The organism is Microbacterium luteum (assembly GCF_015277875.1).
Classification (GTDB): Bacteria; Actinomycetota; Actinomycetes; order Actinomycetales; family Microbacteriaceae; genus Microbacterium; species Microbacterium luteum.
Genome location: NZ_CP063814.1, coordinates 455553 through 1378298, shown reverse-complemented (window position 1 = coordinate 1378298; position 922746 = coordinate 455553). Strand labels below are relative to the sequence as shown.

Here is a 922746-nt window from a genome sequence, read left to right as displayed (position 1 = left end):
ATGCTGACCGATGTCGGAGGCACCGCGCGCCGCGGCGGCGAGGGGGTCGCCGCCGCGACCGGCACGTCGACCGACGCCGTCGGTGCGGGTGCCGCCGAAGTGCGGACAGGTGCCGGTGTCACCGTGGGGGATTCGGTGACCGACTCCTGTCCGCACCCGGCCAGGGCAAGAACGATCGCGACGGGGGCGAGGCCCGTCGCGATCGCCTTGCGGATCATGCGGGTTCTCAGCGCTCGGCCCGCTTGCGCGAGACGACCACGGCCGACGTGGCGATCGCCGCAGCGACACCGAAAGCGCCGACGATCAGGAGGGTCTGCATCATCGCGTCGCGCTCGGCCAGCTGGCCGCCGGAGCCGGACGGAACACCGTCGGGAGCCGAGTGGAGCCCGTCGATCGTCTGCACGGCGAGGTCGAGGTTGTCGTCCTCGAGGCTGCCCCACGCGTAGACGATGGTGAGCACACCTTCTTCGACGGCGACGTCGGCCGGTCCGATCACCGGGTCGGTGGTGCCGGTCGCAGCGACGGATGCCTCGATCGTTCCCGCGGCGAGATCGAGGGTCGCCTCCTCGGGGTTCGCGAGGTTCTCAATCACCGCGGTGCCTCCCACGAGCACATCCACAGCGGGCGCCGCGGCGTCGTGGCGTACGGTCAGTCGGCCTTCTCCCGGAGCGGTCTCGGAGATGTCGTTCACATACGGGGTGACCGTCGGCTCGCCGCCCTCGGTGAGGTGGGCCACCGCGGTGTAGCTCGTGTTGGCTTCGAGGGTGACGCTGACGGGACCGAGGATGGGGTCGCTCGCGTCGGCCGCATCGGTCGCCGTCAGAGCGACTTCGTAATCGCCCGCCGCGAGGTCGAGCGGGCCGGCGAGGTCGCCGGGCTGAAAGTCGTCGAGGGTCAGTTCGCCATTGACGTAGACGTCGACGGGGGTGTCGGGGATGCCATGGAGCACCGACAGGTCAGCGGTGGTGTCCGAGATGGCGTACGCGGGGGCTGCCAGACCGAAAGCGGCGATCGCTCCGGCGGTGATACCCGCTGCGAGGGTCTTACGCACGATAGTCCTCCTTGGAATCACGGGCGGCTGGGCACCGCCTCATGCCTATGTGTTCCGGGAGGGTGTGCGATTCGGATGCAGGTGGCGGATATTTCGCTCGCCGCCGGCGTGGCGGAGGCGATTATCTGGTTGCGGGAAGCGACGGGGCCTCATCCGACGTCGTGCCGGCGACCATCGGGGCGATCACGGTCGCCGACGCGACGGCGGCGAGGCCGGCGACGACCGCGACCGCGACGGTGGCAACCAGCATCTTCAGCGCGGAGGTCTTCATCGCGGGTCACGTTATCGTGACCGTCGGCATCGCGTCCACCTTCGCCGCCAACCTGTGACCCGCCCGTGAGGGGCGACCCGTCAGCCCGAGCGGGTCACTCGCCGAGGCGGTTGCGGGTGCGCATGGCCCGCTCGGCCTCGCGCTTGTCCTGACGTTCGCGCAGCGTCTGACGTTTGTCGTACTCCGCCTTACCCTTGGCGATCGCGATCTCCACCTTCGCGCGGCCGTCGCTGAAGTACAGACGCAGCGGCACGAGGGTGTAGCCGCCGGCCGACGCCGCGTGGCCGAGACGCTCGATCTCGTCCTTGTGCAGCAGCAGCTTGCGGGTGCGCTTGGCGGAGTGGTTCGTCCAGTGGCCCTGCGAATACTGCGGGATGTTCACCGCATCCAAGAACGCCTCGCCCTTGTCGATGAAGGCATAGCCGTCGGTGAGATTCGCGCGCCCCTCGCGCAGCGACTTCACCTCGGTGCCCATGAGCACCAGACCCGCTTCGTAGGTCTTCTCGATGGTGTAGTCGTGGCGGGCGCGACGGTTGGTCGCGACGACCTTCTCTCCGCGTTCCCGGACCATGATGACTCCTCGTATGACGGATGCCGCTCGAGACGGCAGCCCATCAGTCTAGCAAGCGTCTCACGCCGTGCTCGGGCGCGGTCAGGCGCGCAGCCAGCGCCGGATCGCGAAGCTCGCCGAGAGGGCCGCGAGCACGGCGCCGATCACGATGAGAACGGGCACCACCAGCAGGGCATCGCCGACGTCGACCCACGTCGTGACGAACTCCACGCGCCCGCGCAGGTAGTCCTCGACGCCGAAGTGCACTCCGGCGAGCACGGCGCCGCTGGCGAGCACGGAACCCAGCAACGCCGCGAAGACGCCCTCCAACACGAACGGCGTCTGGATGAACCGGTTCGACGCGCCCACCAGGCGCATGATGCCGAGCTCTCGTCGTCGGGCATACGCCGACAGCCGGATGGTCGTCGCGATCAGCAGCACCGCGGCGACGAGCATGAGCACCGCGATGCCGACCGCGATGTAGGTCGCGACGGTCAGCGCGGAGAAGAGGGGGTCGAGGTACTGCAGCTGATCCGCAACCTCTTCGACGCCGTCCATGCCGGCGAAGGCCTCGATCAGCACGTCGGACTGACGCTGGTCGACGAGGTTGATCCAGAAGGTCTGGTTCATCTGCTCGGGCGAGATGATGTTCGCGTAGTCCTCGCCGAGGAGCTCCAAGGCGTTCGCGTACGCTTCATCCTGGTCCTCGAAGCGCACATCGCGGATCAGAGGCGCCAGCGCGGGACCGTCGAGGGTCTCCTCCACCTGCGCGACCTGGTCCTCCGTCGCGACGCCGTCGGCACAGGTGGCCGTCTGCTGCGAGACCGATGTGCACATGTACACCGCGACCTGGGCGCGATCGACCCAATAATCGCGCATCGTTCCGATCTGCATCTGCATGAGCATCGCCGCGCCGACGAAGGTCAGTGAGACGAAGGTGACCAGCACCACGGACACGACCATCGAGGCGTTGCGGCGCAGCCCGCCGAGAGCCTCGGCGAGGACCAGACGGAATCTCACGACGTCGGCCCCACTTCGTCCTGATCGCCCTTGCCGAGACCGAGGCGGTCGGCGACACCCAGCTCCTCCACCTCGACCTCGGCGATGTCGATGACCGGCACCGGCTGCGTGCGGTGCCGGCGTTCCTCGGATCCCGGTTCGGCCTCCGATGGGGCTGCCGGCGTCTCGGCGACGGGCGCGACCCCGGTCGTCTGCGGTTCGGGAACGGATGCGGCAGGGCGCGCCGGGGCGACGGCCGGCGTCACCGGCTCGGCCGCAGAAGCGGGCTCGGGCGCCGGCGCGGCAGCGGGAGCCACCGGTGTCGAGGGATCCGCAGCGGCGGGGGTCGCGCGGCGGGCGATGGAGGCCGCCGCCTCACGCTGCACCTCGAGGACCTCGGTGAGCGCCGCCACCGCGGCCGCGCCGCGCACCGGCTCGGGCGCGAGGGTCGGCAGGCCCGACGTGTCGCCGTAGCCGCCGTGACTGTCGTCCCGAACCATCGCACCGTTCTTCAACTCGATCACGCGGCGCTGCATCTGGTCGACGAAGTTCGCTTCGTGCGTGGCCATGACCACCGTCGTCCCTCCGGCGTTGATGCGGGCCAGCAGCCGCATGATGTCGATCGAGGTGCCGGGGTCGAGGTTTCCGGTCGGTTCGTCCGCGAGCAGCACCTGCGGACGATTCACCAGGGCGCGAGCGATGGCCACGCGCTGCTGCTCTCCTCCCGAGAGCTCGTGCGGCATCCGCTTCTCCTTGCCGGCCAGGCCCACCAGGGCGAGCACCTCCGGCACCGCCTGCTGGATGAAGGCGCGGGAGGAGCCGATCACCTGCAGGGTGAAGGCGACGTTCTGGAAGACGGTCTTGCCCGGAAGCAGGCGGAAGTCCTGGAACACGGCGCCGACGTGACGGCGGAAGTAGGGAACCTTGCGACTGGACAGCGTGCGCAGGTCACGTCCGAGCACGACGACGCGACCGTCGCTCGGCACCTCCTCGCGCAGGATGAGGCGCAGACACGACGACTTCCCCGATCCCGACGCGCCGACGAGGAAGACGAACTCGCCGCGGAGCACCTCGAAGTCGACGTTGTCGAGCGCGGGGCTCTTGGTGCCGCGATAGCGCTTGGTGACGTTCTCGAACCGGATCATGGCGAGACGAGCCTAGGCGAGCGCATCCGTCACACCCTCAGCGACACCCTGGCTCGCCCGTCACATAACGAATAAACAGGAACGGGGTCACGATCACCGGCCATCACCCCGGATGTGGATTCGAGGCCGCACCGTCGAGCCAGAGCGTGTCGACCGCGTCGCGGTGCGAACCGTCTGTGCCGACGTGCTTCGCATCGATGCGCTCGCCCTTCGTGATCACATGCACGAGCGCCATGCCGTGTCCGCGGCCGAGGCCGTACTCGTCCTTCAGCCAGGCGAGGATCGGGGCCGCCTTGGTCTCCGGTCCGAAGCCCCTCTCGGTCGCCCTCACGATGAACTCTCGCGGCGTGACACCGGTCTTGGCCTCGATGTTGTCGAGATACGCCTGGAACGACATGGTGACTCCTCCGATGCGGTCATGCGAAGGCTAGCGGATACCGCCGAAGCGGCCGAGATATCAGTCGTCGTCGTCTTTGCGCTTGCGCCACCGGATTCCCGCGGCGATGAAGCCGTCGAGGTCGCCGTCGAACACCGTCGCGGGGTTCCCGACCTCGTGACCGGTGCGAAGGTCTTTCACGAGCTGCTGGCCGTAGAGGAAGTAGGAGCGCATCTGATCGCCCCAGCTGGCGGTGATGGTGCCCGCGAGCTCCTTCTTCTTCGCCGCTTCCTCCTCCTTCTGCAGCAGCATCAGGCGGGTCTGCAGCACCCGCATCGCCGCAGCGCGGTTCTGGATCTGCGACTTCTCGTTCTGCATCGAGACCACGATGCCGGTCGGGAGGTGGGTCAGCCGCACCGCCGAGTCGGTCGTGTTGACCGACTGACCGCCGGGCCCCGAGGAGCGGAACACGTCGACGCGGATGTCGTTCTCGGGGATGTCGACCTCCTGCGCCTCCTCCATCACCGGAATGACCTCGACGGCGGCGAAGCTCGTCTGCCGCTTGTCGGCGGCACCGAAGGGGCTGATGCGGGCGAGCCGGTGCGTTCCCGCCTCGACGGACAGCGTTCCGTAGGCGTAGGGGGCGTCGATCTCGAACGTCGCAGACTTGATCCCGGCGCCTTCGGCGTAGGAGGTGTCCATGACCTTGGTGGAGTAGCCGTGGCGCTCCGCCCAGCGCAGATACATGCGCAGCAGCATCTCCGCGAAGTCCGTCGCGTCGTCGCCGCCGGCACCGGATCGGATGGTGACGACCGCGGCGCGTTCGTCGTACTCGCCGTCCAGCAGCGTCTGGACTTCGAGCTGGTTGACGACGTCTTCGAGTTCAGCGAGCTCGTGACGTGCCTCCTCGGCGGAATCCTCGTCGTCCATCTCGACAGCGAGCTCCACGAGAACCTCGAGGTCGTCGATGCGCTTCTCGACCTCGGTGACGCGCTTGAGCTCGTGCTGACGGTGGCTGAGAGCGCTGGTGACCTTCTGCGCGTTCTCCACATCGTCCCAGAGATCGGGAGCGGCGGCGGCGTCGCTGAGCCGGGCGATCTCCTTCTCGAGCGCGTCGACATCGACGACGGCCTTGATATCGGAGAAGGTCGAGCGCAGGGCCTGGATGTCGGCGGACATATCGAGTTCAAGCATGACGCTCCAGCCTACCGCCGTCGGGCCAGCTGCCGCTGATCCGCGCTCGTGGGACCGCTCCCCCGAGGGCGCGCCCGTGGCGCGGTATCGTCGGGAGCACCATGGCCGAATCCGCGGGACGCATCCTCACGCGCTTCGCGCCGATGATCTACGGCCCCACACTGCTGTTCGCCCTCGGTGAAGGAGCGGTGATCCCGCTCATCCCCGTCATCGCCGCAGAACTCGGCGCGAACGTCGCGGTGAGCGCGCTCGTGGCCTCGTCACTCGTCATCGGCCAACTGGCCGGCAACATCCCCGCCGGCTACGCCGTCGCGCGATTCGGAGAACGGATCACGATGGCCGCTGCGGGGCTCATCGGACTCACGGGAGTCGTGGCGATGGCCCTGGCCCCGGTACTGCCGGTCTTCGCCGCATCCGTCTTCGTCATCGGACTCTGCGCCGCCGCCTTCGGCCTCGCCCGCCACTCGTTCATGACCACACGGGTGCCGCTGTCGTTCCGGGCACGCGCGCTGTCGCTGCTGGGCGGGACATTCCGTCTCGGCATGTTCGTCGGTCCGTTCATCGCCGCGAGCCTGCTGGCTGTCTTCGGGGACGAGCATGCCGCCATCTGGTTCTTCGGCGCGTGCCTGATCGCGACCATCCTGCTGGTGCTGTTCGGCCCCGATCCCGAGACCGCAGTGCCCGAGCGCGGTCGCCCGCGGGTGAGGACCGACGAAGACGGCGACCGCGAGGACACCGGCGAACCCGTCTCCGGGACCATCCCGGTCGGCGGGCGACAGGGGGTGTTCGCGACGATGTGGCGCTACCGCGTCGTGCTGTCGCGGCTCGGACTCGCGGCGGCGTCCCTCTCCGCCGTGCGATCGGCCCGGCAAGTCGTGCTGCCGCTGTGGGGCGTGTCGATCGGGCTCGACGCGCAGACCATCGCCCTCGTCGTCGGCATCTCCGGCGCGATCGACTTCGCCCTGTTCTACGCCAGCGGTCAGGTGATGGACCGTTTCGGGCGTCTGTGGGCGGCGCTTCCGTCGATGGTGCTGATGGGCGCCGGTTTCGCCGCTCTCGCGGTCACCCACGACGGCGCGCAGTCCGCGATGTGGTTCGCGATGTTCGCCGCCGTGCTCGGTGTCGGCAACGGGCTGTCCAGCGGCATCCTGCTCACGCTCGGTGCCGATGTCGCTCCCCCGACGGATCCCGCCCCGTTCCTCGGGTCGTGGCGCACGCTCACCGACGCCGGCGGCGCGGCCTGCCCTCTGCTCGTCTCGGCGGTCACCGCAGCGGCATCCCTCCCGGTCGCCGTCGGCGTCGTCGGCCTGATCGCATTCGCCGGAGCCGGCGCCTTCGTGCGGTGGGTGCCGCGATTCGTGCCGAGGTCGCGATGAGCTCCGACGTGCCGTCCAGCACGGGCGCGTCCTCACACAGCACCGTGCACTTCTGCCGCAGCCGCCATCGCGGGCGACGATGCACCCGGCCGCTGGATCACCCCGGTCTGCACCGGCACCGCGCGATCCTGTGGGCCGGTGCCGCGGCAGACCCCCTCCGCTGTGCCGGGTCCGGCGCACAGGGCCGGGCCGCCACGCCTCTGGCCGACGGATGGCCCCACGGCCGTGCCCTCTGCCCGGTCTGCCTCCGGTTCGTCTCACTCGTGAACGACACCCTCGCCGCGCACGACACCTCCGATCCGGCCGAACCGGCATCCGAGGCCCTCCGCCGACGTGACTGGTTCAACACCATCGGCTGGTGAGCGCGGATCCTGACGCCCCGCCGTGCCGCCATCCCGGCTCCCGCCGTTCCAACTCCCGCCATCTCGCCGCCTCGGCTCCCGCCGCCGTACCGGACCACTCCGCTGTGTCTGCCGCCACCGCCGTGCCACAACTCAGGCTGGCCACCGGATCGGGCCGCGCACCAGAGGCGTGTCGGCAGCTCGCGCCGCTTCCAGCCTGAGTTGATGCACAACAGCGGCGCGAGCGAGTTATCAGCGCCTTGACAGGCAAGCTAGCACTTGCCTATTGTGATCGGCGTGGCCGACATCTATGCGGCGATCGCGGACCCGACGCGCCGGCTCCTCCTCGACGAACTCGCGCGTGCCGATGGGCAGAGCCTGTTCGAACTGTGCAGCCGGCTCACCATGACTCATGGCGTGAACTCGAGCCGTCAGGCGATCTCGCAGCACCTGGCGGTGCTCGAATCCGCCGGGCTGGTGAGTTCCGCGAGGGTCGGGCGCACCAAGATCCACCACCTCCACACCGAGCCGTTCCGTGAGATCACGGAACGGTGGCCGATACCAGCGAAGGATTGACATGAGCATCCGCATCAACCTCACCAGCGTGTTCGTCGACGACCAGTCGAAGGCCCTCGCCTTCTACACGGGTGTGCTCGGTTTCGTCGCGAAGAACGACATCCCCCTCGGCGAGCACCGGTGGCTCACCGTCGTGAGCCCGGATGATCCGTCGGGGCCCGAGCTTCTGCTCGAGCCTGACGCACACCCGGCTGCGCGCACGTACAGCGCGGCGCTCGTGGCCGACGGGATCCCGGCCGCTTCGTTCACCGTCGACGACGTCAGGGAGAGCCACACGGCGCTGTCGGGGCGAGGGGTGACGTTCACGCAGGCGCCGGTGGCGATGGGGCCGGTCGTCACCGCCGTGCTCGACGACACGTGCGGAAACCTCATCCAGCTCACAAGTCCCGCCTGACCGCAGCCTCGCCTGACCGCACACGGCGCACACCGCCACACCCACGCCGGCCCGTCATCGACTCGCTTGTCAGCGGAGCACGGTGCGACTGGTCGCTGTCGACTCCAGACGCACTCCGTCCGGGACGAACAGGGTCACGACGGGTGGATGCCAGACACCGGCGACAGTGACTCGCGAGGATACCCCGTCGGGTGAGCCCGCCGACACGATCGCCGCGTCGGAGCCGAGCGCCCCGAGGAACGTGGACGCCTGCTCAGCGACCGCAGCATCGGTCAGCCGCGCGGTCGGCTCGCCCCCGACGGTGGTGAAGACGAACCCGTCGGCGCCCGCGAGTGCGGCACCGTCGGCGAGCGCGTCCACGCGCTTCTGCGCGAGGTAGAGGCTCGTCGCGTCGACGCACACGAGCACCAAGACGAGGGCGAGGACGACGTAGCCGAGGGTGAGCGGCAGGATGCTGCCCTCCTCGCCCGCGGCTGCGCGGCGCCATCGAGCCGACCCTCCCCCACGAGGCTTCGTGACCTCACACGATGCGCGACTCATCCCGCACTCCACGTTCGCGACACCTTCTGCGCGGAGGTGGCCTCGACCGGCACGCTGGCGAGGCGATCCAGCCCAAGCACATCGGGAACGAGCGGAAGCGCGACGGTCGCCGACACGGTGACCACCACCAGGGCGCCGGCTTGCGGACAGTCACCGGCCGGGCGACATCCGACCTCGACGCGCACCGCGGCCGGATCGATGCCGTACTCGTCGACGACCGATGCCAGCACCCGCTCGACCCGACCGGCCGCGGCGCCGGCATCCTCGGCCGTCGAGATCGCTCGCGCGATATGACGCGCAGCGGCCTCGGTGCCGAGCGACTGATGCTGAACGAGCGACAACGTGATCACCAGGTAGATCAGCGGCACGAGCATCAGCAGACCGACCACGATGAACTCCAGCGCCGCCGAGCCGGCATCGTCCGCGACGACACGCGTCGCCCTCGCGTGCAGCCACCTGAGAGCCGTTGCGGGCGTCGCCGTGGACCGCGGCTCAGTCGAAGCTCTCCAGGGGCGCATGCGCGGTCACCTCCATCCCGTGGGGCAGGCCGAACAGACCCGCCAGCGGCAGCGTCGCGCGCACGGTCACCGCAACCGCCGGGTGTCCGAGATGGGAGGTCTGCGTGACATCGACGTCGGCGGCGTACTCCGCCCCGACCGTTCGCGAGACGATCTCACGCGTGCGCGCAGCGCCCTCGCCCAGCGTCGTATCGGCGAGCGCCGCGCGGTGCGCGCCCTCGGCGGCGGCGTCGTGGACGACGTTGCGCACGTACAGTCCGACGCCGAGTTGCAGCACGGCCAGCGTGAGGGCGGTCAGGAGCACGCCGACGAGCACGAACTCGACCGGCGCCGAACCCGTGTCATCCGCGAGGGCGGCCGCGATGCGCCTGCGGAGCCTCGTCACCGGGTCAGAGACCCGACACGCGGTTGATCGCCTGCTCGAACAGACCGGCCAGCGCCGGACCCGCGAGCGCCCAGATCACCACGACGAGCCCGGCCGTCATGAGCGTGATCAGCACCCAGCCGGGCACGTCACCGGTCTCGTCCTCCAGGGCGTCGGCAATGCGCGTACGCACGGCGACCTCGAAGCGGCTCCAGATTCGCAACATCCGATTCTCCTTCTGTGTCATCCGACCCCCAGCCGCAGCATGAGGATCCCGGGGAAGACCGCGAACAGAACGCTCAGCGGCAGGATCATGAAGACGAGGGGCACCAACATCGCGATCTCCTTGCGTCCCGCACTCTCGATGAGCGCGCGCTTGGCGTCTTCGCGGGCGTCGGCGGCCTGAGCGTGGAGCACGTCGGCGAGCGGCGCACCACGGTCGATGGCCGCGACGATCTGATCGACGCTGCGTGTGAGCGCGGGAAGCTCGAGCCGATGCGCCATCGCCGCGAGGGAATCCGCCAGCGACGACCCCGTGCCCACCTCCACCACCGCGGTCCGGATCTCGGCCGTCAGCTCGCCGGCGCCCACCGACGACACGCGACGCAGCGAGTCGAGCATCCCTTCGCCCGCCGAGAGGCACAGCGCGAGGAACTCCAAGACCGTCGGCACTTCTTCGCTGATGCGCGACAGTCGGGCGGACGCCGCCCGCGACAGCCACACGTCGCACCCGAAGTAGGCGATCGCCCCACCGACGACCGGCAGCAGAAGGGATGCGGCTCCCCCGCGTCCGAGCAGAACGAGCGCCACCGCGAACACACCGCCGGCCGCGAAGCCGGCGAGGGCACCGCCGAGCTGCCTCGCCCGGAACGTGGTGACGTCGACGCGCCACCCCGCCTGCCGCAGGCGCCGCTCGATCGCCTCCGACGAGCCCACCACGCGACCGAGCGCGTCCGCGAGGCGTCGTCCGATCGTGCCGGCGTCCCACGCGGGAAGGCCGCCCCCGTCGACGACGACACCGCGCGGGTCCACGACGTCGCGCACGTACGGGGCGATCCGGCGCGACAGGCTCGGCGCCCCGATGCGCGGAGCCCGCGCGAGCACGAAGCATGCGCCGAGCCCGAAGGCCGTGCCCAGCACGATCGCAAGCGCCAGTTCCGTCACGCCCGTCACGCGAACCACCGCCGCGGCTCGGGAAGACGGCCCAGCCGGATCATGACCCGGTAGGCCACGACGGACATGACCGCACCGACGACGATGAGCACCACGCCCTCCGGGCTGCCGTACGCCTGCGCGCCCTCGGGCCGCAGCGCGAGAAGACCGAGGATGACCCACGGCGCCGTCACACCGAGGACGGCGGCACCGCGCACCCACGACTGACGCGCCTCGACCTCCGCCCGCAGGGCGGCGTCAGCGCGCACCGATGACGACAGCGCCCGCAGGACCGTCGTGAGCTCCGTCCCTCCCACCTGACGCGCCATGCGGAGCGTCTCGATGATGCGGTCGGCGACGGGATCTCCGAGGTTCTGCTTCAGGTGAGCGGCGGCGGAGTCGAAGTGGCCGGAGGCGGCGATGTCGCGCGCGAAGACGGCGAAAGCCGGGCGCAGCGATGCCGGCGCTGAGTCCGCGAGCGCCGCGACCGCGTCCGGAAGCGACATCCCCGCCCGCACCGACGCGATCAGCAGATCGCACACATCGGGCCAGAGACCGCGACGAGTGCGGCGCAACCGCGTGCGCCGCGACCGCAGCCAGGCGACGGGAGCGAAGGCGGCGGCGACGCCGGCCACCACGGCGAGCGCGGCGACCTGGGTGATCAGCCACGCGAGTGCACCCGCGACCAGGGCGCACAGCCCGCCGACGGCGACGACGCTCGTGGGCGCCACCCGCGCGAGGCCCGCTCCTTCGAGCAACGAGGACACGCCCCCGGTCACCGCCGCCGGCGGCTTCGGTCGCTCCGGCCAGACCCAGGGGGAGATCGCCAGCAGGATGCCGGCTGCCAGGGTCGCACCCCAGATCCAGGTCACGGCGACACACCCTCAGCGCGATACAGCGTCTTCGCCGCGATGCCGCCGCCGTCCACGCCGGTGGGGGCGACGATCTCCACCACGCGACGCCGGCCGTCAGGCTCTCGACGGCAGTGCGCCACGAGGTGCACCGACGAGGCCACGGCCGGCTGGATGAATCCGGCGTCGATGTTGCGACCGGCCAAGAGCGGGAGGGCGGCCAGCTTGGTCAGCGCCTCGCGTGCCGAGTTCGCGTGAATGGTCGCGGCGCCGGGCACGCCCGTGTTCAGCGCCAACACGAGATCCAGCGCCTCCGCGTCGCGCACTTCGCCGACCACGAGGCGATCCGGCCGCATGCGGAGCGCCTCCTTCACAAGGCGTCGCAGGCTCACCTCACCGCTGCCCTCCAAGCTCGGCTGCCGGCCCTGCAGCGACACGATGTCGGGGGCTTCGACCGCCAGCTCGAACGTCTCCTCCACGGTCACCACGCGCGTCTCCGGCGTGCAGGCGGCGATGATCGCTCCGAGGAGCGTCGTCTTGCCCGCGTGGGTCGCACCCGACACGACGATGCTCCGACCGGTGCGGACCCCGTCGAACAGGATCTCCGCCGCCTCCGGGGCGAGCGACCCGGTCCGCACGAGCTCCCGCAGGTCGCGCAGGCTGGGAGAGAACTTCCGGATGTTCACCGCCCAGTGACGACGCGTGATGTCGGGGATGACGACGTGCAGCCGGGAGCCGTCCGGAAGCGACGCGTCCACGAACGGCTGCGAGAGATCGACCCGGCGACCGGTCGAGTGCAGCATCCGCTCGATAAGATCGCGCACGGCGACGTCGGTGAGGGTGAGAGGCACCCGTTCGGCCACGCCCGCGCGAGCCACGAAGATGCGGTCCGGCGCGTTGATCCACAGCTCCTCCACACTCGGATCGTCGAGGTAGACCTGGAGCGCGCCGAACCCCGACACCGTCGCGAGCACCTGCCGCACGCACGTAGCCTCGTCATCGACCGGGCGAAGCCCGCGGGCGAGAGCGAAGTCGTTGTGGCGTCGCACCTCGGAGCGGGCGATCTGCGCCGCCCGGTCCGGTTCACGCGATGGGTCGGCGGCCTCGCGCCGCAACCGCTCGCGCACACGCTCGGCCACCGACACGGCAGGATCGGCGGTCAGGGTCACCCGGGAATCCTCGCAAGTCCGGGCGCGGGGCCGTGTTCGTTATCCACAGGTGCGCCATGCGAGCGGGCGCGCGAGAATGGAGACGATTGCGAAAGGATCACCATGGGAACCGCCACGAAGAACCTCTCCCCCGTCTCGAAGCTCGGCCTCGGCGTCGTCGGCGTCGTGCAGGTCGCGTTCGCCTTCCTCGCCTTCTGGGACCTCGCGCACCGCGATCACCGCGACGTCGTCGGGTCGAAGCCGATGTGGGTACCGGTGATCCTCGTCAACTGGATCGGTCCGGCCGCCTACTTCCTGGTCGGCATCCGGCGCTGAACCCGGGGGAAACCCCCACAGAAGACGTTCACCGCGGTCAGTAGACTTGACCCACTTCGCGGGAGTGGTGAAATCGGCAGACACGCAGGATTTAGGTTCCTGTGCCCTCGGGCGTGTGGGTTCAAGTCCCACCTTCCGCACGCGATGACCTCGCACGCCCTGACCGAAGCCGTTCCGACGCTGGGACTTCCTTGGATCTCCGACCCGCAGCACTGATCCCCTTCCTCGACCCTGCCGCGATCATCGACGCAGCCGGTCCCTGGGCGCTCCTCGTGGTGTGCGGGATCGTGTTCGCCGAGACCGGCCTGCTCGTCGGGTTCCTCCTCCCCGGCGACACGCTGCTCATCATGGCCGGCCTGCTGTCGAATCCCACCGCGCATCCGCCCCACGGCGTCTTCGGCGTGAACGTCTGGCTCGTCGGACTCCTCATCGGCCTGGCGGCGTTCCTCGGCGGCGAGGTCGGCTATCTCATCGGGCACAAGGCCGGCCCCCGCATCTTCGAGCGCAAGGAATCCGGCTTCTTCAGCGTCAAGAACGTCGAGCGCACGAACGCGTTCTTCGAGCGGTTCGGCGGGCTCACGATCATCCTGGCGCGCTTCGTGCCCATCGTCCGCACCTTCGCGCCGGTGGCCGCGGGTGTGGGGCACATGAACAAGTGGACCTACACGCTCTACAACCTCATCGGCGCGGTGCTGTGGGGCTTCGGGCTCACCGTCTTCGGATACGGCATCAGTCTCATCCCCGGAGTCGGCCAGATCGTCGCGGACTACATCGACGTCATCCTGCTCGTCGCCGTGCTCGGGACCGTCACCTTCGTCGCGACCCACTACGTGCAGCAGCGCCGGAAGGCGCGACGAGCTGCCGAGGCAGGAGAGGACGTCGTCACCGACGAAGACGAAGCCCGCCACCTCGTGCTCGAGCACGACGTCTTCGACCACCCGGACCGCTACGGCGAGAGCGCGCGCCGTCACGACCACGACGATCCCGACGCCCCCGGGCGCTGACCCACGCGCGGGAGCCGCGGGGATGGCGGCTACGACGCCTTGGCCGACTTCTTCGCGGGCTTCTTCTTCGGCGGCGCAGCCGACCCCTCGCCGTCCGACTCCTTCGATGCCTTCGTACCCGCCGTGGTCGCCGACCGCGCGGCGCGCGACTTCTCCACGCTCGCCCGAAGGGCCTCCATGAGGTCGATCACCTCGCCGCCGGAAGCGTCGTCGTCGCGTTCACCGAAGGTCTCCGCGGTGTCGACGGCGTCGCCCTGCTCGAGCTTCGCATCGATGAGCGTGCGCAGCTCGGCCTGATACTCGTCTTCGAACTCCTCCGGGTCGAAATCGCTCGCGAAGCTGTCGACGAGAGCGGCGGACATCTCCAGCTCCTTCGCCGAGATCCTGACGGATTCGTCGAGCGCCGGGAAGGACGCCTCCCGCACTTCGTCCGCCCACAGCAGCGTCTGGAGCACCAGCACCTCACCGCGCACACGGAGCGCCGCCAGGCGCGTCTTCTGCCGGAGCGAGAAACGCACGATCGCGGTGCGGTCGGTCTGCTCGAGGGTCTTCCGCAGCAGCACGTACGCCTTCGGCGAGGCCGAGTCCGGTTCGAGGTAGTACGCCTTGTCGAGCGTCAGCAGGTCGACCTGCTCGCTCGGCACGAACTCGACCACGTCGATCTCTCGACTGCGCTCGCTCGGCAGCGCATCGAAGTCCGCCTTGGTGAGGATCACGGTCTTCTCGCCGTCGTTGTAGGCGCGGTCGATGTCGGCGTACGGAACGACCTCGCCGTCGATCTCGCAGATGCGCTGGTAGCGGATGCGTCCGCCGTCGGCGTTGTGCACCTGATGCAGCGGCACGTCGTGGTCTTCGGTCGCCGAGTAGACCTTGACCGGAACATTGACCAGGCCGAAGGTCAGCGCGCCCTTCCAGATGGCTCTCACCACACCAGTACACACCCGTCACAGGGCTCGCTGCCACCCCTTGCGGACGGCGGGCGGGCCGTGCGGAGGACTTCCCGCACTAACCTGAGGCCATGGCCGGGGCGGAACAGCTGGTGCGCATCGACGGCCGCCGTCTGCGAATGACGAACCTCGACAAAGTGCTGTATCCCGCCACCGGCACCACCAAGGGCGAGGTGATCGACTACTACACGCGCGTGGCTGACGTGCTCCTGCCGCACGTGGCCGGACGCCCGGTCACCCGCAAGCGCTGGCCGGACGGCGTCGGCACCGAGGCCCACCCCGGGACCTCGTTCTTCGCGAAGGACCTCGAACCGGGCGCCCCCGCGTGGGTGCGGCGCCTGCCCATCGCCCACTCGGGCGGCCCGAAAGACTATCCGCTCATCGCCGACGTGCCGACCCTCGTCTACCTCGCCCAGGTCGCGAGCCTGGAGCTCCACGTGCCCCAGTGGCGCTTCGACGCCGACGGCCAGCGCGGCACTCCCGACCGCATCGTTCTCGACCTCGACCCCGGTCCGGGCGTTGGTCTCGCCGAGTGTGCTGAGGTCGCTCGGCACGCGCGGCACATCCTCGATGGCATGGGGCTCAAGGCCTTCCCGGTGACGAGCGGCAGTAAGGGCATCCACCTCTACGCGCACGTGGACGGCGCCTGGTCGAGCGAGCAGGTCTCCGGCGTGGCTCGGGAACTCGCCCGGGCGATCGAGGCGGACCACCCCGACCTCGTCGTCAGCCAGATGGCGAAGGCGGAGCGTGCGGGTCGCGTGTTCATCGACTGGAGCCAGAACAATGCCGCGAAGACGACCATCGCACCCTACTCGCTGCGGGGTCGTGCTCACCCGACGGTCGCGGCACCTCGCACGTGGGAGGAACTCGACGATCCGAAGCTCTCGCATCTGACCTTCGACGAGGTGCTGCGTCGCGTGGACCGGCTGGGCGATCCCCTCGCTGCGCTCGATCCGCGTCCGTCCCGCGCGCCGCTCACGGCCTATATCGCCAAGCGTTCCGCGTCACGCACACCGGAGCCCGTGCCCGAGCATCCCGCCGGGGAGCCGTCCGATCCGCGCGCGCAGCCTCGATTCGTCATCCAGGAGCACCACGCGTCCCGGCTGCACTGGGATCTCCGCCTCGAACGCGACGGCGTGCTCGTGAGCTGGGCGGTGCCGCGCGGAGTTCCCCCCACCCATACGCGCAACAACCTCGCGGTGATGACCGAGGACCACCCGCTGTCGTACCTCGACTTCCACGGCGTCATTCCGAAGGGCGAGTACGGTGCCGGCACGATGACGGTGTGGGACACCGGTCACTACGAGCTGGAGAAGTGGCGCGACGACGAGGTCATCTTCACCGCCCGCGGCCGCGATGACGGCCCCCTCGGTGACGTGCGCCTGGCTCTGATCCGCACGGACGGTGAGGGTGAGAAGTCCACCTGGCTGCTGCACCGCATGAAGACGGATGCCGCCGGCCGACCGCAGGCCGAGGGTGCACCCGTCGAGCCGGCCGACCACGCGCACCTGATCGCCGACGCGGAAGGTCCCACCCCGGGCGAGCATGTCCCGGAAACCGCGGCGAAGAACACGGCGAAAGGACGAAAAAGGGGACATGCGGACGAGAGGTCGGGCGCCGCGCCGGACTCAAGCGCCCTGCGACCGATGCTCGCCGTCAACGCGACGCCCGCCATCGCTCGGCAGGCCGCGCGACGCTGGGCCGAGACAGAGGGCTCCGCGTGGGCGGAGCTGAAGTGGGACGGCGTGCGCGCACTGGGCATCTGGGACGGCGGTTCCCTCCTGCTGCGTGCACGCAGCGGCGCCGACATCACGGCGACCTACCCGGAGCTCACGGCGGCACCGCCCGACCTCGGGCCGGTGCCGGCGATCCTTGACGGCGAGGTCGTCGCGCTGGACGAATCCGGACGACCGAGCTTCCCGTTGCTGCAGAGTCGCATCAACCTCGCCGACCGGCGCGAGATCGCCCGGGAGGCGGCGCGCACGCCGGTGCAGTGGTACCTCTACGACCTGCTCTCCCTCGATGGTCGCGACGTGTCCGACCTGCCGCTGTCGGCTCGGCGGGAGTTGCTGGAGAGCATCGCGGGCGACGCGGCATCGCCGCTGCGCGTGCCGCCGGTCTTCGACGACGTGGATGCGGCTCTCGCCGCCGCAGAGCGATTCGGCCTGGAGGGGGTGGTCGTGAAGGATGCGGCCTCCCCCTACCGGCGCGGCGCGCGCAGCGAGTCGTGGCTGAAGGTGAAGCTCACCCGCACGCAGGAGATCGTCATCGGCGGCATCCGCCCGGGCAGGGGCGGTCGGAGCGGTCGGATCGGGTCGCTCCTGGTCGGCATCCCCGGCGACGACGGTCTGCGCTACGCGGGCCGCGTCGGATCCGGCTTCTCCGAGGCGACGTTGGCTCGACTGGAGAAGGAGCTCCTCCCCCGGCGCATCGACGCCGATCCGTTCGTGGGCGTCCCGGCCGCTGACGCCCGCGACGCGCAATGGGTGGCGCCGCACGTGGTCGGCGAGGTGGAATTCGCCGAGTTCACTCCCGGGGGGATCCTCCGCCACGCGCGCTGGCGCGGCCTGCGCCCTGACAAGTCGCCGGCCGAGGTGCGGCGCGAAGACTCCTGAGACGGGGGTCAGGCGTGCGCGTCGTGCTCGACGTGATCGGCGGGCTCGAGCTGGAACGTGGAGTGCTCGACGTCGAAGTGGTCGGCGAGGCAGGTCTGGAGCGAGGCGAGGATGGCCGGGCCACGACCGTCGCGAAGGCAGACGTCGTCGACCACCACGTGCGCGCTGAACACGGGTGCGCCGCGGGTGAGCTGCCACACGTGCACATCGTGCACGGCGGTCACGCCCGGTGTGCGCAGGATGTGCTCCCGGATCTCGGCGACATGGATGTCGGCCGGCGCCGCCTCGCTCAGCACCGAGGCGACTTCGCGCAGCAGCCCGATCGCGCGCGGGATGATGAGGGCGGCGATCGCGAGGGAGGCGAGGGCGTCGGCGCCGGTCCAGCCCGTGGTGACGATGACGATCGCGGCGACGATGACCATCGCCGATCCGATGAGGTCGCCGAGCACCTCGAGGTAGGCGCCCCTCACGTTGATGCTGTGGCGCTGCGCCGCACTCAGGAGCCACATCGCGATCGCGTTGGCGATGAGGCCGACGACCGCCACGACGAGCATCAGCCCACCGGCGACCTCGTGATCGTCCGGGCCCACGAGGCGCGTCGCCGCCTCGACGGCGATCCATGCCGACAGCGCGATGAGGATCACGCCGTTGATGAGGGCCCCGAGCACCTCGGCCCGCTGATAGCCGAAGGTTCGTCGATCGTTGGCCGGCCGCGCGGCGACGATGCTCGCCAGGAGAGCGATGACGAGGGCCGCGGTGTCGGCGAACATGTGCCCGGCGTCGGCGAGGAGCGCGAGCGAACCGGTGAGCACGGCGCCGACGATCTGCACGATCATCACCGACGCGGTGATGATCAGCGACAGGGTCAGCAGGCGGCGATTGCTCGCGCCCCGGAGCCCGGGGGCATGATCGTGCATGTCTCCCAGGCTAGGACGCGCCCTCGCCGCCGACACGCATCCACCCGAACTCGGGAACGATGCCGGTTCTCATTCCTGCCCCGACCGATCAGACGGCGGCGAGCAGCGGCAGGAGGGCCGCGAACGCGCGCGCACGGTGCGATGCGGCGTTCTTCTCCGCGGCCGACCACTCGGCCACCGTCCGCTCGGCCGCGCGGTCCTGCCCGTCGGGGATGAAGACCGGGTCGTATCCGAATCCGCCCGCGCCGACGGCTTCGGTCGCGAGGCGCCCGGGCCAGACGCCGGCGACGGTCTGTTCCGAACCGCCGGGGATGACCAATGCGATGGTCGAGACGAACTGCGCCGCGCGATGCGGATCCGCGACGTCGGAGAGCTGGTCCAGCAGCAGCGCCAGGTTGGCTCCGGCATCCTTCGCGTGCCCCGCCCAGTAGGCCGAGAACACCCCCGGTGAACCGCCCAGCACGTCGACGCAGATGCCGCTGTCGTCGGCGAGGGCCGGGAGCCCGGTGTGGATGCTCGCCGCACGCGCTTTGATCAGCGCGTTCTCGGCGAACGTGACGCCGTCTTCGACCGGCTCGGGTCCGTCGTACGCGACGACCTCGAGATCCGGTCTCGCGCCGGCGACGATCGCCTGGAACTCCTCGACCTTGTGCGGGTTGTGCGTGGCCAGCACGATGCGGCCGGCGCTCGGCGGTGTCATCCCCGGCGCCCGCTCAGCGCGGCTGTCCGGCGCCGTCGAGCACCGACACCTGCTGGTCACGCAGCTCGGCGCATCCGGCGACACCCAGCTCGAGGAGCTGGTCGAGCTCGCGCTTGTCGAACGGCGCCCCCTCCGCGGTGCCCTGCACCTCGACGAAGAGACCTCGCCCGGTGACGACGACGTTCATGTCGGTCTCGGCGCGCACGTCTTCGACATACGCCAGGTCGAGCATGGGCGTGCCGTCGATGATGCCGACCGACACGGCCGACACCGAGTCGAACAGGACGTTCGAGCGCTGGGCGACGAACTTCTTCTCCCGACCCCAGTCGATCGCATCCGCCAGTGCCACGTAGGCGCCGGTGATCGCGGCGGTGCGGGTGCCGCCGTCGGCCTGCAGCACGTCGCAGTCGATCACGACCGTGTTCTCACCCAGCGCCTTCGTGTCGACCACGGCACGAAGGGCACGGCCGATCAGGCGCGAGATCTCGTGGGTGCGCCCCCCGATCTTCCCCTTCACGCTCTCGCGGCTGTTCCGCTCGTTGGTCGCGCGCGGCAGCATCGCGTACTCGGCGGTGACCCACCCCTTGCCCTTGCCCGTCAGCCAGCGCGGCACGCCGTTGGTGAACGACGCGGTGCACAGCACCTTGGTCCCGCCGAACGAGATGAGAGCGGACCCCTCGGCCTGTGTCGACCATCCGCGTTCGATGGTGATCGGGCGCAGCTGGTCGACGGTGCGGCCGTCGGCACGGGTGATGTCGGTCATGTTCCTCCTCGGATGCGGTTGGTCTTCAACGGGGCAGGTCGATGGCGCCGGTCTGCACGAGACGCACGTCTCGCACCTCGCGACCCATGAGACGATGCGCGAGATCGACGAAGTCGTCGGCGGATGATCCGGTCGCCTCGTACAGGTGACGGGCGACCGCGTCGGGGCCGGCCAGCAGATCGCGGCCGACGAGTTGGCGATAGACGTCCTTCGCGGTCTCGGTGTCGCTCGAGACCAGCGAGACGTCGGGCCCCATCACGTAGCTGATGGCGCCCTCGAGGAACGGATAGTGCGTGCAGCCCAGCACGAGGGTGTCCACACCGGCGTGCCGCAGCGGCGAGAGATACTGTTCGGCGACAGCGAGCACCTCCGGGGTGTCCGTCACCCCCCGCTCGACGAACTCCACGAAGCGCGGACACGCCTGCGCGAACACCGTGAGCCGCTCATTGACCTCGAGCATGTCCTGATAGGCGCCGGAGGCGATCGTGCCGGCGGTTCCGATCACGCCGATGCGGCCGTTTCGCGAGGTCGACATCGCCGTGCGCACCGCGGGACCGATCACCTCCACGACGGGAACGTCGTAGCGCTCCCGCGCATCGCGGAGCATCGCCGCCGACGCGGTGTTGCACGCGATGACGAGCATCTTCACCCCCTGCTCGACGAGGGTGTCGAGGATCTCCAGGGCGTAGCGGCGCACATCGGCGATGGGCTTCGGGCCGTACGGCGAGCGCGCGGTGTCGCCGATGTAGAGGATCGACTCCCGCGGCAGCAGCGCCGAGACCGCCCGGGCGACGGTCAGTCCGCCCACTCCGGAGTCGAAGATCCCGATCGGCGCGTCGTCCACGATCGACCAGCCTACCCGCCGACGGCCGGCCCGCCGCGGCGTGGCTAGGCTGGCGATCATGCGCGCCCGCGAAAGCACCGCCCTGCTCACCGACCGCTACGAGCTGACGATGCTCGACGCCGCCCTCCGCGACGGCACCGCCCACCGCCGCTGCGTGTTCGAGGTGTTCGGCCGGCGACTTTCAGCGGGGCGGCGGTTCGGGGTCGTCGCCGGCACCGGCCGCCTGCTCGACCTCATCCGGGACTTCCGCTTCGGCGACGACGAGCTGCGGTACCTGCGCGATGAGCACATCGTAGATGCCGCGACCGTCCGGTGGCTGGAGGACTACACGTTCTCCGGAACCGTGACCGGATACCGGGAGGGCGAGCTGTACTTCCCCGGCTCGCCCGTGCTCACCGTCGAGGGCTCGTTCGCCGAAGCGGTCATCCTCGAGACCCTCGCCCTCTCCGTGCTCAACCATGACTCGGCGGTCGCCACGGCCGCCGCGCGCATGAGCATCGCCGCCGGGTCGCGGCCTCTCGCCGAGATGGGATCCCGCCGCGCCGGGGAGCAGTCGGCGGTGGCCGCCGCTCGTGCCGCGCACATCGCCGGATTCGGGGCCACGAGCAATCTGCAGGCCGGCCGCGCGTGGGGTGTCCCGACGATGGGCACCGCGGCACACTCGTGGACGCTCCTGCACGACAGCGAGGAGGGCGCCTTCCGCGCGCAGATCGCCGCACTCGGCACCGGCACGACCCTCCTCATCGACACGTACGACATCCGGACCGGGGTCGAGACGGCCGTCCGCGTGGCCGGCACCGGCCTCGGCGGGGTCCGCATCGATTCCGGCGACCTTCCCGACATGGCCGCGCAGGTGCGTCGCCACCTCGACGAGCTGGGCGCGACGAACACGCGCATCACCGTCACGAGCGACCTCGACGAGTTCGCCATCGCGGCGCTCGCGGCCAGTCCCGTCGACGCCTACGGCGTCGGCACGTCGGTGGTCACCGGCTCCGGCACTCCGACGGCGGGAATGGTCTACAAGCTCGTGGCGCGGCAGGACGCTGCGGGCGGGTGGGTCCCGGTGGCGAAGACCTCAGCCGCGAAAGCGTCGCAAGGTGGCCGCAAGGCGGCCTTCCGCGCTTTCGAGCACGAGGTCGCCAGCGCCGAGCTCATCGCCGTGAGCGACCGGTTCGACGAGCTCGACACGGGTGCCGAGCACCCGGGATCACGCACGCTCCAGGCGACGCTGATCGACCACGGCCAGCCCGATCACGCGGCGCTCGGCGCCGAAGGCGTGTCCGCGGCACGCGAGCACCACCTGCGCGCGCGTGCAGAATTGCCGCAGGCCGCGCTGGCCCTCAGCCGGTCCGATCCGGCAATTCCCACGGTCTACGTCGACGCGGACTGACCGAGCGCACCCGCCCGGCCGCGACGCGTCAGCCGTTGAGGCTCTCGTAGATCTCCTTGCACTGCGGGCAGACCGGGAACTTCTCCGGGTCGCGGCCCGGTGTCCACTTCTTGCCGCACAGGGCACGCACCGGCTTGCCGGTGAGCGCCGATTCGAGGATCTTGTCCTTCTTGACGTAGTGCGAGAACCGCTCATGATCGCCCGGCTCGACGCTCTCCTCGCGGATGAGCTCTTCGAGCTCGCGGTCGAGTGTCGCCAGACCGCCCTGGTCGGGACTGTCGAGAGGGGTGCTCATGGTGAGCCAGTGTACCGCCGCGACGCCCGCTCCGGCCGGGTCGGAACCGACTCAGCTCGCCTCGGCGAACTCCATGATCCGGCTGCCGCGTCGACGGAAGACGCCGCCGCCGATGGCCACGCCGATCACCAGCACGCCCACGCCGATTCCGACGCCCCACCACAGGGCCAGCTCGGCCGAGGCGAGGTCACCGCCGAGAGCCAGCCACGACCACCACAGCACGGGCGCGCTGAGCCCGATCGCGCCGAGCATCACGAGAGACTGCGACAGCACGCCGCTCGGCCCGGTGCGCTGCGGCTGCTGGAACGGGCTGTCGCCGGGCCGGGAGACGGGGTAGGGACCGAGCACCGAGGCGATGCTCGACAGACCGAGGCCGCAGAGGAACAGCGACGCGCACAGGCCGACCATCGCCGGCAGAATCGCCCAGCGCCCGTGCAGGGAGACCGCGATCGGGATCCCGATCGCCAGCAGCGGCACGCCCAGGAGCACCACCGGCACGAGCCGGCCGATGCGGTCGGCGGCGCCGTGGATGCCGCTGGCGATGTGCATCCACACGGCGGTCGAGTCGTAGGCGAGGTCGTTGTGAGGGAGCCAGCCGAGGAACAGCGCGACGATCGGCACCGGCACGAGCGCGACGAGGTGAGCCGGCACGCCTGCGAGGAGCAGCGGAACGATGAGGATCGCCGCCGCGACCGGGATGACGATCACGTTGACGATGTGGCGCGGATCCCGCAGCCAGTACACCAGGCTGCGGGCGGCGACGGCGCCGGTGGGGGTGCCCGGGGCGACGGTGAACCATCCCAGACCCCCGCGCTCCTTGACCGAGACCGGCCGTTCGGTCGTGGTGAGGATGCGGGTGACCAGACCCAGCCATGCCGCACCGAGCAGGACAGGCGTCGCGATCGCCACCACCACCGTGAGTGCGACGCTCTCGCCGGCGACCACGGCCCCCGGAAGCGCCCACGCGGCGCCGACCGGGGTGAGGGCCAGCACACGCACCGCTTCGGTGAGCTGCACCGGCACGCTCCCCTGCCATTCCAGGGAGGCGAGGAAGACGACGACCGGGACGACCACGACGAGGATCCCGACCACGAGCACGCTCGACAGCTCGCGCGAGCGCCGCTCGCGGAGGAACATCGACGTCAGCGCCATCGCCACGCGGGCGAGCATCACGCACGTGGCGACGATCAGCACGACCGAGAGGATGCCGGCCCAGACGGGTGCGGCGAGAGATTCCCACACCGTCGCCGTCGTCGTCGCCAGCGCCAGCACCGCGAACACGGGGACGGACACCGCCCCCAGCACCGCGAGCACACCGGCAAGTCGGCGAGGCGACAGTCCCAGCACCCCGAACCGGCGCGGGTCGAGCGGGTCCGGCGAACCGGTCACGACCGGAGCGAGGGCGAAGCCGAGCGTGATCGCCGCGCCGCCCATGACGGCCACGGCGGCGAACGCCTCGAGAGTCGCATCCTCGATCGTCGTCAGGGCCCAGCACGCGGCGACCACGGCCGCCGTGAGCACGAGCAGGCCCGCCGTCATGCGGACGATGTGCCGGGGCTCGCCGCGCAGAGCGCCGAGCATCATCGCGAGCCTCAGTCGGAGAAGGTGTGCAGCCACTCGAGGCCTTCCACATCGCTGAGCCCGCCGGCGAGCTCGACGAAGCGCTGCTCGAGCGTCAATTCGCCGCGCACCTCGTCGATGGTCCCTTCGGCGAGCACCTGTCCGGCCACGATCACGGCGACCCGGCTGCAGACCCGCTCCACGAGGTCCATGCCGTGGCTGGAGAGGATGACGGTGCCGCCGTGATCGACGTAGGTGCCGAGGATGTCGAGGATGACCGAGCTCGAGACGGGATCGACCGACTCGAAGGGCTCGTCCAGCACCAGCACGCGCGGCGAGTGGATGAGCGCGCCGGCGAGCATGACCTTCTTCGACATGCCCACGGAATAGTCGGACACGACGCGGCCGAGCGCGTCGGTGAGGTCGAACGCGCGCGCGAGGTCGGCGGTGCGTGACTCGACGACCGACGGCGACAGCCCGCGCAGCACGCCGTAGTAGTACAGCAGCTGACGACCTGTGAGACGGTCGAAGGTGCGGAGTCGATCGGGGAGGACGCCCATCATGCTCTTGGCACGCACGGCATCGGTGACGGCGTCGACGCCGTTCACGCTGATTTCGCCGCGGTCGGGCCGCAGCAGGCCCGCGATCATCGACAACGTGGTCGTCTTGCCGGCCCCGTTGGGTCCGACGAGTCCGTAGAACGTTCCCGCGGGGACGGTCAGATCGATTCCGTCGACGGCACGCGTCTGACCGAACACCTTGGTGACTCCCCGCAGAGCGAGCGCCGCGTCCGAGGCGGGCTCGTCCTCCGCCATGACCGAGGACACGATGTCGGTGACAGCGGCAGCGCCGGTGGCCGGCGCGTCGGCCTCGACGGGGTCCGGATCGATGAGATCCGCCGCGACCGGATCCGAATCCACGACGTCCGGATCGACGTCGTCTGTCGCGACGTCGTCTTCGTCGTCGACGAGCGGGTCTTCGGCGCCCGCCGAGCCCTCGACGTCGGTGTCGTCGTCCGACTTGTCTGCGACCGATTCCTCCTCGTCCGTTCCGTCTTCGTCCGAATCCTCTTCGTCCGACTCGTCTTCGATGTCGTCGAGCGATGCCGGCTCGTCACCCACCAGAGTGTGCTCCCCGGCCACGGGATCATCAAGGAGCTCGATCTCGTCCTCGTCGGGGAGGTCGTCGCGATCCTCATCGAGCAGCTCGTCGGTCTCGTCCTCGTCGAGGAGGTCGTCGATGTCGTCCTCGTCGACGACCGGATCGGCCTCGGGGACGGCAAGATCCTTCTCGGCCTCGACCGTGTCGTCCATCGGCGCCGTCGGCATCGGCGGGCGCGGCGGGATGATCAGAGCGTCCGTCTCCGGGGCGGGAGTGGACACATCCCGAAGGTCCGGCGGCAGCGGCGGCGGCGGACCCGGATCGGTCCGGGGACCCACCGGCGGAAGCGGAGGTTTGGGCGGGAGGGAGATGAGTGCACCACTGTCGCGAGCGCCCGCACCTCGAACGCCGTTGTGCGGCGTATTGGATTCCCCCGGCATGGGCAGCGATGCTGTCACCGATCAAAGGTATCAACCCCGCCGCGCGCCACCGGCCCCGCGAGCGACACGTTCAGACGATTCGCACCGTCGCGCCCCGCCATCGATGCGGCATATCACGAATAGGACACGGTGGCCAGGGATTCTGCGCGTTCTCAGGCGATCTCGCTACCATGCTCAAGGCACAACGGGGTGTCGCGTCGGTGAACCGACGGTGAACCAACACTCCAGGAGACTCAATCGTGACGACTCAGATCGTGATCCTCGCGGCCGGAATGGGCTCGCGGCTCGGCCGCAGCCTGCCCAAGCCGCTGACGCAGCTGTCCGACGGACGTTCCATCATGCGGCAGCAGCACGACAACATCCGCGCCGCGTTCGGATCCGACGCGCGCGTGACCACGGTGGTCGGCTACCGCGCCGAGAGCATCGTGGAGGCCTTCCCCGAGGCCGACTACGTCTACAACGACAGCTACGACCAGACGAACACGTCCAAGAGCCTGCTGCGCGGCCTCGGCAAGACCGGCCGCTCGGGTGTGCTGTGGATGAACGGCGACGTCGTCTTCGACCCCCGCGTGCTCGGCCGCGCGGTCGCTCTGATCGAGGCCGACCGCTCGTTCGTCACCGTCAACACCTCCAAGGTGAGCGACGAAGAGGTCAAGTACACCGTCACCGCCGACGGCCACATCGACGAGCTGTCCAAGACGGTGCGCGGAGGTATCGGCGAGGCCGTCGGGATCAACTACATCTCCTCGCGCGACAAGAAGGCGTTCATGCGCCAGCTGCAGCGCGTGGACGATCAGGACTACTTCGAGCGCGGCCTCGAACTCGCGATCGCCGAGGACGGCGTGCGCGTCGCGCCGCTGGACATCTCCGATCTGTACGCGGTGGAGATCGACTTCGCCGAGGACCTCGAGCGGGCGAATCTCTTCGTCTGATCGCCGATGCGCGTCCCGACCGGGTTTCGACCCGGCCGGGAGGTTTCCGGCTCGGACTCAGCCCGGCGACCTAGGATCGCGGTGATGTCCGACAAGGTGCACCGCATCCACTCGCTGTCCGAGGAAGCCCCCTGGGACGGCGGGCTGCCTCCCGTGGGCTCCGACGAGCACCCGCACTCGATCCGCGCGCTGGACCGGGTGCTCGCCATCCAGCGTCCGGCGGTCCTCGCGCACCTGCGCAGCATCCGGCTGCGCCACCCGGATGCGCCCCCCGATCACATCATCCGGATGCTCGAGCGCCGCTACCTGGCTGCGGTCACCACCGGCGGCGCGGCCGTCGGAGCAACGGCCGTCATCCCCGGCATCGGCACCGGAGTGACGCTCGCGCTCAGCGGGGTCGAGACGGTCGGTTTCCTCGAGGCGACCGCCCTGTTCGCGCAGTCGGTGGCCGAGGTGCACGGCATCCCGGTGTCCGACCCCGATAGGGCGCGAGCTCTCGTGTTGACGCTCATGCTGGGCCAGGAGGGCGTCGACCTCGTCGCCCAGCTGGCGAACCAGGCGGCCGGCAAGGGGCCGGCGCGGGATCGCTACTGGGGGCAGATGATCACGCAGACGCTGCCACGCGCCGCCGTCGGTCCACTCGTCGATCGCCTGAAGTCCACGTTCGTGCGCCAGTTCGCCGCCCGGGGCGGAGCCTCCTGGATCGGCAAGGCCCTGCCCTTCGGCATCGGCGCAGCCGTCGGCGGCGCCGGGAACAACATCCTCGGCAGACGCGTGCTCACGAACGCGCGTCGCGCGTTTCCGGATGCGCCGTTCACGCTGCCGCCCCAGCTCGAGCCCCTCCCCGGCGCGACGCGCCTGGAGTATCAGGCGGGCCGCCGCATCCGCCGTGTGAGCGACGCGATCACCGGGGGAACGGCACGCGGCGCCTCCGCCGTGCGTGGAGCCCTCACCCGCGGCAAGGGATCCCGTGAGCTCGACTCCGGCGAGGAGGACACGGCTGAGCCGGTCTGATCTCGATCAGTCGTCGAGGTCCGCCTCGTCGGTGTCCGGCTCCTCGGGAGCCGCTTCGCTGTCCCACCGGCTCCACCGGTCCATCAGCTGAGCGATCGCGGCGTGGAACCGCGCCGTCGCGGCCCCGGGCGCCGTGTCGCCGAAGTAGTGGCGCACCCAGTGCTCGAGCCGGGCGACGGCCTCCGGGTCGGCGAGCACCCGATCGGTCTGCTCGACGATGTGCGAGGCACGCGGCGCATCGAGCCACTCGCATGCCGAAAGGTAGCCGTGGGAGTCGACGGCGGCCTGGGGATCGACGGGCCGCGTCACCAGCAGCGGCTTGTCGGCCGCGAGCCGATCGTAGACCATCGCCGAGATGTCGACGACGGCGACGTCGGCCGCAGCGAGCTGCCAGCCGAGGTCCGGACCGTCGTCGAAGACGTGCGCCGCCGCGCGGTCGGCCTCATTGGCCTCGGCGAGTGCGGCGATGATGCGACGGTTCGCGGCGCCGTAGTCGGGGTCGACGACACCCGAGCGCGGATGCGGACGGTAGATGACGCGGTGACGGCCGGTGCGCAGCAGCGCTGTGACGAGGGCCTCCCCGTGCGTGAGCACGGAGCCGTAGTGCGCCGAAGGGCGGTCGCCCTCCCACGTCGGCGCGTACAGCACGACCGTGCGGTCATCCGGGACGTACGGGGTGTCTCCGGAGTAGTGGTCGGCCTGCGGGCGGCCGATCTCGATGGTGCGCCGATCGAGGTCGTAGTCCCACAGCACGCGCGACAGGCGTTCCCGCGCCGCGTCCCCCGCGACCAGCGCGTAATCGTATGCCTTGAACTGATTGGTCGTCATGTACATCTTGTCGGACTCGCCGTGATTGATGAACACGTGCCAGCGGCGCCCGTAGCGGAACATCTGGAAGTTGCGGGTGTTCTGGTTCACGTACAGCACGACGCGGATGTCCTGGTCGGCGATGAACGCCTCGAGATCACGCACCGTCGGCACGAAGGCGACCGGCAGGGCGCCGTCGGCCAGCAGTGCCGATGCGCCGGTGACGGCACGGCTCAGCACGACGACCGGCCACGTCGCGGCCAGGTCGGCCAGCGGCTTGTACCACTGACGCATCTGATACATGTTCACGTCGCCGTCTGCGAAGTAGACGGCCACGCGGTAGTGGTGGGGAGGATGCGGCGCAGACGCCGCCACACGCCGACGCACATCGCGCACGGCGCGCCGCTGAGCGACGGCCTTGCGGAGGAGAGCGATCGCCTTGCGCGCGTCCGTCACCACACTCACTCCTCCAGCCTACCCAGGCGGCGCATGACATGATCGTCGGGTGCATGTCCACCGGCCCGGGCGCGAGGATGCGCCGCAGGTGTCCGACACCGGCGGCGTGACCTTCGTCATGCCGGTCCTCAACGAGCGCGCCTACCTGCGGCGGGCCGTCGTTTCGGTGCTGGCACAGGAGGTCCCCGGTCCCGTGGAGCTCATCCTGGCCCTCGCCCCCTCCTCCGACGGGACCGAGCAGGTCGCGGCGGAGCTCGCGGCGGAGGATCCGCGGGTGCGCATCGTGCACAATCCGGATGCCGACATCCCCGTGGGCCTGAATCTCGCGATCCGTGCCGGCTCGCACCCGATCATCGTTCGCGTCGACGCGCATTCGGAGCTGGAGCCGGGATACACCGTGCGCGCGCTCGCCACCCTCAGGCGGGTCGGTGCCGCCAATGTCGGCGGGGTCATGCGCGCGGACGGGCGCACGCCGTTCCAGCGCGCCGTCGCGCGTGCGTACAACTCCCCCATCGGCCTCGGCGGCGGCGCGTATCACGGCGGAGCCCGGGAGGGAGAGGCGGAGTCCGCCTACCTCGGTGTCATGCGTCGCGACGTGCTCGAGGAGGTCGGCCTGTTCGACGAGTCCATTCGCCGAGGCGAGGACTGGGAGCTGAACCTGCGCATCAGACGCGCCGGCCACCGCGTCTGGTTCGACCCGGAACTGGCCGTGACGTACTGGCCGCGCGACAGCTGGCCGCGGCTGGTGCGTCAGTTCTTCGCGACCGGTCGCTGGCGCGGTGAGCTCGTGCGTCGTTACGGGCGGACCAATTCGCTGCGCTTCTTCGCACCGCCCGCCCTGGTGGCCACGCTGGCGGGCGCCGTCCTCGTCGGCGTGCTGCAGCTCACGCGCATCCTCACCGGCATCTGGGCCTGGGTCGCGGCGGTCGTGTACCTGCCCGTGCTCGCGTACGCGGGTCTCATCGCCGTCGTCGCCGCCGGCCGCGGCGGGGGCGACGGCTGGCGGGACAAGCTGTGGACCCTCGCGGTGATCCCCACGATGCACCTCGCGTGGGGTGCGGGGTTCCTCGTCGGCACGGCGCGTGGCGCCGACGACACGGTCGACACCTCGCGGCTCGGCGGGCGCAACACGCCTCTTCCCTGAGCCGGCTGACTCAGGCCTGATCCGGGTGTCTCAGGCGACCTCGACGAACCCCTGGTCGAGGATGCGGTCGACCACGCGCTCGGCCGCGTGGCCGTCGTCCCGCGCATTGAACGTCTGCTGCCACACCGCGTAGCGCTCGGCGAACTCCTGGATGTCGTCGCGCAGCAGAGCCGTGACCAGGTCGTCCTGCGACCGCACGAGCGGACCGGGCGCGCGCTCGGCCAGGTCGAAGTAGAAGCCGCGCAGCTCGCCGCGATATCGCTCGAGGTCGGGCACGAGGAAGTACATGGGCTTTCCGGTGACGCTGAAGTCGAACATGACGGAGGAGTAGTCGGTGATGAGCGCGTCCGCCGCCGACAGCAGCCCGGAGGTGTCCGGGTATCCCGTCACGTCGATCACGCGCGGGCCCTCCGCATCGCGTCCCGGCTGAAGCGTGCGGGAGTGGCCGCGCACGAGCACGACCGCGTCGGTGTCGGAGGCGAGCGCGACGGGATCGATGAAGTCGACGATCTCGCGGCGGTCGTCGCGCCAGGTGGGCGCGTAGAGGAGCACTCGCTCCTCGGCACCGATCCCGAGAGCGGCGCGCGTGCGACCGTCGTCTCCGTGCACGAGGACGTCGTTGCGCGGATACCCCTCCACCCAGAGCGGACGGGTGAGGAAGGCGTAGGCCTTGCCGAGCACCTTCGCGGCGTAGGGGTTCTGGGCGAGCAGCACGTTCCAGCGCCGCGACTCCTTGAACACCGCCGCCATGCGCCGCGGATCGAAGCCCGGGCGGTGCAGCGCGAGGCGCTTCAACGGCGTGCCGTGCCAGGTCTGCAGCACGACCTGGCCGCGCTCGCGCACGAATCGTCGGCGCAGCCAGTCGTTGATCACGAGCAGCCGGCTGTGCCCGCGTGCTCGCCACCACTCGGGACTGCCCTCGACGACCGGGATGGCGCCGTCCGGCACGCGCACCGACAGGTCCACGACGCTCCAGTAGCGGGTGACACCGGGCGCTCGGCGGGCGAGCTCACGATCGATGGCGAGCGGATTGCAGCCGGCGTTGCGGCCATAGAAGCTCTCGAAGAACACCGCGTTCTCCAGGCCCCCCGGGCGCGTCGCGTACCGGCGCTCGAGCGCGTCCTGCCCCTCACCAGAGTCGTACGCCGGATCGATCGGCGGGCCCACGGTCACGATGTCCTGCACGAGCTGCGCGCGAAGACCGCCGAGCTGCGTGACCGGGAGCTCCTCGAGCGGCGTCCGCTCCTGGCTCGACTCGGGCTCGGCGGGCGCGATCGTCAGGCGGTACTCGCCGGAGGGAAGCGGGAGATCCGGGCCGCCCCACCGTGCGGCGGTGAGCGGCACGACGGCGCGCCACGTCGTGCCACGACCGGTGAGCCGCGCGCTCGTGCGGGCGCGACTGCCCACGAGATCGACGGAGCGCGGGCGCGCTCCCGTCCCTGTCAGCACGAGAGCGGGACGCTCGCCGGTGTCGAAGCGGGCCTGGGTCATCGGGGTCCTTTTCTCGATCCGGAAGGCGGCTCGTCGGCGAGGGCGGTCAGAATGGCACGGTACACCCGCGCGGCGTTCCCGCCGTCTCGGAACGCGTGCACCCGCACGTCGATCTGCCTGGCACACTCGATGCGTCGGGCGCGTTCGGCCGGATCACCGAGAACGGCGTCGATCTGTGCGACGGCCTGCTCCCATGTGCCGGCGACGTCATCCCCCGCGACGTCGCGGTAGGAGCCGTAGAAACCACGCTCCGCAGCGTATCGATGCACGTCGGGCGCGAGAAAGACGACGGGCAGCGGAACGAGCGAGGAGTCGAACACGAGCGAGGAGTAGTCGGTGACCAGGGTGTCGAACCCCGCCAGAAGCGGCGTCACGTCGCGTACGAGGTCGGCACCGAGCGGGCGCACGCGCCGGCCGGCAGCGCCGGGGGGCGGAACGTAGTCGCCTGCGCCCAGGGGATGCGATCGCACGTAGAGCACGGCGTCATGACGCTCCAGCACTTCGGCGATGAGGTGCCACTCCCCCTCGTCGGGCACCGCCGGGTCGGGGTCACCGTCGCGCCACGTCGGCGCATACAGCACCCGGTGTCGGGCCACCTCGTGCCCGCTCACGGCGGCGAGCGCGGCCCGGGCCTGCCGTCGACGGTCGTCGGGTCGCCCTGCCGACAGCACGTCCACCCGGGGCTCCCCGGTCACCGGCACACGCTCATCCGGCAGCCCGAACGCCGATTCGAGCCGGCCCCGCACGCGGTGGGAGGCGGCCGGGAGGACCCGGATGCGGCGGGTCGCACTCCGATACATCCGCGCGAGCATCCCCCGCACGAGTCGCGAGCCGGGCAGGATGCGGCTGCGCGTGGTGACCGGGGAATCCAGACCGATGCGCTTGAGCGGGATGCCGTGCCACAGCTGGACGACGAAAGCTCCGGACACGGCGTAACGCTGGACGTCGCCGAAGCCGTGGGTGATCACGACGACGCGGGCTCGCGCGGTGCGCCAGAAGCCGGTCGGCGAGTTCTTGCGCACCCACGGGATCCCCCGTCGGGTCGCCTCCGCCGCCTCGACGTCGTCGGCGACCAGCCACGTCGCGCGACCCTGCAGATCGCCACCGGCCGCGTTCCACAGCGCCCACGCGCCGTCGGCGACGCCGACGGCGCATCCGAAGACCCACTGGTCCGCGGTTCGCGGGATCACCGCGGTGGCGAGGCGACCAAGGACATAGAGGGGGATGCTGAGGATCTTGCGCGCATTCCCCGCGCCGAACGAGAAGGACGCCACCCCGCGAGCCTAGCGGGGCGGCGTCCTCGGTGCGGCGAGCTCAGCCGAGCTCGCCCAGGGTCACATCGACCGTGCGGGTCTCCCCGTCGCGCACGAAGGTGATCGTCGCGTCGCTGCCGCCGGCGGCGGCGCGCACCTGCGCGGTCAGATCGGTGGCATCGGTGATCGGCACGCCGTTGAAGGCGGTGACGATGTCGCCGACCTGCAGCCCGACGCCCTCCGCGGCGCCGCCGGCGGAGATATCCGCGAGGTAGGCACCCGAGATCGTCGCACCTTCCACCGACGCGGCGGGCGTCACGCTCGCGCCGAGCAGGCCGTGGGTGGCGGTCCCGTCGGCGATGATCTCGTCGGTGACGCGCTGCACGACGTCGGACGGGATGGAGAAGCCCACGCCGATCGATCCGGCCTCGGCGGAGCTGCCGGCCGAGGCGATCGCGACGTTGATGCCGATGAGCGCCCCCTCGTCGTCGACGAGCGCGCCACCGGAGTTCCCCGGGTTGATCGCGGCGTCGGTCTGGATGACGGCGATGGAAATCGTCTCGGTCGCCGTGGTCTGCTGCCCTTCGTCGCCGAAGTCGAAGTAGAAGGGCGGAGTGCGGTCGTTGCCGTCGTCCTGCGTGTCGTCCTCGGTCGTCTCCGGCGCCGCGGACGAGGCGATCTGGATCGACCGGTTGAGCGCGCTGACGATGCCGGTGGTGACCGTGTTCGACAGGCCGAGCGGTGCACCGACTGCGACGGTCGTGTCACCGACGTTGAGGTCGGCCGACGACGCGAAGTCGATGGGGGTGAGGGCTTCGGCGTCGGTGAGCTTGATCACGGCGAGGTCGTAGATCGGGTCGGTTCCGACGATCTCGGCGTCGAATACGCGACCATCGGATGTGCTGACGGTGATGGTGGCGTCCGCGGTCGCACCGTCGAGGGTCACGACGTGCGTGTTCGTCACGACGTAGCCGTCTTCGCTGAGCACGACACCGGAACCGGTCCCCCCGGTGCTGCCGTTGCTCGCCGAGATCGTCACGACGCTCGGCACCACCTTCGCCGCGATGCCGGTGGTCTGATTCACCGCGTCGGTGTCGTTGACGGTCACCGTCGACGGCCCCGCCACCGTGGTCGCGCTCGAGGTGGAGAAGAGTGAGGCGCCGGCGTATGCGCCGCCGAGACCAGCCGCGCCTCCGACGATCGCCGCGGCGACCATGATGCCGACGACCTTGCCCGCGCCGACCTTCTGCCGGCCGGCAGGTGCGGCCGAATCCCCGAGCGGCACCGTCTGCTGCGTGCCGGTGGGCGCGCCCGGCCCGAACGCGTACTGTCCGTACGGCGCCTGGGGGCGCGGCGGGATGCTCGTCTGCGGCGTCTGCGGCATCTGCGCCTGCGGTGCCGGCGCCTGAGGCCCGGCGGCAGGCCGAGCGGGCTGCGGGTAGCCCTCGCTCGCCGGCGTCGTCGGACGCGGCGGCTGCCAGACGGCTTCGCCGCCGACCTGCGGCTCCTCGGGGGTGCGGTCTTCGGGGCGCTCGCCCTGGTTCTCGGTCATTGCTGCTCCTTCTGCCTAGCGCTGACAACCATGCCGAGCGAGTCTGTGGGTTGCCTATGGCGGAGATGGGATGCCTCTATGGGAGTAGCGTGGGCCCGATGCGAGAGATTCCCGGCGCGTGGCGCCGCACCGCTCGAGGCGCCGGTCTCATGAGCGCGGACGGCGTCGCCTCCCCCACCATCTTCGCCGAGATGTCGGTGCTGGCGGCCGAATCGGGCGCGATCAACCTCGGGCAGGGCTTCCCCGACGAGGACGGGCCCGCTGCCGTGCGCGAGGCGGCGAGGCAGGCGATCGCCGACGGAGTGAATCAGTATCCGCCGGGGCGGGGTTTTCCCGACTTCCTTGCCGCTGTCTCCGAGCACCGCAGCAGGTTCGACGGTGTCGCGTTCGACCCGGCGACCGAGGTCATCGCGACCGCCGGGGCGACCGAGGGATTGGCGGCGACGCTGCTGGCCCTCATCGACTCCCCCGACGACGAGGTCGTCGTCTTCGAGCCCTACTACGACGCCTACGCCGCGCTGGTCGCGCTCGCCGGAGCACGCTTGGTGACGGTCCCGCTGCGGTGGCCGCACTTCCAGCCGGACCTCGACGAGCTGACGGCCACGGTGACCGACCGCACCCGCATCATCCTGATCAACGACCCGCACAACCCCACCGGCACCGTCTTCGACCGCACCGTGCTGGAGCACGTCGTCGCTCTCGCGGAGCGGCACGACGCGATCATCGTCACCGACGAGGTGTACGAGCACCTGGTCCTCGACGGCCGGCGCACGCCCGTCCACTCGCTTCCGGGCGCAAGAGATCGGACGGTCGCGATCTCGTCGGCGGGCAAGACCTTCGCCGCCACCGGGTGGAAGATCGGATGGGCCACCGGGCCGGCCGACCTCATCGATGCCGCGATGACCGTCAAGCAGTACCTCACCTATGTCAACGGCGCGCCGTTCCAGCCGGCGATCGCCGTCGGCCTGCGCCTGCCTGACGCCTTCTTCACGGGGATCGCGGACACCCTGCGTCGCAAGCGCGATCTGCTGGGGGCGGGACTCACCGCGGCGGGTCTCGCGGTCTCACCCCCGGCCGGCTCCTACTTCACCGTCGCCGACGCGGCGCCGGTCGGCGCCACTGACGCCGACGCATTCTGCCGTAGCCTCCCCGACAGGGCCGGCGTCGTCGCGGTGCCGATCACGGCTTTCGTGACAGCGGAACGACGCGCGGACTATGCCACGCTCGTGCGCTTCGCGGCGTGCAAGCGCGAAGACGTCATCCGCGACGCCGGGGCGCGCCTGGCGGCGATGGGCTGAGCCCGCGCGCCTCTGCGTCGCGTCCTCCCGGCGACTCAGCCGCGGGGCACGACGGTGAACCGGCGCAGCGCCAGAGCCGGGTTGACCCTTCGGACCCGCGAGATCGCCTCCGGTTCGAGGTGCGCCACGGCGACCCCCGTGCCCGTGCCGACCGCGGCGATCTCCACGCCCTGCGGGTCGACGACCGTCGAGTGGCCCACGCCGAGCGGCGGGGGGTGATCCGACGCCGCGACGAAGACCGTGTTCTCGATGGCGCGAGCGTGCAGCAGGGTGCGCCAGTGGTGCTCCTTGAGCGGACCCCGCACCCACTCGGCCGCGACGAGCACCGCCTCGACACCGGCGTCGGCGAGCAGGCGCGTCACCTCGGGGAAGCGGAGGTCATAGCAGGTCATGATTCCGAAGCGGAGTCCGTCGACGGCGAAGACCGGCGGCTCGGCGATCTCACCCGGCTCCACCCAGTCCGATTCGCGCTGACCGAAGGCGTCGTAGAGGTGGAGCTTCCGGTACGACGCGACGACTCCCGTTTCATCGACGGCGACGACGGTGTTTCGCACACGGTCGCCGTCGCCGGCTTCGAGGAGACCGGCGACGATCGTCACCCCTTCCGCCGCGGCGATGTCGCGCAGTGCCGCGGTGAACGGGCCGTCCACCGGCTCCGCGTGATCGCGGAGCGAGGCGTCGAACGGGTCGATGAAGTAGCTGGAGTACTCCGGAAAGACGACCACCCGCGCTCCGCGCTCGGCGGCGACGGCGGCGAGCTCGCCGATCTCGCCGACATTCCGGGCGGTATCGGCCGCAGGAGCGAACTGCGCGACGCCGACGGCGACACTCATGTGCTCTCCTCCCGCGTGCGACGACGCGCTCGCACCACGAACGGCGCAGCGATCCAGGTGACGATCACGAGCGTACCGAGCGCGCCGAGGATGATCCACGCGGCCGAACCGCCGAGCACGACGTCGAAGACGAAAGCGACCACCCCGACGATGAGCGCCGCCACCAGACCGAGCGCGACGATCACCGCGATGTGTCCGAGCGTCACCACCTCGACCTTCGCGCGCTGCTGGAAGAGCAGCCGATGCAGTGCGACGGGCGCAAGGGCGGTGATCGACGTCACTCCGGCGAGCACGACCAGACACAGGTAGAGCACGCGCTGCCCCGCCGTGAGGTCCGGGAAGGCGGGTTGGAACGCCAGCGCCAGCAGAAAACCCGCCAGGATCTGCGCCCCGGTCTGCAACACCCGCAGCTCCTGGAGCATCTCGTTCCAATTGCGGTCGGCACGCTCGTACGGCGTCTCGTCACGGCCGTCGCGACGGTCGTCGCGGTCCACGGGGGCGGAAGGATCGGGCATGCCGCCATCCTCTCGACAGCATCGCGGCGAGGCAACGCGCGCACGCATCGTCGGTGCTGATTCGACACCCCTTCACGGCCGTGCTAGGCTTTTCTCTTGTGCCGCGGGGTGGAGCAGTTCGGTAGCTCGCTGGGCTCATAACCCAGAGGTCGCAGGTTCAAATCCTGTCCCCGCAACGAGAGAAGGCCCCGGATCCCTTTGGATTCGGGGCCTTCGTCATACCTTCGGCGCGCACGGAACAGCCGCGTGGACACCGCCCTCGGCGCCCGGTAGCATCGGTCTTCAAGAGGTATTGCTAGGCAAACTAGCAATGTGGAAAGGCGCCGATGATCGACACCGACGCTCGGGCGGAGACCGATGACGCCATCGCCCGCAGCCTCGCCCGCGTGCGGCGCCGCGCATCGGGACTCGGCGGGGACATGGAGGCGCTGGGGGCGGCCATCGAGCGCGCCGCCGGCGGGGGCAAGAGATTCCGTCCCGCGCTGGTCGTCGCCTCGTTCCGCGCCTTCGGCGGTGCGGATGCCGACGCGCTCGGCGTCTACGACGTCGCCGCGGCCTACGAGCTGCTCCACACCGCCTTCGTCGCCCATGACGACGTCATCGACCACGACACGGTGCGCCGAGGCATCCCCAACATCGGCGGCGAGTTCCGCGCGCGCGCTCTCGACACCGGGGCCGACGCCGGCGGCGCCGCACTCCTCGGCGATGCGGCGGGCATTCTCGCCGGTGACCTGCTGCTCCACGAGGCCCAGCGGATCATCGCCCTCTCGCCCACCCCGGAGCCGGTGAGGCGCGCGCTGTTGGACCAGTTCGACGATGCGGTCTACGTCTCGGCAGCCGGGGAGCTCGCCGACGTCGGCAACGCCGTCGCCGCCGACGTGGCCGACAGCGCCTCGATCTTCGCCGCGGCCTACAACAAGACCGCGGTCTACTCGTTCTCCGCACCGCTGCGCGCCGGCGCCCTGCTCGCCGACGCGTCCCCGCTCGCCGTGGACCGCATCGGCGCGGCGGGTGGGCGCGTCGGGCTCGCGTTCCAGCTCGTCGACGACCTGATCGGCGCCTTCGGCACCGCCCAGGCCGCCGGCAGGGACGAGGGCGTCGACCTGCGGGAGGCCAAGCGCACGCCGCTCATCGCCTACGCGCGCGAGAGCGCGGAATGGGCGCGGGTCGACGCGGCGGTCGCCGTCGCCCACACCGGTCCGGTTGCCGTCCGACAGGCGCAGCGTCTGCTCGAGCGCAGCGGAGCACGCTCGCGCCTTCGCACGGTCATCGACGACACCCTCGCCGACGCTCTCCGCCAAGCCGGCGATCCCGTGCTTCCCCCGGCCGCGAGGAACCTCCTCGGAGACCTCGCCGAACAGGTGACGGGTCGGATCCCGTGAGCACCGCCCCCACCGGCCTCGCGCTCTACGACCGCACCGCCGAGGCGGCCGCCGCCGCTGTGATCTCCCGCTACTCGACCTCGTTCGCCCTGGCATGTCGGCTGCTCGGGCCGCGACCGCGGCCCCACGTGCGCAACATCTACGCGCTGGTGCGGGTGGCCGACGAGATCGTCGACGGCCCCGGCGAGAGCGCCGGCCTCGACGCCGGAGCCCAGCGGCGCATCCTGGATGATCTGGAGACCGAGACCTGCACCGCTATCGGCAGGGGCTTCAGCTCGAATCTCATCGTGCACGCGTTCGCGCGAACCGCACGCGAGTGCGGGATCGGCCGCGATCTGATCGAGCCGTTCTTCCAGTCGATGCGCGTGGACATCACCACGCGCGAGCACGATGCCTCGTCCCACGACAGCTACGTGTACGGGTCCGCAGAGGTCGTGGGCCTGATGTGCCTCCAGGTCTTCGTCAACGCGGGCAAGCCGCATCCCGAGCCTGCCCCCGCGGACCTCGTCGACGGCGCCAGGCGGCTCGGCGCAGCGTTCCAGGACGTCAACTTCCTGCGCGACCTCGACTTCGACGAGGATGCGCTCGGTCGCGACTACCTCGGAATCGACGCCGGCACCGCGACGCGCACGACGGTTCTCGACCGCATCGACGGCGACCTCGCTGCGGCCGCGGCGGTCGTGCCGAAGCTGCCGTCGGACTGTCGCCGCGCCGTCACCGCCGCGCACGATCTGTTCGGCGAGCTGTCGCTGCGGCTCCGGCGTGCCGGTGATGACACGCACTCCCGTGTGCGCGTCCCCGATCCCGTGAAGGCCCGACTGGCGGCCCGCGCCTGGCTCGGGTTCGCACCGAGAGGAGCACGAACGTCATGACGCAGCGCACGATCGTCATCGGCGGAGGAATCGCCGGGCTCGCGACGGCCGCGCTCCTCGCCGAGGAGGGCCACGACGTCATCCTCCTCGAAGCGCGAGACGAACTCGGCGGCCGTGCCGGGTCGTGGGAGCAGGGCGGATTCCGCTTCGACACCGGCCCCAGCTGGTACCTCATGCCCGAGGTCTTCGACCACTTCTTCCGTCTGCTCGGCACCACAGCGGATGCCGAGCTCGACCTCGTGCCCCTCGAGCCCGCCTACCGCGTGTACGGCCCGCCCGGCACCTCGTCGATCGATGTGAGATCGGGTCGCGAGGCCGCCGTCGCCCTCTTCGAAGGCGTCGAGCCCGGAGCAGGCGAGCGCCTGGCCGCGTACCTCGATTCCGCCGGCGACGCGTACGACCTCGCGGTCGGTCGATTCCTCTACGACACCTACGAGACGACCGCCGGGCTGCGCGACCCTGCCCTGCTGCGCCGCGTTCCGCAGCTGGCCCCGCTCCTGACCCGGTCGCTGTCGCAGCACATCGACAAGCGGTTCGACGACCCGATGCTGCGGCAGATCCTCGGCTACCCCGCCGTCTTCCTCGGCGGTTCCCCGTACGCTGTACCGAGCCTGTATCACCTCATGAGCCACCTCGACCTCGACGAGGGCGTGCTCTACCCCCGCGGCGGCTTCACGACGGTGATCGGGGCGATCGAGCGGCTCGCACGCGAACGCGGGGTCGAGATCCGAACCGGATGCCCCGTCGCGTCGATCGTCACCGAGGACACCCGCGCGCGGGGCGTGCGGCTCGACGACGGCCGCGAGATCGCCGCCGATCTCGTGGTGTCCACCGCCGATCTCCACCACACAGAGACCCAGCTGCTCCCCCGCCACCTGCAGAGCTACCCGGAGTCCTGGTGGAGCAAGCGCACCCCGAGCCCCGGAGCGCTGCTGCTGCTCCTCGGCGTGGAGGGCCAGATCCCCGAGCTCGCGCACCACACCCTGCTGTTCACCGATGACTGGCGCACGAACTTCGACGACATCTTCGGCGATCGCCCGCGCATCCCCGATCCTGCCTCGATCTACGTGTGCCGACCGAGCGCGACGGATGACACCGTCGCCCCCGCCGGGCACGAGAACCTCTTCGTGCTGGTACCGATCCCCGCCGACCCGAGCCTCGGGCACGGCGGCACCGAGGGCGACGGCGACCCCCGCATCGAGGCGGCCGCCGATCGCGTCATCGATCAGATCGCCTCGTGGGCGGGCATCCCGGATCTCGCCGACCGCATCGTCGTGCGCCGGACCATCTCTCCGGGCGACTTCGCCCGCGACCTGCACTCGTGGCGCGGCAACTCGCTGGGCCTGGCGCACACCCTCGGGCAGAGCGCGATGTTCCGGCCCCGCAACATGTCGCGCCGAGTCGCGAACCTGGCCTACGCCGGCACGTCGGCCCTACCCGGGATCGGATTGCCGATGTGCCTGATCTCCGCGGAGCTCGTACTCAAGCGCCTGCGCGGCGACCGCACCGCCGGCCCCCTTCCCGAGCCGGCGCCGGTGGAGCTCTAGGAGTGCCGGGGATCTACCTGGGCGCGATCCTCTTCTCGCTCCTCGGCATCGCCCTGGTCGACGTGCGGTTCCGGCTGGCGTTGCGACCCCACCCGGGTCGCACCCTCCTCGCCACCGTCGCCGGGACCGTCTTCTTCCTGGCGTGGGATCTCGCCGGCATCGCCGCGGGCGTCTTCGTGCAGGGCGACAGTCCGCTGTATGTCGGAATCGAGCTCGCCCCCCATCTTCCGCTCGAGGAGGTGGCGTTCCTCATGTTCCTCAGCTATCTGACGCTGGTGTGCTGGAACGCCGCCCTGCGGCTGCAGGGCCGACGCGACGGCCGCGGCGAGACCACGACGGAACCGGATCCGTCGTGACCTATGCCCTGCTGGTCCTGCCCTTCGCGCTGGCGACTGTTCTCGTGACCCTCGCGACCGTGCGACTGCCCCGGTTCCGGCGGCGCATGGTCGCGTCTGCGCTGGCCGCCGTGGCGCTGTGCCTGCTCACGGCCGTGTTCGACAACATCATGATCGGCTCCGGGCTGTTCACCTACCCCGACGAGCATCTGAGCGGCCTTCGCGTGGGGCTTGCTCCCCTGGAAGACTTCTCCTACCCGCTGTGCGCCGCATTCGGTGTTCCCGCCGTGTGGACGATGCTCCAGGCCCGCACCGCCCGACGCCCCACGGAGGCAGCCGAATGACCACCCCTGCGCCGCTTCGTCCCGCGACCGTGCTCGCACAGCTGTTCGTCTCGTCACGACCGGTCAGCTGGATCAACACGGCCTACCCGTTCGCGGCCGCCTACCTGCTCACGGCGCGGCAGATCGATCTCACGTTCGTCGTCGGCACGCTGTTCTTCCTCGTGCCGTACAACCTCGCGATGTACGGGGTGAACGACGTCTTCGACTACGAGTCCGACCTGCGCAACCCCCGCAAGGGGGGCGCTCACGGAGCCATCCTCGACCGTCGGCTGCACCGGGTCACCCTGTGGGCGGCCGCGCTGTCGTGCCTGCCCTTCCTCGTCTATCTGGTGCTCGTGGGTTCGTGGCCGGCGACGCTCGTGCTCGCGGCGAGCATGTTCTTCGTCGTCTTCTACAGCGCCCCGCCGCTGCGGTTGAAGGAGCGGCCGTTCGCCGATTCGGTGACCAGCAGCATCCACTTCTTCTCCCCCGCCGTCTACGGCCTCGTCCTCGCCGGGGCGACGTGGACGTGGCCGCTGGGGGCGATCGTGGCCGCCTTCGCGCTGTGGGGCGTCGCCTCACACGCCTTCGGCGCCGTGCAGGACGTCGTCGCCGACCGCGAGGCGGACATCGCGTCGATCGCCACCGTCCGCGGGGCGCGGTGGACGGTGCGCTTCTCCCTCGCGTGCTACGCCGCCTCGGGCCTGCTCATGCTCGCGACCGCGTGGCCCGGCCCCCTCGGCGCCGTCATCGCCGTGCCGTACCTCGTGGCCGTCTGGCCCTATCGGAACACCACCGACGAGGCCGCGCACACCGCCACCCGCGGCTGGGACCGCTTCCTGTGGATCAACCAGCTGAGTGGCTTCATGACCACCCTGCTGCTCATCTGGTATGCGCTGCTGACGCCCTGACCGCGTCGGCTCACTCGCCGCCGAGCTCGATCAGCCGGTCGACGGCCGCGGTGAGGCGCTCATCCGCCTCACCGTAGGCCGTCCAGTCGCCCGCCTGCAGCGCGGCATCGCGGTCGAGCATCGCCTGCTGGGCCTCGACCAGCGCCGCCCTCGTACTCGAGCGTCGGGGTGGAACCGCCGGTGTCTCCGGTGTCACCCGTGTCCCCCGTGTCGCTCGGGTCGGGCGTCGGCACATCCGTCGGGTCGACGTCACCGTCACCCGCGCTCGCGCCGAGTCACCGCCGAACAGTGCGTCGAGAGCCTCGTCGAGCGTGTCCTCGAAGGCGATGTCGTCACCGAACGCGACGAGGACCTTCCGCAGCTGCGGCAGCTGCGTGCCCTGGGACGCCTGCACGAACACCGGCTGCACGTAGAGCAGGCCACCACCGACCGGGAGGGTGAGCAGGTTGCCGTTGAGCACCTCGGACTGGCCCTGGCGCAGCAGATTGATCTGCGACGACACCGCAGTGTCGGAGTCGAACGTGTTCTGCACCTGGCCTGGACCGGGCACGGTCGTGTCCGCCGAGATCTCCAGCAGCCTGAGGGTGCCGTAGCCGTCGCGGATGCTTCCCGCCTCATCACCGGCGTTCGAGTCGACCGCGAGGTAGCCCATCAGCACGTTTCGGCTCGCACCGCCCTCGGAGTTCGGGATGAACGTCGTGAACATCGAGTACGACGGCTCCTCCTGATCGGGCATCTGCATCGTCAGGTAGTAGGGCGGCTGCAGCTCGGCGTCGCTCTGCGGGTCTTCCGGCACCGCCCACGCGTTGTCGCGCTGGTAGAAGGACTGCGCGGTGTCCACGTGGTAGACCTGCAGCATCGCGCGCTGCACCTTGAACAGATCCGTCGGATACCGCACGTGCGCCATCAGCTCGGCCGACATGTCCTCGTAGGACTTCAGCGTCGACGGATACACCTTCTGCCACGCCTGCAGCAGCGGATCCTCCTCGTCCCACGCGTAGAGGGTCACCGAACCGTCGTAGGCGTCGACGGTGGCCTTGACCGAGTTGCGGATGTAGTTGATGTCATCCAGCGCGAAGCGCGGCGTCGGGTTGGTCGAGTCCGAGATCGCCGACGACAGGCTCACCGTCGACGAGTACGGGTAGTTCGCGCTCAGCGTGTAGCCGTCGATGACCCACACGATGCGTCCGTCGACGACGGTCGGGTACGGGTCGCTGTCGAGCTCGAGGTAGGGGGCGACCTTCTGGACCCGCACCGACGGGTCGCGGTCGTACAGGATCTGCGAGTCCTCGTTGATCGCGTCCGAGAAGAGGATCTGCTCGGCCTGGAACTTCATCGCGTAGATGAGCCGGTTGAAGGCGTTCCCCACGCTCGGCCCGCCGTCGCCTTCGAAGGTCGTGCGCGTCTCGGACGCCCCGTCGGCGCCGGTGGGATAGTCCAGCTCGATCGGGTCGGCACCCTCCGGCGCGCCGACGATCGAGTAGTCCGGCGAGTACTCGCCGAAGTACACGCGCGGCTGGTAGTCCTCCTGCGCCGAGAGGAAGCCCTGCGCGGGGATGCCGCGCTCCAGGAACACCGGGTCGCCGTCGGGCGTCCGCTCGTTTCCGGCCGCCGCGACCAGTCCGTAACCGTGGGTGTAGGTCAGTGTGGTGTTCTCCCACGACGTCGCGGCCCCGAGCTGATCGATGTTCAGCTCGCGGATCGACATGATCGTGTCCTGCGACGTGCCCTCGATGTCGTAGCGGTCCACATCCAGCGGATCCTGGAACTGGTAGAACGCCCGGTACTGCTCGAGCTGACGGATGGTGGGGCCGATGATGCTCGGGTCCATGATGCGGATCTGAGCGGTGGTCGCGGCGTCGTCGCGCAGCTGTCCGGCCTCGGCCGTGGTCTCGGCCTCGAACTGGGTCTTCTCGACCGTGTCGATGCCGTACGCCTCCTTGGTCATGTCGACGTTGCGCTGGTAGAACTCGCGCTCGAGCGCCAGCTGGTTGGGCTGCACCTGGAACGTGTTGACCACCCACGGGATGCCGACGCCGACGACGATCGCCGAGACGACCAGGAGCGCGGTTCCGATGAGCGGGAAGCGCCAGCGGCCGATGACGGCGGTGACGAAGAAGAGGATGGCGACGATCGCCGCGACGATCGCGAGGATCGTGAGCCCGGGGATCGTGGCGTTGACGCCCACATACCCGGGACCGGTGATGCGCTCCCCCGGCTCGACGAGCGTCGCGAAGCGGTCGAGGTAGAGACTCACTCCCTGGACCAGCAGGTACAGACCCGCGAGCACGGCGATCATGATGCGCGCCGACTTGGAGATGCGCAGCTCGCGCTGCCCGACCCGCACCGATCCGTAGAGGTAGGACACCAGTCCCGTCACGAGCAGGCAGATCAGGAGAACAGCGGAGATGTACCCCACCAGCGTCGAGTAGAACGGCAGGGCGAACAGGTAGAAGCCGGTGTCCAGGCCGAACTCGGGATCGACGGTCGTGGTGGCCACCCCGTTGAACCACAGCCACGTGGTCTCCCACTGCGCGGATGCGGCGAAGCCGGCGAAGAAGCCGAAGAAGACCGGGATCCCCCACATCGCCAGGCGGCGCAGCGGCTCGACGACCTCCTGATAGCGGTCCAGCTGCGAGCTCAGTCGCGCATAGACCGGGCGCAGTCGGTATGCCAGCTGGATGGTGACCCACACCGGGATCGCCATTCCGAGGAAGCCCACGACGAACATCACGGTGCGCGCGACCCACTGGGTGACCAGCACCTCCTCGAAGCCCAGCTGGGCGAACCACAGCCAGTCCGCGTAGAGCCCCGCGAAGACGAAGAAGGCCACGACGAGCGCGGCGATGATCGCGAGGGTGATGCCGATGATGCGGCGGGATCGGGAAGGCGTGGCCGGGTTCGGCGCTGAGGTCGTGGTCACCTGTCCATCCTAGGCACGGCGGACGACGCCGACGCCCGGCGGGCGACGGTCCTCAAGACACTCCCAGCGCGCCGTGACCGCAGAGTGACCTGTGTCAGCTCAGGGCGCGATCACGAGCAGGTCGCAAGGTCCGCCGTGTCGTCGCCGGCGCTGATCGCCGCGAGCGCCTCGAGTGCGTCGTCGAGGTCCTGCACCGCGAACACCTCGAGGCCGTCGGGGATGTGGCCCACCACCTCGTCGCAGTTCGCATCCGGCGCCAGGAACCACTCCGCGTCGGCCTCGGCCGCACCGTACAGCTTCTGACGGATGCCGCCGATGGGGCCCACGGTGCCGTCGGCGGTGATCGTCCCCGTGCCGGCCACGTTCTCACCGCCGTTGAGCTCCCCCTCGGTGAGGGTGTCGATGATCCCGAGCGCGAACATCATCCCGGCGCTCGGGCCGCCGACGTTGTTGAGCTGGATCGTCACGTCGATCGGGAAGTCGAACGACGTGGAGAGCACGATGCCGAGCAGCCACGTCGTCTCGCCGTCGGCCTCGACCGCCTCGGGCGTGACGGTCTCGACGACCTCCTCGCCGTCACGGCGCAGCGTGAGCTCGACCGCATCGCCCTCGGCTTCGGCGACGACGTCGCGGAGCTCCGCGACATCCCTCACCTCACGCCCGTCGGCGGCGACGACGACGTCGCCGGACTGGACGAGGCCCGCCGCGGCGGCATCCTCCCCCACCTCGACGACGGTCAACTCGGGGTTCACGTCGTAGCCCAGCTCGACGAGGGCCGCCGCGGTCGCCTCCTGCTGGGAGTCGACCATGAGGGCGGCGCTCTGTTCGCTGCGCTGTTCGGTGGATACGCCCTCGGGGTAGACGGAATCGATCGGCAGCACCGCACGGCTCGCGTCCAACCAGGCCACCGCGAGCTCGAACCACGACGGGGTGCGCTCGCGGTTGCCCACCACCTGCACGGTGAGGAGGTCCAGCGCGCCGTCGGTCGGATAGGTCTGCGCTCCTTCGACGCTGATGAGGGGCACCTCCTCGCCCTCGGCGGTCTGCGCGGTCCCGAGCGTGTTGTAGACCGGGCCGGGCTGCTGGATCACGTACGCGGTGGGGAGGAAGGTGAGGACCAGCAGCGCGGCGAGCGCGACGACCAGCGCCCAGATGCCGACCAGGGTGCGGCGAGCGACGCGGCGTCGCGGGGCGGGCGTGAGGGTGACGTTCTCGTCGAACAGAGCCAAGAGGGGCCTTTCCGTGCAGGTCGTTCGCGACCGGCGTAAGGCGATCGGGTCCCGGCCGGGGAGAGCGATGATCCGGCTGACTAGCCTAGGACCAACACCCGCAGACCTGTCTGAAAGGCGGCTGAAGTGGCAGAGGACGACGACCGCACTCCCGAAGAGGAGTTCCAGGAGCTGCTCAAGCAGCTGTTCGGCGGCACCGGGGCGGGGATCGACCCCGAGCAGCTGTCGCGGATGGCCGGGATGAACATCGACCCGGCGATGATGCAGACGGTCATGCGTCATCTCCAGGACGCCTTCAGCGCGAGCGACGACCAGCCGATCTCGTGGGAGGCTGCCGAGCGTCAGGCCCTGCACATCGCGAACCAGGACGACCACGGCGTCACCGCCGGGCAGCGCACCGACCTCGACCAGGCATTCACTCTGGCGGGTCTGTGGCTGAGCGAGGCGACGACCATCTCCGAACTGTCCGACGCACCCCGCGCGATCACGCGCGGCGGCTGGGTCGAGGCGACCCTCCCGGTGTGGCAGGAGCTGGCCGCCCCGGTGGCCACGAGCATCGCCGACGCGCTCACGCAGGCTCTGCAGGAGCAGACACCCGACGACATGCAGCAGCTGGTGCAGGGTGCCGGAAAGCTCATGCGCACCATCGGCGGTTCGCTGTTCGCCACCCAGCTGGGCGCCGTGGTCGGCAACCTCTCCAAGGAGGTCGTCAGCGGCGGTGACGTGGGCATCCCGCTCATGCCGGCCGGCCAGGCCGGCATCCTGCCGCAGAACTTCGCCGCGTTCGGCGAAGGCCTGGAGGTTCCGGACGATCAGCTCGCCCTCTACATCGCCACGCGCGAACTCGCGCACGCGCGCCTGTTCCGTCACGCGCGCTGGCTGCGTCTGCATGTGATCTCGCAGGTGACCGACTTCGCGCGCGGCGTGCACGTCGACACCGACGCGCTGGAGGATCTCGCATCCCGCTTCGATCCGTCCGAGCCCGACGAGCTGCGGCGAGCGCTGGAGAGCGGGGCCCTGCTCCCCCAGCGCACCGACGCGCAGAACGCGACCCTCGCTCGCCTGGAGAGTCTGCTGGCCACGATCGAGGGATGGGTCGAAGTCGTCACCGAGGACGCCGTCACGCGCCTGCCCGCCGCGGGTCGCATCGCCGAGGCCGTGCGGCGACGGCGCGCGGTCGGCGGGCCGGCCGAACAGGCGCTGAGCTCGCTCGTCGGACTCGAGCTCCGCCCGCGACGGATGCGGGAGGCGGCTGCGATGTGGCGGTCGGTGAGCGATGCCGTCGGCACCGCGGCGCGGGATTCCCTGTGGGACTATCCCGACCTCATGCCGACATCCGATGACATCGACGACCCCGCCGCGCTCATCGCGCGTCTCGAAGCGCGCGCACGCGGCGAGGAGCCGGCGACCGACGAGATGGACGACGCCCTCGCCAGGCTCCTCGCCGATGCTCAGTCCGGCGACGAGGCGTCGCCAGGTCCCACGGCCGAGGGAACGACGCCGGGCGACGACGCCGCACCCGGTGATGAGTCCGACGGCGACGAGTCCGACGGCGACGCGCACGGGCCCGCGCGCCCCGTCTGACCTCTCCTCCCCACCCGCCTCGCAGCGACGCGGGTGGGAAGCCTTGTGGACAGCGATCGGTGCCGTTCCGCCTCCTCGTGCAGGATCGGCGCATGCCGTTGCGCCTGGACCCCCGACACCCGCCGCTGTGGCGCACCCCGACGGCGGTGCAGTTCGGAGCCGACGCCGTCGCGGTGGTCGAGGCCGACCAGCCCTGGCACACCCGCCTGCTGGCCGTGCTCGAGGAGGGACTGCCCGCCGAACACGCCGTCCGGGTCGCGGGCGCCATGGGCGCACCCGCAGCGGAGGCGGCGGAATTCCTCGCCGCGATCGCGCCGGCGCTGCGCGACGACGACGCTCCGGCGGGCGAACAGGTGATGCTCCGCGTGAGCGGAGCCGTCGACCCGTGCGTCTACGCGGGCGTCCACGACGGTCTCGTCGCCGCGGGCGTTCGGATCGTCGACCACGATCACGCGCCCCTGATCGTCGTGGCCTCCCACGTGCTGGATCCGCGCGTGACGGCGCGGCTGATGGCGGATGACCGCCGGCACCTCCCGATCGTGGCGACCTGCTCCGGCGCCGAGGTCGGCCCCCTCGTCCTCCCGGGGAAGACGGCATGCCTCACGTGCGTCGCGACCGTTCGAACGGAGCGCGAGCCGTGGTGGCCGGCCGTGGCGGCGCAGCTCCTCGGCTCACCCCCGCCGCCCTCGTCGCCGGCGATCGCCGGCGAGGCCGGCCTGTTCGCGGCTCGGCTGCTCACCGAGGCGCCGCATCCCCCGGTCGCTGGGACGGTCTCGTGGGCGCTGCGCCCCGACGCGTCGCCGGCCCGGCGGATGCACCGGCCGGCCGAGCGCTGCGGATGCCGATCTCCTGCAGGAACCGCGACGGATCCCGATCTCGCACCCCCCGCGCCCAGGACAGCGACAGCGTTCGCCGTGCCCGCGTGATCCCGACGTAGGCGAGTCGACGCTCCTCGTCGATCTGCTCGAAGGACTGCGCGTACGAGATGGGCAGCTGTCCCTCGGCCAGACCGGCCAGGTGCACGTGGTCCCACTCGAGGCCCTTCGCCGCATGGAGTGTCGCCAGCGTGACCGTGCGCAGCGCGGGTTCGTCCTGCGTCTTGGCACGGGTGGTGAGCTCATCGGTGAACGCACGCAGGGTCGTGCCCTCGGGGGCCTCCTCGGCCAGGCGCAGCAGAGCAGCCCGTGCCTCCCAGGCGTCGCGGAGGGCGCCGCCGGCCGGAGGCGCCTCGGCGGTGAACCCGAGGGAGCGCAGCACGTCGCGCACCGCGTCGACGAAGTCGCCGTCGATCGGCGCGACCGATGCCCCGCGGAGGGCGAGCACCGCCTGTCGCACCTCCGGCATGTCGAAGAATCGCCGCCCGCCGAGCACCGTGGTGGGCACCCCCGCATCCGACAGCGCGGCGGAGATCTCCGCCGACTGCGCGTGCGCGCGGTAGAGCACGGCGATCGAGGCGGGATCGGCGCCGGAGCTCAATCGCCGCGCGACGGCCGCGGCGATTCCACGGGCTTCGGCCGCTTCGTCCTCGTAGGCGGTCGCCTCCGGCTCCCGGGCCGCCCCGTCGGACGCGGGGACGCGCGAGGGCTCCAGCCGGAGCGCGCCGGGGCGACCGCGCATGAGCTCGTTGGCCGCGTGCAGGATGCCCGCATCCGACCGATAGCTCGTTTCGAGACGCACGACCGTCGCGTCCGCGTGCCGATGGGCGAATTCCAGGAGATACCGCGCGTCGGCGCCGGCGAAGGAGTAGATCGTCTGACTGGCGTCCCCCACCACGCACAGATCCCGGCGGTCGCCGAGCCAGAGCTCGAGCAGCCGATGCTGCAGAGGTGAGACGTCCTGGAACTCGTCGACGGTGAAGTGGCGGTACTGCTCGTGCACGGCATGCGCGACCGCCGGTTCGGTCTCGAGCATGCCCGCGCACGCCAGAAGCACGTCCTCGAAGTCGAGTTGGCGCCGTTCGTCCTTGAGCTTCTCGTAGGCCCGCTGCAGGTCGACGATGCGCGAGATGTCGTAGCGCCCGACGCCGTCGGGACGCGCCGTCGCATAATCCTCGATCGAACGCATCGTGACCTTGCGCCACTCGATCGCCGACGCGATGTCACGAAGCGTCCCGGTGTCCGGGTCCATCCCCACCGTGTCGGCGGCATGCGCGAGCAGCCGCACTTTGTTGTCGACGACGGCCGGGGCGCTGTCGCCGGCGAGCGTGGGCCAGAAGTAGTTCAGCTGGGACAGCGCCGCGGCATGGAAGGTGCGTGCGCTCACCCCGCCGACGCCGAGCGCCCGCAACCGCCCGCGCATCTCGCCGGCCGCCTTCGCCGTGAAGGTGACCGCCATCACGCGATTCGGCGTGAAAGCTCCCGTCTCCACGCCGTGCGCAATGCGATGGGTGATCACCCGGGTCTTGCCGGTGCCCGCGCCCGCGAGCACCGCGACCGGCCCGCGCAGGGCGCGTGCGGCTTCTCGCTGGCGGTCGTCCAGTCCGTCGAGCGCGCTCACGCGACCCCGCCGTGCCAGCCTTCGATGAGGCGGCGCGAGATCGAAGCGGGCCCGGGGAGCTGCACCGGGCCGCGGCCCGACAGAGCGGCACCGATCTCATCGCGGTGGAACCACCGCACCGCCACGATCTCCTCGCCGTCCGGGCGCACCGCGTGAGCGTCGACCGCCGTGGCGAGGAAGCCGACCATGAGCGAACGGGGATACGGCCAGGACTGGGACCCGCGGTAGCGCACATCCGTCAACGCGACGCCCGCTTCTTCGTACAGCTCTCGCGCGACGGTGTCCTCGAGGGACTCCCCGGCCTCGTTGAACCCGGCGAAGCAGGAGAATCGGTCCTCGCCCCACAGCACGTTCGAGCCGAGCAGCAGCAGGTCGGGATCGTGCGGGTGGGTGACCGCGACGATCACCGCGGGGTCGGTCCGGGGGAAGTGCTCGCGCCCGCAGGACGCGCAGTGTCGGGACCACCCGGACATGCGCACGTCGGTGCGCGTACCGCACGCGGGGCAGAAGGGGGAATCGCGCAGCCAGCGGGCGAGGCTGAGCGCTTCGGTGAACACGCTTGCCTCGGCGGGGTCGAGGTCGGCCCCCACCACCCGCAGCCCGCCCCACCCGCCGGGAGCGTCGAACGGCGGCTCATCGTCGACGTAGACGGCGGCGAGCACGGCACGGCCGTCGGGGCGACGGCCGAGGAATGCCCACTCATCGGGCGCGGGCACCTCGCAGGGCGACATCCAGGCCAGCGCGTCGCGGGCGGCCAGCGGAGCCGCATCGCGAGCGAGCGCGAGCACGACCGTGTCCTTGTCGGCCACGGCCGCATCGATGAGTCCGTCGAGCGTTCGTTCCTCGGCCGACCGGTCGACCGCCAGCCCGATGGCGACGGGAGGATGCGATTGCGCCGTCATCGAGGACCTTCCTGCATTGGTCGCGGAGCCGGGCGTGGCGCGGCCGGGCGCGGGGGTCACCGACCTACCCTGGGCTCATGGCACGCTCACCTCTCACTCTAGCCGCGACGGTGACATCGGCTCTTCCGCAGGCCGTCGTGGTCGCGGTGAGAGCGTTGACCGAGGGAGCGGCCGGCCGGTACGACGCGGCTGTCGCCGAGCTCGACGACGGACGACGCGTGGTGGTCCGCGTGCCCGTGGACGCCGCAGGCTCGGCCGACCTGGCCGCCGAGGCCCGGGCGCTGCGGGCGCTCACGCCGGGCGTGCGCAGTCTGCTGCCGTACCGCGCGCCCGAGCTTCTGGGCGAGACGTCGCTCGACGCGCACCGCGTGCTGGTGGTCGACCTCCTCGAGGGGTACCGGGTGGATGCCGCTCACATCCCCGCCGGGCGCGGTGTGGCCACCTCACTGGGTGAAGCCCTCGCCGCACTGCACGGCCTGCCCCCGTCGATCGTCCGCGCCGAGGGATTGCCGGTGCGCACCCCCTCGCAGGTACGAGACGACGTCACGCGCCTGCTCGATCGCGCTGAGGCGACGCGTCGGGTCCCCGCTCCGCTCTTGGCGAGATGGCGCCGCGCGGTGTCGTCGGAGCAGCTCTGGCGCTTCGAGTCGGCGGTGACGCTCGGCGGAGCGACCGCGGCCTCGTTCCTCTTCGATGAGGTGGACGATGCACCCGCCGTCGTGGGTCTGCTGGAGTGGCAGGGGCTCCAGGTCGGAGACCCGGCTGTCGATCTGCAATGGCTCGCGGGGGCGCCCGACGCCGCCGACGACGTCCTCGACGCCTACGGCGCGGCGAGCGGGCGCGCACCGGACGGCCTGGTGCGCGAGCGTGCCCGCATGTACGCCGAGCTGGAATTCGCACGCTGGCTCGTCCACGGCGACGAATCGGGGCGCGAAGACATCGTCCACGACGCCGTGGAACTGCTGGAGTCGCTCGCCGAGGGGGTCGGGCACGACGATGTGGTGCCCCGGGCGGGCTCGAGCGTCGACGAGGCCCTGGCGCTCCTGGACCGCACGCCCGAGGCTCCCGCCGCGGGCGTGGACACGTCGATGCACACCGACACGTACGATCCCGAGGAGCTGTCGACGTGGCTCTCGGATGACGATGCTCAGTCGACGACCGATCTGGCCGGTGCCGTCGAGCGGGCGCGATCGGCGACCGGACCCCTCCTCGATGAGCAGCCGGTGGATGATGATGCGCCGGAGGTGAAGGCTCCCGAGCCGATCTGGTCGGATATCACCTTCGCCGAGACCGCGCCGCTGGCCGACGAAGACCTGCCCGCACCCGTCTCACGCGCCCCGATCACCGAGCGCGACGTGCCGCGACCCCTGGTCACCGCCACCGGGTCCGACACGGCCCGCCGCGCCGCCACCCGCACCGCCGATGACCCCGAAGAGCCCGACGATGCGGCCGAAGCGCAGCGAGCATCCGACGCCGCGCTCCGCCGCTGGCTCGCCGACTGAAGCACCCCTCCGGCCGGGTCAGGCGCGCAGCACGAGATCGTCGGCGACGTAGTACAGCGCCACGTCGATCTCTGCGAGCGGAACACCGTGCTTGTGGTGGTAGGCCCGACGGTAGAGCTCCAGCTGCAGCATGCGCTCGGCGCGTTCGGCGTCGTTCCGCGGCGGCGCGCCGGTCTTCCAGTCGACGATCTCGATCCGTCCGTCGCGGTCGTCGCGGCGGTAGACCGCGTCGAGCTTGCAGATGACCACGTGCGTGGCGCCGTCGAGGTCGGCGATGGTGAAGTCGATCTCGGATTCGACCTCGAGAGGCTGCAGCGGTGCCCACTCGCTGCGCTCGAACGTGCGCCGCAGCGCGCCGAGCGCATCCGCATCGGCGTCGCCGGCAGCCGGAGCGTCGGCCGACTCGTCGTCCGACTCCCACAGGGCGTCGTCGAGGGATCCTCCCGCGCCCACGAGGCCCGACCGGTGCTCGACCCACGCATGGAACAGCGTCCCGAGCCGGGTCTGCCGGTACGGTCGTTCCGGCAACGGCCGTGACAGCCGCGCGACGGTGCCGTCGTAGTCCGACACGAAGTCCTTGTAGCGGGATGCCGCGATGCGCGTGGGCGCACCGCCCGAACGGGGTCGCGCGCGAGCTTCGCGTTCGGCCAGGAGCAGGGCCAGATCGTCGTCGGGCCGGGTGCGCGGCGCGCTGATCGCGTCACCGACCGCGCCCGCGGCGGACAGGACCAGCTCGCGTCGCTCCCCGAGCGGATCGAGAGGCCAGTGCAGCACGCGTCGTTCGCCGAGATACGGGTTCTCGCCGACCTCGTCCGCGGGGAGCTCCGTGCCGATCGCGCGAGCGACCTCTTCGAGGAAGACGCTCCGTTCGCGAGGACGCTTGGTGCCGGACCACGTCGAGCCGGTCAGGAGCAGGTGATCCCGCGCGCGTGTGACCGCGACGTAGGCGAGCCGCCGGTCCTCGTCGAATTGACGGGCACGGTTCTCGGCCACGAAGGCGTCGAGATTCGTCTTGAGGTCCTGCTGGGTCTCGGCGAGGTCCGCGCGCCACCGGAAGTCCGGAAGCCAGGCGGCGTCGCCGCGGAAAGCGTAAGGGAGCACGCCGAAGCCGAGCCAGCCCTTCGTGTCGCGCGGGGCGCTGGGCAGTTCGTCCTTCACGAGCCGCACCACGGCCACGGCGTCCCATTCCAGCCCCTTGGACCCGTGGATCGTGAGCAGCTGCACGACGTCGTCCTCGGGCGGCTCGGTGCGCGGCGCGAACTCGTCGAGCTGCTCGGCGTGATCGAGCCACGCGAGGAGGCTCGCGATCGAACCGGTCTCGTCGGCGGCGAGGAAGGCGTGCAGCTCGTCGACGAATGCGCGCAGCTGGGCCGAGGCGATGCGCGCGGGTCCGCGAGACTCGTTGGCGGCGAGCTCGATGTCCAGGCGCAGCTCGCTCTCGATGAGGCGCACGAGCTCGGGTAGGGGCATGCCGACGGCACGACGGAGTCCCGCGAAGACCGCGCCCGCCTCGGTGAGGCGCGTCACCGCTTCGCGGGTGAACCCCGAGAGCCAGCCGTGGTCTGGGCCGTGGCGCACGACGAAGTCGAGAGCGTCCGACAACGACCCGGCATCGTCCGCGGCGCTTCCGCGGATCGTCGCCACGACCTCTGCCGGAAGGGGCCGCAGCGCCTCGTCGTGCGACGCGATACGTCGAGACAGCGCCGACAGCTCGCGCAGGTCCGGCAGCCCGATGCTCCAGCGCGGACCGGCCAGGAGTCGGATGAGGGCCGAGCCCGCCGACGGGTCGCTGATCACCCGGAGTGCGCTCACGACATCGACGACCTCGGGGGTCGACAGCAGGCCGCCGAGGCCCAGGATGCGATGCGGGATGCCGTGCCGCGCGAGGGCGTCGCCGAAGCGCACCATGTGCTTCTTGGATCGGAACAGGATCGCACCGGTGGTCGCACGTCCTCGCGCGGAACGCTCCGCGCGGACCCGGGTGAACCACCGTGCCACCCGATCGGTCTCGGCGTCCAGCGCGTCGTCGAAGCCGATCTCGACCTCCCCAGCCGGTGCATCCGGTCGCGGCCGGAGCTCGGCGACGGCGACCGGCGAGGAGGTGGCGAGCGGCGCGAGCACCGCGTTCGCGGCGTCGAGGACGCCGATGCCGTTTCGCCAGCTCGTCAGGAGCGCGAAGCGCGCGCAGGTCTGCTCCGAAGCGAATGCGTCGACGAATCCGCCGAGGTTGCCGGCACTCGCCCCCCGCCAGCCGTAGATCGCCTGATGCGGATCCCCGACGGCCATCACCGCCGTTCCGGCGAACAGAGACGCAAGCAGATCGGTCTGGGCGACGGAGGTGTCCTGGTACTCATCCAGCAGCACGACCCGATAGCGGTCGCGCAGTTCGTCGGCCGCCGGCGGATGCGCCGCGACCACCTCGAGGGCGCCGGCGACCTGATCGGAGAAGTCGATGACGCCGAGGCGTCGCTTCTGCGCCGCGTACTCGCGCGCGAGGTCGGACAGCAGCGTCAGCGCGCGCACGTTGTTCTCGGCGACCTCGACGTCTCTGTAGACGACGGTGCGCTTGGTGGTGGAGGGCCGCTCGAGCACACCCGAGAAGCGCTCGGGGAACGCCGCGAGCTCCTCGGGGTCGACGAGATTGTCCACCGCGTCGCGTGCGATGCGCAGCGCCGCATCGACGATGGATCGCACCGCCTCGCCCCGCTCCTCGAGGCGCTCATCGTCGGACGCGAAGACGACGCGCCGCATGAGCAGCCACGCCGCCGACTCGCTCAGCACCGCGGCTTCGGCGTCGCGGCCGATACGCACGGCGTGTTCGCGCACGATCTGGTCGGCGAACGCGTTGTACGTCGACACGGTCGGCCGGTGCAGCAACTCGTCGTCGAGCTCTCCGGCCGCGCGCGGCGTGGCGCCGACGGCGACGGCGAGCTCCTCCATCGCCGCACGTCGCGCGAGGGCCGGACCCCCCGCGCGCTCGATGCGTGCGAACACCTCGAGCCGCCCCTCGGCGTGAAGGCGCTCGAGGTGCGGCAGTAGACCTCGCGCGTCGAACTCGGCCAGCCGCGCCAGCCGCCTCTGGATGCGGTCGGCGAGTTCACCGGCGGCCTTGCGCGTGAAGGTGAGACCGAGTACCTCGTCCCGGCGCACGAGTCGATTCGCGACGAGCCACACCACCCGTCCCGACATCGTCTCGGTCTTGCCGCTCCCGGCTCCCGCGACCACGAGCGCCGGAGCGAGCGGGGCTTCGATGACGGCGGTCTGCTCCGGCGTCGGAGGGTACTGACCGAGCGCCGCGGCGAGGACGACGGCGGGAACGGTCACGACGCGCTCACCGCCCCGATGGTGTGGATGCGGCACAGCCCGTAGGCGTGCTCGTCGCGGCAGTGCTCCTCGTAGGGTGCGGCGAAGGACGTCGCCCGCATGACGGCGACGGCCTCCTGGATGCGGGCGTGGAACGCCGCGCGGCGTTCCTCGTCGAACGGCGGCTGGCGTGGCGTGACGTAGTCCGCCTTCGACGTGGGTCGCAGCACGAGCAGCTGCGCGCCGCCCGGGGGATGCCCCACCGCCTCGGGAATGGCACCGGACTCGAACGCGAGCTGGTACGCGGCCAGCTGCGGGTTGTCGGCCACCTTCGCGTCCGTCTGCGGTTCCCGCTTCCCGGTCTTGAGGTCGACGATCACGACAGTGCCCTCCGGCGTGAGCTCGACGCGGTCGATGTATCCCGAGAGCACGATGCCGTGAGGTGCGTCCTCGGCACCGACGACGGCGAGGGGGACCTCGAAGTGCGGTTCCGCGCCGATCAGGCGACCCCCGTCGCCGTCGAAGCGGCGCAGATAGGCGTGCAGGCGCCGGATGAGGTCGCGCGCACGCGCCTTCTCGGCGCGCTCACGCCAGCCGGCTTCGAAGGCGAGCTCGCCCCAGCGCGCCTCGACGACGGCCCACAGCGCCTCTTCCGACGTCTCGACGGCATGCTCGAGCGCCGCGTGGACGATCGTGCCGAGCCCCGCCGTGACGCCGCCCGGGTCTCCACCGAGGTCGGCGATCACCCAGTTGAGCTCGCACTCCTCCAGCGCGTGGAGGCGTGAGGGGGACACGCGGATGTGCTCGCGCTCGAGGTCGCGCAGCGGGCCGGTGGAGGTCGGTCCGGCAACGCCGTACCAGTGCGTCGGGTCCGCCCCGGGCACCTCCGCGTCGGCGAGCAGGGCCAGCTGTGCGGCCGCGTGCGCGCGAGCGGCCGCCGCCGCGCCGGGGTCGAGGATCGCGCGCGTCGTCGTGAGCGTGCGCCGATGGGCGGCGACGAGGCCGCGCAGCGACAGCGGATGCTCGACGGCGACCGACTCGGCGGGCGGGAGGAACTCGAAGAAAACGCTCGGGCCGGTGTCGTCGTCGTCCACCGCGGTCACGACGGTGCGCGCCCGGGAGCGGCTGAGCGCCCGCACCAGCAGCCGCAGCTCGTCGTGCATCGCGGCGCGACGTCGGTCCAGGGTCGACGGGGCATGCTCGTCATCGCGCGAGAGAGCGTCGGCCAGGCGCCAGGTGTGCAGCAGTCCTCCGCGCAGGCGGGTGTTCGGCCACACCCCCTCCTGAACGCCGGCGACGACGACGGTGTCGAACTCGAGCCCGAGCGACGCCGCCGGAGTGAGCACGCGCACGACGTCGTCGTGCGGAGGCGGATCGAGTCGGTCCTCGGCGACACGCGCATCGAGCACGCTGCGCACGAAGACACGCGGGTCGGCGTCGACGGAGCGCTCACCGAACCGCTTCGCCGCCTGGAAGAGCGCGACGACGGCGTCGAGGTCCCGCCCGGCCTGATCCGCGATCGGACCGTGACCCGCTGCGGTCCGCGCCCACGGCTTCTGCAGGCCGGACCGCTCCCACGCCGCCCACAGCAGCTCGTGGGCGCTCGCACCCCGCTCCAGCTCGTCGCGGAGATGAGCCAGGGTCCGCGCGAGCGCGGCGGCGCGTCGCGCCTCGCGCGCATCGATGATGTCGAACTCGACGGGGCTGCGCATCGCGGCCAGCAGGAGCTCCCGACCCGCACGCTCGCCGCCGGCGGCCACCTCGGCGTGCCGGAGGGCGGACCGCAGCCGGCGCAGCTCGATCGGGTCGAGTCGCCCGGTCACGCCGAGGAGCGCGTCCGTGACTTCATCCGCGCTCCACCGGTCGGCGGCGGCCATCTCGATCAGGCGCAGCAGATCGCGCACGGGTGCGATCTGTCCGAGGGCCTGGGCGGAACCGGGCGAGAGGGCGGGCACGTCACGCGCAGACAGTTCGGCCTGCAGACCGGTCACCTGACGGGTGTCGTGGGCGATCACGGCGAGCTCGCGCCACGGAACGCCGTCGTGCACGTGTCGCTCCCGCAGCATCCGGGCGATGACGTCGTACTCCTCGGCGGCGGAGCGGACCGTCACGGCGCGCACAGATCCGTCGGGCACGGTATCCCCCGGCGCGGATCGGTGCGCGACGACCCCCGCGGCTCCGATCCGCTGGGTGACCCGGCGAACGACGTCGGTCGAGTGCGCTGTGCCCCGGTGCGCGGCGCCGAGCACAGCGACCGACCCGAGGACGCGCGCCAGGCGGGCGAAGTTCTGCGGCGTCGCGCCGCGGAACGCTCCGGAACCGACATCGGGGTCACCGAACGCGAGCACGCTCATGCCGCGCGCACGGCAGGCGTCGAGGAGATCGACGGCCCCGGCCGTCATCTCCTGGGCGTCGTCCACGAGCAGATGACGGATGCGCGCGATCGATTCCACCCCCACCGCTCCCGCTGCGACCAGGCTGACCGCCTCGCGGACCAGGCCCGCGGCATCGCGATGGGCGCCGCGCATCCCGGCGCGCACGCGCACGTACTCGCGCTGGAACGACGCCATCGCGCGCCACTCCGCGACGTCGTGGTCGGCTGCGAGAGCGTCCAGCCGCACAGGGTCCAGCCCGAGCGTCGCGCATTCGGCGAGGAAGGCGCGCACCTCGGATCGGAAACCCGTGGTGTCACGGATGCCGGCCCCGAGCCCGGACGGCCATCGGCTCACCGCCCCCGGCAGCGCTTCGTCCTCTGCGTCGCCGTCGAGCATGTCGTGGATGATCTGGTCCTCGTCGCCGCCGGTGAGGAGCTGGGGCGGCTCGGCGCCCGCCGCGACGGCGCACGATCGCACGATCGCGAACGCGAAGGAGGCCACCGACCGCGCGAGCGGCCCCGACGTCGCCGTGCCGACCGCGACGGCCAGGCGGTCCCGCAACGCCGTCGCGGTCTGCCGGGAGGGCGTGAGCACGACGATCTCGTCCGGGTCGACCCCGCGTTCGACGAGCGCCACGACGCGGGCGACGACGGCGGTGGTCTTGCCCGTGCCCGGTGCGCCGACGACGACTCCGGATGCCCCGATCGCCGACGCCACGACCGCGCGCTGCGCATCGTCGAGGTTCTCCGCGCGCACCCCTGGGCCGGACGCGGCGTCGGCGGCGGACGCGGGGAAGGCGCTCGCGACGGAAGTCATCACGCCACGACGCTAGCCGCCGCCGCCGACATCCCGGTCCCGGCCCGCGCGCGTTCGCCCAGAGCGTGCGCGAGGCCCGGGAGCCGGGCGTGCGGGTGCCGTAGGCTGGCCGTGCACCCGCAGAACCCCGCGGGTGCGGGCCGTACCGGCCCGAGTCGCCAGGAGGTATGTGACGTGGAGATCCGCATCGGCATCGCGAACACCGGACGTGAGCTGAACTTCGACACGAACGAGTCGGCCGCCGACGTGAAGAGCTCCGTCGCGACGGCTCTGGACTCCGGCGCCGCGCACATCGAGTTCGCCGACGCGAAGGGCAACTCCTACCTGGTGCCCACCGCGGCGCTCGCCTACGTCGAGCTCGGCAGCGAGGAATCCCGCCGCGTCGGCTTCGTCGCCTGATCGATGCAGATCCTCATCGCCCTCATCATCGGCGCGGCGATCGGGATCGCCGCTCACCTCCAGGTGCCCCATCGCCAGACGCGCGGGGCGGCGGTCATCCCGGTTCTCGGCACCATCGCCGCCGGGGTGGCGTGGCTCGCCCTGACCTGGGCCGGCATCGGCATCGACTCGCTGTGGCCGTGGCTGTCGGCGTTCGTCGTGCCGGCGGTGGTGTGCTGGCCGGCGGCGCTTCTGCTGGCGAGGGTTCGCCTGACGCACGATGCCCGCGAGAGGGCAGCGCTCGGAATCGACTGACGGTCGTAGCCGGAACACCCGGCCGGGCCCTCAGGCAGCCAGGCCCATCGCGTCCATGCGTCGTGAATGAGCTGCCATGAGCTCGGTGAAGACCGGCTCGACCTTCTCCTCGTCGTCGGCGTCGAGCGCGGTCGGGCGAAGAGCCGATCGGGCGATCAGAAGGGTGTCGCCCACCAGGCGTCTCCCCCACATGGCAAGGAGCGCCTTCCACTCGGGGTCGCTGGCGATCGTCTCGGCGACGATGTCGACGATCGCCTGGCGGTCGTTGTCGGCGCGAAGCACACGAGCCACGCGGCGGCCGGCCTCGCCGTAGCTGGCCGAGAGGGCGAGGTAGAAGTCATCGAGCAGCCCCGCGGTGATGTGCACGGAGAGCATCGTCTCCTGCGGCCGTCGACCGTGCGTCGCCCGCCGGAAGGCATCGAGCGGCTCGCGGAACGGCAGCATCAGATTGGTGGGGTCCTCACCGCGATCGCGGATGAGCGCCACCAGCTCCTCGTGCTTGGTCAGCGCGGCACCCGCGGCGCGCGACACGGCCTCCTTCTGCGCGAGCTCCGGCGTGGTCTGGATGAGCTCGCTCAGCGTCTCGAAGAACCCCAGCTGAAGATAGGCGGCCTGGCCGAGGTAGGTGGCGATCTCCGGGGCGAGTTCCTCGAAGTCCACCCGCATCGCGTCGCCGAGCTCGCCGCGGGAGCGAAGCTGAAGCAGGCGCCCCTGCGGACGCCGCTGCCAGAACCAGGTCACCACGGCCTCCACCTTAGGCCGCCACGCGGGTCCGCGCGGCCCGCCGCGCGGCGTGCGCGGCGCCCTCGGCTATCCTGGTTCGGTCCCCGGCGTCGGATCGGGGCACCGCGCCCGTGGTTGAGAGAAGGGCGTGGACACACTTTCGCCCCAGCGTGCGCCACGGATGCGCCCGGGGCCGACCACAGGCAGCGTCTCACTGCCGGACGGGTTCCCACACCGTGACCACCTTCGCCGAACTCGGCGTCGACCAGGACATCGTCGACGCCCTCGCCGCACGAGGAATCGTCGACGCGTTCCCCATCCAGGAGCAGACGATCCCGCTGGGCCTGCCGGGGCAGGACATCATCGGGCAGGCCAAGACCGGCACCGGCAAGACGTTCGGGTTCGGCATCCCCGTCGTCCAGCGTCTTGGCCACAACCCCGAGCCGGGGGTGAAGGCGCTCATCGTCGTGCCCACGCGTGAGCTCGCGGTGCAGGTCTACGAAGACATGGACATGCTGACCTCGAACCGCTCCACCTCGGTGGTGGCGATCTACGGCGGCAAGGCCTACGAGGGTCAGATCGACCAGCTGAAGGCCGGAGCACAGATCGTCGTCGGCACGCCCGGACGCCTGATCGACCTCAACAATCAGCGTCTGCTCGATCTCTCCAACGCCACCGAGGTCGTGCTGGACGAGGCCGACAAGATGCTCGACCTCGGCTTCCTCGCCGACATCGAGAAGATCTTCCAGAAGGTGCCGGCCGTGCGCCACACGCAGCTGTTCTCCGCGACCATGCCGGGGCCGATCGTCACCCTCGCCCGGCGTTTCATGTCCAACCCGATCCACATGCGGGCGAACGACCCCGACGAGGGTCTCACCCAGGCGAACATCCGCCATCTCGTCTACCGCGCCCACTCGCTCGACAAGGACGAGGTCATCGCGCGCATCCTGCAGGCCGAAGGCCGCGGCAAGACGGTGATCTTCACCCGCACCAAGCGGGCCGCGCAGAAGCTCGTCGACGAACTGGGCGACCGGGGCTTCAACGCCGCCGCTGTGCACGGCGACATGAGCCAGGAGGCGCGGGAACGCTCGATGGCCTCGTTCAAGGCGGGCAAGAAGGATGTCCTGATCGCCACCGACGTCGCTGCGCGCGGCATCGACGTCAACGACGTCACACACGTGATCAACCACACCATCCCCGACGACGAGAAGACCTACCTGCACCGCGCGGGCCGCACCGGCCGGGCCGGGCGCACGGGCATCGCGGTGACCTTCGTCGACTGGGACGACCTGCACAAGTGGGCGCTCATCAACCGAGCGCTGGAGTTCGGCCAGCCCGAGCCGACCGAGACCTACTCGTCGAGCCCGCACCTGTACACGGACCTCGACATCCCGGCGGGCACGAAGGGGCGCATGGCGACCGCTCCGAAGGCCCAGAAGGCCGACGGACCCCGACGCGAAGCCGGTGACGGCGGCGACGGGTCGCCGCGACGCCGTCGCCGCCGCCGCAGCACCGGATCCGACGGCGGACCCCGCCCGGCTGAGGGCGAAGCCGCGCGCGGCGCGGACGCATCCGACCGCGAGAGCGACGGGGCCGGCACGCACGACGGTCAGGGCAAGGAGCACCACGACGGACGCCCCGCGCCGCGCCGCCGTCGCCGGCGAGGACCGCGCGGCCCGCGCGAGGGCGCGGCCGGCACCGCCTGAGCGGCATCACCGCTCACGGTAAGACCGGCGCGCAGCCCGTCCCGCGGTCGATCAGTCGCTCGAGCATCGCCTCGCTCGTGGTGTGCTCTCCCGGCTGATTGGGTTTTCCGAGCCCGTGGTAGTCGCTGGATCCGGTGACGATCAGATCCCGCTCGTCGGCGAGCGCGCGCAGTGTCGCCACCGCGGCCGGGAGGTTCTCGCGGTGACCGAGCTCGAAGCCGGCAAGTCCCGCATCCAGCATGCGTGTCAGCAGGCGCTTGGGCGGGATCCCGGCCCGGCCGGCCGGATGCGCGATGATCGCCACTCCCCCGGCGCCCACAATGAGCTCGACCGCCTCGACCGGGTCGGGCGAGAACAGCGACACGTAGTAGTCGCCGCCCGTTGCGAGGATCGTCGAGAACGCCTCGCCGCGGTCGGCGACGACGCCGCGGGCGATGAGGGCGTCGGCGATGTGCGGGCGTCCGACGGTCGCGCCGGTGCTCGTCTGGGCGACGATGTCCTCCCACGTGATGTCGTAGTCGCGCGCGATGCGGTCGGCCATGATCCGAGCTCGCTGCAGCCGCGAGCGACGCACGCGGTCGGTCATCGCGCGCAGGCGCGGCTCGTCCGGGTCGAACAGGTAGGCGAGCACGTGGATGCTGCGCCACTCGTGCTGCGAGGACATCTCCATGCCGGGCACGAACGTCATGCCCAGCGACGTCGCGGCGTCTGCCGCCTCCGCCCACCCGGAGGTCGTGTCGTGATCGGTGAGCGCCACGGTGCGCATGCCGTGCGCGTGGGCTGCGGCCATGACCTGCGCGGGCGGCTCGGTCCCGTCGGAGTGCGTCGAGTGCAGATGCAGATCGCCCGGCCCCTCACATCGACCCGACCGCTGCATTCTTCCGAGGGTAGCGTCCGCCAGCGCCCTGGCGTCCGATGCCCGGCCGGAAGGGCGATCCAGGGCGCACCGTGCCGACCTTGACGCTTCTTTCAGTCTGCGCGAATAGGGTTCGTGTCGTGTTGCGCGTGTTCGGGTTCGTCGCCGCTGCGGCGTTCGCGCTCGCGGCGGCGATCGTGACGGTACCCGACGTGTTCCGCGTCCAGGACCGATTCCCCATCGCGCAGATCGTCTCCTTCCGAGGCCTCGTCGCAGCCGCCTTCGTGGTGCTCGCCCTGCTGGCGCTGCTGGTCGCGCTGATCCGACCGCTCCGGGCGTTCGCCACGACCCTCGCGATCGTGTGCCTGCTGGCCGCGGCCGGCAACGGCGCGATCCTGTACGGGCGCGGGTGGGGCACCGAGGCCCTCCCCGCGTCGACCGAGGAGAGCATCCGGGTGATGACCTGGAACACCGCCGGGAGCGGGAACACGTCGGCGGCGTCGATAGCCGAGATCGCCGTGGCGATGCAGGCCGACATCGTCACCCTGCCCGAGACGAGCGCGGAGACAGGTGAGCAGGTCGCGATCGCGATGCGGGACTATGGGCGCCCCATGTGGGTGCACCACGCCACGTTCGGCAGCCAGGACGCCGGATGGGATGCCCTCTCGACGACGATCCTCATCTCCCCCGACCTCGGGGACTACGCCGTCATCGAATCCTCGCAGGACGGCTCGAGCAACACCTCGACCGTCCCGAGCGCGGTCGTGATGCCGACCTCCGGCGACGGTCCGACCGTCGTCGCGGCCCACGCGGTCGCCCCGCGCGTCGACGACATGGCGCAGTGGCGCAGCGACCTGCAGTGGCTCGCCGACCAGTGCGCCGAGGACAACGTCATCATGGCGGGTGACTTCAACGCCACGGTCGACCATCTTGCCGCCTACGGAATCGACGGCGGCACGCTGGGTCGATGCCTGGACGCGGCCTCGGAGACCGGCAACGGCGCCGTCGGCACGTGGCCTTCGCAGCTGCCCTCCCACGTGGGCGCACCCATCGACCACATCCTCGCATCGCCGTCATGGGTGGCGACCGGGTCGCTCGTGCTGCAGTCGACCGACGGCTCGGGCAGCGACCACCGACCTCTCGTGGTGCAGTACGAGCCCCGATGATCGGCCCGGTGACGCCCGGGCTCACAAGTGCGAGACTGAACAGATGAGCACTGGCGACAGCGACACGATCGCGGCGACCGAGACGGCGGAGACCACGCACGACAGCGGCACCAATCGTCGGCAGCCCTTTCCGCAGGGCTTCCTCGACACCATCTCCACCGGGTGGGCCCCGCGGCCGGATTCCGCACCGCCGCAGCGTGACCAGGCCCCCTTCGCGGCAGCCCGGCGCAAGAAGCTGTCTTCGTCGTTCCCCGGAAGAAGGCTGGTGATCCCCGCGGGCTCGCTGAAGCAGCGGAGCAACGACACCGACTACCTCTTCCGCGCCCACTCGGCCTTCGCCCACCTGACCGGCTGGGCCTCCGACTCCGAGCCGGACTCCGTTCTCGTGCTCGACCCGGTCGCGGACGGTCACACGGCGACGCTGTACTTCCGCGAGCGCGCCGACCGCACCACCGCTGAGTTCTACGCCGACGCGTCGATCGGGGAGTTCTGGATCGGCCCCCGTCCCGCGCGGGAGGGCGTCGCCGTCGACCTCGGCATCGCGACCGCGCACATCGACGACTTCGCCGGCGCCGAGGACGACCTCGTCCTCGGCGAGGATGAGGACCTCACGCGTGCCGTCTCCGAGCTTCGATTGATCAAGGACGACTACGAGATCGCCCAGATGCGCCTCGCGGTGGATGCGACCGCTCGCGGCTTCGACGACATCGTGCGCCATCTCGACCGTGCCGTCGCCCACCCTCGCGGCGAGCGCGTCGTGGAGGGCGTCTTCCACCTGCGCGCCCGCAGCGACGGCAACGGTGAGGGCTACGACACCATCGCCGCCTCGGGGCCGCACGCGTGCTACCTGCACTGGACGCGAAACGACGGGGCGGTCGCGCCGGGGGATCTCATCCTCGTCGACGCCGGCGTCGAGGTCGACAGTCTCTACACCGCCGACATCACCCGCACGCTCCCGGTCTCCGGCTCCTTCACCGACACCCAGCGGCGTGTCTACGAGACGGTGCGCGAGGCGGCGGACGCCGCGTTCGCCGTCGCCCGGCCCGGGGTGAGGTTCCGCGACGTCCACGCGGCCGCCATGGAGGTGATCGCCGCCCGGGTCGCCGAGTGGGGGCTCCTGCCGGTGACGGCGGAGGAGGCCCTCGACGCCGACCGCGGCGGGCAGCACCGCCGCTACATGGTGCACGGCACGAGTCACCACCTCGGCATCGACGTGCACGACTGCGCACAGGCCCGCCGCGAGATGTACTACGACGGACTGCTCGAGCCGGGCATGGTGTTCACGATCGAGCCCGGACTGTACTTCCAGATCGACGACCTGACGGTGCCGGAGGAATACCGCGGCATCGGTGTGCGCATCGAGGACGACGTGCTGGTGACCGAGGACGGCGTGGAGAACCTCTCTGCGGCGATCCCCCGCACCGCCGACGAGGTCGAGGCCTGGATCGCGCGGGCGACATCCTGACGCCGTGAGCTACACCGAAGAGCCCGCCTTCACGACGCGGCCGACGCTGACCGGCACCTTCGGCATGTCGGCTTCGACCCACTGGACGGCGACCGCGACCGCTCAGGCGGTGCTCGAGCGCGGTGGCAACGCCTTCGACGCGGCCGTCGCGGGCGCTTTCGTGCTGCACGTCGTGGAACCGCATCTGAACGGTCCGGGTGGTGACCTCGTCGGCCTCATCCAACCCGCCGGCGAGCAGCCGCGCGTGCTCATGGGCCAGGGCCCGGCGCCGGCCGGCGCCTCGATCGCGCATCTGCGGGCCGAGGGTCTCGATCTCGTGCCCGGGGCAGGCGCCCTCGCCGCCGCGGTGCCCGGCGCCGTGGACGCGTGGCTGCTCCTGCTGCGCGACCACGGCACGTGGGAGCTGCGCGACGTTCTCGCGTACGCCATCGGCTACGCGCGCGATGGCCATCCGCTGGTGGCGGGCGCGGCGGCCACGATCGCCCGCGTCGAGGGCCTGTTCCGGGAGGCGTGGCCGACCTCGGCGGCGCAGTGGCTGCCCGGCGGAGCGGCTCCGCGGGCGGGCGAGCTGATCCGCAACGCCGCTTACGCGGAGGTCCTGGAGAGCCTCGTGCAGGCAACGTGCCCGGTGCGCGACGACGGCCCCGTGGGCCGCGCCGCGCGGGTCGACGCCGCTCGACGGGAGTGGAAGACGGGCGAGGTCGCCCGCGCGGCGTCGGCTTTCGCGGCGACGCCGCACCGTCACTCCGACGGCCGGGACCATGCCGGCGTCCTCACCGCCGAGGACATCGCGGGATTCGATGCCCGGTACGAGGAGCCGGTCAGCGCGACCTTCCGCGGCCACGAGATCGTCAAGGCCGGCGCGTGGACGCAGGGGCCCGCGCTGCTGGCGGTGCTCGGGATGCTCGAGCCGCTCGCCGACGATCTGCTCGATCCGTCGCAGGAGGCGGGCGCCCACCACATCCTCGAGGCGCAGAAGCTGGCCTACGCCGACCGCGACGCCTGGTTCGGCGACGACGAGGTCGACCTCGAGGCGCTCCTGTCGGCCGACTATCTCGCGGCGCGTCGCGACCTCATCGGACCCACCGCCGCCGCGGACTTCCGACCCGGATCCCCCGGCGGCGCGACGCCGTTCGTTCCGCCGCTGCGCACCGGCTCGCCCGCCGCGGCTGCGGGCACCGGGGAGCCGACCGTCGACCGGACCGGGCACACGCGGGGCGACACCTGCCACATCGATGTCATCGACCGGTGGGGCAACGTCGTCGCCGCGACGCCGTCGGGCGGCTGGCTGCAGTCATCGCCGACGATCCCCGAGCTCGGCTTCTGCCTCGGGACCCGACTGCAGATGACGTGGCTCGAGCCGGGGCGACCGTCCGCTCTGCGGCCGGGACGGCGCCCCCGCACCACGCTCACCCCGACGCTCGTGCTGCGCGACGGCCGCCCTCGGATGGCGCTCGGATCGCCCGGCGGCGACCAGCAGGACCAGTGGCAGCTGCTCACTCTGCTGCGCATCCTCGTCGGCGGCTTCTCCCCGCAGGCTGCGATCGACGCGCCCGCACTGCACACCACGGCCCTCGCCGACTCGTTCTGGCCGCGCACCTGGACCCCGGCGGGCGCGGTCGTGGAAGACCGGCTGGGCGACGACGTGATCGACGCCCTCGCCGCGCGCGGGCATCGGATCACGCGCGCGGGCGCGTGGGCGCTCGGCAGGGTCTCCGCGGTGGGACGGAATGACGACGGCGTGCTGTGGGCAGCCGCGAACGCCCGCGGCATGCAGGGGTACGCCGCCGGGCGGTGACCAGACGCTCAAACCCGGGCGCGCATCCAGTCCACGACGATCGGCGCGAGGTGCGCGGCCGCCTCGTCGGCTGATCGACGTCGCCCCGCGACCTCGAAGCCGTGCCCGGCCCCGTCGATCGTCACGAGGGTGGCGTCCCGGCACGCCGCGACCGCCTCGTCGAGCTGCTCGAGCGGCTGCACGAAGGCGTCGCGCGTTCCCGAGAGGAACAGCTGCGGCACGACGATCGCGGGAAGATGCTCCGTACGCGGCTTCTCCGGCTTGCCCGGCGGATGCAGCGGGTAGCCGAGATAGATCAATCCCCGGGGGCGCAGGAGGCCTTCTGCGGCGGCCATCGACGCCATCCGGCCGCCATAGGAGCGCCCCGCGGCGAAGAACGGCAGATGCGGGAACTCCGACGTCACCTTCGTGGCGACCGCCTCCCATGCCGTCATCGCGTGCGCGGGTGGGCCCGGCATGCGCCGACCAGCCTCGGCGTACGGGAAGTTGAAGCGCACCGTCGCGACGCCGCACGCGTTCAGCGCGTCGGTGAAGCCGGTCACGCCGGGATGATCGAACCGCGAGCCGGCACCGTGCGCCACCGCCAGGACCGCCCACGGCTCGGCCGGGACCGCGGTGGCGGCACTCACCGGCACCGTGCCCGCGGGAAGCTCCACCTCGACGGTGTCGGCGCTCACGAGCCGGGGGCGTCGTCCTCGGCGCGGCGCGGCGCATCCGGGTCGACGCGCTCGCCGTACTGCGGCGGCGCGACCGGCCGGTCGGGCGCGTCGGTGGACGACGGGCGAGCCGGCGGGTCGGAAGGATGTGCGGGAGGGCCGGGCACGGCGGGGCCGGGCACGGCGGGGTCGGTCCCGGCGGGCCCGTTCGCCCGGGGGCCCAGCACCTGTCGGGCACGATGAAGGCTGTTGGCCGTGACGGTCACCTCGTAGGTGTCCGCGACGACGGCCATCACCGAGGCGTAGTCGCGCCGACGGCGCACGAGGGAGTAGGTCACGATGCTGAAGAGCATCCCGATCGCGATGCCGACGAACAGCACGCCGACGAAGACCTGGATGGGAACCGTCGGAGATCCGAGTACGACCACGGCGCTGAACAACAGCCCCAGGAGCAGCCCGTTGATCGCTCCCGACCGAGCGGCCGACGCGTACCCGAGACGGCCGGTCACCCGCTCGACCGAGCGCAGTCCCGTGCCGACGATCGCGATCTCACGAGCCGGGATCTCCCCGGAGATCAGCTCCGACACCGCCTTCTGCGCGGCCTCGTACGTCGGGAACGACGCGACCGTGGGACCCACCTCTCCGGTGGCCTGGGAGCCGCGTCCGCCGATCATGCTCATTCCTCCATCCTCCCACGACGCCGGTCTACGCTGGAATCGTGAGCACGCAGAGGGTATTCATCGCCCGCCTGACCGGCTGCGCCGTCTTCGACCCCGCGGGCGACCGGCTGGGCAAGGTGCGCGACGTGGTCGTCATCTTCCGTGCCGATGACCCGCCCCGGGTCGTCGGGCTGATCGTGGAGATCCCCGGTCGGCGTCACGTGTTCCTCTCGATCGGCCGTGTCACCTCGATCCGTCCGGGCCAGGTCATCACCACCGGCCTGATCAACGTGCGCCGCTTCCAGCAGCGCGGCGGCGAGGTGCGGGTCATGGCCGAGCTCGTCGGTCGTCGCGTCTTCCTGCGCGACGGATCCGGCACCGCCGTCATCGAGGACGTCGCCATCGAGCGCAGCCGCCTCGGGGACTGGGACATCGGCCAGCTCTTCCTGCGGCGACCCAAGACGGGAGGATCCCCCTTCTCGAAGGGCGCGACGACCTTCGCCACCTGGTCGCAGGTGCGCGAAGACCAGGAGCCGGGCGAAGCGCAATCGGCCGAGCAGCTGGTGGCGAGCTTCTCCGAGCTCAAGCCCGCCGACCTCGCCAACACCCTCCTCGATCTCCCCGAGGATCGCCTGATCGAAGTGGCCGAGGAGCTTCCCGACGACCGCCTGGCCGACGCGCTGGAAGAGATGCCCGAAGACGAGCAGGTGCACATCCTCGAGCAGCTCGACGATGAGCGCGCCGCCGACATCCTCGACGCGATGGAACCCGACGACGCCGCCGATCTCCTCGGCCAGCTGCCCAAGGTGCGATCGGAGCAGCTCCTCGGCCTCATGGAGCCCGAGGAGGCGCAAGATGTGCGCGACCTGCTGAAGTACGGCCCCGACACCGCCGGCGGCCTCATGACGAACGAGCCGATCGTCCTGTCGGCGGAGTCGACCGTCGCCGAGGCTCTCGCCCTCATCCGGCGCCACGAGCTGCATCCGGCACTGGCGGCCTCGGTGTTCATCACCCTCCCGCCCTACGAGACCCCCACGGGCCGGCTCCTGGGCACCGTGCACTTCCAGCGGATGCTGCGCTACCCGCCGCACGAGCGGCTCGGCGCCATCATCGACGACTCCGTCGACCCCATCCCCGCGACGGCGGCGGCGTCCGAGGTCGCGCGCATGCTCGCCAGCTACAACCTGGTATCGGTACCGGTGGTCGATCCCGCGCGACGCCTGGTGGGGGCCGTCTCCATCGACGACGTTCTCGACCACCTGCTGCCGGACGACTGGCGTTCGGTCGAGACGGAGGGCCCCGAGGTGCCCGCCGTTCCGACCACGACCGCCGCGATCCCCACGAGGAGGCGATGATGGCTCGCGAGCGCAAGCAGATCACCCGCATCAGAGGCCTCGATGCGCCCCGCGGGCGCTCCGGTGTTCTCGGGCGCACCCCGCAGCCCTCCCGTGATCGCTTCGGGCGGTTCACCGAGTGGATCGCACGTGCGATGGGCACGCCGGCGTTCCTGGTGATCCTGAGCGGTTTCTGCGCGGCGTGGCTGGCGTGGAACACCCTCATGCCGGTCGACCTCCGGTTCGACTCGGCGGCGAATGGCTTCACCGCCCTGACGCTCATGCTCTCGCTCCAGGCGTCGTACGCTGCTCCGCTCATCCTGCTCGCCCAGAACCGCCAGGACGACCGCGACCGCGTGCAGATCGAGCAGGACCGACAGCGTGCCGAGCGGAACCTGGCCGACACGGAGTACCTCGCGAGGGAGATCGTCGCTCTCCGCATGGCGGTCAACGACATGAAGGGCGATGTGCTCACCAAAGACGTGCTCCGCGGAGAGTTGAAGAAGATGCTCACGCACCTCGATGACGCCCCGCGGAAGGAGTCCTCCACCACGTGAGCGACCTCGCATCCCGCGTCCGCACGGCCGTCGGCTCGGTCATCGATCCCGAGCTGCGCCGTCCGCTGAGCGATCTCGACATGGTGCGCGAGGTGAGCGTCGACGCCGGCACCGCGCACGTCGCGATCGCTCTGACCATCGTCGGATGCCCCGCCGCCGACCGCATCTCGCGTGATGTCACCGACGCAGCGGCGGCGGTGACCGGCGTCGACGCCGTCGACCTCGAGGTGGGGGTGATGACCCTCGACGAGCGCCGGGCCCTGACCGACAAGCTCCGCGACGGGCGACCCGCACGGCAGATGCCGTTCGGCCGCGATTCGCTCACGCGCGTCATCGCCGTCACGAGCGGCAAGGGGGGCGTGGGCAAGTCGAGTGTGACGGCCAACCTGGCCGTGGCGCTCGCCGAACAGGGCCTCTCCGTCGGGCTCATCGACGCCGACGTGCACGGCTTCTCGATCCCGGGCCTGGTCGGACTCGTCGACGCCGACGGCAGAGCACCCTCGCCGACCCGGATCGACGACCTCATGCTGCCGCCGGTCGCGTACGGCGTGAAGGTCGTCTCGATCGGGATGTTCCTGCGTCGCGGTGACGCCGACGGACCGGTGGGCGCGGTGGCCTGGCGCGGTCCGATGCTGCACCGGACCGTGCAGCAGTTCCTCACCGACGTGTTCTTCGGTGACCTCGACGTGCTGCTGCTGGACATGCCGCCGGGCACCGGAGACGTCGCCATCTCGGTGGGCCAGCTCCTCCCCCACGCCGAGGTGCTCGTCGTCACGACGCCCCAGCCGGCCGCGTCCGACGTCGCGGTGCGCAGCGGGCTCGTCGCCCGTCAGACCGGACAGCGCCTGATCGGCGTGGTGGAGAACATGTCCGCCCTGTCTCTTCCCGACGGCACGGCGCTCGAGGTGTTCGGCTCCGGCGGCGGACGCGCGGTGGCGGATGCGCTGACCACCGCCTCCGAGCCAGTGGAGGTCGTCGCATCGATCCCCCTGAGTCCGGCGTTCCGTCAGGCCGGCGACGACGGTGTGCCCGGCGTGATCGCTGTCCCGGAGGACCCGGCCGCGCGCGCCATCACGGCGCTGGCGAAGGCTCTCGCCGCACGGCCGCGCGATCTGCCCGGCCGCGCCCTGCCGTTCACGACCGGCTGAGCGCGACCGGGTGCCTCTTCGGGAGACGTCGTCTCAGGGACGCCCGCCGCCGCCCATGCCGCCGCCCATCATCTGGTTCGACAGCTCCGTGACCTCTTCCCCGTTGACGGTGATCGTGCCGCCCGTGAGGGTCCCGCTGCCGTCGTAGTCGAACGCGGACTGCGCCGTGATGTCGATCGTGCCGCCGCTGATGGTGAGGTCTCCGTTGCTGTCGACCGCATCGGTGTCGCCGGAACCCATCACGATGCTGAGGTCGCCGCCGCTGATCGAGATCGACAGTCCGCTGGTCACGATGGCCGAGGCGGCCGCGTTCACGCCGTCGTCCGATGCGTTGACGCTCGTCTGACCGCCCTCGATCACGATGACGGGCGCCTCGATACCCTCGACGGAGGACACGATGTCGATCACTCCGCCGCTGATGGTGACCTGCTGCTCGGCCTTCACGGCGTCGTCACCGCTGGTGATGGTGATCTCACCGCCCGACACGACCAGCTGCCCGGCCCCGGCGTCGGTGTCGTTGCTGGATTTGATCCCGTCCCCGGCGGCGTCGACGTCGATCGTGCCGCCGGTCACCGTGAGCGAGTCCGTGCCACGGATGCCGTCGTCGACGCTCGAGACGGCGATCGTTCCCGCTTCGATCCACAGATCGTCCTTGCCGACGATGCCGTCCGCGAAGTTCGCGGCGACCTCGAGCGAGCCCGTCCCGGTGATCACGAGATCGTCCGCGGAGTAGATCGCACCGTCGATCTCCTCGTCGCTGCGGGTCGAAGCGTCGGCGACGGAGTTCGTCGACCCCTCGGCGAGCTCGATGACGGTCGTCTCGGCATTGTCGACGCGGATCGCCGCACCGTCCGCGCTGTCGATCGTGACGCCGTCGAGGATGATGCGCACGAGGCCGTCGCTGTCGACGACGATCTGCCCGGTGGATGATCCGGTGAGCACATAGGTTCCGGGCTCGGTGATCGTGAGCCCGTCGTCGGTGAGCGCCACCTCGGTGGTGGGCAGGGTGCTCCAGTCGATGTCGCCGCTCTCGCTGGAGGTGTCCACGGTCGAGGACGTGGTCGACTCCGTGCTGGTGGAGGGCGCGGTCGTGGCGGTCGCGGTGTCGGACGACGCCGAGGTCGCCGCGCAGCCGCTGACCAGCAGCACGGAGGTGAGGAGAGCGGCGGTTGTCAGGGCCGGTCGTCGCATGGTCGACTCCTTCGGATGGGGTGCGTGTGTCGTGAGAACAGTGCACCGCGCTCTCCTATGCGCCTCCTATGCCCGCGCGATGTCGGCGATACGAACCCGCCCTCAGGTCGCTTCGCTGTCGAAGGGCGGCCGCGTGCCGGGCTCGAGTTTGCTCGTGACGGGCTTCACCGCCGGAGCCGCTGTCGTCGTGGCTTTCGCGGCCTTCGCGGCGGGAACCGGCGGGTCGTCGAGGAGGGCCTCCCGAATGATGCGCCGCGGGTCGTACTGGCGCGGATCGAGCTGCCGCCAGTCGACGTCGTCGAACTCGTCGCCCATCTCGTCCTTCATGCGCGTCCTCGCGCCCTGCGCGAAATCCCGCACGCGCCGGACGAGGCCCGCGAGCGCCTCGGCGTAGCGCGGCAGCCGCTCCGGTCCCAGCAGGAAGGCGGCGATGACGAGGATCAGCATCAGCTTCTCGAACGTCAGGCCGTTGAACACCCCTTCAGATTACCGTCGCGCCTCAGCGGCGCGTCGCGATGCGGCACCTAAGCTGATCCGGAAGGAGTGGACATGGCAGATCAAGACGCCGATCGGCGCTTCGCGGCGGAGTCCGTCGTCGAACCCGATCACATCGCACGTGCCCGCGCGGCCGCGCTGGAATTGGGCGCAGCGCCCATCAGCGCCGAAGTCGGCGCCCAGGCCGCGGTGATCGCAGCGGCCTCGGCCGCCCTGAACATCGTCGAGATCGGCACCGGAGCGGGCGTGTCGGGCCTGTGGCTTCTGCACGGGTCGCCTCGCGCGACCCTCACCACGATCGACAGCGAGCCCGAGCACCTCGGCGCCGCCCGACAGGCTTTCGCCGACGCGCGCGTGCCCGCCGCGCGAGCCCGTTTCATCACCGGTCGCGCCGCCCAGGTGCTCCCGCGCATGAACGAGGCCTCCTACGACATCGTCTTCGTCGATGCCGACCCCGAGGGTGTGATCGAGTACGTCGAGCACGGGTTGCGCCTGGTGCGCGCCGGCGGCACGGTGCTGGTGCCGCGCGTGCTCGGTGGCGGGGCGGTCTCCGACCCCGTGCGGCGCGACCCGACGACAGCCGCATACCGCTCCCTCATCCAGGAGACGCAATCCTCATCCGCCGTCATCGGCGCACTCTCGATCGTGGGCGAAGGCCTCCTCCAGCTGACCACCGTCGCCGCAGAGCCTCGCTGACCCGGTCTCACACACGAAAAGGCCGGTCCTCGGACCGGCCTTTTCGTATGTGAGACGAGAACGTACGTCAGGCTGCGCTGACGACACCCCCCAGAACGTCGTGAAGCTCCTTGGCCTCAGCATCGTTCACAGAGACGACCAAACGGCCCCCACCCTCGAGTGGAACACGCACGATGATGAGGCGCCCCTCCTTCACGGCCTCCATCGGCCCGTCTCCGGTTCTCGGCTTCATCGCTGCCATCGTGGCTCCCTTTCTTGTGGAGGTCTGCCTCCCGAGTTTATCGTGCACACCCGCCCGTCGACGGAAATGTGCCGTCAGGGGATGCGCCAGAACGTGTTTCCGAGCGTGTACATGTTGTAGATCCACACCACCTGGCCGATCAGACACGCCACCAGCACCCCGATCCGCCACCGCCGGGACGGGGGAACGGCGAGCGCACCGGCCAGCGGAGCGAGCGGGAACAGCAGACGGAACGTGCTCGACTGCGGGAAGAACACCGCGAGAAGGTACACGAGATAACTCGCCGACCACAGGCGCACTTCGACCCCGAGTCTGCGGACATGCGGCTCGAGCAGGAGAAGGGCGGCGACAGCGGCCACCAGCAGAACCAGGGCGGTGACGCCGAGCCAGGCGGGCAGTCCCCACCGCGGGAACCAGAACGTCGCTCCCTGCACCCACCCCTCGAACGGCAGGAATCCGCCCGCGTCGCCGACCCACTGCCGCCGCCAGGCCAGCTCTGTCTCCAGATAAGCCGACGCGTCCGTCGTGACCACCGCCGCGATCACCTGCCACGAGAACCCGACGATCGTCGCGAGGGCGCCCAGGGCCAGGATGTGCACGACATCCCGGCGGGTGACCGGCTCGACCGTGCGACGGGTGAGCCGCCACAGACCGTAGAGGGCGAGGAACAGCGCGAACGCGAGCACCCCGGGTCGTGTGAAACCCATGAGCGGGATGAGCAGGTACAGCCAGCCGTAGCGTCGCTTCTGCACGCAGCGGATCGCCAGCAGCAGGAAGAACAGGAACAGCGCCTCGGCGTAGCCCACCTGCAGCAGGGCGGCGAGCGGCCCGGCGGAGAAGAACACCACTCCCCACAGCGCGGCGCTCTCGCCGAGACGCTCGCGGAACATCCGATGCAGCACGAGCGCGCATCCGTAGCCGGCCGTGAGCGTGACCAGGAACGCCCCGACCCCCCAATGCCCGAAGGGCGCCGCGACCACCGCCGACAGTGCGGGATACAGCGGCATGAACGCCCACGCGTTCTCGGCGACGCGGCCGGCCTCGGTCAGCGGCAGCTCGGTGGGATACCCCTGAAAGGCGATGAGCCAGTACCACTGGGCGTCCCACGCCAGCACATAGGTGCCGATCGTCGCCCCCTGGCCGTGCCGGGCATCCGCCGGGGCCAGCGCGGAGGCGAGAACGAAGAACGCGCTCGTGACCACGCGCGCCGACAGGTACACCAACGCGACGCGCAGCGCCGGGCGCGTCCAGAGCGACGGGGCGGAAGCTTCCGCCCGCTCCGTCACGCGGTCAGCCACGCTCGCAGACCGCGCTCGACCTCGACGATCTGCGCCACGGGGACCCGCTCCTCGTCGTGATGTGCGAGGTGCGGGTCGCCGGGACCGTAGTTGACGGCGGGAACGCCCATGGCCGAGAACCGTGCCACGTCCGTCCACCCGTACTTCGGGCGCGGTTCGGCACCGACGGCCGTGAGGAACTCCTGCGCCAGCGGCGAATCGAGCCCGGGTCGCGCCCCTTCGGCGAGGTCGACGACCTCGACGTCGAAGCCCGCGAAGACCTCGCGCACATGGCGCTCCGCCTCGGCGCCGTCGCGACTGGGCGCGAACCGGTAGTTCACCTCGACCTCGCACGCGTCGGGGATGACGTTGCCGGCCACCCCTCCGCGCACGTGCACCGCGTTGAGCCCCTCGCGGTAGGCGAGGCCTTCGACGGTGACCTCCCGCGCGCGGTACTCCGCGAGGCGGGCGAGGATGGGAGCGGCCTTGTGGATCGCGTTCTCGCCGATCCACGAGCGCGCACTGTGGGCTCTGACCCCTTCGGTGCGCACGACGGCGCGCAGGTTGCCGTTGCAGCCGCCCTCCACCTCCCCGTTGGACGGTTCGCCGAGGATCGCGAAGTCGCCGGCGAACAGCTCGGGACTGTTCCGCGCGAGGCGGGTCAGACCGTTGCGTTCGGCCGCGACCTCCTCGTGGTCGTACCACATCCACGTCACATCGACGTTGGACGACGTGAGCTCCGCCGCCAGCTTCAGCTGCACGGCGACGCCGGCCTTCATGTCGACCGTCCCACGACCCCAGATGAACGGCTCGCCGTCGATCTCGATGTCGCGCGTGGGCACGTTCTGATTGATCGGAACGGTGTCGATGTGCCCGGCGATGACGACGCGGCGGTCACGACCGAGATGGGTGCGTGCGACGATCGTGTCGCCGTCGCGATGCAGGTCGAGGTGACCGTGCTCGGCGAGAGCGAGGTGAATGGCATCGGCCAGCACGGTCTCGTCGTCCGAGACGCTGGGCATGTCGCAGATCGCGCGCGTGAGGTCGACGGACGTTGCGGTGAGGTCGAGGTCCGGCATCCCCCGAGTCTAACGACCGCATCGCAGCCGGTAGCGTGGACGGCATGAGCGACGAACGATGGGTCTGGGGCACGGGCCTGGCGACGGTGACCGAGTCGGGGACGGTGCTGGACACCTGGTTCCCGTCCCCGGCTGCCGGCCGCATCCCCGGCGGATACGACCCCGCGAAGGCGACCGAGAACCTCGACCACCTGGCCGTGCCCGACGAGCGCCGCGCCGTCTCCGTCGAGCTGGTGACGCTGGAGATCGACCTGGATGCCGCGCCGACCGGCACATCCGACGCCTACCTGCGACTGCACGCGCTGTCCCACCGCCTCGTCGCCCCGAACGGTCTGAACCTCGACGGGATCTTCGGGCATCTGCCCAACGTCGCCTGGACCAACGCCGGGCCGATGCACCCCGACGATGCCACGCGGCTGCGCCCCTTCCTGGCGCGCGAGGGAATCCAGGTGCAGGGGCTGGACAAGTTCCCGCGCCTGCTCGACTACGTCACGCCCGAGGGCGTCCGCATCGCCGACGCGTCGCGTGTGCGACTCGGTGCCTACCTGTCGCCCGGGACGACCGTCATGCACGAGGGCTTCGTGAACTTCAACGCGGGCACGCTCGGCGCGTCGATGGTCGAGGGACGCATCTCGCAGGGTGTGGTCGTCGGCGACGGCAGCGACATCGGCGGCGGCGCGTCGATCATGGGAACCCTCTCCGGCGGCGGCACCCACAAGGTGTCGATCGGCGCGCGCACGCTGCTGGGCGCCAATGCCGGCATCGGCATCTCGCTGGGCGACGACTGCGTCGTCGAGGCGGGGCTCTACGTCACCGCCGGATCGAAGATCGTGCTCGCCGATCAGCCGCCGGTCGCCGACGGCGGCCGCCCGACCGTCAAGGGGGGCGACCTCTCCGGGCGCGACGGCGTGCTGCTGCGACGCAACTCCGTCACGGGAGCGATCGAGGCCCTCGCCCGAGCGGGCGTGGGCGTCACGCTCAACGAGGCCCTCCACGCCTGAACCGGACCGGCACGTGCGGCGGAACCCGGCGATGACCGGGGCGACGATCGCGGTCGCCACGGTCATCGCGGTCGCCCTCGCCGCCGATGTCTACCACTGGCTCTCCAGCCGGCGCGGACTTCCCCGCCGCCGCACGACGCCTCCCCGGGTCGAAGCCATCGTCGTGCTCGGGTACGGCAATCGCGGCGTGCGCGCGAACGCCGTCAACCGCTACCGCGTGCGAGCGGGCATCCGCTCCATCGATCCGCGGGTTCCGCGCACGGTGCTCGTGCTGAGCGGCGGGGCAGTGCACAGCTCCGTTCCGGAAGCACGCATCATGGCGCGCTATGCCCGCGAGCGCGGTTACCGCGGACCCATCGCCCTGGAGACCGGGAGCCGGTCGACCCGGGAGAACCTCCGCGAGATCATCCCCCTGATCGAAGACGCCGAATCGATAGCGATCGTGTCCAATTCCCCGCACGCCGAGATGGCACGAGCCGCCCTCGCCGAGCAGCGACCCGACCTCGCCTCACGCCTGCGGCGCGCCGCCGACCACCGTTTCGGCGAAGTGCTGCCGTTCAAGATCCTCGGCACCGTCGTCTCGATCCGGCATCGGCGGCGCCTTCCGCCACCGGAGGAGCAACCGGATGACGCGTAGCCTGAGAAGCATGATGCTGCCGTCCTCGCGCCGCGGGCCATGCGCCTGACCCGACGGCATCGGCGTGCGCTGTCATGGGTGCCGATCACCGTGGTCGCGATCATCTGCGTGGCCATCGCGTGGGGCGCCCTGTCGATCCAGAACTCGTGGTGGACCGATCCGGCCCAGACGCCGTCGACGGACCAGGTGACCGACGACGGCATGTCGACGTTCACCCGTGCCGGAGTGGACTACCTCACCCGACAGGGGGTCGTCCGCATCGATCTTCGCGAGACGGCGGAGCCGGCTGCATCCCTCGGGCTCCCCGCGTCCGGTTCGCAGCAGGTGGAGCCCCTGGTCCCGGTGCGAGCCATCCTGCTCGGCGACGACGGCGTCGCGAGCGTCGAGCTCGTCGAAGCGCTCACGCTGACGACCGACGCCGACTCGGTGACCACCGTCGAGCTGCGTCCCGTCGCGCCGACATCGTGGACGGCGGCGGTCGGGCAGCTCCGGGAGGACGCCGAGACCTGGGGATGGCGCGAAGAGGACTTCTCGCGTCTGGAGGAGGAGCTCACCGCCGCGTCGGGCGCGTCGGACGGTGAATACGCGGCCGCACTTCCGCCGGTCACGGCAAACGGCATGACGATCGGGGCGATGGTCACGATCCGGGGCGAAGACGCACCTGTGGGGCTCTCCTACACGTTCTCCCCCGCCGGCGGCTGAGCCGTCGTTCTCGGAGCCGATCGACCGCGCGGCCCCGCCCCGCTCAGGCGCCGGGGTACCGGCGTTCGGCCGACCCGACGTACAGCTGCTGCGGCCGGCCGATCTTGGTCTGCGGATCGGTCTGCATCTCGCGCCAGTGGGCGAGCCATCCCGGCAGACGGCCGATGGCGAACAGGGGGGTGAACATCCGCGTCGGGAAGCCCATCGCCTTGTAGATCACGCCGGTGTAGAAGTCGACGTTCGGGTACAGGCGGCGCTCCCGGAAGTAATCGTCGCTGAGGGCGATCTCCTCGAGCTCCTTGGCGAGATCGAGGAGCGGATCGCTGACACCGAGCGCTTCGAGCACCTCGTCGGCCGACTCCTTGACGAGCTTCGCGCGCGGATCGTAGTTCTTGTAGACGCGATGTCCGAAGCCCATGAGCTTCACGCCGTCTTCTTTGTTCTTGACGCGCTCGACGAATCGCTGCACGCTCTCACCCGAATCCCGGATCTGCGCGAGCATCGCCAGCACGGCCTCGTTGGCGCCGCCGTGGAGGGGTCCGTACAGGGCGTTGATGCCCGCCGAGATCGAGGAGAACTGATTCGCTCCGGTCGAGCCGACCAGCCGAACGGTCGACGTGGAGGCGTTCTGCTCGTGGTCCTCGTGAAGGATGAGGAGGCGCTCCAGGGCCCGAGACATGACGGGGTTGACCTCGTAGATCTCGCTGAGCACACCGAAGTTGAGCTTCAGGAAGTTGTCGACGAAGCTCAGCCCGTTGTCGGGATAGAGGAACGCCTGCCCGACGCTCTTCTTGTGCGCGTACGCCGCGATCACCGGGAGCTTGGCGAGCATGCGGATGGTGTTGAGCTCCACGTGCTCGGGATTGTGCGGGTCGGACTCGTTCTCGTAGTACGTCGAAAGAGCGGCGGTCGCCGCCGAGAGCACCGACATGGGGTGCGCGGTCGGCGGCAGCGACGAGAAGAAGCGCTTGAGGTCTTCGTGGAGAAGCGTGTGACGACGGATGCGTCCGTCGAAGGCCTCGAGCTCCGAGGCGCTCGGCAGCTCGCCGTACAGGAGCAGCCACGCCACCTCGAGGTAGCTGGAATGGGTGGCGAGCTGTTCGATGGGGTACCCGCGATAGCGCAGGATGCCTTGATCGCCGTCGATGTAGGTGATCGACGACTTGGTCGCGGCGGTGTTGACGAAGCCGTAGTCGAGCGCCGTGTAACCGGTCTTCTTCGTCAGCGCCGAGACATCGATGCTCGGCGCGCCCTCGGTGCCGTGCACCAGCGGATATTCGGTCGTGGTGCCACCGATGGTGATGGTGGCGTTGTCCTGCTGAATGCCCGCGTCGCTCACGGCGCCTCCTCGCGATTTCTGGTCGTCCCGGGGGTCGTCGACCCGTCCGGCACCGGGTGGTGCCCTCGGGTCGGCGCGGAAGGCGATGTTCGCGATGGCCGCGCGTTCTACAGCCTACCCATGGCGGGCGCCCACTGATGACACGACCAAAGATGGACCGCACCCGATGGTGGATCCCTCCTACGGCGCCCTCAGCGCACGGTAGCGCGCAGGCGCGTCGCCGCGGCGTCGATCCGCTCGTCGGCGGCGGTGAGCGAGAAGCGAACGTGCTGCGGATGGTGGGCACCGTAGAAGTGCCCAGGACCGGCGAGGATCCCGAGGTCGGCGAGCCGGCTGAGACTCTCCCACGCGTCACGTCCCTCGGTCGCCCACAGGTAGAGCCCCGCCTCGCTCGCGTCGACGCGGAAGCCCGCCTCGCGCACAGCGGGAAGAAGCACGTCTCGGCGACGGCGGTAGAGCTCGCGCTGCGCGTCGACGTGCGCGTCGTCGTCGAGCGCCGCGATCATCGCCGCCTGCACGGGCCCGGGCAGCATGAGCCCGAGGTGCTTGCGGGCGGTCAGCAGCGAGGCGATGAGCGCCGGGTCGCCGGCGACGAACGCGGCCCGATACCCCGCGAGGTTGGACTGCTTGCTCAGCGAATACACCGAGAGCACGCCGGCGAGATCACCACCGGTCACGCCGGGCTCGAGCGCCGACGGCACGCCGACGGCATCCCACGGCGCATCCCATCCGAGCAGCGCGTAGCACTCGTCCGATGCGACGACGGCACCGAGTTCCCGGGCCCGTTCGACCGCGGCGCGCAGGGCCGCGGCATCCCGCACCCGTCCGTCAGGGTTGCCGGGCGAGTTCAGCCACACCAGCCGGGTGCCGGCGGGCCACTCCGCGGGATCGTCGGCGGCGAGCGGCACCGCTCCGACCAGACGTGCGCCGACCTCGTACGTGGGGTACGCGGCGCGCGGATGCACGACGATGTCTCCGGAGCCGAGGCCGAGCAGCAACGGCAGCAGCGCCACGAGCTCTTTCGACCCGATGGTCGGGAGCACGTTCGCGGTGGTCAGCCCCGTCACGCCGCGCCGCCGCTCGTACCAGCGCACGATCGCCTCGCGCAGGGCCGGCGTGCCGACGGTCTGCGGGTAAGCGTGGGCGTCCGTCGCCGCCGCGATGGCGGCGGCGACCACCGCCGGAGTCGGGTCGACGGGCGAGCCGACCGACAGGTCGACGATCCCGTCGGGATGGGCGCGCGCCCGCTCCGCATACGGAGCGACCGCATCCCAGGGGTAGTCGGCGAGGTCTGCGACTCCCACGGATCAGTGCTCTTGCGGCGGGAGGGCGGCGATGACCGGGTGGTCCTTGGCGATCACGCCGACCTTCGCGGCACCACCGGGCGAGCCGATGTCGTCGAAGAATTCGACGTTGGCCTTGTAGTAGTCCTGCCATTCGTCGGGCAGGTCGTCCTCGTAGTAGATCGCCTCGACGGGGCACACCGGCTCGCAGGCTCCGCAGTCGACGCACTCATCGGGGTGGATGTAGAGAGATCTCTCGCCCTCGTAGATGCAGTCGACCGGACACTCGTCGATGCAGGCGCGGTCTTTGACATCCACGCACGGGAGGGCGATCACATACGTCACGGTCTCAGTCTACGCGTCACGCGTGGCGGCTTCGTCGACCGACGGCAGGCTCGGCCAGGCGACCGCGAGCGCCACGACCAGCGGCACCGCGAAGGTCCACACGAGGGAGATCTCCGTCTGCGGCACCACGACGGACCCGCCCGGCCCCTCACCCGAGAAGACGAGGGTCGAGACCATCATCCCCCCTCCCGTTGCCAGGGTCGACCAGCGATCGGCCGTGAGCAGCCGCACCGCCAGGAGGAGGGCCGCCGAGCCGATGATCGCGACGACGAGGCCGACGGGGATGCCCACGATCGCGTAGGAGTGGCCGATCGTGCCCGCGAGGCCGTAGAAGGCTCCGATGACGAAGGCGAGGGCCCACGTGGCCAGGCGCACCGGGAGGGACGAGTTCACCGTGACAGCCTAGTCCGAGGGCGTCACGCCGCCCAGCCGACCAGGCGCAGCAGGGCGGCCGTCGCCGCGGCAAGGGCGACGACGACGAGGAACGGTGCGCGCAGCAGCAGCAGCCCCGCCGCGACGAGCACCGCCGGCACCCGCGCATCGACGGTCACCGCCTGCCCGTCACCGAGCGTCTGCACGGCCACGAGCGCGGCAAGCAGCGCCACCGTGAGCAGATCGGCGATGCGGGCGGGACGCGGCGCCTCGAGCCAGCGTGGCGGGATGAGGTAGCCGACCGTCTTCAACGCCACGCAGATGATCGAGGCGATCAGCACCGCGGTCCAGAGGTTCACGGCAGCCCTTCCCGCTCGGGCGCGTCGGCGGGCTCGCGGGGCGGACGGTCCTCGCGGCCCAGCAGGTTGAACCACCCGACCACGACGGCCACCACGGCGGCGACAAGAACCGGGATGCCCGGCATCAGCACGGGGGTGAGGAGGGTTGCGACGACGGCTGCGGCGATCCCGACCGCGATCGGCTGCCGGTGCCGCAGGCGCGGCCAGAGCAGGGCGAGGAACGCCGCGGCCGCAGCTGCGTCCAGCCCGTACGCACGCGGATCGCCGAGCACGTCGCCGAGGAGAGCGCCCGCGAGAGTGGACAGGTTCCATCCGACGTAGATGCCGATCCCGGTGACCCAGAACCCGATCGTGCGCGCACGCGGCGTCTCGCGGGCAAGCGAGACGGCGGTGGACTCGTCGATCGTGAACGGGGCCGCGGCCAGCCGCGTGGCCAGGCGTCGTCCGATGATCGGGGACATCCGCATTCCGTAGGCGACGTTGCGCACCCCCAGCAGGGCCGCCGACGCGACCGCCGAGGGCGCGGCCGCCACGCCGCCCGCGGCGACGACGCCGACGAAGGCGAACTGCGATCCGCCGGTGAACATCAGCAGGCTGAGCACGCACGCCTGCCACACGTCCAGTCCCGACGCGACCGCCAGGGCACCGAACGACACGCCGTAGGCGCTCGTGGCGAGCGCAACGCCCACGGCCTCGCGCCACGCCGCGCGCGCGTCCGCTTCGTCGTTCACATCCGCCGCCTCATCCATCGACGTCACCACCGTTCAGCTCCGACACTCTCACGCGACGCCGCCGGGCACGGTGAACAACGCAGGAGTCCATGCGCGCGCATGGCGGCCGCGGCCCGGAAAACCGGGCGGCGTCCTCACCGCGCTCGAGAATCTCCGGCGTTGTTCACCGGCGCGCGATGTCGATGCGGAGATGGCGGCGCTGTGGCAGCGCGCTCACCGCTCGACGCGGCGGGTCAGGCGTTCGCGTCCTGGCGCTTGAGGCGGCTGGTCTGGCGGGCGCGCTCGGTCTGGTCGAGGATCACCTTGCGGATGCGCACGCGCTCGGGCGTGACCTCGACGCACTCGTCCTCACGGGCGAACTCCAGGCACTCCTCCAGCGAGAGCTGGCGCGGCGGGGTGAGCTTCTCGAGCTCGTCGGCGGTCGACGAGCGCATGTTGGTGAGCTTCTTCTCCTTGGTGATGTTCACATCCATGTCCTCGGAGCGGGTGTTCTCCCCCACGACCATGCCCTCGTACACCTCCTCGGTGGGCTGCACGAAGAACGACATGCGCTCCTGCAGGGCCATCATGGCGAACGGGGTGGCCACCCCTGCCCGGTCGGCGACGATGGAGCCGTTCTGTCGCGCGACGATCTGCCCCGCCCAGTCGTCATAGCCGTGCGAGATGGCGTTGGCGATGCCCGTGCCGCGGGTGACCGACAGGAATTCGGTGCGGAACCCGATGAGGCCGCGCGAGGGCACGACGAACTCCATCCGCACCCAACCGGTGCCGTGGTTGACCATCGTCTCCATGCGGCCCTTGCGACCGGCCATGAGCTGGGTGATGGCGCCGAGGTGCTCCTCGGGCGCGTCGATCGTCAGGTGCTCGTAAGGCTCCTGGACCTTGCCCTCCTCGCTCTTGCGCGTGACCACCTGGGGCTTGCCGACGGTGAGCTCGAAACCTTCGCGGCGCATGTTCTCCACGAGGATGGCCAGGGCGAGTTCCCCGCGCCCCTGCACCTCCCACGCGTCGGGCCGGCCGATGTCGACGACCTTGAGCGAGACGTTGCCGATCAGCTCGCGGTCCAGGCGGTCCTTCACCATGCGCGCGGTGAGCTTGTGTCCCTTGACCTTGCCGACCAGGGGCGAGGTGTTGGTGCCGATCGTCATCGAGATGGCGGGGTCGTCGACGGTGATCGCCTTGAGCGGGCGCACGTCGTCGGGGTCGGCGATCGTCTCGCCGATCGTGATGTCCTCGAACCCCGCGATCGCGACGATGTCGCCAGGGCCGGCCGACTCGGCAGGGTAGCGCTCGAGCGCACGGGTCTTCAGCAGCTCGGTGATGCGCGCGGTCGAGTGGGAGCCGTCGTGGCGCACCCACGCGACGGTCTGCCCCTTCTTCAGGGTGCCGTTGAACACGCGCAGCAGCGCGAGACGCCCGAGGAAGGGGCTCGAGTCGAGGTTCGTCACCCAGGCCTGCAGCGGAGCCTCGTCGTCGAAGCTCGGGGCCGGAACGTGCGCGAGGATCGCCTCGAAGAGCGGCTCGAGGTCGTCGTTGTCGGGCAGCTCGCCGTTCGCGGGTCGCGTGCGGGATGCCGCGCCGGCACGACCGGAGGCGTAGACCACGGGCACATCGAGCAGCGCGTCGACGTCGAGGTCGGGCACGTCGTCGGACATGTCGGACGCGAGGCCGAGCAGCAGGTCGTGCGCCTCCTCCTCGACCTCGGCGATCCGCGCGTCGGGACGGTCGGTCTTGTTCACCAGCAGGATGACCGGCAGCTTCGCCTCGAGCGCCTTGCGCAGCACGAAACGGGTCTGCGGAAGCGGCCCCTCCGAGGCATCCACGAGCAGGACGACGCCGTCGACCATCGACAGTCCGCGCTCGACCTCGCCGCCGAAGTCCGCGTGCCCGGGGGTGTCGATGACGTTGATGGTCACCGGCTCGTCGGTGTGGGCACCGTTGTAGGTGATCGCCGTGTTCTTGGCGAGGATCGTGATGCCCTTCTCACGCTCCAGGTCGTTGGAGTCCATCGCCCGCTCCTCGACGTGCGCGTGCTCCCCGAACGACCCGGTCTGGCGCAGCATCGCGTCCACGAGGGTCGTCTTACCGTGGTCGACGTGCGCGACGATCGCGACGTTGCGGAGGTCGGTGCGAAGGGCGTGCGCCATGAGGGGGTCCTTGCCGAGTGAGGGATGCGCCCGGAATCGAGCGCATCCCAGTCTACCGGCCTCCCGACCGACGGCCCGCGTCAGCCCCCGGTCACCCCCGACTGTCCGTGCCGGCGGCTGTCCGTCGCCTCGTTGAACTGCTGCGGCAGCGACGGGTCGGACGGCTGCGAAGGCACCCGCCCGGTCTCCGGAGCGCGCTCGCCGAGCAGGGCCGCACGTGCCGCGCGACGCTTGCGCTGCTCCTCGGGATCGGGCACCGGAACGGCGGCGATCAGGCGCCGGGTGTAGGGGTCGCGTGCGCCGCGGAGGATCTGGTCTCGCGTCCCGGTCTCGACGAGCTTGCCGTGGTTCATCACCGCGATGCGGTGCGCGAGGATGTCCACGACGGCGAGGTCGTGGCTGATGAACAGGCACGCGAACTTGAGCTCCTGCTGCAGCTCCTGGAGGAGGTCGAGGAAGCGCGCCTGCACCGAGACGTCGAGCGCCGAGGTGGGCTCGTCCGCGACGAGGAGTTCGGGAGCGAGAGCCAGTGCGCGGGCGATCCCGACGCGCTGACGCTGACCGCCGGACAGCTCGTGCGGGAAGCGGTTGCGATAGGACGCGGGCAACTCGACCTGGGAGAGCAGCGTCTCCACCCGACGGTCCAGCTCCTTGCCCTTGGCCTCCCCGGCCAGCAGGATCGGTTCGCCGATGGACTGCCCGATCGGCATGCGCGGGTTCAGCGACGACGCCGGGTCCTGGAAGACGATGCCGGTGCGACGACGGATGGCGAACAGCTCCTTCGCCGACGCGTCGGAGATGTCGGCGCCGACCGCGGTGAGCTTCCCCTCCGCGATCGGGAGCAGGCCGACCGCGGCCCGTCCGAGGGTCGTCTTGCCCGAGCCGGACTCGCCGACCAGACCCACGATCTCGCCGGGATAGACGTCCAGGTCGATGTGCTCGGCGGCGCGGAAGGCAGGGATGCGGCCGCGCTTGGGATACTCGATCGCGACGTCCTGGAAGGACAGCACCGGATCGAGACCCGCCTGCGAGGGCTCGACCTCGGTGGCACGCTCCCGGATGGCCGACACGACCGGCACGGCCGAGGTGTCGGTGCGCACCTCTTCTCCCTCGGAGGTGTCGGCATCCTCCAGCACGCCCAGGCCGAGGTGGGGCACGGAGGCCAGGAGCTGCCGCGTGTAGGGGTGCTTGGGGTCGTGGAAGATCTCGCCCACGGTTCCCGATTCGACGACGACGCCGTTCTTCATCACCATGATCCGGTCGGCGATGTCGGCGACCACACCCATGTCGTGGGTGATGAGGATGATCGCCGAGTCCAGCCGCTTGTGGAGGTTGCGCAGGAGGTCGAGGATCTCGGCCTGCACCGTGACGTCCAGGGCCGTCGTCGGCTCGTCCGCGATCAGCAGCAGCGGGTCGCACGAGATGGACTGCGCGATCATCGCGCGCTGGCGCTGCCCACCCGAGAGCTGGTGCGGATACTTGTTGAACGACTGCTCGGGGTTCGGCATCTCGACCATGCGCAGCAGCTCGATCGCGCGCTCCTTGGCCGCCGACGGAGCGATCGCGCGGTCGTGCGAGCGAAGCGCCTCACTGATCTGGAAGCCGATGGTGTACACCGGGTTCAGAGCGGTCATCGGCTCCTGGAAGATGACGGAGATCTCGTTGCCGCGGAGGGCGCGAAGCTCGCTCTCGTCGACGCCGCGCAGTTCCCTGCCCAGAAGCTTGATGGAGCCGGTGACGCGGGAGTTCTCCGGCAGCAGACCGAGCAGCGACATCGAGCTGGTGCTCTTGCCCGAACCCGACTCGCCGACGATCGCGAGCACCTCGCCGCGACGGACGACGTAGTTCATGTCGACGGCGGCCGGGTAGAACTCCCCCTCCACCCAGAACTCGACCCCGAGGTTGGACACCTCGAGAACGGTCTCGGGGAGACCCTGGTGCGCGTGCGCGGTGCTCGCGTGGATGCCCGAGGTGTCAGTCATTGCAGGATTCCGATCTGAGAAGCTTGAGGTCATGTCGTTTGAGGAAGTCGATTACCGCCCCGTGTTCGGTCGCGTGCTCGCCGTGATCATGGGGATCGTCTGCGCCGCGGGACTGGGCTCCCTCGTGTGGAGCGGGCCGGGTGATCTGCTGCGCTACGGCTGGCCGATCGCCCTGGTGGCGGTGGTGGCGTGGGCGCTGTTCTGGAGGCCCCGGCTGCACATCCAGGTGCACGGGATCACGGTGGTCAACCCGTTCCGCACCTTCTTCGTGCCGTGGCCGGCCATCCACGCGATCGACACACGCTACTCGCTGTCGCTGCAGACGGCGCGCCGTCGCGTGTCGGTGTGGGCGACGCCAGCGCCCGGTCGCCATCGGCTCTTCGGCCTGTCTCGTGCCGACTTCGACGGCGTCTCCGCGTCGGCGCGAGGCGCGCACGGGAGCCTGCGACCGAGTGACGCCTCGAGCGTCCCCAGCGGCAACCTCGCGCAGGTGATCCGTCAGCACTGGGACCGCCTCGAGTCCGAGGGGGCCTTCGCCCACGGGGAGGACCCGGAGGCCGCGACGGTGACGTGGCACTGGGCGAGCCTGACCACCGTCGCGCTCCTTGCGGCCGCGACGGTGATCGGTCTGATGGTCTGAGCGCACGTCATCGCTCCGGGTCGAGCGGCTCGTGCCGTCCGTCACCGGGCTCCTCGGGGCGGGGATCGTGATAGTTGGTCACATCTCCCGTGAACACGGCTTCGCCGCCGACGGTCACGGTGTGCTGCTCGCCACCCTCCGAGCCGGCGGCCCCGGCGGCGACGGGCGCCACCGGTCCCCCGGCGCGACCGGCACGAGCCATCGCCCGCTCGCTCGGCATCTTCTTCTGACGCGGGTCGAAGGCGTCACGCAGTCCGTCGCCGATGAAGTTGATGCACAGCGCGATCGCGATGATGAACAGGCCCGGCCACCAGAACAGCCACGGCCGTGTCGAGAAGGCGGCCCGATTGTCCGACACGAGCTTTCCGAGCGACGTGTCCGGCGACTGCACACCGAAGCCGAGGAAGCTCAGCGCCGACTCGAGGAGGATGGCACCGGCCATCAGCAGCGTCGCGTTGACGACGATCACGCCGACGGCGTTGGGAAGGATGTGGCGGAAGATGATCCGCCGGTCCCGCGCACCCGAAACCCGCGCCGCGTCGACGAACTCGCGCTCGCGCAGGCTCAGGAACTCGCCTCGCACCAGGCGCGCCATCGACGTCCACGCGAACAGGCCGATCACGACGCCGAGCACCGCGGCGCCGAGGTTGCCGAACGCGTTGCCGAGCACCGAGCCGATCACGATGAGCGGAATGGTGATGACGATGTCGGTGAAGCGCATCAGGACCGAGTCGGTGGCCTTGCGGTAGTAGCCCGCGAGCGCACCGATGACGACACCGATGACGGTCGCCACGACTCCGGCGATGACCATCACCATGATCGACTGCTGCGCACCGCGCATTACGACGGCGAAGATGTCGCGGCCGACCTCGTCCTGACCGAAGGGGTGGTCGCCGAACTGGATGCCCGCGCCCCCGAGGAACTCGGGGAGCAGGCTCATCGTCGGGCGACCGCCGTTCTCGACGGCGGGGATCTCGGTCCAGTCGTACTGCCACCAACCGGGGATCCGGAGCCCCCACAGGGTCACCCCGACGGAGGTGAAGGCGAGCAGCACGATGAAGATGAGCACGACCATGGCCGCGAGCGCGCCGCGATGGCGGAAGAACCGCCGACGGACGATCTGCCCCTGGCTGAGGCCCTCGGTCTCCTTCTGCTCGATGGAGACCTCGGCGCGAGCTTCCTTCTCGCTGACGTTGTCGTTCTTCGTGGTGTTCACGGGTCAGCCCACCTTGATCCTGGGGTCGAGCGCGGCGTACACGAGGTCGGCGACCAGGTTGAACAGCACGGCCAGCGCTCCGGTGACGACGAAGAAGGCCATCACGGGGTTGGGGTCGACGGCGTTGAGCCCGTCGACGAAGAGGCGTCCCATCCCGGTCCAGCCGAAGACGGTCTCGGTGATCACCGCGCCGCCGACGATCGCTCCCACATCGAACGCGATGATCGTCGTGATCGGGATGAGGGCGTTGCGGAAAGCGTGGCGGACCACGACGGTGCGCTGCGTGAGGCCCTTCGCCTTCGCGGTGCGGATGTAGTCCTGGTTCATCACTTCGAGCAGGCTCGCGCGCGAGTAGCGGGTGTAGCTCGCGAACGACACGAGGATGATCGCGATCGTGGGCAGCAGCAGGTGCGTGAACAGGTCGATCCCCTGCACCCAGAAGTTGCCGCCGAGACCCGGGGTCGACGCGCCGACGGTGGCGATCGGACGGCCTCGGATGCGGCTGGAATTGGAGTAGGCCTCCCAGTACTGCATGTACTTCTCGAGGGCGATGAAGGCGGCAACGAGCACACCGGTCAGGGCAGCCGTGCGCACCACCGGTCCGCGATCGGCGCCGCCCAGGAACCAGCCGACCGCGCCGCAGACGAGCACCGTGGCGACCGCGTAGACGACGAACAGTCCGAGGGTCATCCCGTTCAGGAGGGAGGTCATCATCGGGTAGTAGAGGGCGATGCCGGCCCCGGCGATGCCGAGGGCCACGTACAGGGCACGGCGGTTCTGCAGTCCGGTGGACACCGCTGTCACACCGAAGGCGATCCCGATCGCGAGCGCGCTGTAGACGACGATGCCGATGCTCGGGTCGGAGAACCAGCGAGTAAGCGACAGGTAGGTCATCACGGCCCCGGTCGCCAGCGCGCTGATGCCGAAGATGATCAGCCGGCGCTTCCAGGTGCCGCCGATGACGGACATCCACAGCAGACCCGCCAGCAGCGAGACGACGATGATGACGGGTATCGCGAACGTGGGGTCGGCGAGCCAGTTGTTGATCTCGATGGCGCCGTACTGCTTGAGGAGCACCGCGACCCAGAAGATCGGAAGCGAGAAGAAGAGGAAGGAGAGGAAGGTGACGAAGTAGTCGAAGCCGCTGTACTGGCGCAGGGCGGAGACGATGCCGACCGAGATGCCGAGCACGATGGCGACGATCGTCGCGGTCGTGACGAGAGTCAGCGTCGCGGTGATGGCGTTGCCGAGGAGCGCGTTGACGGGCTGACCCTGCACGCTGACGCCGAAGTCACCGCGGAAGATTCCCCCGAGCCAGAGGAAGTAGCGCAGCGGCGGGGGCACGTCGAGGTTGAGAAGCCGCGTGCGGGACTCGATGAGTTCCGCCTTGTTCGGGGCGTTGGACTGCCTGAGCTCGTCGAGGGGATCACCCGCGAACGAGGTCAGGATGTACATGAGGAAGGTCGCGGCGAAGAGCACGAAGATGGACGCGATCAGTCGCCGGATGATGAATGAAGCCATGGTGTGGCTGCCTGCCTATCGGTCTGTCAGCACAAGCGTGCGGCCCGGGGGCTCCCCGAGCCGCACGCTCGATCACTGAGAAGTGTACGTGCGGGCGGCGGGCCTCGGCCCGCGCCCACCCGGTCCGCCGCGACCGTCAGGCCGCGGCGAACCGGTGCGGATCACTCCTCGGTGGCGCTGTCGGTGACTGCCCAGTCCCAGGCGTTCCAGAAGATCGTCGGGGCGAGGATCGACGGGTCGATGTTCTCCACGCGATCGCTGAAGGCCGTGACCTCAGGGAACTGGTAGATCGTCACGCCGTAGAAGTCCTCCCACAGCAGGCGGTCCATCTCGACCTGAAGATCGATCTGCTCCTGCGGGTCGAAGGCGACGTTCAGCTGCGAGATGATGCTGTCGACCTCCTCGTTGGAGTAGAAGTTCAGGTTGTTGATGCCGTTGGTGACGAAGGTCGGCAGCGAGTTGGTGACGCCCAGGCTCGTGGACTGCCATCCGAACAGCGACGCGTCGTAGGCGCCGGGCGTTCCGAGCAGACCGCCCCACTCCTCCGAACCGCAGTCGGTGACATCGAAGCCGGCCTCGTTGGCCGACGCCTGGATGAGCGCGAACTCGTTGACGCGGCGCGGGTTGTTCGAGGCGTAGAGGATGCAGACCGAGGTGTCGGTGACACCCGACTCCTCGAGCAGCTGACGCGCGCCCTCGATGTCGACCTCGGCGTAGTCGGCCGACGTGTTGTTCGCGGCGGACTCGTCGTAGCCCTCGGCGCCCGGAACGAACAGCTGCGAGTCGCGCAGGATCGCGTCGTCGCCGATGATCGGCTTGATCAGCGTGTCGACGATCTCCTGTCGCGGAACCGTCATCATGAACGCCTCGCGCACCTGCGGGTTGCTGAAGATGTTCTCGGGGTTCTTGCCGTTGTCGAACTGCAGGTCGACGTGCTCGTACGTGCCGCCGAGACCGGTGGTGACGGTGATGCCGTCGATCGCCTCGAGCGCCGTCGTGATGTCGGCGGTCGCCTGCGGCTGGATGATGTCGACGTCACCGTTCTCCAGCGCCTGCACCGCGGCGAGCGGGTCGGGGATGAAGCGGATGGTGATCTCTTCGATGTTCGGCGAGTTGTCACCGGAGTACTCGGGGTTCGCGGTGAGGGTGACGTACTGGTCGGCGACGTAGTCGCTGATCATGTACGGGCCGCTCGCGGTCACGAGGTCGGTGTCCTCGGGCATCTCGGTGAAGTTGAAGCCCGAGTTCCAGAAGGAGGCCATCGGCGCAAGGGCGGCGGCGTCCTCGGACTCGATCGCGTCGAGGACGGCCTGCTTGGCCTCGTCGGCGTCCTCGATGTCGAGGGACTTCTCGGCGATGATGTGGGCCGGGAGCGGGGACGCGAAGACGAGGTCCCAGTCCACGAACGGCTCGTTGAACGTCATCGTGATCGACCGGCCGTCGTCGCCGATCTCCGGGGTCTCCGTGACCAGGCCCATGCCCGAGTCGGGAGTGGCACCCGAGTCGAAGTAGACGACATCGGTCGGGAACGCGTCGGTGAATTCACCGGTGTCGGGGTCGACGAAGTCGTTCGGGTCGAAGTCCGGCGTGTCCAGCGCGCGCGAGAGCGCGGCCCAGTTCAGCATCAGGTCGGCGGCGTCCACAGGAGTGCCGTCGGACCAGTTGACGCCCTCGGCGACGGTGTAGGTGACCGTCAGCGGGTCTTCCGACACCAGCTCGTAGGTGCCGAACGAGGTGTTCTGCACGAGCTCCGGGGTGTTGTTGTAGTAGTTGAACCCGTCGAGCACCAAGTAGTTGATGTTGTTGTTCGCCGTGGCGTTTCCGAACGACGTGTTGCCGTTCATCGAATAGAACGCCTGGTTCCATGCGGCGGTGATGGATGATCCCTCGACCAGACCCGAGTCGCCGCTGTCGCCGCCGGGCGCGCAGCCCGAAACCACCAGGGCTCCGACCGCGGTGAGGCCCACCGCCGTCGCGAAGCGCTTGATTCTCACTATTCCTCCTGTGCAGGTTTATGCGCCTGACCCCGGGTATGACCCGGCTCAGGCGCGGATGGGAAAACCCTAAGCACGGGGTGGGAGATGGTCAAAACATCCTTGGCAAACGTTACAGAGCCTTAACTCAAGGCGACCGGAATGTGACAATCTGACAACGTGACGTCGTCCCCCGCCCCCGACTCTGCACGTTTCGGCAACGCTCGCACGTGGTGGGAGATCGGTCTGGTCCTCGCCGTGACGGTGGGACAGTCCGCCGTCTACAGCCTGCTCACGCTCGTGCGTCGCCTCCTTGTCGAGACTCCGCTCGGGCAGCAGGAGGCGCAGCTGAACACTGCGCGCGACGACCTCGCGCTGTGGGATGCCCTCTATCGGCTGCTCGACCTCTTCTTCGATCTCGCCCTGGTCGCGCTCGTGATCTACCTGCTGTGGGAACCCGGGAAGAGCGCTCTGCGCCGGATCGGCCTGGACTTTTCCCGCTTCGGCGGCGACCTCGGCCGCGGAGTGCTCCTGACGGCCGCGATCGGCATCCCCGGGCTGGCGCTCTACGCCGCCGGACGCGCCCTCGGTGTCACCGTCTCGGTGGTGGCCTCGCCCCTCGACGCGGCATGGTGGACGATCCCGCTCCTCGCCCTGTCAGCGCTCCGGGCGGGACTGACCGAGGAGGTCATCTTCATCGGCTACCTCTTCGATCGGCTGCGGCGTGTGGGGTGGTCGACGTGGACGATCATCCTCTCGACCGCCGCCCTCCGCGGCGCGTACCACGCCTACCAGGGCTTCGGAGCGATCGTCGGGAACATCGCGATGGGTGTCGTCTTCGGCTGGTGCTACCACCGCTGGGGTCGCGTCATGCCTCTCGTGATCGCCCACACGCTGCTCGACGTCGTCGCCTTCGTCGGCTATCCGCTGGCCGTCGCCCTTTGGCCGGCCCTCTTCTGACCCCCGACCGCCGAGACCCGGGTGTCGGACGCGAACCCGGGTCTCGCAACGGGGTCAGGCGAAGGCCTCGGGCGGCGGGCAGGCGCACACGAGATTGCGATCGCCGTAGGCCTGGTCGATGCGACGCACCGGCGGCCAGTACTTCGTGCGCACGAGGCTGCGCACCGGGAAGACCGCGGTCTCCCGGGAGTAGGGATGCGGCCAATCGGCCGCGGCGATCGATGCCGCCGTGTGCGGGGCGTTCACGAGGGGGTTGTCGCCGACCGGCCACTCCCCCGTCGCGACGCGGTCCGCCTCGCCCTTGATCGCGATCATCGCCTCGACGAACCGGTCGAGCTCCGCAAGGTCTTCCGACTCGGTCGGCTCGACCATGAGGGTGCCCGCCACCGGGAACGACATCGTCGGGGCGTGGAAGCCGTAGTCGATGAGTCGCTTGGCGACATCGTCGACCGTGATGCCCGTCGACTCCCGCAGCGGCCGGAGGTCGAGGATGCACTCGTGGGCGACGAGGCCGTTCTCCCCGGCGTAGAGCACCGGGAAGTGGTCCTTCAGCCGCGCCGCGATGTAGTTCGCCGCCAGCACCGCCGACGCCGTGGCCTCGGTGAGCCCCCGCGTTCCCATGAGGCGCACGTACGCCCACGAGATCGGCAGGATCGACGCCGAACCGTACGGCGCCGCGGAGACGGGGCCGCCGTCGAACGCGTGCCCACCGGCATGCTCCGCCCGCTGCGCCTGCGGGTGCGACGGCAGGAAGGGGGCGAGATGGGCTTTCGCGGCGACGGGTCCGACGCCCGGACCGCCGCCGCCGTGCGGGATCGCGAAGGTCTTGTGCAGATTCAGGTGCGAAACGTCGCCGCCGAGGTCTCCGAAGCGGGCGAACCCCAGCAGGGCGTTGAGGTTCGCGCCGTCGACGTAGACCTGACCGCCGGCGTCGTGCACCGCCCGTGTGATCTCGATGACGTCGTGCTCGTAGACCCCGTGCGTCGACGGATAGGTGATCATGAGCGCCGACAGCTCGTCCCGGTGCGCCTCCACCTTCGAGCGCAGATCGTCGAGGTCGATGTTGCCGGCCTCATCGCACGCCACCACGACGACCCGCATGCCCGCCAGCACCGCCGACGCGGCGTTGGTCCCGTGTGCCGACGACGGGATGAGGCACACCGCGCGCCGATCGTCACCGCGCGAGCGGTGGTAGCCGCGGATCGCGAGGAGGCCGGCGAGCTCGCCCTGCGATCCCGCGTTCGGCTGCAGCGAGACGGCGTCGTAGCCCGTCAGGTCGGCGAGCCACTGCTCGAGCTGCGTGACGAGGTCGAGGTATCCCGTCACGTGCTCGGCAGGCGCGAACGGATGCATCCGCGCGAACTCGGGCCAGGACACCGCGGCCATCTCGGTGGCGGCGTTGAGCTTCATGGTGCACGACCCGAGCGGGATCATCCCGCGATCGAGGGCGTAGTCACGGTCGGCGAGCTGCTTGAGGTACCGCATCATGGCGGTCTCGGAGTGGTGGGTGGTGAACACCGGATGCGTGAGGCAGTCGTCCGTGCGCCGCAGCGCCGCCGGGAAGGACTGCGCCGCGGCCGTGCCGACAGGCCCGCCGGCGGGCGCCGCCCCGGCGTCATCCGCGCCCCCGAACGCCGCCAGGAGGTCCTCGACGATCCCGCGCGTCGACGCCGAGACCTCATCGAAGCTCACCCCGACGGTGCCCTCGTCCACCCGGCGAAGCAGGATGCCGCGCGCGCGGGCGGCGTCGATCACGGCGTCGGCGTTCGCCACCCTCACCTGGATCGTGTCGAAGAACGATTCGGCGAGCACCGGCAGCCCCCGCGCCGTGAGCGCGTCGGCGACGAGCGTCGCCTGCCCGTGCACCGACCGGGCGATCGCACGCAGGCCCTCGGGGCCGTGGTAGACGGCGTACATCGCCGCCATGACCGCCAGCAGCACCTGCGCGGTGCAGATGTTCGACGTCGCCTTCTCTCGACGGATGTGCTGCTCGCGCGTCTGCAGGGACAGGCGGTAGGCGGGGGCGCCGTCGGCGTCCTGCGACACGCCGACGAGGCGTCCGGGAAGCTGACGCTCCAGGCCGGAACGCACCGCCATGTAGCCGGCGTGCGGCCCGCCGAAGCCCATGGGCACGCCGAATCGCTGGGTGGTCCCCACGGCGATGTCGGCCCCGAGCGAGCCGGGCGAGCGCAGCAGGGTGAGCGCGAGCAGGTCGGCGGCGACGACGACGCGACCGCCGGCATCCTTCACCGCGGCGATGACCTCGGCGGGGTCCCACACCTGCCCGGAGGCTCCGGGGTACTGGATGAAGGCGCCGAACGCGTCACCGTCGACCGAGGCGCCTGCGGTGAAGTCGACCGGGCGCAGCTCGATCCCGAGCGCCGCGGCGCGGTGAGCGAGGAGAGCGTGCGTCTGCGGCAGCGCGTCGGCGTCGACCAGAAAGACGTTCGAGGGGCTCTTCGACGCGCGTCGCGCGACGAGCATGCCCTCCACGACCGCGGTCGATTCGTCCAGCATCGATGCGTTCGCCGTGTCGAGCCCGGTGAGATCGGTCACCATCGTCTGGAAGGTGATGAGCGCCTCCAGCCGCCCCTGGGAGATCTCGGGCTGATAGGGGGTGTAGGCGGTGTACCACGACGGGTTCTCGAACACGTTGCGTGCGATGACCGCGGGGGTGTGGGTGTCGTGGTAGCCGAGCCCGATCATCGATCGCGCGACGGTGTTGCCGTCGGCGAGGGTGCGCAGCTCGGCGAGCGCTTCGGCCTCGGTGGCGGCCTCGAGGTGCAGGCCGGCTCCGTCGGCGAGACGGATGGACGCCGGAACGGCCGCCTCCAGGAGAGCGGCGGTGTCGGCGTAGCCGATCGTGTCGAGCATGACCCGCTGGGCGGCACCGTCCGTGCCGATATGGCGGGCGGCGAAGGCCGCGGCTCCGCCCGTCACGCCTGCCCGCCGGTGAGCTTCGCGTACGCCTCGTGGTCGAGGAGTCCGTCGACGGCGGCCGGGTCGACGGTGAGCTTGATGAGCCACCCCTGGCCGAAGGGGTCGGAGTTCACCAGCGACGGATCGTCCACGGCGGCGTCGTTGACGGCCGAGACGGTTCCCGTCAGCGGCGCGTACAGTTCTCCGACCGACTTGGTCGATTCGATCTCGCCGCAGACGGCATCCGCGGAGACCTCGGATCCCACACCGGGCAGTTCGACGAAGACGATGTCGCCGAGCTTCTCGGCGGCGAAGGCGGTGATGCCGATGGTCGCGGTGTCGCCGTCCAGGGCGATCCATTCGTGCTCGGCGGTGTACTTCAGGGCGGTGGTGTCGGTCATCGGTTCCTCCGGTAGAAGGGCAGGGCGGTCACGGTCGCGGGGATGCGGGTCCCCCGCACGTCGAGGGCGAGGGCTGTTCCGGGCTCTGCCTGGGCGGGGTCGACGAAGGCCATCGCGATCGGATGGCCGAGCGTGGGGCTCAGGGCGCCGCTGGTGACCTCGCCGACGATGTCGTCTCCGGCCAGTACGGCGTAGCCCGCACGAGCGGCCCGGCGGCCCCCGGAGACGAGCCCCACGAGCACCCGCGCCGCCGGGTCCTGGGCCTCGGCGAGCGCTGCCTTTCCGACGAAGTCGTCTTTGCCCATCGCGACGACGCGGCCGAGCCCGGCCTGAGCGGGACGGACATGGCGGCCGAGCTCGTGGCCGTAGAGCGGCATGCCCGCTTCGAGGCGAAGGGTGTCGCGCGCGGCGAGTCCCGCCGGAATGAGCCCTTGGGGCTCTCCCGCCTCCAGGACGGCGTCCCACAGCGCAGGCGCGGCGTCGGCGGCGATCAGGAGTTCGAATCCGTCTTCGCCGGTGTAGCCGGTGCGGCAGACGACGACGGTCGTGCCCGCGAACGCCGCTCCGCGTGCCGCGTAGGAGCCGAGATCCGCGACCGCCCACTCCTCGGGCACGCCGTCGCGTCCGACCGGCGGCGCGACGAGCTCGAGTCCGCTCACGTCGGCGAGGATCTGCGCGGCCCGGGGACCTTGGAGGGCGATCAGCGCAGAGACGTCGGAGACGTCTTCCACGCGGGGCTGGGCTCCGGCGACGAACGCGAACGAACCACTCTCGTCGGCGGCGCTCGCCGGAGTGGGTGCCGGGAAAGCGCGCAGCCGCTCGTCGAGCGCACTGCCGACCGCGTCGCGGTTGCCGGCGTTGGCGATGACGAGGAACCACTCCTCACCGAGGCGATAGACGATGACGTCGTCGACGATGCCGCCCGATTCGGTCAGGACGAGTGAGTAGGTGGCCTTGCCGATCGGGAGCGCCGAGAACCGACCCGCGAGGGCGTCGTCGAGGAAATCGCCGGCGCGGGGGCCGGTCACGAGGAATTCCGCCATGTGCGAGATGTCGAACAGGCCCGCCGCTTCGCGCACCGCGCGGTGCTCGGCGAGATCCGACGAGTAGCGCACCGGCATGAGCCATCCGCCGAAGTCGGTGAAGGAGGCGCCGAGTGCCTGGTGGCGCGTGTGCAGCGCCGTGGTGCGGGGGTCGGTCATGAGTTCTCCCGGTCCGGTCGGGCATCCGTTCGGACGAGCGGATGTGAACTCCCCCTCTGTCATGGGCCTGAGAGATTCGTCGAGGCACGGATGCCCGGACTTTCACCATCGGCGGACCCCGCGTGCAGGGTCGCTTTCCAGAGTCGGCCAGATCGGAGCGGTACGCATTACCTGAGAGATTGGCGGGGAGGCTTGCTCCTTCGGTGCCCGGTCACCCGGGGCTCTCCCGACCCGATCGTCGGCCTGTGTTGACGTGTCCGACCAGCATAGCCAGTCGGTCGAGACGGGGAACAGTCTTTCGCCGGAGTGGCGCGGCCTGCGATCAGCTCGTGCAGTCGCCGGAGGAGACCGGGTCCGTCAGACCCGGAGCGGCGGCGGCGACGTCGACGAGCTCCGTGTTGGTCGCGGCATAGCCGCGGGTGTCGTCGTTCTGCCCACGTGCGAAGACGATGCCCACGACGACCCCGTCACCGGTGAGCACCGGTCCGCCGGAATTGCCGGGACGCACGAGCGCCTCGAGGGTGTAGATCTCCCGGGGCTCGGACCGGTCGGAGTAGATGTCCGGGACCGGAACGGTGCCGGTGGAGAGCACCTGCGCGTTGTTCTGGGTGAAGGGCCCGCCCAGCGGGTAGCCCTGCACGACGGCGGCGGACCCGGGAGTGAGCACGTCGCCGAGCGCCAGCGGCTCGGCATCGAGCCCGTCGACGGCGATCACGGCGATGTCGTCGACGGCGTCGAAGTACACGACACGACCGGCGAGCGCTTGGCCGCCGGGGAGCTGCACGAGCGGCTCGTCGACCCCCGCGATCACGTGTGCGTTCGTGACGACGCGATCGGCGGCGATGACGAACCCGCTCCCGGTGGAGCTCGTGCCGCACGCATACGCGGTGCCGGAGACGCGCGCGACGGATGCCGCCGCGGTGGCGAGTTCGGGGTCGTCGAGGGCGATCGGCGGCTCCGTCGCCTCCGCCTGCGGCGCAAGCAGCTCCCCCAACCGGGGGATGCCGTCATCCAGCACGATCGCGCGAAGCTGTGCCATCGCCTGCGACACCGGCGTCGGCGTGTAGCGATCGATCGTCTGCAGCACCTGCGAGGATCCGACCGCCGGAGCGAGCATCGGCGCGCCGGTGGCGGTGACGCTCGCGCCGATGAGGGACAGGGCGAGGGCGGTGGCCACCACGCCGGCGGCCGCCCCGAGCAGCCGGTCGATGATGCGCAGCGGCGTGCGGTCGACGCCGGAGCGGATCCTGCCGGCGATGCCCGCGCCGATCGCCGTCCCGCCGAGCACCAGAACGAGGGCGAGCCCCACGACGACGAGCGAGCGCCACTCGGGATAGGGCCACGCATCGTTGACCAGGGGCACGAGCCACCACGCCGCGAGCACGCCGACGACCAGGCCGATGAGGGAGCCGAGACTGGCGATGAAGCCGCGCACGGCGCCCACGATCAACGCGATGACGAGCATCACGATCAGCACGATGTCCAGCAGCAGCACGAGTCCTCCCCCTCGCACCCTAGACGCCACAGCTATGAGACCGCCGGGCGGTGCCGACGGAGCCGCGGTTGGACTTCTGGTTCCATCGACACTAAGATCGGTCGCGGAGGTAATGGTCATGGTGACACGAAGTTCCGAGACCGGTGATGACGTCACGCGCGTCGCCGTCTCGACGGTCATCTTCACCGTGCGCCGTCGCGGCGACGCGATCTCGCTCAGCCTGCCTCTGGTGCGCCGCACCCGCGATCCCCACGAAGGACGGTGGGCGCTCCCCGGAGGGTGGCTCGACATCTCCGAGGGGCTGGATGCCGCCGCATCGCGGACGCTCGCCGAGACCACCGGTCTCCAGCCGAGCTACCTCGAGCAGCTCTACGCCTTCGGCGACGTCGACCGCTCCCCCGGCCGCGTCGTCTCGATCATCTACTGGGCGCTGCTGCGCCAAGACGACGTGGATGCGCAGCTGGCCGCCCACGCCGCGGCCGGCGACGCTCCCGAGAACGTCGCGTGGTTCGATGCGACGGACCTGCCACGGCTCGCCTTCGACCACAACGAGATCGTCGACTACGCGCTGTGGCGCCTGCGCAACAAGGTCGGCTACAGCCGCATCGCGCACGGCCTCCTCGCGGACGAGTTCACCCTCGCGGAACTGCGCGAGGTCTACGAGGCGATCCTGCGCCGGCGCCTGGACCCCGCGAACTTCCGGCGTCAGGCCGAGGGCTCGGGAACGCTCATCCCGACCGAGCGGTTCCGCACCGGAAGCCACCGCCCCGCCCGCCTCTACCGCTACAACCGCGACGTCGAGCTGGCCGATCGCGGGCCGCTCGGCGCGCGCATCTGACCGCCACCATCGAGAGAAGAGAGGACGCCATGGCCGCCACCCCCGTCACGCTGCAGCCCCGTCCCACCGACGCTTCCGTCGACCACCTCATCCAGCGCATCGTCGCCGGCTCCGACCCTGCCGACACGTGCTCGACAGACCTCGCCGACGGCCCGTGGGAGATCGATACCCGACCCGGCTACGGCCCCGGCGCGTCGATGGGCGACGTGATCCCCACCGGCGCGCCCCGGCAGGGCGAGCTGCCCGCCGAGTACCGCGAGGCGAGCGACGCCGAGCTCGACGCACGCATCCGCGCCGCCAAGGACACGCTCGGAGACCGCGTCGTCGTGCTCGGGCACTTCTATCAGCGCGAAGAGGTCGTCACCCACGCGGACTACGTCGGCGACTCCTTCCAGCTCGCGAACGCCGCGCTGGAGCACCCCGATGCCGAGGCGATCGTCTTCTGCGGCGTGCACTTCATGGCCGAGACCGCCGACCTGCTGTCCGGGCCGGAGCAGGCGGTCATCCTCCCGAACCTCGCGGCGGGCTGCTCCATGGCCGACATGGCCGACATCGACCAGGTCGAGGAGTGCTGGGAGCAGCTCGAAGAGGTCTATGGAGACATGGCCGCCGTCGATTCGGACGGCCGCGTGCCGGTCATCCCCGTCACGTACATGAACTCCTCCGCCGCCATCAAGGGCTTCGTCGGCCGCCACGGGGGGATCGTGTGCACGTCCTCGAACGCGCGCACCGTGCTGGAGTGGGCGTTCGAGCGCGGACGCCGCGTGCTCTTCTTCCCCGACCAGCACCTCGGACGTAACACCGCGAAGGCGATGGGCGTGCCCCTCGAACAGATGCCCATGTGGAATCCGAACCGACCGCTCGGCGGCTCGGACGAGGGCACGCTCGACGCCGCCCGCGTCATCCTGTGGCACGGATTCTGCTCGGTGCATCGGCGCTTCACCGTCGACCAGATCGACAAGGCACGCGCGGAGCACCCCGGGGTGCGCGTCATCGTGCATCCGGAGTGCCCCATGGCCGTCGTCGACGCCGCCGACGAGTCGGGATCGACGGACTACATCCGCAAGGCCATCCGGGCGGCCGCGGAGCCGACGACCTTCGCCATCGGCACCGAGATCAACCTCGTGCAGCGGCTCGCCGCGGAGCACCCGCAGCACACGATCTTCTGCCTCGACCCGGTGGTCTGCCCGTGCTCGACCATGTACCGCATCCACCCGGGATATCTCGCGTGGACGCTCGAGGGCCTTGTCGCCGGGCGCGTTGAGAACCGCATCACGGTGCCGGCCGAGGTGGCCGATCCCGCGCGTGTCGCGCTCGAACGGATGCTCGCCGCCAAGCCCCCGGCGGCGTGAGGTGAGACCCGTGCGAACCCTCGTCGTGGTCGGGAGCGGAATCGCCGGCCTCACCGCCGCCCTGCACAGCGCCGCGCGCGGCATCGAGGTCACCGTCGTGACCAAGAGCGCACTCGACGACACGGCGACCGCGTGGGCGCAGGGCGGCATCGCCGCCGTGACGTTCCCCGACGACAGCGTCGACGCGCACGTCGCCGACACGCTGACCGCCGCCGCGGGGCTCGGCGACCCGAGCGCGGCGCGGATCGTGGCCGAGTCCGGAGCATCGGCGATCGCGGAGCTGGTGGCACGCGGGGTCGTCTTCGACACCGACGACACCGGACGCTTCGTCCGCGGTCTCGAGGCCGCGCACTCCTCCGCGCGGGTCATCCATGCCGGCGGCGACGCAACCGGTCGCGAGATCCAGCGTGCCCTGTCGGCGATGGTGCGACGAACGCCCGGGATCGCCGTGCGGGAGCACTGCTTCGCCGCCGACATCGTCATCGAGCATGGCCGCGCATGCGGCGTGACGATCCGCGACGGCGAGGTCCTGACCGCCGATGCCGTCGTCCTCGCCACCGGTGGCGCGGGGCACCTCTTCTCGCACACGACCAATCCTCGTATCGCGACCGGCGATGGCATCGCCATGGCCCTGCGCGCCGGGGCGGCCGTCGCCGATCTGGAGTTCGTGCAGTTCCACCCCACCGTGCTCGCTGCGCCCGAGCCGTTCCTGGTGTCGGAAGCCGTCCGTGGCGAGGGCGCCGTGCTCATCGACGACACCGGACGCCGCTTCGCCCTGGACGCTCATCCCGACGGCGAGCTCGCCCCCCGCGATGTCGTCGCCCGTGCAATCGCCGACGCGATGATGCGGCAGGGCGGGCGGCCCGTGCATCTCGACGCCACCGGTCTCCGTCACGATGCCGACGCCCTTACCGCCTTCCTCGCGGCCCGCTTCCCCACGATCGACCGCGCCGTGCGAGCGGCCGGAATCGACTGGTCGCGGACGCCGATCCCGGTAACGCCGGCGGCCCACTACCTGATGGGCGGCGTCGTCACCGACCTCGACGGCCGCACGAGCGTTCCGGGTCTGATGGCCGCGGGTGAGACGGCACGGACCGGACTGCACGGCGCGAACCGGCTGGCCTCCAATTCGCTTCTCGAAGGGGTGGTGTTCGGTGCGCGGGTGGCAGCCGCAGCCGACGCGGGCAGCCGGTCCGGCATCACAGCGTCCCGCGCGACCCCGCCGGTAGCCGCAGCACTTCCCGCACGGAACACGGGAGCTCCGACGACGCCGTTCACCCGCGCCGCCCTGCAGGATCTGATGTGGCGACACGCCGGACTCCTCCGCGACGGCGAGGGTCTCCGTCAGGCCGCGGAGACGGTCGCAGCATGGCGGAGTGCCCGGCCGGAGACCGCGGCGAACGACTCCGGTGCCGAAGACGACAACCTGCTGCTGGTCGCCGAGCACATGCTCGCGGCGGCATCCGCCCGTACCGGCTCGGTCGGTGCCCACGTCCGCATCGATGAGCCGAACGCCGGTCCGTCCGCGCACCGCTCCCCCGCCCTGATCGGAGCCCCATGCTGACCCGCCGTGTGATCGACCGGATCGTCGAGGCCGCACTCGACGAAGACGCGCCCTGGGGCGACCTGACCAGCGAGACCCTGATCCCCGAAGACGCCGTCGCCCGCGCAGAGTTGACCTCGCGTGAGCCGGGCGTCTTCGCCGGCGGCACCGTCTTCGCAGCGGCGTTCCGACTCACCGACCCGTCGATCGACGTCGACGTGCGCTACGCGGACGGTGAAGCGTTCGCGGCGCGACGCACGCTCGCGGTGGTCACCGGAGCGGCGCGCGCCGTGCTCACGGCCGAACGGGTGGGTCTGAATTTCGTGCAGCGGATGTCGGGGATCGCCACCCTCACCGCCCGGTACGTCGCCGAGGTCGCGCACACGGGCGCGCGCATCGCCGACACGCGCAAGACCACGCCGCTCCTGCGCACCTTCGAGCGTCACGCGGTTCGCTGCGGCGGCGGCCACAACCATCGCACATCGCTCAGCGACGCCGTGATGGTCAAGGACAACCATCTGGCGGTCCTGAAGGACCGGGGCGTCTCCGTCACCGCGGCCCTGAACGGTGCCATAGCGCGGCTTCCCCACACGACCCACGTCGAGGTCGAGGTCGACCGGCTCGACCAGCTCGACGCAGTCCTCGCGGCCGGTGTGGGCACGATCATGCTCGACAACTTCTCCCTCGACGATCTGCGCGCCGGCGTGCAGCGGATCGGCGGCGCAGCGATCGTGGAGGCGTCGGGAGGGGTCTCGCTCGAGCAGGTGCGCGCGATCGCCGAGACCGGCGTCGACGTCATCTCTGTGGGAGCTCTCACGCACTCAGCCCGCGCTCTCGACCTCGGCCTGGACATCCGGGTCGCGGCATCGGAGGCGTGAGGAGGTGTCGGGCCTCTACCTGGACAACGCCGCCACGACACCGGTGCGGCGTGAGGTGCTCGAGGCGATGTCGCCCTTTCTCACCTCGGCATACGGCAACCCCTCCAGCCACCACACCGTCGGCGAGCAAGCCGCGGCGGCGCTCGACGACGCCCGGCGCCGCGTGGCGCGGGTACTCGGCGTGCGGCCCGGCGACATCGTGTTCACCTCCGGGGGGACCGAGGCCAACAACCTCGCGATCAAGGGCATCGCGCTGGCGGCCCTGCAGAACTCCGGCGCGCGGCATGTGATCACGTCCCCGATCGAGCACGAGTCCGTGCTCGCATCCGTCGGCTATCTGCGTCGGCTGCACGGCTTCGAGGTGACGGTGCTCCCCGTCGACGCCGACGGGGTCATCGATCCCGGCGACCTGGCCGGTGCCGTGCGGCCGGACACGGCCGTGGTGAGCATCGGGCTGGCCAACAACGAGATCGGCACCGTGCAGGATGCGGCCGCGCTGGCCGACGCTCGTGGGTCGGCGCGTCTTCACCTCGACGCGGTGCAGGCCGCCGGGTGGATGCGCCTGTCCGGGCTGGGCGCCGACGCGCTCACGCTCGCAGGACACAAGCTCGGCGCCCCGAAGGGCATCGGCGTCGCGATGATCCGCGGGCGGATCCCCCTCGAGCCGGTGATCCACGGCGGCGGTCAGCAGCGCGATCGACGATCGGGGACCGAGAACGTCGCGGGCGCGGTGGGCTTCGCCGTCGCGCTCGAACTCGCCGAGGCCGAGCGCGAGGAGGCCGCGGCCCGGGTCGCGGCGGCGCGGGACGCCTTCGTCGCGCGCGTGCTGCGCGAGGTTCCCTCGGCACGGCTCACCGGTCACCCCCAGAGGCGCCTCCCGGGAACGGCGAGCTTCACCTTCGCCGGCGTCAGCGGCGAAGCGGTGCTGCTCGAATTGGAGCGTCGCGGCGTGATCTCCTCCAGCGGATCGGCGTGTGCGGCGGGAAGCGAGGAAGCCTCCCACGTGCTCACCGCGATCGGTGTCGAGCACGATCTCGCCCGCACCGCGGTGAGATTCACCCTGCCGCACGCGTGGGTCGGGTCGCTGGATGCCGTCGCCGTCGCCGTCGCCGCCTCGGTCGCCGCGGTGTGACGCGGCAGCTGGAGGATCAGGCACGTGACGAGTCCTGCGATCACCGTGATCGTTCCCGGCTGGAACGTCGCCGGCTACGCACCCGCCGCCCTCGCCTCCCTCAGGGCGCAGACCCGCGAGGACTGGACCGCCGTGCTCGTCGACGACCGGTCGGACGACACCACCGCCGAGGTCTTCGCGACAGCCGCCGCTTCCGACCGCCGCTTCCGCCTCGTGCGGCACGAGCACCGGCGCGGGCTGGGCGCCTCACGCAACACCGGGCTCGCCCGCGTCGGCACCCCGTACCTCGGCTTCCTCGACGCCGACGATGAGCTCACCCCGACGGCGCTGGCCACCCTGCTGGGCGTCCTCGAGGAAACCGGCAGCGACTTCGCCGTCGGGGCGTACACCCGACTTCGTCCCGACGGCCGCGGCGGCTACGTCGAGGGCGAGGTGCAGCCGTGGGTCGCGGCGGCGACCGCCCCCGCCCGGCGAGCGACCACTCTGGCGGCGCATCCGGCCGCCGGAGGAAACGTGGTGGCGTGGTCCAAGGTCAGCCGGTCGGACTTCTGGCGGCGAGCCGGCCTGCGATTTCCCGAGGGTCGCCTCTACGAGGACCAGGTGCTGGCCCAGCAGATGTACACGCGAGCCCGCCGGTTCGACACGGTGCCCGACGTGGTCGTGCGCTGGCGCGTGCGTGCCGACGGCTCCTCGATCACCCAGCACGAGGAGCGGGTGGAGGTGCTGCGGGACTGCCTCGACGCGATGACGGCGGGGCTGGGCGTCCTCGACGCGGCGCGCGTGCCGGCCGCCCTGCAGGAGCGGGTGCTCCTCATCCTGTCGATGGATGTGCCGCGCCTCGTGCCCATCGCCGAATCCCACCCCGACCCCGCCTACCGCAAGCTTCTGGGTGCGTTCACCCGCGATGTCTGGGATCGCGCCGAGTCCGCTCGCACGCGGCTCGATCCGGCGCTGCGGGCGACGATCGACGCGGTCAGCCTCTGGTGACGACTTCGGGGTCGACGACGTCATCGGGGGCCCGGTCGCCGCGACGTTCGGGCATCGGGGGATGCGGCTCCGCCTCCTCGGTCTCCAGGATGCGGGAGGCCGCCAGCTGCTGGGCCGCGAGTTCCGCGTAGAGGCCGCCCCGGGCGACGAGGTCGCCGTGCGTGCCGGACTCGACGATGCGGCCGCCATCGACGACATGGATCACATCGGCGCCGATCACCGTCGACAGCCGGTGCGCGATCGACAACGTCGTGCGCCCCCGCGATGCCGTCTCCAGCGCTTCCTGCACCACCCGCTCCGACACCGTGTCGAGTGCGGAGGTCGCCTCGTCCAGGAGGAGCACGGGCGGGTCCTTCAGCAGCACGCGGGCGATCGCGATGCGCTGCTTCTCCCCGCCGGACAGCCGGTATCCCCTCTCGCCGACGACGGTGTCGTACCCGTCCGCGAATCGCGCGATGACGTGGTGGATGTTCGCCGCGCGACATGCGCTTTCGAGCTCGGCGTCGGTCGCATCGGGCTTGGCGTAGCGCAGGTTCTCGCGGATGGACGCGTGGAACAGGTACGTCTCCTGCGACACGATGCCGACGTGGTCGATGATCGACGCGCCAGCGAGGGTCTCGACGTTCGCCCCGGCGAAGCGCACCTCGCCGCCGGTCGCGGCGTACATGCGCGGGGTGAGATAGAGGATCGTCGTCTTGCCCGCGCCCGAGGGCCCGACGAACGCGACGTGCTGTCCCGGCTCTACCTCGAAGGAGACGCCGTCCAGGGTCGCGGCGGTGTCCGGGGCGGCATCCGGATACCGGAACGCGACATCGCGGAACTCGACACGACCGAGCGGGCCGGGAGCGTCGTCGACGCTCATGGCGTCGGGGCGGTCGCTGATCGTCGGTGTCAGGTCGAGGTACTCGAAGATGCGGGCGAACAGCGCCGAGGACGTCTGGAGGTCGAGCGCGACGCGCATGAGGCCCATGAGCGGCATGAGCAGGCGCGCCTGCACGGTCGTGAAGGCGACGATCGTGCCCGCGGTGATCGCGTCGGCGCCGCCGGTGATGAGATAGCCCGCGACCAGGTAGATGATGGCCGGAACACTGGACATCAGCACCTGCACGACCGCGAAGAATCCCTGACCGCTCATGGCCCGGCGCACCTGCAGCCGCACCTGATTGCGGTTCTCCTCCTGGAAACGCTGCGACTCGGTGCGCTGCCGGTTGAAGGACTTCGACAGCAGGATGCCGGACACGCTCAGGGTCTCCTGGGTGATGGCCGTCAGCTCCGACAGCGACTCCTGGGTCTCGCCGGCGATGCGGGCCCGCACCTGACCGACTCGCCGCTGCACGATCACCAGGAAGGGCATGATCGCGACGGCGATGAGCGTGAGGCGCCAGTCGATGATCACCATCGCGACGAGCGAGGCGACGACGGTCACGGCGTTGCCCAAGATGCTGGTGACGGTGTTGGTGAGCACCCCGGCCACACCGCCGACGTCGTTCTGCAGACGGGACTGGATGGCACCGGTCTTGGTGCGCGTGAAGAAGGCCAGTTCCATGGACTGCAGATGCTCGAACAGGCGCACGCGCAGATCGCCCGTCACGCTGTTTCCGACGGTGGCGGTGAGCCAGGTCTGAATCACCGACAGACCTGAGGAGAGCAGGAAGAGTCCGATCATCGCGGCCACCAGCACCACGAGCAGTGAGAGATTCGGAGCCGATCCGTCGACGGGGAACAGGGCGTCGTCGAACACGCGCTGCACCAGCAGAGGCGGGATGACCGCGACCGCCGCGGCGGCGATCACCAGCACCGCGGTGACCGCGATGCGCCCCGCGTAGGGCCGGAACAGCGCCACCACGCGGGACCCCAGATTCCGCACCCGCGGAGCCTGCGCGTTCTGTCGACGCTGCGCGGCCTCGTCGACACCGCGGAAGCCTCCACCGCGGCCGGGCGGCCCGAGCATCGTCATGGATTCAGGCTAACCGTGCACGGTAGGCTCGGCTCCATGAGCACCTCCGGCGACCAGCCTGCACACGACGGATCCGACCTCGAGGCGCTGCGCGAGGAGATCGACGAGCTGAAGAAGGTGCCCGTGGAGGAGATGGTCAACCCGACGCCTCACGGCTGGCAGGACCGCGAGCCCACGCCGGAGCCGACCGACGCGATCGGGTCCGAGCAGTGGGACGACGAGGCCTCCGACAGCTGAGACTCCGACAACTCCGCGGAAAAATCCGCGGAGTGGGAATACCGGTGTCGGCTGCCGCCGTTAGCCTGTGACGTGCGCCGTTTTCGGCGCGGTTCTGCTGCGCGCTCGCGCATCCTCTCCCTCTCGCTCGCGCGACCGATCCATCGGAGACCCCATGGCCGCCACTGACGTCCAGCCCGGCACCGGCACCGTCGGCCTTCCTCGCACGGGCACGGTCTCGGCCGACGGCAACCGGGTCATCTGGCTCCTCCTGGCCGCGGCCTTCGTCGCGATCCTCAACGAGACGACGATGGGTGTGGCCATCCCCCACCTCATCACCGATCTCGGCATCACCGCCGTCGCGGCGCAGTGGCTGACCACGGCGTTCATGCTCACGATGGCCGTGGTCATCCCGATCACCGGCTTCCTCCTGCGCCGCTTCCCGACACGGGTGATGTTCATCGCGGCGATGAGCCTGTTCTCGCTCGGGACCCTCATCGCCCTGGTCTCGCCCGGCTTCCCGACCCTGCTGGTCGGACGCGTGGTGCAGGCTTCGGGCACGGCGATCATGATGCCGCTGCTGATGACGACCATCATGAACGTCGTGCCGCCGCACGCGCGCGGCCGGATGATGGGACGCGTCAGCATGGTGATCGCGCTCGCACCCGCCATCGGTCCGACGATGTCCGGCGTGCTGCTGGACACCCTCGGCTGGCGCTGGATCTTCGGCATCGTGCTGCCGATCGCCCTCGCGGCGCTCGCGGTGGGCGCGATATGGATCCGCAACATCGGTGAGACGATCCGTGAGCCGATCGACGCACTCTCCGTGGTCCTGTCCGCGTTCGGGTTCGGCGGCGTCGTCTACGGCCTGAGCCAGATCGGCGGCGCGGCCGCACACGGTGGCTCCGCCGCCGAAGAGGCCGCCGGTACGGCCGCCACCACGACGCTGATCGTGTCTCTCGCGGTGGGCGCCATCGCCCTCGCCCTGTTCGCGTGGCGCCAGATCGCGCTGCAGACGCGCGGCGTGCCCCTGCTCGATCTGCGTGTGTTCCGTTCGGCGAACTTCTCGCTCTCGGTCGCCCAGTTCGGGCTGCTGTCGATCTCGTTCTTCGGCGCCATCACGATCATTCCGCTCTACATGCAGAACGTGCTCGAGGTCTCCGCCTCGGTGACGGGGCTGGTGGTCCTCCCCGGCGCGCTGCTGATGGGACTCGCCGGTCCCGTCGTCGGACGCCTCTACGACCGCTTCGGGCCGCGGGTGCTGCTCTTCCCGGGCTCGATCATCGCTTCCGGCGTGCTGTGGATGTTCACGACGTTCGATCAGAACACGCCGATCTGGCTCATCCTCATCGCGCAGACCGCCCTGTCGCTGGGCCTGGCGATGTCGTTCACCCCGCTGTTCACGGCCTCACTGGCCTCGCTCCCCCGCCGGTTCTACTCCTACGGTTCGGCGGTCGTCAGCACCATGCAGCAGGTCGGCGGCGCCGCGGGCATCGCTCTGCTCGTCGCCGTCATGTCGGGGGTGCAGACGGCCGCCATGGACGCCGGCACCGACGAGATCGCGGCCGGCGCCCAGGGCGCGCACGCCGCGTTCCTCATCTCCGCGATCGTGTCGCTGACCCTCATCGTGGGCGCGTTCTTCATTCGCAAGCCGGATGAGTCCGACGACGCACCCGCACCGATGGCGCACTGACCGGCGACGTCGGTCGGTAGCGTCCGCGCCGCGGGCGCGCAATCCCCTCCGAGGGTTCGCGACCTTCACCTAACGTGGAGCCGACCGACCGAAAGGAGTCATGCGATGACCGAGAACATCGACGGCAAGAAGGTCGCCTTCCTCCTGACCGACGGGTTCGAAGACAGCGAACTGACCAGCCCCTGGGGTGCGGTGACATCTGCCGGCGGACAGGCGACACTCGTCTCCCCCGCCGACGGGACCGTGACCGGCAAGAACGGCCACGAGCAGAGTGTCGACCTCGATGTGGCATCCGCGCAGGCGGACCGGTTCGACGCGCTCGTGCTCCCCGGCGGTGTCGTGAACGCCGATCATCTCCGGATGGACGACCGGGCTGTGGCGTTCGTGCGCGCGTTCTTCACACAGCACAAGCCCGTCTCCGTGATCTGTCACGGAGCCTGGATCCTCGCCGATGCCGGGGTCCTGGAAGGGCGCACGCTCACGAGCTACCCCAGCCTCAAGACCGACCTGCGCAACGCCGGGGCAACCTGGGTCGACGAGGAGGTCGTCGTCGATCAGGGACTGACCTCGAGTCGCACGCCCGACGATCTGCCGGCCTTCAACGCCAAGACGGTGGAGGAGATCGCCGAGGGTCAGCACGCCGGCCAGACGGCCTGAACCACACGCGTGAGGGGAGCCGGGCCTCGACCCGGCTCCCCTCACGTCATCGCGGAATCACTCGCCGCCGCAGGCGCCTCCGCCGCAGCAGGAGCCCTCGGATGCGGTCTCGATGGTGGCGAGCAGCTTCTTGTCATCGACCGGAGGGGTCGGCAGGTTCGACGTGGTCATGTCCCGATCGTATCGCCGTGCGCACGTCATGTCAGCGGCACACCGCTCGTCTGACACCCCGGGCAGTACTGAGCGCCGCCGCGCGACCCGGGTACGTCGTGGATGACGCCGCCGCACACGGGGCACGCCTCGTGTGCGCGTCCATGAACACGCATCGCCGCCGTTTTCGCGGCCTTCTGGTGCGCGATCGGCACGGTGGCTCTCGCGGTGACGGCGTCGTGGAGCGCGGAACGGAGAGCGTCATACAGCCGGTCGCGTTCATCCTCGGTGAGGGTCGACGCCTGCGCGAGCGGTGACAACCCGGCGATGTGCAGGATCTCGTCGGAGTACGCGTTCCCCACCCCCGCGAACGACTTCTGCTCCTGCAGGAGGGCCTTCAGCTGTTTGCGCCGTCCCACCACCACGCCGTCGAAGTCAGCGCGCGTGTAGTCGGATCGCGCCGGATCCGGCCCCAGCGCGGCGATGGCCGGCAACGTATGCGCGTCTTCGACCAGCGCGAGGGAGAACGACAGCCAGTCCGCCGCAAGCGGATCGGCCCATCGCGATCCGTCTCGAGGGTCGCGACGACGGGCGGCTCGTCGCGTTGGCCGTCGGTGTCGCCGCCGTCGCCGTCATCCGATCCATCGCCAGGCCAGCGTGCCCACCCGGCGCGCCCGTAGGAGATGACCAGAACACCGCGGTCGGTCGCGACGAGCGTGTGCTTGCCGGCGCGTGTGACGTCCGTGATCACCGCGCCCGCCAACGTCTCGGGCCGGCGATCGCGGCTCTTCCACACGCGGAATTCCGCGAGGTCGATGCGCACGATTCGCGCATCCAGGAGTCGAGATCGCAAGGCCTCTGTCAGTGCGTGAACCTCGGGCGACTCCGGCATGCGCTCATCATGTCATCGGATCACGCGGCCGGCACCAATTCGCTGTAGAGCGCGCGCACGCGACGGTCGATGTCATCGCGGATCGCCCGCACGCCGGCCGGCGGCAGCCCCGCCGGGTCTTCGAGATCCCAGTCGAGATATCGTCGCCCGGGAAGCACGGGACATGCGTCACCGCATCCCATGGTGATGACGACGCTGGCAGCGCGCACCGCCTCTTCCGTGAGCGGCTTGGGGAAGTCTCCCGTGGCCGGAATGCCGATCTCATCGAGCGCAGCGATGATGCTCGAACGCACCTCGGTGGCCGGCTGCGAACCCGCAGTCGCGACGCGGAGCCGGTCGCCGGCGAGGTGACGCAGAATTCCCGCCGCGAGCTGGGACCGCCCGGCGTTCTGCACGCACACGAAGAGCACATGCGGCGTGTCGTCGGGGCCCGCGTCGGCGCGCGCCAAGGCTTCGAGCCGCGATGAGGCGAACGCTGCCGTGCGCGACGCGAGAAACGGCGCCGCTGTGTCGTCGCCGCGCAGGCGGACAAGGCTGTCGGTCACGACCGATCGGATCGCCTCGACGACGAAGACGCCACGGAATCTCGTGGTGAGGTCCGCGACGATGCGAGCTGTGTCCGGCTCCGGCCCGATCTTCTGCCCGAGGAACGCCGCGATCCTGTCGTCTTCGTCCGGATGGATCGCGTACCAGACGCGACGGCCTTCCGGCTTGCGCACAAGGAATCCCTCGGCGAGCAGCGCCTTCATGTGGTGGCTGATCGTGGGCTGCGTCAGTCCGAGGGTCGCTGCCAGCTCTCCGACGAGCGCGCGCCCGTCGTCGGAATCCCGGATGAGGCGCAGGATGCGGGAGCGTGTGGGATCCCCGAGCGCCGTCAGGCGTCGCTCATTCGCAGCCGCATGCATAGATGTGAGTCTATCTCTCGCTCCGGCGATCGGTGGCGAGACGGATACGCTGACCTCGTGACTCCGCGCCTTCTCCCCCACGACGCCGTCCTCCGGCCGGCCCAGCCCGGCGACGAACAGGGGCTTCTCGACAGCATCCGACGCCTCGCGGCCTACGAGCGCGAACCCGATGCCGTCGAGAACACCGTCGAGATGATCACCGACCGGTTCTTCGGCGCAGCACCGAAGGTCTTCGCCCACGTCGTGGAGCGCCAAGGTCGGATCGTCGGGATCGCCGTGTGGTTCCTCACGTACTCCACGTGGACCGGGACGCACGGCATCTGGCTCGAGGATCTCTTCGTCGAGGAGACCGAGCGTGGCCGGGGATACGGGAAAGCCCTCATCGCGGCTCTCGCTCACGAGTGCCGCGCGCGGGGCTACTCCCGCCTGGAGTGGACCGTCTTGGACTGGAATGCGCCGTCGATCGCCTTCTACCGCGGGTTGGGAGCCATCCCGATGAAGGAATGGACCACGCAGCGGCTGACCGGTGAGGCTCTGGCAGCACTCGCCTCGGAGTGACCGGACCGCGCAACACCCTGGCCCTGCGTACCGGTCATGCCGCACCCTCTTCGGCGAGCAGGTCGGCGAGAAGGGCCTCGACACGGCCCCGGATCTCGTCGCGGATGGGGCGCACCGCCTCGATTCCCTGGCCGGCCGGGTCGTCGAGCTGCCAGTCCTCGTAGCGCTTCCCGGGGAAGATGGGGCACGCGTCGCCGCAGCCCATCGTGATCACGACGTCGGACTCCTTGACGGCGTCGACCGTCAGGACCTTCGGGGAGTTGCCCGCAATGTCGATGCCCTCTTCGGCCATCGCCGCCACCGCGACGGGATTGATCTCGTTCTTCGGCGCCGATCCCGCCGAGAGCACATCGACGCGACCGGCGCCGAGCTCCTCGAGGAACCCGGCCGCCATCTGCGAACGGCCGGCATTGTGGACACACACGAAGAGGACAGACGGCTTGCCGGTCATGACGGCTCCTTCACGGGATGGAGAACACGAGATCGAGGGGCGGTGCCGGTGGGACCCCGACTCCACAGCAGCCTGGGCTGCTGTGCAAAAGCATAGATGGCTATCTATGCTTCGTCCAGTCTGTGCTGTGCGTATCCGCTCCGACGGCTATGTCGGGGGCCCGACATAGCCTCGGAATCACATCGAGAGCGTGCCCCTCTCCCGACGATCGGAGCACGCCCATGTCCTCATCCACGAACAGCAACCGTCCGACACCGATGCCGAGAGGTTTCGATGTCTACGCCGTCGCCTGTTGCCACCTCTTCCGACAGGAGCGCTCGGTGCGCTACGTCGTGCACGGACCCGACGGCTGGTCCTTCTCCTGCGGCGGCGTCGATCACGATCCCGAGTGCTGGGGAACCACGCACACGCATCACCTGCTCGACATCGACGCATCCCTTGCCGAGATCGCCATGCTCCCCGTCGGCGCGGAGACGATGCGGTTCACCGCATCCTCACCCTGGCTTCGTCTGCCTGATCTCGCGTGAGATCCGACTGCGGGCACGGGCTCAGTTGTTGAAGCGGAACTCCACCACGTCGCCGTCGCGCATGACGTATTCCTTGCCCTCGAGGCGGGCCTTTCCGCGAGAGCGAGCCTCCAGGACCGAACCGCACGCGACGAGGTCGTCGAACGAGATGACCTCCGCCTTGATGAAGCCCTTCTCGAAGTCGGTGTGGATGACGCCCGCCGCCTGCGGAGCCTTCGCGCCCTGCGGGATCGTCCAGGCGCGCGCCTCCTTCGGCCCGGCCGTGAGGTACGTCTGCAGGCCGAGGGTGTCGAATCCGATGCGGGCGAGCTGGTCGAGGCCCGATTCTTCCTGACCGGTCGCGGCCAGCAGTTCCGCGGCGTCCGCGGCGTCGAGGTCGATCAACTCGGACTCGATCTTGGCATCGAGGAACACAGCCTGAGCGGGGGCGACCAACGCCGCGAGCTCGGCCTTGCGCGCATCGTCCGTGAGCACGGCCTCGTCGACGTTGAAGACGAAGATGAAGGGCTTCGATGTGAGCAGCCCGAGCTCCTTGATGGGCTCGAGGTCGAGGCCCGCTCCGGAGAGAAGGGTCCCCGCGTCCAAGGCATCCTTGGCGGCGACGGCCGCGGCCAGCACGGCAGGATCGGTCTTCTTGCCCCTGACCTCCTTCTCGAACCGCGGGATCGCCTTCTCGAGCGTCTGCAGGTCGGCCAGCTGAAGCTCGGCGTTGATCGTCTCCATGTCGCTCGCGGGATTCACCTCGCCGTCCACGTGAACGACATCGTCGTCCGCGAAGCCGCGAACGACCTGCGCGATGGCATCGGCTTCACGGATGTTCGCGAGGAACTGGTTGCCCAGACCCTCCCCTTCGCTCGCGCCCCGCACGATGCCGGCGATGTCCACGAACGACACCGTCGCCGGCAGCACCCGCTCGCTGGAGAAGATCTCGGCCAGGCGGGCCAGGCGCGGATCGGGCAGACTCACCACCCCGACGTTGGGCTCGATCGTGGCGAACGGATAGTTCGCCGCGAGCACCTGGTTCTTGGTCAGCGCGTTGAAGAGGGTCGACTTGCCGACATTCGGGAGTCCGACGATTCCGATGGTGAGAGCCACGGGAGTCCAGTCTAGGGCGGCGCGCCTGCGCGAGAAGACGCCGCTCGCACGCGATGCTGTCGACGTGTCACTGGATTTCACGGCGATCGACTTCGAGACGGCGAATTCCAGCAGCGCATCGGCCTGCGCCGTCGGACTCGTCCGTGTGCGCGCCGGAGAGGTCGTGGCGAAGACCGGATGGCTGATCAGGCCACCTGTCGGTCACGATGCGTTCTTCGAACTGAACACCCGCATCCACGGAATCCAAGCCCGGGACGTTGCGGATGCGGCGACGTGGACCGAGCAGCTCTCGGACATCGCCTCGTTCGTGGGCGAGGACATCCTCGTCGCCCACAACGCCGGCTTCGACATGGCCGTCATCAAGCGCGCATGCGAGGCGACCGGTGACGAGTGCCCGCCCTATCGGTACGCCTGCAGCCTTCAGGTGGCCCGCCGGGTGTACTCGCTCGAGTCGTATCGCCTGCCGTTCGTCGCCGCCGAGGCCGGTTTCGCCTCCTTCGCGCACCACAACGCCACTGCCGACGCGCTCGCCTGCGCGCACGTGATGGTGGACGCCGCGCGCCGTGCCGGTGCCGCCGACATCGTGGCCCTCGCGGAGGCGACCGGGGTGAGGGTCTCGCAGATCGCACCGGCCACGGCAGGTCGCGCGGCATCCGCCGTCGTCGCCGCCTGATCGATCGCGCCGGCCTGGCCGGGACGGCGGCCCCGTCGGTCGGGACGCCGCTTCAACGCGCCGGCGCGTGCCGAGAGAGGCGGTGTCGGAGGTCTGCGAGAGAGTGTCGGCATGGACACGATGCTCCTTCCCCTCCTCGCCGTCGCGGCACTGTTCGCGGGCCTTCTGGCCGGCTGGGCCGCCGGCGGGGCGCGAGCCGCGACGCGTTCGCACACGCAGATCGCCGACCTGCGCGCCCAGGTCGCCGCCGCGAACGCCGCGCGGCAGGGGGTGCAGGCGCAACTCGATCACCAGCAGCTGCTGTATCGGGAGCTGGCGTCCCAGGCGCGATCCGACCTCGCGGCGCGCGACGATCGCGAGCGCCGAGAGCAGGCGATTCTCCGCGCCCTTTCGCCGGTGCACGAGACTCTGCAGACCATGCAGGGCAAGGTCGATGAGCTGGAACGGGACCGGCACCACCAGTTCGGCGCTCTCGCCGAGCAGCTGCGACGGTCGCACGAATCCGACGAGCAGTTGCGAGCGACCACGGAGGCGCTCGCGGGCGCACTGCGTTCGGGGAGCACCCGCGGCGTCTGGGGAGAGACGCAGCTGCGACGCGTCGTCGAGGCAGCCGGGCTCACGCGATACGTCGACTTCGACCTGCAGGCATCCGTGCACTCCGATGCCGGCGCCGGCCGACCCGATATGGTCGTGCGCCTGCCCGGCGAGAAGGCGATCGCCATCGACGCGAAGGTCCCCCTGGATGCCTACCTCGAGGCGAGCGCGATTCCGTTCACCGCCACCGGAGACGACGCTGCGCGCCGCGAGAGCCTCCTCCGCAAGCACGTGAAGGCGGTTCGCTCGCACGTCGACGCTCTCGCGAAGAAACAGTACTGGGCGGGATTGTCGGCCAGTCCCGAGTTCGTCGTGTGCTTCATCCCGAGCGAAGCGCTGCTCGCCGCGGCGCTGGAAGCCGATCCGAGCCTGCTCGAGTACGCGTTCGGTCGACGCGTCGCCCTGGCTTCCCCGGTCAACCTCTGGGCGGTGCTCAAGACGGTCGCCTTCACGTGGACCCAGCAGAACGTCTCCGAAGAGGCGCGCACCCTGTTCGATCTCGGCAACGAGCTGTACGCGCGACTTTCGACGCTGTCCGGGCACGCAGACGATCTCCGTCGCGCGATCGAGCGGACGATCGACAGCTACAACGGCCTCATCGGGTCCCTCGAGTCACGCGTCCTGGTGACGGCCCGTCGATTCCCCGGCATCGATGAGACGAAGCTGGACTCCGCGACGGCGCCCGCGCCGATCGAGAGCAGCCCGCGACGAGTCGTCGCCCCCGAGCTGCTTCCCGCTCAGGGCGCAGACATCGGAGCGCTTCGATTCCGGCTCGATACGCCCACAGCGGATGGTGACGCGTCCGGGGCCTCTGCGCAGTCGTCGCGCGACGAGGAGAGCGCGCGTTAGCTCAGGCGCCGCCGGGCACGAAGCTGAGCAGCACGATCACCGCCGCCGAGACACCGACGAAGGCACCGATCATCCACCACGCCGACGGCTGCTGACCCTCTTCGCGTCGCACCCGGAAGAGCACATCCGGTCGACGGGCGGGATCGGTCGCGTCGGCGACGACGGCCTGCGCGCCGGTCTGCGTGGTGGTTCCGCTGGTGGCGGACATCGAGTTCTCCCTCGCTGGGTTGAAGGTTCGGCGTCTCCTCTGACGGACGCCCCCAGTCTCCCACAGCGATGCTGAGAGCCTTGTCACATACCCATCACGATCTCGCCGCCCGTCCGGCCGTCTCGGCCGAGAGCCGGCTCACAGCCACTTCGAGGTGAGATGCTCCGACGAGATACGGCGCAGGGTGCCCGAGGCGCCACGCAGCACGACGCTCTCGGTGTAGACGTAGCCGCCCTCTCGGCGAACGCCCGCCACGAGCTGGCCGTCGGTCACACCCGTCGCGACGAAGATCGTGTTCTTTCCCTTGACCATCTCGTCGGCTTCGTACACGTGGTCGCCGAACTGCAGACCGGCATCGATGCCCTTCTGCTTCTCGTCGTCGTCGCGCGGCCACAGCCGGCCCTGGATGTGCCCGCCCAGGGCCTTGATGGCACACGCGGTGACGATGCCCTCGGGGCTGCCGCCGACACCCACACACATGTCCGTGCGCGCGTTGTGACGGGCGGCGTTGATGCCGCCGGCGACGTCGCCGTCGCTCATGAGACGCGTTCCCGCCCCCGCCTCGCGGATCTCGTCGATGAGCTTCTCGTGACGAGGTCGGTGGAGCACCGAGACGACCATCTCCTCGACGGGCTTGCCGAGCGCGCCCGCGAGGAGGCGGATGTTCTCGCCGATGGGAAGCCGGATGTCGACCACTCCGACGCCGGCGGGGCCGGTCACGAGCTTGTCCATGTAGAACACGCTCGACGCGTCGAGCATCGAGCCGCGGTCGGCGACCGCGATGACGGAGAGGGCGTTGTTGCGCCCGGCGGCCGTCAGCGATGTGCCGTCGATCGGGTCGACAGCCACGTCGCACTGCGGACCACGACCGTTTCCGACGCGCTCGCCGTTGAACAGCATCGGCGCGTTGTCCTTCTCGCCCTCGCCGATGACGATCGTGCCATCGAAGTTGACGGTGGTCAGGAACGCCCGCATCGCATCCACGGCCGCGCCGTCGGCCGCTTCTTTGGCGCCGCGGCCGATGAACGGCACCGCGCGGATCGACGCCGCCTCCGTTGCGCGCACGAGCTCGAGAGCCAGGTTCCGGTCGGGGTGCAGGGGGCTCATATCGCCGGTAAGACTCACCATGGGTCGACTCTATCCAGCGTGCTCCTGAAGATCGCGGGAAATCACGAGGGGCAACGGCGAAGGAATGACAGTTCTTTCGCAGTGGCGCAATTCGCGCATCCCATCGCGTGGGACCGGGCGAGCTTGACGCCCGGAGCCGGCCTCCGACGGCCTCGACCGGATCGATACACTCGAAGTGTCGACCCCGTCACGAAGGAGCACCCATGCCCGTCGCCACTCCCGATCAGTACGCCGACATGCTGGACCGCGCGAAGGCGGGCGGATTCGCGTACCCCGCGATCAACGTCTCCAGCTCGCAGACCATCAACGCCGTGCTGCAGGGTCTCACCGAGGCCGGTTCGGACGGCATCCTGCAGGTGACCACGGGTGGAGCTGACTACTTCGCCGGTCACACGGTGAAGAACCGCGCCGCCGGCGCACTCGCGTTCGCCCGGTACGTGACCGAGGTCGCCAAGAGCTACCCGATCACCGTGGCCCTCCACACCGACCACTGCCCGAAGGATGCCCTGCCGACCTTCGTCCTGCCGCTGCTGGAGGCTTCCGAGGAGCAGGTGAAGGCCGGTGGCGAGCCGATCTTCCAGTCGCACATGTGGGACGGCTCGGCGGTGCCGCTGGACGAGAACATCGAGATCGCCGCAGACCTGCTCCCCCGCATGAAGAACATCAACTCGATCCTCGAGGTCGAGATCGGCGTCGTCGGCGGCGAGGAGGACGGCGTGAAGCACGAGGGCTCCAACGAGGCGCTCTACACGACCGTCGCGGACGTCACGAAGGCCGTCGAGACCCTCGGCCTCGGCGAGAAGGGCCGCTACATCTCGGCGCTCACCTTCGGCAACGTGCACGGTGTGTACAAGCCGGGCAACGTCAAGCTCCGCCCCGAACTCCTCGGCGAGATCCAGGAAGGGATCGCCGCGACCTTCGGTACCGACGCCAAGCCGCTGGACCTCGTCTTCCATGGCGGCAGCGGCTCGACCGACGAGGAGATCGCCCTCGCAGTCGCCAACGGAGTCGTGAAGATGAACATCGACACCGACACGCAGTACGCGTTCACGCGCGCCGTCGCCGGCTACATGCTCTCCAACTACGAGGGCGTGCTGAAGGTCGACGGCGAGGTCGGCAACAAGAAGCAGTACGACCCGCGCGCCTGGGGCAAGGTCGCCGAGACAGCGATGGCGGCACGCGTCGTCGCCGCGACGCAGCAGCTGGGCTCGCACGGCAAGAGCCTCGGAGCCTGACGCCGCTCCACGAATGGCCCCGTCACCTTCGGGTGGCGGGGCCATTCGCCTTCGTCTCGTCGGCCTCGGCGTGCACGAAGTCAGGCTCAGCGGGCGTTAGGAGGCCCTGGGCGCCACCGATCCCGCACTCAGCCTGAGTTGGTGCCCGCCGCAGGGAGGACGCCTGCAGGAGGGAGGACGCCTGCAGGAGGGAGGACACCGGCGGGAGGCAGGAAACCTGCGGCGCGTGGCGAGAGCCGAGGGTGAATCAGCTGCTCGCGCCGGAAACGAGCACGTCCCACACGCCCGGGTCCAGGAACAGCGGCACGGTGAGCAGGATGCCGCTGGCGAAGGAGAAGACGAGGGCGCCGACGAGCGGGATCCACCAGCTGATCCGCCCGCGCCGCATGCTCATCCACGACACCACGGCGGTCAGCAACCACCCGAGGCCGAGAACGACCGCGGCGGCGAATCCCCACGCGCGCGCCCCCTCCGGGTCGCTGAGGGTCGCCTGCAGCCCCATCATCTCGAAGAGGCTCGCCGCGTACGCGCTGTAGTCGGTGAACAGCGGGATGCTGGTGAAGACGTTGAAGAGCCCGTACACGAGCAGGCCGATCGTGATGACGCGATCAGCCACCCGTCGCCGCCGCGTCAGGTCCGTCTCGGCGGTGTCATCCGCGAGCGGGGCCGCCTCCGCCGGACTGTGCTGCTGCGCGGGGTTCTGGTCCAGCTGCTGCCCGCTCTCGAGCGCCCACGTGGCATCGGGCTGCTGGATACGACGACGCTGCTCCTCGGTGCTCGCGTACTCGCCGTACTGGGGACGAGGGCGCGCGCCCTCCGTGTTCGGCTCGCTCATGCTCCGGATCCCGTCGTCGCCCGCCCGCCGCGTCGGGCGGAGTCGTCGCCGCGCAGTTCCTTCGGCAGCGAGAAGATCAGATCCTCCTCCGCGGTGCGCACTTCTTCGACGTCGCGGTAGCCGGCATGGGCGAGATCTTCGAGCACCTGCGCGACGAGCACCTCGGGCACGGATGCGCCGCTGGTCACACCGACGGTCTCGACGCCTTCCAGCCACTCCTGTCGCACTTCGTCGGCGTAGTCCACCCGGTATGCGGCCTTCGCCCCGTATTCCAGGGCGACCTCCACCAGGCGCACCGAGTTGGACGAGTTCGCCGATCCCACGACGATCACGAGGTCGGCGCCGACCGCGACCTTCTTGATCGCGACCTGCCGGTTCTGCGTCGCGTAGCAGATGTCATCCGACGGGGGGTCCTGCAGCTGCGGAAACCGCTCACGCAGCCGGCGGACCGTCTCCATCGTCTCGTCGACCGACAACGTCGTCTGCGACAACCACACCACCTTCGTCGGGTCCTTGACCTCGACCGTCGTGGCGGCCTCCGGCGAATTCACCACCGTGACGTGGTCGGGCGCCTCGCCGGCTGTGCCCTCGACCTCTTCGTGGCCGTCATGGCCGATCAAGAGGATCTCATAGTCGTCGCGAGCGAACCGCACCGCCTCGCGGTGCACCTTGGTCACCAGCGGACACGTGGCGTCGATGGCCTGGAGCCCGCGGGCGTCGGCGGACGAGACGACCGCCGGGGAGACACCGTGGGCACTGAAGACCACGTGTGCGCCCTCGGGAACCTCGTCGACCTCGTCGACGAAGACCGCACCCCGCCGCTCCAGCTCGCTCACGACGTGCCGGTTGTGCACGATCTGCTTGCGCACGTAGACGGGGGCGCCGTACCGGTCGAGGGCCTTCTCGACAGCCACGACCGCACGAGCCACACCCGCGCAGTATCCACGGGGAGCGGCCAGGAGCACACGTTTGTGTCCGACGACGGGGATATCCTGGAGCCGGTCTCGCCGTCCCGGCACACGGGGAGCCGGCAGGCTGACGGACACTGCGGGCGCGGTCGTGGTCACCCCTCAAGTCTACGGTTGCGGCCTGAACAGGTGCTCAGCACCCAGAAAGGACCCGATGACCTCCTTCGCGGCCGAATCGATGCCGGGACAGGCGCCCCCGCCCGACTCGGTCGCGCCGCGGGATTCTTCTCCCACCACACCGACCTCGGTCGGTCGCCTCAACGACACCATCCGCGGGTTCATCGAGCGGTGGGGGTCGGTCTGGGTCGAAGGCGAGATCACCAGCTGGAACGTGCGCGGCGGCAACGTCTTCGGGCGCATCAAGGACCTCGCGACCGACTCGACCGTCTCGGTACGACTGTGGTCCTCGACCCGGCAGCGGATGCGGGGGGATTTCTCCGTGGGCGATCACGTGGTCGCGTGCGTCAAGGCGGACTACTTCCCCCGGTCCGGCGACTTCAGCTTCGCCGTGTCCTCCCTGCGACAGGTGGGTCTCGGCGAGCAGCTCGAGAGGATCGAGAAGCTCCGAGCCCAGCTTCGCGCCGAGGGGCTGTTCGACCCGGAGCGGAAGAAGCCGCTCCCCTTCCTCCCGCACGTCATCGGACTCATCACGGGCGAACGGTCCGACGCGGAGAAGGACGTGCACCGCAACGCCGAGCTGCGATGGCCGCAGGTGAGGTTCCGCACCCGCCATGCCGCCGTGCAGGGCGACCGGTGCGTGCCCGAGACGATCGCCGCCCTGCGCACTCTCGACGCGGACCCCGACGTCGACGTGATCATCATCGCCCGCGGCGGCGGAGATCCGCAGACGCTCCTCGGATTCAGCGACGAACGCCTGCTGCGTGCCGTCGCAGCGGCGGCGACGCCGATCGTGAGCGCGATCGGCCACGAGAACGATCGCCCGCTCCTGGACGACGTCGCCGACCTTCGCGCATCCACACCGACGGATGCGGCCAAGCGCGTCGTGCCGGACGTCGCGGAGCAGCGAGCTCTCGTGACCCACCTGCGCGCGCGGCTGACCGGCCGACTCACCCAGCGGGTCTCGCACGACATCAGCCAGCTCGAACATCTGCGTTCGCGCCCCGTGCTCCGCACACCGCAGACGATGCTCGAGTCCCGGTCGCACCACCTCTGGGTGGAGGTGGCGCGCGGTCGCGAGATCGTCGAACGACTCCTGGATGCGCAGCACCGCCGCGCCGCGGAGCTGCGCGCCTCGCTCCGGGCCCTCTCCCCGGCGTCCACGCTCGCCCGCGGGTACGCGATCGCCCATCTCGACAGCGGTGAGATCGTCCGCGACGCGGCCCAGGCACCCGCGGGCAGTCCGGTGGTTGTGACCGTCGGCCGAGGAGCCTTCGCGGCACGATCCGACGGCGAGATCACGGGCGGGCACCCCGCCGATGCCGCGACGAGTGACGAACGGACGACACCTAGGATGGAACCATGACCGAGACGAGCGCACCCGGCACGGATGTCGAGGGGCTCTCCTTCGAAGACGCGCGCGACGAACTCGTGCGGGTCGTCGCCCAACTCGAGCAGGGCGCTCCGACCCTGGAGGAGTCGCTGCAGCTGTGGGAGCGCGGGGAAGCCCTCGCCGACCGGTGCGAGCAGTGGCTGCTGGGGGCCAAGCGTCGCCTCGACGAGGCCCGCTCCCGTTCGGAAGACGCCGACGCTCCCTCCGGCGCCACCGCGTGATGGCCAAGCAGCCCCGCGTCGTCGCCGAGCTCGGGCGCCCGGAGACCCCTGATGAGACCGCCGCGCGCAAGGCGGCGTCATCCGCCGCCTACCGGTCGAGCAAGACCGTCCGCAACCTCGTCGTCGCCCTGCTCGTCACGCTCGGCATCGTGGCCGTGATCATCCTCGCCGTGCCGCGTGGACAGCTGCCGGCGACCGAGATCGACGTGGCCGAGACCGCCGCCACCATCGAATCGGGCGGAGACGACGACCTGATCGTGCCGGAGCTGCCCGAAACCTGGCGAGTGAACAGCGCCGTCGTCGAGAGCGACGACACCGTCCGCGCATGGACCATCGTGTACGTTCCGGAATCGGCGCAGGGTTACGTCCGCATCGAGCAGGGATTCGACGCGGACGCCGCCTGGGCCTCCCGCGTCCTCCGCGGCGCCGAGATCGAAGACACCGTCACCATCGACGGCATCACCTGGGATCGCTACGACGTCGGCACCTCCGGCGAAGAGGGCAACATCACCCAGGGGCTGGCGGTGGCCGCCGGTGCCGACACCGTCCTCATCTACGGCGACACCGACGAGGCGAGCCTCACGCAGGCCGCCGAGAGCGTCGCCGACCAGATCCGCGAGCTGCAGGAGGCATCGTGAGCGCACCCACCCCCGCCCAGGCCTGGACCGACATGGCGACCGGCAACGGCCGGTTCGTCGCGGGCGAGCCGCAGCATCCGCGGCAGGATGTCGAGCGTCGTCACGAGCTCGCCGCGGCACAGAAGCCGGTCGCGGCGCTGTTCGGATGCTCGGACTCCCGCCTGTCCGCGGAGATCATCTTCGACCAGGGCCTCGGCGATCTCTTCGTCGTGCGAAACGCCGGCCAGGTGATCTCGGACTCGGTCGTGGGGAGCCTGGAATACGCCGTCGCGGTGCTCGAGGTGCCGCTGATCGTCGTGCTCGGCCACGACGCGTGCGGCGCCGTCAGGGCGGCCATGGACAGCACCGCCGCCGACGCGGCACCCCTGCCCCCGCGCATCTGGCGACAGGTCGCGCCGATCGTTCCCGCGGCGCGTCGTCTCCAGCAGCAGCATCCGGGCGAGCCGCTCAACCCCGAAGAGGTCGGTCGCGAACATCTCCGCGACACGGTCGGCGAGCTGCTGCACTCGAGCGAGCTGATCAGCGACGCCGTCGCCGCCGGGCGCCTGGCGATCGTCGGGGCGAACTACCGCTTGTCCGAGGGCACCGCCGTGCCCGACATCACCGTGGGCGTCGTCGACGCCGACGCCTGAACGACTCTGAGAAACGGGAGGAACGACGACGTGACCGACACCGAGTACCGCATCGAGCACGACACCATGGGCGAGGTGCGCGTGCCCAAGAATGCGCTCTACGCCGCGCAGACCCAGCGCGCCGTGGAGAACTTTCCGATCTCGGGCGACCCGCTCGACCCGGCGCAGATCGTCGCCCTGGCGCGCATCAAGAAGGCCGCGGCGCTGGCCAACAAGGAGCTCGGCACACTCGACGGTGCGATCGCCGATGCGATCGCGGGTGCCGCCGACGAGGTCATCGCGGGGTCGCACGCCGACCAGTTCCCGATCGACGTGTACCAGACCGGCAGCGGCACCAGCTCGAACATGAACATGAACGAGGTGCTCGCCACGCTCGCGACGCGCGCGCTCGGCTCCCCCGTTCACCCGAACGACCACGTCAACGCCTCGCAGTCCTCCAACGACGTGTTCCCCACCTCGGTGCACATCGCCGCGACGCAGGAGATCATCGACGACCTCATCCCGGGACTCGATCACCTCGCGGTGGCCCTCGAGGCCAAGGCCGAGCAGTGGAAGGACGTCGTGAAGTCGGGTCGGACGCACCTGATGGATGCGACGCCGGTCACCCTCGGTCAGGAGTTCGGCGGCTATGCGCGCCAGATCCGCCTCGGCATCGAGCGGGTGCAGGCGGTCATCCCCCGCGTGGCCGAGGTGCCGCTGGGCGGCACCGCGACCGGCACCGGCATCAACACCCCGCTGGGCTTTCCGCAGAAAGTCCTCGAACTCATCGTGGCCGACACCGAACTGCCGATCACCGAGGCCAAGGATCACTTCGAAGCGCAGGGCGCGCGCGACGCCCTCGTCGAGGCATCGGGTGCGCTTCGCACCGTGGCCGTGTCGCTGACCAAGATCAACAACGATCTGCGGTGGATGGGATCCGGACCCAACACCGGTCTCGGGGAACTGCACATCCCCGACCTGCAGCCGGGATCATCGATCATGCCCGGCAAGGTCAACCCCGTGATCCCCGAGGCGACGCTCATGGTCTGCGCACGGGTGATCGGGAACGACGCCACCATCGCGTGGGCCGGCGGCACCGGCTCGTTCGAGCTCAACGTCGCCATCCCGGTCATGGGGACGGCTCTTCTCGAGTCGATCTCGCTCCTGGCCAACGTCAGCCGCGTCCTCGCGGACAAGACCATCGACGGCCTCGAGGCCAACATCGAGCGGGCCGCCGCCTTCGCGGGCATGTCGCCGTCGATCGTCACACCCCTGAACAAGATCATCGGCTACGAAGCGGCGGCGAAGATCGCCAAGCACTCCGTCGCCGAAGGGATCACCGTGCGGGAGGCCGTCATCTCGCTGGGCTACGTCGACCGCGGTGAGATCACGCTGGAGCAGCTCGACGAGAAGCTCGACCTGCTCTCGATGACGCATCCGGGCTGATCGTGACCGCCGGCACCCCTCGGCGCGATAATCGAGGGATGTCGTCCCTGCCACGCCCCCTGTCGGCGAGAGCGCGCATCCTCGGCGCGATCGTCGCCGTCGCCGCGGTGGGGCTGATCGTCGTCGGCAGCGTCACGTTCCTCGCGCAGCGGGAACGCACGCTGACCACCGTCGACGAGCGCTTGCGCACGCAGGTCGAGCAGCTGCGCACGGTGGCCGTCACCACCGACGAGAGCGCCGGGGCTCCGGCATCCGACGGCGGCGACGACGACCTCGTGCTGGAGGACTTCGCCTCGGTCGAGGAATACCTGCAGACCGCGGTCGCCCGCCTCGTGCCGGCGCGGAACGAGGGCTCCGCCGCGATCGTCGACGGCGAGGTGCAGTATCGCCCCACGACGCTGTCGGGGTTCGACATCGCCGACGACAGCGAACTCGTCGACGCCGTCGTGGCTGCGGTCGACGAATCCGACCGCACCGTCCTGGGCACCGTGTCCACGGAGCGCGGCACACTGCGATACATCGCGATCCCCGTCGAGCTCGACGAGGATTCCTCGTCGGGAATCTACGTGCGTGCCGTCAACCTCGACGCCGAGCTGCAGCCCGTGATCGCCTCGATGATCACCTTCGGCGTCGTCGCGCTCGCCGTGGTCGTCGCGATCGGCTTCGTCGCCTGGTTCGTGGCCGGACGGCTGCTCTCCCCCATCCGGCACCTGCGGGATGCCGCCGGCGTCATCACCCTGGCTGACCTGTCACCCCGCCTGAGTCCGCAGGGCAACGACGACATCTCGGACATGACGCGCACCGTCAACGAGATGCTCGATCGCCTCGAAGGCTCGGTCGATGTGCAGCGTCAGCTCCTGGACGATGTGCGGCACGAACTGAAGACGCCGATCACGATCGTGCGCGGGCACCTGGAGGTCATGAACCCGGACGACCGGGACGACGTCGTCGCGACGCGCGACATCGGTATCGCCGAGCTCGACCGCATGACCCGCCTGGTCAGCGACATCGATCTCCTCGCGACCGTCGAAGGCGACGAGCTCGAGATGAAACCCGTCAGCCTCGCGGTCCTCACCGCACGCGTCGGCGAACTCGTCGCCGTCATCCCCGGCCACCACTGGCAGATCGAGCACACGGCGCGGGGGAAGGTCGTCGGCGACAAGGATCGACTCCTGCAGGCGTGGCTGCAGCTCGCCGACAACGCCGCCAAGTACACCCCCGAAGGCACCCCGATCGAGATCGGAAGCACCCTCGAGCCGTCGGGTGCTCGCCTGTGGGTCCGCGATCACGGGCCGGGGATCCCCCGCGCGCAGCGTCACCGCATCTTCCGGCGCTTCGATCGCGCCCACGGATCCCGCGCCGTGGGAGGCTCGGGACTGGGCCTGGCGATCGTCGATGCGATCGCGAAGGGCCACGGGGGTCGATGCGTCGTGACCGACACGTCCGGCGGCGGCGCGACCTTCACGATCCACCTGCCGTCCCCGACCTCCGAGCTGCCTGCCCCCGTGCGCGCCGGAGACGTGCTCCAGAGAGAGGCCTCGTCGTGACCCTGATCCTCATCATCGAAGACGAACCGCGCATCGCCTCGTTCGTGGGGCGCGGCCTGGAATCGGCCGGCTACGCGACGGCCGTCGTCGAAGACGGTGCCGAGGGGCTCGCCCGGGCGCTCGACGACGATGTGGCGCTCGTACTGCTGGACGTCGGCCTGCCGTCCATGGACGGGTTCGAGGTGCTTCGCCGCCTCCGCGGCCACGGCTCGGCGGTTCCGGTCATCATGCTCACGGCGCGCTCGAGCACACGCGACACCGTCGACGGACTCGACGCCGGCGCGAACGACTACGTCCCGAAGCCGTTCACCTTCGACGAGCTCCTCGCACGCATCCGTTCCCGGCTGCGCGAACACGCCGCGCCCGCCGGCACGTCGGTGTCCCACGGCGACGTGACCCTCGACATCCTCGGTCGCCGGGCGACTGTGGGCGGCCGAGAGGTCGAACTGTCGGCGCGAGAGTTCGCGCTCGCCGAGCAATTCCTGCGCAGTCCTGGTCACGTGCTGAGCCGCGAGCAGCTCCTCAGCCGGGTCTGGGGACTCGATTTCGACCCGGGCTCCAACGTCGTCGACGTCTACGTGCGCTACCTCCGCGGCAAGCTCGGCGCCCACCACATCGCCACCGTGCGCGGCGCGGGCTACCGGTGGGAATAGCCACCGGCGCGGAAGAGCCCCCGGCGTCGCGGGGCGCCGGGGGCTGAGGTGCCAGGCGGGGGGGGGACCGTGGCATCTTCCATGCTCCCGCTCTCAGATGAGAGCCGGAGGAAAGGCCGATGAGAGTCCTCTCATGTCCGTCAGGACAGCTCCCCCGCTTCCAGCAGCTCCGTCACGAGCGCAGCGATGGCCGAGCGCTCCGAACGCGTGAGCGTGACGTGTCCGAAGAGGTCGTGGCCCTTCAGCGTCTCGATCACGGACGCGACGCCGTCGTGGCGCCCGACGCGCAGGTTGTCACGCTGCCCGACGTCGTGGGTGAGCACGACGCGGGAGTTCTGCCCGATCCGGCTGAGCACCGTCAGCAGCACATTGCGCTCCAGAGACTGGGCTTCGTCGACGATCACGAACGCATCGTGCAGCGAGCGACCGCGGATGTGGGTCAGCGGCAGCACCTCCAGGAGCCCGCGCTCGACCACCTCGTCGAAGACGTTCGACGAGACGATGGAACCGAGGGTGTCGAAGACGGCCTGACCCCACGGATTCATCTTCTCGCCCTGATCGCCCGGCAGGTAGCCCAGCTCCTGCCCGCCGACGGCGTAGAGCGGCCGGAAGACGATGATCTTCTTCTGCTGCTGACGTTCCAGGACGGACTCCAGGCCCGCGCACAGCGCGAGAGCGGACTTGCCCGTGCCGGCGCGGCCACCGAGCGAGACGATCCCCACGTCGGGATCCATCAGCAGGTCGATCGCGATGCGCTGCTCGGCCGATCGACCGTGCAGGCCGAACATGTCCCGGTCACCGCGCACCAGCCGGTAGGAGCCGTCTCCGGTCACCCTCCCGAGTGCGGAGCCGCGTTCGGAGTGGATGATCAAGCCCGTGTTCACCGGGAGGCCCACGACGTCGTCGCTGACGGCCACTTCGCTCTCGTAGAGGTCGCTGATGTCATCGCCGGAGACGTCGATCGAGGCGATGCCGGTCCACCCGGAGTCGACGGCCTGCTCGGCGAGGTATTCCTCCGAGCTGATGCCGAGCGAGGCGGCCTTCACCCGCATGGGCATGTCTTTGGAGACGACCACCACCTCGGTGCCGTCCTGTGACAGGTGCATCGCCACCGCGAGGATGCGGGAGTCGTTGTCGCCCATCCGCATACCGGACGGGAGCACCGCGGCGTCGGTGTTGTTGAGCTCGACACGCAGCGTGCCTCCCTCACCGATCGGGATCGGGAAATCCAGCCGGCCGTGATCGGTGCGCAGGTCGTCGAGCAGGCGCAGCGCCTGCCGGGCGAAGTAGCCGATCTCGGGATCGTGGCGCTTCCCCTCCAGCTCGGAGATCACCACAACCGGGATGACGACATTGTGCTCGGCGAACCGCGAGATGGCCCGTGGATCGCTCAGCAGAACCGAGGTGTCCAGCACGTAGGTGCGAAGCGCCTGGTCCTGGTCGTCGGGGATCGCCTCCCCCAGACCCGCGGTGCCCTCGTCCTGTCGGCGCTGCATGTGTGGTGCTCGTGCGGTCACAACCCACTCCCCGCTCCGGGTCCGGTACCCGGGAACTCGAGTCGACCGTGGGTCACGAGTCGCGATCCTTCGAGGCCGACTCGACCGGGCGCCTTGCCCGATGCTCTGAAGCTACGACCGCGAACGGCGACACGCCATCCCGACACGCTGTCCGCGCGTTACGCCGGAGTGAATTCCTGGATGCGACGACGTGACGCCGCATCCGTTCAGCTGCCGTAGCGCCGATCGCGCTCTGCGTAGTCGCGCATCGCGCGCAGGAAGTCCACCTCGCGCAGGTCGGGCCCGAGCGCTTCGACGAAGTAGAACTCGCTGTGCGCGGACTGCCACAGCAGGAAGTCGCTGAGACGCTGCTCGCCCGACGTGCGGATGACCAGGTCCGGATCGGGCTGTCCGCCCGTGTAGAGGTGCTCCCCGATCTGCTCCGGAGTGAGGCTCTCCGCGAGATCCTCCAACGAACCGCCGCTGCGGTGGTGGGCGGAGATGAGGCTGCGAACCGCGTCGACGATCTCGCCGCGCCCGCCGTACCCCACGGCGAGGTTCACGTGGAGACCTCGATGCTCCACCGTGCGCGCCTGCGCGTCCGCGAGCACACGAGCGAGGTCCGGAGGCAGATTCTCGGATCGACCCACGTGCTGCACCCGCCAGTCCCGTTCCCGGGAGAGCCCTTCGGCCAGCTCCGCGATGATCTCCACCAGATCGGACAGCTCCTGGGAATCGCGCTTGCGCAGATTGTCGTTGGAGAGCAGGTACAGGGAGACGACCCTCACGCCGATGTCGTCGCACCAGCGCAGGAACTCGCGCATCTTCGCCGCTCCGGCGCGGTGCCCATGGGCGGCGGAGTCGAATCCGAGCTGACGCGCCCACCTCCGGTTGCCGTCGATCATCATCGCGACGTGGTGCGGCACCGTCTCCGGAGTGAGACTGCGGCGCAGCCGGCCGATGTACAGGCGATACAGCGGTCCCCTGCCCTGCTTCATCTGCGTCACCTCCCTAACGTACCGCCGGTCCCGAAGCCGAGACGGTCCGGTGACGCGTGCGCCCGGCGGCATACTCCGACGCGTACGCTCGGATCATGGCCCGCCGAGAGCGCACGATCGTGTCCGACGAGGGCGCGAAGATGCCCGAGCTCCCCCTCCTCGAGGCGACGGCCCTCAGCGCCCAGACGGAGGTGAAGCCCAGCTGGCGCGGGTGGATCCACGCCGGCACCTTCCCCGTCGCGATCGCCGCCGGCATCGTTCTCATCGTGCTCGCGCAGGGAGCACCGGCGAAGTGGTCGTCCGCGGTGTTCATGGCCACGTCGCTGCTGCTGTTCGGCAACTCGGCCCTGTACCACCGCTTCTCGTGGAAGCCGACCATGCGCGCCACGCTCAAGCGCATCGATCACGCCAACATCCTGCTTCTGATCGCCGGCACCTACACGCCGATCGCCGTGCTCGCACTGCCGACGTCGAAGTCCGTGCTGCTGCTGTCCCTCGTGTGGGGAGGGGCGATCCTCGGGATCCTGTTCCGCGTCTTCTGGATCGACGCACCGCGATGGCTGTACGTCGCGCTGTACCTGGTGCTCGGATGGGCCGCGGTGATGTACATCGTCGACCTCTTCGCGGCCAACCCGGCGATGATGATCCTCGTGATCGTCGGCGGCCTCCTGTACACGGGAGGCGCCGTGGTCTACGCGCTCAAGCGCCCCAACCCGTGGCCGGGTCACTTCGGCTTCCACGAGATCTTCCACGTCTGCACCGTGCTGGCGTTCCTGTGCCACTGGACGGCGTGCCTGCTCATCGCCCTGCAGCCCGCCTATCACGCGGGCTGATCTCCCCGCGTCAGCGGCGCGGCTCGGCCGGGTCGTCTCCGCTGCTCACCGGGCCATCCTCATCGGGTGCAGCGGGCTCCCCGCCGGCCCGTGCGTCGGCGGCCGCCTGCTCGGCGTCGAGCTGCTCGTCGATGTCAGCCCGGATGCGTCCTCGACGGATGCGACGCAGCATGTCGGTGATGAGCACGATGACCGCCACGCCCAGGAGTGCGAACACGAGGAAGCCCCACGGGCCGGGCGTCACCAGATCCGGGTCGACGAGCTCGGCAGGGGTCGGCGTGGGTGTCGCGGTCGCCAGAGCGACGAGCGCATCGTGCATGTTTCCTCGATCCGCGCCGGAGCGCATAGCCTGGTCTTCAGCCTAATCTTCCGGAGCAGTGCCGCATGACGACCCCCGAGCAGCTCGACGACCGGTACGGTCGCACGCCTTCCGCGCGACGACGCGTCGTCGCCGGTGTCGCCATCGGCGTCGGTGCACTCCTGGCCGGAGCGATCGCCTGGGGTGCGGTGAGCAACGTCCTCGACGACGTGGAGGTCGAGACGGTCGCGTTCGAGGTCGTCGACGAGCATTCGGTGACCCTCAGCTTCCAGATGGCCGCGCCCGCCGGGCGCGACGTGGCGTGCGCCCTGGAGGCCCGGGATCCCGATCACGGCGTCGTCGGATGGAAGATCGTGCAGTACCCCGCGTCCGAACGGCACTCGGTCGCCGTTCGGGAGGACATCCCGACCGTCGGCGAAGCCACCACCGGTTTTGTCAACACGTGCTGGGTGACGTAGTCTGTCGAGACACAGACGACTGACGCCCCGGCCGATGCCCGGGGCGTTTCGGTTACCCGCACCGGAATTCTCGTTCGACAGTCCGGTCCGAACCAGCAGTCCCATCCGAACCGAAGGAGATGTGACGTGTCCAGCGATGCCCAGGTGACGTTCCTCACGCAGGAGGCGCACGACCGACTGACGGCCGAGCTCGAACACCTCTCGACCACCGGTCGCGAGGAGATCGCCAAGCGTATCGAGGCCGCGCGCGAAGAGGGCGACCTCAAGGAGAACGGCGGATATCACGCCGCGAAGGACGAGCAGGGCAAGCAGGAGGCGCGCATCCGCACCCTCCAGTCCCTGCTGAAGTCCGCCAAGGTCGGCGACTCGCCCCAGAGTCACGGCGTGGTCGAGCCGGGAACCGTCGTGACCGCGGTCATCGCCGGAGGCGAGGAGACGTTCCTGCTCGGAAACCGCGAGATCGCCGGCGGCACAGAGCTCGACGTGTACAGCGAGGTCTCCCCGCTCGGCGAGGCCATCCTCGGCCGCAAGGAAGGCGAGAAGGTGTCGTACACCGCCCCGAACGGCAAGGAGATCGCCGTCGAGATCGTCAAGGTCGAGACGTACGACGGTCAGTGAATCCCGGGCGGCCTCGAGCGGCCTGCCCCGAACGGGTCGCTTCGCGCGTGTGCGCGGATGCGGCCCGTTCGGCGTTCAATCGGGGACGACTGTCGCGGTGAATCCCGCCTGCTCGAGCGTGGAGATGACGTGTGCGCGGTGTTCCTCGCCGCGCGTCTCGACGCTGAGCTGAAGGATCACCTCGGAGATCTGCAGTCCCTGACCGTGACGGGTGTGCAGCACCTCGATGACATTGGCCCCGGCGAGCGCCAGCAGCTCGGACACCTTGGCCAGCTGGCCGGGCCGGTCGGGCAGCGGAATCCGCAGGCTCATGTAGCGCCCCGAGGCCGCGAGCCCGTGTGCGACGACGCGCTGCAGCAGCAGCGGATCGATGTTGCCGCCGGAGAGCACCGTCACGGTGGTGCCGGTCGCGGTGACTTTGCCCGCGAGCATCGCCGCGACACCGACGGCGCCCGCCGGCTCGACGACCTGCTTCGCGCGCTCGAGCAGCACCAGCAGTGCGCGCGCGATGTCGTCCTCCGTCACGGTGACGACCTCGTCGACGAGGTCGTGGATGATCTCGAACGGCAGGTCCCCCGGTCGCGCGACGGCGATCCCGTCGGCGATCGTGGGTCGCGTTGCGACCTCGAGGGGCTTGCCCGCCGCCATCGACGAGGGATACGCGGCGGAATTCTCCGCCTGGACGCCGACGATGCGAACGCGCCGACCGTCGGCCGCCGCACGCGCCTTCACGGCCGCAGCGACGCCGGCGAGGAGGCCGCCGCCGCCGATGCCGAGCACGACCGTCTCGAGATCGGGAACCTCGTCGTAGAGCTCGATCCCGAGCGTTCCCTGGCCGACGATCACGTCTCGGTGGTCGAAGGGGTGGATGAGCACGGCGCCGGTCCGCTCGGCGTACTCGGCGGCCAGGCGCAGTGGAGTCTCGACGGTGGCCCCTTCGAGCACGACGTCGGCGCCATAGCCACGGGTGGCGAGGAGCTTCGGGACCGGCACGCCCAGCGGCATGAAGATGGTCGCGGGGATGCCCAGGGTCTGCGCCGCGAGCGCGACCCCCTGCGCATGGTTGCCCGCCGAGGCGGCGACGACACCGCGTTCGCGCTCCTTCTCGCTCAGGCGCGACAGACGGTAGGTGGCACCGCGGATCTTGAACGACCCGGTGCGCTGCAGGTTCTCGAGCTTGAGATGCACCGGCACGCCGAGCAGGTCGGAGAGGAACTGCGAGCGGTCCGTCGGGGTGCGGGTGATCACGCCGTCCAGGGTGGCGGCGGCATCGGCGAAGTCTTCGATGGTGGGGGCGCTCACGCGCGCGTCCTCCTCGTTCTCGGGACGGTGGTCCAGATCAGATCCGCCGTCACACGCGGATCGGCGCCGGTCTCCCAGGCGCGCTCGCCAAGATAGACCGCGACGACGTTGACGAACGCGGCCAGCGGCACCGCGAACAGAGCACCCGGGATGCCGGCGATCATCGCACCGCCGGCCACGACGAGGACGACCGCCAGCGGGTGGACCTTCACCGCCGACCCCATGAGCAGCGGCTGCAGCACGTGACCCTCGAGCTGCTGCACCCCGAGGACGACCAGGAGCATCCACAGCGCGATCCACGGACCGCTGTAGACCAGCGCGAGGAAGACCGCGAGAGCCCCGGTCACGACGGCTCCGACGAACGGGATGAACGCGCCGAGGAACACCAGCACGCCGATGGGGATCGCCAGCGGCACCCCGAGGAGCGCGGCGCCGACTCCGATGCCGATGGCGTCGATCGTGGCGACCAGCAGCTGGGTGCGGGCGTAGTTGATGACGGTGACCCACCCCGCCCTGGCGGCTCCGTCGACGGCCGCGCGCGTGCGCTTCGGGAACAGCTTCGTGGTCCAGCGCCAGATGCCGGCGCCGTCGGCGAGCAGCGTGATGAGGATGAAGACGGCCAGGAGGGCACCGGTCGCCACGTGTCCGACGGTCGTGCCGATGGCGAGGGCTCCCGACCAGAGCAGTTCGGCCTGCTGCTGCAGGAATGTTCCCGCCTGGGTGAGGAGATCGTCGATCTGCCGCTCCGTCAGGTGCAGGGGACCCTGAACGAGATAGTCCCGCACCTCCCCCACCGCTTCGACGGTACGCTGCTGCACCGACGGCCACTCGCGCGAGATCTGCCAGGTCACCAGCCACACGAGGCCGGCGACGACGGCGAAGGTGCCCAGGAGCGCGATGACGATGGCGATCCAGCGCGGGAAGCGGTGCCGGATCATCCAGGAGAAGAAGGGCCACAGCAGCGCCGTCACGAGGATGGCCACCATCATGGGGATGACCAGCAGCTTCAACTGGATGATCAGCCAGATGAGCACGCCGATCGCGGCGGCGATGAGCAGGAAGCGCCACGCGTACTCCGCTGTCAGACGCAGCCCACGCGGAACCTGCTCGCTCAGCTCTCCCGAGACGATGCGGGTGCGATCGCGCAGTGCGGAGAAGAACGAGCCACGGGACGTGTCGTCTGGACCGCTCATCACGCCAGTCTAGGTCCCCGCGAGGCCGGGGCCGCGTCGGAGGGGGCCGTTAGGCTGACCGGGTGAAGGAGACGCTGAGCGCCCCGGAAGCGCGTCGGATCGCGCTGGCCGCCCAGGGCTTCGGCAAGCGCCCCGTCGACGGCCGCGCGGGGGTGCGCACGCTCGGTGCGACCATCCGCCGCCTCGGCACTCTCCAGATCGATTCCGTGAACGTCTTCGCGCGATCGCACTACATGCCGCTGTTCTCGCGCCTGGGGAGCTATGAGACCGCCGACCTGGATCGGCTTTTGTTCGCGCGGCGGGCGCCCTTCGTCGAGTACTGGGCCCACGTGGCCGCGTTCATCCCCGCGGCGGACTGGGGACTGTTCGATTTCCGGATGCGGGAGCTGCGCCGGAAGTACGACGCCCCCGACGGCTGGACGCGGCGCCACGCCGAGACCGTGTCGTGGGTGCGCGACGAGCTCTCCGCCCGCGGACCGTTGCGTCCGGCCGACATCGAGCGAGACGCCCACCGGTCCCGGCGCGGACCCTGGTGGGACTGGGACGAGGTGAAGTCCGCCCTCGAGTACCTGTGGCTGTACGGCGAGGTCGCCATCGCCGGACGCCGGGGATTCGAACGCCGCTACGGCCTGGCCTCCCAGGTGATCCCGGACGACGCACGCACTCCCGTGCCCCGCGACGACGCGATCCGCGAGCTCGTCCGTCGAGCCGCGGCGGCATACGGGGTCGCGACCGTCGCCGATCTCGCCGACTACTGGCGCATCCGCGACCGCAGGGCGATCCTCGCCGCCGTCAGCGACCTCGTCGATGCGGGCGACCTCTCGCCCGTGAGGGTCGAGGGCTGGACCTCGGGCGGGCGTCCCGCCAAGGCGTGGGTCCATCGCGACGCGCGACTGCCGCGGCACGTCGAGGCCGCGGCCGTGCTCACGCCCTTCGATCCGGTGGTGTGGTTCCGCGACCGCGCCGAGCGCTTGTTCGACTTCTCCTACCGGATCGAGATCTACACCCCCGCGAACCGCCGCCGGTTCGGCTACTACTCCCTGCCCGTGCTCGTCGGCGACGACATCGTCGGGCGCGTCGATCTCAAGGCGGACCGACCGACGGGCCGACTGCTCGTCCAGTCGGCCTGGTGGGAGCACGGCGCCCCCCGCGACGCCGCCGAGGCGGTCGCAGATCGGCTGCGCGCCGCTGCTTCCTGGCAGGGTCTGGAGACCGTCTCGGTTTCGCACTGGGGTGATGCGACCGACGACATCGCTCGAATGCTCGGCGGCGCACCCCGCCACGATGCCGGACCGATCGGCCCCGAAGCCCTCTCTCCCGCCGAGCCCGATGCGCCGGCCGAGGTCGCCTCGTGAGCCGTCGCGTCGCGGTCGTCGTCGCATCGGTCGCCGTGGTGCTCGGAGCCGCAGCGATGGTGTGGTGGTGGACCTCGACCGCCGATCGGGCATCGGCCCCGCGGGATATCGCGCAGGTCTACCTCACCGCGCTCGAGCAGGGCGACATCGACACCATCCAGGAGGTTCGGAGGGGATCGCTCTCGCCGCTCGCGATCGACGCGTTCGCGGGCGCGGACCACATCGTCGACGCGCGGATCGACGATGTGGTCGTGGACGGCGACGAGGGCGCGGTGACCGCCTCGGCGGAGCTCGCCGGGGAGCGCCGGCCGCTGCAGTTCGCCGTGATCGGCGACAGCGACGGCTGGAAGGTCGCCGGTGACGACCTCGGTGAGCTGTCGGCATCCACCACTCCCGGCGCAGCCGTCACGATGGGCGACGCGGTGGTCGAGGCCGACACCGTCGTCGACGTGCTTCCGGCGGTCTACCCCGTCGTCGCCGTTCCCGAAGAGGTGCTGTCGGGTCGGACGGATGCCGTGATCACCCCGCAGCAAACGGTGCACGTCGTCGTCGAGACCGAACTCGCCGCGGGGGCCGTCGACGCCGTGCAACGCGCGGTCGATGCGTGGGCCGAAGCGTGCACGGTCTCCGCGCAGAGCGTTCCCGCCTCGTGCGGATTCGACGTTCCGTGGCCGGCCGACTTCACGTCCATCGCGTCGATCGACTACCGCATCGATGCCTACCCGAGCGTGGCCGACCTCGGTGTCGACGGCGTCCTCGTCGCCTCCGACGGAGTGCTCGTCGCCACCGTCCGCGGCCAGGCGCGGGAAGGCGACGAACCGCGCACCTACCGCACCGACGACTGGATGATGCGCGGCGCGATCACCTTCGACGGCGCGCAGCTGGTGATTCGCGCCTTCTGAGCCCACAGCGGCTTCTGACACCTCAGAAGGAGCCGCCGATCTCATGGAGTCGTGCGATGCGGTCGGGAATCGGCGGGTGGGTCGCGAACATCTTGGCGAAGGCCTTCGGCGCGAGCGGATTCGCGAACCACAGATGCGCCATGGACGTGTTCTCCCGCTGCAGCGGCCTCCCCTCCTGGGAGAGCTTGGCCAGAGCCGACGCGAGCCCGTCCGGGTCGCGGGTGGTCAGGGCGCTCGTGGCATCCGCCAGGTATTCGCGCTGACGCGAGATCGCCGCCTGCACGACCCCGGCGAGAAGGGGTGCCACGATCGCGGCGACGAGGCCGAAGATCATGAAGAGCAGCTGCGCCTGCCCGTTGTTGCCGCCTCCGCGCCGCATCCCGCCGAAGAACGCGGCACGCAGCATGATGTCGGCGAGGATCCCGACGGCCACGACGAGACCGAAGACGATGAGCGAGACGCGGATGTCGTAGTTCCGGATGTGGCCCAGCTCGTGCGCGAGGACTCCCTCGAGCTCACGATCGGTCATGATCTCGAACAGTCCCGTGGTGACGGTGATGGCCGCTTTCTCGGGCGTGCGCCCCGTCGCGAACGCGTTGGGGGCGGCATCCTCGACCACGTAGAGCTTCGGCATCGGCGTTCCGGTCGTGATGCAGAGGTTCTCCACGAGCCGGAAATATCGTGGCGCGTCGTGCGACGACACCTCGACTGCTCCCGCCATCGCGAGCGCTTCCCGGTCGGCGAAGAAGTACTGCACGGTGGCGTATCCGGCCGCGAACAGCAGGATGAACCCGGTCACGAACCAGTTGTTGCCCAGGAGCCAGCCGGCGATCCATCCGATCGCCCCCAGCACCAGGACGAAGCCGATGAGGATGAACCACGTGTTGCGCTTGTTCCGCGCGATGGCGCTGTACACGGTCGGTCCTCCTTCGCCGTGTGAACTGCGATGCGGTACGTCAGCTGTTGCGTCAGAACTGCACGCGCGGCGGCTCCGAGATCGCGGCGCCGTCGACGACCTCGAAGAACTCGCGCTCGCTGAACCCGAGGTTCTTGGCGAAGAGGTTGTTCGGGAAGACCTTGATCTTGGTGTTCAGCTCCCGGACGCCGCCGTTGTAGAACCGGCGCGATGCCTGGATCTTGTCCTCGGTGTCGACGATCGCCTGCTGGAGCTGGAGGAAGTTCTGGCTGGCCTGAAGCTGGGGGTAGGCCTCCGCCACCGCGAAGATCGACTTCAGCGCCTGCTGCATGTGCCCTTCGGCGACGCCCGCTTCCGCCGGACTCGCCACGTTCAGCGTCTCCGCGCGAGCGCGCGTGACGTTCTCGAAAACCGCCTTCTCGTGCGCGGCATACCCCTTCACCGCCTCGATCAGATTCGGGAGCAGGTCGGCGCGTCGCTTCAGCTGCACGGTGATGTCGCTCCACGCCTCGTCGACGCGAACGTTCAACTGCACCAGCGAGTTGTACGTCGCCCACAGGTAGATACCGGCGATGACGACGATCGCGACGACGATGAGGACCGGGATAAGCCATTCCCACATGGTCGCCATCCTAGTCCGCACCCGCGGACCTCACGTGCCCGAGCCGCGGACTCCCAGCACTCCCGCGGGCTGCGGGGTCACTCCCCCAGGACGCGCGTGAGGTACCGGTTGCCGAACAGGCGATCGGGGTCGAGGCGGTCGCGCAGCGCCACGAAGTCCGCGAAGCGCGGGTAGCGCGGGCCGAGATCGGCGACGCCGAGCGTGTGCATCTTCCCCCAGTGCGGCCGTCCGTCGTGTGCGAGCATGATCTGCTCGACGGCCTCGAAGTACTCCGACGGATCCTCGCGCCAGTATCGGTGGACCGCGATGTAGGCCGTGTCGCGGTCGTACGCCGTGGACAGCCACCGGTCGTCGGCCGCGGCGAAGCGCACCTCGACGGGGAAGGACACGCGCCATCCCTCGTCGTCGATGAGGCCACGCAGCCGGTCGAAGGCCGCGCCCACGGCCGATGCGGGCAGCGCGTACTCCATCTCGCGGAAGCGCACCGATCGGGAGGTGGCGAACACCTTGTGCGACGCGTCGGTGAAGGCGCGGTCCCCCCAGAGCCGCACCGAGGCCTGCGCGATGGCAGGCACGCTGGCTGGCACCGCCTTGGCGATGCCGCACGCCGCCTGATGCAGGGCACCTCCGACGAGGGTGTCGTCCACCCAGCCCCCGATGACGCCGAGAGGCTTGCGCGGCGCGCTCTCGGGCAGGCGCGTGTTCGTCTTCGTCATCGCGCTGTCGGTGTGGGGGAACCAGTAGAACTCGAAATGATCCGCCTCGGCCGCGCGCCGATGCAGGCTCGCACGGACCTCGTCGAGAGGCTCCGGCTTCTCCACCGCGCTCAGCAGGAACGCCGGGACGCACTGCAGGGTGACCTCGACGAGGATGCCCAGCGCGCCGAGCCCGAGGGCGACGGCCGGAAGCATGTCGGCGTTCTCGTGCTCGTTCACCCGGAGCATCTCGCCGTCGCCCGCGACGAGCGCCACGCCGACGACCTGGGTCGAGAGTCCTCCGAAGCGTACTCCCGTGCCGTGTGTTCCGGTCGAGATGGCCCCGGAGATCGACTGGCGGTCGATGTCGCCGAGATTCGCCATGGCCAGCCCGTACGGCGCGAGCAGTTTCGGGATCTGATGCAGCCTCGTTCCCGCGAGGAACGTCACGCGGGCCCGCTCGGCGTCCACCGAGACCACCCCCGAGAGGTCGGTGAGATCGAGCAGAGCACCGGGCGCCACCGCGATGCCGGTGAAGCTGTGGCCCGCGCCGACGGCCTTGATCGGCATCCCCCGCTCTCGCGCCGCCGTCACCGCTCGCGCCACCGCACCCACCGTGCGCGGAAACTCCATCCGCTGCGGTCGGACGGCGGCCGATCGCGCCCAGTTGCGCCACGTCGCCCCGGGTCGTGTCATAGGAACGCCTTCCCCTCGCCGCGATAGGTCGGCGCCTCGCCGGCGATCTCGCCGTCTGCCACGAGCAGGACGCCATCGACGTGCTCCGCCGTCTCGCCGCTCTTGGCGTGCCGGAACCAGACCCGGTCGCCGATCGCGAGGGATCCCGCCGAAGCGCCTCGGAGGGGCGTCTGCACCTCGCCGGCCGCCTCGCGGGCGAGGGTGCGCAGCGCCTTCGGCCACACCGGTGCCGGCTGCCGCGACGGCGTCGGTGGCCCCGACGCGATCCATCCGCCTCCCAGCACCGTGACCATGTCGGGAGCCGGACGCCGGACGACCTTGAGCGCGAAGGCGGATGCCGGCGCCGGATGAAACCCGCGGTAACCGTCGAAGAGATGGCCGGCGAGCAGTCCGCTGCCGGCGGTGAGCTCGGTCACGGAGCGATCGGATGCCGTCGACTCGAGCGAGCCGGTTCCCCCGCCGTTGACGAACTCCAGGGGCGCGATCTCGCGCAGCGCGGCGACGATGCCGGCCCGTCGGTCGTGGAGCTCGGCGGCCGAGCGTCGCTTCATCCACCGCATGACCGGCGCATCGGTGCCGACGGCGTCCGGCTGGCCGGCGATCTGCGCCTCGTACATCATGAGTCCCACGAGCCGGAACCCGGGGCGGGCGACGATGGCCCGGGCGAGGCGGGCGACGTCGGCGGCGGCGAACAGCGGCGATCGGCGGACGCCGACGTGACCGAGCGCGGCCGAGCGCCAGGAGGCGTCCGCGTCGATCGCGACGCGCACCTCGCAGCGCGCGGTCGGGGCGGCGACGGCGTCCAGAAGATCCAGCTGCGCCGGGTCGTCGACCATGATCGTCACCCGCGCCGCGGCGCGCTCGTCGGCTGCGAGGCGGGCGAGCGCCGCGCGATCGGCCGAGGGGTAGCCCACGACGATGTCATCGTGGGCCTCGGCGAGCCACAGCGCCTCGGGCAGCGTGTAGGCCAGCAGCCCCGCGTAGCCGGGCAGCGCGAGCGTCGCGTCGAGCACCTCCCGCACGCGCACCGACTTGGTCGCGATCCGGATCGGCACGCCGCGCGCGCGGACGAGCATGTCGAGGGCGTTGTGGCGCAGCGCATCGAGTTCGACGACCGCGCACGGCCCCGAGACGTCGGAGACCGCATCCGTGAGGCGACCCCAGTACGCCGCTGCGTCATGCCACCCGGGTGTGGTGGCCTCCCGCGCCAGCAGATCGATCATGTGCCCCCGCTGGGATTCGAACCCAGACTGAAGCGATTTTAAGTCGCCTGCCTCTGCCGGTTGGGCTACGGGGGCGCCGCAGCATCCCCCACGCTACCGCTCAGCGCGCGGCGGCCTTCTCCTTGTCGGCGTCGGCCTTCTTCTCGGGCTCGGCCGGTCGCGGGCGCGCCGCGAACTCCTCGAAGACGTAGCGGGGGTTCTGCACGCTGGAAAGGCTCACGATGTCGCGACCGAGCCAGAGGTTGTTCCACCAGCCCCAGATCACCCGGAACTTGCGCTCCCACGTGGGCATCGCGAGACCGTGGTAGCCGCGGTGCGCGATCCAGGCGATGAAGCCCTTCAGCGCGAGCTTGCCGGACTGGAAGACGCCGTTGTACAGGCCGAGCCCGGCGACGGCTCCCAGGTTCTTGTGGACGTAGTCCTTGGGGTCCTCGCCGCGCAGGACCGCCGTGATGTTCTTCGCGAGCAGCTTGCCCTGGCGCACGGCGTGCTGTGCGTTCGGCACGCACATGCCGCCCACGCCGCCACCGGTGAGGTCGGGCACGGCCGAGACGTCGCCGGCCGCCCAGGCGCCCTCGACGATCTCCTCGTCGGTCCCCACGCGCAGATCGGGACGGGTGCGGATGCGGCCCCGCTCCTCGACGGGCAGGTCGCTGCCGCGCACGACGGTCGGGTTGGCCATCACGCCTGCGGTCCAGATGATCAGATCCGACGGCAGGGTCTCCCCGGTCGAGAGCTCGACGTTGCCGTCGACGGCACCCTTGACCTGAGTGTCCAGGTGAACGTACGCGCCCCGCTTGGCGAGGTCCTTCAGCACCCATTCGCTCGTGGGCAGCGACACCTCGGGCATGATGCGACCCATCGCCTCGATGAGGTGGAAGTGGGTGTCCTCGAACGAGATGGTCGGATACTTCGCCAGCAGCGACGATGCGAACGAGCGGAGCTCGGCGAAGACCTCGATGCCGGCGAAGCCGCCGCCGACGACGATGACCGTCAGCAGACGATCGCGCTCGGGTCCGGCGGGGATCATCGCGGCCTTGTCGAAGTTGTCCAGGAGCTGGTCGCGGATCGCGACGGCCTCTTCGATCGTCTTGAGGCCGATGGCGTTGTCGGCGATCCCGGGGATCGGGAACGTGCGCGAGACGGCCCCGGCGGTGACGACGATCTGGTCGTACGTCTCGGTGAAGGGGTCGCCGATCTCGGGGGTGACGGTCGCCGACTTCGACGCGTGGTCGATGCCGGTGATCTTGCCGGTGAGGATGCGCGTGCGCTTCAGGTGGCGTCGCAGCGACACCACGGAATGACGCGCCTCGATCGAGCCGGCAGCGACTTCCGGCAGGAACGGCTGGTAGGTCATGTAGGGAAGCGGGTCGACGATGGTGACCTCGGCTTCTCCCTTGCGCAGAGTCTTTTCGAGCTTCCAGGCCGTGTAGAAACCTGCGTATCCGCCACCGACGATGAGGATCTTGGGCACGGTGTTGGTCACGAGTGGGGTACTCCCTGAGTCAGCGGCTGGGCGTTCGGGACGCCGATCGGATGCGTCGGACAGCTGCGGTGACGCCGAGCGCCACCAGTATAGCGGCGCTGGTGACCATGACGAGCGGGAGGGTGCCGTACAGCAGGGTCTCCCGGGTCGGCAGCAGCGGCGAATCATCGCGAGAGAGCGATTCGGCCGGAGGAAGGGCCTCGATCTCGACCGGCTCCGCGGTCGGCTGGGCCACGGGCCCTGCATCCGCCCGCCGGTAGATGCGGATCCACTCCTCGAGGCTTCCCATCGGATTCGTGGTGACCGTCGGCACGGAGGCGTTCACCGCCGCGTCGGCGTCGACGAGCCCATAGCCGTAGAGGACCGAGGAGCCCTCGGCCGGGGTCGTGGTGCGGATGAGTCGGTTGATGACGTTGTTCGCATCGAGGTCGGGATGCGCCGAGCGCACGAGTGCGGCGATGCCGGCCACGATCGGGGCGGCACCGCTCGTGCCGTCCCACTGCACGACGGCACCGTCTGCCGAGACGCCGAGCAGCTTCTCGCTGGGCGCCGATACGCCCAGGGTGATGCCCTGCGTCGAGGCTTCGACGCTGGCGGTCCCCTCGGGGTCGACCCCGGCGACGGTGAGCACGCCCGGGATCGTCGCCGGCGCCCCGACGGTCGACGTGCCGCTGCCGCGGTTGCCGGCGGCGACGACGATCACCACGTCGTTGTCGAAGGCGTACTGGAACGCGCTGTCCCAGCTGGTGTCCCAATCGGTCGTGTTGGTGGTGAAGGAGAGATTGATGATGTCGGCTCCGTTGTCGACCGCCCAGCGGATGCCGTCGGCGACCTGGTCCACGAACGGCACGGCGGCGGAGGAACCGAAGCCGACCGAGATCGAGAGCAGATCCGCCTCCGGCGCGACGCCGATCATCCCGGTGTCGGCCCCGGTGCCCCGCGCGGCGGCGAGGGAGGCCACCCAGCTGCCGTGGCTCGCGTCGACGGCGCCGACCGGCGTGCGGCCGTCGGTCGATCCGAGACCGGACATGTCCGTGCCGCCGACGACGGCGGGATCCAGCTCGACGGGACCCCGCGCGATGCCGGTGTCGATCACCGCGATCGTGACCCCCGCTCCCCGGGTCGTCTCCCATGCCTCGGTGATGCCGTAGTCGTCGAGCCAGTACTCCAGTCCGCGCACCGGATCGATGACGTCGTCGGGAGAGTCGGCGTCTGCGGGGGGCGTGGCGGCGGTCGACCCGGTGAGGAGGGTGACCCCGAGGAGAGCCGCGGCGACGGCGGCGACCACGCGCTTCATGTCGTCGCCGCTCCGGGTTCGGCGCACACGCACACCGCGGGCGACCAGTCGCCGCGTTCGAGGGCCAGGTCGCCGATCGGGTTCACCCCCGGGCCGGCCGCGAGGCTGTGAGCGGCGAGCGCGTGAAGGCACTTCACGCGCGTGGGCATACCGCCCGCGGAGACACCGTCGATCTCGGGGACCTCCCCGTACGGCGCCCGGTCGGCGAGGTAGGCCTCATGGGCACGCTGGTAGGCGTGGGCGACGTCGTCATCGTCGGCCAGGAGGACGTTGTACTCGACCATCACCTGTGTCGCCTCCAGCGCCGACATCGCCGCGGTCGCGCCCGGGTGGGTGAGGTAGTAGAACGTGGGGAAAGGCGTGCCGTCATCCAGTCGGGGCGACGTGGCGACCACCGTCGGGTTGCCGCAGGCGCAGCGCGCGGCGACGCCGACGACGCCGCGCGCGGGCCGCCCGAGCTGGGCGCGGAGCACATCCCGCTCGGCGTCGGTCACGGGCGCGAAGGGCGAAGGGATCACGCGCGCCACGTTACCGGGCGCGTCTGGACCGCCGCTGGGTCGCCGGCCCGCACGCACTCACGGGGTCGGGTCATCCGTCGGCTCGGACGTAGCCGGATCCTCGGTGCCGCTGTCCACGGGAACGACCGTCTGGGCGAGGCCGGCCTCGGTGACCGATCTGACCATCTGCGTCATCCAGTCGTTCCGGGTCTGCTCGACGTCCTCACTGACGGGTTCCTGCTCCTGCGGCAGATCGGCCGACGCGAGGTCGTTGTCGACGAGGTAGACCACCTCGCCCGGCTTGACGTAGTAGAGGCGCTCTCGCGCCTGGGTCGTGATGAAGGCCGGGTCGCGCCAACGATCCTGCTGGGCCTCGAGGTCTTCGACGTCGTCCTGCGCGAGCGCGACCGCCGCCTCGAGAGCGTCGATGCGCTGACGCTGCTCGACGTAGGTGCCGATGGTGGGAACGAGCACGAAGGCCGCCAGCACCACCAGGCCGAGCATGATCACCATGAACCCGGACAGCCGGATGCCGCCGAGCCACGTGCGCACGTCGACCGGACGGCGCGTCCGGGAACGCGAAGAGGGAGCCGTCGTCTTGACCACGGCTCCCCCTCTCGTCGTTCGTGCGGTGTATCAGCCCGTGAAGCGCGGGAAGGCTGCGCGGCCGATGAACTCCGCCGCGTCGCCCAGCTCCTCCTCGATGCGCAGAAGCTGATTGTATTTCGCCACGCGCTCGCTGCGTGCGGGCGCGCCGCTCTTGATCTGACCGGCACCGGTGGCGACGACGAGGTCGGCGATCGTCGTGTCCTCGGTCTCGCCCGAGCGGTGCGAGAGCATCGCCGTGTAGCCCGCACGGTGCGCCATGTCGACCGCGTCGAGCGTCTCGCTCAGCGTTCCGATCTGGTTGACCTTCACCAGCAGCGAGTTCGCGACACCGCGGCCGATGCCGTCGGCCAGACGCTGCGGGTTGGTGACGAAAAGGTCGTCTCCGACGAGCTGGGTCTTCGTGCCGAGCACGTCGGTGAGCGCCTTCCAGGCGTCCCAGTCGTCTTCGGCGAGCGCGTCCTCGATCGTGACGATCGGATAGTCGTTCACGAGCCCGACGTAGTAATCGGTGAGTTCGGCAGCGGTCCAGTCCTTGTTCTCCAGGCGGTAGACGCCGTCGGAGAAGAACTCGGTCGCCGCGACATCCAGGCCGAGCGCGATGTCGGTGCCGGGAGTCAAGCCCGCCTTCTCGATCGCCTTCACCAGGAAGTCCAACCCCTCGCGGTTGCTCGGAAGATCGGGGGCGAACCCGCCCTCGTCGCCGAGTCCGGTGGCGAACCCGGCAGCCTTCAGCTCGCCCTTGAGGACGTGGTAGACCTCGGTCCCCCAGCGCAGCGACTCCGAGAAGGTCTCGGCCCCGATCGGGGCGAGGAAGAACTCCTGCATGTCGATGCCGTTGTCGGCGTGCTCACCGCCGTTGATGACGTTGAACAGCGGCACGGGCAGGATGTGCGCGTTGGGTCCGCCGAGGTAGCGGAACAGCGGCAGATCCGCCGAGTCTGCGGCCGCCTTGGCCACCGCGAGCGACACGCCGAGGATGGCGTTCGCGCCGGTGCGCCCCTTGTTGTCGGTGCCGTCGGTGGCGATGAGGATCTCGTCGACGATGCGCTGTTCGCTCGCCTCGACGCCCTCGATCGCGGGCCCGAGCTCGTCGATCACGGCCTCGACGGCCTTGAGGACGCCCTTGCCGTTGTAGCGGCCCTTGTCGCCGTCACGCAGTTCATATGCTTCGAAAGCGCCGGTGGAAGCGCCCGACGGGACGGCGGCCCGCTGGACGATGCCGTCGTCGAGGAGAACCTCCACCTCGACGGTCGGGTTTCCGCGCGAGTCGAGGATCTCGCGTGCGCCTACAGCCTCGATAAGTGCCACTGAGGACTCCTTGTCAGATGGAGGGTGGGTCTTCGGAACGTCGTCGGTCCGAAGACGAGTCTAGTGATGACCGCGCTCGACGCCACCGGCGTCGCGCGCCGGCCCCGGCTCGACCACGATCGCGAGGGCGATGCCGTCCCATCCCTTCGCGTCGAGGGTCTGCAGGGCGGTCGCGTCGAAGCGCGGATCGCGCGCGAGCATCTCCAGCCCTCGCTGGGTGCCGATGACGTTCGACGCTGTGGTCGCGGGATTGGCGACTTCCCCTCCTCGGCCGACGTTGTCGACGACGACGACGGTTCCGGGGCGCCCCAGACGCGCCGCCCAATCGAGGTAGATCGTGTTCGATTCCTTGTCGGCGTCGATGAACACGAGATCGAACGGCTCGCCGCCGGACAGGGTCGGAAGCACATCCGCAGCACGGCCCTCACGCACCTCGACGCGGTCGGCGAGACCCGCCCGGGTGATGTTCGCCCGGGCCAGTGCCGCATTGACCGGCTCCGCCTCGATGCTCACCACGCTCCCGCGTTCCGGCAGCGCGCGTGCCAGCCAGATGGTGGAGTATCCGCCGAGGGTCCCGATCTCGAGGATGCGCCGCGCACCGGCGATGCGGGTCAGCAGGTGCAGGAACTTGCCGTTGACGGGGGCGACCTCGATAGACGGAAGGCCCGCCGCGTTCTGGTCGTCGACGGCGGCGTCGAGGGTGGGGTCGTGACCGACGAGGGTCTCGGTGAGGTAGCGATCCACGCGTCGCCACGCGTCAGGTGTGGGGTCGGCCATTCCCCCAGCAAATCCCCTGCGCTCGCCCCACGTCAACCCGGCGACGAGCTGTCGTCAGCGGAGCGGGCGACCCGCATCCTCTCGAGGCCGACGAGGACGACCATCACGATCCCGAGCAGCACCCAGCTGACCACGCCGAGCGGTCCGACGACGGCCATGTCGACGGTGGAGCCGGCGGCCGAGACCAGCACCACGAAGCCGCCGACCGCGTTCAGCGAGCCGTGCGCGAGCACGGCGGGCCACACGGAATCGGTGCGCAGGCGAAGCCATCCGAGGAACAGTCCCCACATCACGCAGCCGCCGACCATGAACAGCACGCCGGTGATGTCGGTGCGGCCGAAGTTGTAGCCGAGCAGGATGACCGGGCTGTGCCACAGCCCCCACGCCACGCCGGTGATCAGGATGGCCTGCCATGCGCCGAGGGGCATCAGGGCGGGTTGGAGCCATCCGCGCCAGCCGATCTCCTCTCCTGCGGCGAAGACGCTGTTGATGACCGCCCCGAGGGGGATCTGCACCAGCTGCAGCACGAGCAGGAGGTGCAGGGGCGGCAGAGGCGTTCCCGCCGGCACCGCCGCAGCCAGCTGGGCACGGAACCCCGACAGCCCGGCGAGGTCGAGGTCGATCCAGCCGAAGGCCGCGGAGAGGAACACCGCGGCGACGACGATCGCGATCGGGGCCACCAGCGCGATGCCGAGGTATCGGAGCCACCGACCGAGCGGGCCGAGCGGCCAGATGCCGAGAAAGGCCCGGCGGTGCTTTCGCGGGGCGCGAAGCGCGAGAACGACGACGACGGTCGCCACCGTCGGCGTGAACATCATCACCGGCAGGAGGAACGGCGCAGCCGGTGCCGCGAGCCCCGCCGGGTCGATCCACAGCGGCAGTGCGACGAGCCAGGCGAGGCCGAACGAGAGGGCGAGGAAGACCGCGACCGGCACGACCCGGACCCGGGGCATCATGCAGCGCCTCCGTGGTCGCCGCCTTCGCCGCGCTCGCCGCGCTCGCGCAGGGCCAGGAGGAGACCGGAGGCCGTCGATGCATCGTCGACGGTGACGACGAAGGCTCCGCCCCTCGCGCGCTCGACCTCGAGGGCCTCGCCACGGCGCAGGACCACGCCGGTGCGTCCATCCAGTGCCTTCCGCAGTCCCCATCCGCCGAAGTCCGCCATCGGATTGATCGTGACCACCTTCACCTCGACGACCTGATCGAGTGACACCCGGAACCTCGGCACGCCCAGCAGGCTGGTCACGCTCAGTCCGTCGTGGTCGACGCGGACGCGGAACAGCATGGTGGCGAGGATGGCCGCTGTCACGACGACCGCCACGATCAGCAGGATCGGCCAGGCGCTTCCCGCGGTGGCGATGTCGAGTGCGGCGAGTGCGAAGAGGAGTACCGCCGCACCGACGAGCACCGCCATCCCGCCACTCGCGAGAGATGCGGTGCGCACCCAGACGGCGCGCTCGCCCGGCCCCAGGAGGACCGGTGTCGCCGGGCGGACAGTTCCGCCGCTCACCGTCAGGCGCGGCTGCGAAACCCAGGCCACGACTCCGACGACGATCCCCGTGGCGCTGCCCCAGACGAGCGGTCCGAAGATCCCGGCCGACTGCGTGGCCGCCGGCAGATCGACCTGCGCCGCATACGTTCCGGTGATCACGACCATCACGGCACCCACGACGGCGGGAGCGAGCGAGCCGAGGAACCGCATCGTGGCTCCCCACTCCCCCTCGCGCGAACCGAGGAGGGCGAACGCCGACAGCACGAGCGTCATCCCGATGCCCAGGCCGGCACTGAGGGCCGGAACGGTCCACGGCGCCGCGTAGCCGTCGGGGGCGCCCGACACCGCCCAATGGACCGCGACGGGGTCGGGAACGCGAGGCAGCAGCCACAGCTGGATCGCCACCGCCGCGACGGTCATCGCCAGCGGCAGGACGATGCCGAACCACACGAACGCGCGGCGCGCCCGGGTGAGTCGTTTCCTATCGTTCTCGGGAGGGGAGACGGTCATGACGGGTCCTCCTCTGGATCCACATCGGCCAGCAGCGAAGCGAGCACGTCCGGCGCGAGCCCGAGGCTCCGCGCACGAGAGGCGAGGGCGACCACGTCGTCGCGGAGCCGGCGCAATCCGTCGGCGGCCTCGGTGACGACCGCACCGCGGCCCCGCCTCATGTCCACGAGGCCCTCGTCGCGCAGCTCCTGGTAGGCGCGCAGCACCGTGTGCAGGTTGAGGTCGAGCGAGCCGGCGACCTCACGCGCGGAGGGAAGCCTCTCCCCCGAGCGGATCTTCCCGGCGGCGATCGCGGTGCGCACCGAGGCGGCGACCTGTTCCCACAGGGCCGCGTCGCGTGATGGGTCGATCCGAATCAGCACACCGCTATTATACTTTCACTATAACAAATCCAAAACCCTTGCCGGCGATCTGGAGAGCCGTTCGTCAGGGCCACGACCGTGCACGAATTCAGGCTGCGCGAGGTGCGAGACGCGCCCTGTAGGCGTGTCGCCCCGTCCCCGGCGCGTCCAGCCTGAGTTAGGGCCGAGCGGGAGGCGAAACGGCATCGGGCGCCGGCAAATCAGGGCGCGCCGGCGGCGGAGCCCTTCGTGACGGCCGCAGTCGCAGTAGCGGTCGCGACCACGGCCACTGTCGCGACCACGACCATGCACGAACTCAGGCTGCGCGAGGCGCAGGACGCGTCCTGTCGGCGTGTTGCCCCTCCCCGGCGCGTCCAGCCTGAGTTAGGGCCATACGCGAGGTGGAACGGGCGCCGAGCGGCGGCGCGCCAGGAGGCGGCGCTCTTCGTGACGGCCACAGTCGCAGTAGCGGGCGCGACCACGGCCACCGTCGCGACCACGACCGTGCACGAATTCAGGCTGCGCGAGGTGCGAGACGCGCCCTGTCGGCGTGTCGCCCCGTCCCCGGCGCGTCCAGCCTGAGTTAGGGCCGAGCGGGGAGGAAAAGCGACGGGCGTCGATGCCGGCACGCGGCGGTGCGCCGGGGCGGCGGAGCCCGTCAGGAAGCGTCGCCGCGGGGGTGGCGTGTGGCGGCGCTGGTGCGACCGAAACCGAGAGAGCCGGCGACGGCGGGCAGCAGCGCCTCGGCTGTGCGGCGGTAGCCGAGCGCGCTCGGGTGGAAGCGATCAAGGCTGAACATCTCATCGGGCTGCGAGATGAAGAACGGGCCGACGGCGTGCCGGAGCGAGACCGCATACGCGCCGGCGGCGACGGCCGCGTCCGCCTGAGCGAGTGCGAGCTGGCGCGACATGCGCGATCCGAGCGAACGAAGCGGCTGCGGCACCGGACGGAGGGCACCGAGATCGGGACACGTGCCGACGACCACCTGCGTTCCGCGCGAGCGGAGGCGTGCGATCGCCTCGGTCAGGTGCGAGACGGAGGTCGCCACCGGAACGCGGTGCGTGATGTCGTTCCCGCCGACGACGATGACCGCGACGTCGGGTTCGTACTCGTCCGGCAGGTCATCGAGCTGCTCGCGGAGCGCCGATGACTCGGATCCGACGACCGCCACCGTGCGCAGGCGCACGGGTCGCCGCGCCCTGTTCGCGAGGCCCTTGGCGATGCGCGCCCCGAGCGTCTCCTTGCGTCGCGTCGCGCCGAGACCGGCGGCGATCGAGTCACCGAGGATCAGCAGCTCCAGCGGCTCGCCGTCGAGCTTGCGCCGCCACACCCGGTCCGCCTCGAGGGCATCCTCCCCCAGCGGCTTCCCGATCACGCGGCGGGCGTACGCCGCCTGCCGCGCCAGCGCGATGCGGACGACCACCATCGACGATACGACCGCCCCCGCCGCGGTCATCCCGACCACGACGCCCGTCCCGGCCCTGCTCATGCGCCGATTCGACCGGGTCGACGTGAACCCGGGCTGACGCCGCGGTGAACGAATGCGGCCAGACGCCTCACTCGAGCGGTTTGACCTCGAGGTCATCGATGTGCGCCCCGGCGGTCACCGCCGCGAAGTGGGAGTACCCGTCCGCGGCAGCCCGCTCCAGCAGGGTCTTGAGGTTTCTCGGTCGCTGTTCGAGCCGCACCCGCTGACCGCGACGGATGAACGCGGCCTTCAGCGCGGCGAGCTCGGCGACCGGCACATCCCGGTCGTGCACGAGCACGATCGCCGGGGTCGCCTGGTCGACCTGGTCCGCGACGAGGTCGACGATGCGCTCGAAGCCGATCGAGAAGCCGACGGCCGGCGCCTCCTGCCCGAGGAAGCGTCCGATCATGCCGTCGTAGCGTCCGCCGCCGCCGAGCGAGTAGGGCACCGACGGGTGCGCGACCTCGAAGATGGTGCCGGTGTAATACCCCATCCCCCGCACGAGGAACGGATCGAACGTGAGCGCCACACCGGCGCCGCGCGCGGCGGCGACGGCCGCGCCGATCTCACCGAGCGCAGCGACCGCCTCCCCATCCAGCCCCGCGGGCAGCGCGGCGCGGATCGCCTCGACGCCGAACCCGGATGCCTCTTCCGGCTCGCGCGAAAGGAATTCCGCGAAGGCCTCGACGGCCGCGCGCGCACCGGAGCGCTCGAGCAACTCGGTACGGACCCCGTCCGGGCCGATCTTGTCGAGCTTGTCGATCGTGATGAGAACGCTCGGGCGCTCCTCGACGGGAAAGCCGAAGTGCTCGAGCATCGCGTCGAGCAGGCGCCGGTCGTTGATGCGCACCGAGCCACCCTCGAGCCCGAGGGCATCGAGGGTGTCCAGCGTCGCAGTGATCAGCTCCACCTCGGCACGGGTGGACGCATCCCCGATGATGTCGATGTCGCACTGCATGAACTGCCGATAGCGCCCCTTCTGCGGTCGTTCGGCTCGCCACACGGGCGCGATCTGCACCGCCCGGAAGATCGTGGGGAGCTGCCCGCGGTTGGTCGCATAGAAGCGCGCCAGCGGGACGGTGAGGTCGTAGCGGAGCCCGAGATCGGTGAGCGCCGCGGGGTCTTCGGCCGCCGCGACGATCGCTTCGGCATTCAGCCCGCGCTTGAGCACGTTGAAGGCGAGCTTCTCGTTGTCACCGCCGATGCCGGCATGCAGGCGCGCGTACTCCTCCATGACGGGGGTCTCGATCTCGTCGAAGCCGTGGGCGCGGTAGCGCTCCCGGATGACGGCGAGCACTCGCTCGCGGCGGGCCTTGTCTGCGGGGAGGAAGTCGCGCATGCCGCGCGGCGGGTTCACGGATGCCACCCGGCTATTGTTCCAGGTCGGCCGCCCCACCCTCTGCCGCACGGACGTCTGCGGTGAGCCCGCGCAGGCGCTCACGCAGGGCCCGCTCCGCGTCCCAGCCGTTCTCGCGGGCCACGGCGACGAGTGCGAGCAGCGCGTCGCCGAGGTCGTGCTCGGACTCGGGGCGTTTCGTCTCGGTCGCTCCGCTCCCTCGCTCAACGACCGGGGGGACGGTCGCCCCGCGAGCGAAGCGAGACGAATCGCCCACGCCCACCTGCGCGGCCTTGCCGACGAGCTTCTGCGCGAGCGCGAGCGACGGCATGTGGTGCGATACTCCATCGAGAACGGACTGCCGCTCGTGCTTCTCGGCCGCCTTCGCGGCGTTCCAGTGCACGAGGACCTCTTCCGGAGTGTTCGCCACGGCACCGGCGAACACATGAGGGTGCCGGCGCACCATCTTCTCCGTCAGCCCTCGCGCGACGTCGTCGATGTCGAAGGGGTCCTCGGCATCCCTCGAGGCGATCTCGGCGTGGAACAGCACCTGCCACAGCAGGTCGCCGAGTTCCTCCCTCATCTCCGCCCGAGGGCCGGCCTCGATCGCGTCGATGAGCTCGGCGCTCTCCTCCACGAGATACGGCACGAGTGCGCGATGGTCGATCTGCTGCGTCCAGACGCACCGGTCACGCACCGCGCGCATCGTGTCGGCGGCTTGCCGGAGCGGATCGCTCAGGCGGTCGTCGCGGGGGTCTTCTGCTCGAGACGGCGATAGTGCCATGCCCGCCACGATACGAGAACACCGGCGAGCACGAGCGAGACCATCGACCCGGCGAGAACACCGAGCGTCGCCTGATCGCGGATCTCCGGATGCTCGGCGAAGGCGAGCTCCGACAGCAGCAGCGAGACGGTGAACCCGATCCCACCGAGCGAGCCCGCCGCCAGAAGGTCGGTGAAGGTGAGCGCCGGCGGGCCCTCGCGACGACCGACGCGCAGGGAGATCCATCCGAAGATCGAGATGCCGATGATCTTGCCGACCGGCAGAGCGACGAGCACACCCCAGAAGGCGGGAGAGAGCTCGCCCGCGCTCACCTGGGGGATGACCACGAGCGCGGCGGAGAACGCGAAGACGGGGAGGACGAGGCCGTTCACCCAGGGCTCCAGCACGTGTCGAGCGTGGAGGGCGGGCTGCTGGCTCATCGCGAGGCCGAGCGCGACGCCGGCGATCGTGGCGTGCACGCCCGACTTGTACACGAGCGCCCACGTCACGACGCCGATGACGATCAAGGCGATCGTGATCGGGATGCGGGCGCGGGTGTCGACGCGGCGGGAGAGGATGCCGAACAGCACGACCAGCCCCGCCGCCCCCAGGAGCATGCCGTAGTTGACGTCACTCGTGAACAGCACGGCGATGAAGATGATGCCCACGATGTCGTCGAGGATCGCGAGAGCGAGCAGGAAGACGCGGAGGGCGGAGGGGAGCCCCTTGCCGAACACCGCGAGCACGCCGAGGGCGAAGGCGATGTCGGTCGCGGTGGGGATGGGCCAGCCGTTGACCGCGTCGGAGCCGTGGGCGATGACGAGGTAGATGACGATCGGGACAATCACGCCGCCCGCGGCGGCGATCGCCGGCTGCAACGCCTTCTTGGCCGAGTTCAGCTGGCCGCTGGTGAGTTCGAACTGCAGCTCGACGGCGACGACGAAGAAGAAGAGGGCGAGGAGGCCGTCCTTGATCCAGTGCGACACCGACAGCTCGAAGAACTCCGGGATGCCGATGTACACGTTTATGAAGTCATCGACGGCGGGCCCAGCGGGAGAGTTGGCCACGGCGAGGCCTGCCGCAGCGGCGACGAGCAGGACGATCGCGGGGAAGCGCTCGGACCGGAACAGTGACAGGAACGGGGGCGACTGAGGAGACTGGGACATCGGGTCCTTTCGTCTGGTGGGATGCGCTGAACGACGCCGACCAGACTTCCCGGCACACCAAGCTCCCAGTCTACCGGCGCCGGGAGCGAGGACCCGACGACCCTCCCCGTGTCCGGAGCACACCGTCGACGCCGCTAGCGTTGAACGCATGCGCGAACTGACGAACACCGAGGCGATCGACCTCGTCGGCCGCTACGAAGCCGGCCAGGAGATCCCCGACACGATGCGCGCCGACGTGCGCCTGCTGGGCGGATTGCTGGGACGGGTGCTCCGCGAGAGCGGTTCACCCGGGCTGTTCGAGGATGTCGAGCGACTGCGCGCGGCGACGATCCAGGCATACACGGATGCGACCCCGGAGGCCTTCGCCCGGGCAGAGGCGATCGCCGACTCCTTCAGCATCGACCGCGCCGAAGAGGTCGCCCGCGCCTTCACCTGCTACTTCCACCTCGTCAACCTCGCCGAGGAGCACCAGCGCGTGCGGGTGCTGCGCCAGCGCGACGGCCGCCCCGACCGCGAGGACGCCACCGACTCGGTCGCTGCGGCCTTCGTGCGCCTGGCCGCCGAGATCGGCGACGATTCAGCCCTCGAGCGTCTGCAGGCGCTGCGCTTCCACCCTGTCTTCACCGCCCACCCGACCGAAGCACGCCGGCGAGCGATCTCCACGGGCATCCGCCGTCTGGCCGAGCTGCTGGAGGAACGCGACGCGACGCTGCGCAACGGCGCCGACGAGGGGCGGACCGAGCGGCAGATGCTCGAGGAGATCGACACGCTGTGGCGCACCGGCCCGCTTCGGGCCGAGAAGCCGTCGCCCACCGACGAGGTGCGCGCCGTGATGGCGGTCTTCGACGACACCCTGTTCACGTCGATCCCGGAGGTCTACCGTCGCGTCGACGATGCGCTGCAGGGACCGGCCGCCGGAAGCCGCTCCCCCGTGGTGCGCCCGTTCGTGAGGATCGGATCCTGGGTCGGCGGCGACCGTGACGGCAACCCGTTCGTGACGGCGTCGGTGACACGCAAGGCGGCGAAGATCGCCAGCGAGCACGTGCTGCTCGGTCTCGAGCGCGCGGCCCTCCGCATCGGACGCACCCTCACCCTCGACGTCGACACGACGCCGCCGAGCGACGCCGTCACGTCGCTGTGGCATCGGCTCCGCTCTGCCGACGAGGATGCGGCGCGCGACATCGCCAAGCGCTCCCCCGGCGAGCTGCACCGCAGCGTCGTGCTGCTGGCGGCACGGAAGATCGCCGCGACCCGCACCCGTGACGCTGATCTGGCCTACGCGACGCCGGACGAGCTGCTGGCCGACCTTCGCGTGGTGCAGGACTCCCTGGTCAGTGCCAGCGCACCGCGGCAGGCCTACGGCCAGCTGCAGCAGCTGATCTGGCAGGTCGAGACCTTCGGTTTCCACCTCGCCGAACTCGAGGTGCGCCAGCACTCCGCGGTGCACCGCAAGGTGCTCGACGAACTCGATGCCGGCGGCGAGCGGTCCGAGCTCGCCGAGGAGGTGCTCGAGGTCTTCCGCGTGGTGAAGTTCCTGCAGGACCGCTACGGTCCGCGTGCGGCAGGTCGCTACATCGTGTCGTTCACGCAGTCGGCTGAGGACCTCGCGAACGTGCACCGCCTCGCCCGCTACGCCGTCGGCGAGGGCGCCACCCCGCCCGTCCTCGATGTCATCCCCCTGTTCGAGACGTTCGCAGATCTCCAGGCCGCGCCCGGCATCCTGCGCGAGATCGTGCAGCATCCGGCGTTCGCGGCCCGTCTCGGCGAAACCGGAAACCGGCTCGAGGTCATGCTCGGGTACTCGGATTCGTCGAAGGACGTGGGCCCGGTCGCGGCGACTCTTGCGCTGTACGAGGCCCAGGCGGCGATCGCGGACTGGGCGAAGGAGTCCGGTATCGAGCTGACGCTGTTCCACGGCCGCGGCGGCGCTCTCGGGCGCGGCGGCGGACCGGCGAACTCGGCGATCCTCGCGCAGCCGCCGCACTCCGTCGACGGCCGGTTCAAGCTCACCGAACAGGGCGAGGTGATCTTCGCCCGCTACGGCGAGCCGGCGATCGCCAAGCGCCATATCGACCAGGTCGCCGCCGCCATGCTCCTGGCCTCCTCGCCTTCCGTGGAGCGCACCAATCGCCACGCCGCCGAGCGATTTCACGCGATCGGCGCGACGATGGATGCCGCCAGCCGCGACCGCTTCGCCGCGCTCGTGAACGCACCGGGCTTCGCGCCGTGGTTCGCGCAGGTGACGCCGATGGAGGAGATCGGGCTGCTGGCGCTGGGATCCCGCCCGGCGCGACGCGGGCTGTCGGTCGAGTCCCTGGCCGACCTGCGTGCCATCCCGTGGGTGTTCGCGTGGTCGCAGGCCCGCATCAACCTCGCCGGCTGGTTCGGTCTGGGAACGGCCCTCGAGGCGGTCGGCGACGAGGGTCAGCTTCGACGAGCCTACGAGCAGTGGCCGCTGTTCCGCACCCTCATCGACAACGTGGCGATGAGTCTCGCGAAGACCGACGACCGCATCGCGATGCGCTACCTGGACCTCGGCGACCGCGAGGAGCTCGCAACGCTGGTCCGCGAGGAGATGGCGCTCACCCGCGCGTGGGTCGTGCGCATCACCGACGGCGACGAGCTGCTGGCGAACAAGCCCGTGCTGCAGCGTGCGGTCAAGCTGCGCAGCCCGTACGTCGACGCGCTGTCCCTGCTCCAGCTGCGGGCGCTGCGCACCCTGCGCGACGACGCCGCGAACGGCCGCGACCTCGACCCCGACCAGCAGCGCCTGCTGCTGTTGTCGGTCAACGGCGTCTCGGCGGGTCTGCAGAACACCGGCTGATCTGCGTCAGAGAGCCTCGTCGTCCGCGTGACGGGCGAGGGAGCGCCCGTACCTCTCGGTGAGTTGAGGTCTGGGGTCTCCCGGTCGAGTCCGAAGACGTATCCGGGAAAGTCCAGTTCACGCTGGGCCCGCCGGATCTGCTCGTCGCGCTCGGGCGGGAGGATCTGCGGGGGCTGACCGACGGCCACCCAGCCGATGGGCACGACGGTGTCCGCCGGGAGCACCGTGCGCAGGTGAACCACCGCATTGATGCGCACCTCGCTGCGCGCGCCGATGTGCGCTCCGTTGAACACGCGGGTTCCGGTCGCGAGGAAGACCTCGTCATCGATGACCGCTCCGGAGATGCTGGCCATGGGTCCGACGAGCACATGGGAACCGACATGCACCGGGTTGGTGGCCGTCGCCCGCACCAGTGCGTTCTCCATGACGATGACGTTCTCCGCGAGCGTGACCGCTCCCCCCTCAGCCGTGATCACCGCACCGTGCAGAACCTGACAACCGGCGCCGATCGTCACGTCTCCGCTGATCACTGCCGTCGGGGCGACGACGGCGTCGGGGTGGATGCGCGGAACTGCTCCCAGATGAGGCTGTCGCATGAATCTGCAGGTGATCGGGCGCGCCTGAGGCGGGTTTATGGCTGATCAGGGATGATTAAGTATGGTCGTGAATGTGCGTTCGGGTGATCGGGATCAGGGGTTTCTGCTGCCGCCGTCGGTGCGGGATTGGTTGCCGGAGGATCATCTGGCGTTCTTCGTGATCGATGTGGTCGCGGAGTTGGATCTGACGGCGTTCTACGCCGCGTTCCGCGCCGACGGGCGCGGCGGGGCCGTCTACGACCCGGAGATGATGCTCGGTGTGCTGATCTACGCGTACTGCACCGGGGAGCGCTCCTCCCGTCGGATCGAGAAGCGCCTGGTCGAGGACGTCGCCTACCGGGTGATCGCGGTGAACCAGTCCCCCGATCACGCGACGTTGGCGCGGTTCCGGGCGCGTCACCAGGACGCGATCGCAGGGCTGTTCTCCCAGGTCCTCGGGCTCTGCGTGAAGGCCGGGCTGGTGGACGCAGGACTGGTCGCGATCGACGGGACGAAGATCGAAGCGGACGCGTCGTACTTCGCCAACCGCACCCGCGACGAGCTGGCAGCTGCGGTCCTGGCCGAGGCGGCCGCCACCGACGCCGCGGAGGACGAGCAGCTCGGGGATCGCTCGGGGTCCGAGCTGCCGGACGACTGGGCCGGCGGGCAGGGTCGGCGGGGCCGGATCCGGGCGGCGCTGGCAGAGCTGGAGGGTCAGCCGGCGCGGGACTACGAGGCGCGGGTCGCGGAGCGGGCGGCGAAGGAAGCCGCTACCGGGAAGGGTCTGAGAGGGCCGAAGCCGTTGAAGGAGCCGGCGCGGCGGGCGCTGCCGCGGAGGGCGAACACGACCGATCCGCACTCGCGGATCATCGCCACCAATGGCGCAGGGGTGATGCAGGGCTATAACGCCCAGACCGCCGCGACGGCGGGGCAGATCGTCGTGGCCGCGGAGGTCACAGCGACCGCGAACGACCAGCCCCACTTCATCCCGATGACCCAAGCAGTCATGGAGAACCTCGCCGAGACCGGCGCCGGGAAGGTCGGCACGTTCGTCGCGGACGCGGGCTATTGGACGGCAGCCAGCGGCACTGCCGATGTCGGCGCGGACGTGTTGATCGCGACGCGGAAACCGGCCTGGCGTCGAGGCGAGACCCCCGATGATGACAAGCTCGCCATCCTGGCGAAGGTGAACCGCGGGGAGCTGTCCCTGCGGCAGGCCGGGGACATCCTCGGCGTCTCTTACACCTGGGTTAGAGACATGACCAAACGCTACTTCGGCAAAGACGGGCCACGGCAAGCCCGCACCGCCCAACCCGAACCCGACGAATGGATGCCCGTGATCGAGAAGCTCGCCCGAGGAGAGATCTCCCAGCGGGCCGCGATCGACGAACTCCAGGTCTCCCAGGGGCGGGTCAAGGCCATGCTCGCCCACGTCCGAGGCGAAGGTGTCGAGCCGGAGATCGCCCGCCGGGCCATGGACGCCAAGCTCGCCACCGAAACAGGGTCAGAGGCCTACCGGAAACGGCAGCACAGCATCGAACCCGTCTTCGGAAACGTCAAAGCCAACCTCGGCTACCGACGCTTCACACGACGAGGAATGCCCGCCGTCCACGCAGAATGGCGGCTGATCTGCAGCGCCCACAACCTCCTCAAACTCCGCACCGCGACCACCGCCTGAACGACGGGGCCACCCAGCCCCGCCGCCCCGGCTCATCCGGACCCATGCAGATTCATGCGACAGCCTCAGATGTGCGAATCGCATGGCGCCTCCTCGTCGACGGCGGTCAGCGCCATCGTAGCCAGCCGCATCCGGCCGGCGCGACGCCTCGATACGATTGCGGCGCGAGGAGGACGGAATGGGCGAGCACGCGGCAGGGCGATTGTTCGAGCCCGAGGCGTTCGGATTCTACGAGCGTCTGGCGGCGGACAACACCCGGGAGTGGTTCACCGCGCACCGCGAGGAATATGACGGACTCATCCGGGAGCCTCTGGAGATGCTCTGCGAGATCGCCGAGGCGGGGTACGGCTCGGCGAAAGTGTTCCGGCCGAATCGAGATGTGCGCTTCAGCGCCGACAAGTCGCCCTACAAGACGAACGCCGCCATGGTCGCCGGCACGATCGCGAGCATCTACCTGTCGGTGTCGGCGGACGGCATCGACGTCGGCGGCGGGCTCTATCAGCCCTCGCGGGGACAACTGCGACGCGGCCGCGAGGCCATCGAGGACGATGCCACCGGATCGACCTTCGAGCGCATCGCCGATGGCATCGAGGCGGCAGGCTTCACGTTCGCCGGGCCGCCGCTGAAGACCGCGCCGCGCGGCTACGACCGGGAGCACCCCCGCATCGCACGCCTTCGTCTGACCCACTACGCCGCGCTGCGGCCGCTGCCGCGCGAGGCGACTGTCGACGACATCCAGCACGCCTGGCAGCAGATCGAGCCGCTGCGGCGATGGATCGTCGAGCACGTCGGGCCCTCGGACGACCGCCCCTTCACCCGCTGAGCCGGGACTCCACCCGCTGAGCCGCCCCGTCACCCGCTGAGCGCGGGCCCCTCCGTCGGCCGGTTACGCCGGCCGGCTCCCAGCGCGGCGATGTCCACAACTCCTCAAGTTTCGAGGCATTCGAAGCGGGACCGGTCGGAACCGGGCTCGAACGGCTCGAAAGGGAGGAGTTGTGACCGCCGAATGGACGCTGCTCACCCGACGCGGACCGCGGTCAGGCGCCGGTCTCGACCGCGCGGGAGGGGTCGGCGCTGTAGGCCGACCAGCCGCCCACATACAGACGCGCACGACCGATCCCGACGTGCTCCATCGTCAGCAGGTTGTGGCACGCGGTGACGCCCGAGCCGCAGTACGCCGCGACATTGGCGACGCTGTTCGCGTCGACCCCGACGGCTGCGAAGTTCTCCCGGATGCGGTCAGCGGCGAGCAGCCGCCCGTCGGCAGCCACGTTCTCGCGGCAGGGCACGCTCCGCGCACCCGGGACGTGTCCAGGGCGGGGGTCGACCGGATCCTCGTCGCCGGCGAAGCGCTCCCGGGGGCGTGCATCGACGGCGATGACACCGTCGCGGAGGAGGTCGTCAGCGGCGAGCAGCAGATCCGCAGGCCAATCCCGCACCGAGAAGTGCGACCGCTCCCGCACCGGCGACTGCGTCGAAAGGTCTCCGGGGTAGGCGCCGAGTCCGCCGTCGAGCAGCGCGGCGCGATGACCGCTGGCGCGCAGCATCCAGACCAGCCGCGCGGCGATCACCCCGCCCTGATCGTCGTAGGCGACGACGGTGTCGTCATCCGAGATGCCGAGTGTACGCATCCCCTCGGCGAAGACCTCCGGCGGAGGAAGCGGGTGCCGACCACCCTCGGGTGACGCGGGCGCCGAGAGCCAGGTCTCGAGATCGACGAAGACCGCCCCGGGGAGATGACCGCGGTCGTAGGCCTCTCTGCCCGATCGACCGTCGAGGTACCAGCGCACGTCGGCGAGGACCACGTCACCGGGGAGTCCGTCCAGACCGTCGATCGCGACGAACGGAGGTACCTGCATCGGATCGCTCATCCCTCGAGCCTAATGATCCCGTGCCGGGGTGTTAGCGTCGACGCGTGAGCGCGTGGTGGAGTTCCTTCGTCCATTCATTGACGACGCGTCAGTTCGCACTCGTCGTCCTGCAGACGGTCGTCTGGCTCGGGATGGCCGCCGTCTGGGTCTGGGCCGTCGTGGTGGATCCCGACGGGTGGCGGATGTTCCTGGCCGTCGCGTCGACCATGCTCGCACTCTTCTGGACGGGGATCCTCCTCGTCGCGATCCGCGAGAGGCGATCGGTCAGCGAGTGATCACCCTCGGGCTCCGCGATCCGCTTCGATGAGCGCCGCGAGACGATCCAGGTCTGCGCGGACCGCGGCGACATCGCGGGCGAAGTCCGCGTCGGTCAGTTCGATCTGACGCACGGTGAAGACGATCTCCGCCCCCTGAGGATGCGCGAGCACGCGCATCGGGTTCGTCACGGTGGTGCCTGAAGGCAGGGTCACGTCGTGATCGATCACCCCGAGCGTGTTCCGGGCGACGAAACGCACCTCGACACGACCCATCGGCGAGTCGAGGTGCACCCGGTCCCCGTCGATCACCAGTTCGCCCTGAGCGAGACCGGCGGCCCAGAGCGGGAGATGACGCGCATCCGCTGCGAACTCGTAGACCCGTCGCGGGTCGGCAGCGATCACCCGGCTGACATGCACGCTCTGCATGGCGACCAGCTTGACACAGGCCCGATGCGCCGGTCGCGCGCGCGGCAACGACATCCTGCCGCTCGCGCGGAGACGAGCCTCAGGACACCGCGGCCTTCTCGGTCTCGGCGGCGAGCGGCCAGAGCTGGTCGAGCAGCTGGCCGACCCACGACAGGAGATCGGCATCGGCCAGGGCCGCACCGCCTGCGGTCGGCAGCGGCACGACGAGCGCGTCGCCGTTCGCGACGAGCTTCGCTTTCGGATACAGTCGCTGCAGGCGCACACGCATCGAGTCGGGCAGGTGCGCCGGCGCGATCCGGAGGTTCGGACCCATCGCGACGACATCGGCGAGCCCGGAACGCGCCGCCCGGCGCCGCAACCGCGCCACGGAGATGAGCCCCGCGACCTCCTCCGGGGGCGTGCCGTAGCGATCGGCGAGCTCCTCGAGAACGAGGTCGATGGCGTCGTCTGCCGCCGTGGCGGCCGCGGCCGCCGACAGCTTCTGGTAGGCCTCGAGGCGCAGCCGCTCGCTGTCGATGTAGAACTCGGGGATGCGCGCCTGCACGGGCAGTTCCAGACGCAGCTCCGTCGGGCCCTCGGTCTCCTCGCCGCGGAACTGCGAGACGGCCTCGCCGATCATCCGGAGGTAGAGGTCGAACCCGACGCCGGCGATGTGTCCGGCCTGCTCGGCGCCGAGAAGGTTTCCCGCCCCGCGCAGTTCGAGGTCCTTGAGGGCGACCTGCATCCCGGAACCGAGATCGTTGTTCACCGCGATGGTCTCGAGCCGGTCGGCCGCGGTCTCCGACAGCGGCTTGCCGTCGTCGTAGAGGAAGTACGCGTACGCCCGTTCGCGACCGCGTCCGACGCGTCCGCGCAGCTGGTGGAGCTGGCTCAGACCGTACTTGTCGGCGCGATCGATGATGATCGTGTTCGCGTTGGAGATGTCCAGGCCCGTCTCGATGATCGTCGTCGAGACCAGCACATCCGCTCGACGCTCCCAGAAGTCGTCGACCACCTGCTCCAGCTGGTGCTCGCCCATCTGCCCGTGCGCCACCGCGATCCGCGCCTCGGGCACGAGCTCGGCGAGGTCGGCCGCGACGCGCTGAATGGACTGCACCCGATTGTGCACGTAGAAGACCTGTCCCTCGCGCAGCAGCTCACGCCGGATCGCCGCGGCGATCTGCTTGTCGTTGCGGGGACCGACGAACGACAGGATCGGATGACGATCCTCCGGCGGCGTCGCGAGCGTCGACATCTCGCGGATGCCGGTGACCGCCATCTCCAGCGTGCGCGGGATCGGGGTCGCGCTCATCGCGAGGATGTCGACGTTGGTCTTCAGCTTCTTCAGCGCATCCTTGTGCTCGACGCCGAAGCGCTGCTCCTCGTCGATGATCATCAGCCCGAGGTCCTTGAAGACGACCTTCTCGGTGAGGATGCGGTGGGTGCCGATCACCATGTCGATCGACCCGTCGGCGAGGCCGGCGACGACCTGTCGCGCCTCCTTGTCGGTCTGGAAGCGCGACAGCGCACGCACCTTGACGGGGAAGCCGGCGAAGCGCTCGGCGAAGGTTTCGAGATGCTGCTTGACCAGGAGCGTGGTGGGAACGAGCATCGCGACCTGCTTGCCGTCCTGGATCGCCTTGAACGCCGCGCGCACGGCGACCTCGGTCTTGCCGAACCCGACGTCGCCGGAGAGGAGTCGATCCATCGGGATGGACTTCTCCATGTCGGCCTTGATCTCGTCGATCGTCTGCAGCTGGTCGGCCGTCTCGGAGAACGGGAAGGCTTCTTCGAGCTCGCGCTGCCACGGCGTGTCCTGCCCGAAGGCGTATCCCTTCGCGGCCATGCGCGCGGAATAGAGCTTCACGAGCTCCACCGCGATGTCGCGCACCGCCTTGCGGGCGCGCCCCTTCGCCTGCGCCCAGTCGCTCCCGCCCATCTTCGACAGCGCGGGTGCCTCTCCCCCGACGTACCGCGACAGGAGGTCGAGCTGATCGGTGGGCACGAAGAGCTTGTCGCCGGGGTAGCCGCGCTTGGAGGGCGCGTACTCGAGCACCAGGTACTCCCGCTGGCTCTTCACGGCGTTGCGGCCGCCCGAGGACACCTCCCGCTGCACCAGCTCGACGAACTTGCCGATGCCGTGCGTGGCATGCACGACGAAGTCGCCGGGCTTGAGCTGGAGCGGGTCGACGACGTTCCGGCGCAGCGAGGCGAGCTTCTTCACCACGCGCGCGTCGCCGCCGATGGTGCGGCCGTAGAACTCCGTCTCGGTGAGCACCGCGAACTTCGCACCGTCGGACTGGAAACCCCGTTCGAGCACGGCGCAGGTGAGTTGCGCGGTGCCCGTGGGCACGTCGCCATCGATGCCGTCCACGATCCGCGCGGCGATCCCCCGCTCGCTCAGCACGTCGCGCGCCCGCTCGACCAGTCCGGGACCGGATGCGGTCACCACGACGCGCCAGCCGTCCGAGAGCAGACCCCGCACGTGCTCGGTCGCGCCGTCGACGTTGCCCTGGAAGCTCGGCACCGCTGCCGCGGCGACCTTGACGGTGGCGGCGGCTTCGAGGGCGGCATCCACGTCGATGAGCCCTTCCGCCGACGCGTCGGCCGCGCCCGAGTCGAACCCGCTGAGGGTCCACCACACGCCGCCGCGCTCGGTGATCCGCTCGCGCAGGGTCGGGAGGGTGACGAAATCGCCGGCGCCGAGGTCGACCGGCGTCTGGGCGCCGGCGGTCGCGGCCGACCACGCCGCATCCAGGAATTCGCGGTTCGTCTCACTCAGGGTGATCGCACGCGTGACCGACCGTTCCGGATCGGCGAGTGCGAGCGCGGAGCCTTCCGGGAGGTAGTCGGCGAGGGTCACGAGATCATCCACGAGGACAGGCAGGAGCGATTCCATCCCTTCCACCGGGATGCCTTCGGCCATCTTCTCCAGCATGCCCCGCACGCCGGGCAGGGCGTCTCGGCGTGCCCGGGCGCGCTCGCGCACCGCGGGGGTGAGCAGCAGCTCCCGGCTCGCGACGAGTGTCACGAGGGCGACCTCTCCCGGCAGCGACCGCTGGTCGGCGACGGAGAACGCGCGGATCTGGTCCACCTCGTCGCCGAAGAACTCGACCCGGTAGGGATGGTCCGCGACCGGCGGGAAGACATCGAGGATGCCGCCGCGCACGGCGAATTCGCCGCGGCGCGACACCATGTCGACGCGGTGGTAGGCGCGCTCCACCAGCCCCGCGACGACGTCATCCAGCTCGTGACCGCGGTCGCCCGGACGCAGCGTGATCGCCGGCACGTCGGTGAGCCCCGCGGCGAGCGGCTGCACGGCACCGCGCACCGACGCCGTGACGACGAACGGCGTCGTGCCATCGTGCTCGGCGAGTCGCCGCAGCACGTCGAGGCGACGCCCCACCGTCTCGGGACTCGGGCTCAGCCGCTCGTGGGGAAGCGTCTCCCACGCGGGGAAATGCACCACCTCCACGTTCGGGATGAGCGCTTCCAGCGCCGTCCCGAGCGTCTCCGCCCGGCGGCCCGTCGGTGCCACCGCGAGAAGGACGGGAGGCCGCCCGGAGTCGATCCGACGGCGCAGGAAGGCGGCGAGCAGCGGCGCATCCAGACCGGTCGGAGCGGAGACGTCGACGTCGCGGGAGGCCGAGGAGACGGCGTCCGCGAAGGACTCATCCTGTTCGAGGGCGCGCACGATCCCGGGAACTGTCACCGCACGAGTCTAGTCCGCCTCGCCGACACCGAGACCCACGACCTCGGCACGCGCCTCCTAGGATGAGTGCCGTGAGCGATCCCGCAGACCCCGGCAGCGAGCAGGAGAACACGGCAGGTCACGACTTCTCCGCACCCCCGGCGCCACCGCGTCCGCCGGCCCCCGCGCCGCCCTACGCACCACCGTCGCAGCCGGTGTACGGCACGCCGCAACCGCCCACGGCGGCCCCCGCCGCATCCGGCGAGCAGCCCACACTCGCCTACGGAACCGCACCGTACCCGGGCCAACCTCCGTACGGCCAACCTCCCGCCCCCTACGGCCAGCGTCCGTACGGCCCGCCTCCGGCCGCGTACGGGCAGCCCCCGTACGGCCAGGCCGCGCCGTCCTGGCCGTCCCAGCGCCCCGCCGCGAACGGATCGGCGACACTCGGGATCATCGCCTTCGTCGTGGCCGCCGTCGCCGGAATTCTCGTTCCCGTCCTCGGCGCGGTCGCCGGGTACGCCATCGGCGACGGCGTCGGTGCCGAGCTCGGCGACGTGCCGGCGAGCGCGGATTTCGACCTCGCGATCCTCGCTCCGGTGCGGGGCTTGGTGCTGTTCGCAGAGATCACGTTCTGGACCGGGACCGTCCTCGGCATCGGGGCGCTCATCCAGGGCATCGTCGCGGCGGTGAAGGCCCGCGGCCGCGGCTGGGCCATCGCCGCGATCGTGATCGCGGCGCTCGGCCCGATCGTCTACGGCACGCTCGCCTACATCCTCTTCTTCGTCGGCCTCGCCGCCGGCGCCCTGTCGAGCGTCCCGTCCTTCTGACGCGTCGCCTCCCGCGCACCCGGAGAGGAGATCGCGCGTACAGAGGACGAAAGCCGCGGCGTCGGTCCTCGTGAAGCGGGGAATCCTCCGGAGGTGTCGGGATGCCGCGTTGCGGCCCGGCACGTCAGGGACGCGGGGCGTGGTGCCGCTGCTGCGCGGCGACGAGACCCTCGTCGACGAGCAGCTCCACCGCATCAGCGGCGTCGGCCAGGAGGTTGGGGAGATTCTGACGCTCGAGCGAGCCGAAGGGATCCAGCACCCAGTCGGCGGGGTCCTGACGGCCGGGCGGACGGCCGATGCCCACGCGCACGCGCGGGAACTCCGGGGTGCCGAGGGCCTTCGCCACGTCGCGAACCCCATTGTGGCCGCCGTGCCCGCCGCCGGACTTGAGCTTGATCGTGTCGAAGGGGATGTCGAGCTCGTCGTGCACGACCACGACGCGCTCGGAGTCGATGCCGTAGAACTTCGCCAGAGAGGACACGGGCCCGCCGGAGACGTTCATGAACGAGTTCGGCTTCGCGAGGATCAGCTTGTCCGCGCCCGGACGCAGCCACGTCTCAGCGACGCGCGCGCCCGCCTTGTGTGCACGCAGGGTCTCACCGCGTCGGTCGGCCAGCTCGTCGATGACCATCTGGCCGACATTGTGACGCGTCGCCTCATACCGCGGTCCGGGGTTGCCGAGCCCCACGATGAGCCACGTGCGTGCCATGTGCTTTCCTCTCGGTCCGGGGGCGGGTCGGAAGACAGCACGAGGGGGATGCGACCGGCGCATCCCCCTCGTGTCCGCTCGCGATTACTCCGCGGATTCCTCGGACTGCTCGGCGGCGACCTCGGCGTCGGCCTCGGCGATCTCCTCCTCCGCGGCCAGCGCGGCGGTCGGCACGTAGATGGCGACGACGAGCGTGTCGGCCTCGGTGACCAGCGACGCGCCACGCGGGAGCTTCAGCTCGCCCGCGGTGACATGGGCGCCGTCCTCCAGTCCCTCCACGTCGACCTCGACGTGCTCGGGGATGTGGGTGGCCTCGACCTCGAGCAGCACGGTGGATGCGTCGAGGTTGGCGATGGTGCCGGCGAAGGGCTCACCGACGACCGTGACGGGCACGTCGACGTGGATCTTCTCGCCCTTCTTGACCACGAGCAGATCGATGTGCTCGATGATCTGACGAACCGGGTCGCGCTGGACGTCCTTGACGAGCGTCAGCTGGTCCTTGCCGTCGATGTCGAGCTCGAGCAGCGCGTTGGCGCGACGCACGAGCAGCGAGACCTGGTGGCCGGGCAGCGCGACGTGGACGGGCGAGGTGCCGTGGCCGTAGATCACGGCCGGGATCTGGCCGGCGGCACGCAGGCGGCGGGCGAAGCCCTTGCCGAAGTTCTCACGCAGCTCGGCGTGGACCTTCGCATCGATTTCGGTCGACATGATGGATTCTCCTTGCGGGCGCACAGGCCCGTTGCGATGCTCCGTCAGGAGCGAGGTATGGGGTGTTCGACTCGAACGCGAGTGCGTGAGGAAGTGCCTGTCCGCCCTCGTCGATCACGGATGCCGCAACGTCATGCGCGTATCCCTCGCCGAAGTTCAGCGACGAGTCTACCAGCGCAGCCGGTACGATGAAGACGCACCCGATCCAGCTTTCTCGGAGGACCCTTCATGGACTACGGCTTCGCCTCGCACGTCATTCTCTGGGCGGTGGGAGCCATCGCCGCGATCGGCGGCGTGGGCGTGGTGCTGGCCTTCTTCAGCATGGGGCGCCAGGCCTACCGGGACTGACCCGACGGCCACACCTCGACGACGACCTTGCCGGATGCACGCGAGTCGCGCGCGGTCGCGAACGCCTCAACGACGTCGTCGGCGGGAATGACGTGGGTGACGACGTCTTCGATGCCCGGGTTCTCGTCGAGGAGCACGATGGCGTGGTCGATCTCGTCGTTGAAGCGGAAGGTGCCGTACCAGCGCAGCTCCTTCGAGATGAAGGCGGCGATGTTCAGCGGGCGTTCGGCATCGGGGACCATCCCGACCTGAACGACGATGCCGCCGATGGCTGCGGCCTTCAGCGCGGTGTTGATGGACGCGGCGACTCCGGAGCATTCCAGCACGACGTCGTATGCGCTTCCGGGCACGTCGTCGCGGGTGACGTTCAGAGCTTCGGACGCACCGAGGGCCAGCGCCCGCTGGAGGGGTTCGTCGAACACGTCGGTCACCGTCACCTCGGCGCCCGCGGCCACCGAGGCGGCCACCGCGAGCAGACCGATCGGCCCCACGCCGGTGACGAGCAGTTTCTTGCCGCGCACGTCGCCGGCCTTCCCCAGTCCGTGCAGGGCCACGGCGAGCGGCTCGGCGAGCACCGCGCGGCGCACCGGAAGGGTCGGCGGCAGCGGACGGACCATCTCGCGATCGACGAGGATGCATTCCACCAGGCCGCCCTGGGTGTGCGGCCACGTGGAGGCCGACCCGAGGTAGGCGCCGCCCGGCCACAGGTGCGGGGCGTCTGCGAGGTCGTCGCGATGCTCGCCGAAGGTCGCGGGGTGCACGGTCACCGGCGTGCCCGGCTGCCACTCCCCGGTCGGGTCGTGGTCGATGCGGCCGGACACCTCGTGCCCCGGAATGAGGGGCTCGCGCACGACGAACGCCCCGTTGGCCCCGTCGAAGTAGTAGTGCAGGTCGCTGCCGCAGATGCCGACGTAGTCGACGCGCACGCGCACCTGATCATCGGTCGGCTGCGGGGTCTCGAGCTCCGCGATGCGGATGCTCTCCTTGCTGTCGATGAACGCGGCGCGCATATCGCTCTCCTTCCGATCAGACGACCGCGGTCATTCCGCCGTCGACGAAGATGTTCTGCCCCGAGACGAAGCTCGAGGCGTCCGAGACGAGGAACCGCAGGGCACCGTCGAGCTCCGAGAAGTCGCCCCAGCGCTGGGCGGGCGTGCGCTGCGCGAGCCAGCCGCTGAAGGCGGGGTCGTCCACGAGGTCGCGGTTCATCTCGGTGGCGAAGTAGCCCGGCGAGAGCGCGTTGACCTGGATGCCGTGGCGGGCGAGATCGGCGGCCATCCCCTTGGTCAGCTGCGCCACTCCCCCTTTGGAGGCGGAGTACGGCGCGATCGTCTGCCGTGCGAGGAACGACTGGACCGACGCGACGTTGACGATCTTGCCGGAGCCCCGCTCGATCATCGCGGGTGCGACGAAGCGCGAGACGTAGAAGACGCCGTTGAGGTTCGCCGCGATGATGTCATCCCAGTCAGACACTGCGAAGTCCTGGATCGGAGCGCGGCGCTGCACGCCGGCATTGTTGACGAGGATGTCGGGGACGCCGAGTGCGGCGATCATTCCGGCGATCCCCTCCTCGACACCCGCCGCATCGGTCACGTCGAACGCGACCGATGCGGCGGGCTGGCCCGACGCGTCGGCGATCTCGGAGGCTGAGCGAGCGGCCGCGTCGGCGTTTCGGCCGTGCACGATCACGCGGGCACCGGCGTTCGCCAGGCCTTCGGCGAGCGAGCGTCCGAGGCCGCGCGTCGAACCGGTGACCAGCGCGAGCCGGCCCGAGATGTCGAAGATGTCGGACATGGATTTCCTCCGGTCGTCGGGGTGGGTGCGTTCGGCGGATCAGACCATCGACGCGACGCCGAATACGGCGAGCACGAAGACGAACGCGGTGACCGACTCGATCGCCTGCTGAACCGTCCAGGTCTTCAGCGTCGTCTTCACGTCCATTCCCATGAGGCGACCCACGAGCCAGAACCCGGAGTCGTTGACGTGGCCGGCGAAGACCGAGCCGGCGGCGGTGGCGAGCACGATCGCGGCGATCTGCAGCGGGTTGAAGTCACCCGCGAGCACCGCCGGGGCGGCCAGACCAGCCGCGGTCACGAGAGCCACGGTGGCCGAGCCCTGGGCCAGGCGGATGACGACCGCGATGAGGTAGGCGGCGACGATGACCGGCAGTCCGAGGTCGCTCAGCGTGTCGGCGAGGGCCTCACCGATGCCCGATGCGCGCAGCACGGCGCCGAACATCCCGCCGGCGCCGGTGATGAGGATGACCGAGGCGACCGGGCCGAGTGCCGAGTCGAGCAGCTTCTCGATCGCCGTGCCCTTCTCACCACGGCGCGTTCCGAGCACGACCATGGCCACCAGGACCGTGATGAGCAGGGCGACGGGCGAGGTGCCCAGCAGCACCAGGACCTGCACCCACAGGTCATCGGCCGAGACGGCGCCGATGCTGGCGAGGGTGGTCAGGCCGGTGTTCATGAAGATGAGGAGCATCGGAAGCAGCAGCAGACCGACGATCGTGCCGGGCTTGGGCGGGTTGACCGGCTGGTCCTCGTCGATGTCACCGAAGAGGGTGGGGACCGGCAGCGGGATGCGCGTCGAGACGAACTTTCCCCAGAGGTAGCCGGAGAGGTACCAGGTGGGGAAGGCGATGATCAGACCGACGATCAGCACGATCCCGAGGTTGGCGCCGTAGAGCTCGGTCGCCGTGACCGGGCCCGGGTGCGGGGGCAGGAACACGTGCATGACCGAGAACGCCGCGGCGGTCGGGATGCCGAACAGCAGCACGTTGTTCTTGGACACGCGGCGGGCCACCGCGAAGACGATCGGGAGCATCATGACGAGGCCGGCGTCGAAGAACATCGGGAACCCGAGGATCAACGAGGCGATGCCCAGCGCGAACGGCGCGCGCTTCTCGCCGAAGATGTCGACGAACCGGTCGGCGAGCGCTTTGGCGCCGCCGGAGTGCTCGATCAGACGGCCGAGCATCGCCCCCAGCGCCACCAGCAGCGCGACGGAGCCGAGCGTGCCGCCGAGACCCGTGGTGAGCGTCGTCGCGATGGCGCTCACGGGGATCTGCGCGGCGAAGGCCGTCAGGAGCGAGACGATGATCAGCGTCAGGAAGGCGTGCACCTTGAAGACGATGATGAGCAGCAGGATGAGCGCGATCGCGCCGGCTGCGATCAGCAGCAGCGGAGCCGTGCCCAGGGTCTGGGACCAATCTTCCATCGGTGAATCTCCGTTGATATGCCGAGGGCACCGACGAAGTCGTGCGGTGTCCGCGTGTACTATGCGAGCGTCCTCCGCAAGTCATCGCGAGGACACCCGATCCTTACACAAAGATCGTATTATTACCACCAGAAGATCGTATTTATTGGAGTCGCCGTGGCGCAGGCCTCGCACACGAACGTGCTCGACGACCTCGGCGTCCGCATCGCCGCGGGCGAGCTGACGTCCGGGCAGGTCCTGACCGCCGCCGGTCTCGAGGATGAGTACGGGGTCTCCCGCACGGTCATCCGGGAGGCCGTGCGCGTGCTGGAGGCCATGGGGATGGTCGCCTCGCGTCGGCGCGTCGGCGTCACCGTGCAGCCGGCGACAGCGTGGAGCGCGCTGGACCCGCGCCTGATCGCCTGGCAGCTGGCCGGCCCTCGACGAGCGCAGCAGCTGGTCGTCGTCACCGAGCTCCGTGCCGCGATCGAGCCCATCGCGGCACGACTGGCCGCGTCACGTGCGAGCGACGTGCAGCGCTCGGAGATCGTTCGTCTCTCGACGCTCCTCGAGGAGCTCGGCGCGCAGGGCCGCGGAGACACGGAGGAGTACCTCGCCGCGGACATCGCCTTCCACGACCTCATCCTCGATGCCAGCGGCAACCTCATGCTCGCCGCGGTGAAGAAGCCGATCGCCGAAGTCATCGCCGGCAGATCCCGCGTCGGTCTCACTCCCGCGACGCCCGAGCACGAGGCGCTGCACAATCACGCGCAGACGGCAGCGGCCATCGCGCGCGGCGACGCCGCCGCCGCGGAGCACCACACGCGGCGCTATGTCGACACGGTGCTGCGCGAGGTCAGGGGCGAGTCGGGCTGACGGCGCTCAGCGGGCCCTCACGTCGCATCCGATCCCGGACGGGTCTGCGAGTAGTGATCGAGATACCGCCCGAACTCCGCGTCGTAGTGGGCCTTCCGCTCGGAGCGCGGCGTCACATGCCCCGGAGCGGCGTCGTCGAAGGCGGCGTGCTCCGACGGCAGGCCGCTCGCGAGCAGTCCCATGCGGACCGCGCCGACGACCGAGCTGTGCTGGAGAGCCGAGACCTCCATCTCGGCACCGAAGACATCGGCGACCAGCTGGGTCCAGAACGGCGACGACAGCACGCCCCCCGACAGGACGATGCGCCGGGGCATGCCGTTCAGAGCGGTGAGCTCCTTGAAGCAGTGGTAGAGCGAGAAGACGATCCCCTCGAGCACGCCCTGGTACATGTCGGCGCGGCTGTGGGTGGGCTTCAGGTCGAGGAAGCCGCCGCGGCGCTGGTCCTGCCATCCCGGACTGCGCTCGCCGAACAGGAACGGCAGGAACACGGGCAGCTCGGTCTTGTCCGCAGACAGGAGCGGCTCGATCTCGGAGTAGTCGGTCGTCAGCCCGAACAGCCGCTCCCTGGCCCAGTCCACGCAGTTTCCGCATCCCGAGGTCGCAGCCCCGCTCAGCGCGCCGAGCGGAGATCGGTACGACCACGTGCTCATCGCCGGCGAGAACGAGGGATGCCGCGTCGCGAACCTGAGGGCACCGCTGGTTCCCATCGAGAACGTCATGTCCCCGGGTTCGGTGGCCCGGTCCCCGACCTGGCTGAGGCCGCCGTCCGGCCCGGGCGTGAGCACCGGGATACCGGCTCGAAGCCCGAGGAGCACGGCCGCGTCGCGCGAGAGCGGCACGGTGTGGCCGGCGCCGCGCAGGGCCGGCAGGCGCACATCGGCGATGCCGAGCCGGTCGAGGACCTCCGCGTCCCACTCCAGGCTGTCGGCGCCGAGCATTCCCGTGCCGGACGCGAGGGAGACGTTGGTCGATGCCTCCCCGGTCATCCGGGCGAAGTTCAGCGAGGCCTGGTCCAGCGCGAGTCGACCGTCGAGCGAGACCCCCTGCTCCGACAGCCATGCGAGCTTGAACGCGGGATAGATCGCGTTGACCATGCAGCCGGTGCGCTCGTAGAACCACCAGGTGAAATCGGCGTCACGTCGCTCTCGCGCAGACAGGTCCTGAGCGCTCGTGTCGGGCCACTCCCGCACGGGGGTGATCACGCGCAGGTCGTCATCGACAAGCGTGAGGCCGTGCCAGGTGCCGCTGAGCACGATGAGGTCCACCGCGACGCCGGCAGCCGCTTCTCGACCCAGGGCCATCAGCTGGGTGTAGATCGCGTCGGGATCGCGGACCGAGGTGTCGGGCCCCGGCACCTCGAAGCGCCGACTGCGCACCGAGGTGTGACCGGTCTCGGAGTCGAACAGGAGCGTCTTGGCCGAGGTGGTGCTTGATTCCAACGCGAGAATGATCATGTTCCAGGTCCGTCGTCTGTGACTTCCGGGGCATCGGTCGCCCCGCACTCAATAATATGATTTATTCGATCGTATCGGTTGCACCCACACCCTAGGCTGTATAGCGGCCCGGACGCCGCTCGGCGGCTCGCGGGCGACCCGACGAGCGGATCAAGAAGGAGCGCGCGTGAGCGAGAACTCAGCGAACATCGGCGTGGTCGGTCTGGCGGTGATGGGCTCGAATCTGGCCCGCAACCTCGCCAGCCGCGAAGGAAACACGGTGGCGGTGTACAACCGCTCTCGGGCCAAGACCGACGAGCTCGTCGCCGAGCACCCCGAAGCCGGCTTCGTCCCCGCGTTCTCCTACGAGGAGTTCGCCGCGTCGCTGCAGAAGCCGCGTGCGGCGATCATCATGGTCAAGGCCGGAAGGCCGACCGACGCGGTGATCGAGTCGCTCGTCGAGGTCTTCGAACCCGGCGACATCATCGTCGACGGCGGCAATGCGCTGTTCACCGACACCATCCGCCGTGAGAAGGCCGTGCGCGAGACAGGCATCAACTTCGTCGGGATGGGCGTGTCCGGCGGTGAGGAGGGCGCACTCCTCGGGCCCTCGATCATGCCCGGCGGCTCCGACGAGTCGTGGGTCACCCTGGGGCCGATCCTGACCTCCATCGCCGCGGTCGCCGAAGGCGAGCCCTGCGTCACGCACGTCGGACACAACGGCGCCGGCCACTTCGTGAAGATGGTGCACAACGGCATCGAGTACGCCGACATGCAGCTGATCGCCGAGGCCTATGACCTCATCCGACGCGGCACCGGCAAGACCCCCGCCGAGATCGCCGATGTCTTCGCGGAATGGAACCGCGGCGAACTGGAGTCGTACCTCATAGAGATCACCGCCGAGGTGCTCCGTCAGGTCGACGCCGACACCGGAAAGCCCCTCGTCGATGTCATCCTCGATCAGGCGGGTGCCAAGGGCACCGGAGCCTGGACCGTGCAGACGGCCCTCTCCCTCGGCGTGCCGGTCTCCGGCATCGCCGAAGCCACCTTCGCGCGCTCGCTGTCCAGCCACCCCGAGCAGCGCGAGGTCTCCCGCGACCTGCCGGGGCCTGCCGACGACGCGCAGCAGTCCTGGACCGTCGAAGACCCCGACGCGTTCATCGAGAAGATCCGACTCGCCCTCTACGCGTCCAAGATCGTCGCCTACTCGCAGGGCTTCGACGAGATCCGCGCCGGCGCGGCGGAGTACGACTGGAACATCGACCTGGGTGCGGTGTCGAAGATCTGGCGCGGCGGCTGCATCATCCGCGCACAGTTCCTCAACCGCATCGCCGAGGCCTACGACACCGAGGCCGACCTGCCCGTGCTGCTGACGGCGCCGTACTTCGTCGAGGCTCTGCAGCGCGCACAGACGGCGTGGCGCGAAGTCGTCGCGACCTCCGCGAGGGTGGGAATCCCCGCGCCGGCGTTCTCGTCGTCGCTGGCGTACTACGACGGGCTGCGCGCGGATCGGCTCCCCGCCGCCCTCATCCAGGGACAGCGCGACTTCTTCGGCGCCCACACGTACAAGCGCGTCGACAAAGAAGGCACCTTCCACACCCTGTGGTCGGGCGACCGCACGGAGATCGAGGCCGAAGACACCCACTGAGGCCGGTCAAGCCCCGCGATCGCCGGAGCCGCCGAGGTCTAGGGTCGGGGAGCATGAGCTCTCTGCGCATCCTGTTCCTCGGCGGCTCCGGCGTCATCAGCACCGCGTGCGTGCGTGCCGCGGTCGCCGCCGGCCACGACGTCGCCGTCCTCAATCGCGGCAGCCGCTCCCGGCCTCTTCCCGAGGGCGTCCGTGAGCTGACGGCCGACGTGCGCGACGGTGACGCCGTGAGAGGGGCGATCGGAGGCGACCGGTTCGACGTCGTCGCCGACTTCCTCTCCTTCATCCCCGACCACGTCGAGACGACCCTCTCCGCCGTCGGATCGCCCGCTCAGTACATCTTCATCAGCTCGGCCTCCGCCTACCAGAAGCCGCCGCGTCGACTCCCGGTGACCGAGTCCACGCCCCTTCACAACCCGTACTGGCAGTACTCGCGCGACAAGATCGCGTGCGAAGATCTGCTCGTGCAGCGCTCGCGGCGCGACGGACTGCCGATGACCATCGTGCGACCGTCGCACACCTACGACGACACGCTCCTGCCGACCCTGGCCGGATGGACCGACATCGCCCGGATGCGCGCCGGCAAGCCGGTGGTCATCCACGGCGACGGCACCACGCCGTGGACCATCACCCACGCCGACGACTTCGCCGTGGCGTTCACCGGTCTTCTCGGTCACCCGGCGGCGATCGGTGACTCCTTCACGATCACCGGCACCCACGCACCGACGTGGAACGACATCTACGGATGGCTCGCGGAGGCGGCCGGCGTCGCCGACCCGCGATTCGTGCACGTGGCCAGCGAGACGATCGCACGGTGGTCACCCGACCTCGGCCCCACTCTCCTGGGCGACAAGGCTCATGCGATGGTCTTCGACTCCGCGAAGGTCACGGCCCTCGTGCCGGAGTTCCGCACAAGGGTGACCTTCGACGAGGGCGCACGGCGCATGATCGCCTTCCACGACGCACATCCCGAGCGCCGGCGCGTCGACGCGGACCTCGATGCGCTGTTCGATCGCATGATCGCGCATGCCGATGCGGCCGGGGTCTGATCGCCCCGGCCGCATGGCCGCCGTCACCGGGTGATGTCGGTCACGACTCCCTTCGCGAGGCGCAACCGGCGCCGTGCCCGTCGTGCGACCGCGGAGTCGTGCGTGACGGCGATGAGCGTCAGCCCGTCCGCGTTCAGGCGCTCCAGGAGAGAGAGGATCTCGTCGCGCATGCTCTCGTCGAGGTTGCCGGTGGGCTCGTCGGCGAGGAGGACCCTCGGGCGCTTCACGATCGCACGCGCGATCGCCACGCGCTGCTGCTGGCCCCCGGAGAGCTCCGACGGCCGGTGATCCGCGCGCTCGGCGAGCCCGACCTGCCCGAGCGCCTCGGCCACGCGTTCGGCACGCTCCGCCTTCGGCACCGACAGCGGCTCGAGTGCCATGTCGACGTTCTCGGCCGCTGTCAGCGTCGGGATCAGGTTGAACCCCTGGAAGACGAAGCCGATCTCGCGCGCCCGCAGACTCTCGAGCTCTCCGCGCGAAGCAGCGGCGATGTCGAGGTCTCCCAGGAGAACGCGACCCGACGTCGGCTTGTCCAGGGCACCGAGCACCTGGAGCAGCGTGGACTTCCCCCCGCCGGTCGGCCCCTGGATCGTGACGAAATCACCCGTCGCGATCTCGAGGTCGACACCGGTGAGGGCCTTCACGATCCGCCCCTTCTGCTGGTACGTGCGCCTCACGTCCGTCAGGCGGTAGAGCACGGCGGGGACGGCGTCCGGTGCGGTGTCCGCGTCGGTGTCGATCATGGTCATGAGGGCTCTCCGTTCAGGGATCGATGCGAGATGTGCGACCAGTGGGGCCGGGCGGGGGTCATCCGACAGACCTCAGCGCCTCGGCCGGGCTGAGGCGCGCCGCGCGCCAGCCGCCGAACGCGCCCGCCAGCAGTCCGCCGATGATCGCCAGACCGATGGCGGCACCGACGACCCACAGCGTGACCGGCGCCTGCAGCACGATCTCGGTCGCGGTCTGCGCCGCGGCCTGACCGAACGCCTGGCCGCCGGGACCTCCCCCGGCTGCACCCCCGGGTCCTGCGGCCGCGGTGGCCCCGGCAGTGGTGGAGATCGTGGGCGAGACGATGTTGATGATCCCGATGCCGAGGAGCCCGACCACGAGACCCGCGGCACCGCCGATGAGGCTCTGCACCACAGACTCCCCCGCGACCTGGCCGACGACACGCCCGTTGGACCAGCCGATGGCCTTGAGCGTGCCGAATTCCCGTGTGCGCCGGCTCACGCCCGATATGGTGAACAGCACCGCGAGGGCGAGGGCGACGGCCAGAACGATCACCGACAGCCACGTGCCGAGGTTCGTGATGAGGGCGGACGCGCTCGAGAGGGAGCCCGACACGGTCGATGCGAGGTCGGACTGCGAGCTGACGGTCGCATCCGGGAGCGCCTCTTCGATCTCGGCCTGCACGGCACTGATCCCATCCGATGACGACGCCTGCACGTACACGGTCGAGAGCACGTCTCCGACGCCCGAGAGATCCTGCGCGACATCGAGAGGGATGTACGCGTTGGCGGCGGTGTCGGCCTCGTCGGAGGTGGATGCGACCACGCCGACGACCTCGAACTCCTCACCGGCGATCTCCATCGTGTCGCCGACGGCGAGTTCCGCCGTGGTCGCATAGCTGGCGTCGATGACGGCCACAGCGGCGCCTGCATCCGCGGACTCCAGTGCGCGGCCGTCGGTGACGGTGACCGACGAGAGCGGCCCGATGGCGGCCGCATCCGGCTCGATGCCCATGACCGTGAAGGAGTCCAGGCCGAAGGCGCCGCCTCCGAATCCGCCGCCGCCCGCGCCGCCTTCGGGCGGAGCCTGGGCCGTGCCCTCCTCGGCGGCGGGGCTCTCGGCGGGCGCCTGGCCGACTTCGCCGGAGAACGTCGTGTTCGTCAGGCTCAGGGTGCCGGTCGCGGCCTCGACGCCGTCGGCTGCGAGTACCGTGTCGAGCACAGACGCATCCAGCGTCGAGCGGAACATCTCCGTCGTCAGCTGCGACTGCTCGATCGAGGTCGTGCCCTCCTCGTCGGTCGCCCCGGCATCCTCGTCGAAGTCGAACTGCTGACCGCGGGTCCCTTCGCCCGGCTCCGCCTGCGCGCCGGTCACGGTCAGATCCGTGCCGACGCCGTAGACCGACTCGAGCGCCTGAGCCTGGGCGTCGCGTACTCCAGCCGCCAGCGAGTTCACGATCATCACGAGGGCGATCGCGATCGCAAGGCCCGAGGCCACGATCACCGTCTGCTTCTTGCGGCCGGCCAGCTCCCGCCGCAGGTACCTTGCGTACATGGGTCTCCTCTCGGCGGTCCGTCCGCCGTGGCGAGACTATGAGCCGTCCTGATGACGGTCCGTTGCGCGGGTTATGAGGTCGTTATGGATCGTCGTCTCGGCATTTCACAGCATCCGCATAGAACTCGCCATAGGAATCGCATAGCTTGATCTCCACAATGGGTGTCATGACCACCCCGATCTCCGCGAACGCCCTCACCCGCCCTGACGGATCGCCCTTGCGCGTTCTCGTCGTCGACGACGAGCAGATGCTGACGGACCTGCTGTCGATGGCGCTGCGCATGGAGGGATGGGATGTGCGCACGGCGGCGTCGGGTCTGCAGGCGCTCCAGGAGACACGGGACTTCGCGCCGGACGCACTCGTGCTGGACATCATGATGCCCGACCTCGACGGGATGGCGGTGCTGCAGCGGCTGCGCCAGTCGGGCAATGACGTCCCTGTGCTCTTCCTCACCGCGAAGGATGCCGTCAGCGACCGTGTGGCGGGGTTGACCGCCGGGGGCGATGACTACGTGACCAAGCCGTTCAGCCTGGAGGAGGTGGTCGCGCGTCTGCGCGGGCTGATGCGGCGCGCGGGAACGGCGCTGTCGGCGGAGGCCGAGCCGATCCTCCGCGTCGGCGACCTGTCGCTGAACGAGGACAGCCACGAGGTCATGCGCGGCGCCGACGAGATCGAACTGACAGCGACGGAGTTCGAACTGCTGCGCTTCCTCATGCGCAACCAGCGTCGGGTGGTGTCCAAGGCCCAGATCCTCGATCGGGTCTGGAACTACGATTTCGGCGGGCGCTCCAGCGTCGTCGAGCTCTACATCTCCTACCTGCGCAAGAAGCTCGACGCCGGACGCGAGCCGCTCATCCACACCGTCCGCGGCGTCGGCTACATGATCAAGGCGCCGCAGTGACCTCACGTCCCTCGGTGCGCGGCCGCCGCCGGTGGAGCCTGCAGGCGCGCCTGATCACCGCGATCGTGGCCGTCGTGGCGCTCATCCTCGTGATGGTGGCGATCGCCACGAGCGCCGTCCTCGGTCGCGTGCTGCAGGACAACCTCAACGCACAGGTGCAGACCGCCGCCCAGCAGACGGCGGGGACCCTGCTCGACCTCAAGGTGCCGCGCGATGAGCAGCAGGTCACGGCGTCGGAGGTCCTTCAAGCCGGGAATCAGCCACAGGGAACGGTCCTCGTGCTGCGGGGCGGGATCGACGGCACCCAGACCGGCGCATACGTCGCGGGCCCGGGAGAGATCGTGGTGCTCACCGCGCAGCAGGTCGAGGACATCCTCCTCGGAGTCACGACGCCCGATTACACGACCGTGTCGATCGACGGGCTCGGCGACTACCGGATGTTCCCGTATCAGTCGCTCGGCTACGTCGCATACGCGGGGATGCCGGAGTCGGGTGTGCAGCAGACGGTCACCCCGATCATCACGTCGGTCGTGCTCATGACCACCGGAGGACTCGTCCTCCTCGCCGTGATCGTGGCGTGGATCGTGCGCCGCTCTCTGGCGCCGCTGCGCGCCGTCGCCGCGACGGCGACACGCGTCGCGAGCCAGCCGCTGGCCGAGGGCGAGGTGTCCATCACCGAGCGGGTGCCCGAGGATCAGACCGACGAGAACACCGAGATCGGCCGGGTCGGCCACGCGCTGAACACGCTCCTGGACCACGTGGACTCCTCCCTCGACGCCCGTCAGCGGAACGAGGAGCGGATGCGGTCGTTCGTCGCCGACGCCAGTCACGAGCTGCGCACCCCGCTGGCCTCGATCCGAGGCTTCTCGGAGCTGTCGCTGCGAGCCCTGCGCGCCCATCCGGACTCGCCGCAGGCCGCGGAGACCACCGAGCAGTCCCTCGAGCGGATCCAGGCGCAGTCGGTGCGGATGACCGACCTCGTGGAGGACCTTCTGCTGCTGGCCCGGCTCGATGAGGGACAGGAGCTCGTCTACAGTCCGATCGATCTGACCCAGGTCGCGGTGGAGTCGGTGGCCGACGCGCGGCCGGCCGGACCCGAGCACGAGTGGATCCTCGATGTTCCGGACGAGTCGCTCTACGTCGCCGGAGACGCCACCCGCCTGCATCAGGTGGCGGCGAACCTGCTCGCCAACGCCCGCACCCACACCCCCGCCGGGACCGAGGTGACCGTGAGCGTGAGCCGGGAGGACGGCGACGCGGTGCTGCGCGTGCACGACGACGGCCCGGGTGTCGATCCCTCGATCGCCGACGAGCTGTTCGAGCGGTTCTCCCGCGCCGACCGTTCCCGCGCCCGCAAGAGCGGCGGAACGGGACTGGGCCTGTCGATCGCCAAGGCGATCGTGGCCGCGCACGGCGGCAGGCTCTCGGTGCAGAGCGAGCCCGGCGACACCACGTTCGAGGTGCGGATCCCCGCACGTCCCGCGGACCCCGCGGCCGCTCCGGCGGATCGCGCCGTCGATTCCGACGTGTCGGTTCAGTAGCCCGAGTCAGTAGCCCGAGAAGGCGTCGGTCGTGATCGACCGCGCCTTATCGAGCGCGGGCGCAAGATCCGCGATCAGTCGTGGCGGACCCGAGATGTAGGCATGGCGCATCGCGATGTCTGGCACGACCCGCAGCAGGCCGTCGGCATCCAGTCGCACTCCGCGCGCCCAGCGCCAGTGCGACGGCAGCTGGTCCGGTTCGTCGCGGGTGAAGACGATCACGGGAACGCCGGACGCCTCGATCTCGTCGCGGAACACCAGTTCGGACGCCTCTGCGGCGACGTAGACGAGCACGACGTCGCGATCCTGATCGGTCAGTCGCCCCTGCCGGAGCTGCGAGACGAACGGCGTGACGCCGATCCCAGCGGCCACCATGAGCACCGGGCTCGTGGTGCTGGACGGGAGCAGGAAGTCCCCCCAGACGCCGGTGACAGCCAGCGACGATCCCTCGGTCACCTCGGCGAGCGCTTTCTTGTAGCTGCTCTGGGCCTTGCCCGCCGTCACCGCATCCCGGAACGCGACCCGAACCTCGGGAGCGTCGGCGGGCGCCGAGACGATGCTGAACTCGCGACGGGTTCCTCGCGCGTCGGGCCGGTGGTGCGGAACATCGAGCTCGAGGAACTGGCCCGGGTCGAATCGCAACGGTCGCTTGGCGCGGAAGCTCAGCTCCTGCACCGTGGGCGTGAGGTGGCGACGGCCGATGAGCGTCAGGCGCACCGCTGTGCGGAACGTGAACGCGAAGGCGAGCAGGTTCCCGATGAGGAGGGCGCGTTCCTGCCCGAGGCTGACCGCGCCGAGGTCGATGGGCCACCCGGCGAGAACGCCCACGAGGGCGGCCACGCTCAGCTGCTGCCAGCGACGAGGCGGCAGCGTGAGCGGCTCGGAGAGCATGAAGGCGCCGAGGAAGAGGAACGGCGAGGCCCAGATCACCGGCCCCACGATCTCCGCTCCTGCCACGGTGATGCCCGCCTGCTGGTACTGCACCGCCGTCCGCAGCACGCCCACGCCGACGGCGACGACGAGGAAGAGCGCGACCACGCGCACCTTCTCGGTACGCCACAGCACGGCCAATCCGAAGAGGATGACCGGCGCGGCCAGCACCGGCGTGCCCACCCACCACGACGACGCGCCGAGCGCCGGCACGGCGGCGCCGAAGAGGGTGAGGACGGTCGCCCCGACGGCGGCGGGGTTGAAGATGTGACGGCCCCGCCACGCGAGCAGGTACTTCGACGCCGAGGCGACGACTCCGGCGAGGGCGATGCCGGCGAGCGCCGCGGGATCGAGAGTGGGTCGCAGCACGAACAGCAGGATGAACGAGGTGATGAGCGCGGACTCGAGCCGCAGCGGGAGCCGCAGCACCCGGTGGGCGATCGCATCCGTCGCCGCACTGACCAGGAGCAGCACGGCGAGCGTCGCGAGCAGCTCGAGCGGCCCGGGCGCGACGAGCCCGAAGACGGACACCACGAGGGCGACGGCGCTCAGCCCGACCAGCGCGAGGAACACCACCCGATACATCGACAGGCGGCCGAGCACCGCGAACACGCGGTTCGAGAACGAGGTCAGCGTGGCGATCACTCCCCCACGCTAACTCTCCCGGCGCATGTCCCGGCTCCCCGTGGACGGGCGCACGCGTGTCGCAGACATCCCAGAGCACCCGAAGCACAGCGCCGGATCCGTGAAGAAATCGTGAAGAATCCGCCCAGGTGCCTCACCACCCGTTGTCTCGACGCACGTCGGGACGCATGCTGTCAGCCTGCGGGGCGACACTGGGGAGTGGCCCGGACGGCGAGTTCGTCCGGAGACGGCCCCGCGGGCTGGGGGTCACACCATGCACGTCATCGATGCCGTCGTCGCCGCCTCCTGTGCGGTGATCGTTCTCGGAGCATGCTCGCTCCGAGGTTCCGACCGGAACCGGGAGCGAGCGCGAAGCGGTTGTCTCATCTCTGCTGCGCTGCTGGTCATCGCCGTTCTGAACCTGCTCGTCGAACTCGCCGACCGCGCGGGCGACCCTGCCGCGGTCGCACTGCACAGCGCGACGCTCGTGATGCCGCTGGTCCTCGTCGGCCTCGGTCTCATGGGGATTCGCGGCGTGACCGCCGAAGCTGGAGCGGCGACCCCGCTGCGGGTCGTCGCCATCGGCGCGCATCCGGATGACCTCGAGCTGGCCGCCGGCGGGACCCTGGCGAGGTGGGCCTCCGAGGGCGCGCACGTTCACGGCCTGGTGATGAGCCACGGGTCGCGAGGCGGCGATGCCGAGCGACGGATCCATGAGGCGGTCGCCGGGGCTCACGCGATGGGACTCGTCGACATCGACGTCCTCGACCACCCCGACACGTGTCTGGCCGAACACGCGAACGAGATGGTGCTCGCCATCGAAGACACGCTCCGGCGCATCGAGCCCGACATCATCATCACCCACTCGCACCACGATGCGCATCAGGACCACGCCGCTGTGCACGATGCGGTCATGCGCGCCGCGCGCCGTGCGACCTCCATCCTGTGCTTCGAATCCCCCTCGGTGACCAGCGAGTTCTCGCCGACCGCCTTCGTCGACATCAGCGCCCACCTGCCGGCGAAGATCGCCGCCGTGCATCGCCACCGGGACCAGTCCGGCAAGCCCTACATGGGAGCGGATCGGCTGCGCGGCATGGCCGCCTTCCGCGGCAGCCAGGGCCGCGTGGAGTTCGCCGAGGGATTCGAGCAGATGCGGATGCTCGTGGGCGACCACCGCGCACCGAGCATCGTCCGCTCCGAGCACCGCGCGGAGACCCTCGAAATCCGCACCGCATCGACGCGGCTCGAGCCCGTCGACGGCAGGCAGCCGTGAAGACCGTCCTGCTCACGGGCGTCGGTGGACCGGCCGGACGAGCGCTGGCCGCGCAGCTGCGGCCCTTCGCGTTCGCCGACGATCCGGTCTTCACGATCGGTGCGGACATGCGGGAGCTCGCCTCCTCCGATGCCCGGCTCGTGCTGCGCATTCCCCCCGCGACCTCGTCGGAGTATCTCGCCACGCTGCACCACCTGCTGGAGTACTACGAGGTCGACCTGTTGATCCCGACGGTGTCGGAGGAGCTCCCGATCGTCGCGGTCGCGGCACCCCTGCTGGCGGGTGTCCGACCGTCGATACCCGGCCACCCCGGAGCCGCCCTGCCACCGGAGCCGCCACGCCGCTCCGTCGTGATCGCGTCGGCGGCCGCGGTCGCCCTCGCCTCGGACAAGCTCCTGACGATGCAGACCCTGCGACGCGCCGGCGTCGGCGTTCCGGACTTCGCCGACGCGGGCGAATTCCACACCGCGGCATCGGCCCTGCGCGTGCTCGGCGGCCCGCTCGTGCTCAAGCCGCGGATCTCGCGCGGCGCGCGCGGTGTCTCGGTCGTGCGGCACGCGAGCGATCCGTGGCCGGCATCGGGGGCGCTCATCCAGCGCTTCGCTCCCGGCACCGAGTACTGCGTGCAGATCCATCGACCCGTCGGGGCGGATGACGGCGCCGTCGTCGTCCTGCGCAAGACGGCGTTGAGCGGCGGAACGATCGGGAACGCCGTGAGCTGCGTCGTCGATGAGGGCGCGGTCGACGTCGGAGACATCGCGTGGGCGGCGGTCACGGCCCTGGGGGTGACCGGCCCTGCCGATGTCGATGTCCGCCGCGACGACACGGGCCTTCCCGTCGTCCTCGAGGTGAACGCGCGGTTCGGCGCGCAGTCCGCGGCCGCACCGGCTGTACTGTCATCGGTGCTTCGTGCGCACGGGATGCCCTGATGATCGAGGCGGTGATGCTCGTCGCGGGGATCGCGTGGATGCTGTTCGCAGTCGCGCGACTCCTCCTCGCCCCGTTCGCGATCGCCGAGGAGATCCGTGACCGTGTCCGCCGGTCCACGACGCCGCCGCCGACGCTGTCGGTGAGCGTGGTGGTGCCGGCCTACAACGAGGGCGTCGTGCTCGACGGCTGCGTGCGCTCGATCATCGCCCATGCCCCGGCCGGCCTGGAGGTCGTGCTGGTCGACGACGGTTCGACCGACGGCACGTTCTCGCGGATGCGCGCGCTCGCGGGCGAGTACGCGGGGGTCATCGCGATGACGCAGGAGAACGCGGGAAAGGCCGCGGCCCTGAACGCCGGCATCGCACGCACCAGCGGCAGCATCGTGCTCCTCGTCGACGCCGACGGCGTGTTCACGGCGCAGACCTTCACCGAGCTCCTCCGGCCCTTCGCCGATCCGACGGTCGCGGCGGTGTGCGGCGACGATCGCCCCGTCAACCTCGACCGCGTGCAGACGCGATTCCTCGCGGTGATCGGGCACGTCGGAACGGGACTCATGCGTCGAGCCCAGTCCTTCTTCGGCGTGCTGCCGGTCGTCTCCGGGAACGCCGGCGCCTTCCGCCGCGCGATCCTCGACGCGGTGGGTCCACTGCGCGCCGGATGCATCGGGGAGGATCCCGAACTCACCTGGCGCATCCACCGCGCGCACGGACGTGTCGTGTTCGCCCCCCGCGCGGTGGTCTACGCCGAGTCCCCGTCCACCCTTCGCGGGCTCTGGCGGCAGCGCGTGCGCTGGGGGCGCGGGCTGCTGCAGACGGTGCGCGTGCACGCGGACCTGATCGGGCGTCCGCGCTACGGACTCTTCGGACTCTCTCTCGCGCCGCTTCTGGTCGCGTCGGTCGTGCTGCCGGTGGTCCAGGTGGCCGCCCTCCCCCTGCTGGCCATCACCCTGATGACGGGGGCGGTGGGGGTGGATGCCGACATCTGGGGGGCGCTGCTGTGGCTGGGCCTTCCGGTCTCGGCAGCGCTGGTCCTCCTCGCGGTCTGTCTCAACGACGCCTGGGCGGATCTGCGCCATGCCTACGCCCTGCCGCTGTGGCCGGCGTACTCGATGATGATGAGCGCCGTCATGGTGGCAGCCATCGCCGGTGAGGCGCGAGGGCGTCCGGCGGCGTGGAACAAACTCGTGCGCACCGGCGTCAGGTCGCCGCGTCCGGTCGGAGCGGAGCCGTGAGCGGCGGTGCGCGTGCAGTCGCGGGCCTCTCGGTCGCCTTCCTCCTCGCGTCCTGCGCGCCTTCCCCGGCTGATGATGACGCCGGTGCCGACCGCGCGGTGGTCACGACGATCGGGATCGGCTTCGAGACGCTCGTCGGCGACACCGACTGGGCCGACCTGGTCGATCACCTGCGAGAGGCGGACGTCGGCGAAGTCTCGCTCGCGGTGGGGCGCATCGACTGGCTCGCCTTTCCCCCCGACCTCGTCGGCGAACCCTCCTCGGAGGTCATCCGGTCCGGACGGGACTACGTCGAAGAGGCCCTCCAGCAGCTGCGGCCGTGGACCTCCGACGGAGGGCGGCGGGTGACCCTCACGATCGATGCGCTGGCTCCGGCGCTCCTCGCTGCTTCGCCGCACCTCGCGGGAACGACGGCCGACGGCCGACGAAGCGACGATTTCCCGTCGCTCGCCGCCTGGGCAGGCCCCGTGGGCGCAGACCTCGTCGCGCTCGCCGAGGACATCGCGCAACGGTACCGTCCGGATGAGGTCGCCATCACGGAACTGCTGGCCGATCACACCTTCGGGGCCGACGACCTCGCGTCCTTCCGCGAGCATTCCGGGCTGACCGCGTGGCCGATGACCGCGGACGGACGGATCCGCACGGATGCCCGGGAGATCGCGGCATGGCGAAGCGACGCGATCACCGAGCTGGTGGGGAGGGTGGCGAACGCGGTGCATCGCCACGACGTCGCACTGGCGGTGGATGTGCGTGTCGACTGGGAGGACCCCGCCGCCGGACGCGCCGACTCCGGCCACGACTATCGCGCCCTGCTGTCGGTGGCGGATCGACTGATCCTGTGGTGCTACGTCGGACTGGTGGATCGCGCGCCCGCCGAGGTCGGCTTCGTCGGTCGCGAGCTCGCCTCAGCGGGTGTCGACCCGATGCGCGTGGTGCTGTCGGTGGGACTCTGGGACGATGACGGCACGCTCAGCGCAGACGACCTGCGCGACGCGCTGACCGCGATCGAGGGACGGATGCCCGCGGGCGTCACGCCGGTGTCGTCGATGACGGAGGCGCACTGGGCCGCCATCGCGGCCGCTGTCACGCGGTGAACAGACGTGCCGCGCACCCCGGGGAGTACTCGGCACGACCGTCGGTGGTCATGCGCACCCACGCCACGCCCCGGTCGTGGGCGAAGCGTGGACCTCCGTCGAAGAAGAGGGCCGTCGCGACGGCATCCGCGGTCATCGCGTCGTCGGCGACCGCCCAGGTCGCGACGATCGTTCGCACCGGCTCTCCCGTGCGTCCGTCGATCACGTGGTGCAGCCCGTCGCCCCACGCACGCCGGTTCGTCGCCGAGGCGCACAGCGCCGCATCCTCAAACTCCCACACGCCGATCACCCGATCCGGGTCGTACGGATGCTCGAGGCCGACGCGCTCCACCGCGCCCCGCGAGCGCAGGTCGCCGCTGGCGTCCACCACGAGCGGGCCGGCAAGGTGATGCAACGACTGGAACACGAGATCCACCAGTCGCCCCTTGCCGAGCGCGCCGACATCGATCGTCGCCGGACGGGTGAGCGTGATCTCCCGTCTCGTCCACGAGAGCACCTCGCGCCACGGAAGCGCCGGGTGGACGCCGGCCGGACGCAGCGTGAGGTCGGCGTCGTAGCCGAGGGCTTCCAGCGCGTCTCCCGCGAGCGGCGTCACGGCGTCTGCCGTGGCCTCCGCCGCTGCGGACAGCGTGTCGAGCAGCATCACGGCGTCCGCCGGCGCCGGAGCAGAGCCCGCACCCCGAGCGAGAGCGGCGACGACCGAGTCGTCACGGAAGCGGGACCAGGAACGGTCGAAGTCCTCGATGAGGTGCCCGACGCGCGCCCGGTCGGCTCCCGGGACCGGTTCGGGTGTCTCGACCCGCCAGGGCACGCCGATGGCATCGAATCGCCACATCGCGGGTGCGACGGTCACCTCACGCCGCCGCGTCGGCCTTGATCTGGTCGAGGGCCTGCGTGAAGCCGCCGCTGGTCAGCGACGAGCCGGCCACCCGGGTCACCGAGACGTCGTCGATGTCCTTGCCGACGACCTCGGCGGCGATGCCGCCGACGAACTCGGACTGGTAGCGCTCCGACTCGGCGTTGGTGGGGTCGCCGACCACCTCGACGGCCGTGATGACGTCGTCCTCCAGGGTCACGGTGACCGTCACCACCTCCACCGACTCCGGTGTGGCATAGGATCCCTCGGCGGTGTAGGTGCCGTCGGTGTAGGGGGCGGCGCTTCCGGAGGAGCCCGCAGCGTCGGCACCCGCGCTCGAGCAACCGGCCAGAAGGGCGGCGCCGACCACGCCGATGCTCGCGGCGGTGACACGGACGGGGGTGACGGCACGGACGGTCATGAGATCTCCTGGGGATCGAGCGGCGTGGTTCCACCCTGACAGCGACACCACGGCGCGGCGTCTGGCCGGCCTATGAATGGCCTGTGGGAATCGCGCTCAGGCGGCACCGTTGAACATGCTCGTGACCGAGCCGTCCTCGAAGACCTCGTGGATCGCCCGCGCCAGCAGCGGCGCGATGGGGAGCACCGTCAGCGTCGGGAAGCGCCGGTCGTCGGGGATGGGCACGGTGTCGGTGACGACGACCTCGTCGATCGCCTCGCTCTGCAGCCGCTGCGTCGCGGGGTCGCTGAAGATCGCGTGGGTCGCCGCGACGATCACGCGGAGCGCTCCGTTCGCCTTCAGCGCCTCGGCCGCCTTCACGATCGTGCCGCCGGTGTCGATCATGTCGTCGACCAGCAGGCACACGCGCCCCTCGACATCGCCGACGATCTCGTTGACGGTCACCTGGTTCGCGACATTCGGGTCGCGGCGCTTGTGGATGATCGCCAACGGCGCCCCGAGGCTGTCCGACCAGGTGTCCGCGACGCGCACGCGCCCGGTGTCGGGCGAGACGACGGTGAGCTGCGAGCGATCGACGCCCGACAGGTTCTGCTCGAAGTACTCCAGCAGCACGGGCTTGGCGAAGAGATGGTCGACCGGGCCGTCGAAGAAGCCCTGGATCTGGGCGGCGTGGAGGTCGACGCTCATCACGCGATCGGCGCCGGCGGTCTTCAGCAGATCGGCGACCAGGCGACCGCTGATCGGCTCGCGTCCGCGTCCCTTCTTGTCCTGGCGCGAATACGGGTAGTAGGGCGCGACGACGGTGATGCGCTTGGCGGATGCGCGCTTGGCCGCATCCAGCATGATGAGCAGCTCCATGATCCACTCGTTCACCGGAGGACCGAAGGACTGCACCAGGAAGACGTCGCAGCCGCGGATCGAGACTTCGAACCGGGTCAGGATCTCCCCCGAGGCGAAGGTGCGGTACTCGGTGGGCACCAGCTGGGTGCCGAGGGCCGTGGCCACATCTTCGGCGAGCGTGTGGTGAGAACGGCCGGATGCCACCACCAGGCGCTTCTTGGTCTTGGCGACCAGTCCGGGTGCGACCTCGTGCTCCCGATCGAGCTCGACCGTCTTCTTCTTACGCGCCATCGTCCGCCTTCTGTGTCGACCGGGACCTCGCCGCCGCCTCCGCCGCCGCAGTACCCGCTCTGTTCTTCTCGACCCACCCCTCGACGTTGCGCTGAGGGGCGACGCTCAACGCCAGGGCACCCGAGGGCACGTCCTTGCGAATGACGGCTCCCGCGCCGGTCTTCGCGCCGTCACCGATTCTAACGGGGGCGACGAAGACGTTGTGCGAGCCGCTGTGCACGTCATCGCCGATGACGGTGCGGTGCTTGGCGAGGTCGTCGTAGTTGGCGGTGATCGCACCCGCACCGAGGTTGACGCGATCGCCGATCTCGGTGTCGCCGATGTACGACAGGTGCGGCACCTTGCTGCCCGAGCCGATCGTGGAGTTCTTGACCTCGACGAACGTGCCGATCTTCCCGCTGCGACCCAGCTCCGCGCCGGGCCGCAGGTACGCGAACGGTCCGACGGTCGCGCGCTCGCCGATGATGGCGAACGTCGCATCGGTACGGGTCACGGTAGCGCCCGCACCGACCTCGCAGCCGACGAGGCTGGTGTCGGGACCGATGGTCGCACCCTCCCCCACGGTCGTGGCACGGAGCACCTGCGTTCCGGGGAGCAGGGTGACATCCGGGGCGAGCGTGACGTCAACGTCGATCCACGTGGTCGCAGGATCGAGCACGGTGACGCCCTCGAGCTGCCAGCGCCGGACGGTGCGGGCGTTGAGGGCACGGGCGGCCTCCGACAGCTGAACACGGTCGTTGACCCCCAGCGCCGCCGCGGTGTCGGGCGCGACCGCCGCGCCCACCGGCCGCTGCGCGGCCCGGGCGAGGGCGATCACGTCGGTGAGGTACTTCTCCCCCTGGGCGTTGTCGGTGCCGATCTCGGCCAGGTGCACCCGCAGCGCGTCGATGCGGAACACGTACACGCCGGCGTTGATCTCACCGACGCCGCACTCGGCGTCGGAGGCGTCCTTCTGCTCGACGATGCGCAGCACGTCGCCGGACGCGTCACGGATGACGCGACCGTATCCGGTCGCGTCATCGAGGAGCGCGCTCATGACGGTGACCCCCGCGGCGCGCTCGCGGTGGGCGGCGACCAGCGCCGCGAGCGTGTCCGACTGCAGCAGCGGAACATCGCCGCTGAGGACCACGACGTCGCCGTCGAAGTCGGCGAGGGCGTCGAGGGCGACCTCGACGGCGCGCCCCGTGCCCGGCACGTCGTCCTGGTCGACCACGATCGCGTCCGGGGCCTGTTCGGCGATCTCGGCGGCGACGAGGTCCCGCTCGTGGCGCACCACCGTCACCACGCGCGCGGGCTGCAGGGCCTGCGCGGTGGCGAGCACGTGGCCCACGAGAGAGCGGCCGCCGATGCGGTGCAGAACCTTGGGTGTCGCCGACCTCATCCGCGTGCCCTGGCCGGCGGCGAGGACGATGACGGCCAGGGATGTGTCGGTGTTCACCATGCTCCGCCGCCAGGACTCGAACCTAGACCTCACAGCTCCAAAGGCTGTCGTGCTGCCATTACACCACGGCGGACCGCGGCCGTCTCGGGCCGCTCCCCCAGTCTGCCAGCCTTTCCGCTGGGGAACCGCCGGGTGCTCAGCCCTTGACCGCCCCCGAGGTGAGGCCCCCGACGATCCAGCGCTGCAGGGCGATCACCAGGGCGACGATCGGAATCGCCCCGACGATCGCACCGGCGGTGAACAGTCCCCAGTTGGACTGCAGCAGGTCGGAGACCCACCCGTACATCCCGACGGCCAGCGTCCACTCGTCCTGCGAGCTGAGCACCAGACGCGCGATGACGAACTCGTTGAAGGTGGCGACGAAGCTGAGCATCGCGACCACCGCCAGAACGGGGACCACGAGGGGGAAGATCAGACGCCAGTAGATCTGCGCGTGGGTGGCGCCGTCGATCTTCGCCGACTCGTCGATCGACACCGGAACGGTGTTGAAGAACCCGTACATGAGGAAGGTGTTCGCGCCGAGCGCGCCGCCGAAGTAGACGCAGATCAGGCCGAGCTTGGTGTTGAGCCCGAGCGCGGGCACGACTTCGCCGATCGCGAGCAGCATCAGGAAGATCGCGATGAAGGCGAGCGCCTGCGGGAACATCTGGATGATGAGGAGCGCGGACAGGCTCACGCGCCGTCCCGTGAAGCGGAACCGCGAGAACGCATACGCCGCCGCCGCACCCATGAGCACCGATCCGATCGCGACGGCCACCGAGATGGTGAGGCTGTTCACCATCCACGTCCAGTAGCGCGTCTCGCCCAGCGCGAGGTAGTTGTCGAGCGTGAACTCGCTGAACAGGGCGGTCGCGGCGGAGAGGCTGCCCCGCGGATTGAGCGACGCCGACAGCGCGTACAGCAGCGGGAAGATCGCGTAGAAGATGACGACGAGGGCGAAGAGGTACTTCCAGCCCACGTCGACGAACCACCGCCTGCGACGGACCGCGCGGCGGCTCGGGTCGACGGCGATCAGCGACTCGGTCTCCGTCCGGGTGCGGACGGTCCCCTCGGGCATCACACGGTTCTCGGACATCACTGGAACTCCTCCAGTCGGCGGGTCTGTCGGAAGGCGATCGCGGCGATGATCCCGACGAGGACGAACACGACGATCGCCAGCGCGCTCGCGAGACCGAAGTCGGCGGCGCCGCCGGAGACGCCCGAGATGCTGTAGATCGCGGTGATGAGGATGTCCGTGCTGCCGAGCGCATACGGAGCTCCGGGAATGGATGGACCACCCTCGTTGAAGAGGTAGACCAGCGGCAGGTTGTTGAACCCGACGGCGAAGGACGAGATGGCCAGCGGCGCGGTGGAGACCAGCAGCAGCGGGAAGATGATCGACCGGAACCGGCGGACCTTGCCGGCACCGTCGATCTCGGCGGCCTCGATGGCGTCCGACGGAATGGACTGGAGCGCCCCCGTGCACACCAGCAGCCAGTAGGGATAGCTCAGCCAGACGTTCAGCCACAGCAGCGCGATCTTGGCGAGCCACGGGTCGCCCAGCCAGTTGATGTCGGCGCCGAAGAAGAACAGATCGTTGATGATGCCGAACTCCGCATTGAACATGCCGCGATACACGAGCGCGGACATGAACATCGGGAACGCGTACGGGAGGATGAAGATCGCGCGCAGCACGCGGCGCCCCCGCACCCGGGGATCGTTGTAGATGAGGGCGAAGAGCAGGCCGAGCCCGAACGGGAGGACGACCGAGAGGGTGGCGAACACGAGCGTCCACACGAACACGATCGACAGGGCCTCGAGGAGGCGGGGATCGGTGAAGAGCTCGAGGAAGTTGTCGAGTCCGACGTTGACGTACCACCCGGTGGGAAGGCTGCTGCCGTCGGCGGCGACGAAGCTGCCCTCATCGGTCGCGTCGTAGACCGTGCCCGTCGTCGTGTCGGTGATGGTCTGCGCCTGTTCATCCCACACGAGGGTCGATTGGTACACCGCGCCGCTCGATCCGTCGCGGGAGCGGATGGCGCCGTCGTTCGGATCGTCGGAGACCGGCACACGCAGATCGACCACGGTCTGCTGCAGGTCCTGGTCGCTGAGCAGGCGCGATCGGTCGACGGGGGTCCAGCCGGGTACTTCGGTGGGAGCGCCGGCCGCGACGGTCGCTCCGGTGTCCGAGAGCGGCTCGAGCTCGCTGCCGACGAGGACCTCGCCGCCGTCGTTGATCGCGAAGCCGATCTCGCCGAGCCCGCGCTCGACCACAGCCAGCCGATAGGTCGGCGAGCCCTCCACCCGGCGCTCGCCCTGGATCAGGGCGGCCTCGACCGCCTGATCCTGCGTGACGTTGTGGCCGGTGCCGTAGTTCGTGAAGGCGATGTAGGCGGTGTAGCCGAAGATGAAGATCTGGAAGGCGAAGAGGAAGACGAGCCCGGGCAGCAGGTACTTCAGCGGCATGGCGCGCTTCCAGAAGTACACGACGTCCGCTGCGACCAGGAGCACGACCAGCACCGCCAGGATCACCCACGACTCCACCCGCAGCGCCGAGATGATCGCCGCGAGACCCGCGGCGTTGACGATCATCATCACGACGAGCTTCACGATGAAGCCCCAGCCCCGGCCGTTCCAGCGCCGTGCGTGCGCGTCGCGCGGCCGCTTGTCCGGCTGTTCCTCCTGGGGCGGGGCGGCCTCCCCCGTCTGTTGGTGCACCGACATCCTCGTCCTCCTCGTGACGGAGCCTCTTGTGGAATCGACCGGTGGTGGGATCGGCTGTCACCGACCCCACCACCGACGGGGATCAGCCGCCGAGTGTGGCGTTGAGATCCTCGATCATCGTGTTCCACGTGGACACCGGGTCCGCGCCGGCGATGATCTGCGCCTCAGCCGCGTTCCAGTACTCCCACACCGACCCCATCTCGGGGATCGAGGGCATCGGCACGCCGTTCTGCGACGAGGCCAGGAAGCCCGCGATGATCGGGTCCGAAGAGACCTCTTCGGCCACCGTGGACCAGGCCGGGATGCGCGGGTCCGCCTCGTAGAGTGCGCGCTGCGCCTCCTCGGTGGCGATGTAGTTGACGAGGAACTCCTGCGCGATCAGCGCGTTCTCGCTCTGCGAGCTCAGGTAGAAGCCCTGCACGCCCACGAAGGGAGCAGCGGGCTCGCCACCGGCCGACGGGATCGGGTTGACGGCGACGTCGACATCGGGGAACGAGGCGATCGCCCACGGGCCCTGCACGGTGTACGCGGCTTCGCCGGAATTGAACAGCTCGTTGTTGATGTCGTAGTCGATCGTCGTCGACAGGTATCCGGCACCGTCCTCGCCGTTCTCGCTCAGCCACTGCGCGAAAGCCTCGCCTTCGGGGCCGGCCATCCCGACCTCGCTGGTGTACGAGCCCGACTCGTCCTGCACGAAGACGGGGGCGCCGAAGGAGGTCTGGAAGCCGTACATCGTGTAGCCGTCGCCGGTCTGACCCTCGGTGTTGATGACGAAGGGGCGCTCCGCGCCGGACTCCTCACCCGCCGCGATCATGTCCTCCCAGGTCGCGGGAGCCTCCTCGCCGACGAGTTCGGTGTTCTGGATCAGAGCAACGGTCTCCAGCGAGTAGGGCAGAGCGTAGAGCTGACCGTCGTAGGTCATCGCCTCGAGGGCGACCGGCTCGAACTCCGACGCCTTCTCGCCGAGGTCGAGCGTGTTGACGACGCCCGAGGCGACGAACTCGCCCAGCCAGTCGTGAGCTCCGATGGTCATGTCCGGACCCTCACCGGTGGGGACCTGCGCGAGGAAATCTGCGCGCAGGTCGGCGAAGTCCTTCTGCACCAGCGTGACGGTCGCGCCGGTGTCGGTCTCGAACTGCTCGGCGGCCGCAGCGACGGCGGGCTCGCGATTCTCGTCCACCCAGACGGTCAGCTCCACGCCGGAGGCGTCGACGGCATCTCCGCCGTCATCGTCGGTGGTGGCGTCTCCGCCCCCGCTGCAACCGGCCAGCAGGGCGGCGGTGGCGGTGAGGGCGAAAGCACCCGTGATCCATGACTTGCGCATGTGAATTCCTTTCTCGGGGTCGTCGTCGTCCCGGTGGGGATCGCGTCTTCACGACCGGATGTGGAGCCGTTGCTCCGGATCTTCAGTTGTCGGTGCTGTTCAGTTGTGGGTTCGGTGGGCGGTGGGAGTGCGGACGACGGCGATGCCGCCGGCGGCCAGCGTCAGTGCCGACTCGACGTCGGTGTCCGAGAGCATCTCGCGTCCCGTGGCCGGCACGGTCACGGGGACGTCACGGTGATTGACGGCCACGAGGTAGTCGGCGTCGTCGCCGTGACGCGTGACCACTTCGACGCCATCGGGCAGGTCGCTCCGTTCGATGCCGGCGTCGCGATACACCTCGGACATGACCGCGGCGAGCGCGTCGGCGTCGAGGCGGGTGCTGAGATACCACGCCACGCCGTCGCCATGCGCATTGCGCGTGAGGGCCGCGCCGCCCTCGGCGGGACCATCGAGGTACCGGGCGACGACCTCGGCGGTCGTGGGGATCACGGCGTCCTGCCAGACGTCGGCGCCGAGCTGGCCGTCGCGTCCGTCGTTCCAGGCGAGGCGGCACGTCTCGTCCTCCCGGAGCGGAAGGAACTCTTCGATCTGCAGCCCCAGCACCTCGTGCAGCGGAGCGGCGTATCCGCCCTCGTGCACGGCGTCGTTCTCGTCGACGATGCCCGAGAAGAAGGACCAGACGAGGGTGCCCCCCGCGGCGACGTAGCGGGTGAGATTGTCGGCGTCGCTCGCGCGCAGCAGGTACTGCGCCGGGGCGATGACGAGCCGGTAGCCGCCGAGGTCGTGGCCCGGGAGGGCGAAGTCCACGGTGATGTTGTCCTTCCAGCACTGCTCGTAGAACTGCCGGATGCGCTCGGCATGCCGCACATCGACCGACGGCCGCCATTCGAGGTCCTGCGCCCAGAACGACTCGAAGTCCCACAGGATCGCCACGTCGGCTCGCACCCGCGAGCCGCGCACCTCGCCGAGTCGAGCCAGCCTCGCCCCCAGTTCGGTCACTTCGCGCCAGACCCGGGAAGTCGTGCCGGCGTGGGGAAGCATCGCGGAGTGGAACTTCTCAGCACCGCCACGGGAGGCACGCCACTGGAAGAAGAGGATCGCGTCGGCACCGCGCCCGAGGTGGGCGAGGGAGTTGCGGGCCATCTCGCCGCGGCGCTTGGCGACGTTGCGCGGCTGCCAGTTGACGGCGGAGGTGGAGTGCTCCATGAGGATCCACGGCGCACCTGCGCCGACCGAGCGGGTCAGGTCCGCCGCCATCGCGAGTCCGATCTCGCCCTCGCGGTCGGCTGCCCAGAGGTAGTGATCGTCGGCGACGATGTCGACCTCGCGCGCCCACGCCCACAGGTCGGTGGTCCAGCTCTGGTTGGCCATGAAGTTGGTCGTGACCGGCTGGGTGGCGTGCCGCCGGATGGTGTCGCGCTCGAGGATGAAGCATTCGCGCAGCTGGTCGTCGGTGAACCGGGCGTAGTCGAGCCGCTGGGCCGGGTTGACGACGGATGCGGATGCCGCCGGGGCGGAGATCTCCTCCCAGGCGTGGTACCACTGGCCCCAGAAGGCGGTCCCCCAGGCGGCGTTCAGGGCGGCGAGGGAACCGTAGCGCTCCTGCAGCCACACACGGAACGCGGCGACGGCGTGCGCCGAGTAGTCCTCCCCGACGGGCGTGCCGTACTCGTTGTGGACGTGCCACATGACGACGGCCGGGTGGTTCGCGTAACGCTCCGCCAGCGCGTCGGTGATCCGCACGATCGCCTCACGGTAGGCCGGCGCCGAGTGCGAGGCCATGCCCCGGGAGCCGTGCGTGAGGGTGACACCGTCCCGCGTGACGACGCGAGCATCGGGATGGGCGGCGTAGAACCACGCCGGCGGTGCCGCGGTCGGGGTTCCCAGGTCGACGCGGATCCCGTTTTCGTGCAGCAGGTCGATGACGTCGTCGAGCCAGGCGAAGTCGAAGACCCCCTCGGATGTCTCCAGCAGCGCCCACGAGAAGATGCCGATGCTGACGAGATTCACGCCGGCGGTGCGCATGAGCGCGACGTCCTCGTGCCAGATCTCGCGCGGCCACTGCTCGGGCGAGTAATCACCGCCGTAGGCGATGCCGTCCACTTTCGGCCACTCGATGTCGCCCGCCATGACCCTCCGTCGCGTCTCGGTCACCGATGCTGTCTGCCGAAGCGCGTGGCCGAAGCGCGCGCGTCGGCTGCCGGGAATCGATCCGGCGACTGTGACCGGTCCCAGTATCACCCCGCACCCGCGGGATCCGTCAAGACCGACCGCGATCCGTTACCGGACTGTGACCGGTCCCAGAGTAGAGTCTGGAATCGTGGACACGGCACCGATCTCGATGCGCAAGCCGACGATCCGCGACGTCGCTGCGACGGCAGGGGTCTCTCGCGGCACGGTGTCGCGGGTGATCAACGGCGGCCACTGGGTCTCCCCCGAGGCGCGCGACGCGGTCGAGAGGGCCATCGCCGAGACGGGCTACACGGCGAACCACCACGCCCGGAGCTTGGCGACAGGGCGTGCCAACTCACTCGCGTTCCTCCTCACCGAGCCGCAGCACCTCCTCTTCTCCGACCCCACCTACGCCCTGCTGCTGCGCGGGGCGGCCGAAGCTCTCACCCAGAGATCGATGACCCTCGTCCTGCTCGTGGCCGGCACACCCCAGGAGCGCGCTAACATCGCCTCGTTCGTGAGCGCCGGCCACGTCGACGGCGTCCTCCTGATCTCCTCGCACGAGCAGGACCCGCTCGTCGGCTCCCTGCGCGCGGCCGGAGTACCGGTCGTGTGCTCGGGCGACCCGCTGGGGCTCGCCGGCAACCTTCCGGCCGTCGCCGTGGACGAGGAGGGATCGGCGCGCGAGATGACGCGCTACCTCCTCTCCCGAGGGTACCGCCGCATCGCGATGATCGCGGGTCCCGACGACACCCCCGGCGGGCGCTACCGCCTGCGCGGATTCCGGAGCGAGATGGACGACCTGTTCGATCCCGATCTCGTCGTCGCCGGCGACTACACACGAGAATCCGGCGCCGTGGCGATGTCGACGCTGCTCGGGCGCACGCGCGACATCGACGCCGTCTTCGCCGCATCCGACCTCATGGCCGCCGGTGCGGTGGCGACGCTGAAGAAGGAGGGATTGCGCGTGCCCGACGACATCGCGGTGGCGGGCTTCGACGACTCCGGACTCGCCGAGGAGCACGATCCACCCCTGACCACGATGCGCCAGCCATGGCGGGAGCTCAGCGAGCACATGGTGAGCCTGCTCCTGGAGGCGATCGCCGGCGGAGAGCCTCGGACCATGATCCTCCCCACGAAGCTCATCGTCCGCGAGAGCGCGTGACGGATCTCGTGGCGCGGCGAGAAGACCGGTGATAATGGAACGATGACCACCGCCGCCGACGAAGTCGATCGCATCGTCGGCGCGTGGGGCGTCCAGCGCCCCGACCTGGACTTCTCCCCCCTCGAGGTGCTGTCTCGCGTCGATCGGCTCTCCCGCCACCTGGACCGTGCTCGCCGCGAGGCATTCCGGCGCAGCGAGCTGGAACCGTGGGAGTGGGATGTGCTGTCGGCGCTGCGCCGCGCGGGCGAGCCCTTCCAGCTCAGCCCCAAGCAGCTGCTGCAGCAGACACTCGTCTCCAGCGGCACGATGACCAATCGCATCGACCGGCTGGTCGGTCGCCGGCTCGTGCATCGCGAGTCCGACCCGGCGGACGGGCGCAGCATCCTCGTCACCCTCACCGACGACGGGCGCACCCGGGTCGACGCCGCCATCACCCGGCTCGTCGACGCGGAGGCGCTCCTGCTCGATTCCCTCTCGCGCACCGACCGCGACCGCCTCGCCGGGTTGCTGCGCAAACTGAGCCTCGGGTTCGACGCGGCTCCGGTCAGCCCACCTGCTCCGTGAGGGCGAACCACTTCTGCTCGATGTCGTCGCGCTCGGCCTCCATCGCCGTGATCTTCGCCATCTCCTCGCCCAGCCCGACGTAGTCCGACTGATCGTGGTCGGCCAGCCCCGTGCGCGCGGCGTCGATCGATCCCTCGAGCCTCTCCAGCCGCCGCTCCAGCGCCGCCATCTCCTTCTGCGCGGCACGCAGCTGCGCACCGGACAGGCCGGGTTCCGGTGCAGCACCCGTCGACCCGGGCCCCGTCGACGACCCCTCGCGCTCCTCGAGCGCGCGCAGGCGCAGGTACTCGTCGACGCCCCCGGGCAGGTGGCGCAGGTGCCCGCCGAGGATCGCGTACTGCTGATCGGTGACGCGCTCGAGGAAGTACCGGTCGTGCGAGACGACCAGGAGCGTGCCCGGCCACGTGTCCAGCAGATCCTCCATGGCCGCGAGCATGTCGGTGTCGAGATCGTTCGTGGGCTCGTCCAGCAATCAGGAACCCCGTACAGCACGGAGCACCTGATCGCCATGAAAACGCAAACACTCACCCGACCGACCGATGATGAGGTCAACGCTCTCATCTACACCCGAGCCTCGATGGATCGCCAGTACCTCATGCGATCCACCGACGATCAAGAGACGGACTGCCGCTCCTGGTGCGATCAGCAGACGTGGCACGTTGGCAAGGTCATCACCGACGCCAACCGCTCCGCTTCGCAGTGGCGCACCCGCGAGCGCGAGGGTTTCGAGGAAGCCCTGCGCCTGATCGCGTCGAAGCAGTACGACGCCTTCGTGACCTGGGAGCCGTCGCGTGCAGGCCGCGAGCTGTTGGCCTACGTCCAGCTCCGCGCCGCCTGCCAGGAGGCCGGGGTGCTGTATCTGACGAAGGGACGGGTCTATGACTTCGCCCGGAGCGACGATGCGTTCATGATGGGTTTGGAGTTCCTGACCGCCGAGAAGGACGCCGCGGTGATCCGGGAGCGACAGCTCCGCACGGTGCGCCTGCACGCGCAGCAGGGCAGGCCACACGGTCGTCTTCCGTTCGGCTACCGCCGCGTTTATGACGAGCACACCGGGGTGCTTCTCCGTCAGGAAATCGACCCGGAGAAGGCCGCGATCATCGTCAACGCCGTGGACGAGATTCTGAGTGGCGTTCCGATGAACGCGATCGTCACCCGACTGAACAAGGCCGGTGTTCCGACTCCGATGAAGCCGACCTCTGACCACTCGCGCGGCTGGATGAACTCGACGCTGCGGCAGATGCTCAGGAGCCCGACGATCGCCGGCCTGCGGAAGTATCAGGGCAAGGTGATCGGTGAGGCGGACTGGCCGGCGATCATCCCTCGTGACCGCTGGGAGCAGGTCAACCGGGTGCTCGAAGATCGAGCACGCCGTACCCGGTACGTCGAGGAGGACAACCACAGCCATCCGAAGTGGCTGCTGTCGTTCATCGCGAAGTGCGGCTACTGCTCGGGGCCGCTGGTCCGTCTGCATGGGATGGTGCCGCGTAAGGACGGGACGCGCCGCGACAACTACGCCTGCCCGACTGTCGGATGTCGGAGGATCAGCATCGACATCCCTCGCACTGATGCTTACGTGGTTGGCGCCCTGCTGGGCTGGCTCTCGAAGCCTGAGAGCTTGGCGGTGATCGCCGGGCCAAGCGAGAACTGGCAGGAGCGCGTCCAGGAAGCCGAGGCTCAGGTCGCGCGGCTTCGCCAGCGGCTCGACGAGGCCGCCGAGGAATACGCCGCAGGCAGGATCAGTCTCACGATGCTGTCGAGCATCGAGCGGCGTCTGAACCCGGAGATTGAGCAGGCGGCGAAGGCGACGGTGCCTCCGGTCTCCGACGACGACGTGCTTCGGCTGTTGCAGGCCGAGGACATCGAGAGCGCGTGGGAGCGGCTGGACCTGTTGGAGAAGCGACGGATCGTCAAGCTCTTGCTGGACATTCGCGTGGTCAAGGCACCGCGGTTGGGCGGCAAGTTCGACCCGAACCGCATCAAGATCGCTCCGCGTTTCGTTCCTCACGAGCAGTACCGATGGACTCGATCAGAGCAGCCCTGATCGAGTCGGCCTGATCGCTCGACAGCGGCAGGAAGGAAGCGCCGAGGTCCTTGCCTCTCTCACGGAGGTCGGCGACCTCGGCGCCTTCTTTCGTTTCGATGCAGGAGCTCACGAGACTTCTCCGGTGTCCGGGTCGAGGTCGCGGTAGAAGGCTTCCTCGGCCTCGCGGCGGGCCTGGACGTCGGCCATGACGAACTCCACGAACTCGGCGTCGCGGTCGGTGATCGGGATGTCCTCGATCGGGTCGGCGGGTTCCTCGCCGGGCCAGATGGTCTGCCTGGTGGGGCGGTCGTGGTCGAGTCGGGTGCCGCAGGCGGCGACCCATTCGCGGAGCCGCTGGCGGGCGTCGGCGAAGTCGCGGTGCCAGCCGAGCGGGGCGCTGCCGTTCTGGTCGGGGTCGTAGGCGCAGAGCCAGTGCAGGTGCAGCGCGCTCAGCTCCCACAGCAGCTCGGGGTGCATGTGCCAGGCGGGCGGGATCACGGAGGCGGGGAGCCCGTAGGTGTGGCGCAGCCAGTCCACCCAGCGGTTGAGCTCCAACCACTCGGCCTCGGCGTCCTCGGCACTCAGCAGGTTCCAGTTGATCGGGTGTGGCGGCTCGGCGATCAACGGCTCGTCGTAGCCGTCGTCGTCCATCTCGTCCACATCCGAGTCGGGAACGTCGTTCGTCGTGGCGTCGCCGCGGGGTTCGTCGGACATGCTGTGCTCCTGTCTGCTCTCCGGCGCCGGTTCGTGCCAGGCCGTTGTGGCGGGCAGGTGCTCCTTGCCGCGACCGGCGTTCAGGTGTCGGCGCGGCGCAGCAGGGCTTCGATCTCGGCGCGGTCGGCGGTGAGCTGGCTGGCGTCGGGGCGCTTGGGCCAGGGGTGCAGGTCGGTGACGATCGGTGGCGCGGAGCGCAGCAGCACGATCCCGGTCGCGAACGGGAGCCGGCGGATGCGGTCGGGCGGGAAGATCGGCACCCGGCGAACGGACCGCTGGTTGGAGCGGGTGCCGTGGTCGCCCAGCGTCACGGAGTCGGTGTATTCGTCGCGTTCGCCGACCAAGGCGCTCAGGTCTTGCAGGTCCCGGCTGTTGGATGCGCCGCCGAGGATGACCTTGACGATCGAGGCGTCCCAGATCGCGTTCGCCTGGTGCTCGTTCCACTTGTCCCGCGCCTGCGCGAGCGATTGGAGCACCGGCATTGTCGTGATCCCGGACCCGCCGCCTTCGGCCATCAGCGTCGGCAGCGACGGCAACGGCGAGAGGTTGGCTATCTCGTCCAGGGCCAGCAGCATCGGCGGATCGAGCCGGGCGCCGGGCGATCGTGCGGCCAGGCGGCGGGCGGTCTCGATGAGGTCTTCCACGAGCGCGGCGACCAGCGCGGCGCTGGCTCCCGCACCGGACCCGGTTGCCAGCAGGAACAACGTGCCGCGGTCGCGGATGAATGCTTCGGGGTCGAAGCCCTCGCCGGGGCCGGGTGATACGGCGTCGAGCACGCGCGGGTCCGCGAGGGAGCCAAGGGCGAGGGAGACGCCCTGCCAGATCGAGTCGCGGGTGCGGGGGTCGGAGTCGATCATCGCTTCCAGCGACTCGGCCCATCCGGTAGCGGCCTGAGTGGAGCCGGTCAGGATCGCCACCGCGTCAGCGGCCGCGGTCGGATCGAGAGTCCATCGGAACAGCTCGGCGGGTGGCCGGTGGTCGATCGCTGCCGCGTGCAGCAGGGCTTGGAGCGCCGCCCGTGTCTTGCCCTCCCAAAAGCCCCCGCCGTCGACACCGCCCGCGGACAGGCCGGTGCCGGCAGCGAGCCCGGTGGCGCGGATCATCGCCGTCTGCGGTGACTCGCAGCCCCGGATCGGTGACCAGCGCAGACCGGCGGGCAGACCCTCGGCCAAATGTTGCGGGTCGAAGATCGCGACGGGGCCGATCCTTCTGCGGGAGCGCATGGTCGCGGTGAGGTTGTCCGGCCTGGTCGAGGTGACGACGACGGCGCCGGGGGCATCGAGGATCGCCGGGATCACCAGATGCAGACCCTTCCCGGAGCGGGGCGGGCCGATGACCATGATCGAGTCCTCCACCGACGCCCACACGCCGGTGCCCTTGGAGGTGCCGAGCCGGTAGCCCACATCCGCCGGCTTCGGATCAGCCAGACCGGGGCGCAGGTTTCCCGCGCGGCGCAGCAGCGCCTTGTCTGACGCGGCGGCGGCGACCTCGTGCCGGGTGGCGATCCCGGCCATGCGGCGTGGGTCGGTTTCGATCCGGTGGGTGTGGCGGCGCAGCCGCAGCCACGCCCATAGCCCGCCGGTGACGAGGCTGGCGAGCAGCAGTCCGGCGACGATCCAGTAGACGACCGGGTTCAGGCCGTCCGCGTCGAGCGCCGCGCCGGGGTCGCCGGGGCGGAACAGCACTCCGACCCCGGAGGCGGGATCGCCGGACGGCTGGGGCGTGCCGGTCAGGAACGCGGCCACCGATCCAGCGGCGCGCAGGATCAGCGCGACGCCGAACAGGAGGACCAGCCCGATCATGGCGGCGTTGGTCAGCTCGTCCCCGAACGAGCCGGTCTGCCGGCCCTGCTCGTTCACGGCACTCGCCGGATGATCGTGGTGCCGGAGACGCGGCCGAACAGGATGACCTCGATGACCCCGCCGGCCTGGTCGACGCTGACTCCGGCCGGGTCGATGAGGGCGCGCGCGGTGCCGGTGTGGGCGGCGTCGGTGTGCCCGGTGACGACGGCCACCGCCACGTCCTCGCCGGGAACGAACCCCTCGCCCTCGACGGTGTGGAACACCGGCCCGGCCGGCACCTCCGGTTCGGGCTCGGGGCGGGAACGCCGACGGCGGGCGGCGATGATGTCGGTGAAGGTCGTGCCGTCCGCTTCGCGGACCTCGACCCGGGCCGGTGTCGTCCGGTCGTTCGTGGCGCGGTCGATGATCTGCCCGAACGAGGATCGTCGCCACGGCGGCGCGAAAGGGTCGGGGTTCAGCCGTTTCCCGTCGACGGTGACGGTCACGGTGCCGTCCTCGCGCACATCGAGCACGACGAGCGGAATGGAGACCGGGACTGGCTCAGGCTGCGGCTCGGTTTTCCTCATGCCGCCAGGTGCACCTGCCCCCACCAGCAGCAGTCGAGGGCGCACGGGGTTTCCCGGCTGGGCCGGTCACGTCTCCGGGAGAACCGTTCAGCGATCCCGAGGAACCGTCAGTCCGACCGATGAACCTTCAGGAATCCCGACGAACGTTCAGGAATCCGGGGAACTTCTAGCCTTTGCCGGTCATGCGGGCGGTGGTGTCGAATGCCGCCAGCTCGGCGGGGTGGAGTTGGTGTTGCACGACGAAGGCCCGGTCCTTGATCCGCCACAAGCCTTGTCCGGTGCCGAGTCCGGGCAGCAGGCGGCGTTCGGTGCCGGTCAGCCCGAGTGCGACGGCGGTAGGGCCGAGCTGATCGGTCTCCTGCCGGTAGACGATCCTCGTCTCCGCGTTCGCCAGCAGGCTGTTCGCCAGCGCCCGGTTCGCCGATCCCGCGTCGCCGACGTTCTCCAGGTCGGTGAGCTTGTGGAACACGAGCAGATTTGCCAGCCCGTAGTGCCTCGCCAGCCGCCAGTGCGCGTCCATCCGGCGCAGGAGCGCCGGGTGCGACATCAGTCTCCATGCCTCGTCGTAGACGACCCACCTGCGGCCTCCGTTGGGGTCGAGCAGGGCGGCTTCCATCCATGCCGACGAGCAGGTCATCAGCACCGAAATCAGCGTGCTGTTCTCGGTGACGCGCGACAGGTCGAGGCTGACCATCGGCAATGACGGGTCGAACCTGACGGTGCTTGGCCCGTCGAACAGGCCGGCCAGGTCCCCGGCCACCAGGCGGCGCAGCGCGTGGCCGACCTGGCGGCCGTCCTCGGTGAGCCGGCCGTCCGGGTCGTCGGCAGGGTCGGGGCGCAGCAGCTGTTCGACCACCATCGGCAGGATCGGCACGGCCGCGTCGCGCACCGCGCCGGCCAGGGCGGTGTCGATCGCGGTGTGCTCCAACGGCGCCAACCGCCGATCCAGCACCGTCTCCGTCAAGGCTCCGAGCAGATCGCGACGCCGCGCGGCGAGAGTCGTCGCCCACTCCTGATCGGACAGACCGCCGGGCCGGTAGCCCTCATCCAATGGGTTGAGCCTGTTGCCCATCCCGTGCCCGAGGATGATCGCTTTCCCGCCGACTGCTTCCGCGACGCCGGAGTGCTCGCCTTTGGGGTCGCCGGGGACATAGACGCGGTACCCGAAGGGCAGGCTGCGGGTGTAGAGGCTCTTGGCGAGCGAGGATTTCCCGGAGCCGACGATCCCGGCGAGGATCAGGTTCGGCGCGGTGATGATGCCCCTGCGGTACAGCTCCCACGGGTCGTACACGAACGACGAGCCGCTGTAGAGGTCTTGGCCGATGAAGATTCCCGCGGCTCCGAGCCCAGCTTCGGCCAGGAACGGGTACTGCCCGGCGAGCACCGCGCTGGTGTCCTGATGCCGAGGCACCCGGAACCGGCCCGGTGTCCTCAGCGCCGCCGGACCGGACTCGCCGGCGGCGGGCAGGTAGACCGTGGCGCGGCGCTCGGCCCGTTCGGCGGCGGCCTTGGCCTGGGCCGCTTCCTTCTCGACGTGGCGTTGCTCGGCGACGAGTCGGGCGGCGGCTTGCCGCCGCTGCTTGCGCAGCCGGTGCCGCTCCGAGGCGGGGGCGACGAGGACAGCGGTATGCAGCTTCTCGCCCCGGCTCACAACGACCGCCCCCGCCTCTGAGCCGTCGTGCTACCACCGGGGTGCTCGAACCATGACGGGTCGGGTGCCGGCCGGCGTGTCGGCTCTGGCGGTTCACCCTCGGCGAGCAGGGCCAGCGCGTCCGCGTTCTGGCGAGCGGCCTCAGCGACCCATCCGGGGAACAGGCCCTCGTGCTCGGGCCTGCTGCCGGGGTTGTCGATGGCGTACTGGCGGGCGTCGCCGGCCGCGGTCAGGTAGGCGGCGAGGTCGCGCATCGCGCGGTCCGGGGCGACCGGGGCGCCGGTGCCGGTGAACAGGTCCCGGCCGTCGAGCGTCTGCCCGGTCGCGGTGTCGTCGATGCGGTAGGCATATCGCTGGTGCTCGCCCAGCGGCGAGTCCGGCCAGACGGTCAAGGTGAGCGTCCCGACGTGCCGGGACATCGAAGCGGTGGGGTCTGCGCTGTTCATGGCGGGCAGGTGCGCGCCGGCACGTCTCCGTGGTGGCTATGTCAGAGCGACAGCCCGCGGGCCTGCTTGACGGCGGCGACGCCGGGATGCTCGAACCAGCCCCCGTCACGGACGGCGCTACGCCGCCCGGCCGTCTCTCGCTCACGGCCTGTCGTCGGGCGGCGGGCCGGGACGTGCGCCCCTGCTTCTTTGTCGATGGCGTCCTCGGCACGGATCAGGTGCCGCCGGTACAGGGCGACGTGCCCGGCCATCGGGTTGTAGGTCATCGCGTAGTCGCCGGTCTCGGCCTGCCGGTCACCGGGATAGACCGGGGCGGTGTCGTGAACGTCGCCGTTCTCCAAGGCGGCGTTCGTGGTCTCCTCGCCGTAGTCCCACGCCGACAGATGCTCGATCCCCGCCTCGACCCCGTGGGCGTCGATGAGGTCGATCACCCGGTCGGCTTCCTCGCCTTGGAGGAACACGACGCCAACCCACCGCTCCACCATCCGGTCCTGCGGGTTCCACACGATCCGGCCCGAGTGGGTCATGGCCGCGCTCAGGCGGTCGCCGGCCTGGTCGATGAGCGTGCCGGCCTGGTGCAGCTCATCCGCTGCGGCCAGCGCCTCGGCCGCACCGCCGCTGTACTCGCGGGACTCGTCGGTGACGTGATGCTGCCGGCTCAGATGGGCGGCGGCGAGCTGGTCGAGCACCTGCCGCAGCGATCGCAGCCCGCCCAACAGCTCACCGATCACCACGTAGGTCTCGGACGGGTCCTCGAAGCTACGGCTGGCGTGAGCCAGACCGCGCAACGCCTCGTAGGCATCGCTGGCATCGCTGGTCGGGTTCGTGTATGTCGGCATCACGGGCCTCCTTCAACGAGGGTGGGATGCCTGCCAGGTGAGCGCGCCGGTCACACCGTGCGGCACAGCGGCAGCGCGGCCGCCGTGAACGCGACGGCTTGCTGGCCGACGAGCCTTCGGGTCTCGCAGGAGGCTTGGATCGAGGCTTGTTCGATCGCGGCGACTGCGGCTTCCAGCTCGTCGACGCTGGGGGCGGAGACGGAGATGAGCCCGGAGACCCGTAGAATCCCGTGGCCGGCGGTCAGGTCGGCTTCCTGCTGGAGAACGTCTTGGTATTCGGCGGTCTGCGCGGCGTCCTCGATCTGCCCGATTCGGGCGCGCTGGGCCGCATCGGAGATGTGTTCGACCTTCTTCTTGCGGATGTCGCGGGCCGCCTGGTCCGAGCGCATCGGGGTGTAGATCAGCGACACCGCCCGTTGGATGCCGGTGGAGAGCAGCACCGGCGCGAGGAACCCCGGATAGACGAGGCTGCGGGGCCACTCCGAGACCCACAGCACGGTGTGCCAGGCGGAGTCGGTGCGCAGGTTGCCCCAGGTCTCGGTGACCGCGACCGGGCCGGCGGCGGCGAGCTCCTGCCCGAGCCGCCCGTGGCGCTCCAAGGTGGCGGCCACGGCCGGGTCATACGCCGAGCGGAGGATGACCGCGACCTGACCGGGGCCGAGCCACCCCGAAGGGGTCAGGTCCGCAGACCGCAGCGCGGCCGTAAGGGTCGCCATCTCCTGCCGGAGCACGGCGGCGGCGCCGCGGATGCCGCCGCCGGCGGTCCTGATCTGCCGAGCCGCGACCTTCATGTCCAGGGAGAGGCTGACCGTGGTGGCGTGCCGTTCCCCGGCGGGGCCGGCCCGCTCGATCAGCTCGCGGTAGGTGGTCGCGGCCCAGGAGCCGTCGTCGGTGCCGTGCTCGGCCCACCACTCGGCCAGCCCGCTACCGGAGTCCGGCAGGGTCCGTTCGAGCACTTGCAGGGTCGCGATCCTCCCGGAGCGGCAGACCGTGGCGAGCACCCGTCCCCAGGAGGTGACTCGGCGCTCCTGCTCGCCGGGGTCGAGCAGGATGAATGCCGGATGGGTCACTTCCGTGACGACCGTCAAGGTCGCCTGGCGGGGGTCGTGGATCATGCTCGCCCCGGTCTCGGGGTCCAGGTGCTCCCGAAGCCGGGCCATGTCGCCGGGCAGCGCGAGACTCCCGGCGGGGCGGGGCTTGACGATCCGCCGCCGGTAGAGCAGTTGCCCGCCGGTGGAGCGCCACAGCCACCAGAGCGCGACAGGGAGCCATTCGACCATCGGCCTCCCAGCGATGGGCACCCAGGTCAGCACGACCGCGAGCAGCCAGACCGGGGCGGTGTAGACCAGCAGCATCCCGGCGCCGCCGTAGAACGCGGCCAGCAGCGCCAGGCCGCCGATGCCGAGGGTGATGAGCTGCGCGACCGAGAGGCCGAGCAGCACCCCTCGGCGGGTGAGTCGGCTGAACTTCATCGGCGTCAGCTCGCTACCGGGTGTCTTCTGGTCCGTGGTGGGCATGGGTGGTCACTCCTTGCCCCACGGCGATGCCGTGGGGTTGGACGGCTCCGTGGGCGTCCTCGGCTGCGGCGTGGACGGCGGGGGCGTCTGCGACGGCGGCGGGGTGCCGCCGTTCTGCCCGCCTGCGGCGTCGGCGGCGGTCTCGGCCTGACCGGCCACCGCGTGCCCGGCCTTCGGCCCGGCCTCGGCGGCATCCTTGGCGACCTTCGCTCCGACCACGACGGCTGCCGCCGGTCCCGCGCCCGCGGCGGAGGCGCCGGCTTCGGCGCCCACGGTTTCACCGCCGGCCGCGGCAGGTGCCTGCGCCGGGGCGGGCGACGGCGGAGGCGTGCCACCTGATCCTGCGTCCGACGCGCCGTCATTGGGGTCTTCGAGAACCTTCTTGGGCTCGCCGCCGCCTTGGGGCTTGGAGGGGATCGGGACGGGACGGTTGAGCGCGTTCTTGGCCTCCTGCTCGGTGCCCATCTGCTGGTACAGGTCGAAGCCCACGAACGACACGAAGCGGTAGACCATGTAGGGCGCGAAGGCCGCGATGCCCATGAGCACGATGCCGGTGATCGGTTCGGTGACGGCGGCGATGTCCAGCTCGATCGGGGTGGCGATCTGCGTGATCGCCAGCAAGAAGATGACGACGAGCACGAGCTTGCTGATGATGAGGGCGATCACGAACGCCGCCCATTTCCCGATCCATCCTTTGGTGGCGTCCCAGGACGCGCCGGCGAACGCGATCGGTGCCAGCACCACGCCGACCAGCAGCAGCGCCTTGCGGATCAGCAGGCTGAACCAGACGATCGCGACGGCGGCGATCATCAGCCCGGCCAGGAAGATCGTGACGATCGCGCCGACGCCGGGCGCGGCGATGTTGATGCCGCTGAGCCCGGCGGCGAGCAGGATGGTCTTGTCGCCCATCGTCTCGGTGGTCTCGCCGGACGTCTGGATGATGCCGATGCTGAGCTGGTCCACGATTTCCAGTGCGAGCGCGGTCAGCGTGACGACCACGAACGCGCCCAGCACCGATTTCGCCGCGCCGAGCGCGGCTCTGGACAGCGCGGTCGGGTCGCGGCGGATCAGCCCGGTGATGAGTTGCAGGCAGAAGAAGATCAGGACGAGGAAGACGCCGATGCCGAAGATCAGGTTGTAGACGCTGGTGAACCCGTCCGTCTGGACATCGACCAGCGTGGTCGTGTCGAACACGGCCCACATCGCCTCGATCAGCCAGCCGGCCGCGCCGCCCATCGCCTGGGCGAGCCAGTCGAACGGGGCAGCCACGACCGTCGCGGCAGCCTCGCCCGCCACGTCGCAGACGGTCGAAATCACGGGAACGTCGCAGACACCCATCTCAAATCTCCTGCGGTGACCGGCGGCCCTATACAGCCTGGCCGACGTTCCAGAAGAAGTTCACGAGCGTCACCGCCGCGCCGCAGATCACCGCGGCACCGCAGGAGATGAGAACGCCCAGCTTGCCCCTGCCCGCCAGATGCGGGTTCGAGCTGTTGGCGCCGTAGGCCCAGACGATCGCGGAGACGATTAGCGCCAGTACGGAGAGGATGAGGCCGACCGTCATCACGGCGCCAACGATGGTGCGGAGCTGGTCGATGCCGGGCAGTCCCGAGCTGTTGGGGTCGATGTCGATCACGGCGGTTACTCCCTCGCTGAGCGAATGGCTTGTGGCGACGAGGTGAACCAGGGAGCGACTGGCGAGACCGGGCAGACGAGAGGCCCGCTCCCAACGCAGAGAGCGGGCCTGCTGGCGACGGAGGATCAGAGCTGTTGGCCGAGGGCGATGAGCCAGTTCACCCACGCCACCCCCGCGCCGGCGAGCGCGGCGGCGCCGACGCCGACGAGCACCCCGACCCGGCCCTGGGAGGCAAGCGAGTGGTTGCCGTGCGAGGCGCCCAGCGCCCAGCAGATCGCCGAGACGATGACCATGAGCACCGCGACGATGAGCACGAACATCAGCAGGGCGCCGATGACCTGTTTCAGATCACCGATGCCTCCGAGCCCGTCGAAGTCGGGGAACACTTCCATCACGAACCGGCCCTGACGGTGACGTGCAGGTGGTCGTAATGGCCGCCGGTCACGTCGCCGGGGTCGTGCATCCCGCCGCCGTTGTAGGGGCGCCAGCCTTCGGCGTCGCGGGCCAGGGACCAGATTTGGCCCTGCCAGATCAGGTACTCCACGCCCAGCGACTCGGCGTGGTCCTTCATCCAGTTCGTCACCCGCCACCCGTCCTCGAGCTGCGCGGGCGTCGGGTGCGTCCCGATCGGGTTCCCGAACGTGATGTCACACGCCCGGCCCAGCGGGTGCTCTGACGTTGTGCCGGGCCGGGGCGAGTAGCAGGCCCAGGAGCTGTCGGGGAACGCGGCACGGGCTTGGGCCATGACGTGCGCCATCCGCGCGGTGATCTGCCCGTCGCTGGTGGGGTCATCGACCATCTGGTCGGGGTCGCCGTCCAGCGGGGCGGGATCGCCCGGCGCTCCACCGGAACTGCACTCGTTCGGGCTGCCGACCGTGGCTTCGGGCAGGTCGACCGCGTTGTGGTCGTTAAGCCACTTGGCCGCGTCGACGGCCTCGCCGCTCGTGCCGCCGGGCCGGACCTCGAAATGCAGGTGTGGCCCCGTGCTGTTCCCGGAGCTGCCGACATCGCCGATGTGCTGGCCCGCGGTCACACGATCTCCGGCCGCGACGAGGATGCCGGACTGCCACATATGCGCGTAGGCGGTCGCCACGGTCTGCCCGTCGATCTGGTGCTCGATGACAATGAGTCCGCCGTAGCCGCCGGAGAACTCGGCCACGGTCACGGTCCGTCTGCGGCGGCGAGGATCGGCGTGCCGTCCGGTGCGGCGAAGTCGGTGCCGGTGTGGAACGACGGTTCCCCGGTGATCGGATGGATACGCGGCCCGAACTCGCTGGTGAGCACCCAAGTTCCCTCGGGGAGCGGGAACACGACCCGCGAGGACTCCGCGACCGGACCCGCCGCCACGGGGGCGGCGGCCGGGCCAGCCGCACCCGTCGCGCCGGTGAGGGCGTCGAGGATGCGTTCGGCGACCGGCTCGTAGTTGCGGTAGCGGTCGGGGTAGGCGCTGACCTCGACGGCCTGGGCGGCCTCGCCGGGGTCCATCTGCGCCCAGCCGGGGATGTCCAGCAGGCCCCGCGGCGAGGGGTAGTTCGGGCCATCGGGTCCGCCGTAGAACGCTCGGGCCTGAAAGTTCGTGTCCATCAGCTCCGCGACGGTTCCCCACCCGGCGGCGGGTCTCATCTGGAACAGGCCGAGGGAGTCGTGGTCGCCGCCGTTGCCGTCATTGGGGTAATTCGCGGACTCGGGGTAGGCGCCGGTGTTGGCGAGCTGGCGCAGGGTGCTCTCGGTGAGCGCGGCCATCAGCGCGATCTTGATTCCGGGGCGGCCGACGCCCTCGATCCCGCCGCCGATCGTGATGATTGTGGCCGCGTGCGTGAGTTGGGTCTTGTTCAGCGTGAACGTGGTGCTGTCGGCGGTGGTGACGGTCAGCGCGTCGGGGACGTTGCCCACGGTGACGCTGCCGCCGGGGACGGCGCAGTTCGCGGCGGCGGGGTTCATCAGCACGCCGATCGCCAGCAGGAGACAGGCCGGGCCGAACAAGACGAACGCGAGCCCGAGAATGAGGAGCTTCTTGACCACGACGCGCTCCCGGTCATCGCAGCGGGTTATCGAGCTGCGACAGGCGCAGCACGTGGCACAGGCCGGTGCGGAACTCCGGTGCCGGAGGCGGGCAGGCCAGGAACACGGTGAAGGCCACGGGGTGCTCGCTCGTGACCGTCTCGCCGTTCCAGACGCCCTCGCGGTGCCGGGTTCCCTCGATCGTGACCGCGGTCGCGCCGGCCGGGAGCTGGCCGGGTTGGGCCTGCTCGACCGCGGTGTCCCATGCCTGGGGCACGAACGAGGACTCGATGGTGAGGTGCTGGGTGGTGGCGTACTTGCGTAGCTCGGTCCACGCATCACGGGTGGGCAGGTAGCCGGCGATGTCGGAGGCGAGGCCGGCCTGCTCATGGCCGGAGGGGTCCCCGACCTCCAAGATCGCGGCGGAGTAATCCAGCGGCATCAGCCCGGAGCCGGTGTCCCAGGCGAACAGCGCCTCAGCGACATTGCGGGCGAACTCATCCGGGTCGTGCGAGGGGATCACCCGCGGCGGCCCCGGTTTGCCGGGCTCGGACTCACCCGGAGCGGTGATGGTCGGAGCCGGATCGGGCGCGCGATCGGTGGGCTGTCGTGGGCCGGTGATGAGCCCATACACGCCGACGCCGATCAGGAGCAGCAGCACGAGGCCGGCGGCGATCACCGCGATGAGTCGGCCACGGGACCAGGAAGCGAGATTCGTCTTCATGCCCAGAGGTGAGCCCGCCGGTGACTGGCCCTACCGGTGCATCAGAGGGCGCGCAGCAGCGGCCGGCCCGCCGACTCAGCGACGGTTGTGCGGGCGGTGCGGAGCCGGTCGGCGAACTCGGTGGTGCCCTCGACGGTGGCGAAGAACGCCTCGGCCTGCTCGTCGGTGAGCTCGACGGCCAGCTCGTCCACGTCGTAGTGGGTCCACCACGCTTCCAGGTCGCCCCAGGTCAGTACGAACGCCCGCAGCGGGTACCGCGTCGGTTCCTCGTCCTCAACGACGGGGCGACGCTTCGGCGTGGCCGGCTTGCTGACCTTGCTGGCCTTGCTGGTCTTGGCGGCGTGGACGCGGGCCAGGGCTTCGTCGGCCAGCTCGTGCAACCGTTGGTCCCGCTCGCTGTCGGCCTTGGCTTGGCTGTCGCGGAGGCGCTGGAAGATCGGGTTGACCGCCGCACCGGCCTCGATCTGCGTCAGCCCGTCCCGCGCCTGGACGCGGATCGTCTCCGGGGTGCTCGGATCGTCGGCCAGGTGTTGCAGGTAGCCGATCTGTTCCAGCCGACTGTAGGACGCCGAGCCGGTCACCATCCGCGCCGCCTGTGTCCGAGCGTCTCCGAGCTGGTGCGAGTCCGATGGTCCCGCCGAATCGGCGGGACCATGCTTTCCGGGCTCGTGGCCCTCGTGGAACTGGGTCTTGGCCTTGCGGCGTGCGGCGTCCTCGGCCATGAGTTCCTTGATCTCCCGGTACAAGGCGGCGGCCTCGATCGCGGTGAGCGGCTTGTGGAGCTGGTTGTCGTCCTGCTCGGCCAGCAGATGCCCCAGCCGGTCCGAGATACCGGAGCGCACCCACACGCTGACGCGGCGCCAGCCGAGCTTCTTGATCGCGGCCATCCGGCGCGCCCCGCACACCAGCACCCCGTCCGGGGTGATCGTCGGCGGCTGCAACAGACCGTCCCGGTCGATCGACGCCGCGAGCGCGTCGATGTCGCCCAGGTCCGTGCGGTGCCGGCGGCCGACAGCGATGGAGTCAACCGCCCGCTCCAGCTCGATGTGTCCGGCCGGTGCGCTCATCCCGCACCTCGCGCCTTTCTCGCGCCCGGCTTGCTGATGCCCGGTGCGGCCAGGGAGAGGGTGAGCACGAGGTCGTCATCGCGCAGCAGCACCGGCAGGGTCTCGCCGATCAGCAGCCGCAGCAGGATGCCGCGTCCCGCGCCGGTCGCCGCGAGCGCCGGGTCCGGGCAGCCGAGCAGGGCGCGCAGCAGCACCGCCCAGGACCGGCCAGGAAGGTCGATCAGGGCTCGGGCGTGCTTGTCGCGTCGCAGTGTCTCGTAGGCGGTGTGCCGGTTCCCGACGCGGGTCAGCGCCACGCAGACGTGTTCTACCGCCGGGCGTGCCGTGCCCTCGGGCCAGTCGAGCAGCATCAGCAGCGTGATCGCGTCCTCGACCGCCGACGCCGCGGTGGTTGCCGCCGGCTCGGCCGGTGCCTGCTCCGGGGTGTTGTCGCGGTCGTGGGCGTCCTTGATCTGGAACGCGGGATGGTAGTCGCTCAGGACGTTCTCGCGGTCGGAGAGCCGTTCGGGGTCGTGGAAGATCGAGTAGCGGGGCCGGCGTGCCTGGTGGGTCGAGCACAGCAGCCCTTGGCCGCGTTCCTCGGCGATGCAGGTGATCCGCACCGCGTGCGTGATGACCGCCCACGGGTCATCAGCGGTGCGGGCGGTCTTGGTGCGCATCACGTCGAACGCCGCCGACGCGGCCTCCCACGGATCGAGCCGGTGCTTGTGCGCCAGCGCCGCGTACTTCTCGGCCGCGAACGCCATCAGCTCTGCCGCCACCGGGTCGTGCTCCCAGGCGCGCTGGCCGGCGGCGTGCAGCCGTTTCAGCAGGGCACGCAGGCCCTCGCTGGTGCGGTAGCCCTCCGCCGGCCGGCCGCTGGTCTCGCTCATGGTGCTGGTGTCGTTGGTCATGGTCTGGGCACCTCCCGGCGGCGAGGTGCACCCGCAGACGACTGCGGGTCTCGCCTTTGTGGAGTGGGCGCCCATGACTCATCACCACCCGGCTACCTCATCCCGACCCCGGAGCGGCGCGGTCCCTGCTCGGCGCCGCCGCGACGGCCGAACGCGCTCAGAGGCGGCAGCCGCTTGGCTCGCTCGGCGACCCAGCGGGCGCCCTTCTCAATCGGGGCGCGGACGTGCCGGTTCATCTCGGCGGTCCCGTCGATGCCCCGGCGGGACAGCGCGCCGCCGCCTTGGGCGAGCAGGTCGGTCGGGCGCACCCAATCCACGCCCCGGCCCCGTACCCGCGCCAGCCTCTCCTTCGCCGCCTTGCGGGACTCGGCGTCCTTGACCGCATCCGGCGTCCCTGTAACCTCCGCAGCCTCGCTCGGCTCGGTCGAGTTCGGGTCGCTCCGCTCACGGGGCAGCGGCTCGGGTTCGGGGTGCTGGTGATGCTGCTCCCGCATCCGGTCCTCGTCGTTCATGGCAGGGCTCCTTCCATCTCGGGCTGCGACCCGGAGGGGTCCGCCTCATCGGACTGGTGAGCACGAGGCAGCCAGCGGCCCACCGTCGAGGGATGCACGCCCAGGTGCCGGGCGATGGCCTTGTTCGACCAGTCCTGATCGCGCAGCTCTGCCGCGAGCGCCCGACGATCCGGCCCGCCGTCCGCGTCCACGACGGTGACGCCGACCGCCGCAGGTGGCGGGTCGAGAGGTGCCGTCTCGCTCTGTGGCTGGGCGGTGATCGGCTCGACCGCCGGTGGCACCTCGATCGCAGTAGCGGGGCGTGCGGTGGCGCGGGTCAGCACGACGGTCAGATGCGTGATCGCCAGCAGCACGACCGGCGGCACGGCGGCGACCGCGGCCGCGAGCGGTCCGGGCACGTCGGCGTCGGCCGCGACCACCGCGTGCAAGCTGTTCGCCGTCACCGACACCGCGGCACCGCCGATCAGCAGCGCCCACGCATACCACGCCGTCCGCTCACCGGCGAGGGCGACGACGGCGACCGTGGAGACCACGATCACGCCATCGACGATCAGCGGCCACGCCCACGCCTGACCGACCCCGATCCCGGATCGGCGGGCAAGGTCGGCCAGGGACGTGAACGACAACCAGAACGCGCCGGCGGCGATGAACACCGTCCCGGCGACAGAGGTGATAACCGCCCACCGGCGGCCGCGTAGCTCCTTCATGGCAGCCCCCGCGTGGCAGGCGCCCGCTGCTGCGCGGTCCCGCGAGCGAACTCGCCCGAATGCGACGCGGTGGGACGGTCCCGCCGGGCTCCGGCGCCGACGCTGCGATAGGCGCTGTAGACGGTCCGGGCGATTTCCCTCTCCCCGAAGTCCGACTGCGCGGCCGTCACCATCGCGTCCAGGGCATCCGTGAGGGGCACCCCGCCCTCGGCCAAGCGGCAGGAGGCCCAGAAGAGTTTGAGGTTGCGGTCGGTGGCCTGTCGGCCCAGCCATGTTGCCAGCCGCTCCGCGTCCTCCCGCCGCACCGGCCCACCGGGGCGCGGCCGGGGCGCGGGCCGAGGATCGAGGAAGTCCCGCAGCCGGCCCGCATCTATCGGCCGGGCAGCGCCGGCCGCGACCTGCTCGATCCGGTACGGGGTGCGCACGCCGTCCAGGCGCAGCAGCGAGGGCGGGGCGATGATGTAGCCGCCGTCCCCGCGGCAGTCGATGCCGACCTTCCCGGCCTGCCAGGACCGTTGAGCCTGGTTCGGGTCGGCCGGGAAGTAGGCGTGCTGGCCGCCGGTGGGCGTGCGCACGACCGCCAACGGCTCGGGGATCAGCCCGACCCGCGCCGCCCGCGCATAGGCGGCATACCCGTTGACGCCATGCACATCCACGTCGATCACGACCAGCCCCGAGACGGCGCCGGTCGGGATGCCGATGTTCGCAGTCGGCCGCGACCGCCACCACCCCTCAACCCGGTCCAGGTCGACGCTGGCCTCGTGGAACCCGCGCTCCGGGATCGGCCGCTTCCCGCCCGGCGCGCACGGGAACACCGGCACCCCGGCCCGCACCAGCTCACCCGCCGCGACCGGCAGCGGCGCCCCGTCGAGCCGGCCGAACACGGCGGCAGCCATCACGGCGGTGACCATCACAGGCCCCGTCCCGCAGTGACCGGCGCGGTGGACGTCTCCCGTTCCGGCAGCGGCTCGACCCGGCGCGGCGCCCGCTGTGGGGTCTCCTGAGACTGCGACGTGTGCTCCGGGTCGTCGACCCGCAGGGACAGCGGGTTGCCGTTGCCGAGCTGGGGCGTGTCGAGCTTGTCGAGAACGTCGAAGGCGGTGCTGCGCACCTGCTCGCCCGTGGCCCGCACGACCGCCACAGGGTCTTTCCCGTCGACGTTGGCCGCCCATCCGGCGACATACGGGATCGTGTAGTCGCTGGTGTCCATCCCGTGCGCGGCGGCGATCATCAGCGCCACCGACTCGGCCCGCACCTCGCTGATCCCGCGGTGCTCGCGGGCCTCCTCCTGCTGGTTCGGGCCATCCAGCCGGACGTGCGCCAGCTCGTGCGCGAGGGTCTTGACCTGCGCGGCCGGCTCCATGTCCGCGCAGACCATCACTTGACGGGTCTCGCAATCGGTGCAGCCGTTCGCGCCACGCTCCATGCGATCGCGCGGCATCCGCAACACCTCGAACCCCAGCAACTCCGCCTGCCCCGCCAGGCCCTCCCACAACCCAGCAGGGGCTTCGCCTTCCAGCAGCCTCGGACGCGGCAGCTCGGGAAGCGGGTCTCCATGCGTCCTCGACACGTCCCACACATAAGCCGGGACGACACTGACGATCCGGCGACGCACCACCTCGCCCGGCCGCGGCTTCTCCCAGGACCCCAACCGCCGCCACGACGCCGGATCGCGCGGGGTCGCCGATGCGAACCGCGCCTTGACCGGACCGCGAATCCGATAGCCGCCGTCCTTCTCCGGCCAGCGGCCCATCTTCCGCCAGTCCTTGAACCCCGCCACCCATGTCGGCGTCGGCGTCGGCACCCGGCCCTGCTCGTAGGCTTCGAGATGCTGCGCCCAGATCAACAGCGTGTTGTTGAACGAGCGGGTCCGGAACCTCGCGGCGAACTCGATCGCACGCCGCCAGTCATCGCCCGACACCAGTTCCTCGACCGAACGCACGATGCGTTCTTCCAGCGCATCGAGCGTCACTTGCCGCGCCGCCTGCTTGTCCTCGTTCGCAGCCATCGCCTGACCTCCCTCCGCCAGGGCCACTCCGAGTGGGAGCAACCGTGCGACCGCGAGGTACGCCGGGCGGATCAGGAAGACAAGACGGACGACGGAACAAGACTGGCGACCGTCAGCTCCGCGACGAACCCGACGAGTCTCTACCGGCCTACCGGATCGGAACTGGCCCTGGGGCCTGCGGCCACCGATCCCGCGGCTATCACCCGGACAGATGCGTCCTTCACCCGGCCACTTGCGTGGACGTCACCCGATGCATCGTCCGGTAGTCGCTGGGAGTAAGGCCGACGCCGCGGCGGAACTGGCGAGCGGCGAAGTCAGGATCGCTCCAGCCCACCTCCTGAGCGATCGCCGCAACAGAGCGGGACGTCGTGCGTAGAAGATGCGCCATCCGCTCGGCTCGCTGCATGGTCAGGTAAGCGATCGGTGACTTCCCGTACGCCTCAACGAAGATGCGGTTGACCTGTGACTTCGACAGATGTACTTCATCTGCCAAGTCCGACACGGACCAACGCCGCGCCGGGTCCGTCCGTAAGAGTTCAGCGACCTTGCGCGCTTCTGTGCGCAATGGCGCAAACCGACGAACACGAGGTAGGGAGGGTATCGCGGTCGCGCGCTGCGTCGGGGATGTACGGATCGGTGAGGTCTTGACAAAGGGAGTCACGACATGAGCGATGCTGAACCACAATGCCTGCATTCGATTGAAGTTCTCCGCGAATCGGCCATCGATACTGAGAGCAACCAGCTCATCGAGACGCGGCATCAGCATACCCGCTCGATCTTCGCCGATATGAAGTACCTGCGCAGGCTCGGCATACATAGTCTCGGCAAAGCACTGCGCGTCGAGGCGGTCCCGTAATATGCCGACGTGTTGCCAGAAAATCTGGTCAATCAAGTAGTCGGTGTCGAGATAGACCGTCGTCACAGTTGCACGACCCTCGGGCTCACCCCCAAGCAGTGTGTTGGCCCCCAGGAGAATCACGTCCCCAAACTTGACCAGCTTCTGCTTGAACTCGCTAAACAGGATAGCGCTTCCATCGCGAACGACGATGACCTGAACGCAGTCGTAGGCCAACGGCCCGACCGGCTGGACGATGATGCGGTTCCGGGCGAGGATGGGTGCGAAACCGCGGAGACTGCAGGACTCGTGTTGGTTCGACGCCGCGACCGATTCGGGCTCATCAACCGCATTCCTGGGATGGGATTCCTGACCACCTCTTTCGCGGGCACCAGACGGACCGCGCTGAGGACTGCGCGACGGGCGGGTCTCGACAATCCCGCGACTAATCGACCGGTTCGAGCCCAACGAACTTCATCCGGTCCTCGCCGTAGAAGCATGTCTGCAAGGCGAATGAACCGTCGAGGCCAAGTAGGTCATCGGTGGTCGCCCAGGTCTTTGGCGTGTGGCGGATATCAACCACTTGATACACCTGATCGCTACCCTCGACCTGCACCCGTTGGCCTATCTCCCAGGGGAGCAGGACGTCGCCTTGACAATTGTTGTGAGCTGCCCATACCGGCGGAACGCCCTCCCGCTCGTAGGAACTCATCTCCGTGAACGTTCCGTCGCAGCCGTCTAGTTCGTGCACGCCACCCGTGGCGCCCAAGTCCACGGTGGGCAGGTCTCCGAACGCGTCCTCCCGCGCGGCATGGATGCTTCCCGTGACCGCCGTCTTCACCGTCCCGTACACATACTCGACCCGCTCCGGCGCGGCGAGAAGGCCTACCAGCAGCGCCCCGCCAGCGAGGACGAGGACCGTCCCCGCCGCCGCGCTGAGGAACCCATGCCAGCGCCGCGGCGGTGGCTTACTCCGTCCGACTGTCTCCCGCATGCTCCGAACCCCGTTCCGCACGTTGACCAACCTCATGTTCGACTATCCATGATAGTTACTATCTAGCATAGTCGTATGGTTCAGCCTGTCTTCGCCGGCCGCCGTGGGGTAGCCGCCTCCCGCCCGGTTCGTGACCTCTGCGGCCCACGCGGTCCGAGAGGAGTGGGCTGCGCGAGGAGCGATCGGCGGGCGCTGCACAACCGTCCGGAGAGTCCGCTTGCCTCTGTCGCGGAGACCTCGTTCGCGACGCTGCGATGACAAAGTTGAGATCGCGATACCCCCGGGGGTATAGTGGAGTCATGGGCGCGACCGAGATCAGGCGAGAGAACCCGACCCGGGTGGTCGAGGAGAGCTCGGTGCCGATCCTGGGCTTTTGGGCCGACCACCCACTCGACGACGTTCCTGACAGTCAGAGGAGTTTCGCCTATGTCTGACCGACAGCTCACCTGCGCCCCGGCATGCCGCGCCGGCGTATGGGGGCGGCTGAGCCGTGGAGTCGTCGCCCTGATCGTCGGCGCGTTCGGTGCATCCATGCTGTCGACGGACCCGGCGATCGCGGTAGCCGCCGGCGTGATGGCCACCGTCATCGCGGTCATGGCGGTCACAGGAACATGCCCGACGAGCTGGCTCACCACTCGTCGGCAGCCTCAGACGCCGCAGCACACACTCGACATCCCCGATGCCCGGCAGCACGTCGACCTGACGAGCGCCCCCGTCCCGAACAGGAGTTCTCATGTCCACGAGTGACCCCGACGCCCAGCGCCGCATCCTCAACCGGCTCCGCCGCGCCCGCGGCCAGCTCAACGCCGTCATTGACGCGGTCGAAGGCGGCGGGTCGTGCCGGGAGGTGGTGACCCAGCTCGCGGCGGTCTCCTCGGCTCTTGACCGTGCCGGGTTCGCGATCATCTCCACCGCGATGAAGGACTGCATCGCCGACCCCGACGGCACCAACCGTGCCGACGACATCACCACCGAGGAGCTGGAGAAGCTGTTCCTCACGCTCGCCTGAACGAGCGATCCTCACGACCAACCGACAGACAGCCCTCGAAGGAAGAAGCAATCCATGTGCCGAGCTGTGACCTGTAAGACCTGCGGCAAGACCACCTGGGCCGGCTGCGGCCAGCACATCGCCGAGGTCAAGCGCACCGTGCCGGCGGGCCAGTGGTGCCCCGGACACGACAAGGAGAAGGAGAAGGAGAAGGCAGCCGCGACGAGCGGGTTCTTCGCCCGCCTGTTCGGACGATGACAGGCGCCACGCGCCACGACTCGCCCTCTCAGAATCCTCAGGAGTTCTGGGAGGGCCGCTACCGGGACGCCGAGCGCGTGTGGTCGGGCCGCCCGAACCCTAGCCTGGTCAACGCTGTGCAGCACTTGGCTCCGGGGAAAGCGCTGGATCTGGGGTGCGGGGAGGGCGCCGATGCGATCTGGCTCGCCACCCAGGGCTGGCTCGTCACCGGCGTGGACATCTCCGCCACCGCTATCGCCCGCGCACGCCGCGAGGCTCAGCGTCAACAGGCCAGCGCGGCCACCCGGTTCGTCACTGCCGACCTGGCACGGTGGGAGCCGGACGACGGCCCCTACGATCTGATGACCGCCAGCTTCCTGCACTCGCCTGTCCCGCTCCCGCGCATCGCGATCCTGCAACGCGCAGCCACCACGGTGCGCGCCGGCGGTCACCTCGTGGTCCTCTCCCACGCCGCACTCCCACCCTGGGTCGACGCCGCGGATCATCCCGCGCACAGCTTTCCCAGCCCGGCACGACAGTTCGTGGAGCTGAACCTCAACGAGCACGACTGGCTCGTCCTGAGCATCCAGACGCACACCCGACACGCCACCGCCCCTTCCGGCGAGGCCGCCGAGCTGACCGACGGGGTACTTCTCCTCCAGCGCCGGTGACCGGCTCGTCCCGGCGCGGCGGACCCGCTGTGGGGCGGCTTAGCCGCGGGACATCGCGGTCTGGACGATGGCTTCGACGTGCAGCGTGGTCGAGTCAAGCAGCGGCAGTCCCGGCACGTCGTCGGGGCCGACCAAGAGGATGATCTCGGTGCATCCGAGCACGATCGCCTCGGCCCCGGCCGCGTGGAGGTCTGTCATGACCCGGATGTAGGTCTCCCGAGACTCAGGCCGGAACACGTGTCTGGTCAGCTCGTCGAAGATGATCTGATCGACCGTGGTCCGGTCGACGGGCTCCGGGGGCAGCACAGTGAAGCCCGCTCGCTCGAGTCTTCTCCGGTAGAAGTCCTGTTCCATCGTCGGCGCGGTGCCGAGCAGTCCCAGCCGGGTCACCCCGATGTCGGTCGCTGTGGTCGCGACCACATCGGCGATGTGCAGGAATGGGACGGTGATCGCCGCCTCGATGACGGGCGCGACTCGGTGCATCGTGTTGCTCCCGCAGGCGATGAAGTCCGCTCCCGCCCGCTGTAGGCCCCGGGCTTTGCCTGCCAGATACTGTCCGGCCTCATCCCAGGCTTCGGCGCGCACGCATCGTTCGATGACGCCGAAGTTCACGCTGGACAGCACCAGCTCGGCTCGCTCGTGCCCGCCACGCAGCTCGTTCACGCGGTCGTTGATCCGGCGGTAGTAGTCCACCGTCGCGACGCTGCTCATCCCGTGCAGCAACCCGATGGTCCTCATCGGCGCTCCATCTGCCACCTTCTGGTCCGGTCAGATGCGGATGTAGGCGGCGTCGGCCAGTTGCGCATGGACGATCGCGGTGACCGCGGAGGGGACCGTGCCGACCTCGGGTCGCAACTCGCCGGGGTCGATGCCGCGCCGTCCGAGCCCGACGCTGCACGCGGCCACCTCGGTGTGCTCGGGCACCTGGACGGCATCGGTGCCGGTCAGGCCGGCCAGTGCCGGGCCGTTGACGATCACCCGCACCCGCACTCCCAGGCCGGCGGCGTGGAGTCCGGCGGCGGCGTCCAGCGCCCGTTGCACGTCGGCGGGGTCGTCGGCCACGTGCAGGATCACCTCACGAGTGTTCTCATTCATTGTTTGGTGTTCTCTCTTGGTTTCCGGCAGGGTCAGATGGTGCAGCCGGTGAGGGCGGCCGAGACGTAGGGCAGATGGACGAGGGCAGCAAGGGCGGCCATGCCGACCAGGTATGCGGCGATCGCGACGGCGGGCAGGGCGCCTGCCAGCCCGGCGCTGGGGTGGACGAGGTGGCGGATGCGTTCGGGACCAGCGGCGTGCAAGGCGACAGGGCAGGAGTGCTGCGGCATGGCGGGGTGGGTGCGTTCGCCGAGCTTGACCAGGGCGCTGACCAGCGCCCTGGTTCCTGCGTGACGGCGGGCCTGGTCGTCCGCGGCGATCTCCAGGTAGTGCGGCAGCGCGTCGGCGACAGCGCGGATCAGCGGCACCCACCGTAGGTAGGCGGCGATGCTGTCCACTAGCGCGGTGATGAGGTGGTGGCGTTGGTGCAGGTGGGCGTGCTCGTGGGCCAGCACGGCGGCCAGCTCGCCCGGCCCCAGCGCGCGCACCGCGCCGGTGGAGAGCACGATCCCGCCGTGACGGTCGGGGAAGGTAAGCGCGAACGGGTGCTCGGCGTCGACCAGTGCCACCTCGTGCCCGTGAAGGAGCTGCCGCCGCGCGCCGTGCAGCAGCGTGCGGGCGGCGTCCCGGGAGCGAGAGCTGCGCCGAACCATCTGGCGGGCAAGACCTGCTCCCAGAGCAAGGGCCAGCGCCACCGGCAGGGCGAGCAGCAGCACCGCGGGGATCAGGGTTTCGGTGGTGTCGGCGGAGAACGGGTTCGCGGCGGTCAGGCACCGTTGGCAGATCTCGGCCGCGCGTTCGGGCAGCAGCGCGGGGCCGGCTCCGGCCCAGGCCAGCACCGGGCCGATCGCCAGCAGCGTGACCAGCCAGACCCCGATGCCGCCGGCGACGACCACGATCGCCAAGCGCGGGACGCGCACCAGGGCGGGGGCAGCGTGCCGCAGCAACCACGGCCCGAACACCGCCAATGCCACCAGTCCGGTGCACAGAGCCATCGTGAGGATGCCCGCGGTCATGGCATGTCTCCCCGGTCGCGGCGTTCCAGGTAGTCGCGCAGCAGGTCCAGGTCGTTCTCGGGCATCGAGTCCACGAACTGCAGGATCGAGGCGGCCCGGTCGCGGCTAGCCTCCAGCACCTGCTCCATCAGCCCCGCGGCGTGCTCGTGCCTGGTGATCTTGGCGCCGTACCGGGTGGACCGGTTCTGCCTCGTGATGGTCACCAGGCGCTTGCGATCCAGGTTGGTGAGCACGGTCGCGATGGTGGTGTAGGCGGGGTCGGAGGGCAGGTGCTCGATCACTTCGCGCACGGTAGCCGGGCCGTGGTCCCACAGCACGTCCATCACCTGCGCTTCCAACGCCCCCAGGCGCAGCAGGTCGCCGGAGCGCCCATCGGCGGCCTTCATCGCACAGCCGCCACCGGCTCGGGGCGGACCGGGCAAGCGACCTGCCCGCGTAGTCGCCACACCAGTGCGACGCCGGTCAGGATCAGCGCGCCGAGCGCGAGGAACGGCTGCACGGGGGTGAACCAGGTGATCGCTCCCGAGTACCCCAGCGCCAGCAGCGCCAGCTTGTTGCACACCGGGCACCCCACCGCGAACCACGCCAGGATGCCGCCGGCCATTCCCATCCGGCTGCTGCGCCGAGCCTGCGCCTCATCGGCCGCGTCGGTGGCGGCGCCGTCCCCGCTGACCGCATTCGCCTGCTGCTCGTCCGCGGCGGCGCGGTACGGGCGGATATACGTAGCGACCAGCATGCCCGACAGCACCGAGGTGACCAGCCACACCGGATAGTTCCACCACACCGGCGGGATGTCTCGACCGAACAGCGGGTTGGGGATCAGCACCGTCGCCACCCCGATCACCACCGCGACAACCGCCGAGGCAGCGATCGCGGCCAGCACCTGCCTGCCCGTCCACCCTCGAAGCGCCTGGACCGCCAACCGGAAGCTTTCGCCGATGCCCTGGCGGGATCGAGTCGTGGGAGAGGTCATGGAACCCATTCTGACACGACTCGACTACCACGCATAGTCGACTATCTGAGATAGTAGAGGTCGGTGCCCGCGACAGTGACAGGAGAATCCCTATGCCCACCGAGACCACGAACCGCCCGAAACCGTCGAACCGTTCGAGGTCGTCACAAATCGTGCCGGTCGCCGTGTTGACCCTGGCTGCTGTCCTGATCGCCGTGATCGTGGCGGTGAACTGGAGTGGCACGACGGCCGAGGAGGGGGGCTCGCCGTCGGATAGCGGCGCGCCGACGGAGGTGCAGAACCCCGAGCAACCGGACCTGTCTGCGGCCGAGACCAGGGACGAGGCGGACCTGCTCGCGGCCGGGCCCGTGGATGCGCCGGTGGTGCTGGTGGTGTTCTCGGACTATCAGTGCCCGTTCTGCGCGCGGTGGAGCGAGCAGACACTGCCGTCGATGATGGAGCACGTCGACGCCGGGGATCTGCGGATCGAGTGGCGCGACATCAACGTGTTCGGTCCCGCGTCCGAGCGCGCAGCGCGGGCCTCGTACGCCGCCGCCCTCCAGGGGGCGCTCTGGGAGTACCACGACGCCCTGTTCGAGGACGGGGAGCGCAGGTCCGAGAGCGAGCTGAGCGAGGAAGCCCTCGTCGCCTTGGCGGGCGAACTCGGTTTGGACACCGAGCAGTTCGCCGCGGACCTGGGCTCGGAGGAGACGGCGCAGGTGATCGCCGCCAACCAGCAGTTCGGGTTCGACCTCGGCGCCACCTCCACCCCGATCTTCATCCTGGGCGGACAGCCGATCGTCGGGGCGCAGCCCACCGAGGTGTTCCAGGAAGCGTTCCAGAGCGCGCTCGACGCGGCGGAGTGAGGCGGCGTGGACATCGGACTGCTCGCCGCGTTCGCCGGCGGCACGCTCGCGCTGCTGAGCCCGTGCGCGGCGCTGCTGATGCCGGCGTTCTTCGCCTCCACGATCGGCAGCGGGCCCCGGCTGCTGCTGCACGGAGCCGTGTTCTACGTCGGCCTGCTGACCGTCCTGGTCCCCGTGGGGGTCGGAGCCGGCGCCCTGGGGACGCTGTTCGTGACTCACCGGCAGGCGATCGTGCTCGTCGCCTCGCTGGTCCTGGTCGTCCTCGGCGCGGCGCAGGCGCTCGGGTTCGGGTTCGACCCTGCCCGGCTGCTACCGGCCGGGGCAGACCTGCACGCGCAAGCGGCGTCCAAGACCGGACTCGTCAAGACGGTGCTGCTGGGCGCTGCCAGCGGCATCGCGGGATTCTGCGCCGGCCCGATCCTGGGCGCCGTGCTCACCCTGGCCGCCGCCCGCGGCGACACCCTCGCCGCCGGCGTCATGCTCGCCGTGTACGGCGCGGGCATGGTGCTGCCGCTGCTGCTGATCGCCGCGCTCTGGCAGCGCCTGGGCGCCCGTGGACGCCGGTTCCTGCGCGGGCGATCGTTCACCGTGCTGGGCCGGGAGCTGCACACCACCTCGGTGGTCACCGGGCTGCTGATCGTGGGCGTCGGGGTGCTGTTCTGGACCACCAACGGCCTGGTCGGGGCTCCCGAACTGGTTCCGCTCGACGCCCAGGCCTGGCTCCAGGAGAACACCGCGATCCTGGCGAACCCGATCCTGGACATCCTCGCCGTCGTCCTCATCGCCGGGATCGTGCTCGTGCTCTGGGCCAGACGCCGCCGTACCCACGCTCGCGCTGACGCCCAGGCGGGCGAGCACCGCGCGGAACAGTCATGACGCCGCGCCGGGGACGCTCCAGCCTTGCCCTCGCCGCCGTGGCCGCGCTGCTGGTGACCGGCTGCGGGGCATCCGAGCCCGAGCCCGTAAGAGACCCCTACCCGGTCGATGGGTCGCTACCCGTGGTGGACACCTCGGGCTTGCAGCTGCCGACGCCGTTCGAGGAGCTGGAGGTCGTGGACCCCGGGTGGGACATCACTCCTCAGTACGCGGACGGGGTGTACCTGGCCGCCGGTGAACGCGACGGTGTGCTGGAGTTCACCGCCGTGGACGTCTACGGGGACGTGCTGTGGGCCGCGCAACGTCCAGCGAGCTGCACCGGGTTCGTCGTGACCACCGACGCGCACGGCCGAGCCCTCGCGATCCTGGGCGACCTCCAGATCACGGCCGATGCCCTGGCCGCGACGACTGCCACCGCCTACGACCTGACGACCGGGGAACAGGTCTGGGGTCCGGTCGAGGTGCCCGGCCCCTACCAAGGCCCCGGCCTGGTCTTCGCCGCACCTCCCGATGGCTTCATGGGCGAGACCGGCCCACGCGTCGCGCTCGATCCCACCACCGGAGACGTCGCGGCCGACGAGTCGAGCCCTGAAGGTATCCGCATCATCGGCGAGTACCACGGCATCGTGCTGCTCACCCACGAGGACGCTCTGATCGCGCGCGACACGGCCGACGATCACGAGCTCTGGCGCATCCCCCTCGCCGAGCACGGCTGGACAGCGGCGTCCATCAGCGCGTCCCTGCGCCCTGAACCGGGAGACGGGCTCGCGCTCATCGCCACCTCCGAGACCACCGGCGCGCTCCTCAACCTGGATCAGGGCAGCATCGTGAGCAGCACCGCCCGCGACGCCGCCGTAGACCCCACCACGGGGACCCTCGTCACCCTGGACGACACCGGCCTGCACGGCTACGACGCCGACGACCGACCGCTGTGGTCCCTGCCTGTTGCCGCCGAGACCACCATCGCCGCGATCGGCGGCGTCTTCCTCTACCTGCGAGAGGACGGGGCGATCCGGGTCCACAACGTCCTCACCGGCGATGTCGCCCAAGCCTACGAACCCGACGGCCAAGGACCGATCATCGTGCCCACCCACATCACCATCAACGGCGCTGCACTCTTCCTCCAGGAACGACGGCACCTGGTGGCGACGATCGCTGAGTCCCCTCTGAACGAGTCCTTCCCGACGTCCAGCCACGCGGGCATGTCGATCGTGGGCGCTCGGGTCGCAGACTCGACTTGAAATACCCCAGGGGGTATGAGACGGTAAAAATACCCCCCAGGGTATCGATGACATCGACGGAAGGATGAACAGTGCTCCTCGAACGCATCTACGACGAGGACCTGGCGCAGGCCGGGTACTTCATCGGCTGCCAGGCCAAGGGCGAGGCGGTGGTGATCGACGCGCGCCGCGACATCGCGGACTACCTGGCGCTCGCGGCCAAGCACGGCATGCGGATCGTCGCAGTGACCGAGACCCACATCCACGCTGACTACCTGTCCGGGACCCGCGAGCTGGCTGCGGCGGTCGGCGCCGAGGTCTACGTCTCCGGCGAGGGCGGCGCGGACTGGCAGTACGGGTTCGACGCCCGGCGTCTGTACGACCGCGACACGATCACGATCGGCAACATCACGATCCAGGCCCGGCACACGCCTGGTCACACTCCTGAGCACCTGGTGTTCCTGGTCACCGACGGCGCCTTCGCCAGCGAGCCCGGCTACCTCATCTCCGGCGACTTCGTGTTCGCCGGGGACCTGGGCCGCCCCGACCTGCTGGACGAGGCCGCGGGCGGGGTCGACACCCGCTTCGAGGGCGCGCGGCAACTGTTCACCAGCTTGCGTGAGGTGTTCCTGACCTTGCCGGATCACGTCCAGGTCCACCCGGGGCACGGCTCCGGCAGTGCGTGCGGCAAGGCGCTCGGCGCGCTGCCCTCGACCACGGTCGGCTACGAACGCGCGAACGCCTGGTGGTCGCGCCACCTGGCTGCCGACGACGAGCAGGGGTTCATCGAGGAGCTGCTCGACGGGCAGCCCGACGCGCACGCCTACTTCGCGAGGATGAAGAAGCAGAACCGCGAGGGTCCCGCCGTGCTGGGCGAGCGCGGCCCGGTGCCCGAGCTGGCCGTAGCGGAGGTGGCGCGGCGGCTGGAGGCCGACGAGATCACCTTCGTCGACACCCGCCCGCCGGCGCAGGCCCATCAGGGCACCGTTGCCGGCTCGCTCAACATCCCCGACGGCTCCAAGACCGCCACCTATGCCGCCTGGGCCTACGATCCCGAGGCCGACTCGCGTCCGCTGGTGCTGCTGGCCGAGGACCAGACCGCCGCCCAGGCGATCGCGGATCGGCTGCTGCGGGTCGGCATCGACCAGACCGCCGGCTACGTCACCACCATCGACGGGCTTCCCCGGTTCGTCCCGCCCCTCATCGAGCCGGCAGAGCTGGCAGGTTTCGATGCCGCGCTGCTGCTGGACGTGCGCCAGCGCGGCGAGTACGCCGCCGGGCACATCCCCGGCGCCACACAGCTCAGCGCCGCACGCGTCCTCTGGCACCAAGACGAGCTGCCGCGCTCCGGCACGATCGTGACCTATTGCCAGTCCGGGATGCGGAACACCGTCGCCGCGAGTGCCCTACGACGCGCCGGGCACGCCGTCGTCGAGCTCGACGGCAGCTATAACGCCTGGCGCGCATGGCAGGAGACCACCAGCGAGACCGCGCTGGCCTGACGCACAGCAGAACGATCGCATCCTCCGACGGGCGGTCGGCCCCAGCCCCTTCCATTCGCATCTCCGCTGCCCGCGGCCAGACCTGACGAGGAACCACCCCATGACCGATCCCTCCGCCGAGCTCCGAACGCTCACCGCCGAGGAGCTCGCCCAGTGGCGTCAGCTCCACGACGACCTCACGATCATCGACGTGCGGTCCCCGGCCGAGTTCGAGACCCTCCACATTCACGGCTCGTACAACGTCCCGCTGCCGCTGCTGACCGAACACGCCTCGGATCTGGCAGAGCGGCTCGGGCACCGCGCGGTACTCGTGTGCCAGTCCGGCAACCGCGCCACCCAGGCCCAGCAGCATCTCGCTGCCGCCGGCGTGCGGACGGCCAACGTGCTCACCGGCGGCGTGCCCGCCTTCGAGGCCGCTGGCGGCCAGGTGGTCCGCAGCGCAGCTCGCTGGGACATCGAGCGCCGGGGTGCGGTTCACGGCCGGGCTGATCGTCCTGGTGAGCCTGCTCGTGGCCGAGTTCCTCTGGCCGGAGTCCCGGTTCATCGCGTTCGCGCTCAGCGCCGGGCTCGTCGTCGCGGCGCTCACCGGCTCCTGCCTGATGGGCCGCATCCTCTCCCGCATGCCCTGGAACAAGGTCACGGCCAGCCCCACCGCACGGAGCGCGATCGCATCCATCCCGGTCGCGACCCAGGAACTGTGATGCCCTGGCGTGCTCCGACGTTCCGACGGCGTTCAACTGCAACGACCCCGCATCTAGGACCGGCATCGGCACGGTCGGCGTCACGACCCGCAGCACCAACCGCGATGCCCGGTGAGCACGAGTGAGCGGCACCCTGATCCTCACCCTCGTGCTCGCCGTGGGTGTCGGGCTCGCGCTAGGGACGCTCGGCGGTGGCGGGTCGATCCTGACCGTCCCGCTGCTCACCTACATCGCGGGCATGCCCCCGAAAGAGGCCATCGCGGCCTCGCTGCTGATCGTCGGCGTGACCTCGTTGTCCAGCCTCGTCGTGCACGCCCGGCACCGTCGAGTCCGATGGCGCACCGGGCTCATCTTCGGAGCCGCTGGAATGGTGGGCGCCTTCGCCGGAGGACTCATCGGAGGCCAGCTCCCCGGTGCCGTGCTGATGGTGGCCTTCGCGATCATGATGATCGCCACCGCGATCGCGATGGTCACCAGAAAGCCCAGGCGCGACACCGACCAACCCACGGCCGATGCCGGGACCGAGCGCGCCCACTCGCTGCCGATGCTGCGGACCATGCTCGAAGGCATCGTCGTCGGCCTCATCACCGGGATCGTCGGCGCCGGCGGCGGCTTCCTCGTCGTCCCCGCCCTCGTGCTGCTGGGCGGCCTCAGCATGCCGGTGGCCGTGGGCACCTCACTGCTGGTGATCGCGATGAAGTCCTTCGCCGGACTCGCCGGCTACCTGACCACGGTGACCCTCGACTGGCCCCTGGTGGCCGCGGTCACTGCGATGGCCGTGCTCGGAGCGCTCCTCGGTGCGCGCCTGTCAGGACGCATACCAGCCGACGCCCTCCAGAAGGTCTTCGGCGTCTTCGTCCTGCTCACCGGAACGCTCGTGCTCGTGATCGAGCTGCCGCCGGCCTGGGCGATCGCCGCCGGAGGCCTCGGACTCATCACGGTGGTCCTCGTCCTCGTCTGCCGGCTGACCGCTCTCAACTGTCCCTTCGGCCTAGCCCGGCCGACCCCGGGCTGAACCACTTCACCTCACAACACACCGTCGCCGACCAGACTCCGGAGCCCCACCCTCATGACAACCATCGACCTCACCGAAGACGCATTCTCAGCCGCCATCACCGACCATCCCATCGTGCTGGTCGACTTCTGGGCCGCCTGGTGCGGACCATGCCGCAGCTTCGCCCCCGTCTTCGAGGCCGCGTCCACCGAGCATCCCGACATCCTGTTCGCCAAGGTCGACACCGAGGCCCAGGCATCCCTGGCCGCCGCCGCACAGATCACCTCCATCCCCCCGCTGATGGGCTTCAAAGACGGCGTCCTGGTCTACTCCCAGCCCGGAGCGCTCCCGGCCAAAGCGCTCCACGACCTGATCGGCAAAATCCGCGACCTCGACATGGACCACGTGCGCGCGCAAATGCAGGCGTCCGACCCTCGCTAGAACAGGGAGCGCATCATTTCCGGGCTCAGAGTCGAGACATCGGCCGACACGCGGACGCGGGCGTCCGAGACTGCGCCCTTGCCGCTATGGGCCGCGATGCCAGTCGCCGGCGTGGCCGGGCTCGCGATGGATGCGGCGTTCCCCGCACTCGGGTGGTGGCCGCTGGCGTTCGTCTCGGTGACGTTGTCCCTCGTCACTCTCATCGGGCGACGGTCCTGGGGGGCGCTGCTGGTCGGGACAGTCTTCGGCGCAGCGTTCTGGTTTCCTCACGTGTCATGGTCGGCGCAGTTTCTCGGGGAGCATCCGCTGAGCTGGGTCCCGTGGGTGGCCCTGGCTGGCGCGCTGACGATCTACACGGCTGTGCTGACGGTGCCGATCGCCCTCGCCTACCGATGGCTGCCGCGCCGGCGCAACGCCTTCGCGATGCGGCTGCTGGCGCTGCCGCTGCTGGTAGCGGGAGCCTGGACGATCCGCGAACTCATCATGGGCTCCTGGCCCTACGGCGGATTCCCGTGGGGACGGGTGGCGATGAGCCAATCGGAAAGCCCGATCGCTCCGGTCGCGTCATGGGTCGGCGTCTCCGGCCTGGGCTTCCTGATGGTCGCCGTGTGCGCCGCCGCGATCGAAGCAGTCCGTTGGATCGTGCGCGCGCAACCGGCACGCGGTAACGCCACCGAGCACCCGAGAACACCTCTCGCCTCGTGGGCGGCGTCGATCCCCGTGCTCGGTCTCGCAGCGGTGATGGTCCTGGTGCCGCAGTTCCCGACCAGTCACGCGGGCACCATCCGGGTGGGCGCTGTGCAGGGCAACGGCCCCGCCGCGTACGTCGATGAGCACGAACCGGGCGCGGTCCTGGAATCTCAGCTCGCCGCTTCCGCCCCTCTCGAAGACGAACAGGTCGACATCGTGCTCTGGCCCGAGGGCGGCGTCGACAGTGATCCCCTCGCCGACGAGGCCACCGCTCACGCGCTCGACGATGCAGCCGCCCGATACGACGCCCCGATCCTGCTCAACGCCGCCGCGGCAGACGGCCACCTCGTCTACAACACTTCCTTCCTCTGGACCTCGAACGGGCCGACGGCCGCGCACGCCAAACGCCATCCCGTCCCCTTCGGCGAGTACGTGCCCGACCGGTGGTTCTACGGCGCGCTCGTGCCCAGCCTGGTAGACCTCCTAGAACGCGAGTACGCCGCCGGCGTCGACACACCCGCCATCGAGGTCGACGGCGTAGAGGTGGGACTGGCGATCTGCTTCGACGTGGCCTTCGATGACGTCATTCACGAAGGCGCGCACAGCGGTGCCCAGGTGCTCATGTTCCAGACGAACAACGCCGACTTTCGCGACACCGATGAACACCTGCAACAGCTTGCGTTCGCGCGCATGCGCGCCATCGAGACCGGCCGCAGCGTCGTCAACCTCTCCACCACCGGCACCAGCCAGGTACTCGCCCCGAACGGCGCCACGCTGGCCGCACTAGCCGCGGACGAACCCGGACTCATGATCGCCGACCTTGAGCTCCGGGACGGGCTCACCGCCGCCGTCATGTTGGCGCAGTCGATCAACACGCTGATCGTCTCAGGCACTCTCGCCGGCTTTCTCGTCCTCGCCTTCCTCCTCCTGCGAGACCGTGCATCCTCGCGACACCATCGGGTGCTGGACTCCAGCCAACGAAGCAGCATCGGCCTGCACGAGTGCGCCGACGCGCATCGCCGAGAGCGCTTGTAGCGGAAGAACGCCGTTGCCGAGCGCAGCGATCTGCTGATTAGCCGTGAGTTGATGGATCGGATCAGTGATCCAACCACTGGGGAGACCCATCAACCACTCCACGAACTCGGGCGACGGCCGCGGTCCACTAGGGACTGTCTGATTAACGGTGGATCTGGTCTGGCCTGACCGAAAGGAAGGGCGATGACCGATGTCATCGAGATGATCGATCCTGTGACGGGAGAGATCATCGATGAGCAGCAGCTCGCGGAGCAGCTGCTGAAGCAGGCGAAGGAACAGGGTGTCGACCTCGTCGGCCCCCACGGGGTGCTGAACGGGCTCACCAAGCGGGTGCTGGAGACAGCGCTCGAGGCGGAGATGACCGAGCATCTTGGCTACGAGAAGCACGGCAACACGATCGCCGAGAACGCTCGCAACGGGATCCGATCGAAGACGGTGCTGACGGAGGTCGGTCCCGTCGAGATCGACGTTCCCAGAGACCGTGAGGGGTCGTTCGAGCCGAAGATCGTCAAGAAGCGGCAGCGGCGCCTGACCGGCGTGGATGAGATCGTGCTGTCGTTGACCGCGCGCGGGCTGACGACCGGCGAGGTGGCGGCGCACTTCGACGATGTCTACGGGGCGTCGGTGTCGAAGGACACGATCTCGAGGATCACCGACAAGGTCATCGAGGAGATGACCGAATGGCAGAACCGTCCGCTGGATCGCGTCTATCCTGTGGTGTTCATTGATGCTCTGGTGGTGAAGGTCCGAGACGGCCAGGTGCGGAACAAGCCGTTCTATATCGCCGTGGGCGTTACCGTGAACGGGGAGCGCGACATCCTCGGGATCTGGGCCGGCGATGGCGGCGAGGGGGCGAAGTTCTGGCTCGGCGTGTTGACGGAGATCAAGAACCGTGGCGCCGAGGATGTCTGCATCGTCGTCTGTGACGGGCTGAAGGGTCTGCCGGAATCGATCAACACCGCCTGGCCGCTCGCGACGGTGCAGACCTGCATCATCCATCTGATCCGCAACACGTTCCGGTTCGCGTCTCGCCATTACTGGGAAGAGATGGGCAAGGACCTGCGCCCTGTCTACACGGCGCCGACCGAAGCGGCCGCTCGTGAGCGATTCGTGGAGTTCGACGCGAAATGGGGTCAGCAGTATCCGGCGATCAGCAAGCTCTGGCAGAACGCCTGGAGTGAGTTCGTGCCGTTCCTGGACTGGGACGTGGAAATCCGACGGATCATCTGCAGCACGAACGCGATCGAGTCACTCAACGCCCGGTACCGCAGAGCAGTCCGGGCACGCGGGCATTTCCCGAACGACGCCGCCGCGCTGAAATGTCTCTACCTCGTGACCCGCTCGCTTGACCCGACCGGGCGCGGCAGGGCACGCTGGGCGACGAGGTGGAAGCCGGCGCTGAACGCGTTCGCGATCGCATTCGAAGGCCGAATCAACTAATGAACGCCAAACCAGATCCACCGTTTATCGGACACACCCGTCCACTAGGGCGTGTTGATCAAGAAGGTGCGGGGTGGCCAGCCGCCGTGAGTTGCGCGGGAGAATGGGCGTGTGAAGATCCAGGTGCTGCATATCGAGGATTGCCCGAATTGGCAGGAGGCGGGCGATCGAGTACGGCTGGTGCTCGACTCGATCGGACGGGGCGATGTTCCGGTGGAGTTCGTGTTGATCCGCACCGAGGCTGAGGCGGTGAGCTCTGGTTTCGCGGGCTCGCCCACGATTCTTCTGGACGGTCAGGACTTGTTCCCGTCCCAGGGGAACACTGCCGACTTGGCGTGCAGGGTCTATCTGACCGAGCGCGGCTTTGCGGGTGCGCCGACGGTGGGACAGCTTGAGCGCACGCTGCAGGAGCGCGAAGCGCTCAGCGGAGATCGGTCTTGATCCAGATCAGCGCCGCGGCGAGGCTGACGGCGGCTCGGTAGTTGCGGGCGAGTTTGTCCGAGCGCATCGCGATGCCGCGCCACTGCTTGAGACGGTTGAAGCAGCGTTCTACGACGTTGCGTCCCTTGTAGCGTTCCTTCTGCTTGTCGCCGAAAGCGATCGGCCGGCCCGGCTTCTTGCGGCGGTGCGCGATCTGGTCGTCCCGCTCGGGGATGGTCGCCGCGATCCTCCGGTCGCGGAGCCAGGCGCGGTTCGCCCTTGAGGGGTACCCCTTGTCGGCGAGCACCCGGTCGGGGCGGGTGCGGGGGCGGCCCTTCCCGTCGCGGGGAACGCGGATGTTCTCCAGCACCGCGCTCATCATCGTGGTGTCGTTGATGTTCCCGGCGGTGATCATCATGCTCAGCGGCCGGCCGCGGCCGTCGCAGACCAGGTGCAGTTTGGTCGTCAGCCCGCCGCGGGAGCGTCCGATCCCGTGATCAGGCGGCTCGGACCACGGATTCTTGTGATTCGGCACAGCCCCCTGTGTCCCGGGCGAGGGTCGCGCCGTGCTGATGCACGCGCGCGATCGTGGAGTCGATCGAGACGACCCAGTCGATTTCCCCAGCGGCGTCGGCCTGCTTCTGCACCTCGGTGAGCAGCTTCTGCCAGGTGCCGTCCCCGGCCCACCGGTTGAACCGCTTGTAGATCGAGTTCCACTTCCCGAACCGTTCCGGAACGTCACGCCACGGCGCACCGGTCCGGTACTTCCACGCCATCCCCTCGATAGCGAGCCGGTGATCCGTCCACGGCCGCGACCGACCGGTCACCGTCGGCATCAACGGCTCCATCACGGCCCACACCTCGTCAGAGATCTCCTGTCGCGTCACCGTTCAAGACTCACCCACCGAGGAGCGGAACCTCTTGATCAACACGCCCTAGCTGTGGCTCTTGCCGTGATCGTGACCTTGGTCACGTTGCGCCGCCTATTCAAGCCCCTCGACAATTGCGTACTCCGGCACATACCGTCAGTGCATGTCGAAGCAGAGGACGTCGGCGCTTCCGGTTCTTCCCGGCGATCGAACGCTCGAGTTCCGAGCGCGTGGGTATGCGTTCGGGCAGCACGGGTTCGACACGGTGGGAACCGATGCTTTCACTACCCGCCTTCTGGGGAGACGCGTGACTTTCGCTCACGGCAGCGGGTGGGTGCGCTTCTTCTACGAGGGTGACCGATTCACTCGGGATCGAGCGATGCCTCGCTCGGTGAAGCACTCCTTGCAGGACGAAGGAAGTGTACAGACGCTCGTCGGTCCTGAGCACCGGCATCGCAAAGCGCTTTTCGTCGGCATGCTCGACACGCCAGCTCGCACCGATCTGGATCGCCGTGTCGCGGAGGCGTGGCAACAGGAATGGGCGGCAGCGTCCGGTAGCCCCGTGTCCCTGCAGGAGCTGGCCGGGCGCTCCCTGACCGCCGGAGTGTGTGCGTGGGCGGATATTCCGCTCAGCGACCGCGACCTCGACCGAAGAACGACCGAGTTCGCGGCGATGATCGACGGCGCAGGATCCTTCGGCCCACGGAACGTGCGAGGCCGGGCGCTCCGGCTGCGCACGGAAGCATGGGCGCGACAGGTGCTCCGCGACTCGCCGACAGGGACCATCCCTGCCAAGGTGGCTGGCCATCGCGACGCAGATGGACGGTTGCTCGAGGAGCGCGTCGCCGCCGTGGAGCTCCTCAACCTGCTTCGACCCACCGTTGCGATAGCGCGCTTCATCATGTTCGCGGCGCTCGCGTTGCATCTTCATCCTGAATGGCGTGCGCGCGTCGCCGAGGACGAGGGGTCACGATCTGCCTTTGCCCAGGAAGTGCGCCGCACTACGCCGTTTTTCCCCGTGGTCGGCGGGACCGCCGCGCGTGATCTGGAATGGGAGGGCGTTCGTTTCGCGCGAGGCGATTGGGTGATCATCGACCTCTTCGCCACCAACCGTGATCCTCGGCTTTGGGAAGATCCCCTCACTTTTGCTCCCGACCGATTTGTCACGGGCGAGCCGCACCGCAACGCTCTTGTGCCGCAAGGCGGTGGGTTCTACGAGGACGGCCACCGTTGCCCAGGTGAACCTGCGACGGTGGACCTCCTCGCTTCCGCTGCGGGACGGCTGGCCGCTGCGGACTACACAGTCCCAGGCCAGGACTTTCGGGTCGACCTGCGGCGCTTCCCAGCGCAACCCGAAGACAGGTTCGTGCTCATCCCCGCCTAACGTCTGCGGGTGAACGGCCGATGATCGGGACGTAGGCCCCGGCTGATGCGCGCGACCGCCCCGCACCGTCTGGCGCACCAAACCTTCCCCCGAAGCCGAGGCCCACCCCGGCTTCTGGATGGGAGACCGGTTTACTTTGCTCGTAGTGCGTCAGAGCCCGAATGCCCCGCCGCTGACGAGGATGAAGATGCCCAGGCCGATCAGAACGATCGGGAACAGGATGTGCTCCCAGCGTTCCAGGATTTCCGCGATCGGACGTCGCGTGGCAATGAACTTGGCCATGATCACCAGGACCGCAACGAGCGCGAGGAACACAACACAGTAGGCGACCACGGCAGCGGGCCCCACACTGAGGAAGACCGGCACGTAGACGCCGATGTTGTCCCCGCCGTTGGCGAAGGTGACACCGGCTACAGCCCAGACGGCGACCTTTTTGCCTTCGATCTTGCCCTCATCGTCATCGTCATCGTCGTGCCGACCACGCCATGCCTGCCAGGCCGCCCAAAGCCCCAATCCCAACGGGATCAGGCCGAAGTACGGGATGACCTCGGGAGGCAGGAACGCCCCGGCACCGAGAGCTACGAGTACGGCCGCGCCAAGAATACCGGCGAATCCCAGATACTGCCCGACCAGGATTCGAGCGGTCGTGCCTCGTTGTCCCGCGCCGCGGCCGAAGAACAGCGACAGCACGATGATGTCGTCGATGTTCGTGACAAGGAACAGGCCGATCGCTTGCAGGATGGAGAGGAAGATCATGCGGTCCCCTCCGTCGTGCAGCATTCCGGAGCCGCGCAGGAGGGATCGATGCACCCGGCTGCATGGTCAACGGCCAAGGTCGTGTCCAGCAGGGCAGTAAGCGCCCGGCTGAGACGGGCGTCGGCGACCTCGTACCGAGTTCGGCGGCCCTCGGGCTCGGCGACGACGATGCCGCAGTCACGGAGGCAGGTCAGGTGGTTGGACACGTTGGACGGGCTGAGCTCCAGCTCGCGGGCGAGCGCCGCAGGATAGATCGGGCCGTCAAGCAGGGTCATGAGAATGCGTGAGCGTGTCGGGTCGGCCATCGCGCGGCCGAGCCGATTCATCACGTCCAGACGATCAGTTATAGTCAGCACACGATGAACATACACGGTTCGCTGTGTGATCGCTAACCGTCCCGCATAAATCTCGCGATGGGTGAAAGTTGTCACAGTTCGTGCGCCGTGAATTCTTCTTCGGCTTGTTCCTCATGCTGTCTGGCGCCATCGGGTTGACGGCAGCGATGGCGCTGTCCATCGAGAAGATCGAAAAGCTGACCAACCCCGATACGGGCCTCAGCTGCGACTTCTCCGTGTTGGTGCAATGCTCCGCGAACCTCGACAGCGCTCAAGGAGCCGCATTCGGGGTTCCCAATCCGTTCCTCGGACTGGTCGGATTCGCGCTCGTGGTGTGCGTCGGCGTCACGGTGTGGGCGGTCCCGCACTTCGCGCGCTGGTTCTGGATGCTGTTCAACATCGGTGTCGCGGGGGCCTTTGGGGGCTCATCGCGAATGAGAGTGTAGGAGCGGTCTGAATCCGCCGGCTTCGAGGAGCGATCTGGCGACGTAGTGCGTGAGGTTCCGGAAGCCGAGGGCGGAACCGCGAAGGTGCTCGAGCCGGCCGTTGATGGCCTCCGTTGGGCCGTTGCTCGTTCCGGGGCGGTCGAAGAACGCGAGGATGTCCGCGGCGCGCTGCTTCAGCGTGCGGCCGAGGCGACGGACCTCTTTGAGCAGCGCGGGGACGCCGTTGCTGACAGAGTCGATCACCGCCCGCATCATCTCCTTCGCCTTGTTCTTGTCGGGTTCGCGGTAGGCGGCGACGATGCGCTGGTAGATGCCCCAGGTCGCTTCGACCTCGACGTGCTCCTCGGCGGCGAATACCGCGTCGAGGCGGGCGGTCTGCTTCTCGGTGAGGAAGCTCGCGCCGGTGTGGAGGGTGCGGCGGACCCCGTAGAGCGGGTCGCCGGCGTGGCCGCGGTGCCCGAGGGTGTCTTGCTGGACGCGCTGCCGGGTCCGGTCGAGCGCGTCGCCGGCGAGGCGGACGACGTGGAACGGGTCCATCACGGGGACCGCGTCGGGGAGCTCTTCGGCCGCGGCGGTCTTGAAGCCGCTGAACCCGTCCATCGCGACCACCTCGATCGCCTTCGACCAGTCCTTGGGTCGGGCGGCGAGCCACTGCTTGAACACCTGCTTCGAGCGGCCCTCGACCATGTCCAGCAGCCTGGCCGGGCCCGTCTTGTTCCTCGCGGGGGTGAGGTCGATGATCACCGTCACGTACTTCTCGCCAAACCGTGTGTGACGCCAGACGTGCTCATCGACACCGATCGTGGTGACCCCGGCGAACCTCGCCGGGTCGTCGATCAGGCGACGCTTGCCTTCGGCGATGATCGCGGTGTTCGCAGTGTGCCAGGACACCCCGAGCCCTGCTGCGGCGCGGGTGACGGTGAGGTGGTCGACGACGATCGCGGTGAGTGCCCACGCGATCCCGCCGCGGGAGATCTTCGCCCGCGGCGCTGCCGCCTTCGACGTGTCCTGCCGCCAGGTGCGGCGGCAGTGCGTGCACCGGTAGCGGCGCACCCGGACCAGCAGCGTCGTCGGCCGATGCCCGAACGGCTCGTGCGCCAGCGGCCGCGTCACCGTGCCACGCGGCACGCCCTCCGCACCGCACTTCCGACACCACGGGTCGTCCTCGACGACGCGGCACTCCAGCACCGCCCGATCAGGCTCAAGCAGCTGCCCGACGGCTTGAAGGCCGAGCTCGTCGAGACGGCAGAACGTGGTCAGGTCAGGGGTCGCGAACGTAGGGTGGTGCAAGTCGAGGTCTTCCGGCGGTCGGTGAGTGTGAGAACTTCCATCCTGGAAGACCTCGACGCCTATCCGCGAACCAGCCGGCGGTCCCGGGCTACACCCTCAACTGCGAAGAGCCCCTTTGGGTTCGTGGTCTGGCTGATTGGGCAGAGCATCTACGTGCTGGGTACGCTCTGCCCCTGGTGCCTTGTGGTGTGGCTGACGACGCTCCCGCTGTTTTTCATCGTGACAGCTCGGAACCTGCGCGAGGGCGTCTTCGGTCAACGGGCACGGCGGGTTGGTGCGGTGTTGTGGCCGTGGATCACGCTCGTGACGGTCGCCGCGTACCTGGTTGTCGCGGTGCTCGCTCAGCTCCGCCTGAATGTCCTGGCGAGCATCGTCTAACCCGGATGACCTGTAATCGGGCCGAAGTCACTTCTCCTGGGGGGAGGTTGCCCCCGGGTGTTCGCTGCGCGTCTGGGACCGGTGGCTGCGGAGCATCTGGAGGATGCCGAGTCCGACGCCGACCCCGATGGCGATGTCGGCGATGTTTCCGATGAAGAGGTTGCCATAGGCGAGGAAGTCGGTGACGTGTCCACGGCCGAACCCGGGAGGCGCGAAGAGACGGTCGATGAGGTTGCCGATCGCTCCACCCCAGACGAATCCGATGGCGACCGCCCACATCGTGGACGGCGCCCGCCAGGCGGCGTAGAACAACGCGATCACTGCCACGATTCCGACCAGAGTGAACACCCAGGTGCTGCTCGAGCCGAGAGACATGACGGTCCCGGGGTTGAATGCAAGCTGCAGTCCCAGCAGGTCGCCGATCAGCGGAATGCGTTCTTGCTCGCTCAGCTGTGCGAGCGCGAGGGCTTTCGTGCCCTGGTCCACGACAGTCATAGCAAGTGCGACCAGGCACGCGACGACCAATCTCCCGCTCCGACGGCGCCTCATCGTGCGCCCCGCACGGCGGAGGCCGAGGAAACGCCGTACCGAGCTTCCGTGTCCGTCCCCGCCCGCGAACGTGGAGACCACTTGGGATCGAACAGTGATGTGAGCATTGAGAAAAGTCCTTTGAAAGTCGAATGTTGGTCGTTAGCTGTGATGTCCAGGCAGGTTGTTGAGTCTGGTGAGGGGCGGGGCTCCGATTGCGGAGTGGCGCCTGTGGTGATTGTAGAAGTGGACCCAGCCTGGTAGCGCTTCGCGACGCTCAGAGTCGGATCGGTAGAACCGGGCGTAAGCCCACCCATCGGCGAGGGTGCGGTGGAATCGCTCGATCTTGCCGTTCGTCTGCGGTCGGTAGGGCCGCGTCCGTTTGTGCGTGATGCCCAGCCCAGCGCAGGCGTCTCGCCAGGCGAACGACTTGTAGGCCGACCCGTTGTCCGAGAGCACCCGTTCGACAGTCACGCCGCGGTCGGCGAACCACGCGACGGCGCGCTCGAGCACGCCGATCGCGGTGACGGCCTTCTCGTCGGGGCAGATCTCGACGTAGGCAACACGCGAGTGGTCATCAACGACGGTGTGGAGGAACGCGGTCCCGACGTTGGGTTCGTAGCCCCTCCGTTTCCCGGTGCGCTTCGCCGTGGTCTCGCGGTTCCGGTCGCCCTGCTGCTTGCCGACGTATCGCCATCCGCCGCCGTCAGGAATGTTGCCGAACTTCGTGACGTCGACGTGCAGCAGTGAACCGGGATGGTCGTGCTCGTAGCGGCGGATCGGCTCGCCCGTGACCCGGTCGATATGGCTGAGCCGACTGATCCGGCACCGGACCAGCACCGCGTGGACCGTCGAGGCCGGGATCTGGAGCTCCTCCGAGATCTGCGCTGGACCCAGGCGACGCCGCCACCGCAACCGCACGATCTGCTTGACCGTCCGCGCTGGTGTCTTGCTCGGCATCGACCGGGGCCGACTGGGCCGATCGGTCATCCCGGCGGCGCCCTCGGCACGGAACCGGGCGGCCCACTTACGAGCGGTGATCGGCGACACCATGAACATCTTTGCGGCGGCCGTCGCCGGCCACCGATCCTCGACGATCAATCGCGCGAGCCTGAGCCGTGCGCGGGGCGTGAGAGCAGCATTAGCGTGGGACACGAGGGCCTCCTGTTGCACGAAGCGGTTCCTAGACAGCTCCACTTCACAACGGGAGGCCCTCGCCCGTCAGCAAATCACTCGCGATTCACGTAGCAACGTCCCTGGACATCACAGTTAGCTGAGGCCGGAGTAGGCGTGCAGGCCTTTGAAGAACATGTTGACGATGGTGAAGTTGAACAGCACCGCGGTGAAGCCGATGATCGACAGCCATGCAGAGCGGGTGCCGCGCCAGCCTCGCGTGGCGCGGGCGTGGATATAGCCGGCGTAGAGCACCCAGATCACGAACGTCCATACTTCTTTCGTGTCGAATCCCCAGTATCGTCCCCAGGAGTCGTTGGCCCAGATTGAGCCGGCGATCAGAGTGAAGGTCCAGAAGATGAACCCGACGATCGCGAACCGATACGCCAGGGACTCCAGCGCCTCCGCGGTCGGCAGCGTACGCAGGTATCCCAGGCCGGATTTCTTCGTGCCCTCATCCTTGCGACGCGCAGCCTGTCGTTCGCGTCGGGCTTGCATGAGCTGTGTGGCGGAAAGGCCGCAGGAGATCGCGAACAGGGCGGTAGCAAGGGAGGCGACGAAGACGTGGATGACGAGCCAGACGCTCTTGAGCGGGTCCATCAGCGGGGTGACTTCGACGTAGAACGCCAAGGTCGCACCGCCCAGGAGCAACGCGACCATACCGATAAGGAAGGAGCCCAGGAAGCGTAGGTCGTATCGGCGGAGCACGGCTAGGTAGACCGCGACGATCAGCAAAGTCCCGGTGAGCGCGAACTCGTACATGTTCGCCCACGGGACTCGTTCTGCGGCGAGTCCTCGCCCGATGGTGCCGGCGAGATGGAAGATGAACGCGAACCCGGTAAGCACGGTGCCGATGCGCGCCCAGAGTAGACGTTGCCGCTGGCCCGGCCGGGTGCGGACCTCGTTCAGCTCGGCGCGTTCGTCGCGTGTGTTCTGCGTGTCTCCGCCCGCGGTCACGAGCGCGGGCACCCGCTGCGTCTCGTCGCGGCGTACTGAGCGTTGTGCAAGGTCGATGGCGTAGGCCACGAACGCGAGCAGGTACACGGCGATCGCGGTCCACACCAGCAGCAGGGAGATGCTGTCCAGGGTCAGGGATTCGGGGTCAGGCATCACTTGCTCCTCGTGCGGTTTGGGGTCGGTGGTGGTGGCGTCGGTGTCCGATTCCGGCGATGGTGAGACCGGTGATCGCGCCGAGGGCGATCAGAGCTGTAAGGGCACCGCCGAGCACGACGGCGGGGGTGAGCCCGTCGCGCAGCGGGACCCGGGTGATCGCCGCGGCCGCTTTGTCGACGCCGGCGCCGTCGATGATCTGTCCGTCCGGGGCGATGACTTGGCTGGTGCCGACGGTGGAGACGTTCACCACGGCGCGTCCGGTCTCGATCGCCCGCATCCGGGCGAACGCGAGCTGTTGAAGGTTCTCGTCGGTGCCGCGGAAGTCGGCGTTGTTGGTCTGGAACACGTAGACCTGTGCGCCCTCGCGGGCGCCGTCCCAGATGACGGAGTCGTAGATGACGTCGAAGCAGATCGCCAGTCCGACTTTCACCCCGTCGACGGTCACGAACGGGGGGTTCTGTCCGGGGGTGTATTCGCGTTGGATCAGGCCGATGAGGTCAGGCGCGATCCGCTCGAAGAACCACCGATCCGGGACGTACTCACCGAACGGGACGGGATTGACCTTGTCATGCAGCTGCGGAGTGCCCTGCCCGTCCCACAGAATCGAGGTGTTGAACACGTCACTGCCGCGAGCGGTAGCGGCGTTGGCCAGCAGCGGTGCGCCGACCCGGGCGACGAGAGCGTCGAGGCGCCGAGCGATTGCCGGGTCGGCGAGGGGATCGGCGTCCACAGCACCTTCGGGCCACACCAGCAGGTCCATGTCCTCCCCCAGCAGGGGGTCGGTCGCGGCCGTCTGCGCGGCCAGCACATCACCGGGGGTGCGGTCATCGAAGTACCCGGAGGGCCCGTTTCCCTGCACCCACCCGATGTCCATCCGGCCGGCGTCCCCGGTCGGGAACTGCGGCACGACCGCTAGGACAGTCACGATCATCGCGGCGGGCACGATGCCGCGCATGCGTCGGAACCCTCCAGCCCGCCACCACTGGACGAGGCACGCGCAGGCGGCGACGATGAGGAAGCTCAGCCCGGTCAGCCCGACCCAGGACGCCGCCTCTGGTAGCGGTCCGTTCGCTTGGGTCATCCCAATCCGCGCCCATGGGAACCCGGAGTAGGGCCAGGACCCCATCACCAGCTCCCGGATGCTCCACAGCCCCGCCACCAGCAGCGGCACCCCGATAAACCACAGGACGGCGCGTCCGCGGGTGCGGTCGGTCCACCGGTAGGCGAGGGCGAGAGGAATCGCCCCGGTCCCGAACAGCACCGTTTCCAGCCCTGCCAACGCCACCCACGGGACGGGCCCGAGGAAGGCCCCCACCCACACCAGATGGATGAAGTAAAACGCGGCGCCGAAGGCCGCACCGACCAGGAACGCGCCACCGCTGCGGCGGCCGATCATCGTGCATAGCGCGATGGTGACGCTCACGAACGCGAGCGGCCACCACCCCACTGCGGGGAAGGACAAGTCCAGAAGCCCGCCGGCGATAGCGGCGGCGAGAACCGCTGCCCACAACGGCAACCCGCGCCGTGCCGCGGGTGCCGAGGCGGTGTCAGCCGGCGTGTCAGTCAGCGAGGGCGCGGTCGAGAGCATCGGTGAGATCGGTCAGTTGGGTGAGCTCGAGTCGTTCGCCGTCGAGGAAGAACGTGGGCGTGCCCTGCACGCCCATGTCCTGCCCTTCGGCGAAGTCTTCTTCGACCCGCTCCCGGGTGGCGGGATCCGCGACCGCCTCATCGTAGGCGGCCATATCCAGGCCCAGCTCCTCGGCGAAGCTCCGGAACAGGTCCGCTTCGGAGACTTGCTGCTCGCCCCACTCGGCCTGTGTCTCGAACATGCGGTGGTACATGTCCTCGACCCGGTCTTGCTGCGCGGCCGCTTCCACCGCGAGGGCGGCGTTCATCGAGTTGTAGTGGCTGGGGATCGGGTAGTACCGGAACACATAGTTGATCTGTCCGTCGTACTGCTCACGAATCTCTTCGACGTACGGGTATAACGCCCCACATGCCTCGCATTCGAAGTCGAGGAACTCCACCAGCGTCGGAGCGTCGGGCCCGGCGCTATCAAGGACGTGGGAGTTGCTGCGGGCGCCAGGCAGCGCGTCGGAGGCGTTGTCGTCCGCGGAAACCTGGGGGCGGGTGTTGATCGTGTAGATGATCGCGCCGATGACGAGCACGATCACAGCAGTGATCGCGATGAGGGTGACTTTCAGGGGGGTCTTCATCAGAGGTTCTTCCGGCTGGCGGTCTGTGGGGTGTGGTGTTCACGAGCGGCGAGGTGGCCGTCGCGGATGCTGGCGATTGCGTCGGGGAGCTGAGGGTCCTCCCCGCGTGCGAGGCCCGCGTATTCCAGGCGCAGGGTGGGCTCGTCCGAGTTGCCGGTGACGGATGCTTTAACGAATACGCGACGTCGGGGAACGAGAAGCGCGGTGATCAGACCCAGCGTGGCGAGGGTGGCGAAGGCGAGCACCCAAGGACCGCCGGTGTCGCGTTTGATGTCCAGCGACGCGAATCGTTTCACCGCCGCCAGTGGATTCGTGCCGCCGGAGGCGTCCTCGAAGGTGACCGTGCCCCACCCATTGGGCAGGTCGGCGGTCTGCCCGGGAGTGAGCTGGATCGACTCGACGCCGGTGCTGCCGCCGGTGTGCTGGGTCATCTCCGAAGTGTCGAGGGTGTACACCGACCGGGGCACACCGTCGTCGATGCCGAGGCTGCCGGAGAACACGTTGAAGGTGACGACCGGGTTCACCAGATCGGGATACACCGAGGTGAACGCCCCGGTGTCGAGGGCGCCCTGGGTGGGGTAGAAGAATCCGACGAGCCCGACCTGTTCGGGAAGCCCGTCCGGGACTTTGATGATGCCAAGCGAAGTCATCATGCTGTCTTGCGGGAGGAAGGGCTGCGATTCGCTGTACACGACCGTGCCTTCGGGATTGCGAACGGTGATGGTGGGTGCGTAGCCGTTTCCGAGCAGATAGACCCGGTCGCTGCCGACGGTGATGGGGTAGTTCACGCGGACGCTCTCGGTGTCCTCCGTCCCGGTGCGGGCGTCGCGGATGGTGAGGTTTGCGGCGAAGTCGCCCGCTTGGCCAGCGCCGGGTACTCCCGGTGGCACGTAGCTGACGTCGAAGCTGTCGAGGGTCAGCGAGTACGGGTCGAGCTGGGTGCCGTCCACGAACCTGCCCGGGGTGAACGAGGAGTAGTCGTTGAGGGTGTTGACGAATGTGGTGCCTTCGACGATGACTCGTTGCCCGGTGTAGGAGAAGCCGCTGGCGGCGAGAACGGCGACGAGGACCCCGACGAGGGAGGCGTGGAAAATCAGGTTGCCAGTCTCACGGAGGTACCCGCGCTCGGCCGACACCGACCAAGACTGGGCGGTGTCATACCGCTCGATACGGTAACCGCGGCGACGAAGGTCCGCAGCTGCGGCGGCGATCACGTCGGCCGCGTAAATCTCAGGGTTCTCGACCGGCGCGGGGGTGTCGACGGCGAGGTACGCGCTCAGCCGGTTGAGTCGGGCCGGGGTGCGTGGTGGCCGGGTGCGGAGGGCTTTCCAGTGGTGCCGGGTGCGGGGGATGATGCAGCCGATCAGCGAGATGAACAGCAGTAGGTAGATGCCGGAGAACCAGGCGGAGTTGTACAGGTCGAACACCTGGAGCCCGTCGAGGATGGGGGCCAGGTCGGGGTTGTCTCGGAAGTATTGCAGGACGCCGTTGGGGTCTGCGGTGCGCTGGGGAAAGATCGAGCCGGGAACCGAGGCAATGGCCAGCAGGAGCAGCAGCAGGATCGCCGTGCGCATGCTGGTCAGCTGCCGCCACCCCCACCGCAGCCACTCGAAGGGTCCCAGCGTTGGAGAGGTGACCGTGTCCGGCTCGTCCTGATCGATGTGATCGGCGGGGCGGGACGGGTCGGTCTGGGACTGGTCAGAGAGGGAGCGTGACACTGAGCATCACCCCCTGCAGAACGGACATCAACGTCCCCCAGATGCCGGTGACCATCAGCACGCCCAGTGCGATCAGCAGGCTGCCGCCGATGATGTTGACTACCCGGATGTGGCGTCGGAGGAAGGTGACCGACCGGGTGGCCCAGCCCAGTCCGAGCGCGAGCAGGAAGAACGGGATGCCCAGTCCGAGCGAGTATGCCAGACCCAGCAGCGCGGCACGGCCGGGGTCGCCGAGATTCCAGGAGACCGACATGATCGCCGCTAAGGTCGGTCCGATGCAGGGCGTCCAGCCGATCCCGAGCGCGATGCCCAGCAGCGGTGCGCTGAGCAGTCCCAGATTGCCGCGGAAACGCGGCCGGAGGGTGCGTTGGGCGCGGGGGAAGGCGCCGATGAACACCAGTCCCATGGCGATGACGACTGCCCCGAGCACCCGGGTGAGGATGTTCGCGTATTCGAGGAAGAACATCCCGGCCACCCCGCCGAGCACTGTGACGGTCATGAACACGATAGTGAACCCGGCGATGAACAATGCCACCCCGCTGAGCAGCCGACTTCGACCGCCGGCGGGGGTCTGTGTCGGGGAGTTGGAGAGGGAGGATCCGAGGTAGCCGAAGTATCCGGGGACGAGCGGGAGCACGCACGGGGAGACGAAGGAGATGAGTCCCGCGAGCATGGCGATGAGCACGGCCACCCAGAGGGCGCCGTCGAAGATAAGCCCTTCGGCGCTCATTCGGTCTCCGCCAGCGTGTCCGCGACGAGGGTGGACAGGATCGACGCGGCTGGCAGTTGTCCAATGATCCGCGCGGCGACCCTGCCCTGACGGTCCATAACCAGGGTCGTCGGGGTTGCCTGGATGGGGGTGACTGCGGCGAACGCGAGCTTGGTCTTCCCGTCGACGATGTCGATCACGCTCGGGTAGGTGATCCCGTAGTCCTCGGCGAAGGACAGCGCGGTGGCGGGCTGGTCGTAGATGTTCACCCCGATGAAGCCCACCCCTTCGGGTTGGTAGGTCTGCCACACCTCTTCGAGCAGAGGAGCCTCGACCCGGCATGGGCCACACGCGGCATACCAGAAGTTCACGACGTACACCTCGCCGGCGAACTCGTCGCTGCTGACCGGGTTTCCGCGCTCGTCGACGCCTGCGAACACCACCGGCTCGCCGCGCTCATCCGGGGCAATCTCCACGATGCGCTCGTCGACGCTGGTGGAACCGGTGCCGTTGTTCACCGTGGCGGCCAGCCCGTCCTGGGATGTGCACCCAGCGACCGCGAGCACGGCGGCCGCAGCGAGCATCGCGGCGGCCGCACGGAATGTACGCCAGGGCCCTCGATGGGCGGCCCGTGGGACGGCGCGGGTGACGGAAGTCACCCGGAATGGGTTTGCCACGACGTTCTCCAATACCAGGACTCAACAGGCGGCGGTCTGGCAGCGCCAGAATCCGCACGCTCTCACAGGTGCAAGGGTGTTGAGTGGTGGATCAGGTTCGGAACACGCGCAGCTGCGTAAGTGTGAGCACCGGATTTCGGGACGACGGGACCGCGATCCGTTCACGCACTATCCCTGCGACACGCTCGACGCTGAACGTGCGGGACGGTGCCCGCCGGGCCAGCACGACGAGCGCCAGACAGCATGCCACTCCCAGCAGGCACAGGGCGGCACCGAGATCGCCGGCCTCACCGGCGTGCCCACCCGCTATCGCCGCCGATACGACTCCCGGATCGTCGGTGACCGTCAGCTCCGCCATCGGCGCGGCTGCAAGGCCCTCGGTCTCGGCGTGCGTCGCCGCCCACGACCCCATCAGAAGCGCCATGACCAGCCCCAGCCCTACGAGCAGTTTCGCCACCGGCCAACCCACGCGCGCAGCGATAGCGCGGTCAAAGGAGGCGGGGCGGATCATTGCGGACGGTCCTACGCTCGGTGGTGCTCAAGAAATCGGGATAGACGATCATCAAACACTATCAGGTGTATAGTCAGCGGGTGCTGACCCTTGCGTCTCGTGTTGATGTGATGAACCGTCTCGGCCGTGCGATGGCCGATCCGACCCGCTCCCGGATTCTTCTCGAGCTTCTCGAAGCCCCCGGGTACCCTGCCCGATTGTCGGAGTCGCTGAGCCTGACCCGGACGAACGTCTCCAACCACCTCGCGTGCCTCCGCGGCTGCGGCATCGTGGTCGCGACCCCGGAAGGACGCCAGACCCGGTATGAGATCGCGGACCCGCATCTGACTCGCGCAATCTCGATGCTCGTGGACACCGTGCTCGCTTACGACGACGGTGCACCCTGCACCGACGAGAACTGCGACGTGCCATTCTGCTGCGACACCACGAACACCACGGGAGCCGCACTATGAGCGAGAGTGGTCGCCTCGGCATCGAGCGCTTCGAGCAGGCGTACGTCGGCGCTGTATGGGCTCGATACGTGTCCTTGAGAACTAGCACCACGATCTCTCGAGCCTGGCAGTGCTCGTTGGTGCAGTACAGCTCGAGTCGTCCGTTGTCCGCGGCCTCGTCGCCGTACGACCGCTTGGCGGAGCGGGCGCCGCAGAACGGACAGACGAGGTAGCCGGGGCCTTCCAAACCTCGATCGGGTTGGTCATCGCCCGCTCGACGCGCCCAGGGCTGCTCGTCGGGTGCCCATTCGTTTCGCATGTCGCTCCTCGTCGTCTCCACATTCTTGCTGAGCATGGAGGACAGACCTAGGGCGTGTTGATCAAGAAGGTGCGGGGTGGCCAGCCGCCGTGAGTTGCGCGGGAGAATGGGCGTGTGAAGATCCAGGTGCTGCATATCGAGGATTGCCCGAATTGGCAGGAGGCGGGCGATCGAGTACGGCTGGTGCTCGACTCGATCGGACGGGGCGATGTTCCGGTGGAGTTCGTGTTGATCCGCACCGAGGCTGAGGCGGTGAGCTCTGGTTTCGCGGGCTCGCCCACGATTCTTCTGGACGGTCAGGACTTGTTCCCGTCCCAGGGGAACACTGCCGACTTGGCGTGCAGGGTCTATCTGACCGAGCGCGGCTTTGCGGGTGCGCCGACGGTGGGACAGCTTGAGCGCACGCTGCAGGAGCGCGAAGCGCTCAGCGGAGATCGGTCTTGATCCAGATCAGCGCCGCGGCGAGGCTGACGGCGGCTCGGTAGTTGCGGGCGAGTTTGTCCGAGCGCATCGCGATGCCGCGCCACTGCTTGAGACGGTTGAAGCAGCGTTCTACGACGTTGCGTCCCTTGTAGCGTTCCTTCTGCTTGTCGCCGAAAGCGATCGGCCGGCCCGGCTTCTTGCGGCGGTGCGCGATCTGGTCGTCCCGCTCGGGGATGGTCGCCGCGATCCTCCGGTCGCGGAGCCAGGCGCGGTTCGCCCTTGAGGGGTACCCCTTGTCGGCGAGCACCCGGTCGGGGCGGGTGCGGGGGCGGCCCTTCCCGTCGCGGGGAACGCGGATGTTCTCCAGCACCGCGCTCATCATCGTGGTGTCGTTGATGTTCCCGGCGGTGATCATCATGCTCAGCGGCCGGCCGCGGCCGTCGCAGACCAGGTGCAGTTTGGTCGTCAGCCCGCCGCGGGAGCGTCCGATCCCGTGATCAGGCGGCTCGGACCACGGATTCTTGTGATTCGGCACAGCCCCCTGTGTCCCGGGCGAGGGTCGCGCCGTGCTGATGCACGCGCGCGATCGTGGAGTCGATCGAGACGACCCAGTCGATTTCCCCAGCGGCGTCGGCCTGCTTCTGCACCTCGGTGAGCAGCTTCTGCCAGGTGCCGTCCCCGGCCCACCGGTTGAACCGCTTGTAGATCGAGTTCCACTTCCCGAACCGTTCCGGAACGTCACGCCACGGCGCACCGGTCCGGTACTTCCACGCCATCCCCTCGATAGCGAGCCGGTGATCCGTCCACGGCCGCGACCGACCGGTCACCGTCGGCATCAACGGCTCCATCACGGCCCACACCTCGTCAGAGATCTCCTGTCGCGTCACCGTTCAAGACTCACCCACCGAGGAGCGGAACCTCTTGATCAACACGCCCTAGTCCTGTCTAGCAGCGCTGGCGCGATTCGTCCTGTCACATGCTCCCATCGGGCGATGGCGCGGGCGTAGCGTCCCCAGCGGCGAAGATGTCCTCGATCAGGAACCACAGCATCTCGGGTTCGCTGCTCTTGCTCTGCAAGCCAGCCGGCCCGTTTAGCGCGAGGTCGATGATCTGATGCGAGAGCGCGATCGTCCCCCGCCTCGCCCTCACCTGTTCCAGTGACTCGCCGCCACGAGTCGAGTCCGTGGCGAGCGGCGTCCTGAACAGTGCCCCGGCTGCGGGCGAGGATGAAGACGCGAAGCCTGGGATGAGGAGCGCCGACAAGGGACGCTGGTAGGCCGATCCATTGCGTGTCATACCGCAGGTCGGCCAGATCGCCGAGTACGGCGCCGACTGCCCGGAGAGGTCGAGCTGCGAGGTCTCCCAGACCCCACGGGTCGGGTTCCACTTCGCGAAGGGCTGCATCGCCGGGGGTTGCGTGGTCGGGATTGCTTTGCGCATCGTCGTCTTCTTCTAGGGGTGCGCGGACGGCGGGTGAGGACAGCAGGCCGCGCACGTTCTCGATGACGACGAGCTGGGGTTGCAGCGCGTCGATCGCGGCGGCCATGTACGACCAGAGCCCGGAGCGGGTGCCGGGCGCGAGGCCGGCGCGCTTGCCCACGGTCGAGACGTCCTGGCAGGGGAAGCCTCCACAGAGAACATCGACCGGCTCGACGGTGCGCCAGTCGATGGTGGTGATGTCGCCCAGGTTGGGGGCGTCGGGTCAGTGGTGGGCGAAGATGCGGGAGACGTGTTCGTTGTTCTCGGAGAACCAGATCGTCTCGCCATCCAAGGCGTGTTCGACGGCGAGGTCGAGACCGCCGTACCCGGAGAACAGTGATCCGACCCTGAGTGGGCGAGTCCGGTCGTGAGGGTCGTGCATGAGGGCTCCGGTTGACGGGTGATCCCGGTCGGACTTCACGCATGAGGTCACCACCGGGCTGGTCAGCGACCAGGTGCGCGACCACTCGAACCGCCACCGCTTGCCTCGTCGCCGATGCCGTGACCCGCGCGCGGCGCACCACCCCCGCGTACTTCGGAATCCGTGACTCAGGCGGCGCCGCCAGCTCTCGTTCGCCGGCCCACCGAGCCATCACACGTCTTTCAGACGAGGCGCGAGTCGTCCCGAGTCGCATCGGATGCGACCGAGCTCGCGGGCTCACCTGCCCTCCGTACAGCGGCGGAAGGAGCGGGCCAGGTGACGGTTTCGATGCGCGTGATGAGCGCAGGCGATGGGTACAAGTACCTGTTGAAGTCCGTCGCCGCCGGAGACGGCGACCGGAGCCTGAGCACGCCGCTGACCCGCTACTACGCCGAGGCAGGAACGCCGCCGGGCTTCTGGATGGGCTCGGGGCTGGGCCGTCTTGGGCATGGCGAGCTGGTCGAGGGGGCGCAGGTCTCAGAAGCCCAGCTCGCGCTGTTGATCGGGATGGGCCATGACCCGATCACGGGCGATCCGCTGGGCCGTGCCTACCAGCAGTTCGCCTCGATCGGTGAGCGGATCAAGCAGCGCGTCGACGCCCTCGATCCCGAGCTGGGGCCGGCCGCTCGAGCGCAGGAAGTGGCCGCGATCGAGGCGGAAGAAGCCGAGCGCGGCACCCGCCGCGCGGTAGCGGGCTATGACTTCACGTTCAGCGTGCCGAAGTCGGTCTCCACGATCTGGGCGGTTGCGGACGCCGGCACCCAAGCCCTGATCGCGGACGCCCATCATGCGGCGGTTGCAGAGCTGGTTGCGTTCCTCGAACGCGAGGTTGCAACAACCCGGGTCGGTGCAACCGGCCCGGACGGCGCGGTTGCACACGTCGATGTCGCCGGCGTCGTGGCGGCGGCGTTCGATCACTACGACAGCCGCGCCGGCGACCCGCAGTTGCACACGCACGTCGTCATCAGCAACAAGGTGCTGACCGTGCAGGACGGCAGGTGGCGGACCCTTGCCGGCCGGCCGATGCACGCGGTGGTCGTCGCCGTCTCCGAGCTCTACAACGCCGCTCTGGCCGACCAGCTCACCCGCGTCCTTGGCGTGGAGTGGGAGGCGCGCGAGCGAAGCAGGGATCGGAACCCGGCCTGGGAAATCGAGGGCGTGCCCGACGAGCTGGTGACCGAGTTCTCCACCCGGTCCCGGCACATCGAGGCCGAGAAGGACCGCCTGATCGCGGAGTACGTCGCCAAGCACGGCAGGCAGCCCTCCGCCCGAACGGTGCTGAAATTCCGAGCGCAGGCCACGCTCGCCACGAGGCCGGAGAAGCAGGTCCGGTCGCTGGCCGACCTCACCCGCGAGTGGCGCCAGCGCGCCAGCCGAGTGCTGCGACGCGACGCGAACGACTGGGCGCGCACGCTCACCACGACCAACGCGCAGGCGCCGCGGCGGGTGCTGCGCGCCGATGACGTGCCGCTGGATGTGGTGCGCGAGGTCGGGCAGACCGTGATGGAGACGGTGGGCGAGAAGCGTTCGACCTGGACGCGCTGGAACCTGCACGCCGAGGCATCCCGTCAGTTGATGGGGTGGCGGTTCGCCAGCATCCAGGACCGGGAGGCGATCACCGGGCTCGTGGTCGATGCCGCCGAGCACGCCTCGCTGCGGCTGACGCCGCCGGAACTGGCATCGAGCCCGTTGCAGTTCCGCCGCGTGGACGGCACCTCCCGGTTCCGGCCGCACGCCTCGACCCTGTTCTCATCCGAAGCCCTGCTGGCCGCCGAAGACCACCTCCTGGCCCGCGCCGCCGCCACGACAGGACCGACCGTGCCGTTGGAGACGGTCGAGCGGATCGCCCGCAAGCCCGACGCACGCGGCCGGGTGCTCGGCGAGGATCAGGCCGCGGCGCTGGCCGCGATCGCGGTCTCCGGCCGGGTTGTGGACGTGCTGGTCGGTCCGGCCGGGGCTGGCAAGACGACGGCGATGAACGGGCTCCGGCGGGCATGGGAGAAGGAGCACGGAACCGGCTCGGTGATCGGGCTCGCGCCGTCGGCGGTCGCCGCGCAGGTCCTTGCCGATGACCTCGGCATCGCCACGGAGAACACGGCGAAGTGGTGGCAGAACCACCTCATGTACGGGACCACGTTCACGGCCGGGCAGCTCGTCATCGTCGACGAAGCCTCGCTGGCCGGCACGATGTCGTTGGATCGGCTCACCCGCGAAGCCGAGAAGGCCGGCGCGAAAGTCCTCCTGGTCGGCGACTGGGGCCAGCTCCAATCACCCGGCGCCGGCGGCAGTTTCGCCATGCTCGTGCACGCCCGCGCCGACGCCCCCGAGCTGACCGATCTGCACCGCTTCACCAACGAGTGGGAGAAGACCACCTCGCTCCAGCTCCGCCACGGCCGCACCGAGGCGATCGACACCCTGATCGAGCACGGCCGGATCACCGGCGGCGACGAGGACGCGATGATCGACGCCGCCTACACCGGGTGGCGGGCCGATCTTGCCGCCGGGCGCGCGTCGATCCTGGTCACCGAAACCCAGGCGACCGTCACCGAGCTGAACACCAGAGCGCGCGCGGATCGGATCATCCACGGCACCGTGAACCCCACCCGCGAACTCGCCCTGCACGACGGCACCGCGGTCTCGGAGGGCGATCTGGTCATCACCCGCGAGAACGACCGACGGCTCCGCAACGGCCGAACCTGGGTCCGCAACGGCGCCCGCTGGATCGTCACCGCGGTGAGGGAGGACGGGTCGGTCAGCATCCGCCCTGCCGGCCGCAGGTTCGGCGGCGGGATCGTCCTGCCGGCCGACTACGTGGCCGAGCACCTGGAACTCGGCTACGCGATCACCGCGCACCGCGCCCAGGGCGTCACCACCGACACCGCGCACGCGGTCGTCACCGCCACCACCACGCGAGAGAACTTCTACGTCTCCATGACCCGCGGCGCCCACAGCAACCACGCCTACGTCGCCGTCGACCGGGAAGACGCCGAACACGCGGTGCCGCATCCCGGCGGCAACCCGAACGTCACCGCCCGCTCGATCCTCTACGGCGTGCTCCAGCACATCGGCGCCGAGCTGTCCGCGCACGAGACGATCACCGCCGAGCAAGACCGCTGGGGCTCGATCGCCCAACTCGCGGCCGAGTACGACACCATCGCCCAAGCCGCCCAGCACGACCGCTGGGCAACCTTGCTCGCCGCGTCCGGACTCACCGTCGAGCAGATCGAAGACGTGCTCGGCTCCGACGCCTACGGTGCCCTGTCGGCCGAGCTGCGTCACGCCGAAGCCAACCACCACGACCTCGACACGCTGCTCCCGCGGCTGGTCGCCGCACGGAGCCTGGACGATGCCGACGACATCGCCTCCGTCCTCCACGCACGCGTAGCCCGCGCCACCGCCCGACCCGCCGGATCAGGCCGCACCCGCAAACCCCCGAGGCTGATCGTCGGCCTGGTCCCGCACGCCGGCGGGCAGATGTCAGGCGACATGCGGCAAGCACTGGACGAGCGCCGCGACCTGATCGAGGCCCGCGCCGACGCCGTACTCCGTGGCTCCCTCACCGATGAGGAACCGTGGACGGTCGACCTCGGCACGGCACCGAGGGACGAGAAGCAGAAGGCGGCATGGTGGCGCGCCGCCCGCACCGTCGCCGCCTACCGCGACCGCTACGGCATCACCGACGACCGGACCCCACTCGGCCCGACGCCGGAAAGCACCAGCCAGAAGATCGACGCCATCCGCGCCCGCGCCGCCCTCAACCGCGCCCAAGCCGCCACCACCGAGCCCACGATGACCAAGCCCGCGCGGCAGAGCGCCGCGGCTCGCCCCGCGCCGAGCTTGTGAACGAACGCCGCCGCGAGACTGGCAGTCAGAGAGAGCGTCCGGGCGTGCCCTGTGACGGGTGTCGGTGCCCAAACTCGCGCCCGGCCTCGGGTCGGGTCGCGGCCCGCCCTGGGCTCGGGTCGTCGTCGAGCAGGTCGATCACGTCGCTGGGCTGGGTGACGGTGGAGGCGAAGCCTTGCTTGATGAGTTCGTTCGGCCCTGCGCTCGCGACGCTGGTCACCGGACCAGGCACCGCGCCCACGCCCCGGCCGAGTTCGCGTGCAGCGAGAACGGTCGTCATCGACCCGGACCGCGGACCAGCCTCAGGGATCACGGTCGCACCGGAGAGTGCCGCCATTAGACGGTTGCGGGCCAGGAACCTGTGCCTGGTCGGCGCGGCGCCCGGCGGCATCTCGCTCACCAGCAACCCGACATCCCCGATCTGGCTCAGCAACTCGCTGTGTCCGGCCGGATAGGGACGATCCAGCCCGCCGGCCAGGACCGCGATCGTCTGACCGCTCGCGGCCAGCACGCTCTTGTGCGCGGCACCTTCGATCCCGTAGGCGCCACCGGAGACGACGACCCGTTCCTCATCGGCCAGACCCGTCGCCAGCTCGCCCGCGACCTGCTCGCCATAGGCGGTCGCGGCGCGAGCGCCGGTGATCGTGGCCCGATCACTCAGCGGCGTCGTCAGGAACGAGGCCGCGCCGCGCGTCCACAGCAGGTACGGCGCACGCTCGCCCAGGTCGTTCAGGCCGGTGGGCCATTCCTTGTCCGCCGGGATGAGCGTGCCGAACCCGTGGCGCTCCGCCTGAGCCATCTGATCCAGCAGACCGGGCGTGACCCGCACCGTCAGTCGTTCGCGCCACATCAGTGCGTCGGCGCGGGCCAGGCCGGGCACCTCATCGTCGGACTCGATCAGCCGCAGCGTCTCGACCCCGCCGTGACGGGCGAGGACGTGGCCGGTGGCCGGGTCGTTCGGTTCGGCGATCATCGACAACGCGATCCGCGCCATCCGCTCACCCTGCACCTGCTCCGCCAACGTCGCCATGATCGGTGTCCTCTCGCTCCACGGTCACCGACGAGGTACGCGCCCACCAGCAGATGGGGTTCCTTCTGTCACAGGACGGTCGTAGACTGGATCGAGAGGCAGGTTCAGCAAACTACGCGGGTCCTTCGGGACGGCCCCTCGCGGGCACTCGGTTCATAGCCGCCTCCACGACGGACACCCGTCGCGCTATGACGAGGAAAGAGACCTGCCATGCTCCGCACATCCATGAACCTGAGCGAACGAGGCTACGGGCTGTTCCGATACGCGCCCACGAACCTGCTGCTCGGTGCGATTCGCTACCGCCGTCGAGGCTTGAAGTGGGGCATCCCCGCCATGCTGATCCTGGGCGGGGGCTACTACTTCGCCACGGCGATCTGCTACACGATCATTGAGCAGGAAGGCCCCGGCCCGCTCTACCTGCTGGTCCTACTGTTCGGCTGGAATACCCTCAAGTTCTTCTGGATCGGGCCGGTCAGCCTCATCGTGCTTCTCACCGTCCGCGCACAGGAGCGACGTCAGCGACGGGAGTCCAGGCACGCCGCCGTGCTCCCCGAGGACTCCGCCGAGAGACTGGCCTAGTCGATGAGGTCGGAGAGTTCCAGCCAGCGTTCTTCGAGTTCGGTTGTCTCGTCGTCGACGGCGCGTAGCCTGTCTGCGAGCTTCTGTAGCCCTTCGTAGTCGGCCTGGTCGTGGTCGGCCATGTGCTGGTGCAGGGTCTTCACCTCGGCGTGGAGTTTGTCGAGACGGCGTTCGGTCGAGGCGATTTCCTTCTGCGCGGTGCGTCGTTCGGCACCGGAGAGCCCGGACCTGCCTGCTTCCGCGTCATCGGTCGTCGGAGTGATCGGGCTACTCGTGGGCGATGTCGGCTGTTCGCGCCGCAGCCGCAGGTACTCGTCCACTCCGCCGGGCAGGTGGCGCAAGCGTCCGTCGAGGATGGCGTACTGCTGGTCGGTGATCCGTTCCAGCATGTAGCGATCATGGGAGACGACGATCAGAGTTCCCGGCCACGAGTCCAGCAGGTCCTCCATCGCGGCCAGCATGTCGGCGTCAACATCGTTCGCAGGTTCATCGAGAGCGATGAGGTTAGGTTCGTTCAGCAGCAGGAGCAGGAGTTGTAGCCGCCGCTTCTGACCGCCGGACAGCTCGGCGACCCTCGTGGAGAGGTGTGCGCGGGCGAAGCCGAGGCGTTCCAGCAGTTGGGCCGGTGTGAGGTCTTTGCCGTCGACCTGGAAGGTCGTCTGCGTGCGGGCCAGCACTTCGCGCACCCGGTCGCCGCCGATGTCCGCGAGCTGGGAGAACTGCTGGTCGAGCAGCCCGAGCCGCACCGTCTTGCCCGTCTTGACCCGGCCCGACGTGGGCTGCACGGTTCCGGCGATCAAGCCCAGCAGCGTTGACTTGCCGCTCCCGTTCGCTCCGAGTATCCCGGTCCGCTCACCGGGGGCGAGCCGCCACGTCACCTCGCGCAGCACGTCGCGGTCACCGTACCGGACGCCCGCGCCTTCCAGATCGACCACCTGCTTGCCCAGGCGGGCGACGGCGAGGCGTTGCAGCTCGATCGGATTGCGAACCGGCGGCACGTCCTCGATCAGTTGGTTGGCCGCGTCGATGCGGAACTTCGGCTTGGACGTGCGGGCCGGCGCTCCGCGGCGCAGCCATGCCAGTTCCTTGCGCATCAGGTTCTGGCGTTTGGCCTCGGTGGCGGCGTTGATCCGGTCCCGTTCGACCCGTTGCAGCACGTAGGCGGCGTAGCCGCCCTCGAACGGCTCCACGGTCCCGTCGTGGACCTCCCAGGTCTCGGTGCAGACCTCATCGAGGAACCAGCGGTCGTGCGTCACGACCAGCAGGCCGCCCGAGTTCTTGGCCCAGCGGTTCCGCAGGTGCCCGGCCAGCCAGGCGATGCCCTCGACGTCGAGATGGTTCGTCGGCTCATCGAGAGCGATGACATCCCACTCGCCGATCAGCAACGCGGCCAGCGCGACCCGGCGACGTTGCCCGCCGCTCAGTTCGCCGATCCTCGCTTCCCACGGCAGATCGGCGACGAGCCCGCCGATCACGTCGCGGACCTTCGCGTCGCCGGCCCACTCGTGCTCCGGCCGGTCGCCGACGATCGACCCGCCGACCGTCGCAGCGGGGTCGAGGTCGTCAGACTGCGACAGCACCCCGAAGCGCACCCCGCCTCGCCGCGTCATCCGGCCGGCCTGCGGCTCGATCAGGCCGCTGAGCATTCCCAGCAGGCTCGACTTGCCGTCACCGTTGCGGCCTACGATCCCGACACGATCGCCTTCCTCGACGCCGACAGTCACCGAGTCGAACACCACTCGCGTCGGATACTCCAAGTGCAGGGCTTCCCCCACCACCAACGGCGCCGCCACTACCGCGCACCGACCTTCCCCGAAGTTCGGCCAGGATGCCTCAGCCGTTCGACGCGATGTGCGCCGCGGGTGCGGCACGAACCCCACGAACGTCCCTCGGAGCGGTAGAATGGAGGTGTCCGAACCACATACGGTTCCTGAGTGTTGGGCTCGTCCAGAATCAGCACGTTCGGCTGCTCGAGCAGGATCAGCAGCAGCTGCAGCCGGCGCTTCTGCCCTCCCGAGAGGTCCTTCACGGGCGTCGACAGCTGTGCGCTGGAGAAGCCCATGCGCTCCAGCAGCTGGCCGGGAGTGAGCTCCTGCGCCTTGGAGCCCGAGCCCAGCGTGTAGGTCGTCCGCAGTCGGCCGACGACCACCCGCACGGGCTCGTCGAGGTACTCCTCCAGCTCGTCGAGGCGCTGGGTGAGCGTGGCGACCTGAACGGTCTTGCCGCGCTTCATCCGGCCCGAGGTCGCCTCGACATCTCCGGAGACGAGGCCGAGCAGCGTCGACTTGCCGGCGCCGTTCACACCGAGGATCCCGGTGCGCTCGCCAGGGGCGATGCGCCACTCGACGGGATGCAGCACCGTTCGGTCGGCGCCCGTCACGACATCGGGATACGACACCGAGGCATCCAGCAGGTCGACGACATCCTTCCCCAGGCGCGAGACGGCCAGCGATTGCAGCGAGAGCGCGTCACGGATCTCGGGAACGTCTTCGATGAGCGCGTTGGCGGCGTCGATGCGGAACTTCGGCTTGGATGTGCGGGCGGGCGCGCCGCGTCGCAGCCAGGCGAGTTCCTTGCGCGCGAGATTGCGGCGGCGCTGCTCGATGGCGGCGGCCTGCCGGTCGCGCTCGACCCGCTGCAGGATGTAGGCGGCGTATCCGCCCTCGAAGGGTTCGACGACGCGATCGTGCACCTCCCAGGTCTTCGTGCACACCTCGTCGAGGAACCACCGGTCGTGCGTGACGACCAGCAGTGCGCCCGAGCCGACCCCCCAGCGTCGCTTGACGTGATCGGCGAGCCAGGAGATCGCCTCCACGTCCAGGTGGTTGGTGGGCTCATCCAGGAACAGCACGTCGTAGTCCTCGGAGAGCAGCTTCGCCAGGGCGACGCGACGTCGCTGGCCGCCGGAGAGGTCCCGCAGCGGCGCATCCCACGACAACCCGCCCAGCAGCCCGCCGATGACATCGCGAACGCGGGCATCTCCGGCCCACTCGTGCTCGGGCCGGGAGCCGACGACGACCTCGGCGATGGTGAGATCGTCGTCGAGGGTGTCCGCCTGATCCAGGACTCCCACGCGCACCCCGCCGCGCACGGTCACGCGTCCCCCGTCCGGCTCGAGGCGTCCGGCGAGCATCGCGAGCAGGCTCGACTTGCCGTCGCCGTTCCGCCCGACGATGCCGATCCGATCCCCCTCGTCGATCCCGAGCGAGACGGCGTCGAAGACCACGCGGGTCGGGAACTCCAGGTGCAGGGCCTCGGCCCCGAGCAGATGCGCCATAGGCGTTCCAGGCTACGCGCATCCGACCCCGCGACACCGTCGCGTCTTCAGAGATACCCCAGGGGGTATGTTACGATCGATATTGATGTTGATACCCCCTGGGGTATCGGAGAGGAGTCGTCATGCGAATCGTGATCGTCGGAGGCGTCGCAGCGGGGATGAGCGCCGCCGCCCGTGCCCGTCGCCTGGATGAGACGGCCGAGATCATCGTGCTCGAGAAGGGCTCCGAGGTGTCGTTCGCCAACTGCGGCCTTCCGTACCACGTCAGCGGAGAGATCTCCGAGGCAGCCGACCTGCTGCTGCACTCGCCGTCGTCGCTGCGCGCCGCACTCGACCTCGACGTGCGCCTGCATCACGAGGTGACGGATATCGACACCGCGGCACGGATCGTCGTCGTCGACACACCGGACGGCGTCATCGAGCTGTCCTACGACGCTCTCGTCCTCACACCCGGTGCCGCGGCGCTCCGCCCGCCCCTGCCGGGGCTCGACTCCGCCCGGGTGCGCACCCTCCGCACCGTCGCCGACGCCGTGGCGCTCCGCGACGAAGTCTCCTCGGGCGCTCGCCGCGCGGTCGTGCTCGGTGCCGGCTTCATCGGGATCGAAGCAGCCGAGGCGCTGCGCCACGCCGGACTGTCCGTCGACGTCGTCGAACTCGCGCCGCACGCCCTCCCCCCGCTCGAGCGCGAACTCGCCACGCTCGTGCACGAGGAGCTGCAGACCCTCGGCATCGCGATGCACGCCGGGGTCGCCGCCGAGGCGATCGAGGCCGGCACCGACGTCGACCGCGTTCGTCTCGGCGACGGCACGGTCATCGACGCCGACCTCGTGGTTCTCTCCGTCGGCGTGCGTGCCGACACCGCGTTCGCCGCAGGTGCCGGCATCGAGACGGCTCGCGGTGCGATCGTCGTCGACGACCGCGGCCGCACCTCCGCGCCCGGCATCTGGGCCGCCGGCGACGCGACGGTCAGCGTCGATGCGATCACGGGCACCGTCCGGCCGGTGGCTCTCGCCGGCCCCGCGAACCGTGCCGGACGCCTCATCGCGGACGACATCGTCGGGGGCGACGAAGCCGCTCGCCGCATCCCCCGCACCCTCGGCACCGCGATCGTGCGCGTCGGATCCCTCACCGTGGCGATGACCGGAGCGAACCGGCGAAGCCTCGACGAGGCGGGCTTCGCGTACGAGACGATCCACCTGCATCCCAACCAGCACGCCGGCTACTTCCCGGGCGCCGCGCCGATTCACCTCATCGCGCACATCGATCCGGTCGACGGCACGATCCTCGGCGCCCAGGCGGCCGGTGTCGAAGGTGTGGACAAGCGCATCGACGTGATCGCCACCGCGATCCGCGGCGGGCTCGTCGCCCCCGACCTCATCGATCTCGACCTCAGCTATTCCCCGCCCTACGGCTCGGCGAAGGACGCGGCGAACATGCTCGGCATGATCGCCGAGAACCTTCTCACCGGACGCCTCCGGCTGTGGCACGCGGCCGACGCGACGGACGACGCCGACGTGCTCGTCGTGGATGTGCGCACCCCCGGCGAATTCGTCACCGGGCACCTGCGCAACGCCGTGAACATCCCTCACACCGAGCTGCGCGATCGCATCGAAGAGGTGCGGGACGCCGCCGCGGGACGACCGGTGCGGGTGCTCTGCGCGGCGGGCGTGCGCTCGAACATCGCCCACCGCGTGCTGGTCTCGCACGGGTTCGACTCCTCGTCGCTCTCCGGTGGGACCCGCACGCTGCGTCAGTGGTTCGGCGCCGACGTCGATCGCGTCCTCGTCACCGAAGGAGTACTCGCATGATGATCACCGGCACCCCCGAGGAGCAGGCCGCGGCCCGCAAGAGGATCCTCAACCGGCTGCGGCGGGCCCAGGGTCAGCTGAACGCGGTCATCACCGCGGTCGAATCAGATGCGGGCTGCCGCGAGGTCGTCACGCAGCTCGCCGCGGTCACCAGCGCACTCGATCGCGCCGGATTCGCGATCGTCTCGACCGCGATGCGCGATTGCGTCGTCGACCCCGAAGGGGCGGAGGCGGCCGAAGGGCTGACCACCGACGAGCTCGAGAAGCTCTTCCTCACCCTCGCCTGAACGAAACGACCGAGAAAGGGGCACCACATGTGCCGACAGACCACCTGCAAGACCTGCGGAAAGGCGACCTGGGCCGGATGCGGACAGCACGTCGAGCAGGCGCTCGCCGGCGTCCCCCGCTCTCAGCGCTGCGCCGGCCACGACACGCCCGCGAAGAAGGGCTTCTGGAACGCGTTCCTGCGCTGACGCCCCACCGAACCACCCCTTTCGCGTCGAACCACCCCGCTGTTCGCGGCGACAACGGGTCGTCTCGACAAGATCGGGGTGGTTCGAGGGAGCACAAAAGGGCCTCACCGTCTACGGACGGTGAGGCCCTTTCTGGCGGGACGGATCAGGCGAGACCGTTCTCCGACAGGAACTGCGTCGCGATGTCCTCCGGCGACATCTGGTCCTCGGTGCTCTGCACGTTCAGGGCCACGAGGGCGTCGGCGGTGAGCGCCGCGCTGACCGCGTCGATCGTCTCGGCGATCTCGTCGGCGACATCCGCGCTCACGACGGGAACGACGTTCGAAGCCAGGAACAGCCCCTCGGGGTCTTCCAGCACGACGAGATCCTGGGTCTGGATGCGCGGATCCGCCGTGAACACGTTCGCCACGTCGACCTGGCCGGCCACGAGGCTCTCGACGGTGGTGTCGCCGGTCGGCGAGAACGTGACCTCCACGCCGTACGTCTCGGCGAGTCCGTCGGGGCCGTAGGGACGCTCAGCGAGCTCGGGCGGTCCGCCGAGCGTGAGGGCATCCGACACACCGGCGAGATCACCGATCGAGGTGAGTCCGTTCTCCTCGGCGAACTCCGCCGTGACGGTGTAGGAGTCCTGGTCGCTCGCCTCGGCCTGATCGAGGACCGCGAGGTTCTCCGGAAGGGCCTCCTCGAGCGCCGCGTACACGTCGTCCGCCGTGCGCGCCTCGGTCTCAGGGTCGAAGTACTGCAGCAGGTTGCCGCTGTACTCCGGGAAGACGGTGATGTTGCCCGACTCGATCTCGGGCATGTACGCGTCGCGCTGGCCGATGTTGAACTGGCGCTCGACGTCGAAGCCGGCCCCTTCCAGGGCCTGCGCGTAGATCTCGGCGATGATCTCGTTGGAGTAGTAGGCCTGCGAGCCGACGACGATCGTGTCGCCGCCTTCCGCAGTCCCGCCGTCGGCGGGGTCCTCCGCGAGGGGATCGCTCGATCCGCACGCGGCGAGCACGAGGGCGGCGCTCGTGGCGAGCGCCGCACCGAAGGCGAATCTCTTGCTTGCTGTGAACATGCTGCTGTCCTTTTCTCCGGATGGTAGGGGTTCGTTGGTCAGGAGGATGCCGGCGCCGCCGCGGCGTGCGAGCGCCGGCCGGTCGGACCCGAGCTCGACACGCGACCGGCGCGCACGCCTCGCGGCACGACGAGTCGCTCGAGAACGGCGAAGACCGCGTCGAGCAGAAGCGCCAGCGCCGCGACGAGGATCGCCCCGGCGAGCACCTGGTCGAAGCGATTGAGGTTGATGCCCTGGATGATGTACTGGCCGAGCCCGCCGAGGCCGACGTACGCGGCGATGGTGACCGTCGCGACGATCTGAAGGGTCGCGGCACGCAATCCGGACACCAGGAGCGGCAGGCCGAGCGGAACCTCGATCCGCCAGAGGATCTGCCACTCGGTCATGCCCATGGCCCGCCCGGCGTCGATGATGCGCCGGTCGACGGCCTCGAACCCGGTGTACGCGCCGGCGAGGATCGACGGAATCCCCAGCAGCACGAAGGTCACCACGGCGGCGAGGCCCGTCTGCAGCACCCCGAGGAGCAGCACGAGAAGCACGAGGAGACCGAAGGACGGGATCGCGCGCGCCGCGCCCGACACGGCGACAGCCAGTTCGCGCCCGCGGCCGGTATGGCCGATCGCCCACCCGACCGGGACGGCGACGACGGCGGCGATGAGCACCGAGAGGAACGTGAACCCGAGGTGCTGCGCGAGTGCCACCGGTATGCCGGTGGGTCCGCTCCACCGCTCGGGGTTCGCCAGCCACACGAAGGCGTTGATGATGAGGTTCACGCGGGAGCCTCCGCCCCGGCGAGCACGCGCCGCGCCCGACGACGCTCACGACGCGAGGGTTGCCGTGACCACGGCATGAGGGCGCGACCGGTGAGCACCAGGAGGTAGTCGATGAGAAGCGCGATGACGACCACGGCGACGACCCCCGCGAGCACCTCGGGGATGATCCGCCGCTGGAGTCCGTTCGTGAAGAGGTACCCGAGGTTGGTGACACCGATCAGGATTCCGACGGTCGCAAGCGAGATCGTGCTGACCGCCGTCACCCGCAGGCCGGCCAGGATCACGGGACCGGCCAGGGGGAACTCGACGGCCCAGAATCTGCGCGCGCCGCCGAACCCCACGGCCGTCGAGGCCTGCCGCACCCCGGAGTCGACCGACTGCAGACCGTCGGACACCGATCGCACCATGATCGCGAGCGCGTAGATGGTGAGCGCCACGATCAGGTTGATCTCGCTGATCGCGCTGTACCCGAAGATCGTGGGCAGGATCATCAGCAGCGCGAGCGAGGGGATCGTGTAGAGCAGCCCGACCACGGTGATGATGCCGCTGCGCAGCAGCCGGAATCGGAACGCCACCCACCCCAGCGGCACCGACAGCACGAATCCGATGACGATCGCGAGGATGCTCTGCCGCAGGTGGATCAGTGTCAGCTCGCCGATGAGGTCGAGGTTGTCGAGGACCCAGTCCACGTCACCCGCCTTCCTCGACGAGCGCCCCCTGCGCGCGCCCCTCGCCGTCGACGACGACGGTGCCGCGGTCGGTCTTCTTCAGATGGAGCGCACGCTTGCCCCTGTCTGCCCCGATGAAGCTCTCCACGAACGCGCTCGCGGGGTTCTCGGTGATCTCGTTCGGCGTGCCGATCTGCGCGACCTCGGCGCCCTTCTCGAGGATCACCACCTGGTCGCCCAGCAGGAACGCCTCGTCGATGTCGTGCGTGACGAACACGATCGTCTTCCCGATCTCGCGCTGAAGCCGCAGGAGCTCCTCCTGCAGCTCCGCCCGCACGATCGGGTCGACCGCGCCGAAGGGCTCGTCCATCAGGAGGATGTTGGGCTCGGCCGCCAGGCCGCGCGCCACACCCACGCGCTGCTGCTGCCCGCCCGACAGCTGACTCGGGTAGCGGTCGGCCATCGAGCGGTCCAGGCCGACGGTATCCATGAGGTCGAGCGCCCGGGCACGAGCGTCACGTCGCGGGGTTCCCCGCAGCACGGGAACCGTGGTGATGTTGTCGAGCACGGTGAAATGGGGCATCAGGCCCGAGTTCTGCATCACGTAGCCGATGCTCCGGCGCAGGGACACCGGGTCTCGATCGGCGATGTCGTCGCCGTCGATCGAGATCGAGCCCGAAGAGGGCTCGACCATCCTGTTGATCATGCGCAGAAGCGTGGTCTTGCCGGAACCCGACGAACCGACCAGGACCGTGGTCTTGTGCGGAGGAACGTGGAGACGGAACTCCCCCACCGCACGCGTGCCGTCGGGAAAGACCTTGGTCACGTCGCGGAAGTCGATGCCGCCGGGGGCATCCGCCGAGGCTGCGGGAGTCGTGTCGGCCATCGTCGCTCTCTGTCGTCGTGCGGTCGCCCGGGGAACCGTCGGCCGCGGGTGGCGGCCTCCGCGGGTCAGGAGATCTCGATGCCCCGGTCGAAGGCGATGTAGCCGGCGAAGTCGACACCGACGCGGTCCACCGCGCCCGGGCGGAGATCCGGGTACGCCCACGCGCCGTCGTCCAGCGTCTGGCCCGCGGCGGTCACGTTGTAGTACTGCGCGGCGCCTTTCCACGGGCAGGTGTACGCGGTGGGGCTCTCGGCAAGCACACCGTCTGAGACGCTGACGGGCGGCCAGTACCAGTTGCCTTCGATGCGGACGAGGTCGCTCTCGTCGGCCTCGGCGATCACCGAGCCGTGCAGTCGTGCCTTCATGATTCCTCCCGAGGACGTGCTCACCACCGTAGCGGCTGGCAACGACACGAAGGCGGACGGCCGGGAACATTGCGCGGTCCGGCCCCATGCGCTAGGGAGCCGCTCAGACGATGCGGGCCCCGTGCACCGGACCGTGCACATGAAGCGCGCGGTGACCGGCGGCCGAGAGCGTCACCTGCAGGTCGAGCGCGGCCTCGGGCCCGTCCGCGAGGAAGGCGACGGTCGGGCCGGAGCCCGACACCATCCCCGTGAGCGCTCCCGCGCTCTCGCCGTCCTCCAGCAGGTCGCGAAGGTCTGGGCGCAGGCTCAGAGCCGCGACCTGCAGGTCGTTCCGAGCGTGCTCGGCGAGCGCGACCGGATCCCCCGCGCGAAGCGCGTGGAGCACGCCCGGCTCAACGGCGGGCGACCCGGGCGCGGGGCGGATGTCGGGGCGTCGCCGCATCTCGTCGAGACGACCGTAGACATCCGGGGTCGACAATCCCCCGTCGACGGTGACGAGCACCCAGTCGAAGCGACCCTTTGCGAGGGCAGGACTGAGCTGATCGCCCCGACCCGTTCCGACGGCCGTGCCGCCCATGAGGGCGAACGGCACGTCTGCGCCGAGACGTGCCGCCATGCGGTGCAGTTCGGCCGAGCCGAGATCACCGCCCCACAGCGCGTCGCACGCGACGAGCGCGGCAGCGGCGTCGGCCGAGCCGCCACCCATCCCCCCGGCGACCGGCACGTGCTTGACGATGTCGAGATGCACGCCACCCTCGTGATCGAGCCGGCGCGCGATGAGGCGGGCCGCGCGCAGGGCGAGGTTCCGGTCGTCGGCGGGCACCCCCGAGACGTCGACCGAGCCGCTGACGCTGAGGGTGAAGCCGTCGGCGGGCTGGGCGTACACGTCCTCCCAGAGCGACACGGCCTGATAGGCGGAAGCGACGTCGTGATAGCCGTCATCCTGGGCCGCACCCACCTCGAAGAAGAGGTTCAGCTTGCCCGGCGCGCGCACGTGCACGCGATCGGAGACGGCCATGATGCTCACAGCTTCGCGGAGTCCGCCCAGAGATCCACGTCGATCCCGCCGGCGAGGGTGTCGATCTGCTCGATCTCCTCCATTGTGAAGGCGGGACCGTCGAGGGCGGCGAGGTTCTCATCGAGCTGCGAGGTGCGCGAAGCGCCGATGAGGGCCGACGCGACCACGCGATCGCGCAGCACCCACTGCAGGGCCATCTGCGCGAGCGACTGACCACGCTCGGTCGCGATCACGTTGAGACCTCGCAGCGTCGCGATCCCGTCCTCCGACAGCGCCCCGCCCGGCAGCGACGATCGCTGCTGCGCGCGATCCGCGGTGCCGTCGCCGAGGTACTTGTCGGTGAGGAGCCCCTGCGCGAGCGGGGTGAAGGCGATCGCACCCATGCCCTCCTGGGTCAGCGCCCTGGTGAGGCCGTCTTCGACCCATCGGTTGAGCATGGAGTAGGACGGCTGGTGGATCACCAGCGGGGTCCCGAGCGAGCGCGCGACCGCCGCGGCCTCGACGGTGCGCTCGGCGCTGTACGACGAGATGCCCACGTAGAGCGCCTTGCCCTGGCGGACGAGGGTGTCCAGCGCCGCGATCGTCTCGGCCACCGGCGTCACGGGGTCGGCTCGGTGGGAGTAGAAGATGTCGACGTAGTCCAGTCCCATGCGCCGCAGCGACTGCTCGGCACTGGCGAGGATGTACTTTCGCGAACCGTAGTCGCCATAGGGACCGGGCCACATGTCCCATCCGGCCTTCGACGAGATGATGAGTTCGTCGCGGTACGGGCGGAGGTCTTCGGCGAAGATGCGCCCGAAGTTCTTCTCCGCGGAGCCGTAGGGAGGCCCGTAGTTGTTCGCCAGATCGAAGTGCGTGATACCGCGATCGAAGGCGTGACGCAGCAGCTCCCGCTGGTTGTCGAGGGGGATGTTGTCCCCGAAGTTCCACCAGAGTCCGAGCGAGATGGCCGGCAGGTACAGACCCGATGCCCCGACCTGGCGGTACCCGCGTCTGTCGTAGCGCTCCGGCGCCGCCGTGTACGGACGGTGGAGGTCGGGGATGTCGGGGCGGAAGCGGGAATCGTCGCTCATGATCCGAGGCTAGCGCGCGCCGTCGGACGGCGACGCGCGCGGCGCTCGGATGGTTCACAGCGTCTGACGGAAGCCGCCGCGCATCCCGCATGAACACGGGGGAAACAGTGCTGTAATAGTTTCCTCGTAGGGTTGCGCCGCCGGCGGCGAGAGCGCCCCTGCATCAGTGTGAAGGAACCACCATGACCGTCGTGTCCTCTCTGCCGCTCGATCGGCACCCCTGGTCATCGCTGCTCCAGCGTGACGATGTCGTCGTCGACCGCGGGCTGCTCCACCTCGTGCACGATCGCCTCACACCCGACCAGGCGCATGCCGAGGACCTGATCTACGTGAGCGATGTGCTGGAGGATGCCGGCGTCGGCGTCCGGCTGATCCGGCACGACCGTCATACCCTCGCCCTCGTGGTCGACCTCGCCGAGCGCGCCGCGGCGCACGCGGCCCTGGCGGGCGCCTGCGCGCACGAGCCCCTGCACGTCAAGCTCAAGCAGAGCGCCGCGGTGCTCGCGGTGGATGCGGCCCCTCTCCCCGACGCGCCGACGGCCGTGCGCGTCTATCGTCCGCGGATCGCTCGCACGGGCGGGCTGCGGTACGGTGCCGCCACCGGCGTCCGCGTGCAGTTCTGGCGCTTCGCGAGCGATGTCGTGGAAGCACCGTCGGACAACACCTTCTCGCGCCGCCGCACCGCGGCGACGGACCTCGTGGCGACGACGGTCGAGCGCCATGGCCGGTCGTGGCGGACGTGGGAGGGGATGTTCGATCCGCAGCCGGATGAGGTCACCGACGAGATCGACATCGTCTTCTCCTGGGTGGACGGCTCCTCGACCGACTTCCAGCGCCAGCGTGCGGCACGCATGGCGGGATACGTCGTCGGCGCCGGCGACGACGGCCCGGCGCGGTACCGGCACGTGGACGAGCTTCGCTACGCCCTGCGGAGCGTGCACATGTATGCACCCTGGGTACGTCGCATCTTCATCGCCACCGACTCCCCCGCGCCGTCGTGGCTGCTCGACCACCCGAAGGTGACGATTGTGCGCAGCGAGGACTTCTTCGCCGACCCGGCGACGCTTCCCACGCACAATTCGCACGCCGTCGAGGCGCAGCTGCACCGCATCCCCGGGCTCGCCGAGCACTTCCTCTATTCCAACGACGACATGTTCTTCGGACGGCGCGTGCACCCGGAGATGTTCTTCACGCCGGCAGGGGTGACGAAGTTCGTCGAGTGCGGCGTGCGGATCGGCTCAGGCGCCCCGGGGCCGCACCGCAGCGGGCACGACAACGGACTGCGCGTGAACCGGGCCCTCCTGAAGGAGCGCTTCGGCCGCACCATCACACGCGACCTCGAGCACTGCGCGACCCCGCTGCGTCGCAGCGTCATGGCCGAGCTCGAGCAGGAGTTCCCCGAAGATTTCGCCCGCACGGCCGGCTCGCGCTTCCGCGCAGCGACGGACATCTCGGTGACCAACAGCCTGTACCACTACTACGCGCTGATGACCGGCCGTGCCGTGCCGACCAGCCGTCCGCGCACGCGCTACGTGCAGACGACGATGCGCAGCGGCCTGCGTCGGATGGAGCGGCTGGCCGGCCGTGAGGCGGTCGACATGTTCTGCCTCAACGACGGCGGCGAGGTCGAGGTGCCCGAGGAGGTGCGGGCCCACACGGTCCGGACCACGCTCGAGAGGATGTTCCCGGTGCCCGCCCCGTGGGAGCGCGTCGAGCTCAGCGCCGACTCAGGGCGACGCGGTCCGACGGCGACGCCGCACGCGACGGCGAGCTGAACGGCCGCACGTCGGCCGCGACGAGTCGGCGCTGCGACTCCGCCGGATCGATGTACTCGAGCACCCGGGGCACGTCGACGGGGACGACCGAGTGCACGACGGTGTCATCGTAGAGGTGCACCAGGTTGTACGACTGTGCGCCGTCCTGCGGTCGGGTGCCGCCGACGGGAACCGTGAGGTCTTGTGCGTAACAGGTCGACGAGGCGACGGAGACCGGAATGCCGGCGAAGGTCGCGAAGGTCGAGTAGTGCAGGTGGCCGGCGATGACGGCCCGCACGTCGGTGCCGCGCAGCACCTTCGCCAACCGGCGCTGTTCGCGCAGCTCCACACTGGCTGCGAGATCGAGCACCGCGGGAACCGGCGGGTGGTGCATCGCGAGGACGGTGCCGAGAGGCGCGGGCTCGCGCAGCACCTGCGCGAGCCAGTCCAGCTGCTCGTCGGACACCTCGCCGTGGTGGTGTCCGGGCACGGAGCTGTCGAGGGTCACGATGCGCAGACCGTCGATCTCCTCGACGCGGTCGTAGGGCGCGTCGTCCCCGCTGTCGTCGTCGAGGAGCCGAGAGCGGAACGCCACCCGATCGTCGTGGTTGCCCATGACCCACATCACGCGTGCACCGATCGCGGCGGCGGCCGGTTCGACCAGGGAGCGCAGCCGGGTGTACGCCTCGGGCTCGCCGAGGTCGGCGAGGTCTCCGGTGAAGATGAGGGCGTCGGGTCGCACGCCGGAATCGACGATGCTCGCGAGCGTGCGCTGCATCCGTTCCGCGCCGTCGATCACATCGAACAGGCGAGCGCCGGGGGCGCGCAGGTGAGTATCGCTGAGGTGGAGCAAGGTCCGGTCGGGTGCCGGGTATTCCGCGGTGTGCATCGCTTCATCTCCCATCCCGGGGTCGAGCCGGGGTTCCGGGAAACGTTACCGGCATGTTTCGGCCCGCGAGGCCGGACACGGTGAACGATGACGAAACGTCACCTGACCGGCAGGTCACCTCCGGCGACGGCCGCGATCCGCTGGAAGTCGTCGATCGAGAGCTCTTCGCCGCGCGCGGTCGCGCGCACACCGGCCTGCTCCAGGACGGCCGAGGCGGACGACGACGAGCCGCCGAGCACGTCCGCGAGGGCCTGCCGCAGCATCTTGCGGCGCTGCCGGAAGGCCGCATCCACGATCGCGAAGGTGCGCAGGCGCTCCCGCTCGGTGCCGCGGGGCGAGGCGTCGCGCGTGAAGGCGACCAGCACGCTGTCGACGTTCGGCACGGGCCAGAAGACCTGGCGCGACACCGTGCCGGCGAGCCGCCACGGACCGTACCAGGCCGCTTTGGCGCTCGGAGCACCGTAGACCTTCGAGCCGGGGGGCGCCGCAAGGCGCTCTCCCACTTCCGCCTGCACCATCACCACGCCGCGCTGCAGCTCCGGGAAGGTCTCCAGGAAGTGCAGCAGCACCGGGACCGAGACGTTGTACGGCAGATTCGCCACGAGCACCGTCGGCCGACCGGGCAGATCGGACACCCGCAGCGCATCCGCGGCGACGACCTGCAGTGCGCCGTCCGCGACGCCGTGAGCGGTCGCCGTGCCCGGCAGGCGTGCCGCGAGGCGCGCGTCGATCTCCACCGCCGTCACGCTCGCCCCCGCCTCCAGGATCGCGAGCGTGAGAGACCCCAGCCCGGGGCCGATCTCGACCACGCGTTCGCCCGGACGCACATCGGCGACGTGCACGATCTTGCGCACCGTGTTGGCGTCGACGACGAAGTTCTGACCGAGTTTCTTCGTCGGGGTGACATCGAGCTCGGCGGCGAGGGCGCGGATCTCACCCGCGCCGAGCAGCTGTACGGGCATGGGTTCACTGTAGTCAAGCCCAGCATGGCGCTGTGCACGCCGGCGCGCACGGGTCTAGGGTGACGGCTGTGATGTCATCCGGTTCCACCCCCACGGCGGGGTTCTCCCTGAGCAGCTCGTACGGTCGGCGGGCCATCGCCCTGTCGATCGCCGCCGCCGTCGGCGGTTTCCTGTTCGGCTTCGACTCGTCGGTGATCAACGGCGCCGTCGACTCCATCGAGTCCGACTTCGCCCTGAACGACGTGATCACCGGCTTCGTCGTCGCGATCGCCCTGCTCGGGTGCGCCTTCGGTGCGATCCTGGCCGGAACCCTGAGCGACCGGTTCGGGCGCCTCAAGGTCATGCTGATCGGCGCGGTCATGTTCCTGACGAGCGCCTTCGGCTCCGGCCTCGCGTTCGGGGTGTGGGACCTCACCTTCTGGCGGCTCATCGGCGGCATCGGCATCGGCATCGCATCGGTGGTCGCCCCTGCCTACATCGCCGAGGTCGCGCCGCGTCAGATCCGCGGCACGCTCGGTTCGCTGCAGCAGCTGGCGATCACCCTCGGCATCTTCGCGGCCCTGCTGTCCGACGCGCTGCTGGCGAACATCGCCGGCGGCGCGAACGAGCCGATGTGGTTCGGACTCGACGCATGGCGATGGATGCTGCTGGTCGAAGCCATCCCGGCTCTCGTGTACGGCATCCTGGCGCTGACGATGCCGGAGTCTCCGCGGTACCTCATCGCACGCGGACGCATGGATGAGGCCAGGGAGATCTTCTCCCGTCTCATGCCGCCGGAGGATCTCGAGATCACCGTCAACGAACTCGAGAAGAAGATCCAGGCCGACCGCAAGAACGCGGGGGTGTCGCTGCGCGGTCCGGTCTTCGGCCTCCAGGGCATCGTCTGGATCGGGATCATCCTGTCCGTCTTCCAGCAGTTCGTCGGCATCAACGTGATCTTCTACTACTCCACGACGCTGTGGCGGGCGGTCGGCTTCACCGAGCAGAACTCCTTGCTGATCAGCGTCATCACGTCGGTGACGAACGTCCTGGTGACCATCGTCGCGATCGTGCTGGTGGACCGCGTCGGACGCAAGCCGATCCTGCTCACCGGGTCGGTGCTGATGACGGTATCGCTCGCAGCGATGGCGATCTCGTTCGCCTTCGCCACCGGCTCCGGGGACGACGTGTCCCTCCCCGACCCGTGGGGTCCGATCGCCCTCGTGGCCGCGAACCTCTTCGTGATCGGGTTCGGCGCGTCGTGGGGTCCGCTCGTGTGGGTTCTCCTCGGCGAGATCTTCCCCAGCCGCATCCGCGGCAAGGCGCTGGGCGTCGCCGCGGGAGCGCAATGGATCGCGAACTTCCTCATCACGGTGAGCTTCCCCGTCATGTCCGGCTGGTCGCTCCCGCTGACCTACGGCATGTACGCAACGTTCGCGGCGCTGTCGTTCTTCTACGTCGCGTGGAAGATCCCCGAGACCAAGGGCATGGAGCTGGAGCAGACCGAGACGCTGTTCGTGCGCAAGAACGCGAAGGCTCAAAACGCGCCGTAGACCTCGAAGGTGTTGCGGGCCAGCTGTGCGCACAGCTCGTCGAGCTCGACCCCGAGCTCCGCGGCCATGAAGCGCACCGTGACCGGGATCAGGTACGGGGCGTTGGGGCGTCCGCGATGCGGGGTCGGCGTGAGGAACGGCGCATCCGTCTCGACGAGGATGCGCTCGACCGGCGTCACGTGCAACGCGTCACGCAGGTTCTGGGCATTCTTGAACGTGACGTTGCCGGCGAACGAGAGCCAGTAGCCGCGCTCGGCGGCGATGCCGGCCATCGCCTCGTCGCCGGAGAAGCAGTGGAACACCGTGCGTTCCGGGGCGCCGACGCGCGACAGCGTCTCGAATACCGCATCGTGAGCGTCGCGGTCGTGGATCTGCATCGCGATGCCGTACTTCTTCGCCAGCGCGATGTGCGCCTCGAAGGACTCGTGCTGCGCGGGGATGCCGGGCTCGTCGGTGCGGAAGAAGTCCAGCCCGGTCTCCCCGATCGCACGCACGCGCGGCTGTGCGGCGAGCTCGTCGATGACCGCGATCGCCTCGTCAAGGCGTCCCGCATCCCGATACAGCGGGGCCTCGTTGGGGTGGATGGCGACCGCCGCCAGGACGCGCGGATCCGACGAAGCCGCCCAGGCCGACCAGCGGCTGGACTCGATGTCTCCTCCGGCCTGCACGACGCCCGCCACGCCGACCTCGGCGGCGCGGTCGAGCTGGTCGGTGAGGCTCAGCGGATCATCGCCGTCCTCGATCTCGAGGTGGGCGTGATTGTCGTAGACGGGCACCGCCAGCGGCGCGGGCGCATCCGGATACCGGGTGTCGCGCGTCCCCTTCTCCCGCGTTCGCACGTACGCGCTCGGATCGCTCATCGCTCGCCTCTCCCCTCCATCCGGTCGCTCCACATCCTGCCGCTCCCCATCCTGCGGCTGCCCCGTGCAGCCTCCCCAGCCTCCCCCATCCTGCTGCATGTCCCACTTTCCGCTCGCATCCAGCCCCATAGGGACAGAAAGTGGGACATCACCCGGCCATCACGCCCACTCCGCAGGGCATGTCCCAAATTCCGTCGCCATAGCCGCCCGTAGGGACAGAAAGTGGGACATCACCAGGCCGTCAATGCCGCAGGGCAGGGGTGGATGCCGCAGGGCAGGGGGTCAATGCCGCAGGGCAGGGGTGGATGCCGCTGGGCAGGGGTGGATGCCGCTGGGAGCCGGGGCGCCGGCGGGATCAGGCCTGCTCGACGCGGGGGAAGAGGGGGGCCAAGCCGTTGACGGAGGTGCCGGGGCGCAGCGCCCCCCACTGGCCGGCCTCGCGGATGGGCTGATCCTCCAGCGATCCGAGCGTCTCACCCACGCCGAGGGCGAGCCACAGCTTGGCGGTCGCCTCGGGCATCACCGGCGACAGCAGCACGGTCAGCGCGCGGAGCCCCTCCGCGACGGTGTAGAGCACCGTCTGGAGTCGCTCTCGCTTGGCCTCGTCCTTGGCCAGCGCCCACGGCTCGTTGATCGTGATGTAGCCGTTGAGCTCGTCGACGATCGTCCAGATGCGGTCGATCGCCTCGTCGATGCGGAAACGCTCCATGGCCGCATCCGCGGCGCTCGCCGCATCCGCGACGACGCGCTGGATCTCGAGATCGGCCTCGGTGTAGGCCCCGGGTGCCGGCACGGCGCCGTCGAAGTATTTGCCGACCATCGCGACGGTGCGCGATGCCAGGTTCCCGAACCCGTTCGCGAGCTCGGCCTGATACCGCGCGGAGAGGTCCTCCCATGAGAACGAGCCGTCCTGGCCGAAGGCGATGGCCGAGAGGAAGTAGAACCGGTACGCATCCGAGCCGAACACATCCGTGATCTCGGTCGGGGCGATGCCGGTGAGCTTCGACTTGGACATCTTCTCGCCGCCGACGAGCAGCCATCCGTGGGCGAACACGCCGCGAGGCACGTCGAGACCGGCCGCCATGAGCATGGCCGGCCAGATGACGGCGTGGAAGCGCAGGATGTCCTTGCCCACCACGTGGTACGCCGGCCAGCGCCGGTCGAACTGCTCCGGGTCGGTCCCGTAGCCGACCGCGGTGGCGTAGTTGAGCAGCGCGTCCACCCACACGTAGATGACGTGGCTGTCATCCCAGGGCACCTCGATGCCCCAGTCGAAGGTCGAGCGGGAGATCGACAGGTCCTTCAGTCCGCTCCGCACGAACGAGACGACCTCGTTGCGGGCCGACTCCGGGCGGATGAAGTCGGGCTGCGACGCGTAGAGCTCCAGCAGCCGGTCCTGGAACTCGCTGAGCTTGAAGAAGTAGTTCTTCTCCTGCAGCAGCTCCAGCGGCTTGGAGTGGATCGCGCACACCTTGAGTCCCTCGAACTCCCCGGTGCCCGGGAGGATCTCGGCCTCGGTCTTGAACTCCTCGCAGCCGACGCAGTACAGCGCTTCGAACTCGCCGGCGTAGATGTAGCCGCGGTCGTAGATCGCCTGCACGAACGCCTTCACGCGCTCCTCGTGACGCTCCTGGGTGGTTCGGATGAAGTCGTCGTTGGCGACGTCGAGGGTCTCCAGCAGCGGGAACCACGACTCGGTGACGAGACGGTCCACCCACTCCTGCGGCGTCGCGCCGTTGGCCGCGGCGGCGCGCATCATCTTCTGACCGTGCTCGTCGGTGCCGGTGAGCATCCAGGTGTCGTCCCCGGCCTGGCGGTGCCAGCGCGCGAGGGTGTCGACGGCGACGGTGGTGTAGCCGTGACCGATGTGCGGCACATCGCTCGGGTAATAGATCGGCGTCGTGATGTAGAAGGATCGGCCGGTACTCACCCGAGAATTCTAGTTGCCCGTCCCGGTGACCCGTCCCCGTGTGACGGACCCCCTGCGCCGTCAGTCTCGCGCGGCGAGCGCAGCTTGGTACAGATCGCGGCGCGAATGCGCCGTGGCCTCGGCGACCTCCGCGGCAGCCTCTTTCAGTCGTGCGCCGCCGGCGACGAGCGCGGTGACCTGATCGACCGCGTCGCCGAAGGCGACGGCTCGCCGCTCCGCGCCGGCGACGACGATCACGACCTCGCCGCGCACGCCCTCGTCCGCCCATGCGGCGACCTCGGTCAGGCTCCCGCGCACGACCTGTTCGTGCAGCTTCGTCAGTTCCCGGCAGACGGCGACGCGACGCTCGGCACCGAACGCCGCGATCATGTCGTGCAGCGTGGCCGCCGTGCGGGACGGCGCCTCGAAGAACACCATCGTGCGCGATTCGGCATCGAGCTCCGCGAGCATCCGGGCACGCTCGCCCGGCCGGCGCGGCACGAACCCTTCGAAGGTGAAGCGATCCGTCGGGAGCCCCGCGACGGCGAGCGCCGTCACCACCGCACTCGGACCGGGAATCGCGGTGACGGTCACGCCGGCCGCTGCAGCGGCGGCGACGACACCGTACCCCGGGTCGCTCACGGTCGGCATGCCGGCGTCGCTGAGCAGCAGCACGTCGGCGTCGCGCGCGAGCTCCACGAGGTCGTGGGCGCGATCTTTCTCGTTGTGATCGTGCAGAGCGATGAGCCGAGGCCGATTGTCGATGCCCAGCGCGGCCAGCAGACGCTGGGTGGTGCGCGTGTCCTCGGCGGCGATCGTCTGCGCCGTCGCGAGAGCCTCGATCAGCCGTGTCGACGCGTCGCCGAGGTTGCCGATCGGGGTCGCGGCCAGGATGATCACCGCCCCAGCATAGGCTGGACGACGTGTCGAAGCCCGAGCCCGCCGATCCGTCCGCGGCAGCCGCGGAACGAGGGCGGGGCACCGGCCACCTGAGCGCGACGGCCGAGGTGACGCCGCGACCCGCGCCGAGGACGACGTGGTACGACCGGGTGACCACGCGCCTGCGCGCGGACCCCGTGCTGGCCCGTCGGTGGGCGGTGCTCGCACCCGTGATCGTGACGCTGCTGGCGGGCATCCTGCGCCTGTGGAATCTGGGGCACCCCCCCGTCCTGATCTTCGACGAGACCTACTACGTCAAGGACGCATGGAGCCAGTGGGTGCTCGGCTACACGGCGGATTGGCCGGAGGGCGCCGACGCAGACTTCGCCCAGGGCGAGACGGACACTTTCCTCGCGACCGGCAGCTTCTCGGTGCACCCGCCGCTGGGGAAGTTCCTCATCGGCGTCGGCATGGCCCTGTTCGGCGCGGATTCATCCGTCGGCTGGCGGATCGCAGCCGCCGTGTTCGGCACCGCCATGGTGCTCGTGCTCTACCTGTTCGCCCGCACCCTCACGCGGTCGATCGCCTTCGCCACCGTGGCCGCGCTGCTGCTCGCCGTGGACGGTCAGGCGATCGTGATGAGCCGCGTCTCGCTCCTGGACACCTTCCTGGCGTTCTTCGTGCTCCTGGCGGCATGGTTCGTGGCGCTCGACGCCCGCGGGCACGCTGCGCGCATCGCCGCCGGGACGGCATCCCGCGACGCCCCCCACGAATGGGGCCCGGTGCTGTGGAACCGTCCGTGGATCATCGCCGCGGGTGCAGCGGCCGGATGCGCGGGCGCCGTCAAATGGTCGGGGCTCTATGTGCTCGCCGCACTCGGCGTCTACCTGATCGTGACGGACGCGTGGGCGCGCCGCCGCGCGGGGATCACCTTCTGGCCGACGGACGCCGTCCTCCGGCAGGGGCCGGTCTCGTTCCTGCTGCTCGTCCCCGTCGCCGTGGTCGTCTACCTGTCGACCTGGACGGGATGGCTGCTCACAGCGGGCGGATGGGGACGGAACCTCGGCGGCGAGACCGACCCCGGCGCATGGGGATGGGTACCGGAGTCGCTCCGCTCGCTCTGGCTGTTCCACAAGGCCGTCTACGACTTCCACGTCGGACTGACCACCGAGCACGGCTACGCAAGCCCGGCCTGGCAGTGGCCGCTGCTGCTGCGTCCGACGTCGATGTACTACGAGAGCACGGACTGCGGCGGGGCGACGTGCGTGCAGAACATCTACAGCCTGAACAATCCGCTCATCTGGTGGGCGGGCATGGCCGCGGCGCTGTGGCTGATCTACCGCTTCGCCGTGCGACCGCGGTGGCAGACCGGCCTCGTGCTGACCGGGATCGCCGCCACCTACGTGCCGTGGCTGCTGTACCCGGAGCGCACGATCTTCCAGTTCTACACCGTGGTCATGCTGCCCTTCGTCGCGCTCGCCCTCGCATACGCACTCCGCGACCTCTCCGGATCGGCGTCCTTCGATGCGGTGCGACGTGCGAACGGGCAGCGCCTGGTGTGGGTGATCCTCATCGCGGTGCTGGTGCTCACGGCGTTCTGGTACCCCATCCAGACCGCCACGACTGTTCCCTACGACTTCTGGCGCCTCCACAACTGGCTTCCCGGCTGGATCTGACGGTTCCGGCGCCCGGAGCGCGAGCGTGCTCGGCGACCGTCATGCCGCCGCGGCGGCGCGGGCCGCGTGAGGCAGCGCCTCCTCGATGCGGGTGAGGGCGTCGTCGTCGTGCGCCGCCGTGAGGAACCACGCCTCGAACACGCTCGGCGGAAGCGACACGCCGTGTGCGAGCATGGCGTGGAAGAACGGGCCGTATCGCCACGCCTCCTGATCCTTCGCGTCGTCGTAGTCGCGCACCGGCGCTTCGCGGAACGCGACCGAGAACAGATTCCCGGCGAACGACAGCGTGTGCGCGACGCCCTCCGCGGCGAGCGCCGCGGTGAGCGCCGACGCGACGCGAGCGGATGCCGCATCGACGGCGGCGTAGACACCGGCGTCGGCGAGCCGGAGCGTCTCGACCCCCGCCGCGACCGCGAGCGGATTCCCGCTGAGGGTGCCGGCCTGGTAGACGGGCCCGAGCGGCGCCAGCAGCTCCATGAGGTCCGCGCGCCCGCCGATGCCGGCCAGCGGCATCCCGCCCCCGATGACCTTCCCGAAGGTGAGCAGGTCGGGCACGTAGCCGGCGCCGCGAGCGCGCTCGTGGCCCCACCATCCGGCGGGGTCGACCCGGAACCCGGTGAGCACCTCGTCGAGGATGAACAGCGCCCCCTCGCGGTGCGCGGTCTCCACGAGGAAGTCGTTGAAGCCGTCTTCGGGCGCGAGGATGCCCGCGTTGGCGCCGGCGCCCTCCGCGATGATCGCGGCGATGCGCCCGGGATGCGCGGCGAACGCGTCGCGCACCGCCGCGCGGTCGTTGTACGGCAGGACGAGGGTGAGCCCCGCGATCGGCGCGGGGACGCCGGCGGAGCCCGGAAGGCCGAGCGTCGCCACGCCCGATCCGGATTCGGCGAGCAGCCCGTCGGAGTGGCCGTGGTAATGGCCGGCGAACTTGATGATCACGTCTCGCCCGGTCGCACCCCGCGCGATGCGGATGGCGGTCATCGTGGCCTCGGTGCCCGTGGACACCAGGCGCAGTCGCTCGATCCCGCGGGCACCGTCGACGGCAAGGCGCTCCACCACGAGCTCGGCGAGCTCGGTCTCCCCCGGCGTGGAGGCGCCGAACGACAGACCGCGAGAGGCCGCGCGCTGCACGGCGTCGACCACCCGCGGGTGGGCGTGCCCCAGCAGGGCGGGTCCCCACGACGCGACGAGGTCCACGTACTCGCGCCCGGTCACATCCGTGACCGTCGCGCCGTGCGCCGCGACGATCGACAGCGGCGTGCCGCCGACCGATCCGAAGGCCCGCACCGGGGAGTTCACCCCTCCCGGGATGACGGCGCGGGCACGTGCTGCGGCGGTCTCGTTGGTGAGATCGGAATCGGTGGCGCTCATGCGTCCTTCCAGCGTTCGGCGGCCTCGACGGCCCAGTACGTGAGCACCGCGTCGGCGCCGGCGCGCACGATGGCGGTGAGGGACTCGTCGATCGCGCGTTCGCGGTCGATCCACCCGTGCGCGGCGGCGGCCTCGATCATCGCGTACTCGCCGCTGACCTGATACGCCCACACCGGCACCGGAGAGACCGCGGCGGCGTCGGCGAGCACATCCAGGTAGGTCATCGCGGGCTTGACCATCACCACGTCGGCTCCCTCCGTCACATCCAGGGCGACCTCTCGAGCGCCCTCGCGGCGGTTGCCCGGGTCGAGCTGATACGTGCGACGGTCGCCCTGCAGCGAGGACTGGACCGCCTCGCGGAACGGCCCGTAGAACGCCGAGGCGTACTTGGCGGAGTAGGCCAGCAGTGCCACATCGCCGCGGTCGGCGCCGTCGAGGGCATCGCGAAGCGCCGCCACCTGGCCGTCCATCATGCCGGACAGCCCGAGGAGGTGGGATCCCGCCTCCGCCTGCGCGAGCGCCATGTCGCGATAGCGATCCAGCGTCGCGTCGTTGTCCACGCCACCGCGCGCATCGAGCACGCCGCAGTGGCCGTGGTCGGTGAACTCGTCGAGGCAGAGGTCACTCTGCACGACCAGGGCGTCACCGACCTCGGCGACGGCGATGCGCGTCGCGACATTGAGGATGCCGTCCGGATCGGTCGCGCCGGAGCCGACGGCGTCCTTGTGCTCGGGCACGCCGAAGAGCATCACGCCGCCGATGCCGGCCTCGGCGGCGCGGTGCAGAGCCGCCCGGAACGTGTCGGTCGAATGCTGCACGACACCGGGCATCGAGGAGATGGGGCGGGCTTCGGCGGCTCCCTCGGCGAGGAACATCGGCAGCACGAGCTGAGACGCGTCCAGGCGCGTCTCACTCTGCAGGCGACGCCACGCGGGCGTTGCACGCAGACGGCGAGGTCGGATGCGGGGCGCGGTCACGGTTTCTCCTTCGCTACGGGGCGTCGGGCGCGTTCGGCACCGTCGGATCGAGCGGTGCGATCCGGGCGGCGCCTCGTTCGATGAGATCGACGCCCACGAGGGTGGCGAGCTTCGCCGGCGCCTCGGCGTCGATCGGCATGGCGCGCGAACTGTCGATCATCTCGCCGCCGTCGGGGCGGTAGACGCGGGCGGTGAGGAACAGCAGGCCGTCCTCGACGAAGGCCATCGCGGCGATCGGCGCGGCGCACCCCGCCTCGAGGCGTGCGAGCACGCCGCGCTCGGCATCTGCGGACGCGCGCGTGGCCGCGTGGTCGATGCGCCGCACGAGATGCTCGTCGCCCTCGCGCACCTCGACGGCGAGCGCGCCCTGAGCCGGCGCGGTCGGCCAGCGGTCGAGGTCGAACAGTTCCGTGGCCGCGTCCAGGCGACCGATCCGCTCGAGGCCGGCGGCCGCGAGGATGACCGCGTCGAGCGCGCGCTCCGGATCCTCGTGTCCGACGCGACCGAGCCGGGTGTCGATGTTCCCGCGGATGTCGACGAGATGCAGATCAGGCCGGCGCATCGCCAGCTGAGCGCGACGACGCGGCGATCCGGTGCCCACCGCGGCGCCCGGCGGGAGCTCCTCGAGGGTCATGCCGTCACGTGCGCACAGGGCGTCGCGCGGATCGGCGCGCGGCGGGACCGCGGCGATCACCAGTCCGGGTTCGGCAGCCGTCGGCAGATCCTTGTAGGAGTGGACCACCGCATCCACCTCGCCGCGCCGCAGCGCCTCGCGCAGGGCCGTGGCGAAGACCCCGGTGCCGCCGAGCGATGAGAGCGATGCGGTCGAGGTGTCGCCCTCGGAGACGATCGGCACCAGCTCGGCGCCGAGCATGTCGGCGACCGTGCCCGCCTGGGTCATGGCGAGCGCACTCGCCCGCGTGCCGATGCGCAGCGCCATCGCGATCAGCTCACGACGTCGGCGACGTCGGCGACGTCGATGCGACGACCGGTGAAGAACGGCACCTCTTCGCGCACGTGGCGTCGGGCTTCGGTCTTGCGAAGGTAGCGCATGAGGTCGACGAGGTCGATGACATCGTCGGCTTCGAGGGCGAGCAGCCACTCGTAGTCGCCGAGCGCGAAGGAGGCGACGGTGTTGCTCTGCACCTGGGGGAAGTCGCGCCCCATGCGTCCGTGCTCCCCGAGCATCGCGCCGCGCTCCTCGGGCGGCAGCAGGTACCACTCGTAGCTGCGCACGAAGGGATACACCGTCACCCACTCCTTGGGCGGCAGACCGCGGGCGAACGCGGGCGAGTGGTCGCGACTGAACTCGGCGTCGCGGTGAACGCCCATCGCATTCCACGTCGGCAGCAGCGGCGCGAACTCGCGCGAGCGCCGGAGCGTGCGCAGATCGGATTGCAGCCCCTCGGCGGTGCGACCGGTCAGCCACACGAGCACGTCCGCATCCGCCCGCAGGCCCGAGACGTCGTACACGGCCCGCAGCGAATCGATCGACGCGGCGGCGTCGACCGCGGCGACGGCGCCGGGGAGCGGCTCGGCCGGGTGCGGGTCGCGGCGGAAGACCGCCCACAGGCCGTAGTGGGTCTGTTCGCCGGCCTCGTTCTGGTCGGCGGTCGGGGCGGTGTTCTCAGCGGCCATGCACGTACTCCACGATTCGGGTCAGGACGGTCGGATCGGTCTCCGGCGGCACGCCGTGACCGAGGTTGAGGATGTGGCCGGGCAGGTCGGCCCCGCGCGCGAGCACGTCGTCGACGTGGGCGGCGAGCACGGGCCACGGCGCCGTGAGCAGGGCGGGGTCGATGTTGCCCTGCAGGGGAAGCGGACGGCCGATGCGCATCGCGGCGACATCGAGCGGCAGCCGCCAGTCGACGCCGACGACGTCCGCTCCCAGCGGCGGCACGAGATCGAGCACCTCCGACAGCCCGAGACCGAAGTGGATCTTCGGCACGTCGAAACCGCGGAGGGCATCGAATGCGCGGCGCGTGTGCGGGGCGACGCGCCGCTGGTAGTCGGCGCGCGAGAGCGAACCGGCCCACGAGTCGAACAGCTGCACGATGCTCGCGCCAGCCTCCACCTGCGCACGCACGAAGGCGCCGGTGACATCGGCGCACCAGTTCAGCAGCGCGGCCCACGTGTGCGGGTCGGTCTTCATCAGGGCGCGAGTGCGCAGCTGCTCCTTGCTCGGGCCTCCCTCGACGAGATAGCTCGCGAGCGTGTACGGGGCACCGCCGAATCCGACCAGCGGGATGTCTCCGAGTTCCGCGACGACGAGCGCGACCGCCTCCGAGATCGGCTGCAGCACGGCGGGGTCGATCGGCCGGAGCGCGAGCACGTCGGAGGCGGTGCGCACCGGTTCCGCGAGCACCGGCCCCCGGCCGGCGACGATCGAGACGTCGACGCCGGCGAGCAGCACGGGCGTGACGATATCGCTGAAGAAGACCGCGGCATCGACACCGTGGCGGCGCACCGGCTGCAGGGTGATCTCCGCGGCCAGCTCCGGGCGCAGGCACGCCTCGAGCATGTCGACGCCGGCGCGTGACTGCCGGTACTCCGGCAGCGAGCGTCCCGCCTGCCGCATGAACCAGACCGGGGTCGTCTCGGGCCGATCACCGCGTGCGGCCCGGACGAGGGGCGAACGTGCGGTTCTGCCGTCCGTCAAGGGGTGCCCGACGGGCAGGAGGGACAGGGCGGATGACACCCCTCCAGGCTACGTCCTCGCGCACACCCTCAGGATCGGACGTTACGATGGATGGGTGCTGTTCTGTCTCACGGCCAGCCATCGCAACACCGAGTTCGACGTCCTCGACCGCATCTCGCGTGTGAGCGAGTCCACTGGCGCCGAACTCGTCGCCGCGCACCCCTTCGTGCGCGGCGCCGTCGTGTTGTCCACGTGCAACCGCTTCGAGGCGTATCTCGAGATCGACGAACCGCTCGCCGCGCCCGGTGCGCTCGCGCGCGAGGCCGTCCTCGAGACGCTGGCGGACACGATCGGCGCGGATGCGGGAAGCGTGCGCGAGAGCGCGGAGTCGTTCGCCGGCGACGACGTCGTGCAGCACCTCTTCTCGGTGAGCTCGGGCCTGGAGTCGATGGTCGTCGGCGAGGAGGAGATCACCGGTCAGGTGCAGCGGGCGCTTCGCGATGCACGCACCGCGGGGACCACGAGCCCGGCACTGGAGCAGGCCTTCCAGCGGGCGGCTCACGCCACCCGCGAAGTCCGCGCGAGGGCCGACATGGGTGCCGCCGGCCGCTCGCTCGCGCGCCTCGCCCTCGATCTCGCCGAGAGCCGCATCTCCGACTGGGCGTCCGTTCCGGTCCTCCTGGTGGGGACCGGCAGCTACGCCGCCACCACCATCGCCGCGCTGCAGGCGCGCGGCGCCGGCGATGTGCGGGTCTACTCCGCCACCGGTCGCGCGCAACGCTTCGCCGCCCGCTACGGTGTGCGCGCCGAGACCGATCTGCGCGCGGCGATCCGCGACGCGGAACTCGTGATCACCTGCACCGCGCGCTATGTCATCACCGCCGACGACGTCGTCGACACCTCGCGACGCCTGTTCGTCGATCTCGGTCTCCCCCGCAACATCGACCCGGAGGTCGGCGCGCTCGAGGGTGTGGAGCTCCTGGACCTCGAGCTCATCGGTCGACACGCCGCGCTGCCGGAACTCGGCGCGGGCGCGCACGAGGTCGTCGGTTCGGCCGTTGCCGCCTTCACCGCGGAGCGCGATGCGGCCCCGGCGATCGTGGCGGTGCGCCGCCACATCCAGGACATCCTGCACGCGGAGCTCGGCCGGCTCCGGGGCGACGGGTCGGATGCGCGCGCCGAGGCGGCGCTCCGCCACCTCGCGGGCGTGCTCTCGCACACGCCCTCGGTCCGAGCGCGCGAGTTCGCCGCGGCGGGGCGCATGGATGAGTTCGAAGCCGCCCTCGAGATGGTGTTCGGCGTCGAGGTCGCGCGCGCGCAGGTGACGCACCTGCGCGCGGCATCCGCGGGCTGAGTCAGTCCGCCGTCGGCTCGGCGTCGACCTGGTCGACCGCTGCCTGCAGGCGGGCGAGCGTCTCGGTCACGATCCGGTCCTCTTCGGGGGTCATGTCGATGACGGCCGCGAGCATCCGCTCGTGCATCTTGCCGAGGGTCGCCCGCACCTCGTGGTCGGTCTCCGCGGTGGGGATGACGTGGATGCTGCGCCGGTCCGTCTCGTGGCGTTCCCGCCGCACGTGGCGTGACTTCTCGAGCCGGTCGATGATCGCCGTCATCGACGCGGTGGACACCCCGAGATATCGCGTGAGCTCGCTCGGTGAGACGCGCCGCCCCTCGCGCTGCGCCCGGAGGAGATAGCGGAGCACGAGCAGGTCGTTCTCGCCCATCGACATCGCTTCACGCGTGCGACGCCGCATCGCGACCTCGGCCGCACGATAGAGCCGGAACGCCTGGAGCAGGGCGACGGCACGCTCGCGGCGGTCGTCACGATCCTCGCCGTACCAGTAGGCGCTCTCGGTGCTCATCGGTGCATTTTATCCGGCCCCGCCTCGCGGGAGCGGGCGGGGCCGGATGAGTCAGTTGACCTCGGTGGGGTGGGCGCTCACGCGGCCGCTGCCGTCGCCCGGGTCCATCGCGTCGATCGCGGCCATCTGCTGCTCGTCGAGCGTGAACCCGAAGACATCGATGTTCTCCTCCAGACGCGCGCGCCGCACGGACTTCGGGAACACCACGAAACCCTTCTGCAGGTGCCACCGCAGCACGACCTGAGCGGGCGTCTTTCCGACCGCCTCGGCCGCCGCGACGATCGGCTCGGCTCCGAACAGGTCGTACTTGCCCTGTCCGAGCGGGCCCCACGACTCGATGACGGTTCCGTGATCAGCCGCCCACGCGGTGATCTCGCGCTGCTGATACGCCGGGTGGAGCTCGATCTGATTCACCGCGGGCACGACCGAGGTCGCCTCGACGATGCGGTCGAGGTGCTCGACGAGGTGGTTCGAGACGCCGATGCTGCGGGCGAGCCCGCGCTCGCGGATGCCGATCATCTTCTCCCACGCGTGCACGAAGTTGTCCTTCGCGGGAGTGGGCCAGTGCACGAGGTAGAGGTCGACCGCCTCGAGGCCGAGCTTCTCCAGGCTCTCGGCGACGGCGGCGTCGGGCTCGTCCGCGTCGTGTCGGTCGTTCCAGAGCTTCGTGGTCACGAAGAGGTCGTCGCGCGCGATGCCCGACGCGGCGATGGCCGCGCCGACGCCCTCTTCGTTGCCGTAGATCGCGGCGGTGTCGATGTGACGGTAGCCGACCTCGAGCGCCTCACTCACGGCGCGCTCGGTGTCATCGGCCGGAACCTGGAAGACACCGTAGCCCAGCTGAGGGATGCGGTGACCGTCGTTGAGTTCGATGTGGGGAATGTTCGCCATCCCCCCAGCCTAGGAGGGTCGGCGCCCGACGAATGCCCCTTGACGAAGCGAACGACGCGGGGTCAGGAATCCTTGCGCGAGATCGACCAGCGCCCGGCAGCTCCCGGGGTGCCGCCAAAGTGGATCGGCAGGGCGATGCCGAGGGAGAGCACCAGGATGCCGAGCGCGAAGAAGACGCCCGGAGCCACGGGCAGAGAGATCGCCAGCCCCAGCAGGGCAATGCCACCGACGAACAGCAGAAGGGACAGGATGAACACGCGGCGGCCTCCTCGTAGGTCTACCCCTCCACGGTACCCGCTGCACGCCGCCTCCCGCACACGCACGTCGTACGATGGAGGGCTATGTCCGCGCCCGAGCCCGTCATCTCGTATCCGTCCGAGCTGCCCGTCAGCGCGGCACGCGATGAGATCGCCGCGGCCATCCGCGACCACCAGGTCGTGATCGTCGCCGGAGCCACCGGGTCGGGCAAGACGACGCAGCTGCCGAAGATCTGCCTGGAGCTCGGACGCACCTCGATCGCCCACACCCAGCCGCGACGCATCGCCGCGCGGACGATCGCCGAGCGCGTGAGCGAAGAGCTGCAGGTGCCGCTGGGATCCACGGTCGGATACAAGGTGCGCTTCACCGACGCGGTCTCCGACGACACCCGCATCGCCCTCATGACCGACGGGATCCTCCTGAACGAGATCCATCGCGATCGGATGCTGCGCCGCTACGACACGATCATCGTCGACGAGGCCCACGAGCGGTCGCTGAACGTCGACTTCCTGCTCGGCTACCTCGCCCGCATCCTCCCCCGGCGCCCCGACCTCAAGGTCGTGATCACGAGCGCGACGATCGACCCGGAGAGCTTCGCGAAGCATTTCGCCGACCGGCAGGGCGATCCGGCACCGATCGTCGAGGTGTCCGGTCGCACCTATCCGGTCGAGGTGCGCTACCGCCCGCGGACCGACGCGGCAGACGACGAGTCCGACGACATCGACGGACTCACCCGCGCCCTGCGGGAGCTCGACCGCGAGCCGGCAGGCGACGTGCTGGTGTTCCTGCCGGGCGAGGCGGAGATCCGGGATGCGATGGATGCGGTTCGCGGCATGTACGCGAAAGACGCCTCACCGACCGAGGTGCTCCCGCTGTACGGACGGCTCTCGGCCGCCGAGCAGCACCGCGTCTTCGAGCGCTCGCACGTCGCCGGGGTCCGACGCCGCGTCATCCTGGCGACGAACGTCGCCGAGACGAGCCTCACCGTTCCCGGGATCAGGTACGTCATCGACACCGGCACCGCCCGCATCTCGCGATACAGCGCTCGCAGCAAGATCCAGCGCCTTCCGATCGAACCGGTGTCGCAGGCGTCGGCCCAGCAGCGGGCCGGACGCGCGGGCCGCACGGCACCGGGAATCGCCGTCCGCCTGTACGCCGAGGAGGACTTCGCCACGCGCCCGGAGTTCACCGAGCCCGAGATCCTGCGCACCAGTCTCGCCTCGGTGGTGCTGCAGATGCTCTCCCTCGGCTTCGGAGACATCTCCGCCTTCCCGTTCCTCACTCCCCCGGACTCCCGCGGTGTGAAAGCCGCCTTCGACCTGCTCGTCGAGCTCGGTGCCGTGCGCGGGCCCGGCCGCGGCGATGACGGCGCCCGCCTGACCGATATCGGCAAACGGATCGCGCGACTGCCGATCGACCCCCGGTTCGCACGGATGCTCGTGGAGGCCGAGCGCACCGAGGTCCTCGACCAGGTCCTCCCCATCGTCGCCGGGATGTCGATCCAGGATGTGCGGGAGCGTCCGGAGGCCGAGCGCGCCAAGGCGGACGGATTCCATGCGCGCTTCGCCGATCCGACCAGCGACTTCCTCGCACTGCTGAACCTCTGGCAGTACCTCCAGGAGAAACAGGCCGAACTGGGCTCGAGCGCGTTCCGGCGCATGTGTCGTGCGGAGTTCGTGAACTACGTGCGGGTGCGGGAGTGGATGGACGTCCACCGTCAGCTGCGCGCCCTCCTGGGCCGGAGACGCTCGCACGGTCGTCCCGCCGGCGATGCCGCCGACCCCGATGCCGTGCATCGCGCCATTCTGGCGGGGCTGCTCTCCCACCTCGGCATCCTCGACACGCGCAGCGACGTGGGCCGGGATGCGCGCGGCCGCTCGGCCAGGGGCGCATCGACCAAGGCCGAGTACCTCGGCGCGCGCGGCACCCGCTTCTCGATCTTCCCCGGTTCGGGCGTCCGCAAGAAGCGCCCGTCGGCGGTCATGGCGGCGGAGCTGGTGGAGACCTCCCGCCTGTTCGCGCGGACCGTCGCCGCGGTCGACCCGGCGTGGGCGGAGTCCCTCGCCGGGGACCTGGCCCGGCGGCAGGTGAGCGAGCCGCACTGGTCGAGGTCGCAGGGAGCAGCCTCGGCATACGAGAAGGTGACCCTTTTCGGTGTGGAGATCATCCCGAAACGCCGCGTGCAGCTCGCCCGATTCGACCGACCGCTGGCTCGTGAGCTGTTCCTTCGCCACGCGCTCGTGGAGGGCGAGTGGGAGACGAGCCATCTGGACAAGCGCCTCACCGCCTTCGAGCGCCGCAACCTCGAGCTGCGTCGCCGCCTCGAGAAGGTCGAGGAGCGCGAGCGTCGTCGCGACATCCTCGTCGGCGACGAGGCCGTCTACGTCTTCTACGACACCCGGGTGCCACGAGACGTCTTCGACACCCGATCGTTCGAGGCGTGGTGGAAGGAGACGTCGGCGCGCACGCCGCGTCTGCTCGACATGACCGAAGCGGATCTCCGCGACGACGCCGGTCGCCGCGGCGAGCACGACTTCCCCGCACGGTGGCGCCAGGGCGACCAGGTGCTCTCCCTCGCGTACCGCTTCGAGCCGGGCGCGCCCGACGACGGGGTGACGGTCGTGATCCCCCTGGCCCTGCTCGCGCAGTTGGAGCCGACCGGCTTCGATTGGCAGGTGCCGGGCCTGCGCGACGAGCTCATCACCGCGCTCATCCGATCCCTGCCCAAATCGATCCGGCGCCATGTGGTGCCTGCCGCGGACTGGGCGGCGACCTTCGCCGGTGAGATCGCCGCCGACGGGCCGGAATCGAACGACGGACGCCCACCGGTCTCGCTGCGGCGCGCGCTCGCCGACCGCATCCGACGTGTCGCGAGCCAGACCGTCAGCGACGACGACTTCGACCTCGAACGCGTGCCGCCGCACCTGCTGATGTCCTTTCGCGCCGTCGACGCGCGGGGGCGCACGGCGGGCTCCGGTCGCGATCTGGCGGACCTGCAGCGCCGGCTCGCGGACCGGGCGCGGTCTTCGGTCGCTCGATCGGTCGAGCGTGCCGCCGCACCCGCGTCGGTCGCGGCCGCTGCGCCGCGACCCGACGGCACGGGCGCGACAGGCGCCTCATCAGTGGGGTTCGCCGAACGCAGCGGGATAACGTCCTGGGACTTCGGGGATCTTCCGGCCGTCGTCGACAGCAAGGTCGCGGGGGGTGTCGTCCGCGGCTATCCCGCCGTCGTCGACGACGGCGACACGGTCTCGCTCCGCATCGAGACCTCGGCCGAGGCGGCGGCGATCGCCACACACCGCGGAGCGCGCCGCCTGCTGCTGCGCGCCGTCGCCTCTCCCGCGTCGTACGTGCTCGACCACCTGACCAGCACCGAGAAGCTCGCCCTCGCGGCCTCCCCCTACCCGTCCGCGAAGGCGCTCATCGAGGATGCCCGCCTCGCCGTCGCCGACCGGGTACTCGGCGAGGTCGGGCGCGAGGCCCCGCGGTCGCAGGCCGCGTTCGAGAAGGCGCGCGACGCGTATGCGGCGGTCATCGTCGACGAGACCTTCTCGGTGGTGTCGCTCGCCGCCCGCATCATCACCCTCTCGCGGGATGTCGAGAAGGCCGTGAAAGGCCAGAACTCCCTCACTCTCCTCGGGGCGCTGAACGACGTGAAGGCGCAGCTGGCCGGCCTCGTCTTCCCCGGATTCCTCTCACGCGTCGGCGTCACCCGGCTGGCGCATCTGCCCCGCTACCTCCAGGGCGCGCGCGACCGCGTGACGGGGCTCGCCGACAATCCCGGGCGCGATCGCCAGCGCCAGAGCGAGTACGAGCGGTCCGCCGCCGCCTTCGCCGACGCCGGTGGCACGATCCCCCTCGCCCCCTCCTCCCCCGACAACCTCGTCCGCGTGCGGTGGATGCTGGAGGAGTACCGCGTGAGCCTGTTCGCGCAGGCCCTCGGCACCGCCGAGCCCGTCTCGGCGCAGCGCATCGGCAAAGCCCTCCGCGGTCAATGACGATCGAGAGGATGCAGATGCCACACGCCGTCTTCCACCGCCGGCTCGGCGGCCCCGAGGTCCTGGAGTACGCCGAGTTTGCGTCAGCCGACCCCGCTGCCGGGGAGGTGGCGGTCCGCGTCGAGGCGGCCGGGGTGAACCCGATCGACGCGAAACTCCGAAGCGGACTGCGGGCATCGCCACCGATAGAGGGCCGACGACGGGTGGGCTCCGATGGAGCCGGGATCGTAGTGGCCGTCGGCGCCGACGTGGCGGGGTTCCGCCGCGGGATGCCGGTGGTGGTCAGCGGCGCGCAGGGGACCTACGCCGAGGAGGCGATCGTGCCCGCCTCCGCCCTCGCGCTCCGCCCGCCCGCCGTCGACGCCGAGACCGGCGCGGCGATCGGCATCCCGGTGGCGACGGCGTATCAAGCGCTTCGTTCGCTGGCCGTCGGACCCGGTGATCGCCTGCTCGTGCACGGCGGCTCGGGTGCGGTCGGGCAGGCCGTCATCCAGTTCGCGGTGCGATGGGGCGCGGATGTTCTTGCCACGACGTCCGAGCGACGCGCCGACCACGTGCGCGCACTCGGTGCCGTTCCGGTGGCCTATGGACCGGGCCTCGTGGAGCGAGTCCGGGCCGGTGGGACTCGGCTCGATGTGGCACTCGACTGTGCGGGGACCGACGAAGCGCTTGCGGCGTCGGTCGAGGTCGCGAACGACCGCTCACGCGTGGCGACGCTGGTACGCGGGGCCGATGCACCCCGGTACGGCATCCAGGCCTACGCCGGCGGCGCAGCGCGCGGCCTCACCGATCAGCAGCGCGCGTGGCGGCGCGAAGCGATTCCCGTGGCGCTGGGGCTGATCGCGGCGGGCGGTTTCACGGTCGAGCTCGGCCCGCGCTATGCCCTTCGCGATGCGGTTCGCGCACACGAAGACGTCGAGCGCGGCACGGACGGGAAGATCCTGCTCGTGCCGGATCAGACCTGAGGGTCGTCGTCGCCCGTCGCCGGTTCGACAGACGCATCGCCGGCAGGCTGCGCGCGGTCGAAGGCCTCGGCGTCCTCGTCCTCTTCGACCTCGTCGACCCAGACGGTCTCACCTGCCTCGAACCCGCTGGCGTCGTCCAGCGCCTCGGCGGCGATCGTGGCACGGCGGTACCACTCCTCGGCTTCCTCCGCTCGTCCCAGTTCCTCCAGAACGGCCGCGCGGGCGGCGAACAGCGCCGGGCTCCACGCGAACGCACGGTCGGGGTCGAGTTCGGGGATGTCGAGCTCGAGGAGCGCGCGCTCCGTCTCGCCCACATCCAGACGCGCGCCCGACATCGCGATCGCGAGCTCGACACGCGCCGCCGTCGGCAGCTTGTCGCGATCGACCGACCGCCCCACCTCGAGCGCACGGTCGGCGCGGCCGACACCGCGCTCGCTGTCGACCTGCAGCGCGATCTGGTCGTCCTTGCCGCTGATTCGTCGGTACGTGCGCAGTTCGCGCAGTGCCAGAGCGTAGTCCCCGACGGCGTAGGCGGTGATGGCGACGGTCTCGCGCACGACCGCGATCCGACCGGCACGGTGACTCGCCTCGAGCGCGTGGCGGTGAGCCAGTGCCGGGTCGTCGTCGATCAGCAGACCTGCCATGGCAAGGTGGCGTGCGACCGCGTCGGCGTTCTCTTTGCTCAGTGTCTTCAGTTCGTTCCGCGCCGCGTTCGGCAGGGAACGTGCTGTGATCTCCTCGGGGATCTCGGGCACGTCCCGTCGCGGCGCGCGCGGCTCACGCGGCTCGGCGTCGCGCCGAGGACCACGGTCGTCGTGCTTGCCGTAGGAACGGTCGCCGTCACGCTTCTGATACGGCTTCCGGTCATCCCGGTTCCCGTACGAGCGGTCGCCACCACGCTTCTGATACGGCTTCCGATCATCCCGGTTCCCATACGAGCGGTCACCATCGCGCTTCTGATACGGCTTCCGATCGCCCCGGGCGGGCGTGTTCCGGTCATTCGAGGTGTAGCGAGGGCGACGAGGGCGCTCGCGGTCGTCGTCGTCAGCCATCAGCTCTGGTTCCTCCTGTTAACGAGTAATGGCCACCCTGCTTTGGGTGGCCATTACCGTGAAAAGAAGTCCGGCGGTGTCCTACTCTCCCACAGGGTGGCCCCTGCAGTACCATCGGCGCTGAGAGGCTTAGCTTCCGGGTTCGGAATGGGACCGGGCGTTTCCCTCTCGCTATGGCCGCCGAAACACTATCGATGTTTCAGTGTGTCACAACAAAAGATGTTGTTGTGGGTTTCCGACCGTACATCGGGAACCACACGGTGGACGCGAGTCACGCTAAAGAAATAGCGCAAAGTGTTATCAAGTCATCGGCTTATTAGTACCGGTCAGCTGCACGCATTACTGCGCTTCCACATCCGGCCTATCAACCCAGTAGTCTGGCTGGGAGCCTCTCACCCCGAAGGGTATGGAAGTCTCATCTTGAGGCCGGCTTCCCGCTTAGATGCTTTCAGCGGTTATCCATCCCGAACGTAGCTAATCAGCGGTGCTCCTGGCGGAACAACTGACACACCAGAGGTTCGTCCAACCCGGTCCTCTCGTACTAGGGTCAGATCCTCTCAAACTTCCTACGCGCGCAGCGGATAGGGACCGAACTGTCTCACGACGTTCTAAACCCAGCTCGCGTACCGCTTTAATGGGCGAACAGCCCAACCCTTGGGACCTACTCCAGCCCCAGGATGCGACGAGCCGACATCGAGGTGCCAAACCATGCCGTCGATATGGACTCTTGGGCAAGATCAGCCTGTTATCCCCGAGGTACCTTTTATCCGTTGAGCGACAGCGCTTCCACAAGCCACTGCCGGATCACTAGTCCCGACTTTCGTCCCTGCTCGACCTGTCAGTCTCACAGTCAAGCTCCCTTGTGCACTTACACTCGCCACCTGATTGCCAACCAGGTTGAGGGAACCTTTGGGCGCCTCCGTTACATTTTGGGAGGCAACCGCCCCAGTTAAACTACCCACCAGGCACTGTCCCTGAACCGGATTACGGTTCGAAGTTAGACATCCAGAGTGACCAGAGTGGTATTTCAACAACGACTCCACAAACACTGGCGTGTCTGCTTCACAGTCTCCCACCTATCCTACACAAGCCACACCGAACACCAATACCAAGCTGTAGTAAAGGTCACGGGGTCTTTCCGTCCTGCTGCGCGTAACGAGCATCTTTACTCGTAATGCAATTTCGCCGAGTTCGTGGTTGAGACAGTTGGGAAGTCGTTACGCCATTCGTGCAGGTCGGAACTTACCCGACAAGGAATTTCGCTACCTTAGGATGGTTATAGTTACCACCGCCGTTTACTGGGGCTTAAATTCTGAGCTTCGCCTTACGGCTAACCCGTCCTCTTAACCTTCCAGCACCGGGCAGGCGTCAGTCCGTATACATCGTCTTGCGACTTGGCACGGACCTGTGTTTTTAGTAAACAGTCGCTACCCACTGGTCTCTGCGGCCACCACACCCTTTCGGAGTAAATCCTAATAAGTGGATGGCCCCCCTTCTCCCGAAGTTACGGGGGCATTTTGCCGAGTTCCTTAACCACGATTCTCTCGATCTCCTTAGTATTCTCTACCTGACCACCTGAGTCGGTTTGGGGTACGGGCAGCTAGAACCTCGCGTCGATGCTTTTCTCGGCAGCATAGGATCACCCACTTTTCATCCGCATCGTGTCTCAGCCTCAATGAGTGACGGATTTACCTACCACTCGGCCTACGCACTTGCACCAGGACAACCATCGCCTGGCTTGGGCTACCTTCCTGCGTCACACCTGTTAATACGCTAGCCGCACCAGCATGGGGTCGAGCGTTCGCCAGGACGGCTTCACCCCGAAGGGATCCACACATTCCTGGTTAGGACTCTTAGCACCACTGGATTAGCTGGGGCGGTTCTTCGCCGGTACGGGAATATCAACCCGTTGTCCATCGACTACGCCTGTCGGCCTCGCCTTAGGTCCCGACTTACCCAGGGAAGATTAGCTTGACCCTGGAACCCTTGGTCTTTCGGAGGACGTGTTTCTCACACGTCTTTCGCTACTCATGCCTGCATTCTCACTCGTGTGGCCTCCACGGCTGGGTCACCCCGCCGCTTCACTGCCCACGACGCTCTCTCTACCCATCAACACGGCTGGACCACGAAGGCCTACCAATAATGTCAATGCCACAACTTCGGTGGCGTGCTTGAGCCCCGTTACATTGTCGGCGCGGAATCACTTGACCAGTGAGCTATTACGCACTCTTTCAAGGGTGGCTGCTTCTAAGCCAACCTCCTGGTTGTCTGAGCAACTCCACATCCTTTCCCACTTAGCACGCGCTTAGGGACCTTAGTTGGTGGTCTGGGTTGTTTCCCTCTCGACTATGAAGCTTATCCCCCACAGTCTCACTGCTGCGCTCTCACTTACCGGCATTCGGAGTTTGGCTGACGTCAGTAACCTTGTAGGGCCCATCGGCCATCCAGTAGCTCTACCTCCGGCAAGAAACACGCAACGCTGCACCTAAATGCATTTCGGAGAGAACCAGCTATCACGAAGTTTGATTGGCCTTTCACCCCTATCCACAGCTCATCCCCTCAGTTTTCAACCTAAGTGGGTTCGGTCCTCCACGACGTCTTACCGTCGCTTCAACCTGGCCATGGATAGATCACTTCGCTTCGGGTCTAGGACACGCGACTGAAACGCCCTGTTCAGACTCGCTTTCGCTACGGCTACCCCACACGGGTTAACCTCGCCACGTATCGCTAACTCGCAGGCTCATTCTTCAAAAGGCACGCTGTCACCCCTGCTAAGGAGGCTCCAACGGTTTGTAAGCAAACGGTTTCAGGTACTATTTCACTCCCCTCCCGGGGTACTTTTCACCTTTCCCTCACGGTACTTGTCCGCTATCGGTCATCTGGGAGTATTTAGGCTTATCAGGTGGTCCTGACAGATTCACACGGGATTTCTCGGGCCCCGTGCTACTTGGGATACACGCCACGCTGAAACACGCATTTCGACTACGGGGCTGGCACCCACTCTGGCCGGCCTTTCAAGACCGTTCGTCTACACGCTTCCATCACGTCGGCCACCCGGCAGGATGACCAAGCACGTCCCACAACCCCTCACACGCAACGCCTGCCGGCTATCACACGCATAAGGTTTAGCCTCATCCGATTTCGCTCGCCACTACTCACGGAATCACGGTTGTTTTCTCTTCCTGTGGGTACTGAGATGTTTCACTTCCCCACGTTCCCTCTACCCGCCCTATACATTCAGGCGGGAGTCACCAGGTCAGCACGCCGCCTGGCGGGGTTTCCCCATTCGGACACCCTCGGATCAAAACTCGCTTATCAGTTCCCCGAGGCTTATCGCAGATTGCTACGTCCTTCTTCGGCTCCAGATGCCAAGGCATCCACCGTTTGCTCTTAAAGACTTGAAATCACATGAGCTGATCTATCGATCAAAAAATCGCTATTTCAAAAACACACAAACATGTGTCTTTAAGATGCTCGCGTCCACTGTGTAGTTCTCAAAGTACGGGCGGTACCCCCTCCGACATCCCCCACACGGGAGACACCAAAAAAGGGGCCCAGAGAGTCAGCCACCACCCCCACCCCGAAGAGCAGAAGCAGCACCCGGTCCCTCAGGACCCAACAGCGTGCATGCACCCCACCGAACACCCAGACCGTTCCAGCCACCGAAGCGACGTACTAAACCCGAGCACCCGAACAGGATGCCTCGTCATATGTTCCACCCATGAGCTAACCGGCAACACACATTCGGTGTTGACCCGGCGCCTGGACACCCCGAAGAGTGCCAGAAGCTCCTTAGAAAGGAGGTGATCCAGCCGCACCTTCCGGTACGGCTACCTTGTTACGACTTAGTCCTAATTACCGATCCCACCTTCGACGGCTCCCTCCACAAGGGTTAGGCCACCGGCTTCAGGTGTTACCGACTTTCATGACTTGACGGGCGGTGTGTACAAGACCCGGGAACGTATTCACCGCAGCGTTGCTGATCTGCGATTACTAGCGACTCCGACTTCATGAGGTCGAGTTGCAGACCTCAATCCGAACTGGGACCGGCTTTTTGGGATTCGCTCCACCTCGCGGTATCGCAGCCCATTGTACCGGCCATTGTAGCATGCGTGAAGCCCAAGACATAAGGGGCATGATGATTTGACGTCATCCCCACCTTCCTCCGAGTTGACCCCGGCAGTATCCCATGAGTTCCCACCATAACGTGCTGGCAACATAGAACGAGGGTTGCGCTCGTTGCGGGACTTAACCCAACATCTCACGACACGAGCTGACGACAACCATGCACCACCTGTTCACCAGTGTCCAAAGAGTTGACCATTTCTGGCCCGTTCTGGTGTATGTCAAGCCTTGGTAAGGTTCTTCGCGTTGCATCGAATTAATCCGCATGCTCCGCCGCTTGTGCGGGTCCCCGTCAATTCCTTTGAGTTTTAGCCTTGCGGCCGTACTCCCCAGGCGGGGAACTTAATGCGTTAGCTACGTCACGGAATCCGTGGAAAGGACCCCACAACTAGTTCCCAACGTTTACGGGGTGGACTACCAGGGTATCTAAGCCTGTTTGCTCCCCACCCTTTCGCTCCTCAGCGTCAGTAACGGCCCAGAGATCTGCCTTCGCCATCGGTGTTCCTCCTGATATCTGCGCATTCCACCGCTACACCAGGAATTCCAATCTCCCCTACCGCACTCTAGTCTGCCCGTACCCACTGCAAGCCCGAGGTTGAGCCTCGGAATTTCACAGCAGACGCGACAGACCGCCTACGAGCTCTTTACGCCCAATAATTCCGGATAACGCTTGCGCCCTACGTATTACCGCGGCTGCTGGCACGTAGTTAGCCGGCGCTTTTTCTGCAGGTACCGTCACCCGAAGGCTTCTTCCCTACCAAAAGAGGTTTACAACCCGAAGGCCGTCATCCCTCACGCGGCGTTGCTGCATCAGGCTTGCGCCCATTGTGCAATATTCCCCACTGCTGCCTCCCGTAGGAGTCTGGGCCGTGTCTCAGTCCCAGTGTGGCCGGTCACCCTCTCAGGCCGGCTACCCGTCGACGCCTTGGTGAGCCATTACCTCACCAACAAGCTGATAGGCCGCGAGCCCATCCCAAACCGAAAAAGTCTTTCCAACCCCCACCATGCGATGAGAGCTCATATCCAGTATTAGACGCCGTTTCCAGCGCTTATCCCAGAGTCCAGGGCAGGTTGCTCACGTGTTACTCACCCGTTCGCCACTGATCCACCAAGCAAGCTTGGCTTCACCGTTCGACTTGCATGTGTTAAGCACGCCGCCAGCGTTCATCCTGAGCCAGGATCAAACTCTCCGTAAAAAACGAAAGCCACACGCAGGTCGGAATAAGACCACACATGCGACGAGTTCAATCATGACCAAACGGATGCCATCACTGACAATCCAAAATTGATCCAAAGGAATCTCAAACCACAAAAAAGTGGCCGAGGTTATTTGGCATATGACAAGTGCACGCTGTTGAGTTCTCAAAGATCGGGCGCACCAACCAACCCGCAACCAAGCAGGCCCAGAAGGGCAACTTCACAATCATACCCCACCCACACCACACACACAAACCCAGCACGCTGTCACACGAACCAGGAGGGAGTGCCATCCGATGAAGGAGAGGAACCCATCCTAGACCCGAAGGCCACGACACTCAACGAGCATCTGTTTCAGAAGGGGGTGGTCCGCTACTTGAGGGGGCGGGGCCTTCCGGCCGCTCCGCTCTCCCCTTTGGGGCGAACAACAAGAACATTACGTCCCCACCCACCCCCACGCAAAACCACACCACACCCCGGGCGTGTCGTGCGGGTCGCGCGTGTCACGATGCTTCGAGAAGAGCCCGGTAGAAGCCGATTCCTCGGTGCCAGACATCGATTCGGATGCGCTCGTCGTGCGCGTGCAGCGCCTCGCGTTCGGCTCGGGTCAGGTGGAAGGGCGTGAAGCGGTAGACGTGGTCGCTGATCCGCGTGAACCAGCGGCTGTCGCTGGCGCCCAGTTGCAGGTAGGGGGTCGTGACGACGTCCGTGCCGAGGGTCTCCCCCACGGCTCGCGCGATCCGCTGCCACGCCTCCCCTCGCCACGGCGAGACCGGCGAGGGCTCCGAACCTCGGCGCACCTCGATGTCCACCCCGGGGTCGGCGATCACCCTGCGCACCCTCGCGGTCGCCTCATCGATGGTGTCTCCGGTGAGAAGGCGCACGTTGACGGCGGCGCGCGCCGTCGTCGCGAGCACATTCTCGCCCGGCGCACCGCTGAGCTGCGTGACCACGGCGGTCGTCCGCACGATCGCGCGCATCTCGGGCCCGAGCGCTCCGAAGGCGCGCACGAGGAGGGGCGCGGTGAGACCGGTGTGGGAGAACACCGCGCGCAACGGCTGAGGCACGTGAGGTGCGAGGGTGGCGAGCATGGCCCGCACGGGCGGGACCAGTCGCACCGGGAACGGATGACGATGGAGGCGCACGATCGCGCGCGCCAGGCGCGCGGTGGCCGGAGTGCGCGGCGGCGTCGACGCGTGACCGCCGTCTTCGCGTGCGGTCAGCACGAGCGTCATGATCCCGCGCTCGGCGACACCCACCATCGCTGTCGGCACGGTGACGCCGGGGATCACTCCCTCGACGACCGCGCCGCCCTCATCGAGCACGAGGCCCGGTCGGACGCCGCGCTCGGCGAGCCTGTCGACCATGGCGCCCGCGCCGTCGCCGGCGGTCTCCTCGTTGTGCCCGAACGCCAGGTACACGTCGCGTTCCGGTGTGAAGCCGTCCGTGAGAAGGGCTTCGACGGCCTCCAAGATCGCCACGAGCGCACCCTTGTCGTCGATCGCTCCGCGCGCATGGATCGCCGCATCCGCGCCGTCACCGAGAACGGTCGGGTCGAACGGCGGCGTCTGCCACTCCTCGTCGACGACGGGCACGACATCCTGATGCGCCATGAGCACGAGAGGCTGCTCGTCCGTGGAACCCGGCCACCGGTACAGCCGCGAGTACCCGGCCACGATCTCGAGCTCGAGGCGCTCGTGGACCAGCGGGTAGAGGCGCTCGAGGGCCTCGGCGAAGCGGTCGAAGGCCGATCGGTCCACCTGGGACTCGTCGGCGAAGGAGACGGTCGGGATGGCCAGAAGCTCGCGGAACCGCTCGAGGGAGGCTGTCACCCGTCGAGCGTATCGAGCGCGGACCGCGCGGGGCACTCACCTCGATTCCACCGGCGGCGGTCGATACAGTCGACGCATGACCGGACTTCGTTGGGGAATCCTCGCCACGGGCGGCATCGCCCACGCCTTCGCCCGCGACCTGCGCACCGCGGGTCTGGACCTGCGGGCCGTCGGATCGCGCCGACTCGAGGGCGCCCGCGCTTTCGCGGAGGAATTCGACGTCGCTCGCGTGCACGGCTCGTACGAGGCGCTCGCCGCCGATGACGAGATCGACATCGTCTACATCGCCACTCCTCACCCGATGCACGCCGAGAACGCGCTGCTGCTACTGGAGCACGGCAAGCACGTCCTCATCGAGAAGCCGTTCACGCTGAACGCCGACCAGGCGATCGCGGTCCGCGACCTGGCCCGCGCGAAGGGGCTCCTGGCGATGGAGGCGATGTGGACCCGGTACCTGCCGCACATGATCCGCATCCACGAGATCATCGAAGCCGGAACGCTGGGCGAGATCCGCGCGGTGTTCGCCGACCACACGCAGCGGATCTCCGATGACCCCGCCCACCGGCTCAACGCCCTCGAGCTCGGCGGCGGCGCGCTGCTGGACCTCGGCATCTATCCCGTGTCGTTCGCCTGGGACATGCTCGGGGCACCGACGTCGATCGCGGCGACCGCGCGCCTGGGCGGAACGGGCGCGGACACGGAGGCGGCGACCATCTTCACCCACGCGTCCGGCGCCGTCTCGACCACGCTGTCGTCGTCGCGCGCGGCCGGCCCGAACACGGCCCACGTGGTCGGAACCGAGGGCCGCATCGACATCGACCGCGTCTGGTACACCCCGACGTCCTTCCGCGTCACAGCGCCCGACGGCACGGTGCTGGAGGAATTCGTCTCCGACATCGAGGGGCGCGGGATGCAGTTCCAGGCCCTCGCGGCAGAGGAGATCATCGCCGACGGCGCCACCGACTCCGAGCGCCTGCCGATCGACGAGACGGTGGCCATCATGGAGACTCTTGACGCCGTCCGGCGTCAGATCGGCCTGCGTTACCCCGAAGAGCATTGATCACCGAGCGAGGAGCCGCCGTGGCCGATCTGCAGAGCCAGCGCGTCGCCGTCTACATCGACTTCGACAACATCGTCATGTCCTGGTACGACCGCGTGCACGGACGCAACGCATACTCGCGCGACCGCCAGAAGATCATGCAGGACCCCACGGCGTCAGAGATCGCCGAGCGGCTCTCGGAGGCGACCATCGATGTCGGCGCGATCATCGACTACGCGACATCGTTCGGCACGCTCGTCCTGACCCGCGCGTACGCCGACTGGTCCTCGCCGGTCAACGCGGAGTACCAGACGCAGCTGGTCGCCCGCGCGGTGGACCTGGTGCAGCTGTTCCCCGCCGCTGCCTACGGCAAGAACGGCGCCGACATCCGGCTCGCTGTCGACACCGTGGAGGACATGTTCCGGCTGGAGGACCTCACGCACGTGGTCATCGTGGCCGGCGACAGCGACTACGTGCCGCTCGCGCAGCGATGCAAGCGCCTGGGGCGCTACGTCGTGGGCGTCGGCGTCTCGGGTTCGACGGCGAAGTCGCTCGCGGCGGCGTGCGACACCTTCGACGCCTACGACACGCTCCCCGGCGTGACCGCCCCGTCGGCCGACACCACGGGGACCCGCAAGAGCCGAGGACGCAAGAAGACGGTGGACCCCGGTGCCGACCTCCTGGAAAGAGCGCTCCGCCTGGAGAACGACAAGGAGGCCGCCGAGTGGCAGCACGCCTCGGCGGTGAAGAGCCTCATCAAGCGACTCGACCCCTCGTTCAGCGAGAAGACGCTCGGGCACAAGAGCTTCACCGACTTCGTCAAAGCGCACCCGAAGGTCGCGGAGATGGATGAGTCCGGCAACATCGTGCTCATCAGGCTGGCCGCCGACGGCTGAGATCGCCGTCGCGGCGGGGAGTACAGTGTGGGCTGTGGCCCGCCGACACGCCGCTCCGCCAGGCTCGCAGGCGTCCCTGCGAGAGGCGAACCGTGCCCGCGTGCTGGATTCGCTGAAGCGGCACGGCCGTCTCACGCAGATCGAGCTCGCCGGTGTGACGGGCCTCTCTCCGGCCAGCGTGTCCAACATCGTCAAGGAGCTGACGGCAGCCGGCGTGCTCCACACCTCCTTCACGTCGCGCAGCGGCCGTCGGGCGACGCTCGTCTCGCTTGCGCACTCGGTGGGGCTCGTCGCCGGTGTGCACTTCAGCTCACGTCAGCTGAACATCGCGATCGCCGACGCGACCCGCACCGTCGTCACCCACACGACGCTCCCTCTCGCCCTGGACCACCGGCACGACGCGGAGCTGGATCGGCTCGCCCTGCTGCTGGGCGATCTCACCGAGTCGCTCGGCGGCTCCCTCGGCGACCTGCACGCCGTGGGGCTGGCTCTCCCGGCACCGATCGATCCGCGCACGCACACGGTCTCAACGCCCGGACTCCTGCCCGGGTGGGAGGACATCGACATCGCGCAGGCGCTCACCGGACGCATCGCCCGCCCGGTCTTCGTCGACAGCGAAGCGAACCTGGGCGGCCTCGCGGAGGCGCGCGAGGGATCGGCGCGCGACGTCTCCTCGGCGGTCTACATCCGCGTCGGCCACACCGTGTCGGGCGGCATCGTCGCGGGCGGCGATCTCTTCCACGGCGCGAGCGGCAAAGCGGGGCAGATCGGTCACATCACGATCGACGAGAACGGGCCGGTGTGCCGTTGCAGCAACCGCGGGTGTCTCGAGACCTACGTGGGCGGACCGGCGCTCCTGTCGGCCTTCCCCCCTGCGGAGGGCATGCACCGATTGAGCGATCTGCTCCTCGCTGCGGATGACGGCGACGCCGCGGCGCAACGCGTCATCGCCGATGCGGGGCGCCACCTCGGTGTCGCCGCCGCGAGCGTGTGCAACCTGTTCGATCCGGAGCGCATCGTGATCGGGGGCGAACTCGCCGCAGCGGGCGAGATCCTCATGGCGCCGATGCGCCACGCCCTCGAGCGCTCCGCCCTCACCTCACCCGCGGGCCTGCCCGACATCATCGGCGCGTCGTTCGGCGATTGGGCCGAGACGCGCGGGGCGATCGCGCTCGCCCTCGAGCACGTCGATGTCGGCGCGGACGCCGTCGCCGCATCCGCATGAGAGCATGTCGAGGATGTCGATGACGAATCCCCGCGGGACCCGCTCGCACGAGCGCATCCTCACCATGCGCGGCATCGGCAAGCGGTTTCGGGCGGTCAAGGCGCTCACCGACGTCGACTTCTGGGTCGACGCGGGCGAGGTCGTGGCGCTGGTGGGCGACAACGGCGCGGGCAAGTCGACACTCGTCAAGGTGCTCTCCGGCGTCTACGCACCGGACGCCGGGTCGGTCGAATTCGACGGTGCCGCCGTCGACATCACCAGCCCCGTCGTCGCGCACGACCTCGGCATCGCGACGGTGTTCCAGGACCTCGCGCTGTGCGACAACCTCGATGTGGTCGCGAACCTCTGGCTCGGCCGCGAGATCGTCGACGGCTCCGCGTTGAACGAGGTCGAGATGGAGCAGCGCACGTGGGCGCTCATGCGCGAACTGTCCGCGAGGCTCCCCTCCGTGCGCGAGCCGGTCGCGATGCTCTCGGGCGGTCAACGTCAGACCGTCGCGATCGCCCGCTCTCTCATCGGCGACCCGCGTGTGGTGATCCTCGACGAGCCCACCGCTGCGCTCGGCGTCGCGCAGACGGCGGAGGTCCTCAACCTCATCGTGCGGCTGCGGGAGCGCGGCCACGGCGTCGTGCTCATCAGCCACAACATGGCCGACGTGATGGCCGTCGCCGATCGCGTCTTCGTGCTGCGACTCGGGCGGAACAACGGCGTCTTCGACGTCGCCGACATCACCAGCGAGACCCTCATCTCCGCGATCACGGGGGCGCGGAGCGGTCCGGCGACGACCCCACCGGAGCCGGCCGAGAATGTCGTCCCGCTGCGCCCCGGAAGCGAACGCGAACGCCGCCGAGGCCTCTGATCGTCAGAGCCGACAAGGTGGCTGCACGCCGGCCGGCATCGCGTTGCGAAAGCGTTATGTTCACGTCTTGACGCCAAGGGGTCCGATTCTTCATCATCAATTTATGTCTTGAACTCAAGCAGAGTTCGGACGTCGCAGGTTCAACGAAGAAAGGCGAATGATGAAGAAGTCTGCTCTGCTGTCCGCGGTCGCACTCGGGGGTGCCGCCGCGGTCCTGCTCGCCGGATGTTCCAGCTCCGGCGGCGACACGGGCGGAGGCGAAGACACCGGGGGCACAGACGCGGCCGGCACGCGCGCCTGCGTCATCCTCCCCGACGCGGCGTCGTCGCCGCGCTGGGAGAACTTCGACCGCACGTACCTCCAGGAAGGTCTGACGGCCGCCGGTTTCGACGTCGACATCCAGAACGCCCAGGGCGACACCGCCAAGTACGCCACGATCGCCGACCAGCAGCTCACCCAGGGTTGCGGCGTCATGCTCCTGGTCGACTACAACGGCGCGGGCGCCGCGGTGACCGCCCAGGCGCAGGCCGAGGGCATCCCGGTCATCGCCTACGACCGCCCCATCGAAGGAGCCGACTACTACGTCTCCTTCGACAACGTCGAGGTCGGCCGTCTCGAGGGCCAGGCCGTCCTGGACGGACTCGAAGCGGCGGGCACGGACCCCGCCGAGGCGGTCGTGGTCTACATGGGCGGCGACCCCGCCGACGGCAACGCGGCGATGTTCCGCTCCGGCGCCGTCGAGGTGATGGAGGGCGCGGGCATCACCGCCGCCGCCGAGCCTCCCGGGGTCTGGGACGGCGAGAAGTCGGCCACCAACTTCGAGCAGGCGCTGACCTCGCTCGGCGGTGAAGTGGACGGCGTCTGGGCGGCCAACGACACCAACGCCGCCGGTGTCATCACCATCCTCCAGAAGAACAACCTCGAGGGTGTCGCGGTCTCCGGCCAGGACGCGAACGTCGCGGGCCTGCAGAACATCCTTCTCGGATGGCAGACCGCAACGGTCTACAAGCCGGTGAAGATCGAGGCCGATGCGGCGGTCGAGGTGGCGGTGGCCCTGCTCAACGGCGAGGCCCCCGAAGCCGATCAGCAGCTCGACGACGGCACTCCCTACATCGCCGTGACCCCGCAGCTGGTCGGTCCCGAGCAGGTCAAGGATGTCGTCGCCGCGGGCGACGCGTCCGCAGAAGAGATCTGCACGGGCGACGTCGCGGAGAAGTGCGAGGAGTACGGCGTCGAGTGATCGATGCCCTGGGGGTCCCTCGCCTGCGGGCGAGGGACCCCCGCTCTCCGCGGCGCATCCGCGCCGCCTGACAGCGTGGTCGAGCGAAAGGAGTGGGCGTGGACGTGCCCATCATCGAACTGCGGGACGTGAAGAAGAGCTTCGGTCCCGTGAGCGTCCTCAAGGGCGTGAATCTGAAGGCGTATCCGGGCAAAGTGACCGCCCTCGTCGGCGACAACGGAGCCGGCAAGTCGACGCTCATCAAGGGGCTCGCCGGCGTGCAGCCGTACGACGGCGGCGACATCCTCTTCGACGGCTCCACCGTGGAGCTGAACAACCCGCGTGAAGCGTCGCGGTTGGGCGTCGAAGTCGTCTACCAGGACCTGGCCCTGTGCGACAACCTCGACATCGTGCAGAACATGTTCCTCGGACGCGAGGAGACCTCGGTCGGCACCTTCGACGAGGGACGCATGGAGCGGGAGGCATCGGACACCCTCCGCTCCCTCTCGGTGCGAACGGTGAAGTCGGTGCGCCAGCGCGTCTCGAGCCTGTCCGGCGGGCAGCGTCAGACCGTCGCGATCGCCCGCGCGGTGCTGAAGAACGCTCGCGTGGTGATCCTCGACGAGCCGACAGCGGCGCTCGGCGTCGCGCAGACCGCGCAGGTGCTCAGCCTCGTGACCCGGCTCGCCGAGCAGGGTGTCGCCGTCATCATCATCAGCCACAACCTCGCCGACGTCTTCAAGGTCGCGGACTACATCGCCGTGCTGTATCTCGGTACGCTCGTCGCCGAGCTGCCGACGGCGGACACGACGTACGACGACGTGATCGGCTACATCACCGGCAGCAAGACCTACGGCGGCGACGCCGCGGTCGTCGAGGCAGGAGACGCGGAATGACCACTCCCGGAAGCAACGTCCCGGCCGACACCAGCACGGTGTCCGACCTCATCGGAAGCGGGCAGGAAGGCACCGTCCGCGACCAGGTGATGGCGTGGTGGCAGCGCGTGCGCGCCGGCGACATGGGCGCCCTGCCCGCCATCGGCGGTCTCGTGGTGCTCGCGCTGCTGTTCACCTTCCTGAGTCCGTTCTTCCTCACCGAGCGCAACTTCGCCAACCTCATCACGCAGGCGGCGACGCTCGTGATGCTCGCGATGGCGTTGGTGTTCGTGCTGCTCCTCGGCGAGATCGACCTGTCCGCCGGTGTCACCAGCGGCATGACGATGGCGCTGTTCATCGTTCTCGTGAACGTCCACGGCGTCGATTGGGTGCTCGCGCTCCTCATCGCGTTCGCGGCGGGCATTGCGACCGGAACCTTCATCGGATTCTTCGTCGCGAGAGTCGGGATCCCCTCCTTCGTCGTGACATTGGGTCTGTTCCTCGGCTACCAGGGGGTGACCCTGTTCATCATCGGATCCGGCGGTCTGTACCGCGTGCAGATTCCGGAGATCACCGCCATCCAGAACGGCAACCTGCCGGTCTGGGCGGGCTGGGTGATGCTCGTGGTGATCCTCGCGATCGCGGCCGGAACCTCGTTCTGGGACCGCACCCGGCGCACGAAGGCCGGGGTGCCCAACCGCACCATCGCGCTTGTGTGGATCAAGCTCGGCGTCATCGCCGTCGTCGGCGGCGGCGTGGTCTGGGTGCTGAACCAGAACCGCGGCCAGTCGGTGGGCGTGGTCGAGGGCGTGCCGATCGTCGTGCCGATCGTGCTGGCGATCCTGTGGATCGGCACCTTCCTGCTCGACCGCACCAAGTTCGGGCGGTACATCTACGCCATCGGCGGCAACGCCGAGGCCGCCCGTCGCGCGGGCGTGAAGGTCGTCGTGATCAAGTGGAGCGCGTTCATCGTGTGCTCGACGCTCGCCGTGGTCTCGGGTCTGTTCAGCATCTCGAAGGTCGGGTCGGTGGATGCCGCCGCGGGCCGAGAGATCGTGCTCAGCGGCGTCGCGGCCGCGGTCGTCGGCGGCGTCAGCCTGTTCGGCGGCAAGGGACGTCTCACCCACGCCGCGATCGGCGCGCTCGTGATCGCCGTGATCGCGAACGGCCTGGGGCTGCTGCGGATGCCGGCGGGGCTGAACCTCATCGTCACCGGCGCGGTGCTCATCCTCGCCGCGACCGTGGACGCGCTGTCGAGACTGCGCTCGGGCGGCACCGTGCGCACCTGACACCGGATGCGGTTCCCTGACGGCGCCGGCGGCATCGCCCCGGCGCCGTCAGGCGTTCACCCACGCAGGAGTGCGCGGACCGTGGCGATCGTGTCGGTGTCGGCGGGCGACTTGTCGGGGCGGTACCCGCGCACGCGGGCGAAACGCAGCGCCACTCCCCCGGTATAGCGCTGCGAGCGTTGCACGCCGTCGATCGCGATCTCGACGACCGTCTCCGGACGAACCGCGATGCCGCCGGGCACCTCCCCGGTCGCAAGCTCCGGGAAGTGCGTCGTCTGCCACCGCAGCAGGTCGTCGGTCAGCCCTTTGAAGGTCTTGCCGACCATGACGAACCCGCCCGGCTCACCGAACTCCCCGTCATCGTCGCGCGCACCCAGGTGCAGGTTCGACAGCATCCCGGCACGGCGACCCGATCCCCATTCGATCCCGAGCACCGCGAGGTCGAGGGTGATGACGGGCTTGACCTTGATCCAGCCCGAGCCCCGCCGCCCGGCGGAGTACAGACTGCCGGCCGCCTTCACGACGACGCCTTCGTGCCCCGCGGCGAGCGCCTCCTCGGAGAAGCGGACGGCGGCATCGTCGTCGTCGGTGACGAGGCCGGGGACGCACCAGCGCCCGGCCACGCGGGCGAGGGTGTCCCGCCGCGTCGTGAGCGGCTCGTCGAGCAGATCGCGTCCGTCGACGCGCAGCACGTCGAAGAACCAGGGCTGGAGGGCGATCTGCGCCGCGGCCTCGGACCCGAACCGCGCCATCGTGTCCTGGAACGGCCGCGGCCCACCGTCCTCGTCGAGCGCGAGCGTCTCTCCGTCGAGGATCGCGTCGTCCACCGGCATCGCACGGACCGCCTCGACGATCTCCGGCACGCGGTGCGTGATGTCCGCGAGACCGCGCGTGTAGACGCGCACATCCTCACCGCGGCGGTGCACCTGGATGCGCGCGCCGTCGAGCTTGTACTCGACCACCGCGGGGCCGGTCGCTGCCAGCGCCTCCGGCACCGTCTGCGCCGTGCCCGCCAGCATCGGCAGCACGGGGCGCCCCACCTCGAGGGCGACCGCGTCGAGGTCGGACGCGTTGCCGGAGAGGGCGATCACGGCCGTTTCACCGAGGTCGCCCGTGAGCATCGCGGCACGCCGCACCGCCGCGAGCGACCGATCGGCAGCCACGGCGATCGCGTCGACGACGACTCCCTGCAGGGCACCGGTGCGCAGCTCGCCGAGGATCACCCGCACCAGGAAGTCCCACTCGGCAGCGGTGGCCGAGGCGGCGAGAGCGTCGAGCTCTGCCGCGCGTCGCGCGCCGACGCCGTCTCCGGCGAGGCCCGCGAGCCGTTCGAAGGCCGCATCGACGTCGCCGACGGTGAGCGTCGCGACCTCGGCGTGTGCCGCGGCGCGCGAGCGGATCGATCGCCATCCGACCCCGAGGCGTCCCTGTCGCGGAGCCGCGATCAGCATGCCGACGACGGCGCGCAGATCGTCGACCGCCGCCCGGCGCAGGAGATCGGCCACGAGGGCGATCTTCGTGGAGCGCGAGCGGGTCGCCGTCAGGGCGTCGGCGGTCGCGACGACATCGGCGAGCAGCAGCACCGCGACCTCACCGCCGCCCGGTCGACCAGAGCGCCCATGCCACGAGGAGCGGCTGCAGGAACAGTCTTGCGAACCGCGCCCGATCGGTGCGGAGCATCGGTGCCGATCGCCCGGTACGCCACTGATGCACATTGCCGGGCAGAACGGCCCCGAAGAACGCCGCGATCGCCGCACCGACGCGGGGGCGGTCTGCCGGGAACGCGATGAGCGCCGCACCCAGCATGATCTCCGCCGCGCCCGAGGCGACGACGATCATGTCCTTGTCGGTGCGGAGGAGCCTGGTCGCCCAGTCGGGGACCACGATGCGGTAGCCGCGCCGCCCCCACGTGAGGTGGGACACCCCGGCGGCGACGAGAAGCGCCGCCAGGAGGTAACGGGCAACGGATCGCAGGGATTCGATCGGACCGCGGCTCATGACACGAGCATGCCTCATCCGCTCCCCCTCGGGGCCGGATGAGGCATGCTCGCGTCGGATCAGGCGGCCAGCGGCGTGCGCGCCCGGTGGGCCGTGACTGCGATGCCGTCTTCGACGAGGTCGACCGACACCGCGCCGCCCTCGTCGAGGTCTCCCGAGACGAACAGCTCGGCGATGCGGTCATCGATCTCGCGCTGGATCCGCCGGCGCAGCGGTCGCGCACCGTACTCCGGCTCGTAGCCGAGCTCGGCGAGCCGCGCCACCGCGGCATCGGTGATCTGGAACGCGACGGACCGCGCGCCGAGCCGCCGCTCGGTGGCATCCAGCAGGACGCGCACGATCTGCTGGAGCTGCGCGGACTCGAGCTTGCGGAACAGGACGATCTCGTCGATCCGGTTGAGGAATTCCGGTCGCATCGCCTCGCGGAGCTTGCCCATCACCCGATCGCGCAGGTCCTTCTCCGAACCGAACCCGGTCGCTCCCCCGCCGTCGGCGAGGAATCCGATCGCGCCGCCCCGCGACGCGAGGAACTCCGAGCCCAGGTTCGAGGTCATCACGACGACGGTGTTGCGGAAGTCGACCGTGCGCCCCTGACCGTCGGTCAGGCGCCCGTCGTCGAGAACCTGCAGCAGCACATTGAACACGTCGGGGTGCGCCTTCTCGATCTCGTCGAACAGCACGACCGAGTAGGGGTTGCGCCGCACGCGTTCGGTGAGCTGCCCGGCCTCGTCGAAGCCGACGTAGCCGGGAGGGGCCCCGACCAGACGTGACACGGTGTGACGCTCGCCGAACTCGCTCATGTCGAAGCGCACGACCGCCTGGTCGTCATCGAAGAGCGACTCCGCGAGCGCCTTCGCCAGCTCGGTCTTGCCGACGCCGGTCGGGCCGAGGAACAGGAACGACCCGACGGGTCGACGCTCGTCGCCCATGCCGGTGCGGTTGCGTCGCACCGCGCGGGCAACGGCGGCGACGGCGTCATCCTGTCCGATGACGCGCTCGTGCAGCTCGCTCTCCAGCGCGCCGAGGCGCTCGCGCTCCGTCTCGGTCAAGCGACTCACGGGGATGCCGGTCGCACGACTGATGACCGCAGCGATCTGCGGCTCGTCGACCACCGTCGACACGTCGTGGCCCTCACGCGCCGCCCGTTCGATCTCAGCCTGCACCTCGGCGAGGCGGTCGCGCAGCACCGACGCCTCCTCGTACTGCTCGGCGGTCACGGCGGCGTTCTTCTCCGCCTCGAGTGCGGCAGCCTCGGTCACGAGGTCGGAGACGTCGACCTTCGCGCCGAGACGGAGGCGCAGGCGCGCACCCGCCTGATCGATGAGGTCGATGGCCTTGTCAGGCAGCACGCGATCGCCGAGATAGCGGTCACTGAGCTCCACCGCGGCGCGGAGCGCGTCGGGCGTGTAGGTGATTCCGTGGTGCTCCTCGTACGCGGGCGCGAGCCCCTCGAGGATGCGGATCGCGTCTTCGGGCGACGGCTCGCCCACCCGCACGGGCTGGAACCGACGTTCCAGCGCCGGGTCCTTCTCGATCGCGCGGTACTCCTTGAGCGTGGTCGCGCCGATGAGGTGCAGGTCGCCGCGCGCGAGGCGGGGCTTCAGGATGTTCCCCGCATCCATGCCGCCGTCGCCGCCGCCTCCGGCGCCGACGACGGCGTGCACCTCGTCGATGAAGACGACGATCTCGTCGCGGTGCGCGGAGATCTCATCCATCGTCTGCGTGAGGCGCTCCTCGAAGTCTCCGCGGTAGCGGGTGCCGGCGAGCATCGCGGGCAGATCGAGGACGATCACCCGTTTGTCCGTCAGTTGCGCCGGAACGCTGCCGGCGGCCACCGCCAGGGCGAGTCCCTCGACGATCGCCGTCTTGCCGACGCCGGCTTCTCCGACGAGCACGGGGTTGTTCTTCGTGCGACGACTGAGGATCTCGACCGTCTGCTCGATCTCGTCGGCACGGCCGATGACCGGGTCGAGCGCGCCTTCGCGTGCCCGCGCGGTGAGGTCCGTGCCGAAGCGGTCGAGCATCGGCGTCGACGACGATGCCATTCCGTCTTCCGGCGCCTCGGCGTCGCCCGACACGGTCTCACGAACTTCCTGGGTCAGAGACTCCGCGGTCACGCCGGCGCGCGCGAGGATCTGCCCCGCGGGAGTGTCCTGTGCGAGCACGAGGGCGAAGAACAGGTGCTCGGGGTCGACATAGGTCGATCCGGACGAGCGCGCCACCTGGTAGGCGTGGAAGAGCGCTCGTTGCACCGACGGGGTGATCACCGCGCCATCGACATGCGCTCGGTGCGAGGCCGCCGGCAGCCGGTCCTCCGCGGCGCGGACGATCGCCGCCGCGTCGGCGCCGACGCGCTCGACCGCGTCTTTCGCCGGCGAACGGTCGACGAGCACACGCAGAACGTGCAGCGCGTCGAGTTCCTGCTGGCCCCGTTCGAGCGCGTATCGACCTGCGGCCTGCAGGATCTGCTGCGTCGCCGCACCGAGGAATCGACTGAGGTCGATCGATCGCTCGGCGCGGGCGCGCTCGCCCGCGAGATAGCGTGCGAGGAACTCGTCGAAGGCGCTGTGGCCTTCGTCGGGGGTGAAGTCTTCGGGCATTCCCGCTCCTTGCATCAAAGATGAGTCAAGCGACCTCAACTTTAAGAGTTGAGCGATCACTTATCAACTTCAACGCAGGAGGAGGCTGACTATTCCGAGGCGCCGAGATCCGCCTCACTTCCCTCCGGGCGGGCCGACGACCAGGAGAACGGCGAAGACGACGGCAACCGCCGCCACGAGGAACAGCGCGAGCACCCATGGCCGCCGCAGGAACCACCGCATCAGCGGGTCGTACCAACGGTCCGCCTCGGGGCCGGGCGCGATTCGCCAGGGGCCGTCGAGACGCCCGGCACGGTGCAGCCAGATCTCCGTCGGGATGGTCGCATAGGGGATGACGGCACTCACGACGGCCACGATCGTCGGCCACATCCGCCATCGCTGGTTCATCGCCACCAGCACGGCCGTGGCGCCGTAGGAGAGGAACACGAATCCGTGGATGCCGCCGCCGATCGTCACCGCGATCGGGAGGTCGAGCGTCGCACGCAGGATCAGTCCTGCGATGAGGAGCGTCCAGGACACCGCTTCGGCGAAGGCGAGGACACGGAACAGGGAAAGAGGTGTGCGGAACACGAGTACTCCAGATCGGTCGTCTCCACCCTAAGCGGGCGGGTGACGCGCCACGGTCTAGCGTGGAAGCGTGCACCCTGAGCTCGATCGCCTGCGGCGGCGCCCCGACCTCGAGGCCCCGGGACTGGTCGCGGTCGACGCCGCCGACCGGCTCATCCTCGACCACTCCGCGGCGGCGCGCGAGAACGCCGAATCCGGCGCCGTGTGCGTGATCGGCGACGCTTACGGCGCGCTCACCCTCGGCGCCGCACTCGCCGGCGCCACCGGCATCCGCGTCCACCAGGATGCGCTCACCGGGGAGCGGGCGCTCGCCGCCAACGCCGACGACCTCGCCCCCTCGCACGCCTATCGGTCTCTCGCCCTGACGGCCGAGCTCGTGCGGGGAGCCCGCGTGGTGCTGCTCCGCCTGCCGCGCTCGCTCGACCAGCTCGACGACATCGCCGGGATCATCGCCGCCCACGCCGCTCCCGACGTCACGGTGTTCGCCGGCGGACGCCTCAAGCACATGAGCGTCGCCATGAACGACGTGCTCGCCCGCCGATTCGGCCGCGTGGACGTCACCCACGCGAGACAGAAGTCCCGGGTGCTCGTCGCGCGAGGCCCACACGACGGCGCGGATCCGACACCGCGGCAGGAAACGCACGAGGGCATCACCGCGTGCGCGTTCGGCGGGGCGTTCGCCGGCACGTCGATCGACATCGGCACCCGGCTGCTGCTGGCGCACCTGCCCGCCCCGACGCATCGGCCGGTCATCGACATGGCGTGCGGCACCGGGGTCGTGGCCGCCTCCTGGGCGACCCGGCATCCGCATGCCCGGGTGATCGCGGCCGATCAGTCGGCCATCGCCGTGGCCTCCGCGAAGGCCACGGTCGCCGCCAACGGCGTCGCCGGTCGAGTCGAGGTCGTGCGAGATGACATGCTCGGTGCGCAGCCCGACCGATCGGCATCTCTCATCGCCCTCAATCCGCCGTTCCACTCGGGCGCAGCCGTCACCGACAGGATCGCGCCGCTCATGTTCGCCGACGCCGCGCGCGTGCTCGCGCCGGGCGGAGAACTGTGGACCGTGTGGAACTCTTCGCTCGGGTACCGCGCTGCGCTGGAGCGCATCGTCGGCCCGACTCGCCAGATCGCCCGCAACGCCAAGTTCACCCTGACCGCGTCGACCCGGCGATGATGCTCACGCGCGGCCGTCGCGCGTGCACCACCACGCCCAGCAGACCAGCACCGGCTGGAAGAACAGTCGAGCCAGACGCTTCGCATCGGTGTCGAGGCCGAACCCGTCTCGTCCACGCGTGAACTGCTCGACGTTTCCCGGGAAGATCGCGATGAAGAACGCGGCCAGGAGCGCGCCCACGCGCCGGCGCGAGGCGGGCAGCGCCACCAGTGCCGTGCCGAACATCACCTCCACCACGCCGGATGCGACGACGACGGCGTCCCGGTCGAGGCCGGTCTTCTCGACCGCGAAGTCCGGAACCTGAGCCTGGAACTCCTTGCGTGCCCAGAACAGGTGACTGATGCCCGCGAACACCATCGCGGCGGCCAGGAGCCATCGGGAGAAGGTCTTCATGCCTCTGACTCAATCACGTCGGCGGCAGCTGCCGGAAGCCCTTGCCGGACCGAGGCCTTGTGTGCGCACCGAAGCGATGCTTTGCTGGCGGCGTCCACCGACGGAAAAGGGCGAAATCCCATGACCACCGATGCACCGACGCCGCCCCGGGATCTGCTGTCGTCCCCCTTCGCGGGAGGATTCGCCACCGATCCGGGATTCGACTTCGATGTTCGCCTCGCGATCGGACACAGCGTGCACGGCGGGGGCGACCCGGGCGAGATTCTCGCTGCTGCGGGCCCGGTGGGAGCGGGCGACACCGCCGGATGGTTCTCCGCATGGCGCGACCTCGGCGAACGGGTGCTCGACGAGGCGGATGACGCCGCTGCGACCGGCCATCACGCCACCGCGGCGGCGCGCCACCTGCGCGCCGCGAACTACCTGGGCTTTGCCGTGTCCGCGGCGGCCGCGCTACCCGACGGCGACACGTTGCTGACCACGTTCCGCACCCATCGTCGCGCGTGGGACGCGTTCGTCGATGGGTGCGGGCATCCTGTCGCACGCATCACCGTTCCTCATGGCGGGCAACCTCTGCCGGGAGCACTGTTCTTGCCCGTGGGCGCCGGTCCACACCGCACACTGGTGCTGAACAACGGCAGCGATGAGGCGATCAGCCGGCTGTGGACCGATCTCGGCCGACCGGCGCTCGCGCGCGGCTGGGCCGTGTTCGTCTTCGACGGCCCCGGGCAGCAGTCACAGCTCTTCGAACACGGTGTCCCGTTCCGCCCGGACTGGGAGGCGGTACTTGCTCCGGTCGTGGACGCCCTCGTCGCACGCGATGACGTCGATGAGGCACGTCTCGCGGTGTGGGGAGTGAGCCAAGCGGGGTACTGGGTGCCGCGTGCGCTCACGGTGGAGCAGCGGTTCGCCGCGGCCGTCGTCGACCCCGGCGTCGTCGACGTCTCGACCAGCTGGTTCGCTCACCTGCCCCGGGAACTCGTCGATCTGCTCGACGGCGGCGACCCGGACGCGTTCGACGAGTACCTGCGCCAGGGACTCACTCCCGACTCCCCCGAGGCGGCGATGATGCGGTTCCGGGCGCGGCCGTACGGCGTCGGCGAGAGCTTCGGGGCGGCGTTCCGCGCCGTGCGCGCCTACCGCCTGTCGCAGGAGCAGGCCGCCGACATCCGCACGCCGCTGCTGATCACCGACCCCGACGGCGAGCAGTTCTGGCCGGGCCAGTCGGCTACCCTCGCGGCGATGACGCCAGAGGTGTCCGCGCTGGAACGCTTCACGGCCGCGGAGGGCGGCGCGATGCACTGCGAGCCGCTCGCGCGTCTGCGCGTGGCCGAGACGGTCCTCGACTGGCTGGACGACACCGTCGGGTGACGACGCGAAGGGACTCGGCCGTCTCCGGTCGCGAGCCCCTCCGTGGGTGGAGACTTCTTCTTAGAAGTCCCAGTTCTAGTTGAGGAGCGCGGAATCATGCGGCTTCTGAAGCCAACTTGCGACCCCGTGCCCTCTGCGTGCCCCTCCCGCGTAGGAAGCCAAATCAGCCACTCCGACGGGAGATCGGCACACACCCAAGTCTACTGGCCGAGTCGTGAGCGCAGAAGTTCTAGTACGTTGCAAACCGTGCTCCCCGCTGGACTCAAACCGACCGTGCAACAGCGATTCGATCGGCTAGAAGCGGTGTGGAACCAGGCGAGGCTGGGCATCGGCGACAGCGGAGAGCCCCAGCGGGAGGCCGACTTCGATGTCGTCACAGAGCCAAGTAGAACAGCTAGAACGCCTCCCACGCCGGAGGAAGTGGAAGCTATTAGAACGGCGAGGGCCAGCGGTGAAAGCGTCCGCTCCATCGCCGAGCGGTTCGACAAGCACCGCAGCACGGTGTGGCGGTATACGAAGGACAACCGATAGGCGGCACGCATCCCGACTGTCGAGCGACGCCTCGTGGAACTCCATCTGGTCTTCACCTCAGCTGCGATGATGGAGGCCCGCGACGAACATGCGACTAGGAATCCATGACTGGAGCATCGTTCAAGTCGAGGGCGTTCATGTACGCATCGATGTCAACAGCCGCGACGGTGCCAACCTTTTGCAGGCGACCGAACAGTCGGATGAGGAAGAACATCAGCGTCACGTCGGGCTCGCTGTACTCCGGCGAACTTGTTGGGGTGTCTTCTATCCGGTTGAACGAGACTCCTCGCAAGGCACAGCCGATGTCTACCCGGCGGGCGTCGCTTAGTTCTAGCAACGCATTCACAGCGGCCTTTCCTTCTAGATCGGCCCAGCCGCTCCGCGTGGTCAGTAGTCCGCCGAGGATTGGAATGGGTGGCTTGGGGTCGTACGTGCCTCCCGCATGGGCGATGTTGACCGACGTGCGGGTCAGTTCGCGCACACTAGCGATCTTCTTCCCTGCGTACTCCAGAAACTTCCTGTTTATTTCTTGCTTCACTTCGAAAACTGCGTGGGTCTGCCCCGAGTCTTGTTGACAGTCGGGGGTTGGGGTGATCAGGCCGCTTCTGCGTCCTTGTAGATCATCTCAAACTCGACGGGGGTGAGTTTGCCGAGGCCGCGTTGGCGGCGCCTGCGGTTGTATTTCGTCTCGATCCAGGTGACCATCGCGAGGCGAAGATCGGCGCGGGTGTCCCAGCGCCTCGTGTCGAGCACGTTCTTTTGGAGGAGGCTGAAAAAGCTCTCCATGCTCGCGTTGTCACCGGCCCCGTAAGACCGGCCCATGGAGCCGACGAGGCCGTTGTTGCGGAGCAGGTTCTGGGTGCGTTTCGCGCGGAACTGACCGGGTTCAACCGGTCGTTGCAACACCGGCTTGTTGGAGCAACAGTAGCTGCTCGTTGAAGGCTTCGGCGGGGGTCTTCCATCCGAGTGACTTGCGGGGCCTGGTGTTGAGGGCGTGAGCGACGGCTTCGATGTCTTCCGCGCTCCACCGGGCCAGGTCGGTGCCCTTGGGAAAGTACTGGCGTAGCAGGCCGTTGGTGTTCTCGTTGGTGCCGCGCTGCCAGGGCGACTGCGGATCGGCGAAGAACACCGGGATGCCGGTCTCGACCGTGAACGTTGCGTGAGCGGACATCTCCTTGCCGCGATCCCAGGTCAACGACCGTGCCAGTTGGGTGGGGAGTGTCGACATCGTGTTCGCCAGCGCGTTCTTCATCGTGATCGCGCCATAGCCAGCCAGGGCGGGACCATTCTTGGGTGTCTCCTTGTGCCGGTATCCCTCCTCGCGTGGGAGGTGGACGAGCATCGTGAACCTGGTCATGCGGTCGACGACGGTGCCGATCGCGGAACGCTCCAGCCCGATCAGCAGATCGCCTTCCCAATGGCCGGGAACAGCGCGGTCCTCAGCTTCAGGAGGGCGTTCGCTGATCAGGGTTCCGGGAGTGACGTGCGCCCACGTCTTACGACGTGAGCGTTCCCGCGGTGCGCGAAGCGCCCGGCCCGTGCGCAGACACCAGACGAGCTCGCGTTTGAGCGCGCCACGGCCCTGAATGTAGAGCGACTGGTAGATCGCTTCGTGGCTGATGCGCATGGACTCATCATCGGGGAAGTCGACCTTGAGTCGGTTGCTGATCTGCTCCGGACTCCACGCCGTCGACCACCCGCGATGCTTGCGGGCGGCTTGTTGATCCCCGTGAACCGCGGCGGCTCGGGACCGACGATGATCTTGCCATCAGGTGTGGTGATCTGCCCGGATAGCCGCTCGTGGACGTAGGCATGCAACCGGGCGTTCGTGACCAGCTTCGCCGCCTTCGGACGCTTCGCGGCCATGTCAGCCTTCCACTGCGCGACCGATGCTCGATACCGCGACTTCCGTAGCGGACGGCCGCATTCCGGCGCAGCTCACGGGAGATCGTCCCCGGGTCACGGCCTATAGTTCGGGCGATCTCGCGCACCCCGCTTCCCTGAGCACGCAGGAGCGCGATCTCCTCACGCTCAGCGAACGACAGGTAGCGTCCGGTTGGCGTGAACTTCAGGTCGAACGGCGGCATGCCGCCAGCGTTGCGGAACCACCGCTGACCGACCGCTTGCGCCACGCCGACCACGGCAGCAGCCTCGATGGGCAGCAACCCCTTGGCGATCTCGGCCCAGAACGCTGCCTCGACATGCCGCTGGAACTTCGGATGCCCAGGCGACCGAAGCTTCGGCCGCTCCGCCCGATCTGCTGCCTGCTGACGACGAACCATCTGACACCTCCGCGATCACGAGGTGTTGCGACGACCAGTTGAATCCGCCCTGGCCGCCTCTGTCGGAGTGGCAGATCGTGCCGCCAGGTGAGCGCAGCGCGATCGCGTTGCGCATCGCCGCCCGCGCGAGAGATGACTTCATGCGGGTGTCGATGGAGTAGCCGACGATCTTGTTCGACCAGACGTCCTTGATCGCGCAGATGTAGAGCTTGCCTTCTCTGGTCGGGTGTTCCGAGATGTCCCACAGCCAGACCCTGTTCGGCCCGTCGGCGACGAACTCGTGCCGGATGACACCGTGCTCGTCGACCACGGCGAGCAGGTCGTCGTGCGGCGCGGGTCCGGTGCTGCCGGGCTTGCTGCGCTTCTTGTGGTGCGATGCGTGGATCCCCGCGATCCGGCAGAGTCGGTGCACCCGGTTCTCGCTCGCGGTGACCCCGTGCTCGGACTCGAGCTCGTCGGTGAGGAACCGGTACCCGAGGGTGTCGTCGTCCGCATGGAGGTCGTAGAGCACGTCGATCACGTGCGCATCGTCCCAGTCCCTGTCGGAGACCGGGGCTTTGAGCCACTGGTAGTACCCCTGCCTGGACAGGCCGAGGACCCGCAACGCCACCGCGACCGGCACCCTCACGGGAGCGCCGGCCGCAGCCATCTCGTGGACGAGCGGGAAGACTATTTTCCCGGCAGGTTCGCCTGCGACAGATACGCCGCAGCCCGCCGCAGCACCTCGTTCTCCTGCTCCAACAGCCGGATCCGCTTGTTCGCCTCACGCAGCTGCTTGCGCTCGTCGTCGGTCAGGCCGGCACGCTTGCCGTCCTCGACGTCGGCCTGCTTCATCCAGTTGCTCAGCGATCCTTCGGAGATACCGAAGTCCTTCGCGATCTGCGCCAACGGCGCTTGACCCTTCCGGGCCACGGCCACGACATCATCGCGGAACTCTCGGGGATAGGGCTTTGCCACAAGAACATCCTTCCAGCGAGAACGAATCCTCACAGATCAGATGTCAACCAAACTCGGGGCAGACCCGTACAGCGCGATGGTGGCGGCGTGTGCTTCCCACCGCTCACGCGCCTCGATCCGTAATCCCGGCTGACCGAGCTTCGTCACCCATGCGGCTCCCGCTTCCTGGGCGTCGTGCAGGAGTCCGCGCGCGGCAGTCTCGATGAGCATCTGCCGTTGGGTGAGCGCGGTCTGCATGTCGTCGGCGATCGGCTCGGCAGGTGTGGGGATGAGTCCGGCAACTCGCGCCTTGGTTCGTTTGCCGGGCGGGAGTTTCTGGGTGGCTTGGTCGAGTATGGCGGCGAGCTGCGCGGCGGGATCGGATTGGTCTTCGCCGGGCGTGAGTCGGGGTGCGAGGGCAGTGAGGGCGGCTGCTGCGAGGTGGCCGGCGGCTTCGTGGCGGGCGAGGGCTGCTTCGAGTCGTTCGTAGTAGGAGCTGGTGAACACGTCGTCGGCCACGTTCTCGGGGAACGGTGCGACATCGAGGAGGGTTGCCCATCGTTCGGTCTGTGCTTCGCGGGCGAGCACGTCGTACTCGGCCAGCAGCGTGGACAGCGAGGCGTGTCGATCGACCTCGAGCTTCAGGGTTTCGGTGGCGGAGAGGTCAGCATCAGTGCGGGCGAGCACCTTGGCGAGCCGGTCTGTCACGGTCAGCGGTTCGGGCTGGTCGAGGTGCGCTTCGATCTCGTGCGGGTCGGGCACGATGACGTAGGCGTGGTTGCGGTGCTTGCCGCGCGTCATCGCCACATAGAACAACTCCCGCGATGATGCTTCAGGATCGACGAGCGCGTGCCGGTGGCGGACGAGCATCCCGAACGCTCCGCCCGTCTCGACTGCCGAGAGTTGCGCCCAGTCTCCGATGAGGACGACCTTGGCTCCGACCTCGGCGGCGTGCGCGGTGATGCGATCGAGCGCGAGTGTTCCTGCCAAGGAAGACTCGTCCACGAGCACGAGCTGCCCGGCTTCGAGGTTCCAGCGCCCGTGGTGGTGTTCGTAGAGGAATTTCGCGGTGTTCTCTGCCCGCACGCCGAGCGAGTCGCCGAGCACTTCGGCGGCAGCAGCCGACGGCGCAAGGCCGATCACCGAGTCGCGTCCGTGCGCCGCTGTCCACGCCCGGTGTAGGGCGCGCAGCGCCGTGGTCTTGCCGGAACCTGCCGGGCCGACCAGCAGATCAAGGGTCAGCCCGGAACGGGCGATGCGCGTGATAGCGACGGCCTGGTCGGGATCGAGCCTTACGCCCCCGATCTTGCGGGAAGTGTGCCGCGCGACGAGCCGCGCGGTCAGCGCCGGGCCACCGTCATCTTGGCTGTGTGCGAGGAGCCGCTGTTCGGCGTCGAGGATGTTCTGGCTGGAATACGCGATCTGGTCGACCGGTTGGAACCTGTTGCCCTCACCGTCGACGTAGTGGGCGGGTACGGCTCGGTCGTAGTCCGGGGTGAGCCGCAGCGATTCGGCTTCGGCGTGGGCGACGATCTGATCGAGCACCCGGATGCGATCGTCGGTGGTTGCGAACCGGACGCCCATGATCTGTCGCATCGTCTCGGCGTGCAGGTTCCATCGCCCCCAGGTTGCGCGCCGGTTCGCGACCTCCATCAGCACCACGGAGGCAAGATCCTCGATCTGCTCCAGCCCGAGATCGTCCGCACGCAGCCGAGCCTCGCCCGCACCCCGGTCGAGTAGATGCTGCGCCCAAGTGGGTGCATCCTCGCTGAGCACCACCTCGGCCCGCGCCCGCCAGTCAGCGGTCAGCTCAGCCAGCGAGTGCAGTTCTTTCTCGGGCCGCGTCTCCAAGGTCGCCTGCTGTCGGAGTTTCGCGATCGTCGCCGCTGAGGGTTGCCTGCCGTGCTCGGCGATGTACTGCTCGATCAGCCGGTTCTTGACCTGCTCGATGCCCTCCGCGCCGTCGCTGCCGCCGGTGGTGCGGCGGGAGAACTCCGCGATCAGCGCCGCTGGTACGCCCGCGATCTCCCAGCCGGTGTTGCGGTCCTTGCCCCGGTCGACGGGCACCCACGTCACACCGAGCAGCCGCGCGGTGTGATCAGTGACAAAGGCGTTGTACGACTCCGACAGAGCGACAGCCGCCTTGTGCAATCGGCGCGAGTCGAGCGTGCGCCAGCGCCCATCCTCGCCCTGCACCTTGTTCGACACCACGACGTGCGTATGCAGTTGCGGATCCGCTGCTCTGGAGTCGTAATGGTCAAACGCGGTCGCGATCACACCCACGATCGGCATCTGCGCGATACCGCCCCGGCCGACCCGTGTCACGGCGACGCGCTCTTCCAGCAACGCGATTGTGTCGCGCATCGCGGCGTGATGCGCCTGCGCAATCAGGGCTTGCGTGCCCGCGTCGGCCACACCCCAGATCGCGCTGACCGACTTCGGCGGTGAGAACGTCAGATCGAACCCTGCAACGGCGATGCGCGGCTTCTTCGCAACCTCCTCCTCACGGATACGTTGCACCGCTTGCTCCCGCGCCTCACCGCGCAGGTCGGGGTCGAGCCGTGCAATGCGCGCCGCAATCCGTTCGCGCGGCGGCTGCAACGACGGAAACCGGGTACCGAGTCGTTCCCCGGTGACCGGGTGGATGCCCTCACCCAGCAGCCGCGCCAAGTGCTCCTCGGTCACCGTGTCGCCCTCGGCCGACGCCGGGGTGCGTCCGTCGTCGAGACTCATCAGGCCGGTACCGACCCAAGTACCTGGCGGGCAGCCGGTCTCGGTGTAGTACCGGGTCAGCGGGCTGCTCATCTCCCGGTCGCCGTCACCAGCGACGACAGACTTCAGCAGGTACTCGTACCCCTTGCCGGACGACATGACCCGGATCGTCATCACCACGACAGCCCCTCCCGAGACCGTCACGGACGGGCCGATCTCGGGAGTCAGGTGGGCGCTCCGCGCCCGAGCGCGGCACCCTGGTGCCAGACGTGTGTGTCCGTCCTGAATGGAGAGCAGCTCATGCCGGTGACTGTCATGATCAGCGGCCGATCGAGCCGATCCTCACACTGCGACGCGGGGCCGTACGTCCTCGCGGTGAGGCACGGTGGTGCGCTGCGCGAGCGGGCTGCCGACGACGGGCGAGATCTCACGAGCTCGCCCGTCCGATACGCACAGGATCTGCAGAATCCGCAGAGGGGTGCGCCACGGCGTGACCTCTTGCACGATCCGAGACCCGCTCACCTTCCTCATTATCTGCGTAACTGCGTAGATATGATGCTCCCCTGGCGTGTAGGCCTTGCCTCAGAAAAGAGGGGATGCTCCGCGCCCCCTGCCTGTACGGCCTCGCCCGCGCGGTGTGGCTCTTGTTACGGAAGGAACGATCATCTTCATCATCTTCGAGCCGAAGGTCGCTTCTACGGCTCTGTGTGCGCCCTCTACCGGCTCCGCTGTCCCGGGAGTGCGGCGATGACTCACGCATCCGGAAACGTCGCTGTGCGCGTGATCGGTTTTCGTGGAAGCTCCGCTACCCGGGAGGGTGAGTCCCATAGCGTGGTGTCAATTCCCGCGGGGGGTTCTCGTCGTCGTAGACGATGAAGGGCCACCGTGGGATGACCATTGTTTCCGGCAAGAAGCAAAGCAGAGATCCCACGATGACCCACTACCAGTCTGCCCTGACGACCTTGATCGGCGAAGTCCTCGCTGACCCTGACCTGGCCCATTCGGACGTGTTCCGTCGGATGCTGCAGGCCGGCCTGCAAGATCTGGTCGACGCGGAAGCGACGGTGAAGATCGGTGCTGACCGTTATGAGCGGACCGCGGAGCGCAAGACCCGTCGCAACGGGACCCGCCCGAAGACCCTCGCGACCCCGGCCGGGGAAGTAGACCTTCAGATCCCGAAGCTGCGGGAAGGATCGTTCTTCCCGTCGTTGCTGCACCCGCGCCGCCGGGTCGACAAGGCGCTCTACGCGGTGATCTGCCAGGCCTGGATCGATGGGGTCTCCACCCGCAAGGTCGACCAGTTGGTGCGGGCGTTGGGGAACGACACCGGCATCTCCCGGTCGACGGTCTCGCGGATCTGCGCCGAGATCGACGAGTCAGTGCACGAGTTCCTGCACCGCAGGATCGATCACACCTGGTTCCCGTACCTGTTCCTCGACGCCACCTACCTCGACGTCCGCCACCGCGGCCGGGTCGTCTCCCAGGCCCTCGTCGTCGCGACCGGTGTCTCCGGCGAAGGACGCCGGGAGATCCTCGGGATGGCGCTCGGGGACGCGGAGACCACCGACTTCTGGACCGAGTTTCTCCGCGGCCTCCGCGACCGCGGCCTGAAAGTCGCCACCGACGCCGACCCGCTCGGCGTGACCCTGGTCACCAGCGACGCGCACGCTGGCTTGAAGGCCGCGGTCAAGGCGATCCTGCCCGGGTCCGGGTGGCAGAGATGCCGAGTTCACTTCGCCCGCAATGTCACCCAGAAGCTCGGCTCGGCGCGTTCGAAGCCGGTCAACGCGTTGATCTCGACGATCTTCGCGCAGACCACGACCGAGGCCGTGATCGCGCAATACAAGGCCGTCACCGACAGCCTCCGCAGCTCGTTTCCCGAGATCGCGACGATGCTCGAGGCGGCCGAAGCGGACCTAACCGGGTTCGCGCCGTTGCCCCGCGAGCACTGGCAGAAGGTCTGGTCGAACAACCCCATCGAGCGCCTCAACCGCGAGATCAAACGCCGCGCCGACGTCGTCCAGATCTTCCCCGACCAGGCCAGCGTCACCCGCCTGATCGGCGCCGTCCTCCAAGAGCAGCACGAGGAATGGGGCTACGGCGAACGCCGCTACTTCTCCGACATCTCCATGCGCAAACTCATCCACACCCTCCACGAGCACACCGAACCCGCCCACCCCGAGCTCTACCTCACCGCCTGACCAACACCCACCATCAGGAAGCAACGGAATGACACCACACCACGGGACTTGACCACCCGGGATGAGGTGCGCCGTGCCGTGCCGCGCGCTGTCGTGGATCTAGCGGGTGTGATTCCCGCGGCGTCTTCGACTATTGCTGACGTGCGGCGTGACGGTTTTCCCGCAGTGGCTGAGCTCGCGGCCCGGTTCGATCGGGTGGAGCAGCAGGTGCTGCGGGTGCCTGCGGAGGCCTTGGCGGAAGCGTTCTCCGCGCTTGCGCCGGAGCTTCGTGGTGCGTTGCAGGAGGTGATCGAGCGGACCCGTCGGTTCGCGAGTTCGCAGTTGCCCGCGCCGGTGGTGGTGGGCTTCGAGGGAGACGCGCAGGTGTCCTTGAACTGGTTCCCCATCGAGCGAGCTGGGGTGTACGTCCCGGGCGGGAAGGCGGTGTACCCGTCGTCTGTGGTGATGAACGTGGTCCCCGCTCAGGTCGCCGGTGTGCGTTCGATCGCGTTGGCCAGTCCGCCGCAGGTCGAGCATGGTGGTCGCCCGCACCCGACGATCCTCGCGACGGCGGCGATGCTGGGCGTTGACGAGGTCTACGCCATCGGGGGCGCCCAGGCCATCGCCGCTCTCGCGTACGGCATCGAGGACCCCACGGTGGAGCGGAGCGTCGCGCCAGTGGATCTGATCACGGGGCCTGGGAATGTGTATGTCGCGGCCGCGAAGCGTCTGGTCCGCGACACGGTCGCGGTGGACATGGAGGCCGGAGCGACCGAGGTGATGATTCTGGCGGATGCTCTCGCCGATCCGATGCTGATTGCTGCCGACATGATCTGCCAGGCCGAACACGACGAGCACGCCGCCGCCGTCTTGGTCACCGATTCCACCTCCCTGGCCCTCGCCGTGCAGACGGAACTGGATCGACAGGTGGCCTTCACGCCCCATGCGGATCGAGTGCGGGCCGCCCTGACCGGTCCGCAGTCGGCGATCGTGATCGTCGACGACATCGAGCACGGCATCGAGGTCTGCGACGCTTACGCCCCTGAGCATCTCGAGATCCATTGCGACGATGCCGACGGGGTGGCCGGACACGTACGCAACGCTGGCGCGATCTTCATCGGCGCGTCCACGCCGGTGAGTCTCGGTGATTACTGCGCCGGCTCCAACCATGTCCTGCCCACCGGAGGAACGGCCACGTTCTCCTCCGGGCTCACCGTGCACACGTTCCTGCGGGCGGTGCAGACCGTGCGCTACCCGGCCGCCGCTCTCCGCCACGTGCGCGAGACGATGCGGGTGCTCAGCACGGCAGAGGATCTGCCCGCCCATGGCGCGGCCTTGGAGGCCCGCTTCGCCCCGTCTGCAACGCGCGTCCAACAGGATTGATGTTCCGATGACGCAGGCGACGATGGACAGTGGCGATCGTGCGATCGAGGGGGCCGTGGATGTGTTCCGGACCCTTGCCGAAGAGACGCGCATCCGCATCGTCCTCGCCCTTGCGCAGCACCCCGAGATCTCGGTCGGCGAACTCGCGAGTCGAGTGGATCGGCCCGCGCCGACGGTTTCCCAGCATCTGAGCAGGCTGCAGCGCAGCGGGATGGTCGACCGTCGGCGAGATGGTCAGCGTGTGCTCTACCGCCTCGTCGATGAACACGCCGCAGATCTCGCCAACATCGCCCTGCATTATGCGGCGGTGCACCTGGAGGGTCGGCCAGCGCATCACGCACCGACCCGATGAACCCCGAACCATCGTGCTGACAGATAGGACTGACGCCCATGACTGATCCCCTTGCCGCCGACACCGCGGCCCGTCCCGCGGAACGCCGCGCGACGTTCATGTCGTTGATGACGCGCGAACGGTGGATCGAGGTCGCTCGCATCCTCTTGACCGGGTTGGTGGCCTTCCTGTACTGGCGGCAGCTCATCCCGGTTCCCGTGCTGTGGGTGGCCGTCGCGGTCGGTCTGTACCGGCTGGTGAAGACGGGTCTGATCGATCTGTTCACCGAACGCAAGATCGGCACGGAACTGTTCGTCACCGTCGCGACGATCTTCGCGCTGGTCGGAGGCGAAGAGGTCGCGGGAAGCGTGCTCATGGTGATCATCCTCATCGCCGAGTTCATCGCCGACCTCAACACCGATCGGGCGCGCGCATCGATCCAAGGGCTGATCGGCGCGGTCCCCACCGTCGCGCGGGTCCGCGAGAACGGGCAGGAGCGCGTGGTCCCGATCGCGGAACTGCACGTCGATGACGTCGTCCTGGTCCGCGCGGGCGACAGCATCCCCGTCGACGGCACGGTCGTCAGCGGGGACGGCGCCGCGGACGAGGCATCCGTCACGGGTGAGAGCGTCCCGAAGGACAAGTCCGCCGGCTCGCGCGTGTTCGCCGGCACGATCCTCAAGTCCGGTGCTCTGGACGTGCGCACCGAAGCGGTCGGGGAGCAGACCACGTTCGCGCGGATCGTGGCCCTCGTCGAGGATGCCGAGGACTCGCGCGCGCCCGTGCAGAAGCTCGCGGACAAGGTCGCCGCGTGGCTCATCCCGCTGATCATCGTGTTCCTCGTGGTGGTGTTCCTCGTCACCCGGGACGTCAGCATGATCGTCACGCTCATGATCTTCACCTCGCCCGCCGAACTGGCGCTGGCGACCCCGATGGTGATCATCGCCGCGATCGCCCGCGCCGCACGCAGCGGCATCCTGATCAAGGGCGGAATCTACCTGGAGAGCCTCGCCCGGGCCACCACCGTCGTGTTCGACAAGACCGGCACCCTGACCGTCGGCAGCCCGAAGGTCAGCGCCGTGCGCGTCGCCGACGCCTCTGTGGAACGTGAGGAACTGCTCCGGCTCACCGCGGGCCTGGACCGCCGCTCCAGCCACCCTCTCGCCGAGGCCATCGTCGCCTACGTGCGTGAGGCCGGCGTGGAGATCCCCGAGCCGACCGATTTCCAAGTCGTGCCCGGCCGCGGTGTCACGGGAACGGTCGACGGGCGTGCCCTGCTCGTCGGCAACGCCGCCCTGCTCACAGAGGCGGGGATCGACGTGCCGCCCGTTGCGGAGGCGACGACGATCATCCACGTCGCCGCCGACGGCCGCCTGATCGGCAGCTTCGAGCTCGAGGACCAGATCCGGCCCGGGGCGAAAGAAGCCATCGCCGGGCTCCGCGTGAACGGTGTGAAGCGGATCCCGATGCTCACCGGTGACAACGCCGCCGTCGCCGGTCGCGTCGCCGACAGCCTCGGCATCGACGAGGTCTACGCCGATCTGCTCCCGGAGGACAAGGTCGGCGTCATCACACAGATGCAAGCCCGTGGAGAACGGGGTCGCGATGGTCGGCGACGGCATCAACGACGCCCCCGCGCTGGCCCTCGCCGAGACCGGGATCGCGATGGGTGCCGGCGGCACGCAGGCCGCCATCGAAGCGGCCGATGTCGCTCTCATGACCGACGATCTCAGCAAGATCGTCGGCGTGCGCGCGATCGCCCGCCGGGCCTACCGCACCATCCAGGAAAACCTGTTCGTCGGCGTCGGCGTCGTCCACGTCCTCGGCATCACCGCCGCCCTGCTGGGCTGGATCGGCCCGATCCAGGCCGCCATCATCCACCTCGGTCCCGACATCCTCGTGTTCCTGAACTCCACCAAGCTGCTCAGCGTCCGCATCAAGACCGGTCCGGACACCGCCCTTGAGCCATTGCGGCGCGACTAACCAGCATGCACGGCAGCACACACGTCGACACCGGGCTACGCAGATCTCAGGCTCTGCGTAGCCCGGTGGCCGAGAAGAGACCCGTTACCGGACGCCCCGGCAGCGCTGAAGAAGTCGAGGAACCGAAGATGCGGGGAAACGACGCGGGCTCCACTCGATCGCGCTAGCGACACATGACGATTCGGAAGAAGGACCCATGACCACTCCCACGCCCTCCGCCACCCGCGTCCAACGCCTCAACAAGCTACGTGCCGGGGGTCCTCGGCGCCAACGACGGGATCGTGTCCGTCGCCACTGTCGTCGTCGGCGTCGCCAGCGCTGCTGCGGGGGAACCCGCCCTGCTCTCCGCCGGTGTCGCCGCCCTCGTCGGCGGCGCCGTCTCGATGGCCCTGGGCGAGTACGTCTCCGTCAGCAGCCAGCGTGACAGTCAACGCTCCGCCATCGACGAGGAACGCGGACACCTCGCAGCCGACCCCGATGCCGAGTTCCAGGAACTGGTCGCGTCGTATCAGGCTCGAGGCCTCACCGAACCCACCGCCCGGAAGGTCGCCGAAGAGCTCTCCGCCCGCGACGCGCTGGCCGCCCACATCGACATCGAGCACCGGCTGGCCGAGGACGAGGTCGTCAGCGCATGGGGCGCGGCGTCCGCGTCCGCGATCGCGTTCCTCCTCGGCGGCGTCGTGCCCTTCCTCGCGATCCTCCTACTGCCCGCAGGCATCCGCATCCCGACCACCTTCGTGCTGGTGCTCGTCGCCCTCGCCGTCACCGGCGCGCTCGGTGCCCGACTCGGCAAGGCCCGGCCGGGCCGTGCGGCCGTGCGTGTGGTCGTCGGCGGCACCATCGCCCTGGCCGCGACCTACGGAATCGGCACCCTGCTGGGCACCGGAACGGTCTAGGACCGGCGCCCCGCGCAACAGTCCGGTGCCCCTGCGTCCGCTCAAACTGCGAAGAGAGCCCTGAAGCGCCCCGGGTGTGATGGAGGCTCTCAAACCTGTGAAGGATGGGAGTCATGGCAGCACCACGGAAGTACAGCGAGGAGCTGAAGGATCGGGCGATGCGGATGGCGTTGGACGCGCGTCGAGATCCTGAGTCGAGGGTCGGCGCGATCAAGCGGATTGCGGACCAGCTCGGGATCCATCCGGAAGCGTTACGGACCTGGGTGCGGCAGGCCGAGGTCGACGACGGCATCGCGCCGGGCACGACGACCGCGGACGCGCAGCGGATCGCGGACCTCGAGCGCGAGGTGCGGGAGCTGCGTCGCGCGAACGAGATCCTCAAGACCGCGTCGGCTTTTTTCGCGGCGGCGGAGCTCGACCGCAAGCTGAAGTAGCCGAGGTGCCCACCGCGGTGCTCGTCGAGTACATCGACGGGCACCGCGACCGGTTCGGGGTCGAGCCGATCTGTCGTGTCCTGCGTGACGCGGGTATGCAGATCGCCCCGAGCACCTACTACGCCGCCAAGGTCCGCCCGCCGTCGGCGAGGGCGGTCAGGGACGCGGCACTGACCGTCGACATCCGGGTCACGCATAAGGCGAACCTTGGCGTCTACGGGGTGCGGAAGATCCACGCCGAACTGAATCGGCAGGGCGTGGAAGTGGCCCGCTGCACGGTCGAGCGGCTGATGCGGCAGGAAGGGATCCAAGGGATCCGGCGCGACAAGTCCCGCCGCACGACGTTCGGCGACGGTGCGGAGACGGAGCGGCCGCTGGACCTGGTGGAGCGGCGCTTCGAAGCGACCGCGCCGAACCAGCTCTGGGTCGCAGATCTGACCTACATCCGCACCCACGCCGGCTGGGTCTACGCCGCGTTCGTCCTGGACGTGTTCAGCCGCCGCGTCGTGGGCTGGCAGGTCTCCACGAGCATGCGCACCGATCTCGCTCTCGACGCACTGGACATGGGCTTGTGGGAACGGCAGCGCGCCGGCCAGGACGTGTCCGGACTGATCCACCACTCCGACCGCGGAGTTCAATATCGAGCCATCCGCTACACCGAACGCCTCGCCGAAGCCGACGCGGTCGCCAGCGTCGGCTCCAAGGGCGATTCGTGCGACAACGCGATGGCCGAGGCGCTGAACTCGCTGTTCAAAGCCGAGTGCATCCGCAACCCGGTCATGCGCCCGAAGGGCGGCTGGGCATCGATCCGCGATGTCGAGATCGCCGTCGCGGAGTACATCGACTGGTACAACCACCGACGCCTTCACGGCGAGATCGGGATGACCCCGCCCGTCGAAGCAGAGGCCGTCCACTGGGCATCCCAGGCAGCGGTCGAATACGCTCAAGAACACGTCCCCGCCGGGGCCGGAACCAACTAACCGAGCCTCCACGAAACCCGGGGCGCTTCACCCCATGCCTCCCACCGACCGACCGCACGGTCCCGTCTCCAAGGTCGCACGGACGCAGCTCCGTGAGCGCTTAGCTGTGAATTGGGCGCATCTGCACGCGCAAGACCGCATCCCCGGCATCGATCTCGCGCGGGGCCTGGCGGTGGTGGGAATGTTCGCCGCGCACCTGCTGTGGATCACCCCGCTGGTCTGGAGCGATCCGGGAACCTGGACGGGCATCGTGCAGGATCGCTCCTCGATCCTGTTCGCCACACTCGCCGGTGTCTCCCTGGGGCTGATGGCCGGCGGGACCCGGCGACCTACCTCCTCGGAACTGCCGACGCTGCGAGCACGACTGGTCTACCGGTCACTGCTGCTCTGGCTGATCGGTGTCGTCCTCCTCGGCCTCGGGGTCCCGGTCTACATCATCCTGCCCGCTTACGCGATCCTTTTCCTGCTCGCGCTGCCATTTCTCTCGCTCAGCCCGCGACAGGTGCTGCTCGCCGCGGGAGGGATCGCGCTTCTCACCCCTTTCCTGCAGGCATGGGTCGACGCGTTCCCGTGGTGGGAGACCGGCAGCGGTCGCATGGCGGCCTGGCTGCTCGGTTGGTACTACCCGTTCCCGGTCTGGATCGCGTTCGTGCTCGCCGGGCTCGGGCTCGCCCGCACCGACATTCGCCGGCTGCGCACCCAGCTGGCCATGCTCGGTGCCGGCACAGCTCTCGCGGTCCTTGGGTACGGCCTCGACGCCGTCTCCGGCACGCGGGACGTCCCCGACGACGGGGCGTTCTGGGACGTGCTGTGGACGGCCGAGCCTCACTCCAGCGGGCTTCTCGAGGTGATCGGTTCCGGTGGGTTCGCCATCGCCGCGATCAGTGTCTGTCTACTCGCCTGTCGCACACCACTGATCTGGATCACCCTGCCGCTGCGGGCCACCGGCAGCATGCCGCTGACCGCCTACATCGCGCAGCTGCTCCTGTGGGCCGTGATCGCCAGCATCGGCGTGGGCACCACCGGCGATCTCGCCGCGTTCCGTGACATGGCCCCGTTCTGGCCCTTGACCATCGCAACCGTCACGGGCCGCACCGTCTGGGCGCTACTGTTCGGGCGTGGCCCGCTCGAGCGGGCGATGACCCACCTTCCCGCCCGTCGCTCGACGTCCTCCGGGCGATCCGCCTCGCGAGACGATGCGCACCGCTCCGACGTTCGTTGACGAGTCCTCCCGACCGACCAAGCGGAGATAGAAGCCGCGGGGCTGGCCGGACGCAACAGACTCCGTGAGATGAAGCCTGCGCCGTCGGGGGATTCGAGCGACGTGACCGGCGGGGTCAGCCGTTCATCAGCACGAGCATGACGCCCATGCCGGCAGCCATCACGGCATGGCAGGTGGCGTGCAGGCGGTGGTGGCCACTACGGATCAGCCGGAAGAGCCACCACAGCATGGTCGCGGCGCTGAGCGCGACGAAGACAACGTTGACGACGTCGACCCACATCGGGGTGCCCATCATCATCGGGGCGGCGTCACCCATCGGCATCTGACCGTCCATGCCCATCGCGTCGCCGTCACCCACATCCATGGGCATGTGCATGTCGGCCATGAGCAGCGGCATTGCGGCGAGCATCCAGATCATCGCGGCGTTCAGGGTGAGGTGCCCCACCAGGTCGACGCGCCCTGTGGCGGTACGGGCGCGGACCGGAAAAGGCACGAGGGCGAGGGTGAGCACCGCGAAAACCCCGACCTGCACCCAGAGTGCGAGCTCGGACTCCATCGACCAGGACATCCAGATCATCGCGGCCGACATCAGGATGTGGTTGATGTCGACCAGGATCTCCCCGTCGAACGGCTTTCCCTTCCGACGCGTCCTCGTCAGCCGGGGTGCGAGGTCGATCAGGCAGACCAGGCCGGTGAACACGAAAGCGATGGTCAGGATGATGTTCCACGGAGCAGCGATCACACCCAAAGACTACTACAAGTTGTAGTCGTTCTCGAACGTCGAGGGGGTCGCTCAGCGGCGAGGGGTGCGGCGGAAGTTCTGCAGCCGGAGACTGTTGTAGACCACCAGGACGGAGGAGAGCGCCATCGCGCCGGCGGCGATGAGCGGGTTGAGCAGTCCGGCGGCGGCGATCGGGATCGCGGCGATGTTGTATCCGAATGCCCAGCCGAGGTTGGTCTTGATGGTGCGTAGGGTGCGACGGGACAGGCCGATGGCGTCGGGGATGACGGCGAGGTCGTCGCGGACGAGGATGATGTCGGCGGATTTCAGGGCGATGTCGGAGCCGGAGACCATGGCGAGTCCGAGGTCGGCGGCGGCGAGGGCGACGGCGTCGTTGATGCCATCGCCGACCATTGCGACCCGGGCGCCGTTCTCCTGCAGGCTGCGGATCGCGTCGGCCTTCTCGGCGGGCAGCACCCCGGCGAGCACTGTGTCGATGCCGAGGCGGGCGGCGACGCTCGCGGCCGCGGCGGGGGTGTCTCCGGTGAGCAGGACGGTCTTCAAACCTTGGGCGTGCAGCGCGGCGACCGCGGTGCGGGCGTCGCGTTTGATCGTGTCCCGCAGCCCGATCCGCCCCAGGAGCACGCCGCCGCGTGCCACGAGCACGGATGTCTCCGCGGCTTGACCCGCACCGTCGTCGGTGTTCTCGGCGGTGTCTGGCTCGGCGGGCACGTCGATGGCGTGGTCGAGGAGGAACGTCCGGCTGCCGACGAGGATCTGCTCGCCGTGGAGCTGTCCGGAGGCGCCGCGCCCGGGGTGGGTGGTGAATCCGGTCACGGGGGCGATCTCGATGCCCTGGTTCTCCGCAGCGGTGAGGATGGCGCGGGCGATGATGTGCTCGGAGCCGCGTTCGATGGCTGCGGCGACGCCGAGGAGTTCCTGTTCGGTGACGCCGTCCACGGGGGCGAGGTGGTGGGCGGTCATCGCCCCGGTGGTGAGGGTCCCTGTCTTGTCTAGGACGACGGTGGTGATGGTGCCGCTGGCTTCAAGCGCGTCCTGGCCTTTGACGAGGATGCCCAGTGTCGCGCCCCGGCCGATGCCGACCATCAGCGCGGTCGGTGTCGCGAGCCCGAGGGCACAGGGGCAGGCGATGATGAGCACCGAGATCCCGATCCCGAAGGCCTGCTCGAACGACGTCCCGGCGATCATCCACCCGGCGGCGACGAGGACGGCCAGGACGATCACGGCGGGCACGAAGTAGCTGGTGACCTTGTCGACGAGGGTCTGCACCCGGGCTTTGCGGGCCTGAGCCTGCTCCGCGAGTGCCGCCATCTGCGCGAGTTGAGTGTGCGCGCCCACGGAGGTCGCCCGCACCTCCAGCCGTCCGTCCGTGCTGATCGTGCCGCCGACCACCGCATCTCCCGGTGTCAGGTCGGCGGGGACGGGTTCGCCGGTGAGCATGCTGGTGTCCACGGCCGCCGCCCCTGCGATGATCAGGCCGTCCGCGGGGATGGTCTCTCCCGGGAGCACCACGAACACGTCCCCGGCGCGCAGCGCGGTCGCCGGCTGGATCTCCTCGGTGTTGTCGGTGCGGATGCGGACGTGGGTGGCGGCGAGCTGGTTCAGCGCGCCGAGCACGTCGCCGGCTTTGCGTCGGGAGCGGGTCTCGAAGTAGCGGCCGGCGAGCTGGAAGGTGGTCATCCCGGCGGCGACATCGAGATAGATGGAGTTGGCGCCCTCCGGGGTCACCCCGAACCCGAGCCAGTACCCGGCGCCCCCTTGACCGAGGCCGAACAGCAGGGTGGCGACCGCCCACCCGAAAGATGCGGCGATGCCGAGTGAGACGAGGGTGTCCATGCTGACCGTGCCGTGGCGCAGGTTGCGCAGGGTCGCCTTGTGGAAGGGCCAGGCCGCCCAGCCCACGATCGGCAGCGCCAACAGCACGCACACCCATTCCCATCCTGGGAACCGCCACCCCGGCACCAGGGCCAGGACGATGGTGATGTCCATCAGGGGGACGGTGAGGATCGCCGAGACGAGCAGACGACGTCGCAGTGAGCTGATCCGCACCTCGGTGGCGCGCCGCGACCAGGCGTCGTCCGCGTCATCGTGCGGGTGCGCCCCGTACCCGGCCTTTTCTACCCGCCGGACCGCCTCGTCGACCCGGTCCGGGGAGAGTCCTGTGACGAGGGCGCGTTCGGTGGCGTAGTTCACGCTTGCGCTCACCCCGTCCAGGCCGTTCAGTGCACGCTCGACCCGGCCCGCGCAGGCCGCGCAGGTCATCCCGGACACATCTAGCTGCACCGCCTCCAGCACCGGCGTGGTGGTCGTGGTGGTCATGTGTCGTTCTCCTCCACGGTTCGGGGCGCTGGCCGCGCGACACCGCGCGCGGCCAGCTGCTCGAGCATCCGGTTGTACTGGTCGAACTCGTCGTCGCGGCCGGTGTCCAGATGCCGATCCTTCCGGCGGGCGTCCTTCGCATCCTGCCTGGACCATTGGATGCCCAGGGCGATGATGACCAGCAGCAGCGGGATCTCACCCCCCGCCCACGCGACCCCGCCTGCGAAGTACTGCGCGGCGGGCAGGTCCGACCAGGGCAACCCGAAATAGCGGTAGAAGTCCTCGGCGATCAGCATGTTCCCGGTCATCAGGATCACCCCGAAGAACGCGTGGAACGGCATCGCGGCGAGCACGAACCCGAGCTTGCCGATGTGGGGCAGTGGCCGCGGTGGCCGGTCGACGCCGATCACGAGCGCGTAGAACAGGTACCCGGCGATCAGGAAGTGCACGTTCATCAGCTGATGCGCCCAATGGAAACGCATGAACTCCCCGAAGATGCCGGTGAAGTACAGGCCGTAGTAGGAGCCGACGAACAGAATGAACACGATCAGCGGGTTGAACACGAACCGCAGCACCGGCCAGTGCAGCACCCACGTGATCCAATCGTGCATTCCCACCGGCCGGGCGGGGTCGGAGCGGGTCGCGCGCAGCAGCAGCGTGATCACCCCGCCGAGGACCAACAGGATCGGGGCGGCCATGTTCAGGCTCATGTGCACGATCATGTGCACCCCGAAGTCCGGGGCGGAGTACTTCCCGAACCCCGAGCTGGTAACGAAGACCACCACCGCCCACCCGGCGACCCAGGCGGCCGTCCGCCCCGCCGGCCATGCGTCGCCACGTAGCCGCACACGCCGCACCGCCCACAGGTACACCGTCACCGCGGCGATCGCGGCGACGAGGAACAGGATGTTCGGCCGCCACTGCGTGAACAGCACCAGCGCTGTCGGCGGGTCGAGGACCTCGAACCCGAGGAACACCTGCGAGATGCTCGTCGGCGCGAAATACTGCGGCGGCGGGATCCGGGTCATCGCAGTGGTCACACCGAGCCATCCGCCGATCATGACCGTCGTTACCACTAGCAGCCCGGTGATCCGGTGCGCGGTCAACCGTCCGCGCCGCCCCCACACCCATCCGGTCGCGGTGATGGACACCACGCCCAGCAGGAAGAGACCCCGAATAAGGATCTGCCAGCCGGTGACCGACTCTAGCAGCCCGGTTCCGGCGAGCTTGAACCACGCCAGCAGCAGGTCGCTGGCCACGATGACCGGCAGCAGCACCGCCAGTGTCTTTCCTAGCCGCCACAGAATCAACGGGTCGATGAGCCGACCGGTCAGGACCCGGGCCGCGCCGACCAGCAGCAGCCCGAACGCCGCACTGGTCAGCAGCGTCTGGTAGATGCCCGCGTCGCTGCCGAAGTCGTGGTTCGGGCCGACCAGGATCTGTCCGACCGCCACCGGTGCGAGCACCCCGAACACGGACGCCCACAACGGGATCAGTAGCCCCGTCCACCGTTCGGTGAACATGCTCGCCCCGAACGTCACCATCGCCGCGACGAACGCGACCGTCCACGCTCGCGGGAACGCGCTCGCGTCATACAGGAACGACATCGCCCCCGGCTCGCCGAGTCGGGAGAACGGGATGCCGCTGCTGTCCAGCATCTCCAAGACGATCATCGCGCCGGCCGATGTTGCCCACGCCGCCGACGCGACCTGCAGCACCGTCAGCTCGACCGACCCGGCCATCCGGGACGCATCCCGCCCGCGCACGTTGCGGAAGAACAGAATCCACAACACCGCACCGACCGTGACGGTCGAGGACAGGTCCGCGACCCCCTGCCCGGCCGCGGTGGAGATCGCCACATCCAGACCCGGGAAGCTGACGAAGATCCGGTCGTACGGAGCCTCACCGGCGAGGATCGTGGTCACCACCGCCGGCGCCACCGACAACATCACCACGAAGACGGTGAGCAGGACCAGCGGCCACCGGCCGAGGCGTCTGACCGGGGGGTCGGACACCGGTGCGACGCCGGGTACGGGCGGAGGTGCGACGGTCACAACCGGTCGGTCGCCCATGAGAGCACCGAGTAGCCGGCCTCCGTGACCGCCGATTCGACGGCGGCGTGTGCCACCGGGCCCGTCTGCTGCAGCCGGACCCGGCCGGACGTGGCATCCGCTTCCACCCGGACGACCCCCGGCACCTCGCTCAGTGCCGTCCGCAGCGCCTGCTCGCAGTGCGCGCAGGTCATCCCGTTCACCACGAACTCGGACTCATCTATACCCATTACATCCTCCCGTCACACGCCCCCCTAACTCTACAAGATGTCCAAGATCGCTTGGTCAGGACGACCCGTGGAGCCAGGGGGATTCGACGGGCGTTCTCACTGGAACCGGCGACGCGAGGGTGAGTTACGGGCAGTCGCGCCCGCCTCAGTGCTTGTCTGGACGTCTGCGCGACGACGTCACCGATGGGGAGTCCCGAGCCCTGCCACTGTCCGGAGCTGTTCGATGCGATCTGCGGTGCCCTCCGTCACGTGGGGAGGATCCGAATCGCCTGCGGCAACCGCCGACGCGCCGCGGACGGCCAGCGGCGAGCAGTGAGGCGGACGGCACGCAGGTGCATACTCTCATCACCGGCCGCGTTCGCGAGGACGGTCAGCGCGTTGGCAAGATGAGCAGCGCCGGCCTGCCGGGCGGCCGCGTCATCCGCGGCCAACTCGATCAGCAGCACGGTCGCTCGCTGCAGTGCGCGCCCCGGCCGGACGCGGGACAGGCACAACGCATTGATCTGCGCGATCCGGACCGCCCACCCGTGCCGTTGCCGCAGATGCGCGTACTCATGCGCGAGGACCGCCTGCAGCTGCGATACCGTGAGCGTCTCCTCCATCGCCGTGGAGAGGAGAATCTCCGGGTGCTTCCCGGGGACAGCGCACGCGATGAGCTGGTCGCCGCGGAACCGTACCAGGGTGAACCCGTCCCGCTCCTCCCGCGATCGGGCCACCGCCGCCGCCACCTGACTTGACTGTCCGACGCCGGTCGATGCCGCAGCCGACGTGGCCACGAACGCGATCACCGCCCCGAAAGCCCCCAGGCCCAGCCACCCGCTCGCCGTCACCAGCACAGCCTGACCGTGCGAGGCCACCTCCGAGACGGTCACGGCCGCCACGACACTGCCCATCACTGCGGCGGCGGCCAGACTCAGCCCGAGGAAGAATGCTACGAACCACGCGGTCAGCGCCGCCCGCGGGTGCAGCAACTGCCACCGTCCCACCGTCAGCACCAGCGGGCTCAACACCGCCGTCAGCACCGCGGCGCCCGCGCACGCTGCCACGAAAAGCAACAGGCCTTCGCCTGTCACCGCGGACGGCCCGTGTCAGGGAACACCGACCGCAACAGCGCGATGTCCTGCGCGTCCAGGTTGCCCGCGAATGCCAGCAACGCTGCCTTCCGATCCTCCGCCTGGTCGAGGGTGGAGATCATCGACGCGCACGCGTCCTTGCCATCCGGTCGCGGTACCGAAAAACGCACCTTCCTAGGCGACTGCTCGATGCGCAGCACTTGACCCTTGCGCTCCAGCCGGGTCAGTGCGGTCATCAACGTCGTGTACGCAGGCACAGGCCCCGAGAACAACTCCTGCAACTGGCGAGCACTAAGAGGTTCCTCCTGCCCCCGCAGCAGCCGCAGCAGCTCACGCTCGAGCTCGCCCCACTCCCTGGTCCGTGCACCCGTCATCGCTCACCTCGGCACCCACGCTAGTACAACCGCTGGATCAATGATGCTTTACGGGAGCGGGGTCCTTACGCTGCCGGAGTGGTTGACTGAAAACCGGGAGTGTCTGATTAACGGTGGATCTGGTCGGGCCTGACCGAAAGGAAGGGCGATGACCGATGTCATCGAGATGATCGATCCTGTGACGGGAGCGATCATCGACGAGCAGCAGCTCGCGGAGCAGCTGTTGAAGCAGGCGAAGGAACAGGGAGTCGACCTCGTCGGCCCCGACGGGTTGTTGAACGGGCTGACCAAACGGGTGCTGGAGACCGCGCTCGAGGCGGAGATGACCGAGCACCTCGGATACGAGAAGCACGGCAACGGCGTCACCGACAATGCCCGCAACGGCACGAGATCGAAGACGGTGCTCACCGAAGTCGGCGCGGTGCAGATCGACGTGCCCAGGGATCGGGACGGGTCATTCGAACCGAAGATCGTGAAGAAGCGACAGCGGCGGCTGACCGGGGTCGACGAGATCGTGTTGTCGTTGACCGCGCGCGGGCTGACGACCGGGGAGGTCGCCGCGCACTTCACCGACGTCTACGGCGCCTCCGTGTCGAAGGACACGATCTCGAGGATCACGGACAAGGTGATCGACGAGATGACCGAGTGGGCGAACCGGCCGCTGGATCGCGTCTACCCGGTGGTGTTCATCGACGCGCTGGTCGTGAAGGTCCGAGACGGGCAGGTGCGCAACAAACCGTTCTATCTCGCCGTGGGCGTCACCGTGAACGGCGAGAGGGACATCCTCGGGATCTGGGCCGGCGACGGCGGCGAGGGCGCGAAGTTCTGGCTCGGCGTACTCACCGAGATCAAGAACCGCGGCGCCGAGGACGTGTGCATCGTCGTCTGCGACGGGCTCAAGGGGTTGCCGGAATCGATCAACACGGCCTGGCCGCTCGCGACGGTGCAGACCTGCATCATCCACCTGATCCGGAACACGTTCCGGTTCGCGTCCCGGCACTACTGGGAAGAGATGGGCAAAGACCTCCGCCCCGTGTACACCGCCCCGACCGAGGCCGCCGCGGCGGAACGGTTCCGCGAGTTCGACACGAAGTGGGGGCAGCAGTACCCGGCGATCAGCAAACTGTGGCAGAACGCGTGGGCCGAGTTCGTGCCGTTCCTGGACTGGGTCGTCGAGATCCGCCGCATCATCTGCTCGACGAACGCGATCGAGTCGCTCAACGCGAGATACCGGCGCGCGGTGCGCGCCCGCGGGCACTTCCCGAACGATGCCGCCGCACTGAAGTGTCTCTACCTCGTGACCCGCTCACTTGACCCCACAGGTCGAGGCAGGGCACGCTGGGCGACGAGGTGGAAGCCCGCGCTGAACGCGTTCGCTATCGCCTTCGAAGGCCGAATCAACTAGTGACCGCCCGACCAGATCCACCGTTTATCGGACAGACCCGCCACGTCCTCATCGGGGTCATGGTCTGCATCGTGTCGCACCGAGGTCTGTTTCGGAATCGAGATGTTTGGCGCGGCCGAGATGATGCTGTCTCGCGCGGCCTGGCGCAGGATCATCATCAAGACGATCAGCACCGGCTGCGTAATGCAGTTGAACTTCGACTTGGGATTGAGCGGCGATGGGATCTTGTCCAAGCGGTCGGTCATCTCGTTGATTCGAGTCACATCGATATCACGGATAGGCGTGTCTCCGAACTCAGGAACAAGGTATCCGGTGACCTTGCTCTGGTAGGAACGAACGGTTCCTGCCGCGCGCCTCTTACCGCTGCGCCCCGGTCGCGTGCGGATCATCTCGATCCAGCGCTCGGAATATTCTGCGAAGCCGATCGACCGGGCTTCGTCTGCTTCGGCCTCCGCCCGCAGCCGCGCGGCGAGTACCGCCGGGGGCTCCCACAGCTCGCGCGCGATCTTCGTGTGCACTCCGGCGAGCCACGTCCGCGCATCGGTCTTCGTCATAAACGTCAACGGTTTGTCGTCGTCCGTGCGGGCCGTGTGCATCTCGCCGTCCGGTCCTGGATAGCGGGCTTGCCAGCGCCCCGACGGAAGCTTCCGCAGCCGCCCCCATGCCTCGCGCTTCTTGGCGGATTTCTCTCTTTCCTGAGTGCTCATGATGCTCTCCCGTGGACTCTATTGGACTCTCGCGGGCGGTTGTGCCCCCTCGTGCCCCCTGCGGAGCAAAGGCGGCAAAACCCGCAGAATCTCGCGGATCTCGGGCCGTTCAGAGCATCTTGTGGGGCACGCTGGGGCACGACATCAGGGGCATGCCGAACCTGTTTTCCGCTCGGCAGGCACCCCCTCACCCATGTCTCAGGTGCGTTCGTGCCCCCGTCATGCCCCACGGAACGGGTACTGGTGTTCATCTGTGTCCTCCTCTGTCTCGTTGACAGAGGGCACGAAAAGGGGCCCGGCCTGCAGAAACCTGCAGTTCCGAGCCCCTCACCAGCCCCTACGGGCTGTCACCAAATCTGGGAGCTAGAAGTCCCAGTCCTCGTCTTCGGTCGCCTCGGCTTTGCCGATGACGTACGACGAGCCCGACCCCGAGAAGAAGTCGTGGTTCTCGTCGGCGTTCGGCGACAGGGCCGACAGAATGGCTGCGTTCACGTCGGTGACGCTCGACGGGAACATCGCCTCGTACCCGAGGTTCATCAGCGCCTTGTTGGCGTTGTAGTGCAGAAACTTCTTGACGTCTTCGGTGAGGCCGACGCCGTCGTAGAGGTCCTGCGTGTACTGCACCTCGTTGTCGTAGAGCTCGTACAGCAGCGAAAACGTGTAGTCCTTGATGTCCTGCCGGGAGGCCTCGTCGACCTTCTCGAGTCCCTTCTGGAACTTGTAGCCGATGTAGTAGCCGTGCACGGCCTCGTCGCGGATGATGAGGCGGATGAGGTCGGCGGTGTTGGTGAGCTTCGCCCGCGACGACCAGTGCATGGGCAGGTAGAAGCCGGAGTAGAAGAGGAAGGACTCCAGCAGCGTCGAGGCCACCTTGCGCTTCAGCGGCTCGTCGCCACGGTAGTACTCCATGACGATCTGAGCCTTCTTCTGAAGGTTCGGGTTCTCGATCGACCACCGGAACGCCTCGTCGATCTCCTTCGTCGAGCACAGCGTCGAGAAGATCGAGGAGTAGCTCTTGGCGTGCACCGACTCCATGAACGCGATATTCGTGTAGACGGCCTCCTCGTGCGGGGTGAGCGCGTCGGGGATCAGCGACACCGCCCCGACCGTCCCCTGGATCGTGTCCAGGAGGGTGAGGCCGGTGAACACCCGCATCGTCAGCGTCTGCTCCTCGGGGGTGAGCGTGTTCCACGACTGGATGTCGTTGGACAGCGGCACCTTCTCGGGAAGCCAGAAGTTGTTCACGAGGCGGTTCCACACCTCGAGGTCCTTGTCGTCCTGGATGCGGTTCCAGTTGATCGCCTGGACCTCGTTCAGGAGCTTGAGCTTTTCCGTCATGTCGTCATTCCTCTGAATTGCTGTTCAACTGGTCGTCTCGGCAGTGCCGGCATGTTTCCGAGACGATTCCTTTGTTGGTGTGATGTCTCGTGTGGGCGCTGCGCACACTCGAGGGCATTGGGCGGCCGCGACGCGCCGCCGACATCTTGGCCCGTGTCTCCTCGCTCGCCGTCTTGCCGAAGTTGGGATTCTTCTCTCCTCGGCGCGACGCCGAGAGGCGCTCACGCTGCTCATCCGTCCACGTACGACCGAACGACGGATGATCCGCCCCGCGGCGATTCCAATTCGGGTTCTTCTCGCCTGTGATGGATCCACGCCGGAGCTCTGACCAGATCGCCTTCTGTTCGTCGCTGTGTCGCCGACCCCACATCGGGTTGTCCTCACCGCGCAGCGGGTTGGGGTGCTTTCGCCCCTTGCTCCGCAGGCTCGCAGCAGCCCGCTGCTCCACCGTCCAGACGTACCCCCTTGGGCCCAGGCCACCGTCCGTCACGTTCAGGAGTCGATGGCCGGACGCGCGGAAGTGCGAGATCCACCGCTGCTCAGCGTTACCGAGTTCACTCAACTCAGTCCCCATGATCACCTCCAACGAACGAAAGACGACCACCTCACGATCGCGCCTGGACCGGAGCCAGTCTGCGAAGGGAGTCCTTCGGCCGGCTTCCGCCGACTTCCAGTGCTCGATCCTTCTGCGACTCACGAGCTTCGTCGTCAGACCGACGTATCGAACCTCGGACGATCCCCGTTCGCTGACGCCATAGATCGACCCCATGAAGGGCCAGTTGGCGTGCGCGCCATCCGGGCTGGCGATCATGCGGACGTCCTGTCAGAGCGTGCAGCTGACGCAGGTGTCGAGCTCCGTGCCCTCGAGCGCGAGCTGGCGCAGGCGGATGTAGTAGATCGTCTTGATCCCCTTGCGCCACGCGTAGATCTGAGCCTTATTGATGTCGCGGGTGGTGACGGTGTCCTTGAAGAACAGTGTCAGCGACAGGCCCTGGTCGACGTGCTGGGTGGCGGCGGCGTACGTGTCGATGACCTTCTCGTAGCCGATCTCGTACGCGTCCTGGTAGTACTCCAGGTTGTCGTTCGTCATGAACGGCGCCGGGTAATAGACGCGTCCGAGCTTGCCTTCCTTGCGGATCTCGATCTTCGACGCGATCGGGTGGATGGACGACGTGGAGTTGTTGATGTACGAGATCGACCCGGTCGGCGGCACCGCCTGCAGGTTCTGGTTGTAGATCCCGTGCTCCATGACGCTGGCCTTCAGGGCCCGCCAGTCGTCCTGCGTGGGGATCGACATGCCCGCGAACAGCTCCTTGACCTTCTCGGTCTGCGGAGCCCACTCCTGCTCGGTGTACTTGTCGAAGAACTCTCCCGACGCGTAGGTCGAGTCACGGAATCCGTCGAAGGTCGTTCCCCGCTCCTTGGCGATGGCGTTCGACGCACTCAGCGCGTGGAAGAGCACCGTGTAGAAGTAGATGTTCGTGAAGTCCAGGCCCTCGTCGGACCCGTAGTGGACGTGCTCGCGGGCGAGGTAGCCGTGCAGGTTCATCTGCCCCAGACCGATCGCGTGCGAGCGGTCGTTGCCGTCCTCGATCGAACGGACGGAGCGGATGTGGCTCTGGTCGCTGACGGCCGTGAGCGCGCGGATCGCGGTGTCGACGGTCTTGCCGAGGTCACCCCCGTCCATCGCCAGGGCGATGTTCATCGACCCCAGGTTGCAGGAGATGTCCTTGCCGATCTGGTCGTACGACAGATCGTCGTTGTAGGTCGTCGGGGTGTTGACCTGAAGGATCTCCGAGCACAGGTTGGACATGTTGATCCGACCCTTGATCGGGTTGGCCTTGTTCACCGTGTCCTCGAACATGATGTACGGGTAGCCGGACTCGAACTGGATCTCGGCGATCGTCTGGAAGAACTCGCGCGCGTTGATCTTCGTCTTCTTGATGCGCGGATCGTCGACCATCTCGCGGTACTTCTCGGTGACCGAGATGTCACCGAAGGGCACCCCGTAGACGCGCTCGACGTCGTAGGGCGAGAAGAGGTACATGTCCTCGCCGTTCTTGGCGAGCTCGAACGTGATGTCCGGCACGACCACACCCAGCGACAGCGTCTTGATGCGGATCTTCTCGTCGGCGTTCTCACGCTTGGTGTCGAGGAACCGCATGATGTCGGGGTGGTGGGCGTTGAGGTAGACCGCACCGGCACCCTGACGAGCCCCGAGCTGGTTGGCGTAGCTGAAGCTGTCTTCGAGCAGCTTCATGACGGGGATGATGCCGCTGGACTGGTTCTCGATCTGCTTGATCGGTGCGCCGGCCTCGCGGATGTTCGACAGCAGCAGTGCCACGCCGCCGCCGCGCTTGGACAGCTGCAGAGCCGAGTTGATGCCGCGGGCGATCGACTCCATGTTGTCTTCGATGCGCAGCAGGAAGCACGAGACGAGTTCACCGCGCTGCGCCTTGCCGGTGTTGAGGAAGGTGGGCGTGGCGGGCTGGAAGCGACCGGCGATGATCTCCTCGACCAGCTCCGTGGCCAGCTTCTGGTCGCCGTCGGCCAGACCGAGGGCGGTCATCACGACGCGGTCTTCGAAGCGTTCGAGGTAGCGCTTGCCGTCGAAGGTCTTCAGCGTGTAGCTCGTGTAGTACTTGAACGCACCCAGGAAGGTCTCGAACCGGAACTTGCGCGCGTAGGCGAGATCGTTGAGCTGCTGGATGAACTCGAACGGGTACTTCTCGAGCACGGAGCCCTCGTAGTACTCCTTGTCGACCAGGTAGTCCAGCCGCTCCTTGAGGGAGTGGAAGAACACGGTGTTCTGGTTGACATGCTGCAGGAAGTACTCCCGCGCGGCACGCTTGTCCGCGTCGAACTGGATGTTCCCGTCGGCGTCGTACAGGTTCAGCATCGCGTTGAGGGAGTGATAATCCTGCCCCTCGAACCGCGGGTTGCTCTTGAAGTCGGTCTCGGTCAGTGCTGCTTCCACCATCGTTCCAATCCCTCGCTGACGCGATCGATGTCCTCTGGCGTGCCGAAGAGCTCTATGCGATACAAGTGCGGCACGCGGCACTTGCGGCTGATGATGTCACCGGCGAGCCCGAAGTGCTCACCGAAGTTGGTGTTCCCGGTGGAGATGACGCCCCGAAGCCACCCGCGGTTGCCCTCGTCGTTGAGGAACCGGATGACCTGCTTCGGGACGGCTCCCTTCTCCTCGCCGCGGCCCTGGCCTCCCCCGTACGTGGGGGTGATCAGAACGTACGGCTCCTCGATGTGCGGTGAGGCCTCCGAGGAATGGAGAGGGATGCGCATCGCCCGCATGCCCAGCTTCTCGACGAAGCGCGTCGTGTTTCCCGACACGCTCGAGAAGTAGACGAGCAGGGGCGCGGCGGCCCGGTCGGCAACCGCGCCGCGCCGATCTGCGACGGCGGTTGCCACGGGTCAGACCAGACGGCCGGCGAGCTCGTCGATCTTGTCGGGACGGAAGCCCGACCAGTGGTCCTCATCGGTGATGACGACCGGCGCCTGGAGGTAGCCCAGCGCCTTCACCTGCTCGAGGGCCGAAGGGTCCTCCGACAGGTCGAGAACCTCGTATTCGATGCCCTTGGAATCCAGTGCCCGATAGGTCGCGGTGCACTGCACGCAGGACGGCTTGGTGTAGACCGTGATCGCCATTCTTACCCTTTTCTCCCCTCACATCCGGTGATGTCGCCGGCGGCGCCCCACCGGGACCTCAATACTACATATGGGTACCGACATTGGATAGCACCACAAGGGATAGTAGTTACATCGGTGTGATTTTCCTTCGTCATCAACACCCCCACCACAGGTTCTCCACCGTTTCATCCACAGCCCGACGAGCACGTCGAGCGGTCGAGAACCGCAGATTCCCGCCCGAATCGGAGCGCGCCTTCGGCGCCATCCACAGCTCGCACGCTAATCGGCGCCTCCGACATCCCACAGGCTGTGGAGAACCCGCCCGGCGTGTCGCCCGAGCCCGTGCGCCGTTCCGACGACGGGAGGGCGACCGGCAGCGCGTATCGTTTATCCGTGGCGGGATACCGGGAACTGCTGCGCACACCGGGCGTGGCGCGCATCATCGCCGCGCAGCTGACGGCGCGGTTCCCCAACGGCATGGCGAGCCTCGCACTCCTCCTCCACGTCGAGCAGGTGACCGACTCCTACGGGGCCGCCGGTCTCGTGCTCGCGGCGGCATCCATCGGCCAGGGCGTCGCCGGCCCCGTCACCAGCCGCTGGATGGGGCGCTGGGGCATGCGACGCGTCCTCACCCTCACCCTCGTGGTGTGCGCCGCATCCATCGCCACGATCGCCCTCGTCGAGATGGCCGTGCCCGCCTACATGGCCCTCGGCCTGCTCTCCGGCCTCGCGACGCCCCCGGTGCAGTCGGCGGTGCGCACCATCTATCCCAAGATGGTCAACTCGCGACAGCTGACCCCGCTCTTCTCGCTGGATGCATCGCTGCAGGAGATCATCTGGATCTTCGCCCCGGTGGTCATCACCTTCGTCTCCACCCAGGTCGGCACCGTCGAGGGCCTGCTGCTGGTCGTGGTGATCCTCGTCGGCGGCGGTGCGTGGTTCATCTCCTCACCCGAGCTCGGTCGCGTGCGCATCCCCCGCAGCCGTCGTCGCCTCGGCATCGTGCTGACCAAGCCTCCCGTGGTGCTCGCGACCGTCACCGGCTTCCTCCTCATCGGCGCGTGCGCGGCCGTCGAGGCCGGCGTCGTGGCGACCTTCGGTCACAGCGGCCTCGAGGCGGGTCTCGTGCTCGCCGTGTTCGCCATCGGCAGCCTGGCCGGCGGGCTGGGCTTCGGGCACCTGCCGATCGGGCGCTGGGCCATGGCCCGTCGGCTCGCGATCGTCGCCGCGGGGCTGGCTCTCACGATGATCTCCCTCGACGTGTGGTGGCTGGGCGGCACCCTCCTGCTGGCCGGAGCCGGAATCGCGCCGGCGTTCGCCGTCATGTTCGCCATGACCTCCGTGAGCGTGAAGTTCAGCGACACCGCCGAGGCGTACGGATGGATCGGCACCGGTCAGCTGATCGGCGCCGCGGCCGGCTCCGCCGTCGCCGGCTTCCTCATCGACGGTGTCGGCCCTCAGGGCGCCTACGTCGCCGCGGCCGCCTTCGCGGTGGTCGGCGTCGTGGTCGCGGTCGTCTTCGTGCGCGGGTTCCCGGATCTGCGCGGCCGCGACGCGTCGCCTCTTCCGGACACCGAGCCCGTCTCCACGATCCTCTGACGGTCCGTTCAGGCCACGCGGCGCAGCAGTTCGAGCACCGCCAGGGCGTAGGCGTCGCACGGCTCCGGGTGCTCGAACACCAGGTCCTCCTCGGCGATGCGGACTTCGACCTCGTGCGTGTCGGGCAGCCGTCGCAGGCTCCGGAAGGTTCCCCGCAGCATCTCCCGCAGCTGCGCCTCGTGCGGAAGCCACAGCGCGTCTTCGAGAGCGACGGAGTCGAGGGCCCACTCGGTCGTGCCGTTGAAGGCGAGGATGCGCCCGGTCGGGTACTCGCGCGGCTCGACGGTCATCTCGCTGACCGTGAAGACATCCGCCTCGAACTCGGGCTCGTTCAGCTGGAAGCGGTCACCCGACGCGGGCCGCCAGATCAGTCCGGCGTCGCGGAGCGCGACGGCGAGCTCGGTGGAGATCATGACGCCATTGTGCCGCGCACGGATGCGCGCGGGGCCGGTCAGCGCGGAAGGACGTCGTGCTCCACCGCCGGCGAGACGACGACGTCGACATCGATGAACCCGGGGACGGCCTCCTCGAGATCACTCTGCAGCGGCTCGAGCGGCGGGATGCGGCCGTCCTCCGTCGTGACCTCGATCGTCGCGGAGGTCGCGGTCCACGTCACCCCCTGCACCTGGGCATTCTCATCGTCGGACAGCCACGAGCCGGCGGCGGCGCGGATCACGCCCGTCCAGTGGGTGACGGCGAGCGTCACGGCGGTGTTCAGCAGCAGCGGCAGCACGATGACGGCCGAGAGCACCGCGACGACGACGTAGGAGCGGCGACGGTTCGCCGTCTGCGATGCACCGGGCTCCCGAGCGTAGCCGGCGAGCGTGAACACGATGCTGCCGGCGATCACGAGCGACACGACGTTCGAGGCGAACAGCAGCAGCGCACCGAACGCCTCGTCCCATGCCCCTTGACCGGCGCACACCCCGACGACCCCGAGGGGCGGCACGAGCGAGATCGCGATCGCGACGCCGGGCAGCACGGCACTGAGGTCGCGCCGCGTCATCGCGAACGCTCCGGCGGTCCCGGTCGCCAGGGCCGCCAGCAGATCCAGCAGCTGCGGCGAGGTGCGTCCGCTGATCTGCGAGTTGCTGTCGAGTTCGGCCGGGTCCGCGATGAACGTGGACAGCGCCCCTCCGATGAGCACGACGATCAGCAGTCCCGACAGGACCCACAGGAAGGACCGGGCCACGAGGCCGCGGTGACCGGTCACGATGCCCGCCGCGATCCCGAGGATCGGGGTGCCCAGCGGCGCGATGATCATCGCCCCGATCACGGTCGCCGTGGAGTCGGCCAGCACCCCGGCGACGGCGATGACGCCCGAGAGCACCAGCATGATGAAGAATCCGCTCCGCTTCGCGGCGCCGTCGCCGCGGGAGAGATCCACCGCTTCCAGCAGATCGCCCATCGACTGGCGCTGGGAGACGGGGATCAGCATCCGCGTGAGCCGAGACATGCGATCATCATGACCCACACCGCACCGCCGCCTCGACCCCTCGCCGCGGTGCGAGGGGCAGAATGGCGACATGGCTGCCGACGCGTTCGACCCCGCCGATCATCTGGACGACGAGCTCCTCGAGCGCATCCGCTCGCGAGCCGCGACGCACGACCGGGACAACACGTTCCCCCACGACGACCTCGCCGACCTCCGGGCCGCGGGCTACCTGGCCGCGCTGGTCCCGGCCGAGCTCGGCGGATCGGGACGGACGCTCGCGGAGGTCGCCCGGCTCCAGCAGCGTCTGGCGGAGGCGGCTCCCGCGACCGCCCTGGCGGTCAACATGCACCTGGTCTGGACCGGCGTGGCGAAGGTCGCCGCCGATCGGGGACTGGAGACCCTCCGCTTCGTGCAGGAGGGGGCTGCGGCCGGCGAGCTGTTCGCCTTCGGCATCAGCGAAGCCGGCAACGACCTCGTGCTGTTCGGAAGCGACACCACCGCAGCACCGAGCGAGGACGGCGGCTACGCGTTCACCGGAACCAAGATCTTCACCTCGCTCGCACCGGCCTGGACGCAGCTGGGTCTGCACGGAATCGACACGACCTCGCCGGACGCGCCGCGCATCGTCTTCGCGTTCGTGCCCCGCGACGAGGAGTCGGCGGGCCGCGTCGTCGTCGCCGACGATTGGGACACGCTCGGGATGCGCGCGACCCAGTCCCGCACGACCCGCCTGGAGGGCGCGCGGGCGCCGGCCGATCGGGTCGTGCGCCGCCTGCCCCCTGGACCGAGCCCGGATCCGCTGCTGTTCGGCATCTTCAGCGTGTTCGAGATCCTGCTGGCCTCCGTCTACACCGGCATCGCCCGCCGCGCGATCGACGTCGCGATCGAGACCGCGGGCGCCCGCCGGTCGAAGAAGTCCGGCAGGGCCTACACGCAGGATCCCGACATCCGATGGCGGATCGCCGAGATGGCCCTCGCCTACGACGCCCTCCCGCCGCAGATCGACCGGCTCGCCCGCGATGTCGAGGCGAAGGTCGATCACGGAGACCGGTGGTTCTCGCTGCTGGCCGGTGTGAAGCATCGCGCGGTGACCTCCGCGAAGCGGATCGTCGACGATGCGATGCTCGTCGCCGGCGGGAGCTCCTACTTCTCCGGCTCCGAGCTGTCGCGTCTGGCCCGCGACGTGCAGGCCGGCCTGTTCCACCCGTCCGACCCCGAATCCGCGCACGCGGCGGTGGCGACGGCGCTGCTCGGTCCGGTCGAGGACTGAGGTGGCATCGATCCGGGCGGCCGACCTGAGTCCCGCCGACCGCGCGCGCCTGCGGGGCCTGCGGCGGATGAAGGCCGTCGCAGCGGGAGCCCTCGTGGCGATGGCGCTCGTCTTCGCGATCGCCTTCGCCTTCGAGCGCGACATCCCGGCCCTCTCCTACGTGCGGGCCGCCGCCGAGGGGGGCATGGTCGGCGCACTGGCGGACTGGTTCGCCGTGACCGCCCTGTTCCGGCATCCGCTCGGAATCCCGATTCCGCACACCGCGATCATCCCTCGGCGCAAGGATGAGATCGGGCGCACCCTGGGGGAATTCGTCGAGACCGAGTTCCTGCGCGCCGACGTCGTCCGCGACAAGCTCGAGTCGACGCCGATCGCGTCGCGCGTGGGCGAGTGGCTCGTCGATCCGGTGAACTTCCGTCGCGTGGCGGCGGAGGCGGCGGCCGCTGCCGCCGGAGTGCTGCGGGCGCTCAGCGACGACGATGTGCGCGACGTCATCGAGTCGCTCGCCCGTGAGCACCTCATCGAGCCCGACTGGGGCCCGCCGCTCGGCGAACGCCTCGAGCGCGTGGTCGCCGCCGACGCGCACCGCCCCGCCGTCGACCTGGCGGTCGACACGATCGGGGCATGGCTCCACGCCAACCGCTCGGCCTTCTCGGGGCTCGTCTCCCGCCGCCTGCCGTCGTGGGTGCCGAAGATCGCCCATCGACTGGTCGATGACACCGTCTACAACGAGGCGGTCGCCTTCGTCGACAAGGTGCGTGCGGATCCCGACCATCAGGCGCGGCACGCGATCGACGGCTACCTGTCGCGCCTGGCCGACAACCTCCAGAACGACCCGGTGACCATCGGCCGACTCGAGGACGCGAAGACCTCCGTGTTCGACAGCCCGCGGGTGCGCGCGCTCGCGGCGGACGCGTGGGGGACAGCGAAGGCCGGTCTGCTCACCGCCCTCGAAGACGAACGCAGCGACCTCCGCCGCCGGGCCGCCGAGGCCCTCGCGCAGATCGGCGAGCGCCTGCGCACCGATGCCGGCCTGCAACGCCGCGTGGATACCTGGGTCACCGACGCCGTGGTGTTCGTCGTCGACCGTCACCGTCACGACATCGCGTCGATCATCACCGACACGGTCGAGCGGTGGGATGCCGAGGACACGACCCGCAAGATCGAGCTGATGGTCGGTCGAGACCTGCAGTACATCCGGCTGAACGGCACCGTCATCGGAGCCCTCGCGGGCGTGGCGATCTACACCGTCGCCCACGCGATCCTGGGATGAGTGTCGCTACGCTGGCCGGGTGAGTGCAGACCAGCTGCTGTTCAGCTACGGAACCCTGCAGCACCGCGACGTGCAGCTGGACACGTTCGGTCGCGTGCCGCGGTCGGATGAGGATGTGCTCCCCGGCTACACCGTCGACTACGCCGATATCGGCGACGCGCGGGTCGCGGGGTTGTCCGGCCTGGACGTGCACCCGATCGTCCGGGAGACCGGGAGCCCCCGCGACAAGGTGACCGGCGTCGTGCTGTACCTCAGCGAAGAGGAGATCGACGCGGCAGACGAATACGAAGTGTCGCTGTATCGTCGCGTCGAAGCGGCCGTGGAGAGCGGCCGCACGGCGTGGGTGTACGTCACGGCGTGACGTCCGATCCGGTGCGGAAGAGAGACCGAGGAGGCCCCATGATCCGTCTGACGATCGCCCGCCACGCGAAATCCGACTGGTCCGACTCCGTGCGGTCCGACCATGACCGTCCCCTGAATGCGCGCGGCCGTCACGACGCCCCGCTCATGGCCGAACGTCTCGCCGATGCCGGCGTGCATCCCGCCGTGCTGCTGTCGAGCACGGCGGTTCGCGCGCGCACGACGGCCGAAGCGTTCGCCGAGCGGTTCGGCGTGACGGTGCGCCTCGATCCCGACCTCTACGGCGCCTCGGCCGACGAGCTGCTCGCCGCGGCCGTCGCGTCGGGATCGCACGATGTGATGGTCGTCGCCCATGATCCCGGGATGACCGAGCTCGCGGCGCTTCTCTCGCGGGGGCGGATCGACCGGATGCCGACCTGCGCGATCGCGACGTTCACCTGGCAGACCGACGACTGGGCCGTCGTCGCAGCGGTCGACCCCGTCTCGTGGGACCACCTGGTGCCACGCTGACCTGAGCGTCGTCAGGTCTCTTCGATCGCCCCGTGGGCCGGTCCCGTGTCGTGTCCTCCGTCGCTCCGCAGTCACTCCATGCGGGTCCGGGGCGGAACGACCCGCAGGTTGTGACTGCGGAGCGGAAGAGGAAGCGTTCCGCAGTCACTTCATGCGGGTCCAGGGCGGGACGACCCGCAGATTGTGACTGCGGAGCGAAAGGGGAAGCGCTGCTCGGCGGGCGCAGACTCTGCGTTTCCGCCTCGGCGAGGGCTGACGTCGACCGGCGGGGCGGTCAGTCCACGCGGCAGACCGTGCCGCCGGTCACCCGCACGAGCTGATCGAAGGTCATCGGGAAGACGGTGTGCGGGGTGCCGCCCGCCGCCCAGATCTCGTCGAATGCTGCGAGATCCTGGTCGACGACGGTGCGCAGACGCTCCGGATGGCCGCACGGCGCGACGCCGCCGATCGCCTGCCCGGTGGCTTCCCGAACCTGCTGCGCCGTGGCGCGGGTGATCCCGGGTATCGCCAGGCGCTCCGACAGGGCGGCGGTGTCCACGCGGTGCGCGCCGCTGGTCATGACCAGGAGCGGACCGTCGTCGCTCCAGAACACGAGGCTGTTGGCGATGGCGCCCACCTCGACGCCGAGCGCCGCGGCGGCCAGCGGCGCCGTCGAGGCGGCGTCCGGGAGCACGATGATCTCTCCCTCGATCCCCTCTTCGCGCAGGCGGTCGCGGACGAGCTGGCTGCGGGCGGGAAGGTCTGTCATGGCCACAGCGTAGCGCCGACCCTCGCCGCCGACGGAGGGAGGAGGCAGAATGGGATGACGGGGTCGCAACGCCGCGACGCCGTTGAGCGCAGCCCACAAGGCCGGCCGAAAGAGAAGAGCAATGACGCACATCCTGCCCCTGCCCGACTTCACCCACGAACGCGTGGAGGTGACCACGGGCCCGCGCAGCGGCCTGTTCGTCGCCGTCGCCCTCCATTCGTCGACCCTGGGATCCGCCCTCGGCGGCGCACGCCTGTGGCGCTACCCGCACTGGAGCGACGCCCTCGGCGACGTGCTCCGGCTCTCGTCGGCGATGACCCTGAAGAACGCGGCTGCGGGCCTCGATGCCGGCGGCGGCAAAGCCGTCATCGCGCTGTCGCCGGAAGACGCGCTCGATGCCGGCCGACGACGCGACGCGTTCCTCGATCTCGGCGACGTCGTCGAGTCGTTCGGCGGGCGGTACCGCACGGCGGAGGACGTGGGCAGCACCACGGACGACATGCTCGTGGTGAGCGAACGCACGACGCACGTGGTCGGCCTGCCCGACAGCGTCGGCGGTTCCGGCGAACCGGCCGGACCGACCAGCATCGGCGTGTACGAGGCGATCCGCGCGACCCTGGAGCGCAGCACGGGATCCGCGGAGGTCGCACAGCGGCGCATCACCGTCTCCGGGCTCGGCCAGGTCGGCAGCCGTCTGGCCCTCCGGCTGGCCGCCGAGGGAGCCGTCCTCACGGTGACAGACGTGAACCCCGCCAAACGGGACCTGGCGCTCCAGCTGGAAGCGCAGTGGGTCGAACCGGGAAGTGAGCATCTGATCGATGCCGACGTCTTCGTACCCGCCGGCATTGGCGGCCTGCTCACCGACCCAGTCATCGACGCCCTCGCGGCCCGCGCTGTGTGCGGCCCCGCCAACAACCCGCTCGCCACGCGGTCCGGAGCCGACCGGCTCGCGGCGCGCGGCATCCTCTACGCTCCGGACTTCGTCGCCAACGCCGGTGGCGTGATCTACCTCGATCTCGAGGCGAAGAGCCGCGGCACGCGAGCCGAGATCATGGACCGCGTCGCCGGAGTGGGTGAGACCATGCGCCGGGTGTTCGACGCCGCCGCCGCTTCGGGCGTCACTCCCCTGGTCGCGGCGGAGGAGATCGCCGGCGAGCGCCTGCGCGCTCGAGCCGACGACCCGGCACTGCCGGTCTGACGCCGGGTCGGGCCGATCAGACCTTGATCGGGAAGGTCAGGAGGATCACGATGCCCGCGATCCCGACGACGATCGCCAGGCCCAGGAAGGTGCGCGATGCCCACACGGCGATGTTGCGCTGCGACATCGCCGTGAGGAACAGCACCAGCGCGAAGAGCACCGTCAGCAGGGAGTAGTTGTCGCCCCGCTGATTGTTCTCCAGCGCCTCGGCGAACTTCGCGTCGGCGAGGGCGGAGTACTCCGCCGCCTCGACGGAGCCCGCAGGAACGTACTCCTCCTGCACGAAGGGGCCGCCCTCGTCTGCACCCTCCGCCTGCCACGCGTCGAAGGCGACGCGGAATTCCGGCTGGAAGCGCTCTTCGATGTACGCGGCGAGCTCCTCCTGACCGGCGGCCTGCGCCTCGACCCACGAGGCATAGACCGTCAGGTCGAACTGCCGCTGGTCGCGCGCCTGGCCGTCGAAGTTCGTCGCCTGCACACGCGCGCTGGAGGCCTGGCTGAAGGCGATCGACATCTCGCCGCCCCACTTGGACGCCTGGAATCCGCACCAGGCGGTCAACACGGCCATGGTCGACAGCAGCACGACGGCGACGATGTCGCGGATGTCGCGCGAACGCGCTTCGGCGCCAGACGTCTCGGCCATGAGTGCTCCTTCTGCCCCGAGCGGGTGAGAAGAGCGTAGCGCGGCCGGCTCGACTCGACGGAAGCGACAGCCGGACCGAGAGCCTCGGAAAATGTGGACCTGAGGGGATTCGAACCCCTGACCTCTTCATTGCGAACGAAGCGCGCTACCAACTGCGCCACAGGCCCGTGAACCTCAGCAACACTATCACGGTGACGGGGAACGACCCGACGCGACGGTCAGCCCGCGGCGCGCCTGGCGAGCAGATCGCGCACGTGGGCTTCGATCTCGGCGTCGTCCACGAAGCCCATGCGCCCATACTCCGGCCGGCTCTCGCGCGCAGCCGGCTCCGGCAGCGCGACCGGCCGGCGGCGCTCCTCCTCGGCGCGCATCGCCTCGTCCACGGCGGCGCGGCGCAGCGATGCGCGCGCATCCTCGGCGTCGAGCGTGAGGGAGGCACGCGATCCGACCGAGGCGGTCAGCGGGCGCGGAAGATGGCGGGGCGTCCAGGTCGGTGCCGGCGTCGGTGCGAGGGCGACATCCTGCACCGTCGACGCGACGCGCTCCGCCACCGCGGGTGCCGCCGGACGCGCGGCCGCACGCACCGCGACGCGCCACATGCGGTGCAGCAGCACAGCCGACAGGACCGCGAGGGTCGACCCGACCCACAGCAGCGTCACCGGGCCTCCGACGGCCAGTGACCACGCGCCGGCGCCCGCGACACCGAGGCCGGCCACGCCCGTGACGGTGAAGACCGCGCGGGCACGCCGACGCGCACGTCGGCGGCGGGCATCCGGATGCGCTCGAGCGGCCGCCCGCTCGAGGCGGGCCCGTTCGAGCTCCAGCCGCTGCGTCTCCAGCGCGGCCTGTTCGCGCTCCTGGGTCGCTTGACGCGCGAGGCGCTGCTGGGCGGCCGCGGTGCGCGCGTTGAGCTCGAGGCGCACCTCGCGGGGGGTCTCGCTCGTCTCCGCCAGCACGCGCAGCGCCTGGTTCAGACGCACGGCGTTGCGTTCAGCGGCGTCGAACTGCCGGCGGCTGTTCCACGACGGCAGCAGATAGACGAGCCAAAGGAGCACCGCGACGAGCACGATGACGCCCCCGCCGAGTACCTGTCCGCCCATGGCGTCAACGGTATGCGACCGCTGCGTCTCGATGCCGCATCCGCCCGCGTGTCGCGGCCGAACCGGCGCGAGGGTGTGTCAGGCGCGCAGCCTGTCGGCCGGGGGGATCGCCGCGGCGTCCTGCGGCGCGCGCCCCTCGACCCAGCGTCGCAGCACGCCGTCGGGCACGTCCTCGGTGACCACGGCGAAGCAGTAGTGGTCGCGCCAGTCCCCGTCGATGTGGATGTACCGCCGACGCAGACCCTCGTAGCGGAAGCCCAGCTTCTCGACCACGCGCAGGCTCGCCGTGTTCTCGGGCCGGATGCAGATCTCCATGCGGTGCAGGCGGAGTTCCGAGAAGCAGATGTCGGTCGCCAGGGCGACCGCGGTGGGGGTGATGCCGCGCCCGGCGAAGCGCTCGCTCACCCAGTAGCCGATCGTCGCGGACGCGAGCGAGCCGCGGGCGATGCCCCACACGTTCAGCTGCCCCGCGATCGTCCCGTTCTCCTCCATCACGAACGGGATGCCGCCCCCGTCGCGGTACTGCTGCAGGAGGCGACGAACCGCCGAGCGCATGTCGATCGACACGGGCCCGTCCGGGTTCGTCGCCTCCCACGGGCGCAGCCAGGTGCGGTTGGTGAGCAGCTCCTGCTGCAGCGCGCGGGAATCCCGCTGCCGGATCAGGCGGATCGCGATCGATCCGTACGAGCGGGGAGACGCGAGGTCCATGCGCTCCCCCTCCGAACCGGCGGCGTCACAGGGACGCCGCGAACTCCTTGAACCAGGGGCGCAGGTCGGGACCGAGGTCGTCACGGTCGGCGGCGAGCTGCACGATGGCCTTGATGTAGTCCACCCTATCCCCGGTGTCGTAGCGGCGGCCGCGGAAGACGACGCCGTACACGCCCGGACCGTCGGGGTCGGCGGCCATCTCCTGCAGCGCGTCGGTGAGCTGGATCTCGCCGCCCTTGCCGGGCTCCGTGCGCTCCAGGATGTCGAAGACCGCGGGAGAGAGCACGTAGCGACCGATGATCGCGAGGTTCGACGGGGCGTCTTCGCGCTTGGGCTTCTCGACCAGGCCCTTGACCTTGACGACGTCGTCCTGGTCGGTCTCCTCGACCGTAGCGACGCCGTACATGTGGATGTGCTCGGGGTCGACCTCCATGAGGGCGATGATCGCGGCGCCGGTGCGCTCGTGCTCTTCCATCATCTTGGTCAGCAGCACGTCGCGCTCGTCGATCAGGTCGTCGCCGAGCAGCACCGCGAACGGCGAGTCGCCGACGTGCGCGCGCGAGCGCAGCACGGCGTGGCCGAGCCCCTTGGGCTCGCCCTGACGCACGAAGTGGATGTCGGCGAGGTCGCTGGAGTGCTGAACGCGCGCGAGCTTGTCCTCGTCGCCCTTCTCCTTGAGCTTGACCTCGAGCTCGGGCACCGAGTCGAAGTGGTTGGAGAGGTTGTTCTTGTTGCGACCGATGATGATGAGCACATCGTCGATGCCGGCCGCAGTGGCCTCTTCGACCACGTACTGGATGGCGGGCTTGTCGACGACGGGGAGCATCTCTTTGGGCATCGCCTTCGTCGCGGGCAGGAATCGTGTTCCGAGTCCGGCAGCGGGAATGACGGCCTTGAAGGGCTGTGACGGCATGGCGCGATCCTACCGGCATCATGTGTCGGCCCCGTGTCGGCGACATACAATCGATCCATGTCCGACGCGATCGACGACGCAAAGCGCGCCCTCCGTGCCGAACTGCGCGAACGACGCCGCGTGATGTCGGCCGCCGCCGTGGAGGCGGCCGGCGAGCAGCTGAGTGCGCACCTGGACGACCTGCTCGCCCGTCACGAGGTCTCGGCCATCTCGTGCTTCCTCTCCACCCCGTTCGAGCCGTCGACGCGCGCCTTCGTGGAGGGCGCGGTCGCCCGCGGCATCCGCGTTCTTCTGCCGATCACCCGCACCGACGGCCTGCTGGACTGGACGGTCGCCACCGAAGACGGCGACATCGCCGAGGGCCTGTTCGGGCTGCCGGAGCCCGTCGGCGAGCTCCTCGGCCCCATCGCGGTGAACGATGTCGACCTCATGATCGTGCCGGCCGCCGCGGTCGACCGCACCGGCATGCGCCTGGGATGGGGTCGCGGCTACTTCGACAAGACGATCGGATCGATGGAGGGCTGCCCGCCGGTCTATGCCGTCGTCTACGACAGCGAAATCCTCGACGAGGTCCCCTCCGAGCTTCACGACCAGCCGGTCACCGGCGCGGTCACCCCCACCCGCATCCACGAGTTCGCGCCTGCGGCGCGCTGAGCCGATACCGAGAGTCGCCCATGCCCACCTACGCCTATGCCTGCAAGCACTGCGGACACCGCTTCGACGCCGTGCAGTCCTTCGCCGACCCCACCCTGACCGAGTGCCCCGAATGCGGGGGCGTGCTGCGCAAGGAGTACGGGTCGATCGGCGTCACCTTCAACGGCTCGGGCTTCTACCGCACCGACTCGCGCTCGGGCTCGTCGTCGACCGCGAAAGAATCTCAGGGTGGCGACGCGGGCTCGTCTTCGTCATCATCGAAGTCCGAAAGCACATCCGCCCCCGCACCGTCGGGCGCGTGAGCGGCCGCCGAGGCCGGAAGGAGACACCGTGATCAAGGGTTTCAAGGAGTTCATCCTCCGAGGGAACGTCATCGACCTGGCCGTCGCCGTGGTCATCGGCGCCGCCTTCACCGCGGTCGTCAACGCGATCGTCGCGAGCATCATCAATCCGCTGATCCAGCTGGTGTGGCAGCCCTCCGAAGACGGCACCATCGGAATCACCGTACAGGGCCTCTGGGGACCGGTGACCTTCCCCGTGGACACCCTGATCAACGCCGTCATCTCGTTCCTGGCCGTGGCGCTCGTGGTCTACTTCGTCTTCGTGCACCCGATGAACCTCATGAAGGCGCGGGCGGCGGCGAAGGCGGGCGTCGACAAGGCGCCCGAGGAGCCGCAGCTGCCCACGGAGCAGGAGATCCTGGTGCAGATCCGCGATCTGCTCGAGAAGCAGAACGCCACCCCGAAGGTCTAGATCCGCTCCGCCTCAGTAGTGGGGCGGCACCTCGCGGCGCATCCGCTCGTCGTTCGGTCCGGATGCCGGCGCGGCGGCCTCGGCGTCACGGTCGGCGTCGGGCTCGCCGGGCTCGTCGGTGGTGCCGGGTGCGGCGGTCAGCTTCGCCCGTCGGGCGCCGCGGACCTTCTCCACACGCTGCCGGTCACTCGATGACATCGATCGGCTGTGTGTCCGCGTCGGCGCGCGGCGCTTCGGACGACACACCGAGCAGGCCGGCGATGCGCTCCGCGACCGAGGCGGGGTCGCTGTAGAGGTCGAACGAGTGCACGCGCACGTAGTGCCAGCCGAGGCGCCGCAGGATCTGCGGCCGCAGCCGGAGGGCCTCGCGCAGCGAGTCCGCGACCGTCTCGGGGTCGCTCTCGACCACGACCGCCTTGCCGTCGTGCTGGGCGACGAGGGGCAGCAGGCCCCGGTAGTCGACGTCGACGGCCACACCGAGCCGCCGCAGCTCGCGGGCCAGGGAGCGCGTGAGCGGGTCGGCGAGATCCTCCAGGCGGGCGTCGCGCTGCCGTGCGGCCAGTCCGCCGAGGATGCTCATGAGCGTCGCCGCGCCGTGCTCGAGTCGACCGTCATCGAAGGACGACGGACGGATGGACGACACGATGACCATCGACCGTCGCGCACGGGTCATGCCGACGGTCAGCAGGCGATCGCCGTCGGGCGTGGAGAGGTCGCCGAAGTCGCTCAGCACGCGACCGTGGCGGGTGAGGCCGAAACCGAGCGAGAAGACCACACGATCCCGGCTCTCGGCGACGGACTCCTCCAGGCTCAGCACCGCGAACGGCTCCGCCGTGTCGCGCGAGACGAAGTCGGCCACGTCGGAGCGGCCGGCGAAGGCCGCTTCCACGGCGGCCCGGATGCGCGCCGCGTGCCGGGTGCTGGCCGTGACGACCATGAGGGACTCCTGGCCGCGGTTGACCGCGTGCTCCACCACGAGCGTGACCACGCGAGCGACCTCGGCATCCGGACTCTCCACGGCACCGGTCACGGGATCGGGCACGCCCGTGCCGCCCTCGACGTAGTCGACGCTGAGGCTCCCGCGTCCGAGATACGACCCCGCCCACGGCAGCGAGGAGAGCTCGCCGCCGTAGAACGCGTCGTTGACGAGTTCGGCGAGGTCCTCTCCCCCGGCGCGGTAGCTGCGGGTGAGGGTCGCGATGGGCACGAGTTCGGCGAGGCGCTCGAACACGCTGACGCTGTCGAACGGCTCCGCGTCCTCGGCTTCGAGGCGGTCGTCCTCCGACAGCTCGCCGGCCGCGACGCGGAAGGGCGTGGGCTTCTGCGTGACGGGGTCTCCGAACACGACGACCTGGCGCGCCCGGCGGAGGGCCGGGGTGGCCTCGGCGAGGGCGAGCGAGGCGGCATCCGCGACGACGACCACGTCGAAGTCCTCGTCGCCGGGAATACGCGGCACGTCGTAGGGCGAGGCGAGCCAGACCGGAGCGAGGGTGCGCATGAGGGTGGGGGCGGCCTGCAGCACGTGGGTGGCGCTGACGCCGTCCTTCAGGGCGCGCTTGAGGGCGTCGGCCTCGTCGGCGTGGTCGACCAGGCCGATCCGCCACTGGGTCGCCAGCTGTGCGGCGAGGAGCGGACCGGCAGCGGCCGCGTGGGCCTCGTCGACGAGCCGGAAGTCTCGTTCCAGTCGGTCCACCACCGCGGTGTTCGCGCCCAGAAGAGCGCGATCCGAGCGCAGCACGTGCTCGAGCGCCGACTGCCACCACGCGAATTCCAGCTCCGCCTCGACGTTCTCTTCGGGAACGTGGCGCACCGACAGCTCCGACAGCAGCGGCTCGAGGCCCATCTCGCCGAGTTCGGTGCGGAGGGTGGCGCGTTCGACGAGGTTGTCGAAGTACGACGACTCGGCGGCGAGCGACGCCAGGGTGCGCACGAGGGTCGCGACGGGAAGCGTCGACAGCGCGTGCGAGCCGGTGCGGCCCAGCACACCGTCGAGGTCGGCGAGCTCCGCGTCGGCCCGCTGCCACGCGGTGACGACGTCGGCGAGGCCGAGCGGCACCTCCGGCGTGATCCCGGCGTCGACGAAGCGCTGCCACTGGGTGCGCTGGTGCTGGATGCGCAGCAGCGCCTCGTACATGTCGGGCACGTGCACGCCCGGACGGATGTACTCCTTCGACAGGCGCCGCAGCCGACGGCGATTCGCCCCACTCATCGTGGGTGCGTCCCGGCGCGGCGCGTGCGCCTGGATGAGCTCGACGAGGGGTCGCTCGAACACCGTGGGGCTGAACCGGTCGAGCGTGTCGCGGATGCCCTGCAGCACGGAGAGGTACTCCCCGAGGTCGGCGACCGTGCGGAAGGGGTGCATGCGGGTCTGGGCGATCAGCTCGTATCCGCGCTCCAGGAGGGCCGGCACGTCGGTGCGGTGCAGGCGCCCCGCGAGGGCGTGGGCGGCGCGCGCATCCTCCGTCGTCGCGAACGAGACGCCGTACCACGGCGAGTCGTCCGGCCCGAAGCGGAACTCACCGAGTCGCGCGGCGGCGGCCAGCTTCGTGGCTGCCACATCGCGCGAGGCCGCCAGACGCAGCAGGGTGCGCACCCCGAGGCGCGCCGAGGTCGACGGCGGCACATCCCGCGCGGACAGGCGAGACAGCGCGCGCAGGATGTCGAGCACCGACACCTTCAGGGCGTCGTCGGTCTTCGTCACGGCGGTGCGGTAGTCGCGCAGCACGCCGCGCAGGCGCACGAGCGCGTCGTCGATGTCGGCGACCTTCGGCGCCTGTGCCTTCTCGTTGCGGCCGATCGCCCGGATCAGGTCGCGGCGCAGCGATCGCGGCGAGACGGCGAGGCCGGGCAGCCCGATGCCGGCGAGGCGGTGCCGGATGCCGTCGAGGGTCGACCGTCGCGCGCTCACCACCAGCACGCGCTTGCCGTCGCGCACGAGCGCGCCGACGGTGTTGATCACGGTCTGCGTGCCCCCCGTGCCGGGCAGGGTGTGCACCGCGAGCGACTGTCCGGCGAGGATGCGCGCGAGGACCGCCTCCTGCTCGGCGTCCGCGTCGAGGAGGAGGGTGTCGGCGGCGGGCGGTCGCTCGTCGGGGTGCGGCATCTGCGGCACGTCGCGGCGAGCCGTGAAGGCCTCGCGGTCGGCGAGATGCCCGGCGAGCGCATTCAGTACGGGATGGTCGAGGTCGCGGCAGTCGCGCGTCATGGTCTCGCCGACGTCGGCGAAGCTCGAGACCACAAGCCGGGGGTGCACCCGGAAGTGATCGAAGCCGGAGGTGAGCGCGCGCAGGTGGTCGATGACGGGCTGGGGCTTGAACACCCCCTGGTCGTAGGCCAGGGCGGCGAGCGCGTCGCCGTCGAGGTCGATGCCGAAGTGCGTGCGCAGGGCGCGCACGAGCTCGGGGTTGACCGAGAACGAACCGTGCAGCTTCAGCTCGAAGTCGCTGTGGTGGCGACGGATCGCCAGCGGCCGCAGCAGCACCGGCGCCGAGCACTCCAGCCCGCCGAGGCGCCAGACCGCGAGACCGACGGCGAGGTGCACGGCCTCGATCCCGCGCGCCGTGCGCAGCTCCACGTTCTTGGCCGTGATCTGCTCGGCCGCCATGCGTGCCGTGCGCAGCGCGACCTCGTCGCGGAAGAGGTTCGACAGAAGCGTCGAGCGCCCGGTGATGAACTGCGGCAGACTTCCCGGGTGCGCCTTCGTGATCTCGATGCCCGCGTCGACGCTCTCGTCGAAGTGCAGCAGCGTCGAGCGCCCGCCCAGACGCGCGGATTGACGGCGCAGCCGATCGCGCTCGGACTCGGCGACATGGGTCACCCGCACGCCCGGCTCCGAGAGATCGAGGTCGCCGGGGGTCACGGTCGCCGCCGGTCCGGCCACCTGCTCACCGACCGCGACGCTGCCTTCTGCTCGCCACACGACAGTCACACTATGCGCGGGACGCGCGCTCCTCTTGCATCCCGACAGAGTTTCGCGGTATTGGAAGGCGCGGCACCGCTCGGGGTGGACCGCTCCTCCCCAGCCGTGTCGCACCAAGCGACGCTCCCCAGCCCCCCGCGCAGGATCGACGACGTCGCGGCGCTCGCGACAGGATGACGCCATGACACTCCGCTTCCACGTGCACCCGACCCCGGTCGGCGAGGTGCTCATCGTCGTCGATGACGAGCACGTCGTCTGGCTCCACCCGGCCCGCGACCTGGAGACCGATCTCACCGCGGTCTCCCGACGTCATCCCGGCATGCTGACGCCCGACGATCGCGATCCGCTGGCTCTTCGTGCGGCGGCGCAGCTGTCGGAGTACGTCTCCGGCGAACGACGGGCCTTCGACCTGCCCCTCGACTGGGAGCAGGTGCGCGGCTTCACGAGGGCGGCGTTGCAGGCGGTGTGCGAGATCCCCTACGGCGAGACCGCCGGATACGGCGAGGTGGCGATCCTCGCCGGCCACCCGCGGGCGGCACGTGCGGTCGGAACCGCCTGCGCCACGACCCCCCTCTCGATCGTCGTCCCCGTGCACCGCGTCGTGCGCGCCGACGGCTCGCTCGGCGAGTACGGGGGCCGGCCGGAGCTCAAGCGCCGGCTTCTCGACCTGGAGCGGGCGGGGAGCGTGTAGGCCGCCCACCCGCCCGCTCCCGGCACCGGTGTATCGTCGTCGCGACGGCGCCGAGGCCGTCCGACCGGTAGGTGCCCATGTCCGCAATCCGCACGCGCAGCAGCGATCAGGCCCTCGTCGAGCAGGCGGTGGTGACCCTCGCCCGGAACTCGCCTCACACGGTCGCCTTCGGCGGCCTCGCCCACGACGGTGCCGTGCACGTCAGCGCGATCTTCGGCGAGCACGCGCAGTCGATCGAGGGACTGGTGGTGCGAGAGCACCGCGGTCTCGGTGGTCGCGCGATGGTGGAGAGCCGCCCGCGGCTCGCGCTGGACTACCGCACCTCGCGCACGATCACCCACGACTACGACGCGGCCATCCTCGGCGCCCGCATCGTCACCCTCGTCGCCGTGCCGGTGGTCGTCTCCGGGCGACCCCGCGGCATGCTCTACTGCGGATCTCGCCGCTCCACCCCGACCGGCGGGGCGATCGCCCAGCCGACGATCGCCGCCGCCGACCACCTCGCGGCGCAGCTGCGCCTACGTGACGATCTCGATCGACGGGTGGCCACGATGCCGCCCGCCGATGCGCGCGACGCCGCCGCACTGCCGCCTGCCCCACGCGAAGAGGTGCGCGCGAGCTACGCCGAGCTGCGCAGCATCGCCGCCGCGATCACCGACCCGGCCATGCGCGATCGCCTGTCCCGCCTCGAACAGCGGTGGGCCGCTCTCGCCCGGGATGACGCCGTCGACGACGGCCCGAGCGCCCGCCTGTCACCGCGCGAGATCGACGTGCTGGCGTGTGCGGCGCTGGGAGCGACGAACGCGGAGATCGCCGCGACGCTCGCCCTGAAGGAGGCGACGGTGAAGTCGTACCTGCAGTCGGCGATGGGCAAGCTCGACGCCGGCACGCGGCACGCGGCCGTGGCTCGCGCCCGCCGCGCCGGCATCCTGCCCTGATCGCGACGGCGCGCCGCATGGCGAGGCGTTCATGGTCAAGTCGCGGCCCGCTCAGTAGGGTGGGCCCATGGCCCGCAGAATCGTGCACCAGCTCGTCGACGACCTGGATGGAAGCGTCCTCGAGGTCGGTGAAGGGGAGACGGTTCTGTTCTCCCTCGACGGCACCGCCTACGAGATCGACCTCACCGACGCCAACGCCGCCGCGCTCCGGGAGATCGTCGCCCCCTACGTCGACGCCGCACGCCGCGTCTCGGGCGGGAGAGGCACCTCGTCGAGCGCCCCGCGACGCCGCAAAGCGGGCCAGGACTACGGCGCCGTGCGCGCGTGGGCGAAGGAGAACGGCTACCAGGTCTCCGACCGTGGCCGCGTTCCTGCGACGGTGCTCGAAGCGTACGAAGCCGCGCGCTGACCCGACGCGACGAGTTTGGGAATCCCCTCCAAATGGGGCCATCCGCTTGCGGCGACGCCGGATTCTCGGAATCGTGGCCGGTCCGAACGTCCCGAACGAGAGGAGAGCACCCATGCTCACGCTCACCGAGAACGCCGCCACGGCCGTCAAGACGATCATCGCCCAGCTGCCCGACGCCGACCAGGGCGGCGTGCGCATCCGAGACACCGGCTCCCAGGAGACCGGTTTCGAGCTCGCCGTCGCCTCGGCTCCCGAGAACGGCGACCAGGTGGTCGAGGACCACGGCGCACGCGTCTTCCTCGACAACGGCGCGAACACCGCGCTCGATGACCGCGTGCTCGACGCGGAGATGAACCAGGACGGCTCGGTGCGGTTCGCCATCGCCAGCCAGTCCTGACCCCAGGATTTCCGATCGGGCCCGGTGCGTTCAGCACCGGGCCCGATTGGCGTTTCAGCACCCCGAATCCTAAAGTTTCGGTATGCCGAAATATTCGCGCGGAATGGTGGTCGCGGCGATGTCCGCCGTCGGCGCGCTCTGCCTGGCCGGCTGCTCTTCTGCGCCTGACCCGCAGTCGGCGGCCGCGGACCGTCCGCAGGTGCTCACGACCTTCACGGTGCTCGCGGATATCGCGAAGAACGTCGCGGGAGACGACATCGAGGTCACCTCGATCACGAAGCCGGGTGCCGAGATCCACGGGTACGAGCCCACGCCCGGCGACATCCGAGCCGCGAGCGACGCCGACCTCGTCATCGACAACGGGCTGAACCTCGAAGCGTGGTTCGCGCAGTTCGTCGAGACGGTCGATGTGACGCACGTCGTCGTCTCCGACGGCGTCGAGCCGATCGACATCGCCGACGACGCGTATGCGGGCACGCCGAATCCGCACGCGTGGATGAGTCCCGCCAACGTGCAGGTCTACGTCGACAACATCGCCGAGGCCTTCGCCGACCTCGTCCCCGCCGCCGCCGACGCCTTCGCCGCCCGCGCCGCCGACTACAAGGCGCAGCTGCAGCAGATCCAGGACGATCTGGACGCACGACTGGCCGAGCTCGACGCCGACCATCGCGCCCTGGTCACGTGCGAGGGCGCCTTCAGCTACCTCGCTCGCGACGCCGGCCTCACCGAGCAGTACCTGTGGGCCGTCAACGCCGAGCAGCAGGCCACTCCGCAGCAGATCGCAGCGACGATCGAGTTCGTGCGCGACCGCGACGTGCCGGCGGTGTTCTGCGAGTCCACGGTCTCGGACCGGGCGATGCAGCAGGTGGTGGAGGCGACGGACGCGACGTTCGGCGGCATCCTCTACGTCGACTCGCTCTCGGAGTCCGACGGACCCGTCCCGACCTACCTCGACCTCATCCGCCACGACGTCGACACGATCGTGGCCGGGCTGACGAACGCGTCATGACCGCCGCGGTGCAGGTCGACGAGGTGTCGGTCTCCTACGGGGAGATCCGCGCACTCGACCGGGTGTCCCTCACTCTCGACCGCGGAGGCGTCACCGGCCTGATCGGCATGAACGGATCGGGCAAGTCGACGCTGTTCACCACGATCATGGGGATGCGGCGTCCCGACCACGGTCGTGTGAGCATCGACGGAGCCGCACCGGCCGCCGCCCGCAAGGCCGGTCGCGTCGGATACGTGCCGCAGAGCGAGGCCGTCGACTGGCAGTTCCCGGTAAGCGTGCACGACGTGGTGATGATGGGCCGGTACGCGCGCCAGGGCATCCTGCGGCGCCCTCGCCCCCGGGACCGCGAGGCCGTCGCGGGCGCACTCGACCGCGTCGGGCTCGCCGACCTCGCCGACAGGCAGATCGGGCGCCTGTCCGGCGGGCAGCGCAAGCGCGCCTTCGTCGCCCGCGCGATCGCCCAGGAGGCGGAGATCCTGCTGCTGGACGAGCCGTTCGCAGGCGTCGACAAGGCGTCGGAGGCGACCATCGTGCGACTGCTGCGCGATCTCGCCGCCGCCGGCTGCGCGGTGCTGGTCTCCTCGCACGACCTGCACGCCCTCCCCCGGCTCGCCGACCACGCGGTGCTCCTGCGACACCGCGTGCTGTTCCAGGGTCCGGTCGCCGAGGCGCTCCGGCCCGAGAACCTCGCCCGGGCCTTCGGTCTGGATCCGCGCGATGACGGGGCCCCGTCATGAGCCTCCTCGATCTCATCCTCGAGCCGCTCCAGTACGACTTCATGGTGCGGGCGATCGCGACGACCGTCATCGCGGCGGTCGTGTGCGCGGTGCTGTCCTGCTGGCTCGTGCTCGTGGGGTGGTCGCTCATGGGCGACGCCGTGTCGCACGCCGTGCTGCCGGGGGTCGTCCTCGCCTACGTCGTCGGTGTGCCGTTCGCACTCGGCGCCGTCGTCTTCGGCTTCCTCGCCGTCGGCCTCATCGGCCTGGTGCGCGGCACGAGCCGCATCAAGGAGGATGCCGCCATCGGCATCGTCTTCACGACCCTGTTCGCCGCGGGACTCGTGATGATCTCGGTGACGCCGAGCCAGACCGACCTCAGCCACATCATCTTCGGCAACATCCTCGGCATCTCCGCCGCCGAGCTCGTGCAGATCGCCGTGCTCGCGGCCGTCGCCTTCGTCGTGCTGTTCGTGCGACGCCGAGACCTCACGCTGTACGCCTTCGATCCCACCCACGCTCACGCGATCGGGCTGTCGCCGCGCTTCCTCGGCGCCCTGCTCCTCGGAGTGCTCGCCCTGACCGCGGTCGTCGCCCTGCAGGTGGTGGGAGTCGTGCTGGTCGTGGCGATGCTCATCATCCCGGGCGCGACCGCCTATCTGCTGACCGATCGCTTCAGCCGGATGCTGATCCTCGCGCCGGCGATCTCGGCGGTCTGCTCGGTCGTCGGCATCTACATCAGCTACTGGGCGGACGCCGCCTCCGGCGGCCTCGTCGTGGTGACGCAGGGTGCGGTGTTCGCTCTGGCCTACCTCTTCAGTCCTCGTCAGGGCGTTCTCGGCCGTCGCTGGAGCGCCGCCCGTCGTCGCCGCGCCGCCCTCAGCTGAGCGCCCGGGCGCGCTCGAGGAGCCCTTCGGCGGCCTCGGCGAGGAAGGCATCCTGCGCCTCGTCGCCGATCTGCACGAACGCGAGGTCGGTGAAGCCGGCGTCGAGGAACGGCTGCGCGCTGGCGGCGAGTTCGTCGAGGTCCGGACCGCACGCGATCGAGGCGGCGACGTCTTCCGGGCGCACGAACGCCGTGGCGGCGGAGAATCCGCGAGGCGTCGGCAGATCGGCGTTCACTCCCCAGCCGCCGGCGAACCACCGGAACTGCTCGTGGGCACGCTCGACCGCCCGGTCGCGATCGGGGTCCCACGAGATCGGCACCTGGGCGATCTTCCGCGAGTTCGTCGAGGTCGCAGCATCCCAGCCGGTCACGAGCTCCGCCTTCGGCTCGGTCGTGATCATGTGGTCGGCGTGCGGGGCGAATCGCGCGATGGATGCGTCTCCCGAGACCGCCACGCCGATCGGCACGCCCTCGTCGGGCAGGTCCCAGATGCGCGCGGAGTCGACCTGGAAGTACTCGCCGGCGTAGGTCACGAGCTCCCCGGTGTGCAGCTGACGGATGATCTGAATGGCCTCTTCGAGCATCCACTGTCGCGTGTCCACGCCCGGCCACCCTTCGCCGACGACGTGTTCGTTGAGGCTCTCGCCCGATCCGAGGCCGAGGGTGAATCGGCCCTCGGCGAGGATCTGCAGCGTCGCCGCCTTCTGAGCGACCACGGCCGGGTGGTAGCGCACCGTCGGGCACGTGACGTAGGTCATGAGTTCGACCGAGGAGGTCGCCTGCGCGACGGCGCCGAGCACGGCCCAGGCGTAGGGTGCGTGCCCCTGTTCGGTCAGCCACGGCGAGTAGTGGTCGCTGGAGACCTCGAAGTCGAACCCGACGTCTTCGGCCGCCTGTGCATACCGCACGAGTTCGCGCGGTCCGCTCTGCTCGGTCATGAGGGTGTATCCGAAACGCATGTGCATCCTCCGGTCGCGTCGTCGTGCTTCCACCTTCGCCCCACCGTTCGGCACGCGAAGGGGGTTGACGGATGCGGCCCGCGGCCGTAACACAGGGTCCGAGCGAGACGGCGCGGGCACGGTGCGGGTACGCTCATGCTGTCCCACCGCCGTCGACCGAAACGTGGCCCAGGATGACCGACATCGTCGAGAACGACACCGATGCGCACCGCATCGCCGAGAACGACGCCGACGCGGCAGACGCGAGGATCGACGCCGCCCGGTCCATCGAGCGCCTTCGCCTCGCCGAGGGGCGCCTGGCGCGCCGCCGTCAGAACGAGTGCGGGCCGAGTGAGAACGCCCGCGCCGCCGACGCGGTTCATCTTCGACATGAGCGATCAGGGAGTCGCGGTCACACCGACGGATGTCGCTGAGCACCTGGGCATCTCGACGCCGTCGGTGACCGGCATCCTGAACCGCCTGTATACCGGGGGAATCATCACGTCCCTCCGGCATCCGGACGACGGGCGGAGCAAGTACGTGGTGCCGCTGGATCGTGACGGCGACATCGACGGGATCGATCCGCTCACCGCGCAGATCCGCGGCCTGGCAGACACCCTGACGGCCGATCAGGCCGCAGCGGTCGCGGCGTTCATCGACCTCGTCACCGACGCCGTCGACAACGAGTGCCGCTGACTCAGCCCTCCGCTGTCGCCGGCTCTGCCGGCTCCGGGCCCACGGCGAGCCCGTGCGGCCCGCTGGCGTCGTGCAGCAGGGTCTCGATCCAGGCGCGGTTCAACGCCGGGTTCCTGCTGCCGTAGAAGTGGAACACGATCGAGACCGACGGGTGCACCCAGACGCTGCGGCTGCCGACGGTCTCGGGGTGGTGGAAGAAGAACGGCTCAGCGCGCCGGAGCTTGTTCATGAACACCACCCGCAGGTGTGCGAGGGTGCGGTCGTCGATGTCGAACGAGTACCCGTCGCTGCCGTAAATGAGTTTCCCCACCGCAACACGGTACAAGCACGGCGTCGCCGAAGCAACTCTGATTAGGCGCCCTAATTAGGTCTCGAGCTTCAGAGCCACGAGTCGATGTCGAAGTGCTGGTCGCTGAAGGGGTCGGCAGGGCGGTCCGACTCGATCACGTCGGTGTGTTCGATCCGCACGCTGGAGTGGGGGGTGATCAGCACATCGGTGACCGTGGCATCGGTCGTCGCGAACTCGACGTAGCCGCCGCCATCGCGGACCGCCTCGAGCACCGCCTGTTTGGTGTCTTCGGCGAGGTCCTCCTCGGAAAGGACGTAAGTCCTGTCGTCGATGACGAACTGGTGCCGACGCATCACGCTCCCTCGCTTCTCATTCTCCGACGGTACGTGTGCTGATCACCCGGCGTCGATGGGTTGAACTGTGCCGGTCGGTGAGCTAGACGTTCCTCGCTCGGCCCCACCGGCGACCGCGGGATGATCGACCCCGTGGTCCCTGGTGTAGGCGCGCGCTTCCTCCCGACTCCGGTCGAGCTGTGCCCGGAGCGAAGCGTGGCGATCTGCGGCTCCGGGAACACGATCGAGCACGTCGGCCGCCAGCCGGTACCGGTCGATGTCGTTGAGCAGGCGCATATCGAAAGGCGTCGTCGTCGTGCCTCGCTCCTTGTAGCCCCGCACGTGGAGGTGGGGATGCGCCGCGCGCCGGTACGCGAGGCGGTGGACGAGCCAGGGGTAGCCGTGGAAGGCGAAGATGATCGGCACCTCCGGCGGGAACAGCTCGTCGAAGGACTCCTCGTCCATGCCGTGCGGATGCTGCGAGGGTGTCTGCAGCCGCATCAGGTCGATCACGTTCACCACCCGCACCCGCAGTCCCGGCGCGTCCTCGCGCAACAGCCGCGCCGCGGCGACCACCTCTTCGGTCGGAACGTCTCCCGCGCAGGCGAGCACGACATCCACGCCGTCGGCATCGGTGCCCGCCCACGCGAGCCGACTCGCGCCGCGTGCGAGATGCCGCTCCGCCTCGTCGGGGGTGAACCACTGCGGTGCCGGCTGCTTGCCGGCGACGACGACGTTCATGCGGTCGGTGGTGCGCAGGCAGTGGTCGACCGTCGCCACGAGGGTGTTGGCATCCGGCGGGAGGTAGACGCGCACGACGTCGGCGCGCTTGTTCACGGCGAGGTCGAGGAAGCCCGGATCCTGGTGGGTGAAGCCGTTGTGATCCTGCTGCCACACGTGGCTGGAGAGCAGATACGTGAAGCTCGACACCGGCGCGCGCCACGGGATGTCGGAGGCCGCTTCCAGCCACTTGGCGTGCTGGTTGAACATCGAGTCGACGATGTGCACGAAGGCCTCGTACGTCGCGAAGAGCCCGTGCCGGCCGGTGAGGAGGTACCCCTCGAGCCAGCCCTGCGCCTGATGCTCGCTGAGCACCTCCATGATGCGCCCCGTGCGCGAGAGGTTCTCGTCGCGCGGATCGGAGCCGGCGTTCCACCGCTTCCCGCTCGCCTCGAACACCGCCGGCGCAAGCCGGTTCGACGCGGTCTCGTCGGGTCCGAACAGCCGGAAGTCCGTCGGATTGCGCTCGATCACCTCGGCCAGATACTGCCCGAGCTCGCCCATCGCGGAGCGCTCGGCGGAACCGTCGGGGTCGAGGCCCGACAGGTGATCGGCGATGTCGGGCAGGTCCAGCTCGCGTCGCAGCAGTCCGCCGTTGGCGTGCGGGTTCGCCGACATCCGCCGGGCGCCCTCGGGCGTCGCCCGGTCGATCGCGTCGACCGGGCGGCCGTCGTCGTCGAAGAGGTCTTCGGGGCCGTACGAGCGCATCCAGTCCTCGAGGATGCGGCGGTGCTCGTCGTCGTCGCGTGCGGCGTCGACCGGCACCTGATGGGCGCGCCACGTGCCTTCGACGGGCGCGCCGTCGACCTCGACGGGTCCGGTCCAGCCCTTCGGCGAGCGCAGCACGATCATGGGCGTGCGCGGACGCACCACGGTCAGGTCGCTCCGCTGCCGCGCGATCGTGTCGAGCGCCTCGTCCATCGCCTCGGCCATGCGGCGATGCACCTCCTCGTGCGGGTCCGCCGCGTCGACCGTGACGAAGATCGGTTCGTGCCCGTATCCGCGCAACAGGTCCGCCAGCTCCGACTCGGGGATGCGCGCCAGCACCGTCGGGTTCGCGATCTTCCACCCGTTCAGGTGCAGGATCGGCACGACCGTTCCGTCGGTGCGGGGGTCGACGAACTTGTTCCCGTGCCATCCGGTCGCGAGCGGCCCGGTCTCGGCCTCGCCGTCTCCGACGACGCAGAACACCGTCAGATCGGGGTTGTCGAACACCGCCCCGTAGGCGTGGCTCAGCGAGTACCCCAGCTCTCCCCCCTCGTGGATCGACCCGGGTGTCTCCGGGGCGGCGTGGCTCGGGATGCCGCCCGGGAACGAGAACTGCCGGAACAGGCGCTGCATCCCCGTCGCGTCTCGGGTGACCTCGGGATACAGCTCCGAGTACGTTCCGTCGAGCCAGGCCGCTGCGACCATGCCCGGACCGCCGTGCCCGGGACCGGCGATGAACATCGCGTCGAGGTCGCGCTCGCGGATCACCCGGTTCGCGTGCGCGTAGATCAGGGTGAGCCCCGGCACCGTGCCGAAGTGACCGAGCAGTCGGGGCTTGACGTGCTCCGCGGCGAGCGGCCGGCGCAGCAGTGGGTTGTCGAGGAGGTAGATCTGGCCGACGCTGAGGTAGTTCGCGGCGCGCCACCAGGCGTCCAGGCGTGCGAGATCGGTGTCGTGGGATGCCATCTCCCCACGCTCTCCCGCATCCGAAACCAGGGCTAGGGGGTTGAGACCCGCGGAGCCGGTCGCTAGGTGTGATGTCCAGGGACGTTGCTACGTGAATCGCGAGTGATTTGCTGACGGGCGAGGGCCTCCCGTTGTGAAGTGGAGCTGTCTAGGAACCGCTTCGTGCAACAGGAGGCCCTCGTGTCCCACGCTAATGCTGCTCTCACGCCCCGCGCACGGCTCAGGCTCGCGCGATTGATCGTCGAGGATCGGTGGCCGGCGACGGCCGCCGCAAAGATGTTCATGGTGTCGCCGATCACCGCTCGTAAGTGGGCCGCCCGGTTCCGTGCCGAGGGCGCCGCCGGGATGACCGATCGGCCCAGTCGGCCCCGGTCGATGCCGAGCAAGACACCAGCGCGGACGGTCAAGCAGATCGTGCGGTTGCGGTGGCGGCGTCGCCTGGGTCCAGCGCAGATCTCGGAGGAGCTCCAGATCCCGGCCTCGACGGTCCACGCGGTGCTGGTCCGGTGCCGGATCAGTCGGCTCAGCCATATCGACCGGGTCACGGGCGAGCCGATCCGCCGCTACGAGCACGACCATCCCGGTTCACTGCTGCACGTCGACGTCACGAAGTTCGGCAACATTCCTGACGGCGGCGGATGGCGATACGTCGGCAAGCAGCAGGGCGACCGGAACCGCGAGACCACGGCGAAGCGCACCGGGAAACGGAGGGGCTACGAACCCAACGTCGGGACCGCGTTCCTCCACACCGTCGTTGATGACCACTCGCGTGTTGCCTACGTCGAGATCTGCCCCGACGAGAAGGCCGTCACCGCGATCGGCGTGCTCGAGCGCGCCGTCGCGTGGTTCGCCGACCGCGGCGTGACTGTCGAACGGGTGCTCTCGGACAACGGGTCGGCCTACAAGTCGTTCGCCTGGCGAGACGCCTGCGCTGGGCTGGGCATCACGCACAAACGGACGCGGCCCTACCGACCGCAGACGAACGGCAAGATCGAGCGATTCCACCGCACCCTCGCCGATGGGTGGGCTTACGCCCGGTTCTACCGATCCGACTCTGAGCGTCGCGAAGCGCTACCAGGCTGGGTCCACTTCTACAATCACCACAGGCGCCACTCCGCAATCGGAGCCCCGCCCCTCACCAGACTCAACAACCTGCCTGGACATCACAGCTAGCGGATGTGGCGCCGGCTCAGCTGACCCGTTGCCCGCACATGCCGCATTCACCGGTGGCCGAGACCTCGATGAAGCAGTCGGGGCACTTCGCGCGCACGATCGGCTCGGCGGCGCTCACGCGTCGCGGTGCGGGGCGGCGCTCGGGGGTGGGGCGACGCTGCGCGCGCGGTGCCGCGCCGCGGCGCGCAGGGGTGGTGGTCGGTGCCGTGGCGGCCCGGGATGCGGGCACATGCGCGCTGCAGTAGAAGCGCACGTAGCCGCTGTGGTTCTTCGGATGCCGGTGCTTGACCGCCCACAGCTCGGTGCGGGCGAGCGGATCGGAGTCGGCGCCGCACGAGAAGCAGCGCGCCGGCTCGCCGTCGGCGACGTCGGCCACCCGGATGGGCTTGTCGTACGGGAGAGCGTCCCGCCAGTCCGATGACGCGACGATCTTCATTCCCCTGCCTTCCGTCGGATGACGATCCGCTTCCACGGTACGTCGTCGCCTGCCGACACGCCCAAGCGGGTGTCAACCCCGGTGCGGCGTGTGTACGCGCGGGCGTAGCGTCGCGCGTCGAGGAAAGGAGGCCGACGATGGCCGAAACGGATCCGACCCGGGTGCGTGCTCAGCGATCGCTTCAGGAGGGCGGGCGCAGACGGTGGCTGATCCCCGGGGCGATCTTCGCCGCGATCTGCGTCGCGCTGTTCATCGGGATGCTGCAGCTGCAGATCCTCGTTCCGACGATCGCCCTCGTGCTCACCGCGTCGCTGTTCGCAGCGATGGTCGTCGTGGCGCTCACCGTCGAGCGGGCGCGCACCCGCAATCGTGCGATGGCGTGGCTCATGGGGGCGATGGCCGTTTCAGCGCTCGTGTGCGCCGTCGTTGTGATGGCCGGCGAATGGTCGACGGCGGTGTGAATCAGCCGAGCGGATGGCCGACGTGGATGACGCGGTCCGGGTCCCAGGCGGCGGCGATGTCGCGAAGCCGGGCGAGGGTGGGTTCGTCGTACACGTCGGATGCGGCAACCGGCCGTTCCGCGAAGTTCTTCACGAGCCGCGGCGCCGCGTGAGGGCGCAAGCGGCGGACGACCTCGAGCGCCGCCGCACGGACCGGCTCGTGAGCCTCGGGGACGGGGACGATCCCGACGGCGAAGACGAGTCCTTCACCGTCGATCGTCGAGACCGCTCCGCCCGTCGCACGGCCGGCACGAAGCGCACCGCCCAGATGCCGCAGCTCGATCGACAGCAAGGGTGCAGAGGAGGGCGCGAGGGCGGCATCCATGAAGGCGTCCATGGTGGCGGCGGAGATCTCCGAGAGAAGGATCGCTTCGCCCCGCGCGGGCGCGGGCTGAGGCGGGTCGCCGTGCACGGCCCCCAGCTCGGCCGGCGACATCGGGTGGATCGTGTCGATCTCGGGCGTGAGGGCGCGAAGCGGCGCCAGCAGCGCGTCCGCCGCGGCGGCGTCGGCCTGCACCGCCGCTTCGACGGCGACGACGGAACGACCCCGCAGGAACTCCGGAATCTCGGGGATCGCCGGGTAGCGCAGCACGCGCGCGAGTGAGGTCACCGAATCGGGGATGTCGGCGGTCCACTCCCGCCACGCGTGCGCGACGTCGGCGGCGCGCTCGAGCGGCCACATCAGCGCGCCGGCGTGCACCTCGGCGATCGGGTAGAGCCGAATCTCGATCGCCGTGACGATCACCGGCGCGACTCCCCCACGCGCCGCCCAGAAGAGGTCCGCGTGGTGCGTCTCGTCGATGCGGAGCACCCGGCCGTGGGCATCGACGGCTTCGAGGGCGAGGATGCTGTTCGCCGCGAGACCGTGCGAACGGGCGAGCCATCCGAGCCCTCCCCCGAGCGCGAATCCGACCGCGCCGACGCTCGGCGCCATGCCCGCGACGACCGCGAGACCGTGCTGCGCGGCGGCGTCGGCCACCGCACCCAGGCTCACGCCGGCGCCCACCCGGGCCGACGCGGTCGCGGGGCGGATCTCGACGGTGTCGAGCGCGGAGGTGCGCAGCAGGATCGTGTCGGCGAGCGAGTCGACGGTTCCGGCCGCGTGGCCCGTGGACTGCGGTGCCACGCGCAGCCCGAGCTTGCGCGCGGCCAGCACGGTCGCGACGACGTCGTCGACATCGGCGGGCACCACCACCGCCACCGGGTGCTGGTCGACGAGGAGCTGCCAAGCGCGGCGGGCGTCGTCCCACTCCGGGTCGCCCGGCAGGATGACCGGGCCGTGAAGGGCGGACCGCAGGGCGTGCAGGTGCTCTCCGGGCAGGATCGCGGCGGAGGTGTCAGGGGTGGTGTCGGAAGTGGTCATGTCGTCCTCGAGAAGGGATGCGGGTGGAAGGGGTGATGACGATCAGGAGGTGCGAGCGCCCGCGAGGCTGTCGAGCACGGCCTCGATCCCGAGCGGCCCGGGAGCTCGGGTGATGGCGGCGCCGATGTGCGCAGCGCGCTCGCGGTACGAGTCGTTGCCGAGGATCTCGTCGACGGCGTGGGCGATCCGAGTGGGTGCGATGCCACTGCGCGTGGGCTTCAGGCGCAGACCGACGCCGCTCCAGGCGACCCGGGCGGCCACTTCGGCCTTGTCTTCGGTGTTGCCCGTCGCGAAGACCGGCACCCCGTGCGCGAGGGCGTAGTGCACCCCGCCGTAGCCGCCGTTCGTGACGAGCACGCTCGTGCGCGGGAACAGGCGGTCGTACGGAAGGTAGGCGGCCATCCGCGCGTTTGCGGGCAGCGGACGGCGGGGCAGCTCGCGCCCACCGGTCGTGGCGACGACGAGCACGTCGCGATCGGCGAGCGCGTCGATGGTCGGGAGCACGAGATCGTTCAGGTCGGCGTTGGCCACCGTGCCCTGGGTGACGTGGACGACCGGACGGTCGGCGTCGAGATCTCCCCACCAGTCCGGCACCGGGATCGAGGAGGCGTCGGCCAGCGAGACCGGCCCGACGAAGTGAACGCGGGTGCGCACGTCGGTGCGCGGGTACTCGAACTCCGGCACGCTGAACTGCACCACCGCATCGGCGAGCGACGGATAGTTCATCACGGGCGTGCGCAGCTCCGCCCCGACGATGTCTCGAACCTGCCGCGCGGCGGCGCGCTGCAGGTCGCCGAAGACGAACCGGTCGGTGCTCCAGGTGAGAAGCGCGTTGCGCGCTCGGCCCACGGCGCCGGGGCGAGGCGGGATGCCGAGGGCGAACGGTGCGGTGTCGCGGCTGCGCAGGCCCAGGGGGATGATGCCGAGATTGATCACCGGCGGACGCTCTGCGGCGGTTCGGCTCAGGAGCAGCATCGCGCCCAGGAACATGCTCTCGGTGAGCACGGCGTCGGCGGGCTGGGTGGCGAGCAGCTCGTCCACCGTGCGCAGCTGCGCGGGGGCGGGGTCGAGGAAGATGTGCTGGAGGTCCCATCGGACGCCCGCCACGCCGGTTCGCCCGACACGTGCGGGAAAGGCCGCATCCATGTCGCTGTCGTCGTAGTCGGCCTCGGCCGGCAGAGCGCACCAGCGAGCGCCCGTCTGCTCGACGGCCTCTCGATACGTACAGCCGGTGAGGAACCGCACGTCGTGCCCCGCTCCCACGAGAGCTCGAGCGACGGCGAGCAGGGGCGTCACGTGGCCGCGCACCGGCGTGCTGCAGAGAAGGAGAGAGGACATGTGGACTCCTGTTAGGGTGTTGAAAGTACTTAGGAAGTATTCAGTACCCCCAGAGGAAAGTCAATGCCCCCGTACAGTTCTCCCCTGCGCGAAGCGCAAGCAGCCCAGACCCGCCAGCGCATTCTCGAGGCCGCCATCGATGTCTTCGGCGACGCGGGCTACTCCGGCGCCTCCCTCGCGCGGATCGCGAAGGAGGCGGGTGTCTCGCTCGAGACGGTGAAGCAGAACGGGCCGAAAGCGGCGCTGTTGCTCGCCGGATTCGACTACGCCTTCGCCGGGGAGGAGGGCGAGGGCCCGTTACACGCCCGCCAGCTGGGCGAGCAGGCAGCGTCGCTCGGCCCCGCCGAGACGCTGAGCTTTCTCGTGGCCTTCGTCGGCGGCGCGAACGAGCGGGTCGCTCGTCTGTGGCCGCGCCTGCTGGATGCTGCTGCCGGCGACGCCGACGTCGCCCGACGGCTCGATCAACTGCAGACCAATCGTCGAGCGGACATGCGGGGCGCTCTGGCCATGCTCGATGCGAAGGGGCTGGTGCGAGGTCCACGCCCGCACCAGCAGCGGGCCGATGTGCTGTCATTCCTCATCTCACCGGAGAGCTACACCCAGCTGGTCATCGACGCCGGATGGTTGCGGTCGGCCTACCTCGCGTGGCTGGAGGACGCCATCGAGCGTCTCGTGCTGGCGTCCTGAGCGAGGCGCACCCTCTCGGGTCTTTCCACGTACTGCCAGTACGCGTCGTGACAGGTCCTTCCCCCGCGCCGGCGGCCAGAGTTGTCTGGTGGGACTGGTCGGAAGGAGACCCATCATGACCGATTCAGACTTCGACAGCCTGTTTCCTCTCGGCGCCGCGAACGACGCCTTCGCGCAGTACTTCAGCGGGCAGAGTTACCTCGCTCCCCTGGCGGATCTCGGGATGTTCGTCGCGAACGTGACGTTCGAGCCCGGGTGCCGCAACAACTGGCACGTGCACGCGGCGAGCAGCGGGGGCGGACAGATCCTCCTCGCCGTCGCCGGCAGCGGCTGGTTCCAGGCCGAGGGCGAGGAGCCGGTCAGCCTCGAGCCCGGGTCGGTCGTGCAGATTCCGGCCGGCCAGAAGCACTGGCACGGAGCGAAGGCCGACTCGTGGTTCAGCCACGTCGCCATCTCGGTACCCGGTGACGATGTCGACAACGTCTGGCTCGAGCCGGTCGACGACGAGTACTACAACACCCTCCCTACGACGAAGGAGAACGCATGATCACTGAAGAGACCTACACCCTGTCCAACGGCGTCGAGATCCCGAAGCTCGGCCTCGGCACCTGGTTCATCGACGACGACACGGCAGCGCAGGCCGTGCGGGATGCGGTCGCCGCCGGCTACCGCAACATCGACACCGCGCAGGCGTACGGCAACGAACGAGGCGTCGGTGAGGGCGTGCGCACCGCCGACGTGCCGCGCGAGGAACTCTTCGTCTCGACGAAGCTCGCCGCCGAGATCAAGGACTACGAGGGCGCGGTCGCGGCGATCGACGCGTCACTTGCCACGATGGGGCTCGACTACATCGACCTCATGCTCATTCACAGCCCGCAGCCGTGGGATGACTTCCGCGGCGGCGACTACGCCGAGGGCAACCGCGCCGCCTGGCGTGCGCTCGAAGAAGCCCTCGCGGCCGGCAAGCTGCGCTCGATCGGCGTCTCCAACTTCCAGCAGGCCGACATCGAGAGCCTGCTCGAAGGTGCGAGCGTAGTCCCGCACGTGAACCAGCTGCTAGTCCACGTCGGGAACACCCCGGCCGAGCTCATCGAGTACTGCACGGGCAAGGGCATCCTCGTCGAGGCGTACTCCCCCATGGCGCACGGCGAGATGATGAAGAACAGCGAGGTCACCGCGATGGCCGAGCGCTACGGCGTCAGCGTGCCGCAGCTGTGCATCCGCTACACCCTCGACCTCGGCACGGTGTCGCTGCCGAAGACGGCGAACCCGGCGCACATGCGCGACAACGCCCAGGTCGACTTCGCGATCTCGGAGGAGGACATGGCGACGCTCCGCGGGCTGGAGCACCGCGAGTACGGCGAGTTCTCGTTCTTCCCGGTCTACAGCGGGAAGTGACCCGGTGACGGGCGAGCACGACGCCCTCGCGGACGTAGGCCGACGCGGCGAACTCAGCGTGTCGAGCCTGCGCTCCGACGGCACGTACAGTCGGCCGGTGCCGATCTGGTCGGTGCTGGTCGACGGGCGCCTGTTCATCCGCTCCTATATGGGGACGGAAGGGCGGTGGTACCGCGGGGTGCTCGCCCGTCGCGCGGGGCGCGTCACCTCCGGCTCTCGAACGGTGGATGTGACCTTCACCCCCGCCCCGGTCGAGCTCGCCGACCGCATCGACGATGCTTACCGGGCGAAGTACGCCGGCAGCGCCCACCTCACGCCGATGCTGAGTGAGCAGGCACGCGCGGCGGCGTTCGAGGTCACCGCGACGCCGTAAAAGGGGAAGGGTCCGTTGTGATGCAACGGACCCTTCCCCTTTCTCAGGCCTCGTCGCCGGCTGATTCGGCGACCTTCTTGGCCACACCCATCGCCGAGAATCCCTTGGGCCACCCGGTGTAGAACGCCAAGTGCGTGATGGCCTCGACGACCTCTTCCTGGGTCAGGCCGTTCGCGATGCCGAACGGGATGTGGAAGCCGAGCTGGTCGGTGTTTCCCATCGCGGTGAGCGCAGCGATCGTGATGAGGCTGCGGTCGCGTTTGGAGAGCTCCTCGCGCTCCCACACCTCGTCGAAGAGGATCTTGTCGGTGTAGTGGGCCAGGGCCGGGGCGAGATCGCCGAACGCCTGCTGGCCGCCGGTCCAACCGGTGGTTGCGGAATCGGACATCGTGATGCTCCTTCGATCGGTGCGGTTTGCCTTCTCTGCTACCCGATCAGAGGGGAAATCGGCGGGCGAGAGTCTGGTTCTGCGTGTACTGCGGGTACCTGGTTTGCGCGCGGATGGCGACGTAGCGTGAGGGCATGGACTACCGCACCGAGGTTCGCGACTTCCTCACAGCGCGCCGTGGCCGGCTGAAGCCTGAGGACGTCGGACTGCCGCACTTCGGGGGGCGACGCCACGTGAAGGGTCTTCGCCGTGAGGAGGTGGCAATGCTCGCGGGTGTCTCCACCGAGTACTACGCGCGGCTCGAGCGAGGCGATGTCGCGGGCGTCTCGAATCAGGTTCTCGAGTCGCTCGGCGACGCCCTCCAGCTCGATGACACCGAGCGCGACCACCTCGCCAACCTCGCCCGTGCCGCATCGGCCAGTCCGCGGTCACGACGCGCGAAGCCGTCGTCTCCCTCGTTGCGACCCGGAATCCTCGCGGCGGTGAAGTCGATCACGACCGCGCCCGCGTTCGTGCGCAACGGCGCCCTCGACGTGCTCGCCGCGAACGATCTGGGCCGCGCGTACTATGCGCCGGTGTTCGCGAAGGCGCCCGAGAATCCGAACATCGCGATCTTCAATGTCTTCGACCCGGCTGCGCAGACGTTCTACCCGGACTGGATCAAAGCCGTCGACGGAACCGTCGCCGTCCTCCGGCACGAGGCCGGCCGCAACCCATACGACAAGCGGATCACGGAGGTCATCGGCGAGCTCTCCACGCGCAGCGAGGTCTTCCGCGACCGCTGGGCGAACGCGGTGGTCCACCGCCACGATGCCGGCATGAAAGTGGCGGTCCACCCCGTCGTCGGCGACCTTGCGCTGCACATGGTCGGCACCGAGGTCATCACCGAACCGGGGCTGTCCCTGATGATCTACGCCGCGGAGGAGGGCAGCGCCGCTGAGGAGAAGCTGCGCCTCCTCGCGAGCTGGGCCGCCACGCACGCGTCGACGGCGTCTGAACCCGCCAGCGGCACTTCCCGACGCGAACACGGTGAGCGGTGATCCGCATGCATCGGCGCCGTTGTTGGCGAGCGCTGGATGGCTTAGCGAGGGCGCGACGGCGCCCAGCTAGCGAACGGCCATCGAGCATTGCCGGCGGCAGGTCTTGCGAACTATTGCATCGCGCGAGCGGGCGGCGGGCCGACGCGACCGCCGTCAAGCCCGGATGACGACCGACAACCGGACAACCACGTTTCGACGAACGGAGCCGCCGCCTTCACAAAGCAATCAGGTGCTGGAGACGATGTGAGCGATTCCTTCGGCTCCGAGCATCCGACCGAGGAAGACAGCCCCCGGCTCGCTTAGCGTCTCTGCCCCAAGCCAGATGCGTCCCGAGTCATCGGTCCTTGCTCCTTCGATCACAACCACTGAACCGTCGGTCGCAGCGATTCGTTCGAGGCTGACCCGCCCGCTAACGATCCGGTCGATCGAAATAGTCGTCCGGGAACCACCCAGGAAACGCGAGGCCGCGAGCGACAGTTTGCCTCCGAGGATGATCGAGCCTTCGACGGCCAATCGTCCGCGCGATGAGATGCGCATTCTTGTGGCGTCTACGACGCTTCCCCCCTTAAGAGTTATGGCAGTCAGACTCGCGGTCGCTTTGCCTGATACGTCCATGCCCGAGAGGGAGACCGTGGCGCTCGAATCAAGCCTCGCTCTGCGGATGAACAACTCGGCCTTGTCCTCGAGCCGAAGTCCGTCCAAGACAAGCTTTCCACCGAGGACGATGGGACGAGCGACCTTCAGCACAGAATCCCCGCGCAAGATAGATGATCGCGAAACGACCTGTGCCTCCCCTTCGACAGTGATGTCGCTCAGAGAGATACTTGCCGCATCATGAAGGGCGACGCCACCCATGAAGACGATCGCGGCTCCTTTGACGGTTGCTTTGCTTAGCAACACTTGCGATTTCCCATGCATGTCGACGTCGGCAAGCGAGAGCCGACCGCGATCCGAGAGTCGCGCATTCGCGAAGCTAACTTGACTGTCGCCGCCAAACGATGAGTTGTCCATCGTGATTGAGGCACCACCACAGACCGCCGCTTGCTCGAAGACTAGATGAGTGTTGGCGCCAATGAGGATGCCAGCAAGATTCACCGGGAAGTGGGACTGCTGCACGGATAGGTGACATCTGATCTGGCTTGCCCGCAGGGTGGGCCTGGAAGGATGTTGCTGTGCCCAAGCCCTACCCGTCCGAGTTCCGTGACGACGTCGTGCGTGTCGCGAGGAACCGCGAGCCCGGAGTCACGATCGAGCAGATCGCGAAAGACTTCGGGGTCCACCCCATGACGCTGCAGAAGTGGATGCGTCGCGCCGACATCGACGAAGGTGCCAAGCCCGGTCAGTCGCGGACCGAGGCCGCGGAGATCCGTGAGCTGAAGAAGCGGAACCGGCTCCTCGAGCAGGAGAACGAGGTCCTCCGTCGTGCGGCGGCGTATCTGTCGCAGGCGAACCTGCCGGGAAAAGGTTCTACCCGCTCGTGACAGAGCTCGCCGCCGCAGGGATCCCTGTGACGGTGACGTGCCGGGTGCTCAAGCTCTCCCGTCAGCCCTACTACCGGTGGCTGGCGAACCCCATCACCCCGAGTGAGGTGGTGGAGGCGTATCGCGCGAACGCGCTGTTCGACGCGCACCGTGACGACCCGGAGTTCGGGCACAGGCTGCTGGCGGACGAGGCCCGCGACGCGGGTGAGGCGATGTCGGACCGCACCGCGTGGCGGATCGCGTCGAGCAACGGCTGGTGGTCCGCGTTCGGGAAGAAGCGGGGCCGTAACGGCAAGAAGCCGGGACCGCCGGTCCACGACGACCTGTGCGCGGTCGTCGACGAGGACGGCCGAACCCGGCACGTCTTCGCCGCCGATGCCCCGAACCAGCTCTGGCTCGTCGACATCACGGAGCACAAAACCGCTGAAGGCAAGCTCTACTGCTGCGCAATCAAAGACGCGTGCTCCGGCAAGATCGTGGGGTACTCGATCGACTCGAGGATGAAGTCCCGGTTGGCAGTTCAGGCGCTCGAGAACGCTGTCGCGATGCGCGGCGACGTCGCCGGCTGCGTGGTCCACAGCGACAGGGGCAGTCAATTTCGCAGTCGGAAGTTCCTGCGTGCGCTGGCCCGTCATCACCTGGTCGGATCCATGGGCCGGGTCAGGTCGAGCGGGGACAACGCGGCCATGGAAAGCTTCTTCGCGCTGCTGCAGAAGAACGTCCTCGACCGGCGCTCCTGGACCACTCGCGAGCAGCTGCGCATCGCGATCGTCACCTGGATCGAACGGACCTACCACCGCCGACGCCGTCAGGCACGCCTGGGCCGTTTGACGCCCATCGAGTTCGAGACCATCATGAACACGACCGTCGCACTGGCGGCGTGACTAGGAACCGTCACCTATCCGTGCAGCAGTCCCAGTCGATGTATGCGCCAGCGAGGTTGAATCGAAAGCCACGCCACGGAACCACGCCGAGGTCGTTGGCGATCAAGTGCCTCCGAATGAGCTCGTAGCCCGTGCGACGTACGGCCAACTCCTCCGGCGGTGTAGCGGGCAGGCCCGCTCCCAACGGAGCACGAAGATAGCCGCAGAGGACGTCGATACATACTTGCGCCTCATCGCGACGACCGAGGTCTATCCACGCGTTCGCGACCGAGGCGATTGCGTAGAGCCCAGCGGATCGTCGCGTCGCTGACTCGGCGTCACTTAAGAGATCGACCGAAGACACGAATCGTTCGCGAAGCAACCTCTGATCCTCAGTTCTTCGCTGGCGGTCAACTTCCTCCTGACGGTTTCTCTCTTTCGCGCGATCTAGTTCAAGAGCAGCTTCTGCACGCACGGACGCGCGCAGCTCCTCTCGGTGCCGGGCCAAACTGAGCGCAACACCAACCACCGCGATCATGCCGCCCAACCCGAGGAGGACAATTTGTGCGGAGGGACCGAGGTAGACAGCCTTCTCTTGATCCGTAAGCGAAGGGAACCAATAGTCGAGCAACGCCGCCGGTAAGAACGCGAGCGTCGCAGCACCAATCACAACAAATCCGCCCGTGATGAGGCTGATCAGCAAGCCACGTCGACGTGGAAGCACCGGCGGATCGGGAATGCTATTTGTCGCGCCGTCCTCGGCCAAAGAATCCACGAATGCACGCTACCGGCCATCGCGTCGTTGCCGGGTCATCCCTGAGTTCGGTGCGCGAGTGGGTTGTTCGCTGGGTTCGATTGGGGGCAGCGGAGCGCCCGCGGAGGGCCGAGACTCCCGACAGCATCCGGCCGTTGATGTATGACTCTCGACCGAATGGAGTCTCACCGGCGATGCCGCGAAGCACAGCAGCTGATGTGTCCGGTGCTCTGGCGTCCCTTCGTGGTCACGAAGGGGCCCCGAAGACGTACCGGAGAAGGACCGGTGTGCGTTCCGGGCTGGCGCGTGAGCATCACTGTCCTCGGCCACGAATATCCTCGCGCTGTGCATCATCGACGCCGAGAGAACAGCGCTGACGTGACCGCGAAGCGCGATGTACGAATAGTCCGCATCGCATACCGCCCGTTCCATCACCCGGCGCCGAGTTGGGATCCAGACGACAAGGGCCGTGGCTACGCATACACGTGGGAGCTTCCGTCTCCTCCCGCAATCGGCGACCGAGTAGTCCTCGACCACTACAACGGGCAGCCGGCGGTTGTCGTGGGGTTTTGGACGGACTATCGGGGTGATCTCTGCCAGGTGTACCGCCGCGCGACAGAACGTGAACTTCGAATTGCCCAGGAGAAGCTCGCCGCGAACGAGGCGAAGTGGGTGGCGCTGATTCGGAGCGTGGCCGGATTGACTCCCGAGCCACTTCGCCGCGGAGCTACGCCAGGGTTCCCGAGGGTCGCCGACGCGACACCGGGGAGAGTCACCGAGCAGGACGCGTATGAGGCACTGCAGATGTGGCGTCACGCATCCGAGTACGCGGACCGTCATGGATGGCCGGACGTCGAGCGCCGCAGGCTAGAGCAGATCGTTCGCGATTGGCGGGTGGTCAAGGCGGCAAACGGCAACTATTGAGCCTCGATCCACCGATGAGCCGTAGTTGCGCCGGGGCGGCATGATCGGTGCGCGGTGACGTGTCGAGGGCAGGGTTGAGTTCCGGGCGTCGCATCCCGGTCGTCCACGTGGTCCTCGGTCGTGCCGCGTTGCGGCGATGGTCAGGTGGTTACCGTTGGCGGTGGTGCGTGCGTGATCTTGAAGAGTTGTGTGAACGCGTGCTCCCAGGGCCAGGCCTCGGGCAGGTGGAGCGTGATCCGGCGCGCGGAGCGTGCCAGCCGTGCGGGGACGTTGATCAGGGTGCGGCGGATCGTCGCGGTCGTTGCTCTCGCGAGCCGTCCCACCCGGTCGGCGATGACCCCAGCGGTCCGGGTGAGGTTGAACGCGATCACGGCGAGCACCAGCCAGGCGCTGTTCGCGGTGAACACCCCGGAGGGCAGGTGCGCGAGCGGCCCCGCTTTGAGGTCGGCGTGGACTTGCTCGATGATCGCGTGACCGCGGTGCGTCTTGTCCGCGGCCACCGTGTCCATCACGTCCTTCGCTGTGGTGGTGAAGAACGCGTGATGCCGCCAGACGTCGAACAGCGTCGGCTGCTGCACCTGTCGCGGGTTCAGGTCGGGGACCCGGCGCACCACCAACCGTCCTGCGACCTGTTCGGCCTTCTTCCTCGATCGGAACGCAGTGAACGGGACCTCGGCGACTTCGGCTTTGGAGATCAGCTGCCCGGTGGTCTCGTCACGGATCGAGTCGGTGTACTCGATCATCGTCCACGCGTCATCGGGGATGGTCGCGATCGCGGCCTTCACTGCGGGGTCCATCCTGACGGTCACCGACACGTCGGCGCCGGCTGTGATCGCGGTGCCGACGGTCGCGTGTCCGTAGAACGCGGAGTCCGCCCGCAGCAGCGGCCGAGTCCCTGCGGCGACACCGGTGCGGCGCAGGGTCGCCAGAGCATCGCCGACGATCCGTGCGGCCCCCTTCGGGGACCCGGTCTTCCCTTGCCGCAGCCGCTGCCCGAGGATTACCGGCGCCGACGAGGTGGTCGATGCCGTGGCGAGGAGGGCGTTCAGGCCGCGGACGCCGGAGTATCCGAAACCGGCGCCCTGCTTCTGGTATCCGTGGACCTCGATGATCGTGTCGTCAAGATCGACCATCACCCGCTCGCCATCGCCTGCTCGGAGCAGCGGCGCGTTGACAGCGAGATTCGCGAACACCCGGGAGGCGACGGCGTCGAGCTGGCGGACGTGTCCGAACCGGAACTCCCGCAGGAACGACCCGAGCGTCGACGGCGCATACGTCCGGTCGAACAACCGGCCAATTCCGCCATGGCGGAGCAGGTTCATGTCGTCGATCGAGTCCGCCCCGGCGAGCATGCCCGCGACCAGTGCCATCACCTTCGCACCCGCGTTGGCGCCCTTGTCCGCCGGGACGCTCAACCGCTCACGCGCGAGCTCGTCCAGCCCCGCGGAACGCGCCAGACGGAGCATCGGCACCAGCCCCGCGGCCGACACGAGATTCGGATCGTCGAACACCGCGGACACCCCAGCAGGAGCGTGCTTGAATTGCATCTACGAGATGCCTCTCGGATCGGGTGAATAGGGGCCTTAGACAAGCTCTATTCTTCCTGATCAGAGGGGCATTTCTACGTCACGACGCTCGCTCAGCGCCCCCGCCCATCGGTGGATCGAGGTTGAGGCACCTGCTGACACGCACTGAGGGGCCCAATACGCCTGCAAGCGGACAAGCGAGCCCCCACCGCCCCGTCTACATGCAGTTCGGGCTTTCGCGCGCACGGTGAACTACCCGCAAATGGGCGAACTCAAGGCTCGAGATGGCCGGAGACGGGAGGGTCTGCCCCGAGTTTGGTTGACATCTGATCTGTGAGGATTCGTTCTCGCTGGAAGGATGTTCTTGTGGCAAAGCCCTATCCCCGAGAGTTCCGCGATGATGTCGTGGCCGTGGCCCGGAAGGGTCAAGCGCCGTTGGCGCAGATCGCGAAGGACTTCGGTATCTCCGAAGGATCGCTGAGCAACTGGATGAAGCAGGCCGACGTCGAGGACGGCAAGCGTGCCGGCCTGACCGACGACGAGCGCAAGCAGCTGCGTGAGGCGAACAAGCGGATCCGGCTGTTGGAGCAGGAGAACGAGGTGCTGCGGCGGGCTGCGGCGTATCTGTCGCAGGCGAACCTGCCGGGAAAATAGTCTTCCCGCTCGTCCACGAGATGGCTGCGGCCGGCGCTCCCGTGAGGGTGCCGGTCGCGGTGGCGTTGCGGGTCCTCGGCCTGTCCAGGCAGGGGTACTACCAGTGGCTCAAAGCCCCGGTCTCCGACAGGGACTGGGACGATGCGCACGTGATCGACGTGCTCTACGACCTCCATGCGGACGACGACACCCTCGGGTACCGGTTCCTCACCGACGAGCTCGAGTCCGAGCACGGGGTCACCGCGAGCGAGAACCGGGTGCACCGACTCTGCCGGATCGCGGGGATCCACGCATCGCACCACAAGAAGCGCAGCAAGCCCGGCAGCACCGGACCCGCGCCGCACGACGACCTGCTCGCCGTGGTCGACGAGCACGGTGTCATCCGGCACGAGTTCGTCGCCGACGGGCCGAACAGGGTCTGGCTGTGGGACATCTCGGAACACCCGACCAGAGAAGGCAAGCTCTACATCTGCGCGATCAAGGACGTCTGGTCGAACAAGATCGTCGGCTACTCCATCGACACCCGCATGAAGTCATCTCTCGCGCGGGCGGCGATGCGCAACGCGATCGCGCTGCGCTCACCTGGCGGCACGATCTGCCACTCCGACAGAGGCGGCCAGTTCCGCGCGAAACGCACCCAGAACCTGCTCCGCAACAACGGCCTCGTCGGCTCCATGGGCCGGTCTTACGGGGCCGGTGACAACGCGAGCATGGAGAGCTTTTTCAGCCTCCTCCAAAAGAACGTGCTCGACACGAGGCGCTGGGACACCCGCGCCGATCTTCGCCTCGCGATGGTCACCTGGATCGAGACGAAATACAACCGCAGGCGCCGCCAACGCGGCCTCGGCAAACTCACCCCCGTCGAGTTTGAGATGATCTACAAGGACGCAGAAGCGGCCTGATCACCCCAACCCCCGACTGTCAACAAGACTCGGGGCAGACCCGGATTCCCCAGCGTCGAGGTGCGAGTCGTTCAGGGGCCAACACAGCCATGCGCGCTGAGAACAACTCCGAATAGTCGCTGGGCTACTTCATCGCTTCGAAGAAGAAGGTCTTGTCCTCATCTGGAACGAGATCAGGTCGGAGCAAGTTGAACAGGTGGGCGCCGTTGCCTTGGATCTTCAGCAGGCCCGGATTGATATCTGCGACTCCGAGTATGTAACCCGAGTCGGTCGAACTGATGAGGTCAAGACCCACCATCTGGTACGTCTCAAAGAGAACTCCGATAGTCGCGGAAGGCAGTGAGCCTGCCTCACGAAAATCGCTACTCCGAACCGTACTGCGGTCAAGCGTGCCCAAGATCCCAATGATCACCAGCTGCCGATAAGTAAGTAGCTTCGCGAGGCTCAAGATGTGATTAAGGTGGCTGGCGTCAACCCCGTCGGCGAAGGCTGCGTTGGCGTAGAAACGCCCCAGCAACTCGACCTTGCGCTCTTCGTACGCGTCGCGAGCAGCAAGGAAAGTCCCTTCGAGTAACTCCTCTGCCTCGGATCTCAGGTCCTGCTGCGCTTTCCGTTCGCGGCGCTTGAAGAAGCTCGGCTCGCGTAAGGGCTCGCCGCCACTCAAACGCTGAGCGATCAGGTCATACGCAATGAGCAGACACGAGCCAACTCGTTCTTGCTCAGACTGAGTCGTCAGCCGGGCAGCGACCTTGCCGACCGCAGCCTTCACGCCGTCTTGCAACAAGGCACCGGTCGCTCCACCGACTACCGCGCCGGGCGGACCACCTACTAGGAAGCCCAGGAGTCCTCCAGCAGCGACGCCCGTCGCGCCTGCGCCCGATGCAACCAAGCGCGTAACCGAGGAGGAGACCCCGCTCTCAGGAGACCCAGCGTCATTCATCGGTGCCTTTCACGGTTTGAGACCTTATCGCGTACCTGGGAGGGTTCCTCGAAATGTGCGGAGTCGGACGTCCTCGAGCGTCTCAGATGCACGGCGGCGACCTCCACCGAACTTCGCACGTTGCGCCACCGCTTACTGCGCGGCTCTGAGGAGGGCGTGCAGGTATCGGCGGCGGGCGAACACTTGCGCCGCGAGCAGGAGCGGGTAGACAACTCGCCACCGCCAGGTCTCGCTCGCGGGTGAGAGAACGGATAGTGAGCGTTACCTTGTCACCAGCGCGTTCGATGATGAACGCCTCTTCTCCGGAGACGGGGTGCAGCGGGAGTGTCCGATAGGCGAAACCGACTCGAGTGTCGGTGTCAACGACGTCGACCACCTCTACTGGCTCTCGGATCGACAGTCCGAAGGGATGTGCGTTGATGACGGGACGATCACCTGGTGAGACCCGCTGATCAGGGGTGACGGTGAAGCCGCTGCGGGTCTTGACGCCCCACCGGAGTACCTCAAACGTGGCCCAGTCCCAGAATTGCTCTCCGCCGCCGATGTCGGTCGACCGTTCCCACGCCCGGTACCCAGCGGGCCGCTCTCGCCACTTGGCTTCGCTGACCTGCGTGAGGGAACCAGATCCGATGTCGACCACACCCGATGCTCTCACCGATGTCTCTCCTGTCGCCGGCGAAGGTGCGGGTTGCGGGCGCGTCGTCGACGGCGTTTCGGGACGCGTTCGCACTGAGGCAGACGGACACGACAGATCTCGCGCCCAACTCTGCCCGCACGCCGACCCCCTGTGAGACCCGGCCGATAACCTCGGCTCATGGAAGAACCTGCGCCACGCGATCGGATCAAGTTCTACGGTCCGGGCGATCTCGCGAACTATTTGATCGCCGAGGAGGCCGTGGCCTTGCTCAGGGCGCAGCCGGAGGCTGGCAGGATCGCTTCCCTCAACGAGGCTCTCGAGATCCACAACGCCCTTGAGTTCGAGAGGCACGACATCCTCCCGAGTGCTCTCACCCCGGAGGAACGTGCGACACTCGGGTTGCGGGCGACGTCTCTCCGTGGACAGCTTGCTGGCTTCTTCGCGACGATCGACGACACGAACGTCGCCGAGCGATTGGCGGTTTTCGACCGCGAGTACGTACACGATCTGCTCCACTTGATCAACAGATTCAAGATTGTTAGCAACGTGGGCGGGCAACGGCTATTCGATGCGCTCGTTAGCGCAGGCGTACCGCTATGGGCGATGCTCGCGGACAAGTCGTTCGTGAAGGGGCACGACGGGCGACTCCGAACGATGCTGCTCTCCGATGCCCGGTACGGCGAGCTTCTGGTGAACGCTCGCTTGCTGCGGAGCGGGTCAAGCGCGAGCTTCTTGCCGGAGAGTCTGAGCGCTGACGATTCGCAGCAGATCCTCAAGGATTACATCGATAGCGAATCGCCACATCTCAACTACATCGAAGCCATCGCGAATGCGCACGACAACGCTGGCATCGGACTCACGCCGAAGGTGAGGCTCGCGGCACAGCGTCGCCTGATCGAGCTCACCCAAGTGCTCTTCGCTGACAGATCGAACGTGGTCAGCGGCGTCAGCTACGCGGTTGGGATTGACCCGGATCAAGAGGAGCCGCTGCGGGATCGGGTTGAACGCACCGGTGCCAGGCGGCTTCATCAGCGCACATTCGGCGGTCGGTACCTGAAGTCATCGATGGGGCGGGACCAGATTCTGGCGAACTTCACAACGATCATCGGATACATGGACGAGCGAGGACTCCTGGCGTTGCCCTCGTTCCGTAGCGAGATCGGCGTGTTGGAAGGACTTCGGGTAACGGGAGCGGACACGTACCCGCGAGGGGCAGCGTACCGACACCGCGATAGCCTGACGATCCTCTCCACCGAGGCCTACTACGACTTCCTGCTGCAGGAGGGGACCAAGGTCGAGGATGTCATCGCCTGGTACTTTCGCGACTACATCGCCGAGGTTTTCGGGATCGCGGGCTTTGATTTCGCGCCCTCGACTGCGAGCGGAACCTTCCTCGAACGATGCCGGCACCTCTGCGCAGAGATGGAGAGCATCGCCAAGCAGTTCGCCCTCTACTGCGAGGACGGCGAGATCGACCGGGAGCTGCTCGAGATGACATCCGCGCCGCGCCCCTGGGAGAAGATCCCGAGTCTCGTCAAGCGAAAGTACTTGCTCAAGGGCGAGAACGAAGACTGCGACACCGCCCTGCGGCTACTCTTCAGCGATCAGGCAAGAATCAACTTCATCAATAGCGACCTCCGCGCGCCAAGCTTCGTGCAGCTGGTCCTGGATAACCACGTCAACTACGAAAGCCTGCACCACTATCAAACGGGGCCCGTCGACTGGCTTGCTTCAGTTGGCCTTGTATCGGTCGAAGATGGCACCGTCGGCTTCAGATCCTTGCCGAAGATCCGTGTCCTGAGGGACATCAACACGTATGAGGCGGCCCCCTTCGGGCACTACCAGCGAGAAGTGGCAGCCGCTGAAGATCTGGCTGGACAGGGGTGGCTCGATTTCGGTTCGACGCTGCTCAGTCCAGCCGAGGCGAGCTACTTCAACTTCGTCCTCAACAAGAGCGAGTTCACCGACGGACATGACCTGCGTAACAGATACCTTCACGGCACGAATCCCAACGCTCGCGACGAGAAAGCTCACCGGGAGGCGTACATGCAATTGCTCCGGCTGACGCTCGCGCTCCTGCTGAAGATCCAAGACGACTTCGCACTGCACTCAGGCGCTGCGGGCGATGCAAGTCGAGCGCGAGCAGCATGAGGTCGGTGTCATGGGTTGCCGTGGTATTCCGAGAGTGCGGGGTGGCACGTAGCGAGTCGAAGCTCCAGAGCTCCTGGAGTCGCCTCTTGGGTCCGGGGGCAGACAGGACGTGCGGCGACCAGAACGCGTTGGAACTCTTTCGACTAGTGAGGGCTTGATTGCCTGATGTGGATTACCGGTGACGTTGAACTGCCCGATGAGGTGCTCGCCGCACAGGCCGAGGGGCGCCTGGTGTTGTTCGTTGGCGCAGGAGCAAGCGTCGCCCCGCCTTCGGATCTTCCGCTGTTCGGGGCACTGGCTCAGAAGCTCGCCGACCTCGCTCGCGTCCACTACGACGACGCCATCGCGATTGACTACTTCCTCGGATCGATGCCGGATGACTTCGACACTCACGGTCATACTCGAGACATCATCACGACGGGCGAATCCCTACCGAACTCTACGCACAGAGCTCTGATTCGGCTGGCTTCCGCGACAGGTTCCTTTAGGGTCGTCACGACCAACTTCGACGACCATCTCGCCTCGGCGGCCGCTGGAGAGGGTATCGCGATAGCGGATAAGTGGATCGGACCCGCGCTCCCTCTCGGGGATGACTTCGAAGGGCTTGTTCACCTCCACGGCTCCGTGACTAGACATCCACGCGAGCTCGTTCTCACTGACCAGGATTTCGGCCGCGCTTACCTGACCGCTGCGTGGGCGACGCGGTTTCTGTTGCCTATGTTCCAACGGTTCACGGTCGTCTTTATTGGTTACAGCCATGACGACCCGATCATGCGCTATCTCGCTCTTGGCCTGCCCTCTGGTACGCCCCGTTTCGTCCTGACCAGCGCCGACAGCGCGCATGACGTCAAATGGAAACGACTCGGCGTCCGGCCCGTTGCCTATCCAGTCACGGGGCATGACCATGGTGCGCTGGTCCAAGCTCTCGAGGCGTGGGATGTCCGCGCCCGGATGGGACAGATCGAACATGGTGCCCGTGTGCAGGAGATCGTTTCCGCGGGTACCGCTCTCACTCCAGTTGATCGCGACTACTTGGTCGAACGGCTGAGTCGCCGCGAGGGTGCCGTCGACTTTGCGAAGGCGACCGAATCGGTGTCAACCGAGCTGAAGCTCGAATGGCTTCGCTGGCTAGAGAGTTTCGCGGGGTTCAAGCAGCTCTTCGAATCCGGTGAAGTGGGCGACGCCTCTGCTGTCCTCGCGAACTGGTTCAGCCGTTCGTTTCTCGCTGAGCCCGGACTGCACGGTGCTGCGCTCCAGACCGTGCAACGCCTCGGTCAGACGTTCGCGGAACCGTTGTTCACCACAGCGAGTTTCGCCGTTGAGGAGCTGGCGCGAGCAGACCCAACGGCAGGACATCGATGGCGTACCATTCTTGCGACTTCGGTGCACGGGTTTACTGCGCCCGCACGCTCGGACCTTCTGCTTCCATTCGCTCCCGGCGCCGACCCGCAGAGTGTGTCCGCGCTAAGGTTCGCCGTCCGCCCGTTCCTCGTCCTGAAGCGACGATGGTTCGTAGAGGAGCCCGAGGCGCCAACGGCGGTGCCTGACGCCGACGTCAAGTGGAACGGTGAGGAGTATTCGCTGACCCCTCATTTGTCGGCCGCGGTCCAAGCGGCACAGCCTGGCGACCGCTCGCTTGGTCTTGCTCTTGAGGAGGCATTGACCGCAGCGTATGACCTACTCGACACCTATCGTGGGGAATCCGGTTGGGACGCACTGTCCTTCGGTCGTTCAGCAATCGAACCGCATCACCAGGATGAGATCCGCGAACCCATCGACGCAATCATCGACGCGCTACGCGACTTCGGCGTTCGAGCGCGCGGAACGGAGTGGGATCTGCCCGCGGGGTGGTGGGCAACTGAGCGGCCACTCTTTCGGCGAATTGCATTGCATCTGACGGCGACCGATCCGAATCTCGACGCGAACACGAAGCTTGAATGGTTGCTGGGCCGAACCGATCTGTATGAGGACGGCTTGAAACATGAAACCTATGCGGTCCTCGCGGCGAGTGTTGACGGTGCGTCCAGCGAGATCCGACAGCGGGTGCTTCAGGCCGTGCTTCTAGGGCCGGACCTTCCGGCGGAGGCTCCTGATCGCGATCGCCACATCGAATACGGCAAGTACAACTTGCTTGTGTGGCTGGTGACTCACGCGCCGGCGTGGATGGAGGCAACGACGGCCCTTGCGGCCCTGGAGCAAGCCAATAAGGATTTCGCTCCACGAGAGCACCCCGACTTCGACACGTGGATGTCATCCGGTACTTGGGGTGGTCAATTGCCTATGGAGCCGTCGGAGTTCGCGGCGGCGATCCGAGCCGATGCCCCGACGGCGCTCGCAGATCTGCTCTCGAGAGACTTCTCCGAGCATGCGTTCGACGAGCCGGGCTGGGATGACGTTCTCTCCTTGCTCGCGCAGGCCGTTGAGCACGACGCGTCGATGGGTGAAGGACTGTGGAACGAAGTGCTCGCGCAGGCCACGGACCAGCCGCGAAAGGCGGAGATGCTTCGAGCCATCGTCGCCGGATGGACGAAGGCTGACCTGGGATCCTCAGCGCCCATTGCCGTCGAGAGAGCAAGCACGCTTGTCTCGGACGCTCAGGCTGCGCATCAGATAGGGCGGTTTCTGCTTGAGCAGATACGGATGCGTGTTGACGATGAAGAAGATGACTCGCTGAAGGGCATGCGCGTCATGGCGAGGGCACTCTGGCTGGCGCACGGTAGCGAGTTCAGTCACGACGAGGGCACTGACGTGATGTCGATGGCACCCCTGTACCTCAACTCGTGGCCCGGCAGCCTTGCCCTCTACTGGCTGACCGAAATCGATCGGCGCTGGCGGCAGAATCGAGACGATTGGTCGGGGCTCAACGAGGAGGAGCGAGAGTCGGTGATTCAACTGCTCGATGGCCCACGCCATGCCCTTGACGCAACACGTCCCGCGCTCGCGAGCCAGTTGTTCTTCCTCTTTGCGGCAGACGCAGACTTCTCCTCCGCTCACCTTCTCCCACTGTTCAACGATGACGACAGCGCCAGGCTCGTATGGAACGCGTTCCTGCACCACCCGCGATACAACGACAGGTTGCTCGCCGCGGGTCTCCTGGACGCAATGGTGACGGAGTGGGATCGACTCGGGAGCATCACTGACGAGATGATCCGGCAGCAGTTCTTTGGCGTCGTCGCGTCGGTCGTGTCGTTTGCAGGCATCACTGACCAGGAGCGTCAGCGTCTCCTTGACCGAAGCGTGCTTTCGGAGAACGGTGCGTACGCGGAGCGCTTCGCCCAGGCGACCACTCGATTCCTCGGCGCCGATCGGGTCGACGGCGCGGCGGTTTGGGATCAATGGTTGCGCGACCACGTCCAAGAACGGCTCAGCGGCGTCCCGCGCATCGCAACGGCAGAAGAGCTCTCTTGCTGGGCCGACGCAGTCCCGCATCTCGATACCGCCGTCCCCGACGGCATTGCTCTTTTTGACGGGCATGCCCCCGGCTTTGGTGAGCATCCCATGACTGCCGACTTTCCCGCAGGAGTGCTCGCCGCCCACGGGGCCGAGCTGATCGAGTTTTTCGCAGCGCGCGCGAGTAACACGACCCCACGCGGACGCGCGTTCTCCTACCGAGTTCGTCGACTCGTAGATGCGCTTCGATCGGAACTCGGTGATGAGGTCGTCGACCCCCTCGTCGGCGCCCTGCGCGCGAAGGGTGTCGTGGACGAACCGGATGTCTAAGACACGTTGAGGAACCACATGAGCGGTACAAAGCCAGCGACCCGGCACCCAGGCTCCTCCGCCATCATCATGCCGAGGATTCTCAGCTCGGGTGAGGCGTTCGACGTCCACCTAAAGGGTTTGACCGAATTCGCATCGCACGACGTCGAGGTTCATCTCGGGATAACTTCGCCGGCGGGGCATCTGTCATTCCAGCCGCTGCAAGTCCGACTCGACAGTTGCGGGAATGGTAACGCGAAGGTGCCGCACGGCGTGGATCTCGAGAGGCTCTGGGGCGTCTACGTCGACCACGTCAGCAATGGCGCACGCACGCTCGTCCCCGAGAACAATCCTGCCTCGCTAGTCAACTGGACCGGCCCCGCGGTAAGCGACGAGGAGACCCAGATGATTCACGATGACCTCAGTGCTCAACACAAGAATCTGTTCGGATCGCCAGTCGGCGATCCGACAAATCCGTCAAACCACCTACATCGTGTGGTGACGCTCCTGGCAGGGGTCCTCACGACGCAGCACACGATCTATCCGGGTCTCATCACGGTCCCTCTCGACGCGCGCCCAGTTGATCGAGAGCACGTCGAACTCCTCAATCATTTCCTCGAGTCGCTCAAACTGCCGGTCGCAGTCGACATTGGAAAGTGGGCATCCTCGAAGGCAAGTCGCTATCCAACCACCGCGGTGCTGATTCCCCAGATTTGGGCTCCCGACTTCGAGAACGCGCACCAGCTCGCAACCGAGATGATCGAGAGGCTCCAGTTAGTGCTCTCACTCAATCGACTGGCGAAAGCGAACCCGGTGGCGCTCATCCTCGAACAGCGTCAGCCGAACAATTCAAGCCGGTCACGCGTCTATCCGCTCGATACCCACTACGGCGGCAACTTGATCGGAGGCGCCGTCGCAGGTGAATCGCCAGATCATCTCGCTTCAGAGTTCGTCGGGCTGGGCAACGATCCGCTTGCCCGTCTCGGGGCGAGCTTGTTCGCCGAGGCGCTCGCCGAGAGGAATGAGGACTTCAAGTTCTTCAAGCACTGGTCGGTACTAGAGACACTGGCCGAACGCTTGGGCGACGGCGGGACGGTGTCCCTGATGTCTGGCGCGCCGTGGCCCGAAAAGGTAGGGCCGCAGGATCCCGGCCCCCGGGTGTATTCGATGGCAGCCAAGGTCCTTGCAGCGCGCAACATCCCGGAATCGGGATTCGGTGGCCCCAGTTCCGATCTGTATGAGCTAATCCAAGTGCTGAAGGCGCGACGGAACGCGACCGCGCACTACGGAGGCTTCGATGCTGGGAGTTCCACGCAGCAACGCAGGGCTTGGTATCCAGACGCGATGAAGTCACTGCGCGCCGAGCCAGAGTGGCTCAGGGCGGCAAGGGACCTCAACGTTGCCGTGCTGCATTTTGCCCTCCACCCGACCATGGTCGCGAACCAATGACTGCCCGTATCGGTCCCACCCCCGGTGCGCGCAGCCCGTGTGGGATCGAATGGGAGCCAAGGGCCAAGCGCCACAGCGCCCTGGCTCGAGGTGGGTAGCGGCTGCGCCCCTCAGCCCCCAAGGATCGGTGGGCGCACTCGAAGAATTTCATGCGTATCTGCCAGGCTGATCGCGCGACGTCGGCTCGACGAGTCGTAGATGTGATCGCGAGGGATGAGGAGAGTTAGTGCTCGTACTTGGTGTCACCGCGGACGATAAGGGCGCTCAACTCGAGTCGCTGGTGAAGTCGGTCTTGTCAGCGCAGGGGCACGTCCGTGTCCGCACCAACTTCGTCGTGGCGGGCGGAAACGAGCTCGACATTGTCGCGGAGCGGGAATCGGAGTTGCTGACGCAGACGCAGGTGACACCAATCGTAGGAGAAGCAAAGGCGTATGGCTCACCGCTGACCATGCCGAAGTGGCACGCCCTCCTTGGCAAGCTGCTCATCGAACGAGCAAGCCGTCACACAACCGTCGGTGTTCTCATCGCACTAAACGGTGTCAACGGACACGTCGCGGGAAGCTATGCGGCCCTGAAGCAGCACGATGCCGCGGTCTCAATCATCGACGGCGGCGACCTGCTCATGCGGGCACACGCGTCCGGTGAGGTGGCAGACGAAGACGTTGCGCGCAGCGCAATCACGGCGCAGTTCCATCGCGAGGTCCGGGGCTAGAAGTCGCGTACTACGGTTCGGCCTACTGGTGGGTGGTGCGGTGGCGTGACGACGAGTACTCGATCGTCGATGGCCAGGGCAAAATGTTGTCCGCCGAGCAGGTTGAAGATCTTCGCGCGGCTTGCGAGGCGACGCTAAGCGGCACGCTCCTCGCAGTAGCGGAAACTGAGGCGCGCGCGGAGGCTCGCCACAACGCGCGCGCCTCAGTGATCAGAGAGCTATTGGAAGGGAATGGTGTCCAACTACTCAACGACGCTGACGAAGTCATCGCGTCGGTGGCCACCGAAGCACTCTGCGAAGAGGTGGATGGTGAAATCCGGTTAATCCCCGCAGACCGCATTGACATGAGCGCGGCGGCAAGGCTCTTCCGATCCCTCTTCGAGAACACCCTCAAAGTCGAGCACCTGGGGTTCATGACCGGTCGCCACCACGACGCGTATGTGCTGAAACTCATTGACGGGCTGACGGAGAACCAGGCCTATCCCCTCGACACCGCTACCCTCCAGGAGCTCAAAGCGCTGACTCCGCACTTCCCCTCGGTATGGCTCGTGATTGCGAACAACATCCCGATGTATGTGGCGGAGGACCCAGGCACCCTGGAACTTCGACGAGTAGCACTCTGGGAAGCAGTGATCAGCGCGGTTCGAAGCGACTTCGCGAACCCATTCCTACGCGGCTATCTGTATGACGTCATGGGGGTTACGGAAATCGAAACCGCTACGGAGGTCCTCATCAAGGCAAAGTCAGCCCCGATTGCCGGTGCTCGCCTCGTCGCGCGCGACAGGATCGGCAAGGCCGATGACGAACTAGCCAGCGAAGTGGGAACGCGTCATCCGCTGTTTCGGGTTCTACCGGACGCAGATCAACCTTGGGAGCATGAGCACCCGGACAGTTAGGGCCATGTCCGCGCCAGACTCAGTGCCCGCGACGTACCGTATTCGCGCAATGCACGTTTGAGGATCGAGCCTGACTGGTGGCCGCCAAGATCGTCGGATCGTAGACTGCGCCCATGAGGACGCGTCTCCTGGCACCAGCGGTACTCGCCATCGTTTTGCTCACTGGATGTGCGAGCGGGTCAAATGGAACCGGATCGAACGGAACCGGTTCGAGCGACGCGCCAGCTGAAGCCGAGGCGCCTCCAGCGGAGCCGCTTGACCTGACCGGTGAGTGGAAGCAGATCAACTCAAACGATCCGGAGAGCTATCAGCAGGCCACAATCTCCGGCGACACGATTTCCGTCGACTGGGTCAATGACGCGGAGTCGACGACAGCGATCTACTGGATCGGCTCGTACGAGGCGCCGACGGAGGACGTCGATTCATTCTCCTGGACGAGCGCTGGCGACATCGCCGCGATGGAGAACGCGATCCTCGCCTCTCAGAGCGATACCAAGGACTTCGCCTACGAGGACGGCAAGCTCACATACGAGCTGACCGCAATGGGGGTCACGATCACCGTCGAGATGGAGAAGCAGTAGTCGCTGCTTGCCCTGCGCTCAGAGCGGAGTGTGCCCGAAGCGGTTCCCCCACCGCGCAGCGACCGTATGGGGATCCGCGAAATGCCGGAGTCAGCTCTTCCTGAGGTCTTCTGCGAGCATCACGAGGATGCCGCTCGGGCCGCGCAGGTACGTGAGCTTGTAGAGATCCCGGTATGTCGCGACGGCACGCAAGGGGTAGCAGCCGTGCCGAGCGGCGGCCGAGAGAGCCGCCTCGATGTCATCGACCGAGAACGAAACGCGATGCATCCCGATCTCGTTGGGTTGCGTAGGTTCGGTGTCGATTGCCGACGGGTGGATGTATTCGAAGAGTTCAAGCTGTCCGTCGCCCTCGGGTGTCTGCAGCAGCGCGATCTTCACATGATTGCCATCGAGTCCGACCGCTGCGTCCGCCCGCTCCCCGCTCACCTCGTCTCGACCCATGAGCGTCAGACCGAGATCTGTGAAGAACGCGATCGCCCCTCGAGATCCCGGACAGCGATTCCCACGTTCACCATCGAGATGCTCATGCGTCGCATTCTAAAGAGCACCCAGCGAACGTCGTGCGTCCTGGGCGGCGACCCGCTCCCTTGCGCGCATTGCCCGTTTACGGATTCCTATGCGAGCAGTACCCGTTGAGGCATGTGGCGTGATGGCGTGCCGCATCACATGATTCGGTGTCTCTTCGCACCCGTAGGCTGACCCCATGATCGACTACGGGGCAGCAGAGGACGACGGCTTCGTCACTGGACTCGGAACACTGTGGTCAGTACTTACCTTGACCAATTGGGTGGCGCTCCTCATCGTCGGCTCGCTCTGGCTCCCGCTCTCACCGACTTGGCGTGGGCGACGGTGACCGCGCCGAGTTCGACTGACCGGTTTGGCACGGTCCCCGCCGCCGCTGTCATTGCCGCGTGCCTTCAAGCGCAGGCGGATGTTCCCGCACGGTCGGGGTTCGCGCGAGCGTTCGGCCGGACGCCGCTGTCCGCGGACTCGCGGCCCTGGTATCTCGGAGCTCTTGGTGAGCTGCGCGTCGCTGCGCTGTTGGCGAGGCTTGGCCCAGAGTGGACGGTGCTGCACTCCGTCCCCATTGGCGAACGTGGCAGCGACATCGACCATGTCGTGGTCGGCCCGGCCGGCGTCTTCACGATCAACACGAAGTTCCACGAGGACGCGCGCGTGTGGGTCGGCAGTAGACGGCTGATGGTGAATGGTCAAAAGACCGACTATCTGCGCAACTCTCGATACGAGACGCAACGGGTCTCGAGACTGATGAGCATGGCGATCGCAGAATCGGTCGACGTGCACGCCGTGATCGTTCTGGTCGGCGCCCGCAGCATCACGATTCGTGAGCAACCCACCGACGTGGCAGTGCTCCGTGATAACGAGCTCGTGCGCTGGCTGAACCGCCGTCCCGTCACGCTCAACGACGATGATCGCAACCGGGTCGCCAGCACTCTTTCGCGTCGAGAAACCTGGTCCGGCGCCCCCGTGCCTGCACCAGAAATCGACGAGCCAGCATTTGCTCACCTTCGCCGCGAAGTCATCGCCGCGCGACGGGTTCGCCTGGCCTGGGCTACGGCGACGCTGGCCGGCTTCATCACGGTCGTCGGCACATTCACTATCGACGCCTACGCGATCCTTTTTGGAGGGTGACCGCAGCAGCGGCATCCGCCGGGCTAACGTGACGCGATCGCACCCTCGACGTACGCCCGCAGGTTGGGATCGCATACGTACACGTACGTCCCCCTGATCCCGCGGGTCAGCAACACCCCGTAGATGTTGCGGATGAACTCGAGCAAATCGTCATCCGAATACGTGAGCTCCCGCTGCTTGTTGTTCTCCTTGCCCTTCGCGTCGCGATACGAGTCGCGGTCGATAAAGAGACGCCGAGCGTCCGGGTCATAGCGGAGTTCGTTGCCGATAATGACGCCGGCGTAATTGAGGTCGTATCCCTGGACGGTGTGGATCGATCCGACTTCGTCAATTGACCTGGCGCTATTGATCCAATCCTTCGCCTGGCTGTTCCAACGCAGCTGCAACCCGTCGATCTCGATATCGAATGCGCTCGGGTCGCGGCGGCTCTTCCAGTCCCACGCATAGCCAGCGACGAGACGCGCAAGCCCGTGCTCGATGTTGCGATCGAGGATCTCGTTCCACATCGCTGCCAGATCATGAAAGAACCGGAGGTCGTACTCGCCGAGGTCTGGACGATCACTAGTCCCCGCCTCGCCGCGGAGCATCGCTCGGACGAACTCGACATAGTCCGCGCCCGCACGCACGCGCATTTGCGTCGCGAGCGGGTACTGGCGGTGCGCGGAGCGAGCTTGCTCGACGAGCCCCCGAAGAGTCTCCCGCGGCAGGTCTGCCGGTCGCACCGTTTGCTCTGCATCGAGCAGGTAGATCTGATGGGAGCTCTGCGCGCGGATCCAGTCGAGTTGCGTCTTCGACGAGTCATCCGCGCCGAAGAGCTTCTCGTTGATTGTGATGAAGCGCTTGTTGTTGACGCCTGAGGACTGGTTTGCTCGCTGGTTGAGTCGGTGCGTCTCATCCACGATGAGGATGTCCCAGCGCTCGTCCGACACACCGACGTCGAAAGGGCTGAGGACCTGGTCCACGGCGACTTTCGGAGTCTTCTTGAACACCCGCTTGATCGACTCGCGGAGCGACTGCTGCGGCACGACGAACCCAATTCGAAGGCGTTTGAGAAGGTCTCGGTTCTCCGGCACGAAGAACTCGGCGAACATCGAGTCGGGCTCGATCTCGTCACCATCGTCGAAGTCACGGATGTCGGCGAGCAGCTTCATCAGGAAGATCGCGACGATCGTCTTCCCCGTGCCCGGGTGCCCTTCGATCACACTTGACGATGGAACGCCGGTCTCGAGATCCCCGAGCAATCCCTCAACGATGTCCTCGACGGCGATCGCCTGCTCAGGCGTGAGCACCTTGAAAGGTGAAAGCTTGAAGAGGTCGCTGTTCTCGATCTCAGGAATCGAGCGCTGAAAGATTCCCTCAACCCGGAGCTGCTCGAAGATGCCTCGAAAGCTCTCGCGATAGACCTCACGCTCGTAGTAGCGCGCGTCGATAATTCCTTCGTTGCCGTTCATCACGCTGAATTGGCCGTCGCCGGCAAGCCATCGGATGAGGTGCGATTCGAGATCCAGACAGGCGGACTTGTTGAAGGTCTCATCGAAGACGACGCGCACGCTGCGGAGTCCGTCTTTCGTGGGGTTGGCGAGGTGCTGGCGCATCCGCGAGGCCGCGTTGACCGTCTCGCCTACGTAGACGGATGCCGCGCCACGCGTCACTCCGCCATCGAGGACATAGACGACGGGCCAGTTTCTCCGTCGCTCATCTCCCTTGGCCCAGGCCGCGATCGCGTGTGGTGAGAAGTCGAGTCGCTCAATATCAAAGGGCGTCATATTTGGCGCTTCGCCCCTTCGCTCGTTCGACGGGGTACTTCTCGGCAGTCACGGCGAGCTTCTCCAGCACGATCTCATCAGGCTCGACGCCAAGTCGCATGGCGAGCAGGGTGCAATACGTCATCACGTCTGCGAGCTCTTCACGCACTCGCGCGTCGTCGCCGTCGTCTCCCCATTGAAAGCACTCGAGCAATTCACCCGCTTCGATGGAAATGCTCTTCGCGAGGTTCGCGGGGGTGTGGAACTGGGCCCAATCCCGCTCGCGCACGAACTCAACTAGGGCCTGGCGCACTCGCTCGCTCGTCACGATTGCGACCGTATCAGCACGCTCGGCGCGGGCCCGTCCGCTGCATGGCACGGCTCCGCTAGCGTGTGGATCGGACGAGCTGGTTGGCATCAAAGGAGTGGCATGGCAGGGTCATCGGAGTTGCCAGCGGGTCTCTACGAGTCACTCCGAACTGCCGGGCTTCAGCGTCGCCTGTCGGCGTTGCCGAGTCTCACTCCGAGGCTCGAGGCCGTTGACGAAGCCGATCAGCCCCATGTTCTCGCTCGTCAGGTCTATGAAGAGACACTCCGGCACCTGTCTTCTCTTGGCACGGAGGACGCGCGGCTCGCGCTCGCAAACAAACTGCTGCAGGGACTACCCGACTCACCGGACCCCGTCCTCTCACCCGTTGAACAGCTCCATCGATTGACTCGGCCATCCACTCCGGGCCAGATCGACTACGAGCAAGTCCGTCCGACGACTCCGCTCAGCGAGGCAGCGCTGCTCACGAACTCACGGGGCGAACCGAACCTGAACTCGGAGCTGAAGGCCGAGATCGACACTGCGGACCAGGTCGATCTCCTCTGCGCTTTCGTGAAGTGGCATGGGGTGAGGCTGCTCGAGACCGAGCTGCGACGACTTCAGCGACGTGGCGCATCGTTCCGGATCATCACGACCACCTACATGGGCGCTACGGAACGCACCGCGATCGACCGGCTCGCACGAGAGCTCGGCGCGCAGATCAAAGTCCAGTACGACTCACTGCGGACTCGACTGCACGCAAAAGCATGGCTCTTCCGCAGACACAGCGGATTCGACACCTCCTACGTCGGATCCTCGAACCTCTCACGCGCCGCACTCCTGGACGGGGTCGAGTGGAATGTCCGTCTCTCGCGAGTCGGCACCCCGACCCTGCTGGAGAAGTTCCAGGCGACGTTCGATACGTACTGGAATGACGCAAGCTACGAGATCTACAACCCCGATCGCGATCGTGACCGCCTCGATGACGCACTTGCTGAGGCGTCTGGTGCAGGGCGCCACAATCGCGTGACGGTCTCCCTCTCGGGGCTGGAAGTGCGGCCTTATCCGTACCAGTTGGAGATGCTCGAGGCGATTGAAGCGGAGCGCGAAGTACATGACCGACATCGAAACCTCGTCGTCGCGGCGACCGGTACAGGCAAGACCGTGCTCGCGGCGTTCGACTACCGCCGGCTCGGAGGAGCGGAGCGGTCGCTGCTCTTCATCGCACATCGAAAGGAGATCCTCACGCAGGCCGTACGCACCTATCGCGAGGTCTTGGCGGATGCGAATTTCGGTGAGACCTACGTGGCGGGAAGCCGGCCCGAGCGGTGGGAGCATGTCTTCGCAAGCGTGCAGTCGTTGACCTCGTACGGCGTCGAGAACATTCCTCCTACAGCCTTCGACATCGTCGTGATCGACGAGTTCCACCACTCGAGCGCCGCGACCTACCGCCGACTGCTAAATCACCTCCAGCCGAAGGAGTTGCTCGGCCTCACGGCAACTCCCGAGCGTGCAGACGGAGACAACGTCCTGAGCTATTTCGACGGACGCATCGCTGCAGAGTTGCGGCTGTGGGATGCGCTCGGCCAGGAGCTTCTATCGCCCTTTCACTACTTCGCCATCGCGGACGGGACGGACCTATCGCGAGTGGAGTGGGTTCGAGGCGGGTACGACTCGGCTCAGCTGTCTGAACTGTTCACCGGCAACGATGCGCGCGCCCGGATCATCATCAAAGAACTCGTCGACAAGGTGATCGATACGTCGAGCATGCGCGCGCTGGGCTTTTGTGTCGATGTCGCGCACGCGGAGTACATGGCGCGCGTCTTCAACACCGCCAACATCCCTGCGCTGATGGTGAGTGGCGACGGCCGCACGGGAGCGCCGCGCGACGTTGCGCTACAAAAGCTGCGCAACCGAGAAGTCAACATTCTCTTCTCCGCCGAGCTCTTCAATGAAGGGCTCGACATCCCTGACGTCGACACAGTGCTCTTCCTCCGACCAACAGAGAGCGCGACAGTCTTTCTGCAGCAACTGGGTCGAGGCTTGAGACGCACCCAAGACAAGGCCGTGCTGACGGCACTCGATTTCGTGGGCCATCAAAGCAAGCAGTTCCGATGGGACAAGAAGCTGCGCGCCCTCACGGGACTGACCCGACAAGCGGTCGTCCGCCAGGTCGAGCATGGCTTCCCGTTCCTGCCCTCCGGGTCGCAAATCGTCCTCGACAGAAACTCGCAAGCAGCGATCCTCGAGAACCTCAAAGGTCAAGTCGTCAATCGGTGGCAGCAGCTTGCCGCGGAGCTGCGTTCATACGGAGACCTGACGCTCGAAGCCTTCCTTCGCGAGGCCGGCGTAGAGCTCGCGGACATCCTGAAGCGAGGGCAGACCGGGCGCTCGTGGACTCAGCTCCGAAGGGATGCCGGACTAGGAACGTCCAAGGGTGCGGAACACGAAGAGCAACTTCTGAAGCGCGTACGCGCCCTCGTGCATGTTGACGACTCGGACCGCGCGCAGGAATATCTGCGTCTCCTCGCCGACGATGCGCCCTCGTACACCGAACTGTCCGCGCACAGCCAGCTGTTTGCCAACATGCTGTTCTTTTCCCTCTGGCCCGATGGCGGAGGGTTTGAATCTGTCGAAGCCGGCCTGCGCGCCCTGCGCGAGGAGAGAGCCGCACGCGAGGAGCTCAGTGCTGCGATCGGGCTCGCCTTCGACAGCGCTCGGCACGTTCCGTCCCCTATGCGCGGCCGTCTCGCATGGTCACCCTTGCGAGTGCACGCTAGATACCAGCGCGAGGAGGTGCTGGCGGCGTTGCGCTATGCAAGTCTTCGCCGGAAGCCAAACTCTTTCCGCGAGGGCGTGCTCTACGTCACGGACGAGAACGTCGACGCCTTCTTCATCACGCTCAAGAAATCTGAAGCCGCGTTTTCTCCCAGCACGATGTATCGCGATTACCCCATCAGCGACGAGCTCTTCCACTGGGAAAGTCAGTCTGGGACGACGGTCACGTCACCCACCGGGCAGCGATATCTGTCGGGAGCGAGCGACGTCCTCCTTTTCGTGCGCGAAGAGAAGGTGAATGAGTTCGGAACCGCGCCCTACCTCTTCCTCGGAACCGCCACGTTTGTGCAGCACGTTGGCGAGCGGCCTATTGCAGTCACCTGGAGGCTTGACCGGCCGATGCCTTCGGACTTTTTCCAGCGAGCCTCGGTGGCCGCGCAATGAGCATCGTCGTCGGCGCCGTCATTGTGCGAGACGGTTTGATACTCGCCGCACGGCGCACTCGCCCCGCCGACCTCGCAGGCCAGTGGGAGTTCCCCGGCGGCAAAGTCGAGGACGGGGAAGATCTTCCCACCGCGCTCGCGCGGGAGATCAGGGAGGAACTGACCGGGTTCAACCGGTCGTTGCAACACCGGCTTGTTGGAGCAACAGTAGCTGCTCGTTGAAGGCTTCGGCGGGGGTCTTCCATCCGAGTGACTTGCGGGGCCTGGTGTTGAGGGCGTGAGCGACGGCTTCGATGTCTTCCGCGCTCCACCGGGCCAGGTCGGTGCCCTTGGGAAAGTACTGGCGTAGCAGGCCGTTGGTGTTCTCGTTGGTGCCGCGCTGCCAGGGCGACTGCGGATCGGCGAAGAACACCGGGATGCCGGTCTCGACCGTGAACGTTGCGTGAGCGGACATCTCCTTGCCGCGATCCCAGGTCAACGACCGTGCCAGTTGGGTGGGGAGTGTCGACATCGTGTTCGCCAGCGCGTTCTTCATCGTGATCGCGCCATAGCCAGCCAGGGCGGGACCATTCTTGGGTGTCTCCTTGTGCCGGTATCCCTCCTCGCGTGGGAGGTGGACGAGCATCGTGAACCTGGTCATGCGGTCGACGACGGTGCCGATCGCGGAACGCTCCAGCCCGATCAGCAGATCGCCTTCCCAATGGCCGGGAACAGCGCGGTCCTCAGCTTCAGGAGGGCGTTCGCTGATCAGGGTTCCGGGAGTGACGTGCGCCCACGTCTTACGACGTGAGCGTTCCCGCGGTGCGCGAAGCGCCCGGCCCGTGCGCAGACACCAGACGAGCTCGCGTTTGAGCGCGCCACGGCCCTGAATGTAGAGCGACTGGTAGATCGCTTCGTGGCTGATGCGCATGGACTCATCATCGGGGAAGTCGACCTTGAGTCGGTTGCTGATCTGCTCCGGACTCCACGCCGTCGACCACCCGCGATGCTTGCGGTGCGGCTTGTTGATCCCCGTGAACCGCGGCGGCTCGGGACCGACGATGATCTTGCCATCAGGTGTGGTGATCTGCCCGGATAGCCGCTCGTGGACGTAGGCATGCAACCGGGCGTTCGTGACCAGCTTCGCCGCCTTCGGACGCTTCGCGGCCATGTCAGCCTTCCACTGCGCGACCGATGCTCGATACCCGCGACTTCCGTAGCGGACGGCCGCATTCCGGCGCAGCTCACGGGAGATCGTCCCCGGGTCACGGCCTATAGTTCGGGCGATCTCGCGCACCCCGCTTCCCTGAGCACGCAGGAGCGCGATCTCCTCACGCTCAGCGAACGACAGGTAGCGTCCGGTTGGCGTGAACTTCAGGTCGAACGGCGGCATGCCGCCAGCGTTGCGGAACCACCGCTGACCGACCGCTTGCGCCACGCCGACCACGGCAGCAGCCTCGATGGGCAGCAACCCCTTGGCGATCTCGGCCCAGAACGCTGCCTCGACATGCCGCTGGAACTTCGGATGCCCAGGCGACCGAAGCTTCGGCCGCTCCGCCCGATCTGCTGCCTGCTGACGACGAACCATCTGACACCTCCGCGATCACGAGGTGTTGCGACGACCAGTTGAATCCGCCCTGCATACGAGGATCTCCGTGCTCGAAGAGGTCCTCGACGACGATTCACCGTGGCGGATCAGCGACAAGCATGTCCTACGACTCTTCGTGGCAGCCATCGTCTTGGAAGAGCCTGTTCTCGGCGAGGACCATGACGAGATCCGTTGGCTGCATCCCGATGAACTGAACGTGGTCGATTGGCTACCGTCCGACCGACTCGCACTGGCGGCAGTGCGCCGCGCGATCGAGCAACGCTCGACCACTTAGACCACGCCGGTCAACATCCCGGTCTGACGTGGAACAATCGGTGCCCCTGGAGGGACTCGAACCCCCAACCGTTTGCTTAGGACGCAACTGCTCTTCCATTGAGCTACAGAGGCTGGCCGCAGAAGTCTACCGGCCAAGGCTCGGCGGTCCGGCGCGTCAGCGGAAGTTCCGCGCGTTGTGGGGCACATCCACCCGCAGGTCATCGAAGCGGTCGGCGAGCAGATTCGTCACGCCCTCGACCGAGCGCTCCAGCATGCCCCGCACGATGAGCGCCGGTGCGTCGCGCACCACCCGCCGATACCTGTTCCACACCCCGACCGAGCAGATCACGTTCACGAGCCCGTGCTCGTCTTCGAGGTTGATGAAGGTCACCCCGGATGCCGTCGCCGGGCGCTGCCGGTGGGTGACGAGCCCGGCGACCTCGACGCGGCGACCGGTCTCGTGGGTGCGCAGCCCCGCCGAAGTCAGCACGCCGCGCGCGTCGAGCCGAGACCGGAAGTGCGTCATCGGATGGTCGTCGGTCGAGACGCCCGTCGCCCACAGGTCGGCGGCGAGCACGTCGTAGCCGGAGGGGTCGGTGAACAGCGGCGGTTGCACCGCGACCAGCGAGTCCGGAAGGTATTCGGCGCGATCCTGCGCGGCGTCTCCCGCCATCCAGATCGCCTCGCGCCGGCTGAGCCCGAGACACTCGAAGGCCCCGGCCGTGGCGAGCGCCTCAAGCTGCGCGGCGGTGAGCCCGGTGCGCCGCACGAGATCCCGCATGTCACGGAACGGCCCACCGCTCCCCCGCTCGGCGACGATGCGGCCGGCCGGTGCCGCACCGATGCCCTTGATCGCCGCCAGCCCCAGCCGCACGGCGTAGCCGGCGTCGCGGCGATGAGCTGCCGACTCATCCACCCCCTGGGGGTCGAAGTCGCCGACGGGATCCTGGACGCGCTCCGCGCATGCGGCACGCCCGGTGGGCGCCGCCACCGCATCCCCCGACACCGGTTCGAGAACCGCCTCGACCCCGGAGGCGTGCAGATCGGGGCGCCGCACCTCGACGCCGTGGCGGCGGGCGTCGGCGGTGAGCGTCGCCGGCGAATAGAACCCCATCGGCTGGGCGCGCAGCAGCCCCGCGAGGAACGCCGCCGGGTAGTGCAGCTTGATCCACGAGCTGGCATAGACGAGCAGGCCGAACGACAGCGAGTGCGACTCGGCGAAGCCGAAGTTCGCGAACGCCTGGATCTTCGCGTAGATCGCGTCGGCGGCCTCTCCGACCAGGCCATTGCTGGCCATGCCCTCGTACAGCTTCTCGCGCAGCGACTCGATGCGCTCCACCCCGCGTTTGGAGCCCATCGCCCGCCGCAGCAGATCGGCGTCTTCACCGGTGCACTCCCCCACCGCCATCGCCATCTGCATCAGCTGCTCCTGGAACACCGGCACGCCCATCGTGCGTTCCAGCACCGACTCGAGCTTCGGATGCGCGTAGACGACCGGTTCGTGACCGAGCTTGCGCCGCACGAACGGATGCACCGCGCCCCCCTGAATGGGGCCGGGCCGAATGAGGGCGATCTGCACCACGAGGTCGTAGAACCGGCGCGGCTGCAACCGCGGCAGCAGCCCCATCTGGGCACGGGATTCGACCTGGAAGACCCCGATCGAATCGGCACGACACAGCATGTCGTACACCGCCCGCTCCTCCTTGGGGATGGTCGACAGCTCCCACTCCTCCCCCGTGGCCGCACGGATCATGTCGAAGCAGTACTGGATCGCGGCGAGCATCCCCAGGCCCAGCAGGTCGAACTTCACCAGCCCCATCCATGCGGCATCGTCTTTGTCCCACTGGATGACGGTGCGCCCCGCCATGCGCGCGTGCTCGATGGGCACCACCTCACCGACGGGCCGGTCAGTGAGCACCATGCCGCCGGAGTGGATGCCGAGGTGTCGCGGGGCCTTCAGCAGCTCGGACGCGTACGCGATGACACGGTCCGGGATGTCGTGGTCGGGCGCGCTGTCGAGCGAGGCCCCCCAGCGCTCCACCTGCTTCGACCACGCATCCTGCTGCCCCGGCGAATGCCCCAGCGCCTTCGCCATATCGCGCACGGCATTCTTCGGCCGGTACTGGATGACGTTCGACACCTGCGCGGCACGCTCCCGCCCGTAACGCTCATAGACCCACTGGATGATCTCCTCGCGGCGATCCGAGTCGAAATCGACGTCGATGTCGGGCTCCTCATCGCGCAGCGACGACAGGAACCGCTCGAACGGCAGCTTGTAGGCGATCGAGTCCACCGCGGTGATGTCGAGCAGATAGCAGACCGCACTGTTGGCGGCCGACCCGCGCCCCTGACACAGGATGCCCCGCCGACGCGCCTCCTGCACGATGCCGTGCACGATGAGGAAGTAGCCGGGGAAGTCCTTCACCTCGATCACCCCGAGCTCCTTGTCGATGCGCGCGGCGTCGTCGTCGGTGAGATCCGGATACTTCCGTGGCACCGCCTCCCACACCAGGTGACGCAGCCAGCTCATCGGCGTGTGACCGTCGGGAACCTCCTGACGCGGCAGCGAGGGCCGGGCCCGACGCAGCGGGAAGGCCAGTTCGTCGGCGAGCGTCACCGTGCGCTCGATCACCCCGGGATACCGCGCGAACCGCTCCGCCATCTCGGCCCCCGAGCGCACGTGCGCGCCGTCGTGGGCGGGCAGCCACCCGTCGATCTCATCGAGCCCCCGATGCGCCCGCACCGCGGCGACCGCGGCGGCCAGGTGTGCGCGCTCGGGAACGGCGTAGTGCACGTTGTTGGTGGCCACCACATCCAGGCCCCGCTCCCGCGCGAGGGCGAACAGCACATCGTTGTGTCGCGAATCCAGCGGAGAGCCGTGATCGATCAGCTCGACGCACACCGCGTCGGCGCCGAACCGCTCGATGAGCCGGTCGAGCTCTGTCGCGGCACCGGCGGCGCCGGAGGCGGCGAGCGCGCGGCGCACGGTGCCCTTGCGGCATCCGGTCATGATCACCCAGTGCCCGGTCCCCGACGCGTCGCGGGAGCGCGCGGCCAGGTCGTCGAGGTCGTAGACCGGCCGGCCCTTCTCGCGCCCGGCGAGCTGGGCGTGGGTGAGGGCGCCGGCGAGCCGGTGATAGCCCTCCTCGCCGCGGGCGAGCACGAGCAGGTGGGCGCCGACGGGATCGGGTTCGCCGTTCTGCGGCGCGGGCAGTTCGAGAGACAGCTCCGCCCCGAACACCGTCTTCAGCCGGAGACCCTCGGCGGCCTCGGCGAAGCGGACGATGCCGTAGAAGCCGTCGTGGTCGGTGATCGCAAGGGCATGGAGCCCCTGCCGCTCCGCCTCCTCGGCGAGCTCCTCGGGCGACGAGGCGCCGTCGAGAAACGAGAACGACGAGTGAGCGTGCAGCTCGGCGTAGGGCACCGCCCCCGCCGGACGCTCGATCACCGGCGGCACGTAGGGAGCGCGCTTGGTCGACCAGGCCGGACTGTCGCCGCCGTCGGCCCCGGCGGGCCGGTTCCCCGGCCGTCGCCGGTCGCTGAGCAGCCCCTCCATCTCCGACCACGGCACCGGCGGGTTCCGCCAGCCCATCAGTCGTACCTCGCCTCGGCCCGCCACACGCCGGACTGGCACACCAGCAGCCAGGCGACACCGGCGGCGTCGATCATCTGGAATCGGTGCGCCCGACGCGCCCTCGCGGCATCCCACGTGCGCTCGAAGACCGGCCACGGTCCCGCCCACGAGCGGATGCCCCGGCGCGACCCTCCCTCGGTCATCTCGGCGGGGGGATCGCTGAGGCGGCCGCGGTCATCAACGGACACGCTCTCGCCGCGCGGCGAGACCACGCTCACCGCGGGAGGATCGGCGAACACCGTTCCCGGAAGCGGATCGGGCAGACTCCCCGGCCACGGCTGCCCTCGGTCGTGCTCGAGCACCGCGCGGTCTCCCCACGGCACCATCACCTGACGCTCCGACAGCCACCGGCCTCCCCCCACCGCCGGTGTCACCACACCGCGATGCCCGAGCATCGCCTGCACCCGCGACAGCGCGTGATGCACGCGCTCCTCCGCCCCCGAACCGAACACCGTGGGGGCGTGGTGGGCCGCCGCGTCGACCGCCTCGGGAGAGATGCGCACCACGGACACGCCGCTGGCCAGCATCCCCTCGGCGGTGTCCTCGCTCAGCTGCCAGCGCACCCGGTCGACCACCGAAGCGGCGTCGAACGATCCCGGATGCAGCCACACCCGCTCGCTGCGCTCCCCCCGATCGCCGGTGAGCTCCACGCGCAGCTCGGTGCACACCAGATCGACCGCGCCGAGCCCGGCGAGGAACTCCTCCGCGGCAACGCGCATGCCGAACGCCACCTGATCGGCGATCTCCAGCGGCGGCTCGAACGCCACCTCCCGGTGCAGCTCCGGCGGCGGCACACGGGGCTCGACGCCCCGGGAATCCTCCCCCGCGGCGAGGGAGTGCAGCCGCACACCCCGCTCCCCGAACCGCTCGCGCACCCGATCGACGTCCATGCCTGCGAACTGTCCGAGCGTGTGCACCCCGAGCCGCGCCAGGAGGCCGGCGATCTCACCCGGTGCCGCCCCGGCCCCGGTGACGAACGCGTCGTCGAGCACGGCCACCGACAGGCCGGAGAGGTACGCCCCCGCCCCACCGTCGACGACTACCCGCACCGTGTCGCGCGGCGTCGTGCCCGAGCGAGCGGCCTGCTCCGCGGTGAACGGTCCGTCGGCGATCCCCGCCCGCACGTCGGTCACGCCCAGCGCGCGCACCGCCTCGCGCAGCACCTCGGCGGCATCCCGCTCGCCCCCGTAGTACCGCGCCGGCCCCCGCGCCCGGAGCGCGCAGAGCCCCGGGCGCATGATCTGCACCCCCGGAGCCCGCTCCTCCACGGCGGAGACCACCGACGCGAACACCCGATGGTCCCGCGCCGGGTCGGCGGCGACGATCTCGAGATCGGGACATCGGGCCTGGGCGTCGCGTCGACGCTGACCGCGCCGCACGCGTTCGACGCGCGCGGCCGCCGAACAGGCGACCACGGTGTTGTTCTCCACGACTGCCAGCGGATGCTCCACCGGCGCCGCCCGTTCACGCGACAGCGCCACCACCGGCCAGTCGGGCACCCACAGCACGAGGCTGCGGGTCTGCACCGTCGCCGCGGACATCACCCCACCGCCTCGAGGCGCATCCGCCCCGTCTGCCGGATGCCCTCCTCCTCCCGCACGCGGACGACGCTCCCGTCCGCCGCGGGAAGGGACAGCCGCCCCCGTCGCGGCGTGGGCAGTCGACGGCTCGAGACCTCGACGGTCACGCCCCGGTCCGACAGATACCCGTGTCCTGCCCCCAACCCCGTCCACTCCGGCTCCGCCACCCGGATCGTCGCCTCCGCCTGCGGCCAGCGCCCCTGCACCAGAAGCACGCCGTCGCGGTCTCGCAGCCGTGCGGCGAAGCGCGCGGCGTCGGCATCGCCGACGCGCGAGGCCGGTCGCACGGCGACGATCGGCATCACCTCCGACACGGTGGCCGCCACGGCCAGCCAGCGCGGCCCAGGATCGGGGATGAGGACCAGCCGCGACAGCGAGACGCCGAGTCGTTCGGCGGCCTCGACCCCGAGATCGGGCATGCCCACCGCCGCGCACCACGACCCCGCTTGGGAGGGAGCGCCGAGGAGCGCGAAGAGCAACGACGGCGACGGATCGACGGCGTAGACCGACCCCGATCGCAGTCCTCCTCCGGGGAGGATGTCGGCGAGGGCGGGATGCACGGGAAGCGTCGTTCCTTCCAGCCGGCGGCCCTGCACCTTCTCGAGCTGCGCCCGCAGCGCTCGCACGTCACCGCTGCGGTCACCGCGGACCGTCTGCTGCATGCTCGCCACCCCTGCCACCTCCACAGGCTAGAACACATGTTCTAGTCAATCAATGCGATGACGTGACGATAGGGCCCACCACCGACACGGATGGGGCCGAAGCGGAAGTTTTGTTCGAGAATCCGGGAGAATCAGGCGGCGAGCGCGAGATACGGCTCCCACCGCGGGTCGGTGCGATCTGTTCCCCGCACCGTCCACTGCGCGCCGCGCGGCGGGCCCGGCGTGAACCGCAGCTCCCACCTCATCTCCTGCGGCGTGCGATCACCCTTGACGTTGTTGCAGCGCAGGCAGCACGCCACGAGGTTCTCCCACGAATCCGCTCCCCCGCGCGACCTCGGCAGCACGTGGTCGATCGTCGAGGCGGATGCGCCGCAGTATCCGCAGCGGTGCGCATCACGGCGGAGCACACCCCGTCGGGTGACCGGCACGCGGCGCCCGCCGGGAACGCGCACGTATCGCGTCAGCAGGATCACCGCCGGTCGATCGTAGGAGGCATCCGTGCCCCACACGGGTTGCCCATCGATGTGCTCGACGACCGTCGCCTTGTCGTTCATGACGAGCACGAGTGCCCGCTTGAACGACACGACGGCCAGCGGCTCATAACCGGCATTCAGCACCAGGGTGCGCATAGTGATTCCTCTCGAACGGCCGGGACGGCTTCGCGGCTCCTCGAAGTGCGACGAATCGAGAGGTTTCGGGCATGAAAAAAGGCGCTGTCACACGGACAGCGCCTTGAAGACCACGGCAGGACCGCGGCTTCCGCTCACAGAATGCCGAAGGACGAGCAGTCCGAGCGCATCCATGGTTCGGATGCGGGGCGCACTCTCCATCAGCTTCCCTCCGCTTCTCTCAGCGTCGGGTCTCAGGCTAATGCACGCAGCAACAGGTCGGGTCGCATCCGCGGGTGAACGAGACGTGGCGTGTCGAGGAACACGCCGGACGGCGTCAGCCGGCGTTCTGCGCGAGCCACGCCATGGGGTCGACGTTCGACCCGCCGATGGCGACCTCGAAGTGCAGGTGGTTCGCCGTCGAGCGCCCGGTCGATCCGACGAGGCCGATGATCTGCCCCGCGGAGACCGTCTGACCGGCGACGACCTGACGGCTGCCGTAGGTCATGTGACCGTAGGTCGTGGTGACCGACTGCCCGTTGATGACGTGGTCGATGACGACCGCGACGCCGTAGCCGCCGAGGCTCTCCTGCGACATGCGGACCACGCCGCCGGCGGCCGCGTAGATCGGCGTTCCGCCGCCGATGAGCATGTCGACGCCCATGTGCGACCCGCCACGGGCGAGGAAGCCGTCGCCGACGGTGTAGCCGCCGGCGAGCGGATAGCGCACCGCTCCCGTTCCCGGCGCCACCATCGACAGATCGACCGAGTACGACGTCTGAGATGTCTCGGCGGAACTGGCGGCAGCAGCCGCAAGACGCGCGCGCTCGGCAGCAGCCTCAGCCGCCGCCTCCTCGGCCTTCTTCTCTTCGATCTCCTCGGCCGTCGTCGCCGAGTAGCTCTCGCGGCCGAGATCGACCGGCTCCTCGGATGCGTCGGCATCGGAGGCGATGACGAGCGACTGCGCGTCTTCGGCGGCGACCTGCTGAAGGGTCTGCGGCTCGTCCGACGGAAGGGTGATGGCCCCGTAGGCGGGGAGACCGACGGTGGCGACGAGACCGCCGACCATGCTGAAGATCACGAGACTGCGCAGCGGGCGGCGGGCCGACGATCGCGGCGATGCCTTCGCTGCCGGAGCGGAGCTCTTCGCCACGGTGGTGCGGCGGGTCACGCTCTTCTTCGCACGGGAAGCCATCTGTCGTGCTCGCTCGCGGCGGCTCGCCACGGGAACGTCGGGCTCTTCGTGCGGGTGGTTCTCTTCAGCCAAGTCAATCCTCCGGCGCCTCGACGCCGGGGGCGCTGACTCGTCGGCACTGGTGTCGGGGGCACAGTGTGCGGTTCGCTGCGAAGGCGACGAGCCAGTGAGGCGACCTTCCCAGCATCCTGGAACCCGGGCTTTCTCGGGTGCAAGACCGGTTCAGGCTACCCGAAGATAACGAATAAGTCACGCTCGCCGCGCGTAGGTCGGGAAGCGTTCGCCCGCGGCTCAGGCGCCGTCGTCGACGAGGAAGATGTGCGAGGCGACCTCGACGGGAAGCTCGAGCGCGTCGTCTGTTCCGGCCATCTGCACGAGCACGTAGCCCTCGCTGAAGCGGAAGTCTCCCGCAGCACCGGGCACGACCCCGGCCTGCTTGAGCTGCTCGAGCAGCTCCGGGTCGACCTGCACCGGCTCGGCGAGGCGGCGCACCGTGCCGCTGACCGGACCGTCGGCGGCGTTGAGGCGCCGCACCAGTCCGACCACGCCCTGCTCGAAGGTCGCGCCGGGAATGTCGCCGAGAAGATCGAGCCCCGGGATCGGATTGCCGTACGGCGACTCCGTGGGGTGGCCGAGCAGCTCCACCAGACGGCGTTCGACCTGCTCGCTCATCACGTGCTCCCACCGGCAGGCCTCTTCATGCACGTAGGCCCAGTCGAGGCCGATCACGTCGGAGAGCAGCCGCTCGGCGAGACGGTGCTTGCGCATCACATCGACGGCCTTCTGGCGACCGGAGTCGGTGAGCTCGAGGCGGCGGTCGTCCGAGACGACGACCAGGCCGTCGCGCTCCATGCGCCCCACCGTCTGCGACACCGTCGGACCGGAGTGCCCCAGCCGCTCGGAGATGCGCGCGCGCAGCGGCACGATGTTCTCCTCCTCCAACTCGAGGATCGTGCGCAGATACATCTCGGTCGTGTCGATGAGATCGGCCATGTCGCGGTTCCTCACAGCTGTCGTACGGGCAGAGACAGCCTATCCGCACCCGACGACGGCGGATGCGGACGGACCGGGCAAGCCCTTGCGGCGGCCCCGACGCGGGCGCACACTTCGTGCATGAGCGAAGAGACGGCGGCTTCCCCCGCCCGCGACGAGCGCGTCGCCATCGAACACGCGACCGACCGGCTGGCCGAACGCTTCCCCACCGTCGATCGGGCTCGGGTCGAGCAGATCGTCGACGAGGAACTGCATCGGCTCGACGGCGGGCGCGTGCGCGATTTCATCCCCGTGCTCGTCGAGCACGAGGCCAAGGAGCGACTGCGCAGCGAAGCCGTCCCGCTGCCCTTGGAACAGGTGATGGATGGCGGCGCCGCCCGTCGCGCGGAGGCCGGCGGCGCCGAAGACGACCCGATGGAGCGTCAGCGTCGTGGCGAGCACACCGGCCTGCTGCAGGGGGATGCCGGCGGCGGCCGATAGCGCGACGGAGGCGTTCTGCGGCCGCGGACGGGAACCGTAGACTCGTCCCATGGCGCACGTCGAGCTCCCCCGTGACCTTCTGCCCGCCGACGGACGATTCGGCTGCGGCCCGTCGAAAGTGCGTGGAGCCCAGCTGGAAGCGCTGGTGACCCACGGCGCATCCGTGCTCGGCACCTCGCACCGCCAGGCGCCGGTGAAGAACCTCGTCGGCCGCGTGCGCGAGCACCTCGCCCAGCTGTTCTCGCTGCCCGAGGGGTACGAGATCGTGCTGGGCAACGGCGGCTCCACCGCGTTCTGGGATGCCGCCGCCTTCGGCCTCATCGAGAACCGCAGCCAGAACCTCGTCTTCGGCGAGTTCGGCGGCAAGTTCGCTCAGGCCGCGAAGGCGCCGTGGCTGACCGCGCCCGACGTGCGCACGGTGCCGGCCGGCACGCGGTCGAGCGCCGAGGCCGTCGAGGGCGTCGACGTCTACGCGTGGCCGCACAACGAGACCTCGACCGGCGTCGCCGCTCCCGTCAACCGAGTCACCGCCGACGAGGGCGCGCTCACCGTCATCGACGCCACGAGCGCCGCCGGCGGCATCGACGTCGACCTCGCCGAGGCCGACGTGTACTACTTCGCTCCGCAGAAGAACCTCGGCTCCGACGGCGGGCTGTGGTTCGCCGCGATGTCACCGGCCGCGATCGAGCGGATCGAGCGGATCGCCGCCACCGACCGCTACATCCCGGACTTCCTCAGCCTCAAGAACGCCGTCGACAACTCCCGGCTGAACCAGACGCTGAACACCCCGGCGCTGAGCACCCTGCTGCTGCTCGAAGACCAGCTCGCGTGGATCCTCGACAACGGCGGCCTGTCCTGGGCCAGTGCACGCACGGCGGAATCCTCCTCGGCGCTGTACACGTGGGCCGAGGCCGCGTCGTTCGCGACCCCGTTCGTGACCGACCCGGCCGACCGGTCGCCGGTGGTCGTCACGATCGACTTCGACGAGAAGATCGACGCCGCCGCGGTCGCCAAGAGCCTGCGGGCGAACGGCATCGTCGACACGGAGCCCTACCGCAAGCTCGGACGCAACCAGCTGCGCGTCGCCACGTTCGTCTCGATCGAACCCGACGACGTGCGGCAGCTCATCAGCGCGATCGACTACACGGTCGAACGACTCGTCTGACCGCAGCGGACTCCGGCGACGCGAACGTCAGTTCTCGTCGTCGGAGTCGTCTTCGTCGGAGTCGGTGACGTCCTCCTCGGAGTCGTCAGAGTCGTCGTCCTCTTCGGAGTCGTCTTCGTCGGCGTCGTCCTCGTCCGAGCCGTCCTCGTCCGAGTCGTCCCCATCGGCGTCGTCCTCATCGGCGTCGTCTTCGTCGGAGTCGGCATCCGGTGCGAGCTCGTCGATGTCGACGCCGTCCACGTCGCCGGCGTGCAGGATCGACGCGTCGTCATCCGCCTCGTCGTCGTCTTCATCATCGTCGTCGAAGTCGGAGGCGTCGTCGTCGGCCCCCTCCTGCGCCGCCGCAGCCTGCGCGGCCTGGTAGTCGGCCAGACGCTCCGCCCACGGCACCCAGTCCGGAGCCACCAGGGCGTCGTCGCCGGGCAGGAGCTCGACCTCGAGCACGGTCGGCTCGGCGTCGGCGACGCGCGCCAGACTCACCGTCCAGAACCAGCCGGGATAGCCCGCGAGGCGGTTCGCGAACAGGAGCGAGACGACCCCGTCGGCCTCGACACGGTGACCCGCGGGGTCGCCGATCGTCGCTTCGGGTGTGATCTCGCGGAGCGCGAGCAGCGCGAGATCGCGTGCTTCGAGGAGCGCGGGATCCGGCAGCGCCGAGACGCCGGCGGACTCGTCGGTTCCGGGCTCTTCGTCGATAGCGGACTCTTCGTCAGTGCCGGGGGTCTCAGGCGTCGAGGTCATCCGCTACCTTGCGCAGAACCGCGGCGATCTTCTTCGAGTGCGAAGAGCTGGGGTAGCGACCGCGGCGCAGGTCGCCCCCGACGCCGTCGAGCAGGCCGACGAGGTCTTCGATGATGACGGCCATGTCGTCGGCGGGCTTGCGCGAGCGCTTGGCGAGGCTCACCGGGGCCTCGAGAACCCGCACCGACAGTGCCTGCAGACCGCGCTTGCCGTCGGCGACGCCGAACTCGAGGCGGGTGCCGGGCTTGGGGGCCGCCGCCTGCGCGGGCAGCGCGCTGGCGTGGAGGAAGACGTCCTGACCGTCATCGGCGGTGATGAAGCCGAATCCCTTGTCCTCGTCGTAGAACCTGACCTTGCCGGTGGGCATCGAAACCTCGCTGGAAACGGGCCCGCACGTGCGGGCCGGATGGAATCCGGGGTCGATCCGACCCCGCATCCAGACTACGGCACGCACCAGCGCGTCACCCGCGATGCGAGCCCGACACCGGCACCGGCGACGGCGTCTTCGCGAGGCGCTCCGCTAGGCTGAGACGGATGAGCACGCGAAGCCCCGGCGGCGACGTCCCGATCCGCCGCATCGACCGCATTCTGGCGTTCATGTCCCTGGGTCTGCTCGCGCTGTCGATCGTGTGCTTCTTCGCGATCATGATCGGATCGGGAGCGGGCGCCGACATGGCCACGGGCGTCTGGCCGGCGGTGGGCTTCACCGTCTACTTCGCACCTCCGATCGCCTTCGTGATGCTGTTGACGGTGCTCATCATGACGCTCGTGCGGAGGGCACGGGCCAACCGCGGGTCCTGAGTGGTCTCCGACGAGCGCGCTCTCGCCCTGCAGCTCGCAGGCCTCGATGACGCGCGACTCGCCGAGACGTTCGCGGCGCGCTCCGTCTCCGCCGCGGTGGGCTGGCGCGATTTCTTCGACGCCGCCGAAGGCCTCCTCGAGCCGGCCTCGATCGACCGGGCGCTGACGCGCCTCCCGCGCCGCGCGCTCGCGTCGCTGGCGGCCGCCGTCGACGGCGGCCGGGCGGCGACCGACGCCGTGCCGGAGACCCTGCAGCTCCTCGTCGACGGCGCGACGCCACAGGCCGTCGCCGAGCGCGTGCGGCGCCTGCACCGCGCGCATCCGACCGCTTTCGATGCTCGTGCCGACGACGCGCCCGGCCCCGCGAGCACCGCCCAGGAGGCGGCCGCGGCGGAACGGGCCTTCACCGCCACCGGCGCGCTGGCGGATCTGCTGCTCGGGGCCGACCACACCTCCCTGACGCTGACCGCCACGGGCACGGTGAGCGCGAGCGATCGACGGCGCCTGCTCGAGGCGGGGATCGTCGCCGACGCGGAAGAGCTCGACGATCTGGTCGCCGTCGCGCGCGCGGCGGGTCTCGTCGACGCGAGGGATCGCGAGGCCACCGTCTCGGACGGGGGCGACCGGTGGCTGCGACTCCCCACCGCAGCGAGGTGGGAGCACGCCATGACCGGCGTGCACGCGGCACTGCCGGCCGGGGTCCGCGACGAGGCGAACGGCCTCCAGCCGGTGTCGCTCTGGCCGGACGGCTATCCGCTCGATGACGACTGGCCGGCGCTTGCACGGCAGTGGGCGCGCATCGTGGTGCGGTGGGGACTGTTCGCCGACGACGGCGCCGAGCCCTCCTGGACGCGATCGCTGCGCGAGACGGGCAGCGTCAGCGCGTCGGCGCTGCTCCCCCACCTCCCGGCCGAGATCGACAAGGTGTACCTGCAGGCCGATCTGTCCGTGATCGCGCCGGGCCCGCTCCAGCCCGACCTCGAGCTCCGCCTGCGCCGCATCGCCGCGCGCGAGTCCCGCGCGCAGGCTTCGACCTACCGGTTCACGGGCGAATCCCTCGACGCGGGCCTCGCCGACGGCGAGACCGCGGCGAGCATCCGCGCCTTCCTCGGCGAGCTGTCTCTCACCGGCATCCCACAGCCCCTCGAGTACCTGGTCGACAGCACGGCGGAACGTCACGGCGCGGTGCGGGTGCGCTCCGACGTGCAGCGGGACCTCACCGTGGTCGAGACCGACGACCCCGACCGTCGTGAGGCGCTGTCGGTCGATCAGGCGCTGCGGCCCCTGGGCCTCGTTCTCGACGACGGGGTGCTGCTCACGCGCGTCGGCCGCGACGCCGTCTCGTGGGCCCTCGCCGACGCGCGCTATCCGGTCACGGTGATCGGCGACGACGGCCGGCCGACGTCACCGAGGCGGAGTCGACGCACGACGGCCGCGTCGGCGCCCGCGCCCGCCCGGTACGACGAGCTGATCGCGCGCCTGCGCTCCGGGCACAGCACCGACAGCGACGAGGCGTGGCTCGAGCGGGAACTCGAACAGGCCGTGCGAGCCCGCGCGGCGGTTCGGGTGACGGTGCGGATGCCCGACGGCAGCGACCGCGAGCTGACCCTCGAGGCCTCGGGACTCGGCGGTGGAAGGCTGCGGGGACTCGACCGCGCCGCCGACGTCGAGCGCACCCTGCCGCTGCGGAGCATCGTCGCCGTCGCGCCCGCGGAGTGACGCCCCCTTCGCAGCCCGGTAGAATCGAACGCTATGGCTGACGGCCCCCTCATCGTTCAGAGCGACCGCACGGTGCTCCTCGAAGTCGCGCATCCCGACGCGGAGACCGCGCGTCACGAGCTCGCGATCTTCGCCGAGCTCGAGCGCGCGCCCGAGCACATCCACACCTACCGGATCACTCGGCTGGGCCTGTGGAACGCCCGCGCGGCGGGCCACGACTCCGACGACATGCTCGCGACCCTCGACCGCTGGTCGCGCTTTCCGGTGCCGCCTTCGGTGTCGACCGACATCCGGGAGACCGTCGCCCGCTACGGCCGCCTCACGATCGAGCGCACCGACGACGGCTCGCTCGTGCTGCGCTCCGGCGATGCTGCGGTGCTCGCCGAGGTCACCAAGAACAAGCGCATCCAGCCGCTGCTGGTCGGGCGCCCGTCGCCGGACAGCCACCTCATCGACGCGTGGGCGCGAGGCCACATCAAGCAGGAGCTGCTGAAGATCGGTTGGCCGGCCGAAGACCTCGCCGGCTACACCCCCGGCACGCCGCACGAGATCGACCTGGCCGAAGACGGCTGGACCCTCCGCCCGTATCAGCGCCAGGCCGTCGACATCTTCCACGACGGCGGCTCCGGCGTCGTGGTCCTCCCCTGCGGCGCGGGCAAGACCCTCGTCGGCGCCGGCGCGATGGCCGCGACCAAGACCACCACGCTCATCCTCGTGACCAACACCGTCAGCGCACGCCAGTGGCGCGACGAGCTGCTCAAGCGCACCTCCCTCACGCCGGAGGAGATCGGCGAGTACTCCGGCCAGTCCAAAGAGGTGAAGCCGGTCACCATCGCGACGTACCAGATCCTCACCGCGAAGCGGAAGGGCCAGTACGCGCACCTCGCACTCCTGGACGCGCTGGACTGGGGACTGGTCGTCTACGACGAGGTCCACCTGCTGCCGGCGCCCGTCTTCAAGCTCACCGCCGACCTGCAGGCGCGGCGGCGCCTGGGCCTCACCGCCACCCTGGTGCGCGAGGACGGGCGCGAGGGCGACGTGTTCAGCCTCATCGGACCGAAGCGGTTCGACGCGCCGTGGAAGGAGATCGAGTCGCAGGGCTTCATCTCCCCCGCCGCCTGCTACGAGGTGCGCGTCGACCTCCCGGCCACGGAACGCCTCGAATACGCGGCGGCCGCCGACGACGACCGCTACCGGATGGCCGCGACCGCGCCGGCGAAGATCGGTGTCGTGCGCGATCTGGTCGCCCGTCACGACGGCGAGCGCATCCTCATCATCGGTCAGTACCTCGAACAGATCGACACCCTCGCAGACGCCCTCCACGCACCGAAGATCACCGGGCAGACCCCGGTCGACGAGCGCGAAGAGCTGTACCAGGCGTTCCGCGAGGGCGAGATCTCCGTGCTGGTCGTGTCCAAGGTCGCCAACTTCTCCATCGACCTCCCGGAGGCGTCGGTGGCTATCCAGGTGTCGGGCTCCTTCGGGTCGCGGCAGGAGGAGGCGCAGCGTCTGGGCAGGCTCCTGCGCCCGAAGACCTCGGGCCACACCGCCAGCTTCTACACCCTCATCGCCCGCGACACCGTCGACCAGGACTTCGCGCAGAACCGCCAGCGATTCCTCGCCGAACAGGGCTACGCCTACACGATCATGGACGCCGATCGGCTCGACGCCGCGTGATGGATGCGGGGCGAACCGGCCGATATCCAGCAGGTTCCTGAAAACCCCGACCATAATGACCCTATGACCGCACCGCGCATCCTCGTCGTCGACGACGAGCCGAACATCCGTGACCTGCTGATCACGAGCCTGCGTTTCGCCGGCTTCCAGGTCCGCGCCGTGACCAACGGAGCGCAGACGATCTCGGCCGTGCTCGAAGAGGAACCCGACCTCATCGTGCTCGATGTCATGCTCCCCGACATGAACGGCTTCAGCGTGACCAAACGGCTCCGCGGAGCCGGCTACACCGCGCCGATCCTGTTCCTCACCGCCAAAGACGAGACCGACGACAAGATCACCGGCCTCAACGCCGGCGGCGACGACTACGTGACCAAGCCCTTCAGCCTCGACGAGATCGTCGCGCGCATCCAGGCCATCCTGCGCCGCACGATGCAGGCCGACGAGGACTCGATCATCCGCGCCGGCGAGATCACGATGGACCAGGACACGCACGACGTGCAGGTCGGCGAGACCGCCATCGAGCTGAGCCCGACCGAGTTCAAGCTGCTGCGCTACCTCATGCTGAACCCGAACCGCGTGCTGTCCAAGGCGCAGATCCTCGATCACGTGTGGGAGTACGACTTCAACGGCGATGCCGGCATCGTCGAGAGCTACATCTCCTACCTCCGCCGCAAGATCGACCCGCACGCGACCGAGCCGCTCATCCAGACCAAGCGCGGGTTCGGCTACATGCTGAAGACGGGCAAGTCCGCCTGATCCGGCACACGACGCGGCACACGGTCGCGGGAGGGGGCGGACACCCTGGGTTCTGAAACGGACGCCGTCACCCGGTGGTGGCGCGGCATCAGCCTGCGCGCGAAGGTCACCGGCGTCACGGTGACCCTGCTCGCGGTCGGGCTGTTCGCGGCCGGATTCGGCACGATGACGTTCCTGCGCAGCACGCTCTACAACAACATCGACGCGAGCGTGCGCGGCTACGCCTCGACCGACGCGGTGAGCGGCCTGATCGATGTCGTCGTCGAAGGCGGGCAGGTCTCGTTCACGCCGCGCGATGAAGACGACGTGCCGCCGACACCGTACTTCGTGGCCGTCTACGGACCCGACGGCGCCCTCGAGGCGATCGCGGGCGGTTCGGGGGGCCTCGAACCGGACTTCCCCGACGAGTTCACCCTGCAGGCCACCGCCGCGCGGGGTCTGCAGCCGTTCGCCCTTCCCGACATCGAGGGCGACGAACGCTTCCTCGCGGCGGTCGACGTCTTCCAGCCCGACGGCGTCGGCGATCTCTTCACCCAGATGGTCGTCGTCTCGACCGCGTCGACCAACCAGGTCGTGGCGACCTTCCTCGGTATCTACGCCGTCATCTCCGTGGTCATCCTCGGCGCCGGCGCCCTCGGCACGAGGTGGCTGGTCACCCTGACCTTCCGCAGCCTCGGCCAGGTCGAAGACACCGCCATGTCGATCGCGGCCGGAGATTTCAGCCAGCGCATGACCGACATCGAGCCGCGCACCGAGGTCGGCCGACTCAAGATCGCCATCAACACGATGCTCGGCCGCATCGACGCGGCCATCTCGCAGCGCGAAGCCACGGTGCGCCAGATGCGCCGCTTCATCGGCGACGCCAGTCACGAGCTGCGAACCCCCCTGGTCACCGTGCGCGGATACGCCGAGCTCTACCGGATGGGGGCGATCCCCACCGGTGACGACACCGCTCAGGCGATGGACCGCATCGAGAAGGAGGCCATCCGCATGGGCGTCCTCGTCGAGGACCTGCTGGCCCTGGCCCGCCTCGACGAGCGGCGCGACGTCGACATCGCTCCGGTCGATCTGCGTCCCATCGCCCGGGATGCCGCCCTCGACGTGCGCGCGACCTCGCCCCGGCGCACCGTCACGGTCATCGAGGCGCTCGACGCCGTGCTCCCGGGAGGGGAACGTTTCGCGGACAGCCCCGACACCGCCGACGCCAAGAAGCGCAGCGCTCCGACCACCACCGCGATCGCCCGCGCCGGGGCGTCGCTTCTTCGCCGCCGCTCCCGGCAGAGCGCGCAGACGGCCGCGGATCCCGACGCCGACACGCTGCCGATCGCCGTGCGACGCCCGCAGCCGGTCGTCAGCGGCGACGAGAACCGCATCCGGCAGGTGGTCGCCAACCTGCTGGGCAACGCCCGGCGCTTCACCGGTGACGACTCCCCCATCGAGTTGCGGGTGGGCGTCGACCCGGTCGCGGCCACGGGGTGGATCGAGGTGATCGACCACGGCGAGGGTGTGCCCGATCAGCTCAAGGACAAGATCTTCCAGCGGTTCTGGCGAGCCGACACATCGCGCACCCGGGAGACCGGCGGCACGGGCCTCGGCCTGTCGATCGTCGCATCGATCGTGGATGCCCTGCACGGCGACGTCGGCGTGCTCGACACCCCCGGCGGCGGCGCGACGTTCCGCGTGTCGTTCCCCCTGGCCGAGCAGCGCGAGCCCGAGGAGCACCTGCTCATCGAGACCCAGCCGCTCCCGCGTCTCGAGCGCGACGCCCTCTGAACCTCTCCTCCCCACCCGACGACGGATGGGCCCGCTCCACCGGGAGCGACAGACGCCAACGCCGTCGGTTCACCCCGACCTAGCGTGGGGATCCCGAAGAGAAAGGGATGCTCCCATGGCAGTGTTCTCCGTCGACAGCGACGCCGTCCTCAGCACCACGACCGCCGTCCGCGGCACGGTCGACCGACTTCAGGGCGAGGTGCACGCGATGCTCGCGCAGCTCACCCAGCTGCAGTCCTCGTGGACCGGACCGGCGGCGATGGCCTTCCAGGGCGTCGTCGAGCAGTGGCGCGGCACGCAGCGGCAGGTGGAGGAATCGCTCGCGACAATCAGCGCCGCGCTCGAGCAGGCCGGCCGTCAGTACGCCGACGCCGAACAGACGACCGCGGGCCTGTTCCGGTAGACGACGAAGCGCCCCTCCGCGAGGAGGGGCGCTTCGTGCTGTCGGATCTTCGCGACCTCGACCGGTGGGATCAGAAGTCCATGCCGCCGGTGGGGTCTGCCGGAGCGGCCGCGGCCTTCTCGGGCTTGTCGGCGACGACGGCCTCGGTGGTGAGGAACAGACCCGCGATCGACGCGGCGTTCTGCAGCGCCGAACGGGTGACCTTCGCCGGGTCGATGATGCCCTGCTCGAACAGGTCGGCGTACTCGCCGGTCGCGGCGTTCAGACCGTGACCGAGGGGCAGCTCGGCGACCTTGTTGGCCACGACGCCCGGCTCCATGCCGGCGTTCAGAGCGATCTGCTTCAGCGGAGCCTCGATCGCGACCTTCACGATGTTGGCGCCGGTCGCCTCGTCACCGGTGAGCTCGACGTTCGCGAACGCGCCCTTGCCGGCCTGGATGAGGGCCACGCCACCACCGGCGACGACACCCTCCTCGACGGCGGCCTTCGCGTTGCGGACGGCGTCCTCGATGCGGTGCTTGCGCTCCTTGAGCTCGACCTCGGTCGCCGCACCCGCCTTGATGACGGCCACGCCGCCGGCGAGCTTGGCGAGGCGCTCCTGGAGCTTCTCGCGGTCGTAGTCGCTGTCGGTGTTGTCGATCTCGCGACGGATCTGGGTCACGCGACCCTCGATCTGGTCCGCCTCGCCGGCGCCCTCGACGATCGTGGTCTCGTCCTTGGTGATGATCACCTTGCGAGCACGGCCGAGGAGGTCCAGCGTGGTGTTCTCGAGCTTGAGACCCACCTCTTCGGTGATGACCTGGCCGCCGGTGAGGATCGCGATGTCCTGCAGCTGAGCCTTGCGACGGTCGCCGAAGCCGGGAGCCTTGACGGCAGCCGACTTGAAGATGCCGCGGATCTTGTTCAGCACCAGGGTCGCGAGGGCTTCGCCCTCGACGTCCTCGGCGATGATGAGGAGCTCCTTGCCGTCCTGGATCACCTTGTCGACGATCGGCAGAAGGTCCTTGATGTTCGAGATCTTCTGGTTCGCGATGAGGATGTAGGGGTCCTCGAAGACGACTTCCTGACGCTCGGGGTCGGTGACGAAGTAGGGGTTGATGTACCCCTTGTCGAAGCGCATGCCCTCGGTGAGCTCGAGCTCGGTGCCGAAGGTCTGCGACTCCTCGACGGTCACGACGCCTTCCTTGCCGACCTTGTCGATCGCCTCGGCGATGAGCTCGCCGATCTCGGGGTCAGCGGCGGAGATCGACGCGGTCGCGGCGATCTGCTCCTTCGACTCGACCTCCTTGGCGTCGGCCAGCAGCTGGTCGGTGATCATCTTGACGGCCTTCTCGATGCCGCGCTTGAGCGAGATCGGGTCGGCGCCGGCTGCGACGTTGCGCAGACCCTCGCGGACGAGTGCCTGAGCGAGAACGGTGGCGGTCGTGGTGCCGTCGCCCGCGACGTCGTCGGTCTTCTTGGCGACCTCCTTGACGAGCTCCGCGCCGATCTTCTCGTACGGGTCGTCGAGTTCGATCTCCTTGGCGATCGAGACGCCGTCGTTGGTGATGGTGGGGGCGCCCCACTTCTTCTCCAGCACGACGTTGCGCCCACGCGGGCCCAGGGTCACCTTGACGGCGTCGGCCAGCGTGTTGAGGCCGCGCTCGAGGCCGCGACGGGCCTCTTCATCGAAAGCGATCATCTTTGCCATGTGTGTGTCGTCCCTCCCGGACGTTGGCCTTCGGTCATTAGCACTCGTATGAGACGAGTGCTAATACATTCTGGCACTCGCCCCCGGGGAGTGCAAGCCACCGTCCGTGTTCACGACGAAGGGCGGGATGCCGCAGCATCCCGCCCTTCCTCACGCGCTCGGCGCGCGACGTGACGGCGCGTCAGGCGACGACGCGAACGGACTCCGCCTGCGGGCCCTTCTGGCCCGACCCGACGGTGAACTCGACCGCCTGTCCTTCTTCGAGCACGCGGAAACCGCTCATCTCGATGTTGGAGTAGTGGACGAAGACGTCCTGCCCGTCGGTCACGGTGATGAAGCCGAAACCCTTCTCGGCGTTGAACCACTTGACGGTGCCCTGAGCCATGCGAATCTCCTGTAGTGCGGTGGGACAGGCTCATCGTAGGCAGACGCGAATTCACCGAACCGCCATCACAGCAACTGTTGACAGGGGCGCATAGAAGTATTTACCGGCGTGAAACAACCGCTGGTCCCGAGGGGGTTCGCGTCAGGGAGCGGGCGTCTCCTCCGACGCGCTGTCGGTGTGGTCGAGGCCGATGACCACGGTCAGCTGAGCCGATTCGCTCTCGTCGACGTCTTCGGTGGCGGCGTCGTCGGTCGGCTGGTAGAAGTCGCTCTGCTCGATGCGTGCCCCACCGAGCAGCTCGGCGACGCCCGCCGCGGCGGCTTCGTCGCCCGGGAAGGCGTAGTACACGGTCGTCTCGGCGAAGTCGGAGGTTCCCGCTTCGCTCGCGTTGACCTGATCCGCGGACCACCCGGCCTCGACGAGCACGTCCTTGACCTGCGTGGCGAGACCCGCCTCGGGCGTGGCGTTGAGCACGAGCACGTCGTACGCGGTGTCGATCACCGGCTCGATGGTCGCCGTGGGCGTCGGCTCGGGAGCGGCGTCGGGAGCGAGGGAGACGCGTCCGCTGAGGACCAGCGTCGCGAAGATGCCCGCGACGATGAGCACGAGAGTGGCGACCGCGGCCCACAGGAAGACGACCCACCCGCGCATGTGCGGGTTCTCGGCCCGGTGGGCGCCGACGCGCCCGCTGTCCGCGGGGAGGTCGTCGAAGCGATCCCGCGGGTAGGTCGATTTCGGCACCCCACGATGCTACCGGCACCCGTCGGTGAACCCGGGAATCCGCCCCGAGGGCCGCTCAGCCCGGCATCGACCGGGTCGCGCGCCCGGATTCGGACACGTCGCGGCGCCGCCGCAGGCGCTTCACCAGCATCGGGTCATGACGCTGCGCCTCGACCGTGTCGATCAGCCGGTCGAGCAGCTGATAGTAGCGAGCCGGGGCGAGCCCGAGTTCCGCGCGGATCGCCTCCTCCTTGGCTCCGACGTGGCGATGCCACTGCGCCTCGAAATCGAGGAGCGCACGGTCGCGGTCGGAGAGGGACACGTCGTCCACGGTAACCGTGCCGGCACCGTCATCCCGTAAGCCACTCCAGGGATGCGGCGAGCGGATCCGCGTAGGCCAGCGGCGCGCCGTCGCGGTGCAGCACGAACCGGCCCGCACCCGGGTCGACGGGCGCGGTCCACCAGTCGTGCGCCTGCGGCGGGTCCAGCGACACCCAGATGGCCCCGGTGTCGGCGATGGCGCCGATGAGCCGCTCACGCGCCGCCCGGGGCAGGTGGGGCAGGAGCCCCAGAGTCGACACGACCGGGGTGAGCCCGTCGGGCATCCCCGAGAGAAGCCGAGGGACGAGATCGGGATCGCTCGCGTCGCCGGATGCCACCTCGATCGGCTCGCGACGGGCGAGATCGAGCGCGGCCTCGATCCGCTGCGCTCGACCCCGCTCCCCCGGCCACACCAGGGCCATGAGGAAGGCGCGGTCATCGGGATCGCCCGCCGACATCGGTGTGAGGTCGGCGCCCATCCGCCACCGGATCTCAGGCAGGCGCAGCGGAGCGTCGCCCGTGATGTTCGCGTCGAGGACGACCGGCGACATGCCGGAAGGCGGGTCGAGTCGCACGTCAGGGTGATCCGGCCGGCGGTAGCGGTACGAGTAGCGGTCGGGCTGCAGACAGAGACCGGCGCTCGCACCCACCTCGAGGAAGCCGATCGGTCCGGGGATCGTCGCGAGCGCCGGCAGCAGGGCGGCGCACCGCAGGGGCTCGTTGGTCTGCAGGGAGCGTCGCGACGTCTCGGCGACGACGGCGTCGGCGTGCTCCAGGAGCCAGTCGCGCCAACGCGAGAAGGCCTGCTCGGGCGCGCCCAGCATCCGTGTGACGGCGAACACGAGCGGTGGCTGCCGGCGAGAGGCCGGGATGCGCGCGAGCACGTGGCACACGTCGACGTCGTCGGCGACACCCGCCGCCCACTCCGCATAGAGAGAGGATCGTGACGGAGCCTCAGCCACCGCGAACCGCCGATAGCGATCGGCGACGTCGGCCACGGCATCCATGCGCCCATTGTCCGCTGTCGGCGTCATCATCGTCACACTCGGCGCCCGATGCGGCGCGCTGCGGTTGAATGGAGGGGAAGGAGATCTCCATGGACTATTCCGTCGACAAGACCGACGCGCAGTGGCGCGAAGAGCTCACCCCCGAGCAGTACCAGGTGCTGCGCGAGGCCGGCACCGAGCGTCCCTGGACCGGTGAACTCCTCGACGAGGAGCGCGCCGGGCTCTACACGTGTGCCGCGTGCGGCGCCGAGCTGTTCAAGAGCGGCACCAAGTTCGACTCCCACTGCGGCTGGCCGAGCTTCTACGAGTCGATCCGCCCCGACGCGGTGCAGCTGCTCGAGGACAACAGCCACGGCATGGAGCGCACCGAGGTGCGCTGTGCGTCCTGCGGCTCGCACCTCGGTCACGTGTTCCCCGACGGCTTCGGCACCCCCACCGGCGACCGTTACTGCATGAACTCCCTCTCGATGAACTTCACGCCCGAGAACGACGCGTGACCACAGTCGCCGAGGCGATGCGCCGGCGGCGCTCGCTGTCGAAGGTCACCGACGCGGCTCCCAGCCACGACGAACTGCTCGATCTCGTGGCCGCTGCCGGACGCGTGGCCGACCACTCGTCGCTGAAGCCGTGGCGGATCATCGAGATCCGCGGGTCCGGACGCGAACGTCTCGGCCGCGCCCTCAACAAGGCAGAGGGACGCAAGGGCGTTTCGACCAAGCCCCTGCGCGCGCCGCTCGTGCTCGCCGTCGTCGTGCGCTTCCGCAAGAGCAAGGTGCCGCACTGGGAGCAGGAGGCCGTCGCCTCGGGTGTCGCCCACATGCTGAGCCTCGCCCTCGACGACGCCGGCTGGGGCGTTTTCTGGCGCACCGGCGGCGCGACGCGGAGCAAGGCGGTCGCGAAGGCCCACGGACTGGCGAAGAACGAGGAGCTCCTCGGGTGGCTCTACGTCGGCGGCAAGCCGACGCGGTCGAGGCCGCTGCGCGGCAAGGAGATCGACCCGACGACCTTCGTCTCGTCGATGCCCGGCAAGAAGCGCTCGCGCTGACCCTCAGCGCCGACGGCGCGGGAACACGGCGATCGCCGCACCGAGCAGAGCGACCGCCGACACCGTCAGTCCGATGAGCACTCCGGGACTCGCCGTCGTCGGCCACAGCGCATCGAGCAGGACCGACGTCAGGAGCTGACCGACGACGGCGCCGAGCCCCATGAGCAGCACCCCGGTGTAGGGCACCACGGCGGCGCCGATGAAGATGTATGCGACGCCGCACGCGCCGCCGATGTAGAGCCACGGCTCCGCGGGGAAGGCCGCGGGCGCTCCGACGATGGCGACGTGCACGGCTGCCGCGACGAGCAAGACGATGGTGCCGCCGGCGAAGTTCACCGCCGTGGCCGTGAGCGCAGAGCCGACGCGCTGCCGCAGGCGCCCGTTCGTCGCCTGCTGCCACGCGATGCCGGCTCCCACGAGGAACGGCAGCAGCAGCATCCACCACGGCACGCTGTTCACCGGCGAACCCGCCACCGACAGCAGCACCGCGGCGACGGCGATGGCCGCCCCCACGACGCGGGACACGGTCACGGCGACGACACCCGCCGGTCCGTAGCCGATCCGGTCGAGCACGAGTGCGCTCACCGCCTGCCCCGCGACCATTCCCACGGTGAACAGCGAGACGCCGATCACGGCCACGGTCAGGCTCTGGGTGGCGACGCTGAACGCCCCGGCGAGACCGCCGACGAGCATCCACACCGGCAGCGTGCGCAGGCGCAGTCCGTGCGCCAGCGTCACGACGCCCCGGCGCCCGGCGGGCAGGGCGGCGCTGAGAGCGACGAGGATCAGGAGGCCGGAGCCGAAGGACACCGCCGCGGCGACGAAGCCGTCCGTCAGCGCCGCTCCGAGAGAGCCGTTGACGCGAGCCTGCACCGCGGTCAGAACACCGATCGCCACGGCACCCGCCATTGCGAGCGTTCGATGGGCGGCCATCCCCCCATCCTGCCCGCCCCGAGATGGAGCCGAGGACGGGACTCGAACCCGTAACCGCCCGATGACAACGTCGGAGTCGACACCAAGGGCACCAATGGAGCCGAGGACGGGACTCGAACCCGTAACCGCCCGATGACAACGTCGGGGTCGACACCAAGGGCACCGATGGAGCCGAGGACGGGACTCGAACCCGTAACCGCCCGATGACAACGTCGGGGTCGACACCAAGGGCACCGATGGAGCCGACTACGGGACTCGAACCCGTAACCGCCCGATTACAAGTCGGGTGCGCTACCAATTGCGCCAAGTCGGCAAGGGGTCCAGTCTACCCAGCCGACGCGCGGCTCACGATGTGGGGCTCGGGGTGGGAGCCGGGGTGGCCTCGTAGTAGGCGTCGCTGGAGACGGTCAGCACGAACTGCGCGAACTCCTTGGCGTTGTCGAGCGCTCCCACGTACGGCGTTCCGTTCACGAGCACCATGGGGGTGCCGGTGAGCGAGATGTCGTCGGTGTCGGGGATGCCGTCGAGTGCGCGGTCGGTGGCGGTCTTGGCCCACGCGGCGAACTTCTCCTCGACGATGCAGTCGCGCACCGTCTGCGGGTCGTCCGCGCCGGAAGCCTGAGCGAGGTCGGCGAGCTCGATGTCGGTATAGCCGTCGGTGTCGAGCTCGGGCTGCTGGCGCAGCAGGGTGTCGTTGAACTTGAAGAAGTCGTCGGGCGAGTAGTGCGCCATGCACGCGGCGGCGCTCGCGGCACGGATGGAGTACTTGGTGCCGTTCGACTTCGCGGTGAGCATCGCGACCGGGTAGTAGCTGAGGGTCGCGGCGTCTTCACTGACCCACTTCTGCAGCTGCTGTACGTTGGCGACCTGGAAGTCCTGCGCGCCGCTGGAGAGGTAGTCGACGTAGATGCGGATGTCGACGACGCCGGGTTCGGGCGTCTCGACCGGCTCCGCCTGGGCGGACATCGCGGCGTTCCCGGACGAGTCGCTCTCGTCGTCGGCCTCTTCCTCGCCCGCTGCGCTGTCGTCCATCTCCGTCGTGGTCGGCTCCGCGCCGACCGAGCCGACACCGGTCACATCGGTGACCTCGAAGCCGTCCTCGGTGACGTTCGCCGGCTGCGCCATCGGGCGCGAGGCGTTGCTGGAGACCGTCCAGGTGATCACGACGGCGACGGCGGCCACCACCGCCACGATGACCGTCGCGAGCGAGACCCGCTGGATCAGACGGGTGCGCGACTGTCGCTGCTGCACCTGCTTCGCCTTCGCGCGCACGGCGTCTCGGCGGTCGCCAGGGGTCGTTTCGGGACTGGTGTCGGGAGTCGATTCGTCGTGTGACATGGAACCTCGTAGGAGAACGTCGGCCGTAATGCTCCGGCGCGCCGCTCGGGGAGCGCGGCGTGGACGATGCTAGTCACCGACCCTGGGAAATGCCCAGACACCTCCGGTTCTTTGCCGCGTGGCATACTGGAGACACGCCCGATGGTGGGCGTGCGGGAGAGCCCCCGCTTCCATTCACTACGGATCGTCCGGCACGTACCTGCCGGTGAAGGAGAAAGACCATGGCGTCCGTCACGTTCGACAACGCAACCCGCTTGTACCCCGGAGGCCAGCGCCCCGCCGTCGACAAGCTCAACCTCGAGGTCGCCGATGGCGAGTTCCTCGTTCTCGTCGGCCCCTCCGGCTGCGGAAAGTCCACCTCGCTGCGCATGCTCGCCGGCCTCGAAGAGGTCAACTCGGGTGCCATCCGCATCGGCGAGCGCGACGTGACCGACGTGCCGCCGAAGGATCGCGACATCGCGATGGTGTTCCAGAACTACGCGCTCTACCCGCACATGACCGTCGCCGAGAACATGGGCTTCGCGCTCAAGATCGCCGGCGTCGGCAAGGAGGAGCGCGCCCAGCGCGTGCTGGAAGCCGCCAAGCTGCTCGACCTCGAGGAGTACCTGACGCGCAAGCCCAAGGCCCTGTCGGGTGGTCAGCGTCAGCGTGTGGCCATGGGCCGCGCGATCGTGCGTCAGCCGCAGGTGTTCCTCATGGACGAGCCGCTGTCGAACCTCGATGCGAAGCTGCGTGTGCAGACCCGCACCCAGATCGCGTCGCTGCAGCGTCGCCTGGGCGTCACGACCGTCTACGTCACGCACGACCAGACCGAGGCCCTCACCATGGGTGACCGCATCGCGGTGCTCAAGGACGGCATCCTGCAGCAGGTCGGCACCCCGCGCGACCTGTACGAGCGGCCGAACAACGTGTTCGTCGCCGGATTCATCGGCTCGCCGGCCATGAACCTCTTCCCCGCTCCGCTCGCCGAGGGTGGCGTGCAGTTCGGCTCCGAGGTCGTGCCGCTGGACCGCGACACGGTCGGCCGCGCGCACGGCAGCGAGGTCACCATCGGCGTCCGCCCGGAGGACATCGTCGTCGGCCCGGCCGACGGCAAGGGCCTGCCGGTCACCGTCGACCTCGTCGAGGAGCTGGGCGCAGACGGCTACCTCTACGGCCACACCGACATCAACGGCAAGCGCACCGACATCGTCGCCCGCGTCGACGGTCGCAACCACCCCCACTCGGGTGAGACCGTGACCCTGGCCGCGACGGCCGGACACGTGCACGCCTTCGACGTCGAGACGGGCGAGCGCCTCAACGACGCTCCCGTGCTCTCGGAGTAGTCACCGACGCACGTACAGCGCGGGTGGGTCTCGGATCCACCCGCGCTGTACTGTTTTCGGAAGGATCATGCGCGAATCACTCTCCATCACCGCCAGCTCCGTCGACCCGGCACTCTTGGCTCTGCCCTGGTCTACGCCGCTCGCCGAATGGCCCACGAGCACGATCGTCTTCCTCCCCAAGGGCATCTCACGGCACCTGGTGCGCTTCGCGAGCCTCTCCGGCCGTGTCGTGGCGATCAAGGAGACGACCGAGGAGATGGCGCGTCGTGAGTACGACATGCTCGGAAACCTCCACCGACTGGATGCGCCCTGCGTGGAACGCATCGCGGTCATCGCGGGCCGCACCGACGCCGACGGCGCGCCGCTTCCCGCCGCCCTCGTCACCGCGCACCTGAAGTTCTCCCTCCCCTACCGCGCCCTCTTCACGCAGGTCCTGCGTCCGGACACCGCGACACGCCTCGTGGATGCGCTCGCCGCCCTTCTGGTGCGACTGCACAACGTCGGATTCTTCTGGGGCGACGTGTCGCTGTCGAACACCCTCTTCCGCCGCGACGCCGGCGCCTTCGCCGCCTACCTCGTCGATGCCGAGACGGGCGAGCTCCACGAGGCCGGCCTCACCCGCGGTCAGCGCGAGCACGATCTCGACGTCGCACGCACGAACATCGCCGGCGAGATCATGGACCTCGAAGCGGGCGGGCGCCTGGAGGGCGGGGTCGACGCACTCGCCGTCGCCGACGGCATCGTGGAGTCCTACCACTCGCTGTGGGCGGCCCTCACCGACCGGGAATCGTTCGGCGCCGACGAATCGTGGCGCATCACCGAGCGCGTGCAGCGCTTGAACGCCCTCGGCTTCGACATCGGCGAGATGTCGATCACCACCACCGACGACGGCACGCGGGTGTCCATTCAGCCCAAGGTCGTGGATGCCGGTCACCACCAGCGTCGGCTGCTGCGCCTGACCGGTCTCGACGTCGAGGAGAACCAGGCCCGGCGCCTGCTCAACGACCTCGACGAGTTCCGCGCCCGCATCTCACGCCTCGGAGGCGATGAGGAGGTCGTCGCGCACGAGTGGCTGACGCGCGTCTTCGAGCCGGTCGTGATGGCAATCCCGTACGACCTGCGCGCGAAGCTCGAGCCGGCCGAGGTGTACCACCAGGTCCTCGAGCACCGCTGGTACCTCTCGCAGTCGCGCGGCGGCTCGGTGCCGCTCGCCGAAGCGCTGGGGAGCTACGTCGACGACGTGCTGCGGCACCGTCGTGACGAAGCGACCGTCATGGGGCCGCCTACCGAGACCACGTCGCTCCCCGTGATCACCGCCGATCTGCCGACCGTCGACGACGACAGCGGCGCGGTGGACTGGCGCGACCTCGTCTGAGAGTAGTCAGTAGCCGACCGAGAACGCCTCGCGCGCGTGGCGCGGCTGCTCGATCTCATCCACGACCGCCACGGCCAGGTCGGCGCCGGAGATCATCGACTCGCCATCGGGATCGACCACGAGCACGGGACCGCCGTCTCGGTACGATCCCGTGCGCTCACCCGGGTTCCACGGCCCGAACCCGCCGGCGGGATGCACGTAGAACCAGTCGCGTTCCGCGCCCGCCTCGAGGTCTTCCAGGATGGCGAGGGCCTCGAGCGCTTCGGGCTTGTACTCCTCGGCGAACTCCGGGGTGTGCACCAGGCGCGGTCCGTCCGGGCTCACGCGGCTGCCGCCGGCGCCCCCGATCACGCCGAGTCTCACCTCCGGCGGAAGCTCTGCGACGAGCTCTGCGACCGCCGGTCGCAGCATCCCCGCCATGTCACCGCGGGCGGCGACGGCGACGATCACGACCTCGACCCCCTGCATCTCGGTCACGAGCGTCGGCACATCGAGGATGCTGCCCTCGAGGTACATCGCGTGCTCGACGCGATCGGAGACCGCCTTGCGCGCGACGACCAGTACCGTGTGCCCGCGCTGGGCCGCCTCGGCGACGATGTGACGACCGGCGTACCCGGTCCCTCCGATGACGGCGATGCGGGACATGCGCTTCCTTTCGATCGGCGCCGCGCTCAGCCCTGGGCGGCGCGGGCGGTGGCGACCTGATAGAGGGCGACGGATGCCGCGATGCCGGCGTTGAGGGACTCCGTCGCCGCGGAGATCGGGATGGACACGATCTGGTCGCACGTCTCGGTCACCAGGCGGGAGAGCCCCTTGCCCTCGGAGCCGACGACGATCACGACCGGCCGGTCGGCCAGTTCGAGCTTCGGCAGCGACACGTCGCCGCCGCCGTCGAGCCCGAGCACGAAGACCCCCTGCTTCTTGTACTCCTTGAGCGTGGAGGTGAGGTTCGGCGCGACGGCGACCGGGATGCGAGCGGCCGCGCCGGCGCTGGTCTTCCACGCGGCGGAGTTGACACTGGCCGAGCGTCGCTGGGGCAGGATGATCCCCTGACCGCCGAACGCGGCGGTCGAGCGGATGATGGCCCCGAGGTTGCGCGGGTCGGTCACCCCGTCGAGGGCGACCAGGAGCGGGGTCGCGCCGGTGTCGAGCACCTGCTCGAGCAGGTCCTGCGGGTGCGCGTACTCGTACGGCGGCACCTTGAGGGCGACACCCTGATGCACGCCGTCGAATCCGGCCATGCGGTCGAGCTCCGGCCGGGTGACCTCGAGGATCGCGATCTCGCGGTTCGTGGCGATCGACAGCATCTCCTTGACGCGATCGTCCATCTCCACCCGCTGCGCCACGTAGAGCGCCGTGGCCGGGATGCGCGCACGCAGCGCCTCGAGCACGGAGTTGCGCCCGGTGACGGTCTCGGTGTCGTCGGAGGACCCGCGGCCGGAGCGGTTCGGGTTCGAGCCCTGGGGCTTCGCCCCCGCACGCCCCTTACCACCCGCGGCGACGTAGCGTTCCTGGGCGGCCTTGCGCTTGCCGGCGGGGTGCCAGGCGCGGTCCTCCGCCTTGGGCGTGGGGCCCTTGCCCTCGAGCGACCGCCGCTTCTGTCCGCCGGACCCCTTCGTGGGGCCCTTCTTCTTGCCCCGGCTCGCGCCGGGTCGTCCTGGCTTAGCCATCGCTCAAGCTCCAGTGTGTTCCATCGGGGGTGTCTTCCAGGGTGATGCCGGCGGCGGCGACGGCGTCGCGGATCCGATCGGCCGTGGCCCAGTCCTTCGTCGCGCGCGCATCGGCCCGCTGCGTGATCATCGTCTGCACGAGCGCATCGAGCGCCGTCGCGTGCGCGTCGCCGGTGTCGCTGCGCCACATCGGATCGAACGGGTCGATGCCGAGCACGCCGGTCATCGCGGCGACGTCGGCGAAGGCGCGCAGCGCCGCATCCCGATCCCCCGCCTCCAGTGCCGCGTTGCCCGCCCGGACGGTCTCGTGCAGCACGGCGAGCGCCTGCGGCACACCGAGGTCGTCGTCCATCGCCGCCGCGAACCGGTCGGGGATCTCGGCCGTCACGCGCAGATCGACCGTGTCGTCGCGCAGCGTGCGCACGGCGCGATCGAGGAAGCCTCGGATGCGATCGAGTGCGGCCTCGGCCTCGGCGAAGCTCGACGCGGAGATGTCCAGGCTCGACCGGTAGTGGGCGCCGGCGAGCGCGTAGCGCACGACGAGCGGATCACGATCGGCGAGCACCTCGTCGGCGAGCAGGACGTTGCCGATCGACTTCGACATCTTCTGGTCGCCGACGGTGACGAGGCCGTTGTGCACCCAGTACCGGGCGAAGCCGTCGCCGGCGGCGGTGGACTGGGCGAGTTCGTTCTCGTGGTGCGGGAAGCGCAGATCGAGGCCGCCGCCGTGGATGTCGAAGTCGCCGCCGAGATAGCGGCGGGACATCGCGGAGCACTCGATGTGCCATCCCGGGCGCCCCGCGCCCCACGGCGAGTCCCACGACGCGCTGGACGGCTCCCCCGGCTTGGCGCCCTTCCACAGGGCGAAGTCGTGGGGATCGCGCTTGCCGCGCGGATCGGCGTCGGCCGCGGTCTCCATCGCGTCGACCTTCTGACGCGTCAGGTCTCCGTAGGCGGCCCAGGAGCGCACGTCGAAGTAGACGTCGCCCGCGGCGGCGTAGGCGTGACCGCGATCGATCAGCCGCGAGATCAGCGAGATCATCTGCGGGATGGAGCCCGTCGCCCGCGGCTCGTAGGTGGGCGGGAGGATGCCGATCGCCGCGTAGGCGCGACTGAACTCCTGCTCCATGCGGTAGGCGAGCGCCCACCACGGCTCGCCGTCGACGGCCTTCTCGAGCACCTTGTCGTCGATGTCGGTGACGTTGCGCACGAAGGTCACGCGGTCGTATCGGTGGGCGAGCCAGCGGCGCAGGATGTCGAAGCTCAGCGCGCCGCGCAGATGCCCCAGGTGGGGCCCCGACTGCACGGTGGGGCCGCAGACGTACACGGTGACGTTCGCGGGATCGATCGGCACGAAGTCACGCAGGAGCTGCGCCTTGGTGTCGTAGAGCCGGAGAGTCACCCGCCCAGCCTACCCGCGGCGCGCCGAGCGGCCGCTCCGGGAGGTGCCGCACCGAGGTGGGGTAGAACGGTGTGGTGCTGCACGTTCTCGCCGTCCTGGTCGCCGCGATGCTGTTCGGCACCACCGGCACCGCGCAGGTGCTCGGCCCCGACGGGACCACGCCGCTGTCGGTCGGCGCGATGCGGCTGATCGTGGGCGGCATCGCCATCGCCGCGATCACCTTCCCCCTCGCCGCCCGTCGAGCGCGGCGGTCGCCGATACCGCGACCTCGGGCGACACCGTGGGCGCTCACCCTGATGGCCCTGACCGCCGTCGCACTGGCCGTCTACCAGCCGCTGTTCTTCCTCGGCACCGCACGCAACGGCGTGGCGGTGGGAACGGTGGTCGCCCTGGGGTCGGCGCCGGTCCTCGCCGGTGTCGCCGAATGGATGCTCACCCGTCGCCGCCCGACCGCGACGTGGATCGGCGCGACCGCTCTCGCCACCGCCGGCGTCGTGATGCTCGGGTTCGCCGGCGGCGGCGAGGCCGGCACGGACCCGGCCGGCCTCGCGGGGTCGCTCGGCGCCGGCGCCAGCTTCGCCGTGATCGCCGTCTCTCAGCGCCGCCTGCTCGACGCCGGGTGGGATCCGTTCCTCGTCGTCGGGGCGATGGGCGCCGGTTCCGGCGTGCTGGCCCTCGGGGCGCTCCCGTTCGTCGACCTCACGTGGCTGGCCGACCCCGCGGGCATCGCCATGACGGCGTGGCTGGGGGTGGCGACGATCGCCGTCGCCTACACCGTGTTCACCTGGGGACTGAGCGGCCTCACCGCCGCGACGGCCGCGACGCTCACCCTGGGTGAGCCGCTGACGGCGACCCTCTTGGGCGTCGTCGTGCTCGGCGAACGCCTGCCGACCGTCGCTCTCCTCGGCCTCGCGGTTCTCGGGGCGGGACTGGCCCTGCTTGCCTGGGGAGCGCGCACTCCGCGCGATCCCGAGCCGTTCGCCGTCGAAGGCTGACGGCGGTTCCGTTCAGGCGGGCAGCACCAGCGCGACGGCGGTGACCGCCACCCCCTCGCCGCGACCCGTGAACCCGAGGCCGTCGGTCGTCGTGGCCGACACCGACACCGGCGCGCCGCCGAGAGCCGCCGAGAGCGCCCTCTCGGCCTCGAGCCGCCGCGGCGAGAAGCGCGGGCGGTTCGCCTGGATCTGCACCGCGACGTTTCCGACGCGCCAGCCCGCCTCCCCGAGAAGGCCCACTGTGCGCGTGAGGAAGACCTCGCCGTGCGCGCCGTCGTACTCCGGGCGGCCCGTGCCGAAGTGGGTTCCGATGTCTCCCAGACCCGCCGCCGACAACAGGGCGTCGACGATGGCGTGTGCCACCGCATCCCCGTCGGAGTGACCCGCCAGGGCCGGTTCCCCCGGCCACGACAAGACCGCGAGACGGAGCTCGCCGCTCGTCGCGAAGGCGTGAACGTCCGTGCCCACGCCCACACGAGGCGCCCCACCGGTTGGGGTGAGCGACGCGCGGCGAACCGGGAGCGGATCCGCCGCGACGAGATGACGGGCGCGCTCGAGGTCGGCCGGCGTGGTGATCTTGAACGCGAGCGGGTCGCCGGCCACGACCGACACGTCGTGCCCCGCCTCCGCCATGAGTGCGGCATCGTCGGTGTGCTCGCGCGTGACGGCGCGGTAGGCGGCATCCAGCGCATCTCGGCGGAAACCCTGCGGCGTCTGCGCCGCGGACAGCTCGGAACGGTCCACCGCTGCAACGACGGCACGATCTTCGACGCGTTTGATCGTGTCGATCACCGGGAGCACCGGGATGACGCCGTCGGCGCCGGCTTCGAGCCCGGCGATCACACGGGCGAAGACATCGGGCGGGGTGAGCGCGCGCGCCGCGTCGTGCACGAGCACGTACCGAACATCACCCCACAGGGCGGCCAGACCCGCGCGCACCGATTCTTGGCGCGAGCCCCCTCCCGTCACGACGGTGACGAGGTCGCGCCGCTCGCCTGCCGCCTCGATCGCCTCGGTCAGCGCGTCGCCCTCCCGCCCGGCGGGGGCGACGACGACCACCTGCGCCGCAGCGGCGCGGAAGACACCGGCGAGGCAGTGCCGCAGCAGCGAATGCTCGTCGATGCCGACGAGCGCCTTCGGTCCGCCGGCGCCCAGTCGGGTGCCGGCGCCGGCCGCGACGACGACGACGGCGACGCGGGGAACGGGTGTGATGCTCACGGCATCCGGGGAGATCAGCTCGCGAGCACCTCGTCGAGCATGACGCTCGCCTTGTCCTCGTCGGTCTTCTCGGCCAGGGCGAGCTCCGAGATCAGGATCTGCTTGGCCTTCGCGAGCATGCGCTTCTCGCCGGCGGAGAGCCCGCGGTCCTGATCGCGGCGCCACAGGTCGCGGACGACCTCGCTCACCTTGATGACATCACCGGAAGCGAGCTTCTCGAGGTTCGCCTTGTAGCGGCGAGACCAGTTGGTGGGCTCCTCGGTGAAGGGGGCACGCAGCACCTCGAAGACCTTGTCGAGGCCTTCCTTGCCGATCACGTCGCGGACGCCGACGAGGTCGACGTTCTCCGCCGGAACCTCGATGACCAGATCGCCCTGGGTGACGTTGAGCTTCAGGTATTTCTTCGTCTCGCCCTTGATCACACGGTCTTTGACCTCGATGATGGTCGCCGCTCCGTGGTGGGGGTAAACGACGGTTTCGCCAACCTCAAAAAGCATGGAGTTATGTCCCTTCGGCAACCTCCAGAATACCACAGGCGACATACGCTAAGGTTCTCCACCGCGTGCGGTGACCCGTCACGGCCCCGGTCGGCACCCGCGCCGGCGACACCCTAGAATCGGAGACGATGCCGTCATCCGTCCCGGGAGGATCCGTGATCTCGAACAACCGCACCGCTGCGCGGCGACTGGCGTCTCTGGCGCTCGGCGCGGCCGTCGTCCTGGGGGCGACCGGCTGCAGCATGATCTCCACGCAGGCGACGACCATCCAGTACTCGCCGGGTGACGGGATGATGGTCCCCGACACCTCCGGTCCCCTGCAGGTGCGCAACGTGCTCGTGGTCACCGACGACGGCGAGCAGGGCAACCTCGTCGCCGCGGTCGTCAACGGCACCGACAGCGCCGAGACGCTCCGCATCGACATCGGCGACGCCGGGTCGGTGGGCACCGCGACGATCCGCGTCCCCGCGAACACGGTCATCAGCCTCGGGTCCGATGAGACCGAGCCGCTGCTGATCGAAGACCTCGGCGGAGCGATGCCGGGCACCGACATCCCGATGTCGTTCCAGTCGGGCGACGGCGAGACGACCGTCGTGCCCGTGCCGGTGCTCGACGGCGAACAGGACTACCTCGCGCCGCTCGTCCCCTGACGGCCCGCGCCGCGAAGCGGTGAAGGCCCCGGAGCAGATCTCGATCTCCCCCGGGGCCTTCGTCGTCGTCGGGCTCAGGCCTCGAAGCGGTAGCCCAGACCGCGCACGGTCACGAGCATCGTGGGGTCGCTCGGGCTCTGCTCGATGCGCGAGCGGATGCGCTTGATATGCACGTCGAGAGTCTTGGTGTCGCCGAAGTAGTCCGTGCCCCAGACGCGATCGATCAGCTGACCGCGGGTGAGCACGCGACCCGCGTTGCGCATGAGCACCTCCAGCAGCTCGAACTCCTTCAGGGGCATGCTGATCTCGCTGCCGTCGACCGACACGGTGTGGCGATCGATGTCGAGCGTCACACGGCCGCCCTCGAGGATGTGATCTTCGAGGTCGGCCTCGGCCTGCGCGTTGCGGCGGAGCACCGCGCGCATGCGGGCCAGCAGCTCCCGGGTCGAGTACGGCTTCGTGACGTAGTCGTCGGCCCCGAGCTCGAGGCCCACCACGATGTCGACTTCGGAGTCCTTGGCGGTGAGCATGATGATCGGCACCTGCGAGGCGGTGCGCACCTGCCGGCACACCTCGGTGCCGGGCATGCCCGGCAGCATGAGGTCCAGGAGGATGATGTCCGCGCCCCGCTCACGGAACGCCGTCAGCGCGAGCGCGCCGTCCTCGGCGGTCTCGACCTCGTATCCCTCGCGCCGCAGCAGGTAGGCGAGCGGGTCGGCGAGGTCGGGCTCGTCTTCGACGATGAGAACGCGGGTCATCGGGTTTCTCCGTTCAGGGGAGCCTTCATCTTGTCCTTCTTCTTTTTCTTCTTGCGCTTGCCCATCGCGGCGTCGAGCGGCGCGTCGACCAGCGGCAGGCGGATGGTGAAGGTCGAACCCCGCCCGGGGCGCGACCACAGCCGCACCTCTCCGCCGTGCCGCTGGACCGCGTGCTTGACGATCGACAGCCCGAGACCGGTTCCGCCCGTGCGGCGCGAGCGCGCCTGGTCGGCGCGGTAGAAGCGCTCGAAGATGCGCTGCTGGTCGGCCTCCGGGATGCCGATGCCGCGATCGGTGACGGCGATCTCCACGACGTCGTCGACACGTTTGACGCCGACCCCGACCTTGCTGCCGTGCGGCGAGTAGGCGACGGCGTTGACGATCAGGTTGCCGAGGGCTTCGGAGAGCACCTGGGCGTCGCCCCGCACGAACAGCTCTCGATCGCCGCCCCGCACGATCTCCACCCCGGATGCCGCCGCCTGGATCATGCTGGACTCGATCGCGGAGGTGAGCACTTCGTCGACGGCGACATCGCGCGGCTCACTGAGCTCATCGCTGGCCTGGAGGCGGGACAGATTCATGATGCGCGAGGTGAGCGATGCCAGACGCTGAGCCTCCGCGGTCAGCCTCGATGCGAACACCTTCACCTGCTCCGGGTCGTCAGCCGCCGACTCGATGGCTTCGGCGAGCAGAGTCACCGCCCCCACCGGCGTCTTCAGCTCGTGGCTGGTGTTCGCCACGAAGTCGCGGCGCATCTGCTCCACCCGCTCGCGCTCGGTGATGTCGCGCAGCACGATCAGGGTGAGGCGCGGTGACACCCGCGTGGCTCGCACGGTCACGAGGCGCGATTCGGCCGGCGGGGCGCCGCGCATCAGCCGGAGCGTCTCGGCGGTCACGCTCGTGGCGTCCCGCGCTCTCCTCGCCACGCGGCGCAGGTCGTCGCTGCCGAGCGCCGCGGCCTCGACGATGCCGTACGGCGCCGCGGCAGACGATGCGGCGAGCACGGTCGACGAGGCATCGACGATCGCGGCGGGATCCTCCATGCCGTGCAGCACTTCGCGGATCCCGTCGGGAACCGCACGAGAGGAGTGGGCGTGGGCCCGGTCACGCGCCCGGAGGGAGAGGAAGATGACGACGGCGATGCCCGCGCCGATGAGGGAGCCGACCAGGAGCGCGAGCAGCGCGGCAGCCGTCGTGGTCATTGGACCAGCGTAAACGGATCGCGAACGGCCGCTTCGCGCAAGTCCCGATGCCCTCCGCGCGGGATCAGTACTATTCACCCCGGGGGAACCGTTCGTTAACCTTCCCTGACGAGAATCGCCGGGGCCGCACCCCGCACGACCGAAGGAAAGGTGCCGCAATGCGCGAAGTCTTCCACCAGACCCTCGAAGACGTGCAGTCACGTCTCGTCGAGATCTCCGAACTCGTCACGATCGCGATGGAGAAGGCCTCCACCGCGTTCGAGAAGAGCGATGTCTCCCTCGCCGAGGAGGTCATCGAGGCCGACATCATCATCGATGAGAAGGCGGTGGCGCTCGACGAGCTGGCCATCGAGATCCTCGCTCGTCAGCAGCCGGTCGCACGCGACCTGCGCATCGTCGTCAGCGCCCTGCGCATGAGCGCCTCGCTCGAGCGCATGGGCGACATCGCCGAGCACGTCGCACAGCTCGTGCGCATGCGCTTCCCGGAGCGCGTCGTGCCCCACGGCCTGAAGTCCACCTTCACCAAGATGGGCGAGCTCGACGTGGCTGCAGCACGAACCCTCACCGACCTGCTGCGCACCGAGGACCTCCGCCTGGCGGAGCAGATCCGCGAGATCGACGACAAGATCGACGAGCTGCACGTGAGCGTCTTCGAGAAGGTGCTGTCGGAGTCATGGGACCACGAGGCCTCCGCGACCGTCGACGCGACGCTCGCGAGCCGCTTCCACGAGCGCTTCGGCGACCACGCCGTCTCCGTGGCGAAGAAGGTCCTCTACCTCGCCACCGGCGACTGGGCCAGCCACGACCAGGAGATCGACACCACGATCGTCGCATCCGACTGACCTGACACGCACGAACGAAGGGCGGGCTCCGCGATGCGGGCCCGCCCTTCGTTCGTGCGTCGGGAGGTCAGCCCTTGCCCTGCGAGGCGACCGCGGCGGCGCCGGCGGCGGCGGCCTCCGGATCGAGGTACTCGCCGGGGCCCAGCGGGGTCAGGGACTCGTCGAGACGGTAGACGAGCGGGATTCCGGTCGGGATGTTCAGCGCGGCGATGTCGTCGTCGCTGATGCCCTCGAGGTGCTTGACGAGGCCGCGCAGGGAGTTGCCGTGGGCGGTCACCAGCACGGTCTTGCCCGCCTGGAGGTCGGGCACGATGTCGCTGTGCCAGTACGGCAGCATGCGATCGATGACGAGCTTGAGCGACTCGGTCTCGGGCACGTCGCCGTCGATGTCGGCGTAGCGCGGGTCGCCCACCTGGCTGTACTCGGCGTCTGCCGGAAGCGGCGGCGGCGGAACGTCGAAGGACCGACGCCAGAGCATGAACTGCTCCTCGCCGAACTCCTCGAGGGTCTGCGCCTTGTCCTTGCCCTGCAGCGCGCCGTAGTGCCTCTCGTTGAGGCGCCACGTGCGCTTGACCGGGATCCAGAGCCGGTCGGCGGCGTCGAGGGCGATGTCGGCGGTCTGGATGGCGCGGCTCAGCAGCGACGTGTGCAGCACGTCGGGGAGCATCCCTGATTCGGCGAGCAGCGAGCCGCCGCGGGCGGCTTCGGACTTCCCCTGCTCGGTGAGGCGGACATCGACCCACCCGGTGAACTGGTTGGTCTTGTTCCATTCGCTCTGGCCATGGCGGAGGAGGATCAGCGTGTACGGCTCGCTCATACCCGCAATCCTACTGACTGCGAGGATGGTCTCGTGGCCCCATCTCCCCCGTCCTCGCGCACGACGATCGTGGGCCGCGCCACCCGTGGCACTACGGGGACCAACCGTCTCCGTCGCGTGGATCGCTGGCTGGCCCGCCACCCGGCTCTGCGGCGCACGGACGACGCGCTCGTGGTCGACCTGGGTTTCGGCGCGAGCGCAGTCACCTCGCTCGAACTGCACGCACGACTGGCGCGCAGGCGACAGGATGTCGAGGTGCGCGGCCTCGAGATCGATCCCGAGCGCGTAGCGCGCGCGACCGCCCAGCTCGAGCGCGTGCGCTCCGGCGAGACGCCCTTCGCGGCGGCCACGGCCGTGTCCTTCGCGCGGGGTGGCTTCGAGATCCCCACCCCGGACGGTCGTCGACCGGTCGCGATCCGAGCGTTCAACGTGCTGCGGCAGTACGAGGAGTCCGATGTCGCCGGCGCGTGGGACCGCATGACCGCGCGCCTGCAGCCGGGAGGCGTGCTCGTGGAGGGCACGTGCGATGAGATCGGCCGGGTCGCGACGTGGATCGCCGTCGGCGCGGACGGGCGCCCCGCGACCCTCACCCTCTCGCTGCGGCTGACCGACCTCGACTCCCCCGCCGTCGCCGCCGAGCGACTGCCCAAGGCCCTCATCCACCGCAACGTGCCCGGCGAGCCGGTGCACGCCTTCCTGCGCGACCTCGCGGCATCCTGGGAGCGCTCGACCGCGCTGCGAGCCTTCGGGCCGGTGGACCGGTGGCGCCGCACACTCGAGGTCACCGCGGCATCCGGATGGCCGCTGCGGGATCGCTCGAGGTGGCGTCTGGGAGAGGTCACCATCCCGTGGGAGGCGATCGCACCGCAGCCGTGACCGCCGCCGGGTCACAGGCGCGGCAGGCACTCCCGCGCCTCGTCGGGTGTCATCCCGGTGGCCGTGAGCAGGTCGGTCACGAGCGGGCGCATCGCGACGATGAGGTTCTGCTCCCCGAGGTCCGCGTCGGGAAGGATCGTCCGAGGGTCCAGCCGGGAGGCCACCGCCCTCCCGGCCTCGCGCGCGGCCGGGGCGAGCGCGATGTCGTCGAGCGAGTCCTCCACCAGCGCCATGACGCGCGCGATCTCGGCCAGCGTCTCGGCGACGACGACCCGGGGGCGACGGTCGTCGGTCTGGTACACCGCCCGCCGCGCCACCACGCGCAGGTTGCGGGTCGCGAGATCCATCGCCTGCCGCACACGGTCGTGCCGCAGCAGTTCGCCGCGGGCGCGGCGCAGGAACGGCGAGATGCGCGCGATCGACAGGCCGGAGTCGAGCGAATCGGCCCAGCGGTCGACGTGCTTCTGCAGCGCCCGCGCTCGCTGCAGACCGCGCTCCGCGCGCAGCCTGTCGCCGCGTCGCAGCGACTGCACGAGGGTGTCCATCGTCTTCTGCACCGCGAGGAAGAGGGCCGCCGCATCCCGCCGTTCCGCCTTGTGCGGGTTCCTCGGGATCAGCGCGGTCACCGCGAGGGCGGCGATCCCGCCGACCACGCCGTCCACCAGTCTCAGGAAGGGCGTCTCCGCCGGGACGACGATGACGATGATGGCCTGGATCGCCGCCGCGATGGTGAACCCGGCGTGGGCCGACAGCAGGCGTGCGACGGTCATCGTGACGGCGAGCGCGATCGCCAGCTGCCACCAGCCCGACCCAGCGACCATCGCGATCACTTCGGCGACGAGGATGCCCACGAGCATGCCGAGCACGGTCTGCAGCACGCGTCGTGGCCGCGCGTCGCGCACGAGCCCGAGGCTGGAGACGGTCACCGTCGCCGCGATGAGCGGTGCCGGATGCCCGAGGAGATAGTGGGCGAAGGCGTACGCCGCCGTTGCGGCGACCACGATCTGCACGATGGCGTTCGCCGAGTCGCGCAGCCGCCGGAGCCGCGGTCGAGGATCGAGCTGGGCACGCCATCCGACCGGGATCGCCTCGGTCAGCGGCGGCGGCGCGTCGCTCATCTCACCCGGCCGCGGTGCGTCGCCCGAGCCGCGGCATGCGCGGGACCGCGGCGGTGCGCCCGGCATCGGGCGGAACGATCGTCTCCGCGGCCGCGGCGATGTCACCCGCCGAGCTGTCCACCGTGAGCGTGCCCGGCACCGGCGCGGATCGCTTGACGAGCGCGAGAGCGATCGGACCGTCTTCGAAATGCAGCGCCGCGGACGTGATCTCGCCGACCACGTCACCACCGGCACGCACCGCCGCACCGCGCTCGGGCAGCACGCTGTCGCTGCCGTCGAGATGCAGGGAGACGAGGCGACGCGGAGGATGCCCCAGGTTGTGCACCTTGGCGACGGTCTCCTGCCCGCGGTAGCACCCCTTGTCCAGGTGCACGGCCGTGCGCAGCCAGTCGGCCTCATGGGGCAGCAGCCGCCCGTCGACCTCGGCGGCCCACCGGGGCCGCCAGGCGGCGACGCGAAGGGCGTCGGCGGCGATCACGCCGGCGAGGGCCGCTTCTCCCCGCGCGGCGGCCTCGACCAGCGCCTCGGCGCGGTCGGACGTGACGAGCGCCTCGGCCCATCCGCGCTGGCCCCCCGGGTGGGGATCGGTCGCGGCGTACGCCCAGCCGCCCACGGCGACGTCAGGCCAGGGGTCGCGCCACACGAGCGGCCTGCCGTCGACGGATGCCGCCCACGGCGCGACGGCATCGGACGCGCCGCCCACCACGGTGTACTCGTCACCGGCGTCGCGGAGCTCGACCCGAAGCCGGAACCGCATCCGCTGCAGCCAGATCAGGAGCGCGTCGGCGTCGCCGGCGTCGACGAGCAGCCAGGTCGTCTCGCCGTCGTCGAGCACGGCAGCGGCGTGTTCGACACGCCCCTGCGGGTCGAGCACGAGCAGCTCGGTGCTGACACCGGGCTCGAGGGTGCGCAGCGCCTGCGATGTCAGGGAGTCCAGCCACGACAGCCGGTCCTCGCCGGTGACAGCGAGCACGCGGCGGTCGCCGAGCACGGCCACCGCCCGACCGCCGGCAAGGGCGCGCTGCTCGCCGAGCGGTGACCCGAGGTGCTGGAGCACTCCGCCCTCGATCACCGCCCCGGGCACGCGCGCAGAATCGATCATCGCCGTCACTCCGCGCGCTTCAGACGTGCCGACGCGTGCGATCGCAGGTCGTGTGCGAGAGCGGCGATGTCCCACGCCCAGAGCAGATCTCCCTCGACGAGCCCGTACATACGCGTGGCCGCGGCGTAGTCCCGCGCACCGGCGGTGCGCACGACCGCGTCGGTGGCCAGGTCGATGCGCGGCCCCTTGATCTGACCGAGATAGAGCTCGCCGACGCCGTCGGAGTGGACGATCTGGGCCTGGATGTCGAACCCGCCCTCGGCGTTGCGGAGCTTCTCGACGTCATCCGCCGTGCGAGCGGGTCCGGGCGCACGCGGCGGCAGCAGAGCCGGGCCGGCGTCGGTGGCGACCGCCGGACGCTCCAGACGCCAGAAGCCGACCTCGGCGACCAGCGGCACACGGCCGCCGTCGGCTCCGATCGTCCAGGCGTCGGCGGAGTAGTTCAGGTGGTCGCCGCCGTCGTGGCTGAAGCTCACCCGATGGGTGAACTCCCCCGAGAAGCGGGTGTCGCCGGCGGTGTAGTCCAGAACGCCGGTGCCCTCCCACACCCCGATGAGCCAGGAGAGCGGGGCGAGGTCTGCGGCGATGTCGGTCGGCAGATCGAGCACGACGCGCCCCGTCAGCGCTGGCCGCGATACAGGTTCTTCACGACGACGCCGGAGATGAACACGATCGCCAGCGAAGCCAGACCCAGAAGGCCGATGAAGAAGAGTTCCAGCGCCACGAGATCCATGCCGACCACTCTATCCCGGAACCACCGACGCGAGACCGAACCCGAGGCTGATCACGCCGAGGATCAGGAGGGCTCCGACGACGCTCGCGGCCACGCGCTGGATGAAGCGGTAGGAGCGCCCGTAGGACAGCTGCACGGCGAACGCGAGGATCAGGCACCCGCCGAGTCCCACCGGCATCCACGCCGCGCGCCACTCGGCCGGCACGAACAGTCCGATCGCGACGCCGACGATTGCGGCGACGATCCAGACGGCGACGACGCCGCCGAAGGTCGAGCGCGGTGCGAGCGGTGGGGTGGACATCGCGACCATTCTCGCGCACCCCGAGCCGGGCGCCAACCGGCGCGTTTCGGAGCCGGTGTCACCCACGCTCTAATATGGGGCCCACGGCGTGTTCGACGCCGAGAGGATGGCGTCTTGGCACAGCTTCTGGTTCTCAGCTCCGCACAGGGGGGCGGCCCTGTCCTGCCCTCGCTCGAACTGCTGAGTCATCGCGTGCGACAGATCCCGGCCGAAGCCGCGCAATTGGTGAACGCGCCGAGCTCCGACGTCATCTTCATCGACGCGCGCGTCGACCTGGTCGGCGCCAAGTCGCTCAGCAAGATCCTGAACACCACCGGCGCCGACGCTCCGCTGATCCTCATCGTCACCGAGGGCGGACTGACCGCCGTGTCGACCGACTGGGGCGTCGACGACGTGATCCTCGTGACCGCCGGTCCCGCGGAGGTGGATGCGCGCATCCGCCTCGCGATCGGACGCAAGAGCCAGGACCAGGGATCGAGCCGCATCCAGACCTCCGGCATCTCCATCGACGAGTCGTCGTACTCCGCGAAGGTGCACGGCAAGCCGCTCGATCTGACCTACAAGGAGTTCCAGCTCCTGCACTTCTTCGCCACGCATCCTTCCCGGGTCTTCACGCGCGAGCAGCTTCTCAGCGAGGTGTGGGGATACGACTACTTCGGCGGCACCCGCACGGTCGACGTGCACGTTCGTCGCCTGCGTGCCAAGCTCGGCGACCTGGAGCAGCTCATCGGGACGGTCCGGAACGTCGGCTACCGCTTCAACGTCTACGAAGACGACCAGGTCCCGGCGCCGCGCGAACGCGGCGAAGCGTCCTAGCCCGCCGCGGTTCACACCGCGGTCACCTTCGTCCTGCAATGATGAAGGGATGATCGAACCAGAGGTTCTCGATGCCGGTCTCGGCGACGCAGACGACGATGACTTCGACCAGTCCGAGAGCTTCGATGCGCAGCTGCCCGAGCACCGCTATCTCGATCGGGAGGTGAGCTGGCTCGCCTTCAACCAGCGCGTGCTGGAGCTGGCGGAGGACGAGCTGACACCGCTCCTGGAGCGGACGAACTTCCTCGCGATCTTCGCCAGCAACCTCGACGAGTTCTTCATGGTGCGCGTCGCCGGCCTCAAGCGCCGCATCGTCACGGGACTGGCGGTGCCCACCAACGTCGGGCGCTCGCCCCACGAGGTGCTCTCCGACATCTCCGCCGAGGCGCACGCCCTTCAGGTGCGTCATGCCGCGGCGTGGACCAATCTGGTGAAGCCCGCGATGGCCCGCAGCGGCATCGAGGTGCTCTCCTACGATGCGCTCGACGACGACGACCGGGCGAAGCTCTACACCTACTTCCAGACCCAGGTCTTCCCCGTGCTCATGCCGCTCGCGGTCGACCCGGCGCACCCCTTCCCGTACATCTCCGGGCTGTCGCTGAACCTGGCGATCCGCATCCGCAACGCCCGCACCGGCCGTCAGGAGTTCGCGCGACTGAAGGTGCCGCCCATGCTCCCGCGGTTCGTGGAGGTCTCGCGCGACGACGACGCGGTGCGGTATCTGCCGCTCGAGGACCTCATCGCCAACAACCTCAGCGACCTGTTCCCGGGGATGGAGGTGCTCGATCATCACGCGTTCCGCCTCACGCGCAACGAGGATTTCGTGATCGAGGAGGACGAGACCGAGAACCTCATCCAGGCGCTCGAGGCCGAGCTCATGCGCCGGCGCTTCGGACCTCCCATCCGCCTCGAGGTCACCGACGACATGGACGACCTCACACTCGAGCTCCTGGTGAACGAACTCGACATCACCGAGCAGGAGGTCTACCGCCTGCCCGGACCGCTCGACCTGCGCGGCCTGTTCGATCTGGCGCGCATCGATCGCCCCGATCTGCACTACCCGCCGCACCTGCCCACGACGGCGCTCGCCTTCCAGCCGGGCGACAACACCGAGCGCAGCGACATCTTCACCGCGATCCGCAAGGCGGATGTGCTCGTGCACCACCCCTACGAGTCGTTCGCGACCAGTGTGCAGAGCTTCCTCGAGCAGGCGGCGAAGGACCCCCACGTTCTGGCCATCAAGCAGACGCTGTACCGCACGTCGGGCGACAGCCCGATCATCCAGGCGCTCATCGACGCGGCAGAGGCCGGCAAGCAGGTTCTCGCTCTCGTCGAGGTGAAGGCGCGCTTCGACGAGGCCAACAACATCGTGTGGGCGCGCAAGCTCGAGAAGGCGGGCGTGCACGTCGTGTACGGCCTCGTCGGGCTCAAGACGCACTGCAAACTCGCCCTCGTGATCCGCGAGGAGGAGGGGGTGCTGCGCCACTACAGCCACGTCGGCACGGGGAACTACAACCCCAAGACCAGTCGGCTGTACGAGGACTTCGGCCTGTTCACCGTCGACGACGAGGTCGGCCGCGACCTCACCCGCCTCTTCAACGAACTGAGCGGATACGCGATCGAGAAGAAGTTCAAGCGGCTCCTGGTCGCTCCGCTGCACCTGCGCAAGGGGCTCCTCCGGCTCATCGACAAGGAGCGCAAGAACGCGCTGGCCGGCAAGCCGTCCCGGGTGCGGATCAAGGTCAACTCGATGGTCGACGAGCAGATCATCGACGCGCTGTACCGCGCCAGCCAGGCGGGGGTTGCCGTGGAGGTGTGGGTGCGCGGCATCTGCTCCCTCCGCCCCGGTGTGCCGGGCCTGAGCGAGAACATCACGGTGCGGAGCATCCTCGGGCGCTACCTCGAGCATTCCCGCATCTTCGCGTTCGAGAACGACGGCGATCCGCAGATGTACATCGGCAGCGCCGACATGATGCACCGGAACCTCGATCGGCGCATCGAGGCGCTCGTGCGGGTCGTCGCCCCCGCGCACCTCCGCGAGCTGGACGATCTGTTCACCCTCGCCATGAGCGACGCCACCAGCTCGTGGTGGCTGGGCGCGGACGCGGAATGGACGCGCCACGCCCAGAGCGCCGACGGCGCACCGCTGCTGGACCTGCAGGATCGCACCATGCACGACGTGCGGCGACGCCGTCGCGCACGGGCCGTCCGATGAGCTCGGCCATCGTCTACGCCGCCGGCGGGGTGGTGTGGCGGGTCGTCGACGGCAAGCTGCGCATCCTGCTCGTGCACCGCACGAAGTACCGCGACCTGAGCCTGCCCAAGGGCAAGGTCGACCCCGGGGAGACCCTGCCCGAGACGGCCGCGCGCGAGATCCACGAAGAGACCGGCATCCGTGTGAGCCTCGGTGCGCACATCGGCGTCTCCCATTACCGGCTTCCGTCGTCGCGGGAGAAGATCGTGCACTACTGGGCCGCCGAGGCGACCGACGCCGCGATCCGGGCGAGTTCGTTCACGCCGAACAAGGAGATCGCCGGGCTCGAGTGGGTGTCGCTGAAGAAGGCCGTGAAGCGCCTCAGCTACCCCGTCGACGTCGAGATCGTCGAGAGATTCCGCGCCTTCCTCGACGAGGGGGCCTTGCGCACCTTCCCCCTCGTGATCCTCCGACACGCCAAGGCCGTCTCGCGCGACGCGTTCGACGGCGAGGTGGACGCCGAGCGTCCGCTCGCCCCGCGCGGGCGCCGGCAGGCGAACGAGCTCGTCGGCCCGCTTGTCGCGTTCGGCGTGCGCAAGATCGTCTCCAGCCCCGCAGTGCGGTGCGCCAGCACGGTGCGTCCGCTCGCGGCCGCTCTGGGCTGCAAGGTGCACCTCGAGCCGGGGATCAGCCAGGATGCGTGGGAGGAGGGGCGATCGGATGTGCGGCGCATTGTCGGTGATCGGATCCGCGCGCGCCGGCCCGTCGTTCTGTGCAGCCACGGCCCCGTGCTTCCCGACATCGTCAGCGAGCTCGCGCTTGCGGCCGGCAGCATCCCCGGCTCGTATCTGGGGAGCGCGTCGGCGCTGGACACGGGAGAGTTCTCGGTCGTGCATCTCTCGGCAGACGACCCGGCTTCGGGCATCGTCGCCACCGAGAAGCACGACGCCGGCGTGTGACGTGGAGGCGATCCGGGTCGCGTGGGCACCCGTCGCGGACGCCCGCCGACGCGCCGTCGCCGACGACCTGCTTCACCGCCTCGCTCCCGGGCGCGAGGTGTCGCGGGTGTGCCCCCGGTGCGGTGGAGACCACGGCGCGCCGCGGCTGACCCCCGGCGGACTTCTCGCATCGACGACGTATGTCCGGGACGGCATGAATCGTGTTGCGACCGCGGTCGCGGCTGTCATCGACGGACGCGGACTCGTCGGCTTCGGCATCGACGCGGAGCGCGGCGACGCCTCGGACGCCTCCGACGTGGTCGGTGTCGCCACCCTCCGGGAGTGGGTGCGTCTCGAGGCTGCCGCCAAGGCCGACGGCCGGCTCCTGCGCCTCGACCCGACATCCGTCGTCGTGCACACCGCGGGTTCGATCTGGACGGCGTCCCTCCCGTCGGCCCCCGACGTGCGCGGGCGCGATCTGCCGGGACCGCCCGGGTCCGTCCTCAGTGCGGCGTGGCGCTCGGCATGACAGGCCGAGACCTCACGCGTCCGCGGGAAGCGGCGGAAGCTCGCGGGCGTAGAGCCACTCGTCGAAGAACGCCGCCATCGGGCGGCCCGCGAACGATTCCGCCAGCGCGATGAAGTCGTCCGTCGACACCAGAGCATGGCGGTGGCGGCCGGTCCACGCGGTCAGCAGCTGCGCGAACGCCTCGGCGCCGATGGTGCGGCGCACGGCAAGGAGGGTGAGCGCGCCGCGCTTGTAGACCCGATCGTTGAACATGTCTCGGGCCCCCGGGTCTCCGATCACGATGTCGGCACGGAGGTCGCGAACGCGGCTGTGGGCTGTGGCCGCGAGATCCTCGATCGTGGGCCCGCCCGAGGCCTCGGACCACACCCACTCGGCGTAACAGGCGAAGCCCTCATTGAGCCAGATGTCTCGCCACGCGCCGATCCCGACGCTGTTGCCGAACCACTGGTGGGCGAGCTCATGGGCGATCAGCCGCTCGTACTCCGGTTCGAGATGGTTCGCGCCGAAGACGGCGAGTCCCTGCGCCTCCAGCGGGATCTCGAGATCATCGGGAGTCACCACCAGGGTGCACGCCTCCTGCGGATAGGTCCCGAAGGTCTCCTCGAAGCACGCGATCATGCGGGGCACGTCGGCCAGAGCCCGGCGCGCCCGCACCGCCAAGGCGCCCGGCGTGAAGACCGTCGCTGGTCCCAGCGACTTCTCGCGGTAGGGCCCGATGTGCACGGCCGCGAGATAGGTGGCGGTCGGGACGTCGCTGCGGAACTCCCAGCGCGTCGAACGCCCCTGCTTGGTCACCGAGACGCGGCGTCCCGTGGCGGCGACGGTGTAGCCGGCATCCGCGGTCACGGCCACGGTGAAGCGCGCCCGGTTGTCGGGGCGATCGTTGCAGGGGAACCACGTGGGCGCCCCGACCGGCTGCGACGCGACCAGCGCGCCCTCCTCGAGCTCCTCCCACCCGATCTGCCCCCACGTCGACCTGCGGGGAGAGGGCCTTCCCGCGTAGCGCACCTCCGTCGAGAACCGCTCACCCGCGGCGACCGGATGCGGCACGCTCACGCGGAGGTGGCGCGGTCCCTGCCGGAACTTCGCGGGCACGCCATCGACGGTCACGCGCGTCGCACGAAGTCCGATGAGGTCGAGCGAGAACGCACCGAGGTCGGTCACGGCGACCGCGTTGAGGGTCGCGCGGGCCTCGAGGTGATTGGTCCGGACGGCGTATCGGAGATCGAGGTCGTAGGATTCCACGTCGTACGACGCGTCGCCGCTCGAGGGCGTGTACGCGTCGCTCACGAGGTCGTCTGGTAGGCGCGGACCTTGACCGCACGCCAGGGGCCGATCGGGTTGCCGCTCCAACGCGAGCCCACCGGCACGTGCTCCCCCCGCATGACGAGGGATGCCGGACCGACCGTGGCGTCGGCGCCGATGGTCGCCGCGGGCAGGATCACACTGTGCGGTCCGAGGGTCGCCCCGGACTCGAGTTCGACGGCATCCATGCTCATGATTCGATCATGGAACAGGTGCGTCTGCACAACGCAGCCGCGGTTGACCGTCGCACCGTCGCCGAGGGTGACGAGGTCGGGTTCCGGCAGCCAGTAGGAGTCGCACCAGACCCCCCGCCCGATCGTCGCGCCCAGGGAACGCAGCCAGACGGCGAGCGCCGGCGTTCCGGCGGCCGCCCGCGCGAACCACGGCGCGGCGACCATCTCGGTGAACGTGTCGGCGACCTCGGTGCGCCACACGAAGCTCGACCACAGCGGCTTCTCCCCCGCACGGATGGGTCCGACGATGAGCCACTTCGCGAGCGTCGTCACCGCGGCCGCGAGACCGCCCGCGAGCAGAAGGGCGGGTCCCGACAGCACGAGCGTCCACACCGGCCCCACGCCCTCCCACAGCGCCGCGAGGGCGAACAGCACGCCGAGCCCGAGCCCGCAGCTGACGATCACCGGCACGATGCGCAGAAGCTCCCATGTCGCGCGAGCGACACGCAATCCGGCCCCGGGCCGATAGGTGCGGCTCTCGTCGACCTCGGTCGCGACGCGTCGCAGGCGCACGGCCGGTGAGCCGAGCCAGGACGAGCCGGCCTTCGCCTTCTCGGGTGCCACCGACAACACGGCGACCAGGCCGTCCTTGGGAACGCGATGGCCGGGACCGGCCATCCCGGAATTCCCCAGGAAGGCCCGTTTGCCGATGCGCACCCTTCCGATGCGCATCCAGCCCTTGCGGAGCTCGTAGGAGGCGACCATCGTGTCGTCGGCGAGGAAGGCCCCGTCTTCGATGCGCGTCATCGACGGCAGCAGCAGCACCGTCGAGGCCTCGACGTTCTTGCCCACCCGTGCTCCGAGCAGGCGCAGCCAGACCGGGGTGAACAGGCTCGAGTACAGCGGGAAGAGGAACTGGCGCGCGGAATCGAGAAGCCGCTCGGTCGTCCACACCTGCCATCCGATCCGCGATCGCACCGGATGAGTCCCCTCCGTCAGGCCGATCGCCAGCAGGCGCACGCCGAGCACGACGGCTCCCGCATAGACCACGCCCGCCGCGATCACCGCGGGAACCAGCCATGCGGCGGCACTGGCGAAGAACGCGCCGAGAGTGTCTGCGCCGCTCGCTCCCACCGCGAGAACCAGCCCGCCGACGGCCAGCGAGCCGATCGGCAGGAGCCCGAGGAAGACCGACGATGCCGCGTAGGCGGTGAGCCAGCGGCGCGCCGGGGGCGGGGCGTCTTCGGGCCAGCGGTCGTCGCCGGCCGCACCCACGCGCACCGCGGGCGAGCCGGCCCATCTCTGATCGGCGCGCACGCGGCCGAACACCGCCGACCCCCGGGGCGATCTCGGCCCGACGGCCGATGCGCGTCCCGGGCGCGAGCGTGCTCCGTGCGCCGACCGCGGCATCCGCCCCGATGCGCACCGGCCCGACGCGCACGCGGTCACCATCGATCCAGGAGCCGGTAAGGTCGACTTCCGGCTCGATCGATGCGCGCGAACCGACCTCGAGCATCCCGGTGATCGGCGGGAGCGTGTGCATGTCGACGTCGCGGCCGATCTTCGCCCCCAGCAGCCGCGCATAGAACGTCACCCACGGTGCGCCGGCCAGACCCACCGCGTCGATCTGGTCGGCGAACTGGTCGGCGAGCCACAGCCGCAGGTGCACCCAGCCGCCCCGGGGATAGTCGCCCGGCTTCACACCGGACAGCAGCAGTCGCGCCGCGAGCGCGGCGATCCCCATCCGGCCGAACGGTGTCGCGAACAGAAGCAGGCCCACCACGAGGACCCACCACGGCACCTCGGGAAGCACGTCGAACCCCGGCACGAGCCGCAGCAGCGCGCTCGCGGTCAGCAGGTAGAGCAGCCAGCGCACACCCGTGACGATGAACAGCGGCACACCGAGGAGCGACTGCAGCCACTGCATCCGCCGCGGCGTCGGCTTCGGCGTGGAGTACTCCCCCACCGGTGTCGCCGCGGCCACGGCCCCGATCGCCGACGCCATCGCCGCGAGCCGTGGGACGTCGTAGATGTCGGCGACGGAGAACTCCGGAACCCGGGTGCGGATGCGCGAGACGAGCTGCGCCGCCGCCAGAGACCCGCCGCCGAGGTCGAAGAAGTCCGCGGCGGCATCGGTGATCGGCATTCCGAGCACCGCCTGCCACTGCTCCGCGAGCCATGCCTCGTCGTCGCTGAGTCCGTCGGCGGTGTCATCGGTGCCCGGGAGGGGCCACGGCAGCGCGGCACGGTCGACCTTGCCGGAGGTCCGCACGGGAAGGTCGTCGACCTCTGCGAGGATCGGGACGACCCCGGCGGCGAGTCGCTCGGTGAGCCGCGCCCGCGCGGCGGCGCGGTCGAGGGGGGCCTCGGTGACGACGTATCCGACGAGCACCGAGACTCCGGCATCCGTCTTGCGAACGGCAGCGCAGGCAGCGGCCACGCCGGGGAGATCTCCGAGCGCGGCCTCGACCTCGCCGAGTTCGATCCGGCGGCCCCCGATCTTCACCTGATCGTCGGCGCGCCCCTGGAAGATGAGCCCCTCACGCTCGTAGCGCACGAGATCGCCCGAACGGTACGCGCGCTCCCAGCCGAGCGAGGGCATCGGCGCGTACTTCTGCGCGTCCTTCTCAGGGTCCAGGTAGCGGGCGAGGCCGACGCCGCCGATGATGAGCTCTCCCGCCTCGCCTTCACCGACCCGGTTCCCGTCGGCGTCGACGACCGCGAGCATCCATCCGTCCAGCGGCAGGCCGATCCGCACGGGACCGTCCCCTCCGAGCGGTGCAGCGCAGGCCACGACGGTCGCCTCGGTCGGGCCATAGGTGTTCCAGACCTCGCGGTCCTCCGCAGCCAGACGAGCGGCCAGTTCGGGAGGACACGCCTCGCCTCCGAAGATCAGCAGGCGCACGTTCTCGATCGCGCTGCCCGGCCACATCGAGGCGAGGGTCGGAACGGTCGAGACCGCGGTGATGCTCTGCCGAAGCAGCCACGGGGCGAGATCGTCGCCGGAGCGCACGAGCGACCTCGGCGCGGGGACGAGGCACGCGCCGTGGCGCCACGCGAGCCACATCTCCTCGCACGACGCGTCGAAGGCGACCGACAGTCCCGCGAGCACACGACCCCCCGGCGCCAGGGGCGCATCCTGCAGGAAGAGGTTCGCTTCGGCGTCGACGAACGCCGCCGCGCTGCGGTGCGTGACCGCCACGCCCTTCGGAACGCCCGTCGAGCCCGAGGTGAAGATGATCCACGCGTCGTCGTCGACGGTGGGCGGAGGCACCGCGGCGATCGCGCTCGTGCTCGGGTGGGGGGCGGCGTCGGCGTAGAGCACCGCCGGCCCGGTCGCCGCCCCACCGCCCGAGGCGGGATCAGTCGGCACATACACGCCGCCGGTGCCGATGATCCCGGTCACCGCCGCCTCGCCGAACACGAGCGCGGCGCGCTCGTCGGTGTCGTCGGCGTCGACCGGTACATAGGCCGCTCCAGCGGCCAGCACGCCGAGGATCGACACGTAGAGATCCCGGGAGCCGGACGGCACCCGGATGCCGATGCGGTCGCCGCGGCGAACACCGGCCTCGTGCAGGCGCGCCGCGGTGCGCGAGACGAGTGCGGCGAGCTCCCGGTAGCTCAGGGCGCCGGCGCCGTCATCGAGCGCCGAGGCCTCCGGGTGCCGGGCGACGGTGTCGCGGAAGACCTCGACGAGCGTGCGCGGTCGGGTGGCGAGGGATGCGCGATCGAGCGCACTCTGGTCGAGGTCTGCGGGCACGTCAGACGGTCGCATCCACGGCCACGCGCGCCGCCTTCGTGATCTCGGACATGACCATCACGCTAACCACTCCGCGAAGCCGCCTTCGCACGGCTCGGGCGATCCGGCTTCCTGCACAACATCCGTTCACCAGTCGTTCACCTCCCGCGCGCACTCTCTTAAGGCTGCGTGCTTAGCGTGCACGGCGAGCCCCGCACCGGGCCCGCAACCCCAACCCCTACACGTGAGGATTCACAGTGAAGCTCAACCGTCTTGCGAAGATCGGCGCCCTCGGCGCTGTCGCCGCACTCGCCCTGACCGCCTGCGCCGCGAACGAGGGCACCGACACCGCCTCGGACACCACCGACGAGACGAGCACGCTCTCGGGCACCCTCGACGCCACCGGCGCCTCGTCGCAGACCGCCGCCCAGGAGGCGTGGGTCGCGAACTTCCAGACCGCCAACCCCGACGTCACGGTCAACTACGAGCCCACCGGATCGGGCACCGGCCGCGAGAACTTCATCGCCGGCGCCAGCAACTTCATCGGCTCGGACCGCGCGTTCAACGACGAGGAGATCGCCGCCGGCGGCTTCGCCGCGTGCGCCGCTGACGGAGAGGCCGGCATCGTCGAGCTGCCGATGTACATCTCCCCGGTCGCCGTCGCCTTCAACCTCGAGGGCATCGACAGCCTGAACATGTCGGCTGAGACCATCGCGAGCGTCTTCGCCGGCGACATCACCAACTGGAACGACGAGGCCATCGCCGCCGACAACCCCGACGTCGAGCTCCCCGACCTCGCCATCTCGCCCGTGCACCGCTCGGACGACTCGGGCACCACCGAGACCTTCACATCCTACCTCGAGGCCGCCTCGGGCGGCGCGTGGGAGTACGAGGCCGACGGCGTGTGGCCGATCGACTCCGGTGAGGCCGCTCAGGGCACCTCGGGCGTCGTGGACGCGACCCGCAACGGCAACGGCGCGATCACCTATGCCGACGCCTCGCAGGTCGGCGACCTCGGCACCGTCTCGGTCGGCGTCGGTGGCGAGTTCGTCCCCTACTCGGCCGAAGCCGCCGCGATGATCGTCGACTCGGCTCCGCAGGTCGAGGGCCGCGGCGAGGGCGACCTCGCCCTCGAGGTGGACTACAGCACCGAAGAGTCCGGCGTCTACCCGATCGCCCTCGTCAGCTACCTCATCGGCTGCGTCGAGTACGAGGACGCGAACACCGCTGAACTGGTCGCGGCGTACTTCTCCTACATCGCCAGCCCCGAGGGCCAGGACGCCGCCGCCGAGAACGCCGGCTCGGCCCCGATCTCGGACGACCTGCGCTCGCAGATCGAGTCCGCGATCGCCCTGATCGGCTGATCATCCCCCTGATCCCGCCCTGCCCGGCCTCGCCGTCGGGCAGGGCGGGATATCCCGTCCGACCCGCAGCAGACATACTGGGGCAATGGGTTCCCGGCGAAGGACAGAAATGGCGACGACCACCGACAACCGCCCACCCGTGAAGACCGAGACCAAACGCGGCGCACGCCGCCGCCCTGGCGACCTCGCCTTCTCGGGCACCGCTCTGGCCGCAGGAATCACCATCCTGGTGCTGCTGGCCGCGGTGTCCGTCTTCCTGATCGCCGAATCCGTTCCGGCGTTCACCTCCGACCCCGCCGAGAACCCGATCCTCAACGGCAGCTCGTTCCTCGAGTACGTGTGGCCGCTCGTCTTCGGCACCATCTGGTCGGCGATCCTCGCTCTGGTCGTCGCCGCACCCTTCGCCATCGGCATCGCCCTCTTCATCTCGCACTATGCGCCCCGCAGAATCTCCGCGGTGCTCGGCTACATCATCGATCTGCTCGCCGCCGTGCCCTCCGTCGTCTTCGGCCTCTGGGGCGGCCTCGTCTTCGCCGGCATGGCTCAGCCGTTCTACGTCTGGCTGAACGAATACCTCGGCTGGATCCCGCTGTTCGGCGGCCAGGTCTCCGCCACCGGCCGCACCATCCTGACCGCCGCCCTGGTGCTCGCGATCATGGTGCTGCCGATCATGACCGCCATCTGCCGCGAGGTGTTCCTGCAGACCCCGGTACTTCACGAAGAAGCCGCTCTCGCGCTCGGCGCCACCCGCTGGGAGATGATCAAGATGGCCGTCCTCCCCTTCGCCCGCGGCGGAATGGTCTCCGCGGCGATGCTCGCCCTCGGGCGCGCGCTCGGCGAGACGATGGCCGTGACCATGGTGCTGTCCGTGTCGGGCGTGGTCACCTTCGAGCTCCTCACCGCGACGAACCCGACCACCATTCCCGCAAACATCGCCCTGTCGTTCCCGGAGGCCTACGGTGACGGCATCAGCGTGCTCATCGCCACCGGTCTCGTCCTCTTCGTCCTCACCTTCGGCGTCAACGCACTGGCGCGCTGGATCGTCGCGCGCCGCGCCGAGTTCTCGGGAGCCAACTGATGACCACCATCGAGAAGACCGCCGCACCGGCGAAGGCGAACTCCCTCACCACCGGCCGCCTTCCGAAGGCGACGCCGTGGATCGTCCTCGCAGCGTCGTGGGCCCTCATGGCGGTCGTGTTCGGATTCGCCAACATCGGCAACCCCGTCGGCGACTTCAACATCGCCGCCACCGTGTTCCTCGGAACCCTGCTGTTCGTCGCGGCGATCTACGCCATCTCGTCCATCGTGGAAGGTCAGCGCAAGGCGACCGACCGCTTCATCACCGCCATCGTGTCGGCCGCCTTCCTGGTGGCCCTCCTCCCGCTGATCTCCCTGCTGTTCACGGTGCTCGTCAACGGTCTCGCCCGTTTCGACATCGAGTTCTTCACGTACAGCATGCGCAACGTCATCGGCGATGGCGGCGGCGCGATCCACGCCATCTGGGGCACCCTGCTGATCACGCTGGCGGCGACGATCATCTCGGTCCCGATCGGCCTGATGACCTCCATCTACCTGGTGGAGTACGGCTCGCGCAGCAAGCTCGGCAAGGCCATCACCTTCTTCGTCGACGTGATGACCGGCATCCCGTCGATCGTCGCGGGTCTGTTCGCCTACTCGCTGTTCGTGGTCTTCTTCGGTCCCGGCATCTCGAACGGCTTCATGGGTGCGGTCGCACTGAGCGTGCTGATGATCCCCGTGGTCGTGCGCTCGTCGGAGGAGATGCTCCGCCTGGTGCCGAACGAGCTGCGCGAGGCCTCGTACGCCCTCGGCGTGCCGAAGTGGCTGACGATCGTGAAGGTGGTCCTGCCCACCTCGATCGCCGGCATCACCACGGGCGTGATGCTCGCCATCGCCCGCGTCATCGGAGAGACGGCCCCCCTGCTGCTGACGGCCGGCTACACCGCGAGCCTCAACCTCAACCTGTTCGACGGCAACATGATGACGCTGCCGGTGTTCGTCTACAACCAGTACGCCAACCAGGGCACCAGCCCCGACTCGGCCATCTCCCGCGCCTGGGCCGGGGCCCTGACGCTGATCCTGATCGTCATGGTGCTGAACCTCGCCGCTCGCGCGGTCGCGAAGTTCTTCGCCCCGAAGACCGGTCGCTGACCCACACCCGAGAGAAAGAACCGTCTTGTCCAAGAGCATCGAAGTCAACGACCTCAACGTCTACTACGGCGACTTCCTCGCCGTCGAGGGTGTGTCTCTCGACATCGAGCCGCGTTCGGTGACCGCCTTCATCGGTCCGTCCGGGTGCGGCAAGTCGACCTTCCTGCGCACCCTCAACCGCATGCACGAAGTCATCCCCGGCGCCCGCGTCGAAGGCGAGGTCCTCCTCGACGGCGACGACCTCTACGGCAACGGCGTCGACCCGGTGGCGGTGCGTCGCCAGGTCGGCATGGTCTTCCAGCGCCCGAACCCGTTCCCGACCATGTCGATCCGCGAGAACGTTCTGGCCGGCGTCAAGCTGAACAACAAGCGCATCTCCAAGAAGGATGCCGACGACCTCGTCGAGCGGTCGCTGCGCGGCGCCAACCTCTGGAACGAGGTCAAGGACCGTCTCGACCGTCCCGGTTCGGGCCTCTCGGGCGGTCAGCAGCAGCGTCTGTGCATCGCCCGCGCCATCGCCGTCTCCCCCGACGTGCTGCTGATGGACGAGCCCTGTTCGGCGCTGGACCCCATCTCGACGTTCGCGATCGAGGAGCTGATCGGCGAGCTGAAGAACGAGTACACGGTCGTGATCGTCACGCACAACATGCAGCAGGCATCGCGTGTGAGCGACAAGACCGCCTTCTTCAACATCGCCGGCACCGGCAAGCCCGGCAAGCTCATCGAGTACAACGACACCAAGACGCTGTTCACCACCCCGCAGGAGCAGGCCACCGAGGACTACGTCTCCGGTCGCTTCGGGTGATCGACCGCCTCCGTCAGACAGCGCCCGCACGGATCACCGTGCGGGCGCCGTCCGCATGAGCGCGCCGCTCAGTCGCGAGGCGCGAGCAGGTACTCGTTGAGCGATGCCGTGAAGGCGGCGTCGAGGGGCAGCTGCGCGCCGTCGATCGCGACCACAGGAGCCGCGAGCCGAACGCTCGAGACGAGCCACGCCGCATCCGCTTCGTGCAGCCGGGACACCGGCACGGTCTCGTACGCGGCATCGAAGCCGAGGTCGCGCAGGTGTGCGAACAGGCTCACCTGGGTCGTGCCGTGCAGGATGCCCGCGCCGGGTTCGGGCGTGACGAACCGGTCCCCGAATCGCAGGATGACCGAGCTGGTGGGCCCCTCGAGCACGATGGCGTCGGTCGTGACGAACAGCGCGTCATCGGCGCCGCGTCGCCGCGCCTCGCGGATCGCCGCCATGTTCACGGCGTAGGACAGGGTCTTGGCCCCGAGCAGCAGCCACGGCGCTCGTGCGGGAGCGGCGCTGTCGAAGCCGCGGTCGAGCGTGACCACGCGGACACCCCCGGTGCGGGCGGCGGTGTTGTCGGGGGCGGATGCGGCGGTGACCCACGCGGTCGGGGTGGGTCCGTGCTCGATGCCGCGACTCAGGATGAGCTTGATCACGCACTCCCCCGGCGGACATGCCGCGGCCGCGACGGCGATCGCCTCACGCCACTGCACGAGGTTCGGTGCCGGCAGGTCGCACAGCCGCGCCGAGTGCGCCAGCCGGTCCAGGTGGGGTCCGACCTCCTGCGCGTGCCCGTCGACGACGCCGATCGACTCGAAGATGCCGTCACCGCGCTGCGTGCTCAGCTCGCCGATGCTGAGCGCGGGCGCCGCAGGGTCGACCTGCTGGAACGTCGCCGCGAAGTCGGTGGCGGCCGCATCCGCCTCGGCGGGGTCGATGATGAGCGCGAATCTCCAAGCCATGGCACGAGCCTACGGCGCCCGGAATACCCCCGGCGCACGGTCCGTTACACTGGAACAGCCGGGCCGCAGTAACCCCGGGCTCCATCTTCTGCCGCTTCGAGCGGCCTTGCGCCGAGAGGCGTTCTGCGGCCCGGCACTTTGCTGCCCGGCCCGGCCCGGACGCTGCCCGCCCGGACGCGCATCCGCATCCTCATCCACTCCCCACCGCACGACGCCCGATGTCGGAGATTCATCGCTTTGTCGGAGACATTCGCCGTTTTTCTCCGACATCGGCGCGATTCTCCGACATCGGCGAGGCGATCGGACCGGTCAGGATGGATCTGGTGCGATCACGTGAGGGTCTCGCGTCGCCACAGGCCGGCGCAGGTCGCGAGATCGGTGCCGTAGTCGGACAGGCGGAGCGCTCGGCGCGTGAGCGCACTCGCACGGTCGGACTCCGTCGGCTCGTAGTCGTCGGCGAGGTGGGTGGATCCGGCAGCCTGGATGCGGCAGAACGCCGCCGCACGCTCCAACGCCACCGCGAAGTCCCCGCTGAACGCGCCGCGCAGGATGACGTCGATGAGCGCGACCAGCTCCTCCGGCCCGGCAGGCGTGGGAGCACCCGCGACGACGTCGTCGGCGGAGGCGAGCTCCGCGCGCCCGCGCTCGTACAGCAGCGCCGCCGTGCCGGGATCGTCGTGGATCATCAGCTGCAGCAGGTACAGCCGCCACAGCGCGCCCGGCAGGCTCGACGCCGGCGAACGCGACCACAGCTCGGCGATGTCGTCGATCCCGTGGTCGTCGGTGAAGGTCACCAGGCGGTCGACGACCGCCGCATCCGGCTCGTCGCGCACGCGCGAGAGCAGCGCCTGGGCGGTCGAGTGTGCGGCGCGCGAGACCTCAGCCGGGTCCTGCGCCGAGTAGAGCCGATCGAACAGCTCCGCGGGGCGCCGCACGGGCTTGTGGAATTCCCGGGACTCGTCACTCATGCGTCCAGGCTACGCGCCCGACGACGACGTCACGCCGTGGGGATGACCACGATCGGATCGGTCGACGGCTGTCCGGTCGGCGATCCGCCGGCGGGTTCGATCGTCACCGCGAGGGCATCTCCCGGCTCGAACTGGCCCTCCAGGAGCGCGGGCTCGTCGCTGTCTGCGGGACTGTAGAGGCCGGCCGATACCGGACCCTCCCCGCGCACGAACCACAGCTCGTACGTCTGGTCGTCGCCGAGGTCGGGCAGATCGTCGGAGACGAGCACGGCCTGTCCCAGCGACTCCGACCAGTAGGCCGTGACCGCACCCTCGCCGTTGACGAGCTCGGCAGTCGTCGCCTCCGAATCCGGGGCGTCCTCGATCTGCTGGAGCGCGACGACGGATGCCGGCCGCGTGAGGTACTCGTTGATCGTGACCGCGCCGAAGCCGAGCGCCACCAGCAGCACGAGCGACGCGGCGAGCGCGAACATGCCGCGCATCCACTTCTGCCGTGCGACGGTCTGGATGGCTTCGGTGCGCGGCGCCGTCGACGGCTGGACCGGCGGTGATGCCGGTGCCTTGGGGACCTGCGGTGTCTCGGCGATGCGGGCGAAGAGTGCCTCGCGAATCGCCGTGGGCGGCTCGACGATGGGGACGGCAGAGCCCAGCAGGGCCGCGGCATCGGCGTCGGCGGCGGCGATGTGCTGCCATTCCGGGTTTGCGGCGAGCGCGGCTTCGTACGCGCGCTCGTCGTCGGCCGACAGGGCGTGCAACGCGTGCCCCGCCGACAGCTCCGCGAACTCGTTCCGATTCACGCTTTCACCCCCATCTCGACCCGTAGCCGCGACAGACCGTCGCGCATCCTGGTCTTGACCGTTCCCAGCGGCGATCCTGTCATCGCCGCGATCTCGCTTTGACTGTAACCCCCGTAGTACGCCAGGACGATGGCCTCGCGCTGAGGGTCGGGAAGGGCCGACAGAGCCGTCGAGACGCGTCGTCCTTCGAGCTTCAGTTCGACCTGCTCCGCGACCCCGTCGTATGCCACTCCGAGGTCACGGATGCCGGCGCGGACGTCGCGATCGCTGCTCGCCTGCGACGACCGCACGCGGTCGACGGCTCGGCGATGGGCGATCGTGAGCACCCACGACCTTCCTTGCCCTTTCTTCGGAGCGAACTTCGCGGCGGATTGCCACACCTCCAGAAACACTTCCTGAAGGACCTCTTCACTCTGCGATCGGTCGACGAGCACACGCAGGATGAGACCGAAAACGCGCGAGGAGAGCATGCCGTACAGCGCGGTGAACGCGCTCTGGTCGCCTCCGGCGATGCGTTCGAGGAGTTCGGCGACGTGATCGGTGCGGTCGCTGCCGTCCTCGGGGACGTCGACGCCGTCAATGACCATACGCTCCAGCATGCCTCACGCGCGCGAGGAATCCGGTATCGGTACGGTCCGCTTGACGTGTGTCGACGGCTGTGAGCGGCTGCGGAGAGACCGGATCCGAGAAATCTCCAATCCACCCGCCCGGGTGCTCCGAAGAGCCTGTGTACGCCGCTTCTGCGGACGACGATCCGGCCCTCGCGGCCACCTACACCGGAGGTAAAGTCATGCTCACCAAGAAGTCGCACATCACTGCTGGTCTCTCGCTCGCCGTCGCCGCGACGTTCGCGCTGTCGGCCTGTTCCGGCTCCACGTCGTCGGAGACGATGGACGAGGACATGCCCACCGAAGAGACCACCGCCCCCATGGAGGACGACGCCATGGAGGAAGACACCATGGACCCCGCCGCCATGCTCGTCGGCCCGGGCTGCGCCGACTACGCGGAAGCCGTTCCGGACGGCGCGGGCTCGGTCGAGGGCATGGCCATGGATCCCGTCGCGGTCGCCGCGTCGAACAACCCGCTCCTGACCACGCTCACCGCGGCCGTCAGTGGCGAGCTGAACCCCGACGTCAACCTCGTCGACACCCTGAACGGCGACGAGTTCACCGTCTTCGCGCCCGTCGACGACGCGTTCGCCCAGATCGACGAGGCCACGATCGAGACGCTCTCCACCGACTCGGAGCTGCTCACCTCGATCCTCACGTACCACGTCGTTCCCGGGCAGCTGAGCCCCGACGAGGTCGTCGGAACCCAGACCACGGTCCAGGGTGGCGACGTCGAGGTCACCGGCTCGGGTGACGAGCTGATGGTCAACGACGCGATGGTCATCTGCGGTGGCGTTCAGACCGCCAACGCGACCGTGTACCTCATCGACTCGGTTCTGATGCCGTAAGGCTCGAACCGCCGGCGGCCGGACTCGGGGGAGGGCCGGCCGCGACCAAGACGACGCGGTCGTCGACGCTATGCGAGGTGCGTCGGCGGCCGCGTCGCCCATTAGGCTGGAGGTTCACGGGCCTCTAGCTCAGTCGGTAGAGCATCGGACTTTTAATCCGCGGGTCGTGGGTTCGAGCCCCACGGGGCCCACCAACCTCGTCATGCGAAGAGGCCCCGGCCACCGCGTGCGAGGATGAGGCGTGCCCACGGTCACCGCTCTCTTCCGCTACCCGGTCAAGGGCTTCACACCCGAGGCGCTGACCGCTCTCGAGATCGACGCCGACGGTCGCGTGCGAGGCGATCGGGTACTGGCCTTCCGGTTCGCCGACGCCGTGACGCCCGATTCCGACGGCGGGCTCGATCACTGGCCGAAGGCGCGCGGCCTCTCGCTCATGCGCTTCGCCTCTCTCGCGAGGCTGCGCACGACGTTCGACGCCGCAGAGCGGCGCCTGCGCATCCACGACGACGAGGAAGGCCTCGTGCTCGACACGGTCCTCGACGATGAGGGTCGCCGAAAGGCGGCGGGTGGCTCACCCGCACCGCCGACGCCCGTCTTCTCCGTGCGGACGGCGTCATGCCCCTCCACCTCATCGGCGACGGGCTGACCTCGCGCTTCCAGGACCGCGCCCGCGGATATGTGTCGCTGCACGGAGCCGCGTCGGTGCACGCGGTGGCGGATGCCGCGCCGGTCGCCATCGACGATCGCCGTTTTCGATCGAACATCGTCATCGGAGACACCCACGCCTGGGAGGAGCTGAGCTGGCGCGGATCGCTGCGCATCGGCGGGATGGAGTTCGACATCGAGCGGCCCATCGGCCGCTGTGCGGCGATCACCGTCAATCCCGACACGGGCGTTCGGGATGCGCGCCTCCTCGGCCTGCTCACGAAGGAGTTCGCCCAATCGGAGCCGACCCTGGGTGTTCTCCTGCTCCCCCGACACGGTGGCGGGACCATCCGGGTCGGAGACGACGTCACTCCGCTCTGACGTCCGCGTCGGTCCGAGCGCGAGCGCGGGAGGCCTCCGGGCGCACGAGGATCCAGCCGGCCACGCTCGCGGCGATCGCCGTGAGCGCTCCCCCCGCGAGAGCCGGGAACTCCCGCCAGTCCGACGGCATGTCGGCCGTCGCCCAGAAGAACACGATCAGGGCGGCGACCGCGAACGCCGGGGGGAGCACCCACATCGCCTCGCGGAACGTGCCGCGGGAAAACCGACGGGATCGGCGGACACGGACGACAACCGCGGCCAGCACCGCGAGTGCGAGAGCCGCGGCGGTGAGGACGCCGACGAGCACGATCGGGAACACCTGGGACAGGCGATGCTGCGTCCACCCGGCCCGGTCGACGGTGAAGGACCCGGCGGGGAACTCCAGCAGGACACCGAGGCCGGAGTAGGTGCCGGAGGTGGGATATCCGTACTCCCCCTCGGCTGTCTCGAGCACGTGAGTGACCACGGACCCCTCCGTGATCTGCTCCTCGGTCAGAGTCCCGCTGGCGTCAGAGTCCGGGAGCCCACGCTCCAGCTCCTCGACGGCCGTGCCGAACGGGAATCCCGATTCCCGCCAGTCCCGCGCCTCCTCGGCGGTGTCCGGGTCCTCCCGTAGCCATCCGGCGGACAGTGCTGTCTCGGCGAGGTCATCCGGAATGGCGATCGAGACGCGTGCCGACGGCGCCGACGGATGCCCCCATCCGCTCTCCCACCCGTCCAGCAGCGCACTCCAGCGGATCCGCTGCACCGTCTCTTCGTCGTGTCCCGACACCGGCGATCCGACGCCGACGGTGACCGGATGCTCGATCGCGTACGCGATCTCGACCGTATGCTCGCCCTCCAGCACCCGTGGCAGAGCCGTCGAGACCTCTGTCTGGGCACCCACCCGCGAGGCGCTGTAGTCGACAGCGTCGCCGTCGACGCGCACCGCGGCAACCTCGAATCCGATGTCCTGGCCGTCCACCTCGGCCGGGAATCGCTGGGCGAACTGCGGGACGCGCGCGGCCCCCTCCTCGAACGTCACGTCGACGCGCTCCGTGACGACCAGGACCGGTTCGCCGGCGACGAGCTCGATCCTCGCCGCGATGTCCACCGCGCTCACCTGCGTGTAGAGGGTTCCGGCCGCGGCGAAGTCCCAGGATGCACTCGTCCCTCCCCGTTCGTACGGGTTGGGCACGATCGCGATCACGCCCACGGCGCCGACGACGACGAAGACCGCCAGGACGCGGATGAGAAGCCTCGGCCAGGTCAGGAAGTCGCGCGTGCGCCAACGCCGGAGATCGTCGGCGCCGAGCTCGTCGGCCACGCGCGCGAAGACGACCTCGCCGGTCGGCCTCGGATCACCGGTGAGGACGGCGTAGGGAAAACCTCGATCGGTCAGCGGAGAGCGCGCGATCAGCTCGGTTCGTTCGGCCTGAAGACGCACGCCCAGCAGATGCTGTCGAGCGAGGGCCCCCCGACGAGTCAGCGGGCGCGCCGACAGCGCGATCCAGAAGATGGCCGCGGTGAGCACGAGCGAGAGGGCGACGAAGGCGACCGGCCACCACACGATCGCGAGCGTGGCCTGGTGGGAGAGCTGCCGGACCAGTCCCAGCTGCAGGAGTGACAGAGCCGGCGGAGCACACAGGAACGCGTCGCGCACGAACCCTCGGGGGATGCGGCGGTATCCCTCCCTCAGCTGCGCGCCGCGGGCGGGATCGAGCCGGAAAGCCGCCGCCGCCCGGAAGCGGTCGCCGAACCGGCCGGTCCGCGCAGCCGCACGCCCCACCGCCGCCAGGTGCTCGGCGCGGCGGCCGCCACCGAGGCGATCGATCGCGAGGGCGAGTTCGCGCGTGCGGACCGCACCCAGAAGCTGAGCCGCGGTGCGCACATCCACGCCCTCCGGCGGATCGTGCTGAGCGACGTACCACGGCCGCCCTCGGGCATCGCTCCAGGCGACCGCCCGCGCGGCAAGGGCGAACAGGAGCGAGACGAGAAGGATCGCGAGCGGAACGAGAGGGCCGAACGACTGGACGAGGAAGAGGGGCGAGGGCGGAGGCATCGCGATGGTGCCGGCGGGGAAGACGAGGGTGAACCATGCCTGCGAGTGCGGGGGCATGTTCTGCTCGAGCGTGAACGCGTACGTCACGCTCGACGGCGGGGAGTCCGCTTCCGGCTCCAGCCACTCCCCGCCGCCGACGAGGCTCCACGCGGCCGCCCCTCGCGGGCTGCGCACGAGCTCGGAATCGAGGTGCTCGGGCAGCGTGACGCTCACGTTCAACACCGCCATGCCGTGCGGCCAGTCCGGACCGAGCACGCTCCACTCGACGATGTCGGCGTCGCGGCCCGTCGCCGCGTCGATCCCCGAAAAGGCGAGGTCGTGGAGGCGATAGCGCAGCACGAGGGTGTGATCACCGGACAGCTCGTGGCCGGCATCGACCTGCACGCGCAGCTGATCGCCGGTGTCACGCACCGCGGGTGCCACCGCCACGCCGTCGAGCGTCACCTCGATGACCTCCGTGCGCAGATCATGCCCCTCGTACTGCGTCGGCAGCGTGCGCGCGATCGTCGATCGATCGAGGTCGTCGGGAAAGAGCGCCGTGATGGTCTCGGTGACCTCGGCATCCAGATGGCCGTCGCTCTGCGGCAGCAGCGTGTAGGCGGCGTCGAACTCGCGGGCGATCCAGCTGTCGGTCGCGCTCTCAGCGGAATCGAGCAGGTCATCCAGCGTCAACGGCGGGTTGATGACGGGACCCACCAGGAGGAGCACGCCCACTGCGGCGACCAGCGCCCAGCCGCCGCGCAGCGTCCAGCGCAGCCGCGCGCCGCCGTGCGACCGCAACCATGCCTCCGTCGCCAGGAGCCAGCGCGACAGCAGCGCCCACAGCGGCGTCGGGCGAGGGCGCGTGTCGTCGACGCGATCCGCGGGGGGCGCGTCGGAGGATCCGGGGTTCTCCACGCCGGTCAGAGCGCGAGCAGAAGAGCGATGGGCAGGATGACGGCCGCCGCGCCGACAACGAGTCCTGCCGCGGCCGGGAAGCGTCCTCCGCGTCCGAGTTGATACAGCCGGAACCCGAACGCGCTGCACGCCACGGCGGGCACGCCGACGAGTATCGACAGGCCGGGACTGATCACGCTGAGCAGCATCGCCACGATCGCGAGCACGAGCCCGGCCACCGCGACGGGATTGGTCACGCGGTCAGGGGGTGAGGCGTCCGGCTCGTCGTCGGTCACCCTCCGAGACTACGCGGCACGCGGTGCGACCGGTGGATCAATCCACAGACGCGGCGAGCGCGCCGCCGGCGTGGGCGATCTCGGCGAGGGCGCGGTCGCTCGAGTCGGGCGCGACCCCGGCGACCAGGTCGGTGAGCACCCGCACCCGTCGACCCGCGGCGATGGCATCCAGGGCGGATGCGCGAACGCAATAGTCGGTGGCGATGCCGACGACGTCGATGTCGAGCACGCCGTGCTCTTCGAGCAGCTGCACGGCCGTGCGGCCGTCGTCGGTCTCGCCTTCGAACAGCGAGTACGCGGGCTCCCCCCTGCCCTTCTTGAGGTGATGGGTCACACCCGTCGTGTCGAAATGGTCGTCGTACTCGGCGCCCGCCGTTCCGGCGACGCAATGGACGGGCCACGTGTCGACGAAGTCGGGCTCGCCGTCGGCGAAGTGACCGCCGTTGTCGTTGTCGCCGTCGTGCCAGTCCCGCGACGCGACGACGATGACATAGTCGTCGCGATGGGCGGCGACATACTCACTGATGCGGCGGGCGACGTCGTCACCGCCTTCCACCCCGAGGGCGCCGCCCTCGGTGAAATCGTTCTGGACGTCGACGATGAACAAGGCCGTGCTCATTCTTCGAGCGTACGCCGGTACTCCGCTCGTGTCAGGGCATGGCCGTCGTCGGCCGTGAGTTCCTCCGCCGGCTGCCCGTCACCCGACGAGCCCGCTCCGGATGCGCCGCCGCGCGCCGAGTCCTCGCGCCGCGCGAGCTTCGAGGGCCACCAGATCGCCCGGCCGATGTCGTACGACAGCGCCGGAACGAGAAGGGAGCGCACGACGAAGGTGTCCAGCAGCACACCGAACGCCACGATGAAGGCGATCTGAGCGAGGAACAGGATCGGGATGACCCCGAGCGCGGCGAACGTGGCCGCCAGAACGAGGCCGGCGGAGGTGATCACCCCGCCGGTGGCGACGAGTCCGCGCAGGATCCCGCGCCGTGTGCCGTGGACCAGCGACTCCTCCCTCACTCTCGACATGAGGAAGATGTTGTAGTCCACGCCGAGGGCGACGAGGAAGACGAATCCGTACAGCGGCACGGCCGGATCGGCGCCCGGGAAGGCGAAGACGCCGTTGAAGACGAGAGCCGATACGCCGAGGGCCGACCCGAAGGAGAGGATGACGCTCGCCACCAGCAGCACCGGGGCCAGCACCGCCCGCAGGAGCAGCATGAGGATGACGAGGATCACCGCCAGGACGACCGGGATGATCACCGTCCGGTCGCGGATCGAGGTGTCGTTCGAGTCGATGTCGGTCGCCGTCACCCCGCCGACGAGGGCCGTTCCCTCCCCCAGCTCCTCGTCGTACGCGATGCGCAGGTCGCGCACGGTGTCCTCCGCGGCGACCGAATCGGCTGCGTCGGTGAGGGTTCCGATCAGGAGCACGTCGCCGTCGGAGAGGGTCGGCTCCGGCGCCGCGGATCCCGGGGGTCCGAACGCCTCGATCGTGGCCTCGCCGCCATCGACGACGACACCGGCCTGGCCGGTGGGCGAATCCTCGCTCGCGACGGCGACGGCATCCACACCCTCGTTCTCGTCGAGCACCTCGGCGGCCGCGCCCAGATCGGACTCGGGGACGATCACGTACACCGGGCTTCCCGACCCTGCCGGGAAGTGCTCGGCGAGCACGTCCTGCCCATCGCGCGCCTCGGAGGCGCCGAGCACGAGGTCGCTGGTGGCGACGCCGTCGGCCTTCAGCTGCGTGACGCCCACGGCGGCGGCGAGAAGGACGACCGTGCTGATGATCCAGACGGGGCGCGCGTGACGCGCGACCAGGCGCGCCTGCCGCTGCCAGAATCCGGCGACCGGCTGGGTCAGATCGTCGGGGATCTGCGCGGGAGGCGCCTTCGGGATGAACGGCCAGAATGCTGCTCGACCGAACAGCGCCAGCAGCGCCGGCAGGAAGGTCAGGGCGGACAGCATCGAGAAGACGATGCCGATGGAGGCGATGGGACCGAGGGCGCGGTTGGTCGCGAGGTCGCTGAGCAGCAGGCACAGGAGTCCGGCGATCACGGTGCCGCCGGACGCGAGTATGGGCTCGAACGCCCCGCGCCAGGCCCGCAGGGCCGCATCCCAGCGCCCGAGTCCCTCACCCGCGGCCTCGCGGAACCGGGCGACGTAGAGCAGGGCGTAGTCGGTCGCCGCGCCGATCACGAGGATGAAGAGGATGCCCTGCACCTGGCCGTTCAAGACGAAGACGTCGGCGAACGCGAGCCACCACACGACCAGCAGCGCGACGCACAGCGCGAACACGCTCGTGAGCAGCACGAGGATCGGCAGGAGGGGGGATCGATAGACGATCACGAGGATCACGAACACCGCGATCAGGGCCACCGCGAGGAGCAGGCCGTCGATGCCGAGGAAGCCCTCGGTGAGATCGGAGGTGAACCCGGCCGGGCCGGTGACCCAGCCCTGCATGCCGTCGGACAGGTCCGCCTCGATGAGGTCGCGGATCTCCTCGACCGTCTCGCGCACCTCGCCCGACGAATCGATCGGCACGAAGATCTGCGCCGCCTCCTCGTCCTCCGACACGATCGGCGGGGAGACGCCGTCCACGACGCCGGGAAGGTCCGCGATCTCGTCGGAGAGATCGCTGATCTCCGCGAGGTCGTCGTCGGAGAGGGCGCCGTCGCCGGTGACGACCACGACGGCCGGGATGGTGTCGTCGCCGAGGAAGTCCGGCAGCCGTTCGGAGACCTGCGTGGCGTCGGCGCTCTCGGGAAGGAAGCTGGACTGGTCGTTGGTGGCGACCTCGTCGACCTTTCCGAAGTACGGGCCCCCGATGGAGCCGCCGATGAGCCAGACGAGAACGAGGACGATCGGGATGCCGACACGCGCCCATCGTGGGGGCGTGCGTCGGACGTGCTGCGGCGAGGACATATAGCTAGCCTATCTAGCGATATCCGTCCCCCGACGGACGCCCGTAGGCTGATCCCGATGTTCGCCGCGCTGATCGCCTTCACCGGGGCCCTCGTCTACGGCTCCGCCGACTTCCTCGGCGGGCTGGCCGCACGACGTCTGCGGTCCATCGTCGTCACCGCGGTCGCAGCCGCCACCGGTCTCCTCGCCCTCCTCGCCGCCCTGCCGCTCGTCGGCGGCGCTTGGCTGAGCACCGATGTGATGTGGGGACTGCTCTCAGGCATGCTCGGCGTCGTCGCCATCGTGCTCCTCTACGCGTGCCTCGCGATCGGGCCGATGAGCATCCTCTCGCCGCTGACAGCCGTCGTGACGGCGATCGCCCCGATGTCGTGGGGGCTGCTCGTTCAGGGCGAGGCCTTCAGCGCCCTGGGCTACGCCGGGCTCGCGATCGCGCTCGTCGCGGTCATCCTGGTGGGATTCATCCCCGGCGAGAAGGTGGTCCGCCCGAGCCTCCGCGGCCTCCTGATGGCCCTGGGCGCCGGCGCCGCGATCGGCGCGTTCCTCATCGCGCTCGATCAGACCAGCGAGGCGAGCGGTCTCGTTCCCCTCGTCGTCAACCGCGCGACGAGCACCGTCATCACCGGCGCCGTGGTGCTCGGCATGGTCGTCATCGCCCGGCGGCGCGGGCGGCCGGCGACGCACGCTCTTCTGCCCGTCGGCGCGCGCGTGGGTGCCGCGCCGAGCGGCCACGTCGACCTCGAGCACGCCGGCGGGGCCCCGACGGCGGCTGGGCGCGGTCCGCAGATCTCACCCTGGTGGCTGGCGATCGGATGCGGGCTGCTCGACGTGGGAGCGAACGTCGCAGCCCTCGTGGCGCTGCGATCGGGGGACCTCGCGGTGGTCTCCGCCCTCACGGCGCTCTACCCCGCCGGCACGATCCTCCTCGCCGCGCTCGTGCTCCGGGAGCGCGTCGCGGGCGTGCAGTGGATCGGCCTCGTTCTGGCGCTCGTCGCCGGCGGGATGCTCGCGGTCGGCTGACGCGGTCACCCGCGCACGAAGATCAGCGCGATCGAGACGCCGAGCGACACGACGCCGACGCCGAGGAACCCCACGGCGAACCAGGTCACGGCCCGCACGAGCGGCGAATGCGCGGTCAGGCGCAGGCGGTCACGGCTCCCCTGGCGGGCGAAGGCGTCGGCGGTGTCGTCGTGACCGATCGCCTGCTCCTGCTCCGCGGTCAGCACGGCCTGACCGACACCGTCATCGCCGAACCAGCGAGCGACCCGACCCTCGGGTGCGTCGTCGATGACGATGCGCACGGGTCGCCACGTGCCGTCGACGAGATAGAGGATGAGCGCGAGCCCGGCAACCAGAGTGCCGACACCGAATCCGAGCCACGCGAAGATCTCGGCGACTGTGTCGACCGCTCCGTGCATCGGCGATCCTCCGGTGGAGAGGGCGACAGGGGCCGCGGATGCGACCCCTTCGCGTCTGAGCCACCTAAGGGAATCGAACCCTTGACCTATTCATTACGAGTGAATCGCTCTGCCGACTGAGCTAAGGTGGCGCGCCCCGCTTGCGCGATGCACGATCAACGATCTTACAGCCTCGTGAACGCCGCCGCGAACCATCGGCGCCGGGTCACTCGCAGGTGATGTCGCCGTCGGGGACGGTGCCGTTCAGGAGATACGCGTCGACGGCGTCATCCACGCAGGCGTTCCCCTTGTTGTAGCCCGTGTGACCCTCACCCACGCGCGTGATCAGAACGCCGGACGACAGTTGATCGGCAAGCGCCACCGACCATTCGTACGGGGTCGCGGGGTCGTTGGTCGTGCCGACGACGAGGATGGGCGCCGCGCCGTCCGCGGTGATCTCCTCGCGCACCCCGGTCGGAGCGGCCGGCCACGCATCGCAGGGGTCGGGGCCCGACCAGTACGGCGCGATCGTCGGCGCTTCGGCGGCGATGAGGTCTTCCGCCGCCTGCTCCTCCGCGTCGGTGGCGTCGTCGGGGTAGTCCAGGCAGTTGTAAGCGCGGAAGGCCTCGGCGGAATTGTCGGTGTACTCGCCGCCCTCCCGGCCGTTGTAGAAGTCGGCCAGCGTGAACGCGAGGGTCGGGTCGCCGGCCAGAGCGTCGGTCAGCGCCTGGGTGAGGAAGGGCCAGCTGTCCTGGGAGTACAGGGCGGCGATGATCCCGGTCATGAGCGAGTCCGCGCCCAGCTGCCGCCCGTCCGCCGCGGGCAGGGGCTCGGCGTCGACGGCGGCGAGCAGGATTCCGAGGTCGGCCATGGCATCGTCGACCGAGCCTCGGAAGGGGCATTCCTGACCATCGAGGCAATCGGCCATGTACGCCCGCAGCGCGGACTCGAAACCGAGGGCCTGCGTCGTGCCGACCTCGAGTCCGGAGATGGAGGGATCGATCGCGCCGTCGAGCACGAGGCGCCCGACCTTCTCCGGGTAGAGCTTGGCGTACGTCGCCCCGAGGAATGTTCCGTAGGAATACCCGAGATAGTTCAGCTGCGCGTCGCCCAGCACGGCCCGGAGCACGTCCATGTCGCGAGCGGCGTTGTCGGTGGTGATGTAGGGCAGGATGCCGTCGCTGCCCGCCTCGCATGCATCCGCGAACTCCTGGTTGCGCTCCTCGAGCTCCGCGGTCCAGCCATCGCTTCCGCGCGGATCCTCCGGGATGTCGTACAGGTACGCATCCATCTCGGCCGCGTCGAAGCAGGTCACCGCCGTGGACGCGCCGACGCCGCGCGGGTCGAATCCGACGACGTCGTAGGCATCCACCACCTCTTCGCCCACGGCGAAGGTCAGCGAGTCACGGATCAGCGAGACGCCGCTCGACCCCGGCCCGCCGGGATTGGTCAGCAGCGACCCGATCGGGTCTCCCGAGGTCGCCCGGTGGCGGATGACGGACAGCTCGATCTCGCCCACGGTCGGGTCGTCCCAGTCCAGCGGCACGGCGACGGTCGTGCAGTCGAACTCCGAGCCGCACGCGGCCCAGTCGAGTGTCTGCTCGTAGAACGGCAGCAGCTCGGCCGCCACGCCGTCGGTGTCGGGAGCCGCGCTCGTGGTGGGGGCGGCGACGCCGCCCTCCTCGGGGATCATCGCGTACAGGCATCCGGTGAGCGTGAGGCTCGCGACGGCGATCCCGCCGACGACGGCGCCGACGCGACGCATCAGGGTGGTCTTCACGGTGTCCTCCCGCTGGCGACGGTGACCAGCAAGCTCTCGAGGGCCAGGGTGGGGTTGACGTTCTGTTCGAGGTTGCGCCGCGTCTCGGCGATGCGATCCAGTACCACCAGGGCGCGCCGCGGGCCCCAGGTCTGAGCGAGCGCGCGCAGTTCCGACTCGAGCTCGCGGTTGATCATGTCCGCCTCGCGCTCGAAGGCCAGCATCACGACATCGCGGTACATCGACTGCAGATCGGTGAGCACGCGGTCGATGCCGTCGCGCAGACTCCGGGTCGCGCGACGCTTCTGCTCATCCTCGAGCGCGGTCACCTGGGAGCGCACGGCGGGCGGCAGGGCGGCACCGTCGGCGACTCCGAGCGTGCGCCGCAGGTCGGCGCGCTCGGCCTCGTCGCGTTCCGCGGTGAGCGCCTTCGCGTCGTCGGTGGCCGCCTGCACGATGCGCGCGGCGACCTCGACCGCGTCGCCGACCCCGCGCACCCCGAGCACGCCGCGCAGGGTCTCTTCGCGTCGCGCTCGGGCGGCCACGTCGGTCGCCAGACGCTGCGCCATGCCGATGTGCCGCTGGGCGTGCCGCGCCGACTGCTCGGCGACCCCGGGATCGGCGCCGGTGCGCTGCACGATCAGGCGGGCGACGTCGTCGACCTCCGGGTCGCGGAGCCGCAGGGTGCGCACCCGCGAGCGGATGGTCGGGAGCAGATCGGCGTCGCTCGGCGCGCAGAGCACCCACACCGTGTGGTCGGGTGGTTCCTCGAGGGCCTTCAGCAGCACGTTCGAGGTGCGCTCGGCCATGCGATCGGCGTCTTCCACGACGATCACGCGGTGCCGACCGAGCGACGGCGCGTAGAAGGCGCGTTCGACGAGCTTGCGCGCCTCGTCGATGCGGATGATGACCTGCTCCGTGCGCAGCGCCGTCAGATCGGGATGGGTGCGGGCGAGCACCTGCCGCATCACCGTCTCGTCGCCGGGCTCCGCGATCAGCGCCGCCGCGAACGCGTAGGCGAGGGTCGAGCGCCCGGAGCCGGGGGGTCCGGTGATGAGCCACGCGTGCGTCATCGCCGTGGGATCCGCCGCCGCGGCCCGCAGGATCTCCACGGCGTCGGGCTGGCCCCACACGGCGTCCCAGGGAAGCGGTGCGGGATCGACGACGTCGACGGGAGACACCGGGTCGGCCGTCGCATCCATGGTCGTCAGCCTAATCCGCCGCGCCGACGTCGCCGGAACGCGCCTCGAGGAGGACTGCCACCCGGTCGCGGACTGCACCGGCGATCTCCCCGGCGGGGCGCATGGCGTCCACGACGAGGAAGCGGTCCGGCTCGGCGGTGGCCAGCGCGAGGAACTCGGCGCGCACCGCGGCGTGGAAGACCTCCTTCTCGGCCTCGAGGCGATCGAAGGGCTTGTCGTCCGCATCCAGCCGACTGCGCGCGAGGTGGGGATCGAGGTCGAGGAGCACCGTCAGGTCGGGCAGGAGCCCCTCGGTCGCCCACAGGGACAGGTCGCGCACCTCGTCGCGTCCGAGCACGCGCCCGGCGCCCTGGTAGGCGACCGACGAGTCGAGGTAGCGGTCCTGGATGACCACATCGCCTCGCTCGAGCGCGGGCCGCACGAGCGTGGCGATGTGGTGCGCACGGTCGGCGGCGTAGAGGAGCGCTTCGGCGCGAGGGGCGACCTCGCCCCGATGGTGCAGCACGATGTCGCGGATGAGGGCGCCCACCTCCGTGCCGCCGGGTTCCCGGGTACGGACCACGCTCGCCCCGCGATCGGAGAGCCATTCCGCGAGCAGCTGGGCCTGTGTCGTCTTGCCGGCGCCGTCGCCGCCCTCGAGGGTGACGAAGAGTCCGCGGGTCACGACTTCTTCGAGGTCGTCTTGCGCGTCGTCGTCGCCCGCTTGCGCTTGGGGGCCGGGCCCTTGGCGCGCTTGTCGGCGAGGAGCTGCACGGCACGCTCGAAGGTGACCGCCTCGACATCTTCGCCGCGGGGAATGGTCGCGTTCGTCTCGCCATCGGTGACATACGGCCCGAAGCGGCCGTCGCGCAGCTTGATCGGCTTGCCCGAGGTCGGGTCGGCCTCGAACTCCTTCAGCGCACTGGCGGCGCGGCGCGCGCCGTACTTCGGCTGCTTGTAGATCTCGAGTGCCTGCTCGAGGGTGACGTCGAAGAGCTGCTGCTCACTCTCCAGCGTGCGCGAGTCGGTGCCCTTCTTGAGGTACGGACCGTACCGCCCGTTCTGCGCGGTGATGGGCTCGCCGCTTTCCGGGTCCTCGCCCACGGTGCGCGGGAGCGACAGCAGCCGCAGCGCGGTCTCCAGATCGACGGTGTCGACCGACATCGACTTGAACAGCGACGCGGTGCGCGGCTTGGGGGCGTCCTTCTTCTTGGTCGCGCGCTTTTTCGGGGCCTCGGCCTCGGCGGGAGCCGCCGGCTCCTCGGGCTCCGGCTCGAGCTCCTGCACGTACGGCCCGTAGCGCCCGTCCTTCACGACGATATGCTTGCCGGTGTCGGGGTTCACGCCCAGCACGCGGTCGCCGGCGACGGGCGCCTCGATCAGCTCGGTCGCCTTCTCGACGGTGAGCTCATCCGGGGCCAGGTCTTCGGGGATGTTGACCCGTCGCGGCTCGCCCTCGGGGTCCTCGGCGTTCGGCACCTCCAGATACGGCCCGTACTTGCCGAAGCGCAGGGTCGCCACGTCGCCGATGGGCGTGGAGTTCAGCGCGCGGGCGTCGATCTCGCCCAGGTTGTCGACGATGTTGCGCAGTCCGACGTGCGCGTCGGATCCCCAGTAGAACTCGTGCAGCCAGTCGACGCGCTTCTGCTCGCCGCGGGCGATCGCATCGAGGTCGTCCTCGAGCGCCGCGGTGAAGTCGTAGTCGACGAGATCGGCGAAGTGCTGCTCGAGCAACCGCACCACGCTGAAGGCGAGCCAGCTCGGGATGAGCGCCTGCCCGCGCTTGGAGACGTATCCGCGGTTGAGGATGACGTCGATGATGCTCGCGAACGTCGAGGGGCGCCCGATCCCCTTCTCCTCGAGCGCCTTGACGAGGCTCGCCTCGGTGTAGCGCGGCTTGGGAGAGGTGGCGTGACCCTTCGGCTCGACCTCGGACAGGCGCAGCACGTCTCCGACCGCCAGCTGCGGCAGCGACTGGTCGGCCGCCTTGTCGGCGTCGCCGTGCTTCTCGTCACTGCCCTCTTCGTACGCCTCGAGGAAGCCCTTGAAGGTGTAGACCGTTCCCGAGGCCGTCAGTTCCACACGACGCCCGTCGGCGTCGACCTCGAGCGTGACCGTGGTGGTCTCGTACTTGGCGTCGGCCATCTGGCTGGCCATGGTGCGCTTCCAGATGAGGTCGTACAGGCGCTGCTCGTCGCGGTCCAGTTCGCCGGCCACCGACGACGGAGTGCGGAAGTCATCGCCCGAAGGACGGATCGCCTCGTGCGCCTCCTGCGCGTTCTTGGAGTTGCTGCGATACAGCCGGGGGTTGGCCGGCACGGCCTTGTCGCCGTAGAGGCTCACGGCCTGCGCACGAGCTGCTTCGACCGCCTGCTTGGACAGCGCCGTCGAGTCCGTTCGCATATAGGTGATGAACCCCTTCTCGTACAGGCGCTGCGCCACGCTCATCGCGTGCTTCGCGCTCATCGAGAGCTTGCGACCGGCCTCCTGCTGCATCGTGGAGGTCGTAAACGGGGCCTTGGGGCTGCGGGTTCCCGGCTTCGCCTCGAGGTGGGACACGGATGCGCGAGACGCGGTGCGGATGGCCTCGGCGAGATCGTTCGCCTCGGTCTCGCTGAGAACGAGAACCGCCTTCTTGAGCTCACCGCGGTCGTCGAAGTCGGTGCCGCGCGCGAGGGTTCCCCCGTCGATGCGCACCAGACGGGCTGAGAAGGACTTCTCGGGGTCGGTGGCTTCGCGCAGGGTGACCGCCGTCGCGTCGATCCCCCAATACGACGCCGAGACGAACGCCATGCGCTCGCGCTCGCGGTCGACGACCAGGCGCGTCGCGGCCGACTGGACGCGACCCGCGGAGGTTCCCTGCTGAACCTTGAACCACAGCACGGGGCTGACGTCCCAGCCGTAGAGCCGGTCGAGGATGCGGCGGGTCTCCTGCGCGTCGACGAGCGCGAGGTCGAGCTCGCGGGTGTTCTGCACCGCGGCGCGGATGGCGTCCTTGGTGATCTCGTGGAAGACCATGCGCTTGACCGGAACCTTCGGCTTGAGCGTCTCCAGAAGGTGCCACGCGATGGCTTCGCCCTCGCGGTCTTCATCGGTGGCGAGCAAAAGCTCATCGGCCTGCTTCAGCGCCCGCTTGAGCTCGGTGACCGTCTTGCGCCCCCGCTCGCTCTCGACGTAGTACGGATCGAAGCCGTTCTCGACGTCGATGGAGTACTTGCCGTAGGCCTCTTTCTTCTCCGCCGGGATCTGCTTCTTGTCCGCGAGATCGCGGATGTGCCCGACCGAGCTGAGCACCTCGTAGTCATCGCCCAGGTATCCCTGGATCGACCTCATCTTGGTCGGCGACTCGACGATGACGAGCTTCTTGCCTGTGGCCAACGGGGGGTCCTTTCGTCGATGCACACCATACACACCGCCCGATTGCGTGTCGCTGAGAACCACCCGTCACGGCGGTGGGCCGGCTCGCGCCGACGCGTGGAAGGGCATCCCCGCGAATGTCGACGACAGCGTCACGGTCGCGATGAGCTCCGCGAGGTCGCACGATGCCACGGTGACGCCGTTCGCTTCGGCGACCTCCGCGGCTCGCTCGCAGGGCACCCCGGTCGCCGCACCCGAGGCGGCATCTGCGGCTGCGAGGGCCGCTGCGTCGGCGGCGCCGGCGAGTCGCTGGGCACCCCCGGAGGCCATGCCGACGACGGCGAGCGCTCCGATGAGGGTCGTTGCGGCACCGATCGCGCCGACCGTGGCTGCGGTGCCTGGCATCAGAGTCCGCCCGCCAGCGCGCAGCCTTCCGCCCGCAGGGTGATCGGCAGCGGCGCGGCGTCGATCGCAGCGCGTACGCAGACGAGATCGCCCCGCGCCGTGATCTCGACCGAGGCGCCGGGCACCGCCGAGGTGACGGCGCCGGCCGCGCGCCCGGGATCCTCCTCGCGGGCCGCCAGACGCGCCGCGTCCGCGACGGCATCCTGCAGGCGCACCTGCCGGGAGCCGGCGCTCAACGCGCCGACCCCCAGCGCGATCACCAGAACCAGGGCCGGCAGCGCGACGGCGAACTCGGCGGCGACGGCCCCGCGGTCGTCGGTCGGGAACCCGCCGCCGAGAACGCCGCGCCTCATTCGACCGTGAGGGCGCGGCGGACCAGGTCGGTGAGGATGCCGCGCACCTCGTCGGATCTCATGATGACCACCAGGAGTCCCGCGAAGGCGACGGCTGCCATGGTGGCGATCGCGTACTCGGCGGTCGCAGCCCCGCTGTCGTCAGCGAACAGACGTCGGGCTCGGGCAGTGGTGAGGGTCGGAAAGGACATCGGATACTCCATCTCTTGCGGTGGTTTCTTCGGGGCACGCTTGTCGGGTCAGGGCGGGGCGGATGGGAGATCGAGCGGCACGGCCCCGAGCACGCCGAGCATCATCGGGGCGACACCGAGCAGCAGGAACGCCGGCAGCGTGCACACCCCGAGCGGTACGAGAAGGCGCGAGGCGAGGTGGGCGGCGCGCAGGCGTCCGTCGACGCGGGCGCGATGTCGCGCGAGAGCCGCCGATGCGCGCAGCATCTCGACCGCGGGTACGCCCGCCCGACGGGAGAGTTCGAGTGCCGGCTCGGCGACGTCGCGCTCCTCGGCGCTTTCCGTGAGTGCCGAGGCCGAGGCGACGAGTGCCTGCGCGCGTGCGATCGACACCCCTCCGCTCAAGGCGATGGCGAACAGCTCCGCCCCCATGCCGGGGATGTGGGATGCGCCGCCGGCCTTACGCACGAGGACCGCGTTCCACCGGTGCGCCGCCAGGGTGAGCAGCAGACCGCCCACGAGACACACGGCGCCCAGGGGCGAGCGGGTGAGGGCGGCGAACGTGTCGAATCCGAAGGCCGCGGCCAGCACGACGCCGACCGCGGGAAGCCATCCCATCAGCCTCGCCGTCGCGCGAGGCTCCGCCAGGGCGACGCGCACGTCGTCGGCCGCCTCCTCGGCGTCGCGGAGGGCGACGGACAATCCGCGCAGGCTCGCGGCCAGCGGTGCTCCGACCGTCGTCGCGACGCGCCACGCGGCCGCCACATCACCCCATGCCGCCGCGCGCTCCGACGCCCCGGGGTCTCGGCGCCGATGCGGCGGTCCGGCCGCCGACGAGGCGATCGCCGTGGCCAGATCGCCTCCGTCGGAGACGGCGGCCATGACGCGGACCGCCGCGATGTCGCCGGCGGCCGCGAGCATCTCCCACGAGCGGGCGGGACCCACACCGGCCTGCAGCATGACCGCGAGCCGCAGCACCGTCCCCGCCGGATCGGCCCGGTCGGGCTCGACGCGACGGCGCATCAGGCGGGCGGCCACGTCAGTTCCTCCACGCGAAGACGACCCGACTCCTCGAGGGTCGGCCGGCCGACGGCCGCGATGCGCCGGGCGCCGTCGCCGGATCGGGCGACGTGGATCACGAGATGGACCGCGCTGACGGTCTGTCGAGCGAGAGTGCGATCGTCCCAGCCGGCGAGCGCGCCGAGGGCCTCGAGTCGGGCGGCGACCTCGGCGATGCCGTTCGCGTGCACCGTGCCCGCGCCGCCGTCGTGGCCGGTGTTCAGCGCCCCCAGCAGATCCCGCAGTTCCGCACCGCGCACCTCGCCGACCGCGAGACGATCCGGGCGCATGCGCAGCGCCTCGCGCACGAGCCGCGCAAGGTCGATCGCCCCGGCACCCTCGAGATTCGCCTGCCGCGCCTCCAGGCGCACGTGATGCGGATGCCCCACTCTCAGCTCGGCAACGTCCTCGACCGTGACGATGCGCTCCGTGTGCGCGGCCGCCGACAGCAGCGCGGCGAGCAGCGTCGTCTTGCCCGCACCCGCAGCCCCGGTGACGAGGATGTTCCGGCGCTCGCCCACGATCTTCTCCAGCCAGGCGCGAACGGGCGCGTCGAACATGCCCGAGCGCTCGAGCTCGTCGAGCCCCGGACGAGCCACGCGCGGGATCCGGATCGAGATCTCGGTTCCGGCGAGGGCGATCGGCGGAAGCACCGCATGAACCCGGATGCCCTCGGCGAGCCGCACGTCGATGCACGGGTGGGCGTCATCGATGTGCCGGTCCCCCGCTCCGATCAGCGCGATCGCGAGATTGCGCACCTCTTCCTCGGTCAGGCGCCAGCCCGGTTCGGGGCGCGCGCCGCCGCCACGGTCGACGTGCAGGCCGCGCGCGGCACTGACGAAGAGGTCGGTCACACTCGGGTCCTCGAGCACACGGTCGAACGGGCGCATCACCTCGGGCGAGGTCGCCTCGGCGCGCACGACCGGAGGCGTCGCCGCGACGGCGACAGAGGCACCCGGAGTCTCCACCGAAACAGGGCGCGGCTCGCCTCGACGAGCGACGACGAAAGGAGCGGCCATGCCCCGACGGTAGAGAGACCCTGAGCAGCGGAACGGCTCCGGCGACGCTGCGGTGGATGCCCGAGCGCGGGTAGCGGGATGTGGAGGAGGAGTCCCGGAAAGAGAGAAGGCGGCATCCCATGGGGGGAATGGGATGCCGCCGTGTGCGACCGCCCGGAGTTGGGGGGTGTCGGGGGTCGCGATGCCAGAATCGATGTTCGGCCGAGACGAGTGTACGTGGCCCGACGGGGCGGAAAGTGCCTTCTGAGCGCTTTCCTTCCGATATATCGGTGATGTTCTCGATATCTCCTGCGCGCGTTCTCGATACCTCCTCTCGGGGGTGGTCCGACGCGGCCCCGCTGGCTAGATTTGCTGCGACTCGGACGGCCGCATGCGCCGCCCGCACCGATGCGAAGGAGCCCCGATGAGCAGTCAGATCGACCACCTGCTGAGCGAGGATCGGCGATTCTCCCCCTCCCCCGCGTTCGCCGCCGCAGCCGTCGGCGACGCCGAGCTCTACGCGAGGGCGGAGGCCGACCGCCCGGCGTTCTGGGCCGAGCAGGCCCGCGACCTGCTCCACTGGCACACGCCGTTCACCACGACCCTCGACTGGTCGAATCCGCCGTTCGCGGAGTGGTTCGCCGACGGTGAGCTCAACGTCGCCTACAACTGCCTCGACCGCCACGTCGAAGCCGGCCACGGCGACCGGGTCGCCCTGCTCTGGGAGGGCGAGCCCGGCGATGAACGACGCGTGACCTACGCGGAGCTCACCGACGAGGTCAAGCGCGTCGCGAACGTGCTCACCGATCTCGGCGTCGGCCGGGGAGACCGCGTCGCGATCTATCTGCCGATGATCCCCGAGGCGATCGCCGCGATGCTCGCCGTCGCCCGCGTCGGCGCCATCCACTCGGTCGTCTTCGGCGGCTTCTCCGCCGACAGTCTGCGCGCACGCATCGACGATGCCGGCGCGAAGCTCGTGATCACCGCCGACGGCGGGTATCGCAAGGGAAAGGTGTCGGCCTTGAAACCTGCGGTCGACGCCGCCCTCGCCGACCGCAACGGCAGCGGTCCGCAAGAGACGGTCGAGCACGTGCTGGTGGTGCGCCGCGGCGGCAACGACGTCGAATGGAACGCCGAGCGCGACCTCTGGTGGCACGACGTCGTCCCCGCGGCCTCGGCCGACCATGAAGCGGAGGCCTTCCCCGCCGAGACGCCGCTGTTCATCCTCTACACCTCCGGCACCACCGGGAAGCCCAAGGGGATCCTGCACACATCGGGGGGCTACCTCACCCAGGCGGCCTTCACCAACCGGGTCGTGCACGACATCCATCCCGACACCGACGTCTACTGGTGCACCGCCGACATCGGATGGATCACCGGTCACTCGTACGTCACCTACGGCCCGCTCGCGAACGGCGCCACCCAGGTGCTGTACGAGGGCACGCCGGACACGCCGCATCCGGGGCGCTGGTGGGAGCTCGTCGAGAAGTACAGCGTCACGGTGCTCTACACCGCACCGACCGCCATCCGCTCGTTCATGAAGATCGGCCGCACCGTGCCGCAGTCGTTCGACCTGTCGAGTCTGCGTCTGCTCGGGTCGGTCGGTGAACCCATCAACCCCGAGGCGTGGATGTGGTACCGCGAGATCATCGGGTCGGGCCGCGCACCGATCGTGGACACCTGGTGGCAGACCGAGACGGGCGCGATCATGATCTCGGCCCTTCCCGGGGTCACCGAGGCCAAACCGGGATCGGCGCAGGTGCCCCTCCCGGGGATCGCGGTCGACGTCGTCGACGAGAGCGGTGAGCACGTGGGGAACGGCAACGGCGGCCTGCTCGTGGTCACCGAGCCGTGGCCGAGCATGCTGCGCGGCATCTGGGGCGATCCCGACAGGTTCGTCGAGACGTACTGGTCGAAGTTCGCCGATCGCGGGTTCTACTTCGCCGGCGACGGCGCGCGGCTCGACGACGACGGCGACGTCTGGCTGCTCGGCCGTGTCGACGACGTCATGAACGTCTCCGGGCATCGGCTGTCGACCGCGGAGATCGAGTCGGCTCTCGTCGCGCACGAAGCGACCGCCGAAGCCGCCGTCGTCGGGGCGTCGGATGAGACCACCGGGCAGGCGGTGGTGGCGTTCGTCATCCTCAAGCAGAGCTTCCTCGACGCCCACTCGGCCGAGGGTCTCGCCGAGACGCTGCGCCGCTGGGTCGGCGAGCAGATCGGTCCGATCGCCCGTCCGCGCGACATCTACATCGTGGCCGAGCTTCCGAAGACCCGGTCGGGCAAGATCATGAGGCGGCTGCTGCGCGACGTCGCCGAAGGACGCGAGGTCGGCGACACCACGACCCTCGCCGACACGATGGTGATGTCCACGATCCAGGCGAAGATCACGTCATAGCGACACCCGCGCGCTCCGCCCGGCAGACTGGGCCGATGAGCTCTCTCGACGCGTTGCGCGCCCGCGTCGCGGAGCATCCCTCCAACGCCTGGGCGCGCGAGCGCGGATGGGACCCGCTGATCGTCGGCACCGAGCGGGCGCGCGTGCTCATCCTCAGCCAGGCGCCGGGGCGACTCGCCCAGGCGTCCGGCATCGCCTTCGACGACCCCAGCGGACGCCTCCTGCGCAGCTGGATGGGAGTGACCGACGAGGAATTCTGGAACCCCGACCTCGTCGCGGTGCTGCCGATGGACGCCTACTTCCCGGGCAAGGGGACCAGCGGCGACAAGCCGCCGCGCCGAGACTTCGCCGACCGCTGGCACCCGATGTTCCTCGAGCGGTTCGCCGACGTGCGCCTGCGCATCGTCATCGGCGGCTACGCGCAGCGCCGCTATCTCGGGTCATCGGATGTGACCGCCAACGTGCGCGCAGCGGAGACGTTCCTGCCGATGTACCCCATCGTGCATCCATCGCCCCTCGCGCGCGGCTGGCGCACGCGGAACCCGTGGTTCGTCGAGGAGAAGGTTCCGCAGCTGCGCCTTCTCGTGCGTGACGCCATCGGCCGGGAGTGACGGGCGGCCGCGTTTCGTCTCGCTCCACCCGCTCAATGACCGTCCGTGGAGGCGACGTTTCGTCTCGCTCCGCTCGCTCAACGACCGTCAGTGGAGGGGACGTCTCGTTCGCTCCGCTCGCTCAACGACCGGAAAAGGCGACTGCGAGCGCCCCGGTCGTTGAGCGAGGAGCGCAGCGACGAGACGAAACGCGGGCCTCAGGCGAGGGTGAAGACGACCTCGACCTCGACCGGGCTGTCCAGCGGCAGAACCGGCACGCCGACGGCCGACCGGGCGTGGCGGCCCGACTCGCCGAAGATCTCCCCGAGCACGTCGCTCGCACCGTTGATGACGCCGGGCTGGCCGGTGAAATCGGGAACGGACGAGACGAAGCCGACCACCTTCAGCACGCCGCTCAGCCGGTCGACGTCTCCTGCCGCAGCCGCTGCGGCCGCGACGGCGTTCAGCGCGCACTGACGCGCGTAGACCTGGGCATCGGCGGCGGAGACGAGGCCCTCGCCGTCACCGACCTTGCCGGTCGCGGGCAGTGCGCCCCCGACGATGGGGAGCTGGCCTGCGGTGTAGACGAGGTCGCCGTGCACCTTCGCCGGCACATATGCGGCGACGGGCGGCACCACCTGCGGGAGCTCGATCCCCAGGTCCGCGAGACGCTCCGAGACACTCATGCCGCACCTCCGTCGAACTGGCGCGCGGCCTGCGCGGCCGCATCCAGCCCCGCCGTGTTCGCTGCGCCGTCGCCGCCGGAGGGACGCTTGAAGTAGCCGACCAGACCGCCCTCGGGACCGGGGACGACCTGCACGAGCTCCCAGCCCTGCTTGCCCCAGTTGTTCAAGATGGCGGCGGTGTTGTGGATCAGCAGGGGCGTGGTCATGTACTCCCACGTCGTCATCGAGGCTCCTCGGGGGTTCGGTGCGTTTGGCGGATCGGCGCCGGTCGTCAAGGGGTTCCCCAGCTACCTCCCCTACGATCAAGCCTATGCCTCAGAAGAATCGGACGGCTAGCGGTGCGCTCGGGGGGATCCTGGGACTCGTCGGCCTGAGCGCGGTCGCCGGTGTTCTCATCACCGCCACGGTCACGCCCGCCATCGCCGTGACCGGTGCCGCGGCGTCGAGCGCCATCACGATGTTCGACAAGCTGCCGAGCGTGCTGGAGATCGAGAAGCTCATGCTTCCCTCCACCATCTACTACAAGAACTCCGACGGGGACTACGTCGAGTTGACGCAGTTCTACGACCAGAACCGCGAGCCGGTGACGTACGACGAGGTCGCCCCGGTCATGTACGACGCGATCCTCTCCAGCGAAGACCCGCGCTACTACCAGCACGGCGGCGTCGACCTCATCGGCACCACGCGCGCTCTCCTCAGCAATGCGCAGGGCGGCGAGACGCAGGGTGGCTCCTCGATCAGCCAGCAGTACGTCAAGAACATCCTCATCCAGCAGTGCGAGAGCAACGCCGAGGGCGAGACGGCCGAAGAAGAGGCCGCCGCCAAGCTCGCCTGCTGGACCGAGGCGACCACCGCAGCCGGCGTCGAGGGCTACCAGCGCAAGCTGCAGGAGATGCGCTACGCCATCGCGCTGGAGCAGAAGTACTCGAAGAACGACATCCTGCTCGGTTACCTGAACATCGCCAACTTCGGCGGCACCAACTACGGCATCGAGGCCGCCGCGCGGTACTACTTCAATGTCAGTTCGTCCGATCTCAGCGTCGCCCAGGCCGCGACGCTCGCGGGCATCGTTCAGAACCCGAACACGTACCGCATCGACCAGCCCGGCGGCTCGACCACCAACAGCGAGGGCGCGCCACTGAACACCGCGCCCGACGGCGAGGTCAACGAGGGCGACGGCACGATCACCGCCCTCGACACGCTCCTGGCCGACGGCACGATCACCGAAGAGGAGTACCTCGCAGCCGCCGACGGCTACACCCTCACCAAGGGACGTCAGCTCTACGTGCTCAGCCGCATGCTCGACGACGGCAAGATCACGCAGGAGCAGTACGTCGAGGCGGCCAAGTCGCCCATCGAGCCGAACATCACCGTGCCGTCCTCCGGCTGTGCCGAGGCCGGCGGGTCGGCGTTCTTCTGCAAGTACGTGCAGGACGTCATCGCGAAGGATCCCGCCTTCGGCGAGACGCAGGATGAGCGCGACGCCGCCCTGCGCCGGGGTGGCCTGAACATCTACACCACGCTCGACATCGACCTGCAGCTCGCCGCCGAGCAGACCATGAACGAGACCGTGCCGCAGTCGATCGACGGCATGCAGCTCGGATCGACCACCGTGAGCATCGAGGCCGAGACCGGCCGCATCCTCTCGATCGCACAGAACAAGACGTTCAGCGAGCGGGCCGACGACGTCGGCGACCCGACGAAGACGTCTCTGGTCTACGCCGGCGACTCGACTTTTGGCTCGTCCAACGGCTTCTCTGCGGGTTCGACGTACAAGCTGTTCACCTTGATCGACTGGCTCGAAAACGGGAACTCTCTGAATGAGGTTCTCAACGGCCGAGTGCACGAAGTCACGCGTCTGCAGAACAGCTGCGTCGACGGTGGCTGGTGGATCGACAACAGCGCCGAGGCGATCAACAACTTCGCTAGGGACCCGGGTCGCGTGGGAACCCCCATGCAGTTCACCGCCGCGTCACTCAACTCCGGCTTCCTCGCAATGGCAGAGCAACTCGACCTGTGCGACATTCAGGCGGACGCAACCAAGATGGGCGTGGTCAACGCGAAGACCGGCCAGCCGGCGGAGGCCGACAACATGGGTGCCTTCTCGGTTCTTGGTGATCTCAACGTCTCACCGATTTCGGTCGCCGGCGCATATGCAACAGTCGCCAATGGTGGTGTCTATTGCGAGCCGCAGGCGATCGATCGGGTGACCGATTCCGACGGCAACGAGCTCGCCGTCCCGGAGCGGTCGTGTGAGCGCGTGCTGGAGGAGTCGGTCGCAGCGACCGCCGCCTACGCTCTTCAGGGCGTGATGAACGGCGGCACGGGAGCGCAGGGAAACCCGTACGACGGTATTCCCGTGATCGGCAAGACCGGAACGCACGAGACCTCGCAGACGTGGCTGGTCGAGTCGAGCACGAAGGTCGCAACCGCCGCCTGGGTCGGCAACATCGAGGGATTCGAAGACGTCTTCGACTATGGCGTCGCGTACTACCGCTACGCCCTGGGCAAGGGCGTGCAGACGGCCGCGAACGCGAAGTACGGCGGCGGCGAGTTCCCCGCTCCCGACCAGAACCTGCTGCGCACGGTCTACACCGACCTGCCGAACGTCGTGGGCATGTCGGTCGATCAGGCGACAGCCACCCTTCAGGAGGCGGGCTTCAGCGTGACCGTCGGCGAAGAGGTCGACTCGAGCGAAGCCGCAGGCACGATCGCCGAGCAGAGCCCCGGCGCCGGCCGCGTGGCCGGTGGCACGAACGTGACCATCCGCCCGTCCAACGGTCAAGGTGTGACGGTTCCGGATGTGTCGGGTCAATCGCTGCAGGATGCGGTCAGCTCGCTGCGGTCGGCAGGCTTCGGCAGTGTGCAGCCGGGCAGTTGCGAGGCCACCGGAAGCGGTGACGATGATGACGACAACGGCGGCGGAAACGACGGCGACAATGGCAACGGCGAGACGCAGGTGACCGGCACCAGCCCCGGGGCCGGTGAGCTCGTCAACCGCAGCGACACCATCTCGGTGAACTACCGCGCCGAGTCCTGCTAGTGGCGCGACGCGCCTGCCAGACCGCCCTCACCGCCCTCGCGGCAGTGGGGGCGGTCGGCGCGGGAGCCGCGGTCTGGGGCGTCGGCATCGAGCGGTACCTGTTCACCGTCCGTCGCCACACGCTCGCGGTACTGCCCGCCGGAAGCCGCGCACTGCGGGTGCTGCACGTCTCCGACGCCCACATGGCGCCGTGGCAGCATCGCAAGCAGGAGTGGATGGCGACGCTCGCCGACCTCGAACCCGATCTCGTCGTCAACACCGGCGACAACCTCGGCCACGCCGAGGGCCTCGCCGGCATCCGTCGCGCCTTCGATCCGCTTCGGGGCATCCCGGGGGTGTTCGTGCACGGATCGAACGACGTCAGCGCACCCTCGCCGCGCAACCCGTTCCGGTACTTCCTCGGCCCCAGCCGCACGAAGCACCGCGAGGTGGCGCTGGACACCGACGCCCTCGACTCCTACCTGCGCGACGAGCTCGGGTGGATGGACCTCAACAACGCCGCCGGCAGCCTCGCCGTCGGCGGTCTGCGCCTCGACGCCTTCGGCGTCAGCGACGCCCACCGCGGCTGGGAGCGGCTGGATGCGCTGCCGGGGGCGCTCGAGACCCTCGGCGACCGGTCGGAGGCGGCCCTCACCCTCGGCGTCACGCACGCCCCGTACCGACACGTGCTGGACGCGTTCGTCGATCTCGGCGCAGGCACCCTGTGGGCCGGTCACACGCACGGCGGCCAGGTGCGCATCCCCGGCTCGGCGTCGGCGCTCGTGGCCAACTGCGACATCCCGCTCGATCAGGCACGCGGCCTCAGCAGCTGGGCACGCGCCGGCCGCGACGTGCCCCTCAACGTCAGCGCGGGCATCGGCCACTCGATCTTCGCGCCGGTGCGGTTCGGATGCCGCCCCGAGGCATCGCTGGTTACCCTTACCGCACGCGCCTGACCCACTTCCCCTCCACAGCACGCCATCGGCGGTGGCCCGTCCACAAGCGTGGAGAACGCCGCCGCTCCGGCACGGGCGCACCCGCACGATCGGAGCATGAAGCGCGCCCTCCTCCTTGTCGGGATCCTGATCGCCGTCGTCTCCGGCGGCTTCGTCATCGCGTCGTGGCTGGCGCCCTCCACATCGCAAGCGGCCGAAGCGGGGGCCGGCTTCGGCACGTGGGCGCCCACGTCGCAGTACGGCTGGCACGGCTCCATGCGCGTGGGCGACGTCGACACCTACTGCATCCGGCCCGGCCTCGCCGCCCCCACCGGTCCCACGACCGATCACGGGGTGCGCAGCGACGCCGCCGGGCTCAGCGCGAAGCAGCTCACCGCCATCAACCACCTCGTGACCACCTACGGTCAGACCGACGATCCGGTGCAGGCGGCGAGTGTCGGATGGGCGGTGAAGGCCATCGCGGACTGGGACGAGACGCTCCACGCGTTCGGCTACCGCGGCGACAGTCTCGCCGGCGCAGTGAACTGGACCTTCTCGGCCCTCGCGCCGGAGCACAACAAGCGCGTGCAGGAACTCGCGACCTCGTACTACGCCGAGGCCACCGCGCTCTCGGCGGGTGCCGCCAAGGGATCCGGCCGCCTCGTGTTCACCACCGACCCCGATGACGTGCTCCTCGGCACGGTCACCGCACAGGTGGACGGTGCCGGTGGGACCGGCCGTATCGATCTGACCGGCGCCGAGTTCACGTCCGGCGGGACGACACTCGAGAAGGCCCGCGCGGGCGAGACGTATGAGATCCGCGTCGTCCCGTCGGCCGAGGGGGGAAGCGTCACCGTGAGCGGTGTCGGCGCCTTCCCGGCGGCCCCGCTGGCCGCGGTGCGATACTTCACGACCCCGGGCGGCCAGGACACGGCCGGGCCCGCGGGTGCGTCCCCGATCGAGGTCGAAGGAGCGGACGAGCATCCGCGGGACATCGAGTTCGCACCGACGATCACCACACAGGTCGCCGAGCGCTACGTCGCAGACGGCGTCTTCGTCGACGAGGTGTCGTTCTCGGTCGGGGCGGGTATCTGGCCGCGGGACGAGGACGGCGCCTACCTGCCGGTGAGCGCGTCGGCGGACCTGTACCGCAGCGATGTCGAGCCGAACCCGGGCGATCCCGCTCCCGGCGATCCGGTCGCCGCCCTCGCTCTGACGACGGACCCCTCCGGCGGACCGACGATCACCTATCGCGTCGAGGGGTCCGAGCCCCTCACGGCGCCGGGCTTCTACACCGCCGTCTGGCGCATCCGGGCGGAGGACCAATCCGCCCCCGTGCGCGAACGTCTGGCGGAGGGCTACGTGTGGCAGGAGGAGTACGGGGTGCGCAGTCAGACCGTGATGGTGCCGGCGGTGTCCTCTCTGGCGGAGTCCGACCTCACGGTGGGCGAGACCATGAGCGACGATGTGATCGTCGCGGCGCCGGTCCCCCGTGACGGGCTCTCGGTGAGCACCGCGGTCTTCCGCGCCGTCGACGGCGTCGCCGCCGAGGACGCCTGCACTGAAGAAAACCTCGTCTGGGCATCGGATGCCGAGCACGTCCTCGAGCCGGGCACGACCACCTTCACGGCACCGATCGTTCCCGACTTCGGCACGTACTACTGGCAGGAGACGACCGTCGATGCCGAGGGTGCGCTCGTTCACCTCGGACGCTGCGGCATCCCCGAGGAGACCGGGGCGGCTGTCCCGCCGACCGTCGTCACCCGCGCGCAGCCCACCGCCGGCTTCGGCGCCGCGATCGTCGACACCGCGACGGTGTCGGGCCCCGTTCCCACCACGGGCGCAACCTCCCTCGTCTTCCGCCTCTACCTCGCCCGCGAGGGCGTGGAGCCGGCGAACGCATGCACCGACGACGCCCTCCTCGCCGTCACCGAGCCCGTCGCCGTCACCGCCGAAGGCGACCACACCTCGCCCGCGGTCCCGACGGACGCGTCGGGGACGTACTACTGGGTCGAGGAGCTGCGGTGGCAGCCGGAAGGAGGCGAAGAACGCGTGCTCTCGACGGGGGCGTGTGGAATCGAAGAGGAGACCACCGTGGTCGAACGGCCCGCTGTCACCACCCGCGCGACACCGCGCGCGGCGACCGGTGAGGAGTTCACCGACGTCGCCACCGTCACCGGCCTCGACGTGGCGGCCGACGCCGAGCTGGTCTTCTTCGCCTACCGGCACGCCACCGGCGACGAGCCGGACTGCACCGACCTGCTCACCGAGACCAGCCCCGTACCGGTCTCGGGCAGCGGCGAGTACACGTCGCCATCGGTCGTGTCGGAGACATCCGGCACGGTGCAGTGGGTCGCACAGCTGCAGTACCGGCCCACGTCGTCGGACGGGGAACCGATCGTGCTGCACCGCGGCGAATGCGGCGAAGAGGGCGAGGCGACCATCGTCGACGACCTCGCCGCGACCGGTGCCGATGCGGCCGTCGCGGGTGCGCCGGTTCAGGTGTGGGCCGCAGCGGGGATCGGCCTCGTCTCCCTCGGTCTCGCCGCCCTCGGCCTGCGCGCGCGACGCTCCTGAGCCCGCGCCACGAGTGCCGTCCCGATTGGGAGCACGGCACGAAGCAGGGTAGACTCGTCGGGTTGCCACCGGGGTGTGGCGCAGCTTGGTAGCGCGCTTCGTTCGGGACGAAGAGGCCGCAGGTTCAAATCCTGTCACCCCGACCGCAGAGAGGCTCCACCTTCGGGTGGGGCCTTTCCTGTAGGGGCGTGCGCGGCATGCCTCGAGTGCGGTGAACATCGACGATGTGGAGAATCGTGCCCGACAGCATCCGACTGGTCGCCTTCGACCTCGACGACACCCTCGCCCCCTCGAAGAGCGCCATCGACCCGCGCATCGGCGACCTGCTGATCGCGCTCGCCGAACGCGTCGAGGTCGCCGTGATCTCCGGCGGACAGCTCACGCAGTTCCGCCGTCAGGTCGTCGAACGCCTGCCGGAGGCCGACCCGCAGACGCTCGAGCACCTGCACCTGCTGCCCACCTGCGGCACCCAGTACTACCGCCTCCGCGACGGCGACGTGCAGACCGTCTACGCACACAGCCTGACCGCCGACGAGAAGACCCGCGCCCTCGCCGCCGTCGAAGAAGAGGCTCGCCGCCTCGGTCTCTGGGAGAGCGAGACCTGGGGGCCCATCCTCGAAGACCGCGGCTCGCAGATCACCTTCTCCGCGCTCGGGCAGACGGCGCCGCTCGAAGCCAAAAAGGCCTGGGATCCCACCGGCGAAAAGAAGAACGCGCTGCGTCAGGCCGTCGCCGACCGCATCCCCGACCTCGAGGTGCGCTCGGGCGGCTCGACCTCGGTGGACATCACCCACCGCGGGATCGACAAGGCGTACGGAATGCGCCGGCTCTCGGAGCAGACGGGCATCAGCCTGGACGACATGCTCTTCATCGGCGACCGCCTCGACCCCGACGGGAACGACTACCCGGTGCTCGCCATGGGCGTGGCCTGCCAGGCCGTGGACGGGTGGGAGGAGACCGCCGAGGTGCTCGACGCTCTCATCCCCACCCTTCCCTCGCGCTGACAGACGGCCCACCGGGCCCGCCAAGGGCCGCCGCGCGTGTTCGCAACTCCGCAAGAACCGCGCCGCGGAGCGCCGAACTCGCCCAACGGGGCCGCCACGGGCACGGTCTTGAGGAGTTGCGAACGGGCGGGCGGGGTCAAGCCTTCGCGCCGGCCTTCGACGCCGTCGACCGCGTGCGGGGTGCGGTCCGGGCTCCCGGAGCGGCGATCGGGGTCATGCGCTGCAGCTGCGTGACATGACGCGGCTCGAGTTCCTCCAGCGACGAGACGCCGAGGAGGGCCATGGTGCGCGTGAGTTCGGTGCGCAGGATGTCGATCGTCTTGTCGACGCCGGCGCGCCCGCCGGCCATCAGGCCGTAGAGGTACGCGCGGCCGATGAGGGTGAACTTCGCCCCCAGCGCGATCGATGCGACGATGTCCGCGCCGTTCATGATGCCCGTGTCGACCATGATCGTGGCGTCCTTGCCGACCTCGCGCACCACCTGCGGGAGCAGGTGGAACGGTACGGGTGCGCGGTCCAGCTGACGGCCACCGTGGTTGGAGAGCACGATGCCGTCGACCCCGAGGTCGATGAGCTTCTTGGAGTCGGCGACGTTCTGCACACCCTTGATGACGATCTTCCCCGGCCACATCTGCCGGATGATCTCGAGATCCTCGTAGCTGATCGTCGGATCCATCGCGGCGTTGAGCAGTTCGCCGACCGTTCCCCCTGTCGTCGACAGCGACGCGAACTCCAGCTTGGGGGTGGTGAGGAAGTCGATCCACCACCATGGGCGCGGGATGGCGTTGAGGATGGTGCCGACCGTCAGCTGCGGGGGGATCGAGAATCCGTTGCGCTTGTCTCGCAGTCGCGCGCCGGCGATGGGCGTGTCGACCGTGAACATGAGCGTGTCGAAGCCTGCTTCGGCGGCTCGGCGCACGAGGCCGTACGAGATGTCGCGGTCGCGCATGACGTAGAGCTGGAACCAGTTGCGCCCGGTGGGGTTGGCGGCCTTGACGTCTTCGATCGAGGTCGTGCCGAGCGTCGACAGCGTGAACGGGATGCCGGCGGCTCCGGCAGCACCCGCCCCGGCCGTCTCGCCCTCCGTCTGCATGAGACGCGTGAAGCCGGTCGGCGCGATGCCGAACGGCAGCGCGCTCGGTCCCCCGAGCACCTCGGTCGAGGTGTCGACGTGCTCGGCGGGGCGCAGCACGTCAGGATGGAACTCGATGTCCTCGAACGCCTGACGCGCTCGCGCCAGCGACAGCTCCCCCTCGGCGGCACCGTCGGTGTAGTCGTAAGCGGCCTTCGGCGTGCGCCTCTTGGCGATGCGCTGCAGGTCGTAGATCGTGAGGGCACCCTCGAGACGACGCCGGGTGGGATTCAGCTCGGGCTTCTTGAACTGCATGAGTTCGAGGAGCTCGGCGGGCTTGGGCAGCTGACGCTGGACCATGGTTTCCTTTTCCTTCTGCGATGGACGATCAGCGGGACAGCCCCGCGTGGGCGTAGTAGCCGGAGATGTGCTCGTTGACGAGACGGCGGGCGCGAGCGGGGTCGCCGTCGTCGACGGCCGCGAGGATCTCGGCGTGCTCGTCGCGCAGGCGCGCCGCCGTCGCATCCCAGTCGTCGATGTTGTCGGCGCCCCGGCGAACGTAGGACTCGATGGATGTGCGGAGCCCGGCCATCATCGCGGAGATCACGACGTTGCCCGATGCCTCGGCCAGGCTCAGGTGCAGCTGCGCGTCGAGCGCGAGGAACTCCCCCGGCGTCAGATCGGTCGCCGCCATCGCCGCCATCACGCGGCGGGACTCCCGGATGCTCCGATCCGGGTCCCGCGCGAGCGTGTCGACGACGGCTTCCTCGAGCGCGAGCCGCGTGCGCACGACGTCGTGGAGGGGGAAGCCCTGTGCGGCGACCTGCAGTCTCAGGAGGGCCTGCATGCCGCCCGTCGGGGCGGCGACGATGATCGCGCCCGATGCCGGGCCCGATCCGGTGCCGGTGCGGATGAGTCCCATGACCTCGAGCACGCGAAGCGCCTCGCGCACGCTCGAGCGGCCGACGCCGAGGCTCCCGGCGAGCTCCCGCTCGGCGGGGAGCCGGTCCCCCGGCCCGAGGCGCCCTTCGAGCAGATCGTTCTCGATCTTCTCGAGCACGACCTGCCACGCACGCGACGGTGCAGGCGTCGACGGTTCCGCCATGAAACGTTTTCCTTCCGTGGTCTGACCATCGTACACACTGTGGTCAGACCACGGAAGCCGTCTGCCGAGGCGGCGCGGTGACTACTCGGCGGTCGCGTATCCCTGCGGGTTCTGCGACTGCCAGGTCCAATAGTCGCGCGACGCCTCGTCGATGCCGAATCGCGCCTTCCACCCGAGCTCGCGTTCCGCCTTCGCCGGGTCGCAGTAGGTCGCCGCGACGTCACCGGGGCGGCGGTCCAGGATCTGGGTGGGGAGCTTGCGCCCGACGGCCTTCTCGAAGGAGGAGATCAGCTCGAGCACGCTCACGGGCCGACCCGTGCCGAGGTTGTACACCGCGTATCCCGGTGCGGCCTTCTCGAGCGCGGAGACGTGCCCGTCGGCGAGATCGACGACGTGGATGTAGTCGCGGAGTCCCGTTCCGTCGGGGGTGTCGTAGTCATCGCCGAAGACGCCGATGCGCTCAAGTGCTCCGATGGCGACACGCGAGACGTACGGCATGAGGTTGTTCGGGATGCCGGTGGGGTCCTCGCCGATCAGGCCGCTCGTGTGCGCGCCCACCGGGTTGAAGTACCGCAGCACCGTGACATTGACGTCGGGGTTCACGCGCGCGACATCCGCCAGCACGACCTCGTTCATGCGCTTGGACTTGCTGTAGGCGTTCGAGAGGTCGACGCTCGTGGTCGACTCCTCGGTGAACGGCAGGTCGGCGGGGTCGGAGTAGACGGTTCCGGTGCTCGAGAAGACGAAGGAGCGGATGCCGTGTGCGAGGCCGACGCGCAGCAGCGCGAAGGTGGTGTCGAGGTTGTTGGCGTAGTACTCCAGCGGCTTCTGGGTCGACTCCCCGACCGCCTTGAAGGCGGCGAAGTGGATGATGGCGTCGATCGGGCCGTGGTCGGCGAACGCGCTCTCGACGACCTCGTCGTCGGCGGCGTTCCCGACCACGAGCGGGGCGCTCTTGCCGGTGATCCGCTCGACGCGCTGCGCCGCGACGGCGCTCGTGCCCGACAGGTCGTCGAGCAGCACGACCTCGTGTCCGGCGTCGAGCAGGGAGACGGCGGTGTGCGCGCCGATGTAGCCGGCCCCGCCGGCAAGGAGTACTCGCATGCCTCCAGACTAGCCAGCACCGCCCCGGCGGGCGATCAGCGTCCGTCCAGCCGTCCGCCCGACTCACCCAGGTAGCACTCCGCGCACATCGACTCGTAGGTCACGCGGTCCGCCGTCAGCTCGTCAATCGCGACCTGGTCGCCGTCGAAGACGAACCTCCCGCCCACCAGGCGCGCGTTGAAAAGCGCCTTCCGTCCGCAGCGGCAGATGGTCTTCAGCTCCTCGAGACTGTGCGCCAGCTCCATGAGGCGTCGCGAGCCGGGGAACGCCTCGGTGCGGAAATCGGTGCGGATGCCGTAGGCGAGAACCGGGATGCGGTCGAGGACGACGATCCGCATCAGATCGTCGACCTGAGCCGGGGTGAGGAATTGCGCCTCGTCGAGCAGCAGGCACGCCACGTCGGCGCGCCGCGGTGGGTCTTCATCGGGGAGCAGACTCTCCCGCGCCTCCGCCTGAACGCGCGCGCGATGCTCGGCGAACAGAGCGCGCAGGTCCTCATCGGGACGGATCAGGAAGTCGACCGGCCGCGTGACGCCGAGACGGCTCGAGACGCGATCGGCGTCTTTGGTGTCGATGGCAGGCTTGGCCAGCAGCACGCGCTGACCGCGCTCCTCGTAGTTGTACGCCGCCTGAAGCAGGGCGGTGGACTTGCCGGAGTTCATCGCCCCGTAGCGGAAGTAGAGCTTCGCCACGACTCCTCCTCCTACCGGCGTCCGACCGTGCCCGTCGCTGCGGACATGCCCGCTGCGCGGATCATCGCTGGATGGCGAGAACCCGGGCGGTCGTGTCCAGCACCGCGTCCGCCGCCTCCGGGCGGGGGTTGAGCGTCTCGCCGTAGCTCGGGATGAGCTCTCGCAGCCGCGGCTCCCACTCCGACACGCGGTCGGGGAAGCAGGTCTTCAGCAGCCCGAGCATGATGGACACCGCCGTCGAGGCGCCGGGCGAGGCTCCCAGAAGACCGGCGATCGACCCGTCCGCGCTCGTGACGACCTCGGTGCCGAACTGCAGCACGCCGAGCTTCTTGGGGTCCTTCTTCATCACCTGGGCGCGCTGGCCGGCGTCGAGCAGCTCCCAGTCCTCGTCTTTGGCTGTGGGCATGAAATCACGCAGGCTCGCCACCTTCTGCGCGTGATTCTTCAGCAGCTCGCTCACGAGGTACTTGATGAGGCCGGGGTTGTCGATCGCGACCTTGAGCATCGGCAGGATGTTGCCGGGACGCACCTGCGCGAACAGATCGAACCAGCGTCCGTTCTTGAGGAACTTCGGGCTGAAGGTCGCGAAGGGGCCGAACAGCAGCGAGGTCTCACCGTCCACGACGCGGGTGTCCAGGTGCGGGACGGACATGGGGGGTGCGCCGACGGAGGCCTGCGAGTACACCTTCGCCCGGTGGCGGGCGACGATCGCCGGATTCGACGTCTTCAGCCACTGACCGCCGATCGGGAACACGCCGTAGCCGGAGATCTCGGGAATGCGCGAGGACTGCAGCAGCTTGATCGCCCAGCCGCCCGCGCCGACGAAGACGAACTTCGCATCGCTCGTGCCGGGGGTGCGGCCGATGGTGTCCCGCCAATGGATGCGCCACGAGCCGTCGCCGCGACGCTTGACCTTGCGCACTTCGCGGTTGGTGATCACCTCGACACCCCGCTCGCGGAGCGCGGCGAACATCTGGCGCGTGAGCGCCCCGAAGTCGACGTCGGTTCCGGCGGGGACGCGCGTGGCCGCGAACGGCTCACCGGCGCGACGCTTGTCCATCAGCAGCGGCGCCCACTGATTGATGACGCGGGAGTCCTCGCTGTACTCGATCCCGGCGAACAGCGGCTGGTCCTTCAGCGCCTCGTAGCGCTTCTTGAGGTAGGCCACGTCCTTCTCGCCGCGCACGAAGGTCATGTGCGGCGTCGCATTGATGAACGTCGAGGGGGCGTCGAGCACTCCGGCGTCGACGAGGGATGTCCAGAACTGCCGGCTCTGCTGGAACTGCTCGTTGATCGAGATGGCCTTGGCGGGGTCGACGGTGCCGTCCTTCGCCTCGGGCATGTAGTTCAGCTCGCACAGCGCAGCGTGACCCGTGCCGGCGTTGTTCCAGGCGTTCGAACTCTCCTCGGCGACATCGCTCAGCCGTTCGTAGACGACGATCTTCCAGTCGGGCTGCAGTTCGGAGATGAGCGTGCCCAGGGTGGCACTCATGATGCCACCACCGATCAGCACGACGTCGGCGGGTTCGGTCACCCGTCGATTCTAGGCGCGCGGGCGGAAAGCGCCGAACTCACGCCGTGACGCCGCGACGGGCCGCGACGACCTCGGCGATCTGCACGGCGTTCAGCGCCGCCCCCTTGCGCAGGTTGTCGTTGCTGATGAACAGCACGAGACCGCGGCCTTCGGGGGCGGACTGATCCTGCCGGATGCGGCCGACGAAGCTCGGGTCCTGACCGGCAGCCTGCAGCGGGGTCGGAACCTCTTCCAGACGCACCCCGGGAGCATCCGCCAGCACCTCGCGGGCCCGCTCGGGCGTGATGTCGCGGGCGAACTCGGCGTTGATCGACAGCGAGTGGCCGGTGAAGACCGGCACGCGCACGCACGTTCCCGCGACGCGGAGGTCGGGGAGCTCGAGGATCTTGCGGCTCTCGTTGCGGAGCTTCTTCTCCTCGTCGGTCTCGTTCAGGCCGTCGTCGACGACGGATCCGGCGAGCGGGATGACGTCGAACGCGATCGGCGCGACGTACTTCTCCGGCTGCGGGAAGTCCACGGCTGAACCGTCGTGCACGAGGCGGAGGGTGTCCCCCTGCGAGAGAACGCCTTCGATCTGACCGAGAAGCTCCTGTGCCCCCGCGAGACCCGATCCGGAAACGGCCTGGTAGGTGCTGACGATCAGTCGTTCCAGACCCGCCTCGGCGTGCAGGGCCTTCAGCAACGGCATGGCGGCCATCGTGGTGCAGTTCGGGTTCGCCACGATGCCCTTGACCGCATCGTCGATCGCGTGCGGGTTGACCTCGCTGACGACCAGCGGCACCTCGGGGTCCATGCGCCACGCACTGGAGTTGTCGATCACGAGCGCACCGGCCTCGGCGAACCGCGGCGCGTGCGCACGACTTCCGGTGGCTCCGGCGGAGAAGAGCGCGATGTCGACACCGGCGGGGTCCGCGGTCGCGATGTCTTCGACCACGATGCTCTGGCCGGCGAAGTTGATCGCCTGACCGGCCGAACGCGCGGTGGCGAACAGGCGCAGCTCACGGATGGGGAACGCCCGCTCGGCGAGGATCTCGCGCATCACGGTTCCCACCTGGCCGGTGGCGCCGACGACGGCGACGGAGAGTCCGGAATCGGAGATACGGGTCATGACGGTTCCTCGGTTCGGGTCGAGCTCGGGGAGCGGGAGGGCCGGACGCATCCGGCCGGAACGGGTGGAAGGGCCGAGTTTAGCGGCCGGTGCCGGCGTAGACGGTCGCGTCGGCGTCGCCGTCGAGGCCGTAGGCGGTGTGGACGACGCGTGCCGCATCCGCGAGATCGTCCCCGCGCAGCACGACCGAGATGCGGATCTCGGAGGTCGAGATCATCTCGATGTTGATGCCCGCGGTGCTCAGTGCCTCGAAGAGGGTCGCCGAGACGCCCGAGTGCGTGCGCATCCCGGCGCCGACGACCGAGAGCTTTCCGATCTGATCGTCGTGCACCAGGCTCGCGAAGCCGATGTCGTCCTGCTCTCCGGCGAGGGCCTTGATCGCCGTGGCGGCGTCGGGCTTGGGAAGGGTGAAGGAGATGTCGGTGCGACCGGTCGATGCGGCGGAGACGTTCTGCACGATCATGTCGACGTTCGCACCGGACTTCGCGACGATCTTGAAGATCTCCGCCGCCTTGCCGGGCACATCGGGCACGCCGATGACGGTGATCTTGGCTTGACCGAGGTCGGTGGCGACTCCGGCGACGATCGGCTCTTCCATGGTCTCTCCCTCTTCGCCGTCGGGAACGGTCATCCCCGGACCCAGAACGTAGGTTCCCACGCCCGAGCTGAACGTGGAGCGGGCGTGGATGAGCACGCCGTGACGACGCGCGTACTCGACCGCGCGGATGTACAGCACCTTCGCGCCGTTGGCGGCGAGCTCCAGCATCTCCTCGGCGCCGACGACGGACAGCTTCCTGGCCTTGGGCACCACGCGAGGGTCGGCGGTGAAGATCCCGTCGACGTCGCTGTAGATCTCGCACATGTCGGCGTCGAGGGCCGCCGCCAGGGCCACCGCGGTCGTGTCCGAGCCACCGCGCCCGAGGGTCGTGATGTCGCGGGTGTCGCGGTTGAAACCCTGGAACCCGGCGACGATCACGATCGCCCCGTCATCGAGCGCCTCGCGCAGGCGGATGGGGGTGACGTCGACGATCCGCGCCGAGCCGTGGTCGGCCGTGGTGATCATGCCGGCCTGGCTGCCGGTGAAGGAGCGCGCCTCGAAGCCCATCGAGTGGATGGCCATCGCCAGCAGCGCCATCGAGATGCGCTCACCGCTGGAGAGCAGCATGTCCATCTCGCGCGGCGCCGGGATGGGCGCCACCTGCCCGGCGAGGTCGATGAGCTCGTCGGTGGTGTCACCCATGGCGCTCACGGCGACGACGACGTCGTCACCGGCACGACGGGCATCCACGATGCGCTTGGCGACTCGCTTGATGCTCTCCGCGTCGGCGACGGACGAACCGCCGTACTTCTGGACGATCAGCGCCACGTTGGATCTCCCGGGTTGCGCGGGCACGAAGAATGGGTCGGACGAAGGCACGCCCGACCCACCATCTTACGGACGGGCCCATGCCCTCTTCGCCATGTGACGGACGCACCGGTCGGCCGCCCGGCGCACACTGTTCGCGCACAGCATCCGAGATCTAGGATCGAGTCGGCCAACGCGGCCGAATCATCGACGCGGCCGATTCATCGACGCACCACACACCTCGCACCACCCGGAGGATGCACCCGCATGCCCCCTCGCCGCCGACGCCTGCTGCCGAGCCTTCGCGACCTCGTCAACAGCGACGTCCCCACCGACACCCTCACCGAAGCGCTCCCGGTGATCGACGACGCGCTCGCCGCTCAGATCGTCGAGCTCGCGATCCGCATGGGCGAGACGATGCTCGTCGCCGGCGCCCCGGCGAGCGAGGTGACGCTGACCATCGTGCGCGTCACCGGCACCTACGGGCTGGATCAGGTGCACGTCGACGTCACCTACAACTCCATCACCGCGACCTACCACCGCCCGGGAGCCGCGAGGCCGATCACCTCGATGCGCGTCGTCCGCGGGGCGGCACCCGACTACGAGCGGCTGCAGCGCGTGCAGGCCCTCGTGGCCGACATCCGGGCGGGGCTGGATCCGCAGACCGCCGCCGAGCGCTACCGACGCATCCGGCGCACCGCCTTCCGATACCGCCCGCCGGCCGTCGTCGTCGCCCAGGGCATGCTGGCCGTCGGCGTGGCGGTCATGTTCGGTGCGCCGTGGATCGTCATCGTGCTGGCCTTCGTCGCCGCGATCCTCGCCGCGTTGACGCAGTACGCTCTCGCCAAGGCCCGTGTGCCGTACTTCTTCAGCCAGATCGCGGGCGCCTTCGTCCTCACCCTGACGGCAGCCTTCAGCCCGTTGCTCGCCATGACGCCGCTCCCCGGCGCACAGGAGATCCGCCCGTCGGTGATCGTCGCCTCCGGCATCGTGCTCATGCTCGCGGGACTCACGGTCGTCGGGGCCGCCCAAGACGCCATCGACGGCTTCGCACTCACGGCGATGGGCCGCATCCTCGAACTCATCACTCACACGCTCGGCGTGGTGCTGGGCATCTTGGCCGCTCTCGAGGTCGCGCGCGTGGTCGGTCAGGCGATGGAACCACCGAGCGAGGCGCTTCCCCTGGGACCTGTGCCCCTGCAGTTCCTCGGAGCCGCGCTGGTGGCCGTGGCCGTCGCCGTCTACAACGGCGCCGGGCGACGCATCATCGTCGTGAGCACGGGGCTGAGTCTCGTCGCCTGGCTGGGCTACCTGGCCGCCGACGCCGTCGGGTTGGAGACGGCCGCGGCGAGCGGGTTCGGCGCCTTCGTCGGCAGCTTCGTCGGCGTCGTCGTGGCCTTCCGCCTGCACGTGCCCTCGATCGCGATCACCACGGCCGCGATCCTTCCGATGGTGCCCGGTGCCGCGGTGTTCCGGGGCCTCCTCAGCATCGTCGAGGCCGGCGACGAGGGCGCCCTCATGATCGTGGGCTTCGAGAACCTCGTGGGCGCCGCGGTGGTCGGCATCAGCCTGGCGGTCGGCGCCTCGCTCGGCATCTACGTCGGCCAACCGGTGCGCGCCTCGCTCGGCTCGGTGTCTCGGACTCGGGTGCGCCTTCGCCGCTGACCCGGACGGCGGCTGGACGCCGACGGTCCGCTGGGTCAGCCGATGGCGCGCCGACCTTCGAACGCGCGCCCGAGCGTCACCTCGTCGGCATACTCCAGGTCGCCGCCCACGGGGAGGCCCGAGGCCAGGCGCGTGACGGAGATCTGCAGGGTCTGGAGCAGACGACTGAGGTAGGTCGCGGTGGCCTCCCCCTCGAGGTTCGGGTTGGTCGCGATGATCACCTCCTGCACGGTGCCGTCGGCGAGACGCTGCATGAGCTGCGTGATCCGCAGGTCATCCGGTCCGATGCCCGCGATCGGGCTGATGGCGCCTCCGAGCACGTGGTAGAGGCCGCGGAATTCGCGCGTGCGCTCGATCGCCGCGACGTCTTTGGCATCCTCGACGACGCAGATGACGCTGAGGGTGCGCCGCGGGTCGCGACAGATGCCGCACCGCTCCTGCTCGGACACGTTCCCGCAGATCTCGCAGAAGCGCACCTTGTCGCGCACCTCCGACAGCAGCTGCGCGAGGTGCGAGACGTCGAAACCCGGCGTCTGCAGGATGTGGAACGCGATGCGCTGTGCCGACTTCGGCCCGATGCCGGGGAGGCGTCCGAACTCGTCGATCAGGTCTTGGACGATGCCGTCGTACATCAGGCGAACCTCGTCGGTGCGTCGTAGGGCTCCTCGCGGACGAAGGTCGCGCCGAGCACCTGCCGCACGACGGCCTCGCCGTAGCGCTGCCCACCGCCGACGCGCGCTCGCGCGGTCGTCTCCGGGCCCGACGGCGTCAGACGCGGAACGACGATCGGCGGGGCGGGGGCATCGTCGGGTCGCACGTCGGTGTCGAGCTCGTCTTCGTCGCCATCGTCGTCGGCGACCGGCGCCACGTCCTCGCGGGGAAGCACGTCGCCCTCCCTCGCGGGAGCGAGGACCTCGGTCCGCGTGGCCGCACGCGCGTCTTCGGGGTCGTCGTCGACGGCGAGCTGGCCGAGCGGCGCGCCCGGCGACGGCGCGTGCGAGGAGGGCGCGTCGGTGGGCCGGGGCTCGTCGCGCGGGATGGGGGCGACGGCCCAGTCGGTCACCGCGCTCGCCGCTGCCCGGGCCGGCGCGGGTCCGCGCGAGCGGGGCGGTGCCGTGTCGGCGGGGTCGGGAGGCGGCGGCGCGGAATCGCCGTCCGGGGGCGCTGACGGTTCGGGAGCCGACCCGCCGCCGGGGCCGGAACCACCGTCGTCGAGGTTCGCGAGGTACTTCACCCGCACGCCGAGCACGGCGACGATGGCCTGCCGCAGGTCTTCGCTGGGTCCGGCACCCGCGGTGCGCTGCTTGAACCGGCTGATGTCGGCAGCGCTCGTGAACGCCAGCGTCAGCACGTCATCGGTGAGATCGGCGACGCGGGCGCCGAGCACGACGAGCCACGATGAGCGGCTGATCGACTCGAGACGGCCGAGGACCGCATCCCAATGGGCTCGCACGACCTCGGTGGTGATCGGGCCCGACGGCGGCTCGGGCGCAGGCTCGCGCTCCGGTGCCGGCGGCGCGGATGGCGCCGACGCAACCGGCTGCGACGACGGCGACTGCGGCGACGACGAGACGCCGGACGAGGGGGAGACGGCGGGTGCTGACGCGGGCGCCGGCACCACCGGGCCCTCCGCGATCGCGACGGGAGCGGCAGCACCGGTCGCAACAGCGCCGTTCACCACAGCGCCGGCCGCAGCGTCTGCGGCGGTGAGAACCCGCGCCACCATCAGCTCGAGCTGGAGACGGGGAGAGGTGGCTCCCGTCATCTCGTCGAGAGCGGCGATGACGACGTCGGCGGTGCGGGAGAGGCGGGCCGCACCGAACGCGTCGGCCTGGCGCGTGTAGTTCTGCAGCTCTTCGCCCGACAGGCCGCGCAGCACGGCCGATGCGCCGTCGCCGGTCGCGGCGATGATGATGAGGTCGCGCAGCCGTTCGAGGAGATCGTCGACGAATCGACGCGGATCCTGACCGGTCTGCACGACGCGGTCGACGGCCCCGAAGGCGGCCGCCGCGTCGCGGGCGCCGAGCGCGTGGATCACCTCGTCGAGGAGCTCGCCGTGCGTATAGCCGAGGAGGGCGACAGCGCGCTCGTACCGCACCGCGACGCGCTCGTCCGTCACATCGGACCCGGCGATGAGCTGGTCGAGCAGCGACAGCGTGTCGCGGGGAGAGCCGCCGCCGGCACGGACCACGAGCGGCAGAACGCCAGGCTCGACATCGACGTTCTCACTCGCGCACAGCTCTTCGACGTAGGAGAGCATCGCTGCCGGCGGCACCAGCCGGAACGGGTAGTGGTGCGTGCGCGAACGGATGGTGCCGATGACCTTCTCGGGCTCGGTCGTCGCGAAGATGAACTTCACGTGGTCAGGGGGCTCCTCGACGAGCTTCAGCAGCGCATTGAATCCCTGCGGGGTCACCATGTGCGCCTCGTCGAGGATGAAGATCTTGAAGCGATCGCGCGCCGGCGCGAAGATCGCGCGCTCGCGCAGGTCGCGCGCATCGTCGACACCGTTGTGGGAGGCTGCGTCGATCTCGACCACGTCGAGGGAACCCCCTCCCCCGCGGCCGAGCTCGACACAGCTCTCACACGTGCCGCACGGGGTGTCGGTGGGACCCTCGGTGCAGTTCAGGCACCGGGCGAGGATGCGCGCCGACGTCGTCTTGCCGCATCCGCGCGGGCCGGAGAAGAGGTAGGCGTGACCGACGCGATCACCGCGGAGCGCGGTCATCAGCGGCTCGGTGACCTGCGACTGCCCGATCATCTCCCCGAACGCCTCGGGGCGGTAGCGGCGGTAGAGGGCGGTGGTCACCCCGACAGCCTACGGCGTCGCTCCGACATCGTGTCGGCGCCCGCCACAGCCCGCCACGCGAACGTCGGAGAATCGCGCCGATGTCGGACGATTCGGCCCAGATCCTCCGACCTCGGGCCGAATCTCCGACATCGGAGACCGGGCGGGCGGATGGGGAGAGCGGACGAGACAGGGATGGGCTGCCTGTCAGGCGTCGACGCCGTGCTCCGAGGGCACCTGCTCCTCGTCGCCGATGACCGGGATGCTCGTCGTCATGGCCGGAACGGAGGCAGAGATCAGCGTGCCGTCCTCGCGACGCGCGTCGAGGAAGCTCTGGAACGACGGGCGGCCCGAGATGAGCGGCCCCTGATCCGGCAGCGGCACGACGACCACGCCCCCGCCCTCGATGACATAGGACGCGCCCCGCACGGTGAACGCCACGGGGCTCCCCTCCCCCGCGTCGACGCGCATCTCGTGATGACGCACGGTGATGTCCAGGCGTGTGCCCTGCCAGTGCAGCGTGTAGGCGAGCTCCGGCCAGTCGGCGGGCAGACGCGGATCGAACGACAGCTCGCCGAAGTGGTCGCGCATGCCCCCGAAGCCGGAGACGAGCGCGGTCCACACCCCGCCCGCCGACGCGACGTGCACACCGTCGGCGGCGTTGTGGTGCAGATCGGCGAGATCCACGAACAGCGACTGGACGAAGTACTCCAGCGCCAGCTCCTGATATCCGACCTCGACGGCCAGGATCGACTGCACGACGGCCGACAGCGTGGAGTCGCCCGTGGTCAGCGGGTCGTAGTACTCGAAGTCGGCGAGCTTGTCCTCGGGCGAGAAGTGATTGCCCTGCAGGAAGAGCGCGAGCACGACGTCCGCCTGCTTGAGCACCTGGTAGCGGTAGATCACCAGCGGATGGAAGTGCAGCAGCAGCGGCCGCTGCTCACGCGGCGTGTGCTCGAGGTCCCACACCTCGCGGTCCAGGAACACCTCGTCCTGCGGGTGGATGCCCAGCGCCTCGCTGTAGGGGATGTGCATGGCCTCGGCCGCGCGATCCCAGATCTCCGCCTCCGCCGGGTCGAGCCGCAGCCGCTCGACCATCAGACGGTAGGCGTCGGGGTCGTTCTCGGCCATCTCCTCGACCGTGCGCGCCGCGAACCGCAGGTTGAACCGCGCCATGACGTTGGTGAACAGGTTGTTGTTGACGACGGTCGTGTACTCGTCGGGCCCGGTCACGCCATGGATGTGGAACGAGTCCTCGCCGTGGCCGTTGCTCGAGCGCCAGAATCCGAGTGTCGTCCACAGCCGCGCCGTCTCGACGGCGATGTCGACGCCCTCGCGGTAGAGGAAGTCCTCGTCGCCGGTCGCGCGCACGTACTTCGCGACGGCGAAGGCGACGTCGGCGTTGATGTGGTACTGCGCGGTGCCGGCGGCGTAGTAGGCCGACGCCTCCTCGCCGTTGATCGTGCGCCACGGGAACAGCGCGCCGGCCTCGTTGAGCTGACGCGCGCGCCGGCGTGCGGCCGGCAGCATGAGGTAGCGCATCCGCAGCGCGTTCCGCGCCCACAGCGGGGTGGTGTATGCCAGGAACGGCATGATGTACACCTCGGTGTCCCAGAAGTAGTGGCCGCTGTAGCCGGAGCCGGTCATGCCTTTCGCGGGAACGCCCATCCCGTCGGCGCGAGCCGCTGCCTGCGCCAGTTGGAACAGACACCAGCGCACGGCCTGCTGGATGTCGTCCTGGCCGCCGATGCGCACGTCGGAGCGGTCCCAGAAGTCGGTGAGCCATGCGCGCTGACCGTCGATGAGCTCGCCGTACCCGCGCCCGAGCACGCGGTCGATCACCCGACGGCCGCGGTCGACGAGCTCGCGAGCCGGCACACCGCGGGAGGTGTGATAGCTCACGAACTTCGTCACGGTGGTCGGCACGCCGGCCCGAGCGTCCACACGGAAGACGTTCTTGGCGATGTCGGGCTCGATGAGGCGGCGAGCGTCGTACTCGTTGTCGGTCTCGACGACGTGATCGGCGACGACGGCGATCGTCATCCCGGATTCGGACACGCGGAACGACAGCGCCGAGCGGTTGTGGTCCTGCCAGTACTCCTGCGGCTGGAGCACCCGGTCCTGGATGCGCTCGGCCTTGCGCGGATCCCATCCCGACTTCTTCGTGGCGTTCGGCGTTCCACCGTAGACGTCTTCGCCGTCCTGCCGGTTCAGCAGCTGGCACGAGATCGTGACCGGCGCGTCGGAGTTGAGCACCGTGACCGTGCGGCGCATCGCCGCGAGATGCTTCTCGCCGAACGACACCATCCGCTCGTCTTCGATGAGCACCTCCTTGCCGGAGGGCGTGACCCAGAGGATGCGCTGACGCAGAACGCCCTCGCGCATGTCGAGCACCCGCTCGTACTCGCGCACGTCGGCGAGGTCGAGCGAGAGGGGCTCGTCGTCGACGTAGACGCGCATGACCTTCGCGTCGGGGGCGTTGACGATGGTCTGACCGACCTCGGCGAATCCGTATGCGCGTTCGGCGTGGTGAATCGGGAAGGTCTCGTGGAAGCCGTTGATGAACGTGCCGTCCTCGTGCGCGTGCCGCCCCTCGGGCAGGTTGCCGCGCAGTCCGAGGTAGCCGTTGCCGACGGCGAACAGCGTCTCGGTGACCCCGATGTCGGACATGTCGAAACGGGTCTCGATGAGACGCCACGGATCGGCCGGGAAACGATCGCGATCGATCATTCGGATACCTCCGGCACGAACTCGGCGAGGTCCGAGACGACGACGTCGGCGCCGGCGGCGAGCAGCGCATCCTCACCCGCACCTCGGTCCACACCCACGACGAGACCGAAACCGCCCGCGGCGGCCGACTGCACCCCGCTGATGGCGTCTTCGACGGCGACGCTGCGCGCGGGGTCGACCTGCATCATTCTCGCCGCCGTCACGAACACGTCGGGGGCGGGCTTGGAGGCCAGGTGGTCGCGCTCCGCGATCACGCCGTCCATGACGACCGGGAAGCGGTCGCGGATCCCTGCCGCAGTGAGCACCTCCTCGGCGTTCTTCGAGCTCGACACGACACTGACCGGCATGTCGACGGCGGCGAGCGCGTCGAGCAGCTGGACCGACCCGGGGTAGGGGGCGATGCCCTCGGCGCGCAGCACCCGGGCGAAGACGTCGTTCTTGCGGTTGCCGATGCCGCACACGGTGTCAGCCGACGTCGGGTCGGACGGGTCGCCCCACGGCACCTCCACGTCACGGCTGCGCAGGAGCGCGGCGACACCGTCGTAGCGCTTCTTGCCGTCGAGGTGGTCGAAGTAGTCGCGTTCGGTGTACGGCGGCTCGATCCCCCACTGGGCGAAGAGCTCCTCGAACATGGTGCGCCACGCGTGCATGTGCACCTCGGCGGTCGGGGTGAGCACCCCGTCGAGGTCGAACAGCACGGCGTCGTAGGTCGTCAGGTCGGGCAGGGCGGGGGAAGACACGGGACCTCCTCGCGGGGGCGGACGGGGTGGGCACACCTTCGCGCCTGTGGCCAGCTTAGGGGGATCGGGGGCACGCCCGAGACAGCCTCGGTCTCAGCCGCGGGCGACCTCGAGGCTCTGGCGCGCGATCTCGAGTTCCTCGTCTGTGGGCACGACGAGCACGGTCACTGCGGAGTCGTCGGCGGAGATGGTGCGGATGCCGCGCGCGGGCGCCTCATTCCGCTCCGGATCGATGCGCACGCCCGCGAATCCGAGGGTCGCGAGGGCCTGTTCGCGCACGGCCGGCGCATTCTCGCCGACACCGGCGGTGAAGACGATGACGTCGACGCCGCCGAGCTGGGCGAGGTAGGCGCCGGCGTAGGCGCGCAGGCGGTGGACGTAGACCTCGAACGCGCGCGTCGCGGTCTCGTCGCCCCGGTCGACGCCGGCCTGGATGTCGCGCATGTCCGAGGCGCCGGCGAGACCGAGCAGGCCGCTGCGCTTGTTCAGCAGGGTGTCGAGATCGTCCGTCGACAGCCCCGCACGTCGTGACAGGTGCAGGAGCACGGCCGGATCCAGGTCACCTGAGCGGGTGCCCATCACGAGCCCTTCCAGCGGCGTCAGTCCCATCGAGGTGTCGATCGAGCGACCGCCGTCGATCGCCGCGACCGAGGCGCCGTTCCCGAGGTGGAAGACGATCTGGCGCAGCTGCTCCAGGGGCCGCTCGAGGAAGTCGGCCGCCGCCTCGCTCACGAACTTGTGCGATGTGCCGTGGAATCCGTACCGGCGCACGCGGTGCGCGGCGGCGAGCTCCGCGTCGATCGCGTACGTGTACGCAGCAGCGGGAAGGGTCTGGTGGAACGCGGTGTCGAACACGGCGACGTGCGGCACCTCGGGGAAGGCCTTCTTCGCCGCGGTGATCCCCTGAAGATTCGCCGGGTTGTGCAGCGGAGCCAGCACCGACAGCTCGTCGATGTTGATCTCGACCAGCGGCGTGATGAGAGTGGGCTCGAAGAACCGCGCGCCGCCGTGCACGACGCGATGGCCGACGGCGATCGGCGGCTCGTCGTCGAGCGACGGCCCGTGCTCGGCGAAGGCCCGGATCATCAGGTCGAAGCCTGCGGTGTGGTCGGGGATACGCTCGGTGAGAGTGGAGGTGGCCTTGCGCACCGCGGGCGCCGGGCCCTCCTCGGCGAAGAAGAAGACGGTGTGCGTGGCAGACCCGGTCTCCTCGCCGATGCGCTCGACGAGTCCCGCCGCGAGCACGTTCTCGGCCGCCATGTCGATCAGCTGGTACTTGAACGACGACGAGCCGCTGTTGATGACGAGGACGGGTGTCATCTCATTCCCCCTGCGCCTGAATGGCCGTGATCGCGATGGTGTTGACGATGTCCTGCACGAGGGCACCGCGCGAGAGGTCGTTGATCGGCTTGTTCAGTCCCTGCAGCACGGGGCCGATCGCGACGGCGCCGGCCGAGCGCTGCACCGCCTTGTAGGTGTTGTTGCCGGTGTTGAGGTCGGGGAAGACGAAGACCGTGGCGCGGCCGGCGACCTCCGACCCCGGAAGCTTTGCGGCTCCCACCGCCGCATCGGCGGCGGCGTCGTATTGGATCGGTCCCTCCACGAGCAGTTCCGGGGCGCGCTCGCGCACGAGGGCGGTGGCGGCCCGCACCTTGTCGACGTCAGCTCCCGTTCCGGATTCGCCGGTGGAGTAGGACAGCATCGCGACCTTCGGCTCGATGCCGAACTGCGCCGCCGTCGCCGCCGAGGAGACGGCGATGTCGGCGAGCTGCTCGCTCGTCGGATCGGGGATGACCGCGCAGTCGCCGTACACGAGCACGCGATCGGCGAGCGCCATGAGGAACACGCTCGAGACCACGGACACGCCGGGCTTGGTCTTGATGATCTCGAAAGCGGGGCGGATCGTGTGAGCGGTCGTGTGCGCTGCTCCGGAGACCATGCCGTCTGCGAGGCCGGCATGGACCATCATCGTGCCGAAGTACGACACGTCGGTGACGGTGTCGGCGGCTCGTTCGAAGGTCATGCCCTTGTGCGCGCGCAGTCGCGTGTACTCGTCGGCGAACTTGTGCACGTGCACGGCATCGAACGGCGAGAGCACCTCCGCCGCCTGGATGTCGATGCCGAGCTCGAGGGCGCGGGCACGCACCTCGAACGGCTCGCCCAGGATGACGAGATCGGCGATGCCGCGCTTGAGCACCGTCGCCGCGGCGCGCAGCACGCGGTCGTCGTCGCCCTCGGGCAGCACGATCCGCTTGCGCCCGGCGCGCGCCCGCTCGATGAGCTGGAACTCGAACATGAGGGGGGTCACCACGGTCGCCCGTGCGACGCCGAAGGCGCGCAGCAGCTCGGTGGTGTCGACGTGGTTCTCGAACAGCGACAGTGCGGTGTCGTACCGACGCTGCGAGTCGGCGGCGAGGCGCCCGCGCGTGGACATGATGCGCACGGCCGCTTCGTACGTGCCGAGATCGGAGGTGATGATCGGGACCTTCGAGCCGAGGCCGTCGAGCAGACGTCGCACGGGTTCGGCGAGGTCGAACCCGCCGTTGAGCACGATGCCGGCGATCGAGGGGAAGGTGCCCGAGGCGTTCGCGAGGAGCGTCGCCAGGAGCACTTCGGCGCGGTCGGCGGGGATCACCACGACGGCGCCCTCGAACAGACGCGGCAGGACGTTGACGATCGACATGGCCGCGACGACGACGCCGAGGGCGGGCCGCGTGAGCAGGTCGGGGTCTCCGGCCAGCAGCTCGCCGTCGACGGATCGCATGATGCCGCGGATCGACGGGGCGACGAGGAAGCGGTCCTCCGGGATCGCCCACACCGGGACCGCGGCCTGATCCGCGCGCGGGTGCGAGGCGATGGAGGCCGCCACGGATGCGCGTACGGCCTCAGCGGTCTCGGCGACCAGGTCTTCACCCGCGCGGTTGGCCACGACGGCGAAGACCTCGGCTCGTTCGTGGAGCAGCTCCGTGACGGCGAGCGCGGCGATCTGTCCCATCTCGTCGGGCGTGCGCGGCACCGTCGAGCCGAGCTGCTCGGGCTGTCCCTGTGCGGCGCGTCCTCCGAGCACGAGCAGGACCGGGGCGCCGAGGTTCGCGGCGATGCGCGCGTTGTAGGCGAGTTCCGCGGGGCTGCCGACGTCGGTGTAGTCGCTCCCGACGATCACGACCGCGTCGCACTTCGCCTCGACCGCCTTGTAGCGCTCGACGATCGTAGACAGGGCCGCGTCGGGGTCTCGGCGCACGTCGTCGTAGGTGGTTCCGACGCAGTCGTCGTAGGCGAGATCCACGCCGTCGTGCGCGAGCAGCATCTCGAGCACGTAGTCGCGCTCCTTGGTCGACCGTGCGATCGCGCGGAAGACCCCCACCCGCGGGGTCGCATGCCCCAGGGTCTCGAGGACTCCGAGGGCGACGGTGGACTTGCCGGAGTGTCCCTCGGCGGATGTGATGTAGATGCTCTGCGCCACGCTCCCAGCCTAGAGCCGGGCATCGCGGCGGTCATCGGAGTTCGCTGGATGTTCCACCGAGCAGACAGGCCGAGCGCGCCGGAGATCCCCACCGGAAAAGAAAGACTCTCCGCGAACCCGGCAGAGCCTGGTTACCCTTGCTACGTTTCCGTCCTGGGGGAGTTGGCCTGGATGCCGCCTCGCGGAGAGCTGCCCCCAGTCTAACGGTTCTCGTGCGCGCGTCGAGTCGGCGCCGGACCGGCCCCGTGGCCGATGCGCATTGTTACGATCGAGCCGTGGGCGAGGATGCTCGCGCACCGCGGGCGAGGGGAGTCCCAGTGACAGACACGACCACCATCGGAACCGCGTCCGGTGCGAGCGCGATCGATTCCGCCGAGAGCTTCACCGACGCGACCCGCGCGATCATCGGCTCCGTGGAGCGGGTGATCGACGGCAAACCGGCCGCCGTCCGTTCCGCGCTCGTGTGCCTGCTGGCCGAGGGGCACCTGCTCATCGAAGACGTTCCCGGCGTCGGGAAGACCATGCTCGCCCGCGCCCTCGCGGCGTCGGTCGACGCCAGCGTGCGGCGCATCCAGTTCACCCCCGACCTTCTTCCCGGAGACGTCACCGGGGTCAGCGTCTTCAATCCGGTCGCGCGCGAGTTCGAGTTCAAGGCGGGCGCGATCTTCGCCAACATCGTCATCGCCGACGAGATCAACCGCTCCTCCCCCAAGACCCAATCGGCACTGCTCGAGGCGATGGAGGAGCACCAGGTCACCGTCGACGGCCGGTCCCATGAGCTCGAGGAGCCCTTCCTCGTCGTCGCGACGCAGAACCCGCTGGAGATGGAAGGCACGTACGCGCTTCCCGAAGCCCAGCGCGACCGGTTCATGATGCGCATCTCGATGGGCTATCCCGACCCCGCGTCGGAGGCGCTCATGCTGCGGCAGCGCGAGACGGTGAACCCGTTGCGCGGACTCACGCCGGTCGTCAGTGCGGCCCAGGTCGAAGACCTCATCTCCTGGGCCCGGCGCGTGCATGTCGCTCCGGCGATCGAGGAGTACGCCGTCGCTCTGGCCTCCGCCACCCGCACCCATCCCGACCTGCGGCTCGGGGCGAGCCCGCGCGCCACGCTGCAGCTCGTGCGCGCCGCGAAGGTGTGGGCGGCGCTCGACGGTCGCGGCTTCGTGATCCCCGACGACCTCACCGCACTCCTCGCCCCCGTCTTCGTGCACCGTCTGATTCCGACGCGGGCCGCCGGGGGCGCGCGGGCGCGGTCCGGCGCCGACGCGGTGGCCCACATCCTCGAGACCATCGCCGGGTCGGTGCGGGTGCCTCTGGCGACACGCGGATGAGGTGACCGTGCGACGTCTCTGGCCCTTCACCGTCCGCGGTACCGGCGCGCTGATCCTCTCCGTCGGATGCCTCATCGCCGCGAACGAACTCGGCCTGGTGGAGCTGCTCTACTTCGGCGTGCTGCTGATCGCCGTTCTGGTCGCCGCGGTGCTGTCGCTGTTCCTCACCCGCCGCACCGGGGCGGTCGAGCGCACCATGATCCCCGAATCGGTCGGCGTCGGCGACACCGCCGTCGTCACCGCGCGGGTGACGGTGCGCACGGCGGTCCCGACCCCTCCCGGCACCTGGGAGGACACCCTCCCGCGCGGACTCGGAGGCACAGCCACCGGCTCCTTCCCCGCACTCGCCTCCGGGCTGCGCGGATCGCAGCGCGCCGTCGAGCGGTCGTACACGGTCACCGGCCTCACCCGAGGCATCCACGACCTCGGCCCCTTCGCCCTCACGACGACGGACCCGTTCGGCCTCGCCCGCCGCCGCACCGTGCGCGGCGAGCGCACCGCGGTGACCGTGACGCCGGCCGTCGTCGAGCTGCCCGGCATCCCCGACGCCGGCGGCGCATCCGGCGGGAGCCGACTCACGGTCGACCTGCACCTCGGTCAGGGCGCCGACAACCTCGTCGCCCGGCCGTACCAGTCCGGCGACTCGATGCGGCGCATCCACTGGCGCGCCACCGCGCACCGGGACGAGCTCATGGTGCGGCAGGAGGAGCAGGAGTCCACGCCCGAGGCGACCGTCGTGCTCGATCTCGGGGTGCTCCGGTGGTCACCCGAGGCGATGACCGCGCCCGGGTCGGATCCGGCTTTCGAAGCCGCGGTGTCGGCGTGCGTCTCGGTCGTGTCCCGCCTCGTCCATGACGGCTACGGCGTCGACGTCATCGACAGCGACGGAGCCACCCTCACCGACCGCCTCGACAGCGGAGACGTGATCGAGGTGGAGGCGATGACCGCCCGCTTCGCCAGCCTCCTGGCGCGCCCCGACGACCACCTGGCGCGCCTCTCCCCCGTCTTCACCGGCGGGATGACGGGCCCCGTCGTGCTGATCGTGGGTCGGATCGATCCCGCCGACGTGAGCGCCATCGCTCCGATCGCCCACCACAGCACCCTTCCCATGCTCTTGGCGGTGACCCCCCGAGGCGACGTCCTCCTTCGCGCCGAGGAGGCGGGCTGGCTTGCCGCCGCGATCCCCGAGGACGCGGACCTCGCCGCGGCGTGGTCGGCCGTCGGCGAGAGGCTGGTGGGTGACCGTGTCGGCTGAGTCCACCGTCGCCGGTCGCGACCGGCTGAGGATCGCGCTGATGCTGCCGCTGGGCATCGCCGCGGCGATCGTCGCCGCGCTCCTCCCCCTCGCGCGCGTTGTGCTTCCGGCGCAGTGGATGCCCGGAACGCTCACCCTCGTCCTCCTCGTGCTGGCGGCCGGTTTCCTGGCGCGCCGAGGGGGCCTGGCCGCGCTCGCGGTGACGCTCATCGAGACCGGCGTCTGGGCGGCCTTCATGATGCTCGTCTTCCTCCGCGACACCGCGCTGCTGTGGATCATCCCCACCGCCGGTACGGCCGACGAGCTCGTGCAGCTCCTCGCGACCGCGGCGGAGGAGATCACGTACGGCGCAGCCCCGCTCCGCGCCGGCCCCGCCCTGGCGTTCCTCATCGTCGCCTCGGTCGGACTCCTGACGGTGATCGTCGACCACGTGGTCGTGACCGCCCGTATGCCGCTGCTGGCCGGCATCGCCCTCATCGCGGTCTCGCTCATCCCGTCGATCGTCGTGCCCGACGACCTCGATGTCGTCGCCTTCGTGCTGCTGGCCGCCTCCATCCTCTTCCTGATGCGCGTCGACACGCTCTCCCGCCAGGCGCCCGCGGCCCGTGCGGCCACCCGCGGAGCGGGCATCCCCGCCACCGCGGTCGGGATCGGCGCCGTCGCGGTCGTCGTCACGCTCGTCGTCGCCCCGGCCCTTCCGCAGCCGGTCGCCCGGAGCCTCCCCGGCGGCCTGAACGTCGGCAGCGGCATCGATGCGACGCTGCAGCTCGGCGACGACCTGCGCAGGCCCCGCGAGGTCGAGGTGCTCCGCGTGCGCAGCAGCGCTCCGCTGCCGCCGTACCTGCGCGCGACGACGCTGTCGACCTTCGACGGCGCCGTCTGGCTTCCCGACGAGGACGAGACGGCCGTGCTCGACGACGAGACCGCCATGGAGCCGGTCTCGGTCCCCCCCGACGTGCGCGTGGAGGAGTACACCACCGACGTGTCGATCCAGAGCCTCTCCTCGACGTGGCTGCCGATGCCGTTCCCGGCCGTTGGTGTGAGCGGGCTCGAGGGCGACTGGTCGACCGTGCCCTACAACCGCACCGTCGTCAGCGACGGGGCGCGCACGCAGGACCAGGACTACGAGGTCGTCACGCAGGTGCCGCGGCCGACGCGGGAGCAGATCCGCGCCGACGAGGCCTCCCCCGACGGGCTCAGCCCGGAGCTGACCCAGCTGCCGGACGATCTGCCCGCCATCGTCGAAGACCTCGCGATCGAAGTGACAGAGGGGACCACGAACGACTACGACGCGCTCATCGCGCTGCAGAGCTGGTTCCGCGGACCGGAGTTCCGCTACTCGCTCGATGCGCCGGTCGAGGATGGTTTCGACGGCACGGGCGCGCAGGCGATCGCGCAGTTCCTCGAGCAGAAGGAGGGGTACTGCGTGCATTACGCCGGCGCCTTCGCCCTCATGGCCCGCGCCCTCGACATGCCCAGCCGCATCGTGGTCGGCTATCTTCCCGGCTCCTCGACGACCGACGCGATCGAGCGCGAGACGGTCTACTCGGTCTCGTCGTCGCAGCTCCACGCCTGGCCGGAGGTCCACTTCGACGGGCTCGGGTGGGTCTCCTTCGAGCCCACCAACAGCCTCGGCACGCCGACCAGCTTCTCCGCGGCACTGTCCTTGGCCGGTCCGGAGTCCGGCGGCACGGAGACCGAAGAGACCGAGGAGACGGAGCCGACCCCGACGCCGACCCTCCTGCCCGAAGAGGAACAGGCTGAGGAGAGCGGCGAAGCCCTCGGAACGACGAGCGGCACCGACGACGCCCTCCCCACCCTCGGTGTGATCGCCGCCCTCGTGCTGCTGCTGGCGGCGCCGGCCTCGCTGAGGTCGGTGCGAGCGCGTCGCCTCATGCTCGCCGCACGGCGGGGAGACGCGGCCGCGGCGTGGCTGGTCGTGCAGGACACGGCGATCGACCTCGGCATTCCTGTTCCCGCGAGCGAGACCCCGCGCACTCTGGCTGCGCGCCTCGCGCAGAGCCACGGTGCGCCCGAGGCGGCCATGGCGACCCTTGCCGACGCCCTCGAGCGAGCCAGCTACGCACCCTCGGGCACGGTCGCCGCCGGAGACCCCGACGCGCTCGCGGACGCGGCCGCCGCCTCGTCGGCGGCGCTGCTGCGCAACGCACCCGTCGCGCGGCGCATCCTCGCCGTCGTCGCACCCCGATCGCTCGTCATGCGCCCGGGCAGCGCCTTCGCCGGGGCGGGAACCCGCGCCCGCGCGTGAGACCCGCGCCGCGCGTGCGTTAGGATGGTCCGCGGCCCTTCGGGGCCCGGGAGGATTCGCCTAGTGGCCTATGGCGCACGCTTGGAAAGCGTGTTGGGTGCAAGCCCTCAGGGGTTCGAATCCCCTATCCTCCGCCGAACGAAGCGCTGCTCCCCGAGGGGTGCAGCGCTTCTTCGTTTCGAGCCGGGCCCGTCCCCCCGGCCCCGCTTCGAGAGGAGATCCCTCTTTGCGAGGACGCTCCGCGAGGTGAGTTCAGGGGGTCAGTGCAACACCTCGAGTGAGAGGGGTTGTCGGGTGGTGGTGTTGCGGGTGGTGAGGCGGCGGTTCTGGTGTGGGATCGCGGCGGGGTTGTCGACGAAGGATGCGGCGGTTGCTGCGGGTGCGTCGCGGCAGGGTGCGGAGAGGTGGTTCCGGGATGCTGGCGGGATGGCGCCGCTGTCTCTTTCTGAACCATCGGGTCGATTCCTCTCGATCCTTGATCGTGAGCGGATTGCGGTAGGGGTAGCGCGTGGGGAGTCGATACGGGAGATCGCTCGCGTGATCGGCCGTGCCCCATCGACGGTGATGCGGGAGCTGAACCGGAACCGGGGCAAGACGCCCCGCTATCGACCTCGCTGGACCACACGTCCCGCGTTGCGGGCGCCGTCGTATTCACCGTCGACCGCGCAGTTCCGAGCGGACAAGCGGATGGTGCGCCCGAAGCCCTCCAAACTCGCGCTGGATGACCGGTTGCGGGTCGAGGTGGAGCGGCGCCTGAGGCTGGGGTGTTCACCGGAGCAGGTCAGTCACCGGCTGAGGGTGGACTTCCCCGATGATGAAGGCATGCGCATTTCGCATGAGGCGATCTACCGGTCTCTGTTCGTGCAGGGCCGGGGCGAGCTCCGCAACGAACTGACCCGCCACCTGCGTTCCGGACGCACGACCCGCAAGCCCCGCGCCCGCACGCAACGGCAGGCTGCTGCAGCTTCGGGGAAAAAGATCCCCGGGATGGTGATGATCAGCGACCGGCCAGCAGAAGTCGATGACCGTGCCGTTCCCGGCCACTGGGAAGGCGACCTGATCATCGGGAAGGACGGTCTATCCCAGATCGGCACCCTGGTCGAACGCGCCACCCGGTTCGTAATCCTGCTGCACCTGCCCCACCGTCGTGACGCTGAGACAGTCGCCGACCAGATGATCACCCAGATGACACTGCTCCCCGAGCATCTGCGCCGCTCGATCACCTGGGACCAAGGAAGCGAAATGGCCGCCCATGAACGCGTAACAGCCAGCCTGGACTTGCGCGACGGGGTGTTCTTCTGCGACCCCCACTCACCCTGGCAACGCGGCAGCAACGAGAACACCAACGGCCTCCTCAGACAGTACTTCCCCAAGGGCACCGACCTCGCTGGCTACACCGCCGACTACCTCGACTACGTCGCCGCGCAACTCAACGCCAGACCCCGAAAGACCCTGAACTGGGCCACACCCGCCGAAGCCCTCCAGAAGCTACTCTCGAACCCAACAAGCAACGGTGTTGCACTGACCGGCTGAATCCGCCCGAGGAATCATCCTCTCGGAGCGGGATCTCCTCCGCAGGGAGGCCGACGCGGACGCGCGTCAGGCGCGGACGGCCTCGGCGATCGGGGTGTCGCCGTTGTTGAAGCGGATCGTGCGGCCGATCGTGGAGTCGTCCGCGATCACCGCGGCGATCACACCGGCGACATCGGCGCGCGCCACCGATCCGGCCTCCGCGGCTTCGGTGTCGATCATGCCGGTGCCGTCGTCCTCGGTCAGCGAGCTCGGCGCGAGGATCGTCGCGTCGAGGTCGGCGGCACGGAGGTGCTCGTCGGCGGCGGCCTTGGCCTCGGCGTACGCGAAGAAGGGATTGTCCTCGGGCACCCTGTGGTCAGGACCGGCACCGAAGTACGACACCATCACATAGCGACGCGCGCCGGCGGCGACCGCCGCATCCATCGACCGGATCGCAGCGTCGCGGTCCACCGCGTACGTGCGCTCGGGGTCTCCCCCGCCCGCGCCGGCCGACCAGACGACCACGTCGTTGCCGCTGACGAGGTTGCGCATCTGCTCGTCGTCGAACGACTGCACGTCGGCGACGAGCGGTGTGGCACCGGTCGCCTGCACGTCGGCTTCGTGGTCGGGGTTGCGGATGACGGCGGTCACGTGATGGCCGGCTTCCACGAGGAGGGGTTCGGCCAGGAGGGCGACCTTGCCGTGGCCGCCGATGAGCAGGATGCGCGTGGTCATGGATGTTCCTTCCGTCGGTGCGGCGAGCCTACCCACGCGAGATGAACCGACCCCGCCGGGAGACATCGCCGTCCGCGTGTGCTACGGCGGCATCATCCGAGCGGAGGCAGCACGGTGAGCGACACGGCGGTCGCCCCCGCGGCGCGCGCGATGTCGACGGCGCGCTCGACAGCATCCAGCGAGCCCGCCAGGAGGGTCGCCCCGCTCCACACGGACAGGGTGACCACGCCGTCGGCTGCCGCGACCTCGACTCCTTCGACGGCGGCGGTCGCACGCACGCGGGGATCGCTCGCCTTCTCCAGACGCACGCCGCGCACGGCTGTGAAGCGGCCGAGTGTGCGCACCAGCACCTCCGCGAGGCGCCGGCTGGCCCGGAACGTGATCGCCATGTGCCCCTCTCCGCCATGCACATCGAGGGTGCTGAACGCCTCGAAACTCACGCCCCTCGTGGAGAAGCACTCCGACAGCGCGGTGAGCGTTCCGCTGCGATCCGCGACACGCACGAACACCACCCAGCGCTCATCGACCGCCATCGCCCACCCCTGCACTCGTCCACGCCGCCAGGGCGGAGGAGATCTGCCGGGACACCGCCGCCAGCCGTCGCTCCTCATCGACCGCGAGGTCGTCGAGGAGGATGCGCGACCATCCGTCGGGACCGACGACCACCGGCAGCCCCAGCACCCCGTGTACGGACTCACCGCCGAAGGAGACCTCGCCGGCGACGGCGACCTGACCCGCGACGACGATCTCCCGTCCGTCGAGGAGCGTGTCGACCATCTCGATCGCGGCACCCGCCGTGCCGTTCGCGGTCTTCGCGCCGCTCGTGTGCGTGAGGTACGGACGCACGACGGCCTCCACATCCGGCGGCCACTCCTCGACGAGGGCGAACGCCTCGGCGGCAGCGCCGCGGCCGAGGCGGGCGAGATCCTGCTTGGCATGGGCGACCTCGTCGACGAAGGTGTCGAGATCCCGGTCGCCGCGGAGCCGGGCGACGACGCCGCGTCGCTCGTCGGCATCCAGTCCGCGCAGCCGCACCGTCGACCACAGCGGCACGGCTCCGTCCCCGTGCTGGCCGGCCACGAACCCGCCGACACGCTGACGCCGGATGCCGAGCGCCGCGGCGATCTCGCGTCGGAACCGCAGCGTGTCCAGCCACGCGCCCATGCCGATGACCCGATGCCGCCCGAGGGCGCGCGCGAAGACGTCGACGCCCAGCTCCACGGGATTGGAGACGACGATGACGACTTCGTGACCGCTTCCGTGCGCGGCGAGCGCCTGCGCATACGTCTCGAAGATCTCCAGGTTGGCCTGGGCGAGCGCATCGCGATCGATGACCTGGTCCGGAGCCGTCGGCACGGTGCGTCCGGCGGCGACCACGACGACGTCGGCGACCACGTCGTCGGGTTCGCTGGCGACGTCGATGAAAGGGGCGTGCTCGTCATAGGCGTCGATGAGGTCGGCGCGCAGGCCGTGCGCGGCACGTCCGGACGCCCCGCCGGACCTTCCCACCAGCTGCAGTCGCGACGTCGGGCGGATCACCCGCCGCTCGATGAGTCCCGCGCACACCGCGCGCCCGACGTCACCCGTCGCACCCAGCACCGCCACATCCACGCTCGGATGCTAGCGGGTCGATGTTTCCGGCACGGTCGCGCAACTGCATCCATCGGAATGAATGCGCGGCGGTCGGCGTTGCAGCCGGTATGGAACGCTTCGGAACGCTCTCCTTCGGTCACTACGGCCCCCTCGGCGGCGGCCGGCAGCTCACGGCGCGCGACTCGATGCACCAGGCCATCGATCTCGCCCAGGGCATGGATGAGATCGGCGCGGACGGCGTCTTCTTCCGCGTGCACCACTTCGCCCGCCAGCAGTCCTCGCCGATGCCGCTCCTGGCGGCGATCGCCGCGCGCACGCGCCGCATCGAGATCGGCACCGGCGTCATCGACATGCGCTACGAGAACCCGCTCTACCTCGCCGAAGAGGCCGCAGCGGTGGATCTCATCAGCGACGGCCGCCTCGCGCTGGGCGTGAGCCGTGGCTCACCCGAGACCGTGGTGCGGGGCTACGAGGCCTTCGGCTACACCGGATCACGCGACCCTCGCGGCGCCGACATCGCCCGCGAGCACTTCGCGACGTTCCTGCGCGCCATCGACGGTGAGGGTCTCGCCGACGGCGACCCTGCATCGCCGTTCGGCGGTGTGGCCGGGAGGGCGCACATCGAACCGCTGTCGGAAGGACTGCGCTCGCGCGTCTGGTGGGGCGCGGGCAATCGCGAATCGGCGGAGTGGGCGGGCCGCACCGGCGTGAACCTCATGTCGTCGACGCTTCTCACCGAGGCCGATGGCACGCCGTTCGATCTCCTCCAGGCTGCGCAGATCGACGCCTTCCGCGCGGCATGGCGCGAAGCCGGCCATCCCGGAACCCCGCGCGTGTCGGTGAGCCGGTCCGTCTTCCCGATCCTGACCGCCGAAGACGCCATGTACTTCGGCGGCGCACAGGGCGGCGACCAGATCGGCGTGATCGACGGGATGCGCTCCACGTTCGGCAAGACCTACGCCGGTGAACCCGATGCCCTCGTCGAGCAGCTGCGTGAGGATGCCGCGGTGCAGTCGGCCGACACGCTGATGCTCACGATCCCGAGCCAGCTCGGCGTCGACTTCAACCTGCGGCTCGTGCAGAACTTCGCCACGCACGTCGCTCCGGCGCTCGGCTGGAGGGGTGCTCCCGCGGCCACGCGCGTCTGAGCCTCCGCGCCCACGCGCCTGGCCTTGCCCGAGCGTCCTGCCCGTGCGCCTCACCCGAGCCCCTCACGATGGTCGGAGATTCGGCCCGATGTCGGATGATTCGCGGCCGATCCTCCGACATCGGCGCGATTCTCCGACATCCACGGAGCCCCCGGGCGGCCGGGGGAGCCCGGGGGCTCCGGGGCGAGGTCAGGGGCGGGACAGGAGGCGGACGGCGGGGAGGTCGGGATCTGCCCACTCCAGCGACGGCAGGTCGGCCGGTGCCGTCCAGCGCAGCTCGTCGTGGTCGGTGCTGCTCTCGGGTGCAGCGTTGAGCAGTGTCGCTCGCAGGCAGACGAGTCGGATGCTGCGCCCGCCCACGACGGTGACGTCGGCCGTCAGCTCGCCGACCACTCTGATCTCGACCCCCAGCTCCTCGGCGATCTCACGTCGCAGCGCCTGCTCGGCCGTCTCGCCCGGCTCGATCTTGCCGCCGGGGAACTCCCACAGCCCTCCCGCGGAGCGGTCGGCGCGCCGACGGCACGCCAGCACGAGACCGTCACGCTCGATCACCGCCGCGACGACCTGGAGGACGGTCACCTCAGCTGCGGAAGTCGTCGGGATCGACATCGTCCAGGAACCGCTTGAACTCGTCGACCTTCTGCTCCGCCGCCTCGGTCTCCTCCGCATCGGCGAGCATGTCGGTCACGCCCGCCTCGTCCATGACGGCATCGGCGACCCAGATCGGTGATCCCGTGCGCGAGGCGAGCGCCACCGCGTCGGAGGGGCGTGCATCCACGACACGCGCGCCCAGCGCCGTGGTCACGGTGACCTCGGCGTAGAAGGTCCCCTCCTCGATGCGGGTCACCTCAACCCGATCGACCGCACCACCCATGCTCTCCAGGAGGGTCTTCATGAGGTCGTGGGCCAGCGGCCGAGGGGTCGGCGCACCCTCGACGGCGACGAGGATCGACGTCGCCTCCTGCTCCCCGATCCAGATGGGAAGCACTTTGCCGGCGCCCGGGACCTCGTCCACGGGCTTGAGAAGGATGACGTGCTGTCGCGAGGCGTCGAGCGCGACGCCGGCGACGCGGACCTGCACCATGGCGACCTCCCTGGATGGGCGTGGTGCCATCGTACGACCCGGCGGGCGAGACGTCTCGGGTGGGCAGTCGTCAGTCGACGGGCGCGTCCAGCAGGGTGCGCAAGAGCCTCGTCAGGGTGGCGCGATCGGCGTCGGAGACACCTGCCAGCACCTCGGCTTCGCGCTGCGCGAGCGCGGTCATCGCCGCATCGACGTGGTCGGCCCCGGCATCGGTGAGCTGCACGAGCACACCCCGTCCGTCGAGCGGATTGGCCTTGCGGGCGACGAAGTCACGGGCGACGAGGTTGTCGAGGCGGTGCGACATCGCGGCGCTCGAGATCATCGAGGCCTCGATCAGCTGCGCCACCGACAGGCGATGCGGCGGCTCGGCACGGCGCAGCGCCGCGAGCACGTCGAACTCCCACGCCGCCAGTCCCGCTCCCCGGAAAGCCGCCGAGCGAAGCCGCCCGAGGCGCAGCGCGACCCTTCGCAGCCGCGAGAACACGTCGAGCGGCGTGAGGTCGACATCGGGAAGCCGCGTCGACCACGCGTCGATCAGCAGATCGACCTCGTCATCCGGCCCCGCTTTCGCCATGGCTCGAACTTACCGAACTCCTTCGACGACGAGACATCTCGTCCTCTCGATGTTGTGTGGTCAGACCACACCCGGATATCCTGACGGCACCTGAACCAGCGCCCCTACCCGGAAGGTGCACCGTGGAACTGCTCGACCCCCTCCTCCTCGCCCGATGGCAGTTCGGCCTCACCACGCTCTACCACTACCTCTTCGTGCCGCTCACCCTCGGGATGGCGCTGGTCACCGCCATCTTCCAGACGGTGTGGCACCGCACCGGCGATGTGAAGTGGCTGCACCTGACGCGGCTGTTCGGGAAGATCTTCCTCATCAACTTCGCGATGGGCGTGGTCACGGGCATCGTGCAGGAGTTCCAGTTCGGCATGAACTGGTCCGCCTACTCCCGCTTCGTCGGCGACGTCTTCGGCGCGCCGCTCGCGTTCGAGGGGCTCATGGCCTTCTTCTTCGAGGCCACGTTCATCGGCGTCTGGATCTTCGGGTGGAACCGTCTGCCGAAGAAGCTGCACCTGGCGAGCATCTGGGCCGTCGTGTTCGGGTCGACCCTGTCGGCGTACTTCATCCTCGCGGCGAATGCCTTCATGCAGAACCCCGTGGGCTACCAGATGGCCGCCGACGGCGGACGCGCCGAACTCGTCGACATCGTCGCGGTGCTCACCAACCCGGTCGTCCTCGCCGCCTTCCCCCACACGATCACGAGCGCGTGGATGTTCGCCGCCGCCATCGTCATCGCCGTCTCGGCGTGGCACCTGCGCCGCGGCCAGCACCTCGAGACGATGCGCTCATCGCTGCGGTTCGGCCTGTGGTTCATGGTCGTCTCGTTCATCGGCGTCGCCCTCAGCGGCGATCAGCTGAGTCTGGTCATGGTCGAGACCCAGCCGATGAAGATGGCCGCCGCGGAGGCGATGTGGGAGAGCGCGTGCGGGGCGGATGCGTCGTTCTCGATCTTCTCCATCGGAACGCCCGACGCCTCGCACGAGGTGTGGTCGCTGCGCGTGCCCTATCTGCTGGCCTTCCTGTCGACGCACGATCTGAACGGCTGCGTCGAGGGCTTCAACGACCTGCAGGCGCAGTACGAGACGCTCTACGGCGCCGGCGTGGACTACATGCCGATCGTGTGGGTCACGTACTGGTCCTTCCGCTGGATGATGGGCCTCGGCGGCGCGGCGTTCCTCATCGCGATCGCCGGCCTGTGGCTCACCCGCAAGAACGCCAAGCGGGATGTGCCGCAGTGGGCGTGGCGCGTGGCGATCTGGGCCGCTCCGCTGCCGCTGCTCGGCAGCCTCGTCGGCTGGGTCTTCACCGAGATGGGCCGTCAGCCCTGGATCGTCTTCAGCCTCATGCTCACCGAGGACGGCGTCTCCCCCAACGTGCCGGGGTGGACGGTGCTGATCTCGCTCGTCGCCTTCACCCTGATCTACGCGGCCCTCGCGGTGGTCGAGTTCGGCCTCATCAAGAAGGCCGCGCAGAAGGGCCCTGACCCCCTGCCCGGCCCCGACGACCCCGATCCGAACGACGTGTCCGTCGAAGACACCCCCACGACCGTCTACTGAGCAAGAGCGGAGCACATCATGGATCTCGCCTACCTGTGGTTCTGGATCGTCGGCTTCCTGTTCGTCGGCTACTTCGTCCTCGACGGCTTCGACTTCGGCGTCGGCATGTCGCTGCCGTTCCTCGGCAGGAACGACGTGTCCCGACGACAGATCATCAACACGATCGGCCCCATCTGGGACCTCAACGAGACGTGGGTCATCGTCGCGGGCGCGTGCCTGTTCGCGGCGTTCCCCGAGTGGTACGCCACGCTCTTCAGCGGGTTCTACCTGCCGCTGCTGCTCATCCTCCTCGCCCTCATCGCGCGCGGCGTCTCGTTCGAGTACCGGCACCAGCGCGAGGGCGAGGAGTGGAAGCGACGCTTCGACGGGATGATCGTGATCGGTTCGGCCGTCCCCGCCCTGCTGTGGGGCGTCGCCGTCGCGAACATCGTGCAGGGCGTGCCGATCGACGCGGACTTCGAGTTCACCGGCACGCTGCTGACGCTGCTGAATCCCTACGGACTGCTGGGCGGGGCGACCACCCTCCTGCTGTTCTTCACCCACGGGCTGTACTTCGTGGCGCTGAAGACCGACGGCCCGGTGCACCGCGATGCCCGGTCACTCGCGAAGCGCTCGGGTCTGCTGACGGTCGCGGTCGCCGCGGTGTTCCTGGTCTGGACGATCTTCATCGCCGCCGGGCGGGAGGCGCCGCTGATCGCGTTCGTCATCGCCGGCGCCGGGATCGCGGCGGTCGCCCTCGTGATGTCGGTGATCTTCAACGCGCGGGACCGCGAAGGCTGGGCGTTCGGTGCCGGCGCGGTGACGATCGTCGCGGCCGTGCTGACGCTCTGGTTCGCCCTGTTCCCCTACGTCATGCCCTCGAGCACCGACCCCTCGTTCAGCCTCACGATCGAGAACGCGTCGAGCACCGACTACACCCTGACGATCATGTCGTGGGCCGCGCTGGTCTTCCTGCCGCTCGTGCTCGCCTACCAGGCCTGGACGTACTGGGTGTTCCGCAAGCGCGTGACCCGCGACGTGATCGAGCGGGCGTCGGTGGCCGCGCACTGATCGCGCCCGCCCGCGGGCCGCTCTCCCGGCGGGGAGCGGCCCGCGGCATCCGAACGAGTAGGGTCGAATCGACGTGAGCGACACAGGACGAGCCGAGCGGCGCACCCCTCCGGTGGACCCGCGCCTGCTGCGGTATGCCCGCGCCTCACGCGGTTTCTTCGTCGCGATCGCGGTGCTCGCCGTCGCCCAGACGATCGTCATCGTGGGCGTCGCGTGGCTGCTCACCCGCGCGGTGACGGGTGTGATCGACGGGATGCCGTGGCCCGAGCTCACCGCGACGGGCGCCTGGCTGGCCGGCGCGGTGGCCGTGCGGGCGCTGCTGCTGTGGGCACGGGAGGCGGTGTCCTCCCGCGCTGCCGCGCGCGTGGAGTCGCAGCTGCGCGACGGCCTGCTCGATGCCGTGGACCGCCTCGGACCCGGCTGGCTCGCCGAGCGGTCGACCACGGCGCTCGCTCTGACCGCCGGGCGGGGTCTCGCGGCGCTCGAGGCGTACTTCGGGCGGTACCTTCCCCAGCTCGTGATGACCGCCGTCGCCACGCCGCTGCTGATCGTGGTGATGTGGTGGCAGGACGTGATCTCCGGTCTCACGGTCGTGCTGACCCTGCCGCTGATCCCCTTCTTCATGGTTCTGATCGGGCTGGCCACGCAGACGCTGCAGGCGCGGCAGTGGAGCACTCTGCGCCGCCTCGCCTCGCGATTCGCCGACACCGTGCAGGGGCTCGGAACCCTCAAGGTGTTCGGCCGGCAGCACCGCGCCGTCGCCTCCGTCGAGCGCGTCACCGACGGCTATCGCGTCGAGACGATGAAGGTGCTGCGCGTGTCGTTCCTGTCGGGGTTCGCGCTGGAATTCCTGGCGAGCATCTCGGTGGCGATCATCGCCGTCTCGATCGGCTTCCGCCTGATCGACGGCTCCCTCGCCCTCGGCGTCGGCCTGTTCGTGCTGCTGCTGGCTCCCGAGGCGTACCTGCCGCTGCGGCAGGTGGGCGTGCAGTTCCACGCCGCCGCCGAGGGGGTCGCGGCCACGACCGACGTGTTCGAGGTGCTGGATGCCGCCCGCGACCTCGACGCGCAGCGAGATGCCCGGGAACCCGCACCGCGCAGCGGGGTGCTGACCCTCCGCGAGATGCGGGTGAGCCGAGGCGGCCGCCCCCTGGCTCCGGTGTCGTTCACCGCCACGCCGGGCAGCGTGACGGTGCTGATCGGCCCCAGCGGAATCGGCAAGTCGAGCGTGTTCGCCGCGCTCCTCGGCACGGCGGACTTCTCGGGCTCGGCGACGTGGGGCGATCGCGACGTCCGCCGCCTCACCGCGCCGTCGTGGCTCGCCTGGGCGGGCCAGCGCCCGGGACTGTCGGCCGGCACCGTCGCCGAGAACGTCGCGCTCGGCGACGAGGAACCGGATGCGGCGCTCGTCGGCGCATCCCTCATCGCGGCATGCGCCGACGACGTCGATCCGCAGAAGGTGCTCGGCGTTCAGGGCGCGGGACTCTCGGGCGGGCAGGCGCAGCGCGTCGCCGTCGCGCGAGCGCTGTACCGTCGCGCGCGCTTCGCTCTGCCGGTGGTCGCCTTCGACGAGCCGAGCGCCGCCCTCGACGCCGAGACCGAGGCGTCGCTGTGGCGCGCCCTGCGGGCCGAGGCCGACGGCGGCGCGGTGGTGCTGCTGATCTCGCATCGCGACAGCGCCCGTGCGATCGCCGACCAGGTCATCGACCTCGCCGCCGCGGAGGTGCCCGCGTGAACGCCGCCGACTCCCGCACCCGCGAAGTGCTGCGCGGAGCGATGCCACCGCTGCGTCGATTCTGGCCGGCGATCGCCTCCGGCTTCGCGTCCGAGGCCTCGGCCGTGGCGCTCCTGGCGGTGAGCGCATGGCTCATCGTGCGCGCGAGCGAGCAGCCCCCGGTGCTGTACCTGACCGCCGCCGTGGTGGGCGTGCGCTTCTTCGCCATCGCGCGCGCCTGCTTCCGCTACCTCGAACGCCTCACCGGGCACGACGCCGCGCTGCGACAGCTGGCCACCACCCGCACGGATCTGCTGCGCCGCCTGGAGCCGCTCGCTCCGGACGGCCTCACCCGCACACGACGCGGCTCGGTGCTGTCGAGCCTCGTCGACGACGTCGACGATCTGCAGAATCTGCCGCTGCGCGTCGCCCAGCCGCTGCTCTCGTCGGCCATCGTCGCGCTCGGCGCGGTGGTGCTCGTGGCCGTCGTGGCGTGGCCGGCCGCCGTCACCCTGCTCGCGTGTCTCGTCACCGCGGGCCTCGCCGCGTGGGGGTGGGGCTGGGTCGCCGGGTCTCGCGCCGAGCGCGACATCGCGACCCTGCGGGGCCGCCTCGCCGACGCCGTGGTCGATCACCTCACCAACCTCGACGTGCTCGCCGCATTCGGCGCCGAGCGAGGCAGCCGCCGGCGCGTGCACGAGGCCGACCGCGCCCTGCGCCGCGCGGTCGTGCGGCGAGCCGGGGCGCAGGCGGGAACGGCCGCGATCGTCTCGCTGCTGGCCGGGCTCGCCTCGCTCGCCGCGGTGTTCGCCACCGCGCCGCTCGTGACGGCCGGCACCCTCGACGCCCCCGGGTTCGCGGTGGCCGTGCTCGTGCCGATGGCGGTGTTCGAGGTGTTCGCGGCGGTGCCGCTCGCCGCCGCATCATGGCGGCAGGTGCGCGGCTCCGCGGAGCGCATCGCGGCGACCGTGCCCGAGACCGCACCCGCAGAGCTCCCCGCCGAGCGGCGCGCGACCGGCGATGCTCCCCCGCTGGGCGACGGACTGACGCTGCGCGACGTCTCGGTGAGCTGGCCCGGAGCGCCCGCGCCCGCCCTGCACGGGATCGACCTCGACGTGCGTCCCGGGGAACGCCTGCTCGTGGTCGGATCCAGCGGCGCCGGCAAATCCACCCTGGCGCACGCCCTGGTGCGGTTCCTCGATGTCGACGGCCGGTACACGATCGGCGGTCGCGACGTGTCGGAGCTCGCCCCCGACGACGTGCGCCGAACGGTCGGGCTGTGCGAACAGCATCCGATGCTCTTCGACGAGGACATCCGTCAGAACCTCGTCTTCGCGCGCGACACCGCGACGGATGCCGATCTCGAGGCGGTGCTGGAGCGTGTCGGTCTCGGCCCCTGGCTGCGGGAGCGCGGCGGCCTCGATGCCCGCGTGGGCGAGCGTGGCGCGCTCGTCTCGGGTGGGCAGGCGCAGCGACTGGCGCTGGCGCGCGCGCTGCTGCGAGGCTTCCCCGTCCTCGTGCTCGACGAACCCACGGCGGGCGTCGATCCGGCGGCCTCCGACGCGCTGCTGGCCGACCTGCTGCAGGCGACGCGCGACGATCAGGCGGTCGTCCTGATCTCGCACGTGCGCGTGCCGGAGTCGCTCGTGGACCGCACCGTGCGGATCGCGCACGGCGAACTCGTGCGATGACGCTTCAGGTCGAATCAGATGCGGCCTGAGCCCGATCCTCCGCCGCGGCCGTGATGCGCGCGGCCATGCCGGTGAAGATGAGCCCGTGGAAGGGCAGCACGGCGAGCCAGTAGAGGCGGCCGGTGAGCCCGCGCGGGAAGAAGATGGCGCGCTGGTCGTAGCGGGCGCCCTCCCCCTCCGCGCTCGCACGCAGCTCGAGCCACGCGGCACCGGGAACCTTCATCTCCGCCCGCAGGCGCAGCAGCCGCCCGGGCTCGATCGCCTCCACGCGCCAGAAATCGAGGGCGTCTCCGACGCCGAGGCGCGCGCGGCTGCGGCGGCCGCGCGCCAGGCCCACGCCGCCGACGAGGCGATCCATCCAGCCGCGGATCGCCCAGAGGAGACCCGCCGAGTACCAGCCGTTCTCTCCGCCCACGCCCTCGATGACGTTCCACAGCTGGTCGACGGGAGCATCGGTCAGCGCCGTGCGCGAATCGGTGAAGACCGTGCGGCCGGCCCAGTCGGGGTCGCTCGGGAGCGGATCACTCGGCACCCCGACGAGGTCTGCGTCGCGCCAGCTCGTCTCGACCTGGTCGGAGTCGACGCGGCCGAGAGCCAGTCTCACCGCGTCGCGATACGGGGTGAGACCCTCGTCCGGACGCGGGATGAGGTCGTCGACGTCGTCGCTCTTGACGACGCACTCGTTCTGCAGCGATGCCACCAGGGGGCGCGCGATGGATGCGGGGATGGGGGTGACCAGACCCACCCAGTGGGAGGCGAGCCCCGGCGTGAGGACCGGCAGCGGCGCGATGGCGCGCTGCGGCAGCCCCGCCTCGACCGCGTAGCCGTTCATCATCTGGCCGTAGCGCAGCACATCCGGCCCGCCGATGTCGACCGCCCGGTTGACCTCGTCCGGGATGCGGGCGGCACCGAGCAGGTAGTGGAGCACGTCTCGCACCGCGATCGGCTGGATGCGGTTGCGCACCCAGCGGGGCGCCGGCATGTACGGCAGCACCTCGGTGAGGTGGCGCACCATCTCGAACGACGCCGACCCCGAACCGATCACGACGCCGGCCTGCAGCACCAGAGCGGGCACCGTGCTGTCGAGGAACGTCTCCCCCACCTCCACGCGAGACCGCAGGTGCGGCGAGAGGTCCACGCCCTCGGGATGCAGCCCGCCGAGATAGACGATGCGCGAGACGCCTGCCTCCTCCGACGCGCGCACGACGGCGTGGGCGGCGCGCCGATCGGCGTCTTCGAAGTCGCGCCCCGCCGACATGGAATGGATCAGGTAGTACAGCACGTCGGCGTCGGCGGCCGCCTCGGTGAGCGCATCGACGTCGGTCGCCGTTCCCTCCACGACCTCCACCCGCTCGCCCCACGGGAAGGCCGCGACGCGACGCGCGTCTCGGGCGAGCAGGCGCACCCGGTATCCGGCCGCGAGCAGCCGCGGCACGAGCCGACCGCCGATGTATCCGGTGCCGCCGAGCACCAGGGCGCGCGGGGGGCTGCCATCGGCGCGAGGCTCAGCCTGCAGCGCGGGTTCACGGCCGGTCGGCGAGGAGAGATCGTCCATGATCGCGAGGCTACGCGGCGGCATCCTCTCGCCATGAGGGCTTGACGAGGCTCCGCCTCACCGCACCGCGAGGTCGATGGCGAACGCCTGCACGCCGTCGTGCGAGGGTACCGGCGTGAACCCGAGGCGCCGGTAGAAGGCGAGGGCGCCCGCGTTCTCGGCGCTCGCGACCAGGTGCACACCCGTCACGCCGCGCTCGCGCAGCGCGCCGAGAAGCGTGTCGACCAGGCGCCTTCCCCACCCCTGCCCCTGCGCCACCGGGAGCAGGTCGATGTGCAGGTGGGCCGGATGCGCGTCACCGTAGGGTTCGGCGCCGGCCCGGCGATTCGCGGCGTAGCGCAGGATCTCCGCCTCGCGCGTGTCAGCGGGCGGAGAAGCCGCCCAGGCTCTTCCCTGCACGGGCCACCAGTGATCGTGGAACCAGTCCTCGAACGCCCGGGTGTCCGGGGCGCAGACGATGTACCCGACTGCGACGTCGCGATCGTCGGCGACGACGAAGGCGAGATCCGGATGCCGCTCGACGTACGGCGGCACGAAGATCACGGGCCAGATCGCGTCGTCACTCAGCACGCCCGCCGCATCCGCACCCGCGTCGGCGGTTCGCACGCAGATCTCGGCGACGGCGTCGCGATCAGAAGGACGGTACGCGCGGATGCCGCTCATCGCGTCAGGCTACTCCGACGCGCCGACAGCGCTCATCGGCACCAGGCGGATGCTCGAGGCGTCCACACTCAGATGCACCTCGCCGCCGACCTCCAGCGCACGACCGGCCAGCACCTCCACGTCGACCTCGGCGGCGACCTCCGGCGCCGTCGTCTGCACGAGTGCGCCGAACGGCGACGGCTCGACGCGCGCGATCCGTGCCGTCCACGCCATCTCCCCCTCCGCCGCGCCGTCCGCGGGGAGGGCCGCGTCGCGGGTGTCCTCCCGCCCCATCGCTCGAAGGCGCACGGCGCCGGGGCGGAAGACGGCGCTCGCCCGGCCGTCGGCGACCCCCGGCGTGGCCAGCTGCAGCATCCCCGTCTCGTCGCGCCATACCCCGGCGCGCACGATGCCCGGCACACGATCGAGCCCGGCCACCGCCGCGACGAAGCGCGTGGCCGGCGCGCGGAGCACCTCCGCGACCGTGCCGGACTGCACGACGCCGCCGTCCTCGACGACGATCACGCGATCCGCCAGGGCCGCCGCATCGACCGCGGCGTGCGTGACGACGATCGTGGTCGCCCCGACGGCACGAACCTGGTCGCGGAGCACGCCGCGGATCTCGGATGCCGTCTCGACGTCGAGTCCGGTGAGGGGTTCGTCGAGCAGCACGGCCTGCGGGGCGGCGGCCAGCGCGCGGGCGAGGGCCGCCCGCTGCTGCTGCCCTCCGGAGAGCGCCGCGGGGCGCCGCGGGCCGAGGCCGGAGAGGCCGACACGCGAGAGCCAGTCCTCCGCGCGTCGTCGGGCGTCGGCGCGGGACACCCCTCGCGAGCGCAGGGCGAAGGCGACGTTGTCGCGCGCGGAGAGATGCGGGAACAGGAGCGGATCCTGACCGAGCAGAGCGACGCCGCGCCGAGCGGGAGGCACGTGCACCTCCGGCGACGACACGACCCGGTCGCCGATGCGCACGTGCCCCGAAGACAGGCGGTCGAGACCGGCGAGCGCGCCGAGCAGCGTCGACTTCCCCGCTCCGCTCGGCCCGAGAACCGCGATCGTCTCCCCCGGCGAAGCGCTCACCGCGGCATCGAGCACGAATCCACCGGCCCGCTCCACGCGCACCTGCGCGTCGAGCGCTGTCCGCGTCGCCGACGCGGCGGCGTCGGTCATCGCGTCGCTCCCGGTCGCCACCCGCGCACGAGCAGAAGCACCGCGATCGCGGTCAGCAGCAGCAGCAGCGACAGCGCCACCGCCGTCCCCTGGCCGACGCCGGAGCCGTTGAAGGCGGTGTAGATCGCCAGGGGCATGGTCTGGGTGATGCCGGGCGCGTTCCCGGCGAAGAGGGCCGTCGCGCCGAACTCGCCGATCGCGCGGGCGAAGGCGAGCACCACCCCCGCGACGATCCCGGGCAGAGCGAGCGGCAGGGTCACGCGCCAGAGGATGCGCCACCGACCCGCGCCGAGCGTGGCAGCGACGGTCTCGTAGCGTGTGCCCGACGTGCGCAGGGCCCCCTCGAGCGCGAGCACGAGGAAGGGCAGGGCGACGAAGGTCTGCGCGATGACGACCGCGCCCGTCGTGAACGGCAGGGACACTCCCCACTGCGCGAGAGCAGCGCCCACGGGCCCCGACCGCCCGAAGAGGTAGAGCAGCGCGACGCCGCCGACCATCGGGGGAAGGACCAGGGGCACGGTCACGATCGCGCGCAGCACACCCGCCAGGCGATCGCCGGCGCGCGCGATCACGAGGGCGAGGGGGATGCCGAGCACGACGCAGCACGCCGTCGCGAGCAGCCCCGTCTGCAGCGACAGCCGCAGCGCGGCGACCGCCTCCTGCGATGAGATGTCGGTCCACAGCGTCGACCATTCGACGCGACCGACGAGTGCCGTGAGCGGGATCACGAGAAGGGCCAGGCCCAGCACGGCGGGAACAGCCAGGAGCGGAGGAAGGAAGCCTTCGCGAGGCGCCGCGCGCCGCGTCACGGCGCGCCGAAGCCGTGCTCGTCGAGGACGTCGCGCCCCGCCTCGGAGAGCACGTACTCCACGAACAGCGCAGCGGCGGAGGCATCGGATGCACCGGAGAGCGCGGCGATGGGATACCTGTTGACGACGTCGGCGGCCTCCGGCGGCACGATCGCCTCCACGGCGTCCTCCGCCGCCGCATCGGTCCGATAGACGAATCCCGCGTCGGCCTCACCCGCGGCGACCTTCGTGAGCACGGCGGTGACGTTCTGCTCCTCGCTCACCGGCGTCACGGTCACCCCGGCCGACTCCAGAAGAGCCGCCGTCGCCGCGCCGCAGGGCACCTCGACCGCGCACTGGACGACGGCCGTCGCGGGGTCCGCGAGATCGGTCAGTCCGGTGACGTCACCGGGGTTGCCGGCGGGCACGGCGATCACGAGGGTGTTCGTCGCGAAGATCTGCGGTTGCTCGGCGGTGACCCCGGCCGCCTCGACATCGGCCATGGTCGCCTCGTTCGCGGAGGCGAACACGTCGGCGGGAGCGCCCTCGACGATCTGCGTGGCCAGTGTGCTCGACCCGTCGTAGACGATGGGCTCGACGTCGATCTCGGGGTGAGCGAGCTCGAAGCCCTCCGCCAGCTCGTCGAAGGCGGCCTGCAGCGACGCGGCGGCGTACACGCGAACGGACGTCTGCTCGTCGGCTGGAGCAGCGGTGCATCCGGCGAGGAGCGCCACGGAGGCGACCGCCGCAAGGAGAGCGAACCGGCGCATCAGCCCTCCCGCGGGGTCTCGACGATGACATTGGTCGCCTTCACGACCGCGACGGCGAGGGACCCGACCGCGAGACCCAGCTCCTCCGCGGCCTCGCGCGACAGCAGCGAGACGACGCGGTGGGGTCCCGCCTGGATGTCGACCTGCGCCATGATGCCGTCGACCTCGATCCGCGTGACCAGTCCGACGAAGCGGTTGCGGGCGCTGCGGGCGACGCCGGTGGGGTCCTCCGCGCCTCGAGCGATCTCGACCGCGAGCGCGGCGAGGTCGGCGCCGTCTACGCGCGCGGGCGCCTCACCGGTTGTCGAGAGGCGACCGGCATCGATCCAGCGGCGCACGGTGTCGTCGCTGACTCCGAGGAGGGAAGCTGCCTCAGATACCCGAAATGCGGTCATTCTGCCACACTATCACCGCAAGTGCGCCTATTCAGCGGGCTCAACGAAGCGAAGGTCACTCCTCATAGGCGCGCGCCCAGGCCTTCGTCGGCTCGATGAGCCACACCGCGAGCCCGGTCCGCATGCCATAGGGCTCACCCGTGTAGAGACGTGCGATGCGGTCGACGGAGGCAAGGGCGTCGTCGCCTTCGATGCGCTCCACCGCGGTGCCGCGGACGAAGGCCATCGAGTAAGGGTTGTCCGCGGCTGTGACGGAGACAGCGACGCGAGGGTCGTGACGGAGGTTGCGGTCCTTCAGCGTGTCGGTCTCGGTGAACAGCGCGAGACGCTCGCCCTCGACGCCGACCCACAGGGGCACAGAGTGCGGCGAGCCATCCATCATCAAGGTGGCAAGGTGCGCGATCGCGTCGGTCTCGAAGTACGGCTTCACCGTGGTCCAGTCGATCATGCCCTCTGAAACGTCTGCGGCAGGGGCCGGCATTCCGTCCGGTGCGGGCGGGCTCGGGATGCTGCTCGACCGTCGCGTCGAGGAGCCTCACCTCCTCGTGCCGGGGCCGATCCGCGCCGACGATCCGGCGTAGCGTGGTGTCATGACGTTCCCGCCCCTCGTGGCACCGGTCGACGCGCTCACCGACGACGAGGCCGTGCGCACCGCGCGGCACCGTGCTCTCCCGCAGGTCGGCGATGCCGGGCAGCGCCGACTGGCGGCCGCCCGCATCGCCGTCGTCGGCGCCGGCGGACTCGGCAGTCCCGTTGTTCTCGCCCTTGCCGCGGCCGGCGTCGGCTTGCTGCGCATCATCGACGACGACGTGGTCGAGCTGTCGAACCTGCAGCGCCAGGTCATCCATGACCTCGACGCGGTCGGCACGGCGAAGGCCGAGTCTGCCGCCCGGCGCGCACGCGCCCTCTCGGGCGCCATCACGGTCGAGACCGCCGCTGAGCGTCTCGACGACGGCAACGCCGCGCGACTGCTCGCCGACTGCGATCTCGTGATCGACGGCAGCGACTCCTTCGCGACCCGGGATGCGGTCGACGCCGCCTGCGCCGAACTCGGCGTTCCCCTCGTGTGGGGATCGGTGCTCGCGGGATTCGCGCAGGTGACGGTCTTCTGGGCGGCGCCGCCCGCTCCCGCCGAAGGCGTGCGCCTGGCCGACCTCTTCCCGCCCGGCACCGCGGGTGAGCCGCCGAACTGCGCGTCCGCCGGTGTGCTCGGCCCCCTGTGCATGCAGGCCGGCGCGCTGATGGCGACCGAAGCGGTGAAGCTCGTGATCGGTGTCGGAGAGCCGCTGCTCGGTCGCATCTGCATCATCGATGCGTTCGGCGCTCGCCAGCGCGAGATCCCCCTCCGGTCGCGGCCGGCCGCGCCGCAGCCTTCGAGCGCGGCGAGCCGAGCCCCTCGGATCAGCGCCCCGGCGCTCCGCCGCGAGCTCGCGGCGGGTCGCGTCGCGCTCCTGCTCGATGTGCGGGAACACGACGAGTTCGCCGATGGGTGCATCGACGGAGCCGTGAACGTCCCGCTCGACCGCGTGCTGGGCGACACCACGGTGGTCGAGGCGGCATCGGTGGTCGTCGTGTGCGAACGCGGCGCCCGCGCCGAGACAGCCGCTGACGCCCTCCGGGCCACCGGCGTCGAGGCGACGGTGCTCGACGGCGGCATGGCCGCGTGGCGGGCCGCCACGCGGCGACTGGCGAGCGTCTCATGAACGCGCTGATCAGCGTCGAGCAGCACCGCGCCCGCATCCTCGACGCGCTCGATCCGCTCCCCGTCGAGACCGTGTCCGTGGGCGCGGCCGGGGGGCTCGTGGGCGCGGTCGACGCTCGCGCCGCCCTCGACATCCCCGTCTTCGACAACTCCGCCATGGACGGATTCGCCGTGCGCACGGATGACCTCGCTCATGCCACCGCCGAGACGCCGGTGGCTCTGCGCGTGGTCGCAGACCTTCCCGCCGGTTCGAGCGACGACCCGCAGCTCCGTTCCGGCGAGGCGGCGCGCATCATGACCGGCTCGGCGGTGCCGAGCGACGCCGACGCGGTCGTTCCGGTCGAACACACCACGGCAGGGCTCGCCGACTCGCTCACGCGCACCGAGGTCACGATCGCCCCCACGCGCGGGCAGCACATCCGACGTCGAGGCACCGATCTCGTCGCCGGAGACATCGTCGTGCGCGCGGGTGAGGAACTGACCGGCTTCCGGCTGGCGGCGCTGGCGGCAGCCGGGATCGCCGAGGTGGTCGTGCGCCGCCGCGTGCGGCTGGCCATCGTCTCGACCGGCAGCGAACTGGTCTCCGCGGGGGATCCGCTACGGCGCGGCCAGATTCCCGAATCGAACAGCGTCCTGCTCGGAGGGCTCGCGACGGAGGCGGGCGCGCAGGTGGTGCACACCGGGCGCGTGGCAGACGACGCCGATGCCTTCCGCGCGACCCTCGCCGCAGCCGCCGACGCCGGGGCCGACGTGGTCGTGTGCACCGGCGGCGTGAGCGTGGGCGCGTACGAAGTCGTCCGCGACGTGCTCGAAGGCGACCGCGTCCGATTCGACAAGGTGGCCATGCAGCCGGGCAAGCCGCAGGGCTTCGGCGTGCTCGACAGCGGCATCCCCGTCTTCTGCCTGCCGGGGAACCCCGTCAGCGTCGCGGTGTCGTGGGAGACGTTCGTGCGGCCCGCGCTCCGGCACCTCCAGGCGTGCCGCGAGCTCGATCGCACCCTGGTCGCCGTTCCCGCCGCGACGGGATGGCGCACGCCTCCCGGACGCCGGCAGTACCTGCCCGCCGCGCTCGACCGCACCGATCCGGGTGCGTGGACGGTCCGCCCGGCGACGGCGGGCGGATCGGGCTCCCATCTTGCAGGCGGCCTGGCGCAGGCGGAGGCGTACGCCGTCGTGCCCGCGGAGGTCGAGGCCGTCACGGCGGGCGACCTCGTGACTGTCATGCTGGTCTCATGAGCGAGCAGCCCTTCACCCACCTCGACAGCGACGGTCACGCACGCATGGTCGATGTCACCGAGAAGCAGCCCACCGTGCGCGCGGCCACCGCGAGCGGATTCGTCCGCTGCTCGGCGTCCGCCGTCGCGGCCCTGCGCGATGGATCGGTGCCGAAGGGAGACGTGCTCGCCGTCGCCCGCATCGCCGGGATCGCCGGCGCCAAGCGCACGGCCGACCTCCTCCCCCTGGCCCACATCATCGGCGTGCACGGCGCGGTCGTCGACCTCGAGATCGTCGACGAGGGCGTGCAGATCCGAGCGACGGTGCGAACGGCCGACCGCACCGGTGTCGAGATGGAGGCGTTCACCGCCGTCTCGGTGGCGGGCCTGTCGATCGTCGACATGCTCAAGGGCATCGACCGTCTCGTGCAGCTGGAGAACGTGCGCCTCGAGGCGAAGACCGGTGGCCGATCCGGTGCGTGGAGCCGCGCGGAGGCATGACGTCCCCCTCCCTCGATGCCATCGTGCTGGCCGGCGGCCGCGCGACACGGTTCGGCTCGGACAAGGCCGCGGCGACGATCGATGACGAGACGCTCCTGCAGCGCGTGGTGGATGCCGCGCGCCGCGCGGGCGCCGTCCGGGTCGTCGTCGTCGGCCCGCGACGCCCGCTGCGGGCGGGAGCGGGCGTGCTGTGGTGCCGGGAGGACCCGCCGTTCGCCGGACCGGCCGCCGGGATCGGCGCCGCGATCGGCGCTGTGACAGCCAATGATGTGCTCGTGCTCGCATGCGATCTGCGCAGGCCGACGGATGCGCTCGCCGCGCTGGGCGCGGTGCCGCCGGGCACCGACGCGGTCGTGCCGGTGGACGACGCGGGGCGGAAACAGTGGCTCACGGCCCGCTACCGCACCGCCGCGCTGCGGAAGGCCGTGCACGACTCCGGCGGTCTCGAAGGCGCTGCGGTGCGTGAGCTCATGCACACGCTGGAATGCGCGCATCCGGTGATGGCCGAGGATCACCTCGCCGACGTGGACACGCGAGCCGATCTGGACGAAACTGGAGGCAGGGCGTCCGTCGCCCGGATATCGGAGGATGACATGGCCGACTCACCGACGCACCTGAGCCCGGAAGACCTCGACGCGTGGGTCGTGACGATGCGCGAGCGCTTCGACCTGTCCGTCGAAGCCGTGCCGACCGGCGACATCCTCGACCTCGCTCGCGACGCCGCTCACGCCGTCGCGAGGCCCGCAGCGCCCCTCGCGGCGTTCGTGGCGGGTTTCGTCGCGGCTCGCGATGGCGGCGGACCGGCGAAGATCTCCGAGGTCATCGACGAGGTCTCGAAGCTCGCCGACGGCTGGAAGGGTGCGAAGTGAGCACGGTCAGCGCACCGCCGACCGTCGCCGTCAGGTTCTTCGCCGCTGCGGAGGAAGCGGCCGGCGCGGCATCCGGAACATATGCGGCACCGGACATCGCCGCGCTCCGCGTCGCCCTCACGAGCGCTCATCCGGCCCTCAGCGCGGTGCTGCCTCGCTGCGCGCTGCTCGTCGACGGCGTCCGCGCCGACGACGCCACCCCCCTCGACGAGGCGTCGACGGTGGACGTGCTGCCCCCGTTCGCGGGTGGGTGACCCGCCGTCCGATCAGCTGGCGAGTCATCCGCGGGTCGGCGTCGAGCGCATCCACGACGCCGGCACCTACACGCGCGTGACGCATGTCGGCGGCGTCGGCGATCTCCGTTTCGTGCTCGTGCCCGGCATCGGCATGGGCGTCGGCATCTTCGAACGGCTCGCCCCGCGGCTGCTCCCGCACGGCAGAGTGCACGCCCTGGACCTGCCGGGCTTCGCCGGCATCCGACTCCACGACGATCCGCTCGACATCGACGAGTACGCCGACATCGTGATCCGCGCCATGGAGGTGCGCGGACTGCGCGATGTGGTGCTGATCGGTCACTCGATGGGGAGTCAGGTGGTGACGTCGGCGGCGTGCAGAGGCGCGAACCTGCGCGGCGTGGTGCTGATCAGCCCCGTCGTCGCGCCCTGGCAGCGACGATTCGTCTTGGTCGCGATCGACTTCGTCCGGTCCAGCATGCACGAACCACCCGGTGTCGCACTTCTCGGGGCCATCTCCTATGCCTTCACGGGGCTCCGGTCGTTCTTCCGCACGATGCCCCGGATGCTCGCCTATCGGATGGAGGACCGCATCGGCGAGGCCGCAGCACCCGTCCTCATCGTCCGCGGCACGCGAGATCGCGTCTCCCCCGCGGCATGGACGACCATGCTGCGCGATCGTGCACGCGACGCGGAGGTGGTCGAGGTCGCCGGCGCCGCGCACTCGGTGATGCACCAGCACGCGACCTCCGTCGCCGACCGGATCATCTCGTTCGCCGGAGTCTCCTCGCCGTCCCCACGCACCGACCGCTCGCGCTGGACCGTGCGGTTGCGCGCTCATGCCGTGATGGCGCGAGCCAGGGAGATGGTCGCGATCGTTCGCGGGGATGATCGCGCGCTCGCGCGGGCGAAGACCTCTCGCATCCGGGCCGCGCTCGCGGCGGGAGAAGCCGGCTGACCGGATCAGCCGCCGATGGCGCTCATCGGCCGCTGCGGCTGCAGGAAGCCGGGCTCGTCGATGCCGTGACCCGGAAGCTTCCCCGCGATCGAGCGCCGCAGGACGTCGGCGATGTCGTCGTCGTCGGCATCCCCCCGCAGCAGCGGGAGCAGGTCCGACTCCTCGCGCGCGAACAGGCAGTTGCGGATCTGGCCGTCGGCGGTCAGCCGCACGCGATCGCACGCACCGCAGAACGGTGCCGTCACCGACGCGATGACGCCCACCGTCGCCGGCCCGCCGTCGACGTGGAACACCTCCGCCGGCGACGCCCCGCGCTCGCCGACCGGCTCGAGGGTGAACGCCTGGCGCAGCGTCTCGAGGATCTCCTCGCCCCGCACCATCTCCACGCGGGACCAGATGTGGCCGGCATCCAGCGGCATCTGCTCGATGAAGCGCATCTCCGCCTCGTGGTCGACCGCGAAGCGCACGAGGTCGACGAGCTCGTCTTCGTTGACGCCTCGCATGGCAACGGCGTTGAACTTCAGCGGCGCGAACCCCACGGCGCGTGCCGCGTCGATGCCGGCGAGGGTGTCGTCGAGCCGATCGCGCCGCGTGAGCTCGGCGAAGCGATCGCGGCGCAGCGTGTCGATCGAGATGTTCACGCGAGCGAGTCCGGCGTCGCGGAGCGGCCCGGCGAGCTTCGGCAGGGCGAGCGCGTTCGTCGTCATGGACACCTCGAGAGGACCCTCCGGCCCCTCGATGGCCGCCATCCGGGCGACGACGTCGACGACGTCCCTGCGCAGGAGCGGCTCCCCGCCGGTGAGGCGCACCTCGGTGATGCCGAGACTGGCCGCCACGGCGGCGACCCGGGCGAGCTCGTCGGTGGTGAGGATGTTGTCCTTCGCGAGCCACTCCACGCCGTCTGCGGGCATGCAGTAGGTGCAGCGCAGCGAACAGCGGTCGGTGAGCGAGATGCGCAGATCGCGGTGCACGCGGCCGAAGCGATCGACGAGGGTTCCACGCGAGCCCGTCACGATCCGATCCCCACCCAGGCGGATGCCCCGTCGCTCTGCTGCTGCTTCTTCCACACCGGCAGGTCGGACTTGATGGCCTCGATGAGCTCGCGGCTGGCGGCGAACGCTTCGGCGCGATGGGCGGATGCGGCCACCACCACGACGGCGACATCCCCGACCGCGAGGCGCCCGACCCGGTGGGTCACGGCGATCAGCGCGTGCTCGCCGGCCGCCTTCTGCGCCAGCTCCCGCAGGATGCGCGGAGCGTCGGGATGCGCGGAGTACTCGAGCGCCTCGACGCTGCCGGCCGCCTCCGGGTCGTGGTCGCGCACGGTGCCGATGAACGTGGTGAGCGCGCCGACCGCCGGATCGGTCGCGGCGTGGATGTGGGCGGCGACGTCGATGGGCGTGTCGCTGATCTCGGCGATGACGACTCCGGCATCCATCAGTGGTCTCCCCCCTCGAGCTGTGACACGACGTGCGAGGCGATCCGCACGAGGAAGGGCATTCCGGAAGCGACCGCCTTCGGCGAGCCGGGGAGGTTCACGATGAACGTCGTCGCGGCGACGCCGGCCCGCCCGCGGGAGAGCGCCGACAGCGGGGTGTCCGCGGCGCCGTCGGCCCGCAGGCGCTCCGCCACGCCGGGAACCTCACGATCGAGAACGCGCGCGGTGCCCTCCGGCGTGAGGTCGCGCGGCGAGACGCCCGTGCCCCCGCACGTGACGATCACCCGCGCTCCGTCCCCGATGAGCGCGCGAAGCTCCTTCTCGACCGCGTCGACGCCATCGGGGATGATCGACGCGTCGTCGCACGCGAAACCCGCCTCGCGCAGCGCCGCCACCGCGACCGGGCCGGCGGAGTCCTCGCGCACGCCGCGGTGCGACCGGTCCGAGACGGTCACGACGGCGGCGCGAAGAGATGTCATCCCTCCACGATAGGTGCCGAGATCGGTTCGCGGCGCCGTTACGGCGGATCGTTTCGAGGCCGCCGATCCGTCTTTCGCGAGCCGGGATATCGTGTGGGAATGGCTCGTTCCACCGCCCGTCGCCGCGTCGTCCGCGTGCGAATCGATGCCGACGGCGAGGGCGTCCACGCCGTCTCGCGCCGCGAAGACGTTCTGGCCGCCGAGGAGCCGCTGGAGATCCGCATCGACGGATCATCCTGGGCCGTGACCATGCGCACGCCGGGCGACGACTTCGACCTCGTCGCCGGGTTCCTCGTCGGCGAGGGCGTGCTCACGGCGCCCGAGCAGCTGAGATCGCTGCGGTACTGCGCGGGGCGCGACGCCGAGGGCGCACAGACCTACAACGTTATCGACGCCCACCTCGGCGCCGGCGCGGTGCCGCCCTCCGACGCCGCCGCACGACACAGCACCACCACCAGTGCGTGCGGCATCTGCGGCACCGAGTCGATCGAGGCGGTGGCCAAGACCGCGCGGCTCCCCCTCGAGGCGGCGGAACCGCTCGTCGATGCGGCGGTCGTCGCCCAGCTGCCCGATACGCTGCGCGAGGCGCAGCAGGTCTTCGACGCCACCGGGGGCGTGCACGCCGCCGGCCTGTTCGCACCGGACGGCACCGCGGTGTGCGTGCGCGAAGACGTCGGCAGGCACAACGCCGTCGACAAGGTGATCGGGTGGGCGCTCCGCGAGGGCAGACTCCCCCTGGCACAGCACGTGCTGCAGGTGTCGGGGCGGGCGTCGTTCGAGCTCGTGCAGAAGGCGCGGCTTGCGGGCATCCCGATGCTGGCGGCGGTCGGGGCGCCGTCGACGCTCGCGGCGCAACTGGCGCACGACACGGGGCTGACCCTCGTCGGGTTCAGCCGCAACGGCTCATTCGCGATCCACGCGCACCCCGAACGCGTCGCCGGAATCTGACCCGTCCTCGGGCTGACGCGCAGTGCCGCGGGATGCGACGAGGCGTGGTTCCCGCGCGAGGGGCACGCTGAACACCGCCGCGACCACGAGCGCCGCACCGACACCGACGAGCGCACCGCCCACGGTGTCGCTCAGCCAGTGAGCGTGCAGGTACGTGCGGCTGAAGGCCATGAGCAGGATCCACGCCGCCCCGATGATCGCCACGACGAGCCGTGGAAACAGCACGACCGCGCACACCGCGATGGTCGCTGCGTTCGCGACGTGACCCGACGGGTAGGACCCGTAATCCGACATGATGAGGATCTCGGTGGGTCGCGCGCGGCCGAACAGGTGCTTGAGCAGCTGAACGAGTGCCGCCGACACCGCCTCGGCAGTGAGGAAGAAGGCCGCCGCCCATGGTCGACGCACCGCGATGAGAGCCCCCGCGCCGCCGAGCGGCACGACGAGCACACCGACCCACCCGCCTCCGATCACGTTCATGGCGTGCGACACGGGCCCCGCCAGCGGCACCGCCGCGTCGACGAGCAGGTTGTTCCACCAGGCGTCGATCGCGAACGGGGTGTTGCCCCGGGCGAACGCCCACGCGCCGAGTCCCGTCGCCAGCGCGATCAGGAGGAGACCGAGGGCGACCAGCGAGAACGTCATCGTCCGCGTACGGAAGGGAAGAGGCATCCGACCATTGTGCCCCGACCCCGATCCGGAAGGGCCGGCTCAGGGAGTGAGCCGCTCCACGGAACGCGGACGGACAATGAACCACAGCGCCGCCACCGCGAGGAGACCGCAGCCGACCATGACGGCCGCCATCGTCGTCGCGGTGATCGCCGCGCCGTGCGACACGCCGCCGACGATCGGAGAGACCAGCCCCGCGACGCCGAAATTGACGGCGCCGAGGATCGACGCGGCCGTCCCCGCCGCCTTCCCGTGCCGGTCCAGCGCGAGAACCTGCACGCACGGCATGGTGAACCCGACTCCGGTCATGAAGACGAGCAGCGGCACGACGGTGCCCCACAGACCGAGTCCGAGCCGATCGGTCGCGATGATCGTCGTCCCCGCGATCACGAGCGTCGCCGTCGAGAACGCGAGCACCCACTGCGGCCCGAATCGCGCCGCGAGGCGAGAGGCGACCTGCACACCGACGACCACTCCGAGCGAGTTGACGGCGAACAGCAGGCCGTACTCCTGAGCCGTCAGGCCATAGGCCTCTTGGAAGAGGAACGGAGACGCGGAAAGGTAGGAGAACAGCCCGCTGAAGGCCATTCCGCCGATGACGAGCACGCCGAGGAACACGCGGTCGCTGAACACGCTCTTGTATCGCTGAACCATCGTCGTGTTGCCGCGGTCCAGACGGCGTGCCGGAGGCAGGGTCTCCGGGAGGAGCAGGATGGCGCACAGGAACATCAGCGCGCCGTAGCACGCGAGGACCACGAACAGCCCTCGCCAGGGCATGACCTCCATGAGGGCCGAGCCGATGAGCGGCGCGACGACGGGGGCTACCCCGGTCACGAGCGCGAGCCGGCTGAGCATGACCACCAGGCGCCGGCCGCCGAACAGATCGCGCACCATCGCCATCGCCACGACGCCGCCGGCGGCAGCCCCGATCCCCATGAACACGCGGGCGATGCCGAGTGTCCCCAGGGTGGGTGCCATCGCCGCGGCCACACTCGCCACGACATGGAGGGCGGTGACCGCGAGAAGCGGGATGCGGCGGCCGACCTTGTCGCTCAGCGGGCCCACGATCAGCTGACCGAGAGCGAAGCCGACCATCGTGCCGGTGAGCGTCAGCTGGATCGCCGCGGCCGTCGTCTGGAAGTCGGCCTCGAGCACCGGGAAGGCCGGCAGATACAGGTCGATGGTGAAGGGACCGAGCGCCGTGAGTGCGCCGAGGAGGATGACGTAGAGCACCCGCCGCGGCGTCGAGATCGCATCCCCCGGGTGCAGGACGATCGGCGCGGTCGCCGGATTCGTGCCGAGGGTGCGGATGGCGCCCGTGGGAGACCCCGCCGTGCGCGGGAGACGGGTGGTCGCGGTCTCCGGTGCTCGCGCACCGTCGGTCGGACGAGGATCAGCGGGGTTCTGTACAGGGAGAGAGGCGGTATCGAGCAAGAGGACTTCGTTTCAGCGGCGTGACGGGGCGTCGGCCGGGGATGACCGGTCTGGCGCAGAGGAGACGGCGGATGCGCCGTGATGCCGATCGCGGACAGGAGCGTCCGAATCGATTCGACTCCTCAGTGTATCGGACGCCTCGCCTCAGCCCTTCGTCGATCCCGCCAGCAGACCTCGCACGAAGAATCTCTGCAGCGAGAAGAAGACCACCAGGGGAACCACGAGCGAGACGAACGCCCCCGCCGTCAGCCGCTGCCAATCCTGACCTCGCGAGCCCACCATCTCCGCCAGCCGCTGGGTCAGCGGAGCGACATCCTGCGTGCCACCGGAGAAGATCAGCGCGACCAGCAGGTCGTTCCACACCCACAGGAACTGGAAGATCGCGAACGAGGCGATCGCCGGGGTGGCCAGCGGCAGGATGATGCGGAAGAAGATCTGCGCATGGGAGGCGCCGTCGACGCGGGAGGCCTCGATGACATCGCGCGGGATCTCGGAGATGAAGTTGTGGAGCAGGAAGATCGCCAGCGGCAGCGCGAAGATCGTGTGCGCGATCCACACCGGCAGGTAGTTCTGCTCGGGGATGATCGGGATGACGTCGTGGAGCCAGGCCTGCCCGGGGCGCAGCCAGAACGAGAACGTCTGCAGCAGCGGCACGAGGGCCATCTGCAGCGGCACGATCTGCAGCGCGAACACGAAGATGAACAGCGTGTTGGCGCCGGGGAACTTGATCCACGCGAACGCGTAGGCCGCCATCGAGGCCAGCACGAGCGGGAAGATCGTCGCCGGGATCGCGATCGCGAGCGAGTTGACGAAGTACGCCCCCAGCTGCGGTGACGACATCGACGGCGAGAACAGCACGTCCTGGTAGTTGTCGAGCGTGAATCCGGGATTCTGGAAGATCGTCCACCAGCCGGTGGTCTGGATGAGCTCCGCCGGACGGAACGACGAGACGAACAGGCCGAACGTCGGGATCGTCCACAGCACCGCGATGATGAGCGCGGCCAGCGTCGCCCAGCGCGACGTGAGACGGCGCTTCGCGCGAGCCGTGCGCGTGCCTTCTGCCGCTTCCTCGAAGGCGTCTTCTTTTCGCTCGTCGTCGATCGGAAGATCGACCGGGGCCACGCTGCTCATCGGATCTCCCTCTGCTTGCGGAGGACGTTGACGTTGTAGATGACGATGGGAAGGACCATCACGAACAGGATCAGAGCGAGCGCCGAACCGCGCCCGACCTCACTGGCGCGGAACGCCTGCGTGTACATCTCGTTGGCCACGACGCTCGTGTTGAAGTTTCCGGCGGTCATCGTCCGCACGATGTCGAAGACCTTGAGGGTCGCGATCGAGATGGTCGTCAGCACGACAACCAGCGAGGAGCGGATCCCGGGGACGGTGACGTTCGAGAAGCGCTGCCACGCGTTCGTGCCGTCGAGCTGCGCCGCCTCGATCTGCTCCGTCGGAATGCCCTTGATCGCCGCGCTCAGCACGACCATCGCGAATCCGGTCTGGATCCAGATCATGACGACGATCAGCAGGAAGGTGTTGAGCGGATCGGTCTGCAGCCACTGCACGGGGTCGCCGCCGAGTCCCACGACCATGGCGTTCAGCAGACCGATCTGATCGCGGCCGGCCGAGCGGTACTCGTAGACGAAGCGCCAGATGATGCCCGCGCCGACGAAGGAGATCGCCATGGGCATGAACACCAGCGCCTTGTAGAAGCGCTCACCGCGCGACTTGTCGATCCACACGGCGTACGCCAGTCCGAGCGCCGTCGAGATCGTGGGGACGAAGAGCACCCAGATGACCGTGTTGATGAGGGTGCGGATGGCCGAGGGCTGCGTGAACATCCACACGAAGTTGTCGAAGCTGAAGTTCCCGGAGTTGTCCAGGAACGCCAGCCCGGTCGTCCGCACCGCCGGCCAGATGAGGCCGATCGCCAGGAGGAGGATCGCCGGCAGCAGGAACCACGTCAGCTGCCAGTAGTCCCTGCCCTTCTTCGGCCCGCGGCCCATGAGGAGCACGAGGATGCCGATGATGGCGGCGAAGATCACCAGCCCCATCACCACCTGCAGGATCTTCCCCGTGAGGTCAGCGGTTGTCATCGAGGTCTTCCCTTCGTCGTTGAAGCATGGTGCGGCGACGGAGGCTCCAGGACCGAGGCGGCGCCGTTACCGCCTCGGCCCAGGAGCGAACCGATCAGCTGGCGGGCCAGCTTGCCTCGATCTCGTCGACGACCGTCTCGGTGTCATCGCCGGAGACCCAGGCGACGATGCCCTTCCAGAAGGAGTCGGCCCCGACCGCGCCGGGCATGAGGTCCGAACCGTCGAAGCGGAACGTCGTCTCCGGGTCCTGGAGGATCTCGATCGACTGCACGAGCAGCTCGCTCGACGCGTTCTCCGGGTCAACGCCCGTGTTGGCGCTGATCACGCCGCCGAGGCTGACCCGGTTGTTCGCCCACGTGTCGCTGGAGAGGTAGGCGCGGACCGCCTCGACCTCTTCGGCGTCGGTGAAGGCGACCGGGAACTCGCCGCCGCCGGTGACCGACAGCGGGTCGCCGGCGTTCGCGGGCGGGGTGAGGAATCCGAAGATGTCGCCGTTGGACGCGACCGTCACCTCATCGCCGCCCTCGGGGTTCCAGAAGGTCTCGTAGAACGAGGCCTGGTGGTGCAGCGAGCACTCGCCGTCGAGAATCGGCAGTCCCGCCGTCTGGAACGCCTCGGTCACGAGCGTCGACACGTCGCCGATGCCGCCGTTGACCATGTCCTCGTTCTTCAGGTATCCGCCGACGGCGTCGAAGGCCTCCACGACCTGCGGGTCGTTGAAGGGGATCTCGTGGGTCACCCACTGGTCGTAGACGTCGGCGCCGTGCAGACGCAGCATCCAGTCCTCGATCCAGTCGGTGCCCGGCCACCCGGTGGCGTCGCCGGACTCCAGGCCCACGCACCACGGCTTGCGGTCGCCGTCGGCCGCGATCTGCTCCGACAGCGCCTCGAGCTCGTCGAGCGTCGCGGGGATCTCCCAGCCGTTCTCCTCGAACTCGCTGGGCGAGTACCAGATGTACCCCTTGATGCTCGCCATGAGCGGCGCTGCGTAGAAGGTGTCGTCGTAGGTTCCGTAGGTCTTCCAGTCCTCCGACCAGAATTCGTCGACGTGGGCTTCGACCGCCTCCGAAGCGGGGATGAGCCATCCGCCCTCGGCGAGACGGGCGAGCAGTCCGGGCTGCGGCACGATGCCGATGTCGGGTGCATTGCCGCCCTCGGCGAGCACGGCGATCTGCGCCTCGAACTCGCTCGAGCCCTGATAGTCGATCTGGATGCCGGTGCAGGCCGAGAAGTCGCTCCACGACTCCACGAGGCGATCGGCTTCGAGATCGAGGATGGTGCCGCCGATGGTCACCTCCGCGCCGTCGAACGTGCCGTACTCCTCGTAGTCGGTGCAATCGACATCGGATGCGTCGGGCTGCATGTCGCCGGTACACGCCGACAGGGCCAGCGCGGCGACTCCCAGTCCGGCTGCCGCGGCGAAGACGCGCGAACGCGACTGAGTCCTCATGGTGCCTCCTCATTGAGTAGCAGGTCGGCATGACATCGCCGACCCAAGGTGCTCGGGAACCGTTCCCACGCTCACGCTAAGGGATCGCTCCCGCGCGCACAATCCGGTTCGGGTCACAACTGAATAACCATGGACGCACGGGCTGGAATCGGCGTGGGAGCGCGTGCCACGATGTCTCGCAACCGGTTCCACTTTCCGGACGAAGACGACCGGCATCCGAGGAGCACAATGGGTGGCATCGCCGAGGTGGCGCGCGTGGCCGGCGTGTCGAAGTCGACCGCGAGCCGAGCTCTCACGGGGAACGGCTACGTCTCCCCCGCCACGCGCGAGCGGGTGGCGCGGGTGGCCGAAGACCTCGGGTACGTCGCATCCTCATCCGCGTCGAGTCTCGCCACCGGACGCACCCGGAACATCGGCGTCGTGATGCCCTACCTGAACCGGTGGTTCTTCGCCGAGGTGCTCGAGGGCGTTCAGGAGGTGCTGCTGGCGGAGGGGTTCGATCTCACGCTGTACGACGCGAAGCCCGGCACCGAGGGCAGGCGTCGCGTCTTCGACGACTTCCTCGCCCGAAAGCGGTTCGACGGCCTCATCGCGGTCGCCCTGGAACCCGACGACCATGAGCTCGAACGCCTCGTGGGAATCGGGCGGCCGGTCGTCAGCGTGGTCGGCGACAGCGACCAGACGAGCGTCGTCGGGCTGGATGACGTTCACGCGGCCCGTCGCGCCACCGCGCACCTGGTCGACCTCGGCCACGAGCGCATCACGTTCCTGGGCGGGATCTCCGACCACGAGGGCCCTCACGTCGACCGCGAGCGTCTGAGCGGATACACGTCGCGCATGCGCGACGCGGGACTGCGTCCGGACCACGCCCCATCCGAGGTGTCGCTCCCGGGCGGCTACGACGTGGCCGTCGACCTGCTGAGCGATCCCGATCGACGTCCCACGGCCATCGTCGCCGCGTGCGACGAGGTCGCCATCGGGGCGATCATCGCCGCGCGACGACTCGGCATCGCCGTTCCGTCCGCACTGAGCGTCGTCGGCATCGACAACCACGAATACTCGGAGATGTTCGGCCTCACCACGCTCGAGCAGTCCCCCCGCAGCCAGGGAGCGGCCGCCGCCCGACTGCTCCTCGACCATCTCAGGTCCCCCGGGACGGATCGCACCCAGATGCGCCTGCACGCGCGCCTCATCGTGCGCGGCTCGACGTCACCGCCGCCGGGCACTCCGTCGGTGGCGGTCGGCGTCATCCCCTGACCCGCGCCACCGGAGCGCACCGGAGACGCACCGGAGACGCACCGGAGTACCGCCGGAGACGACAGAACCCCGGATGCCGAAGCATCCGGGGTTCTGTTCTGTCAGGCGCTGAAGCGTGATTACTTCAGGGTGACGGTGGCGCCGGCGCCCTCGAGGGCCTCCTTGGCCTTCTCGGCGGCTTCCTTGTTCGCGCCCTCGAGCACGGGCTTGGGAGCACCGTCGACGAGACCCTTGGCGTCGCCGAGGCCGAGCGAGGTGAGCTCGCGCACGACCTTGATGACCTGGATCTTCTTGTCGCCGGCAGCCTCGAGGATGACGTCGAACTCGGTCTTCTCCTCCTCGGCGGCGGCTTCGCCACCGGCACCACCGGCGGCGGGGGCGGCACCGGCGACGGCGACGGGCGCCGCGGCGGTGACGTCGAAGGTCTCCTCGAACGCCTTGACGAACTCGCTGAGCTCGATGAGCGTGAGCTCCTTGAACTGGTCGAGCAGCTCTTCAGTGCTGAGCTTTGCCATGATGATTCTCCTTGCTTGGGTATCTGTCGCCGCAGGCCGGATCAGGCCGCGGACTCCTGCTTCTCGCGCAGCGCGTCGACCGTGCGCACGGCCTTCGACGGGAGCGCGTTGAAGACGAATGCCGCCTTGGTCATCGAGGCCTTCATCGCACCGGCGAGCTTCGCCAGCAGGACTTCACGGCTCTCGAGGTCGGCGAGCTTGTTGACCTCGTCCGCGGTGAGAGGGTTACCGTCGAAGTAACCGCCCTTGACCACGAGATGAGGGTGTGCCTTGGCGAAGGCGCGCAGGCCCTTCGCGACGGTGACCGGGTCACCGTGCACGAACGCCACGGCCGACGGACCCTTGAGGTCGTCGTCCAGCGACGAGATCCCCGCGTTGTTCGCGGCGATCTTGGTCAGCGTGTTCTTCACCACGGCGTATTCCGCGTCCTGACGGATGCTGTTGCGGAGCTCCTTGAGCTCGGCAACCGTCAGACCGCGGTACTCGGTGAGCAGTACGGCGGTCGAGTCCTCGAAGTTCTTCGTGAGCTCGGCGACCGATGCTTCCTTCTGCGCCATGGCCACTCCTTGTGTGTACGAGACGCCCGACGGTGGTGGGGCGTCGGCCTGGGACATCCGGTCGCTCGGGCAAAGAAAAAAGCCCCGGCGCAAGCGCACGGAGCTCGATTTCCCGTCAGTCCGGGATCTCTGTCGTACACCTGCGCAGGCCCCTGTTCTTCACAGAGCTTCGATCGTCTCGTTCGCACGACACGATGACCGGCGGTCTTCGGCTCCGGTTACTCTACCCCACCCGCCCTTCTCCCCCAAATCCCCGCCCCGCCCCTCCTCCGCACCATCGCCGAGCCACCCCTTTGATGCCCAGCCACCCCTTTCGTGGCGCAGGCAATGGGCTGGTTCGGCACGAAAGGGGTGGCTCGACCGAGGCGACGGTCACGAAGGACGGATGCCGAAACGGGCGAGACGTGCACCGAGCGCCGCCGGGGTGGCCGCATGCTCGTCGCCCCAGCGGGCAAGTCTCCACTGGGTCGTTCCTCGGATCCAGTCTTCGCGCGCCTTCTCGTCGAGCAGCACCTGTTCGACGCTGCGCCCCGAGCGCCGCGCCTCATCCACGTACTTGTCCTTTCCGTCGCACTCTCCGAACGTCCTCAGGCCTCTCAGCCCGATGTCGACGAAGTACGAACCTCCGCCCGGAGCCGGTACGGGCACCTGCAGCTCCGCCCGTTCGAACCCCAGTCGATGCAGCTGGAGCCGACTCACGCTCTCCAGCGGCAGCTGGGCCCGACCATCTGCCAGCTCGACGATGCGCCGCGCCTGGCGGATACCTCGCGGGCCCGATCTCTCCGTACGGTGGAGCAGCCGCGATGTGAAGTCGGCAGCGGCGCGATCGTCAAACCGTCGCGGATCGCCGCCGATTCGCCCAAGAGCAGCGTCGGCGACCGAGATCGACGCCTCGGCCGACACCGCACGAATCACGTCGTAGGTCGTCCGCTCGAGATTCGTGCAGAAGAGGCCACCGACGATGTCGACCTCCGTCTCCGCGAGGCTGCCCTCGTGGCGCATCACGTCATCCGCGCTGTGACGGGCGGACGCCGCCGCGAGGACGTGCGCGCGACGAGGAGCAAGCCGATAGAGCGGCAACCCGTGGAGAACCGCGGCAGAGACGCCACAGAAAACCACCGTCGCACCCCGCGACGCACGCTCGACGGCGAGGACGAGCGCACGATGCCGGGACTCCGGCCACAATGAGGCCCAGACCGCGCCGTCGATGTACGTGCCCCGGCGGATGCGGTGGAGGACCCCGGCGTCGACGGCGTCGGCGATCGAGCGGTCGCTCATCCCTTCGTCGATAAGCGCCGGCCGTGATCGCAGCAGACCGAGGAGTTCGTCGAGACTCGCGTGACGCATACTCGCACGGTCCCGCAGGTCGCTCGCCGGAGCCGCTGCCGAATCCATCTTGTGGACGAAGCCGAGTCACGCCGAGGTGGGGAGGAGCACTGCACACGCATCGAGCCATCCCTTTCGCGCCGAACGGGCCCCTTCTCCGCAACGGAAAGGGGGTGGTTCGGCAACAAAGGGGTGGTTCGAGTCGAGGGACGAGGGGGACGGGTGGGGAAGCGGGGCGGGGGATGCGGGGGTGTCGCGGGAGGGGTGGGGGATGCGGTGGGTAGCCTGGGGGGATGACTCCGGAGCTCGCCGCACGCATCGTGGCGGACTCCCGGGATCGCGTTTCCTGGGTGCGCGCCCGCTCGCGCGGCATCACCGCCACCGACGTCGCGACCCTCACCTCCGAGCGCGCCATCGCACGGGCAGCCGACGCGAAGCTGCTCGGATCCGGCTTCTCGGGAAACGCCTTCACAGCACACGGCCGCGCGCGCGAGCCGGAGATCGCGGCATGGGTGGCGGCGACCCATGGCATCCAGCCCTCGAGCGCGCTGTTCCACGCCGTCGTCGAGAAGCGACACCTCGCCACGCCCGACGGCATCGGGGTGGACACGAGCGGACACGTCGTGCTCGCGGAGATCAAGACGACGAACAAGGCCTGGCGCTCGATCCCCCGCTCCTACCTCCGGCAGGTGTGGTGGCAGCAGCACGTGCTCGGCGCCGAGCGCACCCTCGTCGCGTGGGAGCAGCACGACGACTTCGTCCCGATCCACGACGAGCCCCGGTGCCAGTGGGTGGATCGCGACGAGGTCGAGATCGGCAAGCTCGTCAGCCTCGCGACCGCGCTGATCGACGAGCTCTACCACCGCACGCAGCTCGGCAGGTCGCTGCATGCGCGCACGGCGCCGCCCCGGCGCGATCGACAGCCCTACCGCGCGCTCGCGCTGGCCGACTAGGCCGCGCCGACGGCGAACACGCGCTTCGCCTCGGCATCCCACACCCGCATCCGCACCGCACGCACACGGGATGGCGCGTCGCCGACGAGGTCGAGCGCTTCGGCGAGACGGTCCACCGGCATTCGTCGAGCGAGCGTCACATGAGGGGTCCAGGCGTCGGGGACCGTGTGCGGGATGACGCGCTCGGCGCCGCCGAGCCGCGCGACGACCTCCCGCTGCAGCGCGAACAGGTCGGCCGCGACGATCACGGGGCAGGCAAGCACCCTGCGCGGCCCGTCTCCGAACAGGATGATGCCGGACAGCGCGAGCTCGAGCGGAAGCCGACCCGCGAGACCCGACAGCAGCCGCGCATCCTCGGCGCCGGCGCGGTCGGTCCCCTCCAGGACGGCGAGCGTGACGTGCGGCGCGTTCGTCGCTCCGGCATGGCGACCGGCGCTCGGCAGCCCTCGCTCGATCAGCGCGTCCCATGCGCGCCGCACCCCGGCGTCGCTCTCCTCGTCGAAGACGAGCTCCACGCTCCTCATCCCGCCATCATCTCGCGCCGTCACCGCAACGCCGAGCAGGCCCCACCGTTTTGGTTGACGCAGATCAACCATCTGCGTATAGTTGACGCAGATCAACCTTTGCGCGTCACCGTCGCCGCCGCGTTCCGCTCTTCGTCACGAGGTCCTCATGTCGCAACCCCTCTCCGAATCCGCCACCACGCCGCGCGACCGTCGCCGAGTACTCCAGGCCCTCATCGGCCTGCTGCTCGGGATGTTCGTGTCGATGCTCGCCTCGACGGTCGTCTCCACCTCGCTGCCGGTCATCATCCACGACCTCGGCGGGGATCAGGCCGCCTACACCTGGGTGGTGACGGCCACCCTGCTCACGACCGCGATCTCGACCCCCATCTGGGGCAAGCTCGCCGATCTGTTCGACCGCAAGATGCTCATCCAGATCGCCATCGCGATCTTCGTGCTCTCCACCGCGGCCGCCGGGTTCTCGCAGGACACCACCATGCTCATCGCGTGCCGCGCGGTGCAGGGCATCGGCGCCGGTGGGCTCGCCGCGCTCAGCCAGGTGATCATGGCCGACATCATCAGCCCGCGCGAGCGCGGCCGCTACATGGGCCTGTTCGGCGCCGTGATGGCCGTCGCCACCGTCGGCGGGCCGCTCCTCGGCGGCGTCGTCACCGACACGCTGAACTGGCGCTGGAACTTCTTCATCGCCCTCCCCTTCGCCGTGGCCGCACTCATCATCCAGCAGCGCACGCTGCACCTTCCCACCCGCCCCAAGAAGCGGGTGCGCATCGACTACGTCGGCATCGTGCTCCTGAGCACCGCCGTCTCGCTGCTGCTCATCTGGGTCACCAACGCCGGCACGTCCTATGACTGGTGGAGCACGGAGACGATCCTCATGGTCGGCGGAGCCGTCGTCGCGGGCGTGCTCTTCGTCGTCGTCGAACTCCGCTCGACCGAACCCCTCGTGCCCCTGACGCTGTTCCGCAACCGCACCTTCACCCTCGCCGTGGTCGCCTCGATCGCGACGGGAATCGCGATGTTCGGCACGTCGGTGTTCCTCAGCCAGTACATGCAGATGGCTCGAGGCGCCACGCCCACCGAGGCCGGTGTCATGACGATCCCGATGATCGCGGGCCTGCTGCTCGCATCCGTCGTCGTCGGAGCGCTCATCACGCGGCACGGGCACTGGAAGCCGTACCTCATCGCCGGGGCCGTGCTCCTGATCGCCGGTTCGTACACCCTGTCGACCATCCACTACGACACGAACTTCGCCCTCGTGTCGCTGTACATGTTCCTGCTGGGCGCGGGCGTCGGCACGACGATGCAGAACCTGGTCCTCATCGTGCAGAACACCGCACGCCCCACGGAGATGGGCGTGGCCAGTTCCGGCGTGACGTTCTTCCGGTCGCTCGGCGGCACGGTGGGCGTCTCGGTGATGGGAGCCACGCTCGCGAGTTCGGCATCGAACCTCGTCGCCGAGCGCCAGAACGACATCGGTGCGGCCCTCGCGGCACTCGGGGCCGACGGTGCGCAGATCGCCGCCCAGCTGCAGTCGGGAACGATCCCGCAGGTCGCGACGCTGCCGGAGAGCCTGCGGGTGATCTTCGAAGACGTGTACGCGACCTCGATCGCGCACGCGTTCCTCATCGCCGTGCCCGTCGCGGTGGTGAGCCTCATCGCGATCGCCTTCCTGCCGAACGTGCCGCTCACGCGCATGACCACGAGCGAGCGGATCGAGGCGACCGAGGCCGACCTCGCCACCGTCTCGGTGAGCGAGGGGATGGATGCGCTGGCCGCCACCGGCACGATCACCACGCCGTCCGCGCCGGCGGAGCCGCGCGACACCGACGCCGGCCGCGAGCGCCGCTAGGGTCGACAGCGATGAGCGGATCGGAACCGGGACCCGGGGCGGCGGCGCACGACGTCGCGACCAGCGACGCCCACGTCGCCGCCACGCGCGCTCTCGAGGCGGAGTTCGGGCAGCTGATCGCGCAATTCCGCGTTCTGCTCGCCGAACAGGCCGCGCGTGTGAGCCCCGGCATGCTCCCGGGCGCCTACAAGACCTTCACGACGATCACCCGCATGGCCCCGGTCTCCAGCTCCGCGCTGGGCGAGGCGCTCTTAGCCGACAAGGCCCAGGTCAGCAGGACGGTGCGCGACCTCGAACGACGGGGCCTCATCCACCGCTCGCCCGATCCGGAGGACGGCAGGGTGAGCCTGCTCGCCCCGACCGAGGAGGGGTTACGCCGGCTCGAGACCGCTCGCGACCCGCAGCGCAATTCGCTCATGCGCCGCATGTCGACCTGGGACGTCGATGACATCCACACCCTCACCCGCCTCCTCCGCGCCCTGCGCGAGGACGCCGACACTCCTTAGCGGCACGGTGACCGCGTCGTAACACGGTCGAGACAATCTCGCGGTTGACTGTTCCCACAGGCAACACGAGTGCCGATGTCGGCACGCAGGGAGGGGGCGACCGATGAAGTTCCGGCCGCTGCGACCGATATCCGTGGCGCGCGAGATCGCGCTGCCGGATCCGCCCGAGACGATGCGAGCCGTCGTCTTCGACGAGACGGGAGATCCGGATGTGCTCCACACGGCCACTCTCCCCGTACCGGCTCCCGTCATCAGCGAACTGCTCGTGCGGGTGGTCGCCGCCGGCGTGAACCCCATCGACGCGAAGACGCGCGCGGGACGCGGCGTATCGGGCGCGATCACCGCCCTGCCGAGCACGCTCGGCTTCGACTTCAGCGGCGTCGTGATGAACGCGCCGTATGAGGCGCATCCCTTCCCGCCGGGAACCGAGGTGTACGGGATGGTGCCCTTCCCCCGATCGGGGGGCACCTACGCCGAGTACGCGGTGGTGCCGACGCTGTCGGTGGCCCGCAAGCCCAGCACGCTCTCGCACGTGGAGGCGGCCGGCGTGCCGCTCGCGGCCCTCACCGCGTGGGGCCTGGTCGTCGAGACCGCGCATGCCCACGAGGGTCAACGGGTGCTGATCCACGCCGGCAGCGGCGGGGTGGGTCACTTCGCGGTGCAGTTCGCGGCGTATTTCGGCGCGCACGTGACCGCCACCGCCTCGGGCCCCAACGCCACGTGGCTGCGCGAGCTCGGGGCCTCGGTGGTGATCGACTACTCCTCCACCCGCTTCGACGAGGTCGTCGGCGACATGGATGTCGTCATCGACCTCGTGGGCAACGCCGATGGCAGCACCGGCACCCGGTCGCTGTCGGTGCTGCGGCCCGGCGGCCTGTACATCATGGTGCCCACCGGCTCCTGGCCCGGCTACGCGGAGGCCGCCGCCGAGGCGGGCGTCCGCGCGACCTCGTACAAGGTGCTGCCTGACGGCAACGCCCTGGCGACGATCGCACGCCTCCTCGAGTCGGGTGCGATCCAGGTGTACATCGACCGCGTCTACAGCCTCGACGAGGCCGCCACCGCCCATCGCGAACTGGAGCGCGGCCACACCCGCGGAAAGAGCGTGCTGCGCATCGGCGACGACTGACGCTCGTCACGCACGGCGCAGCGCGTGCGTCGCCTCCGCCGAGACCTCGTCGGCGATCCGGTCGAGCACGTGCGAGCGCAGGTTCCACTGCTGCCAGTGCAACGGCACATCCAGCGGCGGACCGTCGAGCACGACGAGCCGGCCCGCGCGCACCAGGGGAAGCGCCTGCGCCTCCGGCAGCATGCCCCAGCCGAGTCCGAGCGCGATGGCCGTGGCGAAGTCGGCCGAGGCGGGCACGAGATGGGTCGGCACGGCCGCCGGGTCGACCCCGGCCGCGCGCAGCCATCGGTTCTGCAACTCGTCCCGTCGGTCGTAGTTCACCACCGGCGCGGCCGTGAAGCCGGCCTTGCCGGCCTTCCCCTCCCCCAACCAGGCGTCGGCGAACCCCGGCGCGGCGACGGGAAGATACCGCAGCGCGCCGAGCGGATGCGCACGGCACCCGGCCACCGCGACGGCAGACGAGGTGACGGCCGCCATGACGCTGCCGCGCTCGAGGAGGGTCGCGGTGTGGTCCTGATCGTCTCGGTGCAGGTCGAACACGACGGGGAGCTGATCCGCCACGCGTGCGAGGGGCGCGAGGAACCACGTCGACAGCGAGTCCGCATTGACCGCGATCGGCACACTCACGCGGGTATCGGCCGCCGCCACGCCGAGCTCGACGGCCGCCTCGTGCTGCACCAGGGACAGCTGCCGGGCGAGACGCACGACCACCCCGCCGGCGTCCGTTACGCGCGGCGGCTTCGCCCGCACGAGCAGCACCCGTCCGACCAGCTCCTCGAGGGCCTTGACCCGCTGGCTCACCGCCGAGGGCGTGACGCGCAGACGCCTCGCTGCGGCATCCATGCTGCCTTCGTCGACGATCGCCGCCAGCGTCTCGGCTCCCTCGAGAGGAATCTGCACCATAAGCTCCGCTCATGTTTGGTAAGAATCATTCGCTGTACTTCCTGTCACGCCGAGCATAGCGTCGAGTCGTGATCGACTCCTTCCTCGCTGGGATCGCCCTCGGGCTGTCGCTCATCATCGCCATCGGCGCGCAGAACCTGTTCGTGCTGCGCCAGGGGCTGAAGCGTCAGCACGTGCTTCTGGTCGCGACGATCTGCACGCTGTCGGATGCGGTGCTCATCGCCGTGGGGGTGTCGGGCATCGGAGCGCTCCTGAATGCTCTCCCGGGTCTCATCGGCGTGGTCCGGTGGGTGGGAGCGGCTTTTCTCGTCGGCTACGGGCTGCTCGCCCTGCGGCGGGCGTTCCGCCCCGCCTCGGACGGACTCGCGGCCGTCGGCACGGCATCCACCCCGACCCCCGGAGCGAGTACCACGGCCACCGCGACCCGCACGCGGACCATCGTCCTCACGGTGCTCGCGCTCACCTGGCTCAACCCGCACGTCTACCTCGACACCGTCTTCCTCCTCGGGTCCATCGCCACCACGCACGGCGACCAGCGCTGGGTCTTCGCCGCCGGCGCCATGCTCGGCAGCGCGATCTGGTTCTCCGCACTCGCCTTCGGAGCGAGGCTCCTCAGTCGCTGGCTGGCACGCCCGCGCGTTTGGCGCGTGCTCGACACGGCGTTCGCGGTCATCATGATCGCGCTGGGGATCAGCCTCGTGCTGCCCCACTGACTCCGCCGCATCCCGTCTCCGACCCTGGCGCGGCGCGCGTGCTCAGGGCAGGATGAGCGGATGAAGCGTGTGCACGTCATCGTCAGCGGCGACGTACAGGGGGTGGGATACCGCTACACCGCGCGCGGCGTCGCCGAGCGGATCGGCGTCGCCGGGTGGATCCGCAACCGCCCCGACGGAACGGTCGAGGCCGAGATCGAGGGCAGCGAGGAACAGGTCACCTCGATGCTGGCCTGGATGGATCAGGGGCCGCCGGGCTCCCACGTACGCGAACGGGTCGTGTCGGATGCGCCACTCGAGGGCGCCGGGGGATTCCAGGTGCGACGGACCGGGTGAGGCCCTCTATCGCTCCCCGTCAACGTGGTGTGACGGGCGTCTGCACGCCGCACGCCGCTTCGATGTCGCGAGCCGCCGCGAACGCGACATGGTCTGCGCCGGCACCCGAGATCGCCTGCACGCCGGTCGGCAACCCATCGGCGGCCCGTCCCGTCGGCACCGCGATCGCCGGGAGCGCGAGGTAATTGACGGCGACGCTCAAGCGGTACCGCCGCCACCAAGATCCCGCGGTCTCGGCGTCGGCGAGGTCGGCGTCCGCGAGCGGCGGCCGGGTCTCGGAGACGGCGCCGATGAGCACGGGATGCTCGCGCACGAAATCCTGCCAGGCGGCGGCGACCACCGCGCGCCGCGCCCAGACGGCGGCGTATTCCTCGACCGTGTCCAGGTGGGTCTGCGCGCCTCCCGCGAGTTCCAGGAATCGCCCCGCACCGCGCCCGAGGGGCGGATCCCACCGGCTCGGCTCATAGGCGTTCTGCATCTCGGTCGTCGAGAGCAGACGCCACCCGGTCACCGCTTCGTCGAGACGCGGCGGATGCACCTCGACGAGTTCCCAGCCGGCTCGTCCCAGCGACTCCGCCGCCGCATCCAGGGCCGCCGCGTTCTCGTCGCTCTCGCCGTCGCCGAACGGGTCGCGGATGATCGCCGCGCGGCGCGGTCCGTCGTATCCCCGCGGGTGCGGCCGCGTGACCGCGAACGGATCACGCCCGTCGGCGCCGTGTACGATCCCGAACACCAGGTCGGTGTCGCCGACGTGCCGCGTGAGGATCCCGGCGGTGGAGAACTGTTGGATGGACAGCGGCACCGGTTCGGTCCGGTGCGCTGTCGAGGAGGCGAGCCGACCGCCGGTCGGGCGGAAGCCCGTGACCCCGACGGCGTTCGCCGGCACGCGCAGCGAACCGCCGTAGTCGTTGCCGAGGCCCACGGCGACCATGCCCGTGGCCACCGCCACCGCGTCTCCCCCGCTCGACCCGCCGGGTGAGTGCGCGGCGGACCACGGGTTGCGGGTGCGGCCGAACAGGTCGTTCTCCGTCTCCCAGCGCATGCCGAAGTCGGGCATGTTCCCGCGACCGAGCGGGATGGCGCCGGCCGCGAGCATCCGCGCCACGACGGTCGCGTCGTCCGCCGGCACGGCCGCGCGAGCCCCGCGCCATCCGTGCGTGGTCGCCGACCAGGTGAGGTCGATGTTCTCCTTCACCGAGAACGGCACGCCCGCGAGCGGCCCCGGGTCCTCCCCGCGAGCGAGGCGCGCGTCGATACGACGAGCTCGATCGCGCGCGCGGTCGTCGAACACCGTGGTCAGAGCTCCGACCAGCGGGTTCTCCTCGTGGATGCGCGCCAGGTGCGCCGCCACGATCTCGCTCGCGGAGACCACGCTCGCGCGCACCGCGTCCGCGATCTCGGCGGCGGATGCACGCCACAGCTCGGGGGGCGGGGTCATGTCGTCATTCTCCCAGAACGACGGAACGGGCCCCTCCGGAAGGAGGGACCCGTTCTGGTCAGCCGGTGGCTCAGATGGCGTTGACGTCCAGCGGGATGCCGGGGCCGAACGTGGTCGACACGGCGCCCTTCTGGATGTAGCGGCCCTTCGAGCTCGACGGCTTCAGGCGCACGATCTCCTCGAGGGCGACCTTGATGTTCTCGTCGAGCTGGTCGGCCGAGAACGAGGCCTTGCCGACGATGAAGTGCACGTTGGCGTGCTTGTCGACGCGGAACTCGATCTTTCCGCCCTTGATCTCCTCGACGGCCTTGGCCGGGTTCGGCGTCACCGTGCCGGTCTTGGGGTTCGGCATGAGGCCGCGGGGTCCGAGGACCTTTCCGAGACGACCGACCTGGCCCATCAGCTCCGGGGTGGCGACGGCCGCGTCGAAATCGGTCCAACCGCCGGCGACCTTCTCGATGAGCTCGGTGCTGCCGACCTCGTCGGCGCCCGCGGCGATCGCGGCCTCGGCGGCCGGACCGTTCGCGAAGACGATGACGCGCGCGGTCTTACCGGTGCCGTGGGGCAGGATGACGGTGCCGCGCACCATCTGGTCGGCCTTGCGGGGGTCGACGGCGAGCTTGAGCGCGACCTCGACGGTCGAGTCGAACTTCGCCGAGCCGGTCTCCTTCGCCAGGGCGACGGCCTCGGCAGGCGTGTAGAACTTGCCGTCCTCGATCTTCGAGGCTGCGGCTGCGTAGGACTTGGACTTGGTAGCCATTCTCGTTACTCCCCTCAGTCCTCAACCGTGATGCCCATGGAACGGGCGGTGCCGGCGATGATCTTCGAGGCGGCCTCGATGTCGTTCGCGTTGAGGTCGGGCTGCTTGGCCTGGGCGATCTCGCGCACCTGGTCCTTGGTGATCTTGCCCACCTTGACGGTGTGGGGCGTGGCCGAGGCCTTCTGCACGCCGGCGGCCTTCTTGATCAGCTCGGCGGCCGGAGGGGTCTTGAGGACGAACGTGAAGCTGCGGTCCTCGTAGACGGTGATCTCCACCGGGATGACGTTGCCGCGCTGCGACTCGGTCGCGGCGTTGTACGCCTTGCAGAACTCCATGATGTTGACGCCATGCTGACCGAGCGCGGGGCCGATCGGCGGCGCCGGGTTGGCGGCACCGGCGTTGATCTGGAGCTTGATCAGGCCGGTCACCTTCTTCTTCGGTGCCATTTCCTTTTCCTTTCATCGAACCGGATGCGGCTTGCGCATCCTGCTCTCCCGCAGACCCGACGGTTCCGGGCAGCGGTATCCCGCGGACGGGAAGTCTTGTGGGTGTCAGACCATCTTCGTGACCTGGTCGAACGACAGCTCGACCGGGGTCTCGCGCTCGAAGAGCGAGACGAGCACGGTGAGCTTGCCGCTCTCGGGCTTGATCTCGCTGATCGAACCGGGGAGACCCGCGAACGAGCCCTCCTTGATCGTGATGGTCTCGCCGACCTCGAAGTCGACCTCGGCCTGAACGGTACGCGCCTGCGTCGGCGACCCCTTCGCGGCGGAGCCCTTCGCGGGCGTGGTCTCCTTGACCTCGACGAGCGACTTCAGCATGTTGAAGGCCTCTTCGAAGCGCAGCGGCGTCGGGTTGTGGGCGTTGCCGACGAAGCCGGTGACGCCCGGCGTGTGGCGCACGACCGACCAGGTGTCCTCGTTGAGCTCCATGCGCACGAGCACGTAGCCGGGGATCCGGACGCGCGTGACCATCTTGCGCTGCCCGTTCTTGATCTCGACGACGTCCTCCATGGGGACCTCGATCTGGTAGATGTCCTCTTCGACCTCGAGCGTCGACTTGCGCTGCTCGATGTTGGCCTTCACCTTGCGCTCGAAGCCGGCGTAGGAGTGGATGACGTACCACTTGCCCTCGAGCGAGCGGAGCTCGGCGCGGAAGGCCTCGTAGGGGTCCTCCTCGACCTCGTCGACGATCGCCTCGGCGGCGGCGACATCGGCCACCAGCTCGGGGTCGACGGCGGGCTCGTCCTCGTCACCGTTCACGTCGGGACCGTCGTAGGGGGCGACCTCGTCGGCGGCCTCGGCCTCGCGCTCGGTCTCCTCCTCGGCGAGCGAGTCGGTGAGCACCTCGGCGGCGGCCTCGGCCTCGTCGGTGCGGTCGATGTTCAGAGCGTCGTTCACGATGGCGTCTGCTTCCGGGTCGGTGGTGTCCACATCGTCCAGCGAGGTGTCGGTGTCGTCGTCGGCTGACTCGTCGACGACGTGGATGGCGACGTGCTCCGCCGACGTGCTGGCCTGCTCCTCGCGCGCGAGCTCGTTGCCCTCCTGGGCCTCGTCGTCCTCGGAGGACTGCTCCGCGGCGGTCGCCCAGTCGGCGTCGTCGACATATCTTTCAGACAATTGCTTCTCTTCCGTGTCGGTGGGCGCACCAGGCGCACACCACCCGCTGTTCGACCGGTGGGATCAGGCGCCGTCGGGAACGCCGAAGACGACCTGCGTCGTCCAGGCGAAGAGCACGTCGAGACCGTAGACGATCGCCATCATGACGACGACGAAGCCCAGCACGACCGCCGTGTACTTCACCAGCTCCTTGCGCGTCGGCGTGACGACCTTGCGCAGTTCGGCGAAGACCTGACGGATGAACAGGGCGATGCGCGCGAAGACGTTCGGCTTCTTCTCGCGCGGCCCGTCGCTCGACGCGACGATCTCGCCCTTCGGTTCGTCCTGGACCATCAACCCACCTGTTGTATCTTCCGTGTGTCAGCTTGCGCTGACGCGCAGGGCGGACAGGAATCGAACCTGCAACCTGCGGTTTTGGAGACCGCTGCTCTGCCAATTGAGCTACCGCCCTAGAGACTCTCGCGAGCCCCGAGGTTCCACACTCCTCGCCCGCTTCCGATCGAGAGGATGCGACCCGCACGGCGGGCACGGCGAAAGAATGCAGAAAAGTCCTGCTCTCCCCAGTGTACGGCATGCCCACACGACCGGCGAACCCGGCCTCACCCGCGCGGATGGCGCCGCACCCGCCTCAGCCCGGCTGCACGGCGTCGCGATCGGGCTCTTCCCCGCGCGCGAACGCGCGGCCGGTGAGCTCCGCGGGAACGACGCGCACGTAGTTGTACTTCACCGTCGGTATCCACGGCTTGAGCGGGAGCCGATCCGCCGCCTCGACCTCGTCGAGCGCATCCAGCCGACGGGCGTGACCGCGCACGACCACGCTCCACGCACGGTCGTCGGTCCAGTGGTCGACTTCGAAGAGCACGTGGTCGTTGACCGTGAGCTCCAGCAGCTTGCTGCCCTCAGCGGTGCGGAACACCAGCGAGCGTCCGTCCAGGACGTAGTTGACGGGGAAGATGTCGAGGACGTCGCCGACATGGGTGACCAGACGACCCAGCTGGTGGGATGTCAGATGCTCCCAGCACTCGTGCTCGTCGAGGATCGTGACCGCGTCGCCGAACTCGTTCATGACCCCATCCTGCCCCCGGCGCACGGCGCGCGCCAGGGGGCCAGCGCGTCAGGCGATGCGGATGAGCTTCTTGTTCACGAACTCGTCTGCCGCCAGCAGACCGAGCTCGCGCGACGTGCCCGAACGCTTGATGCCGCCGAACGGGAGCTCCGGCGAATCGGCGAGCACCAGGTTGACGTAGACCATGCCGGCGTCGATGCGATCGGCCACCCGTTCGGCCTGCTCCGCGTCGGTGGTGAACACGTACGAGCCCAGACCGAAAGCCGTGTCGTTGGCGATCCGCACGGCGTCGTCCTCATCGGCCGCACGATAGACGACGCCCGCTGGGCCGAACAGCTCCTCGCCATAGACGTCCATGTCGCTGGTCACGTCGGTGAGCACCGTGGGCGCGATGTAGGCGCCCTCCCGCGTGCCGCCCGTCGTGAGCGTCGCACCCTGCGCCACGGCGCGGTCGATCTGCTCCTGCAGACGATCCGCCGCCGCCGACGACGACAGTGGGCCGAGCACCGTGTCCGCCGCGAACGGGTCTCCCATCACGGTCGCCGCCATCGCCGCGGTGAACTTCGCCACGAACGCGTCGTAGAGCTCGTCCACGACGATGAACCGCTTCGCCCCGTTGCACGCCTGACCGTTGTTGTCGATGCGCGCGTCGACGGCGGCGCTGACGGTCGCATCGAGGTCGTCGGTGGAGAGCAGGATGAAGGGGTCGGATCCGCCGAGCTCGAGAGCGACCTTCTTGAGGTGACGGCCCGCGACCTCGGCGACCGCCGACCCGGCCCGCTCGGAACCCGTCACCGACACGCCCTGCACGCGGGGGTCGCCGATGACGACCGCTGCCTGCTCGTTCGTGGCGTAGAGGTTCACGTAGGCGCCGTCCGGAAGTCCGGCGTCGATGTAGATGGCCTCGAGCGCGGCCGACGATTCCGGGCACTGCGGAGCGTGCTTGAGAAGGATGGTGTTGCCCACCGCGAGATTCGGGGCGGCGAACCTCGCCACCTGGTATGCCGGGAAATTCCACGGCATGATGCCCAGCAGAACACCGATCGGCGCCCGGCGGATCACCGCCGTCCCCTCACCGAGGATGTCGATCGGGGTGTCGCCGGTGATCTGGTCGATGTGGTCGGCGTAGTACTCGATGATGTCGGCGGCGAAGTCCACCTCCCCCTCGGCTGCAGCCAGCGGCTTGCCCATCTCGCGCACGATGATCGCGGCGAGCTCGTCGCGGCGCTCCCGGTGGAGCTCCGCGATGCGCCGGATCACCGCAGCGCGCTCCGAGGGCGGGGTGACGCGCCACGACCGGGCGGCCGCGTGGGCGCGGCCCACCGCTGCGTCGAGGTCGGCGTCGCCGATGGTCGGATACGTGGCGAGGGTCTCCCCGGTGGCGGGGTTGACCACGGCGTAGTCGCTCATGTGATTCCTTTCGTTCGGCCGGTCAGCGCCGGCGGCGCCGGAGGCTCTCGGGGGCCGCCATCGAGAGGGTGCGACCGCGGAAGAAGTCGGGGCGTTTGACGGCCTGCCACACCATGATCACCACACCGACGACGATGATCACCATCCCCAGCACGAAGACGAGGCCCAGTCCGCCGACCGACGAGCCGCTGCCGTAGTCGGGATCCATCGAGTCCACCAGGGTGGTGACGAACAGCACGGCGAGGATGATGCCGCCCACGAGCGGGAAGACCAGGGTGAAGACGGCGCTGCGCACCGAGTCGAACCACTGGTGCCGGAAGTACCACACGCACGCGAAGGCCGTGATGCCGTAGTAGAAGCAGATCATCATGCCGAGCGTCGTGATCGTGTCCCACAGCACGTTCTCGCTCACGAACCTCATCACCGCGTAGAACGCCGACGCGACGAACGCCGAGACGAGGGTCGCGAATCCGGGAGTGAAGAACCGCGGGCTGACCTGCGCGAAGCGGCGCGGGAGGGCGCCGTAGTGCCCCATCGCGAGCAGGGTGCGCGCCGGACCCACGAACGTCGACTGCAGCGACGAGGCCGAGCTGGTGAGCACCGCGAGCGAGACGAGGAACGCGAGGGGGCCGAGGATCGGCCCGGCGAGCGCGAAGAAGACGTTGTCCTGGATGTCGGGGTTGCCGAGGCCGAACTCGCCCTCCCCCGTGCCCGCGTACATCAGCAGCGCCACCGAGATGAGCAGGTAGAGGATGACGATCGTCACCACCGTGAGGGTCGCCGCGCGCCCCGGCGTCTTGTCGGGGTCCTTCGTCTCCTCGTTCATGGTGAGGGTCACATCCCACCCCCAGAAGATGAAGATCGACAGCGACAGCCCCGCCGCGAAGGCGCTGAACGACGACACCGCGAACGGGTTGAACCACGACAGGTCGAACGGGGTCGCCTCGAACGCCGATCCGTTGGAGAACTCCACCAGCGCGGCACTGGCGAACAGCACCAGCACGAGCACCTGGAAGCCCACGAGCACGTACTGCAGCTTCTGCGTCGTCTGCATGTCGCGATAGGACACGAAGGTCGCCCCCGCCATGAACAGCAGGCACACGATCACGTTGATGACGGGGTTCGCGGCGAGGTCGGCGATCTCGGGCGCCCCGCTCAGCTGCGCGATGAGCAGGAACAGGAAGTCCACGGCGATGCCGGCGAGATTGGACAGCACGAGGATCGTCGCGGCCACCAATCCCCATCCGGCCATCCAGCCCACCCACGGGCCGAAGGCGCGCGCCGCCCAGGTGAAGGAGGTTCCCGAGTCGGGCATCTCCCGGTTCAGCTCCCGGTACCCGAAGGCGACCAGGAGCATCGGGATGAACCCGACGAGGATGATCGCCGGCACCTGCACGCCCACCTCCGACACGGTCGGCCCGAGGGCCGCGGTGAGGGTGTAGGCGGGAGCGATGCAGGAGATGCCGATGACGACCGCACCGATGAGGCCGACGGTGCCGGCGGAGAGTCCCTTGCGGGAGATGCCGCCGGCGTCGTCGCCGGCGGCGGGGGCGAGGGGCGCGGCGCCACCGGATACGCTCATCGCCGCCCTCCTTCCTGGGTCGGGGCGGTGCGCGTGCGCGGCACCACGATCATGGGGACGGGCAGTTCGTGCAGCATCTTCGCCGCAGTCGAACCGAGGAACAGCCGTCGGGGCTGGGCGAGGCGGCTGGAACCGACGAGGGCGACTTCACCCGGGGTCCACTCCAGCGCGGCGACGGCGTCTTCGATGGACTCGCCCTGCCCGACCACGACGTCGGCCCGCACATCTGCGGGCAGGTCTGCGCGAGCGGCGACGAGCACTTCGTCGGCGTGCGCGGCTCCCGCGATCCGGATGACACCGGTGTCGACGGTGGGCGGCAGGTCGACGGTGACCAGCGAGAGCAGGCGCAGCGGAGCGCCGCTCGCACGTGCCAGGTCGATGGCTGCCCCCATGAGCACGTCGGCGCCGGGTCGCATGCCGATCGCGGCGGTGACCCGGTCGAGGGGACGTGTCGCGTCGAGGTCGCGGACGCCTCGGGGCGCCAGCGCGACCGGAACGTCGGACGAGTGCAGCAGCTCGGTGGCCACCGACCCGAGCCGGTGACGCCCGCGCAAACCGCCGCGGCCGGCGCCGATGACGATGTGCGACGCGCCGAGGTCGTGGGCGGCGGCGATGAGGCCCGACGCGAACGACTCGTCGTCGCGCACGTGCGTGCGCACCTGGACACCGTCGGGTGCACGGTCGGCCGCCTCCCGCAGCCACGCCTGCGCCTGCTCGTGCAGGTATCGCTCGTATCCGGGGTTGGTCGGGGTGATGACGCTGCGTCCCTCTGCCGGGAGCACGACGACGATCTCGAGCACGGCGCCGGTGGCACGGGCCAGGCGCGCGCCGAGCGCGACGGCGTCGGCCCCGGTGTCGGTCGCGGTGTACCCGACGACGACGTGCGCGGTCATGACCGGTCCTCGGCGACGATGTCGGCGGCGACGAGGCGGCCCATTCGGATGGCACCGTCGACGTGCTGGAAGCCCGCACCGGCGATGTCGCTGCAGGCGAATCGGATCGGCCCGACCGGGGTGCGAAGGTCCGCGCCGTAGCGCTCGAGCCCGCCGAGGTCGAAGCTGGCGGCGTAGGCGCCGCGCGTCCACTCCTCGCTGCCCCAGTCGCTCTCGTAGTACACGACCGGGTTCTTCGCCTCGGGCCCGTAGTAGTGCGACAGAGACTCCAGGATGCGCTCCTTGCGCTCCGCATCCGACAGCCGGAAGAGGTCGTCGGCAGTGCGGTCGGAGACGAATCCGACGAGCGTGCCGCGCGGATCGCCGTGGTTGGTGTTGTCGTAGGCCTCGTGGGCGAGCTCGTACGGACTGAACGCGGTGCCGGACAGGCCCTGGTCACGCCAGAACGGCCGGTCGTATACGGCGTGCACCTTGATGACGAACCCCATCGACAGGTGCTGGTGCATCTGATGCTGCAGACGCGGCAGCGGCGGGACGAACGTGATCCGGTCGTACAGCACCGGCGCGAGCGCGAGCACCGCGTGCCTCGCCTTCACCGTCACGCCCTCGGCGCTCGCCGTCACGGTGTCGCCGGCCCATTCGAGCGCGCTCACGGGGGCGCCCAGGATGACGTCGTCCCCCAGCCGCTCGGCCAGCAGCAGCGGAACCTGCTGCAGTCCGCCGACGACGCGCTTGTCGAGGATGAAGTCCGCGTCGACCAGATTCGAGTACGACCCGGCCGACGCGGCCATCAGGAGCGACTGCAGCAGCGAGAAGGTGTGGGTGGGCTTCGTCAGCATCGCCGAGCCCGTCGCGAAGGCGAGGTTGCGCACCGCCTCGTCGTCGTCCGTCTGCTCGCGGAGCCACGCGTCCCAGGAAATGCGGTCCCATTCGGCCGCCCTCTCGTGCGCCCAGGGCCGATCGGGATCGATCTCGGCGACCATCGCATCCAGGCGCTCGGTGAGCTCGGCGATGACGCGCTCGGTCTCCGCCGACACCGGGAACATTTCTCCGGTGAAGCGGCGGGCGACCCCGTCCGGGCCGACGTAGACGCTGTCGCCCTCGCGATATCGGGAGAACGTCGACAGCCCGAGCTCGGCGATGGTCTCGATGAGCGCATCCTGATCGGGCGAGACCCATTGACCGCCGATCTCGAGCATCGCGCCGTCGATCTCATCCGTCCACAGCCGTCCGCCGACGCGATCGCGGGCCTCCAGGACGGCCACCGAGAGACCGGCCTTCTTCAGTTCGTGCGCAGCCGTCAGACCCGCCGCACCGGCACCGACGACCACCACATCGCGGGTGAGTTCGCGCATCGTGCTCCTTCGCATGGGGATGTCGTGATCGCCGGCCCCGCGTCCCCTTCCGCGGGCCGGCGAGAGTCGTCAGTCGGCGTCGGGTCTCGGTGCGTCGTCGTCGCTCAGTCGCGGCGCCGTGCCCGACTCGGCGGCGTCGATCTCGCGCGCGAGCACGTCCATCGCCTCGTGCAGCAGGTCGTCGCCGATCGACAGGGGCGGAAGGAATCGCAGCACGTTGCCGTACGTGCCGCACGTGAGGACGATCACGCCCTCGGCGATGCAGGCCTTCGCGACCGCGGTCGTCAGGGCCGCGTCGGGCGCGCCGGTCGCCGGGTCGACGAACTCCGCCGCGACCATCGCGCCACGTCCGCGGACCTCGCCCAGGCGCGCATCGCCCGCCTGGATAGCGGCGAGGCGATCGCGCAGGATCCCGCCGATCTCGTCGGCACGATGCGCGAGGGCGTCGTGCTCGAAGCTCTCGATCGCGGCGAGGGCCGCCGCGCAGGCGATCGGATTCCCGCCGTAGGTTCCGCCGAGGCCGCCGAGGTGCGAGGCGTCCATGATCTCGGCGCGGCCGGTGACAGCCGCCAGCGGCAGTCCCCCGGCGATTCCCTTGGCGGTCGTGACGAGGTCGGGGACGATGCCGAACAGATCGCTCGCGAACATCGCACCGGTGCGGGCGAAGCCGGTCTGCACCTCGTCGGCGATGAAGACGACGCCGTTCGCGCGGCACCAGTCGACGAGGGCGGGCAGGAAGCCGTCGGCGGGAACGATGAATCCGCCCTCGCCCTGGATGGGCTCGATGACCACCGCCGCGAGGTTCTCCGCGCCGACCTGCTTCTCGATCTGCGAGATGGCGCGGGCGGCGGCTTCCGGCCCCGACAGTCCGTCGCGATACGGATAGGACACCGGCGCGCGGTAGACCTCGCCGGCGAACGGACCGAAGCCGCTCTTGTAGGGCATCGCCTTCGCCGTGAGGGCCATGGTGAGGTTCGTACGGCCGTGGTAGGCGTGATCGAACGCCACCACGGCGGGGCGACCGGTGTGCTTGCGCGCGATCTTCACCGCGTTCTCGACGGCCTCCGCGCCCGAGTTGAACAGGGCGCTCTTCTTCTCGTGGTCGCCGGGGGTGAGCCGGTTGAGGGCCTCCGCCACCGCGACGTAGGACTCGTAGGGCGAGATCATGAAGCACGTGTGCGTGAACTGCGCCACCTGCTGCTGCACCGCGGCCACGACGGCCGGATGGGCGTTTCCCACGGTGGTCACGGCGATGCCGGATCCGAGGTCGATGAGCGAGTTGCCGTCGGCATCCACGACGACGCCGCCGCCGGCGGCGACCGCTTCGACGGGCACCGTGTGACCGACACCGGCACTCACGGCGGCCGCCTTGCGGTGCAGCAGCGCCCGCGACGCCGGACCCGGGATCGCGGTCACGAGACGGCGCTCTTGAGGAAGGGTGGGTCCGCCGACGGGCACGGTCTCGAGGGCAGTGGTGCTCATGGGGGCGAGCGTAGGAGCACGGCACCATCGCTCGCACCGGCCGCGATGTACATTCTTGATGCGAACCTATACGAGCCGTACAGCATCCAAGGAGGCAGCATGCCCACCGCCCCGACGCACCCCACCGTCGCCTCGCTGCTGCGTCGCGGCGATCTGTCTCTGCGCTTCCTGGACACCGTCGACGAGGAGCAGCTGGAGCGCGAGGTGCGCTGGGTGCACTCCAGCGACCTGGCCGATCCCACGCCGTTCCTGTCGGAGGGACTCGTGCTCCTGACGACCGGACGCCAGTTCGACGGCGTCACCGACGACGCCTACGCGCCGTACGTCGCGCGACTGGCCGACCGAGGCGTGGCCGGCGTGGGATTCGGCACCGAAGTCGTGCGCGACGGCGTTCCCACCCCGCTGATCGACGCCTGCCGGGCCGCGGGCATGCCGCTGTTCGAGGTGCCCTACCGCACGCCGTTCATCGCCGTCGCCCGAGCGAACGCCGAAGATGTCGCGGCCACCTCCTACGCCCGCCGCACGTGGGCGCTGTCGGCGCAGCGCGCCATCGCCCTCGCCGCGCTCCGGCCCGATGGGCTCGGGGCGACCGTCGCCGAGCTCGCGCGTCAGCTCGGCGCCTGGGTCGGCCTGTTCGATGCCGCCGGCGAGCTCTCCCGGCAGCATCCCGCGAACGGCCTCGAGCCCGCGACGGCGACCGCGCTGCGGGAGGAGATCGGCGCAGTGCTGCGGCGCGGGGCACGCGCCGGGTCGTCCCTGCGAATCGGCGCGACCCCGTTCACCCTGCAGACGCTCGGGCGCGGCGGACACCTGCGCGGGGTCATCGCGATCGCGGCCGGCGACCTCGATCGCGAGGGGCGCGGGGTCGTCACGGCCGTGATCGCCATGGCCGGCCTCGCGCTCGAACAGCACGGCGACCTCGCCCGCGCTCGGGGCGCACTGCGGGCCGGGGTGGTGCAGTCGCTGCGCGGCGAGGACTCCGCCGCCGCACGACGCATCGCCCGAGACGTGTGGGGGCCGCTGCCCGAACCGCCCCTCGCGGTCGCCGTGACCGACGCGAGCGCCGCCTGGTCCGACGCGCTCGCCGAATACCTCGAGGTGCGGGCGGACGAGCGCCGCGGCACGCTCTTCTTCGGGCGGAGCGACGACGGCCTCGTGATCGTCGCACCGGCATCGCGCACCGATGTGCTCGACGACGTCGCGGAGCGGTTCGGATGCCGCATCGGCGTCGCCTCCCCCGCGACCTACGACACCTTCACGCGAACGATGGAGCAGGCCCGCGTCGCCCGGGACCGCGGCGACCGCGGCGTGACCCGATTCGCCGACGTCGCCCGCGCCGGCATCCTCACCGCTCTCGACACGGCGGATGCCCGCGCCCTGGCGTCGGCAGCCCTGCACCCGCTCGTGGCGTACGACGCCGCCCACGGCGCGGAGCTGCGTGAGACGCTGGGTGCGTGGCTCGGTGCGGACTGCTCGCACGAAGCCACCGCACGTGCCCTCGGCGTGCACCGCCACACCGTGCGCGCCCGCCTCTCGTCGGCCGAGAAGGTGCTCGCGCGCGACCTCGCCTCCTTCGCCGTGCGCGCCGAGCTGTGGGCCGCATTCCAGGCCCTCGAACCCACCCCCTGACGCCGCCCGCGCCGCGCGCCTTCCCCCATCCGCGCCACACCTCGGATGCGAGCGTGCTCCGCAGTCACTTGATGCGGGTGTCGCCTCAGCAGACCCGCACGACGTGACTGCGGAAGATATGCCGGCGTCAGCGGGGGGCGTGGGCCTCGAGGAACTCGTACACGTCGGTTGTGTCGACGCCGGGGAAAGAGCCGGTGGGGAGGGTCGCCAGAAGGGTCCGGGGCGTGCGCACGTTCGGCCACGAGTATTCGCGCCACGAGGCCTCGAGGTCTTCCGGGGCCCGACGGCAGCACACCTCCACGGAGTGCTTCGACACGCCTCGGTTGGTCGTGTCGCGACCGAGGAACCACTTCGTGTCGTCGAAGCGCACGCCCACGCTCACAGAGTGGGCACCCTCGCTCGAGAACTCCACGCGAGCAGTGCACCAGTATGTGCCGTTCCCGGTGTCGGTGTACTGGTAGTACGGGTTGAAGTGGTCGTCGACGTCGAAGACGACGCGACTGGTCCACTTGCGGCAGCACATCTGCCCCTCGATCGCCCCCAGCCGGTCGGCCGGGAAGTTCACGTCGTCGTTCTCATACGCCTTCGTGATGGTGCCGGACTCGTGCACCTTGAGGAAGTGCACCGGAATGTCGAGGTGGACCGTCGCGAGGTTGGTGAATCGGTGCGCAGCCGTCTCGTACGAGACCGAGTAGGTGTCGCGGAGATCCTCGATCGAGATCGCCCGGTCGCGCTTGGCCGCCTGCAGGGCCGGCACCACGTGCGCCGCGGGCATGAGGAGCGCACCGGTGAGGTAGTTCGTCTCCACGCGCTGACGCAGGAACTCCGCGTAGTCGGTGGGCTCGGTATGGCCGAGGATCCGACTCGACAGCGCCTGCAGCACCGCGGTCCGCGGATCTCCCTTGGAGCTCAGCCGACTGGACAGATACAGACGGCCGTTCCGGATGTCGGCGACGCTGCGGGTGGTCTGCGGCAGGTCGGGAACGTAGTGCAAGGTGAATCCGAGGTGTGCCGCGATGTCGGATGCGGTGCGCTGGGTGAGCGGACCGCCGGGATGGTCGACGGCGTCGAGGATCTCCCGCGCCCGCTCCTCGAGCTCGGGGAAATGGTTGTTCTGCGTGCGCATGAGGCGACGCAGCGACACGTTGGCGCGCCGCGCCTCCTCCGGGGTCGCGGCTCGCTCATCGCGGAGCCGCTCGATCTCGCCCTGCAGCGCGAGCATCGTCCGCAGCGCGTCGTCGGGCATCGTCTTGGCGATGCGGAAGGGCGCGATGCCGAGCGCCTGGAACGTCTGCCCGCGCATGGCGCGCTCGAGCGCGATCTCAATCGAGGCGCGTTCATCGAGGGGCTCGGACTGCAGCAGCGCGTCCAGAGATGTGCCGAGGGCGCGCGCGATCGCCCGCAGCAGCGTGAGCTTGGGCTCCCGGCGCCCGTTCTCGATCATCGACAGCTGGCTCGGCGCGCGGTCGACCGCGGAGGCAAGTGCATCGAGCGTCATGCCCTGAGCGGTGCGCAGCTGGCGGATGCGTCGGCCGATGGTGAGGGTGTCCACCTCTTCATCGTCGGCCGGCTCGACCTCGTCCACGAGGGTCTTCGCACTCTCCATGCACCGATTCTGTCACGGAAGCAGAATTTTCAAGAATCTTCACTCCGACTTTGTTCGGATCAGGCAGGAAACTTCACACACAGTGGTGTCACGACCTCCCGACGGCACCTCGTCGCCAGGGACAACACCAGGAGAAGAGCCGATGACGTATCTCGCCACCCCCGGACAGCCGCCCCTCCGCGCGGGCGACCAGACGCAGACCGCAGCCGAGCTCCAGCGGATCTGGGACACCGACCCGCGATGGGACGGCGTCGAACGCACGTACACGGCCGACGACGTCATCCGCCTGCGCGGCTCGGTGCGCGAGGAGCAGACCCTCGCGCACCGGGGCGCCGAGAACCTCTGGAACCTCCTTCACACCGAGGAGTACATCCGAGCTCTGGGCGCCTACACCGGCGGCCAGGCCGTGCAGCAGGTGCGTGCGGGACTGAAGGCCATCTACCTCTCCGGCTGGCAGGTCGCCGCCGACGGCAATCTCGCCGGACAGACCTACCCGGACCAGAGCCTGTACCCCGCCAACTCCGTGCCGGCGGTCGTGCGCCGCATCAACAACGCGCTGATGCGCCAAGACGGCATCGAGCACGCCGAGGGAGAGATCACCCGCGACTGGATGGCGCCCATCGTCGCCGACGCCGAGGCCGGGTTCGGCGGGCCGCTGAACGCCTACGAACTGGCGCAGTCGATGATCCAGGCCGGCGCCGCCGGCATCCACTGGGAGGACCAGCTGGCCAGCGAGAAGAAGTGCGGCCACCTCGGCGGCAAGGTGCTCGTGCCGACGCAGCAGCACGTCCGGACGCTGAACGCCGCGCGTCTCGCGGCTGACGTCGCCGGTGTGCCGACGATCATCATCGCGCGCACCGACGCCCTCGCGGCCGACCTGCTCACCAGCGACGTCGACCCGCGCGACCAGGAGTTCACGACCGGCGAGCGCACGAGCGAAGGCTTCTACCGCGTGCGTCCGGGTCTGGATGCGGTCATCAGCCGCGGCCTCGCCTTCGCCCCTTACGCCGATCTGCTGTGGGTCGAGACGGGCGAGCCGGACATCGAGCTGGCGCGCGCGTTCGCCGAAGCCATCCATGAGAAGTTCCCCGGAAAGCTCCTCGCCTACAACTGCTCACCGAGCTTCAACTGGAAGCGGCACCTGGACGACGAGCAGATCGCCACGTTCCAGGCGGACCTCGCGGCGCTGGGGTACAAGTTCCAGTTCATCACGCTGGCCGGCTTCCACGCCCTGAACCACTCCATGTTCGACCTCGCCCGCGGCTACGCCGAGCGCGCCATGAGCGCCTACGTCGAGCTGCAGGAGGCCGAGTTCGCCGCCGAGGCGCAGGGCTACACCGCCACCAAGCACCAGCGCGAGGCCGGAACCGGCTACTTCGACCACCTCTCGACGGCGCTCAACCCCGACAGCGCCACCCTCGCCCTGGTGGGATCCACCGAGGCGCAGCAATTCCACTGACCCAACCCCTACCCCTCACCAATACCCCTTCATCCCTTTGCCCCTAGCCCCCACAGCCCCTCACCCCCATTGCATGTCCCACTTTCTGCTGCTCTGGCGCCGCAGAAGAGCAGAAAGTGGGACACAAAGACCGGGGATGCGGCGACCGGGGCACCGGGACCGGGGACGACCGGGAATGACCGGGAACCACGACTGGAGACATCATGACCATCACCGATACGGGCGTGCCGCCCACGACCGACCAGAACCGCCCCACGACCGGACCGATCCCGACGGGCGCCGGCACGGCATCCATCGAGATCGTCGGCGAGAGCCGGGACCGCTACGACGAGATCCTCACCCCCGACGCCATCACCTTCCTCGCGGCGCTGCACCACCGCTTCGCCGGTCGGCGCCACGACCGTCTCGCCGACCGCATGCGCCGACGCTTCGAGATCGGCAACGGGCACGACCCGCACTTCCGTCATGACACCGCGCACATCCGGGAAGACCCCGACTGGCGCGTGGCGGGCGCGGGACCGGGTCTCGAGGACCGACGCGTCGAGATCACCGGCCCCACCGACCCCAAGATGACGATCAACGCCCTGAACTCGGGCGCCAAGGTGTGGCTGGCCGACCAGGAGGATGCCACCAGCCCGACCTGGCGGAACGTCATCGAAGGGCAGCTGTCCCTCTACGACGCGATCCGCGACCGGCTGACGTTCACGAACGACGCGGGCAAGGAATACCGGGTCACCGCCGAGCGAACGCCCACGATCGTGATGCGGCCGCGCGGCTGGCATCTGGTCGAGGAGCACATCCGGTTCTCGGATCGACTCGGCCGGTCGATGGCGGCATCCGGGTCGCTCGTGGATTTCGGGCTGTACGTCTTCCACAACGCCGCCGAGCTGATCGACCGCGGGCGCGGACCGTACTTCTACATCGCGAAGCTGGAGTCGGCTGAGGAGGCCAAGCTCTGGGATGACGTGTTCACGTTCACCGAGGAGTACCTGGGCCTCACCCACGGCACGATCCGCGCCACGGTGCTCATCGAGACGCTGCCGGCGGCCTTCGAGATGGAGGAGATCCTCTTCGAACTGCGCGACCACTGCGCCGGCTTGAACGCCGGCCGCTGGGACTACATCTTCTCCATCATCAAGAACTACCGCGGCCGCGGGGCGCGCTTCGTTCTCCCCGACCGCAGCGAGGTGACCATGACGGTGCCGTTCATGCGCGCCTACACCGAGCTGCTCGTAAAGACGTGCCACAAGCGGGGCGCCTTCGCGATCGGCGGCATGAGCGCCTTCATCCCGAACCGCCGCGACCCCGACATGACCGCGATGGCGATCGAGAAGGTGGCCGCCGACAAGAAGCGCGAGGCCGGCGACGGCTTCGACGGCACGTGGGTGGCGCATCCCGATCTCATCCCGACCGCCCGGGCGGAGTTCGACGCGGTCCTCGGCGAGCGCCCGAACCAGGTCGATCGACAGCGCGACGACGTGCAGGTGACCTCCGCCGACCTGCTGAACCTGCAGATCGGCCGCCCGATCACGGCCAAGGGCGTGCACGACAACGTGTCGGTGGGCATCCGCTACATCGAGGCGTGGCTGCGGGGTCTCGGCGCAGTGGCCATCGACGGGCTCATGGAGGACGCCGCGACCGCGGAGATCTCACGCAGTCAAATCTGGCAGTGGATCCACCAGGACCGCAGCACCGAAGAGGGTGACGCCATCACCCGCGAGTACGTCGAGGAGCTGATCACCCGGGTGCTGGGTGAGGTGGAGCGCTTCGACGGCGACCGCTTCGACGAGGCCGCGGAGATCTTCCGCGACGTCGCGACCGGCGAGGAGTTCCCCGCGTTCCTGACCCTCGGCGCGTACGCCCGCTACCTGGCCGCCTGACCCGCCCGTCGAGTGCTCGCACCCCGCGATCCACCAGCGGGTGCGGGCGCTCGACGGCGGCGTCAGGGAAGCAGACCGCGCTCCATCGCGAGGGTCACCGCGCGGGTGCGGTCGGTGACGCCGAGCTTGTCGAACACGCGCAGCAGGTGCGTCTTGACGGTCGACTCGCCGATGCCGAGATCGACGGCGATCTGCTTGTTGCTGCGTCCGGCCGCGACCAGGCGCAGCACCTCGGTCTCCCGGGTGGTGAGGGATGCCGCCGATTCCGTCGCCGGCTCTCGCATGCGCTCCACGAGCCGCACCGCCACCTGCGGGCTCAGCGCGGTCTGCCCGGCGGCGACCGAGTGGATGCCCGCGACGATCTCGTCCCGCGGGGCGGCCTTCAGCAGATATCCGCTCGCGCCGGCTTCGATGGCAGCGAGGATCTGGTCGTCGGATTCGTAGGTGGTGAGGATGAGCACGCGAGCGGCGTGCTCGGACACCAGGCGCGCGGTGGCCTCGACGCCGTCGACACCGGGCATGCGCAGATCCATGAGGACGACATCGGGTGCGGTGGCCGCGACGATCCGCACCGCCGCCGCTCCGTCGGCGGCTTCCCCGACGACCTCCAGCCCCGGCTCGTCGGAGAGCAGGCCCACGAGACCGGCGCGCACGACGGGATGGTCGTCGACGATGACCAGGCGGATCATGCGTTCTGCTCCTCGGGGAGGCTCGATAGCGGAGGCGTGGCGATCGGCAGGGCGACCGTGAGCACGGTGCCCCGGTCGGGTGTCGTGTCGATCGTCAGGGTCCCGCCGGCGAGCGCGACGCGGTCGGCCATGCCGTCCAGGCCGTAGCCCGTGCGCCGGCGGTCGGGATCGAATCCGCGGCCGTCGTCGACCACGACGAGCCGGATGCCGGAGGCATCGGCCTCGACGATGACCCGGACGGATGCGCCACCGGCGTGCTTGCGCACGTTCGACAGCGCCTCCTGAAGGCAGCGCAGCACCACCAGCTGCGCGTCGCGCGTCATCCCGTCGTCGCCCTCGAGCGCCACCTCGACCTGCACGACGAGCCCGGCCTCAGCGCGGAATCGCTCGGCCAGTCGCTCGACCGCCGCCTCCAGGACCGCGTCGCCCGGGACCGCGGCCGTGCGGGCGACGAGACCCCGGGCCTCGGCGAGCGCATCGCGTGAGAGCTGTTCGACGGTCGCGATCGTCCCCGCGGCCGCATCGGTCTCGCCGCGTGCCAGCTGCCTTCCGGCTCGCTCGCTGAGAAGTGTCAGCCCGGCGAGCGTCTGAGCGAGGGTGTCATGGATGTCGCGGCCGAGACGTTCGCGCTCGTCGGCGGCGCCGCGCTCACGGCTGAGCCGCTCGACCTGCTCCTGCGCATCGGTGAGCTCGGCGACGAGCCGGGCACGGTCTTCGCCGTACTCGGCGATCGCGCTGATCCACAGCCCCAGCGAGACGGCGAAGACGAGCGAGACGCCGGCGGTGAGCAGCCCGGACCACATCGCCTCCGACGAGAAGGCCCCGTTGAGCAGGAATCCCACGAAGGTGGCTGCCGCGACGCCCGCGCTGCCCACGATCGCTTCCCGGCGCGCGGGGGTGGTCACCCAGACGAGCGGGTAGGCGAGAGTCTGCAGCATCGCGAGGAACGGCGCCGCGGCGATGCCGATGACGATGGCCAGCACGACGAGCGGGATGCCCACCGCGAGGCGCCAGGTCGGTGCGGCTCCCGTCACGATCCCGGGACGCAGGAACGCGTAGCCTCCGACGAACACGAGGAGCGAGGCCGCCGTCAGCCACCACCCCGACGGGCCCGAAGCACCGAGGCCCGCCAGCGAGAGCGCCGCGATGGCGGCGAGTCCGGCCGCGACGGCGATGTCCCACCAACGTGTGTTGTACATGTGCACTCCGAGAGGCTGTGGGATCGAGGCTACGCGTCGCGACGGTTCCAGCGGAACGTCAGCCGCGCCAGCACCAGACCCACGACCAGCCAGACGCCCAGCGCCACGGCCACGCCCCCGAGGTTCCATTCCCCGCCCTGCTCGAGCACGGCGTACTCGGCCGGCAGGAAGACCTCCCGCATGCCCTGCGCCATCCACTTCACCGGCAGCACGCTCGCTGCCGTCTGCAGCCAGTCGGGCAGCAGGAAGAAGAAGAGGTAGACGCCGGAGATGAACTGCACGACCAGCACGATCGGGATGATGACGGCGCTCGCGCTTCGTCCCGACCGGGGGACCGCCGACAGCGCTACTCCCAGCAGCGCGGAGGTGACGATCCCGAGCACGAACACCCACGTGAAGGTGAGCCACTTCTCGGGCTCGGTCGGCAGGGGCACCTGGAAGACCACCACGGCGAACAGGATGATCAGCCCGGCCTGAACGACCGCCGTCACCCCGACCTGACCGATCTTGCCGAGGAAGTACGAGACCGGTGACAGGGGCGTCGCCCCCAAGCGCTTGAGCATCCCGTTAGTGCGCTCGGTCGCGATGTCCATCGCGAGGTTCTGGAACCCCGACAGCAGCATGCCGGCCGCGAGCATGGCGGGCAGGTACATCTGCGCGACGGGGATGGCGGGCAGTCCCGGACCGGCCGTGAAGTCGCCGTCCGCGCCGAAGATCGTCGAGAAGAGCGCCAGCAGCGCGATCGGGAAGAGGAAGGTGAAGACGAGAGTGTCTCCGGAGCGGACGTACTGGATCAGTTCGAAGCGGGCGCGCCAGGCGCCCAGCGCGACGGTGCTCATCGTGCGGCCTCCATCGGGGCGGGGTCGGATGCGGCCGAGTCGGCCACGAGGTCGAGGTAGACGTCTTCGAGGGTGGGGCGAACCACCTCGAGGTCGGGCGGCTCCCCGCCGCGACGCCTGACCAGGTCGGCGACGACGGCGCCGGGCTCGTCCGTACGACGCTCACGGAGCGCATCGCCCTCGCGCCAGCGGACGACCGGGGTCCGCGCGGACGCCCCGCCCACATCGTCGACGCCTCCGAGCGCGCGCAGTCGCCCCTCCGCGATGATCCCGACGCGATCGGCGAGCTGAGCGGCTTCGTCGAGATAGTGGGTGGTGAGCACGATCGTGACCCCCTCGGCCGAGAGAGAGCGGATGAGCTCCCAGAACGACCGGCGGGCGGCCGGGTCGAAGCCGGTGGTGGGCTCGTCGAGGAACAGCACCTCGGGGCGTCCGATGATCCCGAGGGCGACGTCGACCCGGCGCTGCTGTCCGCCCGAGAGCTTCGAGACCCGGCGGCCCGCGTGCTCGGTCAGCCCGACGGCGGCGATCACCTCGTCGACGTCGCGCGGGTGCGGATAGAACCCGGCGAACTGGGTCAGCTGCTCGCGCACCGACAGCGCGCCGAGTTCGCCGGCCGACTGCAGCACCACGCCGATGCGGGCACGGAAGGCGGCATCTGCCCGCGCCGGGTCGTGACCCAGCACGCGCACATCGCCGCTGCTGCGGCGACGGTATCCCTCGAGGATCTCGACCGTCGTGGACTTTCCCGCGCCGTTCGGACCGAGGAGGGCGAACGTCTCACCGGTGCGGATATCGAAGGACACGTCGTCCACGGCGTTTCGGCGCCCGTACTGTTTGCGCAGGTTCTGCACCTGCACCGCGATCTCTGCCATGACATCCAGGGTTCCGCGGATGCGCGCCGCGCGACAGCGCCCATCCGGCTGATCTGGCGTCCCCCATCCGGTGGACCCGCGCGGGGTTTCCGGGTATCTTCGGGCGACTACGCTGGGGGCGTGACCGAACGTGCCCCGCTGTCCCGCAAACTGTCCGCGATCGCCGAGTCCGCGACCCTGAAGGTCGACGCGAAGGCGAAGGCCCTCAAGGCCGCCGGTCGGCCCGTGATCAGCTATGCCGCCGGAGAGCCCGACTTCGCCACGCCGGATTTCATCGTCGACGCCGCCGCACAGGCCCTGCACGACCCGGCGAACTTCCGCTACACGCCCGCCGCGGGTCTGCCCGTGCTGCGCGAGGCGATCGCGGCGAAGACGCACGAGGACTCCGGCCTGGAGGTGGACCCCTCGCAGGTAATCGTGACCAACGGCGGCAAGCAGGCCGTCTACCAGGCCTTCCAGACCGTGGTGAACCCCGGCGACGAGGTGCTCCTGCCCGCGCCCTACTGGACGACCTACCCCGAGGCGATCGCCCTCGCCGACGGCGTGCCCGTCGAGGTGTTCGCCGGCGCCGACCAGGAGTACAAGGTCACCGTCGCGCAGCTGGAAGCGGCTCGCACGGAGAAGACCACAGCACTCGTGTTCGTCTCGCCGTCGAACCCGACGGGCTCGGTCTACACCGCCGATGAGGTGCAGGAGATCGCCGAGTGGGCGCTCGAGCACGGCATCTGGATCATCTCGGACGAGATCTACCAGAACCTCGTCTACGAAGGCGTCCGTGCCACGTCGGTGGTCGAGGCCGTTCCCGAGGTCGCGGCGCAGACGATCCTCGTCAACGGCGTCGCGAAGACCTACGCCATGACGGGATGGCGCGTGGGCTGGATGATCGGGCCCGCCGACGCCATCAAACTCGCCGGCAACCTGCAGTCGCATCTGTGCAGCAACGTCAACAACGTCGCGCAGCGGGCCGCGCTCGCGGCCCTCACCGGACCTCAGACCGAGGCCGAGAAGATGCGCACCGCCTTCGACCGCCGTCGGGGCCTGATCGTCAGCGAGCTGCGGAAGATCGACGGCGTGGAGGTGCCGACCCCGCTCGGTGCGTTCTACGCCTACCCCGACGTCACCGGCCTCCTCGGGCGCGAGTGGGCGGGCGCGACGCCCACCACCTCCCTCGAGCTCGCCGACCTCATCCTCGAGAAGGCCGAGGTGGCGGTGGTTCCCGGCGAGGCGTTCGGGCCGAGCGGCTACCTGCGTCTGTCGTACGCACTGGGCGAGGACGAACTGCTCGAGGGCATCCGTCGCCTGCAGGAGCTGTTCTCCTGATCCACGGGTCGAACCGCGTCAGCCGCGTCGCTCCCCCGAGCCCTCGGGGGTCGGCGGCAGCACGTTGCGCAGGATGTCGGCGATCGTGACCACTCCGGTCACGCGCTGACCGTCGGTCACGACGGCCAGCTGCTCGCTCGCCCGCCGCATGTGCGCGAGCGCTTCGTGAACGAGCGTGTCCTTCTCGAGCGTGAACGCCGCGCGCGCGACGTCGTCGGCCGGCCTCGCGGCCGGGTCGAGCAGCACGTCGCGCACGTGCACGACGCGCGGCGCCGCATCCGCCCCGAGCACGAGGATGCGCATGTGACCCGACTCCGCGGCGACGGTGTGGATGTCGCCGACGGTCGCGTCCTGCTTGACGGCCGTGAGAGCGGCATCCGACCGCACCAGATCGCCGATGGCGAGCGTCTGCAGGTCGATGACGCCGGCGAGCGGTGAGCGGTAGGTCTCCTCGAGCGCGCCGACCTGCGTCGAGTGCTCGACGAGCTGGCGCACCGCATCGACGTCGAGCCCACCGGCCGCGGCGCGGTCGACGGGATCGATGCCGCTGGCGGCCACGAGCCGGTTCGCGATGCGGTTGACCCACATCAGAAGAGGGCGGAAGACCCACACGAACGCTCGCGACGGGATGCCGATCAGCATCGCCGCTCGCTCCGGATGCGCGATCGCCCACGACTTCGGGGCCATTTCCCCCACGACCAGGTGAAGGAAGGTGACGACGAGCAACGCGGTGGCGAAGGCGGCGACATCGGCACCCCACGCCGGGAGCCCCCAGGCGAGCAGAACGGGTGCCAGCGCGTCGTCGACCGCCGGCTTGGTCACCGCGCCGAGTGCGAAGGTGCACGCGGTGATGCCGAGCTGCGCGCCGGCCAGCATGACCGTCAGTTCGTTCGCCCCCTTGAGGGCGGCCCGGGCAGATCTGCTCGTATGCGCCGCCTCTTCCAGACGGTGTCGGCGCACCGCGAGCAGGGCGAATTCGATCACGACGAAGAAGGCGCTGACGATGATGAGCCCCAGCGTGACGCCGACGACGAGCCAGGGGTTCATCGCTCTGCTCCCTCGTCGACGTCATCGAGGCGCTCGCGGACGAGTTCGATCTCCACCACCGACGGCACGTGCCGCGCCACGGCCAGCACCTGCGTGCGCAGGAGGCGCCGCATCGGCTCATCGGCCACGAGGTCGGCGGGGTCGTCGTCGACGGGGATGTCCATCGAGGTCCCGACCTCGGGGAGCCCGCCGTGCTGGGCGATGAGGAGCCCCGCGACGGTCTCGTAGTCCCCCACCGGCAGCTCCACCCCGACCGCGCGACCGACCTCGTCGACGTGCACGTCGCCGCCCATGCGCCACCGCGAGCCGCCGAGCGGTCGCACGACCTCCGTCGCCCCGTCGTCGTGCTCGTCGGTGACGTCGCCGACGACCTCTTCGGCCAGATCCTCCAGTGTCACGACTCCGCAGAAGACCCCGTACTCGTCGATCACGCACGCCAGCTCGTTGTGCTCGGCGGTCATGGTCGCAAGCGCCTGGGGCAGCGGCATGAGCGTCGGCACGATCGTCGGTGTGCGCATGATGTCGCTGACCCGACCGGCATCCTCGGCACGCAGCAGGTCGACCAGCTGCACGATGCCGACCGGCTCGTCGTCGTCCACGACCGGATAGCGAGTATGCCCGGACGCCATGAGCGCACGCAGGTCCGACAGCGGCAGGTCAGGCGTGACGCTGTCGGCCCGGTGGCGCGGGATCATCGCGTGCTCCACGTCGCGCTCGGGGAAGTCGATGATGCGATCGATCATCAGCGACAGCTCCGCCGGCAGATCGCCGCTGTCGCGGGACTCGGCGACGAGGTGCTCGAGGTCGTCGGCCGTGGCACTGCTGTCGACGTCTTCGACGGGTTCGATGCGAAGCAGGCGCAGAAGGGCCTCGGCCGACCGGTCGAAGACGACGATCAGCCACCCGAAGACGCCGAGATAGATCAGCGTCGGGCGCGCGAGCGCGCGGGCCAGCGGATCCGGCGCGGCGATCGCGAGATTCTTCGGATACAGCTCCCCGAAGATCATCTGCACGACCGTGGACAGCGCCAGGGCGATCACCGTGCCCACGGTGATGCTCACCGCCGGATCGACGCCCGTGCCGCCGAGGAGCGTGCCGAGCGACTCCCCCACCAGCGGCTCGGCGACGTATCCGATGAGGAGGCCCGTGACCGTGATGCCGAGCTGGGCTCCGGAGAGCATGAACGACGTGCGACGGGTGACCCGCAGAGCGCGCCGCGCAGCCGCGTCGCCGCCGTCGGCTCGGGCGCGCAGACGCGATCGGTCCACGGACATGAACGCGAACTCCTGCGCGACGAAGAAGCCGTTGGCGACGATGATCGCCAGGATCACGACGATGCCGAGCAGGAGAGTGAGGACGGCGATCAGCACGGCGTCAGAGCTCGATGTTCACGAGCACGGGTTCCGGCTGCAGGAGCAGGCCGAACTCGGCATGCACGCGAGCGCGGATGAATCGCGCCAGCTGCGCGATCTCGGCGGCCGTCGCGCCGCCGCGGTTGGTCAGCGCGAGCGCGTGCTTCGTCGACAGGCCCGCGCGCGACGGCGTCAGGCGGAAGCCCTTGCGAAGACCCGCCTGCTCGATGAGCCACGCAGCGCTCACCTTCACGTCGGGTTCCCGCGTCTCCGGGGTGGGCACGTGACCGTCGAAGACGGCGAGCGGGATCACGAGAACGGGGTCGAGGTCCGGCTCGACCGGCCAGCGCGGACACTCCGGCGGCAGCGAGCGGGCGATCGCGGCGGGCACGACGGCGTTCTGGAAGAACGAGCCCGCACTCCACGTGTCGGGATCGTCCGCGTCGAGCACCATCCCCTTGCTCGCGCGGATCTCGAGGATGCGCTCCCGGATCTCGGCGAGGGTCGCGGTGCCATCGTCGGCCAGTCCGAGCGCGGTGCGCAGCTGCACCCCCGCCACCGGTCGAGCTTCGGTCCCCACCTCGGCCAGGTCGAAGGTCGCCGACAGGATCACCGCTGAGCGACCCGGAACCGACCCGTAGTGGGCCTTCAGCACGGAGGTGCGGAACCCCAGCCCGAGGTCCGCGGCAGGAACGGTGGACACCTCGCCGGTGGACTCGTCGATCAGGTCCACCTCGACGAGCGTTCGCACGATCTCCTGGCCGTACGCGCCGATGTTCTGCACCGGAGCGGCACCGACGGTGCCGGGGATGCCCGACATCGCCTCCAGGCCCGCGAGCCCCTCCGAGACCGCGTGCGCCACGAGGTCGTCCCAGCCGTGACCGGCCTGCACGCGCAGCCGGGCGCGTCCCTCGTGGGGCGACGGCAGGCGCTCGATGCCGCGGGTGAGCACGCGGATGACGGTGCCCTCGAGCGGGTCGTCGCCGACGAAGAGGTTGGAGCCTCCGCCGAGGACGAGCCACTCGTCACCGGTCGCCCAGACGAAACGGAGCGCCTCTACGAGCTCGTCGCGGGTGTGCGCCTCGATCATGCGCTCGGGCGCCCCGCCGGTGCGGAGCGTGGTGAGCTCGGCGAGGCGTATCGGCGTGATCTCGGCCATCAGGCGTGTCGCACCCGCACCTGCGCCTTGCCGAGCACCGTCGTGTCGGCGTGCCGCACGGTGAGGTCGATGCGGGCCGTGTCCTCGTCGACGGCGCCGACGACGGCATCCACCGACACCTCGGCGCCCGACACGGCGTCGACCACGACGGGCCTCGTGAAGCGCACCCCGTACTCGACGATGCGGCCGGCATCGCCCAGCCACGGCACGATGGTCTCCACCGCGAGCCCCATCGTGAGCATGCCGTGGGCGAGCACGCCGGGCAGACCGACCCGCTCGGCGACATCGTCACGGTAGTGGATGGGGTTGAAGTCTCCCGAGGCCCCCGCGTAGCGCACGAGGGATTCGCGGGTCAGATGCACGGTGCGCTCGGCGACGTGGTCGCCCACGCTCAGTCCGGTCGAGGTCATGAGTCCTCGCCTCCCACCAGCAGCACCGAGACGGCGGTGACGACGTGCGCGCCCTGCGCGTCGACGATCTCCGCCTCGCTGGTGACCATGGCGCCCTTTCCGACGGCGCGCACGCCGGAGATCGACAGCTGAGCGGTCAGCTCGTCGCCGGCCACGATCGGGCGCGTGTAGCGGAAACGCTGCTCCGCGTGGATGAGACGCTCGAGCGCGATGCCGCTGTCGTCGAGGGCCAGCAGCTGCTGCAGCGTGAGGTCCTGGACGACCATGGCGAAGGTCGGCGGCGCCACGACGTCGTCGTAGCCGAGGGCTCGCGCCGCGTCGGGGTCGGTGTGCTGGGGGTCGTCGGCGAAGACCGCGCGCGCGAACTCGCGCACCTTCTCGCGACCCACGAGGTACGGGGCCGTCGGCGGAAAGGTCCGACCGACCAGCTCGGGGTTCACTGCCACGGTTCCATCCTACCGAGGGCCGCTGAGACGGCTGCGGCACGATGCATCCCGCGATGGATCCCAGGATGGATCAGCGCCGGCGGCCCTTGATCGCCCGCAGGGCCATCTGCACGGCGATGACGACGAGGAACGCGGCGAAGAGCATGTTGCCCACGAACGGGTCGACCAGTGTCGCGATCAGCGCGCCGAGGGCCGTGGTCGCGCAGGCGGCCCCTCCGACGAGCGCGGCCGCGACGAGGTCCACGTTCCTGCGGCGCACGTTCCCGATCGTCCCCGACACAGCCGTGGGGATCATCATCAGCAGCGAGGTGCCCTTGGCGAGCAGGTCGCTGGTGCCGAACAGGAGCACGAGAGCCGGCACGACGATCACGCCCCCGCCGACGCCGAGGAGCCCGGCGAGGATCCCGGTGATCACCCCGAGCGCCACGAGGGCGGCACCGCTCAGCCACGTCAGCGGCAGCCCCGCCTCGCGCGACGGGATGACGAAGAACAGGCTCACGATCACCACCGCGAGGAAGGCGACGAAGCCCCACCGCAGCACCGTGACCGGCAGACGTGCGAGCAGCCACGTGCCGATCTGCGCTCCGATCACCGCGCCGCCGGCGAGGATGAGGGCGGGGATCCATGCGACCGAGCCGTGCACCGCGTAGGAGATCACCCCCACCGTCGCGGTCGGAACGATCGCGGCGAGCGACGTGCCCGCGGCGAGGCGCTGGTCGAAGCCGAGGATGAGCATGAGCAGCGGCACGATGACGGTGCCGCCCCCGACGCCGAAGAGTCCGGAGAGGAGGCCGGCGAGGGCGCCGACGAGAAGGCACGTGATGATGAAGCGCGGCGTGCGCGCGCGGACAGCGGCTTCGCTCATTCGACCGATGCGTCGTCGATGAGCCAGGCGCCGTCCTCCGACACCAGGACATACGTGTAGTCGTCCTGAGCCGGCTGCGGCTCGGGCAGCGGCGAACCGTATTCGTCGACACTAGACATGTACGTCTCGCGGGTCTGCAGCACGATCTCGCCGTCGCCGGTCTCGATGTCGGTCACCGTCAGTTCGTAGCCCGACGTGGTCGCGGCGAACTCGGCGGCGCTCACCTGGAAGGTCTCGCAGTCCGCGATGCCGAGGTAGTCGCGGAAGTACTCCGTGGTCGAGGCGACGTAGGCGTCGCAGTCCCCCTCGCGCCAGGCGCTGTCGTAGGTCTGCACGGTCTCGATCGCCGCGCGCTCATCGGCCGTCTCGCCGGAGGCGGCGCCGCCGCCTTGCAGCATGCCCAGCGCGAGCGGAATGAAGACCGCCGCGAGCGCCACGATGCCCAGGAGCACGACACCCACGACCACCCACACGATCCAGAGCTTGGAGGACTTCGGCTCGGTGGCGGAGATGAACGCGCCTCCGACCCCTGCACCGGGGTAGCCCGCGGGCGGTAGACCCGAGACCTGCGGGTCACCCGTCTGCTGAAAGGCGGGCTGACCGGGCGGCGTGACGTCGGAGGCGCTTCCCGGGGCCGCGAACAGCTGCGAAGCGGGGTCCGCGTCGGCGGGTGTCGCGGAGGCGTCCGTGGACATCGTGGAGGCCTCAGCGGGGGCGTCGTGGTCCGGTTCCGCTGCAGCTTCCGGCTGCTCGGGCACGTGGACGTGCTCGGTCCACTGGGCACCGTCCCACCAGCGCAGCGCGCCGTGTCCGTCGTCGTACCATCCGGGCGGGGTCGTGCTCATCGCGCCTATCCGTTCACGGGCGCGCGGGTGGCGCCGCACGCCCACCTTACCGGCGCGCATCCGGTGGGGCCGCCGCGTCCGCACCTGCACGAGGCGGACCGGATGCGGTGTCAGCGCGACCGGAGGCAGCATCCGCAGAATTCGTTCCCAACGTTTTCCCAGGGAGCGGTATCATTCCGCGGTGGGGGACGCGTTCCTCCTTGCGCGCTTCGCTCTGCACGACCTGCGCAACACCTCGCATCCATGCAGAACGCCGAAAGGACGAGAATATGGGCTTCTGGGAGAACTTTTTCGACGTGATCTGGTGGTTCTTGTTCGCATTCGCGTTCATCGCCTACCTCTTCGCGCTGTTCGCCATCATCGGCGACCTCTTCCGCGACCACAAGCTGAACGGCTGGTGGAAGGCGCTGTGGATCATCTTCCTGATCTTCGTGCCCTTCCTGACCGCGCTGGTCTACCTCATCGCGCGCGGCAAGGGCATGGCCGAGCGCAGCGCCTCCGAGGCGCAGCAGGCGAAGGCGGCGACCGACGCGTACATCCAGCAGGTCTCGGGCGGCAAGAGCCCGGCCGAGGAGATCGCCCACGCCGCCGAGCTGCTGAAGGCCGGCACCATCACCACCGAGGAGTACGAGAAGCTCAAGGCGAAGGCACTGTCCTGATCCGCTGATCGACTTCGCGAAGGCCGTCACCCGCCGGTGGCGGCCTTCGTCATTCCCGGGCGTTCCGGGATCGCCGCGCCGTCACGACGACGTCCCAGAGGGCGTCGGCGATCTCGCGCTTGCTGCCGCGCCGCTCGGCGACCACGTGCCCGCCGTGGCCGATGATCGCCACCGCGTTGTCCGGCTGCTCGAACCCGCGCGACCACCCCACCTCGTTGACGACGAGCAGGTCCGCGCCCTTACGCTCGCGCTTGCGCCGACCCCGCTCGAGCAGGCGCTCTCGGTCCGGCTCGGTCTCGGCCGCGAATCCCACGATCGTCTGCCCGTCGGGCCGGGCGGCGGCGAGACCCGCGAGGATGTCGGGGTTCTGCACGAGCTCGAGGGTGAGACCGTCATCCGTCTCCTTGGCGAGCTTGGTGTCGGAGACGGCCGCGACCCGGTAGTCCGAGACGGCCGCGGCCATCACGACGACATCGGCCCCGACCGCGGCCGCCCCGACGACCGACTGCAGATCGGCCGCGGTGCCGACCTCCACGGTCTGTATGCGCGGATGCCGGCGCGCGGATGCGGCCGCCTCCGTCTCGACGTGCGCGACCACCAGGGTGACGTCCGCGCCGCGATCGGCCGCTGCGAGGGCGACGGCGACGCCCTGTCGGCCGCTCGAACGATTGCCGATGTAGCGCACCGGGTCGAGCGGTTCGCGGGTGCCACCGGCGCTGACCACCACGCGAACACCGGCGAGGTCTTTCGGCGCGAGCACGGTCAGGGCGATGTCGGCGATCTCATCCGGCTCGGTCATGCGCCCCGGCCCGGAATCACCGCCGGTGAGCTCTCCGTCGGCAGGGCCCACGATGTGCACGCCGCGGTCGCGCAGCGTCGCGATGTTGGCGCGGGTCGCGGGGTGCTGCCACATCTCGGTGTGCATGGCCGGAGCCACGACGACCGGGGCGGTGGTCGCGAGTAGGGTGGTGCCCAAGAGGTCGTCGGCGAGTCCGGCGGCCGTTTTCGCGAGGAAGTTCGCCGTCGCCGGTGCGACGACCACGAGGTCGGCGGACTGGCCGAGGGAGACATGCCGAACGCGGGCGACGTCATCGTGCACCGATGTCGTCACCGGGTTGCGGCTGATCGCCTCCCACGTGGTCAGTCCGACGAACCGCAGGGCGTCGTCGGTGGGGATCACGTGCACGTCGTGCCCCGCCTTCACGAAGCGGCGCACGAGGTGGACGGACTTGTAGGCGGCGATGCCACCGGTGACGCCGACGACGATGAACACGCTTCGATCTTGCCACCGCCTCACCCGAGCCGACCGAGGAGACCCGCATGTGCACGGTGATCGTGAGCGTCCCGAGCGCGCCCGGCGCCCCCACGCGGTTGCTGGCCGTGCGCGACGAGGATCCCGCCCGGCCCTGGAATCCGCTCGGGGCGTGGTGGCCCGAGCGCGACGACCGCATCGTGGGCGTGCGTGACGTGCGCGCCGGCGGTGCCTGGCTGGCGGCGCTGCCGGATGCGGGCCGGCTGGCGGTGCTGCTCAACCGTGCCGATGTCTCGGACCGACCCGAGGCCGATTTGGTCTCGCGCGGGGTTCTCCCCCTGGATGCGGTGCAGGGCTCGGTTCCCTCGGGCGACCCGCGCACGCACGGCTTCAATCTGGTCGACGTCGACGGCTCAGCGGTGCGCGTGGTGTCGTGGGATGGGCGCGACCTCCGTTCGCGGAGCCTCGAGCCGGGTGTCCACATGCTCGCCCACGACGATGTCGACGACGCCTCCACCGCACGCATCGCCGCGTGGCTCGACGCGTTCCGCGCGGCGTCCGGCCGACCCGACGCCTGGATCGAAGCATGGCTGGGCGTGCTGGACCGCTCCGCGGAGCTCTCCCCCGATGACGATCGCGCGATCATCCGCGACAATCGCCCACACGGGTACCCGACGCAGTCGCTGCTGCTGTGCGCGGCGGAGATCACGTCTTCCGGGGTGGATATGCGCTACGGCGAGCTGGACCGCCCTGCCCGGTGGACGCATCCGTCGTGGGTCTGACCACCGACCGGACTCGGGCCGACGGCGGGAGCGTCAGGCGCCGATGAGCACCGCGGACACCTGCTCGAGAGCGTCGGGCACCAGCCGGTAGTACGCCCAGGTGCCCCGCTTCGACCGGTGGAGGAATCCGGCCTCCGTGAGCACCTTCAGGTGGTGCGAGACCGTCGGCTGGGACAGCCCGATCGGATCGATGAGATCGCACACGCACGCTTCCTGATCCGCATGGGAGGCCACGAGCGACAGCAGTCGCAGCCGTGCCGGATCCGCGAGCGCCTTCAGCGTGGCGGCCATCCGCTCCGCCTCGTCGGGGCCGATCGGCGCCCTCTTCAGGGGCGCGCAGCATGCCGCGCCCTGCGTGACATCGGTGACCTCGAGCATCGCGACCATATATCGATAGTAGTAAATATTGACAGGTTTCGATACCCGACGTCATACTGTGCATCGATACTCATCGATATCCCGTGGAGGCCACCATGACGTTGCTCGAACTGACGCCGAGAGTCGAGGCGGACGATCCGCGGACGGCGTTGCCGGTGGTCATCATCGGGGCCGGCCCGGTCGGGCTCGCCGCAGCAGCGAATCTCGCCGAGCGGGGCAGGGACTTCGTCGTCATCGAGGCCGGCGATCGCGTCGCCGCATCCATTCGACTCTGGGGCCACACGCGACTGTTCTCGCCGTGGCGGCACGTCATCGATCCGGCTTCCCGACGTCTGCTCGAAGCGTCCGGCTGGACGATGCCGGCCGATGAGAGCCGATCGCCCACCGGCCACGAACTCGTCGACGCATTCCTGGAGCCCCTCGCCGCACTGCCGCAGATCGGGCCGCGCATACGGTTCGGCACGCGCGCGATCGCCGTGACGCGGAAGGGGATGGACCGCACCCGCACCGCCGGCCGCGCTCGAGCGCCGTTCCTGCTCCGCGTGCGGACCGCCGAGGGGATCGTCGAGGAACTGACGGGCCGCGCGGTGATCGATGCGTCCGGCACCTACGCGACGCCGAACCCGCTCGCTTCGTCCGGGCTGGATCCGCTCGGCCTCGCCGATGTCCCCGATCTCGTGCACCATGCGCTTCCCGACGTGCTCGGCACCGAGCGGGCGTCGTTCGCGGGAAAGCACACCGTCGTCGTCGGCGCCGGCCACTCGGCGTCGAACACCCTGATCGCCCTTGCCGAGGTGGCGAGAACCGAGCCGGCGACACGGGCGACGTGGCTCATCCGCAACGCCTCCGCGATCCGTGTCTCCTCGTCGCCGGACGACGAGCTCACCGATCGCGCCGCCCTCGGCTCTCGCGTGGAGCAGTTGGTCCACGCCGGACGCATCGCGGTGATCGACTCGTTCGAGATCTCACACCTGGAGTCGACCGACGTCGGCGGGGTGACCGTGGTCGGCACCCGCCACGACGAGCCGGCCCACATGGACGCCGACGTCGTGGTGAACGCGACCGGCTTCCGTCCCGACCTCAGCATGCTGCGCGAGATCCGACTCGAGCTCGATGACGTCATCGAGGCGCCGCGCCGGCTGGCGCCCCTCATCGACCCGAATGTGCACTCGTGCGGCACGGTCGCGCCGCACGGGTTCGCCGAACTTCGGCACGCGGAGCCGGGGTTCTTCCTGGCGGGCATGAAGTCCTACGGCCGGGCACCGACGTTCCTTCTCGCGACCGGGTATGAGCAGGTCCGCTCCATCACGGCATGGCTCGATGGCGATGCACCCGCCGCAGCAGAGGTTCGGCTCACCCTGCCCGCGACCGGCGTCTGCTCCACCGGCCTCGCCGAGGGCGGTTCGTGCTGCTGATGATCCGCATCCAGGTGATGACCGCCGCCGACTGGACCGATGTCGAGCAGATCTACGCCGCCGGAATCGCTTCGGGCGAGGCCACGTTCGAAACCGACACGCCCACGTGGGAGCAGTTCGACGCCGGCAGGATCCGACCGGCAAGACTCGTCGCCGTCGATGAGCGCGGGGCGGTTCTCGGATGGGCCGCCGCCTCACCGGTATCGGTACGGGCGGCATATCGAGGCGTGATCGAGCACTCCGTGTACGTCGACCCGGTCAAGCGCGGCGCCGGGATCGGTCGACGACTGCTTCAGGCCCTGGTAGCCGAGGCCGAGGAGGCCGGTTACTGGACGATCCAATCGAGCATCTTTCCCGAGAACACCGCGAGTCTGCGATTGCACGAGCAGACTCGCTTTCGCGTCGTGGGCAGGCGGGAGCGGATCGCACTCTCGCTTCTGGGTCCGCACGCCGGCACGTGGCGCGACACGATCCTCGTGGAGCGGCGCTCCGTCCGGCTCGGCCCGGATCCGTCCGCATCGTCAGGCGGGGCCTGATCCGTCCCATCCGTTGCGCTCGAAGTTAGGGCACCCTAACCTGAAGGGGTGACCGTCTCCACCGACTCTCCGCTCTTCCTGTTCGCCGGCGACAGCTCCGACGTGCCGTACGTGCAGGCGACGCTCGAACGCCTTCCGGTGGACGCCTTCGGCCACGTGTTCCTCGAGGTCGCGACCTCCGTCCAGATCCAGTCGCTGCGGCGGCCGGAGGGGATGTCGGTGCACTGGCTGTGCCGGACCGATGTCGGGGTCGACGCCACGATGAGCCCTCGCGGGGCACGCCTCGAGGCCGCGACGCGCGCGTGGCTGTCGGAGTGGATGTGCGGATCCGACTCCGGTCCGCGCATCATCTGGATCGGCGCGACGACGATTCCGGCGATGTCCCGCCTGCACGACGAGATCCATCACCATCACGCCGGCTGAGCGCGCACCTCAATCGCCTCGGGAGCGCCACGAGCGCACGATCTCCTTGATGCGGTCGAGCGCTGAGACCGGGTGACTCGGAAGCGGCTCGCCCTGGCGAAGCAGCGCGCCGCGCTCCTCGTCTGCACGCTGGGTCGCGTGCATGCGGTCGAGAGCTCGTTCATCACGCGGCGGAAGCTGCAGACTCTCCTCGGCGACCACACCCGCCTGCAGCTGGCGACCGCGCTCGAGTTCGGAATTGAATTCCGCACCCAGCAGCAGCGCGAGGTTGAGGATGAAAACCCAGATCAGGAACACCGCGATTCCCGCCAGGGAGCCGAACGTGCGCTCGTACTGGGAGAAGTTCGCGACGTAGGTGCGGAAGCCGAACGAACTCGCCGCGAGGAGCGCGACCGCCACGATCGCGCCGAGCGTGAGCCAGCGCACCTTGGGCTGGCGGATGTTCGGCGTGGCGTAATACAGCAGCGCGATGATGACGACCACGCACGCGGCCAGAAGCGGCCACCGGGCGATCTGCCACACGATCACCGCACCCTCGCGCCAGGCCAGTGCGGAGCCGAGGGCCTCCACCACCGGCCGGGAGAGGAAAGCGAGGGCCGCGACGAGGACGACGAAGACCACGATCACGATCGTGACCAGCACATCCAGCGGCTTGCGCATCCAGAACGGACGCCCCTCGTCGATCTCGTAGATGCGGTTCATCGCGCGCCCGAAGGCTCCGACGTAGAGCGACGCCGACCAGATGGCCGCCGCGACGCCGATGACCAGGCTCAGCGATGCGGAGGATCCTGCGGCCATGCTCGACAGCGGCTCGCGCACGATGTCGAGGACCGCGGCGGGCACGGCTCCTTCGATCATTTCCAGGCCGCGCTCGATCACCTCGGGACCGTCGGCGATGAGCCCGATGATCGAGACGAACGCGAGCAACCCGGGAAACACCGACAGCACCGCGAAGAAGGTCAGTCCCGCGGCGGCGTCGACGCATCCGTCCTGCCCGAACTCGTGCACGGCGCGGCGCAGGGAGTATCGCCAGGTGTCTCGCCGGATCCGCGTGGGCCACCGCACCTTGACCGGGTCGTCGGCTTCCGGACGACCACTCGACGCGGACGCGGACGCGGCCCCTTCCGTCTTGCTCACCGAGCGCGTCAGGGGACGGAGTTGATCTGCTCGAAGCTCGCCGCCTCGATGCCGTAGAAGACGAGCCCGAGCACGAGCATGGACAGCGCGAGAGCGCCCATGATGATGGCCAACGCCCGAAGCCGCTTGCGCCCGTGAGGAATCGTCAGGGCCGCGACGACCAGACCGATGTAGAGCCCGATGGTGACGATCAGGCCGATGATCGGAACGACGATCTGCAGCGTGAATCCGTAGATGAAGAACGCGAGCATGAGCACGGCGAGAGCGCCCCCCGCAACCAGCCATACCGCGGTGTTCGCGCGAGCCCTCCCCTTCGGTTCCGGATCGTCGCTCGAGCGTGCGCTCGACAACGAGTCGTCGAGGGCAGCCTTCCGCGCCCGCTTCGACGCCTCGAAATCTGCGGTCTCCTCGGATCCGTTCATAGGATCACCTCCAGCCCGCGACGTTAGGCGATCGGGACGGTCTGCGGCACGGCCTTGACACACGATGGAACGACGCGTCAGTCACGTCCCCTGCCGTTGCCGCCGGCGTTGCCGTTCCCTCCAGCATTGCTGTTTGCCGCAGCGTTGTCGTTGCCGTTCCCGCCGGCGTTGCTGTTGGCTCCCGCATTCGCGGCGCCCCCGTCGAGTTCGCCGTCGACGTTCTCCTCGGCATTCCCGTCATCGACGTTGGCCGTCGCCCCCTGTGAGGGAGGCTGTGAAGCGTCGTCTTCGGTCGTCTCGTCGCCTGATGAGCCGCTCGGCGCATCCGACACGGTCTCGTTCACAGCTCCGTAATCCCCGGTCTCCGTCTCGCTCGGCTCGACCGGAGTGGGAAGCACCGTCTGCTCTGTGAGAACCTCTTCACCGACCGAGTCCGCGGACACCGCCCATGACGCCAACCACACGGAACAGCCGAGCGTCAGCGCCATTGTCGCCGATGCCGCCAGGGCCCATCCACGTGATCCGGGGCGATGGCGGGTGGTCCGGCGTCGAGCACCGGCGACGTGGGCGCCGGCACTGCCGTGAGGGACCGCAGACGCGGCCACGGCTTCGTCCACGAGCGTGCGCGTCGCCGGTGCCGGTGCCGGTGCCGGTGCCGGTGCCGGTGCCGGTGCCGGTGCCGGTGTTGCGACGGTGTCGATGTCCCCCACCGTCGGCGTGTCCCATGCGGCAGCGGCACGCTGGGGCGACGGCGCGAGGTCGCCGTGCGGGTGCGCGAAATCGCGCACGTGAGCCGCCACCTCGACCGCGGTCGGACGCGCGGCCGGATCGATCGCCGTCATGCGAGCAAGAAGTGGCGCCCATTCCGGCCCCACGGACGGCGGGATGAGCGGTGGGTTCGTGAGGCGGACGACGACGGATTCCACGCCCGTGGCCTGAGGGAACGCGCGCTGCCCGGTGAGTGCCTGCAGGAGCACCAGTCCCAGCGCGTACACGTCAGCCGGAGGAGCCGGGCTCTCCCCGCGCACCTGCTCGGGTGCAAGGAAGGCCGCTGTGCCGACGACGAGGCCGGGTTCGGTGAATCGCTCGGTCCCGGCCAGGTGGGCGATCCCGAAGTCGGCGAGTCGTGCCCGGTGGCGTTCCGCCGCACGACGCTCGGCCGCCAGCAGGATGTTCGCCGGCTTCACATCGCGATGAACGATGCCGGCAGCGTGCACCGCGGCGAGAGCTTCCGTCAGGTCGAGGGCGATTGCGCCCACTTCATCGCTGGGCAGCGGGCCGCCATCGAGTCTTTCGGCGAGCGTCACGCCGTCGACGAATTCCATCACGAGATAGGTCTGGCCGTCCTCCGCGATGCGCGCGTCGAACAACGTCACGAGCCCGGGATGATTCAACGATGCCAGCAGTGCCATCTCGCTCCGGGCACGATCCGCCGCTGCGGCATCCTGATCGCGCAAGCGTTTGATCGCCACCGTCCGGCCGAGTTGCGTGTCTTCGGCGCGAATGACGTCCGCCATGCCGCCGCTTCCGAGCACCCCCATCGCCCGGTAGCGACCACCGATGAGCTCACCGGTGGTGAAGGGAAGTGAAGGGGGCATGCAGGTTCCATCCGCGTCGGGTGCGATATCGCGAAGCTACCGAGAACGCCGACGCGATCAGGGGCCCTTGACTCTTGCGCGGAATGCTGATTGCCAGACCCACCCCGCGATTTCGCGAAGGGCCGGGGCTCATGCCCACACGACAAAACCCCCGGAATTCCGGGGGTTTGAATCGGTAGCAGGAGCGGGGCTTGAACCCGCGACCTCACGATTATGAGTCGTGCGCTCTCACCAACTGAGCTACCCTGCCGCGACGCATCCGCGGTCTGTGTGGATGCTGCGAGCCCCGAGTCAGGATTGAACTGACGACCCCTTCCTTACCATGGAAGTGCTCTGCCACTGAGCTATCGGGGCATGCCACCCGCAAGCGGGCAACTCAAAGAGGATATCAGGTCGCTGCATCCCCTTGAAATCGGATCAGCCCCCGGCGTGCTCGCGGAGCCACGGCAGCGGATCGATGGCCGTCTCGCCTCCCATGAGCACCTCGAAGTGAAGGTGCGGCCCCGTGGAGCGGCCGGTGTTGCCGACCAGACCGATGGTCGTGCCGACCTCGACCTCCTGACCGACCTCGACCTGGAGCGACCCGTACTGCATGTGCGCGTAATGGGTCGAGACGAGTTCGCCGTCGATGACGTGATCGATGATGACGTGCACCCCGTACGCACCGCCCGACTCGGTCGCCACCCGCACGACGCCGTCAGCGACAGCCTGGATGGGCGACCCCAAACCGGGAACGAAGTCGATTCCCTCGTGAAGGGCACCCCAGCGCATGCCGAATCCGGAGCTCATCGGGACTCCGACGGCGAACGGCCACTGAATCTCGGCGTTCGGGTCGTTGTAGAACAGGTCGGAGGTCTGGGTGATGCCCGATTCGGCGGCGAGCTCGGCATAGGTCTCGGTGCCGTAGCTCTCGCTGCGCTGAATCTGGAGGTTCTGCACACCTTCCGGCGCGACGTACGCCTGGATCTCGTCGGCCTCCTCGGCCGTCAGGTCGGTCGCTCCGGGAGCGATGACCGTGCCCGCGACGCTCTCCCCCGTGGCGGCGGCGAGCGCTTCGGCCGGCGTGGTGGTACCGACGGCCAGAAGCGTCACGACACTCATGACGCCGATCGAGAACGACGCGGTCGCCAGGCGCTTGAAGGAGGCACCCGACACCCGGCGGGACACCCGGGGAGCGGCCGCGGATGCGCCGAGATCCGCTGCAGGCGCCTCACCGTCGGCTGGGTCCTCGGCCGCGACCGTTCGCTGCACGGGCGTCTCGCCGGTGAAGTTGAGCCGCCGCGCGGCGGTGTCGAAGTCGTCGATGACCGGAGCGCCGCTGTCCCTCTCGTCCGTCGGGACGTCGGACGCCGACCGGTCCACACCGGTCACCTCGGTGACGACGACCGAGGGCTCGGGCGCCTTGGCGGCATCCATCGTCGCCGTCTCGGGGGCGGACTCATCGACCGGGATCACACCGGTGACGGCGCGGGCCGCTCGCGCAGCGCGGCGCGATGTCGGCGCCGCGGGCTGGGGAGATGCGGGAATCATCGGGATGTCGGCCGAGGAAGCTGAGCCGTGACGTGGGACCGCGTGCTCGACGGCCGGAAACTCCGCCGACGACGCCGGGGCAGGCGCGCGGTGAGCACGGCTGGAGCGCCGGGTGGGCGCGGGCTCAGCCAGGGGGGAATCGGGAAGCAAGCGGGTGGGGCTCTCGGGTCGAGTCGCGGGGGAAGCGACGGTCTTTCGGGGGAATAGACCCTTCTCACCGACCGAACGGTGAAAAGTAACGATCGGGTAAACACCCTACCCGCGCGACCCTGAGAACTCCATCCGTGGACATGCGGTTCGGCGAATCCATATGTGACGTTTGTGTTTCAGGCCGGGCGCGACGCGACGGCGACCAGCTGCTCGATCAGCGCAGGACCGGCGGCCACCGTCAGCGGGCGCTCCTGATCGTCGATCCACGCGATCTCACCGCCCGACTCGGTGACGAGCAGATCGGCGGCGGCGTGGTCCCAGGGCTTGAGTCCGCGTTCGAAGAAACCGTCGACCCGGCCGGCGGCGACGTACGCGATGTCGAGCGCGGCGGCGCCGATGCGGCGGATGTCGCGGGCGAGGGGCATCACGCGGCCGACGAGCGCGAGGTCGGCCGCGTGAGTGGCGGCGTCGTAGCCGAAACCCGTGGCCAGCAGCGCTCCGGCGGGGCCGGGTGCGGCGTTGACGCTCAGCTGACGTCCGTCGAGCCACGCTCCGTGACCGGCGGCGGCGTGGAACAGCTCTCCCTGGGCGGGGCTGTAGACGACACCGGCGAGCACCTCCCACGCCCCCGGCGTCGGCGTTCCGGTCACAGCCGCGACGCTGGTCGCGTATGCCGGGATGCCGAACGCGTAGTTGACCGTGCCGTCGATCGGGTCGACGACCCACGTGATGCCCGACGTGCCGGCGTGCGTGCCGCCCTCCTCGCCGAGAAAGCCGTCATCGGGGCGTGCGACGGCGATCCGGTCACGGATGAGCGTCTCGACCTCGCGGTCGGCCTCGGTGACGATGTCGGCCAGGGCCGACTTCGTCGCGGCGATCGCCACCCCCTCGCTGCGACGACGACGGGCGAGGTCGCCGCCCTCTCGAGCGACGGCGATCGCGATGGCCTCGAGTTCGGCGGCAAGCGTCATGCTTCCACGCTATACGCCGGGTGGTTACGGTGAAGGCATGGTCGCCGTTGCCGCGCACACCCATGACGTCGTCATCGTGGGCGGGGGCCACAACGCCCTCGTCGCCGCCGCCTACCTCGCCCGCGACGGTCGCTCGGTCGCGGTCCTCGAACGCCTCGGCCACGTCGGCGGCGCCGCGGTGTCGGAACGGCCGTGGGCCGGAGTCGACGCACGCCTGTCGCGGTACTCCTACCTGGTGAGCCTCCTGCCCCGCCACGTGATCGACGATCTCGGACTGCGGGTGCGGTTGACGCGCCGGCGATACTCCTCGTATACGCCCGATCCGCTCCATCCCGATCGCGGTGTCCTGATCGACACGGCGGATGCGCAGGCCACGGCGGACTCCTTCGCGCGCGTCACCGGGGACCCGCACGAAGCGCGACGCTTCGCCGACCTGTCCGACCGCCTCGGCGCCGTCGCCGCGGCGACCTTCCCGTCGATGACCTCTCCCCTCCCGTCCGCAGCGGAGATGAGGGCTCGATGGGGCGACGACGGCCTGTGGGAGGCGCTGGTGGAGCAGCCGCTCGGCGGCCTCGTACGCGCATCCGTCACGTCGGACATCGCTCGAGGCATGGTGCTCACCGACGGCCTGATCGGCACGTTCGCCGCCGCCGATGACCCATCTCTCCGGCAGAACCGGTGCTTCCTCTACCACGTCATCGGCGGCGGAACCGGCGACTGGGATGTGCCGGTCGGCGGGATGGGACGGGTGACGAGCGAACTCGAACGGGCGGCTCGCGCCGCGGGCGCGCAGATTCTCACGGCGGCGCCCGTGACGGCGATATCGCCCGACGGCGAAGTGCACGTGGGCGGCGACGAACCTCGCGTGCTGAACGGTCGGATCGTGCTCAGCGGAGTCGGGCCTGCCGTGCTCACCGACCTGCTGCGCGCGGGCGGGGCGGATGCGGCCGATTCAAGCGCACCCGTCGAGGGCGCGCAGCTGAAGGTGAACATGCTGCTGCGACGACTGCCGCGGCTACGCGATGCGCACGTCGCGCCGGAGGCGGCGTTCTCGGGCACGTTCCACGTGAACGAGACACTCTCGCAGCTGGACTCGGCGGCAGCCGCCGCGCAGGCCGGTCGCGTGCCGGATCCGCTTCCGGCCGAGATCTACTGCCACTCGCTGTCCGACCCGTCGATCCTCGGTGACCCGTTGCGGGCGACGGGCGCGCAGACGCTCACCCTCTTCGGGCTGCACGTGCCGCACCGGCTGGCGGCGGGCCGCGACCCGGACGCGTATCGGAGCGAACTGCTCTCCGCGGCCGAACGGTCCCTCGACGCGGTACTGGGCGAGCCGCTGGCCGGCTGCCTCTACGAGGATGCGGACGGAGACCCCTGCATCGAAGCGCGCACGACAGCCGACCTCGAAGCGTCCCTCGGCATGGTCGCCGGGGACATCTTCCACGGCCCGCTGTCATGGCCGTGGGCGGAACCCGGCGAGACGCTCGACACTTCCGCACGACGGTGGGGTGTCGCCACCGCGCACGACCGGATCCTGCTCTGCGGCTCCGGCGCGCGACGAGGCGGCGCGGTCAGCGGTCTCGGCGGCCACAACGCGGCGATGGCGGTCCGGGAGATCCTCGGAGCGTGACGCTCGCGGATCCCGACGGGCGTCACGCGTCGAGGTCGCGTGAGTCGAACGGTCAGGTGCGCGGCGGCAGCGGCGGGGGCGGCGGGTAGCCCTCGTAGCCGGGCGCGGCCGGCGGGGTGTCTGCGTCGCCGGCATCCTCCTGGGCACCGGAGCGCTGGGGACCGGCGGGGAACGACTCCGTGGCCGGAGCGGGCCCCCAGGGCATGGGCGAGGGCGGCTGCTGGCGCGCGGCGTGACCGGCGGCCGATGTCGGCTGCGGTTCGCCTCCGCCGGGCTCCCCCGCCGGCTGAGCCGGCGCGGGGTCATCGGCGGGCGCCGGCGGCACCGGCGGAGCGGTCTCCGGCGGCCGCTGCGCGGAAGGCTCGGGTGCGGCGGTCTGCGGGGCGTACGCCGGTGGCTCGGCGACGCCTGGTGTCGGAGCGGCGGCCGCCGGGGGCGGGTACGTCGGCTCGGGCTGATACGCGGGCGTCGGCTGCTGTGCGGCGCCGGGCTGCGCGTAGGGCTGAGTGGGGTAGCCGGTGTAGTAGGCGTTCCAGTCGGGGCTTCCGTCGACGAGAACCGGCAGCGGAGTGCGACCGTCGACGTAGGTCGGCCAGGCCACCGGCGCCGGCCGGGCACGCGGCGGGCGGGGTGCGAACAGGGCGTTCACGAGCGGCAGCAGCGCGGTGCCGACGGCGGCGAGGATCGTGATGGCGACGACGAAGCGCCAGTAGAGCGAGGCGAATCGGATGTACTCGTGGAAGGCGAGCGGCAGCACGAGCATGACGGCGAGGATGGCCACGAGGCTCACCGTCACGGCGTAGACCACGAGAGTGAAGGTCGTGCGGTTGCGCTGCAGCGCCTTGGTGAACAGGCGCACGTGCAGCAGCACGAGCTGCAGCACCAGCACGATGAGCAGGAACTGCACGAAACGGCCGAAGCCGCTGTAGAAGGAGCGCTCCGGCATCCAGATCATGGTCGCCCCGAGCAGCAGGATGACGATCCAGACGCCCATGCTCGCCAGCGCGAACCATGCCGGTCGTCGTGGCGCGAGATGCGCATCCAGCAGGGCGGCACCGGCGAAGCCCGCCAACAGCAGGATCGTGAGGAAGGCCCGACCGATGATGCCGTTGTCGGAGCCGACGAACACCCACACCACGCACACGAACGCGGCCGCGATGAGCGCGCCGATCGCGACCCAGATCGCGGCACGGATCAGCTTCGAGCTCGAGGTCTCGTCGGCCGGGGCTTCGGGTGGATAGGGCGCAGTCATGGTCGAACCTTTCTCCGCGGGTGCTCCGCATCGACCATCCTCGCACGGGGTCATCGACCCGGGCGAGGGTCAGGCGGCGGGCTGTGGATGAACCGGGAACGACGAAAGGCCCCGCGCATCGCGGGGCCTTTCACATGAGTGGCGAGTGAGGGATTCGAACCCCCGAAGTCGAAGACGGCTGATTTACAGTCAGATCCCTTTGGCCGCTTGGGTAACTCGCCAAGTGCGCACCTGTCCGGCTTTTCCAGTCGACCAGAGGCGCGATCAACAATCTTACCCCCGGATACGCGCCCGCAGAAATCGACGCAGGCGGTCCCCGATGCCCCGCGGCATCACGTGCCGATGCGGTCGATATCGGTGTCATCGAACACCGACGGCAGGCGCAGTAGCGCCCCCTCGAAGCGGCACGTGGCAGCCGCCGCATCCATCGCGTCGACGAGGATCTCCCGCCAATCGGGCACGACCGCGCCCTCGGCGTCGGCGAGGGCGGCGATCGTCACCGCAAATGACGCGTCGCCCGCCCCCATCGTGTCGACGATCGGCCCGGGCATGGTGGAGATCGGCTGTGTGATGGACTCCGTGCCGGCGACGATCGTCGCGCCGTCGCGCCCTCGCGTGGCGAGCACCGCGGTGGCTCCGGCCGCGCGCAGTCGCTCCACGACGGTGTCGAGCCCCTGCCGGTACAGCAGCGTCGCGTCGTCGTCGCCCACCTTCACGAGGTCGGCCGACGCGGCGAGCGCCTCGAACCCGCGCACGAATTCGGCGCGGTCGTGCATCATCCCCTCGCGCGGATTCGGATCGAGGGCGACGACGGATGTCTCGAGAGCGTCGGCGAGCGCCTCGGCCTCGGCGGGGACATCGAACGGGAAGCAGCTGACGGCCACGACCGCGGCCGTCGAGATCGCAGCGCGTTCGGCCTCGCCGAACCGGATGCTGCGGTTCTGCGCCGCCTCGTTGAACTCGTACACCGGCTCGCCACCGGGACCCCGTGTGCTGACGGCGCGCGACGAACCGCGCGGCGCAGGAGAGGCGAGGAGCTCGACGTCGTAGTCGTGGAGGTAGGAGCGGATGTGATCGCCGGACTCGTCGTCGCCGACCATCGCGATGAGCGTCGTGGGAACGCCCAGCCGAGTGAGCCCGACCGCCACGTTCAGCGCCGCTCCCCCGACGAACTCCCGCACTCCGCGCTCGTCGCGGATCTCGTCGATGAGCGCGTCGCCGATGACGACCACCGAGCCGGTCATGCGGCCTCCGCCACGCGGTTCACGAGCGCCTCGGCGCGCTGACGGGTGCCGTCGATGCGGCGGTCGACACTCGCCCGCATCTCGTTCGGAGCCAGAGGCGCGGCAAGCCGAACGTTCTCATGACACGACAGGTCGGCGCAGATGTACGTGCCGATGCTGTCGCCGTTGTCGCCGGCATCCCCCGCTTTGCGCGCCGTGAACAGGGCGACCTGGTCGCCGGGCTGCATCGTGTGACACAGGTTGCACATCGCCGGGCGGGCGTGGGACGAGCCCGAGCTCGCCCGCAGCACCACACCGGTCGGTTCCCCGCCGACCTCGGCGATCATGTAGCCCCTGCCGCGGGTCTGCGGATCCCGCCATGCGAAGAAGTCGGTGTGGTCCCACTCCGTCAGCACGAAGTCGGCGGGCAGCTTCACCCGCGTGATCTCCTCGGGTGCGGCGTTCACGAACGACTCGCGGACGTCGTTCTCGGTCAACGGGCGCATGCAGCCTCCTCGTCCGGTGTGCGGCCAGTCTAAGGACTCCGCCGACGGCTCCGGGAGGCATCCGCCCGTCATGCCCGCTCCCCGCTTGTGGAGGCCGCGGCCGCTTCTGTCCCGTCGGTGTCGGGCGCATCCTGCCTTCCCCGGATGAGGAATCCGAAGCCGAACGCGATGAAGAACATCAGCACGCCGTAGACAGCGGCGGGAAGGCTCAGCTCGACCGACCCCAGCACCGTCTGGGCGATGACGATCGCGAGGGTGGCGTTGTGGATGCCGATCTCGAACGACGACGCGATCGCCTGCCGGCGCCCGACTCGCACCAGTCGCGGCACGAGGTATCCGACCGACAGACTGAGCGCACAGAACACGATGGTGATGAGCGCGAGGCGCCCGGCGTTCTCGACCAGCAGCGCCCAGTTCGCCGCGACGGCCCCGGCGATCACGATGACCAGGACGATCACCGAGGTCACCCGCACGGGCCGGTCCATCCCGTGGGCGAACCGCGGCCAGAGTCGGCGCACGATCATGCCGCCGATGACGGGAAGCAGCACGATCGCGAACACCTCGAGGGTCTTGGCCCACTGCAGGCCGAGCTGATCGTCGAATGGATCGAAGTACCAGATCGCGAAGTTCGTGATCAGCGGGAGGGTCACGACGGCGATGACCGAGTTCAGGGCGGTGAGCGAGATGTTCAGGGCGATGTCGCCGCGGAACAAGTGTGAGTAGAGGTTCGCGGTCGTGCCACCCGGCGAGGCGGCGAGCATCATCATCCCGACCGCGAGGATCGGGGGGAGCTGAAAGAGAATCACCAGGCCGAAACACAAGACCGGGAGGAGCAGCAGCTGACACCCGAGGGCGACGAGCACGGCCTTGGGCTGCGTCGCGACACGGGCGAAGTCGCGCGGCGTGAGGCTCAGCCCGAGGCCGAACATGATGATCCCGAGCGCGACGGGAAGTCCTATGGTGGTCAACGCTGATCCCATCCGTTCAGTGTGTCGGATGCCGCCCTCCCCCACCAGAGCCGCCCCGCACTCGGTCGGCGTCGGGTCCGCAGACCGGTGGGGACTGCGAGTGCTTGCGAGAGTAGATTTGGGGGATGGCAGACTCCAGTTTTGACATCGTCTCCAAGATCGATCGCCAGGAAGCCGACAACGCGCTCAATCAGGCCCGCAAGGAGCTCGAGCAGCGCTACGACTTCAAAGGCACCGGCGTCTCGATCGAATGGAGCGGCGAGGCCGTGCTGATCAAGGCCAACAGCGAGGAGCGTGCGACGGCGGCCCTCGACGTCTTCCAGACCAAGCTCATCAAGCGCGGCATCTCCCTGAAGACCCTCGACAGCGGCGAGCCGCAGGCCAGCGGCAAGGAGTTCCGCATCGTCTCCACGCTCAAGGAAGGCATCTCGCAGGAGAACGCGAAGAAGATCGGCAAGATCATCCGCGACGAGGGGCCGAAGTCGGTCAAGTCGCAGATCCAGGGCGACGAGCTGCGCGTGCAGTCGAAGAGCCGCGACGACCTGCAGGAGGTGCAGCGCCTGCTCAAGGCCGCCGACCTCGACGTCGATCTGCAGTTCGTCAACTACCGGTAGCACAGGCATCTGATCAGGGATTTTCTGCTTTCGGTCCGCAGGGAGTCCGCAGAAGTCCGCAGATCGGGTTCGCGGATGCCCCTTTCTGCCGCGTAAATTCGCGGTTTTCGGGGTCTGAGGTTCTGCGGATTCGCTGCGGGCTGGGTCAGCCCAACGGCTCACTTTGCTGCAGAGGGGGATGCGAACGATCCGGGGTTGCCGGGCCCTCCGATGTCGCGATTGCGGGGCTGCGCGGCGTCTCCGTTAGGGCGTTGCGTCGCGGCGATCCGAAGCGGACGGTCGAGCTCGCGCGTCAGCTGCTCGGCGCGCTCGCGCACGCGGCCGGTGATCCTCGCGGCGAACGCGACGTCGGCCTCCGCGAGCGGCGCCGCGCTCGCAGCGTCCGCATACGCGTCGGCGACTCCGCCCACGATGCGCTTCGCGGTCGCGATCGCCCAGTCTGCGTCGAGGCCAGCGTCGATCGCCTCCTGGGCGATGTGCCGGGGTTCGATCTCGGCGACCCGGTAGTGGCGCCCGAACGACATCGAAAGTCGCGCGCGACGCGTGTTCAGGTCGTCGTAGGGCAGCGCGGTGGCGACGTCGTAAAGCGGGGCAAGGCCAGGGCCTCGGCGGCCGTCATGGAGGATCGAGTAGTTCTTGGCGTGCGCGTCGGTGCCGAGGATCGCCCAGTTGAAGATCGTCGCCTCGAGGAATGTGCGCACGCTGTCGTCGACGTCCCGGCCCCGCGTCTCGCGGATGACGTCGACGATGTCGCGGATGCCGGGGCCACCCTCGTTCTGGTACTTGCTGGCGGGGTGAGTCGCCGTCGCCTGGGCGAGATCCTCCTGGTGCAGACGCTCGACGTCCACACCGTGGAGCAGCCGGTCGTAGCGTTCAACGACGATCGCGGTTTCGTCCTCGAAGCGCTCGATCCGGCTGGCCGCAGCACGCAACCCCAGCAGTGACGCGGCCGCGAGGGAGAGGTGTTCGTTGAGGTCGCTGTGCTGGAGTCCTCGGATGCCGGGCTTGAGGATGTGCGTGGAGGCGGCGCGGCCGGTGGGCACCGCCCATCCGGCATCTCTCGCAGCGAGGGCGAACTTGGACTGCGCGCCGGCGAGCGAGAAGTAGCCGCCGACATGGCCGGGAAGGAACCACGCTTCGGGGTCGCTGCGCAGTTCGCGGAGGTGGGCGGCGATCTCGGCGACCTCGATCGGCTCGAGGGCTTCAGGGCCCTCGAGGATAGGCGCATCGGATTCAGCTAGCTGGACGGCACCGGCGGTGTCGAGTCCGACATGGGCGAGGAGCGCCATCGGATTGCGCGGGCTGACCGAGAACCGCGCGCCCCACCGCTCGAGAACCGTGGCGTTGTCGGGGAGCAGGTTCCAGAGGAAGGTGATGGGCGCGTCGCCCCCGTGGGTGCGGCGCGACTTCGGCAGGGAGAGTGACAGCTCCATGCGGCGAGCCCCCTGGCGCCACTCATCGTCGAATTCGAACTGGACCGCTCCCCCGACGCCGGTGAACCAGCCGACGCGATCTCCGCGCAGGTAGGCGGTGAGGCGGTCACTCATGGCGCGGCGACTTCCACGTCGAGGTCGAGCGCCTCGGCGAGCCGGAGGAGGTGATCGACCGTGGCGGTCGCAGCGTTGCCGTTCTCGAAGCGCACGACCCACTGTCGACTCATGCCCACGGCCTCGGCCAGGGCACCCTGGGACATGCCCCGATCGCGCCGACGGTCGCGGACGATGTTGCCGAGGTCGGCAGGCGTCACTACGAGCATCGAGTCACCTCTGTCCGTCAGGTCTGACAACCGAGCGAATGTCCGTGAAGTCTGACACTTCACGCGATGTCCGTCAAGTCTGACATCGCTCCCCCGATCTGCGCCATCAACCCCGGCGTCGCCGGCGCAGCCAGGGGAAGACCTGTTCGGACACACCCCTCGAACATCTCGGACGGCGAGAAGTTCGTGAACTGGCTCCCTCGCAGGTCCCGTTACACCGCGCGGCGTGTCGCACCCATCAGTGCCGATCGAAAATGCGCGGAATTCCGCGGCTCTCACCTTTCCTCAACGGTCAAGTCCCGTGGCGTGGTGTCACTTCGGTTGTTCCTGATGGGTGGGGTCAGGCGGTGAGGTAGAGCTCGGCGCGGGGTGTCTCGGTGTGCTCGTGGAGGGTGTGGATGAGCTTGCGCATGGAGATGTCGGAGAAGTAGCGGCGTTCGCCGTACTGCCATTCCTCGTGCTGCTCTTGCAGGACGGCGCCGATGAGCCGGGTGACGCTGTCGCGGTCGGGGAAGATCTGGACGACGTCGGCGCGACGTTTGATCTCGCGGTTCAGTCGCTCGATGGGGTTGTTCGACCAGATCTTCTGCCAATGCTCGCGTGGCATGACCGCGAACCCGGTGAGGTCTGCCTCGGCGGCGGCGAGCATGTCGGCGATCTCGGGGAACGACGAGCGGAGCCCGTCGGTCACGGCCCGGTATTGCGCGGTGACGGCTTCGGGGGTGGTTTGCGCGAAGATCGTGGTGATCATCGCGTTGACCGGCTTCGAGCGGGCCGATCCGAGTTTCTGGGTCACGTTTCGCGCGAAGTGGACGCGGCAACGCTGCCACCCGGACCCGGGCAGGATCGCCTTGACCGCGGCTTTCAGGCCGGCGTGCGCGTCGGATGTGACCAAGGCGACGCCGAGCGGGTCCGCGTCGGTCGCGACCTTCAACCCCCGGTCGCGCAGGCCGCGGAGGAACTCGGTCCAGAAGTCCGTGGTCTCCGCGTCGCCGAGCGCCATCCCGAGGATCTCCCGGCGGCCGTCACCGCTGACGCCGGTCGCGACGACGAGGGCTTGCGAGACGACGCGGCCGCGGACCCGGACGTCGAGGTAGGTGGCGTCGAGGAACAGATAGGGGAACCAGGTGTGATCGATGCGACGGTGCAGGAACTCCTGCACGGCCTCGTCGATCTCCCCGCAGATCCGGGACACCGTCGACCTCGAGATGCCGGTGTCGTTGCCCAACGCTCGGATCAGCTGGTCGACCTTCCGTGTGGAGACCCCATCGATCCAGGCCTGGCAGATCACCGCGTAGAGCGCTTTGTCGACCCGGCGGCGCGGGTGCAGCAAGCTGGGGAAGAACGACCCCTCCCGCAGCTTCGGGATCGCAAGGTCGACTTCCCCGGCCGGCGTCGCGAGGGTCTTCGGGCGGGTCCCGTTGCGGCGGGTGGTGCGCTCCGGGGTGCGCTCGTGCGGGGCCGCGCCGATCTTCATCGTCGCTTCCGCGTCGATCAGGTCTTGCAGGCCGGCCTGCAGCATCCGACGGAACACGTCCGAGTGGGCGAGGTCGGGATCGGCGAGGACTTCGCCGATCAAGGTCGTCAAGGCAGACTGGTACTGGGTCATCGTGGGATCACTTTCAGGGTTCTTGGCGGAACAACTGGTCTCCCACGATGGCCCTCACTTCGTCAACGACGACGAGGACCCTGTGGGAAGTGACACCACGCTATGGGACTCACCCTCCTCAACCACCCTCAAACCCCCCGACTCGTTTCGTCAACCACCGCCGAGGCGCTGCGCAGCCGATGCGGTCGCGTCGCGACGGATGCGCTCAGGTGCCGCAGAAGGTCCGGTAGGGCCCGAAGCTGTCCGGCGCCGGCTGCGCGAAACGCTCCCACCCCTCTCGCTCGACGAAGGGTGAGCGGACCACGGCCAGCAGGTGCTCGAACGGCTCGAGGTCACCGGCTGTGGCCGCATCCAGCGCCTCTTCCACCAGGTGATTGCGCGGGATGTACACCGGGTTCCGGGCATCCATCGCCGCAGCATCCGGGCCGAGGGCCAGCCACCGCTGTGCCCAGAGGTTGAACGGCTCGGGGTCCGCGAACAGCTCTTGCGCCGGCCCCGCTTCGCCCCGCGCGGCCTCCGCGAGCCGGCGGAAGAACCCCGTGTAGTCGACGCGCCCGACCTGCAGCAGACTGACCAGATCGGTCGACAGGGCCGTCGAGACGGCTTCGTCGGCATCGGCCGGGATGCCGAGCTTGACTCGCATTCCCTCCGACCATTCGGCGTTGAACGCGTCCGCGTATCGGCTGAGCGCGTTCTGGGCGAGCTCGATGGCACGGTCGGTGTCGGCGTCGATCGTCGGCAGTAGCGCCTCGGCGAAACGCGCGAGGTTCCACTCGCCGATGCGCGACTGGCGCCCGAACGCGTAGCGGCCCTGGAGGTCGATCGAGCTGTAGACAGTCGCCGGATCGAAGGCCTCCATGAAAGCGCACGGCCCGTAGTCGATCGTCTCACCCGAGATCGTCATGTTGTCGGTGTTCATCACGCCGTGCACGAACCCGACCAGTACCCACCGGGCGATGAGGGACGCCTGCGCGTCGACCACCGCCTCGAGAAGCGACAGCGATGGGTTGTCGGCGTCGGCGAGGTGGGGATAGTGGCGCTCGAGCGCCGCGGCCACCAGTCGGCGAACCAGATCGCCGCCGCCGGCGGCGGCGGCGTATTGGAAGGTCCCCACCCGCAGGTGGCTTGCCGCGACGCGGGCGAGCACGGCCCCGGGAAGAACGGTCTCGCGCTGCACGGGAACGCCTGTCGCGGTGACCGCGAGGGCGCGGGTGGTCGGGACCCCGAGCGCGTGCATGGCCTCGCTGATGAGGAACTCTCGCAGCATCGGCCCGATGGCGGCCAGTCCGTCGCCCCCTCGCGCGAACGGGGTGCGTCCCGATCCCTTCAGATGCAGGTCGCGCAGACGCCCGTCCGGTGTGGCGAGCTCGCCGAGCAGCAACGCGCGGCCGTCGCCGAGCACGGGCGAATAGCCGCCGAACTGGTGCCCCGCGTAGGCCTGCGCGACAGGCATTGCGGATGCGGGGAGCCGATTGCCCGTGAGGAGGCCGACACCGTTGCCGGCGCGCAACGCCGTGGGGTCGAGGCCCAGTTCGACCGCGAGCGGCTCGTTGAGCACGAGCAACTGGGCGTCGGGGAACTCCGCCGCGTGCCACGGCACCGCCAACTCCGGGAAGGCTCGGGCGAAGCGCGAGCTGAGTTCAACGACGGTCTCCGACGCGACGGTCATGGTCCCAGGCTACGTCGGGAGTGGGACGCCGAGGCCTGGCGGATCGGCGAAGGTCAGGCGCCACAGGCAACGCTCCTCCCCAGTCACTGCCTGACGACGACACCACCGTCCAGCCTGATGACGCGGTCCGCGTGGGCGATCGCGTCGTCATCGTGCGTCACGCAGACGACCGCCGCACCGCGGGCGGCCTCTTCGGCGAGGATCCGCTGCGTGCGGGCGACACTGTCACCGTCCAACCCCGCGGCGGGCTCGTCGAGGAGAATCACATCGGGCCGGCGCACGATGCCCTGCGCAAGGAAGACGCGCTGACGCTGACCACCCGAGAGGCTCGCGAGCGATCGGGTCGCGAACGCGGCCATCCCCACCCGATCGAGCGCATCGGCGACAGCCCCCTTCGCCGCGCGGCGCTCGAGGCGAGCACCGCGCTTCCAGGTGCCCATCGCGACGACATCCGCCGCCGTCACCGGAAGCATCTCCGGCGCGGCAGGTCGCTGCACGACGAGCGCAAGGTCGCCGTTTCGATGCACGGCCCCGACCCGCGGAGGTCTGACGCCCGCCATGATCTCCACGAGGGTGGACTTACCCGAACCGTTGGGCCCGGCAACGGCGACGACCTCGCCGAAATCGACGCGCACCGACACGTCATGGACGACATCGTCGGCGGCGTACGAGAAGCAGACGCCTCGCGTCTCAACAGCGGCGACCTGGGAATTCACATTCATCAGTGTACGAGTTTGATAATCGTTCTCATTTACTTGTAGAGTCTCGACCCGTGTCCTGGCTCACCGATCCGCTCAGCACCGAGTTCTTCGCTCGTGCGCTCGTGGGCGGCGCTCTCGTCGCGGTCATCTGCGGCGTCGTGGGCACATGGGTCGTCATCCGCGGCATGGCATTCCTCGGAGAGGCCATCGGCCACGGGATGCTCCCGGGCGTTGCGCTGGCAACGGTGCTCGGCCTCCCGCTGCTGCTGGGCGCTGCGGCCAGCGCCGTCGCGATGAGCGCCGCCATCGGCGCGCTGCAGCGGCGCGGCAGGCTCTCCTACGACACCAGCATCGGGCTGCTGTTCGTCGCGATGCTCTCGGTCGGCGTGATCATCGTGTCGCACTCGCGCAGTTTCGCCACGGACGCCACGGCCCTCCTGTTCGGCGACATCCTGGCCATCCGGCCGGCGGACATCGTCGTCCTCGCCGCCGCGCTCGCCCTCACCCTCGCGGTCACGATCGGGTTCCACCGAGCCTTCGTGGTCGCCGCATTCGATCCGCGGATCGCCGAGACGCTGGGACTGCGGCCGCAGCGGGCGCACGTGGCGCTGGTCGGGCTGGTGACACTCGCCGTGGTCGCCTCCTTCCAAGCCGTCGGCACGCTCCTCGTGGTGGGCCTGCTTCTCGCGCCCGCCGTGGCGGCTCGCAGCTGGACCGCCCGCATCCCCGCCACGATGGCGCTCGGCGCCGCGATCGGCGTCCTCGCTGTCGCCATCGGACTTCTCGTGTCGTGGCACTTCGCAACGGCGGCAGGAGCTTCCATCGCCGCGACGGCGATCCTGCTCGCCGCGCTCTCTTCGTCGGCCCGGACGCTTGCGGCGCGACGGATGCGGAGCATCCATCCCCTCCCCTCCCTCACCCGTGCCCCCGCACAGGTGCCTGAAAGGACCTCGTGATCACCCCACGCCCGCTCGCCGCCACCACCGCGGTCGCCCTCGCGCTCGTCGCCCTCGCCGGATGCGGCGTCGAGTCCGAGCCGACCGCCACCCCGGTCGACGACGTCTCCGACGGGCACGGTGAGATCGCCACCGCCGCCGAGGTCGAAGAGCCGCCGCTGGCCCTCGTGTCGGTCGACGCCGACGGCCGCGTCGGGTTGCTCGACCTGCTGTCGGGAGAGAGCGAGGACCTGGGATCCGCCGGCGCACCGACCGGACTCGCGAGCGACGGTCGGTACGTGTTCGTGTCCACCGCGGAAGGTGTCGACATCGTCGACTCGGCGCGCTGGAGCTGGAACCACGGTGACCACTTCCACTACTACCTCGGCTCGCCCGAGATGCCCGGGACGGTTCCCGGATCGGGGATAGCCACGGTGACCTGGGGAATGCTCTCGACCGACGGTTCGACCGCCCTGCACTTCGCCGGTTCGGGCGACGCCGTGCTGCTCGAGAACGAAGCTCTCGCGGAAGGCGAGATCGTCGAGCGTTTCCGCGTCGATGTCGACGCCGATGCCGTCGTGGCTCCGCTCGGTGACGGAGCGATCATCAGCGAAGCCGACGCGCTGGGGGTCTACGACGCGGAAGGCAGGCAGACGGAGCAGTCCGTCTCGTGCACCGACGCGGCGGGCGCGATCACCACGGTCGTCGGGCTCGCGATCGGATGCGCCGAGGGCGCCGTGCTCGTCACCGGCGACGAGGACGAGGCGGAGTTCTCCGTCATCCCGTATCCCGACGACGTCGACGCCGAACGCGCCGTCGCCTTCGACGGGCGGAAGGGACGCCCCACGGTCGCGGGCCTGACCGATGCTTCGGGATTCTGGCTGCTCGACACCCGCGAGGAGACCTGGACTCACGTCGCGACGGAGCACACGCTCGTGCACGTGACCGCCGTCGACGACGAGGCCGGACACGTCGTCGCGCTCGACACCGACGGGCGCGTGCGGGTCTACGCGGCAGCGACCGGTGAGGAGATCGCCGCCACCGACGTGCTCGTGGGCGCCCCGGACGAGGCGACCTCGCTCACCGTCGACGGCCAGCGCGCGTACCTCAACGACCCCGCGGCCGCTGTGGTCTACGAGATCGACTATGCCGACGGCGCGCGCATCGCGCGCACGCTCGACACCCCCACCTCCCCGGCGTTCCTGTCGGAGGTCGGACGATGAGGCCGTGGCGACCGCTCGCGCTCGCCGCGGCCGCCCTCGCGGCGCTCGGGCTCGCCGGCTGCACCTCGAGCTCCACCGACGACGAGCCGCAGGTCGTGGTCACCACGAACATCCTGGGTGACGTCGTGACCGAGATCGCCGGCGACGAGGCGCACGTGACCACTCTCATGAAGCCCAACGCCGACCCGCACTCGTTCGAGATCTCCGCCCAGGAGGCGGCGACGCTCGACGACGCCGATCTCCTCGTCTCGAACGGACTGGGTCTCGAGGAAGGCCTGCAGCAGCACCTCGACCGGGCGACGGAGGCCGGCGTCGCCATGGTGATCGCCGGCGACGAGATCGACGTGCTCGACTACTCATCCGGCGACGCACTCGGCACCCCCGACCCGCACTTCTGGACCGACCCGGCCCGAATGGTCGACGTCGTCGAGGCCGTGGAGGCCGCACTCGGCGCCGTCGACGGCGTCGACCCGGTCGTCGTCGAGGAGAACGCGGAAGCCTACCTCGACGAGCTCGACGCGCTCGACGCGGAGATGACGTCGGCGTTCGCCGCCATCCCGGCATCGCAGCGAGCGCTCGTGACCAACCACCACGTCTTCGGCTACCTCGCCGACAGATTCGACTTCGACGTCGTCGGTGCCGTCATCCCCGGCGGCACCACCCTCGCGGCCCCGAGCGCAGCCGACCTGCGCGATCTGGCCACGGCGATCGAGACCTCAGGGGTTCCGACGATCTTCGCGGAGTCCTCGCAGCCCGACCGCCTCGTCCAGGTCCTCGCGAGCGAGGTCGGCATCGACGTCGACGTCGTCGAGCTGTTCACCGAGTCGCTGACCGAACCCGGCGAAGGCGCCGACACCTACCTCACGATGATGCGCGAGAACACCGCGCGCATCTCCGAAGGCCTCACCCGCTGAGGGAACCTGAAAGGAAACACCATGACACAGCACAAGCGACGGGTCGCCGTCGCCGCGACCGTGGCCGGCATCTCGCTGCTTGCGGCGGGCTGCGCGAGCGGAACCGCCGAGGACACGAGCGGTTCGACCACCACCGAATCCGGCACCGAAACCGTCGAGGGGCGCATCGCCGTCGCGTACGAGGGAGGCGTCGCCGTCCTCGACCCCGAGACCCTCGAGGTCGTCGACGAATTCGCGTCGGAGGAGTTCATCCGCCTCAACACCTTCGGTGACGGAAAAACCGTCGCGGTCACCACGTCGGCCGGATTCCAGATGCTCGACACGTCGGAGCCGGCGCTGACCGACCTCGTCTTCGAGGCGACCACGGCCGGTCACGTCGTCTCACACGAGGGCAACACCGTCCTGTTCGACGATGGCACCGGAACATCCACGATCGTGGCCACCGACGCCTTCGCCGACGGCTACGACGCGCTCCCCGAGACGACCACGTACACCGCCGACGAGCCCCACCACGGCGTCTCGATCGTGCTCGAAGACGGCGAGCTGGTCACCACGCTCTCCGACCGCAGCGGTGCCGTCGCGCTGCACGCGCACGAGGACCACTGGGACGAAGAGGCGATGAGCGCGGACTGCCCCGGCATCCACGGCGAAGGCACGGCGGCCGACGAGGCCGTGATCTTCGGCTGCGAGAACGGCGCCCTGCTGTACGCGGACGGGGAGTTCGTGAGCTTCACCGCGCCCGACGAGTACGGCCGCATGGGCAACGCCTTCGTGTCGGAGACGAGCCCCATCGTCGTCGGCGACTACAAGAACGACCCCGACGCAGAGGGCTACCTGCTCAACGCGGTCACGCTGATCGACACCGCCGCACAGACCTACGAGGTCGTCGACCTTCCCGACGAAGTCCAGTACACGTTCCGTGACATCGCGCGCGGCCCCAGCGACCTGGCGTTCATCCTCGCCAGCGACGGCCAGATCCACGTTCTCGACCCCGAGACCGGTGAGCTGACCGACGCGTACCCCGTCGTCGAGGCGTGGGAGGGCCCGGACGAGTGGCAGGATGCTCACCCAGCCATCAAGGTCGCGGGCGACATCGCCTACGTGACCGAGCCGGCGACGAACTCGGTCCACGCGGTCGATCTCACCACCGGGGAGGTCGTCGCAAGCGTCGAGCTCGACCACACGCCGAACGAGATCGCGATCAGCTGATCCGATTCGGCTCATGACCGGCACCGGTGCGGACGTCTCTCGGGGAGGCATCCGCACCGGTGTCTTAATTTGGAGATCCCGCCTGGAGAGGATGGCCACCTGCCGGGGTGTCCTCTCGAAGCGTGATCTCCTCTCGAAGGGGATGCTCGGCAAGCGGATGCGCAGCGGCAGGCGGATGCGCGGCGGCGGATGCGCGGCGGCGGGCGCATGCGCGGCGGCGGGCGGGATGCGCCATGGGAGCGGGCGTGCATCAGCGGGCGAGGTGAAGCCCCTGCGCCACGGCGAGCATGATGCGCTCCTGCACCTCGGGCCACTGCTCGGTGACCTGCACGTACGTCACGCGAATCACGTGATATCCACGCAGCATGAGGTCGGCGTCGTGAGCGATGTCGGCGGCGCGCTGCGCCCCGACGTGGTGTCCGCCGTCGATCTGCAGCGCGATGCGTTCGCCGATGAGCAGGTCGACGCGGTGCCCGTGGAGCCAGATCTGGCGACGCAGTGGGAGACCCAGCCATCGCAACCGGGGCACGACGAAGGTCTCGAGCCCGGAGTCGGCGAATTGGTCGGCTTCCTCGAGCATGCGGCGAGCGGCGGGCGGCAGATTCAGTCGCCGCAGGAGCTCGGCGTCAACCACTCGCTGGCGCAATGCCGACTCCCAGATCGCGAGCGCCGATTCGTGCGGCTGGCACGTCGCCACCAGCGCGAGCACATTCTCGATGCCGTCCTCGAGCGCATCCGGATGCCGTGGCACGACGGGCGTCGCCCAATGCACGTGGGCCGCCGCGAGGTGGGCTCTGCTGGAATTGGACCGGGCGGCGACATGCGGCGCCTCCTCGCGGCCGTACACCCACAGCCCGTTTCGGCGAGCCTGCGTCACGCAGGAGAGCACGACGCCCCGCTCCGCCGCCCCGACGAGGGCAGGATCCGCATCGACGGAGGCCACCCACCCGCGCCTGACGCGGAAGATCCTCCCGGCGGCGATCGCCGCCTCGACGGACACGGGGGAGAGCCCGGCGTCGCGAAGAACGGACGTTCGGACGACACCACCGCGTCGGACAACAGCATCCGTGACCTCGACCGCCCGGCTCGTCGTCGCTCTCGAACGCGTCACTCCCATGCGGACAGGCTGCACCCCGCACCACACTGCACGTGCTCGCATCCCCTCCGCTGTGGATGGCGCACCGATATCGGCCGCCGGGGAGGATCAGACGCCCCGCGCCCCGCGAGGATATCCCGCTTCCAGAGGACTCAGCCAGCGAGAATGTCCTCTTGGAGCGGGATCTCCTCTCGGGGGCAGGTGAGCGGCGACGCCGCGCAGGCAGGATGCGGGCGCGGCCGAACGCCGGCGCCGGCTCAGGCGGTGGCCTTCGCCTCCCGCTCCTTCGCGCGCTCGAGGGCGCGCTGCCGCTGCGTGCGACCCTGCTCCTCGAGCTTCTCGGCACGGGATTCGTCTCGGGTGAGGTTGACGCTCGTCTCCGGGTCGAACACGTACAGCGAGTCCGGCGAGAGCCACAGGTTCGCCGTGTCCCCTCCGGTGATGAGGCTGTTCGCGTCGAGCGCGATCACCATCTCGGTGCGCAGGCTCTCCCCGTCCAGGTCTTTGTCCAGCTGCGAGAGGGTCTCGCGCACCGCCTCGTCGGTCTCGAACGGCACGTACGCGTACAGCACCTCCCCCAGCCACTCCGTCATCTCCACGTCGACGCTCACGCGCACGCCGTCGCTCGGCTCGTTCTCCATCGCATCGACGTCCTGGAAGGCGTCCGGCCGCACCCCGACGATCACCGTGGACCGGTCGCCGATCGCGGCGCGCAGCCTGTCGTCGATGGGCACATCCATCATCGGCAGGCGCAGCGTGTCGCCCTCGACCGCACCGTTCAGGAAATTCATGGGCGGTGACCCGATGAACCCCGCGACGAAGAGGTTGGCCGGCTGCTCGTAGAGCCCGCGCGGACTCGCCACCTGCTGCAGTTCGCCACGCCGGAGCACCGCGACGCGGTCGCCGAGCGTCATCGCCTCGGTCTGATCGTGCGTGACATAGACGGTCGTGATGCCGAGCGAGCGCTGCAGCCGCGCGATCTCGGTGCGCATCTGCCCGCGCAGCTTCGCGTCGAGGTTCGACAGCGGCTCGTCGAAGAGGAAGGCATCGGCGTTGCGCACGATCGCTCGGCCCATCGCGACCCGCTGTCGCTGCCCGCCGGAGAGGTTCGCAGGCTTCCGCTCCAGGTGCTCGTCGAGCTCCAGAAGGCGCGAGGCCCGCTTGACCCGCTCGTCGATCTCCTTGTCGTCGACGTCGCTGGACTTCAACCGCATCGGAAAGGCGATGTTCTCGTACACCGTCAGGTGCGGGTACAGCGCGTAGTTCTGGAAGACCATCGCGAGGTTGCGGTCCTTCGGCGCCTTGTCGTTGACCACGCGATCGTCGATGCGAAGGTCGCCGTCGGTGATGTCCTCCAGCCCGACGATCATCCGCAGCAGCGTCGACTTGCCGCATCCGGACGGACCGACGAGGATCACGAACTCCCCATCGGCGATGTCGAGGTCGATGCCCTTGACCGCCGTGAAGCCGTCGTCATAGGTCTTGACGACGTTGTTCAGCGTGATGGATGCCATGACGACTCCTTCGAGGACGTGGATTGCGTGGCGACGGCGCGGCAGGTCATCCCTTCACCGCGCCCTGCGTGAGGCCGGAGACGATGCGCCGTTGGAAGATGACCACGACGATGACGATGGGGATCGTCACCACGATCGCGGCCGCGGAGATCGCCCCCGTCGGATCTTCGAACTGCGACGCGCCGGTGAAGAACGACAGCGCCGCCGGCACCGGGCGCGCGGCATCGGTCGAGGTGAGCGAGATGCCGTAGACGAAGTCGTTCCAGGCGATGAAGAACGCGATGATCGCGGTCGTGAACACCCCCGGCGCCGCAAGCGGCACGACCGTTTTGCGGAAGGCCTCGAACGGCGTCGCGCCGTCGACCTGCGCGGCCTGTTCGAGTTCCCACGGGATCTGGCGGAAGAACGCCGCGAGCGTCCAGATCGAGATCGGCAGCGTGAGCGAGAGATAGGGGATGATGAGCCCCAGCCACGTGTCGTAGAGCCCGATGGTGCGCCACAGGTTGAACAGCGGCGTCACGATCGACACCACGGGGAAGACCGAGACGGCGAGCGCCGTGACGAGGATCATGCGCTTGCCGGGGAAGTCGAGCCGGGCGATCGCGTAGGCGCACAGCGTGGCCAGCACCACCGCGATCGCCGTCGCGATCAGCGAGATGCCGATCGAGTTCCGCAGCGACGTGAGGAACAGTTCCTGTGCACCGCCGCCCGGGGCGAGGATCTCGCCGTAGTTCTCCCACGTCCACTCCTCGGGCAGCAGCGTGCCGGAGAAGAGTCCCCCGGGGGTCTTGAAGGAGGTCATGAGGATGGAGAACACCGGGAACAGCGACCACACGAGCACCGCCACCGTGATCACGATCCAGCCGATGCGCTGGGGCCAGGTCATCGCACGCATCAGGAGTTCCGTCCCCCCGCCAGGTCGACCCGGAAGCCTTTGATGAAGATCCCGGCGATGATCAGCACGCTGAGGAACAGCAGCACCGAGATCGCCGATCCGAGTCCGATCTCCAGCCGCCCGATAGAGGTGTTGTACGCCAGGAGCGACAGCGCCTCGGTGTCGTTGGCCCCGGCGGTCATGATGTAGATGTTGTCGAAGATGCGGAAGGCCTCGAGCGTGCGGAAGAGCACGGCCACCATGATCGCGGCCTTCATGTTGGGCAGGATCACGCGTCGCATGACCTCCCACCCGGTGGCCCCGTCGACCTTCGCCGCCTCCTCGAGGTCTCCCGGCACCTGCGCCAGCCCCGACAGCAGCAGCAGCGAGATGAACGGCGTCGTCTTCCACACCTCGGAGAGGATGATCACGAACAGCGACGAGCCCTGATAGGCGAACCAGTTGAAGTCCTCGTCGAAGCCCGGCACCCACGCCAGCCAGCTGTTGATGTAGCCGGAGTTGATGTCGAACGCGTAGAACCAGGCGAACGCGGCGACCACCGTGACGATGCCGTAGGGCACGAGGATGGCGGTGCGCGCGAAGCCGCGCAGCTTTTTCACGGCGCGGTGCATCACGAGGGCGAGGAGGAACCCGAGGATCAGCTCGAGGATCACGGTGACGACGGTGATGAACAGCGTCACGCCCATCGACTGCCAGAACGCGGGATCGCCGAGCACCACGGCGTAATTGCGGAACCAGATGAACTCCCGCTCGTCGGGAGCGGTCAGGCGCAGGGAGAAAAGCGAGTCGAAGAAGGCCTGCAGGATCGGATACATCGTCACGAGCAGCATGAGCACGAACGCCGGGCCTGCCAGCATCCATCCGAGGCGCGCTTCGGCCCGCGAGCGCTCCGAGCGGCGGCCTCGCGCCGGCCGCTTCTCCTCGGCGCGCGGCGGCGCCGGGCGCTCGACGGCGGGCGCGCTCATAGCAGCCTCTCCCCCTGCAGGACGGCGAGGATGAACTCCGACGACGTCTCGGGCGTCGTGTCCGGATCGACCCCGGCCGGCGGGTGCCACGTGCGCTGCAGCCCGATCGAGATCTCGTTGTAGTACGGCGTCTGCGGGCGCGGAACCCCGAGGTCGAGGGACTCGCGGATGACGTCGGCCATGGGGAACTCCTCCTGCACCGCCTCGTCGTCGTAGGCGGCGGCGTTCGAGGGCGGGTTGCCGTCGCTGACGAAGTACTCGGCCTGGTTCTCGGGCTGCACGATGCACTCCACCGCCTGCCACGCGAGGTCCTGGTTCTCGCTGAAGGCCCCCACACCGAGGTTGATGCCGCCGACGGGCGGGGCCGCCGGGGTGTCGGCATCCATGCGCGGATACACGGCCCATCCGAGGTCGTCGGCGACCTCCGGGGACGATTCGTTGAGAGCCGGCCACACGAAGGGCCAGTTGACCATGAAGGATCCCTGCTCGCCCTCGAACAGATTGAGGCTCGCATTCTCGTTCGCCGTCGGGAGTCCGGCACCTCCCAGCCGGTTCTCGCCGATCCGCTGGAGCACCTCTGCCGCGGCGCGACCGGCGTCGGAGTCGATGCCCAGCTCCATGTCCTTCGGCGGTGCGTCGGGGGTCTCGAGGATCTCGCCGCCCGCCGAGGCGATCAGGGCGTTCACCCAGACGGTGAGGGATTCGGCGAGCGCGCCCTGGACACCGAGCTGCAGATCGTTCTCCTCCGCGACCTCGATGATCTGGTCCCACGTGACCGGCTCGCTCATGTCCAGGCCCGCCTCCTCGACGACCGATTCGCGATACCAGAGCAGCTGGGTGTTCGCCCAGAACGGGACCGTGACCAGTTCGTCGTTCCAGCTCGCCGAGTCGACGGCGCCCTGCACGATGCCCTCCGTGTCCTGCAGCTCGTCGGGAACGGGTGCGAGGAAGCCGGGTTCGGCGAGCTCCGGGATGAAGGGCGGGTCGAGACTCATGATGTCCAGGGAGCGGTCGCTGGCGGCGAGCCGCCGCGCGAGCTGCTCGCGCTGCGACGCCGCGTCACGCGGCAGCAGCGTCGTCTCGATGCGGTACGCCCCGTCGGCAGCCTCGGTGCAGGATGCGGCGATGCGCTCCTGGCCGCCGGCGTCGGGGTTGATGTACCAGGTGAGGGTGGGAGTCCCGTCGTCGGCGGAGCAGGCTCCGAGACTCGCGACGACGGCCAGCGCGACACCGGCGCCCATCATCCTCCTGCCGCGCATCCGGCCCCCTCGCCTTCACCGGTCGTTCATCGACCCTGTTCCAGCATGGTGCGCCAAACCCGGGCGATGCGCCACGCTCTTGCGCGGCACGACCTGCCTGTAGTACGCGCAGGGCGAGACACCGGATGCGGACCCGGTGCGCCGGGCTCAGGCGATGCCGCGCAGGCGCCGACGCGCCACCAGCCGGGAGCCCGCAGCCGCGATCGCGGCGCACGCGACGATCACCGCCATCGGCACGGCCGTGTCCTCTCCCCACGCACCGACCACGGGCGACATCGCTCCGCCGAGCACGAATTGCGTCGCCCCGAGCACGGCCGCGCCGGAGCCGCGCATGTGAGGCGTACGGGCGAGGGCGAGCGCGGAGGCGTTCGACATCGTGAAGCCGGCACCGGCGGTCAGCACCACCGCGCATCCGATGAAGGAGGCCGGACGGAGCCATCCGGTGATCGCCAGGAGCGCGAGGACGCAGGAGGCGAGAACGAGGAACGAGACACCGAGGGTGAGCATGCGACCGGGGCCCACCCGAGGAGCGATACGTGCATTGAGAAGGTTCGCCGACACCACACCGAGCGCACCCGCGGCGAATCCCAGCGCATAGACGAGCGGGTCCATGCCGAGCACCTCCTGCCCGACGAACGGCGACGCGGAGATGTAGGCCATCATGCCCGCGAACGCCGCGGCGACGGTGAGGGTGTAGGCGCCGAATCCGCGGGTGCTCGCGACGGTGCCGAGCATGCGGGCGATCGCCCGCACCCCGCCGCCGTGTCGACGTTCCGGCGGGAGCGATTCGGGCACCACGAGCACGGCGAGCAGGAACATCGCCGCCGAGATGGCGGCCAGCACGATCAGCACGCCGCGCCAGCCGGTCAGCACACCCACCGCGCCGCCGATCGGCGGCGCCACGAGGGGCCCGAGCGCCGTCACCGTCGCGATGAGGCTGAGGGCGCGCACGGCGGTCTCGCCCTCGCTGAGGTCGACCGCGATCGCCCGCGCCACGACGATTCCCGCCGCACCGGCGACACCCTGCACCAGTCGCAGGCCGACGAACACCTCGATCGTCGGGGTGAACACCATCAGCACGCTCGAGAGGGCGAAGACACCCATCGACAGCACCATGACGGGGCGGCGTCCGAACCGGTCCGAGAGCGGTCCGAGCAGCAGCTGGCCGGCGCCGATCCCGAGCAGGAAGGCCGTGAGGGTGAGCTGCACGGCCGACGCCGACGAGCCGAGATCCGCGGCGATCTCGGTGAACGACGCGAGATACATGTCCGTCGCGAACGGACCGACCGCGGCGAGGAATCCGAGGGTGGCGACCAGCCCCGAGGTGAGGCGGGGAGCGCCGCTCACTCGCCGCGCGAGACGGCGACCATCTCGTCGCGTGGCACGACCTTGATGCGGGCACGCTCGTGCGGAGCGCCCAGGGCGATCTCGTGCTCGTCGAGGCGGTGCCAGCCCTCAAGGTCGGTCCACGCCACGCCCCGCTCGGCGAGGAGGGCGGGGATCGCCTCCTCCGAGGGGTCCGCCGGGTGCCACCACGAGCCCTGATCGTTGATGAGATGGCGCACCGTCTCCATCGCATCCGATTTGGTGTGTCCGATCAGCCCCACCGGTCCGCGCTTGATCCACCCCGTGGCGTAGACGCCGGGCACCCGCTCGTTGTTCTCCGGATGCAGCACCTGCCCCTCGTGGTTCGGGATGACGCCGTGGCGGTCATCGAACGGGACGCCGGGGAGGGGCGAACCGAAGTAGCCGACGGCGCGGTAGAGCTGCTGGATGGCCACTTCGCGCATCTCGCCGGTGCCGACCACGCCGCCCTCGTCGTCGGGTCGCGTGCGCTCGTACACGAGCGCGGCCACGCGTCCGGCGGCATCCTTCTTCACCTCGACGGGCCTGGCCCAGAAGTGCAGGTGCAGCCGGCGCGATGCGGTGCCGCCGGCGCCGTTCGCGGAGTCGAGCTTGCGCCACGACTGCAGCACCCGGTCGATGACCATGACCTGCTTGTTGCTGGCGATGGCGTCCTTCGACGCCTCGTCGTAGTCGAAGTCCTCGTCGTAGACCACCATGTCGACGTCGCGCTGCTCGCCGAGTTCGCGCAGCTCGAGGGGCGTGAACTTCACCTGGGCGGGTCCCCGGCGCCCGAACACGTGCACATCGGTGATCGCGGACGCGGCCAGACCCGCGTGCACGTTGTCGGGGATCTCCGTCGGCAGCAGGTCCTCGGCATGCTTGGCGAGCATGCGGGCCACGTCGAGCGCGACGTTTCCGTTGCCGATGACGGCGACCGACTCCGCGTCGAGGGGCCAGTCGCGCGGCACATCGGGGTGGCCGTCGAACCAGCTGACGAAATCGGCCGCACCGTAGGATCCGGCCGCATCGATGCCGGGGATCTCCAGCGACGCGTCGAGCGCGGCGCCCGTGGAGAAGATGACGGCGTTGTAGTGGTGCTTGAGGTCGTCGAGCGTGATGTCCTCACCGAAGCGCACGTTGCCGAAGATCCGGATGTCACCCCGGTCCAGCACGCCGCGCAGCGCGGTGATGATGCCCTTGATGCGGGGATGATCCGGCGCCACGCCGTATCGCACCAGACCGTACGGGGCCGGCAGGTGCTCGAACAGATCGATGGACACGTCGAAGGTGCGCTCGGCCTTCAGCAGGATGTCGGCGGCGTAGATGCCGGCGGGGCCGGCTCCGACGATCGCCAGTCGCAGCTTGGTCATGGGTGTCCTTTCGTGTCGCGCATCCGCGACCGCGCCGGAGGGCGCCGGTCAGCTGGAGCGGTCGGCCACCGCGCGCGCGAACCGCGTGAGTCCTTCGCGCACGGGACCGTCGGGAAGCGGGTCGAGCGCGGCGATGGCGTCGCGCGACCACGAGTGGGCGAGGTCGAGGGTGGCCCGCGTCGCCTCGTGGTCGCGGAGCTCGGCCAGCGGCTCGTCGAGGATGACGGGATCGGCGCCGTCGGCGATGCGGGCGACGCCCTCGTCGATGCGCTCGCGCAGGTCGGTCGACGCGTCGTCGTCGCGCTGCCCGAGCAGCAGGAAGGGCATCGTCGGCACGCCGGCGCGCAGGTCGGTGCCGGGCACCTTGCCGGTCTCGTCGGGGTCGCTCGAGAGGTCGATGACGTCGTCGAGGAGCTGGAAGGCGACCCCCGCCTTCTCGCCGAATTCCACGAGCGGCTGCTCGTAGGCGCTCGGCGCTTCGCTGAACAGCGCCCCGGCCTGAGCGGATGCGGCGATGAGCGATCCGGTCTTGTCCGCCAGCACCTGCAGGTAGAACGCGACCCGGTCGTCGTTCTCGTGCGGTCCGACCGTCTCGTGCATCTGACCGAGCACGAGCCGCTCGAACGTATCGGCCTGGAGTTTGATGGCACGCTCGCCGAGCTTGGCCATCAGCTGGCTGGCACGCGAGAACAGCAGGTCTCCGGTGAGGATGGCGACGCTGTTGCCCCACACCGAATGGGCACTGGGCACCCCGCGGCGGCGGTCCGCCTCATCCATCACATCGTCGTGGTAGAGCGAGCCCAGGTGGGTGAGCTCGAGCGCGGTGGCCGCGTCGATGACGTCGTCGGTGGTCCCCTCGCCCAGGTGCGCCGTCAGCAGCGCCAGCATCGGGCGCACGCGCTTGCCGCCGGCGTCGAACAGGTAGCGGCTGGTCGCGTTGGTGAGCGTGTCGGCGGTGGTCAGCTCCGCTTCGAGGTTGCGGTCGACGCGCTCGAGCCCCGCCTCGACCTTCGCGAGCAGTCGGCGGGATCGGGGACCCGCGAACACGCGATCGGCCAGGCCGAGCCTGCCCGCGATCGGCGAGCCCTGCGCTGAGGGAGTCACGCTCCCAGCCTACCGGCGCGCACCGGGGCGCCGGACCGCCCCCGGAGGCGGCTCATTCCGCCGGATCGGTCGTTCCGGCGCCTTGGTCGACGGGCTTGATCCCGCGGTGCAGCGCGACGATCCCGCCGGTGAGGTTGCGATAGGCGACGTCGCCCCAGCCCGCCTGCCGGATCCACGCCATAAGTGTGCGCTGGTCGGGCCAGTCGCGGATGGACTCGTTCAGGTAGTCGTATGCCTCGCTGTTGGAGCTCACCGTCTTCGCCACAACCGGCAGCACACGATCGTTGTAGAAGCCGTAGAGGGCCCGGAACAGCGACGACGGCGGGTGCGAGAACTCGCAGATCACCAGGCGCCCGCCCGGCTTGGTCACCCGCAGCAGCTCGCTCAGAGCCGCGCGCGGCTCGTTGACGTTGCGCAGCCCGAACGACATCGTGACCGCGTCGAAAGCGTCGTCGCCGAACGGCAGTGCGGTCGCGTCCGCCTCGACGAACGAGAGGTTCGGCATGCCGCCGCCGGGTGCCGACGCGCCGTGGCGGCGTTCGCCTTCGGCGAGCATCCCCGGCGAGAAGTCCGCGGCGACGACCTCTGCTCCGCTCCGGGCGAGGGAGGCGCTGGAGGCGCCCGTCCCGGCGGCGAGGTCGAGGATGCGCTCGCCGCGCTTCGGGGCGACGGCACGCGTGGTCGCGGCTCGCCACGAACGGTCGTTGCCGAGGCTGAGCACGGTGTTGGTGCGGTCGTAGCCGGCAGCGACCCCGTCGAACATCCCCGAGACCCGTGCCGGGTCCTTGCCCAGATCGGCGCGGTTCGGCTCGGCGGGTCGGGGGGCGGTGTCGGGGGTCACCCCTCGACTCTACGCGTCGGCCCGCGCGGCCGGCCCGGCGCCGGCGAGGGCGGCCAGCCGAGCCAGCCACGCGTTCGCCGTGTCGTCGTCGTACGGCGCCACACGGTCGCGTACCTTGCGTTCGAGCTCGATCGCGAGCGCGTCGAGGTGCGCGACGATCTCGGCCGGGTAGCCGTACGCGACGCGGTGCTCGTCCCACTCGTCGCGATCGTCGATCCACGTGCCGCGGCCGTCGACGGCGCGCACGACGTCGAGATCCATGTCGATCCCGGTGGGCACGCCGGCCTCGGTGTCGGACCAGCGCACGTCCCACGCGAGGTCGATGTAGATGCGACTGGATGCCGGTGGCGCGACGTTGACCGTGAGGGCGTGGTCCCCCGAGGGCGGCACGAGCGTGACGCTGGCCGCGCGGGTGAGGAAGTCCCGACCGGGGCGGAAGCTCCGCGTGCCCTCCGGCTGACCGAACCACTCGCCCCACCGGTCGTGACCGAGATAGATGCAGTCGTGCACCCAATGCGGGCCGCCGTCCCACTTGCGCCAGCGGAACACGGTGCGGGTGCCCGGTTCGGGGCGCAGGAGGTCGGCGGTCACCTCGCGAGTCTAAGCCGCACGTCGGTGGGCATCCGCCCAGCCGGCGACCGCCGTGGCCGACCGAAACTAGGCTGGAGGGGTGCCCGCGTTCCCCCGCCTGTCCGTCGAGACCCGGGAGATCGACCCCGTCGGCGACCTCCTCGCGTACGCCGATCCCGATCGACCGCTCGCGTGGCTGCGACGCGGCGAGGGAGTGGTCGGCGTCGGCGAACAGAGCGGGTACGAGCACGTCGGCGCGGAGGCGGATTCCTCCCTCTCCGCGGCCGACGCGTGGCGCCTCATCGCCGCCGAGGCCGACGTCGACGATCCCGTGGGGCTTCCCGGCACCGGCCTCATCGCCTTCGGTGCGCTCACCTTCGATGCGCGCTCGGCGTGGCCCAGCCGCCTGATCATCCCCACCACCGTCGTCGGACGCCGCGGCGGGCGCTCCTGGGTGACGCGCATCCGCCGCGCCGACGACCCGCATCCGCCCACCGGCGCAGACATGCCGCAGCCTCGCGCGCTCGGGCCGTCGTGGTCCGGCACGCTCGGCCCCGGGTCGCTGGATCCGGCGGGCTATCAGGGCGCGGTCCGCTCGGCGCTCGAGGCGATCACCGCGGGCGAGGTCGGCAAGGTCGTGGTCGCCCGCGACCTGGTGGGAACCGTGCCGGCGGGGGCGGATCTGCGCCGGCTGGTGCGGGCGCTGTCGGTCGACTATCCCGACACCTGGACCTTCGCCGTCGACGGCCTGATCGGCGCGAGCCCCGAGACCCTCGTCACGGTCGCGGGCGGAGCCGTGACCGCTCGCGTTCTCGCCGGCACGGCCGGGCGCGGCACCGACCACGCCGACGACACCGGCGCCGCCTCGCGGCTCCTCGAGAGCGGGAAAGATCGAGACGAGCACCGTTTCGCAGTGCGCAGCGTCGTGGAGGCCCTGGCACCGCACACCCGCACCCTCGCCGCCGACGAGGAGCCCTTCGCGCTGGAGCTGCCGAACCTGTGGCACCTGGCCACCGACGTCGCCGGCGTGCTCGGCGACGACGCGTCGTCGCTGGACCTCGTCGCATCGCTGCATCCCACCGCCGCCGTGGCGGGCACGCCGACCGATGCCGCCCTCGCGGTCATCCGGCGCATCGAGCCCTTCGACCGCGGTCGGTACGCGGGACCCGTCGGCTGGGTCGACGGGTCCGGAGACGGCGAGTGGGCCATCGCGCTCCGGTGCGCTCAGGTGGGTGGCCTGCCCGCACGGCGCGTCAGCGCATCCACCGGCACCATCCCCGTCACGGCGTTCGCCGGCGCGGGGATCGTCGCGGGCAGCGACCCCGAGGCCGAGATGCTCGAGACCCGGGTGAAGTTCCGCCCGATCGTCGACGCCCTCGCGTAAGGCGATCGCGTCAGGTGGCGGCCAGCCGGGCGCGCTGCTCGGCGACGTCGTAGGTGGCCGCCGGCCACTGCGGATCGATGTCTTCGAGCGCGGACCGGAGCAGGTGCTGAACAGCCAGCCGCGCATACCACTTGCGATCGGCGGGCACGACGTACCACGGCGCGTGGGCGGTGGAGGTGCGCTCGAACATCACCTGGTAGGCGTGCTGGTAGCGCGGCCACAGCATCCGTTCGTCGACGTCTCCCGGCGTGAACTTCCAGTGCTTGTCCGCACGGTCGAGCCGTTCGGTCAGGCGCTTCTTCTGCTCGTCGGCCGAGATGTGGAGCATGACCTTCACGATGCGGGTTCCGGTGGCGACCACCCGCTCTTCGAAGGCGTTGATGGCGTCGTACCGCCGTTCGATCTCCGCCGCGGGTGCGAGCTGACGCACGCGCCCGACGAGCACGTCCTCGTAGTGCGAGCGATCGAACACCCCGATGAGACCCGGCTCGGGCAATCGCTTCTCGATGCGCCACAGGAAGTCCTGCGCAAGCTCTTCGTCGGTGGGCTTCTTGAACGCCGTGAGCGAGACCCCCTGCGGATCGACGGCGCCGACGACGTGGCGCACGATGCCGCCCTTGCCGGCGGAGTCCATCGCCTGCAGCACGAGGAGCACCGCCGCGTCGGTCTTCTGCACGCGACTGCGCGCGAACAGCCGCTCCTGCAGATCATCGAGCGCGTCGACACCCGCGGCGAGATCCGCCGCGCCGTCGCGCTTTCCGCCGCCGTAGCCCGGCGTCGATGCGGTGTCGACGTCGGCGAGGCGGAACCCGGGTCCCACCCGCAGCAGGTCGCCGATGTCTCGCAGGTCGCCCGCGCCGCCGTCGTGGAGAGGTCTCGTCCCGGTCATCCCCACATCTTGGCGGATGCCGGGTGCGGCGTCACCCTCATCGGGCCAGCGGCACCTCGATCACCTGACGTGCGGCCGCCGGCGTGGTCAGCGCCTGGTCGAGGGCGGCGCGCGTGGTCACCCGCGTGTGCGTCCAGCCGTACGCGCTCGCCAGGCGGCCGACGTCGACGCCGTGCGGCGTGTAGAGCACCCGGTCGGCCGCTTCGGCATCGGCGGTGGCGGCCACCTCGAGGCCGTCGAAGATGGTGCCGCCGCCGTCGTTGCCGACGATGATCTGGATGCGCGGCTCGGCCTCGCCGATGGCGGCGAGCAGCGCTCCGGCATCGTGGAGCAGCGCCAGATCGCCCAGAAGCACGCGCGTGACCCCGTGCGCGCCGGCGCTCTGGCTCGCGATGGCGACGCCCGTGGCCGTCGCCACGGTGCCGTCGATGCCGGCGAGCCCCCGGTTGGCGTGCACCGTCACCTTCTTGCCGGGCAGCACCGCGTCGGCCACGCGCACCAGGCGCGACGATCCGAACACGAGCCGGTCGTGCGGCCACGTGGCCCGCCACACCGCGTCGACGAGGAGGTTGCGGTCCACGGGCGCGCGCACCGCGTCGAGTTCGGCCGAGATGGCCCCGAGCCGTTCCTGCGGCACCGCCGAGGAGAGGGCGTCGGCGTCGGGCGCCGGCGGAGACAGGTCCACCGCGGCCTCGCGCGACGCGCGCATCCATGCCCCGAGCCACGCGCGCTCGGCATCGACGACCTCGGGGCTGCCGCCGTCGACGGCGACGGCCACGGCGTCCACCGAACGCGTCGCGCCGTTCAGCCCGAGCGGTTCGCCGGGCCCGCGCAGCGCGATCACCTCGACAGCGGGATCGGACAGGAGCGCCGTCACCTCGCGGGAGAGCGTCGGGTGCCCGAAGACGACGACGCGCTCGATCCGGCCGCCGAGGTCGGGGTCGCGCAGGAGCTGTCGATAGCCGTGCACGACGTGACGGCCGAAGCGCGAACCGCTGACGATCTCGGCGATCAGCGGCCACCGCCCCTCGTGCGCGAGGGCTTCGGCAGCGGGCCCCGCATCGGCACCGGCGACGACCACCGTTCGGGGGCCGCGGTCGAGCGCGACGGGGATCTCGCCGGCCTCGTCGGCGACATCGAGCGAGCCGATGCCGCCGCCGCCCTGATAGAGCGCGCCGGACATCGCCGCGTCATCGACCGAGCCGCTGCCGGCGGCCTGCGCTCCCGCGGCGATCGCGTCGTCGAGCCACGTCGGGACAGGACCGCTGAGGGGCTCGCGATACGGAAGGTTCAGGTGCACCGGTCCCGCCGACCACTGGCCCACGCCGCGTGCGGCATCCACCGCCTCGGCCGCGACGACCCGCAGCGTGGCGGTCGCATCGGAGGTGCCGTCGGGGTCGCTCTCCTCGGGCACGGCGAGGTCTGCGGCGTAGCGGGTGGCGGAGGAGAAAAGGCCGGGTTGCCGCGTGGTCTGGTTGGCGCCCACGCCCCGCAGCTCGGGGGGACGGTCGGCCGTCAGCAGCAGCAGCGGCACACCCGCGTGGTGCGCTTCGAGCACCGCCGGCAGCAGGTTCGCGACGGCCGTGCCCGAGGTGCACACGACGGCGGCGGGCACCCGCGTCTCCCGGGCGATGCCGAGCGCGGTGAAGCCGGCGACCCTCTCGTCCACGCGCACGTGGAGCTGCACGTGACCGCCGCGTTCGAGTTCGGCGGCCACGAGCGCGAGCGCCTGCGAGCGCGAACCGGGGCTCAGCACCACGTGGCGCACGCCGCGGGCGACGAGTGCACCCAGCAGAGCGGCGGCCGCATCGGTCGCGGGGGCGCCGGTGACGGTCGGGGCGACGTCGTCGCCGGGCTCGCCGGACACGTCAGCCGACGGCGCCGCGCTGACCGCGCTCGTCGTCGTCGGGCCGGGATCCGGTGGCCTGCTCACCGGAAGGACGCTGCTCCCCCGCCGTTGTGTCCGCGCCGGAGGGCTCCTCGGCGGTCGTCTCTCCCGTCGACGCGTCGGCGTCGGCGACGGGCTTGTCGGGAACCGGCGGATCCCAATCGGATTCCGCATCGAGCATCGCCAGTTCCTCTTCGAGGCGGCGGATGCGCTCATCCTGATCGCGGATCGAACCGAACGTGCCGGTGAACTGCGGATCGTCGTCGGGCGCCAGGGGGGCAGCCGGGGCCGGCCGCGGGCGACGACCGACGATCAGCCACATCAGTCCGCCGAGCACCGGGATGACGATCACGATGACCAGCCAGAGCGGCTTGCTGACTCCGCGGTGCCGTGTCTTCGGCTGCACGGCGCAGTCGACGATCGTGAAGACCCAGAACGCCACGGCGATCAGGGCCACGATCAGCAGCACCCTTGTCACGCCTTCCATCCTAGGCGCGCTCGCGCGGGGGCGGGTTGGCCGTGACCTGACAGTGACATGTGAGGGGCGGCATACCTCCCAGTCGCCCCGGTACCGCTCAGGCGACGCACCTACGATGGGTCTCGTGAAAGCCCGTCCTGCCCTCGTGTACACGGTGCTGCGCCTGCTGGCGTTCCTGGTGCCGTTCGGCATCCTGATGCTCTTCCCGGTGTTCCAGGATCTGTTCTGGCTCGCCGCGATCTTCGCCGCGCTCATCGGTCTCAGCCTGTCGATCCTCTTCCTGCGACGCCCGTTGAACAGCGTCACCACGGGGCTGGCCGACCGCCGGCGCGAGCGCGAGCGCGCCGACGACTCCGCCGCCGAAGACGCCGCAGCCGACGCGGTCTACGGCGAAGGCGCCGTACGTTCCGGTGACGGCATGCCTTCCGCCGGCGCGGAGGCCGACGCGCGTCGGTCGGACGAGGACGGCCGCTGAGCGCGGATCAGCCGACGAACGCCCAGAACAGCAGCGCTCCGTAGCCCACCGATGTGAGCGAGGTGAGCGCGAGGGCGACCACCAGCTCGCGGGCCTCGCGGTAGCTCCACACGATGATGATCGCGGGGATGCCTGCCAGCAGCGCCATGAGCGCGAGCCAGGCGATCGGGTAGAACAGCGCCAGGAACGCGGCGATCGCGAACGGCACGAGCACGAACAGGGGGAACAGCACCTGCGTCCACCGCCTGCCGATGAGCACGGTGAGCGTGCGCTTGCCCGCCACCCGATCCTGGTCGATGTCGCGCAGGTTGTTCGCCAGCAGCACCGCGCAGGCCAGCAGCCCCGCGGCCACGGCGCCGAACCACGCCTCCTGCGGCAGCGAGAACGCCTGCACCCACGTGGTGCCGAGGGTGGCGACCAGCCCGAAGAAGACGAACACGAACAGTTCACCGAGCCCGTAGTAGCCGTACGGCCGCCTTCCGCCGGTGTAGAACCAGGCGGCGGCGATCGCGAGCGCGCCGATCGCGAGCATCCACCATTGCCCGGTGCGGATGACGATCGCCAGGCCCGCGATCGCGGCGAGCGCGAAGAAGCCCAGCGCCACCGCGAGCACACGGCGCGCGGGCACTTTGCGCGACGCGGTCAGGCGCGCGGGTCCGACGCGGTGGTCGTCGGTGCCGCGGATGCCGTCGCTGTAGTCGTTGGCGAAGTTGACGCCGATCTGAAGGAAGACCGCGACCGCGAGACACGCCAGAGCGATCATGCCGTGGAATTCGTCGGTGACCACCAGGGCCGCCCCGGTCCCGATGAGCACGGGGGTGACCGCCAGCGGAAGAGTGCGCAGGCGCGCGGCACCGATCCAGTCGCGGGCCGTCGGCGGCGCGACCGCCGCCGGTGACCCGGAGACGCGCGCCTTCGCGGGGTTGCCGCGCGAGCGAGACGGGCGCGTCGACGTCTTCTTGCGCTTCTTGCTGGGTGTGCCTGCCACGAGGAGCCATCCTAGGGCGCCGACGCGATGCGGCGGCTGAGACCGCCGGTCAGTGCAGGCCCGCGACCGCCGAACGGATGGCCTCGCGGTCGGGCTTGCCCGACGGAAGGCTCGGCAGCTCGTCGACGAGCACCAGTCGTGCCGGGCGCGCGTGCGGGCCGATCTCGCGCTCGACGGTCTGCCGCGCCTCCTCGAACTGCACCGACTCGCTGCGGCGCAGCGCCTCCCCCCGCGTGGCGACCACGACGGGAACCTCGCCCCAGCGCGTGTCGTCCACCCCCACCACGACGGCGCCCGCGAGGCCGGGTACCGCGCGGACGGCCTGCTCGACGCGATCGAGCGAGATGTTGATGCCGCCCGAGACGATGACGTTGTCGATCCGTCCGCGCACCCGCAGCACGCCGTCCTCGAGGATCCCCGCGTCGCCCGTGCGGTACCACCGCGTGCCGTCGCCGTCGACGATGAACGTCGTGGCGGTGCGCTCGGGGTCGTCGAGGTATCCCTCGGCGAGCGTCGGGCCGGCGATCTGCACCTCCCCGGCGGCGATGCGCACCGTGACGCCGGTGAGAGCACGCCCGTCGTACACGCATCCGCCGCTGGTCTCGGTGGAGCCGTAGGTGCGCACGACGCGCACGCCCGCCGCCTCGGCCCGCTCGAGGGTCGCCGCGGGGAGTGCCTGACCGCCGATCAGCACGGTCTCGAACGAGCGCAGCGCCGCCAGCACCGTGCCGTCTGCCTCGGCCGCGTCGAGCAGGCGCGTCAGCTGCGCCGGCACGAGCGAGGTGTACGTCGGGATGCGGGTGCCGCCGCGGCTGGACGCCATCGTCAGCGCGGCGGCGGCGAACGCCTCGGGGGTGAAGCGGCCGGCGAGGATGGCCGGTTCGCGGTCGGCGACGAGGGCGCGCGCGAGCACCTGGAGACCGGCGACGTAGCCGGCCGGCAGGGCGAGCAGCCATCCGCCCGATCCGATGCGGTCGGCCGTGGCCATCGCGCTGGAGATCAGGGCGTCGCGACTGAGCACGACGCTCTTGGGGATGCCGGTTGACCCCGACGTCGTCACGACGACGGCGGTTCCCGCGGGCACCTCGGGCGGCGCCTCGCCCACCATCCCCAGGGCGAGCGCCGGCCCGGCGCCGTGCAGCGCGCCGCGCAGCGACCGCAGCACGTCGCGCGGGTCGTCGGTGGTGAGCGCCTCGAGCCTCATCGTGCGCTCAGTAGTGCCACGGGTAGGGCGACCAGTCGGGGTCGCGCTTCTGCAGGAACGCGTCACGGCCCTCGACCGCCTCGTCGGTGCCGTAGGCCAGGCGGGTCGCCTCGCCGGCGAACACCTGCTGACCGACCATCCCGTCATCGACGGCATTGAAGGCGAACTTCAGCATGCGGATCGCCGTGGGCGACTTCGTGAGGATCGTGCGCGCCATCGCGATCGCTTCGCGCTCGAGGTCGGCGTGCGGCACGACGCGGTTGACCGCGCCCATCTCGTACGCGCGCTGGGCCGAGTACTCCTCGGCGAGGAAGAACACCTCACGGGCGAACTTCTGGCCGATCTGACGGGCGAAGTAGGCGGAGCCGTAGCCGGCGTCGAACGAGCCGACATCGGCGTCGGTCTGCTTGAACCGGCCGTGCTCGGCGCTGGCGACCGACATGTCGCACACGACGTGGAGCGAGTGCCCGCCGCCGGCCGCCCATCCCGGGATCACCGCGATCACGACCTTCGGCATGAAGCGGATGAGACGCTGCACCTCGAGGATGTGCAGGCGCCCGGCGCGAGCGGGGTCGGGAGCGGTGGCATCGTCGGACGCATAGGTGTATCCGTCGCGGCCACGGATGCGCTGGTCTCCGCCGGAGCAGAACGCCCAGCCGCCGTCCTTCGGGCTCGGCCCGTTCCCGGTGAGCAGCACGACGCCCACCCGGGGGTTCTGCCGGGCGTCGTCGAGCGCCCGGTACAGCTCGTCGACCGTGTGGGGACGGAACGCGTTGCGCACCTCGGGCCGGTCGAACGCGATGCGCGCGATCCGGCCGTCGCGTGAGAGATGCGCGGTGATGTCGGTGAACGCCTCGGCGCCGGGGGCCGGCATCCATTCCGCGGCGTCGAACAGCTCGGAGACCATGCCCCCAGCGTAACGACGGCGGGTCAGGCGTTCTTGGCGTCGCGCCAGCGCAGCCATCCGCGCACGACGTCATAGTCCCAGTCCGGCCCGTCGAGCCCCAGGGTGAACAGCCGGGTGCCGGCGTCGTAGAGGACGTCGGCGGTCTCCTCGTCGCGCCGCGCGAGCTCGTTCGAGACCACCAGGTCGGCCGTGTCGCGCTCCTCCGCCTGGGCCCACCGGTCGATCACCGAGAGCTTGTGCGGCAGCTCGTCGGGCGTGACGAAGCTGTGCCAGATGTTCGCGTGGCGCGCGACGAAGCGCAGCGTCTTCTGCTCGCCCTTTCCGCCGATCATGATCGGGATGCGGCGGGTGGGCTGCGGGTTGAGCTTGTCCCAGCGCGCCGTGATGCGCTCCAAGCCGACGCCGAGATCGTTCAGACGACTGCCCGCCGTGCCGAACTCGTACCCGTACTCGTCGTAATCCCGCTCGAACCACCCCGAGCCGGTGCCGAAGATGAAGCGGCCCGTGCCGCCCTTGGCGCTGATGTGGTCGAGGGTCCGGGCCATGTCGGCCTGCAGGTCGGCGTTGCGATAGCTGTTGCAGTTGACCAGCGCCCCGAACTCGACGCGTTCGGTCTGCTCGGCCCACGCGCCGAGCATCGTCCACGACTCGAAGTGGAGGCCGTCCGGCTCACCGAAGAGCGGGAAGAAGTGGTCCCAGTTGAACAGGATGTCCACGCCCATCTCCTCCAGGCGGAGGACGGCGTCGCGAAGGTCGGGGTAGGTGACGTGCTGGGGCCGCAGCTGGATGCCGAGGCGGACGGGGGTGTCGACGAGCATGCGGTTCAGCCTATGGCCGCGCGCAGCGGGTGAGGGCAGGATGAGGAGATGTCCTCACCCCTCCCCGCTCTGGACCGGCTCATCGACACCGCCCGGGTGGTCTCCCTCCCGCTGACGACCCGCTTCCGCGGGGTCGACGAGCGGGAGGCGCTGCTGCTGGAAGGACCCGAGGGGTGGGCGGAGTTCTCGCCGTTCCTGGAGTACGACGACGCCGAGGCGGCGACGTGGCTCACCGCGGCTATCGACTTCGCGTGGCATCCGCGACCCGCGGCGGTGCGCGAGACCGTGCCGGTGAACGCGACCGTCCCCGCCGTCGCGGCCGACCAGGTCGGCGACGTGCTCACCCGCTTCCACGGCTGCCGCACCGCGAAGGTCAAGGTCGCCGAGCGCGGACAGGTGCTCGGCGACGACGTCGCGCGCGTGCGGGCGGTGCGCGAGGTCATGGGGCCGGAAGGGCGCATCCGCGTCGATGCGAACGGCGGCTGGAACCTCGACGAGGCCGAGCACGCCGTGCACGCGCTCGCGGAGTTCGACCTGGAATACGTCGAGCAGCCCTGCGCGCAGGTCGAGGACCTCGTCGAGCTCCGCCGCCGCATCCGCTACCTCGGCATCCCCGTGGCCGCCGACGAGAGCGTGCGCAAGGCCGACGACCCGATCGCCGTCGTCACCGCCGGCGCGGCCGACCTCGTCGTGGTCAAGGTGCAGCCGCTGGGAGGGGTGGCGCGTGCCCTGTCGATCGTCGCCGCCGCCGGCGTTCCGGCCGTGGTCTCCAGCGCCCTCGACACGTCGGTCGGACTCGGGATGGGCGTCGCGCTCGCGGCGAGCCTGCCCGAGCTGTCGTTCGACTGCGGACTGGGCACGGCCTCGCTGCTCGCCGCGGACGTCACGGACGACCCCCTCGTCGCGCGCGACGGTCGCATCGCGGTGCGGCGCGTGGTGCCGAGCCCGGAGCTCCTCGATCGGCACGCGGCCCCGCGCGAGCGGCGGGAGTGGTGGCTGGAGCGACTCCGTCGCTGTCACGCCGTCGCGCAGGAACGTTAGCGCTCGATCAGCGCGGCGGCCACGCGTCCGAGCTCCTCGCCGGTGTGCCTGGCGAGCTCGGCGGGCGGAAGGCCCGCCATGACCCCGCGGACCGACGTCGACTCCCAGACCGTCATGAGCAGTCGGGCGACCGCCCTCGGCTCGAGCCGGAACCGGATGTCCTTGCCGGCGACGATGTCATCGACCAGTCGCGCGACGCTGTCGAGAATGGCGGTGTCCTGCTCGAGGTACGCCGCCGCGAGCTCCGGCGCCCGAAGCGCGTGGATGCGGATCTCGTTGAACAGCAGAACGCCGAGCCGGTCCTCGGGTCCGATCTCGAGCACGCGGCTCACGACCTCGACGACGTTGCCGCCGGTCATGTCCAGCGCACCGTCGGCCTCGAGCGCCGCGACCCGGTCGGCGACCGATCGCACCCGTTCCTGCGCGACCAGCCCGACGAGGGCGAAGAAGAGCTCGTCCTTGGAGGCGAAGTTCGAGTAGAACGCTCCCCGCGTGAACCCCGCGCGGTCGCAGATGACCTCGACCGACGCCGCGTCCATGCCGACCTCGGCGAACACCTCCGCCGCCGCATCCAGCAGTCTGCGTCTGGTCTCCTCGCGTCGTCGCGAGGGTCCCGCCGTATCGCTCATGGTGACCCTCCCCCGCCGATTCTCACACGCGTCGCCCAGGTTGCCGTCGATGTTCCGCATTACGATACAGAAGCGCATCGGATACAAAAATGTATCCAAATCCCGTCAGACCGCCTGGAGGACGTGTGTCCACTCTGCTGTTCAGCCTCGGACGCTGGTCCTACCGCCACCCCTGGCGCGTGCTCACGACGTGGCTGCTGCTGCTGGTCGTGGCCGGCGTGAGCGCGGTGACCTTCATGGCGGGGACCGACAACTCCTTCTCGATCCCGGGCACCGAGGCCCAGGAGGGCATCGTGCAGCTGGATCGCACCTTCCCGCAGGCCAGCGGCACGAGCGCGCAGGTGCTCGTGGCGGCACCCGACGCGGAGGCGGTCACCGACGACGCGTATCGCACGGCGATCGACGACGCCCTGTCGGCGTTCGGCGACCTCGACGGGGTGCTGGCGGTCACCGACCCCTTCGACGAGAACGTCTCGGGCCTCGTCTCCGACGACGACGAAGCGGCGATCATCCGACTCCAGCTCGACGGTCAGGCCACCGACATCCCCGCGGGAACGGAGGAGGACCTGCAGGAGATCGCCGACGATCTGCAGACCGCCCTCCCCGAGGCGCAGGTCGTGCTCGGCGGCGACCTCTTCTCCACCGAGATCCCCTCACTCTCTCCCATCGAAGCGGTCGGCGTGCTCATCGCCCTGTTCGTGCTGATCGTGACCTTCCGGTCTTTCGCGGTGGCGTGGTTCCCGCTCGTGAGCGCCCTCATCGGCGTCGGACTCGCAATCGCGCTGATCTTCGTCGCCACGGCTTTCGCCACGATCTCGTCGACCACGCCGATGCTCGCGATCATGCTGGGGCTCGCGGTCGGGATCGACTACGCCCTGTTCATCGTCGCGCGCCATCAGGATCAGGTGCGCGCCGGCGTCGAGCCCGAGGAATCCGCCGCGCGCGCGACCGGCACCGCCGGCTCCGCGGTCGTCTTCGCCGGCGTGACGGTGCTCATCGCCCTGGTCGGACTGTCGTTCGCGAACATCCCCTTCCTCACCACGATGGGGATCGCCGCGGCCGTGGCCGTCGCCATCGCCGTCCTGGTCGCGGTGACCCTCACTCCCGCACTCCTCGGCTTCGCGAAGGGGCGCGTCGTGGGATGGCGCCGCCGTCCGAGCCGCCGCGCCCGCCGCGCGCGCACCCGGCCACGCCGCGGATTCGCCGAGCGGTGGGTGCGGGCCGTCACGCGGCATCCGATCGTCACCACGGTCTCGGTCGTCGCCGTGCTCGGCACGATGGCGATCCCGGCCGCGAGCCTCACCCTGGCCCTTCCGAACGCCGGCACGCAGCCGACCTCGAGCGAGGCCCGGCAGACCTACGACCTGACCGCGGAGTACTTCGGACCGGGCGAGAACGGCCCGCTCATCCTCACCGGCACGATCGTCACCTCCACCGACCCGCTCGGGCTCATGGAGGACCTCGCCGACGAGATCGCAGACGTTCCCGGCGTCAAGGAGATCGCGCTGGCGACGCCCAACGAGACCGCTGACACCGGGCTCATCCAGGTGATCCCCGAGACCGCCCCCGACGACCCCGCCACCGCCGACCTCGTGCGGGAGCTTCGTTCCCACCACGACGAATGGCTCGAGGAGTACGGCGTCGATCTGAAGGTGACCGGCTTCACCGCCGTCGGCATCGACATCTCCGACCGCCTGGGCGCCGCGCTGATCCCGTTCGGGATCTTCGTCGTCGGGCTCTCGCTGATCCTGCTGACGATCGTGTTCCGCTCGATCTGGGTGCCGCTGAAGGCCGCCGCGGGATACCTGCTGTCGGTGGCGGCGTCGTTCGGCGCGGTGGCCGCCGTGTTCGAGTGGGGCTGGCTCGCCGACGCGCTGCACGTCACGCGCACCGGCCCCGTCATCAGCTTCATGCCCATCATCCTCATGGGCGTGCTGTTCGGCCTCGCGATGGACTACCAGGTGTTCCTCGTCTCGCGCATGCGCGAGGACTACGTGCACGCCCACCGCGCCCGCGGCGGCCGTGCGGACCGGCTCACCGCCGTCGGTGCCGTGCGCACCGGTTTCGTCTCGTCGGCCCGCGTGGTCACCGCCGCCGCGGTGATCATGTTCGCGGTCTTCGCCGCGTTCGTACCCGAGGGCGACTCCTCGATCAAGCCGATCGCCCTCGGGCTCGCGGTCGGCATCGCCGTCGACGCGTTCCTCGTGCGCATGACGCTCGTTCCGGCGGTCATGGCGCTCCTCGGCGAGAAGGCCTGGTGGATGCCGCGCTGGCTGGACCGCATCCTGCCCCACTTCGACATCGAGGGCGAGGCCGTCGAACGCGAGCGCGCCCTGGCGGACTGGCCCGAGCCGAACACCATCGCCGTCGTCGTCGCCGACGACCTCGGCGTGCGCACCGACGCCGGCCGCGTCTTCGCCGGCGCGACGTTCCGCGTCGATCCCGGGGACACCCTGCTCGTCACCGCGGACGCCGGCGCCGCCCGCGCGTTCGCCCTCACCGTCGCGGGGCGGCTCGATCCCACCGACGGGCGCCTGCGCGTGGCCGGCCATCTGCTCCCCGGCCGCGCCGCGTGGGTGCGCGCGCACGTCGGCATCGCCCTTCTCGACGAGGCCGACGATCCGCTCGCGGCGCTGCGCACGGCCCTGCGCGGCGCGCGCCTGGTGGTGGTCGACGGCCTCGACCGGCTCGACCGCGCCGCGCGTGACCAGGCCGCGGCGCTGATCCGCGACGCCGGCGCGCGCGCCGCGGCATCCGCTCCCCTCACCGTCGTGGCCACCGCCCGCACCGAGGGCCCCGCGCTCGCTGCGCTCTCCGACGCCCACCGCCCCCACGTCCAGGCGCTGGCCCTCAGCGCCCGCACCACCGCATCCGAGGTGAACGCATGACTCTCCCGATCGAACGCGCCCGCACCCGTCGCCCCGTCACGTGGGTGACGATCATCGGCGCCCTGCTGCTGCCGGTGGTCGTCGGCGCGATCCTCGTCGCCGCGTTCTACGACCCGGCAGAGCGCCTCGACAACGTGACCGCCGCGATCGTGAACGACGACGAGCCGGTCACGATCGACGATCAGACGGTGCCGCTGGGGCGCCAGCTGACCGCGGGGCTCGTGGAGGGCTCGGACGACCTGCCGAGCAACCTCGACTGGACGATCACGAACGACGACGACGCGGCGGCGGGCCTCGCCGACGGCACCTACTCCGCGGTCGTGACGATCCCCGCCGAGTTCTCCGCCGCCGCGACCTCGACCGCCGGAGACGACCCTGAGCGCGCGGTCATCGAGGTCACCACGGCACCCGACAACCTCGTCGTCGACGACGCGATCACCGCGCAGATCACGTCGGCGGCGGCATCCATCATGGGGCAGGAGCTCTCCGAGGTGTACCTCGAGAACGTCTTCCTCGGGTTCACCACCCTCGGCGACCAGCTCGGCGAGGCCGCCGACGGCGCCGACCAGCTCGCCAGCGGGGCGGACCAGCTCGCCGACGGCACCGCGCAGTACGTCGACGGCGTGGGCCAGCTCGCGGCGGGCGCGCAGCCCCTCGCCACCGGCGCCGCCGCCCTCGCGCCGGGCATCGGCGAGATCGCCGACGGCGCCGCCGCCCTGTCGGCCGGCGGCTACGAGGCGGCCGACGGGATCGACGACCTCGCCGGGGGTGCGAGTGCGCTCTCGACCGGCGCATCCGACCTCGCCGACGGCCTGTCCTCGCTCGCCGACCTCACCGCCCAGATCCCCGAGATCCCGCAGGGCGTCATCGACGCCGCCGACGCGGTCGCCGCCAACAGCGAGGAGATCGGGCAGTTCGTGACCGGCTCGGCCGCAACCCTCACCGCTCTCGCCGACGAATGCCGCGCGGCCGGCGACACCGGCACGGTGTGCGCCGAGATCATCGCGCTGTCCGACGAGACCAACGCCGCGCTGCCGACGGTGACCGAGATCCTCGACGACTCGGATGAGATCGCCGCGGGCATCGCGCAGTTCCAGGATGCCGGGCCGCAGCTCACCGCGGCTCTGCAGGCCTCGGCCGCCGGCGCGGACGAGATCGCGACGGGCATCGGCGGCATCGCCGGCGGCGCGAGCCAGGCCGCATCGGGGGTGCGCGAGATCGCGGCCGGCACCGGCGCGCTCGGCACCGGCGCCGACGAGGCCTCCGCCGGGGCCGCACAGGTCGCCGACGGCGTCCAGCAGCTCGCGGACGGCGCGCAGCAGGCCGCGGACGGTGGCACGGCACTCGTGACGGGTTCCGATCAGACCGCGGATGGAGCCGGCGAACTCGCCTCGGGGCTGCACACCGCGGCCGACGAGATCCCCTCGTACACCGACGATGAAGCCCAGACGCTCGCGAGCGTCGTGGCCGACCCGGTCGAAGCCGACGGGATCGGCAGCGACCTGTTCGGCGCCACCGCGGTTCCGCTCCTCGCGGCGCTGGCGCTGTGGATCGGCGGGCTGGGCACCTTCGTCGCCCTCCAGGCCGTGACCGCTCGCGCGCTCACCTCGCGGTCGGCCTCCGCGCTGCTGGCGCTGCGGGGCCTCGCGCCCGCCGCCGCCATCGGCGCGGCGCAGGGGCTCCTCGTCGCCGGTGTCGTGCAGATCGCCGCGACATACGAGTTCGGCGAGTGGACGGTGTTCGCGGGAGTGTGCGTCGTCGCGGGCATCGCCTTCGCCGGCGTCAACCAGGCGCTGGTGGCCGTCTTCGGCGGAGCGGGCCGCTGGATCGCCGCCCTCGTGGCCGTGCTCGCCGTCGCCGCGGGCATCGTCTCGACCGTTCCGGGATGGCTGTCCTCGCTCGCCGGGGCCATGCCGACCGCACCCGCCTACAGCGGCATGGTGGCCGCCCTGACCTCCGACGGGAGCGTCGGCGCGGCCCTGGTCGGCCTCACGGTGTGGATGCTGCTCGCCTTCATCGCCACCGTGATCGCGGTCGCGCGGCGCCGGTCCGCCCCGGCGGCGCACCCGCTTCCGGCCTGACCCTCCCGCCACGACGTTCACCTGTCACCAGACGTCGCTGAGCGCTCGCGAAGCGACATCCAGCGGCAAGTGAACACGCATTCTCGGGCGCCAGGCCGCGAGGCGCGAGGCGCGGGGTCAGGAGAGGCCGCTGTAAGCGTGCAGGCCCTTGAAGAACATGTTGACGATGGTGAAGTTGAACAGCACCGCCAGGAAGCCGATGATCGACAGCCACGCCGACCGCGTGCCGCGCCAGCCGCGCGTGGCGCGGGCGTGGATGTATCCGGCGTAGAGCACCCAGATGACGAAGGTCCACACCTCCTTGGTGTCGAACCCCCAATAGCGGCCCCACGCGTCGTTCGCCCAGATCGCACCGGCGATGAGGGTGAAGGTCCAGAAGATGAATCCGATGATCGCGAAGCGGTAGGCCAGCGATTCCAGGGCGTCCGCGCTCGGCAGCGTGCGCAGGAAGCCGGGCCCCGTGCGCACGACGGCGCCGTCGGCCGCTTCGGCGACCTTGCGCTCGCGGCGGGCCTGCAGCAGCTGCGCGACCGACAGACCGAAGGCCAGCGCGAACAGGGCGGTGCCGAGCGAGGCGACGAACACGTGGATGACGAGCCACACCGACTTGAGGGGATCCATGAGCGGAACCACCTCGACGTAGAACGACAGCGTCGCTCCCCCGAGCAGCACGACCACGAGGCCGGTGATGAAGGTGCCGAGGAAGCGCAGGTCGTACCGGAAGAGCACGCCGAGGTACACCGCCACGACCAGCAGCAGGCCCGTCATGGCGAACTCGTACATGTTCGACCACGGCACGCGCTCGGCCGCGATTCCGCGCAGCACCGTCGCGCCCAGGTGGAACAGGAACGCCAGCACCGTCAGCGAGGTTCCGATGCGCGCCCACAAAAGGCGCGGGCGCGCGCCCGGCGCTGACGCGATCTCCGCCCCGGCACGGCGCTCCCGCGCGGTGACATCGGTGATGCTCTCCCCGCCCGCGGCGACGAGCTCGCGGTCGCGTGCGCGCGCATCCTTCGCCTCCACGGCGAGCGCGGAGCGTCGGGCGAGATCGATCGCGTAGGCGACGAACGCGAGGGCGTACACCGCGATGGCGGTCCAGACCAGCAGCACCGAGACGTCGTCGAGCGAGAGGGTGTCGGTCATGGCGTCAGTCTACTTTCGGCGTGTCGGGGGTGGATGCGGCCGCGTCCGTCCGCTCGGCGGACACCCGCTCGCGCACCGCGGCCTCGTGCGACGCGGCGAGCTTGTCGACGGCGGCGGCGAGGGTCGGGTCCTCGCCGCGGGCGAGGCCCGCGTACTCGAGATCGACGGACCCGTCGCGGGCGGTCGCGGTGACCCACATGCGACGGCGCGGCACGAACAGTCCGGCGAGCAGACCGAGGGTGGCGAGCACGGCGAACGCGAGCACCCACGGCGCGCCGACGTCACGGTGGATGGAGAGTGAGACGAAGCGCTTGACCGATTCCTCGTAGCCCTCTGCCCCGGCGGGCGACTCGTTCTCGAACGTGACGGTGCCGAGGCCGTCCGGCAGCTGCGCGGTGTCGCCGGGGGCGAGCTCGAGCGCCGGCTCGTCGACGCCGCGCCCGGCGAGCTGGGTCATGTCGGTCGGGTCGAGCGTGTACACCGACCGAGGCGTGCCGTCGTCGATGCCGAGGTCGCCGGCGTAGACGTTGATCGTCATGACGGGATTCACCAGGGCGGGATACGCCGAGGTGAACGCGCCGGAGGGCAGCTCGAACTGCGTCGGATAGAAGAACGCGGTCATGCCCAGCTGATCGGGCAGTCCATCGGGCACCTTGATCACGCCGAGCGAGGTCATGTTGGTGTCCTGCGGCAGGAAGGGAACGGACTCGGAGAAGACGATCTCGCCGTCGGCGTCGCGCACCGTGATCGTCGGGGCGTAGCCGTTGCCCATCAGGTAGACGCGATCGCCGTCGATGTCGACGGGATGGTTCACGCGCACCGACTCCGCGGATGTGTCATCGGCGTTCCGGACCGTGAGGTTCGCCGAGAAATCCCCCGCCTGACCGGCGGCCGTGGACCCTGCCGGCTCGTAGGTCACCTCGAACTCGTCGAGCGTGAGCGCATAGGGCGACAGACCGTCGGTGTCGACGAAACGCCCCGGGTTGAAGGAGGCGTAGTCGAGCATGGTGTTGACGAACGTGTCGTCTTCGACGATGACGCTCTGGCCGGTGTAGGTGAATCCGCCGCCGACCCCCACGGCGATCAGCACGCCGACGAGCGCACCGTGGAAGACGAGGTTGCCGGTCTCGCGGGCGTAGCCGCGCTCGGCCGACACCGACAGGCGCCCCCGCGCGTCGTAGCGCTCGACGCGATAGCCCGAGCGCCGCAGCTGCGCCTCGGCGAGCGAGACGGCTTCGTCGGCCGCCGCGGCGGTGTCCGCGCCCGCCGGGACGGGCACGGATGCGGTGCGATGGTCGTCGAGGCGCGACAGCCGGGCGGGCGTGCGCGGCGGCTTGGCCCGGAGCGCCTTCGCGTGGTGCCGGGTACGCGGGATCACGCAACCGATGAGGGAGATGAACAGCAGGATGTAGATCGCCGAGAACCAGGGCGACGTGTAGACGTCGAACATGCTCAAGTTGTCGAGGATCGGCGCGAGGTCGGGATTGTCGGCGTAGTACTGCGTGACGCCGTTCGGATCCGCGCTGCGCTGCGGCACGAGGGAGCCGGGAACGGCCGCGATCGCGAGAAGGAGCAGCAGCACCAGCGCTGTGCGCATCGAGGTCAGCTGACGCCAGCCCCAGCGCATCCATCCGACCGGGCCGAGAGCCGGCTGCACCGGGTCCGAGCCGCTGCTCGGCGCGTCGGCGTGGTCGTCGGGACGCAGCGTCGCCTGTTCGGCGGCAGGTTCAGAGCGGGAGCGGGACACCGAGGAGCACCCCCTGCAGGCCGGTCATGAGAAACGTCCACACGCCGGAGACCATCAGCACGCCGAGGGCGACCAGCAGCGAACCGCCGACGATGTTGACGGCGCGGATGTGGCGGCGCAGGAACGCCACCGATCGCGTCGCCCATCCGAACCCCAAGGCGAGGAGGAGGAAGGGGAGCCCGAGGCCGAGCGAGTAGGCCAGGCCCAGGATGCCGGCGCGAACCGGGTCGCCCAGGTTCCACGAGACGGAGATGATCGCCGCGAGCGTCGGGCCGATGCACGGCGTCCAGCCGACGCCCATCGCCAGGCCGAGCAGGGGGGCGCCGATGAGCCCGAGATTGCCCCGCACGTGCGGGTGCACCGTGCGCTGGGCGAACCCGAAGACGCCGATGAAGACGAGGCCGAGGAGGATCACGACCACACCCAGCACGCGGGTGATCGGATCGGCGTACTGCAGGAAGAACCGCCCGAGCGTGCCGCCGAGGATCGTCACCGCCATGAACACCACCGTGAAGCCGGCGATGAAGAGCACGACGCCCAGCAGCAGCCGACCGCGCGGCGTGAACTCGACAGGAGAATTCGACGCGGTCCCCCCGCTCGCCGCGGCAGGAGCGGCACTCGAGGCGGAGATCTCCTGTCGTGTCGACACGGGCGCGACGCGACGCGGGGCGGCGGCTCCGCCGATGAACCCCAGGTAGCCGGGCACGAGCGGCAGCACGCACGGCGAGAGGAACGACACCAGGCCGGCGAGCACCGCGACCGGCACGGCGAGCCACATCGCGCCGCCGAAGACGAGTTCGGTCACGACGTCTCCGCGAGCGCGTCGCTCACGAGGGTCTCGAGCACCGACGCGTCCTGCAGCTGGCCGATGATGCGCGCCGCCACCCGCCCCTCGGCGTCGAGCACGAGGGTCGTCGGCGTCGCGCTGATCGGCGTCTTCTCGGCGAAGGCGAGCTTGACCTCCGGCGTCACCGACGCCAGCACGCTCGGGTAGGTCACCCCGTAGGTCTCGGCGAAGGCGAGCGCGGTCCCGGCGGAGTCGGTGGTGTTGATCCCGAGGAAGGTGACCTCTTCGCCGTCGAAGGCGCCGTGGGCCTCTTCCAGTGCGGGGGCCTCCGCGCGACACGGACCGCACGCGGCGTACCAGAAGTTCACGACCACGACGTCGCCGGCGACATCGGCGTCGGTGATCGTGGCACCGGTGTCGAGCTCACCCGAGAACGTCACCGGCTCGCCGCGATCCTCGACCGGGATCTCGACGACGCGCAGCCCGTCCGCGGCGATGAAGCCCTTGTTGTCGCCCGCGCGGTACTGCTCCGCGAGCGGGTCGTTCGAACAGGCCACCAGCGCCCCCGCGAGCGCCAGGGCGGCGACGATGGATGCGGCCACGCGGCCGGCGCGCGCGGCACGGCGGTCTCTCATACCGCCCCCACGTCGCTCGCGCCCGAGGTCTGGGCGGGCTCGGCGTATCCGATCTCGGTCCACAGGCCGTCGCGCATCTCGAACGAGGTCACACTCGACAGCGCGCAGCGGCGCTGCCGCGGGTCGTGCCGGGACGATTCGCCCGCGGCCGCGAGGTGCGTCACCCAGATCGGCAGCTGGTGCGAGACGATGACGGCATCGCCGCCCTCCGCCTGCTTCCAGGCATCGGTCATCGCCTGGTTCATCCGCACGATCACCTCGGCGTAGGGCTCCCCCCAGCTCGGCAGGGCGGGCTTGCGCAGATGGCGCCAGTTCAGCGGGTTCATCAGGGCGATCCGCATGCGACGGCCCTCGAAGACATTCGTCGGCTCGATGACGCGCTCGTCGATGCGGGGAGCGACGCCGAAGACCTCGGTGAACGGCTCCGCCGACTCCTGCGTGCGCTCCAGCGGCGAGCACGTGAGGGATGTCACGTCGCGCCCCGACGCCTGCACCCATTCGGCGGCGGCCCGCGCCATGTCGCGCCCGGCGGAGCTCAGCGGGTAGCCGGGCAGTCGTCCGTAGAGCACGCCGCGGGGGTTGTCGACCTCCCCATGGCGCACGAGATGAAGGCGTTCGGCAGGCACCGCTTCAGTCTACGTGGGGGCCCGCTATGGACGGGCTGAGCGTCGGCTGGACCGGGCGAAGTGCCGCTCGACGGCCACGAGGCCGAGCACGACGGCCGCCCCGACGACGGCGAGCACGATCGGCAGCACCACCGGCTCATACGGAAGGGCGAGCGCTCCGATCCCGTGGTCCTCCCCGGCCGGCAGATCCTGCCACGGCCAGAGCGCGCGCAGCGATCCGAACATGAGACCGGCCATGGCGATGAGGGTGAGGCGCCGGTGGTGTCGCAGCAGCCACGTGATCACGCGCACGATCGTCACCAGGCCCACGAGGGCCCCCAGGGCGAACACGGCGAGATACCCGAGGTCGCGCTCGTCGACGGCCCGGAGGGTCGGGGAGTACAGGCCGATGGCGAGCAGGAAGAACGACCCGGAGACGCCGGGCACCACCAGCGCGCACACCGCCACGGCCGCGGCGAAGAAGACGGCGATCAGCGGCGGATCGGCGTCGAAGGAGCCCCCCGCGAAGTCGATGGCCAGGAACGCCACGGCTGCGGCGGCGAGGAAGAGCAGGACGCCGCCGATCCGAGCCCGCGCGGTGCGGTGCGCGCGGGGCACCAGCTGGAGGGGCACGAGGATGCTCGCGGCGACGAGGCCGAAGAACAGTCCGCGCGAGGCCTCGACGTTCTCGGTGACGAACGCCTCGACCGTTCCCGCAAGGGTGAGCACCATCGCCGCCATCCCGATGAGGACGGGGACCACGAGCACCCAGTCGACCCGTCGCATGCCGTCGACGAAGCCGGAGCGACGGTCCGGGCCGAGCAGCAGGCGCTTCATCGCGGTCACGACGCTGTCCGCCGAGGCGATCAGCCGCTCGTAGACACCGGTGATGAGGGCGATCGTGCCGCCCGAGACACCGGGGATGAGTTCGGCGAGACCGATCAGGCCACCCCGCACCACGTCGAGCAGGGCGATGAGGACGGCGCGCACGCGTGAGGAGGAGCGGCCGGTGTCGGTGGTGGTCATCGTGCCTCGCGGTCGGAAACGGGAAGGTGCCCTCCGATGCTAGAGCGCCCGGGCCTCGCGCACCTGGGGATTCGCCCGCGACCGCCCGCCGGGGTGCGACGGCCGCGGCGTCTAGACTCGGTCATCGTGAGTGAACGCGTTCTCGTCAAAGATCTGCAGGCCCGCGAAGACGGCTCCGTCTCCGTCTCGGGATGGGTGGAGACCGTCCGCGATCAGAAGAAGGTGCAGTTCGTCATCCTGCGCGATGAGTCCGGTGCCGTGCAGCTGGTCAACCCGGCAACGCGCGAGATCGGCGAGGACGCCACCGCCGAGCAGGCGGCGGCCCTCGCCCTGACCGAGACCATCTCCGCCCTGACGCACGGCACGTTCCTCACGGTGCACGGTGCGCTCAAGCACGACGAGCGCGTCAAGCTCGGCGGCGTCGAGGTGAAGATCGCCGGTCTCGACATCGCGAGCGAGGCGCTTCCCGAGACGCCCATCGCCGCCGACAGCGGGCTCGACAAGCGCATGGACTGGCGCTTCCTCGACCTGCGCCAGCGCCGCAACAACCTCGTCTTCCGCGTGCAGACCACCCTCGAGCACGCGATGCGCTCGTACTGGATCGAGCGCGACTATATCGAGGTGCACTCCCCCAAGCTCATGGCGTCGGCGTCGGAGTCCAACGCGGAGCTGTTCGAGGTGCCCTACTTCGAGGACAAGACGGCCTACCTCGCGCAGTCGCCGCAGTTCTTCAAGCAGATGGCCCAGGTCGCCGGCTTCGGCAAGATCTTCGAGATCGCGCCCGCCTTCCGCGCCGACCCCTCCTTCACGAGCCGTCACGCGACCGAGTTCACCTCGATCGACGCCGAGATCAGCTGGATCGACGGCTGGGAAGACGTCGCCGCGATGCAGGAGGAGCTCCTGGCCACCGCGATCCAGGCCGTCGCCGACAAGCACGGCGACGAGATCAAGGAGCTCTTCGACCTCGACGTCGTGGTGCCCACCGTGCCCTTCCCGCGCATCCCGCTCGCGGAGGCACGCGAGATCGTCGCCGCCCGCGGATACGAGATCCCCCGCACCGACGGCGACCTCGACCCCGAGGGCGAGCGTCAGATCGCCGCCCACGTGGCGGAGACCTACGGCCACCCGTTCGTGTTCATCACCGACTACCACCCGGAGATCCGCGCCTTCTACCACATGCGCGACGAGGAGACGGGGCTCACCAAGAGCTACGACCTGCTCTACAACGGCGTCGAGATCACCACGGGGGCGCAGCGCGAACACCGTGTGGACGTGCTCATCGAACAGGCGAAGGAGAAGGGGCTCGAGCCCGAGCACCTCGACTTCTACCTGGACTTCTTCCGCTACGGCGCTCCGCCCCACGGCGGGTTCGGGATGGGCCTGGCCCGCGTGCTGATGCTCCTGCTCGGTCAGGAGTCGATCCGCGAGGTGACCTACCTCTTCCGCGGCCCCACGCGCCTGGCTCCCTGACCGATCGTCAGGCCGTCAGCGCGGCGCGCAGGCGATCGGCCGACACGCGCCAGTGCGCGTGGAACTCGCCGTCGATGAGAACGACCGGGATCTTCTCCCACCATCGCGCGTAGAGCTCGGCGTCATCGAGGATCGAGCGCTCCTCGATCACGACATCCCGCCCCGACTCGGCGACCACGAGGTCGACCACCTCGCGCGCCACGTCGCACAGGTGGCACTCCGGCTTGCCTATGAGAGTGATCGTCGTCACCTGACAATCCTAGGCAGGAGCAGTCAAGGGCTCGTCGCCTGAGGGGTCTCACCCGTAATCTGGACGCCCTCGCAGCGTCGCGTCACGTCCCGATCCCCCGATCCGCAGGAGTGCCCGATGCTCGATCCCTGGCTGCAGTTCGCCATCGTCCTCGTCTCCGCGCTCATCGGCGCCGTCATCGTCGCCGCCCTGGTCGCCCTGGCCGTGCGCACCGCCGGACGCCAGCGCGCGTGGTCGACCCTGATGATCCGCCGGGGGCGGCGTCCGTTCCGGGCGCTGCTGCTCGTCATCGCCGTGTGGATCGCGCTCCTGACCGCCTTCCCGGGACCGCGTGAGGAGTGGATGCCGGGCATCAACCAGCTCTTCACGATCCTCGTGATCGCCGCCGGCAGCTGGCTGATGATCGCGGCCGTGCTCTTCGCGACCGACCTCGCGATCGGCCGGTACCGCATCGACATCCCCGACAATCGTGTCGCTCGGCGCATCCGCACCCAGACGCTCATCCTGCGGCGGCTGGCCATCGCCATCATCGTCGTGATCGCCGTCGGCGCGGCCCTGCTGACCTTCCCCGCGGTGCAGACCATCGGGGCGAGCGTCCTCGCCTCCGCCGGCATCGCGTCGATCGTCGCGGGCCTGGCGGCGCAGTCCGTGCTGGCGAACATGTTCGCCGGCATCCAGCTCGTCTTCAGCGAGGCCCTGCGCGTCGACGATGTGATCGTCGTCGAGGGCGAATGGGGGCGGGTCGGCGAGATCACCCTCAGCTACGTCGTGCTCGACCTGTGGGACGACCGACGGCTGGTGCTCCCCTGCACCTACTTCACCACCACGCCGTTCCAGAACTGGACGCGCGAGGGCAGCGAGCTGCTCGGATCGATCGAGCTCGACCTCGACTGGCGCGTTTCTCCCACACGGATGCGCGAGCACCTCGAGCGCGTGCTCGCGGAGACCGAGCTGTGGGACGGCCGCGCGTCGGTGCTGCAGGTCACCGAGGCGACCGGAGGGCTCGTGCGCGTGCGCGTGCTCGTGACCGCACAGGACGCCCCGACGCTGTTCGATCTGCGCTGCTTCGTGCGCGAGGCGCTTGTCGACTGGGTGCAGCGCCAGATGCCGACGGCCCTGCCGGTGCAGCGCGTCATGATGACCGCCGACACCGGCCACGTCGAGGCCGAGGCCCCGCGCGGCGACGTCGACGGGCTGTTCACCGGCAGCGTCGCAGCCCAGCAGCGGGCGAGCACCTTCACGCAGGGCGTGCCGATCGTGTCACCGGAGGACGACGCCGACGACGCCTCCGCCGAGTCCGCTGCGGGGGCCGGTCACCGCTCGACCGGGTAGCCCGCCGCGATCCACTCGGACGTGCCGCCCTCGACGTTCGTGGCGTCGTAGCCGCGCTGTTCGAGCGCCTGCACGATGCTCGCGGAGCGTCCGCCGAGTTCGCAGATGATGTTCATCGGTCCGTCGGGCAGCTCCGCGAGCCGCTCGCCGAAGACCGACATGGGGATGTTGACGGCGCCGGGCACGTGGCCGGCGGCGTATTCGTGCGGTTCGCGCACGTCGATGACGGGGATGGATCCACGCTCGGTGAGCTCGTGGACGGTGATGGTCTGCATGGTGCCTCGGGTCGAAGTGGTGCATACGGCCGTCATGGCCGCCAGCAATTCTGTCAGAAAACACGAAGCGCCCGTCCGGAGGACAGGCGCTCGGTGTGGAAGCCGCTTACTTCTTGTTGCGGCGCTGGTGACGAGTCTTGCGAAGCAGCTTGCGGTGCTTCTTCTTCGCCATGCGCTTGCGGCGCTTCTTGATGACAGAACCCACGGAAAACCTCACTAAGTCGAAGTCTGGACGCACATCCACGGTCGGATCGCGTCCGGGAACGGGCAGATGCGAAAAATGCCTCGGAACAGCTTATCAAATGCGCGCGCGGTCCTCGCGCGCGCCGGCAGCGATCAGCCCGCGTCGGCGATCGGCCGCTCCATGGCGGCCGTCACGGCCGACTCCGGCACCCGGTAGCTGCGCCCGAATCGCACCGCCGGCAGCTCGCCGGAGTGCACCAGTCGGTAGACGGTCATCTTCGATACGCGCATCAGTTCAGCGACCTCTGCGACGGTGAGGAAGCGCACGTCGGGAAGTTCGGCCACGATGTCCCCTCTCGTGCGTCCCAGTCGGATCTCCCTGATCCTGGGAGGAGTCTATGACCTGCGCGCGACGCGTGTAAACCCGTGTGACTCGTGTGACTCGAGCGTCGGCGCGATTCAGCGTCCGGGCAGCCGGCGCCACGCGTTCGTGACGACGTGCTTGGCGGATGCGGCGGCCCGCCCCACGACCTCCGCGGCGTGGGCGGCGGAATCGGGCAGGGCCCCGGAGGCGACCGCCTGCAGGTCGTCGCTGTGCGTGAAGAAGGGCACCAGCCAGTCGTCGACCTCGTCGAGCGGTTCCGCGGAGAGGCTGTAGTAACGGTGCTGCCCCTCCTCCCGCACCGACACCAGGTGCGCCTCGCGCAGCACCTTCAGGTGCTTCGACACGGTCGGCTGACTCACGCCGAGCTCGCCCACGATGTTCGAAACGCTCGTGCCGTCCTGGCCGGAGGATGCGCGATCGAGGAGCAGTCGGAGGATGTCGCGACGCGTTCCGTCTGCGATCACGTCGAAGATGTCCGCCATGTGGTTAGGTTAGCCGGACGCGCACCGGAGTACCATGAGGTCGACTTTCGCTCGGGAAGACGACACAGACGAGGGGGCGGTGCATGGCGACGAGCCGACCGGCTGCGCCGCAACGCCGCGCACCGTCGGCGGGGTGGCGTCACCGCCTGCGTCAGGTCGGGGAGTTCGGCCGCGACTTCGCCACCTCGTCGCCCTCGCGCTTCGCCATCCTCGTCTTCGGCACGCTCATCCTGATCTTCACGAGCCTGCTGTCGCTCCCGATCGCTTCGGCCAGCGGCCGCGCGACGCCGCTCGCCGACGCCCTGTTCACGGCCGTGTCGACGATCTGCGTGACGGGGCTGGTCACCGTCGACATGGCCACCCACTGGTCGCCCTTCGGCAACGTGGTGATCTTCCTCGGCGTCAACATCGGCGGGATGGGCGTGCTGACGCTCGCCTCGATCCTCGGTCTCGTGATCTCGAAGCGACTGGGTCTGCGTGCCAAGCTGATCGCCGCGGGCGACACCAACCCGATGCGAGCTCACGGCGGACCGGTCAACGAGGGCCAGACGGTGCGGCTCGGCGAAGTGGGCCAGCTGCTTCGCACCGTGGCGCTGTCGACGCTGGTCATCGAGGCGATCGTCGCGGTGCTGCTGTACCCCGCGCTCGTCATGGCCGAGGTCGACCCGCTCATGGCGCTGTGGGAGGCGCCGTACTACGCGGCGATGTCGTTCACGAACACCGGCTTCACCCCCAACGTCGGCGGCCTCGAGCCCTTCGCCGACGACTACTTCCTGCTCACCGTGCTGATGACCAGCGTCTTCCTCGGCAGCATCGGCTTCCCCGTCATCTACACGCTCTCCCGGCACGTGTGGCACGTGGGGCGGTGGTCGCTGCACACCAAGCTCACCCTCATCACCACCACGCTGCTGTTCGTCGCCGGCGCCATCGCGTTCCTCGCGCTGGAGTACGACAACCCCGGCACGTTCGGCTCGATGGACGCGTGGGACACCACCTTCCAGGCCTTCTTCCTGTCCGCGATGACGAGATCGGGTGGGTTCTCCGTCATCGACATCGGCGAGCTCTACGGGTCGTCGCAGGTCGTGGGATCCATGCTCATGTTCGTCGGCGGCGGCTCGGCGTCCACCGCGGGCGGCATCAAGGTGACGACGCTCGCCGTGCTCGCCCTGGCCGTCTGGTCGGAGGCCAAGGGCCGCACCACCGTGGAGGTCTTCAGCCGCCGCATCCCGAGCGACGTGCAGCGTGTGGCCCTGTCGGTCGTCGCGTGGGGATCGACCATCGTGGCGCTGTCGACCATCGTGATCGCGCAGATCACCCACGCCCCCGTCGCGCACGTGCTCTTCGACGTGATCTCCGCCTTCGGCACCGTCGGGCTGTCGACCGGCCTCACGCAGTCCCTGCCCGACCCCGCCGTCTACGTCATGGCGGCGACGATCTTCATGGGGCGCATTGGTACAGTGACACTCGCCGCGGCCGTGGCCGCGACATCCCGATCGCAGCTGTACTCGCTGCCCGTCGAAAGGCCCATCGTTGGTTGAGCGCATCCGCGGCGACGCACCCGTCCTCGTGATCGGTCTCGGGCGCTTCGGTGCGGCCTGCGCCGGCGAGCTCGACCGGCTCGACCGCGAGGTGCTCGCCATCGACGAGAGCCTCGACCTCGTGCAGAAGTGGTCCGAGCGCGTCACCCACACCGTGCAGGCCGACGCCCGCAACCTCGAGGCGCTCAAGCAGGTCGGCGCGCAGGACTTCCAGGTCGCGGTGGTCGCGGTCGGCTCCTCGATCGAGGCGTCCGTGCTCATCACCGCCAACCTCGTCGACCTGAAGGTGCCGCAGATCTGGGCGAAGGCGGTGTCGCAGTCGCACGGCAAGATCCTCGCCCGCGTGGGCGCGAACCACGTCATCTACCCCGAACGCGAGGCCGGCGAGCGCGTCGCGCACCTCGTCAGCGGTCGCATGCTGGATTTCATCCGGTTCGACGACGACTTCGTGCTCGCCAAGATGTACCCCCCGAAGTTCATCCGCGGCGTCGGGCTCAACGAGTCGGGCGTTCGCACCAAGTACAACGTCACCGTCGTGGGCGTGAAGAGCCCGGGCAAGCCGTTCCGCTACGCCGAGGCGGCGACGGTCGTCACCAACCACGACCTCATCATCGTCTCGGGCACCAACAGCGACATCGAGAGGTTCGCCGCCCTCGACCGGTGACGGATGCGCTCAGCGCAGCTGAGCGAACTCCTCCACACGTCGCGTGGGACCGACGACCAAGACCGTGTCCCCCTCGTCGAGGACCGTCGCGGCGTCGGCGTTGGACCATCCCTGCTGGCCTCGCTTGAAAGCCGCCACGGTGACCCCGTGAGCCTGGCGGGTGTTCGTGGCGCCGAGCGGCGTGCCGCTCAGACGCGCGGGGACGCTCGTCTTGACGAGGGCGTAGCCGCGGTCGATCTCCAGGTAGTCCATCGCGGCACCGCGCACCAGGTGCGCCACGCGCCGCCCCATGTCCTTCTCCGGATAGATGACGTGATGCACGCCGAGCTGTTCCAGGATGAGCCCGTGCTGCTCGCTCACCGCCTTCGCCCACACCACCGGGATCCGCATCTGCAGCAGCAGCGACGCGGTGAGGATCGAGGCCTGCACGTCGTCGCCGATCGCGATGACCACGCGGTCGAACTCGGGAACGGCGAGCTGCTCGAGGGCCTCCCGCTTGGTGCTGTCGGCTCGCACCACCTGCGTGAGGACGCCGTTGAGGGACTGCACGGTCTCCTCGTCACTGTCGATGCCGAGCACCTCGGTCCCGGCGTCCATGAGCTCCACGGCGAGGGAGCTGCCGAACCGGCCGAGCCCGATCACCGCCACCGAGTCCGCCTCGGCGATGCGGTGCGACGACGCACCGAACAGGTGGGTGAAGCTAGCCAATGGCGGGCCTTTCCTTGGGGAACTCGTACGACACGCGCCGTTCGCGCAGTGCCAGCGCCGTGCCGATCGTGAGCGGACCGAGCCGCCCGACGAACATCAGCAGCGACAGGATGATCTCCGCCGCCTCGGGCAGGTCCGCCGTGACTCCGGTGGACAGACCCACGGTGGCGAACGCCGACACGCTCTCGAACAGCATCCGATCGAGCGAGCCGCCGGTGACGATCATGAGCGCGATCGTCGAGGCGACGACGACCCCCACCGCGATGAGCACGACGGCGATGGCCTGTCGATGCACCGCCCGGGAGAGCCGCTTGCCGAAGATGTTGACGGCACCGGCGCCGCGGAGTTCGGCGACGAGGATGAACATCAGCACGGCGAAGGTCGTGATCTTGATGCCGCCGGCGGTGCCGGCCGGTCCCCCGCCGATGAACATCAGCACGTCCATGCCGAGCCAGGTCTCGTCGTGCATCGCCCCGACGTCGACGCTGTTGAAGCCGGCCGTGCGCGTCTGCACCGAATGGAAGAATCCGATGAGCACGCGGGCAGCCGGGTCGTACGCGCCGAGGGTGGCGGGATTGGTCCACTCCAGAGCGGTGATGTAGACCGTTCCCCCCACGAGGAGGATGACGGATCCGAACAGCACCAGGCGCGTGTTCATGCTCCACAGCAGGGGGCGGCCGATCTCTCGTCGCAGCTGCATGAGCACGGGGAAGCCGAGCCCCCCGAGGATGACGGCCGCACAGATCGGCAGGCAGACCCAGGGGTCGGCCGCGAAGCGCACCAGGCTGTCGGCGTACAGCGCGAAGCCGGCGTTGTTGAACGCCGAGACCGAGTGGAAGAGGGCGTACCACGCACCCTCGCCCCAGCCGTGACCGTAGCGGAGCGCGAACGACGGGAAGAGCACCAGGAACAGCGCCGCCTCGATCAGCAGCGAGGTCACCACGATCCGCCGCACGACCCCGCGCACGTCGTCCAGCGAGAGCGCCTTCGCCTCGGTCGCGGCCAGCACGCGCGACCGCACGCTGAGCCTGCGGGCCAGCAGCACACCTACGAGCGAGGCGAACACCATGATCCCGATGCCGCCGATCTGGATGAGCGCGAGGATCACGAGGTGGCCGAGCGGCGTCCAGTAGGTCTCCGTGTCGACGACGACCAGCCCTGTCACGCAGACCGCCGACGTCGAGGTGAACAGGGCGTGGACGAACGACGCCCCCTCGCCGTCGCGAGTGGCGGCGGGAAGCATGAGCAGGCCGGTGCCGACGAGATCGGCGAGGCCGAAGCCCGCGACGATGGTCTGTGCCGGGCTCAGTCGGAACGATCGGCGCGGCCGCGTGTCCGACGCAGCGACGCGTGATGTCACGAGCGGAAACATTACGCCGATCCGGCCGGAGCGCAAGACCGGCGCGATCCGGATCTCAGGCGCCGGCGGCGAGCTCCTTGGCGCGGGCGAGTGCGGCGTCGGTCGCCTCGGCGAAGACGGCGCCCAGATGCGCATCCTGCAGCACGGCGATGGCGCGCTCGGTCGTGCCCTTCGGGCTCGTGACGCGACGCCGCAGCTCGGCGGGTTCGTCGTCGGATGCCTCCAGCAGCGCCGCGGCCCCGATGAAGGTCTGCTCGGCCATGAGCCGCGCATCGGCACGGTCGAAGCCCTTCCCTTCGGCAGCGCGCGTCAGCTCCTCCATCAGGAGGAAGACGTAGGCGGGGCCGGATCCGGAGATCGTCGAGAGGGCGTCGATCTTGTCCTCCGGAACCTCGATGACGCTGCCGACGGTTTCGAACAGCCGCCGCACGAGGGCGACATGCTCGTCGGAGGCGTGCGTTCCGGGCGCGATCCCGGTCACGCCCCGCCCGACGAGCGAGGGGGTATTGGGCATCGAGCGCACTACCGCGACCGACGCGGGCACGATCGACTCGAACGTGGCGACGGTGACACCGGCGGCGAGGCTGACGACGATGGTGCCGGGGCGCAGGTGGGGACCGATCTCCCGCAGCAGGTCGGGGACCATCGCGGGCTTGACCCCCACGAGCACCACGTCCGCCCCCGCGACCGCCGCCGCGTTGCCATCGGCATCGCGCTCGAGGGCAATGCTGCGAACGCCGTCCAGACCGGCGAGCGCATCCGCCTTCGCGGCTGTGCGGTTGGTCACCGTCACACCGCCGTGAGCGAGTCCCGACGACACCAGCCCCTGCAGGATGGACCCTCCCATGGACCCGGCTCCGAGGATGGCGATGGCGGGAAGGGGGGAGGCGACGTCGATCATGTGGCCATCCTACGAGCCGTCTGAAAAGTCCCTCGATGCAGCGTGGAGTGCCCGGATATAGTCGAGGATCGTGGGACGGTGACGCCCCACGACGACCCACGGAGGACCCCCAATGACCCTCTTCGACGGCATCACGTCTCGCCTCGTCGAGACCCCGCGCCTGACCGTCAACGTGCTCGAGCGCAAGGGGGATGACGCCGCGACCCCGCCTGAGAACACCGTCGTGTTCGTGCACGGCAACGTCTCGTCGTCACTCTTCTGGCAGGAGACGATGCTGGATCTTCCGGCGGAGCTGCGCGTGATCGCCGTCGACCTGCGCGGCTTCGGCGGGACCGAGAGCCTCCCGGTCGACGCGACCCGGGGCGTGCGGGACTTCAGCGACGACCTGCACGCGACCCTGGCGGCCTTGGAGATCCCGACCGCCCATCTCGTCGGCTGGTCGATGGGCGGGGGTGTGGTCATGCAGTACGCGATCGACCACGGCGCGCTCAGCCTCACACTGCAGGCCCCGGTTTCGCCGTACGGCTTCGGCGGCACGCGCCGCGACGGCTCGCGACTGACCGACGACGATGCCGGCTGCGGCGCAGGCGGCGCCAATCCCGACTTCGTCGAGCGACTGACCTCCGGCGACGCCACCGACGAGGCGCCGACCTCCCCGCGGAACGTCTTCCGATCCGGCTACGTCGCCGCCGGGTACACGTCCGAGCACGAGGACGTGTGGGTCGCCTCGATGCTGTCCACCTCCACCGCGACGGGCAACTACCCCGGAGACGCCGTCGCGAGCCCCCACTGGCCCGGATTCGGCGCCGGCGACCTCGGGGTGCTCAACACGATGGCGCCGAAGCACTTCGACGTGTCGGGCATCGTCGACATCGCCGAGAAGCCGCCGATCCTGTGGGTGCATGGCGACATGGACGCGATCGTCTCCGACGCATCGTTCTTCGATCTCAATCACCTCGGCGCAGCGGGGGTCGTCCCCGACTGGCCCGGAGCCGACGTCGCGCCGGCCCAGGAGATGGTCTCGCAGACCCGGGATGTGCTGGGCGCCTACGCGCAGGCCGGCGGCATCGTCAACGAACTGCATCTCGAGGGGGTCGGACACTCCCCACACCTGGAGAGCCCGATCGAATTCCGGCGCGCGCTGCTGACCGCGATCGGCTACGTCGGGACACCGGCCGATCCCTCCCCGCCGACGGAGGCGATCATCATCCGCTCGGCCGACTGAACAGCCCTGCCAGACTGGGGCGCATGGAGTACTGCATCTTCACCGAGCCTCAGCAGGGCTACAGCTACGACGACCAGCTCGCGATCGCGCTCGCGGCCGAGCGCCACGGCTTCGACGCCTTCTTCCGCAGCGACCACTACCTGCGCATGGGAGAGGGCGATCCCCGTCCCGGGCCCACCGACGCGTGGACGACGCTGGCCGGCCTCGCACGCGAGACGACCGACATCCGCCTCGGAACCCTGGTGTCCTCGGTGACCTATCGCTACCCGGGCGTGCTCGCGATCCAGGTGGCGCAGGTCGATGCCATGTCGAACGGACGCGCCGAACTGGGCCTCGGAACCGGATGGTTCGAGCGGGAGCACCGCGCCTACGGCATCCCCTTCCCCGACAAGCGGTTCGCCCTGCTCGAGGAGCAGCTCGAGGTGGTCACGGGGCTGTGGAGCACGCCGGACGGCGAGACCTTCAGCCACGAGGGAGCGCACTATCGCCTCGAGGATGCGCCGGCGCTTCCGAAGCCGGCCCAATCCCCCCTGCCGGTGATCGTCGGCGGTGGCGGCCCCCGACGCACGCCCGCGATCGCCGCGCGCTTCGCCACGGAGTACAACATCGGGTTCGTCGACGAGCCGACCGTCGCCGACAAGTTCGCCACGGTCTCCGCCGCGTGCGAGCGGATCGACCGCGATCCGGCCTCGCTCAAGCGCTCGGTCGCGCTGACGACGCTGGCCGGCACGCCCGGCGACGTGCGACGACACGCGGCGGCCCTCGGCCGTGACGTCGCCGACATCTCCCCCGACAGCCACTTCATGGGCGACGCATCCGTCATCGCCGAGAAGGTGCACCGTCTGGTCGAGCTGGGAGCCGAGCGCATCTACTTCCAGCTGTTCGATCTCGGCGACCTGGACCACCTGGAATACCTCGGCAGCGAGGTGCTCCCGCTCCTTCCGCGCTGACGCTCGCGACCCGTCCGGTCCGTCCGGTCCGCGAGAAACCACTTCCGCTGCGAGAAACCACGCAACGCGTGATGTCTCGTGCGCGGAGGTGTTTCTCGGCGCCGGTCAGCCACGCGCGGGTCAGGCGCGGCGCGCGTCGAAGAACGTGCGCAACAGCGCGGCGGCCTCGGCGGCGCGAACTCCCGCGACGACCTCCGCGCGCACGGGCAGGCGGCGATCGCGCACCACGTCGTACATCGATCCGACGGCCCCGGCCTTGTCGTCCCATGCGCCGAACACGACGCGGGAGACGTGCGCCTGCAGGAGCGCACCCGCGCACATCAGACACGGTTCGAGGGTGACCACGAGGGTGCAGCCGTCGAGGTTCCACGTCTCGAGGGATGCCGCGGCCTGCCGCATCGCGACGATCTCGGCGTGGGCGGTCGGATCGTGGCCGGCTTCGCGGAGATTGCGACCCTGCCCGATCACGTCCCCGGTCGAATCGAGCACGAGGGCGCCGACCGGCACCTCGCCCGCATCCAGCGCCCCCGACGCGAGGTCCAGTGCGCGCTCCATCGCGGCGGTGTCGGAAGCGGACGGGGGCAGGCTCACGCCCCCAGCGTAGGGCGGGGCGAGCGAGTGGAATACCCTGGGACTCATGCGCTTGCATGTCGCCGACCATCCGCTCATCACCCACAAGCTCACCGTGCTGCGCAACCGCGAGACGTCGTCGCCGGTGTTCCGTCAGCTCACCGAGGAGCTGGTGACGCTGTTGGCGTACGAGGCGACCCGGAACGTGCGCGTCGCGCCGATTCGCATCACGACGCCGGTCACCGAGACGATGGGCGTGAAGATCAGTGAACCGCGGCCGCTCGTGGTGCCGATCCTGCGTGCGGGGCTCGGGATGCTCGAGGGCATGACCAAGCTCGTGCCCACCGCCGAGGTGGGCTTTCTCGGCATGGTGCGCAACGAGGAGACCCTCGAGCCGCAGACCTACGCCGAGCGCCTTCCCGACGACCTCAGCGATCGTCAGTGCTTCGTGCTCGACCCGATGCTCGCCACCGGCGGTTCGCTCGGCGCCGCGATCGACTTCCTGTTCGCCCGCGGCGCGCAGGATGTCACCGCGATCTGCCTCCTCGCCGCCCCGAAGGGCGTCGAGGCCATCACGGCGCAGGTCGGCGACCGCGACGTGACCCTGGTCCTCGGGGCCCTCGACGAGCGGCTCAACGAGAAGGGCTACATCGTGCCCGGTCTCGGCGACGCCGGAGACCGCCTCTACGGAACGGTCTGACAGCGAGCGGCGCGCCGCTGACGACCCGCGACGCGCTGACAGCCGCTGACGACCGGGCGTGAACCAGGGCTGACGCCCGGAGCCCGAGGGAGCGGCACCCGCCCCTCGCCGAACGGGTGCCGCCGCGCCCTGAGGCGCTTCGCCAATCTACGATCGGGCCGAGGCGACCTGAACGGGGTTGACATCGCCGACGGCGGACCCTAGCTGCGCGTCGCCGCCCGGCCCGGCGCCGAACGACGCATCCGGGTCGGCGCCCACCAGGCGCGCGAACGCGCTGAGGCGCGCCACGCCCTCCGGCGTGCGGGGCAGGTCGTCGAGCAGCCCGGGTGAATACACCACGAACGCGGCGTGCATCGCGCGCGAGACCGCCACGTTGAGGCGGTTGCGCAGCAGCAGGAACTCGAGCCCCCGCGGGGCGTCGCGCCCGGCCGACGCAGCGAGGGAGACGATCGCGACCGCCGCCTCCTGGCCTTGGAACCGGTCGACCGTGCCGACGCGCACGTCGCCGTGACCGGCGGCCTCGAGCGCCTCTTCGACCGCGACCTGCTGCGCGTTGTACGGCGTGACGACGATGACGTCGGCGGCGCTCAGGGGACGCGCAGGCTCCGAGACGGACCGACCGGATGCATCGGTGCGCACCGGCTGCCACGATCGACCGATGAGATCGGTGACGATGCCGGCGACGACCTCAGCTTCTTCGGGCGACCACGTGGCGTTCCCGCGGTGCCGCACGGGATGCGCGTGAAGCCCGGGAGCGATGCCCTCGAGGGTTCGCCGCGCGGTCGACGGGTGCGCGCGCAGCGCCCCGCCGTAGGACAGCGTCGACACCGATGCCGCCACGTCGGGGTGCATCCGCCACGTTCGCGCGAGGAAGTAGCCGTACTCCGCCGGGATGACGTCTGCGCCGTCGATCACCCACCCGAGCGCGGATGTGTCGACCGGTTCCGGATGCGTGCCCTGACTCACCTGGGGCAGCTGCTGAGGATCGCCGAGCAGCAGCAGGCGTGAGGCCGCCAGCGAGACGGCGATCGTGGAGGCGAGCGAGAACTGCCCGGCCTCGTCGATCACGAGCAGGTCGAGACTTCCCCGGGGCACGCGGCCCTCGTGGGCGAAGTCCCACGCGGTTCCGCCGATGACGTACCCCGTCTCGGCGTGCGCCGCGGCGAATTCGGCGATGCCGTTCTTGGCGAGCGCGGTGAACGACGGCGTGACGGCGGCATCCTTCGGCGCCTTTCCGACCTGTGCCGCCGGCACGCCCGCGGCGATCACGCGATCGAGCATGTTCTCGACCACCGCGTGCGACTGCGCCACGACGCCCACGGTGAATCCGTGCTCGGCGACGAGCCGCGCGATCACATGCGATCCGATGTAGGTCTTCCCCGTTCCCGGCGGGCCCTGCACAGCGAGGTAGCTGCGGTCGAGGTCGAGCACGCTGCGCACGATGGCATCGGCGTCGTCACCCTCGGAGACCGCGAGTGCGCCGGAGCGGGTTCGCGGCGGCCGCCGGCACAGGATGTCCGTCGCGGGCTCCTCCGGAAGCTGCGGCGCTGCGGCGATCACGGCGTCGGCCCATGCGTCGATCGCGACCTGCTGGTTCGCCGCGGGCGGGGGCGAGGCCGGCGTGAGCGCGACGGGAAGCTCGGACCACGTGAATCCCTGGACCGCGCTCTCCGAGACGATCACACCGTCGTCGAGCACTTCCACGACGCTCACCCGGTGGTCCGCGTGGATCCAGCGCGGAGCCGCGTCGAACGGGTAGGGGGCGGGCAGGTCGTAGAGAGCGAACGGCGAGGAACCTTCGCTGAGCCGTGTGCCCGGCGCCAGCTCGCCGCGGATCTCGAGGACGCGTCGGTCCGTGCGCGCCCCCTCCGGCCGATGCCAGTCCTCGACGACGCGGCACCGGGCCGGATCGATGACGACCACGTCGCGGCTGTCCTCCCACAGCGAGACCGGCTCGCGCAGCCGCAGGTAGTGCGTCGCCCAGAAGGTCTTCGCCTCGCGCGGGTAGTAGTCGATCGCCGCAGCCCCCAGCCGCAGCGACCGCGCCGGCACCGAGTCGACGGGGAGCGATGCGGCCATCTCGGCCAGCGTCGTGGCACGGTGGGATGGCCGGTAGGCGTTCTCGGCCGGATCGGCGTCGGGGGTGGGGCGCAGGGCCGCCTCGCGCGCACGGTCCACCAGCCAGTCGCGCAGCCGCAGGGTCGATACGCAGTCGTAGCGGTTGTAGTCGGCGAGATCGTCGAGCACCACGCGCGCGGCAGCCTCCTCGCCGCGGTCGTGCAGCGCCCTCGCCTCGACGTAGCGGACGATCGAGTCGTCGCCCTTCTGCACGTCGCTGGTGCGGATCTCATCGCCCATGTAGAGCGGTTCGAGCTTCTTGATGGAGTACGAGCGCGATCCGACCCGCAGAGCGCGCCGCACGACGGGATAGAGGTCGACGAAGACGCCGTCCCGCAGCAGCTGGTCGACCTCGCCCTCCCGCACGCCGTGTCGAGCGGCCATCGCCAAGAGATGAGTCGGCTCGTACGGCGCGTAGTGATAGATGTGCATGCCCGGATGCTGCTGCCGACGCATCCGCACGATGTCGAGGAATGTCTCCAGCGCTACCTTCTCTTCGGCGAACGAGTGCGCCCAGAGCGCGGTGTAGCGCTCTCCCAGATCCACCCAGCCGAAGAGATAGTCGATGCCCCACTCGGCGCGCCCCTCGCGCGGCGCCTCGGTGTACAGCGGGTCGCCTTCGAAGTCGAAGAAGATGTCGCCGGCGTTCGGCCGGGGCAGCGCCCCGAGCGCCTTCGGGGCGACCACGCGGTAGGTCGGCACCTGCGGTCGCGACATCTCGATGCCGGCGGGGCTCTCCAGCTGCAGTCGCGCCTGCACGCGAAGCATCGAGAACGTGTCGGGGTTCATCCCGGCCGGGCCCGATGGCGTCGCGGCGAGGTCGTCGATGGTGAGGATGCCGGCCGACCGCAGCCGCTGTCGCTGCACCGGTCGCATGCCGGCCACGAGCAGCAGATCCCGCGAGGCGACCACCTCGAGCTCACATGTCGCGCAGCGACCGCACGCGACGACATCGAGGTCGCCTCGCGGGTCGCCCCAGGCGACCGGTGCTCCGTCGGCGCCGGCGGCGAGATCGCGATCGGCGACCAGGGCGCGCAGGCGCGCGGCGCGCAGCTCGAACACGGGCAGCAGATCGTCGACGGCGTGGGCGCTGACGGTGCCATCGCCCAAAAGCAGCTCGACGCGGTCCGATCTGGGAACGCCGAGACGGTCGAGCTGCGCGACATATGCCGCCAACTGCATGAGGGCGGTCACCCGCGCGCGACGCGCGAGCTTGGAATCCTGCACCAGCCAGCGGCCCTGCTCGTCGCGCGCGAGAAAGTCGGCGAACCCGACGAACTCGTCGGTCGAGAAGGCCGCCTGGTAGACGATGTCGGCATCGGAGGCGAGGGCGGCCGCCGTGGCGGCGACGGCTCGCTGCAGCCCGTCGGCGTCGCGCGACTCGGTGGCATCGATCTCCCACACGCCGGCACCGAACTCCTCGCGGTAGCGCTCGAGCACACGCTGCTCGTGCGCGTCGCCGAGGCGACCGGCCCGCTCCAGGGTGAGGTCTTCGGGGTCTTCGACCACGGCGACGCGGCCGAGCTTGGCGTCGATCGCCCGCAGCCACGCGAACTCGCATTCGGCGGCCGCCTTCAGATCGCTGGCGCTCCAGACGATCCGGCCCTGGTCAGGTATGTAGCGCATGCTCTCCTCTTGGTCGCCTTCGACAGTAGCGAGGACCGCCGACACGGCCTCACCTGCCAGACTGGGCGGGTGAGCACTCCTCTCCCGTTCGACAGCGCCTACCGCCACGGGTTCGCGCGCGTCGCGGCGTGCACCGTGCCCGTCGCGATCGCCGATCCGGCGACAAACGCCGAGGCGATCCTCGACGCCGCACGCGCGTGCCACGACGACCACACCGCCGTCGCGGTCTTCCCCGAGCTCGGACTCACCGGCTACGCGATCGATGACCTCGTGCTCCAGGATGCGGTGCTCGACGCGGTCGACAGCGCGATCGAGCACCTCGCCGCCGAGACCGCCGATCTCCTGCCGGTGCTCGTCGTCGGAGCTCCGCTCCGCCACCGGAACCGCCTGTACAACTGCGCCGTCGTCATCCACCGCGGTCGCGTGCTGGGCGTCGCTCCGAAGTCCTTCCTGCCGACCTATCGCGAGTTCTACGAGCGCCGCTGGTACGCGCCCGGCGACGACCAGGCCGGTGGCGTCATTCGCATCGCCGGCGCCGACGTGCCCTTCGGGCCCGATCTGCTGTTCCGCGCCCGCGACGTTCCCGACCTCGTCGTGCACGCCGAAGTGTGCGAAGACGTCTGGGTGCCGATCCCGCCCTCCTCCCGCGCGGCGCTGGCCGGCGCGACGGTGATGGTGAACCTCTCGGGAAGCCCCATCACGATCGCGCGCGCCGAGGACCGCCACGAGCTGTGCCGGTCGCAGTCCCTGCGCTGCCTCGGAGCGTACGTCTATGCCGCCGCCGGCGCGGGCGAGTCGACCAACGACGTGTCCTGGGACGGCCAGACGATGATCTACGAGGTCGGCAACCTCCTCGCCGAGACCGAGCGCTTCCCCGACGGGCCGCGCCGCTCCGTCGCCGACATCGATCTCGACCGCCTGCGACAGGACCGCCAGCGACAGGGGACCTTCGACGACAACCGCCGAACCCACGCCGCCGACACCGTCTTCCGCACCGTCGAGTTCGACCTCGCGCCCCCGGTGTCGCCGACCGGCCTCGCGCGGCCGGTCGACCGCTTCCCGTTCGTGCCCGACGACCCGGCACGGCTGGCGCAGGACTGCTACGAGGCGTTCAACATCCAGGTGACCGGTCTGGTGCAGCGGATGCGGGCGATCGGGAACCCCAAGCCCGTGCTCGGCGTCTCCGGCGGCATCGACTCGACCCACGCGCTCCTGGTGATCGCGCGCGCGATGGACCTGCTCGGTCGGCCCCGCTCGGACATCCTCACCTACACGATGCCGGGCTTCGCGACGAGCGAGCGCACCAAATCCAACGCGATCGCCCTGTCCCAGGCGATGGGCGCGTCGATCGAGACGATCGACATCCGCGGTGCAGCGACGGAGATGCTGGAGAAGCTGGGGCACCCGTTCGCCGCGGGAGAGCCGTTGCACGACATCACCTTCGAGAACGTGCAGGCGGGGCTGCGCACCGATTACCTCTTCCGCCTGGCCAACCGCAACGGCGGCTTCGTCGTGGGCACCTCCGACATGTCCGAGCTCGCCCTCGGTTGGGCCACCTACGGCGTCGGCGATCACATGAGCCACTACGCGGTGAACGCCGGTGTGCCGAAGACCCTCATCCAGCACGTGATCCGCTGGGTGATCTCCCACCGCGAAGGCGTCGACGACGCGGCCGCGGCGATCCTGCAGGGTGTGCTCGACACCGAGATCAGTCCCGAGCTCGTTCCGGCCGACGCCGACGGCAACATCCAGTCCACCGAGGACCGCATCGGGCCGTATGCCCTGCACGATTTCACCCTGTTCCACGTGCTGCGGTTCGGGATGCGCCCGTCGAAGATCGCGTTCGTGGCCGCACACGCGTGGAGCGACGCCGAGGCCGGCGCGTGGCCGCCCGGATTCCCCCACGACGACCGCTACGCCTTCACGCTCGACGAGATCGCCCGGTGGATGCGGGTGTTCCTCACGCGCTACTTCTCGTTCGCGCAGTTCAAGCGCTCGGCGATCCCCAACGGACCGAAGGTCTCCCCCGCCGGCTCGCTGTCCCCGCGTGGAGACTGGCGGGCGCCGTCGGACGGCAACGCGCGCGTGTGGCTCGCCGAACTCGATGCGGCGCTTCCGCCGAGCTGATCACGCCGCCGAGTCGGTGCGATCCCGCAGGCCCACGCGGTCGGGGATCTCGAACGGGATGTGCGGCAGCCACGACGACGGCTCCGGCCAGGGCGGCGAGGTCGGCAGGGCCGTCAGCATCCGCCGCAGTCCGTCGTCTCCGGGCGACACCGGACGGGCGGCGGGGATCACCCGGCGCGGGGCGTGGTGCCCGAGCGCGCCGCACCACCAGTGGCGCCACGTGGTGTCGACGTCTTCGGGATCGAGCACGATGTAGTAGTCGGGCATCACCGCCTCCGCCGCGGCGAAGTGGGCGAGCGCGGTCTCGACCTCCAGCTCGAGGGCGCCGAGGGTGGAGCGCTCCTCGTACAGCTCCACCCATGCGGCGGCGACGTGCTCCAGCGGATCGGCGTCATGCACGATCCACGGGGTGCGGGTGGCTCCGATGCGGCGGGCGGCGAGGGCCGGCTCGCTCCCCCGCAGCGTCAGGATCTCGACCCCTCGGATCCCGTCGAGCGTCTCGATCGCATCCTCCGCCGCGTCGCCGACGACCGCGACGACCGTTCCCCTGTCGGCTGTGTGCTCCATGCTTCACGATATGTCGCGGATCGTTGCGAGCGCGTGACACGCGACGATCGTCTGCGTTTCGTGACCTGCGCGGCGCCTTCACCCGTCGCGGCGCCTTCACCTGTCGCGAAGTGTCGCCACCGGGCGGCGTGACGACATCCGGCGGCAACCGAATCGACGCGATCCGGACGCGCGCGTGCGGTTCCGGTGGCGGGCGTGCATGATGGGAGGGCGAGTGGCGGACGACCGATGGGGGCGGGATGACGACGCATCGCGATTCGACGGATGCGCTGTCGGACTTCGCGGATCTGATGGCGGGATCCGAGACGGTGTCCGCCGACACCGCGGCCGAGCGCGGGCGCACCCGCAGGGTTCTCGGTCGCATCCTGCTCGCGATGGTGCTCGTGATCGCCCTCGGTGCACTGTCGGCGGGCGGATACGCGGCGTGGGCGCTCGGCGCTCCGCTCCCGGCACCGACGGCACAGCTGCAGGATCGGGCCGTCGCCGCATCCGAGCCGGTCGCGGTCGCGGAACCGTCACAGGGGGCGTCGGCGGTGACGGTGTCGGGTGCGCCGGAATATCTCGGCGTGGACGGACTTCAGGCGGCGAGCGGCACCACGGATGCCGTGCCGATCGCGAGCATCACCAAGCTCATCACCGCTCTCGTCGTGCTCGACGCCCATCCCCTGGGCGAGGGGGATGCCGGCCCCACGCTCACCTTCGGCGCCGCCGACCACGCTCTCTACGACGCCTACTACGTGCGGGGCGCGACGATCGCGGCCATGCCCGCGGGCAGCACCATGACGCTGCGAGACGCCCTCGCAACGATGCTCATCCCGTCGGCGAGCAACTACGCGCACGCGGTGTCGACGTGGGCTTACGGCTCGCAGTCCGCGTTCCTCGGCGCGGCGCGCGCCTGGCTCGAGGCGAACGGACTCACCTCGACGAGGATCGTCGATCCCACCGGTCTTGATCCGGGGAACGTCAGCACCACCGCCGACCTGCTGCGCTTGGGCGCACTGGCCGCGGCGGACCCCACGATCGCGGAGCTCGCGGCGACGCCCTCGCTCACGCTCCCCGCGACCGGTCCGATGCGCAACACCAACGAGCTGCTCGGCGTCGACGGCATCACGGGTCTGAAGACCGGGAACCTCGGCAACGGCACCTTCACCCTGCTGTACACGGCATCGCTCGACGTCGGACTCGGTGAGCCGCTCGCCGTCACCGGCGCGGTCGTGGGCAGCCAGACGCGAGAGGCGACGAACGACGTCGCGCTGCGCACGCTCGCCAGCATCCGCGCGGGGTTCCACGACGTCGCCCTCGCCGACGCCGGCGACGTCGTCGGCACGATCACGACGCCGTGGGGCGAGTCCGCCCAGGCGGTCGTGGCGCGCGACGCCGCGCTGCGCACGTGGTCGGACACCCCGGTCGAGGTGACCGTCGACACGCGCGCGCCGGAGGTCTACCGCGACGGCGCCGTGGTCGGCACGATCACGTGGACCGCCGGACCCGAGACCGCCACCTCCGACGTCGTCGTGGCGGGCCACATCCCGGAACCCACCGCGTGGTGGCGCCTGACACATCCCGATCAGCTCGGCTGACCCGGTCCGTTCGCGTGGCAGCGGGGGTCAGGCGGCGCGAGGTCACGCCGGGAGTGCTCCGTAGGCGAGGGTGATGATCCAGCCGTCACGGGAGAGGTCCGCCAGCTGGTAGTGCACCCGCCGGTCGGGAATCCACCCCCTCGCTTGGGGCGCGTCCAGGCGCACGTGCTCGCCGCGAACGCGGGTTCCGCGTCCGTCCGCGTCGCGGACGGCCTGCACGCGGGTCCAGTGCCGCACGAGGGCCTCGACGTCGTTCTCATCGAAGAGATGGGAGTGACGCTGCATCTCGTGCAGCGTGGCGTCGTCGGGCCGGTTGTCGCGAAGGTCCAGTCCCAGCGGCACCGCGGGGTCGGCGACGGCGACGACCGTCGCGGCACGGAAGTTCGCGTTCCGGATGCCGAGCGGCACGTCGGCCCCGTCGACCTCGGCGATCAGCTGCGTGTGGAAGCCGAACTGTGCCGGCGCCTCGCGCTCGACGCGCACCTTCTTCGGCTCCAGACCCAGGTGATCGGCGACGATCTCCCGTGCGAGGGCGCGCTTGCGGTCGTGCTCGCTCATCGCCGGGTCCCAGCCCAGTCGCATCGCGATCCCCTCCGGGGCATCCAGGACCACCGATTCCATGAGACCTCCTCGCTCGATGCCTCCATCCTGCCGCGCCGGGTCGCGGGAAGGAACCGTCGTCCCGGCGCGTGGGCGAGATCACCGCTTCGGAGCAGTGCCACACTGGGGCCATGGCGAGGCGTGCGACGGTCGTGGGCAGCGGCCCGAACGGGCTCGCCGCGGCGGTCTCGCTCGCGCGCGCCGGCTACGACGTCCACGTGCTCGAGGCCTCGAGTGCCATCGGCGGCGGCGTGCGCACGGCCGGCCTCACCCTGCCCGGGGTGCGGCACGACGTCGGGTCGGCGGTGCATCCGGCGGCGCGAAGCTCGCCGTTCTTCCGCGCGTTCGGGCTCGGCGAGCGCATCGAGTGGATCACGCCGGAGGCCTCCTACGCGCAGCCGCTCGACGGCGGACGGGCGGCGATCGCGTGGCATGACCTCGACCGCACGGTGGACGATCTCGGGGCCGGAGGTGCCGCCTACCGCAGGCTGATCGAGCCGTTGTCCCGTCGCATCCACGAGCTGGTGGCGGTCACCGGCGACCAGCTCCTGCGGGTGCCGCGTCATCCCCTCGTGATGGCGGGGTTCGGAGCAGGGATGCTTCTGACGGGCACGAAGGCCGGGCAGACGACGTTCTCCGCCGACGTCCAGGCTCTGCTCGCGGGCGTGCTCGCGCACGGGAACACCCCTCTCCCTTCCCTGGCCGCTGCCGCTTCCGGCCTGTTCCTCGCCGCGCACGCACACACCCCCGAAGGGTGGTCTCTCCCGCGCGGTGGAGCACAGCGGATCGCCGACGCGCTCGCCGACGACCTGAGAGCACACGGTGGCAGCGTCGAGACGGGGTCTCACGTGCGAAGCCTCGCCGACCTGGATTGGGGCGACCCGGGCGCCGGCGACCTGCTGCTGCTGGACACCGCCCCACGGCTGCTGCTGACCCACCCGGACATCCCCGACCGCTATGCCCGCGCGATCCGCGCCTACCGGCACGGGTCGGCGGCCGCGAAGGTCGATTTCGCTCTGGACGGCCCCGTGCCATGGGCGGCGGCCGACGTCGAACGCGCCCCCACGGTGCACCTCGGCGGCACACGGGCAGAGGTCGAGGCAGGTGAGAACGCGGTGGCAGCCGGCCGGATCCCCGAGCATCCGTACGTGCTCGCCGTGCAGCCCACCGTGGTCGACTCCTCGCGCGCCCCGGACGGCACGCATGTGCTGTGGGCCTACATCCACGTGCCGCCGGCGTCGACGCTCGATCCGACGGAGCCGGTGACCCGACAGGTCGAGCGGTTCGCGCCGGGATTCCGTCGCCTCGTGCGGGCCTCGCATGCGGTGACGGCCGCCGAGCGCTCCCGCGTGAACCCGTCGGACATCGACGGCGACATCCTCGGCGGCGCGTTCACCCTCGCGCAGGCGGTACGCCGCCCGGTCGTCTCACGCACGCCGTGGCGCACACCGATGCCCGGTGTGTACCTCGCGTCGGCGTCGACGCCGCCGGGGCCGGGGGTCACGGGCATGCCCGGATGGCGCGCCGCCCGCCAGGCGCTCACCGATCGGACCGGCGTGCCGGTCTCGCTCGACGATCTCTTCGGCTGACCGCGAAGCCTACGACCGCGAGAAGGCGGCGCGGAGGAGGAAGAAGACGACGAGCGCCACGATCGCGACGATGACGAGCTTGAACAAGAAGACGATCGCCGTGAAGACGAACTCGACGAGGATCCAGGCGATGACCACCGCCGCGATGACGCCGAGAATGGTCCAGATCGTGCTTTTGGTCATGTCCTCCAGCCTACGTGCCGGGAGCCGCATCACGTGATCGAGGCCACACCCTGCCGCAGCGTGCTGGGCCCCTCGCGGGTGGCTTCCACGACCAGCTGCGCGGGGATCTGCTCCTTCATGGCCGCGACGTGGCTGATGAGGCCCACGGTGCGTCCGCCCTGGCGGAGCTCGTCGAGCGTGCGCATCGCGAGGTCGAGCGTCTCGGCGTCGAGGGAACCGAAGCCCTCGTCGATGAAGAGGGTGTCCAGGCGGACCCCGCCCGAGCGGGATGTGACCACTTCGGCGAGACCGAGCGCGAGAGCCAGCGAGGCGAGGAAGGTCTCCCCGCCCGACAGCGACTGCGCGGGACGGGCCTGTCCGGTGTGTGCGTCGAGCACGGTGAGGCCGAGACCGCTGGATGCGCCGCGGGCCGCGACGGCATCGCTGTGCCGGAGCGTGTAGCGACCGGATGACATCTCGGACAGGCGCAGGTTGGCCGCCTCGACGATCTCCTCCAGCTCGGCGGCGAGCACGAAGGATTCCAGCGACATGCGGTGGGTGTTGGGGGCGCGGCCCGCCACGGTGTTCGCGAGCCGCGCGATCACTGCCTGCTCCTGTGCCAGATCCGACGTGGCCGCGAGAGCTCCGCCGGCACGGCCGCGGAGATCGGCCAGCCGCTCCCGGCGCTGCGTCGCGGCGGCCGCCGCGTCGACGGCCGCGCTCCATCGGTCTCGCGCCTGGCCGAGGGCGGTCGCGGTCTCGTCGGTGTCGATCGGTTCGTCGCCGACGCCGGCGAGTTCGAGTTCCAACTCGCGGAGTCTGTCGCGCTCGCTCCGCAGCTGCACGTCGTGATCCGTCACGGCCGCGTCGAGGTCTCGGCGCTCCGATGCCGGCAGCAGCGCCGCACGGGCATCGTCGACCGACTCGAAGCCGCTCTCGGTGAGCCGGCCATCGATGTCGCGACGAGCGACCGACTCCGCGTCGACGCTCGCGAGGTGCTCGCGCGAGGCCGTGCGCAGCGCCTCGGCGGCGCTGCGCCGCCGGCGCGCGGCGGCCAGTCGCGACGCGACGCTGTCGTGCTCACCCCGGGCAGCGTCGACGCGTCGGCGCGTCTGCGCCAGCTCCTGGTCGGCGACGGCGATCTCCTGCCGCCGTGCCACCGCATCCGCGACGAGCAGCTCCCGTTCGGCCGCCGCCTGCGCGTCGGCTTCCACGAGGCCGCGGCGCTGCTCGGACAACTCCCGACGTCGCGTGTCGGCCGCGTCGGCCAGGCCCAGGTCAAGGTCGGCGCGTTCGAGATCTGCGGTGAGCGAGTCGACGGTGGCGTCGCCGACGGCGCCGCGCACCTCGGCGACGGCTGCCCGCGCATCCGACGCAGCGGTCGCCGCGTCGCGCTCGGCGTCGAGGGCCGCCGCGTGACGCGTCTCCGCCGCGGCGATGTCCTCGTCGCTCACGGGCTCGTCGGCACCGACCGCGGGAGCCGGATGCTCACGTGATCCGCACACGGCGCAGGGCTCACCCGCGACGAGGCCGGTGGCGAGCTCTCCGGCATGGCCGTCGAGACGGCGACGCAGCAGCGCTCGCACGGCGGCGGTGGCCGATTCGAGCAGGCCCAGCGCCTCGGCGTGGGCGCCCTCTGCGGCGCGAAGGTCGGCGGCGCGCCGATCGAGGGTGGCGGCGGAATCGAGGCGCGCTGCGATCGTGGCGCGCCGTTCGGCGAGAGCGTCGCGTGCCCCGGCCGCTTCGGTCGCGGCCGCCAGATCGGCCTCGAGTTGCGCGAGACGCACCGGCAGTTCGGCCCGGCCCGCGTCGATCGTCGCGAGGAGCCCGTCGAGCTCGTCGAGGCGCTCGCGCGCGGTGGTGAGGCGCGCGACGAGCCCGGGGAGGGCCGCCTCGTCGTCCGCGGCGCTCTCCGCGACGGCGATCTCTCCCGTGCACTGCTCGATGATCGCCGCGAGGCCGGCGTCGTCGGCCTCCGCCTCACCCAGCCGAGTCCACTCACCTTGCGCACCGCGCCACGCGGCTGCGGCCGCCGCCGCGGTCCGGTGCGCCGCGTCTGCGGCGTCGATCGAGGCACGCAGCGCTTCCGCGTCCGCGGCTCGATCGCGGCGGTGCCGCTGGTCGGCGATCTCCTGCGCACGTGCCTCGAGGTGCACGAGCGCCTGCCGCGCTCGCGCACGTGCATCGTGGCGTTCCCGCAACCCACGACGGGCCGTGTGCGCGGCCTCGGCAGCGCGGTGCGCGGCGTCGGCGTCGTCGCGCTCGCGCACGAGCGCGTCGGCACGGTAGTCCAGACGAGCCTGCGCACGAGCGGCGAGCGCCGCTCGCGCCGTGACATCGGCCGCCTCGGCGCCGTCGGTGTCGTCATCGCGCCACAGATCGTCGGCGACGCGCTCGGCTTCGTCGAGGAGCACGACGGCCGTCTCGAGCGCCGTCGACAGCGCGCGTTCGCCGTCTCGACGGCGCTGCTCGAGCGCATTCTGATAATCCTCGTAGGTCTTCGTGCCGAAGAGGGTTCGCAGCAGCCGCTGCCGTTCGTCGTTCTTGGCGAGCAGGAACTCCGCGAAGCGGTTCTGGGCGAGCAGGATGACCTGGAGGAACTGCTGCTGGCTGAGCCCCACGATCTCGTCGAGCTCGAGCGCGACGTTGCGGGGACCGCGCTGCCGCCCGATCCACTCGCCCTCGACGTACTCGTCGAGGTGCGCGTCGGGAGCGAGCGTCGTGAAGCCCTCGCCGCGCTTCTTCGGCCGCTGGTATTCCGGGGATCGGGTGACCTTCCATCGGCGATCGCCGACGGTGAACTCCACGCTCACGCGGGTCGGATCCTCGGGAGCGCAGTGGTCGCTGCGCAGTCGCTTCTCGGCGCCGTCGTAGCGCGGGGCAGAGCCGTAGAGCGCGAAGCACACGCCGTCGAGCACGCTCGACTTGCCGGCACCGGTTCTACCGGTGATGAGGAAGATGCCGTCGCCCTCGTAGGCGTCGAAGTCGACCACCTGGCGGTCGCGGAACGGCCCGAACCCCTCGAGTTCGAGACGGTGCAGTCTCACGCCGTCGCCTCCGCGAGGCTGCGCTGGTCGATGATGTCGCGGATGAGCTCGTGCTCGAGCTCGCTCGCGCCCTCGCCGTCGCGCACGTGCGCGAGGAAGGCGTCGACGAGCTCCGCATCGCTGCGTACCGCGCGCACCCGGCGCGCGTATCCGCCGGAGGCATCCGCGGCCGGTGTCGCCGGAGTGTGCATGACCGTCGCGCAGAACGGGAAGCGGGCGAGCAGGCGGCGCATCGCGTCGATCTGCGGCGTCGCGTCGGTGTACTGCGCGCACACCCAGGCGTCGACGTGGGCCTCGTAGTCCTCCGCCTCGAGCAGCTCGTCGAACGTCGCACGAAGGGTCACCAGACGGCGCGGGATCGGAAGGTCGAGCCACGTCGCCGCGACCTCGCCCGCGGCATCCATGTCGATGAGCCATGATCCGCGCGGCTTCGCCCCCTCACCGAAGCTGTAATGCAGCGGCGCCCCGGCGTAGCGCACCGTGGGCGCGAGCTGCTGCCGGCCGTGGATGTGGCCGAGGGCGACGTAGTCGACGCCGTCGAAGCTCGACAGCGGCACCACATCGAGGCTCCCCTGGCGGATCTCGCGCTCCACGCCCGGAGTCGGCTCGACGCCGGCGGTGAAGCAGTGCGAGATCACGACGCTGCGGGCCGGATGCTCCTGCAGGTCGGCCCGCACGAGGCTCATGGCATGGTCGATCGCATCGGCCTGCGTACGCATCACGGCGCCCGGCCACACGTGGCGGACGATGCCCGGCTCGAGGTACGGGATGCCGTAGAAGCGCACGGGTCCGTCCGCATCGTCGATCACGACCGGGTCGTCGAGTCTCAGCGGGTCGGTGAGCACGTGGATGCCCTCACGCAGAAGCCCTGCCTGGAATCCGAGGCGTGCCGCCGAGTCGTGGTTGCCGCTGGTGACGATCACGTGCGCGCCGGTGTCGGCCAGGCCGCGCAGCGCGTCGCTGAGGAGCGTGTAGCACGCCGCCGCCGGTGCCGCAGAGTCGAACACGTCGCCGGCGACGATCACGACGTCGACGTCGTGCTCGCGCACCTGCTCGACGAGGTGTTCCAGCACGCCGCGCAGCGCATCGAGCGTCGAGTGACCGTGGAAGGATCGCCCGATGTGCCAGTCGGAGGTGTGCAGGATGCGCATGCCGACAGGGTAGATCGACCCTCCGACACGGTCGTCGAGGCGCTCCGCTCAGTCCTCGGTGTCGCTCGCGATCCGCCGCGAGAGAGCGGCGATGTCGGCATCGGAGACGTCGAGGCCGGCTTGCGCGACGCGGCCGCGCACGGCATGCTCGACGGCTGCGAGCGGCTCTCCGGCGAGGTCGGCGCGCATCTGCTCGACGAGCCCGTCGAGCTTCTCCGACGCGGAGGCATTGTTCTCCGACATCGCGGGGCGGGACTGCTCGCCGCGCTCGTCGAGAGCACCGGAGCGCTGCGCCTGATCGACGGTCATCGTGTCGCGTCCGCCATCGTGCCCGTAGTGGTGGCCGTCCGGGGTCGCACCCGCCGGTGAGGGCGAGTCGGTGCTTCGGGTGTCGGCCTCACCGGTCGAGGTGGTCGTGTCGTTCGCGTCTTCCGCATCCCGGCGATCGGGATAGTTCACGCCCGGTTCGTCGAACTCGTTTCCGCTGGTGCTCACGAGGTCTCCTCCTCGTCGTCTGCGGCGAGGTCGGGATCGGTGTCGGGCTGCGCGCCCTCGACCGGTCCGACGTCGACACCCGGGTCGGGTTCCTGGTGCTCGAGCGTGAGGTCCGGGCTGCCCGTGGCTTCGCGGTCGGCCTCGGCGGTCTCACCGTCGGCCACGGCGCCGCTCTCCCACCCGCCCGCGGGTTCGGCGTCGATGACGCCCTCCGGCAGGTCGCGTTCCTCATCCATGCCGACTCCTTCCGTCTCCCTTCAGCGTGACGGGTGCCTCGGATGCGTCTCGAGGGCTTGACCGGCAGGCGCGGGCCGGGTAGGCGTCAGCGCGGCTGCAGGATGCCCGCCCGGGCCGGGTGCGCGGCGAACCAGTCGGCGACGTACCAGCAGACCGGGCTCACCCGGCGGTCCCCCGTGCTCTCGATGTCATCCACCGCGCGCTCGACGATCTCGGCCGCGTACCCGTGCCCTCGGAAGGTCGGCACGGTGTAGGCGCGCGTGAGGGCGACGGTCCGGCCGTCGTCGCGGTAGTCGAGCACGCTGACGAGGTCGTCGCCGCGGTGCAGCGTGTAGCGCGAAGCGTCGTTCTGTCGGGTGAAGCGCAGGTCTGTCACGGCGATAGCGTACGCCTGCCGCGGGCCGGCGGCGCCGGAACACGCTCGGCTCGCACCGCGCGCGCAGATTGCGCGCCGGGGGTCATCCGTCTCCGGTCGTCACCTGCGAGACCAGCCGGTCGACCTCCTCGTCGGACAGGTCCTGGCCCGCCTGTCCCAACCGTTCGCGGAGGGTCTGCGCGACCTCTTCGCGCGAGGCGTCGCCGGAATCCGAGCGCACCTGCGCGACGATGCTCGCCACGTCGTCGACGTCGCCCCCGGCCTCCGAGACCTCGTCGGCTCCCGCAGACCCCGATTCGGTCGGCGCCTCGCCGATGTCGTGTCCGCCGATCACGCCGATGCCGACCGCCACGTGGTCGACGTCGTCGGACGCCTTCTTCTCGTCGTTCTCGCTCATGCGGGTCTCCTTCCGTGGATTCCAGCTTCGCGCCGTCGAGGTGCGCGGTCACGGGGTTGACACGCCCGCCTCGATGCCCCGTTTCACCCGGGCGTCGTGGTCACTCGGGCAGCACGCCGGTGCTCGCAAGCCGGCGATACCAGTGGCCGGAATCCTTCACCGTGCGTTCGAGGGTGTCGAAGTCGACCCGCACGATGCCGAAGCGCTTGGCGTATCCGTAGCCCCACTCGAAGTTGTCCAGCAGCGACCACACGAAGTAGCCGCGCAGGTCGACGCCCCGCTGCAGCGCGCGGTGTGCGGCCGTGAAGTGCCGGCGCAGGTAGTCCAGCCGCTCCGGATCGGGCACCGATCCGTCGGCGGCGACCACGTCGTCGAACGCCGCGCCGTTCTCGGTGACCATGAGGGGCTGGTCCGGGAACTGGTGCGACAGCGATACGAGCAGCTCCTCCAGGCCGTCGGGCGCGATGTTCCAGCCCATCGCGGTGTACGGCCCGGCCTGCTCGAGGAACTCCACCGACGTGTCGCTGCCCGGCCACGCCGTGCCGCCGCCGGCGGCCTTGTGGCCGTCGTTCTGCTGCCGCTCCGCGACCCCGTCCCACATCTGCACGGTCACCGTGGAGTAGTAGTTGACGCCGAGCACGTCGATCGGCTGATTGATCTGTGCGAGATCGCCGTCGTGCACGAACGACCAGTCGGTGACCGCCGCGGTGTCCTCGACAAGATCCTGCGCATATTCCCCACGCAGCATGGGACCGGTGAAGGCGCGGTTGGCGAGCGCATCCACCCGTCGGATCGCCTCCTCGGCGCGATCGCCGCGTCCGCGCGGCACGTGGAAGTTCAGGGTCACGGAGTACTGCGGGTCGCCGGTCGACGTCTCACGCAGTGCCGACACGGCACGTCCGTGGGCGAGATTCAGGTGGTGCACGGCGGCGAGGGCGGATGCCGGCTCCCGGCGTCCGGGTGCGTGCCCGCCCTGGCCGTATCCGAGGTAAGCAGAGCACCACGGCTCGTTCAGGGTGGTCCAGGTGTGGACGCGATCGCCGAGCGCGGCGCCCATGACGGCCGCGTACTGCTCGAACGCGTCGGCGGTCGCGCGGGCCGGCCACCCTCCGGCGTCTTCGAGAGCCTGCGGCAGGTCCCAGTGGTACAGCGTCGCCACGGGACGGATTCCGCGCTCGAGCAGACCGTCGACGAGCCGGGAGTAGAAGTCGATGCCCGCCTGATTCGGCGCACCCGTGCCGGTCGGCTGGATGCGCGGCCAGGCGATCGAGAAGCGGTACGCACCGAGCCCGAGATCCTTCATGAGATCGAGGTCGCGCTCCCAGCGGTGATAGTGATCGCACGCGACGTCGCCGGTGTCGCCGTTCCAGACGTTTCCGGGCGTCTTGCTGAAGGTGTCCCAGATCGAGGCCCCTCGACCGCCCTCGTCGAAGCCGCCCTCCACCTGGTACGACGCCGTGGCAGAACCGAAGACGAAGCCTTCCGGGAAGACCAGTCCGGAGTCGCGGTAGTCGGAGTTGCCGATTCTCATCGGGTCACCTCGTCGAGATCGATGTCGAAAGATGCGCGCTGCCCGTCCGGGGTGGTGACGGCCACTGTGCGGGTGCCCTCGCCGCCCGGGAACACGCGCAGACGAAGTCCTTCCCGGTAGTCGTAGTCCGGCCGGTCGTCGCGCGCGCCCCACGGGATCACCGCACCCGGCCGGGCGTAGAGCGGCAGCGAGTCGAAGCCGTGAGTCTCGCGGCGCCACCGCGCACCCTCGACCTCCTCGCCCGTGAGCAGGTTCGTCCACGTGCCGGCGGGGAGGTAGAACTCCACCTCACCCTCGGCGCTGAACACCGGGGCGACCAGCAGCTCGGAGCCGAGCATGTACTGCCGGTCGAGGTAGGCGACGGCGGGATCGTCGGGGAACTCCATCATCATCGGGCGCATGACGGGCACGCCGGTGGCCGCCGCGTCGACGCCCTGCTGGAACAGGTACGGCATGAGACGCATCTTGAGCTTGGTGAAGATGCGCGTGACATCCACCGCCTCTTCGTCGAACTGCCACGGCACCCGGTAGGACTGCGACCCGTGGAAGCGGGAGTGGCTGCCCAGGAGCCCGAATGCGGTCCAGCGCTTGAAGACCCCTGCATCCGGGGTGCCCTCGAATCCGCCGATGTCGTGGCTCCAGAACGCGAAGCCGCTGGCCGCGAGCGAGAGGCCGCCGCGGAGGGTCTCGGCCATCGACGCGTACGTCGAGGTGGAGTCGCCGCCCCAGTGCACCGGCATGGTCTGTCCGCCGGCCGTGGCCGAACGGGCGAACAGCACGGCGTCGCCCTCTCCCCGGGCCTCGACGAGCACCTCGTGGACCGCAGCGTTGAACAGGTGCGTGTAGAGGTTGTGCATGCGCGACGGATCGGAGCCGTCGAAGTACACCACGTCGGTCGGGATGCGCTCACCGAAGTCGGTCTTGAAGCAGTCGACGCCCTGCTCGACGAGCCGGCGCAGGTGCGACTGATACCACGCGGTCGCCGCGGGATTGGTGAAGTCGACCAGCGCCATCCCGGCCTGCCACATGTCCCACTGCCACACCGACCCATCCGGCCGTGTGACCAGGAATCCCTGGTCAGCGGCCTCGCGGAACAGCGGTGAGCGCTGGCCGATGTAGGGGTTGATCCACACGCTCACGCGCAGGTCCTTCTCGTGGAGGCGCTGCAGCATGGCGTCGGGCTCGGGGAACACGCGCGGGTCCCACTCGAAGTCGCACCAGTTGAATTCGCGCATCCAGAAGCAGTCGAAGTGGAACACCGACACCGGCAGGTCGCGCCGGGACATCTCGTCGATGAACGACGTGACTGTCGCCTCGTCGTAATCGGTGGTGAAGCTCGTCGACAGCCAGAGCCCGTAAGACCACGCGGGCACCACGGGGGGCCGCCCGGTGAGCGCGGTGTAGCGCGAGAGCACGTCTTTCGGGGTCGGGCCGGCGATGACGAAGTACTCCAGCACCTCGCCCGCGACGGAGAACTGCACGCGCTCGACCGCCTCCGAGCCGATCTCGTAGGAGACGTGTCCGGAGTCGTTCACGAGAACGCCGTAGCCACGGCTGGAGAGGTGGAACGGCACGTTCTTGTATGCCTGTTCGCTCGACGTTCCTCCGTCGGCGTTCCACACCTCGACGCTCTGCCCGTTCTTCACGAGCGGACCGAACCGCTCTCCGAGCCCGTAGACGAGCTCACCGACACCGAGGTCGAGCTGCTCGTGCACGAACGTCCCGCCGCGGGACACGGTCGTGCCGGCGCGCGCGTCGCCGACGATCCCGGGATCCACCTGCGCATCCTCACTCAGCTGCACGTATCCCTGTGCCTTGTGTCCGCTGCCGGTCACGCGGCGTCCGTCGACCTCGAAGGAGAGGTCCCACGGTGCACCCGAGGTGATACGCGCCGTCAGCGCGCCCGTCTCCAGCACGCCGCCCGACTCGTCGAGGGATGCCTTCCCGGCGCCGGTCGCGCCGGGAAGCCCGAATCCGCCGTGCCAGGCACCGCCGTCATGGTGGGCGATGCGTACCCTCACGACACCCTCCATCGGCGAGGACAGGGTTGTCGTGAGCACCGCCCGGTTGAGCGTGTCGCCGCGCTTGGCGATGCGCGCCGTCGGCGCAGTGACCACCAATCCCTCGCCGTCGGCCGTGTCGGCCGTGTGCCAGATGTCGTACGCCTCCTGGGCGTACAGGGCGGTGACGCCGGGTCGCAGCTGCCAGAACCCGTCGGTGAACTTCACGCGGTACTCCTGTCGATGGGTGTCGTTGAGGGAAGGGGAAGTGGGAGCGGGACCTCGATCACCCCACGGGCGGGCACATCGATCACCGCGCGACGACTGCCGTGCGCGACCGTGACCGGACCGGCCGTTGACGGCTTAACCGCCTCCAGGGTCAGAGCGACGGGCTCGCTATCGCACCAGTCGAGGTCGAGACGGATGCCCGGCCGGGCGATCAAGCCGCGCACCCGGCCGGTACCCATCTCGGCCGGCAGGGCGGGCAGGAGGTCGATCCGGCCGGGGCGGTGACTCTGCACGAGTGCCTCCAGGACGCCGCTGACGAGACCGAAGTTGCCGTCGATCTGGTACGGCGGGTGCGAGGCGAAGAGATTGGGATAGAGACCGCCGCGGTGCCCGCCCTCGGGGGAAGCGGCACGCGTGGCCAATCGCAGGAGACACGAGACGGCCGCGGCGTCACCCAGTCGTGCGCGGAGCGCGATCTTCCATGCGAGGGACCACCCCGTGGAATCGTCGCCGCGCGTGTCCAGCGTGTGCGCCACGGCGGCGTGGAGGTCGTCCCTGCCCCCGTCGCCGGGGTACCACTCGTAGAGGTGAGAGAGATGGCGGTGAGCGCGGTCCTCGTCGTCCACCTCCGACCCCCATTCGAGGATGCGCCCGTCGGCCTGCACACGCGCGGGAGCCAGCCGCGGGAGGGCCTCCCGGGCGGCGGCGACCACCGGATCGTCCGGTTCACCGGCGTCGTCGGCGAGATCGACCACGAGGCGGAGCACCTCTCGGATGAGTGCGAGGTCCAGGGCCGAGCCTTCGGTCAGCGCAACCGGTCTGCCGCCTACGAGGTAGCGGTTCTCGGGCGACGTCGAGGGCGACGTGGTCGCCGCTCCGTTCGCATCGGTGCGGAGCCATCCGAGGAGGAATCTCGCGCAATCGCGCGCGACCGGCCGGAAGCGGGCGCGAACCTCGGGGGTCATGTCCCCGTGGCGACGCTGTTCATCGAACTGCCGCACCAGCCAGGCGCCACCGAGGGGCCAGTGCGACCAGGCCGCATCACCCGCCGTCGGCAGCGTGTACGCCCACAGATCCGTGTTGTGGTGGGAGACCCAGCCCTCGATCCCGTAGAGCCGCCGGGCGGTGTCACGTCCGCGGTTCGCGAGGCCCTCGAGGAGGTTGAGGAGCGCCGTATGAGGACCTGAGAGCCCCACACTCTCGGCCGCCCAGTAGTTCATCGGCAGATTGATGTTGAGGGTGTATGCCGAGGACCACGGCGGCTGCATCTCGGCGTTCCAGATGCCTTGCAGATTGGCCGGGGGCCCCGTCTCGGTGCTCGAGCATCGAAGCAGATACACACCGTAGGAGATGAGGGCCGACAGGACGCCCGTGGGGAGTACGTCGCGTCGCTCGGCTTCGATGATGGCCCGGTGCGGGTCGCCGATGACTTTGAGGTCGCCGGCGAGCTCGAAGGCGAAGTTCGGAGCGGAGGCGCGGAACGCATGTTCGTGCCGGTCGATCGCCTCACGCGAGTCTGCGGCGGCGAGGAGGCCCTCCGCGCGCGATCGGGCCTTCTCGCGAGGTTCCGGAGGGGCCGCGACGCCTCGGATCGTCGTGGTCAACGCGATGCGGATGTCAAGACGGTTCGCACCGGACACGACGAGATCGCCGCCGGACCAACGGGCGGCCCCGTCATGTTCGACGTCGACGATCACCACGACGGTGCCCGTCGACACGTCATCGGCCTCCCAGGTGACGGCCGGCGCGTCGGGCTCGTGCGTGGGCGCGACATCGGCGGGAAGGTCCAGCACGACGACGGCGCGGGCGTCCGCGCGTTCCTCGTCGACGCGGCGAAGTGGCGTGTCGAAGGAGACCACGGCGTCCGTCGGCCGCGCGTACGACTCCCGGTGGACGATGAGACCGCTGTGCCACGACACGATGGACGTCGCGGTGACGCCCTCGGCGCGGCACACGTGAACGGCGGTTTCGAGGTCGAGCTCGCGGACGATCTCCTTGGCCCGATCTGGACGCCCGGCGGTCGTGATCGTCACCTCTCCGACGGGCAGGAACGCCTGAGCGTAGCCGTGCTGGAGTGTCCGCATCGCGGTCTCCGCGCGCTGTGGATCTCCCGCCGAGACGGCAGCCCTCGCCGCGGCGAGCGCTTCAGCCGCCGACGCCGGGTCGACGAGGTCGCGGTCTGCACTGGCGAGGCCCCCGGACCACGCGGTCGCCTCGTTCAGCCCGAGGCGGCGCGCGGACGCGTCGGCACCGACCATCAGGCCGACTCGACCGTCCCCCAGCGGGAGACGGTCGAGCCAGGTATCGCTCGCCGTGGTGTATCTCAGCACCGTCATCGGGTCAGAACTTCATCCCGCCCGCGGCGAGCCCCGAGCGCCAGTAGCGCTGCAGCGACACGAACACGATAATGATCGGGATGATCGACAGCAGCGAGCCGACGATCACCAGGGTCTGCAGTCCCGGGATCGTGATCGCCGCCTGGCTCCATCCCGAGAGACCCACGGTGACAGGCTGCAGCCGCGCATCGCTGAGCACCAGGAGCGGCAGCATGAAGTTGTTCCAGCTGCCGATGAACGCGAACAGCAGGATGGTCACCGCGCCGGGTGTCAGGAGCTTCAGCGCGATCGACCAGAACGCTCGCCACTCGCTCGCCCCGTCGAGACGGGCCGCCTCGAGCAGCTCCATCGGCACACTCGTCTGGGCGTAGATGAAGCCGAGCATGACCCCGAACGGATACACGAGGCTCGGCAACAGCACGCCCCACATGGTGTTGTTGAGCCCCATCTCGACCAGCAGCACGTAGGTCGGCTGCGCGAGAACGGTCTGCGGCACGAGCATGCTGCCCAGTGGCGCCGCGAGGATCACGGTCCGACCGCGGAAGCGGTACATCGCCAGCGCGTATCCGGAGATGACGCTGATGAAGGTCATGAGCACGCTGCCGAGGCCGGAGTAGATGAGCGAGTTGAACATCCACCGCCAGTAGATGCCGTCGGCCTGCTCGGTGAGATCGACCAGGTTCTGCCACAGATTGAAATCGGCGAAGAGGAAGCCCGGGGTGGAGAAGAGGTCTCCGGTGGACTTGGTGGACGCCACGATGAGCCAGTAGACGGGCACCAGGAAGTAGAGCGTCACGGCGATCATGAAGATCCAGCCCACGGTGCGGGCCGTGCGGCTCGGTCGCTCGCCTTCGGCGTACACCTGCTGACGCCTGCGGGGCGAGGGTGCGACCGAGGGGTGCGCGGCCGTCTCGGGCGCAGGTGCGATCTGCGTGGTCATGCCGACGCTCCCTTCTTGCGGTTCTGGAACACCGACAGGACGATCGAGAGGATGAAGGTCGCGATGCCCAGGATGATGGCCATCGCCGAGCCGAGGTTGATGTTGCCGCCGAGTGTCGTCGCCTGGAAGATCGCCATGTTCGGCGTGTAGTCGCCCGTGACGTTCGAGGTGATCGAGCGCAGGGTCATCGGCTCGTTGAACAGCTGCAGCGTGCCGATGATCGAGAACAGGGTGGTCAGCACGACGGCCGGCAGCACCATCGGGAGCTTGATCTGCAGAGCCGTGCGGAATTCACCCGCACCGTCCATGCGTGCGGCTTCGTACATCTCGCGCGGAACGGTCTGCAGGGCGGCGAAGATGATGATGACGTTCACGCCCGTGACGGTCCAGATCGTGACGTTCGCGATCGACCACAGCACCGTTCCCGGCGCCAGGAAGTCGACCGAGATGCCGATGGAGGCGAGTCCCTCGACGATCGGACTCACGCGCGGCTGATAGAGGAAGCCCCACACGAGCGCAGCGACGACGGACGGGACCGCATAGGGCAGGAAGACGCTGAGCTGGAAGAAGCGCTTGGCGCGAACGACGGCGGAATCGAACAGGAGCGCCAGCGTGATCGCGAGGATCATCATGACCGGAACCTGCACCACGCCGAACAGGAGCACACGCCCGAAGCTCTCGAGGAATCCCTGGTCCTGGAACGCGCGGATGTAGTTGTCCAGGCCGACGAAGGCCAGGTCGTTGCTGTTGTCGAACCCGAGTCCGCCGCGCTGCACCGAGAAGAAGCTCATCCACAGCGCCGTCAGGATCGGCAGGATGAGGAAGACGACGAACAGGATGATGAACGGCGCGAGGAAGAGGTACGGGGCGAGGCGCACGCCCCACCCGCCGCGGATGCGGCGGGGGGACGTGCGCGTCGGGACGGCTGTCGAGGTCATGATGCGACGTTGAGGCCCATCGCCTCGAGCTCCTCGACCGTCATGTCCTGAACGTTGTCGAGAGCCTCTTCGAAGGTGATCTCGCCGTTGGCGACGCGCCCGAACTCGTCCTTGAGGGCGTTGACCGTGAGGTCATGGGTCGGGCCGGCCGTCCACGTGCCGGGCACGCGCTCCGCGGCATCCGCGAAGACCTCGTTGATGACCTGACCGCCGTAGAACTCCGACGGCTGCAGGAGCGACTCGCTCGACAGGCCGGTGACCGCCGACGGGAAGACCCCGCCGTCGATGAGGTACTCGACTCCGGAATCACTGGAGTTCAGCCAGGTGATGAACTCGACGGCCTGCTCCGGGTGTTCGGAGTTCGCCGTGACCACGTTCACGCTTCCGCCCGATTCACCGGCGGTGTTCTTGCCGGAGAACAGCGGGGTGTCCGCGACCGCCCAGTTCCCGCTGGTCGACTCCGCACTCTCCTCGAGCAGCACCGGGAACCATGCCGCGTAGTTGATGGTGGCGATCGTGCCCGCGTTCACCTCGGCCCAGTACTCGGGCGTCCACATCTCGACGACCTTCACGAGGTCTTCGTCGAGGAGCGTCTGCCAGAGCTCGGCGACCTCCAGGCTCTCCGGCCCGTTGACGGTGACGTCCCAGGCGTCGTCTTCGATCTGGAAGAAGCTGCCTTCGTTCTGCCACACGGTCTCCATCCACAGGCCCGCCTCATTGGGCGAGAACTGAGCGATGTAGATGTCGGGGTTGGCAGCCTTCAGATCGCGGCCTGCCTGCACGTACCCCTCCCACGTGGTGGGAACCTCGATGCCGTACTCCTCGAAGATGTCGGTGCGGTACATCAGACCGGTGGGGCCGGAATCCTGTGGGATGCCGTACACCGCATCTCCGAAGGAGACCGTGCCCCACGAGCTGGCGGTGAAGTCCTCAGCCAGGCCGTCGACGTACGGGGTCAGGTCGGTGAGCCGATTGTTGATGATGTGACCCGGCAGCGAGTGCGCGGACATCTGCACGACGTCGGGGGCCGTGTCGGCGTCGATCGCGGCGGGGATCTTGTCGCCGTCGTCGCCGGTCATCCGGAAGAACTCCACCTGGATGGCGGGGTTGTTCTCGTTCCATTCGGCGACCGCGTCCTCGAGGCCCGGGACCCAGCCCCAGAACTCGATCGTCACGTCTTCCGCGGCACCGTCGTCGCCGGAACCGCCATCGCTTCCTCCGGAACATCCCGCGAGCGCGAGCGCGGCTGCCGCCGCCAGTCCGGTCGCGGCCAGGCCGCGCTTTCTCCAGGTACTGCTGTGTGCCATCGTCGGCACTCCTTTCTCGGTCACTTGCGTGAACCCTCGGGTGAGGTCTCGATCCGGACGATGAGGACATCGCCCGCTGCGACGGCGACGTCGCCGTCGACATCCGTGTTCGACAGGACGTTCCTGCCGGTGGCCCGAACGGTCTGCGCCCGCTCGGTGTGATTGATGAAGATGCGCAGCGCGCCGGTCTTCGTGCGTCGCACGACGTGCTCGACGCCGTCGGGAAGCACGGCGGCCTCGATGCCCGCGTCGGCGACGATGCGTGCAAGATGGCGTTGCAGATCGTCGCCCTCCACGCGCGTGGAGATGTAGTGCACGACTCCGGAGCCGCGGACGTTGCGGGTGATGGCTGCCGAGCCGGGTGCGATGACCGCCGGCGCGTCGGCGCCATAGGACGCGACCACCTCGGCCCCGCGTACGTGGAGGACCTCACTCCAGGCCGACGCGCATGTTCCCTCGCTGAGAGTGAGGTTTTGGCCGTCCCGGAGCGGCGCATGCTCTTCCACCCGCACGCCGGCGAGTTCGGCGAACGCCGCCGAATAGCTTCCCTCACGCACGCGCAGGTGCTCGTCGGTCGATCCGGAGAGGTACCAGACAGCCAGGTGTCCGCCGTTCGCGACGAAACGGTCGAACGCCTCCCGTTGGGAGTCGCTCACGGCGATCATGCTGGGTACCAGGACGAGGTCGTACTGCGAGGGGTCGCCGTTCGGGTCGACGAAGTCGGCCGTCACGCCGGACCGCCACAGCGCCTCGTGCACGCGGCGAAGCGCCGGGAGATAAGCGACGTCGGCAGAGGGCAGCATCCGCGTCTCGGTGGCCCACCACGCCGTCGAGTCCCACACGATCGCCGTGCGCGATTCGACGACGCGCCCCTCGATCGGACCGGCCGACAGTTCGGGGACGCCTGCGAGCTCGGCGCCCAGGTCGCGGATCTCCCGGAAGATGCGGGAGTCGGGACCGACGTGGGGCACCATCGCCGAGTGGAAGAACTCCGCCCCGACGCGCGGCGCACGCCATTGGAAGAATAGCGATCCGAAGGATCCGCGCGCCAGGTACTGATAGGTGTTGCGGCGCATGCGCCCGGGCGCCTTGGCGAGCATGCGACCGCCGGCGTAGTCGTAGACCAACGACGTCGCCTGTTCCATCAGGAGCCACGGCCGACCGCCCGCGAAGGACCGGGCCAGATCCGCCGCGAATGCCACCTGCGCGTCGCCAGAGGGGCCGTCTTCCGGGTAGTGGTCGATCGTGACGACATCCAGCTCGCGCGCGAAGTCCCATTCGTCGTAGTGATGCCATGTCGGAAGCATGAAGTTCGTGGTCGTCGGTACGCCGGGCGTCACCTCTCGCACGATCTCGAGCTGGTCGCGCAGGCAGCGCAGCAGCATGTCCGAACTGAAGCGCTTGAAATCGAGGAGGTGCGCGGGGTTCGGAATGTACTGCGTCCTCTGCGGCGCGTGGATGTCCTCCCAGGAGGAGTACACCTGTGACCAGAAGGCCGTGTTCCAGGTCGCGTTCACACGGTCGAGGTCTCCGTAAGCATCCTGCAGCCACTCACGGAAGGCGACGTCGGTGACCGGACCATAGGAGACCGTGCCGTACTCGTTGTGCAGGTGCCACATCGCCAGCGCCGGGTGGTCGCCGTAGCGCTCGGCCAACACTCGGGTGATGCGGCGGGCAGCGTCTCGGTACGCCGGAGCGGCGGGATTGTAGGTGTCGCGGCTGCCGTGGATGAGCCGCACGCCGTCGGGCGTTACGGGCAGCGCCTCGGGGTGCAGCCGGGAGAACCACGGCGGAGGAGACGCGGTCGGCGTCGCGAGGATGACCTTGACGCCCGCGGAGTGCAGGCGGTCGAGCGCGGCATCGAGCCAGCCGAAGTCGTATTCCCCCGGCTGCGGCTCGAGGGCAGCCCAGGAGAAGACGCCGACCGTCGCGGTGTTCACCGCAGCCTGCTGCATGAGATCGATGTCTTCCAGCAGCACCGCCTCCGGCCACTGCTCCGGGTTGTAATCACCGCCGAACCACACGTGGGAGATCGGTCGTCGAAGCGCTTCGATTGCGGGCGTGGGCGTCTCGCGCTCCACCATGATCAGGCCACCGCCCTCTCGTGTCGCGGGCCGATGGACCCGTACGCGTGATACCGCGGCGCTATCAGGTGCACTGCTGGCTCCGGGTGACCGTCGACAGCGGCGAGTGCGAGATCGACCGCCGCATCGCAGGACGCCTGCGGATCGAGCGGGAACGAGTCGATCGGCGTCTCGAGGGTGGCGGTGTCGAACGAAGCGCCCACCGACACCACCGAGATGTCCTCCGGCACCCGCAGGCCGCGCTCGGACAGCTCCGCCAGGATGGAGCCGTGCGCTTCCTCCGCCGTATGGAGCACGAGAGCCGTCGCGCCGAGGGAGATCATGTCGGCGACGGTCCGCCGGGCCGCCGTGCGACTCGCCCGCGCCCCGCCCGACGTGCCATGCACCGCCTCGACATCCCGCTCCTCGGCGCGGCGAAGGAAGGCCTCCCTCACGCGCGGCGGGAAATTGGACTTCTCGTAGGCGGCTTCGGCTTGCCCGACGAGGCCGATCGACGTGTGGCCGGCGTCGGCGAGAAGGTCGACCGCGCGAGCGGCTGCCGCCTCGAAGTCGAGGTCGACGCAGATCAGACCCGCATGGTCGCGAGGAACGCCGATGAACACCGTCGGCGACGCGATGGACCGAGCGAGCCCCACCCGCGGATCATCGGGTGCGACGTCGAGCACCAGGATGGCGTCGACCAGTCGATTGGCGGCGACGCGCCGCATCCCCTGCTGAGCCTCCTCCTCGGTCAGGAGGAGCACGTCGTAGTCGTGGCGGCGGGCGGCGACGCTGGCCGCCAGCACGAATGCCATGTGCGTCGGTGCGTGAGTGTCTTTGCGAAGAGGCTCGGTGAGGGCGAAGATCTGCGTGCGCCGCCCGGCGAGCATGCGGGCCCCGGCGTTCGGAAGATAGTTGAGATCCTGGACGGCCTTCTCGATGCGACGGCGCGTGTCGGGAGAGACCGCCCTCTTTCCGCTCAGCGCATACGAGACGGTGCTGATCGACACACCGGCAGCCTTCGCCACCTCGTTGATGTTCGCCATTCCGACTCCGTCGTCCACGATGCTTATCGAAGCGCTTCGCTAAACGCTTCGACGACATCGAAACACATGTGACGGCTTCTTGCAAGTAGTTTCGCGCCACAAACAACAAACGCGTGCACCCTCGCACGACATCCCCATGGGTGCGGGACTGAGCGATCTGCCACATCGGCCCGTGCGGAGCGTCATCGTCCTTCGCGATTTGACGCATAGCGACACGTTCGGTCATAATCGGGCGCATGACTGACGACGCACGCTCTCTGTCCGCCCTGGAGGCGAACGGGACTGCCGGCATGATGGTTGCCGGTCGCGCTGTCATGTGTTGTCGAATGTGTCGCTGATTCGGTGACCCCCGCTGGACTCGACGGTCTTCTCTCGCTCCGACCCGAGTTCCCGACGCACCACTGCGTACCCCGACCCCGGGTACTCGAAGGCGTCGCTTCCGGCCCATTCGACGGGCCGCATCGCAACACACACGTGAATCCCCTGAGCCGCACCCGGCCGGATTCCCACCGCTGAGGACCCATCATGTCGACCACCGCTCTCCTCGACCGCCCGACCCCTCCCGCTCGCCATCTGCGCGCCGTGACCGGGCCCGTCCCCACCGTCGCCGACCCCGAACCGGCGCCGGCCGCATCGGCCGCGCGCACGCTCCCGCCGGGCACCGAGCCGCGCGGATTCGCCCTCTACGTGGGGCTCGACGAGGCGAAGGCCGCGGCCGCGGGGGTCGACCTCGGCGTGCTCGTGGATGCGCTCCGCCGCACCGTCGCCAACCTCGCGCCGTCCGCGGAGACCTACGCGACCGTCGCCCTCTCCCCCACCGGCGCGGGTGGACGCGACGTCGACGTCGTCCGCCTCGCCCTGCACGAGCCGGCCGCCGTCGCCCGCACAAAGCGCGACGAAGAAGAAGCCGAGAAGGATGCCGTGCGCGGCGTCGTCGTGGACATCTCCCGCAAGCGTGTGCTCATCGACGGCGAGTCGGCCGCGTTCACCTTCAAGGAGTTCGAGCTCCTCCAGTACCTCGTGCTGCGCGAGGGGTCGACGATCGAGCGTGCCGAGCTCGTCGCGTCGCTGTGGCGCGCGTCATCCGACGAGGAAGCACCCGGCGAGCGCACCATCGACGTGCACGTGCGTCGCCTTCGCGCCAAGCTCGGTCGCTACGAAGACATCGTGCGCACCGTGCGCGGGGTTGGGTATCGCTTCGACCGACACGCCGACGTCGTCATCCGCTACGGACACGGCACCCCCTCGCCCGACCGCTTCTGACACACTTCGCGCCCGCGCACCCGGATGCGTGTCGGCGTGACGACATAGGGTGTGCACCATGAGCATGCCGGTCCGCGCGACGACGTCGCGCACACCGGTGCGTGGCCTGCGCGTCGCTCACGGCGGCCGCCCCCTCGAGACCGAGTACCGCCCTCGGCATCCCTTCGACCTGCGTCGCACGGTGCTGTTCCAGCGCCACGGCGCCAACGACCCGACGATGGTCCTCGCCGGCACCGTCATCTGGCGCGCGAGCCGCACCCCGATCGGCATCGCGACGCTCGCGCTTCGAGAGACCTCCCCCGGAACGATCCGCGCTGCAGCATGGGGCCCCGGCGCATCGTGGGCGCTGGCGCAGGTGCCCGGCCTGTGCGGGGAGCACGACACCACCGACGGCTTCGATCCGTCGCCCCACCCACTGGTCGCCGAAGTGCATCATCGTCATCCTGGGCTGAGGCTCGGCCGTACCGATCTCGTCTTCGAGGCCCTGGCGAGCGCCATCTTCGAGCAGAAGGTCACCGGCATGCAGGCCTTCGCGGCCTGGCGTCGCATCGTCACCTGGTACGGCGAGCGCGCCCCCGGACCGACACCGGTGCCGATGTTCGCGCCGCCGTCGATCGACGGCTGGCGACGCGTCCCGTCGTGGGCGTGGCACCGCGCGGGACTGGAGCCGCCGCAGTCGCAGACGGTGGTCCGAGCCGCCCGCCGCGGCGATGCCCTCGAGCGCGCGATCGCCGACGCCGCCGACGGCGAGGCGGTCGACCGCATCCTCATCTCGCAGCCGGGCATCGGGCCGTGGACCTCGGCGGAGACGCGCATCCGCGCGCTCGGCGACTCCGATGCGGTGAGCGTGGGCGATTATCACCTCGCTCACCACGTCGGCTACGCCCTCACGGGTTCGCGCACCGACGACGACGGGATGCTGCAGCTGCTGTCCGCATGGCCGGGCCACCGGCAGCGCGTCATCCGGCTCCTCGCCGCCGGCGGGGTCCGTGAGCCGCGTCGCGCGCCCCGGCTGCATCCGGAAGACCACCGCGACCGCTGACGGCTGACGCCGGAGGGGTGGACGCGGTGCCTCGTCCGCGCGACGATGAGGTCATGATCGAGACGATCGACGATGTTCCCGACGGCGTCCTCGGCTTTCGCGCCGTCGGCGACGTGACCGCCGAAGACTACGAGAAGGTGCTGGATCCGGCCCTGGACCGAGCATTGTCCACGCACGAAAAGGTGAACCTCGTGATGGTGCTGGGTGACCGGTTCGAGCGCTACTCGCTCGGCGCGATGTGGCAGGACACGCTTCTGTCCGGCAAGCCGCGCCGCGTGTGGGGGCGCTGCGCCGTCGTCACGGGACACTCCGTCATCGCCGAGATCATCCACAGCCTCGCGTTTCTCTTCCCCGGCGACCTGCGCTTCTTCGCCGTCGACCGCGAAGAAGCGGCGATCGCGTGGGCGGCCGGAGGCGACGACTGACCTCAGGCGTCCACGTTCGACGGCGCGGGCCCGAGGCCTTCGAGCGCGCCCCAGACGTCATCGGGCACGGGCGTCGCCGCAAGCTCGTCGAGCTCGGCGAGGCGCGACGGAGACGAGACCCCGACGACGGTCGAATCGACCAGCGGTGACCGCAGCGAGAAGTGGAGCGCAGCAGCCCGCAGCGAGACCCCGTTCGCCGCACACACCTCTTCGGCCGCCTGCACCCAGCGCCGCAGGTCGTCGGGCACCTCGCGATAGCCGTAGCGAGCCCCGGAGGCCGACCCCTTGGCGAGCAGTCCGGCGCCGAAGGGCGCAGCGTTGAAGACCGTCATCCCACGCGACTTCGCGTCCTCGAACAGGGCGCGCGCGGTCTGGTCGACGAGCGTGAAGCGGTTGTGGCACAGCACAGCGTCGAAGGCGTCGGTATCGACGTACTGCTGCACGAGGGATGCGGGCGCGGCGGCGATGCCGATCGCATCGACGGCACCGGTGTCGCGCAGATGCCGCATCCCGTCGAGCGCACCGCCCGGGGCGACCGCCTGCTCGAAGGTGATCGTGAACGGGTCGTGCAGGTGCACCAGGGAGACGCGATCCACGCCGAGCCGCGCGAGGGATTCCTCGTAGGAGCGCAGCACGCGGTCACGGTCGAAGACGCCGGTCTCGGGATCGCCATCGACCTTCGTGACCACCGGTGGCTGCCCGGCCGAGCTGACCTCGTCCGGGCTGAGCGCGGCCAGCGCCTTGCCGATCACGGCTTCCGAGCGCCCCCCGGCGTAGGCGTTGGAGGTGTCGAGGAGCGCGTGGTCGCTCCGCAGCAGGGCCAGCACCAGGTCTACCGCGGCCGCCTCCTCGACGGAGCCGACCTCCGTGTCTCGTCCGAGTCCGGATGTGCCCAGGGTCAGTGCGGACGGTGCGGGAGTGATCGCGGCGCTCATGCGCTCCACACTCCCACGGATGCCGGCGGCCCGTCACTCCGCGGACGGCATCCCGCGGCCGGCATCCGTCGCCGGCGTGCCCGTAGGCTGGCGACATGTCTGAACCTCGCACCGGGTTTCCGCGCGGCCGGCTCCAGTGGCTGCTCGGCACCGTTCTGCTGTTCGTCGTCGGCGTGCTGATCGGGCTGATCCTGCAGAACGTGTGGCTCGGCGTGATCCTCGCCGGGGCGATCTCGATCGGATGGCTCATCGCGTACGAATCCTGGCGCGGTCGCCGGGTCGGACTCGAAGATCCCGACGACGACGGCGCACAGGTCTGAACCGATCGTTCGAGGTCAGACGACTCCAAAGCCGACTTAGGCTAGCCTAAGTCGCGATGACTTCCTCGGCTGAGACACCCACTTTCCGCATCGAACGCCGGCCGCTCGAGCTCCGGTTCCGGTGGACGACGCTGACCGCCCGGGAGTGGGTCACTCCCGAGTACGTACGCGTGCGATTGACCGGCGACGACCTAGTCGGGTTCGCCTCGCTGGGCGCCGACGACCACATCCGGGTCTTCTTCCCCGACGGCGAGACCTCGACGGTGGAGGAGCTCCGTGCCTCGCCGAGCCGGGAGTACACCCCCCTCGCATGGAACGCCGACGAGGGATGGCTCGAGCTGGAGTTCGCCGTCCACGGCGATCAGGGCATCGGCGCGCCCTGGGCGGCCCACGCTCCCCTGGGCTCTCCGGCGGGCGTGGGCGGACCGCGCGGCTCCGCGGTCATGGCCGGACGACCCGACGCCTGGTTCCTCGCCGGCGACGAGACGGCCGTTCCCGCGATGCGCCGCTTCGTGGGACTGATGGATGCCGACGCGGTCGGCCGCATCCTGATCGAAGTGGCCGGGCCAGACCGTGAGCTGCCGCTTCAGAACGTGCCCGCGGGAGTGTCGGTCTCGTTCGTCCATCGGGGCGACGGTCCCTCCGGCACGGCTCTCGCCGCGACACTCGACGGGATCGGAGCGGACGAGCGACCAGACGGCGCCGTGTTCGGGTTCGTCGCCGCCGAGCAGGCGATCGTGAAGAGCGGACGGGCGCTTCTGCGCGAACGCTGGATGCTTCCGGCGGAGCAGATCGTGGTCAAGGGCTACTGGAAGCGCGGCGAAGCCGAGTACCACGCGCCCCACTGATCCGGCTGTCGATACCGTTCCGGAGATCCCTCCGCGAGTGGGCACGCTGCGCATCGTCGGAGTAAGGTCCGAAAGGCCGCGGTGAGCGAAGGGAGCCGGTGGTGAGCAACGACGGGAACGGCGGATTCTCCGACGACGAGAAGGCCGCGATGAAGCAGCGGGCCGAGGAGCTGCGATCGACGAAGGGTCTGAAGGGCGCGGCGAAGCTGGCGCGCGAGATGGAGGCGTGCGTGAGCGCCATCGACGAGCTCGAGGGAATCGACTCCGAGGTCGCGACGATGTTCCACCGGCTCGTGTCCGAGGAGGCCCCGGACCTCGCGCCGAAGACGTTCTACGGCTTCCCCGCGTACGCCAACGGCGAGGGCAAGGTCGTCATGTTCGTCCAGCCGAAGTCGAAGTTCGACACGCGCTACCCGACCGTCAACTTCGACGAGCACGCGCACCTCGACGACGGCGCGATGTGGCCGACCTCGTTCGCGGTCGTCGAGGTCACATCCGAGGTCGAGTCGCGCCTGCGCGACCTCGTGCGCCGCGCCGTCGCCTGACCCCCGACACGGCGACCGGAGTCACATCTCCTCGTGGATGTCGGGGTCGCCGCCCCACAGACGTCCCCGCTCGAGGGCGGAGATCGCCGCGACCTCGTCGTCGGTGAGCTCGACGTCGAACACGTCGGCGTTGTCGCGCTGGCGATCGGGGTCGGCGGATTTGGGGATGGGCGTCGAGCCGAGCTCCACGTGCCACCGCAGCGCGATCTGCGACGGCGACTTCCCGTGGATCTCGGCGAGTTCGCGCAGGATCGGCTCCGTGAGCAGCTCGCTGCGCTTGGCCAGTGGGCTCCAAGACTCGGTGCGGATGCCGTGCTCGGCGTGGAACGCGCGCAGGGCCGCCTGCGGAAAGTACGGGTGCAGTTCGACCTGATTGACCGCGGGCACGACTCCGGTCTCCTCGATGAGGCGCTCGAGCATCGGCTGGGTGAAGTTCGACACCCCGATCGACCTGATCTTGCCCTCGCCGCGGAGGTCGATCATCGCCTTCCACGTGTCGACGTACTTGTCGACGCTCGGATTCGGCCAGTGGATGAGGCTGAGATCGATGCGGTCCAGACCGAGCACGTTCAGCGAACCGTTGGTCGATTCGATCGCCAGGTCGTAGCCGTGGTGGCGTCCCGGGATCTTCGTCGCCACGAACAGCTCGTCACGGTCCGCGCCGCTGCGGCGCACCGCCTCTCCGATCTCCCGCTCGTTCTCGTAGTTCACCGCGGTGTCCAGCAGCCGGTAGCCCGAAGCGATGGCGGCCACCACGGCCTCGATGCCCTCGTCGCCGTTCAGCCCATAGGTGCCGAGGCCCACCTGTGGGAAGAGCGTGTCGTCGTTGAGCGTGACTGTCGGGATCTGCATCACCGAGGGCTTGTCCTGAGGAGTCATTCGTTCGGCACGTCGCCGTCGGCCACGCCTTCTCGAGCGGCGCGCTCATCGGCGTCCGCCGAGTTCTGGGTGTCTTCGTCGACATCGGGGTCCAGCACGGCATCCCGGTCTCGTTCGAGTCGTTCGCGGTCTTCGGTGCGCTCCTGGTCGGCGTCCTGCGCATGACCGTCGCCGTAGAAACCGGGGGCGGGGGGAATCGGGAGGTTGGACATGGTGGTCTCCTTTCCGTGCGGACCTCCACCGTAGGAGGGGAGGCGCGCGCCGCGCGACGGGGTTGCGTGCGAAAGCGACGGGAGCTATCGACGCTCGTGCACGGGTTCACCGTCGACCAGGACCAGGCGGATGTCGGCACACGTCGCCTGCCACACCAGCGCGAGCACGGGGTCGCGCGGCGGCTGGAGGTGCGACCCGCCCGTGTCGACGAGCACGAGGTCGGCGCGCTTTCCCGGCTCGATGGAGCCGAGCTCCGCATCCCGCCCGAGAGCTCGAGCGCCGTCGATGGTCGCGTGCGCGAAGATCTCGTGCGCGGTCGCGCGCGCACGCCCCGTACCGGCGACCCGGTCGAACATGAGCGCTTGGCGCATCTCGGCGCCCATGTCGGCGGTCGTGTTCAGCGTGGCGTTGTCGAGACCGAGGCCGACGGCGACACCCGCGTCGCGAAGCGCGCCGAGCGGACTCGACGTGCCGCCGAGCAGCATCGTCGCGGCAGCGCAGTGGGCCGCACCCATGCCGCGGTCCGCGAGGAGGTCGCGGTCGCTCGCGTCGGCGAAAACCGCGTGTGCCGCGACGGTGCCGGGTCGGACCAGCCCGAGGCGATCGAGCCGCGCGACCGCGCGCTCACCGCCGACGTCGACGGCACCCGCCTCGGATGCGCACACGTGCGTTGTGAATCCGACGGAGCGCGCGCGTGCCACGTCACCGAGGCCGGCGAGAAGCGCGTCGCCCGCCATCTCGGGCAGTTCCACGCTGGTCCACACCTCGACACGACCGGTCGCGAGGTCGCACGCGGCATCCGCGAACCGCCGCGCGACGTCGGTCGGCGCGACGAGGTCGGCCGGTTCGACCGCGTGGCGGTCGAGGAGCGCATCCCACCCCGGCGGGAGCCGGTCCGAGACCTTGGGAGCGACGATCCACCGCAGACCCGTGCGAACGGCCGCCGCCACCGAGGCGACGAGACAGGCGTCCGCGCGGCGGCTACCCACGCCCCCGACACCCCAGCAGTCGACCACGGTGGTGATCCCGGCCCGCGCCAGGTCGGCGCCGGTGAGCGCAACGGCCCGACCGGCGTCCGCGTCGCCGTAGCCGAGCACGGTCCCGTAGTAGGTGCCGAACAACCAGTCGAAGAAGTCCGGCGCCTCATCATGCGCGGCCCGACCGAGCGCATCCATCGCGTGCTGATGCGTGCTGAGGAACCCGGGATGAACGATGCCGCCGCGCGCATCCACTCTCTCCCGCGCCGTCGGCGCCCGCCCGGAACCGACAGCGGTGACGGCGCCGTCGTCGATCGCGATCCAGCCATGCACGACATCGCGTCGCGCGTTCATCGTGACGATGACGGCGTCGTCGACGACGAGGTCGTGCACGGCGGTCACCGCGGGAAGAGCGGGATGCGGCCCAGCGCGAACAGCCGATTGGCGTAGGACGCGAGGGCATCCGGCCACTCGTCACCCTCGGCCAGGAGCGCCCCCACGCCGACGATGTCGGCTCCCGCCTGTTCGAGGAGAGCGAGCGCCGCACCCGACGACGATCCCGTCGAGATCACGTCGTCGACGAACAGCACGCGACGGCCGCGGATGTCATCGAGCCGGGCACGGTCGAGCAGCAGCGATGCGCTCGACGTGCTCGTGATGGCGTGAACGGGCGCTTCGAGGGCGTCGCCGAGGTGCACCTTGCGGGTCTTCTGCAGGATGACGTAGTCGTCGAGACCGAGGGCGCGGGTGACCTCGATCGCCACGGGGATGCCGAGGGTCGCCGGCGCGACGACGATATCGGGCGCGGCACCGGCGAAGTGCGCGGCCAGCTCGCGTCCCGCTGTCTCGATGACCGACACCGGCTGGTCGATCACCATCATGAGCGCGATCGACAGGTCGTCGGAGACCGGGATCACCGGCAGCGTCACGTGCTGGCTGCCCATCTGTGCCGTGTAGGTCTCGGGGATGCCGGGGGTCTCGTCCATGGAATGCACGGTACGCAGGCGGGATGTCGCACACGTTTCGGAGCGCTGCGGGCATGACCGCGCGCTCATGTCGATGCGGCAGCGTCTTGCCCTCCACAGGCGCGTCCGTGCCTCGCTTTATCCACAGGTATATGCCGGTCAGAGAGGCTTTTTAGCCCCGCGGGAATGTCGGAGGCCCCGGGCACAATGGGGGCATGGAACAGTTCGCGAGTCGCCTCGATCGAGCGCAGATCGCGCTGGCGGAAGCCACCGCGGATGCGTTCGTCGACGGCACATGCCGCGAGCTTGACGATGAGGACCTGCTGGGTATCGTCAAACAGGTCGCGCACGTGGCGCGGCTGGCCGAGGCGCTGCTCGTCGATGCCGCGGGAGAGGTACAGGATCGCGTCGACTCCGCGGTGCCGAGCGAGCGACTCACGACCGTGCGCGGATGCCGGTCGACGAAGGAGCTCGTTCAGCGCCTCACACGCGGATCCTCCCGCTCGACGACGGAGCTGCTGCGGGCAGCGAAAGCCGTCAGCCGCCCCACCGCGCTCGCCTCCGGTGAGGCACTGCCGGCGCGCTATCCGGCACTTCGGGCCGCGCTCAGCCGCGGTGACGTCGGCATCGACGCGGTCGCGACCGTCGCGGGCACGATCGATGCGGCCGGTTGCGCGGCAGAGGCCCGATGGGCGGCGGATGAGGAGCTCGCAGCCTCCGCGTGCGGCACGGGCGCAGACGGCGCCCCCGCGGCCGGGGTCGACGAGCTGCGGCTGCAGGCGCAGGTGTGGGCCATCTGGCTCGACCAGGACGGCGCCGAACCTCGCGAGGCGCGGGCGATGCGCAAGCGCGGCGTCACTCTCGGTGCTTGTCGCGACGGACTCGTTCCGATCTCCGGGAGCCTGCTCCCCGAGGTCGCCGGCCAACTCGGAACGCTCTTCGATGCGATTCTCAACCCGAAGACCGACGGCCCAGCGCTGCCTGACGGGCCGAGGTTCACCCCGGACGAAGACACCACCCGCTTCGGCGTCGAATCGCTGCGGGAGCAGGTGACGGATGCTCTCGAGTCGTCACGACCGGATCTGCGCAGCCGCGTGCAGCGGCAACACGACGCATTCGCCTCGATCCTCGGCGTCGCGGCCCGGTCGGGAGACCTGCCGACCATCGGGGGTGCGGCTCCGACCCTCGTGGTCGCGGTGAGTGCCGACGACCTCCGCACCGGCACGGGCTCCGCCCACATCCCGAGCCTCGGCGCGGAGCCCGTTCCGCTCGGCGTCGCGCGTCACACGGCGTGCACCGGCGCTGTCCAGCGCGTGTTCTCGGACGACAACGGTCGCATCCGCGCGATCCACACCGTCGAGCGCGTCTTCGATCAGCATCAACGCCGAGCCATCACGCTCCGTGACGGGAACTGCATCATTTCCGGCTGCGACGTGCCGGCAGCATGGTGCGAGATCCATCACGTCACTGAACACTCTCACGGCGGACCTACCCACACCGACAACGGCGTGCTGCTCTGCTGGCACCACCACCGCACGCTCGAGACGAGCGGCTGGCAGATCCGGATGCGAGATGGCGTTCCCGAGATCAAGGCGCCGTACTGGATCGACCCCGATCAACGCTGGCGGCCGGCGACAGGCTCACCCACCCGCCTCCGACAACGTCGACGGCGAAGATAGACAACGTGGCGCGGACCTCAGTCGTTGTGCCGGCGTCATCGACGTGCGGGAACGCACCGTCACAATGTGCGTCCGAGGGCCTCGGCCGTGCTGGTGAAGTCGAGAGGCGCAGGCCTCAGCGGGCCCGCGTGGCTCGTGGGTCGGGTGCCATCCACCACGATGTCGGCGTAGCGGCGCCAGAGGCCCGGAGCGGTCTCGCCGGTTGCGGCGACGATCGTCCGAACCATGATCGCGAGCACGGTCGTATCCTGCCGCGTGAAACCGGCACGCAGTTCGCCGGCTTCGATGGCCGCGGCGATCAGGCCGTCGGCGGTCGAGGCCAGCTGATCGGACAGGTGAGCAGGAAAGCGATCGACGCGATTCGACGTGAACAAGACGGTCGCAAGACTCCGGTCGAGCGAGTGCGCCTCGATCATGCCCCAGAGATAGGTGCGGAACGCGACGCCGGGGTCTTGCACTTCCGCGGCCTCGACGGCGACTCGGATGACAGTGTCGATCTTGTCGTCGAAGAGTGCGTCCAGCAGCGATTCCTTGTCGTCGAAGTTGCGGTAGATCGTTCCGATTCCTACTCCGGCCGTTCGGGCGACATCGCTGAGCGTGGCCGCGGGACCTTTCTCGGCGAACACACTCGTCGCGGCATCGAGGATACGACGACGATTGCGCGTCGCGTCGGCCCGCGGCTGCCGGCGCGACGAAGAAGGCCGATCGGACATGACACAAGCTTACCGGAGAAAACGGAAACGGAATCTCCGCTTCCGTTTCATGATACGCTCACAGACCGAAAGAGAGGACACGATGACCTTCGCCGGAAAGAATGCACTGGACACGCCGATGGAGGGGCTGCTCTCCGGGCCGACCTCGCGACTCCCCTACCAGCAGAATGTGCTGCTCCGCTCGTACGTTCTCGAGCGTCCGCAGGGCAACATGATCGTCTACAACTCCCCCGGGGTGAGCGAGGCGGCGGCGGCCATCCTCGACCGCGGCCGACCAGCGCGCCTGCTGATCAACCACGCCCACGAGGCGATGTACCGCCAGCCTGCGCTCGACGTGCCCGTGTGGGTGCACACGAAGGACCGCGCCGAGACTGCGCGCTCGATCCGAATCGCCGGCACGTTCGACAAACGCCAAATGATCGCCGACGACCTCGAAGTGATTCCCACTCCGGGGCATACGGCGGGAACCACCTCGTACCTGTGGGACAACGGCACCCACCGGTTCCTGTTCACCGGCGACTTCATCTGGATCGAGGATGCCGAATGGAAGGCCGTCGTGCTGGACCCGCGATCTCGCAGCGACTACGTGGCGAGCCTCCAACGGGTTCGTGAGATCGAGTTCGACGTGCTCGTGCCGTGGGGAACCACCGAGACCGACGCGCCCTACGGACTGGTCGCCGACCAGCACGAGAAGCGAGCCCGCATCGACGCGGTCATCGACCGAGTGCGCGCGGGCGGCAGCCGCTGACGCCTGCGAGGAAAATCACAAAAAGGTCTCGAAAAACCCTTCCCCTCGTTACCTTTCCGTTATAGAGTGTGAGCACGGTGATCGTTTTGCTGTGGCGATCACCGGCATGTGATTGCAGGACACTCTTGGTGCAAGGGACAAGGGCCGGTCGGAAGCCTCTCCGACCGGCCCTTCACCGTGTCGGCACGGCTCCCCCGGGATACTCCGCGCCGAAGCCCACGAGGATCGACACCTCCGCGGCCATCGTGTGCACCGCGTCCGACAACTCCGCGACGCGGGGACGCATCTCATCCGACGCCCCCACGAGGCACGCTGCCGCGACGACCGCTCCGCTGGAATCCCGGATCGGCGCGGTGAACGCGGTCTGACCCGCCTCCTCGAAGGATTCCCGCGCCATCACGCCGTCTTTGCCGAGCAGGTGGACGCGACGGAAGAACTCGGCCGACTCCCGCGCATCCGCCCGTGCCGGAAGAAACGCGCCGATGTCGTCGTCGTCGAACGCAAGCATCAGCGCCGGCCCGCCATCGGAGCTGAGGATGGGGCACGGCCGCCCGAGCCACGGCGTCATCTCCAGGCCGGGGCCGATGTGACGCAACTCCTCCACAAGGGTGACCGACCGCATTCCCCGCAGCACCGTGATGAAGGCGCACACGCCCGCGCGATCAGCCGTGCGTGCGACGACCGGCGTTCCTTGGGTGACGAGCCTCGAAGCCAGCGCAGCCCGCTGCCACCCATGGATCGACCACTCGAGGCTCACCAGCCCCTCACCCTCCTCGATGCGGACCACCCCGCTGCGTCGGCAGGTCTCCAGCAGACGTACGGCGCGATCTCGACGGATCCCCGCCGCCCTGGCCAGCTCCGCGAGCGGCCGTGGCCCCGACGACAGCGCCCACAGCATGTCGAGCGTCGCCGCGAGGGCGGGTGCGGGCGGGGATGCCGGTGGGGAACTCATCGCCGCCGGCACCGACGGCGATGCAGTCTGACCTCGCGCGTCGACGACCCGTTCCACCGCGCGTCGCGCCTCGAGAACCGCCTTGCGCGCGACCGCGATGCCCTGCCTCGCCCGGTTCATCGGCAGGCGAACGGCGACAACGGCGAGCGCGTCGCCTCCCGGCGCCAGGATCGGCACGGCGATCTCGACGGACTTGCCGACCGTCGTCTCGACGACACGTCCGCCGCCCGACGTCGTCTCCTCCTCAGATCCCGCTCGTGCGATCGCACTCGGGCGGTCCACGACGAGCTCACCGACCTCGGCGGGCGAGTGCAGCGTCCAGGGCGAAACGACGGCCCCGACCACCCTCATGCCCTCGGGCGTGGGTGCCGCCAAGACCGCCGTCTCGCCCGTGCGGTGGGCGATGCGGGTCAGCACGGTGCGGCAGACCCGGGCGTACGGTGACGACGCGCGCCCGGACAGCGCCAGGGCGACCTCGCCGACCCGGTAGGAGCCGTATGCGTCGCCGCGGGCGAGCAGACCCAGCCCGACCAGTTCCGCGCACAGTCGCGACACGGTGCTCAACGGCATGGCGATCGTCCGTGCGATCTCGCCGGCAGCCACGGAAAGGGTCGGATCCGTACGACCCGCGACCGCCTGCAGAGCCCGCAGACCTGCGGCGACTCGAGCGGTCATCCCGCCTCCCGACGCAAGAACAGCAAACCTCCCACCGACGGTTTGCACGTGGCGAGCACTGTAACACAGCCGCGAGACGCACTTCCCATAATGGCCACACTCGCTCGGAACCCCGCCGAACCGCCCTCTCACCAGGGCTGATCGTGGCGCCCACCGCCCGCTTGACCCCAAGAAACGAGAGCCAAATGGAGAAGTTCGACGTCGCCGTCGTCGGCATGGGAGCGCTCGGGAGCGCAACCGCCTACCACCTCGCCCGCAGAGGCGTGAAGACCATCGCGTTCGAGCAGTTCGAGCTCGGGCACGTGCGCGGCGCCTCGCACGACACCTCCCGCATCATCCGCACCTCGTACGGCTCACCCGAGTACGTGCGCCTGGCACGGTCGTCGTATCGGGACTGGGCGGAACTCGAGGCGACGACGGGTGAGCAGCTCACCGTCATCACGGGCGGACTCGTCTTCATCCCCTCCGACGGGCCCTTCGCGGCATCCCACTTCGCCGACAGCCTGACCGAGGTCGGCATCCCCTACGAACTCCTCACGCCCGCGGAGGTGCACGAGAGGTGGCCGCAATTCCGCTTGCCCGACGGTGTCGAGACGATCTGGACGCCCGACTCCGGCATCGTCCACGCGGCGCGATCCGTCGCGGCCCTGCAGATGCATGCTCGGGTCGGCGGGGCCGACATCCGCGACCGCACACCGGTGCTCGCGCTCGACCCGACCGGCGACGGCGTGATCGTACGCACGACGAAAGGCGACGTGCTCGCCGACAAGGTCGTCGTCACGGCGGATGCATGGACAAACACTCTCCTCGAGCCCCTCGGCGCCGCGATACCGCTCATCACCATGCAAGAGCAGGTGACGTACTTCAAGCCCGATGATGCCGCACCCTCGACCGCGACCGCTTCCCCGTCTGGATCTGGGAAGACACCAACTGCTTCTACGGCTTCCCGACCTATGGCGAGCCGACGATCAAGGCCGCCCGGGATCGCTCCGACAACCTCATGACACCCGAAGAGCGCACCTTCGTGCCCTCACCCGAACTCCTCGCGCAGCTGACGGAGTTCATGGGTGCGACGATCCCCGCCAGCGGAGAGCCCCTGCGCACGGTCACGTGCCAGTACGCCATCACTCCCGACCGCAACTTCGTGATCGGTCCCCTGCCCGAGCATCCCGACATCCTCGTCGGGCTCGGTGCAGGGCACGCCTTCAAGTTCACCCCCACGATCGGCCGCATCCTCGCCGAGCTGGCCGTCGACGGCGAGACCGGTGACGACATCTCGACGTTCTCGGTCACCGCCGCGTCGCATCCCGCGGGCGGCATCGGATTTTAGCGGTCGAGCGACGCGAAGGGAAAGCGCACGGCGGGGTGGGTCGAGCCCCCTACGCTGAGGCTTCACACGACCTGTTCCCTCGCCCGACAGGACGAATCGCTCGCCGCCCGACGCGATCCGCCCATCCGAACGACCCTGCGCTCCGAACTCTCCTCAGAGCGGGTCCTCCCCTACGCCCGCCGCCTCGACCCAGGAGACCACCATGAAGGAGCACTCCACCGCGCCGCTCGTCGACATCGACGATCACCGCAACGTCACCGACCTCTTGGTGCGCGCCGCGCCGCCGCCGACCACCACGCGGCGTTCGACGTCGCCACCGGGGATCCCGACGCCCCGTGGCGCCAGGTGACCACGGCGGAGTACCTCGGCGAGGTGACCGCACTGGCCAAGGGCCTCATCCACGCCGGCGTCGAGGCCGAGGACAGCGTCGCGATCATGGCTCCGACGCGATACGAATGGGCCGTCGCCGACCTCGCGGCATGGTTCGCCGGTGCCGTGGTCGTGCCCGTCTACGACACGTCGTCCCCCGAACAGGTCGAGGCCATCATCGCCGACGCGCAGGTCACCCTCGCGATCGGCGGCGGCGAGCGCCAGGCATCGCTCCTGCGGGCGGCGTTCGACGCCGTCGGGTCGGAGGACCTCGGCGTCTGGACGATGGATCCCGGCACCAACGACCTCATCGCGCTCGCTGCCGGCGGCGCCGATGTCGCAGACGACCTGCTCGAGCTGCGCCGCACCCAGGCCGACCTGGATTCACCGGCGACGATCGTCTACACGTCCGGCACGACCGGGGAGCCCAAGGGCGCGATACTCACCCACCGCAACTTCGTCGGCCAGGTGCGCAACGTCGCCGCCGCGTACCGCGAGGTGGTTCGCGCGGACGGGAACACCGTCATCTTCCTGCCGCTCGCTCACGTGCTGGCACGCGGACTGCAGCTGATCTGCCTCGCCGGCGGGATGCGCATCGCCCACGTCTCCGACCCGACCGAGGTCGTCGACAGCCTCGGTGTGCTGCGCCCCACCTTTCTCGTGGTCGTGCCGCGAGTGCTCGAGCGCATCCGGAACGCCGCGGCGGAGAAGGCCGACGAGGCGCGCCTGGGGGCACTGTGGCGCGCCGCTGTGCGCACCGCCGTCTCGTGGGCCGATGACCTCGAGGCGGGCACCCGCCCCGACGCGGCGCTCCGCGCGCGTCGCGCCGTCTTCGACGCCCTGTTCTTCCGACGGCTGCGGGCCCGGATGGGCGGCCGCCTCGACTACATCCTCTCCGGTGGCGGCGCGCTCGATCCCGATCTCTCGCGCCTGTTCCGCGGTATCGGCGTGCCCGTCATCGAGGGCTACGGTCTCACCGAGACGACCGCTCCCCTGACCGGGAACCTGCCCGACGACATCCGCTCGGGAACCGTCGGCTACCCGCTCCCCGGCTCCACCGTTCGCATCAGCGAGCACGGCGAGATCCTCGCTCGCGGGGTCGGCATCTTCTCGGGCTATCGCGACCCGGCGCACACCGCCGAAGCATTCGTCGACGGCTTCTTCCGCACCGGCGACCTCGGCCGTCTCGACGACGACGGCCGCGTGGTGCTCGAGGGACGCCTGAAGGACGTCATCGTCACCAGCAACGGAAAGACGGTCGTGCCGCAGCCGTGGGAGACGCGCGTCGAGGCTGATCCGCTCGTCGCGCACGCGGTCATGGTGGGCGAAGGCCGCTCGTACCTGTCGGCGCTGCTCGTGCTCGACCGCGCCGCGACCGAGGCGTGGGCGGACGCGCAGGGAATCCGCCTCGACGCCGTTTCCGGCGAAGGTGTCACGCCGATCTCCGAACCTCGCCTGATCGCCCACCTGCAGCGCAGCGTCGACGCCGCCAATGCCCGCGTGTCGCACAGCGAGGGCGTGCGCCGATTCGCCCTCGTCTCCACCGACCTCGACGACACCCGCCTGGTCACTCCGACCATGAAGATCAAGCGACGCGCCCTGCTGGAGCGCAGCGGCAACGCCGTCGACGACCTCTACCGCTGACCCCTCGAGAGGACCCCCATGACTTCCGCCACACGCGCGTCGCTCGTCGCGATCGTCGTCGCCCTCGCCCTCGGTGGCCTGGTGGCCTGGGCAGGCAGCCAGGGCACCGCGCTCGTCGCCGGCATCCCGCTGTTCGCCCTCGCCGTCGCAGCCGCCTTCGCCGTGCAGGTGATCGTGTGGATCCCGTCGCAGCTGGCCCGCACGGAGAAGTTCTTCGACATCACGGGCAGCCTGACGTTCATCGGCGTCTCGGTGGCCGTGCTGCTGCTCGCGCCGGTCGCGGATGCGCGTGGGTGGGTGCTCGCCGCGATGATCGTGCTGTGGGCGGTGCGCCTCGGTGCCTTCCTGTTCGTGCGAGTGCACCGCAGCGGCGGCGATGACAGGTTCGACGACCTGAAGACGAATCCGGTGCGCTTCCTGCGGGTGTGGGTGCTGCAGGGCGCCTGGGTCTCGCTCACGGCCTCGGCGGCATGGATCGCGATGAGCAGTGAGACCCGCGCTCCGATCGGCTGGCTGGCCGTGGCGGGAATCGCCGTGTGGGTGCTCGGCATGGTCGTCGAGATCACCGCCGATGCTCAGAAGACCGCCTTCAAAGCCGACCCCGCGAACAAGGGGCGGTTCATCCGCAGCGGACTGTGGTCGCGCTCACGTCACCCCAACTACTTCGGCGAGATCGTGATCTGGCTGGGTGTCTTCCTCGTCGCCGCGCCCGTTCTCACGGGATGGCAGTGGGTCGCGCTGATCTCTCCGCTGTTCGTGATCCTGCTCCTCACCCGCGTCAGCGGCATCCCGCTGCTCGAGCAGAAGGCCGACCGCACCTGGGGCGGTGAGGACGACTACGAGGCCTACAAGAAGCGCACGCCGACCCTCATCCCGCGCCTGAGCTCGCCCGCCTGAGACGACACGCCGAACGGGGCTTCCGCAGCGTTACCTTTTCGTTATAGAGTGCTCGCACGGTGATCGTTTTGCTGTGGCGATCACCGGCATGTGATTGCTCTTGGTGCAAAGGGAAAGGGCCGGTCGGAAGCCTCTCCGACCGGCCCTCACTCTCGCCGCCACAGTGCGACGAGAACCGCGGCCGTGATTCACACCCCGCCGCCACCGCCGCCACCGCCACCGCCACCGGCTGAACCGCCGCCGCTGGAGCCGCCCGACGTCGACGACGACGATGCGGCCGCCGTCGACAGCGACGCGATGCCGCTGGAGAACGACGAGGAGTCGAACCCGGCGGTGCCGTAGTACCAGTACGGCGCGACACCCGCGCCGTACATGACGGCGAGCTGCTGCGCCCACGCCTTCTCCTGACCGAAGACGACCGCGTACGGAAGCAGCTTCTCGTACAGGCGGATCATCTGCACCCGGTCACCGGGATCGACCGACACCCGCTCCGCGCCCGCGGGCGACTGAAGCATGCGGATGCGGTCGGCTTCGGCCCACTCGATGAACATCTCAAGGCCCTTGAGGTGGTCCCGCACCTCGGCGCCCTCCGCGCTCAGCGGCTTGCGTGCGACCAGGACCATCGTCAGCACCGCCAGCGCGATCGAGGCGAACATCACCAACAGCGGGATGCCCGCATCCACCCCCGACGAGATCGCCACGACGCCGAGCACCACCGTGAGGGCCATGACGCCGAGCGAGACGAGGATCGGCAGCACACGCGCACGCCCAGGGACCGGGCGACGCAGGCCGGTGCGTGTCAGCTCTCGATTCGCGGCCTTGATGATCTTCTGCGCCGCCGTCGAGAAGCGCCGGTCCTGCGAGCCGAACTCGTACTCCGCCCCGGGTGCCCCAGACGACCCGAACAGTCCGTCAAGAAGCATGCGCCCGTCGCCGTCAGCCCGGCTGCGGTCCAGCAGCTGGGCCTTGAGCTTGGTGCCGCCGAAGAACTTCTTGTCACCCTCGACGATCCGGATGCTCCCGACGATCGCCTGTTCGAGAACCTCGGCGGGGATCGCCTTCGTCGTGCGCCCGAGCATCACGGCCGACTCGAGCGCATCCACCTGCCGCGGCGGGGTGAACTCGGCGATGATCGTCGGGCGACCGGGCGCGTCGGCGAGCGAACGTCGACGGTGCACGATCGCGAAGACCACAGCCCCGATCATCCCGAGCCCCGACAGACCCTGTGCCCACCCCCACGGCGAGGCGAGGTAGCTCGTATCGAAGAGCACGAACGTGTCGTCCTCGAACCCGACCGCAATGGTCACCGTCTCGAACCGGTCCAGCGCAACACCGCCGGCCTCGATCACGACGGCTCCATCCTCGCCCTGGTTCGTGCTGATCGGGCAGGCGTCGGCAACGCCGTCGCGACCGAAATAGCACGCCTGTTCGCCCGCGAGGGAATCGGCGAGCTCGGGTTCGACGGTGAGCGTGACCGAGACGTCTCCGAACGGCTGACGCCAGTCGAGGCCGTTGATGTCCCAGTAGAACTCGTCGCCGGTGTCGGGGAAGCGCCACGTGACGTTCTGGAGCTCGTACGTGAACACGTAGGTCTGCTCGCCGTGCACGTAGTCGTCGGCGGCGGAGGTCATGACGAACGATCCGTCCTCCTGCTCAACCTCGACGGCGCGCGCCTGCCCGTCTGCATCGGTGACCGACAGGAGCTCCGGGAAGAGCGGCTGACCGTTGTAGGTGTCGGGGATGATCCGCCGCATGCCACGGTTCTGGTCGGAGTCGGGGAACTCGGCGACGAAGGTCTCCACGACGCGCAGGGTGCTGTGGCCGTCCTCGTCGAGGCCGAGGGTGTAGTCGGCGTGCATGCTCGCGAACGAGAAGTCGTCGACGTCGGCGGCGGCTGCCGGGGCCGAACCGACGGCGACGAAGGCGATCGCGAGCGCCACGGCGGCGACGCCGCTCCGCTTCAGACGCGCGCGAACATGCTGGACCGCCCCCGTGACAGACATGTCTCCAGCCTAGGGGGCACGATTCGGCCTACTCTTTCTCCATGACCGATCGCCGTCTCGCCGTGGAAGCGTGGGAGAGCCTGTTCCGCGCCCAGCACGAGATCCTCGACGAGATCAGCGCCGATTTCCACGACGACGAGCTCGGCCAGGGCGAATACGACGTGCTGCTGACGGTCACGCGCGGGCCCGAGATGACCGCACGCCTGCGTGACATCACCGCCAACATGCTCATCAGCCAGCCGAGCGTGTCGCGCCTGGTCGACCGGATGGTGCAGCGCGGCCTGATCTCGAAATGCCCCGACCCCGACGACGGTCGCGGCTCGCTGGTGCGCGCGACGGAGCGCGGTGCGACCACCTTCCGTCGCGTCGCCTCGCAGCACGCCCGCTCCATCGCGGACCGGATGTCGTGCCTCGACGACGACGAACTCGCGCGCCTCCGCGACATCACCGCCAAGCTGCGAGCTCGCGCCTGACTGCTGCCCTCCAGGAGTGTTCGGTTGCCCCTCGATGTCGTTCGAGAGTGTTCGGTTGCCGCTCATCGTCGGTTTCGGCCCCGGATGCGACATCCCGCGACCGGTGAATGGCGGGATGCGACATCCTGCGCCATATGAATCGGGGGGGGCGCACCGCTCCTCCACAGGGCGGGAGGAGACAGCATCCATCCCCGGATGCCGGGAAGTGGCGGGTGCGGCGCGAGCGGTGACGCGATAGTCGGGTGCATGCCACGGCGACCGGAACCGATCGATCCGCGGCTGGACGTCGCCTTCTCCGTCGCAGAGGCCCGCCGGATGGGCGTGAGCGCACGACGCCTGCGCGGACGGGACCTGGAGATGCCGTTCATCGGCGCTCGAATGCGTGCGACCGGCGCCGTCGACATCGCGTCGGAGACCGCGACGCCCGGCGCTGAGGCCGCGCGACGAAGACGGCAGGACATGGCGAGGAGGGCGGCCGCCTACAACACGGTGATGGCGGACCACGCGTTCTTCAGTCATGGCACGGCGGCCGCGCTGTGGGGGCTGCCCCTTCCGAGCGGCGCTCTCGAGCCGGACGCCCTCGACGTCTCCGTCGCCGCGCCGCACCGCGCGCCGCGCGCGGCAGGGGTCCGCGGTCACCAGCTGGCGGCTCACCTCGTCTCGGTCCGGATCCGCGACGGGATGCGCATCGCGTCGCCCGCGGCGACCTGGGCGCAGCTCGGCGGCATCCTTTCGCTCGACGACCTCGTCGCCGCCGGAGATGCACTCCTGCATAGACCTCGCACCGAGGATGGGCATCGCACCGGACCGGAGACCGCTCTCGCGACGTTCGCTCAGCTCGAGGCCTCGATCGAAGCCGGTCGCCGGATCGGCGCATCCGCACTCCGCCAGGCACTGCCGCTCGTGCGCGAAGGGGTGGCGAGCCCCACCGAGACGGCGCTTCGCCTCGGGCTGTGGCGCGCGGGGCTCCCCGATCCGGTCCTCGATCACGATGTGCGAGACGATCGCGGACACCTCGTCGGGTGCACGGAGTTCGCCTATCCGACCTTCGGCCTCCTGATCGAGTGCGAGGGCGACCACCATCGCACCAACCGCCGCCAGTGGAATCGCGACATCGAGAAGTACGGGCGATATCAGGATCTGGGATGGACCGTGCTGCGGTTCTCAGCGATCCACCTCGCCCCGAGTGTCAGCCCCGCCGTGACCCGCATCCGCCACCATCTCGCACAGCGCGGCTGGGCATGCGATCCGTCCGCGTGACCTCGCGCGGACGTGGTTTTCGGTTGTCATTGGATGCCGATTTCCGGAGCGGATGCGACATGTGGTGACACGTGAACCGGAGGATATGGCATCCCGTGACAGGTGAACCGGAGGAGGCGGCATCCGGTGACAGGTGAACCGACGGATGCGGCATCCGGCGGGTCAGCACTCGATGACGTTCACCGCGAGACCGCCCTCGCTGGTCTCCTTGTACTTGTGGGACATGTCGATGCCGGTCTGACGCATCGTCTCGACGACCGCATCGAGCGACACGAAGTGCGAACCGTCCCCGCGCAGGGCCAGCCGCGCCGCGGTGACGGCGGTGGATGCGGCAATCGCGTTGCGCTCGATGCAGGGGATCTGCACGAGCCCACCGACGGGATCGCACGTCAGGCCGAGGTGGTGTTCCATCGCGATCTCCGCGGCGTTCTCGATCTGGCGGTTCGTGCCGCCCATCACCGCCGTCAGTCCGCCGGCCGCCATCGCGCACGCCGACCCGACCTCGGCCTGACAGCCGCCTTCGGCACCCGAGATCGACGCGTTCGCCTTGAAGAGCGACCCGAGAGCGGTCGCCGTGAGAAGGAAGCGGCGGATGCCACGGCGGCGGTTCGCGTCCGCGACGGCGTCGTCGTCCCCCGCGTCGGCGACATCGCCCGCGGTGCCGAACCCCAAGAGGGCACTGCCGACCAGTTCCCCGTGGGGCGTGACGGCGTTTCCGGCGCCGAGTCCCGAGTCGGCCAGGAAACGCCACCAGTACATCGCGACCGCCGGCAGGATTCCGGCCGCACCGTTCGTCGGCGCGGTGACGACCCGGCCTCCGGCGGCGTTCTCCTCGTTCACGGCCAGGGCGAACGCGCCGAGCCACTCTCCCGGCAACTCGCGACCACCGGCCGCAGTGGTGTCCTCGAGCTGTGCTCGGATCACGCTCGCGCGCCGCTTCACCTTCAGCATGCCCGGCAGCACGCCGTCGGCGTGCAGACCCGCCGTGACACAGTCGGCCATCGCATCCCAGATGCGATCGAGGCCGGCCGCGACCTCGGCCTCCGAGCGCAGCGCCGTCTCGTTCATGCGCGCAGCCTCGGCGATCGTCAGGTGGCGCTCGTCGCAGATCGCGAGGAGCTCCTCCGCCGAATCGAAGCGGATCGGTGACGGAGTCGCTTCGATCCTCGGAGCCTCGCCGTCGCGCCGGATGAAACCGCCGCCCACGGAGTAATAGGTCTCCTCAGCCAGCACGCCGCCCTCGTCGTCGCGCGCGACGAGCGTCATCGCGTTCGGATGCTCCGGGAGGCGCGTCCGAGGTTCGAAGCTCACGTCCGCCTTGGCGAAGGGCACCGGTCTCATGCCGCCGAGGAGCATCCGGTCCCCGTCCGCCAGGTTCGACCAGGCCCCGCGGATCGCTCCCGGATCGGCCGTCTCGGGATCGAGCCCGGAAAGCCCGGCCACCACCGCATCCGGAGTGCCGTGGCCGATTCCTGTCGCCCCGAGGGACCCGTAGAGCGCGCACGTAACCCCCGTGACCCGGTCGAGAAGCTTGCTCTCGCGCAGGCGGACGGCGAACTCACGCCCGGCGCGCATCGGGCCGACGGTGTGGGAGCTCGAGGGTCCTATTCCGATGGAGAACAGCTCGAACGCCGAGACATAGGCGCTCATCGCTCCAGGCTACGCCCCACGGACTGCTCCGCGCCGAGACAGAGCGACAGCCCCGGCTCGTGGAGTCGGGGCTGTCGCCGGAGGGAGGTCTACTGTTCGACGGGCGTCGGTCCGTCCGCGGATGCCGCGGAGTGGGACTCATGCGCCTGCAGCACCGAGCGCTGGGCCTCGGTCGCGACCTCGATCTTGCGCGGCTTCGCCTTCTCGCTGACCGGGATCGTCACCGACAGCACGCCGTTGCCGTAGCTCGCCGAGATGCGTTCGGTGTCGATGCCCTGTCCGAGGTTCAGCTGCCGCACGAAGCTCGCCGCCTCGCGCTCCCGTGTGATCCACTTGACGCCGTCGCCCGACGCGAGGGTCCGCTCGGCGCGAATCGTCAGCAGCTGGCCGTCGACGTCGATGTCGACCGAGCCCGGGTCGATGCCGGGGAGGTCGGCGTTCAGGACGTAGTGGTCGCCATCGCGATAGAGGTCCATCGGCATGCGGCGGGGTCCACGTCGCGCGTCGAGGAGGCTCGACGCCATGCGGTCCAGCTCACGGAACGGGTCGTAGGTTCCCATTTCTGCTCCTTCGTAGCGGGTCGGATGCGGCCATCCGACAGTGTCTTGTCCAAGTTGAGTCACATTGACTCAAGTAAGCCCAGATTAGCACTCTCCTCCTGCGAGTGCCAGATCTTTCGATCGCCCTGGGCGAACGGAACGACAAGCATGCCGAAAGGGTCGGGATCAGCCGGCAGCGCCGACCTCGGGACGCCATCGCGCCCGTGTGCCATACGGGCCGACCGCCGCCGGAAACGCGAAAATCCCCCGCCCGATGGGCGAGGGATTCCTCACTGTCTCAACACAGTGCGCGCCTCGAGGGACTCGAACCCCCAACCTTCTGATCCGTAGTCAGATGCTCTATCCATTGAGCTAGAGGCGCAGGACCTCCGCGCGAAACGGCGCGAAGGCCGAGGTTCAGACTACCTCACGATTCGGTCGGTGGCGAATCGATGGCGGCGGCGACGTCTTCCGGTTCGTCCACCGCTCCGACCGTGACGTCGCCGATACGACGGCGGTGGGCTGCCAGGCGCGGCAGATCGACGAGACGCAGAGCCTGCATGCGTGCGGCCCGCATCTGCCCGTAGTCGGGTTCGAGGTCGGGACGTGCTCCCTCGACGACCAGCCGCCGCTGCAGATTCGACTCGACGTCGCCCCAGGCGGCCTGGCGTGCACCGGCGACGAGTTCAGCGACGGCCTCGGCGTCGTCGGCCCGCTCGCGCAGCACCTTCGCGACGCCGGTGTACTGCCGCTGTCGACGTCGAAGGTTGCGGGTGTCCCGATCGCGGTAGTCGTGCGTGCCGTCGGGATCGGAGTACTTCCCCCACGCCTTCTTGCGCTGCTTGCGGGTGAGGTCGGCCGCGGCCTCCTGCTCGGCGGCGAGCGCCAGAAGCGTCTCCCTGGCGAAAGGGGCGACCCGTTCGGGATCGAAGGGCTCGTTGCGCGCGATCGTGTCGACGAGGATGCGGTTGCGCACCGCGAGCCGTGCCGCGGCGTCGGCGATCGAGACACCTTCCGCGATCGCGTCTGCGTTGCGCCCCATCCGCACACCTCCCGTCCACACGAGATCGTATCGTCCGCACCTGAGCCGGATCTGGCATGCGCCGTGTGCGATACCCGTCGCCCGAAGCCCGCGCAAGCCCATCCCCAAGCCCGCACGCGCGCAATAGCGTCTCAACCGGGCCCAGACAGGGACCCGGTTGCCTTTCGAGAAGAGGAGTGACTCATGGGATTCATGGATGACGCGAAGGATGCCGCGGAGACCGCCGGTCGCAAGGCCGGCGAAGCGTGGGAAGACACCCGGGACCGCATCGACGACAAGCTCGACGAGATGCGCGCGGAATCCGACGTCAAGAAGGCCGAAGCAGAGCGCGACTCGGTGAAGGCGAAGAACGAGGCCAACGAGAAGATGCGCGGCGACAGCTGACCCGCTCGCTCCGGGCCCGCGCGACGCAGCGGACCCGGGAGTTTCCGCGGACATCGGCACCCGCGGGCAATCCGAAAATGCCGATACTGCGAATCACCTGTGCGACACCCCGTTGCACAGATTCAGGAGGTTACACATGTCATCGTCACCGAACCGCCTCGTCGCCTCGATCTTCGGCGCGGTCTACATCGTCGTAGGTCTGCTCGGTTTCCTCGTCACCGGCGGCGTCGGATTCATCGCGACCGAGGGTGGGCTGCTCCTCGGCATCTTCGAGGTGAACCCGCTGCACAACATCGTCCACGTCGCGGTGGGAGCCGTTCTCCTCATCGGCGGCCTGTCGTCCGTGGCCGCGGCCAAGGGCATCAACATCGCCGTGGGAGCTGTCTACCTCCTGCTCGGCGTCGTCGGGTTCTTCCTGGTGGGAACCGCGGCGAACATCCTCGCCCTCAACACGTTCGACCACTTCCTGCACCTGGCGAGCGCCATCGTGCTGCTCGGCGTCGGCCTTGCCGCGGACCGGAGCACGTCTGCTCGCGGCCGCCTCGCCTGAGCCGGACAGATGTCGAGCTCGCACGACGCTCGTCGGCGCACCCCCGCGATCGCGTGGACCGTCACGGTTCCCGCGATCGCGGCGTGGGGCGCCGGCCTCATCCAACTCGCCCTCGCGGCGGGCGCGATCACGGCCGACGACTCGTCGCTCGCATCGCGAGCCATCGGCGTCGCCCTGCTCCCTCTCGGCGCGGCGGCGATGGTGTGGGGCGCCGTCGTCCTCGCGCGTGGCGTCCTGCCGCTTCCTCGCGTCACGATCGCCGCATCGATCGGCGCCATCCTGGCGATCGCCGGCGCCCTGATCGTCGACGCGGCGCACACGAGCGCGTTCGCCGCCGCCGCCGCCGTCGCGCTCATCATCGTGGTCGCCGCCTCGAGCGCCCGCGCCCTGCGGCGCACCGGCCGGCGCCCGAGCGGGAGCACGGGTGGCGCCGTCATCGGCCTCGTCGCGGGGGCCATCGTGGTGTCGGCCCTCGTCACCCCCGCGCTGTCATCCGTCGAGGCGACACGCCTCGCCGATACTCCCGGCGGCTATCAGCCGGCGACGCACGACCACCACTGACGATCGAACGCCGCGGTCAGGCGAACGCAGCGGTCAGGCGATCGCCGCGATCCGCCACGATGCCGTCGACTCCTGCCCCGGCTCGATCACGATGAGTCCCGCGTCGTAGTCGTAGCTGTCGGCATTGTAGGCATCGGGCGCACACGTCATCGGCTCGACCGCGAGCCCGAGCCTGCTCTCGTCGGGGTCGGGCCGATCGGCCGTGTGAACCTGCACCCACGGACATGACGCATCCCACTGCATGAGCACGCCCGAGCCGTCCTCTGCGGTCAGCGTCACGGTCGCGTGACCGTCGCCGTCGCGCACGAGGTCCGTGTAGGCGTGATCGATCTCGACGGCGCCGATGCGCCGTGCCGCGCGGAAGTCGAACCGCGCCGGATCGTCGGCGTCGACGGGGCGGAGGGTCGTGGGGATGAGCCGCTCCGGCGTGACGGCCAGCACCTGGTCGGCGGGCAGCGTCAGAGTCCACTGATCGACCCGGCCCTCACCCGCCACGAGATAGGGGTGCGGGCCCGTTCCCCACGGTGCCGGCGCATCCGATTCGTTGTGCACCGTGACCGACTGGGTCAGCCCATCCGCCCCGAGGGCGAACGACGCGCGCACCAGCAGACGCCACGGATAGGCCGTCTGCGGCGGGATGACCGCCTCGAGCACGACGTGATCGGCGCCCGCGTCGACGGCGTCGAAGTCGAGCCACGTGGCCAGCCCGTGCAACGCGTGTGCGCGTGCCGGCTCGGTCAGGGCGAGCTGGAATTCCCGGCCGCCGAACGAGTACGCACCGTCGACGACGCGATTCGGCCACGGCGCCAAGGTCGCGCCGCGATGCGCCGGGCGCACTTCGTCGGCACCGAACGGCACGACCAGGTCTCGGCCCGCGAAGGTCAGCGAGCGCAGGGTCGCGCCGACGCTCGCGATGACGGCTTCGTACTCACCCGCCCGGATGGTGTGCTGGATGCCGGACGCGGGGATTCGTGCCATGGTTCTAGAGTCCTTGTGCGAGTCGGTAGTACGCCTGGTTCCACCGCAGCTCCTGCTGGAAGCCGCGCACCGTGGTCTGCTCGTCGATGACGGCGAGCTCGGTGCGCGCGATCTCCGCGAAGTCGCGGAACACGTCGAGGCTGACGGCGGTCGTCATCACAGTATGGTGCGCCGCGCCGGCCGCGAGCCAGCAGGCCGCCGACGTCGCGAAGTCCGGCGCCGGCTTCCACACCGCGCGTCCGACCGGGAGCTTCGGCAGATCGGGCGCGTCGACGTTCTCGACCACGTTCGCCACGAGGCGGAACCGGTCGCGCATGTCGCTCATCGCCACCACCAGGGCGGGCCCGGGGTCCGCGGTGAAGACGAGCCGTACCGGGTCGTCCTTGCCGCCGATCCCGAGCGGATGCACCTCGAGGCGCGGACGCTGCGTTGACAGCGACGGCGACACCTCGAGCATGTGGGCGCCGAGGATCTTCTCATCACCCGGCACGAGGTCGTACGTGTAGTCCTCCATGAGGGAAGCCCCGCCGGGGAGCCCCGCACCCATGACGTTCGCGATGCGCACGAGCACGGCGGTCTTCCAATCGCCCTCTGCGCCGAACCCGTAGCCGTCGGCCATGAGGCGCTGGACGGCGAGTCCCGGCAGCTGGGTGAGGGCCCCGAGGTCTTCGAAGCTCGTCGTGAACGCGCCGAATCCGCCCTCTTCGAGGAACGAGCGCAGGCCGATCTCGATGGCGGCGCCGTCTCGCAGCGCCGCGTGGCGCGCGCCACCCGGCAGCAACTCAGGCTGCACGTCGTAGAGGTCGGCGTATTCCTGCACCAGGGCGTCGATGGCGTGCGGCTCAGCCTGCGTTACGGCACGGGCGAGGTCGTTCACGCCCCACGTGTTGACCTGCGCGCCGAACCGCAGCTCGGCTTCGGTCTTGTCGCCTTCGGTCACCGCCACGTAGCGCATGTTGTCGCCGAAGCGGGCGAGCTTGAGGGTGCGGGATGCCGCCCACCCGGCGCACGCGCGCTGCCAGTCCTCGACCTGCTGCAGCACGTCGGGATTCGAGACGTGACCGACGACGGTCTTGCGCGCGACGCCCAGGCGGGTCTGGATGTAGCCGAACTCGCGGTCGCCGTGCGCGGCCTGGTTGAGGTTCATGAAGTCGAAGTCGATGTCTGCCCACGGCAGCTCGACGTTCGCCTGCGTGTGCAGGTGCAGCAGCGGCTTCTGGAGGGCGTCGAGGCCGGCGATCCACATCTTCGCCGGACTGAAGGTGTGCATCCACGCCATCACGCCGATCACGTCGTCGCGGGCGTTCACCTCGAGGGCGAGACGGCGGATGCTTTCGGCGTCTTTCAGCACCGGCTTCCACACGACGGTCACGGGCAGGCGGGACAGGCCCGCGACGACCGCCTGCGACTGCTCGGCGACCTGGCGCAGGGTCTCGTCGCCGTAGAGGTTCTGGCTGCCGGTGACGAACCAGACCTCGTATCCGTCGAGCGTGGTCGCGAGTGCGTTGCGAGTCATGGGTGTCCTTCTGTCACAGGGCGGAGACGGCGGCGGCCTCGACGGCCAGGCCGGCGGCGTAGCGGTCGAGGTAGGCGGCGAAGCCGGCGACGTCGTCGGGGTGCGGATGCGCCGTGTCGGCCTCGACACCGGCGAAGACCTCGTCGTGGAGATACGTCGACAGATCGCGATCGCCGCCGTGCACGCGGTAGGCGGCGAGCACGGCCATGCCCCACGCGCCGCCCTCGGCCGCCGTCTCGCCGACGGCGACGGGAGCGTCGAGGGCCGCCGCGAGGAAGCGCTGAGCGACCCCGGCGGTGCGGAACATGCCGCCGTGCGCGAGCATCCGGTCGATCGCGACGCCCTCGCCGGCGAGCACGCGCATGCCGAGGGCGAGGGTGCCGAAGACGCCGTAGAGCTGGGCGCGCATGACGTTCGCGAGGCTGAAGGAGCTGTCGGGGGTTCGCACGAACAGCGGGCGTCCCGCGTCGAGTCCGGCGATGGGCTCCCCCGCGAGGTGGTTGTAGGCGAGCAGGCCACCGGCATCCGGAGCGCCGGACAGCGCTTCGCGGAACAGCACGTCGAACACCGCGTCGGAGGCGAGCGGCGATCCCGCCGCGGCGGCGAAGCGCTCGAACATGCCGGCCCACGCCGCGAGCTCGCTCGCCCCGTTGTTGCAGTGCACCATCGCGACCGGGTCGCCGGCGGGGGTGGTCACGAGGTCGAGTTCGTGATGCGCCTCGGCGAGCGGATGCTCCAGCACGACCATCGCGAAGATGCTCGTGCCCGCGCTGACGTTGCCGGTGCGCGGCGCGACCGCGCCGGTGGCGACCATGCCCGTTCCGGCATCTCCCTCGGGCGGGCACATCGGAATGCCGGCGGGGATGGCACCATCGAGGTCGAGGAGCGATGCGCCTTCGGCGGTGAGCCGGCCCGCGTCGGCGCCGGCGGCGAGGGGCTCGGGCAGCAGGGCGAGCAGATCCACCTCGGGCGCCAGCTCGGCGTACCGCGCGACGAGATCGGCGTCGTAGGCGACACCGCCCGCGCCGATCGGGAACATGCCCGAGGCATCGCCGACGCCCAGCACGTGCCGTCCCGTGAGCCGGCGGTGCACGTATCCGGCGAGGGTCGTGACGGCGGCGATGTGCGGAACGTGCGCCTCCCCATCGCGCAGAGCCTGGTGGAGGTGGGCGATCGACCAGCGCAGCGGGATGTTCACCCCGAACGCCTCGGAGAGCTCGGCCGCCGCCGCTCCCGTGTTCGTGTTGCGCCATGTGCGGAACGGAGCGAGCAGCCGGTCGTCGGCGTCGAACGCGAGGTATCCGTGCATCATCGCCGAGATCCCGAGCCCGATGATCTCGGGGGCCTCGCCGTCGCCCGAACGCGCTTCCCGGAGCAGCTCTGCGACTGCCGCACGCACTCCGTGCCACACCTCGTCGAGGTCGTAGGTCCACAGGTCGTTCTCGAGGCGGTTCTCCCACGCGAAGGATCCGGTCGCGATCACCGCGGTCGGATCCGTCGCCTCGACGAGACACGCCTTGATACGCGTCGAGCCGAGTTCGATGCCCAGTACACCCTTCATCGCGCGTCCTCTCCCCGGTCGTGCGCATCGGCGGAGTCGCGCCGTTCGTCCGAGGTCTGCCCGTACACGTTCTGGTAGCGGGAGTAGAGCGCGTCGATCTTCTCCGGCGGGATCGGGATGAGCGGCCCCGCCTGTCGGGCCAGGTGCACGGTGCGCGCGGCGTCTTCGCACATCACGGCGGCCTTGACCGCATCCTTCGCGCTGACCCCGATCGTGAAGGGCCCGTGGTTCTGCATGAGCACGGCTCGGGATCGGTGACCGCGCAGGGTCTCGACGATGCCGCGGCCGATCGAGTCGTCGCCGATGACCGCGAACGGTCCGATCGGGATGGGGCCGCCGAACTCGTCGGCCATCCCGGTGATGACGCACGGGATCTCCTCGCCGCGCGCGGCCCACGCGACCGCGTAGGTGGAGTGGGTGTGCACGACGCCGCCGACCTCGGGCATGTTCCGGTAGACGTAGGCATGCGCCGCGGTGTCGCTCGACGGACTGCGCTCGCTCCCGGGAGTGCCCGGAACGACCGCCCCGTCGAGGTCGCACAGGATCATGTTCTCCGGCGCGAGATCGTCGTAAGAGACCCCCGAGGGCTTGATGACGAACAGGTCGGCTCCGGGCACGCGCCCGGACACGTTTCCTCCGGTCCAGACGACCAGGCCGTAGCGGACGAGTTCGCCGTGCAGGCGGGCGACGTCCGCGCGCACGGCGTCGATGGATGCGCTGATCTCGGCGCTGAAATCGGTCACGGGTCCTCCGTCGGGTCTCGTGCGGCTGGTCGACGTGCACCGACCGTGCGCAATGTTACCGGTAACAATTCTCCGGCGCCAGTCGTATGTCAGGGAAGCAAGATCTCGCGCGGTGCCGCCGCGGACGCCCGCGGCACGACGATGGGCGGCGCCGAAGGCAGGACGGGTGCGCCGAGCACCGCCGCCACGACACGTCGGGCTTCTCCCGCGAGGTCGATGCGCACCGTGGTGAGCGGCGGTCGGTAGAAAGCCGCGTCGGGATTGTCGTCGAAGCCGATCACGCTCACCTCTCCCGGAATGTCGAGTCCCGCTTCTCGGAGGCCGGCGATCAGACCCAGCGCCATCTGGTCGTTGGCGGCGACGACCGCCGACGGGCCGTCGGCGCGGGTGATCGCCGCGGCGATGTCGGGGGCGAGCGCCGCCGCGGAGACCGCGGTCCAGTCGCCCGTCCACATCGGCCCCGTCGTCCCGCGCGCGGCGAGCGCTTCGCGGACACCGTCGATGCGGGCGCGCGCTTCGAGCCAGTCGGCGGGGCCGGCGAGGTGGGCGATGCGACGATGCCCGAGCTCCCACAGGTGCGCGACGGCGAGCGCTGCACCCTCGCGCTGCCGCTGGTATCCCTCGCCGGCGTGCAGCGCCTCGACGGGCACGTCGGCATGAGCGGCGACCACCGCGTCGAGCGAGCGCTCGTGCGGGGCGAGCACGATGATCCCGTCCACCCCCTGGGCGCGCAGCCGGCCCGCGGCCTCGACGACCGACGCCGTGTCCTCGGCGTCGGCGTAGGCCGTCGCGATCCACCGGTCGGCGGCTCGGGCGGCCGTCTCCAGCGCCGCGATCCCCACCGCGGGACCGTACAGGGTCGCGTCGGAGGCGATCACGCCGAGGGTGCGGGTCGTTCGCGTGCCGAGCGTGCGCGCGGCGTTGTTCACCCGGTAGTCGAGCTCGGCCATGGCGGCGAGCACGCGCTCTCGCGTCTCGGGGCGGATGTGCGGATGGTCGTTGATCACGCGCGAGACGGTCTGCGTCGACACACCCGCCCGCTCGGCGACCTGCCGCACGCCCGCACGCGCGGTATCGGTGCGTCCGGAGCGGGACGAGTCGGTCATGACCCCTCACAGTAGTGGCGGCTCGCCGCGCGCGACGGAGCGTCGCTCACGTGAAGGCGAGCACCTCGTCGCCCCAGCCGGCGCGAAGCGTGGCGTCGAGGTCGTCGACCACCCGGTCGACCCCGTCGATCACGAGGGTCGCGCGACGCTGCTCGTCGAAGGCCGGCCACGCGGTCGCGTCGGCGGCATCGGGGGCGCCGCCGTGCGCGAACGCCGCCCAGCGACGCATCACCCGGTGCGAGATGCGCTGCGCCGCGTGCCGGCCGCCGAGGCGGAAGACCGGTCCCTTCGTCGGCCCGTCGACGGCACCCCACACATAGGGCAGCTCGCTGCCGTGGGTGGCACCGAGGCCGATGAGCCGCAGGAACGGCGTGGCGTGGTCGAAGCGGTACAGGTATGTCGGGGCGATGCGGGAATGACCCTCCACCGTCCACAGCGTGGGCATGCGGAAGCCGACGTCCCGCGCGATCCCGAGGCCCATGGCCCGATGCCGCGTGTCTTCGTAGGCGGTGCGCACCTGTTCCATCTCGGGGAGGGTGAGAAGAGGATCCTCCACCTTGAGGTCGGCGAACATCCGATCGATCTGATCATCGGTGATCGGCAGGAGCGGCGACTTCATGAAGCGGAAGAACGACGCCTCGTCCTTGTTCGTGCCGATCAGGAGCGGGATCGGAAGGGCCCGCCCCTCCGAGAGCACGGTGATCGGCGACTCCGGCACCAGGTCGCCGTCGATGATCGGCGAGAACGCGATGGTGCCCGGGTCGGCTGCCGGGATCTCCGCGAACACGCGCGTGGCGGCATCCACGATGCGCTCGGCCGGCACCCGTCGCAGCTTCGCGGGGTCGCGCTCGCCGAGGATCGTGAGGAAGCGGTCGGCGACGCGCTCGGAGCGCTCACGCCCGTACACGCTCGAGACCGGCGACGACTCCGCGATGACACGGTGCACCAGCCCTTCGGCGCGAGGCACAGCGAGCAGCGTCGTGACCAGGCCCCCTCCCGCGGATTCGCCGAACACCGTCACGCGAGACGGGTCGCCCCCGAACGCCGCGATGTTCGTCTGCACCCACGTGAGGGCGGCCAGCACGTCCTTGAGGGCGAGATTGCCGTCGAAGACGTGCTCGCCGTCGCTGAATCCGGAAAGGTCGAGGAAGCCGAGTCCGCCGATGCGGTAGTTGATGGTGACGACGACGACATCGCCGGTGCGCACCAGGCGGGCAGCGTCGTAGAGGGGCTGGCTGCCCGCGCCGAACGTGTAGGCGCCGCCGTGCACCCACACCATCACCGGCCGCGTCCGCGGGTCGGCGCCGTCGGGCACCCACACGTTGAGGAACAGGCAGTCCTCGTCCATCACCGGGTCGGGGCCGAGATCCATAGCCCTGTTCACCTGCTGCGGCGCGACGGCCCCGAACGCCGAGGCTGCGGTCACACCTGTCGGCACCGCGGCGGGCCGCGGGTCGCGCCACCGGGCTTCGCCCGTCGGCGGCGCGGCGTAGCGGATGCCGGCGAACAGGCGCACGCCGTCACGCTCGACGCCGGCGAAGGCCCCAGCGGCGCACGACACGATCGGCGCGTCCGGCATCGGCTCCCCCGCGTCGTCCATGCTTCCTCCGTCCCCGGCGCCCGGGCGCGCGAGCCTCCATTGTGACGGCTCGGGCACCGCTCCCGCCATCCGGGCAACCGACTGTTCACCCCCGCGCTCTGCCCAGGGCGTGCCCAGGCGTTCCGGCTACAGTGTCGTGGTCATCCCGTTGTGTAACTACCTGGCGGCCCGCGGTCGGCCAAGGCGGCACGAGTCGTCGCAGACCGCGGCGCACATCCACGGCATCCGGCCGTGGCAGGAACACAGGAAAGATGTATACGAGCGCCACCCCCAAGACGCCGGCACCGTCGCCGGCGTCACTTCTCCGACAGACCGGCGCGGGCTACTTCCCGATCGCCCTCATTGCCCGCCTCCCGTTCGCGATGATGGTGGTCGGCGTGCTGACCCTCGTCGTCGCCGCCCGGGACTCGATCGCCCTCGGCGGGGCGACCTCGGCCCTGACGGGCCTCGGCACCGCCCTCATCGGCCCCCTGCTCGGGGCCGCCGCCGACAAATGGGGTCAGCGGCCGGTGGTGCTGATCGCCGGCCTCGTCAACAGCGGACTCCTCGCGCTGATCGCGTGGCTGGCCTTCTCCCCCGCACCGACCTCGACGCTGCTCGTGATCGCCTTCCTCATCGGGGCGTCCACGCCGCAGGTCGCGCCCCTCTCACGCAGCCGGCTGGTCGGCATCATCACGCGCGTGTACCCGCGCCCGCGGGCGGCTCGCGTGCTCAACGGCACGATGGCCTACGAGTCGGCCGCCGACGAGATGGCGTTCGTGTTCGGACCGGTGGTCGTCGGGCTGCTGGCCGCGACCGCGGGACCGACGGCACCGGTGGTGGGCGCCGCCGTGCTCGCGGTCGTGTTCGTCACCGCCTTCGCGCTGCACCCGACCGCGACAGTGCGCGCGGCCGACGCAGCACCCGCCCCGCGGGCACCGGTGCGCGAACTCTTCCGATTCGAGGTGCTGGTGCCGGTGGCCGGCACGCTCGGCATGGGCCTGTTCTTCGGCAGCGCGCTCACTGCGCTCACCGCCTTCATGGCTGAGCGCGGGGCGCCGGAGCAGGCCGGCCTCGTCTACGGCGCCATGGGGCTCGGCTCGGCCGCGCTGGCGCTCGCGGTGGCCCTCTTCCCCGCCCGCTTCACCCTCGCCGCCCGGTGGACGACGTTCGGTGCCGTGCTCGCGGCGGGCGCCATCGCGCTCGGTCTCGTCACATCGGTCGCCGGCATGCTCGTCACGCTGCTGGTCGTCGGCATCGGGATCGGGCCGACCCTCGTGACGATGTACACCCTCGCCGCCGGCCGCGCACCGGCCGGACGCTCGGCCACGGTGATGACCATGCTGGGTTCCGGTGTGATCGTCGGCCAGTCGGCAGCATCCGCACTCGTCGGCGCACTGGCGGAATCGACCGGCGCGGGTACCGCCCTGTGGGCGCCGCTCGCGGCCGCCGCACTCGTGCTCGGCGCGGGCGTCGCGAACGCGCTGCACACGCGCGGGCGCTGACCGCCGACGACGCTGGTCGGGCCCGGGGTCAGAGATCAGCCGGGCCGATGTCTCCTTCGCCCTCCTCGCCGAGTTCGGCGACGACCGGGTCCTCCCCCTGCGAGTCGGGCTGCCCGGCACGGCCGGGAAGGTCGTCGACGGGGATCTGATCGATGTCGCCCGGGATCTGATCGGGGTCGTCCCCCGTCGCCGCAGGCGAGGGGTCGAGCACGTCCGGGTCGCCCTCGTCGCGGCGTTGCGTCATCTCCCATTCCGCCTGCGCCGGGTCTGCCGCAGGGTCCTGCTCGATGGTCGTATCGCGTCCCGCGACGGGCTGCGCTCCGACGGTCGCTTCCTCGTCGCGCTCTTCCGGGATGTCATTCGCGGTGCTCATGCCGCCTCCTTCTCGTCGTCTCCACGTTCCCTCGGCTGCCCCGCTCGCTTCACCCCCTTGCCGTCCGGGCGCGCATCCGTTAGGCGTTGTCAACCCCCTGGGTCAGGCCCGCCGCGCGGCGCACAGTAACCAGACCGGACGAGATCCGGCACGGAGGGGGACACACCATGACACCGAAGACGGATCAGCTGCCGGCTCACGACGACGATGTGATCGCTTCGCTGCGCGCCCTTCCGCCCCGCGCACCAGTCGAGCCCGCCCCGGCGCGCGAGAGGGTGCAGTGGATGCTGGTGGATCTCGACCGGTACGTGGTCTCGGTCGATGGACGGACCGTGGGCTTCATCGACGTCGTCGGCGCCGTCTTCGTGGCGCTCGGCGGCGCACGGTACGACCAGGCGGTGGAGATCGTGCAGACGCTGAGGTTCGAGCACGCCGTGGACACCCTCGCGAAGACAGAGCCCGCGTAGCACTGTGCTCCGGTCGCTTCAACCCCCTCGGGCCGGTTCCGGGCGACGCCTAGCGTCGTGAACCCGACGACGAAAGGACTCTCATGGCTCAGATCACCGAGAACATCGACGTGGACGTGCCGGTCACGGTCGCGTACAACCAGTGGACCCAGTTCGAGAGCTTCCCGAAGTTCCTCGACGAAGTCGTGGAGATCACGCAGACCGGCGACACGCACACCCACTGGAAGGTGAAGGTGGGCGGAGCCGAGCGCGAGTTCGACGCGGAGATCACCGAGCAGCATCCCGACGAGCGCGTCGCGTGGAACAGCACGGGCGGCGACACGGAGCACGCCGGGGTGGTGACCTTCCACAAGCTCAGCGACACCACGACCCGCGTCACCGTTCAGCTCGATTGGGAGCCGCAGGGCGCGCTCGAGAAGATCGGCGACCTGGTCGGCGCGGGCGGCCACGCGGTCAAGAAGGACCTGAAGAACTTCAAGGAGTTCATCGAGGCTCAGGGCGCCGAGACGGGCGCGTGGCGCGGCGACGTCCCGCGCTGATTCACGGCTTCGGCGCCGGTGCGGCGATGCTCGCGAGGGATGCGGGTCGCAGCACCGGCGCCTCGTCGTCTCCCAGCACGGTGAACAGCGTGTGGGTGCACGCGCGGCAGCGCACGATCGCAGCCTCGTCGTCGAGTTCGACGACGGCCTCGGCGAGCGCTCCGCTCGCTCCGCACGCGCCGCACACGACGATGAGAGTCGTGACCTCCACGGCGAAGAGGGCACCGAGGCGGCCCGCGAGCACGTTGCCGTCGACGGGCGTGACCGGGTCTACCGGTCCTGCGGGATGATGTGCGCTCATCAGCTCAGCTCCCTCCGAATCGTTCGGTCCGCACGCGCCCCGGGTCGTGTCCTGAGACGACCAGCGCATCGGCGACGGCCTCGACGAAGCCCGTCGGACCGCACACGAAGATCAGCGGGTTCATCGACGGCGACCACACCGCGTCGGCCAGGAGGTCGGCGTCGACGCGGCCCGTCCGGCCGTTCCAGCCGTCCGGCGCCGTACGCGTGTACACCCAGCTGGTCGTGACCCCTCGATCCTCGAAAGTCGAGATCTCCTCGGCGTAGAGCGCGTCTCCGGCGGAACGCACCGAATAGAGCAGCCGCATCGGTGAGACCGAAGCGGATGCGGCGATGCGGGCGCGAGCGATCGCGACCAGCGGCACGACGCCCGATCCGCCGGCGATCAGCTGCACCGGCGACGGGTCGTCGGTGCGCCAGACGAAGTACGCCCCGAGCGGACCCTTCACCTCAAGTTCGTCTCCGGCGCGCACCTCGCGGACCAGATACGGCGAGACCTCGCCGTCCGGGATCTCGTCGACCGCGAGCTCGACCCTCGCCCCGGCACCCGAGGAGGCGAGGGAGTACGACCTCTCCGCCTGGTAGCCGTCCTCGGCGGTGAGCCGCACATCCAGGTGCTGACCCGGGAGATTCCCCGGCCATCCCGGAACGTCGAGCATCAGCACCCGGGCGTGCGGCGTGGTCGGCGTCACCGACACCACGCGCGCCGGGAGCCATGCGGAAACGGTCACCAGTAGCGTTCCTCGCGCCACGGATCCCCGTGCATGTTGTAGCCGTTCTGCTCCCAGAAGCCCGGTTCGTCGCGCTTGTGCATGACGATCCCGCGAACCCACTTCGCCGACTTCCAGAAGTAGAGGTGGGGGACCAGAAGGCGCGCTGGGCCGCCGTGCTCCGGCGTCAGCGGCGCCCCGTCGAACTCGAAGGCGATCCACGCCTTGCCGCCCAGCAGGTCGGCCATCGGCACGTTGGTGGTGTATCCGCCGTAGGAGTGGATCATGGCGTAGGCGTGGTCGGTGTCGACGTCGGCGAAGACCGCATCGAGCGAGACACCCCGCCAGTTCGTGCCGAGCTTGGACCATCGGGTGACGCAGTGGATGTCGGTCTCGATGGTCTCGACGCCGAGCGCGAGGAACTCCTCCCACGTCCACTGCGTGACCATGTCCTTCTCGGTGCGCACCGAGAACCGCCACTCGTCGGTACTCACCTTCGGCGTGGGCCCCGCGGACAGCACGGGGAAGTCCTCGGTGAGGTATTGACCGGGCGGGAGGCGCGGGTCGGCCTCGCGCCGACGGGAGCCGAACCCGCGGGAGATGATCGCCATCGCCGAGCCTTTCTGCAGAGGTGTCGGGCGGATGTGATCAGGGTAGGGCGCGGCGCCGCCGCGCACCACACCGCGACCGCTCGGCGCGGCGGGTCATCGCCGGGCACGCGCGTCAGAGGCCGAGGATCTCCTTCAGCCGACGCGCGTTGCGCACCGCATGCCCCTCGCCGTCGTTGTTGAAGTACGCAACGAGCGAATGCCCGCCATCACGCCACTCCGTGATCCGCGCAGCCCACCAGCGCAGGTCGTCGTCGCTGTAGCTCCCGGCGTAGAGGTGCTCGGTGTCCGGTCCGTGCAGCCTCACGTAAACGGTCTCCGCGGTGGCGCGCAGCACACACGGCAGGTGCGCGCCGCTCATCACGCAGGAGGCCGCGCCGTGCGATTCGAGCAGGCGGTACACCGCCTCGTCATCCCACGACCGATGCCTCAGCTCGACGGCGACGGGGACTCCACGCGGCATCGCCTCGAGCGCACGGGCCAGGCGCTCGTCGTCGCGCTCGAAGTCCGGTGGCAGCTGGAACAGGAGGAAGCCGGCCGCGTCACCGAGAGCGTCGAGCCCGTCGCCGATCCGACGACCCCATTCGTCGGGGTCGCGCAGCTTGCGGGCGTGAGTCAGACCCCGAGGCGCCTTGACCGCCATGAGGAACCCGGGCGGTACCCGCTCGCGCCAACCCTCGAACACGGAAGCACGCGGCCACCGGTAGAAGCTGCCGTTGAGCTCGACGGTGTCGAACTCGGCCACGTACGCCTCGAGCCGCTTCGAGGAGGCGCCGGGCGGATACAGCACGCCCTTCCAATGGTCGTAGCTCCATCCCGATGTCCCGATCCTCACCTCGCCGGGTGTCATGCGTCTCATCCTGGCCCTTATACGTCGAACCGGTCGTGGCGGTCAATCCCCTTCGCCGAACGGCCCAACGCTTCTTACGTTCTCCCCACCGCCCACTTCTCCGGGTGGCTTTCCGCTCGTCGAGAAGGAGCACCCATGCCCCCGTCCCTCCGCCGCCGCATCGTGGCTTTCGGCTCTCTCGTCGCGGGCGCAGCGCTCCTGTCCGCGTGCGCCGTCGGCACCGGCGGCGCTGACGACGCCGACGCCGACTATGACGCCGCGGCGGAGCTGACCGGCACGCTCACCGTGATGGGGTTCGGCGGCGTCGACGAAGTCGCCACCTCGCGCATGGAGCTCACCGAGCAGGAACTCGGCGACGTGGACGTCAGCCTCATCGAGGGCGACCTCGACATGCAGCAGTTCCTGTCGTCTGTCGCCACCGGAACGCCGCCGGACATCGTCTATGCCAATCGTGATCAGATCGGCTCTCTTGCAGCACGCGGCGCCATCGTGCCGTTGGATTCGTGCATCGAGGGCGAGGCCATCGACACCGGCATGTATCGTCCCGCGGCTCTGGATCAGGTGACCTTGGACGGGTCGGTATACGGCATCCCCGAGTTCAACGGGATTCAGCTGACGATGGCGAACGCCGATCTGCTCGAGGATGCCGGACTGACGCTCGACGATGTCAACGGTTCGAGCTGGGCGGCGGTGAGCGCGGCGAACGAGACGCTCGAGCGGTCCGAGGGCGGTGACCTGCAGGTGATCGGCTACGACAGCAAGCTACCGGAGTTCATGCCGCTGTGGGCCAAGGCCAACGGCGCCGACCTCATCTCCGACGACGGCCGCACGGCGAGCCTCGACGATCCGGCGGTTGTCGAGGCTCTCGAGTGGGCGGTGTCGATCTACGACGCGCAGGGCGGGTTCAGTGCGGTCAAGGCCTACCGCGACTCGGCGGACTTCTTCGGCGAAGGCAATCAGTTCGCCGTCGGCACCCTCGGCGCGATGCCGATGGAGCAGTGGTACGTCAACGTGCTCAACGACGTCAGTCCGGATGCACCGATGGCATTCGACACGGTGCGAGATCGCAGCGGCGAAACGCTCGCGTATGCGTCCGGCTCCGCGTGGGCGATCCCCTCCGGAAGTGGAAACCCCGAGGCAGCCTGCCGCTGGGCGCGGTCGATGACGTCCCTCGAGGCCTGGGAGGCAGCCGCCGATGCGCGCCTGGAGGCGCGGGAGGCCGAGGGCAAGCCGTTCACCGGCATCCTCACCGGAAACGTCGAGGCGGACGAGATGATCGAGGGCATGGTGACCTCGGGCGGCGAGCCGTGGGACACCGCGGTGAGCAAGATGTACGAGGCCAACGAGGCGACCTTCTCGCTGCCGGCGAACCCCGCCGACGCGGAGTTCAAGACAGCGATGCAGGATGCCGTCAACGCCGTACTGAACGGGCAGTCGACACCGGCCGAGGCCCTCGCCGACGCGCAGCAGGTTGCCCAGCGAGCGCTGGACGAGGGGTGGGCAGAGCTCGAGTCGGACCAGTGAGCGCGGCACGCGACACGCTTGGCGGCGCTCCCGTCTCGGCCGAGCGACGCCGGTCGCGACGCCGGGCCAGTCGGCGCAACGTCGGCGCCGCCCTGCTCTTCCTGTCGCCATGGCTGGTCGGTTTCGGGGTCTTCACCGCCTGGCCAATCGTCTACTCGGCGTACCTCTCCTTCACCGACTACGACGTCATCAACGATCCGAACGCGGTCGGCTGGTCGAACTACCAGGAGCTCTTCCAGGATCCGAAGATCGCTTTGGCACTGTCGAACACGTTCTTCTACACGCTCGTTCAGGTGCCGCTGTACGTCGTGGTCTCGCTCTCGCTCGCCCTGCTGCTCAACCGAGCCGGGCGCAGCGCCGGATTCTTCCGCACGATGTTCTTCCTGCCGAAGATGACGCCCCCGGTTGCCGTCGGCATCCTCTTCCTGCTGCTGTTCAACGGACAGGACGGTCTCATCAACACGGTGCTGGGGTGGATCGGTGTCGACGGGCCCGCCTGGACGACCGACCCGGCGTGGGTCAAGCCCGGATTGATCATCATGAGCCTGTGGACGGTCGGTGCCTCGATCATCATCCTGCTGGCGGCCCTCCAGGACGTGCCGGAGGAACTCTACGAATCCGCCCGTCTCGACGGCGCGGGGTTCTGGCGCCAGTCCCTGAGCGTGACCATCCCGATGATCAGTCCGGCGCTGTTCTTCATCGTCGTGGTCAACACGATCGGCGGTCTGCAGACCTTCGACGAGGCGTACACGGCGTTCTTCGGCGGCGGCAACACGACCTACAGCAACGACGCCGCACTGTTCTACGTCATCTATCTGTTCCAGCAGGCGTTCGAGTTTCTCAATATGGGGTACGCCTCGGCGATGGCGTGGGTGCTGTTCGGGCTCATCATGGCCGTCACGGCGGTACAGCTGATCGTGTCCCGGCGTCTGGTCTACTACGAGGGCGAGACCGGACGATGAGCCGCGTGCTTCCCGGCGACACCGACGCGCAGGCGGCCGAGGATCGGCCGGCCGAGAGCGGGTCCGCGCTTCCCGACCCGGCGCGCGCGGTGCGCCGCGTCGCCGATCCGAAGCAAACCGCCCGGCGACGGCGCGGCCTGCGCCGGACGCTCGTGATCGCCGCGCTGAGCGTGATGACCGTGATCTACGCCTACCCTTTCATCTGGCTGGTCAGCGCATCGTTCAAGCCGCGAGGCGAGGTCTTCGACAATCGGCTCATCCCCGAGACCTTCACGCTCGACAATTACGTGCAGGTATGGGTCGATGCACCGGTGGCGCTGTGGCTGCTCAACACCCTCATCGTCACCGTGCTGGCCTCGGTGACGGTGACCTTCTCCAGCGCGATGGTCGCATGGGGGTTCGCGTACTTCCGCTTCCGCGGCCGCGGCTTCCTCTTCGGCCTCGTGCTGGCGACGATGATGCTGCCGGGCGCCGTCACGATGATCCCGACCTTCCTCATCTGGAACGCCCTCGGCTTCGTCGGCACGCTCGTCCCGCTGTGGGGTCAGAACCTCTTCGCGAGCGCGTTCTACGTCTTCCTCCTGCGCCAGTTCATGCTGGGCCTTCCCCGTGATCTGTTCGATGCCGCCCGAGTGGATGGGGCCTCTCAGTGGGCGGTCTTCTGGCGCATCGCGCTGCCTCTGTGCAAGCCTGCACTCGCGGTGACCCTGGTGTTCGAGGTGCAGGCGGTGTGGACCGACCTGATGCGGGCTCTCATCTACCTGCGCGACTCGTCGACGTTCACGATCCCCCGGGGCCTGAAGTCCCTCGTGGACGCCTTCGGCTTCGGCGGGGAATGGCACTGGGAGATCATCGTAACCGCCAGCGTCATCGCGACCATCCCCATGATCATCGTGTTCTTCCTCGGTCAGAAGCAGATCATCCAGGGCGTGAGCACGAGCGGGATGAAGGGGTGATCACCGCGTCGCCAGGGTTTCCGCCTCCGGCGGGATCTCGTCCACCGGGACGATGACCACGTCCGGCATCTTCCAATCCAGCGCCGCGACCCTCTCCCGCGCCCGCCCGATATCGCCGAGGTCGGCGCGCCCGCGACGCGGCACCACGAACGCCTCCACATGGAACACCTGACCCATGTCCCGCAGGCGGATGCCGGCAGACCGCACCCACCGCTCACCCTCGAGGGTGCGCAGCACGTCCGTCGCCAGCGGGTGCACCCGCGAGTCGTCCTCGGTGCGCGCACGCTGATCCATCAGATCCAGCACGGCGGCCCGCGTGTTACGCCAACCGTCCCACACGATGCTGGTCGAGATGAAGAGGGCGGCGGCCCCATCGAGCCACCAGACCCCGAAGGCGATGCCGAGGATGCCGATGACGGTCGAGAGGGTCGTCGTCCAGTCCGCCTTCGCCATGTCGGCGTCGGCATAGAGCAGCTTGTTGTGCAGGGTCGGGGCGATCTTCAGCTTCGCGCGGGCGAAGACGATCGGGCCGATCCCGGTGAGGACGGACACGGCGATCATGAGCCACCCGAGCCAGATCGTCTCTCCGAACAGCTGCACCGTGCCGATCGCGGGATGCTCAAGCCGCACTAGCCCGAGCACCGCCTCCACGGCCAGCGTGCCCCCCACACCGATCAGGGTGACACCCGCGACGAGGTGCCCCACTCCCATCGCCCGATGAAGGCCGTAGGGGTAGGCACGGGAAGGGCGTTTGCGGATGAGGAGGAGAGCAATCAGGAACGTGATCTGCGGGATCAGCGACAGCATGTCTTCGATCCAGGCCGTCTTCAGCGCCTGCGAACCGCCGAGCACGAGCGCTATCAGGACGACGGCGACGACCATGTGGAGGATCGTGATCCACTCCCAGCGGATCGCCCGCCGCAGCGCGTCCTGCTGTTCGGGCGGCAGGTCGGTGCGACCGAAGCGCCTCACCGCGTCTCCTCGTCGAGGTAGGTCTCCAGCGCCGCCTGCAGGCCGTTCTCCCCGAGCGGGAGCAGGAACGCGACGTCGGCGCCCTCCGACCCCGCGATGGCAGGGTACCCGCGGGTCACCGATGCCAGATCGGTCCACGGCGAGCTCGTGGTCATTCCGCCCACGACGACATCCAGTCGCCCGTCGGCGAGCCCCTGCACCAGATCCTCCTCGCTGTCCACGTGCCACGACACGCGCGCGCCATACTGCTCGGCGAATCCGTCGACCAGATCGACGAGCGCACCGCTCGGACCCGGGTCGTCGATGATGACGAGCTCGCCGCTCGGGCTCGCCCCCGCACGCAGGAGGCCAGACTCCGTGATCCGATCCAGGGATCCGTCGGGGTCGAGCGGGGGTGCCGCGCACGCCGTCAACGCCAGGGCTAGCACGCCGGCGGAGACGAAGCTCCGTCGGCGGCCGCGCGCCGATGGCGGGCTCACGGCCGCAGCACGACCTTGATGCACCCATCCTCCTTCTTCTGGAACGTCTCGTAGAGCGAGGGAGCGTCTTCGAGCGATGCGTGGTGGGTGACGAGGTCGTCGATCCCCAAGGGGTCGGCGGCGTCCTCGACGAGCGGCATGATGTCGTCGATCCAGCGCTTGACGTTGCACTGCCCCATCCGCAGGCTCAGCTGCTTGTCGAACATCGTCTTCATCGGCAGCACGTCGGCATCGCCGCCGTAGACGCCGCTGATCGACAGGGTGCCGCCGCGGCGCACCATGTCGATGCCGGAATACACCGCCGCCAGGCGATCGACACCCGCCTTGTCCATGACGGGCCGGGTGACCGCGTCGGGCAGGTGGCCGAGGGCGTGGTGGGCGGCTCGGATGAACGGTGCGCCGTGCGCCTCCATGCCGACGGCGTCGATGACGGCATCCGCCCCGCGCCCGGCGGTCTCGCTGAGCACCCGCTCGACCGCGTCGTCGTCGCCGTGCGCCTCGACCCCGTGCCGGGCCGCCATGTCGCGCCGTTCGGCGACGGGGTCGATCCCGATGACCCGAAAGCCCCGGTGCGCACCGATCCGGGCAGCGAACTGCCCCACCGGGCCGAGCCCCAGCACCGCGAGGGTTCCCCCGTCCGGCACGCTCGCATAGTCGACGCCCTGCCAGGCCGTGGGGAGGATATCGCTGAGGAACAGGTATCGGTCATCGGGCAGGTCCGCGCCGACGGGCACCGTGTTGTAGTCGGCCAGCGGAACGCGCAGCAGCTCGGCCTGACCCCCGGGAACCTGACCGTAGAGCTTGGTGTAGCCGAACAGCGAAGCACCGGTGCCGTACTCGGTCACCTGCGTCGTCTCGCACTGCGACTGCAGCCCGCGGCGGCACATGAAGCATTCACCGCACGAGATGTTGAACGGGATGACGACCCGCTGGCCGGGCGACAGGTTCGTCACCGCGGCGCCGACCTCTTCGACGATGCCCATGGGCTCGTGGCCGAGCACATCGCCCGGATCGATGAACGGACCGAAGATCTCGTAGAGATGCAGGTCGGATCCGCAGATCGCCGTGGACGTGATGCGGACGATCGCGTCGGTCGGCTCCTCGATCCGCGGGTCGGGCACCGTCTCCACCGAGACGTTCCGCCGGCCCTGCCAGGTCAATGCGCGCATGTCGATCCTCTCGTCGTGTCTGACCAGTCCAGTCGAACCGCCCGCGCGGGCTCTTGCGAGGGGGTTGACATCACACCCGCGGCGGAGGGTGGCGGCATGATCGCGCACCGGGCAGTCTGGAGGCTCACCCACCCGAGGAGAACCTGCATGACCGACACGGCCGCTCGTCCCGACGATGTCTCCCGCACCGAACTCAACCCGCTCTTCGCCCGCGACGGCGAGGCGACGGACTTCCCGATCGACCGCCTTCCCGACGGCGAGTCCCTCCCCGACACGGCGTATCAGGTCGTGCACGACGAGTCGATGCTCGATGGGAACGCGCGCCTGAATCTCGCGACATTCGTCGGCACGTGGATGGATGCATCGGCGGAGAAGCTCTACAAGGAGTCCGCCGACAAGAACATGATCGACAAGGACGAGTATCCGCAGACCGCGGAGATCGAGTCACGGTGCTGGAAGATGATCGCGAACCTGTGGAACGTGCCCGACGCGGACGACGCGATCGGCACATCCACCATCGGCTCCAGCGAGGCGTGCATGCTCGGCGGACTCGCCCTGAAGCGCCGCTGGCAGCACGCGCGACGCGCGAAGGGACTGCCCACCGACAAGCCCAACCTGGTGCTGTCGTCGGCCGTGCAGGTGTGCTGGGAGAAGTTCTGCAACTACTGGGACGTGGAGCCCCGATACGTGCCCATCTCCCGCGAGCACAAGGTGCTCGACGGACACGACCTGGCCGACTACGTCGACGAGAACACGATCGGCGTCGTCGCGATCATGGGTGTGACCTACACCGGCATGTACGAGCCGGTTGCCGAGATCGCGAAGGCCCTCGATGCGATTCAGGCCTCGACCGGGCTCGATGTCAAGATCCACGTCGACGGCGCCTCGGGCGGGATGATCGCCCCGTTCCTCCAGCCCGACCTGGAGTGGGACTTCCGCGTCGAGCGCGTCGTGTCCATCAGCACGTCCGCTCACAAGTACGGCCTGGTCTATCCGGGTCTCGGCTGGGTCGTGTGGCGCTCGGTCTCCGACCTTCCCGAGGACCTCGTCTTCGACGTCACCTACCTCGGCGGCCACATGCCGACCTTCGCGCTGAACTTCTCCCGACCGGGGGCCCAGGTTCTGCTGCAGTACTACCTGTTCCTGCGTCTCGGGTGGGATGGCTACCGCCGCGTGCAGCAGGCCTCCCAGGATGTCGCGGTGTACCTGGCGACCGAGATCGGCAAGATGGACGCGTTCGAGCTGTGGAACGACGGCACCGACATCCCGGTGTTCGCCTGGCAGCAGGCCGACGGCCACACCGACACCTGGAACCTCTACCACCTGTCCGAGCGGCTGCGCCTCAAAGGATGGCTCGTGCCCGCCTACCCCATGCCCGACGGTCTCGCCGATCTCGTCGTGCAGCGCATCGTCGTGCGCAACGGCCTCTCGCACAGCCTCGCCGACGCTCTCCTGCGCGACATCCGCGAGGCCGTCGATCACCTCGACCGCCTCGAGACGCCGATGCCGGTGGAGGGCCAGACGACCACTTTCACGCACTGAGCCGGGCCGCCGCCGCTCGGTGTCGCACGCCGCGCGTAGATTGCGCGCGTGACCAGTGCGACACCGGGCCGTGCGATGCGGACGGCGCCGGGTGCGATGCCGGGGCCGTGCCTCCTGTGCGGCGGCACCCGCGGCACCCGCGCCGACGACGGATGGCGGTGCGCGGTGTGCCTGTGGCGCTACGGCGACGCACCCGACGCCGACCTCCCGCCGCCGCGGGTCGACGTGGTCTACTACCTGCGGTTCGACGCGAGGGTGAAGATCGGCACGTCCGCCCGTCCCCGGCAGCGGCTGGCAGCGATCCGGCACGACGAACTCCTCGCCTTCGAACCGGGTGATCGCGCCCGCGAACGCGAGCGCCACATCCGGTTCGCCGCCCTGCGCGAAGGGGGCGAATGGTTCCGCGCCGACCGCGACCTGCTGTCCTTCGTCGCCGACCTGCGCGGTGACACCGACCCGTGGCATGCGTATGCGCGCTGGATCGGCGACGCGTATCGGGCCCGAGGGTGATACCGGCGTGGTGGACTGGACGCATGGCCTCCTCCACCCCCACGCCCGTCGCCCTCGTCACCGGCGCCTCGTCCGGCATCGGCCTCGCGACCGCCCTCGCCCTCCTCGAGAAGGGCTGGGCCGTCTACGGGGGCGCGCGCCGCGTCGACCGGATGAACGCCATCAGCGACGCCGGCGGAACAGCGATCGAACTCGACGTGACCGACGAGGCGTCGATGACGGCCGCGGTCGACCGCATCGTCGGCGAGCGCGGCCGCATCGACGTGCTGGTGAACAACGCCGGCTACGGCTCCTACGGGGCCCTCGAAGACGTTCCGCTCGACGAAGCGCGGCGGCAGTTCGACGTCAACATCTTCGGCCTGGCCCTCCTGACCCAGCTCGTGCTGCCGACGATGCGCCAGCTCGGTCGCGGGCGCATCATCAACATCTCCTCGATCGGCGCGCACATCTACGAGCCCCTGGGCAGCTGGTACCACGCCACCAAGTTCGCCGTCGAGGGGCTCAGCGACTCCCTGCGCCTGGAACTGGCACCGCACGGCATCGACGTCGTGATCGTGCAGCCGGGCCCGGTGCGCACCGAGTGGAACACCATCTCGCGCGAGAGCCTCCTCGAGCACTCCGGCGATGGCGCGTATGCGGGGCAGGCCCAGCGGATGTACGCGAACTACACGCGCGTCGACGAGGGACCGATGTCGGCCTCGCCCGAGGACGTCGCCCGGACGATCGTGACGGCCGTGACGACGAGCCGCCCACGCAGCCGCTACGCGGTCCCGTTCTCGGCGGGACTCATCGTGAGACTGCGGCATACGCTTCCCGACCGGGTCATGGATGCGATCCTCTCCCGGATGGCGTGAGGACGACCCGATGACCCGCTCACTCGACTCCCTGTCCGCCGACGGCCAGGCCTTCCTTGCCGACTACCACCTCGCCACCCTGTCGACCATGGCCAAGGACGGCGGCATCCACGTCGTCGCGGTCGGCTACACCGTGCACGAGGGCGCGGTGCGGATCATCACCTCCGACGGCAGCCAGAAGGTGCGCAACATCGAACGCGATTCCCGGGCGAGCGTGGGTCAGGTGGCGGGGCCGCAGTGGATGTCGATCGCCGGCCGTGCCGTGATCGAGCGCGATGTCGATGCCGTCGCGCTGGCTGAGCGTCTCTACGGCCTGCGGTATCGCACGCCGCGCCCCAACCCGCAGCGCGTGGTCATCCGGCTCACCCCCGACCGCGTTCTGGGTTCGGCGCCGCTCTTCACCGCCTGACCGCGCCCGTCGGCCCCGCAGGCAGAGGTGCCGAGACACCCCGAACCGCGCGAGACACGCCGCGATGCGTGGTGTTTCGCGCGGTTCGGCGTTTCTCGTGCGGCCTCGGTCAGCGAAGGCGCTCGGGACGGAATCCGTATCCGACGATGCGCGCGGCGAGCGGCCGCAGCAGCGGCAGCGCGAGGCGCATCGCGATGCGCTGCCGGCGGGTCGGCGGGTCATCCAGGATCTTCACGCCCCGGCCGGTCGCGATCCGGGCGTGCACGGCACGCTGGATGCGCTGCATCATCGCCGTCGGACGCTCACGCCGACCCTGCACCGCAGCCGCCGCGCGGTCGATCACCGATTCCGCGCCGGATCGGAGGGCGGGTGCCAGCAGGCGCGCGGCGGCCACGGCGTCCTGCACGGCGTAGTTGATGCCCACGCCGAACGCGGGAGACATCGCATGCGCCGCGTCGCCGATCAGCAGGGCACCGGGCGTGTGCCACCGGTCGAGACGGTTGATCTGCACCGAGAGCAGCTTGACGTTCTCGAACGAGCCCAGTTCGGCCGCCTGGGCGGCCAGTCGCGGCACGGCGCGCGCGATCCGCGCCCGGAAGGCGTCGATCCCCTCCGCACGGAGCGCGTCGAAGGACCCCTTCGGGATGAGCATGCCGCTCTGCAGGTATCCCGGCCGGGGAAACGTCACGAGCATCGTCTCCTCGCTGATCCACGCCAGCGTGTCGGGCAGAGGCGTCGGTGGTTCCGGCAGCCGGAACCAGGCCACATCGGCCGGTACGCCATAGTCCCGCGGCTGCATCCCGAGCGCCTCGCGCACCGTCGAATCGCGACCGTCGGCGGCCACGGTCAGCGAAGCCTCGACCCCGAGGTCGCCTTCGGCCGTGCGCGCGTGCACGCCGGAGACCCGGCCATCCGCATCTCGGCGCACGCCCGTGACCTCCGCCCCCATGATCAGGTGGAACGACGGATGCTGCCTCCCGGCCTCGGCGAGCATGTCGAGCAGGTCCCACTGCGGCATGAGGGTGAGGAAGCGGTTCGGCTTCGGCAGCGAGGTGAAGTCGATCGCGTGCACCCGCACGCCGTTGACCACCGCGTCGAGCTTCGGCAGCGGCTTGTGCGCGATGGCGTCGAACGCCGAGCGCAGGCCGAGGTCGTCGATCAGGTTCAGCGTCGACGGATGGACGGTGTCACCCCGGAAGTCGCGGAAGAAGTCGTCGTGCTTCTCGAGCACGACGACATCCACTCGCTCGCGGGCGAGCAGCAGTCCGAGCAGGACCCCTGCCGGTCCCCCGCCGGCGATGCACACCTGCGTGCGGAGCGTCATGCCGCCACGCTATCGCGAGGCCGCCATCGGGGTAAGGCAGCGTCACGACGATCGACGGGTGTGGGTTCAGCCGAGGGTGCGCTCCAGCGCCGTGGTGATGTCGGCGACGAGATCATCGACGTCTTCGAGACCCACTGAGAGCCGCAGGTGCCCGAAGCGCCGGAACGCCTCGGGGTAGTTCTCCGCGCCGCCTCGCGTCTCGGTGCCCACGTGCACGATCAGCGACTCGTCGTGCCCGAGGGAGAACGCCGAGGTGATGACGCCCAGCTGCGACACGAACGTGTTCTGCAGGTCGGCGTCGCCGTCGAGCGCGAACGCGAGCATGCCGCCGTAGCCGCGCCCGACGAACTGCCGGGTCGCGACCTCGTGGTCGGGGTGGTTGCTGAGACCCGGATAGGCCACGAACGCGATGCGCGGATCCGCGTCGAGCAGCCGGGCGATCGTCGTCGCGGAGGCGAAGTGCTGCTGCAGGCGCAGGGGCAGCGTCACCGATCCGCGCAGGATCAGCCAGGCGTTGAACGGCGAGATCACCCCGCCCACGTCGACCAGCGCATCCCGCCTGACGCGGTCGACGAGCCCGGCGTCGCCGATGACCGCACCGCCGAGGGCGTCACCGTGGCCGTTGATGTACTTCGTGAGGGAGTGGATGACGAGGTCGGCCCCGTCGTAGAGCGGCCGGTAGAACGGGGGCGGGGTGAAGGTGCTGTCGACCGTGAAGATCGCGCCCACCTCGTGCGCGATATCGGCGAGACCCCGGATGTCGGCGACCTGCGTGGTGGGATTGGCGATGGTCTCGACGTGGATCATGCGCGTCTCGGGCCGCAGCGCCGCCCGCACCGCAGCGGGATCGGACACGTCGACGAAGGTCGCCTCGATGCCGTACCGCTCCGGCAGCAGCTCACTGAACAGGCGCCACACGGCTTCGTATCCCACGTCGGAGACGACGACGTGATCGCCGCTCTTCAAGAGGGTGAAGAACACCGCGTGCAGTGCCGCGACCCCCGACGCGAACACCGCCGCCGCCTCGCCGCCCTCCATCGCGGCGAGCTTGCGCTCGAGCGCGATCTGGTTGACGCCGCCGTTCCGGGTGTAGACGAGCCCCTCGGTGTCGGACCAGTCGATGGTCGAGGGATCCTCCGGGAGCACGTAGGAGTTCGCCATCACGAGAGGCGTCCGCAGGGCGCCGGTGCCGGGGTCGGGTGCGTTGCCGCCGTGCACCGCCCACGTGGCGTCGCGCACGGAATCGGGATCGCTGCGGTTCGGACGGATCGTCATCCCCCGATCCTGCCGTCGGCTCCCGATGGTGTCCACACGACCGCGCGTGCAGCGGCGACCGTTGACGCCGGGCGCTCGGCTGGGTACGTTCAGGCGGCACAACGAGAGGATGTCCCATGATCGAATCCGCACCGTGGCTGACGGTGATCCCTCCGGTCGTGGCGATCGTCCTCGCGATCGTCACGAAGAAGGTGATGATCAGCCTGGGCGCCGGCGTTCTCGTCGCCGCGCTGCTCATCGCCGAGTTCGATCCCCTGCGCACGCTCGCGCTCGTATGGGAATCCTTCGCGGTGCTGTTCTGGGAGGACGGCGCCCTCAACACCTGGTACATCTACATCCTGCTGTTCATCGTTCTCCTCGGGGTGATCGCGGCCTTCATCCTCATGTCCGGCGGCACCCAGGCGTTCGCCGATTGGGCCGTGAAGCGCATCCGCACCCGCCGCGGTGGGCAGATCCTGCCTGCGATCCTCGGCATCGTCATCTTCATCGACGACTACTTCAACGCCCTTGCGGTCGGCCAGATCAGCCGGCCCGTCACCGATCAGCACCGCATCTCGAGGGCGAAGCTCGCGTACATCGTCGACTCGACGTCGGCGCCCATCGCGGTGCTCGCCCCGTTCTCCAGCTGGGGCGCCTACATCATCGGCATCCTCGCCCCGATCGTCGCCGCCTCGACCCTCAGCATCAGCAGCGTCGAGGCGTTCCTCGGCGCCGCGGCGTCGAACTACTACGCGATCGCGGCCGCCCTGCTGGTGTGGCTGGTCATCGTCTTCCGGGCGGACTTCGGCGCGATGCGCCGCGAGGAGCGGCGCGCCCTCGTGGAGGGTCGCCCGTACGCCGACGGCGAGGTGATCCCCGGGCAGCTCACCGACAACCTCCCCGTGCACCGCCCCGGAGCCAAGCGGGCGATCATCGTGCCGTTCGTCGCCCTCGTGATCGGCGTCTTCGCGGGCATCGTGTGGACCGGGTACTCCGCGTCGGGATCATGGGCGCCGGTGGACATCCTGGCCTCGACCGACACGAGCCTCGCCCTCATCTACGGTGGCATCCTCGGGCTCGCGTGCGCGATCTATTACTACGTGCGCTACACGAACGACAACCCCCGCTTCGGCTGGAGCAGCTTCGGGCAGGGATGGCTCGGCGGCCTCAAGGCGATGTCTCCGGCGATCGGCATCCTCATCCTGGCGTGGATGCTCGGCGGTCTCATCGACATGCTGGGCACGGGTGCATATCTCGGTGAACTCGTCGAGGCGTCCGACGTGCCGCCGGCCTGGCTCATCCCGATCGTGTTCCTGCTCGCCGCGGCGATGGCCTTCTCGACGGGCACGTCGTGGGGATCGTTCGGGCTCCTGCTGCCGATCGTCGGCGGCATCGCCAACGCGGTGGATGCGCCGGAGCTGCTGCTGCCCATGCTCGGCGCCGTGCTGGCCGGTGCGGTCGCGGGCGACCACAGCTCCCCCATCTCCGACACGACGATCCTGTCCTCGACCGGAGCCGGCTGCAACGTGATCACCCACGTCGTCACGCAGCTGCCGTTCGTGGCCGTCGCCGCCGTCTCGGCGCTGCTCGGCTACGTCGTGCTCGCCGCGACGACGCTGGTGTGGCTCGGGCTGATCGTCACCGTCGTGGCTCTGGCCGGCGGCGTCCTCGCGATCCGCGCGATCAGGAAGCCTGTGGAAGAGGAAGCGGCTGCGCGGCCCGACGAGGCTCGGCCAGCTTGACCAGCACGACGCCGGCGAGCACGAGCACGCCGCCGACGACCTGAACCGGCTGCGGCGCCTCGCCGAGCAGCAGCCACGCCAGGAGCGCTGCCGCGAGCACCTCGGTGAGCCCCACGAACGACGCGAGGCGGGCGCCGAGGCGCCGCGCGGCGGCGATGCCGCTGACGTACGACACCGCTCCCGTGACCACGCCGAGCACGAGCACCACGACCCACCAGGGCGCGGCGAAGGAGGCGAACTCCACCGTGCCGGTGCCGACACCCATCGGCAGGATGCCGGCCCCGGCCGCGACGGCGAGGATCACCACGGCGACCAGGAGGCCCCCCGCAGCGAGGGTGACCGGCGGGAGGCCGTGCGAGTCGTCGCCCGAGACGAGATAGTAGACCGCGAGTCCGACCATCGCCCCGAGCGCCCACGCGATGCCGCCGACGCTCACGGACACGCCGCCGAGGACGCCGAGCAGCAGGAGCAGGCCGACCGCCGCCACCGCCGCTCCCCCGAGCGTCAGAGACGTGGGTCGCTGCCCACGTCGCAGCCACAGCCACAGCACCACCGCGACGGGCGCGGTGTACTCCACCAGGAGCGCGACACCCACGTCCATCTGCGCCACGGCGAAGAAGAAGCACAGCTGAGCGCCCGCGACGGCGAACAGCCCGTACAGGAGCACGGTCGGCAGCGCGCGCCGCACCGTTCTCCACCGGCCGCGGAGGGCCATCGCGCCCGGGATCGCGAGCAGGGCCGCGGCGATCGCCACGCGCGCGAGGGTCGCAGAACCCGCGGTCCAGCCGATTTCGAGCAACCCCTTGCCGAGGCTGCCCGACAACCCGAAGGCCACCGCCGCGACGAGTGCGAAGGCCATGCCGCCGGCGGCGGTCCCCACCCGGGTGTCATGTGCGAAGGAGCTCATGACTCATGACACTACGATCGCCGTTGGTAATGTGTCAACATGACGTTCACTCCTGACACGATCGAAGCGCTGGAGTCGTCGGTGCACCTCGCGAACTCCGCGCTCGCTCCCGACACGCTCACGACGATCGAGGCGCTGCAGGAGTTCTACGTGCGCTTCGCCTACACCGGCGCCGCCCCCACCGCGGCCGACCTCGAGCCGGTCCGCGCGATCCGCCCCCGACTGCGCGCGCTGTTCGTCGCCGACCGCGACGGAGCGGTCACCCTCGTGAACGCGATCCTCGCCGAGCAGGGCGCCGTGCCGCAGCTGACCCGGCATGGCGATACCGACTGGCACATCCACGCCACGACCGATGACCGCCCGATCCACGAGCGGATCCTCGTGGAGACGGCGATGGCCATGATCGACGTCATCCGCGCCGACGAGATGAGCCGGTTCGGCCGGTGCGCGGCAGAGGATTGCGACGGTGTCGTGATCGACCTGTCGCGCAACCGGTCACGCAAGTACTGCTCGACCGCGTGCACGAACCGCGAGGCGGTCGCCGCCTACCGCGCGCGTCGCCGGGCCTGAACGGCGCGCGGGCCTGAACGGCGCGCCGCGCATCACTCGTCGGCGGTCTCCTGCTTGCCGCGCATCACCAGCTGCGGGTCGGGTTCGCCGATCACGTCGTGATCCTTGCCCTCGTAGTCGAACTGGTTCAGGAAGAACCGCATCGCGTTCAGTCGCGCGCGCTTCTTGTCGTTCGAGCGCACGATCGTCCACGGCGCGTGCTTCTTGTCGGTGCGGCGGAACATCTCCTCCTTCGCAGCGGTGTAGTCCTCCCACCGGTCGAGCGAGGCGATGTCCATCGGCGACAGCTTCCACTGGCGCACCGGATCGAGCTGACGCATGGCGAAGCGCGTGCGCTGCTCGGTGCGCGAGACCGAGAACCAGAACTTCGTGAGGTGGATGCCGCTGTCGATCAGCATCTTCTCGAAGGTCGGCGCCTGATCCATGAAGGTCTCGTACTCCTCGTCGGAGCAGAAGCCCATGACGCGTTCGACGCCGGCACGGTTGTACCAGGAGCGGTCGAACATGACGATCTCACCCGCGCTCGGAAAGTGCTTTGCATAGCGCTGGAAGTACCACTGGCCCTGCTCGCGCTCGGTCGGCTTCGTGAGGGCGACCACCCGCGAGGAGCGGGGGTTCAGGTGCTCGGTGAAGCGCTTGATGGTGCCGCCCTTTCCCGCCGCGTCACGCCCCTCGAAGAGGATCATGGCGCGTCCGCCGGTGTCTTCGAGCCAGTACTGGAACTTCAACAGCTCCACCTGCAGCCGGTACTTCTCGATCTCGTACTCGTCGCGATCCATGCGCTCGGCGTAGGGATAGCCCTCCTGCCACGTGTAGACCGGATTCCCCTCGGGATCGATCAGGTCCGGGTCGGGTGTGTGCCCGTTCGCGACGGAGTAGCCGCTCTCGCGGAGGTGCTCGATGTACTCGCGCAGGCTCTGGGTCCGCAGGTCTTCCATGATTCGGGATCCTGTCAACGTGTCGTGGCGAACGGGTTAACGACATCTTGCCGCCCGGCGGAGCGCGTCGGCGGCGCTCCGTGACGAGGATGAGGCCTCCAGCGCCCTCCATGACGACATAATTCGCCACCCGCGTCCGGTGACGGCTTATTTTCGTCGTCATGACCGACTCCCCCGTTCCCGTCCTCGATCTTTCCCTGCTGGACGACGGCCCCGAAGCCGCCGACCGCTTCCGCGCCGAGCTGCGTCGCGCCACCCACGAGGTGGGCTTCTTCAGCCTCGTCGGACACGGCATCCCCGACGAGCTGCAGGAGCGCCTGCTGACGACCTCTCGCGCGTTCTTCGCCCTGCCCGACGAGGCCAAGCTCGAGATCGAGAACCTCACCTCACCGCACTTCCGCGGGTACGCCCGCCTCGGCGGCGAGCTGACGCAGGGTCAGGTCGACTGGCGCGAGCAGATCGACATCGGTCCCGGTCGTGAGCCGATCGAGCGCGGCCCGGAGGACCCGGCCTACGTCGTCCTCGAAGGACCGAATCTGTGGCCGAGCGCGCTCCCCGAGCTGCGCGAGGTGGTCGAGGAGTGGTCCGAGACGCTCACCGCGATCGGGCGCCGCCTGCTCGAGGCGTGGGCGCAGTCACTCGGCGCGGAGCCGCACACCCTGCTGGACCTCTTCGCCGAGGACCCGCAGACCCACCTCAAGATCGTTCGCTACCCGGGCGTGCCGGACGACGCGCCCTCTCGCCAGGGCGTCGGCAAGCACAAGGATGCCGGCGTGCTGACGCTGCTGTGGATCGAGCCGGGCGCCGGCGGGCTCCAGGTGGAGTACGAGGGGGAATGGCACGACGTGCCCCCGGTCGAGGGCGCCCTCATCGTCAACATCGGGGAGCTGCTGGAGTGGGCGACCGACGGATACCTGCGCGCGACGGTGCACCGGGTCATCGCTCCCGCCGAAGGCACCGAGCGCATATCGGTGCCCCTGTTCTTCAACCCCGCGCTCGCGGTGCAGATGCCCCGTCTCGACATCGACGAGCAGTACCGGTCGACCTCCCGCGGCATCGAGCAGGACCCCGACAACGTCATCCACGGCACGTACGGCGAGAACCAGCTGAAGTCGCGGCTGCGCGCCCACCCCGACGTGGCGGCCATCCACCACCCGGAGCTCCTCGAGGAGTCCCGCAAGGCCTGAACACCTCACGAGAGAGTTCGTTCAGACGTACCGACCCGAGGGCGCGCCCGTGCTGCGCGCCCTCGACGGACTCGACCTGTCCGTCCCCGAGGGGACCGTCGCGGCCCTCCTCGGTCCCAACGGCGCCGGCAAGACGACGACCGTGAAGGTGCTCACCACCCTGATACGGCCCGATTCCGGCTCAGCCACGTTCGACGGGGTCGACGTGCTCGCCGACCCCCAGGCGATCCGGCGCATGAGCGGCGCGAGCGGCCAGTACGCCGCCGTCGACGAGAACCTGACCGGGTTCGAGAATCTGCTCATGGTCGGTCTGCTCTACCACCTGGGGCGCCGTGAAGCGACGCGTCGCGCCCGGGAGCTCATCGAGCTGTTCGACCTGGTCGAGGCGCAGAACCGTCCCGTCAAGGGGTTCTCCGGCGGCATGCGGCGGCGCATCGACCTCGCCGGCGCCCTCGTGATCAATCCGCCCGTGCTCTTCCTTGATGAACCGACGACGGGGCTCGATCCCCGCAGCCGCCTGGCGCTGTGGGATGTCATCGAGTCCCTCGTCGACGGCGGCACCACGGTGCTGCTGACCATGCAGTACCTCGAGGAGGCCGACCGCCTCGCCGACTCGATCTCGATCATCGACGCCGGCCGCGTGATCGCCGAGGGCACCGCCGACCAGCTCAAGGCCTCCGTCGGCGGACAGCGCGTCGCCGTCACGGTGGTCGACGACGCCCAGGTGGCGCCGGCACGCGAGATCCTGCAGCGCTACGGCACGGGCCCGATCGCGACCGACGGCGAACGCACGGTCGTCGCACCCGTCGCCGACGGCGCAGACGCCCTCGCGCGCATCATCACCGACGCGGCGGATGCCGGCATCACCCTGCACGACGCCGGCATGCGGCGCCCCACGCTCGACGATGTCTTCCTGCAGCTGACCGGCCATGCCGCCGAGGGCGACGACGAGGAGACGGCGGCATGACCACCACCGGCCACGGCACCGGGCACGGCACCGAACGCCCGGCTCGCAGCACCCTCGAACCACTCCCCGGTTCGCCGCTGTCTCGTTTCCCCTCCGACGGCTACGTCGCGACCTGGCGCAACATCAAGAAGATCGTGCGCGTTCCCGACATCCTCGTGTTCACGCTCATCCAGCCGATCATGTTCGTGCTGCTGTTCACCTTCGTGTTCGGATCGTCGATCGACGTGCCGGGCGAGGACTACACGTCGTTCCTCATGGCCGGCATCTTCGCGCAGACGATGGTGTTCGGCTCCACGTACTCCGGCTCCGCGATGGCGCAGGACCTCAAAGACGGCATCATCGACAGGTTCCGCACCCTGCCGATGAACCCGTCGGCGGTGCTCATCGGCCGAACGCTCGGCGACCTCGTGATCAACGTGCTCTCGCTCGTGGTCATGATGCTCACCGGACTCGCGGTCGGATGGCGCGTGGAGTCCTCGGCGGTGGATTTCGTGATCGGCGTCGGACTGTTGGCACTGTTCTCCTACGCGTTCTCGTGGGTCATGGCCTTCCTCGGCATCCTGGTGCGCAGCCCCGAGGTCATCAACAATGCGTCCTTCCTCATCCTCTTCCCGGCCACCTTCATCTCCAACGCCTTCGTCCCCAGCGAGAACCTGCCGGGCCCCCTTCGGGTCTTCGCCGAGTGGAACCCGGTCTCGGCGCTCGTGCAGGCGGTCCGCGAGCTGTTCGGCAACGCGCCGAGCAGTGCGGCCTCGATCGGCTCGTGGCCGCTGGAGCATCCGGTCGTCTATGTGCTGATCTTCACGGCCGGCATGTTCCTCGTCTTCGTGCCGCTGTCGGTGCGCCGGTTCCAGTCGCTGGACCGCTGAGAGCTGTGTGTCGTCATATGACGACACACAGTTCGCCAGGCGAGGCACCGGCGGCGCAGAATAGCCGGGATGTTCTCGACGTGTCACTGTTGTCTGTAGCGCATACGCGCTCCTTCGACGACCCATCCTCCGCGCGACCGTGCGCGGACACGACACTCCAGGATCCTCCGTGCGTTACGCCGAATCGATCGCCGAGCTCATCGGCAACACCCCGCTCGTCCGCCTCACGTCGGTGACCGAGGGCATCCGCGCCACCGTTCTCGCCAAGGTCGAATATCTCAATCCGGGGGGCTCGGCGAAGGATCGCATCGCGGTCGCCATGATCGACGATGCCGAGCGCGCGGGTCTGCTGAAGCCCGGCGGCACCATCGTCGAACCGACCAGCGGCAATACCGGGGTCGCCCTGGCGATCGTCGCCCAGCAGCGCGGCTACCGCATGATCTGCGTCGTGCCCGACAAGTTCGCCGGCGACAAGGTCGCCACCCTGCGCGCCTATGGCGCCGAGATCGTCGAGGTCCCGACGGCGGTGCCGCCGGAGCACCCCGACTCCTACTACTCCGTCTCCGATCGACTCGCGCGGGAGATCCCCGGCGCATTCAAGCCCGACCAGTTCTCCAACCCGGCCGCCCCCCGCAGTCACTACGAGACCACGGGGCCGGAGATCTGGCGCGACACCGACGGCCGGGTGACGCACTTCGTCGCCGGCGTCGGCACCGCGGGCACCATCTCGGGAACCGGCCGCTACCTGCACGAGGTCTCCGACGGCCGCGTGCAGATCATCGGCGCGGATCCGGTCGGCTCGATCTACTCCGGCGGCCCCGTGCACGGCTTCCTCGTGGAGGGGGTGGGCGAAGACTTCATCCCGCCGAATTTCGACCCCGACGCCGTCGACGGCTTCGAGCGCGTCTCCGACGCGGAATCGTTCGAGATGACGCGGCGCCTCGCCACCGAGGAGGGCCTGCTCGTCGGCGGCTCGAGCGGCATGGCCGTCGTCGCCGCCCTCCGCACCGCGCGCGACCTTCCGGAAGAGGCCGTCGTCGTGGTGCTCCTGGCCGACGGCGGCCGCAGCTATCTCAACAAGCTCTTCGACGACGCGTGGCTCGCCGCCCACCTGCCGTCATCCGATGACACCGACCCCGAGGACACCCCATGAGCTCTCCCCTCGCCCGCGACTTCAACAGCCTCGCCGTGCACGCCGGTCAGGAGCCGGATGCCACCAGCGGCGCCGTGATCCCCCCGGTCCACTTCTCGTCGACGTTCGTGCAGGACGGCATCGGCAACCTGCGCGACGGCTACGACTACGGGCGCGCCGGCAACCCCACCCGCACGGCGCTGGAGCGGCAGCTCGCCGCGATCGAGGGCGCCGACTTCGGCCTGTCTTTCGCGTCGGGCCTCGCGGCGGAAGACGCGCTGCTGCGCGGGGTGCTGCGCCCGGGCGATGAGATCCTCCTCGGAAACGACGCCTACGGCGGAACGTATCGCCTGATCTCGAAGATCCTCGTCCCCTGGGGCGTGACGGTGCGCGTCGCCGACCTCAGCGACCCGAGCGCCGTCGAGCAGGCGCTGTCGGAGACGACCCCGAAGCTGGTCTGGGTGGAGACGCCGAGCAACCCGCTGCTGCGGGTCACCGACATCGTCGCGCTCGCGCGGTCCGCCCATGAGGTCGGCGCCCTGCTCGTCGTCGACAACACCTTCGCGACTCCGGCACTGCAGCGCCCGCTCGCTCTCGGCGCCGACGTCGTGGTGCACTCGGCGACCAAGTACCTCGGCGGGCACTCGGATGTCGTCGGCGGCGCGATCATGACCTCCGACGCCGACGTCCACGAGAAGACGAAGTTCCTGCAGTTCGCCGCCGGCGCCGTCTCGGGGCCGCTCGATGCCTGGCTCACCACGCGTGGCATCAAGACGCTCGGCATCCGCATGGAGCGCCACAGCACCAACGCCCAGCGCATCGCGGAGGCGCTTGTCGACGACCCGCGCGTGACCGCGGTGCACTACCCCGGACTGCCCTCGCATCCGGGCCACGACATCGCAGCGACCCAGATGACGGGCTTCGGGGGGATCGTCTCGCTTGACCTCGCTACCGGCGCGCAGGCGCGGGCCTTCTCCGAGGCGACGAAGCTGTTCACCCTCGCCGAGTCGCTGGGCGGCGTCGAGTCGCTGTTGAACTACCCAGACGCGATGACCCACGCCTCGGTGCGCGGCACCGAACTCGCCGTGCCCGAGACCCTGGTGCGGCTGTCGGTCGGCATCGAAGGCGTCGACGACCTGCTCGCCGACATCGATCAGGCGCTGGCGTCCACGACCTGACCCGCACACCCGTGGCACGAGCCCCGCGCTGTGGGGACGCACCCCGGTATTGCGGGCGTGTGCGACGATGACGACATGGCGAAGAAGCCTCCTGCCTCCGACATCGACGAATCCCGCCTGCGCGTCTCCGACCGCAAGAGCAAAGCGGTGGGGATTCCCGCCGTCCTCCACGCGCTGCAGATCTCGCAGCAGCAGATGGGGACGGTGCGATCGCTGCGCACGCTTTCGCGGGTGAACCAGAAGGACGGCTTCGACTGCCCGGGATGCGCGTGGCCGGAGGAGGACAAGCGTCACCTCGCGGAATTCTGCGAGAACGGCGCGAAGGCGGTCGCCGAAGAAGCCACCGTCCGCCGCGTCGGCGCCGACTTCTTCGCCGATCACTCCGTGGCCGAGCTGCGCGCGCACGACGACTGGTGGCTGGGGCAGCAGGGGCGCCTCACCGAGCCGGTGTACCGGGAGGAGGGAGACACCCACTACCGCCCCATCAGCTGGGACGCGGCGCTGGAGATCGTCTCCGACGCCCTTGCTGCGTTGGACGAACCCGACCGGGCCGTCTTCTACACGTCCGGCCGCACCTCGAACGAGGCCGCCTTCCTGTATCAGCTCCTGGTCCGCGGGATCGGCACGAACAACCTTCCCGACTGCTCGAACATGTGCCACGAGTCCAGCGGCTCGGCGCTCACCGAGACGATCGGCATCGGCAAGGGAACCGTCTCCATCGAGGACATCCATCAAGCCGACCTGCTCATCGTCGCCGGTCAGAACCCCGGCACGAATCACCCTCGGATGCTCTCCGCACTCGAGAAGGCGAAGCACCGGGGTGCGCGGATCATCGCGATCAACCCGCTCCCGGAGGCGGGTCTGCTGCGCTTCGAGAATCCGCAGACGGTTCGCGGGGCGCTCCTCGGCGGCACGGCCATCGCCGATGATTTCGTCCAGGTGCGACTCGGCGGCGACCAGGCGCTCTTCCACGGCATCGCCAAACACCTCCTCGAGGCCGAGAGCGCCACCGGCGGCGTCCTCGATCACGAGTTCATCGCCGCTCACACGAGCGGGATCGACGCCTTCCGTGCGCTCATCGACGACGTCTCGTGGACCGACCTGGAGGTCGCGAGCGGCCTCGCCGAAGACGAGATCCGACGCGTCGGCGAAGCGGTGCGCATGTCGCGGTCGACGATCGTGTGCTGGGCGATGGGGCTGACCCAGCACAAGCATTCCGTCGCGACGCTGCGCGACGTCGTCAACGTCCTCCTCCTGCAGGGGAACATCGGCCGCCCCGGCGCCGGTGTGTGCCCCGTGCGCGGGCACTCCAATGTGCAGGGCGATCGCACCATGGGGATCTACGAGAAGCCCTCGGAAGATTTCCTTCGCGCGCTGGGCGAGGAGTTCTCGTTCTCCCCGCCCCGTGAGCACGGGTACGACACGGTCGAGGCCATCCGCGCCATGCGCGACGGGCGCGTGGACGTCTTCATGTGCATGGGTGGCAACTTCGTCTCCGCCACGCCGGACACCGGCGTCGTCGAGGAGGCGATGACCCGCGTGGGCTTGACGGTACAGGTGTCCACCAAGCTCAACCGGTCCCACGCGGTGACCGGCCGCCGAGCGCTCATCCTTCCCACGCTCGGCCGCACCGACGGCGACCGCCGCGGCGGTCGCGATCAGCGCGTCACGGTGGAGGACTCGATGGGCGCGGTGCACGCGTCGCGCGGCCGGCTCGCGCCCCCGTCGAAGGATCTTCTGAGCGAGGTGGCGATCCTCGCGAGGCTGTGCGCGGCGCTGTTCGAGGCAGATGGCGCCGGATCGAACGGGACTCCGCGTGCCGACTGGGGCGCCATGGAGTCCGACTATGCGCTGATCCGTGCGCATATCGCGAAGGTCGTCCCCGGTTTCGAGCAGTACGAGGAACGCATCCAGAAGGGTCGCAGCTTCTTCCTGCCGAACGGCCCGCGCGATGGTCGCCGGTTCGCGACGGTCGACGGGAAGGCGCGCTTCACCGCCAACTCGCTGGAGTACCCCCGCATCCCCCCGGGACGCCTCCTGCTGCAGACGCTCCGGTCCCACGATCAGTACAACACCACGATCTACGGCAAAGACGACCGCTATCGCGGCGTCTACGGCGGCCGACGCGTCGTTCTCATCCATCCCGAAGATGTCGCGGACATGGGCTTCGCCGTCGGAGACATGGTGGATCTCGTCTCCGAGTGGACGGCACCCGACGGCTCCGTGCGCGAGCGCCGCGCAGAGGCGTTCCGCATCGTGGCCTACCCCACGCCCCGGCGGAATGCCGCGGCCTACTATCCTGAGACGAATGTGCTGGTTCCCCTCGAGTCCGTCGCCGACGTGAGCAACACACCGACCTCGAAATCGGTGATCGTCCGCCTCGAGGCTCGGGATCGGGCGAGTTCACCGACACCGTCCTCATGACCGGCGACGACGGCCGTGCGCCCGTCCTGATCGTCGACAACCACGATTCCTACACCTTCAATCTCGTCCAGCTCGTCGACCGTCTGACGGAGATGCGACCCGACGTCGTCGCCATCGACGACTTCGATGTCGACGACGAGTCCGCGTACGCGGCCATCATCGTCTCCCCCGGCCCCGGGCACCCGTTGACGGAACCCCACTTCGGACGATGCCTGGCCCTCTTCCGACGGCGGGAGCGCGCGATCCTCGGCGTATGCCTCGGCCACCAGGGCCTCGTCGCAGCGCACGGCGGCAGCATCGAGCGGGTCGAACCGGCCCACGGCGTGCTCAGCCGCCTCGAACACGACGGCACGGGTGTCTTCCAGGGCGTTCACGACGACGTGCACGTCGTGCGCTACCACTCGCTCGCCTCCCGCGACGTGCCGGGCGTCCTGCGCGTGACGGCGCGCACGCCCGACGGCCTCGTCATGGCCGTCGAGCACCGGCATCTCCCCCACCTCGGTGTGCAGTTCCACCCGGAATCGATCCTCACCGAAGACGGCGCGAGGATGATCGCGAACTTCCTGACGCGAGCCGGCGTCTCGCTCGACGGCGCCGATGCCCCTGGCACGGCGCCGAACCCCCCCCGCACCCCCGATCGGGGAACGCTGGTGCTGTACCCCCGGTGGGTCGAGCCGGTCGACCTCGCACCCCTGATGCTTCGCGGACGACGGCGCGCCTTCTGGCTCGACAGCGCCGATCGCCGCGAATGGTCGGGGCGATACTCCGTCATGGGCTACCTGGACGACGACGACACCAGCGTGGTCGTCGGTGGACCCGAGCACGAGACGCCCGGCGCGCAAGCTGTCGCTCGACGCGACTTCCTCGGCCGCCTGCGCGAGCTCGGCGGGGAGAGTCCCGGCGGGGAGTCCGAGACTCCCGCGGTGGGATCCTGGGTCGGCGTCGCCGGCTACGACACCCAGGAGATCATCGAATCGACGCAGGTGGGTTCCCCGGCAGACGGCTTCTTCCTGCGCATCGATCGCGTCGTGGTCTTCGATCACTTCGAGCGCACGGTGCGCTACGGCGCGGGTTCGGTGGCACGATCAGACGGCGTGCGGGCGCTTCTGGATGCGGCCACGGAGGCCCGGCATCCCGGAACCGAACTCGGACCGATCGTCGCGGAGACGGACTCGCCGTGGGCTGCGTACGTGGAGGCGTTCGACCGTCTCGACGAAGCCCTGCGGGCGGGCGACACATACGAGGCCGTCCTCACCTTCCCGCTGCGCTACACGATCCCGGGAGACCCGCTCGATCACTACCTCGCGATGCGGGCGCGTAGCCCCGCGCCCTACGCCGCATATCTGCGGCACGACGAGCACATCGTTCTGTCGGCCTCCCCGGAGCGGATGCTGCGCGTGGGAGCAGACGGCCGTGCGGAGGTGCGCCCCATCAAGGGCACGCTCCCCCGCGACCCGGATCCCGAGCGCGACGCCCTCGCGCGATGGCGCCTGGCTACGGATGAGAAGTTCCGCCGCGAGAACCTGATGATCACAGACCTCGTCCGCAACGACCTCGGCCGGGTGTGCCGAGGCGGATCGGTCGCCGTCACCCAGCTCATGGGCGTGGAGTCCTACCGCGGGGTGCACCAGCTCGTCACGGTCGTCGAAGGTGACCTGGAAGAGCGAACGACACCGGTCGATGCGCTTCGCGCGGTCTTTCCCGCCGGGTCCATGACCGGGGCGCCCAAGCGGCGCACGATGGAGCTGATCCGGGAGGTCGAGCCCGGCGATCGGCATCTCTACGCCGGTGCGCTCGGCTGGTTCGACGCCTGGCAAGCCGACTTCTCGGTGATCATCCGCACCCTCTGGGGGGCAGACGGCCACTACCGGCTCGACGTTGGCGGGGGCATCATCATCGGCTCCACGGCGGAGGCGGAGTTCGCCGAGGCACTGGACAAGGCTCGCTCGGTCATCGACCGCCCGCTTCGCGGGGCCCAGCCGTATCCGGGCAAGGTGTTGCGCCGACCATCTCCGTGACTGATACCATGGAAATTCCCGATCGGGCATCTCTTCTTGTTCTCGCGACGCCCTCGACGCACCAGCGCAGGTGACGTTCTGTCCGCGGATCCATCGGATTCTGGGCCGTCGCACTCTTCGAAAGTTCTCTTGTCTTCTTCTTCCGCCGCGCTCGCGGCTCCTCTTTCCTCACACGCACCCTCACCCGTCCTGACCTGGGCGCAGGCCGACGATGGCGTCCACGTCGCGACGCGCTCCGGCGAGTACGCCGGATTCGTCGCCTCGTCGTCCGGCGGGCGATACGAAGCGCAGAACGCCCGGGGCGACGACCTCGGACGTTACCCCAGCGAGCCTCTCGCCCGCGCTGCCGTCGCCGCATCCGCTGCGCCCCCCACGCGACGACCCACAACCACCCACCACACCCGTCGCGGTCTCACTCGGAGGCCGCACATCCTCGGCCGCTCACGCGGCCGGCACACGAGAAGGAAGAACACGATGGCCACTGGCACCGTGAAATGGTTCAACGCCGACAAGGGATACGGCTTCATCGCCCCCGACGATGGTTCCGCCGACCTGTTCGCGCACTACAGCGCGATCACCGGCAACGGGTTCAAGGAACTGCGAGAGGACCAGAAGGTCGAGTTCGACGCGGAGCGCGGGCCCAAGGGCATGCAGGCCGCGAACATCCGCCCCCTCTGACGGCACGCCTTCCCGGGTGTCGTCGGCAGAGCCTGACCGGCACCTGGGAGTACCGCCGTATTCCGCCGCCCGGATACGACACCCCGTAGCGTTGCCCTCAGCGTTCGGCGACCGCCGTTGGCTTCATCGGCCGACAGGGTCGCGATCGAAACGCAGGTAGGGCCATCTCCTCCACCGCTGCATCCCGTCTGGGACCCGTCAGGCAGACGTACGCCCGCACCGCCGACTTCCCCCCGATCGCACGCGCGTACACCGACGTGTCGCAGGTCGTGCGCGAGAGCGGGCTCCTCGCTCGAACCCGCTGGTTCTACGGCCTCGTCGGAACCGCGCTGGCGCTCGCACTCGGGGGCTGCATCACCGGATTCATTCTTCTCGGCGACAGCTGGTTCCAGCTGCTCATCGCCGGAGCCCTCGGCATCCTCTTCACACAGGTCGCCTTCCTGGCGCACGAGGCCGCGCATCGTCAGATCCTCAAGACCGGGCCCGCGAACGACACCCTCGCCCTCATCCTCGGCAACGGCGTCGTGGGCATGAGCTACTCGTGGTGGGCGACCAAGCACACGCGCCACCATGCGAACCCGAACCGCGTCGGGAAGGACCCCGACATCGACGTCGACACCATCTCCTTCCTCGATACTGACGCCGCCCAGGCCCGGGGCCTCCGCCGAGCGATCACACGTCGCCAGGGGCGGCTGTTCTTCCCGCTTCTGACGTTGGAAGGACTCAACCTGCACGCGCTCGCGTTCCGTCACCTGGTCGGCCGCGACCCGGTCAAGAATCGCGGGTGGGAGATCGCGCTCCTCCTCGCGCGATTCGCCCTCATCTGGACACCGGTGTTCATCTTCCTGCCGATCGGAATGGCCTTCGCCTTCCTCGGGGTGCAGCTGGCGGTCTTCGGTGTCTACATGGGCGCCTCGTTCGCACCGAATCACAAGGGCATGCCGGTGATCGACCCGGACGCAAAGCTCGACTTCTTCAGCAAGCAGGTGCGCACCTCTCGGAACGTCTCCGGCGGATGGTGGGCGACCTGGCTCATGGGTGGACTGAACTATCAGGTCGAGCACCACCTGTTCCCCAACATGCCGCGTCCGCACCTCGCGCAGGCACGGCAGATCGTGCGAGAGCACTGCCGCACGCTCGACGTTCCCTACACCGAAACCACACTGTGGCGCTCGTACGCGATCGTCATCGCCTACCTCAACCGCGTCGGGCTCGCCGCCCGCGACCCGTTCGACTGTCCGGTCACCGCCACGTACCGCCGGGTGTAGCCGACGCACCGGGACGGGCTCAGTCGGCGTGCACCGGCTCACGCCGTCGGAGGCGGGAGACGGCCAGCACGATGCCGGCGATCACGAGACCGACGGCCAGCGCGAATACCGCTGACATCGCCGTATCGGCGATCCACACCACGACGACGCCGGCGCCCTCGATGAGATGGGTCGCCGCGTGCACGAGGTCGTACGGTCCGGTCCAGAACGTCTCACCCAGGTTCTCGATGAGCAGATGTCCGCCCACCCACAGCATCGCGACGGTGCCGATGATGCCGATCACACGGAAGACCGTCGGCATGGATGCGACCACGCGGGCGCCGGTGCGCCGGATTCCGGGACGCGAGCTCTTCATCAGGCGCAGGCCGACGTCGTCGATCTTGACCAGCAGCGCGACCGCGCCGTAGACGAGCGCCGTCATCCCGAGCCCGATCACGAGCAGGGCGGCAAGGGTCATCCAGATATCCAGACCCGGGTCGAGGCTGGTGAGGGCGATGAGCATGATCTCGGTGCTGAGGATGAGATCGGTGCGCACCGCTCCGAAAACGAGCTTGCCCTCGTCTCGCGGGCCGTCCTCGGCCGGACCGTGGTGCAGGCCGAACCACTCCAGCACCTTCTCCGCACCCTCGAAGCACAGGAATCCCCCGCCGAGGATCAACAGGTACGGGAGCACCCAGGGCGCGAACGCCGTCAGCACGAGCGCAATCGGGATGATGATCACGAACTTGTTGACGAGGCTCCCGAGCGCGATCTTCCACACCACGGGCAGCTCGCGCGCCGGCGTGATGCCCTGCACGTACTGCGGGGTGACGGCGGCGTCGTCGATCACCACACCGGCTGTCTTCGCACTGGCTTTCAGCGCCGCGCTCAGGATGTCGTCGACGACCGCCAGAAGTCCCACCGACATGTGCGCTCCCCCACCCGTTTCCGCACTCACGCTAGCAGCGCGAACTCTTTCACGACGCCTGACCGGTTCGGTGGCGTCAGCTGGAGGCGGTGGTCGTCCGCAGAGCCCACGCCCGCACCGAGATCATCGTCCTGATCCACAACGACCACGCCATCATCAGCGCCCGCAGCAGCGGCGAAATCCTCGCCAGCTCCACCATCGACCCCACCCGCGGACACCAGCGCAAGCACGATGAACCTCCGAAACCGGGGGTTCATCCGTTCACAATGTCCGGAGACATCACACGGCGGAGACGGAGGGATTTGAACCCCATCTTCAGAGGAATGCTCTTTGGCGTTGAGCGACGCTTGCGTTGATATGACGGGGTTCGCGGCGGCTTACCTGAGCGTTCAGAGGGGTTCGCGGGCGATCAACTGGACGCAATTGGGACGCACGATCAGCGAGGGACGCCGGTTGCTCTCGGGCACGGTGCAACTCGGAGCGCAGTGGACTGACTACTTCTTCACCCGGGACTCCCGTACCTGGATGACAATGCCGGCGGCCGCAACGGCGACGCCTAGGAGAATCATCGCGGGCGCCCAGAAGCCGATCGGCCCGGGAAAGCGTCCAACCTGGTCCTCTGGCGAGAACAGAACTAAGAACGACAAGCTCGCTAGAGCGATGACAACACCGGCAGATGCGATGACGAGGCCAGCGAACCTCGGCGCGCTACGCGGAGCCATCGCCATCCTTTCCCAGCCAATCTTGACCCGTCTTCCTAACGGTAGCGAAAGCTGAGTCCTCGAACACGAAACGAAGGCGGCGCCAATGCCATGCTTCTCCGTCGGGATCGCGCAGTCGCCGGCGAAGGCATCGTTCCACGTCTGGATTGACCATCGAGCGTCACACAGCAGCGGACCCTACTGCTCGGTGTAGTCGATGTCGGAGGGGCATGCTTCGAGCACCGCTGCTTGACTGACGTGCTCGCCGCCGAGCCGGTCGACCGCGTCGCTGACCGGGTCCCAACCCGGCACTCCGCGTTCGTCCAGGTCTCGCGTGAACTCCTCCTCACTCATGCGAGAAGGCAGCATGAAGCCCGCCTCGACGATGCAGTCATAGCGCCCCGAGATCCACGCGTAGGCGTCGCTTCGAAAGGCCGCGTCCCCCCACGGCGCAGTCACCGCAGGCACGGCCCTCCAACACTCATCGGTCGCGGAATCGAACTGTTGCTGATCCTGCGACCCGTGGTTCGGGAAACTGACGCCAATGCCGTCGTTGAACGGCTGCTCCTCGATGACTGCAGCGAAACCCGCCTCGCTCACGCAGTCTGCGAAGCCTCCCAGCGTCGCCTGAATAGTTCGCTGATAATCATGGAAGGACGTCGCCACAGCGTCGACCGCCTCATACTCGCCCGAAGCCGTGTCGTCGCTGGCGTGCGCGGCGACCAGGCCTGCCACCGAGTACACGCCGACGACACACACCCCCGCCGCCATCGCCGCGAACCCGAAAGCACGGCGCCGCCCATCCTCGCGGCACCAGCGCGCGAACCGGCGACGCAACCCGTCACGGCGGATCTCCCACAACTCCGCCGACGACGGACCCGCCACCCCACGGGCGTCATCCACGTCAAGAAGCGTCGCGAGAACAACCTCCTCGTTCGCAACACGCCAATCTCGTGGGTACCACCGCAGCGCCCGGCGATACCTGCCCACACACCCGCTACGCATGAACCTTCTCCGCAGCCGCCCCCGCCGCTGGAGTCGCCATCACCGTCCGCGCCGCTCGCGCCCGAGCTTCCAGCCTTCCCACCTCGGCCTGCAGTCCCTCCATCCCCGCGGCGGATACCTCGAAGTATCGACGCGCCCGCCCATCGACCACCTCCTCACCCGCCGCGACGACCAACCCCAACCGCGCCAACCGCTCAAGCGCCGCATACAGAGTCGGCACCTTCAGAACAACGGCATCGCCCTGCGCAGCGCTCAACAACTCCGCATCCCGAAGCACCGCGTAACCGTGCTTACGGCCCCCCGATAAGGCGACCAGGATCCAAAACGACACTTCCTTCGACACTTCCCTCGCAACGACATCCACACCGGGAGTATATTCCCGTCACGATAATATGCAGGAGGTAAGTCAGGCGATTGCCAGCTACCGACGGTCAGCCGCGGAGCCCGTCCCCCAAGCCACGTCGGCCGGCCCCAGCCGCGACCAGGAGGCCGGCGGAAACCATCGACGCTACGCCGATCCCAGGCTGCACAACGGTACCTGCGACGATGAGGGCGATCGCGCCCCACAGCACCCATAGCGACCAACGGTGCCGAGTGAGGGCCCCCACGCCGGCCGACAGCAGACCGACCGCACTGAGCAAGAGCGCGGGAAGCACGGCGACCGCCCATACGCCGATCCCGGTTTCGCCCTCGGGTCGGGGACCGGTGTACGCGGTTGCCGCGTAGTAGGTCCACCAGCCCACCCACACCAGCGACACCGCCGCGAATGAGACGAACACGACCGACCGCCCACGCGACGGCCGCGTCACGGCGGTGAGCAGCCCGACCAGGCACAGCAGCGCCGACATGCCACCAAGGATCACAGCGACGAACAGGTACCCGATGCCGTCGGCGCACGCCCACGTCCCATCGACGCCCCACTCGCCACCGATCCCCCAGGAACAATTGAAGTGGAGCGTCTCGCGAGCCAAACCAAGCGAAAACTTCGCGAGGATGAATGCCAGAGACGCCCCTGAAAGCACGGCGATCGCCGCCTCCGGGCCATGCACAACCCGACCGTCGGTGCCGCCTCTGGCGCTTCCGTCTGTCGGCGAGCCCGTCACGCCGCCGACGCTACCAAGGACGCCTACACATCGCGGAGTGATTGACCGACGCGCGCCGGGGACACCCGCAGCGGAGATTCGCTACGAGGCAGATCGGCGGCGTCGACCGAGCACGTACCCACCGATCGCGGCGACACCCACGAGACCGACGACACCGACGACAATCGCTGTCACCATGAGCGGGGTCAGAATGACAAGCGAACCAGGGAAGTAGGCCGCGCCGGCGAGCGGCTGGTAGGCGAACCAACCGAACGACGCCGTCCCCGTCGGACTTGCCACGACGAACATGATGACGGCCGCAAGCAGAAGCACGCCAGAGACGATCGTCGCGGTCGCCAATCCGACAGACATTCCTCGCATGCGGTGACGATACTCGCCCGCATGGCGGTCTGTTTAGCGGAACAGCTCAGCCTTCCGGTAGGTCCTGCCGCGGCAGCACACCTAAGCCGCGCCGCTCGAGTGCATCGCCCGCGTCACGATGGAGCGATACGCTGGTGCGGTCGGAGTCGATGTCGGAGCCCTTCCATTCGTGGGATCTGTCAGGACCGTCGCGTTCTGGCTCCTCGACGGTCGTCGTCGGATATACCCATCGACACTCGCGCCGACGAAGAACATCCGCTCCCTCTGTCGTGTCATTCGCGAGCACGTCCGCTGATCGCAAGCCAGCGGCTCTGAGAGATCGGCGAGGGCCAGATCCGGGATCGAATGGCGTGGTGATGGGCGTTCCCACGCGCTAGCGTTGGCGCGATGTGCGCGGAGCTCATGCAGGCAGTGGCGGTCCTGACCGATTGGCGGTTCGTGCGGACGTTCCAGTGCGAGGCGGTCGTGCAGCTCGGTGGCGACGAGTCACTGTGGGACGTTCACGCTGAACCGAACCACTCGTCTTATGTTGTCAGAGACCGGGGAACCGGTAAGGAATCGTCCTACGTGGACGCAACACGTGTCCGCATCGAATCCGGCGTGCTCGCTCCGTACCAGTCCGCGGAAGTAGTCCGCCACCCGTTCGCTGTCCGCCTGGCGTTCCCGCTCGATCTGCCGATCTGGGGCCGCCAACACGACCGATACCGGATGCTCGACGCGCGGACAACCGCCAACAAACTCGCCGTGCGACTGGCCGAGAAGGACAGCGCGAGCGCCGTCGGGGAATTGATCATCGACGTGGACCGCCGCGTCGCCACCCGCCTCTGCGTTCCGACGCTCTACCTGGAACACCGCAACGTTCAACGTGCTCCAAGCACCCTCGGGGACCACTGACTCCATAGCAACCCGCTGTCCACAGATCAACGGCGGAACAAGCGACTGAATACGCGATCGGTGGTTACGGCCCTTCATCGCACCCCGGTCTCGAGGTGCGTCACTCCATGAAAAGCGGAGGGATGGCACCCCTCCGCCTTCGGGACGCAAATGGGACGCAACTGAGCACTTTGCGCCAGGCAGGAGAGCACGGTGGGGCATATCGCTTGATATGCGTGTGGAGGGAATTGCCCAGGTCAAGCCGCGAAGACGCCTGACATTCGTGGTCGTTCAGTAGTGCTCGCGGGCGTTCGTCTTTACGCGATTCTTACGCAGGAACCGAAGCCGAATGAAGCGTCCTGGGTCTGATGGAGACTAGCGCTACTCGATGCCGCCAAGCTGTTCGCTATTGCGGGGATCGGACCCCGTGTCGCCACGTCGCTGCCGCTCCCGACTGCCGGTATCGGTTCGATGACCCTGGCTTCGAGCTTGTTCGCGTCCGCCCCGCGGCGTTCTGCGGAGTCGTACTTTGGGGCCGGCTTCGGCCCGAGCTCACTCAGTCGCGCGCTCGTGAGACTGTTCCTCCTCGCGGGCCTGGGTGCGTTCGTTGGGACGTTCTGCGCGCGCTCGTCGGGCGGAGTGTGAGCGCTACCCAGGAACACTTCGGTGGCGGCAACACCGATCGACGATTTTTCTGGTCTATCTTTCCGTCTTATCTCGGCGCAGGATCGGACGACGACGAATACCCTGACGCGTTACAAGGGCAAGTCGGCCGTGACGGACGAAAGAGTGACAGGTCAAGTTGTGACCGATTCGATCTTCACGCCCTCACCGGAATGACGCTATAGAACTATTGGAGGAGCGCCCACTATGTCGATCACGCAGCTTCGTAGGTGGAGCATAGTTTTGTGGGCGGCAAGCTTCGTCTTCTCGATAGCGGTACTAGTGCTGATGATCGCCGTCGCCACGGGAGCCGTCGTCGAAATGAGCAGCGGGATCCTTCTCGCCATCATCGTCGCGATGTCCGCTGGACTGGCGGTTACGGCCGTGTCACTTGTGCTGACAACGAAATATCTCCGAAGAGCGCGGTCCAAGTGAATGAAATCTGGCCCTGAACGCTCAGTCCCTGCGTTGGCACCGCCGACCACGCACAGGAATCACGATGAGTTATGGAGATGAAGAGAAGCCGAGTGTGGGACGGACGGGCCGCTAAGTCAGCGTTGTGAACGTAGACGACGGGGGTGCCGTTGTCGTCGGAGACGATGCTGTACACCCCGCCGAGCGCAGTGCCGGCGCGCACCGCAACGGTACGACCGGCGAAGCCGACCCAGCGGGTGCCGGCGACCCCGCCGGTGGTGACTGCGACCTCTTGCCCGGGGTGCAGCCGCTGGGTTGGTCGCCGGCGGTACGTCCGTCGTTAGCTCGGCGGTGATTTGATGGTTCGGTGCGGTAATCGTCGATTCCATCGCCGCATACTGTCCATCTGACGCTGAACGGCGAGGTTGGAACTACCGCCTTCTGCTCTGGAACTCAAACGACTGAGGTAGACACGATGAACGATGGGGTTGGTCGTGGAGTGCTTGTCGACGACGCTCGATAATGGACCGACTTGGGAGGGCCCCGCCCACATGCACTGGCAGATCCGACTTCCGTACGCAGGGCTCCTTGCCGTGTCACTGCCCATCATCTTCGGACTCCTCGCGGTATCGGTCTTCGCTCTCCCGCCGCGCATACAGCCCGAGGAGATTCTCGCGCCCGCCGCAATCGTGCTGTGGGTCGTATGGCTTTTCTGGGCATACCCATCGGCTGAGTACCGAAACGGCGAGTACGTGATTCGCAACCCGTTGCGCACGTCCAACTTCTCCAGCTCCAGCCGCATTCGGGTCACAGGTCAGCACGCGCCGACGTTCCATCTCGACAGCGCGAGAGTCCAACCGATTGTCATGCTCGCCGGGTCCGCCAGCGTCGTTGCGACAGCTCACGCATCGACGGGAGTGGACCGTGGAGTGAACGTCGTCCCCATGGAGCGGCTTCGACCCGGCCACGAAGACGGCGCAGAGACTTCCGCGGCCGTGAAGACGCTTCAAGCAGAATGCGATATCGCCGGTGATAGGGACCCTCTCATTCGCCGTAGCTGGAACCTGGCTGGCATCGCGCTGACGGTCGCGCTACTCGGCTGGGCAGTCATGAGCTTGATCTAGACCGACGACCGCGTCACATCGACGGAGTACCCAGATGTCGCGGCCATCGCGACGAAATCGCGATACTTTCGGGCGACGGGCACGTCGAAGCCTCGGGTGTCCGGCGCTCAAACGAGTTGCGTTCGTCGCGCAATCTCGGGCTCCACCGAGCAATGATCAGGTGGAGGATAGGTCACGTGGACACTCAACCGTCGCCGCGGGGCGCCCCATGGCCGAACTACCGCACACCGCCGCCGGCGCGCCGTCGACCTCCCTCCGTTGCCGGGGTTACAGGAGAGATCCTCATAACTCTAGGCATCATCGCCATGCTCTACGTCGCGTGGCAGCTATGGATCGGCGACATGATCTACGGCGCCCAAGCCCGGGAGGACGGGCAAGCACTCTCCGAGCAGTGGGCTCAGGAATTTGCAGAATCAACACCCCCGACTCCGACTGCGCCACCGACTCCTACGGAAGCGACGCCCACGCCCGCGGAGCCGCCGCTGCTCGAACAGCCGGCGGACGCGGAGACTTTCGCGATGATGCGCATCCCCAGGTTCGGATCTGATTACGTCTTCGAGATCGCCGGCGGGACCTCCCGAGCTCGCACCCTCGACACGGTACGGGTCGGGCACTACCCCGACTCTGAGATGCCCGGCCAAGTCGGCAATTTCGCTCTCGCCGGCCACCGCACTACTTTCGGAGCCCCCTTCAACCGGATCGCCGAACTCAGGACCGGAGACGCGCTCGTCATCGAAGCACGCGACGGGTGGTACACCTACCGCTTCCGCAATCACCAATACGTCGTCCCCACCCAGGTCGACATCCTCCTCGACGTCCCCCAGAAACCCGACGTGCCAACGGGCGGCCGATACCTCACCATGACCAGCTGTAGCCCCATCGGCTCCCTCGCAGAACGCATCGTCGCCTATGCCGTGTTTGAGAGCTACACACCGCGAGCCGACGGTGAACCTGACTCCCTCACGGCACTCGACTCGTAGCTGCAGGCCCGACATACAGGGACGGACGCTGGCGGACCTTGCACCGACGATTGACGCCCGCCAACCAGGAGAGGCCAAGCAGCACGGAGCGCACGGCCGTCGCGTGTGTGCGAGCGCTGTTCCCCGAGGATTGACGTCGGCGCGATGCGGCGAACGGGAACTAGAACTCCCCGAGCACCTGCTCGAGCCGCATCACCATCTCCGTGACTCGCGCGTCGTCGACCGTGTACCGGACCCGCTGTCCGCGCACCGCGACTTCCCGCGGCGGGTCGGCGATGATCAGCCCAGCGTCGATCAGTTTCTCGAGTCCGTTCGCGATCGTCATCTTGGGGAGCTCGATCGCCTCGGCGATCTCCGCGCGCGTCAGGCCGGGGTTCTTTCGCAGGACACCAATGATGGTGGCCTGCATGACGTTCCCGAGCGCGTTGATGGGATCCTCCGCGTAGTCACTGTTCGCGGGGCGGGCGTATCGAGGCACCTGCCCAGTTTGACGCACCGCTCCCCGGCCGTCCAGAAGACCGATTCAGAAAAAGCTTCACATGCGGAGTGTACGGTTATATGCTTCCCTCATGTCAAGCAGAGCGGCACAAACTAAGCCGGGCGCCTCGCGCCCTAGCCAGGCCGTGTCCCCCAAAATGCCTACAGACGGCAGCTTCCTAGGCCCCGTAGTCTTCCCCTCGAATCGTCCCGCGACCGGCATTGACGCCCGCCGCGGTACGGTAATGCCTGCTGCGTCTTTATTAGAAGATTCTCCTTTTTGCCGCGCCCTGCTGAAGCATAGGATGCCTCCACGGCGAGCCCGGCGGAAGCCCATCGGTTCGAGCCACATCGCCGTCCTGAATGGTCAGGAGGGCCGATGAGGTCATCGAACGGTCGCAGTCGCCGAGGTGTCACGTGGGCAATCATCGGCGGGGGTGTGCTTCTCCTGGGCGTCTTGGCAATCGTCATCGCCTCGCTCTCTTCACGACCTCCCGAGCCGGCTCCGACGGAGCCCGCTCCACCCGCCGCCTCACCAACGGCTCGGCCCACCACGTCACCCGCAGGCGACGTCGTTGACTCATCAGTCAGTACCAAGGGGTGGGTTCCCGAACCAATCACGACAAACCCCGATACCTACATCCGCGCGGCGTTGGCGGCGGCATCCACTTTCGACACGCAGCTGGGCACACGAACGGAGTGGCTCACGTACCTCGACACGTGGTTCACGCCTGACACCCGGTACACCTCGGAAGCGGATCGGCAGTCGGACATGGAGGCGTCGCAGCTCGAGCTGCGACAGAGCGTCGTGCTCCCCGCACAGGAATGGGACTCGCTCGCAAACGAGGACGGACGCGTCGTCGCCGCCGTCACCGGCGACATCGAGTACACGGACGTTCCGGACGACAACACCGGCAGCATGCGCATCGGAACGGCCGACGTTGTGCTGACCTACACCCGCTCCGACGGTAGCGGCGGCGAGACGACCTATGACGACCTGGTGCGAGTAAGCGTGCAGGTCCTGTGCGGCGAAGGGTCGACGCCGACTCCGGACACGGCGCAGCAGGCAGGCGACTGCAAGGTCGTCCGCTTCTTCTCCGGAACGATCGAGCCCTGACATGGGAGCCCCGGTCGCCGCCGCTGCAGCCCTCGCAAACACGAGGACCGGGCGCCGGATCGCACTCGGGATGCTGCTCTTCCTCGTCCTCGCCGGCGGGATGCTCCTGACGCCGCTCATCGCGATCCCGTTCGCGGTCGCCGGTGCGCAGGAGTCCACCGAGGTCGCAACTCAACCAGCCCCGGTCGCAAACGGCGACTGGGGCTACCCGCAGGCCGGGGACTACTTCAAGGGGCGCGGCTTCGGCTACAACCCGGTGATCGGATGCAGCTACTGCTCAACTGACCACAAGGGCTACGACATGTCCCAGGGATGCGGCGCCACGATCTACGCAGCCGGCCCGGGCCTCGTCATCACGGCGGGCTCGCTCTCCGGCTGGGGCAACACCGTGCGCATCGACCACGGCGACGGACTCATCACGCTGTACGGGCACATGGAGTGGGGCTCACTCCGCGTCTCCAGCGGCGACACCGTGGCCGCCGGGACCTCCCTCGGCGCCGAAGGCAACACGGGCCACTCGTTCGGCTGCCATCTCCACTACGAGGTGTTGCAAGACGGCGTCTCCGTCGACCCCCAACCGTTCATGGCCGCCCTCGGCCTTCCCCTCAAGTGACGCCACTAAAGGAGAGCAGTATGCGCTACACACTCACAGCACCGGCGGAAGTCGATATCCCTGACATCGAGCCGGACTTCTCGGCGCCCTTCTTCGCGGGGTTCCAGGTCGTCGCGTCGTATATCCTCGCCGGCGCAATGATCGTCGTTCTGATCATGCTGATCATCGCGGGTGCTGCCCTCGCTTTCCGAGGACTCGCCTCCGACCGCGTCCGCACGTGGGCGGGCGAGAACATCCTCTGGATCTTCATCGCCGCCGCGGTTCTGGGCGCTGCGAGCGGCCTCTTCCAATGGTTCGTCAACTTCGACTTCGGCTTCTGATGCGCCTTCTGCGTTCCCTCCTCGTCGGCGCTGTGCTCGGCCTCGGGCTGACACTGACTGCGCTGGCACCGGCGAGCGCGGCAACAGCATCCGTCTCCATCGCACCGGCAGCGGCGAACCCCACTCCCGTCACCGGAGAGCCCTGGTCCGAGCCCGCATACCCGGTCGACTGCTATCGACTCGACGCGCAGATCACCTGCACGCCGCAGAGCACCGCCGACATCAAGCCGCAGCAGTGTTTCATCAACGTCCTTGTCGACGGCGCCAAGGCGACGGTCTGCACCACGGATGAAGCCCACATTTCGGCGATCAAGGCGAGTGGCGGCAAGCCACTCCTCGTTGAGTACGGATGCTCCATCGGCGACGTCGTCTGCGTCACATTCGAGAACGCCGGGCGTGGGATGGCGCTGGCATCGACATCGATGATGTTCACCGTCGCGCAGAACATGCGCTTTGACACCTCGTCGACGCTCTGGACGGCCGCCACAGCAGAATGGTCCTTCTGGCAGTGGGCGATCCTCGCGGTGCTGTTCGGCGCGATGGTGTGGGCGATCGCCGCAGCAATCGTCTCCGGTGACCGAGCGGAACTCGTCGGCGCGCTTGTACGGAGCTTCATCGCCTTTCCCGCCACAGCGGTCACGCTCTGGGCGACCGGCCACCTCCTCAATGCGGTCGACGACCTCACCTGGTACGTCATGAATCGCGACGGAGCGGATGGCCTCTTCGCCACTCTGCAATCCGTCATGTGGGCTGGCGGACAGGCGAACTACTTCTTCGCGTTTGTCATCCATGCGCTCCTGATGCTCGGGATGCTGCTGCTGATGCTCGTCTTCGCCTTCCGGAACATCGTGCTCGCGGCACTGATCGCCGTCGGGCCTATCGCGTGGATGCTGTACCCCGCCCGTGCGGTGGGCCCGCAGTGGGTGGTGCGATACGTGTCCGCCGTCGTGGTGCTCTTGCTCACTGAGCCCCTCACGATCGGATTCGTCACGCTCATCATCAACGGGCTGTCCGGGGTGAAGACGATCTGGGATCCGCAATCGTGGCCGCTGCTGATCGGCCTCGTCCTCGTCTCGTTCGCGCCTTTCGCGGTCTTCGGCCTGTTCAGCTTCGTCGGTGCCGTCGCGGCGGACTCGGTGGGCTCGAGCGTGGGGTCCAGCGCTGGACGAGCTGCTTCAGGAGCAGCTCGGTCGGTGTCTCGGATCCCGAGTCGCGTCGGGGCCACCCCGGCCGGGGCTCCGTCACGGTCGCCGCGACCGGGCGCTTCCGGTAGCTCGTCCACGTCCAGCGGCTCCGCACCCAGCGGCGGCGCAGCTCGCCCTCCGGCCGGGACGAACGGCTCGTCCGGAAGTCCCGGCGCCCCCGGCACTTCCGGCGGATCAGGTCCCGCCCCCACAACAAAGCCTCCGACCGCAAGCACACAATCCTCGCCACGCACGACGACGACCGCACAGCCAATCGTGGCGACGCCGTCGCGACCTCGAACTGAAAGGACAGCGCAATGACGACTCAGGATCTGTCGCGACCGGTGCGGCTCCCCCGTCGCTCACGGCAGGGCGTCGTGATGGGCATGGACCCGTGGCAGCTCGCGTGCGTCACCGTCGCGGCAGTCGTGGTGTTGATCGCCGTCAACCGCTTCGGTCCTCCCGGGCTCCTCTACGCCGTTCCTCTCTATCTTCCGGTCGGCGCGTTCGCTTTCGTCACGGTGCACGGCGACTCAGCTCCGCGCCAAGTCGGCCTGTGGCTCATGAAGCAGGTGCGACACACGATGGGCGCCACGAAGCAGGTCTACCGACCCGAACGTGTACAGCTGGCGGGCACACTGAACCTCCCCGGCATCCGTGCGTCGATCCAACTCTGGGACGTCGATGGCATCGCCTGCGTCTACAACCCGCACGACCGGTCGGTGACAGTGACGGCCGAGGTGGAGGTGCAGGGGTTCCTGATGAAGGACGTCGCCGAGCGATACGACCTCGCGCAGCAGTGGTCACCGGTGCTCGCATCGTTCACACAGCGCCCGGGAATCAAGAGAGCAGTGCTGCAGGAGCGTACTCTGCCGACGACCATTCGCGCCGCGCGCGACCACTACGACTCGATCGTCTTTCGCCGCGGCCTTGACACGAGCTCGCCTATCGGTCGCAACTACGACGACGTGATTAACAAGTCCGAGCCTTTCGCCGTGTCACACCGCAACTACCTCACCTTCACGCTCGATCTCATCGCGCTCGGCCCGCAGCTGAAAGCGCTCGGCGGTGGGCAGGATGCTGTCAAAGCCCTCGCTCTCCTCGAGGCGCGAAACCTCGCGGACGCCCTCAATGCGGCGCGGATGCGCGTGCGTCGTTGGCTCACGGCGCGCGATGTGGCAGCTCTCACGCGTATCGGGTTCGACCCTGAGTTCGCCCCTAACGTGCAGAACCGCGACGACGAGCACGCCGGCGTCGACCCGGTCGCCATCGGCCCGATGTATTTGGAGGAGCCTCGCGGCAAGAACGGCATCGTCTACACCGACTCCGGCGTGCACACCACGATGTGGATTCACGAGTGGCCGCGATCCGACACCGCGGTCGGATTCGTCGAACCCATCGTCTTCGCGCGTATGCCATCCACTGGCGAGGCGATCACCCACATCCTCTCGATCGTCCTCACGCCGGTCTCGGTCAAGAAGGCGATGCGCCGCATCGAAGACGACAAGAAGATCTGGCGCGGCAACGAGCGGCTCCGCGCAAAACGGGGCGTGGACGGGTCGGCTGCGGATGCCGCGGACTGGGACGCTCTCGAGCGCCGAGAGGAGGAGATCGTGGCCGGGCACGGTGAGTTCCGGTACGGCGCCTACTTGACGGTCACCGCACCTGATGAGGAGAAGCTGGACCAAGCGATCGCCGGGATGCGGAACGCCCTCGCACGAGCGGGCATGGAACCGCAGATCCTTTACTGCCAGCAGGCCGAAGCACTGATGGTCAACGTGCTGCCCATCGGGCTGGGGATGAAGTGATGGTCCGCCGCGTTGCCGTATTCGAGCCCGGCCACCTGACGAAGCGCCAGAAGCGCGACCTCCGTCGCGAGATCGCTCGAGCGGAGGACAACGAGCCCCCACCGAAGACGCACCGCCGCGACCGCGCACTACCCGAAGCCGCAGTCCCTGGCCCATTCGGCCCCGGGCTGACAGAGGGCGGGTACTGGAATCTTGCGCAGCCAAACATCCCCGCTCACCAAGCGACGTCACGACAGATCGCCGGCATCTATCCCTTCGTCGCGGATGCCGGGCTTGGTCACCGCGGACCTATCGTCGGCGTCGACCTCAACGCCGACGCGCTCTGGCATTTCTCGCCCTGGGAGGCTTACGCCGATTCGACCGATCGCGGCACCTTCTCGACCAACCTGCTCGTGCTCGGCGCCTACCGCGCCGGAAAGTCGGCGACCGTGAAGACCCTTGTCACCCGCTCGCTCGCGTTCGGGCATCAGGCGGTCGTGCCCTCCGACCCGAAGGGTGAGTGGGTGACGGTCGCCGAGGCAGTGCCAGGCGGTGTCGTCATCCGGATCGGCGGTGGCAGTGCGGCTCGGCTCAATCCCCTCGACCGGGGTCCCCGACGGACGGACGCCGACGACGAACAGGACGAGAAGATGGTGCGGCAGCGCCGCATCACGACACTCGTTTCCCTCATCGAAATGGCGCTTGGCTCGACACGGCTGACGGCGGTCGAGCACGCCGCCATCCACGAGGCGCTTGAGCGCAGCATCCGGGTCACGGCCGATCACCCGACACTGCGCAGCGTCTACGAGCAGCTCGGCACGATCGTCGAGGACGCGGGCACCGACTTCCGGCTCGCCGAAGGCGCGGTCCAGCCGCGGTTCGTGCTGCGCCGGTTCGCCGACGGCGACTTGTCCGGCCTCTTCGAAGACGAGTCGACCGTCGCGTTCGACGCCGACGCGCCCATCGTCGTGGTCGACACCAGCGAGCTCTTCTCACGCAGCGAACTCGTCGCCCAGCTCACACAAGTGTGCACAACGGCGTGGATTCAGGCGGTCGTCTCCGACCGGTCGGCCAAGCGCACCCGATACCTGATCCGCGAAGAGGGCTGGCGCGATATGACATCCCTCGCCGCGCTGCAGATGTTTCAGCAGTGGCTCAAGCTGTCGCGGCACTACGGCATCAGCAACATCGTCATCCTCCACAAGATGGGCGACCTGGATGCCGTCGGCGACGCCGACTCGAAGGAACGCAACCTCGCCTACTCGATCGTCGGCGACATCGAGAACAAGTTCATCTTCCGCGTCAACCACCAAGAGGCCGCCGCTCTACGCGAGCGCCTCAACATCCCCGCGACCCATGTCGAAGACGCGCGCCGACTGCGGATGGGAGTGTTCCTCGCCTATGTCGGCCAGTACGCGTACGCGGTCGACTGCTTCGCGACCTCGACCGCGTGGGAGTACGAACTCTTCGCAACCGACAGCGCGCTCCAGCAGGACGAGGGCGGCGAGATTCTGCACGTGTTCGACACCGCGGAACTCGATCGCTTCTGGCCCGACGACTCCCCCATCGACACCAGCCTCGACGGCTGGCTGTCACCGACCTGGAAGGAGACACCGCAATGAGTCTCGACACCACGCCGCGCGCATTCGCAACGGTCACCGGCCCCACAGCAACCTTCACAACACCGGAAGGTCTTGTTGAACCGCTCGTCGCGTCAGCAGCCCGTGATATCCGCCAGATCATCGTCGGCCGTGCCGTGGCGGAGGCGCGGCGCACCGGCACTCCTATGGAACTCGTCACGACAGGAGACCGGGGCGAATACCATCTGCTCATCACCGCCGATGGCGCGATCGCCTCATCTCGGGCCACTGCATCCCCACCGGTCGTCGACGAGTCATCGCATGTGGATCCGTCGGAGCCGGGAGGTGAGGCAAGCGGCGAAGCTTCGAGGCATGAGCCGCTCCGCAAACGACGTGCGCCGGAGCCCACCCCGCGCCCCTCCTTCATCAAGACGACATCGGATGAGCCGACGGCCAGGGGATGGCGCGTGCTCCTCGCCCGTCTCGGAGTCGGGCCCTCGCCCGCCGAACTCGAGCGCAACGCGAATGAACGAGTGGTCTCGCAGCAGTGGGCCGGATGCCGCACCATCGCCGTCGCAAACGGCAAGGGCGGGGTCGGCAAGACCATGACGACGGCCATGCTCGCAGCAGTGTTCGCTCGCCACGGAGGCGGCAATGTCCTGGCGTGGGACAACAACGACACCCGAGGCACGCTCGGCTGGCGCACAGAGCAGGGCAGCTACGACACGACAATCAAGGATCTGCTGCCGGCCGCACCCGAGCTCCTCGCACCCGGCGCCAGCGTCTCGGCCATCTCGCAATTCGTTCACCACCAGCCGGTCGACCGGTACGACGTGCTGCGATCGAACCCCGAATTGCTTGCCGTGCACCAGCGCATCAAGGCGGCCGAGTTCGATCTGCTTCTGCAGGTTGCCGCACGCTACTACCGCGTCGTGATCTTCGATTCGGGGAACGACGAGTCAGCGGATCGCTGGTTGCGAATGGTCGACTCGTCGTACCAGCTCGTCGTGCCCACGCTGGCTTCGCCGGAGTCCGCTGAGTCCGCAGCGCTCCTGCTCGATGCGCTTCGCGAACGAGACGAACGGTCGCGATGGCTAGCCGACAACGCCGTGGTCGTCGTCACCGAAGCAGAGCCCAGTGCGCGCTCCGCAACGCATATCGCGGAAAGCTTTGCCGGTCACGTCCGCGCCGTCCAGCGCATCCCCTTCGATCCCGCCCTCAAGTCCGGTCCGCTGCGCCTCGACAGCCTCCGTCCAACGACGCGCGACGCCTGGATCCGTGTCGCCGCGTCGGCGGCGCGGGGCCTCTGACGGGACAACGATATGAGCCAGGGGATACTCGGGAAGGGGATCGCGATCCTGATCGCGATGGCCGTCCTCCTCAACCTCGCGTTCTCGTTCATGGCCGAGTTCGTGACGTGGATCGCATGCGGCGCCCGCCCGTCGGCGGACCACTTCTTCTCCGGGCTCTGGCTCGCTCTCAGCGGCGATTCGGCCACCTACGCAGCGCCGGCGGGCTGCGAGATACCGCGCGCGCACATCATCGTCGCGGACTATGTCGTCCTCGCGCTGATCGCTGCGCTCACGGCCGCCGGCGTTATCGCCTACCGCCGCTACACGGAATCCGACCGCGCGTTCGTCGCCGACCTGCTCGCACGACCGGGCTTCGCGAATACCGCAGAGGTTCGTCAAGACCTCTCGGCCAAGGCCGTTTTGCGCCGCGCACCGCACCTGCGGCCCGACATCCGTCACCCGAAGCCGACCGATGTCGGATGGCGCGTCGGTCGTGCACGCGGCAGCGAGGTGTTCGTCTCGATAGAGGATTCGGTCGTCCTGGAAGGTCCGCCGCGATCGGGCAAAGGCTTCCGCGTGCTGATATCCGCAATCCTCGACTGGTCAGGTCCGCTGATCACGACATCCACGACGAACGACAACCTCACCGCCACCATGCGCATGCGCGAGCGCCGAGGGCAGGTGCACGTCTTCGACCCACAGGAACTCACCGGGGTGCGGCATCCGACGCGGATCTCGCCGTTCGCGGGATGCGAGGACCCTCTGGTCGCGACACAGCGAGGCAACGCCATCATCACCGGCACGGCGATCGGCGCTTCCTCGATCAACGGCGAGTGGGCGCAAGCGGCCGGTGTGGTGCTCGGACGCCTCCTTCACGCGGCTGCCGTCGGGGACTGCACGATCGACGACTTCTACAAGTGGGGTACCAGCCCGGTTCTCGCGCGGAAGGGCGCTGTGTCGATCCTGCGGTCCGACGGCGCACCCGGCTGGGGCGACGCCCTCGACGCGACACTCTCCTCCGACGACAAGCTCGTCTCGTCGATCTGGTTCGGTGTCCAAGGCGCAGTGGCGCCTCTGTCGATTCCGCAGATCCGCGAGTCCCTCGCACCGCGTCCTGGCGAACCGGTCTTCGATCCGGAGGAGTTCCTCGACGACGCGAACACCCTCTACCTGATCGGCTCCGCGGCGGGCGCGGGAGCCATGGGCGGCTTCATCGGCGCGTTGCTCGACGACATCGTCGAGGTCGCTCGCGCCCGGGCCGTCTCGTCTCCGGGCGCGCGGCTGCAGCATCCCCTCGGGCTCATCCTCGATGAGATCGCGAACATGTTCCGGTGGGGCAACCTCCCGCGCATCATGGCCGACGGTGGCGGGCGCGGCATCTGCACGTTCATCGTGCTGCAGGCGCTATCTCAAGCCGAGACCTCTTGGTCGCGTGCAGAGGCGGAGACGATCTGGGCTGCGGCAACCGCGAAGGTCGTTCTCGGCGGCGCTTCGAACGTGAGTCACCTTCGCGACATCGAAGCCATCCTCGGGAGCCGGCAGAGGACGCGCACACAGCGCTCGTGGTCCACGCGCGAGTCAGGGCACTCCACCAGCGAACATCACGAACGTCTTCCCCTGATGTCGGTCGACGAGATTCGACGGATGCCGCCGAGCGTCGGCCTTCTGGCTTACCGCAACCGCCGCAGCACGCTCCTCGACCTCACCGGATGGGACGAGCGACGCGATGCGGACGACATCCAGACCACTAAACGCGCCATGGAACGAGAGCAGCAGGCGGTCTTCATCCAAAGACACCACGCACGGATAACGCCGGGACCTGAGGAGGTGAGTGAGGGGTGAGTAACCGTCGCAAGCCTCGGACACGCAACACGTACCGGACGCAGTTCCTGTCCTCGCCAGCATGGCGGGCGCGCCGCGCCCGATGGTTCCGCAAGCAGAACCGACTCGGATGCCCGCTGAGGTGCGCGGGATGCGATCTGCCCGCCACCGAGCATCAGCTCGAACTGCACCATGTCACTTATAGCGGCGTCCAGTTCGTCAGCGACTCGTGGCGAGCGTTCGAGCGTCACACCGACCTTGTGCCGCTGCATCCGTATTGCCACGGGATGCTGCACCAGATCATCGAGCACGATCGCGTCCTCGCTCACCATCGCGGCCGGCGCGCAGCGTCGGCGATCGCCCTGAACATCCTTCGGCGGAAGTTGTCCCACGTTCAGGAGGCGGCATGAACGAGCGAGAGATGACTCCTGAAGAGATCGAGGCCATGGTCGCGGCACAGCTCGCCGGTCCGCCGATCCTCGATCACCCCGCCGAGCCGACCGGAGTACCGCCGATCGACTGGCGGCACCTTTCGCCGGCCGACGCACGAGCGGCGTGGACCTCGCTGAGGGAATGGGTCGAGTGGTTCACCGTGCGCTACGACCTCCCCATCAGCCTCGTTCCGCCGTGCTGGTGGAAGCACGGCGAGCTCGTCGAGGAGCTTTCCGCACTGCACATCCTTCATCAGGCCTCCTTTGACTCGAACGACACCGGATTCGGCCCCATCGGGTGGCACGAACGCCTCGCCCAGGCCAAGGGACGCCTGCAACGGGCAGGATCGGGCTGCACGAGTGGGCACGACGAGCTGAAGCCGCGATCGTGGGCCGGCGCCACCGACGAGGCGGAATGGGACGCGTGGATCGACCAGAGCCACGCCAGCTGAGACACGTCGTGTCTCCTGAAGGGAAGGAAGAAAGATGACGACCAAGATTCCGGTCACGATCGAGGGCAACCTCACCGGTGACCCCGAGCATGGCGCAAGCGACTCGGGCAATGAGTACGCCCGGTTCACCATCGCCGTCAACGATCGTCGCCTCAACGAAGCGACGAACCGCTGGGAGGACGCGGGCACAGTGTTCCACCGCGTCGTCGTGTTCAACCAGCAGTCACGCAACGTGGCGACCTCGCTCCACAAGGGCGACGCCGTCATCGTCGCCGGCGACCTCCGGTTCGGCAGCTATGTCGACAAGGAGACAGGCCAGAGCCGTGAGACCCGCGACATCGTCGCGGACAACGTCGGCGCCTCGCTCAAGTACGCCGCCGTCGCCGTCGAGCGCGCCCCAAAAGCTAACGGCCCCGCCGCGGAGAGATCCGCTACGGGGCCGGTAGCAGCACCGGTCTCGTACACCGGTGCCGAGCTCGCTCGCTAACCCATCGCAACAGGAGAGCGGCGTGGGAATCATCGTACTCCCGCGCCGCTTTCCCGTACTGAACTGTGCGTCCTGCCCGTCGCCCTGTTTGCCGTCAGCGTCGTCGGAGCCTGCGTGTCAATCGCCCGGCGCCGCCGGGAGGGGCTGTGCGTGATCGACGTCGCATGGTCAACTCTCGACTCGGTGGCGCGATAGGGGACTTCCGCGCCAGTGTCTCGTAGGGTCAGCTTGTGACGAGGAACAGTGCGGCGACCCGGGGTCGCGTTGTCCGCGCTTCCATCTCCTGGGGGCTGATTGTCGCGGCGACGCTGCTGATGGCGGGGACGATCGCGCTTATCTGGTTCGCTGCTGTCCCCTGGGGGCCACTGGCTTGTCCCGCGGTGGATCCCGCCCCACGGAACTGCTTCGCTTCCAATCGCGCCGGCACCGCGCTTGTTACGACGATAATCGTCGTGGTCATCTATGTTGCGACCATGCTGCTGGCGCTGATCGGACAGCGCCGCACACAAGCATGGACGATCGCAGGCGTCGTCCTGCTCGCCATCGCGCCTATCGCCTCGTACCTGTTGATCGCCTGGTTGCCCGGGTTCTCGCCTGGGTAATGCGGCGTCAGACCTCTATGGAATACGGCCAGTGATGTCGGCGTCGGGGTCTCCCGTCAACACGACATACTCGCCGTTGACCAGGAGAGCGGGTGTCCCCACGGATCCGGTATCGGGGTTCTCGGGAAGGCTGCCGGTCTGCGCGTCGACGAAGTCGACATAGCTACGGTCGGTTACGCAGGACGTGATGTCGGTAGCCCCGACATCCGACGCCAGTTCGATCAGCTCCTTATCGGTCAGTCCGGGACCGGTCGGGGCCGCATCGAAGACGGCTTCCATGAACGGGTGCGCCGCTTCAGGAGAGGTCTCGGCCACGCAGTACAGTGCGCTCGCTGAGCGTTGGGAGAAGTCGGTGCCGGATGCGGCGTTCAGCGTGCCCAGGGCTACCGGGTGCATGTGGAGAGTGATGTCGCCGCGGTCCAGGTGGCCGCTGATCGCGGGCCCGTATACCTGCTCGAACTGCTGGCAGTGGGGGCAGTAGAAGTCGAAGTACACCTCGACATCCGCAGCACCCGTGCCGACCATGATCGCGCCGGTGTCCCCATCAACCATCGCGGCCTGAGGAGCTGCCTGCGGGGTCGATGTTGAGTTGTTCATCCACACAACCAGAACAGTCACCGCGAGGACCGCGGCCACGGCGACGGTCGTCACCCAGATCGCGAACCAGTTCGTTCCGCCATCCCTCGTCGATGCCATGAGCGTTCCCCTCTCCTCCCACGCATCGAATCAGTTCCCTGCCAAGACGCGGGCAAACTCACACGAGAGACATAGAACGGCCGCGAGGGATACGAGTTGGACCGTCGACCATCGCTCGCCTGGCGTAATCCTCACCGAGAACGACGTCAACTGCGCGGCCAGCAGTCAAAGGCCAGGGGTGTCGATGTCCAGGGTGCGAACGGAGTCGTATACGGGAAGCACCCACTGTTCGATCTCCATGTCGGTCATTGGGCGCAGAGTGGTCGACAGCGCCGCGATCTCTTCCGGAGTGGCAGATCGCCAGCCTTCGGTTGTCGCGATCACCGAGTTCTCTGCTGCCGCCTCGACGATCACGAGGTGGTCGCCCTCCATGTAGGCGGCGGCGAGTCCGTCCGCGCGTTCCCACCCAGTGTCCGTCTTCACACACCACTCGGGAAGCTCACCGTCCACGGCTGGGCTGTCCCCATCGCCTCGAGACATTCGCATGCAAGGGTATGCCGGGTCCATGTCTCCCTCACTGCCGATCCTCTCCACCATGACGGTGGCGGAGGCATCATCGTCGCTGAGCAGCGTGGTGCCGGCCGATGATCCGGTCGGGCGGACCGAGACGTTCTCCCATCCCTCCAGCTCGGTGATGAACGGGGGTGTCCCGTCCGCAATGTACCGTTCGACCTCCACCGCCCTCTCCTGTGCAGCTTCCTCCGCCGCTCGCTCAGCTATCCGTTCGGCATCGGTAGGCAGGGCACTCAGCAGTATGGGGACGGCGAGCAGAGCCGCACCTCCGAGGATGCGCAGCGGCCAGGGCCCGAGAAACAACCCGAACCCGAGCGCGCACAGCCCCGCAACAGCGAGATGCACAACCGCATCATCCCCGAGCGTGAATGAGCGAAGGTTGCCGCCCACCATGCCAACGAACCCCGCCGCGCAGAGCCCGGTGTGGAGCGCCGCTATGACGATGGCTCCGGGCACCCTCCGGCGTCCCGTGAACGCTTTCGCGACGGCGGCCATGACGGCCGCGAGGATGGCGAGGACGACGGGGACGATGAGGAGGGCAAGGAAGGCACCGAACGCCGCAAAGACGAGAACATACGACATGGTCAGGTCCGCGAGGACCATCGCAGCGAAGGTGATGACGATAACCCCGAGGCCATGCCACGTCGATGCCAGCACTGGCTCGTTCGGGCCGCGGTCGCGAGGTGCCCGCTTCGCCGTTATGGACATGCCCACATCCTGCCAGGGTGAGTCGAAGAGCCGGACCGACAGCCGGCCAGTACCTCATCCGAGTTGCCTAGGCTCCGGCCACCAGTGGCCGATCGCGGAGTGGGGTCGGCCGCTGCTGGGCGGTTCGCCGAGCGAAAAAGGGCCGTGTGGCCGGTGGCCTCACAGGCGAAGTGTGAAGACTAGTCAGATGACGAAAGCGACACAGGCGTCTCAGGCAACGTGGCTCATCATCACGAGCTTGGTCAGCCAGGCGGCTGTCTGGGTCGCTTTCTTGCTTCAATACGGCTACTCCCGCGGAGGGGATGGAGCCTGCTTTCGTGAGAGCGCACCAGACACCGCTGTCGTCCTCGGCAGCACCCCGCAAGTCGTTGCCGACGTGACGTTCATGCCCATCGGGAGAGCGTGCATCTATGAAGCGGTAGGCGGCGGAACCGTCACCGTTCAGACAGGTGATGACGCCACCGCTCTGGCGATCGTGGGAACAATCGTGGGTTTAGTGGCGGCGATCGCCGCTCTAGCTCGCTGGAATCAGCTCACACCGGTGCAGCGTCTCCTGCCCATGGTCGCCTTGTTCTTCCTCGCCCTGGGGTGGACAGCGGTCTGGGCGCACGCCGCGATCCGCTGACCGGGCCCCATCCGCAGGACGACCTCACAGCCCCCACGACCGCGCTTGTCCCGGAATCGGTGCAGGCCCGTCGGCTATTTCCGCGCATAATCCCCGCCAGCCGCTCACACCTGGCGGTAAACGCCACGCGGGTCAACGTCAGAGACAGACACAGACCCAGCAGAGGGCCGTGAGGACAACCGGGGTGAGGGTCAGGGGCGTTGAGCTCGGCCGGTCGTTCCTGAGGGCCATGATGGTCATGACGACAACACCGGCTGTGGCGACGCCCGCGATCGCCGTCGTCGCCCATCCTGTTTGATAAGAGACGACTTCGCCCGTGGCCGTGGCCCATTCGCAGTAGCGTCCTGCTGGGAGAGCAGTCTCGTGAGCCGCGAGAAGCCGCGCACCATCAACGGTCGAGGTGGATGAGGCGAGGAAGTCTTGCGGCAGGTGGGTGAGGCATGCATAGCCGGCGTTTCCGGCAACGCTGAACTTCTGGAACACCGGCATCGTGAAGCCGGCCAGAACGCCGAACCAGGCCATCACAAAGAAGACTGCACTGCCTCGTGTCGTCACCTCTGTGGGGCTAGCCATTGGCGGCAACGTTCCCAGCGGAACAGGTTTCGACTGTCGCGTCGACACCATTGATGTTCTCTGGCAGCACGGCGCGGTCCTCGGCCGCGCCAGTCCCTGTGGGCACCGGTGTGGGAGGTGTGGCTGTCGAGTCAGGGGTCGGCTCGGGCTGTTCCTGCGGGTTCGCGTCAATGACGCCACCGTTGGAATTGGTCTTTCCCGAGACATCAATGGGAACGTTACGTTCCAGCGCGTCCCACAACACCGACGCGGCCGCCCGGTCGGGAACGACATGGTTCGCGTTGTCGGGGTCTGTCAGAACCGGGTACTGCACGAAGGTGATGTCATCGAACGGCACGTCCTTCAACGTCAATGCGAGCTGAACGATTCGTACCGGATCCGTCAGGCTCTCGCTCGGGGTGATGTTCCGTGCGGCCGTGTTCGCGAGGTCGAGGACGACCGGCAGATTCGTGAGTATCTCATCGCTACGAAGCTTGTGGACCAGCCGCGACATGTACTGCTGCTGGTTTCCGATCCGTGCGAGATCACTCTCGTCCCCGACACCGTGGCGAGTCCGCAAGAACTGCAGGGCATCGAACCCCTGGACAGTGTGCATCCCAGCCGGCAGATCGATCCCCGTGTGGGGATCACGGATGCCACCGTTTCCAATGCACACCTCCACCCCGCCGATCGCGTCGGTGATGTTCACCACGTTGCCGAAACTCACCTTTGCCGCAAACGGGATCTCTTGCCCCGTCAGATCACTGATCGTCTTGGCGACACACCCCAACTCGCCATAGCTGTACGCGGAGTTCAGCGGCTGCTTCGACATCGCCGAGACCACTGATCCATCCGGACTAGCACAGGACGGGATCGGCAGCTCGAGATCACGGGGGAATGAGACGACCGTCACCCGGCGCGGTTCCGCCGATACGTGCATCAGCATGTTCACGTCGTTGAGCTGTCCGCCCGCGTCGGCGCCCTCGCACCGGGCGCCCAGCTGCGCACGGAGCTCTTCCTCGCACTCATCCGTCCCGACAAGCAACAAGGTGAACTCGCTCTCGTACGGACCCAACGACGGCGGTTCAGCAACTTCTGCCTCCAACGCCACAGCTTCTTCAGACAGCGACCCGCGAAGACTGCCCACCACGTACGCACCAACCGCCACCGAAGCGACCATTACCACAGCCACCGCGATTCCCAGCAGGCTCAAGAGCTGCCTGAACACCGACGGCGATCCAAACCGCGCATGTCGCCCCAGCGTTACTCGCCGACCCATCCCGCTCCCCCTCCGAAGCAACTCCCGCCACCCTAGACCAGCGGCTCAGGGAGAACCCGGCGGCGGATTGGCCTCCAGCGCCACGATCGTCGCTACAACCCAAGGTGATCGCGAGTTTCTTCATCGAACTCCGCGGACAGGTGCACGCACGCGACGAGCAGCAGGGTTCGCTACGGTCGACGCATGACGCGGCCGACAGTGGAGCTGGAGCCGTCGGGATGGCACGCCTCCGCTCGCGAATTCATCCCAGCGTCACACCGACATCTGCGGATGCTCCGCGTGTATCTGCCCTTCATCGACAGCGACGGCAACTCCGTGCGGTGGTCGCGGTACGTCGACGTCGACGAGTATCCGGCATCGGTGAATTGGTTCGAAGCTACACACCACCTTGCCGCGACCGAGGCGAGGGTTCGGGAACTGGTCTCGTGCATGGGAGTGCTCGATAGCTCGACCGCCGAAGCGCTGCGCGATGCCATCGGCGACATGACGCTTCGATGCCTTCGATGGGTGGGATACGGCGTTGCGCCATCCGCCTCGCCTGTGCACGTACACGGTGAGGACTACCACGCAGCTGATCTGATTCCAGCTGACGTTGAATCAGGTAGACGGGTGCCCGAGTTCGCCTGGGATTCCGAGACCCAATTGGCGTGGGGCGGTCGACTCTATCCGGATTCACTCATCATGGCCGCGGAGGCGCCAATCTTCGAGCAGTTACACAAGGACCCACGATTGGACGTTGCGCCGGTTCGGACGGAAGACATCCTGCCCGAGAGTGTCGGAGACTAAGCCCACGACCACGACGGCCGCCGCTCGCGACATGGTGATGGATCTGTGCTGCGGGAACGCGGTGGCTGTCCCTGCGGCGTGGGAGTCTCGCGGGGACACGATACCGACAGAGCGGGGTCACAGATGCCGAACCGTTTCACTCAGACCGTCAGCGAACGCATTTCGCCTCACCCACCGCATGCCGGCCTCACCGTTCTCGACGGCGTAGTGCTTCACGCGCTGCGACGATGGCGCCGACGCAGCTGAAGACGAGTAGCAGTGCGGGGATAGCGAGGGCGATGGAGTCCATGGCGTGGGGCCTCTTGGTCACTCGGAGTTGCAGGTGGAGCTGTCGTCGGGTGCAGCGTCGACGATGCGGGTGGTCACAGCCGTCGAGGCGGTGGTTGTTCCGGGCGGGAGGATGTCGTCGCCGTCGATGGCGATCTGGCGTTCGCCGATGAACTGACCGGTATCTGAGTCGAGGATGATGTCCTGCTGCAGGTTTCCTTCGGCCTCGAGCCGCCCGATCGCGATTCCGGTCGTGCCGTTGAGTGTGGCCTGGTCGGCGGTGATGGTGACTCCCGGGATACGCGCCGCGGCCCGGTACAGCGCGGCCCGAAGGTCAGCCGGTACGGTGCCGACCCGCAGCGTGTCGGCGATGAAGGTCAGCGCTGCACCATCGCGGGACTTCCCGGCAGGACCCCCCTCAAGGGCTGTCGTCAGCTCGTAGATGCGCTCGAGCAACGCATCGGGGTCTCGGGGGAGGGTGGCGTAGTCGACGTTGCCGATGATGTTCGCGTCCTCGTAGAGTTCCCCACCGGGTGCGCGTCGGAACATGTCCACATCGTCGCCGGTCATGATGTCCGCAAGTTGCTCGGACTCGTCCCCGAACGTTTCGACGGGCACCGCGGCGCACTGTACCCAGATCCAGTCCTCTTGCATATCTGCCGGGACGTACAGCTCCGAGTGCACCCCGCCCAGGAAGTACGCGGTCACCTCCTGAGAGAGATACCCCGCGCCCACAGAGACCCCATCGGACTCCACCAGGAGATACTGCCCCTCCCCGACGACGGGGTCGTCGAAGCGCAAAGTGGCTGACGCCGCGTCCTCCAACACACTCGCCGCCGCAGGATCGGCGCCCTCACCGCCGCCGACACCCACCACGCTCACCGCGACCACCCCGACGACCGCCGCCACCCCGGCGACAGCCGACACGGTGACCCAACGACCCCCCAGAGAAACTTGCGGCCGTTGCGATGCCGTTGGTCTCCGATCCGCGTCGTTGATGACCTGGAACAGGGCCGCACGTCCGGCGGTCACCGCTTCGGGTGACCGGTCGGGGATATCAGTCCGCACTCGGCGCAGGAACGAAATCTCGTCCATGGTTCTTCTCCACATCTCCCAACGACGCCAACGCAGCGCGCAGCTTCCGCCTCGCCCTGTTCAACCGAGACCGAACCGTCCCCACAGGGACGCCCAGTGACGAGGCGACTCCCTCGTAGTCCAGGTCAGCGAACGTGTACAGCAGCAACGCGTCCCGATCCCCGGCCGGCAACCGCGCAAGCATGCGCCCCAGCCGTCGCGCGAGCCGGTCAGCATCCAACCGATCATCAGCTGCGTCAAACGCATCCGTGTCGACGCGAGCAAGATCAGCAGCGACCATCCCCCGCCAGGCCCGCGCCTCCTCCCGCGACAACTTCCCGATCAGACGCGTCGCGATACCCAACAACCACGGGCGCGCATCCGACCCATCGAACGACTCCCGCCGGTCATACGCGACGAGAAACGTCTCCGACACGATGTCATCCGCATGCGCGACCCCCACCCGCCGCGCCGCATACCGGAACACCACCCGCTCATGACGGTCATAGATCTCCGCGAACACCGCCCGCTCCTCAACAGAGCGAGCGATGATCTCGCCGTCATCAACACCCACACCAGGTATTGTCCGATCCCGCCCCAACAGTTCACGGCAATCCCCAGATCGCTCCGCCACGCGACTCCGATCCCAGGTGCCGGTGTCAGCCGTCGGTGTCGAGTGGCGTGTTGCAAGACCGCGATCGTTCCCGACGCGTGCACGTTTCCACAGATTCAGATCTGGCGACCAGTCACCGCACGCTGATCGTGTCTGCCGCTTCCGATTGCGTATCTCAGGCCAGGGCCCCGCTCAGCTGCCCCAGACGGCGCGAAGGATGCGCACCGCGTCATCCGCTGACAGCTCCGCCCGAGCGCACTCGGCTGACAGAGCTCGCGCAGCGCTAAGTACTCGCGCGCTCGCTGGACTCGCGTGCGGGCTGACGCGGGTGGCGCCACCCGGTCGCGCGGTGACGAAACCCTCGCCCTCCAGGGAGCGGTAGGCCTTCGCGACGGTTCCCGGGGCAACCGCTAAATCCCGGGCAAGCTGCCTGACCGACGGGAGGCGCTCATCCGGAAGGAGCTGCCCGGAAGAGATTGAGCCGCGGAGCTGATCCGCGATCTGATCGGCCGGTGGAGTAGAACCGGACAGTTCAATGCGCACGGGCCGCGACCCTCTGACGTGCGGCGACCGCGTCGCGGGCGTGGGTCAGCAACAATGCGGTCCACACCGCGAACCCGGAAACGATCGCAGCCACCCCAAGAAGAAGAATGAAGGGACCGGCTGCTGCAAACGGAGGGAAGACCGGCACGACATCCTCATCGACGAACACCCCTGCCTTCAAGCTCGCGGTTTTCGCGAAGAAGATCAGCACGGCGCCGATATGGAAGAAGAGACCACCCGACGCCGTCGCGACGACCGCTCGGCTACGTGAGCGGCGGCGTGCTCGGTCCTTCTGCTCATCGGCACCGAGCGGCGGGTGCGCGATGATCGCCAGCGCGATGGTGCTTGCGCCGATGAGCCCGCCCAGAGCGATCAGACTCGGCCACGAGTACGCCCACCCGTACACCAGGGTGCCCACCTCGCCCACACCGACGTCCTGCGCCCACATGGTGAACCGGCCATCTCCATCGGGGGATGACATCCCACCGCCGATGAGGGTGAGGCCAACGGCTACGAGAGCCAACACTCCACACGTGACGGCCCACCCACGCGGCACAAAGGACAGGATCGTCCGACGAGCCACCGTCGCGCCACCGCTGCGGACACCCCGGGTATCCGGAGCAAGAAGCGGTGCAACACCGACGAGGCCGAGGATGAGCGGCGCAACAAACTGCCACTCCCCCGGGATACCGAACAGCCACGAGACCATCTCAAGGCCAGTCGGGGCCCCCATCGACCTGAACGGCCAGCTCCCACTTCCCAACACGAGGAACTCGCCCGCGAGCGCCACTCCGATAACCAGTGCAGCGATCACCGCACCCGTGAATGACGACGCTGATTCACGCCCGCTGGATGACCGGCGGAAGATCACCACCCCGATCAGCACTCCCAGTGCTGCCACAGCGAAGACCATCACCGTCAGTATCGACATATCCAGAACCCCCTGTACCAAGATGACAGTACAGTAACTGTGTCATCAGACTGACACAGAAGGCAAGACCTGTCGATCGGCAGGACGACAATCGTCACGGCATCGGCGACCCCCGAAAGTGCATCGCTTCAGCCTGTTGGATCAGTGGGCGGACGGGTGGGTCGAACTGCGCACGCCCACTCCCGTCGTTCTCAACGCCACGCTCGCCTTGTCTCGCATCCTCACCGAACACGGCAGCTAGCGCCACCTTCGTTCTTGCCACCACTCATGGGCATCCAGCTCCACGCCGGCGACCCGCACAACAGCCCCTCAGGAGGCAGAGGCAATCCGGATAACGCCGCTGACAATGACCGCAATTCCAATGGCGACGAACCATACTCCGACGAACCCCACCCAGAACGGACGCTGTAGTCGTTCGAATGCTCCGGCAGCGTTCCTGCCCACCAGCCGCCGCTGTCTGCGACGAGTCCCTTCGTAGAGATGCACGCGGTGCCGCACGATAAGCACACCGCCGACCATGGCCAGGGAGCCGACGATGAAGCTCGCGATCAGCCCGACCATGCGCCGATCCGCTCCCGGTCCTGGCGTGACAATGATGCTCGTCTCTCAGTCAACCCGATCATCAGCCAGGCGGCCCCAGCGGCGCACAAAGCGGCCAGGCCTGAAACCATCAACGAAGTCGAGAGCCAAGGACGACCCGTAGGCGCGAGCGCGTTGTCCATCGCTCCAACGATCACCCACACTGCAGCAGCCCCGGCCGCCGACCCCACCACGCCGAGTCCAATTCGCGCCCCGGAGGACCTCTGGAGGCGCCGATCACATACGAGCAGAATCAGAGTTGCCCCGAGCACTGCGCCTACGGCGCTCCCCAGTCCCAGCAGACCCCCCGCTCCCACCAGGTACATGAACGCCGACAGTCCACCCTGACTGCGATAGTCCGGGTTCCCACCGAAGTAGACGAGCGACGCCAGAATCACCCCACCGAGACCACCGACCGGAAACGCGAGGGCGACCACTTTCGAGTACCGCCTCCACAGCATGCCCCAACCGTACCGAAGCGACTCAGCCCGCTCCCATCACGGTCCGATGCAGCCCGCGCAACCATGCACCAATGATGGGAGGATGCGCGCCGGTCGCGACGCGGCGACTCTTTGCGTATCGTGGCGCCGCATGAGGCAACTGACGTGGGCAGCAGTTGGCGCGGTCGCGGGGGCGGTATTTGTACTCGTTCTCGGATACCTCAGCATGCGCGTATCAGCCGCTCACGACGGAGTAGCCCTGCACCCCGTTACCAACGACATCGAGATCGTTGTCGGCCCGCACGTCCCAGCGCTGATCCTCGCCGTCACGGCGATCGTCGGCAGCGTGACAATCAGCGGGCTCGTCATCAGCGTGGTCCGACTCACACCCGGTTCGGCGGCAGCTGCCAATATTGCGTTCGCCGTCGTGACGTTCGCGCTGGTGATCGCCGCCTACACGGCGTGGGAGTTCGGACCAGCAGTTCGCGAACTCGGCGATGTTCCCTACAGCGGAGGGGTGCTGGGATGGCTCAAGTACGGAGGACGAGACAGCCTCGCGGCGACCACCGCGCTGGTCGCCGTCGCCACACTTGCACTTCAACCAATCTTCACAAGGCGCCCCCGCCAAGAGATGGCGCACTCAGCAGCCACTCGCCCTCGACCCCACGGATAAGAAGCTTTCGCTGCCCACATTAGAGACCACGCGAGGCATGGTCGACGGCGTGATTCACCGCATGCGGAGCGCGCACGTGGTCCCGGTGGGGGGCTGCGAGGTTTGGCACCTCTGGGGCCGTTCGTTCGTGAGCCCGACCGATTTCATCGATAGCGAGACGGACTCGATCCCGTTGACGCATCAGAGCCTCGCACCTCTTCGAGTCAGCTGACCCGCGCGCGTGGTGCACGGCCGCCTCGCCCGCGATCTGAGCTTCGAGTGAGGCCAAGGCATCGGTGGCGGACTCTAGCCATTCGCGACGGTGAGCCGCATCCGATGGATGGTCAGGGCGTACGCCCGCGGCGTCACTCTCCCTACGTGGAACCGCCGAAGCACGAGCCGCACGTCCAAGCTCATTCCGTGCGGCCCGCACCGAGTCGTCGATGCTCACCTCCTGGGCGCCGCGCATCATGCTGTCCGCGACATGTTCCTGCGCGGCATCCGAACTCCACCCGACTGCGATCGCCTCGTTGTGCAACCGCCCGCGTGTCATCCCCACGTAGAGCCCCGAAGCGTCGACGCCGGGGCCAACGATCGATGCATCCGTCGTTTCGCCCTGGATGCCGTGCACGGTCGAGGCGTAGGCCAAGTGCACATGTTCCGCTGCATACTCGAGCGGCACTCGCCGCGTATCGCCACTGTCCCCTAGCGCGACCAGGACGATGTCCGAAGAACCAATCCGACGAATCGTCCACAACGCTCGGTTCTCCACGTCAGCCTCTCGATCATTGAGCCGTGTCTGCACAACGTCCCCCTCGAGCAGTCGCTGCTCCCCCTGCCCCATGGCCAGTCGGCCAGCGTGCAGCTGCCCGAGTTCCACCCGCCGCTCCTGGATCGCCTCGTTGATCGCGTCCGCCTCTTCGTTCGTGCTCGTCACCAGCGCCACGCGTCGGCGCGTCGCTGCCCAGCGGAACCAGGCGTCGACCATCACGTCTCTGGCTTGCGCAGCATCCGTCACCCGGCGAATCGAACCCCGCGCATCGAGCTCGGACGCAACGGCGAGCGCATCATCGCGCGACGCCGGTTCCCGCATGCGCAGCGTGAGCGCGGCATAGTCCGGGTCGCGGAAGCGATGCACCGCAGTCAGCTCGACGACGGCAGTAGCGCGGCGGGTCATGCACGCCATCGCGCCGGCGTGGCCGACCGGCATGGCCTGGAGGTGGTCGCCGACCATCGCGACGCCGGCGCCAGTTTCCGCAGCGACCGCCGCCAGCGCCGAAGCAGTGTGCAGATCCACCATTCCCGCCTCGTCGACGACGACCCGATCACCCGGCCGCAGCGCGAACCGACGCGGCCCAGCGAACATCCCACCTGTGCGCGGATCCGCATCGCCGACCCGCAGCCGCGTCCACACCTCGGCACCGGCTTCGTCGCGACCCCAGCGCCAGCCATGGTCGGCGAGCAGCGCGTGCAGGCTCAACGCGGTCGCGCCGATCTCCCGTCCCGCGACCGACGCAGCCTTCTTCGTCGGCGCGACCACAACGAGCTGCCGTCCCTGCCGCTGCAGCGCGGCACGCGCGACGCGGAGCATCGTTGTCTTGCCCGCGCCCGCCGGCCCCGTCACCGACACCAGACGGTCCGTGCCAGCGATCGCGGCCGCAGCATCCGCTTGACCTTCGTCGAGCGTCACGTCGGCGTCCAGGACCAGGTCAGCGATGTCGGCAATGTCGTCGTGACCCACCGGCTGCCCCGCCCGCGTGAGCGCATCGAACCGCGCGGCCAGCTCGACCTTCAGCCCCGCGGTCGTGGCGGCCATAAAGCCCTTGATGTGCTCCGGCCGCTCGCGTTCGGCCCCGAGCAGGTCGACGGTGTGATCGAGACCCCGCGCCATGACGTCGTCAATGAGCTCCTGCAGATCGTCGCGGTAGGCGACGACCCCGGACGCCGCAACTGCGCGCGTTGCGCCCGCTCGCAGGTCGTAGGCGCTGAACCTTCCACCGCATGCAGCCGAGCGGGAGTCGGCGTCTACGAGCGCCCGCGCCGCAAGCAGGTCTCGATCGACATCCTGGATGGCCACCGCCTGCAGGTTCTTGGTGGACCGCGGCCGCAGCAGGTCGGGGTCGATCGTGCGCAGCTCGTCGCGGATGAGCTCCGCCCACTCGGACTCATCCACCACGCCGGGCTTGTTCGGACGGTTCTTCGCCCAGGCAAGCCGGTCGATGTGCTGCAGTACGTCGTGGTCGGGCTCCTGTCCCGGATGCTCCGACCGCCACTCGAGCAGCAACTTCGCACGGTTTGCCTCGATCTGGTTCGAACGCCGCGAGAGCGGACGGACGGCGTGCGCGAGTTCGGCGATCTCGCCCGCGTCGTCGAGGGAGTATCCGTTTCGCGCAAGTGCGTCGATCCACTCCGGGTCGGTGCGAGCCGCGAGTTCCCCCTCGGCGTTGATGAGGGTGTGGAGCTTCATCGCGACACGGGAATCGACATTCGACCACTTGCCGTCCTCGCCGAGCACCTTGACGTTCAGCCACAGGTGCCGGTGGATGTGCGGGTCGAGCGCCCGCGACCGTCGGTGCTGCAGTTCGACCACTTCGATGCGGCGAAGCGATTCTCGGATGCTGCCCCCGGCGCCACGGCGAGCATTCAGCTCTCGCTGCCAGGTCGTGATGATCTGGGTGCGAAGGCGGCTTTGCAGGGCTTCGAACTCGGTCGCCAGGTCGTCGTTGATCAGCGCGGCGATGCTGTATGACTTCGGAGCATTGATTGTGCCATCGAGGAGAAGGTCGGCGTGCGGTGATCTGATTTCGCGACCACGCGCGTCGTTGGTGTGTGGGTCGCGCCCGTCGACCCAACGGCGTAGCTCACCGGCGTCGAGTCCGTCGCTCGTGATGACGCCGGCCTCGATGGTGAACCGAGTGACGCAGGCGGCGTCTCCTCCACCATAGGCGGCGAGCGCCTCGATGCCCGTGACGCTGCGGAGGTGAGAGTCACAGCTTCCCTTGAACGCGTAGGCCATCGCCTGCCGAACCCCCTGCGATTCGACACCCCGCTTCCAGCGTTCGAGGCCTCCGCGCATGCGCTCAGAGTACGCCAATAATGTCTAACCTACGAGTGCTTTCACAGAAAGTGCCTGCGTGCATCGCATTGGAGCCGTTGTCCTCTGGGTAACAGGCCGGCGATCCGGCGTCTCGGATGAGCTGCGCTTATCGGGCATCGTCAGGGGCCGGCCTTCCGAACGTGGTCGCAAGGCTCGGACGCCAACGCCTTCGGTTGCGAGAGAGAACGCGATCGCGGACCGCTGATCGCGCACTCTCTCCGAGGGTCCACGAACGTCATCGGGCCCGAAAGTCGGCGTGCTAGAACTCTCCCGCACCGCGCGACGGTAACCTCATATTGCCCCCGAGCACCTTGACGACGAGCCGGGCGACTTTGAAGACGATGGTGACGCCCCAGAGCACCAATCACCGTCCGGTTAGCGACTTGTTGGGTTCGCACGGCCACGAGGACAGCGCCTCAACAGTCCCACGGGAGTTGGCGGCAGAGACTCCGGGCCCCGGCGCGGGCTTTGCATTCGCAGTACCGGTGCTCGCCTTGCGCCAGCTACTTCGACCCGTCTCCTAGAAAGTTGGATCTCCAAACCATCAGGACAGTGCGAGGCGGAACGAGCCGGGGACTTCCGTGCCTGCGAGCCACTGGGATCGCATGAGGGCCTCGGAGTCGGACATGGTGCACACATAGTCGGACAGGGCGCGGAAGTGCTCAGGCTCGAGGGAGTCTGTCGACTGCCGAGTGATAGGCACCGCGACGTTGTTGCGCGCGAGCATGCTCAGCAGCGTCGGCGGGAGAGAGTGTTCCTCGGGGGCGGTACAGATCCAGTCCGCGAGACCTTCCATCAGAATCTCGATGGACCTCGTCTGAGCCCGCTGCATCGAACCCATGCGGGGTCGAGACACTAGGTAATGGCGCGTGATGGATTTCAGCACCTGCATTTGATGCCAGGCTTCCGACGTGAGGTACACCGACGGGCCGTCGGCGTAAGGTGGGTCCTCGTTCAATTCGATGGCGTCGAAGAACTTCGTGATGAAATCCTTCAGCAGCAGCCTCAGATTTTGCGCGTAGTCCTGAAGGTCGGGGTCCCCGAGCTGGGTGAGGAAGCGGCCCACATCGTGCAGGGCGGCCGCATAGTCCCGGTCGTTGTAGTGGGGTGAGTACCCCACTCGATGCCGCTTTGACGCTTCGACGAACACCAGGGGCTGGGAGAACCGCCCTGGTGTCTTCCTGAAGTTGGCGCTGCGGAAGTCTGCCTTCTCGCGCATGTCTTGAACGATGCCGGCGTCGTCGAGCGCGGCATTGATGTCGTCGAGGACCAGGCCGACATCGATGAGACCGGCTGCGAGGAAGTCCTCCAGGTCGTGGATGGCGTAGGCGACATCGTCGGCGAGGTCCATGATGGAGGCTTCCAGCGTTTGCCGCCCGTGGTCCTCCCCGGCCTCTCCGAGGTCGAGGACTGCAGCGCGCACGTACCGGAGCTGGTCGGCATCGTCGAGGTAGGCCCCGAACTTTCGGTTCTTCCCGTCCTTGTACGGCTTGCGCTTCGCATACGGGTACTTGAGTACCGCCGCCAGCGTGACGTTCGTCAGGTTCAGCCCGTAGACGGTGGTGCCCTTGTTGCGGTCAAGACGTGTCACGGTTCGGAACGTCTGCGCGTTCCCTTCGAATCCGTCCTCGACGTCCTTGAGTTCCAGGTAGGCGTCCAGCGCGTCCTCACCGGCATGGCCGAACGGGGGGTGGCCGATGTCGTGTGCAAGTCCGGCGGCCTCACAGGCGGCGATGTCTAGGCCGCCCGCAGCGGCGATGACTGCCCGCCAGGCGCCGTTCTCATCGGCACTGCGTGTCACATGGTCTGCAATCTCTCGCGCGATCATGGCCACCTTGTGGGTGTGCGATGAGCGACTGTGCATCTGTGCGGACGCGAGCTCGGGCGAGACGACCTGGGTCACGCCGGCGAGGCGTCGCAGGTACGCCGAGTAGCCCAGTCGGCCCCGGTCGCGTTCGGTTTCCGTGCGGTGATCCCGGGCGCTCGGTCGGGACACTTCCCGTCGGCCGTAGCGTTGCTCGCGGGTGCGCGGCAGAACCCACGATCCGTCGGCAAGTTTGACTAGAGCGTCCGGCGGGTTCTCAACTGCCACCGACTCAGACTACAAGTTCCAACTTCCCAGACCGCAGGTCCGCGGTTATCCGATGGTCGGCGACGGCAGAGTTGACGATGTACGGCATCTCGGAAACCGACATCTCGGCCTTCGTTGCCGCCTCACGCATCGCTTCACGCTGCGACACCGTCCCGCCGTGCGCCTTGACGACGTCGACGAGGATTTCGATGAGTGCCTTCAACTGTTGGGTTCGTGAGTCTGCAACGCGGTCGGCAACAAGTGTCATCGAGATCCCCTCCAGGGCGGCGTGTAGGAGGCCTTAAGCCTATCGGCTTCGGGCTGTGAATCATACCCTGCGGCGGATCAAACGAGCAGATGATCCGGGGTGCGTCGGCGGCAATAGCACGTCCCGGGGCGTGGGCGCTGTACCGTAATCGAGAGTGAGCCGTAAAGACGTGACGGGCAGGGTTAGCAGTGTCGAGTGACCTCGTGTCCGCTGAGGCCGTGCCACCGCCCACCCACGTCACCTCACGTCACTACTCACGCGAATACGCCGACCTGGCGCGCAGATATTCGGGCGAGTCGCTCGATGTGAGTTTTCGACAGCTGGTGGGTGTGCTTCCGGCGAACGAGTACACCCACGGGCTGTACCCGTACCCTGCGCGACTCCTGCGTCACATTCCGAGATTCCTGCTCGCGACCGATGCGATAGTCGACGGCGTCGACTTGGTCTTCGACCCGTTCGTCGGCTCGGGTACCGTCCTGCTCGAAGCGCAGCTTCGGGGCATCGCGTCCATCGGCGTGGAACAGAACCCCGTCGCGGCACTCGTCAGCCGTGTCAAAGTGCGCGCGGAGGAGGTTGGCGACGCAGAGACGCGGCTTGATGAGGTCCTCGCGGCAGCGAAACGGTGCCGCCGTCCCACGATCCCGTCGACCGCGCTTGGTCGCTGGTACGCGCCGCAGGCGCTTTCGGCGTTGGGAAGGCTCCTCACCGTCATTTCGGAGGCCGCTGACCTATCCGCCGCCGATCGGGAAGTGGCGATGCTGTGTCTGGTGCTGACGGCGCGGCGCGTCGCGACAACCGACCCGCGGATTCCCGTCCCGGTGCGCACGCAGAGGAACGCGGCCGCGACCGCCTCGGATGTGTGGGAGGCGTGGGGTGCCGAGGCGACGGCGATGGTGGCGAAGCTCGAGCGGCTGCCGCGGCGCCGTCCACCCGCGCACGTGTGGACTGGCGACGCGCGCGATCTCGACATGTGGCCCTCGCCAGAGGAGGCACGCACCACCCTGCTGCTCTCAAGCCCCCCGTATGGCGCGGCGCAGAAGTACGTGCGGAGCACGAGTCTGGAGGCGGGCTGGTTGGGGCACGCGCCAACGGGACGGACCGTACACATAGAGCATGGCAACATCGGCCGCGAACATCTCTCCGCGAAGGATGCGACACTGACGACCGCCGACGTGTGGAGCCCGAGCCTCCGCGGCCTCCTCGAAGGCATCGGCAGGAAGGACGCACGCCGGGCAGCCATCTACCTGACGTACTTCGTCGACATGCAGGCGGCGTTCACGAACGCACGCACCACGGGCGTGAAGCGGATCGCTCTCGTGACCGGTACAAACAGCGTCGTAGGGAGCACTCTGCACACAAGCCAGCATCTCGCGGAGATCGTGCAGTGTCTGGGCTACCAGCGGACGCTGTCTGTGCGCGACCCGATCCGTGGCCGGACACTGCTGACCGCCCGGCGCAACGGGACGCCGTCGCCCGCAGAGCACATCGACGTCTTCGAGGTGAATCCAGATGCTTGAACTGGGTGGTGCAGACGAGGACGAAGCAGGCGTCCGCCGACGTATCAAAGTGCTGTCCGAAGTGCTGTGGGAAGGAAACGGCACGGTCCCCGATGTGAACCGGTGGCTGGAGAACTTCACCGGCAAGACCGAGAATGTCTCCGTTCGGGTGGAGCAATCCCACGCAGCTCACCTGCTGTCCCACTTCACGTACTTCGGGTTGCGTGAAGTACGGGAGCTGCTCACGGCGATGTACCGAGACCTCTTCCGGTACGAGATCATCCAGCGCATTCGGGCCGACGCGGGCGGACGCTCTGATGCGGAGTACCTCCAGGCCGAGTACGAGGCGCAGCTGGCACGCACCAGGTTTCTGGGCGTCGGCAACCCGTCCGAGAGCGGAACGCACCTGCTCTACTACTTCCGCCAGGACAACACCCTCGACAAGGAACTGTTCCCGAACCCCTACCAGATCCTTTCCCACTCGAGCGATGACAATGAGTTCCGGATCGCGGACCCCGAGCTTCGACGCGTGGTGTTCATCGACGATGTGCTCGGCACTGGCACTCAAGCGGTGCAACACAACGTGGACTTCGTTGAGCTTCTCCGCGCAGCCGCGACCCGCAGCGGCCAGGATGTTGAGATCTGGTACCTCACGATGTTCGCGAAGCCGAAAGGACTGGACGCGGTCCGCGACCTGGGCTTTGACCGGGTGGAAGCCGTCCATGAACTGAACCAGTCGCAGCTCACCTTCAGCGAGGAGTCCCACGTGTACTCGGACCCTCCGCCGGGGATCGAGCGAGACATCGGGCGCATGGTCGCTGAGCGCTACGGTGCTGACCTGGCGCCGGGAAACTGCTTCGGCTTCGGGGACGGCCAGTTGATGCTGGGCCTGCACCACAACGTTCCCGACCACACCCTGCCCATCTTCTGGGTCAACGACAGTGTCGTGGCGTGGGAGCCGGTGTTCCGCCGCTACAAGAAGGAGCTGGGGAGTGATGCGTAGCCCGTTCGAGGTGACGAAAGCGGTCGACCTCAACGACCCGCAGATCGAACGGACCTACGTCGCGTTCGCCGGCCGTGAGCGCGCTATCGCCGACCCCGCCAGCCCGATGCCGCAGTTTCTCACTGGGGTCAAGGGCGGCGGTCGTACGCACCTGATGCGGCACTTCTCGTTTCCGCTGCAGAAAGCGCGAGGTACCAGACCGCTCGCCGAGATCCAAGCTGACGGCTACCTCGGCGTGTACTTCCGATGCAGCGGCCTCAACGGCAGCCGGTTCGTCGGAAAAGGACAGAGCGCGGACATCTGGTCGTCCGCGTTCGCGTACTACATGGACCTGTGGCTGTCCGAACTGCTCATCGCCACGGTGCGGGATGTAGGGGAGTCCGAGAGCTGGGCGGAGGTAGATGTGGCCGACGTGTTCGACGCGGTCGCGGGCACCATTCAGTTGTCGGCTGAGGAGAGCGTCGGGGCGGGGCGCTCGCTGTCGGACGCGCTGGCACGGCTGTCCGCGATCCGAGGCGATCTCGACTGGGTCATCAACAACGCCGCTCACACCGGCCGGCTGGACATCAACATCCGCTCCAACCCGGGCGAGCTCGTCTTCCGGGTCTGCCAGGCCGTGAGCAGGCTCCCGGGTTTTGAGGGGATCCGGGTGACGTTCCTCGCCGACGAGTACGAGAACCTCGCCTATGACCAGCAGATCTACTTCAACACCCTGATCCGTGAGAAGGAAGCACCGGCGACGTTCCTGGTCGGTGGTCGAAGCTGGGGTATCAAGACGCACAGGACATTGAGCGCGGGTGAGGAGAACAAGAAGGGCAGCGAGTACGAGATCTACACGATTGAGGACACGTACGCGCGCGACCCCAAAGCGTATGAGGCGTTCTGCCGCGAGTTGATCAGCGTGCGGTTGCGAGAGTTCGAACTCAGCGCCGGAGAGGCGGAGACCTGGATAGGTCGCCTGTCGTTCGAATCCGACGATCGGTTCTTCAGCAAGCGCCTCGGAGCCGTCCTTGAGAAGTACGCGCCGCACGAACGTCCCTACCTCACGCGGCTGCGTACCGCGACCCAACGCGCGCGTTCCGCCGCCGTCGCCGATGACGTGTGCGCCGCAGTCGCCCTGCCCGACTACCCGCTACTGGAGAAGCTGGCGGTTCTTAAGTTCTACCAACACTGGGCCAGCGGACAGACACCGTCTGCCGAGACCGCATCGAGGGCTCGCGTGTGGGTGGAACCACTCATCGAGGGCCGCGAGAGCAGAGAGCTTGCGAACTTCTTCAAGCAGCGCAAGAGCGACGCGGTCGCCCAGATCTACAAGGAAGCGAACCGGCGCACCGCGTATGCCGGTTTCGGTGAACTCGTCGGCATGTCCGGATTCCTCCCGCGCAGCCTCCTCATGATCCTCAAGTACGTGTCGCATTGGGCGGACTTCCACGGTGAGGACGTGTTCAGCGGAGCCGTTCCCATTTCGGAACGGGCGCTCAGTGAAGGAGTGCTCGACGCAGCACGGTGGTATCTCGCCGACGCGAAACCGCTCGGCACCGAAGGCGAGGAATGCGAGATCGCGGTGAGACGGCTCGGCGTCTACCTGCAATCGATCCGGTATTCGGACAAACCGAGCGAGATCGACATCACGACATTCTCATCGCCGCTGACGGGAGTGTCAGAGGACGCTCTGAGCGTCCTGGAACGGTGCCTTGACCATGGCCTTCTCGTTGAAGTGATTGGAGGTCGAGCCGCTCGCAATCACGGCTCACAGCATCGGAAGTTCCAGCTTCACCCGATGCTGACACCTTTGTGGGGGTTGAAGCCCGGCCGGCGCGGGGACGCGACGTTCAGCAGCGAGACCATCGAAGCGATCTTCAGCCCCGCCGTATCGGAGCTCTCCTTCTCCCGTGCACGTGAATCCCTGGAACTCGCGCTGAACGCTCCATTCGGTCGTTCAATCGACACCCGAGACCCGCTGTTCTGATGAGCATCGAATACTCCGCGTTCCGGCGGGCGAAGATCACGTTGGCGCAGTTGCCCGCGCAGCATTACGACCTGTTCCTCTCCTCGTTCAACAGCTCGAGACGAGTTCAACTCCTCGCGGACGCGGTCAACGCGACGCGGAAGGTGTGGATCGCCCATGAGGAGTACGCCTACACCAGTGACGAACTTCCCGACGGTGAGCTCGTCAACGCGTCGCAGGCCATCGCCCCGGCGGAGTCGTGGGCGGAGGTGCTCCACCATCTTGGCGGTGCGACCGCACTGGCAGGGATGCGAGTTGCCATCGACATCACCGGGATGATGCGCCCACACATCGCCATGCTGCCGTTCGCGCTGAAGCGGGCAGGAGTCGACGAAGTCACGGTCTACTACTCCGATCCAGAGTCCTACGTTCAGGGTGAGCGCACGCGATTCACCAGAGGGCCGGTCGCTCGGGTAGGGCTCATCCCCGGGATGGAAGGTGCCCATACCAACCGCCCCAGCCCTCGCGACGCGCTCATCATCGGCGCTGGATACGACCACGGACTGGTCAAAGCTGTCGCGGATGACAAACCCAACGCTGAGCATGTGATCCTGCTGGGGCTGCCGAGCTTGCAACCGCATATGTATCAGGAGAGTGTCCTGAAGCTGGAGAACGCTCGCGAGTCGATACGGGACTACCGGCCCGCAACGCGATCCTTCGCGCCAGCGAACAACCCGTTCGCAACGGCGCAGGTCATCGCGGCGAAGGTCGTCGCATTGGGGGACCTTGACCACGTCTACCTGACCGCGGTCGGCACGAAGCCGCAGGTCCTTGGCTTCGCTTGGTACTACTGGTGTGAGGCAGCTGGGCAGAACACCAGCTTCCTGTTCCCATTCGCCGAGCGGTATGAGCAGGACACGACTAACGGAATCGCAACCATCCACGAGTACTTGCTCGAACTCGGTTTTGTGCGTGACCTTGGACGCCCGAAGGCTGCCGCGAAGATGTAGACACGCTTCGCGTATCACGACGCGATCCCGGCCACCTGTCTCAATGACTGCAACTGACGGCAGCCGCCTGCGGTCTAGCCCCGAGGACCGCACGCCAATCCAACGCTTGACGATGCATGCGGCCCAGTACCGCCCGGTTGAGGATCGATCGTCGGCCTTTGCTCGCTTCCGGCTCGGTTAGTTGCCGCCGACTTGGAAGACGCCGATTTGTGTGGTGCCGTCGGACTCGTAGACGGGGATGTGATGCACGGTCCCGGCGTTCTGCGCTTGCCAGCGGAGGGCGTCTTCGGGTGAGGTGAATGAGTCGGCGGCGGTGGTCCCGTTGGCGTCGTTCAGGTCGCTTTGCCAGACGTAACCGGGCTGATTGTCGGTGGTCATCACGGCGATCAGATCGGGTTCGCCGTTGTCGTTGATCACCCCGTACGTGAAGCCGTTGTCGTTGACCGCCCAGGCGGTGGTCTCCGCGTGCACCCACGTCGCGGTCAGCGACCACACCGCATCTGCCGTGGTTGCGATCGTGACCTGGTTTCCGGTGATCGCGTCGACGGGGACCGTGTAGGTGGTGGGGCGTGTGGTGTCGTCGATGGTGGTGCATGTCACGGACGCGCCGTCGTCAAAGGTGAAGGTGCCGGGTGTCAGGCAGGTCAGCGACACGGCGACGCCGGTCGCATCGGCCGGTCGCTCCCCGAGTGGCAAGGCGCCGGTGCCGGCGAAGGTCCCCGATACAGCCGCGGACAGGTCGGTGGTCATGGTCCCGCCCGGGAGGGGGAGCAGCCCGGTGGCGGCGGCCGCGGCGGTTCCGCCGAGGGCCAAGGTCAACGCCACCCCGCCGGTGAGCAGGACACGCCCGCGACGCCGCGGCTGGGCAGTCGTGGTGACGTGGTCGACCAGTCGGGCCCGGAACGCGGTGGCGAACTCGGGGCTCATGCGTGTGGTGTTCATGTCGCCTCCTGGGAGAGGTAGCTGGCGAGAGTCTGATGCCCGAGTTCGCGCTTCAGTGCGTGACGGGCGCGGTGCATGCGGGTGCGGGCCGCACCTGGCGAGATGCCGACCGCGGCGGCGGCGTCCGTGATCGAGTAGTGCTCGAGCGCGACCAGCGCGAACAGTTCCGCGTCCGTCCGCCCGAGCATGCCCAGCGCCGCGGCGAGGACCTCGTCGTCGGTGAGCTGGTCAAGGACGATGTCCTCCGCGGACCGTGCTGGCGACCCGTGCGGCAGCCCCTCCAACAGCGCACCGTATCGTCGTTTCGCGCGGTCGAGGTTCCGGCACGTGTTCGTGGTCGTGACCAGCAGCCACGGCAGAGGCGACCCGTCGACCCGCCGCACCCGATGCCGCCGACGCCACAGCTCCAGGAACGCGACCGCGGTCGCGTCCTCAGCATCGTGCACGTCCTGGAGGATCCGGTACGCATGCCGGAACACACGATCACGGTGGAGATCGAAGATCAGCCCGAACGCATCACCATCACCGGCGACACCACGCTCCCACAGCGCCTGCTCCGACCGATCCACCGCATCCATACCCTGTACTGTCCGCACCTCCTCAACCCGTTACATCCTCCTTCACGCTCGCCCATCGAACGAGAACAGAGCGATGCGCGCGACGGCCCCGCATGCGACCGATGCCCGTATGAGGATCGACATGACACACCGATGAGCAGGACGGGGTCTCAGGCCCGCGGCGAACCACGTGAGCAGGTACCTCTAGAGTGGGCGGATGCGTCACCGCCTCACCTTCGCCGCAGCGGTTCTTGCCGCCCTCGCCCTGACCGGATGCGCGACCTCTCCGACGCCTGCGGGTTCGCCCGCGCCGGCAGTTGAAATCACGCCGGAATCGACGCCATCCCCCTCCGGCGTCATCGCATCGGGAAGCGACGACGAGCAGGCGCGCGCGCAGGCCCAGGCCTGGCTGGACGACATCTCCCTCCCACCGGGCACGATATCTGCCTCATCGGATGTCGCCTCGTTCTACTCATACACCGGCTGGCCATGCGGGCCGATCTCCGAGCTCGAGGCGTTCTGGTTGGTCCCCGACGCCACCCTCGGCGAGACCGCCGACTGGCTCGACGCAAACCCCGCCGGTAGCCTCATCTCCGTATGGGGAGACCACCGGCCCGACAGCATGAACAGCGACGGGATGCTCCTCGGCTACATCCCCGAAATGGGCGCCCAGGAGGGAATCGTGTATACCCTCCGAACCGTCTCCGGCGGCATTGCCGTGCGAGCAGAGATCGCAGCCCAGACCGCCGATGCCTCCTGCCCCGAGCTCCCCGACGGAGCCCAGTACGGGGCGCCCGGGATGGGATGAGTCCCCACCCCCAGAGCTGGCCTAAGCACCGCTCGTTCGGGATCGGAATGCACGTCGCCGTCCCGCTATCGGTCACCGCTCGGATGGGGATGTTGTTGCAGCGGTGCCCCGGGATCAGGTGGTCGAGTTCACGCGCACGGCTCGACGACCGATTGTCAGCCAAGCGACCGGACCCAGGAGTGGTACGAGAAGAACGACGAGATTCCAGATCAACGCTTGCGCCGTAGTGAGCCGCCGGGCCGATCGTGCGAGCGTCACAAGCGCAACGACTGTGAGCGCGATGACGAGCACGGTCACGATCGACCAGACGATGTCGTAGCCGACAGGGATCAATGGGTTGTGCTCGTCGCTCACACCGCCACACTACGGGTCGATGTTGTACCGCTTTGACGCACCGGTGCATCCGTCTCCAATGCACTCGGACGCCCCGTCAACGCGCGCGGCCCGCATGGGAATCCGGTTCGCGCGAAGGCGCCTCACCGCGACAGATCTCGGATTCAGTGCCGATTCCTGCGCCGTAGGGGCCCCCGGGATGAACAGACTCTCGGAAGTAGAGTGCTCAGCGTGAGTAAAACGACGAGAGCCAAGTTCCCGGTATGGGCAACGCTCGTCCTTCTGGCGTGCTTTACCGCGGGCGCGGCCGTTGCGTGGGGGTCGGGTCTGGTCTTCCTTGGTGTTGTCTTCTCGATCGGTTCATTTGCTGTCGCGGCTGCCGCTCTTATCCACGAGCGGCGCCGCTGAACGGCAGGCTACCGCTCACCGATTGCTCGGATGCGACAGGGTGGAGCGACTTCGCCGGGGCGTCGCGCAGGACACGCGGTCACAGGTCGGGCAAGAGCCCTCGTCAGACGCGGCCGAGACGGGCCGCATGCGCTTTGAGCTCCTCGCGCTGGCGCCCAGATAGCCAGGTGGCCTGCTCGGGCAGGAAGTCCTCGACGTACGCTTCGCGGCGTGCGTGCCGCTGCCCATTGATCACGGCGGCTTTGATGATGAAGTAGGTGATCACGAAGCCGGCGGCGGTGAGCAGAAGAGGCACGAGGATGTAGATGACGAGGAATTCCATGGCTGGAGCATAGACGCCACCATCCGTTCAGCACGGCGACAGCGCGCACCCGGCAGATTCGACCCATGCGCGTGCTGCTCGACGACGACGAGGTGAGGTGAGCAGAGGGCATCCGGCGCGGCCTCGAGGCGGAAGCGATGACCGTCGACGTCGCCCGCATCCGCGTAGACGCGTTGTGGCACGCCCGCGAGCAGGACTACGACGTTTTGGTGCTCGACGTGATGACGCCGATCCGGCGCTGGCCACCTCGCTCATTGCCGACATCGTCGCCGCCGCGATCGCTGCGGTCGGAGGCGCGGGCACGGTCACGTCGATCGAGACCGATCGCGACGATAACCACGAGTTCTCGGGCTCGGTCGTCGCTTCGGATGCGGCCACCGACGATGACGATGAGTCGACCTGCTCCGCAGTCACCTTCTGCGGATCCGCCGCGCCGCGACCCACAGGTTGTGACTGCGGAGCGGAAAAGGAGACGCGGGATTCGCTCCGACGGAAGGTGCGAAGCGGAGCGGTGAGGAAGCTGCGCTAAGCGCCACTTCAGCAAACTGCCTAGGCGGATTCGGAGCTCAATCGACGGACGCCGCTCTACTCGCCCAGGACCGGCCTCAGCATTGGTTCCCACTTCATCGAGCGTGACGTCACCCAGCCTCACGACCGTGAGGCGCGCTGATCGACGGCGCACTCTTGTTTCCTGAACATGTTCAGTAATGATGTACGGTGATCGCATGACCAAGGATCAGGAGCCAGTGGTCGTCCTTGCTGGTGCGAGCGGGTTCATCGGGAGCGCAATTGCTGACGCATTTGTCGAGGACGGATATGAGGTGAGATTCATCGGCCGCAACGCGCCTGTCAGGTGGGATGATCCCGATGCCCTCGGCCAGGCGGTGGATGGGGCCGACGTGGTCGTGAACTTCGCGGGGAAGTCCGTGAACTGCCGCTACACCGACCGAAACCGCGACGAAATACTCGCCTCGCGCGTGCAGACCACCCGTGCGCTACGGGAGGCGATCGCGCACGCGGACCATCCCCCGCGGGTCTGGATGAACGCGTCGACAGCGACGATCTATCGGCACGCGATGGACCATGCGAACACAGAGGACAGCGGGGAACTCGGCTCAGGGTTCTCCGTCGATGTCGCGACGTCTTGGGAACGCGAGCTGTACGCGGACTCGCTCCCCGCCACGCGCCGGGTGTCGCTTCGGATGGCGATTGTCGTCGGCGACGGACCTGCCACACGCATGCTGTTCACGCTTACGCGGTGGGGCCTCGGTGGAACCCAGTTCGACGGCTGGCGCCCGCCACACCGCCGCTACCGTGGAATCGGCGACCACCCCACCGGGAGCGACCGTGCACCGTGGCACCGCACTCACGGACGCCAGAAATTCAGCTGGGTCCACATCGACGATGTCGTCGCCGCCATTCGCTTCATCCGGGATGAGGAGGATCTCTCCGGCCCGATCAACATCGCGTCGCCGCAGTCGTCCGACAACCGCGCGCTCATGCGAACGCTCCGGCGGGTCGTCGGCCGCCGGGTCGGCCTGCCGAGTCTTCGATGGATGCTGGAACTCGCGATGTGGGCAATCTCCACCGAGCCCGAACTCGTCCTGAAGAGCCGGTGGGTCATCCCGCAGGCGCTCACCGACGCCGGATTCACCTTTTCGCACCCCGACCTGGACGAGGCGCTCACGGACGTCCACACTCGCCGGGTCAACACGACAACACCGGGGGCGGCCAGGACAGAGAAGACCGCGAGCCATGCCGCGTAGCGCCGAACTTGGAACCAAGGGCGAGCGCACCCGCGAGCGTATCCGCACCGCCGCGCTCGCGTCCTTCCGGGAGAACGGGTACGACGCAACGACGATCCGGAAGATCGCGGACGAACTCGGGATTTCTGTGGGAGCGACGAACTACCACTTCCCCTCGAAGAACCACCTCATTCAGGAGCTGTACCTCGATGTGCAGCACGCGCACCGCGCCGCCGCCGAACGCCTGCTGGAAACGGAGACTCGACTCATCGACCGGCTAGCCATCGTCTACGCGACCGGAATCGACCAGCTGATGCCGTATCACGCTCACGCCGGTGAGTTCCTCTCGGCCGCGGTCTCGCCACGATCACCGATCAACCCGTTGTCGGCCGAATCCGCTGACTCCTTCGAGGTCGTCCAGGGACTGTTCGCACAGGCCGTCGAAGGCGCCGCACCCGCTGGACTGCCCGACGACATCCGTGCACTCCTCCCCCGCGCACTCGTGCTCGCACACCTGCTGCTCGCGCTCTTCTGGGTATACGACACCTCCGAAGGCCAGCGCCGCACACGGACGCTGCTCGAGCGCGGTCTCAAGCTGTTGGGGACCGTGCTGCCGCTGGCCCGACTGCCCATCCTCCGAGGTGCACTACGCGACATGCTCTCGCTCGTCACCGAGGTCCGCGCATGACAGCGCCCGGATAGCGATTTCTTGGGTGCTTGCGGGCCGTGAACGCTCTAGGGTGAACCGATGGATCTCTCCGGACTGTGGCTGGCAATGGTGATCGCCGGGTCGGTGGCGTGGGTCGCCGGCGTCCTCGTGTGGCACCATCGGCGTCCCCTTCCCTACTTCGCCTGGAAACAGGTGCCCCTGCCGACGCGTGCGCTGACCGGTGCAGGCACGGCGACGATCACACTTGGTGCCATCATGTGGGGGTCAGCAACTGGGTGGGGATGGGTTGCGGGCTTCCTGATCGTGGCTGCGTACCTCCCCACCGTCGCGGTCCAACTCCTGATCAATCACCACATCGCGAAGAAGAACATCGAACCGCAAGATCGGCCACGTTGAGCGGTGAGTGACCGGCATCCGCGCTATTCGTCCAAGGTCTGCCAGACCGCGTACTCGTCGTACTCGTTGTCGGCGATGCATGCGGGATCCACTTCAGTGAGATGCAGGTACCCACCGCCGCCCGAGATCTCATCGCCAACGTGAAGGGGCAGCAACCCGGGAACCGTGACCTCGGTGCCGTCGTCGCCGATCTGGCTGCCGAACGGGAATTGCAGTGGGTAGGTCATTCCACCAGACGTCACCGCGAAGCAACCCGTGTCGGTCAGCGTCAGGGTTCCTGAAATCAGCGCCTCCATGGCTACGCTCGACGGCTCGCTCGCGACCATCGCAGTGGTTCCCCGAGCCTCCTGCACGGCGCCGGCACCGGCACCGGCACCGGAGCAGCCACCAACCGCCAGCGAGACCGCAACCAGTCCGACGGACGCGGCGAGCGTGCGCTTCATGAGGGGAGTCTCGCACGCCGCTCACCGTAGTAGCCATGCGTGACTCCGGCCGCGCCGCGGGCGGGCGTATGTTGCACTGACCGACCGTCACTCGGGCAAGCTCGTCGCGGAGCTGCCGCATCGCTCCTCGGCCGTAGGAGACTATGTCGCCCCGTGACAGAACGGCGTTTTCTCAGCCCGTCGCATCCGGCCGGTCGGGTCTCTTGAGCAGCCGCCCTCCGCTGATGAACCCGGGGATCGCGATCGGGACCAGAATCACCCCCGCGAGTCGCCACCAGAAGTCGTCCGGTATGAGCCAGCAGTACGCCCCCGCCAAGAACGCCGCAGACGCGAGGATGATCAACACGATGCCGAGCCTGCGCGAGGTCATGAGGCGACGATAGCGCGACCTCGCAATCCGAACTGCGCGATGCGAGATCGGTGCCGCGGAGTCGACCGTCCCTACAACAACCGGCTCACGCGCGGCAAGGGACCGGCGTTCGGACGCGCCCGGCAAATCAACGCAAGGATTCTTCAGTCAGCTGCGCTAGCGCCTGAACATCCGAACGACCGGACGAAGGATACGCAAACTATGCACAGACGGCCGCTCCCCCGACCCGTAAATCGGGCAAGTCGTCCGTGGCAACTTCGCCTCGGTTCAGTTGAGTCCCGCATAGTGGTGTAGCGCGCGGTGGCCAAGCTCGTCGTTCATGACGTGAGCGCGGTCACCGTGTGATCCTTCGAGGAAACTCTCACATCCCACTCGAACGGAATCATCACGATGACCGCACCTCATATTGTCGACCCTGCGAGCGTGCTCGCTGAAGCCCTGTCCGACGCGTCGCCGGATCTGATGCGCAGTTTGCTGCAGACCATGATCAACGCGCTGCTGTCTGCTGACGCGGATGCCGTCATCGGCGCCGAATGGGGGCAGCGCAGCCCCGACCGCATGACCCAGCGCAACGGGTATCGGCACCGTGATCTGGACACCCGTGTCGGCACGATCGACGTCCAGATCCCGAAGCTCCGGCAGGGGACGTATTTCCCGGACTGGCTGCTCGAGCGCCGCAAGCGCGCCGAGACAGCGATGATCACCGTCGTCGCCGACTGCTACCTCGCCGGTGTGAGCACGCGTCGGATGGACAAGCTCGTCAAGACCCTCGGGATCCACTCCCTGTCGAAGTCGCAGGTCTCCCGGATTGCGGCTGAGCTCGACGAGCACGTCGAGCAGTTCCGGCACCGCCCGCTCGATGACGCCGGCCCGTTCACGTTCGTCGCCGCCGACGCTCTCTGACCAGTCTTCACACACTCGCCTGTGAGCACACCTCAGCCGCGCGGGTTCACCTGCGCGTGCACCTTCTGCGGCGCCCACCACCATCCGTAAACAGATCGGTTGCGGGAACGCGGGTCACGATACTGACCGCTGCGAGAGAGGACTACATTGAGCGAAGCCGCTCACAGCTCCCGCGACGCGAGCGATGACTGTGCCGTAGACGATCAGTTTCGAGCGATTGTGGAAACCTACAACCGGACGGAGACTCGGCAGCGGTCATGCCTAGGACATCGCTGGCGACGCCGGCAGACGATTTCACTAGGACGCTGCAAGCCAGCTCCGCCGCCGGCCATCGCGCACTCGCCCAGCGCGAATCGCTCTGTAGAGCTTCTTCGGGTTGGAGAGGATGGATACATGATCGAGGTATATGAGGTCGGCGTTACGGCGGGTGACGTGACGCTCCTCGCTCCCGTCTCGGTAGTGGCGAATCGGGGCGAGGCGCTGGTGGTGCGCGGAAGGAACGGGACCGGCAAGTCGACGTTGCTGCGAGTGCTGGCCGGTGCGCGTAAACCGTCGAGCGGGGTGGTGCGGATTGGTGGAGCTGCCGTCGTGCAGCGTGACAGTGGGTTCCGTCGGCGCGTCGCGTCGATGATCGGTCTGCCGCCGATGGCTCCCGACCTCACCGTGTTCGATCACGTCCTATTGGTTGCCACGACGTGGCTGGATGAGCCGGCTTCGGCGTCAGAGCTTGCACGTGGGGTGGTCGCAGAGTTGGGTTTGGCCGCGCTCGGGGAGCGGTTCCCTCACGAGCTGTCGTCTGGGCAGGCGCAGTTGTTTGGCATCGCGCTGGTGCTGGCCCGACCATTTGAGGTGCTGATTCTCGATGAGCCGGAACAGCGTCTGGATCCGGAGCATGTGCAGTCGGTGATTGACGTACTGGACGCGAGGCGCGGCCAGGGCGCGACATTGGTGATCGCCACACACAGTCAGGTCATCGCGGACGGGCTGGCCGATCACACGCTCGACTTGAATGGGGCGGCATGACCGGCCGCGCAACAGCAGCGATACGGGTGTGGCGTTCGCGTAACGTCCGCACTGGCACCGATCGCGCATACGCCGCCTACATGGTCTTCATGGTCGCCGTGGTGGCGGTGACGCCGATCGCGCGCGCCGTGTGGTTGAGCCTGACGAGCGCGGAAGGGATCGCGGTGCTCGCCTCGACCGCCGCTCCGGGAGTCACGGTGCTCACCGCTGCGGGCCTGTGGGCGGGAGCGCTCATCCTGGGCCGAGACCGTGGCCCCGCCGTATTGCCCCCGTTTCCGACCCACGCTCTCGCTACCAGCGACCTACCGAGATCTGACACGTTCCGCGGGCCTGTGCTGCGCGCTGGCGCACTCGTGACCGGACTGGCCACGTTCGCTGCCGGGCTGGTCGGCGGCAGTCTGACGAGTAATGGCCTGGCCGATCCGCTCAGCACGGCGATGTTTGCCGCGGTCGGCGCGCTCGTTGGCATCGTCGCCACCGTTGCCTGGCTCGCCGGACAAGTGTTCCCGCGCGCTGCGGTGCCGGTTGCACTCGGTGTCCTCGCGCTTGCCGCGTTCACCGCTGCCGTCCCGTTCATGCAGCCGTTCACCCCTTGGGGGTGGGTTGGGCTCGCATATCCCGGCAGCGGCTCGCCCCACACCCTCGTCGCGCTGACGGCGCTGACGGCCGCCCTCGTCGCCGCGGTGCCGGTGCTGCTGAATCGGCTCGGTCTCGCCGAGCTGATGGCGCAGGCCGCGCGGTGGGAGTCCGCGGCCACCTATGCGACCGGCATGGAGTTTAGCTCTGCCGTAACGATCTACCAGGGGGAGCCCCACGCGGGCCGCCGCCGCCTCCGCGCCGTCCGAGCGATCCGGCGTCGGTCGGCGGTGTTCCTGATCCGTGACGCGATCGGGGCTGTCCGCACACCGGGTCGGCTCGTCGTCGGCGTCATCGCCCTCGCCACCGCCGGGACGCTCATCACGCTCGCTTTCGCACCCGCGATGCCAGGCTGGGCGCTTGGGGCCGCAGCCGGCCTGACCTTGTTCGGCGGCCTCGGCCCATTCACGGACGGCATCCGGCACGCCGCGAGTGTCGCGGCAGACTTCCCGCTGTACGGGATCAGCGACGAGCATCTGCTCGCCAACCATGCACTCTTTCCCTTGGCTGTGACGGTCGTCGTGCTCCTTACGGTTGTTGTCGTGTGCTCGTTTGTCACCGGGATGAGCGCCTTCGCGCCGATTCTCAGTTCGCTGGCGCTTGGAGTACTCACCCTGATGGCTCGCGTTGGCAATGCACTGAAAGGCCCACTCCCGCCGACGCTATTGGCGCCGATCCCGACGCCGGTTGGCGACCTCGGCGCAGCGGTGCGGATGATCTGGGCTCTGGATGCCGTGTTGCTCATAGCGTTTGCAGGCGCCGCGGCGGCCCTGGCGTTCGAGTCGCCCGTTCTGCTAATCGGTGTCGCTATTACTCTCGTCGGGCTCGTCGTCGCACGGTGGCGCCAGCGAACGTGATTCGTCTCAAGGGAACGAACGCCGCCAGCGACAGACTTGCCGAGTCGGGCGCGACGCGCGACTTCGCATCCGACCCGCGCGCGCTACTACCGCTCACTGAACGACGTCTCGAAACTCCGTACCGAAACCGTTTGTGCCGTTGGCGGTTTTCGATCTGGCACACGTTTCTGAGCACCGAGATCCGGTCGCACTGCGCTCCTCCCGGAAACGATCGTTCTCGAAATCGCTACATCGATGCCCTAACGACCGTAACGATGGCCGCTCGGCTCGCCCGCCGTTTCAGGCGGCGAACCGGCCTCCCAGGCTCGCCCGTCCAGCAGCGCGAGAAGGTCGTCCACGCTGTAGCCCAGCCGGCGCGCCTCCTCCAGCAGTGGTGCCACGTACTTCTCGTCGAATGAGGCGCTCCGTTCCCGGACGATCTCCTCCCGCGCTGCCGGGGACACGAAGAGCCCGATGCCTCTCCGCCTTTCGAGTAGTCCTCTGCGCGTGAGTCTGTTCGTTGCTGCAGCGGCTGTTGAAGATGAGATGCCGTATTCCGTCGACAACGCCCCCCACGATGGCACTTGCTCTCCGGCGCTCAGAGTCTCGGAGAGGATCCTGTCTTCGAGATCGCGGCAGACGGTCGCGGCTATCGGACGCTGTTCGCTGATCACCCCGTCACCTTCCCCTGTACGCGCTTCTTGCAGATCAACGCTTCGATTGCTGAGAGGTCGCCTGCTGTCGGTTCTGTCATTCGAACAGCAGGCGACACCTGATAATTGCGTGGTGGTGATCGGGACTCAAGGCGTCCAGTCACCGATCGGTGGGATCACCTCGAGACTCCAGGCCAGGAACACACCGGTCTCCTGCTGGAAGCTACCCATCGGCGTCACAGTCGGAGCGACATACGTTGTTTGCATCTTCTCTCACCTCCCTTCAGCTCTCGTCGGACGGGGTCTGGTCGGAATCTCGACACGGAAGAGTTCCCTGAGCTCGTCGCGTTCACCTGCTTCGTCGACGATTCGTCCTTCGGCTTCGGCCCAGGCGTGGGCCTGAAACGGGGGCTCGGCCATCACACCGACGCACCAGTCTGCCCACGAACCGCGCAACCGGCAGAGGAGCGCAACCGCTGTCGAGCGGACGAGGCAAGCGGAACTTCCACGACAGGTCGTGCTGATTGTGGGGGCCTCATCCCGTGCGCGGCTGAGTACGGCGTAGGGCATCGACCGGCGGCATGTCCGCGCGCATCGCTCCAACGGTGCGGCCCTGAACGAACGGCACCAGCACCAGCGACCGCACGGGCGCGTACCCCAGCACTCCCGGAATCATGCTCAGAAACGCGCCTGCACTGGTGGCCTTGACGATCATGCTCATGGTCTCGGTTCCTTTCCCCTCCCCCGTTGTTCTGCCGTGGAGGCACGAATGTGCCGAGCAGGGAGAACGGGCGTAGCGCAACCCGTCAGGGCGCGCAGGCGAGAATGCGCGGGCGAAATAAGGGATCGAAGCGACCGCGTTCGCGGAGCGGCTTGTGCGCAGCACGGGCGACCGTACGATGCGAAGGCTCCACGGCAGAGCAACGACCCGCACAGGGCGAGAACATCACTGGCGGGCGCGTCAGCGCCCGACCAAAGGACGGCCTCCGTGCCGGCCCGCCGGTCTCCGTCGCCGACGTGGCACCCCGGCCTGGTGGCCGGGGTGTCGATCTCACCTCAGCAGGCGCGCACAACAAGCAGCAGGTTACGTACTCATCCGTGTGATCTGGGATGTTATTTTGACTGCTTTTTCTATTGGTGTCGCTGGTATCGTGGAGCCATGTCCGCCACCATTGAGGCCAACAAGCTGACGGCCTACAACGACTCGATCCGCCAGTCGACACCGCAGATCGTTGCTGACCTGCGGGTCAGGTTGGGAGCAAAACTCGTGGCATACATCGCGAACGTGACAGAGACTCGCGCGGTCCGCGCGTGGGCTGACGGGGAACGCACCCCGGCGACCAATACAGCGCGCAGGTTGCGCCTGGCACATCAGGTCGCACATCTCATCGATCTGAGCGAAGGCGACGGTGTCGCAGCGACCTGGTTCCAGGGAATGAACCCCCAGCTCGGCGACCGCTCCCCCGCCCGCGTGCTCCACGAGGACAACAGCGAGGACGCGATGAGCAAAGTCCTCGCCGCCGCGAAAGGGTTCGTCGGCGCCTGATGGCCTCACCCGACCTCACGGTGATCGACCCGGCCGGCGCGACCGTGTATCGCGTCGGCCGCGCACCCGACCCCTGGGCATGGATCGACCCTCCATACGCCGGCAAAGCCCGCTGGGACGACCCCAACGTCGCATTTCGAACCACCTACGCGGCTGAGACGCTCTTTGGCGCGTTCGTGGAAACGCTCGCCTACGCGCGCCCCGACCGGCACGCCGACGGCAGTGATCTCCTCGCAGGGATCGACGAAGACCCTGAAGATGCGGCTCACTTCCCCGTGCCGACTGCGGGCTCGATCCCGCGTGAGTGGATGCACGGACGCATGACCGCCACCGCGCACTTACAGGGCTCCTACGTCAACGTGCGGGACTCGAGCACCGTCGCCGCCCTGCGACCGACATACCTCGACCACGCCCTCAAACTCGGATTCGACGACTTCGATGCCGCCGCACTCAAACGCGCCTACCCCCGCGACCTCACACACCGACTGACCGTCGACCTATACGAAACAACGAACACCGATGGCGAGCCGGCATACGACGGTGTCTACTTCGGCTCCCGCCACGGCGACGACCTCGCACTGTGGGCCATCTACGAGCGACCCGGCGACAACCCCCACGGCCGAAACCTGCTCCACACCCACGCCCAGCTCGTCAACCCCACCGACACAGACCTCCAACGAGCAATGCGCCTGCACCACCTAACCTGGCGCTGACCGGTCCCCCGCCAAGCCTGGCCGCAGCGTGCTCCTCAGACGCCGATCACGACGATCTCGCACGTCGCGCACCAGTACCCGACCGACCCAGGGCGCAGCAACGTCGCACAGGAGGGCACTGCGGGGTCGCCGCAACGCTGTACCCGTCGTCATGGATCATGCGCGCCACAGTAAGCGAAACGACCAGCGCGGCGAGTGAGTTACTCACAGGCAACTCCCTTCACGAACAAGCGCCCCACGCCAGAACGCTCGCCACCGCATAGAACATTTATTCGAACGCGATTATGCTGGTCGTGGTCGAGAGGTATCACCGTGGGGACGAGTAGGCGATATGCAGCGAGCGTCGACCGACGGATGGACGCCCGCATTCTGGAACGCATCGCTGCCGAAGCCGGCCCCTTGCAGTCCCTCTCCCCCGAGGAACTGCAACTTGACTCCGCCCCTGTGACAATCGACCCTCAACCGAAACCAGCTCGCGCCTGGGTCCGCTTCGGCGGAACGCCCGCGCTCGTCGACGCAGAGGTATGCCGATGGACGGCGGATGCGTGCGCGATCCGCTTCCTCATCGGAGGCAAGGAACTGAAAGCGTGGGTGTGGGCCTCCGCCGTCACACCGCTCACTCACACGCAGCAGTGACCCACCCCAAGCCGGAAAGACTCGATCTGCGAGGCGCGGGACTGCTCACTGCCTCTATTCTTCGATTCGTGGCCAGGTGATCGACATAGATCGCACCGAACGCGGTGGCCTCCACGCTCCCCACTTGTCGCGGCCTCACGCGGCCTCCGTGGCGGTAGGGCCGCGTCGAGCATGGGCGTCGCCGCGCCTCTGAACACACGTTGGTGGGCCGCCTATTCGTCGCTGGCGTCGCGTGCGAGTTCATCGAACCACCGCACGACACCGTTTGCGGAGTGCGCGGCCTGGAGAGCTTCGGAGGCGGCACCGAGCGCGGCAGCAGCCCCGCACCGCTCGCATGTGGATCCAAGCGCGCGAGCTGGGTGGTGTTCTCGGTCGCCGCCTTCCTCGCACTCCTCGTCTACAGCATCGTGTGGCTACGCCGGCGGCGACGCGGGAGCGGCCCGCAGCAGCGACGGAGCTGACAGCAGCCCCTCTGGGGCATGCGCCTCCACTAAGGCTGTCGCGCACGCGCCCGCGCGGAGGAACCGACCGTTGAACGGGTTGCCGCGGAGGAATGAGCACGGCCGAGGCGAGTGCCACGGTGGCCGCACATGCCGCGATCGCGGGCCAACCCGCCGGCGAGATCTGCGCGCGGCACAGGATCAGGCGAAGCAACTGATAGGTTGCGGACATGCGACTACCCGGGAAGGTTTTCGTTCTGCTGTCCGTGTCGCTCATGCTGTCGTCCTGCGCAGCCGCGCCTCTTCCAGAGTTCAAGGTCGAGCAGACGGAACGCGACATCATTCCCAATGCGTCGTCGTTGACCGGTGTCGAGCCGGGCTCCACCCGGTTTGTGGGCGAGGTTGAGAGCGCGGACCTCTACATGGCGCGGGGTGACGGGGACATACTCTGCCTCGTCGAGGCACGGCCCGAGGCCTCTTACAATGTGTTTTGCGGTGATGGTCTCGGAGTCGGGGTCGAGTTGGAGAGCGGGACCCGGATTGAACTAGGTACCTTCCGGTTCCCTGAATCCCAGATCGGCGACGGAGAACGTGCTCAACTCAGTGAGAGCGTGACAGTCATTACCGACTGAAGACCGCTTGCAGACCCACAGTTGTCCGCACGCTGGACAATCCGATTCGCGGAATCCACTCACCGGCACAGACCTTCGGAATCGGCGCCGATTTCTGCGCGGTGATGGATCCGATCTGCTGCGTTCGCAGCTCAGCGCGACGGAACAGGGGATCAGCGCTGCGATAGGAACGGAGGACTACCGGCGCGCGGGCGTCGCACACTCCAGAGGAACTCCCCCATGCATGTGCACGGAGTGCGATGCTTTGTCCGTGAGAAATCGCGACGATGCCGACAATGCCGACGGTGTCCGCCAGGTGCTCGCGGAGACGACCGCCATTGCCGACCGCGTCGAGGCACTCCTGATCGCCCGGAATCCATCAACACAGTTGAGAGAAGCCTGCTCAGGGACGTGATCTGGCAGATGAAAGTGCGGGTACCCGGACTACGCGAGTCGGACGTTGTTGTCGAATAATTCGATCATGTCAGCTACACCCCCAAGGCTTCTCGCGGAAGCCGACACCGCGAAGGACCTGGCGGGAGCCCTGACGAGCGGCCGCGTGGATCGTTGACGCGATCTACTCACGGCCAAGTTCCGAACGGGCCAGTGTCGAACGCTAAGCGACCGGCTCCTTGAATAGCGATATCGTCTGCGCATGCCTAAGCCGTCCCGTAAGCCAGCGAGATGGGCTGTGATCGCCTTCGGGGTGCTCGGTATTGCGCTCTTGATCTATGCCGCAGTTGTCTTCGTGACGCAGACGCCAGCGGAGCTGGGGGAGGTGTCTACGGGCCGTGGGATCAGTTGGCCTCGATGGGGTTGGGCGCTTCTTTCCATCATCCTCGGCGTGGTGGCGCTCGTCTTCGCACTCTGGGCCGGGCTGTGGCGTAAGCGCTGGTGAACTTGACCCCGTTGCTGGTCCCAAAGTCCCGGTAATGGACCGACCTTCGTGCGTCGACCTTCCGCCGGCGCATCGATCGGCGGAGATCGTGAACGCCGTCGTATGCTCGGCTGACGAGCGAGCTGCTGTTTCCTGGGCCGGCTTCGTCGACCGCACCTCCGATTACGCGTGGATTTGACGCGTATACCGAGGTGGGCTCCCAACCGGCGGTTCGGCATCTGACCGGGTACGAAGACTTTGTGACGTTCTGCACATCGCGCGGGACGGATCCAACTCTTCTGGCGAGCGACATCGACTCACTCGCGGCGCTCGTTCGAGAACGAAAAGACGACATGGAGGCTGCGGGCCTTCAGGACTCGGCGGCGACCTTCTTAGGCAATGTCCTCGTGCGCCGAAGGGAAGATGCCGACTGGCAAAAGTTCGGCGATGATTTCCGAGCGCCGGCAACGAGCGCCAATGCTTCGAAGTCTCCCGCGTTATACGGTTGCTGGCCGAATCGGACGAAGACACATGCGACGAGTTGTGTCGATCATGAAGGAGTGGATTGCCGGCCAGGCGATTTGAGAGAACATGACCGCATCACGCGCGTAAGCCGACCGTGTATTGACTCACCGGGACATCGGAGAAGCCGGGAGAAAGCTCAAGGCGATGTTTGTCGGTTTCGGGGCTGGCGCCTGTGGCTGCCTTCATCGCGTGATTCGCGATCAGTTGCACGTGAAGAGGAGGCTCTGGCCTCGCGACGCCCGAGCACGATGTACTCGATGGCGTGGACCACGCCGAGTAGGAGCAGGGTGATGAGTGTGAGGGCCCATTTTCCGTCGACCTGGAGAGGAGCTACGCCCCAAATGATCGCGACTACGGGGATAACCGCCCACGCACGCATCTTCACGAACGCGATGAAGTGTCGCCACGTGAACGCCTCCGGTCTCACGTGGGGGGACTATCGATCGTGGTGCGGGTCGGCAGAATTCGCTTCGATCTCGTAGAGCGCCCCGTCGGTGCCATCCATCATGGCTCGGTGAGTCTTTCGTTCGGCGCGGACGACGACGAACGCGCAAGTAACTGCGGCCGCAATCAGTACTACGCCAGAGATAGCAGACCATACGCGCTCCGTGTCGTTCGCGTCGGACTGAGAGATCCCGATCAGAAGGAGCATCAGGCCGGATGCCGACAGCGCGGCCGGTACGAGTAGGAGTGCCAGGTACAGGAAGAATCTACGCACTTCCGCTCTCCCAATCATCAAGGTCTCATGCCGGCGCCAGCGGCGAGGCGCCCGCACTCCCGAATTGCATCCGGCTACAAACGGCCCATCGCCGCAACCTATCAGCGGACGAGCGAGATGCGGTCAACCTCGGACAGGAACAGGGGCGAGATCATGCGGGCCGTGAGCGGCTCGAGCGGTGGCAAGAGATCGACCGCGCCATCCTTCTCCCGCACACCAGCCAGGCACCCTTCGATCGTTTCCCCAACGACCGCGAGATCGTCAGCTCCGAGCAGGCGCTCCGAACCGACCGGGACGACACTCGCTCCCCCGTTCAGCTGGTCCTCGGCTGTAAACCAGCGTCGCAACAGCGGTGCACGGACGGCAGGTCACCCCGCCATCGTTCGACTCCGACGAAGAACGGAGCTGCGGGAGGGGTGCGGTCATACCGGTCGATCTCGATGGCTCGCAGATCGCAGTCCTCGGTCTCCTCGACTAGGCCGCGCGCCTCGTTGCACCTCGATCACGATCCTCGGATCTGGTCGACAAACTGCTCCGGGTCGAGGCCATCCGAGAGGGTGATCGTGAGCTGGTCATCGTGTATCGGCTCCATGACTGTTACGGCGGACACCATGTCGTCGCCGACCCTAATGACGAGGCGCGCGTCTTTGCCGGCTTCGACTGCATCGGTCGTGGCCGCCCCAAGCACAGCGACACCGCGTTCTCCAAGACCGAGAGTGACAGAGCTACCCGCCTCGCCGTCGGCCGCAGCAACGTCTTCCACGTCAACCGTCTCAAAAGACTCGTCAGTCACAAGAACATGTTCGCCTTCGATCACGACGCAGTCTGATGAGGAGCCGGCTTCACAGGTCTGCACTACGGCGACCTCAATGGCGCCGCCGCCCGCTGAGCTGCCCTCGCCTTCTAACGCGCATCCGCTAAGCGCAAGGAGTGCAAATGCGACAGCGCAGAGCTTGCCAGCCGAACCTCTCATCGTGAGTACACCTCCATTCTTAGGCTTCGGACAGACTACGGTCCACGCGGTCGACATCTCCACCACCAACACGGGCGTTGCGACTTGACGGCTTGTCCCCTCGAACGAGCGCGTGGCTGCCAGCCGGGCGGCATCCTTGACCGACGTGGTGGCCTGATGCGCGAAACGGGATTCGAGTCGCGCCGTCACCCGGAAGACGACCGGTTTCCGCTCCCTGCCGGAGCGGTGGCTTCAGCGTAATTCGAAGCCCGGTCGCACCTCGGCGATCGTGTCGAGCTCTGTCTGCATCCTCGCGTGGAGGTGTCGGCCGTGTTCGATCCACCCATCTGGTAGGGGATCGGTTTCCGCTCTGTCCTGCCAAGCGGCATTCCAGGCATAGATTTCGCCGGCTAGCTCATCGCTCAGCGGCAGGTCCTCAGCGTCGAGTGTGTACCCCTCGCTGAAGGATTCCCAGAACGGCCACTCCCGTCCCCAATCCGGAAAGAGGCGGATGACGCGCCGCCCGTCCGGGAGCGTAAGCGGCAGTCTCTTGCGGCTTCGGTGCGCGAGCAGGCGGTCTTGCATCTGCGCCCGCATCTGCCACTCGCGAGGCGACCGCGGGGGCGAGTTATAGTCGCCCCCGACCAGCCAAATCAGGCCGCGACCGCGATCGGAATCGTCGACGACCAGTGCGATCGACCACAGGTTGTCATCGCCCGCAAGAGTGGTCGCAGACCACTCCGCATCCTTGAAAGTCGCATCGACGAGATCAACCGTGGTCACCGCCGAACCAGCACCCGCGAAGACGTAGATCCGATAACGCGGATCATTTGATTCCCACAATGCGTCCCGTTCATCGACCTCGATCCCACGCACTCCACCACGATAGAGGCGGCAGGATCGTGGCGCTGAAAAATGGACCGTCATGCGCGGCGCGGGGGTGCCGGCGCTTGTGAGACAGTGTGCGTGTGAACGAGGTGGAACGTCGCCTGGACCGTGTTGAGAGTGAGCTCGCGATTCACCGGCTCGCTGCCGAGTACTGCCACGGCGCCGACAAGCGAGACCTCGACCGATTCCTCGCCGTCTGGGCACCAACCGGCGTTTGGCACATCGACGACGATGCAAGGTTCGAAGGGCGCGAAGCGATCGCGCGCGTTGTGCAAGCGCAGTGGCGCACCTTCCCTCAATACGTCCACTGGACGACGAACCACACCGTCTCGGTCGACGGCGACACCGCCCACGGCGAGTGCGACGTGGCAGTCCTCGTGCACCTGCACAGCGGCCGCTGGGTCAGGACCGGTGGAACCTACCGCGACCAGTATCGCCGCATTGACGGCCGGTGGCTCATCACTCATCGAGACGCGAGCACGCGGTTCGACGTAGATCCCACCCCCAATGAAGATGAGATCCGCTTGAGATTCGAGGACGGGTAGGCGCCGCAGTGCCGCCGCTGCGACGGGGACCGCACCGAATGCTCACGGATGGGTTGTGCGCGCAAGCGTGCTCGCCCGAACCGCACGGTCGACAACCCTGCGCCAAGCCGATTGGAGGGGCGGCGCAGCGACGACGACCTCAGAGGATTTGGTCCGCGTGGCGGGACGAACGCCGGCCATCCCAAGCTGAGGCTGTGACCGCGACGTGTAGGTTGCGCCGAGACTGACGCATTCGTACGAGTCGAAGATCTGCCTAGCATCGATAGCGCGCCGGCTCTCGCCGCGGCACAGATGGGTGTCAAGTACTGGATCGCACCGACGATTACCTCGTAGTCTCTCGGCATGCGCCAAGGTGACTCGAGAGGGAGTTGTGATGTCAGAGAAGCACGCGGCACTCCTCACCGCAGGCGTGATCCTCTCTGGGCTCGGCCTCTTCTTCATCACCATCCCCGCAGGCCTCTTGTCGGGTGCACGCTCCTCGCGACCGGCCTGGTCGTCGTAACGCTCACTGCGAGGCGGGCAGTGCCGGAGTGGCGCGCAGCGCAGCAAGAACGCCGTTCTCGACCGCGTGACGAGCGCCCCGATCGCGAGAATTCCTGGAGTATCGAGGAAGTCCTCAGACGGATCGCGGGGGTATCTGGGGGGATATCCATCGGCGCGGTCGCAGTCTCTCTCTTGCGCGGCGACCCTCAGTGGACTGCCCTCGTGTTGAACGGCTCACTGTTGCTTCTGTCCGGCGGATCACTCATCGCATTGATCTGGCGCCGGCGCCGCACGGCGAGCAACACGAGCGACTGAACCGTCGTCCATGCCGAGCTACTACCCAGGGTCACCAACAACCGCTCCCTGCGCGCAGCGACAAACGCCGTGCGCCCCGATCACGATGACCACCCAAAGAGGCCAACTGGTCGCACGACGCAGTGGTCGGGCCGTGCTGGGGTGCATGTGCGATTAACACGCGGGGCTCATCCGCGGTTGGCTGAGGCCGTGCAAGCTCCTTGCCGTCACTATTGTGTCTCGACGTTTCTGGCGCATCGATAGAATGCACACCGGAGGCCCGATCATGCCCGGAACGTCGGCGTGGCGCACGAACGATGCGGTGCGGTTCAATCTCGCATGCGAAGCGCTCAACAGCGCGACGGCGAAGCTCTTCGAAGCTGCCGAGCGAGGCGAACTCGATATCGACGCGGCCGCGACACAGGCCGCATCCCTCCGACTCGAGCTCTTGGCGATCGACGGATTCGATCGTCAAGCCGTCGACGGCTTCGTCAACGAAGTCAACAAACGCGTCGGCCGGCACATGGTGGACCAGTCGTGAGTAGCGTTGCATCGTCTGAGAGCGATTTGCAGGCTATCTTCGAGCGACGCATCCGCCCGGTGGTGTTCGCGCATGGTCCGTCGGCCACTGATCCCGAACTGATACTCGCAACAGGTCAGTTCGGCGTGGGGGCCGCAAGGGCGTTTGGGAAACTCGTCGACGGGCGCGAGATCGCTGCACTCAGCGCCAGCGACCTGCGGGCGTTTCACCCGCGCTACCTTGAGCTCTCACGTTCGCGCTCGTCTGAAGCGAGCCTAATCCTGACTGAGTCAACGTCCGGATGGATGCGTAGCGCGCTGCAGTATGCACGGACTACGCGGCGATCACTTCTCCTCGACGGCACGGGCAGTTCCTCCGATGTCGCGCTGGCGACGGCGAGCCTCTTCGCGAAGAGCGGCTTCACGACGACGGTCGCTGTGGTCACGGTCCCGAGATCCGAGAGCCTGCTCGCGACAGCGTCCGGATACCTCGTCGATGCGCACGCTGGTCGCACGTCGCCGTTCACGACTGTCGCCGAGCACGACGCGAGCCTCGAGAACGTTCGAGCACTCGTTCAGACCCTGGAAGCGGCGCCGAGCGTCGACCGCCTCAAGATCATCGGACGCGACGGCACCACGCGATTCAACGCGACGCGCACCGATGCGTCCGGGTTCCAGGGGGCGCTCGCCACCATCGACCGGGAGAACGCCGCTCCCCTGCCGGCGCCACAGGCGATGCGATGGCTGTCCGAGCTGCGGGCGACGACGGATTTTGCGCTCTCGTCGCGTCAAGTGGCACGGCCGCTGGCGGAGGTGCTCATCGAGTTACATGAGCTCGGGCTCCGTGAGGTAGTCCCCGACCTGCCGCTTCCGAAAGACTCCCAGGCTCGACCTCTTGCGGAAGCCAATCTCGGCCGGCAACTCGTCGCACTCCGACAAGCTATGCCGACGGACCAGCGCCCGGAGCGTCAGCCGGCTCCGGTGGTCGCGGGCCCGGAGATCGACCGCGGCATCTCGCTATGAGCCGAACAGTGGGCTACGTCCGCGAGGTGCTGTCGGGAGACGGCGTCGCGGAGGATGCCGCCGCACTGCGGCGGGCCGGAGCATCCCAAGTGTTCACCGACCGCCGCGGTGCGACATCCGGCCCGCGCCCCGATCTTGAGCGATGCTTGAACTCGCTCAAGAGGGGCGACACTCTGCTTATTCCGAGTGCAGCCTCGTTGTCGTCGTCGGTCGATCACTTCGTCGCGACGGTTGCGCGGCTGAGGGCGCGCGGTATCGACATCTACTCACTCGCCGAGCCCGCACTGTCCACCACACCGGACGCAGCCGCCGCGCCTGGCGATGTGCTCGACACGCTGGATGCACTGCGCCGGCGACTCATCAGTGTCCGGACACGCGAGGGCCTGGATGCTGCGATCGCCGCCGGCCGGCGTCCCGGCCGTCCGCGGGTGATGACGCCAGAGCGAATCGGGATCGCTCGGGAGCTCCGGACACAGAAGCGTTCGTATGCTCAGATCGGCCGTGCGCTCGGGGTCAGCGAGTCTGCAGTCCGGCGCGCGCTCAAGGCGGCAGTCGCCCCCTCAGCAGCTCAGCCTCAAGCGACATAAGCAGCTCGCGCGGGCCATGGTCACGGCATCCTGTTTGGACCCCACTCCTCGGCATCTTTCGACAATCGCGCATCCAGTGGTCGCGGGCGGCGGAGTGCCGGGACCGTGAAGTAGCGGAGCGAGCGCAGCGAGTGAGCATACGTCGCGAAAGCCCGGCACGCAGCCGGTCGCGACCACTACATTCTCCGCGTTCGGAGGGTTGCCCGTCCTAGTCTTCCGCCAGCGCCATGAGGTCGGCGAGGAACGCTCGACGATCTTGAGAAGCATCAGAGATCACCGCAAGCACGCGCTCTCGCCAGCGCTCGAATTCGCCAGCATCCATCGCCCGGAGCGGCCCCATGGCCCAGTCGACATCTTCATCCACGAGGTAGCCGGGCTCCTCGGTTGCCTTCTCGGGATAGTACGTGAATGTGGCGACCGCGATTCGGGCGAGGGCCGCCTCGACATCTGACCGGTTCAGCGCGGGGCGCGCTTGGGAGTTGTCGTTCATAGCGATAGTCCTTCGGACGTTGTCGGTGTTGCGGGGGTTGGCGCATATCCCGGTCGATGGACTTGCGCGCGGCGAGGCGTTTTGCGAAGTCTGTCGTTGATCTCGCGGGCGATGGCGTCCATCCGTTCCTCTTCGGCTGCCGCAGCCTTCGCTTTGAGGCGTCGTGCCGTCAGGTTCTCACTCTCGCGGCGTCCCTCGCTTGCCGCGACAGGCTTGACGGCGTCAGAGTCGGCAGTGATCGCGGAAGCGAGACGGGCGCGCATGCTTGCCCGGTTCCACTGCGCAAGCTCGAGGGTGCTTGTTCTGGGCCCGCGCCGCATCTGCTTCACCTCTTCACGAGTGCGTGCCCGTGAGAAGAATTCTTCTGCTTCGCTCGCATTCGCGGCGCGTTCGGCGGCCGTAACGCGGTGTAGCCTCCGCGGCGGCAGGCCCGCCTCGCGCCGACGTTTCTCTCTCGCACGCCATCGGCGCTGCGTCTCGAGTTGCTGTTCACGGTTGGCCCAGTAGTACGCGCGGCGGCGCTCACGCACCTCGTCGCCGTGCTCAGCGTAGTACCGCTCTGCGGCGGCGCGCTTTACCTCGGGGTTGTCGCGGTGCTTCGCACGGAGCTTGGCGTTCTGCTCGTCACGATGGCTGTCGCGCCAACGCTTGGTGCGCTGCTTCTTCGCCTCACGATAGCCCTCCGGATCTGCCGCGCGCTGCGCAGCACGACGCTCACGCTGGTATTCACGGTGCGCCTCGGGATCGGCGGCGTATCGCTCACGCCCCTTCGCGCGCCGACGCTTCGCCGAGGTGGCAGACTTCCGATCCTGAGCACGTTTGACGCGCGCGCTCTCGCGATTGGATGCGCGTATCTGCTCGAGGTGCGCTGCGCGATATCGCACCCGGTGCTCCTTCACCTTCTCGGGATGCGAGGCCTTCCATTGCCGGCTCTGCTCGCGCAGCTCGTCAGCATGACGCTCGCGGTAGCGCCGTCTCGTCTCGCGCCTTCGCTCAAGGCGCTCACTCTCGGTGCGCGCCTTCTCACTCGAGGCACCTTGAGCTTCGCTATCCATGACTAGCTCTCCGCTTCGTTCAGTCGACAGACTGGCGGAGAAGCAATATTGAAGGTTGCGCTATTCGCAAGCACGCGTCGATCCGCTCATGCCTTTGAGCGACAGCTAGCAGATCGTCGTCCGCCGAGTGTGGTGGGCTTGTACCTCTCCTCTGTTGCGGAGATCTCCGGGCAGGCGCGTCCCGCTGACGAGAGCCACAAACTCCAGGCGGAGTCTCTTCGGTGGTTGCTCTGATCACGTCGTTCGATACACTCGGAATGTGCATTTGTACTTCCTGTGACGGCTGAGTAAGGCCTACCGCGCTCGTTGAGTCATCCGAGCCTGCGGCGGCCGCTCGTTCTCGACCCTGCACGGGTCGCCGTCACCTTGCGCACCCTCGCACGCTTCATAGCCGTGCGGTGCGTCGTTTCCGAAGGATACGAATGCTCTCCCTCAACACCCCTCTACCAGCGCGCCATCGCGCGCAGCTCATCGCCTCCGACGTCTCCGTAACGCGCGGAGCCACCCCCGTCCTCAGCCACGTCGACCTCACGGTCACGGCCACCTCGCGAGTAGCGATCGTGGGCGAGAACGGCCGGGGGAAGTCGACGCTCCTGCACGTCCTCAGCGGCGCTCTCACCCCGGACAGCGGAGTAGTGCAGCGACTCGGGACGGTCGGCATAGCCGAACAAGAGATGCCGACCGGCGGCAACCGCACAGTGGGCCAGGCGGTCGCGGAAGCGATCGCGCAGCCGCTCGCCGCCGTTGCGGCCCTCGATTCGGCCGCGGTGTCACTCGCCGCAGGCGTCCCCGGCGCCGAAGAACGATACGCCGCCGCATTGGAACACGCCGAAGTCCTCGATGCGTGGGATGCCGAACGGCGGGTGCAGATCGCGTTGGAAGCACTCGACGCCGAAACGGAGCCATCCCGGCGCCTGGACGACCTCTCCGTCGGGCAGCGCTATCGAGTCCGTCTGGCGTGCCTGCTCGGCGCCGACGACGATTTCCTGCTCCTCGACGAACCCACAAATCACCTCGATCGAAGCGGCCTCGAGTTTCTGACCACGCAACTGCGGTCGCGAAACGGCGGCGTGGTCGTCGTCACCCATGATCGCGCGCTGCTCTCCGACGTCGCGGAGACGATCGTGGACCTCGACCCGACCCCGGATGACCGGGTGCGCGTGTACGGCAACGGTTATGCCGGCTACCGCGAGGGCCGGCGCGCCGAGCGCGAACGGTGGGAGCACGAATTCGAGCGACAGCAGACCGAGCTCGCGCGGCTGCAGGACAGTCTCAGCTCGGCGCAGAACCGACTCGTCTCGGGGTGGCGACCAGAGAAGGGAACCAACAAGCACGGACGGGCCACGCGCGCGGGCGGGCTCGTGCAGAGCGTGCATCGCCGGCAGGAGCAACTCGAAGCGCACGCGGTGACTGTTCCCGAGCCGCCGCAAGTGTTTCGCTTCCCGGAGCTTGCGACCCGAACCGGAGCGGTGCTGTTGAGCGTGGAGGACGTGACCGTGACCGGCAGGCTTACGCGCCCGGCGGCGTTCTCTCTGTCACACCGCGGGCGTCTCGTAGTGACCGGACCCAACGGGGCCGGCAAGTCCACACTGCTGAGCGTCGCAGCGGGAGACCTCCGCCCGGACACCGGCACCGTTCGTCGCCCGCAGAACGTGCGGCTCGCTTTTCTGCGCCAAGAGTCGGAGCTGCCGCTGGATCGTCGCGCGAGCGAGTTCTACGCAGCCCACGTCGACGCGCTCGTTCCATCGCGTGAGGCAGTCGGTCTCTCGCAGCTCGGGCTCCTGCGCGCCCGCGAATCGAGCAAGCAGATAGGTGAGCTGTCGATGGGCCAGCAACGGCGCCTCGAGCTGGCCCTGGTGCTCGCCACCAAGCCGCACGTGCTCTTGCTCGACGAACCGACCAACCACCTATCGATCGCGCTCGTCGACGAACTGACCGACGCGCTCAACGCCACCCAAGCGGCTGTTGTCGTATCCACCCACGACCGGCAGCTTCTCCGCGACGTCGAAGGCTGGCCGGCACTGCAACTGGAAGCTACGACCGAAAGCGAGGCGCTCGTATGACCCGCGAGACTCCCGACCGGCTGCGGGCGCTGCGCCCTCTCGCTACCCGCGACTACCGGCTGCTGTTCGCGGCCGTCGGTATCGAAGTCTTCGGCACCGGCATGTGGGCCATCGTCATGGTGTTTCAGGTGCTCGCACTCGACGACAGCCCCCTTGCCCTGTCAGCCGTCGCTACCGGGCTCAGCCTCGGCCTCTTCGCTTTCTCGGTCCTCGGCGGGGTGGTAGCCGATCGCTTCTCGAAGCGGCGGATCATCATCACCGTGCAGGGACTCACCGCGGCGGTCATGGCCGCCGTCGCGGTGCTGTCCCTCACGGGCGCGATCGAGTTGTGGCATGTCGGGCTCGCCTCGTTCGCCATGGGCGCGGGTAGTGCGTTCTTCTACCCGGCCTACAGCGCCTACCTCCCCCAAGTACTACCGCCCGAACAACTGCTCGCCGCAAACGGGCTCGAAGGGGCTCTCCGGCCCTCGATGGGGCAGGGCCTCGGACCCGCCCTCGGAGGGATCATCGTCGGGGCGTTCTTCCCCGCCATCGGAGCGGTCATCGTCGCTGCGTCCTACGCAGTCGCGTTCGTCATCACACTGTTCCTCAGCCGCCGGGAGGAAACCACCGAACCGGAACAGTCGCAGCAACGCACGAGCGTGTGGGGCGACCTCAAAGCCGGGGTCCGCTACGTCGCCCGCACCCGCTGGCTGCTATGGACCCTGATCTTCGGATCATCCCTCGCGCTCATCATCCAGGGCCCAATCGAGGTACTTCTCCCCTTCCTCACCCGCGACCGATTCGACGACGCCGAAGCAACGTTCGGACTACTACTCGCCGCCTACGGAATCGGAGGCGCCATCGGATCGCTCATCGTGTCGTCACTCAAACTGCCCCGGCGATACCTGACACTGATGATCGGCCTCTGGGGCGGCGGAACCCTCCCGCTCGTGCTCATCGGCCTCGCCAACAACCTAATAGTGATGCTCGCCACACTGTTCGCGGTCGGAGCTGCCACAGGAGCCGGCGTGGTGATCTGGGGCACACTGCTTCAACGCCTCGTGCCACCCGAAATGATCGGCCGTGTCGCCAGTCTCGACTTCTTCGTCTCCATCGCGTTCATGCCCGTCTCGATCGCCATCGCCGGGCCCCTATCGCTGATCGTGCCGATACCAGCCATCTTCATCGTGGCCGGCGTCGCGCCGACGCTGCTCGCCATCGTCGCGCTTCTAGCCGGACGCATGCGGGACGTCGAGACGAGACACCCCCTGGACACTTGACCCAGCGCCGCACTGCGTCCCTGATTGTTAGCGTCCTGGAAGGAATTGACTCGGCTTGGAGTTCTCGGGCCGCGGCTGCCTGAACCCACTCCGATGTGCCCTCAGCGGGGGAGGAAATCTGCTCTCGCGGCGACGAACTCGGAATTGTCGCGTTGCGAGAACTGCGACCATCGGCTCGCTGTCTGCGGCGTGATTCCCATCTGAACGGCCACGATAGCGGCGGGGAGGTCGCTAGCGAGGGCGAGCATGGCGTAGTTCCGGGCGATCCGCGGGCTGACCCCGGCCCGCGCTATCCACCGTCCGAGGGTCGTGGGATGGATCGGCTCGTGGTGTCGTCGGGGAGATGGGAATAGATACGATCCCTCACCGGCTCGCCGAGTCGCCCCCGGATTCTGCTCAGCTTCTTTCACGAGCTGCGCGAAGAGTTGAGCGACCGAGTTCGGGATCTCGATGGGTTCTGTCGATAGCGCGAGATACGTTCGTCCTCCGGCTGTACTGGTGTCGACAGTGGTGAGCCGGTGGATGCGGTCGGTTCGAGCTCCGTAAAGGAGCACGAGCAGCGCGGCAACCCTGGTCGCGAGGCTCACCGTGTCGTCCGACCCGGCGATAAACGTGCGGACCAGAGCGTGATGCTCGTCCTCCCCGCTGACCTCGCTCGGCCTGGCCTGCTGTCCGCGCTCGACGCGGAGTCCCGGATACTGGCCGGTGGACCTGAGCCACGAGATGAACGGTGCGATGTCGCCGGTGCGGGCTGCGTTGCCGCCGACCCACCGGTCTAGGACCTCCTGTGTCAGCGCGGAGAAGCCCGCCCCTTCTTGCTCGACGTGCTGCAGGAGTCGCGCGGCCGCGCGGATCCGTTCACGCGCGGAATCTGCGACACCGACCGTGGTACGGCGGCGTCCTGCCCGCCGCCGCACAGTCCGCAGCACCTTCCATTGTGCATAGGGAGTGATCTCGGCGGCATGGTGTGAAGGAAGCTGGATCAGGTACTCGTCGACCCATGTTTCGAGCCGCTCAGTCTGCTCATCTCGTACCGGGAGAACGCCGACGTCGACCAGGAGCGCACGGAGATGATGTCGCGCCTGCCCAGGCGGACACGCGTCAACGCGCGCATGCGTGATCGACTCTTCCGACCCGATCGCTCGGAGCAGAGCTCTCGGGGTGGGCTTGAGCAGCCATCTCATGGTCGAGTCCACGCGACCTCGATAAACGAGCGCGTCCGGGAGCCCGGCCAAACGCCCGGGGATCACCCCCGTCGCGGACGCGAGGAGGTCGCCGGCGGCTCGAACGACGGAGCAGCGGATGCAGGTGTTCTCGAAGTGCTGCTCACCCGGGGCGCCACACGTGGCACAGACGTAGTCGCGCGTCGACCCTGCACACGGCCCGCAAACGCGCTCCCCTCGGTCATCGCGACCGATGAGCGCTTTCACCTGCCCACAAGACCCGCAGCCGTCGGGGTGGCGGAGCTCGCGTCGATAGCACACGCCGCATATAGACCCGAGGGGCCAGGTCGTATGAACCGCGCGCTTCTCACCGCAGATGGCGCACTCGGCGATGGGGGTGCGGTAGCAGCTGTGGCACAGATCTGCTACGCCATTCTGGTGGCGGGTTGCGACGCGTCGCTCCCGTCCGCATTGTCCGCACGCTCTGACCGGTGCGGAGTAGCAGCGCTGGCAGAGATCCTGACCGTCCACGATGGCGGTGACGTGATCGACACGGCCGCATCCCGCACACGCCCGCTTAGGGCGCGCGCAGTGCCCGCAGAGTGGTGCGCCGTCCTCGGCTCGAGCGCTGGGCGCACGGATGCGACCACAGCGCGAGCACTCCATACGTCGGCTGACGTTGTAGCACGGTCGGCAGAGCCCTCCACCGTCGGGGAGTCGTTTCACCCGCGGGGCGCGGCTTCCGCACTCGGAGCAAGGATGCTCCGGCACCACGGTCATTTCGAATGCCCGGGCCGATTGATCGTCGTTCGGCGGGCGGATACTCGGCTCTTCCGCGGGATGACTTCCCCGGAAGCCTTCCTGGCGGACGCCTCGACGATGCGGGGTTCGATGAGGTCGTTGGGTGTGCACTCAAGGATGTCGCACAGCGCGATCAGCGTAACCATGCTCAGGCGCTGCGGCTGACCCGTCACCAGCCGGTAGGTCTGCTCCCGGGAGAGCGCGACACCACGCTCAGCGAGCAGCGGCTGCAGGTCCGTCGTGGCGAACATTCCACGCTCCGCCATCTTCGCTCGCAGATGCCAGACGTAGTCCATCTCTTTCACCGTGCTGCCTCCTCGAAGTCGGCGCCGTAGCGGGTGTGAATAGCTTGGGTGAGCAGCCGGTTCCGGTACTCGTTAGAGACGCCGACGTAGATCGCGGTCGTCGAGGAAAACGAGTGCCCCACCTGCTCCTGAATGAACCGCTCCGGGTAGTCGAACTCCACCAGGTGCGTCACGTACGAGTGCCGCAACGAATGCAGATCCAACGAAGAGTCGATCCCCGCGGCATCACGAGCTGTACAGAACGCTTCGTTCGCCGCACGCCTGCTCAGCCTCGTGCCCCGTTCGGTCACCCACAGAGCAGGCGACGAACTCGACGATGACGACAACGCCGGCCGAACCTCATCGAGGTAGTGCGCCAGCGTCTCCGCGATCCAGCCCATCTCCGGAACGGTGAGCACCGTGCGCCGCTTCGACGGGCCCCCGCGGCTCGCTTTGCCATGGCGCACCGACAGTGCACCGAATCGGTCTAGGTGCGGCAGCTTCGCGTTGCGGCGGAGATCCACGAGATCAAGCATGACCGCCTCACGTCTTCGCAACCCGAACGCATAGACGCACTTGAGAAGCGCGGCGTCCCGCACGGCCTGAACCGCACCCTTTCGCCGTCGCGACAGGATCCGTGCGGCGAGCCCGTCGGCCGCATCGAACAGCGCCTGGACTTCGTCGAATGTCAACGGTCGCCGCGCGGCATCGCCCTCGTACTCGCTGACATGCACAATCGAGTTGTCCTCATGGAACACCTGTCTGGGTGCAGCGCCAAAACGCGCTTCACACTCGGACAGCCAGGGATATCGAGGATCAGTGATGTACTCGCAGAACATCTTGATGTCGATCTCGTATCCACGCAGCGTCGATAGCCGCAACGGCTTCACGCCCGAGCGCAGCTCACTGATCCACGCCTCCGCCTCCGCCGGCGTCCATTGCCACGGGTACATACCCGTGAAGTCCACGAACCGGCGCACGAGCCGCTCTCTCGCCGCAATCGTCGGAGCCTTCAAGAAGCGAGCAATCTGCTGGGCTCGCCACCCATTCAACATCCCGTCGAGCACGGCTCCCTCAGGGTCAAGATGAATGACATTCCGCGCGGAGACGAGCCGCTGCGCAGACGATGGATCAACTTCAAGCACATCCTCATGATGCATCCAATACAACATTGATGCAAATGAAGTACTCTGGGTGATCAAGAGTGGCGCAGAGACCCCCGGCCCCCTCGACATCCTTCTTGAGCTCAGGCTCTACCGCGCGGGCGATCGCGCTTCGCGCGTTGCATCGGATGGCAATATCGCCCGTTTGGCAAGATCGCTAATCAGGTCAGGCCTAAATCCCGCCCAATGGCGACCTTCGTCGACGACGATGGGGACAGACAGGTAGCCGAGGTCTTTGGTGACGATTGCGTGAGCCGCTGCGTTGGACGGCTCAGCGAGGTTGACCTCGTGGAACGCGAGGCCGGCGGCATCCAACATCCGCTTCGTAAGCCGACACTGCATGCAGTCGTCACCTGCTGTATAGACAACGAGCCGGATCACCGCAGCCTCCGCGCGGCGCGGACGGCGCGATCGCCGATGCGCTCATGAGTGTGCTCGTCGATCCACGCGTTCACCTCGGACACCTTGTATGCCACTGACTTGCCGAACTTGGTGAACTTCGGGCCGCCGCCGTTCTTGCGCCACCCTGTGCGTCAGGATGGGGTGAGACACCAGCACTGCTGACCTTCGCACTGCACGGGGCGAGAACGGACCAATACTGAGATGACGATGACGGTTGCTGACGTCGGCACCGATGATGGGGCTATGGCTCCTCGTGCTGACCGGCCCAAGAGGCGGACGTTCACCGCCGAGTTCAAAGCGGCGATCCTGGCCGAGTACGACGCCGCGGACCGCTCTGGGCGTGGGGAGATCCTGCGCCGGGAGGGCCTGTACACCTCCCACATCATCGAGTGGCGCAAGGCCGCGGCCGCCGGCTCGCTGTCCGGGCTGGGCAGCAAGCCGCGGGACCGGCGCGAGCGGGAGCTGCAGGCGCTACGGGCCCGGGCGGAGAAGGCCGAGGCCGAGCTGGCCAAGACCAGGGCGGCGCTGGACCTGATGGGAAAAGCACACGCGCTCTTGGAGACGCTCTCCGAGAGCGCGGACAAGCCGCCGCGGTCGCCGCGGTGATCAACCCGGCCGTCGACGGGCTGGCCGAGCACGTCGGCACCGCGGCTGCGTGCGCGCTGCTGGGTCGCTCCCGCGCCAGTCACTACCGGGCCAAGAACCCGCCACCGCCACGTCCACGGACACCGCGGCCGGCACCGGCGAACAAGCTGTCCGCCGCCGAGCGGGCCCACGTGCTGGCCGTGTTGACCAGCCAGCGGTTCGCGGACAAGTCGGTCGCCCAGGTCTGGGCCACGCTGCTGGACGAGGGCACCTACCTGTGCTCGATGTCCACGATGCACCGGATCCTGCGCGAGCACGACATGGCCGGGGAACGGCGCCGGCAGGCGAGCCACCCGCCCCGGACCCGGCCCGAGCTCGTCGCGACGGCGCCGGGGCAGGTGTGGAGTTGGGACATCACAAAGCTCAAGGGGCCGGAGCGGGGCGTGTACTACGACCTGTACGTCGTGCTCGACATCTTCTCCAGGTTCGTCGTGGGCTGGACCATCGCGGCCCGCGAGGACGCCGAGATCGCCAAGAACCTGCTCGAGCACGCCATGGGCATCCATGGCGTGCCGGAGGCGATCCACGCCGACCGCGGGACCTCGATGACCTCCAAACCGGTCGCTCAGCTGCTCGTCGACCTCGGGGTGGCCAGGTCGCACTCCCGCCCGCACGTGTCGAACGACAACCCTTACAGCGAGGCGGCGTTCAAGACGCTGAAGTACGCCCCGGTCTTCCCCGAGCGCTTCGGGTCCCTGGCCGACGCCGGCGCGTTCGCCGAGCAGTTCTTCGCCTACTACAACCACGAGCACCGCCACTGCGGGATCGGGCTGCACACCCCCGCCAGCGTCCACTTCGGCACCGCCGGGCAGGTCCGCGCCCAGCGCCAGGCCACCCTGGACGCGGCCTACGCCGCCCGTCCCGAGCGCTTCGGCCACCGCCGACCCCAGGCGCCCAAGCTGCCCGAGGCCGCCTGGATCAACCAGCCCTCACAGGAGGCCCTCATACAGACCGCCTGACGGAATCTGTCTCACCCGCCTTGACACTTTCCGCCACCCCGTGAGCCGGCTCAACGGGAAGCCGAGGTTCTCGGCCAACTCGTGCTGCGTGAGGAACGTGTGCTCTGGATCGTCGCACTCGATCTGAAGGACTTTGAACATTGCCCACCTCCACTTGCGTATGTACCAACTGGTTTAAGCTGAGTGAAGCACTATCTGCTACTGTGCACAAGAGGTAAATGCGAAAGCGCCGTGCGGTTAGACAAACTAGGGGGGTGAAGGTCGACGTGAAGACACTCGATGGCCAGGAGGTCACGTGGCGTGCCGCCACAGAGCCGGTCGGGTCCGCACTGCGCATAGCTCCCGCATTCATCGCGACAGCTAGCGATGCCGCGCTCGGCGTGAAGACGGCGGTCACCGCCCGCTACGTTCGTGGCGAAGGGCGGTACCTCATCAAGGTCGTGACCAACACAGCGGTTCGCGATGACGTTGAGGTGAATTACCCCACCGTCGCGAAGGTCGGGATGCAGGCGATCGTGCAGATGGCGGCGCCGCGATGTATTTTCCTCACACTCGAGGATGAGGACGATCCGAAGGCGAGATGGCTCAGCGTGGATCAGCTGACAACGTCTGGCGGGCGCATCCTGCCGCCGATGCTCGCCGCTGAGGTTGTCAAGCGTGGCGCCGGCGAAGCTCGCATGGAAGTCGTCGAGCTGCTCTATGGCAGCGCCGCGCTCGCTGGGCTTCCTCCAGCGAAGCTGCTGCAGCAAGAGCTCGGCATCCCCCACCGCACGGCATCGCAATGGATCATCGACGCCCGCAAAGCGGGCCGCCTCGAGGGGATGAAATACAACGCCGGTCGACCGGCGGGTGGGTAACGTCAGGCCCTATCAAAGCGCGGCCGGCAGACGCTACGAAGTGCGCTACCTGAAACCCGACGGCACCAAGGGCGGTAAGCGCGGATTCGAACGCAAACGCGACGCTGAACGCTGGCTCGCCGAAGTCGAATCCTCGCGCGCCAGGGGCGCCTACGTCGATCCCAAGGCCGCGAAGGTGACGGTCGATGCCCTCGGCGAGACATGGCTTGAGGCAAAGTTGCATTCGATGAAGCCCTCGTCCTTCGCGCCGGTGCTGACAGCCTGGAGACTGCGAGTCCAGCCAACCTGGGGGCGCTGGGAAGTGGGAGACATCCGCCACACCGACGTACGTGCATGGGTGGCCAGACTGTCCAGCGAGACTGGCGCCACGGTGACGATCCGAACGTTCGGCGTGCTCGCCAGCATCCTCGACGATGCAGTCTTCGATGGCCGGATTCCCAACAATCCTGCCCGCATGGGGCGCGTCGGGCTGCCGAAGAAAACCCGAGGCCGTCACGGATACCTGACCCATCAAGAGGTCATCCGACTCGCCCAGGCCTCCGGCGAGCGGAAGCTCCTGGTCCTCGTGCTCGCTTATACCGGTATCCGCTGGGGCGAGGCCACAGCCCTGCGCGTGCGCGACCTGGACCTCGCACGCGGCCGGCTGCACATCACCGCGAACGCCGTCGAAGTACACGGCAAGATTCACGAGGGCACACCTAAGTCGCACAAGGGTCGCCTCGTACCGATCCCCCGTTTCCTCGTCGAGGAGCTCCGAGGCGCTCTTCAGGACCGACCCCGGGATGCGCTGGTCTTCCCCGGCAAAGACGGCCAATTCATGCGCCGCACCCGTTCGGACGAAGGCTCCAAGTCTTGGTTCAAGACCGCACTTACGAAAGCCGAGCTGCCGAACATGACAACGCACGACCTACGCCACACGGCCGCGTCCCTCGCCGTGCAGGCCGGCGCAAACGTCAAGACCGTCCAACGAATGCTTGGGCACACGTCTGCCGCCATGACACTCGACGTCTACTCAGACCTCTTTGACAGCGACCTAGACTCAGTCTCGGAAGCCCTCGACACCGCCGCCGGCCGAGCGGGCGTTGCTTCGCTGTTCACCGGCTCCGACCCCACATCTAACAGCTAAGCCGACCGCTGGCACGGGCCGCGGCCGAAGGTCACGCCAACGTGCGTCCGTCGCGAGACGCAAACAGGGCTTCAGCGCGTGCGTCGACGTTCGCCCTCCGACGCATTCCAAGAGGCGTTTTTCGCAAACGGGACGCAAATGGGACGCAAATCGTGTTCCTATGGTAAACCTATGGCCCGCGATCCCAGTGTTTACAAGGGATCGCGGGCCAGGAAGTCTGGCGGAGACGGAGGGATTTGAACCCTCGGTCCCCGTAAGGGGACTCCACCTTAGCAGGGTGGTGCACTAGGCCTGACTATGCGACGTCTCCAGGCATCCACGGCACCGAAGCGCCTGAATGCACCCGGCAATCATAACCGCTGACGCCCGCGGAGACGAACCGCGGGCGCCGACGGGACGATCAGCCGAAGACGTTACCGGCCGAGCACGTCTCCTGCGCAGCGGTCGAACCGGGGATCGAGTCCGGAAGAACCGCGGAGGTCTCAGTCGGCTCGGGCGTCGGCTCACCCGACGCCTCTGTGGTCGGCTCCTCCGTGGGCTCTGCGGGCGCCTCGGTCTCCTCAGTGACCGGCTCCTCGATGATCACACCACCGGTGTCGTTGGGGTCGCTTGTCAGCGTGAGCGACTGATTCGCCTCGAGCGCGGCCCACAGCGCATCGGCGGCCTCATAGTTCGGCACAACGCGGTTGGGGTCAGACGGGTCGTCGTACACGGGGTACTGCACGAAGACCATCTCGTCGAAGGGCACATCCTTCACCGCGAGCGCGATCTGCACGAGCGTCATCGGGTTCGTGAGGCTCTGGCTGGGAGTGACGTTGTCGACCGCAGTGGTCGCGAGCTGCAGCAGCGTCGACGGGTTCGACAGCACCTCGTCGCTGACGAGCTTGCGCGCGAGCGACGACATGTACTGCTGCTGGTTGCTGATGCGCGCCAGGTCGCTGCCGTTCTCCAGACCGTGACGAGTGCGCAGGAACTGCAGCGCCTCCACACCCTGGATGTTGCGGGTTCCCGCCGGCCAGTCGATGCCCGTATACCGGTCCTGGATGCCACCGTTGCCGATGCAGACGTCGACTCCCCCGATCGCATCGGTGATGTTGATCACGTTGCCGAAGCTCACCTTGGCGGCGAACGGGATGTTCATGCCACTGAGCTCGGAGATGGTCTTCGCGACACAGTTGAGGCCGCCGTAGGAGTACGCGCTGTTGATCTGCTGCCTGCTCATCGCCGACGACACCGAGCCGTCCTCATCCGTGCACTCGGGGATGGGCACCATCAGGTCACGCGGGAAGGAGATGACTGTGACACGTCGCGGCTCATCGGAGATGTGGACCAGGAGATTGACGTCGTTGAGCTGCCCCTCGGCATCGGCTCCCGTGCAGCGATCGCCGAACAGGTAGGCATACTCCGCCTCGCACTCGTCCGTGCCGACGACGAGCATGTTGACGCCACCTTCGATCGCACCGATGTCGGGCGGCACGGCATCCTGACCCTCGAGAGCGACCGCCTCGTCGGCGAAGCTCGCCGTGATGTCGTAGGCGGTGTAAGCAGCGACGCCCGCACCCGCGACGAAGACGACGGCGGCGACGATACCGATGATCTTCGCCAGCAGACCGGCGGGATGCGGCGACTTCAGCTCGCCGTGTCGTGCGACGGTGCGCCGACCACGCTTGCTCTGACTCACTCGGATCCTCTCGGGTGTCGCCCACCGCTCGTCGGCGCGCTCCCGGGTGCGGATCGCGCCGACCACGATGCTGTGGCGGAGGGTGTGGGATTCGAACCCACGGGACATCGCTGCCCACTGGTTTTCAAGACCAGCTCCATCGGCCGCTCGGACAACCCTCCCGACGAGGCCGCCGCAGCGGCATCCGTCGAACGGCGTCGAGTCTAGCCGACGGCGCTTTGCCGATATTCTCGCAACGGGTTCTGTGGATGCACTGAACGGCACGCGGATGTGGACGGCGCTCGATATCCACAGCCGTCGACCGCCTCCGAAGCGATGTCGGAGGTATGTTCTAGTGTCTTGAGCATGGACATCGACCCCGACGAGTGGCTCGACGAAGGCGACACGCCGCCCGTCGACATCCCCGTCTCGGTGCTCATGGAGGCAGCCGCCGAGCAGCCCGACGAGCTCGACGACGTGCTCGACCTCACCCACACGATGATGCAGTTCGTCGCTCAACGGTATGCCGCGATCGATGGGATGCGACGCCGCGCCGTCGACGAGGCGACGGCCTTCAGCGTCGACCTGGCCTCGGTCGCTTTCCGATCCGTGCGTCTCGAGCTGGCCGCCGCACTGCGCGTCTCGGAGTACGTCGCGGAGGCGATGCTCCGTCACGCCGAAGCCTTGGTGCATCGCTATCCCGAGGTGTGGCACTCCCTGCACGCCGGCCGCATCGACGACGATAAGAGCCACGTGCTGGTCGGCGGGCTCGACGAGGTCGGCACCGAGGCTGCCGCGCTTCTTCTCCCCGAGGCGTTGGACGCCGCTGAGAACCTCCAGATCGGTCCCTTCCGGCGCACGCTGCGCCGGCTCATCGAGACCCACCGCGCGAGCACCCTCGAGGAGCGCCACGAGCAGGCGCTTGAGCAGCGCCGTGTCGTGCTGGAAACGCTTGGCGACGGAATGGCGTGGCTCGGCGCCCACATGCCCGCCGTCGAGGCACAGGCGATTCACCAGCGCCTGACCGCGATGGGCAAAGCGATCACCGCGGCCGAAGGCGAAGAACGCACGCTCGATCAGGTACGCGCCGACGTTTTCGGAGACCTCCTCATCGACGGCACGACGGATCACGTGTCGCCAGACGTGCGCGGAATCCGTGCGACGGTCGTGGTGACGGTACCGGCTCTCTCCCTGCTGGAAGACGAACAACCGGCCGGGGCGGAGCCCGCAACGGTCGAAGGACTCGGGCCGATCCCCCACTCCAAGGCTCGCGAACTGTGCGGCGGAGCACGTGAATGGATGCGCGTGCTCACCCACCCCGAGACCGGCGCCGTGCTGTCCTTCGGCCGCGATCGGTACCGGCCGCCGAAAGTCCTTCGCGACATCGTGAAATGGCGCGCCGGGCGATGCATGGGTCCCGGTTGCGGGATGCCGGCAGAGCGATGCGAGATCGACCACTCGATCGCGTGGGAAGACGGCGGGTCGACCGAGCTGGCAAACCTTCATCCGCTGTGCAAGGGCCACCACACCCTCAAACACCACGGCGGATGGAACCTGCACCACTGCGACGACGGCGACGTGATCTGGACCTCGCCGACCGGGCGAAGATACCGAGTCAGACCGGAACGGCGCGTGCCGATCTTCCGCCCCGACCCCGAGCCACCCGGGCCTCTCGCCGCGCCCTTCTGACCCGCGTTTCGTCTCGCTCCGCTCGCTCAACGACCCAAGGGCGGCCACGCGTGCTGCGTTTCGTCTCGCTCCGCTCGCTCAAGGACCCAGGGGCGCGGAGGGAGGAGCTCCCCTGGTCGTTGAGCGAGGAGCGAAGCGACGAGACGAAACGCGCCGAGCGAACGCGCCGGCTACAGCGCGCGCAGGGCGGCGGCGACGCCGCCCTCGTGCACGGGATCCGTCGAGCCGTTCGCGGCCGCACGCACCTCCTCGGGGCTCTGCCCCATCGCGATCGCGCGGCCACCGTTGCGCACCGCCCACTCGAACATGCCGATGTCATTGCGACCGTCACCGATGACGAGCACGTGCGCCGGATCGAACCCGAGCTCCGTGCGCACCATCTCCAGCGCGGTCCCCTTGTCGACACCCTGCGGCGCGATGTCGAGCCACGCGGTCCAGCCCACGGCGTACGACACCTCGTTCAGGCCGATGCGCTGCACGAGCTCCAGGAAGTCGCCGTCGGTGTTGTCCGGCGAGATCACGACCACCCGACTCACCGGCTTCGCGGCGAGTTCCTCGAACGGCACCCGATCCGCCTTCCCCAGGTTCCAGTCGTCGACGTAGTCGGTGTACAGCCGATGCCCGTCGGGCAGTTCGACCATGTAGTGCGCGTCGGGCAGGTGCTCGCGCAGCAGGGTCAGCACCTCGTGCGCGTCGAAGGACTCGGTGTGGTGCAGCGCATACTCGTGGGTGGCGGCATCCACCCGGCGAAGGATCGCCGCCCCGTTCGCGCACACCACGAAGTCCGGCGCGATGTCAAGCCTTCGGAGAATCGGCTTCGTCGCGTCCCAGCTGCGTCCGGTCGACAGCATCACCTCGTGCCCCGCGGCGACCGCGTGGGCGACCGCATCCACGACCCCCGGACTCATCGACTCGTCTTCGAGGATCACCGTGCCGTCGATGTCGAGAGCGATGAGGACACGCTCCGGAGTGCCCTCACCCCACACGCCTGCGCGCGCGAGCTCTTCGACCGTCGCCGCCGCATCGGATTCCGGCTCGACCTCGACCCCGCCGGGCTCGGGCAGCGCGTCCGAACTCACGCGATCGGCTCCATGACCTCGAGGCCGCCGAGGAAGGGTCTCAGCACCTCGGGCACGGTCACCGATCCGTCCTCGCGCTGATGTGTCTCCAGCAGCGCGACGATCCACCGCGTGGTCGCCAGCGTGCCGTTCAGCGTTGCGACCGTCTGCGTCTTGCCGCCCTCATCGACCGGAAGGCGGTGGCGGATATTGAGGCGACGCGCCTGATACGTCGTGCAGTTCGAGGTCGACGTCAGCTCGCGGTACGCGTCTTGGGTGGGCACCCACGCCTCGACGTCGAACTTGCGCGCCGCGCTCGAGCCCAGGTCGCCGGCCGCGACGTCGATCACGCGGTAGCTGAGACCGAGGTCCTGCAGCATCGCCTCCTGCATCTGCACGAGACGATCATGCTCGGCCTCGGCAGCATCCGGTGTCGTGTAGATGAACATCTCGAGCTTGTTGAACTGGTGCACCCGGATGATGCCGCGGGTGTCCTTGCCGTACGACCCGGCCTCGCGGCGGTAGCACGTCGACCAGCCGGCGTAGCGCTTGGCGCCCGCGGTCAGATCGAGGATCTCGTCCATGTGGTAGCCGGCCAGCGGAACCTCGCTCGTGCCGACGAGGTAGAGGTCGTCCTCCTCGAGGTGGTAGACCTCGGCGGCGTGCTGGCCGAGGAATCCGGTGCCGCGCATCACCTCGGGCCGCACGAGAGTCGGCGGGATGAGCGGGATGAAACCCGCCTGCAGCGCCCGGTCCAGCGCGAGGTTCATCAGCGCCATCTCGAGGCGCGCGCCGATGCCGGTGAGGAAGTAGAAACGACTCCCCGACACCTTGGTGCCGCGCTCCATGTCGATCGCGCCGAGCTTCTCGCCGAGTTCGAGGTGGTCCCGCGGCGTGAAGTCGAAGGTCGGCGGCTCACTGTGCGTCCGCAGCGTGACGAAGTCGTCTTCACCACCGGCCGGAACCCCGTCGATGATGATGTTCTCGACGGCGGCAAGTGCTTCGTCAGCCTGCTGCTCAGCCTCGGTGACGGCCCGCTGCGCCTGCTTGACCTTCTCGCTCAGCTCCTTGGCCTGAGCGACGAGGCCCGCCTTCTCGTCCTTGGGCGCCTGCGCGACGGCCTTGCCGTGGGCGTTCTGCTCGGCGCGGAGCTGCTCGAAGGTGGCGATGGCCGTTCGCCGCACCCGATCGGCTTCGAGCGCCGCATCCACCGTGTCTGCCGAGGAGCCACGGGCTTCCTGCGAGCGCTTGACCAGGTCGGGGTTCTCACGCAGCAGCACCGGATCGATCACGCGCCCAGTCTAATCAGCCGCCGACGACCGACCGACCGCGGTGATCCTCAGCCCGACAGCGCGGCACGCGCATCCGCGCCCCCTAGTGTGGTGCCCATGGCCCAGGCTTCGGACACGCCCCGAGAGCACGACGATCCTGCATCCGGCGCGCCCGACATCGTCGAAGCCGCGAAACCGGACGACGTCGCGCGGGAGCCCGAGGACATCGCGCCCGACACCGCCGACGGCGAAGGCGAAGCGCGCCGCGTCGACGAAGAGGGCGCCACCGAGCCCATGGGCGGTGGTGCGGAGCGCCCGGCCCCGAAGGCGGCCCTCGTGTACAACCCCATCAAGGTCGACCAGGATCGTCTGCGCAAGGCCGTCGCCCACGAGTCCGAGAAGGCCGGCTGGTCGGAGCCGCTGTTCTACGAGACGACCGTCGACGACCTCGGCGACGACGTCACCCGGCAGGCACTGAAGGCCGGCGCGACGACGGTGCTCGTCGCGGGAGGGGACGGCACCGTTCGCGCCGTCTCCGAAGCCATGGCGGGCACGGGGGTGCCGATGGCGATCATCCCGAGCGGCACCGGAAACCTGCTCGCCCGGAACCTCCGCCTCCCCCTCGACCGACCCGAGCCGATGATCCGCGCCGCGTTCACCGGAACGCAGGTCGCCATGGACATCGGCTTCGCGGTGCTCACCCGCGACGACGGGTCCACGAGCGAGCACGGCTTCGTGGTCATGGGGGGAATGGGCCTCGACGCGGCGATGATCGCCAACACGAACCCCGACCTGAAGAAGACCGTCGGGTGGGTCGCTTACGTCGACGGCGCGGCCCGGTCCCTCGCGAGCGCCAAGCCGTTCCGGGTGATGTACGAGATCCCCGGTCACAAGCTGCACGCTACGCGCGTGCAGTCGGTGCTCTTCGCCAACTGCGGTCGCCTGCCGGCGGGTCTCGACCTCATCCCCGAGGCGTCGATCAACGACGGCGCGCTCGACATCGTCGTGTTCCAGCCCAAGGGGCCGCTCGGATGGCTGCTCGTGTGGCGCCGCGTCGCGTGGGACAACAGCGTGCTGCGACGGTTCCGCGCCGGGCGCCGGGTGCTCCAACTGCGCACGAAGGACAGCGCGGTGCGCTACTCGCGGGGCGTCGGACTGCACGTCGGCGCCGGTGCCGCGCATCCGGTGCAGCTCGACGGCGACGAGTTCGGCGACGCCGTGCGGGCGGATGTGCGCATCGACGCCGGTGCCCTGACCATCGTCGTGCCGGCCGGCCACGACACCTCCCGCCTCTGACGCGCGTCGAAAGGCACGGCGGTCAGCAGCGCTCCGGCAGGGCCCGAACCTGCGGGCTGTCAAGACGCCGGAGCGATTCGCCCGGCGACGCTAGCGTCGGGGCATGGCAAGCCCCTCCCTCGTCTGGTTCCGTGACGATCTGCGTCTCGCCGATCACCCGGCTCTGCGCGCGGCCCTCGACCGCGACGAACCGATCGTGTGCGTCTACGTGCTCGACGAGGAGTCCGACGGGGTCAGGCCTCTCGGCGGCGCGGCCCGATGGTGGCTGCATCACAGCCTCGCGGAGCTTCGGGACCGCCTCGCCGACCGGGGGTCGGGACTCATCCTCCGTCGCGGAGCGGCCGGTCGCGTGATCCGCGACCTGGTCGACGAGATCGGAGCCGGTGCGGTGTTCTGGAACCGGCGCTACGGCGGCCCGGAACGGGACATCGACGCCGACCTCAAGGCCGACCTGCGCGACGGCGGCGTGGAGGTCGCGTCATTCGCGGCGAACGTGCTGTTCGAGCCGTGGACGGTGACGACGGGGGCCGGAAAGCACTTCTCCGTCTACACGCCGTTCTGGAACGCGTGTCAGGAGATGCCCGCGCCGCGCAAGCCGCTCCCGGAGCCGCGCGACGTGCCAGGACCGGGCCGCGCCCCGGCATCCGACGATCTCGACGACTGGGAGCTCCTCCCCACGCGGCCGGACTGGGCGGGTGGCCTGCGCGAGCGGTGGGAGCCGGGCGAGCTGGCGGCGAGACGACGGCTGCGCGAGTTCCTCGACGACGATCTCGGATCCTACGACGCCGCCCGCGACGAGCCGGCCGCCGGCGCGACGTCGCTGCTGTCTCCGCGGCTGAGATGGGGAGAGCTGAGTCCCTACACGATCTGGCACGACACGCTCGAGAACGCCGGCTCGGGTGCGCACGCCGCATCGGCTCACGGGTTCCTGTCGGAGGTGGGATGGCGGGAGTTCGCGTGGCACACGCTCTACCACTTCCCGAAACTCGCCGACAAGAACCTGCGATCGGAGTACGACGCGTTCCCCTGGCCTCGCCTGAAGCCGACGAATCTCGAAGCGTGGCAGCAGGGCCGTACGGGATTCCGCATGGTCGACGCCGGCATGAAGGAGCTGTGGGCGTCGGGATACATGCACAACCGCGTGCGCATGGTGACCGCATCCTTCCTCATCAAGAACCTGCTCATCGACTGGCGACACGGCGAGGAGTGGTTCTGGGACACCCTCGTCGACGCGGATGCGGCCAACAACCCGTTCAACTGGCAGTGGGTGGCCGGATCCGGGGCTGATGCGGCACCGTTCTTCCGGGTGTTCAACCCCGAACTGCAGGCGGACAAGTTCGACAAGACCGGGCAGTACGTGCGCGAGTGGGCGCCGGAGTACGCCGATGACACGGACGACGAGCCGGCCGAACCGATGGTCGACCTCAAGGAGACGCGCAAGAGGGCGCTCGACGCGTTCGACGTGGTCAAGCGCTCCCGCTGAACGCGCCTCGGGGGCGGGGAATGTCTCACCGTCGTCCTCCGTTGCCCCTGGGTATGACGACCGTGGGAACCATCGGATGACCAGCCCCGCCCTCTCGGTGCTCGATCTCGTCCCGGTCCGCACCGGCCAGACCTCCTCCGAGGCGATCGCCGCGAGCCTGCACCTGGTGTCACGCGCCGAGGAACTCGGCTACCGGCGCTACTGGTTCGCCGAGCACCACAACATGCCCGCCGTCGCCTCGACGACACCGCCCGTGCTGGCTGCTGCCGCCGCGGCGCGCACCGAGCGCATCCGGATCGGATCCGGCGGCGTCATGCTGCCCAACCACTCCCCCCTCGTGGTGGCCGAGCAGTTCGCCGCGCTCGAGGCCCTGGCGCCCGGACGCGTCGACCTCGGCATCGGCCGGGCGCCCGGTTCGGATCCGGTGATCACGCAGCTGCTGCGTCAGAGCGGGACGACGAGCGACGTGGAGCGGTTCCCCGAGCACGTGCGCGACATCCTCAACCTCGTCTCACCCGATGGCGCCGCGCTGCGCTTCACCTCCGGCGGCACGTACGACGTGCACGCGACGCCGGCGGCGACCGGTGCGCCGGAGGTGTGGCTGCTCGGGTCGAGCGACTACTCGGCGCAGCTGGCCGCCGCGCGCGGACTGCCCTACGTCTTCGCCAACCACTTCTCGGGCCAGGGGCTCGAGCGTGCGCTGGAGGTGTATCGCACGCAGTTCCAGCCCTCGGAGCACCTGGATGCGCCGCGCACGTTCCTCACGGTGAACGTCATCGCCGCCCCGACGCGGGAGGAGGCCGAGGAGCGGTCGCTGCCCAACCAGCGGATGATGGCGCGCCTGCGCATGAACAAGCCCCTGGTGGCGAACGAGACGGTGGAGCACGCGAAGGCGACGGCCGACGAGTTCGCCGGCATGGGCGAGACCATCATGGCCGCCGCCCGCGCGACGTGGATCGTCGGCACGGGCGACGAGGTCGCGGGAGAACTGCAGAGCCTCGCGGTGCGCCACGATGTGGATGAGGTCATGATCTCGCCCATCGCCGGTGCCTACGAGTCGGAGCCGCTGGAGACCTCCCCCGGCCGGGTCCAGACGCTCGAACTCGTCCACGCCGCCCGCGGCGCACTCGTCGCCTGATCCCGAACGCCTGATCCCGGCGCACGTCCCGAGCTCTCCTGACCGGAGCAGCTCGGCTCGATCTCGTTCACAACTCCTCAAGGCCGTCGCCGACAACGCCGATGAGCCTCCAAACGGCCGCACGTGAACAGTTCTTGAGGAGTTGTGGACGCGACCGAGCCAGCGGCACGAGCGCACCCCGGCGGTCGTGTGCTCACGCCCGGCCCACGAGCGTTTACTGCCTCGTCACAGGCGGAAATCGTGACGAAACGTGCGCGCAGAAGGATCGGGTAACGGGGCTCATTGCCGGCATCCCGACCCGGTCCCGTGACGACGACGCAGGACTCGACCCGGGGGAAGACGATGACGACGGTACGCGCAGCCATATCTCAGACGACCTGGACGGGCGACGTCGCATCCATGCTCGACCGGCACGAGAGTTTCGCTCGCGAAGCGGCCGCTCAGGGCGCGGATGTCATGTGCTTCCAGGAGCTGTTCTACGGCCCGTACTTCGGAATCACGCAGGAGAAGAAGTACTACCGGCTCGCCGAGCCCGTCGATGGGCCGATCGTGCAGCGATTCGCCGCCGTCGCCAAGGAGCTCGGGATGGTCATGGTGCTGCCCATCTACGAGGAGGCGCAGACGGGGGTCTACTACAACACGTCGGTGCTCGTCGACGCCGACGGCCGGGTGGTCGGCAGCTACCGCAAGAACCACCTCCCCCACGTCGAGAAGTTCTGGGAGAAGTTCTACTTCCGTCCCGGCAACCGCGGGTACCCGGTCTTCGACACGGCGATCGGGAAGGTCGGCATGTACATCTGCTACGACCGTCACTTCCCCGAGGGCTGGCGCGAACTCGGCCTGAACGGCGCTCACATCGTGTTCAACCCGAACGCGACCAAGCCGGGGCTCTCGAACCGCCTGTGGGAGATCGAGGGACCGGCGGCGGCCGTGGCGAACGGATACTTCGTGCTGCAGCCCAACCGCGTCGGGCGTGAAGACAACGAGTACGGCGAGGAAGCCGTCGACTTCTACGGCACGAGCCAGATCATCGACCCCCGAGGGAACTTCGTCGGCGACCGCGGCTCCGGCACCGAGGAGGAACTCCTCGTGCGCGATCTCGACATGGACATGGTCCAGCAGATGCGGGACGACTGGCAGTTCTTCCGAGACCGCCGGCCGGATACGTACGGAGACATCGTCGCTCCCTGACGTTCGTCTCGCTTCGCTCGCGCAACGACCTGGAACACAAGGAGACAGCGACATGGCAACCACACTCATCACGGGCGGGACCGTGGTCTCGGCGACCGGCCGGGGCGAAGCCGACGTGCTCATCGACGGCGAGAGGATCATCGCCGTCCTCGCGCCGGGATCGGTGCTCCTCGGCACGGACCTGGCCGGTTCCGTCGACACGGTCGTCGATGCCACCGGAAAGTACGTCATCCCCGGCGGGATCGACGCGCACACGCACATGCAGCTGCCCTTCGGCGGAACCTTCGCGTCGGACACGTTCGAGACGGGAACCCGCGCCGCCGCCTGGGGCGGCACCACCACGATCATCGACTTCGCGGTGCAGAAGTACGGCGAGCGCGTCCAGGACGGTCTTGCCCGCTGGCACGACCTCGCCGCCGGCAACTGCGCGATCGACTACGGCTTCCACCAGATCATCGGCGGTGTCGACGACGACTCCCTCGCCGCGATGCCGGCCCTCATCGACGAGGGGATCACGAGCTTCAAGCTCTTCATGGCCTATCCCGGCGTGTTCTATTCCGACGACGCGCAGATCCTCAAGGCGATGCAGGTCTCCGCCGATACGGGCCTGCTCACCATGATGCACGCCGAGAACGGGCCCGCCATCGACGTGCTGGCCGAGCAGCTCGTCGCCGCGGGGAACACCAGCCCGTTCTTCCACGGCAAGGCCCGCGCGTGGCAGATGGAGGAGGAGGCCACCCATCGGGCGATCATGCTCTCGCACCTCACCGGCGCGCCGCTCTATGTGGTGCACGTGAGCGCCAAGCAGGCCGTCGAGCAGCTCGCGTGGGCGCGCGACAACGGACAGAACGTGTTCGGCGAGACGTGCCCCCAGTACCTGTACCTGTCGCTCGAGGAGCAGCTCGGCGCCACGAGCGAAGAGTGGGGCGACTTCGAAGGCGCCAAATGGGTGTGCTCCACGCCGCTGCGATCGCACGAGGAGGGCCACCAGGACCACATGTGGCAGGCCCTGCGCACGAACGACCTTCAGATGGTCTCCACCGACCACTGCCCGTTCTGCATGAAGGACCAGAAGGAGCTCGGCCGCGAGGACTTCCGCGCGATCCCGAACGGGATCGGATCGGTCGAGCACCGCATGAACCTCATGTACCAGGGAGTCGTCACCGGGCGCCTCACCCTGGAGAGGTTCGTGGAGCTGACCTCGACGACCCCCGCTCGCATGTTCGGCCTCTATGGACGCAAGGGCGTCATCCAGCCCGGTGCCGATGCCGACATCGTCGTCTACGACCCGCGGGGGCACACCTCCATCGGCTACCACGAGAATCCCGACGGATCCCCCACGGGCAGAACCCATCACATGAACATGGATCACTCGGCATGGGAGGGGTACGAGATCGACGGACACGTCGACACCGTCATCTCCCGCGGACGGATCATCGTCGACGACGACCGCTACCTCGGCGCGGCCGGCGACGGTCAGTACCTCAAGCGCGGTCTGTCGCAGTACCTGGTGTGACCATGCAGTCCGTCTTCGCCGCGCATCCCGCCCGCCCCGACGACCGGAGGGAGTGAGCGCCCATGGATTTCGGAGTCGTCCTCCAGACCAACCCGCCCGCATCGCGCACGGTGCAGCTGGCCAAGCTCGCCGAAGCGCATGGCTTCAGCCATGCATGGACCTTCGACTCCCACCTGCTGTGGGAGGAGCCGTACGTGATCTATGCCGCCATCCTCGCCGAGACCCGCAAGATCACCGTCGGACCTTTCGTCACCAACCCCGCCACCCGGGACTGGACCGTCACCGCCTCGCTGTTCGCGACCCTCAACGAGATGTACGGCAACCGCACCATCTGCGGCATCGGGCGCGGAGACTCCGCGGTGCGCGTGACCAACGGCAGACCGTCCTCCATGGCGGAACTGCGCGAATCGATCCACGTCATCCGCGAACTCGCGAACTCCCGCCCCGTCGAGTACAAGGGCTCGACGCTGCGATTCCCGTGGAGTTCCGGATCGGCACTGGATGTGTGGGTCGCCGCCTACGGCCCGATGGCCCTGAAGCTGACCGGCGAGGTCGGGGACGGGTTCATCCTGCAGCTGGCCGACCTCGATATCGCAGCGTGGATGATCCGCACCGTGAAGGAGGCCGCCGAGGCCGCCGGGCGCGACCCCGACGCGATCGCCTTCTGCGTGGCGGCACCGATGTACATCGGTGACGACGTCGCCCACATGCGCGATCAGTGCCGCTGGTTCGGCGGGATGGTGGGAAACCACGTCGCCGACATCGTCGCCAAGTACGGCCATCACGGCGATGGCGTGCCCGAAGCGCTCACCGACTACATCGCCGGCCGCAGCGGCTACGACTACAACACCCATGGACGCGCGGAGAACGACCACGTCGACTTCGTGCCCGATGAGATCGTCGACCGGTTCTGCGTGCTCGGCACCGCCGAGCAGCACATCGCCAAGCTCGCGGCACTCCGCGATCTGGGCGTGACCCAGTTCGCCGGCTACCTCCAGCACGACAACAAAGAGGAGACGATGCGCGTCTACGGCGAGACGGTCATCCCCGCGCTGCGCGAGCACGTGACGGCGAAGGCATGACGGCGGCTCGCTGGCTGGCGGTCGGATGGGGCGTCATCGGCATCCTCGTCGTCATCGGATCGTGGGAGCTCTACAAGGCGACGGGGCCCGCCGAGGGCGTCGTGGTCGGCGCCGTCGACGGCGAGACGGGCTCCGGCGTGATGATCCTGCCGCGCACGCACGATCGCGCGATGCCGCACGTGTGGGACATGATCGTGCGCCTGTTCGCCCCGACGAGCGGCGGGGACACACCACCGCTGTGGATGTCGGTGGTCGCCGCGGCCGGAGTCACCCTCGGAATCGCCGCAGTGGGATGGATGATCGGGGTGATCGTCGGCGCCGCGCTCGGCCTGATCATGCAGCGGTCACGTCTGGCCGAGTGGGGCCTTCTGCCCTGGATCGTCCTCAGCCAGATCGTCCCCCTCATCGCCTTCGCGCCGGTCGTCAACGCCATCGGGAACCAGATCGACCGCGACGTCATGCCCTGGCCGCAGTGGCTGTCCGTCGCGGTGATCGCCTCGTACCTCGCCTTCTTTCCCGTCGCCGTCGGGATGCTGCGCGGACTCGCCGCGCCCGACCCCATCCACGTCGACCTCATGCGGAGCTACTCCGCCGGCTACTGGTCGACGCTGTGGCGGCTCCGCCTGCCCGCGGCGGTTCCGCACCTGTTGCCCGCGCTGCGGCTCGCCGCGGCCAACGCGGTGCTCGGCGCCGTGGTCGCGGAGGTCTCGATCGGGATGCGCGGCGGCATCGGCCGCATGCTCATCCAGCTCGCCGGCCAGGCGTCGTCCGACCCGGCGGCACCCTGGGCACCCACCTTCGGCTCGATCGCCCTGGGACTCATCGCCGCCGGCACTGTCGCCGTCATCGGCGTGGGGTTGAAGAACTACCGCCGAGGAGAGGCCGCAGCATGAGCGTTTCCCCACCGACCACTCCCCTCGCGGTGCGCGCCGCCGGCATCGGGAAGACGTTCTCGACGGCGGGCGACGACGTGCACGCGCTCACCGGGGTCGACCTCGAGGTGGCTGCCGGCGAGTTCGTCTCGCTGATCGGTCCGTCCGGATGCGGAAAGTCCACCCTCATGCGGCTCATCGCCGACCTCGACACCCCGACCGAGGGCACGCTGGAGATCTTCGGAAAGACGCCGGAGCGGGCACGGGTCGCGCAGGACTACGGCATCGCCTTCCAGCAGGCAGGCCTCCTCCCCTGGCGCACCGTCGCGGCCAACATCGCGCTGCCACTCGAGGTTCATGGACAGGGCCGCACGGAGCGGGATGCTCGCGTGCGCGAGCTCACGCACCTCGTCGGCCTGCAGGAGTTCACGGAGCGCTATCCCGACGAGCTGTCGGGTGGCATGCAGCAGCGCGTCGCAATCGCCCGGGCCCTCGCGGCCCGTCCGAAGCTGCTGCTGATGGACGAGCCGTTCGGCGCCTTGGATGAGATGACACGCGAGTACCTGCAGGTCGAGCTCTCCGGGATCGCCGCCGAGACCGGAGCTGCCGTGGTCTTCGTCACCCACTCCATTCCCGAGGCCGTCTTCCTCTCCGATCGGGTCGTCGTGATGAGTCCCCGTCCGGGCCGCATCGCCGAGATCGTCCCGACGCACCTCGGCGGCGGACGCGACGAGGCGCTGCGCGAGTCGCCGGCCTACTTCGACCGCGTCACCGCCGTGCGGGAGGCCCTTCACGGCACGCGCGTCGAGAGGGCGAACGAACGATGACCGCCGCGGACGAGCTCACCCGCGCCGCACCCGTGGCCCGCGCGCCACGCGAACGGCCCCTGCCGCCGTGGCTGCGCATCGTCGCACCGGTCGCGGTCGGCGTGATCGGCGCGGTGCTCTGGACCCTCTGGGTCGACGTGCTCGGCACCGCCCCGCGCATGCTGCCGAGCCCCGTGGCGATCGCCGTCGAGTTCGTCACGCGGTGGCAGATCATCGCCGACGACATGATCGTCACCGCCACCAACGCCGCCGTCGGGCTGGTCGCCGGCACGGTCCTGGCCGTGCTGCTCGCCGGCCTCGCGACCGCTGTGCGCCCGATCGACGGGATGCTCGCTCCGCTCGTCGCGGCGTTGGCGGTGATTCCGATCGTCGCCCTCACCCCGCTGCTGAACACGATGTTCGGCGCCTCGAGTCAGTTCGGCCGGCAGGCGGTCGCGACGATCGCGGCGTTCGTCCCGGTGTTCGTCAACGTGGTGCGCGGCCTCCGACAGACGCGACCGGTCCATCGCGACCTGCTGCGCGCATCCGCCGCCACCGGTGCGCAGACCTTCCGCTACCTCACCCTCCCCACCGCGGTGCCGTACCTGATGACGGGACTGCGCATCGCCGCCTCCCTCGCGGTCATCGCCGCCCTGGTCGCCGAGTACTTCGGCGGCCCCGCCGACGGTGTCGGCACCTCGATCGCGACCTACGCCAAGTCGGGTCGCGCGGCTCTGGCATGGGCGTACGTGCTCGGCGGGATCCTCATCGGGCTGCTCTTCTACCTCGTCACCTCCCTGCTCGAGCGCCTCGTGACGAGGGGGCCCCGCCCCTGAGGCGACAGACCGCACCACCCGAACGGACGAACGAACCCTCACCACCCGAACCACCCCAACGAAAGAACCCGCACCACCCCGCATCACCCCGCATTTCGACACAGAACGGACTGATCCATGAGACACAGCATCCGACGCGGCATGATCGTCGCGTCCACCCTCACCGTCGCCGCGCTGACCTTCGCAGCCTGCTCGGGATCGGAGGCCGACCCCGGCACGGACACCGACTCGTCGGACTTCGAGCCGCTCACCGACATCAGCCTCCAGCTGCAGTGGCTGCCGCAGGCGCAGTTCGCCGGGTACTACCTCGCGCAGGAGATGGGCTACTTCGAGGAGGAGGGGTTCGACACGGTCGAGATCGTCCCATCCGGCGGCGACATCGTCCCGCAGGACGCGCTCGTGGCCGGCGACGTCGACTTCGCGATCGCGTGGGTGCCCAAGGTCCTCGGCACACTGGAGGCCTCCGGAGTGGAGCTCACCGACATCGCCCAGGTCTTCCAGGAATCCGGCACCCTTCAGGTGTCGTGGGCCGACGACGGCATCACCTCGGTCGCGGACTTCGAGGGCCAGCGCATCGGCTCATGGGGGTTCGGGAACGAGTGGGAGATCTTCGCCGCGATGGCCGAGGACGACCTCGACGCCACATCGGTGTCGATCACGACACAGGACTTCAGTATGAACGCGCTCCTGGACCGCGACGTCGACGCGGCCCAGGCGATGACCTACAACGAGTGGGCGCAGATCCTCGAGGTCGTCGATCCCGAAACCGGCGAGCTGTATCAGCCCGAGGACTTCAACGTCGTCTCCTATGCCGACACGCAGGGAGCCATGCTGCAGGATGCGATCTGGGCGGACACCGAACGGCTCGAGAGCGACCCCGCCTATGCCGACGCGGCGGTGCGGTTCCTCAAGGCGATCACCAAGGGGTGGCTCTACGCACGTGACAACCCGGAGGATGCCGCCGACATCGTCTACGACATCGCCTCGAACGCCGAGGCCGCCTTTTCCGTCGGACCGGTGCACCAGCTGTGGCAGATGAACGAGGTCAACAAGCTCATCTGGACCGGCGCCGACTTCGGTGTCGTCGACGCCGCCGCATGGGATCAGACCGTGGCCGGAGCGCTGGCCGCGGTCAACCAGGACGGGCTGAACCTCATCACCACCGAACCGCCCGAGACGGCCTACTCGAACGAGTACATGGAGCAGGCGCTCGCCGAACTCGCCGACGAGGGTGTCGAGGTGACCGGCGAGTACACGCCGATCGAGGTCGAGCTCACCGAAGGCGGCATGTGAGGTGACCCCGGGGTGTCCCGCCTCGATGGCCGGCGCGGGACACCCGAGGTGGCGAGCTCGTCGCCACCGGACCGCTTGACCCGACGACCCCGACCCAGGAGGGTGACGGCATGACGCACGAACTCGATGCCCGCGCGAAGGAACTCGACCGGGCCCACGTCTTCCACTCGTGGTCCGCGCAGGAGGGGCTCGATCTGCCGGTGATCGCCGGCGGATCCGGGGCGTGGGTCTGGAATCACGCCGGCGAGCGGATGCTGGATCTCAGCAGCCAACTCGTCAACGTGAACATCGGCCATCAGCATCCCGCGGTCGTCGCGGCGATCCAGGAGCAGGCGGGGCGGCTCGCGACCATCGGCCCCGCCACCGCGAATCTCCACCGAGGCGAGGCAGCCGCTCGCATCCTCGACAAGGCTCCCGATGGCTTCGCCAAGGTCTTCTTCACCAACGGCGGAGCCGACGCGAACGAGAACGCCGTGCGCATGGCGCGCCTGACCACCGGCCGCGACACGGTGCTGTCGACCTACCGCTCGTACCACGGCAACACCGGCGGCGCGATCGTCGCCACCGGCGACTGGCGGCGGATGCCCAACCAGTACGCACGAGGTCACGTGCACTTCTTCGGGCCGTACCTGTATCGCAGCGAGTTCTGGGCGACGACTCCCGAGGAGGAGTGCGAGCGTGCGCTTCACCACCTGCGGCGGGTCATCGAGTCGGAGGGACCGCAGACGATCGCCGCCGTGCTGCTGGAATCGGTCCCGGGCACGGCCGGCATCCTCGTGCCTCCGGCCGGCTACCTCGCGGGGGTCCGCCACCTGTGCGACGAGCACGGAATCGTGCTCATCCTCGACGAGGTCATGGCCGGATTCGGACGCACCGGCCAGTGGTTCGCCTTCGAGCGTCACGACATCGTGCCCGACCTCATCACCTTCGCCAAGGGGGTCAATTCGGGTTACGTCCCCGTCGGCGGCGTGATCATCAGCGAGGCGATCGCGGCGGCCTTCGACGACCGCGTCTTCCCCGGCGGTCTCACGTACTCCGGGCACCCGCTTGCGGCGGCCTCGATCATCGCGTCGATCGACGCGATGATCACGGAGGGGATCGTCGAACACGCCCGCACTGTGGGAGCCGACGTGATCGGACCGTCACTGCGCGCGCTCGCGGACGACCACGACCTCATCGGCGAGGTGCGCGGCGAGGGCGTGTTCTGGGCGGTGGAGCTCGTGGCCGACCGCGGCACTCGCGTCCCGGTGGCCGCGACCACGATGGCAGCGCTCAAGCGGGAGCTCAGCGTACGCGGGGTGATGGCGATGACCGTGGAGAACCGCATCCATGTCGTCCCACCCTGTGTGGTCACCGCCGACGACATGACCCAGGGGATGGTGGCGCTCGATGGCGCGCTCGCGGCGGTCGCGGCGTGAGGGGTTGCGCGCCGGGCGGCGCCACGCAGACTGGATGAAAGCCCCCACGAGGGGCCACTCGAGGGAGAGAGAACGATGACAGACACCACCACCCTGTCCGCCCCCGCCGGCTCGACCGAGAGGCCGATCATCGAGCACTGGGTCGCCGGCGGCCCGTGGTCCGGAGCCTCGGAGCGCTCGGGGCCCGTTTTCGATCCCGCGACCGGAGAGGTGCAGAAGCTCGTGCGCTTCGCCGCGCCCGGTGACGTCGATCACGCCGTGCGCGTTGCCCGGGAGGCCGCCGAGACCTGGCGCGATGCCAGCATCGCGAGGCGTCAGCAGGTGCTGTTTGCGTTTCGGCAGGTCGTCCACACCCGTCGAGACGAGCTTGCCCGCATCCTGACCAGCGAGCACGGGAAGGTCCTCTCCGACGCGCACGGTGAGATCGCCCGCGGCCTGGAGGTCGTGGAGTTCGCGTGCGGACTCGGACACCACACGAAGGGGGCGTACAGCGAGAACGCCTCGAGCGGCATCGATGTCTACTCGCTCCGTCAGCCGCTCGGCGTGGTCGCCGTCATCAGTCCGTTCAATTTCCCCGCGATGGTGCCCATGTGGTTCTTCTCCATCGCCATCGCCACCGGGAACGCCGTGATCCTCAAGCCGAGCGAGAAGGACCCGAGCGCGGCCAACTGGCTGGCGGCGGCGTGGACGGAGGCGGGTCTTCCGGCGGGGGTCTTCACGGTGCTCCACGGCGACAAGACCGCGGTCGACGGGCTCCTCGAGCATCCCGACATCCAGGCGGTCTCCTTCGTCGGGTCGACGCCGATCGCGAGATACGTGTACGAAACGGGAACGCGCCACGGCAAGCGCGTCCAAGCGCTCGGCGGCGCCAAGAACCACATGCTCGTGCTGCCGGACGCCGACCTCGACCTCGCCGCGGACGCCGCGGTGAGCGCCGGGTTCGGGTCGGCCGGCGAACGCTGCATGGCCATCTCGGTCGTGCTCGCGGTCGACACGATCGCCGACGCCCTCGTCGATCGGATCGCGCAGCGGATGGCGGCGCTGCGCACCGGTGACGGCACGCGCGGCTGCGACATGGGACCGCTCATCACCGCGGAGCACCGCGACAAGGTCACCGGCTATGTCGCGGTCGCCGAACAGGACGGCGCATCCGTCGTCGTCGACGGACGCGGTATCGAGGTCGACGGCGACCCGAACGGCTTCTGGCTGGGTCCGACCCTGCTCGATCGTGTGCCGACCGCATCCGCCGCCTATCGTGAGGAGATCTTCGGTCCCGTCCTGTCGGTGGTCCGCGTCGGCGGCTACGAAGAGGGACTCGATCTCATCAACGCCGGTGTGTACGGCAACGGCACCGCGATCTTCACCAACGACGGCGGCGCGGCCCGTCGCTTCCAGCGAGACGTGCAGGTGGGCATGATCGGCATCAACGTGCCGATCCCGGTCCCCGTCGCGTATCACTCCTTCGGTGGCTGGAAGGCGTCGCTGTTCGGCGATGCGAAGGCGTACGGTGTGCACGGATTCGAGTTCTACACGGCCGAGAAGGCGGTCACCTCACGATGGCTCGACCCGTCGCACGGCGGGGTCGACCTCGGGTTCCCCCAGCACACCTGACACTTTCGCCCGCGCGCCGAGGCGTACCGGATCACTCCGGGGTGTACACCTCGAGCGCGTCGGGGATGCCCTTCACCCGCAGCCGGAAGGCATCGCCGTCGCGCTGTACGAGCTCGCCGTCGTGCACGAACGACAGCTCGCCGCCCGCGGCGCGATGCACCGTGAGGTCGAGGTCGTCCAGCAGCATCCGCTCGATGTCGGACTCCGGCGGCAGCAGACGGAGGAAGCGCAGCACCGCGGTGGTCTTGCGGCCGAAGGCGAGCGATGCCACGGCGCGCGTATGCGACCCGCGTGCGTGGTGGAAGCGCACGTCGAGCCGGTCGTCGCCGAGCGTGATGCGCTGCAGCGTCGCGATGCGCGCTTCGTCGTTCGCGCCGACGCTGACGAAGACCGACCACACGCGCGCGTGCCGCCCGCCGCGCCCCACCCGGATCGGCTGCGCGTCACGCAGCTCGCGCCACGCGGCCGCGGCCCCGCCGATCCAGGTGCCGAGCCGGTCGACGCGTCGCTTGCGCTCGGCGACGAAACCGGGATGCAGCCCGAGCGTGACCGCATCGAGCACGGTGATCGGCTCGTCGTCGTCCGCCCGCACCTCGGCCACCGCGACACGGCGGCGCCGCCCGGCGAGGTAGGCGGCGAGGGCGTCGTCGACCGTCTCGATGCCGATCGCCCGCGAGAAGTGATTGAAGGTGCCGGCAGGGAGCACGAGCAGCGGAATGTCGTGGCGGCGCGCCGTGTGCGCCATCGTCGAGACCGACCCGTCTCCGCCGTGCATCGCGACGGCCGTCGGCGGGTCCTCGCAGGCCATTGCGGCATCCACCACCCGGGCGAGGTCTTCACCGTCGGCCAGGTCGTGCACGGTCGCGCCGGGCACGTGCCGCTCGATGAGGGGGCGCGGGTCGTCGTGAGAGCGGTCGCGGCCGGACTTCGGGTTCAGCACGATCAGGAGGCCGCGACCGGGGAGGGTGTCGGTCGTCACGTCGGCGACGCTACTCCCCCGGGTCGGGTGCGCCGCGGGGGTTGACGGGGTCATGACGGTTTCACCCGGGGAGCAGGGGGCGGCCCTCGTAGAACGTCTGGAGCACCACCGTCGTGCGGGTGCTCACCGAGGCGGCGAGGCGGATCTCGCGCACGAGCGTCTCGAGATGACGCGGCGTGGCGACCCGCACGAACAGCATGTAGCTGGCGGCACCTGCGATCGAATGGCACGCCTCGATCTCGTCGAGGTGCTCCAGCAGCTCCGGCGCGTTGTCGGGCTGGGCCGGATCCAGCGGGGTGATCTCGATGAACGCCGCCAGGGGCCGACCCACCGCCTCCGGGTCGACGACCGCGCGATAGCCGGCGATCACACCCCGCGCCTCCAGCTTGCGTACACGCGCCTGCACCGCCGAGACCGACAGACCGACCGCGGCCGACAGATCGGCCAAGGTACCTCGCGGGTCGAGGGAGACAGCACGCACGACGCGCGCATCCGTCTCGTCATCGAGCCGGACGCCGACCGGAGGAACGTCTGCTGCCATCCCGCAATGGTACGCGTCGAAGCGGTATGCAGCAGGAAAATTTCCGGTTCATGAACGATATTGCGGAAGCAAATCTAGACTCGCGGCACATCGATGATCGGAGGCTCCGTTGTCCGCGCCCACGCTCGCCCCTCGCTTCACCCCCGTCGACCGGGCCGACCGTGCCGAGATGTCGGCTGCCTGGCTCGCTCTGAGAGACGCCGCGACCGCCCTGCAGACGCTGCAGGCGACCGACGGTTCCATCCCTGATGCGTCGCAGCATGCCACCGCCCACGCCCACCTCGAGACGATCGTGTGCGCTATCGAGGCTCTCGCGCCTGCTTTCCCCCACGACGCCGACTACCTCGCCGCCTCGGCGCTGGACGCGCGACGGTGGGCCGGTGAGAACTTCGGCGTGCCGGACTTCCTCGACTCCCTCGTCGCATTCCAGCCGCAGCGGCATCGCATCGACGGCGTGCGCCACCTCGTGGTGTTTCCGATGTACACCCAGAACGGCTCGCCGGACCGCCATCTCGAGGCGCTGATCGTCGAGGCGATCTGGCCCGAGGCGATCGCGCGGCTGGAGGCCGACTACACCAACCGGCTGTTCGTGTCGCTGCGCCTGATCGACTTCACGCCCGGATACGACACCAACTCCGCGGTGCTGTTCCCCGAGACGATCGCCATGCGCGAGATCCCGGCCTTCACGTGGGGCGCGATCTTCCAGGACCGCGAGGCGGCGCGCTTCCGACGGGTCACCCGGTCGGCGGCCGAGATCACGAAGCTGGAGCTCCCCCCGGAGGCCGCGCGCATGCTCGATGACCAGGAGCTCACCGAACTCACGTTCGTGATGTGGGACCTCATCCACGACCGCACGCACATGCGCGGCGACCTGCCATTCGATCCGTTCATGATCAAACAGCGCATGCCGTACTTCCTCTACTCCCTGGAGGAGCTGCGGTGCGACCTCACCGCCTTCCGGGAGTGCGTCGCGCTCGAAGCCCGCTACGCGAAGCGCGACGACCTCGACGACACCGAAAGACGGCTGCTCGAACACGCCCGGCTCGTGCAGTACGCCGTGATCTTCGACCGCATCTTCCGATTCGCCGTGACCGGCTCTCGCGTGCGCAACTACGACGGACTGGGCGGACAGCTGCTGTTCGCGTGGCTGCACCAGCGCCGCGTGCTGCACTGGACCGACACCGCCCTCACCGTCGAGTGGGAAGAGGTCGCCGCCGCCGTGCTCGCACTGGGAGACGCCGTCGACGACCTGTACTGGCGCTCGATCGACCGCCCGAAGACCGCTCACTGGCTCGCCGCCTACGACCTCGTGAGCTCGGTCCTCACGCCGAACCCCGCCTCACGGTGGGCACGCGGGCTTTCGGACGAGATCCTCGCGGGTCCGCCGCGCGGCTACACCGACGCGGTGCTCGAAGACGAGTTCCCCCTGTCGATGTTCTACGAGGCGCTCGAGAAGAAGATGCGGCCCGTCATCGCATCCACGAGCGGAATCCGCGGCACGGATGCGTGACGGCGGCGTGACGGAACCGTGCGCGTGACGGCAGCGTGCGCGTGACGGCAGCGTGACAGGCGCCCTCGCTCACGTGCCGGGCTGCGGCACCGGACCCGTGGGCGGGGACGGATCCGCTGCCACCGGCACCGATTCCTGCGCGCCGGCGTACTCCGCCGAGAGCGTTCGATAGGACCGGGTCGTGAAGGCCAGGAGCGCGATGACCACCATCGCCAACCCGGCGAAGAAGAACACCATCGCGATGCCGCGCGCCTGCCCGTCACCCAGCAGCCATCCCCACGCGGCGATGCCCGCCGGCGAATCCATGTAGGGGATGATCGCGAACTCGGCGATGGGGGCGATGAGGAACGCCGTGACCGGAGCCGCCGCCGACTCGAACGCGGCCGCGAACCCGAACACACGACCCTGGCGCGCGTAGGGGACGACCTTCTGGATGACGGTCTGCTCGGCCGCCTCGACGGCGGGGATCAGCATCATGTAGACCCAGATGCCGAGCGCGTACAGCCACCACCAGTCCCGGATGGTGAAGAGGGCGCCGAGCACGCCCATCGCCACCACGACCAGCAGCATCGTGCGGATCGGATTGCGACCGAGGCCGAATTTCGCGATGACGAGTCCGCCGATGATGAATCCGGTGGCGGCGACGCCGAACACGACGCCCCAGATCTCCACCTCGAACAGGGTTAGCCCGTACGGGTCCATCAGAGCCATGTAGACCCCGCCGATGAGGTTGTTGAAGGTGGAGAAGATGATGAGGGCGAACAGGCCCTGCGCGGCGCGGACGGCGGCGATGCTGCCGGCGAGATCGATGAGCGAGGTGCGCCCCGGCTCCACCACCGGCTGCTCCTCGGGAATACGCAGGAAAAGCAGGTGCGCGAGGGCGGCCGCGGTGGCGACCAGGGCGATCACGAGCGTCCATCCCATGCCGAGGAAGCCGATCGCAAGTCCCGAGAACACGCTCGTGATGATGAAGGCGATCCCCTGCACGGTGCCCACGAGGCCGTTGGCGTTCGCGTGCCGCTCGACCGGGGTGAGCAGCGTGACCGTGGTCGACAGGGCGATGTTGCGCATGTGCTCGACGACGGATCCGAAGAGGATGATCCCCGCGAAGAGCCAGAACCACGGTCCGCCGAGGTCGACCAGGGCGGACTCCGGCTGAGCGAGATACAAGGCGCCGGCGACGAGGAAGGACGCCAGGGTGATCAGACTCGACAGGATCATGACGCGATGCTTGCGATGCCGATCGACCAGGGTGCCGAAGATCATCGCGAAGAAGGCGATGAAGAGCATGTACGCGCCACCGATGATGCCCGTGGCGAGCACCGAGCGCGTCTCGAGGTAGACCCAGAACGTCAGCGCGAACCACAGGAAGCTCGTGGTGATGTTGGCGAACGCCGTGTTCACGAGCACGTGCAGGAACGTGCGCATGCCGTTCGGCGGCGGCACGACCGTCGCCGGGGCGCTCGACGCCGGATCAGGGGTCATGGGGTGAGGGTAGACCCGGGCACCGACATCCGACAGACCTCCGGCCGACGACCACCGGCACCGGACGCGTACGCTGGATCTCCGTGACTCCCCTCCACGACACCGCCGTGCGCGGCTTCGCCTCCGACAACTACTCCGGCGTGCATCCGGAGGTGCTGGCGGCCATCGCCGCCGCGAACGAGGGTCACCAGATCGCCTACGGCGAGGACCGCTACACCACGCGGCTGCAGGAGGTCTTCCGCACCCACCTCGGCGACGGGGTCGAGGCCTACCCCGTCTTCAACGGCACCGGCGCCAACGTCGTGGGCCTGCAGTCGATGCTGCCCCGGTGGGGTGCGGTGATCGCGGCATCCACCGCCCACATCAACGTCGACGAGGGCGGAGCGCCCGAGAAGGTCGCGGGCGTGAAGATCCTGAACGTGCCGACCGACGACGGCAAGCTCACCGCCGACCTCATCGACCTCGAGGCCTGGGGGTGGGGCGACGAGCACCGATCGCAGCCGCTGGCGGTCTCGATCACGCAGTCCACCGAGCTCGGCACGCTCTACACGCCCGACGAGGTGCGGGCGATCGCCGACCACGCGCACAGCCACGGCATGCGCCTGCACATGGACGGGGCCCGCATCGCCAACGCAGCGGCCGCCCTCGACGTGCCCCTGCGCGCCTTCACCCGCGACGCGGGGGTGGACGTGCTGAGCTTCGGCGGCACCAAGAACGGGGCGATGCTCGGCGAGGCGATCGTCGTGCTCGACCCCGAGGCCTCGAGCGGCCTGCCGTACCTGCGCAAGCTGAACATGCAGCTGTCGTCGAAGATGCGCTTCGTGTCGGCACAGCTGATCGCGCTGCTCGAGGACGACCTGTGGCTGCGGAACGCCCGGCACTCCAACGCGATGGCGCAGCGCCTGCGCTCCGGCGTCGAGGCGGGCCTCGCCGACGGCTCGATCCGCGGAGTCGGGTTCACGCAGCGGACGCAGGCGAACGGCGTGTTCGCGACGCTGCCGGCCGGCGTTGCCGATCGACTGCGCGAGTCCTTCCGCTTCTACGACTGGGATGCCGCGCGAAGCGAAGTGCGCTGGATGTGCTCCTTCGACACGACCGAAGCCGACGTCGACGCGTTCGTGGCCGCGATCGCGCGGGAGACCTCCGCGGCCTGACCCCACGCGCAGACGCCGGTCCGAGACGCCGGGACAACCGGCGCGGATGTACCGGGTACCCGTCAGCCGCGGGCGGGCTTGCCGGACAGCCAGGACCACACCGACGGGCGCCAGTGATCCGCCACGTACTGCACGGCCTCGTCGACGCCCAGTGAGCGGGTCGAGTTCCCCACGCGAACCCACAGGTCCGTCGAGCCGCCGTCCTTCGCGCGCACGAGGAAGACCGGCTTCGGCGAGGGCGGGCAGCTCACCGCGCACACGGCGGCGCCCGCATCCCCCACCGGGGCGAACTGGATGTGCGGCAGCGCCGCGGCGTTTCGACCGAGGAGCGTGGACAGCAGGTCGCGCAGCCACAGCTCGAAGCGGTCGTGATCCGGGGTGCGCAGGGTGGCCAGGTCGCGATCCAGCCCCACGGCGTGACCGTCGTCGTTCGCCCCGATCAACAGCACGCCACCCGAGCTGTTGAGGAATGCCGCGACCGTCTTGGCGATCGCGAGCTCCATGCGCGCGTCCTTCTTGTCCTCGCGCACGTTCCAGCGCGCGGTCTCCTTGAACTCGACGCGATCGGACTCACCCGAGGCGAGCAGCGCGGGAACGTCGACGTCGCGCAGCCCGCGCCCCCACGCCGTCGCGACGGCGGCGACGACGAACGACAGCCCGAGGCTCGTGCCGAACGCGAGCAGGATGGTCGTCGGCATCCACAGCCGCAGACCCGCGAAGAGCCATCCGGCGATGAAGATCCCGACGCTCAGGCCCATGAGCGACACGATCGTCATCGTGCGGATCTCCAGGCGCAGCCGCCGGCCGAAGAGCCGACGCATGACCCGGGCGATCACATAGGCGAGACCCAGGACGATGGGGATCGCCACGGCGAAATCGACCAGCAGCGGGCTGTACGGCATCCGTCGCGTCCCGGGTCAGCGCAGGCAGCCGACGCTCGCGAGCGCCTGACGGATGAGGGTGGCCCGGCCGCCCTCCATCTCGTCGGCGAGCGCGTCGGAGGCCGCTTCCTCGGGACTCATCCACGTGACCTCGAGGGCGTCCTGGCGCGGTTCGCACGTGCCGGTGACGGGCACGACGAACGCGAGCGAGACCGCGTGCTGGCGATCGTCGTGGAAGGCGCTCACCCCGGGGATCGGGAAGTACTCGGCCACGGTGAACGGCACCGGCTGCGGCGGGAGGAGGGGGAAGGCCATCGGTCCGAGATCGTTCTCGAGATGGCGGAAGAGCGCGTCGCGGACGGTCTCGCCGTAGCGCACCCGGCCGCTCACGATGGACCGGGTGATCTCACCGACCGGCGTCGCGCGCAGGAGGATGCCGATCTCGGTGACCGCCCCCATGCCGTCGGTGCGCACCGGCACCGCCTCGACGTAGAGCATCGGCAGGCGGCGACGCGCCTCGGCGAGTTCGACCTCGCTCAGCCATCCGGGATTCGAGGCGCTGCCCGCATCGCCGCCCAGATCGCGCAGCGGATCGCGCAGCGTGCCGTCGTCGTCCCGGTCGTTCGGGTCGGGATCAGGCGTGCGGACCGGCATGCCTCCTGTATACCCCACCGTCCGTCGCGGCGCGTGTCGGGACGGCCTGCAACAATATCCGGATGACCGCCGAGAGCCCGAACACGCCCGTGCTCGACCACGACGTCGTGCTGTGGTCGGCCGACGAGTCCGCGCGCGCCGGACGCCCGCTGCTGGTCCTCCTCCACGGCTACGGCTCGCACGAGGGCGACCTGTTCGGCCTCGTGCCCTACCTGCCCGATGGATTCGCCTACGCCGCTGTGCGCGCCCCGCTTGCGCCGCCATGGCCCACCCCCGGGCACTCGTGGTACCCCATCGAGGGTCTCGACGGCCGAGACCCGGCCCACGTGACCGCCGCCGCATCCGCTCTCGTCTCGTGGGTCGATCGGGTCGCTCCGGATGCGCCGGTCGGGCTGCTGGGCTTCTCCCAGGGCGGCGCCGTCTCGCTGCAGGCGCTGCGGCTGCAGCCCGAGCGCTTCGCCTTCGCGGTCAACCTCTCCGGCTATGCCACTCCGGGCGAGCTCGCCGGAGACGCCGTCATGGCCGAGAACCGGCCGCCGGTGTTCTGGGGGCGCGGGGCGGCCGACGAGGTGATCCCCGGCTTCCTCGTCGACCACACCACGCAGTGGCTGCCCGGTCACAGCGACCTCAGCGGTCGCGTGTACCCGGGGCTGACGCACAGCGTCTCCGAGCAGGAGATGGCCGACGTGCGGGTCTTCCTCGAGAAGCAGCTCGAGTCGCTGTCGGACTGAGCGAGTCGGTCAGTCCGACGCGCCGCGGTCCCCGTCATCGTCGCGATCGCGCTTCTTCCGGCGGTCCGCCTCCGCCGCGCCGAACGCGAGCGAGAAGGCGACGCCGATCCCGATGCCGATCGCAAGACCCGCGCCGATGTTGTCGAGCGCGACGCCGAAGGCGATACCGAGCCCGATGCCGATCGCGAGACCGGCGGCGTTGAACGGCGGGAAGGAGCGCCCGCCGTCGTCCTGCGGCTTCTGCTGATCCGTCATGATCACGACGCTACGAGGCGCGCGCCCGGCGCACATCCCCCCTGCGCGGGAGACGCATCCGACGCCGGGCGGGGCGTCTCCGACCCGGGGCTTGCCGGGGTGCGGCCGACCCCGCTATCGTCATGGCGTCCCTGTTCCCGACGTCTGGACGACCGGTGAAGACCCTCGACGATCTCGCGACCATCTCGCGCTGACCGTCGCCCGCGCCCGCCCTTCGGCGGGCCATTCCCACAGGAGCCGTGGACCGCCGCATTCCGCGGCGCCGTGTGTCAGTGCGTTCCGCCGACACTCGAAGGGGCCTCATGCCCGCGCATCCGCACACCTCCGCGGTCGTCCTCGACCGCCTCTGCTTCACCTGGTCAGACGGCTCCCCCGCGCTCGACGACGTCTCCGGAGCGATCGGCGAGGGCCGCACCGGACTCGTCGGGCGCAACGGGTCGGGCAAGTCGACACTGCTGCGCCTGATCGCGGGCGAGATCGCCCCCGCATCCGGATGTGCGTCGCGAGAAGCGGCAGCGCATCGAGGCCGAGACGACCATCGCGCGTCGGCGGGCGGTGGGCGCCAAGGCCGAGCGCGAGAAGCGCGTGCCGCCGATCGTCGCCGGCAACCGCAAACGCGCCGCCCAGGTCTCGGCCGGTCGACTTCGCACCGAGAGCCGGGAGAAGGAGGCGAGAGCCCGCGCGGCCCTCGATGAGGCCGAACGGCGCGTGCGCGACGACGACGCCATCCGAATCGACCTGCCCGACCCCGGCGTTCCCGCCGGCCGGCGCATCGCCACCCTCAACGACGGCGATCGCACGTGGGTCGTGCAGGGGCCCGAGCGCGTCGCGCTCATCGGTCCGAACGGCGCCGGCAAGACCACGCTGCTGGAGCAGATCGTCTCGCCCGCCGTTCACAACTCCTCACGAACGGCGTTCGAGGGGCCTGATCCGACGGATTCCGGGCGTAAGAGCCCGGATCTGAGGAGTTGCGTACGCGCGGAGGCGCTCACCGACCGGATCGGCTATCTGCCGCAGCGGGTGGACGGCCTCGACGAGGACGCGACGGTTCTGCAGAACGTGCGCGATGCAGCCGCGAACGTGTCTCCGGCCGAGGTGCGGAACCGGCTCGCGCGGTTCCTCATCCGCGGCGCGGCGGTCGAGCGACCCGTGTCGACGCTCTCGGGCGGAGAGAGATTCCGCGTCGCCCTCGCGCGTCTGCTGCTGGCCGATCCACCCCAGCAGCTGCTGGTGCTCGACGAGCCCACGAACAACCTCGACCTCGACACCGTCGATCAGCTGGTCGACGCCCTCCGGGCGTACCGCGGTGCCGTACTGGTGGTCAGCCACGACGACGCCTTCCTCGCCCGCATCGGCGTCGGCCTCACCCTGGAGCTGCGCGGTGGCTCCCTGCGCGAGGGCGCTCTGCGCCAGGGCTCTCTGCGCGAGGTGTGACCGGCACGGGGCGTGCCGCGTTCGGCCGACACGGCGTCGGTTCATAACTCCTCACGTTCGCGCCCTGTCGCCCGGATGCGGACGCGCGGGGGCGTTCCGCGCTCGGGATGTGAGGAGTTGTGCGCGCGGGCGGGCGTAAGCCGGAGCCGATGTCGGCGGCAGCGAGCATGATGGGAGGATGGCTGGCTCCGGCGACGTGCTCGAGCGGTTCGGCCCTGCCACGCAGGACTGGTTCCGCGGAGCCTTTGCACGCCCCACCGACGCCCAGCGCGGCGCATGGGAGGCGATCTCGCACGGCAAGCACGCCCTCGTCGTCGCTCCCACCGGGTCCGGCAAGACCCTGTCGGCGTTCCTGTGGGCCATCGACCGCGTGTTCCGCGAGAGCGTCGCGGCCGATCGACCCGATGCCGCGCCCGTGCGTGGGCGGAAGCGGGCGGCCAAGGAGCCTGCGCGCGGCACCCGCATCCTCTACATCTCGCCGCTGAAGGCCCTCGGCGTCGACGTCGAGCGCAACCTGCGCTCCCCGCTCGTCGGGATCGGGCAGTCCGCGCGGCGCCTCGGCATCCGCGTGCCCGATGTCTCGGTCGGCGTACGCTCGGGCGACACGTCGTCCGCCGACCGGCGTAAGCTCGTCGCAGCGCCCCCGGACATCCTCATCACCACCCCGGAGTCGCTCTACCTGATGCTCACGAGCCAGGCCGGGCAGACGCTGCGCGACGTGCACACGGTCATCGTCGACGAAGTGCACGCGGTCGCGGCCACCAAGCGCGGCGCACACCTGGCCGTCAGTCTCGAGCGGCTCGACGCCCTGCGCCGCGAGCACGATCCGGATGCGGGTCCCGCGCAGCGGATCGGCCTGTCGGCGACCGTACGCCCGATCGACGAGGTCGCCCGGTTCCTCGGCGGCGCCGAACCGGTCGAGATCGTCGCGCCGCGCGCATCCAAGCAGTTCGAGCTGAAGGTCGTCGTGCCCGTCGACGACATGCTGAATCCGCCCCCGCCGCCGACCTCCGCGCGTGGCGCACCCGGTGCCGCGCCGGCATCAGCCGATCCGGGAACCGTCGACGACCTCGACGGCACACCCCTCGACGAGGACTGGTTCGGCGACGGCTCGGCGGGCGCCGAGAACACCGAGATGACAGGATCGGTGTGGCCGCACGTCGAAGAGGCGATCGTCGACCGCATCCTCGAACACCGTTCGACCATCGTCTTCGTCAACTCCCGCCGCCTCGGCGAACGCCTCACCGGACGCCTCAACGAGATCTACGCCGACCGGCTCGGGCTCGAGGCACCGTCGCCGGATGCGCCGCCGTCCGGCCCACCGGACTCGGCCACATCGAGCCGGATGCCGGCCGAGATGATGGCACAGGCGGGAGTGTCCTCGGGGGCGGCGCCCGCACTCGCCAAAGCCCACCACGGGTCCGTCTCGAAGGAACAGCGCGCGCAGGTCGAGGAGGAGCTGAAGTCCGGCGTCCTCCGCTGCGTCGTGGCCACCAGCAGCCTCGAGCTCGGCATCGACATGGGCGCCGTCGACCTCGTGATCCAGGTCGAGGCGCCGCCGTCCGCGGCATCCGGACTGCAGCGTGTGGGCCGCGCCGGGCACCAGGTGGGCGAGGTGAGCCGGGCGGCCCTCTTCCCGAAGCACCGGGCCGATGTGCTCCACACCGCGATCGTGACCGAACGGATGCTCGCGGGGCAGATCGAGGCGATCGCGGTGCCGCAGAACCCGCTCGACATCCTCGCCCAGCAGACCGTGGCTGCGGCCGCCCAAGGCGAGATCGACGTCGAGGGCTGGTTCGAGACGGTGCGCCGCAGCGCGCCGTTCCGCACCCTGCCGCGCTCGGCGTACGAGGCAACGCTCGATCTGCTCGCGGGCCGGTTCCCCTCCGACGAGTTCGCGGAGCTCCGTCCTCGCGTCGTGTGGGATCGCGACGCGGGAACCCTGACCGGCCGGCCCGGCGCCCAGCGCATCGCCGTCACAAGCGGCGGCACCATCCCCGACCGGGGCCTGTTCGGCGTCTTCGTCGCCGGCGAGACCCGCAATGCCCGCGTCGGTGAGCTCGACGAGGAGATGGTCTACGAGTCGCGGGTCAACGACGTCTTCACGCTCGGCACGACGAGCTGGCGCATCGTCGAGATCACGCACGACCGCGTCAACGTGCTCCCGGCGTTCGGGCAGCCGGGCAAGCTGCCGTTCTGGCACGGCGACGGCCTCGGCCGCCCGGCCGAACTCGGCGAGGCGCTCGGCACGATGGCTCGCCAGCTCTCCGGAGCCTCTCGGGAGAAGGCCGAGGCACGCCTGGGCGACGCCGGTCTCGACGGGTTCGCGATCGAGAACCTGCTGACCTACCTCGCCGAGCAGCGCGAAGCGACCGGGACCGTGCCCACCGACCGCACGCTGACCGTCGAGCGCAGCCGCGACGAGGTCGGCGACTGGCGCGTCATCTTGCATTCACCGTACGGCATGAAAGTGCATGCGCCGTGGGCTCTCGCCGTCAACGCCCGCATCCGCGAGCGCCTCGGCGTCGAGGGAGCGGCGGTCGCCAGCGACGACGGGATCATCGCGCGCGTCCCTGATGCGGCAGCCGAACCTCCCGGCGCCGACCTGTTCGTGTTCGAGCCCGACGAGCTCGAGCAGCTCGTCACCGACGAGGTGGGCGGATCGGCGCTGTTCGCCTCGCGCTTCCGCGAATGCGCCGCCCGCGCCCTGCTGATGCCGCGGATGAACCCGAGCAGACGCAGTCCGCTGTGGCAGCAGCGTCAGCGCTCCGCGCAGCTGCTGGAGGTCGCGCGCCGCTACCCCACGTTCCCGATCATCCTCGAGACCCTGCGCGAGGTGCTGCAGGACGTCTACGACGTGCCCGCCCTGCTGCGCGTGGCCCGCCGCATCGGCGACCGCAGCATCCGCCTCGTCGAGACGACCACGAGCCAGCCGTCCCCGTACGCCCGCGACCTGCTGTTCGGATATGTCGGCGCGTTCATGTACGAGGGCGACTCGCCGCTGGCCGAGCGTCGGGCTGCGGCGCTGTCGGTCGACCCGGCGCTGCTGTCGGAGCTGCTCGGCAAGGTCGAGATGCGCGAGCTGCTCGATCCCGACGTCATCGCCCAGTTCGAACGCGAGGCGCAGAAGCTCGATCCCGACCGTCGCGCTCGCGGGGTCGAGGGGGTCGCCGACCTGCTGCGCGTGCTCGGTCCGCTGGATGCCGGCGAGGTCGCCGTGCGCCTGCAGGACCCGACCGGCCCGGCCGCTGCCGCCTCCGAAGCGAGCGCCGCGCAGCTGCTCGACGAGCTGGTCGATGCGCGACGGGCGATTCGCGTGACGATCGCCGGGGCGTCCCGGGTGGCGGCGATCGAAGACGCCGGCCGGCTGCGCGACGGCCTCGGGGCGGCGCTGCCGGTGGGCATTCCGCTCGCCTTCCTCGAACCTCTCCCCGATCCGGTGGGCGACCTGGTGGCCCGCTACGCACGGACGCACGGACCCTTCACGGTCGATGCGGTCGCCGAGCGCCTCGGCGTGGGGGTCGCGGTCGCGCGTCACACGCTGCAGCGGCTCGAGGGTCAGGGGCGCATCTCGAGCGGATTCTTCCTCCCGGTGGAGAACGCCGGCGGATCGCGCGATGACACGGAATGGTGCGACAGCGAGGTGCTGCGCCGACTGCGGATGCGGTCGCTGGCCGCGATCCGCGGCAGCGTGGAACCGGTGCCACCCGAGGCGTTCGCTCGCTTCCTGCCGGTCTGGCAGCACGTCACGCGTCCGCTCGACGGCATCGACGGCCTCGCGGCGGTCATCGAGCAGCTCGCGGGCATTCCGGCGCCGGCGAGCGCGTGGGAGTCGCTCATCCTGCCCTCTCGCGTGCGGGACTACGCCCCCGCGATGCTCGACGAGCTCACCGCGTCGGGAGAGGTCGTCTGGACCGGCCACGGGTCGCTCCCGGGCCGAGACGGGTGGATCGCCTTCCACTCGGCTGACGCAGCGCCGCTCACCCTCACGCGCGACGACGTCGAGATCGCCGCGGACTCCCTCGACGCTCGCGTCATCGAGGTGCTTGCGGCCGGTGGGGCGTACTTCGCCGCCCAGCTGAAGTCGCTCGCCGGCGCGGAGAACGAGCAGTCCGTCGTCGACGCCCTGTGGCGCCTCACCTGGGCGGGACGCGTGACCAACGACACCTTCGCGCCCGTCCGAACGCTCGTGGGCGGGGGTTCCCAGGCGCATCGGGTCGCCCGCAAGACGCCGCGTTCCCGCATGTATCGCGGGGCAACGCTGCCGCGGGTGTCCGCGTCTGCTCCGCCTCGTCCGCCCGCCATCGGGGGCCGCTGGTCTCTCGTTCCCGACGCCGAACCGGATGCGGCGCTGCGCGCCACCGCCGCGGCGAGCCTGCTGCTGGACCGCTACGGCGTCGTGACGCGTGGCTCCGTGCAGTCCGAGGGCGTTCCCGGCGGATTCGCCCAGGTCTATCGCGTGCTCGCTGGATTCGAGGAGGCCGGCCACTGCCGGCGGGGCTATGTCATCGAGAAGCTCGGGGCCGCGCAGTTCGCGGCGTCGGCGACGGTCGACCGCATCCGCGAGTTCGCCGGTCTCGCCGATCCGCCGCCGCGCACGGCCGTGACGCTTGCGGCCACCGACCCTGCGAACCCGTACGGGGCCGCACTGCCGTGGCCGGCACTGGCCGAGATCTCGCACCGGCCCGGCCGCAAGGCCGGCGGGCTCGTGGTGCTCGTCGACGGCGACCTCGCGCTCTACCTCGAGCGCGGCGGCAAGACGGCACTGGCCTTCACCGATGACGAGGAGGTGCTCCGGGCGGCTGCTGCCGACCTCACCGCCACCGCGCGCCGACGACGGCTGGACACCCTCACGATCGAGCAGGTCAACGGCGCGTTCGTCTACGGCACGCCCCTCGGCCGGGCCCTGCGCGAAGCCGGCTTCGTCGAGTCGCCGCGCGGACTGACGCTGCGGCGCACGACCGCCGGCGACGCCCAGCGGGAAACCGCCCGTGCCTGAGGGCGACACCGTCTTCCGCGCCGCGCGGCGCCTGGCCGACGTGCTCGACGGACGCGAGCTCGCCCGCTTCGATCTGCGGGTGCCGCAGGTCGCGACCGTCGACCTGACCGGTGCGACCGTGCAGGAGGTCGTACCCCGCGGCAAGCACCTGCTGCACCGCATCGACGGGTGGACCCTGCACACCCACCTGAAGATGGAGGGCGAATGGCACGTCTACGAGCGCGGCGGGCGGTGGCGCAAGCCCGGCTACAAGGCGCGCGCCGTGCTCGGCACATCCACCCATGACACCGTCGGCTTCGACCTCGCCGATATCTCGGTGGTGCGCACGGAGGATGAGGGCGCGCTCGTCGGTCACCTGGGTCCCGATCCCCTGAGCGCGTCGTGGGATCCGGATGAGGCCGCCCGTCGGCTCTCGGCCGACCCGCGAGCGGTGCACGTCGCGCTGCTCGATCAGCGCAACGTCGCCGGTTTCGGAAACGAGTACGCCAACGAGATCCTCTTCGTGCGCGGCGTTCTGCCCACCACCCCCGCCCCAGAGGTCGACGTGCCGGCACTCCTCGACCTCGGCACGCGCATGATCCGCGCCAATCGCGACCGATCCGGCCGCACGTTCACCGGCGACTCGCGCCCCGGTCGATCCACGTGGGTCTACCGTCGCGAGGGTCGGCCGTGCCGTCGATGCGGCACGCTGATCCGCGGAGGAGAGATGGGCGCCGACCCGACCTCCGAACGCATCACCTTCTGGTGCCCGCGCTGCCAGAGCTGATCCCGCATCCACGTCGGTGCCCGATTCCCGTCAGTGCCCGATGTATCTTCCCGGCCGGTGGTTGAGGGCCAGCACGAGGTTCAGCACCACCGCTCCCGCCGCGCTCAAGACCACGCTCCAGACGGGCACCACCAGCAGGGCCGCCCCGATGATCAGCACGTCGAAGATCATCATCGTCCACCCGGCGCGGAAGCCCCAGCGATCCTGCACGATCAGGGCGACGATGTTCACACCGCCGAGACTCGCGCGATGGCGGAAGAGGATGAGCAGGCCCACGCCGGCCAGGAGGTTCCCGCCGAGCGTGCCGTAGATCGGGTCGAGGTCGTCGATTACGAGCATCCCCTGATGCACGACCGACCATCCCGAAACGAGGCCGATGGCGACCGCGGTTCGCGCGGTGAAACTCCACCCTCGCTGCCACACCGCGAGCACCGCGAACGGGAGGTTGATGACGGCGAACAACAGCCAGAACGGCCACGCCGTCGCGTAGCCGAGCAGGAGGGAGAGACCGGCGGTACCGCCGGTGACCGAACCGGCCGTCTGCAGCAGGTAGAGGCCCAGCGACGCGACGAAGGTGCCGGTGAGGATGCCGAGAACGTCCTCGACCGCGGAGTGGGCCATGCTCTGGTCGTCGAAGACGAGCGACGGACCCGTCGCATCGGGTGCGTCGGACAGGCCGGGATCGTCGAGCGCATCGGGCACGTCGGGCAGGTCGGGATCGCCGACCGGTTCGCTCGTCATCTCGCCATTCTCGCCGACGCCGACATGCCCATCCATTCTCCGTGCCGCAACGAACAACAGATGTCAACCCTGCGCATCCGAATCGGTGGATTCGAGGGAATGAATAGACAATCAAGGAAGTTGTACCTGTATCCGATGCCGAACGGCATCAGAGGAGGGGACTGTGGGTAAGAACTACGTCGACATCGAGAACGACCACGGCGAGACGCTGCGCTACCGCAAGCACGCCAACGGTCGGGGCCTGATCGCGCACGGGGCCAAAGTGCACCCCACCGCGATCGTCGAGTCGGGTGCGTACGTCGAACCGGGAGTCCGAATCGCCGCGAACGTCCACGTGGGCCGCGGTGCGTGGGTCGAGTCCGATGCGGTCATTGGGCCCGACGCCGACATCGCCCCCCAAGCGCACATCGGACCCGGCGCCGCGATCGGCGCGGGCGCGAAGATCGGAATCCGCGCGCACATCGGAAACGGTGCACGCGTCGCGGTCGGCTCGCTCATCGGCGACGACGAGAGCATCGGCGACGGCGAGACCGTCGCGACCGACCGCCGCGGACTGCACCTGGCCGCCTGACCGGACCCCGGCCCTTGCCCGTGGCTTCCCACGGTCGAGGGTCAGAGGATGATCCGACGCTCCCGCCGCTCGCGACGGGAGCGTCTCGCATGCGCGGTGGCCGCCCTTCGCGCCCCTGGCTCCTCCGAGCCCCTGGCGCTTCCGAGCTCTCGCTACCCGTTGCCTGGCACCAACTCAGGCTGGATGAAGCCATATCGGCCGATTCGGGTACGAAATGACCACTTCCGCACCGGCCGGCCTGAATTGGTGCACCGTCGGCCGGTCCACCCGCCCGCTGTGCGCCGCTTTCCGCTGCGTCGCCACGCTGCGTCGCAGGGCCACCCGCCCGCTCGGCCCCGCTGGGCTGAGTCGCCACGCACGCCACGGCACGGCACGGCACGGCACGGCACGGCACGGCCACGGCACGGCACGGCACGGCCGCAGACTGCATCGGGCCGCTCACCCGAGCCCCGCCGCCCCTCGTCCCGTCCAGCCGTCCACCCGGCGGTCGGCCGCGTCCGTCCCTGCCCGTGCAGCAACTCAGGCTGCGAGGGTGAGTCCAGGCTGATTCGGGCCCGGGAAGGGTTTCGGCGGGCCCGCGGGCCTGAATTGATGCACGTCGGCGGCAAGAGGCGCGTGACCGATCCGCCGTCGCGCGACCCGGGGTCCGCGCCCCGACCCCTTGAGGTCCCGCAGCATAGGGTCGGAGGATGATCCGACGCTCCCGCCGCCTTGCGACGGGAGCGCTCGCGTGTGCACTGGCCGCCACCCTCGCGGGGTGCCTCGCGCCGGCGGCGCCCGAGAGCATCCCGTCCACCTCACCGGAAGAAACGGCGCCGAAGGAGGCCGTTGCGATCGAGATCACGCATATCGTCGACGGCGACACCGTCCGCGCGCGACCGGCGGGGGGCACATCCCCACCCTGGACGGTCGCCGAGGGCTCGGCCGACGACGAGGTGCCGGTGCGCCTCATCGGCGTAGACACCCCGGAGGTGTACCCCGACCTCGAGTGCGGCGGGAACGATGCGACGGATGCGCTGCGCGCCCTGGCGTCCGAGGGCGACACGCTGTGGGCGACGCGTGACGACGAGGAGCGCGACACCTACGACCGGGTGCTGCTGTATCTCTGGACCGGCGAGGGCACGTTCGTGAACCTCGACCTCGTGGCGACCGGAGCCGGCGAGGCTCTGCGCATCCACCCGAACGACCGCTACTGGCCGCTCCTTCAGGAGGCCGAGTCCGCCGCGATCGAGGCCGGCGCGGGCATCTGGTCCCGCTGCCGCTGACGCGATCGCGTTCGGTCGCCGCCGAATGTCGTCATCCCCCGAGATGGCGACATCGCGTGACAACCGAACGTCTCGGCGGGAGGCGGGAGGCGGGACGCGGGACGCGGGACGCGGGACACGGCGCGTCAGGCGCAGGCGAACGCGGCGCGGGAGGCGCGGCGCGGGAGGCGGGACGCGGGACGCGGGACGCGGGACACGGCGCGTCAGGCGCAGGCGAACACGGCGCGGGAGGCGCGGCGCGGGAGGCGAGGGAGGCGGGACGCGCGGCGCGGGAGGCGCGGCGCGGGCGACGGGTCAGGCGAAGAGGAAGAGGGCGAATCCGAGGAGCGGGAGGGTGCCCTGCACGAGTGCCGCGCGGAGGTACGAGCGGCCGGTGCTGAGCAGGATGAGGGCCGCCGCGGTCATCGATCCGAGGCTGAACAGCACGAGCGTGCGGCCCGCCACGTCGGCGGCCGTGCCATCGGCTCCGGTCCAGAAGAGCACCACGCCGAGGACCGCACCGACGGCGAGGAACAGGTTGTAGAAGCCCTGGTTGTAGGCCATGCCTTTCATCGCGTCGGCGCTGGCCTGGTCCCGCACCCCGAAGCGCTTCCAGATGCGCGGCCGCGTCCACTGCACCGACTCCATGACGAAGATGTACACGTGCAGCAGCGCGGCGAGAACCCCGAACACCGTGGCGAGGATCGCGATCATGATCGAACCCTAGCGTTCCGCGAGCGCTAGCGTGGCTCCATGCCCAGACGCGCGAGACCCTCGGGACCGAACACCCGTTCCGCGCGGTCGCCCAAGCAGCGGACCGCGCGCAATTCCGCACCGGCGCGGCGCGACGAGGGGTCACCCGCGCCCCCGCCCGGCCCGTTCGTGCTGGGCGCCATCCCCGGGGCGACGCCCGGCAAGTGGATCGACGCCTGGCAGGAGCGCATGCCGCGGAACCCGCTCGAGCTTCGCACCCTCGACGTCGCCGAACAGCGTGACGCGCTGATCTCGGGCGGGGTGGATGCGGCGCTCGTGCGCCTGCCGATCGACCGGTCCGACCTCCACGTGATCCCCCTCTACGACGAGGTGCCCGTCGTCGCGACATCGGCGGACTCGCACCTCACTGCTGCCGACGTGCTCTCCCCGGACGACCTCGTCGACGAAGTGCTGATCATCCCGGGCGATGACGCGCTGGGCATCCGGCAGGAGATGTTCCCGGGCGTCGCGACGCCCGCCTTCGATCCGCCCACGACCACCGAGGACGCCATCGCCACGGTGGCGACCGGGGTCGGCATCGTCATCGTTCCCATGTCGCTCGCGCGCCTGCATCACCGCAAAGACGTCGCGCACCGCCGGCTCGAGGGCGCACCGGAATCGACCGTCGCCCTCGCATGGGTGGCGGACCGCACGACCCCGCTGGTCGACGCGTTCGTGGGAATCGTGCGCGGCCGCACGGCGAACTCGTCCCGCAGCTGAGCAGCGGCCGGGCCTGAACCGCGTCCCGGTCCGAGCAGCGTCCCCGCTCCCAGCAGCGTCCCGCGTCCCAGCAGCGCCCCGACTCTGAGCATCGCTTCGCGGCTGAGAACCGCGGCCGGCCACTGAGTACCGTCCCCGGTCTGAGCACCGTCCCCGGTCTGAGCACCGTCCCCGGTCTGAACAGCGTCCGGTCTGAGCAGCGTCACGAAGCACCTCGCCACGGCAAGCGCAACCCGTGGCACGGCGACACCGAAAAGCGCCCGGGCACGAGAACAGGGGATGCCGCCACACGTGCGAACGGCATCCCCCGGAAATGGCGTGAATCCCCGCGAGCCCCGACAAGCGGGGAACTCTTCGTGCCCCCAGTGGTCGGCGCCCCCCGGTGCCGACCCAACACGACCACTTCGCATATCTAGAGCATCCTGGGCGATCGCTGATACATCGCCGTGAGAATTCTTTCCGCGCGAATCGGCCGACCCATCGCAGTCTCGGTCGCGGTCTCGGTCGCGGGCCGTCGCCGTCTCAGCTCAGAATCCGGTACCGTGCGCTTGGAAGGGCGAGACCATGTCGAGCCGAGCGGATGCGGCTGCGAGCGCTTCAGCCGGCGCGAGGCCGCTAGCGAGCTCGGCGTGCATCGAGCCGAGCAGCTCGCACGCGATGTCGTCAGCCACGACGACGGGCGCGGCGATGACGGATGCCGACCCGGCGTGGAGCCACACCCGCGCCATGCCGATCGCCTCCTCGCCCCATCGCACGGACGATCGACCAACCTCACACGCCGACAGCACGACCGTCGCGGGCACACGGGAGACCTGATCGATGTCGTAGCCGAAGAGGGCGCCGTCGGCGAGTTCGAGACCGGAGAACATCGGGTTGTCCACCGCGTGACGGCCGTGCGCGGCGACGTGGAGTACGTCGACCTCGCCGGCCAGGTCGGTGATCGCCTGAACGGTGGCGGCGCCGCCGTCGATGACGGGGGCACCGGACCAGGCTGAGGCGCCCACTCGGGCTTCCTCTCCGCCGCGCGCGACGCGTGGCCCGACTGCGAACCCCGCGCTCAGCGGTGCCGCCGGAGCGACGGCGGGCTCCACGGTCGGCGCGACGGCGGGCTCCACGGCCTCACGCCGATGCAGCCACTGCGAGGCCGACGCGGCCAGGGTGAACACACGCCCGCGCATGCCGGGCAGCATCGCCCACGGGATGGCGTTCAGGAGTCCCGGCGCGGTGACCACGAGGCGGCGGGCGGAGGTCTGCCGGAGCGGCCCGTCGAGGAGGGCGGCCGACAGGGCGGCCAGTCGCGCGTCGAGAGACCGGCGCACGACCGCCGCCATCGGCCCCGTGCGCACCGCCGCAGCGACATCGAGATCGGCGCGCAGCCCCTTCTGCAGGTCGCGCACCTCGTCGCCGTCGCCGAGGGACACGATCTCGGCGTGGGAGCCATCGCACACGACGGCGACGATCTCGCGCCCCGTGTAGACGTAGGCGAGCAGCGCGGTGTCGGCGGTGAGGCCGTCGCAGAGCGTCGCGAGGTCGACCCGCGCGTCGATGCGAGACGCGCCGACAGATGTCCACTGCCGCTCGCGGGCGAGGTCACGCAACTGTGCCGCGCGAGGGCTGGAGAGCCAGTCGCGGGCGGGATTCTCCGCACGGAGCATGCGAAGCTCGGCGAGCGCGTCGGCCAGCTGCGGGTCCGGAGGCGGCCGCAGCGGAACGACCTGCTGGCTCAGATGCCGTGCGCGCTCGGACCATTCGAAGACCACCTCGGGCGCGCGCGAGCTCACCGCCGAACGCAGCCCGGCGAAGACGAGGCTCGCCCCGTGCATGGCGACCGAGGTCTGCAGATCGATGCTGCCGAACGAGCTCTGCCACGCTCCGAGGCGATCCAGCCCCGCCGCCGCGTGTCGGCGGGCTTCGGTCGGGCGTCCGCGTGCGGCCGCGCGGGTGGCCTTGAGTTCGTCGGAGAGCAGCCGCAGGTCCATCGGAGCGGATGCCGGCACCCGCGGCGCCGGGGCGGACGGGTCGCCCGCACGCACGGCGGCACGTGCGACGGCGATGCGAAGTGCGACCGCCTCGCTGCGGAAGCCGTGAACGACGAGCGACGCCGCGACATCTTCCGCCGCTGCCGGGGCGGGAGGCCGGTGCTGATTCCCGGAGCCCGGCCGTCTCTCCGCGAGGCGCGCCCGCAGGCGCACCGCTTCGGCGCGGGCGGCCCACGCGTCGTTACCCAGTGCCCGGAACCGTCGCGCGGCGTCTGCGGCGACCCGCGCTGAGGCCGCACCGTCGTGTGCGAGCAGCGATCTCGCGAGGTGGAACTCCGCCTCGGCTCGCGACTGCGGCATGCGGCGCGCGCCGAAGATCGCCGCGGCGTGCCGGAACAGCTCCTCTGCCTCGGTCGTGAGCCCCGCGTCCCGGAACACCTCGGCGCGGTCCATGTCGCCGATCGCTTCGGCGACGGGTGAGGTCGCAGCATCCGATCGCGCGTCTGTCATCTCTCGCAGCGCGCGGACCAGGTCGCCGCGCAGCAGCGCGGTGTATCCGAGATTGTGACGCGCCTGCGCCGCGTCGGTGGCGAGCCCGTGCTCGGCGAACACCGACACCGCCGCCGACAGGTCATCCGCCGCCTCGGCCAGACGCCGCTGCTGCATGCGCACCAGACTGCGGTTCATGCGGATGCGGGACGCGGCGACGGGATCGTCGCTCAGCCGGTCGATGGCATCGCCGAGCCAGCGTTCGCCATCGTCGAGTCGTCCGTTGTAGGTGGCGAGACCGCCGAGCTGGCCGAGCAGGATGGACTCCGTGTGCGGGCTGAGTCCCGGCTGGGCGAGAGCGTTCTGCAGCACCTCTTCTGCCGCGACGGGGCGGCCGGTGCGCTGCAGGGCGATGGCGCGGGTTCCGGCGATGCGCGCGAGCAGGTCGCGGTCGCCGGTCAGGCGCTCGGCCCGGTCGAGCGTGCGCTGCGCCGCCGCGAAGCGGCCGTCGATGCACTGCGCGACGGCGCGCTGATGCAGCTGCGTCGCGTCCGTGCCCACGCCGACATCATGCCGTAGTCGCGGCGGACGCGGTCACCGCGCCGGCAGAGAGCGGGGTGACCGGGCGGCTCAGGCGGGCGCGCGGCGGTGCCCGTCCCACTCCCGCAGGGCGCGGGATCCGGCCTTCTCGAGCGCGCTCACGCGCGCGGCGACCGACGTGTCGGCGGTGCCGTCGATGAGTCCGTCGGCGATGCGCTCGGCGAGCAGCCCCGCGATGAACGGCGCGGCGAACGACGTGCCGCTCCACATGACGAAGCCGCCGGTGTAGTCATCGGGATCGATCGTCTCCCGTCGCAGCCCGAAGCGGTCGTTCCGGGTGCCGGCCTGGGTTCCGCCGTTCAACGGCGGGGCGGAGCTCACGACCGCGGCGCCCGGTGCGTAGACCCGCACCCAGCGCCCGATGTTGCTGAACAGCGCCACGGTCTTGCCGTTCGGATTGAGGGCGCCGACCGACAGGTGCGGTGCCGCATCGGACGGATCATCGACGACGAACTCGGCGTCGGGCCACCGCCAGAGCGCCGCCGGGAAGGCCGGGCGAGAGGTCGCGTCGTTGCCGGCGGAGCACACCACGGCGCAGCCGTGCCGCCGCGCGGCGACGAGGTAGCGCACGAGGGTCTGGTCGAACTGACCGTCTTCCGGAGTCTCGTGGTAGTAGCTCAGCGACAGGTTGAGCACATCGATGGGGCGGCCGCCCGGAAGACCCCGGGCATCGCGGATGACGAGCTCCGCCACCGCGCGCACCGCCTCGAGGAACTCGCCCTCCAGCAACGTGCCCTGACTGTCGGCAACGCGGATCGAGATGAGGTCGGCGTCGGGACAGATCTGCCGCACGACCCCGGCGACGAACGTGCCGTGACCGGCCGCCGCGTCGAGGAAGCCGTCGTAGGGTCCGGAGACGTCGCCGATCGCCTCGGGATCGTCGGCGGGATTCGTGATCCCGATCGGCACACCGTTGACGTGGGGGTCGCGATCGACGATCGACGGCGGCAGCCACGCGTGCTTTCCGCAGCCGGTGTCCATGTAGGCCACCACCGGGCGACGCCCGCGGACGGTCTCGTCGTCGCGCCGGGGCGGATCGCCGATGTAGCTGACGACCTCACGCCCACCCGACCCGGGGTAGGCGTAGGCCCCCGGACCGGGAGCGTTGGTCGACCCATAGGGGTTGGTGGAACCGTAGGGGTTGGTCGAGCCATACGGGTTCGTCGAACCGTAGGGGTTCGTGGAGCCGTAGGGGTTCGTCGAACCGTAGGGGTTCGTGGAGCCGTAGGGGTTCGTCGAACCGGACGGGTCGACGCTGATGACGTGGTCGAGAGCGACGCCGCTGAGGTCCTTGCCGTAGATCGCCCGCGCACGCTGGAGCAGACGCCACGCATCCACCGGCGGCACCGGCTGATCGTCGCGGCCGGGCTTCGGGTCGGGGAAGATGACGCCGAGGAGCACGAGGGGGAGCCCCAGCTCCTCCTCGGCGACCCTCGCACGCTCCTCCGCCTCGGCGTCGGTCTGGCGATCACCCCGGATGCTCTCCACGCGCACGCCCCACCCGAAGTAGGCGCCGGCCGATCGGAGGATCTCGAGGATCTCGAGCAGCCGCGCGCCCTCCGTCAGCAGCACATGATCGGCGGCATAGGTGGTCGGATAGGGATCGACGCCCTCGACCTGCTCGACGCCCGGGTCGAGGGGCACGCCGCGCGGCCTGCCGGCCTGGATCCGATCGCGCCACCCGGGCTCATCGACGGTGTCGGCCATGCGTCCCCCTGCTCTCTCTCGCCGCGCACGGCGATCTCACTCGGCGGATGCGGGCGCATCCACCGCTCTCAGGCCTCGAACTGAGGCGTCTCGAACTCCTTCATGGCTCCGTCCGTGCCGCGCACGGCCATCCGCAGACGCGTCATGCCGGGCGGGATCTCCTCGAACGCGAACCGGCCGTGCTCGGCCGGGTCGGCCGCCCAATCCGCGTCGCCCTGCACGAGCCGGATCGCGAGCGTCTCGGCGTCGACCCAGCCGTCGATGCGCCGATTGCCCGCGGCGGTCACGCTCACGTGCAGCAGCACGGTCGTGTCGCCGCGGCTGAATTGCAGGGTCGCGGTCTCTGCGGGCGTCGTGCGCACCGCTCCGGTGACGGCCCCCTCCACGAGGGTCAGCAGCGCGTACTCCCGCGACAGGTCGGCGACCGCCACGGCGGCGACCATCCGATCGATCATGTCGGCCGGCATCGGGTCGATGTCATCCCATGTCGCGCGCAGCCGCGCGAACAGCGCCGCGTCTGCGGCGAAGTCTTCAGTGTCCATGTGCGTCTTCCTCTTCCCCGGCGCCCTCGAAGAGGGTGCGGAGCTTGCCGAGGCAGCGCCGGCGAGTCGGTCCGATCGATCCGACCGGCATCGCCATGTCGGCGGCGATGCGGGCGTAGTCGGGGCGGTCGTCGAATGCGACGATGCGCAGCAGCCGCTGGCAGCGTTCATTGAGCTGTGCCACGGCCTGCCACAGGCGACGCGACTCGTCGTCGGTCGCCGCGGTCTGTTCCGCGGATTCGTGGACCGGAAGGTGCGGCTCGAGGTTCTCGGCCTCGGTCGCCTCGGCGCGACGCTGCTGCTTGCCCACCCGCCACGCCTCACGGCGCGCCGTCGTGGTCAGCCAACCCGACACGGCACTCGGATCGGCGATCGCGGAATGCCGCTGCACGAGGGTGAGCCACGTAGTCTGCACGACGTCCTGCGCGAGCGCGGCGTCGAGCCCGTACGCGCGCACCACGTGCCACAGCACCGGCGTCATCAGCGCCACCAGTTCATCCATCGCCCGACGGTCGCCGTCCCGCCAACGCCGAAAGAAAGCGGCCGCTCTCTCCCACCGTGGCTGATCGACGGACTCGACGGAGGCCCCAGACCCCGCATGCGTCATGAAGCCCATTGTGTCCACAACACCGGAGAGGGCGAAAGTCGCTCGGTGATACATGGGAGAATCGACAGATGTCGAAAGCGCGAATTCTCTATGTCTGCGCGCGCCCGCAGCGCGAGGCCGCCGAGGCGGAATCGCGGTCGTTCGGCCGCGCCATGGGGCTCGAGTCGGGAGCCCTCGACGAGCTCGACCTCGTGCGCACCTCGCTGGATGCGGCGATGCTCGGAGACTACGCCGGACTCGTCGTCGGCGGCAGCCCGTTCAACGTCACCGACCCTGAAGACACGAAGACCGACGTGCAGCGGCGCGTGGAGGCCGACCTCGAGCGCATCGTCGGCGCCTCGGCCGACGGCGGACCGGTGGGGCTGTTCACCTGCTACAGCATCGGCGTGGTCACCCGCATGCTCGGGGGAACCGTGAGCCGCGCCTTCCCCGAAGACACCGGACCGACCCCCGTGCAGGTGACCGATGCCGGCGCGGCCGACCCGCTCTTCGACGGCCTGCCCGAGACCTTCACCGCACTCACCGCCCACAAGGAGGGCACCGAGACCCTGCCGCCGGGCGCCGTGCATCTGGCCGCCGGCGCCGCGTGCCCCGTGCAGGCGTACCGCGTCGGGGAGCGGGTCTACACCACGCAGTTCCATCCCGAGCCCACGCCGGCGGACTTCATCGAGCGGATGACCGTCTACCGCAACGACGGCTACTTCGACGCCGACGACTTCGATGTCATCGCGGATCGCGTGCGCCCGGCCGAGCTCGACGCGCCGTTGACGCTGCTGCGGACCTTCGCCACGCGCATCGCCCTCTGAGCCGCGCGGCGGCCGACGCCGCGGTCTGTCAGGAAGTCCGTGGCTGGCCTTGCGTCACGATGATCACGGTCAGTCGTGCTCGGGACGCAGGAGCCGCAGTCCCGCGATGATGGCGGGTACCACCAGCACCACGGCGGCGACGAGAAGGGCGGCCGTCGCGATCGCCTCGCTCGACGGTTCGCCGGTGAAGCGGGCCACGGCCAGCCACGTCAACCCCCACGCGATGGCGACACCGGGCGCGATGCGCCACCGGCTGGCCCACGCGATCCCGAGACCGATGACACCGACCACCAGCAGCACCACGATGCCCCACACATCGGGCGCGTCCACGCGCACGCCGCTCGCGGTGAAATAAGCGGTGAGGTTGGCGACCGTGGCGAGCGTCACCCACCCCAGGTGCAGGCCCGTCACGCCGTCGATGAGGGCCGCATCCAGCACCCCGCCGCGCGGAAGCCGGGTCGCGACCGACCGCCGAAAGGTGAAGCCGAGCGCGACCAGCAGCACGGCGATCATCACGACGGTGAGCAGCAACGTCGTGAACTGAGCGGTCACCAGCCACAGGCCGTTGAGCACTTCGGTGACCGCGATCCACCAGCCCATCGACCGCTGGCGCATGCTCGCCCGCTGCGACGGCAGCGCCTGCCAGATCGCGTAGGCGATGAGTCCGAGGTAGATGACGCTCCAGATCTGGAACGCCGGGCGGGCGGGCGCCAGATATGACGCGTCGGCGTCGAGGGCGCCGCCCTGCAGGTCCTGCACGGGCGTTCCGCCGAAGAGCCCCGTGCCCACCATTGCGGCGATCAGCATGAACACCGTCGCCGCGATCACCCCGATCTGCCGCACGAGGTCGGCGGCAGACGCGGTGGTCTCGGATGCGGGCTGCGGCGAGGTCATGCCCCTACGGTAGGAACCCGTCCGGAATCCGCTCAGAGGCTTGCGCCGCCCGCGCAGCTGTGTCAGGCGCGATCATCCCCCGGCCGGTGCGGGCCGATGATGACGGCCGCGTCGGCGGGGACGGTGATGCCGCCGGACTCCTCGGTGACGGCGGGCGACGTGCTCAGCAGCACGACCTCGCCTTCCTCCATTCGCGTCGTCCACGGGTTCCCGGCGAGGTTCACGAGGATGCGCAGCGCACCACGGCGCAGCTCCCAGGCGCGGCTGCCGGGGCCCTCGTCGACCACGAGGTCGGCGCCGAGCGCGGCGAGATCGGGATCGGTGAGCTCCGGTCGCTCGCGGCGCAGGCGCGCGAGGCGGCGGTAGAGCGCGAGCAGGCGCGCGTGCTCGCCGTCGCCGGCCTCCTCCCACGCGAGGTGAGAGCGGTGGTAGGTCTCGGGATCCTGCGGATCGGGCACCGTCGCCGGGTCCCACCCCATGCGGGCGAACTCCTCGATACGGCCTTTCGCGGTGGCCTCCCCGAGCTCGGGCTCCGGATGCGACGTGAAGAACTGCCACGGAGTCGACGCGCCCCACTCCTCGCCCATGAAGAGCATGGGGGTGCCCGGAGCGGTGAGGGTCAGTACCGCGGCCACGGCCAGGCGGTCCGGCGTCAGCGACTGGCTGAGCCGGTCGCCGGCGGCGCGGTTGCCGATCTGGTCGTGGTCCTGCGCGAAGGTCACCAGGCGCCACGCCGGCATCTCCGCGGGAACGGGCCGGCCGTGCTCGCGTCCCCGGAACGACGAGTACGTGCCGTCATGGAAGAACCCGCGCGTCCACACCTTGGTCAGCGCGTCGACAGCCGCGAAGTCCTCGTAGTATCCGACCGTCTCGCCGGTGAGTGCCACGTGCGCCGCGTGGTGCCAGTCGTCGCTCCACTGCGCGTGGAGGCCATAGCCGCCGGCTTCTCGCGGCAGGATCAGCGTCGGGTCGTTCATGTCCGATTCCGCGATCAGCGTCAGCGGCACGCCGCGATGGGCCGAGAGGGCGTCGGCGGCCTCGGCGAGCTCGCGCAGGATGTGCACCGGCTGCGCGTCCTTCAGCGCGTGGACCGCATCCAGCCGCAGTCCGTCGACGCCGTAGTCGCGCATCCACATCAGGGTGTTCTCGACGATGTAGGCGCGCACGGCGGGCTCGTCGAGGTCGACGCTGGAGCCCCACGTGTTGCGCTCGGCGTCGCGCAGATACGGACCGAACTCGGGCAGGTAGTTGCCGCTCGGGCCGAGGTGGTTGTAGACGACGTCCTGGATGACCGCGAGCCCGGCGGCGTGGGCGGCCTGAACGAAGCGCACATACGCCGCCGGCCCGCCGTAGGCCTCGTGCACCGTGTACCAGAGCACGCCGTCGTAGCCCCAGTTCCACACGCCATTGAAGCCGTTGACCGGCAGCAGTTCGATATGCGAGACCCCGAGGTCGACCAGGTGCGAAAGGCGACCGGCCGCGGCATCGAGGGTGCCCTCGGGGGTGAAGGTGCCGACGTGCATCTCGTAGACCAGGCCTCCGGCAAGCTGTCGCCCGGTCCACATCGCGTCGGTGAGGTGCGGTGCCGCGGCGGTCAGCGCCTCGTGATCGACGTGCGCAGAGAGTCCGTGCACACCGTCGGGCTGACGCCTCGAACGCGGGTCCGGGCGAACATGATCCCCGTCGCCGAGCACGAACCCGTACCGTTCGCCGTCGGCGAGGTCGACGTCGCACGTCCACCAGCCATCGGCGGCGGCGGTCATCTCGACGTCGCCGCTTCCCGGTCGGCGCAGCCGCATCCGCTCGACCCGCGGTCCCCACACCTCGACGCTCATGATCTCATTCCCCCTCGAGTGCACGGCTTCTCGCCGAAAGCACGAGATATCTGCGCAGACAAGGCGTGCACTCGGCGAGTTCTCGTGCACTCGATGTCAGCCACCGGACACCTCGCGAGCCAGGAGAGCGACCGGGTACGTCGACAGCAGGTCGGCGAGCGCGCTCGCGCCGCCCGCGATGCGCCGGCCCGTGATCGCGTCGACGAAGGCGCCGTCGGGCAGCATCAGGGCGGTGTCGCCCCAGCCGCCGCGGGCGGCGAGGCCTACCGGCAGCCGCGTCGCGACGGCGATCGCACCACCGCGATCGAACGCGATCGCGTGGTCGGCGGCCTCACCCACCACCGTCATCGGCGTGTAGCGCGTGTACAGCTCCGGATGCTCCCGGCGCAGGCGCAGCGCCCGGGAGGTGACCAGCAGCTTCGCCGCACCCCCGGCATCGACCGCGGGCAGCTCGCCGCGCGAGAACCCGGCGTCGAGCTCGGCCAGCATCCGGGCTCGCCGCGCGAAGTCCACCGGACGCCGGTTGTCGGGATCGACCAGCGAGGTCTCCCACAGCTCCGACCCCTGGTAGACGTCGGGCACACCCGGACCGGCGAGCTGCAGCAGCTTCGCCGACAAGGAGTTCGACCACCCGGCCTCGGCGATCTCGTCGACGAAGGCCTCGACGAGACCGCCGGCGGATCCGAACGCGGCGTCGACGAGGTCGTGCATGCGCTGCTCGAAGATCTCGTCGGGGCGCCACCAGCCGGTCTGCTCCGCGGCCTCGCGCGCCGCCTTCTCGGCGTAGGCGTGCAGCCGCTCGGGCGTCGCCGGCCAGGATCCGACGATCGCCTGCCACAGCAGGTTGTCGAAGGGGCCGTTCCCGGTCGAGGCGACCTCGCGCAGGCGATCCAGCACCTCGCCCCAGCGCCCCGGCACCTCGGCGAGCACGTCGAGGCGAGCGCGCACATCTTCGCCGCGCTTGGTGTCGTGGGTCGACAGCGTCGTCATCGCGTGCGGCCACGACGCCTGACGGCGCTGCCACGCCGCGTGGAACCCCGGCACCGACAGCGCGAACACGACGGGATCGCCGCCGACCTCGGTGAGAGAGCCCAGCCGCGTGTAGCGGTAGAACGCGGTGTCCTCGACGCCCTTGGCCATGACCGGGCCGGTCGTCTGCTCGAAGCGGCGAGTGACCTCGAGCGTGGCGTCGGAGAGGACCGGGACGAGGGTGCGGATCGCGTCGGCCAGGTCGGGACGACGGCGCTCCGCCTCCCGAGCGGCGTGGTGGAGGTCCTCGATCCCGGCCGGCAGGTAGGACCGGTAGGTCGGGAAGCACGCCAGGAGCTCGGCGAGGGCGTCTTCGGCGTCGGCGACCGGCTCGGGCAGGCCCCGCACGAGGCGGCGGATCTCGGAGACCTGGATCGTGTCGGCGATCATGCGCTTGGTGTCGTGGATCATGTCGCCCCACACCGGAACGGTGCCGCGCAGCACGCCGTCGAGGGCGGTGAGAGGCTGCTCGCCGTTCGGGTCGACGAGCACCCGGTCGATCTCGGCCAGCGCGTCGTAGCCGGTCGTCCCGGCGGTGGCCCACCAGGCCGGGAGCGCCTCGGACGGCTCGGCGCCCGGTTCGTGGGCGCTGCGCTCGAGGATCTTCTCCACGAGCACGTAGGCGCCGCCGGTGGCCTCGGCCAGCCGCGCGAGGTAGCCGCCCGGGTCGGCGAGGCCGTCGGGATGGTCCACGCGCAGGCCGTCGACCAGGCCCTCCCGCACCCACCGCAGCACCTCGGCATGGGTCGCGTCGAAGATCTCCGGCCGCTCGACCCGCACCGCCGCGAGCGTCGTCACGGCGAAGAAGCGGCGGTAGTTGAGGTCCGTGGCCTCGTCCTGCCAGAAGCGCAGCTCCCAGTGCTGCCGCTCGAGCACGGATCGCACCCCGTCGGCCGTGGCGAGGTCGTCGCCCTCGCCCACGGAGCCGGGTGCGAGGGGCAGGATGTGCTCGAAGTACCGTGCGAGCCCGGTCGGCGATTCCGGCGCCGGCGCGGGATCGATGCGGATGTCGCCGATCACCTCATCCAACGGCGCCCCGAGGACGGGTACGCGGATGCGGCCCTCGCCGACCTCCCAGTCGATGTCGAACGCGTCGGCGTGCGCCGATGAGCGTCCGTGGGTGAGCACATCCCACCACCACGGGTTCTCGCGTGGCTGCGAGATGCCCATGTGGTTGGGCACGATGTCGGCGAGCACGCCGAGCCCGGCATCGCGGGCGGCCGCCGAGAAGCGGGCGAGCCCCTCGGGTCCGCCGCGGTCGGCGTCGACCCGTGTGACGTCGGTCACGTCGTAACCGTGGTCACTGCCCCGCGTCGACTGCAGCAACGGCGACACGTAGGCGGTGTCCACCCCGAGGTCGGCGAGGTATCCGGTCACCGCCGCGGCGGCGTCGAGATCGAAACCGGCGCGGATCTGCAGCCGATAGGTCGACACGGGATGCGCGGGCATGGCAGTCCTCTTCCGGTCCGGTGCGATCCGTCAGTCACCCTCGTCGTCGACCGAGGCGGCCGCGGACGGTGACGGTGGGGTGACGACGGGGATCTCGGTGGTGCGCGAATGCACGAGCATGCTGAGCGAGGCCGCGACCGAGTGATCGACCTCCGGGTCGGGAAGGTCGTGCTCGCGCAGCACGATGAGCGCCTTCGGCTGCAGCGGGATGCGCGAACCGGGATCGAGCGGGTCGGTGTTGGCCCACTCCCCCGCCGTGTCGACCATGACATCCCACTCCGGCCCGTAGCGCGGGGCCGGGATCTTGAAGTCGACGGGCTCGTCGCCGGCGTTGAACAGCACGATGAAGTGCCGGTCGGTGATCTCCTCGCCCCACTTGTCGCGCTCGCGGATGCCGCGACCGTTGAGGAAGATCCCGATCGTGCGGCCGAACCCGGACTCCCAGTCCTCCGGCTGCATGAGCGTGCCGTCGGGCCGCAGCCACACCACATCGGGAATGGGCCGACCCTCTTCCATCTTCACCGGGCGTCCGTCGAAGAAGCGTGTGCGCCGGAAGGTGGGATGGTCCTTGCGCAGGCGCGCGAGCGCAGCGGTGAACTCGACCAGCGGCTGGTCGACGGCATCCCAGTCGATCCAGGTGAGCTCGTTGTCCTGGGCGTAGCCGTTGTTGTTGCCGAACTGCGTGCGGCCGAGCTCGTCGCCGTGCGAGAGCATCGGCACGCCCTGGCTCAGCATCATCGTGGCGATGAAGTTGCGCTGCTGCTGGGCGCGCAGCGTGAGGATCTCCGGGTCGTCGGTCGGGCCCTCGACGCCGTGGTTGTAGGACCGGTTGTGCGATTCGCCGTCTCGGTTGTCTTCGCCGTTGGCCTCGTTGTGCTTGTCGTTGTACGACACGAGGTCGCGCAGCGTGAAGCCGTCGTGAGCGGTGACGAAGTTGATCGACGCGACCGGCGCGCGCCCGGACCGCTCATACAGGTCGCTGGAGCCGGTCAGGCGCGAGGCGAACTCGCCCAGGGCCTGCGGCTCGCCGCGCCAGAAGTCGCGCACGGTGTCGCGGTACTTGCCGTTCCACTCGGTCCACTGCGGCGGGAAGTTGCCGACCTGGTAGCCGCCGGGGCCGACGTCCCACGGCTCGGCGATGAGCTTCACCTGCGAGACCACCGGGTCCTGCTGCACCATCTCGAAGAAGGTCGAGAGGCGGTCGACATCGTAGAACTCGCGCGCGAGCGTGGAGGCAAGATCGAAGCGGAAGCCGTCGACGTGCATCTCCAGCACCCAGTAGCGCAGCGAATCCATGATCAGCTGCAGCGAGTGGGGGTTGCCGACGTTCATGCTGTTGCCGGTGCCGGTGTAGTCGGTGTAGTAGCGCTTGTCGTTCTGCTCGAGCCGGTAGTACGCCTCGTTGTCGATGCCGCGCATCGACAGGGTCGGGCCCAGGTGGTTGCCCTCCGCGGTGTGGTTGTAGACCACATCCAGGATGACCTCGATGCCCGCCTCGTGCAGCGAGCGCACCATCGCCTTGAACTCCTGCACCTGCTGGCCGTTGACGCCCGTCGAGGCGTAGCCGTGATGGGGAGCGAAGAAGCCGATGGTGTTGTAACCCCAGTAGTTCGACAGCCCCTTCTCCTGCAGGGTCGAGTCGTTGACGAACTGGTGCACCGGCATGAGCTCGATCGCGGTCACGCTGAGCTTCTGCAGGTGGTCGATGACCGCGGGATGCGCCACCCCGGCGTAGGTTCCCCGCATCTCCTCCGGCACCGACGGGTGCAGCTGCGTCAGCCCCTTCACGTGCGCCTCGTAGATGAACGTCTCGTGCAGCGGCGTCTTCGGCGACCGGTCACCCTGCCAGTCGAAGAAGGGGTTGATGACGACGCCCTTCATCATGTCGGCCGCCGAGTCGTCGTCGTTGCGCGAGTCCGGGTCGCCGAAGGTGTAGCTGAAGACGGACTGTCCCCACTTCACCCGACCGTCGACGGCCTTGGCGTACGGATCGAGCAGGAGCTTGTTGGGGTTGTAGCGCTGCCCGTTGGCCGGATCGTACGGGCCGTGAACACGGTAGCCGTAGCGCTGCCCGGGCTGCACGTTCGGCAGGTACGCGTGCCAGACGAACGCGTCGACGTCGAGCAGCTCGACGCACGTCTCGGTGCCGTCGTCGTCGAACAGGCACAGTTCGACTTTGTCGGCACCTTCGCTGAACAGCGCGAAGTTCGTGCCGTTACCGTCGAATGTCGCACCCAGCGGATATGCGGATCCGGGCCATGTCTGCACGAAAAACCACCTCGAGTTCGGGAGTTCAACCCTAGAGGATGCGTGCGTCGCGAACGGGTCCTCCCGGAGTCGGCCTCTCGTCGCTATGATGCCCCGCGCGGCGGGTCGGCCAGGAGCCCGATCCGTTCGTCGAGGTAGCCGGCCAGCGGCACGAATCCGGCCGCTGCGCTCCACCGCACGTGCGGCTTACCGCCGATCATCGCCAGCGGACCCGACGACCCACCGGCATCCACCGCGGCGAGGTCGAGCACCCGCCAGCCGACGTGCACGGCGATGCCCTCCTCGAAGCCGCCGCGGAAGGCCGCCGCCTGAAGCGCGGCGCGGTCCCGCTGCGACTCGGCGGTGAATCCGCGCCGTGCCTCCTCGCGGGAGCGCACGATCTCGCCGGTGGCCGAGACGTGCTCGTCGGCGACCAGCAGCACCCCCAGGTGCCACGCCTGATCACGGGGCGCGATCCGCGGGGCACGGCGCACCCCGAGCACGCGACGCGGTTCGACGAGCTCGCCGAGCTGTTCGCGCGGCAGTCCCGCGAGCCGGTCGCGGGCGTCGGCGAACAGGGCGCTGGTGCTCACGCCATGTCGTCCAGGGTCGGGGCGATCCGCGCAGCCCGCTCGCCGCGCAGCCGCATCGCGATGAGCGGGAACAGCAGCACCGACAGCATGCCGCCGCCGACGAGGAGCGCGGCGTGCACCGTCGTCAAGAGGCCCTCATCCAGTCCGATGGCGGTGACGGCGACGATGATCGGAAGGCCCGTGGCACCCATGAACGCCATCGCGAGGCGATCCTTGCCGGTCGAGCCGACGGGCGCGGCGAGCATCGACGGCAGACCGCGGATGACGAAGAGCGCGAGGAGCACGACGGGCAGGCCGAGGAAGAGGATCGGGTCGGCCAGCAGCGCCTGGAGGTCGAAGGTGACACCGGTGTAGAGAAAGAAGATCGGCACGAGGAAGCCGAAAGCGACCGCCTCCACCTTGCTCTCGACCGCTTCTCGATCGGCCTCGTCGGCGTCGCGCATGATGAGGCGCCACACGATGCCGGCGGCGAACGCCCCCAGCAGGAAGTCCAGATCCAGCAGCACGCTGACCGAGATGAGACCGCCGAGGATCAGCAGGATCACCCGGATCGCGAACTGTCCCGACGTGTGCAGCGTCGCGCTGACCGCCTGGTGCATCGCGCCGTGCGGGATGCGGAAGGCCAGCCAGATCGCCCCACCCGCCACGAGCATGAACAGCAGCAGCACCAGGGTCGACAGGCCGATGTCGCGGCTGCCGAGGAACAGCGAGATGGCGATCAGCGGTCCGAACTCGCCGAGCGCGCCGACCGCGCCGACCGCCTGACCGAACGGCGACTTCAGCTCCCCCGCATCCCGCAGCACCGGCAGGAGCGTGCCGAGCGCGGTCGACGACAGCGCGATGCCGATCACCACGGCGGCCTCCCACGGGGTGAGCACGAGGGCGGCGAAGACCCCGGCGCCGAGGCTGAGAATCCATCCGAGGCTCGCCCGGCGGCCCAGACGCCCGCGGAAGGCGGCGAACTCGATCTCGGTGCCGGCCACGAAGAACAGCATCGCGAGGCCGAAGTCGCTCATGAGCTCGATGAACGCGGACTCCCCGACCCAGCCGAGCACGGCCGGTCCGATGAGGATGCCGAGCAGCAGCTCGAACACGACGACCGGCACCCGCACCCAGCGGCCGAGACCCCGCGCGAACAGCGGCGCCAGCACCGCCAGCAGCGGGATGATCACCAGGGTCTGCGGCTGAAGGTCGTCCACGGCCTCACCCTAGCGAGTCACCCGCCCTTCGCCGCGTGCCCGCGCGCTTCAGGCGCCGAGCACCGGAGCGTGGCGGAGGATCGGAGGGCGGGCGGGGCGCGGTGCGTCCGACTCTTCCACGGCACCACGGACCTCCCCGGACCCTCGGATCTCCCCGGACCCTCTGATTTCACGGTGCAGGCGTTCCATGCGCGTGTCGAGCTCGGCGGCCGTGTCCGCGGCATCCTTCAGATCATCGAGCAGCTCCGCGGGGACGCGGCGGTCGTACTTGTAGTAGATCTTGTGCTCCAGGCTCGCCCAGAAGTCCATGGCGATGGTGCGGAACTGCACCTCGACGGGAACGTCGATGCGCCCGGTGGAGAGGAAGACCGGCACCTGGAGGATGGCGTGGAGGCTCTTGTATCCGTTCGCCTTGGGTTCGGCGATGTAGTCCTTCACGTGCAGCACGGTGATGTCGTCCTGCGCGGCGAGCAGGTCGAACAGCCGATAAGCGTCAGTCACGAAGCTGCACGTGATGCGCACGCCGGCGATGTCGGTGATGTGCTCGCGGACCGAGGCGAAGTCCTGCGGGATCTCGCGGCGCCGGATCTTCTCGACCAGGCTGTCGGGCGACTTCACGCGACTCGAGACGTGCTCGATGGGGTTGTAATCGTGCAGCTGCAGGAATTCGTCGCGCAGAATGGCGATCTTCGTCTCGATCTCCTGCATGCCGAAGCGGTACTCCATGAGGAACTGCTGGAACTCGTCCCTCGCCGTGCGGAGTTCGGACGGACTCAGCAGCACGGGGAGGTCGTCGGAGTCGGCCGCTGCGGATCGGGGCGTCGCCATGCCCTCACCGTAGGGGCGCCGACTACGAGAGTTCTGGGAAGGACCGACGAGCCTTCTCTGCCGCGGCGGTCGCCTTTCGCGCCGCGGCAGTCGCCGCGCGAAGCTCCGCCTCGAGGTCGGCGAGGGTGCGGGCGGCGTCCGTCTCGTCCTGCTCGAGACGCGCGATGTCGCGACGCAGATCATCGAGGCGCTCGCGCACGTGATCGAGCTTCTGCTGAGCGCGATCGCGCCGTTCGGTGAGCTTCGCCTCTTCGCGGTCGGCGTCGGCAGCCGCCCTCTCGGCCTCGCGGGCCGCCTTCTCCGCGGCCTTGCGCGCACGGCGGTCGGCGAGATCGTCGCGGGGAGGCTTCGCAGCCGCACCGGGAATCGAGCCTCCGACAGCATCGGCGAGCTCGACGGAGCCGAACCCGGTCGCCTCCAACGGCCGCACGAGCCGCGCGGTGCTGACCGCCGCGGCGGCGGCGGCATCCATCACGGCGGCATTGAGGGTCTTCTGCACGTCGTCGCGTGCGGCGGCGCTCACGGAAACGCCGGCGTCTTCGGCGAGCGCGACCGCCTGCGCGGTGAGGGCGGTGACGAGCTGCCTGCGCTGCTTGCCGAGGCGGGACAGCTCCGCGGCGTCGAGGTCGTCCTGCGCCTCGCGGAGGGCGGCGGCCAGCTCGAGCGCCTCGCCGAGATCTCCCTCGCGGGAGAGCAGATCGACCGCCCACGCGGCGACGGTGGGCTTACGCAGCGCCTTGATGCGGCGGCCGGCCTCCCCGCCCGCGGCGGCCGCCCGCGCGTTTCGGGCCGCAGTGAAGGCGTCGGGCGGCAGGGCGTACAGCTCCGCCGCGACCTCGTCGATCTCGTCGTGCGGCACGGCCCCATTGTGCCCGGTTGGCACACGCCACGGCCGGAACGCTCGCCTTCCCCGGTGAACAACACAGGAGATTCCGGCCACACTGCTGTGTTCCCGGCCGAGAGAGGCGCGGCGGCGGCCGATCTCCTGTGTTGTCGACGCGTCAGTCGGCGAAGATCTTCCCGACGGCCTCGCGCTTCTCGGCCTGGAAGGCGTCTTCGGCGCGTCCGTGCGCCCAGTAGGCCGACACCGACATCTCCTGCCGGCCGATCCCCCACTCGCCGTGGAAGATCGCGCCGAGACGCTTGATCGCCGTGCGCTCGCCGTGCGCGAAGACGTCGACGGCCCCGTCGGGTCGGGCCATGGCCTCGACCGCGGCGACGAGGAGCGTGCCGGGGTGCGCCGAACCGCTCGGACCAGCGCGGTGCAGCCAGCGCACGTCGACGCCGGCGGGGGCGGTCAGCGGCAGCTGCGACTGCTCGTCGTCGACCTCGACGATCACCACGCCGCGCGCGTCGGAGCGAAGGGCCTCGACCGCGCGCGAGATCGCGGGGAGGGCCGAGTCGTCACCGACGATCACGTGGGTGACGTCGCCGTCGGCCGGCGCGTATCCGCCGCCCGGAAGCGACAGCGACAGGCGGTCGCCGGGGCGCGCCGCGGACGCCCAGGGCCCGGCGAGACCCTCATCGCCGTGCACCACGAAGTCGATGGCGATCGTTCGCGCCGCCTCGTCGACGTCACGGATCGTGTAGGTGCGGCGAGACGGCACGTCCTCGCGGGGCAGCTCCGCCCGCAGCGCCTCGAGGTCGTAGGGAGGCGTGAGCCCGAGCGAGGGCTTGGCCAGCAGCAGCTTCGCGTAGGTGTCGGTGCACGCCAGCTTGTCCGGATCGGCCTCGGCGATGAACTCGTCGAAGCCCTCGCCGCCGAGATGCACGCGCACGAGGTGAGGCGTGAGCGGTTCGCTCCGCACCACCTCCAGCACGATCTGCTTTCCGCGGCGGCGCGGGACGGACGGGCGGGCGGAATCGGATTCAGCGGGAGTCATCGGCACCACACTATGCCCCGGAACACCGCCGTACGATGGGAAACCCTCTCCCATCGTCGTCGACCAGGAGGCATCCGTGAAAGCGCTCATCGCCAGCGGCAGCGGTCACTACGCCGATCCGTGGCACCCCTTCCCGGAGACCACTCCGGAGCTGTCGGCGATCCTCACGGACGCCGGATTCGACGTCTCCGTCGACGACGATGTCGATCGGGCGATGACCCACCTCGAGGGCGTGGACCTGCTGGTCGTGAACGCCGGCGACCCGTGGCGCGGCGAGGGCGGGCAGCCCGCGTCAGCGGCATCCATCGACGGTTTCACGCAGGCACTCGACCGCGGAATCGGCATGCTGGCGCTGCATTGCGCGGTGGCGTCGATGCGGGACTACCCGCACTGGGCGGCGGCGGTCGGCGGCATGTGGGTGCCGGAGCTGTCGTGGCATCCGCCGATCGGCGACGTTCGGGTGCGGATGCTGTCGCTTCCCGACGGCGGCGAGGTGCACGACTTCGACGTGTACGACGAGCGCTACTCCCGCCTGCAGGCGATAGGCGAGCGCCACGTCGTGGCGGAGTTCGACGTGGACGGGGAACGGATGCCGGCGGCGTGGGTGCGCACGCATGCCGCGAGCCGGGTCGCCGTCGACGTGCTCGGCCACGACGCCCGCTCCTACTCCTCCACCGGCCACCGGGACCTCGTCGCGCGGCTGGCCCGCTGGTCCACCGCCTAGCTCTCACCCGAGGGCATAGAAGCGCCAGAGGCCGAACTCGGGGACGATGATCTCGACATCGTCCCAACCAGCCGCGCGTGCATACCCGCGAAGGGTGTCGGGGCGCATCACGGTGCCCGTGCCGGCGCTTCCGGGATGACTCAGTCCATCCGGAAGGCACACGAACAGGCTGAACCCGTAGAGGAGGCGCTCGAGGTCGCCGGCCTCGGGGGAGAAGGTCTCCGCGGCCGCCTCGTCCATGATGACGACCGCACCGCCCGGGGCGACGGCCTCACGAGCGGCGGACAGCACGTCGACCGGGTGCGGCATATCGTGCAGGCATTCGAAGGCGAAGATGACATCGAACGGGCCGTGAGCGGCCAGATCGGCGGCATCGGCCCTCTGAAAGCGAACCCGATCGCCCAGCCCCGCCTCGGCAGCGTTCTCTCGTGCCATCTCGACCGACGCGTCGTCCACGTCGAAGCCGTCGAAGGTCGCCTCCGGGTAGGAACGCGCAAGCGCCAGCGAAGACCAGCCCGCCCCTGATCCGATGTCAGCGACCCGGGCACCGGGGCGCGAGAGCAGCGCGTGCAGCCCATCGACGGAGCGGATCACCTCAGGCAGAGCGTCGAACCAGGGCCGGTTCATATCGGCCTGCGACTGACGCGCATGGTCGCCGAACTCCTCCCAGCTCACCCCGGAGCCCGAGCGGTAGGCCTCGACGAGCCGCGGCATCTGAGCACCGGAGGCGGCGAGCATGCGAGCCAGCGGCTCGAGATACGACAAGCTCCCGCGATTGGTGAGCACTTCCGCGGCCCCCGGCGCGAGCCGCACACGAGGTCCTGCCGGGTCGTCCACCTCGAGGATGCCCGCCGCGCTCTGCTGCTCGAGCCACTCCTGGGCATATCGGCGACTCGTCCCGGTCCCCACGGCGAGCTCCTCGGCATCCATCGGCCCCGCCTTCGCGAGAGCGTCGTACCACCCGGCTTGCGAACCGAGGTGGATCGCCATCAGGTCGACCCACCCCAGGGCCGCCGCCATCACCTTCTCCGCGAACGCATCGACCTCCGATGAGACGCTGCGCTCATCCTTCACCGCTGTGGACATGGTGTCCTCCTGTCATCGAGACCATTGATGCGTCGAATCTAGAAGCGTCGGTACCCACCCCTCATCGGCAGAATCATGCAGTTCCGCGCCCGTCTGCATGATCCCCGGGCACGGCGTCAGCGATGCTCGTGCCACCAAGCGGCCGCGGCCGTGCGCGAGCTCACGCCGAGTTTCAGGTAGATGTTCGCGAGGTGCCGGCCCACGGTCTTCTCGCTGATGAAGAGCTCCCCGGCGATGTCGCGATTGGCCGCTCCCCGCGCGGCGAGTGCGAGGATCTCGGCCTCCCGCACCGTGAGCGGAGCGGGAGGCCCCGACGTCTCCGGTGCGAGCAGGGAGGCGATCGGCCGGGCCCCGATCTCCGCGACGATCGCTTCCGCATCCGCCCTGGCCTGCGCTCCCGCGACATCGCCCGTCGCTGCGTGGACATCGGCGATCCATGTCAGCACGTGCGCCTGTTCCCACCGCAGTCGCAGGCGCCGGAACAGGTGGAGCGCCTCGTGGAGTGACGCCAGGGCCTCCGTCGGGCGCCCCCGGGCGAGAAGAACCATCCCGCGCGCATGCGCCGACCATGCGCGGAATCCCTCCGTGCCGTATTCGCGCGCCGTGCGCTCGAGCTCGTCGGCCAGGTCATCGGCAGTGGATGCGTCTCGACGCGCCAGCGCGATCTGAACACCCGCGCGCAAGAGCCGTGTGCGCGCGAGCCGGTCCCGGCCGGCGAGGGACGCGGACAGCGATGCCCATGCCGGTTCGACGCGGCCCTCGCTGAGCTCCAGCAGCGCCTCCCCGGGGGAGGGGTCGATACCCGCCGCGCGGGACAGCGCGAACGCGCGCCTGGCTCCCTCGCCGTCGCCGCGCAGGCGACGCAGTTCACCGAGTGCGTACCACCCCTCGCCCGCCACCCACGGATCCGTGCGCTCGAGCACCGCACATGCGCGCTCGAGCGCGTCCTCGGCGCCCGCCCAGTCCCCTTCGGCCGACTGGAGCTCGAGCCGGTGCACGCGGCAGACCCCGGCGTACACCGCATCGGCGCCGTAGTCGGCGCTCCACCGTTCCGTCGCGCGCGTCCAGTCCGCCATGCGCCCGAAGTCGGCGAGCTCGTGACAGGTGTGGATGGTGGTGCACAGCATGTCCCCGGCCCACTCCGGCTCGATCTCCCCCGACGTGACCGACAGCATCGCCTCGTCGAGGTGAGCGAACCCGGACTCCGGATCACCGCGACGCAGGTCATGCATCCCGGCCACGACAGCGGCGAGAGCCGAGACGCCTGCGACGTCGTCATCGCCGACGAGATCGATGAGCGCGGCCAGCCTCGCCACGCTGCCGGTCGACCACGGCTCGCCGTCGTCGTACATGCCCAGACTCGCATCGAGGTACGCCAGGTAGGCGTGCTCCATGCGCGGCGGCACGTCCTCCAGCAGCCGAGCCGCGCGCCGCGACCACGCCGTTCCCACTGTCACCTCGCCGCGGGTGATGCGCAGCAGCGCGAGAGTCAGCGCGGTGTGCGCCGCGCCGATGGCATCCTGTGCGGCGCGCTGATTCCGAAACGTCTCGTCGAGAAGATCGATGCAGTCCTCGCACTGACCGAGCCACCACTGGCTCGACGCGAGCGCACGCAGATCCGCCGCGCCGAGGGCGTCATCGGCGCGGGCGGCGGCGAACGCGTCGCGCGCGCGCCGCCACTCGCGACGCGCGAACGCCTGACGGGCGTCGGTGAGAACGGCGCTCGTGTCCGTCATGGCCGAATGGTACCGCCGTCGGCCGGTCCGCGCTCGAACGGCCGAACCGCATCCACATCACGAGCATCAGACCCATCGTCACGAGATAGAAGCCGTGCAGGAACCACACCGGTCCCACGGGCAGACTCAGCACGTAGACCGTATGGACGAGGTTCGCGACGTTGCCCACCGCGAGGGACGCGGCGCTGTAGGAGCGCATATCGCGCGAGCGGATCGCCTTGAACACCATCGGCAGATGGGCACACGCGAACAGCACGGTCGACACCGTGCCCGAGATCATCGCGAGGTCCATGGTCCCGACGGTAGGAGCGCCGGATGCGTCCCGGCATCGGGTGATGCGTGTATCCCGTCGACGGCGCCTACACGATCCACTCCGCGGGGTGACAGCCGCGGGAGGGGTGGCGCCCGAACGCCCGCCCGGTCAGACTTCCGCGACGCGAGCAGCCTGGCGCGCAGCGCCGAGCGCTACGTACTCCCCCGGCGGCGGCACCTCCACCGGCAGACCCAGGATCCCGGGCGCGATCGCCTGCACCGCGGGGGACTGCGCCGCGCCACCGATGAGGAGGGCCCGCTCGAGCGGAACATCCAGGGCGCGCAACGCGTCGAGTCCCGCGCCGAGGCCGGCGAGCATGCCCTCCACCGCCGCCCGGGCGAGGTTCTCCCGCGTCGTCGAGGCGAGGGTCATGCCGGTGAGGGATGCGGTCGCGTCCGGCAGGTTCGGGGTTCGCTCGCCCTCGAAGTACGGCAGCAGCGTCAGTCCGCCGGCGCCGGACTCCGCGGCCAGAGCGAGGTCGCTCAACTCCGCGTGATCGACGCCGAGCAGCCGGGCGATCGCATCCAGAACCCGTGCGGCGTTGAGGGTCACCACGATCGGCAGGAAGCCGCCGTCTGCGTCGGCGAAGCCCGCGACGGTCCCCGAGGAGTCGACGGTGCGCGAGGCGCTGACGGCGAAGACCGTGCCGGAGGTGCCGATCGAGACGACGACATCCCCGGTGGCCGCGCCCACCCCGAGGGCGGCACCGGCGTTGTCACCGGCCCCCGGAGCGACGCGGCGGCCGCCCTCGTCGGTGACCCATTCGGCCGGACCGAGCACGCGAGGCAGCACGGCGTCGTGGCCGAGGGCCGAGACGAACAGGTCGCGGTCGTAGCCGTCGACGCCCGGCGCCCACGCGTCGGGGCTCCAGTACCCGGTGCCGGACGCATCCGAGCGGTCGGTCACGAGCTCGTCGAGCACCGGGCCCCGCGCCGATTCCCCGGCGGGCCCGAACCCGCGCAGGCGCCACGTGAGCCAGTCGTGCGGCAACGCGACGGCGGCGACGCGGGCGGCATTGTCCGGCTCGGCGTCGCGCAGCCACCGCAGCTTCGTGATCGTGAACGATGCGACCGGCACGAGCCCCGTGCGCTCGGCGAGCGAATCGGCGCCGAACTCGTCGATGAGCGCCTCGGCGGCATCCGCCGAACGCGTGTCGTTCCACAGCAGCGCATCACGGATGACCCGGCCCTCGGCGTCGAGGGCGACCATGCCGTGCTGCTGCCCACCGATGCTCCATGCATCCACGTCGCCCATGCCGCCGGCGGCGACGATCGCCTCTCGCAGGGCGTCCCACCACGCGGCGGGATCCACTTCCGTGCCATCCGGGTGGGCCGCTCGCCCCTCGCGCACGACGGCGCCGGTGTCGGCATCCACCACCACGACCTTGCACGACTGTGTCGACGAGTCGACCCCCATCACAAGCGCCATCGCTGCTCCATCTCCGTCTTCATCGCCCCACTACCAACGCCCAACGCCATCCTGTGTCCCACCGCCATCCTGTGTCCCAACGCCATCCAATGTCCCAATTTCTGTTGTTCTCGCAGGCCTTGGCGACAGAAATTGGGACACACCCCGGGGTGCAGAGGTGAAGGGGCACCCCCTTGGGAGAAGGGCCCCCTGGGGAAGGGACACCCCCTGGGAAAGGGACACCCCCTGGGAAAGGGGGCCCCTTGGGGAAGGGACACCCCTTGGGGGTGTCAGCCGCGGGCGCCCATCAGGTGCTCGGTCGCCAGCTGCTGCAACCGGACGAACCCGAAGCCCTTGCCGTCGAGATAAGCCGAGGCGTCGAAGTCCTCGTAGGCCGAGCGGTCTGCGAGGAGGTCGTCGTAGGTCTCGCCCGCGTTCAGCGTGGGCTGCGACAGCTCGGCGACCTTCGCGTCCTGGAGCGCGGCCTGCACCTCGGGGTCGGCGCGGAAGGCGGCGGCGCGCTCCTTCAGCAGCAGATAGGTGCGCATGTTCGCGGCCGCGGAGTCCCAGACGCCGGTCTCGTCCTCGGTGCGGCTGGGCTTGTAGTCGAAGTGGCGCGGCCCGTCGTAGGCCGGGCCCCCGTTCACGCCGCCGTTCTCGAGCAGGTCGACGAGCGAGAAGGCGTTGTGCAGGTCGCCGTGACCGAAGACGAGGTCCTGGTCGTACTTGATGCCCCGCTGCCCGTTGAGATCGATGTGGTAGAGCTTGCCGTGGTACAGCGCCTGCGCGATGCCGGCGGTGAAGTTCAGACCCGCCATCTGCTCGTGGCCGACCTCGGGGTTCAGGCCGACGAGCTCGGGCCGCTCGAGCGACTCGATGAAGGCCAGCGCGTGACCGACCGTGGGCAGCAGGATGTCGCCGCGCGGCTCATTGGGCTTGGGCTCGATCGCGAAGCGGATGTCGTAGCCCTTGTCGGTGACGTAGTCGCCGAGGAGGTTGACGGCCTCGCGGTAGCGCTCCAGCGCGGCGCGCACATCCTTCGCGGTGTCGTACTCGGCGCCCTCGCGGCCGCCCCACATGACGAAGGTCTTCGCGCCGAGCTCGGCGGCCAGGTCCAGGTTGCGCAGCACCTTGCGCAGGGCGAAGCGACGCACCTGACGGTCGTTGGAGGTGAAGCCGCCGTCCTTGAACACCGGAGCGGAGAAGAGGTTGGTGGTGACCATCGGGATGGTCAGCCCGGTCGCTTCCAGCGCGCCCTTCAGCCGGTCGATCTGCGCCTGCCGCTCGGCATCGGTGGAGCCGAAGGCGAACAGGTCGTCGTCGTGGAAGGTCATGCCGTAGGCGCCGAGCTCAGCGAGCTTCTCCACGGCGTGCACGACGTCGAGCGGGCCACGAGTCGGGCCGCCGAAGGGGTCGGTGCCGTTGTAGCCGATGGTCCAGAGGCCGAAGGTGAACTTGTCGGCAGGAGTGGGGGTGGGCATGTCGTCTCCACGTCGAGTGAGGTAAATGTTGCGTGTCACAACGTATATCACCCGTGCCCGCGGGTCAACGTCTGGCGCGCCTGTCGAGGCGGCTAGGCTCATCGACATGCTGAGCGCCGTGTCGACCGTCGAGGACATGCGCCGCGGCAACCTCGCCCGGTTCCTCGAGCTCGTGCACCGTGAACGCGCCCTGTCCCGCTCCCAGCTGACGACCGCGACGGGCCTGAACCGCTCCACCGTGGCCGCCCTGGCCGCGGAGCTCGTCGACCTCGGACTCGTCGTCGAACGCGCTCCCGACCCCACGAAGCGGGTCGGGCGCCCGTCGCCCGTCGTCGCCGCGAGCCCCGACGTCATGGTGCTCGCCGCCAACCCCGAGGTCGATGCCCTGACCCTCGCCGCCGTCGCCCTCGACGGCACCGTCGTCGCACGCGAGCGCATCGACGCGCTCGACCTCCCCACGCCCGATGCGACGGTCGACCAGCTCGCCGAGGCCCTCGACCGCTGGGGCGACGGCGACCTGTCCGGCGCGCGCTTCGTCGGGGTGGGCGTCGCGACGCCGGGTCTCGTGCGCGCCTCCGACGGGGTGGTGCGCCACGCCCCGCACCTGCGCTGGCGGGATGTGCCGCTGCGCGCGCTGGTCGAAGAGGCAACGGGTCTTCCCACGGCCGTGGACAACGACGCCACGCTCGGCGCGATCGCCGAGCACCGCTTCGGCGCGGGTGTGGGTGTGGATCACCTCGTCTACCTCAACGGCGGCGCCTCGGGCATCGGCGGCGGAGTGATCGTGGCCGGGATGCCCCTCGGCGGCGCCTCGGGCTACGCCGGCGAGTTCGGCCAGAATCGCCCGGGCATCGCCTCGGCGACCCATCGCCGCGCCGACGACGGCGTGCTCGAAGACGAGGTGAGCCGGGCGCGACTGCTCGCCGCGGCACGCCTCCCCTCCGCCGACGACCCGACCCTCGCCGCAGCCCTCGCCGCCTCGTCCGAGGTGGATGTGCGCGACGAGATCGCGCGCCAGCGCGGCATCCTCGCGACCGCCCTCGGAAACGCCGTCAACGTCTTGAACCCCTCGGTGGTGATCCTCGGCGGATTCCTCGCGACGCTGGCCGACAGCGACCCGGCCGCGCTCGATGAGGCGATGCGCGCGCAGTGCATGCCGGCCGCGGCCGACGACGTCGAGATCCGCACCGCGGCCCTTGCCGAGGATCGCCTGTTGATCGGCGCCGCCGAGGCAGCCTTCGCCCCGCTCCTGGCCGACCCCGCGGGGGTCGCGTCGACGAGGTGACATCGTGAGCGAAGACCCCCGTGAGAATGCCGCGCGCTACCGCACGCAGAAGTGGGCGCGCGAGCAGGGGATCTCGGGCGAGCGCGAGCGCGAGAGCGAGAGCACCGAGTCCACGCCGGAGACAGCCGAGTCCGCGCCGGAGACTTGCGCTGCCACGCCGACGGCTTCGGATCGGGCGGCCTTCGTCGAGGTCGCCATCCAGCAGGCGATCCGTCGCGGCGACTTCGACGACCTCCCCGGCGCCGGCAAGCCGCTCGACCTCGGACGCCCGAACGATCCGGACTGGTGGATCCGCCGCAAGATCGAGTCGGAGCGGCTGACCGGCCTCGGGCCGCCGGCGATCATGCTGCGCGTCGAAGACCTCGAGCTCGAGGACCGCCTCGACGCGATCGGGTCGGAGCAGAATGTGCGCGAGCACCTCGAGGACTTCAACCGCCGCGTGCGGCATGCCCGGATGCAGCTGCTCGGCGGGCCGCCGGTGGTCACGGCGCTCCGCGACGTCGACGCGGAGGTGGGCCGTTGGCGGGAGCGCCGCGCCGCTCGGGCGGAGGCATCCGCACGCGCCGCATCCGCTCCGCCCCGTCGTCGCCGCTGGTGGCGCCGCCGCTGACGCCGGCTCGACGGGCGGGGGTCAGCGCGCCGGCGGAGCGGTGGTGGCGCGGGCCACGAGGCGGGTCGGAAGCCGCAGGTGCGTGGCCTCGGGCGCGCTCCCGGACATGAGCGCCAGCACGAGGCGCGCCGCCTCCCCGCCGAGCCGCTGCATGGGCTGCCGCACGGTCGTGAGGGCGGGCGAGCGCTGCGACGCGTCGGGGATGTCGTCGAACCCCACCACGGAGAGGTCGCCCGGGATGCTGAGCCCGAGTTCCGCGGCGACCTCGGTGACGGCGATCGCCGAGACGTCGTTGGCCGCGAAGATCGCCGTCGGCCGGTCGCGACGCTGCAGCAGCGCCGCCGCGACGCCCCGGACCGTGTCCTCCTCGTAGCTACCCTCACCGACGAGCGACGGATCGAACGGCAGCTGCGCATCGGCGAGCGCGCGACGGTAGCCGGCATCGCGTGCGATCGACGAGCGGAGGTCGGGGCGTCCCGCGACGAACGCGATGCGCCGGTGGCCGAGCTCCACCAGGTGCCGCACCGCCTCCTGGGCGCCGCGGAAGCTGTCGGATTCCACCGTCGGCAGATCGGCGGGTCCGGTGTGCGGATCGATGGCGACCACCGGCACCTCGGCGGAGATGTTGGTCACCGTGGGAGTGACGATGATCGCCCCGTCGATGAGGGTTCCGCTCAGCCGGCTGAGTGAGCGCCGCTCCCATCCCTCGCCGCCGGCGTGCCGCGCCCCGCTGTACGCGAGCACGTCGAAGGGACCGTCCCGGAGCGCCGCCCCGACACCCTTGAGCACCTCAGCGCTGAAGGGCTCGAAGTCGGCGACGAGCACGCCGATCACGCCCGTCGTGCGCGCGCGCATGCTGCTGGCGACGAGGCTCGTCTCGTATCCCAGTCGGCGGACGACCTCGAGCACCCGATCGGCGGTGGCGGCCTTCACGCCGTAGCGACCGTTGATCGCCTTCGACACCGTGGCCACCGACACCCCCGCCTCGCGGGCGACGTCGTGGATGGTCGGACGGCGGCTCACACGGGCGAGCTTACCCAGATGGAAAATGATTTCGAAAACGTTTGACACTTTTTATCGTCGGTCACAACATGGTCCCGCACCCATCCCGCGCCCCCACTGGCGGAGGCGCCCTCAACGAAGAGAGACAGGAATCACATGAACGCGAAGAGAGTCCTCGCGGGTACCGCGGCACTCGCCCTGGGAGCGGTCACGCTCGCGGCGTGCAGCGGCGACGACGGCGGATCCGCCGACGGCACCACCACCCTCACCCTGTGGCACAACTCCACGACCGGTCCCGGTCAGGAGTACTGGGAGAACGCGGCCGCGGCCTTCGAAGAGGCCAACCCGGGCGTCACCATCGAGATCCAGGCGGTGCAGAACGAAGACCTCGACGGCAAGCTGCAGACCGCCCTCAACGCCGGCGACCCGCCCGACCTCTTCCTCCAGCGCGGCGGCGGCAAGATGACCGCGATGGTCAACGCCGGCCAGCTGATGGATCTCACCGACCGCATCTCTGATGAGGTCCGCGCGGAGATCCCGGAGGGATCCTTCGCCGCCGAGACCTACCAGGACTCGGTCTGGGCGATGCCGCTGTCGGTGCTGCCGGGAGGATTCTGGTACAGCGAGGATACCTTCGCCGCGGCCGGCATCGAATCGACGCCCGAGACCATCGACGACCTCGAGGACGCGGTCGAGCAGCTGCAGCAGACCGACATCGCGCCGATCGCGCTCGGCGGCAAGGACGCCTGGCCCGCCGCGCACTGGTACTACTTCTTCGCCCTCCGCGAGTGCAGCCCCGAGGTCATCGAGGCGACAGGAGACAGCAAGGACTTCAGCGACGAGTGCTGGCTGCGCGCGGCCGAGGACCTCGAGTCCTTCGCCGCGATCGACCCCTTCAACGAGGGATTCCTCACCACCGCCGCGCAGCAGGCCGCCGGCAGCTCCGCAGGTCTGATCGCCAACCGGCAGGCGGCGATGGAGCTCATGGGCGCCTGGAACCCCGGGGTCATCGCCTCGCTCACGCCGGACGAGCAGCCCCTGCCCGACCTGGCATGGTTCCCCTTCCCCGAGATCGAGGGCGGCGACGGTGAGCCCGGCTCGATGATGGGCGGGGTCGACGGCTACTCGTGCTCGGCTCAGGCCCCGGACGAGTGCGCCGACTTCCTCAATTTCATCGCCGGTGCCGAGCAGCAGGAGCTGTACTACGAGGCGTATCAGTCCCCGCCGGTGAACACCGTCGCGCAGGAAGCGGTGACGGAGGAGTACCTGCAGCAGATCCTGGAGGCCTACAACAGCGCGCCGTTCGTGTCGCAGTGGCTGGACACCGTGCTCGGTCAGAACGTCGGCAACGCGCTGAACGTCGCGGTCGTCGACATGCTGGCGGGCAACAGCTCGCCCGAGCAGTTCATCGACACCGTCAACACCGCCGGCGCTCAGGGCTGATCATGTCGCTTCGCGAGATGTCCGCCGTCGAGGCCGATCTCGCGCAGGCCGACGGGGACGGCAGCACGCCGCCCCCGTCGGCCCCACGCGCGGGCGGGCGACGCCGCGGCCTCAGCTGGGCCGGGCGCATCGAGGTGCTGCTGCTGGCGGGCCCGGCGGTGGTCTTCTTCGCCGGGTTCGTGCTGCTGCCGGTCGCGATGGCCGCGTACTACGGCTTCTTCCGCTGGTCGGGCTTCGGCCCCGCGACCGACTTCGTGGGCCTGCAGAACTACGTCACGATCTTCAGCGACCCGAATTTCCAGGCCGCGCTCGGGCACAACGCGTTCATCGTCGTGATGTCGCTCGTCCTGCAGGGACCGGTCGCCTTCCTCCTGGCCCTGCTGCTCAATCGCCGGATGCGCGGTCAGTCCGTCATCCGGGTGCTCATCTTCGTGCCCTACGTGATCGCGGAGGTCGTCGTCGGCACCGGGTTCAGCCTCATGCTCGCCACGAACGGCGCCGCCAACGCCGCTCTGGAGAACCTCGGGCTCGGATTCCTCGCGCAGGACTGGCTGGCCGACCCGCAGATCGCGATCTGGACGCTGATGGCCATCCTCACCTGGAAGTACATCGGCTTCGCCGTGATCCTCTTCCTCGCGGGTCTGCAGAGCATCCCCGAGGAGCTCTACGAGGCGGCGGCGATCGACGGCGCCTCGTACTGGCAGATCCAGCGCCGCATCACCCTCCCGCTGCTCGGGCCGACCGTGCGCATCTGGGCTTTCCTGTCGATCATCGGAGCCCTGCAGCTGTTCGATCTCGTGTACATCATCTGGGGCCAGTACGTCTCGTCGGTCGCGGGCACCAACACGATGGCGATCTACATGGTCGCCACCGGCCGGAACGCCGGCAACTTCGGATACGGCAACGCCGTCGCCGTCGTCATCTTCGCCATCTCGCTGATCGTCGCCCTGGTCTATCAGCGCTGGGTGCTGCGCCGGGACACCGCGGGCGCGATCACGGAAAGGGGTGCCGCGTGAGCACCATGGCCATCACAACGCGCGTACCCGGCCGCCGGGGCCGCAGCGCGCGCGCCTCGCTGCCGTGGGGCCCGCCCTCCGTGTACTTCATCGCGCTCCTCGTGATCGCGCTCATGCTCGGTCCCGTCGCGTACATCATCATCGGCGGCTTCCGGTCCAACTCGCAGATCACGGTCGACCCGGCCGGCTTCCCCTCGCCGTGGCAGCTGGAGAACTACCTCAGCGTGATCTCGAGCGGCCTGTTCTGGAACCAGGTCCTCAACTCCACGATCGTCGCCGTGGTCACCACGGTCGGAGCCGTCGGGCTCGGCCTCATGGCCAGCTACGTCATCGCGCGCTACAGCTTCCGGGGCCGCGGATTCCTCTACGCCCTGTTCGCCGCGGGCCTGATGTTCCCCATCACCGTGGCCATCACGCCGCTGTACATCGTGGTGCGAAACCTGGGTCTGATGAACACCCTGCCGGGCGTCATCCTCCCCCAGATCGCGTTCGCCCTGCCGGTGACGATCATCATCCTCGTGCCGTTCCTCCGGGCGATTCCGGATGAGATCCAGGAGGCGGCCTACATCGACGGATGCGGCCGGCTGTCGTTCTTCTGGCGCATGGTGCTGCCGCTGTCGGTTCCCGGTGTGATCACCGTCGGGATCCTGGCCTTCATCAACAGCTGGAACGCCTACCTGCTGCCGCTGTTCATCCTGAACAATGAGGCGGCTTTCACCCTCCCCCTCGGCGTGCAGGCGTTCTCGTCGCAGTACTCCGTCGACACGGCCCGCGTGCTGGCGTTCACCTCGCTGTCGATGCTGCCGGCGCTGCTGTTCTTCAGCCTGTTCGAACGACGCATCGTCGGCGGCCTCACCGGCGCCGTCAAGGGCTGATCCCCGACCCCGCGCCCGACGCGAGAGAGAAGTCATCGTGTTCTCACCCGACACCGCCCTGCCCACGACCTCGGCCCGTGTGGAAGGGCTGCTGGCCCGCATGAGTCTCGACGAGAAGCTCGCGCAGCTCGTCGGCTACTGGGTCGACAAGGGCGGCGAGGTCGTCGCCCCCATGGCCGGCGAGATGGGCAACAGCGGCCCCTACGACGAGGCGACGGTGCACGGCATCGGCCATCTCACCCGCGTGTACGGCACGCGACCGGTCGACCCCGTCGACCGCGCGGCGTGGCTCTGGGACGAGCAGCGCCGGCTGGTGCGCGAGACACGGCTGGGAATCCCCGCCATCGTGCACGAGGAGTGCTTGACCGGGCTCGCGGCGTGGAAGGCGGCAACGTTCCCGACGCCATTGGCATGGGGGGCCGCGTTCGACCCCGACCTCACCGCCGAGATGGCGGAGGTGATCGGATCGTCGCTGCGGCAGCTCGGCATCCACCAGGGCCTCGCTCCCGTGCTCGACGTCGTCGTCGATCCACGGTGGGGGCGCGTCGACGAGTGCATCGCGGAAGATCCGTATGTGGTCGGCACGATCGGCACGGCCTACGTGCAGGGACTGCAGCGAGCCGGCGTGCACGCCACGCTGAAGCACTTCGCGGGCTACTCCGCCTCGCGCGCCGGTCGCAACCACGCCCCCGTGCACGCCGGGCCGCGCTTTCTCGCCGACACCGTGCTTCCGCCGTTCGAGATGGCGGTGCGCACCGGGGGCGTGCGCTCGGTGATGAACTCCTATGCCGAGATCGACGGGATGCCGGTCGCGGCCGACCCGGACCTGCTCACCGGCGTACTCCGCGAGCAGTGGGGCTTCGACGGCACTGTCGTCGCCGACTACTTCGCCGTCGCCTTCCTCCACACGATGCACGGCCTCGCCGCAGACCTCGGCGAGGCTGCGGCGCTCGCGCTGCAAGCAGGGATCGACGTGGAGCTGCCCACGGGCGACGCATTCCTCGGTCCCCTGCGGGAGCGCCTCGGGACGCATCCCGACGAGCTCGCTCTGGTCGATCGCGCGGTCCGGCGCGTGCTGGCGCAGAAGGAGGAGCTCGGGCTGCTCGACGCCGCATTCGACGACCCGCCCACCACCGTCGATCTCGACAGCCCCGCGCACCGGGAGCTCGCCCGTCGCACCGCGGAGGAGTCGATCGTGCTGCTGAGCAATGACGGCACGCTGCCGCTGTCGCCGGACGGTGGCAGCATCGCCGTGATCGGCCCGAACGCCGACGCGCCAGACGCGCTGATGGGCTGCTATTCGTTCGCCAACCACGTGCTGGCGCACCACCCGGACACCCCGCTGGGGTTCGACATCCCGTCGGTGCTCGCGTCGCTGATTCGGGAGCTGCCGCAGGCGACGATCATGCGCGCAGCCGGCTGCGAGGTCGAGGGCGACGACGCGTCGGGAATCGCCGACGCGGCCGCCGCGGCATCCGCGGCCCGGGTCGCCGTGGTCGTCGTCGGCGACCGCGCGGGCCTCTTCGGTCGCGGCACGGTCGGCGAGGGCAACGACGTCGATGATCTCGAGCTGCCGGGCGTGCAGCGCCGCCTCGTGGAGGAGGTCGCCGCCACCGGCACGCCGACCGTCGTCGTGGTGCTCTCGGGGCGCCCGTACGCGATCGGATGGATGCGCGAGCGCACCGCCGCCGTCGTACAGGCGTTCTTCCCCGGCGAGGAGGGCGGCACCGCCATCGCCGGCGTGCTGTCGGGCCGGGTGAACCCGTCGGGGCACCTGCCGGTGTCGCTCCCCCGTTCGGCCGGCTCGCAGCCGTACAGCTATCTGCATCCGGTCCTGGGCGGGCCCACCGAGATCACGAGCGCCGACAACACCCCCGCCTTCCCCTTCGGTCACGGCCTGTCCTACACGGCCTTCCGCCGGAGCGGTCTCGTGGCCGCGGATGCACCGACCGACGGCGCGCTGACCGTCACCGTCTCGATCGAGAACATCGGCGAGCGCGCCGGAACCGACCTCGTGCAGGTGTACGCGCGCGACCTGTACGCGCAGGTGACGCGACCGGTGGCACAGCTGCTGGCGTATCGCCGCGTCGCCCTCGACCCGGGGGAGCGTGCCGAGGTGACCTTCGACGTGCCGGCGTCGCGCCTGGGCTTCACCGGACGGGCGGGATTCCGGATCGTCGAGCCGGGCGAGGTGGATGTGTGGGTCGGCCCGTCGTGCGCGACGCGCGACACCGAGGCCCGCATCCGACTGACCGGCGACGTGCACCGCGTGTCGGATGCACCGCCGCAGCCGGTCCCCTCCCGCGTGCGGCGCATCGCCCGCGTCCCCGCGGCCCCCACGCCGTGACCTTCGCCCCGGCGGGCTGCGGGTCAGCGCCAGGCGGATGCGGGGGTCAACGGCACCGGTGACGGGCGCTCGACCGAGGTCGTGAGCTCGATGCGGGTGTGCGCCGCGGCGGCGGCGTGGAGCGACTCCATGACCTCCAGCACGTGCAGCGCCACATCGCCCCCGGCCCGACGGTGTCCGGCGAGGAAATCGAGCAGCCCGATGCCGCGCGCGGCGCCTTCGTAACCGGCCGACACCGGCAGCGTGTCCCATTCCGCGCCGCGGCGCGGGAACCGCGACACCGGGCCGGCGTGGTGGTTCGGGTCGGGAAGGACCAGGGCCCCCTCGGTGCCGTAGACCTCGAGCGGGCGGGCCGCGGTGGCGACACCGTCGAAGCTCATCGTGACCGTCGAGATCCCACCTCCCGCGTGCTCGAGCACGCCCGCGATGTGGGTGTCGACCTCGACCGGCACGATCTCGCCCCTCCGCGGCCCCGAGGCGATCTCGCGGGTCGTGCGCGCCCGCGAGGCGGCGCCGGAGACGGCGACCACCGGGCCGAGCAGGTGCACGAGCGAGGTCAGGTAGTAGGGCCCCATGTCCAGCAGCGGGCCGCCGCCGGCCCGGTAATAGAAGTCCGGCTGCGGATGCCAGTGCTCGTGGCCGGGCGAGACCCACGTGGCGGTCGCGCCCACGGGCGCCCCGATGAGACCGTCGTCGACGGCTCGGCGCGCGGTCTGCACGCCCGTGCCCAGCACGGTGTCGGGGGCGCATCCGACGCTCACCCCCTCGCGGGCGGCAGCGAGCATCACCTCGCGCGCATCGGCGAGGGTCGCGGCGAGCGGCTTCTCGCCGAACACGTTCTTGCCATGCCGGATGGCGGCGAGCGCGACCTCGGCGTGCGCGGCGGGGATCGTGAGGTTCAGCACCGTGTCGACCTGCGGGTCGGCGACGAGGTCGGCGGTGGACATCGCGCGGCTCCCGTCGAGCGCCGCGGCCGTCGCATCGGCGCGGGCGGTGTCGAGGTCGGCGACCGCGGCGATGCGCACCCCGTCGACCCCGGCGAGGGTGTCGAGGTAGGCGCGCGAGATGACCCCGAGCCCGACGATCCCTATCGTGTGCGTGCCGCCCACAGCATCCCCCTCTCGACGATCGTGCGCACGCTGTGCTCGCGCAGCACCTCGACGCTGTGCCCGGGCGTCGCGACGAACACGCGCCCGTCTCCCCACAGCCGTGTCCAGACTGCGGGTGAGGTGATCTCGCGGTGCCACGGATGGTACGGCTGCACCGGGTGCGTCGTGGTGGCGAGCACGTCGATGAGGTCGTCGTGGAGCACCCAGTACTGCTCGGTGTGCAGCGAGAAACCGTCGATGCCGCGGGTGATCTCGTGGTCGCGCCCGAGGTCGGTCATCGCGACGCGGTAGGTGAGGTAGTTGTCGGTCTCGTCGCCGTGCACCTCGGCGGGGTGCTTCGAGGGATGCGTCGCGAACTGCCCGCCGATCAGCTGCAGGTAGTCGGAGCTCTTCCGGTACGAGTCGGCGATGCCACCGTGCCACCCCGCCATTCCGGTGCCGGCCGCGACGGCGCGGCGAAGTCCCGCCACGGCCTGGGCGGAGATCTCCGACATCGTCACGGATTGCACGATGAGATCGGTCGCGGCCATGCGGTCCGCGTCGGCGTAGACCTCCGGACTCTCCTCGACGACGACCTCGAAACCCTCGGCCCGCAGGAACGGCAGGAAGAGCTCGGTCGCCTCGACCGGATGATGGCCCTCCCACCCGCCGCGGACCACGAGCGCGGAGCGCGTCATGATGCCCTCCCCTCGTCGTCGCGCCGGTGCACGGGCGTCATCACGGCACCGTTCGCCGCACTCTCGGTCACCGCCGCGAGCACCCGCTGCACACGCGCCGCCTCGGCGAACGACGGTGCAGCAGCATCGACGTCGCCACCGATCGCCCGCACGAAGTCGACCACCTGGTGCGTGAACAGGTGCTCGTAACCGAGTCCGTGTCCGGGCGGCCACCACGCCCCCGCATACGGATGCTCGGGTTCGGTCATCTGGATGCGGCGGAAGCCCTGCGCGCCGGCCGGGTCATCGGCGCGGTAATACTCCAGTTCGTTCATGCGCTCGAAGTCGAACGCGACGGATCCGAGGGAGCCGTTGACCTCGATCCGGTTGGCGTTGCGGCGGCCGGTGGCCAGGCGCGTGGCTTCGATAACGCCGAGGGCGCCCCCCGCGAAGCGGGCCGTGACGGCGACCGCGTCGTCGACGGTGACCGGCAGCCGCTCCCCCGCGCCGGCCACACCGCCGATTCCGGCCTGCGTCACCATCGGCGGACGGGTGGGGACGAAGGTGCGGAGCACCGCCGAGACGGCCGCGATGTCGTCTCCGATCAGCCACTGCGCGGTGTCGATGGAGTGCGCCCCGATGTCGCCCAGCGTCCCCGATCCCGCACGATCGCGGTCCAGTCGCCAGGTGTGGGGAGCGTCGGGATCGCTCAGCCAGTCCTGCAGGTACTGCGCCCGCACGTGCCGGATCTCACCGAGCGCACCGTCGGCGATGTGCGCACGAGCGGCGGCAAGGGCCGGGGTGCGGCGATAGCTGAATCCGCACAAGGCGACGCCCGGCGCGGTCGCGGCGGCGTCGACCATGCGATCGGCCTCCGCGACGGAGTTCGCCAGCGGCTTCTCGCACAGCACGTGCTTGCCGGCGGCGAGGGCCGCGAGCGCGATCTCGGCGTGCGTGTCCCCCGGTGTGCAGATGTCGACCACGTCGATGTCGGCACGACCGACGACCTCTCGCCAGTCGGTGGCGTATTCGGGCCAGTCCAGGTCACGAGCGGCAGCGGCTCCGTCGGCGCGGCGACCCACGAGCACGACGGGGACGATCTCACGGCCGAGCGGGAAGAAGCGCGGCGCCGTGCGCCACGCGTGCGTGTGCATGCGGCCCATGAAGCCGTTCCCGATCACGGCGATCCGCAGCGGCGCATCCGGAATCGTCATCGATGCTCCTCTCTGTCTGCGACGAGCGTGCCATCGGCAGCAGGGCCGCAGCCGAAACTTGCGCAAAACCGGCGCCCTGCTCGATGGTGGAGCCATGACCCGGGCGACCCTGGCAGACGTCGCGGCCGCCGCGGGCGTCAGCGTGGCCACCGCATCGCGGGCGATGTCGGGGCGCGGCGACCTGTCGGCGCAGACGCGGCGTCGCGTACGGGAGGCGGCGACGGCGCTCGGGTACGGACGGCATGCCGCACGCGGCGGACGCCCGGCCGCGAGCGCTCACCTGATCGACCTCGTGCTCGGCCGCTTCCACAACCCGTGGGCCGACGAGGTGACCGCGGGGGCGCACGGGGCGGCGACCGCCCGCGGCTACGACCTGGTGCTCACCGAGGAGAGCGACTTCCCGGGCGACGATTGGCCCGTGCGCGTGCGTCGGCGCGGCTCGGCGGGTGTCGTGCTCGGTCTGATCTCGCCCACCGCGTCGCAGCTGGGCGCGGTGCAGAAATCGCACATTCCGGTCGTCCTCCTCGATCCCCCGTCGGAGGCGACGCACGGCATGCCGAGTGTGCGCACGACCGATACCGCCGGCGCCGCGGCGGCAGCCCGGCACCTCGCCGCCCGCGGCGCGACCCGCTTCGCCGTCCTCGGCGGCGACCCGCCGTTCCGGTACGGACGGGCCCGCCGCGACGGATTCGTCGAAGAGCTCGCCCGCCACCTGCCGCACGCCGACGTCGACGCGACCACGAGCGCGTGGCACGCTCCCGCCGCGCGCGATGCGATGGTCCCGGTGCTCCGGCGGCGAGACCCGCGCGATCGCATCGGCGTCTTCGCGGTGTCGGACGAACATGCGGCCGGTGTCTACGCCGCGGCGGCGGCATCCGGTGCGCGCATTCCCGACGATGTGCTGGTGGTGGGGTTCGACGATGTGCGCGGTGCGCGCTGGATGACCCCGGCACTCAGCACGGTGCGGCAGCCGATCCGCGAGATGGCCGCCACCGCGGTCGGACTGCTCGCCGACGCCGCCGAGGGCGCCCCGCCCCCGAACGCTCCGATCACGCTGCCGACGACGCTCGTCCCTCGTGCATCCACGTGACCGGCATCGAAGGGCGACGGCCTCGAGGTGGTGAGGGTGTGGCAGGGTGGCGACATGCGTATCGCTCTCACCGGCGCGACCGGAAAGCTCGGCTCGGTCGCCATCCGCGAACTCCGCGCCGCCGGACACGATGTCACCGGGTTCGACGCGGTCGGCGCCCGCGCGTCGGGATTCGTGCAGGTCGACCTCACCGACTACGGGCAGGTGATCGACGCGCTCGGCGGTGTCGACCGCACTGCGCCGTTCGACGCGGTCGTGCACCTGGCGGCCATCCCGGCGCCAGGGCTGCGCACCGACGTGGCGACTTTCCACAACAACATGCCCGCGACCTTCAACGTGTTCTGGGCCGCGGCGAGGCTGGGCATCCGGCGCATCGTCTACGCCTCGAGCGAGACGGTGCTGGGCCTGCCGTTCGACGTACCGCCGCCGTACATCCCGGTCGACGAGGAGTACCCGCCGCGCCCGGAGTCGGTCTACTCGATCGTGAAGACCCTCGAGGAGCAGCTGGCACGCGAGCTCGTGCGGTGGCACCCCGACCTCTCGGTGAGCGCGCTGCGGTTCTCCAACGTGCTCGTTCCCGACGACTACGCCGGCTTCCCCGACTTCCAGGACGACCCGATGGTGCGCAAGTGGAACCTGTGGGGCTACATCGACGCGCGCGACGGTGCTCAGGCCATCGACAGGGCGCTGCAGCACGCCCCCGCGGGCTTCGAGGCCTACATCATCGCGGCCGCCGACACCGTCATGAACCGGCCGAACGCCGACCTCATCGCCGAGGTGTTCCCCGGCGTCGAGGTGCGCGGCGAGCCGGGCGCGCACGAGACGCTGCTCTCGATCGACAAGGCCCGCCGCGTGCTCGGGTTCGACCCGAAGCACTCCTGGCACGACCACGTCTGACCCTCGCCGCTCTTCGCTCGTCACTCGTTCGCCGAACCACCCCTTTTCTCGCCGAGCCGCCCCGCTATTTTCGGCGGAGGAGGGCTCGCTCGGCACGAAGGGGCCGGCTCGCCACCCATCGGCGGTTTTGCACTCCGGATCATCAAGTGCAAAAATGCACTGAATGGTCGAGAGTGCAGTTTCTTCGCGTGAGCAGCGGACGCGCGACACCGAGCGCGCGCTGCGCCGTCGCGCGCGCGAGCTCACCGCCGAGCGCGGGCTGACCGGCTTCACCGTCGAAGAGCTGTGCGCTGAGGTGGGCGTCTCGCGACGCACCTTCTTCAACTACTTCGCGGGCAAGGAGAACGCCGTCCTGGGTGTGTCGATGCGCACCGACGTCAGCGAGGCGGAGGCGGCGTTCGTCACCGGTGACGGCGACCTGCTCGACGCTCTCGCGGCGCTCATGATCGCGCGGTGGGAATCGGTCGACATGGACATCTCCGAGGCGCGCCTCGTCGGTGCGGCGGTGGAGAGATCGCCCGAGCTGCACCGCACCTTCTTCGCCCACATCGCCGAGGCGCAGCGCGCCGACCGCGCACTCATCGCCGGCCGACAGGGATGGCCCGACGACGACGAGCGGGCCGCCGTCGCGGTCGACCTCGTCGGCTCGCTCATGCGCCCGTGCGTCGACCGGTTCTTCGCCCACGACGGCACGGTGCCCTTCGCCGATATCTTCCGAGACCGCCTCGCCGTCGCGCGCTCCCTCCTCGACCCCGCCTGCTGACCTCCGACAAGGACCCCTCATGACCTCCTCCGCCCTGGAGCAGCCGTTCCTCCTCACCAAGCGGCGCATCTGGATCATCTTCAGCGCCCTCATCGCGGGCATGCTGCTGGCGAGCCTCGACCAGACGATCGTCTCGACGGCCATGCCGACGATCGTCGGCCAGCTCGGCGGCGTCGAGCACCAGGTGTGGATCGTGACCGCCTACCTGCTGGCCACGACGATCGTCATGCCGATCTACGGCAAGTTCGGCGACGTGCTCGGCCGCCGGCACCTCTTCCTCATCGCCATCGGACTGTTCACCGTAGCCTCCGCCGGCGCGGCCTTCGCGGGCGACTTCTGGGCGTTCGTCGCCTTCCGCGCCATGCAGGGCCTCGGCGCCGGCGGCCTCATGATCCTGTCGCAGGCCATCATCGCCGACATCGTCCCCGCCTCCGAGCGCGGCAAGTACCTCGGCCCGCTCGGCGGCATCTTCGGCCTTTCGGCGGTCGCGGGCCCACTGCTCGGCGGCTACTTCGTCGACCACCTCACGTGGCAGTGGGCGTTCTACATCAACATCCCGATCGGCATCGCGGCGTTCGTCATCGCACTGGTGGCACTCAAGCTGCCGGTGAAGCGCGCCACCAAGCCGATCGACATCCTCGGCGTGCTGCTGCTGTCGACCGCCACCACGTGCCTCATCTTCTTCACCGACTTCGGCGGCGACGCCGCACACGGCTGGGAGGCGCCGGAGACCTGGATGTGGGGTGCCGGCCTCCTCATCGCCGCGCTTCTGTTCGTGTTCGTCGAGTCGCGCGCGGCCGACCCCATCATCCCGCTCAGCTTCTTCCGTAACCCGGTCTTCGTCAACGCCACGGCGATCGGCCTCATGATCGGGCTGGCGATGTTCGCCGCGATCGGATTCATCCCCACCTTCCTGCAGATGGCGTCGGGCACCTCGGCAGCCGTGTCGGGCCTGCTCATGCTGCCGATGATGGTGGGCCTCATGGGAACCTCGATCGCCTCGGGTCTGATCATCACGCGGACCGGGCGCTACAAGGTCTTCCCGATTGCCGGAACGCTCACGACGGGCCTCGCGATCGTGCTCATGGCCGGCATGACCGCCGAGACGCCCATCTGGATCATCTGCGTGTTCCTGTTCATCTTCGGGGCCGGACTCGGCCTCATCATGCAGGTGGTCGTGCTGGTGGTTCAGAACGCGGTGCCCGCGGCCGACATCGGATCGGCCACGAGCACGAACAACTACTTCCGCGAAGTGGGCGCGGCCCTCGGCACCGCGGTGTTCGGCACCCTGTTCACCACCCGCCTGAGCGAGAACCTCACCAGCGTCTTCGCCGACGCCGGAGCGACCCCCGAGCAGGCGGCAGAGGCGACGGCGACGATCGACCCGCAGGTGCTCGATCAGCTGCCCGCGACGGTGCGCGACGGCATCGTCACCGCCTATGCCGACGCCCTCGCTCCGGTGTTCTGGTACGTACTGCCCTTCATCGGCGTCGCGTTCGTGCTGAGCCTGTTCCTCAAGCAGGTGCCGCTGTCGGATGTGGCGGGCCTCGTCGCCCGCGGCGAGGCCGTCGGGGGCGAAGAGGCCGAGCGCCTGGAGGCCGAGCAGCGCGCATCAGCCGACGCCCGCACACCCCGCGCCGCCCGTGCCGCCGATCCCGGCGACGCGAGCAACGCCCCGGGGCGCGATCGACGCGAGCGCTGACGCACTGGCGCCGCGGCGGAGTGTTCACCGGACCCGCCAGCGGCGTATCGTGGTGCACATGGGCACCATCTACTACGGCGGATCCGCCACCCCCATCCACATCGAGGACCGTGCCCTGGCGCACCTCAAGGTCGTGATCGCCACGAAGCTCCGTCGGAACGAGAGCTTCACGGTGTCATGGCAGCATCCGACCGGCGAACCGGAGGGCCGCAGCACGCTGTGGCTGCACCCGTCGATCCCGCTGCGGTTCGTCTTCGACGCTCCCGAGCCGCCGGAATTGAGCCGTCAGTGGATCGAGGACCTCGCCAGCTCCGCCAATTCATCCGGCGGCATCCAGCTGATCACCGAACAGGTGAGCATCACCGACTGATGTGGTCGACGCCCCTCAGCCGCGCGGCGGGTTCGCGTCGGTGACGGGCGCCTCGTCCTCGGGGGGCTCAGGCACGATCCAGAGCCCGTTCGGGCCGCTCGCGGTCTGCATCAGCTCCTCGATCCAGACGCGGTTGATGCGGGGCTGACGACTGCCGAAGAAGTGGAACTGCATCGGCACCGACGGATGCATCCAGAAGCTGCGGCGGCCACTGCCGTCGCCGACCTCGACGTCGAACATGAACGACTCCGCACGGCGCAGCTTGTTCATCACCACGATGCGCAGGTGGGCGAGCACACGGTCTTCGATCTCCACAGAGTTCGAGGAATTGTCGTAGATGAAGCGACCCATGGACGCGAGCCTACCCGGTCAGAACGGCCACACGAACGGCACGTAGAGTACGGCGAACGCGACGAAGAGGGCCGCGAGAGGCAGGCCGAGCCGCCAGTAGTCCCCGAAGCGGTACCCGCCTGGCTCCATGATCATGAGGTTGGCCGGCGTAGCGATCGGCGTGAGGAACGCGGCCGCGCCCGCGACGGTGAGCGCCATCATGAACGGCATCACCGACAGGTCGAGGGTCGCCGCGATCGACACGGCGATCGGGGCGACGATGAGCACGGTCGCGGCGTTGCTGATGAGCTGACCGAGCACGAGGGTGAGCAGGCACAGCGCGAGGAGCACCACGTGCGCGCTCGCGCCGCTCATCGCCGCCAGCACCCAGCCGGCGACGAGGTCGGCGGTGCCCGTCTGGATGAACGCCGTCGACAGCGGGATCATGCCGGCGATCAGCACGATCGTCGTCCACGAGATCGACTGGAAGGCCTGCGGCACGCTGATCGCGCGGGTCAGCACGAGCGCTACGGCCGCGAGCAGGGCCGCGGCGGCGGGCGGCACGACACCGGTCGCCAGCAGCACGACCATCACGGCGAGAACGACGACCGCGCGCTTGGCTCCGCGCCCGAGCGGCACCGAGCGGCGCAACTGCGCGGGCGCGTCCACCGGCAGCATCCCTCCCGAGGCCGTGCGAACCGTCAGGGCATCCCATGTGCCTTGCAGCAGCAGGGCGTCGCCGGCCTGCACCACGATGTCGCCGGTCTTCAGCACCTGTTCGCCGCGTCGGGCGG

The 922746-nt window shown here is 69.3% G+C and carries 870 protein-coding genes, 18 tRNA genes, 3 rRNA genes, 1 other RNA gene, 17 pseudogenes, 1 riboswitch and 1 other annotated feature (2 of these 911 running past the window's edge); of the genes and pseudogenes, 384 read left to right on the top strand and 525 right to left on the bottom strand.

Annotated features, from left to right (window positions below):
- The 8 genes from IM777_RS06705 to prfB all read right to left on the bottom strand — a co-directional run.
- A protein-coding gene (locus tag IM777_RS06705) for a class F sortase (RefSeq protein WP_194385017.1) crosses the window boundary here: on the bottom strand, window positions 1-218 show its 5' portion. 421 nt of this gene lie to the left of the window's left edge; only the first 218 of its 639 coding nucleotides appear in the window; the start codon lies at window positions 216-218; its stop codon lies beyond the left edge, outside the window.
- 8 nt (window positions 219-226) lie between these two features.
- Window positions 227-1051 (bottom strand): DUF4397 domain-containing protein, encoded by an 825-nt coding sequence (locus IM777_RS06700; protein ID WP_071043017.1) that lies wholly within the window; start codon window positions 1049-1051, stop codon window positions 227-229.
- A gap of 121 nt (window positions 1052-1172) precedes the next feature.
- Complete coding sequence (locus IM777_RS06695; protein WP_176759355.1) at window positions 1173-1322, bottom strand: hypothetical protein; 150 nt, start codon at window positions 1320-1322, stop codon at window positions 1173-1175.
- A 94-nt stretch (window positions 1323-1416) separates the two neighbouring features.
- Entirely contained in the window at window positions 1417-1893 is a 477-nt protein-coding gene (gene smpB, locus IM777_RS06690; RefSeq protein ID WP_071043015.1) for an SsrA-binding protein SmpB, read from the bottom strand.
- Between the two features lie 81 nt (window positions 1894-1974).
- Window positions 1975-2892: a permease-like cell division protein FtsX gene (gene ftsX, locus IM777_RS06685; protein WP_071043013.1), complete on the bottom strand. Its 918-nt coding sequence runs from the start codon at window positions 2890-2892 to the stop codon at window positions 1975-1977.
- Window positions 2889-4016, bottom strand: coding sequence for a cell division ATP-binding protein FtsE (ftsE, locus tag IM777_RS06680; RefSeq protein WP_194385016.1), 1128 nt, complete (start codon window positions 4014-4016; stop codon window positions 2889-2891). The genes ftsX and ftsE overlap by 4 nt, the downstream gene beginning before the upstream one ends.
- 103 nt (window positions 4017-4119) lie before the next feature.
- Entirely contained in the window at window positions 4120-4413 is a 294-nt protein-coding gene (locus tag IM777_RS06675) for a DUF4287 domain-containing protein (RefSeq protein ID WP_194385015.1), read from the bottom strand.
- Between the two features lie 60 nt (window positions 4414-4473).
- Entirely contained in the window at window positions 4474-5586 is a 1113-nt protein-coding gene (prfB, locus tag IM777_RS06670) for a peptide chain release factor 2 (RefSeq protein ID WP_194385014.1), read from the bottom strand.
- A gap of 101 nt (window positions 5587-5687) precedes the next feature.
- Between prfB and IM777_RS06665 the strand changes: the two genes are divergently transcribed.
- The 4 genes from IM777_RS06665 (at window position 5688) to IM777_RS06650 (ending at window position 8273) form a co-directional block, all read left to right on the top strand.
- Window positions 5688-6962 (top strand): MFS transporter, encoded by a 1275-nt coding sequence (locus tag IM777_RS06665; protein WP_194385013.1) that lies wholly within the window; start codon window positions 5688-5690, stop codon window positions 6960-6962.
- 8 nt (window positions 6963-6970) lie between these two features.
- Window positions 6971-7324: a hypothetical protein gene (locus tag IM777_RS06660; RefSeq protein WP_228480983.1), complete on the top strand. Its 354-nt coding sequence runs from the start codon at window positions 6971-6973 to the stop codon at window positions 7322-7324.
- 276 nt (window positions 7325-7600) lie between these two features.
- Window positions 7601-7879 carry an ArsR/SmtB family transcription factor gene (locus tag IM777_RS06655; protein WP_194385011.1) on the top strand — a complete coding sequence of 93 codons (279 nt, stop codon included), beginning with the start codon at window positions 7601-7603 and terminating at the stop codon, window positions 7877-7879.
- Between the two features lies 1 nt (window position 7880).
- The gene (locus tag IM777_RS06650; RefSeq protein ID WP_272872950.1) at window positions 7881-8273 is read left to right on the top strand and encodes a VOC family protein; all 393 of its coding nucleotides are present in this window, start codon (window positions 7881-7883) and stop codon (window positions 8271-8273) included.
- Window positions 8274-8342: 69 nt separating this feature from the next.
- Here IM777_RS06650 and IM777_RS06645 read toward each other — a convergent pair whose 3' ends face one another.
- From IM777_RS06645 to IM777_RS06615, 7 genes are read right to left on the bottom strand one after another with little or no spacing between them, the layout of a single operon-like run.
- Window positions 8343-8813 carry a pilus assembly protein TadG-related protein gene (locus IM777_RS06645; protein WP_194385010.1) on the bottom strand — a complete coding sequence of 157 codons (471 nt, stop codon included), beginning with the start codon at window positions 8811-8813 and terminating at the stop codon, window positions 8343-8345.
- Entirely contained in the window at window positions 8810-9331 is a 522-nt protein-coding gene (locus tag IM777_RS06640; protein ID WP_194385009.1) for a TadE/TadG family type IV pilus assembly protein, read from the bottom strand. The genes IM777_RS06645 and IM777_RS06640 overlap by 4 nt, the downstream gene beginning before the upstream one ends.
- Window positions 9306-9716, bottom strand: a complete 411-nt coding sequence (locus IM777_RS06635) for a TadE/TadG family type IV pilus assembly protein (protein ID WP_228480982.1) — start codon at window positions 9714-9716, stop codon at window positions 9306-9308. Before IM777_RS06635 ends, IM777_RS06640 begins: the two co-directional genes overlap by 26 nt.
- Before the next feature lie 4 nt (window positions 9717-9720).
- On the bottom strand, window positions 9721-9921 hold the full coding sequence (locus tag IM777_RS06630; protein WP_071042990.1) for a hypothetical protein: 201 nt from the start codon (window positions 9919-9921) through the stop codon (window positions 9721-9723).
- Between the two features lie 17 nt (window positions 9922-9938).
- Complete coding sequence (locus tag IM777_RS06625) at window positions 9939-10868, bottom strand: type II secretion system F family protein (protein ID WP_071043373.1); 930 nt, start codon at window positions 10866-10868, stop codon at window positions 9939-9941.
- Window positions 10865-11719 (bottom strand): type II secretion system F family protein, encoded by an 855-nt coding sequence (locus tag IM777_RS06620; protein WP_071042988.1) that lies wholly within the window; start codon window positions 11717-11719, stop codon window positions 10865-10867. The genes IM777_RS06625 and IM777_RS06620 overlap by 4 nt, the downstream gene beginning before the upstream one ends.
- Window positions 11716-12867 carry a TadA family conjugal transfer-associated ATPase gene (locus tag IM777_RS06615; RefSeq protein WP_228480981.1) on the bottom strand — a complete coding sequence of 384 codons (1152 nt, stop codon included), beginning with the start codon at window positions 12865-12867 and terminating at the stop codon, window positions 11716-11718. Before IM777_RS06615 ends, IM777_RS06620 begins: the two co-directional genes overlap by 4 nt.
- Before the next feature lie 102 nt (window positions 12868-12969).
- On the opposite strand from IM777_RS06615, the gene IM777_RS06610 reads away from it, so the two are divergent.
- The 3 genes from IM777_RS06610 (at window position 12970) to IM777_RS06600 (ending at window position 14186) form a co-directional block, all read left to right on the top strand.
- Window positions 12970-13182, top strand: coding sequence for a PLDc N-terminal domain-containing protein (locus tag IM777_RS06610; RefSeq protein ID WP_071042985.1), 213 nt, complete (start codon window positions 12970-12972; stop codon window positions 13180-13182).
- Between the two features lie 58 nt (window positions 13183-13240).
- Window positions 13241-13322: transfer RNA gene (locus IM777_RS06605), tRNA-Leu, on the top strand.
- Window positions 13323-13373: 51 nt separating this feature from the next.
- Window positions 13374-14186: a DedA family protein gene (locus tag IM777_RS06600; protein WP_194385008.1), complete on the top strand. Its 813-nt coding sequence runs from the start codon at window positions 13374-13376 to the stop codon at window positions 14184-14186.
- Window positions 14187-14215: 29 nt separating this feature from the next.
- Here IM777_RS06600 and ku read toward each other — a convergent pair whose 3' ends face one another.
- Window positions 14216-15112 (bottom strand): non-homologous end joining protein Ku, encoded by an 897-nt coding sequence (gene ku / locus IM777_RS06595; RefSeq protein ID WP_194385007.1) that lies wholly within the window; start codon window positions 15110-15112, stop codon window positions 14216-14218.
- 92 nt (window positions 15113-15204) lie between these two features.
- Between ku and IM777_RS06590 the strand changes: the two genes are divergently transcribed.
- Window positions 15205-17748, top strand: a complete 2544-nt coding sequence (locus tag IM777_RS06590; RefSeq protein ID WP_194385006.1) for an ATP-dependent DNA ligase — start codon at window positions 15205-15207, stop codon at window positions 17746-17748.
- Window positions 17749-17756: 8 nt separating this feature from the next.
- Here IM777_RS06590 and IM777_RS06585 read toward each other — a convergent pair whose 3' ends face one another.
- The 4 genes from IM777_RS06585 to murI all read right to left on the bottom strand — a co-directional run bounded on the left by IM777_RS06585 (window position 17757) and on the right by murI (window position 20972).
- Window positions 17757-18665, bottom strand: a complete 909-nt coding sequence (locus tag IM777_RS06585; protein ID WP_194385005.1) for a cation diffusion facilitator family transporter — start codon at window positions 18663-18665, stop codon at window positions 17757-17759.
- Between the two features lie 88 nt (window positions 18666-18753).
- Entirely contained in the window at window positions 18754-19365 is a 612-nt protein-coding gene (rdgB, locus tag IM777_RS06580) for an RdgB/HAM1 family non-canonical purine NTP pyrophosphatase (protein ID WP_194385004.1), read from the bottom strand.
- A gap of 13 nt (window positions 19366-19378) precedes the next feature.
- Window positions 19379-20128 carry a ribonuclease PH gene (gene rph, locus IM777_RS06575; protein ID WP_194385003.1) on the bottom strand — a complete coding sequence of 250 codons (750 nt, stop codon included), beginning with the start codon at window positions 20126-20128 and terminating at the stop codon, window positions 19379-19381.
- A gap of 25 nt (window positions 20129-20153) precedes the next feature.
- Window positions 20154-20972, bottom strand: coding sequence for a glutamate racemase (murI, locus tag IM777_RS06570; RefSeq protein WP_071042977.1), 819 nt, complete (start codon window positions 20970-20972; stop codon window positions 20154-20156).
- A 58-nt stretch (window positions 20973-21030) separates the two neighbouring features.
- On the opposite strand from murI, the gene IM777_RS06565 reads away from it, so the two are divergent.
- Entirely contained in the window at window positions 21031-22362 is a 1332-nt protein-coding gene (locus tag IM777_RS06565) for a nicotinate phosphoribosyltransferase (RefSeq protein ID WP_194385002.1), read from the top strand.
- Between the two features lie 28 nt (window positions 22363-22390).
- On the opposite strand, the gene IM777_RS06560 is transcribed toward IM777_RS06565, so the two are convergent.
- Genes IM777_RS06560 through IM777_RS06550 form a run of 3 tightly spaced genes read right to left on the bottom strand, consistent with a single transcriptional unit; the run spans window position 22391 to window position 25599 of the window.
- On the bottom strand, window positions 22391-22657 hold the full coding sequence (locus IM777_RS06560) for a DUF3039 domain-containing protein (protein WP_194385001.1): 267 nt from the start codon (window positions 22655-22657) through the stop codon (window positions 22391-22393).
- A 51-nt stretch (window positions 22658-22708) separates the two neighbouring features.
- Complete coding sequence (locus IM777_RS06555; RefSeq protein WP_228480980.1) at window positions 22709-24241, bottom strand: hypothetical protein; 1533 nt, start codon at window positions 24239-24241, stop codon at window positions 22709-22711.
- 8 nt (window positions 24242-24249) lie between these two features.
- The gene (locus IM777_RS06550) at window positions 24250-25599 is read right to left on the bottom strand and encodes an ABC transporter ATP-binding protein (protein WP_228480979.1); all 1350 of its coding nucleotides are present in this window, start codon (window positions 25597-25599) and stop codon (window positions 24250-24252) included.
- A gap of 398 nt (window positions 25600-25997) precedes the next feature.
- Between IM777_RS06550 and IM777_RS06545 the strand changes: the two genes are divergently transcribed.
- Together IM777_RS06545 and IM777_RS06540 are read left to right on the top strand one after the other, a co-directional pair.
- Window positions 25998-26690 carry a phosphocholine cytidylyltransferase family protein gene (locus IM777_RS06545; protein WP_194384999.1) on the top strand — a complete coding sequence of 231 codons (693 nt, stop codon included), beginning with the start codon at window positions 25998-26000 and terminating at the stop codon, window positions 26688-26690.
- A gap of 84 nt (window positions 26691-26774) precedes the next feature.
- Window positions 26775-27704: a hypothetical protein gene (locus tag IM777_RS06540; protein WP_194384998.1), complete on the top strand. Its 930-nt coding sequence runs from the start codon at window positions 26775-26777 to the stop codon at window positions 27702-27704.
- Between the two features lie 6 nt (window positions 27705-27710).
- On the opposite strand, the gene IM777_RS06535 is transcribed toward IM777_RS06540, so the two are convergent.
- The gene (locus IM777_RS06535; protein ID WP_071042966.1) at window positions 27711-28976 is read right to left on the bottom strand and encodes a CDP-glycerol glycerophosphotransferase family protein; all 1266 of its coding nucleotides are present in this window, start codon (window positions 28974-28976) and stop codon (window positions 27711-27713) included.
- Between the two features lie 109 nt (window positions 28977-29085).
- Here IM777_RS06535 and IM777_RS06530 point away from each other — a divergent pair, with 109 nt between their 5' ends.
- A complete protein-coding gene (locus tag IM777_RS06530; protein ID WP_071043370.1) occupies window positions 29086-30111 on the top strand; it encodes a glycosyltransferase family 2 protein in 1026 nt (341 codons plus the stop codon).
- A 30-nt stretch (window positions 30112-30141) separates the two neighbouring features.
- Here the strand turns inward: IM777_RS06530 and IM777_RS06525 are convergent, their stop codons facing one another.
- The 3 genes from IM777_RS06525 to IM777_RS06515 are packed head-to-tail and all read right to left on the bottom strand — an operon-like array spanning window position 30142 to window position 34407.
- On the bottom strand, window positions 30142-31602 hold the full coding sequence (locus IM777_RS06525; RefSeq protein ID WP_194384997.1) for a CDP-glycerol glycerophosphotransferase family protein: 1461 nt from the start codon (window positions 31600-31602) through the stop codon (window positions 30142-30144).
- Complete coding sequence (locus IM777_RS06520; protein ID WP_194384996.1) at window positions 31599-32876, bottom strand: CDP-glycerol glycerophosphotransferase family protein; 1278 nt, start codon at window positions 32874-32876, stop codon at window positions 31599-31601. Before IM777_RS06520 ends, IM777_RS06525 begins: the two co-directional genes overlap by 4 nt.
- 40 nt (window positions 32877-32916) lie before the next feature.
- The gene (locus IM777_RS06515; RefSeq protein WP_194384995.1) at window positions 32917-34407 is read right to left on the bottom strand and encodes a S1C family serine protease; all 1491 of its coding nucleotides are present in this window, start codon (window positions 34405-34407) and stop codon (window positions 32917-32919) included.
- 98 nt (window positions 34408-34505) lie between these two features.
- On the opposite strand from IM777_RS06515, the gene IM777_RS06510 reads away from it, so the two are divergent.
- On the top strand, window positions 34506-35705 hold the full coding sequence (locus IM777_RS06510; protein WP_194384994.1) for an aminotransferase class I/II-fold pyridoxal phosphate-dependent enzyme: 1200 nt from the start codon (window positions 34506-34508) through the stop codon (window positions 35703-35705).
- A gap of 35 nt (window positions 35706-35740) precedes the next feature.
- Here IM777_RS06510 and IM777_RS06505 read toward each other — a convergent pair whose 3' ends face one another.
- Both IM777_RS06505 and IM777_RS06500 read right to left on the bottom strand, forming a co-directional pair.
- A complete protein-coding gene (locus IM777_RS06505) occupies window positions 35741-36538 on the bottom strand; it encodes a carbon-nitrogen hydrolase family protein (RefSeq protein ID WP_194384993.1) in 798 nt (265 codons plus the stop codon).
- Complete coding sequence (locus IM777_RS06500) at window positions 36535-37053, bottom strand: DUF6328 family protein (RefSeq protein ID WP_071042956.1); 519 nt, start codon at window positions 37051-37053, stop codon at window positions 36535-36537. Before IM777_RS06500 ends, IM777_RS06505 begins: the two co-directional genes overlap by 4 nt.
- 102 nt (window positions 37054-37155) lie before the next feature.
- Between IM777_RS06500 and IM777_RS06495 the strand changes: the two genes are divergently transcribed.
- From IM777_RS06495 to IM777_RS06465, 7 genes are all read left to right on the top strand, one after another.
- Window positions 37156-37229 (top strand) — tRNA-Met (locus IM777_RS06495).
- Between the two features lie 150 nt (window positions 37230-37379).
- Window positions 37380-38435 (top strand): polyprenyl synthetase family protein, encoded by a 1056-nt coding sequence (locus tag IM777_RS06490; RefSeq protein WP_194384992.1) that lies wholly within the window; start codon window positions 37380-37382, stop codon window positions 38433-38435.
- Window positions 38432-39307, top strand: a complete 876-nt coding sequence (locus tag IM777_RS06485; protein WP_194384991.1) for a phytoene/squalene synthase family protein — start codon at window positions 38432-38434, stop codon at window positions 39305-39307. The genes IM777_RS06490 and IM777_RS06485 overlap by 4 nt, the downstream gene beginning before the upstream one ends.
- Window positions 39304-40854 carry a phytoene desaturase family protein gene (gene crtI, locus IM777_RS06480; protein ID WP_194384990.1) on the top strand — a complete coding sequence of 517 codons (1551 nt, stop codon included), beginning with the start codon at window positions 39304-39306 and terminating at the stop codon, window positions 40852-40854. The genes IM777_RS06485 and crtI overlap by 4 nt, the downstream gene beginning before the upstream one ends.
- Before the next feature lie 2 nt (window positions 40855-40856).
- Entirely contained in the window at window positions 40857-41210 is a 354-nt protein-coding gene (locus IM777_RS06475; protein ID WP_194384989.1) for a lycopene cyclase domain-containing protein, read from the top strand.
- Window positions 41207-41533, top strand: coding sequence for a lycopene cyclase domain-containing protein (locus IM777_RS06470; RefSeq protein ID WP_071042951.1), 327 nt, complete (start codon window positions 41207-41209; stop codon window positions 41531-41533). Before IM777_RS06475 ends, IM777_RS06470 begins: the two co-directional genes overlap by 4 nt.
- The gene (locus IM777_RS06465) at window positions 41530-42423 is read left to right on the top strand and encodes a prenyltransferase (protein ID WP_194384988.1); all 894 of its coding nucleotides are present in this window, start codon (window positions 41530-41532) and stop codon (window positions 42421-42423) included. Before IM777_RS06470 ends, IM777_RS06465 begins: the two co-directional genes overlap by 4 nt.
- 10 nt (window positions 42424-42433) lie before the next feature.
- Here the strand turns inward: IM777_RS06465 and IM777_RS06460 are convergent.
- Both IM777_RS06460 and IM777_RS06455 read right to left on the bottom strand, forming a co-directional pair.
- Window positions 42434-45346: pseudogene (locus IM777_RS06460) on the bottom strand (UPF0182 family membrane protein).
- A gap of 110 nt (window positions 45347-45456) precedes the next feature.
- The gene (locus IM777_RS06455) at window positions 45457-46575 is read right to left on the bottom strand and encodes a YlbL family protein (protein ID WP_194384986.1); all 1119 of its coding nucleotides are present in this window, start codon (window positions 46573-46575) and stop codon (window positions 45457-45459) included.
- A gap of 126 nt (window positions 46576-46701) precedes the next feature.
- Between IM777_RS06455 and IM777_RS06450 the strand changes: the two genes are divergently transcribed.
- Window positions 46702-48159 (top strand): zinc-dependent metalloprotease, encoded by a 1458-nt coding sequence (locus IM777_RS06450; RefSeq protein WP_194384985.1) that lies wholly within the window; start codon window positions 46702-46704, stop codon window positions 48157-48159.
- A 735-nt stretch (window positions 48160-48894) separates the two neighbouring features.
- Here IM777_RS06450 and IM777_RS06445 read toward each other — a convergent pair.
- Window positions 48895-50655, bottom strand: coding sequence for an ATP-dependent helicase (locus IM777_RS06445; RefSeq protein WP_194384984.1), 1761 nt, complete (start codon window positions 50653-50655; stop codon window positions 48895-48897).
- Window positions 50652-51557, bottom strand: a complete 906-nt coding sequence (nudC, locus tag IM777_RS06440) for an NAD(+) diphosphatase (RefSeq protein ID WP_071042945.1) — start codon at window positions 51555-51557, stop codon at window positions 50652-50654. Before nudC ends, IM777_RS06445 begins: the two co-directional genes overlap by 4 nt.
- A gap of 77 nt (window positions 51558-51634) precedes the next feature.
- Here nudC and IM777_RS06435 point away from each other — a divergent pair, with 77 nt between their 5' ends.
- Window positions 51635-53059 carry a phosphotransferase gene (locus IM777_RS06435; RefSeq protein ID WP_194384983.1) on the top strand — a complete coding sequence of 475 codons (1425 nt, stop codon included), beginning with the start codon at window positions 51635-51637 and terminating at the stop codon, window positions 53057-53059.
- 18 nt (window positions 53060-53077) lie between these two features.
- Here IM777_RS06435 and IM777_RS06430 read toward each other — a convergent pair whose 3' ends face one another.
- Together IM777_RS06430 and IM777_RS06425 are read right to left on the bottom strand one after the other, a co-directional pair.
- Window positions 53078-56383, bottom strand: coding sequence for an ATP-dependent helicase (locus tag IM777_RS06430; RefSeq protein ID WP_194384982.1), 3306 nt, complete (start codon window positions 56381-56383; stop codon window positions 53078-53080).
- Window positions 56380-59553 (bottom strand): ATP-dependent DNA helicase, encoded by a 3174-nt coding sequence (locus IM777_RS06425; protein WP_194385472.1) that lies wholly within the window; start codon window positions 59551-59553, stop codon window positions 56380-56382. The genes IM777_RS06430 and IM777_RS06425 overlap by 4 nt, the downstream gene beginning before the upstream one ends.
- Window positions 59554-59727: 174 nt before the next feature.
- On the opposite strand from IM777_RS06425, the gene IM777_RS06420 reads away from it, so the two are divergent.
- Together IM777_RS06420 and IM777_RS06415 are read left to right on the top strand one after the other, a co-directional pair.
- Entirely contained in the window at window positions 59728-59952 is a 225-nt protein-coding gene (locus IM777_RS06420; RefSeq protein ID WP_071042942.1) for a DUF3107 domain-containing protein, read from the top strand.
- A 3-nt stretch (window positions 59953-59955) separates the two neighbouring features.
- Window positions 59956-60246: a hypothetical protein gene (locus IM777_RS06415; RefSeq protein ID WP_071042941.1), complete on the top strand. Its 291-nt coding sequence runs from the start codon at window positions 59956-59958 to the stop codon at window positions 60244-60246.
- Window positions 60247-60276: 30 nt separating this feature from the next.
- On the opposite strand, the gene IM777_RS06410 is transcribed toward IM777_RS06415, so the two are convergent.
- Complete coding sequence (locus IM777_RS06410) at window positions 60277-60990, bottom strand: ferritin-like fold-containing protein (RefSeq protein ID WP_071042940.1); 714 nt, start codon at window positions 60988-60990, stop codon at window positions 60277-60279.
- Between the two features lie 215 nt (window positions 60991-61205).
- Here IM777_RS06410 and IM777_RS06405 point away from each other — a divergent pair, with 215 nt between their 5' ends.
- Window positions 61206-62675, top strand: a complete 1470-nt coding sequence (locus tag IM777_RS06405; RefSeq protein ID WP_071042939.1) for a DEAD/DEAH box helicase — start codon at window positions 61206-61208, stop codon at window positions 62673-62675.
- Window positions 62676-62688: 13 nt separating this feature from the next.
- Here IM777_RS06405 and IM777_RS06400 read toward each other — a convergent pair whose 3' ends face one another.
- Entirely contained in the window at window positions 62689-63552 is an 864-nt protein-coding gene (locus tag IM777_RS06400; protein WP_194384981.1) for a PHP domain-containing protein, read from the bottom strand.
- Window positions 63553-63671: 119 nt separating this feature from the next.
- Here IM777_RS06400 and IM777_RS06395 point away from each other — a divergent pair, with 119 nt between their 5' ends.
- The 3 genes from IM777_RS06395 (at window position 63672) to IM777_RS06385 (ending at window position 67960) form a co-directional block, all read left to right on the top strand.
- Window positions 63672-64697 carry an endonuclease/exonuclease/phosphatase family protein gene (locus IM777_RS06395; RefSeq protein ID WP_071042937.1) on the top strand — a complete coding sequence of 342 codons (1026 nt, stop codon included), beginning with the start codon at window positions 63672-63674 and terminating at the stop codon, window positions 64695-64697.
- 43 nt (window positions 64698-64740) lie between these two features.
- Window positions 64741-66162, top strand: coding sequence for an aminopeptidase P family protein (locus tag IM777_RS06390; RefSeq protein WP_071042936.1), 1422 nt, complete (start codon window positions 64741-64743; stop codon window positions 66160-66162).
- A gap of 64 nt (window positions 66163-66226) precedes the next feature.
- Window positions 66227-67960, top strand: coding sequence for a gamma-glutamyltransferase family protein (locus IM777_RS06385; protein WP_390178249.1), 1734 nt, complete (start codon window positions 66227-66229; stop codon window positions 67958-67960).
- Between the two features lie 8 nt (window positions 67961-67968).
- Here the strand turns inward: IM777_RS06385 and IM777_RS06380 are convergent, their stop codons facing one another.
- Together IM777_RS06380 and IM777_RS06375 are read right to left on the bottom strand one after the other, a co-directional pair.
- Window positions 67969-68637 (bottom strand): alpha/beta hydrolase family protein, encoded by a 669-nt coding sequence (locus IM777_RS06380; protein WP_194384980.1) that lies wholly within the window; start codon window positions 68635-68637, stop codon window positions 67969-67971.
- The gene (locus tag IM777_RS06375; protein WP_194384979.1) at window positions 68634-69296 is read right to left on the bottom strand and encodes a YflT domain-containing protein; all 663 of its coding nucleotides are present in this window, start codon (window positions 69294-69296) and stop codon (window positions 68634-68636) included. Before IM777_RS06375 ends, IM777_RS06380 begins: the two co-directional genes overlap by 4 nt.
- Window positions 69297-69334: 38 nt before the next feature.
- Here IM777_RS06375 and IM777_RS06370 point away from each other — a divergent pair, with 38 nt between their 5' ends.
- From IM777_RS06370 to IM777_RS06360, 3 genes are read left to right on the top strand one after another with little or no spacing between them, the layout of a single operon-like run.
- The gene (locus IM777_RS06370; RefSeq protein WP_194384978.1) at window positions 69335-70630 is read left to right on the top strand and encodes a magnesium transporter MgtE N-terminal domain-containing protein; all 1296 of its coding nucleotides are present in this window, start codon (window positions 69335-69337) and stop codon (window positions 70628-70630) included.
- A complete protein-coding gene (locus tag IM777_RS06365) occupies window positions 70630-71166 on the top strand; it encodes a DUF1003 domain-containing protein (protein WP_194384977.1) in 537 nt (178 codons plus the stop codon). Before IM777_RS06370 ends, IM777_RS06365 begins: the two co-directional genes overlap by 1 nt.
- Window positions 71163-72314 carry an Mrp/NBP35 family ATP-binding protein gene (locus IM777_RS06360; protein WP_228480978.1) on the top strand — a complete coding sequence of 384 codons (1152 nt, stop codon included), beginning with the start codon at window positions 71163-71165 and terminating at the stop codon, window positions 72312-72314. The genes IM777_RS06365 and IM777_RS06360 overlap by 4 nt, the downstream gene beginning before the upstream one ends.
- A 33-nt stretch (window positions 72315-72347) precedes the next feature.
- On the opposite strand, the gene IM777_RS06355 is transcribed toward IM777_RS06360, so the two are convergent.
- Both IM777_RS06355 and IM777_RS06350 read right to left on the bottom strand, forming a co-directional pair.
- The gene (locus tag IM777_RS06355) at window positions 72348-73505 is read right to left on the bottom strand and encodes a carbohydrate-binding domain-containing protein (protein ID WP_194384976.1); all 1158 of its coding nucleotides are present in this window, start codon (window positions 73503-73505) and stop codon (window positions 72348-72350) included.
- Between the two features lie 102 nt (window positions 73506-73607).
- A complete protein-coding gene (locus IM777_RS06350) occupies window positions 73608-73982 on the bottom strand; it encodes a twin-arginine translocase TatA/TatE family subunit (protein WP_228480977.1) in 375 nt (124 codons plus the stop codon).
- A 72-nt stretch (window positions 73983-74054) separates the two neighbouring features.
- On the opposite strand from IM777_RS06350, the gene IM777_RS06345 reads away from it, so the two are divergent.
- Complete coding sequence (locus tag IM777_RS06345) at window positions 74055-74696, top strand: O-methyltransferase (protein ID WP_071042928.1); 642 nt, start codon at window positions 74055-74057, stop codon at window positions 74694-74696.
- A 67-nt stretch (window positions 74697-74763) separates the two neighbouring features.
- Here IM777_RS06345 and IM777_RS06340 read toward each other — a convergent pair whose 3' ends face one another.
- The 3 genes from IM777_RS06340 to dapE all read right to left on the bottom strand — a co-directional run bounded on the left by IM777_RS06340 (window position 74764) and on the right by dapE (window position 77293).
- Entirely contained in the window at window positions 74764-74937 is a 174-nt protein-coding gene (locus IM777_RS06340) for a DUF3117 domain-containing protein (protein ID WP_064485917.1), read from the bottom strand.
- A gap of 74 nt (window positions 74938-75011) precedes the next feature.
- Window positions 75012-76223, bottom strand: coding sequence for a hypothetical protein (locus IM777_RS06335; protein WP_194384975.1), 1212 nt, complete (start codon window positions 76221-76223; stop codon window positions 75012-75014).
- On the bottom strand, window positions 76220-77293 hold the full coding sequence (gene dapE, locus IM777_RS06330) for a succinyl-diaminopimelate desuccinylase (protein ID WP_194384974.1): 1074 nt from the start codon (window positions 77291-77293) through the stop codon (window positions 76220-76222). The genes IM777_RS06335 and dapE overlap by 4 nt, the downstream gene beginning before the upstream one ends.
- 44 nt (window positions 77294-77337) lie before the next feature.
- Here dapE and dapD point away from each other — a divergent pair, with 44 nt between their 5' ends.
- From dapD to IM777_RS06315, 3 genes are all read left to right on the top strand, one after another.
- Complete coding sequence (gene dapD, locus IM777_RS06325; protein WP_194384973.1) at window positions 77338-78294, top strand: 2,3,4,5-tetrahydropyridine-2,6-dicarboxylate N-succinyltransferase; 957 nt, start codon at window positions 77338-77340, stop codon at window positions 78292-78294.
- Window positions 78295-78325: 31 nt separating this feature from the next.
- Window positions 78326-78931, top strand: a complete 606-nt coding sequence (locus IM777_RS06320) for a YdcF family protein (RefSeq protein ID WP_071042926.1) — start codon at window positions 78326-78328, stop codon at window positions 78929-78931.
- Window positions 78932-79009: 78 nt separating this feature from the next.
- On the top strand, window positions 79010-79633 hold the full coding sequence (locus IM777_RS06315; protein WP_194384972.1) for a hypothetical protein: 624 nt from the start codon (window positions 79010-79012) through the stop codon (window positions 79631-79633).
- Between the two features lie 43 nt (window positions 79634-79676).
- On the opposite strand, the gene IM777_RS06310 is transcribed toward IM777_RS06315, so the two are convergent.
- The 8 genes from IM777_RS06310 to IM777_RS06275 all read right to left on the bottom strand — a co-directional run bounded on the left by IM777_RS06310 (window position 79677) and on the right by IM777_RS06275 (window position 88191).
- Window positions 79677-80972: a citrate synthase gene (locus IM777_RS06310; RefSeq protein ID WP_075807067.1), complete on the bottom strand. Its 1296-nt coding sequence runs from the start codon at window positions 80970-80972 to the stop codon at window positions 79677-79679.
- A gap of 191 nt (window positions 80973-81163) precedes the next feature.
- Window positions 81164-82276: a succinyldiaminopimelate transaminase gene (gene dapC, locus IM777_RS06305; RefSeq protein WP_071042924.1), complete on the bottom strand. Its 1113-nt coding sequence runs from the start codon at window positions 82274-82276 to the stop codon at window positions 81164-81166.
- A 3-nt stretch (window positions 82277-82279) separates the two neighbouring features.
- On the bottom strand, window positions 82280-82600 hold the full coding sequence (fdxA, locus tag IM777_RS06300) for a ferredoxin (protein ID WP_071042923.1): 321 nt from the start codon (window positions 82598-82600) through the stop codon (window positions 82280-82282).
- A gap of 9 nt (window positions 82601-82609) precedes the next feature.
- Window positions 82610-82993: a histidinol dehydrogenase gene (locus IM777_RS06295; protein WP_071042922.1), complete on the bottom strand. Its 384-nt coding sequence runs from the start codon at window positions 82991-82993 to the stop codon at window positions 82610-82612.
- 23 nt (window positions 82994-83016) lie between these two features.
- A complete protein-coding gene (locus IM777_RS06290) occupies window positions 83017-83331 on the bottom strand; it encodes an AzlD domain-containing protein (protein ID WP_194384971.1) in 315 nt (104 codons plus the stop codon).
- Window positions 83328-84080, bottom strand: coding sequence for an AzlC family ABC transporter permease (locus IM777_RS06285; RefSeq protein WP_071043364.1), 753 nt, complete (start codon window positions 84078-84080; stop codon window positions 83328-83330). The genes IM777_RS06290 and IM777_RS06285 overlap by 4 nt, the downstream gene beginning before the upstream one ends.
- 215 nt (window positions 84081-84295) lie before the next feature.
- A complete protein-coding gene (typA, locus tag IM777_RS06280) occupies window positions 84296-86209 on the bottom strand; it encodes a translational GTPase TypA (protein ID WP_071042920.1) in 1914 nt (637 codons plus the stop codon).
- Between the two features lie 80 nt (window positions 86210-86289).
- Window positions 86290-88191 (bottom strand): dipeptide ABC transporter ATP-binding protein, encoded by a 1902-nt coding sequence (locus IM777_RS06275; protein ID WP_194384970.1) that lies wholly within the window; start codon window positions 88189-88191, stop codon window positions 86290-86292.
- A 31-nt stretch (window positions 88192-88222) separates the two neighbouring features.
- Here IM777_RS06275 and IM777_RS06270 point away from each other — a divergent pair, with 31 nt between their 5' ends.
- Window positions 88223-88831 carry a PH domain-containing protein gene (locus IM777_RS06270; protein WP_071042918.1) on the top strand — a complete coding sequence of 203 codons (609 nt, stop codon included), beginning with the start codon at window positions 88223-88225 and terminating at the stop codon, window positions 88829-88831.
- A gap of 7 nt (window positions 88832-88838) precedes the next feature.
- On the opposite strand, the gene IM777_RS06265 is transcribed toward IM777_RS06270, so the two are convergent.
- The 3 genes from IM777_RS06265 to IM777_RS06255 all read right to left on the bottom strand — a co-directional run bounded on the left by IM777_RS06265 (window position 88839) and on the right by IM777_RS06255 (window position 93562).
- Window positions 88839-90047 carry an ABC transporter permease gene (locus IM777_RS06265; RefSeq protein WP_194384969.1) on the bottom strand — a complete coding sequence of 403 codons (1209 nt, stop codon included), beginning with the start codon at window positions 90045-90047 and terminating at the stop codon, window positions 88839-88841.
- Window positions 90048-90050: 3 nt separating this feature from the next.
- The gene (locus IM777_RS06260; RefSeq protein WP_071042916.1) at window positions 90051-91568 is read right to left on the bottom strand and encodes an ABC transporter permease; all 1518 of its coding nucleotides are present in this window, start codon (window positions 91566-91568) and stop codon (window positions 90051-90053) included.
- 161 nt (window positions 91569-91729) lie between these two features.
- On the bottom strand, window positions 91730-93562 hold the full coding sequence (locus IM777_RS06255; RefSeq protein ID WP_071042915.1) for an ABC transporter family substrate-binding protein: 1833 nt from the start codon (window positions 93560-93562) through the stop codon (window positions 91730-91732).
- Between the two features lie 159 nt (window positions 93563-93721).
- On the opposite strand from IM777_RS06255, the gene IM777_RS06250 reads away from it, so the two are divergent.
- Entirely contained in the window at window positions 93722-94501 is a 780-nt protein-coding gene (locus IM777_RS06250) for a CPBP family intramembrane glutamic endopeptidase (protein ID WP_071042914.1), read from the top strand.
- Between the two features lie 54 nt (window positions 94502-94555).
- On the opposite strand, the gene gcvP is transcribed toward IM777_RS06250, so the two are convergent.
- The 4 genes from gcvP to IM777_RS06230 all read right to left on the bottom strand — a co-directional run bounded on the left by gcvP (window position 94556) and on the right by IM777_RS06230 (window position 100536).
- Entirely contained in the window at window positions 94556-97375 is a 2820-nt protein-coding gene (gene gcvP / locus IM777_RS06245) for an aminomethyl-transferring glycine dehydrogenase (protein ID WP_237673326.1), read from the bottom strand.
- Between the two features lie 62 nt (window positions 97376-97437).
- Window positions 97438-97821, bottom strand: a complete 384-nt coding sequence (gcvH, locus tag IM777_RS06240; RefSeq protein WP_071042913.1) for a glycine cleavage system protein GcvH — start codon at window positions 97819-97821, stop codon at window positions 97438-97440.
- Entirely contained in the window at window positions 97818-99023 is a 1206-nt protein-coding gene (gene gcvT / locus IM777_RS06235) for a glycine cleavage system aminomethyltransferase GcvT (protein WP_071042912.1), read from the bottom strand. Before gcvT ends, gcvH begins: the two co-directional genes overlap by 4 nt.
- Before the next feature lie 148 nt (window positions 99024-99171).
- A riboswitch (glycine riboswitch) is annotated at window positions 99172-99262 on the bottom strand.
- An 83-nt stretch (window positions 99263-99345) separates the two neighbouring features.
- Window positions 99346-100536, bottom strand: coding sequence for a MarP family serine protease (locus IM777_RS06230; protein ID WP_228480976.1), 1191 nt, complete (start codon window positions 100534-100536; stop codon window positions 99346-99348).
- Between the two features lie 94 nt (window positions 100537-100630).
- On the opposite strand from IM777_RS06230, the gene IM777_RS06225 reads away from it, so the two are divergent.
- The 6 genes from IM777_RS06225 to IM777_RS06200 are packed head-to-tail and all read left to right on the top strand — an operon-like array spanning window position 100631 to window position 107248.
- Entirely contained in the window at window positions 100631-101356 is a 726-nt protein-coding gene (locus IM777_RS06225; protein ID WP_083336351.1) for an NUDIX hydrolase, read from the top strand.
- Between the two features lie 29 nt (window positions 101357-101385).
- Entirely contained in the window at window positions 101386-102708 is a 1323-nt protein-coding gene (nadA, locus tag IM777_RS06220) for a quinolinate synthase NadA (protein WP_194384967.1), read from the top strand.
- Between the two features lie 10 nt (window positions 102709-102718).
- Window positions 102719-104272, top strand: a complete 1554-nt coding sequence (nadB, locus tag IM777_RS06215; RefSeq protein WP_194384966.1) for an L-aspartate oxidase — start codon at window positions 102719-102721, stop codon at window positions 104270-104272.
- On the top strand, window positions 104266-105129 hold the full coding sequence (gene nadC / locus IM777_RS06210) for a carboxylating nicotinate-nucleotide diphosphorylase (protein WP_194384965.1): 864 nt from the start codon (window positions 104266-104268) through the stop codon (window positions 105127-105129). Before nadB ends, nadC begins: the two co-directional genes overlap by 7 nt.
- Window positions 105130-105133: 4 nt before the next feature.
- Window positions 105134-106261 (top strand): cysteine desulfurase family protein, encoded by a 1128-nt coding sequence (locus IM777_RS06205; protein WP_075807065.1) that lies wholly within the window; start codon window positions 105134-105136, stop codon window positions 106259-106261.
- A gap of 24 nt (window positions 106262-106285) precedes the next feature.
- Window positions 106286-107248, top strand: coding sequence for a glycosyltransferase family 2 protein (locus IM777_RS06200; RefSeq protein WP_194384964.1), 963 nt, complete (start codon window positions 106286-106288; stop codon window positions 107246-107248).
- Here IM777_RS06200 and IM777_RS06195 read toward each other — a convergent pair.
- A complete protein-coding gene (locus IM777_RS06195; protein WP_071043359.1) occupies window positions 107235-109199 on the bottom strand; it encodes an ABC transporter ATP-binding protein in 1965 nt (654 codons plus the stop codon). The genes IM777_RS06200 and IM777_RS06195 overlap by 14 nt on opposite strands.
- A gap of 42 nt (window positions 109200-109241) precedes the next feature.
- On the opposite strand from IM777_RS06195, the gene IM777_RS06190 reads away from it, so the two are divergent.
- The 3 genes from IM777_RS06190 (at window position 109242) to IM777_RS06180 (ending at window position 111771) form a co-directional block, all read left to right on the top strand.
- Window positions 109242-109442, top strand: coding sequence for a hypothetical protein (locus tag IM777_RS06190; RefSeq protein WP_071042904.1), 201 nt, complete (start codon window positions 109242-109244; stop codon window positions 109440-109442).
- 154 nt (window positions 109443-109596) lie between these two features.
- On the top strand, window positions 109597-111114 hold the full coding sequence (locus IM777_RS06185) for a DHA2 family efflux MFS transporter permease subunit (protein ID WP_194384963.1): 1518 nt from the start codon (window positions 109597-109599) through the stop codon (window positions 111112-111114).
- A 105-nt stretch (window positions 111115-111219) separates the two neighbouring features.
- The gene (locus tag IM777_RS06180) at window positions 111220-111771 is read left to right on the top strand and encodes a type 1 glutamine amidotransferase domain-containing protein (RefSeq protein ID WP_071042902.1); all 552 of its coding nucleotides are present in this window, start codon (window positions 111220-111222) and stop codon (window positions 111769-111771) included.
- A gap of 197 nt (window positions 111772-111968) precedes the next feature.
- Here the strand turns inward: IM777_RS06180 and IM777_RS17195 are convergent, their stop codons facing one another.
- The 3 genes from IM777_RS17195 to IM777_RS06170 are packed head-to-tail and all read right to left on the bottom strand — an operon-like array spanning window position 111969 to window position 113718.
- Window positions 111969-112340, bottom strand: coding sequence for an Fpg/Nei family DNA glycosylase (locus IM777_RS17195; RefSeq protein WP_237673321.1), 372 nt, complete (start codon window positions 112338-112340; stop codon window positions 111969-111971).
- Entirely contained in the window at window positions 112319-112813 is a 495-nt protein-coding gene (locus tag IM777_RS17190; RefSeq protein WP_228480974.1) for a DNA-formamidopyrimidine glycosylase family protein, read from the bottom strand. Before IM777_RS17190 ends, IM777_RS17195 begins: the two co-directional genes overlap by 22 nt.
- Before the next feature lie 20 nt (window positions 112814-112833).
- Window positions 112834-113718: a metalloregulator ArsR/SmtB family transcription factor gene (locus IM777_RS06170; protein ID WP_194384962.1), complete on the bottom strand. Its 885-nt coding sequence runs from the start codon at window positions 113716-113718 to the stop codon at window positions 112834-112836.
- A 57-nt stretch (window positions 113719-113775) separates the two neighbouring features.
- Between IM777_RS06170 and IM777_RS06165 the strand changes: the two genes are divergently transcribed.
- Entirely contained in the window at window positions 113776-114276 is a 501-nt protein-coding gene (locus IM777_RS06165) for a GNAT family N-acetyltransferase (RefSeq protein WP_071042900.1), read from the top strand.
- Window positions 114277-114310: 34 nt separating this feature from the next.
- Here IM777_RS06165 and IM777_RS06160 read toward each other — a convergent pair whose 3' ends face one another.
- Window positions 114311-114727 (bottom strand): arsenate reductase ArsC, encoded by a 417-nt coding sequence (locus IM777_RS06160; RefSeq protein WP_071042899.1) that lies wholly within the window; start codon window positions 114725-114727, stop codon window positions 114311-114313.
- Window positions 114728-114948: 221 nt separating this feature from the next.
- Here IM777_RS06160 and IM777_RS06155 point away from each other — a divergent pair, with 221 nt between their 5' ends.
- Window positions 114949-115254 (top strand): hypothetical protein, encoded by a 306-nt coding sequence (locus IM777_RS06155; protein WP_071042898.1) that lies wholly within the window; start codon window positions 114949-114951, stop codon window positions 115252-115254.
- Between the two features lie 21 nt (window positions 115255-115275).
- Here IM777_RS06155 and ychF read toward each other — a convergent pair whose 3' ends face one another.
- Window positions 115276-116349, bottom strand: coding sequence for a redox-regulated ATPase YchF (gene ychF / locus IM777_RS06150; RefSeq protein ID WP_071042897.1), 1074 nt, complete (start codon window positions 116347-116349; stop codon window positions 115276-115278).
- Between the two features lie 64 nt (window positions 116350-116413).
- Here ychF and IM777_RS06145 point away from each other — a divergent pair, with 64 nt between their 5' ends.
- Both IM777_RS06145 and IM777_RS06140 read left to right on the top strand, forming a co-directional pair.
- Window positions 116414-117022, top strand: coding sequence for an exonuclease domain-containing protein (locus IM777_RS06145; protein WP_071043357.1), 609 nt, complete (start codon window positions 116414-116416; stop codon window positions 117020-117022).
- Between the two features lie 111 nt (window positions 117023-117133).
- Complete coding sequence (locus IM777_RS06140; protein WP_071042896.1) at window positions 117134-118465, top strand: DNA recombination protein RmuC; 1332 nt, start codon at window positions 117134-117136, stop codon at window positions 118463-118465.
- A gap of 1 nt (window position 118466) precedes the next feature.
- On the opposite strand, the gene IM777_RS06135 is transcribed toward IM777_RS06140, so the two are convergent.
- Both IM777_RS06135 and glpX read right to left on the bottom strand, forming a co-directional pair.
- Window positions 118467-118673: a UDP-N-acetylmuramyl pentapeptide phosphotransferase gene (locus tag IM777_RS06135; RefSeq protein WP_071042895.1), complete on the bottom strand. Its 207-nt coding sequence runs from the start codon at window positions 118671-118673 to the stop codon at window positions 118467-118469.
- 138 nt (window positions 118674-118811) lie between these two features.
- Complete coding sequence (glpX, locus tag IM777_RS06130) at window positions 118812-119801, bottom strand: class II fructose-bisphosphatase (RefSeq protein WP_071042894.1); 990 nt, start codon at window positions 119799-119801, stop codon at window positions 118812-118814.
- A gap of 203 nt (window positions 119802-120004) precedes the next feature.
- On the opposite strand from glpX, the gene fbaA reads away from it, so the two are divergent.
- On the top strand, window positions 120005-121036 hold the full coding sequence (gene fbaA / locus IM777_RS06125) for a class II fructose-bisphosphate aldolase (RefSeq protein WP_071042893.1): 1032 nt from the start codon (window positions 120005-120007) through the stop codon (window positions 121034-121036).
- Window positions 121037-121283: 247 nt separating this feature from the next.
- Here fbaA and IM777_RS06120 read toward each other — a convergent pair whose 3' ends face one another.
- A complete protein-coding gene (locus IM777_RS06120) occupies window positions 121284-121871 on the bottom strand; it encodes a DUF6264 family protein (RefSeq protein ID WP_194384961.1) in 588 nt (195 codons plus the stop codon).
- Entirely contained in the window at window positions 121868-122890 is a 1023-nt protein-coding gene (locus IM777_RS06115; RefSeq protein ID WP_228481061.1) for a 4-hydroxy-3-methylbut-2-enyl diphosphate reductase, read from the bottom strand. The genes IM777_RS06120 and IM777_RS06115 overlap by 4 nt, the downstream gene beginning before the upstream one ends.
- A gap of 103 nt (window positions 122891-122993) precedes the next feature.
- Between IM777_RS06115 and xseA the strand changes: the two genes are divergently transcribed.
- Genes xseA through IM777_RS06080 form a run of 7 tightly spaced genes read left to right on the top strand, consistent with a single transcriptional unit; the run spans window position 122994 to window position 129465 of the window.
- A complete protein-coding gene (gene xseA, locus IM777_RS06110) occupies window positions 122994-124322 on the top strand; it encodes an exodeoxyribonuclease VII large subunit (RefSeq protein ID WP_071042889.1) in 1329 nt (442 codons plus the stop codon).
- On the top strand, window positions 124319-124570 hold the full coding sequence (locus IM777_RS06105; RefSeq protein WP_071042888.1) for an exodeoxyribonuclease VII small subunit: 252 nt from the start codon (window positions 124319-124321) through the stop codon (window positions 124568-124570). The genes xseA and IM777_RS06105 overlap by 4 nt, the downstream gene beginning before the upstream one ends.
- Complete coding sequence (locus tag IM777_RS06100) at window positions 124570-125208, top strand: DUF4245 family protein (protein WP_194384960.1); 639 nt, start codon at window positions 124570-124572, stop codon at window positions 125206-125208. Before IM777_RS06105 ends, IM777_RS06100 begins: the two co-directional genes overlap by 1 nt.
- 32 nt (window positions 125209-125240) lie before the next feature.
- On the top strand, window positions 125241-125840 hold the full coding sequence (locus IM777_RS06095) for a carbonic anhydrase (RefSeq protein WP_083336368.1): 600 nt from the start codon (window positions 125241-125243) through the stop codon (window positions 125838-125840).
- 30 nt (window positions 125841-125870) lie between these two features.
- Window positions 125871-127265, top strand: a complete 1395-nt coding sequence (locus IM777_RS06090) for a class II fumarate hydratase (protein WP_194384959.1) — start codon at window positions 125871-125873, stop codon at window positions 127263-127265.
- Between the two features lie 38 nt (window positions 127266-127303).
- Window positions 127304-128812: a sensor histidine kinase gene (locus IM777_RS06085; protein ID WP_071042884.1), complete on the top strand. Its 1509-nt coding sequence runs from the start codon at window positions 127304-127306 to the stop codon at window positions 128810-128812.
- A complete protein-coding gene (locus IM777_RS06080; protein WP_071042883.1) occupies window positions 128809-129465 on the top strand; it encodes a response regulator transcription factor in 657 nt (218 codons plus the stop codon). Before IM777_RS06085 ends, IM777_RS06080 begins: the two co-directional genes overlap by 4 nt.
- Before the next feature lie 140 nt (window positions 129466-129605).
- On the opposite strand, the gene IM777_RS06075 is transcribed toward IM777_RS06080, so the two are convergent.
- Both IM777_RS06075 and IM777_RS06070 read right to left on the bottom strand, forming a co-directional pair.
- Entirely contained in the window at window positions 129606-130961 is a 1356-nt protein-coding gene (locus IM777_RS06075; RefSeq protein ID WP_071042882.1) for an RNA 5'-3' helicase PhoH2, read from the bottom strand.
- A 227-nt stretch (window positions 130962-131188) separates the two neighbouring features.
- On the bottom strand, window positions 131189-131959 hold the full coding sequence (locus IM777_RS06070) for an isoprenyl transferase (RefSeq protein ID WP_194385469.1): 771 nt from the start codon (window positions 131957-131959) through the stop codon (window positions 131189-131191).
- A 140-nt stretch (window positions 131960-132099) separates the two neighbouring features.
- Between IM777_RS06070 and trhA the strand changes: the two genes are divergently transcribed.
- Window positions 132100-132792, top strand: a complete 693-nt coding sequence (gene trhA / locus IM777_RS06065) for a PAQR family membrane homeostasis protein TrhA (protein ID WP_083336367.1) — start codon at window positions 132100-132102, stop codon at window positions 132790-132792.
- 10 nt (window positions 132793-132802) lie between these two features.
- Here the strand turns inward: trhA and IM777_RS06060 are convergent, their stop codons facing one another.
- Entirely contained in the window at window positions 132803-133111 is a 309-nt protein-coding gene (locus tag IM777_RS06060) for a hypothetical protein (protein ID WP_071042879.1), read from the bottom strand.
- A 65-nt stretch (window positions 133112-133176) separates the two neighbouring features.
- On the opposite strand from IM777_RS06060, the gene IM777_RS06055 reads away from it, so the two are divergent.
- On the top strand, window positions 133177-133569 hold the full coding sequence (locus tag IM777_RS06055; RefSeq protein WP_194384958.1) for a DUF4307 domain-containing protein: 393 nt from the start codon (window positions 133177-133179) through the stop codon (window positions 133567-133569).
- Window positions 133570-133695: 126 nt separating this feature from the next.
- Complete coding sequence (greA, locus tag IM777_RS06050) at window positions 133696-134187, top strand: transcription elongation factor GreA (protein WP_071042877.1); 492 nt, start codon at window positions 133696-133698, stop codon at window positions 134185-134187.
- A 75-nt stretch (window positions 134188-134262) separates the two neighbouring features.
- Here the strand turns inward: greA and ilvA are convergent, their stop codons facing one another.
- Window positions 134263-135489: a threonine ammonia-lyase gene (gene ilvA / locus IM777_RS06045; protein ID WP_071042876.1), complete on the bottom strand. Its 1227-nt coding sequence runs from the start codon at window positions 135487-135489 to the stop codon at window positions 134263-134265.
- A complete protein-coding gene (locus tag IM777_RS06040; RefSeq protein ID WP_071042875.1) occupies window positions 135486-136682 on the bottom strand; it encodes an AI-2E family transporter in 1197 nt (398 codons plus the stop codon). The genes ilvA and IM777_RS06040 overlap by 4 nt, the downstream gene beginning before the upstream one ends.
- 62 nt (window positions 136683-136744) lie before the next feature.
- Here IM777_RS06040 and IM777_RS06035 point away from each other — a divergent pair, with 62 nt between their 5' ends.
- Together IM777_RS06035 and IM777_RS06030 are read left to right on the top strand one after the other, a co-directional pair.
- Entirely contained in the window at window positions 136745-138037 is a 1293-nt protein-coding gene (locus IM777_RS06035; protein ID WP_194384957.1) for a winged helix-turn-helix domain-containing protein, read from the top strand.
- Entirely contained in the window at window positions 138034-138939 is a 906-nt protein-coding gene (locus tag IM777_RS06030; protein WP_194384956.1) for a hypothetical protein, read from the top strand. The genes IM777_RS06035 and IM777_RS06030 overlap by 4 nt, the downstream gene beginning before the upstream one ends.
- A 22-nt stretch (window positions 138940-138961) precedes the next feature.
- Here IM777_RS06030 and IM777_RS06025 read toward each other — a convergent pair whose 3' ends face one another.
- From IM777_RS06025 to nhaA, 18 genes are all read right to left on the bottom strand, one after another.
- Complete coding sequence (locus IM777_RS06025; protein WP_071042872.1) at window positions 138962-139855, bottom strand: M48 family metalloprotease; 894 nt, start codon at window positions 139853-139855, stop codon at window positions 138962-138964.
- A gap of 52 nt (window positions 139856-139907) precedes the next feature.
- Window positions 139908-140477, bottom strand: a complete 570-nt coding sequence (locus IM777_RS06020; RefSeq protein ID WP_194384955.1) for a LemA family protein — start codon at window positions 140475-140477, stop codon at window positions 139908-139910.
- 77 nt (window positions 140478-140554) lie between these two features.
- Entirely contained in the window at window positions 140555-141868 is a 1314-nt protein-coding gene (locus IM777_RS06015) for a D-arabinono-1,4-lactone oxidase (protein ID WP_194384954.1), read from the bottom strand.
- On the bottom strand, window positions 141865-143091 hold the full coding sequence (locus IM777_RS06010; RefSeq protein WP_194384953.1) for an alanine racemase: 1227 nt from the start codon (window positions 143089-143091) through the stop codon (window positions 141865-141867). Before IM777_RS06010 ends, IM777_RS06015 begins: the two co-directional genes overlap by 4 nt.
- A gap of 1 nt (window position 143092) precedes the next feature.
- A tRNA-Leu gene (locus tag IM777_RS06005) sits at window positions 143093-143166 on the bottom strand.
- Window positions 143167-143191: 25 nt separating this feature from the next.
- Window positions 143192-144565 (bottom strand): NAD(P)/FAD-dependent oxidoreductase, encoded by a 1374-nt coding sequence (locus IM777_RS06000; RefSeq protein WP_071043356.1) that lies wholly within the window; start codon window positions 144563-144565, stop codon window positions 143192-143194.
- Between the two features lie 31 nt (window positions 144566-144596).
- Complete coding sequence (locus IM777_RS05995) at window positions 144597-145874, bottom strand: S8 family serine peptidase (protein WP_194384952.1); 1278 nt, start codon at window positions 145872-145874, stop codon at window positions 144597-144599.
- The gene (locus IM777_RS05990) at window positions 145871-146392 is read right to left on the bottom strand and encodes a DUF501 domain-containing protein (RefSeq protein WP_143003616.1); all 522 of its coding nucleotides are present in this window, start codon (window positions 146390-146392) and stop codon (window positions 145871-145873) included. The genes IM777_RS05995 and IM777_RS05990 overlap by 4 nt, the downstream gene beginning before the upstream one ends.
- A 57-nt stretch (window positions 146393-146449) precedes the next feature.
- Window positions 146450-146977, bottom strand: coding sequence for an FtsB family cell division protein (locus IM777_RS05985; RefSeq protein WP_228480973.1), 528 nt, complete (start codon window positions 146975-146977; stop codon window positions 146450-146452).
- A gap of 30 nt (window positions 146978-147007) precedes the next feature.
- On the bottom strand, window positions 147008-148288 hold the full coding sequence (gene eno, locus IM777_RS05980) for a phosphopyruvate hydratase (RefSeq protein WP_194384951.1): 1281 nt from the start codon (window positions 148286-148288) through the stop codon (window positions 147008-147010).
- A 60-nt stretch (window positions 148289-148348) separates the two neighbouring features.
- The gene (locus IM777_RS05975; RefSeq protein WP_071042867.1) at window positions 148349-149065 is read right to left on the bottom strand and encodes an O-methyltransferase; all 717 of its coding nucleotides are present in this window, start codon (window positions 149063-149065) and stop codon (window positions 148349-148351) included.
- A 32-nt stretch (window positions 149066-149097) separates the two neighbouring features.
- Window positions 149098-150021, bottom strand: coding sequence for a CPBP family intramembrane glutamic endopeptidase (locus tag IM777_RS05970; protein WP_194384950.1), 924 nt, complete (start codon window positions 150019-150021; stop codon window positions 149098-149100).
- On the bottom strand, window positions 150018-151067 hold the full coding sequence (locus IM777_RS05965) for a DUF1648 domain-containing protein (protein ID WP_194384949.1): 1050 nt from the start codon (window positions 151065-151067) through the stop codon (window positions 150018-150020). Before IM777_RS05965 ends, IM777_RS05970 begins: the two co-directional genes overlap by 4 nt.
- The gene (locus tag IM777_RS05960) at window positions 151064-151429 is read right to left on the bottom strand and encodes a GntR family transcriptional regulator (protein WP_071042864.1); all 366 of its coding nucleotides are present in this window, start codon (window positions 151427-151429) and stop codon (window positions 151064-151066) included. Before IM777_RS05960 ends, IM777_RS05965 begins: the two co-directional genes overlap by 4 nt.
- 637 nt (window positions 151430-152066) lie before the next feature.
- Window positions 152067-152897 carry an SGNH/GDSL hydrolase family protein gene (locus IM777_RS05955; protein ID WP_194384948.1) on the bottom strand — a complete coding sequence of 277 codons (831 nt, stop codon included), beginning with the start codon at window positions 152895-152897 and terminating at the stop codon, window positions 152067-152069.
- 67 nt (window positions 152898-152964) lie between these two features.
- Window positions 152965-154215 (bottom strand): histidine--tRNA ligase, encoded by a 1251-nt coding sequence (gene hisS, locus IM777_RS05950; RefSeq protein WP_071043351.1) that lies wholly within the window; start codon window positions 154213-154215, stop codon window positions 152965-152967.
- A 31-nt stretch (window positions 154216-154246) separates the two neighbouring features.
- Window positions 154247-154996, bottom strand: a complete 750-nt coding sequence (locus IM777_RS05945) for a nucleoside triphosphate pyrophosphohydrolase (RefSeq protein ID WP_071043350.1) — start codon at window positions 154994-154996, stop codon at window positions 154247-154249.
- Window positions 154948-156141 (bottom strand): Na+/H+ antiporter NhaA, encoded by a 1194-nt coding sequence (gene nhaA / locus IM777_RS05940; protein ID WP_336510688.1) that lies wholly within the window; start codon window positions 156139-156141, stop codon window positions 154948-154950. The genes IM777_RS05945 and nhaA overlap by 49 nt, the downstream gene beginning before the upstream one ends.
- A 148-nt stretch (window positions 156142-156289) precedes the next feature.
- Here nhaA and IM777_RS05935 point away from each other — a divergent pair, with 148 nt between their 5' ends.
- The 3 genes from IM777_RS05935 (at window position 156290) to IM777_RS05920 (ending at window position 162041) form a co-directional block, all read left to right on the top strand.
- Window positions 156290-158965, top strand: coding sequence for a phosphoenolpyruvate carboxylase (locus tag IM777_RS05935; RefSeq protein ID WP_071042862.1), 2676 nt, complete (start codon window positions 156290-156292; stop codon window positions 158963-158965).
- A 657-nt stretch (window positions 158966-159622) separates the two neighbouring features.
- Window positions 159623-161218 (top strand): transposase, encoded by a 1596-nt coding sequence (locus IM777_RS05925; protein WP_194384947.1) that lies wholly within the window; start codon window positions 159623-159625, stop codon window positions 161216-161218.
- 178 nt (window positions 161219-161396) lie between these two features.
- Window positions 161397-162041 (top strand): DUF2461 domain-containing protein, encoded by a 645-nt coding sequence (locus IM777_RS05920; protein ID WP_194384946.1) that lies wholly within the window; start codon window positions 161397-161399, stop codon window positions 162039-162041.
- Between the two features lie 214 nt (window positions 162042-162255).
- Here the strand turns inward: IM777_RS05920 and IM777_RS05915 are convergent, their stop codons facing one another.
- Entirely contained in the window at window positions 162256-163089 is an 834-nt protein-coding gene (locus IM777_RS05915) for a sulfurtransferase (protein WP_071042859.1), read from the bottom strand.
- 44 nt (window positions 163090-163133) lie between these two features.
- Between IM777_RS05915 and IM777_RS05910 the strand changes: the two genes are divergently transcribed.
- On the top strand, window positions 163134-163364 hold the full coding sequence (locus tag IM777_RS05910; protein ID WP_143003614.1) for a hypothetical protein: 231 nt from the start codon (window positions 163134-163136) through the stop codon (window positions 163362-163364).
- Here the strand turns inward: IM777_RS05910 and IM777_RS05905 are convergent, their stop codons facing one another.
- Window positions 163365-163772, bottom strand: coding sequence for an SRPBCC family protein (locus tag IM777_RS05905; protein WP_071042857.1), 408 nt, complete (start codon window positions 163770-163772; stop codon window positions 163365-163367). It abuts the gene before it with no gap.
- 79 nt (window positions 163773-163851) lie between these two features.
- Window positions 163852-167463: a transcription-repair coupling factor gene (gene mfd, locus IM777_RS05900; protein WP_194384945.1), complete on the bottom strand. Its 3612-nt coding sequence runs from the start codon at window positions 167461-167463 to the stop codon at window positions 163852-163854.
- 71 nt (window positions 167464-167534) lie between these two features.
- On the opposite strand from mfd, the gene IM777_RS05895 reads away from it, so the two are divergent.
- Window positions 167535-168272: a hypothetical protein gene (locus IM777_RS05895; RefSeq protein ID WP_194384944.1), complete on the top strand. Its 738-nt coding sequence runs from the start codon at window positions 167535-167537 to the stop codon at window positions 168270-168272.
- Between the two features lie 124 nt (window positions 168273-168396).
- Here IM777_RS05895 and pth read toward each other — a convergent pair whose 3' ends face one another.
- From pth to IM777_RS05870, 5 genes are all read right to left on the bottom strand, one after another.
- Window positions 168397-168981 (bottom strand): aminoacyl-tRNA hydrolase, encoded by a 585-nt coding sequence (gene pth, locus IM777_RS05890; protein ID WP_071042856.1) that lies wholly within the window; start codon window positions 168979-168981, stop codon window positions 168397-168399.
- A gap of 84 nt (window positions 168982-169065) precedes the next feature.
- Window positions 169066-169689 (bottom strand): 50S ribosomal protein L25/general stress protein Ctc, encoded by a 624-nt coding sequence (locus IM777_RS05885; protein ID WP_071042855.1) that lies wholly within the window; start codon window positions 169687-169689, stop codon window positions 169066-169068.
- A gap of 335 nt (window positions 169690-170024) precedes the next feature.
- Window positions 170025-171047 carry a zinc-binding dehydrogenase gene (locus IM777_RS05880; RefSeq protein ID WP_071042854.1) on the bottom strand — a complete coding sequence of 341 codons (1023 nt, stop codon included), beginning with the start codon at window positions 171045-171047 and terminating at the stop codon, window positions 170025-170027.
- A 16-nt stretch (window positions 171048-171063) separates the two neighbouring features.
- Complete coding sequence (locus tag IM777_RS05875) at window positions 171064-171831, bottom strand: SDR family NAD(P)-dependent oxidoreductase (RefSeq protein WP_071042853.1); 768 nt, start codon at window positions 171829-171831, stop codon at window positions 171064-171066.
- Between the two features lie 39 nt (window positions 171832-171870).
- The gene (locus IM777_RS05870; RefSeq protein ID WP_071042852.1) at window positions 171871-173259 is read right to left on the bottom strand and encodes a GntP family permease; all 1389 of its coding nucleotides are present in this window, start codon (window positions 173257-173259) and stop codon (window positions 171871-171873) included.
- 156 nt (window positions 173260-173415) lie between these two features.
- Here IM777_RS05870 and IM777_RS05865 point away from each other — a divergent pair, with 156 nt between their 5' ends.
- Window positions 173416-174114 carry a FadR/GntR family transcriptional regulator gene (locus tag IM777_RS05865; protein WP_143003613.1) on the top strand — a complete coding sequence of 233 codons (699 nt, stop codon included), beginning with the start codon at window positions 173416-173418 and terminating at the stop codon, window positions 174112-174114.
- Window positions 174115-174131: 17 nt separating this feature from the next.
- Here IM777_RS05865 and IM777_RS05860 read toward each other — a convergent pair whose 3' ends face one another.
- Window positions 174132-175568, bottom strand: a complete 1437-nt coding sequence (locus IM777_RS05860) for a gluconokinase (RefSeq protein ID WP_071042851.1) — start codon at window positions 175566-175568, stop codon at window positions 174132-174134.
- 166 nt (window positions 175569-175734) lie between these two features.
- Here IM777_RS05860 and gndA point away from each other — a divergent pair, with 166 nt between their 5' ends.
- Entirely contained in the window at window positions 175735-177195 is a 1461-nt protein-coding gene (gene gndA, locus IM777_RS05855; protein ID WP_194384943.1) for an NADP-dependent phosphogluconate dehydrogenase, read from the top strand.
- Window positions 177196-177248: 53 nt separating this feature from the next.
- Window positions 177249-178244, top strand: a complete 996-nt coding sequence (locus IM777_RS05850) for an NAD-dependent epimerase/dehydratase family protein (protein WP_194384942.1) — start codon at window positions 177249-177251, stop codon at window positions 178242-178244.
- A 23-nt stretch (window positions 178245-178267) separates the two neighbouring features.
- On the opposite strand, the gene IM777_RS05845 is transcribed toward IM777_RS05850, so the two are convergent.
- A complete protein-coding gene (locus IM777_RS05845; protein WP_194384941.1) occupies window positions 178268-178993 on the bottom strand; it encodes an ABC transporter ATP-binding protein in 726 nt (241 codons plus the stop codon).
- 58 nt (window positions 178994-179051) lie between these two features.
- On the bottom strand, window positions 179052-180527 hold the full coding sequence (locus tag IM777_RS05840) for an ABC transporter permease (protein WP_194384940.1): 1476 nt from the start codon (window positions 180525-180527) through the stop codon (window positions 179052-179054).
- Between the two features lie 167 nt (window positions 180528-180694).
- Between IM777_RS05840 and IM777_RS05835 the strand changes: the two genes are divergently transcribed.
- Together IM777_RS05835 and IM777_RS05830 are read left to right on the top strand one after the other, a co-directional pair.
- A complete protein-coding gene (locus tag IM777_RS05835) occupies window positions 180695-181429 on the top strand; it encodes a response regulator transcription factor (protein ID WP_071043346.1) in 735 nt (244 codons plus the stop codon).
- Window positions 181426-182970, top strand: coding sequence for a sensor histidine kinase (locus tag IM777_RS05830; protein WP_071042846.1), 1545 nt, complete (start codon window positions 181426-181428; stop codon window positions 182968-182970). Before IM777_RS05835 ends, IM777_RS05830 begins: the two co-directional genes overlap by 4 nt.
- A gap of 6 nt (window positions 182971-182976) precedes the next feature.
- Here the strand turns inward: IM777_RS05830 and IM777_RS05825 are convergent, their stop codons facing one another.
- Complete coding sequence (locus IM777_RS05825; protein WP_228480972.1) at window positions 182977-184545, bottom strand: FAD-dependent oxidoreductase; 1569 nt, start codon at window positions 184543-184545, stop codon at window positions 182977-182979.
- A 253-nt stretch (window positions 184546-184798) separates the two neighbouring features.
- On the opposite strand from IM777_RS05825, the gene IM777_RS05820 reads away from it, so the two are divergent.
- Genes IM777_RS05820 through IM777_RS05805 form a run of 4 tightly spaced genes read left to right on the top strand, consistent with a single transcriptional unit; the run spans window position 184799 to window position 189052 of the window.
- Window positions 184799-185797 carry a PIG-L deacetylase family protein gene (locus IM777_RS05820; protein ID WP_194384939.1) on the top strand — a complete coding sequence of 333 codons (999 nt, stop codon included), beginning with the start codon at window positions 184799-184801 and terminating at the stop codon, window positions 185795-185797.
- Window positions 185794-186726 carry an ATP-grasp domain-containing protein gene (locus IM777_RS05815; RefSeq protein WP_194384938.1) on the top strand — a complete coding sequence of 311 codons (933 nt, stop codon included), beginning with the start codon at window positions 185794-185796 and terminating at the stop codon, window positions 186724-186726. Before IM777_RS05820 ends, IM777_RS05815 begins: the two co-directional genes overlap by 4 nt.
- Complete coding sequence (locus tag IM777_RS05810) at window positions 186726-187958, top strand: glycosyltransferase family 2 protein (RefSeq protein WP_194384937.1); 1233 nt, start codon at window positions 186726-186728, stop codon at window positions 187956-187958. The genes IM777_RS05815 and IM777_RS05810 overlap by 1 nt, the downstream gene beginning before the upstream one ends.
- Window positions 187955-189052: a hypothetical protein gene (locus IM777_RS05805; protein WP_194384936.1), complete on the top strand. Its 1098-nt coding sequence runs from the start codon at window positions 187955-187957 to the stop codon at window positions 189050-189052. The genes IM777_RS05810 and IM777_RS05805 overlap by 4 nt, the downstream gene beginning before the upstream one ends.
- On the opposite strand, the gene IM777_RS05800 is transcribed toward IM777_RS05805, so the two are convergent.
- The 9 genes from IM777_RS05800 to IM777_RS05760 all read right to left on the bottom strand — a co-directional run bounded on the left by IM777_RS05800 (window position 189042) and on the right by IM777_RS05760 (window position 199058).
- Complete coding sequence (locus tag IM777_RS05800; RefSeq protein ID WP_336510687.1) at window positions 189042-189905, bottom strand: FAD:protein FMN transferase; 864 nt, start codon at window positions 189903-189905, stop codon at window positions 189042-189044. The two genes, IM777_RS05805 and IM777_RS05800, sit on opposite strands and share 11 nt — an antisense overlap.
- A gap of 1 nt (window position 189906) precedes the next feature.
- On the bottom strand, window positions 189907-190329 hold the full coding sequence (locus IM777_RS05795; protein WP_194384935.1) for a hypothetical protein: 423 nt from the start codon (window positions 190327-190329) through the stop codon (window positions 189907-189909).
- Window positions 190330-190425: 96 nt separating this feature from the next.
- Window positions 190426-191460 (bottom strand): ribose-phosphate diphosphokinase, encoded by a 1035-nt coding sequence (locus IM777_RS05790; protein WP_194384934.1) that lies wholly within the window; start codon window positions 191458-191460, stop codon window positions 190426-190428.
- Window positions 191450-192901: a bifunctional UDP-N-acetylglucosamine diphosphorylase/glucosamine-1-phosphate N-acetyltransferase GlmU gene (gene glmU / locus IM777_RS05785; protein ID WP_194384933.1), complete on the bottom strand. Its 1452-nt coding sequence runs from the start codon at window positions 192899-192901 to the stop codon at window positions 191450-191452. The genes IM777_RS05790 and glmU overlap by 11 nt, the downstream gene beginning before the upstream one ends.
- A 1-nt stretch (window position 192902) precedes the next feature.
- Window positions 192903-192974: transfer RNA gene (locus tag IM777_RS05780), tRNA-Gln, on the bottom strand.
- A gap of 63 nt (window positions 192975-193037) precedes the next feature.
- Window positions 193038-193976, bottom strand: a complete 939-nt coding sequence (locus IM777_RS05775) for a sugar ABC transporter permease (RefSeq protein ID WP_228480971.1) — start codon at window positions 193974-193976, stop codon at window positions 193038-193040.
- A complete protein-coding gene (locus IM777_RS05770) occupies window positions 193976-195604 on the bottom strand; it encodes an ABC transporter permease subunit (protein ID WP_194384932.1) in 1629 nt (542 codons plus the stop codon). Before IM777_RS05770 ends, IM777_RS05775 begins: the two co-directional genes overlap by 1 nt.
- An 82-nt stretch (window positions 195605-195686) precedes the next feature.
- Window positions 195687-196928: a sugar ABC transporter substrate-binding protein gene (locus tag IM777_RS05765; RefSeq protein ID WP_071042835.1), complete on the bottom strand. Its 1242-nt coding sequence runs from the start codon at window positions 196926-196928 to the stop codon at window positions 195687-195689.
- A 99-nt stretch (window positions 196929-197027) separates the two neighbouring features.
- Entirely contained in the window at window positions 197028-199058 is a 2031-nt protein-coding gene (locus IM777_RS05760) for a beta-galactosidase (RefSeq protein WP_194385464.1), read from the bottom strand.
- A 211-nt stretch (window positions 199059-199269) separates the two neighbouring features.
- Here IM777_RS05760 and IM777_RS05755 point away from each other — a divergent pair, with 211 nt between their 5' ends.
- Window positions 199270-200265, top strand: coding sequence for a LacI family DNA-binding transcriptional regulator (locus IM777_RS05755; protein ID WP_071043344.1), 996 nt, complete (start codon window positions 199270-199272; stop codon window positions 200263-200265).
- Window positions 200266-200307: 42 nt separating this feature from the next.
- On the top strand, window positions 200308-200829 hold the full coding sequence (locus IM777_RS05750) for a MarR family winged helix-turn-helix transcriptional regulator (protein ID WP_071042833.1): 522 nt from the start codon (window positions 200308-200310) through the stop codon (window positions 200827-200829).
- Here IM777_RS05750 and IM777_RS05745 read toward each other — a convergent pair.
- Window positions 200810-201301, bottom strand: a pseudogene (locus IM777_RS05745) (ABC transporter ATP-binding protein); the annotation flags it as partial. The gene IM777_RS05750 and the pseudogene IM777_RS05745 overlap by 20 nt on opposite strands.
- Before the next feature lie 36 nt (window positions 201302-201337).
- Here IM777_RS05745 and IM777_RS05740 point away from each other — a divergent pair.
- Window positions 201338-202873, top strand: a complete 1536-nt coding sequence (locus IM777_RS05740) for a recombinase family protein (protein ID WP_228481058.1) — start codon at window positions 201338-201340, stop codon at window positions 202871-202873.
- Window positions 202874-202981: 108 nt separating this feature from the next.
- On the opposite strand, the gene IM777_RS05735 is transcribed toward IM777_RS05740, so the two are convergent.
- The 20 genes and pseudogenes from IM777_RS05735 to IM777_RS05640 all read right to left on the bottom strand — a co-directional run bounded on the left by IM777_RS05735 (window position 202982) and on the right by IM777_RS05640 (window position 221803).
- A complete protein-coding gene (locus IM777_RS05735) occupies window positions 202982-203569 on the bottom strand; it encodes a hypothetical protein (protein WP_194384930.1) in 588 nt (195 codons plus the stop codon).
- Window positions 203570-203649: 80 nt separating this feature from the next.
- Window positions 203650-205371, bottom strand: a complete 1722-nt coding sequence (locus tag IM777_RS05730) for a type IV secretory system conjugative DNA transfer family protein (RefSeq protein ID WP_194385463.1) — start codon at window positions 205369-205371, stop codon at window positions 203650-203652.
- A gap of 53 nt (window positions 205372-205424) precedes the next feature.
- Window positions 205425-205937, bottom strand: coding sequence for a hypothetical protein (locus IM777_RS05725; RefSeq protein WP_194384929.1), 513 nt, complete (start codon window positions 205935-205937; stop codon window positions 205425-205427).
- Between the two features lie 166 nt (window positions 205938-206103).
- The gene (locus tag IM777_RS05720; RefSeq protein WP_194384928.1) at window positions 206104-207588 is read right to left on the bottom strand and encodes an ATP-binding protein; all 1485 of its coding nucleotides are present in this window, start codon (window positions 207586-207588) and stop codon (window positions 206104-206106) included.
- Window positions 207585-208034, bottom strand: a complete 450-nt coding sequence (locus IM777_RS05715; RefSeq protein ID WP_194384927.1) for a hypothetical protein — start codon at window positions 208032-208034, stop codon at window positions 207585-207587. The genes IM777_RS05720 and IM777_RS05715 overlap by 4 nt, the downstream gene beginning before the upstream one ends.
- A gap of 41 nt (window positions 208035-208075) precedes the next feature.
- Complete coding sequence (locus tag IM777_RS05710) at window positions 208076-208873, bottom strand: hypothetical protein (RefSeq protein WP_194384926.1); 798 nt, start codon at window positions 208871-208873, stop codon at window positions 208076-208078.
- Window positions 208874-208923: 50 nt separating this feature from the next.
- Window positions 208924-210390, bottom strand: coding sequence for an SCO6880 family protein (locus IM777_RS05705; RefSeq protein ID WP_194384925.1), 1467 nt, complete (start codon window positions 210388-210390; stop codon window positions 208924-208926).
- 6 nt (window positions 210391-210396) lie between these two features.
- A complete protein-coding gene (locus IM777_RS05700; RefSeq protein WP_194384924.1) occupies window positions 210397-211728 on the bottom strand; it encodes a TrbL/VirB6 family protein in 1332 nt (443 codons plus the stop codon).
- A gap of 28 nt (window positions 211729-211756) precedes the next feature.
- A complete protein-coding gene (locus IM777_RS05695) occupies window positions 211757-212026 on the bottom strand; it encodes a DUF6112 family protein (protein ID WP_026529668.1) in 270 nt (89 codons plus the stop codon).
- 125 nt (window positions 212027-212151) lie between these two features.
- A complete protein-coding gene (locus IM777_RS05690) occupies window positions 212152-212418 on the bottom strand; it encodes a DUF6112 family protein (protein WP_194385462.1) in 267 nt (88 codons plus the stop codon).
- Window positions 212418-214048 (bottom strand): annotated as a pseudogene (locus tag IM777_RS05685) (M23 family metallopeptidase). The gene IM777_RS05690 and the pseudogene IM777_RS05685 overlap by 1 nt, the downstream one beginning before the upstream one ends.
- A gap of 13 nt (window positions 214049-214061) precedes the next feature.
- Window positions 214062-214751 carry a hypothetical protein gene (locus tag IM777_RS05680; protein WP_194384923.1) on the bottom strand — a complete coding sequence of 230 codons (690 nt, stop codon included), beginning with the start codon at window positions 214749-214751 and terminating at the stop codon, window positions 214062-214064.
- A gap of 41 nt (window positions 214752-214792) precedes the next feature.
- Window positions 214793-215818: a ParB N-terminal domain-containing protein gene (locus IM777_RS05675; RefSeq protein WP_194384922.1), complete on the bottom strand. Its 1026-nt coding sequence runs from the start codon at window positions 215816-215818 to the stop codon at window positions 214793-214795.
- Complete coding sequence (locus tag IM777_RS05670; protein WP_194384921.1) at window positions 215815-216711, bottom strand: hypothetical protein; 897 nt, start codon at window positions 216709-216711, stop codon at window positions 215815-215817. Before IM777_RS05670 ends, IM777_RS05675 begins: the two co-directional genes overlap by 4 nt.
- Window positions 216712-216803: 92 nt before the next feature.
- Window positions 216804-217223: a hypothetical protein gene (locus IM777_RS05665; protein WP_194384920.1), complete on the bottom strand. Its 420-nt coding sequence runs from the start codon at window positions 217221-217223 to the stop codon at window positions 216804-216806.
- Window positions 217220-217930, bottom strand: a complete 711-nt coding sequence (locus tag IM777_RS05660) for a helix-turn-helix domain-containing protein (protein ID WP_194384919.1) — start codon at window positions 217928-217930, stop codon at window positions 217220-217222. The genes IM777_RS05665 and IM777_RS05660 overlap by 4 nt, the downstream gene beginning before the upstream one ends.
- Window positions 217927-218841, bottom strand: coding sequence for a bifunctional DNA primase/polymerase (locus IM777_RS05655; RefSeq protein WP_194384918.1), 915 nt, complete (start codon window positions 218839-218841; stop codon window positions 217927-217929). The genes IM777_RS05660 and IM777_RS05655 overlap by 4 nt, the downstream gene beginning before the upstream one ends.
- The gene (locus IM777_RS05650; RefSeq protein WP_194384917.1) at window positions 218841-219938 is read right to left on the bottom strand and encodes an ArdC-like ssDNA-binding domain-containing protein; all 1098 of its coding nucleotides are present in this window, start codon (window positions 219936-219938) and stop codon (window positions 218841-218843) included. The genes IM777_RS05655 and IM777_RS05650 overlap by 1 nt, the downstream gene beginning before the upstream one ends.
- A gap of 220 nt (window positions 219939-220158) precedes the next feature.
- Window positions 220159-221010, bottom strand: coding sequence for a helix-turn-helix domain-containing protein (locus IM777_RS05645; RefSeq protein ID WP_164498149.1), 852 nt, complete (start codon window positions 221008-221010; stop codon window positions 220159-220161).
- Window positions 221011-221218: 208 nt separating this feature from the next.
- Complete coding sequence (locus tag IM777_RS05640; RefSeq protein WP_112266852.1) at window positions 221219-221803, bottom strand: hypothetical protein; 585 nt, start codon at window positions 221801-221803, stop codon at window positions 221219-221221.
- A 263-nt stretch (window positions 221804-222066) separates the two neighbouring features.
- Between IM777_RS05640 and IM777_RS17410 the strand changes: the two genes are divergently transcribed.
- Genes IM777_RS17410 through IM777_RS05620 form a run of 5 tightly spaced genes read left to right on the top strand, consistent with a single transcriptional unit; the run spans window position 222067 to window position 223663 of the window.
- Window positions 222067-222201, top strand: a complete 135-nt coding sequence (locus IM777_RS17410; protein WP_257996725.1) for a hypothetical protein — start codon at window positions 222067-222069, stop codon at window positions 222199-222201.
- Window positions 222194-222514, top strand: coding sequence for a hypothetical protein (locus IM777_RS05635; protein ID WP_194384916.1), 321 nt, complete (start codon window positions 222194-222196; stop codon window positions 222512-222514). Before IM777_RS17410 ends, IM777_RS05635 begins: the two co-directional genes overlap by 8 nt.
- Complete coding sequence (locus IM777_RS05630; RefSeq protein WP_026529653.1) at window positions 222501-222776, top strand: metal-sensitive transcriptional regulator; 276 nt, start codon at window positions 222501-222503, stop codon at window positions 222774-222776. The genes IM777_RS05635 and IM777_RS05630 overlap by 14 nt, the downstream gene beginning before the upstream one ends.
- A 54-nt stretch (window positions 222777-222830) precedes the next feature.
- Window positions 222831-223013 (top strand): hypothetical protein, encoded by a 183-nt coding sequence (locus tag IM777_RS05625; RefSeq protein ID WP_194384915.1) that lies wholly within the window; start codon window positions 222831-222833, stop codon window positions 223011-223013.
- Window positions 223010-223663: a class I SAM-dependent methyltransferase gene (locus IM777_RS05620; protein ID WP_194384914.1), complete on the top strand. Its 654-nt coding sequence runs from the start codon at window positions 223010-223012 to the stop codon at window positions 223661-223663. The genes IM777_RS05625 and IM777_RS05620 overlap by 4 nt, the downstream gene beginning before the upstream one ends.
- 39 nt (window positions 223664-223702) lie before the next feature.
- On the opposite strand, the gene IM777_RS05615 is transcribed toward IM777_RS05620, so the two are convergent.
- The 5 genes from IM777_RS05615 to IM777_RS05595 are packed head-to-tail and all read right to left on the bottom strand — an operon-like array spanning window position 223703 to window position 226747.
- Complete coding sequence (locus IM777_RS05615; RefSeq protein WP_028850584.1) at window positions 223703-224401, bottom strand: aspartate/glutamate racemase family protein; 699 nt, start codon at window positions 224399-224401, stop codon at window positions 223703-223705.
- A 30-nt stretch (window positions 224402-224431) separates the two neighbouring features.
- Window positions 224432-224737 carry a hypothetical protein gene (locus IM777_RS05610; protein WP_112266848.1) on the bottom strand — a complete coding sequence of 102 codons (306 nt, stop codon included), beginning with the start codon at window positions 224735-224737 and terminating at the stop codon, window positions 224432-224434.
- A 53-nt stretch (window positions 224738-224790) separates the two neighbouring features.
- A complete protein-coding gene (locus IM777_RS05605; protein ID WP_228480970.1) occupies window positions 224791-225753 on the bottom strand; it encodes a M56 family metallopeptidase in 963 nt (320 codons plus the stop codon).
- A 17-nt stretch (window positions 225754-225770) separates the two neighbouring features.
- Window positions 225771-226160 carry a BlaI/MecI/CopY family transcriptional regulator gene (locus IM777_RS05600; RefSeq protein ID WP_036542093.1) on the bottom strand — a complete coding sequence of 130 codons (390 nt, stop codon included), beginning with the start codon at window positions 226158-226160 and terminating at the stop codon, window positions 225771-225773.
- Window positions 226157-226747 carry a hypothetical protein gene (locus IM777_RS05595; protein ID WP_194384912.1) on the bottom strand — a complete coding sequence of 197 codons (591 nt, stop codon included), beginning with the start codon at window positions 226745-226747 and terminating at the stop codon, window positions 226157-226159. The genes IM777_RS05600 and IM777_RS05595 overlap by 4 nt, the downstream gene beginning before the upstream one ends.
- A gap of 92 nt (window positions 226748-226839) precedes the next feature.
- Here IM777_RS05595 and IM777_RS05590 point away from each other — a divergent pair, with 92 nt between their 5' ends.
- From IM777_RS05590 to IM777_RS05545, 11 genes and pseudogenes are all read left to right on the top strand, one after another.
- Window positions 226840-227592, top strand: a complete 753-nt coding sequence (locus tag IM777_RS05590; RefSeq protein ID WP_051016935.1) for a DsbA family protein — start codon at window positions 226840-226842, stop codon at window positions 227590-227592.
- Between the two features lie 6 nt (window positions 227593-227598).
- Window positions 227599-228468, top strand: coding sequence for a cytochrome c biogenesis CcdA family protein (locus IM777_RS05585; protein ID WP_102209895.1), 870 nt, complete (start codon window positions 227599-227601; stop codon window positions 228466-228468).
- Complete coding sequence (locus IM777_RS05580) at window positions 228465-229709, top strand: hypothetical protein (RefSeq protein ID WP_194384911.1); 1245 nt, start codon at window positions 228465-228467, stop codon at window positions 229707-229709. The genes IM777_RS05585 and IM777_RS05580 overlap by 4 nt, the downstream gene beginning before the upstream one ends.
- Window positions 229710-229780: 71 nt before the next feature.
- Window positions 229781-231190 (top strand): MBL fold metallo-hydrolase, encoded by a 1410-nt coding sequence (locus IM777_RS05575; protein ID WP_036542718.1) that lies wholly within the window; start codon window positions 229781-229783, stop codon window positions 231188-231190.
- Window positions 231191-231290: 100 nt separating this feature from the next.
- Window positions 231291-231545 (top strand): annotated as a pseudogene (locus tag IM777_RS17495) (rhodanese-like domain-containing protein); the annotation flags it as partial.
- A 112-nt stretch (window positions 231546-231657) separates the two neighbouring features.
- Window positions 231658-231891 carry a YgaP-like transmembrane domain gene (locus IM777_RS17490; protein ID WP_218871006.1) on the top strand — a complete coding sequence of 78 codons (234 nt, stop codon included), beginning with the start codon at window positions 231658-231660 and terminating at the stop codon, window positions 231889-231891.
- A gap of 121 nt (window positions 231892-232012) precedes the next feature.
- The gene (locus IM777_RS05565) at window positions 232013-232906 is read left to right on the top strand and encodes a sulfite exporter TauE/SafE family protein (protein ID WP_036542721.1); all 894 of its coding nucleotides are present in this window, start codon (window positions 232013-232015) and stop codon (window positions 232904-232906) included.
- A 54-nt stretch (window positions 232907-232960) separates the two neighbouring features.
- Window positions 232961-233326, top strand: coding sequence for a thioredoxin family protein (locus IM777_RS05560; RefSeq protein ID WP_194384910.1), 366 nt, complete (start codon window positions 232961-232963; stop codon window positions 233324-233326).
- A 96-nt stretch (window positions 233327-233422) separates the two neighbouring features.
- On the top strand, window positions 233423-235051 hold the full coding sequence (lnt, locus tag IM777_RS05555; RefSeq protein WP_187326203.1) for an apolipoprotein N-acyltransferase: 1629 nt from the start codon (window positions 233423-233425) through the stop codon (window positions 235049-235051).
- Between the two features lie 201 nt (window positions 235052-235252).
- On the top strand, window positions 235253-236491 hold the full coding sequence (locus IM777_RS05550; RefSeq protein ID WP_194385461.1) for an IS256 family transposase: 1239 nt from the start codon (window positions 235253-235255) through the stop codon (window positions 236489-236491).
- 111 nt (window positions 236492-236602) lie between these two features.
- The gene (locus IM777_RS05545; RefSeq protein ID WP_026095586.1) at window positions 236603-236932 is read left to right on the top strand and encodes a hypothetical protein; all 330 of its coding nucleotides are present in this window, start codon (window positions 236603-236605) and stop codon (window positions 236930-236932) included.
- On the opposite strand, the gene IM777_RS05540 is transcribed toward IM777_RS05545, so the two are convergent.
- Window positions 236913-237759, bottom strand: a protein-coding gene (locus IM777_RS05540; RefSeq protein ID WP_233449959.1) for an IS5 family transposase whose coding sequence is annotated in 2 segments (ribosomal slippage) — window positions 236913-237452 and window positions 237454-237759 — 846 coding nt in all. Because the reading frame shifts where the segments join, the coding sequence is not laid out codon by codon here. The genes IM777_RS05545 and IM777_RS05540 overlap by 20 nt on opposite strands.
- 184 nt (window positions 237760-237943) lie before the next feature.
- Between IM777_RS05540 and IM777_RS05535 the strand changes: the two genes are divergently transcribed.
- A complete protein-coding gene (locus IM777_RS05535; protein WP_194384909.1) occupies window positions 237944-239164 on the top strand; it encodes a cytochrome P450 in 1221 nt (406 codons plus the stop codon).
- A 150-nt stretch (window positions 239165-239314) separates the two neighbouring features.
- On the opposite strand, the gene IM777_RS05530 is transcribed toward IM777_RS05535, so the two are convergent.
- Window positions 239315-239920 carry a cadmium resistance transporter gene (locus tag IM777_RS05530; protein WP_194384908.1) on the bottom strand — a complete coding sequence of 202 codons (606 nt, stop codon included), beginning with the start codon at window positions 239918-239920 and terminating at the stop codon, window positions 239315-239317.
- The gene (cmtR, locus tag IM777_RS05525; protein ID WP_194385460.1) at window positions 239917-240276 is read right to left on the bottom strand and encodes a Cd(II)/Pb(II)-sensing metalloregulatory transcriptional regulator CmtR; all 360 of its coding nucleotides are present in this window, start codon (window positions 240274-240276) and stop codon (window positions 239917-239919) included. The genes IM777_RS05530 and cmtR (IM777_RS05525) overlap by 4 nt, the downstream gene beginning before the upstream one ends.
- A 68-nt stretch (window positions 240277-240344) precedes the next feature.
- On the opposite strand from cmtR (IM777_RS05525), the gene IM777_RS05520 reads away from it, so the two are divergent.
- Complete coding sequence (locus IM777_RS05520; RefSeq protein ID WP_228480969.1) at window positions 240345-240701, top strand: vitamin K epoxide reductase family protein; 357 nt, start codon at window positions 240345-240347, stop codon at window positions 240699-240701.
- On the opposite strand, the gene IM777_RS05515 is transcribed toward IM777_RS05520, so the two are convergent.
- Window positions 240681-241991, bottom strand: a complete 1311-nt coding sequence (locus tag IM777_RS05515; protein ID WP_194384023.1) for an ISL3 family transposase — start codon at window positions 241989-241991, stop codon at window positions 240681-240683. The two genes, IM777_RS05520 and IM777_RS05515, sit on opposite strands and share 21 nt — an antisense overlap.
- Here IM777_RS05515 and IM777_RS05510 point away from each other — a divergent pair.
- Complete coding sequence (locus tag IM777_RS05510; RefSeq protein WP_194384907.1) at window positions 241986-242369, top strand: vitamin K epoxide reductase family protein; 384 nt, start codon at window positions 241986-241988, stop codon at window positions 242367-242369. The genes IM777_RS05515 and IM777_RS05510 overlap by 6 nt on opposite strands.
- A 27-nt stretch (window positions 242370-242396) precedes the next feature.
- Here IM777_RS05510 and IM777_RS05505 read toward each other — a convergent pair whose 3' ends face one another.
- From IM777_RS05505 to IM777_RS05465, 9 genes are all read right to left on the bottom strand, one after another.
- Window positions 242397-242864 (bottom strand): signal peptidase II, encoded by a 468-nt coding sequence (locus IM777_RS05505; protein ID WP_228480968.1) that lies wholly within the window; start codon window positions 242862-242864, stop codon window positions 242397-242399.
- Between the two features lie 195 nt (window positions 242865-243059).
- Entirely contained in the window at window positions 243060-244052 is a 993-nt protein-coding gene (locus tag IM777_RS05500) for an IS481 family transposase (protein WP_194384831.1), read from the bottom strand.
- A 114-nt stretch (window positions 244053-244166) separates the two neighbouring features.
- Window positions 244167-245180 carry a c-type cytochrome biogenesis protein CcsB gene (gene ccsB / locus IM777_RS05495; protein ID WP_194384905.1) on the bottom strand — a complete coding sequence of 338 codons (1014 nt, stop codon included), beginning with the start codon at window positions 245178-245180 and terminating at the stop codon, window positions 244167-244169.
- Window positions 245173-246771, bottom strand: coding sequence for an apolipoprotein N-acyltransferase (gene lnt / locus IM777_RS05490; protein WP_194384904.1), 1599 nt, complete (start codon window positions 246769-246771; stop codon window positions 245173-245175). Before lnt (IM777_RS05490) ends, ccsB (IM777_RS05495) begins: the two co-directional genes overlap by 8 nt.
- Complete coding sequence (locus IM777_RS05485; RefSeq protein WP_194384903.1) at window positions 246743-247399, bottom strand: DsbA family protein; 657 nt, start codon at window positions 247397-247399, stop codon at window positions 246743-246745. The genes lnt (IM777_RS05490) and IM777_RS05485 overlap by 29 nt, the downstream gene beginning before the upstream one ends.
- Window positions 247399-249117, bottom strand: a complete 1719-nt coding sequence (gene resB / locus IM777_RS05480; protein WP_194384902.1) for a cytochrome c biogenesis protein ResB — start codon at window positions 249115-249117, stop codon at window positions 247399-247401. Before resB (IM777_RS05480) ends, IM777_RS05485 begins: the two co-directional genes overlap by 1 nt.
- Window positions 249098-249847: a cytochrome c biogenesis CcdA family protein gene (locus IM777_RS05475; protein WP_194384901.1), complete on the bottom strand. Its 750-nt coding sequence runs from the start codon at window positions 249845-249847 to the stop codon at window positions 249098-249100. The genes resB (IM777_RS05480) and IM777_RS05475 overlap by 20 nt, the downstream gene beginning before the upstream one ends.
- A complete protein-coding gene (locus tag IM777_RS05470; RefSeq protein WP_390178941.1) occupies window positions 249844-250485 on the bottom strand; it encodes a TlpA family protein disulfide reductase in 642 nt (213 codons plus the stop codon). The genes IM777_RS05475 and IM777_RS05470 overlap by 4 nt, the downstream gene beginning before the upstream one ends.
- Before the next feature lie 109 nt (window positions 250486-250594).
- Window positions 250595-250960, bottom strand: a complete 366-nt coding sequence (locus IM777_RS05465; RefSeq protein WP_194384900.1) for a hypothetical protein — start codon at window positions 250958-250960, stop codon at window positions 250595-250597.
- A 134-nt stretch (window positions 250961-251094) separates the two neighbouring features.
- On the opposite strand from IM777_RS05465, the gene cmtR (IM777_RS05460) reads away from it, so the two are divergent.
- Both cmtR (IM777_RS05460) and IM777_RS05455 read left to right on the top strand, forming a co-directional pair.
- Window positions 251095-251466, top strand: a complete 372-nt coding sequence (cmtR, locus tag IM777_RS05460) for a Cd(II)/Pb(II)-sensing metalloregulatory transcriptional regulator CmtR (protein ID WP_272872949.1) — start codon at window positions 251095-251097, stop codon at window positions 251464-251466.
- 412 nt (window positions 251467-251878) lie between these two features.
- Entirely contained in the window at window positions 251879-252208 is a 330-nt protein-coding gene (locus IM777_RS05455) for a hypothetical protein (protein WP_026095586.1), read from the top strand.
- Here the strand turns inward: IM777_RS05455 and IM777_RS05450 are convergent.
- The 4 genes and pseudogenes from IM777_RS05450 to IM777_RS17170 form a co-directional block, all read right to left on the bottom strand.
- Window positions 252189-253035, bottom strand: a protein-coding gene (locus tag IM777_RS05450) for an IS5 family transposase (RefSeq protein WP_233449959.1) whose coding sequence is annotated in 2 segments (ribosomal slippage) — window positions 252189-252728 and window positions 252730-253035 — 846 coding nt in all. Because the reading frame shifts where the segments join, the coding sequence is not laid out codon by codon here. The genes IM777_RS05455 and IM777_RS05450 overlap by 20 nt on opposite strands.
- Window positions 253036-253159: 124 nt before the next feature.
- A complete protein-coding gene (locus IM777_RS17180) occupies window positions 253160-253627 on the bottom strand; it encodes a hypothetical protein (RefSeq protein ID WP_187326295.1) in 468 nt (155 codons plus the stop codon).
- Between the two features lie 94 nt (window positions 253628-253721).
- Window positions 253722-253856: pseudogene (locus tag IM777_RS17175) on the bottom strand (DNA cytosine methyltransferase); the annotation flags it as partial.
- A 33-nt stretch (window positions 253857-253889) separates the two neighbouring features.
- A complete protein-coding gene (locus tag IM777_RS17170) occupies window positions 253890-254048 on the bottom strand; it encodes a DNA cytosine methyltransferase (protein WP_187326294.1) in 159 nt (52 codons plus the stop codon).
- Between the two features lie 327 nt (window positions 254049-254375).
- Here IM777_RS17170 and mobF (IM777_RS05440) point away from each other — a divergent pair, with 327 nt between their 5' ends.
- Entirely contained in the window at window positions 254376-257930 is a 3555-nt protein-coding gene (gene mobF / locus IM777_RS05440) for a MobF family relaxase (protein WP_473743253.1), read from the top strand.
- A gap of 25 nt (window positions 257931-257955) precedes the next feature.
- On the opposite strand, the gene dprA is transcribed toward mobF (IM777_RS05440), so the two are convergent.
- Window positions 257956-258960, bottom strand: coding sequence for a DNA-processing protein DprA (gene dprA / locus IM777_RS05435; RefSeq protein WP_194384898.1), 1005 nt, complete (start codon window positions 258958-258960; stop codon window positions 257956-257958).
- Window positions 258961-259170: 210 nt separating this feature from the next.
- Here dprA and IM777_RS05430 point away from each other — a divergent pair, with 210 nt between their 5' ends.
- Window positions 259171-259539: a sulfate permease gene (locus tag IM777_RS05430; protein WP_194384897.1), complete on the top strand. Its 369-nt coding sequence runs from the start codon at window positions 259171-259173 to the stop codon at window positions 259537-259539.
- Here IM777_RS05430 and IM777_RS05425 read toward each other — a convergent pair.
- On the bottom strand, window positions 259536-261332 hold the full coding sequence (locus IM777_RS05425; protein ID WP_194384896.1) for an ABC-F family ATP-binding cassette domain-containing protein: 1797 nt from the start codon (window positions 261330-261332) through the stop codon (window positions 259536-259538). The two genes, IM777_RS05430 and IM777_RS05425, sit on opposite strands and share 4 nt — an antisense overlap.
- Window positions 261333-261478: 146 nt before the next feature.
- A pseudogene (locus IM777_RS05420) lies at window positions 261479-262816 on the bottom strand (ABC-F family ATP-binding cassette domain-containing protein); the annotation flags it as partial.
- A 122-nt stretch (window positions 262817-262938) separates the two neighbouring features.
- Between IM777_RS05420 and IM777_RS05415 the strand changes: the two are divergent.
- Genes IM777_RS05415 through IM777_RS05405 form a run of 3 tightly spaced genes read left to right on the top strand, consistent with a single transcriptional unit; the run spans window position 262939 to window position 265097 of the window.
- Window positions 262939-264624 (top strand): FAD-dependent oxidoreductase, encoded by a 1686-nt coding sequence (locus tag IM777_RS05415; RefSeq protein ID WP_071042831.1) that lies wholly within the window; start codon window positions 262939-262941, stop codon window positions 264622-264624.
- Window positions 264621-264911 (top strand): metal-sensitive transcriptional regulator, encoded by a 291-nt coding sequence (locus IM777_RS05410; protein ID WP_075807062.1) that lies wholly within the window; start codon window positions 264621-264623, stop codon window positions 264909-264911. Before IM777_RS05415 ends, IM777_RS05410 begins: the two co-directional genes overlap by 4 nt.
- Window positions 264912-264938: 27 nt before the next feature.
- The gene (locus tag IM777_RS05405) at window positions 264939-265097 is read left to right on the top strand and encodes a hypothetical protein (RefSeq protein ID WP_176759351.1); all 159 of its coding nucleotides are present in this window, start codon (window positions 264939-264941) and stop codon (window positions 265095-265097) included.
- 145 nt (window positions 265098-265242) lie between these two features.
- Here the strand turns inward: IM777_RS05405 and IM777_RS05400 are convergent, their stop codons facing one another.
- From IM777_RS05400 to IM777_RS05370, 7 genes are all read right to left on the bottom strand, one after another.
- Window positions 265243-266160 (bottom strand): glycine betaine ABC transporter substrate-binding protein, encoded by a 918-nt coding sequence (locus tag IM777_RS05400; protein WP_071042830.1) that lies wholly within the window; start codon window positions 266158-266160, stop codon window positions 265243-265245.
- A gap of 38 nt (window positions 266161-266198) precedes the next feature.
- On the bottom strand, window positions 266199-266933 hold the full coding sequence (locus IM777_RS05395; RefSeq protein WP_071042829.1) for an ABC transporter permease: 735 nt from the start codon (window positions 266931-266933) through the stop codon (window positions 266199-266201).
- A complete protein-coding gene (locus IM777_RS05390; RefSeq protein ID WP_071042828.1) occupies window positions 266930-267622 on the bottom strand; it encodes an ABC transporter permease in 693 nt (230 codons plus the stop codon). The genes IM777_RS05395 and IM777_RS05390 overlap by 4 nt, the downstream gene beginning before the upstream one ends.
- Window position 267623: 1 nt before the next feature.
- A complete protein-coding gene (locus tag IM777_RS05385) occupies window positions 267624-268487 on the bottom strand; it encodes an ABC transporter ATP-binding protein (RefSeq protein ID WP_071042827.1) in 864 nt (287 codons plus the stop codon).
- 65 nt (window positions 268488-268552) lie between these two features.
- Window positions 268553-268852, bottom strand: a complete 300-nt coding sequence (locus tag IM777_RS05380; protein WP_071042826.1) for a DUF427 domain-containing protein — start codon at window positions 268850-268852, stop codon at window positions 268553-268555.
- 103 nt (window positions 268853-268955) lie between these two features.
- Window positions 268956-269870 (bottom strand): 4-(cytidine 5'-diphospho)-2-C-methyl-D-erythritol kinase, encoded by a 915-nt coding sequence (locus tag IM777_RS05375; protein WP_071043342.1) that lies wholly within the window; start codon window positions 269868-269870, stop codon window positions 268956-268958.
- A gap of 5 nt (window positions 269871-269875) precedes the next feature.
- Window positions 269876-270943 (bottom strand): aldo/keto reductase, encoded by a 1068-nt coding sequence (locus IM777_RS05370; protein ID WP_071042825.1) that lies wholly within the window; start codon window positions 270941-270943, stop codon window positions 269876-269878.
- Between the two features lie 182 nt (window positions 270944-271125).
- Here IM777_RS05370 and IM777_RS05365 point away from each other — a divergent pair, with 182 nt between their 5' ends.
- Entirely contained in the window at window positions 271126-272718 is a 1593-nt protein-coding gene (locus IM777_RS05365) for a stealth family protein (protein WP_194384895.1), read from the top strand.
- Here IM777_RS05365 and IM777_RS05360 read toward each other — a convergent pair.
- Entirely contained in the window at window positions 272660-273586 is a 927-nt protein-coding gene (locus IM777_RS05360; RefSeq protein ID WP_071043341.1) for a phosphodiesterase, read from the bottom strand. The genes IM777_RS05365 and IM777_RS05360 overlap by 59 nt on opposite strands.
- Window positions 273587-273684: 98 nt before the next feature.
- The gene (gene rsmA / locus IM777_RS05355; protein WP_194384894.1) at window positions 273685-274548 is read right to left on the bottom strand and encodes a 16S rRNA (adenine(1518)-N(6)/adenine(1519)-N(6))-dimethyltransferase RsmA; all 864 of its coding nucleotides are present in this window, start codon (window positions 274546-274548) and stop codon (window positions 273685-273687) included.
- A 71-nt stretch (window positions 274549-274619) separates the two neighbouring features.
- Here rsmA and IM777_RS05350 point away from each other — a divergent pair, with 71 nt between their 5' ends.
- Window positions 274620-276080 carry a sugar porter family MFS transporter gene (locus tag IM777_RS05350; RefSeq protein WP_194385456.1) on the top strand — a complete coding sequence of 487 codons (1461 nt, stop codon included), beginning with the start codon at window positions 274620-274622 and terminating at the stop codon, window positions 276078-276080.
- Here IM777_RS05350 and IM777_RS05345 read toward each other — a convergent pair.
- The 3 genes from IM777_RS05345 to rsmI all read right to left on the bottom strand — a co-directional run bounded on the left by IM777_RS05345 (window position 276065) and on the right by rsmI (window position 279749).
- Window positions 276065-276940 (bottom strand): TatD family hydrolase, encoded by an 876-nt coding sequence (locus IM777_RS05345; protein WP_194384893.1) that lies wholly within the window; start codon window positions 276938-276940, stop codon window positions 276065-276067. The two genes, IM777_RS05350 and IM777_RS05345, sit on opposite strands and share 16 nt — an antisense overlap.
- 355 nt (window positions 276941-277295) lie before the next feature.
- Window positions 277296-278870, bottom strand: a complete 1575-nt coding sequence (gene metG / locus IM777_RS05340) for a methionine--tRNA ligase (protein WP_071042821.1) — start codon at window positions 278868-278870, stop codon at window positions 277296-277298.
- Window positions 278871-278930: 60 nt separating this feature from the next.
- Window positions 278931-279749, bottom strand: coding sequence for a 16S rRNA (cytidine(1402)-2'-O)-methyltransferase (rsmI, locus tag IM777_RS05335; protein WP_194384892.1), 819 nt, complete (start codon window positions 279747-279749; stop codon window positions 278931-278933).
- 23 nt (window positions 279750-279772) lie between these two features.
- Between rsmI and IM777_RS05330 the strand changes: the two genes are divergently transcribed.
- The gene (locus IM777_RS05330; protein WP_228480966.1) at window positions 279773-281404 is read left to right on the top strand and encodes a dolichyl-phosphate-mannose--protein mannosyltransferase; all 1632 of its coding nucleotides are present in this window, start codon (window positions 279773-279775) and stop codon (window positions 281402-281404) included.
- A 39-nt stretch (window positions 281405-281443) separates the two neighbouring features.
- Here the strand turns inward: IM777_RS05330 and IM777_RS05325 are convergent, their stop codons facing one another.
- The 5 genes from IM777_RS05325 to hemE are packed head-to-tail and all read right to left on the bottom strand — an operon-like array spanning window position 281444 to window position 286450.
- Complete coding sequence (locus tag IM777_RS05325; protein ID WP_071042819.1) at window positions 281444-282775, bottom strand: glutamate-1-semialdehyde 2,1-aminomutase; 1332 nt, start codon at window positions 282773-282775, stop codon at window positions 281444-281446.
- On the bottom strand, window positions 282772-283752 hold the full coding sequence (gene hemB / locus IM777_RS05320) for a porphobilinogen synthase (protein WP_071042818.1): 981 nt from the start codon (window positions 283750-283752) through the stop codon (window positions 282772-282774). The genes IM777_RS05325 and hemB overlap by 4 nt, the downstream gene beginning before the upstream one ends.
- A 13-nt stretch (window positions 283753-283765) precedes the next feature.
- A complete protein-coding gene (gene hemC, locus IM777_RS05315) occupies window positions 283766-284692 on the bottom strand; it encodes a hydroxymethylbilane synthase (protein ID WP_071042817.1) in 927 nt (308 codons plus the stop codon).
- Between the two features lie 5 nt (window positions 284693-284697).
- Complete coding sequence (gene hemQ / locus IM777_RS05310; protein ID WP_194384891.1) at window positions 284698-285390, bottom strand: hydrogen peroxide-dependent heme synthase; 693 nt, start codon at window positions 285388-285390, stop codon at window positions 284698-284700.
- Window positions 285380-286450, bottom strand: coding sequence for a uroporphyrinogen decarboxylase (hemE, locus tag IM777_RS05305; protein ID WP_194384890.1), 1071 nt, complete (start codon window positions 286448-286450; stop codon window positions 285380-285382). The genes hemQ and hemE overlap by 11 nt, the downstream gene beginning before the upstream one ends.
- Window positions 286451-286505: 55 nt before the next feature.
- Here hemE and IM777_RS05300 point away from each other — a divergent pair, with 55 nt between their 5' ends.
- Entirely contained in the window at window positions 286506-287744 is a 1239-nt protein-coding gene (locus IM777_RS05300) for a glutamyl-tRNA reductase (protein ID WP_194384889.1), read from the top strand.
- A 1-nt stretch (window position 287745) separates the two neighbouring features.
- Here IM777_RS05300 and IM777_RS05295 read toward each other — a convergent pair whose 3' ends face one another.
- The 3 genes from IM777_RS05295 to IM777_RS05285 form a co-directional block, all read right to left on the bottom strand.
- Window positions 287746-288252 (bottom strand): MarR family winged helix-turn-helix transcriptional regulator, encoded by a 507-nt coding sequence (locus IM777_RS05295; protein WP_071042813.1) that lies wholly within the window; start codon window positions 288250-288252, stop codon window positions 287746-287748.
- Window positions 288253-288303: 51 nt separating this feature from the next.
- Window positions 288304-289143 carry an aldo/keto reductase gene (locus IM777_RS05290; RefSeq protein WP_194384888.1) on the bottom strand — a complete coding sequence of 280 codons (840 nt, stop codon included), beginning with the start codon at window positions 289141-289143 and terminating at the stop codon, window positions 288304-288306.
- A 62-nt stretch (window positions 289144-289205) separates the two neighbouring features.
- Entirely contained in the window at window positions 289206-289400 is a 195-nt protein-coding gene (locus IM777_RS05285; RefSeq protein ID WP_194384887.1) for a hypothetical protein, read from the bottom strand.
- A gap of 84 nt (window positions 289401-289484) precedes the next feature.
- Here IM777_RS05285 and hrpA point away from each other — a divergent pair, with 84 nt between their 5' ends.
- Complete coding sequence (hrpA, locus tag IM777_RS05280) at window positions 289485-293399, top strand: ATP-dependent RNA helicase HrpA (RefSeq protein WP_194384886.1); 3915 nt, start codon at window positions 289485-289487, stop codon at window positions 293397-293399.
- A 17-nt stretch (window positions 293400-293416) separates the two neighbouring features.
- On the top strand, window positions 293417-294364 hold the full coding sequence (locus IM777_RS05275) for a quinone oxidoreductase family protein (protein ID WP_194384885.1): 948 nt from the start codon (window positions 293417-293419) through the stop codon (window positions 294362-294364).
- Here the strand turns inward: IM777_RS05275 and IM777_RS17165 are convergent.
- From IM777_RS17165 to IM777_RS05250, 5 genes are all read right to left on the bottom strand, one after another.
- Window positions 294355-295416: a tetratricopeptide repeat protein gene (locus tag IM777_RS17165; protein ID WP_228480965.1), complete on the bottom strand. Its 1062-nt coding sequence runs from the start codon at window positions 295414-295416 to the stop codon at window positions 294355-294357. The two genes, IM777_RS05275 and IM777_RS17165, sit on opposite strands and share 10 nt — an antisense overlap.
- Before the next feature lie 68 nt (window positions 295417-295484).
- A 5S ribosomal RNA gene (gene rrf / locus IM777_RS05265) occupies window positions 295485-295601 on the bottom strand.
- Between the two features lie 111 nt (window positions 295602-295712).
- Window positions 295713-298820: ribosomal RNA gene (locus IM777_RS05260) — 23S ribosomal RNA — on the bottom strand.
- Window positions 298821-299212: 392 nt separating this feature from the next.
- Window positions 299213-300737 (bottom strand): 16S ribosomal RNA (locus IM777_RS05255).
- The 16S, 23S and 5S rRNA genes sit together here, the layout of an rRNA operon.
- Window positions 300738-301241: 504 nt before the next feature.
- Window positions 301242-302570, bottom strand: coding sequence for a M20/M25/M40 family metallo-hydrolase (locus IM777_RS05250; protein ID WP_194384884.1), 1329 nt, complete (start codon window positions 302568-302570; stop codon window positions 301242-301244).
- Window positions 302571-302646: 76 nt separating this feature from the next.
- Between IM777_RS05250 and IM777_RS05245 the strand changes: the two genes are divergently transcribed.
- From IM777_RS05245 to IM777_RS05215, 7 genes are all read left to right on the top strand, one after another.
- A complete protein-coding gene (locus IM777_RS05245) occupies window positions 302647-303630 on the top strand; it encodes a Gfo/Idh/MocA family protein (RefSeq protein WP_194384883.1) in 984 nt (327 codons plus the stop codon).
- 20 nt (window positions 303631-303650) lie between these two features.
- Complete coding sequence (locus IM777_RS05240) at window positions 303651-304505, top strand: NYN domain-containing protein (protein ID WP_194384882.1); 855 nt, start codon at window positions 303651-303653, stop codon at window positions 304503-304505.
- A gap of 100 nt (window positions 304506-304605) precedes the next feature.
- Window positions 304606-305730 (top strand): ROK family transcriptional regulator, encoded by a 1125-nt coding sequence (locus IM777_RS05235; protein WP_237673320.1) that lies wholly within the window; start codon window positions 304606-304608, stop codon window positions 305728-305730.
- 19 nt (window positions 305731-305749) lie between these two features.
- Window positions 305750-306589, top strand: a complete 840-nt coding sequence (locus tag IM777_RS05230; RefSeq protein WP_419538870.1) for an ATP-binding cassette domain-containing protein — start codon at window positions 305750-305752, stop codon at window positions 306587-306589.
- Window positions 306590-306746: 157 nt separating this feature from the next.
- Window positions 306747-307829, top strand: coding sequence for a sugar ABC transporter substrate-binding protein (locus IM777_RS05225; protein ID WP_228480963.1), 1083 nt, complete (start codon window positions 306747-306749; stop codon window positions 307827-307829).
- 98 nt (window positions 307830-307927) lie between these two features.
- Window positions 307928-308704, top strand: coding sequence for an ATP-binding cassette domain-containing protein (locus IM777_RS05220; RefSeq protein ID WP_194384879.1), 777 nt, complete (start codon window positions 307928-307930; stop codon window positions 308702-308704).
- Window positions 308701-309972 carry a sugar ABC transporter permease gene (locus IM777_RS05215; RefSeq protein ID WP_194384878.1) on the top strand — a complete coding sequence of 424 codons (1272 nt, stop codon included), beginning with the start codon at window positions 308701-308703 and terminating at the stop codon, window positions 309970-309972. The genes IM777_RS05220 and IM777_RS05215 overlap by 4 nt, the downstream gene beginning before the upstream one ends.
- Before the next feature lie 56 nt (window positions 309973-310028).
- Here IM777_RS05215 and IM777_RS05210 read toward each other — a convergent pair whose 3' ends face one another.
- The 4 genes from IM777_RS05210 to IM777_RS05195 all read right to left on the bottom strand — a co-directional run bounded on the left by IM777_RS05210 (window position 310029) and on the right by IM777_RS05195 (window position 315140).
- Window positions 310029-311552 (bottom strand): ATP-dependent DNA ligase, encoded by a 1524-nt coding sequence (locus IM777_RS05210; RefSeq protein ID WP_194385453.1) that lies wholly within the window; start codon window positions 311550-311552, stop codon window positions 310029-310031.
- A 10-nt stretch (window positions 311553-311562) separates the two neighbouring features.
- On the bottom strand, window positions 311563-311970 hold the full coding sequence (locus IM777_RS05205) for a DoxX family protein (RefSeq protein WP_194384877.1): 408 nt from the start codon (window positions 311968-311970) through the stop codon (window positions 311563-311565).
- 59 nt (window positions 311971-312029) lie between these two features.
- The gene (locus IM777_RS05200; RefSeq protein ID WP_194384876.1) at window positions 312030-314570 is read right to left on the bottom strand and encodes an ATP-dependent Clp protease ATP-binding subunit; all 2541 of its coding nucleotides are present in this window, start codon (window positions 314568-314570) and stop codon (window positions 312030-312032) included.
- A 114-nt stretch (window positions 314571-314684) separates the two neighbouring features.
- Window positions 314685-315140: a DUF3817 domain-containing protein gene (locus IM777_RS05195; protein WP_194384875.1), complete on the bottom strand. Its 456-nt coding sequence runs from the start codon at window positions 315138-315140 to the stop codon at window positions 314685-314687.
- A gap of 67 nt (window positions 315141-315207) precedes the next feature.
- Between IM777_RS05195 and IM777_RS05190 the strand changes: the two genes are divergently transcribed.
- On the top strand, window positions 315208-316311 hold the full coding sequence (locus IM777_RS05190) for a class I SAM-dependent methyltransferase (RefSeq protein ID WP_194384874.1): 1104 nt from the start codon (window positions 315208-315210) through the stop codon (window positions 316309-316311).
- A gap of 3 nt (window positions 316312-316314) precedes the next feature.
- Here the strand turns inward: IM777_RS05190 and IM777_RS05185 are convergent, their stop codons facing one another.
- Complete coding sequence (locus IM777_RS05185; protein WP_071044535.1) at window positions 316315-316704, bottom strand: DoxX family protein; 390 nt, start codon at window positions 316702-316704, stop codon at window positions 316315-316317.
- A 120-nt stretch (window positions 316705-316824) separates the two neighbouring features.
- Between IM777_RS05185 and IM777_RS05180 the strand changes: the two genes are divergently transcribed.
- Window positions 316825-318072: an alpha/beta hydrolase family protein gene (locus tag IM777_RS05180; protein WP_194384873.1), complete on the top strand. Its 1248-nt coding sequence runs from the start codon at window positions 316825-316827 to the stop codon at window positions 318070-318072.
- Window positions 318073-318168: 96 nt separating this feature from the next.
- Entirely contained in the window at window positions 318169-318603 is a 435-nt protein-coding gene (locus tag IM777_RS17565) for a helix-turn-helix domain-containing protein (protein WP_390178922.1), read from the top strand.
- A gap of 94 nt (window positions 318604-318697) precedes the next feature.
- On the opposite strand, the gene IM777_RS05170 is transcribed toward IM777_RS17565, so the two are convergent.
- The 7 genes and pseudogenes from IM777_RS05170 to mobF (IM777_RS05145) form a co-directional block, all read right to left on the bottom strand.
- Window positions 318698-319084: a hypothetical protein gene (locus IM777_RS05170; protein WP_194384871.1), complete on the bottom strand. Its 387-nt coding sequence runs from the start codon at window positions 319082-319084 to the stop codon at window positions 318698-318700.
- 113 nt (window positions 319085-319197) lie between these two features.
- Window positions 319198-319482: pseudogene (locus tag IM777_RS05165) on the bottom strand (integrase core domain-containing protein); the annotation flags it as partial.
- A gap of 7 nt (window positions 319483-319489) precedes the next feature.
- A pseudogene (locus IM777_RS17160) lies at window positions 319490-320885 on the bottom strand (IS30 family transposase).
- 49 nt (window positions 320886-320934) lie between these two features.
- A pseudogene (locus IM777_RS17650) lies at window positions 320935-321225 on the bottom strand (transposase); the annotation flags it as partial.
- Window positions 321226-321255: 30 nt separating this feature from the next.
- Window positions 321256-321534 (bottom strand): annotated as a pseudogene (locus IM777_RS17645) (transposase); the annotation flags it as partial.
- Window positions 321535-321554: 20 nt separating this feature from the next.
- Complete coding sequence (locus IM777_RS17555) at window positions 321555-321842, bottom strand: IS3 family transposase (protein WP_061683390.1); 288 nt, start codon at window positions 321840-321842, stop codon at window positions 321555-321557.
- 36 nt (window positions 321843-321878) lie between these two features.
- Window positions 321879-324707 carry a MobF family relaxase gene (mobF, locus tag IM777_RS05145; RefSeq protein ID WP_228481053.1) on the bottom strand — a complete coding sequence of 943 codons (2829 nt, stop codon included), beginning with the start codon at window positions 324705-324707 and terminating at the stop codon, window positions 321879-321881.
- Between the two features lie 758 nt (window positions 324708-325465).
- On the opposite strand from mobF (IM777_RS05145), the gene IM777_RS05140 reads away from it, so the two are divergent.
- The 7 genes and pseudogenes from IM777_RS05140 (at window position 325466) to IM777_RS05110 (ending at window position 333942) form a co-directional block, all read left to right on the top strand.
- Window positions 325466-326734 carry an IS256 family transposase gene (locus IM777_RS05140; RefSeq protein WP_194384868.1) on the top strand — a complete coding sequence of 423 codons (1269 nt, stop codon included), beginning with the start codon at window positions 325466-325468 and terminating at the stop codon, window positions 326732-326734.
- A gap of 12 nt (window positions 326735-326746) precedes the next feature.
- The gene (gene hisD / locus IM777_RS05135; protein WP_194385452.1) at window positions 326747-328096 is read left to right on the top strand and encodes a histidinol dehydrogenase; all 1350 of its coding nucleotides are present in this window, start codon (window positions 326747-326749) and stop codon (window positions 328094-328096) included.
- 7 nt (window positions 328097-328103) lie between these two features.
- Window positions 328104-328448: an ArsR/SmtB family transcription factor gene (locus tag IM777_RS05130; RefSeq protein WP_228480962.1), complete on the top strand. Its 345-nt coding sequence runs from the start codon at window positions 328104-328106 to the stop codon at window positions 328446-328448.
- 38 nt (window positions 328449-328486) lie between these two features.
- Complete coding sequence (locus IM777_RS05125) at window positions 328487-330391, top strand: heavy metal translocating P-type ATPase (RefSeq protein WP_228480961.1); 1905 nt, start codon at window positions 328487-328489, stop codon at window positions 330389-330391.
- 215 nt (window positions 330392-330606) lie between these two features.
- Window positions 330607-331306: pseudogene (locus IM777_RS05120) on the top strand (VIT1/CCC1 transporter family protein).
- Window positions 331307-331419: 113 nt separating this feature from the next.
- A protein-coding gene (locus IM777_RS05115) for an IS3 family transposase (protein WP_390178949.1) occupies window positions 331420-332720 on the top strand; the annotation gives its coding sequence in 2 pieces (ribosomal slippage) (window positions 331420-331699 and window positions 331699-332720; 1302 coding nt in all).
- Window positions 331698-331850, top strand: a sequence feature (AL1L pseudoknot). It overlaps the preceding gene by 153 nt.
- A gap of 106 nt (window positions 332721-332826) precedes the next feature.
- A complete protein-coding gene (locus tag IM777_RS05110; protein ID WP_228480960.1) occupies window positions 332827-333942 on the top strand; it encodes a heparan-alpha-glucosaminide N-acetyltransferase domain-containing protein in 1116 nt (371 codons plus the stop codon).
- 115 nt (window positions 333943-334057) lie between these two features.
- Here the strand turns inward: IM777_RS05110 and IM777_RS05105 are convergent, their stop codons facing one another.
- The 6 genes from IM777_RS05105 to IM777_RS05080 form a co-directional block, all read right to left on the bottom strand.
- Window positions 334058-334684 (bottom strand): DUF5134 domain-containing protein, encoded by a 627-nt coding sequence (locus tag IM777_RS05105; RefSeq protein ID WP_194384865.1) that lies wholly within the window; start codon window positions 334682-334684, stop codon window positions 334058-334060.
- Window positions 334685-334735: 51 nt separating this feature from the next.
- Complete coding sequence (locus tag IM777_RS05100) at window positions 334736-337003, bottom strand: heavy metal translocating P-type ATPase (RefSeq protein ID WP_194384864.1); 2268 nt, start codon at window positions 337001-337003, stop codon at window positions 334736-334738.
- Entirely contained in the window at window positions 337000-339057 is a 2058-nt protein-coding gene (locus IM777_RS05095) for a cytochrome c oxidase assembly protein (RefSeq protein WP_228480959.1), read from the bottom strand. Before IM777_RS05095 ends, IM777_RS05100 begins: the two co-directional genes overlap by 4 nt.
- Window positions 339054-339284: a heavy-metal-associated domain-containing protein gene (locus tag IM777_RS05090; RefSeq protein WP_228480958.1), complete on the bottom strand. Its 231-nt coding sequence runs from the start codon at window positions 339282-339284 to the stop codon at window positions 339054-339056. Before IM777_RS05090 ends, IM777_RS05095 begins: the two co-directional genes overlap by 4 nt.
- A gap of 245 nt (window positions 339285-339529) precedes the next feature.
- The gene (locus IM777_RS05085) at window positions 339530-340330 is read right to left on the bottom strand and encodes a M48 family metalloprotease (RefSeq protein ID WP_228481048.1); all 801 of its coding nucleotides are present in this window, start codon (window positions 340328-340330) and stop codon (window positions 339530-339532) included.
- A 23-nt stretch (window positions 340331-340353) separates the two neighbouring features.
- Entirely contained in the window at window positions 340354-340731 is a 378-nt protein-coding gene (locus IM777_RS05080) for a BlaI/MecI/CopY family transcriptional regulator (protein ID WP_194384863.1), read from the bottom strand.
- A gap of 166 nt (window positions 340732-340897) precedes the next feature.
- On the opposite strand from IM777_RS05080, the gene IM777_RS05075 reads away from it, so the two are divergent.
- Window positions 340898-342136 carry an IS256 family transposase gene (locus tag IM777_RS05075; protein ID WP_194385447.1) on the top strand — a complete coding sequence of 413 codons (1239 nt, stop codon included), beginning with the start codon at window positions 340898-340900 and terminating at the stop codon, window positions 342134-342136.
- On the opposite strand, the gene IM777_RS05070 is transcribed toward IM777_RS05075, so the two are convergent.
- The 6 genes from IM777_RS05070 to nrdH all read right to left on the bottom strand — a co-directional run bounded on the left by IM777_RS05070 (window position 342133) and on the right by nrdH (window position 347844).
- The gene (locus tag IM777_RS05070) at window positions 342133-342843 is read right to left on the bottom strand and encodes a hypothetical protein (protein WP_228480957.1); all 711 of its coding nucleotides are present in this window, start codon (window positions 342841-342843) and stop codon (window positions 342133-342135) included. The two genes, IM777_RS05075 and IM777_RS05070, sit on opposite strands and share 4 nt — an antisense overlap.
- A 363-nt stretch (window positions 342844-343206) precedes the next feature.
- Window positions 343207-344181, bottom strand: a complete 975-nt coding sequence (nrdF, locus tag IM777_RS05065) for a class 1b ribonucleoside-diphosphate reductase subunit beta (RefSeq protein ID WP_194384862.1) — start codon at window positions 344179-344181, stop codon at window positions 343207-343209.
- A 4-nt stretch (window positions 344182-344185) separates the two neighbouring features.
- Complete coding sequence (locus IM777_RS05060) at window positions 344186-344992, bottom strand: NUMOD3 domain-containing DNA-binding protein (protein WP_228480956.1); 807 nt, start codon at window positions 344990-344992, stop codon at window positions 344186-344188.
- 12 nt (window positions 344993-345004) lie between these two features.
- Complete coding sequence (nrdE, locus tag IM777_RS05055; RefSeq protein WP_194384861.1) at window positions 345005-347161, bottom strand: class 1b ribonucleoside-diphosphate reductase subunit alpha; 2157 nt, start codon at window positions 347159-347161, stop codon at window positions 345005-345007.
- Window positions 347143-347607, bottom strand: coding sequence for a class Ib ribonucleoside-diphosphate reductase assembly flavoprotein NrdI (nrdI, locus tag IM777_RS05050; RefSeq protein ID WP_194384860.1), 465 nt, complete (start codon window positions 347605-347607; stop codon window positions 347143-347145). The genes nrdE and nrdI overlap by 19 nt, the downstream gene beginning before the upstream one ends.
- A gap of 3 nt (window positions 347608-347610) precedes the next feature.
- Entirely contained in the window at window positions 347611-347844 is a 234-nt protein-coding gene (gene nrdH, locus IM777_RS05045; RefSeq protein WP_071044530.1) for a glutaredoxin-like protein NrdH, read from the bottom strand.
- Between the two features lie 375 nt (window positions 347845-348219).
- On the opposite strand from nrdH, the gene IM777_RS05040 reads away from it, so the two are divergent.
- Window positions 348220-349425: an MFS transporter gene (locus IM777_RS05040; RefSeq protein WP_194384859.1), complete on the top strand. Its 1206-nt coding sequence runs from the start codon at window positions 348220-348222 to the stop codon at window positions 349423-349425.
- An 8-nt stretch (window positions 349426-349433) separates the two neighbouring features.
- Here IM777_RS05040 and IM777_RS05035 read toward each other — a convergent pair whose 3' ends face one another.
- Together IM777_RS05035 and IM777_RS05030 are read right to left on the bottom strand one after the other, a co-directional pair.
- Entirely contained in the window at window positions 349434-349838 is a 405-nt protein-coding gene (locus IM777_RS05035; RefSeq protein WP_194384858.1) for a pilus assembly protein CpaE, read from the bottom strand.
- A gap of 38 nt (window positions 349839-349876) precedes the next feature.
- Complete coding sequence (locus IM777_RS05030) at window positions 349877-350881, bottom strand: TIGR00341 family protein (protein WP_194384857.1); 1005 nt, start codon at window positions 350879-350881, stop codon at window positions 349877-349879.
- 70 nt (window positions 350882-350951) lie between these two features.
- Here IM777_RS05030 and IM777_RS05025 point away from each other — a divergent pair, with 70 nt between their 5' ends.
- The 4 genes from IM777_RS05025 (at window position 350952) to IM777_RS05010 (ending at window position 354273) form a co-directional block, all read left to right on the top strand.
- Window positions 350952-352130, top strand: coding sequence for an acyl-CoA dehydrogenase family protein (locus IM777_RS05025; RefSeq protein ID WP_194384856.1), 1179 nt, complete (start codon window positions 350952-350954; stop codon window positions 352128-352130).
- A gap of 67 nt (window positions 352131-352197) precedes the next feature.
- Complete coding sequence (locus IM777_RS05020; RefSeq protein ID WP_194385445.1) at window positions 352198-353403, top strand: DUF445 domain-containing protein; 1206 nt, start codon at window positions 352198-352200, stop codon at window positions 353401-353403.
- Between the two features lie 19 nt (window positions 353404-353422).
- Window positions 353423-353764 carry a gamma-glutamylcyclotransferase family protein gene (locus tag IM777_RS05015; protein ID WP_194384855.1) on the top strand — a complete coding sequence of 114 codons (342 nt, stop codon included), beginning with the start codon at window positions 353423-353425 and terminating at the stop codon, window positions 353762-353764.
- A 38-nt stretch (window positions 353765-353802) separates the two neighbouring features.
- Window positions 353803-354273, top strand: a complete 471-nt coding sequence (locus IM777_RS05010; protein WP_194384854.1) for a SixA phosphatase family protein — start codon at window positions 353803-353805, stop codon at window positions 354271-354273.
- Window positions 354274-354547: 274 nt separating this feature from the next.
- On the opposite strand, the gene IM777_RS05005 is transcribed toward IM777_RS05010, so the two are convergent.
- Window positions 354548-355021 (bottom strand): YbaK/EbsC family protein, encoded by a 474-nt coding sequence (locus IM777_RS05005; protein ID WP_194384853.1) that lies wholly within the window; start codon window positions 355019-355021, stop codon window positions 354548-354550.
- Window positions 355022-355142: 121 nt separating this feature from the next.
- On the opposite strand from IM777_RS05005, the gene IM777_RS05000 reads away from it, so the two are divergent.
- Window positions 355143-356219 (top strand): Glu/Leu/Phe/Val dehydrogenase family protein, encoded by a 1077-nt coding sequence (locus IM777_RS05000; RefSeq protein ID WP_194384852.1) that lies wholly within the window; start codon window positions 355143-355145, stop codon window positions 356217-356219.
- A gap of 16 nt (window positions 356220-356235) precedes the next feature.
- Here IM777_RS05000 and IM777_RS04995 read toward each other — a convergent pair whose 3' ends face one another.
- From IM777_RS04995 to galU, 5 genes are all read right to left on the bottom strand, one after another.
- Entirely contained in the window at window positions 356236-356862 is a 627-nt protein-coding gene (locus IM777_RS04995) for a hypothetical protein (protein WP_194384851.1), read from the bottom strand.
- A gap of 94 nt (window positions 356863-356956) precedes the next feature.
- Window positions 356957-357029: transfer RNA gene (locus IM777_RS04990), tRNA-Ala, on the bottom strand.
- Between the two features lie 51 nt (window positions 357030-357080).
- Window positions 357081-357962 (bottom strand): large exoprotein, encoded by an 882-nt coding sequence (locus IM777_RS04985; protein WP_194384850.1) that lies wholly within the window; start codon window positions 357960-357962, stop codon window positions 357081-357083.
- 78 nt (window positions 357963-358040) lie between these two features.
- Window positions 358041-358670: a GNAT family N-acetyltransferase gene (locus tag IM777_RS04980; protein ID WP_194384849.1), complete on the bottom strand. Its 630-nt coding sequence runs from the start codon at window positions 358668-358670 to the stop codon at window positions 358041-358043.
- Between the two features lie 25 nt (window positions 358671-358695).
- Complete coding sequence (gene galU, locus IM777_RS04975) at window positions 358696-359583, bottom strand: UTP--glucose-1-phosphate uridylyltransferase GalU (protein WP_194384848.1); 888 nt, start codon at window positions 359581-359583, stop codon at window positions 358696-358698.
- 57 nt (window positions 359584-359640) lie between these two features.
- On the opposite strand from galU, the gene IM777_RS04970 reads away from it, so the two are divergent.
- From IM777_RS04970 to mscL, 3 genes are read left to right on the top strand one after another with little or no spacing between them, the layout of a single operon-like run.
- Window positions 359641-360237 (top strand): 5-formyltetrahydrofolate cyclo-ligase, encoded by a 597-nt coding sequence (locus IM777_RS04970; protein WP_194384847.1) that lies wholly within the window; start codon window positions 359641-359643, stop codon window positions 360235-360237.
- A 20-nt stretch (window positions 360238-360257) separates the two neighbouring features.
- Entirely contained in the window at window positions 360258-360539 is a 282-nt protein-coding gene (locus tag IM777_RS04965) for an FmdB family zinc ribbon protein (protein WP_194384846.1), read from the top strand.
- A 28-nt stretch (window positions 360540-360567) separates the two neighbouring features.
- Window positions 360568-360990: a large conductance mechanosensitive channel protein MscL gene (mscL, locus tag IM777_RS04960; RefSeq protein WP_194384845.1), complete on the top strand. Its 423-nt coding sequence runs from the start codon at window positions 360568-360570 to the stop codon at window positions 360988-360990.
- A gap of 12 nt (window positions 360991-361002) precedes the next feature.
- Here the strand turns inward: mscL and IM777_RS04955 are convergent, their stop codons facing one another.
- Both IM777_RS04955 and IM777_RS04950 read right to left on the bottom strand, forming a co-directional pair.
- Entirely contained in the window at window positions 361003-361188 is a 186-nt protein-coding gene (locus IM777_RS04955) for a hypothetical protein (protein ID WP_194384844.1), read from the bottom strand.
- Window positions 361175-364909 carry an AAA family ATPase gene (locus IM777_RS04950; protein WP_228480955.1) on the bottom strand — a complete coding sequence of 1245 codons (3735 nt, stop codon included), beginning with the start codon at window positions 364907-364909 and terminating at the stop codon, window positions 361175-361177. The genes IM777_RS04955 and IM777_RS04950 overlap by 14 nt, the downstream gene beginning before the upstream one ends.
- Before the next feature lie 181 nt (window positions 364910-365090).
- Between IM777_RS04950 and IM777_RS04945 the strand changes: the two genes are divergently transcribed.
- The 7 genes from IM777_RS04945 (at window position 365091) to IM777_RS04915 (ending at window position 369956) form a co-directional block, all read left to right on the top strand.
- On the top strand, window positions 365091-365600 hold the full coding sequence (locus tag IM777_RS04945) for a methylated-DNA--[protein]-cysteine S-methyltransferase (RefSeq protein WP_194384843.1): 510 nt from the start codon (window positions 365091-365093) through the stop codon (window positions 365598-365600).
- 77 nt (window positions 365601-365677) lie between these two features.
- Entirely contained in the window at window positions 365678-366538 is an 861-nt protein-coding gene (locus IM777_RS04940) for a helix-turn-helix transcriptional regulator (RefSeq protein WP_194384842.1), read from the top strand.
- A 67-nt stretch (window positions 366539-366605) separates the two neighbouring features.
- Window positions 366606-366947, top strand: coding sequence for a histone-like nucleoid-structuring protein Lsr2 (locus IM777_RS04935; RefSeq protein ID WP_194384841.1), 342 nt, complete (start codon window positions 366606-366608; stop codon window positions 366945-366947).
- A 112-nt stretch (window positions 366948-367059) separates the two neighbouring features.
- Entirely contained in the window at window positions 367060-367344 is a 285-nt protein-coding gene (locus tag IM777_RS04930; protein WP_194384840.1) for a Fe-S cluster assembly protein HesB, read from the top strand.
- Window positions 367345-367426: 82 nt separating this feature from the next.
- Window positions 367427-368353 (top strand): metal ABC transporter substrate-binding protein, encoded by a 927-nt coding sequence (locus IM777_RS04925; RefSeq protein WP_194384839.1) that lies wholly within the window; start codon window positions 367427-367429, stop codon window positions 368351-368353.
- The gene (locus tag IM777_RS04920; RefSeq protein ID WP_194384838.1) at window positions 368350-369090 is read left to right on the top strand and encodes a metal ABC transporter ATP-binding protein; all 741 of its coding nucleotides are present in this window, start codon (window positions 368350-368352) and stop codon (window positions 369088-369090) included. Before IM777_RS04925 ends, IM777_RS04920 begins: the two co-directional genes overlap by 4 nt.
- Window positions 369087-369956 carry a metal ABC transporter permease gene (locus tag IM777_RS04915; protein ID WP_194384837.1) on the top strand — a complete coding sequence of 290 codons (870 nt, stop codon included), beginning with the start codon at window positions 369087-369089 and terminating at the stop codon, window positions 369954-369956. Before IM777_RS04920 ends, IM777_RS04915 begins: the two co-directional genes overlap by 4 nt.
- Here the strand turns inward: IM777_RS04915 and IM777_RS04910 are convergent.
- Window positions 369949-370914 carry a TIGR03557 family F420-dependent LLM class oxidoreductase gene (locus tag IM777_RS04910; RefSeq protein ID WP_228480954.1) on the bottom strand — a complete coding sequence of 322 codons (966 nt, stop codon included), beginning with the start codon at window positions 370912-370914 and terminating at the stop codon, window positions 369949-369951. The two genes, IM777_RS04915 and IM777_RS04910, sit on opposite strands and share 8 nt — an antisense overlap.
- Before the next feature lie 173 nt (window positions 370915-371087).
- On the opposite strand from IM777_RS04910, the gene IM777_RS04905 reads away from it, so the two are divergent.
- Window positions 371088-371327, top strand: coding sequence for a hypothetical protein (locus IM777_RS04905; RefSeq protein ID WP_194384835.1), 240 nt, complete (start codon window positions 371088-371090; stop codon window positions 371325-371327).
- Window positions 371284-371589, top strand: a complete 306-nt coding sequence (locus IM777_RS04900) for a MarR family transcriptional regulator (protein ID WP_194384834.1) — start codon at window positions 371284-371286, stop codon at window positions 371587-371589. The genes IM777_RS04905 and IM777_RS04900 overlap by 44 nt, the downstream gene beginning before the upstream one ends.
- A gap of 1 nt (window position 371590) precedes the next feature.
- On the opposite strand, the gene IM777_RS04895 is transcribed toward IM777_RS04900, so the two are convergent.
- The 3 genes from IM777_RS04895 to IM777_RS04885 form a co-directional block, all read right to left on the bottom strand.
- Window positions 371591-371899, bottom strand: a complete 309-nt coding sequence (locus IM777_RS04895; RefSeq protein ID WP_071044503.1) for a DUF7882 family protein — start codon at window positions 371897-371899, stop codon at window positions 371591-371593.
- Between the two features lie 68 nt (window positions 371900-371967).
- A complete protein-coding gene (locus IM777_RS04890; RefSeq protein ID WP_194384833.1) occupies window positions 371968-372231 on the bottom strand; it encodes a hypothetical protein in 264 nt (87 codons plus the stop codon).
- 42 nt (window positions 372232-372273) lie between these two features.
- Window positions 372274-374664: a phosphoketolase family protein gene (locus tag IM777_RS04885; protein ID WP_194384832.1), complete on the bottom strand. Its 2391-nt coding sequence runs from the start codon at window positions 374662-374664 to the stop codon at window positions 372274-372276.
- A gap of 180 nt (window positions 374665-374844) precedes the next feature.
- Here IM777_RS04885 and IM777_RS04880 point away from each other — a divergent pair, with 180 nt between their 5' ends.
- Window positions 374845-375837: an IS481 family transposase gene (locus IM777_RS04880; protein ID WP_194384831.1), complete on the top strand. Its 993-nt coding sequence runs from the start codon at window positions 374845-374847 to the stop codon at window positions 375835-375837.
- 16 nt (window positions 375838-375853) lie between these two features.
- Here the strand turns inward: IM777_RS04880 and IM777_RS04875 are convergent, their stop codons facing one another.
- Window positions 375854-376273 (bottom strand): glucose-6-phosphate dehydrogenase, encoded by a 420-nt coding sequence (locus IM777_RS04875; RefSeq protein WP_194384830.1) that lies wholly within the window; start codon window positions 376271-376273, stop codon window positions 375854-375856.
- A gap of 137 nt (window positions 376274-376410) precedes the next feature.
- On the opposite strand from IM777_RS04875, the gene IM777_RS04870 reads away from it, so the two are divergent.
- Window positions 376411-376734, top strand: a complete 324-nt coding sequence (locus tag IM777_RS04870; RefSeq protein ID WP_194384829.1) for a hypothetical protein — start codon at window positions 376411-376413, stop codon at window positions 376732-376734.
- Window position 376735: 1 nt separating this feature from the next.
- Here the strand turns inward: IM777_RS04870 and IM777_RS04865 are convergent, their stop codons facing one another.
- Both IM777_RS04865 and IM777_RS04860 read right to left on the bottom strand, forming a co-directional pair.
- On the bottom strand, window positions 376736-378136 hold the full coding sequence (locus IM777_RS04865) for an FAD-binding oxidoreductase (protein ID WP_194384828.1): 1401 nt from the start codon (window positions 378134-378136) through the stop codon (window positions 376736-376738).
- A 42-nt stretch (window positions 378137-378178) separates the two neighbouring features.
- Window positions 378179-379474, bottom strand: coding sequence for a glycosyltransferase (locus tag IM777_RS04860; RefSeq protein WP_194384827.1), 1296 nt, complete (start codon window positions 379472-379474; stop codon window positions 378179-378181).
- 63 nt (window positions 379475-379537) lie between these two features.
- Here IM777_RS04860 and IM777_RS04855 point away from each other — a divergent pair, with 63 nt between their 5' ends.
- The 4 genes from IM777_RS04855 to IM777_RS04840 all read left to right on the top strand — a co-directional run bounded on the left by IM777_RS04855 (window position 379538) and on the right by IM777_RS04840 (window position 381932).
- Entirely contained in the window at window positions 379538-380161 is a 624-nt protein-coding gene (locus IM777_RS04855) for a TetR/AcrR family transcriptional regulator (protein WP_194384826.1), read from the top strand.
- A gap of 115 nt (window positions 380162-380276) precedes the next feature.
- Window positions 380277-380708, top strand: a complete 432-nt coding sequence (locus IM777_RS04850) for a cupin domain-containing protein (protein WP_194384825.1) — start codon at window positions 380277-380279, stop codon at window positions 380706-380708.
- A complete protein-coding gene (locus tag IM777_RS04845; RefSeq protein ID WP_194384824.1) occupies window positions 380705-381559 on the top strand; it encodes an aldo/keto reductase in 855 nt (284 codons plus the stop codon). Before IM777_RS04850 ends, IM777_RS04845 begins: the two co-directional genes overlap by 4 nt.
- Before the next feature lie 4 nt (window positions 381560-381563).
- On the top strand, window positions 381564-381932 hold the full coding sequence (locus tag IM777_RS04840; protein WP_194384823.1) for a DUF2255 family protein: 369 nt from the start codon (window positions 381564-381566) through the stop codon (window positions 381930-381932).
- Window positions 381933-381975: 43 nt separating this feature from the next.
- Here IM777_RS04840 and IM777_RS04835 read toward each other — a convergent pair whose 3' ends face one another.
- On the bottom strand, window positions 381976-382320 hold the full coding sequence (locus IM777_RS04835; RefSeq protein WP_194384822.1) for a carboxymuconolactone decarboxylase family protein: 345 nt from the start codon (window positions 382318-382320) through the stop codon (window positions 381976-381978).
- Window positions 382321-382454: 134 nt separating this feature from the next.
- Between IM777_RS04835 and IM777_RS04830 the strand changes: the two genes are divergently transcribed.
- Window positions 382455-383360 (top strand): helix-turn-helix transcriptional regulator, encoded by a 906-nt coding sequence (locus IM777_RS04830; RefSeq protein ID WP_194384821.1) that lies wholly within the window; start codon window positions 382455-382457, stop codon window positions 383358-383360.
- Window positions 383361-383585: 225 nt separating this feature from the next.
- On the opposite strand, the gene IM777_RS04825 is transcribed toward IM777_RS04830, so the two are convergent.
- Complete coding sequence (locus IM777_RS04825; RefSeq protein WP_194384820.1) at window positions 383586-384476, bottom strand: hypothetical protein; 891 nt, start codon at window positions 384474-384476, stop codon at window positions 383586-383588.
- 56 nt (window positions 384477-384532) lie between these two features.
- On the opposite strand from IM777_RS04825, the gene IM777_RS04820 reads away from it, so the two are divergent.
- Window positions 384533-385725, top strand: a protein-coding gene (locus IM777_RS04820; protein WP_194384819.1) for an IS3 family transposase whose coding sequence is annotated in 2 segments (ribosomal slippage) — window positions 384533-384817 and window positions 384820-385725 — 1191 coding nt in all. Because the reading frame shifts where the segments join, the coding sequence is not laid out codon by codon here.
- A 10-nt stretch (window positions 385726-385735) separates the two neighbouring features.
- Here the strand turns inward: IM777_RS04820 and IM777_RS04815 are convergent.
- Window positions 385736-386479, bottom strand: coding sequence for a hypothetical protein (locus IM777_RS04815; RefSeq protein ID WP_194384818.1), 744 nt, complete (start codon window positions 386477-386479; stop codon window positions 385736-385738).
- Window positions 386480-386836: 357 nt separating this feature from the next.
- Here IM777_RS04815 and IM777_RS04810 point away from each other — a divergent pair, with 357 nt between their 5' ends.
- On the top strand, window positions 386837-387382 hold the full coding sequence (locus IM777_RS04810) for a hypothetical protein (protein ID WP_194384817.1): 546 nt from the start codon (window positions 386837-386839) through the stop codon (window positions 387380-387382).
- 140 nt (window positions 387383-387522) lie between these two features.
- Here IM777_RS04810 and IM777_RS04805 read toward each other — a convergent pair whose 3' ends face one another.
- On the bottom strand, window positions 387523-388929 hold the full coding sequence (locus tag IM777_RS04805; protein WP_194383877.1) for an IS1380 family transposase: 1407 nt from the start codon (window positions 388927-388929) through the stop codon (window positions 387523-387525).
- Between the two features lie 345 nt (window positions 388930-389274).
- Here IM777_RS04805 and IM777_RS04800 point away from each other — a divergent pair.
- Window positions 389275-390464 (top strand): IS3 family transposase gene (locus IM777_RS04800; RefSeq protein WP_194384364.1). Its coding sequence is split into 2 segments (ribosomal slippage): window positions 389275-389553 and window positions 389556-390464, totalling 1188 coding nucleotides; the frame shifts between segments, so codons are not numbered across the junction.
- A gap of 124 nt (window positions 390465-390588) precedes the next feature.
- On the opposite strand, the gene IM777_RS04795 is transcribed toward IM777_RS04800, so the two are convergent.
- Together IM777_RS04795 and IM777_RS04790 are read right to left on the bottom strand one after the other, a co-directional pair.
- Window positions 390589-391233, bottom strand: coding sequence for a hypothetical protein (locus IM777_RS04795; RefSeq protein WP_194384816.1), 645 nt, complete (start codon window positions 391231-391233; stop codon window positions 390589-390591).
- Between the two features lie 253 nt (window positions 391234-391486).
- On the bottom strand, window positions 391487-392044 hold the full coding sequence (locus tag IM777_RS04790; RefSeq protein WP_228480953.1) for a DUF1990 family protein: 558 nt from the start codon (window positions 392042-392044) through the stop codon (window positions 391487-391489).
- Window positions 392045-392218: 174 nt separating this feature from the next.
- On the opposite strand from IM777_RS04790, the gene IM777_RS04785 reads away from it, so the two are divergent.
- The 6 genes from IM777_RS04785 (at window position 392219) to IM777_RS04760 (ending at window position 401529) form a co-directional block, all read left to right on the top strand.
- Window positions 392219-394192: a hypothetical protein gene (locus tag IM777_RS04785; protein ID WP_194384815.1), complete on the top strand. Its 1974-nt coding sequence runs from the start codon at window positions 392219-392221 to the stop codon at window positions 394190-394192.
- Between the two features lie 165 nt (window positions 394193-394357).
- Entirely contained in the window at window positions 394358-397912 is a 3555-nt protein-coding gene (locus IM777_RS04780; protein ID WP_194384814.1) for an SIR2 family protein, read from the top strand.
- 18 nt (window positions 397913-397930) lie between these two features.
- Window positions 397931-399340, top strand: coding sequence for a hypothetical protein (locus IM777_RS04775; protein WP_194384813.1), 1410 nt, complete (start codon window positions 397931-397933; stop codon window positions 399338-399340).
- A gap of 226 nt (window positions 399341-399566) precedes the next feature.
- Window positions 399567-400052, top strand: coding sequence for a restriction endonuclease (locus tag IM777_RS04770; protein ID WP_194384812.1), 486 nt, complete (start codon window positions 399567-399569; stop codon window positions 400050-400052).
- Between the two features lie 35 nt (window positions 400053-400087).
- Window positions 400088-400948 carry a hypothetical protein gene (locus IM777_RS04765; RefSeq protein WP_194384811.1) on the top strand — a complete coding sequence of 287 codons (861 nt, stop codon included), beginning with the start codon at window positions 400088-400090 and terminating at the stop codon, window positions 400946-400948.
- A 113-nt stretch (window positions 400949-401061) separates the two neighbouring features.
- Window positions 401062-401529 (top strand): hypothetical protein, encoded by a 468-nt coding sequence (locus IM777_RS04760; RefSeq protein ID WP_194384810.1) that lies wholly within the window; start codon window positions 401062-401064, stop codon window positions 401527-401529.
- A 90-nt stretch (window positions 401530-401619) separates the two neighbouring features.
- Here IM777_RS04760 and IM777_RS04755 read toward each other — a convergent pair.
- Window positions 401620-402056 (bottom strand): annotated as a pseudogene (locus tag IM777_RS04755) (VOC family protein).
- 322 nt (window positions 402057-402378) lie between these two features.
- Between IM777_RS04755 and IM777_RS04750 the strand changes: the two are divergent.
- Window positions 402379-403182, top strand: a complete 804-nt coding sequence (locus IM777_RS04750; protein WP_194384809.1) for a nuclease-related domain-containing protein — start codon at window positions 402379-402381, stop codon at window positions 403180-403182.
- A 23-nt stretch (window positions 403183-403205) separates the two neighbouring features.
- On the opposite strand, the gene IM777_RS04745 is transcribed toward IM777_RS04750, so the two are convergent.
- Window positions 403206-404834 carry a DNA/RNA helicase domain-containing protein gene (locus tag IM777_RS04745; protein WP_336510686.1) on the bottom strand — a complete coding sequence of 543 codons (1629 nt, stop codon included), beginning with the start codon at window positions 404832-404834 and terminating at the stop codon, window positions 403206-403208.
- Window positions 404835-404934: 100 nt separating this feature from the next.
- On the bottom strand, window positions 404935-405255 hold the full coding sequence (locus IM777_RS04740) for a nucleotide pyrophosphohydrolase (RefSeq protein WP_194384807.1): 321 nt from the start codon (window positions 405253-405255) through the stop codon (window positions 404935-404937).
- Window positions 405256-405357: 102 nt separating this feature from the next.
- On the opposite strand from IM777_RS04740, the gene IM777_RS04735 reads away from it, so the two are divergent.
- Window positions 405358-408456 (top strand): DEAD/DEAH box helicase, encoded by a 3099-nt coding sequence (locus IM777_RS04735; RefSeq protein ID WP_194384806.1) that lies wholly within the window; start codon window positions 405358-405360, stop codon window positions 408454-408456.
- Window positions 408453-408677, top strand: a complete 225-nt coding sequence (locus tag IM777_RS04730) for an NUDIX domain-containing protein (RefSeq protein ID WP_194384805.1) — start codon at window positions 408453-408455, stop codon at window positions 408675-408677. Before IM777_RS04735 ends, IM777_RS04730 begins: the two co-directional genes overlap by 4 nt.
- On the opposite strand, the gene IM777_RS04725 is transcribed toward IM777_RS04730, so the two are convergent.
- Window positions 408625-410022 (bottom strand): IS30 family transposase, encoded by a 1398-nt coding sequence (locus IM777_RS04725; protein WP_071044142.1) that lies wholly within the window; start codon window positions 410020-410022, stop codon window positions 408625-408627. The two genes, IM777_RS04730 and IM777_RS04725, sit on opposite strands and share 53 nt — an antisense overlap.
- Window positions 410023-410089: 67 nt before the next feature.
- On the opposite strand from IM777_RS04725, the gene IM777_RS04720 reads away from it, so the two are divergent.
- Window positions 410090-410317, top strand: a complete 228-nt coding sequence (locus IM777_RS04720; RefSeq protein WP_194384804.1) for an NUDIX hydrolase — start codon at window positions 410090-410092, stop codon at window positions 410315-410317.
- 41 nt (window positions 410318-410358) lie between these two features.
- Here the strand turns inward: IM777_RS04720 and IM777_RS04715 are convergent.
- The 7 genes from IM777_RS04715 to IM777_RS04685 all read right to left on the bottom strand — a co-directional run bounded on the left by IM777_RS04715 (window position 410359) and on the right by IM777_RS04685 (window position 418970).
- Window positions 410359-410430, bottom strand: a tRNA-Arg gene (locus IM777_RS04715).
- A 43-nt stretch (window positions 410431-410473) separates the two neighbouring features.
- Window positions 410474-413890, bottom strand: a complete 3417-nt coding sequence (locus IM777_RS04710; RefSeq protein WP_194384803.1) for an error-prone DNA polymerase — start codon at window positions 413888-413890, stop codon at window positions 410474-410476.
- The gene (locus IM777_RS04705; protein ID WP_194384802.1) at window positions 413890-415473 is read right to left on the bottom strand and encodes a DNA polymerase Y family protein; all 1584 of its coding nucleotides are present in this window, start codon (window positions 415471-415473) and stop codon (window positions 413890-413892) included. Before IM777_RS04705 ends, IM777_RS04710 begins: the two co-directional genes overlap by 1 nt.
- A complete protein-coding gene (locus tag IM777_RS04700; protein ID WP_228480952.1) occupies window positions 415473-416192 on the bottom strand; it encodes a hypothetical protein in 720 nt (239 codons plus the stop codon). The genes IM777_RS04705 and IM777_RS04700 overlap by 1 nt, the downstream gene beginning before the upstream one ends.
- A gap of 113 nt (window positions 416193-416305) precedes the next feature.
- Window positions 416306-416803, bottom strand: coding sequence for an HNH endonuclease (locus tag IM777_RS04695; RefSeq protein WP_071044478.1), 498 nt, complete (start codon window positions 416801-416803; stop codon window positions 416306-416308).
- A 316-nt stretch (window positions 416804-417119) separates the two neighbouring features.
- Entirely contained in the window at window positions 417120-418049 is a 930-nt protein-coding gene (locus IM777_RS04690) for a M23 family metallopeptidase (protein WP_228480951.1), read from the bottom strand.
- 219 nt (window positions 418050-418268) lie between these two features.
- Complete coding sequence (locus tag IM777_RS04685) at window positions 418269-418970, bottom strand: iron-dependent transcriptional repressor DtxR (RefSeq protein ID WP_194384801.1); 702 nt, start codon at window positions 418968-418970, stop codon at window positions 418269-418271.
- Between the two features lie 120 nt (window positions 418971-419090).
- Here IM777_RS04685 and IM777_RS04680 point away from each other — a divergent pair, with 120 nt between their 5' ends.
- Window positions 419091-419450 carry a three-helix bundle dimerization domain-containing protein gene (locus IM777_RS04680; protein ID WP_194385620.1) on the top strand — a complete coding sequence of 120 codons (360 nt, stop codon included), beginning with the start codon at window positions 419091-419093 and terminating at the stop codon, window positions 419448-419450.
- 49 nt (window positions 419451-419499) lie between these two features.
- Window positions 419500-420615, top strand: a complete 1116-nt coding sequence (gene serC / locus IM777_RS04675) for a phosphoserine transaminase (protein WP_194384800.1) — start codon at window positions 419500-419502, stop codon at window positions 420613-420615.
- A 27-nt stretch (window positions 420616-420642) separates the two neighbouring features.
- Here the strand turns inward: serC and IM777_RS04670 are convergent, their stop codons facing one another.
- Both IM777_RS04670 and IM777_RS04665 read right to left on the bottom strand, forming a co-directional pair.
- The gene (locus tag IM777_RS04670; protein ID WP_194384799.1) at window positions 420643-421356 is read right to left on the bottom strand and encodes a DUF3027 domain-containing protein; all 714 of its coding nucleotides are present in this window, start codon (window positions 421354-421356) and stop codon (window positions 420643-420645) included.
- Window positions 421340-421723, bottom strand: a complete 384-nt coding sequence (locus tag IM777_RS04665; RefSeq protein ID WP_071044473.1) for a cold-shock protein — start codon at window positions 421721-421723, stop codon at window positions 421340-421342. Before IM777_RS04665 ends, IM777_RS04670 begins: the two co-directional genes overlap by 17 nt.
- A gap of 167 nt (window positions 421724-421890) precedes the next feature.
- On the opposite strand from IM777_RS04665, the gene IM777_RS04660 reads away from it, so the two are divergent.
- The 6 genes from IM777_RS04660 to IM777_RS04635 all read left to right on the top strand — a co-directional run bounded on the left by IM777_RS04660 (window position 421891) and on the right by IM777_RS04635 (window position 428485).
- Window positions 421891-422157: a multidrug ABC transporter ATPase gene (locus IM777_RS04660; protein WP_071044472.1), complete on the top strand. Its 267-nt coding sequence runs from the start codon at window positions 421891-421893 to the stop codon at window positions 422155-422157.
- Window positions 422158-423876 (top strand): helicase-associated domain-containing protein, encoded by a 1719-nt coding sequence (locus IM777_RS04655; protein WP_194384798.1) that lies wholly within the window; start codon window positions 422158-422160, stop codon window positions 423874-423876.
- 33 nt (window positions 423877-423909) lie between these two features.
- Window positions 423910-425553 carry a DNA repair helicase XPB gene (locus tag IM777_RS04650; protein ID WP_194384797.1) on the top strand — a complete coding sequence of 548 codons (1644 nt, stop codon included), beginning with the start codon at window positions 423910-423912 and terminating at the stop codon, window positions 425551-425553.
- Window positions 425554-425616: 63 nt separating this feature from the next.
- The gene (locus IM777_RS04645) at window positions 425617-426309 is read left to right on the top strand and encodes a response regulator transcription factor (protein ID WP_071044469.1); all 693 of its coding nucleotides are present in this window, start codon (window positions 425617-425619) and stop codon (window positions 426307-426309) included.
- Between the two features lie 165 nt (window positions 426310-426474).
- Window positions 426475-428082, top strand: a complete 1608-nt coding sequence (locus tag IM777_RS04640; protein ID WP_071044564.1) for a sensor histidine kinase — start codon at window positions 426475-426477, stop codon at window positions 428080-428082.
- Between the two features lie 115 nt (window positions 428083-428197).
- Window positions 428198-428485, top strand: a complete 288-nt coding sequence (locus tag IM777_RS04635) for a WXG100 family type VII secretion target (protein ID WP_071044468.1) — start codon at window positions 428198-428200, stop codon at window positions 428483-428485.
- 70 nt (window positions 428486-428555) lie between these two features.
- Here the strand turns inward: IM777_RS04635 and groL are convergent, their stop codons facing one another.
- From groL to IM777_RS04610, 5 genes are all read right to left on the bottom strand, one after another.
- Window positions 428556-430175 (bottom strand): chaperonin GroEL, encoded by a 1620-nt coding sequence (groL, locus tag IM777_RS04630; protein WP_071044467.1) that lies wholly within the window; start codon window positions 430173-430175, stop codon window positions 428556-428558.
- 181 nt (window positions 430176-430356) lie between these two features.
- Complete coding sequence (locus tag IM777_RS04625; RefSeq protein WP_071044466.1) at window positions 430357-430560, bottom strand: cold-shock protein; 204 nt, start codon at window positions 430558-430560, stop codon at window positions 430357-430359.
- Between the two features lie 141 nt (window positions 430561-430701).
- Window positions 430702-431301: a LytR C-terminal domain-containing protein gene (locus IM777_RS04620; RefSeq protein WP_071044465.1), complete on the bottom strand. Its 600-nt coding sequence runs from the start codon at window positions 431299-431301 to the stop codon at window positions 430702-430704.
- Between the two features lie 55 nt (window positions 431302-431356).
- Window positions 431357-431602, bottom strand: a complete 246-nt coding sequence (locus IM777_RS04615; protein ID WP_071044563.1) for a DUF3263 domain-containing protein — start codon at window positions 431600-431602, stop codon at window positions 431357-431359.
- 28 nt (window positions 431603-431630) lie between these two features.
- The gene (locus IM777_RS04610) at window positions 431631-432608 is read right to left on the bottom strand and encodes a DUF2332 domain-containing protein (RefSeq protein WP_071044464.1); all 978 of its coding nucleotides are present in this window, start codon (window positions 432606-432608) and stop codon (window positions 431631-431633) included.
- Between the two features lie 89 nt (window positions 432609-432697).
- Between IM777_RS04610 and msrB the strand changes: the two genes are divergently transcribed.
- Complete coding sequence (gene msrB, locus IM777_RS04605; protein WP_071044463.1) at window positions 432698-433105, top strand: peptide-methionine (R)-S-oxide reductase MsrB; 408 nt, start codon at window positions 432698-432700, stop codon at window positions 433103-433105.
- Between the two features lie 17 nt (window positions 433106-433122).
- A complete protein-coding gene (locus tag IM777_RS04600; RefSeq protein ID WP_071044562.1) occupies window positions 433123-433653 on the top strand; it encodes a nitroreductase family protein in 531 nt (176 codons plus the stop codon).
- 3 nt (window positions 433654-433656) lie between these two features.
- On the opposite strand, the gene IM777_RS04595 is transcribed toward IM777_RS04600, so the two are convergent.
- The 3 genes from IM777_RS04595 to IM777_RS04585 all read right to left on the bottom strand — a co-directional run bounded on the left by IM777_RS04595 (window position 433657) and on the right by IM777_RS04585 (window position 435924).
- Window positions 433657-434586: a DMT family transporter gene (locus tag IM777_RS04595; RefSeq protein WP_071044462.1), complete on the bottom strand. Its 930-nt coding sequence runs from the start codon at window positions 434584-434586 to the stop codon at window positions 433657-433659.
- Window positions 434587-434823: 237 nt separating this feature from the next.
- A tRNA-Thr gene (locus IM777_RS04590) sits at window positions 434824-434899 on the bottom strand.
- Window positions 434900-434931: 32 nt separating this feature from the next.
- A complete protein-coding gene (locus tag IM777_RS04585) occupies window positions 434932-435924 on the bottom strand; it encodes a DsbA family protein (protein ID WP_071044461.1) in 993 nt (330 codons plus the stop codon).
- 221 nt (window positions 435925-436145) lie between these two features.
- Here IM777_RS04585 and IM777_RS04580 point away from each other — a divergent pair, with 221 nt between their 5' ends.
- Window positions 436146-437249, top strand: a complete 1104-nt coding sequence (locus tag IM777_RS04580; protein WP_071044460.1) for an ABC transporter ATP-binding protein — start codon at window positions 436146-436148, stop codon at window positions 437247-437249.
- A gap of 67 nt (window positions 437250-437316) precedes the next feature.
- Complete coding sequence (locus IM777_RS04575; protein WP_071044459.1) at window positions 437317-438624, top strand: DUF4032 domain-containing protein; 1308 nt, start codon at window positions 437317-437319, stop codon at window positions 438622-438624.
- Between the two features lie 6 nt (window positions 438625-438630).
- On the opposite strand, the gene IM777_RS04570 is transcribed toward IM777_RS04575, so the two are convergent.
- Genes IM777_RS04570 through cysS form a run of 3 tightly spaced genes read right to left on the bottom strand, consistent with a single transcriptional unit; the run spans window position 438631 to window position 441696 of the window.
- Entirely contained in the window at window positions 438631-439269 is a 639-nt protein-coding gene (locus tag IM777_RS04570; protein WP_071044458.1) for an NAD(P)-dependent oxidoreductase, read from the bottom strand.
- Window positions 439270-439295: 26 nt separating this feature from the next.
- Window positions 439296-440294, bottom strand: coding sequence for a 23S rRNA (guanosine(2251)-2'-O)-methyltransferase RlmB (gene rlmB / locus IM777_RS04565; RefSeq protein ID WP_071044457.1), 999 nt, complete (start codon window positions 440292-440294; stop codon window positions 439296-439298).
- Window positions 440287-441696 (bottom strand): cysteine--tRNA ligase, encoded by a 1410-nt coding sequence (cysS, locus tag IM777_RS04560; protein WP_071044456.1) that lies wholly within the window; start codon window positions 441694-441696, stop codon window positions 440287-440289. The genes rlmB and cysS overlap by 8 nt, the downstream gene beginning before the upstream one ends.
- Window positions 441697-441770: 74 nt before the next feature.
- On the opposite strand from cysS, the gene IM777_RS04555 reads away from it, so the two are divergent.
- Window positions 441771-442691, top strand: a complete 921-nt coding sequence (locus IM777_RS04555; RefSeq protein ID WP_071044561.1) for a DMT family transporter — start codon at window positions 441771-441773, stop codon at window positions 442689-442691.
- A 12-nt stretch (window positions 442692-442703) separates the two neighbouring features.
- On the opposite strand, the gene ispD is transcribed toward IM777_RS04555, so the two are convergent.
- Together ispD and IM777_RS04545 are read right to left on the bottom strand one after the other, a co-directional pair.
- Complete coding sequence (gene ispD, locus IM777_RS04550; RefSeq protein ID WP_071044455.1) at window positions 442704-443909, bottom strand: 2-C-methyl-D-erythritol 4-phosphate cytidylyltransferase; 1206 nt, start codon at window positions 443907-443909, stop codon at window positions 442704-442706.
- Window positions 443910-443923: 14 nt separating this feature from the next.
- The gene (locus IM777_RS04545) at window positions 443924-444406 is read right to left on the bottom strand and encodes a CarD family transcriptional regulator (protein WP_071044454.1); all 483 of its coding nucleotides are present in this window, start codon (window positions 444404-444406) and stop codon (window positions 443924-443926) included.
- Between the two features lie 128 nt (window positions 444407-444534).
- On the opposite strand from IM777_RS04545, the gene IM777_RS04540 reads away from it, so the two are divergent.
- The gene (locus IM777_RS04540) at window positions 444535-445056 is read left to right on the top strand and encodes a hypothetical protein (RefSeq protein ID WP_071044453.1); all 522 of its coding nucleotides are present in this window, start codon (window positions 444535-444537) and stop codon (window positions 445054-445056) included.
- Between the two features lie 74 nt (window positions 445057-445130).
- Here IM777_RS04540 and IM777_RS04535 read toward each other — a convergent pair whose 3' ends face one another.
- Together IM777_RS04535 and IM777_RS04530 are read right to left on the bottom strand one after the other, a co-directional pair.
- Window positions 445131-445814: a response regulator transcription factor gene (locus IM777_RS04535; RefSeq protein ID WP_071044452.1), complete on the bottom strand. Its 684-nt coding sequence runs from the start codon at window positions 445812-445814 to the stop codon at window positions 445131-445133.
- Complete coding sequence (locus tag IM777_RS04530; protein WP_071044451.1) at window positions 445811-447016, bottom strand: sensor histidine kinase; 1206 nt, start codon at window positions 447014-447016, stop codon at window positions 445811-445813. The genes IM777_RS04535 and IM777_RS04530 overlap by 4 nt, the downstream gene beginning before the upstream one ends.
- Window positions 447017-447174: 158 nt before the next feature.
- Between IM777_RS04530 and phoU the strand changes: the two genes are divergently transcribed.
- A complete protein-coding gene (gene phoU, locus IM777_RS04525; RefSeq protein ID WP_071044450.1) occupies window positions 447175-447858 on the top strand; it encodes a phosphate signaling complex protein PhoU in 684 nt (227 codons plus the stop codon).
- Between the two features lie 67 nt (window positions 447859-447925).
- On the opposite strand, the gene IM777_RS04520 is transcribed toward phoU, so the two are convergent.
- Window positions 447926-448675, bottom strand: a complete 750-nt coding sequence (locus IM777_RS04520; protein WP_194384796.1) for a phosphoglyceromutase — start codon at window positions 448673-448675, stop codon at window positions 447926-447928.
- 33 nt (window positions 448676-448708) lie between these two features.
- On the opposite strand from IM777_RS04520, the gene IM777_RS04515 reads away from it, so the two are divergent.
- On the top strand, window positions 448709-449551 hold the full coding sequence (locus IM777_RS04515; RefSeq protein ID WP_176759403.1) for a class I SAM-dependent methyltransferase: 843 nt from the start codon (window positions 448709-448711) through the stop codon (window positions 449549-449551).
- An 11-nt stretch (window positions 449552-449562) separates the two neighbouring features.
- Here IM777_RS04515 and IM777_RS04510 read toward each other — a convergent pair whose 3' ends face one another.
- The 4 genes from IM777_RS04510 to IM777_RS04495 all read right to left on the bottom strand — a co-directional run bounded on the left by IM777_RS04510 (window position 449563) and on the right by IM777_RS04495 (window position 452805).
- A complete protein-coding gene (locus tag IM777_RS04510; protein WP_071044560.1) occupies window positions 449563-450669 on the bottom strand; it encodes an FUSC family protein in 1107 nt (368 codons plus the stop codon).
- Window position 450670: 1 nt separating this feature from the next.
- A complete protein-coding gene (gene ygfZ, locus IM777_RS04505; protein ID WP_071044448.1) occupies window positions 450671-451771 on the bottom strand; it encodes a CAF17-like 4Fe-4S cluster assembly/insertion protein YgfZ in 1101 nt (366 codons plus the stop codon).
- A gap of 5 nt (window positions 451772-451776) precedes the next feature.
- Entirely contained in the window at window positions 451777-452379 is a 603-nt protein-coding gene (locus IM777_RS04500; protein ID WP_071044447.1) for a nitrobindin family protein, read from the bottom strand.
- Between the two features lie 135 nt (window positions 452380-452514).
- On the bottom strand, window positions 452515-452805 hold the full coding sequence (locus IM777_RS04495; protein ID WP_071044558.1) for a hypothetical protein: 291 nt from the start codon (window positions 452803-452805) through the stop codon (window positions 452515-452517).
- 114 nt (window positions 452806-452919) lie between these two features.
- On the opposite strand from IM777_RS04495, the gene IM777_RS04490 reads away from it, so the two are divergent.
- From IM777_RS04490 to IM777_RS04475, 4 genes are read left to right on the top strand one after another with little or no spacing between them, the layout of a single operon-like run.
- Complete coding sequence (locus IM777_RS04490; protein ID WP_071044446.1) at window positions 452920-453621, top strand: winged helix-turn-helix domain-containing protein; 702 nt, start codon at window positions 452920-452922, stop codon at window positions 453619-453621.
- A gap of 49 nt (window positions 453622-453670) precedes the next feature.
- Window positions 453671-455836 carry an RNA degradosome polyphosphate kinase gene (locus IM777_RS04485; protein ID WP_071044445.1) on the top strand — a complete coding sequence of 722 codons (2166 nt, stop codon included), beginning with the start codon at window positions 453671-453673 and terminating at the stop codon, window positions 455834-455836.
- Window positions 455833-456774 (top strand): NUDIX hydrolase, encoded by a 942-nt coding sequence (locus IM777_RS04480; RefSeq protein ID WP_071044444.1) that lies wholly within the window; start codon window positions 455833-455835, stop codon window positions 456772-456774. Before IM777_RS04485 ends, IM777_RS04480 begins: the two co-directional genes overlap by 4 nt.
- Before the next feature lies 1 nt (window position 456775).
- Window positions 456776-457282, top strand: coding sequence for a hypothetical protein (locus IM777_RS04475; RefSeq protein WP_071044443.1), 507 nt, complete (start codon window positions 456776-456778; stop codon window positions 457280-457282).
- A gap of 12 nt (window positions 457283-457294) precedes the next feature.
- Here IM777_RS04475 and IM777_RS04470 read toward each other — a convergent pair whose 3' ends face one another.
- Both IM777_RS04470 and IM777_RS04465 read right to left on the bottom strand, forming a co-directional pair.
- Entirely contained in the window at window positions 457295-458572 is a 1278-nt protein-coding gene (locus tag IM777_RS04470) for a M1 family metallopeptidase (protein ID WP_071044442.1), read from the bottom strand.
- Window positions 458569-462535: pseudogene (locus tag IM777_RS04465) on the bottom strand (Pls/PosA family non-ribosomal peptide synthetase). Before IM777_RS04465 ends, IM777_RS04470 begins: the two are co-directional and overlap by 4 nt.
- A gap of 221 nt (window positions 462536-462756) precedes the next feature.
- Here IM777_RS04465 and IM777_RS04460 point away from each other — a divergent pair.
- The 4 genes from IM777_RS04460 to pstB all read left to right on the top strand — a co-directional run bounded on the left by IM777_RS04460 (window position 462757) and on the right by pstB (window position 466837).
- Window positions 462757-463863 (top strand): phosphate ABC transporter substrate-binding protein PstS, encoded by a 1107-nt coding sequence (locus IM777_RS04460; RefSeq protein WP_071044440.1) that lies wholly within the window; start codon window positions 462757-462759, stop codon window positions 463861-463863.
- A 109-nt stretch (window positions 463864-463972) separates the two neighbouring features.
- On the top strand, window positions 463973-464941 hold the full coding sequence (pstC, locus tag IM777_RS04455; RefSeq protein ID WP_071044439.1) for a phosphate ABC transporter permease subunit PstC: 969 nt from the start codon (window positions 463973-463975) through the stop codon (window positions 464939-464941).
- Window positions 464941-466032: a phosphate ABC transporter permease PstA gene (gene pstA / locus IM777_RS04450; RefSeq protein ID WP_071044438.1), complete on the top strand. Its 1092-nt coding sequence runs from the start codon at window positions 464941-464943 to the stop codon at window positions 466030-466032. Before pstC ends, pstA begins: the two co-directional genes overlap by 1 nt.
- A 25-nt stretch (window positions 466033-466057) precedes the next feature.
- On the top strand, window positions 466058-466837 hold the full coding sequence (gene pstB / locus IM777_RS04445) for a phosphate ABC transporter ATP-binding protein PstB (RefSeq protein ID WP_071044437.1): 780 nt from the start codon (window positions 466058-466060) through the stop codon (window positions 466835-466837).
- Between the two features lie 68 nt (window positions 466838-466905).
- Here the strand turns inward: pstB and IM777_RS04440 are convergent, their stop codons facing one another.
- From IM777_RS04440 to sigK, 4 genes are all read right to left on the bottom strand, one after another.
- On the bottom strand, window positions 466906-467790 hold the full coding sequence (locus IM777_RS04440; RefSeq protein WP_071044436.1) for an aminodeoxychorismate lyase: 885 nt from the start codon (window positions 467788-467790) through the stop codon (window positions 466906-466908).
- A gap of 329 nt (window positions 467791-468119) precedes the next feature.
- Complete coding sequence (locus tag IM777_RS04435) at window positions 468120-468758, bottom strand: DNA-directed RNA polymerase subunit beta (RefSeq protein WP_071044435.1); 639 nt, start codon at window positions 468756-468758, stop codon at window positions 468120-468122.
- A 29-nt stretch (window positions 468759-468787) separates the two neighbouring features.
- Window positions 468788-469555 carry an anti-sigma factor gene (locus IM777_RS04430; protein WP_071044434.1) on the bottom strand — a complete coding sequence of 256 codons (768 nt, stop codon included), beginning with the start codon at window positions 469553-469555 and terminating at the stop codon, window positions 468788-468790.
- Window positions 469552-470154 (bottom strand): ECF RNA polymerase sigma factor SigK, encoded by a 603-nt coding sequence (gene sigK, locus IM777_RS04425; RefSeq protein WP_176759402.1) that lies wholly within the window; start codon window positions 470152-470154, stop codon window positions 469552-469554. Before sigK ends, IM777_RS04430 begins: the two co-directional genes overlap by 4 nt.
- A gap of 191 nt (window positions 470155-470345) precedes the next feature.
- Between sigK and IM777_RS04420 the strand changes: the two genes are divergently transcribed.
- The 4 genes from IM777_RS04420 (at window position 470346) to IM777_RS17145 (ending at window position 472037) form a co-directional block, all read left to right on the top strand.
- The gene (locus IM777_RS04420; RefSeq protein WP_194385441.1) at window positions 470346-471011 is read left to right on the top strand and encodes a fasciclin domain-containing protein; all 666 of its coding nucleotides are present in this window, start codon (window positions 470346-470348) and stop codon (window positions 471009-471011) included.
- Between the two features lie 118 nt (window positions 471012-471129).
- Window positions 471130-471205: transfer RNA gene (locus IM777_RS04415), tRNA-Lys, on the top strand.
- A 47-nt stretch (window positions 471206-471252) separates the two neighbouring features.
- Window positions 471253-471657: an MOSC domain-containing protein gene (locus tag IM777_RS17150; protein ID WP_228480950.1), complete on the top strand. Its 405-nt coding sequence runs from the start codon at window positions 471253-471255 to the stop codon at window positions 471655-471657.
- Entirely contained in the window at window positions 471627-472037 is a 411-nt protein-coding gene (locus tag IM777_RS17145) for an MOSC domain-containing protein (protein ID WP_228480949.1), read from the top strand. The genes IM777_RS17150 and IM777_RS17145 overlap by 31 nt, the downstream gene beginning before the upstream one ends.
- Here IM777_RS17145 and IM777_RS04405 read toward each other — a convergent pair.
- From IM777_RS04405 to IM777_RS04390, 4 genes are read right to left on the bottom strand one after another with little or no spacing between them, the layout of a single operon-like run.
- Window positions 472024-474975, bottom strand: a complete 2952-nt coding sequence (locus IM777_RS04405) for a DUF2207 domain-containing protein (RefSeq protein ID WP_071044432.1) — start codon at window positions 474973-474975, stop codon at window positions 472024-472026. The genes IM777_RS17145 and IM777_RS04405 overlap by 14 nt on opposite strands.
- 5 nt (window positions 474976-474980) lie before the next feature.
- Window positions 474981-475250: a hypothetical protein gene (locus tag IM777_RS04400; RefSeq protein WP_194384795.1), complete on the bottom strand. Its 270-nt coding sequence runs from the start codon at window positions 475248-475250 to the stop codon at window positions 474981-474983.
- A gap of 37 nt (window positions 475251-475287) precedes the next feature.
- Window positions 475288-475869, bottom strand: a complete 582-nt coding sequence (locus tag IM777_RS04395) for an isochorismatase family protein (RefSeq protein WP_071044430.1) — start codon at window positions 475867-475869, stop codon at window positions 475288-475290.
- Window positions 475866-478172: an MMPL family transporter gene (locus IM777_RS04390; protein ID WP_071044429.1), complete on the bottom strand. Its 2307-nt coding sequence runs from the start codon at window positions 478170-478172 to the stop codon at window positions 475866-475868. The genes IM777_RS04395 and IM777_RS04390 overlap by 4 nt, the downstream gene beginning before the upstream one ends.
- 57 nt (window positions 478173-478229) lie before the next feature.
- Between IM777_RS04390 and IM777_RS04385 the strand changes: the two genes are divergently transcribed.
- Window positions 478230-479189 (top strand): EamA family transporter, encoded by a 960-nt coding sequence (locus tag IM777_RS04385; RefSeq protein ID WP_071044428.1) that lies wholly within the window; start codon window positions 478230-478232, stop codon window positions 479187-479189.
- A 5-nt stretch (window positions 479190-479194) separates the two neighbouring features.
- On the opposite strand, the gene IM777_RS04380 is transcribed toward IM777_RS04385, so the two are convergent.
- From IM777_RS04380 to IM777_RS04330, 11 genes are all read right to left on the bottom strand, one after another.
- Window positions 479195-479587 carry a hypothetical protein gene (locus tag IM777_RS04380; RefSeq protein WP_071044427.1) on the bottom strand — a complete coding sequence of 131 codons (393 nt, stop codon included), beginning with the start codon at window positions 479585-479587 and terminating at the stop codon, window positions 479195-479197.
- Between the two features lie 58 nt (window positions 479588-479645).
- Window positions 479646-479718: transfer RNA gene (locus IM777_RS04375), tRNA-Thr, on the bottom strand.
- Between the two features lie 74 nt (window positions 479719-479792).
- Window positions 479793-481331 (bottom strand): alpha/beta hydrolase, encoded by a 1539-nt coding sequence (locus IM777_RS04370; protein WP_071044557.1) that lies wholly within the window; start codon window positions 481329-481331, stop codon window positions 479793-479795.
- Window positions 481332-481342: 11 nt separating this feature from the next.
- Window positions 481343-482527 (bottom strand): DNA polymerase III subunit delta', encoded by a 1185-nt coding sequence (locus IM777_RS04365; protein WP_071044426.1) that lies wholly within the window; start codon window positions 482525-482527, stop codon window positions 481343-481345.
- Between the two features lie 10 nt (window positions 482528-482537).
- Window positions 482538-483191: a dTMP kinase gene (tmk, locus tag IM777_RS04360; protein ID WP_071044425.1), complete on the bottom strand. Its 654-nt coding sequence runs from the start codon at window positions 483189-483191 to the stop codon at window positions 482538-482540.
- Entirely contained in the window at window positions 483188-485884 is a 2697-nt protein-coding gene (topA, locus tag IM777_RS04355) for a type I DNA topoisomerase (RefSeq protein ID WP_075807105.1), read from the bottom strand. Before topA ends, tmk begins: the two co-directional genes overlap by 4 nt.
- A gap of 66 nt (window positions 485885-485950) precedes the next feature.
- A complete protein-coding gene (locus tag IM777_RS04350) occupies window positions 485951-486268 on the bottom strand; it encodes an Rv3654c family TadE-like protein (protein WP_071044424.1) in 318 nt (105 codons plus the stop codon).
- Window positions 486268-486621: a TadE family type IV pilus minor pilin gene (locus tag IM777_RS04345; protein WP_194384794.1), complete on the bottom strand. Its 354-nt coding sequence runs from the start codon at window positions 486619-486621 to the stop codon at window positions 486268-486270. The genes IM777_RS04350 and IM777_RS04345 overlap by 1 nt, the downstream gene beginning before the upstream one ends.
- Window positions 486618-486812, bottom strand: a complete 195-nt coding sequence (locus tag IM777_RS04340; RefSeq protein WP_143003687.1) for a DUF4244 domain-containing protein — start codon at window positions 486810-486812, stop codon at window positions 486618-486620. The genes IM777_RS04345 and IM777_RS04340 overlap by 4 nt, the downstream gene beginning before the upstream one ends.
- Window positions 486813-486860: 48 nt before the next feature.
- The gene (locus IM777_RS04335) at window positions 486861-487829 is read right to left on the bottom strand and encodes a type II secretion system F family protein (protein WP_336510685.1); all 969 of its coding nucleotides are present in this window, start codon (window positions 487827-487829) and stop codon (window positions 486861-486863) included.
- Window positions 487814-488869, bottom strand: a complete 1056-nt coding sequence (locus tag IM777_RS04330; protein WP_194384793.1) for a TadA family conjugal transfer-associated ATPase — start codon at window positions 488867-488869, stop codon at window positions 487814-487816. Before IM777_RS04330 ends, IM777_RS04335 begins: the two co-directional genes overlap by 16 nt.
- 403 nt (window positions 488870-489272) lie before the next feature.
- On the opposite strand from IM777_RS04330, the gene acs reads away from it, so the two are divergent.
- Window positions 489273-491246, top strand: a complete 1974-nt coding sequence (acs, locus tag IM777_RS04325; protein WP_194384792.1) for an acetate--CoA ligase — start codon at window positions 489273-489275, stop codon at window positions 491244-491246.
- A gap of 35 nt (window positions 491247-491281) precedes the next feature.
- Window positions 491282-491857, top strand: coding sequence for a uracil-DNA glycosylase family protein (locus tag IM777_RS04320; RefSeq protein WP_194384791.1), 576 nt, complete (start codon window positions 491282-491284; stop codon window positions 491855-491857).
- 197 nt (window positions 491858-492054) lie between these two features.
- On the opposite strand, the gene IM777_RS04315 is transcribed toward IM777_RS04320, so the two are convergent.
- On the bottom strand, window positions 492055-492522 hold the full coding sequence (locus tag IM777_RS04315; RefSeq protein ID WP_194384790.1) for a RidA family protein: 468 nt from the start codon (window positions 492520-492522) through the stop codon (window positions 492055-492057).
- Window positions 492519-492746: a Sp36 family protein gene (locus IM777_RS04310; RefSeq protein WP_071044419.1), complete on the bottom strand. Its 228-nt coding sequence runs from the start codon at window positions 492744-492746 to the stop codon at window positions 492519-492521. The genes IM777_RS04315 and IM777_RS04310 overlap by 4 nt, the downstream gene beginning before the upstream one ends.
- An 86-nt stretch (window positions 492747-492832) precedes the next feature.
- Between IM777_RS04310 and IM777_RS04305 the strand changes: the two genes are divergently transcribed.
- From IM777_RS04305 to IM777_RS04285, 5 genes are all read left to right on the top strand, one after another.
- Window positions 492833-495565 (top strand): transglycosylase domain-containing protein, encoded by a 2733-nt coding sequence (locus tag IM777_RS04305; protein ID WP_194384789.1) that lies wholly within the window; start codon window positions 492833-492835, stop codon window positions 495563-495565.
- The gene (locus tag IM777_RS04300) at window positions 495565-496500 is read left to right on the top strand and encodes a metallophosphoesterase (RefSeq protein ID WP_194384788.1); all 936 of its coding nucleotides are present in this window, start codon (window positions 495565-495567) and stop codon (window positions 496498-496500) included. The genes IM777_RS04305 and IM777_RS04300 overlap by 1 nt, the downstream gene beginning before the upstream one ends.
- A 96-nt stretch (window positions 496501-496596) precedes the next feature.
- A complete protein-coding gene (locus IM777_RS04295) occupies window positions 496597-499056 on the top strand; it encodes a hypothetical protein (protein WP_194384787.1) in 2460 nt (819 codons plus the stop codon).
- 69 nt (window positions 499057-499125) lie between these two features.
- Window positions 499126-499199: transfer RNA gene (locus IM777_RS04290), tRNA-Pro, on the top strand.
- 81 nt (window positions 499200-499280) lie between these two features.
- Window positions 499281-500060: an HAD-IIB family hydrolase gene (locus tag IM777_RS04285; RefSeq protein WP_194384786.1), complete on the top strand. Its 780-nt coding sequence runs from the start codon at window positions 499281-499283 to the stop codon at window positions 500058-500060.
- Between the two features lie 136 nt (window positions 500061-500196).
- Here IM777_RS04285 and IM777_RS04280 read toward each other — a convergent pair whose 3' ends face one another.
- From IM777_RS04280 to IM777_RS04250, 7 genes are all read right to left on the bottom strand, one after another.
- Window positions 500197-501492: an alpha-hydroxy acid oxidase gene (locus IM777_RS04280; protein ID WP_194384785.1), complete on the bottom strand. Its 1296-nt coding sequence runs from the start codon at window positions 501490-501492 to the stop codon at window positions 500197-500199.
- A gap of 28 nt (window positions 501493-501520) precedes the next feature.
- Window positions 501521-502237 carry a FadR/GntR family transcriptional regulator gene (locus IM777_RS04275; protein WP_194384784.1) on the bottom strand — a complete coding sequence of 239 codons (717 nt, stop codon included), beginning with the start codon at window positions 502235-502237 and terminating at the stop codon, window positions 501521-501523.
- Between the two features lie 81 nt (window positions 502238-502318).
- Entirely contained in the window at window positions 502319-503341 is a 1023-nt protein-coding gene (gene galE / locus IM777_RS04270; RefSeq protein ID WP_071044412.1) for a UDP-glucose 4-epimerase GalE, read from the bottom strand.
- Window positions 503342-503376: 35 nt separating this feature from the next.
- Window positions 503377-504033 (bottom strand): thymidine kinase, encoded by a 657-nt coding sequence (locus IM777_RS04265; RefSeq protein ID WP_194384783.1) that lies wholly within the window; start codon window positions 504031-504033, stop codon window positions 503377-503379.
- Window positions 504034-504094: 61 nt separating this feature from the next.
- On the bottom strand, window positions 504095-505567 hold the full coding sequence (locus tag IM777_RS04260) for a malate:quinone oxidoreductase (RefSeq protein ID WP_194384782.1): 1473 nt from the start codon (window positions 505565-505567) through the stop codon (window positions 504095-504097).
- A gap of 37 nt (window positions 505568-505604) precedes the next feature.
- Window positions 505605-506675, bottom strand: a complete 1071-nt coding sequence (locus IM777_RS04255) for an aspartate-semialdehyde dehydrogenase (protein WP_194384781.1) — start codon at window positions 506673-506675, stop codon at window positions 505605-505607.
- A 79-nt stretch (window positions 506676-506754) separates the two neighbouring features.
- The gene (locus IM777_RS04250) at window positions 506755-508041 is read right to left on the bottom strand and encodes an aspartate kinase (protein ID WP_071044408.1); all 1287 of its coding nucleotides are present in this window, start codon (window positions 508039-508041) and stop codon (window positions 506755-506757) included.
- Window positions 508042-508287: 246 nt separating this feature from the next.
- Between IM777_RS04250 and IM777_RS04245 the strand changes: the two genes are divergently transcribed.
- Window positions 508288-509685 (top strand): threonine/serine exporter family protein, encoded by a 1398-nt coding sequence (locus tag IM777_RS04245; protein ID WP_194384780.1) that lies wholly within the window; start codon window positions 508288-508290, stop codon window positions 509683-509685.
- 35 nt (window positions 509686-509720) lie between these two features.
- On the opposite strand, the gene recR is transcribed toward IM777_RS04245, so the two are convergent.
- From recR to ffs, 7 genes are all read right to left on the bottom strand, one after another.
- Window positions 509721-510317 (bottom strand): recombination mediator RecR, encoded by a 597-nt coding sequence (gene recR, locus IM777_RS04240; protein WP_071044406.1) that lies wholly within the window; start codon window positions 510315-510317, stop codon window positions 509721-509723.
- Window positions 510317-512494: a DNA polymerase III subunit gamma and tau gene (locus IM777_RS04235; protein ID WP_194384779.1), complete on the bottom strand. Its 2178-nt coding sequence runs from the start codon at window positions 512492-512494 to the stop codon at window positions 510317-510319. Before IM777_RS04235 ends, recR begins: the two co-directional genes overlap by 1 nt.
- Window positions 512495-512680: 186 nt before the next feature.
- Window positions 512681-515203: a glycoside hydrolase family 65 protein gene (locus IM777_RS04230; protein WP_194384778.1), complete on the bottom strand. Its 2523-nt coding sequence runs from the start codon at window positions 515201-515203 to the stop codon at window positions 512681-512683.
- Window positions 515200-515943, bottom strand: coding sequence for an HAD family hydrolase (locus IM777_RS04225; protein ID WP_194384777.1), 744 nt, complete (start codon window positions 515941-515943; stop codon window positions 515200-515202). Before IM777_RS04225 ends, IM777_RS04230 begins: the two co-directional genes overlap by 4 nt.
- Window positions 515944-516036: 93 nt before the next feature.
- A complete protein-coding gene (locus IM777_RS04220; protein ID WP_194384776.1) occupies window positions 516037-517263 on the bottom strand; it encodes an acetate/propionate family kinase in 1227 nt (408 codons plus the stop codon).
- A 1-nt stretch (window position 517264) separates the two neighbouring features.
- The gene (pta, locus tag IM777_RS04215; RefSeq protein ID WP_194384775.1) at window positions 517265-519406 is read right to left on the bottom strand and encodes a phosphate acetyltransferase; all 2142 of its coding nucleotides are present in this window, start codon (window positions 519404-519406) and stop codon (window positions 517265-517267) included.
- A gap of 97 nt (window positions 519407-519503) precedes the next feature.
- Window positions 519504-519600: signal recognition particle sRNA small type (ffs, locus tag IM777_RS04210), an RNA gene on the bottom strand.
- Window positions 519601-519723: 123 nt separating this feature from the next.
- Here ffs and IM777_RS04205 point away from each other — a divergent pair.
- From IM777_RS04205 to IM777_RS04185, 5 genes are all read left to right on the top strand, one after another.
- A complete protein-coding gene (locus IM777_RS04205; protein ID WP_390178366.1) occupies window positions 519724-520740 on the top strand; it encodes an AAA family ATPase in 1017 nt (338 codons plus the stop codon).
- A 7-nt stretch (window positions 520741-520747) separates the two neighbouring features.
- The gene (locus IM777_RS04200; protein WP_194384774.1) at window positions 520748-521995 is read left to right on the top strand and encodes a DUF58 domain-containing protein; all 1248 of its coding nucleotides are present in this window, start codon (window positions 520748-520750) and stop codon (window positions 521993-521995) included.
- Window positions 521979-524264 (top strand): transglutaminase TgpA family protein, encoded by a 2286-nt coding sequence (locus tag IM777_RS04195; protein ID WP_194384773.1) that lies wholly within the window; start codon window positions 521979-521981, stop codon window positions 524262-524264. Before IM777_RS04200 ends, IM777_RS04195 begins: the two co-directional genes overlap by 17 nt.
- Before the next feature lie 49 nt (window positions 524265-524313).
- Window positions 524314-524398 (top strand) — tRNA-Ser (locus IM777_RS04190).
- A gap of 160 nt (window positions 524399-524558) precedes the next feature.
- Entirely contained in the window at window positions 524559-525797 is a 1239-nt protein-coding gene (locus IM777_RS04185) for an IS30 family transposase (protein ID WP_473743248.1), read from the top strand.
- 66 nt (window positions 525798-525863) lie between these two features.
- Here the strand turns inward: IM777_RS04185 and IM777_RS04180 are convergent, their stop codons facing one another.
- From IM777_RS04180 to IM777_RS04170, 3 genes are all read right to left on the bottom strand, one after another.
- A complete protein-coding gene (locus tag IM777_RS04180; RefSeq protein WP_194384772.1) occupies window positions 525864-526511 on the bottom strand; it encodes an SDR family oxidoreductase in 648 nt (215 codons plus the stop codon).
- A 92-nt stretch (window positions 526512-526603) separates the two neighbouring features.
- Window positions 526604-527044, bottom strand: coding sequence for a hypothetical protein (locus IM777_RS04175; RefSeq protein ID WP_194384771.1), 441 nt, complete (start codon window positions 527042-527044; stop codon window positions 526604-526606).
- Window positions 527031-528122 (bottom strand): lactate/malate family dehydrogenase, encoded by a 1092-nt coding sequence (locus tag IM777_RS04170; protein WP_194384770.1) that lies wholly within the window; start codon window positions 528120-528122, stop codon window positions 527031-527033. The genes IM777_RS04175 and IM777_RS04170 overlap by 14 nt, the downstream gene beginning before the upstream one ends.
- 89 nt (window positions 528123-528211) lie before the next feature.
- On the opposite strand from IM777_RS04170, the gene IM777_RS04165 reads away from it, so the two are divergent.
- Window positions 528212-529252, top strand: a complete 1041-nt coding sequence (locus IM777_RS04165; protein WP_194384769.1) for an LLM class flavin-dependent oxidoreductase — start codon at window positions 528212-528214, stop codon at window positions 529250-529252.
- Between the two features lie 189 nt (window positions 529253-529441).
- Here the strand turns inward: IM777_RS04165 and IM777_RS04160 are convergent, their stop codons facing one another.
- From IM777_RS04160 to IM777_RS04150, 3 genes are all read right to left on the bottom strand, one after another.
- The gene (locus IM777_RS04160; protein ID WP_272872948.1) at window positions 529442-529831 is read right to left on the bottom strand and encodes a (deoxy)nucleoside triphosphate pyrophosphohydrolase; all 390 of its coding nucleotides are present in this window, start codon (window positions 529829-529831) and stop codon (window positions 529442-529444) included.
- Window position 529832: 1 nt separating this feature from the next.
- Window positions 529833-530336, bottom strand: coding sequence for a bifunctional nuclease family protein (locus tag IM777_RS04155; protein ID WP_194384767.1), 504 nt, complete (start codon window positions 530334-530336; stop codon window positions 529833-529835).
- Between the two features lie 70 nt (window positions 530337-530406).
- Window positions 530407-530910: a MarR family winged helix-turn-helix transcriptional regulator gene (locus tag IM777_RS04150; protein WP_071044393.1), complete on the bottom strand. Its 504-nt coding sequence runs from the start codon at window positions 530908-530910 to the stop codon at window positions 530407-530409.
- Window positions 530911-531032: 122 nt separating this feature from the next.
- Here IM777_RS04150 and IM777_RS04145 point away from each other — a divergent pair, with 122 nt between their 5' ends.
- From IM777_RS04145 to cydC, 4 genes are all read left to right on the top strand, one after another.
- Window positions 531033-532460, top strand: coding sequence for a cytochrome ubiquinol oxidase subunit I (locus IM777_RS04145; RefSeq protein ID WP_194384766.1), 1428 nt, complete (start codon window positions 531033-531035; stop codon window positions 532458-532460).
- Window positions 532461-532478: 18 nt separating this feature from the next.
- Window positions 532479-533510: a cytochrome d ubiquinol oxidase subunit II gene (cydB, locus tag IM777_RS04140; protein WP_194384765.1), complete on the top strand. Its 1032-nt coding sequence runs from the start codon at window positions 532479-532481 to the stop codon at window positions 533508-533510.
- A 73-nt stretch (window positions 533511-533583) separates the two neighbouring features.
- A complete protein-coding gene (gene cydD, locus IM777_RS04135; RefSeq protein WP_194384764.1) occupies window positions 533584-535245 on the top strand; it encodes a thiol reductant ABC exporter subunit CydD in 1662 nt (553 codons plus the stop codon).
- Window positions 535242-536915 carry a thiol reductant ABC exporter subunit CydC gene (cydC, locus tag IM777_RS04130; protein WP_390178691.1) on the top strand — a complete coding sequence of 558 codons (1674 nt, stop codon included), beginning with the start codon at window positions 535242-535244 and terminating at the stop codon, window positions 536913-536915. The genes cydD and cydC overlap by 4 nt, the downstream gene beginning before the upstream one ends.
- 4 nt (window positions 536916-536919) lie before the next feature.
- Here the strand turns inward: cydC and IM777_RS04125 are convergent, their stop codons facing one another.
- Genes IM777_RS04125 through IM777_RS04095 form a run of 7 tightly spaced genes read right to left on the bottom strand, consistent with a single transcriptional unit; the run spans window position 536920 to window position 542680 of the window.
- A complete protein-coding gene (locus tag IM777_RS04125; protein ID WP_194384763.1) occupies window positions 536920-538470 on the bottom strand; it encodes an SDR family oxidoreductase in 1551 nt (516 codons plus the stop codon).
- A gap of 57 nt (window positions 538471-538527) precedes the next feature.
- Window positions 538528-539133, bottom strand: a complete 606-nt coding sequence (locus IM777_RS04120; RefSeq protein ID WP_194384762.1) for a GNAT family N-acetyltransferase — start codon at window positions 539131-539133, stop codon at window positions 538528-538530.
- A 9-nt stretch (window positions 539134-539142) separates the two neighbouring features.
- Window positions 539143-540279 carry a sulfate/molybdate ABC transporter ATP-binding protein gene (locus tag IM777_RS04115; protein WP_194384761.1) on the bottom strand — a complete coding sequence of 379 codons (1137 nt, stop codon included), beginning with the start codon at window positions 540277-540279 and terminating at the stop codon, window positions 539143-539145.
- On the bottom strand, window positions 540276-541088 hold the full coding sequence (locus tag IM777_RS04110) for an ABC transporter permease (RefSeq protein WP_194384760.1): 813 nt from the start codon (window positions 541086-541088) through the stop codon (window positions 540276-540278). Before IM777_RS04110 ends, IM777_RS04115 begins: the two co-directional genes overlap by 4 nt.
- Window positions 541085-541837 carry a molybdate ABC transporter substrate-binding protein gene (modA, locus tag IM777_RS04105; RefSeq protein ID WP_194384759.1) on the bottom strand — a complete coding sequence of 251 codons (753 nt, stop codon included), beginning with the start codon at window positions 541835-541837 and terminating at the stop codon, window positions 541085-541087. Before modA ends, IM777_RS04110 begins: the two co-directional genes overlap by 4 nt.
- The gene (locus tag IM777_RS04100) at window positions 541837-542232 is read right to left on the bottom strand and encodes a TOBE domain-containing protein (RefSeq protein WP_194384758.1); all 396 of its coding nucleotides are present in this window, start codon (window positions 542230-542232) and stop codon (window positions 541837-541839) included. The genes modA and IM777_RS04100 overlap by 1 nt, the downstream gene beginning before the upstream one ends.
- Window positions 542233-542287: 55 nt before the next feature.
- Window positions 542288-542680: a TIGR03618 family F420-dependent PPOX class oxidoreductase gene (locus IM777_RS04095; RefSeq protein ID WP_194384757.1), complete on the bottom strand. Its 393-nt coding sequence runs from the start codon at window positions 542678-542680 to the stop codon at window positions 542288-542290.
- Between IM777_RS04095 and IM777_RS17405 the strand changes: the two genes are divergently transcribed.
- From IM777_RS17405 to IM777_RS04065, 7 genes are read left to right on the top strand one after another with little or no spacing between them, the layout of a single operon-like run.
- Entirely contained in the window at window positions 542679-542813 is a 135-nt protein-coding gene (locus IM777_RS17405; protein WP_272872947.1) for a hypothetical protein, read from the top strand. The two genes, IM777_RS04095 and IM777_RS17405, sit on opposite strands and share 2 nt — an antisense overlap.
- Before the next feature lie 9 nt (window positions 542814-542822).
- Window positions 542823-543935: a ThiF family adenylyltransferase gene (locus tag IM777_RS04090; protein WP_194384756.1), complete on the top strand. Its 1113-nt coding sequence runs from the start codon at window positions 542823-542825 to the stop codon at window positions 543933-543935.
- Window positions 543932-545170 carry a molybdopterin molybdotransferase MoeA gene (locus tag IM777_RS04085; protein ID WP_194384755.1) on the top strand — a complete coding sequence of 413 codons (1239 nt, stop codon included), beginning with the start codon at window positions 543932-543934 and terminating at the stop codon, window positions 545168-545170. Before IM777_RS04090 ends, IM777_RS04085 begins: the two co-directional genes overlap by 4 nt.
- Complete coding sequence (gene moaC / locus IM777_RS04080) at window positions 545167-545649, top strand: cyclic pyranopterin monophosphate synthase MoaC (protein ID WP_194384754.1); 483 nt, start codon at window positions 545167-545169, stop codon at window positions 545647-545649. The genes IM777_RS04085 and moaC overlap by 4 nt, the downstream gene beginning before the upstream one ends.
- Window positions 545646-546518, top strand: coding sequence for a molybdenum cofactor guanylyltransferase (gene mobA, locus IM777_RS04075; protein ID WP_194384753.1), 873 nt, complete (start codon window positions 545646-545648; stop codon window positions 546516-546518). The genes moaC and mobA overlap by 4 nt, the downstream gene beginning before the upstream one ends.
- Window positions 546515-546772 (top strand): MoaD/ThiS family protein, encoded by a 258-nt coding sequence (locus tag IM777_RS04070; RefSeq protein WP_194384752.1) that lies wholly within the window; start codon window positions 546515-546517, stop codon window positions 546770-546772. The genes mobA and IM777_RS04070 overlap by 4 nt, the downstream gene beginning before the upstream one ends.
- A complete protein-coding gene (locus IM777_RS04065) occupies window positions 546765-547709 on the top strand; it encodes an alpha/beta fold hydrolase (RefSeq protein WP_194384751.1) in 945 nt (314 codons plus the stop codon). The genes IM777_RS04070 and IM777_RS04065 overlap by 8 nt, the downstream gene beginning before the upstream one ends.
- Before the next feature lie 5 nt (window positions 547710-547714).
- Here IM777_RS04065 and moaA read toward each other — a convergent pair whose 3' ends face one another.
- The 3 genes from moaA to IM777_RS04050 are packed head-to-tail and all read right to left on the bottom strand — an operon-like array spanning window position 547715 to window position 549626.
- Window positions 547715-548725, bottom strand: coding sequence for a GTP 3',8-cyclase MoaA (gene moaA / locus IM777_RS04060; RefSeq protein ID WP_390178697.1), 1011 nt, complete (start codon window positions 548723-548725; stop codon window positions 547715-547717).
- Window positions 548719-549147, bottom strand: a complete 429-nt coding sequence (locus tag IM777_RS04055) for a molybdenum cofactor biosynthesis protein MoaE (protein WP_194384750.1) — start codon at window positions 549145-549147, stop codon at window positions 548719-548721. Before IM777_RS04055 ends, moaA begins: the two co-directional genes overlap by 7 nt.
- The gene (locus IM777_RS04050; RefSeq protein WP_194384749.1) at window positions 549147-549626 is read right to left on the bottom strand and encodes a MogA/MoaB family molybdenum cofactor biosynthesis protein; all 480 of its coding nucleotides are present in this window, start codon (window positions 549624-549626) and stop codon (window positions 549147-549149) included. The genes IM777_RS04055 and IM777_RS04050 overlap by 1 nt, the downstream gene beginning before the upstream one ends.
- Window positions 549627-549725: 99 nt before the next feature.
- Here IM777_RS04050 and fdhD point away from each other — a divergent pair, with 99 nt between their 5' ends.
- Entirely contained in the window at window positions 549726-550574 is an 849-nt protein-coding gene (gene fdhD / locus IM777_RS04045; protein ID WP_194384748.1) for a formate dehydrogenase accessory sulfurtransferase FdhD, read from the top strand.
- Here fdhD and IM777_RS04040 read toward each other — a convergent pair.
- The 5 genes from IM777_RS04040 to IM777_RS04020 all read right to left on the bottom strand — a co-directional run bounded on the left by IM777_RS04040 (window position 550530) and on the right by IM777_RS04020 (window position 556223).
- Window positions 550530-551246 carry a phosphatase PAP2 family protein gene (locus IM777_RS04040; protein WP_194384747.1) on the bottom strand — a complete coding sequence of 239 codons (717 nt, stop codon included), beginning with the start codon at window positions 551244-551246 and terminating at the stop codon, window positions 550530-550532. The two genes, fdhD and IM777_RS04040, sit on opposite strands and share 45 nt — an antisense overlap.
- A gap of 39 nt (window positions 551247-551285) precedes the next feature.
- Window positions 551286-552677 carry a multidrug effflux MFS transporter gene (locus IM777_RS04035; RefSeq protein ID WP_194384746.1) on the bottom strand — a complete coding sequence of 464 codons (1392 nt, stop codon included), beginning with the start codon at window positions 552675-552677 and terminating at the stop codon, window positions 551286-551288.
- A gap of 144 nt (window positions 552678-552821) precedes the next feature.
- Entirely contained in the window at window positions 552822-553808 is a 987-nt protein-coding gene (locus IM777_RS04030) for a carbohydrate ABC transporter permease (RefSeq protein WP_194384745.1), read from the bottom strand.
- Complete coding sequence (locus tag IM777_RS04025) at window positions 553805-554773, bottom strand: carbohydrate ABC transporter permease (protein WP_194384744.1); 969 nt, start codon at window positions 554771-554773, stop codon at window positions 553805-553807. The genes IM777_RS04030 and IM777_RS04025 overlap by 4 nt, the downstream gene beginning before the upstream one ends.
- Window positions 554774-554867: 94 nt before the next feature.
- Window positions 554868-556223: an ABC transporter substrate-binding protein gene (locus IM777_RS04020; RefSeq protein WP_194384743.1), complete on the bottom strand. Its 1356-nt coding sequence runs from the start codon at window positions 556221-556223 to the stop codon at window positions 554868-554870.
- A gap of 228 nt (window positions 556224-556451) precedes the next feature.
- Here IM777_RS04020 and IM777_RS04015 point away from each other — a divergent pair, with 228 nt between their 5' ends.
- Window positions 556452-557480, top strand: coding sequence for a LacI family DNA-binding transcriptional regulator (locus IM777_RS04015; RefSeq protein WP_194384742.1), 1029 nt, complete (start codon window positions 556452-556454; stop codon window positions 557478-557480).
- 119 nt (window positions 557481-557599) lie between these two features.
- Here IM777_RS04015 and rplL read toward each other — a convergent pair whose 3' ends face one another.
- From rplL to IM777_RS04000, 3 genes are all read right to left on the bottom strand, one after another.
- A complete protein-coding gene (gene rplL, locus IM777_RS04010; RefSeq protein ID WP_071044369.1) occupies window positions 557600-557995 on the bottom strand; it encodes a 50S ribosomal protein L7/L12 in 396 nt (131 codons plus the stop codon).
- Between the two features lie 41 nt (window positions 557996-558036).
- A complete protein-coding gene (gene rplJ / locus IM777_RS04005) occupies window positions 558037-558552 on the bottom strand; it encodes a 50S ribosomal protein L10 (RefSeq protein WP_071044368.1) in 516 nt (171 codons plus the stop codon).
- A gap of 372 nt (window positions 558553-558924) precedes the next feature.
- The gene (locus tag IM777_RS04000; protein WP_194384741.1) at window positions 558925-559899 is read right to left on the bottom strand and encodes a type IV toxin-antitoxin system AbiEi family antitoxin domain-containing protein; all 975 of its coding nucleotides are present in this window, start codon (window positions 559897-559899) and stop codon (window positions 558925-558927) included.
- Between the two features lie 272 nt (window positions 559900-560171).
- Here IM777_RS04000 and IM777_RS03995 point away from each other — a divergent pair, with 272 nt between their 5' ends.
- On the top strand, window positions 560172-560831 hold the full coding sequence (locus IM777_RS03995; protein WP_194384740.1) for a YqaJ viral recombinase family protein: 660 nt from the start codon (window positions 560172-560174) through the stop codon (window positions 560829-560831).
- Here IM777_RS03995 and IM777_RS03990 read toward each other — a convergent pair.
- Window positions 560828-561355 carry a 2'-5' RNA ligase family protein gene (locus IM777_RS03990; protein ID WP_194384739.1) on the bottom strand — a complete coding sequence of 176 codons (528 nt, stop codon included), beginning with the start codon at window positions 561353-561355 and terminating at the stop codon, window positions 560828-560830. The two genes, IM777_RS03995 and IM777_RS03990, sit on opposite strands and share 4 nt — an antisense overlap.
- 148 nt (window positions 561356-561503) lie before the next feature.
- On the opposite strand from IM777_RS03990, the gene IM777_RS03985 reads away from it, so the two are divergent.
- The 3 genes from IM777_RS03985 (at window position 561504) to IM777_RS03975 (ending at window position 564839) form a co-directional block, all read left to right on the top strand.
- Window positions 561504-563204: an MDR family MFS transporter gene (locus tag IM777_RS03985; protein ID WP_194384738.1), complete on the top strand. Its 1701-nt coding sequence runs from the start codon at window positions 561504-561506 to the stop codon at window positions 563202-563204.
- 11 nt (window positions 563205-563215) lie between these two features.
- Window positions 563216-563710 (top strand): MarR family winged helix-turn-helix transcriptional regulator, encoded by a 495-nt coding sequence (locus IM777_RS03980; RefSeq protein WP_194384737.1) that lies wholly within the window; start codon window positions 563216-563218, stop codon window positions 563708-563710.
- A 103-nt stretch (window positions 563711-563813) separates the two neighbouring features.
- The gene (locus IM777_RS03975) at window positions 563814-564839 is read left to right on the top strand and encodes an NADP-dependent oxidoreductase (protein WP_194384736.1); all 1026 of its coding nucleotides are present in this window, start codon (window positions 563814-563816) and stop codon (window positions 564837-564839) included.
- 6 nt (window positions 564840-564845) lie between these two features.
- Here IM777_RS03975 and IM777_RS03970 read toward each other — a convergent pair whose 3' ends face one another.
- Window positions 564846-565742 carry a LysR family transcriptional regulator ArgP gene (locus IM777_RS03970; RefSeq protein WP_194384735.1) on the bottom strand — a complete coding sequence of 299 codons (897 nt, stop codon included), beginning with the start codon at window positions 565740-565742 and terminating at the stop codon, window positions 564846-564848.
- Between the two features lie 68 nt (window positions 565743-565810).
- Here IM777_RS03970 and IM777_RS03965 point away from each other — a divergent pair, with 68 nt between their 5' ends.
- Entirely contained in the window at window positions 565811-566455 is a 645-nt protein-coding gene (locus tag IM777_RS03965) for a LysE/ArgO family amino acid transporter (RefSeq protein WP_228480947.1), read from the top strand.
- 60 nt (window positions 566456-566515) lie between these two features.
- The gene (locus IM777_RS03960) at window positions 566516-566791 is read left to right on the top strand and encodes an acylphosphatase (protein WP_194384734.1); all 276 of its coding nucleotides are present in this window, start codon (window positions 566516-566518) and stop codon (window positions 566789-566791) included.
- A 19-nt stretch (window positions 566792-566810) separates the two neighbouring features.
- On the opposite strand, the gene IM777_RS03955 is transcribed toward IM777_RS03960, so the two are convergent.
- From IM777_RS03955 to gabT, 12 genes are all read right to left on the bottom strand, one after another.
- Window positions 566811-568229: an amidase gene (locus IM777_RS03955; protein WP_194384733.1), complete on the bottom strand. Its 1419-nt coding sequence runs from the start codon at window positions 568227-568229 to the stop codon at window positions 566811-566813.
- Between the two features lie 70 nt (window positions 568230-568299).
- Window positions 568300-568989 (bottom strand): 50S ribosomal protein L1, encoded by a 690-nt coding sequence (gene rplA / locus IM777_RS03950; RefSeq protein WP_071043778.1) that lies wholly within the window; start codon window positions 568987-568989, stop codon window positions 568300-568302.
- Between the two features lie 14 nt (window positions 568990-569003).
- Complete coding sequence (rplK, locus tag IM777_RS03945; protein WP_071043779.1) at window positions 569004-569435, bottom strand: 50S ribosomal protein L11; 432 nt, start codon at window positions 569433-569435, stop codon at window positions 569004-569006.
- 105 nt (window positions 569436-569540) lie between these two features.
- Window positions 569541-570608, bottom strand: a complete 1068-nt coding sequence (gene nusG / locus IM777_RS03940) for a transcription termination/antitermination protein NusG (RefSeq protein ID WP_071043780.1) — start codon at window positions 570606-570608, stop codon at window positions 569541-569543.
- Window positions 570609-570671: 63 nt separating this feature from the next.
- Window positions 570672-570941 (bottom strand): preprotein translocase subunit SecE, encoded by a 270-nt coding sequence (secE, locus tag IM777_RS03935; RefSeq protein ID WP_194384732.1) that lies wholly within the window; start codon window positions 570939-570941, stop codon window positions 570672-570674.
- A gap of 45 nt (window positions 570942-570986) precedes the next feature.
- Window positions 570987-571059: transfer RNA gene (locus IM777_RS03930), tRNA-Trp, on the bottom strand.
- A 177-nt stretch (window positions 571060-571236) separates the two neighbouring features.
- Complete coding sequence (locus tag IM777_RS03925; RefSeq protein WP_194384731.1) at window positions 571237-571674, bottom strand: pyridoxamine 5'-phosphate oxidase family protein; 438 nt, start codon at window positions 571672-571674, stop codon at window positions 571237-571239.
- Window positions 571675-571722: 48 nt separating this feature from the next.
- Window positions 571723-573084, bottom strand: a complete 1362-nt coding sequence (locus tag IM777_RS03920) for an NAD-dependent succinate-semialdehyde dehydrogenase (protein WP_194384730.1) — start codon at window positions 573082-573084, stop codon at window positions 571723-571725.
- A 22-nt stretch (window positions 573085-573106) separates the two neighbouring features.
- Entirely contained in the window at window positions 573107-574666 is a 1560-nt protein-coding gene (locus IM777_RS03915; protein WP_194384729.1) for an APC family permease, read from the bottom strand.
- Complete coding sequence (locus IM777_RS03910) at window positions 574663-575559, bottom strand: universal stress protein (protein ID WP_194384728.1); 897 nt, start codon at window positions 575557-575559, stop codon at window positions 574663-574665. The genes IM777_RS03915 and IM777_RS03910 overlap by 4 nt, the downstream gene beginning before the upstream one ends.
- Complete coding sequence (locus IM777_RS03905) at window positions 575556-576914, bottom strand: flavin monoamine oxidase family protein (protein WP_194384727.1); 1359 nt, start codon at window positions 576912-576914, stop codon at window positions 575556-575558. Before IM777_RS03905 ends, IM777_RS03910 begins: the two co-directional genes overlap by 4 nt.
- A 69-nt stretch (window positions 576915-576983) precedes the next feature.
- Window positions 576984-578396 carry a 4-aminobutyrate--2-oxoglutarate transaminase gene (gene gabT, locus IM777_RS03900; protein WP_194384726.1) on the bottom strand — a complete coding sequence of 471 codons (1413 nt, stop codon included), beginning with the start codon at window positions 578394-578396 and terminating at the stop codon, window positions 576984-576986.
- A gap of 99 nt (window positions 578397-578495) precedes the next feature.
- On the opposite strand from gabT, the gene IM777_RS03895 reads away from it, so the two are divergent.
- On the top strand, window positions 578496-580025 hold the full coding sequence (locus IM777_RS03895; protein WP_194384725.1) for a PucR family transcriptional regulator: 1530 nt from the start codon (window positions 578496-578498) through the stop codon (window positions 580023-580025).
- A 127-nt stretch (window positions 580026-580152) separates the two neighbouring features.
- Here IM777_RS03895 and IM777_RS03890 read toward each other — a convergent pair whose 3' ends face one another.
- Window positions 580153-581631: an XRE family transcriptional regulator gene (locus IM777_RS03890; protein WP_228480946.1), complete on the bottom strand. Its 1479-nt coding sequence runs from the start codon at window positions 581629-581631 to the stop codon at window positions 580153-580155.
- A gap of 142 nt (window positions 581632-581773) precedes the next feature.
- Here IM777_RS03890 and aceA point away from each other — a divergent pair, with 142 nt between their 5' ends.
- A complete protein-coding gene (gene aceA / locus IM777_RS03885; RefSeq protein ID WP_194384724.1) occupies window positions 581774-583090 on the top strand; it encodes an isocitrate lyase in 1317 nt (438 codons plus the stop codon).
- A 203-nt stretch (window positions 583091-583293) separates the two neighbouring features.
- A complete protein-coding gene (aceB, locus tag IM777_RS03880) occupies window positions 583294-584970 on the top strand; it encodes a malate synthase A (RefSeq protein WP_194384723.1) in 1677 nt (558 codons plus the stop codon).
- Between the two features lie 62 nt (window positions 584971-585032).
- Here the strand turns inward: aceB and IM777_RS03875 are convergent, their stop codons facing one another.
- The 4 genes from IM777_RS03875 to IM777_RS03860 are packed head-to-tail and all read right to left on the bottom strand — an operon-like array spanning window position 585033 to window position 588572.
- Window positions 585033-585659 (bottom strand): response regulator, encoded by a 627-nt coding sequence (locus IM777_RS03875; protein WP_194384722.1) that lies wholly within the window; start codon window positions 585657-585659, stop codon window positions 585033-585035.
- Complete coding sequence (locus IM777_RS03870; RefSeq protein ID WP_194384721.1) at window positions 585656-586858, bottom strand: sensor histidine kinase; 1203 nt, start codon at window positions 586856-586858, stop codon at window positions 585656-585658. Before IM777_RS03870 ends, IM777_RS03875 begins: the two co-directional genes overlap by 4 nt.
- 29 nt (window positions 586859-586887) lie before the next feature.
- Window positions 586888-587697: an ABC transporter permease gene (locus IM777_RS03865; RefSeq protein WP_194384720.1), complete on the bottom strand. Its 810-nt coding sequence runs from the start codon at window positions 587695-587697 to the stop codon at window positions 586888-586890.
- The gene (locus IM777_RS03860; protein ID WP_194384719.1) at window positions 587694-588572 is read right to left on the bottom strand and encodes an ABC transporter ATP-binding protein; all 879 of its coding nucleotides are present in this window, start codon (window positions 588570-588572) and stop codon (window positions 587694-587696) included. Before IM777_RS03860 ends, IM777_RS03865 begins: the two co-directional genes overlap by 4 nt.
- Window positions 588573-588692: 120 nt before the next feature.
- Between IM777_RS03860 and IM777_RS03855 the strand changes: the two genes are divergently transcribed.
- Window positions 588693-589892, top strand: coding sequence for a pyridoxal phosphate-dependent aminotransferase (locus IM777_RS03855; protein WP_194384718.1), 1200 nt, complete (start codon window positions 588693-588695; stop codon window positions 589890-589892).
- Between the two features lie 18 nt (window positions 589893-589910).
- Here the strand turns inward: IM777_RS03855 and IM777_RS03850 are convergent, their stop codons facing one another.
- The 7 genes from IM777_RS03850 to IM777_RS03820 form a co-directional block, all read right to left on the bottom strand.
- Window positions 589911-590939: a CNNM domain-containing protein gene (locus IM777_RS03850; protein WP_194384717.1), complete on the bottom strand. Its 1029-nt coding sequence runs from the start codon at window positions 590937-590939 to the stop codon at window positions 589911-589913.
- A complete protein-coding gene (locus IM777_RS03845; RefSeq protein ID WP_194384716.1) occupies window positions 590936-592309 on the bottom strand; it encodes a hemolysin family protein in 1374 nt (457 codons plus the stop codon). The genes IM777_RS03850 and IM777_RS03845 overlap by 4 nt, the downstream gene beginning before the upstream one ends.
- Before the next feature lie 4 nt (window positions 592310-592313).
- Window positions 592314-593450, bottom strand: a complete 1137-nt coding sequence (locus tag IM777_RS03840; RefSeq protein WP_194384715.1) for a UDP-N-acetylmuramate dehydrogenase — start codon at window positions 593448-593450, stop codon at window positions 592314-592316.
- Window positions 593450-593860, bottom strand: coding sequence for a MaoC/PaaZ C-terminal domain-containing protein (locus tag IM777_RS03835; RefSeq protein WP_194384714.1), 411 nt, complete (start codon window positions 593858-593860; stop codon window positions 593450-593452). The genes IM777_RS03840 and IM777_RS03835 overlap by 1 nt, the downstream gene beginning before the upstream one ends.
- The gene (locus IM777_RS03830) at window positions 593857-594306 is read right to left on the bottom strand and encodes an FAS1-like dehydratase domain-containing protein (protein WP_194384713.1); all 450 of its coding nucleotides are present in this window, start codon (window positions 594304-594306) and stop codon (window positions 593857-593859) included. The genes IM777_RS03835 and IM777_RS03830 overlap by 4 nt, the downstream gene beginning before the upstream one ends.
- A gap of 70 nt (window positions 594307-594376) precedes the next feature.
- Window positions 594377-595171, bottom strand: coding sequence for a sulfite exporter TauE/SafE family protein (locus tag IM777_RS03825; RefSeq protein WP_194384712.1), 795 nt, complete (start codon window positions 595169-595171; stop codon window positions 594377-594379).
- Complete coding sequence (locus IM777_RS03820; protein ID WP_228480945.1) at window positions 595168-596016, bottom strand: DUF2510 domain-containing protein; 849 nt, start codon at window positions 596014-596016, stop codon at window positions 595168-595170. Before IM777_RS03820 ends, IM777_RS03825 begins: the two co-directional genes overlap by 4 nt.
- A 269-nt stretch (window positions 596017-596285) precedes the next feature.
- Between IM777_RS03820 and IM777_RS03815 the strand changes: the two genes are divergently transcribed.
- The gene (locus IM777_RS03815; protein WP_071043803.1) at window positions 596286-596675 is read left to right on the top strand and encodes an SHOCT domain-containing protein; all 390 of its coding nucleotides are present in this window, start codon (window positions 596286-596288) and stop codon (window positions 596673-596675) included.
- Between the two features lie 49 nt (window positions 596676-596724).
- Here IM777_RS03815 and coaBC read toward each other — a convergent pair whose 3' ends face one another.
- Complete coding sequence (coaBC, locus tag IM777_RS03810) at window positions 596725-597948, bottom strand: bifunctional phosphopantothenoylcysteine decarboxylase/phosphopantothenate--cysteine ligase CoaBC (RefSeq protein WP_194384711.1); 1224 nt, start codon at window positions 597946-597948, stop codon at window positions 596725-596727.
- Window positions 597949-597995: 47 nt separating this feature from the next.
- Here coaBC and IM777_RS03805 point away from each other — a divergent pair, with 47 nt between their 5' ends.
- Window positions 597996-598709 (top strand): NRDE family protein, encoded by a 714-nt coding sequence (locus IM777_RS03805; protein ID WP_194384710.1) that lies wholly within the window; start codon window positions 597996-597998, stop codon window positions 598707-598709.
- A gap of 33 nt (window positions 598710-598742) precedes the next feature.
- Here the strand turns inward: IM777_RS03805 and IM777_RS03800 are convergent, their stop codons facing one another.
- On the bottom strand, window positions 598743-599096 hold the full coding sequence (locus tag IM777_RS03800; RefSeq protein WP_194384709.1) for an ArsR/SmtB family transcription factor: 354 nt from the start codon (window positions 599094-599096) through the stop codon (window positions 598743-598745).
- A gap of 86 nt (window positions 599097-599182) precedes the next feature.
- On the opposite strand from IM777_RS03800, the gene IM777_RS03795 reads away from it, so the two are divergent.
- The 3 genes from IM777_RS03795 to IM777_RS03785 are packed head-to-tail and all read left to right on the top strand — an operon-like array spanning window position 599183 to window position 601461.
- Complete coding sequence (locus IM777_RS03795; protein WP_071044092.1) at window positions 599183-600502, top strand: FAD-dependent oxidoreductase; 1320 nt, start codon at window positions 599183-599185, stop codon at window positions 600500-600502.
- Window positions 600502-601038 carry a GNAT family N-acetyltransferase gene (locus tag IM777_RS03790; protein ID WP_194385433.1) on the top strand — a complete coding sequence of 179 codons (537 nt, stop codon included), beginning with the start codon at window positions 600502-600504 and terminating at the stop codon, window positions 601036-601038. Before IM777_RS03795 ends, IM777_RS03790 begins: the two co-directional genes overlap by 1 nt.
- Window positions 601039-601086: 48 nt before the next feature.
- The gene (locus IM777_RS03785; protein WP_071043807.1) at window positions 601087-601461 is read left to right on the top strand and encodes an SIP domain-containing protein; all 375 of its coding nucleotides are present in this window, start codon (window positions 601087-601089) and stop codon (window positions 601459-601461) included.
- A 9-nt stretch (window positions 601462-601470) separates the two neighbouring features.
- On the opposite strand, the gene IM777_RS03780 is transcribed toward IM777_RS03785, so the two are convergent.
- The 7 genes from IM777_RS03780 to IM777_RS03755 form a co-directional block, all read right to left on the bottom strand.
- Window positions 601471-602598, bottom strand: coding sequence for a YihY/virulence factor BrkB family protein (locus tag IM777_RS03780; RefSeq protein WP_071043808.1), 1128 nt, complete (start codon window positions 602596-602598; stop codon window positions 601471-601473).
- Between the two features lie 8 nt (window positions 602599-602606).
- A complete protein-coding gene (locus IM777_RS17140; protein WP_071043809.1) occupies window positions 602607-603020 on the bottom strand; it encodes a hypothetical protein in 414 nt (137 codons plus the stop codon).
- 77 nt (window positions 603021-603097) lie between these two features.
- Window positions 603098-604618, bottom strand: a complete 1521-nt coding sequence (locus IM777_RS03775) for a serine/threonine-protein kinase (RefSeq protein WP_194384708.1) — start codon at window positions 604616-604618, stop codon at window positions 603098-603100.
- A 176-nt stretch (window positions 604619-604794) separates the two neighbouring features.
- Window positions 604795-604868, bottom strand: a tRNA-Met gene (locus IM777_RS03770).
- 32 nt (window positions 604869-604900) lie between these two features.
- Window positions 604901-604972: transfer RNA gene (locus IM777_RS03765), tRNA-Thr, on the bottom strand.
- Between the two features lie 63 nt (window positions 604973-605035).
- Window positions 605036-606148: a M23 family metallopeptidase gene (locus IM777_RS03760; RefSeq protein WP_194384707.1), complete on the bottom strand. Its 1113-nt coding sequence runs from the start codon at window positions 606146-606148 to the stop codon at window positions 605036-605038.
- A 326-nt stretch (window positions 606149-606474) separates the two neighbouring features.
- A complete protein-coding gene (locus IM777_RS03755) occupies window positions 606475-607269 on the bottom strand; it encodes an inositol monophosphatase family protein (protein ID WP_194384706.1) in 795 nt (264 codons plus the stop codon).
- Window positions 607270-607306: 37 nt separating this feature from the next.
- Between IM777_RS03755 and IM777_RS03750 the strand changes: the two genes are divergently transcribed.
- A complete protein-coding gene (locus IM777_RS03750) occupies window positions 607307-608899 on the top strand; it encodes a phytoene desaturase family protein (protein ID WP_228480944.1) in 1593 nt (530 codons plus the stop codon).
- A gap of 52 nt (window positions 608900-608951) precedes the next feature.
- Here IM777_RS03750 and IM777_RS03745 read toward each other — a convergent pair whose 3' ends face one another.
- The 5 genes from IM777_RS03745 to IM777_RS03725 form a co-directional block, all read right to left on the bottom strand.
- Window positions 608952-610151 carry a hypothetical protein gene (locus IM777_RS03745; protein ID WP_194384704.1) on the bottom strand — a complete coding sequence of 400 codons (1200 nt, stop codon included), beginning with the start codon at window positions 610149-610151 and terminating at the stop codon, window positions 608952-608954.
- A 139-nt stretch (window positions 610152-610290) separates the two neighbouring features.
- Window positions 610291-610372, bottom strand: a tRNA-Tyr gene (locus IM777_RS03740).
- Window positions 610373-610483: 111 nt separating this feature from the next.
- Window positions 610484-611395 carry a carbohydrate kinase family protein gene (locus IM777_RS03735; RefSeq protein WP_194384703.1) on the bottom strand — a complete coding sequence of 304 codons (912 nt, stop codon included), beginning with the start codon at window positions 611393-611395 and terminating at the stop codon, window positions 610484-610486.
- A complete protein-coding gene (locus IM777_RS03730) occupies window positions 611392-611880 on the bottom strand; it encodes an FBP domain-containing protein (RefSeq protein ID WP_194384702.1) in 489 nt (162 codons plus the stop codon). Before IM777_RS03730 ends, IM777_RS03735 begins: the two co-directional genes overlap by 4 nt.
- A 68-nt stretch (window positions 611881-611948) precedes the next feature.
- Entirely contained in the window at window positions 611949-612848 is a 900-nt protein-coding gene (locus IM777_RS03725) for a bile acid:sodium symporter family protein (RefSeq protein ID WP_228480943.1), read from the bottom strand.
- A gap of 125 nt (window positions 612849-612973) precedes the next feature.
- On the opposite strand from IM777_RS03725, the gene IM777_RS03720 reads away from it, so the two are divergent.
- Complete coding sequence (locus IM777_RS03720) at window positions 612974-613462, top strand: YajQ family cyclic di-GMP-binding protein (protein ID WP_194384700.1); 489 nt, start codon at window positions 612974-612976, stop codon at window positions 613460-613462.
- 158 nt (window positions 613463-613620) lie between these two features.
- On the opposite strand, the gene IM777_RS03715 is transcribed toward IM777_RS03720, so the two are convergent.
- The 5 genes from IM777_RS03715 to IM777_RS03695 form a co-directional block, all read right to left on the bottom strand.
- Window positions 613621-615009, bottom strand: a complete 1389-nt coding sequence (locus IM777_RS03715; RefSeq protein ID WP_194384699.1) for a type II toxin-antitoxin system HipA family toxin — start codon at window positions 615007-615009, stop codon at window positions 613621-613623.
- Entirely contained in the window at window positions 615006-615218 is a 213-nt protein-coding gene (locus IM777_RS03710; protein ID WP_194384698.1) for a helix-turn-helix transcriptional regulator, read from the bottom strand. Before IM777_RS03710 ends, IM777_RS03715 begins: the two co-directional genes overlap by 4 nt.
- A gap of 340 nt (window positions 615219-615558) precedes the next feature.
- A complete protein-coding gene (locus IM777_RS03705) occupies window positions 615559-616827 on the bottom strand; it encodes an IS256 family transposase (protein WP_194384080.1) in 1269 nt (422 codons plus the stop codon).
- 205 nt (window positions 616828-617032) lie between these two features.
- Window positions 617033-618496, bottom strand: coding sequence for a protein adenylyltransferase SelO (locus tag IM777_RS03700; RefSeq protein WP_194384697.1), 1464 nt, complete (start codon window positions 618494-618496; stop codon window positions 617033-617035).
- An 83-nt stretch (window positions 618497-618579) separates the two neighbouring features.
- Window positions 618580-619218 (bottom strand): metal ABC transporter ATP-binding protein, encoded by a 639-nt coding sequence (locus IM777_RS03695; RefSeq protein WP_390178405.1) that lies wholly within the window; start codon window positions 619216-619218, stop codon window positions 618580-618582.
- Window positions 619219-619268: 50 nt separating this feature from the next.
- On the opposite strand from IM777_RS03695, the gene aztB reads away from it, so the two are divergent.
- Genes aztB through aztD form a run of 4 tightly spaced genes read left to right on the top strand, consistent with a single transcriptional unit; the run spans window position 619269 to window position 623478 of the window.
- Window positions 619269-620153, top strand: coding sequence for a zinc ABC transporter permease AztB (gene aztB, locus IM777_RS03690; protein ID WP_194384695.1), 885 nt, complete (start codon window positions 619269-619271; stop codon window positions 620151-620153).
- The gene (locus IM777_RS03685) at window positions 620150-621355 is read left to right on the top strand and encodes an ABC transporter (protein WP_228480942.1); all 1206 of its coding nucleotides are present in this window, start codon (window positions 620150-620152) and stop codon (window positions 621353-621355) included. The genes aztB and IM777_RS03685 overlap by 4 nt, the downstream gene beginning before the upstream one ends.
- Window positions 621352-622269, top strand: coding sequence for a zinc ABC transporter substrate-binding protein AztC (aztC, locus tag IM777_RS03680; protein WP_194384694.1), 918 nt, complete (start codon window positions 621352-621354; stop codon window positions 622267-622269). The genes IM777_RS03685 and aztC overlap by 4 nt, the downstream gene beginning before the upstream one ends.
- Window positions 622270-622290: 21 nt before the next feature.
- The gene (gene aztD, locus IM777_RS03675) at window positions 622291-623478 is read left to right on the top strand and encodes a zinc metallochaperone AztD (RefSeq protein ID WP_194384693.1); all 1188 of its coding nucleotides are present in this window, start codon (window positions 622291-622293) and stop codon (window positions 623476-623478) included.
- 250 nt (window positions 623479-623728) lie between these two features.
- On the opposite strand, the gene IM777_RS03670 is transcribed toward aztD, so the two are convergent.
- The 10 genes from IM777_RS03670 to IM777_RS03625 all read right to left on the bottom strand — a co-directional run bounded on the left by IM777_RS03670 (window position 623729) and on the right by IM777_RS03625 (window position 634460).
- The gene (locus tag IM777_RS03670; protein ID WP_194384692.1) at window positions 623729-624595 is read right to left on the bottom strand and encodes a type IV toxin-antitoxin system AbiEi family antitoxin domain-containing protein; all 867 of its coding nucleotides are present in this window, start codon (window positions 624593-624595) and stop codon (window positions 623729-623731) included.
- Between the two features lie 236 nt (window positions 624596-624831).
- Window positions 624832-626088 carry an ABC transporter ATP-binding protein gene (locus IM777_RS03665; protein ID WP_194384691.1) on the bottom strand — a complete coding sequence of 419 codons (1257 nt, stop codon included), beginning with the start codon at window positions 626086-626088 and terminating at the stop codon, window positions 624832-624834.
- A gap of 46 nt (window positions 626089-626134) precedes the next feature.
- On the bottom strand, window positions 626135-626974 hold the full coding sequence (locus tag IM777_RS03660) for a carbohydrate ABC transporter permease (protein WP_390178404.1): 840 nt from the start codon (window positions 626972-626974) through the stop codon (window positions 626135-626137).
- Window positions 626975-626982: 8 nt separating this feature from the next.
- Window positions 626983-627948, bottom strand: a complete 966-nt coding sequence (locus tag IM777_RS03655) for a carbohydrate ABC transporter permease (protein ID WP_194384689.1) — start codon at window positions 627946-627948, stop codon at window positions 626983-626985.
- On the bottom strand, window positions 627945-629207 hold the full coding sequence (locus IM777_RS03650; protein WP_194384688.1) for an extracellular solute-binding protein: 1263 nt from the start codon (window positions 629205-629207) through the stop codon (window positions 627945-627947). Before IM777_RS03650 ends, IM777_RS03655 begins: the two co-directional genes overlap by 4 nt.
- 147 nt (window positions 629208-629354) lie before the next feature.
- The gene (locus IM777_RS03645; protein WP_194384687.1) at window positions 629355-630554 is read right to left on the bottom strand and encodes a multidrug effflux MFS transporter; all 1200 of its coding nucleotides are present in this window, start codon (window positions 630552-630554) and stop codon (window positions 629355-629357) included.
- Window positions 630551-631924 carry an FAD-dependent oxidoreductase gene (locus IM777_RS03640; RefSeq protein ID WP_194384686.1) on the bottom strand — a complete coding sequence of 458 codons (1374 nt, stop codon included), beginning with the start codon at window positions 631922-631924 and terminating at the stop codon, window positions 630551-630553. The genes IM777_RS03645 and IM777_RS03640 overlap by 4 nt, the downstream gene beginning before the upstream one ends.
- Before the next feature lie 48 nt (window positions 631925-631972).
- The gene (locus IM777_RS03635) at window positions 631973-633028 is read right to left on the bottom strand and encodes a polyprenyl synthetase family protein (protein ID WP_071043915.1); all 1056 of its coding nucleotides are present in this window, start codon (window positions 633026-633028) and stop codon (window positions 631973-631975) included.
- A gap of 52 nt (window positions 633029-633080) precedes the next feature.
- Window positions 633081-633869, bottom strand: a complete 789-nt coding sequence (locus tag IM777_RS03630) for a demethylmenaquinone methyltransferase (protein ID WP_228480941.1) — start codon at window positions 633867-633869, stop codon at window positions 633081-633083.
- A 9-nt stretch (window positions 633870-633878) separates the two neighbouring features.
- The gene (locus IM777_RS03625; protein WP_194384685.1) at window positions 633879-634460 is read right to left on the bottom strand and encodes a DUF402 domain-containing protein; all 582 of its coding nucleotides are present in this window, start codon (window positions 634458-634460) and stop codon (window positions 633879-633881) included.
- A 79-nt stretch (window positions 634461-634539) separates the two neighbouring features.
- Here IM777_RS03625 and IM777_RS03620 point away from each other — a divergent pair, with 79 nt between their 5' ends.
- Window positions 634540-635823, top strand: coding sequence for an isochorismate synthase (locus IM777_RS03620; RefSeq protein ID WP_194384684.1), 1284 nt, complete (start codon window positions 634540-634542; stop codon window positions 635821-635823).
- Between the two features lie 10 nt (window positions 635824-635833).
- Here IM777_RS03620 and IM777_RS03615 read toward each other — a convergent pair whose 3' ends face one another.
- From IM777_RS03615 to IM777_RS03605, 3 genes are read right to left on the bottom strand one after another with little or no spacing between them, the layout of a single operon-like run.
- Entirely contained in the window at window positions 635834-636712 is an 879-nt protein-coding gene (locus tag IM777_RS03615) for a polyphosphate kinase 2 family protein (protein ID WP_194384683.1), read from the bottom strand.
- A gap of 37 nt (window positions 636713-636749) precedes the next feature.
- Window positions 636750-638579, bottom strand: coding sequence for a 2-succinyl-5-enolpyruvyl-6-hydroxy-3-cyclohexene-1-carboxylic-acid synthase (gene menD, locus IM777_RS03610; protein WP_228481217.1), 1830 nt, complete (start codon window positions 638577-638579; stop codon window positions 636750-636752).
- A gap of 1 nt (window position 638580) precedes the next feature.
- On the bottom strand, window positions 638581-639087 hold the full coding sequence (locus IM777_RS03605; RefSeq protein ID WP_390178403.1) for a PLD nuclease N-terminal domain-containing protein: 507 nt from the start codon (window positions 639085-639087) through the stop codon (window positions 638581-638583).
- 115 nt (window positions 639088-639202) lie between these two features.
- Between IM777_RS03605 and IM777_RS03600 the strand changes: the two genes are divergently transcribed.
- Window positions 639203-639553 carry a DUF4229 domain-containing protein gene (locus IM777_RS03600; protein WP_194384681.1) on the top strand — a complete coding sequence of 117 codons (351 nt, stop codon included), beginning with the start codon at window positions 639203-639205 and terminating at the stop codon, window positions 639551-639553.
- Window positions 639554-639560: 7 nt separating this feature from the next.
- Here IM777_RS03600 and IM777_RS03595 read toward each other — a convergent pair whose 3' ends face one another.
- The 4 genes from IM777_RS03595 to IM777_RS03580 are packed head-to-tail and all read right to left on the bottom strand — an operon-like array spanning window position 639561 to window position 643470.
- On the bottom strand, window positions 639561-640541 hold the full coding sequence (locus IM777_RS03595; protein WP_194384680.1) for a 1,4-dihydroxy-2-naphthoate polyprenyltransferase: 981 nt from the start codon (window positions 640539-640541) through the stop codon (window positions 639561-639563).
- Window positions 640542-640590: 49 nt separating this feature from the next.
- Window positions 640591-641745, bottom strand: a complete 1155-nt coding sequence (locus tag IM777_RS03590; RefSeq protein WP_194384679.1) for an AMP-binding protein — start codon at window positions 641743-641745, stop codon at window positions 640591-640593.
- A 7-nt stretch (window positions 641746-641752) separates the two neighbouring features.
- Window positions 641753-642652: a 1,4-dihydroxy-2-naphthoyl-CoA synthase gene (locus IM777_RS03585; RefSeq protein WP_194384678.1), complete on the bottom strand. Its 900-nt coding sequence runs from the start codon at window positions 642650-642652 to the stop codon at window positions 641753-641755.
- 23 nt (window positions 642653-642675) lie between these two features.
- A complete protein-coding gene (locus IM777_RS03580) occupies window positions 642676-643470 on the bottom strand; it encodes an LLM class F420-dependent oxidoreductase (protein ID WP_194384677.1) in 795 nt (264 codons plus the stop codon).
- 48 nt (window positions 643471-643518) lie between these two features.
- Between IM777_RS03580 and IM777_RS03575 the strand changes: the two genes are divergently transcribed.
- On the top strand, window positions 643519-644511 hold the full coding sequence (locus IM777_RS03575; RefSeq protein WP_194384676.1) for an o-succinylbenzoate synthase: 993 nt from the start codon (window positions 643519-643521) through the stop codon (window positions 644509-644511).
- Here IM777_RS03575 and IM777_RS03570 read toward each other — a convergent pair.
- Complete coding sequence (locus tag IM777_RS03570) at window positions 644508-645140, bottom strand: TetR/AcrR family transcriptional regulator (RefSeq protein ID WP_194384675.1); 633 nt, start codon at window positions 645138-645140, stop codon at window positions 644508-644510. The two genes, IM777_RS03575 and IM777_RS03570, sit on opposite strands and share 4 nt — an antisense overlap.
- Before the next feature lie 125 nt (window positions 645141-645265).
- On the opposite strand from IM777_RS03570, the gene IM777_RS03565 reads away from it, so the two are divergent.
- The gene (locus IM777_RS03565; RefSeq protein ID WP_194384674.1) at window positions 645266-648028 is read left to right on the top strand and encodes an MMPL family transporter; all 2763 of its coding nucleotides are present in this window, start codon (window positions 645266-645268) and stop codon (window positions 648026-648028) included.
- The gene (locus IM777_RS03560; RefSeq protein ID WP_194384673.1) at window positions 648025-650109 is read left to right on the top strand and encodes a YhgE/Pip family protein; all 2085 of its coding nucleotides are present in this window, start codon (window positions 648025-648027) and stop codon (window positions 650107-650109) included. The genes IM777_RS03565 and IM777_RS03560 overlap by 4 nt, the downstream gene beginning before the upstream one ends.
- Before the next feature lie 117 nt (window positions 650110-650226).
- Here the strand turns inward: IM777_RS03560 and ccsB (IM777_RS03555) are convergent, their stop codons facing one another.
- From ccsB (IM777_RS03555) to IM777_RS03530, 6 genes are read right to left on the bottom strand one after another with little or no spacing between them, the layout of a single operon-like run.
- Window positions 650227-651252 carry a c-type cytochrome biogenesis protein CcsB gene (gene ccsB, locus IM777_RS03555; protein ID WP_194384672.1) on the bottom strand — a complete coding sequence of 342 codons (1026 nt, stop codon included), beginning with the start codon at window positions 651250-651252 and terminating at the stop codon, window positions 650227-650229.
- A gap of 4 nt (window positions 651253-651256) precedes the next feature.
- A complete protein-coding gene (gene resB, locus IM777_RS03550) occupies window positions 651257-652999 on the bottom strand; it encodes a cytochrome c biogenesis protein ResB (RefSeq protein WP_228480940.1) in 1743 nt (580 codons plus the stop codon).
- A complete protein-coding gene (locus IM777_RS03545; RefSeq protein WP_194385429.1) occupies window positions 652980-653777 on the bottom strand; it encodes a cytochrome c biogenesis CcdA family protein in 798 nt (265 codons plus the stop codon). Before IM777_RS03545 ends, resB (IM777_RS03550) begins: the two co-directional genes overlap by 20 nt.
- 23 nt (window positions 653778-653800) lie before the next feature.
- Window positions 653801-654421, bottom strand: a complete 621-nt coding sequence (locus IM777_RS03540; RefSeq protein ID WP_194384671.1) for a TlpA family protein disulfide reductase — start codon at window positions 654419-654421, stop codon at window positions 653801-653803.
- Window positions 654418-655047: a histidine phosphatase family protein gene (locus IM777_RS03535; protein WP_194384670.1), complete on the bottom strand. Its 630-nt coding sequence runs from the start codon at window positions 655045-655047 to the stop codon at window positions 654418-654420. Before IM777_RS03535 ends, IM777_RS03540 begins: the two co-directional genes overlap by 4 nt.
- A gap of 24 nt (window positions 655048-655071) precedes the next feature.
- Window positions 655072-656052 (bottom strand): DUF368 domain-containing protein, encoded by a 981-nt coding sequence (locus IM777_RS03530; RefSeq protein ID WP_194384669.1) that lies wholly within the window; start codon window positions 656050-656052, stop codon window positions 655072-655074.
- A gap of 126 nt (window positions 656053-656178) precedes the next feature.
- Between IM777_RS03530 and aspS the strand changes: the two genes are divergently transcribed.
- Window positions 656179-657522, top strand: a complete 1344-nt coding sequence (gene aspS, locus IM777_RS03525; RefSeq protein WP_194384668.1) for an aspartate--tRNA(Asn) ligase — start codon at window positions 656179-656181, stop codon at window positions 657520-657522.
- 7 nt (window positions 657523-657529) lie between these two features.
- Here aspS and IM777_RS03520 read toward each other — a convergent pair whose 3' ends face one another.
- Entirely contained in the window at window positions 657530-657772 is a 243-nt protein-coding gene (locus IM777_RS03520) for a glutaredoxin family protein (protein WP_194384667.1), read from the bottom strand.
- Between the two features lie 117 nt (window positions 657773-657889).
- On the opposite strand from IM777_RS03520, the gene IM777_RS03515 reads away from it, so the two are divergent.
- Entirely contained in the window at window positions 657890-659104 is a 1215-nt protein-coding gene (locus IM777_RS03515; protein WP_194384666.1) for a mechanosensitive ion channel family protein, read from the top strand.
- Here IM777_RS03515 and IM777_RS03510 read toward each other — a convergent pair.
- The 4 genes from IM777_RS03510 to IM777_RS03495 form a co-directional block, all read right to left on the bottom strand.
- Window positions 659086-659379 carry a rhodanese-like domain-containing protein gene (locus IM777_RS03510; protein ID WP_071043938.1) on the bottom strand — a complete coding sequence of 98 codons (294 nt, stop codon included), beginning with the start codon at window positions 659377-659379 and terminating at the stop codon, window positions 659086-659088. The genes IM777_RS03515 and IM777_RS03510 overlap by 19 nt on opposite strands.
- A 106-nt stretch (window positions 659380-659485) precedes the next feature.
- Complete coding sequence (locus IM777_RS03505) at window positions 659486-659584, bottom strand: 30S ribosomal protein bS22 (RefSeq protein ID WP_003792170.1); 99 nt, start codon at window positions 659582-659584, stop codon at window positions 659486-659488.
- Window positions 659585-659715: 131 nt separating this feature from the next.
- Window positions 659716-659907, bottom strand: a complete 192-nt coding sequence (locus IM777_RS03500; RefSeq protein WP_071043939.1) for a helix-turn-helix domain-containing protein — start codon at window positions 659905-659907, stop codon at window positions 659716-659718.
- A gap of 114 nt (window positions 659908-660021) precedes the next feature.
- Window positions 660022-660429, bottom strand: coding sequence for an ArsR/SmtB family transcription factor (locus IM777_RS03495; RefSeq protein ID WP_194384665.1), 408 nt, complete (start codon window positions 660427-660429; stop codon window positions 660022-660024).
- Window positions 660430-660512: 83 nt separating this feature from the next.
- Between IM777_RS03495 and IM777_RS03490 the strand changes: the two genes are divergently transcribed.
- Together IM777_RS03490 and IM777_RS03485 are read left to right on the top strand one after the other, a co-directional pair.
- The gene (locus IM777_RS03490; protein ID WP_194384664.1) at window positions 660513-661967 is read left to right on the top strand and encodes a TrkH family potassium uptake protein; all 1455 of its coding nucleotides are present in this window, start codon (window positions 660513-660515) and stop codon (window positions 661965-661967) included.
- Entirely contained in the window at window positions 661960-662631 is a 672-nt protein-coding gene (locus IM777_RS03485; RefSeq protein WP_071043942.1) for a potassium channel family protein, read from the top strand. Before IM777_RS03490 ends, IM777_RS03485 begins: the two co-directional genes overlap by 8 nt.
- A gap of 9 nt (window positions 662632-662640) precedes the next feature.
- Here IM777_RS03485 and IM777_RS03480 read toward each other — a convergent pair whose 3' ends face one another.
- From IM777_RS03480 to proC, 3 genes are read right to left on the bottom strand one after another with little or no spacing between them, the layout of a single operon-like run.
- Window positions 662641-663339 (bottom strand): potassium channel family protein, encoded by a 699-nt coding sequence (locus IM777_RS03480; RefSeq protein ID WP_228480939.1) that lies wholly within the window; start codon window positions 663337-663339, stop codon window positions 662641-662643.
- Window positions 663332-664711 carry a TrkH family potassium uptake protein gene (locus IM777_RS03475; RefSeq protein ID WP_194384663.1) on the bottom strand — a complete coding sequence of 460 codons (1380 nt, stop codon included), beginning with the start codon at window positions 664709-664711 and terminating at the stop codon, window positions 663332-663334. The genes IM777_RS03480 and IM777_RS03475 overlap by 8 nt, the downstream gene beginning before the upstream one ends.
- 43 nt (window positions 664712-664754) lie before the next feature.
- On the bottom strand, window positions 664755-665600 hold the full coding sequence (gene proC / locus IM777_RS03470) for a pyrroline-5-carboxylate reductase (RefSeq protein WP_194384662.1): 846 nt from the start codon (window positions 665598-665600) through the stop codon (window positions 664755-664757).
- A 112-nt stretch (window positions 665601-665712) separates the two neighbouring features.
- On the opposite strand from proC, the gene IM777_RS03465 reads away from it, so the two are divergent.
- Window positions 665713-666825 (top strand): alpha/beta fold hydrolase, encoded by a 1113-nt coding sequence (locus IM777_RS03465; RefSeq protein WP_194384661.1) that lies wholly within the window; start codon window positions 665713-665715, stop codon window positions 666823-666825.
- A gap of 23 nt (window positions 666826-666848) precedes the next feature.
- Window positions 666849-667775: an LLM class F420-dependent oxidoreductase gene (locus tag IM777_RS03460; protein WP_194384660.1), complete on the top strand. Its 927-nt coding sequence runs from the start codon at window positions 666849-666851 to the stop codon at window positions 667773-667775.
- Between the two features lie 120 nt (window positions 667776-667895).
- Here IM777_RS03460 and IM777_RS03455 read toward each other — a convergent pair whose 3' ends face one another.
- Window positions 667896-668366, bottom strand: a complete 471-nt coding sequence (locus tag IM777_RS03455) for a nucleoside deaminase (RefSeq protein ID WP_336510684.1) — start codon at window positions 668364-668366, stop codon at window positions 667896-667898.
- 46 nt (window positions 668367-668412) lie between these two features.
- Between IM777_RS03455 and upp the strand changes: the two genes are divergently transcribed.
- On the top strand, window positions 668413-669045 hold the full coding sequence (upp, locus tag IM777_RS03450) for a uracil phosphoribosyltransferase (RefSeq protein ID WP_194384659.1): 633 nt from the start codon (window positions 668413-668415) through the stop codon (window positions 669043-669045).
- Between the two features lie 147 nt (window positions 669046-669192).
- On the opposite strand, the gene IM777_RS03445 is transcribed toward upp, so the two are convergent.
- Window positions 669193-672789: a TM0106 family RecB-like putative nuclease gene (locus tag IM777_RS03445; RefSeq protein WP_194384658.1), complete on the bottom strand. Its 3597-nt coding sequence runs from the start codon at window positions 672787-672789 to the stop codon at window positions 669193-669195.
- Between the two features lie 69 nt (window positions 672790-672858).
- Here IM777_RS03445 and IM777_RS03440 point away from each other — a divergent pair, with 69 nt between their 5' ends.
- Window positions 672859-674916, top strand: a complete 2058-nt coding sequence (locus tag IM777_RS03440; protein WP_194384657.1) for an NAD(+) synthase — start codon at window positions 672859-672861, stop codon at window positions 674914-674916.
- On the opposite strand, the gene IM777_RS03435 is transcribed toward IM777_RS03440, so the two are convergent.
- Entirely contained in the window at window positions 674917-675483 is a 567-nt protein-coding gene (locus tag IM777_RS03435; protein WP_194384656.1) for a hypothetical protein, read from the bottom strand.
- A gap of 239 nt (window positions 675484-675722) precedes the next feature.
- Here IM777_RS03435 and IM777_RS03430 point away from each other — a divergent pair, with 239 nt between their 5' ends.
- Window positions 675723-677063: a D-alanyl-D-alanine carboxypeptidase family protein gene (locus IM777_RS03430; RefSeq protein WP_194384655.1), complete on the top strand. Its 1341-nt coding sequence runs from the start codon at window positions 675723-675725 to the stop codon at window positions 677061-677063.
- 42 nt (window positions 677064-677105) lie between these two features.
- Here the strand turns inward: IM777_RS03430 and IM777_RS03425 are convergent, their stop codons facing one another.
- Entirely contained in the window at window positions 677106-677684 is a 579-nt protein-coding gene (locus IM777_RS03425; RefSeq protein WP_194384654.1) for a hypothetical protein, read from the bottom strand.
- Window positions 677685-677794: 110 nt separating this feature from the next.
- On the opposite strand from IM777_RS03425, the gene IM777_RS03420 reads away from it, so the two are divergent.
- Window positions 677795-679252 (top strand): phytoene desaturase family protein, encoded by a 1458-nt coding sequence (locus IM777_RS03420; RefSeq protein ID WP_194384653.1) that lies wholly within the window; start codon window positions 677795-677797, stop codon window positions 679250-679252.
- A gap of 9 nt (window positions 679253-679261) precedes the next feature.
- Here the strand turns inward: IM777_RS03420 and IM777_RS03415 are convergent, their stop codons facing one another.
- The 15 genes from IM777_RS03415 to IM777_RS03345 all read right to left on the bottom strand — a co-directional run bounded on the left by IM777_RS03415 (window position 679262) and on the right by IM777_RS03345 (window position 697524).
- Window positions 679262-679435: a hypothetical protein gene (locus IM777_RS03415; protein WP_176759383.1), complete on the bottom strand. Its 174-nt coding sequence runs from the start codon at window positions 679433-679435 to the stop codon at window positions 679262-679264.
- Window positions 679436-679464: 29 nt separating this feature from the next.
- Window positions 679465-682461, bottom strand: coding sequence for an AAA family ATPase (locus IM777_RS03410; RefSeq protein WP_194384652.1), 2997 nt, complete (start codon window positions 682459-682461; stop codon window positions 679465-679467).
- Window positions 682458-683612: an exonuclease SbcCD subunit D gene (locus tag IM777_RS03405; protein WP_194384651.1), complete on the bottom strand. Its 1155-nt coding sequence runs from the start codon at window positions 683610-683612 to the stop codon at window positions 682458-682460. Before IM777_RS03405 ends, IM777_RS03410 begins: the two co-directional genes overlap by 4 nt.
- Before the next feature lie 48 nt (window positions 683613-683660).
- Window positions 683661-684107, bottom strand: coding sequence for a hypothetical protein (locus tag IM777_RS03400; protein ID WP_194384650.1), 447 nt, complete (start codon window positions 684105-684107; stop codon window positions 683661-683663).
- Complete coding sequence (locus IM777_RS03395) at window positions 684104-684343, bottom strand: hypothetical protein (protein WP_194384649.1); 240 nt, start codon at window positions 684341-684343, stop codon at window positions 684104-684106. The genes IM777_RS03400 and IM777_RS03395 overlap by 4 nt, the downstream gene beginning before the upstream one ends.
- An 86-nt stretch (window positions 684344-684429) precedes the next feature.
- Window positions 684430-684720 carry a GNAT family N-acetyltransferase gene (locus IM777_RS03390; RefSeq protein WP_071043956.1) on the bottom strand — a complete coding sequence of 97 codons (291 nt, stop codon included), beginning with the start codon at window positions 684718-684720 and terminating at the stop codon, window positions 684430-684432.
- Window positions 684721-684802: 82 nt separating this feature from the next.
- A complete protein-coding gene (locus IM777_RS03385) occupies window positions 684803-685117 on the bottom strand; it encodes a hypothetical protein (RefSeq protein ID WP_194384648.1) in 315 nt (104 codons plus the stop codon).
- Between the two features lie 100 nt (window positions 685118-685217).
- The gene (locus tag IM777_RS03380; protein WP_194384647.1) at window positions 685218-686648 is read right to left on the bottom strand and encodes a GH1 family beta-glucosidase; all 1431 of its coding nucleotides are present in this window, start codon (window positions 686646-686648) and stop codon (window positions 685218-685220) included.
- Window positions 686645-688876, bottom strand: a complete 2232-nt coding sequence (gene yicI / locus IM777_RS03375; RefSeq protein ID WP_194384646.1) for an alpha-xylosidase — start codon at window positions 688874-688876, stop codon at window positions 686645-686647. The genes IM777_RS03380 and yicI overlap by 4 nt, the downstream gene beginning before the upstream one ends.
- Window positions 688873-691212, bottom strand: coding sequence for a glycosyl hydrolase family 95 catalytic domain-containing protein (locus IM777_RS03370; RefSeq protein WP_194384645.1), 2340 nt, complete (start codon window positions 691210-691212; stop codon window positions 688873-688875). Before IM777_RS03370 ends, yicI begins: the two co-directional genes overlap by 4 nt.
- Before the next feature lie 4 nt (window positions 691213-691216).
- Complete coding sequence (locus tag IM777_RS03365) at window positions 691217-692152, bottom strand: carbohydrate ABC transporter permease (protein WP_194384644.1); 936 nt, start codon at window positions 692150-692152, stop codon at window positions 691217-691219.
- Window positions 692149-693090 (bottom strand): carbohydrate ABC transporter permease, encoded by a 942-nt coding sequence (locus tag IM777_RS03360; RefSeq protein WP_071043961.1) that lies wholly within the window; start codon window positions 693088-693090, stop codon window positions 692149-692151. The genes IM777_RS03365 and IM777_RS03360 overlap by 4 nt, the downstream gene beginning before the upstream one ends.
- Window positions 693087-694397 carry an ABC transporter substrate-binding protein gene (locus tag IM777_RS03355; protein WP_194384643.1) on the bottom strand — a complete coding sequence of 437 codons (1311 nt, stop codon included), beginning with the start codon at window positions 694395-694397 and terminating at the stop codon, window positions 693087-693089. Before IM777_RS03355 ends, IM777_RS03360 begins: the two co-directional genes overlap by 4 nt.
- Before the next feature lie 20 nt (window positions 694398-694417).
- Window positions 694418-696481 (bottom strand): beta-galactosidase, encoded by a 2064-nt coding sequence (locus IM777_RS03350; protein WP_194384642.1) that lies wholly within the window; start codon window positions 696479-696481, stop codon window positions 694418-694420.
- Window positions 696482-696483: 2 nt separating this feature from the next.
- On the bottom strand, window positions 696484-697524 hold the full coding sequence (locus tag IM777_RS03345) for a LacI family DNA-binding transcriptional regulator (RefSeq protein ID WP_228480937.1): 1041 nt from the start codon (window positions 697522-697524) through the stop codon (window positions 696484-696486).
- A 507-nt stretch (window positions 697525-698031) separates the two neighbouring features.
- Here IM777_RS03345 and IM777_RS03340 point away from each other — a divergent pair.
- Genes IM777_RS03340 through IM777_RS03330 form a run of 3 tightly spaced genes read left to right on the top strand, consistent with a single transcriptional unit; the run spans window position 698032 to window position 700236 of the window.
- Complete coding sequence (locus IM777_RS03340; RefSeq protein ID WP_194384641.1) at window positions 698032-698769, top strand: winged helix-turn-helix domain-containing protein; 738 nt, start codon at window positions 698032-698034, stop codon at window positions 698767-698769.
- Between the two features lie 58 nt (window positions 698770-698827).
- A complete protein-coding gene (locus IM777_RS03335; protein WP_390178401.1) occupies window positions 698828-699811 on the top strand; it encodes a DNA-3-methyladenine glycosylase family protein in 984 nt (327 codons plus the stop codon).
- A gap of 53 nt (window positions 699812-699864) precedes the next feature.
- Window positions 699865-700236, top strand: a complete 372-nt coding sequence (locus tag IM777_RS03330) for a SpoIIAA family protein (protein WP_194384640.1) — start codon at window positions 699865-699867, stop codon at window positions 700234-700236.
- A gap of 2 nt (window positions 700237-700238) precedes the next feature.
- Here IM777_RS03330 and IM777_RS03325 read toward each other — a convergent pair whose 3' ends face one another.
- The gene (locus tag IM777_RS03325) at window positions 700239-701171 is read right to left on the bottom strand and encodes an aldo/keto reductase (protein ID WP_194384639.1); all 933 of its coding nucleotides are present in this window, start codon (window positions 701169-701171) and stop codon (window positions 700239-700241) included.
- Window positions 701172-701266: 95 nt separating this feature from the next.
- On the opposite strand from IM777_RS03325, the gene IM777_RS03320 reads away from it, so the two are divergent.
- The 3 genes from IM777_RS03320 to IM777_RS03310 all read left to right on the top strand — a co-directional run bounded on the left by IM777_RS03320 (window position 701267) and on the right by IM777_RS03310 (window position 702884).
- Complete coding sequence (locus IM777_RS03320) at window positions 701267-701491, top strand: hypothetical protein (protein WP_194384638.1); 225 nt, start codon at window positions 701267-701269, stop codon at window positions 701489-701491.
- 56 nt (window positions 701492-701547) lie between these two features.
- A complete protein-coding gene (locus IM777_RS03315; protein WP_194384637.1) occupies window positions 701548-702339 on the top strand; it encodes a siderophore-interacting protein in 792 nt (263 codons plus the stop codon).
- A 101-nt stretch (window positions 702340-702440) separates the two neighbouring features.
- The gene (locus IM777_RS03310; protein WP_390178400.1) at window positions 702441-702884 is read left to right on the top strand and encodes a hypothetical protein; all 444 of its coding nucleotides are present in this window, start codon (window positions 702441-702443) and stop codon (window positions 702882-702884) included.
- Between the two features lie 21 nt (window positions 702885-702905).
- Here the strand turns inward: IM777_RS03310 and IM777_RS03305 are convergent, their stop codons facing one another.
- The 4 genes from IM777_RS03305 to IM777_RS03290 all read right to left on the bottom strand — a co-directional run bounded on the left by IM777_RS03305 (window position 702906) and on the right by IM777_RS03290 (window position 705939).
- A complete protein-coding gene (locus IM777_RS03305) occupies window positions 702906-703739 on the bottom strand; it encodes an aldo/keto reductase (protein ID WP_194385423.1) in 834 nt (277 codons plus the stop codon).
- Window positions 703740-703759: 20 nt separating this feature from the next.
- Window positions 703760-703975, bottom strand: a complete 216-nt coding sequence (locus tag IM777_RS03300; protein ID WP_194384636.1) for a hypothetical protein — start codon at window positions 703973-703975, stop codon at window positions 703760-703762.
- An 84-nt stretch (window positions 703976-704059) separates the two neighbouring features.
- Window positions 704060-705355, bottom strand: a complete 1296-nt coding sequence (locus IM777_RS03295) for an amidohydrolase family protein (protein ID WP_194384635.1) — start codon at window positions 705353-705355, stop codon at window positions 704060-704062.
- The gene (locus IM777_RS03290; RefSeq protein WP_194384634.1) at window positions 705352-705939 is read right to left on the bottom strand and encodes a phosphoribosyltransferase family protein; all 588 of its coding nucleotides are present in this window, start codon (window positions 705937-705939) and stop codon (window positions 705352-705354) included. Before IM777_RS03290 ends, IM777_RS03295 begins: the two co-directional genes overlap by 4 nt.
- Before the next feature lie 194 nt (window positions 705940-706133).
- Between IM777_RS03290 and IM777_RS03285 the strand changes: the two genes are divergently transcribed.
- Entirely contained in the window at window positions 706134-707597 is a 1464-nt protein-coding gene (locus IM777_RS03285) for an HNH endonuclease signature motif containing protein (protein WP_194384633.1), read from the top strand.
- Window positions 707598-707656: 59 nt separating this feature from the next.
- On the opposite strand, the gene IM777_RS03280 is transcribed toward IM777_RS03285, so the two are convergent.
- Complete coding sequence (locus IM777_RS03280; RefSeq protein ID WP_194384632.1) at window positions 707657-708310, bottom strand: TetR/AcrR family transcriptional regulator; 654 nt, start codon at window positions 708308-708310, stop codon at window positions 707657-707659.
- Between the two features lie 82 nt (window positions 708311-708392).
- On the opposite strand from IM777_RS03280, the gene IM777_RS03275 reads away from it, so the two are divergent.
- Entirely contained in the window at window positions 708393-709058 is a 666-nt protein-coding gene (locus IM777_RS03275; RefSeq protein WP_194384631.1) for an MBL fold metallo-hydrolase, read from the top strand.
- Window positions 709059-709230: 172 nt separating this feature from the next.
- Here the strand turns inward: IM777_RS03275 and IM777_RS03270 are convergent, their stop codons facing one another.
- A complete protein-coding gene (locus IM777_RS03270; RefSeq protein WP_194384630.1) occupies window positions 709231-710685 on the bottom strand; it encodes a helix-turn-helix domain-containing protein in 1455 nt (484 codons plus the stop codon).
- Window positions 710686-710870: 185 nt separating this feature from the next.
- Between IM777_RS03270 and IM777_RS03265 the strand changes: the two genes are divergently transcribed.
- The 5 genes from IM777_RS03265 (at window position 710871) to IM777_RS03250 (ending at window position 714925) form a co-directional block, all read left to right on the top strand.
- Complete coding sequence (locus IM777_RS03265) at window positions 710871-711689, top strand: FAD-dependent oxidoreductase (RefSeq protein ID WP_194384629.1); 819 nt, start codon at window positions 710871-710873, stop codon at window positions 711687-711689.
- Complete coding sequence (locus IM777_RS17400; RefSeq protein ID WP_336510693.1) at window positions 711599-712015, top strand: FAD-dependent oxidoreductase; 417 nt, start codon at window positions 711599-711601, stop codon at window positions 712013-712015. Before IM777_RS03265 ends, IM777_RS17400 begins: the two co-directional genes overlap by 91 nt.
- A 202-nt stretch (window positions 712016-712217) precedes the next feature.
- Window positions 712218-712364, top strand: a complete 147-nt coding sequence (locus IM777_RS17485) for a hypothetical protein (RefSeq protein ID WP_336510683.1) — start codon at window positions 712218-712220, stop codon at window positions 712362-712364.
- The gene (locus IM777_RS03255; protein WP_336510682.1) at window positions 712361-714028 is read left to right on the top strand and encodes an AMP-dependent synthetase/ligase; all 1668 of its coding nucleotides are present in this window, start codon (window positions 712361-712363) and stop codon (window positions 714026-714028) included. Before IM777_RS17485 ends, IM777_RS03255 begins: the two co-directional genes overlap by 4 nt.
- Before the next feature lie 18 nt (window positions 714029-714046).
- Window positions 714047-714925, top strand: a complete 879-nt coding sequence (locus IM777_RS03250; protein WP_194384628.1) for a DUF1295 domain-containing protein — start codon at window positions 714047-714049, stop codon at window positions 714923-714925.
- Window positions 714926-715113: 188 nt separating this feature from the next.
- Here IM777_RS03250 and IM777_RS03245 read toward each other — a convergent pair whose 3' ends face one another.
- A complete protein-coding gene (locus tag IM777_RS03245) occupies window positions 715114-716928 on the bottom strand; it encodes a DUF2207 domain-containing protein (RefSeq protein ID WP_194384627.1) in 1815 nt (604 codons plus the stop codon).
- A gap of 41 nt (window positions 716929-716969) precedes the next feature.
- On the opposite strand from IM777_RS03245, the gene IM777_RS03240 reads away from it, so the two are divergent.
- Both IM777_RS03240 and IM777_RS03235 read left to right on the top strand, forming a co-directional pair.
- Window positions 716970-717401: a MarR family winged helix-turn-helix transcriptional regulator gene (locus IM777_RS03240; protein WP_071043982.1), complete on the top strand. Its 432-nt coding sequence runs from the start codon at window positions 716970-716972 to the stop codon at window positions 717399-717401.
- A gap of 246 nt (window positions 717402-717647) precedes the next feature.
- On the top strand, window positions 717648-718661 hold the full coding sequence (locus IM777_RS03235) for a PDDEXK family nuclease (protein ID WP_194384626.1): 1014 nt from the start codon (window positions 717648-717650) through the stop codon (window positions 718659-718661).
- 162 nt (window positions 718662-718823) lie between these two features.
- Here IM777_RS03235 and IM777_RS03230 read toward each other — a convergent pair whose 3' ends face one another.
- The 4 genes from IM777_RS03230 to IM777_RS03215 form a co-directional block, all read right to left on the bottom strand.
- Window positions 718824-720311, bottom strand: coding sequence for an L-serine ammonia-lyase, iron-sulfur-dependent, subunit alpha (locus IM777_RS03230; protein WP_071043984.1), 1488 nt, complete (start codon window positions 720309-720311; stop codon window positions 718824-718826).
- 89 nt (window positions 720312-720400) lie between these two features.
- The gene (locus tag IM777_RS03225; protein ID WP_071043985.1) at window positions 720401-720871 is read right to left on the bottom strand and encodes an Hsp20/alpha crystallin family protein; all 471 of its coding nucleotides are present in this window, start codon (window positions 720869-720871) and stop codon (window positions 720401-720403) included.
- Between the two features lie 288 nt (window positions 720872-721159).
- Window positions 721160-721232, bottom strand: a tRNA-Arg gene (locus IM777_RS03220).
- A gap of 45 nt (window positions 721233-721277) precedes the next feature.
- Window positions 721278-721892, bottom strand: coding sequence for an asparagine synthase (locus IM777_RS03215; protein WP_228480936.1), 615 nt, complete (start codon window positions 721890-721892; stop codon window positions 721278-721280).
- Window positions 721893-722075: 183 nt separating this feature from the next.
- Between IM777_RS03215 and IM777_RS03210 the strand changes: the two genes are divergently transcribed.
- The 3 genes from IM777_RS03210 (at window position 722076) to IM777_RS03200 (ending at window position 723387) form a co-directional block, all read left to right on the top strand.
- Complete coding sequence (locus IM777_RS03210; protein ID WP_071043987.1) at window positions 722076-722276, top strand: hypothetical protein; 201 nt, start codon at window positions 722076-722078, stop codon at window positions 722274-722276.
- A gap of 136 nt (window positions 722277-722412) precedes the next feature.
- A complete protein-coding gene (locus IM777_RS03205; RefSeq protein ID WP_071043988.1) occupies window positions 722413-722826 on the top strand; it encodes a DUF4383 domain-containing protein in 414 nt (137 codons plus the stop codon).
- A 9-nt stretch (window positions 722827-722835) separates the two neighbouring features.
- The gene (locus IM777_RS03200) at window positions 722836-723387 is read left to right on the top strand and encodes a hypothetical protein (protein WP_071043989.1); all 552 of its coding nucleotides are present in this window, start codon (window positions 722836-722838) and stop codon (window positions 723385-723387) included.
- A 33-nt stretch (window positions 723388-723420) separates the two neighbouring features.
- Here the strand turns inward: IM777_RS03200 and IM777_RS03195 are convergent, their stop codons facing one another.
- The 6 genes from IM777_RS03195 to IM777_RS03170 all read right to left on the bottom strand — a co-directional run bounded on the left by IM777_RS03195 (window position 723421) and on the right by IM777_RS03170 (window position 730891).
- The gene (locus IM777_RS03195; protein WP_194384625.1) at window positions 723421-724365 is read right to left on the bottom strand and encodes an aldose 1-epimerase family protein; all 945 of its coding nucleotides are present in this window, start codon (window positions 724363-724365) and stop codon (window positions 723421-723423) included.
- 4 nt (window positions 724366-724369) lie between these two features.
- Window positions 724370-725881 (bottom strand): L-arabinose isomerase, encoded by a 1512-nt coding sequence (araA, locus tag IM777_RS03190; RefSeq protein ID WP_194384624.1) that lies wholly within the window; start codon window positions 725879-725881, stop codon window positions 724370-724372.
- Between the two features lie 13 nt (window positions 725882-725894).
- On the bottom strand, window positions 725895-727442 hold the full coding sequence (locus IM777_RS03185; RefSeq protein WP_194384623.1) for a xylulokinase: 1548 nt from the start codon (window positions 727440-727442) through the stop codon (window positions 725895-725897).
- On the bottom strand, window positions 727439-728185 hold the full coding sequence (locus IM777_RS03180) for an L-ribulose-5-phosphate 4-epimerase (RefSeq protein ID WP_194384622.1): 747 nt from the start codon (window positions 728183-728185) through the stop codon (window positions 727439-727441). Before IM777_RS03180 ends, IM777_RS03185 begins: the two co-directional genes overlap by 4 nt.
- 89 nt (window positions 728186-728274) lie before the next feature.
- The gene (locus tag IM777_RS03175; protein ID WP_194384621.1) at window positions 728275-729291 is read right to left on the bottom strand and encodes a LacI family DNA-binding transcriptional regulator; all 1017 of its coding nucleotides are present in this window, start codon (window positions 729289-729291) and stop codon (window positions 728275-728277) included.
- 46 nt (window positions 729292-729337) lie between these two features.
- Window positions 729338-730891, bottom strand: a complete 1554-nt coding sequence (locus tag IM777_RS03170; RefSeq protein ID WP_228480935.1) for a carboxylesterase/lipase family protein — start codon at window positions 730889-730891, stop codon at window positions 729338-729340.
- A 251-nt stretch (window positions 730892-731142) separates the two neighbouring features.
- Between IM777_RS03170 and IM777_RS03165 the strand changes: the two genes are divergently transcribed.
- Window positions 731143-732375, top strand: coding sequence for an MFS transporter (locus tag IM777_RS03165; RefSeq protein WP_194384620.1), 1233 nt, complete (start codon window positions 731143-731145; stop codon window positions 732373-732375).
- A gap of 28 nt (window positions 732376-732403) precedes the next feature.
- Here the strand turns inward: IM777_RS03165 and IM777_RS17135 are convergent, their stop codons facing one another.
- Window positions 732404-732748 carry a sugar ABC transporter ATPase gene (locus IM777_RS17135; RefSeq protein WP_071043997.1) on the bottom strand — a complete coding sequence of 115 codons (345 nt, stop codon included), beginning with the start codon at window positions 732746-732748 and terminating at the stop codon, window positions 732404-732406.
- Window positions 732749-732915: 167 nt separating this feature from the next.
- On the opposite strand from IM777_RS17135, the gene IM777_RS03155 reads away from it, so the two are divergent.
- Window positions 732916-733215: a hypothetical protein gene (locus tag IM777_RS03155; RefSeq protein WP_194384619.1), complete on the top strand. Its 300-nt coding sequence runs from the start codon at window positions 732916-732918 to the stop codon at window positions 733213-733215.
- An 83-nt stretch (window positions 733216-733298) separates the two neighbouring features.
- On the top strand, window positions 733299-733754 hold the full coding sequence (locus IM777_RS03150) for an SRPBCC family protein (RefSeq protein ID WP_071043999.1): 456 nt from the start codon (window positions 733299-733301) through the stop codon (window positions 733752-733754).
- Window position 733755: 1 nt separating this feature from the next.
- On the opposite strand, the gene IM777_RS03145 is transcribed toward IM777_RS03150, so the two are convergent.
- The 4 genes from IM777_RS03145 to IM777_RS03130 form a co-directional block, all read right to left on the bottom strand.
- On the bottom strand, window positions 733756-734055 hold the full coding sequence (locus IM777_RS03145) for a DUF6510 family protein (protein ID WP_194384618.1): 300 nt from the start codon (window positions 734053-734055) through the stop codon (window positions 733756-733758).
- Window positions 734056-734059: 4 nt separating this feature from the next.
- Complete coding sequence (locus IM777_RS03140) at window positions 734060-734785, bottom strand: FAD-binding oxidoreductase (RefSeq protein ID WP_194384617.1); 726 nt, start codon at window positions 734783-734785, stop codon at window positions 734060-734062.
- On the bottom strand, window positions 734782-735375 hold the full coding sequence (locus tag IM777_RS03135) for a sulfite oxidase-like oxidoreductase (RefSeq protein WP_194384616.1): 594 nt from the start codon (window positions 735373-735375) through the stop codon (window positions 734782-734784). Before IM777_RS03135 ends, IM777_RS03140 begins: the two co-directional genes overlap by 4 nt.
- Window positions 735376-735487: 112 nt before the next feature.
- On the bottom strand, window positions 735488-736222 hold the full coding sequence (locus tag IM777_RS03130) for a DUF72 domain-containing protein (RefSeq protein WP_194384615.1): 735 nt from the start codon (window positions 736220-736222) through the stop codon (window positions 735488-735490).
- Between the two features lie 135 nt (window positions 736223-736357).
- Here IM777_RS03130 and IM777_RS03125 point away from each other — a divergent pair, with 135 nt between their 5' ends.
- From IM777_RS03125 to IM777_RS03115, 3 genes are read left to right on the top strand one after another with little or no spacing between them, the layout of a single operon-like run.
- The gene (locus IM777_RS03125) at window positions 736358-737746 is read left to right on the top strand and encodes an ABC transporter substrate-binding protein (RefSeq protein ID WP_194384614.1); all 1389 of its coding nucleotides are present in this window, start codon (window positions 736358-736360) and stop codon (window positions 737744-737746) included.
- The gene (locus IM777_RS03120) at window positions 737743-738708 is read left to right on the top strand and encodes a carbohydrate ABC transporter permease (protein ID WP_194384613.1); all 966 of its coding nucleotides are present in this window, start codon (window positions 737743-737745) and stop codon (window positions 738706-738708) included. Before IM777_RS03125 ends, IM777_RS03120 begins: the two co-directional genes overlap by 4 nt.
- Complete coding sequence (locus tag IM777_RS03115; protein ID WP_194384612.1) at window positions 738705-739664, top strand: carbohydrate ABC transporter permease; 960 nt, start codon at window positions 738705-738707, stop codon at window positions 739662-739664. The genes IM777_RS03120 and IM777_RS03115 overlap by 4 nt, the downstream gene beginning before the upstream one ends.
- On the opposite strand, the gene IM777_RS03110 is transcribed toward IM777_RS03115, so the two are convergent.
- The 3 genes from IM777_RS03110 to IM777_RS03105 are packed head-to-tail and all read right to left on the bottom strand — an operon-like array spanning window position 739665 to window position 742284.
- Complete coding sequence (locus tag IM777_RS03110; RefSeq protein WP_228480934.1) at window positions 739665-740636, bottom strand: cation diffusion facilitator family transporter; 972 nt, start codon at window positions 740634-740636, stop codon at window positions 739665-739667.
- Window positions 740633-741115, bottom strand: coding sequence for a transglycosylase SLT domain-containing protein (locus IM777_RS17130; RefSeq protein WP_228480933.1), 483 nt, complete (start codon window positions 741113-741115; stop codon window positions 740633-740635). The genes IM777_RS03110 and IM777_RS17130 overlap by 4 nt, the downstream gene beginning before the upstream one ends.
- On the bottom strand, window positions 741112-742284 hold the full coding sequence (locus IM777_RS03105; RefSeq protein ID WP_071044003.1) for a zinc-dependent alcohol dehydrogenase: 1173 nt from the start codon (window positions 742282-742284) through the stop codon (window positions 741112-741114). Before IM777_RS03105 ends, IM777_RS17130 begins: the two co-directional genes overlap by 4 nt.
- A 147-nt stretch (window positions 742285-742431) precedes the next feature.
- On the opposite strand from IM777_RS03105, the gene gad reads away from it, so the two are divergent.
- From gad to IM777_RS03085, 4 genes are read left to right on the top strand one after another with little or no spacing between them, the layout of a single operon-like run.
- Window positions 742432-743826, top strand: a complete 1395-nt coding sequence (gad, locus tag IM777_RS03100) for a glutamate decarboxylase (protein WP_194384610.1) — start codon at window positions 742432-742434, stop codon at window positions 743824-743826.
- 48 nt (window positions 743827-743874) lie between these two features.
- On the top strand, window positions 743875-744336 hold the full coding sequence (locus IM777_RS03095) for a GIY-YIG nuclease family protein (RefSeq protein WP_228480932.1): 462 nt from the start codon (window positions 743875-743877) through the stop codon (window positions 744334-744336).
- Window positions 744337-744359: 23 nt separating this feature from the next.
- Entirely contained in the window at window positions 744360-745190 is an 831-nt protein-coding gene (locus tag IM777_RS03090; protein WP_194384609.1) for an oxidoreductase, read from the top strand.
- A gap of 10 nt (window positions 745191-745200) precedes the next feature.
- The gene (locus tag IM777_RS03085; RefSeq protein ID WP_194384608.1) at window positions 745201-745599 is read left to right on the top strand and encodes a TIGR03618 family F420-dependent PPOX class oxidoreductase; all 399 of its coding nucleotides are present in this window, start codon (window positions 745201-745203) and stop codon (window positions 745597-745599) included.
- A gap of 109 nt (window positions 745600-745708) precedes the next feature.
- On the opposite strand, the gene IM777_RS03080 is transcribed toward IM777_RS03085, so the two are convergent.
- Window positions 745709-746923, bottom strand: coding sequence for an FAD-dependent oxidoreductase (locus IM777_RS03080; protein WP_194384607.1), 1215 nt, complete (start codon window positions 746921-746923; stop codon window positions 745709-745711).
- A gap of 66 nt (window positions 746924-746989) precedes the next feature.
- The gene (locus IM777_RS03075; protein WP_071044009.1) at window positions 746990-748198 is read right to left on the bottom strand and encodes a trans-sulfuration enzyme family protein; all 1209 of its coding nucleotides are present in this window, start codon (window positions 748196-748198) and stop codon (window positions 746990-746992) included.
- Between the two features lie 116 nt (window positions 748199-748314).
- On the opposite strand from IM777_RS03075, the gene IM777_RS03070 reads away from it, so the two are divergent.
- Window positions 748315-749919, top strand: coding sequence for a Na+/H+ antiporter NhaC family protein (locus IM777_RS03070; protein WP_194384606.1), 1605 nt, complete (start codon window positions 748315-748317; stop codon window positions 749917-749919).
- Here IM777_RS03070 and IM777_RS03065 read toward each other — a convergent pair.
- Window positions 749861-750826 (bottom strand): EamA family transporter, encoded by a 966-nt coding sequence (locus IM777_RS03065; RefSeq protein ID WP_071044011.1) that lies wholly within the window; start codon window positions 750824-750826, stop codon window positions 749861-749863. The genes IM777_RS03070 and IM777_RS03065 overlap by 59 nt on opposite strands.
- A 39-nt stretch (window positions 750827-750865) precedes the next feature.
- Between IM777_RS03065 and IM777_RS03060 the strand changes: the two genes are divergently transcribed.
- Complete coding sequence (locus tag IM777_RS03060; RefSeq protein WP_194384605.1) at window positions 750866-751396, top strand: CGNR zinc finger domain-containing protein; 531 nt, start codon at window positions 750866-750868, stop codon at window positions 751394-751396.
- Between the two features lie 32 nt (window positions 751397-751428).
- On the opposite strand, the gene ppk2 is transcribed toward IM777_RS03060, so the two are convergent.
- On the bottom strand, window positions 751429-752334 hold the full coding sequence (gene ppk2 / locus IM777_RS03055) for a polyphosphate kinase 2 (RefSeq protein WP_194384604.1): 906 nt from the start codon (window positions 752332-752334) through the stop codon (window positions 751429-751431).
- A 161-nt stretch (window positions 752335-752495) separates the two neighbouring features.
- Between ppk2 and IM777_RS03050 the strand changes: the two genes are divergently transcribed.
- The 9 genes and pseudogenes from IM777_RS03050 to IM777_RS03010 all read left to right on the top strand — a co-directional run bounded on the left by IM777_RS03050 (window position 752496) and on the right by IM777_RS03010 (window position 764055).
- Window positions 752496-753521, top strand: coding sequence for an isopenicillin N synthase family dioxygenase (locus IM777_RS03050; protein ID WP_194384603.1), 1026 nt, complete (start codon window positions 752496-752498; stop codon window positions 753519-753521).
- 49 nt (window positions 753522-753570) lie between these two features.
- A complete protein-coding gene (locus IM777_RS03045; RefSeq protein WP_228480931.1) occupies window positions 753571-754488 on the top strand; it encodes an ATP-binding cassette domain-containing protein in 918 nt (305 codons plus the stop codon).
- A complete protein-coding gene (locus IM777_RS03040) occupies window positions 754485-755357 on the top strand; it encodes an ABC transporter permease (RefSeq protein WP_194384602.1) in 873 nt (290 codons plus the stop codon). Before IM777_RS03045 ends, IM777_RS03040 begins: the two co-directional genes overlap by 4 nt.
- Before the next feature lie 169 nt (window positions 755358-755526).
- Window positions 755527-756468: pseudogene (locus IM777_RS03035) on the top strand (PLP-dependent cysteine synthase family protein); the annotation flags it as partial.
- A gap of 38 nt (window positions 756469-756506) precedes the next feature.
- Window positions 756507-757667 (top strand): cystathionine gamma-synthase, encoded by a 1161-nt coding sequence (locus tag IM777_RS03030; protein ID WP_194384600.1) that lies wholly within the window; start codon window positions 756507-756509, stop codon window positions 757665-757667.
- A 75-nt stretch (window positions 757668-757742) separates the two neighbouring features.
- Window positions 757743-760091 carry an FdhF/YdeP family oxidoreductase gene (locus IM777_RS03025; protein ID WP_071044018.1) on the top strand — a complete coding sequence of 783 codons (2349 nt, stop codon included), beginning with the start codon at window positions 757743-757745 and terminating at the stop codon, window positions 760089-760091.
- On the top strand, window positions 760088-762109 hold the full coding sequence (locus IM777_RS03020) for a chorismate-binding protein (RefSeq protein WP_071044019.1): 2022 nt from the start codon (window positions 760088-760090) through the stop codon (window positions 762107-762109). The genes IM777_RS03025 and IM777_RS03020 overlap by 4 nt, the downstream gene beginning before the upstream one ends.
- Before the next feature lie 474 nt (window positions 762110-762583).
- Entirely contained in the window at window positions 762584-762787 is a 204-nt protein-coding gene (locus IM777_RS03015; RefSeq protein ID WP_071044020.1) for a cold-shock protein, read from the top strand.
- A 164-nt stretch (window positions 762788-762951) separates the two neighbouring features.
- On the top strand, window positions 762952-764055 hold the full coding sequence (locus tag IM777_RS03010) for a fatty acid desaturase family protein (RefSeq protein WP_071044021.1): 1104 nt from the start codon (window positions 762952-762954) through the stop codon (window positions 764053-764055).
- A gap of 19 nt (window positions 764056-764074) precedes the next feature.
- On the opposite strand, the gene IM777_RS03005 is transcribed toward IM777_RS03010, so the two are convergent.
- From IM777_RS03005 to IM777_RS02980, 6 genes are all read right to left on the bottom strand, one after another.
- Window positions 764075-764962: a DUF808 domain-containing protein gene (locus tag IM777_RS03005; protein WP_071044022.1), complete on the bottom strand. Its 888-nt coding sequence runs from the start codon at window positions 764960-764962 to the stop codon at window positions 764075-764077.
- A 26-nt stretch (window positions 764963-764988) separates the two neighbouring features.
- The gene (locus tag IM777_RS03000; RefSeq protein WP_176759385.1) at window positions 764989-765192 is read right to left on the bottom strand and encodes a hypothetical protein; all 204 of its coding nucleotides are present in this window, start codon (window positions 765190-765192) and stop codon (window positions 764989-764991) included.
- A 669-nt stretch (window positions 765193-765861) separates the two neighbouring features.
- Window positions 765862-766548, bottom strand: coding sequence for a hypothetical protein (locus tag IM777_RS02995; protein WP_194384599.1), 687 nt, complete (start codon window positions 766546-766548; stop codon window positions 765862-765864).
- Window positions 766549-766660: 112 nt separating this feature from the next.
- The gene (locus IM777_RS02990; RefSeq protein ID WP_228480930.1) at window positions 766661-767032 is read right to left on the bottom strand and encodes a PadR family transcriptional regulator; all 372 of its coding nucleotides are present in this window, start codon (window positions 767030-767032) and stop codon (window positions 766661-766663) included.
- Between the two features lie 67 nt (window positions 767033-767099).
- Complete coding sequence (locus tag IM777_RS02985) at window positions 767100-767639, bottom strand: hypothetical protein (RefSeq protein WP_194384598.1); 540 nt, start codon at window positions 767637-767639, stop codon at window positions 767100-767102.
- Between the two features lie 213 nt (window positions 767640-767852).
- The gene (locus IM777_RS02980) at window positions 767853-768131 is read right to left on the bottom strand and encodes a hypothetical protein (protein ID WP_194384597.1); all 279 of its coding nucleotides are present in this window, start codon (window positions 768129-768131) and stop codon (window positions 767853-767855) included.
- Between the two features lie 387 nt (window positions 768132-768518).
- Here IM777_RS02980 and IM777_RS02975 point away from each other — a divergent pair, with 387 nt between their 5' ends.
- From IM777_RS02975 to IM777_RS02955, 5 genes are all read left to right on the top strand, one after another.
- Window positions 768519-769025 carry a hypothetical protein gene (locus IM777_RS02975; RefSeq protein ID WP_194384596.1) on the top strand — a complete coding sequence of 169 codons (507 nt, stop codon included), beginning with the start codon at window positions 768519-768521 and terminating at the stop codon, window positions 769023-769025.
- A 645-nt stretch (window positions 769026-769670) separates the two neighbouring features.
- The gene (locus IM777_RS02970) at window positions 769671-769844 is read left to right on the top strand and encodes a hypothetical protein (RefSeq protein WP_194384595.1); all 174 of its coding nucleotides are present in this window, start codon (window positions 769671-769673) and stop codon (window positions 769842-769844) included.
- Window positions 769845-769874: 30 nt separating this feature from the next.
- The gene (locus IM777_RS02965; protein WP_194384594.1) at window positions 769875-770102 is read left to right on the top strand and encodes a hypothetical protein; all 228 of its coding nucleotides are present in this window, start codon (window positions 769875-769877) and stop codon (window positions 770100-770102) included.
- Between the two features lie 572 nt (window positions 770103-770674).
- A complete protein-coding gene (locus tag IM777_RS02960) occupies window positions 770675-771205 on the top strand; it encodes a hypothetical protein (protein WP_194384593.1) in 531 nt (176 codons plus the stop codon).
- A 176-nt stretch (window positions 771206-771381) separates the two neighbouring features.
- Window positions 771382-772185, top strand: coding sequence for a class E sortase (locus IM777_RS02955; protein ID WP_228480929.1), 804 nt, complete (start codon window positions 771382-771384; stop codon window positions 772183-772185).
- 160 nt (window positions 772186-772345) lie between these two features.
- On the opposite strand, the gene IM777_RS02950 is transcribed toward IM777_RS02955, so the two are convergent.
- Window positions 772346-772663 carry a winged helix-turn-helix transcriptional regulator gene (locus tag IM777_RS02950; RefSeq protein WP_194384591.1) on the bottom strand — a complete coding sequence of 106 codons (318 nt, stop codon included), beginning with the start codon at window positions 772661-772663 and terminating at the stop codon, window positions 772346-772348.
- Window positions 772664-773314: 651 nt separating this feature from the next.
- On the opposite strand from IM777_RS02950, the gene IM777_RS02945 reads away from it, so the two are divergent.
- From IM777_RS02945 to IM777_RS02890, 12 genes are all read left to right on the top strand, one after another.
- On the top strand, window positions 773315-773779 hold the full coding sequence (locus IM777_RS02945; protein WP_194384590.1) for a hypothetical protein: 465 nt from the start codon (window positions 773315-773317) through the stop codon (window positions 773777-773779).
- Window position 773780: 1 nt separating this feature from the next.
- Window positions 773781-774392 carry a M23 family metallopeptidase gene (locus IM777_RS02940; RefSeq protein ID WP_194384589.1) on the top strand — a complete coding sequence of 204 codons (612 nt, stop codon included), beginning with the start codon at window positions 773781-773783 and terminating at the stop codon, window positions 774390-774392.
- 20 nt (window positions 774393-774412) lie between these two features.
- A complete protein-coding gene (locus IM777_RS02935) occupies window positions 774413-774712 on the top strand; it encodes a hypothetical protein (RefSeq protein ID WP_194384588.1) in 300 nt (99 codons plus the stop codon).
- A complete protein-coding gene (locus tag IM777_RS02930; RefSeq protein ID WP_194384587.1) occupies window positions 774712-776217 on the top strand; it encodes a hypothetical protein in 1506 nt (501 codons plus the stop codon). Before IM777_RS02935 ends, IM777_RS02930 begins: the two co-directional genes overlap by 1 nt.
- Window positions 776214-777704, top strand: a complete 1491-nt coding sequence (locus tag IM777_RS02925) for an SCO6880 family protein (RefSeq protein WP_194384586.1) — start codon at window positions 776214-776216, stop codon at window positions 777702-777704. The genes IM777_RS02930 and IM777_RS02925 overlap by 4 nt, the downstream gene beginning before the upstream one ends.
- Window positions 777704-779305, top strand: coding sequence for a hypothetical protein (locus tag IM777_RS02920; RefSeq protein WP_194384585.1), 1602 nt, complete (start codon window positions 777704-777706; stop codon window positions 779303-779305). The genes IM777_RS02925 and IM777_RS02920 overlap by 1 nt, the downstream gene beginning before the upstream one ends.
- The gene (locus IM777_RS02915) at window positions 779302-780573 is read left to right on the top strand and encodes a MinD/ParA family ATP-binding protein (protein ID WP_194384584.1); all 1272 of its coding nucleotides are present in this window, start codon (window positions 779302-779304) and stop codon (window positions 780571-780573) included. The genes IM777_RS02920 and IM777_RS02915 overlap by 4 nt, the downstream gene beginning before the upstream one ends.
- A 57-nt stretch (window positions 780574-780630) precedes the next feature.
- The gene (locus tag IM777_RS02910) at window positions 780631-782397 is read left to right on the top strand and encodes a type IV secretory system conjugative DNA transfer family protein (protein ID WP_228480928.1); all 1767 of its coding nucleotides are present in this window, start codon (window positions 780631-780633) and stop codon (window positions 782395-782397) included.
- The gene (locus IM777_RS02905; protein ID WP_194384582.1) at window positions 782394-782786 is read left to right on the top strand and encodes a hypothetical protein; all 393 of its coding nucleotides are present in this window, start codon (window positions 782394-782396) and stop codon (window positions 782784-782786) included. Before IM777_RS02910 ends, IM777_RS02905 begins: the two co-directional genes overlap by 4 nt.
- Window positions 782787-782797: 11 nt before the next feature.
- The gene (locus tag IM777_RS02900) at window positions 782798-783259 is read left to right on the top strand and encodes a hypothetical protein (RefSeq protein WP_194384581.1); all 462 of its coding nucleotides are present in this window, start codon (window positions 782798-782800) and stop codon (window positions 783257-783259) included.
- 34 nt (window positions 783260-783293) lie between these two features.
- Window positions 783294-783746, top strand: coding sequence for a single-stranded DNA-binding protein (locus tag IM777_RS02895; protein WP_194384580.1), 453 nt, complete (start codon window positions 783294-783296; stop codon window positions 783744-783746).
- 230 nt (window positions 783747-783976) lie between these two features.
- Entirely contained in the window at window positions 783977-784348 is a 372-nt protein-coding gene (locus tag IM777_RS02890; protein WP_194384579.1) for a hypothetical protein, read from the top strand.
- 15 nt (window positions 784349-784363) lie between these two features.
- On the opposite strand, the gene IM777_RS02885 is transcribed toward IM777_RS02890, so the two are convergent.
- Window positions 784364-785044, bottom strand: coding sequence for a DsbA family protein (locus IM777_RS02885; protein WP_194384578.1), 681 nt, complete (start codon window positions 785042-785044; stop codon window positions 784364-784366).
- 165 nt (window positions 785045-785209) lie between these two features.
- Window positions 785210-786265: a hypothetical protein gene (locus IM777_RS02880; protein ID WP_194384577.1), complete on the bottom strand. Its 1056-nt coding sequence runs from the start codon at window positions 786263-786265 to the stop codon at window positions 785210-785212.
- Between the two features lie 187 nt (window positions 786266-786452).
- Between IM777_RS02880 and IM777_RS02875 the strand changes: the two genes are divergently transcribed.
- The gene (locus IM777_RS02875; protein ID WP_194384576.1) at window positions 786453-786890 is read left to right on the top strand and encodes a hypothetical protein; all 438 of its coding nucleotides are present in this window, start codon (window positions 786453-786455) and stop codon (window positions 786888-786890) included.
- Window positions 786891-787028: 138 nt separating this feature from the next.
- On the opposite strand, the gene IM777_RS02870 is transcribed toward IM777_RS02875, so the two are convergent.
- Entirely contained in the window at window positions 787029-787445 is a 417-nt protein-coding gene (locus IM777_RS02870; protein ID WP_194384575.1) for a hypothetical protein, read from the bottom strand.
- A 10-nt stretch (window positions 787446-787455) separates the two neighbouring features.
- Window positions 787456-788670, bottom strand: a complete 1215-nt coding sequence (locus IM777_RS02865) for an LCP family protein (protein ID WP_228480927.1) — start codon at window positions 788668-788670, stop codon at window positions 787456-787458.
- A 330-nt stretch (window positions 788671-789000) separates the two neighbouring features.
- Between IM777_RS02865 and IM777_RS02860 the strand changes: the two genes are divergently transcribed.
- The gene (locus tag IM777_RS02860) at window positions 789001-789507 is read left to right on the top strand and encodes a hypothetical protein (RefSeq protein WP_194384573.1); all 507 of its coding nucleotides are present in this window, start codon (window positions 789001-789003) and stop codon (window positions 789505-789507) included.
- Between the two features lie 306 nt (window positions 789508-789813).
- Here the strand turns inward: IM777_RS02860 and IM777_RS02855 are convergent, their stop codons facing one another.
- The 5 genes from IM777_RS02855 to IM777_RS02835 form a co-directional block, all read right to left on the bottom strand.
- Window positions 789814-790869, bottom strand: a complete 1056-nt coding sequence (locus IM777_RS02855) for a CU044_5270 family protein (RefSeq protein WP_194384572.1) — start codon at window positions 790867-790869, stop codon at window positions 789814-789816.
- Entirely contained in the window at window positions 790832-791422 is a 591-nt protein-coding gene (locus tag IM777_RS02850) for an RNA polymerase sigma factor (protein ID WP_228480926.1), read from the bottom strand. Before IM777_RS02850 ends, IM777_RS02855 begins: the two co-directional genes overlap by 38 nt.
- A 231-nt stretch (window positions 791423-791653) precedes the next feature.
- Window positions 791654-792004, bottom strand: a complete 351-nt coding sequence (locus IM777_RS02845; protein ID WP_228480925.1) for a GntR family transcriptional regulator — start codon at window positions 792002-792004, stop codon at window positions 791654-791656.
- Window positions 791994-792935 carry a hypothetical protein gene (locus IM777_RS02840; RefSeq protein ID WP_194384571.1) on the bottom strand — a complete coding sequence of 314 codons (942 nt, stop codon included), beginning with the start codon at window positions 792933-792935 and terminating at the stop codon, window positions 791994-791996. The genes IM777_RS02845 and IM777_RS02840 overlap by 11 nt, the downstream gene beginning before the upstream one ends.
- Window positions 792936-793244: 309 nt before the next feature.
- Entirely contained in the window at window positions 793245-793496 is a 252-nt protein-coding gene (locus IM777_RS02835) for a hypothetical protein (RefSeq protein ID WP_194384570.1), read from the bottom strand.
- 609 nt (window positions 793497-794105) lie between these two features.
- On the opposite strand from IM777_RS02835, the gene IM777_RS02830 reads away from it, so the two are divergent.
- The gene (locus IM777_RS02830; protein WP_194384569.1) at window positions 794106-794627 is read left to right on the top strand and encodes a hypothetical protein; all 522 of its coding nucleotides are present in this window, start codon (window positions 794106-794108) and stop codon (window positions 794625-794627) included.
- Window positions 794628-794646: 19 nt separating this feature from the next.
- On the opposite strand, the gene IM777_RS02825 is transcribed toward IM777_RS02830, so the two are convergent.
- The 3 genes from IM777_RS02825 to IM777_RS02815 form a co-directional block, all read right to left on the bottom strand.
- Entirely contained in the window at window positions 794647-797682 is a 3036-nt protein-coding gene (locus IM777_RS02825; protein ID WP_194384568.1) for an AAA family ATPase, read from the bottom strand.
- 565 nt (window positions 797683-798247) lie between these two features.
- A complete protein-coding gene (locus tag IM777_RS02820; RefSeq protein WP_194384567.1) occupies window positions 798248-799795 on the bottom strand; it encodes a deoxyguanosinetriphosphate triphosphohydrolase family protein in 1548 nt (515 codons plus the stop codon).
- A gap of 4 nt (window positions 799796-799799) precedes the next feature.
- The gene (locus tag IM777_RS02815; protein WP_194384566.1) at window positions 799800-800042 is read right to left on the bottom strand and encodes a hypothetical protein; all 243 of its coding nucleotides are present in this window, start codon (window positions 800040-800042) and stop codon (window positions 799800-799802) included.
- 323 nt (window positions 800043-800365) lie between these two features.
- Here IM777_RS02815 and IM777_RS02810 point away from each other — a divergent pair, with 323 nt between their 5' ends.
- Genes IM777_RS02810 through IM777_RS02795 form a run of 4 tightly spaced genes read left to right on the top strand, consistent with a single transcriptional unit; the run spans window position 800366 to window position 805499 of the window.
- Complete coding sequence (locus IM777_RS02810) at window positions 800366-801559, top strand: TRM11 family methyltransferase (RefSeq protein ID WP_194384565.1); 1194 nt, start codon at window positions 800366-800368, stop codon at window positions 801557-801559.
- Window positions 801552-802541, top strand: a complete 990-nt coding sequence (locus IM777_RS02805; protein WP_194384564.1) for a phosphoribosyltransferase-like protein — start codon at window positions 801552-801554, stop codon at window positions 802539-802541. The genes IM777_RS02810 and IM777_RS02805 overlap by 8 nt, the downstream gene beginning before the upstream one ends.
- The gene (locus tag IM777_RS02800) at window positions 802534-804510 is read left to right on the top strand and encodes an ORC-CDC6 family AAA ATPase (RefSeq protein WP_419538875.1); all 1977 of its coding nucleotides are present in this window, start codon (window positions 802534-802536) and stop codon (window positions 804508-804510) included. The genes IM777_RS02805 and IM777_RS02800 overlap by 8 nt, the downstream gene beginning before the upstream one ends.
- Complete coding sequence (locus tag IM777_RS02795) at window positions 804510-805499, top strand: hypothetical protein (RefSeq protein ID WP_194384562.1); 990 nt, start codon at window positions 804510-804512, stop codon at window positions 805497-805499. The genes IM777_RS02800 and IM777_RS02795 overlap by 1 nt, the downstream gene beginning before the upstream one ends.
- Before the next feature lie 177 nt (window positions 805500-805676).
- Here IM777_RS02795 and IM777_RS02790 read toward each other — a convergent pair whose 3' ends face one another.
- Window positions 805677-806441, bottom strand: a complete 765-nt coding sequence (locus tag IM777_RS02790) for a hypothetical protein (RefSeq protein ID WP_194384561.1) — start codon at window positions 806439-806441, stop codon at window positions 805677-805679.
- Window positions 806438-807019 (bottom strand): RNA polymerase sigma factor, encoded by a 582-nt coding sequence (locus IM777_RS02785; protein WP_194384560.1) that lies wholly within the window; start codon window positions 807017-807019, stop codon window positions 806438-806440. The genes IM777_RS02790 and IM777_RS02785 overlap by 4 nt, the downstream gene beginning before the upstream one ends.
- A gap of 196 nt (window positions 807020-807215) precedes the next feature.
- Here IM777_RS02785 and IM777_RS02780 point away from each other — a divergent pair, with 196 nt between their 5' ends.
- Window positions 807216-807806 (top strand): hypothetical protein, encoded by a 591-nt coding sequence (locus IM777_RS02780; RefSeq protein WP_194384559.1) that lies wholly within the window; start codon window positions 807216-807218, stop codon window positions 807804-807806.
- 114 nt (window positions 807807-807920) lie between these two features.
- Here IM777_RS02780 and IM777_RS02775 read toward each other — a convergent pair whose 3' ends face one another.
- Window positions 807921-808160 carry a PLDc N-terminal domain-containing protein gene (locus IM777_RS02775; protein ID WP_194384558.1) on the bottom strand — a complete coding sequence of 80 codons (240 nt, stop codon included), beginning with the start codon at window positions 808158-808160 and terminating at the stop codon, window positions 807921-807923.
- 210 nt (window positions 808161-808370) lie between these two features.
- On the opposite strand from IM777_RS02775, the gene IM777_RS02770 reads away from it, so the two are divergent.
- Entirely contained in the window at window positions 808371-808547 is a 177-nt protein-coding gene (locus tag IM777_RS02770; RefSeq protein ID WP_194384557.1) for a hypothetical protein, read from the top strand.
- A 103-nt stretch (window positions 808548-808650) separates the two neighbouring features.
- Here IM777_RS02770 and IM777_RS02765 read toward each other — a convergent pair whose 3' ends face one another.
- Entirely contained in the window at window positions 808651-808869 is a 219-nt protein-coding gene (locus IM777_RS02765; RefSeq protein WP_194384556.1) for a hypothetical protein, read from the bottom strand.
- Between the two features lie 725 nt (window positions 808870-809594).
- Here IM777_RS02765 and IM777_RS02760 point away from each other — a divergent pair.
- The 3 genes from IM777_RS02760 to IM777_RS02750 are packed head-to-tail and all read left to right on the top strand — an operon-like array spanning window position 809595 to window position 811680.
- A complete protein-coding gene (locus tag IM777_RS02760) occupies window positions 809595-810635 on the top strand; it encodes an epimerase (protein WP_194384555.1) in 1041 nt (346 codons plus the stop codon).
- Window positions 810625-811302 (top strand): TetR/AcrR family transcriptional regulator, encoded by a 678-nt coding sequence (locus IM777_RS02755; RefSeq protein WP_194384554.1) that lies wholly within the window; start codon window positions 810625-810627, stop codon window positions 811300-811302. Before IM777_RS02760 ends, IM777_RS02755 begins: the two co-directional genes overlap by 11 nt.
- 60 nt (window positions 811303-811362) lie before the next feature.
- The gene (locus IM777_RS02750; protein ID WP_194384553.1) at window positions 811363-811680 is read left to right on the top strand and encodes a hypothetical protein; all 318 of its coding nucleotides are present in this window, start codon (window positions 811363-811365) and stop codon (window positions 811678-811680) included.
- Window positions 811681-811703: 23 nt separating this feature from the next.
- On the opposite strand, the gene IM777_RS02745 is transcribed toward IM777_RS02750, so the two are convergent.
- Window positions 811704-812123 carry a hypothetical protein gene (locus IM777_RS02745; RefSeq protein ID WP_194384552.1) on the bottom strand — a complete coding sequence of 140 codons (420 nt, stop codon included), beginning with the start codon at window positions 812121-812123 and terminating at the stop codon, window positions 811704-811706.
- A gap of 172 nt (window positions 812124-812295) precedes the next feature.
- On the bottom strand, window positions 812296-812493 hold the full coding sequence (locus IM777_RS02740; protein WP_194384551.1) for a hypothetical protein: 198 nt from the start codon (window positions 812491-812493) through the stop codon (window positions 812296-812298).
- 390 nt (window positions 812494-812883) lie between these two features.
- Between IM777_RS02740 and IM777_RS02735 the strand changes: the two are divergent.
- Both IM777_RS02735 and IM777_RS02730 read left to right on the top strand, forming a co-directional pair.
- A pseudogene (locus tag IM777_RS02735) lies at window positions 812884-813393 on the top strand (transposase); the annotation flags it as partial.
- Between the two features lie 396 nt (window positions 813394-813789).
- Window positions 813790-814419 (top strand): ABC transporter ATP-binding protein, encoded by a 630-nt coding sequence (locus IM777_RS02730; protein WP_194384550.1) that lies wholly within the window; start codon window positions 813790-813792, stop codon window positions 814417-814419.
- 76 nt (window positions 814420-814495) lie between these two features.
- Here the strand turns inward: IM777_RS02730 and IM777_RS17395 are convergent, their stop codons facing one another.
- Complete coding sequence (locus tag IM777_RS17395; RefSeq protein WP_272872946.1) at window positions 814496-814624, bottom strand: hypothetical protein; 129 nt, start codon at window positions 814622-814624, stop codon at window positions 814496-814498.
- Between the two features lie 148 nt (window positions 814625-814772).
- Between IM777_RS17395 and IM777_RS02725 the strand changes: the two genes are divergently transcribed.
- Window positions 814773-815912 (top strand): DUF6297 family protein, encoded by a 1140-nt coding sequence (locus IM777_RS02725; RefSeq protein WP_194384549.1) that lies wholly within the window; start codon window positions 814773-814775, stop codon window positions 815910-815912.
- A gap of 239 nt (window positions 815913-816151) precedes the next feature.
- On the opposite strand, the gene IM777_RS02720 is transcribed toward IM777_RS02725, so the two are convergent.
- The 3 genes from IM777_RS02720 to IM777_RS02710 form a co-directional block, all read right to left on the bottom strand.
- A complete protein-coding gene (locus IM777_RS02720) occupies window positions 816152-816565 on the bottom strand; it encodes a GntR family transcriptional regulator (RefSeq protein WP_194384548.1) in 414 nt (137 codons plus the stop codon).
- A gap of 252 nt (window positions 816566-816817) precedes the next feature.
- Window positions 816818-817114, bottom strand: coding sequence for a lasso peptide biosynthesis B2 protein (locus tag IM777_RS02715; RefSeq protein WP_194384547.1), 297 nt, complete (start codon window positions 817112-817114; stop codon window positions 816818-816820).
- Window positions 817080-817265 (bottom strand): DUF4192 family protein, encoded by a 186-nt coding sequence (locus tag IM777_RS02710; protein WP_194384546.1) that lies wholly within the window; start codon window positions 817263-817265, stop codon window positions 817080-817082. Before IM777_RS02710 ends, IM777_RS02715 begins: the two co-directional genes overlap by 35 nt.
- Window positions 817266-817703: 438 nt before the next feature.
- Here IM777_RS02710 and IM777_RS02705 point away from each other — a divergent pair, with 438 nt between their 5' ends.
- The 7 genes from IM777_RS02705 (at window position 817704) to IM777_RS02675 (ending at window position 821388) form a co-directional block, all read left to right on the top strand.
- The gene (locus IM777_RS02705) at window positions 817704-818090 is read left to right on the top strand and encodes a hypothetical protein (RefSeq protein WP_194384545.1); all 387 of its coding nucleotides are present in this window, start codon (window positions 817704-817706) and stop codon (window positions 818088-818090) included.
- On the top strand, window positions 818090-818803 hold the full coding sequence (locus IM777_RS02700; protein WP_194384544.1) for an RES domain-containing protein: 714 nt from the start codon (window positions 818090-818092) through the stop codon (window positions 818801-818803). Before IM777_RS02705 ends, IM777_RS02700 begins: the two co-directional genes overlap by 1 nt.
- A 354-nt stretch (window positions 818804-819157) precedes the next feature.
- A complete protein-coding gene (locus IM777_RS02695) occupies window positions 819158-819439 on the top strand; it encodes a hypothetical protein (protein ID WP_228480923.1) in 282 nt (93 codons plus the stop codon).
- Between the two features lie 272 nt (window positions 819440-819711).
- Window positions 819712-819900, top strand: coding sequence for a hypothetical protein (locus IM777_RS02690; RefSeq protein WP_194384542.1), 189 nt, complete (start codon window positions 819712-819714; stop codon window positions 819898-819900).
- 209 nt (window positions 819901-820109) lie between these two features.
- The gene (locus IM777_RS02685; protein ID WP_194384541.1) at window positions 820110-820511 is read left to right on the top strand and encodes a hypothetical protein; all 402 of its coding nucleotides are present in this window, start codon (window positions 820110-820112) and stop codon (window positions 820509-820511) included.
- 250 nt (window positions 820512-820761) lie between these two features.
- Entirely contained in the window at window positions 820762-820905 is a 144-nt protein-coding gene (locus IM777_RS02680) for a hypothetical protein (protein ID WP_194384540.1), read from the top strand.
- Between the two features lie 276 nt (window positions 820906-821181).
- On the top strand, window positions 821182-821388 hold the full coding sequence (locus IM777_RS02675) for a hypothetical protein (RefSeq protein ID WP_194384539.1): 207 nt from the start codon (window positions 821182-821184) through the stop codon (window positions 821386-821388).
- A gap of 1724 nt (window positions 821389-823112) precedes the next feature.
- Here the strand turns inward: IM777_RS02675 and IM777_RS02670 are convergent.
- Both IM777_RS02670 and IM777_RS02665 read right to left on the bottom strand, forming a co-directional pair.
- Window positions 823113-823772 carry a hypothetical protein gene (locus IM777_RS02670; RefSeq protein ID WP_194384538.1) on the bottom strand — a complete coding sequence of 220 codons (660 nt, stop codon included), beginning with the start codon at window positions 823770-823772 and terminating at the stop codon, window positions 823113-823115.
- Window positions 823773-823814: 42 nt separating this feature from the next.
- On the bottom strand, window positions 823815-824438 hold the full coding sequence (locus IM777_RS02665; protein WP_194384537.1) for a hypothetical protein: 624 nt from the start codon (window positions 824436-824438) through the stop codon (window positions 823815-823817).
- Window positions 824439-824530: 92 nt separating this feature from the next.
- Between IM777_RS02665 and IM777_RS02660 the strand changes: the two genes are divergently transcribed.
- The 5 genes from IM777_RS02660 to IM777_RS02645 all read left to right on the top strand — a co-directional run bounded on the left by IM777_RS02660 (window position 824531) and on the right by IM777_RS02645 (window position 827901).
- The gene (locus IM777_RS02660) at window positions 824531-824995 is read left to right on the top strand and encodes a nuclear transport factor 2 family protein (protein ID WP_194384536.1); all 465 of its coding nucleotides are present in this window, start codon (window positions 824531-824533) and stop codon (window positions 824993-824995) included.
- A gap of 373 nt (window positions 824996-825368) precedes the next feature.
- Entirely contained in the window at window positions 825369-825497 is a 129-nt protein-coding gene (locus IM777_RS17390) for a hypothetical protein (protein WP_272872945.1), read from the top strand.
- Window positions 825498-826058: 561 nt separating this feature from the next.
- Window positions 826059-826313: a hypothetical protein gene (locus tag IM777_RS02655; RefSeq protein WP_194384535.1), complete on the top strand. Its 255-nt coding sequence runs from the start codon at window positions 826059-826061 to the stop codon at window positions 826311-826313.
- The gene (locus tag IM777_RS02650; protein ID WP_228480922.1) at window positions 826310-827314 is read left to right on the top strand and encodes a zeta toxin family protein; all 1005 of its coding nucleotides are present in this window, start codon (window positions 826310-826312) and stop codon (window positions 827312-827314) included. Before IM777_RS02655 ends, IM777_RS02650 begins: the two co-directional genes overlap by 4 nt.
- Window positions 827315-827322: 8 nt before the next feature.
- Window positions 827323-827901 carry a recombinase family protein gene (locus tag IM777_RS02645; protein WP_194384533.1) on the top strand — a complete coding sequence of 193 codons (579 nt, stop codon included), beginning with the start codon at window positions 827323-827325 and terminating at the stop codon, window positions 827899-827901.
- A gap of 208 nt (window positions 827902-828109) precedes the next feature.
- Here the strand turns inward: IM777_RS02645 and IM777_RS02640 are convergent, their stop codons facing one another.
- Together IM777_RS02640 and IM777_RS02635 are read right to left on the bottom strand one after the other, a co-directional pair.
- A complete protein-coding gene (locus tag IM777_RS02640; RefSeq protein ID WP_194384532.1) occupies window positions 828110-828391 on the bottom strand; it encodes a hypothetical protein in 282 nt (93 codons plus the stop codon).
- Entirely contained in the window at window positions 828388-829446 is a 1059-nt protein-coding gene (locus IM777_RS02635) for a hypothetical protein (RefSeq protein ID WP_194384531.1), read from the bottom strand. The genes IM777_RS02640 and IM777_RS02635 overlap by 4 nt, the downstream gene beginning before the upstream one ends.
- A gap of 422 nt (window positions 829447-829868) precedes the next feature.
- Between IM777_RS02635 and IM777_RS02630 the strand changes: the two genes are divergently transcribed.
- Both IM777_RS02630 and IM777_RS02625 read left to right on the top strand, forming a co-directional pair.
- Window positions 829869-831509: an ABC-F family ATP-binding cassette domain-containing protein gene (locus IM777_RS02630; protein ID WP_194385416.1), complete on the top strand. Its 1641-nt coding sequence runs from the start codon at window positions 829869-829871 to the stop codon at window positions 831507-831509.
- Window positions 831506-832771: an MFS transporter gene (locus IM777_RS02625; protein ID WP_194384530.1), complete on the top strand. Its 1266-nt coding sequence runs from the start codon at window positions 831506-831508 to the stop codon at window positions 832769-832771. The genes IM777_RS02630 and IM777_RS02625 overlap by 4 nt, the downstream gene beginning before the upstream one ends.
- Before the next feature lie 101 nt (window positions 832772-832872).
- On the opposite strand, the gene IM777_RS02620 is transcribed toward IM777_RS02625, so the two are convergent.
- The 4 genes from IM777_RS02620 to IM777_RS02605 form a co-directional block, all read right to left on the bottom strand.
- Window positions 832873-833967 (bottom strand): hypothetical protein, encoded by a 1095-nt coding sequence (locus tag IM777_RS02620; protein ID WP_071329987.1) that lies wholly within the window; start codon window positions 833965-833967, stop codon window positions 832873-832875.
- Window positions 833968-834710: 743 nt separating this feature from the next.
- Entirely contained in the window at window positions 834711-835031 is a 321-nt protein-coding gene (locus IM777_RS02615; RefSeq protein ID WP_071330018.1) for a helix-turn-helix domain-containing protein, read from the bottom strand.
- A gap of 5 nt (window positions 835032-835036) precedes the next feature.
- Window positions 835037-836179, bottom strand: a complete 1143-nt coding sequence (locus IM777_RS02610; RefSeq protein WP_071330019.1) for a tyrosine-type recombinase/integrase — start codon at window positions 836177-836179, stop codon at window positions 835037-835039.
- A gap of 93 nt (window positions 836180-836272) precedes the next feature.
- A complete protein-coding gene (locus IM777_RS02605; RefSeq protein ID WP_194384529.1) occupies window positions 836273-836563 on the bottom strand; it encodes a glutaredoxin family protein in 291 nt (96 codons plus the stop codon).
- 228 nt (window positions 836564-836791) lie between these two features.
- Between IM777_RS02605 and IM777_RS02595 the strand changes: the two genes are divergently transcribed.
- The 3 genes from IM777_RS02595 (at window position 836792) to IM777_RS02585 (ending at window position 840171) form a co-directional block, all read left to right on the top strand.
- Window positions 836792-838188 (top strand): IS3 family transposase gene (locus IM777_RS02595; RefSeq protein ID WP_370428832.1). Its coding sequence is split into 2 segments (ribosomal slippage): window positions 836792-837128 and window positions 837128-838188, totalling 1398 coding nucleotides; the frame shifts between segments, so codons are not numbered across the junction.
- A 254-nt stretch (window positions 838189-838442) separates the two neighbouring features.
- Window positions 838443-839045: a hypothetical protein gene (locus IM777_RS02590; protein WP_228480921.1), complete on the top strand. Its 603-nt coding sequence runs from the start codon at window positions 838443-838445 to the stop codon at window positions 839043-839045.
- Between the two features lie 40 nt (window positions 839046-839085).
- A complete protein-coding gene (locus IM777_RS02585; RefSeq protein WP_228480920.1) occupies window positions 839086-840171 on the top strand; it encodes a tyrosine-type recombinase/integrase in 1086 nt (361 codons plus the stop codon).
- A gap of 218 nt (window positions 840172-840389) precedes the next feature.
- Here IM777_RS02585 and IM777_RS02580 read toward each other — a convergent pair.
- The 3 genes from IM777_RS02580 to IM777_RS02570 form a co-directional block, all read right to left on the bottom strand.
- Window positions 840390-840481: transfer RNA gene (locus tag IM777_RS02580), tRNA-Ser, on the bottom strand.
- A 90-nt stretch (window positions 840482-840571) separates the two neighbouring features.
- Window positions 840572-841852, bottom strand: coding sequence for an LCP family protein (locus tag IM777_RS02575; protein WP_071044115.1), 1281 nt, complete (start codon window positions 841850-841852; stop codon window positions 840572-840574).
- Window positions 841853-841925: 73 nt separating this feature from the next.
- Window positions 841926-842013: transfer RNA gene (locus tag IM777_RS02570), tRNA-Ser, on the bottom strand.
- A 109-nt stretch (window positions 842014-842122) separates the two neighbouring features.
- On the opposite strand from IM777_RS02570, the gene IM777_RS02565 reads away from it, so the two are divergent.
- Entirely contained in the window at window positions 842123-843520 is a 1398-nt protein-coding gene (locus tag IM777_RS02565) for an HNH endonuclease signature motif containing protein (RefSeq protein WP_228480919.1), read from the top strand.
- Window positions 843521-843690: 170 nt separating this feature from the next.
- Here IM777_RS02565 and IM777_RS02560 read toward each other — a convergent pair whose 3' ends face one another.
- Both IM777_RS02560 and serS read right to left on the bottom strand, forming a co-directional pair.
- Complete coding sequence (locus IM777_RS02560; RefSeq protein ID WP_194384527.1) at window positions 843691-844599, bottom strand: HAD family hydrolase; 909 nt, start codon at window positions 844597-844599, stop codon at window positions 843691-843693.
- Complete coding sequence (serS, locus tag IM777_RS02555) at window positions 844596-845870, bottom strand: serine--tRNA ligase (protein WP_194384526.1); 1275 nt, start codon at window positions 845868-845870, stop codon at window positions 844596-844598. Before serS ends, IM777_RS02560 begins: the two co-directional genes overlap by 4 nt.
- A gap of 96 nt (window positions 845871-845966) precedes the next feature.
- Between serS and IM777_RS02550 the strand changes: the two genes are divergently transcribed.
- The 12 genes from IM777_RS02550 to IM777_RS02495 all read left to right on the top strand — a co-directional run bounded on the left by IM777_RS02550 (window position 845967) and on the right by IM777_RS02495 (window position 860391).
- A complete protein-coding gene (locus IM777_RS02550; protein ID WP_194384525.1) occupies window positions 845967-847145 on the top strand; it encodes a diacylglycerol kinase family protein in 1179 nt (392 codons plus the stop codon).
- 103 nt (window positions 847146-847248) lie between these two features.
- Window positions 847249-848628 (top strand): cryptochrome/photolyase family protein, encoded by a 1380-nt coding sequence (locus IM777_RS02545; RefSeq protein WP_194384524.1) that lies wholly within the window; start codon window positions 847249-847251, stop codon window positions 848626-848628.
- A gap of 76 nt (window positions 848629-848704) precedes the next feature.
- Window positions 848705-849766, top strand: a complete 1062-nt coding sequence (locus IM777_RS02540; protein ID WP_194384523.1) for an LLM class flavin-dependent oxidoreductase — start codon at window positions 848705-848707, stop codon at window positions 849764-849766.
- 342 nt (window positions 849767-850108) lie between these two features.
- Window positions 850109-850957 carry a nitrilase-related carbon-nitrogen hydrolase gene (locus tag IM777_RS02535; protein WP_194384522.1) on the top strand — a complete coding sequence of 283 codons (849 nt, stop codon included), beginning with the start codon at window positions 850109-850111 and terminating at the stop codon, window positions 850955-850957.
- Between the two features lie 52 nt (window positions 850958-851009).
- Window positions 851010-852473, top strand: a complete 1464-nt coding sequence (gene hydA, locus IM777_RS02530) for a dihydropyrimidinase (RefSeq protein ID WP_071044072.1) — start codon at window positions 851010-851012, stop codon at window positions 852471-852473.
- Between the two features lie 62 nt (window positions 852474-852535).
- Complete coding sequence (locus IM777_RS02525) at window positions 852536-853555, top strand: TIGR03842 family LLM class F420-dependent oxidoreductase (protein ID WP_194384521.1); 1020 nt, start codon at window positions 852536-852538, stop codon at window positions 853553-853555.
- A complete protein-coding gene (locus IM777_RS02520; protein ID WP_194384520.1) occupies window positions 853552-854448 on the top strand; it encodes an ABC transporter permease in 897 nt (298 codons plus the stop codon). The genes IM777_RS02525 and IM777_RS02520 overlap by 4 nt, the downstream gene beginning before the upstream one ends.
- Window positions 854445-855254, top strand: coding sequence for an ABC transporter ATP-binding protein (locus IM777_RS02515; RefSeq protein WP_071044075.1), 810 nt, complete (start codon window positions 854445-854447; stop codon window positions 855252-855254). The genes IM777_RS02520 and IM777_RS02515 overlap by 4 nt, the downstream gene beginning before the upstream one ends.
- Window positions 855251-856069 (top strand): ABC transporter permease, encoded by an 819-nt coding sequence (locus IM777_RS02510; RefSeq protein WP_194384519.1) that lies wholly within the window; start codon window positions 855251-855253, stop codon window positions 856067-856069. Before IM777_RS02515 ends, IM777_RS02510 begins: the two co-directional genes overlap by 4 nt.
- Window positions 856070-856186: 117 nt before the next feature.
- On the top strand, window positions 856187-857362 hold the full coding sequence (locus tag IM777_RS02505) for an ABC transporter substrate-binding protein (protein ID WP_194384518.1): 1176 nt from the start codon (window positions 856187-856189) through the stop codon (window positions 857360-857362).
- A 110-nt stretch (window positions 857363-857472) separates the two neighbouring features.
- Window positions 857473-858780: an aspartate aminotransferase family protein gene (locus tag IM777_RS02500; RefSeq protein ID WP_194384517.1), complete on the top strand. Its 1308-nt coding sequence runs from the start codon at window positions 857473-857475 to the stop codon at window positions 858778-858780.
- Between the two features lie 75 nt (window positions 858781-858855).
- A complete protein-coding gene (locus IM777_RS02495; protein WP_194384516.1) occupies window positions 858856-860391 on the top strand; it encodes a CoA-acylating methylmalonate-semialdehyde dehydrogenase in 1536 nt (511 codons plus the stop codon).
- A 31-nt stretch (window positions 860392-860422) separates the two neighbouring features.
- On the opposite strand, the gene IM777_RS02490 is transcribed toward IM777_RS02495, so the two are convergent.
- Window positions 860423-861370: a diacylglycerol/lipid kinase family protein gene (locus IM777_RS02490; RefSeq protein WP_228480918.1), complete on the bottom strand. Its 948-nt coding sequence runs from the start codon at window positions 861368-861370 to the stop codon at window positions 860423-860425.
- A gap of 61 nt (window positions 861371-861431) precedes the next feature.
- A complete protein-coding gene (locus IM777_RS02485; RefSeq protein WP_194384514.1) occupies window positions 861432-861911 on the bottom strand; it encodes an Lrp/AsnC family transcriptional regulator in 480 nt (159 codons plus the stop codon).
- Between the two features lie 169 nt (window positions 861912-862080).
- On the opposite strand from IM777_RS02485, the gene IM777_RS02480 reads away from it, so the two are divergent.
- On the top strand, window positions 862081-863421 hold the full coding sequence (locus tag IM777_RS02480) for a DUF6421 family protein (protein ID WP_228481203.1): 1341 nt from the start codon (window positions 862081-862083) through the stop codon (window positions 863419-863421).
- Window positions 863422-863490: 69 nt separating this feature from the next.
- On the opposite strand, the gene IM777_RS02475 is transcribed toward IM777_RS02480, so the two are convergent.
- On the bottom strand, window positions 863491-864906 hold the full coding sequence (locus tag IM777_RS02475; protein WP_272872944.1) for an MFS transporter: 1416 nt from the start codon (window positions 864904-864906) through the stop codon (window positions 863491-863493).
- 83 nt (window positions 864907-864989) lie between these two features.
- Here IM777_RS02475 and IM777_RS02470 point away from each other — a divergent pair, with 83 nt between their 5' ends.
- The gene (locus IM777_RS02470; protein WP_194384512.1) at window positions 864990-866060 is read left to right on the top strand and encodes a threonine aldolase family protein; all 1071 of its coding nucleotides are present in this window, start codon (window positions 864990-864992) and stop codon (window positions 866058-866060) included.
- Between the two features lie 62 nt (window positions 866061-866122).
- Here IM777_RS02470 and IM777_RS02465 read toward each other — a convergent pair whose 3' ends face one another.
- On the bottom strand, window positions 866123-866962 hold the full coding sequence (locus tag IM777_RS02465) for an AlbA family DNA-binding domain-containing protein (RefSeq protein ID WP_228480917.1): 840 nt from the start codon (window positions 866960-866962) through the stop codon (window positions 866123-866125).
- A 15-nt stretch (window positions 866963-866977) separates the two neighbouring features.
- Window positions 866978-867595: an NUDIX hydrolase family protein gene (locus IM777_RS02460; protein WP_194384511.1), complete on the bottom strand. Its 618-nt coding sequence runs from the start codon at window positions 867593-867595 to the stop codon at window positions 866978-866980.
- A 62-nt stretch (window positions 867596-867657) separates the two neighbouring features.
- Between IM777_RS02460 and IM777_RS02455 the strand changes: the two genes are divergently transcribed.
- Window positions 867658-868326, top strand: a complete 669-nt coding sequence (locus IM777_RS02455) for an alpha/beta hydrolase (RefSeq protein WP_194384510.1) — start codon at window positions 867658-867660, stop codon at window positions 868324-868326.
- A gap of 9 nt (window positions 868327-868335) precedes the next feature.
- Here IM777_RS02455 and IM777_RS02450 read toward each other — a convergent pair whose 3' ends face one another.
- The gene (locus tag IM777_RS02450) at window positions 868336-868581 is read right to left on the bottom strand and encodes a hypothetical protein (RefSeq protein WP_194384509.1); all 246 of its coding nucleotides are present in this window, start codon (window positions 868579-868581) and stop codon (window positions 868336-868338) included.
- 302 nt (window positions 868582-868883) lie between these two features.
- On the opposite strand from IM777_RS02450, the pseudogene IM777_RS17545 reads away from it, so the two are divergent.
- The 4 genes and pseudogenes from IM777_RS17545 to IM777_RS02435 all read left to right on the top strand — a co-directional run.
- A pseudogene (locus tag IM777_RS17545) lies at window positions 868884-869036 on the top strand (hypothetical protein); the annotation flags it as partial.
- 13 nt (window positions 869037-869049) lie between these two features.
- A pseudogene (locus IM777_RS02445) lies at window positions 869050-870015 on the top strand (ATP-binding cassette domain-containing protein); the annotation flags it as partial.
- Window positions 870016-870193: 178 nt separating this feature from the next.
- A complete protein-coding gene (locus IM777_RS02440; RefSeq protein ID WP_194384508.1) occupies window positions 870194-875014 on the top strand; it encodes an Lhr family ATP-dependent helicase in 4821 nt (1606 codons plus the stop codon).
- Window positions 875007-875780: an Fpg/Nei family DNA glycosylase gene (locus IM777_RS02435; RefSeq protein WP_194384507.1), complete on the top strand. Its 774-nt coding sequence runs from the start codon at window positions 875007-875009 to the stop codon at window positions 875778-875780. The genes IM777_RS02440 and IM777_RS02435 overlap by 8 nt, the downstream gene beginning before the upstream one ends.
- A gap of 30 nt (window positions 875781-875810) precedes the next feature.
- Here IM777_RS02435 and IM777_RS02430 read toward each other — a convergent pair whose 3' ends face one another.
- Window positions 875811-876401: a YitT family protein gene (locus IM777_RS02430; RefSeq protein ID WP_228481200.1), complete on the bottom strand. Its 591-nt coding sequence runs from the start codon at window positions 876399-876401 to the stop codon at window positions 875811-875813.
- A 283-nt stretch (window positions 876402-876684) separates the two neighbouring features.
- Here IM777_RS02430 and IM777_RS02425 point away from each other — a divergent pair, with 283 nt between their 5' ends.
- Together IM777_RS02425 and IM777_RS02420 are read left to right on the top strand one after the other, a co-directional pair.
- Window positions 876685-877092, top strand: a complete 408-nt coding sequence (locus IM777_RS02425) for a transferase (RefSeq protein WP_071044088.1) — start codon at window positions 876685-876687, stop codon at window positions 877090-877092.
- 689 nt (window positions 877093-877781) lie between these two features.
- On the top strand, window positions 877782-878357 hold the full coding sequence (locus IM777_RS02420; protein WP_071044089.1) for a thermonuclease family protein: 576 nt from the start codon (window positions 877782-877784) through the stop codon (window positions 878355-878357).
- Between the two features lie 294 nt (window positions 878358-878651).
- On the opposite strand, the gene IM777_RS02415 is transcribed toward IM777_RS02420, so the two are convergent.
- The gene (locus IM777_RS02415) at window positions 878652-879050 is read right to left on the bottom strand and encodes a DUF1304 domain-containing protein (RefSeq protein WP_176759432.1); all 399 of its coding nucleotides are present in this window, start codon (window positions 879048-879050) and stop codon (window positions 878652-878654) included.
- Window positions 879051-879089: 39 nt separating this feature from the next.
- Here IM777_RS02415 and IM777_RS02410 point away from each other — a divergent pair, with 39 nt between their 5' ends.
- Window positions 879090-879809: a LysR family substrate-binding domain-containing protein gene (locus tag IM777_RS02410; protein WP_194384505.1), complete on the top strand. Its 720-nt coding sequence runs from the start codon at window positions 879090-879092 to the stop codon at window positions 879807-879809.
- A 527-nt stretch (window positions 879810-880336) separates the two neighbouring features.
- Here the strand turns inward: IM777_RS02410 and IM777_RS02405 are convergent.
- The 4 genes from IM777_RS02405 to IM777_RS02390 all read right to left on the bottom strand — a co-directional run bounded on the left by IM777_RS02405 (window position 880337) and on the right by IM777_RS02390 (window position 885628).
- Entirely contained in the window at window positions 880337-882838 is a 2502-nt protein-coding gene (locus IM777_RS02405; protein ID WP_228480916.1) for a CHAT domain-containing protein, read from the bottom strand.
- A 69-nt stretch (window positions 882839-882907) separates the two neighbouring features.
- Window positions 882908-884584 (bottom strand): S8/S53 family peptidase, encoded by a 1677-nt coding sequence (locus IM777_RS02400; protein ID WP_194384504.1) that lies wholly within the window; start codon window positions 884582-884584, stop codon window positions 882908-882910.
- Between the two features lie 68 nt (window positions 884585-884652).
- Entirely contained in the window at window positions 884653-885126 is a 474-nt protein-coding gene (locus IM777_RS02395; protein ID WP_194384503.1) for a hypothetical protein, read from the bottom strand.
- Window positions 885116-885628, bottom strand: a complete 513-nt coding sequence (locus tag IM777_RS02390) for an RNA polymerase sigma factor (RefSeq protein WP_228480915.1) — start codon at window positions 885626-885628, stop codon at window positions 885116-885118. The genes IM777_RS02395 and IM777_RS02390 overlap by 11 nt, the downstream gene beginning before the upstream one ends.
- Before the next feature lie 173 nt (window positions 885629-885801).
- Between IM777_RS02390 and IM777_RS02385 the strand changes: the two genes are divergently transcribed.
- Window positions 885802-886539, top strand: coding sequence for a glutamine amidotransferase-related protein (locus IM777_RS02385; protein ID WP_194384501.1), 738 nt, complete (start codon window positions 885802-885804; stop codon window positions 886537-886539).
- A 69-nt stretch (window positions 886540-886608) separates the two neighbouring features.
- On the opposite strand, the gene IM777_RS02380 is transcribed toward IM777_RS02385, so the two are convergent.
- From IM777_RS02380 to IM777_RS02340, 9 genes are all read right to left on the bottom strand, one after another.
- Window positions 886609-887433 carry a tryptophan-rich sensory protein gene (locus IM777_RS02380; protein ID WP_194384500.1) on the bottom strand — a complete coding sequence of 275 codons (825 nt, stop codon included), beginning with the start codon at window positions 887431-887433 and terminating at the stop codon, window positions 886609-886611.
- Window positions 887434-887495: 62 nt separating this feature from the next.
- Window positions 887496-889268: a malto-oligosyltrehalose trehalohydrolase gene (gene treZ / locus IM777_RS02375; RefSeq protein ID WP_194384499.1), complete on the bottom strand. Its 1773-nt coding sequence runs from the start codon at window positions 889266-889268 to the stop codon at window positions 887496-887498.
- 96 nt (window positions 889269-889364) lie between these two features.
- Window positions 889365-891746, bottom strand: coding sequence for a malto-oligosyltrehalose synthase (treY, locus tag IM777_RS02370; RefSeq protein WP_194384498.1), 2382 nt, complete (start codon window positions 891744-891746; stop codon window positions 889365-889367).
- 30 nt (window positions 891747-891776) lie between these two features.
- Entirely contained in the window at window positions 891777-894014 is a 2238-nt protein-coding gene (gene glgX, locus IM777_RS02365) for a glycogen debranching protein GlgX (RefSeq protein ID WP_194384497.1), read from the bottom strand.
- 83 nt (window positions 894015-894097) lie between these two features.
- Entirely contained in the window at window positions 894098-894586 is a 489-nt protein-coding gene (locus IM777_RS02360; protein ID WP_194384496.1) for a glutaminase, read from the bottom strand.
- Window positions 894583-895785 (bottom strand): cation:proton antiporter, encoded by a 1203-nt coding sequence (locus IM777_RS02355; RefSeq protein ID WP_071045061.1) that lies wholly within the window; start codon window positions 895783-895785, stop codon window positions 894583-894585. The genes IM777_RS02360 and IM777_RS02355 overlap by 4 nt, the downstream gene beginning before the upstream one ends.
- A gap of 48 nt (window positions 895786-895833) precedes the next feature.
- Window positions 895834-896613, bottom strand: a complete 780-nt coding sequence (locus IM777_RS02350; RefSeq protein WP_194384495.1) for a GTP pyrophosphokinase — start codon at window positions 896611-896613, stop codon at window positions 895834-895836.
- A 22-nt stretch (window positions 896614-896635) separates the two neighbouring features.
- Window positions 896636-897472, bottom strand: coding sequence for a transposase (locus IM777_RS02345; RefSeq protein ID WP_194384494.1), 837 nt, complete (start codon window positions 897470-897472; stop codon window positions 896636-896638).
- A 142-nt stretch (window positions 897473-897614) separates the two neighbouring features.
- The gene (locus IM777_RS02340) at window positions 897615-898496 is read right to left on the bottom strand and encodes a siderophore-interacting protein (RefSeq protein ID WP_071045064.1); all 882 of its coding nucleotides are present in this window, start codon (window positions 898494-898496) and stop codon (window positions 897615-897617) included.
- A 76-nt stretch (window positions 898497-898572) separates the two neighbouring features.
- Between IM777_RS02340 and IM777_RS02335 the strand changes: the two genes are divergently transcribed.
- Window positions 898573-899220, top strand: coding sequence for a ThuA domain-containing protein (locus IM777_RS02335; protein WP_228480914.1), 648 nt, complete (start codon window positions 898573-898575; stop codon window positions 899218-899220).
- Window positions 899221-899223: 3 nt separating this feature from the next.
- Here the strand turns inward: IM777_RS02335 and IM777_RS02330 are convergent, their stop codons facing one another.
- From IM777_RS02330 to xylA, 5 genes are all read right to left on the bottom strand, one after another.
- The gene (locus tag IM777_RS02330; protein WP_194384493.1) at window positions 899224-900306 is read right to left on the bottom strand and encodes a class I SAM-dependent methyltransferase; all 1083 of its coding nucleotides are present in this window, start codon (window positions 900304-900306) and stop codon (window positions 899224-899226) included.
- Window positions 900307-900422: 116 nt separating this feature from the next.
- The gene (locus IM777_RS17385; protein ID WP_272872943.1) at window positions 900423-902042 is read right to left on the bottom strand and encodes a LuxR family transcriptional regulator; all 1620 of its coding nucleotides are present in this window, start codon (window positions 902040-902042) and stop codon (window positions 900423-900425) included.
- Entirely contained in the window at window positions 901942-902334 is a 393-nt protein-coding gene (locus tag IM777_RS02320) for a hypothetical protein (RefSeq protein ID WP_194384492.1), read from the bottom strand. The genes IM777_RS17385 and IM777_RS02320 overlap by 101 nt, the downstream gene beginning before the upstream one ends.
- 129 nt (window positions 902335-902463) lie before the next feature.
- Complete coding sequence (locus IM777_RS02315; RefSeq protein ID WP_194384491.1) at window positions 902464-903783, bottom strand: xylulokinase; 1320 nt, start codon at window positions 903781-903783, stop codon at window positions 902464-902466.
- Between the two features lie 269 nt (window positions 903784-904052).
- Complete coding sequence (gene xylA, locus IM777_RS02310) at window positions 904053-905243, bottom strand: xylose isomerase (RefSeq protein WP_194384490.1); 1191 nt, start codon at window positions 905241-905243, stop codon at window positions 904053-904055.
- Between the two features lie 106 nt (window positions 905244-905349).
- Between xylA and IM777_RS02305 the strand changes: the two genes are divergently transcribed.
- Together IM777_RS02305 and IM777_RS02300 are read left to right on the top strand one after the other, a co-directional pair.
- The gene (locus tag IM777_RS02305; protein WP_071045067.1) at window positions 905350-906528 is read left to right on the top strand and encodes an ROK family transcriptional regulator; all 1179 of its coding nucleotides are present in this window, start codon (window positions 905350-905352) and stop codon (window positions 906526-906528) included.
- A 4-nt stretch (window positions 906529-906532) separates the two neighbouring features.
- Window positions 906533-907138 (top strand): DnaJ family domain-containing protein, encoded by a 606-nt coding sequence (locus IM777_RS02300; RefSeq protein WP_194384489.1) that lies wholly within the window; start codon window positions 906533-906535, stop codon window positions 907136-907138.
- 21 nt (window positions 907139-907159) lie between these two features.
- On the opposite strand, the gene IM777_RS02295 is transcribed toward IM777_RS02300, so the two are convergent.
- Window positions 907160-908161 carry a LacI family DNA-binding transcriptional regulator gene (locus IM777_RS02295; protein WP_194384488.1) on the bottom strand — a complete coding sequence of 334 codons (1002 nt, stop codon included), beginning with the start codon at window positions 908159-908161 and terminating at the stop codon, window positions 907160-907162.
- 135 nt (window positions 908162-908296) lie between these two features.
- Here IM777_RS02295 and IM777_RS02290 point away from each other — a divergent pair, with 135 nt between their 5' ends.
- The 4 genes from IM777_RS02290 to IM777_RS02275 all read left to right on the top strand — a co-directional run bounded on the left by IM777_RS02290 (window position 908297) and on the right by IM777_RS02275 (window position 913821).
- A complete protein-coding gene (locus IM777_RS02290; RefSeq protein WP_194384487.1) occupies window positions 908297-909583 on the top strand; it encodes an ABC transporter substrate-binding protein in 1287 nt (428 codons plus the stop codon).
- Between the two features lie 2 nt (window positions 909584-909585).
- Window positions 909586-910599: a carbohydrate ABC transporter permease gene (locus IM777_RS02285; RefSeq protein WP_194384486.1), complete on the top strand. Its 1014-nt coding sequence runs from the start codon at window positions 909586-909588 to the stop codon at window positions 910597-910599.
- A 5-nt stretch (window positions 910600-910604) separates the two neighbouring features.
- On the top strand, window positions 910605-911474 hold the full coding sequence (locus IM777_RS02280) for a carbohydrate ABC transporter permease (RefSeq protein ID WP_071045158.1): 870 nt from the start codon (window positions 910605-910607) through the stop codon (window positions 911472-911474).
- A gap of 100 nt (window positions 911475-911574) precedes the next feature.
- Window positions 911575-913821 (top strand): beta-xylosidase/alpha-l-arabinosidase, encoded by a 2247-nt coding sequence (locus tag IM777_RS02275; protein WP_194385408.1) that lies wholly within the window; start codon window positions 911575-911577, stop codon window positions 913819-913821.
- 23 nt (window positions 913822-913844) lie between these two features.
- On the opposite strand, the gene IM777_RS02270 is transcribed toward IM777_RS02275, so the two are convergent.
- The 3 genes from IM777_RS02270 to IM777_RS02260 are packed head-to-tail and all read right to left on the bottom strand — an operon-like array spanning window position 913845 to window position 916800.
- Window positions 913845-914930: a Gfo/Idh/MocA family protein gene (locus tag IM777_RS02270; RefSeq protein WP_194384485.1), complete on the bottom strand. Its 1086-nt coding sequence runs from the start codon at window positions 914928-914930 to the stop codon at window positions 913845-913847.
- On the bottom strand, window positions 914909-915607 hold the full coding sequence (locus tag IM777_RS02265) for a ThuA domain-containing protein (RefSeq protein WP_194384484.1): 699 nt from the start codon (window positions 915605-915607) through the stop codon (window positions 914909-914911). The genes IM777_RS02270 and IM777_RS02265 overlap by 22 nt, the downstream gene beginning before the upstream one ends.
- Window positions 915604-916800 (bottom strand): Gfo/Idh/MocA family protein, encoded by a 1197-nt coding sequence (locus tag IM777_RS02260; RefSeq protein WP_194384483.1) that lies wholly within the window; start codon window positions 916798-916800, stop codon window positions 915604-915606. Before IM777_RS02260 ends, IM777_RS02265 begins: the two co-directional genes overlap by 4 nt.
- A gap of 94 nt (window positions 916801-916894) precedes the next feature.
- On the opposite strand from IM777_RS02260, the gene IM777_RS02255 reads away from it, so the two are divergent.
- The 5 genes from IM777_RS02255 (at window position 916895) to IM777_RS02235 (ending at window position 921622) form a co-directional block, all read left to right on the top strand.
- Entirely contained in the window at window positions 916895-917890 is a 996-nt protein-coding gene (locus IM777_RS02255) for a substrate-binding domain-containing protein (protein WP_194384482.1), read from the top strand.
- A 54-nt stretch (window positions 917891-917944) separates the two neighbouring features.
- The gene (locus IM777_RS02250; RefSeq protein WP_194384481.1) at window positions 917945-918787 is read left to right on the top strand and encodes an NAD-dependent epimerase/dehydratase family protein; all 843 of its coding nucleotides are present in this window, start codon (window positions 917945-917947) and stop codon (window positions 918785-918787) included.
- Between the two features lie 163 nt (window positions 918788-918950).
- The gene (locus tag IM777_RS02245) at window positions 918951-919550 is read left to right on the top strand and encodes a TetR/AcrR family transcriptional regulator (protein WP_194384480.1); all 600 of its coding nucleotides are present in this window, start codon (window positions 918951-918953) and stop codon (window positions 919548-919550) included.
- Window positions 919551-919569: 19 nt separating this feature from the next.
- The gene (locus IM777_RS02240) at window positions 919570-921252 is read left to right on the top strand and encodes an MDR family MFS transporter (protein WP_194384479.1); all 1683 of its coding nucleotides are present in this window, start codon (window positions 919570-919572) and stop codon (window positions 921250-921252) included.
- A gap of 58 nt (window positions 921253-921310) precedes the next feature.
- Window positions 921311-921622, top strand: coding sequence for a DUF7882 family protein (locus IM777_RS02235; RefSeq protein WP_194384478.1), 312 nt, complete (start codon window positions 921311-921313; stop codon window positions 921620-921622).
- 15 nt (window positions 921623-921637) lie between these two features.
- On the opposite strand, the gene IM777_RS02230 is transcribed toward IM777_RS02235, so the two are convergent.
- Together IM777_RS02230 and IM777_RS02225 are read right to left on the bottom strand one after the other, a co-directional pair.
- Window positions 921638-921973 carry a DUF7882 family protein gene (locus IM777_RS02230; protein ID WP_194384477.1) on the bottom strand — a complete coding sequence of 112 codons (336 nt, stop codon included), beginning with the start codon at window positions 921971-921973 and terminating at the stop codon, window positions 921638-921640.
- A gap of 18 nt (window positions 921974-921991) precedes the next feature.
- Window positions 921992-922746, bottom strand: partial view of an SLC13 family permease gene (locus IM777_RS02225; protein ID WP_194384476.1) — the final stretch only. Its footprint extends 808 nt past the window's final position; the window shows 755 of its 1563 coding nt (coding positions 809-1563); the start codon falls outside the window, past its right edge; its stop codon occupies window positions 921992-921994.

Coding starts and splice junctions, on each gene's coding strand:
- IM777_RS06695 (WP_176759355.1), bottom strand. CDS start 1,322: ATGAAGACCTCCGCGCTGAAGATGCTGGTTGCCACCGTCGCGGTCGCG.
- smpB (WP_071043015.1), bottom strand. CDS start 1,893: ATGGTCCGGGAACGCGGAGAGAAGGTCGTCGCGACCAACCGTCGCGCC.
- ftsE (WP_194385016.1), bottom strand. CDS start 4,016: ATGATCCGGTTCGAGAACGTCACCAAGCGCTATCGCGGCACCAAGAGC.
- IM777_RS06675 (WP_194385015.1), bottom strand. CDS start 4,413: ATGTCGTTCCAGGCGTATCTCGACAACATCGAGGCCAAGACCGGTGTC.
- prfB (WP_194385014.1), bottom strand. CDS start 5,586: ATGCTTGAACTCGATATGTCCGCCGACATCCAGGCCCTGCGCTCGACC.
- IM777_RS06665 (WP_194385013.1), top strand. CDS start 5,688: ATGGCCGAATCCGCGGGACGCATCCTCACGCGCTTCGCGCCGATGATC.
- IM777_RS06650 (WP_272872950.1), top strand. CDS start 7,881: ATGAGCATCCGCATCAACCTCACCAGCGTGTTCGTCGACGACCAGTCG.
- IM777_RS06645 (WP_194385010.1), bottom strand. CDS start 8,813: ATGAGTCGCGCATCGTGTGAGGTCACGAAGCCTCGTGGGGGAGGGTCG.
- IM777_RS06640 (WP_194385009.1), bottom strand. CDS start 9,331: ATGCGCCCCTGGAGAGCTTCGACTGAGCCGCGGTCCACGGCGACGCCC.
- IM777_RS06630 (WP_071042990.1), bottom strand. CDS start 9,921: ATGTTGCGAATCTGGAGCCGCTTCGAGGTCGCCGTGCGTACGCGCATT.
- IM777_RS06610 (WP_071042985.1), top strand. CDS start 12,970: ATGGGAACCGCCACGAAGAACCTCTCCCCCGTCTCGAAGCTCGGCCTC.
- IM777_RS06590 (WP_194385006.1), top strand. CDS start 15,205: ATGGCCGGGGCGGAACAGCTGGTGCGCATCGACGGCCGCCGTCTGCGA.
- IM777_RS06585 (WP_194385005.1), bottom strand. CDS start 18,665: ATGCACGATCATGCCCCCGGGCTCCGGGGCGCGAGCAATCGCCGCCTG.
- rdgB (WP_194385004.1), bottom strand. CDS start 19,365: ATGACACCGCCGAGCGCCGGCCGCATCGTGCTGGCCACGCACAACCCG.
- rph (WP_194385003.1), bottom strand. CDS start 20,128: ATGACCGACATCACCCGTGCCGACGGCCGCACCGTCGACCAGCTGCGC.
- IM777_RS06565 (WP_194385002.1), top strand. CDS start 21,031: ATGCGCGCCCGCGAAAGCACCGCCCTGCTCACCGACCGCTACGAGCTG.
- IM777_RS06560 (WP_194385001.1), bottom strand. CDS start 22,657: ATGAGCACCCCTCTCGACAGTCCCGACCAGGGCGGTCTGGCGACACTC.
- IM777_RS06555 (WP_228480980.1), bottom strand. CDS start 24,241: ATGATGCTCGGCGCTCTGCGCGGCGAGCCCCGGCACATCGTCCGCATG.
- IM777_RS06540 (WP_194384998.1), top strand. CDS start 26,775: ATGTCCGACAAGGTGCACCGCATCCACTCGCTGTCCGAGGAAGCCCCC.
- IM777_RS06530 (WP_071043370.1), top strand. CDS start 29,086: ATGCCGGTCCTCAACGAGCGCGCCTACCTGCGGCGGGCCGTCGTTTCG.
- IM777_RS06525 (WP_194384997.1), bottom strand. CDS start 31,602: ATGACCCAGGCCCGCTTCGACACCGGCGAGCGTCCCGCTCTCGTGCTG.
- IM777_RS06515 (WP_194384995.1), bottom strand. CDS start 34,407: ATGACCGAGAACCAGGGCGAGCGCCCCGAAGACCGCACCCCCGAGGAG.
- IM777_RS06510 (WP_194384994.1), top strand. CDS start 34,506: ATGCGAGAGATTCCCGGCGCGTGGCGCCGCACCGCTCGAGGCGCCGGT.
- IM777_RS06505 (WP_194384993.1), bottom strand. CDS start 36,538: ATGAGTGTCGCCGTCGGCGTCGCGCAGTTCGCTCCTGCGGCCGATACC.
- IM777_RS06500 (WP_071042956.1), bottom strand. CDS start 37,053: ATGCCCGATCCTTCCGCCCCCGTGGACCGCGACGACCGTCGCGACGGC.
- IM777_RS06490 (WP_194384992.1), top strand. CDS start 37,380: ATGATCGACACCGACGCTCGGGCGGAGACCGATGACGCCATCGCCCGC.
- crtI (WP_194384990.1), top strand. CDS start 39,304: ATGACGCAGCGCACGATCGTCATCGGCGGAGGAATCGCCGGGCTCGCG.
- IM777_RS06465 (WP_194384988.1), top strand. CDS start 41,530: ATGACCACCCCTGCGCCGCTTCGTCCCGCGACCGTGCTCGCACAGCTG.
- nudC (WP_071042945.1), bottom strand. CDS start 51,557: ATGACGGCGCAATCGCATCCTCCCGTCGCCATCGGGCTGGCGGTCGAC.
- IM777_RS06435 (WP_194384983.1), top strand. CDS start 51,635: ATGGCACGCTCACCTCTCACTCTAGCCGCGACGGTGACATCGGCTCTT.
- IM777_RS06425 (WP_194385472.1), bottom strand. CDS start 59,553: ATGACTTCCGTCGCGAGCGCCTTCCCCGCGTCCGCCGCCGACGCCGCG.
- IM777_RS06415 (WP_071042941.1), top strand. CDS start 59,956: ATGCAGATCCTCATCGCCCTCATCATCGGCGCGGCGATCGGGATCGCC.
- IM777_RS06400 (WP_194384981.1), bottom strand. CDS start 63,552: ATGCAGCGGTCGGGTCGATGTGAGGGGCCGGGCGATCTGCATCTGCAC.
- IM777_RS06390 (WP_071042936.1), top strand. CDS start 64,741: ATGAGCACTGGCGACAGCGACACGATCGCGGCGACCGAGACGGCGGAG.
- IM777_RS06385 (WP_390178249.1), top strand. CDS start 66,227: ATGTCGGCTTCGACCCACTGGACGGCGACCGCGACCGCTCAGGCGGTG.
- IM777_RS06375 (WP_194384979.1), bottom strand. CDS start 69,296: ATGAGCATGATCGGCGGACGCGGCTCCCAGGCCACCGGAGAGGTGGGT.
- IM777_RS06365 (WP_194384977.1), top strand. CDS start 70,630: ATGGCTCGCGAGCGCAAGCAGATCACCCGCATCAGAGGCCTCGATGCG.
- IM777_RS06355 (WP_194384976.1), bottom strand. CDS start 73,505: ATGCGACGACCGGCCCTGACAACCGCCGCTCTCCTCACCTCCGTGCTG.
- IM777_RS06345 (WP_071042928.1), top strand. CDS start 74,055: ATGGCAGATCAAGACGCCGATCGGCGCTTCGCGGCGGAGTCCGTCGTC.
- IM777_RS06340 (WP_064485917.1), bottom strand. CDS start 74,937: ATGGCAGCGATGAAGCCGAGAACCGGAGACGGGCCGATGGAGGCCGTG.
- dapE (WP_194384974.1), bottom strand. CDS start 77,293: ATGCCGGACCTCGACCTCACCGCAACGTCCGTCGACCTCACGCGCGCG.
- dapD (WP_194384973.1), top strand. CDS start 77,338: ATGAGCGACGAACGATGGGTCTGGGGCACGGGCCTGGCGACGGTGACC.
- IM777_RS06320 (WP_071042926.1), top strand. CDS start 78,326: ATGACCGGGGCGACGATCGCGGTCGCCACGGTCATCGCGGTCGCCCTC.
- IM777_RS06285 (WP_071043364.1), bottom strand. CDS start 84,080: ATGGATGAGGCGGCGGATGTGAACGACGAAGCGGACGCGCGCGCGGCG.
- typA (WP_071042920.1), bottom strand. CDS start 86,209: ATGGCGCACGCCCTTCGCACCGACCTCCGCAACGTCGCGATCGTCGCG.
- IM777_RS06275 (WP_194384970.1), bottom strand. CDS start 88,191: ATGACTGACACCTCGGGCATCCACGCGAGCACCGCGCACGCGCACCAG.
- IM777_RS06270 (WP_071042918.1), top strand. CDS start 88,223: ATGTCGTTTGAGGAAGTCGATTACCGCCCCGTGTTCGGTCGCGTGCTC.
- IM777_RS06260 (WP_071042916.1), bottom strand. CDS start 91,568: ATGGCTTCATTCATCATCCGGCGACTGATCGCGTCCATCTTCGTGCTC.
- gcvP (WP_237673326.1), bottom strand. CDS start 97,375: ATGCTCGACACGATCGGCTACGCCGACACCGCCGCTCTCCTGGAGGCG.
- gcvH (WP_071042913.1), bottom strand. CDS start 97,821: ATGACCGACACCACCGCCCTGAAGTACACCGCCGAGCACGAATGGATC.
- gcvT (WP_071042912.1), bottom strand. CDS start 99,023: ATGACCGACCCCCGCACCACGGCGCTGCACACGCGCCACCAGGCACTC.
- IM777_RS06225 (WP_083336351.1), top strand. CDS start 100,631: ATGGTCATGGTGACACGAAGTTCCGAGACCGGTGATGACGTCACGCGC.
- nadA (WP_194384967.1), top strand. CDS start 101,386: ATGGCCGCCACCCCCGTCACGCTGCAGCCCCGTCCCACCGACGCTTCC.
- nadC (WP_194384965.1), top strand. CDS start 104,266: ATGCTGACCCGCCGTGTGATCGACCGGATCGTCGAGGCCGCACTCGAC.
- IM777_RS06195 (WP_071043359.1), bottom strand. CDS start 109,199: ATGCTCGGGCCGCCCGGCCGCGGTGGAGGCTTCCGCGGTGTCGACGAG.
- IM777_RS06190 (WP_071042904.1), top strand. CDS start 109,242: ATGAGCACCTCCGGCGACCAGCCTGCACACGACGGATCCGACCTCGAG.
- IM777_RS06185 (WP_194384963.1), top strand. CDS start 109,597: ATGGCCGCCACTGACGTCCAGCCCGGCACCGGCACCGTCGGCCTTCCT.
- IM777_RS06180 (WP_071042902.1), top strand. CDS start 111,220: ATGACCGAGAACATCGACGGCAAGAAGGTCGCCTTCCTCCTGACCGAC.
- IM777_RS17190 (WP_228480974.1), bottom strand. CDS start 112,813: ATGCCGGAGTCGCCCGAGGTTCACGCACTGACAGAGGCCTTGCGATCT.
- IM777_RS06170 (WP_194384962.1), bottom strand. CDS start 113,718: ATGCATGCGGCTGCGAATGAGCGACGCCTGACGGCGCTCGGGGATCCC.
- IM777_RS06160 (WP_071042899.1), bottom strand. CDS start 114,727: ATGACCGGCAAGCCGTCTGTCCTCTTCGTGTGTGTCCACAATGCCGGC.
- IM777_RS06155 (WP_071042898.1), top strand. CDS start 114,949: ATGTCCTCATCCACGAACAGCAACCGTCCGACACCGATGCCGAGAGGT.
- IM777_RS06140 (WP_071042896.1), top strand. CDS start 117,134: ATGGACACGATGCTCCTTCCCCTCCTCGCCGTCGCGGCACTGTTCGCG.
- IM777_RS06135 (WP_071042895.1), bottom strand. CDS start 118,673: ATGTCCGCCACCAGCGGAACCACCACGCAGACCGGCGCGCAGGCCGTC.
- glpX (WP_071042894.1), bottom strand. CDS start 119,801: ATGGTGAGTCTTACCGGCGATATGAGCCCCCTGCACCCCGACCGGAAC.
- fbaA (WP_071042893.1), top strand. CDS start 120,005: ATGCCCGTCGCCACTCCCGATCAGTACGCCGACATGCTGGACCGCGCG.
- IM777_RS06120 (WP_194384961.1), bottom strand. CDS start 121,871: ATGAGCGAGCCGAACACGGAGGGCGCGCGCCCTCGTCCCCAGTACGGC.
- xseA (WP_071042889.1), top strand. CDS start 122,994: ATGACCTCCTTCGCGGCCGAATCGATGCCGGGACAGGCGCCCCCGCCC.
- IM777_RS06105 (WP_071042888.1), top strand. CDS start 124,319: ATGACCGAGACGAGCGCACCCGGCACGGATGTCGAGGGGCTCTCCTTC.
- IM777_RS06100 (WP_194384960.1), top strand. CDS start 124,570: ATGGCCAAGCAGCCCCGCGTCGTCGCCGAGCTCGGGCGCCCGGAGACC.
- IM777_RS06095 (WP_083336368.1), top strand. CDS start 125,241: ATGGCGACCGGCAACGGCCGGTTCGTCGCGGGCGAGCCGCAGCATCCG.
- IM777_RS06085 (WP_071042884.1), top strand. CDS start 127,304: ATGTCGTCCCTGCCACGCCCCCTGTCGGCGAGAGCGCGCATCCTCGGC.
- IM777_RS06075 (WP_071042882.1), bottom strand. CDS start 130,961: ATGCAGCGCCGACAGGACGAGGGCACCGCGGGTCTGGGGGAGGCGATC.
- IM777_RS06070 (WP_194385469.1), bottom strand. CDS start 131,959: ATGAAGCAGGGCAGGGGACCGCTGTATCGCCTGTACATCGGCCGGCTG.
- trhA (WP_083336367.1), top strand. CDS start 132,100: ATGCCCGAGCTCCCCCTCCTCGAGGCGACGGCCCTCAGCGCCCAGACG.
- IM777_RS06060 (WP_071042879.1), bottom strand. CDS start 133,111: ATGCACGATGCGCTCGTCGCTCTGGCGACCGCGACACCCACGCCGACC.
- IM777_RS06055 (WP_194384958.1), top strand. CDS start 133,177: ATGACGACCCCCGAGCAGCTCGACGACCGGTACGGTCGCACGCCTTCC.
- IM777_RS06040 (WP_071042875.1), bottom strand. CDS start 136,682: ATGAGCGGTCCAGACGACACGTCCCGTGGCTCGTTCTTCTCCGCACTG.
- IM777_RS06020 (WP_194384955.1), bottom strand. CDS start 140,477: ATGTGGGAATGGCTTATCCCGGTCCTCATCGTCGTCGCGATCGTCGTC.
- IM777_RS06015 (WP_194384954.1), bottom strand. CDS start 141,868: ATGACACGACCCGGGGCGACGTGGCGCAACTGGGCGCGATCGGCCGCC.
- IM777_RS06010 (WP_194384953.1), bottom strand. CDS start 143,091: ATGATCGATCTGCTGGCGCGGGAGGCCACCACACCCGGGTGGCATGAC.
- IM777_RS05995 (WP_194384952.1), bottom strand. CDS start 145,874: ATGAAGCGCGTGGTCGCCGCCGTCGCCGCGGCTCTCCTCGGGGTCACC.
- IM777_RS05975 (WP_071042867.1), bottom strand. CDS start 149,065: ATGGCCGACCCCACACCTGACGCGTGGCGACGCGTGGATCGCTACCTC.
- IM777_RS05970 (WP_194384950.1), bottom strand. CDS start 150,021: ATGATGCCCCGGGTCCGGGTCGTGCCGGTCGCGGTCTTCCTCGCCCTC.
- IM777_RS05965 (WP_194384949.1), bottom strand. CDS start 151,067: ATGACCGTCTCCCCTCCCGAGAACGATAGGAAACGACTCACCCGGGCG.
- IM777_RS05955 (WP_194384948.1), bottom strand. CDS start 152,897: ATGAGCAGGGCCGGGACGGGCGTCGTGGTCGGGATGACCGCGGCGGGG.
- hisS (WP_071043351.1), bottom strand. CDS start 154,215: ATGCGCGACTTCCTCCCCGCAGACAAGGCCCGCCGCGAGCGAGTGCTC.
- IM777_RS05945 (WP_071043350.1), bottom strand. CDS start 154,996: ATGGCACTATCGCCGTCTCGAGCAGAAGACCCCCGCGACGACCGCCTG.
- nhaA (WP_336510688.1), bottom strand. CDS start 156,141: ATGTCCCAGTCTCCTCAGTCGCCCCCGTTCCTGTCACTGTTCCGGTCC.
- IM777_RS05935 (WP_071042862.1), top strand. CDS start 156,290: ATGCGCGAACTGACGAACACCGAGGCGATCGACCTCGTCGGCCGCTAC.
- IM777_RS05925 (WP_194384947.1), top strand. CDS start 159,623: ATGGTCGTGAATGTGCGTTCGGGTGATCGGGATCAGGGGTTTCTGCTG.
- IM777_RS05920 (WP_194384946.1), top strand. CDS start 161,397: ATGGGCGAGCACGCGGCAGGGCGATTGTTCGAGCCCGAGGCGTTCGGA.
- IM777_RS05915 (WP_071042859.1), bottom strand. CDS start 163,089: ATGAGCGATCCGATGCAGGTACCTCCGTTCGTCGCGATCGACGGTCTG.
- IM777_RS05905 (WP_071042857.1), bottom strand. CDS start 163,772: ATGCAGAGCGTGCATGTCAGCCGGGTGATCGCTGCCGACCCGCGACGG.
- pth (WP_071042856.1), bottom strand. CDS start 168,981: ATGGCACGCACGTGGCTCATCGTGGGGCTCGGCAACCCCGGACCGCGG.
- IM777_RS05885 (WP_071042855.1), bottom strand. CDS start 169,689: ATGTCGACCGAAATCGATGCGAAGGTCCACGCCGAGCTGCGTGAGAAC.
- IM777_RS05880 (WP_071042854.1), bottom strand. CDS start 171,047: ATGCGCGCCGCGTTCATCGACAGCAAGGAGAGCATCCGCATCGCGGAG.
- IM777_RS05875 (WP_071042853.1), bottom strand. CDS start 171,831: ATGTCCGACATCTTCGACATCTCGGGCCGGCTCGCGCTGGTCACCGGT.
- IM777_RS05870 (WP_071042852.1), bottom strand. CDS start 173,259: ATGGAAGATTGGTCCCAGACCCTGGGCACGGCTCCGCTGCTGCTGATC.
- IM777_RS05860 (WP_071042851.1), bottom strand. CDS start 175,568: ATGATCATTCTCGCGTTGGAATCAAGCACCACCTCGGCCAAGACGCTC.
- IM777_RS05850 (WP_194384942.1), top strand. CDS start 177,249: ATGAGCTCTCTGCGCATCCTGTTCCTCGGCGGCTCCGGCGTCATCAGC.
- IM777_RS05845 (WP_194384941.1), bottom strand. CDS start 178,993: ATGACCATGATCGACACCGACGCGGACACCGCACCGGACGCCGTCCCC.
- IM777_RS05840 (WP_194384940.1), bottom strand. CDS start 180,527: ATGTACGCAAGGTACCTGCGGCGGGAGCTGGCCGGCCGCAAGAAGCAG.
- IM777_RS05835 (WP_071043346.1), top strand. CDS start 180,695: ATGACCACCCCGATCTCCGCGAACGCCCTCACCCGCCCTGACGGATCG.
- IM777_RS05820 (WP_194384939.1), top strand. CDS start 184,799: ATGCACGTCATCGATGCCGTCGTCGCCGCCTCCTGTGCGGTGATCGTT.
- IM777_RS05810 (WP_194384937.1), top strand. CDS start 186,726: ATGATCGAGGCGGTGATGCTCGTCGCGGGGATCGCGTGGATGCTGTTC.
- IM777_RS05795 (WP_194384935.1), bottom strand. CDS start 190,329: ATGACCGTCCGTGCCGTCACCCCCGTCCGTGTCACCGCCGCGAGCATC.
- IM777_RS05790 (WP_194384934.1), bottom strand. CDS start 191,460: ATGGCGCGTAAGAAGAAGACGGTCGAGCTCGATCGGGAGCACGAGGTC.
- glmU (WP_194384933.1), bottom strand. CDS start 192,901: ATGGTGAACACCGACACATCCCTGGCCGTCATCGTCCTCGCCGCCGGC.
- IM777_RS05775 (WP_228480971.1), bottom strand. CDS start 193,976: ATGTCCGAGAACCGTGTGATGCCCGAGGGGACCGTCCGCACCCGGACG.
- IM777_RS05770 (WP_194384932.1), bottom strand. CDS start 195,604: ATGTCGGTGCACCAACAGACGGGGGAGGCCGCCCCGCCCCAGGAGGAA.
- IM777_RS05765 (WP_071042835.1), bottom strand. CDS start 196,928: ATGCGCAAGTCATGGATCACGGGTGCTTTCGCCCTCACCGCCACCGCC.
- IM777_RS05760 (WP_194385464.1), bottom strand. CDS start 199,058: ATGGCGGGCGACATCGAGTGGCCGAAAGTGGACGGCATCGCCTACGGC.
- IM777_RS05755 (WP_071043344.1), top strand. CDS start 199,270: ATGCGCAAGCCGACGATCCGCGACGTCGCTGCGACGGCAGGGGTCTCT.
- IM777_RS05750 (WP_071042833.1), top strand. CDS start 200,308: ATGACCACCGCCGCCGACGAAGTCGATCGCATCGTCGGCGCGTGGGGC.
- IM777_RS05740 (WP_228481058.1), top strand. CDS start 201,338: ATGAAAACGCAAACACTCACCCGACCGACCGATGATGAGGTCAACGCT.
- IM777_RS05735 (WP_194384930.1), bottom strand. CDS start 203,569: ATGTCCGACGAACCCCGCGGCGACGCCACGACGAACGACGTTCCCGAC.
- IM777_RS05730 (WP_194385463.1), bottom strand. CDS start 205,371: ATGATCGGGCTGGTCCTCCTGTTCGGCGTCGCGCTGATCCTGCGCGCC.
- IM777_RS05725 (WP_194384929.1), bottom strand. CDS start 205,937: ATGAGGAAAACCGAGCCGCAGCCTGAGCCAGTCCCGGTCTCCATTCCG.
- IM777_RS05715 (WP_194384927.1), bottom strand. CDS start 208,034: ATGAACAGCGCAGACCCCACCGCTTCGATGTCCCGGCACGTCGGGACG.
- IM777_RS05710 (WP_194384926.1), bottom strand. CDS start 208,873: ATGCCGACATACACGAACCCGACCAGCGATGCCAGCGATGCCTACGAG.
- IM777_RS05705 (WP_194384925.1), bottom strand. CDS start 210,390: ATGCCCACCACGGACCAGAAGACACCCGGTAGCGAGCTGACGCCGATG.
- IM777_RS05700 (WP_194384924.1), bottom strand. CDS start 211,728: ATGGGTGTCTGCGACGTTCCCGTGATTTCGACCGTCTGCGACGTGGCG.
- IM777_RS05690 (WP_194385462.1), bottom strand. CDS start 212,418: ATGGAAGTGTTCCCCGACTTCGACGGGCTCGGAGGCATCGGTGATCTG.
- IM777_RS05680 (WP_194384923.1), bottom strand. CDS start 214,751: ATGAAGACGAATCTCGCTTCCTGGTCCCGTGGCCGACTCATCGCGGTG.
- IM777_RS05675 (WP_194384922.1), bottom strand. CDS start 215,818: ATGAGCGCACCGGCCGGACACATCGAGCTGGAGCGGGCGGTTGACTCC.
- IM777_RS05670 (WP_194384921.1), bottom strand. CDS start 216,711: ATGACCAACGACACCAGCACCATGAGCGAGACCAGCGGCCGGCCGGCG.
- IM777_RS05665 (WP_194384920.1), bottom strand. CDS start 217,223: ATGAACGACGAGGACCGGATGCGGGAGCAGCATCACCAGCACCCCGAA.
- IM777_RS05660 (WP_194384919.1), bottom strand. CDS start 217,930: ATGAAGGAGCTACGCGGCCGCCGGTGGGCGGTTATCACCTCTGTCGCC.
- IM777_RS05655 (WP_194384918.1), bottom strand. CDS start 218,841: ATGGTCACCGCCGTGATGGCTGCCGCCGTGTTCGGCCGGCTCGACGGG.
- IM777_RS05650 (WP_194384917.1), bottom strand. CDS start 219,938: ATGGCTGCGAACGAGGACAAGCAGGCGGCGCGGCAAGTGACGCTCGAT.
- IM777_RS05640 (WP_112266852.1), bottom strand. CDS start 221,803: ATGAGGTTGGTCAACGTGCGGAACGGGGTTCGGAGCATGCGGGAGACA.
- IM777_RS17410 (WP_257996725.1), top strand. CDS start 222,067: ATGGGCGCGACCGAGATCAGGCGAGAGAACCCGACCCGGGTGGTCGAG.
- IM777_RS05635 (WP_194384916.1), top strand. CDS start 222,194: ATGTCTGACCGACAGCTCACCTGCGCCCCGGCATGCCGCGCCGGCGTA.
- IM777_RS05630 (WP_026529653.1), top strand. CDS start 222,501: ATGTCCACGAGTGACCCCGACGCCCAGCGCCGCATCCTCAACCGGCTC.
- IM777_RS05625 (WP_194384915.1), top strand. CDS start 222,831: ATGTGCCGAGCTGTGACCTGTAAGACCTGCGGCAAGACCACCTGGGCC.
- IM777_RS05620 (WP_194384914.1), top strand. CDS start 223,010: ATGACAGGCGCCACGCGCCACGACTCGCCCTCTCAGAATCCTCAGGAG.
- IM777_RS05615 (WP_028850584.1), bottom strand. CDS start 224,401: ATGAGGACCATCGGGTTGCTGCACGGGATGAGCAGCGTCGCGACGGTG.
- IM777_RS05605 (WP_228480970.1), bottom strand. CDS start 225,753: ATGGCTCTGTGCACCGGACTGGTGGCATTGGCGGTGTTCGGGCCGTGG.
- IM777_RS05600 (WP_036542093.1), bottom strand. CDS start 226,160: ATGAAGGCCGCCGATGGGCGCTCCGGCGACCTGCTGCGCCTGGGGGCG.
- IM777_RS05595 (WP_194384912.1), bottom strand. CDS start 226,747: ATGACCTCTCCCACGACTCGATCCCGCCAGGGCATCGGCGAAAGCTTC.
- IM777_RS05590 (WP_051016935.1), top strand. CDS start 226,840: ATGCCCACCGAGACCACGAACCGCCCGAAACCGTCGAACCGTTCGAGG.
- IM777_RS05580 (WP_194384911.1), top strand. CDS start 228,465: ATGACGCCGCGCCGGGGACGCTCCAGCCTTGCCCTCGCCGCCGTGGCC.
- IM777_RS05560 (WP_194384910.1), top strand. CDS start 232,961: ATGACAACCATCGACCTCACCGAAGACGCATTCTCAGCCGCCATCACC.
- lnt (WP_187326203.1), top strand. CDS start 233,423: ATGCCAGTCGCCGGCGTGGCCGGGCTCGCGATGGATGCGGCGTTCCCC.
- IM777_RS05550 (WP_194385461.1), top strand. CDS start 235,253: ATGATCGATCCTGTGACGGGAGAGATCATCGATGAGCAGCAGCTCGCG.
- IM777_RS05535 (WP_194384909.1), top strand. CDS start 237,944: ATGTCGAAGCAGAGGACGTCGGCGCTTCCGGTTCTTCCCGGCGATCGA.
- IM777_RS05530 (WP_194384908.1), bottom strand. CDS start 239,920: ATGATCTTCCTCTCCATCCTGCAAGCGATCGGCCTGTTCCTTGTCACG.
- IM777_RS05505 (WP_228480968.1), bottom strand. CDS start 242,864: ATGACTGTCGTGGACCAGGGCACGAAAGCCCTCGCGCTCGCACAGCTG.
- ccsB (WP_194384905.1), bottom strand. CDS start 245,180: ATGCCTGACCCCGAATCCCTGACCCTGGACAGCATCTCCCTGCTGCTG.
- lnt (WP_194384904.1), bottom strand. CDS start 246,771: ATGCTCTCGACCGCGCCCTCGCTGACTGACACGCCGGCTGACACCGCC.
- IM777_RS05485 (WP_194384903.1), bottom strand. CDS start 247,399: ATGAAGACCCCCCTGAAAGTCACCCTCATCGCGATCACTGCTGTGATC.
- IM777_RS05475 (WP_194384901.1), bottom strand. CDS start 249,847: ATGAGCGCCGAAGGGCTTATCTTCGACGGCGCCCTCTGGGTGGCCGTG.
- IM777_RS17180 (WP_187326295.1), bottom strand. CDS start 253,627: ATGCGCAAAGCAATCCCGACCACGCAACCCCCGGCGATGCAGCCCTTC.
- IM777_RS17170 (WP_187326294.1), bottom strand. CDS start 254,048: ATGCACGACCCTCACGACCGGACTCGCCCACTCAGGGTCGGATCACTG.
- mobF (WP_473743253.1), top strand. CDS start 254,376: ATGCGCGTGATGAGCGCAGGCGATGGGTACAAGTACCTGTTGAAGTCC.
- dprA (WP_194384898.1), bottom strand. CDS start 258,960: ATGGCGACGTTGGCGGAGCAGGTGCAGGGTGAGCGGATGGCGCGGATC.
- IM777_RS05430 (WP_194384897.1), top strand. CDS start 259,171: ATGCTCCGCACATCCATGAACCTGAGCGAACGAGGCTACGGGCTGTTC.
- IM777_RS05415 (WP_071042831.1), top strand. CDS start 262,939: ATGCGAATCGTGATCGTCGGAGGCGTCGCAGCGGGGATGAGCGCCGCC.
- IM777_RS05410 (WP_075807062.1), top strand. CDS start 264,621: ATGATGATCACCGGCACCCCCGAGGAGCAGGCCGCGGCCCGCAAGAGG.
- IM777_RS05405 (WP_176759351.1), top strand. CDS start 264,939: ATGTGCCGACAGACCACCTGCAAGACCTGCGGAAAGGCGACCTGGGCC.
- IM777_RS05400 (WP_071042830.1), bottom strand. CDS start 266,160: ATGTTCACAGCAAGCAAGAGATTCGCCTTCGGTGCGGCGCTCGCCACG.
- IM777_RS05385 (WP_071042827.1), bottom strand. CDS start 268,487: ATGGCCGACACGACTCCCGCAGCCTCGGCGGATGCCCCCGGCGGCATC.
- IM777_RS05380 (WP_071042826.1), bottom strand. CDS start 268,852: ATGAAGGCACGACTGCACGGCTCGGTGATCGCCGAGGCCGACGAGAGC.
- IM777_RS05375 (WP_071043342.1), bottom strand. CDS start 269,870: ATGGCCGTCTCCGATCGCGTGCACGTGCGCGCGCCGGGCAAGCTGAAC.
- IM777_RS05370 (WP_071042825.1), bottom strand. CDS start 270,943: ATGAGCGACGATTCCCGCTTCCGCCCCGACATCCCCGACCTCCACCGT.
- IM777_RS05365 (WP_194384895.1), top strand. CDS start 271,126: ATGACCGTCGTGTCCTCTCTGCCGCTCGATCGGCACCCCTGGTCATCG.
- IM777_RS05360 (WP_071043341.1), bottom strand. CDS start 273,586: ATGCACACCGCGGAATACCCGGCACCCGACCGGACCTTGCTCCACCTC.
- rsmA (WP_194384894.1), bottom strand. CDS start 274,548: ATGCCCGTACAGCTGCTCGGCGCGGGTGAGATCCGCGCCCTCGCCGCC.
- IM777_RS05350 (WP_194385456.1), top strand. CDS start 274,620: ATGTCATCCGGTTCCACCCCCACGGCGGGGTTCTCCCTGAGCAGCTCG.
- IM777_RS05345 (WP_194384893.1), bottom strand. CDS start 276,940: ATGAGCGATCCGAGCGCGTACGTGCGAACGCGGGAGAAGGGGACGCGC.
- IM777_RS05325 (WP_071042819.1), bottom strand. CDS start 282,775: ATGAGCGCCACCGATTCCGATCTCACCAACGAGACCGCCGCAGCACGT.
- hemC (WP_071042817.1), bottom strand. CDS start 284,692: ATGGCGCTGCGCATCGGCACGCGGGCGAGTGCGCTCGCCATGACCCAG.
- hemQ (WP_194384891.1), bottom strand. CDS start 285,390: ATGGCCGCTGAGAACACCGCCCCGACCGCCGACCAGAACGAGGCCGGC.
- IM777_RS05295 (WP_071042813.1), bottom strand. CDS start 288,252: ATGAGCACCGAGAGCGCCTACTGGTACGGCGAGGATCGTGACGACCGC.
- IM777_RS05290 (WP_194384888.1), bottom strand. CDS start 289,143: ATGGCGAACATTCCCCACATCGAACTCAACGACGGTCACCGCATCCCT.
- hrpA (WP_194384886.1), top strand. CDS start 289,485: ATGTCCGCGCCCGAGCCCGTCATCTCGTATCCGTCCGAGCTGCCCGTC.
- IM777_RS05275 (WP_194384885.1), top strand. CDS start 293,417: ATGCCACACGCCGTCTTCCACCGCCGGCTCGGCGGCCCCGAGGTCCTG.
- IM777_RS17165 (WP_228480965.1), bottom strand. CDS start 295,416: ATGGCTGACGACGACGACCGCGAGCGCCCTCGTCGCCCTCGCTACACC.
- IM777_RS05245 (WP_194384883.1), top strand. CDS start 302,647: ATGACCGGACTTCGTTGGGGAATCCTCGCCACGGGCGGCATCGCCCAC.
- IM777_RS05230 (WP_419538870.1), top strand. CDS start 305,750: ATGACGAATCCCCGCGGGACCCGCTCGCACGAGCGCATCCTCACCATG.
- IM777_RS05225 (WP_228480963.1), top strand. CDS start 306,747: ATGATGAAGAAGTCTGCTCTGCTGTCCGCGGTCGCACTCGGGGGTGCC.
- IM777_RS05215 (WP_194384878.1), top strand. CDS start 308,701: ATGACCACTCCCGGAAGCAACGTCCCGGCCGACACCAGCACGGTGTCC.
- IM777_RS05205 (WP_194384877.1), bottom strand. CDS start 311,970: ATGAGCCGCGGTCCGATCGAATCCCTGCGATCCGTTGCCCGTTACCTC.
- IM777_RS05200 (WP_194384876.1), bottom strand. CDS start 314,570: ATGCCCGAAGACTTCACCCCCGACGAAGGCCACAGCGCCTTCGACGAG.
- IM777_RS05185 (WP_071044535.1), bottom strand. CDS start 316,704: ATGAAGACCTTCTCCCGATGGCTCCTGGCCGCCGCGATGGTGTTCGCG.
- IM777_RS05180 (WP_194384873.1), top strand. CDS start 316,825: ATGACCACCGATGCACCGACGCCGCCCCGGGATCTGCTGTCGTCCCCC.
- IM777_RS17565 (WP_390178922.1), top strand. CDS start 318,169: ATGCGGCTTCTGAAGCCAACTTGCGACCCCGTGCCCTCTGCGTGCCCC.
- mobF (WP_228481053.1), bottom strand. CDS start 324,707: ATGACGATCCGGGTCATGTCGTCCGGCAAGGGGTACGAGTACCTGCTG.
- IM777_RS05140 (WP_194384868.1), top strand. CDS start 325,466: ATGACCCACTACCAGTCTGCCCTGACGACCTTGATCGGCGAAGTCCTC.
- IM777_RS05130 (WP_228480962.1), top strand. CDS start 328,104: ATGACGCAGGCGACGATGGACAGTGGCGATCGTGCGATCGAGGGGGCC.
- IM777_RS05125 (WP_228480961.1), top strand. CDS start 328,487: ATGACTGATCCCCTTGCCGCCGACACCGCGGCCCGTCCCGCGGAACGC.
- IM777_RS05100 (WP_194384864.1), bottom strand. CDS start 337,003: ATGACCACCACGACCACCACGCCGGTGCTGGAGGCGGTGCAGCTAGAT.
- IM777_RS05090 (WP_228480958.1), bottom strand. CDS start 339,284: ATGGGTATAGATGAGTCCGAGTTCGTGGTGAACGGGATGACCTGCGCG.
- IM777_RS05080 (WP_194384863.1), bottom strand. CDS start 340,731: ATGACGGGTGCACGGACCAGGGAGTGGGGCGAGCTCGAGCGTGAGCTG.
- IM777_RS05075 (WP_194385447.1), top strand. CDS start 340,898: ATGATCGATCCTGTGACGGGAGCGATCATCGACGAGCAGCAGCTCGCG.
- IM777_RS05070 (WP_228480957.1), bottom strand. CDS start 342,843: ATGAGCACTCAGGAAAGAGAGAAATCCGCCAAGAAGCGCGAGGCATGG.
- nrdF (WP_194384862.1), bottom strand. CDS start 344,181: ATGACGGAAAAGCTCAAGCTCCTGAACGAGGTCCAGGCGATCAACTGG.
- IM777_RS05060 (WP_228480956.1), bottom strand. CDS start 344,992: ATGATCGCCAGCCCGGATGGCGCGCACGCCAACTGGCCCTTCATGGGG.
- nrdE (WP_194384861.1), bottom strand. CDS start 347,161: ATGGTGGAAGCAGCACTGACCGAGACCGACTTCAAGAGCAACCCGCGG.
- nrdH (WP_071044530.1), bottom strand. CDS start 347,844: ATGGCGATCACGGTCTACACCAAGCCGTCCTGCGTGCAGTGCACCGCG.
- IM777_RS05035 (WP_194384858.1), bottom strand. CDS start 349,838: ATGATCTCCACCGAGCTCGCCGTCGCGCTCCGCGACGCCGGACTGATC.
- IM777_RS05030 (WP_194384857.1), bottom strand. CDS start 350,881: ATGTCTCGGCTCACGCGGATGCTGATCCCCGTCTCCCAGCGCCAGTCG.
- IM777_RS05025 (WP_194384856.1), top strand. CDS start 350,952: ATGGCTGCCGACGCGTTCGACCCCGCCGATCATCTGGACGACGAGCTC.
- IM777_RS05020 (WP_194385445.1), top strand. CDS start 352,198: ATGAAGGCCGTCGCAGCGGGAGCCCTCGTGGCGATGGCGCTCGTCTTC.
- IM777_RS05010 (WP_194384854.1), top strand. CDS start 353,803: ATGATCCGTCTGACGATCGCCCGCCACGCGAAATCCGACTGGTCCGAC.
- IM777_RS05005 (WP_194384853.1), bottom strand. CDS start 355,021: ATGACAGACCTTCCCGCCCGCAGCCAGCTCGTCCGCGACCGCCTGCGC.
- IM777_RS05000 (WP_194384852.1), top strand. CDS start 355,143: ATGACGCACATCCTGCCCCTGCCCGACTTCACCCACGAACGCGTGGAG.
- IM777_RS04995 (WP_194384851.1), bottom strand. CDS start 356,862: ATGGCCGAGACGTCTGGCGCCGAAGCGCGTTCGCGCGACATCCGCGAC.
- IM777_RS04985 (WP_194384850.1), bottom strand. CDS start 357,962: ATGGGCGGACAGGTACTCGGCGGGGGCGTCATCGTGCTCGTCGCGGTG.
- IM777_RS04980 (WP_194384849.1), bottom strand. CDS start 358,670: ATGGACCTCGCGTCTCCCCGCTCGTACGGATCGATCGCGATCCGCCTG.
- galU (WP_194384848.1), bottom strand. CDS start 359,583: ATGCCGTCACAGCCCTTCAAGGCCGTCATTCCCGCTGCCGGACTCGGA.
- IM777_RS04970 (WP_194384847.1), top strand. CDS start 359,641: ATGTCCGACGCGATCGACGACGCAAAGCGCGCCCTCCGTGCCGAACTG.
- IM777_RS04965 (WP_194384846.1), top strand. CDS start 360,258: ATGCCCACCTACGCCTATGCCTGCAAGCACTGCGGACACCGCTTCGAC.
- IM777_RS04955 (WP_194384844.1), bottom strand. CDS start 361,188: ATGTCATCGAGTGACCGGCAGCGTGTGGAGAAGGTCCGCGGCGCCCGA.
- IM777_RS04945 (WP_194384843.1), top strand. CDS start 365,091: ATGACACTCCGCTTCCACGTGCACCCGACCCCGGTCGGCGAGGTGCTC.
- IM777_RS04940 (WP_194384842.1), top strand. CDS start 365,678: ATGTCCGCAATCCGCACGCGCAGCAGCGATCAGGCCCTCGTCGAGCAG.
- IM777_RS04935 (WP_194384841.1), top strand. CDS start 366,606: ATGGCCCGCAGAATCGTGCACCAGCTCGTCGACGACCTGGATGGAAGC.
- IM777_RS04930 (WP_194384840.1), top strand. CDS start 367,060: ATGCTCACGCTCACCGAGAACGCCGCCACGGCCGTCAAGACGATCATC.
- IM777_RS04925 (WP_194384839.1), top strand. CDS start 367,427: ATGCCGAAATATTCGCGCGGAATGGTGGTCGCGGCGATGTCCGCCGTC.
- IM777_RS04920 (WP_194384838.1), top strand. CDS start 368,350: ATGACCGCCGCGGTGCAGGTCGACGAGGTGTCGGTCTCCTACGGGGAG.
- IM777_RS04915 (WP_194384837.1), top strand. CDS start 369,087: ATGAGCCTCCTCGATCTCATCCTCGAGCCGCTCCAGTACGACTTCATG.
- IM777_RS04910 (WP_228480954.1), bottom strand. CDS start 370,914: ATGCGTTTCGGATACACCCTCATGACCGAGCAGAGCGGACCGCGCGAA.
- IM777_RS04905 (WP_194384835.1), top strand. CDS start 371,088: ATGACCGACATCGTCGAGAACGACACCGATGCGCACCGCATCGCCGAG.
- IM777_RS04900 (WP_194384834.1), top strand. CDS start 371,284: ATGAGCGATCAGGGAGTCGCGGTCACACCGACGGATGTCGCTGAGCAC.
- IM777_RS04890 (WP_194384833.1), bottom strand. CDS start 372,231: ATGCGTCGGCACCAGTTCGTCATCGACGACAGGACTTACGTCCTTTCC.
- IM777_RS04885 (WP_194384832.1), bottom strand. CDS start 374,664: ATGGCATCCCACGACACCGATCTCGCACGCCTGGACGCCTGGTGGCGC.
- IM777_RS04875 (WP_194384830.1), bottom strand. CDS start 376,273: ATGAAGATCGTCGCGTCATCGGACTGGCGGGACGCTCTCCCGTACGAC.
- IM777_RS04870 (WP_194384829.1), top strand. CDS start 376,411: ATGGCCGAAACGGATCCGACCCGGGTGCGTGCTCAGCGATCGCTTCAG.
- IM777_RS04865 (WP_194384828.1), bottom strand. CDS start 378,136: ATGACCACTTCCGACACCACCCCTGACACCTCCGCCGCGATCCTGCCC.
- IM777_RS04860 (WP_194384827.1), bottom strand. CDS start 379,474: ATGTCCTCTCTCCTTCTCTGCAGCACGCCGGTGCGCGGCCACGTGACG.
- IM777_RS04855 (WP_194384826.1), top strand. CDS start 379,538: ATGCCCCCGTACAGTTCTCCCCTGCGCGAAGCGCAAGCAGCCCAGACC.
- IM777_RS04850 (WP_194384825.1), top strand. CDS start 380,277: ATGACCGATTCAGACTTCGACAGCCTGTTTCCTCTCGGCGCCGCGAAC.
- IM777_RS04845 (WP_194384824.1), top strand. CDS start 380,705: ATGATCACTGAAGAGACCTACACCCTGTCCAACGGCGTCGAGATCCCG.
- IM777_RS04835 (WP_194384822.1), bottom strand. CDS start 382,320: ATGTCCGATTCCGCAACCACCGGTTGGACCGGCGGCCAGCAGGCGTTC.
- IM777_RS04830 (WP_194384821.1), top strand. CDS start 382,455: ATGGACTACCGCACCGAGGTTCGCGACTTCCTCACAGCGCGCCGTGGC.
- IM777_RS04805 (WP_194383877.1), bottom strand. CDS start 388,929: ATGCAATTCAAGCACGCTCCTGCTGGGGTGTCCGCGGTGTTCGACGAT.
- IM777_RS04785 (WP_194384815.1), top strand. CDS start 392,219: ATGGAAGAACCTGCGCCACGCGATCGGATCAAGTTCTACGGTCCGGGC.
- IM777_RS04780 (WP_194384814.1), top strand. CDS start 394,358: ATGTGGATTACCGGTGACGTTGAACTGCCCGATGAGGTGCTCGCCGCA.
- IM777_RS04775 (WP_194384813.1), top strand. CDS start 397,931: ATGAGCGGTACAAAGCCAGCGACCCGGCACCCAGGCTCCTCCGCCATC.
- IM777_RS04760 (WP_194384810.1), top strand. CDS start 401,062: ATGAGGACGCGTCTCCTGGCACCAGCGGTACTCGCCATCGTTTTGCTC.
- IM777_RS04735 (WP_194384806.1), top strand. CDS start 405,358: ATGGCAGGGTCATCGGAGTTGCCAGCGGGTCTCTACGAGTCACTCCGA.
- IM777_RS04730 (WP_194384805.1), top strand. CDS start 408,453: ATGAGCATCGTCGTCGGCGCCGTCATTGTGCGAGACGGTTTGATACTC.
- IM777_RS04725 (WP_071044142.1), bottom strand. CDS start 410,022: ATGGTTCGTCGTCAGCAGGCAGCAGATCGGGCGGAGCGGCCGAAGCTT.
- IM777_RS04710 (WP_194384803.1), bottom strand. CDS start 413,890: ATGGGCTGGCGGAACCCGCCGGTGCCGTGGTCGGAGATGGAGGGGCTG.
- IM777_RS04705 (WP_194384802.1), bottom strand. CDS start 415,473: ATGTCCGCGGCGACGGTGCAGACCCGCAGCCTCGTGCTGTGGGTGCCC.
- IM777_RS04695 (WP_071044478.1), bottom strand. CDS start 416,803: ATGCGCACCCTGGTGCTGAATGCCGGTTATGAGCCGCTGGCCGTCGTG.
- IM777_RS04685 (WP_194384801.1), bottom strand. CDS start 418,970: ATGGCCGATCTCATCGACACGACCGAGATGTATCTGCGCACGATCCTC.
- IM777_RS04680 (WP_194385620.1), top strand. CDS start 419,091: ATGAGCGAAGAGACGGCGGCTTCCCCCGCCCGCGACGAGCGCGTCGCC.
- serC (WP_194384800.1), top strand. CDS start 419,500: ATGGCGCACGTCGAGCTCCCCCGTGACCTTCTGCCCGCCGACGGACGA.
- IM777_RS04670 (WP_194384799.1), bottom strand. CDS start 421,356: ATGACCTCGACGCCTGAGACCCCCGGCACTGACGAAGAGTCCGCTATC.
- IM777_RS04665 (WP_071044473.1), bottom strand. CDS start 421,723: ATGCCCACCGGCAAGGTCAGGTTCTACGACGAGGACAAGGGATTCGGC.
- IM777_RS04660 (WP_071044472.1), top strand. CDS start 421,891: ATGAGCACGCGAAGCCCCGGCGGCGACGTCCCGATCCGCCGCATCGAC.
- IM777_RS04650 (WP_194384797.1), top strand. CDS start 423,910: ATGGCTGACGGCCCCCTCATCGTTCAGAGCGACCGCACGGTGCTCCTC.
- IM777_RS04645 (WP_071044469.1), top strand. CDS start 425,617: ATGACCGCACCGCGCATCCTCGTCGTCGACGACGAGCCGAACATCCGT.
- IM777_RS04640 (WP_071044564.1), top strand. CDS start 426,475: ATGACGTTCCTGCGCAGCACGCTCTACAACAACATCGACGCGAGCGTG.
- IM777_RS04635 (WP_071044468.1), top strand. CDS start 428,198: ATGGCAGTGTTCTCCGTCGACAGCGACGCCGTCCTCAGCACCACGACC.
- groL (WP_071044467.1), bottom strand. CDS start 430,175: ATGGCAAAGATGATCGCTTTCGATGAAGAGGCCCGTCGCGGCCTCGAG.
- IM777_RS04625 (WP_071044466.1), bottom strand. CDS start 430,560: ATGGCTCAGGGCACCGTCAAGTGGTTCAACGCCGAGAAGGGTTTCGGC.
- IM777_RS04610 (WP_071044464.1), bottom strand. CDS start 432,608: ATGGATGCCGTGGCCGACGTCGCCGATCGCTATCGGCGGTTCGCGGTG.
- msrB (WP_071044463.1), top strand. CDS start 432,698: ATGGACTATTCCGTCGACAAGACCGACGCGCAGTGGCGCGAAGAGCTC.
- IM777_RS04600 (WP_071044562.1), top strand. CDS start 433,123: ATGCGCCGGCGGCGCTCGCTGTCGAAGGTCACCGACGCGGCTCCCAGC.
- IM777_RS04595 (WP_071044462.1), bottom strand. CDS start 434,586: ATGGCCGCCCATCGAACGCTCGCAATGGCGGGTGCCGTGGCGATCGGT.
- IM777_RS04585 (WP_071044461.1), bottom strand. CDS start 435,924: ATGTCACACGACGAATCGACTCCCGACACCAGTCCCGAAACGACCCCT.
- IM777_RS04580 (WP_071044460.1), top strand. CDS start 436,146: ATGGCGTCCGTCACGTTCGACAACGCAACCCGCTTGTACCCCGGAGGC.
- IM777_RS04575 (WP_071044459.1), top strand. CDS start 437,317: ATGCGCGAATCACTCTCCATCACCGCCAGCTCCGTCGACCCGGCACTC.
- IM777_RS04570 (WP_071044458.1), bottom strand. CDS start 439,269: ATGTCCCGCATCGCCGTCATCGGAGGGACCGGGTACGCCGGTCGTCAC.
- rlmB (WP_071044457.1), bottom strand. CDS start 440,294: ATGGCTAAGCCAGGACGACCCGGCGCGAGCCGGGGCAAGAAGAAGGGC.
- IM777_RS04545 (WP_071044454.1), bottom strand. CDS start 444,406: ATGCTTTTTGAGGTTGGCGAAACCGTCGTTTACCCCCACCACGGAGCG.
- IM777_RS04540 (WP_071044453.1), top strand. CDS start 444,535: ATGCCGTCATCCGTCCCGGGAGGATCCGTGATCTCGAACAACCGCACC.
- IM777_RS04535 (WP_071044452.1), bottom strand. CDS start 445,814: ATGACCCGCGTTCTCATCGTCGAAGACGAGCCCGACCTCGCCGACCCG.
- IM777_RS04530 (WP_071044451.1), bottom strand. CDS start 447,016: ATGACCACGACGGCTGCCGCGCTGCTCGCGCTCCTGGTCGGCTCCCTC.
- phoU (WP_071044450.1), top strand. CDS start 447,175: ATGCGCGAAGTCTTCCACCAGACCCTCGAAGACGTGCAGTCACGTCTC.
- IM777_RS04520 (WP_194384796.1), bottom strand. CDS start 448,675: ATGAGCGAGCCGTACACGCTGATCCTCCTCCGCCATGGCCAGAGCGAA.
- IM777_RS04510 (WP_071044560.1), bottom strand. CDS start 450,669: ATGAGCGACGCGCCGCCGCCGCTGACCGAGGCGATCCCGGTCGGATGG.
- ygfZ (WP_071044448.1), bottom strand. CDS start 451,771: ATGATCGATTCTGCGCGCGTGCCCGGGGCGGTGATCGAGGGCGGAGTG.
- IM777_RS04495 (WP_071044558.1), bottom strand. CDS start 452,805: ATGTCCACCCCACCGCTCGCACCGCGCTCGACCTTCGGCGGCGTCGTC.
- IM777_RS04485 (WP_071044445.1), top strand. CDS start 453,671: ATGATCGAACCAGAGGTTCTCGATGCCGGTCTCGGCGACGCAGACGAC.
- IM777_RS04480 (WP_071044444.1), top strand. CDS start 455,833: ATGAGCTCGGCCATCGTCTACGCCGCCGGCGGGGTGGTGTGGCGGGTC.
- pstC (WP_071044439.1), top strand. CDS start 463,973: ATGGCGACGACCACCGACAACCGCCCACCCGTGAAGACCGAGACCAAA.
- pstA (WP_071044438.1), top strand. CDS start 464,941: ATGACCACCATCGAGAAGACCGCCGCACCGGCGAAGGCGAACTCCCTC.
- IM777_RS04440 (WP_071044436.1), bottom strand. CDS start 467,790: ATGGCTTGGAGATTCGCGCTCATCATCGACCCCGCCGAGGCGGATGCG.
- IM777_RS04435 (WP_071044435.1), bottom strand. CDS start 468,758: ATGAGTGACGAGTCCCGGGAATTCCACAAGCCCGTGCGGCGCCCCGCG.
- sigK (WP_176759402.1), bottom strand. CDS start 470,154: ATGCTGGAGCGTATGGTCATTGACGGCGTCGACGTCCCCGAGGACGGC.
- IM777_RS04420 (WP_194385441.1), top strand. CDS start 470,346: ATGCTCACCAAGAAGTCGCACATCACTGCTGGTCTCTCGCTCGCCGTC.
- IM777_RS17145 (WP_228480949.1), top strand. CDS start 471,627: ATGCCCCTCCACCTCATCGGCGACGGGCTGACCTCGCGCTTCCAGGAC.
- IM777_RS04395 (WP_071044430.1), bottom strand. CDS start 475,869: ATGAGCACGGCCTTGTTCATCGTCGACGTCCAGAACGATTTCACCGAG.
- IM777_RS04390 (WP_071044429.1), bottom strand. CDS start 478,172: ATGTCCTCGCCGCAGCACGTCCGACGCACGCCCCCACGATGGGCGCGT.
- IM777_RS04385 (WP_071044428.1), top strand. CDS start 478,230: ATGTTCGCCGCGCTGATCGCCTTCACCGGGGCCCTCGTCTACGGCTCC.
- IM777_RS04380 (WP_071044427.1), bottom strand. CDS start 479,587: ATGCACGGAGCGGTCGACACAGTCGCCGAGATCTTCGCGTGGCTCGGA.
- IM777_RS04370 (WP_071044557.1), bottom strand. CDS start 481,331: ATGCGTCGCGTCGGCGCCGTCGTCGGCGGGATCGCCGTCGCGAGCCTC.
- IM777_RS04365 (WP_071044426.1), bottom strand. CDS start 482,527: ATGGATGCGACGGCCGACCCGGTGTCTCCCGTCGACGTCGTCGATCCC.
- IM777_RS04350 (WP_071044424.1), bottom strand. CDS start 486,268: ATGCCAGGCACCGCAGCCACGGTCGGCGCGATCGGTGCCGCAACGACC.
- IM777_RS04345 (WP_194384794.1), bottom strand. CDS start 486,621: ATGAGGCGCGGCGTTCTCGGCGGCGGGTTCCCGACCGACGACCGCGGG.
- IM777_RS04340 (WP_143003687.1), bottom strand. CDS start 486,812: ATGTCCTTTCCGACCCTCACCACTGCCCGAGCCCGACGTCTGTTCGCT.
- IM777_RS04330 (WP_194384793.1), bottom strand. CDS start 488,869: ATGGCCGCTCCTTTCGTCGTCGCTCGTCGAGGCGAGCCGCGCCCTGTT.
- acs (WP_194384792.1), top strand. CDS start 489,273: ATGAGCAGTCAGATCGACCACCTGCTGAGCGAGGATCGGCGATTCTCC.
- IM777_RS04320 (WP_194384791.1), top strand. CDS start 491,282: ATGAGCTCTCTCGACGCGTTGCGCGCCCGCGTCGCGGAGCATCCCTCC.
- IM777_RS04315 (WP_194384790.1), bottom strand. CDS start 492,522: ATGAGTGTCTCGGAGCGTCTCGCGGACCTGGGGATCGAGCTCCCGCAG.
- IM777_RS04310 (WP_071044419.1), bottom strand. CDS start 492,746: ATGACGACGTGGGAGTACATGACCACGCCCCTGCTGATCCACAACACC.
- IM777_RS04305 (WP_194384789.1), top strand. CDS start 492,833: ATGCCTCAGAAGAATCGGACGGCTAGCGGTGCGCTCGGGGGGATCCTG.
- IM777_RS04295 (WP_194384787.1), top strand. CDS start 496,597: ATGAAGCGCGCCCTCCTCCTTGTCGGGATCCTGATCGCCGTCGTCTCC.
- IM777_RS04285 (WP_194384786.1), top strand. CDS start 499,281: ATGTGGAGAATCGTGCCCGACAGCATCCGACTGGTCGCCTTCGACCTC.
- IM777_RS04280 (WP_194384785.1), bottom strand. CDS start 501,492: ATGGTCCAGCGTCAGCTGCCCAAGCCCGCCGAGCTCCTCGAACTCATG.
- IM777_RS04275 (WP_194384784.1), bottom strand. CDS start 502,237: ATGGCGGAACCGTCGACGCCTGCACCGTCGCGTGCGTGGCAGGTCGTG.
- galE (WP_071044412.1), bottom strand. CDS start 503,341: ATGCGAGTACTCCTTGCCGGCGGGGCCGGCTACATCGGCGCGCACACC.
- IM777_RS04255 (WP_194384781.1), bottom strand. CDS start 506,675: ATGACCCGTATCTCCGATTCCGGACTCTCCGTCGCCGTCGTCGGCGCC.
- IM777_RS04245 (WP_194384780.1), top strand. CDS start 508,288: ATGCCCCCTCGCCGCCGACGCCTGCTGCCGAGCCTTCGCGACCTCGTC.
- recR (WP_071044406.1), bottom strand. CDS start 510,317: ATGTACGACGGCATCGTCCAAGACCTGATCGACGAGTTCGGACGCCTC.
- IM777_RS04230 (WP_194384778.1), bottom strand. CDS start 515,203: ATGATCGATCGCGATCGTTTCCCGGCCGATCCGTGGCGTCTCATCGAG.
- IM777_RS04220 (WP_194384776.1), bottom strand. CDS start 517,263: ATGACACCCGTCCTCGTCATCAACAGCGGCTCGTCGTCGTTCAAGTAC.
- IM777_RS04180 (WP_194384772.1), bottom strand. CDS start 526,511: ATGACCACGCGCATCCTGCTCATCGGCGGCCACGGCAAGGTCGCCCTC.
- IM777_RS04175 (WP_194384771.1), bottom strand. CDS start 527,044: ATGGCGGTCGATGAGCGCTGGGTGGTGTTCGTGCGTGTCGCGGATCGC.
- IM777_RS04165 (WP_194384769.1), top strand. CDS start 528,212: ATGGAACGCTTCGGAACGCTCTCCTTCGGTCACTACGGCCCCCTCGGC.
- IM777_RS04155 (WP_194384767.1), bottom strand. CDS start 530,336: ATGGTGCAGGTCCGCGTCGCCGGCGTCGCGCTCGACGCCTCGCGACAG.
- IM777_RS04150 (WP_071044393.1), bottom strand. CDS start 530,910: ATGGCGAAAGCGGGGCCGGATGACGAGGTCGATCTGCTGATCGACGCG.
- cydB (WP_194384765.1), top strand. CDS start 532,479: ATGGATCTCGCCTACCTGTGGTTCTGGATCGTCGGCTTCCTGTTCGTC.
- IM777_RS04125 (WP_194384763.1), bottom strand. CDS start 538,470: ATGGACGATCTCTCCTCGCCGACCGGCCGTGAACCCGCGCTGCAGGCT.
- IM777_RS04120 (WP_194384762.1), bottom strand. CDS start 539,133: ATGAGCGGCATCCGCGCGTACCGTCCTTCTGATCGCGACGCCGTCGCC.
- IM777_RS04115 (WP_194384761.1), bottom strand. CDS start 540,279: ATGACCGACGCCGCCGCGTCGGCGACGCGGACAGCGCTCGACGCGCAG.
- modA (WP_194384759.1), bottom strand. CDS start 541,837: ATGCGCCGGTTCGCTCTCCTTGCGGCGGTCGCCTCCGTGGCGCTCCTC.
- IM777_RS04100 (WP_194384758.1), bottom strand. CDS start 542,232: ATGACCGCATTTCGGGTATCTGAGGCAGCTTCCCTCCTCGGAGTCAGC.
- IM777_RS17405 (WP_272872947.1), top strand. CDS start 542,679: ATGCCCTCTGAAACGTCTGCGGCAGGGGCCGGCATTCCGTCCGGTGCG.
- IM777_RS04095 (WP_194384757.1), bottom strand. CDS start 542,680: ATGATCGACTGGACCACGGTGAAGCCGTACTTCGAGACCGACGCGATC.
- IM777_RS04090 (WP_194384756.1), top strand. CDS start 542,823: ATGACGTTCCCGCCCCTCGTGGCACCGGTCGACGCGCTCACCGACGAC.
- IM777_RS04085 (WP_194384755.1), top strand. CDS start 543,932: ATGAACGCGCTGATCAGCGTCGAGCAGCACCGCGCCCGCATCCTCGAC.
- moaC (WP_194384754.1), top strand. CDS start 545,167: ATGAGCGAGCAGCCCTTCACCCACCTCGACAGCGACGGTCACGCACGC.
- mobA (WP_194384753.1), top strand. CDS start 545,646: ATGACGTCCCCCTCCCTCGATGCCATCGTGCTGGCCGGCGGCCGCGCG.
- IM777_RS04055 (WP_194384750.1), bottom strand. CDS start 549,147: ATGGATGCCGGAGTCGTCATCGCCGAGATCAGCGACACGCCCATCGAC.
- IM777_RS04050 (WP_194384749.1), bottom strand. CDS start 549,626: ATGACATCTCTTCGCGCCGCCGTCGTGACCGTCTCGGACCGGTCGCAC.
- fdhD (WP_194384748.1), top strand. CDS start 549,726: ATGGCTCGTTCCACCGCCCGTCGCCGCGTCGTCCGCGTGCGAATCGAT.
- IM777_RS04040 (WP_194384747.1), bottom strand. CDS start 551,246: ATGCCTCTTCCCTTCCGTACGCGGACGATGACGTTCTCGCTGGTCGCC.
- IM777_RS04030 (WP_194384745.1), bottom strand. CDS start 553,808: ATGAGCAGCGTGGCCCCGGTCGATCTTCCGATCGACGACGAGCGAAAA.
- IM777_RS04025 (WP_194384744.1), bottom strand. CDS start 554,773: ATGACAACCGCTGACCTCACGGGGAAGATCCTGCAGGTGGTGATGGGG.
- IM777_RS04020 (WP_194384743.1), bottom strand. CDS start 556,223: ATGAGGACTCAGTCGCGTTCGCGCGTCTTCGCCGCGGCAGCCGGACTG.
- IM777_RS04015 (WP_194384742.1), top strand. CDS start 556,452: ATGGGTGGCATCGCCGAGGTGGCGCGCGTGGCCGGCGTGTCGAAGTCG.
- rplL (WP_071044369.1), bottom strand. CDS start 557,995: ATGGCAAAGCTCAGCACTGAAGAGCTGCTCGACCAGTTCAAGGAGCTC.
- rplJ (WP_071044368.1), bottom strand. CDS start 558,552: ATGGCGCAGAAGGAAGCATCGGTCGCCGAGCTCACGAAGAACTTCGAG.
- IM777_RS04000 (WP_194384741.1), bottom strand. CDS start 559,899: ATGCGTCACGCGAGTCTCGACGAACTCCTCGGTCTGCTGCGATCACGG.
- IM777_RS03995 (WP_194384740.1), top strand. CDS start 560,172: ATGACTCCGGAGCTCGCCGCACGCATCGTGGCGGACTCCCGGGATCGC.
- IM777_RS03990 (WP_194384739.1), bottom strand. CDS start 561,355: ATGAGGAGCGTGGAGCTCGTCTTCGACGAGGAGAGCGACGCCGGGGTG.
- IM777_RS03985 (WP_194384738.1), top strand. CDS start 561,504: ATGTCGCAACCCCTCTCCGAATCCGCCACCACGCCGCGCGACCGTCGC.
- IM777_RS03980 (WP_194384737.1), top strand. CDS start 563,216: ATGAGCGGATCGGAACCGGGACCCGGGGCGGCGGCGCACGACGTCGCG.
- IM777_RS03975 (WP_194384736.1), top strand. CDS start 563,814: ATGAAGTTCCGGCCGCTGCGACCGATATCCGTGGCGCGCGAGATCGCG.
- IM777_RS03970 (WP_194384735.1), bottom strand. CDS start 565,742: ATGGTGCAGATTCCTCTCGAGGGAGCCGAGACGCTGGCGGCGATCGTC.
- IM777_RS03960 (WP_194384734.1), top strand. CDS start 566,516: ATGAAGCGTGTGCACGTCATCGTCAGCGGCGACGTACAGGGGGTGGGA.
- IM777_RS03955 (WP_194384733.1), bottom strand. CDS start 568,229: ATGACCCCGCCCCCCGAGCTGTGGCGTGCATCCGCCGCCGAGATCGCG.
- rplA (WP_071043778.1), bottom strand. CDS start 568,989: ATGGCTACCAAGTCCAAGTCCTACGCAGCCGCAGCCTCGAAGATCGAG.
- rplK (WP_071043779.1), bottom strand. CDS start 569,435: ATGGCACCGAAGAAGAAGGTGACCGGCCTGATCAAGCTCCAGATCAAC.
- secE (WP_194384732.1), bottom strand. CDS start 570,941: ATGGTCCAGGACGAACCGAAGGGCGAGATCGTCGCGTCGAGCGACGGG.
- IM777_RS03925 (WP_194384731.1), bottom strand. CDS start 571,674: ATGAACGAGTTCGGCGACGCGGTCACGATCCTCGACGAGCACGAGTGC.
- IM777_RS03920 (WP_194384730.1), bottom strand. CDS start 573,084: ATGAGCGACTACGCCGTGGTCAACCCCGCCACCGGGGAGACCCTCGCC.
- IM777_RS03915 (WP_194384729.1), bottom strand. CDS start 574,666: ATGAGCGTATCCGGTGGCGCCGCGCCCCTCGCCCCCGCCGCCGGCGAC.
- IM777_RS03910 (WP_194384728.1), bottom strand. CDS start 575,559: ATGACCGCGCACGTCGTCGTCGGGTACACCGCGACCGACACCGGGGCC.
- IM777_RS03905 (WP_194384727.1), bottom strand. CDS start 576,914: ATGCGCGAACTCACCCGCGATGTGGTGGTCGTCGGTGCCGGTGCGGCG.
- gabT (WP_194384726.1), bottom strand. CDS start 578,396: ATGAGCACCACTGCCCTCGAGACCGTGCCCGTCGGCGGACCCACCCTT.
- IM777_RS03895 (WP_194384725.1), top strand. CDS start 578,496: ATGCCCACCGCCCCGACGCACCCCACCGTCGCCTCGCTGCTGCGTCGC.
- IM777_RS03890 (WP_228480946.1), bottom strand. CDS start 581,631: ATGGAGAGTGCGAAGACCCTCGTGGACGAGGTCGAGCCGGCCGACGAT.
- aceA (WP_194384724.1), top strand. CDS start 581,774: ATGACGTATCTCGCCACCCCCGGACAGCCGCCCCTCCGCGCGGGCGAC.
- aceB (WP_194384723.1), top strand. CDS start 583,294: ATGACCATCACCGATACGGGCGTGCCGCCCACGACCGACCAGAACCGC.
- IM777_RS03875 (WP_194384722.1), bottom strand. CDS start 585,659: ATGATCCGCCTGGTCATCGTCGACGACCATCCCGTCGTGCGCGCCGGT.
- IM777_RS03870 (WP_194384721.1), bottom strand. CDS start 586,858: ATGTACAACACACGTTGGTGGGACATCGCCGTCGCGGCCGGACTCGCC.
- IM777_RS03865 (WP_194384720.1), bottom strand. CDS start 587,697: ATGAGCACCGTCGCGCTGGGCGCCTGGCGCGCCCGCTTCGAACTGATC.
- IM777_RS03860 (WP_194384719.1), bottom strand. CDS start 588,572: ATGGCAGAGATCGCGGTGCAGGTGCAGAACCTGCGCAAACAGTACGGG.
- IM777_RS03850 (WP_194384717.1), bottom strand. CDS start 590,939: ATGAACCCCTGGCTCGTCGTCGGCGTCACGCTGGGGCTCATCATCGTC.
- IM777_RS03840 (WP_194384715.1), bottom strand. CDS start 593,450: ATGGCCGAGATCACGCCGATACGCCTCGCCGAGCTCACCACGCTCCGC.
- IM777_RS03835 (WP_194384714.1), bottom strand. CDS start 593,860: ATGACCTCGACCGGACTGAGCGTGGGCGACCACGTCGCCGAGCGCACC.
- IM777_RS03825 (WP_194384712.1), bottom strand. CDS start 595,171: ATGAGCGAAGCCGCTGTCCGCGCGCGCACGCCGCGCTTCATCATCACG.
- IM777_RS03820 (WP_228480945.1), bottom strand. CDS start 596,016: ATGAGCACGACCCCGCCCGGATGGTACGACGACGGACACGGCGCGCTG.
- IM777_RS03815 (WP_071043803.1), top strand. CDS start 596,286: ATGGGCTTCTGGGAGAACTTTTTCGACGTGATCTGGTGGTTCTTGTTC.
- IM777_RS03805 (WP_194384710.1), top strand. CDS start 597,996: ATGTGCACGGTGATCGTGAGCGTCCCGAGCGCGCCCGGCGCCCCCACG.
- IM777_RS03800 (WP_194384709.1), bottom strand. CDS start 599,096: ATGGTCGCGATGCTCGAGGTCACCGATGTCACGCAGGGCGCGGCATGC.
- IM777_RS03795 (WP_071044092.1), top strand. CDS start 599,183: ATGACGTTGCTCGAACTGACGCCGAGAGTCGAGGCGGACGATCCGCGG.
- IM777_RS03790 (WP_194385433.1), top strand. CDS start 600,502: ATGATCCGCATCCAGGTGATGACCGCCGCCGACTGGACCGATGTCGAG.
- IM777_RS17140 (WP_071043809.1), bottom strand. CDS start 603,020: ATGAACGGATCCGAGGAGACCGCAGATTTCGAGGCGTCGAAGCGGGCG.
- IM777_RS03775 (WP_194384708.1), bottom strand. CDS start 604,618: ATGCCCCCTTCACTTCCCTTCACCACCGGTGAGCTCATCGGTGGTCGC.
- IM777_RS03760 (WP_194384707.1), bottom strand. CDS start 606,148: ATGATTCCCGCATCTCCCCAGCCCGCGGCGCCGACATCGCGCCGCGCT.
- IM777_RS03755 (WP_194384706.1), bottom strand. CDS start 607,269: ATGACGCTTGCCGCCGAACTCGAGGCCATCGCGATCGCCGTCGCTCGA.
- IM777_RS03750 (WP_228480944.1), top strand. CDS start 607,307: ATGGTCGCCGTTGCCGCGCACACCCATGACGTCGTCATCGTGGGCGGG.
- IM777_RS03745 (WP_194384704.1), bottom strand. CDS start 610,151: ATGACTGCGCCCTATCCACCCGAAGCCCCGGCCGACGAGACCTCGAGC.
- IM777_RS03735 (WP_194384703.1), bottom strand. CDS start 611,395: ATGACCGGCTCGGTGGTCGTCATCGGCGACGCGCTCATCGACGAGATC.
- IM777_RS03730 (WP_194384702.1), bottom strand. CDS start 611,880: ATGCGCCCGTTGACCGAGAACGACGTCCGCGAGTCGTTCGTGAACGCC.
- IM777_RS03720 (WP_194384700.1), top strand. CDS start 612,974: ATGGCAGACTCCAGTTTTGACATCGTCTCCAAGATCGATCGCCAGGAA.
- IM777_RS03715 (WP_194384699.1), bottom strand. CDS start 615,009: ATGAGTGACCGCCTCACCGCCTACCTGCGCGGAGATCGCGTCGGCTGG.
- IM777_RS03710 (WP_194384698.1), bottom strand. CDS start 615,218: ATGCTCGTAGTGACGCCTGCCGACCTCGGCAACATCGTCCGCGACCGT.
- IM777_RS03705 (WP_194384080.1), bottom strand. CDS start 616,827: ATGACCCAGTACCAGTCTGCCTTGACGACCTTGATCGGCGAAGTCCTC.
- IM777_RS03700 (WP_194384697.1), bottom strand. CDS start 618,496: ATGACCGTCGCGTCGGAGACCGTCGTTGAACTCAGCTCGCGCTTCGCC.
- IM777_RS03695 (WP_390178405.1), bottom strand. CDS start 619,218: ATGAATGTGAATTCCCAGGTCGCCGCTGTTGAGACGCGAGGCGTCTGC.
- aztC (WP_194384694.1), top strand. CDS start 621,352: ATGAGGCCGTGGCGACCGCTCGCGCTCGCCGCGGCCGCCCTCGCGGCG.
- aztD (WP_194384693.1), top strand. CDS start 622,291: ATGACACAGCACAAGCGACGGGTCGCCGTCGCCGCGACCGTGGCCGGC.
- IM777_RS03670 (WP_194384692.1), bottom strand. CDS start 624,595: ATGGGAGTGACGCGTTCGAGAGCGACGACGAGCCGGGCGGTCGAGGTC.
- IM777_RS03665 (WP_194384691.1), bottom strand. CDS start 626,088: ATGGCATCCATCACGCTGAACAACGTCGTCAAGACCTATGACGACGGC.
- IM777_RS03660 (WP_390178404.1), bottom strand. CDS start 626,974: ATGACCTGGCCCCAGCGCATCGGCTGGATCGTGATCACGGTGGCGGTG.
- IM777_RS03655 (WP_194384689.1), bottom strand. CDS start 627,948: ATGAGCGCGCCCGCCGTCGAGCGCCCGGCGCCGCCGCGCGCCGAGGAG.
- IM777_RS03650 (WP_194384688.1), bottom strand. CDS start 629,207: ATGCGCGGCAGGAGGATGATGGGCGCCGGTGTCGCGCTGGCCGTCGTC.
- IM777_RS03640 (WP_194384686.1), bottom strand. CDS start 631,924: ATGACCAAGCTGCGACTGGCGATCGTCGGAGCCGGCCCCGCCGGCATC.
- IM777_RS03615 (WP_194384683.1), bottom strand. CDS start 636,712: ATGACCGGGACGAGACCTCTCCACGACGGCGGCGCGGGCGACCTGCGA.
- IM777_RS03605 (WP_390178403.1), bottom strand. CDS start 639,087: ATGGAAGGCGTGACAAGGGTGCTGCTGATCGTGGCCCTGATCGCCGTG.
- IM777_RS03590 (WP_194384679.1), bottom strand. CDS start 641,745: ATGAGGCTCGAGGCGCTCACCACCGACGACCCGCGCGACGTGCTGCGG.
- IM777_RS03585 (WP_194384678.1), bottom strand. CDS start 642,652: ATGGTCTCCGAGCTGTTCGACGCCGCGGAATGGATGCCGGCCCCCGGC.
- IM777_RS03580 (WP_194384677.1), bottom strand. CDS start 643,470: ATGCTCGTCGACACCCCCGTCCGCCTCGGCATCCAGCTGCGGCCCCAG.
- IM777_RS03575 (WP_194384676.1), top strand. CDS start 643,519: ATGTCCTCACCCCTCCCCGCTCTGGACCGGCTCATCGACACCGCCCGG.
- IM777_RS03570 (WP_194384675.1), bottom strand. CDS start 645,140: ATGAGCGATACGGCGGGACCCTCGCGACGACGCGAGGAGACCAGACGC.
- IM777_RS03560 (WP_194384673.1), top strand. CDS start 648,025: ATGACTCTCCCGATCGAACGCGCCCGCACCCGTCGCCCCGTCACGTGG.
- ccsB (WP_194384672.1), bottom strand. CDS start 651,252: ATGACCGACACCCTCTCGCTCGACGACGTCTCGGTGCTGCTGGTCTGG.
- IM777_RS03545 (WP_194385429.1), bottom strand. CDS start 653,777: ATGTGGCTCGCCGTGCCGGTCGCGGTGCTCGCCGGCCTGGTGTCGTTC.
- IM777_RS03540 (WP_194384671.1), bottom strand. CDS start 654,421: ATGAGAGACCGCCGTGCCGCGCGCGCCGGCCGCGTGGCCGCATCCATC.
- IM777_RS03530 (WP_194384669.1), bottom strand. CDS start 656,052: ATGACCACCACCGACACCGGCCGCTCCTCCTCACGCGTGCGCGCCGTC.
- IM777_RS03515 (WP_194384666.1), top strand. CDS start 657,890: ATGCTCGATCCCTGGCTGCAGTTCGCCATCGTCCTCGTCTCCGCGCTC.
- IM777_RS03510 (WP_071043938.1), bottom strand. CDS start 659,379: ATGCAGACCATCACCGTCCACGAGCTCACCGAGCGTGGATCCATCCCC.
- IM777_RS03495 (WP_194384665.1), bottom strand. CDS start 660,429: ATGGCGGACATCTTCGACGTGATCGCAGACGGAACGCGTCGCGACATC.
- IM777_RS03490 (WP_194384664.1), top strand. CDS start 660,513: ATGGCGACGAGCCGACCGGCTGCGCCGCAACGCCGCGCACCGTCGGCG.
- IM777_RS03475 (WP_194384663.1), bottom strand. CDS start 664,711: ATGTTTCCGCTCGTGACATCACGCGTCGCTGCGTCGGACACGCGGCCG.
- proC (WP_194384662.1), bottom strand. CDS start 665,600: ATGATCGACGTCGCCTCCCCCCTTCCCGCCATCGCCATCCTCGGAGCC.
- IM777_RS03465 (WP_194384661.1), top strand. CDS start 665,713: ATGACCCTCTTCGACGGCATCACGTCTCGCCTCGTCGAGACCCCGCGC.
- IM777_RS03460 (WP_194384660.1), top strand. CDS start 666,849: ATGGAGTACTGCATCTTCACCGAGCCTCAGCAGGGCTACAGCTACGAC.
- upp (WP_194384659.1), top strand. CDS start 668,413: ATGCGCTTGCATGTCGCCGACCATCCGCTCATCACCCACAAGCTCACC.
- IM777_RS03445 (WP_194384658.1), bottom strand. CDS start 672,789: ATGCGCTACATACCTGACCAGGGCCGGATCGTCTGGAGCGCCAGCGAT.
- IM777_RS03435 (WP_194384656.1), bottom strand. CDS start 675,483: ATGGAGCACACAGCCGACAGGGGAACGGTCGTCGCGGTCGTCGGCGAC.
- IM777_RS03430 (WP_194384655.1), top strand. CDS start 675,723: ATGACGACGCATCGCGATTCGACGGATGCGCTGTCGGACTTCGCGGAT.
- IM777_RS03425 (WP_194384654.1), bottom strand. CDS start 677,684: ATGGAATCGGTGGTCCTGGATGCCCCGGAGGGGATCGCGATGCGACTG.
- IM777_RS03420 (WP_194384653.1), top strand. CDS start 677,795: ATGGCGAGGCGTGCGACGGTCGTGGGCAGCGGCCCGAACGGGCTCGCC.
- IM777_RS03415 (WP_176759383.1), bottom strand. CDS start 679,435: ATGACCAAAAGCACGATCTGGACCATTCTCGGCGTCATCGCGGCGGTG.
- IM777_RS03405 (WP_194384651.1), bottom strand. CDS start 683,612: ATGCGCATCCTGCACACCTCCGACTGGCACATCGGGCGATCCTTCCAC.
- IM777_RS03395 (WP_194384649.1), bottom strand. CDS start 684,343: ATGGATGAGGAACGCGACCTGCCGGAGGGCGTCATCGACGCCGAACCC.
- IM777_RS03385 (WP_194384648.1), bottom strand. CDS start 685,117: ATGAGCGAGAACGACGAGAAGAAGGCGTCCGACGACGTCGACCACGTG.
- IM777_RS03380 (WP_194384647.1), bottom strand. CDS start 686,648: ATGAGAATCGGCAACTCCGACTACCGCGACTCCGGACTGGTCTTCCCG.
- IM777_RS03370 (WP_194384645.1), bottom strand. CDS start 691,212: ATGACGGTGCTGAGATACACCACGGCGAGCGATACCTGGCTCGACCGT.
- IM777_RS03365 (WP_194384644.1), bottom strand. CDS start 692,152: ATGACCACGCAGATCGCACCTGCGCCCGAGACGGCCGCGCACCCCTCG.
- IM777_RS03360 (WP_071043961.1), bottom strand. CDS start 693,090: ATGACCTCGACAGCCGTCCCGACGCGCACGTCCCCCCGCCGCATCCGC.
- IM777_RS03355 (WP_194384643.1), bottom strand. CDS start 694,397: ATGGCACACAGCAGTACCTGGAGAAAGCGCGGCCTGGCCGCGACCGGA.
- IM777_RS03350 (WP_194384642.1), bottom strand. CDS start 696,481: ATGGTGGAGCGCGAGACGCCCACGCCCGCAATCGAAGCGCTTCGACGA.
- IM777_RS03340 (WP_194384641.1), top strand. CDS start 698,032: ATGTCGACCACCGCTCTCCTCGACCGCCCGACCCCTCCCGCTCGCCAT.
- IM777_RS03335 (WP_390178401.1), top strand. CDS start 698,828: ATGAGCATGCCGGTCCGCGCGACGACGTCGCGCACACCGGTGCGTGGC.
- IM777_RS03330 (WP_194384640.1), top strand. CDS start 699,865: ATGATCGAGACGATCGACGATGTTCCCGACGGCGTCCTCGGCTTTCGC.
- IM777_RS03325 (WP_194384639.1), bottom strand. CDS start 701,171: ATGAGCGCCGCGATCACTCCCGCACCGTCCGCACTGACCCTGGGCACA.
- IM777_RS03320 (WP_194384638.1), top strand. CDS start 701,267: ATGTCTGAACCTCGCACCGGGTTTCCGCGCGGCCGGCTCCAGTGGCTG.
- IM777_RS03315 (WP_194384637.1), top strand. CDS start 701,548: ATGACTTCCTCGGCTGAGACACCCACTTTCCGCATCGAACGCCGGCCG.
- IM777_RS03300 (WP_194384636.1), bottom strand. CDS start 703,975: ATGTCCAACCTCCCGATTCCCCCCGCCCCCGGTTTCTACGGCGACGGT.
- IM777_RS03290 (WP_194384634.1), bottom strand. CDS start 705,939: ATGGACGAGACCCCCGGCATCCCCGAGACCTACACGGCACAGATGGGC.
- IM777_RS03285 (WP_194384633.1), top strand. CDS start 706,134: ATGGAACAGTTCGCGAGTCGCCTCGATCGAGCGCAGATCGCGCTGGCG.
- IM777_RS03280 (WP_194384632.1), bottom strand. CDS start 708,310: ATGTCCGATCGGCCTTCTTCGTCGCGCCGGCAGCCGCGGGCCGACGCG.
- IM777_RS03275 (WP_194384631.1), top strand. CDS start 708,393: ATGACCTTCGCCGGAAAGAATGCACTGGACACGCCGATGGAGGGGCTG.
- IM777_RS03270 (WP_194384630.1), bottom strand. CDS start 710,685: ATGACCGCTCGAGTCGCCGCAGGTCTGCGGGCTCTGCAGGCGGTCGCG.
- IM777_RS03265 (WP_194384629.1), top strand. CDS start 710,871: ATGGAGAAGTTCGACGTCGCCGTCGTCGGCATGGGAGCGCTCGGGAGC.
- IM777_RS17485 (WP_336510683.1), top strand. CDS start 712,218: ATGAAGGAGCACTCCACCGCGCCGCTCGTCGACATCGACGATCACCGC.
- IM777_RS03250 (WP_194384628.1), top strand. CDS start 714,047: ATGACTTCCGCCACACGCGCGTCGCTCGTCGCGATCGTCGTCGCCCTC.
- IM777_RS03245 (WP_194384627.1), bottom strand. CDS start 716,928: ATGTCTGTCACGGGGGCGGTCCAGCATGTTCGCGCGCGTCTGAAGCGG.
- IM777_RS03240 (WP_071043982.1), top strand. CDS start 716,970: ATGACCGATCGCCGTCTCGCCGTGGAAGCGTGGGAGAGCCTGTTCCGC.
- IM777_RS03235 (WP_194384626.1), top strand. CDS start 717,648: ATGCCACGGCGACCGGAACCGATCGATCCGCGGCTGGACGTCGCCTTC.
- IM777_RS03230 (WP_071043984.1), bottom strand. CDS start 720,311: ATGAGCGCCTATGTCTCGGCGTTCGAGCTGTTCTCCATCGGAATAGGA.
- IM777_RS03225 (WP_071043985.1), bottom strand. CDS start 720,871: ATGGGAACCTACGACCCGTTCCGTGAGCTGGACCGCATGGCGTCGAGC.
- IM777_RS03215 (WP_228480936.1), bottom strand. CDS start 721,892: ATGGGGCGCAACGCAGACGCGATCGCGGAAGGTGTCTCGATCGCCGAC.
- IM777_RS03210 (WP_071043987.1), top strand. CDS start 722,076: ATGGGATTCATGGATGACGCGAAGGATGCCGCGGAGACCGCCGGTCGC.
- IM777_RS03205 (WP_071043988.1), top strand. CDS start 722,413: ATGTCATCGTCACCGAACCGCCTCGTCGCCTCGATCTTCGGCGCGGTC.
- IM777_RS03200 (WP_071043989.1), top strand. CDS start 722,836: ATGTCGAGCTCGCACGACGCTCGTCGGCGCACCCCCGCGATCGCGTGG.
- IM777_RS03195 (WP_194384625.1), bottom strand. CDS start 724,365: ATGGCACGAATCCCCGCGTCCGGCATCCAGCACACCATCCGGGCGGGT.
- araA (WP_194384624.1), bottom strand. CDS start 725,881: ATGACTCGCAACGCACTCGCGACCACGCTCGACGGATACGAGGTCTGG.
- IM777_RS03185 (WP_194384623.1), bottom strand. CDS start 727,442: ATGAAGGGTGTACTGGGCATCGAACTCGGCTCGACGCGTATCAAGGCG.
- IM777_RS03175 (WP_194384621.1), bottom strand. CDS start 729,291: ATGACCGACTCGTCCCGCTCCGGACGCACCGATACCGCGCGTGCGGGC.
- IM777_RS03170 (WP_228480935.1), bottom strand. CDS start 730,891: ATGGACGACGCGGGGGAGCCGATGCCGGACGCGCCGATCGTGTCGTGC.
- IM777_RS03165 (WP_194384620.1), top strand. CDS start 731,143: ATGTATACGAGCGCCACCCCCAAGACGCCGGCACCGTCGCCGGCGTCA.
- IM777_RS17135 (WP_071043997.1), bottom strand. CDS start 732,748: ATGAGCACCGCGAATGACATCCCGGAAGAGCGCGACGAGGAAGCGACC.
- IM777_RS03155 (WP_194384619.1), top strand. CDS start 732,916: ATGACACCGAAGACGGATCAGCTGCCGGCTCACGACGACGATGTGATC.
- IM777_RS03150 (WP_071043999.1), top strand. CDS start 733,299: ATGGCTCAGATCACCGAGAACATCGACGTGGACGTGCCGGTCACGGTC.
- IM777_RS03145 (WP_194384618.1), bottom strand. CDS start 734,055: ATGAGCGCACATCATCCCGCAGGACCGGTAGACCCGGTCACGCCCGTC.
- IM777_RS03135 (WP_194384616.1), bottom strand. CDS start 735,375: ATGGCGATCATCTCCCGCGGGTTCGGCTCCCGTCGGCGCGAGGCCGAC.
- IM777_RS03130 (WP_194384615.1), bottom strand. CDS start 736,222: ATGACACCCGGCGAGGTGAGGATCGGGACATCGGGATGGAGCTACGAC.
- IM777_RS03125 (WP_194384614.1), top strand. CDS start 736,358: ATGCCCCCGTCCCTCCGCCGCCGCATCGTGGCTTTCGGCTCTCTCGTC.
- IM777_RS03115 (WP_194384612.1), top strand. CDS start 738,705: ATGAGCCGCGTGCTTCCCGGCGACACCGACGCGCAGGCGGCCGAGGAT.
- IM777_RS03105 (WP_071044003.1), bottom strand. CDS start 742,284: ATGCGCGCATTGACCTGGCAGGGCCGGCGGAACGTCTCGGTGGAGACG.
- gad (WP_194384610.1), top strand. CDS start 742,432: ATGACCGACACGGCCGCTCGTCCCGACGATGTCTCCCGCACCGAACTC.
- IM777_RS03090 (WP_194384609.1), top strand. CDS start 744,360: ATGGCCTCCTCCACCCCCACGCCCGTCGCCCTCGTCACCGGCGCCTCG.
- IM777_RS03085 (WP_194384608.1), top strand. CDS start 745,201: ATGACCCGCTCACTCGACTCCCTGTCCGCCGACGGCCAGGCCTTCCTT.
- IM777_RS03080 (WP_194384607.1), bottom strand. CDS start 746,923: ATGACGCTCCGCACGCAGGTGTGCATCGCCGGCGGGGGACCGGCAGGG.
- IM777_RS03075 (WP_071044009.1), bottom strand. CDS start 748,198: ATGACGATCCGTCCGAACCGCAGCGATCCCGATTCCGTGCGCGACGCC.
- IM777_RS03070 (WP_194384606.1), top strand. CDS start 748,315: ATGATCGAATCCGCACCGTGGCTGACGGTGATCCCTCCGGTCGTGGCG.
- IM777_RS03065 (WP_071044011.1), bottom strand. CDS start 750,826: ATGAGCTCCTTCGCACATGACACCCGGGTGGGGACCGCCGCCGGCGGC.
- IM777_RS03060 (WP_194384605.1), top strand. CDS start 750,866: ATGACGTTCACTCCTGACACGATCGAAGCGCTGGAGTCGTCGGTGCAC.
- ppk2 (WP_194384604.1), bottom strand. CDS start 752,334: ATGGAAGACCTGCGGACCCAGAGCCTGCGCGAGTACATCGAGCACCTC.
- IM777_RS03050 (WP_194384603.1), top strand. CDS start 752,496: ATGACCGACTCCCCCGTTCCCGTCCTCGATCTTTCCCTGCTGGACGAC.
- IM777_RS03040 (WP_194384602.1), top strand. CDS start 754,485: ATGACCACCACCGGCCACGGCACCGGGCACGGCACCGAACGCCCGGCT.
- IM777_RS03030 (WP_194384600.1), top strand. CDS start 756,507: ATGAGCTCTCCCCTCGCCCGCGACTTCAACAGCCTCGCCGTGCACGCC.
- IM777_RS03025 (WP_071044018.1), top strand. CDS start 757,743: ATGGCGAAGAAGCCTCCTGCCTCCGACATCGACGAATCCCGCCTGCGC.
- IM777_RS03020 (WP_071044019.1), top strand. CDS start 760,088: ATGACCGGCGACGACGGCCGTGCGCCCGTCCTGATCGTCGACAACCAC.
- IM777_RS03015 (WP_071044020.1), top strand. CDS start 762,584: ATGGCCACTGGCACCGTGAAATGGTTCAACGCCGACAAGGGATACGGC.
- IM777_RS03005 (WP_071044022.1), bottom strand. CDS start 764,962: ATGTCGGTGGGACTTCTGGCGGTCGTCGACGACATCCTGAGCGCGGCG.
- IM777_RS02980 (WP_194384597.1), bottom strand. CDS start 768,131: ATGCGAGGAATGTCTGTCGGATTGGCGACCGCGACGATCGTCTCTGGC.
- IM777_RS02975 (WP_194384596.1), top strand. CDS start 768,519: ATGTGCGCGGAGCTCATGCAGGCAGTGGCGGTCCTGACCGATTGGCGG.
- IM777_RS02965 (WP_194384594.1), top strand. CDS start 769,875: ATGTCGATCACGCAGCTTCGTAGGTGGAGCATAGTTTTGTGGGCGGCA.
- IM777_RS02940 (WP_194384589.1), top strand. CDS start 773,781: ATGGGAGCCCCGGTCGCCGCCGCTGCAGCCCTCGCAAACACGAGGACC.
- IM777_RS02935 (WP_194384588.1), top strand. CDS start 774,413: ATGCGCTACACACTCACAGCACCGGCGGAAGTCGATATCCCTGACATC.
- IM777_RS02930 (WP_194384587.1), top strand. CDS start 774,712: ATGCGCCTTCTGCGTTCCCTCCTCGTCGGCGCTGTGCTCGGCCTCGGG.
- IM777_RS02925 (WP_194384586.1), top strand. CDS start 776,214: ATGACGACTCAGGATCTGTCGCGACCGGTGCGGCTCCCCCGTCGCTCA.
- IM777_RS02920 (WP_194384585.1), top strand. CDS start 777,704: ATGGTCCGCCGCGTTGCCGTATTCGAGCCCGGCCACCTGACGAAGCGC.
- IM777_RS02915 (WP_194384584.1), top strand. CDS start 779,302: ATGAGTCTCGACACCACGCCGCGCGCATTCGCAACGGTCACCGGCCCC.
- IM777_RS02910 (WP_228480928.1), top strand. CDS start 780,631: ATGGCCGTCCTCCTCAACCTCGCGTTCTCGTTCATGGCCGAGTTCGTG.
- IM777_RS02900 (WP_194384581.1), top strand. CDS start 782,798: ATGACTCCTGAAGAGATCGAGGCCATGGTCGCGGCACAGCTCGCCGGT.
- IM777_RS02895 (WP_194384580.1), top strand. CDS start 783,294: ATGACGACCAAGATTCCGGTCACGATCGAGGGCAACCTCACCGGTGAC.
- IM777_RS02885 (WP_194384578.1), bottom strand. CDS start 785,044: ATGGCATCGACGAGGGATGGCGGAACGAACTGGTTCGCGATCTGGGTG.
- IM777_RS02880 (WP_194384577.1), bottom strand. CDS start 786,265: ATGTCCATAACGGCGAAGCGGGCACCTCGCGACCGCGGCCCGAACGAG.
- IM777_RS02875 (WP_194384576.1), top strand. CDS start 786,453: ATGACGAAAGCGACACAGGCGTCTCAGGCAACGTGGCTCATCATCACG.
- IM777_RS02855 (WP_194384572.1), bottom strand. CDS start 790,869: ATGGACGAGATTTCGTTCCTGCGCCGAGTGCGGACTGATATCCCCGAC.
- IM777_RS02840 (WP_194384571.1), bottom strand. CDS start 792,935: ATGTCGATACTGACGGTGATGGTCTTCGCTGTGGCAGCACTGGGAGTG.
- IM777_RS02835 (WP_194384570.1), bottom strand. CDS start 793,496: ATGGTCGGGCTGATCGCGAGCTTCATCGTCGGCTCCCTGGCCATGGTC.
- IM777_RS02830 (WP_194384569.1), top strand. CDS start 794,106: ATGAGGCAACTGACGTGGGCAGCAGTTGGCGCGGTCGCGGGGGCGGTA.
- IM777_RS02825 (WP_194384568.1), bottom strand. CDS start 797,682: ATGCGCGGAGGCCTCGAACGCTGGAAGCGGGGTGTCGAATCGCAGGGG.
- IM777_RS02815 (WP_194384566.1), bottom strand. CDS start 800,042: ATGACACTTGTTGCCGACCGCGTTGCAGACTCACGAACCCAACAGTTG.
- IM777_RS02805 (WP_194384564.1), top strand. CDS start 801,552: ATGCTTGAACTGGGTGGTGCAGACGAGGACGAAGCAGGCGTCCGCCGA.
- IM777_RS02800 (WP_419538875.1), top strand. CDS start 802,534: ATGCGTAGCCCGTTCGAGGTGACGAAAGCGGTCGACCTCAACGACCCG.
- IM777_RS02795 (WP_194384562.1), top strand. CDS start 804,510: ATGAGCATCGAATACTCCGCGTTCCGGCGGGCGAAGATCACGTTGGCG.
- IM777_RS02790 (WP_194384561.1), bottom strand. CDS start 806,441: ATGAACACCACACGCATGAGCCCCGAGTTCGCCACCGCGTTCCGGGCC.
- IM777_RS02785 (WP_194384560.1), bottom strand. CDS start 807,019: ATGGATGCGGTGGATCGGTCGGAGCAGGCGCTGTGGGAGCGTGGTGTC.
- IM777_RS02780 (WP_194384559.1), top strand. CDS start 807,216: ATGCGTCACCGCCTCACCTTCGCCGCAGCGGTTCTTGCCGCCCTCGCC.
- IM777_RS02765 (WP_194384556.1), bottom strand. CDS start 808,869: ATGGAATTCCTCGTCATCTACATCCTCGTGCCTCTTCTGCTCACCGCC.
- IM777_RS02760 (WP_194384555.1), top strand. CDS start 809,595: ATGACCAAGGATCAGGAGCCAGTGGTCGTCCTTGCTGGTGCGAGCGGG.
- IM777_RS02755 (WP_194384554.1), top strand. CDS start 810,625: ATGCCGCGTAGCGCCGAACTTGGAACCAAGGGCGAGCGCACCCGCGAG.
- IM777_RS02750 (WP_194384553.1), top strand. CDS start 811,363: ATGGATCTCTCCGGACTGTGGCTGGCAATGGTGATCGCCGGGTCGGTG.
- IM777_RS02745 (WP_194384552.1), bottom strand. CDS start 812,123: ATGAAGCGCACGCTCGCCGCGTCCGTCGGACTGGTTGCGGTCTCGCTG.
- IM777_RS02740 (WP_194384551.1), bottom strand. CDS start 812,493: ATGACCTCGCGCAGGCTCGGCATCGTGTTGATCATCCTCGCGTCTGCG.
- IM777_RS02730 (WP_194384550.1), top strand. CDS start 813,790: ATGATCGAGGTATATGAGGTCGGCGTTACGGCGGGTGACGTGACGCTC.
- IM777_RS02715 (WP_194384547.1), bottom strand. CDS start 817,114: ATGCCCTACGCCGTACTCAGCCGCGCACGGGATGAGGCCCCCACAATC.
- IM777_RS02710 (WP_194384546.1), bottom strand. CDS start 817,265: ATGAGCATGATCGTCAAGGCCACCAGTGCAGGCGCGTTTCTGAGCATG.
- IM777_RS02705 (WP_194384545.1), top strand. CDS start 817,704: ATGTCCGCCACCATTGAGGCCAACAAGCTGACGGCCTACAACGACTCG.
- IM777_RS02700 (WP_194384544.1), top strand. CDS start 818,090: ATGGCCTCACCCGACCTCACGGTGATCGACCCGGCCGGCGCGACCGTG.
- IM777_RS02695 (WP_228480923.1), top strand. CDS start 819,158: ATGGACGCCCGCATTCTGGAACGCATCGCTGCCGAAGCCGGCCCCTTG.
- IM777_RS02685 (WP_194384541.1), top strand. CDS start 820,110: ATGCGACTACCCGGGAAGGTTTTCGTTCTGCTGTCCGTGTCGCTCATG.
- IM777_RS17390 (WP_272872945.1), top strand. CDS start 825,369: ATGTCAGAGAAGCACGCGGCACTCCTCACCGCAGGCGTGATCCTCTCT.
- IM777_RS02655 (WP_194384535.1), top strand. CDS start 826,059: ATGCCCGGAACGTCGGCGTGGCGCACGAACGATGCGGTGCGGTTCAAT.
- IM777_RS02640 (WP_194384532.1), bottom strand. CDS start 828,391: ATGAACGACAACTCCCAAGCGCGCCCCGCGCTGAACCGGTCAGATGTC.
- IM777_RS02635 (WP_194384531.1), bottom strand. CDS start 829,446: ATGGATAGCGAAGCTCAAGGTGCCTCGAGTGAGAAGGCGCGCACCGAG.
- IM777_RS02630 (WP_194385416.1), top strand. CDS start 829,869: ATGCTCTCCCTCAACACCCCTCTACCAGCGCGCCATCGCGCGCAGCTC.
- IM777_RS02625 (WP_194384530.1), top strand. CDS start 831,506: ATGACCCGCGAGACTCCCGACCGGCTGCGGGCGCTGCGCCCTCTCGCT.
- IM777_RS02615 (WP_071330018.1), bottom strand. CDS start 835,031: ATGGACTACGTCTGGCATCTGCGAGCGAAGATGGCGGAGCGTGGAATG.
- IM777_RS02610 (WP_071330019.1), bottom strand. CDS start 836,179: ATGCATCATGAGGATGTGCTTGAAGTTGATCCATCGTCTGCGCAGCGG.
- IM777_RS02550 (WP_194384525.1), top strand. CDS start 845,967: ATGGCCCAGGCTTCGGACACGCCCCGAGAGCACGACGATCCTGCATCC.
- IM777_RS02545 (WP_194384524.1), top strand. CDS start 847,249: ATGGCAAGCCCCTCCCTCGTCTGGTTCCGTGACGATCTGCGTCTCGCC.
- IM777_RS02540 (WP_194384523.1), top strand. CDS start 848,705: ATGACCAGCCCCGCCCTCTCGGTGCTCGATCTCGTCCCGGTCCGCACC.
- IM777_RS02535 (WP_194384522.1), top strand. CDS start 850,109: ATGACGACGGTACGCGCAGCCATATCTCAGACGACCTGGACGGGCGAC.
- hydA (WP_071044072.1), top strand. CDS start 851,010: ATGGCAACCACACTCATCACGGGCGGGACCGTGGTCTCGGCGACCGGC.
- IM777_RS02525 (WP_194384521.1), top strand. CDS start 852,536: ATGGATTTCGGAGTCGTCCTCCAGACCAACCCGCCCGCATCGCGCACG.
- IM777_RS02520 (WP_194384520.1), top strand. CDS start 853,552: ATGACGGCGGCTCGCTGGCTGGCGGTCGGATGGGGCGTCATCGGCATC.
- IM777_RS02515 (WP_071044075.1), top strand. CDS start 854,445: ATGAGCGTTTCCCCACCGACCACTCCCCTCGCGGTGCGCGCCGCCGGC.
- IM777_RS02510 (WP_194384519.1), top strand. CDS start 855,251: ATGACCGCCGCGGACGAGCTCACCCGCGCCGCACCCGTGGCCCGCGCG.
- IM777_RS02505 (WP_194384518.1), top strand. CDS start 856,187: ATGAGACACAGCATCCGACGCGGCATGATCGTCGCGTCCACCCTCACC.
- IM777_RS02500 (WP_194384517.1), top strand. CDS start 857,473: ATGACGCACGAACTCGATGCCCGCGCGAAGGAACTCGACCGGGCCCAC.
- IM777_RS02495 (WP_194384516.1), top strand. CDS start 858,856: ATGACAGACACCACCACCCTGTCCGCCCCCGCCGGCTCGACCGAGAGG.
- IM777_RS02485 (WP_194384514.1), bottom strand. CDS start 861,911: ATGGCAGCAGACGTTCCTCCGGTCGGCGTCCGGCTCGATGACGAGACG.
- IM777_RS02480 (WP_228481203.1), top strand. CDS start 862,081: ATGTCGGCTGCCTGGCTCGCTCTGAGAGACGCCGCGACCGCCCTGCAG.
- IM777_RS02475 (WP_272872944.1), bottom strand. CDS start 864,906: ATGACCCCTGATCCGGCGTCGAGCGCCCCGGCGACGGTCGTGCCGCCG.
- IM777_RS02465 (WP_228480917.1), bottom strand. CDS start 866,962: ATGCCGTACAGCCCGCTGCTGGTCGATTTCGCCGTGGCGATCCCCATC.
- IM777_RS02460 (WP_194384511.1), bottom strand. CDS start 867,595: ATGCCGGTCCGCACGCCTGATCCCGACCCGAACGACCGGGACGACGAC.
- IM777_RS02455 (WP_194384510.1), top strand. CDS start 867,658: ATGACCGCCGAGAGCCCGAACACGCCCGTGCTCGACCACGACGTCGTG.
- IM777_RS02450 (WP_194384509.1), bottom strand. CDS start 868,581: ATGACGGATCAGCAGAAGCCGCAGGACGACGGCGGGCGCTCCTTCCCG.
- IM777_RS02440 (WP_194384508.1), top strand. CDS start 870,194: ATGGCTGGCTCCGGCGACGTGCTCGAGCGGTTCGGCCCTGCCACGCAG.
- IM777_RS02430 (WP_228481200.1), bottom strand. CDS start 876,401: ATGGCCCACTCCGCGGTCGAGGACGTTCTCGGCATCCTCACCGGCACC.
- IM777_RS02420 (WP_071044089.1), top strand. CDS start 877,782: ATGATCCGACGCTCCCGCCGCCTTGCGACGGGAGCGCTCGCGTGTGCA.
- IM777_RS02415 (WP_176759432.1), bottom strand. CDS start 879,050: ATGATCGCGATCCTCGCCACGGTGTTCGGGGTTCTCGCCGCGCTGCTG.
- IM777_RS02410 (WP_194384505.1), top strand. CDS start 879,090: ATGCCCAGACGCGCGAGACCCTCGGGACCGAACACCCGTTCCGCGCGG.
- IM777_RS02400 (WP_194384504.1), bottom strand. CDS start 884,584: ATGGCCGACACCGTCGATGAGCCCGGGTGGCGCGATCGGATCCAGGCC.
- IM777_RS02395 (WP_194384503.1), bottom strand. CDS start 885,126: ATGGACACTGAAGACTTCGCCGCAGACGCGGCGCTGTTCGCGCGGCTG.
- IM777_RS02390 (WP_228480915.1), bottom strand. CDS start 885,628: ATGGATGAACTGGTGGCGCTGATGACGCCGGTGCTGTGGCACGTGGTG.
- IM777_RS02385 (WP_194384501.1), top strand. CDS start 885,802: ATGTCGAAAGCGCGAATTCTCTATGTCTGCGCGCGCCCGCAGCGCGAG.
- IM777_RS02380 (WP_194384500.1), bottom strand. CDS start 887,433: ATGACCTCGCCGCAGCCCGCATCCGAGACCACCGCGTCTGCCGCCGAC.
- treZ (WP_194384499.1), bottom strand. CDS start 889,268: ATGAGCGTCGAGGTGTGGGGACCGCGGGTCGAGCGGATGCGGCTGCGC.
- treY (WP_194384498.1), bottom strand. CDS start 891,746: ATGCCCGCGCATCCCGTGTCGACCTATCGGCTGCAGATCCGCGCCGGT.
- IM777_RS02350 (WP_194384495.1), bottom strand. CDS start 896,613: ATGGCGACGCCCCGATCCGCAGCGGCCGACTCCGACGACCTCCCCGTG.
- IM777_RS02340 (WP_071045064.1), bottom strand. CDS start 898,496: ATGACTCCCGCTGAATCCGATTCCGCCCGCCCGTCCGTCCCGCGCCGC.
- IM777_RS02330 (WP_194384493.1), bottom strand. CDS start 900,306: ATGTCCACAGCGGTGAAGGATGAGCGCAGCGTCTCATCGGAGGTCGAT.
- IM777_RS17385 (WP_272872943.1), bottom strand. CDS start 902,042: ATGACGGACACGAGCGCCGTTCTCACCGACGCCCGTCAGGCGTTCGCG.
- IM777_RS02320 (WP_194384492.1), bottom strand. CDS start 902,334: ATGGACCTCGCGATGATCTCGGGCACGGTGTCGACCGTGCTGTTCGCG.
- IM777_RS02315 (WP_194384491.1), bottom strand. CDS start 903,783: ATGGCGCTTGTGATGGGGGTCGACTCGTCGACACAGTCGTGCAAGGTC.
- xylA (WP_194384490.1), bottom strand. CDS start 905,243: ATGCCCACCCCCACTCCTGCCGACAAGTTCACCTTCGGCCTCTGGACC.
- IM777_RS02305 (WP_071045067.1), top strand. CDS start 905,350: ATGCTGAGCGCCGTGTCGACCGTCGAGGACATGCGCCGCGGCAACCTC.
- IM777_RS02290 (WP_194384487.1), top strand. CDS start 908,297: ATGAACGCGAAGAGAGTCCTCGCGGGTACCGCGGCACTCGCCCTGGGA.
- IM777_RS02285 (WP_194384486.1), top strand. CDS start 909,586: ATGTCGCTTCGCGAGATGTCCGCCGTCGAGGCCGATCTCGCGCAGGCC.
- IM777_RS02280 (WP_071045158.1), top strand. CDS start 910,605: ATGGCCATCACAACGCGCGTACCCGGCCGCCGGGGCCGCAGCGCGCGC.
- IM777_RS02275 (WP_194385408.1), top strand. CDS start 911,575: ATGAGTCTCGACGAGAAGCTCGCGCAGCTCGTCGGCTACTGGGTCGAC.
- IM777_RS02265 (WP_194384484.1), bottom strand. CDS start 915,607: ATGACGCGCTCCGCGCTCGTGGTCCGCGGCGGGTGGGAGGGCCATCAT.
- IM777_RS02260 (WP_194384483.1), bottom strand. CDS start 916,800: ATGACGATTCCGGATGCGCCGCTGCGGATCGCCGTGATCGGGAACGGC.
- IM777_RS02255 (WP_194384482.1), top strand. CDS start 916,895: ATGACCCGGGCGACCCTGGCAGACGTCGCGGCCGCCGCGGGCGTCAGC.
- IM777_RS02250 (WP_194384481.1), top strand. CDS start 917,945: ATGCGTATCGCTCTCACCGGCGCGACCGGAAAGCTCGGCTCGGTCGCC.
- IM777_RS02245 (WP_194384480.1), top strand. CDS start 918,951: ATGGTCGAGAGTGCAGTTTCTTCGCGTGAGCAGCGGACGCGCGACACC.
- IM777_RS02240 (WP_194384479.1), top strand. CDS start 919,570: ATGACCTCCTCCGCCCTGGAGCAGCCGTTCCTCCTCACCAAGCGGCGC.
- IM777_RS02235 (WP_194384478.1), top strand. CDS start 921,311: ATGGGCACCATCTACTACGGCGGATCCGCCACCCCCATCCACATCGAG.
- IM777_RS02230 (WP_194384477.1), bottom strand. CDS start 921,973: ATGGGTCGCTTCATCTACGACAATTCCTCGAACTCTGTGGAGATCGAA.